Genomic DNA, 922,746 nt, shown 5'->3' on the forward strand with positions numbered 1-922,746 from the left:
CACTCGGGACGTGTCATCCCCCGTCACCTCTCGTCATCTGCCCTCACCAGGGTGGTGCCCCTGAGTCTGGACACCAGGCGGCGTTGCGGCCGCAACTGGGTTCTGACCGAGGTGAGATGACGTGCAGAGGATGACCAGAAGTGGCATGGAGTGGCTCTCCGCCGCAGCGGACGATCCCGCCGAGTGTCGGCAAGTGTGGGCGGACGATCCCCGAAGGCCCTGCGCGCTCTCGACCGGCCGCTTTTTCGACGTGCTGAGCGTGGACCAGCGTCTCGGGTTGGAGATGTTCGACCGTCTTCGACGAAATGGGATGCTGTTCGGGCCGGCGGTCGTCGACCGCAGGGCGCAGCGAGTCGGGTTCTTTCTGGGCTCGCAGGGCCGCGAGGTCTTCACGTACTACCTCGAACGCGAAACGTCATCGCCACCGCCGTATCGGTATCTCGACCACGGCTGCGCCATCGTCGTCCCCGGAGCCATCCCTCTGTCCGAGGACCGCTACCAATGGCTTCGCGCACCTACCCGCCGACCGGAAGCCAATCCGCGGCGCCCGGTCGCCCTCGCAACCGTTCTGGTCGCCTCCGCGGAACTCCTGGCACGGATGGACCGCTTCGACGAGGAGTACCCGACGCCCTACTCAGCGGTCGTTGCCCTCCCTGAGGAGACGACCACAGATGCCGGATGAGCCGACCCACGGGCGCGACGCTGCCGCGTGGTCGCCTCTCGACAGCGACGGCTGGTACGCGGCCCGAGACGCGACCACCGCATTGCGAGACGTCCTTGTTCGCGCCGGCCTGGAAAAAGACTTCCCCTACCTGCGCGCGGACGTGAACGCCTTCGGGCACGGTCTCGTCGACTTGGGCCGAGTGTCCCCCGCCACGGCCGAGCGCCTCGCAGAACTCCTTCGCCTGGCGCTGGCAAGCGGATACCGCCGAGACGGAAACGACGGAAGTCACGGATCGCCCATTGCCGAAGAACACGAGGGAAGGGCCTGACGCCATGACCGACCGGCGCGGAGTGGTGGCCAAACGAGCCGAGAACTTGTCACCTGGCGTGCCCTATGTACGCGGCTGGAACCGCGCACGGCGAGGCGCCGGCACCCTGGCTGATCAGCTCGTGTTGCTCGGCCTGGACTCCGACTTCACCGGCCTAGTGGCCGATGTGAACGTCTTCGGTGACGGGATCGTGCAGCTCGGGACCGTTCGGCCTGAAGCAGCCGAGTTGCTAACTAGGTTGATTGCGGCCGGGCTTGCTGCGGAGTCGAGTGACATGACGAAGAAGGCGCCTCGCCTCTCGCCTCGGGAAGCTCCTGCGGCATGAACCGCTGCTCGGTGGCGCTTGGTTGTCCTGCCGCTCGGCCGGGACCGGCGCCCCAGCGCCGCAGCCCGGACGAACGGCAGGACAACGGCTACATGACCTTGGGAAGCTGCGGTCATTTGTGGGCTGCTGAGGCGCTGACCTGTGCGAACGGCCGTAGAGCGGGCCCGTCAGGCTCAGCTACTTTCACCCCAATTCCCCGTTGTTCCCCGCTTGATCTGGTGCGGTTGTGGTGCGGCCTGCTTCGGACTTGGTGCCGCTGGGCACCCGCAACTTCTTGCTTCGGCGGCACCGATTCCAGAGCTCCGAAGCCTCCGGTGACTGGCAGCGGCCGTCATACCGGCGCGCAGGTTGGCCAACTCCGCGGGCCGTACCCCTCTTCACTCAAAGGCCCCGTGGATCAGGGAGAGGTAAACGCATTCAGGAACGCGCACGAATTGCTCGGCGCCTGCTGTCCAGTCGAGCGCCACAGTGGGTGAGGTCGAAGCTCATCTCCAGATGATGCCAAGGAGTTCTCTGGATTTAGCAATGGCCGACCTGGGCCCGTAAATTGCGATAGATGCCAGGAGGGCAGCAGCGGCAGTCACTGTGAATATCGCAACATCAGGGAGCCCGAATAGTGTACTGAGGAGCAATGCGGCGACAGCAGTGGAGATGACACCAGCCATTCGCAACCCTTCGCGGTTCGGGGTTACCTCAACTCCACGTAAGGATTGGGCGGGAAGCAAGTTACTAGCATTGCCAACCGCATAATTATTTCCAATTTTCACCAAAAGGGCAGCAAGGCTGCGAAGTGTCCCATCCCCCTTACTGTCGATTTTGGCTTCGACCATTTCCAATTTGGCGACAACCTGTGCTGCATGCTGCTTCGCCCGTTGACGTCTGGGTGAACGTCGTCCAGTGCTTGCCGCAATGAGATGGACCTTCAAAATCGATCGCCTAACGGTCGCACAAGCATCGTCCAGTTGCCGAAGCTCCTTGTGTCGTTCGTCGGGCTGGGCACCCATTACTGCTTCACACGCCTCAACGGCAGACATTATGGAAAGCAGAAAACGATACCTTGCCACACCTGGGCTTCTTCGTGCTCGCCACATAAGCAGCGGCAGCGCCACACACGCCAGGGATAGGGCGGGTGCCTTCATCGATCCTTCAATTCGCTGGTGATCGATGGAATTGATGGCAGATTTCACTAGGTCGGCGCCGCCCAGACTCAAAAGAAATATGTAAATTTTATAGCGAGCATGAACGAAGGCCGCGTTCTTTTTGCCTGCCTCCCGAAGGGGACCCTGCGGTATTGTCGACAAGCCAAGCTTGCGCAAAGCGATTTCCGTTTTTGAAAAATCGTCTTCCGCTACGCGAATGTTCCAAGTGGAAGCGAATTCACGAAAGGCGGGAATCCTGAAAAGAGCCCATTGCCCAATTCGGTAAACCCACAGGCATATGGCTACAAGTACCCCTAAGCCGATGATAAATCGCTGTACTTCGGCGACGCGCCCCCAGTCGATGCTCACGGAGAGATTCTGCCGGAAAGCTAGTACCTGCGCGGCCGGATCGGAGAGGTCGGTGGAGTCTCAAGGGTTGAGGCAAGACCTTTCTTCTTGCCCTGGGTCTTGTCGGGGATCTTGGGAAGCTGGGCTTTTGCTGGTCAAAGCGGTGCTCATAGGCGAGCGAGTGGTCATCATTGGTCGTCGTTGGCCACTGCCGAGCGGCCCCGGACGGCCCAGAGACGGCCCAGCCAACACCGTCACGAGCGTTGGCCTATCGCGTTACGCAGTGCTCGAACCAATTCATGAAGAGCCATCGCAGCCAGCCTCTCCGCCTGCCTTGCGGTTGCGGTTCCGGACGCGCCGGCATGCGCGGAAGCCGGGGAGGAGAAGAGACACGTGGGCTTCGGCTTCGTCGGCCTCCACCACCGTGCAGATGGCAGTAGCCCATCCATCCGGCCGGGTTTCCGCACGCTCGTCCCTGCCGTGTCACGCCAGCGCAACGCCCCATGACCGGAGTTTGGCAGAGCCCGCGCGGGGAGGGGGCGATTGGGGCAACTACCCACGAGAACTACGGAGTCCAACCTACGGAGACATCAGCTTGGGAAGCTCAGAGCACTAGCGGGCACGGATGCACCTGCTAGCCACCCTTGTTGACCGCTGCTGACCCCTGCTTCTGGCACGGCTGTGGCACGGCGACCTCTTCGTTCCGAAGCAACTTGGGTGGGGGCTCTGCCTTGGGCTGGTGTGCCTCTCAGCTGGGTTGACGGTCCGCTGGCGTCCGCGCTCGTCCGCCGGTGTTCGTCAGCGTTGTCACGCAGTTAGACACTCACCCGGCAAGCTGGCGGGAGCTTCAGTCGCCCGCGAACCACAAGTAGCTGCCTGGGGTAGCCGCGCACTCTTCCATCATCGTTGTGAGATCGTCCAGCGCAGCGAACTGACGCTCATCAGCGGAACTCCGCCTCAAGCCGTGGATCTCCTTGAGGGCGGCCGCGGCCGCCTGCTCGTGCATCAACGTGTCCCCGTACGGATCGACGGCGGTGAGTCTCCCGGATACTCCGAGGAGCAGGAGCGAGCCGAGTGCATCGGTCAGTGCGTCGCCGTGCCCGAAGGAGCTCCGCAGGAGTGTTGCGCGGGACTTGCGCCAGTTGTTGCGTACTGGCCGTGACGAGTGCAGCTCCAGATCAATCCCCATGCCGCAGATGACGTGCTGCGTTGCTGCACAGCCACTATTGCCGAACAGAGTCGCTCGCTTGCCTCACGTCAGCGTTGAGGGAATGTCGCACGTGATCTACGAACGCTTGCCGAGCACGCCTGTACAGCGCGGGGACATAGCTCCCGAGCACCATCCCGTCGTCGGTTGGCCACTCGACGTCTTCTTCGCTCTGGGAGGAGAGAAGACCTACGTCAGCAACATGCTTGAGTCGCTCCACCAGCGGGATGATCGCCTCGGGCGCGTCCAATCCGACCAGGCTGGCGGCCTTGCCCAGAGCTGTATGCGCATCATTCAGCCTGGTCTCTGCATCCTCACGCGCTGCGGACCCTGGCGGAAGCGAAGCACACCATGCCATGCTCACGGCGGCCTTTTCGAACCCGTCTGCTACTACGAGAAGATCTACGTAGGCCTGTCTCTGGGCGGTGCGACGCGCTTCGGCGTGTAGGGCACAAGCGGCTATTTTCGCCGCTTCTACCGCATTGTCTGCAGCGCATCGGGCTGCTCTGGCCTGCAGATACGTCGCTGGAAGTCCCAGAGCCGTAAATCCGGCTGCGACTACGGCGGCTATCCCTCCAAGATCCATGCACCTAATTATGGTGGATGTCACAGGCTCCGGACCATGATCGGTCCGGGGCTTTTTGCCTGGTGCGCCTGGCCGACTCCCTTTCGAACCCGAGTGCACCCCTGCTGCGCCTGATCAAGGTGCTGGAGAGGCGCGGTGCAGAGGTGCGTGTGCAGGGGGAACCTGTCGTTGCCGACCCTGCCGTGGCGACGGAGATCAAGGAGAACCGCAAGCTGTCGCCGGACGAGGTCGCGGAGCTGGTGGAGGCGTACCGGCAAGGCGCAACGTTGAGCGCACTGTCTCGGCGTGACGGCCTACATCGACAGACTGTCGACCAGCACGTGACGCGGGCGGGAGTGGCCAAGCGATCACAGGTCAAGATGACACCGGCACGGATGGCCACGGCCAAGAAGCTCTACGAGCAAGGCTGGAGTGCACGGCAGATCGCGGTGGAACTCGATGTCTGCGCCAGTACGGTAAGCAAGAAACTCAAGCGGGCCGGTGTGGAGATGCGGGACCGCAGCGGCCGTTACTAGCCTGAATGTGAACGTCAAGATTAGCCCCGTCTTTCGCATGATCAATGGGGCTAATCTGTTCACGCCAATACATGTAGGTCGTAAAGACCCTGGAAGACGAGACCGTTCAACAGAAAGCCATGGCTGAGTTAGACGCCGAAGAGAAGCGATTCCAGGAGCGGAGGACTGCTATTGCGGGCATCCTCGGGCAGCAGGCCACGGGAGTGGAAACTGTAAACGAGGCCGCTCCTGAAGCAAGTACCCAGAGCCGAGGCGAGCGTAGAAGCAAGCGAGGGAGCGAGTAACCCCCTCACGCCACTCGCCGAAAACGATACCTGTCTCTGATGAAGCGAGCGTGGTAGCGGCCTTTGCTTGGAGCATTCATGAATGCGGTATATACCGACTGCGGAACACCGTAATATTGATACACGGTTCCACTATGGAACCCAACTTCAAGAATCGAACCTTCAAGGGCATAGCCCACAGAAGCAACGTTACTTGAGGCGACGGACTGTCGCTGCAAGATCCCTCCCTCAGATATCCACCTGTCTGGCTTCAGCTTGCCCTAGTCGATCGTGTGAATGTCCTCCCCCTTGTGGTTCTGCACCCACACGTCGCCGTCATCCCAAATCTTGACGGTAATAGTGCCGTTGTACCGGGTTGAGAGCACCTTGGCACCGTGGCCCTTGTACTCGTCGGAGGCATCGGTCCCGGGTTTCTTGCCGACCGAGCAGATCACGACCTCCGGCGACATGGCCTCGACGGCCTCCTCGTGATAGCCGGATTCCCGGCCATGGTGCGATGCCTTGAGGATGTCGCACTTGATCGCCTCTTCCCCAGGGGTGTCCAAGATTGACTTCCAAGCTGCCGATTCGGCATCGCCCGGCAGGATCACCGTACGGCCGGCATGCGTGAGCTTCAGAACGTAGGAACAGTCGTTGTAGCTGCCGCTTACAGAACAGCCGTTGATCAGCTCTTGCGTTGGCGACAGGATCTCGATGTTGTCATCAGCCCAGTATTGAGCTGAAGCCCCTCGCAGGTTATTCAGCACCTTTTGCTTAGTGTCGTCCGGACCAACTCCGCCACGCAGACACTTGTACACCAGCCAGTCGACATACGCATACTTGCTCTTGTCGAATCCAGACTCCTCCAACTCCTTTTCGTGGTCTACATCCCAGAAATTTTCAACAGCAACTTTGTCTTGCCAGAAGAGGCGATGCAGGCCGCTCATGTGGTCCATGTCGGGATGTGTCTGGATGTAGCGAAAGAGGCTCTTGCCCGAGAAGTTGTCCTTAAAGTAGTCAGCTGGGTCGACCAGCAAGGACTTGTAGTAGTCCTCCCAGGAGCGAAACTCTCCTTTGACTAGCTGAGATCGGCGGTAGCGGAAATCATAAAGCGATACCCCGCTACTCTCGGCCAATGCCTCTTCATCCGCTTCGGGCAGGCTCTTAGAATTGTTTATGTCGATCATCATGATCCTGCCCGAGGGCAACTCCACGATCGTGCAGTCTCCGTGCCCCACATTTAGGAAATGAATCTTCATCACAGGTGTTCCACTACTCCGTTCAAGGTCATGCACACTTACGCGTTCGGATTCGACGCAGCCGCAGGAGCTTCACCCTTCAAAGTGACCGCAGACTGCAACAGTTGCTGGGCGTATTTGTTGGCCGCTTCTCGCACCCGCCCTGGAGACGGCCAAACACACCAGTAGACAAAGAATGCGAGGCACGAAGCCACGCCGAACAGGCTCTCGGCTGTAATGCCGTCCTGGTGCCGCCCAAGCGACACCCATGCCATGTAGGCGCCTACAACCATGACTCCGCCGAGGCTGATGCCACGACCAATCCAGCGAACTCCGTACAAGTTGCGCGCAAACCCGTAGTTACGGTTCTCGTTGAACAACAGCTTGAACTTCGCGGTGTCCCGCGTGCGATCCCGCACCTGGCCGACGGCGGTTGCAATCGCCTGGTCGGCTCGCGATGGATTCGCACGCTCAGCCCGTAGGCTCAGAAGCTCTACGCCAGACACTTCCGCAACTGCCTTGCGCCAGAGGTCCCGCTGCACCTCGTTGTCCGAGGAATCCCGCAGCCTCAACCAGGCCGTAGTTGGCGCGCCGCCCCAGCTGGCCCAAAGGGTCTTCTCGGTCTTCCGGCCACGCTGACGAACTATGTCGGCCACTACTACGGGCATACCGATGACGGCCGCCGCGCCCATGGCGTAAGAGACCGTGGGGAGTTGGCGCAAGCTCAGCACCGAGAGCAGGATCGCCAATGGAAAGATCGCCAACAGTCCCGGTATGAGTCTCGCCCGGCGTTCGTACTCGTCGAGCCACACCACGGTCAGGCACCCCCAGCGGCAATCTGCACACGGCGGCATCTGCACCCACTGCCACACCAAACGGTTGTGGCGTCGCTGCCCTTGAGCTCCTCCTCGATCGAGAGAAGGTCGATCTCGTATCGCACGTCGGTTCCTTGGCTTCCAGGCGCGTTGGCGCATCACACGAAGAGACGGCCTCTGCACCCCCGTGCTTTCGGCCAACTACCGCACACACAGTAGCCGCACAGGCCGACAACTCCTCACGCTCCGTCAGACTCAGGGCAGACAAAAGGAGTAGACCACCCTCCTTCTTGACCGAACGTGATCACTTCTGTCGACCAGTGACCGCGCGCATCTCCCGTTCCAACACCCACACGAAGGCCACGCCTCCCTTGGGAAACGTCCAGCCTGGATATGCCACCTGAACGCTTGGTGATGGGTCGGTTGCGGCCAGTTCGGCCACTCGCGACTGTCGCGGCCCAGACAGGTAGTCCAGAACGTTCATATGCCGGATACCGCAATCGCCGTACCAAAGTTCAGCCGTGAAGTCCTTGGTCGGTTGAGCGAGATCGAGGTGCAGTACGTGTCCGTGTTGCTGAACCAAGACGCAGTAGGTGTACGCCAGCGACACCTGCTCGCCTCGTTGCACCTCGTCACCGAGGCTCACGCTGAAGAGCTGGCCGTCCTTCCGACTACTCCGGCGGACTGGACGCTACTTGCCATCTACGGTGACGGAAACGAGCTCGAAGGCTTCAGGTGACCCGGCGTCAAGTCCGTTGGGTTCATGGGCGGTCAGTCGCCGGCGTGGAGACAGCTTCAGGTCTCGCCTGAACGGCCGTGAACGGTGCTGAACGAGACGGAAACTGAGACGGCCCGCTGCGCGGAGTCTTACTCGATGATCTCGGCCCGCTCTCGTACCTGGTCGTCTAGCTTGCCGTGCTCCAGGTCGCTGAGGGCGGCTGCGTATCCGGCCATGACCGCCTGGTGTACGACGTCGTGGAGGGCTTCAGGGATCGTGTCGAAGATGCTGGAGCAGATGTTCGCGGCGGCGTCGTACGCGGACTGGTAGTGCGTGTCACGGATGCTGGCGCCCAAGGCGTTGACGAGACTGCGTAGGTCTTCCTTGTGGTCATCGCTCACGTCGACGTCATTACCCTTAGGCCTTGGTCGAGAACCGCACTTCCGGGGGCCCTAGCCGACGAAAGTCAGCCACGACGGCGGGTGCGCCGAATGATCAGGCGCGCGTGTGTCGCTGCACCCCCACCGGCCTCAGTCACGTTATCGGACTTGTCGTCGACCTGAGCAAGTCGCGACGGCCGGTCCGTGACGACGGCATGCAGCCATCAGCTTGGGAAGCTGCGGGCATTTGGGGCTGGTTGGGACGCTGACCTGGGCGAAAGTCTGCGGTTCGGCCACGCCAGGCCTGGCGTCCTTCACCGTGGTTCCCCGCTGGTCCCCGCCATATCTGGTGCGCTTGTGGTGCGTTCGTCGGCGTCTCGCCTTACTCGGCCGGCCTACAGATCCACACGTGTTTCGTTGTTGCCCCGCCGGAGAATGACGTGCGCCGGTCGGAACGGCAGACTGCGCAGAGTCGGCTCCAGGACCTTGAACAGAGCATCGGCATCGGGTCCGTAGGCGTACACGGCAGCTTCGCCTCCTCCGAACTCGTTCCCGTCGACCTCCCCGACGCCTGCAATCTCGGCTGCTTCCTCCATCGCCTGTTCGGCTTCGTAGATTCGCTCGCGCTGATCGGCAGCGCCGAAACCGTCACTGGCAAGCCGGAAGTGTGCGATGACGGCATGCTCCTCTTCCCCGCTGTCAGGTGCAATGTGTGTCTCCATGCCGTACACACTGTCATCGAGGTCTGACACTCTCCCGCTGTGTCCAACTCGGATCCGTCCCACCAACACGCTTTCCAACTGTGTTGCTAGGTGAAGAGGCTTCGGACGGGGCTGTTCACCTGCGTTCATGGCCGTCCGGCCGTGGGGGCGGCTACCGTCTTTGGTCTTGCCTGAACGGCCGTGAACGGCGCTGAATGAGACGGAAACTGAGACGGCGTGCGGGGGGAAGCTGTCTCACTCCTCTACGGGTGGGATGGGGCGATCAGCACTCTCGGCGTCGTCCACGTGTCCGCAGGCGCCGACGCTGATCGGGGTTGCTCGTCCCATGGACGTGACCAGCCATGCAAGCACCTGCTCGGTCAGCGGCCGGTTCTCCGGTCTCTCGCCCTTCCAACCCGCGCGTCATCCGCCTCCTGGGATGGCCGTCCTTTTCTTGTGTTTGGGGTAAGTCATGGACAGGGGCGTCTTTTTGAGGACGAGAATACAGCTCGCCTCCTCCGGAAAGGGATCTCGTGGTAAAGGCTTAATGGTTCTTCGGTCTACAGTAGACTCGCTAAGCAATCTCGGGGATATCGGAGCGTCGGGAGTGCGTAATGCCTGAATATACATTAGACGAATGGCGCGCCATTATGCGCGGCGAGAAGCCTCAACCATCGGACGACTACATCGTAATTGCCTTTCCGGATGATGAGCTACGAACTGCCTATCTGAGTCAGGTTTCTTCGTGGCCAGAGATGGAGGTTCGAGCGATCCTCAGGAAAATGCTCGGCGGGCCATCTCATCTATCTATTCTTGATCAGATCCACTTGCAAGTTCTGAAGGCGAAGGGTCCGTCGCGATCATTGGATCCGGATGCGCCAGATATGCGTCACTTTAGCGAGTATGAAAGCCGGGCCATACTTGCGGCAGCTGGCAGGAGTTCGGAGCCGGTTTGGCAGGGGATTTCATGGGTCTTGGATCTTCTCCCGGACTCCCCACGTGACGCCCTTGGTGCGGTGTCAGCCTACTTCAGGGCGCACTTTCAGGTGCTGTCTGACTGGAGGGAAGCCGGCCTCTCTGATGCTATTGCGCTGATCCGTCATCGGTACATCACGCAAGGGCGAACGGAACGCGAGCGGAAGATCAAACTACTGCGAAGCCTTGATCCACGGGATCTTGAGTTTCTGATCGCTGACCTTTATCGAGCCATGGGCTATGCGGTGCGCGTTACTCCTCGACAAAAGGATGGGGGAAAAGATATTGAGGCGGAGCGTGGCAACGAGAAAATCTATATTGAGTGCAAGAATTGGGAGCAGAAGGTTGACGTCAACACTGTTCGCAGCTTCGGGTTTGTTGTGATGGATAAGAATATGACGTCGAGAGTTCTTGTTTCGGTTTCTGGCTTCACAGAGAGAGGGCCGGAGACTGCGGAAAAACTGGTTATGGAATCTTCCGTACGACACCGCATGATTCTGCTTGATGGCCATCGAATCGTTCAGCAGCTTAACGAATACCTCGGTGCAGGTTGGCACTTGCGAGCTGACCAAATCATTGCTCGCCAGAAGCGCAGTTGCTGACTGGACTAGGCCGCGATACAGCTTGGCCGACCGTCTCTGCCAGACGTGCCAGCTCACCGAGCCCATGGGCTAGTCAAGACCTGTCTTCTTGCCCTGGGTCTTGCCAGGGATCTCGCTGACCTGCGTTTCCTCTGTTCAGGGACGGTGGGCTTGTGTGCTTGGTGGTCGTCGTTGGTCAACTTCGGCCGCTGTTGAGCGGCCTCGGACGGCCCAGAGACGGCCCAGCGTTGCCGCGCTTGTCTGAGGGGCGGCACCCTCGATGCGCCCCCGGTCTGGCTCTGTGCCAGGCGGTGGGAGACCGCAAGCCGTGCACAGAGCAGGTGGTCTGCTGCACGCGAGGGAATGCACGGGTAGCGCCGACGCCGCCACCCTGTAGCAGCACGGCTCGCAGTGCACGATGCTCGTGATCGGCTGCGCCAAAACCCCAACCGACGAGGCAAGGCACGGTAGTAGCCTGCGGGAATCGCTCAAACTAGGACGCCGGGGGCAGCACATGATCGTTCGGACCATCGCGCCAGAGGGTATGCCGCGCCCGACGGGAGATGAGGGCCACGCCCTCCTCGACGCGATCTGGGCGTACTTCAGTGAGCACCGTCGCTGGCCGGTTTTCGACGACATCGATCGCACGTTGTACGCGCAAGGCCTGCAGTTCGAGGAGGTCGTACAGCAGCTGTGTCCTGCACTGGTGCTCGGAGTTGCCTCCGACCTCTCGCAGTTGCCGCAGGGCTCACAGGATCTGGCCCTGACCATCGCTGGCGCTGCGAACTGCGCCGGCACCCGACTGGCCATCGACCAATTCATCAAGATGGTGCAGACAGCGGCCGACATGGAGCCTGCCTGGCTGCCCGCGGACCGCGGTGATCTGCCATGGATGCAGCCCGGAGACATTGGGTGCCGCCTCCCGCCGAGCCTGACGGCCGAGACACTTTTCGCGGAGGCCGCGTTTACCGCCGCCGCGATCGGGATGCGTGAAACCTGCTTCCGTGGTGGAAGCATCAACCCGGAGCAGTTGGATTGGTCGCTCAACTTCGACCGGGGCATCCGGCCGTTCGCTGACGTGCAGCGGCTGGAGGACTACTGGCGCATCCGCGAGCAGGTTTTGGGGCCCGAGCGGACCGAGGCCAACAATCGGCCCTTCTCGATTCAGCCCGCGTCGCACAACCTGGCGGCTTGGTCGCCAGGAACGCCAGCCATCCCGGCCCCTGCCGAGGAGTCACCGAAGCCGCTGACGGTCGAGTGCGTCCTGCACCCCCTGATTGCGGAGGTCGCTGCCGAGCGGTACGCCCGAGGCTCCTACAACGACGCGGTGATGAGTGCATACCGGGCAGTGGAGTACCGCATACAGACGCTGCTCGGCAGCCATGTGGTCGGCATGCCGCTGATGAGCGATGCGCTGGCGGGCAATCCACCGAGGATCAAGGTGACCCGGTCTACAAGCCCAGGCTCGCTGGACAGCGAGCGGAAGGGCATGCACTTCTTGTTCATGGGCTCTGTGGGCGCACTGCGCAACCCTCGGGCTCATGGTCCGGATGAGGCGGACGACCGCGACGAGGCCGACGAGATGTTGGCGTTCGCCAGCTTCCTCATGCGGCGCCTCGACATCGAGGAGGCGGAACGCCAGAAGGCCGCCGACGTGGAGGCCGAGTCGGCGCAGTGATCACGCACCCAACTCGTTAGAAGCGCGACCACTTTAGGAGCGAGGTGGGGCGATCATGCATGTGAGCTGCGAGTTCCCCGTCTTGAGCCGAGTCGGCGGGGCACACCCCTGTGTACCTCGATTCCCCGTGAGTCCCTGTCCGTTCTGGCACGAGAGTGGCACGGCCTGGGGCGCCACGGGTGGATCACCTCGCAGTGGAGTGTTCTGCCTGTAGTACGTAAGTCGGGCGAGCCGGTCACGCCCTCCAAGGAAGCGATCTGAACAGTAAGGCGTACTGGCTTTCCTGTGATCGCTAGCATGGGTGCGTGCCAGCTGCAGAAGATACGCCAGAGGTCCCTGAACTTGATGCGGCGCCCCTCTCTAAGTGGGAACGCTTGGGGGCGTCGCTGTCAGGGACTGCGCTTTCAGGGGCGGGCGTTGCTGCAGTTTTTGTCACCAGCAATCAGGCCGGTTCAGTGGCACTCCTGCTCGTGGGCGTGGTGCTTCTGATCATGGGTATCAATGGGTCGCCTCTCACGCGTGCTCGCTACCAGGACTACGAGCTCTTCATGACACGTCGGCGACGTCAGATCGCGGCGAGCATCGAGCAAGAATCGCCAGAAGATGCGCGGCAAGCTCTCCAGGTCCTGACCACGGTTGATCCCGGGGCCTCCCGCGACCCTTTCGTAGCTCACGTCTCTGCAGCTGTTCTAGAGCGAGAGGTGATCGAGCGACTGGTCCGCCAGTACCCCACAACCTCGTTTACTGGTGGGCCTGGTGATATGGGACTGGATGCCGTAGTGCCAACACCCAACGGCACTATTGGTGTGCAGGTCAAGGGAGGTAGCGCCCCCCTGAGTGGGCTCGAACTCCGCAGGATGGTCCTGGACGCATCCAGCGCTCGCATTCCTCCGGCTCCGGCAGGCGTCGACGCCTTGCTTGTCGTGACGAACAAGCCGCTTCCAACCGACCTGCCCCGGCGAGTTAGAGAAGTGAGTTCGACTCTCCCCACTGCCGTTGTGCGATGGGTCGATGAGCAAGACGATCAGGTGCTTGACACCAAGATCCAGGAGCTAACTCGACGAATCTCTTCGCCTGAGTAGGCCTCACGCTCACGGCCTCCTTAACCCACCACTCTCCCCAGCTCCCATCCCGTCCGCCGTCGACCCACACACCGTGGAGCGGGCGCGGTCCATGGCGTCCAGGTGGAGCGCGCCACTGTGCGAACGACCTGGACGCCGTGGACCGCGCCTGCTCGGCTCTGCCTGGGTCGACGGCGGACGGGACGGAAGCACTCCACGCACGCCACTACGGACCCGCAGTCGGGAACGGCGCCCCTCCATTCCGGTGCCGGCCGATCCCCCGCCGGAGGCAGCGTTCTGACAGTGGCAGCTCCCATGCGGCACTCGACTCATTGGGTCGAACCTGAGGTCGGCAAGACCATATGACGAGCTTCAGTTAGGCCCCCTACTCTCACCCTTCACCCGCCTCAACTGACCAACTTCGCTCTGCACAGGTTGATTTCTCGAACCTGACGCCTGCGGCAGTCGAGGAGTCAGTTGACAAGGCCTACGCTACGGCCGAGGGCGATCACTGCCGCTGGGTCTGCAGGCGCCACAAATCCAACCTTCCGACAGATCTTCGCGATCCGCCTATCGCGCTGGATAGGGTCGGATGGCAGCGCCTTGTACTTCGCGAGCTCACTCCAAGAGCTCCAGGCGTTGAGGAAGTACTGCTCGCCATACGCGCTGGATGAGAGCTCTGCGTCGATGCTGTGAATCAAGCGGATGATGACAGCGGCAAGGTCACTCGCCTGCTCCATGGTGTACGCGATCCGCTGCCCTTCGGTCACCTGCGTCACGATGGGATTTCTTCGTCCGCCAACATCGGCCCGAGTGAGTCCCGAAGCGTTGGACCAGGCATCCTCTGCGAGCTTGCTGGCCCTACCGCCCGAGTGCATGAACGAGTTCCTGATCTCCTTGTGGTATCGATATAGCACAACCATTTCATCAAGGTGCGCAAAACTATTCCACTTGCTTGCCGAGTAGACCGGAAAGAATGCCGACTGCATTTCGGGAGATACCCCTGCACTGTGAATATCAGCGAGGACGTCACGCACACCCTTTTCCTGGCGCCCGTTGATCCCTCGACTCGGGAACTGCACCCACTTGTGGTGCATCCCATGCATCCCGATCTGATTCTTGAAGACCTCCTCGGCCCAAGATTCATAGAGTGCGATGACGTTGGCCGCGACGATCTGCGCGAACTGCTCCATCTGATCGGCCCAGGGGGTTTCAATACAGGACTTCTTGAGGTTCCGCGCCGGAAATCCGGAGCCGCTGCCGAATCGGTCCGAAAGATCATCGTCAGTGGCATTTCCAGTCGCAGCCACGAACCCCTGAACCTGCCAGCGCAAATTCCATAGCGCCACGGTGGCCGGGTGAACGAAGTCGAGAAGCCTAGTTACTTCGGCTCCGAACTCCTTGGACGCAGAGAAGAAGAATTGCTGCACGTACGGTCCTCCCTCGCTTCGCCTTCGAGGGCCGCACCCTCCAGGCGGATGATCCAAAGATTTCATCATGAGTACCGTCGGCACGGGCCAACTCGGCAGCGGTGCAGGGGTTTCGAGAACGGACGTACAGCGCGGCAGGCGGAGACGCGTAAGGCTACGGGCGGGTGTCTGGACGGGCGAGGCAAGCAGTTGCCTTCGGCTCGTTGCTGTGCGTGCGGCACGGGCGCCGGCCGGGCTGGAGCGGGGCGGAGACAGGAGTGCAGGCCCGGCCGGGGGCCGTGCCGCACGCGGGGAGCGGAGCGAGCCGCCTTGATGACGTGGAGAAAGTCTGAGCCAACTGAGGTTCGGGCTACAGCCTGAACGACAGTTCCAGGTCATCACCGGGAAGGTGGAACTCCTCCAGGGCCAGCGGCTTGTCTCCCTCTGCGAACGTCACGCGGATGACATGCAGGAGTGGGACACCTTCGGGCAGGCGGAGGGCTTGGGCTTGGTCCGGAAGAGGCATGCGGGTGCGGACGTACTCCGTGAAGTGGAGTTCGTGGCCCAGCGCAGCAAGGGCGACGTAGAGTCCCGGCGCCGGCGGCGGTGCCTCCTCCTCGTACTTCGTGTCGACCAGGACGGAGAACGGCACGTAGGTGCGGTGGAGTTGGCGGAGGCGGCCGTGGTCGGCGGTCTGCAAGGCGTCGTGTGTGAACATCGGCTCCCCTGGCGGGATGCGGAGGAGATCCGCCAATGTCAAGGGGGCGTCCGTGCGAGTGGCTACCGGTGGCTCGGCGTTCGTCCACTGGATGCCGTCGGCCTCCATGTACCGGCCGTCGGGGGCCAGGCGCACGCCGCGTGGGCGTGTGAGGCTTGGGCGGCTCTGGGGTGAGCGGGCGAATGTGCCTCGGCCCATGATCACCTCGACCAGGCCGGATGCCCGTAGCTCTGTGAGGCCCTGACGGACTGTGGGACGCGTCACGCCGAACTGTTTCGCCAACGCCTCCTCGGAGGGGAGCGGTTGGCCGGCGGGGAAGGTGCCGTTCAGGATGCCTTCGCGCAGGTAGTCGGCGATCTGCCGATACTTCGGCTGCGTGTTCTTCGGCGGCATGCGGGCCCTCCGTAGCCGTGATCGTCTCTCGGCTGTGCGTCTGTGTGGACAGTTCGCCCACGTGCGTAGACAGCCTCTCTCATCACAAGACGGTTGACAACCCGTACTACGGGTCGCACTCTGGATCCCAGCCACCCGTACTACGGGTGGTCTAGCAACCCGAAGGATTGGCCTTCGGGTGCCAGAGTTGAGGAGTTCAGATCAGTGGCAAGCCTTCCGATCGACACCGCGAAGTTCACGGGGATCATCTGTGCCGTAGCCCCGGCTCCGCGGGTTGCGAATCGTGAAACCGGTCAGCTTCGTGTTGACCGAGACACCGGCAAGACCGTGTTCCAGGTCGGTCTTTGCCTGATGGCCGGAGCATCGGCGGACGTGGTGAACGTGAGCGTCGCCGGTGAGCCGGCCGGTGTGCAGCTCGGTATGCCCGTGGCCGTACGGGACTTGGTCGCCACGCCCTGGGAGAACGACGGGCGGCACGGGGTCGCATTCCGTGCGGCGGAGATCCGGCCCCTGAGCGCTCCGGCGGGGAAGGGGGCCGGGCAGTGATGACGCTGGCCTCCTCCACCTCCTCGGCCGGGACGGTCTGGCCGAGTTGGGTTCTGGTGGTGGCCGCAGTGCTGGTGTCGGGTCTGCTTCTCGCAGGCCCGGCCCTGCGCCGCCGCTACCCCGTGGCCTGGTGGCTGTTACTCGGCTTCCCGGTCATGATCGTCCAAGTGGTGCGCACCTGGCGGCCGTTGATGGCCGGGTGCGGACTCGCCGTGAGCCGTCGGCCGGCGCTGACCGTGGTGTCCGGGCTCGTTGGCAACGGGGCACCTCCGCCTCAACCGCGTGTCCCGCGGCACGGGCTCATACGCCCGACGGGCGGCGGATTCTGGTTGCTGGTACGGCTGTTGCCGGGCCAGGTGCCCGAGGACTTCGTCAAGGCGGGGCCCGCCATGGCGGAGGACTGGCAGGTCCATGGGGTGCGGGTCACCTCCTGGAGGCCGGGAGTCGTACGGATCGCCGCCTCGGTGGCCGATCCGCTCGCCGCTCCTCGACTGCCGAAGCAGCGCGGGCCCGCTCAACTGCTTCGGGTCGCTGTGGGCGTGCTGGAGACCGGTGCCGGTTGGGTCATCGACCTGCGTCGCGTGCCGCACTGGCTGATTGTCGGTGCTACCCGGTCTGGCAAGTCGACGTTGATCAACGCACTCGTAGCGGGCCTGGCTCCGCAACCGGTCGCGCTCGTTGGCATCGACTGCAAGGGCGGCATGGAACTGTCGCTCTACGAGCCCCGGTTGTCCGCGCTGGCGACCAATCGTGAGCAAGCAGTTCGGCTCCTGGCGGCGCTCGTCGACCTGACCCTCGACCGCATGACCGTCTGTCGGGCGGCCCGCGTACGCAACATCTGGGGTCTGTCGGAGGAGGAACGCCCTGTTCCCGTCGTCGTGATCGTCGACGAGATCGCGGAACTGTTCCTCGTCGCGAGCCGCAACGAGAAAGACGAAGCGCACGCGGCCGGTACGGCGTTGATCCGACTTGCCCAACTCGGCGCGGCGCTCGGGGTGTTCCTCGTAGTGGCCGGCCAACGGGTCGGCTCCGACCTGGGGCCGGGCGTCACGGCACTGCGTGCCCAACTCGGCGGACGCGTGTGCCACCGGGTCGCCGATCCCGGTACGGCGGAAATGGCGCTCGGAGATCTCAATCCCGACGCGCTCAAGGCTGCACAGGCCATCACCCCAGAACAAGCGGGTACGGCCGTGCTGGCCTCCGGCGACGGCTGGGAACGGGCCCGCTCGCACCTGGTCACCGAGGCGGACGCGGAAGTCATCGCGGCCGAGTACGCGCACCTCACTCCGGTCCTGCCCGAGCTGCTCACCGCGGCCAAGTGAGAGGGGACTGTCGTGCTGGTGTCCATGTCGGCCGTCCTGCTGCTCGGCCTGTTCATCTGGTTCCTGCTGCGCATCCGCTACCTGCGCTGGGCGGACACGTTGCTCTGCGGGACCTTCGGCTTCCTGGTGGCAAAGACCGTGGCCGCGCCGGTGGTTCAGGCGGTCCTCGTCGCGGTCAGCGGCTTCCTCGGCCAACTCCGCTTCTGAAGCGACTTCACCCGATGTCCGAACAACAGAGAGGTGGGCGAGCCATGTCCACGTACGAAATCCGCTCCGGCGACCGGGCTGCGTTCATCGCCAGCCTGCGGGAGCTGGCGGACTTCCTCACCGCGAACCCCAGTGTCCTCGTACCGCGCAACGCGTCGTTCGGCGTCTTCGTCGACGCGGCCGACTCCATCGCTCGCAGGGAGGGAGCGGAACACGTCGCCGCTCCGCTCGGCGCCTCGGTGGAGGACCTCGGCCAGGGCTACTACGACGCACGCCGCACCTTCGGACCGATCGCGTACAGCGTCGTCGCGATCCCGCTCAAGGAACAACAGTGATCGCCCGTTTGACGGGCTCCCGACGGGGCGCGAAGTCGCCAAACCCGACCCCGTCAGGAACCCACTCCATCCGCCACATGAGCAGTGAAAGGAGTACTCACACTTTGTCCACCGCGCATCGTTCGCGCAAATCCCCTCTGCCCGAGTGCGAGTTGAGGGTCGTCGACTCCGAGGTGTCGACCTGCGACGGACGGGAACAGATCGTCCTCGTCGGGCTCGACGGCTTCGAGCGGCGTCTGTGCCCGGCACACGCCGCCGCACTCTGGCTCACCGACCCGACACTCCGATTCAGTGCCAAGACCCGTACGGAAGCAATCGCCGCCGTGATGGGGCAGGCGTTCGGAGGCGGTGGTCGGCAATGACCGCACCCCTGCCGAAGAACGTTGCTGCCCTGCTCACCAGGGCAGTAGCGCCGGAGTTCGCGGCCTGGCGGCGCAACATCGTCAGCCTCGCCGGCTGCACCAACCCGATCCACCTGGTCGGCGGGGCAACCGTCGTCGACACGACTACGGGCGAAGCCCTGTTCTCGTACGCATCGGACGTCTACGGCGGTCGACTCCTGACTGCATGCGGCAACCGGCGCGCGTCGGTCTGCCCGTCCTGCTCCCGCCTCTACCGAGCCGACACCTATCAACTGATCCGGGCTGGGCTGGTCGGCGGCAAGAACGTCACGGAGTCGGTGAGTGGGCACCCTCGGGTGTTCGCCACCCTTACCGCTCCCGGCTTCGGCCCGGTTCACACCCGTCGTGAACGTGCGGGGCGTGTACGGGCATGCCGCCCCCGGAAGGTGGGGGAGTGCTGCCCGCATGGCTCGCCCGTCGGATGCCATGAGCGGCACGCAGAGGGTGAGCCCCGTCTCGGTGAGCCTCTGTGCCCGCGCTGCTACGACTACGCCGGGGCTGTCCTCTGGCAGGCGTACGCCGGTCAGCTTTGGCACCGGTTCGCGCTGGAGTTGCGTCGCGAGATCGCCCGGCGCGCTGGGCTGTCCCGTACCGAACTCGCGGACGTGGCCCGGCTGTCGTACGCGAAGGTGGCCGAGTACCAGCGGCGGGGCCTGGTCCACTTCCATGCCGTGATCCGCCTCGACGGGCCGGACGGACCTGCCTCGGCTCCGCCCGGTTGGGCCACAACGGCTCTGCTGATGGACGCGATACAGGCGGTCGTCGGTCGCGTGCGGCTCATCGCTCCTGGCGTGGATGTCGTCGGCACTCGCGTGCTGCGGTTCGGCGGACAGGTCGACGTGCGGCCCATCGCGGCGTTCGGAGCGGGGGAGCGGCTAACCTCCGCGGCTGTTGCGGGCTACATCGCGAAGTACGCCACGAAGGGTGCCGAGTCCGCCGGTGCGGTCGACGGCCGGATTCACCAGGCTCGGGAACTGGTCATGTTGCCGGTACGGGCTCACGTCCTCCGCATGATCAGTACGTGTTGGTGGCTGGGCGGTCTGCCTCCCTTCGAGCCTCTGGGGCTGCGGCGTTGGGCCCACATGCTCGGCTACGGCGGCCACTTCTCCACCAAGTCACGGCGCTACTCGACGACTCTGACCGCACTCCGTGAGGCGCGTGCAGAACACCGTGCGGAGGAGCAGCGGACCGCGCTCGGTATCAGCGGGCGGACAACCGTCACCGTCGGCCAGTGGCGCTATGCAGGGCGCGGCTACTCGCCGGAGGCGGCTCTCCTGGCGGCCTCCGTACGGGAGGGCGGTGGTCTTCATGGCGCGTGAGAAGACGGCCGAACTGCTCACCGTGCGGCAAGTGCTCGACGAACTGGGCGGCATCTCCCGTCGCACCTTCTACCGCTGGCGCGAACTGCGCCTCGCGCCGGCCTGCATCCGTTTACCCAATGGGGAGTTGAGGGTTCGCCGTGACGTACTCAACGACTGGTTGGCGGAGCGAGCGGAGGGGGCCGCGTCGTGAAGTCGTACAAGGTCTCCGTGTGGAAGCTCTCGGTCAACAAGACGACCAAGAAGCCAACTCACCTCGTGCGCTGGGTCGTTGACGGGGAAGTATTCAGCGATTCGTACAAGACGTCGGCCCTGGCCGACCGCTTCAGGGCCAAGCTGTTGCGAGCCGTCGACAAGGGCGAGCCCTTCGACACGGTGTCGGGGCTGCCCGACTCGCTGCGCGGTGGAAAGGCGGCGCTGACGTACCTGGAGCTGGCGCTCAAGTACATCGATGCGCGCTGGTCTGAGGCGTCGGCGAAGCAGCGTGACAGCATGACCGACGCGTTGGCGACGGTCGTCCCTGTACTGGTCAAGCCGGTTCGGGGACGGCCAACTCCGCAGATAGTGCGGCGTGCGCTGCGCTCGTACCTCCTTCCTGTGTCACGGAGGGAGCGGGAGCGGCCGGAGGAGATCGCTTCGGCGGTGCGCTGGATCGAACGGGCGTCTTTGCCTGTGGCCGAGTTGCTGGAGATCGCTCGCGTGCATGAGCTGATCGACGGTCTCGGGCGCAAGTTGGACGGCAAGCCCGCGGCCACGCAGACGTATCGGCGGCGGCGAGCAGTTGTGTTCAACTCGCTTGAGTACGCAGTCGAGTTGGAGCTTCTTCAGTCCAACCCGCTGAGCCGAGTGCGCCGCAAGCGTGGCAAGCGGGCGGTGCAAGAGGTCGACCGCCGAGTCGTGGTCAATCCGCGGCAGGCGCGGGAGTTGCTGGCTGCGGTGACGTACGTCGGCGGCTACGAGCGGGCGAGCGGTCGACGGCTGCGCGCTTTCTTCGGGTGCTTGTACTACGCCGCCATGCGCCCCGGTGAAGCGCTCGGCCTGCGTCGGTCGGACTGCGTACTCCCGGCCTCGGGCTGGGGGCGTATCGAGCTGACCGAGACGCGTCCAACGGCAGGCAAGGCGTGGACGGACTCCGGGGAGGCGCACGACCGGCGGGGCCTGAAGCAGCGTGCGGAGGGTGAGGTGCGCATCGTGCCCATCCCGCCTCCGCTGGTACGCCTGCTCCGTGAGCATCTGAAGGAGTTCGGCACTGCCAAGGACGGTCGGCTCTTCGCCAGTGAGCGGGGCAACGTCGTAGCGGCCTCGTCGTACTCGCGCGTGTGGAAGCAGACGCGAGAGCTGGCGTTCCTGCCGGACCAGGTCTCCTCGGTGCTCGCCTTCCGGCCGTACGACCTGCGGCACGCCGGCGTGTCCCAGTGGCTCAACTCCGGTGTGCCCGCACCGGAAGTGGCGGCACGCGCTGGCCACTCGGTCGACGTCTTGCTCAAGATCTACGCCAAGTGCATCGACGGCCAGGAGCAAGAGATGAACGACCGGATTCTGAAGGGTCTGGGAGAGGAGGGCGACACCTCCGAAAAGTGAAACGGTCCGCAGGACCGATCGACGCGAAGCCCCGGAGAGATCCGGGGCTTTCGTCATGCCCGAACCACTACGCTGAGGAAGCTGAAAGCGGTGTGTGACCTGCGGCGAAGCCTCTCAAGATCAACACGCTATTACAACGTGATCACTGGCAAACGGCTGCTTTCGGCGGCAGTCGCCTGCACAAACGCGAAGACCCCGTCTTCAGCTAAAGCGCTGATCGCGGGGTCTTTAGGCACCTTATAAAGGGTGCCCCCGGCAGGATTCGAACCTGCGCACACGGCTCCGGAGGCCGTTGCTCTATCCCCTGAGCTACGGGGGCGTGTCCGTCGCGGTGATCGCGGCGACGGGTAGAACCCTACCAGCTCCTTGCGGGTGTCCATGAACAGGTTTCTCGGTGATCAGGGGGGTGGTCAGGAAGGTGGGCGGGGAGGTGGGCGGGGAGGTGGGCGGGGAGGTGGGCCGCGTCGCTCGCAGGGGGTGGAAGTGGGGAAAACCCGGACGCGGTGGCCGGTCCGGACCTACTCTCGGAGTTGTGCCAGGCGCGTCGGGTCGGGTGCTTGTTGTGGACGACAACAAGGTCATCCGGCAGTTGATCAGGGTCAATCTCGAACTGGAGGGTTTCGAGGTCGTGACCGCGGCCGATGGTGCCGAGTGTCTGGACGTGATTCATCAAGTGCGGCCTGATGTCGTGACCCTGGATGTCGTCATGCCTCGGCTGGACGGGCTCCGTACCGCCGCTCGGCTGCGCAGCGATCCCCGGACCCGTGATCTGCCCCTCGCCATCGTCAGCGCCTGCACCCAGTACGAGGTCGAGAGCGGGCTCGATGTCGGCGTCGACGCGTTTCTCGCCAAACCCTTCGAACCTGCCGAACTCATCGCTCTTGTAGGGCAGTTGATCGAGCGGGGGCGGCGTGAGCCGCGGGACCCGTGTGAGCCGGCCGATGGCCTCTCCATCGGTGGTGCCTTCGGTGGCGGCGCCGGTGAGGGTGAGCGGGCTGGGCGGGGCGGGCGTAGCGGCGGCTGAGGCCGAGACTGCCTCCCGGCTCGCCAGTTGTCGCCACCGCCAGTTGTAGGTCCCCTTACTTGCTCCCTCTATATAGGCCCACCTCCGCTATACAGGCCCCCTCCGCGGACGCAGGGCCCGTTCCTTGCCGTCACCCCCCGTACCCGTCCCACCCCAACCCGATCCACCCCCTCCGCGTCCACATCCCGGACCCCCGGACAAACCAGCTGGCCTACCCACCCCCCTCCTCCCATACGCTTGTCCCGTGACCCCCGTCGAGCTCTCCCGTACCGTGCTGCGCGCGGTGCGTCGTGCTGTCGAGGACGGGGAGCTGCGCGTCGTCGTGCCGGAGAAGGTGTCGGTGACCGTGCCGGGGGCCGGTGGGTGGGGTGACTACGCCACCAACATCGCCCTCCAGCTCGCCCGGCCCGCGGGGGAGACCCCCCGCCGTGTCGCCGAACTGCTGCGGCCGCATCTCGTCGGCGCCCATGGCGTCCGCGGTGTCGAGATCACCGGGCCCGGGTTCCTCAACATCAGCCTCGGGAGTACGGCGTCCACCGCCCTCGTCGAGGAGATCCTGCGGCGCGGACCGCGGTACGGGTTCGTCGACGAGGCCGCGGCCCGCATCAGCCATGACGCCCCCGCCGGCCACCCCGCCTCCAGCAGCCCGAACGCGCTCGCCCGCCACACCTCCATCCCGTACCTCGTGCAACTGCACGCCCCCCACGAGCCCCGTGCCCTCGTCGTCATGGAGGTCGTCGCCCGCCTCCTGCGCTCGCAGGGCTCCCTCGTCCGTACCAGTTGTGAGGCCCGGCCCGAGCCCGAGTGGGTGGCGGTCCTCGGTGTCGAAGTCGATGCCTATGGGACCCCGGCGGCACCGGCTCCGCTCGACGTCAACGTACGACCCGTCCCGGCCCCCGCCCCCGCGGAACTCCTCTCCCTCGGCCGCGACGCCGCCCGCTGGGCCCTCCTTCACCCCGCCGCCCACGACCGGCCCCGCCTCACCGCCGACCACCTCGCGCAGCGGGAGGGCAACCCCCTCTTCCGGGTCCGTTACGCCTACGCCCGCACCCGGGCCGTCAGCCGTAACGCCGCCGACCTCGGCTTCACCGCCGCACCCGGCGACGTACAACAAGACGTACAACAAGACCTACAAGAGGACGCCGCCCCCCTCACCTCAGAGGACACCACCCCCCTCGCCGCGCCCCTGCTCACCCATCTCGCCGACCACCCCCGCCTCCTCGCCCGCGCGGCAGCGCACCGCGTCCCCGACCTGCTCGCCCGTCACCTGATCGCCGTAGCCGACGCCACCCTCCCTCTCCTCCCCTCCACGCTTCCGCTCGGTGACGAGAAACCCTCGGCCGCCCACCGTGCCCGGCTCGCGCTCGCCGAAGCCGCCGGGGCGGTGCTCGCCGGTGGCCTGTCCCTGCTCGGCATCGACGCCCCCGAACACCTCTGAGCGCCAGGACCGACAAGACACCGCACGATCAGAGCGCCAGGAAGAGACAGAAGAGAAGACGACATGAGCCGTTCCGCACATCCCGCCGGTCCCCGTCACGCCGACGTTCTGCCCGAGGGGCACTACTCCGCCCCGGCCGCCGACCTCAACGAACTCGACCCCAAGGTGTGGGCGCAGACTGTGAGTCGTGACGCGGACGGTGTCGTCACCGTCGGCGGTATCGACGTGAAGACGCTCGCCGAGCAGCACGGCACTCCGGCCTACGTTCTCGACGAGGCCGATTTCCGGGAGCGCGCCCGGGCCTGGCGTACCGCGTTCGGGCAGGACGCCGACGTCTTCTACGCCGGCAAGGCGTTCCTGTCCCGTGCCGTCGTGCGGTGGCTGGACGAGGAGGGGCTCAATCTCGACGTGTGTTCCGGTGGTGAGCTCGCCACCGCCCTCTCCGCCGGGATGCCCGCCGACCGCATCGCCTTCCACGGCAACAACAAGTCCACGGACGAGATTCACCGGGCCATCGAGGCCGGTGTCGGGCGGATCGTTCTCGACTCCTTCCAGGAGATCGTGCGGGTCGCTCATATCGCGCAGTCCCTCGGTAAGCGGCAACGCGTGCAGATCCGGATCACCGTGGGCGTGGAAGCGCACACGCACGAGTTCATCGCCACCGCCCATGAGGACCAGAAGTTCGGGATTCCGCTGGCCGGCGGGCAGGCCGCCGAAGCCGTGCGGCGCGCTCTTCAGCTCGACGGGCTCGAACTCATCGGGATCCACAGTCACATCGGGTCGCAGATCTTCGACATGTCCGGGTTCGAGGTCGCTGCCCATCGCGTTGTCGGGCTGCTCAAGGCCGTGCGCGACGAGCACGGCGTCGAGCTGCCCGAGATCGACCTCGGTGGTGGGCTTGGGATCGCCTACACCAGCGATGACGACCCCCGCGAGCCGCACGAGATCGCCAAGGCGCTCACCGAGATCGTCACCCGTGAGTGCGACTCCGCGAAGCTGCGGACTCCTCGTATCTCCGTCGAGCCGGGGCGCGCCATCGTCGGGCCGACCGCCTTCACGCTCTACGAGGTCGGCACCATCAAGCCCCTCGACGGGCTGCGGACGTATGTGTCGGTCGACGGGGGCATGTCCGACAACATTCGGACGGCGCTCTACGACGCCGAATACAGCGTCGCTCTCGTGTCCCGGCGTTCCGACGCCGAGCCCATGCTCGCCCGGGTCGTCGGCAAGCACTGTGAGAGCGGGGACATCGTGGTCAAGGACGCGTTCCTGCCGGGGGACCTGGCACCGGGTGACCTGATCGCCGTACCGGCCACGGGTGCGTACTGCCGTTCCATGGCCAGCAATTACAACCATGTGCTCCGGCCGCCGGTCGTCGCCGTGAAGGATGGGGAGTCGCGGGTCATCGTCCGCCGGGAGACGGAGGAGGACCTGCTCCGGCTCGACGTCGGCTGAGTGAGCCGGATGAGAGAAAGAGGGGTGGAAGATCTTCGGTCTTCCACCCCCCTAGAAATGAAATCGATGTCTCACGATCCGGACCATGGATAGAAACTCCCGTCCGGTGAGTGAGACTGGTCCAACCGATGACGGTATGAGGAAACGAGGTCGGATGATGCGTACGCGTCCGCTGAAAGTGGCGCTGCTGGGCTGTGGAGTGGTCGGCTCAGAGGTGGCGCGCATCATGACGACGCACGCCGACGACCTCGCCGCCCGCATCGGCGCACCCGTCGAGCTCGCGGGCGTCGCCGTACGACGGCCCTCCAAGGTCCGCGAAGGCATCGACCCCGCCCTCGTCACCACCGACGCCACCGCCCTCGTCAAGCGCGGGGACATTGATGTCGTGGTGGAGGTCATCGGCGGTATCGAGCCCGCCCGTTCCCTCATCACCGCCGCCTTCGAGCACGGCGCCTCCGTCGTCTCCGCCAACAAGGCGCTGCTCGCCCAGGACGGCGCCGCGCTGCACGCCGCCGCCGAGCAGCAGGGCAAGGACCTGTACTACGAGGCCGCCGTCGCCGGTGCCATTCCGCTGATCCGGCCGCTGCGCGAGTCCCTCGCCGGTGACAAGGTCAACCGGGTGCTCGGGATCGTCAACGGGACCACCAACTTCATCCTCGACAAGATGGACTCGACCGGCGCCGGTTATCAGGAGGCCCTCGACGAGGCCACCGCCCTGGGATACGCCGAGGCCGACCCCACCGCCGACGTCGAGGGCTTCGACGCCGCCGCCAAGGCCGCCATCCTCGCCGGAATCGCCTTCCACACGCGCGTGCGTCTCGACGACGTCTACCGCGAGGGCATGACCGAGGTCACCGCCTCCGACTTCGCCTCCGCGAAGAACATGGGCTGCACCATCAAGCTGCTCGCCATTTGTGAGCGGGCCGAGGACGGCGGGTCCGTCACCGCGCGCGTGCATCCCGCGATGATCCCGCTCAGCCACCCGCTCGCCTCCGTCCGCGGCGCCTACAACGCCGTGTTCGTCGAGTCCGACGCCTCCGGGCAGCTGATGTTCTACGGCCCCGGCGCGGGCGGCGCCCCCACCGCCTCCGCCGTGCTCGGCGACCTCGTCGCCGTGTGCCGCAACCGACTCAACGGGACTACCGGGCCCGGCGAGTCGGCGTACGCCGGACTGCCCGTGTCGGGCATGGGCGAGGTCGTCACGCGGTACCACATCAGCCTCGACGTCGCCGACAAACCAGGTGTTCTCGCACAGGTCGCCACCGTGTTCGCCGAGCACGGTGTCTCGATCGATACGGTTCGGCAGCAGGGGAAGGACGGCGAGGCATCCCTCGTCGTCGTCACGCACCGCGCGTCCGACGCCGCCCTGGGCGGGACCGTCGAGGCGTTGCGCAAGCTCGACACCGTGCGGGGTGTCGCCAGCATCATGCGGGTTGAAGGAGAGTAACCAGCAATGACCCACCAGTGGCGCGGAATCATCGAGGAGTACCGGGACCGGCTTCCGGTGTCCGACAGCACGCCGGTCGTCTCCCTCCGCGAGGGCGGCACGCCCCTCGTGCCCGCGCAGGTGCTCTCCGAGCGCACCGGCTGCGAGGTCCACCTCAAGGTGGAGGGTGCCAACCCCACCGGGTCCTTCAAGGACCGCGGTATGACCATGGCCATCACGCGGGCCAAGGAGGAGGGCGCGCAGGCCGTCATCTGCGCCTCCACCGGCAACACGTCGGCCTCCGCCGCCGCCTACGCCGTACGCGCCGGGATGGTCTGCGCCGTCCTCGTGCCGCGCGGCAAGATCGCGCTCGGCAAGATGGGCCAGGCCCTCGTGCACGGTGCGAAGATCCTCCAGGTCGACGGAAACTTCGACGACTGCCTCACCCTCGCCCGCGAGCTGAGCGACAACTACCCTGTGGCGCTGGTGAATTCGGTCAACCCGGTGCGCATCGAGGGCCAGAAGACGGCCGCCTTCGAGATCGTCGACATGCTCGGCGACGCACCCGACATCCACGTCCTGCCGGTGGGCAACGCGGGCAACATCACCGCGTACTGGAAGGGCTACAAGGAGTACGCCGGCGACGGCATCGCCGCCAAGTCCCCGCGCATGTGGGGCTTCCAGGCGTCCGGGTCCGCGCCCATCGTGCGCGGCGAGATCGTCAAGGACCCCTCGACGATCGCCACCGCGATCCGCATCGGCAACCCCGCGTCCTGGCAGTTCGCGCTGGACGCGCGGGACGAGTCCGGCGGGTTCATCGACGAGGTGACGGACCGTGAGATCCTGCGCGCCTACCGGCTGTTGGCCGCTCAGGAGGGCGTTTTCGTCGAGCCCGCGTCGGCCGCTTCCGTCGCCGGTCTGCTGAAGGCGGCCGAGCAGGGCAAGGTCGACCCGGGCCAGACCATCGTCTGCACGGTGACCGGAAACGGCCTCAAGGACCCCGACTGGGCCGTCGCGGGCGCCCCGCAGCCGGTCACGATCCCGGTCGACGCGCCGACGGCCGCCGAGCGCCTCGGTCTGGCGTAAAGCCGCCTGGCGGGTATTCGCCACGGGGGGTGCACAGGGGGCTTACGACACGCATCGTGCGCCTCCTGTGCGCCCTATGTCGCCACAGAACCTTCCTTCGATAGGCTGTACCGAACCCGCCCGCCGCATATGCCTGCGCGCATGGCTCGGCACCGCGCCGTCTCCACGGCCCGAGGGTCTTCACGTACCTATCGAATCTCATCGAATGTCTTCGACAGTCACGCAGCTCAAGGAGAGTCATCGAGCGATGGCCGGTCCAGCCTTCCGCGCCGCCGCCGTCCGGGTGCGCGTCCCCGCCACCAGCGCCAACCTCGGCCCGGGCTTCGACGCCTTCGGCCTCTCGCTGGGGCTCTACGACGACGTCGTCGTCCGTGTCGCCGACTCCGGGCTGCTCATCGACATCGCGGGCGAGGGCAGCGAGACCCTCCCACGCGACGAGAACCACCTCCTCGTACGGTCCCTGCGCACCGCCTTCGACCTGCTCGGCGGACAGCCGCGCGGCCTGGAGATCGTGTGCGCCAACCGCATTCCGCACGGCCGCGGCCTGGGCTCCTCCTCCGCCGCCATCTGCGCCGGCATCGTCGCCGCGCGCGCCGTGACCATAGGCGGGGACTCCCGGCTCGACGACACGGCGCTGCTGGAACTCGCCACCGAGATCGAGGGCCACCCCGACAACGTGGCGGCCTGTCTGCTGGGCGGCTTCACGCTCTCCTGGATGGACGGCGGAGCCGCGCGGGCGATCAGGATGGACCCCGCCGACTCCATCGTTCCGGTGGTTTTCGTCCCCGGGAAACCGGTGCTCACCGAGACCGCGCGCGGCCTGCTCCCGCGCAGCGTCCCGCACGTCGACGCCGCCGCCAACGCGGGCCGCGCCGCACTGCTCGTCGAGGCCCTCACCCGGCGCCCCGAGCTGCTGCTGCCCGCCACCGAGGACCGCCTGCACCAGGAGTACCGCGCTCCGGCGATGCCCGAAAGCGCCGCGCTCGTCGACCGGTTGAGGGCGGACGGGGTTCCGGCCGTCATCTCCGGTGCCGGGCCCACCGTGTTGGCACTTGTCGACGCCGACAACGCCGACAAGGTGTCCCACCTCGCCGGTGAGGGCTGGGCCGCCAACCGGCTGGATCTCGACGCACAGGGCGCGTGTGTACTTCCGCTCGCGGCCCCCAGCGCCCATTGACTACGTACCGTCGCCGGATTTCGAGAGGGGGAATGTTTGTTGGATCCGGTAGTGTTAATCTCAAGTCTGCACCCGACCCCACCATGGCGAGGTGCTTGTTGTCCCCGTCAGGGACAGACATTCTTCCGGGAGCCTCCCAAGCCGCACCGTGTTCTGTAGGGGCACAGAGCGGTTCGCCGGGCACGCTCCGGAATTGGTGCGACCAAGCCACGTGACACAGACACTCGGTGCCACTGCTTCGGGAAGCGCCGTCACCAGCAATCTCTTCCGCCGCTTAGGCGGACCACCGCCCCGGCACGGTTCACACAGCAAGAACCGAAGCCGGACAGCACAACCGGTCGCCGAGCCAGACAGGCCGACGTCCGCTCCAGGGAAGGACCCTTCGTGAGCGACACCACCGATCTGATGGGCGCGCGTGTCGAGGAGACCGCTGCCGCGCCCGCCACGGACGCCTCCGCGCCTGCCACCGGTGCCGGCTCCCGGCGGCGCCGCGGTACCGGCCTCGACGGCATGGTGCTGGCCGAGCTGCAGCAGGTCGCATCCGGCCTCGGCATCAGGGGCACCGCGCGGATGCGCAAGAGCCAGCTGATCGAGGTCATCAAGGACGCGCAGGCGGGCGGAGGTGCTCCGGCCAAGGCCGAGACCGCCACCGAGACCAAGCCGAAGCGCCGCGCCACCTCCAAGACCCGTACGGGCGACGAGGCGGCCGCCCCGGCCGAGCAGAAGGCCGAGAAGGTCGCCGCCGAGAAGGCCGTGGCCCAGCAGCAGATCGAGATCCCCGGCCAGCCCGCTGGGGGCCCCTCCCGCTCGAGCGAAGCCGAGAGTGGGGGAGACGACGCGCCGGTCGAGCGTCGTCGTCGCCGTGCGACCGCCGAGGCCGGCAGTCCCGAGACGATTGTCGCCGAGGTGAAGAGCGAGCCGAAGGCCGAGACGCCCGCCGCCGCGCAGGGCGACGCCGGTGACGACGGCCGTCAGGGCCGCCGGGACCGTCGCGACCGCGGTGGCCGTCAGGACCGCCAGGACCGTGACCGCGGCGACCGCCGCAAGGACAACGAGCAGCAGGGCGGCGGCCAGCAGCAGAGCGGCGGCCGTCCGGACCGCCAGCAGGGCGGTCAGCAGCAGGACCGTCAGCAGCAGAGCGGTGGCCGCCAGGACCGTCAGGACCGGCAGCAGCGCGACAACGGCCCGCAGGACGACGACGACTTCGAGGGCGGCCGTCGCGGCCGTCGCGGCCGGTACCGGGACCGCCGTGGCCGTCGCGGACGCGACGAGTTCGGTGGCGCCGCCGCCGGCGAGCCGCAGGTCGCCGACGACGATGTCCTGATCCCCGTCGCGGGCATCCTCGACATCCTCGACAACTACGCGTTCATCCGTACGTCGGGCTACCTGCCGGGCCCGAACGACGTGTACGTGTCCCTCGCCCAGGTCCGTAAGAACGGTCTGCGCAAGGGCGACCACGTCACGGGTGCGGTCCGCCAGCCCAAGGACGGCGAGCGCCGCGAGAAGTTCAACGCGCTGGTCCGCCTCGACTCGGCGAACGGCATGGCGGCCGAATCCGGGCGCGGGCGACCGGAGTTCAACAAGCTGACGCCTCTCTACCCGCAGGACCGGCTCCGTCTGGAGACCGACCCGGGTGTGCTGACGACCCGCATCATCGACCTCGTCGCGCCGATCGGTAAGGGCCAGCGCGGTCTGATCGTGGCCCCGCCGAAGACCGGCAAGACCATGATCATGCAGGCGATCGCCAACGCGATCACGCACAACAACCCCGAGTGCCACCTGATGGTCGTCCTGGTCGACGAGCGTCCGGAAGAGGTCACCGACATGCAGCGGTCGGTGAAGGGCGAGGTCATCTCCTCGACCTTCGACCGTCCCGCCGAGGACCACACCACGGTCGCCGAGCTCGCCATCGAGCGCGCCAAGCGGCTGGTGGAGCTGGGCCACGACGTCGTCGTGCTGCTCGACTCGATCACGCGCCTGGGCCGTGCGTACAACCTCGCGGCGCCCGCCTCCGGCCGCATCCTCTCCGGTGGTGTCGACTCCACGGCGCTGTACCCGCCCAAGCGCTTCTTCGGTGCCGCGCGCAACATCGAGGACGGCGGTTCGCTGACCATCCTCGCCACCGCGCTCGTCGACACCGGCTCGCGCATGGACGAGGTCATCTTCGAGGAGTTCAAGGGCACCGGCAACGCCGAGCTCAAGCTCGACCGGAAGCTCGCCGACAAGCGCATCTTCCCCGCGGTGGACGTCGACGCGTCCGGTACCCGTAAGGAAGAGATCCTGCTCGGCAGCGACGAGCTGGCCGTCACCTGGAAGCTCCGCCGGGTGCTGCACGCGCTCGACCAGCAGCAGGCGATCGAGCTGCTCCTCGACAAAATGAAGCAGACGAAGTCGAACGCGGAGTTCCTGCTTCAGATCCAGAAGACGACTCCTGGAAACGGCGACTGAGGCAAGTCGGCGTTATCAGAGGGCCGCCCCCTGTTAAGGGGGCGGCCCTCTGCGTTGTCAGTGGCTCGCTGTACGATCGCGCCCTTCGGACTTGTTTTCGACGATCGTCCGAACTTCTGATCCCGAGGGGGGACTTGAATGGGTACGCCCATGCCTGGGGCCGGTCGGCACAGACGCCGGATACGTTTCGGCCTGCCTGTCGCCGCGGCCGGTGTCGCCGCCGCCGTGGCCGCCGCGCTGATGACGACGTCCGCCGGTGCGGCCACCGCGCTGCCGACGCCGACCGTGAAGCCTGCCGTGAGCACGACGTCGCTCGCCACGCTGAAGAAGCGCGTCGCGGGCGCCGAGGCCGGTGACGACATCGCCGGGGAGACGACCAAGAAGGCGTCCCTGAGCGCGAGCACCACCGGCACGGCCGTCAGCCCGAAGATCATCGGTGGCACGACGACCACCATCAACACCGCGCCGTTCATGGCGCAGCTCTGGTACTACGACGACAAGGGCACCACCACCGAGGCCGACGACATCGGCTTCTTCTGCGGTGGCTCGGTCATCTCGCCGTCGAAGATCCTGACGGCCGGGCACTGCACCAAGGACGAGCACGGCAAGGCCTACAACTGGGCCAAGTACGGCGCCGTCGTCACCAGCGCCACCGTGCTGCCGACCAGCACGACGGACGCCGACGGCACCACCACCACCGACCTGCACGGCGGCCAGGCCACCGCGGTCCTGCGTCAGTGGACCCACCCGTCGTACAGCGCGACGACGATCGACAACGACATCGCGGTCCTCACCCTGGCGGCCCCCGTCAAGGCGACCCCGATCCGGATGACGACGAACGGCGACACGGCGTCGTACACGGGCACGCCCGCCAAGACCGCCACGGTCTACGGCTGGGGCCGTACCAGCTCCCAGACCGAGGACATCTCCGAGACGCTGAAGACGGCCACGCTGCCGATCCAGTCGGACGCCACCTGCGTCGGCGCGTACGGCAGCCTCGTCATCAAGGCCCACATGGTCTGCGCGGGCACGCCCGCCACCGGCAGCGACACCGGTACGACGGCGATCTGCAACGGCGACTCCGGCGGCCCGCTGGTCGTCGGCGGCCGGATCGTCGGTGTCGTCTCCTGGAGCGGCGACGACGGTGACGCCACCACCGTCAACGACTGCGTCGTCGAGGGCACCTACGGCGTCTTCACCAAGGTCAGCGCCTACGCCGGCGCGGCCTACGCGCAGGTCGACGACGGCAACCTGAGCTACACCGACAACAAGGCCGACGTCTACGCCCGCAAGTCCTCCAACAAGGTGGGCTACGAGCTGGACTCCAAGGGCACCTCGCTGGCCACGCGCGTGTCCCTGGGCGACTGGGGCGGCGTCAACCTGGTCCGGACGGCCGACCTGAACCGGGACGGCTACCAGGACTGGATCTACCGGACCACCGCCGGCGCGGTCTACTGGGACCACTTCCAGCTCAACAGCGCGCGGGACGACGGCAGTTGGGTCAGCACGAAGATCTTCGCCAACTGGAAGACCCGCACCCGGATCATCGCCCCCGGCGATGTCACCGGCGACTACCTGCCCGACCTGGTCTCGGTCGACAGCGCCGGCGTGCTGTGGATCTATCCGGGCAAGGGCAACGGCACCTTCGGCTCGCCGTCGCGGGTCGGCGGGGGCTGGAGCCAGTACAACACGCTGGTCGGTCACGGCGACTTCAACGGTGACGGCAAGGCCGACCTGCTCGCCCGCAACAAGAGCACCGGCGTCGTCTACCTGTACAAGGGTGCCGGCAAGTCCGGCACGGGCGCGTTCGCGGCCCGCGTGAAGGTGCGCACCTGGGGCAGCTACAACGCGTTCGACGCCGTCGGTGACTTCACCGGCGACGGCAAGGCGGACCTCCTGATCCGCAACGCGAGCAACACGCTGTACCTCTACCCGGGCACCGGCAAGGCCACGAGCGAGATCTTCGGCACACCGAAGTCGCTCGGCACCGGTTTCCAGCAGTACGACATCTTCGGCTGAAATCGCAGGTGAGCGGGGCATAACCCGCTGACGCGACTACGCAGAGTGCCCATCGCCGTACGCGATGGGCACTCTGCGTTGTGCAACCCTTTCCCGAGTTTCCCTGTCTGACCTGGTGGAGTGACCATGGAGCGAGGAATGAGCGCTATCGGTCGCTTCGACCAGGCCTGAGCCCTGAAAGCAGGGGGTACCCGACCGGAACGAGATGCGAGGAGCCCATGTCCGCCGAGAGCACGCCGGAGCCCGCCATACCGGGCAAGGACGGCAGCGACGGCCCGCGCCACCGCGCCGGAGGCCGTAAGAAGGACCGCAGTCCGCGTCACAAGGCCCTGCTGATCACGGCCTGGGTCGCGGCCGGTGTCGTCGTGCTGGGCGGCACCGGCGCCGGGTACGTGTACTTCAAGCTCAACGGCAACATCAAGAGCGTCGACATCAACCAGGCCCTCGGCACCGACCGGCCGGTCAAGGTCGACAACGGCTCGGAGAACATCCTGGTCCTGGGCTCGGACAGCCGCTCCGGCACGAACAAGAAGCTGGGCGGCGGCACCGACGACGGCAGCGCCCGCTCCGACACCGCGATGATCGTGCACGTCTACAAGGGCCACAAGAAGGCCAGCGTGGTGTCCATCCCGCGCGACACCCTCGTCGACCGCCCCGAGTGCACCGACACCAAGGGCGTCACCCACGACGCGGCGTCCGGCGTGATGTTCAACGAGGCGTACTCCACGGGCGGCGCCGCCTGCACGGTGAAGACCGTCGAGTCCGTCACCGGGCTGCGCATGGACCACTACCTGGAGGTCGACTTCGCCGGCTTCGAGAAGCTCATCGACGAACTCGGCGGCGTCCCGGTCACCACGACCAAGGCCATCAAGGACCCCCAGAGCCACCTCGACCTCAAGGCCGGCACCCACACGCTGAACGGCCAACAGGCCCTCGGCCTGGTCCGCACCCGGCACGGCGTCGGCGACGGCTCCGACCTCGGCCGTATCCAGCTCCAGCAGGCCTTCATCAAGGCCCTGGTCAACCAGGTCAAGCACATCGGCGTCCTCACCAGCCCGACGAAGCTCTACGACCTCGCCAACACCGCCACGAAGGCCGTCACCACCGACTCCGACCTGGGCTCGGTGAACTCCCTCACGTCCTTCGCCAACGGCCTCAAGGGCATCAGCTCCTCACACATGAACATGGTCACGATGCCGGTCGAGTACGACCCGGCCAACCCGAACCGGGTGATCGTGGAGAAGTCGAAGGCCCAGCTGGTCTGGAACGCCTTGAAGAACGACCAGCCGATCCCGGCGGCGGCCACCAAGGGCACGGCGACAGGCGAAGCCAAGGGCGTCGTGACAGCCGGTTGAGGCGCAACCCGCCCGCGGGGAATAGATCACAGACGGACCCGGTTTTGGGGGATGGCTCCAGTGCTGGCAGACTGGACAGTCGGCCCCGGTTCACGCGACCGCATCCGCGGCAGCGACCCGGCGCCCTCCCGAAACTAGGAGACACCTTGAAGCGCGAGATCCACCCCGAGTACGTCGAGACCCAGGTCAGCTGCACCTGTGGCGCGTCGTTCACCACCCGCAGCACGATCACGAGCGGCAACATCCGCGCCGAGGTCTGCTCCGAGTGCCACCCGTTCTACACGGGCAAGCAGAAGATCCTCGACACCGGTGGCCGCGTGGCCCGCTTCGAGGCCCGCTTCGGCAAGGCTGCTGCCGGCTCCACGAAGTAGCGAGCTCCATTTCGCCGGTCCACGGCCACGCCCTCCACAGGCGTGCCGGGACCGGCGTTTTTGGTCGCCCGCCTTCCCTTCCGTACGCATTTCAGGAGCCCAAGATGTTCGAGGCTGTCGAGGACCTCATCGGCGAGCACGCCGACCTTGAGACGAAGCTCGCCGACCCGTCGGTCCACGCCGACCAGGCCAACGCGCGCAAGCTGAACAAGCGCTACGCCGAGCTCACCCCGATCGTCGCCACGTACCGCTCCTGGAAGCAGACCGGCGACGACATCGAGACCGCGCGTGAACTCGGCGCCGACGACCCGGAGTTCGCGGCCGAGGTCAAGGACCTGGAGAAGCAGCGCGAGGAGATCACGGAGAAGCTGCGGCTGCTCCTCGTGCCGCGTGACCCCAACGACGACAAGGACGTGATCCTTGAGGTCAAGGCGGGCGCCGGCGGCGACGAGTCCGCCCTGTTCGCCGGTGACCTGCTGCGCATGTACCTGCGGTACGCGGAGCGCGTCGGCTGGAAGACCGAGATCATCGACGCCACCGAGTCCGAGCTGGGCGGCTACAAGGACGTCCAGGTCGCCGTGAAGACCAAGGGCGGCAACGGCGCGACCGAGCCCGGCCAGGGTGTCTGGGCCCGCCTGAAGTACGAGGGCGGGGTGCACCGCGTGCAGCGCGTGCCCGCGACCGAGTCCGCGGGCCGTATCCACACCTCCGCCGCCGGTGTGCTCGTCACCCCCGAGGCGGAGGAGGTCGACGTCGAGATCAACCCGAACGACCTCCGCATCGACGTCTACCGCTCCTCAGGGCCCGGCGGGCAGTCCGTCAACACGACCGACTCCGCGGTGCGCATCACGCACATTCCGACCGGAGTCGTCGCTTCCTGCCAGAACGAGAAGAGCCAGCTGCAGAACAAGGAGCAGGCACTGCGTATCCTGCGCTCCAGGCTGCTCGCCGCGGCGCAGGAGGAGGCGGAGCGGAACGCCGCCGACGCCCGCCGCAGCCAGGTCCGCACGGTCGACCGCTCCGAGAAGATCCGTACGTACAACTTCCCGGAGAACCGCATCTCGGACCACCGCGTCGGATTCAAGGCGTACAACCTCGACCAGGTCCTGGACGGCGACCTCGACGCGATGATCCAGGCTTGCGTGGACGCGGACTCGGCCGCCAAGCTCGCGGCGGCGTAAGGCACGGCACGGTTCGGCACGGACGAGTACGACACGGAGGACTTGCGTGAACCTGCTGCTAGCAGAGGTGGCCCAGGCCACCCAGCGGCTGGCCGACGCCGGCGTGCCCTCGCCGCGCAACGACGCGGAGGAGCTCGCCGCGTTCGTGCACGGTGTGAAGCGGGGCGAGCTGCACTCCGTGAAGGACGTGGACTTCGACGCCCGCTACTGGGAGACCATCGCCCGGCGCGAGCAGCGTGAGCCGCTCCAGCACATCACCGGCCGCGCCTTCTTCCGGTACCTGGAACTCCAGGTCGGGCCAGGGGTGTTCGTGCCGCGCCCCGAGACCGAGTCGGTCGTCGGCTGGGCCATAGACGCGGTCCGCGCGATGGACGTCGTAGAGCCGCTGATCGTGGACCTCTGCACCGGCTCCGGCGCCATCGCGCTCGCCCTCGCGCAGGAGGTCCCGCGCTCCCGGGTGCACGCCGTGGAGCTGTCCGAGGACGCCCTCCAGTGGACCCGCAAGAACATGGACGGCTCCCGGGTCGACCTGCGGCAGGGCAACGCCCTGGACGCCTTCCCCGACCTCGACGGCCATGTCGACCTGGTCATCTCCAACCCGCCGTACATCCCGCTCACGGAGTGGGAGTACGTCGCTCCCGAGGCGCGGGACTACGACCCCGAACTCGCCCTGTTCTCGGGGGAGGACGGCCTCGACCTGATCCGCGGCATCGAGCGCACCGCGCACCGACTTCTCCGTCCCGGAGGTGTCGTCGTCATCGAGCACGCCGACACCCAGGGCGGCCAGGTGCCGTGGATCTTCACCGAGGAGCGTGGCTGGGCCGACGCGGCCGACCACCCCGACCTCAACAACCGCCCGCGCTTCGCGACCGCCCGCCGGGCGACGCCGTGACCTGCGCCCCGACTTTCGACCCGCAGCAGTACGTGTACGAGGAGGCCCGCTAGACATGGCACGGCGATACGACACCAATGACGCGACCGACCGCACGACGGGTCTGCGCGAGGCCGCGTCCGCCGTCCGCCGGGGCGAACTCGTGGTCCTGCCGACCGACACGGTCTACGGCATCGGGGCCGACGCGTTCTCCTCGGAGGCCGTCGCCGATCTCCTGGACGCCAAGGGCAGGGGCCGCAACATGCCCACGCCCGTCCTCATCGGCTCCCCGAACACGCTGCACGGCCTCGTCACGGACTTCTCCGAGCTGGCCTGGGAACTCGTCGACGCGTTCTGGCCGGGCGCCCTCACGCTGGTCGCCAAGCACCAGCCGTCCCTGCAGTGGGACCTGGGGGACACCCGGGGCACGGTCGCCGTACGGATGCCGCTGCACCCCGTCGCCATCGAGCTGCTGACGGAGGTCGGCCCGATGGCGGTCTCCTCGGCCAACCTCACCGGGCACCCCGCGCCCGAGGACTGCGACGCGGCCCAGGGGATGCTCGGCGACTCGGTCTCCGTGTACCTCGACGGCGGTCCGACGCCCGGCAACGTGCCGTCGTCGATCGTCGACGTCACGCGCGAGGTGCCGCTGCTGCTGCGCGCGGGCGCGATCTCGGCCGAGGAGCTGCGGAAGGTCGTCCCCGACCTTGAGGTGGCGAATTGACAGCCCCTGACGCGGGGCGTGGCATAGGCAACGGGGAAGTGACGGGGACCTTCGGGCTTCCCATGGACAGCTTCCGCATCCTCCACGTCAGCACCGGCAACGTGTGCCGCTCGCCGATCACCGAGCGGCTGACCCGTCATGCCCTGGCGGACCGGCTCGGCGACCCGCTGTGGGGCGGGCTGATCGTGGAGAGCGCCGGCACGTGGGGCCATGAGGGCGCGCCCATGGAGACCAACGCGGCGACCGTCCTCACCGACTTCGGCGCGGACCCCTCCGGGTTCACCGGCCGCGAGCTGCTCGACGACCACGTGATCCGCGCCGACCTGGTGCTGACGGCCACCCGGGACCACCGGGCCCAGGTCATCTCGATGGGTCACTCGGCGGGCCTGCGCACCTTCACCCTCAAGGAGTTCACCCGCCTGGTGAAGGCGATAGACCCCGCGACCCTGCCACCCCTGGAGGACGGCATGGTGGCCCGAGCCCGCGCCCTGGTCCGCGCGGCAGCGGCCCTACGAGGCTGGCTCCTGGCCCCCACGGCGGAAGCGGACGAGGTCTTCGACCCGTACGGCGCCCCGCTCCCGTTCTTCCGCTCCATCGGCGACGAGATAAACCAGGCGATCGATCCGGTGGTCACGGCGCTGACGGGCGTACCTGCACGGACTTGATCCGGCGGTCACGGCGCTCACGGGTGCGCCCGCGCGGACTTGATCCGACGGGAGCGGAGCCGGCGACGCCCGCCGCGGCGCGGCCGATGTGGCTGAACCAGGCGATCGACCCCGTGGTCACCGCCCTCACCGGCGTACCCGCGAAGACGTAGCAACGCCCGCGCGCCCCACCCGTCCCGGGCCTACATTGGACGTACGTCACCGTCGACGCCCCGGAGCCTGCCATGTCGGTCATCCCTGTCCTTGAGGCCGATGTCCTGCGCCGTCAGGACCCCGAGCTGGCCGAGATCCTGCTCGGGGAGCTCGAACGGCAGTCGACGACGCTCCAGCTCATCGCCGCCGAGAACTTCACCTCGCCCGCCGTGCTGGCCGCGCTCGGCTCCCCGCTCGCCAACAAGTACGCCGAGGGATATCCCGGCGCCCGCCACCACGGCGGCTGCGAGATCGTCGACGTCGCCGAGCGCGTCGCCGTGGACCGGGCGAAGGCGTTGTTCGGGGCCGAGCACGCCAACGTGCAGGCGCACTCCGGTTCTTCGGCCGTGCTGGCCGCCTATGCCGCGCTGCTGCGGCCCGGTGACACCGTCCTGGCGCTGGGGCTGCCGTACGGCGGGCATCTCACGCACGGGTCGCCCGCGAACTTCTCCGGGCGGTGGTTCGACTTCGTGGGATACCGGGTCGATGCCGAGACCGGGCTCATCGACTACCAGCAGGTGCGTTCCCTCGCCCGTACGCATCGGCCCAAGGCGATCGTGTGCGGGTCCATCGCCTACCCCCGGCACATCGACTACGCCTTCTTCCGCGAGGTCGCCGACGAGGTGGGCGCCTATCTCATCGCCGACGCCGCGCATCCCATCGGCCTCGTCGCCGGGGGAGCGGCGCCGAACCCGGTGCCGTACGCCGATGTCGTCTGCGCGACCACGCACAAGGTGCTGCGCGGGCCGCGCGGCGGGATGCTGCTGTGCCGGAGCGAGCTGGCCGAGCGGGTGGACCGGGCCGTTTTTCCGTTCACGCAGGGTGGCGCGCAGATGCACACCATCGCGGCGAAGGCCGTCGCGTTCGGCGAGGCGGCGACGCCGGCCTTCACGGCGTACGCCCATCAGGTGGTCGCCAACGCCCGGGTGCTCGCGGCGGGGCTGGCGGCGGAGGGGTTGGTCGTCACGACGGGCGGTACCGACACCCATCTCATCACCGCCGACCCGCTGCCCCTCGGCGTCGACGGACGTGCCGCACGCGGTCAACTCGCCGCCGCCGGAATGGTGTTGGACTGCTGCGCACTCCCGCACGGCGACTCGCGCGGGCTGCGGCTGGGTACCGCCGCGGTGACCACGCAGGGCATGGGGGAGGGCGAGATGGCGGGGATCGCGGCGCTGATGGCCGGGGTGCTGCGCGGGCGGGTCGACGCCCGGCGGGCCCGTGACGAAGTGCGGGATCTTGTGGGTGGATTCCTGCCGTATCCGGGCTGAACGGGGGTACCCGCACCCAGGTACACAGCCACACGTGCAACCATCGTCGCTACCCGGAAGTCCCCAACCATATGCGTCCCTCGCTAGGGTGTGGGGCTGTGATGGCCAGCGAGACCTGTGGGGAAGCCTGTGCGTGAATACCTGCTGACGCTCTGCGTGACGGCCGCGGTGACGTATCTGCTGACCGGGCCGGTGCGGAAGTTCGCGATCGTGGCCGGGGCGATGCCGGAGATCAGGGCCCGTGACGTGCACCGGGAACCCACTCCGCGGCTCGGCGGTATCGCCATGTTCTTCGGCCTGTGCGCCGGTCTGCTGGTCGCCGACCACCTGACCAACCTCAGCGAGGTCTTCGAGAACTCGAACGAGCCGCGCGCCCTGCTCTCCGGAGCGGCCCTGATCTGGCTGATCGGGGTCCTGGACGACAAGTTCGAGATCGACGCCCTGATCAAGCTGGGCGGCCAGATGATCGCCGCCGGCGTGATGGTCATGCAGGGTCTGACGATCCTGTGGCTGCCCATCCCGGGCATCGGCAACGTGGCGCTGACCCAGTGGCAGGGCACCCTGCTCACGGTCGCCCTGGTCGTCATCACCATCAACGCGGTCAACTTCGTCGACGGCCTCGACGGCCTCGCGTCCGGCATGGTGTGCATCGCCGCCGCGGCGTTCTTCCTGTACGCCTACCGGATCTGGTACTCGTACGGCATCGAGGCCGCCGCCCCGGCCACGCTCTTCTCGGCGATCCTGATGGGCATGTGCCTGGGCTTCCTGCCGCACAACATGCACCCCGCGCGGATCTTCATGGGCGACTCCGGCTCGATGCTGATCGGCCTGGTGCTGGCCGCGGGTGCGATCTCCATCACGGGACAGGTCGACCCGGACGCGCTGCAGCTGTTTGTCGGCTCCGAGAAGGCGGCGGTGCACCAGACGGTGCCGGTGTACATCCCGCTGCTGCTGCCGCTGACGATCATCGCGGTGCCGGCGGCCGACCTGGTGCTGGCCATCGTCCGCCGCACCTGGCGCGGGCAGTCGCCATTCGCCGCGGACCGCGGCCATCTGCACCACCGGCTCCTGGAGATCGGCCACTCGCACAGCCGGGCGGTGCTGATCATGTACTTCTGGTCGGCGCTGATCGCGTTCGGGGCGCTGTCCTACTCGGTCAACTCGGCCTCGATGTGGATCGTCCTCGGCATCGTCTTCCTGAGCGCGATCGGGCTGCTGCTGCTCCTGCTGCCGCGCTTCACCCCGCGTGCGCCGCGCTGGGCCGAGCACCTGGTGCCGCCGCGATATCGCCGTCGCAGGGCCGGAGTTGACCCTGTCGTGGTACTGGCGGAGGAAGACCGTGACCCGCGTCCTCCGGTTGTCACCGGAGTGTCAGGAGTCAACGGGGCGACCGCAGTCGGCCCCCGTTCACGCCTTCTTGACGGACGTAAAGCGGAGTCCTCGCGCTGACGCCAAGGTAAGAATCTGACTAAAGCGTTGCCATCTCGTGGGAGGACAAAGCCTCCCCATACCAGACAAGTTGGCCGCTATTTTGCACAGACGCGCACTGTCACTCTCATGTGTGACAGCAAGCACACCTTCTAGGTAAAGACCGCATCAAATAGTTTGTGATACGGTTCACGAGAACCCGGGACAGAGCCGAAGGACCCTAGTGCGACGGTCCATTGGCGTGAGGTTCTCTCTCATCCCGGGACTACGCTCGTCCATGACGACACGCCCCCCTTAGCAAGCGGAGTTGCCGCCATGCCGTCCAATGACGCCCGGATTCTCCTTCAAGCCGCTGTGCCCACAGCTGCCGTCGGCGCGATTGCCGCCGTCGTCAGTGGTGTGGTCGCCGGCGGCAAAGGAGCTATTGGGGCAGCCGTTGCGACGGTGATCGTGATCCCCTTCATGGGAATCGGGCTCTACGTTCTGCAGCGCACTGCCAAATCGCTTCCGCACCTGTTCCAGTCGATGGGGCTCATGCTTTTCGCGGCGCAGATTCTTCTGCTGTTCATCTTCCTCGCCGCGTTCAAGCACACCACGCTGTTCAGTCCCAAGGCCTTCGTGTTCACGCTGCTCGCCGGAACCATCGTCTGGACCGCCGCGCAGACCCGTGCCCACATGAAGGCCAAAATCCTCTACGTCGAGCCCGAGAAGTCGGGGCACTCGTCGTGAGAGGTAGGGCCGGGATAAGAGCACGTAAGCGATCCTGCTATCGTCCGGTGCCAACTGCGGCATCGCGGGCGCGGGTATCTGAGCTGACGCCTGCTCAATCGCGAGGCTTGATGCCCCACTGCCGCCCCCACATCCGTAACACCAGTCCAGTGCCGAACCGCGGCCGCGCGCCGCGCCGACACAACGAGGTTGCCGTACCTATGCGCCACGCTGAAGGAGCCCGCGGTGAGTGCTGACCCGACGCAGGTGCTCGCCTTCGAGACCGACTGCCACATCTTCGACGGCTGTGGCTTCCCGGCTCCCGGCCTGCACTCGTTCCTGTTCAAGCCCCTTCTGGGGGACGGCGACAGCAACGTGTACTTCAACAAGCCGATGCTGCTGGCGCTGATCGGCTCGGTCATCGTCGTCGGTTTCTTCTGGGCCGCCTTCCGCAAGCCGAAGGTCGTCCCCGGCAAGCTGCAGATGGTCGCCGAGTCCGGCTACGACTTCATCCGCCGCGGAGTCGTCTACGAGACGATCGGAAAGAAGGAGGGCGAGAAGTACGTACCGCTGGTCGTCTCGCTGTTCTTCTTCATCTGGATGATGAACCTCTGGTCGATCGTCCCGGTCGCCCAGTTCCCGGTGACATCGATCATCGCGTACCCCATCGTCCTCGCGGCGATCGTGTACATCGTCTGGGTCTCGCTGACGTTCAAGCGGCACGGATTCGTCGGCGCCTTCAAGAACTTCAGCGGTTACGACAAGTCGCTCGGCGCGGTTCTCCCGCTGGCGATGGGCATCGAGCTGCTCTCGAACCTGATCGTCCGGCCGTTCACGCACGCGGTGCGACTGTTCGCGAACATGTTCGCGGGCCACACCCTGCTGCTGCTCTTCACGATCGCCAGCTGGTACCTGCTCAACGGCATCGGCATCGCCTACGCGGGTGTCTCGTTCGTCATGGTCATCGTGATGACGGCCTTCGAACTCTTCATCCAGGCCCTGCAGGCGTACGTCTTCGTGCTGCTGACCTGCACCTTCATCCAGGGCGCGCTCGCCGAGCACCACTGAGCACCCCCACCCGAACCCCCCTTAGCGTCCGGTGGCCAACCCCCGCCGGTCCGTACAGATAAGGAAGAATCAGCATGGCTGCCACTGAGACCCTCGCTGCCGTCTCCGGTTCGCTCGGCTCCATCGGCTACGGCCTCGCCGCCATCGGTCCGGGCGTCGGCGTCGGCATCATCTTCGGCAACGGCACCCAGGCTCTTGCCCGTCAGCCCGAAGCTGCCGGTCTGATCCGCGCCAACCAGATCCTCGGCTTCGCCTTCTGTGAGGCGCTCGCCCTCATCGGCCTGGTCATGCCGTTCGTCTACGGCACCTGATCGACCGCGATCAGCGACAGCCCACTAGACGAAAGGCACTGACATGAGCCAGCTGCTCATTCTGGCGGCCGAGAAGGAGAACCCTCTCGTCCCGCCGATCCCCGAGCTTGTCATCGGCCTGATCGCCTTCGTCATCGTCTTCGGCTTCCTCGCCAAGAAGCTCCTCCCGAACATCAACAAGGTTCTGGACGAGCGGCGCGAGGCCATCGAGGGCGGTATCGAGAAGGCCGAGGCCGCCCAGACCGAGGCACAGAGCGTGCTTGAGCAGTACAAGGCTCAGCTCGCCGAGGCCCGGCACGAGGCCGCGCGGCTGCGCCAGGAGGCGCAGGAGCAGGGCGCCACGCTCATCGCCGAGATGCGCGCGGAAGGCCAGCGGCAGCGCGAGGAGATCGTCGCCGCCGGTCACACGCAGATCGACGCCGACCGCAAGGCCGCTTCGCAGGCGCTGCGCCAGGACGTGGGCAAGCTCGCCACCGACCTGGCCGGCAAGCTCGTCGGCGAGTCCCTTGAGGACCACGCCCGGCAGAGCCGTGTGATCGACCGTTTCCTTGATGAGCTTGAGGAGAAGGCCGAGGCCGCGCGATGAACGGAGCGAGCCGCGAGGCCCTGGCAGCCGCACGTGAGCGTCTCGACGCGCTGACGGACTCCACGTCCGTGAACGCGGCGCAGCTCGCCGACGAGCTGGCCGCCGTCACCGCGCTGCTCGGCCGTGAGGTGTCCCTGCGCCGGGTCCTCACCGACCCGGCGCAGGACGGCGAGGCCAAGGCCCAGCTTGCCGAGCGCCTGCTCGGCGCCCAGGTCGGCGGCCCCGCCCTCGACCTGCTGTCCGGCATGGTGCGCTCCCGCTGGTCGCAGTCCCGCGACCTGGTGGACGCGCTGGAGGAGCTGGCGGCCACCGCCGACCTCACCGCCGCCCAGCAGTCGGGCGAGCTCGACGACGTCGAGGACGAGGTGTTCCGGTTCGGCCGGATCGTCTCCTCGAACACCGGGCTGCGCGCCGCGCTGACCGACCGCGCCGCCGGCACCGCGGCCAAGAGCGAGCTGCTCGGCAGCCTGCTCGGCGGCCGTGCCAAGCCGGCCACCGAGCGACTGGTGACCCGCCTGGTGACCGCGCCCCGGGGACGTAGCCTGGAAGCGGGACTCGAATCCCTCTCCAAGCTCGCCGCCGAGCGCCGCAGCCGCCTGGTCGCGGTCGTCACCACGGCGGTCCCGCTGAGCGACCCGCAGAAGCAGCGCCTGGGCGCCGCCCTCGCGAAGCTCTACGGCCGCCACATGCACCTGAACATCGACGTGGACCCCGAGGTCCTCGGCGGTATCCGGGTGCAGGTCGGCGACGAGGTCATCAACGGCTCCATCGCGGACCGTCTCGATGACGCCGCCCGCCGCATGGCGAGCTAGCAGCACCACAACAAAGACGTAGTAAGGCGGCCCGAGTTGGGCCGTGCAGAGGATTCACCTCGTCACGGGGGGAGTCCCCCCATCCCCCCAAGTGAAACTTCGGGCCCAACAAGGAGAGCAGGGAACCCAGATGGCGGAGCTCACGATCCGGCCGGAGGAGATCCGGGACGCGCTGGAGAACTTCGTCCAGTCGTACAAGCCGGACGCGGCCTCGCGCGAGGAGGTCGGTACGGTCACCCTTGCCGGCGACGGCATCGCGAAGGTCGAGGGCCTGCCCTCGGCCATGGCCAACGAACTGCTGAAGTTCGAGGACGGCACCCTCGGTCTCGCGCTCAACCTCGAAGAGCGCGAGATCGGTACCGTCATCCTCGGTGAGTTCAGTGGCGTCGAGGAGGGCCAGCCGGTCACCCGCACCGGAGAGGTCCTGTCCGTCGCCGTCGGCGAGGGCTACCTCGGCCGTGTCGTCGACCCGCTCGGCAACCCGATCGACGGCCTCGGCGAGATCGAGACCACCGGTCGCCGCGCGCTGGAGCTGCAGGCCCCGGGCGTCATGGTCCGCAAGTCGGTGCACGAGCCGATGGAGACCGGCTACAAGGCCGTCGACGCGATGACCCCGATCGGCCGCGGCCAGCGCCAGCTGATCATCGGCGACCGCCAGACGGGCAAGACCGCCCTGGCCGTCGACACGATCATCAACCAGCGCGACAACTGGCGCTCGGGCGACGTGAACAAGCAGGTCCGCTGCATCTACGTCGCCATCGGTCAGAAGGGCTCCACCATCGCCTCCGTGCGTGGTGCGCTCGAAGAGGCCGGCGCGCTGGAGTACACGACCATCGTCGCCGCCCCGGCGTCCGACCCGGCCGGCTTCAAGTACCTGGCGCCGTACACCGGTTCGGCCATCGGCCAGCACTGGATGTACGACGGCAAGCACGTCCTCATCATCTTCGACGACCTCTCCAAGCAGGCCGACGCCTACCGCGCCGTGTCCCTGCTGCTGCGCCGTCCGCCGGGCCGCGAGGCCTACCCGGGAGACGTCTTCTACCTGCACTCCCGTCTGCTGGAGCGCTGCGCGAAGCTCTCCGACGAGATGGGCAAGGGCTCGATGACCGGTCTGCCGATCGTCGAGACCAAGGCCAACGACGTCTCGGCGTTCATCCCGACCAACGTCATCTCCATCACCGACGGCCAGTGCTTCCTGGAGTCGGACCTCTTCAACGCCGGTCAGCGCCCCGCGCTGAACGTCGGTATCTCCGTCTCCCGAGTCGGTGGTTCCGCGCAGCACAAGGCGATGAAGCAGGTCTCCGGCCGACTGCGCCTCGACCTCGCCCAGTACCGCGAGCTGGAGGCGTTCGCCGCCTTCGGTTCCGACCTGGACGCCGCGTCGAAGGCCCAGCTGGAGCGCGGTCAGCGTCTGGTCGAGCTGCTCAAGCAGGCTCAGTACCAGCCGATGCCCACCGAGGACCAGGTCGTCTCCGTGTGGTCCGCGACCACCGGCAAGATGGACGACGTTCCGGTCGCCGACATCCGCCGCTTCGAGAAGGAGCTGCTGGAGTACCTGCACCGCAAGGAGCAGGGCCTCATGACCTCCATCAAGGAGGGCGGCAAGATGTCGGACGACACCCTCACCGCCGCCGCGGACGCGATCGCCGAGTTCAAGAAGCAGTTCGAGACCTCGGACGGCAAGCTCCTCGGCGAGGACGCCCCGGCCGCGGCCAAGTGACGTAGGAAGGGACCTGACTCATGGGAGCCCAGCTCCGGGTCTACAAGCGTCGCATCCGATCCGTCACCGCGACCAAGAAGATCACCAAGGCGATGGAGATGATCGCCGCCTCGCGCGTCGTCAAGGCGCACCGCAAGGTGCAGGCCTCGACGCCGTACGCGAAGGAACTGACGCGTGCGGTCACGGCGGTCGGTACGGGTTCCAACACCCGGCACCCGCTGACCACCGAGGCCGAGACGCCGACCCGTTCCGCGGTGCTGCTCCTCACGAGCGACCGCGGTCTGGCCGGCGCCTTCAACTCCAACGCCATCAAGGCGGCGGAGCAGCTGACCGCGCGTCTCGTGGCCGAGGGCAAGGAGGTCGACACGTACATCGTCGGCCGCCGCGGTGTCGCCCACTACAACTTCCGTGAGCGCAAGATCTCGGAGCAGTGGACCGGCTTCACCGACGAGCCCACGTACGCGGACGCGAAGAAGGTCGCGGGTCCGCTGATCGAGGCGATCGAGACGGAGACGGCGGAGGGCGGCGTGGACGAACTCCACATCGTCTACACCGAGTTCGTCTCGATGATGACGCAGACGCCGATCGACAGCCGGCTGCTGCCCCTCAGCCTCGAAGAGGTCGCGGAAGAGGCGACGCCCCAGGGCGAGATCCTTCCGCTGTACGACTTCGAGCCGTCGGCGGAGGACGTCCTGGACGCCCTCCTGCCGCGGTACGTCGAGAGCCGTATCTACAACGCGCTGCTCCAGTCGGCTGCCTCCAAGCACGCCGCCACCCGCCGCGCGATGAAGTCGGCGACCGACAACGCGGGAGACCTGATCACCACGCTCTCCCGTCTTGCCAACGCGGCCCGCCAGGCCGAAATCACCCAGGAAATCAGCGAGATCGTCGGTGGCTCCGCAGCCCTGGCCGACGCGACCGCGGGGAGTGACAAGTAATGACGACGACAGTTGAGACGGCCGTTGCCACGGGCCGCGTCGCCCGGGTCATCGGCCCGGTCGTCGACGTGGAGTTCCCCGTCGACGCGATGCCGGAGATCTACAACGCTCTGCACGTCGAGGTGGCCGACCCGGCCCTGGACGGCGCCAAGAAGACGCTGACCCTGGAGGTCGCCCAGCACCTGGGTGACGGCCTGGTCCGCACTATCTCGATGCAGCCCACCGACGGTCTGGTCCGCCAGGCCGCGGTCACCGACACGGGCACGGGCATCACCGTCCCGGTCGGCGACTTCACCAAGGGCAAGGTGTTCAACACCCTCGGTGAGGTGCTGAACAGCGACGAGAAGTACACGGGCGAGCGTTGGTCCATCCACCGCAAGGCCCCGCGCTTCGACGAGCTCGAGTCGAAGACCGAGATGTTCGAGACCGGCGTCAAGGTCATCGACCTGCTGACCCCGTACGTCAAGGGCGGCAAGATCGGCCTGTTCGGCGGTGCCGGCGTCGGCAAGACGGTGCTCATCCAGGAGATGATCTACCGCGTCGCCAACAACCACGACGGTGTCTCCGTGTTCGCCGGTGTCGGCGAGCGCACCCGTGAGGGCAACGACCTCATCGAGGAGATGGCCGACTCGGGCGTCATCGACAAGACGGCGCTCGTCTTCGGCCAGATGGACGAGCCCCCGGGCACCCGTCTGCGCGTGGCCCTGGCCGGTCTGACCATGGCGGAGTACTTCCGCGATGTGCAGAACCAGGACGTGCTGTTCTTCATCGACAACATCTTCCGCTTCACGCAGGCCGGTTCCGAGGTCTCGACCCTGCTCGGCCGCATGCCCTCCGCGGTGGGCTACCAGCCGAACCTGGCCGACGAGATGGGTCTCCTCCAGGAGCGCATCACCTCGACCCGCGGTCACTCGATCACCTCGATGCAGGCGATCTACGTCCCCGCGGACGACCTGACCGACCCGGCCCCGGCCACCACCTTCGCCCACCTCGACGCGACGACGGTTCTGTCCCGTCCGATCTCCGAGAAGGGCATCTACCCGGCCGTGGACCCGCTGGACTCCACGTCCCGCATCCTGGACCCGCGGTACATCGCGGCGGAGCACTACAACACCGCGATGCGCGTCAAGACGGTCCTCCAGAAGTACAAGGACCTTCAGGACATCATCGCGATCCTCGGTATCGACGAGCTGGGCGAGGAGGACAAGCTCACCGTCCACCGTGCCCGTCGCGTGGAGCGCTTCCTGTCCCAGAACACCCACGTCGCCAAGCAGTTCACCGGCGTCGACGGGTCGGACGTCCCGCTGGACGAGTCGATCGTGGCCTTCAACTCGATCATCGACGGCGAGTACGACCACTTCCCGGAGCAGGCGTTCTTCCTCTGCGGTGGTATCGAGGACCTGAAGGCGAACGCGAAGGAGCTGGGCGTCTCCTGACCCCGTGCTTCACCTGAGGGGGTGGGGCGTGTCCCACCCCCTCTTTCACGCCTACTAGAATTGAACCCACACCCGGCACGACCGCCGGGTGGTGACCCGAGGAGCCCACCTTGGCTGCTGAGCTGCATGTCGAGCTCGTCGCCGCGGACCGCCAGGTCTGGTCCGGCGAGGCCACCCTGGTCGTCGCGCGCACCACGTCCGGCGACATCGGCGTCATGCCCGGTCACCAGCCGCTGCTCGGTGTGCTGGAGTCGGGCCCGGTGACCATCCGCACGAGCGACGGCGGGACGGTCGTCGCCGCGGTGCACGGCGGTTTCATCTCGTTCGCGGACAACAAGCTGTCGCTGCTCGCCGAGATCGCCGAGCTGTCGGACGAGATCGACGTCCAGCGCGTGGAGCGCGAGCTGGAGCGGGCGAAGGCCGAGGGCGATGCCTCCGCCGAGCGCGCCGCGGACGTCCGACTGCGTGCGGTGGCGACCAACTGAAACCTGGCGCACCACGCGATGACGTGACTCAGCCGCGGCTGGGACCGGAGGAATCCGGCCCCAGCCGCGGCTGAGGCGAATGTGGGTGTTTTTTCCGTTCCGTTACCTGTTTTACCTAGGAGACGAGGAGGTCGGTGTCGATGGTCCTCGCTCTGACTGTGTGCGGAATCGTGGTGGCCCTGGTAGTGGTGGGGCTGTTCGTCTTCGGCCTGCGCCGCAGACTCATCCAGCGCTCCGGCGGCACCTTCGACTGTTCGCTCCGCTGGGACGTCCCGGAGAAACCCGACACCAACGGCAAGGGCTGGAGCTACGGCGTCGCCCGCTACAACGGCGACCGCATCGAGTGGTATCGCGTCTTCTCCTACGCCTACCGCCCGCGCCGCACGCTGGAACGCTCCGCGATCGAGGTCGCCGGCCGCCGGCTCCCCGAGGGCGAGGAGGAACTGGCCCTGCTCTCCGACGCGCTCATCCTCACCTGCCTGCACCGGGGCACGCGCCTCGAACTCGCCATGAGCGAGGACGCGTTGACGGGTTTCCTGGCCTGGCTGGAGGCCGCTCCTCCCGGCCAACGGGTCAACGTTGCCTGACCGGACACACCGGGTTGGGTACGTCGGCCTGACTGACGACGACCGTGCGGGGCGCGGAGCCGAGTGTCACGGTGACGTCGACCGGGCAGGCGGCCATGACGGCGGCGGTGACCGCGGTGGCGAGGGCACCGGCCGGCGCGGCCCAGGAGTAGGCGGACCTGGTGGTGGTGCGGGACGTGGACCTGCGCTTCATGGTTTCCCCCGTGGTGCGGTGTTCCGCTCGCTGTCGTAAGACCAAGATGCCCGGGTCGAAATCCCGTTACGGGCGCCGATCGGCCTCGGGTCCGGGCCGAAGGGCCCCCTGAGGTGCACGCCGGGGGCGCGCGTCGCGAACAACGCGCCGCGGACAGACCCGTGAGGTCCGCCCGCGGCGGTGTGGTGCTGAGCGGTGTGGGGATCAGCTCAGCCCGTTGTTGATGGCGGTCACCAGCTCACCGTTGCTGGTGTCGCCGCTGAAGTCCCAGAAGAACGCGCCGCCCAGACCCTGGGTCTTGGCCCAGCTCATCTTTCCGGCGATCGTGCTCGGGGTGTCGTACGACCACCAGTTGTTGCCGCAGTAGGCGTACGCCGTGCCGGCGATCGTGCCGGTGGCCGGGCAGGTCGTCTTGAGGACCTTGTAGTCCTCGATGCCCTGCTCGTAGGTGCCCGCCGCCGGGCCGGTCGCCGAGCCGCCGGGTGCGGCCTGGGTCACGCCGGTCCAGCCTCTGCCGTAGAAGCCGATGCCGATCAGGAGCTTGTTCGCGGGGACGCCCTTCGACTTGAACTTGGCGATCGCGTCGGCCGTGGTGAAGCCCGGTGTCGGGATGCCGCTGTAGGTGGTGAGCGGGGAGTGCGGGGCGGTGGGGCCGGTGGCGTTGAAGGCGCCGAAGAAGTCGTACGTCATCACGTTGTACCAGTTGACGTACTGGGCCGCGCCCGCGTAGTCGGCGGCGTCGATCTTGCCGCCGGAGGTGCCGTCCGCCGTGGTGGCGGCCGTGACCAGGTTGCTGGTGCCGAACTTGGCGCGCAGCGCGGACATCAGGTTCTTGTACGCCGCCGCGCCGCTGGTGTCGCAGGACAGGCCGCAGGCGTTCGGGTACTCCCAGTCGATGTCGATGCCGTCGAACACGTCGGCCCAGCGCGGGTCCTCGACCAGGTTGTAGCAGGACTGCGCGAACGCGGTCGGGTTGGCCGCGGCCTGGGCGAAGCCGCCGGACCAGGTCCAGCCGCCGAAGGACCAGAGGATCTTGATGTTCGGGTACTTGGCCTTCAGCTCGCGCAGCTGGTTGAAGTTGCCGGCGATCGGCTGGTCCCAGGTGTCGGCGACGCCGCTGACCGACTGGTCGGCGGTGAACGTCTTCTGGTAGTCGGCGTAGGCGTCGCCGATCGCGCACTGCCCGTTGGTGACGTTGCCGAAGGCGTAGTTGATGTGCGTGATCTTCGCGGCGGAGCCGGAGGTCACCAGGTTCTTGACCTGGTAGTTGCGCTGGTACGTGCCCCACTCGGTGAGGTAACCGAGCTTGACCGCGTTGCCGGTGGCTGGGGGAGTGGTCGTACCGCCCGTGGTGTGCACGGCGGCCGAGCCGCTGACCGGTCCTGTCTGGTCCGCGGTGTCGCGGGCCTGCACGGTGTACGAGTAGTCGGTGCCGGCGGTCAGGCCGGTGTTCGTGTACGACGTCGTCGTGACCGTGGCGACCTTGGTGCCGTCGCGCAGGACGTCGTAGTTCTTGACGCCCTTGTCGTCGGTGGCCGCGCTCCAGGAGAGGTTCACCGAGGTGTCGGTGATGGCGGAGGCGGTGGGGGTGCCGGGCGCGGAGGGGGCCGCGTCACCGGGGACGGTGGTGCCGCCGTCACAACTGCCGCCGTTGAGCAGACAGTTGGAGGGCGAGCCGCTGCCGGCGCCGTTGAAGCCGAAGGAGACGGAGGCGCCTGCGGCGATGGTGCCGTTGTAGGACTTGTTCTTCGCGGTCCAGTGGTTGCCGGAGTTGGTGACGTCCGCGTCCCAGGCCGAGGTGACGGACGTACCGGAGGGGAAGTCCCACTCGACCGTCCACGAACTGATCGCGCTGGTACCGGTGTTCTTGACGGTCCACTGACCGCCGAAGCCGGTACCCCAGTCGCTGGACTTGGTGAAGGTGGCGGTGGCGGTCGACGCGGCCTCGGCGGGCGCGGCCAGACCGACAAGAGCGGCGAGCGGAAGCAGCAGGGTCGCGAACCCGGCAACTGCTCGATGTCTGAAGCGCATTGAGCGCCTCCTCGGGGGTAAGGGGGCGCGACTGAGCCTTCACGCCCACAGTCCCGTGAGGATAGGAAGGTCTGGACCACGGGTCAATAGGTCTGGACCACTTGGGAGTTGGGGGTCAGCGTTCCCCGCCGGGCACCCAAAGGACGTCCCCCGCCTCCTTGTTGGCCGTCCGGGCCAGGATGAACAGGAGGTCGGAGAGGCGGTTCAGGTAGGTCGCCGTCAGGGGGTTCATCACCTCGGCGTGGACCTCCAGCGCCGTCCACGTCGAGCGCTCCGCCCGGCGTACGACCGTGCAGGCCTGGTGGAGGAGGGCCGCGCCCGGGGTGCCGCCCGGGAGGATGAAGGAGCGGAGTTTCTCCAGCTGCTCGTTGAAGTGGTCGCAGTCCGACTCCAGCTTGTCGATGTAGAACTGCTCGACACGGAGGGGTGGGAACTCCGGTTCCGCCACCACCGGCGTGCACAGGTCCGCGCCCACGTCGAAGAGGTCGTTCTGGACGCGGGTGAGGACCTTGGTGATGTCCTCGGTGAGGGCGCCGAGGGCGATGGCCGTGCCGATCGCCGCGTTCGCCTCGTTGGTGTCGGCGTACGCCGAGATCCGGACGTCCGTCTTGGCGACCCGGCTCATGTCGCCGAGGGCGGTGGTGCCCTGGTCGCCGGTCCTGGTGTAGATGCGCGTCAGATTGACCATGCGGCCAGCGTAGTTAGGGTCCGGGGGTTCGGCGAAGGGGGTCAACTAGGCCGTACGGGGGGTCGAATGGCCCGTGCCGGTGTGATGTCCGTCAGATGAGACGTGACGCGCGTTACTAACCGGTCACACAGCGCCGCACCTTCGCTAGTGTCCGCCGAGAGGCATACGGATACACGCTGTAAGCGTTTCAAAGGGGAGTCGCACAGTGGCACGGAAGCTTGCCGTCATCGGCGCCGGACTCATGGGTTCCGGTATCGCCCAGGTCTCCGCGCAGGCGGGCTGGGACGTCGTCCTGCGCGATGTCACCGACGAAGCCCTGAAGCGTGGCACCGACGGCATCAAGGCCTCGTACGACAAGTTCGTGAGCAAGGGCAGGCTGGAGGCGCACGACGCCGACGCGGCCCTTGGGCGCATCACCGCGACCACCGATCTCGACGCCGTCGGCGACGCGGACATCGTCGTCGAGGCCGTCTTCGAGAAGCTCGAAATCAAGCACGAGATCTTCCGCGCGCTGGACAAGATCGTGCGCGAGGACGCCGTCCTCGCCTCCAACACCTCCGCCATCCCGATCACGAAGATCGCGGCCGTGACGGAGCGTCCGGAGCGCGTCGTGGGAACGCACTTCTTCTCACCGGTCCCGATGATGGGGCTGTGCGAGCTGGTGCGCGGATACAAGACGAGCGACGAAACCCTCGCCACCGCAAGGGAGTTCGCCGAATCCGTCGGCAAGACCTGCATCGTCGTCAACCGTGACGTGGCCGGGTTCGTGACGACCCGTCTCATCTCGGCGCTCGTCGTCGAGGCGGCGAAGCTGTACGAGTCGGGCGTCGCCACCGCCGAGGACATCGACCTCGCCTGCAAGCTGGGCTTCGGTCACGCGATGGGCCCGCTGGCCACCGCGGACCTCACCGGCGTCGACATCCTGCTGCACGCGACGAGCAACATCTACACCGAGTCGCAGGACGAGAAGTTCGCCCCGCCGGAGCTGATGCGCCGAATGGTGGACGCCGGTGACATCGGACGCAAGAGCGGGCAGGGCTTCTACAAGCACTGAAACCGCACACGCCCCTGCCCCATCACACGCAGGGGTGAATTCGGTATCGGTTCGCTCACAGACGGCAACCTCGTGGCACTTCACGCAGTCAGAGGTTGCATCACCTACATCACGGAGAACGCCACCGCACTCACGGGGAGCGCATATGTACATCAGGGGCGACCACGTCGAGCTGGTCGTCGGGGGCCGCCTCGACGTCCGCAGCGCGGCGGACGCCCGTACGGTCCTGCACTCGGCGGTCGACGACGGAGTCGGCGATCTGGTGCTGGACCTGTCCGAGCTCGACTCCTGGGACGCCACCGGCCTCGGCGTCATCATGGGAGCCCACCGACGGGCCGGCCGCTGCGGCCGCCGCCTGGTGCTGCGCCGCGTACCGCCGCAGATGCAGCGCCTGCTCGTGGCCACCCGGCTGCACCGCATCCTCGCCATCGAGGGCGGGATCGGGGTGGAGTCACTGCCCAGGGTGTGATCCCGGACCCGGAGGGTGATCCCGTACCGCGCGCAATCCTCATGAGACTGTGACGTCTCGGACGGCGCGGTACCCCGGGCTGTCGTAGATACTGTGCGAAGGTTTAGGGTTCGGTCGTCCGCTGCCTTACAACCCTTCGAGCGGGCCCGGACCAGAAGCGACAGCGCGGTGTGCACAAGGCCGGGAGGGGCCTTGGGTCCTGTCGACCCGCACACGACGCTTTTGGGGGGCTTGGACCTATGGACCCGATCGACCGGGGACCCGAGGAGTACGGCCATGACGGCGACGACACGTCGTCGCGTCAGCGCCCGCCGCGGGAACCCCTCACACCCGACTTCGGCCAGCACACACCCGCACTCGCCCGTACCGTGCAGCTGGTCACCGGTGACTTCCTGCTCACCGTCAACCCCGTCGACGGCAGCGAGATCGAGGCCTGCCCGCCCGGGCAGCGGCCCGGTCGGCCCGCGAAGTTCGGTGCCGCCGAGCGCGCCGAGGCGGCCCGCGCCGCCAGACCACCCGTCCCGCCCGGCCTGAACCGCCCCGAACTGCCGCTCCTGGAGCGCCAGGAGGAGCGCGAGCGTCTCGTACGGCTGCTCGCCCGCGGCCGTTCCGTACGCCTCACCGGCCCCTCGGGCTCCGGCCGCACCAGCCTGCTCGACCTGGTCGCCGAGGACTGCCTGGACCTCGCCCCCGACGGCGTGATCCGTCTCACGGGCTTCCACCGCACGTCCACCGACCTCCTCCACGACCTCTTCTACGCCGTCTACGACGCACCCCTGCACCGGCCCGGCCGGGAGGAACTCCTCGCGCTGACGCGGGAGATCGGCGCGGTCGTCGTCCTGGACGACATCGAGTTCGGCGCCGCCGCCCTCGACGAGCTCCTCGACGCGACGCCCGAGTGCGCCTTCCTGATCGCCGCGACCCCGGAGGTCCCGGCGCCGTCCGCGGACTCCGCGATCGAGGAGGTCTTCCTCGGCGGCCTGGCCCGGCCCGGCGCCGTGGAGGTCCTGGAACGTGCCGTGGGCCGCGTCCTCACCGAGGAGGAGGCGAACTGGGCGGGCGACCTCTACTTCGAGTCCGAGGGCCTGCCCCTGCGCTTCGTCCAGGCCGGTGCCCTGCTCCGCCAGCGCGACCAACTGCGCGTCGGCACCAGTGCCGTCGAGGAGTTCGGCGTCTTCCAGGACGCGGCCCCGGTCGACGCGCCCTTCGACGCCCCGCCCCTCGACCCGGACGAGACCGACGCCGTACCCCTGCCGTCCCTCGGGGAGGCCGCCGCGCCCGCGCCGCTGCTCGCCTCGCGGCTCAGCACCTCGGCCCGGGCCACCCTGCGCTTCGCCGTCGCGCTCGGCGGCGAGGTGCCGCACCAGGCGCATCTGCCCGCGCTCGTCGGCGACACCCACGCGGACGCCGCCCTCGGCGAACTCGCGGGCTGCGGACTGGTCTCCCCGGTCGGCTCCCGCTACCGGCTCGCCACCGGCGTCCAGACCCAGCTGGAGGCCGCCGGATACGGCGACGACGTCGCGTCCGGTGCCCTCATCGCCGCCCTGCACTACTCCTGGTGGGCCGGGCACCCCTCGGTCACCCCCGCGCGCGTGTGCGCCGAGGCGGACGCCCTGCTCGCCGCGCTCGTCGCCCTGGTACCGGCGACGACACCGCCCGGCGACGGCGAGGAGAGCACCACCGTCCACCTCGCCCGCACGGCAGCGCCCGCGTTCGCCGCCGGACTGCACTGGAGCGCCTGGGAACGTGTGCTGCGCTCCGGCTTCGAGGCCGCCCAGCTCGCCGCCGATGTGAGTGAACAGGCCTATTTCCAGCACGAGTTGGGCGTCCTCGCGCTCTGCGAGGGCGACCTCGACCGGGCCCGGGCCGAACTGGAGTCGTCCATCGGCCTGCGCGGCGAGGCCGCCGACAAGCGCGGCGCCGTCGCGGGCCGCCGCGCCCTCGCCCTGGTCGCCGACCGCTCCGGCATCGCGCTCGCCCTCGGCGCCACGGCCGGTGAGGAAGTGCCGGACGCGCGCTACGAGGAGTCGGCGTCACCGCCCGGCGGCATACCGGCGCCCTTCCCGCCGCTCCAGCCGCCCGGCGACACCTACACCCTCGTCGCGCACCAGCCCTCGCCCCCGAAGTCCCACAACAAGGCCCGGGGCGGCCTGCGCGGCTACGCCCGGCGCAACCTCGTCGCGGCCGGCGCGGGCGTCCTGCTCGCCGCGGTCCTCGGCACGGTCGTGACGCTCGGCGCCACGTCGAACAACAACAACGCGGACAACCCGTCCGACAAGGTCGGCGTCAACCCCTCCGCCAGCCAGGGCACCGGCGACGACAGCCTCGGTGCCGACCCGGCGAAGAACGGCGACAACAGCGACACCGGTACGGCCACCGGCCGGCCCACCGACCCGGGCCCGGACGGGACCTACGGGACGTCGGACGACCCGACACCGCCTTCGGGCAGCAGCGGGCAGCCTTCGGACACCCCGAGCGGGACGGGGAACGGGTCGCACACGCCGTCTCCGACCAAGTCCACGTCGACGAGGCCTTCTTCGCCGAGTACGACTCCGTCGCATTCGACGTCCCCGAGCGCTTCGACGTCGCCCTCGCCGAGCGAGTCCCCGACGCCGACCGAATCGTCCTCGCCGTCGATCACCCCGTCCGCCGACACCTCGGCGAGCGGCGCCGCCTCAAGTGCCCCCGTCCAGACGGCCAGTTCGGCCGCGCCCGAGAGCAGCAGCGCGGACACGTCGAGTAGTGCGGGTGCCGTGATCTGACTCCCGTACGACAGTCCCGTCGGACATGAAAGGGCCGGTTCCGATGATCGGAACCGGCCCTTTTCGTCGTGGTGAAGTCGGTGTCTGCCGACGGTTGTTCGGAACAGGCTCAGAACAGGCGCAGCTTGTCGTCCTCGATGCCGCGCAGGGCGTTGTAGTCGAGGACCGTGCAGCCGATGCCGCGGTCGGTGGCGAGGACGCGGGCCTGGGGCTTGATCTCCTGGGCGGCGAAGATGCCGCGGACCGGGGCGAGGTGGGGATCGCGGTTCAACAGCTCCAGGTAGCGCGTGAGTTGCTCCACGCCGTCGATCTCGCCGCGCCGTTTGATCTCGATCGCGACGGTCTGGCCCTCGGCGTCCCGGCACAGGATGTCGACCGGTCCGATGGCCGTCATGTACTCGCGGCGGATCAGCGTGTAGCCGTCGCCGAGGGTGTCGATGCGGTCGGCGAGCAGCTCCTGGAGGTGCGCTTCCACGCCGTCCTTGATCAGGCCGGGGTCCACGCCGAGTTCGTGCGAGGAGTCGTGGAGGATCTCCTCCATCGTGATGATGAGCTTCTCGCCCGCCTTGTTGATGACGGTCCAGACGCCCGCGGGATCTTCAGGGTCCCCGGAACCCTCCTTCAGAGTGCAGGGCGGAGACATCCAGTTGAGGGGCTTGTAGGCCCGGTCGTCCGCGTGGATCGAGACGCTGCCGTCCGCCTTCACCAGGATGAGACGGGGGGCGGAGGGCAGGTGGGCGGTGAGCCGGCCCGCGTAGTCCACGGAACACCGGGCAATGACGAGACGCATGGTCGGCAACGCTACTCGACGGGCGTAGGTACACGCGATTCGCCCACCCGTCTCCCACCACCACCCTCAACCGAGGCCCTGCGGGCCGCCCCTGTTGTCCTGGAAGACCCGTGACGCCCGTTGTTCATTCTTGGCCGATTGTGGGCCCATTGAGAGTTCCCTATGTACGCATTCTCCTGGTGCCGCCACCCTCCGTTGCCTACCGTATAAGCGGGAGGTCGCGAGACATGTACGCAGCGTGTTCGTCATCGCGAACTCCCTTACCTGTCCGGCAACCCCCGCGCCTTGGGGGTGCGAGAGGAGAACCCATGTCGCTCGACGTCTCACCGGCCCTACTCGAAAAGGCCGAGCGAGGCGAGGTCGACGAAGCTGAATTCGTCGACTGCGTCCGGACCTCCCTGCCTTACGCATGGGAGATGATCAGCTCCCTGGTGGCTCAGCTGAAGGTCGACGGCGGTGCGTTCGCCGACAACCAGACGCCGCCGCCGGACGAGCAGGCACGCGGTCAGTTGCTGCGTGCGCTCGCGAGTGACGCGATACGCGGCGCGCTGCAGCGGCACTTCGGTGTACGCCTTGCCTTCCAGAACTGCCACCGGGTGGCGGTGTTCCCGCTGGACGGCTCGGTCGACGAGACGCTGGCCCGCTTCACCTCGGTGCGCAGTCAGCTGCTGAACCAGTCCCCGGAGTTCAGGGACTGCTGACGCGGCGGACGGCGCACTGCTTGCCGCTCCGTACGCGGGAGGTGCTCTGTACGGGGCGGCAAGCTCCCCGCGGATCGTCCAGCGTGGTTCGCTCAGCCGAGGTGAGGGAGCACCTCGGCTCCGAGCCGCCGTACGTTCTCCTCGGTCGCCGCGAGGTCCCCGGACCCCTCGACGAGCAGCGCGAAGCGGGAGATGCCGGTCCGCTCCGAGGTCGCCGCGAGCCGGTCGGCGCACAGCCGCGGGGTGCCCACCGGGTGCAGCCCGCAGAGGAGTTCGGTGTACGCGAGCGGGTCGCGCATCCGGCGCTCGCGGTCGTCCACCGTCATATGGGCGTCGAGCCCCTGCTTCAGCCAGCCCGGCATCGCCTTCACCAGGGCCTCCACCGCGTCGGCACGCTTGTCCGCGATCTGGCAGACACCGGCCGACACATGGGCCGCCCCGCGGATCTCCTCCGCCGGCCGTCCGGCCGCCCGCGCCAACTGCCGCCACAGGGCGACCATTTCCGCCTTCTCCTCGTCCCCGACATGCATGCCCAGCAGCATCGGCAGGCCCCGCTCGGCCGCCAGCCGCACGCTCGCGGGCGAGGTGCACGCGACGACGACCTCGGGGCCCGGCGCGTCCGACAGCGCCTCCGACGGCCTTGGTACGACCGGCACTTCACGGAACGCGAAGCGGTCCCCGGTGCCCGCGACCGACGGCTCGCGCAGCCAGCGCATCAGCAGATCGAGTGATTCCGGGAACCCCTGTTCGTAGGCGGCGAGGCCCGAGCCGAACACCTCCAGGTCGACCCACGGCCCGCCGCGCCCCACGCCCAGCGAGAAGCGCCCCCCGCTCGTCACGTGCAGCAGCGCGGCCTGCTCGCCGAGGGCGACCGGGTGGACGGTGGGCAGCACGCTGACCGCGGTGCCGACGCGGATGCGCTGGGTGCGGCCCAGCAGTAACGCGGCCAGGGTGACCGCGGACGGGCAGGTGCCGTAGGGCACGAAGTGGTGCTCGGCCAGCCAGGCCGTGTCGAGACCGGCTTCCTCCGCGACCTCCACCGAGCGGACCGCGCGGTGCAGGGCCTCCCCCTGGCCCTGCCCCGGGAACTGGGCCGCCAACACAAAACTTCCGACGCGCATGGCTTTTCCTGCTTCCTTGGCTCCGACACGGAGCTCCCCCACCGGGCATAACCGCCCGACACGTGCCGAGGACACGGCCTGGCAAAGAGATTTGCGGATTGTCTGCAGAATGCGCGGTCCCGAGGGGGACTTGTACGGGTTGATGCCCTTCGCGTACCCCTGCGCGGGCCACGTAGGCTGGACACAGCCCTTGCCTCCTGTATAGCCCCGTGAGGTGTTCTGTGTCCCCGCGTCGCAACCGACCCAAGGAGTCCGGTTCCTCCGGCCCCAGTGCCGACGACGAGCCCTCGGGCCGCTACGGCGGCTGGCAGTCCACGGAGCACTGGCAGGGCGAGGAGTGGAGCGTGCGCCACGTCGCCGGGGCCAGCGCGCAGGGCAAGACGTACCGCTGCCCCGGCTGTGACCAGCAGATCCCCTCCGGCGTCCCGCACGTCGTGGCCTGGCCGGAGCACGCGGGCGTCGACGACCGCCGCCACTGGCACAAGGCCTGCTGGAACGCGAAGGACCGCCGCACCACACGGGTGCAGCGGTCCAGGAACGCGCCGAGGTTCTAGGCCGACCTTCTAGAAAGTGGTACTGCTCACACGTCCCGCTGCTCCAGCAGCGCGACCGCGCCCGCGAACGCGACGGCCGTCACTCCCACGATGATCCACAGCGGGTCCCAGCCCGAAGGGCCGCTCTCCGTCAGGGAGTTGGAGTAGAAGACGCTCAGCTGGTTCGGGATCGAGTACTCGAACAGCTTCTCGCGTACGCCCTCCAGCGACTGCGAGAACATGAACAGCGCGATGACCAGCGGGGCGAGCACCGCGCCGATCATGACGGTGATCGCGCCCGCCGAGTGCCGGATGATCGAGCCGACGATCAGCGAGAGCAGCCCGAGCAGCGCGATGTAGAGCGAGACGCCGACCGTCCCCTTGAGCCACTCGCCGGCGGACGGGTCCTTCGCGCCGTTGTTCTCCAGCAGCGAGGCGTCCACGAAGGCGATGAACGCCGAGGCCACCAGCGTCACCACGAAGGCGACCCCGAAGAACACGATCGACTTCGCCGCGAGGACCCGGCCGCGGCTGGGGCACGCGGTCATCGTCGTGCGGATCATGCCCGTGCCGTACTCCGAGGCCGTGGTCAGCACGCCGAGCGTGATGATGCACATGCAGCCGAGCAGCAGCCCGAAGAAGCCGTAGGAGAGCGGGTTCTCGCCGTGCAGCTCCGAGGAGGAGTTGCTGACCACGACGGCGGCGAGCAGGCCGATGCCGACGACGAGAACCACGAACACGCCGAGCGTCCAGATCGTCGAGCGCACCGACTTGATCTTCGTCCACTCGGAGGCGAGCGCATGCCCGAGATGCGTGCGCACCACCGGGATCGGCGAGGTGTACCCGCCGTACGAAGGACCGGCCGCCGCCTGCCAGTTGGGCGCGGCTGCCTGCGGCATCGGGGGCTGGGGCGTACTCATCGGGCGTCCTCGGGCTTGGTCAGGTCGGCGGCGGGTGCGGGGGAGGAGGGCTGCGCGGGAGCAGGCGGGTCCGCGGGGGCGGGAGCGGCCGGGATCGCGTCCGCGACCGGAGCCGGAGCAGCCGCCGGGGCACCCTGCGCCGGGCCCTGGGGCGGCTGTGTCGCCGTCTGCGGGGTCAGGGGTGCAGGAGGCCCGTACGGGCCCGGCACCGCCGCGCCGGGCGCCGCAGGGGCGCCGTACGGATTCGGGGCGCCGTAAGGATTCGCCGGCGGCTGGCCCATCGCGAACGGCTGGCCGCCCTGCTGCGGTGACGGCGGCGCGTACCAGCCCGGCTGGCCCTGCCCCGGCACCGGCATGGGCGGCTGCGCGCCCGGCGGCAGCTGCTGCATCAGGCCGGCCTTCTGGTCGATCGTCGAGCGGTAGTCGACAGCCCCCTGCGTCATCCGCATGTACGCCTCCTCCAGCGAGGCCTGATGCGGGGACAGCTCCCACAGCCGTACGTCCGTGTCGTGCGCGATGTCGCTGATGCGCGGCAGCGGCAGTCCCGTGACGCGGAGTCCGCCGTCCTGCTCGGGCAGGACGTGGCCGCCCGCCTCGGTCAGCGCGGAGGTCAGCTTCTCGCGCAGCTGCGGCTCGGTGTCCGGGGTGCGCACGCGCGCGAAGTCGGCCGAGTTGGCCGAGATGAAGTCCCGCACGCTCATGTCCGACAGGAGCTGGCCGCGCCCGATCACGATGAGGTGGTCCGCCGTCAGCGCCATCTCGCTCATGAGGTGCGAGGAGACGAAGACGGTACGGCCCTCCGCCGCGAGCGCCTTCATCAGGTTCCGCACCCAGAGGATGCCCTCGGGGTCGAGGCCGTTGACCGGCTCGTCGAAGAGCAGCACCTGGGGGTCGCCGAGGAGCGCGGCGGCGATGCCGAGCCGCTGGCCCATGCCGAGGGAGAAGCCCTTGGAGCGCTTTCTCGCCACGTCCTGGAGGCCCACGACCCCGAGCACCTCGTCCACGCGCCGGGCCGGGATGCCCGAGAGCTGGGCCAGGCTGAGCAGATGGCTGCGGGCGCTGCGGCCGCCGTGCACGGCCTTGGCGTCGAGCAGGGCGCCGACCTGTCTGGGGGCGTTCGGCAGCTTGCGGTAGGGGAAGCCGCCGATCGTCACCTGTCCTGACGTGGGGTTGTCCAGGCCGAGGATCATGCGCATCGTCGTCGACTTGCCCGAGCCGTTGGGCCCGAGGAAGCCGGTGACGGCACCGGGCCGCACCTGGAAGGAAAGGTTGTACACGGCGGTCTTGTCGCCGTAGCGCTTGGTCAGGCCGACAGCCTCGATCATGCTCCGCACCCATCGAAAGGATCAGGACAGCAGGGCACACGCCCCCGTAAGGGTTAGGAGGATATCGGGGCGCTGACGGTTCCGCCCAAGAGAAAGTAAAGCAACGCCCGAAGCCGAGGCCCGTGGCTACGCGTCCCGCCGCTTCAGAAGGACGTAGGCCCCGACGAGCGAGGCGAGCACCCAGAGGGCCATGATCCCGAACCCGCCCCACGGTCCGTACGGCGCCGAGTCGTCGACCGGGGTGACCACCTGCATGATCTTGCTGCCGGCCTGGTCGGGCAGGTACTGGCCGATCTTCTTCGTCGCGGAGACGTTGCCGAGGATGTTGGAGATCAGGAAGAAGAACGGCATCAGGATGCCCAGCGACAGCATCGGCGAGCGCAGCATCGAGGCGACGCCCATGGAGAACAGCGCGATCAGGGTCATGTAGAGCCCGCCGCCGATCACCGCGCGCAGCACGCCCGGGTCGCCGATCTCCGCCCTGTGGGAGCCGAGCATCGCCTGCCCGAGGAAGAACGTGAGGAAGCTCGTCACCAGGCCGACCACGAGACACAGCCCGGCGGCCACCGCGATCTTGCTGAACAGGAAGGTGCCGCGCTGCGGGACGGCCGCGAGCGAGGTGCGGATCATGCCGGTGCTGTACTCGTTCGACACGACGAGCACCCCGAACACGATCATCGCGAGCTGACCGAGACTCATCCCGGCGAAGCTGATGAACGTCGGGTCGAAGGACAGCTTGTCCTTGGCGCTCATGTCGTCGAACTGGCTCTTCGACAGCGCCGAGATCAGCATGCCGAGCCCGATCGTCACCACCACGGCCAGCGAGAGCGTCCACACCGTCGACGCGACGGAACGGATCTTGGTCCACTCCGAGCGGATGACCTGGGTCGCCGCCATGTCAGCCCTTCTTCCAGCCGTCGCCCCAGCCCTGCTGCTGAGCAGGTGCCACGGGGGGTGGTGGTGCGTCGGAATGCGCGTGGTACTCCACCGACTCCGCGGTCAACTGCATGAACGCCTCCTCCAGGGAGGCCTGTTGGGGACTCAGCTCGTGCAGCACGAGCTGGTGCGACGCGGCCAGCTCACCGATCTGCTCGGACCTGCCCCCGTCGACTTCGAGCACCCCGCTGCCGGACTCGACGACGGTGATCCCGGCCTGGTGCAGCACGTCGAGCAGCCGCTCGCGCTGCGGGGTGCGGATCCGGACGTAGGACCGCGAGTTCTGCTGGATGAAGTCGGCCATGGAGGTGTCCGCGAGGAGCCGGCCCTGGCCGATGACGACGAGGTGATCGGCCGTCAGCGCCATCTCGCTCATCAGGTGCGAGGAGACGAAGACCGTACGACCTTGCCCGGCAAGGGACTTCATCAGGTTGCGGATCCAGTGGATGCCCTCGGGGTCGAGCCCGTTGACCGGCTCGTCGAACATCAGGATCCGCGGGTCGCCGAGCAGCGCGCCCGCGATGCCGAGCCGCTGGCCCATGCCGAGCGAGAACCCCTTGGCCTTCTTCTTCGCGACGGAGGTGAGCCCGACGGTGTCGAGTACTTCATGCACCCGGGCCTTCGAGATGCCGTTGCTCTGCGCGAGACACAGCAGGTGGTTGAAGGCGCTGCGGCCGCCGTGCATGGCCTTGGCGTCGAGGAGGGCGCCGATGTACGTCAGAGGGTCCTTGAGCTGGTCGTAGTGCTGGCCGTCGATGCGCACGTCGCCGGCGGTCGGCCGGTCGAGACCGAGCATCATGCGCATCGTCGTCGACTTGCCGGCGCCGTTCGGGCCGAGGAAGCCCGTGACGATGCCGGGTCTGACGGCGAAGGTGAGGTTGTTGACCGCCACCTTCTCGCCGTACCGCTTGGTCAGCCCCTCAAGCTCGATCATGCGGCCACGCTAAGACGGGCGTTCGGCGGATGCCACCCGAACGGGCAAACAGAGTCCGACAAGGCAGGCAACAACCGTGAACGCCGTCGCCCAGGCGAACGCGTGCGGGAACGCGGTGCCGCCGTGCCCGTGCGCGAGGACCGTCGCCAGTACGGCCGTTCCGACGCTGCCGCCGAGCTGCTGCACGATCCGGACGGTGGTGCTCGCGTGCGGGATACGGGCCCGGTCGAGACCTTGGTACGCGCCCACCATGACCGCCATGTTGGCCGCGCTCACCCCGAGGCCGCGCACGATCAGCGCACCGAGAAGCAGGGCCGCACCGGGATGCGGAAGAAGGAAGGGGAGGGTGCCCAGGGCGCACAGCAGCATGCCCGCCACGGTGACCGGGCGCGGCCCGAGCCGGTCGGTCAGCGGGCCGGTGACCCGGGCCAGCAGACTGCCGAGACCCTGCGGCGCCAGCAGCAGCCCGGCCGCGATCACGCCCTCGCCGCGCGCCTGTTGGTAGTAGAGGGGGAGCAGGAACATCCCGCCGAACAGGGCGAGCCCGTTCAGGAACGTCAGGATCGAGGAGACGGCGAACGCGCGGTCCTGGAACAGGCGCAGGTCCACGAGGGGTTCGCGGGCGCGCAGTGCGTGGCGGGCGAACAGGGCGATGAGTACGGCGCCCACCGGGATCGCCGTGGCGCGGGCGGCGCCGGTCTCGGACAGGCCGTAGACCAGGGTGGCGAGGCCGGGGGAGAGGAGCAGGAGGCCGGTCAGGTCCAGGTGGTGGCCGGGGCGCGGGGTGTCCTTCGGGACGCCGCGCCAGGCCAGGGCGAGGGCCAGGAGGCAGACGGGCAGGTTGACGTAGAAGATCCAGCGCCAGCTGAGGTGACCGACGATCAGGCCGCCGACGACCGGGCCGAGGATCGGTACGACCATGGCGGGCAGGGTGATCACCGCCATGAGGCGGCCGAGGCTGCGGCCGCCGGCGGCGCGCATCACCAGGGTCTGCAGGACGGGCAGCAGCAGTCCGCCGCCGATGCCCTGCACGACCCGGAAGGCGATCAGCGAGCCGATGTTCCAGGCGAGCCCGCAGAGCAGGGATCCGGCGAGGAAGAGGAGCAGCGCGCCGAGCCAGACGCTCCGGGAGTCGAAGCGTTCGACGGCCCAGCCGGAGACCGGGACGACCGTCGCGAGGGCCAGGAGATACGCGGTGCTGACCCATTGCAGGCTCGCCGTGGAGGCGCCCAGGTCGTGGCCCAGGGTGTGCAGGGCTATGGAGACGATCGTGCTGTCGAGGAGCGGGGCGAGGGCGCCGAGGACGAGGATGCCGGCGAGCTTGCGGACGGCCGGGTCGAGGTGTTCGGCGGGGCGGACGGTGGTGTCGGGCATGGCGGTTCCCCCTTTGGAGACACCTTTAGAGACGGTGCGTCTCTAAAGGGCCACGTTAGACTGGCCCCGATAAGAGACGCAAGGTCTCCTAGTGGGAGTCAGGGGTGCCGGTGATGGCCGCAGAGCAGACGCGGCGGCGCGGGGCCGCGCTGGAGGCCGACATCCTGGACGCCGTATGGGAGGAGCTGGCCGAGGTCGGCTACGCCCGGCTCACCATGGAGGGCGTCGCGGCCCGGGCCCGTACCGGCAAGCAGGTCCTCTACCGGCGCTGGGCCAACCGCGCCGAACTCGTCAAGGCCGCCCTGCCGCACCGCACCGGCTTCATCGTCGACCAGGTGCCGGACACCGGGGAGTTGCGCGAGGACCTGCTCACCCTGCTGCGGCTGATGGCCGAACGGCAGCGGGAGATCGGCCCGGACGTCATCCGGGGCCTGCTCGCGGAGGTGACCGACCTGGACCCGAAGGTTTTCGGGATCATGCACGACATCCTGCTGACGCTGCTTCAGCGTGCTGTGAAGCGGGGTGAGATCCCCACCGCCGACCTCCCCCGACGGACCGTCACCGTCCCCGCGGACCTGCTGCGTTACGAGATGGTCGTCTCCCGCGACCCGGTCGCCGACGCCACCCTCGTCGGGATCGTCGACGACGTGTACCTGCCCCTGCTGGCCGGACACGGGTGAGGCCCGCACCCCCTAAGGGAATGCGGGCCTCAGCCGGCGTTCACATACCTACTGGCAATCGCTTGCTCACCGGGACTGCTGAGCCGGAACTCCACGAGAGATCGGCTCGTCCTCGACCGGCGAGCTCGCGGCGGCCACCGCGGCACCCGTGAGCGTGGCGAGCATCTCGCGCACGTTCGTCAGCTGGGCGTTGATGCTGTCGCGACGGTTCGTCAGGGCGGCCAGCTCGCGCTCGGATTCCGAACGGATGCGGTCGGCCTTGGCGTTCGCGTCGGCCACGATGTCCTCGGCCTGGCGCTGAGCCGTCTCCACCGTCTGACGGGCGCGACGCTCCGCGTCCGTACGCAGCTTCTCGGCCTCAAGCCGGAGCTGCTCCGCGCGGTGCTCGATCTCCGCGAGGCGCTTCTCGGCCTTCTGCTGACGCGATGCCAGGTCGCGCTCGGACTGCTCGCGGCGCTTGGCGAGGTTCGTCTCGAAGTCGGCGGCGGCCTGCGCGGCCTTGGCGCGGGTCTCCTCGAAGAGGGCGTCGGCCTCCTCGCGCTTCTGCTGCGCGTCCTTCTGGGCCTCGCCACGCAGCTGGGCGGAGTCGCTCTTGGCCTTCTCGACGATCCGGACGCCCTCGTCCTCCGCCTTGGACTTGCGCTCCGCAGCGAACGATTCTGCGTCGTTGCGGACCTGCTGAGCAGCGGACTCCGCGAGTTCGCGGTGCTGCTCGGCCGCGCGCCGTGCCTCCTCGCGCAGGTCCTTGGCCTCTTCCTCGGCGAGGCGGAGGATCTTCTCGACCCGCGCGCCGAGACCGGCGTACGACGGCTCTGCGTCGCTTACCTGGGCCGCGGCGTTCTGCGTTTCGAGGTGGAGCTCCTCGATGCGCTTTTCGAGAGCAGTGATACGGGCCAGAGCGCTGTCACGGTCGGAGACGAGCTTCGAGATGCGTTCGTCCACCTGAGCGCGGTCGTACCCACGCCGCACAAGCTCGAAGCCGTAGGGGGAAGTGTCGCTCATGGGGTTCCTGTCGAATGAGACCGGTGAGGTGATAGGGGGAATCCTAGGGGCCGAAGCGGTGTGTCATCGAGCGGATGCGTGTTTGATCTGGAGAATGACACCCCTTTTGAGTGGCTAACCGTCGGACCGCTTGCCAAAGACTCGGTCAAAGGCCCCAGAACACCCCTAACCTCACAGGGCTTTCTTAGGACCTGTCCAGCGGATCATGTCGCAGACGCGGGGCGTGGCACGCACATCTGCCGCGTTGTCGTCGGTCGGCGACGCTCCGCGTCGCCTCCCTCCTCCGCCTTGCAGCTGCACGCACCACGCCCCGCTCGCCGGTGCCTATCAGGCACCGTCACTTTCCTGCGACCTGATCCGCCGGACAGGCCCTAACCTTCAACAGACTTGCCACTCGAACGAGTTGCGCCCGCCGTGGCTCCCGCCTTGACCCCGCCGTCCTTGGCCGCTGTCGGGGCCTCGAAAGACTCCAACGCTTCCAGGACGTCCTGGACACGGGAGATTTCGGCGTTGATGTCCTCGCGGCGGCGGACGAGCACCTCCAGATCGCGCTTGCCCTCCTCGACCGTGCGGCGGGCCTCGCGGATCGCCTCCGCCTTCAGGTCCTCGGCCTCGCGGATGAGCGTGGACTTCTTCTGCTCGGCCTCCTTGAGGAGACCCTCGGCCTTCTTCACGGCGGCGATACGGACCTTGCCCGCCTCGGAGTTGGCCTCCGAGACCAGTTCCTTGGCCTTCATCTGGGCCTTGCCGAGCTGCTCCTCGGCGGCCTTGATGAGCGCGTCGCAGCGGTCGCCGGCCGACTTCATCGTCTCGGCGGACTCACGGCGGGCCCGCTCGTGCAGGTTCTCGATCTCCGTGGTGATGCGGTCGCGCAGCTCCTCGGACCGCTCCCTTATGGCAGTGGCGTCCCGACGCGCGCCGACGAGCAGCTCGTCCGCGTCCGTACGGGCCCGCTCCACCCGGGAGTTGCCCTCGACCGTGCCCTCGGACACCAGCCGGTCTGCCTCGTTGCGGGCCGCGCCGACCATCGAGTCGGCCTGTGCCTCGGCGTCCGCCGTCGTCTTCTGCGCCTGCTGCTGGGCCTCGCTGAGGAGTTTGTCGGCCTCGGCCGCGGTCTCCGTGATGAGGGTGTCGACCTGCTCGGCCGCCTCGGAGCGCCGTTTGTTGGCCTCCTTGCGGGCCTCGTCCAGCGTCCGCTCCGACTCCTCGCGCGCCGCCGAGGTGACCCGCTCGGCGTCCGCCTCCGCGTTCGCCTTGAGACGGTTGGACTCGTTGCGGATCCGCTCGGCCTGCTGCTGCGCGGAACCCACCGTGTCGGCGGCCTCGGCACGCAGCCGCTCCGCGTCCCCGGTCGCGTCCGAGATGAGCTTCCCCGCCTTGGCCACGGCCTCCGAGCGCACCCGCTCGGCCTCGTCGATGGTCTCCGTCTGGAGCCGCTCCGCCTCCGCCGTCACCTCGGTGATGAGAGTGTCGGCCTGCGTCGCCGCGTCCGAACGGATCCGGTTGGCGTCCTCGCGGGCGTCCGCCCGGGCCCGCGCCGCGTCCTGGTCGGCCTGCGCGATCGTGTCCGAGGCCTGCGTACGCACCTGCTGGGCATGCTCGGCCGACTCCGACCGCAGCCGCTCCGCCTCCGCGATCGCGTCCGAAACGGTGCGCTCCGCAAGGGCCTTGGCGGCGTCCGTCTCCTCGGCCGCCCGGCGCCGGACGCGGTTGGCGTCCTCGGTGGCCCGCTCCCGCTCGCTGTACGCGTCGGCGCGGACCCGGTCCGCCTCCTCCTGCGCCTCGCGCCGGGTGCGGTCCGCCACGTGCTCGGCGGCCGACCTGATCCCCTGGATGTCCTCCTGGGCCTGCTCGTGCAGCCCGGCGACGGACTCCCGTACCTGCTGGGCGTGTTGCTCGGCGCCCGACACCATCTCGGTGGCGCGCCGGTCGGCCTCCTCGACCAGCCGGACGGCCTCGGACTGTGCCTCCTCGACGCGGTTGCGCGCCGAGGCCAGCAGCTCCTCGCTCTGCTCGCGGGCCCGCTCGCGCTCCTGCCCGGCCTCCTCACGGGCCGACCCGAGCAGCTCCTCGGCCTCACGACGACGTCGTACGGCCTCCTCCTGGGCGGCGGCCAGTGTCTCCGACGCCTCCGTGGCCAGCCGCTCGGCGGCGGCCTGGGCCTCCGCGCGGACCCGGTCGGCGGTGTCCTGCGCCTCGGTCTTGAGCCGCTCGGCCTCGGCCGACGCCTCCGATCGAAGTCGTACGGCGATGGCCTCGCCCTCGGCGCGGGACGCGGACGCGTCGCCGGCCGCCTCGTTGCGCAGCCGGTCGGCCTCCGTCTCGGCCTGTGCCTGGAGGGAGCGGATGCGGTCGGCGGCCTCGCCGCGCAGTCGCTCGGTCTCCTCGGCGGCCTCGCGGCGGATCCGCTCGGCCTCCTCGCGGGCGTCGGTGAGTGCCTGCTCGGCAGCGGCGAGCCGCTCCTCGGTCTCCGTGTGCAGCCGGGTGAGGCCCTCGGCGGCCTCCTCGCGGCGTGCCTCTATGGCCCGCTCGGTCTCGTCGCGCAGGTCGCGTGCGGCCTGTTCGGCGTTCGCCTTGATGCCCTCGGACTGCTCGATGACCTCGGAGCGGTGCCGCTCGGCCTCCTTGCGGGTGCGGTCGAGGGTCTCCTCGGCCTGCCGGCGCAGGGTGGTGGCGCGCTCGATGGCCTCGGTGCGGACCTTCTCGCTGTCCGTGGTGGCGGTCTGGCGCAGCTCGTCGGCGTCCGCCCGGGCCTTGGACAGCAGATCCTCGGCGGTCCTGGCCGCCTCCTCGATCTGCTGGACGGCCTCGCGGCGGGCCTCGGCGCGGATGCGCTCGCCCTCGCCGACCGCGTCGGCGCGCAGCTGCTCGGCCTCGCCGCGCAGCCGGCGCGCCTCCTCCTGCAGCTCGACCGTCTTGGCCCGGTACTCCTTGGTGTCGTCCTTCGCCGCGCCCTTGAGCCCCTCGGCGATGTCGTGCGCCTGGGCACGCAGCCGGTCGGCCTCGGCCTCCGCCTCGGAGCGGATCCGCTCGGCCTCCTCGGTGGCGGCCTTGGTGGTGTTCTTGGCCTCCTCGGACGCCTTGTCGAGGACGTCCTCGGCGGTACGGGCGGCCTTCGCGAGCTGGGAGGCGGTCTCCTCGGCTGTGAGGCTGCGCGCGTTCTCCTCGGCCTCCGCGACGATCTTGTCGGCCTTGGCCTGGGCGTCCGCGACGACCTGCTCGGCGTCCGTCTTGGTGGACTCGGCCTCCTTGGTGGCCTCCGTCACCAGCCGGGCGACCTGCTCCTTCGCCGTCCGCGTGCGCTGCTCGTTCGCCGACTCGGCGCTCGCGAGCGCCTTGGCGGCGGCTTCTTTCGCTTCGCTGAGGACCTTCTCCGCCTCAAGGCGCGCCTCACGCAGTGAGGTTTCGGCCTCGGCCATGCGCGTCTCGGCGGTCCGGCTCATCTCGGTGGCCTGGCGGCGGGCGGAGTCCGACTCGTTGACCGTGGAGCTGCGCAGCTGCTCGGCGTGGTCGGTGGCCTCCTGGGCCTGCGAGGACGCCGCGTTCAGCAGCCGCTCGGCGTCCGTGCGGGCGCGGCGCAGAAGCTGCTCCGCCTCCGCGCGGGCCGTCTCGGCGTCGATCTCCAGCCGCTGGCGGGCCTCGGTGGCGACGCGCTCGGCCTCGGCACGGGCGGCGGCCAGGGCCTGCTCGGCCTCGGCGCGCGACTCGTCCACGAGACGGCGGGCCTGCGACTCGGAGCGGGCGCGGAGCTGCTCGGCCCACGCCACGTTCTCGTTGACGTGCGACTCGACGGTCTGCCGGCGCTCGCCCAGCTCCTGGTCGAGCTGCTGGCGCCGGGTCACCGCCTCCTGGTGCAGCTCCGCCTGGAGGCGCGCGGCCTGCTCGGCGTGCTCCTGGAGGATGCGCTGGGTCTGCGCGCGGGCCTGGCTCAGCTCCCGCTCGGCGTCCTGCCGCAACTGGTCGGCCTGGACCTGGGCATTACGAAGCATCTGCTCGGCCTGATAGCCGATGTCACCGCCGTCGTAAGCCGGTCGGGACATGAGGGTGCGGCGCGCCTCGTGCAGCTTGGCGCGCAGCACCTCGACCTGGTAGCCGAGGTCCTCGGCATGCTGGATCGCCTTTTCCCGCTCGGTCTTCAGCCGCTCCATCTCGGCCTCGAACCGAGAGAGGTGGTCGACGTCAGCCGCCGGCTCTCGCTCCTGGCGTTCGTAGCCCCGCACTGCGCGGTCCCATCCGTCCCCTGGTCGCGGTTTACTCCAACGAGCCCCGTCCATCCAACGGACGGTGCTTCCGGGGAATGGTGTCAGATCAACGACGGAGCATGGGCTGCTGCCCGACGCTCGCCCCCCGAAACCCGGACCCCGGCATGCCGTTGCCCTGGTTGCGAGCGACGACCGACCCCAACCCTACCGGCCCATATGTACGAGGGTCAGTGCTCAGGTGACTCAACAGGCGCCGAAGTGACCAGTTCTGTCAGTACGCCATGGCAATCCTTTGGGTGCAGGAACGTGATCCGTGACCCCATGGAACCGCGCCGGGGCTCCTCGTACAGAACGCGTACGCCCTTCCCGCGGATGTCCTCGGAGTCCGTGTCGACGTCCGCCGTGCCGAAGGCGATGTGGTGGACCCCCTCCCCGTTCTTCGCCAGCCACTTCCCTACGGCGGAGTCCTCGCGGGTGGGTTCGAGGAGCTGAAGGTAGGAGGCGCCGCCGTCGTCCGTGTTGTTGATCTTCAACATGGCCTCGCGCACGCCCTGCTCCTCGTTGACCTCGGAGTGGAACACCTCGAAGCCGTACGTGGCCCGGTAGAACTCGACGGTCGTGTCGAGGTCGAAGCAGGCGATCCCGATGTGGTCGATTCGCGTCAGCATGTATGTAGTGCAGCGCTAGCGCGATGGTTACGCAACGTGCGCGCGATCACACCGACGGCCCGATGACGGGGTGGACTACCGCTCAGTACATTTCAAGTAAACCCTCGTTCACTCCTCAGCTGAAACACGCTGGAAGGGGATCGCACCTCATGTCTGGAACGAACAGCACGACCTCGGTGATCGTCTCGGGCGCCCGGACGCCCATGGGACGCCTGCTGGGCTCCCTGAAGTCCTTCTCCGGAGCCGATCTCGGCGGCTTCGCGATCAAGGCCGCCCTCGACCGTGCGGGTATCGGTGGCGACCAGGTGCAGTACGTGATCATGGGCCAGGTGCTCCAGGCCGGGGCAGGGCAGATCCCGGCACGCCAGGCCGCCGTCAAGGCGGGCATCCCCATGAGCGTCCCCGCGCTCACCATCAACAAGGTGTGCCTCTCGGGCCTCGACGCCATCGCGCTCGCCGACCAGCTCATCCGTGCAGGTGAGTTCGAGATCGTCGTCGCGGGCGGCCAGGAGTCCATGACCAACGCCCCCCACCTGCTCCCCAAGTCCCGCGAGGGCTACAAGTACGGCGCGATCGAGATGCTCGACGCGATGGCCTACGACGGCCTGACCGACGCCTTCGAGAACATCGCGATGGGCGAGTCCACGGAGAAGCACAACACACGGCTCGGGATCGCCCGCCCCGAGCAGGACGAGGTCGCCGCCCTGTCCCACCAGCGGGCCGCGGCCGCCCAGCAGAACGGCGTCTTCGAGGCCGAGATCACGCCGATCGAGATCCCGCAGCGCAAGGGCGAGCCCGTCGTCTTCAGCAAGGACGAGGGCATCCGCGCGGAGACCACGGTCGAGTCGCTCGGCAAGCTGCGCCCGGCGTTCACCAAGGACGGCACGATCACCGCCGGCACCTCCTCGCAGATCTCGGACGGCGCTGCGGCCGTGGTCGTGATGAGCAAGACCAAGGCGCAGGAGCTGGGCCTGGAGTGGATCGCCGAGATCGGCGCCCACGGAAATGTGGCGGGACCCGACAACTCCCTCCAGTCGCAGCCCTCGAACGCGATCCTGCACGCCCTGAAGAAGGAGGGCCTGGAGGTCGAGAGCCTCGACCTGATCGAGATCAACGAGGCCTTCGCCGCCGTGGCGGTGCAGTCAATGAAGGACCTCGGGGTGTCCACGGAAAAGGTGAACGTCAACGGCGGCGCCATCGCCCTGGGCCACCCCATCGGCATGTCCGGCGCCCGGCTCGTGCTGCACCTGGCCCTGGAGCTCAAGCGGCGCGGCGGCGGGGTCGGCGCGGCGGCGCTGTGCGGCGGCGGCGGTCAGGGTGACGCGCTGATCGTGCGGGTACCCAAGGCCTGAGCAGCAGTACCTTCTCGCACATCCGCAAGGGATCGGAGCCGTGATGCAGGACGTCGCCTCGCTGGTGGCCCAGGCCAGGGAAGGCCGGCCGCGGGCCGTGGCCCGGCTGATCTCCCTGGTGGAGGGGGCATCCCCCCAGCTCCGGGAGGTCATGGCGACCCTCGCACCGCTGACCGGCGGGGCCTACGTCGTGGGCCTCACCGGATCGCCGGGCGTGGGCAAGTCGACGTCCACGTCCGCGCTGGTCACGGCGTACCGCAAGCAGGGCAGGCGGGTCGGCGTCCTGGCCGTCGACCCGTCCTCGCCGTTCTCGGGCGGCGCCCTGCTCGGCGACCGCGTCCGCATGTCGGACCACTCCTCCGACCCCGGCGTCTACATCCGCTCGATGGCCACCCGCGGCCACCTCGGCGGCCTCGCCTGGTCCGCCCCGCAGGCCATCCGCGTCCTCGACGCGGCGGGCTGCGACGTGATCCTGGTCGAGACGGTCGGGGTGGGCCAGTCGGAGGTGGAGATCGCCTCCCAGGCCGACACGAGCGTGGTGTTGCTCGCCCCCGGCATGGGCGACGGCATCCAGGCGGCGAAGGCCGGAATCCTGGAGATCGGCGACGTCTACGTCGTCAACAAGGCCGACCGCGACGGCGCCGACGCGACCGCCCGCGAGCTGAACCACATGCTCGGGCTGGGAGAGTCCCGCGGCCCCGGCGACTGGCGCCCCCCGATCGTCAAGACCGTCGCCTCCCGCTCCGAGGGCATCGACGAGGTCGTGGAGGCGCTGGAGAAGCACCGGGCGTGGATGGAGGAGCACGGCGTCCTCGCGGAGCGCCGCGCGGCCCGGGCGGCTCGCGAGGTCGAGACGATCGCGGTCACGGCCCTGCGCGCCCGCATCGGAGACCTGCACGGAGACCGCCGGTTGAGCGCGCTCGCGGAGCGGATCGTGGCGGGGGAGTTGGACCCGTACCGGGCGGCGGACGAACTGATCGCGGGCATCACCGAGGGCTGACCGCGGAGGTCACGGACGGCCAACCCGGTGGTCAACGGCCGTGTCCCGTTGGTACGTTGACCGCATGTTCCTCCTCTTGGCATAGGGCCCGCCCGGCCCGCGCACGGCAGCGATCGCATCGGATCGCCGTCGCGCGGCGCACAGGCGTCCCCTTTCCCTGCCTCCAGTTGAGGAACATCTCGCATGTCCGCGTCTTCTTCCACGCCGACTTCGGCGTGCCCTTCGTATGCCGCCGTGCTCCAAGTCCCGTACGCCCGCCGCACGTTCGCCGCGGCGCTCGTCGGCCGCCTCTCGTACGGCATGGTCTCCCCGGCGGTCCTGCTCGCGGTGGTCCGCGCCACCGGTTCCTACGCCGCCGCCGGCACGGTCATGGCCGTCTTCGGCGCCGCGACCGTCCTGCTGCTGCCCCTGCGCGCGGCCCTGGTGGACCGCCACGGCCCCCGCCGCGCACTCCTCCCCATGGCGACGCTCTACGGCGGTCTCCTGTGCGTCCTCGCGGCGGTGACCTGGAGCCCCGGGACGCCGGAGGTGGTGCTCGGCATCGTGGCCGCGCTGACGGGCATGTGCGCGCCCCCGCTTGGACCCACGATGCGCTCCGTGTGGGCCGAACTCGTCGGTGACCGTGGGTTGTTGCAGCGCGCGTACAGCCTCGACGGCGTCGCGGAGGAACTCCTGTACGTCATCGGCCCGTTGGCGGTCGGCGCGCTGCTCACCTTCGCTCCACCGGCTGCCGGGGTCCTGCTCAGCGCGGCCCTGATCGTGACCGGGACGATCGCCTTCGTCATGTCACCTGCACTGTCCGGAGTACGCGTATCCGCGGGCGCCGGGCGGGGGTTGAGGCCGGCCCGGGTTCGTGGGCTGCTCGGTCCTGTCGTCGTGGCCGGGGGGACGGGGCTCGCGTTGAGTGCCGTCTACCTGTTGGTGATGGCGTTCGTGGAGCAGCGGGGGTACGGCGACGATGTCGTGCCCTGGGTGCTGGCCGCGCTGTCGGCGGGCAGCGCGGTGGGTGGGCTTCTGAACGGGGCGGTCAACTGGCGTACGGCCGCGCGGATTCGGTTGTCCGGGGCCGCGTCGGGGCTCGGGGTGGCGTTGGCCGCGGGCGGGTTCGCCTCGGGGGTGTGGTCACTCACCGTGGCGGTGGGGTGCGCGGGGTTCTTTGTGGCGCCGGCGTTGACCACCGCGTATCTGCTCGCCGACGAGGTGGCTTTGCCCGAGGCGCGGACGCAGGCGGGGGCATGGGTCAACATGGCGGTGAACGCGGGGAGTTCGGGTGGGTCGGTGGTGACGGGGCTGCTGGTTGGGCGGCTGCCGTTGGGGGTTTGTTTCCTGGTCGCCGGGGTGGTGGCGGGGAGTGCGGGGGTCGTGTCCTGGCTGCCGGCTCGTCGTGGCTGGTCGCGCCCACGCGGCGGAGCCGCAAACTGACACAGCTCCGCGCCCTAGAGCGGCGCTGCCGTAGCCAGGGATGACAAAGGCGGCCGGGGTTCGTGGTCGAATCCCGGCCGCCCTCGATCAGTTGCTGCTACGGACGTCCCCGCTGGCCCCGAAGATGATCCGCGATCGGCTTCAGGGTCTTGCTGAGGTCCGACAGGCCCTCGGGGGTGGCGAGGTCGATGAAGTGGCGCCGTACGGAGGCGACATGGTGGGGCGCGACCTTCTTCATCGTTTCCAGGCCGTGCTCGGTCAGCACCGCGTACAGGCCCCGGCGGTCCGACTCGCAGTTCTCCCGGCGGACCAGGTCCGCGTTCTCCATGCGGGTGATCTGGTGCGAGAGGCGGCTCTTGGACTGGAGGGTGGCGGCCGCGAGGTCGCTCATCCGCAGTCGTACGCCCTCCGCCTCGGAGAGATTCACCAGGATCTCGTAATCGTTCATCGTCAGGCCGAACGGCTGCAGGTCCTTTTCGAGTTGGTACGTCAGCAGCCTGTTGACCTCCAGGTGGGTGCGCCAGGCGCACTGCTCCTCTTCGGTCAGCCAGCGCGTGGCCGTCTCGGTCTCCATGAATGAAGTCTACCTAAAATGTTGAAAGGCGAACTAGTGAGGGTGGCGTGACGGCGCGCACACGTTCGACGTCACACTCCGCAGACTACCGCTCACAGCCCGAAGCGACGCTGGAGGTCCCCCAGCTGTCCGGGAAGGCGCGGTGCGCCCGCCTGCTGTGCGGAGCCTGTGGGAACCCCGCCCCCGCTCGGTACCCCCGGCTCGTGCGGCACGACCCCTGTGGCCTGCTCGGGCATCAGGTTCTCCGACGACTGGAGCAGCACCGTGCCCGCCCCGACGAACTCGAACTGGTGCTCCTCCCCGGAGGCCCCGCCGATGCCCGTCATCGCACGTAGACCGCCCATGAGGCCGGTCATGTACGCGTGGTCGTAGTGATGGCAGGGGGAGGGGCAGTCGGCCCAGCCGACGAGGGCCTGCGGGTCCACCCGGATCGGGGGTTCCATGAACACCACCGGGCCGCTCGACGCGGCCACGATCTTGCCGGTTCCGATGAGTGTCAGAAAGCCGGGAACAATCGACTGCTTGAGAGCGAGACTTGGCTGAAAAGCGAGCAGGTTGCCCGAGCGAATGGTCATGTTGGCGTCTTCGAGGTCGTACGCGTTGACATCGAAGGCCCGGTCGGCGAGCAGCATCTTGCCCGAGCCGTCCGCCACGACCCAGTCGCTCGCGTGCAGAGGCGAATGGAAGGACGTGCGGACAAGTCGGTCGAGTCGCCCGTGCCCGATGCCGTTGAACTCCATCGAGCCGTAGTAGGCGATCATCTTCCCCTTCTGCAGGAACCACTGGCTCCCCTTGAGCTCCACGCAGAAGGTGTACTTGTTGACGTTGTCGTCGACCGGGAGGGTCATCGGGTCGTAGATCGTGGGGCCGGACCCCGCGTACTGGCTCACAGCTTCTCCTCCGACGCCTGGACGTACACCGCGCCGCTGCCGCTCAGCTCCAGCTGGAACGCCTCGCCGGAGCCCCGGCCCACCATGTCGCGCCAACCGAGCGCCGTGGACAGCTTGTTGCGTACGTCGCCGTGGTGGGCGACGTAGGCCTGCGGGTCGACGTGGACGGGGCGGCCCGGGGTGATCGGCACCTCGAAGACACCGCCGTGGGCCATCACGGCGACCGAGCCCTGTCCCTGGAGGGTGGTGGTGAACAGGCCCTGGCCGGTGACCTGGCCGCGGACCATGCCCATGACGCCGCCCTGGGAGCCCATGAACATCGTGCCTTGCTGGAGGGTGCCCTCGAAGGCGAGGAGGCGGTCGGCCTCCACGTAGAGGGTGTCGCCGGCGAGGTTGATGATCTGGATGTGGTGGCCGCCGTGACCGAACATCACGGTGCCGCTGCCCTCGACGGTCATCAGGGGGGTCGCCTCGTTCGCCACCCGGCGTCCGAGCATCGACATGACGCCGCCCTGGCCGCCCTGGATGTTGGGGGTGAAGGACACGTCGCCCTGGTAGGCGAGCATCGCGCCGCGCTGGCTGAACAGCCGCTGGCCCGGCATGACCGTGGCCTGGATCATCTTCGAGTTGATCTCGGTGAACGCCATGTCACACGTCCCCCGCGATCGTGTTCCGCTCGCTGGGCTGGACGTAGACGAGCCCGTCGCCCTCGAAGCGGATCTGGAAGGCCTCGCCGCCGCCCTCCCCGAAGAGCGTGCGGAAGGTCACACCGGACTGGAAGGACTGCTGCAGATTTCCCTGGTGCGCGATGTACGCGCCGGGGTCGACGGTCAGCGGGTACTGCCGGCTGACCCGCAGCACCACCGCCGGACCGTCCGACATGATGGCCGCCTGGCCGTGGCCCTCGACGGTCGTCGTGAACAGTCCGTTGCCCTGCGAGGCGCCGCGCAGCCCGGTGAACGTGGTCCCCGTCCGCAGCCCGGCGTCGGTCACGAGCAGATTGCTCGACTCCACGTACAGCTTGTCCCCCTGGAGATTCACGAGGTTGATCTCGGAGGCCCGGTCCGCGAACCAGCAGGTCCCCTGCCCCCTCACCTCCATCACCGTCATCTGCTCACCGGTGAGCCGCCGGGTCACCATCCCCCGGATGCCCTCACCGCCGCCGCTCATCTTCTTGAAGGCCATCTGCCCGTCGTACGCGACCATCGAGCCGTTCTTCGCCTTCACGGCGTCCCCGGTCATGTCGACGGCGAGCACCTTGCTGCCCTGGAGTCGAAACATCGCCACGCTGCGAAGGTAACCGCAGGGGCACGGTCGAGGACAGGGCCCGTGGGTGGAGAACGACCCTGACCTGCCCCCTAGGGCGTGTCGCGGAGCCTGTCTTGGCGAGTGCTCAGCCGGATGACGGCGGTCCCCGCGCGCAGGTCCACGGTCGACCAGGGCGGGTCCCCGTCCTCCTCGTCGTCCCGCATCACCAGCGCGCTCTGGCGTTCCTTCAGCTCGGTCTGCTTGCCCGGGGAGAGGCTCGCGTGCAGTTGCTCGAAGCCGGTCGCGGATATCTGGCCCTGCCGCCCGGAGTTCCGCCAGGGGAGCATTCCGGCGCGGCCCATCTTCAGGAGCAGCTGGTCGAGGAACGCGAGCGCGGTCAGCAGGACCACCAGCCCGGGCAGCGTCATGAAGAAAACGAACTGCACGGGCACTCCCGGGGACTCGGCTGCGGACCCCCAGTCTCGACTCGCTCAGCCGTTTGCCACAATGGGTGAACGTTTGTGCTCGCGTTCACAAACTGTGGACGTCTCCCTCACCGAAGGTGACCTGTGGACATCAAGACCGCCACCGCCATCCGCCGCCTCCGCCTGGTATCGGCCCCCGAGGCCGTGTCCTTCCTCGTACTGCTCGTCTGCTCGGTGCTGAAGCGGACCACGGACTTCAACGCGGTGCCCGTGATGGGCATTGTCCACGCCGTCCTCTTCATCCTCTACGTCCTCTTCTGGGCCGACGCCTGGAACCGCACCAAGTGGGGCGCGAAGACGGCGGCCCTCTACTTCATCCTCTCCGTACTGCCCACCGGCGGCTTCTTCGCCGAGCGCAAGCTCAGGCGCGAGTCCGAGAACGCGGTCATCGCCTCCCGCGCCCGCCAGGAGCAGGAAGGGGCCGTGAAGGCATGATCGTCGCCTTTTCCGTGACGCCGCTGGGTGTCGGCGAGGACGTGGGGGAGTACGTCGCCGACGCCGTCCGCGTGGTCCGCGAGTCCGGCCTGCCCAACCGTACCGACGCGATGTTCACGTCCATCGAGGGTGAATGGGACGAGGTGATGGACGTGGTCAAGCGCGCGGTGGCCGCCGTCGAGGCCCGCGCCCCGCGCGTCTCCGTGGTCCTCAAGGCGGACATCCGCCCCGGGGTGACGGACGGCCTCACGTCCAAGGTGGAGACGGTCGAGCGGCACCTGGCGGAGTAGCGGGAGCGCCGTCCGGCGGGGGCGGGGCGGGTCAGGGAAGCGGGAAGAGTTCAGGGGCTGGAGGAGCGAGCGCTTGAGGAGCGAGCGCTTCAGGCCTTGCCCCACCCGCCCTCGCGCCGCAGGTACGTCACCGCCGACCCGAGGCCGGTGACGGGCGGGCTCAGGTCGCCCCGAACTCCTCGGCCACGGCAATGAACTGATCCCGGGTCAGATTCACCCCACCCGCTTCACCCCACCCGCTCCACCACCGCACTCAACCGCGACACGACCGCCAACTCCGGCACCCACCCCAGCGCGGCGACGACCTGGCCACTCCCGAACTCCCTCTGTGCGGCCGTCACCGTCGGGTCGATCGAGCACTCGGCCTGTACCCGCACGTAGTTCAGCGCGGTGGCGAAGAGCATCGAGAACGACTGCGGACCCCGTACGACGGCACGCCCCCCGGCGCTCCGATACGCCCGCGCCACCCGCACACCCGCCTCGACGTCCCCCTCGTTCCCGCCCGACCACACGAACAGGGCGCGGGCCAACTCCCGTTCCGCGGAAGCGGATCCGGCGTTGTCCCAGTCGAGGAGGACGGGACCGTCCGGGCCGACCAGGACGTTCTGGGGTTGCAGGTCGAGGTGGGACGTCACGAGGTCGCCGGGGTCGGACGGGGTCACCCAGGGCGCCAACTCCCTTGCGGAGGTGGCGATGAAGCGGCCCAGCGCGTCCGCCCACGGCATCCCCGCCCGCCGCACCTTCCCGTGCAGCTCCCTCCACTCGGCGTCCTCCGGGCACCGTTCGTACCAGGAACCCGGCGTCCTGCTCTCGCCGTTGCCCGCCCGGTGCAGCAGCGCCATGGTCCGCCCGAACCAGTCCAGGATCTCCGGGTCGGACACGTCCGCGGGGGTGCCGTCGGTCCACTCGTACAGCTTGATGTGAGAGCCGGCGGAAGAGCCGGAACCGGAGGTGGAAGCGGGACCGGATGCGGAGCCGGAGCCGGGGGCCAAGTGGGAGACGTGCGCCCCCTCCCGGTTCGGCAGCAGCCGCGGCGACGCGATGCCCAGCTTCTCCGAGGTCTCCCGTAACGCGGCCTCCCGGCGGACCTGGTCCTCGTCGCAGCCGAAGAGGAGTTCCTTGACGGCCCATGAGGAACCGTTGCCGGACAGCTTCCAGATCTGGCCCAACGCGCCCCGGGTGACCGGCGTCAACGTCCACGGTCCGGCGCCGAGCGCGTAGGCCTCGGCGATGAGATCGGCGGTGTCGTGCATGCGGGCGCCTCCCGTGCGGCTGCTGAGCATCATGACCGACGCATTCTCCCCGAGCCGCCCCCGCACCCCGCCCCACCGCCGGAGGAACCTTGTTCCGCTGCCGGAGGCCCTGCTCCACCGCCCGAGGCGCCCCGTCCCGCCGCCGGAGATACCTCGCTCCGTCACCGGAGAGGCATCCCGTTCGGCTGCCGGAAGCGTCCCGCTCCACCGCCGGAGACCCTCCGCTCCATTACCGGAGGAACCCCGTCCCGCCGCCGGAAGCACCTCGCTCCGCGACCGGGGAGGCATCCTGTTCGGCCGCCGGAAGCATCCCGCTCCACTGCCGGAGGCACCAGCTCCGCTGCCCGAAGCACCCCGATCCACTACCGGAGATCCCCACCCCACCGCCGGAGGCATCCCGTTCCGCCGCCGGAGTCAACTCCCCACCCACCTGGACGCACCCAGTTCGACATGCCCCTATATGTCCACTTGTGTGTGGGTATCGGCCCGGTCGATCTTCGGTTCCACGGTCTCCAGTCGGACTCCACGGTTCCTCGGTCCCCGGGCGTCGATCACTCCTCAATCATTGGAGGGCACTGTGCGGCCGGAGGGCTACGACTACGACACCTACAGCCGACTGGCCGGACCGCTCACGGAGCCGTCCGGTGCGTCGTACCAGGTGCAGTACAACTCGCTCCTCTCGCGCGAGCCCCACCGAATACGTGCGGTCCTCCTGATGAGCCTCGCCCCGGTGCTCACCGCCGCCCTGCTCGTCTATCTCGTGTGGCCCTCCCACTGGGTGGAGCGCGAGGGCGGTCAGGAGTGGATGGTCGGGCTCGACGTCACGATGCTGATAGCCATCGGCCTCATCGAGCTGTTCATGGTCGTCAACGTCGCCTCCGTCGCCCACGCCACACTGGTCGCCCGCGACCCCATCCCCGTCGTCCCCGCCCCCGGCACCCGCGTCGCCTTCCTCACGACGTACGTCCCGGGCAAGGAACCCCTCTCCATGGTCCGCGCCACCCTCGAAGGTGCGGTCAATGTGACCCACACGGGTCCGGTCGACGTCTGGCTCCTCGACGAGGGTGACGACGAGCAGGCCAAGGCACTGTGCGCCGAGTTGGGCGTACGGCACTTCACGCGGCACGGAGTTCCCGAGTGGAACCGGCCTAAAGGCGTCCACAAGGCCCGTACGAAGCACGGGAACTACAACGCCTGGATCGCGATGCACGGCGGCGACTACGAGTTCTTCGCCTCCGTCGACACCGACCACGTGCCGCTCCCCAACTTCCTTGAGCGGATGATGGGTTACTTCCGCGACCCGGACGTCGCCTTCGTCGTGGGACCGCAGGTGTACGGGAACTACCACAACCCCGTCACCAAGGCCGCCGAGTCGCAGCAGTTCCTCTTCCACGCGCTGATCCAGCGCGCCGGCAACCGCTACCGCGCCCCCATGTTCGTCGGTACCAACAACGTCGTACGGATCGCCGCCGTCAAGCAGATCGGCGGGCTGTACGACTCCATCACCGAGGACATGGCCACGGGCTTCGAGCTGCACCGGCACCGCAATCCCCTGACGCGTACGCACTGGCGGTCCGTCTACACGCCCGACGTGCTCGCCGTGGGGGAGGGGCCGGCCTCCTGGACCGACTTCTTCACGCAGCAGATGCGGTGGTCGCGCGGGACGTACGAGACGCTGATCAAGCAGTACTGGAAGGCGCCGTTCACGATGCCTCCGGGGCGGCTGTTCTCGTATACGCTGATGCTCGTCTACTACCCGATGACGGCCGTCAACTGGCTGCTGGGCATCATGAGTTGCTTCCTGTTCCTGTGGTTCGGGGCGTCCGGTACGCAGGTCGCGGCCTCTGTGTGGCTGATGCTCTACAGCGATGCGGCCGCGCTCCAGATCGGGCTCTATCTCTGGAACCGGCGGCACAACGTCTCCCCGCACGAACCCGAGGGGTCGGGCGGGCTGGCCGGCATGGCGATGTCGGCGCTCTCCGCGCCCATCTATCTGAAGTCCTTCGGTGAGGCGCTCATCCGTCGGCCGAGCCGGTTCGTCGTCACGCCCAAGGGCGGCGACGCCAGCCCGGACCGGGTGATGACCTTCCGGATCCACCTCTTCTGGGCGATCCTCCTGGCCACCTCGCTGGCCGCCTCGGTCGTCCTCGACCACACCCACGCGGCCATGCGCACCTGGGCGGTCCTCGCGATGGTCATCTCCCTTGCGCCGCTGGGAGTTTGGGTCGGCTCGCTGATCAAGGAGCGCCGGGAACGCCGGTCGCTGCTCGGCGGCGCGCGCACCCTCGACACCGCCGAGCCCGCGCTCGCCACCACCGGGGCCGGTCCGTCCGTCTCCAGCACCACGACAGGGGGCAACTAGACCATGGCCTTCCAGCCGTCCCAGAAAACCAGGAAGACCGTCCTCGGCATCGGCGGCGTCGCCGTCCTGGCCGGTCTCAACGCCCCGGCCGCCCTCGACTTCGCCGGCGAGCAGTACCACGAGTACAAGATCACCCGGCCCGGGTACATGGCCAAGTACGGCTCCTGGGACCAGATCGACATCCCGAAGGAGTACCGCACCAACGCCATCCACGCCTCGCTGCTGCACACGGGCAAGGTGCTGATCGTGGCCGGGTCCGGCAACGAGCAGAAGAAGTTCAACGCCGGGTCCTTCGACACCGTGCTGTGGGACCCGAAGGCCGACACCTTCAAGAAGATCCCGACCCCGGTCGACTTCTTCTGCGGCGGACACAGCCAACTCCCCAGCGGCAACCTGCTGGTGGCCGGCGGCACGGCTCGCTACGAACTCCTCGACGGCGAGGTCAAGCGGGCCGGCGGCGGCATGCGGGTCAAGAACGAGAGCCCGAACAAGGCGATGTTCCTCAAGAAGGGCACCGTCTTCCGCTCCCCGGCCGGCGTCGACTACGTCACCAAGTTCGACGTCACCGTCCCCAAGGCCAAGCGCGAGTTCAAGGTGACGTACAACGCCCGCGGGGTGATGCAGCCCTGGCAGACCAAGGTCACCGCGAGCGAGGTCCGCGTCTTCGTCGAGGCCGCCGAGGCGGGCCCGATGTCGGTCACCGAGAACCAGGCGCAGTACGACATCGTCGGCCTCAAGGGCAAGGACGCGAACAACACGTACGGCCTCTCCGAGAAGATCACCCTGGAGAAGCAGGACTACCAAGGCATCCGCGCCGCCTACGAGTTCGACCCCAGGGCCGAGCGGTACATCGCCGTCGACCCGATGGAGAAGGCGCGTTGGTACCCGACCCTCGTCGGCCTCGACGACGGCCGCGTCCTCGCCGTCTCCGGCCTCGACGACGTCGGCGTGATCGACCAGGGCGACAACGAGATCTACGACCCGAAGACCAAGAAGTGGACCCCGGGCCCCAAGCGGTACTTCCCCACCTACCCGGCCCTCTTCCTCACCAAGGGCGGCAAGCTCTTCTACCCGGCCTCCAACGCCGGGTACGGACCCGCCAACAAGGGCCGTGAGCCCGGCCTTTGGGACCTGAAGACCAACAAGTTCACCAAGGTCGCCGGGCTGCGCGACCCCGAGGAGACCGAGACCTCGTCCTCGCTGCTCCTGCCGCCTGCCCAGGACCAGAAGGTGATGATCCTCGGCGGCGGAGGCGTCGGCGAGTCCAAGAAGTCGACCCCGCGCACCGCCGTCGTCGACCTCAAGCAGGACAGCCCCGTCTTCAAGGACGGCCCCGATCTCCCCCAGGGCACGCGGTACTTGAACAGCGTGATCATGCCGGACGACTCGGTCTTCACCACCAACGGCTCCTCCGACTACCGCGGCCGCAGCGCCAGCAACATCTTCAAGGCGCAGTTCTACGACCCGAAGGGCAACGCCTTCCGCGAGGCCGCCGCCCCGATGGTCGGCCGCAACTACCACTCCGAGGCACTGCTGTTGCCCGACGGCAGGGTCGTCACGTTCGGCTCCGACCCGCTCTTCGACGACCAGGCCAACACCAAACTGGGTCACTTCGAGCAGCGCATGGAGATCTTCACCCCGCCCGCGCTGCACAAGAACGGCAGCAACAGGCCGGTTCTGCAGGACGGTCCGGAGACCCTGGACCGGCACCACCGGGCGACCTTCCGCACCGACCACCCCGAACGGGTCGTCAAGGCCCGCCTGATGCGCCCGAGTTCGGTCACCCACACGACGGACGTCGAGCAGCGCTCCATCGAGCTCGGCCTCGTCAAGGACGGCAAGTCGGTGACGGTGGACGTCCCCAAGGACCAGGCCCTGGTGCCGCCCGGCTGGTACATGCTCTTCGTGACGGACGCCCAGGGCACGCCGTCGGAGGCCAAGTGGATCCAGGTGCAGTGAAGTTGACCGCCGCGAACTGAAGCGAACTGAAGGCGAACTGAAGTGCCTTGCTACGCCTTGGAGTTGCGTGCCAGCTCCAAGGCGTACTCCGGCCACCACTGCCCGGCGTCGGGACCGCCCTCACAGGTGCCGTCCGAGGCGCCGGGCCGCTTGATCCACAGATAGGCGTCCAGGGACTGTTCGCCGGTGTCGGTGGTCGGCCGGGTGCCCAGGCCCCGGCCCGGCGGATTGCACCAGGCGCCGGGCAGCGGCCCGTTGCCGTTGCGGCTGGTGTCGACGACGAAGTGCTTGCCGCCGAGGTCGCGCGACAGCTGGACGCCGTACTTCTTCGTCACCGCGTCCGTCTGGAAGTTGGAGACGTTGAGGGAGAAGCCGTCGGCCTCCTCGACACCGGCCCGCTTCAACGGCTCCACGAGCTTCGAAGAGTCCTGAATCCAGGACGGGTTGCCCGCGTCGAGATACACCCTCGTCCCCGACTGCTGCTTCAGCCGGACGACCGCCTCGCTCAGCAGCTGATCCCGCTCGCCCTGGTATTCACCGGGTGTGCAGCCGTCCACCATGTGCGCGACGGCGTCGGGCTCCAGCACCACGAGCGCCTTCGCGTCGCCCAGCGCCTCGGCGAACTTCCCGATCCACGCCCGGTAGGCATCGGCGTCCCCGGCCCCGCCGGCCGAGTGCTGACCGCAGTCGCGGTGCGGAATGTCGTACGCGACGAAGACCGCCGTACGTCCTTCCTGGCGCGCGGCCGCCGTCGCCGCCCTGATCACCGGGCCGGGGTCGATCTCACCGGCCGGCCACAGTGCGGTCGGCTCGTCGGCGATCCGCTTGAGCAGGGCGGCGTCCTGCTTGCGCCCCTCCCGCTCCCACATCTGGATCTGCTCGGCCGCCGGGCTCGCCGGGTCGACCCAGAAGGTCATGTCGCCCATCGGCTCCTTGGACCGGGCACCGGCGACGGAGGCCTCGTCGACGTCGGCGCCGGACGAACAGCCCACCGCCAGGCCGAACACCGAGAGCACCGCGAACGTGCGGATCAGCCGGGACATGCCGCTCCTTTGCGCGAGGGGACATTAAGTGATGATTCGTCAGCATTGTGGACGATCCACCACCACGCCGGGCCCTGGCGCGCCGGTCGGCCGCCGCGTGAGGCCGGCCAGCTGGTGTCTGTTGGCGCACGGTGGCGGCTGTTGGTACGCCGTGTGGAGCTTTGGCGTGCCGGTCAGTCGCGGCCCGAGGCCAGCGCGATGCCCAGCGGTGTCCGCTCGTAGAGCACCTGATGGCCGTAGCGTCGGGCCGTGAGCAGGCCCGCGTCCCGCAGCACCGTCAGATGCGCGGACACCGACGAGGGCGCGAGGCGGAGGCGGTGGGCGAGGGCGGTCGTGGAGGCGGGTTCGTCGAGCGCGACCAGCACGGCGGCCCGACCGCGCCCCAGCAGCCGTAGCAGCGCGTCCGGTGTGTGGTCGGCGGGCTCGGCCCACAGGGCGCCGATACCGCGGGCCGGGTAGGCGAGGGTCGGCTGCCAGGGGTGCTCGAAGGTGCTCACCACGTTCGGCCAGATGAAGACGCTCGGCAGCAGCACCAGGCCCTGACCGCCGAGCCGGCGCTCGTGCTCGCCCCGGAAGTCCACGGTCAGCGTCCCGGCGTCCCAGCCGCAGTGCCGGCTGATCTCCGGGAGCAGCACGCCCAGCCCGACCTCGGCCAGCCGACGCGAGTGGAAGGCGATGTCCGCCTCCAGCAGGGCGCGCAGCCGTGGCCAGTCCGGCGCGACCAGGGTGTGCCAGACGGCCTCCATCGCGTCCGCCAACTCCTCGATCATGCGGGCGGGTTCACGCAGCCAGGCCCGGCCGCGCGCGGACTCCGGCGCGCCGGGGGTGGATGCCAGCGACCGGGCCGTGTCCTCCCTGGCCCGCGCCGGATCGGCCGCGCGGACGGCGGCGATCTCCTGCTCGAAGGTGGCCGCGGGGCCGATCGGCGGCGGACACAGCCAGCCGGGACAGTGCCCCGTCTGCGGCATCAGCAGCCACAGCGGCGCGAGATCGAGACCGGCCGCCGCCGCGCCGGTCCGCCGCAGCCAGGGCGTGTGATAGCCCTGCCGCTCGGGCCGCTTGAGCGTCCGCACCACCTCCTGCGTCTCCCAGAGCGGCGACACGGCGAACCGGCACCTGAGGAAGTCGTCCTCCCCGAAATACAGCCGCGACGGCATGCCCACCCCAGAAGATTCGGTCCTGAAGAACCTGAAGAACTTGAAGATTCGGCCCTGGCCGAAACTCTAGGACGCCACGGCGCCGCTGAGCAGGCTGCTGCCCATGCTCCAAGCCCCTCCCGCGCCGCCCACCGGTTACCGCCGCGTCCTCGCCGTCCCCGAGTTCCGCGTCGTCTTCGCCGCGCACGCGCTGTCCCTCCTCGGCGTGGTCGTCACCGAGATCGCGCTCTCCGTCCTCGTCTACGACCTCACCGGCTCGCCCCTGCTGAGCGCGCTCGCGTTCGCGGTCGGCTTCCTGCCGTATCTGATCGGCGGGACCCTGCTCGCCGGAGTCGCCGACCGCTACCCGGCCCGACGCGTGCTGGTGGTCTGCGACCTGGTGTGCGCGGCCTGCGTCGCCACGATGGTGACGCCCTGCACCGGCATCGCCGTACTGCTGCTGCTCCGCTGCGCCCTCGCCGTCGTCTCACCCGTGTTCGCGGGCACCCGGATGGCGACGCTCGCCGACATCCTCGGCGACGGCGACCTCTTCGTGCTCGGCCGCTCACTGCTGCGGATCGTGTCGCAGAGCGCGCTGCTCGTCGGATACGGACTCGGCGGCCTGCTGCTCACCGTGGTCTCCCCGCGCCACGCCCTGCTGATCACCGTGGGCACCTTCCTCACCTCCGCCGCCCTGCTGCGCCTCGGCACCCGGCGCCGCCCCGCCCGGAGCAGCGGCGGGGGCGCCCTGCTGACCGACTCCCTCAGGGGCGCCCGGCAGGTCCTCGCCGACCGCAGGGTCCGGGCACTGCTCCTGCTCTTCTGGCTCCCGGCGATGTTCTCCGTCGCCCCGGAGGCCCTCGCCGCGCCCTACGCGGCCGGGCTCGGTGCCGGTTCGACCGGGCTCGGGCTGCTGATGTGCGCCCTGCCCGTCGGCACGATCGCCGGCGAGCTGTACGCCGGCTCCCGGCTGCGCCCCGCCACCCGGGCGCGGATCGCCCTCCCGCTGGTCTGCTGCACCCTGCTGCCCTACCTCGGCTACGCCTGCCGGCCGGGCCTGGCCCTCTCCCTCGCGCTGCTGGTGATCGCGGGCGCCGGGTCCGCGTACACGCTGGGCCTCGACCAGTGGTTCGTCCGGGACGTGCCCGAGGAACTGCGCGGCCGGGCCATGACCCTGCTCACCGCCGGGCTGATGACGATCCAGGGCGTGGGCATGGCCCTGGCCGGTGTGGCCGCCGAGTTCGCCGGGGTGCGCGGGGCGGTCGTGGGCGCCGGGGCGCTCGGCACGGTCTGCTGCGCCCTGCTCGCCGTAGAAGCCCGCAGGACCGCCAAGGGACCGAAAGGCGAGACGGGGCTGACCACGATGTGACCGGCCGGTAAGGTCTGGTGCCGTGTCAAAGCCGCTCAGTCTTCCTTTCGACCCCATCGCCCGCGCCGACGAACACTGGAAACAGCGCTGGGGAAACGTGCCGTCCATGGCCGCCATCACCTCGATCATGCGGGCGCAGCAGATCCTGCTCGCCGAGGTCGACGCGGTCGTCAGGCCGTACGGACTGACCTTCGCGCGCTACGAGGCACTCGTGCTGCTCACCTTCTCCAAGGCGGGCGAGCTGCCGATGTCCAAGATCGGCGAGCGGCTCATGGTGCACCCCACGTCCGTGACGAACACCGTGGACCGCCTGGTCAGGTCCGGTCTCGTCGCCAAGCGCCCCAACCCCAACGACGGCCGCGGGACCCTCGCCTCCATCACCGACAAGGGCCGCGAGGTCTGCGACGCGGCCACGCGCGACCTGATGGAGATGGACTTCGGTCTCGGCGCCTACGACGCCGAGGAGTGCGGGGAGATCTTCGCGATGCTGCGGCCGCTGAGGGTCGCCGCGGAGGACTTCGACGAGGAGTGACCCGGGCCGCCGACCCGGGGAAAGATCGCCCGGAACGGGTGGTTACGCTCGTCCTCATGAAAAAGAGCGTGTTCACCCGCTACCGCGTTTTGGCGTACACCACGGGTGTGCTGCTGGTCCTGCTCTGCCTGAGCATGATCGCCAAGTACCTCCTGAAGATCGACGGCGCCGGGAGCTTCACCGAGGTCGTCGCCATCGCGCACGGCTGGCTGTACGTCGTGTACCTCCTCTTCGCCTTCGACCTGGGCTCCAAGGCGAAGTGGCCGGTCGGGAAGCAGCTGTGGGTGCTCCTCGCGGGCACGATCCCGACGGCCGCGTTCTTCGTCGAGCGGAAGATCAGCCACGAGCTGGAGGGTCACTTCGCCGAGCCGGTTCCGGTCGCCGCGAAGGTCTGAGCCGCACGGCTCCCACTGCTCTCACCGCCGTACGAGTTGCGTACGGCGGTCAGCCATCGACATTTACTAGGACGTCCTAGTAAATTCGAAGGTATGGACGCTGAAGCCATCGCAGAGGGCCGCCGACGCTGGCAGGCCCGGTTCGACGCCGCACGCACGCGTGAGGCCGATTTCACCACGCTCTCCGGAGACGCCGTAGAGCCGGTGTACGGGCCTCGCCCCGGGGACAGGTACGACGGCTTCGAGCGGATCGGGTGGCCCGGGGAGTACCCCTACACGCGCGGGCTGTACGCGACGGGCTACCGGGGGCGGACGTGGACCATCCGGCAGTTCGCCGGGTTCGGGAACGCCGAGCAGACCAACGAGCGGTACAAGAAGATCCTCGCCAACGGCGGCGGGGGTCTGTCGGTGGCCTTCGACATGCCGACCCTCATGGGGCGGGACTCCGACGACCCGCGCTCGCTCGGCGAGGTCGGGCACTGCGGGGTCGCCATCGACTCCGCCGCCGACATGGAGGTCCTCTTCAAGGGCATCCCGCTGGGTGACGTCACGACGTCGATGACGATCAGCGGGCCGGCCGTCCCGGTCTTCTGCATGTACCTGGTGGCGGCCGAGCGGCAGGGCGTGGACCCGGCCGTCCTCAACGGCACGCTCCAGACGGACATCTTCAAGGAGTACATCGCCCAGAAGGAGTGGCTCTTCGAGCCCGAGCCGCACCTGCGCCTCATCGGCGACCTCATGGAGTACTGCGCGACCGGCATCCCCGCCTACAAGCCGCTGTCCGTCTCCGGCTACCACATCCGCGAGGCCGGCTCCACGGCCGCGCAGGAGCTGGCGTACACGCTGGCGGACGGCTTCGGGTACGTCGAACTCGGCCTGTCCCGGGGCCTGGACGTGGACGTCTTCGCGCCCGGCCTGTCCTTCTTCTTCGACGCGCACGTCGACTTCTTCGAGGAGATCGCCAAGTTCCGCGCGGCGCGCCGCATTTGGGCCCGCTGGATGCGGGACGTCTACGGCGCCAAGTCCGAGAAGGCCCAGTGGCTGCGCTTCCACACCCAGACCGCCGGCGTCTCGCTGACCGCGCAGCAGCCGTACAACAACGTGGTGCGTACGGCAGTCGAGGCGCTCGCCGCGGTCCTCGGCGGGACCAACTCGCTGCACACCAACGCGCTGGACGAGACCCTCGCGCTGCCCAGTGAGCAGGCGGCGGAGATCGCGCTGCGGACGCAGCAGGTGCTGATGGAGGAGACCGGAGTCGCCAACGTGGCGGATCCGCTGGGTGGTTCGTGGTACGTCGAGCAGCTCACCGACCGGATCGAGGCGGACGCCGAGAAGATCTTCGAGCAGATCAGGGAGCGGGGGCTGCGGGCCCACCCGGACGGGCAGCACCCGATCGGGCCGATCACCTCCGGCATCCTGCGCGGCATCGAGGACGGCTGGTTCACCGGCGAGATCGCCGAGGCCGCGTTCCAGTACCAGCGGTCCGTCGAGAAGGGCGACAAGCGGGTCGTGGGCGTCAATGTGCACCACGGGTCGGTCACCGGCGACCTGGAGATCCTGCGCGTCAGCCACGAGGTGGAGCGCGACCAGATCCAGGAGTTGGGCGCGCGCAAGGGCGTACGGGACGAGGCGGCCGTAGCGGCGGCTCTGGACGCGATGCTGGCGGCCGCGCGGGACGGGTCGAACATGATCGGGCCGATGCTGGACGCCGCGCGGGCGGAGGCGACGCTGGGGGAGATCTGCGGGGTGCTGCGGGACGAGTGGGGGGTTTACACGGAGCCCGCGGGCTTCTAGGCCGGACCCGGCCGATCGGGCCGCAGGAGACCGGCGGGGCCCGATCGGCGCCGGTATCGGGGCCGGGTGCGTGACGCCGCGAGGCGGCGGTGGGCGGAGCCGAGAGCGGGGGAGCCGGCGGTCGGCGGCAGTGTCGTACGTGTGCGTGTTGGGCCTCGCGTCTGTGGGGGTGGGCGAAGTCGGGAGTGGGGAGTCGTAGCGGCCGGCGACAGCGCCGCAGGTGTGCGTGTTGGGCCCCGTGTCCGCGGGGGCGGGGGGACTCGGCGACCGATGGCAACGGCGCAGATGTGCCTGCCAAGCCTCGCGGCTGCGGAAGAGGGGGAGTGGAGAGCGGGGGAGTCGGCGACCGACGGCAGCGCCGCAGGTGTGTGTGCTGGGCCTCGCGTCTGTGGAGGTGGGCGAAGCCGAAAGCGGGGAGTCGTAGCGACCGACGGCAGCGCCGCAGGTGTGTGTGCTGGGCCTCGCGTCTGTGGAGGTGGGCGAAGTCGGGAGCGGGGAGGCGTGGCGGTCGGCGACAGCGCCGCAGGTGTGTGTGCCTGACCCCGTGTCTGTGGAGGTGGGGGGAGCTGGAGTCGGCGGCCGGCGGCAGTGTCTCGGGTGTGCGTGCCGGGCCCCGCGGTCGTGACCGGGTTCGCCGGGCAGATCCTAGGGGTTGCTGAGTGACGTCAGGCCGAGCAGGAGGACCTGGGTGAAGCTGTGGACCCACTCCTCGTCGGCCGGTTCCGCGCTCACCAGGGTGCGGTGGACGACCGCGCCCGCGACCACGTCGAAGATGAGGTCGGCCGTGCGGGCGGCTTCCTCCGGGTCGGTCTCCGGGGGGAGTTCGCCGCGGGCCTGGGCCCTGGCTCTGCCCTCCAGGACCAGGCATTTCTGGCGGTCGACGATCGACTCGCGGATGCGGTCGCGCAGGGCGTCGTCGTGGATCGATTCGGCTACCACCGCCATCAGGCCGCTCTTCGCCTCCGGGCGGGCCAGGATCGCCGCGAACTGGAGGACCACGCCCTCGATGTCGGCGGCCAGCGTGCCCCGGTCGGGGAGGTGGAGCTCGTCGAAGAGCTCCGCCACCGCGTCGACGACGAGTTCGTTCTTGCCTGCCCAGCGGCGGTAGAGGGTGGTTTTTGCAACCCCCGCGCGCGTGGCGACGTCTCCCAACGTGAGCTTGGACCAGCCGAGTTCGACCAGTGCCTCCCGGGTCGCCGCCAGGATCGCGGTGTCCGCGGTGGTGCTGCGGGGGCGTCCCGCGGCGCGTGGGGCGGGAGTGCTGCTCTGCATCCCCTGACCATAACCGGCGGTTCCTGTGGTGCAGTGAGGGAGATCACCGGGTATCTGTATCCGCGAAGGGGCCAGTGCTATTACGCTACGGGTCGTAGCGTAACCACTGGGCGCAGGGTGGGGACCCGGCGTCGAACAGTTCACAACAGGCTTGCGGCAGACCGGCTTTCACAACGCTTTTCATTCACACGCGCGGACGGGGGAGGATAGACGCATGCAGCCACGGAACATGTCCATGAGCGGAGTCGTCGACCTCGCCGCGGTGAAGGCGGCCCAGGAGGCCAAGGTCAAGGCGGAGCAGGCACGCGCCGAGACCGCCAGGCAGGGCGGCGGCGGGGCCGTCTCCCCGGCCGACCTGGTGATCGACGTAGATGAGGCGGGGTTCGAGAGCGAGGTCCTGCAGCGGTCCACCGAGGTCCCGGTCGTCATCGACTTCTGGGCCGAGTGGTGCGAGCCGTGCAAGCAGCTGAGCCCGCTCCTGGAGCGGCTCGCGCTTGATTACAACGGACGCTTCGTCCTTGCCAAGATCGACGTCGACGCCAATCAGATGCTGATGCAGCAGTTCGGGGTGCAGGGCATCCCGGCCGTCTTCGCGGTGGTCGCGGGCCAGGCGCTGCCGCTCTTCCAGGGTGCCGCCGCCGAGTCGCAGATCCGGGAGACCCTCGACCAGCTGATCCAGGTCGCCGAGCAGCGCTTCGGCCTCACCGGTCTCGACGTCGACCCCGACGCCGCGCCGGGCGAGCGGCCCGAGGTCGTCGCCGAGGTGCCGGCGGGACCGTACGACGCGCTGCTCGAAGCCGCCGTACAGGCGCTGGACGCGGGGGACTTCGGCGGAGCCGTGCAGGCGTACAAGAACGTGCTCAGCGACGACCCGGGCAACTCCGAGGCCAAACTGGGGCTCGCCCAGGCCGAGTTGCTGCACCGTGTCTCGACGCTCGACCCGCAGCAGGTGCGCACCGAGGCCGCCGAGAAGCCGGGTGACGTGCCGGCGCAGATCGCCGCCGCCGACCTGGATCTGGTGGGCGGTCATGTCGAGGACGCCTTCAGCCGGCTGATCGACACCGTGCGGCGCACGGTGGGTGACGACCGGGATGCCGTACGGCTGCGGCTGCTGGAGCTGTTCGAGGTCGTCGGGGCCGATGACCCCAGGGTGACGGCGGCCCGGCGGGCCCTGGCGCGGGCGCTGTTCTGAGCGGGGCGCGGGGCCGGTTCTGACCAGTCGGTAAACCTCGTGACCTGTGTTGCCGGAGTGAAAGATTTGCCGACGGAGTGTCACTGCGGCCGCGCTTTACCAAATCTTGGTAATCGCGGCCGCTGTTACTTGGAGTAAGTCGAGGGCGTTGATCTGTCGGATTCCGCCCGGGTGTCAACTGATTTGTCCTGGCCCACGATGACACCCAGCGTCGTCGACCGATACCGGCGGGTCGTTGTTCGGTTATCCGGCCGTTACTACCCAGTAACGAAGCCCCTTGTGCGGGCGGCGAGAATGCACCACGATCGGCGACGCTCGGTCCATTTCCGTACCCCGACAGCCGGTCGGGCCGACGGGGTTTCCTGGGTCCCCACCGAGTAGAGCCGGAACAATGGAGTCGGCTCTTGGACAGGGGGGTCTTCGCCTCACGGCGGAGCCTGTCCAGCAAGGTTGTGCGTGATGTGCGTCAGGCGCGACCAGTGGTTGTCGCTCGGGGGTGATCGCCGGTGATCGGTGCGCGGTTCGCGCCTCCGAGGACGGGCGCTCCCCTTCCCGAGGACGTAGCACTTCTCCCATCCCTGCCCGGCTGAGCCGCCAACTGGGGGCAGTCAGGGCCAGGAGATGTACGTCCGAGAAGGAGGAAATATGGAGTCCCAGGTGCGTGGCGGGACGAGATGGAAGCGCTTCGCTGTGGTCATGGTGCCCAGCGTCGCCGCTACGGCGTGTATAGGTGTCGCCCTCGCGCAGGGTGCTCTCGCCGCGTCATTCAGCGTTTCCGGCCAGTCGTTCAAGGTGACGGCGGACAAGCTCGTCGGTACGGGCTTCAGCCAGTACGGGGCCATTGACTCGGGGTACAACCTCGACGGCTCGAAGACGGCTCACCCGGTCGCGGTGTCGGCGTTTAGCAGCGCCGAGATCACGAACATGTGCCAGTCCGTGGTCACCCCGAACATCCCGCTGCTCGGCTCGGTGAGTCTGACGCTGACGGCGGGTGGGAACGGTACGCCGGTCGAGGCCGACAATCTCTACATCGATGTCGACAACCTCTCCGCCGACGCGACGTTCGAGAACATGCGGATCGGCGTGGCCGGCAAGGACCTCAAGGGTCCGGGTATCAAGAGCGGCGATGCGGCCAACCCGTTCGGGTTCGGTCAGGACGCCGACAAGGCGACTCTGGTCGGCGTGAAGCAGACGGCGTGGGCCACCACTGCCGGAACCTTCAAGCTCAGCGGACTGAAGATGTCGCTGTCGACGGGTACCCACGAGTGCTACTGAGCACTCGCTGACGGGCGGGGGAGCCGGTGGCGCCCCCGCCCGTCCACCTTCCAACCGCACCTTCACACGAGGTGCAACTCTCCACCACAGCAACGCCGTACCAGGGAGCTGTTTTCCATGAGCGCCGAGACTCCTGCCGCATCCGGCCAGTTCGCCCGCCGGAGGCTGCAGTTTCGTGCCTGGCGTGGCACGAGGCCGTTCTGGGCCGGTCTGTTCGTCATGCTCGGCGGACTCCCGATCGCCTACTTCCCGTACGCACACCTCCAGGTGGGCCATCTGACGCTGGCGATGGCCACCACCGCGGGCTCCGGGTCCCTGATCATCGGCGTACTGCTGGTCGTCCTGGGCTTCAGCCTCTGGTACCAGAAGCACGTGCGCACCTTCGCGGGTGTCGCGGCGATCCTGCTGGCGCTGGTGTCCATCCCCGTGTCCAACCTCGGCGGCTTCCTGGTCGGCTTCCTCCTCGCCATGGTCGGCGGGGCGCTGGCCGTGTCGTGGGCGCCGGGCGCACCGCCGGAGCCGCAGGCGCTGCAGGACGTCGCACAGGGAGAGGGCGGCGCGCCCGCCGCGGCCGCACCGTACGAGGCGGCGCCGCACGACTCCGCGTCGTACTACGCCAAGCCCCAGGAGCCCGCGCCGTACGAGTCCGCCGACGGTACGGACGAGCCGAACGATCTGTCAGGAACGAGCCCGGTGAACAACGGGGCGAACGGGAGGCACAGTGCCGGCTGACGAGGTGACCCACGGGACTGATGTGGACGAGTCCCGTGTGAGAACCGGGCCGCGGCATGCGGCACCCAAGAAGCCGCTGTTCACCAGGCTCCACATGCCCGCCGGCAAGGCGATAGCCACGGTGGCGATGCCGACCGCCGTGATCATGGGGATGGGCTTCACGTCCTCGCTCGCCCTCGCCGACAACGGATCGACGACCTCGCCGTCGTCGAAGAGCCTGACGGCCGACGAGTACAAGGACTGTGTCGCCGCCCTCGCCGGGTCGACGGCGAGCCCCTCGGCGACGCCGTCCACGTCCGCGAGCGAGTCCGCCGACTCGTCCAAGGACGAGGCGACGCCCTCGGCCACGGCCACCGGCGACGCGGACTCGGGCAAGGCATCTTCGGGTTCGTCGGATTCAGGTTCCGACGACACGGCCACGCCCACGCCGTCCGCGAGCAAGTCGGCGGATTCGAGCGGTTCGTCGAGCAGTACCGCCACCGCGACGCCCTCCGCGTCCGCGAGCAGCGGCAACCTGCTGGACACCATCGGCGACGCCATCACCGGGATCCTCACCGGCGGTTCGTCGAACTCCGACTCCACGGCGAGCGCCACCCCGACGCCGACCGCGTCCGCCTCGGCGAGCGCCACGAAGGACGCGTCCACCGGCGACTCCTCCAGCGTGTCCGACACCGTCAAGGACACGACGAAGAAGGTCACCGACACGGTGAACGACACCGTGAAGGACACGACCGACACGGCGTCCAAGGCGGCCGAGGACACCACCAAGGCAGTAGAGGACGCGGCTTCGGCCACGGCCACCCCGAGCCCGTCCGCGAGCGAGAGCGCCGACACCTCGGACTGCCCGGTCGCCACGGACGACACCAGCGGCGTCGACAACAAGGTGCTGCTGCCGGACGACCCGTGGTACCTGAACGCCAGCTCGCTGCTGCTCAAGGGCGCGGACTACCAGGGCGTCGTCGAGGTGAAGACGGCCAACGGGACGATCAAGAAGGTCCTGAAGTACGTCATCTCCAGCGGGACCGACATCGGCGACCTGCACCAGACGGTGAACGACAAGCAGTCCGGCAAGACGTACCACGTGCAGGCGGCCGCCGGCTCGACGTCCACCATCCGCGACGGCGACACCGTGATGTACACGGAGTCCATCTCGGGCAACCTGTTCGGCCTGATCCCGATCACGTTCGACCCGGACAACCCGCCGCCGCTGAACATCCCGCTGATCTACTTCACCAACGTGAAGGTGGTCCAGGCCGGCCAGATGGGCGGCACGCTGACCATCCCCGGGCTGCACAATTACATCACCGGCTGAGCGTCCGCACAGACCCGTTCGGGAGCCGCGCACGACTGAGGGCGCCCCCTGTCGCAGGGGGCGCCCTCAGTGCCGTACAAGAGCGCCTGCGTCCGCAGGTCAGGCGTGGACGTCGATGTAGTACGAGGGGCCGTAGGTGGTGCCCTTCACCGTCGAGACGTACAGACGGTAGGTCCTGTCCTCGACGAGATCGCCGGACTTCCACGGGGTGCAGTAGCCGGCGGCGTGGCCGCGGGTGTTGGTCGTCCGCTCCGGGACCCCGTCGAAGGGCGGGTAGTCGAGCGCGGCCTCGACGGCCCAGCCGTCCGCACTGGTGTCGCAGGCCCTGATGGAGTCACCGGGGATCGAGCCGTCCGGGTCGGCGTTGAAGGTCGCGTACCCGGCATCTCCATAGGCGTCGATGCTCACCTGTCCCGCCCACGCCTGGCCCTGTAGGGCCGCGACCAGGCCGACGGCGCACGCGCCGGTCGCCAGTGCCCGTGTCATCGTTCTACGAGTCTTCATGGAGTGTCCTCCCCCTTGCTGATCAGTGGTCGGAAAGGAGAGTGACATAAGACGATCATCTTGGGAAGTTCTTTACGCTCGGCGAGAAGCCCGGAACGTGCTGAGGGCGCCCCCTGTCACAGGGGGCGCCCTCAGTGCCGTACAAGAGCCTTCAGCGGTACGTCAGTTGCCCTCGCCGCCGCCGAGGTGGTGGACGCGGAGCATGTTCGTGGTGCCGGCCACGCCGGGGGGCGAACCGGCGGTGATGATGACGGTCTCGCCCGGGTTGAAGCGGTTGATCTTGGCGATCTCGCCGTCGACCATGTCGACCATCTCGTCCGTGCTGTTGACGAACGGCACCACGTGCGACTCCACGCCCCAGCTGAGCGTGAGCTGGTTGCGGGTGCTCTCGTCGGTCGTGAACGCGACGATCGGCTGCGAGGCGCGGTAGCGGGACAGCCGGCGGGCGGTGTCACCGGACTGCGTGAAGGCCACCAGGGCCCGGCCGCCGAGGAAGTCGGCGATCTCGCACGCGGCACGCGCGATCGAACCACCCTGCGTACGCGGCTTCTTGCCCGGCACGAGCGGCTGCAGGCCCTTGCTGAGCAGCTCCTCCTCGGCCGCGACGACGATCTTCGACATCGTCTGCACGGTCTCGATCGGGTAGGCGCCGACCGAGGACTCGGCGGACAGCATGACCGCGTCCGCGCCGTCCAGGATCGCGTTGGCCACGTCGGAGGCCTCGGCGCGCGTGGGGCGGGAGTTGGTGATCATCGACTCCATCATCTGGGTCGCCACGATCACCGGCTTGGCGTTCCGCCGGCACAGCTCCACGAGGCGCTTCTGCACCATCGGGACCTTCTCCAGCGGGTACTCGACGGCGAGGTCGCCGCGGGCCACCATCACCGCGTCGAAGGCCGCGACCACGGCCTCCATGTTGGCGACCGCCTGCGGCTTCTCCACCTTGGCGATGACGGGGACCCGGCGGCCCTCCTCGTCCATCACCTTGTGGACGTCGTACACGTCGCTCGCGTCGCGCACGAAGGACAGGGCGACCATGTCGCAGCCCATCCGCAGGGCGAAGCGCAGGTCCTCGACGTCCTTCTCGGACAGCGCGGGCACGTTCACGGCCGCGCCGGGCAGGTTGATGCCCTTGTGGTCGGAGATGACGCCGCCCTCGATGACGATCGTCTTCACGCGCGGGCCCTCGACGCTCAGGACCTTCAGCTCGACGTTGCCGTCGTTGATGAGGACCTGGTCGCCGCGGGAGACGTCACCGGGCAGGCCCTTGTACGTCGTCCCGCAGATGGTCTTGTCGCCCTGGATGTCCTCGGTGGTGATGGTGAACTCGTCACCGCGCACCAGCTCGACGGGACCCTCCGCGAAGGTCTCCAGGCGGATCTTCGGGCCCTGCAGGTCGGCGAGGACGCCGATGGCACGGCCGGTCTCCTTGGCCGCGGCACGGACGCGGTCGTACCGCCCCTGGTGCTCGGCGTGGGTGCCATGGCTGAAATTGAAGCGGGCCACATTCATGCCGGCCTCGATCAGCGACACGAGTTGTTCGTGGGAGTCGACCGCGGGGCCGAGAGTACAGACGATTTTCGAACGGCGCATGGGACGATCCTATCGGTTTGTTTCGCTACGGAATATTCCGTCTGGCGGAAGATACAAATGGGCGGGCATGCGCTCAGGCGTTGTAATTTCCGACCAGTGCATAGGTCTGTGTGGCGATCTCCAATTCCTCGTCCGTCGGCACCACCGCGACCGCGACCCGCCCGGACGCGGGCGAGATCAGCCGCGGCTCGTCACTCCGTACGGCGTTCAGCGCCCCGTCGACCTGGAGCCCCAGCAGTTCCAGGCCCGCGACGGCGGCCTCCCGCACGGCGCCCGCGTTCTCCCCGACGCCCGCGGTGAAGGCGACCGCGTCCACCTGGCCGAGTACCGCGCAGTAGGCACCGATGTACTTCTTCAATCGGTGAATGTAGATGTCGAAGGCCAGTTCCGCCTGTTCGTCACCCTCGTCGATCCGGCGCCGGATCTCCCGCATGTCGTTGTCCCCGCACAACCCGATCAGACCGCTCTTCTTGTTGAGAAGAGTGTCGATCTCATCGGTGGACATTTCGCCAACACGCATCAAATGGAAGATGACGGCCGGATCCAGGTCTCCCGACCGTGTCCCCATCACCAGCCCCTCCAACGGCGTCAGCCCCATGGACGTGTCCACACAGCGCCCACCCCGCACGGCCGAGGCGGACGCCCCGTTCCCGAGATGCAGCACGATGACATTCACGTCCTCGGGCGCTTTGCCGAGCAGCTTCGCCGTCGCCCGCGACACATACGCGTGCGAGGTCCCGTGGAACCCGTACCGCCGGATCCGGTACGCGTCCGCGGTCGCCACGTCGATCGCGTACCGCGCGGCCGACTCCGGCATCGTCGTGTGGAACGCCGTGTCGAAAACGGCCACCTGCGGCAGATCGGGCCGCAACGCCATCGCGGTCCGGATCCCGACGAGGTTCGCCGGATTGTGCAACGGCGCGACGGGGATGAGCCGTTCGATCTCCGCGAGCACGGCGTCATCGATGACCGTCGGCTCTGTGAAGACCAGCCCACCGTGCACGACCCGATGCCCGATGGCGGCCAACTCCGGTGAATCCAGGCCGAGTCCGTCCTTCGTCAGTTCTTCCGCTACGGCCTTCAGGGCGGCCTCGTGATCGGGGATCGGGCCGGTGGACTCCCGTACGGCACCGGTCGTGAGGCAGGTGTGCTTGAACCGGGACGTCTCCTCGCCGATCCGCTCGACGAGTCCTACGGCGAGACGGGTGCCGGCCGCCATGTCGAGCAGCTGGTACTTCACCGACGAGGAGCCGGAGTTGAGGACGAGGACACGGGTCGCGGTCACTGCTGGGAGGCCTTCTCGTTCGGGTTCTGTGCCTGGGTCTTCGGGTGCTGGGCCTGGATCGCCGTGATCGCGACGGTGTTGACGATGTCCGAGACGAGGGCGCCCCGGGACAGGTCGTTGACCGGCTTGCGCAAGCCCTGCAACACCGGCCCGACGGCGATCGCGCCGGCCGAACGCTGCACGGCCTTGTAGGTGTTGTTGCCGGTGTTCAGGTCGGGGAAGATCAACACGCTTGCCTGACCGGCGACTTCGGACTCCGGCATCTTGGTGGCGGCGACACTCGGCTCGACGGCGGCGTCGTACTGGATCGGCCCCTCGATCCGCAGGTCGGCCCGCCGCAGCCGGACCAGTTCGGTCGCCTCGCGCACCTTGTCGACGTCCGCGCCCGAGCCGGACGTACCGGTGGAGTACGACAGCATCGCGATCCGGGCCGAGACGCCGAACTGCTCGGCGGTGGCGGCCGATTGGATGGCGATGTCGGCCAACTGCTCCGCGTTCGGGTCGGGGTTGACCGCGCAGTCGCCGTACACCAGCACCTTGTCGGCGAGGCACATGAAGAAGACGGACGAGACGATGTCGGCGTCCGGCTTGGTCTTGATGATCTCGAAGGCGGGGCGGATGGTCGCGGCGGTGGAGTGCACGGCGCCGGAGACCATCCCGTCGGCGAGGCCTTCCTGGACCATCAGGGTGCCGAAGTAGTTCACGTCGGCGACGACGTCGTAGGCCAGCTCGACGGTGACGCCCTTGTGGGCGCGCAGGGCGGCGTACTTCTCGGCGAAGCGGTCGCGGAGTTCGGAGGTGTGCGGGTCGATCAGCTGGGCCGCGGTGAGGTCGATCCCGAGGTCGGCGGCCTTCTTGCGGATCTGGTCCTCGGGGCCGAGGAGGGTCAACTCGCAGACACCGCGCCGTAGTAGCACCTCGGCGGCGTGCAGGACGCGGGCTTCGGTGCCCTCGGGGAGGACGATCCGGCGCTTGTCGGAGCGGGCCCGCTCCAGGAGCGTGTGCTCGAACATCATCGGGGTGACCCGGTCGCTGCTCGGCGCGGAGACGCGCTTGAGGAGGTCGCCGGTGTCGACGTACCGCTCGAAGAGGCCGAGCGCGGTCTCCGCCTTGCGCGGGGTGGCCGCGTTCAACTTCCCCTCCAGGGAGAAGAGTTCGGCGGCGGTGGGGAAGGAGGTACCGGCCACGGAGACCACCGGGGTGCCCGGCGCGAGACGCGCGGCGAGGGTGAGGATGCCGTGGCTCGGCACCTCGTTCAGGGTGAGCAGGACGCCGGCTATCGGCGGGGTGCCGGCGCTGTGCGCGGCGAGGGCGCCGATGACGAGGTCGGCGCGGTCGCCGGGGGTGACGACGAGACAGCCCGGGGTCAGCGCCTTGAGGAAGTTGGGCAGCATCGCGCCGCCGAAGACGAAGTCGAGCGCGTCCCGGGCGAGCCCGGAGTCGTCGCCGAGGAGGACCTTGCCGCCGAGGGCGTGGGTGATCTGGGCGACGGTCGGCGCGGAGAGGGCGGGCTCGTCCGGGACGACGTAGCAGGGCACCGGCAGCCGGGTGTCGAGCCGGTCGGCGATCGCGTCGCGGTCCTCGCGGGCGACCCGGTTGGTGACCATGGCGAGGACGTCGCAGCCGAGGCCGTCGTAGGCGCGATAGGCGTTGCGCGTCTCGGCGAGCACGGACTCGGGGGTCTGCTTGCGGCCGCCGACGACGGGGATGACGGACGCGCCGAACTCGTTCGCGAGGCGGGCGTTGAGGGACAGCTCGTCCGGGAACTGGGTGTCCGCGTAGTCGGTGCCCAGGACGAGGACGACGTCGTAGTCACGCGCGACGAGATGGAACCGGTCGACGAGGGTCGACACCAGCTCGTCCGTCCCCTGCTCGGCCTGGAGGGCGGAGGCCTCGTGGTAGTCCATGCCGTAGACGGTCGCGGGGTCCTGGGAGAGCCGGTAGCGCGCACGCAGCAGTTCGAACAGACGATCGGGGCCGTCGTGGACGAGGGGTCGGAACACCCCCACCCGGTCGACCTGCCGGGTCAGGAGTTCCATGACCCCCAGCTCGACGACCTGACGGCCGTCGCCGCGGTCGATCCCGGTCACGTACACGCTGCGGGTCACGCGTGGTCTCCCCTTCGGGCAGTTTCGGGCAGTTTCTGGCAGTGCGGTTCGGCTTCTGGTGAGTGCGTTTCGGCGGTCATAAAAACCGCCCAGCGAGGTGAGCGGAACCCTCTTGACAGTACCTCCGGGGGTGGATAAGGCGCCCGCCAGTCCGGCGGAAGCGGCGATGCCCTGAGGGACGTGAAACAATCGGGTCCGGCTCACCGGTGTCAACAGCGAGCAGGAGACACAGCACGATGCGTATCGGAGTTCTCACCGCAGGCGGCGACTGCCCCGGCCTGAACGCCGTGATCCGGTCGGTCGTGCACCGAGCGGTCGACAACTACGGCGACGAGGTCATCGGCTTCGAGGACGGCTATGCCGGACTGCTCGAAGGCCACTACCGCAACCTCGACCTGGACGCGGTCAGCGGCATCCTCGCCCGCGGCGGCACGATCCTGGGTTCGTCACGACTGGAGCGGGACCGTCTCCGCGAGGCCTGCGAGAACGCGCTGGACATCGCGCGGGACTTCGGGATCGACGCCCTGATCCCGATCGGCGGCGAAGGCACCCTGACGGCGGCGCGCATGCTGAGCGACGCGGGCCTGCCGGTCGTAGGGGTCCCCAAAACGATCGACAACGACATCTCGTCGACGGACCGGACATTCGGCTTCGACACGGCGGTCGGGGTCGCGACGGAGGCGATGGACCGCCTGAAGACGACGGCGGAGTCGCACCAGCGGGTGATGGTCGTCGAGGTCATGGGCCGGCACGCGGGCTGGATCGCGCTGGAGTCCGGGATGGCGGCGGGCGCCCACGGCATCTGCCTGCCCGAGCGCCCCTTCGACCCGGCCGACCTGGTCAAGATGGTCGAGGAACGCTTCGCCCGCGGCAAGAAGTTCGCCGTCGTGTGCGTGGCCGAGGGCGCGCACCCCGCCGAGGGTTCCATGGACTACAACAAGGGCGAGATCGACCAGTTCGGCCACGAGCGCTTCCAGGGCATCGGCACGGCGCTGGCCTACGAGTTGGAGCGCCGCCTCGGCAAGGAGGCCAAGCCGGTCATCCTCGGCCACATCCAGCGCGGCGGCGTACCGACCGCGTACGACCGGGTGCTGGCGACCCGCTTCGGCTGGCACGCGGTGGAGGCCGCGCACCAGGGGGAGTTCGGGCGGATGACGGCGCTGCGGGGGACGGACGTGGTGATGGTGCCGCTGGCCGAGGCGGTCACCGAGCTGAAGACGGTGCCGAAGGACCGGATGGACGAGGCGGAGTCGGTTTTCTAGTCAGGTGCTTGTGCGTCTGGGGCTTCAGTTGGGCGTTCAGTAGGTGCTCCTCTCGACCATGGACCAGAAACGGCTGATGATCTGGTCGAGGAAGTCCCGGCCGGCCTCGCCCGCCTCGACGGCGGAGTTGCCGCCGCCCCAGCTGAGGGTGGCCACCATCTGCGCCTGGTAGTCCTCGTGCAACTCCTGGAGGGAGTCCTCCAGGAGCCGCCGGTCCAGGGGCACCATCTTGCCGATCTGGCGTACGTACGCCTGCCACCGCGTGGTCATGGCGCTGCGCAGCAACTCCGCGAGTCTGCTGTCGCGCCCGGTGACGCTGATGAAGTCGGGCAGCGAGAGGTCGAGGAGATCGGCGAGCGCGGAGGACTGGCGCTCGGTACCGCGCCACTCGTCGTGCTCCTCCATCCGCAGATACGCGAGGAGTTCGAGCCCGACGGCCCGCGCGACGTCCTCCGGCGCGAGGCCGCGCGCGAGGCGATGCTCACGCAGCGTGCGTGGCTTGCCGATGAGTTCGGCCGGGGAACACCACAACACGCCCGAGAGCGCGGTGAGTTCGGGACCGGAGGGCGCGGTGAGCCCACGCTCCCAGGCGATGACCAGGTCAGGCGTGACGTAAGGCAGCCCGTACGAGGCACGCATGCCGTACGCCACGTGTTCCGGGCCCATGTTGAGAGCGGTACGGAGCCGGTGGGCGGCGGGCGCGTTGAAGGGCGGAGTGGGCGGTGTCGGCGGCGTGGACTGGCTGGGTTGAGCTGGGGGTCGGCGCACGGGCCACAAGCTAGGGGTGCCTGAGTGCGGTGACTACGGTCTGTTCGGCCAGGATTACGGATTGTAGGAACGTACGGATTCGGTCGTGTGGGGGTGCGTGGGGGCGGGTGGGGAGTGATCGCCCGGGGGTGCGACGGGGGTGTGTCGTGACGCTGAGTGGTGGCCGTGGGGGTGCGGGAGGCGATTGATGGGCGGTGCATATGCCGCTCTACCTTGCCATTCGTCGGAGCGGCGAGGGCGTGGGGCTGCCGGGGGCTCTTCGGTCGGCGTCGGGTGTTTGGGCGGGGGTCGAAGAGGAGTGCGTTTGTGGTGGGGGTGGTGATCGGGTGTGGGGGGAAGTGGGGGGTGGCGCGAATTCGATGGTGGGTGTCCGGTGGGGTGGTGGTCGGGTCGTTCAGGTGCCCCCAGAGGAACTCCTTCGGTCTGCCCTGCCCGGGGAGGTTCGGCGCGAAGCCGCGTTCGCCGTAGAGGAGTTGTAGGCCCGTGGCGTGCAACTCGGCGTGGCTGCGGTCGAATTGGGGTTGCTGTGCGTAGGCCGAGGTGACATAGGGCGTCACTGTCAGACGTCTGGGGTCACCCTGCCGTCGTACCGACGAAGAACACCGCGTCCGGCTTGAACCACGCGCGCCGGTCGGGTGTACCCGCTTCTCGGTGTCCCTCAGGTGGGCACGCACTGCCGTGTATTCGGGCGGCTGTGCGGTCGGGACGGCGACCGTGGGCGGGGTTCGTGGGCGTACCGTGTTGGCACGCGATTCGGGGGCAGCGGCACGGGGACGGCACGATGGGCGAGCAGTACGGCGGGGATCACCAGGATTTCCGGGGCGTGGAGGTCAACGGGCCCTTCACCGTGAAGGCGGAGTACCACCAGCATGGGCTGGCGCCCACCGCGCTGGATGCCCTGCCTCCGAAGGCGGCCGGGTTCACTGGTCGAGGTGACCAACTCGCTGAGCTGCTGGGCGCGTTCGACCCGGATGGGGGCGAGGCGCCGGGAGCGGTGTTGGTCGCGGCGGTGTCCGGGCTCGGCGGTATCGGCAAGACCGCGCTCGCGGTGGAGGCGGTGCATGAAGCCTGTGCCAAGGGGTGGTTTCCGGGTGGGGTGCTCTTCGTCAACTTGCATGGGTACGACGATGATCGCGTTACGGCGGAACAGGCGCTGGAGACTCTGCTGAGGGGGTTGGGGACGCCTCCGGAGCACATTCCCAATGGGGTTGATGCGCGGGCCGCGCTGTATCGATCGGTGCTTGCGGCGCGGGAGCGGGAGTTGGGGGCTGTGCTGGTCCTGGCCGACAACGCGTCGGCGGCGGAGCAGGTGCGTCCGTTGCATCCCGGGGGTGTGCGGCACCGGCTGCTCGCCACCTCGCGGAGCAAGTTGCCTCAACTGGAGGCACGGCTGCTGGCGTTGGGGGAGTTGAGTCCGGAGGAGGCGTACGACCTTCTGGACCGAGCGTTGCGGATCGCCGCTCGGGATGATGCGCGGGTGGTGAATGAGGGTGAGGCGGCTGCCGAACTCGCCTTGCTGTGTGGGCATTTGCCCCTGGCTCTTCAGATCGCCGCGGCCTTGCTTGTCCTAGATAGGGACAAGCCTGTGGCCGAACTCGTGCTGGAACTCACCGAGTCCGGTGACCGGCTTCTGCACCTCGACGACGGCGAGCGCAGCGTGCGGGCCGCCTTTGACCTGTCGTACCGGCGTCTGTCGGCTGAACAGGCGCGGTTGCTAAGGCTGTTGGCTCTGGCTCCGGGGCCCGAGGTGACGGCTGAGGTCGTCGCCGCGTTGGACGGGGCGGATGCTGCACCGGTGCGTGTGCTTGATGCGTTGTGTCGCGCCCACCTTGTTGAGAGAGGGAGTGGGCGTGGTCGGTGGCGGTTGCATGACTTGGTGCGGGCGTTTGGGCTGAGGGTGGTCAAGGATGAGGAGGAGTTGTGGGAGGAGGGGGAGGCTGCGCGGGAGCGAGTGTTGGAGCTCTACTGCCGGTGGGCGTATGAGGCTGATGACCGGTTGCGGTGGTTGCCAGGTGCGGAGGAACCGGAGCGGTTCGGGAATCGGGCGGAAGCGTTGGCGTGGTTCGACGGAGAGCGGGCCGGGCTGGTGGCGGTAGTGCAGTGGGCACGAGAGGAGCGGTACGCGGACACGGCGGTGCGGCTGTCCGAGGCCCTGGCTGAGTATCTGGACTGGCGGCGCTCTTTCGACGACTTGATCACGGTGTGCGGTGTCGTCGGGGAGGCAGCCCATCGCGCCGGTAACCGGGTGGGCGAGGGTATCGCGTGGAGCAACCTCGGCAACGCTCTGCGGGAGGTGGGCCGGGTGGAGGAGGCGATCGATGCGCACGTGCGCGCCCGTACCTTGTTTCAGGTTTCCGGGGATCGTGACCATGAGGCCAACGCGTGGAACAACCTTGGCGTCGTCCTGCGGGAGGTGGGCCGGGTGGATGAGGCGATCGATGCGCACACCCGTGCCCGTGAGCTGTACCGGGGCGTTGGTGATCGTCATGGCGAGGCCATGGCGTGGAACAACCTCGGCCTCGCCCTGCAGGAGGCAGGCCCGGCGGGGGAGGCGATCGATGCGCACACCCGTGCCCGTGAGCTGTACCGGGGCATCGAGGACCGTCACTTCGAGGCCACGGCGTGGAACAACCTTGGCCTCGCCCTTCAGCTTGCGGACCGGACGGGGGAGGCGATCGATGCGCACAAGAAGGCTCTGATGATCTACCGGGAGTTCAAGGACGAGTACCGGGCCGGCACAGCCCTCCAAAATCTCGCCCTCGCCTACGAGAGCGAAGACTGCCCCGCCGAGGCCTGCGCCTGCTACGTCCAAGCCGCCGATGCCTACACCCGAGCCAACTCCCTCACCGAAGCTGCCCAAGCCCGCACCTGGGCCCAAGCGATCACCCCTTAACCGCCCCACCCAAAGCAAACCCCCCACCCAACCGCCTCGCCACCAGCACATACAACAAAATCACCGGCGTCGAATAAACAACAGAAAACGCCGCCAGCTGCCCATAAGCCACCATCCCCCGATTCCCGAAGAACTCATTGATGCTCACGCTCGCCGGCATCTGATCCGGCGTGAGCAGCAGCATGAACGGGACGAAGAAGTTCCCCCACATCATCACGAACGAGAAGACGGTCACGACCGCGACGCCCGGTCCCATCAGCGGGAGGACGATCCGCACGAGGGACTGAAGGGACGACGCGCCGTCGGTCCACGCGGCCTCCTCCAACTCCTTCGGTACGCCGTCCATGAAGTTCTTCATCAGCCAGATGGCGAAGGGGAGTTGGGACGCGGCGAAGAAGAAGATCGTGCCCTGCATGGTGTCGATGAGGTTCACCTGGACGAACAACGCGTACACCGGCACCATGATCGCGGTGATCGGAAGGCTGGTCGCGAAGAGGATCGTCAGGAGGAAGGGGCGGTTCAGGCGCGAGCGGAACCGGGACAGCGGGTATGCCGCCAGCGCCGCGCACACCACCGTCAGCAGCGTTCCGAACCCGCACAGGATCAGGCTGTTGAGCAGGGGCGTGAAGGTGATGTCCGAGTTCAGGATCGCGTGGAAGTTGTCCAGGGTCAGGCCGTCGGGGGCCTTCACCTTGAGGTCCGCGTGGGCGTCGAGGGACGACAGGACCACCCAGAGCAGCGGCAGCGCGAACGTCGCCGCGACCACCAGCAGCCCCGCGTCCGCCGCCAGGCGTCGGCTCTTGCGGCGGGAGGAGAGGGTGAGTGCCATGGGTCAGACCTCCGTTCGCAGCAGGCGCATGTAGATCACCGAGAAGAGCGAGCCGACCAGGAGCAGGAGCAGCGCGACCGCCGTGGCGTAGCCGATCATGCTGTTCTGGAAGGCCTGTTCGTACATGTAGAGGGGGAGGGTCTGGCTCTTGTTTCCCGGGCCGCCTCTCGTCATCACCCAGATCAGGCCGAAGACGGACAGGGTCTGCAGGGTGTTCAGCATCAGGTTCGTGCCGATCGAGCGGCGGATCATCGGCAGCGTGATGTGCCACATCCGGCGCCAGCCGCTCGCGCCGTCGACCTCCGCCGCCTCCGTGATCTCCTTGGGGATCTCGTTCAGGGCCGCTGAGTACACCAGCATCGAGAACGCCGTTCCCCGCCACACGTTCGCGAAGGACACCGCCAGGATCGGAAGCGTGAACAGCCAGTTCTGGGAGGGGAGATGGAGCCAGACCAGGATGGCGTCCAGGGTGCCCTCGCGGCGGAAGAAGGCGTAGAGGAGGAAGCCGGCGACGACCTCCGGGAGTACCCATGCCGTGATCACGATCGCGCCCGTGAGTGTGCGCACCGGTTTCGACGCGCGCTGCATCAGTGCGGCCAGGGCCAGGCCGATCGTGTTCTGACCGATCAGGGACGACAGGACCGTGAACACCAGCGTCAGCCATACGGCGTTCAGGAATTCCGAGTCCTTGAAGGCCGTGCGGAAATTCGCGAAGCCGACGAAGGAGGGGTGGGCCTGACCGGTGAGTTGGAGGTTGGTGAAAGCGATGTAGGCGCAGTAGCCGATCGGGACGGCCAGGAAGAGGAGCAGGAGGACCAGGGCGGGGGAGAGGGGGAGGAGGCGCGTGAGGGTTTGGGTGAACGGGCGTTTCGTGGTGGGGAGTTGGGGAATCGGGGCGTCGGGGCCGCCGGGCCCGGAGGGGACTTTCGTCACGCCCGGGCCCGCGTGCTGCGGTGTTGTCGTCATCGGCGGTTGCCGCCGCTCATTTCTCGGTGACCTGGTTGTCCGTGGCGGACTTGAGCTCGTCGTCGTACGAACTCGCCGCCTTGTTCACCGACATGTCGCCCGTCGTCACGCCCTCCATCGCCTCCTGGATGGCGGTGGAGACCTTCGGGTACGCGGGGTAGGCGGGGCGGTAGTGCGTGCTCGCGACCAGGTCCGTGAAGAACTTGATGCCGGGCTGGGCGGTCGCGTAGGCGGGGTCGGCGGCGACGTCCTTCCGCACGGAGATACCGGAGTTGGCGATGTACCACTTCTCCGCGTTCGCCTTCGTCTGCATCGTCTTGATGAAGTCGAAGGCCAGGTCCGGGTTTCCGGCCTTGGAGGGGATCGCCCAGGTCCAGCCGCCGGACATGCTCACCTTGCCGGGGGCCTGGCCCTGCTGGGTGGGCATGTACGCAAGCCCCAACTCCTTTGACCAGTCCGGCCATTCATGACCGCTGCCCTTCAACCACGCCTGCGGCAGCCACGATCCGTCGAGGGCGATGCCGAGTTTGCCCTTGGGGAGGAGTTCACCGGCCACGTAGGTCTGGATGTTGGGGTCGAGGGCGTCGGACACGTCCGGGCCGAGCTTCTCCTTGTAGACCGTGTGGACGAAGGAGAGCGCGTCCTTGAAACCCTGGCCCCCGGCGATCCACTTCTTCGACGACTTGTCGTAAAGGGGGTCCGTGGTGCCGTCGTTGGTGCCGTAGAGCAGCATCTCGAAGCCCTGCATGGTGGCCGCTTCGCCGGCCGGCTTCCCCGTGTAGACGTTGAGCGGGGTGACGTTCGGGACCTTCTGCTTGATCGTGTGGGCCGCGGCGAGGACGTCGTCCCACGTCTTCGGCTGCCAATTCGCGGGCAGACCCGCCTTCTTGAAGATCCCCTTGTCGAACCAGAGGCCCCGGGTGTCCGTGCCGTCCGGGACGCCGTACGTCTTCCCGTCCTCGGCCTTGGCGGCGGACTTCGCCGTGTCGATGAACTGGTTCCAGTCCGGCCACTTGTTGAGGTACGAGTCGAGAGGTTTGAGGTAGCCGGAGGTGATGTCGCTGTTGATGAGGAACGTGTCCTCGTAGACCAGATCCGGGGCCGTCTTCGGCGAGCGGAGCATCTGCTGGAGCTTGGTGTAGTACTCCGAGTCCGGGGCCTTGATCGGGACGAGCTCGACCTTCTTGCCGGGGTACTGCTTCTCGAACTGCTTCTTCATGTCGGCGAGATAGGTGTCCATCACCTTGATGGAGTTGTCCGTCGACTGCTTGAAGGAGATCTTGACGGTGTCGGGGCTGCTGCCGGAACCGCTGCTGCACGCGGTGAGGGTTGTCGCGGCGAGGGAGAGGGCGGCGAGAGCAACTAGGGGTGTGAGTAGGGCAGTTCGGTGGGGGCGGGCGGCGGTGGGGCGCACGGGCATGACCTCCTACGGGCTCACTACGTTGTGGCCTGGGCGGATGGCTGCCCGGTGAAGGTAAGTGGAGTGGTCTAGTCAGGTCAATGCGTCTGCGGCGGATTGGGCGGTGGCGGCTTCGGTGGGGGCGTTGGCTCGGGTGTAGGCGGCGGCGGACTGGAGGTAGTGGGCGCGGGCCTCGGTGGGGCGGGCGGCGTCCTGGTGGGCGAGAGCCAGGTTGGAGAGGGTGTTGCCCGTCCCGTACCAGTCCCCGAACTCTCGGTAGCCCTCCAGGGCCTTCTTGTATGCCTCAACGGCCTCCTCCACCCGGCCCGTGTCACACAGGGTGGCGCCGAGGTTGTTCCACGCGATGGCCTCGCGACGACGGTCCCCGACAGCCTGGTACAGGTCGCGGGCGCGGGCGCGGGCGTCGATCGCCTCCCCCGTCCGGCCCGCTTCCCACAGAGCGAAGCCGAGGTTGTTCCATGCCGTGGCCTCGCGGTGCCGGTCCCCCTCGGCCTCGTGCAGGTCGCGGGCGCGGGTGTGGGCGTCGATCGCCTCCTCCGCCCGGCCCGTCTCCCGCAGGGCGCCGCCGAGGTGGTTCCAGGCGACGGCCTCGCGGGGGCGGTCCCCGACGGTCTGGAACAGGTCGCGGGCGCGGGTGTGGGCGTCGATCGCCTCCTCCGCCCGGCCCGTCTCCCGTAGGGCGATGCCGAGGTCGTTCCACGCGATGGCCTCGTTCACCTGGTTACCGGCGCGGTGGGCGGCCTCCTGCGCGGCACCGCACACCGTGATCCAGTCGTCGAAAGAGCGCCGCCAGTTCAGATACTCCGACAGGCACTGCGACAGCCGCACCGCCGTGTTCGCGTACCGCTCCTCCCGCGCCCACTGCACCGCCGCCGCCAGCCCCGCCCGCTCCGAGTCCAGCCACGCCAACGCCGTCGTCCGATCCGCAAACCGCTCCGGCTTCGGCATCCCCGGCAGCCACTGCAGCCGGTCATCCGCCGCCTCCGCCCACCGCAGATAGAACTCCAGCGCCCGCTCCCGCGCCGCCTCTCCCTCCTCCCACAACCTCGCATCCCCCTTCACCACCCCCACCCCGAACACCCGCACCAAGTCATGCAACCGCCACCGCACGTCCGCCCCTGTTGGAGCAGGCGTCACAAGGTGGGCTGCCGCGAGCTCTTCGAGCAGGGCGAACGTCCGGTCGACGCTCAGGTCTGCCAGTGCGGCGGCCATTTCACTGCCGACTTCGGCCGCCGGAGCCAGAGCGAGCAGACGCAGCAACCTGGCCTGCTCGGACGGCAGTTGCCGGTACGCCGCTTCGAAGACCGGACGGAGTCCGACAGCCGCCGTCCGATCCTCGGCACCCCGCAACTCGTCCACGAGGGATGCGACGGACCTGTGGCGGCGCTTGCGCAGCATGCCGGCGATGATCCTCAGCGCGAGCGGATGATGGCCGCAGAGCGTGGCGAGCTCCGAGACAGCCTCCGGTTCGCGCGTCGCCCGATCGTCGCTGCGGTCGCTGAGCCGCAAGGATCTGTCGACGAGGTCGGCGGCATCCTCCGCGTTGAGGACATCAAGGTCGATCAACTGAGCGTCCAGCTCCGTGAGCCGGTCCCGGGAGGTGACCAGCACCCGGTGATGATCGGTTCCAGGAATCAGCGGTATCACCTGCGCCGGGTCCGAGGCATTGTCGAGCAACAACAACATCGACCGCCGCTCCTCCGCCAACAGCCTCCGATACAGCCCGTACTGCCCCGCCACCGTCTGCGGAAGATCCGCCCCCCGCACCCCCATCCCGTCCAACAACGCGACCACCGCCTGATCCGCCGTAACGGGATCCTCGTCGTACCCCCGAAAGTCGACGAACAACGTCCCGCCCGGAAACCACCCGTCCCGCACCGCCCGGTGCGCGGCACACAACGCCAACGACGTCTTCCCGATCCCGCCCAGCCCGGACACCGCGCAGATCACCACCGGCAGATCGGACTCCGCAGCCGGGTCCAGTACGGGATACAGCCGCGCCAAGTCCTCGTCCCGCCCGGTGAACCCCGCAGGCACCGCAGGCAATGCGGCCGTGGCAACCGGCACCGGCCCGTGAACGGACCCGCGTCCGGAGTCGCTACCGCTCCCGGTCCACCCGTTTCGCAATGAAGGGCCCGTTGAAGGTGCTCCCCCGAAAGTCGAGGTGATCCCCTCCGTACGCGGCCCCCGTGGCCCCCGCCGCCCCCGTAGCCCCCCGATGGGGCCCCTCCTCGGAGTCCTCGCCCTCCCTGTCGGAACCCCCCACCCGCCCACGCCCACCAAACGGCCGCAGCTCCCGCAACACCGCCACCGCCGCAGCCGCCGCGTTCTCCGCGGCCCGAGGCTGCCAACCCTCCCCGTCCGCAAGGGACTTGTCCGCGTCGGCCCGGTCGCTGATGCCCCGGATCACCAGCGCGTCCCCGCCGGCGAGATGCACGGCGCTGACGACCCCCGAGCCCTCCATCTCGATGGCCGCCGCGTCGTTGTAGTGCTTCCGCAGGTGCTCCGCGAGCGCGGACCGCGGTGCGGCCAGGACGACATCACCCGCGGCGATCGGCTTCAGGTGGGCATGGGGGTCGTCGCGCAGCGCCTCCCGGGCGGCCGCGGTCAGCCGGTGCGACGCCCGCCATACCTCCGGCCGTACGAGAAAACCCTCCGGTGTTTCCTTGCCGCCGTGGATGCCGTACACCTTCGTCGCCACCACTACGTCGCCCAGGCCGATGTCGCTCTTCAGGCTCCCGGCGACCCCCACGAACAGCACCGCCTGCGGCTCCAGCCACGTCATCACGCGCTCGGTGAGCGCGGCGGCCGTCAGGGTTCCCTCGCCCATCTCGACCAGGGCGACGGACCAGGGTGTGCCGGGGAGTTGGCCGACCGCGGCCCGGGTGCCTCGCGGATGCTCCCGCTTCCGTACGTCCCTGAGATGGGCCTGTACGGCTTTGTACTCCAGCGGCAGCGCGGTCAGCACCGCGACAGTGGGTTGCAACTCGGGCATCTCAGACACTCCCTTAAGGTACTTCCAAGTCGCCTGCGCAGATGCTGTGTTGGCACCACTCGGGGGAGAGACGAGGGCAATGCCGGAACGTGACGTCACCGTGGGCCAGTTGCTCCTCGCCGAGTACCAGACCGTCAAGGACGAGCAGAAGACCCGTATCGGCTTCCGCGACAACCTCCTCTACGTCACCCTCACCGTCGTCGCCGCCGTCATCGCCGCCGCGGCCCAGGCCAAGCAGTCCGAGATGCTGCTCGCGCTGCCCCCGGTGTGTGTCGTGCTCGGCTGGACCTACCTCATGAACGACGAGAAGATCTCCGCGATCGGGACGTATGTACGGGACGACCTTGGGCCCCGGCTCGCCGAGCTCACCGACGCCCAGGCGGTCTTCGACTGGGAGACCGCCCACCGTTCCGACAGCCGCCGCCGTTCCCGCAAGGTCATCCAGTGTGTGATCGACCTGCTGGCGTTCTGCGTCGTTCCGCTCGCCGGGCTCGTCGTCTACTGGTTCGCGGGTCAGACGTCCTCCGGCCTGCTCGTCCTGTCCGTGGCCGAGGCGCTCATCGTCGTCGGGCTCGGCCACCAGGTCCTCAGTTACGCGCGGCCCTTCAACTCGCCCCGCCCGCCTACCCCTTGACCCACCGGTACTGCAACTCCGGCCGCCCCACAGTCCCGTACTGCGGACTCCGCGCCGCCCGTCCCGCCTCCACCAAGTGCTCCAGATACCGTCGAGCAGTGATCCGCGAGATCCCCACGGCCTCCGCCACCCCGGCTGCGGTAAGTCCCTCCCCGCAGTCCCGCAGGGCGACCGTCACCCGCTCCAGCGTCGGCGCGCTCAACCCTTTGGGCAGTGCCGCAGGGGAGGGTGCCCGCAGAGTCGCCAGTGCCCGGTCGACCTCGTCCTGACCGCTCGCCTCGCCCGCCGCCGCGTGGAACTCGGCGTACCGCACCAGCCGGTCCCGGAGCGTGGCGAACGTGAACGGCTTCAGTACGTACTGCACGACCCCCAGCGAGACCCCCTCCCGCACCACCGCCAGATCCCGCGCCGAGGTCACCGCGATGACGTCGGCGTGATACCCGGCCGCCCGCAAGGACCGCGCGAGTTGCAGCCCGTGCGCGTCCGGCAGATGCAGGTCAAGCAGCAACAGGTCCACCTGTGTACGCTCCAGCGCCCGCCGCGCCTCCGCCCCCGTGTGCGCCTTGCCCACCGCCACGAACCCCGGCACCCGGCCGACGTACATGACATGCGCGTCGGCGGCGACGGGATCGTCCTCGACGATGAGGACGCGGATCGGTTCGCCGGTCATGCGTCACCACCTCCGGACACAGCAGCACGAGAAGCCTCACCGGCACCAGAAGCCTCACCGGAACCGGGACTCGAACCCTCGCTCCCCACCCCCCACAAAGGCAACCGCACCTCGAACACCGCCCCGCCCTCCTCCGCCTCAGCCACCGTCAACGTCCCCTCATGCCGGTTCACCGCCTGCCGCACCAACGCCAACCCCAAGCCCCGGCCACCGGGCCCCGCCGGCTTCGTCGAGAAGCCTCGCTGGAACACCGCCTCCGCGTGCGCCGGATCCACCCCCGCCCCCGTGTCCGCGACCCGCAGTACCAGCGCGGAGCCGTCCGCGCCCGCCTCCGTGCACGCCGTCACCGTGACCCGCGCCCGCAGGCTGCCCTGCGCCGCGTCCACCGCGTTGTCGATCAGGTTCCCGAAAATGGTCACCAGGTCCCGTGCGGGCAGCGAATCCGGCAGCAGGCCGTCGTCCAGGCCGCTGTCCTCCGATACGACCAACTCCACGCCCCGCTCGTTCGATTGGGCCGTCTTGCCCAGCAACAGGGCAGCCAGCACAGGCTCGTTGACCGCCGAGACCACCTGGTCGGTCAGCGTCTGGGCCAGCTCCAGCTCGGCCGTCGCGAAGTCCACCGCCTCCTCCGCGCGCCCCAACTCGATCAGCGAGACGACCGTGTGCAAGCGGTTCGCCGCCTCGTGGGCCTGTGACCGCAGCGCCTGTGTGAAGCCCCGCTCGGAGTCCAACTCGCCCATCAGGGACTGGAGTTCGGTGACGTCCCGGAGTGTCACCACCGTTCCGCGACGCTCACCGCCCGACACCAGCGAGGTGTTCACCACCAGCACCCGGGACGCCGTCAGATGTACCTCGTCCACGCGCGGTTCGGAGGACAGCAGCGCGCCCGTCAGTGGTGCCGGCAGGCCGAGGCTCGCGACCGAGCGGCCCACCACGTCCACGTCCGGGCCGACGCCCAGCAGCTCCCGCCCGCCGTCGTTCATCAGCGCCACCCGGTATTGACCGTCGAGCATCAGCAGCCCTTCGCGCACCGCGTGCAGCGCGGCCTGGTGGTAGTCGTGCATGTGGCTCAGCTCGGTCGCGTTCATGCCGTGGGTGTGGCGGCGCAGGCGGGCGTTGACGACGTACGTCCCCACGGCACCCAGTGCCAGGGCGCCGGCAGCCACCCCGATCAGCGCCGTGACCTGGTCCTGCACCCGCTGCGTGATCGCCTCCACCTTGATACCGGCGCTGACCAGGCCGATGATCCGGATGCCGTCGGTGCCGTAGACGGGAGTGACCGCGCGGACGGACGCGCCGAGGGTGCCCGTGTAGGTCTCGGTGAAGGAGTCGCCCTTCAGGGCGGGCCCGATGTGGCCGAGGAACTTCTTGCCGATCTGCGTCCTGTCCGGGTGCGTCCAGCGGATGCCCTGTGGGTTCATGATCGTGATGAAGTCGACCTGGGTGTCCCGCTGGACCTTCAGGGAGTACGACTCCAGGTGCGCGGTGGGGTTCGACGTACCGATCGCCGCGATCACCGACGGCGAGTCCGCGACCGACCGCGCCACCGCCATGGCCTGGCGGCCGGCCGCGTCCTCGGCCTGGCTGCGGTCGCTGACGTAGGTGAACAGCGCGTACCCGGCGACGACGACCGCTATCAGCACGGCCTGCATGCCGAAGAGCTGGCCGGCGAGGCTGCGGGGGCGGGGGACGCGGGGAATGCGCATGGGATCAGTGTGCCTCCCCGTCTGTCTGCAGCTCACCCCTCTGATTCCCGCATCTACGCCCCGTGGCCCGGTGGGGCAAGCATGAACTAATTGGCCTCTCCCGACTCCGCGGAGGGGGACTCTCCGACTCCGCGTCGCTGTCCGACGCTCCTTCGAAGACTTCCTGCTTCAACACCGGCCGCCCGCCCGGAGACTCTCCGTTGGGGTCTTACACCGGCTCCACAGGCCGACACCGCCAGCCCGGCGGCCAGGACGTTCTTTGCCGCGTTCTCATCCCGGTCGTGGTGTGTCCCGCATGCGGCGCAGGTCCATTCCCGGATGTTCAGCGGCAGTCTCGCGACCAGATGGCCGCAGGCCGAGCAGGTCCTGCTCGACGGATACCAGCGGTCCACCGCGATCAGTTCGCGGCCGTACCACCGGGCCTTGTACTCCAGCATGAAACGCAGTTCGGCCCATGAGGCGTCGGAGATCGCACGGGCGAGCGTGCGGTTCTTCAGCATGTTCCGGACGGCGAGATCCTCGATCACGATCGTTTGGTTCTCACGAACGAGACGCGTGGACAGCTTGTGCAGGAAGTCCCGGCGCCGGTCGGCGATCCGGGCGTGGACCCGTGCGACCCGAGTGCGGGCCTTGTCGTGATTCCTGGAACCCTTCTCCTTGCGGGACAGCTCTCGCTGCGCGCGGGCCAGTCTTGCCCGGTCCTTCTTCTCGAACTTCGGATTGACCACCTTCTCGCCGGTCGACAGAGTCACCAGCGAAGTGATGCCCGCGTCGATGCCCACTGCCGCGCGGCTCATCGGGAGCGCCTTGACCGAAGCGTCTTCGCAGAGCATCGAGACGAACCAGCGTCCCGCGCTGTCCCGTGACACCGTCACTGTCGACGGTACCTGCCCCTTCGGCAGAGGCCGGGACCATGCGATGTCCAGCGGCTCCCGCATCTTCGCCAGGGTCAGTCGACCGTCGCGGTAGACGAACGCCGAGCGCGTGTACTCCGCGCTGTTGCGGGACTTCTTCCGGGACTTGAATCGCGGATAGGCGGAGCGCTTCTCGAAGAAGTTCGTGAATGCTCCCTGCAGGTGCCGCAACGCCTGCTGCAGGGGAACCGAGGAGACTTCGGCCAGGTAGGCGTACTCCTCGGTCTTCTTCCACGCGGTCAGCAGAGCCGATGTCTGGACGTAGTTGATCCGACGCCGCTCGGTGAACCAGGCGGAGGTGCGGGCCTGAAGAGCCAGGTTGTAGACCGTGCGGACACAGCCGAACGTGCGCATCAGCTCAGCTACCTGTGCGTCACTCGGGTAGAAGCGGTACTTGAAGGCCCGCTTAACAGGCTCGGTCATTCTCAGAAACTAGCAGGACAGTGTGTGAGCCGTGGACTTAATGAACGCAAGGGTGACCGCCCTCACAAGCCGGGAGATAGTCACCGCAACCCCCGGAAGCAGCCGTCTCCCGGACCGGTCCGCACAGAGATCAGCGCATCAGTGAGATCTGCGCGGACCGCTTGCAATCCCCAACCCCGGACGTGAGCCGCACTCGCCACCCGGGTTCCGCCGGTCGTGAGCCGCACGCCGGATGATGCCGACGACGTCGTCAAGGAGGGCAGCCGTGGCCAGCACCCCCGCACCCGCACCTGCCGCACCCGCAGCACCGCCCGTGAAGCGGGACCGCACCCACTACCTCTACATCGCGGTGATCGTCGCGGTCGCCCTCGGCATCGCCGTCGGGTTCGCCGCGCCGGACTTCGCCGAGGAGCTCAAGCCGCTCGGTACCGGCTTCGTCGCGCTGATCAAGATGATGATCTCGCCGATCATCTTCTGCACGATCGTGCTCGGCGTCGGCTCCGTACGGAAGGCCGCGCAGGTCGGCAAGGTCGGCGGGCTCGCCCTCGCCTACTTCATCGCGATGTCGTTCGTGGCGCTGGCCATCGGCCTGGTCGTCGGCAACATCATCCACCCGGGCAGCGGCATGCACCTGACCGAGGCCGTCAAGGGCGTCGGACACACGCAGGCCCAGGCCGCCGCCGAGGGCCCGGTCGACTTCCTGCTCGGGGTCATCCCGACCACCTTCGTGTCGGCGTTCACCGAGGGCCAGGTCCTCCAGACGCTGCTGATCGCGCTCCTCGCGGGCTTCGCGCTGCAGGCCATGGGCCGGACCGGCGAGCCGGTGCTGCGCGGTGTCGAGTACATCCAGAAGCTGGTCTTCCGCATCCTCGGCATGATCATGTGGGCCGCGCCCGTCGGTGCCTTCGGCGCGATGGCCGCCGTGATCGGCGAGACCGGTATGGACGCGCTCAAAGCACTGGGCACGATCATGGCCGGCTTCTACGTCACCTGTTTCCTGTTCATCGTGGTCGTGCTCGGCACGCTGACCAAGCTGGTCGCCAAGGTCAACCTCTTCCAGCTGCTGCGGTACCTCGGCCGTGAGTTCCTGCTGATCGTCTCCACCTCGTCCTCCGAGTCCGCGCTGCCGCGGCTCATCGCGAAGATGGAGCACCTGGGTGTCAGCCGCCCGGTCGTCGGCATCACCGTGCCGACCGGCTACTCCTTCAACCTCGACGGCACGATGATCTACCTGACGATGGCCTCGCTGTTCATCGCCGACGCGATGGACCAGCCGATGAGCATCGGCCAGCAGATCGGCCTGCTGCTCTTCATGATGGTCGCCTCCAAGGGCGCGGCCGGTGTCTCCGGCTCCGGTATCGCCGTACTCGCCAGTGGTCTGCAGTCGCACAAGCCGGCCCTGGTCGACGGTGTCGGCCTGATCATCGGCATCGACCGCTTCATGAGCGAGGCCCGCGCGGTCACCAACTTCGCCGGCAACGCCGTCGCCACGCTGCTCATCGGCACCTGGACCGGCGAGGTCGACAAGGAGCGGGTGAACCGGGTCCTCGCCGGTGAACTCCCCTTCGACGAGAAGACGTTGCTCGACGCGAAGGACGGCGACGACCACCTCGACGCCGTACCCGAGCAGGGTGGCGAGAAGGAACTCGCCAAGGCCTGAGCCTTCGTCGACGCTCCCCCGAAGCGGGGCGCCCGGACCCGCCTGAACACGGCCCGGACGCCCCACGGACTCCGGGCGGCTGGGTGTCCCCCCGTCGCTCAGCCGCCCGGTCCACCTCGCGTCACCCGCTGTTCCGGCCCCTTACGGCCGACTCTCACGTGGATGCACTAGCGTGCCGTGCCGTGCCGGAAACCTCCGGCGCGCACGGCACGTTCGCGTTCGGTGGGAGTCACGGGGGCCATGGGCATGAAGATCGACTGGGACCGGCGGCACTGCGCACGGCACGGGCACGCGACGTACGCGCCCGAGGAGACGGCACTGCGGGAACGGCTGCGCGCCGAGACCGGGTTCGGGGAGGCCTGGCGCTGTCTGCGCTGCGGCGACTTCGTCCTCGGCGAACCGCACGGTTCGGGGCCCGCCGACCAGGCCCCGCTGGTGCCGCGCGGGAAGGTGCTGCGGGACCTGTTCATCCTGCGGTTCCTCGCCATCGAGCGGGCCGTGCGCGGGGTGTTCATCGTGCTGGTCGCCGCCGCCGTGTGGAAGTTCAGCAACAGCCAGGACTCGGTGCGCCAGCTCTTCGACGAGTACCTCGACGTCTTCCGGCCCGTCTTCAGGCACTTCCACTACGACCTCGACCACTCGCCGATCGTCGGCACCATCCAGAAGACCTTCGGCTACAAGCACTCCACGCTGGTCCTGGTCGCCGTCCTGCTGCTGGCGTACGCGCTGATCGAACTCGTCGAGGCCGGCGGGCTCTGGTACGCCAAGCGCTGGGCGGAGTATCTGACGGTGGTCGCCACCGCCGCGTTCCTGCCGCTGGAGATCTACGAACTCACCGAACACATCAGCTGGTTGAAGATCGCCACCCTCGTCCTCAACATACTCGCCGTCCTCTATATCGCCCTCGCCAAGCGGCTGTTCGGGCTGCGCGGCGGCCGGAAGGCCTTCGACGAGGAGCGGGAGAGCGCGTCCCTGCTGGAGGTGGAGACCTCGGCCGGCGTCATGGTCTGACGTCCGCGGGGCTCATGGTCTGACACCCTGGTCCGAAACATCGGAACCTGGGCTTTACGGAGGCAGACATGGGCGAACCGGGCGGAGTGGAGTTCATGAGCGAGGCCGAGTACGAGCGCCGATACGGCGCCGAACGCGAGGCCTCACCCCTCTCGTTGCAGCAGATCAGCGAACTCTTCTACCAGTTCCTCGCCGCGGTCGCCCGCCCCAGGACCAAGGACTACGACCCCGCCCGCAACCTCACCGAACGCCTCCGCGCCCACCTCGGCTCCGCCCCCGGCGACCGGCCCGTCGTCAAGGCCGCGTATCCGCCGTACGACCTCCCGAACGTGCAACTCGCGCTGGAGCACTGGTTCGCGGGGGAGGGCCGTTCCTACGAACTCGTCGGCATGCGCGGCGCGCAGAACCGCACCGACCTCACCCTCGGCGACATCCTCGAAGCCGCCGACCGCCACGACCGGTTCACCATCGGCGCCGTCGACTACGCCCACCTGCCGGTCTCGCCCGACGACGAACTCGCCTGTGTCTCCTGCGGGTTCTACCTCGGCGCGGACGGCGAGGACCGGTTCGCGGTGCTGCTGCGCGGCCCGGCCGACGAGTACGGGCGCGACAAGGTCGAGATCGAAGTCCTCGCGCAGGACAAGGAGTTCGCGGACCGGCTGCTCGCCCAGATCGACGTGCTCGTGCGCGAGCACAACATCTTCCGCGGCCAGGTCCTCTCCTTCGAGGGCTCCGAATTCGGCCACGGCCTCGGCCCGTTCCGCTTCCACCGCCGTCCGACCCTCACCCGCGACGACATCGTGCTCCCCGAGGGCCTCCTGGAACGCGTCGAGCGCCAGGTCGTCGGCGTGGCCCGCCGCCGCGAGCAACTCCGCGCCGCCGGCCAGCACTTGCGCCGCGGCCTCCTCCTCTACGGCCCGCCCGGCACCGGCAAGACCCACACGATCCGCTATCTCCTGTCCCACCTCCCGCAGTTCACGGTCGTCGTCCTGTCCGGCACGAGCATCGAGGCGATCGGCCCCGCCTGCGCCCTGGCCCGCATGCTCCAGCCGGCGCTCGTCGTCCTGGAGGACTGCGACCTGATCGCCGAGGCCCGCGACCACGGCAGCGGCGAACAGCCCCTGCTCTTCCAGATCCTGAACGAGATGGACGGCCTCGGCGACGACGCCGACGTCGCCTTCCTCCTCACCACCAACCGAGCCGACCTCCTCGAACCGGCCCTGATCCAACGCCCCGGCCGCGTCGACCTCGCCGTGGAGATCCCCCTCCCGGACGCCCCGGGCCGCGCCCGCCTCCTCGACCTCTACGGCACCGGCCTGGACCTCGACGAGGCGGTGGCCGCCGAGGTGGTGACCCGCACGGAGGGCACGACGGCGTCCTTCACGAAGGAGCTGGTACGACGGTCCGTGCTGATCGCGGCCGAGCGGGAGTCGGCACGCACGGAACCCGCCGATCTCCGCGCGGCCCTCGACGAACTCCTCTCCGACCGCGACCAGTTGACGCGCCGGTTGCTCGGGGTGCGTGGGGCCGGGGACGGCGGGGAGGGCGAGAGCGCGGACGGGGACGAGCCGGCCTTGCCCTGACGCCGACGTCAAGGATTACCGTCGTAGGCATGCGAATCGGCGAGCTGGCCGCGCGGGCCGGGACCACGACGCGGGCCCTGCGCTACTACGAGGCGCGGGGGCTGTTGCCCGCGCGGCGGGGCGGCAACGGGTACCGGACGTACGACGAGGGGGATCTGAGGCTGCTCCGGCAGATCAGGACCTTGCAGGACTTCGGGTTCGACCTGGAGGAGACGCGGCCCTTCGTGGAGTGTCTGCGGGCCGGGCATCCGGAGGGCGACTCGTGCCCGGCCTCGCTCGCCGTCTACCGGCGGAAGCTGGCCGAACTGGATTCCCTGATCGGGGAGTTGCAGGCGGTGCGCGCGGAGATCGGGGTGCGGCTGGCGACGGTCGAGGAGCCGGTGCCGTTGTGCGAACTGGGAGGGCATGAACTGTGATCGACGTGACCCACGTAATGGACGTGACGGACGAGAATTTCGCGGCGGAGGTGATCGGGGCCGAGTTGCCGGTGCTGGTGGAGTTCACGGCGGACTGGTGTCCGCCGTGCCGGCAGATGGGGCCGGTGCTGCGGGCCCTGGCCACCGAGGAGGCGGATCGGCTGAAAGTGGTGCAGTTGAACGTCGATCAGAATCCGGAGACCACGAACGCCTACAAGGTTCTCTCGATGCCCACGTTCATGGTCTTCCGGGGCGGTGAGCCGGTGAAGGCCATGGTGGGGGCCCGGCCCAAGCGTCGGCTGCTGGAGGAGCTCTCCGACGTGCTCTGATCCCGCCCGATACGCAAAGAAATCCCCCGAGCAATTGCGCTCGGGGGATTTCTTTGCGTATATTCAATGGTTCGCGACTTCACGGGAATTGAGTCGCAAAGAGGCTTAGTGAGCACAGTATATATGTCCGGGAGTGGAATTGTCAAACAGCGATGAAATTCACGGTGAGCAGGAATTCATCGACGGTCTGTACGCACGCGTGGACGCGCTGCGCGGCGCCACCGAGGACTCCGTCACGGACGCGCTCGGGCAGGGCAACACGCCCATGCAGGCCCGGCTGGAGCGGGACATCCTGGTCGCCGAGCGCTCGGGGCTGCTCGCCGCGCTGAACGCCGTGGACGGCTCGCTCTGCTTCGGCCGGATCGACCTGACCTCCGGCACCACCCACCACATCGGCCGTATCGGCATCCGCTCCGACGACGCCGACCTCACGCCGATCCTGATCGACTGGCGGGCCGACGTCGCCCGCCCCTTCTACCTGGCCACCGGCCACACCCCGATGGACCTGCGCCGCCGTCGGCACCTCACCACCGACGGGCGCCGCGTCACGGCCCTGCACGACGAGATCCTCGACCTCGGCGACGTCACCCGCACCGGCCACGAGGACCCGAGCGGCGACGCCGTCCTGCTCGCCGCCCTCAACTCCGCGCGCACCGGCCGGATGAGCGACATCGTGCAGACCATCCAGGCCGAACAGGACGAGATCATCCGCGCGCCCTACCGCGGGGTGCTCGTCGTCGAGGGCGGCCCCGGCACCGGCAAGACCGCCGTCGCGCTGCACCGGGCCGCGTATCTCCTCTACGAATACCGGGAGTTACTCGCCAAGCGCGCGGTCCTGATCGTCGGCCCGAACCCCGCGTTCCTCGGCTACATCGGCGAGGTGCTGCCCTCCCTCGGCGAGACCGGCGTGCTGCTGGCGACCGTCGGCGAGCTGTTCCCGGGAGTGAAGGCGACGGCGACCGACAGCCGGGCGGCGGCCGCCGTGAAGGGCCGCGCCGACATGGCCGACGTCCTCGCCGCCGTCGTACGCGACTGGCAGTCGCTGCCCGACCCGGTGATCGCGATCGAGCACGACCGCGAGATCCTGATGCTCGACGACGGTCTCGTACGGGTCGCCCGCGACCGCGCCCGCGAGGCCCAACTCCCGCACAACGCGGCCCGCGAGCACTTCGAGGGCCACATCCTCAACACGCTCACCGAACTGTTCGCCGAACGCATCGGCACCGATCCCTTCGACGGCAGCAACCTCCTCGACCCCAGCGACGTCACCCAGATCCGCGACGAACTCGCCGAGAACCCCGAAGTCTGGGCCGCCATCGACCAGTTGTGGCCGCGACTGACCCCGCAGTACCTCGTCGCGGACTTCCTCGCCGACCCCGTGGGCTACGTCTCCGACGACGACGCGGACGCCATCCGCCGCCCGGTGACCCGCGAGTGGACCGTGGCGGACGTACCGCTGCTGGATGAGGCCGCGGAGCTTCTCGGGCGGGACGACCGGGTGCGGCTGGCCCGGGCCCAGCGGGAGCGGGAGGAGCAAGTGTCGTTCGCGCAGGGCGTGTTGGACGTGTCCTTCGCGTCCCGGACGTTCGAGTTCGAGGACAAGGAGGAGGGCGATCCCGAGGGTTCCGAGGTGCTGTCCGCGCACGACATCATCGACGCGGAGCGCTTCGCGGAGCGGCACGAGGAGGACGACCACCGCAGCGCCGCCGAGCGCGCGGCGGCCGACCGGACGTGGGCGTTCGGGCACATCATCGTCGACGAGGCGCAGGAACTCTCCCCGATGGCCTGGCGGTTGCTGATGCGGCGGAGTCCCACGCGGTCGATGACCCTGGTCGGCGACCCGGCCCAGACGGCGGAGGCGGCGGGCGTCGGCTCCTGGTCGGAGATCCTCGCCCCGTACGTCGAGGACCGCTACGACCACACCCGCCTCGGCGTCAACTACCGCACCCCCGCCGAGATCATGGACCTCGCGGCGGCGGTCGTCCGCGCGGAGAACCCGGGCTTCGAGCCGCCGAGTTCGGTGCGGTCCACAGGTGTACGGCCCTGGGTGCGGGCCACTGACGATCTGCCGGGTGCGGTGGCCAAGGCCGTGGGTGAACTCACGCCTGCCGAGGGGCGTTTGGCGGTCATCGCGCCTCGTGATCTGCATCGGAGGCTGGCGGCGCGGCTGGACGGGGTGACGGCCGGCGCCGAGCCGGATCTGACGCGGAGTGTCGTTCTGCTTGATCCTCGGCAGGCCAAGGGGCTGGAGTTCGACTCGGTGTTGGTCGTCGAGCCGGGGCGGTACGGGACGAGTGACTTGTACGTGGCGCTTACTCGGGCTACGCAGCGGTTGGGGGTGTTGCATACGGGGGCGCTGCCGCTGAGCTTGGCGGAAGCGGGGGTGGTGTGACGGGGTGACGGTGTGTTGGTGGGCGGTGTTGGTGTGGGCGTCCTGGGGGCTGCGCCCCCAGACCCCCGTCGGCCTGAACGGCCTCGTCCTCAAGCGCCGGACGGGCTGAGTAATGCCGGCCGGCGTGAGTAAGTGCCGGACAGGCTGGATTTTGCCTACCGGCACTTACAACGCCAGGTTGCTATGCCGGGCGCAGCCAGACCGTCGCCAACGGCGGCAAGGTCACTCGGATGCTCGTCGGGCGGCCGTGCCACGGTTGGGGTTCGGGCTTGATGGGGTCCGGGTTGGTGATGTCGCCGCCGCCGTAGAGGGCCGTGTCGGTGTTGAGGGTTTCGTGCCAGGCGGGGATGTCGTCGGGGGTGCCCAGGCGGTAGTCGTGGCGGACCACGGGGGAGAAGTTGCTGACGGCGAGGAGGGGGGAGCCGTCGGTGTCGTAGCGGAGGAAGGCGAAGACGTTGTCCTCGGCTGCGTCGCCGGTGATCCACTGGAAGCCGGACGGGTCGGTGTCCAGTTGCCAGAGGGCGGGGGTGCGGCGGTACACCGTGTTGAGGTCGCGGACGAGGTCGCGTACGCCCCGGTGGTCGGCCTCGGCGCCGTACGCCGGGTCGAGGAGCCACCAGTCGGGGCCGTGGGTCTCGGACCACTCGGCTCCCTGGGCGAACTCCTGGCCCATGAAGAGGAGTTGCTTGCCGGGGTGGGCCCACATGAAGGCCAGGTAGGCGCGGAGGTTGGCGCGTTGTTGCCACCAGTCGCCGGGCATCTTCGACACCAACGACCGCTTGCCGTGGACGACTTCGTCGTGGGAGATCGGGAGGACGTAGTTCTCGCTGTAGGCGTAGACCATGGAGAACGTCATCTCGCCGTGGTGGTGCTTGCGGTGGACGGGCTCGTGCGACATGTAGTCGAGCGAGTCGTGCATCCAGCCCATGTTCCACTTCAACCCGAAGCCCAGGCCGCCGAATCCGCCGGGTCCGATGTGGTGAGTGGCGCGCGTGACGCCGTCCCAGGCGGTGGACTCCTCGGCGATCGTCACGACACCAGGCACCCGCCGATAGACGGTCGCGTTCATCTCCTGGAGGAAGGCGACGGCGTCGAGGTTCTCCCGGCCGCCGTGCTCGTTCGGGGTCCACTGGCCCGGTTCGCGTGAGTAGTCGAGGTAGAGCATCGAGGCGACCGCGTCCACGCGCAGGCCGTCGATGTGGAACTCCTCGCACCAGTAGACGGCGTTCGCCACAAGGAAGTTGCGCACCTCGCGGCGGCCGAAGTCGAACTCCAGGGTGCCCCAGTCGGGGTGCGCGGCCCGGAGTGGGTCCTCGTGCTCGTACAGGGGGCGGCCGTCGAACTCGGCCAACGCCCAGTCGTCGCGCGGGAAGTGGGCCGGGACCCAGTCCATCAGGACGCCGATCCCGGCCTGGTGCAGCGCGTCGACCAGGAACTTGAAGTCGTCGGGGGTGCCGAGGCGGGCGGTCGGGGCGTAGAAGCCGGTGACCTGGTAGCCCCAGGAACCACCGTACGGATGCTCGGCGACCGGCATCATCTCGACGTGGGTGAAGCCCAAGTCCTTGACGTAGGCGGGGAGTTGCTCGGCGAGCTGACGGTACGTCAGGCCCGGGCGCCAGGAGGCGAGATGGAGCTCGTAGACGGAGAGGGGGGCCTTGTGGGCGGGGAGTTCGGCGCGCTGGGCGAGCCATTCCTCGTCGTTCCACTCGTAGTGCGAGGCGTGGACGATCGAGGACGTGGCGGGCGGGACCTCCGTGCGGCGGGCCATCGGGTCGGCGCGCATCGTCTTCGACCCGTCGGGCCGGGTGATCTCGAACTTGTACAGCTCGCCCTCGCCGATGCCCGGCAGGAACAGTTCCCAGACACCGGTGCCGCCGAGTGAGCGCAGCGGGGCGCCCGTCCCGTCCCAGAAGTTGAAGGTACCGGCGAGGCGTACGCCCTGCGCGTCCGGCGCCCACACGGTGAACCGGGTACCGGCGACCCCCTGATGCGTCATCGTCCGCGCCCCGAGCGCCTGCCACAGCTCCTCGTGCCGTCCCTCACCGATCAGGTGGAGATCCAGATCACCGAGCGCGGGGAGGAACCGGTACGCGTCCTCGACCTCCTGCACGGTGCCCTCGTAGGCCACGGCGAGCCGGTACTCCGGCACGCCCTGCAGCGGCAGCAACCCGGAGAAGAACCCGTCCCCGTCGTCATGCAACTCGGCCTTCAACTGGCCTGCCACGACGGTCACTCCAAGCGCGAACGGCCGGAACACCCGGAAGGCGACTCCGCCGGGGACCGAGTGGGCGCCGAGTACGGAGTGGGGGGCGTGGTGGGTCCCGTGGAGGAGACGGTCGCGGTCTGTGGCGTCCAGGGCGGGGGAGATGGTGAGGGTCGGGGGAGGGGTGGGGGTTGGGTTGGGGGAGGTCGGTGGGGTGGGCGGTGTGGCCAACTGCGGCGTGGTGGCGGGCGCTGCCGGCGGAGCCGATGGGGTCGTGGGTGTGGTCGGCTTCGAGACTTCGGCCGAGGCCGATGGTATGGGCGAGGTCGGTGGAGTGGGTGCCTTCGGGGTGTCAGCCGCGGCTGTCAGCGGGGTCGGTGCCGAAGCGGGAGTTGCGGGCGAGGCCGGTGTCGTGGTCGGCGTCGGCGGGGTGGTCGGCTCCGGGGTGTCATCCGCCGCCGCCAGCGGGACCGGCGTCGCAGCTGGAGCGGCGGGCGGGGCCGGTTCGGTGAGCGGGGTCGGCGGCGTGGGCAGGTTCGGGGCAGTGGTCGGCGTTTGCGGTTCGGTCAGCTTCGGTGCGTCGGCCGAGGCCGGTGGCGTGGGTGAGGTCTGCGCGGTGGGCAGGTGTGCCGGCGACTCCGAGGTGTTGGCCGGAGTCGGAGGCTGGGTCTGAGTCGGAGTGGTGACCGGGGCCAGGGGCGTGGCCGGCTCTGAGGCGTCGGCCGGAGTCTGGTCCGGAGCAGCTCCGGTTGGCGACGACGACGGTGTGGCCGACTCGTGTGCGTCGGTCGGGGCCATCGGCGGGGCCGAGGTCGGTTCGGTGATCGGCGGTGTGACTGGCTTCGGGGCGTCGGCCGATATCGGCAGTGTGGCCGGAGCCGGAGCCGGAGCCGGAGCGGTGGTCGGGGTCGGTGTGGCTGACGGGGTCGCTGGTGTGGCCGTCTGCGCCTCCAGGGCATCGGCAGGAGTCGGCAGTGTGGCCGACCCCGGTTCCGAGGTGTCGTCCGGAGTCGGCAGCACCGCCGGAGCGGGTGCGGTGGGCGGCGTCGAGGACGTGGTCGGCTCTGCGGCCTCGGCCGTCTCCGGGGTGGGGCCCGTCTCCGAGGTGGACGTGATGCCGGAGGCCTCAGCCGCCTGACCCGGTGTGGAAGCCGCCTGCTCTGCTGCCGAAGACCCCTGCGCTGCGGAAGCCCCCTGCGCCGCCGAAGCCACCTGCTCCGGTGCGGAGTCCGCCCCCTCCGATACGGGAGCCGCGCTTTCCTGCGTGGGAGAAGCCGCCCCCGAATCCAACCCCGTGTCGGCGGTAACCGTCCTCCGCGTGGACTTCTCGTCAGCAGCGATCGTCTTCCTGGCCAGGCCCTTCTTCGCCGAGTTCTTCTTCCCGGCACCCTTCTTGGCGGCGACCTTCTTGGTCACGCCCTTCTTCGCTGCGGCCTTCTTCGTCACGGTCTTCCTCGCGCTGCTCGTTTCCGCCACGACTTCTTCTGGCGAGCCCGTCTCCGCCGGGATCTTCGCCGTCACGTTCGTCCTCTTCGCCGTACCCGTCTTCGCGGCGCCCGTCTTCGTCATGGCCTTCTCCGTCGCAGCTTTTGTCGCCGAGGTGTCTTCCGCCGAACCAGTCTTCGCCACGGCGTTCTTCTTCGTCGCTTGCTTGGCCGCGGCCTTCTTGATCACGGCGTTCTTCGCCGCCGCCTTCGTTGCCGCCGCCTTCTTCGTGCTGGCGTTCTTCGTCGTCGCCCTCTTGGCGGCGGCCTTTCCAGGCTCAGCCGTATCGGCCGGCGTGTTCTTCTTGGCCTTCTTGACTCGGGCCTTTCCGGGCTTGGCGGTGTCAGCTGGCGCGTTCTTCGCCGCCGTCGTCTTGGCCGAGGTCTTCCCAGGCTCAGTCGTCTCGGCGGGTGTGTTCTTCTTCGCCGCCTTGGCTCCGGTCTTTCCGGACTTGGCCGTCTCAGCCCGCGCGTCCTTCGCCGCTGCCCTCTCGGCCCCGGTCTTCCCGGGCGCAGCCGTCTCAGCCGTCGACCCCTTCGTACCTGCCTTCTTCGTGGTGGCGCTCCCCGTCCCGCCCCTCTTCTTCATCGCCTTCGCCGCAGCCGTCCCCTTGCCCGCTGCCTTCTTGCCCGCGCCCCCGTTAACCGCGCCCCCCTCACCCACAGCCCCCTCACCCGCAGCCTCCCCCAAAGCCCCGGCGGCCTTCTTTACGCCACCCCCGCCACCGCCCCCCTTCTTTCCAGGAGCCGTCGGCTGCACTTCCGCACCGTTCTTCCCCTCGGCCGCTTTCTTGCTCGGCTTCGGATCGGAACCGTTGGACGGGGGACGCGGGGTCACGGGTGGAGCCTCCTGGGCGGGGTGAGGGGGGGCGGGTGGGGTCAGGTCGTGGGGCCGGCCAGGCGGCGGACCGCTGACAAGGGGACCGGGAGCCAGTCGGGACGATGGCGGGCCTCGTAGAGGACCTCGTAGATCGCCTTGTCCGTCTCGTACGCGCGGAGCAGGACCGGATCCGTACGCGGATCCACGCCCGTCACCTCCGCGTACCCCGAGCAGTACGCCGCCCGGCACATGTCCGCCCAGCCCGGCGCCGCCGGTGTCGTCGAGTGGGCCGCGTAGTCGAAGGAACGGAGCATCCCCGCGATGTCCCGCACCGGCGGCTGGGGCATGCGGCGTTCCGCGAGGGGCCTGGACGGCTCGCCCTCGAAGTCGATCAGGGACCATTCCCCGGACGGCGAGTGCAGGCACTGGCCCAGGTGCAGGTCGCCGTGGATGCGCTGGGCGGTCCAGGTGTGGCCCTCCGCGGCCAGGTCCGCCAAAGCCGAGAACGCCGAGTGCAGGCCAGGGGCGTACGGGCGGAGTGCCGGTACCGCCTGTGCCGCCGCGTCCAGGCGGTCGGTCATGCCGGCGACCAGCTGTTCCAGCTGCGCGTGGCCCAACGTCATCGTCGGCAGCGCTCGCGCCAGGGCCACGTGGACCTCCGCCGTCGCCCTGCCCAGCGACCTCGCCTCCGCGCCGAAGTCCTCGCCCTTGGACAACTCGCTGAGCGCCAGTTCCCAGCCGTCCGCCGCGCCCTGCACGAAGGGCTGGAGAACTCCCAGGACGTACGGCTCGTCGGCGAACTCCGCCCGTAGCCATGCCGTCGGGGCCGGTACCCGCGGGCAGCCCTCCAGCGCCAGGGCCAGCGGGAGTTCCAGGTCGGGGTTGGTGCCGGGGACGATCCTGCGCAGGAGTTTCAGGATGTACGTGTCGCCGTAGACCACCGATGAATTGGACTGTTCGGCCGTCATCAGGCGTGGGGTCAGGCCGGGGGCGATCTCCGGGGCGTCCGGGGCCCGTTCGAAGCGCAGCCCGCCGATGCGGGCCCGGGTGCGCAGCGCCTCCAGGAGCACCTCGGCGGGCCGGGGGTCGTACAGGGCCTCGTACACCGTGTGACCGGCGAGCGGGCCCTCCTCCACATGTCCGATGAGCGCGGGCGCGAGCCGGGGTGGCAGCGCCTCGCGCACGCCTATGAGGAGTTGGTAGCAGTCGCCGGGGGCGGGGGACTGGTGAGCGCGGACCAGGAGGTGGTGGAGGCCTGGCTTGTTGCCGTCCACCGGGAGGAGCTCGGTCGCCGCCACCAGCGTGAAACCCGTGACGGGACGGCCTTTGCCCGCGAACCACCGTTGCCTGGGCAGCCACTCCCGCAGGAGGGGGTCCAGTGACGCGAGGAGGTCCGGACCGGGACCCGGACTGGTCCGGCCGGAAATTGTGACAGTCTCCGCCATAGGTGTCACATTCCTTTCCCCGGGGGTGGGTCGGGGTGTCACTGTTGCGTGCCCCGGGCGGGGCGGGGGAAACCGAAACCGCCCCGCCCCACCGGGATCCCGCACGGATCCAGCAGCGATCTAGGCGGCTTCCTTGCGGAGCCGGAACCAGTAGAAGCCGTGCCCCGCCAGCGTCAGCAAGTACGGCAGCTCTCCTACGGCCGGAAAGCGCACCCCGCCGAACAGTTCGACCGGATGCCTCCCATTGAACGCCCGCAGGTCCAGTTCCGTCGGCTGCGCGAACCGGGAGAAGTTGTTCACGCACAGCACGAGGTCGTCCTCGTACTCGCGCAGGAACGCGATCACCGCCGGATTCGACGACGGCAGTTCCCGGTACGAGCCGAGGCCGAACGCCAGGTTCTGCTTACGGATCTCGATCATGCGGCGCGTCCAGTGCAGCAGCGAGGAGGGCGACGACATCGACGCCTCGACGTTGGTGACCTGGTAGCCGTAGACGGGGTCCATGATGGTCGGCAGCGACAGCCGGCCGGGGTCACAGGACGAAAATCCTGCGTTGCGATCCGGTGTCCACTGCATCGGCGTGCGGACGGCGTCGCGGTCGCCGAGCCAGATGTTGTCGCCCATGCCGATCTCGTCGCCGTAGTAGAGGATCGGCGAGCCGGGGAGGGACAGGAGCAGGGCCGTGAAGAGTTCGATCTGGTTGCGGTCGTTGTCCAGGAGCGGGGCCAGGCGCCTGCGGATGCCGATGTTGGCGCGCATGCGCGGGTCCTTCGCGTACTCCGCCCACATGTAGTCGCGTTCCTCGTCGGTGACCATTTCCAGGGTCAGCTCGTCGTGGTTGCGCAGGAAGATGCCCCACTGGCAGCTGGACGGGATCGCCGGGGTCTTGGCCAGGATCTCCGAGACGGGGTAGCGGGACTCACGGCGGACCGCCATGAAGATCCGCGGCATGACCGGGAAATGAAATGCCATGTGGCACTCATCCCCGCCGCTCTGGAAGTCCCCGAAGTAGTCGACGACGTCCTCGGGCCACTGGTTCGCCTCCGCCAGCACCACCGTGTCGGGGTACTGCGCGTCGATCTCCTTCCGCACCCGGCGCAGGAACTCGTGGGTTGCCGGAAGGTTTTCGCAGTTGGTGCCCTCGGCCGCGAACAGGTACGGGACCGCGTCCAGGCGGAAGCCGTCGATGCCCAGGTCCAGCCAGAACTTCAGCGCCGAGATGATCTCTTCCTGCACGGCCGGGTTCTCGTAGTTGAGGTCCGGCTGGTGGGAGAAGAAGCGGTGCCAGAAGTACTGCTTGCGGACCGGGTCGAAGGTCCAGTTGGAGGCTTCGGTGTCGACGAAGATGATGCGGGCGTCGGGGTACTGCTTGTCGTCGTCGGCCCACATGTAGTAGTCGCCGTACGGGCCGTCGGGGTCTTTTCGCGACTCCTGGAACCACGGGTGCTGGTCGCTGGTGTGGTTCATGACGAAGTCGATGATGACGCGCATGCCCCGCTGGTGGGCGGAGTCGACGAACTCGACGAAGTCGGCGAGGTCGCCGAATTCTGGGAGTACGGCGGTGTAGTCCGAGACGTCGTAACCGCCGTCCCGGAGCGGGGATTTGAAGAAGGGTGGCAGCCAGAGGCAGTCGACGCCGAGCCACTGGAGGTAGTCGAGTTTGGCGGTGATGCCCTTGAGGTCACCGACGCCGTCGCCGTTGCTGTCCTGGAAGGAGCGGACCAGGACCTCGTAGAAGACGGCGCGTTTGAACCACTCGGGGTCCCGGTCCTTGGCGGGAGTGTCCTCGAAGGTGTCCGGGACGGGCTCGTTGACGATCATATGGTGGGTGACCCTCCGATCTGCGGGGACGGTCGCAGGACGGTGAGGATGTGTGCGGGCCGGTTACCCGGCTCCAGGCGCACATAGTTGGCCCTGCCCCAGTGATAGGTCTCACCGGTGAGCTCGTCGCGCACCGGCACCGACTCGTGCCATTCCAGGCCGAGTTGCGGCATGTCCAACGAGACCGTGGCCTCCTGGGTGTGGTGAGGGTCGAGGTTCGCGACCACCAGAACCGTGTTCGAACCGCTCCGCTTCGAGTACGCGATCACCGCCTCCTGATCCACATCGTGGAAGTGGAGATCGCGCAACTGCCGCAACGCCGGGCTGCGGCGCCGGATGTCGTTGAGCTTGCCCAGCAATGGCGCGATGCTACGTCCTTCCCGCTCGGCCGACACCCAGTCGCGGGGACGGAGTTGGTACTTCTCGGAGTTGAGATACTCCTCGCTGCCGGGCCGCAACGGGGTGTTCTCGCACAACTCATACCCGCTGTACACCCCCCACGTGGGAGCGAGGGTCGCGGCGAGCACCGCGCGCAGTTCGAAGGCGGGCCGGCCGCCGTCCTGGAGGAACTCGTGCAGGATGTCCGGGGTGTTCACGAAAAAGTTCGGCCGCATATAGGCCGCCGCCTCACCCGACAACTCGCTCAGATACTCGGTGAGTTCGTCCTTCGTGTTGCGCCAGGTGAAGTAGGTGTACGACTGCTGGAAACCGACCTGCGCCAAGGTGGCCATCATCGCCGGGCGCGTGAACGCCTCGGCCAGGAAGATGATGTCCGGGTCGGTGCCGTTGATCTCCGCGATCACCCGTTCCCAGAACACCACCGGCTTGGTGTGCGGGTTGTCCACGCGGAAGATCCGCACGCCGTGGTCCATCCAGTGACGTAGTACCCGCACCGTCTCCGTGATCAGGCCGTCCATGTCCCGGTCGAAGGCGATCGGGTAGATGTCCTGGTACTTCTTCGGCGGGTTCTCCGCGTAGGCGATCGTGCCGTCGGGGCGGTGGTGGAACCACTCCGGGTGCTTCTCCACCCACGGGTGGTCGGGCGAGCACTGGAGCGCGAAGTCGAGCGCGATCTCCATGCCCAGTTCGGCGGCCCGGGCGACGAACGCGTCGAAGTCCTCCAGGGTGCCCAGCTGCGGGTGGATCGCGTCGTGCCCGCCCTCCGGGGAACCGATCGCCCACGGGACGCCGACGTCCTCACGCCCCGCGGACAGGGTGTTGTTCGGGCCCTTGCGGAAGGTGCTCCCGATCGGGTGGATCGGCGGCAGGTACACCACGTCGAAGCCCATCGCCGCGATGCCGTCCAGGCGTTTCGCGGCCGTACGGAACGTGCCGTGGGGCTGGGCCGGGGTGCCCTCGGAGCGCGGGAAGAACTCGTACCAGGCGCCGTAGAGGGCACGCTCCCGCTCGACCAGGAGCGGACGGGGCTCGGCGACCGTGACCAGTTCCCGCAGGGGATACCGGGCCAGGACCCCGTCCACCTCCGGCGTCAGCGCGGCGGCGAGGCGGGACGCGGGCGGGCGGGTCTCGTCGCGGAGGGCGGATACGGCGGCGCGGAGGACGGGGCGGAGGCCCTTGCCCTTCGGTACGCCGGAGATGGCGCGTTCGTACAGCCGCGCGCCCTCCTCCAGGACCAGCTCCGTGTCCATGCCCGCCGGGATCTTGATCTGGGCGTGGTGGCGCCAGGTGGTGACGGGGTCGCTCCAGGCCTCCACGGTGTAGGTCCACCGGCCGGGTGCGCCGGGTGTGACCGTGGCGCCCCAGCGGTCGGTGCCCGGGGCGAGCTCCCGCATCGGGGTCCATGGACCGGGGCGGCCGTCCGGGTCGTAGAGGACGGCGTTGGCCGCGACCGCGTCGTGGCCCTCGCGGAAGACGATGGCCGAGACCTCGAACGCCTCACCGGTCACCGCCTTGGCGGACCGGTGGCCGTGCTGGACGACCGGCCGGACATCGAGGACGGGGATGCGTCCGATGCCGGGCGATGTGCCGTCCGCGGAGGGTGGCTCCGGGACGGGTGGTGCCGTGCCGGCGGGGCGCACGGGGGGCGTGGCCGTGCCGGGTGTCGGGGGTGCTGACGAGTGGTGCGTGGCGGGCATGACCGCTCCTGTCCGCGTCAACGTGGGTGTGGGCGGATGGATGTGGGGAGGTGGGTCCTGCGAAGGAGATCCCGTGGTGCGTCTGGGGGCGTACCGGTGGAGCCTTCCCACCCTATTCGGGTTAGCAATCCGGCAGGTTGCTAACTACTTACGCGCAGATCTCCACAGAAAGATCCGGCCCCGTCCAGGGCGAACGGGGCCGGTCCCGGCACTCTCGCACTACGACCGCGGTACCTGCAGGAGTTTGTCCGGCGAACCGAGCCCTTCGCCGGACACCTTGCCGGAAACCGCCCCCGCGACGAGTGCCGCGGAGACCTGTGCGGGTGTGGCGCGCGGGTGACCGGACAGGTAGACGGCCGCCGCGCCGGCCGCGTGGGGTGATGCCATCGACGTACCGGAGAAGGTCGCCTTCCCCGTGTCGCTCGCGTACGACGCGGAGGTGATCGAGACGCCCGGGGCGAACAGGTCGACGGCCGGGCCGAAGTTCGAGAAGGCCGCCCGGGCGTCGTTCTTGTCGGTGGCGCCGACGGTGATGGCCTCCTTGACGTCGGCGGGGGAGTACAGGCCGGCCTGCAGCCCGTCGTTGCCCGCCGCGACGGTGTACGTGACACCGGAGGCGATCGAGTTGCGTACGGCCGCGTCCAGCTGGGCGTTGTGGATGCCGCCGAGGCTGAGGTTGGCGACCGCGGGCTTGTGCGCGTGCCGGGTGACCCAGTCGATGCCGGCGATGACCTGCGAGGTCGTACCGGCTCCGGCGTTGTCGAGGACCCGTACGGCGACGACCTTGGCCTTCTTGGCGACGCCGTACGTGGTGCCGGCGATCGTGCCGGCGACATGGGTGCCGTGGCCGTTGCCGTCCTGGGTGGTGGCGTCGTTGTCGACGAAGTCCCAGCCGTAGCTCGCCCGGCCGCCGAAGTCCTTGTGGGTGATCCGGATGCCGGTGTCGATCACGTACACCGTCACCCCGCTGCCCCCGGACCCGGGCGAGGTGTAGCTCCTGCTCAGCGGCAGGCTCGCCTGGTCGAGCCGGTCGAGCCCCCAGGACGGCGGATTGCGCTGGACACGGGCGGCGCTACGGCTGCCGCTGTCCAGGGTGACGAGGGTGTCCTGGGCGACCGAGGCGACCCGCGCGTCCGCCGCGAGGAGTCTCGCCTGTCTCTCGTTCGCCTTGATGGCGTAGCCGTTCAGAGCCGTGCCGTAGGTGTGGCTTATTTTCGCCCCGTACTTCTCGGCGAGGCCCTTGCCGGCCGCCGACGGAGCCGCTGTTCCCCCTTTCAACGTCACCAGGTAACTGCCGCTGACGGAACCGGGTTCACCGGCGCCGAGTATGGTCCCCTCCGGTGCGGCGTGCGCGGGCAGGGTGATGGCCGAAACGACCGCGGCCGTGATGACCGCGGTCAGACCCCCCGCCCGACGCAGACGCCGCGTGCGCGTCCGTGCCATGTCGAGTTCCCCTCCTTCAACTCTCCACTGGGCAGCCTCTCGTGAGGCGCGAAGCACCACAAGGGCGCATGAGGGGCCCGTATCAGTGCAGGGTGGTCATAACCAGCCCGTCGGGGTCTGGCGGCGAAGCCCCCAGCGACGCCCGCACCATCACCGGTACCTTCATCAGAGACGACGACGCACATAGCCGTGTGTCATCCAGCGAACGCGCCGAGGTGGAGCTGTGAAGGCGATCCGTCGATTCACCGTCCGTCCCGTTCTCCCCGAACCCCTCCGACCTCTCAGTGATCTGGCGCGCAATCTGCGCTGGTCCTGGCACGCCGACACGCGTGATCTCTTCCAGTCCGTCGATCCCGAGCGCTGGGCCGCCTCGGAACGCGATCCCGTACGACTCCTCGGCAGCGTCTCCGCCGAGCGGCTCGCGGAGCTGGCCGCGGACAGCCGTTTCCTGCGCCGGCTCACCGAGGTCGCGGGTGACCTCGCCGACTACGTGGGCGGTGACCGCTGGTACCAGGCCCAGTCCGGTGAACTGCCCGCCGCCGTCGCCTACTTCTCACCCGAGTTCGGTGTGACGGCCGCCCTGCCGCAGTACTCCGGCGGCCTCGGCATCCTCGCCGGCGACCATCTGAAATCGGCCAGCGATCTCGGCGTACCGCTGATCGGCGTCGGGCTCCTCTACCGGCACGGCTACTTCCGTCAGTCGCTGTCCCGGGACGGCTGGCAGCAGGAGCACTATCCGGTCCTCGATCCCAACGAACTCCCGGTGGCGCTGCTGCGGGAGGAGGACGGCTCCCCGGCCCAGGTCTCCCTGGCGCTGCCCGGCGGGCGTTCGCTGCGCGCCCGGATCTGGCTCGCGCAGGTCGGCCGGGTGCCGCTGCTGATGCTGGACTCGGACGTCGAGGAGAACGACGTCGGCGAGCGTGGAGTGACCGACGTGCTCTACGGCGGGGGCAGTGAACACCGGCTGCTCCAGGAGATGTTGCTCGGCATAGGGGGTGTGCGGGCGGTGCGGACGTACTGTCGTCTCACCGGTCACCCCGAGCCCGAGGTGTTCCACACGAACGAGGGACACGCGGGCTTCCTCGGCCTGGAGCGGATCGCCGAACTCTGCGACGCGGGGCTGGACTTCGACGCCGGCCTGGAGGCGGTGCGGGCCGGCACGGTCTTCACCACGCACACGCCCGTCCCGGCCGGAATCGACCGTTTCGACCGGGAGTTGGTGGCCCGGCACTTCGGTTCCGAGGCCGAACTCCCGCGCATGGACGTCCAGCACATCCTGAGCCTCGGCATGGAGACCTACCCGGGCGGCGAACCCAACCTGTTCAACATGGCCGTGATGGGCCTGCGGCTGGGCCAACGGGCCAACGGCGTCTCCCTGTTGCACGGTCAGGTCAGCCGCGAGATGTTCTCCGGTCTCTGGCCGGGGTTCGACGCGGAGGAGGTGCCGATCACGTCCGTGACCAACGGGGTGCACGCGCCGACCTGGGTCGCCCCCGAGGTGTTCCGGCTCGGCGCGCGGCAGATCGGCGCCCAGCGCACCGAGGACGCGCTGACGGTGGGCGGTTCGGACCGCTGGGACGCGGTCGCGGAGATCCCGGACCAGGACATCTGGGAACTGCGCCGCGATCTGCGCGAGCAGCTGGTGGTGGAGGTACGCGAACGACTCCGCGCGTCCTGGCGTCAACGCGGCGCCGGATCAGCCGAGTTGGGCTGGATCGACGGCGTGCTCGACCCCGACGTCCTCACGATCGGATTCGCGCGCCGCGTCCCGTCGTACAAGCGCCTGACGCTGATGCTGCGCGACCGGGACCGGCTGATGGACCTCCTCCTGCACCCGGACCACCCCATTCAGATCGTGGTGGCGGGCAAGGCGCACCCGGCGGACGACGGGGGCAAGCGGCTGGTGCAGGAACTGGTGAAGTTCGCGGACGACCCGCGCGTCCGGCACCGCATCGTGTTCCTCCCCGACTACGGCATGGCGATGGCGCAGAAGCTGTACCCCGGCTGCGACATCTGGCTCAACAACCCCCTCCGCCCGCTGGAGGCCTGCGGCACGAGCGGTATGAAGGCGGCCCTGAACGGCTGCCTCAACCTCTCGGTCCTGGACGGCTGGTGGGACGAGTGGTTCCAGCCCGACTTCGGCTGGGCCATCCCCACGGCGGACGGCACCGGCACGGATCCCGACCACCGGGACGACGTGGAGGCCGCGGCCCTCTACGACCTCCTGGAGCAACGCGTCACCCCGCGCTTCTACGAACGCGGCCAGGACGGGCTCCCCGACCGCTGGATCGAGATGGTCCGCCAGACGTTGACGTTGCTGGGCCCGAAGGTGCTGGCGGGGCGCATGGTCCGGGAGTACGTGGAGCGGCTGTACGGCCCGGCCGCGCACGCCCATCGTGCGATGACCCCGGACGCGGCTCGTGAACTCGCCGCCTGGAAGGGGCGGGTGCGGGCCGCCTGGCACGGGGTGACCGTCGACCACGTGGAGACGTCTGCGGCTACGGCCACTGCGGAACTCGGTACGACGCTCAATCTCCGGGTGCGGGTGGGGCTGGCGGGCCTCGCCCCGGACGACGTCGAAGTGCAGGCGGTGTCGGGGCGGGTGGATCCGGAGGACCGGATCGGCGACGCGACTACGGTCCCCTTGAAGCCGGCGGGGGGTCCGGACTCGGAGGGGCACTGGTTGTACGAGGGGCCGCTTGCCCTTGATCGCACCGGGCCCTATGGGTACACGGTCCGGATCCTGCCCGCGCACCGACTGCTGGCGTCTGGTGCGGAGTTGGGGTTGGTGGCGGTGCCCTTGGAGGACGGGGTGGAGGGTGCTGGGGTGTTGATGCGGTAGTCCTTCGTCCGCGGGTCCGTCGTGGCTGGTCGCGCCCACGCGGCGGAACCGCACATGTCACGGGCCCGCGCCCCGCTGGGGCGCGGGCGGTTCCCTCCCTACACCTCCGAATACGGCGCGCACATCTGGCGCAGCGTGCTGCCGATCCTTCGGGCGTACGCGTGCTGCAAGCCCCTCGTCGCCGGGCCGCCCAGCCGTGCGTACCACTTCGCGCCGCGGCTGAAGGCCGAGACCGTCAGCCAGACCGTGCCGTCGCCCGTGCGGTCGACGACGAAGGCCTCCTCGCCGGATTCGGGGTGGCCGGGGAGGGTGCCGTAGGCCCAGCCGGCTCTGCGGTGTTCCTCCACCGTCCAGACGATGCGGCAGGGGGCCTTGATGAGGCCGGCGAGGGTGACTGTCACCTCCACGCCGGGGGCCGCCTTTTCCGCGGTCGCCTCGATGCCGACGCCCATCTCGCGGTGCAGTTCCCAGGTCAGGACCGCTTCGGAGGCCCGGCGGAAGACCTTCTCGCCCTCGCCGATCCGGGTGCGCACATACAGGGGGTGGAAGCCCGGGGGGCAGAAGCCGCGTTCGCGGGTCGCGCCGACGTCGTCGTACGTGAAGGACATGGAACCCAAGAGTAGGGCGGTACCCGGAATTGCCTTCGCTCCGGGTACCGCCCTAGTCACTTGCCTGTCAACTCGGCTGTCGTCAGCTGACGTTGACTGCCGACCAGGCCGCCGCCACCGCGTTGTACTCGGTGGAGCCGGAGCCGTAGAGGGCGGCCGCCGCGCTCAGGGTGCCGGTGCGGGCGCCCGCGTACTTGGTGGTCGACGTGAAGTACGTCGTCAGGGCCTTGTACCAGATCTGCAGCGCCTTGGCGCGGCCGATGCCGGTGACCGTGGAGCCGTTGGACGTGGGCGAGTTGTAGCTCACGCCGTTGATGGTCTTCGCGCCGCTGCCCTCGGACAGCAGGTAGAAGAAGTGGTTGGCGACACCCGACGAGTAGTGCACGTCGAGGTTGCCGACCGAGGAGGACCAGTAGTTGGCGGAGCCGCCGTCCTTGCTGGGCTGGTCCATGTAGCGCAGCGGGGTGCCGTCGCCGTTGATGTTGATCTTCTCGCCGATGAGGTAGTCACCCACGTCGGACGAGTTGTTGGCGTAGAACTCCACGCCGGTGCCGAAGATGTCCGAGGTCGCCTCGTTCAGGCCGCCGGACTCGCCCGAGTAGTTGAGGCCCGCGGTGTTGGCGGTGACGCCGTGGCTCATCTCGTGGCCGGCCACGTCGAGCGAGGTCAGCGGGTGGGTGTTGCTGGACCCGTCGCCGTACGTCATGCAGAAGCAGCTGTCGTCCCAGAACGCGTTCACGTACGAACTGCCGTAGTGCACGCGGGAGTAGGCGCCGACACCGTTGTTCTTGATGCCGCTGCGGCCGAACGTGTCCTTGTAGAAGTCCCACGTCTCCTGGGCGCCGTAGGCGGCGTCCGCGGCGGCGGTCACGTCCGTGGTGGAGCTGGACGCGGCGCCGGTGCCCCACGTGTTGGTGGTGTTGGTGAAGAGGGTGCCGGTGCCGGACGTCCCGTGCTTCAGGTTGTACGTCTTGTGGCTGCCGCGCGAGGCGTCGGTCAGCGAGTACGTCGTGCCCGAGAGGCTGGTGGTGAGGCTGACGGTGCCCGAGTACAGGGTCTTGCCGGTGCCGGTGGCGTTCTCGATGCCCTGGTACTCGAAGAGCTTCTTGCCGGTGGCCGCGTCGGTGATGACGTGCAGCTGGTTCGGGGTGCCGTCGTCCTGGAAGCCGCCGACGATCGTCTCGTAGGCGAGGACGGGGGTGGCGCCGCCGGCCCAGATGACCTTGCGGGCACCGTCGGCGGCGGTCTTGTCGGAGCCGGCGGCCTTGGCGATGGTCAGCGCCTGCTTCTCGGCCTTGGCGGTGGAGATCTTCGGCGTGACGGTGGCGACCTTGATGGCCGCCGAGTGCGCCTTGGTGACACCCTCGGTCTTGCCCGACGGCGCGGTGTGCACGACCAGGTCGCCACCGAGGACCGGGAGGCCCGCGTAGGTGCGCTCGTAGCGGGTGTGGAGCGTGCCGTCGACGTCCTTGACGACGTCCTTGACGACCAGCTTCTCCTTGGTGCCGAGGCCTATCTGCTGGGCCGTCTCGGGCGCGGCGGCCTGCTTCTCCTGGACCAGCGCGGTGCGCGCGGAGTTGGAGAGGAGCTGCGGGGCGGCGGCGAGGGGCGCCGGCTTGGCCGCGGCGGGCTGGGCGGAGGCACCGGTGCTGACACCGGTGGCGAGCAGGGCTCCGGCGGCGACCGCGGTGGCGATGGCCAGGGTGGTGCGCTTGTGACGCGCGTAGAGGGGGGTCACGCAAGCTCCTCTGTGGGGGAGTCCGGCAGTGTGGGGTTACTGACCGGAGCGGTTGTGAATTGGCTGTGCTGAAGCGGCGTGAGGGAAGAGTGGCATCAGGGGCGCGTACATGTCAGGACCCCCAAGTGATGTTGGCTGAAAATCGACTGTCCGGGAAACATTGCGGCCATGTAAACGTCCACAACAGAGCGCCGCCCCGGAGTTGAAACCCCGAGGCGGCGCCCAGTTCGTGCGGCCGGAAGTGGACCGCTGGTTTTTACGGGAACGTAAGCTTCCAGCTGTTGATGTAGCCGGTGTCCTGTGCCGCCACGTCCTGGACCTTCAACTTCCAGACGCCGTTGGCGACTTCGGAGGACGCGTTGACCGTGTAGGTCGCCTGCACGTTGTCCGCCGAGTCGGACGAGCTGGAGTTCTTCAGGCGGTACGTCGACCCGTCCGGAGCGACCAGGTCGATCACCAGGTCACCGCGCCAGGTGTGCACGATGTCGACCGCGACCGCGAGGTTCGTGGGCGCGTTGCCCGTCCGCCCCGACACGGTGACCGAGGACGTGACCGCCGCCCCGTTGTCCGGAATCGACACGTCGGCCGTGTTCTCGAACGACGTGCCGCCACCGCCGCCGCCACCGGAGCGCGCACCGACCGCGACGGCCGCCCACGCGTCCTGCACCGCCTTGTACTCGGCGCCCGTCGTGCCGTACAGCTCACCGGCCGCCGCCAGCGTCCCGGTGCGGGCCGCCGCGTAGTTGGTGGTGGACGTGAACTTCGTGGTGAGCGCGCGGTACCAGATCTGCAGCGCCTTGTCCCGGCCGATGCCGGTGACCGGAAGTCCGTCCGAGGTGGGCGAGTTGTAGCTGACGCCGTTGATGACCTTGGCGCCGCTGCCCTCGCTCAGCAGGTAGAAGAAGTGGTTGGCGATGCCCGACGAGTAGTGCACGTCGAGGTTGCCGACCCCCGAGTACCAACTGTCCGCCGAGCCGCCGTCCTTGCTCGGTTTGTCCATGTAACGCAGCGGCGTGCCGTCGCCGTTGATGTCGATCTTCTCGCCGATGAGGTAGTCGCCCACGTCGGTCGAGTTGTTGGCGTAGAACTCGACGCCCGTGCCGAAGATGTCGGAGGTCGCCTCGTTCAACCCGCCTGATTCGCCCGAGTAGTTGAGCCCGGCGGTGTTGGAGGTGACGCCGTGGCTCATCTCGTGCCCCGCCACGTCGAGGGCGGTCAGCGGGTCCGCGTTGCCGGAGCCGTCGCCGTACGTCATGCAGAAGCAGCCGTCGTCCCAGAACGCGTTGACGTACGAATTCCCGTAGTGGACACGGGAGTAGGCGCCGACGCCGTTGTTCTTGATGCCGCTGCGGCCGAACGTGTTCTTGTAGAAGTCCCAGGTCTCCGCCGCGCCGTAGTGCGCGTCGGCGCCGGCCGTCGCCGCGTTCGACGTGGTGCTGTTGCCCCAGGTGTTGCTGGTCTGCGAGAACAGGGTGCCGGTGCCGGACGTCCCGTGGTTCAGGTTGTACGTCTTGTGGCCGCCGCGGTCGCCGTCGGTCAGGTTGTAGTTGGAGCCCGACTGGGTCGTCGTCAGCGAGACCTGGCCGCTGTACTGGGTGTTGCCGACCCCGGTGGCGTTCTCGATGCCCTGGTACTCGTAGAGCTTCTTGCCGGTGGCCGCGTCGGTGATGACGTGGAGCTCGTTCGGGGTGCCGTCGTCCTGGAGGCCGCCGACGACCGTCTCGTAGGCGAGGACCGGCTTGCCGCTCGCCGCCCAGATCACCTTGCGGGCCGAGTCCGCGGCCGACTTGGTGGAGCCGAGGGCCTTGGCGCGGGAGACCGCCTGCTTCTCGGCGGCGGCGGTCGTGACGTCCGGGGTGAGGTCGGCGACCGCGATGGTGGCGTTCGTCGCCTTGATGACGCGCTCGGTGGCGCCCGACTTGGCGGTGTCGACGACCAGGTCGCCGCCGAGGACCGGGAGTCCGCCGTAGGTGCGCTCGTAGCGGGTGTGGACCGTGCCGTCGGCGTCCTTGATGACGTCACGGACGACGAGCGCCTCCTTGGCGCCGAGGCCGATGTCCTCGGCCGTCGAGGTCCGCGCCGACGAGGCGTCGCGGAGCAGCTCGGCGCGCTGCGAGGGGGAGAGCGAGAGAGCCATGTGCGCCGGATTCCCCTTGCTGGCAAGGGGTTTGGCCGGAGCGGCGGAGGAGGTCGCGCCGGCCTGGACGGCCGCGGCGAGCAGAGCGGTGACGCCGGCTACGGCGACTATGTGGGAGGTGCGTCTGCGCGAGGAATTGCTTCTCAACACTGACTCCTTCAGGACGGTCGCGGATCACGCGACCAGGGGAGATCACAGGGATCACAGGAGTGAAACTGTGGGGTTGCTGTGAAGCGCCAGTGGGAAGAGTGGCAGCAGTCCGCGCTTTCTGTCAGGAGCGCGTCAGGATGTTGGCCGGAATTCGTTCGTTGTCCGGATATTCATGTTCGCTATACGGACCCCTCCCGGTCATGTGGCCGTCGGCCGCTCCCCGTGCCACGAATGCCACAGCGCCGCGTACGCCCCCTCCGCCGCCACCAGCTCCTCGTGCGGGCCGAGTTCGGTCAGCAGGCCGTTCTCCATCACCGCGACCCGGTCCGCGTCGTGGGCGGTGTGCAGCCGGTGGGCGATGGCGATGACGGTACGGCCCTCCAGTACAGCGGCCAGGGCGCGCTCGGTGTGGCGGGCGGTGGCCGGATCCAGCAGGGCCGTCGCCTCGTCCAGGATCAGGGTGTGCGGGTCGGCCAGCACCACGCGGGCCAGGGCGAGTTGCTGGGCCTGCGAGCCGTCCGTGGCCGAACCCCTGGGACCGAGGCGGGTGTTGAGCCCGTCCGGCAGGTCCCGCACCCACTCCTCGGCGCCGACCGCGTTCAGCGCCGCCCACAACTCCTCGTCCGTGGCGGCCGGTTCGGCGATCAGGAGGTTGTCGCGGACCGAGCCGAGGAACACGTGGTGCTCCTGGGTGACCAGCACCACCTGGCGGCGCAGCGTCTCCGGTTCCAGCCCGTGGACCGGCACCCCGCCCACGGTCACCGTGCCCTCGGTCGGCGCGTCCACGCCCGCCAGCAGCCGGCTCAGCGTGGTCTTCCCGGCGCCCGACGGGCCGACCACCGCGAGCCGTTCACCCGGCCGTACGGTCAGGTCGACGCCGTGCAGCACCTCGCCGCCGCGCTCGTAGGCGTACCGCACACCCGTCACGTCGATCCGGTCGTCCGCCGGGGTCGGCGCGTCGCCGTCGCCCTCCGCCCGAGGTGCCCGGGCCAGCCCCTCCACGCGGGCGAACGAGGCGCCGCTGCTCTGGAGTTGCTCGATCCGCATCAGGATCTGGTCCAGCGGGTCGGCGAACTGCCGCAGATACAGCGCCGCCGCCACCACCGCACCCAGGCCCACCTCCCCGCGCCCGTGCAGCCACCCGCCGACGAACAGCACACCCGCCACCGGGATCGTGTACGAGACCTCGACCGCCGGGAAGAACACGGTCCGCAGGAACAGCGTGTACAGCCGGCTCCGCAGCGCCGTCCGCAGCGTGTCCCGGCTCGCGGTCACCCGCCGCTCCTGGAGCCGGAACGCCTCCACCGTGCGGGCCCCGGCCACCGTCGCCGTGAGGATCTCGGCGACCTCCGAGTTGGCCGCGCCCTCCGCGAGATAGCCGTCCCGGGCCCGGCGCAGATACCAGCGCAGCGCGAACCACACCGGCGTGAGCCCCAGCACCCCGAACAGCCCGAGCAGCGGGTCGAGGGCGAACACCGCGCCCATCACGAACAGCGCCTGCACCGAGTTGACCAGCAGATCCGGCCCGACATCGCGCAGGGTCGTCCCCACGATCGCCACGTCCGCCGTGCCGCGCGCGGTCAAGTCACCCGTCCCGGCCCGCTCCACCACCGACGCGGGCAGTGCCAGCGCCCGGTCGACGAAGTCCTCCCGCACCCGCGCCAGCGTGCGCTCACCGAACCGGTGCCCCACGTACCGTGCCCAGCGCGCCAGCAGCAACTGGGCCAGCGCGCACGCCACGATGACCAGCGCCAGCCGGTCCACCGTGCTCACCCCGGCCCCGGCCCGCACGTCGTCCACGATCCGCCCGAGCAGCCACGGCCCGGCCAGCCCGGCCGCGGCGGCCAGCGCGTTCACCACCAGCACGACGGCGAACGCCCGCCGGTCCGCCCGCACCAGGCGCAGCGCGGCCCGCCGTACGTCCGCCTTTGCGGCGACGGGCAGTTGACCCTTGGCCAGTGCGGACTGCGTCCCTTTCGCCAGTGAGGACTGCGTCACCGTACGACCTCCTCCGCGTCCGCGTCCCGGGCCACCAGCGCGCGGTAGCCCGGTTCCTCCGCCAGCAGTCGGCGGTGGCCGCCGCTGGCCGCGACCTTGCCGTCGACCAGGTAGTGCACGGTGTCCGCGTGGTCCAGGACCAGCGGGGACGTCGTGGTCACCACCGTCGTACGGCCGGTGCGCTCCGCATGTAGCCGTCGCGCGACCGCCGCCTCCGTGTGCGCGTCGAGCGCCGAGGTCGGCTCCACCGCGAGCAGCACCTCGGGCTCGGCGAGCAACGCCCGTACCAGCCGTACCCGTTGACGCTGTCCCCCGGAGAGACTGCGTCCCTGCGCGGCCACCGCCGAGTCGAGACCCTCCGGCAGCCCCTGCACGATGTCGTCGGCGGCGGACGCGTGCACGGCCTTCGCCACCGCCTCCGCCGACCGCTCGTGACGCCCGGACACGACCTCCGTCAGCGGTCCGGCGAACAGGTCGGCCTCGTTGTCGGCGACCAGGATCCGCGCCCGCACCTGCTCCAGCGGAATCCCGTCGAGCCGCACCCCGCCCCAGGTCGCCACGGACGGCGCGTACCGCCCGAGCCGGTCCACCACGGCCAGCGCGTCGGCGGGCCGCGCCCCGACCAGCGCGGTCAGCCGCCCCGGCAGCACCCGCACCCCGGAGTCGGGATCGTGCAGGGCGGCCGGTTCGGCGGGAGCGGCCAACTCCCCCTCGTCCGGCACTGGTTCGAGCCGCAGCAGCTCTACGACCCGCCGCGCGGCCACCACGCCCCGGCTCAACTCGTAGACCATCTGCACGAAGAACGACACCGGGCCGATCAGCACCGCGACATAGCCGTACACGGCGACCAACTCGCCGATACTGAGCTGCCCCTGGGCCGCCAGCCGGGCCGCGAGCCAGGTCACCACGGCGAGGAACAGCGTCGGCAGCCCGACCCCGATCGCCTGCACCCAGCTCGCCACCGCGCCCACCCGGTAGCCCTGCACGCGCAGCCGCTGCGAGTCCTTGCGGAACGCGTCCGCGAACAGCCCTTTGCCGCCGAGGCCGTTGAGGACGCGCAGGCCGCCCGCGAGATCGCCGATGCGCGCGGTCAGCACGCTCTGCCGCTCCCGGTACTCCGTCTCCACGCTCTGCAGCCGCAGCGTCAACGGCCCCGCGAGCAACGCGATCACCGGCACACCCAGCAGCACCACGGCGGCCAGCGGCGCCGAGATCGACAGCAGCACGCCCGCGACCACGCCGTAGACGACGAGGGCGCCGAAGCCGGGGCCGACGACGGTGAGGGACTGGGCGATCGTCCACACGTCGCCGACGCCGGTCGTGATCACCTCACCGGCCTGCGCCCGGCGGGAGAGGACGGCGCCGAGCCGGACCGTCTGGCCGACGATCAGCTTCACCGTGCGGAAGTTGGCGTCGATCCGGACCCGGGTCATCGTGCGGTGGCGCATGATGCTCAGCCACGAGTTGACCGCGCCGACCACGAACAGCACCCCGGTCCACCAGGCCAGCGCGCCCATGTCCCCCGGCACCAGCCCGTCATCAACGGCTCGGGACATCAGATACGGCGCCGCCGCCATCAGCACCATCCACACGCTCGACAGCAGCGCCCCGGACACCGCCCGCCCCGGCTGCCGCCACACCAGCCACCACAAAAACCGCCAGCCGCCCCGGCAGTCGGGTGTCCCGGGATCCTCGTACGCGTCGATCATGAGCCTCCTTGCTCGGGCTGCCGGGCGCGCGCAGCCGTGAGCGATCCGGGGGTGGTTGGAGGCAACGAAGATTACCGAGCGTGAGCGCGGTTGCCCATCGAATATCGCGCGCCCGCACGCCAAGGGGCCGGCACGCGGGGAGGTGTGGTTCTCCTGGGACCCGTTACTTGCTCTGCAACTTCCCCAGGGGGGCGGGGTCTTGGTCCAGTGCGGCGGCTGCCGCCTTCCAGCCGGTGTCCTCGGAGTGGAGCGTGCTGCGCAGGAACGCCGTGGTGAGGTGCTGGAGCAGGGCGACGCGGGCGGGGCTCTCGTCCGTCGTCTCGGCCACCTCGTAGCCGGGGATGCCGCCGAGCGAGTGCTCCGCGCCGAAGAGGGTGAGCAGGGTCTTGTCGCCGGGACTGCAGGTGTACGGGTCGGTGAACCAGTCCGGTCCGCGGGTGGAGAGCTGGGACTGGTCGTGGTCTCCGGCGACGATGAGTGCCGGTGGGGTCATCGTGGCGAACGACGGCCTCATGAAGGGGAGTTGCTCGGCGGCGAACGGGGTCAGGTCGTCGCCCAGGCCGGTCAGGGCGAGCAGTACGCCCGCCTTGACGCGGGGGTCGGACAGGTCCTCGCCGGGTACGCCGTCGGGGTCGAGGACGCGCGCGCCCAGCAGTGTGCTCGCCGTCTGGGCTCCCCAGGAGTGGCCGGCCACGGCGATGCGGTCGTGGTCGACGCGCCCCGCCAGGCCCGGCACGGAGGCTTCCAGGACGTCGAGTCCGTCCAGTACGCGCTTGAGGTCCTCGACGCGGATGCGCCAGATCCGCGGGAAGCGGGGGTCCTCGTGCGGGATGCCGAGCGTCCTGGAGTCGAGGTGCGTGGGCTGGACGACCACGAAGCCGTGCGCGGCCCAGTGGTCCGCCAGCGGGGCGTAGCCGTCCATCGACCAGCCGAAGCCGTGCGAGAGGACGACGACGGGCAGATCGCCGCCGGTCACGGGCGCGGAGACGCGGACCTGGAGGTCCTCGCCGCGGCCCGGGGCGGGCAGGATCAGCGGTTTCACGGACACGATCGCGGTGTTCGAGTCGGACATGGCTGTGTTTCCGTTCCCTTTGTTGTCCGGTGGGCCTCAGCGGCGGCGCAGTGACGGGTCCAGGAGTGCGGGCGGGGTGTCGTTCTTCTCGTGGGCGGCGAGGTCGGTGCCGGGGGCGACGATCGTGTCGATCGCGTCGAGTACGTCGGCGGAGAGCACGGTGTCCGCGGCGGCGAGCTGGCTGTGCAGGTGGTCCAGGGTCCGGGGGCCGATCAGCGCGCTGGTCACGGCGGGGTGCGCGGTGACGAAACCGAGCGCGAGCTGGATCATCGTGAGCCCGGCCTCGTCGGCGACCGTGGCCAGCTGTTCGACGGCGTCGAGCTTGGCCCGGTTGGCGGGGACGGCCGTGTCGTAGCGCTGCGGCATGAACGAGGAGCGGCTGGTGGTGACCTCCCGGCCCTCACGGATCGCGCCCGACAGCCAGCCCGAGGCGAGCGGGCTCCAGGCCAGGACGCCGAGGCCGTACTCCTCGGTCACGGGCAGTACGTGGGTCTCGATCCCGCGCTGGAGGATCGAGTAGCTGGGCTGCTCGGTGACGTAACGGCTCAGGTGGTTCTCCCGGGCGGCCCACTGCGCCTGGACGATGCGGTACGCGGGGAAGGTCGAGGAGCCGAAGTAGCGGATCTTTCCCGCGCGTTGGAGGTCGGTCAGCGCGGAGAGGGTCTCCTCGTCGCCGGTGCGCGGGTCCCAGCGGTGGATCTGGTAGAGGTCGACATGGTCGACGCCGAGCCTGCGCAGGCTGTTGTCCAGCTCGGTCACCAGCCAGCGGCGCGAGGCGCCCTGGTGGTTGCGCTCCTCGCCCATCGGCAGGCTCGCCTTCGTGGCCAGCACGATGTCGTCGCGCCGACCCGCGATCGCCTTGCCGAGCAGCTCTTCCGACTCGCCGCCGCTGTACGCGTCCGCGGTGTCGATCAGATTGACCCCGCCCGCGAGAGCGGCGTCGACGATGGCGGTGACCTCCTCCTGGCTCGTGCGCCCGATCCTGCCGAAGTTCATCGCACCGAGCGCGAGGGTGCTGACCTGTACGCCGGTGCGGCCCAGGGTGCGGTACTGCATGGCTGTGTCCTCCAGGGCATGTAAGCGGAACCTTGTTCCGGAAACGATACGGAACGGGGTTCCGGTTAGCAAGCCTGGAGGGGTGGACCTGGGAGGTGCGGCGGGAGGTGGCTAACGGTCATGAACGGTGACTAGTAGTTACGAGCTGTGGTGATGGAGGTGCGGGGCCGGGCTGCGCGCATCGCGCTTACGCCAGGCTGTCCCGCCATGCCCGGTGCAGGTCCGCGAACCGCCCCGTCCCCGCGATCAGTTCGGCCGGGGTGCCGTCCTCGACGACCCGGCCGTGTTCCATGACCAGTACCCGGTCCGCGATCTCGACCGTGGACAGCCGGTGTGCGATCACGACCGCCGTACGGCCGCGCAGGACGGTCGACATGGCGCGCTGTACGGCCTGTTCGCCCGGGACGTCGAGGGAGCTGGTCGCCTCGTCGAGGATGAGGACGGCGGGGTCGGCGAGCAACGCCCGTGCGAACGCGACGAGTTGGCGCTGACCGGCGGAGATACGGCCACCTCGCTTGCGTACGTCCGTGTCGTAGCCGTCGGGCAGCGCGCTGATGAAGTCGTGCGCGCCGATCGCCTTCGCGGCCCGCTCGATCTCCTCACGGGGTGCGTCCGGTCGGCCGATCGCGATGTTCTCGGCGACCGTGCCGGAGAACAGGAACGCCTCCTGCGTCACCATCACCACCCCGCGCCGCAGTTCGGGCGCGGACAGCTCGCGCAGGTCGACGCCGTCGAGCAGGACCCGCCCGTCCGAGGGGTCGTAGAACCGGGCCAGCAGTTTGGCCAGGGTGGACTTGCCGGCGCCGGTGGAGCCGACCACGGCGACGGTCTGGCCGGCGGGGAGGGTGAGGTCGAAGACGGGCAGGACCTCGCCGCCGGTGCGGTAGGTGAAGCGGACGCCGTCGAAGACGACCTCGCGGCCGGGCTGCTCCGACTCAAGTTCCGGGAGCTGGACGGGAGTTGAGGGTTCGGGGACCGACGGGGTCTGGGCCAGCAGGCCCGCGATCTTCTCCAGGGAGGCCGCGGCCGACTGGTACGAGTTGAGGAACATGCCGAGGCGGTCGATCGGGTCGTAGAGCCGCCGTAGATACAGCACCGCGGCGGCCAGTACGCCCAGCTCCAGTGAGCCGTCCGCGACCCGGGTCGCGCCCCAGAGCACGATCCCCGCGACGGCCGTGTTGGCGACCAGGCGGGAGCCGGTGACGTAGCGGGCCATCTCCAACAGGGCGTCGCCGTTGGAGCGTTCGTGCTGCTGGTTGAGGACCTGGAAGTCGGCGTCGTTCACGGCCTCGCGGCGGAACGCGCGGACCGGGCGGATGCCGTTCATCGTCTCGACGAACTTCACGATCACGCGCGCGATCGCCGTGGACCGGATCGCGTACACCCGTACCGCGCGCCGCTGGTAGACCCGCACCAGCAGGTACAGCGGCACGAAGGACGCCACCGCGACCGCGCCGAGGCCCAGGTCGAGCCAGAGCAGCATCGCCGAGATGTACACGAACGACAGGACGACCGTGATCAGCTCCTGGAGTCCCTCGCTGAGCAGTTCGCGCAGGGCCTCGATGTCCGTGGTGGAACGGGAGATGAGCCGGCCGGACGTGTACCGCTCGTGGAAGTCGATGCTGAGCGCCTGCGCGTGCCGGAAGATACGGCCGCGCAGATCGAGCAGCACGTCCTGGTTGACGCGGGCGGAGGCGCCGATGAACGCGTACTGCAGCCCGCCGGAGACCAGCGCGCAGAGCAGGTAGCACGCCCCTACGGCGATCAGCGGGCCGTGGTCGTCATTCCGGAACGCCGGTACCGCGCGGTCGATGGCGTACGCCACGAGGAGCGGGCCCACCTGCACGGCCGCCTGCTGTAGCAGCAGGAGGAGGGTCGTGACGGTGACGCGTGCCTTCATGGGCGCGAGCAGGGAGCGCAGGAGCGCGGCGGTCGCGCCCGGGGGAGTGGGCAGGACGTCGTGATCGAAGGGGTCGCCCGCGGCGGGCCTGCGCGGGTGCGGGGGCGCGGGCTCGGGATTGTCGTCGTCGCCGCCACCGGTGGTGGGGGCGGAGGTGGTGGCCGCGGTCATCGTTCGTCCCCCTGGTGCTCGGCCCCCGACATGAGGTGCGCGTACTCCGCGTTCGTCCGTAGTAGTTCCTGATGGGTGCCGACCGCCGTGATGCGGCCGTCGGACAGCAGGGCCACGCGGTCGGCGAGCAACACCGTGGACGGGCGGTGGGCCACGATCAACGCCGTTGTATCGGCCAGGACTTGGCGGAGGGCGGCCTCAACTGCGGCCTCGGTGTGGACGTCCAGCGCGGAGAGCGGGTCGTCCAGGACCAGGAAGCGGGGTTGGCCCACCACCGCCCTTGCCAGCGCGAGGCGTTGGCGCTGGCCGCCGGAGAGGCTCAGGCCCTGTTCGCCTACCTGGGTGTCCGTGCCCTGGGGGAGAGCGTGCACGAAGTCCGCCTGCGCGACGGCCAGTGCTCGCTCCAACTCGGGTTCTCCTGCGGCCTTTTCGGCTCCCATGAGTACGTTCTCCCCGACACTCGCCGAGAACAACGTCGGTTCCTCGAAAGCCACGGCGACGAGGGCGCGCAGCGATTCCCGGGGCATGGCGGTGATGTCCTTGCCGTCCAGTGTGATCTGGCCGGAGGTCACCTCGTGGAGGCGGGGGACCAGGGCGGTGAGGGTGGTCTTGCCGGTGCCGGTGGCGCCTACCAGGGCCATGGACTCGCCGGGCCTGATGTGCAGGTCGATGTTTTCGAGCGTGGGAGGGGAGTCGGCGGGGGCGTCGGGATAGCGGAAGGAGACGGTGGAGAAACGGATGCCGTCGTTGTCGGGTGCCGGCCGGTGGGGGCCGGTCGCGCCCCGCGGCGGAGCCGCATGTCGATACGGCCCCGCGCCCCTTTGGGGCGCGCCCCCTAGGGGCGTCTCCGTCTCCGGGGGTTCGTCCACCACCTCGAAGTAGCGCTCCGTCGCCGTCGCCGCCTCCTGGCTCATCGCCAGCAGGAAGCCGATCGACTCCACCGGCCAGCGCAACGCGAGCGCCGTCGAAAGGAACGCCACCAGCGTGCCCGCCGACAGACCCCCGTCCGCGACCTGCACCGTCCCCACCACCAGCGCCGCCCCCAGCGCCAGCTCGGGGAGGGTCACGATGACGCCCCAGATCGTGGCGAGGAGTCGGGCCTTGCGGAGTTCGGTGCCGCGCAGGGTGCGGGACAGGTCGCGGAAGGCGCGGGCCTGGCTGCGGTGGCGGCCGAAGCCCTTGATGATGCGGATGCCGAGGACGCTCTCCTCGACGACCGTCGTCAGATCGCCGACCTGGTCCTGCGCGAGCCGCGCCACGTGCGCGTACCGCCGCTCGAAGATCACGCACGTGACGATCACCGGTAGGGCGGGCCCGAGGATCACCATCCCCAGCGTCCAGTCCTGGAGCAACATGATGGTCACGCCGACCAGGATCGTCACGGCGTTGACCAGCAGGAACGTCAGCGGGAAGGCGAGGAACATCCGGAGCAGCATGAGGTCGGTCGTGCCCCGGGAGAGGAGCTGGCCCGACGGCCATCTGTCGTGGAAGGACACCGGCAGGCGTTGCAGATGCCGGTACAGGTCCGCCCGCATCTCCGCCTCGACATGGGACAACGGCCGCGCGACCAGCCACCGCCGCAGCCCGAACAGGCCCGCCTCCGCGATCCCGAGCAGCAGCAGATACAGCGCGCCGAGCCACACGCCCGCCGTGTCCCGGTCGGCGACCGGTCCGTCCACCATCCACTTCAGGACGAGCGGGAACACCAGCCCCGTACAGGACGCGACGACGGCGACCCCGGCCGCGGCGAACAGCCGTACCCGCACGGGCCGGACGTACGGCCACAGCCGCGCGAGCGTACGGACCGCGGACCGGTCGGATCGGTCGGTGCCGTCTTTGGTGGTTGCGTGTGTCGTCGACATCACGGGCGAGCCTACGGACCGGCACTGACAGTGCCCACCGAGTTTTGGCCGGACCGGGATCGGCCGTTGGTCCTACGACCTGGGTGTTCGAGGGGTCGTAGGGCCGCATCAACCGATCGGTTGATGTCCCTTCGAGCGCGATGGCCGATGTGCCGGGCCCGGTCCCGGCGGGACCCTCGGAACATGTCAGCCACTCCTGTCATCGAAGTCACCGCACTACGGAAGTCCTACGGCGGCCGGGCCGTCGTCGACGGGGTCTCGTTCGCCGTCGAGGAGGGTGAGATCTTCGGGATCCTCGGCCCGAACGGCGCCGGCAAGACCACCACCGTCGAGTGCGTCGAGGGCCTGCGGGTCCCGGACGCGGGCCGGGTCCGCGTCACCGGACTCGACCCGGTCGCCGACCACGCGGAGGTCGCCCGGGTCCTCGGCGCCCAGCTCCAGGAGAGCGAGCTCCAGGCCAAGCTCACCGTCCGCGAGGCGCTGGAGCTGTACGCGTCCTTCTATCCGCACCCCGCCGACTGGCAGCCGCTGGCCGAACGCCTGGGCCTGACCGCCAAGTTGACCACCCGGTTCGCGAAACTGTCCGGCGGCCAGAAGCAGCGCCTGTTCATCGCGCTCGCGCTCATCGGCAATCCCCGGATCGTCGTCCTCGACGAGCTCACCACCGGCCTCGACCCGCGCGCCCGCCGTGACACCTGGCAGCTGATCGAGGACGTGCGGGCGAGCGGGGTCACCGTGCTGCTCGTCACGCACTTCATGGAGGAGGCGCAGCGGCTGTGCGACCGGATCGCCGTGATCGACAAGGGCCGGGTGGCCGCCCTGGACACCCCGGACGGGCTGATCCGGCGCTCGGCGGGCTCCACCGTCATCAGTTTCACGCCCTCCGCGGCGCTGGACGACGGTGATCTGAACGCGCTCCCCGCGCTCACGTCCGTGACGCGCAAGGACGGCCGGATCACCCTCTCCGGCTCCGACGAGACCGTCAACGCGGTCATCACGCTGCTCGCCCGCAACCACATCACCGCCCACCAACTCCGCGTGTCCGACGCCACGTTGGACGACGCGTTCCTGGACCTGACGGAGGTCTCCGCATGAACACCGCAGTCCTGCGCACCGAGTTGAGGCTCTTCCGCCGCGAACCGGGCGCCCTCTTCTGGATCTTGCTCTTCCCCACCCTGCTGCTGGTGATCCTGGGTTCCATCCCGGGCTTCCGCCACCACGAGGCCGACCTCGGCGGCCTGCGCACCGTCGACGTGTACGTCCCGGTCGCCGTCCTGCTCGGCATGATCGTCGGCGCGCTCCAGTCGATGCCGCAGAACATCACCGGCTACCGCGAACGCGGCATCCTCCGCCGCATGTCCACCACCCCGGTCCGGCCCACCGCCCTGCTCGCCGCGCAGATGGTGGTCTACGGCGCGGCGGCCCTGGCCTCCGCCCTGTGCGCCCTGATCGTCGGCCGGCTCGCCTTCGACGTACGCCTCCCGAAGCAGCCCGGCGGCTACCTCCTCGCCCTGCTCCTCGCGATCCTGGCCGCCCTCGCGCTGGGCTCCGTGGTGTCCGCGCTGTCCCGGACCACGAAGATCGCGGGCGCCATCGGGTCGGCCGTGTTCTTCCCGATGATGTTCTGCGCGGGCGTGTGGATCCCGGTGAACTCCATGCCGGACGTGATGGCGCGCATCGTCGGCTACACCCCGTTCGGCGCCGCCGCCGAGGCCCTGAACCGGGCGGCGGCCGGGAACTGGCCGGGCTGGGCACACCTGGGTGTGCTGGTGGCCTGGACCGTGCTGCTCACGGCGGGCGCGTCCCGCTGGTTCCGCTGGGAGTAGGGGAGGCGGCCGTGCAGACTGGGGAGATGACCACGAGGGACCGGCAGATCGAGCGGCGCTGGGAACAGCTGCACACCTGGGGGCCGTACGGGCTGCTCGGTATCAGTGTCGTCCTCGCGCTCGCCTCCTCCGGTCTGTTCGACTACTCCGCCGCCCAGTGGTGGATGGGCTGGTCCCTGGCCGGCGCGGCGCTCGTCCTCCAGCTGTGGTGGCACGGCACCCGCTCCCGCCGCCCCGACCGCGGCCGGACCCCGTCGCGGGCGGGGACGGCCTACTACGTCGTCCGCTGGGCCATCGCCTTCGTCCTCACCTGGATCGACCCGTTCTTCGCGTTCTACGCCGCCTCCGGCTTCATGGACGCCGACGAACTGATCCCGGGCACGGTGGCGCAGCGGGTCGGACTGTTCGCGAGCGCGGTCACCGTGGCCGGTGCGCAGGCCGGCGGAATGCCGTTCGGGAGCGGGCTCCAATGGGTGCTCTTCGCGGCACTCGTGGCCGCCAACTCCGGTCTGCAGATGGCGATCGCGCATCTCACCCAGCAGGAGTCGGAGCGCTCCCGCGAGCGCAGCGAGACCATCACCGAACTCGAACGCACCAACACCGCCCTGCAACAGGCCCTCGACGAGAACGCAGCCCTGCACGCCCAACTCCTCGTCCAGGCAAGGGAAGCAGGGGTCGCCGACGAACGCCGACGGCTCGCCGCCGAGATCCACGACACCATCGCCCAGGGCTTGACCGGCATCATCGCCCAGCTCCAAGTCGTAGCCAACGCACCCGACTTGACGACCGCCCGCACCCACCTCGAACGCGCCTCCGCGCTCGCCCGGCACAGCCTCGGCGAGGCCCGCCGGTCCGTGCAGAACCTCGCCCCGATCGCGCTGGAGAACGACGGACTGCCCGAGGCCCTGAAGAACACGGTCGCGGAGTGGGGCGAACGCACCAATGTCCGCGCCGAGTTCACCGTCACCGGCATCACCGAGCAGCTCCACGACGAGATCTCGGCGACCCTGCTGCGCATCGCCCAGGAGGCCCTGTCGAACGCGGCCCGGCACGCCCGGGCCACCCGCGTCGGCGTGACCCTCAGCTTCCTGGGCGACGAGGTCATCCTCGACATCCGCGACGACGGTCAGGGCTTCGACCCGCTCGCCCTCCCCGAACGCACCCGCACCGGCGGCTTCGGCCTCGACGGCATGCGCGCCCGCGCCGAACGCGTCGCGGGCTCCCTCGCGATCGAGGCCGAGCCGGGACACGGCACGGCCCTCTCGGCTCGCGTACCGTTGGTCCGCCATGAGTGACGAGTTGCTGATCTCCCTGTTGATCGTCGACGACCATCCCGTCGTACGGGACGGTCTGCGCGGCATGTTCGAGTCCGCGCCCGGATTCCGCGTCCTGGGCGAGGCGTCCAACGGCGTCGAGGCCGTGGAGCGGGCCGCCGACCTCGACCCCGACGTGATCCTGATGGACCTGCGCATGCCGGGCGGCGCGGGCGTCGACGCCATCCGCGAGCTGACCGGGCGCGCCGCCCGCGCGAAGGTGCTCGTCCTGACGACGTACGACACCGACTCCGACACGATCCCCGCGATCGAGGCGGGCGCGACGGGCTATCTGCTGAAGGACGCCCCGCGCGACGAACTCTTCACCGCCGTCCGCGCGGCGGCGGAAGGCCGCACGGTCCTCTCACCCGCCGTCGCCTCCCGCCTGGTCTCCGCGGTCCGCGCACCCCAGACCCCCGGCAACGAATCGCTCTCCGCCCGCGAACGCGAGGTCCTCGCCCTGGTCGCCAAGGGCACCTCCAACCGCGAGATCGCCCGCGAACTCTTCATCAGCGAGGCGACCGTGAAGACCCATCTCACCCACCTGTACGGCAAGTTGGGCGTCAAGGACCGCGCGGCCGCCGTCGCGGTGGCGTACGACCGGGGGATTCTCGGCTAGGGCGAGTACTAGCCCGGGTAGGGGAGGAGGCCGGAGGCGATCCGCTCCCAGGATGCCTTCAGCTCGGCGAGCAACTCCGGCCTGTCGGGGGCGAGATCGGCCTGTTCGCGCAGATCGGCGCCTAGGTCGAAGAGGTGGTCGTCGCCGTCCTCGTCCTGGTAGTACTTCCAGTCCCCGCGCCGCAGCGCCCGGTTGGCCCGCACCCGCCAGAACAGGTCCCGCTCGGGCGGCTGTTCGCCCTTCAGTAGGTAGCCCGCGAGGCTCGTGCCGTCCAGCGGGTACGCCGGGTCGGGGCGGGCGCCGGCCAGCTCCAGGAAGGTCGCGGTCCAGTCGGGGGAGAAGTTCGGCTCGTGGCTGACCTGGTCGCCGTCGATGCGGTGCGGCCAGCGCACGATGGTCGGCACCCGGATGCCGCCCTCCTGGAGCACGAACTTCTCGCCGCTCAACGGCCAGAGGTACGACCAGCGTTCACCGCCGTTGTCGCTGGCGAAGTACACCAGCGTGTTCTCCTCCTGCCCGGACCGGCGCAGCGCGGCGAGCACCTCGCCGACGGCCGCGTCGAGGCTCTGCACCATCTCCGTGTACTTGGCGACCGAGCCGCCGTCGTAGTGGTTGAGGGCGTTGCTGATCTCCAACGGTGTCTTCGCGGCCCGGATCCTCGCCGCGATCTCGGCGCCGGTCTCCTCGTCGCCCTCCGCGAGCCAAGGCCAGTGCGGGGTGGTGAAGTTGAGGTTCAGCAGCCACGGCTCGTCGTGCTTGCGGCCGACGTACTCCACGGCCCGCTCGGTCAGCACCTGCGTGTAGTAGCGCAGGTCCTTGTAGGTCGCGTCGCCCTCGTACAGGTCGTAGTCACCGAGCTGGCCGAGCTTGGAGAAGTACTCCAGCACGCCCCCGTGGTTGCCGAAGAACTCGTCCCAACCCGACTTCGTGGGGCTGTAGTCGGGCAGCCAGCCGCAGTGCCACTTGCCGATGAGGGCGGTGGAGTAGCCCGCCTTCTTCAGCAGGGAGGCGAGGGTCGGGTGGCTCGGGTCAAGCCCCTGCGTCCTGTTGGCGATCGGTTCGGCCAACCCGCCCGGCGTACGGCCCGGGTAGCGCCCGGTGTACAGGCTGAACCGGGTCGGGGAGCAGGTCGCCGAGCCCGAGTACGCGTCCGTGAACCGCACGCCCTGCCGGGCCAGCCGGTCCAGGTTCGGCGTCTTGATGTGCGGGGCGCCGTAGGAGGAGAGGTCGGCCCAGCCGAGGTCGTCGCCCAGGATGACGAGGAGGTTGGGGCGCTTGCCGGAGGCGGCGGGGCGGGCCTTGAAGGGGCGCTCGGCGGGGGCGGCCTCGGCGGCCTCGGCGGTGGCGGCCGTACCGGCGACGGCGGTGACGGCGCCGCCACCGACCAGGCCGCCGAAGGCGCGGCGGGATATCTCGGGCATGCGAGGTCCTTGTGGGGAAGACGGCGGGAGGCGACGGAAGCCGTGGGGGGCGTGCCCTCCATGTGATCACCGGGCCCGCCCCAAGCCCAGCCATCCGCCCGGGAGTTCACGGACCTGAAACGTCACCCCGGCCGGAACCACAGCCGCCCTTCAGCTCACCACTTTCAGCAACAGCACCGCCCGCGCCGGCACCGTGATCGCCGCCCCCGCCCGGTGCACCACCCCCGGCGCCTCGCCCTGCTCCTCCCGCGACGTGTCGACGACCACCTCGTACCGCTCCGCCCACGGCGGCCCCGGCAGGACGAAGCTCACCGGCCGGTGGCCCGCGTGCAGGACGGCGAGGAAGCTGTCGTCGACGATCGGGGCGCCGCGTTCGTCGCGGCCGGGGATGTCCCGGCCGGAGAGGTACATGCCGAGGGTGGCGGCGGGCGCGTACCAGTCCCTTTCCGTCATCTCCGTGCCGTGCGCGGTGAACCAGGCCAAGTCCCTTATGCCGTCAGCCGAATGGGCCCGCCCGGAGAAGAACGCCCGGCGGCGCAGCACCGGATGGCGGTGGCGCAGGTCGATCAGCCGGGCGGTGAGATCGGTCAGCGCCGCCCAGCCGGGGTCCTCCCGCAGGCCCCAGTCCACCCAACTGATCTCGTTGTCCTGGCAGTAGGCGTTGTTGCTGCCCCGCTGCGTCCGCCCCAGCTCGTCACCCGCGACCAGCATCGGCACACCCGTGGAGAGGAGGAGGGTGGTGAGGAGATTCCTCAACTGCCGCCGCCGCAGCGCCTTTACGCGCTCGTCGTCCGTCTCGCCCTCGACCCCGCAGTTCCAGGACCGGTTGTCGTCGGTCCCGTCCCGATTGCCCTCGCCGTTGGCCTCGTTGTGCTTGCGCTCGTACGACACCAGGTCCCGCAGGGTGTAACCGTCGTGCGCCGTGATGAAGTTGACCGAGGCGTAGGGGCGGCGGCCGCCCCACGCGTACAGGTCACTCGACCCCGACAGGCGGTACCCGAGGTCCCGTACGTCCGGCAGCGCGCCGCGCCAGAAGTCCCGGACGGCGTTGCGATAGCGGTCGTTCCACTCCGTCCACAGGGGCGGGAACGCACCCACCTGGTAGCCGCCCGAGCCGACGTCCCAGGGCTCGGCGATCAGCTTCACCCGTCGTAGCACCGGGTCTTGGGCGATCACCGCGAGGAACGGGGACAGCATGTCGACGTCGTGCATCGAGCGGGCCAGCGCCGCCGCGAGGTCGAAGCGGAAGCCGTCGACGCCCATCTCGGTGACCCAGTAGCGCAGGGAGTCGGTGATGAGCCGGAGCACGTGCGGCTGGACGACGTGCAGGGTGTTGCCGCAGCCGGTGTAGTCCGTGTAGCGGCGGGCGTCGCTCTGGAGGCGGTAGTAGCCGCGGTTGTCGATGCCCTTCAACGACAGCATCGGGCCCAACTCACCCGCTTCCGCCGTGTGGTTGTAGACCACGTCGAGGATGACCTCGATCCCGGCCTCGTGCAGCGCCCGCACCATCCGCTTGAACTCGCCGACCTGCTGGCCCGCCGTACCGGTCGCCGCGTAGCCCGCGTGCGGGGCGAAGTAGCCGATGGAGTTGTAACCCCAGTAGTTCTTCAGGCCTCTGCGCAGCAGATGGTCCTCGTGCGCGAACTGGTGCACAGGAAGCAGCTCTACGGCCGTCACGCCCAGCTTCACCAGGTGCTCGATCGCCGCCGGGTGCGCCAACCCGGCGTAGGTGCCCCGGAGTTCCTCGGGTATCCCGGGGTGCAGCTTGGTGAAGCCGCCGACGTGGAGTTCGTAGATGACCGAGTCCGCCCACGGTGTCTTCGGGCGGCGGTCGTCCATCCACTCGTCGTCGGTGGTGTCGTCGTGGACGACGACACCCTTCGGGACGTGGGGCGCGGAGTCGCGGTCGTCGCGCACGGTGTCCGCGACCTGCTGCTGCGGCCAGTCACGGACGTGCGCGTACACCTCGGGCGGCAGCCCGAACTCGCCGTCCACCGCGCGGGCATAGGGGTCGAGGAGCAGCTTCGCCGGGTTCCAGCGGGCGCCGGTCCACGGGTCCCAGCGGCCGTGCACCCGGAAGCCGTAGCGCTGCCCGGGCAGCACACCCGGCAGGAAGCCGTGCCAGATCTCGTGCGTCAGCTCGGTGAGGGGGACCCTGGCCTCCACGCCCTCCGCGTCGAAGAGACACAGCTCGACGGCCTCCGCACCCCCCGCCCACAGCGCGAAGTTGGTGCCCGCCACCCCGTCCGGGCCGACCCGGTACCGGGCCCCCAACGGCATCGGCGTCCCCGGCCACACGGGCATCGGGGGCCCGGTGTGCGGGGCGCCGTTCAGCACGGGTGCGGCGCGTGGCGACGGTACGGCCGCCTCGACGACGGCTCGCTCCACCGGCACGCCGTCGTCGACGTGCCCCTCCTGCACGGCCTCCTGCTCGGCTGCGCTCGACACCGTCCGGCCTCCTGCGGCTCATGGAACGACGAGGTGAAGGGCGCGCGGCGTCCCGGTCGCGTGTGCCTGTCATGTCGTCCTCCCCACTGTTCTGCCCAGAGCTTGCGTCGCACTCACGTTTCCCTGAGGCGGGCCCGCTCGTTGGGCACTCCGTGAGGCATGCACAAGGGCGCGCGAGGCGCGCAGGGGTCGCACTGGCCGCCGTACTGACATGGGCAGGACTGCTGGCCGGAGCCGCCGGCTGTACTTCGGACGGCTCGGGCGGGGGCGGTATCGGCGAGATCTTCGGCAAGGCGCCGGCGCCCGAGGATGTGATCCGGATCTCGCCGGAAGATGCCAGCAAAGGCGTCAAACCCGACCAGCGGCTCGTGGTCCGGGTGCCCAGCGGGCGGCTGGAGTCCGTGCAGGTGGTCAAGGCGCAGGACGCCCAGGACACCCCCGTCCCCGGCCACATCTCCGACGACGGACTGCGCTGGGAGCCCGAGGACGGAAAGCTCGCGCTGGCCGCCGAGTACACCGTCGACGCGGTCGCCCTCGACGGCGACGGCCGCCGCTCCGCCCGGCACACCACGTTCACGACCTACGTCCCCGACGAGCGGTTCATCGCCTACGTCACTCCGGAGAACCGCGCCACCGTCGGCACCGGGATGATCGTCTCCCTCGGCTTCAACCGGGAGATCGAGAACCGGGCCGCCGTCGAGCGCGCGATCCACGTCACCGCGAAACCGGCCGTCGAGATCCGCCCGCACTGGTTCGGCAAGACCCGGCTCGACCTCCGCCCCGAGACCTACTGGAAACCCGGCACCCAGGTCACCGTCTCCCTCCGCCTGCGGGACGTGGAAGGCGCGAAGGGCGTCTACGGCCTCCAGTACAAGACGTTCTCCTTCACCGTCGGCCGCAGCCAGGTCTCCCTCGTCGACGCCGCCAAACACACCATGGAGGTGCGGCGCGACGGCGACCTGCTGGCCACCGTGCCGATCACGGCCGGCGCCCCCGGGAAGACCACGTACAACGGGAAAATGGTGGTCATGGAGATGCTGGAGGTGACCCGTATGAACAGCCGCACGGTCGGCTTCGGCGGTGAGTACGACATCCCCGACGTCCCGCATGCCATGAAGCTCACCGACTCCGGCACCTTCCTGCACGGCAACTACTGGGCGCCGACCGCCCCCGGACGCGTCAACGTCAGCCACGGGTGCGTGGGGTTGAGGGACGTCAAGGGCGGCGGCTCGGACACCCCGGCCGGGTGGTTCTTCGACCGGAGCATCGTCGGGGACGTCGTCGAGGTCGTGCACAGCAACGACAAACAGGTCGCCCCGGACAATGGCCTCGGCGGGTGGAACATGGGTTGGAAGGAGTGGAAGGCGGGCAGTGCGCTGAGGTGACCCGGGAAGGGGCCGGGTCCCTGTGCCAGGCGGCAGTTGAAGTTGCGACCGAACGGTGACATTCGCCTGACATGAAGCTCAAAACCTGGCGGTTAATATGCGCGGACGTGCACGTCAGATGCGCGAAGGGGTGCGGGCCGGACCGGGCCCGGCGAGGGGAGAAAGTCTTGAACGTGCGACCGATATCGGGGGCGTCGGTTGACGCGCGCGGCCGGAGAAACAAGGGGCTGCTGGCGCTGATCCTCGGCGTGCTGCTGCTCGCCGTCACCGCGTGCGGAGGCGGCGGCGGTTCCAACTCCGGGTCCGGCTCGGGCGACAGCAAGGCCAAGGGGTCGGACACGGCCGAGACCAAGCAGTCGCAGGCCGTCGTCACCATCGCCCCGAAGAACGGCTCGAAGTCCGTCGACACCAGCGGCGCCCTCAAGATCAGCGCCGCGAAGGGCAAGTTGACCGAGGTCGAGGTCAAGGACACCGACGGCACCAAGGTCTCCGGCGCGATCACCGGCGGCGGCGCGAGCTGGACGCCGGCCACGCACCTGGCCGCCGCCACCAAGTACACCGTGCACGCGGTCGCCAAGGACTCCGACGGCCGGGTCGCCGCCGAGGACTCCAGCTTCACCACGCTGACCCCGAAGAACACCTTCATCGGCGACTTCACCCCGGAGGACGGCTCCACGGTCGGCGTCGGGATGCCGTTCTCGGTCAACTTCACCCGGGGCATCACGCACCCGGACGACGTGAAGAAGGCCTTCACCATCACGACCGTGCCGGCCGTCGACGTCGAGGGCCACTGGTTCGGCAACGACCGCCTCGACTTCCGCCCCGAGAACTACTGGAAGTCCGGCACCAAGGTCACCGTCAAGCTCAACCTCGACGGCGTCGAAGGCCGCCCCGGCGTCTACGGCAAGCAGACCAAGACGGTCTCCTTCACCATCGGCCGCAACCAGGTCTCCGTGGTCGACGCCAAGAAGCACACCATGAAGGTCACCCAGGACGGAAAGACCATCAAGACCATCCCGGTCACCACCGGCAAGCCCGGCTACGACACCTGGAACGGCCAGATGGTCATGAGCGAGAAGCTCGAAGTGACCCGGATGAACGGTGAAACGGTCGGCTACGGCGGCGAGTACGACATCAAGGACGTCCCGCATGCCATCCGCCTCACCACCTCCGGCACCTTCATCCACGGCAACTACTGGGGCGGCGGCGCCTTCGGCAACTACAACGCCAGCCACGGCTGCGTCGGCCTCCAGGACGTCAAGGGCGGCTACAGCAGCAGCGTTCCGGCCGCCTGGTTCTTCAACCACTCGATGATCGGCGACGTCGTGGTCGTCAAGCACTCCAACGACGAGACCGTGGCGCCGGACAACGGGCTCAACGGCTGGAACATGTCGTGGGCGAAGTGGAAGGCGTGAACCGCTAGTTGATGTGCGGGCCCGGTGCTGTGACACACAGCACCGGGCCCGTTGTCGTTAGCGCGCGTTAACCTGCCCCCATGACCGTGAATCTCGAAGTCGCCGAGGGCGTCGGCACCATCCGCCTCGACCGCCCACCGATGAACGCGCTGGACGTCGCCACCCAGGACCGCCTCAAGGAACTCGCCGAGGAGGCCTCGCGTCGCGACGACGTGCGGGCCGTGGTGGTCTACGGCGGGGAGAAGGTGTTCGCCGCGGGTGCGGACATCAAGGAGATGCAGCGGATGGACCATGCGGGGATGGTCGTTCGGTCGCGGGCGTTGCAGGAGTCGTTCACGGCGGTGGCCCGTATCCCCAAGCCGGTCGTGGCTGCGATCACGGGCTATGCGCTGGGCGGGGGTTGCGAGTTGGCGTTGTGCGCGGACTTCCGGATCGCCGCCGACAACGCGAAGCTCGGTCAGCCGGAGATCCTGCTCGGGTTGATTCCGGGGGCGGGTGGCACGCAGCGGTTGGCGCGTCTGATCGGTCCGTCGAAGGCGAAGGACCTGATCTTCACGGGCCGTATGGTCAAGGCGGACGAGGCGCTTCAACTGGGCCTGGTGGACCGGTTGGTGCCCGCCGCCGACGTGTACACGGAAGCGCACGCGTGGGCGGCGAGGTTGGCGCAGGGGCCGGCGATCGCGTTGCGTGCCGCGAAGGAAGCGATCGATACCGGGTTGGAGACGGACATCGAGACCGGGCTGGCGGTCGAACGGACGTGGTTCGCGGGGCTGTTCGCGACCGAGGACCGTGAGACGGGGATGCGGAGCTTCGTCGAAGAGGGCCCCGGCAAGGCGAAGTTCCTCTGAGTCGGACCGTCAAGCTCCGGTGAACCGGACCGTCAAATACCGCTCAACCACTTGCAATTGACGTGATGTCTCATACGGGTCCCTCGGTGGCGCGGTTTATGGGAACCTTAACGTGACCTTAAGCCTGCCTTGTCGAGGGAGCCTGTCGATTGCCTCCAACAGAGCCTTCACCGCAGGTCGGAGGGGCTGTCGCGAGCCCTGAAATGACACTGGCACATGCCAATCGGATGTCGCGGAACGGGGGCTTGCGGGGGGCGTATTCCTCCGGAACAGCCCCGGAGCCCGTTCGGGGCGGCCATGATGGACGCATGGCGGGGCTGGAAGGTATCGGACAGCCGCGGGGACAAGGCCGTGCGACCGCGGCGCGCTGGTCGCCTGCGGTCGAGGACGAGCGGGCACTTAAAGCGATCGAGTTGTTCGGCAATCCGACGGAGGCGGAGGTTCCGCTCCCGTCCCGTCCGGAGTCCGCCGCCACGGCCCGCCGGCTCACCCAGATCGTCGTTCTGCGGCACTGGGGGCTCAGCCCGAAGCTGACCGAGGACGCCGTCTTACTTGTCTCGGAGCTTGTCGGAAACGCCGTACGGCATACGGGTGCGCGGGTGTTCGGGCTGCGGATGAAGCGGCGGCGGGGCTGGATCCGGGTCGAGGTTCGTGATCCCTCGCGTGGGCTGCCGTGTCTGATGCCGGTTCAGGAGATGGACCTGAGTGGACGGGGACTGTTCCTCGTCGACAAACTTTCCGACCGTTGGGGCGTCGATCTGTTGCCTCGCGGGAAGACGACGTGGTTCGAGATGCGCGTCTCTGATCGTTGAGCGAACTGCTGTGATGCCGGGACAGGTTGTCGGTTTTCTGCGGCGCCGTGGTGGCTGTCGCATCCACGCGGCGGAGCCGGACATCGATACAGCCCCGCGCCCCTTTGAGGCGCGACCCGTGCGGGTCCCCCAAACGGGTTAATGCCCCGGTTTCTTACTCTGCGCCCCTTAAATGGGCCGGGTGACCACGACCGACCGCCGTACGGCGTTGCGTGCGGGTGCCGGGCTCGTCGCCGGGGGCGCTCTCGCCGCCGGATGTGCCACGACCGGCTCCACCGCATCCCCCGCCGCCCCCGCCAGCGGACCTGCGCCCGCCGCCAGGGCGACGCCGCCCACCGCACCCGCCCCCCGCGCCTTCCCCCAGCAGCCCGCGCAGATCACCCACGGACCCCGCGACCACCCCCGCATCGCGCTCACCTTCCACGGCCAGGGCGACCCCAAGATCGCCACCGCCCTCCTCACCGAGGCCGAGAGACACGGCGCCCACGTCACCGTCCTCGCCGTCGGCACCTGGCTCGACACCCACCCCGGGATGGCCCGCCGCATCCTCGACGGCGGCCACGACCTGGGCAACCACACCCAGCGGCACATCGCCGTCAACACCCTGTCCGAGGCCGACGCCCTGGCCGAGATCACCGGCTGCGCCGACCGCCTCAAGCGGCTCACCGGCTCGATCGGCACCTGGTTCAGGCCCTCGCGCGCCCCGGCCGCGTCCCCGCTCGTCCAGCGCCTGGCCCACCGCGTGGGCTACCCGCACGTGCTGTCCTACGACGTCGACTCCCTCGACTTCACCGCGCCCGGCGCCCCCGCCGTCACCCGCAAGGTGCTCGCCGAGGTCCGCAACGGGTCGGTCGTCAGCATGCACTTCGGGTACGCCGACACGGTCGCCGCGCTCCCCGCCGTACTGGAAGAACTCCACCGCCGCGGACTGCGCGCGGTGACGACCACGGAGCTGCTGAGCTGATGCGACACATCCCCCTCACCCGCGCCCTCGTCGCCGGGATCGCCCTCGCCGCCCTCGCAGGCTGCGGCTCGCAGGACCACGCCGACGAGGCCCTCGGCACCAAGGCCGCGCTCCAGCCGCAGCAGCAGAAGAAGGTGCAGGTCGCGCGGGCGCTGCCCGGTATGCCGCCGGTGCTCGACCCGGCCGACGTCTACGCGGCCGACCGCCCCAACCAACTCTCCCCGGTGGTCCGGGACTTCCCCTCCCGGGTCTACGTCCCCAACACCAACTCCAACACGGTCTCGGTGATCGACCCGAAGACGTACAAGGTCGTCGAGACCATCCCGGTCGGCGTCCAGCCCCAACACGTGGTCCCCTCCTGGGACTTGAAGACGCTGTGGGTCAACAACGACCGGGGCAACACCCTCACCCCGATCGACCCGCGAACGGGCAGGGCGGGCAAGCCCGTTGACGTGCACGACCCGTACAACCTGTACTTCACGCCCAACGGCAAGTACGCGATCGTGATGGCCTCGCTGGACCGGCAGCTGGTGTTCCGGGACGCGCACACGATGAAGACGGTGAAGGCGGTCCACGTCGGCTGCTACGGCGTCAACCACGCCGACTTCTCCCCGGACGGGCGGTACTTCATCGTCTCCTGCGAGTTCAGCGGCGAACTGCTGAAGGTCGACACCGAGAAGATGAAGGTCATCGGGCAGCAGAAACTGCCGTTCCACGGCTCGATGCCGCAGGACGTCAAGATCTCGCCGGACGGCAAGAAGTTCTACATCGCCGACATGATGGCCAACGGCATGTGGGTCCTGAACGGCGACACCTTCGCCAAGCCGGACTTCCTGCCCACCGGCAAGGGCTGCCACGGCCTGTACATCAGCCGGGACTCGCGCGAGATGTACATCTCCAACCGCGGCGAAGGCACCATCTCCATCTTCGACTTCACCAAGAACAAGCTGACGAAGAAGTGGCACCTCCCGGGCGGCGGCAGCCCCGACATGGGCGGCGTCTCGGCCGACGGCAAGGTCCTGTGGCTGTCCGGCCGCTACAACTCCGAGGTCTACGCCATCGACACCCGCACCGGCACCCAGCTCGCCCGCATCAAGGTCGGCGGCGGTCCGCACGGCCTCGCGGTCTACCCGCAGCCGGGCCGCTACTCGCTGGGCCACACGGGCATCTTCCGCTGACCGGATCCCAAAACGGACTGAAATCCGGTCAGTTGGACACGCCCCCGTACGAGTGATGATCCACAGTCCGCCGCCGCAGATCCGGGATCGTGCCCCGCATGATCACCCTTCACCTGCGGCGGCGGACCGCTGCCGCCGTCCTGTCCCTCGCGGCCGTCTTCGCCACGACCGCCGCCACCGTCCCCGCCCACACCCCGGCCCGCGCCGCGGCGCCCGCCTGCCCCGTCGTCGCCGACCCCGCGATGGCCGCCGTCGACCAGCGCGTGGACATCAGCCGCATCACCCCCGACCCGGTCTGGCGCACCAGCTGCGGCACCCTCTACCGCAGCGACAGCCGCGGCCCCGCGATCGTCTTCGACCAGGGCTTCGCCCCCAAGGACGTCGTCGACGGCCAGTACGACATCGAGAAGTACGTCCTGGTCAACCAGCCCTCGCCGTACGTCTCGACGACGTACGACCACGACCTGTACAAGACCTGGTACAAGTCGGGCTACAACTACTACATCGACGCCCCGGGCGGTGTGGACGTCAACAAGACCATCGGCGACACCCACAAGTGGGCCGACCAGGTCGAGGTCGCCTTCCCCGGCGGTATCCAGCGGCAGTACGTCATCGGCGTCTGCCCCGTCGACAAGAAGACCAAGGTCGAGATCATGAGCGACTGCGAGAGCAACCCGAACTACCGCCCGTGGCACTGACGTTCAGCACGTACTGACGGCTACCGCGCGCTGAGCAGCACCGCCTCCGAACCCACCGGACGGTAGCCCGCCGCCAGGAACGCCCGCATGCTGCGGGCGTTCCCCGGCGCGACCTGCGCCCACAGCGGCTCGGCGGTGAGGTGGCGGGCGGCGGCCACCAGGGCCCGCCCCAGCCCTCGGTGCCGTACGCCTTCGTCGATCTCGACGGAGACCTCAAGCCGGCCGCCGACCCCGCGGCCCAGCACCACCACACCACCCTCCGTCGTCCACGCGCGCACGTCGTCGCGCCGGCCGCGGGCGTACACGATGCGCGGATGGTCGCCGTCCGTGATCTCAGTGAGGGGGAGCGGGGGTTCACCCGCCAGCGGGGACCCCACGAGCATCGCGTCGATCGTCTCCGACCTACGGCCCGTCCGTTCCAGCAGGGCCATCAGGAACCACGGGTTCATCGGCGCCGCGAGCGCGTCGCACGGCACGGCGGCGAGGGTGTCGTGGACCCACTGCGGATCCTCGTCGATGAAGACGACGGCGTGCGCGGTGAAGGCGAGGACCCCCGCGTCCCGTTCGGACATCTGCGGTACGACGGTCACGCGACCGTCCGGCGGCAGGACGACACCCCGCGCCACCGCGTCGAGAATGTCCCGAAGAGTCTCCATCACCAAGCTCCCTGCTTTTTCTGCCGCTTGAGTCTCCACCCACTGGAAGGCCCACACTCACAGACATGATCGACGACGGCACCGGACTCCTCACCATCGGGGAACTGGCCAGGTCCACCGGACTGACCGTGCGCACCATCCGCTACTGGTCCGACGAGGGCGTCCTCACCCCGGTGACCCGCTCCGCGGGCGGCTATCGGCTCTACGACGCCGAGTGCGTCGCCCGCCTCGAACTGATCCGTACCCTGCGCGAGTTGGGCCTCGGCCTGGACGCCGTGCGCAAGGTGCTGGCCGGTGAGACGACGGTCGCGGAGGTGGCCGCCGCGCATGTGGTGGCACTGGACGCGCAGATCCGTTCACTGAGGGTGACCCGGGCGGTGCTGTCGACCGTCGCGAGACGCGGTTCGACCGCGGAGGAGATGACGCTCATGAACAAGCTGGCACGGCTGTCGGCGGCCGAACGCAGGCGGATCATGGAGGAGTTCGTGGAGGAACTGTTCCACGAACTCGACGCCGTCGATCCGTGCATCAAGGAGCGGATGCGCTCCATCGCGGTGGACCTGCCGGACGACCCGACCCCCGAACAGGTCGACGCCTGGGTGGAGTTGGCGGAGATGGTGCAGGACCCGGAGTTCCGGGCGCAGATGCGCAAGGCCGTCGAGTTCAACGCCTCGGACCAGGAGCGCGCCGCCGTCCGCGGCCGGTCCACCTGGTTCCCCATGCGGCTGGTGCAACTGGGCGCGGAGGCCAGGGAGCGGGGGATCGCCCCCGAGTCGCCGGAGGCCGAGGCGATCCTGCGGGAGGTGCTCGGCGACGGCGGCGACCCGGCCGTCGTACTCGAACGGATGGAGTCGGCGTCCAACGAACGGCTCGCCCGCTACCGGGAGTTGCTGGCCACGGTGAAGGGCGGCGGGCCCGCGGCGGCGCACCGGCCGGAGTTCGCGTGGGTGGTCGCCGCACTGCGGGCGCGCGCGGCCGGTTAGTCTGACGTCCGTCAACAGGCAGTAAAGCGTTACGAAGGGGCGGATCCGGTGGCGGACATCGAGGAAGCACGCAAGCATTTCCAGCGGATCGACACGGACGGTGACGGTGTCATCACCGCGGCCGAGTTCAAGACCGCCCTGGCCCAGGGAGGCGACTGGAACGTCACCGAGACGGTCGCGGAGGCCATCATCAAGAGCCGGGACCTCAACGGGGACAAGGTCCTGTCGTTCGACGAGTTCTGGGCCCACCTGAACAAGTGACCCGAGAGTGATCTCTGTCTGAGCGGAAGGGGCGCCCGTCCTACGGTGGACGGGCGCCCCTTCCGTCATGTCGGGCGGTGAGTCATGGCCTGCGGCGGCTGCTCCTGATCCGTACGCTCCAGCGGCCCTCGTGCCGTTCCAGGACCAGCGGCAGGTCGAAGCACTTGCCGACCTGGTCACTGGTGAGGACGTCGGCCGCCGGGCCCTGTGCGAGGGGGCGGCCGTCGCGCAGGAGCAGGGCGTGGGTGGTGCCGACGGGCAGTTCCTCCAGGTGGTGGGTGACCAGGACCGTGGCCAGGTCCGGATGTTCCCGGCGCAGCCCGTCCAAGGCGTCGAGCAGCCGCTCCCGGCCCGGGAGGTCCAGGCCGGTGGCCGGTTCGTCGAGCAGCAGGAGCCGGGGCTCGGGCATCAGCGCGCGGGCGATCAGTGTCCGGCCGCGCTGCCCCTGGGAGAGCGTGGGCCAGCGGGTGTCGCGGAGTTCCGCCAGCCCCAACGTGCCCATGAGCCGGTCGGCTCGCGCCAGCTGCTCGGGCGTCGGTCGCCAACGGGGGAGCGGGGCAACGGAGTTGGTCAGCCCGGTCAGGACCACCTCCCGCACCCGCAGGGGTTCGGTGAGCGGGTGACGGGGGTTGACGTGCCCGACGTAGGACCGCAACTCCCGTACGTCGACCCGGCCCAGCCGTCGCCCGAGCACCTCCACCGTCCCTCCCGTCGGGTGCACCTGCGCCCCGAGCAGGCTCAACAGGGTTGATTTTCCTGCCCCGTTGGCGCCGAGAAGCGCCCAGTGCTCGCCGGTGCGGACGGTGAGGGAGACCTCGGCGAGGATGGGGCGGCCGTCGCGTACGACCCGGACGTTCTCGGCGCGCAGGACGTCTGTCATCGCCGCACCCGGTTCACCGCGGAGAGGACGGCCTGCGCGGAGGCTGCCGGACCCTCCGCCGCACCCCACACCGTGACGCCGTTCACCCGGCACTCGGCGTAGGCGGCCGTTCCGTCCTCGGTGAGTTCCAGCACGTCCACCGCGCATCCGGTCGCGGCGAGCGTGTCGACGAGGGCGGAGATGTCCAGGCCCGCCAACTCGGCCTGCTCGGGCGGCCCTTCCACCACGTAGGTCTCCCGGAACAGCGCGTACAGCTCCTTCGGTGTCGCTTCCCGGCCACTCGCGTCCGTCGTCTCCTGGACGACCCGGGAGAAGTCGGGCCGCATGCGCGGCGGCAGGTCGAGGCCGTGGTGGGTGCGCAGCAGATACGCCATTCCGCCCTTGCCGGACTGGGAGTTGACGCGGATCACCGCCTCGTAGGAACGGCCCACGTCGGCCGGGTCGATGGGCAGGTAGGGGACGGACCAGGGGGCGCGGCCCTCGGGTACGCCCAACTCCGCCGCCCTGCGGGCGTGTTGGGCGAACCCCTTGCTGATCGCGTCCTGGTGGGTGCCCGAGAACGCCGTGTGGACCAGGTCGCCGGCGTACGGGTGGCGGGGGTGCACCGGCAGTCGGTTGCAGTGCTCGACGGTCTCCCGGACCGTGTCGATGTCGCCCAAGTCGACCATGGGGTCCACGCCTTGGGCGTACAGGTTCAGGGCGAGGGTCACCAGATCGACGTTGCCGGTGCGTTCGCCGTTGCCGAACAGGCAGCCCTCGACGCGCTGGGCACCGGCCAGGACGGCGAGTTCGGCGCAGGCCACGCCGGTGCCGCGGTCGTTGTGTGGATGGACGGAGAGGATCACCGAGTCGCGCCGGGAGAGATTGCGGTGCATGTACTCGATCTGGTCGGCGTAGACGTTCGGCGTCGCGATCTCGACCGTGGCGGGGAGATTGTGCGTGACCGGCCGGTCCGGGCTCGCGTCCCACAACTCCGTGAGCCCGTCGCACAGTTCGAGGACGAAGTCGGGCTCGGTGAGGTTGAACGTCTCCGGCGAGAACTGGAAACGGATGCCGGGCGTGTCCCCGGCCCGGCGCGCCATGTGCTCGGCCGCCGCGCGCACGGTCGCCCACACCTCGCCCCGGTCCCGGCCCAGGACGACCTCACGCCACACCGGGGAGGTCGCGATGTACAGGTGGACCACCGCACGGGGCAGTCCCTCGACCGCGTCGAAGGTGCGGTCGATCAGCTCCGGCCTGGCCGGGGTGAACGCGACCGGCGTGACATCGTCCGGCACGGCCCCGGAGGCCACCAGGTGCCGTACGAAGTCGAAGTCGGTGCGGCTCGCGGAGGGATAGCCGACCTCGATCTCCTTGAAACCGGTCGCCACCAGCAGGTCGAACAGCCGGCGCTTGCGCGGGGTGTCCATCGGCTCGGCGAGCGCCTGGTTGCCGTCGCGCAGGTCGACGGGGACCCAGAGGGGAGCGCGGTCGATCCGGGCGGCGGGCCAACTCCGGTCCCCGGCAGGGACGTTGACGCGTTCGTGGAAGGGTCGGTAGCGGTCGTACGGCATCGGGCTCGGGCGCTGGGGGTTCCAGCTGAAGGGGGATGCGGTGGTCATCGTCTGCTGACTGCTCTCGGCTCGGTCGGACGGTGACCGGCAGCACGGCGTCCCGCGGCGGGGTGCCGGTCGCGTCAGGCCCCGCCGCGGCAGCCGAGAAGAAGGAGACCACGAAGCGTCATGCCGGTAGGCTAGCCACACCTCAGGTCCTCAGACAAGTGAGAATCTGCTGAGTGCCGATGAGCCAGATGAACCTGCCGATACCGCTGATTCCGAGTTGGTGAGCTGCCCGTGCCGCTAGGTCCAGTCCGTCCCAGTCCCCTCGTCGAGCAGGCGGCCGAGCGGTTGCGCGCGCAGATCGCCGTCGGCGAGTGGCCGGTCGGCAGCAAACTGCCCGGCGAGACCACGCTGGCAACGGAGTTGGGCGTGGGCCGTTCCACGGTCCGTGAGGCGTTGCGGGCGCTCGCCGGGGCGGGACTGGTCCGGCCGCGGCAGGGCGCCGGGGTCTTCGTCGTCGCCACCGAACCCGCCGAGGACTGGCCGACCCGGCTGCGGCGGGCCGCGGTGACCGACGTCTACGAGGTGCGGATGGGCGTCGAGGTCCAGGCGGCCCGGCTGGCGGCGAGCCGTCGTACGCCCGAGGACGTGACGGCGATGGAGCGTGCGCTGGAGGCCCGTCGGGCCGCCGCCGGGGCGGACGACATCGCGTTCGTCGACGCCGACATCGCGTTCCACGCGGCCGTGGTCGCCGCCGCCCACAACCCCGTACTCGCCGATATCTTCGGCCAGTTCACGCCGGTGCTGCGGGAGGGGCTGGTGGAGCTGCTGGCGCTGACGGAGCTGCGCGCGCACGATCCGAACACCGGGGACGAGGCGCACGAGGCGCTGGTGCGGGCGGTCGCGGAGGGGGACGCGGAGACGGCGGCGGAGGTGCTGCGGGCGGAGCTGGAGGATCCGTTCGGGGAGTAGGTTCCGCGGGCGCGGCGTCACTCGTGCGGGGGGAGGTGCCGGAATAGGGGACGGACACGCGGGGTTGAGGCCCCCAGACGCATGCGTATGCATGGAATCTGGTTCGGCGGAGGGTCTGTCATGAAGATCGGCATCATCGGCGCGGGCAACATCGGCGGCAACCTCACCCGGCGGCTCACCGCGCTCGGTCACGACGTCTCCGTAGCCAACTCGCGCGGCCCGCAGACGCTCACCGCGCTGGCCGAGGAGACGGGGGCGACCCCCGTACCGGCCGAGGAGGCGGCGAACGGGGCCGAAGTCGTCGTCGTCACCGTCCCGTTGAAGGCGGTCCCGGACCTGCCCAAGGGCTTCCTGGACGGCGCGGCCGAGAACGTCGCGGTCATCGACACCAACAACTACTACCCCGGGCGCGACGGCCGGATCGCCGCGATCCTCGACGACGGCGTCACGGAGAGCCGCTGGGTCGCGCAGCAGATCGGCCACACCGTCATCAAGGCATTCAACGGCACCTCCGCCCAGGACATCCTGGACCGCCCCCGCCCGTCCGGCGCCCCCGACCGCCTCGCCCTCCCGGTGTCCGGCGACGACGAGGCCGCGAAGCGTGCGGTCCGGGCCCTGATCGACGACCTCGGCTTCGACACGGTCGACGCGGGCACCCTCGACGAGTCCTGGCGGCAGCAGCCGGGGACGCCGGTGTACGGGCTGCGGGAAGGCGTGGCCGGGATCGAGAAGGGGCTGGCGGAGGCTTCGCGGGAGCGGACCGGGGACTTCAAGGGCTGAGCGGCCGGCTCACCCGACCGTCAGGCGTCCTTCGCCCACGTCTGCAGTGCCGCCTTGGTCGTGAAGTCGGCGACGTCCTTGTCGTGGGGGTCCGAGGTGTACTGGTGGAACTTCCAGTCCGCCTGGATGCGGGGCTTGCCGGCCGTGACGTAGTCGGCGATCCAGAGGCCGTCGCCCGCGTAGGACGTCTTGTCGATGGTGAGCCAGAAGTTGCGGTTCGTGTAGAGGATGACGCGGTTGTTCGGGCGGAGGGACTTCACCTTGCGGATGAAGCTGTCCTTCTCGGCGTTCGTGGCGTGGGTGCCGTCGCCCGTGGTCTCCCAGTCGACGGCCAGCAAGTCGCCCGCTTTTTCAGGGGCCTTGCTGACGAAGTACTCCGCCTGGGCCGTGATGTCGCCCGGCCAGAGGAAGTGGTAGAAGCCGACGACCAGTCCCGCGTCACGGCCCGTTTTCGTCTGGGCGGTGAGTCTGGGGTTGACGTACGAATGGCCCTCCGTCGCCTTGATGAAGACGAAGGAGGAGCCGTCCGTGTCGTACGCGGTGGACTGGAACGCGCTTACGTCGATGCCATGCAACATGGGGGACTTGTGCCCCGTCCCCGCTATCCGGAACCTCAGCTTCTGGTGGCCACCGACGACAGCACCGACGCCGACTTCGACGACCAGTCAGAAGTGATCACGCTTGCGTGGTCCGCTGCCAGTAGTGCCAATTTGGCGGCGACTTCGTCGTCTGTGGGGGCCGTCGAGGAGATCGCCGGGGCCACCGCGTACCCGTCCGTCATGATCAGGATGTAGTGGTTCGTGGAGTAGAACGACGTGTCGTAGCCGTTGTTGACGTACGTCGCCGCGTCACCGTCGAAGAAGACGAACCACGGGCGGATCGAGGTGTCCGAGGTCCAACGGCTCGCCCTGGGATCGCCGTTGGCCGCGCCCAGCACCGCCGGGAAGGCCTGTGCCTGCGCGATCGTGCCGGCCGCGTACAGGTCGCGGAGATGGTCGCCGTACTCCTGGTCCGTCCAGTAGTGGTCGAACGGGTTGGCCTGCTCGACCGTGCCGGGGATCAGTTCGAAGATGAACTTGCCCTTGAGGTCGTCGCGTGAGGGCCACGCGTTCGCCTGGGCCGCCGCGTCGAGCGTGGAGTAGGAGGAGCCGAGCAGGTCGGACGGCTTGTAGACGCTGCTGCCGAGCTTCTGCGAGACCAGGGTGTCGAACGCGGTCGGGCCGAGACCGATGGTCTGGTTGAAGCCCACCTTCATCTCCACCTTGATGATGATGGGCGCGTGGTCCGGGTGCAGGGTGTTCCAGGCGGCCATGTTGTCCAGGCAACTGCCGAGGTCCTGGTTACGGTCCTTGCTGTACAGGTCGGCGGGGGTGCTCGCGTACTCGCAGTTGTTGTCGTTGGAGAACAGGTCGCTGTGGCTGACCCGCCACCGCTTGCTCAGACTGTCGACGTAGACGTCGAGTTCGAGCAGCGAGGCCCCGGAGTCCAACGCCTGCGCCCAGTACGTGTACTTGTCCTTCTCGTACGCGTTGTGCGTCCCGATCGTCGTCGTCTCGGAGAACTTCGCCGCCGCCGCATGGGCGTTGCCCGCGGCCCCCGTCACCAGCAGGGCGGCGGTGCCCAGCAGCGCCGCCAGCCGTCTTATCGCCTTCATGAGTCTCAAGTCCCCTTCGCCGTGGCCTAGTTGGAGCCTTGGTGGCGGCAGCAGCGTAGGGCGAAGCGGTTACTGTCCGGTAGCCCCTGGAGGAACATCGGCTTCCGCAAGGTGCGGGAGGGTCGTTGTCTTTTCCTGCGTATTGCATTCGCCGCCCTCGACATGGCCGAGTGGGCCGACGGGTTCGTCCCCTCCGTGCCCGAGGTGTGGGAGTACTACCGCAACGAGGGAGGCGCTGCCCGCCTTCGGCTGACCGGCCGCGCGGCAGCTCTGGGAACTTCCTGGGAACCCGGTCGGCCGCGCGCCGCCCCGCGCCTGTGACCTGCACCCGTTCCGCGCCGACTCTCAGAAACCTCTCAGAACCTCTCCGGAACCCGGCAATCGCGTACGCCACCTTGTGCGGGACGACGTCCCCGAAAGCCCCGGAGGGTTCCCGCGATGCCTGCCTCTACGACGGCCACGACGACCACGACGGCCACGACGGCTACGACCAGTACAAGGTCTCGTCCTCCTTCCTCCGTCCCCAGGCCGGACGGTCCGGGGGCCAGCGCCCTCGAAGGCGCGGCGGCCGCGCTGTGCGGGCTCGTCGCCATGGCCGCCGTCGCGTGGCTCGCGTTGTGGTTGCTGGGGGCCGGGTCGGTTGGATCGCCGGGCACTATGGCAATGGCCTTGGCCGCCACGGCGGTTGGCGGCTCGGTGAGTGCCGGATCCGTCAACTCCGGTGGAGGCGCGGGCGGTTCGGGGTCGATCGGTTCGATGCTGTCCGGGCTCTTCGGTGGTGGCGGAGGCGGGATGAGCCCGTCGATGAGCGGCGCCGCCGACGTCGCGCCGCTCGGGGTGACGCTCGTCGGGTCCCTCGTGCTGTGGCTGGTGTTCTCGCGGCGGTTGCGGCAACGGCACGTCACCGCACGGGAGTTGGGCGCGCGGGCCGCCGGTGCCGGGGCCGCGGCGCTGGTCGCGTTCGCGCTCGTGGCCACCCTCGCGCACGGGACGTTCAGCCTGCCCGCGTCGGCGATGAGCCGCGGGCTCGGCGGCGGAGGGCAGGGCGCCGGGGCGAGCGGTGCCGGCAGCGGCGCGATGGGCGCGCTCGGCGGGATGTTCGGCGGCAGCGGGAGCAGTGGCGGTGGCGGTGCCGCGCAGGGCACGACCATGTCGTACGACGTCCACGTCGGCGCGACCGCGTTCGGCGCGCTGGTGTGGGTGGCCGTCGTGCTCGCGCTGGGGTGCCTGGTCAGCCGTCGGGTGCGGGTGCCCTTGGGCGGGGCCGTGGACCGGGTGCGGCCCGGGTGGGCGCCGAGTCTCGCGGCCGTCGTACGCACACTCCTGGTCCTGGTCGTCGTACCGATGGCGTTGGTGACGTTCGTCGGGGTCGTGGTCGGTGGGCGGGTCGGGACGGTGGCCGGTGGGGTGCTGCTGCTCGCGCCGAACGCGCTGGCCGTGCTGCTGACGCTGGGCGTGGGCGCGCCCTGGACCGCCGCGACGCACCCGGTGCAGAGCCAGGGCGGCAACCCGCTCGCCTCGCTCATGGGCGCCCTGGGCGGCGGCGGACAGCAGGCCACCGCGCAGCAGCAGGACCGTACCGAGCACCTCAGGAGTCTGGCGGTCGGTGGCTGGCCGCTGTGGCTCGGGGCGCTCGTGGTGACCGCCGTCATCCTCCTGAGCTGCGCCTTCGTAGCCGCCCGGAACACGGTCCCCGCGCACAGCCGCCCGCTGCATCGCTACGACGGTCCGCTCGCCCGGCAGCTCGGGACGGCCGAGCGGTTCGGGGTCGTTACGGCGGTCGTCCTGGGGTCGGCGGCCTGGCTGGCCGGGGCGTCCGGGCACTTCGGGGTCAGCATGTTCGGGAGTGAAATGGGCGGTATGCGGGCCGAGTTGAGCGGCAGTGTGCTGTGGACGGTGGTGTTCGGGCTGCTGGGCGGAGGCGTGGCCGGTTTCCTGGGGAGCCTGCTGCGCACAGCGGACCTTTACGGAGGAATGACATCCGCCCGCCGTATCCTCGCGCGCAAGTCCCCGTCGGCCGCGTCCTCGCACGCCCCGGCGCCGGGAACCGATCCCGGCGCCCTGGAGGCACCCCTTGGCAACCGTTGAGCGGGCCGGACCGCACCTGTCCCGGCCCACCACCACGGACGTGAACCTGCTGGTCGTGGACGACGAACCGACCGTACGGGAGCTGCTGTGCGCGGCGCTGCGGCACGCGGGTTTCACGGTCGCCTCGGCCGCCACCGGGCAGGAGGCGCTGGACGGGGCGCGTGATGTGTCGCCGGATCTGGTGCTGCTGGACGTGATGCTGCCCGACATGGACGGCTTCGAGGTGATCCGGCGGCTGCGGGAGCAGCGGGGTGCGGGCTCGCGCGCTGGGCACATCCCGGTCGTGTTCCTCACCGCCCGCGACGCCACCCAGGACAAGATCGATGGGCTGGTCCTGGGCGGCGACGACTACGTCACCAAGCCCTTCGACCTCCAGGAGCTGATCGCCCGGATCGGCGCGGTGCTGCGCCGCACGAGCGGTGACCCCTCGGCGCTGCTGCGGGTCGCCGATCTCGAACTCGACCCGGAGGGCGTCCAGACGACCCGCGCGGGCGAGCCGATACGGCTCTCGCCGACCGAATTCCGGTTGCTGCACTACCTGATGACCAACGCCGGGCGCACGGTCGGCAAGGCGCAGATCCTCGGGCGGGTGTGGGAGTACGACTTCGGCGGCGACACCGGCATCGTCGACACGTACATCAGCTATCTGCGGCGGAAGTTGGACAACGGCGGGCCGAAGCTCATCCACACGGTGCACGGGGTCGGGTACGTCCTGCGCGGGCCGAGGGCATGAGCACCCGCAACTGGCTCCGGCCGCGGGTGATGTGGGGGCGGGCCTCGCTGCGTAGCCGGGTGCTGCTGATCGCCGTGGTGCTGCTGACGGCCGGGTTCACCGCGTTCAGCCTCGTCACCGGGAACGCCCTGCGCGCCTACATGCGGGACCGGGTCGACGCCCAACTCCGTGCCTCCGCGCAGGTGTTCGCCCTGCTCCCGCCGGCCGTGGCGAAGAACGGGGCCGACGGGAAGATGCCGCCCGGGCTCACCGACTTCAGTACGGAGGTGCTGGGCAACCCGGTCATCACGTACGTGGACAAGGACGGCGTCGTCGAGAGCAGCATCGACTCGCTCGCCGGGCCGAAACGCACCGAGGACGCGTCGGGGCCCGACCTGCCCGGGCTGGACGCGTCCGCCGTCGCCGCCCGCGCGGGCAAGGCGTTCACCGTGGCCGGTACCTCGGGGGACACCCGGTGGCGGTCGATCGCCGTGCCCAGGGTCCCGCGTGCCGTGCTGTCGGGTGGTGGCGGTGGTACGGCCGACGACGCGGGCGGCAGTGTGATCGTGTCGGCGTCGATGAGCCAGGTGGACGGCACGGTGGACCGGATGTGGCACATCTACGAGACCACCGGGCTCGGGCTGCTCGTGGTGCTGGGGCTTGCCGGGTGGTTCGCGGTGCGTTCCGGGCTGCGCCCGCTGACCCGGATCGAGCAGACGGCGGCCGAGATCGCGGCCGGTGACCTGTCCCGCCGCGTGCCCGAACTGGCGGGCCCGCACACGGAGATGGGCCGTCTCGCCACCGCGCTGAACGGCATGCTCGCCCAGGTGGAGACCGCGTTCGCCGCCCGCGCGGAGTCCGAGGCGAGGATGACCCGCTTCGTCGCCGACGCCAGCCATGAACTGCGTACGCCGCTGGCCGGGATCAAGGGACTCACGGATCTGCATCGCATGGGCGCGGTCTCCGACCGGGCGGACATCGACGCGACGATGACCCGTATCGCCCGGGAGTCGGACCGTCTCGCCCGGCTGGTGGAGGACATGCTGCTGCTGGCGCGCTTCGACGAGTACAGCCTGGGCACCACCGGCGACTCCGGTCCGGCCCTCGAACTGGCCCCCACGGACCTGCGCACCCTCGCCGCCGACGCCCTGCACGACGTACGGGCCCTGGACGCGACCCGCCCGGTCACCCTCACCGGCCCGCACGGCACGGGCGCCCCCGCCTCGGCTCCCGCCCTGGCCGACGAGGCCCGCCTGCGCCAGGTCGTGACCAACCTCGTCGGCAACGCGGTCGCCCACACCCCGGCCGGCACCCCGATCCGCATCGGTGTGGGCACGGTCGGCGAGGACGCGGTCCTGGAGGTGGCGGACGAGGGGCCGGGGCTCACCCCGGCCCAGACCGCCCACATCTTCGAACGCTTCTACCGCGCCGACACGTCCCGTACGCGCGCCACCGGTGGCGCCGGGCTGGGGCTGGCCATCGTCGAGTCCCTGGTCACCGCGCACGCGGGGCGAGTTGAGATCGACTCGGCGCCCGGGCGGGGGGCGACCTTCAGGGTCCGGCTCCCGCTTTATTCCGAACTGCGGGCACCGGCCGGTGTGTTGGGGTGACGCCCGCGTGCCGCGTGCTCGGTGAGGACCTCGGTGAGCTGGCGGGTGGTCTGCCGGGCGACGCGCGGTTCGGTGGCCGCGTGACTCGTGTACGCGTTCAGCGCGGTGGTCAGGGCCCAGCCCATGCCGCGCGTCCAGGTGGCGTCGTCGAGGGCGAGTGCGGTGCGGAAGAGCGGGCGGGTCGTGGCCGACAGCAAGGTGTACGCGATGACCAGATCGCAGGCGGGGTCGCCCATGCCCAGGCCGCCGAAGTCGATGACGGCGGAGATACGGCCGTCGACGGTGAGCAGGTTGCCCGTGTGGAAGTCGCCGTGGCACCAGACCGGTTCGCGGTCCCAGGCGGGGGCGTCGAGCGCGTTGTCCCAGACCTCGGTCAGGGTGGCCGTGTCGAAGACTCCGTCCACGGCCTTGATCGCCGCCCGGGTCGACTGGTCGCGGGTGGCCAGCGAGGGGCGGGCCAACTCGGGGTGAGGCCCGGGGGTCAGGGCGTCGGCGGCGGGGATGTGCTGCAACGCCCGTAGGAAATCGGCGAGTTGAGCGGCGGCCAGGTCCGGGTCGGCGAGGCCGTCCACGGTCGCCGTCGTCCCGTCGAGCCAGCGGGTGACGGACCAGTGCCACGCGTAACCGCCGCCCGGCGCGCCGAGTGCGAGCGTTTCGGGTACGGCCAGGGGCAGTCGGTGTGACAGGAGGGGGAGCCAGGTGTGTTCCTTGGCGGCCTCGCCGTCCGCCCAGTCGCTCCGGGGCAGTCGTACGGACATGGTGTCGCCGAGCCGGTAGATGACGTGGTCCGAACCGGCGGGTTCCACGCGTTTCAGGGGCAGTTGGGACCACTGCGGGAACTGCGCGGCGAGCAGTGCGCGGACGAGTGCGGGGTCGCTGGCGGGGGCGATGGTCATCTCTCCCTCTCGTGTCCTCCAGGGCGAGGACGACACCGACCGGCCCACCGGGCGGGTAATGCGGCCACGTTACCGGGCGAGCTGATCAACTGCGCCTGCAATAAGCCGCGTTCGAGTCGCCCTCGGCCGGAGGCTCGCCGGTCGGCGGGTTGCCGTTGCCCTGCCCTGCACTGGGCGGTCGTCCCGGCTTCGGCCCGCCTCCCCTTCGTGTGGCTGCGCCGGGTGGCCTTCCAGTTCCGGTCGCCCGCGTCGGGTGGCTGTCCGCTCTGGCTGTCCGGTCGCTGGGTGGCTGGCCGTTCCTGCGGTCCGCCCTGTCGGACGGCTGTCGGTTCCGGTCGGCTGCTCGTCGTATGGCCTTCCGCTTCCGGGTGGCTGATCGCTCTGGCTGTCCCCTCGCTGGGTGGCCGCTCGGGCCGTCCGCCCTGTCGATGGCTGCCGGCTCCGGCCGCCTCTCTCGTCGTATGGCCATCCGCTCGCGGCCGTCTGCGGCGGGTCGGCATCCTGTTCCGGCCGCCTCCGTCGGATGGGTGTCCGCTCGGGTCGCCCCGCCCGCGGCTCAGGTGCCCGCTCGGTCTGCCCTCGCCGGGTGGCTGACCGCTCCGGTCGCCCCGCCGGGAGGCCGCCGCCCTCGATCATTGGCTCCGGCGCCCGCTGCGTCCGCCCCCGCCGGGTGGCTGACCGCTCCCGCCTCCCCGCCCGTAAGCCGCCGCCCCCGATCACTGTCCGCGTTCCGCGGTGAGGACTACGCTGGTCGAACCGGTCCTGGCCCCGGTCTTGGCCTCGGCCCCGCCCCCGTAATGACGCTCTGGACCCCGCTGTTGGACGAGTCGTCCGAAGGAGAAGGCCATGATTCACGCAGCCGATGTCCGGGAGTGGCGGGAGCGTGACGTCGTGGATGTGGAGGCGCACAAGATCGGGGTGCTGGAGGCCGTGTATGTGGATACCGCGAGCGATGAGCCGGCCATGGCGACGGTTCGGGTCGGGTTGCCCACGCGGCATCGGCTGATCTTCGTGCCGTTGGACGACGCGATCGTGGGGCCGGACTATGTGAAGGTCGGGTATCCCAAGGCCCTGGTGAAGCAGGCCCCTTCGATCGGTACGGACGACGTGCTGCCCGCCGAGCAGGAGGAAGGCATCTTCAAGCACTACGGCCTGCCGTACCAGCCGGGTGCCGGCGGCGAGCGCCAACTGGCCCGCCGTTGACGGCACCGGACGCCGAGAGGTTTCAACTCGGCGTTCCGGGCCACCCGTTGAACATGTCCAGACGCTACGGCGGAAGCCCCGCGGGGACGGTCATCTCCGTCATCGCGGACATCGCGGCACTGATCCTGATCCTGTGGATCGCTCTCTATCTGTTCGACGCCAACACCGCGAACAACTCGGTCGACTGGGTCCACAACGCGGCCGACTGGCTGTCAGGCTGGTCGCACAACCTGTTCACCATCCACTCGGCGGACTGGCGCACTGTCGTCAACTACGGCCTGCCCGCCCTCGTCTATCTCTTCATCGGCCACGCGGTGGCCACCGGTGTCAACCGGAGCTAGACCACCACTGGACCCTCAACCGCCTTGCCGTCAGGCCGCCTTACCTCATGACCTCCGGGCCGTCGCGCCTCGGGGCTGTGCGGGTAGGCGGCCGACCGGTGCTGGAAGGAGAGGATCTTCGGGTTCTGGACGACACCGTCCCGGATCTCGATGGCCTTCCGCACCGTGACGTCGTCGTCCCAGGCGGTCGGCCCGCTCATGACCGTACGCAGATACGGCAGGAGCGCCTCGCTGATCTCCCACGTCGCGGAGTTCCACAGATGGGACGGGCTGTGGTCCACGGCGTAGTAGTGGCAGCCCGGTCCGACCGTGGACATCGGGTCGCTGAAGCCGCTCGGCCGGGCCCAGGCGAAGCCCATGCCCTCGTCGCAGGCCACGTCGATGAAGAAGGTCCCCGGCTGGAACAGCGCGAGTTCCTCGTTGTTGACGAACATCAGCGGCGCGTCGGTGTCCTGCAGAACGCAGTTGACGACGATGTCGAACCCCGCCAGATACTGCGCGAGCGGCACGGGCCCGAGCCCGGTGACCGCCTGGAGGCGCGTCGGGTCGTCCTCCTGCTCCTCGAAGTGCCCCATCACGACCGACGGCATCGGCGACGCCACGGCCGCCGCCGCGCGCTGCGTGAGCACCGTGACGTCGGAGACACCCATGGCACCCAGGCCCGTGACCGCGCCGCGTGCGGTGGCGCCGAAGCTTATGACCACGGCACGCAGCCGGCGGCCGTAGCTCCCGGTCAGCCCGCCGAGCTGCAGGGCGTGCAGCACCGAGCAGTAACCGGCCAGCTCGTTGTTCTTGTGGAACACGTGGACGCTGAAGGCGCCCGTGGAGGTCCAGTGGTTCATGGCCTCCCAGGCGATCAGGGTCAGCCGTCGGTCGATGCCGATCTGCGTCGTCTTCTCGTCCTGCACGCAGTGCGGCCAGCCCCACAGCACCTGGCCCTCGCGCAGCTCGGCGAGGTCCTCGTGCATGGGCTTGGGCAGCAGCATGATGTCGCACTCGGCGACCAGTCGCTCACGCGAACGGAGGCCGCCGACGAGGGGGCGCAGCGCGTGGTCGGCGATGCCGAACCGTTCGCCGTAGCCCTCTTCGAGGAAGATCCGCTCTCGTAGGTCCGGGTCGATCCGGTCGAGGTGGCGGGGGTGCAGCGGCAGACGGAACTCGTTCTCCTTGCGGGAGGAGTGCAGTACTCCGAGACTCATCAGGCTCATGTGGGGCGGCTCATTTCCGGCCGGGCACGAAGCGCTCCGGCGTTGCCGTTCCCCGAGGGCGACGCCGAAACGGCTGACGGCGTGCGAGGTGCGCTCGGTAATGCCACGGTACTCCAGTCCGGAAAGGGCTGGATTCCGCCGACGGGGGCGCTGCGGCGCACCGGGCGGTGCCTGCCGGAGCGCGCACGCCGACGGTCGCCGACGCTTCAGGCCGCGAGCACCCCCGCCGAGCCCACCCCGCGCAACGCCATCCGTTCCACCCGGCGCGCCTGGTCCACCCCGCCCCCGTCGGTGTAGGTGAAGGGCGTCGGCGCGCACAGGTCCAGGAAGGTCCGTTTCGCCTCCAGGTCGTCGGAGATCACGTGGATGTCGGGGACGGACGGGTCGGCGGTGCCGGTGAACGTCTCCCACCAGATGTTCTTGAAGGCGCCCACCAGCCGCGCGCCCGGGAACGCGGCGGCCAGGTCCGTGGTGCCGCCGGTCGCCCAGGGGCTCACGAAGTCGACGTGGCCGCCGGTGAACGGGTTGGTGATGTCCACCAGGATCTTGCCGCGCAGCCCGGCGCGCCAGGGGCGGAGCTGCTGCACCGCTCCCTGGACGCCGAGGGCTGCGGGGACCACGATCGAGGACTCCGCTACGACGTCTTCGTCGCGCCCGCCGATCCGTACCTCGTGTCCGGCGCGGGCGAACATGGTCGCCAGCGCGACGGCGATGCCGCCCGTGCCCAGTACGCCGATCGTCATCTCCGTGTTCCCCTGCTGCCGGCTCATGACGTCCGCTTCAGGACCAGGCTGACGTTGTGGCCGCCGAAGCCGAATGAGTTGGCGAGGGCCGCGTCCCAACTGCCCTTGCGGTTCTCGCCGTTGACCACGTCCAGGTGGATCTCCGGGTCGAGGGCGTCGAGGTTGCGGGTGGCCGGGACGACCCCGTGGTGGAGGGCGAGGAGGGCGGACATCGCGCCGAACGCGCCCGAAGCGCCCAGCATGTGGCCCGTCATCGACTTGGTCGCGGTCACCACCGGGTGCGTACCCAGCGCCTTCGTCACCGCGTCGGCCTCCGCGAGGTCGCCGCCCGGGGTCGAGGTGGCGTGGGCGTGCACATGGCCGATGTCGGACGGCTCCAACTCCGCGTCCCACAGGGCCGTTCGGATCGCGCGGACCTGCCCCTCGGTGTCGGACGCCGAGATGTGCCGGGCACTGGAGGTGACGGCCGCGCCGGCCACCGCGCCGTAGACGCGGGCGCCCCGGGCCCGGGCGAACTCGGCGCGTTCCAGGACCAGTACGGCCGCGCCCTCCGCGATCACGAACCCGGAGCGGCCGGCGTCGAACGGCCGGGACACGGCGGCCGGGTCGCCCTCCTGCCGCGAGAGCGCCTTCATCTGCGCGAACGCGGCGACCATCAGCGGATGCAGACTCGCCTCGGTGCCCCCGGCCACCACGACATCGGCCCGCCCGAGGCGGATCAGGTCCAGTGCCAGGGCGATGGATTCGGCGCCCGAGGCACACGCGCTGACCGGGGAGCGGGCGCCCGCGCGGGCGCCGAGGTCGATGCTGACCCAGGCCGCCGGCCCGTTCGGCATCAGCATCGGGACGGCGTACGACGACAGCTTCCGCATGCCCGACCGCTCGTAGACGTCGTTCTGGCCGAGCGTGCTCAACACACCCCCGATGCCGGTGCCGACGACCACGGCGAGTCGCTCGGGTTCGACCAGGGGTCGGCCCGCGTCCTGGAACGCCTCCCGGGCTGCCGCTACGGCCAGCTGCTCACCCCTGTCCAGCTTGCGGGCCTGCACCCGGCCGAGGATCTCGACCGGGTCCGCGGACACGGAGCCCGCGATCCGTACCGGTAACTCCTCGGGCCAGGAGGCGTGTTCGTCATGCAGGGTGCGCACGCCGGAGCGTCCGTCGAGGAGCCCCTGCCATGATTCGGGTGCCGTCGCGCCGAGCGGGGTGATGGCGCCCAGGCCGGTCACGAGCACGTCCACGTCTCCGAGTTGGCTCATGCGAAGACGATCGTGTGGTTGCCGTGCCGGAGCACACGGTCCTCGCCGTGCCACTGCACCGCCCGGGTGAGTACCGCCCGTTCCACGTCCGCGCCGCGTCGTTGCAGCTCGGCGGAGGTGTCCGCGTGGCTGACCCGGACCACGTCCTGCTCGATGATCGGGCCCTCGTCCAGGTTCTCGGTGACGTAGTGGGCCGTGGCGCCGACGAGTTTCACGCCGCGTTCCTTCGCCTTGGCGTAGGGGCCCGCGCCGATGAACGCCGGCAGGAAGGAGTGGTGGATGTTGATGATCGGCACGTCCAGCCGCTCGATGAAGTCCGCCGACAGGATCTGCATGTAGCGGGCCAGCACGACGAAGTCGACGTTGCCCCGCAGCAGCCTCAACTGCTCCGCCTCCGCAGCCGACTTGTCAGTGCCTGACGATGGCACGTGGAAGAACGGGATCCCGAACGACCGGACCTCCTCCGCCGTGTCCGGGTGATTGGAGATCACCATCGCGACGGTGACGGGGAGTTGACCGCGCCTGTGCCGCCACAGCAGGTCCAGCAGACAGTGGTCGGACTTCGAGGCGAAGATCGCCACCCGCTTCGGCACCGACAGGTCCCGCAGCGTGAACTCCAACTCGAAGTCCCCGGCGAGCCGTTGCCGCAGCCCGTCCTCGATCGCGGGCAGCGCCGCCCCGAGGTGGGCGTGGCCGAACACCGTGCGCTGGAAGAACGCGCCGCCCTGCGGATTGTCCGAGTACTGGTCGAGGGAGACGATGTTCGCGCCGTGCTCACCGAGCACCGCGCCGACCGCCGCGACGATGCCGGGCCGGTCCTTGCCCCGGACGGTGAGGGAGGCGTGCCGGTGCGCGGTACGAGCGGCCGGGGCGGGGGCCGTCGTAACGCGAACAGCCGTCGCGGCCTCCAGAGTTGACGTCACGTCACTTGCCCTTCTCGGCGCGGAAGGTGAGCGCGACGTTGTGGCCGCCGAAGCCGGCCGAGTTCTTCACCGCGACGATCTGCTCGGGGCCCAGCTTGAGCGGGCTGCCGTGCACGACGTCGACGGAGAGGCCCTCGTCGAGGCGGGTGAAGTTGCGGGTCGGCGGTACCAGGCCGTGGTGGAGGGCGAGGACGGTGGTGATCGACTCGATCGCGCCGGCCGCGCCGAGGCTGTGCCCGGTCATCGACTTGTTCGCGGACACGGCCGGACCCTGGGTGGCGTCCCCCTCCGAGTCGCCGAACACCGTCATCACCGCGCGCGCCTCCGCCGCGTCGCCGGGTGCGGTCGCGGTGCCGTTGGCGTTGAAGTGGGCGACGTCCGCCGGGGTTACGCCCGCGTCGGCGAGGGAGACGCGGACGGCCGCGGCGGTGCCGGTGCCGTTCGGCTCGGGCTGGACCATGTGGTACGCGTCCGAGGTGATGCCGACTCCCGCCAGTTCGGCGTAGATCCGGGCGCCGCGCTCGCGTGCGTGCCGTTCCGATTCGAGTACGAGGATGCCGGCGCCCTCGCCCAGGACCATGCCGTCGCGGTCCGCGTCGTAGGGGCGGCAGGCGGACGCGGGGTCGTCGAAGCGCTGCGAGAGCGCGCGCATGGCCGCGAACGAGGACAGGACCATGGGGTGCAGGGGCGCCTCCGCGCCGCCCGCGACCACGACGTCCGCCTCCCCGCGCCGGATCAACTCGGCCGCCGTGACCAGGGCTTGGGTGCCGGAGGAGCAGGCGTTGACGGTGGCGTGCACGCCGAGACGCGCGTTCACCAGCAGCGCTACGGCCGCCGCCGAGCCGTTGCCCATGGACATCGGGACGGTCATGGGCGGGACGCGCCGCCAGCCCCGGGTCTTCAGGGTCTCCCAGCCGTCGATGATCGAGGTCATGTCACCGAGGGCGGCCGAGACGGCCACGGCCACGCGACTCGGGATCGCGGTGTTGTCGTCGAGGCCCGCATCGGCCCAGGCCTCCGCCGCCGCCGTCACCGCGAACTGGGCGGAACGGCTGAGGCGTCGGCGCTGCTGGTGCCCAAGTCCCGTACCGGGGTCGACCTTTGCGCGTCCGCCCAGCAGCGGCGGCAGGTCCTTGGCCCACGACTCGTCCTCCAGCAGACTCAGTCCGCTCTCGCCGCGCAGCATCGCGTCCCAGGTGGCGGCGACGGTCCCGCCGAGCGGGGTGGTCTCGCCGAGGCCGGTGACGACGACCTTGTTGTTCTCTTCCTGGCGGATCTTCATCGGTTGCGCGCTCCCTGTCCGAGCTGTGCGGCGAGCTTTCCGGAGTCCTTCTTGACCGAGTTGACGAGCACCTTGCGCAGCAGGGACTTCGGCATGATCCCGAAGTAGTCCCCGGGGTCCACCTCGAACGTCCAGTGCACGGTGGTGGTCCCGTCCTCGCGTGCGACGAACTCGTAGGTGCCGACGTAGCCGAACGGCCCTTCGAGGGTGTGGAACCTGGAGCGCCGGCCGGGCTCGAACTCGCTGATCTCCACGGTGAACTGCATCCGCTTGCCGATCAGCTGGAACGTGATCTCGTACTGCCCGCCCGGCCGCGCCGGGCCGTTGAGCAGCGTCACGTCCACGCAGGCCGCCTGCCAGACCGGGTCCTGGACGGGGTCGGAGATCAGGGCGAACGCCTCGTCGGGCGACACCGGGAGGTGGAACGCGTACTCGGCCGTGACCTGCTCAGTTTTGGTCATCGTCGGTGGGTCCTTCCATGTGGGGAGCGATCGCGCGGGCCGCCAGCTCCGCGTGCGGCGGGTACATCACCGAGTTGTGGTCCCCGGAGACGTCGATGACGTGCAACTCGCCCTTGATCAGGGCCTCCCAGCCGAGCTTGGGCCCGTAGTCGGCCTGTTCGTCGGCCGCGCGCAGCAGCACCAGGTCCAGGTCGGCCGGTTCGGGGAGGTAGGTCTGCAGGGCGATGCCGTTGGCGAGGTAGGCCTCGAAGTAGCGCAGGATCGTCGCGCGGTCCGCGTCCTCGGCCAACACCCCGATGGCGGCGGCCTGTTGGAGGATGTGGTCGAAGGCCGCGTCGCCGCCCAGCGCCCGCAGTTCGTCCGCCGGGATGTCCAGGGTCTTCCCGGCGGGTACGGCGAGGTCGCGGGCGAACCAGGACAGGATCGTCGAGTCGTCCGCGGACTCCGGGATGTTGGCCTCGACCGGTGCCCGGCTGTCGATGCCGACGATGAACTCGATCTCCTCGCCGAGCGCGCGCAGTTGGCCCGCGACCTCGTAGGAGATCACCCCGCCGAAGCACCAACCACCCAGCGCGTACGGGCCGTTGGGCTGCACCTCCCTCAGGAGGTCGATGTAGCGGGTGGCCATGGCCTCCACGCTGATCTCGGCCTCGCCCTCGTTCTGGATGCCGGGCGCCTCGATCGCCAACACCGGCCTGCCGGGTGGGAGATGACGGGTCAGCTCGACGTAGCAGAAGACGGTGCCGCCGAAGGGGTGGAACAGGAACACCGGGCGCTGCTCCGGGTCGCCCTCGCGCAGGACGACGAGCGGGCCGCGCGCGGCCTCCTGGCCGCCGGACCGGACGATCGCGGCGAGTTCGGCGACGGTGCCCTGCCGGCCGAGCATGACCGAGATCGGGATCTCCACGTCCCACTCGGCACGGATCGCCGAACTCAGCCGGACGGCGAGCAGCGAGTGGCCGCCCACGTCGAAGAAGTGGTCGTGGACGCCGACTTGGGACACCCCCAGGATTTCCGTCCACATCCGCGCGAGGGTGATCTCGGTGGCGTCACGCGGCTTCTCGAACCCCGCGTCCGAGGAGACCACGGGCTCCGGCAGCCGGTTCCGGTCGATCTTCTTGTTCGCCGTCAACGGCAGCTCGTCCAGCACCATCACGATGCCCGGCACCATGTACGGCGGCAGGGACACACCCGCCGCCGACCTGACCTCGGACGCCTTCAACTCGGCGCCGTTCTCCGCGAGTAGATACGCGACAAGCCGATCATCACGGACCACGACCACGGCCGTGGAAACGCCCTCGACCGCTTCCAGAACCGTCTCGACCTCGGAGAGTTCGATGCGGTAGCCGCGCAGCTTGACCTGGTTGTCCAGCCGCCCGTGGTGCAGCAGCCGCCCCTCGCTGCTCCAGCGCGCCCGGTCACCGGTGCGGTACAGCCGCCGGTCCGGCGCGGCCGGCAGCCCGGTCACGAACCGCTCCGCCGTCAACTCCGGCCGGTCCCAGTACCCGACGGCCAGACCATCCCCGCCGATCCACAACTCGCCCGGGAAACTCGGCTCTACGGCACGGCCCTGCGGATCGAGGACGTACAGCTGGGTGTTGTCGAGGGGCGCGCCGATGTCGATCCCCGACGCGGGTTCCACGACGCCGGCGGTGGACCAGATGGTCGTCTCGGTCGGGCCGTAGACGTTCCGCAGGCTCGCCACCCGCGAGGACAGGAACTCGGCGAGATCCAGGGGGAGTTCCTCACCACCGCACAACACGTTCAGCTGCGGTGCGCCCGTCCAGCCGGCGTCGCGCAGCATCCGCCACGAGGTCGGCGTCGCCTGCATCCAGGTGGCACCGCACTCCTCGATCCGCACCGCGAGCGCGGCACCGTCGGCAGCCGTGGCGCTGTCGCACACGACGACCCGGCCACCGGTCAACAGCGGGAGATACAGCTCCAGTCCGGCGATGTCGAAGGAGATCGTGGTGACGGCGAGGAGACTGTCCGACGCGTCGAAACCGGTGGTCTCGCGCATCGAGAGCAGCAGGTTCGTCAGCGCGTGATGGGGGATCGCCACGCCCTTGGGTCGGCCGGTGGAACCCGAGGTGTAGAGGATGTACGCCAGGTCGGAGGGGCCGGTGGCCGGGTCCGCAGAGGCGGAGGCCGTGGTGTTGTCGCTCCCGGTGTCCGCCCCGCCGCCCGCGTCGCCGCGCAGCACCCCGGCCCCGAGGTCGTCCAGACCCAGCACCGGAAGCCCCGGCAGCCAGCTCTCCCGCAGGCCGGACTGGCTCAGCAACAGCCGGGCCCGGGAGTCCTCGGCCATGTAAGTCAGCCGCTCCACCGGCAGGTTGGGGTCCAGCGGCACATACGCCGCCCCGGCCTCCAGCACCCCCAGCAGCGCGGCCACCAGCGGCGCACCGCGGTCCACCATCACCGCGACCCGGTCACCCGGGGCGATCCCGGCCGCCCGCAGCGCCGCCGCGGTCTCCTCGACCGACGTGAGCAGACGGCCGTAACTCCACTCCTCGTCGCCCGCGACCAGCGCGACCGCGTCGGGTGTCCGGCATACCTGCTCACGGAAGAGTTGCGGCAACCGGGCCGCGGGCAGGGCGCGTTCGGGCCCGGAGCCCCACTCCGCGAGCCGCGCCCGCTGTCGTTCGTCGCCGCGCGCCAGCTCGCGCAGCGGCTCGTCCGGATTGTCGACCAGGGTCTCCACCGTGGTGACGAACGCGTCCGCCAACTCCCGTGCCGTGCCCGCCCCGAAGATGTCGGTGTTGTACCGCAGCACCCCCGCGAAGGCACCGTCGCGCTCCGCGCCCATCTCGACCCACAGGTCGGTCTGACCCTCCTGCTGCGGCAGCGGATACGGCCGCAGGGTCGCGCCCGCGATCCCCAACTCGGCGCCCGGGCCCGGCTCCAGGAGGAAGAACGCGTCCATGTCGTTGAGGAACGGCAGCCGGTCCCAGGCGAAACCGGCCTGGTACAACGGCGTCCGGCTCGGATCACGCGGCGGCGCCAACTCCCTTACCAGCCAAGGGAACGGCAGCTCCTGCGCCCGCATCGCCTCCGACACCCGCTCCCGCGAGGCCGCCAGCGACTGACGGTACGTCAACTCCTCGTCCACCTCGCCCCGTACGACCACGGTGTTGACGAAGTTGCCGAGCGCGTCCCGGAACTGCCGGTGCAGCCGCCCCGAGGTCGGGGTGCCGACCACGAGCTCCGGCTGACCGCTCAACCGGCTCAGCAGCACGAAGTATGCGGACAGGAGCACCGTGTACGGCGTCGACGAGGTCTCCCGCGCCAGCCGCCGTACCGCCTCGGTCGCCGGGACGGACAACGCGAACGGCGCCGATCCGCCGTCGTAGGACGGCACGGGCGGGCGCGTCCGGTCGCCGTACAGATCCAGCGCGGGCGGTATGTCCGCAAGTCGCTTCGCCTCGGCGTCGAGGAGTGTGCGGGCGTTCTCGCCGGTGAGGAAGGCCTGTTGGCGTTCGGCGTACGCGGCGAAGGCGCCGCCGTCGAGTGTGAACCGGTTCGGTGTGCCCTCCAGCCGGCTGCGCACCTCGGAGAGCAGCAGGGCCAGCGACCAGAAGTCGGCCGCGATGTGGTGCATCACGACGGTGAACACCCAGGTGCGCTCACCGGTGCGGTACAAGTGCACGCGCCACAGCGGGGGTTGGGAGAGGTCGAAGGGGCTGCGGCTGTCCGTGCGGACGAGGTCGCGCAGTGCCTCCGGGGTCATGTCCCGTGCGTCGGTACGGCGGATGTCCAGCGGTACGGTGTCCCGCACGAACTGCTCCGGGCCCTCCGGACCGGCGCGGAAACCGACCCGGAGAGCGTCGTGCTCGCGGGACAGGTCGGCGAGTATCTCCCGTACCTGGACGCCGAGTTGGGGGTCGGCGGTGACCTCCGCGCCGAACACGATGTGGTAGGCGGAGCACCCCGGATCGGCCTCGTGGATGAACCAGAGGCCGGCCTGCTGGGCGTTCACAGAGTTCACGGAAGTCTCGGGAAGCACAGTGCTCATCGCTGACCGTCCGCTGCGGCGGTGGCGGCGACGGGCTCGGCGTTCATCAGCTTCCACAGGGCCTCGGCCAGGGTGTCCACCGTCGGGTGGTCCCAGAGGAGGTCGACCGGCGGGTCGGTGAGGCCGCAGACGTCCTCGATCTCCATGCCCACGGAGAGCGCGGCCATGGAGTCCAGGCCGTAGTCGGTGAAGGGCCGGTCGGTCGCCAACTCCTCGGGGGCGACGCCGGCTTCGGCGGCCACCGCGTCGACGAGGACCTTCTTCACGTCGTCGAACGTCAGGTTGTTGGTGCTGGTGCTGGTGGTCATCGCGGATCAGTACCTTCCGGCCGGTATGTGGTCGTGGTCAGGGATGGTGTTCACGCGGCGGCCGTGGACGCGGCGTCGTCCAGGCCCGCCTCGCGCGCTCCGGGCTCGGCCATGCGCACCGGGCGGACGGAGAAGAACTCGTTGTCGGCGCGCTGGGAGTTCATGCGGGTGAACAGCCGCCGGGCGGTGGTCTGTTCGAGGTCGCCGACCTCGTACTGGTGGACCTGGCGGCGGGCCAGCGCGGCCCGCAGCCACTCGCCGTCGGCGAAGAAGGCGTCGAGGTGGTTCCGGTTGAACAGCCACACGCCGAGGGCGGCCACCTTCGCGTGCAGGGAGCAGAGTTCCTCCGCCACCCGGATCAGCCGGGGCGCGGTGGACTTGGTCGACGTGCCGGTGGACTCCGAGGGTTGGCCGGCCGTCGAGCGCCGGATCTCGGTCACCCGGGCGAGCAGCGCATCCAACTCCCGCCGCAGTTCCTCGGCTTGGCCGCGCAGTGCGGTCAGCCGGTCCTCGTCGCAACCGTCCGACGCCGTCAGCTCGGCGAGGCGGGTGATCAGCGCGGGCAGGCTGGCGAACGTGGCGTCCCTGCCGCGGCCGAAGACGCTCACCCGGTGCGGTTCGAAGGCAGGCAGCTCGGCCCGCAGGTCGTACAGCGGGTGCCAGTCCTCGTCCGTTCCGTGCCCATGTGCCTTGGCCAGTGCGGGGAGTTGGAGCGCGAGACTGTCCAGGCAGACCGGTTCGCTGCCGTCGAAGACCGAGACGACGGCGCCGTCGCGGAGCATCTTCTGGAACGTGCCGACGTGTTCGGCGGCCCGTAGGAAGTACCGGGCGCCCAGCGTGCGGGCCAGCACCTTGCTGTTGGTGTCGACCAGGCGAGCCACCTGCACCTTCGCGAGGTTGCCCCAGATGCTGAACTGCTCGGTGTACAGGTGCAGTCCGCGCATCGCGACGAGGCTCTCGCACTCCGCGACCAGCAGGCTCAGGTACGCGTTGGCGAGGGACTCGGTGACGTACGGGATCTCGTTCGCGGGGCCGTCGTAGAGGATGCGGTCGGAGAGGAAGCCGGCCACCGTGCGCAGCATGGTGTCGCCGGTGCCCAGGGAGAGGCCGGTGCAGAAGGTGCGGGTGATCAGCAGTCCGCGCAGGGCGAGTTCGAGGCCCTCGCCCTCGGCGCCGAGCCGGGCCGTGGCGTCCACGCGGGCGTTGTCGAAGGCGACGCCGCTGATGTCGCAGCCGCGCAGACCGTAGGTCGGGACGCGGGGGACGCCGGTCACCTCGCCGGAGATCACCTGCGAGCGGTCCACCAGGAACATGGACTGCTGGCGCTTGGCCGGGGTCCGCTCGTCGCCGGTGATGCCGAGCAGGACCACGTGGGTGGAGGTGCGGCCCCGGTTGATGGGCCACTTCTCGCCGGACAGGACGTACTGGTCGCCGTCCGGGGCGGCCGTGAACCGGTTGGCGGCCAGGTCGGCGCCGTGCCCCGGCTCGGAGTAGGCCAGGCACGGGACGACCCCGCCGCGCAGGACCGTCGCCGCGTACTTCTCCTGCTGCTCGGCGTCGCCGCCGATCCAGGCCAGCATCATCCACACCTGGGTGCTCTCGCTCACCGCGACGTTCATGTCCCGGCGGGCGATCACCCGGGTCAGCATCAGGATGTCCTCGGCGGCCCGGAGATCACCGCCCAGCCGCTCGGGCACGAAATACCGGTTGAAGCCGAAGGCGCGGACCTGGTCGATACCGGCGGAGGGGAGTTCGTCCCGCTCGTCGAGCGCCAGCGCCCCGGCGAAGGACAAAGCGTTGGATTCCAATTCCGGGTCACCGAGCCAGCCCTCCAGAGCCTCCGCGAGAGCAGTGCTCGACTGCTTGTTTGAGCTTTTCATGAGCTTTCCATTCCATGCCTGAGAGGGCAGCGGCATAACGAAACAGCCGTGCCTGATAAACGGACCTGAAAGTGGACGTGCGAATGTGGCGCATGAATACACGTCGCGATGGAGAATGCATGCGAAAGGAGCGCACGGCGCGCTGCGGAAAAAGCGCAGCACTGTGCGAAAGAGTCAGTTCAACTGTGTCTGACCAGCGCCGATGGGCGCGCTTGCCTCGTCGTCAGCGTTGTCCGATACAACAGCTGATGGAACTTTGAACCATTTTGAAACCCCCGTTGCGCAAAGCGCGGTTTCGTCCCCGTGTTCTTCCCCGTGTGCGGCCCGGTCACAGACTGCAATGTACTGGCCAGGCGCTTCGAGAGCGTAGCAGGCGCGCTACTTGGTGCCACGTGACCCAGGTCACCCGGCGTTTCTGTTTCCCTTGTCGGGCGTTTGATTCTGTGATCGATCACCGGGTGGCTGACCTCGGTGGTCTCCGGAGAACGACCCGTTCCATTTCGCGCGATGTGGACGACTGCATTCCGTCTGATTTTGCGTCGGGATAACCGTCCGGGGGGTTGTCGTCGGCGGCGGACTGATGAATTCCATGTATCCCGGAGATCGCCGCGGGGCGGCCGGGGCTCCGTGGCGGCGAGGTGCCGCCGGGGCGATTTCCCTGGCGGACGGGGGTGTCGTGGCCGTAGAACGTTGTATCTTCGACGGTAGAGATTGCGACGATCGAAGGAGTCGGCTCATGGTGCGCACCGGTGGCACGGAGCAGTACGGGGTGTCCCCCCGGGAGGACTTCCTCATCGCCGAGCGCCCCGGCTATCTGCTCCACAAAGCGGGGTTGGTGCTGGTGGAGGACGTGGAGAAGGCGCTGGGCGCGGTCGGTATGCGCATCCGCTACTTCTTCGTGCTGGCCGCGCTGGCCGGCGGGCCCGAGCTCTCCCAGCAGGACCTGAGCCGGCTGCTCAACCTCGATCCGACCACGGTCGTGACGGTGATCGACGAGATGGAGAGCAACGCGCACGTGGAGCGCCGCCGCAACCCCGCCGACCGGCGCCGCTACAACCTGATCCTCACCGAGACCGGCCGCGAGGCGCTCGCGACGGCGGACCGGGTGGCCACGGAGGTCGAGTCGGCGTTCTTCGGCGCCCTCTCGGAGGGCGAGCGCGGGGTGCTGCGCAAGATGCTCGGCACGCTGATGGCCGGCCGCTGGCCCGCGTCGGTCTGCTCGGACTGACGTAGCCCGTCCGCGAGTTGACGTAGTACGCGCTCCAACTCACGTAGAACGTCGGCGAGTTGACGTAGAACATCTTCAATTCCCGCAAGCCCGTGGTGCCGACCGGTGCCGCGGGTTTTGTCGTGCCCGGCGATCGTCGCTCCGGGTGACTTCGCTCGCCGCGCCGACCGTGGCGGCATTGACTCATGACTTTCCAATCATCTAGATTTCCATCATCTATGGATCCCAAGGTCCAAAGTTCCAGCTGATTGGAAGGTCCCCGCATGTCCGCAGAACGCGCACCATCTCCCACTAGGTGGTGGACACTCGGGATCGTCGCGTTGGGCTCGTTCATGCTGATGCTCGACCTGAGCGTGGTCTCCATCGCGCTGCCGCAGATCCACAAGAGCCTGGGCAGCAGCTTCGCCGACCTGCAGTGGGTGTTCGACGCCTACGCCCTCACGCTGGCGATCTTCCTGGTCGCGGCGGGCTCGCTCGCCGACCGGATCGGCCGCAAGAAGCTCTTCCAGGTCGGCTTCGCCATCTTCACCGCCGCCTCGCTGGCCTGTGGACTGGCCGACGGAGCAGGGGAGTTGAGCTGGTTCCGGGCCATCCAGGGGGTCGGCGCGGCCATCATGTTCGCGGTCGGACCCGCGATGCTCAGCCATGAGTTCCACGGCAAGGAACGGGCCACCGCGTTCACCGCGTTCGGTGCCGCCGTCGGTCTCGCCGTCGCCACCGGCCCGCTCATCGGCGGCTCGCTGATCAACTCGCTGTCCTGGCGCTGGATCTTCTACATCAACGTGCCGGTCGGCGTGCTCGCCATCCTCATCGGCGCGCTGCGCGTCCGAGAATCCCTCAACAAGCGGGCCCACCCCACCGATTGGGCCGGCCTCGGCACCTTCAGCCTCGCGCTCGGCGCCCTCGTCTACGCCACCATCCGTGGCCCGGTGGAGGGTTGGACCAGCGCCAACACGCTCGGCCTCTACGCGGCGAGCGTCCTCTTCCTGGTCGTCTTCGTCGCCATCGAGCGCCGCCTCGGTGAACGCGCCCTGATCGACCCGGCGTTCTTCCGCAGCCCCACCTTCGTCGGCATCTCCCTCGTCGCGATGATCGGCAACGCGGGCGCCCTGCCCTCGGTGTTCTTCGAGACCAGCTACCTGGAGAACATGCTGCACGTCGACGCGTGGGGGACAGGTCTACGGTTCCTGCCGCTGACCGGCGCCATGTTCGTGGCCGGTGCCCTCGGCGGCGGCCTCATCGGCAAGGTCCCCTTCCGGATCCTGCTGGGCGGTTCGACCCTGGTCATGGCCATCGGCATCCTGTGCCTGAACCTCACCGAGGCGGACTCGTCCTGGACCGTGCTCGTCCCGGCACTGGTCATCTCCGGCCTCGGCATGGGCGCCTTCAACCCGGCCCGCGCCGCCCTGGCCATCGGGGTCACCGAACCGGCCAAGTCCGGTGTCGCGTCCGGCATCAACGAGACCTTCCAGCAGGTCGGCATCGCGGTCGGCATCGCCGGCATCGGCGCCTACTTCCAGCACACCGTGTCCCAGGACTTCACCTCCTCGGCCGTCGGCAAGCAGCTCGGCGCCGACACCGCGGAGACCGCCGCCCACGGCATCAGCGCCGGCGGCCTCGACGCCGTCGCCCAGGCCGCGGGCCCCCTGCGCGAGAAGGTACTGGCCGCCGGACAGGACGCGTTCATGAACGCCTTCCACGGAGCCATGACCCTCAGCGCGATCCTCGGCTTCGTCGCCGCCGTCATCGGCTTCACGATGCTGCGCACGAAGGACCTGCACGCCAGCGCGCTGTCGACGATCCCCCCGGACGTCGACGAGGACGGCGAGGTACGTCCCGACGACGCGTCGGACCTCCCGGTCGGCGCCCCGGCCTGACCGCACCGCGCGGCTGAGGAGGCCGCCCGATTCACCGTCCCGGTGGCCAATCCCCCGCGCCACCGGGACGGTTCAGTGCTGTCCGGCAATCCCTCGATCAGGTGACGGCAGGCTGTACGGCTACTCGAACACCGTGTCGTGACCACACTTCCCACCGGCCCCTGGGGCAGCACCCGTGTGGCAAGAGGTGGTCGGGCGGCTAGTGCGGGGGCCGTTGGGGGAGGCTGCCGTATGACTCACCGCCAACACCACTTACCGGAACGTCGGTTGACGCCCCGCCGCGCCGAGAGCACGGCCCGATGAGCGCCGGGACGACCGGCCCGGCACCGCTGCCCGGGACCGCCTCGCGCGTGCCGCCGCCCCAGCCCGCCGAGATCCGCTACGAGGGTCGGCACGCCCAGAACCCGTTGGCCGAGGCCGAGTTCGGGAAGCTGTGCGCGCGCCTGCCCGCCGTGCTCGCGCAGACCGCGCGGATGGCGTGGGCCATCGACCGGTCCGCCGTGCTGCTGCTGGCCGGCTGCCAACTGGCCGTCGGCGCAGCAGCCGTAGTACTGCTGCTGTCCACCGCGCGGGCGATGCGCTCGGTGCTGGCCGCCGGGCCCGTAAGTGACCGGCTGCATCAGGCGCTGCCCGCGCTGCTGGTCATCGCCGTCGCGGCGGCGGTCGGCCGGGTCGCGAGCGCGCTGTCCTCGTACGCGGACGGGCGGATCACCCCGCGGCTGACCACGGCGGCGGACAGTTCCCTCGTCGAGTCGGTGTGCCGGGTGGAGGCCGCCGCGCGCGCCGAGGACGGTTTCGCGGACCGGCAGGAGGCCGCGGAGATGGGGGTGATCCGGGGCCATGTGATGGTGCAGGACGCCACGCGCTTCACCGCCGCCGTGGTCCGGATGGTCAGCGCGAGCGGGGTGCTGTCCGTGCTGCACCCGTTGATGCTGCCTCTGCTGCTGCTCGCGGTCGTGCCCGCAGGCGTGGGCGCGATCCTGCACGCGAAGATCCAGTACGAGACGCACTACGCCAACATCGGCGACCGCAACGTCCGCCAGAACATGCGGGGTTGGGTCACCAGCCCGAAGTTCTCCGACGAGATCCGCGCCAACGGCATGGTCCCCTACCTCGGGTTCTGGCACCGTACGATCTCCGAACGCATCGACCGCCGGGTCCTGGACGTGGCACCGCGCATGCTGCGGATCGTGCTGGCCAGTTCGGCGATCGGCGGTGTCTTCCTCGCCGCGACCTGGGCCGCGCTCGCCTGGCTGGCCGCCACCGGACGCGTCGAACCAGCCATCGCCGCCACGGCGGTCGTCGCCGTCCAGACCACCCTCGCCGCGCTCGGCCAGCTCGTCATCTACGGCGCCGCGATGTTCCACACCGCCCTCTACCTCGCCGACCTGGAGGGCTTCCTCGCCTTCGCCGCCGAACGCGCCCCAAGGCGAGGGGAGTTGGGACCGGGGACGCCGGTGGAGGAGATCCGGCTCGACGAGGCCGTCTACTGCTACCCGGGCAAGGAGATCCCCGCGGTGGCCGGGGTCTCGCTGACCGTACGGCGCGGGGAGATCCTCGCCGTGGTCGGCGAGAACGGTTCCGGGAAGTCCACGCTGACCCGGCTCCTCGCGGGCATCTTCCTCGCCGACAAGGGCACGGTCAGCTGGAACGGGCACGACCTCGCGGGTCTCGACCCCGACAGGCTGTGGGAGTTGTCGGGACTGGTGCCGCAGAACTTCGCCCAGTGGCCCCTCAACGTCCGCGACAACGTCACCCTCGGCCAGCCCCGCACCGGCGACGACCTGCTGGTGTGGGAGGCGCTGGATGCCGTAGGACTGCGGGAGGCGGTGGAGGAACTCCCGTACGGGCTCGACACGTTGCTCGCCCGCGAGCTGTGGGGCGGTACCGAACTGTCCGGTGGGCAGTGGCAGCGGCTGGCGTGTGCGCGGGCCCTGTACCGGCAGCCCGACCTGCTGATCCTGGACGAGCCGACCAGTCAGATGGACGCCCGAGGAGAGCACGCCATCCTCGAACAGATCAAGGCGATCGCCGCCCGCCGCATGACGATCGTCGTCACCCACCAACTGGTCAACACGAAGATCGCCGACCGGGTTGTGGTCATGCGGCACGGTCGCATCGCCGAACAGGGTACGTACGACGAACTCGCCCATGGCGGCGGCCTGTTCGCCGAACTCCTGGCCCTGTCGAACGACCGCTGACCGATCACCGCCCCGCAGGGAGAACCCCGTGACCGACGCATGGGACGCGCACTACGCCGACGGCAACACCTTCAGCCCGCTCCGTGACTCCGAACGCGCGCTGCTCGCCGAGCACGCACCGGCCCCCGAGGGCGGCGGGCACGCCCTGGACGTCGGCTGCGGGCTGGGTGAACTCGCCCGCCATCTGGCCGAGTCGGGGTACGAGGTCGACGCCGTCGACTTCGCGCCCGCCGCCCTCGCCCGCGCCGAGACCCAGCCCTCCGCCGCCGACTCGGCGGTGACCTACCACCTGTTGGACATCGAGCACGACAGCCTCGACGCCCTGCCGCATCCCGCCTACGACCTGATCACCTTCCGCCTCAGCTGGGCCTTCGTCCACGACCGCACCCGGGTGATGAACCGGCTGCGCGAGCGGCTGCGCCCGGGGGGTGTCGTCTGCGTCATCACGCCCGTCGCGGAGAAGGTGGTGGACGGCAGGCGCTCCATCGCCCTCGACGACGAGGAGATCCGTGCGCTGTGCGGGAGTTGGGCGATGGCCGAGCGGTACGACGCCGACGGGCTCGCGTTCGTCGTCCTGCGCGAACCCGCCCCCGCGGCCGTCACCTGCGCGGGCAAGAAGCGGCCGTCACCGCACGCCCTCACCGGTGCCGGAGTCGTCGTCACCGACTCGGCGGGGCGGATCCTGCTGGGCTGGTCGGTGCGCGGGGTCTGGGAGTTGCCCGGCGGCAAGAACGACGCCGGCGAGGGCTTTCTGGAGGCGGGCGTAAGGGAGTTGGAGGAGGAGACCGGCCTGAAGGCGGACCCGATCCCGGGCGGCGCACGGCTGCTGGCCCTCCTGATGGACTCCACGCACGGCATGCCCCGGCTGACGGGCGCCGTCCGCGTCACCGCCTGGACCGGCCAACCGACCGTCACCGAACCGCAGTTGATCCACCGCTGGGAGTGGCACGAGGTCGCCGACCTGCCCACCCTGGCCCAGCCGCTGTTCACGCCGAGCGCGCATGTCATCGACACGGTCTGGCCGGGGTTGCTGCCCGGCCTGCCGGCTGTCCACCGGTACCCGATCACTCCGGCCGCGGCTCCCGCGTAAGACGGTAAGGCCGTAAGGCACTGTTCCGCTTTGCCCCTGTCTGCTCTAGGCTCCAGGGAGGGAAGAACGGGACCGCGACCAGGTACGCCGTACGTCCGGTACCGGCACATCTCCCCGCAGGCTCCCAGCCCCCGAGCCGGAATCGAGACCGGCCGGAGCCGCATCGCCGGAGTGCGCGGCTCCAGCTCCGTCCTCCCGGCAGTTCCAGACGGGGTGCTCCCACCAGACCCGCCGCCGCGGAGGACACGCGCGAGGAATCGGTGGAGGGGGGCCTCTCATCCTCGTGGCCACGGCCGCCGCCGCTCCAAACAGCGGCGGCGGCCGTCCGGACCGTGGAACAGCAGGTCAGGGCCCCCATCCGCACCCGTCTCACGCCCCCAGACCCGGCAGCGGCTCGGAGTCGTCCACGAAGGCGCGGGCCACGTCCGACAGGCGCCGGTTGTGGGCGCGGGCGTAGCCGCGCAGGGTGGTGAAGGCGCGCTCCATGTCGATGCCGAGGCGTTCGGCGAGTTTGCCCTTGGCCTGTTCGATCAGGACGCGGCTGTTCAGGGCGGTCTGCAGCTGCTCGTTGAGGATCGTGCTGAGGTGGCTGGAGCGTTGCTGCAGCAGGCTGATGGTGGCTACGTCGGCCAGGGCCTGGGCGATCAGTGTGCCCGCCGGGTCGAACGGACCGGGGGCGGCCCGGAAGAGGTTGAGCGCGCCGACGACCTCGTCCCGCAGCCGCATCGGCAGCGCCTGCACGGCGGTGAATCCGCTGCGGTGGGCCGTCGTGACGAAGCGCGGCCAGCGCTCGGCCTCCTGGGTCAGATCGGGGACGATCACGGGGGTGCCGGAGCGGAAGCACTCCAGGCAGGGGCCCTCGTCGTTCTGGAGCTGGAAGAGTTCCAGGAGGCGTACCTGTTCGTCGGAGGCCGCCATCACGCGCAGTTCGCCGTCGCGGTCCGCGAGCAGCACGCCCGCCGCGTCGGCTCCGAGCATGCCCACGCAGCGGTCGGTGAGCAGGCGCAGGAAGTCGATCAGATCGAAGTCGGCGACCAGGTTGTCCGCCAGTTCGACGAAGGTCTTGGCCAGGAGCTGCTGATTCATCGTGTCACCTTCGTTGGGGACCGGGTCCCGCCGGGAGGGGGCGGGAAGTGCGGCACGTCCGCCGGCCGGGTGTCGATGCGCCGGTCGATGAACCGATCGGTGCGTCAGGTGTCCTCGTCGTCCCGGTCGTCCCGGTCGTCCTGGTCCGGCTCCACGTGCGGGGAGAAGCGGAGCCGGTGGGCGACGACGTCGGCGGCCACGTCGGCGAGCCGGCGCCCCCGCATATAAGCGTGCGCGCGCAGCCGTACGAAGGCCTCGTCGATGCCGATGCCGAGCTGGACGGTGAGGATGCCGGTGGCCTGGTCGATCTCCGCGCGGTAACCGTCCAGGTCCTCGAAGTCCCGGTCCGCCGGGGCCTGTTGGCGGTACGGCCCGCGCGTCCCGCCGATCCGGGCGTCGAGCAGGAGCAGCGTCGCGAGATCGGCGAACGCGAGGGCGTCGGCGAGCTGTTCGGCGTTCAGTACGGTCGGCACGTCGGCGTACAGGTCCAGGACACCCGGGCTGATCGCGCCGACTTGCAGGGGGAGGGCGAAGACGGCGCGGGCCCCGGCTTCCAGGGCCGCGTCCGCGAACACGGCCCAGCGGTCCTGGAGTTGACCGGTGAGCAGGTCCGGTGTCAGGACGGCCGAACCGTCCAGGAACGCGTCCACGCACGGGCCCTCGCCCAACGTCAGCTGCAGTTCCTCCAGTTGCTCGCTGATGTCGTCGGTGCTGCACAGCGGGTGGCTCGCCGCGGTGCGGGACATCGCGGACAGCCCCGCCCCGCCGACGGGTAACGCGGCCACGGCCGCGGTGCACACGTCCACCACACCGGCCCGCCCACCGCGCCGCGCCGCCTGCTCGGCGACCAGGACCTGGATCCGGGCCGACCGGCTGCCGGCCCTCATTCGAGCCACCGCGTCCAGAGGCCGTTCCGGACCCGCCCCGGCCGGGCGGCGGTCACCGTGCGTCGCCCGAGAGGAGCGAGGCGAGCGGAACCGTTCGGTGCGGCGGGATGTGGGCGGCCGGATCCGGGACACCCTCGACGGGAGCCGGCGGACACCCCAACGGGCCACCGAGAAGCAGGAATTGGGAGCCGGTGACGTCGAGGATCAGGCCAAGTGTCGGCGGCGGGTTGTGCAGGCGCAGGGTGCATCCGACTTCGGCGGCCTGCTGCGCCGCGTGGAGGAAGACGTTGAGGCCGCTGCAGTCGCAGAAGGTGACGGGGGTGAGGTCGATGTCGAGGGTACGGATGCCGTCGCGCAGGCACTGGGCCAGTGCCGTGCGCACCAGCGGGGCCGATTCCTGGTCGATCTCGCCGACCAGGGTGATCAGTGCCCGTTTCCTTCGGTCATGGCGGTAGACGGTGAGCTGCGTGCGGGGCATGACGCCTCGGTTCGGGGGACCATCCGGCAACGGGCGTGGTGGCGACGGGAGTTACGGCGCCGAGGGCGCTCTGCCGGCAGGGGTGGTACAGGGATGCGCCGGGTGACGGACGAAGAATCCGCTCCCCGCGCCATCTGTGTCGAGCATCTGTGCCGAGCTACGACGAGCCGCCGGGGTCTGGGACGTCCGTACAGCAGCATAGTCCTCGTGCCGGTGCGCGGGCGGTCCGCACCGGGAAGTGCGACGGGCGCGCCCGTACGGAAGGGCCTGCCCCGAGATACTTGTTCGTCCCGCCATGTGCGTGCGAGGGCCGGATACCGGTGGGCGATACTTGTGTATCGCCGGTCAATTGCCCCCAGCGGGTTCGATGTTGTGGGTGAACCGGAACAGGTTGTGCGGGTCGTACTGCCTTTTCACGCGGCGCAGCCGCTCGAAGTCCTCGGCTGCGAAAAGCCCGCGCACCTGCTCCTGGGACACTGGGCCGCCGTCGTTGTAGATCGAGTTGGGGCTGCGGCCGATGGTCCACTGCTTCAAGGCGTCGTAGAGGCGCTGGTGGACCGGCCTGGCTGCCGTCGAGGGCGCGGTCGTGCCGCTGGTCATCACCCGCAGCATGTATGCGGCGTCACGGCCCCCGACCGCGCCCGGGTCGGTGGGCCGACGGGCGAAGGCACCACCGAGGTGACGGATGTCGACGACGCAGGGCACTGCCGCATGGGGGCCGGCCAGGTCCACGACGGTCCGCAGGGTCGCAGGATCGAGCTCGCGCAACAGGACGTTCCCGCCGAAGTAGGTGTGCGGGACACGCGGGTCCTGGTAGATGGTGCCGGCCTCCGTGTACGGCATCTCCCGAACGGTGTCGACCAGACGTGGGCCGAGCGCACGCAGGGGCGCCACGAGCCGTTCACCCGCCTCGGCGGAGCCGGTGAAGGCGATGCGGACGTGGGCGACATAGCGTCCGCGTAGGGGCTCGGGGAAATGCGGCGACGTCGGGCAGGTCATGAGGCCGATCGAGGAGGTGAGTTCCTCGGGCAGCGGCAGAGTCCATTCCTGATAGGCGCGCAGCAGGTCGACGGGGCTGTCCGCGGCGAAGTGAAGGCCGCCGCCGTAGAGACGGGTCACCGGCACCAGGGCCGTCTCGACGGCGGTGACGGCGCCGAAGTTGCCGCCGCCGCCGCGCAGCGCCCAGAACAGGTCGGGGTAGGAGTCGGCCGTGACGTGGCGCGGCACGCCGTCGGCGGTGACGATGTCGAGGGCGCGGACGTGGTCACTGGCGTAGCCGGTCCGGCGTCCGAGCAGACCGACCCCGCCGCCGAGGAGGTAGCCGACGACGCCGATGTGCGGGGCCGAGCCGTTGACCGGGGCCAGACCGTGCGGAGCGGCCTGCTCGATGACCTCTCCCCACAGCACCCCGGCTTCGGTGCTGACGGTCCCGGCTTCCGTGTCCACCGTTACGGCCCTCATCCGGCGGGTGGTGATGAGAACGCCCTCACCGTTCAGTGCGGTGACGATGCCGTGTCCGGTGGACTGCACGGCGACAGGCAGCCTCCGCTCGGCCGCGAAACGGACCGCGGCGCGCACGTCCTCGGCGCGGGTGGCGCCGACGACGACGGCAGGGCGGTGCCGGAAGCCGGTCTGGAAACCGGCCCGTTCCTCGTCGTACCCTCGGCTGCCGGGCAGCAGGACGGGTCCTCCCACCTCCGTGGCCAGCATCTCCACGTCCACGCTCACCCGTTGTCTTCCTTCCGTGAACGGCGCGCCACCACCGGGCGGGTGCACGCTCGGTCGACAGGTCCGCTACCGCAGGTACGAGTTGTCCTGCACCCAGTGGAAGCCGCGGCCGACCAGCGGGAAGGTGCCGAGATCCCGGCGGCTCAGGTGCAGGCGGAGACGGTGGCCGTCGGCATCGCCCTCCAGGATCAGGCGATCGTCGGCCGGACGCTCGAAGGTGAGCGTCACCTGCCACTTTGGGTCGATCATCTTGGTCAGCGCGATCGAGCGGGCGGTCATGTCGATCGCCGCCATGCAGGGGTCGAGCGAGTCGTCCATGTGCTGAATGGCCACGGCGTCGACGGAGTCCACGACGACTCGGCGCCAGCGCCGGCCGTCGGTCACCACGGGCGGGTGCCGCTCGCCGTCGATGGAGAAGTCGGTGACGTCCCAGACGCCGTACAACTCGGGCTTCTGCCGTCCGCCCCCGTAGTTCTTCCAGAACGACCAGTCATTGCGCAGTTGCGCGCCAAGCAGCCAGAGCCCCGCCCCGGTCTGCAGGGCGGTGGCGATCCGGTTCGCCCCGCGGGAGCGGAAGAGGTCCACGGGGACAGCCGCGGGGACCGGGCGCTCCGTGAGCAGGGCCCCGGCCAGGCGAGGCGCCTGCGGGGCCAGCAGAAGCAGGCTGAGCAAGAGCAGGTGGAAGGAGTGGACCTTGACGGGGACGTCGAAGGTCATGTTGAGAAGGAGCACCTGGGCCATCTCCGCCGCCGACACCAGCGCGCCCAGCGAAGCCGTGCGCGGTGCGACGAGCAGCAGCCCGCCCGCGATCTCCGCACAGCCGAGCAGTATCTGGTACGGCTTCGAGGACCCCGTCTGTGCCCACAGCAGGCCCATCGGGCTGAGGTCGCCGAGCGGCTCGACGAGCTTGGACGGCGGCAGCTGGAACTGGAGCGGGACGGCCTTGGCCGCGCCGTAGGAGAACATCTGCCCCGCGAGACAGAAACGGACTGCCAAGCGGAACCACTTGTCCGCCGTCGCGTGGTCCGTCCGGTGCCGGTCCAGCACGGACCAGACCGGGGTCGCGACGGCGGCGCCCGCGAGCCAGCAGAGCTGCCCAGCCCAGGTGTGCGGGTCGTCGCCGCCGGCGAAGCGGTCACCCAGCTCCCTGCCGAGGACCCGGGTGGACATCCAGTTCCGCACCGGGCGTATCTCCCAGAGCTTCGCCCAGGAGTCGGCCGCTTCCTGGAGGCGCCCCATTCCGCCGCCGCGCAGGGCCAGATAGACCTGAGGAGAGGTCAGACAGTACAGGCCGGCGTAGACGGCACCGAACCGGTAGGCGGTGCGGGCGGCCCCGGTCCAGCTCGGCGGGGGCGACGAGGTGCCGACCGCCAGTAGCGTGCGTCTGGCCGCCCTGCTGGCTGGCGAGGACGCGACGGTCCGCAACCATTTGCCTACTCGCACCTTCATCGTTCATCACCTTCGCGGGGGCCTGGTCCGATGGTCGCGGTCAACTGCGGCGGAAGCGTCCGAGCCATGCGTGCACGTCAAGGAGTTCCGACGTCGTCGGGATGACGCCGCGGATGAGGGACTCGTCGATCGACTCGACTGTCCAGCCGTCGGCGAAGCCGTCGCGCAAGTGGTCGGCGGAGCGCTTGAGGGCGGGCGGCTCGTCGTTGTCCGGAAGCGGCGCCGGTATTCCCTCGACGGCCTCGGCGAGCCGCGTCTGCATCTCCGCGGACCCCCGGTCGCTGATCGAGAGGATGTGTACCACCGCCCCCGGGCGGCAGGCCCGGTGCAGGGCCGCCGCGTACGACCGCAGCCTGTCGCCCTCGAAGGTGTGCGCGAGGCCGGAGTCGATCGCGGTGTCGAAACACCCTTCGTAGCCCTTGAGTTCGAGGGCGTCGGCGACGTCGAAGACGGCTTCGAGTCCGCGTTCCCCGGCCTTGCCCCGGGCGAGGGAGATCGCCGTCGGCGACAGGTCCAGCCCCGTCACCGCATAGCCCTTGCCCGCCAGGTGGAGGGCGTCCTCACCCGTGCCGCACCCCGCGTCGAGCACCGCGCCGCCGATGAGACCCGATTCCTCCAGGGCGACGTAGGCGGGCTGAGGTGCCCCGATGTCCCACGGTGGGCGCTCGCCGAACGGACTCTCCCCGCGGTAGACGGCGTCGAACACCTCGGTCATCGCAGCGGGTCCGTCGGGTGAGCCGACAGGTTCAGTCATGGGTGCCATGATTGCGGCGCCTCCCACCGTGTCCTCGGTGTATTGCGGACTTCTGTCACGGAGGTACCGCGCGTCGGTCAGCGCGATCCGTACTTGCGTACCGCGAGCGGGGCGAAGACCGCGATCAGGCCGACCGACCAGGCCACGGTCTGGAGCACGTAGCTCGTCGCCGGGCCCCCGCCGAGCAGTGCGCGCAGGGCGTTCACGGCCGCCGTCATGGGACTGTGGGCGGCGTACGCCTGCAGCCAGCCCGGCATCGATCCGGTCGGTACGAAGGCCGAGGAGATCAGCGTGAACGGAAAGATCCACACCCCGCCGACCGCCTGGGCGGCTTCCGCGTTGCGCACCGACAGCCCGAGGTAGGTGGCGAACCACGACACCGCGTAGCCGAACAGCAGCAACAGCAGCAGGCCGGCCAGTACGGGCAGGAGGCCGTTGCGGAAGCGGAAGCCGACCAGCACGCCGATTCCCACGGTCACGGCGGCCACACCGATGTTGCGGAAGATCTCCGACAGCGTGCGTCCGATCAGTACGGAGCTACGGCTCATCGGCATCGAGCGGAAGCGGTCCATGAGGCCTTCGCGCATCTCGGCGGCGACCCCGATGGTGGTGCCGGCCGCCGAGCCGTAGAGCGCCATCTGGACGAGGATGCCGGGCAGCAGGAACTGGATGTAGCGGTCACCGCCGACATCGATGGCACCGCCGAAGACGTACGTGAACAGCAGGATGAACATCACCGGCTGGACCAGCGAGAACATCACCAGGTCGGGGCTGCGCAGCACGTGCCGTACGTTGCGCAGGGTCATCTCCCACACGTCGGAGAGCCACCACCCGAGGGTGTTCCGCGCCTGCGTGGACGAGGTGCCGTTCTGCCGTGTCAGCGTGGTGGAGGTCATGTCCGCTCGGTTTCCTTCCGGGGGTCGCGCTGGTCGGAGCCGTGCTCGGCGGACCGGCCGGTCACGGCGAGGAAGACGTCGTCGAGAGTGGGTCGGCGGAGGGCCACGTCGCCGATCGCGACCCCGGACTCCCTGAGCAGGTGAAGGAGGTCGGGCAGGGTGCCGCCGTCGGTCAGCGGCGCGCGGACCACCATCTTCTCCGGATCGGCGACCGGGTCGGCGCCCAGCCGATCGCGCAGGAGCCGCACCGTGCGGTCCATGCCCTCGCTGTCCAGCAGAGTGATGTCGACCCGGTCCCGACCCACCTGGGCCTTCAGCTCGGCCGGGGTGCCGCCGACGATGACCCTTCCCCGGTCGATGACCGAGAGGGAGTCGGCGAGCTGGTCCGCCTCCTCCAGGTACTGCGTGGTGAGCAGGACGGTCGTCCCCTCCCCGACCAGCTCGCGCACGAGCCGCCACACCTCCATACGGCTGCGCGGATCGAGACCGGTGGTCGGCTCGTCGAGGAAGATGAGCCTGGGCCGTGCCATGAGGCTGGCGGCGAGGTCGAGCCTGCGCCGCATTCCGCCGGAGTAGGTCCGGGGCTGCCGGTCGGCCGCGTGGTCCAGGCCGAACCGTTCCAGCAGTTCACTCGCGCGTGCCCGGCAGTCGGACCTCGACTGCCGGAACAGCCTGCCGATCATGTGCAGGTTCTCGCGCCCGGTGAGCAGTTCGTCGACGGCGGCGTACTGGCCGGTGAGCCCGATGAGCGAGCGGATCCGTCCGGGATCGTCGCGCACGTCCACGCCGAACACCTCGGCCGCTCCCTCGTCCGGCCTGATGAGGGTGGCCAGCACCCGGACGGTGGTGGTCTTGCCGGCGCCGTTGGGGCCGAGCAGGCCGTGCACGGTGCCCTCGGGCACCGTGAGATCGACGTGGTCGAGGACGGTGAGCGAGCCGAAACGCTTGCACAGTCCGGCCGTTCTGATCGCTACTGGCATCTGCCGTGGTTCCTTTCCGGATCCGACGCGGCCTTGGGGGCGTACGAGGGCGATTCCGGCGACGTGGCGGGCGCGCGTGCCGGGCGCCGGGGCGGGCGGGGCTGCGGCGGCACGCCCCAGGGGGTGGGTGGTGACGGGCGGCGGCCGGCTCAGGGGCGCACCGCACCGAGCAGCGCCGACATGTGGATGGCGTCGGCGGCCGCGGCGCCCGCCGCTGTCGACGCGGTGACCGACTGCTTCCAGCGGCTGGCCAGGTCCCCGGCCGCGTACAGGCCCGGCACGCTGGTGCACTGGAAGGCGTCGACGCCGATGAAGCCGGCGTCGTCGACCGTCAGCTTCAGCTCTTCGGCCGTCCGCCGCACGACGGAGTGCTGCCGCTGTCGCGGCGTCCAGACCAATGTCTCCCGCTCCAGGACCCGGCCGTCGGCCAACTCGACGGCGTACAGCGCCCCTTGACGGTGGTGCAGACGGCGGACCGTTCCCGTGACGACATCGCCTCCGTTGCTCCGCGCGGTCGCGCGAGCGGTCTCCAGGCCGGGCATGGACTCCTCGCAGATCGCGATGGTGTCCTCGCTCCAGGCGCGGAAGGCGAGTGCCGACAGTCCCGCGAGTTCCGCGTTGTCGGCGACGGTCGCCCAGCGCCCGCCGGCGTTCTCCTCGCCCAGGCAGAACGGGCAGTGGATCACGCTGCGGCCCCAGCACTCCGCGAAGCCCTCCACGTCGGCGGGGTGGACGTCTACGACACCGGTGGCGAGCAGGACCGTTCGGGCCTCGACGGTCTCACCGCCGCCGAGGGCGACCCGGAAGCCCTCGCCCGGAGCGGGCGTCACGCTGTCGACGTCGGCCTCCAGCCGTTCCACGGTTGCGTACCGGGACAGTTCACGCCAGGCGCGCGCCCGGAATTCGGCGGGCGTGACGCCGTCCATGCCGAGGTGGCCGTGGACGCCCGCCGACGCGCTGTTGCGCGGTGCGCGAGGGCTGTCCACGACGGTCACGGGGTGGCGGTATCTGGCCAGGCCAAGGGCTGCGGTGAGCCCGGCGGGGCCGGCCCCCACGATGACGGTTGTGTGGTCGGGGTGCGAGGGCATCGGGCTGGTCCCTTCCGTCGGGCGGCAGGAGCGGGTTCCGTCCGCGCAGGAGCGATCCGGCGGGTGCGCTGCGGGCGGGACGCCGGGAGGGGCGGTCCGCGGACGCAGGCCGCCGGCCCGCATTGTGGTCGCTGCCGTGGTACCGGGGACGTGTGGGTGAAAGAGGTGAGCCAGACGGTCGTGCGGCCGCGGCGGCACGGGCGGCGGCGCCTGCCGGCCCGGCGCGAGCCGGCCGCGCCCGACGCCTCCGCTCCGCGCGGTCCACCTGTCGAGGGGGACGTGGCCGTGACGCGTCAGGCGCCGACGTACTGTGCCAGGTGCTCGCCCGTGAGGGTGGGGCGGGTGGCGACGAGATCGGCGGGTGTGCCCTCGAAGACGATCCTGCCGCCGTCGTGGCCTGCGCCGGGGCCGAGGTCGATGATCCAGTCGGCGTGCGCCATGACCGCCTGGTGGTGCTCCACGACGATGACCGACTTGCCGGCGTCCACCAACCGGTCGAGCAGGGCGAGCAGTTGCTCGACGTCGGCCAGGTGCAGGCCGCTGGTCGGCTCGTCGAGGATGTAGACGCTGCCCGTTCCGGCCATGTGGCCGGCCAGCTTCAGTCGTTGCCGCTCGCCGCCGGAGAGGGTGGTGAGCGGCTGGCCGAGGCTGAGGTAGCCCAGGCCGACCTCGGCGAGCCGGTCGAGGAGGGCGTACGCGGCCGGCGTACGTGCCTGACCCCTGCGGAAGAAGTCGGCGGCCTCGGCCACCGGCATCGCGAACACCTCGCTGATGTCCCGGCCTTCGAGCCGGTACTGGAGCACCGAGGCCTGGAACCGCTTGCCCTCGCACTCCTCGCAGGTGGTCGCGACGCCGGCCATGATCGCCAGGTCGGTGTAGATGACACCGGCGCCCTTGCAGGTGGGGCAGGCGCCCTCGGAGTTGGGGCTGAAGAGAGCGGGCTTGACCCCGTTGACCTTGGCGAACGTCTTACGGATCGATTCGAGCATGCCCGTGTAGGTGGCCGGGTTGCTGCGCCGGGAGCCCTTGATGGGCGCCTGGTCCACCGTGACGACGCCACCCCGGCCCGCCACCGAGCCGTGGATCAGAGAACTCTTGCCGGAGCCCGCGACCCCCGTCAGCACGGTCAGCACGCCGAGCGGGATGTCGACGTCGACGTCGCGCAGGTTGTGGGAGTTCGCGCCGCGTACCTTCAGCACCCCGGTCCGCTCGCGCACGGAGGACTTGAGCGAGGCCCGGTCGTCCAGGTGTCGTCCGGTGACGGTGCCGCTGGCCCGCAGCCCCTCGACGGTGCCTTCGAAGACCACCTCGCCGCCCTTGGTGCCGGCCTGCGGTCCCAGGTCGACGATGTGGTCGGCGATCACGATCGTCTCCGGCTTGTGCTCTACGACCAGCACGGTGTTGCCCTTGTCCCGCAGTCGCAGCAGCAGCTCGTTCATCCGCTGGATGTCGTGCGGGTGCAGGCCGACGGTGGGTTCGTCGAAGACGTAGGTGACGTCGGTGAGCGCGGAGCCCAGGTGGCGGACCATCTTGACGCGCTGGGCCTCACCACCCGAGAGCGTGCTTGAGGACCGGTCGAGCGAGAGGTAGCCCAGGCCGATCCGGACGAACGAGTCGAGGGTCTGGCCGAGCACCGTGAGCAGTGTCGTGACCGATGGATCGGTCAGACCGCGGATCCAGGCCGCGAGGTCGCTGATCTGCATGGCGCAGGCGTCGGCGATGTTGACGCCGTCGATCTCCGCGGACCTGGCGGTCGCGCTGAGCCTGGTGCCGTGGCACTCGGGGCAGGCGGAGAACGCCACCGCCCGTTCCACGAAGGCACGGATGTGCGGCTGGAGCGTCTCCTTGTCCTTGGACAGGAACGACTTGCGCACCCGCGCGAGGAGGCTCTCGTAGGTGGTGTTGATGCCCTTGACCTTGATCTTGACCGGGTCCCGGTCGAGGAAGTCGTGCCTTTCCTGCTCCGTGTAGTCGCGGATCGGCTTGTGCGGGTCGAGGAAGCCCGACTCGGTGAACGTCTGCACCACCCAGCCGTCGGGCTTCCAGCCGGGCACCGTGATCGCGCCGCCCGCGAGCGACTTGGAGTCGTCGAAGAGCTGGGCGGGATCGATGTCCGAGACGGCGCCCATTCCCTCGCAGCGCAGGCACATGCCGCCGACGACGCTGAAACCCTTCTCGATCTTCTTGCCGTTCACCACGAGGACACCCGACGCGTCGGCCGAGGCGACGTTGAAGGCGAACGCCTTCTGCGACCCGATGTGCGGCTCGGCGAGCCGGCTGAAGAGGATGCGCAGCAGCGTCCCCGCGTCGGTGGCGGTGCCGACCGTGGAGCGGGGGCTGGTGCCCATCGGCTGCTGGTCGACCAGGATCGCGGTGGTCAGGCCGTCGAGCACGTCCACCTCGGGCCGCGCCAGGGTGGGCATGAAGCCCTGGACGAAGGCGCTGTACGTCTCGTTGATCAGCCGCTGCGACTCCGCGGCGATCGTGTCGAACACCAGGGAGCTCTTGCCCGAGCCGGAGACCCCGGTGAACACGGTCAGCCGCCGCTTGGGGATCTCCACATGCACGTTCTTCAGGTTGTTCTCGCGCGCCCCGTGCACACGGATCAGGTCATGGCTGTCGGCGGCACACAACGCGGAAGGCCGGGTGTCCGTCTCCGTGCCGACCGTCATGGTGTCCCTCCCGTATGTCGGACGCGATATGCCTTCGTCCTGCGACGTGATGACGACTTCCTGAACGTCCCGATTCATGGGACTCAAGCGTATACCTGCAAACTCCGTTGAGGCTTTTGGAGAAACCGCAAGGAGTTTCTGGGATAAAGTCTCAAACCGTGAAGTACCTGCGCCCGTTCGACCTGGCCCGTGAGCACGGCATCTCCACCCAGGCGGTCCGCAACTACGAGCGGGACGGATTCATCCCGCTCGCCCGGCGCACCCCGTCCGGCTACCGCACCTACACCGAGACCCACGCGGCGGCCCTGCGCGCCTATCTGGCGCTCGTCCAGGCCTACGGCCACGCCACGGGCGGGGAGATCATGCGGTCGCTCAACACCGGCGACCTCGACGCCGCGCTGACGGCCGTCGACCGCGGCCACGCCCAGCTGCTGCGCGACCGGAGCACGCTGGACGCGGTGGGGCGGGCGGTGGAACACCTCACCTCCGGCCCGGGCGTCGCCGAGCTCCCGACCATCGGCAGCGAGGCGCTCAGCATCGGTGAACTCGCCCGCCGTCTGCGGGTGACCGCGGCGACGCTGCGGAACTGGGAAGCGGTGGGCATCCTCGCTCCTGCCCGAGAGCCGGTCACCGGCCACCGCTTGTTCGGCGCCACGGACGTACGCGACGCCGAGCTGTCCCATCTCCTCAGGCGCGGGGGCTACCCGCTGGAGCGCATCCGCGCGGTGATCCAGCAGATTCGTACGGCCGGCGGCACCGAGGCGCTGTCCGCCGCCCTCGACGACTGGCGGCGACGGCTGACGACCCGCGGTGTGTCCATGCTCGACGCGGCGGCCCGGCTCGGCGGGTACGTGGCCCTGCTGGGTGTCGACGTCCCCCTGGGGACCAACCCAGCGGGTGCGGGGAGCAGAGCTGAGCCCGCCTGGGAGTAACTCACTGTGCGGGACCACCCCCGCAGGTGCGGGGAGCAGTTGCCGTTGCGGTCGGGCACGAGCGCGGTCGTGAGACCAACCTCGCGGGTGCGGGGAGCAAGGCATCCGTCAGGTCCTCGATCTCGGCTGCGGGGGACGCTCCCCGCGGGCTCGGGGTTGGTCCCACCTTCGGCCAGGTCCTCCTGGTGGTCGTCTCCTGCTTCCCGCGCCCGCAGGGTTGGTCCATAGGGGGCAACCTCGTCGTGCGCCTTCTCGACGTGCTCCCCTTCACTCGCGGAGATGGCCCCGGCGCCATGCCAGGTGCTGTGGTGGAAGTGCCGCGCTCCCCGACCCCGCGGGGATGGTCCCCAGAACCGGGCGGTGCGCCTGCTCACGGAAGCACGCTCCCTGGCCGGATGCACTCTCTACCAGCCTCGGAACCGGTCCCAGGTCATGGACATCCCAGGGACTTTTCAGGGACTTTCACGCCTGTCCCAGGGACTTTTGAGGGACTTTCCGCCGCGTAAGGAGGGAAGGCCCTGACAGCGTTGAAAGACAAGAACACGCTGGTCAGGGCCTATATCGTCAGCATTCGATGATGTTCACCGCGAGGCCCCCGCGCGCGGTCTCCTTGTACTTCACGCTCATGTCCGCCCCCGTCTCCTTCATCGTCTTGATGACCTTGTCGAGGGACACCTTGTGCGAGCCGTCCCCCCGCATGGCCATCCGTGCCGCGGTGACCGCCTTCACCGCGGCCATGCCGTTGCGTTCGATGCAGGGGATCTGGACCAGCCCGCCGACGGGGTCGCACGTGAGGCCGAGGTTGTGTTCCATGCCGATCTCGGCGGCGTTCTCGACCTGTTCGGGGGAGCCGCCGAGGACCTCGGCCAACGCGCCCGCCGCCATCGAGCACGCCGAGCCGACCTCGCCCTGGCAGCCGACCTCGGCGCCTGAGATGGAGGCGTTCTCCTTGAAGAGCATGCCGATGGCGCCGGCCGAGAGCATGAAGCGGACCACGCCCTCCTCGTCCGCGCCGGGCACGAAGTTGACGTAGTAGTGCAGGACGGCCGGGATGATGCCGGCGGCGCCGTTCGTGGGGGCGGTCACCACACGGCCACCCGCCGCGTTCTCCTCGTTCACGGCCATCGCGTAGAGCGTGATCCACTCCATCGCGTGCGCCAACGGGTCGCCCTCCGCCCGGAGTTGGCGTGCCGACATGGCGGCCCTGCGGCGGACCCGGAGGCCGCCCGGCAGGATGCCCTCCCGCGCCATGCCCCGCGAGACGCACGCCTGCATCACGCGCCAGATCTCCAGCAGCCCGGCCCGGATCTCCTCCTCCGTGCGCCAGGCGCGCTCGTTCTCCAGCATCAGCGCGGAGATCGACAGACCCGTCTCCTGGGTGAGGCGCAGCAACTCGTCGCCCGTGCGGAAGGGGTACTTGAGGACCGTGTCGTCCAGCTTGATGCGGTCGGCGCCGACCGCCTCCTCGTCGACTACGAAACCGCCGCCCACCGAGTAGTACGTCTTCGACAACAGCTCCTCGCCCGCCGCGTCGTACGCCCACAACGTCATGCCGTTCGCGTGGTACGGCAGGGTTTTCCGGCGGTGCAGCTTCAGGTCGGCGTCGTAGGAGAAGGGGATCTCGTGCTCGCCGAGGAGGCGGATGCGGCCCGACTCCTTGATCCGCTCGACCCGTTCGTCCGCGCCCTCCACGTCCACCGTGCGCGGCGACTCGCCCTCCAGGCCGAGCAGCACCGCCTTCGGGGTGCCGTGCCCGTGGCCGGTGGCGCCGAGGGAGCCGTACAGCTCGGTGCGGACGGAGGCGACGGAGTCCAGCAGGTCCTCGTTGCGCAGCCGGCGCGCGAACATGCGGGCCGCCCGCATCGGGCCGACCGTGTGGGAGCTGGACGGGCCGATGCCGATCGAGAACAGGTCGAAGACCGAGATGGCCACGGTGACTCCTCAGAACGCAGGACAAGCAGGGTGGTGCAAGGGGGCGGGACACCGGCGCACACCTCCCAGTGTGCGCCGGTGTCCCCGACGGCGACTGCCGCCCGGTGGGCCGAACTACAGCCCGGGATACAGCGGGTACTTCTCCGCCAGCGCGGTCACACGGGCCTTCAGACCCTCCACGTCGTACGACGGCTTCAACGTCTCGGCGATGACGTCCGCGACCTCGGCGAAGTCCTCGGCCGTGAAGCCGCGGGTCGCCAGCGCCGGGGTGCCGATGCGCAGGCCGGAGGTGACCATCGGGGGCCGCGGGTCGTTCGGGACGGCGTTCCGGTTGACCGTGATGCCGACCTCGTGGAGCCGGTCCTCGGCCTGCTGGCCGTCCAGCTCGGAGGTGCGCAGGTCGACCAGGACCAGGTGCACGTCCGTACCACCGGACAGGACGTCGACCCCTACGGCCTTCACGTCGTCCCGCACCAGGCGCTCGGCCAGCAGCCGCGCACCCTCCACGGTACGCCGCTGCCGCTCCTTGAAGTCCTCGGTCGCGGCGACCTTGAAGGAGACCGCCTTCGCGGCGATCACGTGCTCCAGCGGACCGCCCTGGAAGCCCGGGAAGACGGAGGAGTTCAGCTTCTTCGCGAACTCCTTCTTCGCCAGGATGATGCCGCCGCGCGGGCCGCCGAGCGTCTTGTGGGTCGTGGACGTGACGACATCCGCGTACGGGACGGGGTTCGGGTGCAGACCCGCCGCCACCAGGCCCGCGAAGTGCGCCATGTCGACCCACAGGTACGCCTCGACCTCGTCCGCGATCCGGCGGAACTCCGCGAAGTCCAGCTGGCGCGGGTACGCCGACCAGCCCGCGATGATGACCTTCGGCCGGTGCTCCTTGGCGAGCTTCTCCAGCTCGGCCATGTCGACCAGACCGGTCGTCGGGTCCACGTGGTACGCGACGACATTGAACTGCTTGCCGGAGAAGTTCAGCCGCATCCCGTGGGTCAGGTGACCGCCGTGCGCCAGGTCCAGGCCGAGGATCGTGTCGCCGGGCTGGGCCAGCGCGAACAGCGCGGCCTGGTTCGCGGAGGCGCCCGAGTGCGGCTGCACGTTGGCGTACTCGGCGCCGAACAGCTCCTTGACCCGGTCGATCGCGATCTGCTCGGCCACGTCGACGTACTCGCAGCCGCCGTAGTAACGACGGCCCGGGTACCCCTCGGCGTACTTGTTGGTGAGGACCGAGCCCTGCGCCTCCATGACCGCGACCGGAGCGAAGTTCTCCGAGGCGATCATCTCCAGCGTGGACTGCTGCCGGCGCAGCTCGGCGTCGACGGCGGCGGCGATGTCCGGGTCGAGCTCGTGCAGGGGCGTGTTCAGAACAGACATCAGGTGTACGACTCCTCAGCCGGCGGAAAACGCGGTGTACTCGTCGGCGGAGAGCAGGTCGCCCGGCTCCTCCGCGACGCGCACCTTGAACAGCCAACCCCCTTCGAAGGGGGCCGAGTTCACCAGCGACGGGTCGTTCACGACGTCCTCGTTGATCTCGGTGACCTCGCCGCCGACGGGCGAGTACAGGTCGGACACCGACTTCGTCGACTCCAGCTCACCGCAGGACTCGCCCGCGGTCACCGTGGAGCCGACGTCGGGGAGCTGGGCGTAGACGACATCGCCGAGCGCGTTGGCCGCGAACTCGGTGATGCCGACCGTCGAGACGCCGTCCTCGGCGACCGACAGCCACTCGTGCTCCTTGCTGTAGCGCAGCTGCTGGGGGTTGCTCATGGCCTGAATTCTCCTGTACGCGGGGGAGTGCTGATGAATGGGGTACTACGGAGGACATCGGCGGACAGGGGCGATCCGCCCCGGGTCACAGACGTGACGCTACGACGACTGTCACTTCTCGCGCTTGTAGAACGGCAGTGCCACGACCTCGTACGGCTCGTGACTGCCTCGGATGTCCACGCCGACACCGGCCGTGCCCGGCGCCGAGTGCGCGGCGTCGACGTAGGCCATGGCGATGGGCCTGCCCAGCGTGGGGGAGGGGGCGCCGGAGGTGACCTCGCCGATCACCTGGCCGTCGGCGACGACGGGGTACCCGGCGCGCGGGACCCGGCGGCCCTCGGCGACGAGCCCGACGAGGACGCGCGGCGGCTGCTCGGCGGCGCGCTCGGCGGCCGCCTCCAGGGCCGTACGCCCGACGAAGTCGCCGTCCTTCTCGAACTTCACGACCCGGCCGAGCCCGGCGTCGAACGGGGTGAGGGAGGTCGACAGTTCGTGCCCGTACAGCGGCATGCCCGCCTCCAGGCGCAGGGTGTCCCGGCAGGACAGCCCGCACGGGATCAGCCCGACCGGCGCCCCGGCCTCGGTCAGCGCCAGCCACAGCTTCTCCGCGTCAGCGGGGGAGACGAACAGCTCGAAGCCGTCCTCGCCGGTGTAGCCGGTGCGGGCGATCAGCGCGGGGACGCCCGCGACCGTGCCGGGCAGACCGGCGTAGTACTTCAGGCCGTCGAGGTCGGCCTCGGTGAGCGACTTGAGGATGCCGGGGGACTCGGGCCCCTGCACGGCGAGCAGCGCGTACGCGTCCCGGTCGTCGCGGACGACCGCGTCGAAGCCGTCGCTCCGCTCGGTGAGCGCGTCCAACACCACCTGGGCGTTGGAGGCGTTGGCGACGACCATGTACTCGTTGTCAGCCAACCGGTAGACGATCAGGTCGTCCAGGATGCCGCCGTCGGCCTGGCAGATCATGGTGTAGCGGGCGCGGCCGAGGCCCACGGAGGCGATGTTGCCGACGAGCGCGTAGTTGAGGAGTGCGGCCGCGTCCGGTCCCGTGACCGTGATCTCGCCCATGTGGGAGAGGTCGAAGAGGCCGGCCTTCGTGCGGACGGCGAGGTGCTCGTCGCGCTCGGAGCCGTAGCGCAGCGGCATGTCCCAGCCGGCGAAGTCGGTCATCGTCGCACCGAGCGAGCGGTGCAGCGCGTCGAGCGCGGTGCGGCGCTTCTCAGGGGTGGCGGTACTGCTCATCGGTCGGTCTCCCAAGGCATGACGGCGAGGTCGTTCCTCCCCATCTGTCATCGGGACCTGAGAGGTTCGCCATGACCGCGCGCGGAACATGGGTTGCACCTTGGGTGGGACCACCGTCGCCGGCGGTCCGCTTTTCAGATGTGCCTCGCCCGCGCGGTAACGGGGCCTGAGAGATTCAAGGGAGGGACTTGCTCCTTCGGCGCCCCAGATGACGTACGACTGGGGACTCTCCCGCGCGGATTCAAGCGGCCGGTATGCAGTTAGGCGGGCACATCATCGCACAGGCTTTGTAACAGGCCTGTGGCCGGACGCGAACGGAACCGCGAGACACCGTGCATTACCTTCTCTTTACGTTCAGTGGGGAGAACCTTTCCTGACCCCGCAGGGAGGACGATCACGGTGACAAGGACCACGGTGTACGCCACGACCTCGGCCGTAGCGCTGCCCGAGCAGCCCTCGGCCCCGGCCAGGGAGGCATGCCCGGCCCGCCCGGTACCGACGGTCCGCGATCTCCGCGAGCGCGCCGGCCACAGCCCGCACGGACTCCGCTTCGGCCCCCGCGACCTGGTCGTCGTCACCGGCCTGCCCGGCAGCGGCAAGTCCACACTGATGCGGCGCGCGGTGGCGGGCGGCGACGGCGTCCGCGTCGACAGCCAGGACACCCGCGACCGCTGGGACGCCCGCGTGTCCCGCGTGTTCCGTACACCCGGCCTTCTCCCCTACGCGATCTACCGCCCCCTGGTCCGCCTCGCCCACTACGCCGGACTGCACCGCGCGCTGCGTTCCGCGTCCGGAGCCGTCGTGCACGACTGCGGTACGCAGACGTGGGTGCGCGGTTGGCTGGCCCGCGCCGCCGGGCGCCGGGGCGGCGCGCTGCACCTGGTGTTCCTCGACGTCAGCCCGGACACCGCGCTCGGCGGTCAGCGCGAGCGAGGGCGCGGGGTCTCGCGGTACGCGTTCCTGCGTCACCGCAGGGCCGCCGCCCGCCTGTTGCGCTCGGTGGAGCGCGGTGATCTGCCCCGGGGCGTCGACTCGGCGGTCCTGCTGGACCGGGACGCGGCGGACGTGCTGCGCCGGATCGACTTCGCGGACTGAGCCGCTAGCCTTTTCAGCCACAGCAGGGTTACAGCAGGCGGTTTCACCAGCAGGCGGTAGGTAGATGGACTTCCCGGCGGACTTCCCCGGTCAGGCGTACCCCCACCCCCATCCGCACGGCGGTTGGCCGGGCAACGAGCTGGAGGAGGTGCTCTCGACCTCCCTCGGCATGCCCTCGGCCGGCGGCCGGATCGTCGAGGTGCTCGGCCGCAGCTTCGTCTGGGTCCCGCTCCCCAGCGGCGGCGGCCCGCAGAGCGGTCCGCTGGACCTGCCGACACTGGACATCGAGGGGCAGGCGTACGTCCCGGTCTTCAGCTCCGAGGAGCAGTTCCGCCAGGTCGTCGGCTCGCATCTGTCGTTCACGATCGCGCCGGCGGTGGAGTTCGCCCGTGGGCTGCCCCCGCAGGTCGGCCTCGCGGTGAACCCGGGCGGCATGGTGGGCGTCCCGCTCCCGCCCCTCGCGGTGGCCGAGCTGTGCCGCATCGGCCGCACCGCCCTCGACGGTCCCACCAGTGGCGGCCGCGTCCGCCTCTTCGAACCCGACTGGCAGGACGACCCGGTCGACTTCCTCGCCGCCGCCTCCGCCGAGTTCGCCGCGATCGGTGTGGTCGGCTCGGCCCGCCGCTGCCTCGCCGCCATCGAGACGGCCGCCCCGGTCATGTTCGTAGGCGTAGAACTCACCAACTGGGACGGCGACTTGAGAGCGGCCCCCATGGAGGCCCTGGCCCGGGCCCTCGGCACCACCACGGTCCCCTGGCAGGTGAACCTGGTCCTCCTGGACGTGACCCAGGACCCGGTGGCGGACTGGATGAGGCAGACGGTGCGCCCCTTCTATACACAGGGTCACTGAGGCGCCCCACAGGGGCGCGGGGCTGTGCCGATCCGCGGCTCCATCGCGGGGCGCGCCCCGCCACGAACGACCCGCACTCGCCAACGCACACAAGGCCCCCACCCATTGGGCGCTTAAGCTGTTTCCCAACGCAGGCCAACTACCAGAAGGGGCGGTACACGTGAGCGCCAGCGGCACCGCGACCGGCCAGGTCGAGCACATGCTGCGCCAGGTGACGCCCGGGCGCTACGACGCCTACGAGGCGCTCCTGCGCGCCCTCGCGACCCCCCACTCCGGTCAGATCTGGATGCTCCTGTGGCACGGCCAGTCCGGCTCACCGGACGCCCAGTACGGAAACATGCAGGTCGACAAGTACGGCTACGCCCCCTGCGTCACCTCCGCCCAGGAACTGTCGGCGAGCGGCTGGAACCGCTCCTACGAGGTGGTCGACGGCCTGGACGTGGCCCGCACCCTCTACCCCGACCACTTCGGCCTCTGGCTCAACCCGCACGCTCCCGGCGGCGGCGTCGGCATCCCCTGGCTGGACCTCCGCCGGATCGCCACAGGCCTGGAACGCCAGCCGGCCGGGCCCCTGCGGCTGTCGGAACCGGGCATCGAGATCCCGCAGTTCTACGCCACGCTCGCCCAGAACGCCCACCGCACCCCGGCGGTCCGCGCGCTGCGCCGCGCCTGGGTGCAGCCCGCGCTCGGAGCGCCGTATCTCGCGATCGGTCTGGACGTCTACGACACCAGCCCGCCCGCCGTGGACTCGGTGCGCGGCATGATGCAGCAGTCGATCGGCGCGGTCCCCGACGGGCTGCCGGTGTCGACCGTGGCGATGTCCGACGAGTACGACCCGGTCGCGCTCTGGCTGCGGGCGAACGCCCGCCCGTTCTACGACCGTGAGGCCCACGCGGCGCCCGCTCAGGCGGGCGGGTACGGATACCCACCCGTCCGTGGTGGATACTGAACCCGCGAGTCCTCTTCTCAGCTTCTCCGCAGGATTTACGTCTACGACACTTTTCTTCGCGCGTAGACGGCGGTGTGGTGCCCCGAAAGACGCCGAATCTCCGTTCTGTCCTAAGTGCCCGGCGTCCGGGGGGCGTTACCCACTGTTCGGATAACGGAATCCCTAGTTAAGCATCACGGTTGCGCATACTTTCGCCGTCAGACCTGGCGGGTGATCGCAGCCACGCTGAAGACTCGCGACTCAGACACAGGGTCCAGGTACCCATGTCCACTGCAAGTCGACAAAGCCGCTAATCCGCGGCAGGCGTAAGCCGGTAACCACCGGCGAGAGGGGTCGGGTCACAGTGACCGCACCGATCGAGACCACGGGGGCGGAAGCCGGGGCGCAGCCGGAGGCTGTGCTCGTCGGCGCCGATAAGGGGCAGATCGAGGGCCGTTCCCTTGGACAGATCGCCTGGACCCGGTTCAAGAAGGACAGAGTCGCCGTCGCCGGTGGCGTCATCGTCGTCCTGCTGATCCTGGTCGCGGCACTCTCCCGTCCGATCCAGTCGATGTTCGGGCTGGATCCCGACGCCTTCCACCAGAACCTGATCGACGCCAACACCTCGCTGCCCAAGGGCGGTTGGGGCGGCATGAGCTGGGACCACCCGCTCGGCGTGGACCCGCAGTTCGGCCGGGACGTCGCCACCCGCATCCTCGAAGGCTCCTGGGTGTCGCTGGTGGTCGCCTTCGGCGCCACGATCCTGTCGAACGTGATCGGCACGATCCTCGGCGTCGTCGCCGGGTACTACGGCGGCCGGGTCGACTCGATCATCAGCCGGCTGATGGACACCTTCCTCGCCTTCCCCCTGCTGCTCTTCGCGATCGCCATCTCGGCGACCCTCCAGGGCGGCGCCTTCGGCCTCAGCGGCCTGCCGCTGCACCTGAGCGTGCTGATCTTCGTCATCGGCTTCTTCAACTGGCCCTACCTGGGCCGGATCGTCCGCGGCCAGACCCTCGCCCTGCGCGAGCGGGAGTTCGTGGACGCCTCCCGGGGCATGGGTGCCAAGGCGCCGTACATCCTCTTCCGGGAGCTGCTGCCCAACCTGGTCGGCCCGATCATCGTCTACTCGACGCTGCTCATCCCGACGAACATCCTCTTCGAGGCGTCCCTCAGCTTCCTCGGGGTCGGTATCCAGCCCCCGCAGGCATCCTGGGGCGGCATGTTGCGGGACGCGGTCACCTATTACGAGGTCGACCCCGCGTACATGATCGTTCCCGGCCTCGCCATCTTCGTGACCGTCCTGGCGTTCAACCTGCTGGGCGACGGTCTCCGCGACGCTCTCGACCCCCGCAGCCGCTAGGGCCCGCACCCGAGAGTCCATCAAGTTTCCGACAATGGAGGAAGCAGACCATCATGCGAAGGTCAGCGCTGGCCGCAGTTGCGGCCATCGGCGCTGCGACACTGCTCATGGCAGGTTGCAGCAAGGCCGATGACAGTAAGAGTGACAACGGTGGTACGAAGGCGGCTGGGGCCAACGCAGCGACCAAGGACGTCGTCAACGCCTCCACGCACAAGGGCGGGACGGTCACCTACGAACTGTCCGACGTTCCGGACTCGTTCGACCCGGGCAACACGTACTACGCGTACATGTACAACTTCAGCCGGCTGTACGCCCGTCCGCTGATGACGTTCGAGCCCGGCCCCGGTTCCAAGGGGAACACCCTGGTCCCGGACCTCGCCGCGAGCAAGGGTGTCTCCAGCGACGGCGGCAAGACCTGGACGTACAAGCTGCGTTCGGGCCTGAAGTACCAGGACGGCACGGCGATCACGTCCAAGGACGTCAAGTACGCCGTGGAGCGTTCGAACTTCGCGCGTGACGTGCTCTCCCTCGGCCCGAACTACTTCCAGCAGTTCCTGGTCGGCGGCAAGGACTACAAGGGCCCGTACAAGGACAAGAGCGCCGACGGCCTCAAGTCCATCGCGACGCCCGACGACACCACCATCGTCTTCCACCTGAACACGGCCTTCCAGGAGTTCGACTACCTGGTCGCGGCGCCGCAGACGGCTCCGGTGCCGCAGGCGAAGGACAAGGGCGTCGACTACGTCAAGAACATCGTGTCCTCCGGCTCGTACCAGTTCTCCAGCTACGAGGACGGCAAGTCCGCCACCCTCGTGCGCAACAAGAACTGGGACCCGAAGACGGACCCGCTGCGCAAGCAGTACCCGGACAAGATCGTCGTGAACCTGAAGGTCAACGCCGACACGATCGACAAGGACGTCCTCGCGGGCAACGCGATCGACATGGGCGGTACGGGTGTCCAGGCCGCGACCCAGGCGCAGCTGCTGACCTCGGCCGACAAGAAGGCCGGCACGGACAACACCTTCGGTGGCCGTCTCGTCTACATGGCGATCAACACCAAGGTGAAGCCGTTCGACAACGTGGCCTGCCGCAAGGCCGTCGAGTACGCCATCGACAAGGTCTCCGTGCAGACCGCCGAGGGCGGCCCGATCCGCGGTGAGATCGCCACCACCGTCCTGCCGCCGGACATCACCGGCTACGAGAAGGCCGACCAGTACGCCAGCACCGGCAACAAGGGTGACGTCGCCAAGGCCAAGGAGCAGCTGAAGGCCTGCGGCAAGACGTCGATCTCGACGAACCTCTCGGCCCGCAGCGACCGTCCGCAGGAGATCTCCGCGGCCACCGCGATCATCAACTCGCTGAAGGCCGTCGGCATCAACGCCAGCCTGAAGCAGTACCCGTCGGGCAAGTACTTCACCGACTACGCGGGTGTCCCGAAGTTCACCGAGCAGCAGAACATCGGCCTGATCATGATGCAGTGGGGTGCCGACTGGCCCTCCGGCTACGGCTTCGAGCAGCAGATCCTGAACGGTGCGGCGATCGGCGCCTCGGGTAACACCAACCTGTCGCAGTACGACAACAAGTCGGTCAACGAGCTCCTCTCCAAGGCCATCGGCACTGAGGACGTGGCCACCCGCAACAGCATGTACGCGCAGGTCGACAAGCAGACCATGAGTGACGCGGCCCTCGTTCCGCTGACCTACTTCAAGGTCCTGCTGGCCCGTCCGGCGAACTACAGCAACCTGGTGTCGACGGCGGCCTTCAGTGGCCAGTACGACTACCTCAACATCGGCACCACGAAGTAGTCGTAGCCCCGGAAGGCAGGTGAAGGCATTGGTGCCCGCGGGCTTCGCGGCCCGCGGGCACCAGCGCCGATCCCCGTGATCTCGTACATTCTCCGTCGGACGGTCGCAGCGGTGATCCTGCTGCTGGTCGTCTCCGCGGTCACCTTCGGCATCTTCTTCCTGCTGCCACGGCTCGCCGGCCAGACCGCGGACCAGCTGGCCCAGCAGTACATCGGGAAGAGCCCGTCGGCGGCGGACATCGCCGCGGTCAAGCACAACCTCGGTCTGGACCAGCCCCTTTACCTGCAGTACTGGCACTTCATCAAGGGGATCGTGGCGGGCGCCACCTACAACCTCGGCCCCACCACGGTGCACTGCGACGCGCCCTGCTTCGGCTACTCCTTCAAGGACCACGTCGAGGTCTGGCCGCAGCTCACCTCCCGCCTTCCGGTCACCATCTCGCTGGCCTCCGGCGCCGCCGTGCTCTGGCTGCTGTCCGGTGTCACGGTCGGTGTGATCTCCGCGCTCAAGCCGCGGTCGTTCTTCGACCGCGCCTTCATGGGCGTGGCGCTCGCGGGTGTCTCGCTGCCCATGTTCTTCACGGGCAACCTGGCCATCCTGCTCTTCACGTACCAGTGGCCGATCTTCGGCCGCACCTACGTCCCGTTCACCGAGAACCCCGCGCAGTGGGCCAACACGCTGTTCCCGGCGTGGTGTTCGCTCGCGCTCCTCTACTCCGCCATCTACGCGCGGCTCACCCGCTCGGGCATGCTGGAGACGATGAACGAGGACTTCATCCGCACGGCCCGCGCCAAGGGCCTGCGGGAACGCAACGTCGTCGTCAAGCACGGTCTGCGGGCCGCCCTGACGCCGATCATCACCGTCTTCGGCATGGACCTCGGTCTGCTGCTCGGCGGTGCGCTGATCACCGAGTCGGTGTTCTCCCTGCACGGCATCGGCCAGTACGCGGTGCAGTCGATCGAGAGCAACGACCTGCCCCCGATCCTCGGCGTGACCCTGCTCGCAGCGTTCTTCGTAGTGATCGCAAATCTCCTGGTGGACCTGTTGTACGCCGCCGCCGACCCGCGGGTGAGGCTCTCGTGACCGACCTTTCCAAAACAGGCGCCGCGGTCGGCGAGCCCGTCGACACGGCCAAGTCCGCCCCGAACGCCTTCCTCGAAGTCCGCGACCTCAAGGTGCACTTCCCGACCGACGACGGCGTGGTCAAGTCCGTCGACGGGCTCAGCTTCTCGCTGGAGAAGGGCAAGACCCTCTCCATCGTGGGCGAGTCGGGCTCCGGCAAGTCCGTCACCTCGCTGGCGATCATGGGTCTGCACCGGCTCGGTCCGCGCGGCAAGAACGTGCGGATGACCGGCGAGATCTGGCTCGACGGCCAGGAACTCGTGGGCGCCCAGCCGGACGAGGTGCGCAAGCTCCGCGGCCGGCAGATGTCCATGATCTTCCAGGACCCGCTGTCCGCGATGCACCCGTACTACAAGATCGGCGACCAGATCGTCGAGGCGTACCGGGTCCACAACGACGTCAGCAAGAAGGTCGCCCGCACGCGCGCCATCGAGATGCTCGACCGGGTCGGCATCCCCGAGCCCGCCAAGCGTGTCGACGGCTACCCGCACGAGTTCTCCGGCGGTATGCGCCAGCGCGCCATGATCGCGATGGCCCTGGTGAACAACCCCGAACTGCTCATCGCGGACGAGCCGACGACCGCCCTGGACGTGACCGTCCAGGCGCAGATCCTCGACCTGATCCGGGACCTGCAGAAGGAGTTCGGCTCCGCGGTCGTCCTGATCACCCACGACCTCGGTGTCGTCGCCGAGATCGCCGACGACGTCCTGGTCATGTACGGCGGCCGGTGCGTGGAGCGCGGCCCCGTCGACGAGATCTTCGAGAAGCCGCAACACCCGTACACCTGGGGCCTGTTGGGCTCGATGCCGCGCATCGACCGGGAGACCTCGGAGCGGCTCATCCCGGTCAAGGGCCAGCCGCCGAGCCTCATCAACGTCCCATCGGGCTGCGCCTTCCACCCGCGCTGCCCGTACGCGGACATCCCCAAGGGCGACGTCACGCGAACCGTGCGCCCCGAGCTGGAGCTGGTCCCCGGCGGGCACTGGTCCGCCTGCCACCTCCCGGCTGCGGACCGTACGCGGATCTGGACCGAAGAGATTGCGCCGAAGCTGTGAGCGATACGAACAAACAGACCGCCACCGCGGTCGTACCGGAGCAGGCGGCCTCCTCGGAGGACCGTGAGGTGCTGCTCAAGGTCGAGGGCCTGAAGAAGCACTTCCCCATCAAGAAGGGGATCCTGCAACGTCAGGTCGCCGCGGTGAAGGCCGTCGACGGCATCGACTTCGAGGTGCGCAAGGGCGAGACCCTGGGCGTCGTCGGGGAGTCGGGCTGCGGCAAGTCGACCATGGGCCGGGTCATCACCCGGCTCCAGGACCCGACGAGCGGCTCGATCCACTTCGAGGGCCAGGACATCACGACCCTGAACGCGGCCGGGATGCGCCCGCTGCGGCGGGACATCCAGATGATCTTCCAGGACCCGTACGGCTCCCTGAACCCCCGGCACACCATCGGCTCGATCGTCTCGGCGCCGTTCCGGCTCCAGGGCGTGGAGCCCGAGGGCGGGGTGCGCAAGGAGGTCCAGCGCCTTCTGGAGCTGGTCGGCCTGAGCCCCGAGCACTTCAACCGCTACCCGCACGAGTTCTCCGGCGGCCAGCGCCAGCGCATCGGCATCGCCCGCGCGCTCGCGCTCAAGCCCAAGCTCGTGGTGGCGGACGAGCCGGTCTCGGCGCTCGACGTGTCGATCCAGGCGCAGGTCGTCAACCTCATGGACGACCTCCAGACGGAGCTCGGCCTGACGTACGTGATCATCGCGCACGACCTCTCCGTCGTCCGCCACGTCTCGGACCGGGTCGCGGTGATGTACCTCGGCAAGATCGTCGAACTCGCCGACAGCACCAAGCTGTACGAGTCGCCGATGCACCCGTACACCAAGGCCCTGATGTCGGCCGTGCCGGTGCCGGACCCCAAGCGCCGGGGCGCCAAGAGCGAGCGCATCCTGCTCAAGGGCGACGTCCCCTCGCCGATCTCCCCGCCCAGCGGCTGCCGTTTCCACACGCGCTGCTGGAAGGCCACGGAGATCTGCCGCACGAAGGAACCCCAGCTGATCGAGCTCCGGCCCGGCCAGCAGGTCGCCTGCCACCACCCGGAGAACTTCGCCGACCAGGCCCCGCAGGACACCGTCCTGCTGAGCGCCGCGAAGGAAGCGGTGGAACTGGTGGGCGCGGCGGTCCTGGAGAAGTCGGCGGCTACCGAGCCGGAAGCCGAGGCCGAGACCACGGCGGCGGACGCGGTTGTGCTCGCCGCGACTGCGGAGCCGACGACGACTGTCACCGCGGAGCCGGCTGCCGCCGAATCCGCGGCGGACACCGAGGAAGCCGCTCCGGAGGCGCCCGAGGCCGCCGATCCGGAGTCGGCGGAGCCCGAGGCGGCGGACGCGACCGAGGAGCCCGCGGTCGCCGAAGCCCCGGCCGCCTCCGAGGAGACCCCCGAAACCCCGGCCCCCGCTTCCCCCGAAGCGGAATCCGGCGATCAGGAGTCAACTGCCAAGTAGCACATGACGAGTTGGTAAAGTCATGTTCATGGCGAAACGGGAGAGTGCAGAGTCGAGCGCGTCCGTCTGATCGGAAACGCACCCGAAAGGGACGACTCATGGCACTCTCCCGTTCGGCACGTCTGGGGGCCCTCGCGACAGCGGCGGCCTCTTTTCTTGTCATCGCCGCCTCCTCCGCCCCCACCCCCGGCGCCGACGGCATCGGTGACCCCTACTTCCCCCAACTCGGCAACGGCGGCTTCGACGCCCGGCACTACGCCCTGGACGTCGCCTACAACCCCGACACCGACCGCCTCGACGGGCGTACGACACTCACCGCCCGCGCCACCCAGAACCTCTCCTCCTTCGACCTGGACCTCCAGAAGCTGGAGGTCACCAAGGTCCAAGTGAACGGAAGACAGGCCCAGTTCACCCGCACCGGCGACGAACTGCGCATCACCCCGAGGGACTCGCTCCGCAAGGGCAGGGACTTCACGGTCACCGTCACCTACGGCGGTGTCCCCGAACCCCTCAACGGCCCCATCGTGTTCGGCTCCGACTACGGCTGGATGAAGACCCCCGACGGAGTCTTCGTCGCCTGCGAACCCAACGCCGCCTCCACCTGGTTCCCGTCCAGCGACCACCCCTCCGACAAGGCCACCTACGACATCCGCATCAAGGCCCCCAAGGGTCTGACCGGAGTCTCCAACGGGCGGCTCGTGTCCACCTACAACAAGGGCGACTCGACGTACACCCACTGGCGCGAGAGCAAGCCCATGGCGACCTATCTCGCCACCGCCACCATCGGGAAGTTCGACGTCAAGACGGGGAAGACCCCGGGCGGCATCCCCATCTACGTCGCCATCGACCCCGTCCTCGCCAACAGCAACAGCGTCGACGTGTACGCCGTGACCGCCGCCGCCACCGACTACTGGTCGCAGCTGTTCGGGCCGTATCCCTTCGAGGAGACCGGCGCGATCGTCGACGACATGCCGGAGGCCGGGTTCTCGCTGGAGGTGCAGAGCAAGCCCGCCTACTCGGCCGTGCGCAACGAGACGACGATCGTGCACGAGCTGGCCCACCAGTGGTTCGGCGACTCCGTGTCGGTCGCGCACTGGAAGGACATCTGGCTCAACGAGGGCTTCGCGACCTACGCCCAGTGGCTGTGGGCCGAGCACCAGGGCACCCGCACCGCGCACGACTCGTTCCTGGCCGGCTACAACTCCCGCCCCGCCGACAGCTCCTTCTGGCAGACCGTCGTGGCCGATCCGCAGCGGGACACCATGTTCGCCTCGGCCGTCTACCAGCGCGGTGCGATGACCCTCCAGATGCTCCGTGAACGCATCGGCGACACCGCGTTCTTCAAGCTGCTCCCCGCCTGGACGAAACTCCACCGCTACGGCAACGGCGACACGGCCGGGTTCATCAAGCTCGCCGAGAAGATCAGCGGACAGCAGCTCGACGACCTGTTCCAGACCTGGCTGTTCACGCCAGGGAAACCGACCCTGTAACCCTTGCTTTGAAAGGGAAGCACCCTTCTGTAGGTAAGAATGTGGGGTGCTTCAGCAACTGTTCAACCCCTCCGTCCAGCACACGCTCGACCTCGTCGGCATCTTCGTGTTCGCCATCTCCGGCGCGCTGCTGGCCGTCCGCAAGAACTTCGACGTGTTCGGCATCGCCGTGCTCGCCGAGGTCACCGCGCTGGGCGGAGGGGTCTTCCGGGACCTCATCATCGGGGCCGTACCCCCGGCCGCCTTCACGGACCTGGGCTACTTCAGCACCCCGCTCTTCGCCGCGCTCCTCGTCTTCTTCCTCCATCCGCACGTGGAGCGCATCCAGTCCGGCGTCAACGTCTTCGACGCGGCCGGCCTCGGCCTGTTCTGTGTCACCGGCACGGTGAAGGCGTACGACTACGGGCTCGGCCTGACCGCCTCGGTGGCCCTCGGCCTCGGGTCCGCCGTCGGCGGCGGTGTGCTGCGGGACGTCCTGGCCAACGAGACTCCGTCCCTGCTCCGCTGGGACCGCGACCTGTACGCGGTCCCGGCGATCGTCGGCGCCACCATGGTCGCCGTGTGCATCCACTACGACGTGCTGGGCCCGTTCACCAGCGGGCTCGCGGTCGTCACCGCTTTCGTGCTGCGCCTGCTCGCGATGCGGTTCCACTGGCGAGCTCCGCGTGCGTGGAACCGGAGGTCGACCGTCCGCGAGGAGTAGTCGTCCCGGACTTCGCGTGCGGATGGTTCTTGCCCATCTCCAGGGTCAGCCAGCGGAACACCGCCTTCACCTGCGGCCGCCACAGCGCCATCGTGTGACCGCCCGCGCTGCGCGGCAGGAACACCACGTGCACGGTCGTCGGTGCCTCGGCGACGGAGGCCAGGGCGGTGCCCGCCTCGTAGCCGTCGCCGGACTCGCCGGAGATGTACAGGGCGATCGGCGGCGGGGTCTTCTTGGCCTTCAGCAGCAGGTACGGGTTGTTCGCGGCGCGCAGGGCCGGGCTCGCGGCGGCGAGTGAATTGCGTTCGGCGATCGGGTCGTTGTAGCCGGACATGCCCACGGCCGCGCGGTAGCGGTCCGGGTGGGCGACGGCGAGCTTGACCGCGCAGTGCGCCCCGGCCGAGTAGCCGGCCACCGCCCAGCCCGAAGGGGCGGGCTCGGCGCGGAAGTTGTCCATGACCATCTTCGGTACGTCGACGCTCAGCCAGGTGTCGGCGTTGACCGTGCCGGTGATGTTGGCGCAGCCGGTGTCGACGCCGGCCAGCAGGTTGGTGCGCGGGGCGACCAGGATGAAGGGCGCGACCCGCCCGCTCTTCATCAGCGGCAGCAGCTGCTCGTTCGCGTGCAGCGACCCGAACCAGGCCTTCGCCGAACCGGGATAGCCCGGCAGCAGTTCCACCACCGGGAACTTGTGGTGCCGGTAGGCGGGCTCCTTGTACTGCGGCGGCAGCCACACGTACACCTCGGCGTTGACACCGGAGACCCGGCCCTTGAGCTGGGTGACCTCCACGCCGCCGGCCGCGCGCATGCCGGGACCCTCGGCGGGGGAGAAGTCCTGCTTGACCTTGGGCAACCGTTTCAGCGAGATGTTCCCGGTGCCGTTCTTGCCGAGGTTCGCGGCCTGCTGGACGTGGTTGCCGGTGCCCAGGAGGTCGGCCCAGTTGTCGTAGAGGTTGTTCTGGTTGTTGACCATGACGAAGACCAGGGTGACGGCCGTCGCCTGGGCGAACAGCAGCATCAGGGCCCGTGCCGCCACGCGTACGGCCTTGGGGCCGCGCATCCGCGACCACAGCACGAGCGGCAGTATGAGGGCGACGATCGTCAGCACGACTGCGGTGTAGAGGAACGGAGTCCCGGTGAGGCTCATGTCCCCAAAGAGGGGGATCACGGGCCGCGCGTCACGGACGAGTTCGGACACTTACCAAGAAATTGCCGGTTCCTCACCCGGTCGGCCGACAGTCCACCGGTGGTTTCATATGCCCGCAACAACAAAGCTACCGCTTAGTAATCACCTGTTGTACGGTTCATCCATGCGAGAAGCAGCAACCGCACCGGCGGCCGCACGGGCCACGATCGGCGACAGCGAGTTCGACCGCGACACCGCGGTCACCCGCCGCGCCCCGGGCGTCTACGACATCGACCTCTCGGCCGGCTGGACGATCATCAGCGCCGTCAACGGCGGCTACCTCCTCGCCGTCCTGGGCCGGGCCCTCGCGGACGCGCTGCCCCACAGCGACCCGTTCACGATCTCGGCGCACTACCTGACGGCATCCCAGCCCGGCCCGGCGGTCATCCGCACGGACACGGTCCGCACCGGCCGCACCCTTTCCACGGGCCAGGCGTCCCTCTTCCAGTACGACGAAGAGGGCGCGGAGGTCGAACGCATCCGGGTCCTGGCCTCCTACGGCGACCTGGACACCCTCCCGGACGACGTTCGTACGACGGCGAAGCCGCCCTCTTTCCCGCCCATGGACCAGTGCTTCGGCCCCCAGGACGGTCCCGCCCCCGTCTCCGGCAGTTCGGCGATCGCCGACCGCCTGATGCTCAAGCTCGACCCGTCCACCCTCGGCTGGGCCCTGGGCGCCCCCTCCGGCAAGGGTGAGATGCGCTCCTGGTTCGGCCTCGCGGACGGCCGCGACGCCGACCCCCTCTCCCTGCTCCTCGCGGTGGACGCCCTCCCCCCGACCGCCTTCGAGATCGGCCTGAAGGGCTGGGTCCCCACGGTGGAACTCACCGTCCACGTCCGCTCCCGCCCCGCACCGGGACCGCTGAGGGTGTCGATCACCACCCGCAACCTGGCCGGCGGTTTCCTGGAGGAGGACGCGGAGGTCTGGGACAGCGAGGACCGACTGGTCGCCCAGTCACGGCAGTTGGCGCGGGCCCGGCTCAGCTGACCGGCTTCCGTCCCAGCCAGGCCGCCAACTGCCCGTAGGCGTCGGCCCCTTCGGGTGTCGCCTGTGCCGTGTCGAAGGGGGTGTCCGCGTCCCGCTCGGTGTCGGGCAGGACCCTGCGGGCGATCGCCAGCGCGAACTCGGCGAGTTCCGGGTCGAGTTGGACGGGGTGGCCCAGGGACTCCGAGAGGTCCCAGGTGTGGGTGACGCCCTCCATGACATAGCCGGAGAGGGCGATACGGCCCGGGGCCTCGCCCCACGGGACCTGGACCAGGGCGTCCAGGCGTGAGTCGTCCGCCCAGGCCTCGCGGACCCGGACGCGGGCCTCCTCGTAGGCCGTCGGCCAGCCCTTGTCGTCGATGCCCTCCACGAAGGGGTGTACGGCCATGCCGTCGCCGCCCTCGCCGATCGTCGCGATGCGGTGGGTGCCGCCGACGAGGTGGCTCAGGAGGGTGCGTACGTCGAACTCCGTGCAGGGGGTGGGGGAGGAGAGCTGGTCCGGGCGTACCGTCCTGATCAGGGCGGCGGCCTGCTCGGTGGCGCGGGTGTACAGGGGGCGGGGGTCGTTCGCGTTGGTGTTCATGGCACCGATGCTGGACCCATAACCTGACAGTTTCCGTCAACATTTGCACGAGGGTTTCGCGCAGTGGATTCTGGGGGTGTGAAGGCCGACCGACTGCTCTCGATCCTGTTGCTCCTGCAGACCCGGGGTCGCGTTCCCGCGCATGAACTCGCCGACCGGCTTGAGGTGTCGGTGCGGACCATCTACCGGGACGTCGAGGCGTTGTCCGCCTCCGGGGTGCCGGTGTACGCCGAGCGGGGGCGGCACGGGGGGATCGAGTTGCTCGCCGGGTTCCGGACGGACGTGACGGGACTGACCGCCGACGAGTCGCGCGCCCTGTTCATCCTGGCCGCGCAGGGCGCCCACGCCGCACTCGGTCTCGACGCCGCGCTCGGTTCCGCGCTGCGCAAGGTGATGGCCGCGCTGCCGGCGCCGTACCGGCCGGCCGCCGAGGTGACCTCGCGGCGCATCCTCGTCGACGCCACCCGCTGGAAGGGCGGGCCCCAACCCGCCGTGGATCTGGACGTGTTGCAGGACGCGGTCTTCGCCGACCGGCGGTTGCGGCTGCGCTATCGGCACAGCGGGGCGAAGGAGCCGAGCACCTACACCGTCGACCCTTACGGTCTCGTCTCCAAGGCCGGCGTCTGGTATCTCGTCGCCGACCGCCGTGCGCGCCCCCGCCTCTTCCGCGCCGACCGCGTGCACTCGGCCACCCTTCTGCCCGACCCCGTGAAGCGCCGGCCGGGTGTCGAACTCGCCGACGCCTGGGAGGAGTTGCGCCGCCAGGTCGAGGAACGCCCCGGCGGACTCGACGTCACCGTCCGCGTCCGCCGCTCCCGCCTCGACATGTTCCTGCGCCTCAACGCCTCCTCGCTCGCCGAACTCCCCATGCCCGACAGCGCCGTTGACGGCGAGAGCGACTGGGTGACGGTCCGGCTGTCCTACGGCGTCGTCCGCGAGGCACGCCAACTGCTGCAGTTCGCCGACGCGTTGGAGGTCGTATCACCGCCGGAGGTACGCGCGGAGGTGGCCGCGGCGGCCGCTTCTGTCACGGAGCTGTACCAGCGAGTAGGTGCGGGTCAGTAGTGAAGTAGCAGGTCAGGGTGGTCTCTTGGGCTGCCCTTTACTCCGCGCACAGGGTGAGGACAGGGCTCCGACAACGAAGCCCTAAGCGGCGTTGGTTGAGTTCCCGTCACAAGACATCCTCATCGTTTTTGGAGTTGTTTCTCATGAAGCGTGCGCGTCTCCTCCCCGCAGTGGCCCTGCTGGCGCTCTCGCCCCTGGCCCTGGCGGCCTGCGGGTCGAGCGACTCGTCGTCGTCCTCCGGCAGCGGCAACTCCGGTTCCACGCAGTCCTGTTCCGCCTCCGGCAGGCCCACCGGCAAGGCCACGGCACGGCCCTCCGGCGCCCCCTCCGGCGCGCCCACGGGCGCCGCGGCCTCGGGCAGGCCGACGGGCATGCCGACCGGCAACGCCTCCGGCATGCCGACCGGTGGTCCCGGTGGGGGCGGCGGCCAGGGCGGCGGCCCCGGTGGCGGGTGCGGCGGCGGCCCGGGCGGCGGCCAGATGAGCGGGGCCCCGCAGCAGGGCTGACCGCGGCTCCCGCACAGCAGGGGCGGCACGCTCGTACACCGGGCGTGCCGCCCCTGTCGTATGCCTGTCCCGCGTGGGGCGCTCAGCCGAGCCAGTGCCTCCGCCCCACGCTGATCAACCGCATCTGCTGCTGGGCGAGTTGGGCCACGCGCTCGCGCTCCTCGGCCGACGCCTCCAGTGCCTCCAGGAAGAGCGAGGCCGTGATGAGCATCTGGTCGACATAGAGGTGGGCCAGCATCAGCAGGTCGTCGTCGCGCCAGCCCCGCGACTCGGGGTCCTTGGCGAGCTCGGCCTTCACCTCCTCGGCGAACCGGGCGAGTTGGTCCCGGATGGCCTCCCGTACCGGCTGCACCCCGCCGTGCCGTTCGCGCGCGATGAAGCGGACGTGGGCCGGATACGTGTCCACGTGGTGGGCGATCAACTCGACGGCCCGCGTGATGCGTTGGCCGCTGTCCGCCGGGGCCACCGTCTGCCGGATCATCGGATGCAGACTGCCCAGCGCCTCCTCGACGAGCGCGACCCCGAGGTCGGCCGTGGAGCGGAAGTGCCGGTAGAAGGCGGTCGGGGCGACGCCCACGGCCCGGGTGACCTCGCGCAGGCCGAGACTGCTCAGGCTCTGCTCCTCCAGCAGCCCCAACGCGGCGTCCAGCAACGCCTGTCGGGTCTTCTGCTTCTGTACCTGCCGGATGCCGAGGGTGTGACTCATGTCATCCAGTTAACAACTGTTCTCCGTAATTGGAAAGTCGCCGGACGCGCTAGACTCAAGTTCAGTGAACAGGTGTTACTACAACCGTTCACCGAAACGTAACGAGAGCCGTCCCGGACGTCCCGGACGTCCCGGTCGGCTCGGAGGGGGATTCATCCCATGCTGTTCCTCGTCGTAGCGCTCCTGCTGTTCGGCGTCGTGGTGGGCACCGTGGCCCACGCGCCGCTCGCCTTCACCGCCGTCGCCGCCACCGTCATCGCCGTATGGCTGGGCATCTTCGCGCTCCGCGAGCGGCACGGCCGCCGCAGCCGTACGACCGCCAACTGACCGTCCGCGGCTGCCAGTCGACCGCCCGACCCACCACCCGCCCGATCATCGGGAGCTGAAACCACATGCAACTCACCGCACCGGCAACCAGCAGCACCACCACAACCGCCAACGCCGCCGTGAAGCCCACCGGCCGTCGTGACGCCGACGGCATGGCCGTCGCGTCCTTCATCCTCGGCCTCGTCGGTCTGCTCGTGCTCAACGTGTTCCTCGGCCCGATCGCCATCGCCCTGGCCGGCGTGGCGCTGTGGCGCGGCACCGCCCGTCGCGGCCGCGCCTTCCTCGGCCTCGGGCTCGGTATCGCCGATCTGCTGGTCCTCGTCGCGTTCATGCAGCTGGACAACACGGTCTCCTGGAGCTTCTAGGAGGCCCGCCGGATCCAGCCAGGCGTGCCCGCCCCTCCGGGGTGCGCAGCGGGGCCCGTAGAATCGGCGTCACCATGGCATACCTCGACCACGCCGCGACCACCCCGATGCTTCCCGAGGCAGTCGAGGCGATGACGGCCCACCTGAGCATCACGGGCAACGCCTCCTCCCTCCACGCTTCCGGCCGCAAGGCCCGCCGTACGGTCGAAGAGGCCCGGGAGACCCTCGCCGAAGCGCTCGGCGCCCGCCCCAGCGAGGTCGTGTTCACCTCCGGCGGCACCGAGGCCGACAACCTCGCGGTGAAGGGCCTGTACTGGTCCCGCCGCGACGCCGACCCGGCCCGCACCCGGGTTCTGGCCAGCCCCGTCGAGCACCACGCCGTCCTGGACGCCGTCCACTGGCTGGGCGAGCACGAGGGCGCGACCGTCGAGTACCTCCCGGTCGACTCCTACGGCCGCGTCCGCCCCGAGGTGCTCCGCGAGGCGATCGCCCGCAACCCCGACGACGTCGCCCTGGCGACCGTGATGTGGGCCAACAACGAGATCGGCACGGTCATGCCGGTGCGTGAACTCGCCGACGTGGCGGGGGAGTTCGGCATCCCGCTGCACGCCGACGCGGTGCAGGCCTTCGGTCAGGTTCCGGTCGACTTCGCCGCCTCCGGGCTCGCCGCGGCAACCGTCTCCGGCCACAAGATCGGCGGCCCGTACGGCATCGGCGCCCTGCTGCTGGGCCGCGAGTACACCCCCGTACCCGTCCTGCACGGCGGCGGCCAGGAACGCCATGTCCGCTCCGGCACTCTCGACGTCCCCGCGATCGCCTCCTTCGCGGTCGCCGGCCGGCTCGCCGCCGAACAGCGCGAGTGGTTCGCCCGCGAGATCGGCGCCCTGCGCGACGAGCTGGTCTCCGCCGTCCGTACGGCGGTCCCGGACGCGATCCTCGGCGGCGACCCGGTGGACCGCCTCCCGGCCAACGCCCACTTCACGTTCCCCGGCTGCGAGGGCGACTCCCTGCTGCTCCTGCTGGACGCCCAGGGCATCGAGTGCTCCACCGGTTCGGCCTGCACGGCGGGCGTCGCCCAGCCCAGCCATGTCCTCCTCGCCACCGGCACCGATCCGGACCTGGCCCGCGGCACCCTGCGCTTCTCCCTCGGCCACACCTCCACGGAGGCCGACGTGGAGGCCGTGGCGAAGGCGATCGGCCCGGCGGTGGAACGTGCGCGCGCCGCCGGGCTGACCTGAGGGCCGTTCGCCTACACCCGGCCTAGCTCTCCGTCACCATGAGGGCGGCCATCATGCCCTCGTCCTCGTGCTGCAGGAGATGGCAGTGGAGCATGTACATATAGGTGTCGTCGGCGTAGTCGGTGAACTCCATGGCGATCTGGATCGAGCCGCCGCCGACCACTTCGTAGGTGTCGTACCAGCCGAGTTGGACCCCCGTCGGGGTGTCACCGTTGATCGCTATGAGCTGATACGGCACGTCGTGCAGATGGAACGAGTGTTCCAGCTGGGTGCTGTTCTTGATCGTCCAGATCTCCTTGGCGCCCAGCGTGGTGCTGATCATCGCCATGCCGGCCATGGTGGTGCCGGCCGAACCGTTGATCAGCATCGTCGTGCCGCTCTGGCCGAGCGTGATGGTGCGGGCGGTGAAGTCGCTGGTGTCGTACCGGTCGATGGTGTTGAGGGTGGAGGGCAGGTCGTCCGGGGTGTCGGTGCCGCTCGCGGTGACGGCCAGGACGTCGTAGGTGCCGCTGCCGCCGCGGACCCAGCCGGTGGTGATGACGGCCTGGAGCGTGGCGTCCGCGGTCAGGTCCATCACGAACTCGGCGCGGGCGCCCGCCACCAGCCGGATGGTCGTCACCTCGGCCGCCTCGGCGAGGTAGCCCTGGTCGCTGGAGATCTGGGTGAGGGTGCCGCCGTCGCTGCGCTGGATGGTGATGATGTCCGACGGCGAGGCGTTGAGCGCCCGGAACCGGGTGCGGGTCTTGGTGGCGGTGAAGCCGAGCGTGGTGGAGTCGACGTTCGTGCCGTTCAGCAGGACCGGGTAGCTGAGACCGCTGCTCAGGTAGCCGGTCAGGTCGTACTTGATGTCGCCGGCGCTGTCGACGGCGAGGCACTGGAAGATCAGCGGAACGTCGTCGACGCCGTAGTCGCTGGGCAGGTCGGCGGAGGTGGTCGAGTCGTCCTCGACGATGATCATGCCGGCCAGCCCGTGCACCGCCTGCTTGGCCGTCGTGCCCAGCGCGTGCGGGTGGTACCAGAGGGTCTTCGCGTCGTCGTCGACCGTGAACGTCGGCGACCAGGTGGTCCCGTCGGAGAACGCGACCTGCGGGCCGCCGTCCATCTTGGCCGGGACGTGGGCGCCGTGGAAGTGGACGGTGGTGTCCGCGCCCAGGCTGTTGGTGATGTTCAGCAGGACCGTGTCGCCGTTGGTCCACTTCATGGTGGGGCCGAGGAACGACTGGTTGTAGCCCATGGTGTCGCTGGTGACCCCGCTCAGCACCTCGGCGGTGCCGGTCTTGGCCTCCAGGGTGAAGGTCGTGGTGGTGCCGCTGGTCGTGCCCTCCAGGAGGTCCGGGATGACCAGGGTGCTGTCCGCCGCGGAGGCCTTGTTCTTCGCCGCGTCGTTCAGCAGGGCGAAGGCTCCGCCCGCCGCCGCGACCGCCGCGATGCCGGTCCCGGCCATCCCGCCGAGGAACTTGCGCCGGTGCAGACCCTTGCCCCGGACCGCGATGTCCTTGCCGTGCTCGCGCTTCTCGGCCGTGGACTTGCGGTGGTTGCCCTTCACGTCTCTGTTCTCTCCGGACGCGGGCTCGCTGGTGTGTGTCATGGGGCCAGAGATTTGACCTAAGGGCTGTGTAAAGACTGGGGGGTTGTTAGTAGCCAGCAGAGCAGTCTATGAAAGGTACGCGTGCGTGATCGCTCCCCAACTCCCCTTGAGTCAAAGTGGAGTTGGCGTGCCCCAGGTCACATCCGGAGCAGGGGACGCATCGGACACCGCCGTGACTGAAACGACTCATAGCCAAGCCGCCATGTGACGCGGGTCACGCTTGTGTCCGGTGTGCCCGCCTTACGAGCGTCATGTACCGGTCCCAGTCCCAGTACCGCCCGGGGTCCGTGTGATCGGTCCCCGGCACCTCCACGTGCCCGATGACGTGCTTCCGGTCCACAGGGATTCCGTAGCGCCCGCATATCTCCGCCGTCAGCCGCGCGGAGTTCGTGTACATCACGTCCGTGAACGACGACTTCCGGTCCACGAAGCCCTCGTGCTCGATGCCGACACTGCGTTCGTTGTACTCGCGGTTCCCCGCGTGGAAGGCCACGTCCAGCTCGCGGATCATCTGCGTGATGTCCCCGCGCTGCCGGACGATGTAGTGCGCGGCGGCCTGGTGCGAGGGGTCCTCGAAGGCCTTCACCGCGCTCGCGTAACTGCCCTGTGTGACATGGATGACCACCCGGTCTATCGCGTAGTCGTCCGGCCGGTCGGCCCGCCGGTAGTTCGCCGAGGACGCCGCCACCCACGTGGCCCCCGGAAAATCGACGGCCCCCGGAGTCCGCGGCTTCTCCACCCCCGGCGCCCGCCACCACAACCGCGCCAACTCGTCCCGAGCCACCACAGCGGTCCCTACGGCGGCCACGGCCCCGCCGATGAGCAGCGCACGCCGCCCGGGCCGCCGGCCGGCGGAACCCGGTGACGTGTCCGCGGCGCCCGTCGGCTTCCCCGCCGGATCGCCCCGATCGCCCTGACTGTCCTGACGACTTTGACGGTTCTCATCGCTCTGTGTCTCCCCCATGTGATCGTCAACGGATACTCGCGGGCCCCGGTTCCCGAGGACCCGTACCCTGGAAGGGTTATGACTGAGACCTCGCAGCGCCCCCGCCCCCTTCGCGTACTCGCCGCCATGTCGGGCGGCGTCGACTCCGCCGTCGCCGCCGCCCGCGCCGCGGAAGCCGGCCACGACGTGACCGGCGTCCACCTCGCGCTCTCCGCGAACCCGCAATCGTTCCGCACGGGCGCGCGTGGCTGTTGCACGATCGAGGACTCACGGGACGCCCGCCGCGCCGCCGACGTCATCGGCATCCCGTTCTACGTCTGGGACCTCGCCGACCGCTTCCGCGAGGACGTCGTCGAGGACTTCGTCGCCGAGTACGAGGCCGGCCGCACCCCGAACCCGTGCCTGCGCTGCAACGAGAAGATCAAGTTCGCCGCCCTCCTCGACAAGGCCCTCGCGCTCGGCTTCGACGCGGTCTGCACCGGCCACTACGCCCAGGTGATCGTGAACGAGGACGGCACCCGCGAACTGCACCGCGCCTCCGACATGGCGAAGGACCAGTCGTACGTCCTCGGTGTCCTGGACGAGCGGCAGCTCGCGCACGCGCTGTTCCCGCTTGGCGACACGGTGACGACGAAGGGCGAGATCCGCGCGGAGGCCGAGCGCCGGGGCCTCGCGGTCGCCAAGAAGCCCGACTCGCACGACATCTGCTTCATCGCCGACGGCGACACCCAGGGCTTCCTCGCGAACCGTCTGGGCAAGGCCGAGGGCGACATCGTCGACGAGTCCGGCTCCGTCATCGGCTCGCACGAGGGCGCGTACGGCTTCACCATCGGCCAGCGCAAGGGCCTGCGCATCGGCACCCCGGCCGCCGACGGCAAGCCGCGCTACGTCCTGGACATCTCCCCGGTCGACAACACGGTGACGGTCGGCCCGGCCGCCTCCCTCGACGTCAGCGGCCTCACCGCCGTCAAGCCCCGCTGGTGCGGCACGGCACCCTCCGGCCCCGGCACCTACACCGCCCAGCTCCGTGCCCACGGCGGCGAGACCGAGGTCACCGCCGAGCTCGTCGACGGCACCCTGGAGGTGTCGTTCAGCGAGCCGGTACGGGGCGTGGCCCCCGGGCAGGCGATCGTGCTGTACGACGACACGCGTGTGGTGGGGTCGGCGACGATCGCGACGACCACGCGCGCGGCGACGGCGATGGCCTGAGACCGGAGACCGAGACCAGGACGCCTGAGAGCAGGGCCCGAGACCGGGGCCAAGTCGTCGGGCGGCCGGGTCAGTTCGAGTCCGCGAAGAACTCGGCGAGCACGGGCGCGAGAACGGCCGGGTCCACCATGTGGGTCTGACCGTCCAGCGTGCGGTACGTCCCGTCCGGCGCCGCGTCCGCCACGGCCCGCGCGGCCTCCCGCATCCACTCGGCGCTCGCGCCGCCCGCGATGGTGAGCACCGGGACGGACAGGGACGCCAGCCGCTCCGCCGGTACCAGTCCGTCCCCCATGGCCGCGTCGTCGTAGGCGAGGGTCGGGGCGATGGCCTCCATGCCGGGCCACATGGGGGAGCGGCGGGCGCCGTCGATCATCTCCGGGGGTGCGCCGGTGAGCGCCATGAAGAGCGCGACGGCGTCGCTGTGGCGGCCCTCGGCGAGGAGTTCCGTGAGGCGCTCGGTGTACTCGGCGCGCTCCTTGGCGCCGGTCGCGTCGAGGGCGAACGGAGGCTCGTACAGGGCGACTTGGGTGACGGGCAGACCGCTTGCCGCCGCGTGCAGGGCGAGGGCGGCGCCGGACGAGTGGCCGTAGAGCGCCGCGCTGCCGCCCACGGCGTCGATCAGCGCCGCGAGGTCCTCCACCTCCCGGGCCACGGCGAAGGGCGCCGTGTCGCCGCTCGCGCCCCGGCCCCGGCGGTCGTAGGGGACGGCCCCGAACCGGTGCGCGAGCTGCGCGGCGAGCGGCAGCAGGCCGTCGCCCGTCGTCATCGCGCCACCGACCAGGACGACGGGCGGACCCGCACCGATGCGTTCGTACGCGATGGCGGTGCCGTCGCGCGAAACAGTCTTCTTGTCCATGTCGGTGAAGACTGCCGAAGGAACGCCGACTAATCGGTCACGACACCTCTACTTCGTAGAAGCAGAGGTGGTCCTTGATCTGGGCTACGTCGGGCTTGGGGTCGGGGTAGGCCCACACCAGGTCGGGGGAGTCCGGCAGGGACCAGTAGGAGGCGTCGCCCTTGAAGGGGCAGTGGGTGTGGGTCTCGGAGGGGGTCAGGAGGTCGAGGCGTACATCCTCCGGAGGGAGGTAGTACCGCACCGGAGAACCGGTCTCCTTCAGGACGAGGGGGCGGTCGCTCTCCGCCAGCACCTGGTCGCCGTGGACGACGCGGACGTGCCGGTCGCCCTGCTCGATCGTGATCGTGTGTCCTTGGGCCATACCGGAAAAGCACTCGCGGACGCCTGGTTCTTCCCGCGTACGGTGACGACATGAAGATCTGTGTCTTTCTCTCCGCCGCCGATCTGGACGAGCGCTACACGCGCCCCGCGCGCGAGTTCGCGGAACTGCTGGGCAAGGGCGGGCACACGCTCGTGTGGGGCGGTTCGGAGTCCGGGCTGATGAAGGTGGTCGCGGACGGCGTACAGGCGGCCGGCGGACGGCTGGTGGGCGTCTCGGTGACCTTCCTGGCGGCGTCGGCACGGGCGGACGCGGACGAGATGGTGATCGCAGGTGACCTCGCCGAGCGCAAGAAGCTGCTCCTGGAGAAGTCCGACGCCGTCGTCATCATGGTGGGCGGTACCGGGACCCTGGACGAGGCCACGGAGATCCTGGAACTGAAGAAGCACGGCCACACCGACAAGCCGGTGGTCCTGCTGAACACCGCGGGCTTCTACGACGGCCTGAAGACCCAGTTCCGGCGCATGGAGGACGAGGGGTTCCTGCCCGTCCCGCTCACCGACCTGGTGTTCTTCGCGGAGGAGCCGGTGGGGGCGCTGGCCTACCTGGAGGCGTCGCTCGGCACGCGGTGATGCGAGCATGGCGGACATGGCTACACATGTGATCACCGGAGCCGGTTCCGGCATCGGCGCGGCCGTCGCCCGCCGGCTGCACGCGCGCGGGGACCAACTCGTGCTCCACGCGCGCGACGCGGGCCGCGCGAAGGAACTGGCGGCGGAGTACCCGGGGGCGAGCACCCTGGTGGGCGACCTGGCGGACCCGGACAAGCTCAGCTGGGCGTTCTCGCACCAGAGCCTGCCCGACCGCGTGGACACGCTCCTGCACATCGCCGGAGTGGTCGACCTCGGCCCGGTGGGCGAGCTGACCCCGAAGACCTGGCGCCACCAGCTCAACGTCAACCTGATCGCCCCCGCCGAACTGACCCGCCACTTCCTGCCCCAACTCCGGCTGTCCGGCGGCCACGTCCTCTTCGTGAACTCCGGCGCGGGACTGCGAGCGAGCGCCGACTGGTCCGCGTACGCCGCCTCCAAGCACGGCCTGAAGGCCCTGGCGGACTCCCTGCGCCACGAAGAGCACGCCAACGGCGTCCGCGTCACCTCGGTCTACCCCGGCCGCACCGCGAGCCCCATGCAGGTCAAGGTCCACCAACAGGAGGGCAAGCAGTACGACCCCTCCCAGTGGATCGACCCCGAGTCGGTCGCGACGACGATCCTGATGGCGATCGACCTGCCGGCAGACGCGGAGGTCAACGACGTGACGGTGCGGCCGGGACGGTGAGCGGGGCGAGGGGTGCGGAGATCCTGGGCTGGCTCGACGAGGTCTGGGGGCGTACGGCAGCCGCGGTCGTCCTCGAAGGCGGCGACAACGGCGGGCCCCTCGCCGAACGCGGGCTCATCGGTGAGGTGTTCGATGCCGAGGACCTCGCGGAGCTGCGCACTCTCACCACGACCGGCACGTTCGCGGACGACATCTGCCGCTGCCTCGGCCGCGTGACCATTGCCCTGCTCGACACCGAGGGCGAGTTCATCGGGAGCGGCAGCGTGCACGGCGGGACGGACGTCTCCTGGGAGCGCGACCGCTTCTACAACAACCTGGAGGTCGCGGACCCGGAACGGCTGGCCGAGTTCCTGGAGAGGCTCAGGACCCGGATGCTTTGAAGCCCAGGCCGGCACGCTGCCACACCCCCGGAGGGTTCCGTAGTCTTCCGGGGTGAGCAACAGCAGCCAGTTCAGCTTCGGTCCCGCCACCGGTGTCGGTTCACTCCCCGGTGGTGACGCCCGTGAGGCCGCGAAGACCGCGACCGGTGCCTTCGAGGACTTCCCGTTCCTGCCCGAACTGCCCGCCCGGGGACCCGGCGCGGACATGATCGGCCGGACCGCGGGGCTGCTCGTCGAGGTGTACGCGCGTGTGGAGCCCAGCGGTTGGCGGATCGGGGACCGGCCGGGGCGGGACACGAAGCGGGCGTGGGCGTGGCTGGGGGAGGACCTCGACGCGTTCGAGGAGTTCACCCAGGGATACGAGGGCCCGCTCAAGGTGCAGGCCGTAGGACCCTGGACCCTCGCCGCCAGTCTGGAGTTGAGGAACGGTGAGTCCGTGCTCTCCGACCTCGGGGCCGGCCGGGACCTCGCGGGCTCGCTCGCCGAGGGCCTGCGCAACCACCTCGCCGACGTCCAACGCCGCGTCCCCGGCGCCCAGATCGTGCTGCAACTGGACGAGCCCTCCCTCATGGCCGTACTGCGCGGACACGTCAGGTCGGCGAGCGGGTACCGCACCCACCGCGCCGTCGACCGTCAACTCGTCGAGGACACGCTCCGCGAGGTCGTCGGGGTGCACGGGAACGGCCCGGTCGTCGTCCACTCCTGCGCACCGGACGTGCCATTCGCCCTGCTGCGCCGGGCGGGCGCGGCGGGGGTCTCCTTCGACTTCTCGCTCCTCACCGAGCGTGACGACGACGTGATCGGCGAAGCGGTCGAGGCCGGCACCCGGCTCTTCGCCGGTGTCGTGCCGGGCACGGACACCGCGTTGTCGGACCCTGCCGGTAGCGTCATGGGTGTCAGGACGCTGTGGCGCAGGCTGGGGCTGCGACCGGGACTTCTCGCGGAGGCGGTCACGATCACCCCGTCGTGCGGACTCGCGGGGGCTTCTCCCGAGTACGCGCGCCATGCCCTCGCCCACTGCGTCCGGGCGGCGAGATCCCTCGCGGACAACCCTGAGTGACGGAAGGACAACACGGTGGCCGGCGACAGGCAAGCGGAGACGACGGTGCCCGCAGAGGCACGGGAGAAGCACGCGCAGCTCGCTGAGCAGATCGAGGAGCACCGCTTCCGGTACTACGTGAACGACGCCCCGGTCGTCAGCGACGCGGACTTCGACAAGCTCCTGCGCTCCCTGGAGGCGCTGGAGGAGGAGTACCCGGAGCTGCGGACGCCGGACTCGCCGACCCAGAAGGTCGCGGGGGCGTACGAGACGGAGTTCACCTCCGTCGTCCACCGCTCCCGCATGCTCTCCCTGGACAACGCGTTCGACGACCTGGAGCTCGCGGCCTGGGCCGAGCGCGTCCACAAGGACGTCGGCAGCGCCGAGCACCACTTCCTGTGCGAGCTGAAGGTCGACGGCCTCGCCGTCAACCTGACGTATGAGCACGGCCGTCTCACGCGCGCGGCGACCCGCGGCGACGGCCGTACGGGCGAGGACATCACGCCCAACGTCCGCACGATCGCGGAGATCCCGGACCGCCTCACCGGCGACCGTGTGCCCGACCTCGTGGAGATCCGCGGCGAGGTCTACTTCCCGATGGAGAAGTTCGAGGAGCTCAACGCCCGCCTGGTCGAGGCAGGCGACAAGCCCTTCGCCAACCCCCGTAACGCGGCGGCCGGTTCACTGCGCCAGAAGGACCCCCGCGTCACCGCCACCCGCCCCCTGCACATGGTCGTGCACGGCATCGGCGCCCTGGAGGGCTTCGACGCCCTCACCCGCCTCTCCGAGGCGTACGGCCTGCTGAAGACCTGGGGCCTGCCCACCTCCCCGTACAACAGGGTCGTCGACGACCTCGACGGCGTACGGGAGTTCATCAGGTACTACGGCGAGAACCGCCACTCCGTGGCGCACGAGATCGACGGCGTCGTCGTCAAGCTCGACGAGATCCCCCTCCAGGGGCGGCTCGGTTCCACCTCCCGCGCCCCGCGCTGGGCGATCGCGTGGAAGTACGCGCCCGAGGAGGTCAACACCAAGCTCGTCAACATCCGTGTGGGCGTGGGCCGTACGGGCCGGGTCACGCCGTACGCCCAGGTCGAGCCGGTGACGGTGGCCGGTTCGGAGGTCGAGTTCGCGACGCTGCACAACCAGGAGGTCGTCAAGGCCAAGGGCGTCCTCATCGGCGACACGGTGGTGCTGCGCAAGGCCGGTGACGTCATCCCGGAGATCCTCGGTCCGGTCGCCGACCTGCGCGACGGCAGCGAGCGGGAGTTCGTGATGCCGGCCGAGTGCCCCGAGTGCGGGACCCCGCTGCGGCCGATGAAGGAGGGCGACATCGACCTCCGCTGCCCGAACGCCCGTGCCTGTCCTGCCCAGTTGAGGGAGCGCCTCTTCTACCTCGCGGGCCGCAAGGCGCTGGACATCGACCACTTCGGCTATGTGTCGGCGGCCGCCCTCACCAAGCCGCTGGAGCCGGCCGACCCGCCGCTGCGTGACGAGGGCGACCTGTTCGGGCTCACCATCGAGCAGTTGCTGCCCATCAAGGCGTACGTCCTCGACCAGGACAGCGGGCTGCCCAAGCGCGACCCGAAGACCGGCGAGGAGAAGATCGCGACGGTCTTCGCCAACCAGCAGGGCGAGCCGAAGAAGAACGCGCTGGCGATGCTGGAGACCATCGCGGCGGCCAAGGACCGCCCGCTCGCCCGCATCCTCACCGGCCTGTCGATCCGTCATGTCGGCCCGGTGGCGGCCGAGGCGCTGGCCCGCGAGTTCCGTTCGATCGAGCGGATCGAGCAGGCCACCGAGGAGGAGCTGGCGAACACCGACGGCGTCGGCGCGATCATCGCCGCCTCGCTCAAGGAGTGGTTCGCCGAGGACTGGCACCAGGAGATCCTCCGCAAGTGGCGGGCCGCCGGGGTCCGGATGGAGGAGGAGGGTTCCGCCGAGGACGAGGGTCCGCGCCCGCTGGAGGGGCTGACCGTGGTCGTCACCGGCACACTTGAGCACTTCACGCGGGACGGGGCGAAGGACGCCCTGCAGAGCCGGGGAGCGAAAGTGACCGGTTCTGTTTCGAAGAAGACGTCTTTCGTTGTCGTAGGTGACAATCCTGGTTCGAAGTACGACAAGGCAATGCAGGTCAAGGTGCCTGTTCTGAACGAGGACGGCTTTGTCGTCCTGTTGGAACAGGGCCCCGAGGCGGCCGCCGAAGTCGCGCTTCCGGTCGAGGAGTAGCGAGGAGCGGCGGTTGAAGGCCACCCGATCGGCGCATACCAGATGCATACGGGTGGCCGGGTCGCATTCGGGCAACCGTCTACGACCGCTGCCCGTGGAAGCCTTCTGCGGCCTACTGTTGAGGTGTGCACCTGCCGTGCCCAGCTGCGGTTGGGGCAACCCCCTGCTCTTGGTGAGCAGGGGGAGGGGTTTTCCAAACGCGGTGCCGTTGACGGAAGTCGGGCATCGGACCGCGTGGCGTGGGCACCGCCGGCTGTGAGAGGGACGGGAATGGAACCGACCGAGAGCGCCCCCCCGGACTCACTGCTGCGCCGGCTCACCGGCGCCTGGCGGGAGAGTCGTTGGGGAGCGCGACCCGTGGAGCGTCCGGGCGCCCAGCCGCGCGCCACCGGACAGTACTCCACACCGGACGCCCGGCACTCCGTACCGCTCTCCGCCGACCCGAGCTCAGGGCTGCCGGACGGCGAGGGCGCGCGCCACCTGACCTGGCCCGCGCTGCCCACGGCGGTCGTGGTCGCGGCCGGGTTCGTCCTCGGCGCAGGCTTCTTCCGGGCGTTCACCGGCGACCACGCGCTCTTCCCGTCCGGCACGGTCGGCTGGTCGCTCGCCGTCCTGACCGGCATCATCGTCGGCCACCTCGTCGCCCTCGGCCGCGCCCGCTGGTGGGGCGGCACCGGCTCGGGCGCCGCCCTCACCCTCGGCGTCCTGCTGCTCTACGGCTGGGTCGCCGCCGGCATGGTCAGCCTCACCGTCGTCGTCCTGGTCGGCATAGCCCGGCGCAACCGCTGGCGCCAGGGCGTGCTGCACGGCGCGGTGGACATCCTCGGCATCGCCGCCGGAGCACTCGTGCTGGGCGCCTTCGGACGAGTCCCGTCCGTCGAGACGCCGTGGAACCCCGACACCTGGACGGTCTACACCGCCCCCGAAGTGGTGCTGGTCGCCGTCGCCTATCTCGCCGTGACCCGCACCCTGCTCTGGTATCTGCACGCCCCGCGCCACGGCGGACTGCCCACCGTCGCCCGCACCGCCCTGCTCAGACAGGGGCTGGTAGCCGTAGCCCTGCTCGGCATCGCACCACTCATCTGCGTGGTCGCCGTAGCCCAGCCGGTACTTCTGCCCCTGTTCTCGATTCCGCTCATCGCCCTCGACTCCACCCTGTGGATGGCCCGGGCCAGGGCCGAGGAGCAGCTGCGCGACCCGCTGACCGGGCTGCCCAACCGGCAGTGGCTCCTGGAGCGCATCTGGACCGCCCTGGACGACGCCGAGCGCATCGGCGCCAAGGCAGCCCTCATGCTGATCGACCTCGACCGGTTCCGGTCGGTCAACGACACCCTGGGCCATCTCGCCGGTGACCGGCTGCTGTTGCAGATAGCCGACCGGCTGCGGGTGGCGCTGCCGCGCGGGGCGGAGGCCGCGCGGCTCGGCGGTGACGAGTTCGCCGTCCTGCTGCCCGTCGCCGACTCCACGACGTCCGCGACCCGGGTCGCCCGCAACCTCGTCGCCGCGCTCAGCTCCCCGCTCGACCTCGACGGGCTCACCCTCGTCCTGGAGGCCAGCGCGGGCGTCGCCGTCTTCCCCGACCACGCCCTCGACGCCGAGGGGCTGCTGCGCCGGGCCGACGTCGCGATGTACCAGGCGAAGCGGGACCGTACGGGCGTAGAGGTCTACGAGTCCAAGCGGGACTCCAACACCCCTGACCGGCTCGGCCTGTTGGGCGATCTGCGCCGCGCCCTCGACGCGCACGAGGTGCAGCTGCACTACCAGCCCAAGGTCCGCTTCGACGGTCAGGTCGCCGGACTTGAGGCGCTGGTGCGGTGGGTGCACCCGGAGCGCGGGAAGGTGCCGCCGGACGAGTTCATAGCGATCGCCGAGTCGTCCGGGCTGATGCCCCACCTGACGGAGTACGTGCTCGACACGGCACTCGCCCAGGTCGCCCGATGGCGTGCCCAGGGCCTGTTCGTACCGGTCGCGGTGAACGTCTCCCCGCGCGACGTCCACACCCCCGGCTTCGCGGGCTCGGTCGCCGCGCGCCTCGCCCGCCACGGCGTCCCGCCGGGCTCCCTCCAGCTGGAGATCACGGAACACGTCCTCCTGGAGGACCCCCAGCGCGCCGCCGACACCCTCAACGGACTGACCGGACACGGCGTGAAGATGTCCCTCGACGACTTCGGCACGGGCTACTCGTCCCTGGTGCATCTACGGCGGCTGCCGGTCAGCGAGTTGAAGATCGACCGGTCGTTCGTGGCCCGGCTCGCGGTGGACACGGAGGACGCGGAGATCGTGCGGTGCACTGTTGATCTCGCGCATTCCCTCGGGCTGCTCGTCGTGGCTGAGGGGGTCGAGGACGACGAGACGTGGGAGCGGTTGCGGGACCTGGGGTGTGACGCCGTCCAGGGGTGGCTTGTCGCTGCGGCGATGCCTCCGGAGGACATGACGGCGTGGCTTCGGGCGAGGGGTTCGCGGGGTTGGCAGCGGCCTCGCGCCGCGTTGCCCGCGGCTGCGGCGGATGATCCGGGGCGGATCGGCTGACTTTCGGGTGCGGGTCCGTCGTGGCCGGTCGCGCCCACGCGGCGGAGCCGCAACGCGACACAACCCCGCGCCCCCAGGTGTCTCACCTCGCCCCGGCTGCGAAGTGGGCGATCAACAGCGCCAGGCGCTGGTCGTGTGCCTTCTCCGGTAGGCGGCCGCTGCGCATCAGCGTCACCAAGCCGTGCAGGCCCGCCCAGTACGTCTCCGTCAGCAGGCCCGGGTCGTCGCCCTCGGCCGCGATGGGCTCGACGGCCTGGAAGATCTCGCCGAAGGCCGCCTGCAACGGCGCCGGTGCCTCCGGGGTGGCGAACGGCAGGTCGACCATGTGCGTGAACATCGCGTCGTAGAGGGCCGGGCGGCGGCGCGCGAACGACGTGTACGTCTCGCCGACCGCGCTCAGCGCCCCGCGCGTGCCCTTCGCCGCTGTGCGCGCCGTGCGCAGCTCGGCGGCCAGTACGGCGCAGCCTTCCACCGCCACCGCCGCCATGATCGCGCCCTTGTCCTTGAAGTGGCTGTAGAGGACGGGCTGGCTGTACTCGATCTCGGCTGCCAGGCGCCGTGTCGTCACGGCGTCCCAGCCCTCCGTCTCGGCGAGCTCCCGTGCGGCCGAGACGATCAGCTGCTCCCGCTCCGCCCGCTCGCGCTCCCGGCGCGTCTGAATCGTCATGACCCGGATTCTAGCATCGCTAGCGTTCCTGCCGTCGCTCTGTTAGCTTCGCTCTTGTCGCTAGCGCCGCTAGAAAAACGAGACGAGGAGAAGTGGCATGACCATCACCGCGTACACCCTGGCGATCGTGCTCGACCTGTTCTGCCTGTTCCTGGGCTACCGGTTCCTGTTCCAGCCCGGCCCCGCCGCCACCGGCTACGGAGTGCCGGCCGACCCCGGTGGCGGCGCCGGCGCCTACCTCACGATCAAGGGCCTCAGGGACGGCACGCTGGGCCTGGTGGGCCTCGCGGTGCTGGCCTTCGCCGGGGCGCATGCCGAGGCCTGGTTCATGCTCTGCGTGGCGGTCGTCCCGTTCGGCGACACCCTGATAGTGCTGCGCCACGGCGGAGCGAAAGCCGTGGCCTTCGGGATCCACTTCGCCACGGCGATCGTTGTGCTGATCAGTACCGTGCTGCTGTTCCTTGTCTGAGCCGTCCGAGTCGTACTCCTCTTCCTCATCCGATCTTCCTCATCCGAACGGGGTCCCGAAATGTCGTTGCTCGTACCGAAGTTCGACGAGTCCGTGATCGTGCGTGATGCCGAGGCCGAGGTGGTGGGCCGGGCGCCGACCACCGTGAAGCTGCTGGCGGACAGCAGCGCGACCGGTGGCGCGCTGTCCACCAAGCGCGTCACCCTCAGCGGGGGAGCGGACGGCGCGAAACCGCACTGGCACGACAACTCCGCCGAGATGTTCTTCCTGCTCGACGGCGCCGCCGAGATCCTCTCCGGCGACCAGGTCGTCACCGCCGGACCCGGTGACCTGGTCGTCGTCCCGCCTGGCCTGCCCCACGCCTTCGCCGCCGCGCCCGGCACCGACGCCGACCTCCTCATCGTCATCACCCCCGGCGTCGAGCGCTTCGAGTACTTCCGTCACCTGCAGCGCATCGCCCTCGGAGAGGTCGGCCCGGAGAGCCTCCTGGAGGTGCAGGAGCTGTACGACAACCACTTCACGAAGTGCCCGGTGTGGGACGCGCGAGGCCGGTGACCGGGGCTCCGGAGAAACCGTTTAACGGCTGAGGGCCCCCGCCCCATAGGATTGGCGCCAAACCACACACACTCACCCCAGAGGAACGCTGCATGCCTGGCATCACGCGCGAGGAGGTCGCCCACCTCGCCCGGCTGGCGCGTCTGGAGCTGAAGCCCGAAGAGCTCGAACACTTCGCGGGACAGCTGGACGACATCATCGGCGCGGTCGCCCGCGTCAGCGAGGTCGCCGACCAAGACGTACCGCCGACCTCCCACCCGCTGCCGCTGACGAACGTCATGCGCGCGGACGAGGTCCGTCCCTCGCTCACCCCCGAGCAGGCGCTCTCCGGCGCCCCGGCCCAGGAGCAGCAGCGTTTCAAGGTGCCGCAGATCCTGGGGGAGGACTAACCACCATGACGGACCACAGCAGCATCATCCGGCTCACCGCCGCCGAGATCGCCGCGAACATCGCGTCCGGCGTGCTCACGGCCGTCGAGGTCACCGAGGCCCACCTCGCCCGGATCGAGGAGGTCGACGCGAAGGTGCACGCCTTCCTGCACGTCGACCGCGAGGGTGCCCTCGCGCAGGCCCGCGCCGTCGACGAGAAGCGGGCCCGGGGCGAGCAGCTCGGCCCGCTGGCCGGCGTCCCGCTCGCGCTCAAGGACATCTTCACCACCGAGGGCATCCCGACCACGGTCGGCTCCAAGATCCTCGAAGGCTGGATCCCGCCGTACGACGCGACCGTCACCAAGCGGCTGAAGGCCGCCGACGTCGTCATCCTCGGCAAGACCAACATGGACGAGTTCGCCATGGGGTCGAGCACCGAGAACAGTGCCTACGGGCCGACCGGCAACCCCTGGGACCTCACCAAGATCCCCGGTGGCTCCGGTGGCGGTTCCTCCGCCGCGCTCGCCTCCTTCCAGTCGCCGCTCGCGATCGGCACCGACACCGGCGGTTCCATCCGCCAGCCGGCCGCCGTCACCGGCACGGTCGGCGTCAAGCCGACGTACGGCGCGGTCTCCCGCTACGGCATGGTCGCCTTCTCGTCCTCCCTCGACCAGGGCGGGCCCTGCGCCCGTACGGTCCTGGACGCGGCGCTCCTGCACGAGGTCATCGCCGGACACGACCCGCTCGACTCCACGTCGATCGACGCCCCGGTCCCGCCGGTCGTCGAGGCCGCCCGCAACGGCAGCGTGCAGGGCATGCGCGTCGGCGTCGTCAAGCAGTTCCGCGGCGAGGGCTACCAGGCAGGCGTCATCCAGCGGTTCGACGAGGCCGTAGAGGTTCTCAAGGAACTGGGCGCCGAGATCGTCGAGTTGGACTGCCCGTCCTTCGACCTCGCCCTGTCGGCGTACTACTTGATCGCGCCCTCCGAGTGTTCGTCGAACCTGGCCCGTTTCGACGGCCTGCGCTACGGCCTCCGCGTCGGTGACGACGGCACCCACTCGGCCGAAGAGGTCACCTCGATCACCCGTGAGGCGGGCTTCGGCCCCGAGGTGAAGCGCCGCATCATGCTCGGGACGTACGCGCTCAGCTCCGGCTACTACGACGCGTACTACGGCAGCGCCCAGAAGGTCCGTACGCTCATCACCCGCGACTTCGAGAAGTCGTTCGAGAGCGTCGACGTGATCGTGTCGCCGACGACGCCGACCACCGCCTTCCCGATCGGCGAGCGTGCCGACGACCCGATGGCGATGTACCTCGCGGACCTGTGCACCATCCCGACCAACCTGGCGGGCAACTCGGCCATGTCGCTGCCCTGCGGCCTCGCCCCGGAGGACAACCTCCCGGTCGGACTGCAGATCATCGCCCCGGCGCTGAAGGACGACCGCCTTTACAAGGTCGGCGCCGCCGTCGAGGCCGCCTTCGTGGAAAAGTGGGGCCACCCGCTGCTTGAGGAGGCACCGTCGCTGTGAGCAATGCACTGTCGAAGGCCAAGGGCTTCAAGAAGTCCAAGTCCGGCACGTACGTGTCGATGGCCACCACCGCGTTCGGCGCGCTGGGTGTCGCCAAGCAGATCAAGAAGGCGCGCACCGAGCACGACACGCTCCGTCTGATCGACGCCACGGTGTCCGCCGTCGCGCTCGTCACCGGCTTCGCCATCCTGTACCGCGAGCTGAAGCGGCTGGGCGACGACGACGTCCTGCTGGGCTGAGAGGGAAAGTTCACCGTGACCACCACGACCGACCTGGAGTCGTACGAGGACGCTCTCGCGTCGTACGACCCCGTCATGGGCCTTGAGGTCCATGTCGAACTCGGCACCAAGACCAAGATGTTCTGCGGCTGTTCGACCGAGCTGGGCGCCGAACCGAACTCGCAGACCTGCCCGACCTGCCTCGGCATGCCCGGCGCGCTCCCGGTCGTCAACGCGATCGGCGTCGAGTCCGCGATCAGGATCGGCCTCGCGCTGAACTGCGAGATCGCCGAGTGGTGCCGCTTCGCCCGGAAGAACTACTTCTATCCGGACATGCCGAAGAACTTCCAGACCTCCCAGTACGACGAGCCGATCGCCTTCAACGGCTACCTCGACGTACAGCTGGAGGACGGCGAGACCTTCCGGGTGCAGATCGAGCGCGCCCACATGGAGGAGGACACCGGCAAGTCGCTGCACGTCGGTGGCGCGACGGGCCGTATCCACGGCGCCTCGCACTCGCTGCTCGACTACAACCGCGCCGGCATCCCGCTCATCGAGATCGTCACCAAGCCGATCGAGGGTGCGGGGGAGCGTGCTCCCGAGGTCGCGAAGGCGTACGTCGCCGAGCTGCGCGAGCTGATCCGGGCGCTCGGTGTGTCGGAAGCCCGCATGGAACAGGGGCAGATGCGCTGCGACGTGAACCTGTCGCTGCGCCCGCACGGCCGCGAGAAGTTCGGCACCCGGAGCGAGACGAAGAACGTCAACTCGCTGCGTTCCGTGGAGCGCGCCGCCCGTTACGAGATCCAGCGCCATGCCGCGGTGCTGAACTCCGGCGGCACGATCATCCAGGAGACCCGCCACTTCCACGAGGACACCGGGTCGACGACCTCGGGCCGCGTGAAGGAGGAGGCGGAGGACTACCGGTACTTCCCGGAGCCGGACCTGGTGCCGGTGGCCCCCTCGCGCGCGTGGGTCGAGGAGATCCGCGCCGAACTGCCCGAGCAGCCGCTGGCCCGCCGCAACCGGCTGAGCGAGGAGTGGGGGATCACCGCGTTCGACATGCAGTCGATCCTCAACGCGGGTGCCATCGACCCGATCGTCGCCACGATCGACGCCGGTGCGGACTCGACCTCTGCCCGTAAGTGGTGGATGGGTGAACTCGCCCGCAGCGCCAACGAGTCCGGCAAGGCGCTCGACGAGCTGCCCATCACGCCGGAGCAGGTCGCCCGGGTCACCGCCCTGGTCACCGCCGGCGACCTGAACGACAAGCTGGCCCGCCAGGTCATCGAGGGCGTCCTCGCCGGCGAGGGCACCCCGGACGAGGTCGTCGAGAAGCGCGGCCTCAAGGTCGTCTCCGACGACGGCGCCCTCACCACCGCCGTCCAGGAAGCCATCGTCGGCAACCCGGGTATCGCCGACAAGATCCGCGGCGGCAAGGTGGCGGCCGCCGGTGCCCTGGTCGGCGCCGTCATGAAGGCCACGCGAGGTCAGGCCGACGCGGCCCGCGTCAAGGAGCTCATCCTGGAGCAACTGGGCGTCAGCGAAGGCTGATACGGCCGTAGGAAATCAGCCGTAGGAAATCAACAGCCCTGGGGGGATGCATCGGTTGCGATGCATCCCCCCAGGTGTGTCACTTCACAGGCGGCGCCCCACGACGCGTGTGAAGCCGATCAGATGTTCCACGTCGGCGTGTACCAGCTCCACCGACTTGCGTGCCATGTCCGCCATGAACTCGCTCGGGCTCTCCTGGGCGCACACCTCGCTCCACAGCAGCCAGTCGCGCCATCCGTCGGGCAGCCAGTCGGCCGTCTCGACCTCCACGGCCCTGCTGCGTGCCCAGTGCCTGCGCCACCAGGCGGGAGAGTGGAACGCCCAGAAACCCGGGTCCCATTCCCAGTACTCCTTCAGATGCTCCGGCGGCTCGTCCCCCGTCAGTTCCTCACGCAGTGCGGGCATCACGACGCCGATCCGTCCGCCCGGCTTCAACAACCTTGTCAGCGTGGGCAGATAGAGGTCGGCGGTGCCGAAGTACTGGTAGGCGTCGATCGACACGATCGCGTCGAACGTGCCGTCCCCGAAGGGGATGTCGTGAGCCTCCACCTGGAGGGGGAGGACGCGGTCCGCGACGCCCGCCTCGGCGATCCGTACGGCGTTCTCCTCGGACTTCACCCACAGGTCGGCGGCGGTGACCTGGAGGTCGTACTCCTTGGCGAGGAAGACGGAGGTCATGGCGCGCCCGCAGCCCAGGTCGAGCACGCGCGCGCCGGGGCGCAGGGTGTCCAGGCCGAGCGCCGGGGCCAGCCATTCCAGCAGCCACAGGGCGTGCGGGCCCATCTGGTTCTCGATGGTCCAGCGGGCGTCGTAGGAGTTGCTGCGCGGGTAGCGGGGGTGGGTCAGGCGGGCGGTCAGGTCGGTGTCCGGCATCGGTGAACGGTGTCCTCCGGTTCTGCGTAGGTTCCTATGAGGAAGCAACGAGATTGTGGAGGACGTCGGTTGGCCGCGCACCAGGTTTCTCAGGCGGAGGCGCTACGCTCGCCCGCCATGGACGGACGCGGAGATTCCGAGATACCGGACTTCGGGGACACGGCGCTGGACGCGCGGCGGGCCCGGTGGACGGCCGGGCTGACCGGTGCCGTGCTGGCCATCGCGGGGGTGGCCGCGGCGGTGTTGCGGGCGAGTGGGGCCGGGCCGGTGCTTGTTCCGGCCGCCTATGCCGTGGGCGCCGCGGTGTGTGCGCTCGCGTCCGCGCTCGGGTCCAGGGGCCGTACCAGACGGGCGCTTTGGCTGCTGGTCGTCGGGGCGATGGTGATGGCGCTGGGAGACCAGTTCGACTGAGGCGACGGTCAAGGCGGCAGTCCGGGCTACAGAGTTGCCGTTACTGTCCTGTGATCTGTCTCCCACTCCCGTGATCCAGCGCACGAACGTCATGAACGATCATTTTCTACTGCAAGAGTGGTCTCCGTATTGCTCATGCGTTCTTTGCGGGCTGTTCATCCCTTGAACCAGGATTCCCGGTCAAAGATCCACAATTCACCTTCCCCGGGAGCACGTTCGTGGCAGCCCTTGCCCGCTGGTGTGTTCGGCACCGCCTCGCCGCCGTCCTGTTGTGGCTCGTCGCGTTCGGCGGGGTCACCGCGGCCGCCGCCGTCACCGGCTCGGCGTACTCGAACGACTACGAGGCCCCCGGCACCGAGTCGGGTCGTGCGACCCAGTTGCTCAAGGAGGGGTTTCCGGGTCTCGGCGGCGACAGCGACACCGTCGTCTGGCGCACCTCACCCGGTTCCGTCCGCGCCGCCGCCGTCGAACAGACCATGACCGGCGCCCTCGACAGGATCGCCGACCTGCCCGGAGTCGCCTCCGTCGTCAGTCCGTACGACGGACAGGGCACGGGCCGGATCAGCGCCGACGGACGGACCGCCTACGCCACCGTCACCTTCGCGCACCAGGCCGAGGACATCGACAAGTCGGAGGCACAGGCCGTGGTGAACGCGGCGAAGGCCGCCCAAACCGACGGACTCCAGGTCGAGTTGGGCGGCAGCGCCATCGCGCTCACCGAGGCGTCGAGCGGGCACACCGCCGAGGTCGTCGGGGTCGCCGTCGCCGCCCTCGTGCTGTTCCTCGCCTTCGGGTCGCTCGCCGCCTCGCTGCTGCCCATCGGCACCGCCCTGGTGAGCGTCGGCACCGCGTACGGGGCGATCGTGCTGCTCGGGCACGCCATGACCGTCGCCGACTTCGCGCCCATGCTCGGCATGCTGATCGGGCTCGGCGTCGGCATCGACTACGCCCTGTTCATCGTGACCCGGCACCGGCGCGGGCTGAAACGCGGGCTGTCCGTCACCGAGGCGGTCACCAACGCGGTCGTCACCACCGGGCGCGCGGTCGTCTTCGCGGGCGCCACGGTGTGCATCGCCCTCCTGGGAATGCTGATCCTGCGCCTCGGCTTCCTCAACGGGGTCGCGATCGCCGCCTCGTTGACCGTGGTGCTCACCGTCGCGGCCTCCGTGACGCTTCTCCCGGCCCTGCTGTCCTTCATCGGCCCCCGCGCCCTCAGCCGCCGCGAACGGCGCCGACTGGCCGAGCACGGGCCCCAGCCGGAGCTCCCCACCGGCCTCGCCGCCCGCTGGTCCGCGTTCGTCGAGCGCCGCCCCAAACTGCTCGGCACCCTCGCCCTGATCGTCATGGCCGTCCTCGCGCTGCCCACCCTCGCCCTCCACCTGGGCACCTCCGACCAGGGCAACGACCCCAGGTCGTCGACCACCCGCCAGGCCTACGACCTCCTCGCGGCCGGCTTCGGGCCCGGCGTCAACGGCCCCCTCACCCTCGTCACGAAGATCGACGGCGCCGAGGACAAGCTCACCCTCGACAACCTCGACGCCACCCTCCGCACCACCGAGGGCGTCGCCTCCGTGACCCCGGTGACCTACGACGCCGGCGGTTCCACCGGGTACTTCAGCGTCGTACCGGACTCGGCACCGCAGTCGCAGAGGACCAGCGACCTCGTCGACCGGCTGCGGACCGAAGTGCTGCCGCGGGCCGAGACGGGCACCTCGCTCGACATCCACGTGGGTGGCGTGACGGCGAGCTACGACGACTTCGCCGACGTGATCGTCGGCAAGCTCCCGCTGTTCGTCGGGGTCGTCATCTCGCTCGGCTGTGTGCTGCTCCTGCTCGCCTTCCGGTCGATCGGCATCCCGCTCAAGGCCGCCGCGATGAACGTCGCCGCCGTGGCCGCCGCCTTCGGGGTCGTCGTCGCGATCTTCCAGTGGGGCTGGGGGAGCGAGTTCCTCGGCCTGGGACGCGCCGGACCGATAGAGCCCTTCCTCCCCGTGATCATGGTGTCGGTCCTTTTCGGGCTCTCCATGGACTACCAGGTCTTCCTGGTGAGCCGGATGTACGAGGAATGGCTGGAAACCGGCGACAACCGGCGTGCCGTCCGCGTCGGCCTCGCCGAGACCAGCCGGGTGATCAACTCGGCCGCCGTCATCATGATCTCGGTGTTCCTCGCCTTCGTGCTCAGCGGGGACCGCGTGATCGCCATGTTCGGCATCGCCCTCGCCTCCGCCGTCGCCCTGGACGCCTTCGTCCTGCGCACCCTCCTGGTGCCGGCCCTCATGCACCTCCTGGGCGGCGCCAACTGGTGGCTGCCCCGCGGCCTCGACCGCGTCCTGCCCCGCATCAGCATCGAGCCCCCCGAGTGCCGCGCCGCCCATGAGAGGCTGGCCGCCGCGACGGACGCCGAGGTGGCGGACGTCCTGGCGAAGGAGCAGGAGCAGGATGTACGCGATACCCCTGGGTGACGACGGAGCCGAACTGCGTCCCCTGGAGCCTTGGCACGCCGAGGAGTTCCTCGCGCACCTGGACCGCGGCCGGGAGTTCATCGGCCAGTTCATCACCTTCGGCTCCAAGGCGACGGACGTCGACTCCGCGCGGGCCATGCTCCAGCGCTACGCCGACCTGCGCGCCGCCGACGAAGCGTCCCTGCACGGCATCTGGCTGGACGGCAAGCTCGTCGGCGGGGTCCTCTTCCTGAACTTCCACGCCGACCAGGGCAACTGCGAGGTCGGCTGCTGGCTGGAACCCGCCGCCGCCGGGCGCGGACTGATCACCCGCGCGATACGGATTCTCATCGACTTCGCGATCGAACAGCGCGGCATCCACCGCGTCGAATGGCACGCCGCCGCGGGCAATGAGAAGAGCCTGAATGTTGCCCGCCGCATGGGCATGACCAGGGACGCGGTCCTGCGCGAGTCTCACCCCTACGGGGGCGTAAGGCACGACATAGAGGTGTGGTCCGTGCTCGCCCCCGAGTGGCGCGAGGCACGCGCGCGTGCGCAACACAGCGATCTTTAAGGAACTTCTCAGACTTCACCCCTACCGTGCGCATCATGGGTACCAAGACTGTTGACGAGGCCGCGAACGAGGCCACCGAGGTGAAGAGCGACGCGGAGACCGTCGATGTCACCAAGACCGACGAGGAAGTGACCGAGCCGGACACCGCGAACACCGAGGCCGAAGCCGCCGAGGACGAGGACGACCTCTCCGAGGAGGAGTACGCGGCCGAGCTCGCGAAGCTCCAGCTGGAGCACCCCGAGGAGGGCCCCTCCGGCGTAGGCCAGGGCGCAGCCGCCGTGGTCTCCGCCGCGCTCGGCTTCATCTCGCTCTCCGGCGGCTGGATCGGCTCCGTCGCCGCCGCCCGCGAGACCCTCGTGGGCCAGCTCCACACCGCCTCCACCGCGAGCGTGTCCACCCAGATCAAGGAGGTCTACGGCGACGCCTGGCACACCACCGCACTGTGGGCCGGCATCTTCGCCCTGGTCGGCGCCCTCGTGGGTGTCGCGGCCCTGATCCGCCCCGCGTTCGGCACCCCGGGCAAGCCGCAGGCCACCTGGATCAAGTCGGTCGCCTGGGCGGGCGTCGCGCTCGGTGTCGTAGGACTGCTCCTGGCCGTCCTGAAGTACACCGACGTCCTGCTCAGCCTGCCGTCGGCCACCTGACGGACGGCTCGCGCCACCGCACGTAATTCAGGGGTCTTAGGGCCTTCGTAAGCACCTTACGGAGGCCCTAAGACCCCTCACGCACGTCTAAGGCCCGCCCGGCCCCGCAAGATGCGGAACTCTCCCGATGTGGCGGACCCCCCTTGGAGACGAAGGTTGAGGCATCGCAGAAAGCGAAGCCGAAGAACCGCCTCCACCAAGGGACTTGAGATGTACGAGTTCGAACTCCACCAGATCCGTTCCGCCGAACTGCGCCGGCAGGCCGCCAACGAGCGGCTGGCCCGCGAGGCCGTGCGGGGCGCCCGCGCCGCCCGTCGCGAGCAGGCCCGGCAGGCCCGCCAGGCCGCCGAGGGGGAGGTGCATACCGACCGCCCCCGCAGGCACCTGTTCGCCCGTGCGTCGTGACCGCCCGGGCCCGGGAGGACGGTCGTACGGCGCCCGCCCGGCAGGTCCGCGGGGCGCTCCTCCCCGCGGCCGCCCTCCCGAAAACCGGTGCCGCGTTGTCAGACCCGCGTGACATGCTCGCAGGCGTGGAGACCAGGTCCGTCAGTCCGGTCTTCGTCGGCCGCGCCGACGAGCTGGACACGCTGAACGATGCGCTCGCCCGCGCCGCCGCGGGCGAGCCGCAGGCGTTGCTGCTGGGCGGCGAGGCCGGCGTCGGCAAGACCCGGCTCGTCGAGGAGTTCGCCACCGCCGCCTGCCGCCGGGGCGCCGTCGTCGCGCTCGGCGGCTGTGTCGAGATCGGCGCGGACGGACTGCCCTTCGCCCCGTTCTCCACCGCCCTGCGCGCACTGCGCCGCGAACTGCCCGACGAGCTGTCCGCCGCGGCCGCCGGCCAGGAGGAGGAACTCGCCCGGCTGCTCCCCGAGTTGGCGGAGACAGCCACCTTCCAGCGGGCCGGCCGGCACGACGAGGAGGGCATGGCCCGCCTCTTCGAACTCACCGCACGCCTCCTGGAGCGCGTCGCCGCCGAGCGCACGGTCGTCGTCGCCCTGGAGGACCTGCACTGGGCCGACGCCTCCACTCGCCACCTCCTCGCCTACCTCTTCCGCACCCTGCGCACCGGCCGCCTCGTCGTCCTCGCCACCTACCGCGCCGACGACATCCACCGCCGCCACCCGCTGCGCCCCCTGCTCGCCGAACTCGACCGGCTCCGCACGGTCCGCCGGATCGAACTGGGCCGCTTCAACCGGCAGGAGGTGGGCCGCCAGATCGCCGGCATCCACGCCGCCGAACCCGACCCCGCCCAGGTCGACGAGATCTTCGAACGCTCCGACGGCAACGCCTTCTTCGTCGAGGAACTCGCCGTCGCCGCCCACGACGGCTGCCGCAGCAACCTCACCGACTCCCTGCGCGACCTGCTCCTCGTCCGCGTCGAGTCACTGCCCGAGAGCGCCCAGCGGGTCGCCCGGATCGTCGCCGAGGGCGGCTCCACCGTCGAGTACCGGCTGCTCGCCGCCGTCGCCCGGCTCGCCGAGGACGACCTCATCGAGGCACTGCGGGCCGCCGTCGGCGCCAACATCCTCCAGGCGGCCCCCGGCGACGACGGCTACCGCTTCCGCCACTCCCTGGTCCGCGAGGCCGTCGGCGACGACCTGCTGCCCGGCGAGCGTTCCCGCATCAACCGCCGCTACGCCGAGGTCCTGGAGGCCGACCCGACGCTCGTCCCGGCCGACCAGCGCGTCATGCGCCTCGCGAGCTACTGGTACCACGCCCACGACGCCGCCAAGGCCCTCCCCGCCGTCCTGGACGCCTCCGTGGCCGCCCGGGGCCGGCACGCCCACTCCGAGCAACTCCGGCTCCTGGAGCGGGCGATGGAGCTGTGGGACACCGTCCCCGACGCCGTACGCGCGGGACTGCGCCCCGTGGACTACACCGAGGTGTACCCGCCCTGCGGCTGCGACCCGGAGACCACACCCCTGCGCTACCTCGACCTGATGGCGGAGGCCGCCGTCGCCGGGCGGCTGAGCGGGGAGCGCGAGCGCGCCCTGAAGATCACCAAGCGGGCCCTGCACCTCCTGGAGGACGAGGGCGACCCGCTGCGCGCCGCCTGGTTCTGGGTGCAGCGCTCCGTCCTGGTCCGTTCCCAGGCCCGCGGTGACGGCTGGCCGGAACTCGCCGCCGCGCAGGAGCTGGTCCGCGGACTGCCGCCCTCCGAGGTGCACGCGGAGGTCCTCGCCAAGGTCGCCGGCTGGTCCATGGTCCACGTCCCGGGACCCGACGCCTACGTGGCCGCCGAGCGCGCGGTCGAGTACGCGCGCATGGTCGGCGCCCGCGAGATCGAGATGGACGCCCGCCTCACCCTGGCCGGCCTCATGGTCGCCTCCGGAGACGTCGAGGGAGGCCTCGCCGAACTGGTCGAGGTGAACGAACGCACGGTCGCCGAGGGCATCTCCATCGTCGCCGGCCGCAGCTATGTGAACCTTCCCTCCTCCCTCCAGACCGTCGGCCGCTCCCGCGAGGCGGTGCCCATCCTGGAGACGGGGCTCGCCTTCGCCAAGAAGTTCGGCCAGTTCGACAAAGAGGCCTGGATCTGGGGAAACCTCGCCGAATCCCTGTTCTCCCTGGGCCGTTGGGACGAGGCCGCCGAGGCCGCGACCAAGTCGGAGCGCGTGGACCAGAGCGCCAAACCCCGCGGCTTCCACGCCCGCCTCCGCGCCGAACTCGCCCTCGCCCGCGGCAACCTGCCCGAGGCCCGCCGCCAACTGGCCGCCGCCCGCGAGCACTTCGGCACCCACGACGTCGCCCCCCAGCACCATCTGCCCCTGGAGCGGATCGAACTCCAGGTCGCCACCGCCGAAGGCCGCCTCCTCGACGCCCGCGCCACCCTCGGACTCGTCCTGGACTCCGGTTTCCTCCCCGGCACGTACTTCGAGGTCTGGCCCCTGCTGGTCACCGCGGCCATCGCCGAGACCCAGGCCGTCGGCCTGCCCGTCGCCGACCCCGGCCGCGCCAAGATCCTCGAACGCATCCGGGAAGCCGCCAAGCCGGTCCCCACCAACGTCCCCGTCTGGCAGGCCCACGAACGCTGGCTCCGCGCCGAACTCCTGCACGCCGAGGGCCGCTCCACCCCGGACAACTGGTCCGAGGCGGTCGCCGCCTTCGAATGCCTCGACCGCCCCTACGACCTCGCCCGCGTCCGGCACCGCCTCGCCGAAGCGCTGCTGTCCCACCCCGACGGGGGTGACGACGAGCGGGACCGCGCCACGGAACTGCTCCGCCTGTCCGCCGCCGTCGCCGACCACCTCGGCGCCCGCCCGCTCGCCGACTCCGTCGCGCTGCTCGCCCAGCGGGCCCGGCTGACCCTCACGAAGGCCCCGGAGCGGCGAGGGGTCTCCTCCGACCCGGCCGACCCCGTCGAGGCGCTCGGCCTCACCAGCCGCGAGCGGGACGTCCTGCGGCTGGTCTCCGCCGGCCGCACCAACCGGCAGATCGCCGAGGAACTCTTCATCTCCCCGAAGACCGCGAGCGTCCACGTCTCGAACATCCTCGGCAAGCTCGGCGTCTCGGGCCGGGGAGAGGCGGCGGCCGTCGCCCACCGGCTGGAGCTGTTCCCGCCCCACCCCTCCGACCCGCTCACCGCGCGCTCCGTGCGGTGAGTCGTACGCTGTAGGGGACCGGCACAGGGGAGGCGCCGTGTTCAACATGTTCGAGGAGTTGTTCTCACCGGGCCGCAAGCACACCCAGGACGAGGCCAACCGGCTTGAGCTGACCAGGGTCGACGTCGCGGACGGAGACCCCGGGCGCGGGCCGATAGACCTGGAGTCGGGCAGGGTGGTGGTGCGGGTGCGGGAATCTGGGGCGGAAGCCGAGCCGGGTGCCGAGTCCGGTTCCGGCGCCGAATCCGATTCCGGCCCTGATGCCGGTTCCGGTTCGGGAACCGATCCTGGTCCTGATGCTGGTGCCGAATCCGGTCCCGGTTCTGAAGCCGGTTCCGGCGCCGGGCCCGATCCCGGGTTCGCTGCCGATCCCGGATCTGAACCTGATTCCGGCCCCCGTCCCGCTGACGAAGCCGATTCCGGCCCCGGGACCGGTTCCGGTACTGGGCCCGCGTCCGATTCCTGACGCCGCTCCAGAGCCTGGTCCCGGTCCCGAGTCAGCTTCCAGGTCCGCTCCGGCATCCGCGCCCGAGGCCGCTCCCGATCCTGGCCCGGTGTCCGAACCCGCTCCGGTGTCCGAGCCCTAGGCCGCTCCCGACCCTGAGTTCACTTCCAAGGCTGCTCCAGGTCCCCGACCCGGAGGTCCGAGCTTGCTCCGCTCTCAGCCCTGGGACCACTTCCGAGGCCGCTCTCGCTCCGGGGTCCGAGCCCGACCTCACTCCCGACCCTGAGTCCGACCCGGAATCCGAGCCCGGGTCCGCTCCCGCTTCCGGTCCCGGGTCCGCTCCGGAGTCTGACCCCGAGACCACGCCGTCGCCCGGGCCTGCCGCGCTGGGGCCCGCGCCGCTCCCGATCCCGAGGCCGCTCCGTCGCCTGGGCCTGCTGCGCTGGGGCCCGCGTCGCTCGGAACCGCTCCATCGCCCGGGTCTGAGTCGCTGGACCCTGCGTCGCTCAGGTCCACCTATCGCCCGGTTCCGCCCCGTCGCCCGGTTCCGCCCCACCCGGACCTACGTCACCTGAATCTCCAGAATCCGGTCGTCGCCCGGCTTGGGCGTGCCCCGGCCGTCCGTGTTGCTGGTGATGAGCCACAGCTTGTCGTCGCCGGCCGAGACCACCGTGCGCAGGCGGCCGTACTCGCCGGTGAGGAAGGCCTGCGGGGCGGCGGACGCCTTCGTGCCGTCCAGGGGGATGCGCCACAGGCGCTGGCCCTTGAGCCCCGCCATCCATATGGAGCCCTCGGCATAGGCGATGCCGCTGGGGGAGGCGTCGTCCGTGTGCCACTGGGTGATCGGGTTGTGGTACTTGGGGTTGTCGCCCTTGCCCTCCGCGTTCGGCCAGCCGTAGTCGTCGCCCGGTGTGATCGCGTTCAGCTCGTCCCAGGTGTCCTGGCCGAACTCCGAGGCGAACAGCCGCTGTTCGGAGTCCCAGGCGAGGCCCTGCACATTGCGGTGGCCGTAGGTGTACACCGGCGAGTTCGGGAACGGGTTGCCCGGCGCCGGGTCGCCCTCCGGGGTCAGCCGCAGGATCTTGCCGCCGAGGGACTTCTTGTCCTGCGCCAGACCCCGCTGACCGCTCTCGCCCGTGCCCGCGTACAGCATGCCGTCCGGGCCGAACGCGATACGCCCGCCGTTGTGGATGTAGCCCTTGGGGATGCCCTTGAAGATGGTGTCGGGCGCGCCCAGCTGCTCACCGGCCGGCTTCTTCTCGTCGTACAGGACGCGGACGATGCGGTTGTCCGAGGCCGAGGTGAAGTACGCGTAGATCATGTGGTCCGAGGCGTAGTCCGGGGAGAGCGCGATGCCGAGGAGGCCGCCCTCGCCGGCCGGGGAGACCCCGGACACCTTGCCCAACTCCGTTTTCTTGCCGGTCTTCTCGTCGATCCGGGTGATCGTGCCGTCGTCGCGCGAGGACACGAGGAGGTTCCCGTCGGGCAGCGGGGCGAGGCCCCAGGGCGTCTTCAGGCCCTCGGTGACGGTGCGCAGCACCTTCACGGTGCCCTTGGCGGGCGGGGTCTGCTCGGCGGCCTGCTGGGAGGGCGAGGCGCCCGTAGCCGTACCACCGGACGACGTACCGGAGGACGCACTCGTGCCGTCGCCCGGAGACCCACCCCCGTCGGAGGAACAGCCGGCCGTCAGCAGGAGCGCGGACACGGCCAGGGCGGCCGACACGACTCGACGTTGCACGATCAGGTCCTTTCGACGGGCGGGTTCTACTTTTCATACACCGCTCGCGCCGCCCGGGTTCCCGATCACCGCGCACCGACGCACGATCGAGCCGTCGGGTCCGGAGAACCGGGGCGCCGGTCGGTCCCAAGCTCCGGAACCGGTACGGCTGCCGGCCTGGAAGCCGGAGAAGCCACCGCCCCCTCAGTCCCAAGACCCCAACGCCCCCGGCAACTCCGCCACCTCCGCAAGATCCTCCGGCGTCAACCGCAACCCCGCCGCCCCCGCGTTCTCCGCCACCCACCGCTCCCGCTTCGTGCCCGGTACCGCCACCACATGCGCCCCCTGTGCCAACACCCACGCCAGGGCCACCTGTGCCGGGGTCACCTCCGGACCGTGGCGGCGGGCCACCCGGCGCAGGCCGGCGACGATCGGCTGGTTCGCGGCGGTCATCTCGGCGGTGAAGCGGGGGTGGCGGGCGCGTACGTCGTCCGGTTCGAAGCCCTCGCCCGGGGTCAGGGTGCCGGTCAGGAAGCCGTTGCCCAGGGGCATCGCGGCCAGGAAGCCGACGCCGCGCGCCGCGCACCACGGCAGCAGCTCGTCCAGGGCCTCTGACGACCACACCGACAACTCCGCCTGTACCGCCGTGACCGGGAACACCTGTTGTACGCGCCGGAGTTGGCGGATCGTTCCGTCATGGAGGCGTGCCCCGGGGCGGCGGGCGGAGCGGGCGCCCACCGCGCTCATGCCCAACGCCCGTACTTTTCCGGCCTGTACGAGGTCCGCCATCGCGCCCCAGGTCTCCTCGACGGGGATCTCGGGGTCGGCGCGGTGGAGTTGGTAGAGGTCGATCACGTCCGTCTGGAGGCGGCGCAGCGACGCGTCGCACGCGCGTTTCACGTAGCCGGGGCGGCCGTTGGCCACGATGTGCTGTTCGCCGACCAGCAGGCCGACCTTGGTCGACACGAACGCGTCGGCGCGCCGCTCCTTCAACACCCGCCCCAGCAACAGTTCGTTGGTGAACGGGCCGTACATGTCGGCGGTGTCCAGCAGCGTCACACCCAGATCGAGCGCCCGGTGAACTGCCCTGACCGACTCGTCGCCCTGCCTGCGCGACCCGCTGTAGGCCCAGTGCATCGGCATGCAGCCGAGTCCGACGGCCCCCATCGCGAGCGCCCCCGCGCCGATCGTCCTGCGCTCCACCTGCTCGTGACCTTCCTTCTTCTCGCACCCCAACCTAACCTCTACGCGCGCGTGGCCCTGACATAGCCTCCTGACCATGACTGTTGACGTATGGCTGCCCATCCCGCCGGAGGAGATCGCAGGGCTCCCCGAGGGCCCCAACTACCTGTTCTGGGACGGGGGTGAGGACGGCGGTCAGGCGTTCCCCGGTGATCCCGCCGACTGCGTCCTATACGTAGTGCCGTACATGAAGCGTCATCCCGTGAAGACGCGGCCGCTGGAACAGATGCGGAATCTGCAGGTCATCCAGACGCTCACCGCCGGCATCGACGACATGACCGCGAGCCTCTCGTCGATCGTCCCGGGGGTGCGGCTCTGCAACGCGCGCGGAGTGCACGAGGCGAGCACCGCCGAACTCGCGCTGGCCCTGACGCTCGCCTCGTTGCGCGGTATCCCGGGGTTCGTGCGGGCGCAGCAACAGGAGCACTGGCAGGGGGACTTCCACCCGGCGCTCGCCGACCGGTCCGTCCTCATCGTCGGCTACGGGGCGATCGGTTCCGCGATCGAGGACCGGCTCACTCCCTTCGAGCTCACGCGGGTGGCGCGGGTGGCGCGCTCCGCGCGTGCCACCGCGCGCGGGCCGGTGCATCCACTCGCCGAACTGCCCGCCCTGCTCCCGGAAGCGGACGTCGTCATCCTGTCCACGCCCCTGAACGAGAGCACCCGTCACCTGGTCGACGCCGAGTTCCTGGCCCGGATGAAGGACGGGGCGCTGCTGGTCAACGTGGCCCGCGGTCCCGTCGTCGACACCAAGGCGCTGCTCGCGGAGCTGGAAACCGGCCGTATCATCGCGGCGTTGGACGTCACCGACCCCGAACCGCTGCCCCAGGGGCACCCGTTGTGGCACGCGCCCGGCGTGCTGATCAGTCCCCATGTCGGCGGGCCCACCTCGGCGTTCCTACCGCGTGCGAAGCGTCTGGTCGTCGACCAGTTGGGACGGTTCGTGAACCGGCAGCCGCTGAGCAACGTGATCCTTACGACAGGCGAAACGGGGAACTAGCCACAACAGGGCGGTAATCCGCTTCCGGCACCCTCCGCAACCTTTCGGAAGCGGGGCGTGTACGTATCTCCGCTGGTCGTTACGGAGCGTAGAGGAACTATGTCCCTGAGTGACGAGACTGGTGTATCGTCCCGGCAGGGGCTGCGCCGCGCACCGTTCGGCGCCGGGGATGGACATTTCAGACTGTGAGGGGGGCGACGGGCGATGCACGGCCTATGGACGAGCGATCCGACGCGGCGGGGCCGCCGACGGCGACCCTGGCGCACCGCCGCGCGCAGCCGCGGCCATCACGCCAACCACTGCGCTCACGGCGGTCATGGCGGCCGCGGCGGACATCACAGCAGCCACAGCCATCACCACCGCCGGCCCAACAGCCGCCGCAGGCACGCTCATCCAGCGCACCGGGGCCCGCGGGACCCGGGAGCGACGCGGACCGGGAGGGCCCGGTGAGTTCGCCACCGTCTCCGACGACCACCCTCAACGGGGCGCTCCGGGACCGGACTTCACCCGGGGCGCGGCAGCCACGCCCGCCGGCGACCGGCGGCAAGTGGAGCCTGGTCCAGCAACTCGTCCTGGCCCTGGTGTGCGCGGGATACGCCGTCGGTTCCGCGCTCGACTGGGGCTCCGCCCAACTCGCCCTGATCATGGGCGACTTCGGGCTCAGCGCGGCAGCCGGTACCGCCGCCGTCTCCTGCTTCCTCTACGCGCGAAGCCGCCGTATCCGCTTTCGACCCGCCTGGCTGCTGTTCTCGCTCTCGTCGGCGATGGCGGCACTGGGCAACGGAGTCTGGGGGTGGTACGAGGTCGTGCTGGAGCGACCCGTGCCCAGCCCCAGTTTCGCCGACCTGTTCTTCCTGTGCTTCGCGCCGCCCGCCATCGTCGGGCTCCTCGTCCTCGCCAAAAGGCCTGTCACCAAGGCCGGTTGGGTCTGTCTGGCGCTGGACGCCTGGCTGATCGGGGGCTCGCTGCTCACGCTGTCCTGGAGCCTCGCGCTGGCCCAGGCCGCCAAGTTCGACGGGCCGAGCGTGGCCCACACCGCGCTGTCGCTGGCGTACCCGCTGCTCGACATCGCGCTGGTCAGCATGGTGCTCGCGCTGCACTTCCGGCGCTCCTCGGTCAACCGCACCGCCGTGAACACCGCGATCGGCGCGCTGGCCCTGACCGTGATGTGCGACGCCCTGTTCACCTCGCCGCTGCTCCACAACAACTACCACTCGGGCCAGTTGCTCGACGCGGGCTGGTTCGCCGGCTCACTGCTCCTCGCGTACGCCCCCTGGGCCGCACCCCGGCGCACCCAGCCCGAGGACGACGGGCACACGCGCGTGGTGCACGAACACCGGCCCGGACAGCGCACCGGCGTCCAGCCGCAGGCCGCCGCGCCCGGCGCCGACCAGGGGCGGTATCCGGCCACCCGGCCCATCGCGGGTTCGCTGGCCGCGCTCACCCCGTATCTCGCCGCCGCCGTCTGCACGTTGGGGATTCTCTACAACGTGCTCAACGGTCGCAGCCCCGACCGCGTGGTGCTCATCACCGCGGGCTGCGTGGTCCTCGCCCTCGTGGTGCGCCAGGGCATCATGCTCATCGACAACATCACCCTCACCCAGGAGCTGGCCCAGAAGGAGAACCACTTCCGCTCCCTGGTGCAGGGCTCCAGCGACGTCATCATGATCGCCGCCCCGAACGGCATCCTCCGCTACGTCTCCCCGGCCGCCGCCGGTGTCTACGGCAAGGCCGCGGAGGAGCTGGTCGGGACCGAACTGGCCTCGCTGATCCACCCGGAGGACCTCGGCTGCGTGGTGCACGAGGTGCGCCGCTTCCTCACCGCCAGCCCCTTCGAGGAGTCCACCACCCGCATCGAGTGCCGCTTCCGCTCCGGCGACGACGGCTGGCTGAACGTCGAGTCGACGGTCAACCGCCACCACGGCGGCCTCATCTTCAACAGCCGCGACGTCACTGAACGGGTGCGCCTCCAGGCGCAGTTGCAGCACAACGCCGAGCACGACCCGCTCACCGACCTGCCCAACCGCGCGCTGTTCACCAAGCGTGTCCAGCAGGCCCTCTCCGGCCGCCGCTCCACCGACCGCGGCACGGCCGTCCTCTTCATCGACCTCGACGGCTTCAAGGCCGTCAACGACACCATCGGCCACCAGGCCGGCGACGAACTCCTCATCCAGGCCGCCCGTCGACTCGACGGCGCGGTCCGGCACGGCGACACCGCGTCCCGGCTCGGCGGCGACGAGTTCGCGGCCCTGATCGTCGGCGACGGCACCCGGGACCGGGCCGCCCGCGAGCGGCACATCATGGAGCTCGCCGACCGCCTGCGCATCACCCTGTCCCAGCCGTACCTCATCGACGGCAACGATGTCCGCGTCGCCGCCTCCATCGGCGTCGCCTTCGCCGAACCGGGCCTGGGCGCGGGGGAGTTGCTGCGCAACGCGGACCTCGCGATGTACCGCGCCAAGGGGGCGGGCAAGGGCCGCGTCGAGCTGTACGCACCGCAGATGCAGCAGGACGTCGTACGGAAGGCGGAGCTGGCCACGCGGCTGCGGGCGGCGCTGCACGACGGCGAGTTCGCGCTGCTGCACCAGCCCGTGGTGTCCCTGGTGGACGGCCGGATCGCGTCGGTGTCCACACAGGCGCGCTGGCGGTCCTCGCAGGGCGTGCTGTTCACGCCGGCCGAGTTCCTGCGGGTGGCCGAGGACAGCGACAAGACCGCCGAGCTGGGCCGCTGGATGCTGGAGGAGGCCGTAGAGCAGGCCGCCGAGCGGACCGCGACCGGGCTCGCCGTGTCCGTCGCCGTGCGGATAAGCGCGCGGCGGCTGCTGGACAAGTCGATGCCGCTCGGCTCGATCGAGGCACTGCTGACCCGGCACGGGCTGCCGTCAGGGTCGCTGGTGATCGAGCTGTCCGACACCGACCCGAGGATCTCCCTGGACGAGCTGGAGCGCCGTCTGACCGCCCTCAGGCGCCTCGGCGTCCGGATCGCCCTCGACGGCTTCGGCAGCGGCTACGCGGCCATCACGACGCTGCGGCGGCTCCCCGTCGACGTACTGAAACTGGACCGCAGTCTGGTCGAGGGCGTCGTCGAGTCCGCGCGGCTGCACAAGATCACCAGCGGGCTGCTGCGGATCGCCTGCGATCTCGGGCTGCAGTCCGTCGCCGACGGCGTCGATCTGCCCGAACAGGTGGTCGCCCTGCGCGCGATGGGCTGCACGCACGGGCAGGGCATGGCCTTCTCCGCGCCGCTGGACGAGTACCGGCTGCGCCGGGCCCTGTCGCGCGGCCACTATCCGGTGCCGCACGGCCCGGCCGAGCCCGCGTTCGCGGGGGGCGGCCTGGGGGTGTACACCAGTGGTGTGCCCGCGGTTTTCGGTGGCGGAACGGCCCTCCGCTCACATAATGAGACTCCCGTCCCACCCACTTGACAGTCGGTGCGTGCCGGGGGGAGGGTCAATGCCATGCGCACCCGAATTCTCGTACTTGGAAAGCGCGTCGGCTGAAGCTGGTGACGTCCGGACGGACCCGGAACTCCCAGCGACCGCACCCGGCGCGCTCCCCTCGCTTGCCTCACGGCACGAGGGGTTTTTTGTTGCACAGGAACCAGTCGTGCAGCAGCTAAACCCCGCACAAACCTCGCAAAAACCCTCAGCATCGAGAAGAGAATGACGATGACCGAGCAGGCCACCGGGGCCCATCCGCAGCCGCGGCCCCGATCCGGAGGACAGCAGTCCGCCCCCGAGCACGTCACGGGCGCGCAGTCCCTCATCCGCTCTCTTGAGGAAGTCGGGGCCGACACGGTATTCGGCATCCCCGGCGGTGCGATCCTTCCGGCGTACGACCCGCTGATGGACTCGACGCGGGTGCGTCACGTCCTGGTCCGGCACGAGCAGGGCGCGGGCCACGCGGCCACCGGCTACGCACAGGCCACCGGCAAGGTCGGCGTCTGCATGGCGACCTCCGGGCCCGGTGCCACCAACCTGGTGACCCCGATCGCCGACGCGCACATGGACTCGGTGCCGCTCGTGGCGATCACCGGGCAGGTCGCGTCGAAGGCGATCGGCACGGACGCCTTCCAGGAGGCGGACATCGTCGGCATCACGATGCCGGTCACCAAGCACAACTTCCTGGTCACCAAGGCCGAGGACATCCCGCGCGTCATCGCGCAGGCCTTCCACATCGCCTCCACCGGCCGCCCAGGCCCGGTGCTGGTCGACATCGCGAAGGACGCCCTCCAGGCGAAGACCACCTTCTCCTGGCCGCCGGTCATGGACCTGCCCGGCTACCGCCCGGTGACCAAGCCGCACGCCAAGCAGATCCGCGAGGCCGCCAAGCTGATCACCGCCGCGAAGCGGCCCGTCCTCTACGTCGGCGGCGGTGTCCTCAAGGCACACGCCACCGCCGAGCTGAAGGTCCTCGCAGAACTCACCGGAGCGCCCGTCACCACCACCCTGATGGCGCTCGGCGCATTCCCCGACAGTCACGAGCTGCACGTGGGAATGCCGGGCATGCACGGTGCGGTCACCGCCGTCACCGCGCTGCAGAAGGCCGACCTGATCGTCGCCCTCGGAGCCCGCTTCGACGACCGCGTCACCGGCAAGCTGGACAGCTTCGCGCCCTTCGCGAAGATCGTCCACGCCGACATCGACCCCGCGGAGATCGGCAAGAACCGCGCCGCCGACGTGCCGATCGTCGGGGACGCCCGCGAGGTCATCGCCGACCTCGTGCAGGCCGTGCAGAAGGAGCACAGCGAGGGCCACACCGGCGACTACAGCGCCTGGTGGAAGGACCTCAACCGCTGGCGCGAGACCTACCCGCTCGGCTACGAGCAGCCCGACAACGGCTCGCTCTCCCCGCAGCAGGTCATCGAGCGCATCGGCCAACTCGCCCCGGAGAACACCATCTTCGCGGCGGGCGTCGGCCAGCACCAGATGTGGGCCGCGCACTACATCCAGTACGAGAAGCCCGCGACCTGGCTCAACTCCGGCGGCGCCGGGACGATGGGCTACGCGGTCCCGGCCGCGATGGGCGCCAAGGCCGGAGCGCCGGACCAGACGGTCTGGGCGGTCGACGGCGACGGCTGCTTCCAGATGACCAACCAGGAACTCACCACCTGCGCCCTGAACAACATCCCGATCAAGGTCGCCATCATCAACAACGGCGCCCTCGGCATGGTCCGCCAGTGGCAGACCCTGTTCTACAACCAGCGCTACTCCAACACCGTGCTGCACAGCGGCCCGGAGGCCGACGGCAAGCAGCCGAGCGCGGGCACGCGCATCCCCGACTTCGTCAAGTTGTCGGAGGCGATGGGCTGTTACGCGATCCGCTGCGAGTCCCCCGACGACCTCGACAAGGTCATCGAGGAGGCGAACTCGATCAACGACCGCCCCGTCGTGGTCGACTTCATCGTCCACGAGGACGCCATGGTGTGGCCGATGGTCGCCGCCGGCACCTCGAACGACGAGGTCATGTTCGCCCGGGACGTCCGCCCCGACTTCGGCGACAACGAAGACGACTGAGCGAGAGAGACGAAAGAGAAATGTCCAAGCACACGCTCTCCGTCCTGGTGGAGAACAAGCCAGGTGTCCTCGCCCGGATCACCGCCCTGTTCTCCCGGCGCGGCTTCAACATCGACTCCCTCGCGGTCGGTGTCACCGAGCACCCCGACATCTCCCGCATCACGATCGTGGTGAACGTGATCGAGGCACTCCCGCTCGAACAGGTCACCAAGCAGCTCAACAAGCTCGTCAACGTGCTGAAGATCGTCGAGCTGGAGGCGGGTTCCGCGGTTCAGCGCGAACTCGTTCTGGTGAAGGTGCGCGCCGACAACGAGACGCGCTCCCAGATCGTCGAGATCGTCCAGCTGTTCCGCGCCAAGACGGTCGACGTCTCCCCGGAGGCCGTCACCATCGAGGCCACCGGCTCCAGCGACAAGCTGTCCGCCATGCTCAAGATGCTGGAGCCGTACGGCATCAAGGAGCTGGTCCAGTCCGGCACGATCGCGATCGGCCGCGGCGCCCGCTCCATCACCGACCGCTCGCTGCGCGCGCTCGACCGGTCCGCGTAACCCTCGTAGAAGAATCGTCTACGACCGGAAACGGGCGGCCGACAGCTGCCGGCCGCCCGCATTCCGAGACCCGGAAACTTCCCCTCCCGCCGCCGTCATACGGTGGGACGCAACACCTGCACACCAAGGAGAGAACCCAAAGTGGCCGAGCTGTTCTACGACGCCGACGCCGACCTGTCCATCATCCAGGGCCGCAAGGTCGCGGTCATCGGCTACGGCAGCCAGGGCCACGCCCACGCGCTGTCGCTCCGTGACTCCGGCGTCGACGTGCGCGTCGGTCTGCACGAGGGCTCCAAGTCCAAGGCGAAGGCCGAGGAGCAGGGCCTGCGCGTGGTGACCCCGTCCGAGGCCGCCGCCGAGGCCGACGTCATCATGATCCTCGTGCCGGACCCGATCCAGGCCCAGGTCTACGAGGAGTCCATCAAGGACAACCTCAACGACGGCGACGCGCTGTTCTTCGGCCACGGCCTGAACATCCGCTTCGACTTCATCAAGCCCCCGGCCGGCGTCGACGTCTGCATGGTCGCCCCCAAGGGCCCGGGCCACCTCGTCCGCCGCCAGTACGAGGAGGGCCGCGGCGTTCCGTGTATCGCGGCCGTCGAGCAGGACGCGACCGGCAACGGCTTCGCGCTCGCGCTGTCGTACGCGAAGGGCATCGGCGGCACCCGCGCCGGCGTCATCAAGACGACCTTCACCGAGGAGACCGAGACCGACCTGTTCGGTGAGCAGGCCGTGCTCTGCGGTGGTACGGCCGCGCTGGTCAAGGCCGGTTTCGAGACGCTGACCGAGGCCGGTTACCAGCCCGAGATCGCGTACTTCGAGTGCCTGCACGAGCTGAAGCTCATCGTCGACCTCATGTACGAGGGCGGCCTGGAGAAGATGCGCTGGTCGATCTCCGAGACCGCGGAGTGGGGCGACTACGTCACCGGCCCGCGCATCATCACGGACGAGACCAAGGCCACGATGAAGCAGGTCCTCGCCGAGATCCAGGACGGCACCTTCGCCCGTGAGTGGATGGCCGAGTACCACGGTGGCCTGAAGAAGTACAACGAGTACAAGCAGAAGGACGCCGAGTCCCTGCTGGAGACGACCGGCAAGCAGCTCCGCAAGCTGATGAGCTGGGTCGACGAAGAGGCGTAAGCCCGAAGGGCCGAGGGGCCGGAGCGAGCGCTCCGGCCCCTTTGTCCAACCCGTCCAGCCTCGGACGGGTGATCCTTCCACAGAGGCGCAGGACGACTGTCGGAGCGCCACTACACTGCCGTACTACATACGCGTCAGGCCCACAGCGTCGTGCGTCTCCGCGGCTAGCCCCTCCACCGCCTGCGGCCGTCGGGACGGCCGTCCGCACGCAATGGACTTGTGAGGACTCACGTGAGCTCGAAACCTGTCGTACTCATCGCTGAAGAGCTGTCGCCCGCGACGGTGGACGCCCTCGGGCCGGACTTCGAGATCCGGCACTGCAACGGCGCCGACCGGGGCGAGTTGCTCCCCGCGATCGCCGACGTGGACGCGATCCTGATCCGCTCGGCCACCAAGGTCGACGCCGAAGCGGTCGCCGCCGCACGGAAGTTGAAGGTCGTCGCACGAGCCGGCGTCGGCCTGGACAACGTCGACGTCTCCGCCGCCACCAAGGCCGGCGTGATGGTCGTCAACGCCCCCACCTCGAACATCGTCACCGCCGCCGAGCTGGCCTGCGGTCTGCTGCTGGCGACCGCACGCCACATCCCGCAGGCCAACGCCGCGCTGAAGAACGGCGAGTGGAAGCGCAGCAAGTACACGGGCGTCGAGCTGGCCGAGAAGACCCTCGGCGTCGTGGGTCTGGGACGTATCGGTGCCCTCGTGGCGCAGCGCATGTCCGCGTTCGGGATGAAGGTCGTCGCCTACGACCCCTACATCCAGCCCGCGCGGGCCGCCCAGATGGGCGTCAAGATCCTGTCGCTGGACGAGCTGCTCGAAGTCTCCGACTTCATCACCGTGCACCTGCCCAAGACCCCCGAGACGGTCGGTCTGATCGGCGACGAGGCGCTGCGCAAGGTCAAGCCGACCGTGCGCATCGTCAACGCCGCGCGCGGCGGGATCGTCGACGAGGAGGCGCTGTACTCCGCGCTCAAGGAGGGCCGCGTCGCCGGCGCCGGACTCGACGTGTACGCGAAGGAGCCCTGCACGGACTCCCCGCTGTTCGAGTTCGACCAGGTCGTCTCCACCCCGCACCTCGGCGCCTCCACGGACGAGGCGCAGGAGAAGGCCGGCGTCTCCGTCGCCAAGTCGGTACGCCTCGCCCTCGCCGGTGAACTCGTCCCCGACGCGGTCAACGTCCAGGGCGGCGTCATCGCCGAGGACGTCAAGCCGGGCCTGCCCCTCGCCGAGAAGCTCGGCCGCATCTTCACCGCGCTCGCGGGCGAGGTCGCGGTCCGCCTCGACGTCGAGGTCTACGGCGAGATCACCCAGCACGACGTCAAGGTGCTCGAACTCTCCGCGCTCAAGGGCGTGTTCGAGGACGTCGTCGCCGAGACGGTGTCGTACGTCAACGCTCCGCTGTTCGCGCAGGAGCGCGGCGTCGAGGTACGGCTGACCACCAGCTCGGAGTCCGCCGACCACCGCAACGTCGTCACCGTGCGGGGCACGCTCGGCAGCGGCGAGGAGGTCTCGGTCTCCGGCACGCTCGCCGGCCCCAAGAACCTGCAGAAGATCGTCGCGGTCGGCGACTACGACGTCGACCTCGCGCTCGCCGACCACATGGTGGTGCTGCGGTACGAGGACCGGCCCGGGGTTGTCGGCACGGTCGGTCGTGTCTTCGGTGAGGCCGGGATCAACATCGCCGGGATGCAGGTGTCGCGATCGGTGGCCGGTGGCGAGGCGTTGGCCGTGCTGACGGTCGACGACACGGTTGCCGCGAATGTGCTGGCGGAGGTTGCCGAGGAGATCGGGGCGACGTCCGCCCGCTCGGTGAACCTGGTCTGAGGTTCCAGACTGACGTTGCTGACTGACGTTTCCGTCTGACGTTTCACGAGAACGCCGGGTGGGTTGAGGAGATGATCCTCAACCCACCCGGCGTTTCTGTGTAGTTGGGGGTCACGCCTCCGCCTGCTGCGGTTCCGCCGAGACCGGCTCGGGCGCCTGCACCCGAATGCCCCGCAGGGTCCGCGCCGCCGCGAACGCCGCCCCCAGCAGCAGCACCGCCCCGGCGATCGCCGCGCCGTGCATGCCGTCGGTGAAGGCCTGGCGTGCGGTCGCCGTCAGGGCGTCTCCCGTGCGCCCCGGCAGCTGGTGGGCGACGGCCAGGGCGCCGCCGAGGGTCTCGCGGGCCGGGGCGGGGGCCGAGGTCGGGATGCCGTGGCGGTAGATCGCCGTACCGATGGAGCCGAGGACCGCCATGCCGAGGGCGCCGCCGAACTCCGCGCCCGTTTCCATCAGGGAGGACGCGACGCCCGCTTTCTCGACCGGGGCGCTGCCCATCGCGAGGTCCATGATCTGGGACATCACCATGACGATTCCGGAGGCGAGGACACCGGCGGCGGCCAGGACCAGCCAGAGGGAGTCGGTGCCGGTGAGGGCGAGCATGCCGTAGCCGCAGGCGGCGATCGCGAAACCGGACGCGACCACGTAGGCGCGGTCAACTCCCTTCTGGACGAGGGTGGTTGCGAGCGGGGCCGCCATGCCGATCGGTACCGAGGGGAGCAGGGCCCACAGGGCCGCCTCCATCGCGCTCTTGCCGAGTACGGACTGGAGGTACTGGGTGGTGAAGAAGGCCGAGCCCAGCATGCCGAAGGCGGAGAGGAGGTTGAGGGCGACGGAGGGGCCGAAGCCCCGGGCGCGGAAGAGGGTGGGGTCGATCATCGGGGAGGCGGTGGTGCGCTGCCTGTGGACGAAGAGTGCGGCGAAGAGCAGGCCGACCGGGATCGAGACGACGTACTGGACGTGCCAGCCCTCGGACGGGATCTCCTTGAGGCCGTAGATCACGGGCAGGACGCCGGCCATCGACAGCGGGACGCTCGGCCAGTCGAAGCGGCCGGGGGCGGGGTTCTTCGACTCGGGGAGCAGGAACGGGCCGATGAGCAGGAGCAGGGCCATCGCGGGGAGGTTGACGAGGAAGACCGAGCCCCACCAGAAGTACTGGACGAGGACACCGCTGAGCACCGAGCCGAGGGCGACCCCGGCCGTCATCACGCCGGACCACAGACCGATCGCCTTCGCGCGCTGGCCGGGGTCGGTGAACATCGTGCGCAGCAGCGCCATCGTCGAGGGCATCAGGGTCGCGCCGCCGATGCCGAGGACCGCGCGGGCGGCGATGAGGGTCTCGGCGCTGTTCGCGTAGGCCGCGATGACGGAGGCGGTGCCGAATGCGGCGGCGCCGATCAGGAGGAGCCGGCGGTAGCCGATGCGGTCGCCGACCGAGCCCATCGTCATCAGCAGGCCGGCCAGGACGAAGGCGTAGATGTCGAAGATCCACAGCTGCTGGGTGCCGCTGGGCTCCAGGTCCGCGCTGATCGCCGGGATGGCGAAGTAGAGGACGGAGACGTCCATGGAGACGAGGAGCAGGGGGAGCATCAGGACGCCGAGTGCGGTCCATTCCTTGCGTCCGGCACGGGAGTTGGGGGTGATCGCGGGGTTCGTCGAGCTCGTCATGAGGGCGAATGTACGCGCGTCTTAAACACTTGTCTAGAACGATTGTATAGTTCATGCGTCTAGGACGGTTGTATGGAATCGGCGGTACGGTGTGGGGCATGGGACACCGTGAGGATCTGCTCGAAGGCGCGAAGCGCTGCCTGCTGGAGAAGGGGTTCGCGCGCACGACGGCGCGGGACATCGTGAAGGAGTCGGGGACGAACCTCGCGTCGATCGGCTATCACTACGGTTCGAAGGACGCGTTGCTCGCGCAGGCCTACATCGCGCTGGTGGAGACGGCGTCCGACGGCTTCGAGGGAGGTGACGGGGGTGAGGGCGCGGAGATCGGCGGCGAGCCCGGTTCGCTGGAGCGGTTCCGGGCGGTGTTCTCGAACATCGTCGCCAGCATGAGCGAGCCCGGTTCGATGTGGGGGCTCGGCATGGAGATCATGACCATGGGTGGCAAACTGCCCGAAGTTCGCGATCAGTTGGCCCGGGCCCAGCGTGAAGGCGGGCGGGGCATGGTCGCGTTGATGACGAGCGTGCCTGAGGCGGAGGTCTCGGACGAGACCGCGGATACCCTCGGCGCCTTCTACATGACGCTGATCACGGGGCTCATCGCACAGTGGAACTTCGACCCGACGAGCGCGCCGGACGCGGAGCAACTCACCGAGGGGCTGCGCCAAGTGCTCGAAGGGGCACAGAAGTCACGCTGATCCGGGGGCCGAAGTGACAGCGATCCGGTGGGCGTACGGACGTCACGGCGATCCGGGGGCGGGAGTCACGGCGGTCCGGCGGATGTACGGACGTCACGGCAATCCGGGAGCGGGAGTCACGGCGGTCCGGCGGATGTACGGACGTCACGGCGATCCGGGGACCCAAGCCACGCTGTTCCGGGGGGTGTTCGCCGGTCCCGCAACGCAGGTGCCACCGCGCCCAGCATCAGCAACGCGGTCAGCGCAAAGGCCCACGGGTAACCCGTCAGGCCCGCCGCGATGCCGAAGCCTGCCGCGCCTACGCCCATTCCGCCGTCGTAGGCCAGGTTCCACAGGGCGCTGACCGTGCCGTACGAGGCGGCGGAGACGCGGGTGTACATCAGAGTCAGGGTGGCGTTCTGAGTGATGCCGAAGCCGGCGCCGAAGACGGCGGTGCCCGCGATGACCGCTACCGGGTTGGCAGTTGGGGCGATGACGAGGACGCCCGTCGCCGACAGGAGCAGGCCGGGGAGGACGAGGCGGGCGCTGCCGTGCCGGTCGCTGTGGCGGCCCGCGAGCCAGCGCGTCAGGGTCGAGGCCGCAGTCTGCACGAACAGGGCCGCCGCGATGACTCCGGCCGACGCCGACGGCACGGCCAGCGGTAGGAAGGTCACCACGATGCCGGCGGCGGTGGCGGTGGCCGCGAAGACCAGGACCGGCCGGAGCAGCGCGCCGGTGCGCAACCCCCGTACGACACCCAGTGGTTGCTCGGAGCGGTCCGTATGGTCCGTATGGTTCGGCAGTCCGAGGACGAAGAAGATCGCGGCCAGCGCGGCGAGACCGCCGGTGACGGCGACGGGGCCGTAGCCGACGCGGTCGGCCAGCCAAAGCCCCAGTGGCAGCGCGACCAGCGACGGCACGCCGGACACCACACCCACCAACGCGAGCCCCTCGCCCCGGCGTTCGTCCGGGATCAGCGACGCGGTGAGGGCGCCACCCGCGACGATCGTCAGCGCGAAACCGAGCCCCCGTACGAAGCACACCGCGACGATCCACGCGGCCTGCCCGGAGACGGTCAGCACCAACGCCGGTGCGCCGAGCAGGAACAGCCCCACGATCAGGGTCAGTCGATACCCGAAGCGCCCGACCAGCCGGGGTGTCACCAGCTCCCCGAGCACCGTCGCCAGCATCAACGAACCGGTCGCGAGCCCCGCCGCGCCTCCGCCGCCCCGCTCGGCCGCGTACGCCGGTACGACCGACAGCAGCAGGAAGAAACTGAGGCTGGCCCCGACCATGCTGACGAAGCGGAGGAGGAGGGGGCGCGTGAGGAGCGGGGGGTGCGTGCCCGAAGTTGCCTCGGAGGCAGGGGAGTTGGGGGAGTCCGGGGAGTCGGTGGTCTTCGGGGTGGGGCAGTCGGGGGGCGGGCCGGTCGTCATGACATCGACACTAAAGTCCCGCCGGGGCGTCGGTCAGCTCCAATTCCGGGCCACTGGACCGGTCACTCAGTTGAACAGCCTCCAGTGCCCCTCGGACACGACCTCGACACCACCACCGTCGGTCACCTTGATCGCGGTCTGAGCGTCGATGGCGTACGCCGGACCTGTTGTCGCGGCGGCCCAACGTTCCGCCTCCGCCATGGTGTTCTCCGGACAGCCCGGGCTGTCGAGGTGCGGGAAGAGGGAGAAATGGACGACTCCCAGCGCGCTGTCGTCACCGGTGGGCGGCTTCCAGTCGGCGAAGGTCTCCCCGATGCGCGGAGTCAGCACCATGCTTCCGGCGCTGAGCCCGACGTAGACCGTGTCGCACAGGGACGGGAAGAGGTCGGCCAGGCCGGACTCGCGCATCCAGTGGCACAGGTACAGCGCGTCGCCGCCGTTCACCAGCAGAGCGTCTGCCTCCCGGCCCCAGGAGACCCAGCGTTCCTTGTCGATGCCGGGCAGCGCGGTGAGCTCCAGTACGCCCACCGACTTCCAGCCCAACTCGGTCATGGGGCTGGGGGATTGACCGCTGATGAAACGCCATGGCCCGCCCGGGTCACCGTACGGGCCCCCATATCCCGCGGTGGGGATGCAGAGCGCGTCGGCCTCGGCGATCGGTTTGCCGAGGAGGTCGACCAGCGCCGCCAGGATGCTCGCGTTCCTGACCCCGGAGTCGGTGAGGAGAAGCTTCAACACGGCTCCACTCTGATCGCACGAGGAGAACAGCCGGGTGACTTTAGCATCGCCACGTCCAACTGCCCCTGCTCAGCGGGCTGTTCGCCGGGCATCGACGACGTGATGGATCGCGGACGAGGCGTCGACGGCGATGTGCGTGGGGCGGAACGTCGGCTCGGTCCACGGGCGGCCGTTCGACACCCACACACTGTGCGCGTCGATGCCTGTCGCGCCCCGGATGTCGGCGTGGGCCGAGTCGCCGACGACCCAGGACGACTGGAGGGTGGCCCCGACCTCGGCCGCCGCCGCGCGGAAGATCTCCGGTGCGGGCTTCTTGTGGCCGGCGGACTCGGAGATCACCCAGCCGTGGACCAGCGCATCGAGCCCGGTGTGCCGGATCTTCAACTCCTGTTGTACGACACGGCCGTTGGTGACGATCACGCATGTACAGCCCGCCACGACGGCCTTCGCGAGGGCGTCGCGCGTGGGCTCGGGCAGGGTGACTCGGTCGGCGGCGCCCCGGTCGAGGAACGTCCGTACGGCATCGCCGGTGACCGTCCCGCCGTAGCGTTCGGTCATCGCCTCGGCGACGGCCTGCCTCGGCGTGTGGCCGCTCGCGTCGACCGACATCAGCCAGACGAGGTCGTCCGGCGGCAGACCGTGCGCGGTCAGGAAGTCGGTGACCGCCTCCCGGAACGCGGCGTCGCGGTCGACCAGGGTGTTGTCCAGGTCGAGCATCAGCAGGGGCATGCCGAGCAGTAGATCACCGGCCGATCCTCACCGCCGCCGCGCCCAGGCAATGGATCACCCGCAGGCGATGCCTACAGCCGCGCCCTCTTCAACGCCATGTGGAGGAGCAACCGGTCCTCCCCGTCGTCCAGGTCCAGCCCCGTCAACTGCTCCACCCGGGACAGCCGGTAGTACAGCGTCTGCCGGTGGATCCCCAACTCGGCTGCCGCGCGCCCTGCTTGGCCCGCGCAGTCGAGGTACACCTCGGCCGTGCGGGCGAGTTCGTGGTGGGTGGGGGAGAGGAGGGGGGCCACCGCGGGGTCGTGGGGGGAGTCGGGGGAGAGGGAGGTCAGGAGGCGGTACGGGCCGATGTGGGACCAGTCGGCGACCGGGGCGAAGCGGGGTTCCGCGAGGGCCGCGCGGCACGCTGCCGTGGCTTCCTGCCAGGCGGTGCCCAGGTCGGTGAGGCCGATGCGGGGGGTGCCGATACCGGCGACGGGGGTGGTCTCACGCGGCGGTCGTGAGGCGCTGCTCGCCGGGGGAGTCCGGCCGTGTGTCGGTGGTCGTGAGGTGGTGCTCGCGGTGGGAGTGCCTCCGGCGGAAGACGCTTGCGAAGTGCCGTCGGCCCCCGCAATCCGGCCGTTTGCGGGGGGCCGCGAAGCCGCACTTGCCCCCGGTCCCCGCGTATTCCCCGGCACCTGCGCCGCCGCACTCGCCCCGGGCCCCCGCACATCCCCCAATACCCGCGCCGCCGCGGTTGCCGCCGGAGTCCGTACATCCGTCGTCCGCAGCCGTACCAGCACCGCCAGGCACTGCTCCTCCGCCGCACCCCACGGCACCGTGCACAGCGCCGTCGCGTGCGGGACCGTACGGGCCGACGGGGCGTCGTCCGGGTCGGCGGACGGCCAGGGGGCGATGCAGACCACCGCGTGCGGGCCGTCGCCGCGCGGGCCGAGGGCCGTGCGGAGGGCGGCCACCGCCATGTCCCGCTGCCAGCCGCGTTCGGCGGTGAGGACCGCGCGGAGTTCACGGGTCAGGTCGGCGCCCGCCTGGGCCTCGTCCGCGAGGAGCGCGCCGATCCGGGCCGTCACCTTCATCGCCGCGTCCAGCTGTGGAGCAGCGGGGCCCGGATCGTCGTCGTCCAGGAGCCAGACGTAGCCGAGGACGACACCCCGATGGCGTACGGGGAGGCAGATGCGGCCGCGGTAGACGCCCGCCTCGGGGGTCGGCGGGATGCGGACCGGGCCGGTGGCGCGCGTGATGCCGAAGCCCTCGAACCACGTGCGGATCGCCGCCGTGGAGCGCCGGGTCAGGATCGAGCGGGTGCGGACCGGGTCCAGCGCGGACGGGTCCAGGTCGCCCTCGCCGTCGTAGGCACCGAAGGCGATCAGCTCGAAGTCGCGGTTCTCCAGGGTCGCGGGGGCGCCGAGGAGTTCCGAGATCTCGTCTACGAGCTCTTGGTAGTCGCCGGTGGAATCGGATGTCACCCGGGCATTCTCCCGCATTCCCGTGTCGATTCCCGGCTGCCTTCATACATTTGTCTGAGATCTGTGGCACGGATGCGTGACAGCTGTCGATGGCCGACGATCGGAGAGATCCCTAGGTTTCACGGTGGTCCTGTCTGCTGGTTCTGTGGAGGTGCCCCGTGCTGGGTCCCGTGATTCTCGCCGCCTCGCGCAGCGATCAGATGCGTCGGCTGATCTCGGCGGCGCCGGTGACCAAGCAGGTCGTCGACCGCTTCATCCCCGGTGAGACCGTGGACGAGATCGTGCCGATCGTCCAGGACCTCACCGCCAAGGGTCTTGAGCTGACGATGGACGTCGTCGGCGAGGACATCACCACCCCCGAGCAGGCCGCCGCCGCCCGCGACGCGTATCTCCAACTCGTCGACCGGCTCAAGGAGTTGGAGCTGGGCACCCGGGCCGAGATGTCCATCAAGCTGTCCATGTTCGGGCAGGCGCTGGACGGCGGTCACGAACTCGCCCTCGCGAACGTCCGGCCCGTCGTCGAGGCCGCCGCCGCCATCGGTACGACCGTCACGCTCGACGCCGAGGACCACACCACCCTCGACTCGATGTTCGCGATCCACGAGGAGCTGCGGAAGGACTTCCCGCAGACCGGCTGTGTCATCCAGGCCTACCTCTTCCGCACCGAGTCCGACGCCCGCCGCCTCGCCGAGGCCGGCAGCCGCGTCCGGCTCGTGAAGGGCGCGTACAAGGAGCCCGCCGAGGTCGCGTACCAGCAGAAACACGAGATCGACAAGGCGTACGTCCGGATCCTGCGCATCCTGATGGAGGGCGAGGGGTACCCGATGATCGGCTCCCACGACCCGCGCCTCATCTCCATCGGCCAGGAACTCGCCCGGCGCGCGGGCCGCAAGCTCGACGAGTACGAGTTCCAGATGCTCTACGGCATCAGGAGTGACGAGCACCTGCGGCTCGCCGCCGAGGGTCACCGCATGCGCGTCTACACCGCCTACGGCACGGACTGGTACGGATACTTCATGCGGCGGCTCGCGGAGAAGCCGGCCAACCTCCTCTTCTTCGCACGCTCGACCCTTACCAAGGGCTGAACAGGGATTGACCCCAACACCCGCTCACGTACAAGGAGTTACGGATCTCATGGACGCTGTGACCCAGGTCCCCACCCCCGTCAACGAGCCGGTGCACGGCTACGCGCCCGGCTCTCCCGAGCGTGCCCGTCTTGAGGTCAAGCTCAAGGAGCTGGCCGAGAACCCGATCGACCTGCCGATGACCATCGGCGGCGAGAAGCGGCTGGGCGGCGGCGAGCGCGTGGACGTCGTACAGCCGCACAACCACAAGGCGCGGATCGGCACGTACGCCAACGCCACCCAGGACGACGCCCAGGACGCGATCGACGCGGCCCTCGCCGCCGCGCCCGCCTGGCGTGCGATGTCCTTCGACGACCGTGCCGCGATCATCCTGCGTGCGGCTGAACTCCTCTCCGGTCCGTGGCGCGAGACCCTCGCCGCGTCCACCATGCTCGGCCAGTCCAAGACCGCCCAGCAGGCCGAGATCGACTGTCCCTGTGAGCTCGTCGACTTCTGGCGCTTCAACGTCAAGTACGCCCGCGACCTGCTCGCCGAGCAGCCCCCGGCGAACTCCCCGGGCGTCTGGAACCGCCTCGACCACCGCCCGCTCGAAGGCTTCGTCTACGCGATCACGCCCTTCAACTTCACGGCTATCGCGGGCAACTTGCCGACGGCCCCGGCTCTCATGGGCAACGTCGTCGTCTGGAAGCCGTCGCCGACGCAGACCCATTCCGCTGTGCTGCTGATGCAGTTGCTGGAGGAGGCGGGTCTCCCCAAGGGCGTCATCAACCTCGTCACCGGTGACGGCATCGAGGTCTCCAAGGTGGCTCTTGAGCACCGTGACCTGGCGGCCATCCACTTCACCGGGTCGACCAAGACCTTCCAGTACCTGTGGAAGACGGTCGGCAACAACATCGAGAAGTACCGCTCGTACCCGCGTCTGGTCGGCGAGACCGGCGGCAAGGACTTCGTCGTCGCCCACCCGAGCGCGGACCGCGCGGTGCTGAAGACGGCGCTGACCCGGGGCTCCTTCGAGTACCAGGGCCAGAAGTGCTCCGCCAGCTCCCGGGCGTACATCCCGGCGTCGATCTGGAACTCCGGTTTCAAGGAGGAATTCGCCGCCGAGGTCGACTACTTGACCATGGGTGACGTCACCGACCTGTCGAACTTCATCGGCGCGGTCATCGACGAGCGCTCCTTCGCCAAGAACAAGGCGGCCATCGACCGCGCGAAGGCGGACCCCAACTGCACGATCGTCGCGGGCGGTTCGTACGACGACTCGGTCGGCTACTTCGTCCGCCCGACGGTCGTCGAGTGCAGCGACCCGACGAACGAGGTCTTCACGACGGAGTACTTCGGCCCGTTCCTCGCGGTGCACGTCTACGAGGACGAGAACTACGACGAGATGCTGACCCAGATGGAGTCGGTGTCCGACTACGCGCTGACGGGCTCGGTCATCTCCAACGACCGTGCGGCGGCGGCCCACACGATGGAGAAGCTCCGCTACGCGGCCGGCAACTTCTACATCAACGACAAGTCGACCGGTGCGGTCGTCGGCCAGCAGCCCTTCGGCGGCGGCCGCTCCTCCGGCACCAACGACAAGGCCGGCGCCCCGCAGAACCTGATGCGCTGGACCCTGACCCGCGCCATCAAGGAGACGCTGGTCGCGCCGACGGACTACCCGTACCCGCACATGGGCTGACAGCCACACAGGGCGCCCACAGCGGGCAGACTCCCCGTCATGACCCCAACCCGTATGCAGGACACGGCGGTTACGGCGGACGACGGAGTACGGCTGTGGGCCTCCCGGTCCGGCCGTGGCACACCCGGCACCACACCCCTGGTGCTGTGCCACGGCGGGCCCGGACTGTGGGACATGTTCGACGACGTGGCCGGGATGCTCAACGACCGTGCCACGGTGATCCGTTGGGACCAGCGCGGCTGCGGGCGCTCCGAGCCGTGCGCGGGCCCGTGGACCACCGGGCGCTTCGTGGCCGATCTCGACGCCGTACGACGGCACTTCGCGCTGGAGCGGATCGCGCTGCTCGGCCACTCCTGGGGCGCGTCGCTCGCCCTGAACTACGCGCTCGCCCACCCGGAACGGGTCGCCGCGCTCATCTACGTCAGCGGCACGGGCATCGGACCGGACACCGACTGGCACCCCGAATACGAGGCGAACCTCCTCGCCCGCCTCGGCGAGGACCCCCAATGGCTCGCCCGCTGGCGGGAGTTGCCGAGCGTGAGTCGTGAGCGGGCGGTGCTCCAGTGGTCGACCGAGTTCGTGGACCGGGAGCGGGCGATCCAGCACGCCGAACACATGGCCGACCCCTGGTTCCCCGTCAACTCCCCCTGCAACAAAGCCCTGAACGCCGAGGTGAGGCAGACCGCCGGCACCCCCGCCCTCCACTCCGCCTGCCGGGCGCTGGAGTTGCCCGTGGTCGTCGTGGACGGGGAGCGGGACATCCGGCCCCGCTCGGCCGTCGACTCGCTCGTGCGGGCCTTGCCGCGGGTGCGGCGGGTGACCCTGGCGAACGCCGGGCATCTGCCGTGGGTCGAGGATCCGTACGGATTCCGCGATGCGGTGATGATGGCGATGACGGCAGCGCGGTGAGCCCTCGTCTCCGATACTGACCCCGTGACCATCCGTATGCGCACCGTCCACACGGCCGACCTCACCCCGGCCGACCTCCGCGCCGCCCGCGAACTGCTGGACGCGGCCTTCGGCGGCGATCTCACCGACCAGGACTGGGAGCACGGCCTCGGCGGCCTCCACGCGCTGCTCGCCGACGACACCGGGCTCGTCGCGCACGGGTCGGTGGTCATGCGCCGGGTGCGGTACCGGGGGCGGTGGCTGCGGGTCGGGTACGTGGAGGGTGTTGGGGTGCGGCCCGACGTCCGGCGGCGGGGGTACGGGGGGCTCGTCATGGCCGAGCTTGAGCGCATCGTCGATCACGCCTACGACGTCGGGCTGCTCGGCGCCAGCGACGACGGGGCCCGGCTCTACACCGCGCGCGGCTGGCGGCTGTGGGGCGGCAAGATCTCCGCCCTCGGCCCGGACGGGATCGTCCATCTGCCCGAGGAGGAGGACAGCACCTACGTCCGGCCCGCGCTCGCCGGGCCCCTCGACCTCGGCAGCGATCTCCTCTTCGACTGGCGTGACGGGGACGTGCTCTGACGCCCCACCGCGTTTTGTGAAACCGCAGGTCAGCGGCGTGTGACTCGTTTCACCGTCTCAGATAGTAGGAAGTCCGAGTAATTGTGGAGACAGATGCGCTGTCCTGTCCTAGCTTTGTAGGAGCCGAACGTCTCGCTAGACCAAGCGAATGGCGGTCGTGAGCCGGACATCATGCAGGCAACCCCTGCGGTCCGTGACTCCCCACCCCCTCTGGGGGCACCTCCCACGCCCTTTAGGCAGTGGGGGAGTCTCGCACACCCCTTCCGCACTCCAGGATGTATCGAAGGAGTCGATTCTCCATGGCCGAGACGACCGCCCGCCGCCGAGTCCGCCACGTGTCCCGCACGAGCGAGTCCGAGCGCAAGAACGCCGCCGCCGCCCTCCAGCGCGCCCTCGACCGCCGGGACAACGGCGGCGAGACCGGCCACTGAGCCACCTGACTGTCACCAGTCACCACTTACCGGGAGCCGCGCCCGCACGGGGTGCGGCGCGGTCTCAGTGACCGCGCCGCACCTCGAAGTGGTCGATGCGCTTGCCGTTCCCGTCCAGGGCCGACACCTTGAGCCGGGGCGTGCTGCCGCTCTCCGCCTCCACCGAGAGGAGGGAGAAGCCCCGGTAGCGCACCCGCGACCACTCCACCGTCTCCGCCGTGGTGTGCTGGCCCTTCTCCCACTGCACGGTGTCGACCGTCCCGTGCCGCGTGACGTGCCCCTCGTAGCTCTCCTTGACGCCCGCCGGGAAGCCGTACAGATCACGCCCGCCGCCGCCCGCCGTGACGTAGACGATCCCGTCCCGCGTCGGATCGGTGGACGCGCCGATCGGTACCGCCCGGCCGACCGCGTTGTTCCTGATCGCGTCGGTCCGCTCGTAGACGTGGTTGTGCCCGTTGATCACCAGGTCCACCTGGTGCTTCGCGAACAGCGGCAGCCACGCGGCCCGTACCCCGCCGTCGGAGGCGTGCGAGGAGGTCGAGTAGGCGCAGTGGTGGAAGAAGACGACGACGAAGTCGACCCCCTTCGTCGCCCGCAGCTCACGCAGCCGGCCGTCCAGCCACTTCGTCTGCTTCCCGTCCGTGTAGCCGAGGTTGGCGGTGATCTCGTACGACACGTCGTTCGCGTCGAGCGCCACGACGCCGACGTTGCCGTAGACGAAGGAGTACACGCCGGGCGCGTGCGTCGGGTCGAAGCCGTTCTCCGGGAGGGACCAGCGGGCGAGCTGGCCGCCGTAGCCGTCGGGGGAGTACCAGGCCTCCATGTCGTGGTTGCCGGTCGTCACCATCCACGGGACGGACCGGGAGACGGGCTCGTTCTGCTTGAGGAACAGGTTCCAGTACGTCGGGTCGTAGCCGTCGGTCGTCTTGCCCAGGCCGTTGGTGTCGGCGTAGCAGATGTCACCGGCGTGGAGGTGGAAGGCGGGGTTCTCGCGCAGGACGACGTGGTCGTTGGCGGCGGCGGCGTTGCTCACGCCCTGGTCGCCGAAGGCCGTGAACACGAACTTCTCGGGGTTCCCCGGTGCCGTACGGAACGAACCGATCGTCGAGCGGTGTGCCGGTGCCGCCGGGTCGAAGCCCTCGTGGCCGACGCCGTAGTAGTACGTCGTGCCGGGGTGGAGGTCGTCCAGGGCCGCGTGCACGTAGTACTGCTCCACCGCGGGGCGGACGCCTGTCAGCCCGGGAGTGTGCAGGTCGCGTACCTCGGCGGTGATCCGGCGGCTCAGGTCGTCCGGCTTCAACCCCACGCGTACGTACGGCTTCCTGACCGCGAACGGGACCTGCCAGGAGATCCGCATCGCGGTCTTCGGGTCGGCGCCGAAGGCGAGATGGCGGCCGAAGGGGGTGACGACCGCGCCGGGCACCTTCGACGTGGCGGGGGAGGGGAGTGCCGCCTTGCCGTCGGTGGTGCCGCTCTTGCCGGCGCACCCCGTCAGCAGGCCGCCCGCCACCGCGCCTGCCGTCACCAGCGTGCGGCGCCGGGACAGTTTGGTGCGCAGGTACTCGTACTGCTCGGCCATGCTCATCCGGGTCGCGAGGTGTTCCGGGATGCCGACGTCGGGTGTCTCCATGTCGATGAAGTTCCCCTAGAACTCCAACGGGGGCCATGCGTAAGGGTGAACGTACGTCGAACGGCCGACGCCGGTGCCCGAGAACCATCCGTACCAGTCCGCATCATGGACACCCGGTGTCATCCCATGGGACGCGGAGTACGGTGTCGGGCATGTCTCGCAGCATCGATCTCGCAGTGATCCCCGGTGACGGCATCGGTCAGGAAGTCGTGGCCGAAGGTCTGAAAGTCCTCTCCGCCGTCCTTCCGCAGGATGTGAAGCTGGAGACCAAGGAGTTCGACTTCGGCGCCCGGCGCTACCACGCCACCGGTGAGACCCTCACCGACGCCGACCTGGCCGCGCTGAAGCCGCACGACGCGATCCTGCTGGGCGCGATCGGTGACCCGAGCGTCCCCTCCGGGGTGTTGGAGCGCGGCTTCCTGCTGAAGCTCCGCTTCGCCTTCGACCACCATGTGAACCTGCGGCCGAGCAAGCTGCTTCCGGGAGTCGCGACCCCCCTCGCCGGTGAGCCGGAGATCGACTTCGTCGTCGTCCGTGAGGGCACCGAGGGGCCGTACACCGGCAACGGCGGCACCATCCGCAAGGGCACCGAGCACGAGGTCGCCACCGAGGTCTCCGTCAACACGGCCTTCGGTGTCGAGCGCGTCGTCCGTGACGCCTTCGCCCGCGCCCAGGCCCGCCCCCGCAAGAAGCTCACGCTGGTCCACAAGAACAACGTGCTGACCTTCGCGGGCCACCTGTGGACGAACGTCTTCAACAAGGTCGCGGCCGAGTTCCCCGAGGTCACCACCGACTACATCCACGTGGACGCGGCGACGATCTACCTCGTCACCGACCCGGCCCGCTTCGACGTGATCGTCACCGACAACCTCTTCGGCGACATCATCACCGACCTCGCCGCGGCCGTCTCCGGCGGCATCGGCGTCGCCGCGAGCGGGAACATCAACCCGTCCGGCGAGTTCCCCTCGATGTTCGAGCCCGTGCACGGCTCCGCGCCCGACATCGCGGGCCAGGGCAAGGCCGACCCCACCGCCACGGTCCTGTCCGTCGCCCTCCTCCTGCGCCACCTCGGCTACGAGTCCGAGGCCGTCCGCATCGAGGACGCCGTCTCCGCCGACCTCGCGGACCGCACCGGCAAGCCCGCCCGCAGCACCACCGAGATCGGCGACGCGCTCGCCGTACGAGTAGCCGGCTGACCCGCCGACCACTCGAAAAACTCTCGCAGTATTTCGAAGCCGCCGGGTCGCAACCGCACCCGGCGGCTTTTCTTACGTCCCCGCCGGGTGCCACCATCATCCCTGGGTCGCATTCACGCCGTTTTCGTCCACGGTCCACCACGCGCGATAATCGAACGCGGAGCCGCGGAATGAGGGAATGCTCGGACGTCCTAACACTGGCCACTGGCAGTCGGGGCGTGAGCGCGGCCCGTCACACACAACCGGTGAAGGACAACCACTCATGACGACGCCCACGATCGAGCTCAAGCCCTCGGCCTCGCCACTTTCCGCCGCCGAGCGCGACGCGATTCTGACGAACCCCGGCTTCGGCCGCCACTTCACCGACCACATGGTGACGATCAAGTGGACCGAGGGCCGCGGCTGGCACGACGGCCAGCTCGTGCCGTACGGCCCGCTATCCCTCGACCCCGCGAACATGACCCTGCACTACGCGCAGGAGATCTTCGAGGGCCTCAAGGCCTACCGGCAGGCGGACGGCTCCGTCGCCACCTTCCGCCCCGAGAAGAACGCCCGCCGCTTCCAGACCTCCGCCCGCCGCCTCGGCATGCCCGAGCTGCCGGTCGAGACGTTCATCGAGGCCTGTGACGTGCTGGTCCAGCAGGACCGCGACTGGGTCCCGGCGCACGGCGGCGAAGAGTCCCTGTACCTGCGCCCGTTCATGATCGCGACCGAGGTCGGCCTGGGCGTGAAGCCCGCCAACGAGTACCTCTTCCTCGTCATCGCCTCCCCGGCCGGCGCCTACTTCCCCGGTGGCGTGAAGCCCGTCTCCATCTGGGTCTCCGAGGACCACGTCCGCGCCGTCCCCGGCGGCATGGGCGACGCCAAGACCGGCGGCAACTACGCCGCGTCCCTCCTCGCCCAGGCCGAGGCCGCCGAGCAGGGCTGCGCCCAGGTCTGCTACCTCGACGCGGTCGAGCGCACGTGGGTCGAGGAACTCGGCGGCATGAACCTGTACTTCGTCTACGGCGACCGGATCGTCACCCCCACCCTCACCGGCTCGATCCTGGAGGGCGTCACCCGCGACTCCCTCCTCACCCTCGCCCGCGACCTCGGCTACACCCCCGAGGAGGGCCGGATCTCCATCGACCAGTGGCAGCGCGACTCCGAGAACGGCACGCTGACGGAGGTCTTCGCCTGCGGTACGGCCGCGGTCATCACCCCGGTCGGCACGGTCAAGCGCACCGGCGCCGAGTGGCACCAGTCCGCCGGTGAGCCCGGCGAGGTCACGCTGAAGCTCCGCGCGGCACTTCTCGACATCCAGCGCGGCGACAGCGTCGACAAGCACGGCTGGATGCACAAGCTCGGCTAGGAACGGCTAGACCCGACTGGTCACTTCGGGGGTCGTCACGGACTCGGTCTCCTTGTCCGTGGCGGCCCCCGCCGTCAGCAGCACGTACGCCAGCCCGCCGACCGCCCCCGACAACAGGAAACTGCAGTCCACCCCGCCGGTCAGCGACAGCAGCGGCCCCTCGTACGACGGCAGCGACACCGCGAGCAGGCCGACCCCCGCGCCCACCGCCCAGGAGATGACCGCCTGGATGTTCCAGCCGGCGCGGTACCAGTAAATCCCGCCCCGCGAGCGGCGGTTGAAGACCTGGAGGGCATCGGCGTCGTACATCCCCCGGCACCGCACGAAACCGATGAGCGTGATGACCGCCCACGGCGTGCCGATCGCCGTCAGGAGCAGCACGAAGGACGTCATCGCCGACTGCGCGTTCCAGGCGTAGTGCCCGACGAAGACACACACCATGGCGACGACCGCGACCGCGCACGTGGCCCGGGCCCGGGAGGCGCGGGGCAGGATCGCGTCCAGGTCGAGGCCCATGGAGTAGAGCATCAGCCCGGCGTTGCCGACCGACCCCGCCGAGGCGGCGAGCAGCAGCGGGACCAGATACCAGGTGGGCGACGCCGACACCAGCGGGCCCGCGTAGTCGAGAGCCGCCCGCGCCCCGAACGCCGTGAACGTGCCGAAGAGTTGGGGCACCAGGAGCCCGGCGATCAGCCCGAGCCAGGTCGCGTGCAGGACCGTACGGGAGGTGTGGCGGACCGGGGAGATGTAGCGCGTGTAGTCCCCGAGGAGGGTGATGAACGCGATTGGCCCGGACAGGCCCGCCGCCACCGTCGCCAGACACCACGTCGGCCAGAACCCGCCCAGCAGATAGCCGCCCGCCCCCGGCAGCGCGCCGGTCGTGAAGTGCGGGGCGTACGCGATCACCCCGAGGACCAGCAGCGCCGTCATGCCGACGGACAGGACGCGGGACATGGCCAGCAGCACCCGGTAGCCGTACACCGCGCCCGCCACGGTCGCCGCCGCGAGCAGCGCGTACACGACGGCGTACGACGCCCCGTCGGCCGGCAGCCCGAACAGCCGCCCCAGCACGCCCACCATCACATCGCCGCCGATCCACACGGTCAGCGCGGTGTAGCCGAGGGCGAGGAGCAGCCCGACGACCGAGCCGACCAGCCGCCCCCGCACCCCGAACTGGGCGCCGGACGACGTCGACAGGTTGGTCGCGGTGCGCAGCGAGACCAGCGCCAGCGGGGCCGTGAACACCGTCCCGACCACCGTGCCCGCGACGATCGAGGAGACGGAAGCCCACCAGCCGAGCCCGAACGACGGCGGCAGCCAGCCGAAGATGATCACGCCGAGGCAGAGGTTGGAGCCGAGCAGGATCGACATGAGGTCGCGCGGGCCGCTGGTGCGCTCCGCGTCCGGGACGGTGTCGACTCCGCGCTGTTCTATCGGCATGGTGGGCCCACCTCTTTCTTAGAGTGACGTTCAATGTGAACCGGACGAGGGTGGCGCGTCAAGCGTTCCGCATATGGCTTTTACCGTTTAGAGTGATGCTCTAAAGGAGGGATATGGGATGAGGCTCACCCCCACGGAACGCGACCGCCTGCTGCTGTTCTCGGCCGCCGAACTGGCCCGCGCCCGCAAGGCGCGCGGCCTGAAGCTCAACGTGCCGGAGGCCACCGCGCTCATCGCGGACACGGTGTGCGAGGCGGCGCGTGACGGTGCTCGACTTGCCTTCGCGATCGAGCGCGCCCGCTCCGTCCTCGGTCCCGACGACGTCCTGCCGGGCGTCGCCGACGTCGTCACCGAGGTGCATGTCGAGGCCGTCTTCGACGACGGTTCGCGGCTCGCGGTGGTCTCGGACCCGATCGGCGGGGGACTGGCCGGGGACGCCCCGGGCGCCCTGCTCCCGGGACCCGTGCACGCCGAACCCGAGGCCGTCGTCCGCGTCACGGTCACCAACACCGCGACCGTCCCCGTCTCCGTGACCTCCCACTTCCACTTCTTCGAGGCCAACCCGCGCCTCGACTTCCCCCGCGCCGAGGCCTACGGCATGCGGCTCGCCGTACCCGCCGGATCCTCCGTCCGCTTCGGCCCGGGCGAGACCGCCGAGGTCGGCCTGCTGCCCATCGGCGGCGAGCGCATCGCGATCGGTTTCGCGGGCCTCGTCGACGGACCGCTCGACGCGCCGGGCGCGAAGGAAGAGGCCCTGCGCCGGGCAACTGCCTGCGGTTACCTGGGAGTTGAGCAGTGAACCCGTACGAGTACGCCGCCACCCACGGCCCCCGCGCGGGTGACCGCGTCCGCCTCGGCGACTCCGGCCTGACCATCCGGGTCGAGTCCGACTCGCAGCGCTACGGCGACGAGTTCCTCGCCGGGTTCGGCAAGACGGCCCGCGACGGACTGCACCTCAAGGCCGCCGCCGTGCGCGACACCTGCGATGTCGTGATCAGCAATGTGGTCGTGATCGACGCCGTGCAGGGCATCCGGAAAGTGTCCATCGGGATCAGGGAAGGGCGGATCTGCTCGATCGGGCGGGCCGGTAACCCCGACACCCTGGACGGGGTGGACGTCGTCGTCGGCACCGGTACCTCCATCGTGTCCGGCGAGGGGCTCATCGCCACCGCGGGCGCGGTCGACACCCATGTGCACCTTCTCTCGCCGCGCATCATGGAGGCCTCGCTGGCGTCCGGGGTGACGACGATCATCGGGCAGGAGTTCGGCCCGGTGTGGGGCGTCGGCGTCAACTCGCCCTGGGCGCTGCGCCACGCCTTCAACGCCTTCGACGCCTGGCCGGTCAACATCGGCTTCCTGGGCCGGGGTTCGTCGTCCTCGGACGCGCCGTTGATCGAGGCGTTGGCGGAGGGAGGCGCGTCCGGCTTCAAGGTGCACGAGGACATGGGCGCCCACACCCGCGCGCTGGACACCGCGTTGCGGGTCGCCGAGGAGTGCGACGTCCAAGTCGCCCTGCACAGCGACGGGTTGAACGAGTGCCTGTCCGTCGAGGACACCCTGCGGGTCCTGGAGGGCCGGACGATCCACGCCTTCCACATCGAGGGCTGCGGCGGCGGACACGTGCCGAATGTCCTGAAGATGGCCGGAGTTGCGAACGTCATCGGCTCCTCCACCAACCCCACCCTCCCCTTCGGCCGGGACGCGGTCGCCGAGCACTACGGCATGATCGTCTCCGTCCACGACCTGAAGACCGACCTGCCCGGCGACGCCGCGATGGCCCGCGACCGCATCCGCCCCGGGACGATGGGCGCCGAGGACGTGCTGCACGACCTGGGTGCGATCGGCATCACCTCGTCCGACGCGCAGGGCATGGGCCGCGCCGGTGAGACCGTGCGCCGCACGTTCGCCATGGCCGGGAAGATGAAGGCCGAGTTCGGCGCGCTCGGCGGTTCTCCGGAGACGGACCACGACAACGAACGCGTCCTGCGCTACATCGCCAAGCTGACCATCAACCCCGCGATCGCGCACGGACTTTCGCACGAGGTCGGCTCCATCGAGGTCGGCAAACTCGCGGACATCGTGCTGTGGCGGCCGGAGTACTTCGGCGCCAAACCGCAGCTCGTCCTGAAGTCCGGGTTCCCGGCGTACGGCGTGGTCGGCGACCCCAACGCGGCGACCGACACCTGTGAACCCCTCGTCCTGGGCCCGCAGTTCGGCGCGCACGGCTCGACGCCCGCCGACATCTCCGTGGCCTTCGTGGCCCAGGCGGCCCTGGACCAGGGCGGCGACGCCATGCCAACTCGCCGTAGACGCGTGGCAGTTCGCGGAACGCGGGGCATCGGGCCTGCCGACCTGCGGCTCAACTCCCGTACCGGGGCGGTCGATGTGGACCAGCGGACGGGTCTGGTCACCCTGGACGGCGAACCGATCCGCTCCGAACCTGCCGAGTCCGTCGCCCTCAACCGCCTCTACTTCCTTTAGAACCAAGAGACTTGGGACTTCTGATGAGCTTCCGTATGCCCCCCGAGTGGGCCCCGCACGAGCGCACCTGGATGGCCTGGCCCGGGCCCAACCCGACCTTCACCACTGCGGAGGAGCTGGCCGAGGCCCGCGCCGCCTGGGCGTCCGTCGCCCGCGCCGTGCGCCGCTTCGAACCGGTGACGATGGTGCACGGCCCGGGTCAGGGCGAGTCGGCGCGCGAGCTGCTCGGCCCGGACGTCGACCTGGTCGAGCGCGAGCTGGACGACGCGTGGATGCGGGACATCGGCCCGACGTTCGTCACCGACGACAACGGTGAACTGGCCGCCGTGGACTGGACGTTCAACGGCTGGGGCGCGCAGAGCTGGGCCCGCTGGGAGCACGACTCCAAGATCGCCCGCCATGTCGCCGACCTGGCCGGAGTCCCCGCACTCAGCAGCACGCTCGTCAACGAGGGCGGCGCGATCCACGTCGACGGCGAGGGGACGGTGCTGCTCACGGAGACGGTCCAGCTCGGCGCCGGCCGCAACCCCGGCTGGACGCGCGAGCAGGTCGAGGCGGAGATCCACGCCAGGCTCGGCACCACAAAGGCGATCTGGCTCCCGCACGGCCTCACCGGCGACTACGGCGTCTACGGCACCCAGGGCCACGTCGACATCGTCGCGGCCTTCGCCGGGCCCGGCACCGTACTGGTCCACAGCCAGCGCGACCCGGCCCACCCGGACCACGCCCGCTCGCAGGAGTACCTCGCCCTCCTCCGCGCCGAGACCGACGCGAAGGGCCGCCGCCTGGAGGTCGTCGAGGTCCCGGCCCCGACCGTCCTCAAGGACGAGGACGGCGACTGGGTCGACTACTCCTACATCAACCACTACCTCTGCAACGGCGGGGTAGTGCTCTGCGCCTTCGACGACCCGGGCGACGAGATCGCGGCCGGGATCTTCCGTCGCCTCTTCCCCGAGCGGACGGTCACACTGGTGGACGCCCGTACGATCTTCGCGGGCGGTGGAGGCATCCACTGCATCACCCAGCAACAGCCGAAGGTCTGAGGACCAGGGATCAAGGACCCGGCGGGAGGGAGTCGGACGATGGCCGGTGCGCGGAAGAACGCGCCGCCGCGCGAGGACGTCCTCGCCGCGGCCATGGGCATGATCGCCGAACGTGGCCTGGAGCAGCTCACCATGGCGGCGCTCGGCCGCGAGGTCGGCATGAGCAGCGGCCACCTCCTCTACTACTTCCACTCCAAGGACGAACTCCTGCTCCAGGCCCTGGAGTGGAGCGAGGGCAGGCTGGGCGCCGAGCGCGGCCGCCTGCTGACCCGCAGCACGGCCACCTCCCGCGAGCGCGTCGACGCGTACGTCGACCTGTACGTCCCGGACGGCCACCGCGACCCGCACTGGACCCTGTGGCTGGAGGTCTGGAACCGCTCGCAGAACGCCGACGACGATGCCCGCGACCGGCAGGCCGCCATCGAGGGCGTCTGGCACCGCGACCTGGTCGCGCTGATCGCGGAGGGCGTGTCACGGGGGGAGTTCCGGGCCGTCGACCCGGACCGGTTCGCGGCCCGGCTCCGCGCTCTCCTCGACGGTTTCTCCATCCATGTGGCGATCGGGCTGCGGGGCACGGACCGGGCGCAAGTTCTCGGCCACGTACGGGAGTTCCTGGACGAGGGGCTCCTCGCGGACGTGTGATCTTCCGTCCCGGTTGTACGCAATGCGACCGATTGACCCTGTGGAACCCGGTGCGTTTGCATCCCTGTGAGTCCCCGGTGCGGGACCGGGGGACGACGAGGTTTCGGGGGAAGCCATGTTGATGTCCAGACGTACCTCCACCATGTCCTTGGGGGCTGCGCTGCTCCTCGCGCTGGGTGCCGCCGCCGTCCCGGCCGACGCGGCACCGCACCGGCCGCCCGGTGCGGAACGGGTCAGCACCGCCGCCGACGGCAGCCAGGCCGACGGGTCGTCCGCCGAGGCCGCGATCAGCGCCGACGGCAGGTCCGTCGCGTTCACGTCGACCGCGCCGAGCTTCGGCTGCGCACGCTCCTTCTCGTGCCTGCGGGTGAAGAACCTGGCCACCGGCGGGGTGACCGCGATCGACCTCGGGCCCGGATACGCGTACAGCGCACCGGTGTTGAGCGCGGACGGGAGCCGGGTCGCGTTCTCGGCGGGCACCCGCTTCACGGCCCCTTACCTGTACGACCGCGCCACCGGCAGCGCGACGAAGCTGTGGCCCGAAAACCCGCCCGGATCCAACGAGTTGGGCCGCGTGGAGTCGCTCAGCCCGGACGGCACACACGTCGCGTACACCCTCGGCAACCGCAACGGCCCGGACGCCACCCGGCTCCTCTACGTCCGCGACACGGCCACCGGCACCGACGAACTCGTCTCACCGGCCGAGGAGGGCGACAAGAACGGCGCCTCCGTGAGCGGTGACGGCAAGCGGGTCGCGTACGGCATTCGCACCGCCTCCGAGGACGACCCGGCCGACGTCTACGTCAAGGACCGGGCGACGGGCGAGCGGACCCAGGTCGACAAGGGCCTCGGCGCCGCCTACCTGGTCCGCGTCACGGCGGACGGCCGCCGCGTCCTCCTCGACGCCGAGGGCGGACTGTACGTCCACGACCTGCGCACCGGGACATCGCGCCGCGTGGCCGAGGGGCGTCCGGAGTCGGTCACTGCGGACGGCCGGTACGCCGTCGTCTCGGGCGAGGACGGCACCCGGGTGCGCGACCTGCGGACCGGACGGAAGGGCGCCGCCCTCCCGTGGGACAGCCAGACCGGCCCGGACACACTGACCGCCAACGGCCTTACCGTGGCGTTCAGTTCGTCGGCGTCGTACCTGGTGCCGGACGACACCAACGGAGAGCGGGACGTGTTCGTCTACTCGGGCGGACTCGGCACCCACCCGGCCCCGATCCCGTACGTCACCGAACGGATCAGCCTCACGCGGGACGGGCAGCAGCGCACCACCGCGTCCCACGACCCGGTGATCGCGGACGACCGCAACCTCTCCTTCACGTCGGACGGCAGCGTCTTCGTCAACGCGCCCGGCGGCATCGGCGAGGTCAACGACGCCACCCAGAAACCCTCGTCCGAAGGCACGCCCTGCACCAGCGGACGCATGGTCGGTTACGTCGCCCCGCACGCGACCGACGGCGCCCCGGAGGTCTTCATCCGCAACCGCTCGGTCGGCAAGCTGACCGGCCTCGCCTCCTACCAGGGCGTCCGCTTCACCTGGATGGGACAGCCCGCGATGGAACCCGGCTGCCGCTGGATCACCTACGCCGCGACCCTGCCCGCCACCAGCACCGACCCCGCGCCGCAGCCGCGGATCTACCGCTTCACGTTCAACGGCGGCGCCGACGACCTGGTCAGCGCCCCCACCGGCAAGGCGGCGGCCAACCCGTCCATCAGCTACGACGGCCGGTACATCGCCTTCGAGCAGGGCGGCGCCGTCCACGTCCGCGACCTGGACACCGGCACCCTGGAGAAGGCCGCCGACAAGGCATCGGCACCCTCCATCAGCGATGACGGCCGCAAGGTCGCCTTCCAGCACGGCCGGGACGTCTACGTCCGTGACCTCGACGCCCGGACCACGACCCGGGTCGCCAAGGCCGCTGAGCCCTCGCTCTCCGGGGACGGCGCACGGGTCGCGTACACCTCGGGGGGTTCCGTGTACCTGCTCGAACTCGCCACCGGCAAGCGGCAGTTGATGAGCGCCGACCGCTGGGGCGGCCGTAGCGACCTCCCGGCCCTGCACCCGTCCGTGAACGACGACGGCACGGTCGTCGCGTTCGAGTCGGCGTCGGCCGACCTGGTGCCGGGGGACACCAACGGGGTCTCGGACGTGTTCGTGCGCCAGGCGAGTTGATCAACCGACTGTTCGCATCATGAGACGGACGGTGAGCACGGGCGCGGGTGTGCCAGACTGCGTCCGTGTTCTCGTTCGCCACGATTATTGGCAGCAGGCGCGCCGGTCCGCAGTGACCGCCTCGTACGACCAGGTACGGGCGGCCACCGTCGTCACTCGACCCGCGCGCAGACCTCTCGCACCCGCGAGGGGTTTTTCGCTTTTCTGGCCCACCTGCAGCCGGGAGAGCAGTGCGAGGGATCATTGAGGGACGGTGGAGCCGGTCATTCCGGTACAGACCGAGATTCAGATCCTCAGGAGCCAGACACCATGACGGAAACCAGCGAACTCGACGATTCGTTCCACGTCTTCGACACGACCCTGCGTGACGGCGCGCAGCGGGAGGGCATCAACCTCACCGTCGCGGACAAGCTGGCCATCGCACGGCACCTGGACGACTTCGGCGTCGGCTTCATCGAGGGCGGCTGGCCCGGCGCCAACCCGCGGGACACCGAGTTCTTCGCCCGCGCCCGGCAGGAGATCGACTTCAGGCACGCCCAGCTGGTCGCCTTCGGCGCCACCCGGCGGGCGGGCGCGAAGGCGAGCGAGGACCCGCAGGTCAAGGCGCTCCTGGACGCCGGCACCGAGGTCATCTGCCTCGTCGCGAAGTCCCACGACCGGCATGTCGAGCTGGCCCTGCGCACCACCCTCGACGAGAACCTGGCGATGGTCAGCGACACCGTCTCCCACCTGGTCGCCCAGGGCCGCCGCGTCTTCGTCGACTGCGAGCACTTCTTCGACGGCTACCGCGCGAACCCCGAGTACGCGAAGGCGGTCGTACGGTCCGCCGCCGAGGCCGGCGCGTCCGTAGTGGTCCTCTGCGACACCAACGGCGGCATGCTCCCGGCGCAGATCCAGGCCGTCGTCTCCACGGTCCTCGCCGACACCGGCGCCCGGCTCGGCATCCACACCCAGGACGACACGGGCTGCGCGGTCGCCAACACCCTCGCCGCCGTCGACGCGGGCGCGACCCACGTCCAGTGCACGGCGAACGGCTACGGCGAGCGCGTGGGCAACGCCAACCTGTTCCCGGTCGTGGCGGCCCTGGAGCTGAAGTACGGCAAGAAGGTCCTCCCCGACGGCAAGCTCCGCGAGATGACCCGCATCTCGCACGCGATCGCCGAGGTCGTGAACCTGACCCCGTCCACGCACCAGCCCTACGTCGGCGTCTCGGCCTTCGCCCACAAGGCGGGCCTGCACGCCTCCGCGATCAAGGTCGACCCGGACCTGTACCAGCACATCGACCCCGAGCAGGTCGGCAACACCATGCGGATGCTGGTCTCCGACATGGCGGGCCGCGCGTCGATCGAACTCAAGGGCAAGGAACTCGGCGTAGACATCAGCGGCGACCGCGAGCTGGTGGGCAGGGTCGTGGAGAGGGTCAAGGAACGCGAGCTGAAGGGCTACACGTACGAGGCGGCAGACGCGTCGTTCGAGCTGCTCCTCCGTGCCGAGGCGGAGGGCAAGGCCCGCTCCTACTTCGAGGTCGAGTCCTGGCGCGCGATCGTGGAGGACCGCCCCGACGGCACCCACGCCAACGAGGCCACGGTCAAGCTCTTCGCCAAGGGCGAGCGCATCGTAGCCACGGCCGAGGGCAACGGCCCGGTCCACGCCCTCGACCGCGCCCTCCGCGTAGCCCTCGAAAAGATCTACCCTCAACTCGCCAAACTGGAGCTCGTCGACTACAAGGTCCGCATCCTGGAGGGCAAGCACGGCACGTCCTCCACGACCCGCGTCCTGATCGCCACGTCCGACGGCTCGGCGGAGTGGTCGACGGTAGGCGTGGCGGAGAACGTCATCGCCGCGTCATGGCAGGCACTGGAGGACGCGTACACGTACGGCTTGCTGCGCGCGGGAGTTGAGCCGGCCGAGTAGACCGGCCTCAGCATGAGCGCTCGGCGAGTTTCTCGAACTCGCCGAGGCTCATGGCCCGGTTGTCGGCCCAGACCCGGCCGGGCTTGAGGGCGGTGATCTGTTCGGTGGAGAAGTCGACGATCCCGTTGTACGAGTCGCCGGTGATGTAGTGCCCGAAGACGAGCGAGTACGCGTGCTTCGGCAGGAGCCGTTGCTCACCCCGGTGCCGGGCCCGCCAGGCGGCCGGCGGCGAGAACAGCGGGAACTCGGCGTCCCCGCTCAGCTTCTCCTTCTTCACGTCCCACCCCGTGGTGACCGGCCCGCCCTGGGCGCTCGCGGCCGTCCCGTCGAGCGACGGCGACTGGTAACTGTCGTCCCCGCAGGGCCGGATGAGCGCGTACGGCGCCCCGTCCGCCCCGACCCGTATCCCGGCCAGCGGCAGATCGACGGCAGCGCACCCGCTCAGCAGCAGACACCCCGCCACCACACCCACAACCCCCGCCGCACCCCGACGACCCCGCGCCCGGGTCAGCACGAGTCGTCCACGAGGTCGTCGAAGTCGTCCCGGCTCATCGCGCGGTCGTCGGCCCAGACCTGGCCGGGGCTCAGCGACGTGAGGTCTTTCGCGGTGAAGTAGAGGTCGCCGGTGTACTGGACGCCGCCGCCCTCGTACACCTTGAACGTCAGGGAATAGGTGCGGCCGGGCGCCAGCTTCTGAGGCCCGGTCGCCTCGGTCCGCCACGAGCGGGGCGGCTCGAAGAGCGGGAACGTCGTCGTGCCGAAGGGCTCCATCGGAGGCCCTACGAGCGGTGTCTGCCAACCGGTGTCCGAGTCCGGGCTCTCCGGTGTCCCGCTCGCCCCGTCGGCCGTTTCCTCCTCGGTCCAGCTGAAGAGGTCGATGTCTCCCGCGCGGTCGTGACCGCACGGCTTCACCAGCGCGACCGGCTGTCCGTCCGTGCCCAGCCAGGCCGCGGCGAGTGGCAGCTGCGCCGGACTGCACGCGCTCAGTAACCCCATCCCGGCCGCCACACCCACAACCGTCCCTACGACACGTTTCGTGTCCCGCCCCCCGTCGAGGGCGGGACACGACCCGCCCCGCCTACTGCAGATGCCACTTCTGGTTGGCAGCCCCCGAGCACGTCCAGATCTGCGCCCGAGTCCCGTTCGTCGACGAATTGCCCGTCACGTCAAGGCACTTGTTGGCCGCCGTATTCACCACATCACCGGTCGTGGAGTTGTACGACCACTGTTGCGCGGCGGTTCCGTTGCAGTCGTACAACTGCACCTTCGCCCCGTCGGCCGTCGAAGCCGACGTCACGTCAAGGCACTTGCCGAGGGAGCGGACCGTGCCGTCGGTGCCCACGGTCCACTGCTGGGCGGTCGAGGAGTTGCAGTCGTAGAGCTGGACGGCCGTGCCGTTGGTGGTCGAACCCCCGGCCACGTCGAGGCACTTGCTGGCGAGGCCGACGAACGCGCCGGTCTGGCTGCCGCCGCCGGCCTGCGTGCCGGTCCAGGTGAAGGTGGCGGACGTCTTGCCGGGGAGGGAGTAAGTCGCGTGCTGGCCACCCCAGTTGATGGTCACCGTCTTCGCCGTGGACGCGTCGTTGTACGCGATCAGCGCCTTCGAACCGTCCGGGTTGCGCCATGCCACGTTGGGGACGTTCGTGGACGCCGTGGACGCGATCCGCTGGGCGCCGGGGCGGACGAACTTCGTCAGCTGACCCATCGTGTAGTACTCGACGGTGTAGTCGACGGTCCCGCTCGCGCTGTCGCCGTTGTGCACGGTGATCAGGCCGGTGCAGGTGCCGCAACCGCCGTTGTGCGGGCCCATGTTCTGGTCCACCGCAAGGGACCACTTGGTCACCGACTTCGCCCAGTTGCGGGTGTAGTCGATGATGTTGTTCATGTCCTCGCGCTGCTGGTTGGCGATCCAGGTACCGCCGGAGTGCTCGGTGCCGAAGGCGTCGAGGGTGGGGTACTGGTTGTGGACGGTGGTCTGCTTGGTGACGTCACCGCCGTAGCCGTGCCAGGCGATGCCACCGAAGTTGGGGTTCGAGCGGACGGCCGCGTCGTCCACGGTCGAGGCCGCGTACGAGTCGTACACGTCCCAGTTCCAGTCGTGCGCCAGCACCTTCGTGGTCAGGCCGGACGCGTTGAGCTTCGGGAGCAGCTCGCTCTTCGTGAAGTAGGCGAGCCCCGACGCGTTCCAGCTCATCGACGGGTAGCCGGAGCAACACGTCGGCTCGTTCTGGACGGTCACGTACGACACCGGAACGCCCTGGTCCTTGTACGCCTGGAGGTACTTGACGAAGTAGTTGGCGTAGGCGCCGTAGTCCTCGGACTTCAGCCAGCCCCCGTTGAGCGAGCCGCTGTCCTTCATCCACGCGGGGGCCGTCCATGGCGAGGCCATGACAGTCAGAGAGGGGTTGAGGGTCAGCGCCTGCTTGGTGAGCGGCACGACATCGGCCAGGTCGTGCGCGATCGAGAAGGAGTTGAGGTTCGGGTCGGTCTGACCGGCCGCCACGTCGTCGTACGAGTAGCCGTAGCGGGCCAGGTCGGAGGCGCCCATCGGGTTGCGCAGGAACGAAAGACCGATCCCGTCCGTCGGCGAGAACAGCTTGGTCATGGTCGCGTTCCGGGTCGCCGTCGACAGCGCGCCGCTGCTGTTCATCAGCCAGGCCGCCGTGTCCGTGAAGGACGCGCCGCCCCCGGTGAACGTCTGGTAGCGGGTGTTCTCGTCGACGGTGATGTTCTCGCCGCTGCCGCCCGTCCCGGACGAGAAGGCGAACGGCGTCTGGGCCTGGAGGCCGCGCGTGACATGGCGTCCGGCGGCGTCGTCGGTGGTGGTGAGCCAGGCCGTGACCTGTTCACCGGCAGCGTGTGCGGGGGGTACGGCCGCGGTGAAGCCGGCCACGGAGAGCAGTCCGGCGAGCAGCAGCCGGGCCGTGCGGGGGGTTCTCCTGGACATGGATGCGTTAGCCCTTCCTGACGAGATGTCTTGACGGGTCTGCGGGCCGTTAGTTAACTCACGGCGTGATCTAAGTCATGAGTGAACTGTGCGAACCCAGAGTGAACCAGAGCTCCAGAGCCGAGGGAAGGTCCATGCCAAGAACCGCCCTGCTCGTTTCCACCGCCCTGTGCGCCGCGCTGCTGTCACCGGCCGCCGTCTCCCAGGCGGCCGCCGCCGCCGACCCAGCCCCCACCCCCGTCGACCGCTTCGAGGGCGAGGTGCCCTTCGCGAGCCAGCCCGCCGAGGGCATCTTCACCTGGGGCGGTGACACCGACGACCCGCCCCAACTCGCCCTGACCGCGAGACCGGACGCCCCCGAGGGCGCGAAGGTACTCACCGGGACGTACGACATCAGCGGGTACGGCGGCTTCACCCACGACTACGCCGCGACCGAACCCGGCCACGACTGGTCCGCCCACCAGGGCATCCGCTTCTGGTGGGACGGCCAGAACACCGGCAAGGCCTCCAACTTCGAGATCAAGGACGGCGGCGCGAACGGCGAGGCCTCCGAGCTGTGGACGACGTCCTTCACGGACGACTTCACCGGCTGGAAGCAGATCGAGATCCCGTTCACGAACTTCGTCTACCGCACGGACTACCAGCCCGTCGGCGGCATCGACCACGTCCTCGGCCTCACCCAGATGTGGGGCTACGCGGTCACCCTCCCGGTCGGCATCCACGGCCAGTTCGCCATGGACGACGTCGAGTTGTACGGCAAGGCCGACCAGTCCCTGCGCGCCTCCGTCACCACCGACTCGGCCGTCTACCCGGTCAAGGAGGGCGGTACGGCCGCGGTCAAGGTCACCGTCTCCACCACCGGCGCCGTCCCGCTCGACGATCCGGTGACGGTCGCCTACACGTCCGACGGCGGCACCGCCACCACCGGCAAGGACTACACCCCGGTCTCCGGCACGCTCACCTTCCCGGCGGGCACCGCGTCCGGCGCCACCCAGACCGTCAAGGTCCGCACGCTGAAGGACAAGTCGGCCGAGAACGCCGAGACGATCCCGCTGAAGCTCACGGTCACCGGCGCCAAGGCCCCGACCGAGAACCCGCAGGTCGTCATCGACGCGCACGGACTGCCGTACCTGGACAGCAAGTTGCCCATCAAGAAGCGCGTCGCCGACCTCGTCAAGCGCATGTCGCTGGAGGAGAAGGCCGGGCAGATGACCCAGGCCGAGCGCGGCGGTGTGGGCACCGGCGCCGACGTCGCCACCTACGACCTCGGCTCGCTGCTCTCCGGCGGCGGCTCGACACCGACGCCCAACACGGCGGCCGCCTGGGCGAAGATGATCGACTCGTTCCAACTCCGGGCGCAGGCAACCCGGTTCCAGATCCCGCTGATCTACGGCGTCGACGCGGTCCACGGCCACAACAACCTGGCCGGCGCCACGATCATGCCGCACAACATCGGCATCGGCGCGACCCGCGACCCCCAACTCGCCGAGAAGGCGGGCGCGGTGACGGCCAGCGAGGTCCGCTCGACCGGCGTCCCGTGGGACTTCGCCCCCTGCCTCTGCGTCACCCGTGACGAACGCTGGGGCCGCTCCTACGAGTCGTTCGGCGAGGACCCGGCGCTCGTGCAGTCCATGGAGACGGTGATCCAGGGTCTCCAAGGCGCCGCGAACGGCAAGCAGTTGAAGGACGACGACAAGGTCCTCGCCACCGCCAAGCACTTTGTCGGCGACGGCGGCACCGCGTACGGCTCCTCCACGACGGGCACGTACACGATCGACCAGGGCGTCACGACCGTCACCCGGCAGCAGCTGGAAGCCATCCACCTGGCGCCGTACCAGACGGCCGTCGACCGGGGCATCGGCACGGTCATGCCGTCCTACTCCTCGCTCGACATCGTCGGCGACGGCCTCGGCCCGGTGAAGATGCACGCCCGCGCCGACATGATCAACGGCGTCCTCAAGAACCGCATGGGCTTCGACGGCTTCGTCATCAGCGACTGGAACGCCATCGACCAACTCCCCGGCGACTACGCCTCGCACGTCGACACGGCGGTCAACGCGGGCGTCGACATGATGATGGTCCCGTACAGCTACAAGGACTTCAGCTCGACGCTCATCGCCGAGGTGAAGGCGGGCCACGTCACCGAGAAGCGGATCGACGACGCCGTATCGCGCATCCTCACGCAGAAGTTCAAGCTCGGCCTCTTCGAGAAGCCGTACGCCGACACGAGCAACGCGTCGAAGATCGGCTCGACTTCGCACCGGGCCGTGGCGCGGCAGGCGGCGGCCGAGTCGCAGGTGCTGCTGAAGAACGCGGGTGGCGTCCTGCCGTTGAAGAAGAACCAGAAGGTCTACGTCGCCGGTTCCAACGCCGACGACCTCGGCAACCAGACCGGCGGCTGGACCATCACCTGGCAGGGCTCGTCCGGCACGAACACCACCGGCACGACGATCCTCCAGGGGATGAAGAACGCCGGCGGCGATGTCACGTACTCCAAGGACGCGTCCGCCTCGACCAGTGGCTATGACGTGGGTGTGGTCGTCGTCGGCGAGACCCCGTACGCCGAGGGCGTGGGCGATGTCGGCAACGGCAACGACCTGACCCTCACCCCGGCCGACCAGGCAGCCGTGGACAAGGTGTGCGCGGCGATGAAGTGCGCGGTGCTGATCGTCTCCGGGCGACCGCAGCTGATCGGGGACCAACTCCCCAAGATCGGCGCCCTGGTGGCCTCCTGGCTGCCCGGCACCGAGGGCGACGGCGTGGCCGACGTGCTCTACGGCAAGCGGTCCTTCACCGGTCAACTCCCGGTCACCTGGCCGAAGTCGGAGGCCCAGCTCCCGATCAACGTGGGTGACACGTCGTACGATCCGCAGTTCCCGTACGGCTGGGGACTGACGACGCAGACGAAGGCACCGACGGGTGGCGCGTCCACCCTGAAGGCGCTGGAGAGCGCGGCGGCGCACGCCAGGTCGGCGGAGACCGGCAAGGCGCTCGTCACCAAGGCGCGGCTGCTCGTGCAGGCGAAGGTGGGGCAGAACGTGACGGCGGCGGTGTCGAAGCCGTTCGCCGACGCGGACCATCTGCTGCTGACGGGTAAGTACGCGGCGGCTGTGAAGAAGTTGGAGGAGGCGTACAAGGCGGCGTAGACCCTGTCCTGTTCGCTTGCTCCCGCACCCCCTGTGGCCTCAACGGCGCGGGGGGTGCGGTCAGTTGGCGGGTAGTTCCACCGTGATGCGGAGGCCGCCTGCCGGGCGTGGGGTCAGCGTGAGGGTGCCGTCGTGCGCGCCGGTGATGGTCTTGACGATCGCCAGGCCGAGGCCGACTCCCGCGTGGTCGGTGCGGACGCGTTCGGTGCCGCGTTGGAAGGGCTCGGTGAGGGTCGAGACCTGGTGCGGGGTGAGCGGGTCGCCGGTGTTCTCGACCGTGAGGACCGCGGAGTTGGGGCCGACGGCGGTGGTCACCCAGACGGTGCCCTGCTCGGGGAGGTTGTGGACGATCGCGTTCTGCACGAGGTTCGTGGTGAGTTGGAGCAGGAGCGGCTGCGAGCCGCGGGTGGGGGTGATGTCGCCGTCGGTCTCGATGGTGACGCCGTGCTTCTCCGCGAGGGGGAGGAGCGTCTCGGTGGCTTCTTCCGCGACGAGGGAGAGGTCGACGGGTTCGCGGGTGAAGGACCGTTGGTTGGCGCGGCTGAGCAGGAGCAGGGCTTCGGTGAGGTCGATGGCTCGGGTGTTGACGGCGTGGAGGCGGTCGACGAGTTCACCGGTGTCGTGGTCCGGGTCGGTGCGGGCCACGTCGAGCAGGGCCTTCGAGATCGCCAGCGGGGTGCGCAACTCGTGGGAGGCGTTGGCCGCGAATCTCCGCTGTTCGGCATCGTGTGCTTCGAGGCGCGTGAGCATGGCGTCGAAGGCGTCGGCGAGTTCACGGAACTCGTCCTTGTGGCCCGGGAGTTGGATCCGGTGGGAGAGCGAGCCGTCCGTGGCCATGCGGGTGGCCTCCGTGATGCGGGTCAGCGGGGCGAGCATGCGGCCGGCGAGCAGCCACCCGCCCACGAGGCCGAACACCAGCAGGAACGCGAGGACGGCGGCCGCTCTCGGCGCGAAGACCTCAAGGAGGGCGGAGCGGATGGGGAAGACCCCGTCCGTGGGCCTGTCGTCGGGGTTGATGAGCATCGCCCGGTCGGGGACGTAACGGAGGAGGAACACCCACACCGCGGTGAGCAGCAGGGCGCCCGCCACCATGAGGAATCCGGCGTAGCTGAGGGTGAGTTTGAGGCGGACGCTCAACCCGGGCGCCCTATCCACGGCCTTCTCCGTCGGTTCCGTAGGCTCCGTCGCATCCGGCCCCGGGCTGAGCGTCGATGCGGTAGCCGACGCCCGGCACCGTGGCGATGATCCAGGGTTCGCCGAGCCGCTTGCGCAGCGCCGAGACGGTGATGCGTACGGCGTTGGTGAACGGGTCGGCGTTCTCGTCCCAGGCCCGCTCAAGGAGGTCCTCGGCGCTGACGACTCCGCCCTCGGCGGCGACGAGGACGTCGAGCACGGCGAACTGCTTCCTGGTCAGCGCGACATAGCGGCCGTCCCGGTAGACCTCCCTGCGGAACGGGTCGACGCGCAGGCCCGCCAACTCCCTTACCGGCGGCCTGTTGTGGGCGCGTCGACGGTCCAACGCCCGCAGCCGGAGCGCGAGTTCCTGGAGTTCGAAGGGTTTCGTGAGGTAGTCGTCGGCGCCGAGTTCGAACCCGCTGGTCTTGTCGTCGAGTCGGTCGGCGGCGGTCAGCATGAGGATCGGCATCCCGCTGCCGGAGGCGACGATGCGGCGGGCGACCTCGTCGCCGGAGGGGCCGGGGATGTCGCGGTCGAGGACGGCGATGTCGTAGGCGTTGACGCTCAGCAGTTCCAGCGCGGTGTTCCCGTCCCCCGCGATGTCGGCCGCGATCGCGGCCAGGCGCAGGCCGTCGCGGATCGCGTCCGCCAGGTAGGGCTCGTCCTCGACGATCAGCACACGCATGGGTTCGATGGTAGGAGTCGGCACCTATCGTCCGCGTATCGAAAACTCCATACGCGACGGCAACACCGGACCGCCTTGAGTGACAAGGTGAAGATCCCCCGGATTCCTCTCGCCCCCTGGAAACGCCGCCTCGCCCCCTGGGATCGCCGCCCGGAGCTGGCGGTGCCGGCCCTGCTGCTCGGCCTGCTCATGCTGCTGCACGCCCAGATCCCGAACATCGCGGGAATGGGCAGCCTGGTGGAGAACCTCCTGCCGTGGTTCGGCCTGTACGTGCCGGTGCTGCTGGCCGCGGCTTTGTGGCGCCGGTCCGCCGTCGGGGTGGTCGCGCTGGTGCTGCCGGTCACGGTGTGGCTGAGCCTCTTCGGCGGGCTGCTCACCGACAAGTCCCACCCGGGCGGCGACCTCACCGTGGTGAGCCACAACGTCGGCGCGGGTAACTCCGACCCGGTCGGCACCGCCCGCCAACTGGCCGCATCCGGCGCGGACTTGCTGGCGTTGGAGGAGCTGACCGACCAGGCCCGGGGCACGTACGAGAAGGGGCTGGCGAAGGCGTACCCGTACCACGAGGTGCGGGGCACGGTCGGGCTGTGGAGCAAGCTGCCGCTGTCGGACACGCGGTCCGTCAACGTCGTAGAAGGCGATGTCGGGCCGCTGGCGAAGACCAAGCCGCCCGAATCGGCGGCGGAGGCGGCGGACGAGGTCCGGGCGCTGCGCACGACGGTGACCACGGTTCACGGGCCGCTGGCGGTGTACGTGGCGCACCTGGGTTCCGTGCGGGTGATGCCCAGGCACGGCTTCTGGACGGACTCCCGCGACTTCGGCGTACTCGCGCTCACCAAGGCGATCGCCGCCGAGCCGAACAAGCGGGTCGTACTGCTCGGCGACCTGAACGGCACCACGGACGACCGCGTGTTCCACGGCCTCACCTCGCGGCTGACCTCGGCCCAGGAGGTGGCCGGGAACGGCTTCGGCCTCACCTGGCCCGCCGCTTTCCCGATCGCTCGCATCGACCAGATTCTCGTACGAGGGGTACGGGCGCGGAGCTCGTGGGTGCTGCCGGAGACCGGTAGCGATCACCTGCCGGTGGCGGCCCGGATCAGCTGGTGAGCGGCGGCCGACGAGCGGACACAGGTGGGCCGACCAAAGGGACCGGCTTCGGGTAGCGTCGAATCATGAAGGCCGTCGTACGGATTCGAAGCCTCTCCGGGTTGCTGCTGGCCCTGCTGCTCGCCGCCCTGATCATGGCGTCCCCGGCCGCCGCGGACACCGGCGTCTCGACGATCGGGCAGGCGTTGCGCAAGAGCCCGGTCTACGTCGACCCGTCGGCGAGCGGCCGGCTGTCGACGGCGGACGCCGACGCTCTGGCCAAGCGGATCAAGGACGCCGACAAACCCGTGTTCGTCGTGGTCCTCCCCGCCGACTTCCCGAAGACGACCTTCTCGAACCTCCGCACCGCGACCGGCATCACCGGCCTCTACGCGGTCCGCTTCGGTGACCGGTTCGACGCCCGCGCCGACTCCTCCGTCCTGTCGAACACCGCCGTGCGGAACCTGGTCGGCAGCGTCCAGGGCGAGGACGCGAAGACCCAGCTCACCGACTTCACCGACCGCGCGCTCGCCAGCATGGGTGGCTCGGCGCCCGCGTCCTGGGGCGGTTCCTCGGACGGCGGCGGGGGAGTCTCCGGTACGGCGCTGATCGTCGCGGGCGGGGTGCTGGTGGCCGGTGGCGCGGGGGCGTACACCCTCGTGCGTCGCAGCCGCCGCCGCAGGCTGGAGGAGCAGCGCGCCGCGCTCGACAAGCTGCGGGTCGTGGTCGACGAGGACATCACGGCCTTCGGCGAGGAACTGGACCGTCTCGAATTCCACCCGGCCGAGCCCGGCGCCGACGACGCGATGCGCGCGGACTACGAACGTGCCCTCGACGCCTACGAGCAGGCGAAGTCGTACATGGCGGCGGCCACGAAACCCGAGGACGTCCGGTCGGTCACCCAGGCACTGGAGGACGGCCGCTTCTCCCTCGCCCAGCTCGCCGCCCGCCGCGAGGGCCGCCCGCTGCCCGAGCGCCGGGCCCCCTGTTTCTTCGACCCGCGCCACGGCCCCTCGGTCGCCGACGCCACCTGGACCCCGCCCGGCGGCGCACCCCGCGAGGTCCCGGTCTGCGCGGCCGACCAAGCTCGCCTCGCCGACGGCCGGGACCCGATGATCCGCGAGGTCGACACGGACTACGGCCGCCGCCCGTACTGGGACGCCGGCCCGGCCTACGGCCCCTGGGCAGGCGGCTACTTCGGCGGCGGCCTCCTCCCCGGCCTCCTCGTCGGCACGGTCCTCGGCAGCATGATGTCCACCCCGTCCTACGCCTCCGACTACGGCACGGGCTACGGCGATTTCGGCACCGGCGGCTACGACGGCGGCGACGTCTCCGGCGCGAACTTCGACCCGGGCGACTTCGGCGGCGGCTTCGGCGACGGCGGGGGAGGGGACTTCGGTGGCGGCGACGGTGGCGGCGGAGGGGACTTCGGCGGGGGTTTCTGACCCGCTCACGTATCCGGCGTCGAGGTATCCGCCAGCCGCTCCATCAAGGCCGACGCCAGCTCCAGCACCCCTCTCTCCGTCGCGCTGAGCGACGCCAACGCGTCCGCCAGCCACACATCCCGCTCGACCATGTCCTGGTCCAGCGCCCGGCGACCCTTCGCCGTGAGCGTGAGGACGGACTGGCGCCGGTCCACCGGGTCCGCCTCGCGGGCGATCAGCCCCTCCGTCTCCAGTTCGGCGAAGACGCGGGTGAGGGACTGCGGCCGCTGCCGCTCGGCCGCCGCGACCTCGCCGGGGGTCGCGGAGTGATGCCGGTGCAGGTGTCCGAGGACGATCAGCTGGTTCGGAGTGAGCCCGGCCTCGTTGCCGCGCTCCTGCCGTAGCCGCCGGTTGAGCCGTACGACGCCACGACGGATGCGGGCGGCCTCGGGGAGATGATCCATGCCGGATATCGTACGCGGACGCTTACTATTCAGAGTCCATAGAGCCCGCTAATCTCGTGATGGTGACCCAGAAACTCATACGCAACGCGTACGAAGCGGCTCTGACGATGACCGCCGTGCTGCTCAGCTGGGGCATCGCCCTCTGGCTGGAGGGCGCCGAAGGACTCCACACCGACGTTCTGGTCCTCGCGGTCGCCCTGACCCTCACCCTGTCCTCCAGCCAGCGCACCGCCGACACCCGCCGTCGGCTCACCGCGCTCGTCCTGCTGCCCGTCACGGCCGGTGCCTCGATCTTCGTCGGGCGGCTGATCGGCTCCCACTACGCGCTCGGCGCCGCCGTCTTCACGGCGGGCATGGCGCTGGCGATCTGGATCCGCCGCTACGGCCCCGCCGCCACGAAGGCCGGCACCCTGCTCGCCCTCCCGCTCGTGACGCTCCTCGTCGTACCCGGTCCCGCGCTGCCGGCCAAGGCGCAGAGCGGGCTGGTCACTTGGGGCTGGGCGGCGTTGGTCGGGGCGCTCGCGTGTGCCGGGGTCTGGCTGGTGCAGGGGCTGGGCGACCGGTTCGGGCCCCCGGCCTGGCGTGCGGAACCCGGCCCCGGTCAACCTCCGCGCCGCTCCCGCCTCCACCCCCGCCCCAGCACCCGCATGGCCCTGCAGATGGCGGCCGGGATCGCCGCCGCGTTCATCCTGGGGCGGCTGTTCTTCGACGACCACTGGCCGTGGGTCGTCCTCACCGCGTACGTCGCCGCGAGCGGCAACCGCGGCCGAACGGACGTACTGCGCAAGGGAATTGAACGCCTCGCCGGAGCCACGGTCGGCACGCTGCTGGCCGCGGGTGTCGCGGCGGTCGGGGTCACCGGCGACACCGCCGTGGCGCTCATGTTCGCCGTCCTCGCGGTGGCGTTGTGGCTGCGCCCCCTCAACTACGCCTACTGGGCCGCCGGAATGACCTGTGCCCTCTCCCTCCTCCTCGGCTACTTCGGCCAGGACGCCCTCAGCCTGTTGCCCACCCGGCTCGAAGGGATCGCGGTCGGGGCGGTGTTGTCGGTGGCGTCGGCGTGGTGGCTGCTGCCGGTGCCGCGCGCCCGCCGCCGTCAGCCGGTCCTCGGCACGACGAGTCCCGTCTCGTAGGCCATCACCACGGCCTGCGTACGATCCCGCAGCCCGAGCTTCGACAGGATCCGGCTGACGTGTGTCTTCACGGTCTCCTCGCCCACGTGCAGCCGTTCGGCGAGTTCGGGGTTGGACAGCCCCTCCGCGAGCAGCCGCAGGACGTCGGTCTCGCGTGGGGTGAGGACGTCCAACTTGCTCTGCGCGGGCGCCTTCGGGCGCATCCGCGCGAACTCGGCGATCAGCCTCCGCGTGATCCCGGGCGCGAGCAGCGCCTCACCGGCGGCGACGACCCGTACCGCGTCGAAGAGCCGTTCCGCGGTCACGTCCTTCAGCAGGAACCCGCTGGCACCGGCGGCGAGCGCGTCGTAGACATGCTCGTCGAGGTCGAAGGTGGTCAGCACCAACACCCTTGGTGTCGCAGGCCCGTTCTGGAGGCGCGCGGTGGCCTCGATGCCGTCCATGACCGGCATCCGTACGTCCATCAGCACGACGTCCGGCGACTCCTCGCGGCAGACGCGTACCGCCTCGGCGCCGTCGCGGGCCGTGCCCACGACCGTGAAGTCGGCCTGGGTGGCGAGGATTCCGGCGTATCCGAACCGGACGATCTCGTGGTCGTCGGCGACGACGATCCGGATGCTCATGGCAGCGCCTCCGCCTCCGTCTCCTCCGACTTGACGGGCAGTCGCGCCTCGACCAGGAACCCGCCGCCGGGAGCGGGACCGGTGCGCAGGGTTCCCCCGACCGTCGCGGCCCGCTCGCGCATCCCGAGCAGGCCGTGGCCGGAGAGGGCTGAGAGGTCGGCGACGGACCCCGGCCCGTTGTCGCGCACGCGCAGCGCCAAGTCACCGTCCCCATAACGGAGTTCTACGTCCACCGCCGCGCCCGGCGCATGCCGGCGGGCGTTGGTGAGGGCCTCCTGGACGATCCGGTACGCGGTGACCTCGATGCCGGGATCCAGCGGGGCGATGGGGCCGCTGACGATGAGGCGGGTGCGGGAGCCGGCCGCGTCGCGTGACTCGTCGACGAGGTCGATGAGTTGGCCGAGGCCGGGCTGGGGGCGGCGTTGGACTCCTGTGTGGGCGTCCTCCCGCAGCACGCCCAACAGCCGCCGCATCTCGGTGAGTGCGGTGCGCGCGGTGTCGCCGATGGCGAGGAGGCGGGTGGCGCCCTCGGTCGGCAGCCCGGGGGTGGTGAGCCGGGCAGTCTCGGCCTGAACGGCGATCATCGAAATATGATGCGCGACGACGTCGTGCAACTCCCGTGCGATACGCGCCCGTTCACCCCGGGCGGCATGTTCGAGGAGGGTGTCCGCGAAGGCCTGTTCGGTCGCGCTGTGCGCCTGTGCCGTGCTGCGTACGTGGTGGGCGATGCCGGTGGCCGCGGCGGCGGAGGCGAGGGTCGCGACGAGGACGGCGACGATCCGGGTCAGTTCCTCGTGGCTGCCGAGGGCGATCGCGACGTAGGGGAGGACGAGCAGCCCGCCGAGGCGGGTGGCTCCGGCGCGGCCCAGCACGTACACGCACACCAGTTGGGCCACGACCCCGCCGACGGTGAGCCCTCCGAAGGGCACGAGCGAGAGCACACAGGCGGCACTGAGCGCGAGGGCGGCGCAGGTCCGGGCGAGCCGTCCCGTGCCGAGGACGAAGGCGAGGGGGAGCGTGGAAGCGAGGCCGAGCAACAACAGGGCGGCGAATCCACCGGCCAAATCGGCACTACGGAGAAGGACTTCGCAGACCGAGAGCATCGCGAGGGCGACCCCCACGACCACGGCACGGGTAGCGGCTTCGGTGGTCCGCCACCGGGACATCACCACCTGTACGCCCCCGTTCCTGTCACCCACTCCGTCATTGTGCCGACACCTCTCCCCGCGGGCGTCCCCCTCGTGAGGGACCTCCCTTGCGTGACGACGGGCGGGGTTCGTCGCCCCTAGCCTCCCTCAACATGAGTCACACAACCGATGCAAGCATCGAAGTCCGGGACCTGCGCAAGCGGTTCGGGCGGACGCTCGCTGTCGATGGGCTGTCCTTCAGGGTCGAGGCCGGTACGGTGACCGGCTTTGTCGGTCCCAACGGCGCGGGGAAGTCCACCACCATGCGGGCCGTGCTGGGGCTGGACGCCCTTGACGGGGGGCAGGCGTTGATCGGGGGGCGGCCCTATCACGCCCTGCGTACCCCCTTGTTGGAGGTCGGTGCCCTCCTCGACGCGGCCGCTCTGCATCCCAGCCGGCGGGGGCGTGACCATCTCCGGTGGCTGGCCCACTCCCACGGTCTGTCCATGCGGCGCGTGGACGAGGTGCTCGAACAGGTCGGGATGGAGGAGGCCTCGCGGCGGAGAGCAGGGGGTTACTCGCTCGGTATGCGTCAACGGCTCGGTATAGCCGTCGCGTTGCTCGGCGATCCTCCGGTGCTGCTCCTCGACGAGCCGGTCAACGGCCTTGATCCCGAAGGGATTCAGTGGATCCGGACCCTCCTGCGGCATCTCGCCTCCGAGGGCCGGGCGATCCTCGTCTCCAGTCACCTGATGAGCGAACTGGAGGACACCGCCGACCACTTGGTCGTCATCGGGCGGGGCCGTCTGATCGCCGACACCGCCGTGGCCGATCTCCTCGCGGCGGCCTCCGGCGACCGGGTGCGGCTGCGCACGAGCAGTCGTACGGAAGCGATGGAACTGCTGGCCCGGGAAGGCGGGACGGTCGCTGTCGTCGATCGCGACGTCCTGACCGTCACCGGTCTTTCCGCCGAACGGGTCGTGGAGCTGCTCTCCGCCTCCCGGGTCCCCTTCGCCGAAGTGGGCGCCCATCGGGCCTCGTTGGAGGAGGCCTACATGGAACTCACCCGGGATGCCGTCGAGTTCACGTCCACGCCCGCCGAAGAGGTAGACGAGGTGACCCGGTGACGACGACCAGGACGGTTCCGCCGTACCGTTCCGCCCTCCATCCCGCCCGGGCCGGCTTCGGGCGGCTGCTGCGGGCCGAGTGGGCGAAGTTCTGGACGGTCAGGGTCTGGGCGGCGGTGTTGGCGATCGCCGGTGTGGTCGTGGTCGTGGTCTGCCAGTTGGGGGCGAGTGGGTCCACTGTGGGCGGTGGACCGCCGGTCGTCCTCGGGCCGGGGGGCGAGGTCGTCAACGACTCCTTCCGATTCGTCCACCGGCCGTTGACCGGCGACGGTACGGTCACCCTTCGCGTCACCGGCTTGAAGAGCGCGTCCGGGCAGTCGCTGGAGCCCTGGACCAAGGCCGGGATCATCGTCAAGGCGAGCCTGAAGCAGGGGGCGCCGTACGCGGCGGTGCTGGCGACGCCCGCGCACGGGGTCCGTATGCAGTGGAACTTCACCCACGACATGGCGGGGCCGGGCAGCGATCTGGCGAAGGCTCCCCAGTGGCTGCGGTTGAAAAGGCTGGGGGGAAAACTAACCGGCTATGGGTCGGTAGACGGTGAGAAATGGACCCGGCTTGGGGAGGTGGGGGTCGGGGGGCTGGGGAGGACGGTTCAGGTGGGGGTGTTTGTGGCGTCTCCCAACCGTGAGGTCGTGCATCGGTCCTTCGGCGGCACGAGCGCGGTGTCGGGCAGCGGCCAGGCCACCGGCACCTTCGACCACCTCAGCCTCACCGGCACGTCGGGTGCGGGCAGTTGGACGGCCACGGACGTCGGCGCCCCCGCCCCCGACGCCCCGCCGGGGAGCACGCGGCCGGGCGCGTCGACGGTGACCCCGGCGGGCGTCTACACCCTCACCGGCCAGGGAGACATCGCCCCGGACGAGAACAACCCCGACATGGTCCAGATGAGCTTCCAGGGAGTGTTCGTAGGCCTCCTCTTCATGGCCACCCTGGGCACGCTCTTCGTGACGAGCGAGTACAAACGAGGCCTGATCCGTACGACGTTCACGGCGACGCCGTCCCGACTGAAGGTACTGGCGGCGAAGACGACGGTGATCGGAGCCGTCACCTTCACAACAGGCCTGCTGGCCACGGCAATCGGCTTCACCCTGGCGCAGAAAACACTCCGCTCCAACGGCTTCAAGCCCCCCGCGTTCCCCGACCTCTCCCTCCTGGAGAACCCGGCACTGAGGGCGGTCGCAGGCAGCGCGGTACTCCTCTCGCTGGTCGCGGTCCTGGCCCTGGCCGTGGGAGTCGTGCTGCGCAGCAGCGCGGGCACGATCGCGACGGTGGTGGTCCTGGTACTCCTCCCGCAGATCCTCTCCGTGGCCTTGCCGCTTCCCGCGGCGCAGTGGCTGCTGAGGGTGACACCGGCGGCGGCCTTCGCGATCCAGCAGGGGGTCACGTACTACCCGCAGGTCCACCACAACTGCCTTCCGGAGAGCGGTTGTTACCCCCTCACCCCCTACCACGGCCTGGCGGTCCTGGCGGCCTACGCGGCGGCGGCCCTGCTCCTGGCGGCCTGGACGCTCAGGAGGCGGGACGCATGAGGTGGTTCGATCCGCTGCACGCCGAATGGACCAAACTCCGTACGCTGCCCAGCACTTGGTGGCTCCTGGCGGCAACGGTCGCCCTGACGGCGGCGGTCGGCGCGGCGGCGGCCTCGTCGCTCACGACCCAGGTGTGCCCGTCACCGACGGCCTGCCACGAGGACACGGTCAAACTGAGCCTCACGGGCGTCCAGTTGAGCCAGTCGGTGTGCCTGGTGCTGGGTGTGCTGTCGATGGGCGCGGAGTACAGCACGGGCACGATCCGCACGACGCTCACGGCGATGCCGGGACGGTGGCGGGTCCTGGCGTCCAAGGCGGCCACGCTGTCCCTGCTGACGGCGGTGACGGGAGCACTGGCGGTACTGTCCGCCCTGGGCCTGTCCCGCCTGATCCTCCCGGGCCCCACGGACACCGCGACGCTCCGAGCGGCGGCAGGCTCGATCCTGATCCTTGTCCTGGTGACGCTGCTAGGCCTGTCCCTGGCGACCCTGCTCCGCGACACGGGCGGCGCGATCACCCTCGGCCTGGGCATCCTCTACGTAATCCCGATCCTGTCCCGCCTGGTCAACTCCCCGACCTGGCAACACCGTTTACAACGCTGGACCCCCATGCCGGCGGCCCTCTCCATCCAGGCGACAAAGAACCTGGAGAGGCTGGCGATCGCTCCGTGGCCGGGGTTGGGGGTGCTGGCGGCTTACACGGTGGGGTTGTTGGCGGTCGGGGGAGCGGCGTTCAGGATCAGGGACGCGTGACCTGACCGAGGAACTCGCTCCAAGTCCCGGGCGAGACAGTGAGGATGGGCCCGGCGGCGACCTTGGAGTCACGAACGTGAATGGCGGCGGGGTGGGCGGCGACTTCGATGCAGTCCCCGCCCTCGTTGCTGCTGTGACTGGACTTCCGCCAGGCGTAAGCGACTTCGATGCATTCGCCGCCCTCGCTGCCGCTGTAGCTGGACTTGAACCACGCCAAGTGCTGCCGTGCTGCGGTGTTCATCACTCTCCTAGCAGTCTGTCCAGGAGGCGCGCACTCTCGTCGGGAGAGAGGGCCTGTGACCGCAGCATTCCATACTTCAGCTGATAGACGCTGACCTCGTCCGGATCGTCCACCAGGAAACTTGCGCGCTGCACCTCCAGGTAGACCACGTGATCGTGATCGGGTGTCTCCAACAGGATCATGGGCCCAGCGAGACCCGCGTGCGGTACACGCCCCATGGGCATGATCTGGATCCCCATGTGAACGAGGTCGCAGGCATCCCGCAACTTACGGACCTGCGCTCGCATGACTTCAGGGCCGCCGAGGGCCGTCCGCAGGATCGACTCCTCCAAGATGAAGTGACCGAACGGCGGTTGCTTGCGCTGCCAGATCTTCTGCCGCTCCATCCGCGAGGACACCCATTGCTCTTCCGTCTCGTCCTCGAAGCGCGGGAAGCGGCTCTCGAAGGACGCACGGCAGTAGTCCTCCGTCTGAAGGAGGCCGGGAATCATCTGTGTCTGATACGAGAGGATGCTGACTGCGCTCTGCTCGATGTCGACTAACCCCTGCGCGAACTGCGGCATCCGCTCCCGCACCGGCAACTTGTCCACGAGGGCGAACAACGCCCCACCCGTGTGCAGCAGTTCATCGAACTCGATCGCCCGATGCTCCTGCAGCGCAAGCCGTCCTTGTTCGATGGACCTGATGGTGTCAACGTGCAGATTCGCGATCTCCGCGAACTGCTCCTGTGTGAGCCCCGCCTGCCTCCGGAAGTGGGCGACGAGCCCGCCGACCGCCTGCCAAGTACCGACCTTCTTGGGCCTCTTCGCCGATTGCATGCGTGTCCCTTTCCCCCGCGCACACCCGAAGTCGTCGTAGTCAGGTCGTAGAGAAAACAAATACGACCTCACTCACTGACCCACGATAGTGACTGCCTGTGACAGTGGCCCCATGAACGAACAACTCCAACAAGGCCACACCCGCGAGGCGTTCTACCGACGCGACCGCAGATCAGTCGCGCTGGCCCGCACGTTCACCCGGAACACCCTCGCGGACTGGGGGATCACCGACCGCACCGACGATGTCCTGCTCTGCGTAAGCGAGTTGACGACCAACGCGATCCTCCACGGCGTACCACCGGGGCGGGGCCTCGCCCTCCGCCTCTGCATCCACCTCGACGGAGTCCTCCGCATCGAGATCCACGACAGCGGCACCGGCGAACTCCGCAAGGTCAGGACCCCGTACCGGGACCTCCACGCGGAAGACGGCCGGGGCCTGATGCTGGTCTCCGTCCTCGCGGACAAGTGGGGGGTGGGGGAGCGGGCGCCGGGGAAGGTGGTGTGGTGCGAGTTCGCGGTGGGTTATGGCTGAGCGTCGAGGATCGCGGCGATGTGGGGCTCGTCGCCGAACTCCTGCAACAGATCCAGGGCTTGGCGCCTGGCTGACAGTGCCTCCTCGGTGCGGTCGAGCTGGAGAAGCACGGTGCTCATGCCGGCCCGGGCCAGGGCTTCTCCAAGACGGTCGCGAAAAAAGGCGAACCAGTTCAGTGCCCGGGTGTGGGCTCCGAGCGCCTCGTCATGCAACCCCAACTCGTTCCAGGTCCGCCCCAGCCTGTTCCAGACGTTGGCCCGGTGGTACCAGTCGCCGGATTCGGCGCACAGCCCCAGAACACGGACGAAGGCGGTGACGGCCTCCTCGTGGCGGCCCTGCCTGAGAAGGGTGACGCCTAGACCGTCATGGGCTGCTGCCTCGCCTCTTTCGTCGCCGAGTTCCACGTGGATGGCCAGGGTTTCTTCGAAGATGGCGCGTGCCGTTTCCGTGCTACCCGCCTCAGTCAGGGCAGCGCCGAAATTGATGCGTGCCCTGGTTGTCTGCCGCAACAAGCCGATGCGGGCTGCCATCCGCAGGCTGCGATAGTGGGCAGCCATCGCGTCGTCATACCGTCTGAGCGCTCCCAGCGCGACTCCGATGCGGTCCCACGCTATCGCCTCTCCCTCGGTGTCGCCGGAGTCCTCGGACAATCGCAGGGCTCGGCGCTGGGCGGTCTCGGCCTCCTCGAACCGCCGCAGATGGAACAGGGCTACGCCGTGAGCACCTGACGCCCTGGCCTCGGCCCAGGAGTCGTGGACCCGGCAGGCGGATTCATATGCGGCCTTCGCCACGGTGGCCCAGTCGTCGAAAGCACGGCGAAGGAGGAGGTAGCTGTCCAGGTACAGGGCGATCAGTAGAGAGCCGGGCCGCCCCTTGTCCTCGCCGTCGGTCCAGTGGGCGATCTCCAGCAGTCCCGTACGCTCGGAGTCGAGCCAGTTCAGGGCGAGTTCGCGTGTGTTGAAGTGATCTTGGGATGCCTCTTCAGGGATCCCCTCGACGCGAGCCTTGGCGGATACGAGCAGTTGGAGGTAGGCCTCCAGCAACCTCTTCCGGCCCTCGGCCACTTCCTCCTGCGCCCCGGGATCCTCGACGGCGACGAGTTGGGCGTAGAGCCGTACGAGGTCATGCATCACCCAGCGCTCACCACCCGGGAACGGGGCGAGGAGCGAGACAGCGGCTAGTTCGTCAAGGAGCGGTTCCAGGCGCTCCCGCTCCAGCGAGGTCAGGGCGACCGCGACCCCGAGCCCGATACTGTCCCCCGGCGCCTGCCCCAACAGCCGGAAAACCCTGGCGAGTTCAGGCTCCATCCGCGCATACATCACGTCGAACACGGGCCGCAGACTCAGTTCCTTGCCGTACTGGTCAACCCCCTTCGCCCGCAACGCCCGTACTCGATCCTCGGCGGCCCGCAACTCCTCGACCAGCGTGGAAACCGGCCGCAGCCGACGCCGCCGTAGCAACGCGGAGACGATCAGCAGGGCGAGCGGCAAGTGCCCACACAGTTCGGCGAGTTGCCGTACAGCCTCCGGCTCATCCGCAACCCGACGGTCCCCGGGGTCGTACCGCCGTAGTGACCGGTCGATCAAGTCCCGCGACGCGTCCGGCGACAGCCCGTCGACCCTGAACTGCCGTACCGGAAGCGAGTCCTGGACCTCCCGGGAGGTCACCAGAACCCGATGCCCGCCCCCTTCTCCCGGCAACAGGGGAGCGATCTGGGCCGGGTCGGACGCGTTGTCCAGGACGATCAACACCGGGTCACGGGAACTCAGTTCGCCCCGATACCGCGCGTACTGCTCATCAGCCGTAGGCGGCAGATCCGCATCCCCCACCCCCAGCGCCCGCAACAACGCCAGCACCGCCTGATCTGCCGTCACCGGAACCTCGTCGTACCCCCGCAGATCGACGAAGAGCGCACCCCCGGAAAACCAACCCCGCCCCCGCGCCGCATGCGCAACACACAACGCCAGCGCGGTCTTTCCGACGCCGCCGAGACCCGCGACGGCGGAGATGACAACAGACTCGGAACCCCCGCCGACCCCGGGATCAAGCGCACCCAGCAGCTCGGCCATCTCGTCCTCACGACCAGTGAAAACGGCGGGCGCGGCCGGCAGCGCGGACAGCGCCGTGGGGGAGGGGGCCGCACGCGGGGACTCCGATTTCCCCGTCACGGGCCCGTGGAACGTACCGCCCCGAAAATCGAAGTAATCCCCGTCGCCCACTCGACCCGCCCACCGCTCGTCCCCACGCAACACCACCCACTGCCGTACCCATAGTGCCCGGGATGTCAGTGGGTCGTCCTAGGGTCAACAGACACAGGCAGGGCGTCTGTTCGTTGCGGAAAGGGGCGGCACATGGGCGACGACATTCAGTGGCTGGTGGGTGCTACGTCGAGCTCCGGATGGATGCTGGACGTCCACTTCGCCCGCGGCATCGGCGTCGAGGAACTGGCGCTCCGCCTGGGCGCTCCCCTCGGGGCGAGGGCGGAGCCGATGACCGACGCCGAGGTGGCTGATCTCGACATCGACGCCTACCCCGACCGCGGGCCGGGCAGCGCCGTGATCCGCGTCGGCGAGGACGCCGGCTGGGCGTTCGCCATCACGTACGGCCCCTACCTCGACCGGCTGGCGGAGGTCTCGCGGGACGGCGTGGAAGCCGTCCACTACCACTACAACTCGGAGCACCCGCCCACCACCGTCCTGTACGCGCGCGACGGCCGCACCGTCTGCGGATTCGGGCTCTGCGAGGAGAGTCACCGCTACGGGCACGAACCCGATCTGCTCCTGCCCGACCTCGTGGCCGCGGGGATCCTGCGCCCGGACGGAGACACCTACCGCGATCCCGGCATCGGCATCGATGACTACGAAGACCGCAAGCGCCTCGGCCTGGCAATCTTCGAGGAACGCTTCGGCCTCTCCCTGCCCCGCTCCGTACTCGCCGAAGACCCCCTCCCGGTGTACGCGATCATGGGTTCACCGGCCCCCGACTTCGAAGAGATCTCCGCGTGGGCCGCAGCCAACGGCAAACCCCTGCCCGACACACACCTGCGCCTGATCCCGGCCGGCCTGCGCAAGGAGTACGAGCGGGCCACCGACCCCGAGTGGTGGCAACGAGGGGCACACCACCTCACCGCACGCGTCGAGTGGAGCCCCCATGCATGAACTCACCCGCCCCCAAGCCCGCCGGATCGCCATCCAGGCCCAACTCCTCGACGCCCACCCCCCCACCGAACTCCACGCGGTCGTACGCCAGTTGACCCTGCTCCAGATCGACCCGATCGCAGCGATCGCCCCCAACGCCGACCTGGTCGCCTGGAGCCGCCTCGGCTCGTCGTACGCGCCGGACGAGCTGACGGCGGCGCTCAAGGACCGGACCCTCCTCGAACTCCGCGCGATGATCCGCCCGAGCGAGGACCTGGCGCTGTACCGCGCCGACATGGCCGTATGGGAAAGGGAGTCGAAGCACTATCGCGAGTGGGTCGTCGCCAACGACGCCTGCCGCCGCGACATCCTCGAACGGCTCGGTGGTCAAGGGCCGCTCACCTCAAGGGAGTTGCCCGACACGTGCGCGGTGCCGTGGAAGTCGTCGGGGTGGACGCACAACCGTAACGTCAGTCAGCTGCTGGAGCTGATGGTGCTGAGGGGGGAAGTCGCGATCGCGGGGCGCGCGGGGAGGGAGCGGCTGTGGGACCTGGCCGCACGCGTCTACCCGGACGAACCCGCCGTGCCGCTCGACGAAGCGCGCCGCCTGCGTAACGAACGGCGGCTGCACGCCCTCGGTATCGCCCGCGCCACCGGCACCGCACTCCCGGTCGAACCCGCTGTCGTCGGCGAGGCCGGCGAACCGGCCGTCGTGGAAGGGGTGAAGGGGGAGTGGCGGGTCGATCCGGCGTACCTGGAGCGGCCGTTCAGCGGGCGGGCCGCACTGCTCTCGCCGTTCGACCGGCTGATTCACGACCGGAAGCGCACCGCCGAACTCTTCGGCTACGACTACCAGTTGGAGATGTACAAGCCGGCCGAGAAGCGCCGCTGGGGTTACTTCGCCCTGCCGATTCTTTATGGTGACCGGCTCGTCGGGAAGCTGGACGCCACCGCCGACCGCAAGGCCGGCGTGCTCCTGGTGAACGCCGTCCATCAGGACGTGGAGTTCACCCGGAGCATCGCCGATGCCGTGGACGCCGAGATCGAGGATCTGGCGGTCTGGCTCAAGCTCAGGCGCTCTTGATCGCCGAGATGTCGAAGTTCAGCTTGATCTTCTCGGAGACGAGGACGCCACCGGTCTCCAGCGCCGCGTTCCAGGTGAGGCCGAACTCGGAGCGCAGGATCTCGGCCTTGCCCTCGAAGCCGACGCGCTCGTTGCCGAACGGGTCCTTCGCCGCGCCGTTGAACTCCAGGTCGATGGTGATCGGCTTGGTGGTGCCGAGGATCTCCAGGTCACCGGTGATGCGGTAGTCGTCGCCACCGAGGGACTCGGCGGAGGTGGAGCGGAAGGTCATCGTGGGGAACTCGTCCGTCTTGAAGAAGTCCGCGCTCTTGAGGTGACCGTCACGGTCCGGCGAGCCGGTGTCGATGCTCTCCATCTTGACGTCGAGGGACGCGGTGGACTTGGCCGGGTCACTGCCGTCCAGGTGCAGCGTGCCGGTGAAGTCGAGGAACTTGCCCTTGACGTTGGTGACCATCGCGTGGCGGGCGGTGAAGCCGAGCGTGGTGTGCGACGGGTCGATGCTGTAGTCGCCGGTCAGCGCGGCCAGGTCGGGGTTGACGGCGGCGGGGGCCGAGGTGGTGTCGGTCTCGTCGCTCTTGCGGCCGAAGATGCCCATGACGTGCTCCTAAAGGGGACGGGAGTGGTGCGGGGGTGATGCGGGGATGAATCTGTTGAACGTTCAACGATGCCAACACGAAGGACCGTAGACCTATTCCATTCAATTTTCAACATCATCCGCAGGGTGTTGCGCCAACTACTACGAGTACGCTCTCCTGGCGGTCCCGGCAACGCGAGAACCGCTCCGGGAATCACTCGCGAATCACTCCGGAGATGGCATCCGCCGCACATGAATGTGAGGTGGCTCTCAGCTGTCGGGTTTGTGTAACCCCTACAACCAGCATGCCCCGTGAGCAGTCGGAACGGCTGCATGCCGGTGAGGTTCTGTTCAGGGGTACCAGGAAAACGGTCCGGAGACTGTGCAGAGTCGACGGCGCCCTTTCCTCGGTCCCCTTCGTAGGGTCAGTACATGACCGTTTTGGATGAGGCGCCGGGTGAGCCGACTGACGCGCGTGGGCGAGTGGCCGAGCTGCACGAGATCCGTGCGCGGGCACTGGCCGGCCCGAGCGAGAAGGCGACCGAGGCGCAGCACGCCAAGGGGAAGCTGACCGGCCGGGAGCGCATCGACCTGCTCCTCGACCCCGGGTCCTTCCGCGAGGTCGAGCAGTTGCGCCGGCACCGCGCCGTGGGCTTCGGCCTGGAGGCCAAGAAGCCGTACACCGACGGTGTCATCACCGGCTGGGGCACGGTCGAGGGCCGCACGGTCTTCGTCTACGCGCACGACTTCCGGATCTTCGGCGGCGCGCTGGGCGAGGCCCACGCCACGAAGATCCACAAGATCATGGACATGGCCATCGCGGCCGGCGCCCCCCTGGTCTCCCTGAACGACGGTGCCGGTGCCCGTATCCAGGAAGGCGTCAGCGCCCTCGCCGGCTACGGCGGCATCTTCCAGCGCAACACCAAGGCCTCCGGTGTCATCCCGCAGATCAGCGTCATGCTCGGCCCGTGCGCCGGCGGCGCGGCCTACAGCCCGGCCCTCACCGACTTCGTCTTCATGGTCCGCGAGACCTCGCAGATGTTCATCACCGGCCCCGACGTCGTCAAGGCGGTCACCGGTGAGGAGATCAGCCAGAACGGCCTCGGCGGCGCCGATGTCCACGCCGAGACCTCCGGCGTCTGCCACTTCGCGTACGACGACGAGGAGACCTGCCTCGCCGAGGTGCGCTACCTCCTGTCGATGCTCCCGCAGAACAACCGCGAGAACCCGCCCCGCGCCGAGTCGAGCGACGAGGCCGAGCGCCGCTCGGAGATCCTGCTGGACCTGGTCCCGGCCGACGGCAACCGGCCGTACGACATGACCAAGGTCATCGAGGAGATCGTCGACGACGGCGACTACCTGGAGATCCACGAGCGCTGGGCCCGCAACATCATCTGCGCGCTGGCCCGCCTCGACGGCCAGGTCGTCGGCATCGTCGCCAACCAGCCGCAGACCCTCGCGGGCGTCCTGGACATCGAGGCCAGCGAAAAAGCTGCGCGCTTTGTCCAGATGTGTGACGCTTTTAACATTCCGATCGTTACGTTCCTGGACGTTCCGGGATTCCTTCCCGGCGTCGACCAGGAGCACGGCGGAATCATCCGGCACGGAGCGAAGCTGCTCTACGCGTACTGCAACGCCACCGTGCCGAGGATTTCGCTCATCCTGCGCAAGGCGTACGGAGGTGCCTACATCGTCATGGACAGCCAGTCCATCGGCGCCGACCTCACCTACGCCTGGCCCACCAACGAGATCGCCGTGATGGGCGCCGAAGGTGCCGCCAACGTCATCTTCCGCCGCCAGATCGCCGACGCCGAGGACCCCGAGGCGATGCGGACGCGCATGGTCAAGGAGTACAAGTCCGAGCTGATGCACCCGTACTACGCGGCTGAGCGCGGACTCGTCGACGACGTCATCGACCCCGCCGAGACCCGCGAAGTACTCATCAAGTCGCTAGCGATGCTGCACACCAAGCACGCCGACCTGCCCTCGCGTAAGCACGGCAACCCCCCGCAGTAACCCAGCGGACCCTCCGCGCCACCCGCGCGGAAACCTCAGCCACGGAGACTGAACCTATGAGCACCCCTGACATTCGTGTCGAGAAGGGCCACGCCGAGCCCGAGGAAGTCGCCGCCATCACGGCCATCCTCCTGGCCCGCGCGGCGGCCGCGCCTGCCGAAGCTCCGGCCCACCGTCCGCTTCCTAAGGCCGGCTGGCGTCGGCTGGAGCGCGAGGGTGGATTCCGGGCTCCGCACAGCTGGCACTGAGCACCGGTTCAACGCGCTTACTGCGGCCCCACTTTTCCTGCGGGAGGGTGGGGTCGTTGGCGTTTGCGGGTCAGGTGATGCTGAGGTTCTTGATCGGGAGGTCGAGGGCGGTGATGGGGTCGCCGTCAGGGGACCAGCAGGACCTGAGACTCAGAGAGTCGAGGGAACTGAGGTCGCGGTAGGCGCGGGAGTCAACAGGCACGTCACAGTCCTTCAGCGTGAGCTTCCGCAGTTCGGCCGGAAGGGGTTCACGTACTGTCAGCCATTCTGTCAAGTGCATGCCGCTGAGGGTGAGGTCGTGGAGCCCGGGCATGGCGGAGACGCTGCTCAGGCCACGCAGCGTGCACGTGCTCGCGGTCGACAGAAGAAGGTTCTCGACATCGGGGAAACTTCCCAAAGTGGTTAGGTCGCTGGACCCACTCAGCTTGTAAAGGTTTAGCCGGGACGTGGCCGGCCCAAGGCGCAGATTGTCGAGGCCGGCAGTTCCTCCGCGACCGAGCCCTAGGTGGAGGAGTTTCCCCAAGTTCTCCATGGATTCGAGGCCGTGCAGCTTTCCTCGCCCCTGGACCGTTAACCACTCCAGATGTGGGTGGGCCGTCAGCACCGAGAGGTCTCCTGGGCCACGGAGGTTGGTGACCAACAGACCCAACAGGGGTGGGAGCTGGTCCATAGCAGCGAGCGCCGGGAGCGGGTACTGGATCGACAGCGACGTGATGGACTTCAACCGGGTCACTGCACGCCACTGTTGGGAGTGCGTGAGACTTACGAGGTGTCCCACCAGCGGCAGCCCGCCCAGAACCTGCTCGCCGTAGGCGTCCGCATCGAAGTACGCCCACGCCTTGATGATTTCGTCGACGACGAAGTAGCGCCGATCCTCGGTGTACCCCACCATCAACGCCAACGCCTCCTTGCCGCCGACCATCGCCACGGTCCGCACTGTCTGTCTCGCGGCCTTCTCCGTCAGCTCGCCCAGCGAACGGGGCAACCGCCGCAGCAGGCTCGGACCCACAGCCGCCAGCGCCGGTGGGTCCGTGCGCCGGCGAGCCGGAAGCAGCGCCGACATCGCCTCGTCCAGCCGCCCCGCCAACTCGTCCGGAATCGTCGGTAACGTCTCCTGACAAGAAGCCGCGAGTAACCGCAACACCCGCGCATACCTGGGCTCAGCCTCCGCCCGATCCAGGATCCCGTCCAACAACTCCTGCCGCTGACGGGAGTTGGCATGCCCCGCAGCCATGATGATCGTCTCGCGCCACAGGTCCAGGTGGGCCCGTCCGACCAGGTTGCCGATCCGGTCCTCCTCCGTGGCCTCCTCGGCGGCAAGGTACTCCTGGAACGTCCGGTGGACGAAGTCGAGACGCCCCTCGACGGGGGAGCGGAGGATCCCGGAGCGGTCCCGCAACTGTTCCAGGACCCCGTGGCCGTCCTGTACCTCCAGGTGCCGCATCGCCGAGAGCTTGGCCGCGACGTGGACGGCGGCCTGGTCCAGGGCGATCTCGCTGCGGTTGTTGTCCGAGAGGCGCCAGGCCAGATCCCGCAGCACGACCAGCTTGTCGCCGAGGCTCAGCTTGCTGTTCAGCGCGCTCGGTACGTTCCGGTCGGCGTCTCGGTCGTGGACCAGGGTGTGCAGGGCGTTGCGGTACAACTCCATCCGGTCCCGGGGGAGTTGGCTGCCCCGGTTCAGGTGCATCGCGCAGAGCATCGCGGCCAGCAGCGGGGTGCCCGCCAGGGACTGGAGGTGGGCGCGGTCCTTGAGGCTGTTGAGCAGGGACTGTTCGTAACGCGGCAACTCGTCGACACCGCAGGGGAGTTCGTCGCCCAGTTCGCGGACGGCCTCGTGCCACTGCCGTACGAACGCGGCCAGGTCCGGGGGTGTCATCCGGTCCAGGTGGAGCGCGGTGAAGTCCTCCCGGCGCAGCCAGTCCGCCCCGGCGGCGGTCGGACGTGAGGTCACCACCACCCGTATGCCGCCGTACGTCGCGAGCAGCTTGCGCAGCCAGTCCCGTACCGATCGGCGTTCCGAGCCGAGCAGCTCGTCCACTCCGTCGACCAGCAACAGGACCTTGTTGTCCCGCAGTTGGCGTTCCACCCAGCCCCTGGGCATGATGCCGGTGATGTTCCCGGCGACACCGTCCAGCAGTTCCTCGGGCTTCTTGGGGAGCGAACGGCCGCTGTACTCGCGGAGCTTGACGAAGACGGGCGTGAGGCCGTTCCAGTCGGCGAGTTCGGCGGTGAAGGCGCCCCGGGCCGCCGTGATCGCCAGCCAGCGGAGCAGTGTGGTCTTGCCGGAGCCGGCCTCGCCGCGCAGCAGGACCCTGGACGCCCCACCTAGCGCCGACTCCACCCGCATGCCGGAACTCTCCGTCCCGGACTCCTCCCAGCCGCTCAGGTCCGGCCTGAGGGGCAGTGCGCGGGCCGTGCGGCGGCGGGTGCCGTCGTCCCCGGTGGCGCGCAGGCTGACGTAGGCCACCGACAGCCGGACCTGAGCGGCCGCGCGGTCGGACGTACGGCGGAACAGTTCCACCTCGTCGAGGGTGTTGCTGACCAACTCCATGTACCAGCGGCGGAATTCCTGGTCCTGGTCGGTGCCGTCCGGGGCGAACAGGGAGCGGTCGGGGAGGCGTTCGAGGACGCGGGCGACCCGGTCGCTCAACGAGCTGGTGCGGGCCAGGAGTTCGGCCAGGGTCCGCTCCTCGAAGACCGGGAGGGTCCGCACGATGCTGACGTAGTACTCGCAGCACTCGCTGAAGAGGAGTTCGTAGAGGCGCGTCTCGGGTTCGTTCAGGCCGACCGGTGGGTTCACCGATGCCGTGATGCGGCGGATCAGTTCGGCCGGCTGCGCGTCGGCCGCCAGGACCGCCTCGTCGGAGAGGTCGGCGCGGGCGAAGGTGTCGCACACGCCGTTGAGCGCCGCCTCGCGGCCGCTCTCGTCCAGGCCGCGGAACTCCTGGGCCAGGAACGGCTCGATCCGCGCGGCCACCGTGTCGGCCATCTCCTCGAACTGGCGCTGGACGCTGCGCTGTTGGCGCAGGCCCGACACCCGCAGCCGTACCAGATCGTCCATCGGCAGCCGGCGCTCCTGCTCGCGCCGCTTGCCTCCCAGCCACGTCTGCGCCGCCGCCTTCACCACGGTCGTCCCCAGACGCAGTGCCGCCGCCTCCGCGCTCATCCCGTCCCCCTTGCCGAACCGAAGAGCGTTCATTGTGGCAGGGGGGTACGACAAAGGGGCCTACTCCAGACGGAGTTGGCCCCTTGACGTCGAAATGCCGCGTGCTACCGCAGGCGGGCCATGAGCGCGTGCTCGACCAGCGTGATCAGCGCCGACTTGGCGTCCGCGCGGTGGCGGGCGTCCGTCGTGATGATCGGCGCGTCCGGACCGATCTGCAGGGCCTCGCGGACCTCGTCCGGGTTGTACGGCTGCTGGCCGTCGAAGCCGTTGAGGGCGATGACGAAGGGGAGACCCGAGTTCTCGAAGTAGTCGACCGCGGGGAAGCAGTCGGCGAGACGACGGGTGTCCACCAGCACGATCGCGCCGATCGCGCCGCGCACCAGGTCGTCCCACATGAACCAGAAGCGGTCCTGACCCGGCGTACCGAAGAGGTACAGGATCAGGTCCTGGTCCAGGGTGATACGGCCGAAGTCCATCGCGACCGTCGTGGTCGTCTTGTCTCCGGTGTGGGTGAGGTCGTCGATGCCCGCGGACGCGGACGTCATCACAGCCTCGGTACGCAGCGGGTTGATCTCCGAGACGGCCCCGACGAACGTGGTCTTGCCCACGCCGAAGCCACCCGCCACCACGATCTTCGCCGAGGTGGTGGAGCGGGAAGGCCCTCCGCTAGAGCTTGCGAAGTCCACTGAGCACCCTTTCGAGCAGTGTCACATCTGGCTGGCCGCCGGCGTTCTCGTCGCCGCCGGGTTGATGGATGGCGACCAGGCCCGCCTCCGCCAAGTCGGCGACGAGGATCCTGGCCACACCGAGAGGGATCGTCAGGAGGGCCGAGATCTCGGCCACCGACTTGATCTCCCGGCAGAGGTTGCAGATCCGCTGATGCTCGGGCAACTGGCCCTGCATCTGGTGCGGCTGCGCGGTGGTGTGCACCAGCGCCTCGATGGCGAGCTGGTAGCGGGGGCGGGTCCGGCCGCCGGTCATGGCGTACGGACGCACCAAGGGGTTGCTCGTCGACCCGGCGGGTGCCGACTCGGGGGAGCGCCGATGGGGCTGCACAGGCTGGATGCGCGGCGCCGGCGGCTGGTCGTACGGGGACGGGCCGGGACCCTGCGGGCCCTGGGGGTACTGCGGGCGGCGCGGGGACGGCGAGGAGGGGAAGTTGTACCGGTTCTGGGAACCGTCGCCCTGCCCCTGGCCGGGGCCGTACGACCAGTTGCCCGAAGACGAACCGCCTGGGGGTGTTGCCACTTTCTCCTCCTCCGACTGTGCCGGGCACCCATCAATGTGGAGCCGCGTCCCGAAACCTTATGGCCTCGGGACGCCAAAACGCACCGTCCGTCTGTTAGTTGAGAAGGCTCCCCTGGAGCTCTGCTCGAAGGTCCGGGGTCAGGACCGTGCCCGCACGGTCCACCAGAAGGGCCATCTCGTACCCAATGAGGCCGATGTCCGCCTCGGGGTGCGCGAGAACCGCGAGCGAGGAACCATCGGATACGGACATGAGGAAGAGGAATCCCCGCTCCATCTCCACAACCGTCTGGTTCACGGCGCCGCCCTCGAAGATGCGGGACGCGCCCGCGGTCAGCGAGGTCAGACCCGACGCGACGGCCGCCAACTGATCGGCACGGTCACGCGGGAAGCCGTCGGACATCGCCAGAAGGAGTCCGTCGGCGGAGACCACCACCGTGTGGGACACCCCAGGGGTGTTGTCCACGAAGTTGGTGATCAACCAGTTCAGGTTCTGCGCCGCCTGGCTCATCGGGCTCACACTAACGCTCCTGGTTGTAGGTGCTGTCGGAGCCGAAGCCCCGGCCGTTCGTTTCACTGCCTTCGCTGCGTCCCCGTTGGACCCCGCGGCGCAGGTTGCTGAGCCTGCCCCGGATGTCCTCGGGAGCGCGGGAGACCTGGGGGCCGCCCTGCGGGGTGCTCTCGGCGGTGCCCTCGACCAGGTTGGCCTTGGGTACCCGCCGCGGCAGGCCGGAGGAGGTGACCCCGCCCGCCTTCGGCTTCTTCAGCGCCGACGCCTGCTGCCAGCGCTCGTCGTTCGCCGACCGCCAGTCCACGGCACCGGTGCCGCCGTTCGCCGTGCCGAAGACATCGACCTTGCTCTCCGGCGCCGCTGAGGCCGACTGCGCGGGCTGCGAACCGTTCGTACTCGTACCGTTCGCGGCCGAACCGCGGCGCGGAAGTCCGGCGTCGGTCAGCGCGTGGACGGCGGAGGGAGCCGGTCCCGGACGCTCGAAGCCTACGTGGTCCCGCTCACTCACGTCAGCGGCCTGCGTGGACTCCGCTTCCGGAGCGTACTGGTCCGGGTACCCGTTGCGGTAACCGTCCTGCTGCGGCCAGTCGTCCTGGTAGGACTGCTCTTCGAAGCCCGAGAACGTCTCCGACCCCGTGGGGTGCTGTGACGCGCGCTCGTCCTGCGCCGGCTCCGCGTAACCCGGCTCCGGGTAACCGCCGTTCGACGGGAAGGAGTCGGCCTGCTGCGGTGCCCCGCCGTTCGGCGGGAAGTACTGCTCGTCGTACGAGGGCTGGCGCGGCTCGTCGTACGACGTCTGCTGCTGCTCCTCGTACGCCGGCCGGCCGGTGAACCCGGTCGGCTGGTCCTGGTAGCCCTGCTGGCCGTTGCCGTACGGCTGCTGCTGCGGGGCGTCGAACTCGTTGAACTCCGCGTACTCGCCCGCTTCGAGCTCCTGGCCCGGCTTCTGGGACTCCAGGGCCGCGCGGCGCTCCTCGCGCATCAGCGAGCGGCCCACCGGGTCCAGCTCGCGGATGTCGTCCGGCACCTCGGAGTAGCGGGTGTCGTCGAAGCCCAGCTCGGCGGCCGTGCGCAGCGGGGCGTGGTTGAAGTCCTCGCCCTGGAACTGCTGCTGCGGCTGCTCCGGCATGATCTGCGAGACGGTGAACTCGTCGCGCTGGAGCTGCGACTCACCACCGCCACCGTGCGTGATCGCGTCCGGCAGCATGACCAGCGAGGTCGTGCCGGCCTGCTCGCCCGAGGGGCGGAGCTGGACGCGGATGCCGTGCCGGTCGGAGAGGCGGCCGACCACGAACAGGCCCATGCGCTGGGAGATCGCGACGTCCACGGTCGGCGGGTTGGCCAGCTTGTGGTTGATGTCCGCGAAGTCCTCGGCGGTGAGGCCGATGCCCTTGTCGTGGATCTCGATCATGACCCGGCCGTCGGGGAGCCGGGTGGCCGTGACGCGGACCTTGGTCTGCGGGGAGGAGAACGTCGTCGCGTTCTCCAGCAGCTCGGCGAGCAGGTGCACGAGGTCGGTCACGGCGCGACCGTGGATCTCGGCCTCCGGGACGCCCGACAGCTCGATGCGCTCGTACTGCTCCACCTCGGATGAGGCGGCGCGCAGCACGTCGACCAGCGGGACCGGCTGGTCCCAGCGGCGGCCGGGCTCCTCGCCGGCGAGGACCAGGAGGTTCTCGCCGTTGCGGCGCATACGGGTCGCGAGGTGGTCCAGGCGGAAGAGGTTCTCCAGCTGGTCCGGGTCGGCCTCGTTGTTCTCCAGCTCGGTGATCAGGGTCAGCTGGCCCTCGATCAGCGACTGGTTGCGGCGCGACAGGTTGGTGAAGATCGCGTTGATGTTGCCCCGCAGGAGGGCCTGCTCGGCGGCCAGTCGTACGGCTTCGCGGTGGACCTGGTCGAAGGCTCTGGCGACTTCGCCGATCTCGTCGGTCGTGGTGATCGGGATCGGCGAGATCCGGGTGTCCACCCGGCCGGGGTCGGTGCGCGAGAGCTGGTCGACCAGCATCGGCAGCCGCTGCTCGGCGATGCCGAAGGCGGCGTTGCGCAGCTGGCGCATCGCGCGGCTCATCTGCCGGGCGACGGCACCGGCCAGGATGAAGGCGAGGAGCAGGGCGACGACGACGGCGGCACCGGTGATGATGGCGTCCCGCTTGGCGGTGTCGGCGATGTCCGACGCCTCGCTCACCGCGGTGTCGGCCTTGTCCTCCTCGATCTTGCGGTACGCCTCGTACTTGAGGGTCGTGCCCGCCCACCAGTTCTGCGCGGTGATGCCCTTCTCGGCGAGAGCCGCGCGCGCCGAGGCGTCCGTGGTCTGCAGCTGGGACATCGCCGTGATCATGTCGATCGGGTTGGCCGGCGGCGGTACGTACGTCTCGTTCGCGGCCTTCGCCTGCGCGGCGGCCTGCTTGACCATGGTCGCGCCGTCGGTCTTGACCTTCGCCATGGCCGTGTTCAGCTTCGCGATGTCCGCGTCGGTACCACCGGCCTGGTACTCCTGGATGGCGATGCCCTCCAGGTACGCGTACGAGGTGATGGCGGTGCGCTGGGTGGCCAGGCTGCCCTGGCCGGGGCCCGGCTTCACCAGCAGGTGCATGCCGATGGAACGCTCCAGGGAGAGCGCGCCCTTGGCGAGTGCGATGGCGTAGACCGAGCGGCCGTAGCTGGTGATGTTGCCGGTGCCGAGGCCCAGTTCGTTCGAGAACTCCAGGAGCGGGTGCTCCAGGTTCACGTAGGCCTCTTCGGTCTGCACGCCCGTGAACTTGGTGGTGTACGCGGCGGCCCGGATGGACGTCAGCTGCGGCTCCACCTTGCGGAAGCGGCTGAGCCGGCGCTCCAGGCCCGACTGGTCCGGCATGTTCTGCGCGGCCTTGTCGAAGGTGTCCGCGGCGTCGTCCGTGGCCTTGCGGGCGGCGACGACCGTCGGGTCCTTCACGCCCTTGCCCAGCAGCAGCGGTGCGGCGGTCGTGTCACGCTCGTTGGTGATCGCGTTGCTGTAGGTCAGGGCCGCCTGCACCAGGCGGGCGGTCTTCTCCGCGTCCTCCGCGTTCTGCCAGGTGTCGATCGAGCTCCTCACCTGGAAGCCGCCCATGACGAGGCCGACCACCACGGGTATGAGCAGAATCGCGTTCAGCTTGGTCGGCACCCGCCAGTTGCGGGCGGAGAAACGGCCGCCGCTCGGAGCCGGCAGTGCCGTGGGCTCCGAGCCTGGCACAGGGGCGGGCGCCGCTCCGCGCGGCGGCGGGGTGAAGTTGCCCCGGGCCGACGGCTCGGGACCGTTCTTGCTTCGCCTCACTCGACCAACAACCTTCCGGCGGTCGGCACCTATCGTCGTGCCGCAGTGTCTCAAGCCCGTCAACGACCTCTGCCTATCAGTACGTCGTTGACTATTGGGCAGTTCACGCATTCCAGCACGTCAGCATGCGCGATTCCAAACAGTCGGAACCGCGGATTCCGAGTGATGTAAGCCCCAGATAAAACGGTCATAAAGAGCGAGCCCCGCCAAAAGACGGGGCTTTGCTAGCGCAGTGGCACCGGATGACCGCGACGCGTTGCGGTACCACCCGATTCCTCTGCCGAAACGTTATGAACACCGGGGCCGACCGTGTCAAAGGCCACAGCCGGCTCCGGGGCGTCTACGACAACTGCCGTATGGCGCTGCCGACTTGAGAACTGCATACAGAGGCCCGCCGAAAGCTACCGCAGCCGGGCCATGAGCGCGTGCTCGACCAGCGTGATCAGCGCACTCTTGGCGTCCGAGCGGTGGCGGGCGTCCGTCGTGATGATCGGCGCGTCCGGACCGATCTGCAACGCCTCGCGTACCTCTTCGGGGTTGTACGGCTGGTGGCCGTCGAACCCGTTGAGGGCGATGACGAAGGGCAGCCCGCTGTTCTCGAAGTAGTCGACCGCGGGGAAGCAGTCGGCGAGACGGCGGGTGTCGACCAGGACGACGGCGCCGATCGCGCCGCGCACCAGGTCGTCCCACATGAACCAGAAGCGGTCCTGACCCGGCGTACCGAAGAGGTACAGGATCAGGTCCTGGTCCAGGGTGATGCGTCCGAAGTCCATGGCCACCGTGGTGGTGGTCTTGTCCCCGGTGTGGGTGAGGTCGTCGATGCCCGCGGACGCGGACGTCATGACGGCCTCCGTGCGCAGCGGGTTGATCTCCGAGACGGCACCCACGAACGTGGTCTTGCCGACGCCGAAGCCACCCGCCACCACGATCTTCGCGGAGGTGGTCGCCCGCCCTCCGTCAGAGCTTGCGAAGTCCACTGAGCACCCTTTCGAGCAGCGTCACGTCCGGTGCGCCGCCGTTGTTCTCGTCGCCGCCCGGCTGGTGGATGGCCACCAGTCCGGCCTCGGCGAGGTCCGCGACGAGGATCCTGGCCACACCGAGGGGCATGGCGAGGAGTGCCGACACCTCCGCGACCGACTTGACCTCGCGGCACAGGTGGCAGATGCGCTGGTGCTCAGGGAGCAGTCCCATCAGCGCTGCCGGGTCGGCCGTGGTGCTGATCAGCGCCTCGATGGCGAGCTGGTAGCGCGGCCGGGTCCGGCCGCCGGTCATCGCGTACGGACGGACCAGCGGCTGGTCGCCCTCGTCCCCGTACGGCTCGGCGTACGGGTCGTGAGAGGCGGTGGGCGGGGTCATGAATCCTCCGGGCGGGACAGCAAGTCGGTCGGGCTAGCCGTCTGACAGGGCCGGTGGGGGGATTGTGGCGGCCGGACGGTGATTTGGTGAGACGGGTGGTGCCGGGGCCGGTCAGTGAAGCAGACTGCCCTGGAGTTCGGCGCGCAGGTCCGGTGTGAGGACCGCCCCCGCACGATCGACGAGCAGTGCCATCTCGTAGCCGACGAGACCGATGTCGCACTCGGGGTGCGCGAGCACTGCCAGGGACGAGCCGTCCGAGACGGACATGAGGAAGAGGAATCCCCGTTCCATCTCCACGACCGTCTGTGCCACGTCGCCGCCCTCGAAGATCCGGGATGCCCCGGCCGTCAGCGAGGTGAGCCCGGAGGCCACGGCCGCGAGCTGGTCGGCGCGGTCGCGCGGGAACCCTTCCGACATGGCCAGAAGGAGTCCGTCGGCAGACACGACGACGGTGTGGGACACCCCGGGGGTGTTGTCCACGAAGTTGGTTATCAACCAGTTGAGGTTCTGTGCCGCCTGGCTCATCTGGCTCAACTAACGCTCCTGCTGGTGAGTGGGGCTGGGGAAGCTGCCGGTCTGGCCGGTACCCGTACCGGCCTGTCGACCCTGTGCGATGCCCCGACGGAGATTGGTCAGCCGGCCGCGTACGTCATCAGGCGCACGCGAGACCTGCGGACCGGTTTGGTGCTGTTGCTGCTGAGCCGTGCCCGGGACGAGGTTCGCCCTGGGCACCCGGCGCGGCAGGCCGGAGGTGGTGACGCCGCCCGCGGCCGGTTGCCGTACACGCTCTGCCTGCCGGACGAGGTCGTCGTTCGGCGAGCTGCGCCACGTACCGCCCGTGGGACGTTGGGGGGGTGTCGCCGGAGCCGACGGTGCCTGCGGCTGCGGGGCGGGAGCGGAGCCGTTGGTCTGGCTCTGCTGTTCCGCCTGCTGGCCGTGGAACCAGTTGGTTTCCAGCGTGTCGTACAGCGGCGTCCTGCCGTCACCGGGACCCGTGGCAGGCGGCAACGCCTCGGGCTCCTGGCGGGTGGGACGCTGCGGGGCGGGCGGCCGCCCGGAGCCGAGGTCGGCGCCGTTGCGGTTCCCGTTGACCTGCGGCCGCTCGAACTGCCCGGTGTTCGCGGGGTTCTGACGGTTCGGCAGATTGTGCTGACCGGTGGAGCCGTTGTCAAAGCCGGGTGTCGCGAACTGACCCGTGGAGCTGGGGTCGTACGCCTGCGGGACGGCGAACTGTCCCGTGTTGGCCGGGTTCGACGGGTTGTTGGCCGGGCTGTTCGGGGCGCCGAAGACGTCCGAGCGGACGAACTGGCCGCCGTTCTGCGGGGAGTTGGCGCCGGGACGCGGGGCGTCGAACTCCGGCCGCGGGAACGAGCCGGTGTCCGCCGGTCCACCCGCACCGGGGCGCGGCAGCTGCCCGCCGCCCTGCGATCCGTTCGCACCGGGACGGGCGAACTGCCCTGTGTCCTGAGGCCCGTTGCCGCCCTGCCGGGGGAACTGGCCGGTGTTCTGCGACCCGTTGGCGCCGGGACGCGGGAACTGGCCCGTGTTCTGCTGCCCGTTGGTGCCCGGTATCGCCGGCATCTCCGTCGTGGCCGCGGGGCCCTGGCGGTCGTCGATGCGCGGCATCCGGGAGGTCTGCTCCGCGTCCCGCTCGTCGTGACCGCGCGGGGCGTCGAGGTTGCCGCGGCCCAGCGGGGGCTGCGCGTTCTCGTCGCTCCAGCTCGGGCGCTGGCTGTTGTTGCCGCCGGGCAGCTCGGCCCGCGCACCACCGCGCGGCGGGAGCTGCGGCTGACGCCCGCGACGCCGGCCACCACCGCGGGGCGGCTCGGGCTCGTCGTTGCTCGTGCGCTGCGGCGGCACCGGGTTGCCCTGCGGCGGGGGTCCGCCGAAGGCGTCCTGGCGACCGTCGCCGAAGCCCTGCGGGGTACCCGTACCGGCGGCCTGCATACCCTGCGGGACACCCGGAGCCTGGCCGAAGAGACCGGCACCGGAACCCGCGGCCGGACGGCCCTGCGGCGCCGAGGGACCCTGAGGCCCACGCGCACCGCCCGGACCACCGGGACCGCCGGGTCCACCCGGACGTCCACCGCCCGTACCGGGCAGCGCGGCCCGCGGGCCCTGACCGGCACCGACCGCGCCGCGCGGAGCGGCCCCGGCACCGAGAAGTCCACCGTTGCCTGCGGGCGCACCCGCGCCGAGCGCGGAACCGGTCTGGCCGTTGCCCCGGCGGGCCGCACCGGCACCGGCCGCGGCAGCCGCCGCGGCGGAACCGACGGCGGCCTGACCGGGCTTGCCCGGAGCGGGCTTCTTGCCGCCCTGGGCGACGTCGACGGGAAGCATGACCAGCGCGGTCGTACCACCGGAGTCGGAGGGACGCAGCTGGATGCGGATGCCGTGGCGCTGCGAGAGGCGGCCGACCACGAACAGACCCATGCGGCGGGAGACCGAGACGTCCACGGTGGGCGGCGAGGCGAGCCGCTCGTTGATCGCCGCGAGGTCCTCGGGGGAGAGGCCGATACCGGTGTCGTGGATCTCGATCAGGACGCGGCCGTCGGGCAGCGCGTGACCGGTGACCTTGACCTTGGTCTGCGGCGAGGAGAAGGAGGTCGCGTTCTCCAGCAGCTCGGCGAGGAGGTGCACGAGGTCGTTGACCACACGGCCGGCCACTTCGGTGGTCGGCACGGAGGAGAGCTCGATGCGCTCGTACTGCTCCACCTCGGAGGCGGCGGCGCGGAGCACGTCGACCAGCGGGACCGGACGGGTCCAGCGGCGGCCGGGCTCTTCACCGGCGAGGACCAGGAGGTTCTCGCCGTTACGGCGCATGCGGGTCGCGAGGTGGTCGAGCTTGAAGAGCGAGGACAGCTGGTCCGGGTCGGCCTCGCGGGACTCCAGCTCGGAGATGAGCGAGAGCTGACGCTGGATGAGGCCCTGGGAGCGGCGCGAGAGGTTGGTGAACATCGCGTTGACGTTGCCCCGCAGGAGGGCCTGCTCGGCGGCGAGGCGGACGGCCTCGCGGTGCACGTCGTCGAAGGCCGCGGCCACCTGGCCGATCTCGTCCCGGGAGTGCACACCGACCGACTCCACGGACGTGTCGACGTCCTGCGGGTCGGACTCGGAGAGCTGCTTGACCAGCTCGGGCAGCCGGTCCTGGGCGACCTTGTTGGCGGTCTCCTGCAGGCGGCGCAGCGAGCGGATCATGGACCGGGCGATGACGAAGGCGCCGACGAGGGAGACACCGAGCACGAGCAGGATCAGCGCACCGGAGATGATCGCCTCGCGCTCGGAGGCGGAGCGCAGCTCGCGGGCCTTCTGCTCCATGTCCTCAAGGAGCGTGTGCTCGATCTTCTTCATCTGCTCGATCTTGGTCGAGCTGTCGTCCACCCAGTCCTTGTAGGACCGCTTGTCCAGCGAGGCCAGGCCGTTGGCGTTGTCGAGGACGCGCTGGGCGTAGGTGTCGGCCGACTCGATGGTCGGGTTGCCGTCCTCGATGGGCGCGATGAGTTCCTCGGCGCCCTGGTTGCCGTAGATGTTGCGGAAGATGCTCAGTTCCGACTTCTCGCTCTCCAGAGCGGAGTCGGCGTAGAGCCGGTCGTTGGCGGAGAGGTTGCCCTGCTGCGTGTTGTTGTTCGGCAGGGCCGCCGCGATCACGGCGCGCTGCACGGACGAGAACTCCTTGGCGGCGGAGAAGGCCGCCAGGGCGCGGGTGCGCTGGATCATCTCCGGGTTGCTGGTCGCCTCGGCCATGTCCTGCGAGAGGTCCAGCAGCTGGCTGATCAGACGGTGGTAGGCGTCGACCGTCTGCGTCGAGTTGCCCTTCGACTGGTACGCCGACTTGCGGATCTTGTCGAGGTTGTCCAGCTCGGTCGCGAGACCGACCAGGCTCTCCCGGACGCCCTGGAGCTGGCCGGTCTTGCTGGCGCTGTCCACCTCTTCCGAGGCGTTGATGAAGTTGTCGCGGGCGCGGTCGGTCTTCTCCTCGTAGCCCTTGACCTCGTAGTCGGTGGCCTTGCCGCCGTGCGAGAGGGGACCGGCCGACTGGTCGCGCTCCTCCTGGAGCGCGGTGGCCAGCTCGGTGGCCTGCTTGGTCATGTCCGTCAGCAGCTTCATGTTGTCGAGCTGCTGGATGTCGGTCATGGAGTCGCTGATGCGCAGGGCGCCCAGCGAGGTGGCCGCGACCACCGGGAGCGCGAGCAGCGAGACCAGACGCGTGGAGATGCGCCAGTTACGCAGAGCGACGCGCGATCCGGGTCCTGGAGTGCCCGACGGCGGCTTCACCGAGGGCGTGGGGGTCGGGGCTGCGGACACACCGGGGCGCCCGGGGCCTCCACCGTCGCCTGACGGTGCCGGGCCCGGGTTCTGGGCGTGCTGGGGCGAGGAGCTGCCGGTCTTGGGGCCAGCCCCGCCATGCGGCTCCGGCTCCGCCGAAGCACTGCCATCCCTCTTGAAACGTCCCTGCACTAGCGTCGCAACCTCTGGACCAGGCGCCCCTCCGCGCGAACGGAAGGACGGTGTCGGCGTCTTAGGGAGCGCCCTGAACGCGCCCCCCAGTGTGTGGTCGTGAGTGACCGGCGCTCCCCCTTCCGCCGCCCTCGGCGCTGCGTTGCGCCCTCTGCGCGCCGGGCTGATTCTGCGGCGGTCCGTGGAATTCCAGCACAGTGCCGGATCTCCAACAAGGCCCGTAGGCCAGGCTGTGACCTGTGTGACACCGCGTGAGGGGTGCGTCACGAGACGTAGAAAGCTATTCACCCCAAAGGGTGCATATCCCCACGACCCCTGAGGGCATGCCATGTGCCCAAGTCGCCATGATCAGGAGCGGAATGACAGCTTCAAGGGGGCAATGTCCGTTTCGTTGAGGTGAGTTGGGGGTCCGAATTGGACGCTTTGACCATACGGCCGTGAGCAAACTCACACGCAGATCAGGGGCTCTTCGCGTCTTCGGCCCGGAATTGGATGTTTAGCCTGACGCTTTACATGAGGGCACATACTGCCAACCACCCACCCACGGACGACGAGGGTCGAGTACAACAGTGAAGACCACGATGATGTTCCGCAACATTGCCAATCCGCGCCGCACGACGCTGGCACACCTCACGGACGCCGAGCCGCTGCAGGCGCCGGAGCTGCAGGAACACTCGCTCGACCTGCCGGCCCAGACCGCCAACCCGCGCCGCACCATCCTCATGGAGATCCCGGTCACCGCCGCCGCGGAGTAATCGCGCGAGCAGGGCTCCCGCACCGCGTTAGCCTGGAGCGTCAGACTCCAGCCAGCTCAGTGAGGGGCGCCAGGATCCCGTGCGCATCGCCAGATTCTCCATCGACGGGAACGTCGCCTTCGGCGCGGTCGAGGGCGACAAGCCGGACGAGCTCGTCCTCGACATCATCAAGGGCATCCCGTTCGCGGACTTCGAGCTCTCCGGTACGAAGGTCCCGCTCAGCAAGGTCAGGCTGCTGCCGCCGGTCCTCCCGAACAAGATCGTCGCCTACGGCCGCAACTACGCCGAGCACGCCCGGGAACTGGGCAACGACGTGCCGGACGTCCCCTTCGCCTTCTTCAAGCCGTCCACCTCGGTGATCGGCCCCGGCGACGACATCCAGTACCCCTCCTTCACCGAGGACCTCCACCACGAGGCCGAACTGGCCGTCGTCATCGGCCGGATGTGCCGTGAGGTCCCGCGCGAGCGCGTCAAGGACGTCATCCTCGGCTACACCTGCGCCAACGACATCACCGCGCGTGACGTCCAGAAGCGCGAGAAGCAGTGGGCCCGGGCCAAGGGCTTCGACACCTCCTGCCCGCTCGGCCCCTGGGTGGAGACGGACCTCGACCCGAGCGACCTCACCATCCAGCTCACGGTCAACGGACAGCAGCGGCAGCTCGGCCGCACCAGCGAGATGATCCACTCGATCGAGGATCTCATCGTCAACATCACCGAGGCCATGACGCTGCTCCCCGGCGACGTGATCCTCACGGGCACCCCGGCAGGCGTCGGACCGCTCACCGTCGGCGACGAGGTCGCCGTCTCCATCGAAGGCATCGGCACTCTCACCAACAAGGTTGTCAAGCGTGGCTAGCGCACCCGTACGCGTCCGTTTCTGCCCCTCGCCGACCGGCAACCCGCACGTGGGCCTGGTCCGCACCGCCCTGTTCAACTGGGCGTTCGCCAAGCACCACCAGGGCACCCTGGTCTTCCGCATCGAGGACACCGACGCGGCCCGCGACTCCGAGGAGTCGTACGACCAGCTGCTCGACTCGCTGCGCTGGCTGGGCTTCGACTGGGACGAGGGCCCCGAGGTCGGCGGCCCGCACGCGCCGTACCGCCAGTCGCAGCGGATGGACATCTACAAGGACGTCGCGCGGAAGCTCCAGGACGCCGGCCGCGCCTACCACTGCTACTGCTCCACGGCCGAGCTGGACGCCCGCCGTGACGCCGCCCGCGCCGCCGGGAAGCCGTCCGGCTACGACGGCCACTGCCGCGACCTGAGCGCCGAGCAGATCGACGCCTACAAGGCCGAGGGCCGCAGCCCGATCGTCCGCTTCCGGATGCCCGACGAGACGATCACCTTCACGGACCTGGTCCGCGGCGAGCTGACGTTCACCGCGGAGAACGTGCCGGACTACGGCATCGTCCGGGCCAACGGCGCCCCGCTGTACACGCTGGTCAACCCGGTCGACGACGCCCTGATGGAGATCACCCACGTCCTGCGCGGCGAGGACCTGCTCTCCTCCACCCCGCGCCAGATCGCCCTCTACAAGGCGCTGATCGACCTGGGCATCGCCAAGGAGATCCCCTCCTTCGGGCACCTGCCGTACGTGATGGGCGAGGGCAACAAGAAGCTCTCCAAGCGCGACCCGGAGTCCTCGCTCAACCTCTACAGGGAGCGCGGTTTCCTGCCCGAGGGACTGCTCAACTACCTTTCCCTGCTGGGCTGGTCGCTCTCGGGCGACCGGGACGTCTTCTCGATGGACGAGATGGTCGCGGCCTTCGAGATCTCCGACGTGAACCCGAACCCGGCGCGCTTCGACCTGAAGAAGTGCGAGGCGATCAACGCCGACCACATCCGGCTGCTCGACGTGAAGGACTTCACCGAGCGCTGCGCCCCGTGGCTGCGGGCCCCGTTCGCCCCCTGGGCGCCGGAGGACTTCGACGAGGCCAAGTGGCAGGCCGTCGCGCCGCACGCGCAGACCCGCCTGAAGGTGCTGTCGGAGATCACGGACAACGTCGACTTCCTGTTCCTGGCCGAGCCGGTCGAGGACGAGGCGTCCTGGACGAAGGCCATGAAGGAGGGCTCGGACGCCCTTCTCCGCACGGCCCGGGAGAAGTTGGAGTCCGCGGACTGGACCTCGCCCGAGTCCCTCAAGGAGGCCGTCCTGGCCGCCGGTGAGACCCACGGCCTCAAGCTCGGCAAGGCGCAGGCCCCGGTCCGCGTCGCCGTCACCGGCCGCACGATCGGCCTGCCGCTCTTCGAGTCCCTGGAGATCCTCGGCAAGGAGAAGACCCTCGCCCGGATCGACGCGGCCCTCGCCAAGCTGGCCGCGTAACGCACGCGCGCGTGAAGGGGCGGCAGCCGCAACGGCCTGCCGTCCCTTCGGCGTTGTCAGTGCGGGGCGTTAGGGTTCCGGATCATTGAAGATCGTTCAGGAGAGGCGCCTTTCATGCCGATGACCGCTCGTGACTACACCTGGCTGTTCACGCCGGGCAGCGAGTTCAGGGAGGACGAGACCGGCACGGTCGGCGTGATCCACCTCGTCGACGGCGGCCAACTCTGGCTCCCCACCGGCCAGGTGACCGCCTGCGACCCCTTCGTCGGCCTCGGCCAGGGCGAGGCCGAACCCTTCACGGTCGCCGTGACTCCCGGCCACTACCGGGTCGAAGCGGCCGTCGCCACCCTCACCCGGCCCGACCAACTCCCGTCCGACGACCCCCACTTGCGCGTGGCCGCCGCCCGCCTGGTCATACGGGACGAGCCCACCGCCGCCTGGGAACTCGCCCTCCAGCCCGGCCAGGACCTCGCCGAACTCACCGAGGACGAGTTCTACGGCTACGGAGTCGACGCCGGTACGGGCGCGTTCTACGACGCGTCGGTCGACGGCTCCTTCCCGGAGTGCGAGGGCGACGCGGGCCCGCTGTGGGACGCCTTCGAGCAGAACAAGTGGGCCCCGGGACCCCACCTGATCACCGCCCCCGACACCGGGCACAACCTGGCCGCCTTCACCTCCGGCTGGGGCGACGGCGCCTACCCCACCTGGATCGGCCGGACGGCGGCCGGTGAAGTCACCTGCTTCGTCACGGACTTCTTCGTCGTCCCCGAGTGACGACAGGCAGGGGGGAGACGCGCCCCCGGGCTCCGGGTTACCGTCGGATCATGACCATTCGGGCCGTTGTCTGGGACGTCGACGACACCTTGTTCGACTACACGGGAGCGGACCGCGCGGCCATGCGCGAGCACCTCCTGGCCGAGGGACTGGCCGACGGGCACGAGAGCCTGGCGGACGCCCTGGAGCGCTGGCGGCTGGCCACCGAGTTCCACTGGGCACGCTTCTCGGCCGGCGAGGTCTCCTTCGAGGGACAGCGGCTGGACCGCGTCCGGCTGTTCCTGGACCGGGAGTTGACCGACGCCGAGGCCGAGGACTGGTTCCAGCGCTACAAGGCCCACTACGAGACCGCCTGGGCCCTCTTCCCGGACGTCCTGCCCGTCCTGGACGCCCTCGCGGCCACCCACCGGCACGCCGTCCTCTCCAACTCCAGCCTCATCGTCCAGGACCGCAAACTGCGCGCCCTCGGTGTCCACGACCGTTTCGAGGCCGTCCTGTGCGCGGCCGAGCTGGGTGTCTCCAAACCCGAGGCGGGCGCCTTCCTCGCGGCCTGCGAGGCGCTGGAACTGCCGCCGCACGAGGTGGCGTATGTCGGAGATCACCCCGAGATCGACTGGCAGGGTGCCGCGGACGCCGGACTGCTGTCCGTGTGGATCGACCGTCACGGCGCGCACACTCCTGGTGAGGCCCTCGTGGGGCGGCACCGGATCGCCTCGCTCGCCGAACTCCCCGCGCTCCTCGGCGCTGATACCCGTTTTGGAGCCCCGTCCACCTTCAGGTAATGTTCTTCCTGCGCCGCCGGAGAACAGACCGAAAGGTCGGCTACCTGGGGGCGAACGCTAGAACAAGATCCCGACAGGGATTGAGTCTTAGTGGCCTATGGTGTAATTGGCAGCACGACGGTTTCTGGTTCCGTTAGTCTAGGTTCGAGTCCTGGTAGGCCAGCTCGCAGAGCTCATCTGCAACCGCAGAGGTCAACTCTGCAAAGCCCCCGTTGTGTAGCGGCCTAGCACGCTGCCCTCTCACGGCAGTAGCGCCGGTTCGAATCCGGTCGGGGGTACAGATCCTTCCCAGGAAGGTGGTCCGGGTCGCACCCGCCACCTCTCATGCAGGATCGCTAGGGCCCCCGTTGTGTAGCGGCCTAGCACGCTGCCCTCTCACGGCAGTAGCGCCGGTTCGAATCCGGTCGGGGGTACGCTTTACCTTGAATCACCTTGGTCTATGGTGTAATTGGCAACACTACGGTTTCTGGTACCGTCATTCTAGGTTCGAGTCCTGGTAGACCAGCTTTGATCTGCGGAAACGCACGATCTGGGCCCCCGTTGTGTAGCGGCCTAGCACGCTGCCCTCTCACGGCAGTAGCGCCGGTTCGAATCCGGTCGGGGGTACGTACAGCAGAGCCCCTCCACTTCGGTGGAGGGGCTTTCGCGTTGTCCGCCCGGTGCGTCAACTCGGCGTGGTTCACCAGGAGTTGGGGGACCGGACAGGACGAAGGGCCTGCCGCGGCGTTGAGGCAGGCCCTCCTTGAGATGTTCCCGGCGGATCAGCCGGTGCGGCGCAGGGCCTCGGAGAGGCGGGCGGCGGCGTCGATGACCGCCTGGGCGTGCATACGGCCCGGGTGACGGGTCAGGCGCTCGATGGGGCCGGAGACGGACACGGCGGCCACCACGCGGTTCGAGGGGCCGCGCACCGGCGCCGAGACGGACGCGACGCCCGGCTCGCGCTCGCCGATCGACTGGGCCCAGCCCCGGCGCCGTACGCCCGAGAGGGCCGTGGCCGTGAAGCGGGCGCCCTGGAGGCCGCGGTGCAGGCGCTCCGGCTCCTCCCAGGCCATCAGGATCTGGGCCGAGGAGCCGGCTTTCATCGTGAGCGTCGAGCCGACCGGGACCGTGTCCCGAAGTCCGGACAGACGTTCCGCCGCGGCGACGCAGATGCGCATGTCGCCTTGGCGGCGGTAGAGCTGCGCGCTCTCGCCCGTGATGTCCCGCAGATGCGTGAGCACCGGGCCCGCCGTGGCGAGCAGACGGTCCTCGCCGGCGGCCGCGGCCAGCTCGGCGAGACGGGGGCCCAGAATGAACCGGCCCTGCATGTCGCGCGCCACCATGCGGTGGTGTTCCAAAGCCACGGCCAGCCGGTGTGCCGTGGGTCGTGCCAGCCCGGTCGCCGCGACCAGACCCGCGAGGGTGGCCGGACCGGACTCCAGAGCGCCCAGGACAAGGGCTGCCTTGTCCAGGACGCCGACGCCGCTACTGTTGTCCATGAAACGATACTCGCGTCTCACTCTGTGAAACGCAAGTTCCTTTTTTCGTGAGACGCGCAACTCTTGTAGGCACAGCGGCCCGCGGACCAACGGGCCAGGCGGCGGCTGCCCGTGAACCAGGGGTGCGAGCGCCGTCTCCTCAAAGATCTCTAGTTGGGCCGGCGCTGTTTCGCCGGCCGGAGGGAAAGCGATGGGTAGGACACTCGCGGAGAAGGTCTGGGACGACCACGTCGTCCGGCGCGCCGAGGGCGAGCCCGACCTCCTCTTCATCGATCTGCACCTGCTGCACGAGGTGACCAGCCCGCAGGCCTTCGACGGTCTCCGCCAGGCCGGGCGTCCCGTGCGGCGCCTCGACCTCACCATCGCCACCGAGGATCACAACACCCCGACCCTCGACATCGACAAGCCCATCGCGGACCCGGTCTCCCGGGCCCAGCTGGAGACGCTGCGCAAGAACTGCGCCGACTTCGGTGTGCGCCTGCACTCCCTGGGCGACGTCGAGCAGGGCGTCGTCCACGTCGTAGGCCCGCAGCTGGGGCTGACCCAGCCCGGTACCACGGTCGTGTGCGGTGACTCCCACACCTCCACCCACGGCGCCTTCGGCGCTCTGGCGTTCGGCATCGGCACCTCCCAGGTGGAGCACGTGCTGGCCACCCAGACGCTGCCGCTGGCCCGCCCGAAGACCATGGCCATCACGGTCGACGGCGAACTGCCCGACGGCGTCACCGCCAAGGACCTGATCCTCGCCATCATCGCGAAGATCGGCACCGGCGGCGGCCAGGGCTACATCCTCGAATACCGCGGCTCCGCCATCGAGAAGCTCTCGATGGAGGCCCGCATGACCATCTGCAACATGTCGATCGAGGCCGGCGCCCGCGCGGGCATGATCGCCCCCGACGAGACCACCTTCGAGTACATCAAGGGCCGCGCCCACGCCCCGGAGGGCGAGGACTGGGACGCCGCCGTCGCGTACTGGAAGACCCTGAAGACCGACGCGGACGCGGAATTCGACGCCGAGGTCGTCATCGACGGTCCCTCGCTGGCGCCGTTCGTCACCTGGGGCACCAACCCCGGTCAGGGCGCGCCGCTTTCGGCGTCCGTCCCCGATCCGGCTTCGTACGAAGACGCTTCGGAGCGCTTCGCCGCCGAAAAGGCCCTGGAATACATGGGGTTGGAGGCCGGCCAGCCGCTGCGCGACATCAAGGTGGACACCGTCTTCGTAGGTTCGTGCACCAACGGCCGTATCGAGGACCTGCGTGCGGCCGCCGCGATCGTCGAGGGCCGCAAAGTCGCCGACGGCGTACGGATGCTGGTCGTCCCGGGCTCCGCGCGGGTCGGTCTGCAGGCCGTCTCCGAGGGCCTGGACGTCGTGTTCAAGGAGGCCGGCGCCGAATGGCGGCACGCGGGCTGCTCGATGTGTCTGGGCATGAACCCGGACCAGTTGGCGCCCGGTGAGCGCTCCGCGTCCACCTCCAACCGCAACTTCGAGGGCAGGCAGGGCAAGGGCGGCCGCACGCACCTCGTCTCGCCGCAGGTCGCCGCCGCGACCGCCGTGCTGGGCCACCTGGCCTCGCCCGCCGACCTGTCCGACGCCCCTGTGCCCGCTGGAGTCTGAGAGTCATGGAAGCATTCACCACGCACACCGGCCGGGCCGTCCCGCTGCGCCGCAGCAACGTGGACACCGACCAGATCATCCCCGCCCACTGGCTCAAGAAGGTGACCAGGGACGGCTTCGAGGACGGGCTCTTCGAGGCCTGGCGCAAGGACGAGAACTTCATCCTCAACCGCCCCGAGCGCAAGGGCGCGACGGTCCTGGTGGCCGGCCCCGACTTCGGTACCGGCTCCTCGCGTGAGCACGCCGTGTGGGCGCTGCAGAACTACGGCTTCAAGGCCGTCATCTCGTCCCGGTTCGCCGACATCTTCCGCGGCAACTCGCTCAAGAACGGCCTGCTCACGGTGGTTCTGGAGCAGAAGATCGTGGACGCGCTGCAGGACCTCACCGACAAGGACCCGCAGGCCGAGGTCACGGTCGACCTGGAGGCCCGCGAGGTGCGCGCCGAAGGCATCACCGCCGCCTTCGAACTCGACGAGAACGCCCGCTGGCGGCTGCTGAACGGCCTGGACGACATCTCCATCACCCTCCAGAACGAGGGCGACATCTCCGCGTACGAGGCCAAGCGCCCCTCGTACAAGCCGCGGACGGTCCAGGTCTGACCCGAAGGACCTCACGAGGCCTTCCCCGAGTCGAGATTCGGCCACGCGACACCCCGTCTGTACCCCCGATCGCCACGATTGGGGGTACAGCCATGTCTGCACCCGAACGGCCCTGCGCGCCTGCAACGCTTTGCTCAACTCCCTGTGTTAGACAGGGTGTTGACGGGGTAGGCGCAGCTTTGAGCCAAGGCTGCCGCCGGGCTCCGGAACGCTGTTTGAGGCACCAGTTGCTACCCCCGCAGGCGACAACTCGCCCCAGATGGCACAATCTGTGCATGGAACACGACGGCCAACTCAAGCTCTATGCGGCAGTCGCGGACCAACTCAAGGAAGCGCACACAAGGGTGCGCGCACTGCAAGTCCCGGAGGGCGTACGGATGGCGCTGGCCCGGAAGCTGCTGGTCATTACGGCCGCGGCCAAGCACGATCTCGCCGACGCGACAAGGCGGCTGGACCGGTTCACAGAGGACCTCGACGCGGGTCGATTCCCGGAAGAGGAACGCTGAAACAAGTCCAGGACAGCCGAGTTCGTTGCGGCGCACGGGTGATTAGCCCGTTTCGTGTTTGATTTGCGGTATATATCTGCCTAACGTGCGAAAAAGCCGGATCAGTTTCGTTCCGGCAATGTCTCCGAAGGGGAAGACGTGAACAAGGCGCAGCTCGTAGAAGCGATTGCGGACAAGGTCGGTGGCCGTCAGCAGGCCGCCGAGGCGGTCGACGCGGTTCTGGACGCAGTCGTCCGTGCCGTCGTCAATGGGGACCGTGTCTCGGTCACCGGCTTCGGTTCGTTCGAGAAGGTCGACCGTCCGGCCCGTTACGCCCGCAACCCCCAGACGGGCGAGCGGGTTCGGGTCAAGAAGACCTCCGTGCCGCGCTTCCGCGCGGGCCAGGGTTTCAAGGACCTGGTGAGCGGCTCGAAGAAGCTCCCGCGCGGCGGCGAGGTCGCCGTCAAGAAGGCGCCCAAGGGCAGCCTGAGCGGCACCGCTTCGGCGACGGTCAAGAAGGCCGCGGCCAAGAAGACCACCGCGAAGAAGGCCACGGCCGCCGCGAAGAAGACCGTGGCGAAGAAGACCGTCGCCAAGAAGACGGTCGCGAAGAAGGCCACGGCCAAGAAGGCCACCGCCAAGAAGACCACGGCGACGGCCAAGAAGACGGCGGCCAAGAAGGCCACCGGCACCGCCAAGAAGGCGACGGCCAAGAAGGCCCCCGCCAAGAAGTCGGCGACGCGCAAGACCACCGCCAAGAAGGCCACCACCCGCTAGTCACGGGGCGCAGGGCACTCACGCGCCGGGCCGGACTCCCTCTGGGAGTCCGGCCCGCGGCGTGTTCAGGAGCGTACGGAGGGGGAGCGTACGGAAAGGGTGTTCAGAAGGTCTGCAGCGTCACCAGCGTGACCCTGAGGCCGTCCTGGGGCCCCTCGGTCTCGATCCGCACCCGCTGTCCCGGCCGCAGCAGCCGCAGCCCGCCCGCGTCGAACGCGGCGGCGTCGAAGGACACCGGGGTGCCGTCGTCGAGCAGCACACTTCCGGTACGGGTCCCGGCGTCGTAGGTGTAAGCGGTCGCCTGCATGGGCGCAGCCTACTGCCGGTCACTGCCCCGGAATCAGCAGCCCCGCCGCCGCTGCCGCCGTGCGCGGCCCCACTCCGAGGGCCAGTGCCGCCCGCAGGTCCTCGCCGGTGTCCACGTCCTGTCGTACGGAATCCACCGCGTCCAGGGCGAGTTCGTTCGCCCCCGAGGCGCGATGGCGGGCGCGGGAATCCGTGCCGAAAGCCGGGCGCAATTCGCGGCCCTCTCGCGCGGTGAGCAAGGTGGTGCCGATTGCGGCCGCGTCCGGGAGAAAAGCGCGCGGGAATTCGGCGGCCGCATCCAGGACCCGGGCCAATTCCGCGGGGCGCAGAGCCGGCAGATCGGCGTTCAGGGCCGCTACGGCGCTTTCGGGTCGGGAAACCCGCACGACCCCCGCCGCGTGCCGCAGAGCGGCGTTCAGGCCGCCTCCCGGCTCGTCGGCGACGATCCGGGCGCCCAGCGCGGCCAGTTCGCGGCCGGCCAGGGCGTCGTCCGTGACGACCGCCACATCGCGGACCGCCGGGCAGGCCAGCGCGGCCGCCACGGTGTCCTGCGCGAAGGCGAGGGCGAGGCCCGGGCGCAGCCCGTCGCCCGCGGTGTCCGAGAGCCTGCTCTTGGCGCGCGCCAGAGGCTTCAGGGGGATGACCAAGGTCCACTGCACGGGCGTTCCGCCCCTCTCTTGTCGCGGCCATTGTCACCCGGCACCCCTGGCGGTGTCGGTGGCGGGGCGTACGGTGTTCTCGACAGACCGACGGCCTGGGGCGACACTTGTGCGGCCCCCCGGGTCCAAGAGGAAGGTGTTCGCGTGCCCCGCCGCAGAATCGGGTTCTGGTACCGCTTCGCAGCGGTCCTCTGCAAACCTCCGCTGGTGGTTCTGATCAAGCGGGACTGGGGCGGAATGGAGCACATTCCGGCCGAGGGCGGGTTTATCACCGCGGTGAACCACAATTCACAAGTGGACCCCTTCGCATACGGACACTTTCAGTACAACACCGGACGTGTTCCGCGATTCCTGGCGAAGAGCAGCCTTTTCGGGAAGGGATTCGTCGGCGCCGCGATGCGCGGCACCGGACAGATCCCCGTCTACCGCGAGACCACGGACGCGTTGAGTGCCTTCCGCGCCGCGATCGACGCCGTGGAGCGCGGTGAGTGCGTCGCGTTCTATCCCGAGGGCACCATCACCCGGGACCCCGATCAATGGCCCATGGCCGCCAAGACCGGTGCCGCGCGGGTGGCCCTGCAGACCCAGTGCCCGGTGATTCCCGTAGCGCAGTGGGGCGCCAACGAATTGCTCCCGCCGTACGCCAAGAAGCTGCACGTCTTTCCGCGCAAGACCAGCCATGTGCTCGCGGGCCCGCCGGTGGACCTCACGCGGTTCTACGGCAAGGAGATGAGCCCGGACCTCCTCAAGGAGGCGACCGAGGTCATCATGGCCGACATCACCCGCCTGTTGGAGCGGATCCGCGGCGCGAAGGCGCCCGAGGTGCCCTACGATCCGCGCCGCGAGCGGATCGAGCAGCGGCGCCGGACGGCCGCGGAGACACAGGAGTTGGAGGCTCAGGCCCAGGCGGCACTTGAGCCGAAGGTCGAGCAGGAAGAGGGGCAGGGCACGTGAGCAAGCCGGTCAAGGCGGCTGTCTTCAGCGCCGGTTCGTGGGGCACGGCTTTCGGCATGGTGCTCGCCGACGCGGGGTGCGAGGTCACACTGTGGGCGCGTCGCCCGGAGGTCGCCGAGGCCATCAACTCCACGCGTACGAACCCCGATTACTTCCCCGGCGTGGAACTCCCGGAGAACCTGCGGGCCACCACCGACGCCGCCGAGGCCGCCGCCGACGCCGACTTCACCGTCCTGTCGGTCCCTTCGCAGACGCTGCGCGCCAACTTGGCCGACTGGGCACCCCTGTTGGCGCCCGACACGGTCCTCGTCTCGCTCATGAAGGGCGTCGAGCTCGGCTCCGTCATGCGGATGAGTGAGGTCATCGAGGACGTCGCCAAGGTCGGCCGGGACCGTATCGCCGTGGTCTCCGGGCCCAACCTCGCGCGCGAGATCGCCTCCCGGATGCCGGCTGCCGCGGTGGTCGCCTGCACCGACGAGGCCGTGGCCCGCCGGCTCCAAACCGCCTGCCACACGCCGTACTTCAGGCCGTACACCATCACCGACGTCGTGGGCTGCGAGCTCGGCGGCGCGGTGAAGAACGTGATCGGGCTCGCCGTCGGCATCGCGGACGGCATGGGGCTCGGGGACAACGCCAAGGGCTCGCTCATCACCCGCGGTCTCGTCGAGACGACCCGGCTCGGCCTCGCGATGGGCGCGGACCCGCTGACGTTCTCCGGACTCGCGGGCCTGGGCGACCTCGTGGCGACCTGCTCCTCGCCGCTGTCGCGCAACCACACCTTCGGCACCAACCTCGGCAAGGGCATGACCCTCCAGGAGACCATCGCGGTCACCAAGCAGACCGCCGAGGGCGTCAAGTCCTGTGAGTCCGTGCTGGACTTGGCCCGGCGGCACGATGTCGACATGCCCATCACGGAGACGGTGTTCGAGATCGTGCACGAGGGGAAGTCGCCGGTGGTGGCGGTCAAGGAGCTGATGTCGCGCAGCGCCAAGCCGGAACGACGTTGAGCGCTCCGCTGGGTGGGGCGGCGGGTGAGGGGTGCCTTGTGCCGTCGGGCGGCTGCGGCGCCGTCGTGGCTGGGCGCGCGGTTCCCCGCGGGGCGCTGATCGAACCGCCGCTCGTCAACGGACGCTGACTCGAAGCACTACCACCGGGTACTCTCATCGCGATATGAGCACCGAGAACCTCTCCCAGAGCCCCGAGCAGCCGCCTCGCAAGCCGCGTGTGGCCGTCGTGTTCGGCGGTCGCAGCTCCGAACACGGGATCTCCGTGGTCACCGCCGGCGCCGTCCTCGCGGCCATCGACCGGACCAAGTACGACGTCCTGCCGATCGGCATCACCCGCGAAGGCCGCTGGGCCCTGACCGCCGACGCCCCGGAGCGGATGGCGATCACCGACCGCCGCACCCCGGACGTCGACGAACTCGCCGAGTCGAGCGAGGGCGGAGTGGTGCTCCCGCTCGACCCCGGGAACCGTGAAGTCGTCGTCAGCGAACCGGGATCCGTGCCCAAGGCGCTCGGCGAGGTCGACGTCGTCTTCCCCGTCCTGCACGGCCCCTACGGCGAGGACGGCACCCTGCAGGGACTCCTGGAGCTGTCCGGTGTGCCGTACGTGGGCGCGGGTGTGCTCGCCTCGGCCGTCGGCCAGGACAAGGAGTACATGAAGCGGGTGTTCACCTCGTTCGGCCTCAAGGTCGGCCCCTACGTGGTGATCCGGCCGCGCGAGTGGCAGCGGGACGAGTCCGCCGCGCGCAAGAAGATCGTCGACTTCGCGGGCGAGCACGGCTGGCCGCTGTTCGTGAAGCCCGCGCGCGCGGGGTCGTCGATCGGCATCACCAAGGTCGACGACCTGTCCGGTCTCGACGAGGCGATCGAGGAGGCGCAGCGGCACGACCCGAAGATCCTCGTGGAGGCCGCGCTGCGCGGCCGCGAGATCGAGTGCGGGGTCCTGGAGTTCGAGGACGGACCGCGCGCGAGTGTGCCCGCCGAGATTCCGCCGCCCCAGGAGCACGCCTACTACGACTTCGAGGCGAAGTACATCGACTCGACCCCGGGTATCGTGCCCGCCCCGCTGACGCCGGAGGAGACCGCCGAGGTCCAGCGGCTCGCGGTGGACGCCTTCGACGCGGCCTCCTGCGAGGGGCTTGTGCGGGCGGACTTCTTCCTTACTGAAGACGGCGAGTTCGTCATCAACGAGATCAACACGATGCCCGGGTTCACGCCGATCTCGATGTACCCGCAGATGTGGCAGGCCAGCGGTGTCCCCTACGGGGAGCTGGTCGATCTGCTGGTGCAGGCGGCGCTGCGCCGGTCCACGGGACTTCGCTGAGCCGCTCGCTCCGGTGGCTTGAGCCGGGCTAGTCGGCGATCCCCGCGGGGATCGCCTTCTTGACGGACTTCGCGAGGTCGACCAGGGGCGCCATGCCGTCTCCGGTGCGGTCCTTCGGGATGGTCACCTCTACGTAGGCCTTCCGCAGCGTCGTGGTGAAGCGGAAGGAGCCGTCGTCCTCCTTCTGGAGGAGCCAGCCGACGCCGTTCACCTCGACACCGTCGGCCTCCGGGTCGTTCATCTTGGCGGGTCTGACGACACCGCAGCGCAGTATGATCGCCGGGTTCCCCCAGCCCGCGGTCAGTGCGGACGCGGGCTCGGGATCCCGGCGGCCCTGGTCGTCGACCTTCGACGGCAGCACCTTGTCCAGGTTCCGGCACAGCCCGGTGACCTTCGCGCCCGGCGAGGGAACCGCCGCCGACGCGCTGTCGTCTGCTGAGGAGCAGCCCGCGACGGTGATCAGCGCGGCGAGCACGGACAGCCCGATGACAGAACGGTGCCGGTGACGGAGAGAGTTCACCGGCCAAGGGTAGACGGGGGCTACAGATGCACCACCGGGCAGGTCAGGGTGCGGGTGATGCCGTCCACTTGCTGGACTTTGGCGACCACCATGCGGCCGAGGTCGTCGACCGTGTCGGCCTGGGCCCGCACGATCACGTCGTACGGTCCTGTCACGTCCTCGGCCTGGATCACTCCAGGGATCTTGCTGATCGTTTCGGCGACGGTCGACGCCTTGCCGACCTCCGTCTGGATCAGGATGTACGCCTGTACCACGGAACCTCCAGGGCGGCCACGAGGATCATGTGGGGAAAAGGAACGCCACGGTATCGCGTCGCCGCTCGCCGCGGGGAGACCCGCGGAGGCCCGACACGACTTGGCCCCCGTGCCGGGGCGCGGGCACGACTGAAGTCGACGGTCACCTCGACCGTACCGAGCACACCGACGGCTCGCGACCGGGCGCTGCCGTCACGAGAAGAGGACGAACGATGAAGGGCACCGTCGGTGAGTTGGGGGAGTTCGGGCTCATCAGGGAGCTCACTTCCCGGCTCACCACCACCCCCGCGGTCCGGGTCGGCCCCGGCGACGACGCCGCGGTCGTGGCCGCGCCCGACCGCAGGGTCGTGGCGAGCACCGACATCCTGCTGGAGGGCCGCCACTTCCGCCGCGACTGGTCCACGGCCTACGACGTCGGACGCAAGGCCGCCGCGCAGAACCTCGCGGACATCGCGGCCATGGGCGCCGTACCGACCGCGCTGCTCCTCGGCCTGGTCGTACCGGCCGAACTCCCGGTCACCTGGCCCATGGAGCTGATGGACGGCCTGCGCGACGAGTGCCAGGTCGCGGGTGCCTCGGTGGTCGGCGGCGACGTCGTACGCGGCGACACGATCATGGTGTCGATCACCGCGCTCGGCGATCTGCGCGGCCGCGAGCCGGTCACCCGGGGCGGCGCGCAGCCCGGTGACGTGGTCGCCGTGACGGGCTGGCTGGGCTGGTCCGCGGCCGGGTTCGCGGTGCTGTCGCGGGGCTTCCGCTCGCCGCGCGCGTTCGTGGAGGCGCACCGGCGCCCCGAGCCGCCGTACCACGCGGGTCCGGCGGCGGCCGGGCTCGGCGCGACCTCGATGTGCGACGTCAGTGACGGGCTGATCGCCGACCTCGGGCACATCGCGGAGGCCAGCAAGGTCCGCATCGACATCCGGTCCGGTGCGATCGACGTCCCGACGCAGATGAACGACATCGGGCAGGCCGTCGGCGTCGACCCCATCCAGTGGGTGCTCACCGGGGGAGAGGACCACGCGATCGTGGCGACCTTCGCGCCGGACGTGAAGCTGCCGGCCCGCTGGAAGGTGATCGGCGAGGTCCTCAACCCGTCGGCGCTGCCCCAGGTGACGGTCGACGGGGCGCCCTGGACCAGCAAGGGCGGCTGGGACCACTTCGGGGACATCGAGTCGTGAAGCCCCTCGTGCTGACGGTGGCCGGCTCCGACTCCGGTGGAGGGGCCGGGATCCAGGCCGACTTGAAGACGATGCTCGTGCTCGGCGTGCACGGCATGAGCGTCGTCACGGCGGTCACCGCGCAGAACTCCCTCGGCGTGCAAGGGGCTTGGCAACTTCCGGCGGAGGCGGTGCGCGCCCAGTACCGCAGCGTCGTCGACGACATCGGCGTCCAGGCCGTGAAGACCGGGATGCTCGCGTCGGCCGAACTCGTCGAGACGGTCGCGGCGTTGATCGGCGGCACGGACGTCCCTACCGTCGTCGACCCGGTGGGCATCTCGAAGCACGGGGACTCGCTGCTGGCGGCCTCCGCGCTGGACGCCGTGCGGACGAAGCTGTTGCCGGTGGCCACCGTGGCCACGCCGAATCTGGACGAAGTGGCGCAACTCACCGGCGTGCGCGTCGACTCGGAGGAGCAACTGCGGGAGGCCGCGGCTGCTGTGCTGTCGTACGGGCCGCGTTGGGTGTTGATCAAGGGCGGTCATCTGCCGGGTGACGCCGTGGATCTGCTCACCGACGGTACTGAGGAGCACTGGCTGCGGGCGCCCCGGTACGACAACCGGCACACCCATGGGACCGGCTGCACGCTCGCTTCGGCGATCGCGTCACAGCTGGCGAAGGGGCAGTCGGTGCCGGAGGCCGTGGCGGTGGCGAAGGACTACGTCACCGGGGCGATCGCGGCGGGGTTCGCGCTGGGTGGGGGGATCGGGCCGGTGGATCACGGGTGGGCGTTGCGGCGCGAGGCTTTCTGAGAGAGCACCGCAAAAAGCCGGCCCACACGAGGTGGACCGGCTCGATGCAGCGAACCAGCAGTGGCCGCGCGCTCAGCAGTGCGTCAGCGCGAGACCTTGCCGGCCTTGATGCACGAGGTGCAAGCGTTCACGCGCTTCGGCGTCCCACTGACCACGGTACGGACGCGCTGGATGTTCGGGTTCCAGCGACGGGACGTACGGCGGTGCGAGTGCGAGATGTTGTTGCCGAAGCCCGGCCCCTTGCCGCAGACGTCGCAGTTGGCAGCCACGGGTCACTCCAAAGACTTCAGATGCACAGATGCACTTACGGATGATCCCGGCATGCCGGGATCGAGATCGTAGGATCTGGAAGTGGCACTGCCAGGGGGGATGGCCCGATCGGGATCGGGCAACCGGAGCAGCATACAACGACCGCGCCAGTACAACGAAACTACCATGCCTGGTCGGGGGCCCGCTCCGGCCCTCCTCGGGCCCGGGCCGCTCCGGGGTCTACGCTGCGTTGCCAGTCCAGCAGCTCAAGGAGGCGCAGGTGCCGCAGGTGCCGCAGACATTCTTCGATGCTCTCGCGGTGCGCACCTGGTGCGGTCTCGCGCTGCGGGCGCTGGGGCGTGCGCGCGAGGAGATCGACGCGATCAACGTGTACCCGGTGGCCGACGGGGACACCGGCACCAACCTGTACCTGACCATGGAGTCCGCCGTCGCCGCGGTCGACGCGGTGTTCGACGGACACGGCACCCTGACCGAGCGGAAACCGCCGCTGGCCGACGCCGCCCGCGCGATGGCCCACGGGGCGCTCATAGGGGCGCGCGGCAACTCCGGGACGATCCTCGCGCAGCTGCTCCGGGGCATGGCCCAGGTCCTCGCCGCCGACGGTGAGACGGCTCACACGGACGGAGAAGGCCTACGGCTCGCGCTGCGCCGCGCGGCCGACTCCGCCCGGCACGCGGTGGCCCACCCCGTCGAGGGCACGGTCCTCTCGGTCGCCTCGGCGGCGGCGGACGCGGCCGACGGCACCGACGGCGACTGCGGGACCGTCGCACGGGCCGCCTACGAAGGAGCGTGCGCGGCGCTGGCCGCAACCCCGGGGCAACTGGCCGTCCTAGAGCGCGCGGGAGTCGTCGACGCGGGCGGGCGGGGGCTGGTGGCGGTGCTGGCCGCGCTGGTGGAGACGTTCACGGGGGAGGTGCCGGTCTTCACGGTCCTGGAGGCGCACGCACGCGTGGAGGCCGTTCTGGATTCAGGTGCTCCCGAAGGCACCCCTTGCGAGGGCGGTGGTCCCGCCTTCGAGGTGATCTACCTCCTGGAAGCCGACGACTCGGCCGTGACGCGGCTGCGGGAGCGGCTGGACGCCCTCGGCGACTCGCTCGTCGTGGTCGGCGGCGACGGCCTGTGGAACGTCCATGTACACGTCGACGACGCGGGTGCCGCCGTGGAGGCGGGTGTCGAGGCCGGACGGCCGTACCGGATCCGGATCACCCACTTCGGGCTCGGTGACGTCCACACCACCGGTGCCGAACGGCCGCCCAGGGAGCGCGCCCAGCGGGCCGTCGTCGCCGTGGTGCCGGGGGAGGGTCTTGCCGGGCTCTACGGCGAGGCCGGCGCGACCACCGTGCTCGCGCGCCCCGGGGAGCCGCCCGCCAGCGGGGAGTTGGTCGCGGCCGTACGGCGGGCACACGCGCGTGAGGTCGTGCTGCTGCCCAATGACGCCGAGCTGCGTCACACCGCCGCCGCTGCCGCCGAGCAGGCCCGGGCCGAGGGCATCAGGGTCGCGCTGATCCCGACGCGCTCCGCGGTCCAGGGGATCGCCGCCCTCGCCGTGCACGAGCCGGAGCGCCGCTTCGACGAGGACGTCGTCTCCATGACCTCGGCGGCGGGCGCGACCCGCTACGCCGAGGTCGCCGTCGCCGAACGCCAGTCCTGGACCATGGCCGGCATCTGCCAGGCCGGGGACGTCCTGGGCCTCGTCGACGGCGACGTGGCGGTGATCGGCGCCGATGTCACGGCCACCGCCCGGGCCGTCCTCGACCGCATGCTCGCGGCCGGCGGTGAGCTGGTCACGCTCGTCCTCGGCGACGACGCACCCGTGAGCGTCGCCGACATCCTGGAGATGCACGTCCGTGAGTCGTACCTCGCCGTCGACACGGTGGTGTACCGGGGCGGCCGGCAGGGTGCCCTGCTGCTCATCGGCGTGGAGTAGGCACCAGCCCCACCCCAACTTCCCCTACTTATCGGTCTGCTCCTCCATCAGCTGGAGCAGCTGCTCCGCCTCGGCACGACGGGCCCGTACCGTCTCGTCGCCGTCGTCGGCACCCTCGTAGGCCTTCAGCACGCCACGCGCGCGTGCCGCCGCATCGGCGGGGCGGCTGAGGTCGGCCTCCAGCCAGCCCGCGGCGAGTTCGGCGGCGGTGCGGGTGTGCACCGCGCCCTCCCCGAGGGCGGCGAACACGGTGACGGACTCCGCGGTCTGCGTCAGGGCGTCCTCGAACGCGGCCTGGATCGCGGTGTCTTCGGCCTCTTCCGCGACGGAACGAGCCAGCAGCTCACCGAACTGCCGGTGGGTGTGGCCGAGTTCACCGGTGAGCCGCTGCCGCGCCTCCTGGTCGTCGGTCACGAGCAGCGCGGCCTCGCACTCCTCGATCGCGCCCGCCATCAACTCCCGCGCGCGGTCCAGGCCCCGGTCCGCCCGGTCCGCGCGCAACGCCAGCCACGCGCGGGCGCGCAGCGAGCGGACGAGCCCGTGCACGTTCCCCAGGGACCGCCACAGGTCGCCCGCGCGCTCGTACGCCTGGTCGGCCTCGGCGGGCAGCTCCGCGTGGCCCAGCGACTCGGCGGCGAGGTGGGCGAGCGTCGCGTGGTCGTTCTGCTCGGGCCAGGTCCGGGCGATCTCGGCCGCCTGCAACCGCCGTTCGGCCGCCGCGCGGTGCTCGCCCAGCTCGCTGAGACAGTCACCGAGCCACCACTGCGTCTGGACGATCGCGCCGTCGCCGTGCGTCTCGACGCTCAGGTCGGGCAGCGCCGACTCCAGCACCTCGGCGGCCTCGGCCCACCGGCCCTGGCGCAGCAGGAAGCCACCGAGCTGGTGCCGCGCCCAGGCGCCCAGCGTCGGCCCCTCACCCGCCTCGTCGGACCAGTGAGCGGCCTCCAGGGCATGCTCAGCGGCCTCCTCGGACCGCCCCCGGCCCCCGAGCACCTCGGCGAGCTGGAGATGCAGCTGGGCCCGTCCAGGGGCCTCCAGGTACGGTCCGCCGTGCTCCAGGGCCGCCCGCAGCGCGCGCTCCGCCTCCGTGACGTCGCCGAGGTGATGGGCGAGCCCGGCCAGCCGGGCCTCGTACTCCACCGCGAACCACGGCAGCCCCGCGACGACGAACGCCGTCGACGCCTTCGAGAACAGCCGCACGGCCGTCTCCACATCCCCGCCCCGCACCGCGAGTTCAGCCAGCATCGCCTGCCCCTCGGCACCCCGCGCGGCCAGCCGCACATCGGCCACGTCACCCGGAAGGGGCTGCCCCTCGACGAGGGCCAGCACTTCCCGTACGGCGGCCTCGGCGGCGGCCAGATCCCCGCTGTCGGGTTCGTGGTCGGGGGAGTCCCCGTGGACCCTGCGCATCAGGATGCGCGCCCGGCTCATCAGCACGGCCGCCGTCTGCCGTACGCCCGTGCCGTCCTCGGCGTACAGGGCGAGCACCCCGTCGTACGGCTCGGCGATCGCCGCGAGAGCCTCGTCGACCTCGCCCGTGAGAGCGCGTACGTACGCTCCACGCGCGCGTGCCGCCCACGCCTCCCCGGGGTCGCCCGCCTCGGCGAACAGCCCGGCCGCGCGGTCGAAGAGGGCGATGCCCTCGGGGCCCCGGTCCATCGCCTGGTGGTCGGCGATCTCGGCGCGGTCGCGGGTGGACAGCTCGACGTCGTCGGCGGCCCGGGAGACCGCCAACCAGGCCTCCACGGCGTGTGGTTGGAGGGTGTCCGACAGCCGTCGCGCCTCCGTGAGGAGCGCGGTGAGGTCCTTCTCCGGGATGACCTCGGGTGCCGCGGTCGGTACCGGTGTCGCGATCGGCCGGCCCGCCGAACGCACTCCCAGGGGGAGCCGTTCCACCAGCGGCCGCTGGTCCATGCGCGCGCGTGCCCGGTCGCCGACGTGGGTCGTGCCGTTGCGCTGGTCGAAGCGGGCGGCCAGGGAGAGGGTCTCCACGCGTGCGTGGGCGGCGAGTTCGTGTGCCGTCCAGGTCCGGCCGGTCGGGCCCGGTACCTGCTGGTCGCCGAGGCCCAGCTCGGTCAGGCGGTCCATCAGCAGGGTCACCACGGAGAGGAAGTCCAGTCCGCTGCGCGGGTTCCCGGAGTCGGTGAAGTACGCCGGACGCTCCGCGAGCAGCTCCAGACCGCGTGCCTCGTTGCCGCTCAGCGCGCAGAACTCCACGTGGTCCGCGTAGGCGCCCCGCATGCTCTCCATGGGCCGTACGAGACGGAAACCGCGCAGGTGATGGGCGCGCGCTTCGTCGGCCCGCCCGAGGCGCAGCAGCGGGGTCAGGGAGGACGCGAGGACGGTGTGCGGCTCGTGGGCGCAGGTGAACTCGCCCTCCAGGACCGGCGCCCACAGATCGAGGGCCTCGGCGTACCGCTCCTGGTGCACCTGCCACTCGCCCTGGGTGTGCAGTTCGCACGCGTGGCAGTCGGCCATGGTGTCGCGGTCGGCGGCCAGCCACGCGGCGTACGCCCGCTCGGCCCGCGCCAGGTCGCCGACGTGCGAGGCGACGCTGAACTCGGCGCTGCGCACGGCCCGTTCGGAGTGTCCGGCCAGCCGGTAGCGGTGCTCCATCTCGCCGAGCCACTTCTCGATCGACGCGAGCGGGATGTGCGGCTGGCCCAGCATCCCGGACGACATCCACTTGAAGACCCAGTGCAGCGAGTGGACCTCGTACTCGTCGAAGTCCTCGGGCCGCTCGTCCCACATGCGCAGCAGGCGCGCGAAGGGGACGAACATCTTGTCCTTCTCGGAGCTGTAGTTGTAGACCTTCAGCTGGTGTCCGAGCGCCTCGATCACCGCGAGCGGGACGTCCAGCTTCTCGGCCTCGCCCAGCAGCTGCTCCGCGCGCGCGTTGCGGGCCGGCCCCTCCGGCTCCTCGGAGTTCTCCGCCATCGCCCGGCGCAGCGCGTCGAAGTCCGTGATCCCTGTCATCAGTGCTCGCCCTCCCCGTGTGTGGCCCACTCCAGGAGGCCGATGAACGCCCGGTTCAGCAGTGCCGAATCGGCGGGGCGCAGTGGTCGCTGCGCCATCAGGAGTGCCTGCCCGTAGAGCGACTCCGTGGCCGTCCCGATCAGGTCCCGGTCCCCCAGCGAACTGATCCGCCGGATCAGCGGGTTGAGGTGGTTGAGCACGAGACGCGCGCGTGGAGCACTGCCCCGCAGCGAGCCCAGGATGCCCGCCCACAGGTCGTCGGCCTGTTCCTCGGCCTCCGCGCGGGCCTGCTCGTGCCGGGCGGACCGGTCGTCCAGGTGCAGCGCGGGCACCGACAGCGGATGGAAGGCCCGCAGGACGACATCGCAGCCCAGGGGGTCCAGCTTGGCCCGCGCGGCGGCCAGGAAGTCCGCCAGCGCCAGCTCCTCGGCCGGGTCCACCGAGTCCAGGTGCGCGGTCACGGTGTCCGAGTCCAGCTCGGCGACCACCGTCCCCGGGCGCACCGACGGCAGCGCCTCGACCAGCTCGCCGTCGTAGGTGTAACCGCCGTTGATCACCCCGATGCCCTGCGCGGACGCGATCGGGGCGACCTGCCGGTACTCCTCCACGGTCCGCGTGAAGTGCACCACCGGGTGGCGCTGTGCGAACTCCTCCAGGGACACCCGTCCGTCGGTCGTCTCGAACGGGAGCCACGGCAGCATCGTGCGCAGCATCTCCTTGTCGTGCCGCGCCAGGGACTTCACCCCCAGGTGGTGCACCGACAGGAACGCGGCAAGACGCTCCGGATCACCCGCCGCGAGCCCGGTCAGCCAGGCCCGGATCCGCTCTCCGAGCGCCTCCCGTACGGCGGCCAGCGTCTCGTCCTCGTACAGCGACTCGCGCGAGGCCGTGGGCCGCAGACTGTCCGTGTCCAGCACACAGCGCACGAAGAACGCCCAGTCGGGCAGCAGCTGTTCGGCCCGCTCGGTCAGCAGCATGCCCTTGAGATGCACCCGGTGACTCGCCCGCTGCGCCGGACTCACGGCACCGGGAAGGACGTAGGCCACCCCCCGGATCCCCGCGAGCGGCACGGACAGGTCGATCGAGTCCAACGGCGTGAACCCGAACAGCTCGTGACAGTGCCGCGCCAGCGCCACCCTCCGGGTGCTGGGACTCGGGTACGACCGGTCCCAGGGCGCGGGCAGGTCGGTGACCGCCTCGCCGTCCACGCGCACGTCGTACGGCAGCAGCGCCCCGAAGTCCCGGGCCAGCGCGAGGACCTTCTCCTTGGTGAGCCACTCACCGGCGCCCGCACGCGCCACCAGGTGCACGGTGGTGCCCGGTTCGGGGCGTTCAGCGTCGGGCAGGGTCCGCACGGTGTACGAGCCGTCGTCGGTCGCCGTCCACTCCACGGGCGGCGCGTCGGGCGTACGGGCGCTGCGGCTGACGACCCGGATCCGCTCGGCTACCACGAAACAGGCGAGCAGCCCGATGCCGAACTGCCCGAGGAAATCGGAACGGGCCTCCTGGAGCCCGTCGGCGCGCTTGGAGCTACGGCCGATGGTCGCGAGGAGGTTGTGCACGTCCGCCTCGGTGAGCCCGACGCCGGAGTCCTCGACGCGCAGGGTGCCCCCGTCGGCGAACAGCCGTACCAGGGCAGGGGAGTCGGGCTGCTCGGCCCGGCGGGCGGTGATCGCGTCCACGGCGTTCTGCAGCAGCTCGCGCAGATAGACCTTGGGGCTGGAGTAGAGGTGATGGGAGAGCAGGTCCACCAGACCGCGCAGGTCGACCTGGAACGTGTGAGGTGACTGGGATGCCTGGGATGACTGTGAGGTCTGGGAGTCCATCGTCGCAGCGCCGAGGTGGGGGAAGTGCGAACGGCGCGAGGGTCGGGCGGTCCCTGTGAGGCGGTGACCGCGGGGGATGGCCGGAGCGCGCCATCCTAGGCCTCGAACGACCCGCCTGACCAGGAGTTTCGCAAGACGTATACGGCATTGTCAGTGGCGTGGTGTGCAATGGATCTCGTGCCCGCACTGGAAGAACCACTGAAAAAGGTGCTCGGCCCCGCCACCGCGAAGGTGATGGCCGAGCATCTCGGCCTGCACACAGTGGGCGACCTCCTGCACCACTACCCGCGCCGGTACGAGGAGCGGGGCCAGCTCACACACCTCGCCGAGCTGCCGATGGACGAGCACGTCACCGTGGTCGCCCAGGTCGCCGACGCCCGGCTGCACACCTTCGCGTCCAGCAAGGCCCCCCGGGGCAAGGGGCAGCGTCTCGAAGTCACGATCACGGACGGCAGCGGCCGGCTCCAACTCGTCTTCTTCGGCTCGGGAGTTCACAAACCCCACAAGGAACTGCTGCCGGGCACGCGCGCGATGTTCGCCGGCAAGGTCTCCGTCTTCAACCGCCGTCTTCAACTCGCTCATCCGGCGTACGAGTTGCTGAAGGGCGACGCCGAGGAGACGGTGGAGACCTGGGCGGGCACCCTGATCCCCATCTACCCCGCCACCTCCAAACTGGAGTCCTGGAAGATCGGCAAGGCCCTCCAGACGGCACTGCCCAGCGCCCAGGAGGCCGTAGACCCGCTCCCGGACTCCCTCCGCGAGGGCCGCGGCCTGGTCTCCCTCCCCGAGGCCCTCCTCAAGATCCACCGCCCCCACACCAAGGCGGACGTCGCCGCAGCCCGCGACCGCCTCAAGTGGGACGAGGCCTTCGTCCTCCAGGTCGCCCTGGCCCGTCGCCGCCACGCGGACTCCCAACTCCCGGCCGTAGCCCGCAAACCGTCCCCCGACGGTCTGCTCTCGGCCTTCGACGACCGCCTCCCGTTCACCCTCACGGACGGCCAGGTGAAGGTCTCCAAGGAGATCTTCGACGACCTGGCGACGGAACATCCGATGCACCGACTGCTGCAGGGGGAGGTTGGTTCGGGCAAGGCGCAGCCGCTCGACTCGCTCGTGCTCACGCCTGCCGGGTTCCGTCGTATGGGCGATCTGAAGGTGGGGGACGAAATTGTTGTGCCGGACGGGGAAATCGCGCTGATCGACGGGGTCTTCCCCCAGGGAGAGCGCGAGGTCTGGCGCTTGGTCCTTTCCGACGGAAGCCACGTGGAGTGCGACGACGAGCATCTGTGGATCGTCGGCACGAGCCGCGGATGGCACCGAGGACAAGCTCCCCAAGTCATGACGACCAGGGAGATCCGCCTGGACACGTTCAAGGCCGACGGATCTTCGAAGTGGTACCTCCCGGCGGCGGCCCCGGTCGATCTCGGAGACGACTGCGGACTGCCTCTCGATCCCTACCTCTTCGGTCTTCTCCTGGGAGACGGCTCATTCCGGCATGATCTGCGATTTTCCACGATCGACGACGAGATTCGTGATGCCGTGGCGACAGCTGTGGCCCCGGAGTGCCAAGTGGTCCCGGTAAAGGGTCCTTGCTGCGACTTCACCATTCAGCTCGCCCAACGGGCCGGAGGCGTCCGCAACCCCGTGATCCAGACCCTGCGTGGGTTGAGTCTCTGGGGTGTCACATCTCACGGCAAGTTCGTTCCCGACGAGTTCAAGAACACCTCGGTCAAGAACCGTCTTGCTCTGCTGCAAGGGCTGCTGGACACGGATGGCACCGTCCACGCGGACGGCTTCAGCATCTCGTTCTGTTCCGCCTCGCTCGCACTGGCGAACGATGTCGCTTGGCTGGTGCGTTCGCTCGGCGGTCGAGCGCGCGTCCTGCCGAAGAAGGCGGCCTTCAACGTCTCCGTGGCCCTGCCTGACGAATATGCTCCGTTCAGGCTCGTCCGCAAGGCCGAACGAGTAGGGCCCAGGCCGAAATACAACACCTTCCGCCGCGGAATTCGAGCAGTTGAGTACGTCGGACGTAAGCCCGTCCAGTGCATCAGCGTCGCGCACCCCAGTCATGCCTACGTCACCGACAACTTCACAGTGACCCACAACACCATGGTGGCCCTCCGAGCCATGCTCGCCGTGGTCGACGCGGGCGGTCAGGCCGCGATGCTCGCGCCCACCGAAGTGCTCGCGCAGCAGCATCACCGGTCGATCACCGAGATGATGGGGGAGCTGGCCGAGGGCGGGATGCTGGGCGGAGCCGAGCGGGCCACCAAGGTCACGCTGCTCACCGGCTCCATGGGGACGGCCGGCCGCCGTCAGGCCCTCCTCGACCTCGTCACCGGCGAGGCCGGGATCGTGATCGGCACGCACGCGTTGATCGAGGACAAGGTCCAGTTCCACGACCTGGGCCTGGTCGTGGTCGACGAACAGCACCGCTTCGGCGTCGAACAGCGCGACGCCCTTCGGAGCAAGGGCAAGCAGCCCCCGCACCTCCTCGTCATGACCGCCACCCCCATCCCGCGCACGGTCGCTATGACGGTCTTCGGCGACCTGGAGACCTCGGTCCTCGACCAACTCCCGGCAGGCCGCTCACCCATCGCCAGCCATGTGGTCCCCGCCGCCGACAAGCCCCACTTCCTGGCCCGCGCCTGGGAGCGCGTCCGCGAGGAGGTCTCCAACGGCCACCAGGCGTACGTCGTCTGCCCACGCATCGGCGACGAGGACGACGACCCCAAGAAGGCCGGCAAGAGCAAGAAGAAATCCCTGGAGGACGAAGCCGAGAAGCGCCCCCCGCTCGCGGTCCTCGACATCGCGGCCCAGCTCGCCAAGGGCCCGCTCCAGGGGCTGAGGATCGAGGTGCTGCACGGCCGTATGCACCCCGACGACAAGGACGCCGCGATGCGCCGCTTCGCCGCCGGGGACACGGACGTCCTGGTCGCGACGACGGTCATCGAGGTCGGCGTCAACGTGCCCAACGCCACGGCCATGGTGATCATGGATGCCGATCGCTTCGGGGTCTCCCAGCTCCACCAGCTCCGCGGGCGAGTGGGCCGTGGCTCGGCCGCCGGACTCTGCCTCCTGGTCTCCGAAATGCCCGAGGCCAGCCCGGCCCGCCAACGCCTCAACGCCGTCGCCTCCACCCTCGACGGCTTCGAACTCTCCCGCATCGACCTCGAACAGCGGCGCGAGGGCGATGTGTTGGGGCAGGCGCAGTCCGGTGCGCGCACTTCCCTCCGGGTCCTGTCGGTCATCGAGGACGAGGAGGTCATCGCGGAGGCGCGGGAGGAGGCGACGGCGGTCGTCGAGGCCGATCCCGAGTTGGAGCGCCTCCCGGGCCTGCGTGTAGCACTGGACGCGTTGCTGGACGAGGAAAGAGAGCAGTACCTGGAGAAGGGCTAGGGGCCACCCACCCAGGGGCGCGGGGAACTGCGCGACCAGCCACACTGATACCTGAAGACGCCCACAAGCAAGGACTCAAGATGACCCGCGTGATCGCCGGCGAAGCCGGCGGACGTCGACTCGCAGTGCCGCCAGGCACCGGCACCCGCCCCACCTCCGACCGCGCACGCGAGGGCCTCTTCTCCACCTGGCAGTCCCTCCTCGGCGCTCCTCTCAACGGCGAACGAGTCCTCGACCTCTACGCGGGCTCAGGCGCCATCGGCCTCGAAGCCCTCTCCCGCGGCGCGAGCCACACCCTCCTCGTGGAGGCCGACCCGAAGGCCGCCCGCGTCATCAGGGAGAACGTCAAGAACATCGGCCTCCCCGGTGCCGAGGTCAGGGCGGGCAAAGCGGAGCAGATCGTCCAGACGCCGGCGCCGGCAGACCCGTACGACATCGTCTTCCTCGACCCGCCGTACGTTGTCGCAGATCACGATCTTCGGGAGATTCTGCTCACACTCCGGTCCGGGGGCTGGCTCGCGCCGGACGCGCTCGTCACCGTGGAGCGCAGCACCAGAGGCGGCGAATTCGGGTGGCCGGACGGATTCGACGCGATCCGGGCCCGTCGCTACGGCGAGGGGACCTTTTGGTACGGTCGCGCCGCCTCTACGTGCGAAGACGCACGATGACCGGACCGGAGAGCGAGGGAACTCAGTTGCGCCGCGCCGTTTGTCCGGGGTCGTTCGACCCCATCACCAATGGACACCTCGACATCATCGCCCGTGCCTCCAGGCTGTACGACGTCGTGCACGTCGTCGTGATGATCAACCAGTCGAAGAAGGGCATGTTCACCGTCGACGAGCGGATCGAGCTGATCGGCGAGGTCACCGCGGAGTTCGGCAACGTCCAGGTCGAGGCGTACCACGGCCTGCTCGTCGACTTCTGCAAGCAGCGCGACATCCCGGCCATCGTCAAGGGCCTGCGCGCGGTCAGCGACTTCGACTACGAACTGCAGATGGCCCAGATGAACAACGGGCTGTCGGGCGTCGAAACCCTGTTCATCCCCACCAGCCCCACCTACAGCTTCCTGTCGTCCTCGCTGGTCAAGGAGGTCGCGCAGTGGGGCGGCGACATCTCCCACCTGGTGCCGTCGATCGTCCTGGAAGCGCTCCACGAGCGGCTCGGCCAGGGCTGAGGCACTGACAGTGCGTCACCCGGTGTCGGGCGGGGCGGGTGTGGTCGTACAGTCGACCCGTCCGTCTCCAACACGTCGGTAGAGAGTGGCGAGCACACGGTGGACGTGCAGAAGAAGCTCGACGAGATCGTCGCCTCGGTCTCCAGCGCCCGGTCCATGCCCATGTCGGCCTCGTGCGTGGTCAACCGCGCCGAGCTGCTCACGCTCCTCGAAGAGGTGCGCGCGGCCCTGCCCGACTCGCTGGCGGAGGCGCAGGAGCTGATCGGCGGCCGGCACGAGATGGTCGAGCAGGCCCGCCAGGAGGCCGAGCGGATCATCCAGACCGCGCACGCCGAGCGCGGCTCGCTGATCTCCGACACCGAGGTCGCCCGCCGCTCGCAGAACGAGGCGGACCGCATCCTCGCGGAGGCCCGTCAGGAGGCCGAGGAGGTCCGCGCGGAGGCCGACGACTACGTCGACTCCAAGCTCGCCAACTTCGAGGTCGTCCTGACCAAGACCCTCGGTTCGGTCGGCCGCGGCCGCGAGAAGCTGCTCGGCACGGGTCCCGGCATCGACGACCAGGGCTACGAGGACGAGGACGCCCCCGAGCGCAGCCACGACCCCGAGACCCTGCGCCGCGACGCCGACGCGTACGTGGACGTCAAGCTCGGCGCCTTCGAGGCGGTGCTCGCCAAGACCCTGCAGGCGGTGGGGAAGGGCCGGCAGAAGCTGCACGGCCGGCTCGCCAGCGACGACCTCGGCGCCCTCGCCCTCGACGACGACGGCAACCAGGTCCAGCACACCAGCGACGCCGACTACCTCGCCGACCTCGCGACCGTCACGGACACCCCGGTCTCGGCCACCCCGCTCCAGCCCGAACAGCAGGACTACGCCCCGCAGGCGGCCTACGACTACCAGCAGACCGCGCAGCAGCAGGACCCGTACGGCTACCAGCAGCAGGGGTACGTCCAGCCCCAGCAGCAGGACCCCTACGGGTACCAGCAGGCCGACCCCTACGCCTACCAGGGCTACGACACCGGCCAGCAGCCCGTGTACGACCCGAACCAGATGCAGCAGGCCCAGCTCGACCCGCAGCAGACCCAGCAGGCCCAGGCTCAGCAGGGCTACGCGCTCGACGAGACCAGCCTCTTCGACACCGGCATGATCAGCGCGGAGCAGCTGCGGGCCTACGAGCAGGGTCGCGGCCTGTAGCGATCCGGGCCGGTGGCCGAGAGCGCACACCGGATTGGGCCGTGAGCGAAAGGTCCAGTATCCTGGCTCTTCGGTCGCGTGTACGTCCGCGATCACCGCTGCCCGGAAGCACCGAAGGGCAGCGCCCCATGAGCTCAGCAGACCGAAAGAACAGGGATGGCTCTGAACGCCCGCCTCGACCACCGCAACCCTCTCGTGTTCGACACTCACGAGCTGGGTCGGCGTCCTGGTGCGCTGCAGCGCCTGAACCGTTCGATCGACGCTCCCAAGGATCTCGGGATCCAGGGGGTCATCGGAGTGCCGGAAGGCGCCCCGGTGGAGCTCGACCTCCGCCTTGAGTCCGTCATGGAAGGGGTGCTTGTCACAGGCACCGCCCGTGCAACGGCCAAGGGGGAGTGCGTAAGGTGTCTGGAGCCGCTGGAGCTGTCGCTCGAAGCGGACTTCCAGGAGATGTTCTCGTACCCTGACGCCGACGACCGTGGCCGCGTAAAGGCGGAACCGGTCGACGACGCCGAGGAAGACGAGGACAGGCTCTTCATCGAGGACGGCTTGTTCGACCTCGAATCCGTGCTGCGCGATGCGGTGGTGCTCGCACTGCCGATGCAGCCGGTGTGCCAGGACGACTGTCTGGGCCTCTGCTCCGAGTGCGGGGTACGGCTCACGGACGACCCGGACCACCACCATGACGCCGTCGACATCCGTTGGGCGGCACTGCAGGGACTCGCCGGTTCACTCGAAGACGGCGAGAAGGACGAGATCAGTGGCGAAGCGCCCCGACCGGCGCGCGCCAACGAGAAGCAGGAGAAGTAGCCGTGGCTGTTCCGAAGCGGAAGATGTCGCGCAGCAACACGCGCCACCGCCGGTCGCAGTGGAAGGCTGCGGTCACCCCTCTGGTTGCGTGCGAGCGCTGCCACGAGCCCAAGCAGCAGCACATCGCGTGCCCTTCTTGCGGCACGTACAACAAGCGCCAGGTCCTCGAGGTCTGAGCGGCTGGTGAGAGGCTCCATGTCTGACGTCAAGGCGGACTCAGTCGCCAAGAAACAGGCGGACACGGCCTCGTCCCACACGCTGTTGGAAGGGCGGCTCGGGTATCACCTCGAGTCCGCCCTTCTGGTGCGTGCGCTGACCCACCGTTCGTACGCGTACGAGAACGGCGGTCTGCCGACGAACGAGCGGCTGGAGTTCCTCGGGGACTCCGTGCTCGGCCTCGTCGTCACGGACACGCTGTACACCACCCACCCCGACCTGCCCGAAGGCCAACTGGCCAAGCTGCGGGCCGCGGTGGTCAATTCTCGTGCACTTGCGGAGGTCGGTCGCGGTCTGGAACTCGGCTCCTTCATCCGGCTCGGCCGTGGTGAAGAGGGCACGGGAGGCCGGGACAAGGCGTCCATCCTCGCCGACACCCTGGAAGCGGTGATCGGCGCGGTCTATCTCGACCAGGGCCTCGATGCGGCCTCCGAACTGGTGCACCGCCTGTTCGACCCGCTCATCGAGAAGTCCTCGAACCTCGGTGCAGGCCTGGACTGGAAGACCAGTCTCCAGGAGCTCACCGCGACCGAGGGGCTCGGTGTCCCCGAGTACCTGGTCACGGAGACCGGCCCCGATCACGAGAAGACCTTCACTGCTGCCGCCCGCGTCGGAGGCGTCTCGTACGGCACCGGCACCGGCCGCAGCAAGAAGGAGGCGGAGCAGCAGGCCGCCGAGTCCGCCTGGCGGTCCATCCGGGCCGACGCGGACGAGCGAGCCGAGAAGGCGAAGGAGGCGGCCGAACAACAGGCCGTCGAGACCGCCGCCGAGGCCGCTGAGCAGCCTGCCGAGGAGAACACCGACACGTCGTCGGCCTCCGCCTGACCGAACAGCGCGACCCGAGCGCCCGTCCCCGAGTGGGGCGGGCGCTCGGCTCATTCACCCGTGACCACAGGGGATGCCATGCCCGAGTTGCCCGAGGTCGAGGTCGTCCGGCGCGGTCTGGAGCGGTGGGTCGCCCAGCGCACCGTCGCCGACGCCGAGGTACTGCATCCGCGTGCGGTACGACGTCATGTCGCCGGCGCCGACGACTTCGCGCACCGGCTCAAGGGACATCGGATCGGCACCCCGAGCAGGCGCGGCAAGTACCTGTGGCTGCCGCTGGAGGACACCCACCAGGCGGTGCTCGCGCACCTCGGGATGAGTGGTCAACTCCTGGTCCAACCACACGAGTTGCCCGACGAGAAGCATCTGCGCATCCGGGTCCGGTTCGCCGACTCCCTCGACACGGAACTCCGCTTCGTCGACCAACGCACCTTCGGTGGGCTGTCGTTGCACGACACCACTCCGGACGGGCTGCCGGACGTCATCGCGCACATCGCGCGTGACCCCCTGGACCCGTTGTTCGACGACGAGTTGTTCCACCAGTCCCTGCGCCGCAAGCGGACGACCATCAAACGGGCCCTGCTCGACCAGTCGTTGATCAGCGGAGTCGGCAACATCTATGCGGACGAGGCCCTTTGGCGGGCCCGCGTCCACTACGAACGCCCGACCGCGAGCTTCACCCGCCCGCGCACCGCCGAACTCCTGGGCCACGCACGGGATGTGATGAACGCGGCCCTCGATGTGGGCGGCACCAGCTTCGACAGCCTGTACGTCAACGTGAACGGCGAATCGGGCTACTTCGACCGCTCGCTCGACGCGTACGGCCGCGAGGGTCTGTCGTGCCGGCGCTGCGGTACGCCGATGAGCCGGCGGGCGTGGATGAACCGGTCCAGCTACTTCTGCCCCAAGTGCCAGCGGGCGCCGAGGGTTTAGCGGCTGCCGAGGGTCTAGAGGGCGCCGCGCGTCTCGTCGTAGCGCGTGCGGGCGGCGAGGACGTCGTCCATGTGGGACTCCATGAACTCGACCAGTCCCTTGAGGCGTTCGGCGACGCCGTGTCCCAGCGGGGTCAACTCGTAGTCCACACGCGGCGGGTTGGTCGGCTGGGCCTCGCGGTGGACCAGGCCGTCGCGCTCCAGGGCGTGCAGGGTCTGCGAGAGCATCTTCTCGCTCACGCCGTCGACGCGGCGCCGCAGTTCGTTGAAGCGCAGCGAGCCCTCGTGCAGCGCGCACAGGGTGAGTCCGCCCCAGCGGCCCGTGACGTGCTCCAGGGTGCCTCGGGAGGGGCAGGCCTTCGCGAAGACGTTGTACGGGAAGCTCTGCTCCTCCGTACGCTCCTGGGTCGTGTCCATGTCGCCAGGGTACGCGAACACAGCGCTAACCGACAGGGAGCACTAACCGGTGGTTAGTGCTCCCTGTCGGTGTGTTCGTCCTAGTACCCGAAGTCCTGCGTCCACCAAGGGCCGCCGGTGCCGAAGTGCACACCGACGCCCAGGGTCTTGAAGTCGCAGTTCAGGATGTTGGCCTTGTGGCCGGCGCTGTTCATCCAGGCGTCCATGACCGCGGCCGCGTCGGCCTGGCCGCGGGCGATGTTCTCGCCGCCGAGGTTGGTGATGCCGAGCTTCTCCGCCCGGTCCCACGGGGTGGCCCCGCTGGGGTCGGTGTGGTCGAAGAAGTCCTGGTCGGCCATCTGCTGGCTGAAGTTCTCGGCCAGGGTCGTCAGCGAGCTGTTGGCGGCCACCGGGCTGCAGCCGACGAGCGCCCGCTGCTCGTTGACGAGCTTGAGCACCGCGGCCTCGGCGGCGGCCTCCGCGGAGACCGTCACCGGTGCGTCGGCGGACTGCGTGGGCGCCGGAGTGGTGGGCTTCGCCGAGGGAGCCTTGGTCGTCGGCTCCTCGGTCGGGGTGGCCGCCGGCTTCTTCGCCGGGGCCTTGGTGGCGGGCGCGGTGGCGGACTTGGTCGGAGCCGCCGACGGGGAGGCCGCGCGGTTCGCGTCACGGCTCGTGGACGAGCCGTCGTCGCGGGACTCCGCGCTGCCGGAGGTACCGCCCTGCTCGGTCGCCGAGTTGGACGGCGAACCGGCGGCCTGCACCTTGTCCGAGCCGCCACCGCCGCCGAGCTTGTAGTTGTCCAGCCCCGGCATCGCGCCCGCGGCGACCGCGACCGTGCCGATGGCGACGGCGGCGGAGACACCGAGCAGGCCCGTCTTGACCGGCGTCACGCTCTTGCGCTTACGACGGCGACCGCGGCCCGGGCGTGAGCCGTCGCCCCGGGAGGAGGTGGGGCCCGCCGCCTCGGGGAAGACCACGGCGTAGTCCTCCTCGGTGGCGAACAGATAGGCCTCGCTCTTCCGGCGGGAGTCGGCCTTGAGCCGGCTCTCGGCCTTCAGGCGGGCCTCGCTCTTCGGCGGGACCTCGTGGTTCGCGCGGCCCTCGTGGACCCGGTGGTCCGTGGGGGCCTGGTGGTTCGGGTGGGGCTGGTGGAACTCGGCGGGACCCTCCGGGTGGAGATAGGGCGCCATGCCGATCGTCGAGCCGTCGGCCGGGTTCCAGTCGAAGCGGTCGTTCCGGTTGGAGTGGTCGGCGCGGTCGTTCCAGTCGTACGAGTCATGCGGGTCGTAGCCGCTCGTGTATGAGCCGTGCGTCTCTGTGACCCCCGTGGCGCGGCTCGTGGCGGCGCGGCCGGCGGCGGAGCGTCGGTGGCGTCCCATGTCCTTGCCTTTCGTCCTTGCGGTCAACTCGTCCGTGCGGTGACCCAGCTCACTCGATCGAGTGAGTTTCATATGAGATTCATTGGGGCGGACGGTACCGCATGGCGCGAGGGGAGCAAGTGCCCAGAGAGGTTTTGGCCGGTTAGGTTGCAGCCATGAGCGAGGATGTGCGGATGGTCGCCTGGGTGCGAGGGCGTGTGCAAGGTGTGGGTTTTCGGTGGTTTACCCGTGCCAAGGCTCTGGAGATCGGCGGCCTGAGTGGTTTTGCTCTCAATTTGGGCGACGGACGCGTCCAAGTGGTCGCAGAGGGATCACGTGAGGGCTGCGAAGGACTCCTCGACTGGCTCCAGGGGCACGACACGCCCGGGCGCGTGGACGGCGTCACCGAGATCTGGGACACACCTCGCGGCGGCTACGACGGCTTCGCGATCCGCTGAGCACAAACTGCGAAACGGTGTAAAGCGGCCCTGGCGGAAGCGGAGGGACATGCCACCGGCAGCTGCCCTCAGCAGAAACTGCCTGGTGGTTGCCAAGAACGGCTCGCTCTGGCAGGCTCCGCACCTAAGGATGATCGCCACACCCAGCGAGGCCCCGTAGGAGTCGCAGCGCCGCCCGGTCAGGGCCGCGTGCCCCCGGGTCGCCCGCCAATACGGGGCGTGATCGTGTTGACCGTCAAACTTTTTGGTGAGACTCTGAAAGCCCCGCGCACCTTAGCTGTTTGGCATGGAAGAACAGCAGAGCAACACCCCAGTTTGTCAAGCATCGCGGGTGCGATTCCCTCACGACCCACACCGCTTCGGTCGGTCACTCAGTGTGGAGGACCATCCATCATGGCAAAGGCGCTTCTCGGTTACGTCGGCGGCTCTGACCCGCGACTCCTCGCCGAGATGCGACGGCTCCAGCAACGCGTCCAGGACCTGGAATCCGAGCTCGTTCGGATCCAGGACGAGAACGACGCGCTGACGGCTGCCGCAACTCACGATTCGCTTCTCGAGCTCGACGCACGCCAGGCGGAGCCCGCGCTCACCTGATCACTGCGACGCACCACATGACAAGCAGTGGTCGGGCGGCCTGCATCAACCGCTGAATTGTCAGAGTTTGCAAGGGACGCTTCGGCGTCCCTTCTTTCTTTCCCCCGTGCTGCCTCCACCCTCTTTAACGTTTGGTGTGCCCTGCACGTTCAAGGGCGAAACCGCGGGGAACCGGACGTTCATGGAGAGAGCGAGCAGCGGAAGGTAGAGTCCAGCGGCGTGCACCTCAAGGCCCTGACCCTGCGGGGGTTCAAGTCGTTCGCCTCGGCGACCACGCTCCGGTTCGAGCCGGGGATCACGTGCGTCGTCGGACCGAACGGCTCGGGCAAGTCCAATGTCGTGGACGCGCTCAGCTGGGTCATGGGCGAACAGGGTGCCAAGTCGCTGCGCGGCGGCAAGATGGAGGACGTCATCTTCGCCGGCACCACCGGCCGCCCCCCGCTGGGCCGCGCCGAGGTGTCCCTCACCATCGACAACTCCGACGGGGCACTGCCCATCGAGTACGCCGAGGTCACCATCACGCGGATCATGTTCCGCAACGGCGGCAGCGAGTACCAGATCAACGGCGACACGTGTCGCCTCCTCGACATCCAGGAACTCCTCTCCGACTCCGGTATCGGCCGCGAGATGCACGTCATCGTCGGCCAGGGCCAGCTCGACTCCGTGCTCCACGCCGATCCCATGGGCCGCCGCGCCTTCATCGAGGAGGCGGCCGGAGTCCTCAAGCACCGCAAGCGCAAGGAGAAGGCGCTCCGCAAGCTGGACGCGATGCAGGCCAACCTCGCGCGCGTGCAGGACCTGACGGACGAACTCCGCCGCCAACTCAAGCCCCTGGGCCGCCAGGCGGCGGTGGCCCGCCGCGCGGCCGTCATCCAGGCGGATCTCCGAGACGCGCGCCTGAGGCTGCTGGCCGACGATCTCGTACGACTGCGCCAGGCGCTGAACACCGAGATCGCCGACGAGGCCGCACTGAAGGGACGCAAGGAGGCCGCCGAACTGGAGCTGCGTAAGGCGCTCCAGCGCGAGGGACTCCTGGAGGACGAGGTACGGCAGCTCACGCCGCGCCTCCAGCGCGCCCAGCAGACCTGGTACGAGCTGTCCCAGCTGGCCGAGCGGGTACGCGGCACGATCTCGCTGGCCGACGCCCGGGTGAAGAGCGCGACGTCGGCACCGCCGGAGGAACGGCGGGGCCGCGACCCCGAGGACATGGAGCGCGAGGCCGCCCGCATCCGCGAGCAGGAAGCCGAGTTGGAAGCGGCCCTGGAAGCAGCCGAGCACGCCCTGGAGGACACGGTCGCCCATCGCTCCGAACTGGAGCGGGAGTTGACGGCCGAGGAACGTCGTCTGAAGGACGTGGCCCGTTCCATCGCCGACCGCCGCGAGGGCCTCGCCCGGCTCAACGGCCAGGTCAACGCGGCCCGTTCACGCGCAGCCTCCGCTCAGGCCGAGATCGACCGCCTCGCCTCCGCCCGCGACGAGGCCCAGGAACGAGCGGTCACCGCACAGGAGGAGTACGAGGCACTCCAGGCAGAGGTGGACGGCCTGGACGCCGGCGACGCGGAACTCTCCGAGCGGCACGAGGCGGGCAAGCGCCAACTGGCCGAGGCGGAGGCCGCGTTGACGGCAGCGCGGGAAGCGGCCACGGCGGTGGAACGCAAGCGGGCCGCCACCCAGGCCCGCCACGAGGCGCTGGCGCTGGGCCTACGGCGGAAGGACGGCACCGGGATACTGCTCGGCGCCCGCGACCGCCTCACCGGAATTCTGGGCCCAGCAGCGGAACTGCTGACGGTAACCCCGGGCCACGAGGTAGCCCTGGCGGCGGCCTTCGGCGCGGCGGCGGACGCGATCGCGGTGACAACTCCGGCGTCGGCGGCGGACGCGATCCGCTTGCTGCGCAAGCAAGACGGGGGCAGGGCGGCGCTGCTGCTGGCAGGAGCCCCTGAGTATTCGACCCCGGTGACTGAGGCGCCTCAAAGGGGCGCGGGACAGCAGCCATTTGCGGCTCCGCCGCGGAGCGCGACCAGCCACGACGAGCCCGCAGGCAACAGACAGTCCTTCGCCGCTGATTTCGTCCGCGCCCCCGCCGACCTCATGCCCGCAGTCCGCCGCCTCCTGCACAACTACGTCGTCGTGGACACCCTCGAAGCCGCCGAAGAACTCGTATACACACACCCCGAGTTGACCGCGGTAACCGCCGAAGGCGACCTGCTCGGCGCCCACTTCGCCCACGGCGGCTCCGCAGGCGCCCCCAGCCTCCTCGAAGTCCAGGCCTCCGTAGACGAAGCCGCAGCCGAACTCGAAGAACTGGCCGTCCGCTGCGAGGAGTTGGCAGACGCACAGCAGGCCGCAGGCGAGCGACGCAAGGAATGCGCCGCGCTGGTTGAGGAGTTGGGGGACCGGCGCCGGGCCGCCGAGCGCGAAAAGTCGGCTGTGGCACAGCAGTTGGGGCGGTTGGCGGGCCAGGCGCGTGGCGCCGCAGGCGAGGCCGAGAGATCGACCGCGGCGGCGGCACGAGCACAGGACGCGCTCGACAAGGCCGTAGATGAAGCCGAAGTCCTCGCTGAACGGCTGGCTGTTGCTGAGGAGATGCCGGTCGAGGAGGAGCCCGATACCTCCGTGCGGGATCGGTTGGCCGCCGACGGGGCCAATGCTCGGCAGACCGAGATGGAGGCTCGGCTTCAGGTTCGTACGCATGAGGAGCGGGTCAAGGGGCTTGCCGGGCGGGCCGATTCGCTGGATCGGGGGGCCCGGGCCGAGCGGGAGGCACGCGCGCGGGCGGAGCAGCGGCTCGCGCGGTTGCGGCATGAGGCGGCCGTCGCGGAGGCTGTTGCCTTCGGGGCGCGGCAGCTGCTCGCGCACGTCGAGGTGTCCCTCGCCCGCGCCGACGAGGAGCGCACCGCCGCCGATGCCGCCAAGGCGCGGCGCGAGCAGGAGCTGGCCGCCGCCCGGATTCAGGGGCGCGACCTCAAGGGTGAGCTCGACAAGCTGACCGACTCGGTGCACCGCGGTGAGGTGCTGGGGGCCGAGAAGCGGATGCGGATCGAGCAGCTGGAGAGCAAGGCGCTGGAGGAGTTGGGGGTGGAGCCTGCGGGGCTGATCGAGGAGTACGGGCCGCATCAGCTCGTGCCGCCCTCGCTCGCCGCCGAGGGTGAGGTGCTCCCGGACGACCCGGAGGACCCGCGCAACCAGCCCCGTACGTTCCACCGCGCCGAGCAGGAGAAGCGGCTCAAGTCGGCCGAACGGGCGTACCAGCAGCTCGGGAAGGTGAACCCGCTCGCGCTGGAGGAGTTCGCGGCGCTGGAGGAGCGGCACAAGTTCCTCAGCGAGCAGCTGGAGGACCTGAAGAAGACCCGCACCGACCTGCTTCAAGTGGTGAAGGAGGTCGACGAGCGCGTCGAGCAGGTCTTCACCGAGGCCTACCGGGACACGGCCCTGCAGTTCGAGGGTGTCTTCAGCCGGCTGTTCCCCGGTGGCGAGGGGCGGCTGATCCTGACCGATCCCGACAACATGCTGACCACGGGGGTCGACGTCGAGGCGCGTCCCCCGGGCAAGAAGGTCAAGCGGCTCTCGCTGCTCTCCGGCGGGGAGCGGTCCCTCACCGCCGTAGCGCTCCTCGTGTCGATCTTCAAGGCACGGCCCAGCCCGTTCTATGTGATGGACGAGGTCGAGGCGGCGCTCGACGACACCAACCTCCAGCGGCTGATCCGGATCATGCAGGAGCTGCAGGAGGCCTCGCAGCTGATCGTGATCACCCACCAGAAGCGCACGATGGAGGTCGCCGACGCGTTGTACGGCGTCTCCATGCAGGGCGACGGGGTGTCGAAGGTCATCTCACAGCGTCTCCGCTAGACCTTCATCGTGCGTTCAAGTCCTGAACACACTGCGGTGACCTGTGGGGTTGGAATTCACACCAGACCCCCTATTGACTTCGAAACTTGAAGGCATAGTCTCTGCAACGTTGCTTTTACCTTCAGGTGGTGGGCAGCGGGAAGCTGTGCGCCACTGGAAGGGTCGCCCCCCCACCCCGGCAGCGACGCCGGTGGCCTCAGGAGTTACACGTGACCAGCACTGCGCAGGCACCTCAGTCAGGAGCCGGGCCGGCTCATCCCGAACATCTCGCGCACGTCATCTTCATCGCGGCGGCGGCCGCGATGGGCGGCTTCCTGTTCGGCTACGACAGTTCCGTGATCAATGGTGCCGTCGAGGCGATCCGCGACCGCTACGACGTGGGCTCCACGGTCCTGGCGCAGGTCATCGCCATCGCCCTGATCGGCTGTGCCATCGGCGCGGCGACCGCCGGCCGGATAGCCGACCGCATCGGCCGTATCCGCTGTATGCAGATCTCCGCCGTGCTGTTCACCATCAGCGCCGTCGGTTCGGCGCTGCCCTTCGCGCTCTGGGACCTCGCCTTCTGGCGGGTCATCGGCGGTTTCGCCATCGGTATGGCCTCCGTCATCGGCCCGGCCTACATCGCCGAGGTGTCCCCGCCCGCCTACCGCGGCCGGCTCGGCTCCTTCCAGCAGGCCGCGATCGTCATCGGCATCGCGATCTCCCAGCTGGTCAACTGGGGTCTGCTGAACGCCGCCGACGGCGACCAGCGCGGCAAGCTCATGGGCCTGGAAGCCTGGCAGGTCATGCTCGGCGTCATGGTGATCCCGGCCATCCTCTACGGCCTGCTCTCCTTCGCCATCCCCGAGTCCCCGCGCTTCCTGATCTCCGCGGGCAAGCTGAGCCGCGCGCACGAGGTGCTGCGTGAGGTCGAGGGCGACGACATCGACCTGGACGCCCGCGTCGCCGAGATCGAGCACGCGATGAAGAGCGAGCACAAGTCGACCTTCAAGGACCTGCTCGGCGGTGGCGGCTTCTTCTTCAAGCCGATCGTCTGGGTCGGCATCGGCCTCTCGGCCTTCCAGCAGCTCGTCGGCATCAACGTCGCGTTCTACTACTCCTCGACGCTGTGGCAGTCCGTCGGCGTCGACCCGACGCAGTCGTTCTTCTACTCCTTCACGACGTCGATCGTGAACATCATCGGCACCGTGATCGCCATGATCTTCGTGGACCGCATCGGCCGTAAGCCGCTGGCCCTCATCGGCTCGGTCGGCATGGTCGTCGGTCTCGCGCTGGAGGCCTGGGCCTTCTCGTACCACCTCGTCGACGGCAAGCTGCCCTCCGCGCAGGGCTGGACCGCGCTGATCGCGGCCCACGTGTTCGTCCTGTTCTTCGCCCTGTCCTGGGGTGTCGTGGTCTGGGTCTTCCTCGGCGAGATGTTCCCGAACCGGATCCGCGCCGCCGCCCTGGGTGTCGCCGCCTCCGCGCAGTGGATCGCCAACTGGGCCATCACCGCGAGCTTCCCGTCGCTGGCCGACTGGAACCTCTCCGCGACCTACGTGATCTACACGGTCTTCGCCGCGCTCTCCATCCCGTTCGTCCTGAAGTTCGTGAAGGAGACGAAGGGCAAGAGGCTGGAGGACATGGGCTGACCAGGCCCTCCCCACAAGCTCGGGGAGACGGGCTCAATCCCCCGCCGCCCGTCTCCCCGAAACCACCCCTCAGTCACCAGATGAGGACGCCGCCGCCGATCTCCCTGGCCCGGAGAGCGGCGGCCTCGATGTTGTCCAGGCGGCTCTCCACGAGGTCGGTACGTTCCCCGACCGCCGCGGCGACAGCTTCCAGATGCTCCCGCAGCAGCGCGAGCTCGCGCAGGAACTCCGGTACGTCCGAGGCCTCGACGTACAGGTCGCTGGAGGCCAGCACGGGAAGGTACACGCAGCCCAGCGAGCGCACGGGCGCCGAACCCCAGACGGTCTCGCGCCAGTTCTCGAAGCCGGCCGAGTCGTTGCACCCCTCCGGAACGTCGAGCACGTTCCACTGGCCGTCCGCGTCACGCAGGAACACATCCACAGCCAAGGTCATGACCGCAGTGGACCACCGGTCGACCGGCCGGTCCACCGGTTGCGGGTAAAGGTCACCCTCCGAATCGGGGTCACTCCCCGAGCCGCGGCAGCACCTGCTCCGCGAACAGCCGCAGGCTGCGCCATCCCTCGTCCACCGGCATCCCGCCCGACAGCGGATGCAGGACGAGGTTGTCGAGCCCCAGCGCCACGCACTCGTCCGGCGTGAGGATGCGGTAGACGCCCTCCGCGCGCAGCTCCGCCACGGTCGTCGCCCCCGACTTCACCGCCGAGCGGATGTCCCCGGACTGCCACGAGGCGTACGTCCGCGCCTCGTGCAGGAAGTGCGCCCCGTACTCGGCCCAGGCCCGGTCCGGGTCCTCGGCGATGTGCAGCAGCGGGGTCACCGCCCCCGGCATCATCGTCCAGCCCTCCGTACCGTACTCGACGAGCCGGTCCTTGTAGTACGCCTCCAGGTCCGGCAGGTGCGCGCTGGGGAAGAAGGGCAGGCCAAGGCGTGCGGCCCGACGCGCGGCGGCCTTCGAGGAACCGCCGACCAGCAGCAGGGGGTGCGGGTCGGAGAAGGGGCGCGGGGTGACCCGTACCGTACGGCCGCGGTACTCGAACTCCTCGCCGGACCACGCCTTCAGGACCGTCTCCAGCAGCTCGTCCTGGAGCTTGCCCCGGCGCTTCCAGTCCACGTCGAACTGGGCGTACTCCTCGGGCCGGTAACCGATCCCGGCCACGGTCACCAGGCGGCCGCCACTCAGCAGATCGAGTACGGCGATGTCCTCGGCCAGCCGCAGCGGGTCGTGCAGCGGGCCGATGACCGCCGAGACCGTCACCGCGATGTGCCGGGTCGCCCCGAACACCGCGCCCGCGAAGGCGAAGGGCGACGGCAGCCAGTTGTTGGCGACACCGTGGTGCTCCTCCGTCTGCACGGTGGTGATCCCGTGCTCGTCGGCGTACGTGGCCATCTCCAGGGCGGCCCGGTAGCGGGCGCTCAGTGAGGCGGGGGTGGCGCCGGGTTCGACGAGGTTGAAGCGTACGACCGAGACGGGCATGGGAGGTCCCCCTTCGTGTGTGGTGGGGGACGCTAGCTGACGGTGCATCAGATGGCCATGGGCGCGGCTACGGCCGTCCGGGCTTCCTCGTGTGTACGAGGCCGGGGGCGTCCGACGCCCCCGGCCGTGCCCGCGCTGGGCCCCGGCGAGACCCATGGCTGATACTGGGTGGGTTATGGAAACCGTCATCCTTGCTGTAGTCATCGCCGTGGTCGTGCTCGGTGCGCTCGGCGGGCTCGTCGTCGGCAGCCGGCGCAAGAAGCCGCTGCCCCCGCCGCCCACCTCCGTGCCCGACATCACCGCCCCGCCGGCCGAGCCGCACGTCGGCGACGAGGCCGAGACGCCGCGCGACGAAGCGCGCCGGACGATAGAGGAGGTGGATCTTCCGGACGGCTCGGCTCCGGTCGTAGTCGAGGAGCCGCCCGCCGCACTCGATGTTCCCGAGCCGACCGCCGGACGGCTCGTCCGGCTGCGCTCGCGGCTCTCCCGCTCCCAGAACGCGCTCGGCAAGGGGCTCCTCGTGCTCCTGTCGCGCGAGCACCTCGACGAGGACACCTGGGAGGAGATCGAGGAGATCCTCCTCACCGCCGACGTCGGCGTGGCGCCCACCCAGGAACTGGTCGACGGGCTGCGCGAGCGCGTGAAGGTGCTCGGCACCCGCACCCCGCAGGAGCTGCGCACGCTGCTGCGCGAGGAGCTGCTCAAGCTGGTCGGCACCGACGTCGACCGCACGGTCAAGACCGAGCCCGAGGACCGCAAGCCCGGCATCGTGATGGTCGTCGGGGTCAACGGCACCGGCAAGACCACCACCACCGGCAAGCTCGCCCGCGTCCTCGTGGCCGACGGGCGGACCGTCGTGCTCGGCGCCGCCGACACCTTCCGGGCCGCCGCCGCCGACCAGTTGCAGACCTGGGGCGAGCGCGTCGGTGCCCACACCGTGCGCGGGCCCGAGGCCGGTGACCCCGCCTCCGTCGCGTTCGACGCGGTGAAGGAGGGCAAGGAGATGGGGGTCGACGTCGTCCTCATCGACACGGCCGGGCGGCTGCACACGAAGACCGGGCTCATGGACGAGCTGGGGAAGGTCAAGCGGGTCGTCGAGAAGCACGCGCCGCTGGACGAGATCCTGCTCGTGCTCGACGCCACCACCGGGCAGAACGGGCTGGTGCAGGCACGGGTCTTCGCCGAGGTCGTCGACATCACCGGGATCGTCCTGACCAAGCTCGACGGTACGGCCAAGGGCGGCATCGTGATCGCCGTGCAGCGTGAACTGGGTGTGCCGGTGAAGCTGATCGGGCTCGGTGAAGGTGCGGACGATTTGGCGCCGTTCGAGCCGGAGGCGTTTGTTGACGCCCTTATCGGCGACTGACGTTCCCTGGGTTGCGCGGTTCCTCTGTCCGCGCGCCGGTGGGGGCTTGTCGCGCCCACGCGGCGGAGCCGCAGATGTCACAGCCCCGCGCCCCTTGCGGGGGCGCTGTAGTCGGCCCCCGTTCAAAAAGTGCCCGTCCCCAACTCGCGGTTGGGGACGGGCACTTCGTCGTTCTACGACTACGCGCGCGACCTGTGTGCCACGTACGCCAGCGTGCCCAACAGCAGCCGCGCGGCCGGTGGTTTGGTCGCCGAGTCGAGGGCGGGGGAGCGGAGCCAGCGGACCGGGCCCAGGCCTCCTCGGTCGGAGGGCGGGGCGGTGATGTGGGTGCCCGGGCCCAGGCCGCGGAGGTCGAGGGAGGTGGGGTCGTCCCAGCCCATGCGGTAGAGGAGGGCGGGGAGTTCGGCGGCGGCGCCGGGGGCGACGAAGAAGTGGGCGCGGTGGTCGGGGGTCGCCGCGACCGGGCCGAGCGGGAGGCCCATCCGCTCCAGGCGGGCCAGTGCGCGGCGGCCGGCGGGCTCGGCCACCTCGATCACGTCGAACGCGCGGCCCACGGGCAGCATGATCGCGGCGCCGGGCAACTCGGCCCAGGCGTCGGTGACTTCGTCGAGGGTCGCACCGGCCCGTACTTCCGGAGCGAAGGTCAGTGGATGTGCGCCCGGCGTGGGGCACTGGGTGTCGCCGCAGGAACACGCGCCGCCCGCGGCCCGTGCGCCCGCGACCACGTCCCAGCCCCACAGGCCGGTGAACTCGGCCACCGTTGTGCACTCCGACGCGCGGCCGCGGCGGCGCGTGCCGGACCGGATGTCGCGGATACCCCGGCTGCTGCCGATCGTGAAGCCCATGCCCCCTCCAACGGGTCCAACGCACCGGTGGTTACGAGACGGATGCGTGTCGTCACTCTGTGTTCACGCCTGCCCCGTGCCGCGTGGTCCAGGCGGCGTCCGGGAGTGCCTTGGGTGGTGTGCTCGACGGTGTGCGCCCCTGCGTGCACCGCTGCGCCCACCTTCGGCCGTCCTATGTCAAGTGAATCGTGCGCGGGCAACCGTAGGTTCATTCGAAGGGGTGGCGAATGGTGGCGTTTCCGGGATCGCCGTGGCTGGACGGGTGATCGTAGGATTACTTTGAGTGCACAAGTCCTCGGGGCACATGCGCTTGTGGGTATGCCGGAGGCAACTCGTCATCTCGTTCGAAGGGTGACAAGTGCGGGACGGGAAGCCGTATTTACCGGCATTCTGATAGGGCTTGGCGCACAGCGGCGACAAGTGGTTCCAGGGATGGGGGCGTTCCAGTGGGCGGCAACGGCGGAAGCGGGACAACCGCGGCCAGTACGGAGAAGCGCCCCAATGAGCTGCTCGGCTCGTGGTTCGTGCGCAGCGGCTGGTCCAAGGGTGAGCTGGCGCGTCAAGTGAACCGCAGGGCGCGACAGTTGGGGGCCAACCACATCTCCACGGACACCTCGCGCGTGCGCCGCTGGCTGGACGGCGAGAACCCGCGCGAGCCGATCCCGAGGATCCTCTCGGAGCTGTTCTCCGAGCGCTTCGGCTGTGTCGTCTCGGTCGAGGACCTGGGCCTGCGCGCGGCCCGCCAGGCACCCTCCGTGTCCGGCGTCGACCTGCCGTGGACGGCCCCGCAGACGGTGGCCCTGCTCAGCGAGTTCTCCCGCAGCGACCTCATGCTGGCCCGGCGCGGCTTCCTCGGGGCCTCGCTGGCCCTGTCCGCGGGACCGACGCTCATCGAGCCCATGCAGCGCTGGCTGGTCCCCGGCCCCTCGGCCCACCACCCGGAGCCCGAGCCCGCGAGCGCCTCCCGGCATCAGGGGCGGCTCTCCCGGCCCGAGTTGGAGCTGCTGGAGTCCACCACGGCGATGTTCCGCAAGTGGGACGCCCAGTGCGGCGGCGGCCTGCGGCGCAAGGCGGTCGTAGGACAGCTGCACGAGGTGACCGACCTGCTTCAGGAGCCCCAACCCGAGGCCACCACGCGGAAGTTGTTCAAGGTCGCCGCCGAACTCGCCGAGCTGGCCGGGTGGATGTCGTACGACGTGGGGCTCCAGCCCACCGCGCAGAAGTACTTCGTCCTCGCCCTGCACGCCGCCAAGGAGGCGGGCGACAAGCCGCTCGGGTCGTACGTCCTGTCCAGCATGAGCCGGCAGATGATCCACCTCGGGCGGCCCGACGACGCGCTGGAGCTGATCCACCTCGCGCAGTACGGCAGCCGGGACTGCGCGAGCCCGCGCACCCAGTCGATGCTGTATGCGATGGAGGCCCGCGCCTACGCCAACATGGGGCAGCCCGGCAAGTGCAAGCGGGCCGTCCGGATGGCCGAGGACACCTTCGGGGACGTACACGACTGGGACGACCCGGACCCGGACTGGATCCGTTTCTTCTCCGAGGCCGAGCTGTACGGCGAGAACTCGCACTCCTATCGCGACCTCGCCTACGTCGCCGGCCGCAGCCCCGCCTACGCCTCGCTGGCCGAGCCCGTCATGCAGCGGGCGGTGGACCTCTTCGCCAAGGACGAGGTGCACCAGCGGTCGTACGCACTCAACCTCATCGGCATGGCCACCGTGCACCTCCTGCAGCGGGAGCCCGAGCAGAGCGCGCTGCTGGCGACGGAGGCGATGACCGTCGCCAAGAAGGTGCGCTCCGAGCGCGTCAACACTCGTATCCGAAAGACCGTCGACACGGCGGTCCGCGACTTCGGTGAACTGGCCGTGGTCGTCGACCTCACCGACCGGCTCGCGATCGAGCTGCCGGAGACCGCCGAAGCGGTCTGACACCCCGAACCCCGGCCGCGGCCGGCCCTCCCGAACCGCCCGACTCGGCTCCCCCATGCCAGGTCATCGGAAGGCCGACCGCGGCCGGTCCTGTCCGCGGACACCGAGCGGGTGGCGCCGGTGCGGCAGGTGAGGTCCGGGTGGTCGGAGGACCGTCCGGCTCTTCGGAACTCGTATTCGAAAGACCGTCGACACTGCGGTACGCGGTGTCCGTGGTCCGGCCGAAAACGTCGGCCCCGCCGAGAGGGTCCCGACCGGGCCCCGGGAGAGCGCCGAAGGGGTCCGAGCCCCATGCCCCGGCGCCCCCGCGCCGAGCCGTCGGGAGGCGGACCGCGGCCGGTTTCCGGCCGTCGGAAAAGGTTGCGCCACGATAACGATCGCGCGGCCGGAGATCCGGCGGTTCATCGACGCGTAACACGCACGGCGCCTTCGTCACTCCGGTGAAACATCGAGGGGCTTCGACGGAAACCGCGCTGCGCCAATCTCATGGCGCATAACCGGACCCCCCGCCTTGACCGGACCGCATACAGGCTTCGCCCGCACGGGGCCGTACAACCGACGAGGAGACGCCGATGGCATCAGCCGCCATCACGCTTGCCGCTGAGGCACCCAAACTGTCCTCCGCGAACACAGGCTTCATGCTGATCTGTTCTGCCCTGGTGCTGCTCATGACACCGGGACTCGCCTTCTTCTACGGAGGCATGGTCCGCGTCAAGAGCACCCTGAACATGCTGATGATGAGCTTCATCAGCATCGGGATCGTCACCATCCTGTGGGTGCTCTACGGCTTCTCGCTCGCCTTCGGTTCGAGTAACGGCTTCATCGGCTACGACTCCCACTGGCTCGGCATGAGCGACGTCGGCCTGACGGACCTCTGGCCCGGCTACACCATCCCGATCTTCGTGTTCATGGTCTTCCAGATGATGTTCGCCGTCATCACGCCCGCCCTGATAAGCGGTGCCATCGCAGACCGCGTCAAGTTCTCGGCCTGGGCGCTCTTCGTCGCCCTGTGGCTCACGGTCGTCTACGTCCCGGTCGCCCACTGGGTGTGGGGCGCCGACGGCTGGGCCTACAAGCTCGGTGTGATCGACTTCGCCGGTGGTACGGCGGTCCACATCAACGCCGGTGCCGGCGCCCTCGGCGTCATCCTGGTCATCGGCAAGCGTGTCGGCTTCAAGCGTGACCCCATGCGTCCGCACAGCCTCCCGCTGGTCATGCTCGGCTGCGGTCTGCTGTGGTTCGGCTGGTTCGGCTTCAACGCCGGCTCGTGGCTCGGCAACGACGACGGCGTCGGCGCGCTGATGTTCGTCAACACCCAGGTCGCCACCGCCGCCGCCATGCTCGCCTGGCTCGCCTACGAGAAGATCCGGCACGGCGCGTTCACCACGCTCGGCGCGGCCTCGGGTGCCGTCGCCGGTCTGGTCGCCATCACCCCGTCCGGTGGTGCGGTCTCCCCGCTCGGCGCGATCGCCGTCGGCGCCATCGCCGGTGTCGGCTGTGCCGCGGCCGTCGGCCTGAAGTACAAGTTCAACATCGACGACTCCCTCGACGTCGTCGGCGTCCACATGGTCGGCGGTATCCTCGGCTCCCTGCTCATCGGCTTCTTCGCCACCGGCAAGGGCCAGTCCGCCGCGACCGGCGTCTTCTACGGCGACCACTCCTTCACCCAGCTGTGGAAGCAGTTCGCCGGTGTCGGCGCGGTCCTCGGCTACTCCCTGGTCGCCTCGGCGGTCCTCGCCTTCCTCATCGACAAGACCATCGGTATGCGGGTCACCGAGGACGAAGAGGTCGCCGGCATCGACCAGGCCGAGCACGCCGAGACCGCATACGACTTCAGCGGCGCCGGCGGTGGCATCGGCAGCTCCGCTCTCGCCGCCCCGGAGACGAAGAAGGTGGACGCATGAAGCTCATCACCGCCGTCGTGAAGCCCCACCGGCTCGACGAGATCAAGGAAGCCCTCCAGGCCTTCGGGGTCCACGGTCTGACGGTCACCGAAGCGAGCGGCTACGGTCGTCAGCGGGGACACACCGAGGTCTACCGGGGCGCCGAGTACACGGTCGACCTGGTCCCCAAGATCCGCATCGAGGTGCTGGCCGAGGACGACGACGCCGAGCAGCTGATCGACGTCATCGTCAAGGCCGCCCGAACCGGCAAGATCGGTGACGGCAAGGTCTGGTCCCTCCCGGTCGAGACGGCCGTCCGGGTCAGGACCGGCGAGCGCGGACCGGACGCGCTCTAAAAAGAAACAGAACAGGAGTCGCTGGGTGTCGAGTACGGACGTGCGCAAGGATGCAGAGGACTCCGGACCCAGCGGCTATGCGGCGGCCCGGCTGCGCCTCCTCACTGAGGGGGTGCGGTCCGGGCCGCCGCGCCGTGCGGCCCTCGCCGAACTGACCGACGACTGGCTGACCGGCCTCTTCACCGCCGGCTCCGAGGCCCTCAAGGGCGTCTCCCTGGTCGCCGTCGGCGGCTACGGCCGCGGCGAACTCTCCCCGCGCAGCGACCTCGACCTGCTCCTCCTGCACGACGGCGGCGACTCCGGCGCGGTCGCCGCGCTGGCCGACCGCATCTGGTACCCGGTCTGGGACCTCGGCCTCGCCCTCGACCACTCCGTCCGTACCCCCGCGGAAGCCCGCAAGACCGCCGGCGAGGACCTCAAGGTCCAGCTCGGCCTCCTCGACGCCCGCCACATCGCCGGCGACCTCGGCCTGACCGCCTCCCTGCGCACGGCCGTCCTCGCCGACTGGCGCAACCAGGCGCCCAAGCGCCTCCCCGAACTCCAGGAACTCTGCGCCGAACGCGCCGAGCGCCAGGGCGAGTTGCAGTACCTCCTCGAACCCGACCTCAAGGAGGCCCGCGGCGGCCTCCGCGACGCCACCGCGCTGCGCGCCGTAGCCGCCTCCTGGCTCGCCGACGCCCCGCGCGAGGGCCTCGCCGACGCCCGCCGCCGGCTCCTCGACGTGCGCGACGCCCTGCACCTCACCACCGGCCGCGCGACCGACCGGCTCGCACTCCAGGAGCAGGACCAGGTCGCCGCCGAGCTGGGCCTCCTCGACGCGGACACCCTGCTCCGGCAGGTCTACGAAGCGGCACGCGTCGTGTCGTACGCCAGTGATGTCACCTGGCGTGAAGTGGGGCGCGTGCTGCGGTCGCGCGCCGTGCGGCCGAGGCTGCGCGCCATGCTCGGCGGGGGCGCGAAACCCGCCGCCGAACGCTCCCCGCTGGCCGAAGGGGTCGTAGAACAGGACGGCGAGGTGGTGCTCGCCCGCGCCGCACGCCCCGAGCGTGACCCCGTCCTTCCGCTGCGCGCCGCCGCTGCCGCCGCGCAGGCCGGTCTTCCGCTCTCGCTGCACGCCGTACGGCGCCTCGCGGCCACCGTTCGCCCGTTGCCCACGCCCTGGCCCGCCGAGGCGCGCGAACAGCTCGTGACGCTGCTCGGTTCCGGGCAGCCCACGGTGGACGTGTGGGAGGCGCTGGAGGCCGAGGGTCTGATCACCCGCCTTCTCCCCGACTGGGAGCGGGTGCGCTGCCGCCCGCAGCGCAACGCCGTGCACATCTGGACCGTCGACCGGCACCTCATCGAAACCGCCGTCCGCGCCTCGGAGTTCGCCCGCCGCGTCAGCCGCCCCGACCTCCTGCTGGTCGCCGCGCTGCTGCACGACATCGGCAAGGGCTGGCCCGGCGACCACTCGGTGGCCGGCGAGATCATCGCCAAGGACGTGGCCGCCCGCATCGGCTTCGACCGCGCGGAAGTCGCCGTACTCGCCACTCTCGTACGTCATCACCTGCTGCTCATCGAGACGGCGACCCGGCGTGACCTGGAGGACCCGGCGACGGTCCGTTCGGTCGCCGAGGCGGTCGGGACGACGAGCACCCTGGAACTGCTGCACGCGCTGACCGAGGCGGACGCGCTGGCCACCGGACCGGCCGCCTGGTCGTCCTGGCGTGCGGGCCTCGTCACCGACCTGGTCAAGCGGGTCGCCGCGGTCCTCTCCGGGGACGCCCCCGAGGAGCCCGAGGCGGGCGCGGCCACCGCCGAACAGGAACGGCTCGCGATCGAGGCGGTCGCCACCGGCGGCCCGGTGCTGGCCCTGCGCGCCCAGACAGAACCCCCGACCGAGGACGAGCCCGCCGGTGACCCCGAACCGCTCGGCGTGGAACTCCTGATCGCCGTACCGGACCAGCCGGGCGTGCTCCCCGCGGTGGCCGGCGTCCTGGCGATGCACCGCCTGACGGTCCGTACGGCGGAGCTGCGCGCGCTCGACCTGCCGGACGGCGTGGAGGGCTCGGTGCTCCTGCTGAACTGGCGGGTCGCCGCCGAGTACGGCTCCCTGCCCCAGGCCGCCCGGCTGCGCGCCGATCTCGTACGGGCTCTGGACGGATCCCTGGACATCGCGGGCCGCCTCGCCGAGCGCGACGCCGCGTACCCGCGCCGCCGGGGTGTCGTGGCCCCGCCGGCCCGCGTGACGGTCGCCCCGGCCGCCTCCCGGCACGCCACGGTCATCGAGGTGCGCGCGCACGACGCCCCGGGGCTGCTGCACCGGATCGGACGGGCCCTCGACGACGTGGGGGTACGGGTCCGCAGCATGCACGTCTCGACCCTGGGGTCCAACGCGGTCGACGCGTTCTACGTGACGACCGCGGAGGGTGTGCCGCTGGTGGGGGACGAGGCGGCGTCGGTGGCACGGAAGCTGGAAGAGACCCTGCGGGCCTGAGCCCGTCCCGGCTTTCCGACCCCGCGGGCGGGGACGATTCGCTTGCGCGGCCGGATACCCTGGAAGACGCTCACACTGCCCCCGACTCCGAGGACCGACGCCGCCGTGTTCGATACTCTCTCCGACCGCCTCTCAGCGACCTTCAAGAATCTGCGCGGCAAGGGGCGTCTGAGCGAGGCGGACATCGACGCCACCGCGCGCGAGATCCGTATCGCCCTCCTCGAAGCGGACGTGGCGCTGCCGGTCGTACGGACGTTCATCAAGAACGTCAAGGACCGCGCCCTCGACTCCGACGTCAACAAGGCGCTGAACCCGGCCCAGCAGGTCCTGAAGATCGTCAACGACGAACTCGTCACGATCCTCGGCGGCGAGACCCGGCGTCTGCGCTTCGCCAAGAACCCGCCGACCGTGATCATGCTCGCGGGTCTGCAGGGTGCCGGTAAGACGACCCTCGCGGGCAAGCTCGGCAAGTGGCTCAAGGACCAGGGGCACTCGCCGCTGCTCGTCGCGGCCGACCTCCAGCGCCCGAACGCGGTGAACCAGCTGAGCGTCGTCGCCGAGCGCGCCGGTGTCGCGGTCTACGCGCCCGAGCCGGGCAACGGTGTGGGCGACCCGGTCAAGGTCGCCAAGGACTCCATCGAGTTCGCGAAGTCCAAGGTCCACGACATCGTGATCGTGGACACCGCGGGCCGCCTCGGCATCGACCAGGAGCTGATGCAGCAGGCCGCGGACATCCGTGACGCGGTCTCGCCGGACGAGATCCTCTTCGTCGTCGACGCGATGATCGGCCAGGACGCGGTCAACACCGCCGAGTCCTTCCGCGACGGCGTCGGCTTCGACGGCGTGGTGCTCTCCAAGCTCGACGGCGACGCCCGCGGTGGTGCGGCCCTGTCGATCGCCTCGGTCACCGGCAAGCCGATCATGTTCGCGTCGAACGGCGAGAAGCTCGACGACTTCGACGCCTTCCACCCGGACCGGATGGCCTCCCGCATCCTCGACATGGGTGACCTGCTCACCCTGATCGAGCAGGCGGAGAAGACGTTCAGCCAAGAAGAGGCCGAGAAGATGGCCTCCAAGCTGGCGTCCAAGAAGGGCCAGGACTTCACCCTCGACGACTTCCTGTCCCAGATGGAACAGGTCAGGAAGATGGGCAGCATCAGCAAGCTGCTCGGCATGCTCCCCGGCATGGGCCAGATCAAGGACCAGATCAACAACCTGGACGAGCGGGACGTCGACCGTACGGCCGCGATCATCAAGTCGATGACCCCGGCCGAGCGCCAGGAGCCGACGATCATCAACGGCTCGCGCCGCGCCCGTATCGCCAAGGGCTCCGGCGTCGAGGTCAGCGCCGTGAAGGGCCTGGTCGAGCGGTTCTTCGAGGCCCGCAAGATGATGTCCCGCATGGCGCAGGGCGGCGGGATGCCCGGCATGCCGGGGATGCCGGGCATGGGCGGCGGCCCCGGCCGCACCAAGAAGCAGCCCAAGCAGGCCAAGGGCAAGCAGCGTTCCGGCAACCCGATGAAGCGCAAGCAGCAGGAGCTGGAAGAGGCCAAGCGCCGCGAGGCCGGCGCCGCGCAGGGCGGCAACGCGTTCGGACTGCCCGAGCAGGGCGGCCAGGACTTCGAGCTGCCGGACGAGTTCAAGAAGTTCATGGGCTGAGCTTGAGAAGGTCCATGGGCTGACAGCCCGTCTTCTACGTCGCCGAGGGCGCCCTTCTTTTGAAGGGCGCCCTCGGCGCATGCTGGGCGTGCCGACGCCTGGCGCGTGTCGTAACTTGCCGATATGACCAACCCCGCGCCGCCGCGCAAGTCTCCCGACCAGCCCTGGCGTACCGAGGGCACTCCGGACGAGCCCCCGAAGCCGTCGCCGGGTGGGAAGAAGATGCGCGGCGGCTGGTGGAGCCTGATCCTCACCGCGCTGGTCGTGTACCTGGTCGCGAACCTCATCCTGTCGTTCTTCAACGAGGGCGACGAGCCGACGATCTCGTACACGGAGTTCAGCAAGCAGGTCGACGCGGGCAACGTCACCAAGATCTACGCCAAGGGCAACGCGATCCAGGGCCAGCTCAAGAAGGAGCAGAAGAACCCGGACGGCGACGGCAAGTACACCAAGTTCGACACCGAGCGGCCGACCTTCGCGGACGACCAGCTCTGGGAGGACCTGACCAAGCACAACGTCACCGTCACGGCGGAACCGGTCGTACAACACCGTAGTTTTCTGGCCAATCTGCTGATCTCGCTGGCCCCGATGCTGCTCCTGGTCGTCCTGTGGCTCTTCATCGCGCGGCGGATGAGCTCGGGGCTCGGCGGCGCGGGCGGCATGCTCGGCCGCAAGGCCCCGCCCAAGCCGGTCGAGCTGGAGCCGGGCAAGCAGCGCACGACGTTCGAGGACGTCGCCGGCATCGACGAGGTCGAGGGCGAGCTGAACGACGTCGTCGACTTCCTCAAGAACCCCGACGAGTACCGCAAGATGGGCGCCAAGATGCCCCGGGGCGTGCTGCTCGCGGGCCCGCCCGGCACCGGCAAGACGCTGCTCGCGCGGGCGGTCGCGGGGGAGGCGGGGGTGCCGTTCTTCTCGGCCTCGGCCTCCGAGTTCATCGAGATGATCGTCGGTGTCGGTGCCTCACGCGTGCGTGAACTGTTCGCGGAGGCCCGCAAGGTGGCCCCCTCGATCATCTTCATCGACGAGATCGACACCATCGGCCGGGCCCGCGGCGGCGGCAGCGGCATGGGCGGTCACGACGAGCGCGAGCAGACCCTGAACCAGATCCTCACCGAGATGGACGGCTTCTCCGGCTCCGAGGGTGTCATCGTCATCGCGGCCACCAACCGCGCCGACGTCCTGGACCCGGCGCTCACCCGCCCCGGCCGCTTCGACCGGGTGGTCATGGTCTCGCCGCCCGACCGGGGTGGCCGCGAGGCGATCCTGGAGATCCACACCCGCCAGATCCCGCTCGCGAAGGACGTGAACCTCGCCCAGGTCGCCCGGACGACCCCGGGCATGACCGGTGCCGAACTGGCCAACCTCGCCAACGAAGCGGCCCTCCTTGCGGTCAAGCGCAAGCAGGACCAGGTCACCCAGTCCGACCTCTCGGAAGCCCTGGAGAAGGTCCAACTGGGCGCGGAACGCCCGCTGGTGATGCCCGAGGAGGAACGCCGCCGCACCGCCTACCACGAGAGCGGCCACGCCCTCCTCGGCATGCTCCAGCCCGGCGCCGACCCCGTCCGCAAGATCACCATCGTCCCGCGCGGGCGAGCCCTCGGCGTCACGCTCTCGACGCCGGACGCGGACAAGTACGCGTACACCGAGGAGTACCTGCGCGGCCGCATCATCGGCGCCCTCGGCGGCATGGCCGCGGAACAGGTCGTCTACGGCGTGATCACCACCGGTGCCGAGAACGACCTCGAACAGGTCACCAACATCGCGCGCGGGATGGTCGCCCGCTGGGGCATGAGCGAGCGCGTCGGCCGCCTCTCGGCCCTCCCCAGCGACGCCCAGCAGGCCTACGGCCTCGCCGCGGCGCCGCAGACCCTGGACGTGATCGACGACGAGATGCGCCGCATCGTCGACGAGTGCTACGACGAGGCCATCCGTAAACTCGGCGACCACCGCGACCAGTTGGACGCGCTCGCGGCGGCCCTCCTGGAGAACGAGACCCTGGAGGAGACGGACGCGTACCGGATCGCGGGCGTCACGCGCCTCTTCAAGGAAGAGCCGTAGTCATCCTCTGGCCGTACGCGCGATGAGTCATCCTCAGGTCGTACGTGCGATCAGATACCGGAACACGTTCGGCATCCACACCGTCCCGTCCTGCCGACGATACGGATGCAACGCCTCCGCCAATTCCTTGTCGACCTGCGCCTGGTCCGTCGCGACGATCGCCGCGTCGAAGAGCCCCGTCGACAGCAGCCCCCGTACGGCACTCTCGACGTCGGCGTACCCGAAGGGGCAGGCCACCCTCCCCGAGCCGTCCGGCCTGAGGCCCGCGCGGTGGGCGACCTCCTCCAGGTCGTCGCGCAGCACCGGGCGCGGGCTGCCCGTGCCCCGCAGCGGATCCGCCAGCCTGGTGGCCACCCGCAGCACGGACGCGGTCGCGCAGCGCTCCGACGGACCCCAGCCCGCCAGCACCACGGGTGTCCCGCGCGCGGCGAGCGGTGTCGCGGCGGCGAGCGCGTCGCCGAGTCCCTCCGAGTCGCCCGCGAGACACCCGATGGGCTCGAAGGCGGTCACCAGGGTGACCGCGGGCGTCTCCGCGCCGGCCGCGTCCCTGGGGGAGCCGTAGACGAGCCGGGTGTGCGCACGTGCGCGTGGGGACCAGGCGGCCGGCAGCAGCCGCTCGCGGGCGAGGGCCAGGCGTTCGGGGGAGAAGCGCTCGACACCGGTGACCGTCGCGCCTCTGGAGGCCGCCATCAGCAGGGCGAGCCCGGAACCGCAGCCGAGGCCGAGCAGCCGGGTGCCGGATCCCACTTCCAGTCGCTCGTAGACCGCTTCGTAGAGCGGCACCAGCATCCGCTCCTGGATCTCGGACCAGTCACGCGCGCGTGCACCCAGGTCCACGCGGGGCGCTGGCCCCGCGTGAGGCAGGTACTGCCGCACGAGCGTAGGTGTCATGGAAAGCGCCCCAATCCGCCGAGAGTTGTGGCCGTGCCCGTTTCCGAGGCCCCCGTGATGTGCGCCCGCACTTCCCCCGTATGCCAGCAAACTCCGCACGCGCTACGGCGTCCAGGGGTTGTGGGCCCCGGCTTGTGGCTTGCCTGTGGGAGTGGCGAGAATTCACATGACGGCAACGTGGGCCCGTACCATCGCGCCATGGCAAAGGCACCCGTACTCACGCCGCGGGCGGAAGATTTCCCCCGCTGGTACCAGGATCTGATCAGCAAGGCCGAGCTGGCCGACAACGGCCCGGTGCGCGGCTCCATGGTCATCCGACCGTACGGGTACGGCATCTGGGAGCGGATGCAGGCCGAGATGGACGCCCGCATCAAGGAGACGGGCACCGAGAACGCGTACTTCCCGCTGCTGATCCCGCAGTCCTACCTCGCCCGTGAGGCGGACCATGTCGAGGGCTTCGCGCCCGAGTTGGCCGTGGTCACGCACGGCGGCGGCAAGGAGCTGGAGGAGCCAGCGGTCGTTCGGCCCACCTCCGAGATGATCATCAACGAGTACTTCTCGAAGTGGGTGCAGAGCTACCGCGACCTGCCGCTGCTGATCAACCAGTGGGCGAACGTGGTCCGTTGGGAACTGCGCCCCCGCCTCTTCCTGCGCACGAGCGAGTTCCTCTGGCAGGAGGGCCACACGGCGCACGCGACCTACGAGGAGGCGCGCGACTTCGCCGCGCACATCCACCGCCAGGTGTACGAGGACTTCATGGTCAACGTCCTCGCGATGGACGTCGTACCGGGACGCAAGACGGTCAAGGAGCGGTTCGCGGGCGCGATCAACACCCTCACCCTGGAAGGGATGATGGGCGACGGCAAGGCGCTGCAGATGGCGACCAGTCACGAGCTGGGCCAGAACTTCGCCAAGGCCTTCAACACCCAGTACCTGTCCAAGGAAGGCAAGCAGGAGCTTGTCTGGCAGACCTCCTGGGGCTCCACCACGCGCATGATCGGCGCCCTGGTGATGATGCACGGCGACGACGACGGACTCCGGGTGCCGCCGCGGCTGGCACACATCCAGGTGGTCGTCCTCGCGATCAAGGGCGACGAGGCGGTTCTGGCCAAGGTCCGCGAGATCGGGGCCCGGCTGAAGGCGGCGGGCGTGCGCGTCCGCGTCGACGACCGCACGGACATCCCCTTCGGACGCCGGGCCGTCGACTGGGAGCTGAAGGGCGTGCCCGTACGGATCGAGGTCGGACCCCGTGACCTGGAGAACGGCACGGCGATGCTGGCCCGCCGCATCCCCGGAGGCAAGGTGCCGGTGGCGATCGACTCCCTCGTAGAGCTGCTTCCCGTAGTCCTGGAGGAGGATCAGGCGCTGCTGCTGAGGCAGTCCCGCGAGCGGCGCGAGTCCCGTACCTCCGAGGTGTCGACGATCGCGGAGGCGGTCGAGGCCGCCACCGCCGGCGGCTGGGCGCGCATCCCGTGGGCCACGCTCGGCGAAGAAGGCGAGGCCGAGCTGGCCGAGCACGCGGTGACCGTACGGTGTCTGGTCGCCGAGGACGGGTCGGTGCCGGACGACGACAAGACGCCCGGTAACGTCGCGGTCGTCGCCCGCGCTTACTGAAGCGGCGGGCTCCGGCGGGAGAGCGACCGAAACGCCCCTTGCGCAACGGCGGACATCAGCTCACCCGGCGCGCGGACACCGTCTACGCGCCGGGTCGTACGTGGGCCTACGCACCACCTTGTGCTGAGCTGTGAGGCTTCTCCGCAGATCAGCGCACCCGCCCTCCTCCGGACGCATCAGCGGCAACTGACGGGTACGTGCAAATTATTTGGGATGCCCCGGAATCGGAACACAGGGGCACTCCGGCTCGTTGTCATTACGTGAGCACGACACAGACACCACCTGTTCTCGCCGCAGAGCTGGCAGAGGCGTGGGCCGATATTCAGCGGTACCACCCCGAACTGCCCGATCTGGCCGCGCCCGAGTCCCTGATCGGAGAGTCGTCGTCCGCCTGCGGACACGAGCTCTCCTTCGAGCGACTGCTGCATGAGGCAGTCCATGGCATCGCCGCTTCGCGCGGCGTGCGTGACACGTCCCGCGCCGGCCGCTACCACAACCGCAGATTCCTGGCGATCGCCGAGGAGCTGGGCCTGGACCACCCCGACGAACCGCATCCCAGCAGCGGTTTCTCGCTGGTCCAGCTCAACCCCGAGGCGAAGCGGCGCTACCGGCCGACGATCGAGCGCCTCCAGCGCGCGCTCAAGGCCCACACCGTCGCCACCTCGGCGGACACCTCCCGTACCTTCCGCGGCCCGGCCGCCCGTCACGGCTCGTCCGGTGGCGGCGTCCGCGTCAAGGCGGTGTGCGACTGCGGTCGTAACGTACGGGTCGTCCCGTCGGTGCTGGCCCAGGCGCCGATCGTGTGCGGGGGCTGCGGCAAGCCCTTCCGCATCCCGGAGGTCATGGGCGCGGCCTGAGGACGCGGCTGCTCGTGGCAGCCGCATCCCGCAGGCCGCGGGTTGCGCACACCCGCGCCGGTCACCTCCCGGCGCCGGGTGTGCCTTCCGCATGGGCGGGGGCATGCGGGGGCATGCTCCCCGGTCGGGCGGACCGCCGGGGTGTGGCACAATGGCTAGCTGTACTCGACAGCCGCACAGGAACCCTCTCGCCTCCGGCTGACGCGTCCATCGGGCACTCGGGTACCGCAACCCCACGCGGCCGTCTCGCCGTGCCCAATCACGTCAAAACCAGGAGAACCCACTCCCGTGGCAGTCAAGATCAAGCTGAAGCGTCTGGGCAAGATCCGTTCGCCTCACTACCGCATCGTCGTCGCCGACTCCCGTACCCGCCGTGATGGCCGGGCCATCGAGGAGATCGGCCTGTACCACCCGGTGCAGAACCCCTCGCGCATCGAGGTCGACACCGACCGCGCGCAGTACTGGCTGAGTGTCGGCGCGCAGCCGACCGAGCCCGTGCTCGCCATCCTGAAGCTCACCGGCGACTGGCAGAAGTTCAAGGGCCTGCCGGCCCCGGCTCCGCTGCTCGTGGCCGCGCCGAAGGCCGCGCGTCCGGTGTTCGACGCCCTCGGTGGCGACGACGCGAGCAAGGGTGAGGCGATCACCCAGAAGAAGAAGGCTGAGAAGAAGGACGAGGCTGCGGCCGAGTCCGAGTCGACCGAGGCCTGAGCATGCTCGAGGAGGCTCTTGAGCACCTCGTGAAGGGCATCGTCGACAACCCTGACGATGTGCAGGTCGCCTCGCGCGACCTGCGTCGTGGGCGCGTGCTGGAGGTCCGGGTGCACCCCGACGACCTCGGCAAGGTGATCGGTCGCAACGGCCGCACCGCTCGCGCTCTGCGCACCGTCGTGGGTGCCATCGGCGGCCGAGGTGTCCGCGTCGACCTTGTCGACGTGGACCACGTCCGCTGACGTTTATCGCACACCGGCTCGGGCCGGGGAGGGCCTGCGGGCCGTCCCCGGCCCGTCGTCGTACTACAGGAGATCAAGCACAGTGCAGCTGGTAGTCGCTCGTATCGGCCGTGCCCACGGCATCAAGGGCGAGGTCACCGTCGAGGTACGCACCGACGAGCCGGAGCTCAGGCTCGCGCCCGGCGCCGTCCTGGCCACCGAACCCGCCTCCACCGGCCCCCTGACCATCGAGACGGGCCGCGTCCACAGCGGCCGCCTCATCCTCCGCTTCGAGGGCGTCAGCGACCGCACCGGCGCCGAGGCCCTGCGCAACACCCTCCTGATCGCCGAGATCGATCCCGAGGAGCTGCCCGAGGAGGAGGACGAGTACTACGACCACCAGCTGATGGACCTCGACGTCGTCACCAAGGACGGCGAGGAGGTCGGCCGGATCACCGAGATCTCGCACCTGCCCTCCCAGGACCTCTTCATCGTGGAGCGTCCCGACGGCAGTGAGGTGATGATCCCGTTCGTCGAGTCGATCGTCGTCGAGATCGACCTGGAGGAGCAGCGCGCGGTCATCGACCCGCCGCCCGGGCTGATCGACGACCGGGCCGAGGTCGTGTCCTCCAAAGAAGACCCTTCAGAGGACGCTTCTTCCGAGGACGCCGACGCATGAGGCTCGACGTCGTTACGATCTTCCCCGAGTACCTCGAACCGCTGAACGTCTCCCTCGTCGGCAAGGCACGCGCGCGTGGGCAGCTGAATGTGCACGTGCATGATCTGCGCTCCTGGACGTACGACCGCCACAACACGGTCGACGACACCCCCTACGGCGGCGGCCCCGGCATGGTCATGAAGACCGAGCCCTGGGGCGACGCCCTGGACTCCGTCCTGGCCGACGGCTACGAGACGGGCTCCGGTGCGCCGGCGATCGTCGTGCCCACGCCCAGCGGCCGGCCTTTCACCCAGGAACTCGCCGTGGAACTCTCCGAGCGGCCCTGGCTGGTCTTCACGCCCGCCCGCTACGAGGGCATCGACCGGCGGGTGATCGACGAGTACGCGACGCGGGTGCCCGTCTACGAGGTGTCCATCGGCGACTACGTGCTCGCCGGCGGCGAGGCGGCCGTCCTGGTCGTCACGGAGGCCGTGGCACGGCTGCTGCCGGGTGTCCTGGGCAACGCCGAGTCCCACCGCGACGACTCCTTCGCGCCCGGCGCCATGGCCAACCTCCTGGAGGGGCCGATCTACACCAAGCCGCCCCAGTGGCGTGGCCAGGGGATCCCGGACGTGCTGCTCAGCGGCCACCATGGCAAGATCGCCCGCTGGCGGCGCGACGAGGCGCTCAAGCGCACGGCCGCCCACCGCCCGGACCTGATCGAGCGCTGCGAGCCCAAAACCTTCGACAAGAAGGACCGCGAGATGCTCTCGATCCTGGGCTGGTCACCGGACCCGGCGGGGGAGCCGTACGGCCGATTTTGGCGCAGGCCGGACGGCGTGGAAGAATAGGTGGCTGTTGTGCGTCGTCCGGCGTGCGCCCCTGCCACAGGGGGACATGACGCCCGCCCCGACACGGACAGCATCCTTCACCTCACCTAACTCCCGTCGGTGACCTGTGGCATCGATGAAGAAAGCAGACGAAATGTCCCACCTGCTCGACATCGTCGACGGCGCCTCGCTGCGCACCGACATCCCGGCCTTCCGCCCGGGTGACACCGTCAACGTCCACGTCCGCGTCATCGAGGGCAACCGCTCCCGTGTGCAGCAGTTCAAGGGCGTAGTCATCCGTCGCCAGGGCGCCGGTGTCCGCGAGACCTTCACGGTCCGCAAGGTCTCGTTCTCCGTCGGCGTCGAGCGCACCTTCCCGGTGCACACCCCGATCGTCGAGAAGATCGAGCTCGTGACCCGTGGTGACGTCCGTCGCGCGAAGCTGTACTACCTCCGTGACCTGCGCGGCAAGGCCGCGAAGATCAAGGAGAAGCGCGACAACTGAGCTTGATACGGGGTTCATATCGGGGCCGGATAACATCTGGCTCCGATGGACACCGAAGCACAGCACACGGAGCGCGACCGCTCCTCCCGCCCTTCCGACTCCGAGCACACCTCGGACACCGGAGGGCCGGAGGACCGGTCGCGTTTCGCGTTGGTGTCGCGGGTCGCCGAATGGCTGCCCGGCGGCCGGATCACCCTGACTGCCCTGGTCTGTCTGGTGTTCCTGCTGCTGCTCAACACCTTCTTGCTGCAGCCTTTCCAAATTCCCAGCGGATCCATGGAATCCGGATTGAGGATCGGCGACCGCGTTCTCGTAAATAAGTTGGCGTACCGTTTCGGTGCTCATCCGCGGCGCGGCGACATCGTCGTGTTCGATGGAACCGGCTATTTCGGGGACGCCGACTACATCAAGCGCGTTGTGGGTGTGGGGGGAGACCGCGTGGTCTGCTGCGACGAGAAGGGGAGGCTCCAGGTGAACGGGCGGTCGGTCGACGAGACGGCGTTCCTGTACCCCGGGGACGCTCCGTCCACCGTGGCTTTCGACGTGGTCGTGCCCGACGGCACGCTGTTCGTCCTCGGTGACCACCGCGGCGACTCAAGTGACTCCCGGGACCACCTGGGCGACCCGGGCGGAGGCATGATTCCTGTTGGTGACGTCATCGGGCGAGCCGACTGGATCGTCTGGCCCGCCGGGCACTGGACCCACCTCGTCCGACCCGGCGCCTACGCGCGCGTACCCGCCGGGGACGGCGTCCATGGGTAACCGCGGCAGGCCGCGCGGCGCGACGCCGCCGGGCGGCTCCTTCGGGAACGAGAACCTGCTGCCGACGGGCTTCCGGCGCGCGGGCGCGGGCGCGCCGGCCCCGGCCGGGGGTGCCGGCCGCAGCCGGGCCGAGCGGCGCAAGCTCCAGCGCAAGGTCAAGCGGCGCCGACGGCGCTCCGCGGTCCGGGAGATACCCCTCCTGGTCGGTGTCGCGGTCCTCATAGCCCTCGTCCTGAAGACCTTCCTCCTCCAGGCGTTCGTGATTCCGTCGGGCTCCATGGAGCAGACGATCCGCATCGGCGACCGTGTCCTGGTCGACAAGTTCACCCCCTGGTTCGGCTCCGAGCCCAAGCGCGGCGACGTCGTCGTCTTCCACGACCCGGGCGGCTGGCTCGCGGACGAGCAGACCACCAAGAAGAACGACCCGATCGTGGTCAAGCAGGTCAAGGAAGGCCTCCAGTTCATCGGCCTGCTGCCGTCCGACAACGAGAAGGACCTCATCAAGCGCGTCATCGGCGTCGGCGGCGACCACGTCAAGTGCTGTGACGCACAGGGGCGGGTGACCGTCAACGGCGTCCCCCTGACCGAGGCCGACTACCTGTATCCCGGGAACGCACCGTCCGAAACGGCGTTCGACATCACCGTCCCCAAGGGGCGGCTGTGGGTGATGGGCGACCACCGGGGCAACTCGGCGGACTCCCGCGCACACCAGAACACGAGCTACGGAGGCACGGTCGCGCTCAGTTCGGTGGTGGGGCGGGCGAAGGTGATCGCCTGGCCCATGGGCCACTGGACCAGCCTGAACGAACCTAAAACCTTCGCATCGGTTTCCAACTCCGTGTCGGGGACGACCGCCGGTCCCGAACTGTCGCATAGGGTTGCCCCGGTCGATCCGAACGGATCGGTCCAACTCCCGAGCCCTGCGGAACTCCCGCTCGTTATGGGAGTGGTGGGCCTGCGTCGAGGATGGGGCAGGCGGCGGCACAGAGTAAGGAGTTGGCGTGGGGGATGTGGCGGTTGGCGCACGGTCCGGACACGACGGCGAGGAGCACCACGGACGTCCCGTGGGAGCGCCCGCCCCGGCCGCGGACAGCGCCGTGACCTCAGGGAGTGACTCCGGCCCGGACGAGGACGGTACGGCGCCGGGCGACGCGACCCGCACCGAGGAGCAGGGGCCGGGCGACTCGGCCCCGCAGCCGAGGAAGCCGCGCTCCTTCTGGAAGGAGCTGCCGATCCTGGTCGTCATCGCGCTCGTCCTCGCGCTGCTGATCAAGACCTTCCTGGTGCAGGCGTTCTCGATCCCCTCCGACTCGATGCAGAACACCCTCCAGCAGGGTGACCGCGTCCTGGTCGACAAGCTCACCCCGTGGTTCGGCTCCAAGCCGGAGCGCGGCGAGGTCGTCGTCTTCCACGACCCGGACGACTGGCTGGCGGGCGAGCCGGCGGCGGACCCCAACGCCCTGCAGACCGTGCTCAGTTGGATCGGCCTGATGCCGTCCGCGCAGGAGAAGGACCTCATCAAGCGGGTCATCGGCGTCGGTGGCGACACCGTCTCCTGCAGCGGCACCGGCCCGCTGATGGTCAACGGCAAGGCGCTGAACGAGCCGTACGTCTACCCCGGCAACACCCCGTGCACCAACGACGACCAGGGCGGCCAGTTCACCGTCAAGGTCCCCAAGGGTGACATCTGGGTGATGGGCGACCACCGGCAGAACTCGCGGGACTCGCGCTACAACCAGTCCGACAAGCACCACGGCATGGTCCCGGTGAAGGAGGTCGTCGGCCGCGCGATCGTCAAGGCCTGGCCCATCAACCGCTGGGGCACGCTGCCGATCCCGGACACCTTCGACCAGACGGGCATCAACACCCAGGCCTCGGCCTCCCGCCTCCTGACGGCCGCTCCGGAGGGCCTCGCCCTCGTCGGTGTCCTGCCGTTGGTCCTGTGGCGTCGCAAGCGGTCGGGCAAGGACGAGTAAAGGCCTTGTAGAGCTTGTGACCTTGGTCCCGGAGGAAGGGCTGACCACCCTCGGTACCGCCGGGTAGGGTGCGGACCCATGGGTGGCGAGAGCGCAACACGTACGGCCCCGCGTACCGGCGGTGGCACAGGCAAGGGCCCGGTGGGCAGCCGGACCGGACAGCGGTTGTCCGGACTGGCCGTCGCGCTGGGCCTTGTGCTGTTCCTCGGCGGATTCGGCTGGGGAGCGGTGGTCTACCGGCCGTACACGGTGCCGACCAGTTCGATGACGCCGACGATCGACGCGGGCGACCGGGTGCTGGCCCAGCGGGTCGACGGCGACGAGGTGCACCGCGGCGACGTCGTGGTCTTCACGGACAAGACCTGGGTGACGAACGCGCCGGTGGTCAAGCGTGTGGTCGCCGTCGGCGGGGACACCGTCTCCTGCTGCACGAACGGCAAGCTGGTCGTCAACGGCAAGCAGATCGCCGAGGACTACCTCAAGGGCGGCGCGGCCGAGGACAAGACGATCCCGACGGTGAAGGTCCCCAAGGGCCGCCTGTTCCTCCTCGGCGACGAACGGCAGGGCTCCCTGGACTCCAGCGCCCACCTCACGGACGTCGCCGCCGGCACCGTCGCGAGCAGCGCCGTGAGCGCCCGCGTGGACGCCGTCGTCTGGCCCATGAAGGGCATGCTGGAGCGCCCCACCGGCTTCGAGCCGCTCGGCAGCCTCTCCCACCCCGGCCCGCTGGGCACGATCCTCGCCGTCATCGTGGCGGGCGCGGTCCTCGTCCTCGGCGGCGGCGCCTACGGCCCGATCGCCAAGCTGGCGGCCGGCCGCCGCGCCCGCACCCGGACGGAGCCCGCCGGTGCCCGCTGAGGCCACCGAGGAGGGCGCGCACGGCGACTCGTACGAAGGCGGCCTGCGCAAGGTCGCCCGGGTCGTCCTGCTCGACCCGCAGGACCGCATCCTGCTGCTCCACGGCCACGAGCCGGACGATCCGGCCGACGACTGGTGGTTCACACCGGGCGGCGGCCTGGAGGGCGACGAGACCCATGAGGAGGCCGCCCTACGGGAACTCGCGGAGGAGACCGGCATCACCCAGGTCGAACTCGGACCGGTGCTGTGGACGCGGACCTGTTCCTTCCCGTTCGCGGGCCGCCGCTGGGACCAGGACGAGTGGTACTACCTGGCCAGGACGTCCGCCACGGCCGAGGGCGTGCCCGGCGCCACGGCCCTCACCGAGCTGGAGCGCCGCAGCGTCTCCGGAGCACGTTGGTGGACGTACCGGGAACTGGACCGGGCGCATGAGACGGTGTATCCGACCAGACTCGCCGAGCTGCTCCGCAGGCTGCTCGACGAAGGTCCCCCGGCCGGGCCCGTGACCCTTGACACCGAAATCGTCTAGGGGCTTACGGGACTGGCGCACAATGGTGGGATCGCACGGGTGAAGGGGAACATGCCATGAGCGCCGAGGACCTCGAAAAGTACGAGACCGAGATGGAGCTGAAGCTCTACCGGGAGTACCGAGATGTCGTCGGTCTGTTCAAATATGTGATCGAGACCGAACGGCGCTTCTACCTCACCAACGACTACGAGATGCAGGTGCACTCGGTCCAGGGCGAGGTGTTCTTCGAGGTGTCCATGGCGGATGCCTGGGTGTGGGACATGTATCGACCGGCTCGTTTCGTCAAACAGGTCCGTGTGCTCACGTTCAAGGACGTGAACATCGAGGAGCTGAACAAGAGCGACCTGGAGCTGCCGGGCGGGTGACGGTGGGTACCCGCGGGGTGGGTTTCACCCGTGTGGGTGACGGAGTTCTCCACAATCACTGAACGGTCCACCAAGATCCACTTGGTGGACCGTTCCGCGTGACGGTTGGTGCCGGAGGTGGTGCCGACATGAACGCACGCAGTGCACTCGGCAAGTACGGCGAGACGGTGGCCGCACGACGGCTGGTCGCGGCCGGCATGACGGTCCTGGAGCGCAACTGGCGCTGTGGCAGGACCGGCGAGATCGACATCGTGGCGCGGGACGGGGACGCCCTCGTCGTCTGCGAGGTCAAGACACGGCGGGCCGGTGCCTTCGAGCACCCGATGGCCGCCGTCACGCCCAAGAAGGCGGAGCGCCTACGCGGCCTCGCCGAGCGGTGGATCCACGCGCACGGCGGAGCCCCGCCGGGAGGGGTCCGCATCGACCTGGTGGGCGTCGTCCTGTCCCGGCGCGGCGCAGCCGTGGTCGAGCACGCTCGGGGGGTGGCCTGAGATGGGGTTCGCTCGAACGTGTTCGGTGGCGCTGGTGGGCGTCGAGGGTGTGGTGGTCGAGGTCCAGGCCGACCTCGAACCGGGCGTCGCCGCGTTCACGCTGGTGGGACTGCCCGACAAGAGCCTGACGGAGAGCAAGGACCGGGTAAGGGCCGCGGTCGTCAACTCGGGCGCGCCCTGGCCGCAGAAGAAACTGACCGTCGGGCTCAGCCCGGCGTCGGTGCCGAAGAGCGGCAGCGGGTTCGACCTCGCCGTGGCGGCGGCCGTCCTCGGCGCGGCCGAGCGGATCGATCCGCGCGTGCTCGCCGACATCGTCATGATCGGCGAACTCGGCCTGGACGGACGGGTCCGGCCGGTCCGGGGCATCCTGCCCGCCGTGCTGGCCGCGGCCGACTCCGGATACGAGCAGGTCGTCGTCCCGGAGTGCGCCGCCGCCGAGGCGTCCCTCGTGCCCGGGGTGTCCGTCCTGGGCGTGCGCACACTGCGGCAGCTGATCGCCGTACTCGCCGACGAACCGGTACCCGACGAGGATCCGGACGAGCTGGGTCGCCCGGACCCGCTGCTCGCCGGGCTCCGCATGCCCGGCACGGGCGCCGCCACCGGGATGCACAGCGTGGGCGCGTCCCAGCACGACCCGGGGCACGATCTCGCCGATGTCGTCGGCCAGTTCTCGGCGCGCACGGCGGTGGAGGTCTCGGCGGCCGGCGGCCATCACCTGTTCCTCGAAGGCCCACCCGGGGCCGGGAAGACGATGCTCGCGGAGCGGCTGCCCGCGGTCCTGCCCCGGCTCGACCGGCAGGAGTCGCTGGAGGTCACGGCGGTCCACTCGGTGGCGGGCCTGCTGCCCCCGGGCAAACCCCTGATCGACGTCGCTCCGTACTGCGCCCCGCACCACTCGGCCACGATGCAGGCCCTCGTCGGGGGCGGCCAGGGGATCGCGCGGCCCGGGGCGGTGTCGCTGTCCCATCGAGGCGTCCTGTTCCTTGACGAGACACCCGAGTTCAGCGGCCAGGCACTGGATGCGCTACGGCAGCCGCTGGAGGCCGGGCATGTGGTGATCGCGCGCAGTGCGGGCGTCGTCCGGTTCCCGGCGAGATTTCTGATGGTGCTCGCGGCCAACCCCTGTCCGTGCGGCCGTTTCTCGCAGACCGACGACCTGTGCGAGTGCGCGCCGATGTCGATCCGGAGGTACCAGGCCAGGCTCTCCGGGCCGCTGCTCGACCGGGTGGACCTGCGGGTGGAGGTGGACCGTGTCACGCGGGACCAGCTCACCGGGCGCGGTTCGCGGGGCGAGTCCACGGCGACGGTCGCGGACCGGGTGCGGGCGGCCAGGGAGCGGGCGGCGGCGCGGCTCGCGGACACGCCCTGGCGCACCAACAGCGAGGTGCCGGGCCGTGAACTGCGCAGTCGCTGGCACGCCGAGCGCGGGGCGATGGACGAGGCCGAGCGCAGCCTGGAGCGCGGTGCGCTCACCGCGCGCGGTCTCGACCGGGTGCTGCGCGTCGCCTGGACGGTCGCGGATCTGGTCGGCCACGACCGACCCGGGGCGACCGATGTCGCCCTCGCCCTCCAACTGCGCACGGGCGTACCGCGAGGCGTGCCGATGGCCATCGGGGCGATGACATGACCCGGGCCGATGACATGGGCGGGGTCAATGACCGGACGGGGGGCGATGGTTGGGCTGGGAGTCATGATCGGGCTGGGGCTGGGGCTGGGGCTGGGGCTCATGGCGCTGGCGGGGCCGATGACCGGGCCCGGATCGATGGCGCGACCGGGGCCGACGACCGGATGGGGGCCGATGGCCAGGCCGGGAGTCCTGATCGGGCCGGGGCTGATGACGCTGGCGGGGCCGATGGCCGGGCCCGGACCGATGGCACGACCGGGACCGGTGAATTGGGCGGGGCCGATGGCTGGATCGGGACCAGTGGCGCGACCGGGGTCCATGGCTGCGTCCGCGCCGATGACCGGGTCGGGACCCATGGCCGGGCCGGGGCCGACGATGCGACCGGGGTTGATGACCGGGCCGGGACCCAAGGCGCGGGCGACGACCTGCTCGCCCGCGTCTTCCTCGCCCGGGTCGCCGAACCCGGCGACGAGGTCGCCGGCCGGTGGATCCGGGAGCTCGGAGCCGTGGAGGTTGCCCGGCGGCTGCGGAACGGAGGGCCGCAGCTCACCGGGGTGACCGACAGGCGGTGGGCCGGGCTGTGCGCACGGGCCGGACTGGTCGAGCCCGACCGGGACTTGGCCGTCGCGCAGGATGCCGGCGTCCGGTTCGTGTGTCCCGGTGACGTCGAGTGGCCCGCCCAGCTCGACGATCTCGGGGACGCGCGGCCGATCGGACTGTGGGTGCGCGGGCATCCCAACCTGCGGATGTGGGCACTCAAGTCGGTCGCCGTCGTCGGCGCCCGCGCCTGCACCGAGTACGGCGCGCACATGGCGGCCACCCTTGCCGCCGGACTGGCCGAACGCGGCTGGGTGGTCGTGTCCGGTGGCGCCTACGGAGTCGACGGCGCCGCCCATCGCGGCGCCCTCGGCGCGACCGGCGTCACGGTCGCCGTGCTCGCCTGCGGCGTCGACCGGCCCTACCCGCGCGGGCACACCGAGTTGATCCGCAGGATCGCCGAACAGGGGCTCGTGGTGGGCGAGTTGGCGCCCGGTGAGCATCCGACGCCGAGCAGGTGTGTTAACTGCACCATCGTGACGCCAGTTGGCGCGCGATGACTGTGTAGCTCCTGGAGGCCCGAGTGGCGACCCTGCATCACCAACTCATGGAAGGAGGCGTTGACTTGCCCCGCATCGGCTCAGTGGTTCAGCTGGATACCCAGCACCCGCCGTACGTCGTGGTCGGCAGGGATCGCCTGCCGGTCGAGCCGACGGTGCCCTTCCTGCGGGATCTGTCACTCGGGGACAACAGTCCTCTCACGTGCCGCAGTTACGCCTACGACCTGCTGCGCTGGTTCCGGGTGTTGTGGCTTCTCGGTGTCGAGTGGGACAAGGCGGTCGAGGCGGAGACGGCGGCGATGGTGGGTTTGCTGCGTTCAGCCGCGAACCCGCAGCGGCGCCGGAGCAACCCGGACGCGCCGCGGCCCGGCTCGGTCAATCTGCGGACCGGAAAGCGGTACCTGAAGCCCGGCTACGCCGCCAGCACCATCAACCATGCCCTGACGGTGGTCAGTTGCTTCTACGACTTCCACGCCGAGTCGGGACGGGGACCGGTCATGAACCCGGTTCCCGCCTCGCAGGCCCGCCGGCAGGCGCTGGTCCACCTGGACCCGACCGAGCCGGTTCCGGTCTTCCGCCGCGCCCGGCTGCGGCAGAAGGCGACCGGGGCGGATCCCCGGGCGATCCCGGACGCGATGTGGGAGGAGTTCTTCGCGGCCTTGAACCACAATCGCGACCGGGCCGCCATCCTCCTCTATGTCTCCAGCGGGGCCCGCGCCAGCGAGCTGCTGGGCGTCACTCCAGCGGACATCGACTGGTCGGGCCAGCTCGTCCACGTGATCTCGAAGGGGACGCGTGAGCGCGAGGCGATACCGGCGAGCCCTCAGGCTCTTGTGGTGCTCGCCGCCTACCTCGATGCCGCCGGCCTTCCCCCGGCCCACTCGCCGATCCTGCGTGCCCGCCGCGGCCCGGACAGGCCGCTGACCTATTGGGCGATGCGCCGGGTCATTCAGCGCGTGAACGAAAAGCTGAAGACCAACTGGAGCCTGCACGATCTTCGGCACACCGCCGCCGAGCGCATGGCCAACGACCCCAACCTCACCCTGGTCGAGGTGCGGGCCATCCTCCGCCACACCGACCTGGCCACCACCGGCCGCTACCTCAGGGCCCGGGTCGAGGACCTCTTCGACGCCCTGCAGGCGCACTACAACCGCCCGAAGGTCGAGCGGAGCATCCCGTCCGGCTACGACCCCGACGACTTCAAGGCGGTGTTCGGTGGCTGACGGCCCGACCGTCACCGACGAGGTCTCCACCCTCCGCAACCGGCGGGTGAACTACGACCCGAAGCCGTCCGTCCCCGCCCCCGCGACACGGTTCAACACCGCGTCGGTCAAGGCGGAACCTGCGCCGCCGCCGGAGAAGCCACCGCTGCCGTTCGGTGACCTGTCCTGCGCGTCAGTGCGGGAGATAGTCCGAGTGCTCGGAGAGACGGCCCCGATGGCAGCGGACCTGCGCCGGCGGTCGGTCAAAGGGATCGAGCGGTTCTTCGGACACCTCGACACGCTGCCGGGCAACACCTGGCAGGAACGCTGGGCCGCAAGCGGTTTCGACAACGATCACGACAGCGTCCCCGTGACGTCGCAGGCGTCGGACAGGCAGGACGGCAACACTCTGGTCGCCGGGGCGAAGCTCGCGTTCTGCATGCGGATCATCAAGCCGTCCGTCGCGGGCCTGCGGGTCAACAGGTTCAGGCAGTACGAGCAGTTGTTCCGCGTTCTCCAGCAGGACCCCTATCTGGACTCGTTCTTCAAGGCCGTCGACGGGCACGCGAACCTGCGGCACGTGCACCGAAGCCGGGCCCAGTTCGACCTGGCGGCAGCACTGACGACTGGCGGCATCGCTCTGGAGGACCTGACGCCGTCGGCCCTGATGCACTACTCCGTCGAGTCACGCCGCCTGGGCGTCAGCCATGGGGCGGGCGGGCGCACCGACCGGTTCTCCGCCCTGGCCGCCTGGATCGTCCTGCACGGCATGGGGCATTTCCCGCCCGGAACGCCGCCGACCCTGCGGGCCGCGGTCTCCAGCAACCAGCGCACGATCGAACAGCTCGTTGACCGCTACCCGATCGCCCACCAGGGCGTCCGGCAGTTGCTGGTCGACTACCTCCGCCGCCGGCGCGTGGAGGCGGACTACACCACGATCGACAGGCTCTCCCGGCATCTGGCCAGCCACTTCTGGGCGAAGGTCGAGCAGATCAATCCTGGGCAGGCCGACCTCATCCTCGCCTCCGAGGTCTACGACCAGTGGCGGGCCGAGATCCAGCTCTGGGACAGGGACAAGGACAAGAAGCGCAAGGACGCCTCCGGCATCCTCCTGGCCGTCCGCGGCCTCTACATGGACCTGCACAGCTGGTCGATCCAGGAGCCCGAGCGCTGGGCCCAGTGGGTTGCTCCCTGCCCGGTCCGGCGGCGGGATCTGAAGGGATTCGCCAAGCGCAAGCGCGAGGTCAACCAGCGCATGGCCCACCGGGTTCGCACCCGGCAGCCTCTGCTGCCCGCCCTGGTCGACCACGTCGAGTCCCGGCGTGAATACCTCGCCGGCCTGCTGGAGGCGGCCCGCGACATCCCGCTCGGCGAGTCCTTCAGCTATGCCGGAGCCAACTACCAGCGCGCGAACTCCAAACGCGACCAGCAGCGAGCCCGCCACGAGAAGAACCCGGCGGTCCGGGTCGTCGGTCAGGACGGGACGACCGTCGACGTCACCGCCGCCGAGGAGACCGCCTTCTGGGAGTGGGCCCACGTCGAGGTTCTGCGGCACAGCGGCATCCGCGTCGAGGAGCTCGTCGAGCTCACCCACCTGAGCATCCGGCAATACCAGCGGTCGAACGGCGAGGTCATAGCCCTGCTGGTCATCGCTCCTTCCAAGAGCGACCGAGAACGGGTCATCCCGATGTCGGCGGACCTGTTTCACGCGATTGCCCAGATCATCCGTCGCCTCACGGCGGGCGGGCGCACCATCCGGCAACTGAGCCGCTACGACCCGCACGAAAAGACCTGGTCGGAGCCCATGCCGTTCCTCTTCCAGCGGCAGATGGGCACCGTTCACGGCGTCGTCGCCCCCGCGACGGTGCTGCACATGCTCGCTCGCAGCTGCGAGGAACTCGCCGAGACCAGACCGGCGTTCGAGGACCTGACCTTCACGCCCCACGACTTCCGAAGGCTCTTCGCCACGGAGATCATCAACGGCGGCCTGCCGATCCACATCGGCGCCGCTCTGCTGGGCCACCTGAACCTGCAGACGCTCCAGGGCTACGTCGCGGTCTTCGCCGAGGACGTCGTCACCCACTACCAGCGGTTCCTCAACCACCGGCGGAACCTGCGGCCCGAGAGCGAGTACACCGAGGTCACCACCGAGGAATGGGTCGACTTCGAAGAGCACTTCGACAAGCGCAAGGTCGAACTCGGCAACTGCGCACGCCCTTACGGCACCGGCTGCCAGCACGAACACGCCTGCATCCGCTGCCCGATGCTCCAGGTCAACCCCAAGACGCTGCCCCGGCTCGCCGAGATCGAGAAGGACCTCCTTCTCCGACGCAAGCGAGCCGAGGCCGAGGACTGGCTCGGCGAGATCGAAGGCATCGACATGACGCTCACCTTCCTCCGAACGAAGCAGGCCGATGCCGCCCGCATCCTTCACCGCCCCGTCGTCAACCTCGGCATGCCAGCCCGTCCCCGTGAGGAGAGAACATGACCAAACAAGATCAACTTGCAATGGTGCAGAGAAGGTTCATCCTCCGGAACAGGGTGATCGCCGCGCTCACGCGGGGCACCGTGGTGGTCGAGGCCGCGTACCGGAGCGGGTCGCTCGTCACGGCGCGGGCCGCGCAGCGGTTGGGGCGCCACACGATAGGGGTGCCCGGCCCGGCCACGAGCTCCCTGTCCGCCGGTGTGCACGAACTCCTGCGCGGGGACGCGGTGCTGGTCACCGACGCGGCGGAAATCGTCGAACTGGTCGGCGGCATGGGCGAACTGGCCCCGGACCGACGCGGACCGGTGCTCCCGCGCGACCTGTTGGAGCCGGCCGCCCGGCGCATCCTCGCCGCACTGCCCGGCAACAGGGCCGCGCCGCCGCGGGAGATCGCGCGCGGCGCGCAGACCACGGAGGACGACGCGATCGCGAGACTGTACGAACTCCGAGCACTTGGTTACGTCGAACGACACGGCGACGGCTGGAAGTTGACACGCCAGGCGATGATCTCGGTCCGGCCCGATCGGGGGCGCCGCTGACCGAGCGTGTTCGGCCGTCCGGGGGAACCCCGACACCCTTGGGAATTCCCGCAGTTGGCGCATTCCGATGATCACGCAGAGCGATCGGAGCGACCCGTTCCGGCACCCCGTCGAACGCGTCCGTGCCCAGTCCGGGCCCCGCCCTTCGCGCACCGCGACACTCCAGTCACGCTACGCTCACGGGGATTCCGGCACGGACCGGCATCTCCCCATCACTCCGACAGCTCACCCATGCACCCCCACTTCACGGCAGAACGGCACAAGGCGACGAATGCCCCAGCACACCTCCGGGTCCGACCGGGCGGCGATCCCCCCAGCCGCCCGTGACGGTGGCAGCGTCCGGCCGCCCGCTCCCTCGACGCTCGACGAGCTGTGGCGGTCGTACAAGACGACGGGCGACGAGCGGCTGCGTGAGCAGCTGATCCTGCACTACTCGCCGCTCGTGAAGTACGTCGCGGGACGGGTGAGCGTCGGGCTGCCGCCCAATGTGGAACAGGCGGACTTCGTGTCGTCGGGGGTGTTCGGACTGATCGACGCGATCGAGAAGTTCGACATCGAGCGGGAGATCAAGTTCGAGACGTACGCGATCACCCGCATCCGGGGCGCGATGATCGACGAACTGCGCGCGCTGGACTGGATCCCGCGCTCGGTACGGCAGAAGGCGCGCAACGTGGAGCGGGCGTACGCCACGCTGGAGGCGCGGCTCAGGCGGACCCCCAGCGAGGGCGAGGTGGCCGCCGAGATGGGCATCGCGGTGGAGGAACTCCACGCCGTCTTCAGCCAGTTGTCGCTGGCGAACGTGGTCGCCCTGGAGGAGCTGCTGCACGCCGGCGGCGAGGGCGGCGACCGGCTCAGCCTGATGGACACCCTGGAGGACACCGCCGCCGACAACCCGGTGGAGGTGGCCGAGGGGCGGGAGCTGCGGCGGTTCCTGGCCCGGGCGATCAACACGTTGCCCGAGCGCGAGAAGACCGTCGTCACGCTGTACTACTACGAGGGCCTCACCCTCGCCGAGATCGGCAACGTGCTCGGGGTGACCGAGAGCCGGGTCAGCCAGATCCACACCAAGTCCGTGCTGCAGCTGCGCGCCAAGCTGGCGAGTTTCGGCCGTTGAGTGAAAGCCGTACGGCCTCCTCGACCTCGCAGAATCGTGCCTGCATGGCCTGGGTCACTCCCGCCCGGGGTGTGCCGTCCGTAGAGTGGTTGACGTGCCAAGGATTCGAGCGGCCTCCGTGGCCGAGCACCGGTCGATGCAGCGAGCCGCCCTGCTGGACGCGGCTCGTTCCCTGCTGTCCGAGGGTGGGACGGAGGCGCTGACGTTCCCGGCCCTGGCCGAGCGGACGGGGCTCGCGCGGTCGTCCGTGTACGAGTACTTCCGCTCGCGGGCCGCTGTCGTCGAGGAGCTGTGCGAGGTCGACTTTCCCGTCTGGGCGGCGGATGTGTCGGCGGCGATGGAGGGGGCGTCATCGCCGGAGGGCAAGGTCGAGGCGTACGTGCGGCAGCAGCTCGCGTTGGTCGGGGATCGGCGGCATCGGGCTGTTGTCGCCATCTCCGCGAGCGAACTCGATGCGGGGGCTCGGGAGAAGATCCGGGCCGCGCACGGGGGGCTGGTGGCGATGATCGTCTCCGCGCTGGCGGAGATGGGGCATGGGGAGCCTCGGCTGGCGGCGATGTTGGTTCAGGGAGTCGTGGACGCGGCTGTGCGGCGGATTGAGCTGGGGGCTGCGGAGGATCCCTCGGTGATTACCGAGGCTGCGGTGAGTATGGCTTTGCGGGGGGTTCTGGGCTGAGTTCCGGCTGCGGGCCGATGGGGACCTGGTGGGGGCTGGTCGCGCCCCGCGGCCGAGCCGCACATCAAATAAGCCCCGCGCGCCTAGAGGGGCGCACTCAGCACCGGCAACAAGCGTGACGGCCCTCTGTTCAGTAGCCATGGGGGCAGTAGCTCCAGCGGGTTCAAGTACGTCTCCCCTCTCAGCAGGCCCCAGTGCACGCACGTCGTTGCACAGTGGGAGCCGGTGATCTCCACCGTCCCCACCACCTCGCCCGGCGTCACCTCGTCGCCCTTCTTCACGGTCGCGGTCACCGGCTCGTACGTCGTGCGTAAGTCCGTGCCGGTCAGTTCGACCGCGACCACCCCTCTTCCCGCCACCCGGCCCGCGAAGGACACCCGGCCCGCCGCCACCGCTCGTACCTGAGCGCCCGCCGGGGTTGCCAGGTCCACGCCTCGGTGGCCCCGGGCGTAGACCGTCGCCGGGGGCTCCCAGCCTCGTAGGACCAAGGGGTGGGAACCGACCGGCCAGGTGCTCGCGATCGCCGGTACGGAGGGGATGGGGATCCCGGGTGTCGGGGGAGGGGTGTCGCTTGCCCGGGCCGTGCAGGTCAGCAGGGTCAGGAGGAGGGCCAGAAGTAGGGCGAGGGCAATACGCACAGGTCGGTCATCTCGTCGCGTCCGCATGGCACAAACCGTGCCGTACCCGTGCCGATCATGGCCGGGACCTGTGGACCGGCGTGGGGTTGTGGACAACGGCGTCACCCGGTGCTTCGCGGGTCCCGTACACTTCCTTTGGCGATCCGGGTCACCGGGTCGACTTCGCACGCCCCGGCATCCGGTCCTCCGTCGCAAGACGAAACCGGTGTCAGCGCTCCTCGGTCCTCTGGGCACGCGCACGTGGGCGTCAGGCGCGAGTGCCGTCCGGTGCTCGCGGCACAACCGAGTAAATCAAGGAGAACGGCCATGGCCGTCGTCACGATGCGGGAGCTGCTGGAAAGCGGCGTCCACTTCGGTCACCAGACCCGTCGTTGGAACCCGAAGATGAAGCGCTTCATCTTCACGGAGCGCAACGGCATCTACATCATCGACCTGCTCCAGTCGCTGTCGTACATCGACCGCGCCTACGAGTTCGTCAAGGAGACCGTCGCCCACGGCGGCACGGTCATGTTCGTCGGTACGAAGAAGCAGGCGCAGGAGGCCATCGCCGAGCAGGCCACCCGCGTCGGCATGCCCTACGTCAACCAGCGCTGGCTGGGCGGCATGCTCACCAACTTCTCCACCGTCTACAAGCGTCTGCAGCGCCTCAAGGAGCTTGAGCAGATCGACTTCGAGGACGTCGCCGCGTCCGGTCTCACCAAGAAGGAGCTTCTCGTGCTCTCGCGCGAGAAGGCCAAGCTGGAGAAGACCCTCGGTGGTATCCGCGAGATGTCCAAGGTTCCCAGCGCCGTCTGGATCGTGGACACCAAGAAGGAGCACATCGCGGTCGGTGAGGCCCGGAAGCTCAACATCCCGGTCGTCGCCATCCTCGACACGAACTGCGACCCCGACGAGGTCGACTACAAGATCCCGGGCAACGACGACGCGATCCGCTCCGTCACCCTGCTCACCCGCGTGATCGCCGACGCCGTCGCCGAGGGCCTCATCAGCCGCTCCGGTGTCGCCGCCGAGGCCAAGGGTGACAAGGCCGCCGGCGAGCCGCTCGCCGCGTGGGAGCGCGACCTGCTCGAAGGTGAGAAGAAGGCCGACGAGGCTCCGGCCGCCGAGGCCCCCGCCGCCGAGGCCGAGGTGCAGACCTCCGCCGAGACGGAGAAGGTCGCCGACGCCGAGCAGGCCGACGAGGCTCCGGTTGCCGCCGAGGCCGCTGCCGAGGTCGTCGAGGCCCCCGCCGCCGAGGTCGAGGCCGCTCCGGCCGCCGAGGCCGAGCAGGCCTGACCTTCCGGGCCAAAGGGCTGACAGAAGGACGGCGGGTGGTGCGGACCGCGCCACCCGCCGTTCATCCACAGCCCCTAGATCTTCGTAGCCCGTAGATCCTTGGCGGAAGCTCGCGCTATCCGCGGCCGCCGCCGACTTCGAGACTTCGAACTCCGAGAAGAGATTCACAGATCATGGCGAACTACACCGCCGCCGACGTCAAGAAGCTCCGCGAGCTCACCGGCGCCGGCATGATGGACTGCAAGAAGGCCCTGGACGAGGCCGACGGCAACGTCGAGAAGGCCGTCGAGGCGCTCCGTATCAAGGGCCAGAAGGGCGTCGCCAAGCGCGAGGGCCGCTCCGCCGAGAACGGCGCCGTGGTCTCCGTCATCGCCGACGACAACACCTCCGGTGTCCTGGTCGAGCTGAAGTGCGAGACGGACTTCGTCGCCAAGGGCGAGAAGTTCCAGGCCGTCGCCAACCAGATCGCCCAGCACGTCGCCGCGAGTGCCCCGGCCGACATCGAGGCGCTCCTCGCCTCCGAGATCGAGCCCGGCAAGACCGTCCAGGCGTTCGTGGACGAGGCCAACGCGAACCTGGGCGAGAAGATCGTCCTGGACCGCTTCGCCCAGTACGCCGACGGCTACGTCTCCGCGTACATGCACCGCACGATGCCCGACCTGCCCCCGCAGATCGGTGTCCTCGTCGAGCTGGACAAGCCGAACGCCGAGGCCGCCCGCGGCGTCGCCCAGCACATCGCCGCCTTCGCGCCGAAGTACCTGGCCAAGGACGACGTGCCGGCCGAGGTCGTCGAGTCCGAGCGCCGTATCGCCGAGGAGACCACCCGCGCCGAGGGCAAGCCCGAGGCCGCGATCGCCAAGATCGTCGAGGGTCGCGTCAACGGCTTCTTCAAGGACGCGACGCTGCTCGGTCAGCCGTACGCGCTCGACCCCAAGAAGTCCGTCCAGAAGGTTCTGGACGAGGCGGGTGTCACCCTGAAGCGCTTCACGCGCATCAAGGTCGGCATCTGAGTCCGTACCGCGATCGACGCGCGGCGCCCGGCGGAATCCCGCTAGGGTCGTCAGCAGTCGGCCCGGTACGCCGTCGCGCACGCGCGCGTGGCGGACGACAGCAGATCTGACGAGGAGGCCATTGCCGAGCATGGGATGCGACAGACACCCCACCGGCAGTGGCCTTCTTCGTATGTGCGACCACGTTGAAGAGGCGAGAACTCCATGACCACCAAGCCCCAGAAGAGCGACGACGGCAAGGTACGCGGCCGGTTCATGCTGAAGCTGTCCGGAGAGGCCTTCTCCGGAGGCGGCGGCCTGGGCGTGGACCCCGACGTGGTGCACAAGATCGCCCGTGAGATCGCGGCCGTCGTGCGGGACGGCGCGGAGGTCGCCGTCGTCATCGGCGGCGGCAACTTCTTCCGCGGCGCCGAACTCCAGCAGCGCGGTATGGACCGGGCCCGCTCCGACTACATGGGCATGCTCGGCACGGTGATGAACTGCCTCGCCCTCCAGGACTTCCTGGAGAAGGAGGGCATCGACAGCCGCGTCCAGACCGCCATCACCATGGGCCAGGTCGCCGAGCCGTACATCCCGCTGCGCGCCGTGCGCCACCTGGAGAAGGGCCGCGTGGTCATCTTCGGCGCCGGTATGGGCATGCCCTACTTCTCCACCGACACCACCGCCGCCCAGCGCGCTCTGGAGATCAACGCCGAGGCGCTGCTGATGGGCAAGAACGGCGTGGACGGGGTCTACGACTCCGACCCGAAGACGAACTCCGAAGCCGTCAAGTTCGACTCGCTCAGCTACGGCGAGGTCATCACCCAGGACCTCAAGGTCGCGGACATGACCGCCATCACGCTGTGCCGCGACAACAAGCTTCCGATCCTGGTCTTCGAGCTTCTGGCGGAGGGCAATATCGCCCGCGCCGTCAAGGGTGAGAAGATCGGCACGCTTGTGGGTGACCAAGGCAGCCAGGGCTGATGACCCTGACCGGGGGATGGACAATGTCCTGCCGGTCGGGAACCGTGCAGGAAGAAGACGCGACGCAGCCGGCCGCCGACGCCGACACAGCACAGCAGCCGGGCCTACTCAAGACACGCAGGAGCAAGTGGTGATCGAAGAGACCCTCCTTGAAGCCGAGGAGAAGATGGAGAAGGCCGTCGTGGTCGCCAAGGAGGACTTCGCCGCGATCCGCACCGGCCGTGCGCACCCGGCGATGTTCAACAAGATCGTGGCCGACTACTACGGCGCGCTGACGCCGATCAACCAGCTGGCCTCGTTCTCCGTACCGGAGCCGCGGATGGCCGTGGTGACCCCGTTCGACAAGACCGCGATGCGGAACATCGAGCAGGCGATCCGCGACTCGGACCTGGGCGTCAATCCCAGCAACGACGGAAACATCATCCGAGTGACGTTCCCCGAGCTGACCGAGGAGCGCCGCAAGGACTACATCAAGGTGGCCCGGGCCAAGGCCGAGGACTCCAAGGTGTCCATCCGCGCCGTCCGCCGCAAGGCGAAGGACGCCCTGGACAAGCTCGTCAAGGACAAGGAGTCCGGCGAGGACGAGGTCCGTCGTGCGGAGAAGGAGCTCGACGACACCACGGCGAAGTACGTCGCCCAGGTGGACGAACTCCTCAAGCACAAGGAAGCGGAGCTGCTAGAGGTCTGATGAACGACTCTTCCTGGGGGGCGCCGCCACAAGCCGGGTACTGGGGGCCGCCCGACCAGGGGCCTGTCCAGGGGGCTGCCCCGGCGGGTCCCACGTACGATGCGCCTGAGGCGCAGCAGACTCGCCCCATGCCCATCGTGCCCGACGAGCCCGCATACGGCGGACACCAGGATGACGACCGGGGGGCCGCTCGGCTGAGCGGTCCCTTGTTCCGCGACGAGACGCAGCAACCGCCGTACGACGTACGGCAGCCGCAGCCGTACGACCCGCGGACGCAGCCGACCGACCTGCCGCCGGCGCAGCCCTACGGGGCGGTGCCGCAGAATCCGGAGCCCATGCCCGACGTCCCGCCACCGGCACCCGCCCCGCAGAAGAAGAGCGCGGGCCGGGACCTGGGTGCGGCCATAGGGGTCGGCGTCGGGCTCGCCGTGGTGATCGTCGCGTCCCTCTTCGTGGTGAAGGCCGCGTTCGTCGGAGTGATAGCGGTCGCCGTCGTGGTCGGCCTGTGGGAGCTCACCTCGCGGCTGCAGGAGCGCAAGGGCATCAAGGCGCCCCTCGTGCCCCTCGCGGTCGGCGGCGCTGCGATGGTCGTCGCCGGTTACGTCCGGGGTCCTGAGGGCGCCTGGGTCGCCATGGCGCTCACCGCGCTCGCCGTCCTCGTCTGGCGGATGACGGAGCCGCCGGAGGGCTACCTCAAGGACGTCACGGCCGGCGTCTTCGCGGCGTTCTACGTGCCGTTCCTGGCCACGTTCGTCGCCCTGATGCTCACCGCCCACGACGGCGCCTGGCGGGTCCTGACGTTCCTGCTGCTGACCGTGGTCAGCGACACCGGGGCGTACGCCATCGGCTGGCGCTTCGGCACGCACAAGCTCGCGCCGCGCATCAGCCCCGGAAAGACCCGCGAGGGCCTGTTCGGGGCGGTGTCCTTCGCGATGGTGGCGGGCGCGCTGTGCATGCAGTTCCTGATCGACGACGGCAGCTGGTGGCAGGGCCTGATCCTGGGCCTCGCGGTCGCGGCCAGCGCCACGCTGGGCGACCTCGGCGAGTCCATGATCAAGCGGGACCTCGGCATCAAGGACATGGGCACGCTGCTGCCGGGGCACGGCGGCATCATGGACCGGCTCGACTCTCTGCTGCCGACCGCTCCGGTGGTGTGGCTGTTGCTGGTGCTGTTCGTGGGCTCCGGCTGAAACACGGCCTGACCTGCTGTTCTGTACGTGAGGGGCTCGTTGTCCACAGGGCGGCGAGTCCCTCTTCGTATGTCTGCGACACTGGTAGGGCCATGCCTAAGCCCGGAGAACTCACATTCGTCGCCCCCCGCGGAGCCCAGAAGCCGCCGCGGCACCTTGCCGATCTCACGCCCGCCGAGCGCAAGGAAGTCGTCGCCGCGGTCGGGGAGAAGCCGTTTCGCGCCAAGCAGCTCTCGCAGCACTACTTCGCGCGCCTCGCACACGACCCGGCGGAGTGGACCGACATCCCCGCCGGTTCGCGCGCCAAGCTGCAGGAGGCGCTGCTTCCTGAGCTGATGACCGTCGTACGGCATCTGTCGACCGACCAGGAGACCACCCGCAAGACGCTGTGGCGGCTGTTCGACGGGACGCTCGTCGAGTCGGTGCTGATGCGGTACCCGGACCGGGTCACCATGTGCATCAGCTCGCAGGCGGGGTGTGGCATGAACTGCCCGTTCTGCGCGACCGGACAGGCCGGCCTGGACCGCAATCTGTCGACCGGTGAGATCGTGCACCAGATCGTCGACGGGATGCGCGCGCTGCGCGACGGCGAGATTCCCGGCGGTCCCGCGCGGCTCTCCAACATCGTCTTCATGGGCATGGGCGAGCCCCTCGCCAACTACAAGCGGGTCGTCCAGTCGATCCGCGCCCTCACCGACCCCGAGCCGGACGGCCTCGGCCTCTCGCAGCGTGGGATCACCGTCTCGACGGTCGGACTGGTCCCGGCGATCCACCGCTTCTCCGACGAGGGCTTCAAGTGCCGGCTCGCGATCTCGCTGCACGCTCCTGACGACGACCTGCGCGACACCCTGGTCCCCGTGAACACGCGGTGGAAGGTGCGCGAGGTCCTCGACGCCGGCTGGGAGTACGCGGCGAAGTCGGGGCGCCGGCTGTCCATCGAGTACGCGCTGATCCGTGACATCAACGACCAGGCGTGGCGCGGTGACCGGCTCGGCCGGCTCCTCAAGGGCAAGCCCGTGCACGTCAACCTGATCCCGCTGAACCCGACGCCGGGCTCGAAGTGGACCGCCTCCCGCCCCGAGGACGAGAAGGCGTTCGTCGAGGCCATCGCGGCCCATGGGGTGCCGGTCACCGTCCGGGACACCCGGGGCCAGGAGATCGACGGAGCGTGCGGCCAACTCGCCGCCACCGAGCGGTGACCCGGTAACCTGTTCCGCGTAGTACACGCAGGTACATCTTCATATTCCGACAGGGGAGCGCCACAGCGCTGAGAGTGCGGGATTGTCCGCAGACCCTCTGAACCTCGCCCAGGTCATTCTGGGTAGGAAGTTCGGTCACCACTCTTGCTGTTGCGCCCTGCCCACGTCCTGTGGGCGGGGCCGCGTCTCTTCCTGGACACCCCAGGAGGAAAACACCCATGCACCACACCAAGACCTTCATGGCCGCGGCCGTCGGCCTCGGCCTGCTCACCCTCTCCGCGTGCGGCTCGTCCGACAGCGGCAGCGGCGGTGACTCCAAGACCGTCACCCTCGTCAGCCACGACTCGTGGGCCGTCTCGAAGAGCGTCCTCAAGGACTTCGAGAAGCAGTCCGGCTACACCGTCAAGGTCCTCAAGGACGGCGATGCCGGCCAGGCGGTCAACAAGGCGATCCTGACCAAGGACAACCCCCAGGGCGACGTCTTCTTCGGCGTCGACAACACCCTCCTCTCCCGCGCGCTCGACAACGGCCTCTTCCAGTCCTACGACGCGAAGGGCTCCACGCTCGTCAAGCCCGAGTACCGCGTCGACCAGACCAAGCACCGGGTCACGCCCATCGACACCGGCGACATCTGCGTCAACTACGACAAGGCCTACTTCAGCAAGCACAAGCTGACCCCGCCGACCTCGTTCGCGGATCTGGTCAAGCCCGAGTACAAGAACCTCCTCGTCACCGAGAACGCGGCCACCTCCTCGCCCGGCCTCGGCTTCCTGCTCGGCAGCGCCGCGCAGTTCGGGGACGACGGCTGGCAGGGCTACTGGAAGAAGCTCAAGGCCAACGGCGTCAAGGTCGTCGACGGCTGGGAACAGGCCTACGACCAGGAGTTCTCCGGGTCCGCCAGCGGCAAGAAGGCGGGCGGCGACCGGCCCCTCGTCGTCTCGTACGCCTCCTCGCCGCCCGCCGAGGTCATCTACGCCGACCCGAAGCCGACCACCGCGCCCACCGGGGTGTCGTACGGCACCTGCTTCCGGCAGACCGAGTACGCGGGGCTGCTCAGCAACGCCCAGAACACCAAGGGCGGCAAGGCGTTCCTCGACTTCCTGCTGACCAAGGAGTTCCAGCAGGACATGCCGCTCAACATGTTCGTCTACCCGGTGATCCAAGGCGCCCAGGTGCCGCAGGAGTTCGTGAAGTACGGCCGCCAGGCCTCGGACCCCGAGACCATGGCGCCCGCGAAGATCGCCGCCGACCGGGACCAGTGGGTCAAGTCGTGGACCTCGCTCGTACTGAAGTAGCCGAAGCGGCGGCTGAAGCAGCCCCGAGGCGGACCCGTAAGGGGAACGTGACGCGGCTCGGGCTCATGGCCGTGCCCGTCGCGTTCTTCGCGGTGTTCTTCGCCTACCCCGTCGCCGCGATCGTCGCGCGCGGCCTCAAGGTCGACGGCGCCTGGCAGTTGGGCCGTATCTGGGATGTGCTGGCGCAGTCCGACATCCGGCACGTCCTGTGGTTCACCACTTGGCAGGCGCTCGCCTCGACCGCGCTCACGCTGCTGATCGCGCTCCCCGGCGCATACGTCTTCGCGCGCTTCGACTTCCCCGGCCGACACGTCCTGCGGGCCGTCGTGACGGTCCCGTTCGTGCTGCCGACGGTCGTCGTCGGTACGGCGTTCCTCGCGCTCGTCGGCCGGGGCGGGCTCCTCGACGACCTGTGGGGCGTACGGCTGGACACCACCGTGTGGGCCATCCTGCTCGCGCACGTCTTCTTCAACTACGCGGTCGTCGTACGGACGGTGGGCGGCCTCTGGGCCCAGCTCGACCCGCGTCAGGAGGAGGCCGCGCGGATGCTCGGCGCGTCCCGGCTCCGGGCCTGGCGGACGGTGACGCTGCCCGCGCTCGGGCCCGCCGTGGCCGCGGCCGCGCTGATGGTCTTCCTCTTCACCTTCACCTCCTTCGGCGTGGTCCAGATCCTCGGCGGCCCGACCTTCTCGACCCTCGAAGTCGAGATCTACCGCCAGACTTCGGAGGTCTTCGACCTGTCCACGGCGGCCGTGCTGACGATCGTCCAGTTCGTCGCGGTCGGCGCGATCCTCGCCGTCCACGCCTGGACGGTACGACGACGGGAGAGCGCCCTACGGCTGGTGGACCCGTCGGTGACCGCACGGCGCCCGCGCGGGGCCGGCCAGTGGACCCTGCTGGCCGGAGTCGTCGCGTCCATCGCCGTACTGCTTCTGCTGCCGCTCGCCGTGCTGGTCCAACGGTCTCTGGACACAGCGGACTTCGGCTACTACCGCGCGCTGACCCACGACGACGGCGGCACCTTCCTGGTCCCGCCGATCGCCGCGATCGGCAACTCGCTGGAGTACGCCGTCGCCGCCACCGCCATCGCCGTGGTGATCGGCGGTCTCGCCGCCGCGGCCCTCACCCGGCGCGACGCCGGGCGGCTGGTGCGGGGCTTCGACGCGCTGCTGATGCTGCCGCTCGGGGTGTCCGCGGTGACGGTCGGCTTCGGGTTCCTGATCTCGCTCGACAAACCCCCGGTGGATCTGCGGAGTTCATGGATCCTGGTGCCGCTCGCGCAGGCGCTGGTCGGCGTTCCCTTCGTCGTACGGACGATGCTGCCCGTGCTGCGGGCGGTGGACGGGCGGCTGCGGGAAGCGGCGGCCGTGCTCGGGGCGTCGCCGTGGCGGGTGTGGCGCGAGGTCGATCTGCCGCTCGTACGGCGGGCGTTGCTGATCGCCGCCGGGTTCGCGTTCGCGGTGTCGCTGGGCGAGTTCGGGGCGACGGTGTTCATCGCGCGGCCCGACAACCCGACGCTGCCGGTCGCGGTGGCGCGGCTGCTGTCCCGGCCCGGTGATCTCAACTACGGCCAGGCGATGGCCCTTTCGACGATTCTGATGGTGGTGTGCGCCGTGGCCCTGCTGGTGCTTGAGCGGCTGCGCACCGACCGGACGGGGGAGTTCTAGATGCCGCCGAACATGCCGCCGAGCGTGCCGCAGAACAGGCCGCTGCTGAGCCTTGAGGGCGCGACCGTACGGTTCGGCGGGCGCCCGGTGCTGGACGCCGTCGACCTCGGGGTCGTCGAGCACGAGATCGTGTGTGTGCTCGGGCCCAGCGGGAGCGGCAAGTCGACCCTGCTGCGGGCGGTCGCCGGGCTCCAACCCCTGGACTCCGGGCGGGTGTTGCTCGACGACCGGGACCAGTCGGGCGTGCCCGCGCACAAGCGCGGGGTGGGTCTGATGTTCCAGGACCACCAGCTGTTCCCGCAGCGGGACGTGGCCGGCAACGTCGCCTTCGGGCTGCGTATGCACGGGGCGTCGAAGAAGCAACAGGACGACCGGGTGGGCGAGTTGCTCGACCTCGTCGGACTGCCGGGTGCCGCCCGCCGTGCCGTCGCCGGGCTGTCCGGGGGTGAGCAGCAACGGGTTGCGCTCGCCCGCGCCCTGGCGCCTCAGCCCCGTCTTCTCATGCTCGACGAACCGCTCGGCCAGCTCGACCGGTCACTGCGGGAACGGCTGGTCGTCGAACTCCGGGAGCTCTTCGGCACGTTGGGCACGACCGTGCTCGCGGTCACGCACGACCAGGGCGAGGCGTTCGCGCTGGCCGACCGGGTCGTGGTGATGCGGGACGGGCGGATCGCCCAGTCCGGTACGCCACTTGAGGTCTGGCAGCACCCCGCCGACGAGTTCGTGGCCCGCTTCCTGGGCTTCGACAACGTGGTCGAGGCCACGGTCGCAGGGGAAGCCGCCGACACCCCCTGGGGCAAGGTCCCGGTCCCCGAGGACGCCCCCCAGGGCACCCGCACACTCCTCGTACGCCCCGCAGGCGTACGCCTGTTGCCCGCCGACGAGGGCCTGCGCTGCACGGTCGCCGCCCGCACCTTCAAGGGCACCCATGTCGCCGTACAGCTCCAGCCGGAGGACGCGCCGCGGCTGGAGGCTGCGTGCGCGTTGCGGGAGGCGCCGGAGGTCGGGGGCGTGGTCGGGGTGGAGTTCGACGCGGCCGAGACCGTCGTGCTCGGCGGCCGGTAGACATGTGTGTGGCCCGTCCCCACGAACCGGACGGGCCACAACAGCGGGTGGTTCAGCGGCTGTTGATCAGCTGCCGTTGCTCGCACCGCGACGGCGCATGCCGAAGTAGACGGCTCCGCCGCCCACGACGACGAGGGCGCCCGCGATGCCGGCGATCATGCCGGTGTTGGAGTTGGCACCGGTCTCGGCGAGGTTCGAGGAACCGGCCGCCGGGGACGGCGCGTTGTCGGTCGTCGTCGCGGGAGCGGTGCTGCTGCTCTCCGTGGCCGACGGGGTCGGGGTGTCGGACTCGGCCGGAGTCGAGGCGGTCGCCGACGGCGTCGGGGAAGCCTCCGTCGGGGTCGGGCTGGGCGAGTCCGTCGCGCAGGCCTTGGACGGGGTGGTCAGGTTCGGCGTGATGTCCTTGTCGACCTGGTTGCCGGCCTTGACGTGAACGCGGTACGTCGCGTTCGGCTGCCAGTCCTCGGCGAAGGTGATGGTGACACCCTCCTTCGAGCCCTTGACAGTCTGCGCGTCGCCGATCTGCTTGGCGTCGGAACCGTTGTTCTCCAGGAACACCGTGATGGTCGCCTCGGCAGCGGAGGCGTCCTTGTCGGTGACGGTGATGACACCGTTGGCGCCGTCACACGTGGCTTCGGCGGAGAACTCGCTGATGTTGCAGGCGAGCGCGTTGCCCGCGAATCCGAGTGCGAGTGCGGCCGAGGCGGACGCGACACCGAGGATGCGTACGGAACGTCGAGATATGGACACGTTTGCCCTTCACGGGATGTGCAACTGCGGGGGGTTTAGGGGGAGATGGGGCGGCAATGAGGTGAGGCACCACTACCCCCAGGAGTCTCACTGGTCTATAAGTGCTGCGTAAGCAGTGTCAATGCATATGCGGTGTACAGCAGTTGCCTTTACCTGCACTTTAATCAGTGAGACGTTTCAGTGCCTCCGGAGCCTCCTCGATCCGGTCAACGAGGGCGATACGGGCCTCCATTGGCCGTTCCCGGGCAAGTGCACGCAGCAGCGGCCAGGTCGGCAGCCGCTCCGTCCAGTGCTCCCGGTCCACGAGCACCATCGGCGTGGGCTCGCCGCGCGACTCGTAGTAGTTCGGCGTCGCGTTGTCGAAGATCTCCTGTACGGTCCCGGCCGCGCCCGGCAGGAACACCACACCCGCGTTCGAGCGGGCCAACAGGCCGTCCTCGCGGGTGGCGTTGGCGAAGTACTTGGCGATGTGCGACGCGAACGCGTTCGGCGGCTCATGGCCGTAGAACCACGTCGGGATGCCGATCGAGTGGTTGCCCTTGGGCCAGCGGGTGCGGACCTCGAAGGCGCGATCCGCCCAGTCGGTGATGGAGGGGCTGAACGACGGTGATCCGGCGAGGAGTTCGCACGCCTCCTCCAGCATGGCGTCCTCGTACGGCGCCGCGTACGCGCCCAGGTTGGCCGCCTCCATCGCGCCGGGTCCGCCGCCGGTCGCCACCGTGAAGCCGGCCCGGCTCAGCTCGCGGCCCAGGCGAGCGGCACCGCCGTAGGCCGCCGTCCCGCGTGTCATCGCGTGGCCGCCCATCACGCCCACCACCCGTGCGCCGCGCAGGAGTTCGTCGAGGGCGTCGGAGACGGAGTCGTCGTGGACGGCGCGCAGCATCGACGCGTATATGTCGCCGTCGGCCTTGGTCCGCTGGAACCAGGCGTACGCGAGCGCGTCCGGGGTCTGCTCGTACCCCTTGTCGAGCGAGGCGAACAGCTCGTCCGGCGTGTAGAGACGGCCGCGGTAGGGATCGAACGGGAGGTGCGGGACGGGCGGGAAGACCAGGGCGCCGTCGGCCCGGATCTTCGCGGCCGCCTCCTCGCGCATCGGGCAGCCGAGGAAGACGGCGCCCGAGGTGTCCGTGGTGAGCAACTCCCGCGTACGGTCCGTCAGATCGACGCCCTGGACGCGGTGTCCGGCGAGAGTGCCGCGGGACGAGACGGTCGCGTCGAAGTCCTCGACCGTCTCGATCTCGCGTTCGTCGTGGTGGGCCGCATGGGCCGGGCTCGTCTGCACCCGCCCATGCTAGGCACCGAGTTGCTCAGCCCTGGACGGCCGCCGGGTCCATCCACACGATCTCCCAGGAGTGGCTGTCGAGGTCCTCGAAGGAGCGGCCGTACATGAAACCCTGGTCTTGGACGTCGTCGTTGGCGGTGCCGCCCGCCGCGACCGCCTTGTTGATCAGCTCGTCGACCTTCTTGCGGCTCTCGGCGCTCAGGCACAGCAGCACCTCGCTGGTCTTGGCCGAGTCGGCGATCTCCTTCTTGGTGAAGTCGCTGTAGCGCTTCTTCTCCAGGAGCATCGCGATGATCGTCTCGCTGATCACGACGCAGGTGGTGTCGTCGGTGCTGAACTGCGGGTTGGTCGAGAAACCGAGCTCGGTGAAGAACTTCTTCGACGCGGCGGCGTCGTTCACGGCCAGGTTCACGAAGATCATCTGCTGGTACATGCTGGGGCCTCTCCCATCGGGCGTGCGTGCTATTCGGTGGGTAGACGGGCGGCCGACACAAAACTCATCGGTGGGCGAGCGGAAGTGCCGCGAGTTCGGCGATCACGACGGTCAGCGGCACGAACAGGGCGAGCAGCGCGCCCGCGCGCAGGGCTGCCGCGCTGCGCAGCACGGTGGCCGGGGCGCCGAGCCGTACCAGCGCGGCCGTGGTGGCGGCGCGGGCCTGCCGGGCCTCGACGGCGGCGGTGAGCAGGGTCGCCACCGTGCAGCCGGTCACCAGGAGCGTGCCGAGGGTCGTCAGCGGGCCGACGGACGCGTCCGTGTCGTACAGCGCCGTCATCGCGTACGCGCCCGACGCCACCGCGCAGACCACGCCCAGCGGGCGGCCGATGCGGGTCGCCTCCTCCATGAGGACCCGGCCCGCGAGGAGCCGGAGGGCGCCCGGGCGCACGGCTTGGAGGAGCCGTCCGCACAGGTGGGTGAGGCCGGGGCCCGCCAGGGCGAGACCGAGCGCGGTCAGGACCCAGCCGGCCAGCACCCCCGCGGGGCCGCCCGCGTGACCGCCGGGCATCGACAGCCCGTCGGTGTCCGCCGTCCGGTTCGCGTACGCCTCGACGGCGAGCCCGGCGGCGAGGACGGCCACACCCCAGGGGAGGCCCTTGGGGACCTCGCGGGGGGCCGGGGGGCGGGTGGGGTCCAGGTCGACGGGGCCCGTGACGGTGGCGGTCGGCTCGGCGTCTGCTGCGGGCTCGGGCGCAGGGGAGGGCGCCTCCTCGACTGCCGCCGTACGGCCGCCCGTTCGCAGGTGGGCGCCGAACCTGCCGTACGCCCCGAAGGTCTCGCGGGTGCCCGACTTGCCGTAGGCGCCGAAACGGCCGTAGGACCTCGGGCCGTTCTTCGTCGAGGACGGGCGCTTGGTGTCCTTCGGGCGGAGGGTCAGGGCCACCGAGACGGACGCGGTCACGGGGACGAGTGCGAGCAGGGTGAGTGCGGCGGGGAGGGGGAGGGGGGTGTCCGAGGCGAGGAACTCCGCCGCCGCTCCGTCGAAGGGCATGCCCGTGAGGTCGCCGCGGAGGTGGAGGAAGAAGAGCAGGGCCAGCATGGAGCCGAGGGTGCAGGCGAGGGCTGTCGTGGTCGCCGAGATCGCCATCAGGCGGCCCGGGCCGAGGCCGATCGCGGAGAGGCCGGGGCGGGGTTTCGTCGCCGGGTCGGTGCGGGCGACGGCCACCGCGAAGTACACCGTGGCGGCCAGCGGGGTCGCGCACCAGGCGAGGCGGAGGGCCGCGGCGGCGGGGGAGTCGGGGTGGCCCATCGCGTAGCCGAGGGTGCAGAGGAGGAGGAAGCCCGTGCCCGCCGAGGCCACCGCGACCAGCAGGCGGCGCAGTTGGACGGCGGGGTGCGAGCCGCGGGTCAGACGGAGAGCGAGCACGCGGCCCGGCCTTCCGACTCGGCGACCGGGGGGAGGTGAACCGTGTTCACACGGCGTCCGTCCAGAAGCGACACCGTACGGTCCGCCAGGGCCGCGGTCTCCGCCTCGTGGGTCGCGAGGACGACCGTGATGCCGTGCGAGCGGGCCGCCGTCGTGAGCGTGCGCAGGACCTGGGCGCGGTCCGCGCGGTGCAGCGGGGCGGTCGGCTCGTCGGCGAACAGGACCGTCGGCGCCGGGGCCAGCGCGCGGGCGATCGAGACGCGCTGGCGCTCCGCCTGGCGCAGCTCGTGCGGGCGCTTGCGGGCGTGGTCGCCGATGTCGAGGCGGTCGAGCCACTCCAGGGCTGCGGTCTTGGCGCGCCGGCGGCTGGTGCCGCGCAGCATCAGGGGGAGGGCCGCGTTCTCCCAGACGTTCAGCTCCGGGACGAGCACGGGCGCCGGGTCGATCCAGCCGAAGCGGTCGCGGCGCAGCCGTTCCCGGGTGAGCGGGCCCATGGTGTGCACGGGCACGCTGTTGAACCAGACCTCGCCGCGGCTCGGGCGCTCCAGGCCGGAGAGGCAGCGCAGCAGGGTCGTCTTGCCGCTGCCGCGCGGGCCCATGACGGCGAGGATCTCGCCCTCCCGGACCCCGAGCGAGACGCCGCCGAGCGCGGGCGTTCCGTCGTGGTGCTGGAAGTGCAGGGCACGTGCCCAGAGCACGTCGTTGTCCGGCGGGGCCACCATGCGCGTACACCTCGTTCTGATCCGTTTTCCCGTATCGCATCCCCCGTCCGGGGGAACGAAGGCAGGGCCGATCGGTCACTGGCACGCTAAGGAGGGGGCGAAGGGAGCCCGGACAGCACACGGCCCCGGGCCGCCGTTTCTCACTCGAACGGCGGCGCCGGGGCCGGTGTTGATCATCCAGAAGGAAGATCCGAACCTCGGAACGATCAGAGCTTCGTCCAGGCCTCCGTGAGCACCTGGCGGACGATGCCCTCGATCTCGTCGAAGGTCGACTGGTCGGAGATCAGCGGCGGCGACAGCTGGATGACCGGGTCACCGCGGTCGTCGGCGCGGCAGTAGAGGCCGTACTCGAAGAGCTTCTTGGAGACGAAGCCGTAGAGCACGCGCTCCGACTCCTCGTCCGTGAAGGTCTCCTTGGTGGCCTTGTCCTTGACGAGCTCGATGCCGTAGAAGAAGCCGTTGCCGCGGACGTCGCCGACGATCGGGAGGTCGTGCAGCTTCTGCAGGGTCTGCAGGAAGTTGGCCTCGTTGTCGAGGACGTGCTGGTTGAGGCCCTCGCGCTCGAAGATGTCGAGGTTGGCGAGGCCGACCGCGGCGGAGACCGGGTGGCCGCCGAAGGTGTAGCCGTGCAGGAAGGTGTTGTCGCCCTTGTAGAACGGCTCGGCCAGGCGGTCGGAGATGATGCAGGCGCCGATCGGGGAGTAGCCCGAGGTCATGCCCTTGGCGCAGGTGATCATGTCCGGGACGTAGCCGAACTTGTCGCAGCCGAACATCGTGCCCAGGCGGCCGAAGGCGCAGATGACCTCGTCGGAGACCAGGAGCACGTCGTACTGGTCGCAGATCTCGCGCACGCGCTGGAAGTAGCCGGGCGGCGGCGGGAAGCAGCCGCCGGCGTTCTGCACCGGCTCCAGGAAGACCGCGGCGACGGTCTCCGGGCCCTCGAAGAGGATCTCCTGCTCGATCTGGTCGGCGGCCCAGCGGCCGTAGGCCTCCGGGTCGTCGCCGAAGAGCGGGGCGCGGTAGATGTTGGTGTTCGGGACCTTGTGCGCGCCCGGCACCAGCGGCTCGAACGGGGCCTTGAGGGCCGGGAGTCCGGTGATGGACAGGGCGCCCTGCGGGGTGCCGTGGTAGGCGACCGCGCGCGAGATGACCTTGTACTTGGTCGGCTTGCCCTGCAGCTTGAAGTACTGCTTGGCGAGCTTCCAGGCAGTCTCTACGGCCTCGCCGCCGCCGGTGGTGAAGAAGACCTTGTTCAGGTCGCCCGGCGCGTAGTGGGCGAGACGCTCCGCCAGCTCGATGGCCTTCGGGTGGGCGTACGACCAGATGGGGAAGAACGCCAGCTCCTGCGCCTGCTTGGCGGCGGTCTCGGCCAGCTCGGCGCGGCCGTGACCGGCCTGGACCACGAACAGGCCCGCGAGACCGTCGAGGTAGCGCTTGCCCTTGTCGTCGTAGATGTAGGTGCCCTCGCCACGGACGATCGTGGGAACGGGCGCGTTCTCGTACGAGGACATGCGGGTGAAGTGCATCCACAGGTGGTCGTACGCGGTGCGGCTGAGGTCCTTGCTCACGGTTATCGGGTTCCCCACATGTAGGTCTGCTTCTTGAGCTTCAGATAAACGAAGCTCTCGGTGGAGCGCACGCCGGGGAGAGCCCGGATGCGTTTGTTGATGACGTCCAGCAGGTGGTCGTCGTCCTCGCAGACGATCTCGGCGAGGAGGTCGTACGAGCCCGCGGTCATCACCACGTACTCCACTTCCGGCATGGCCGTCAGCGCGTCGGCGACGTTCTCGACATCACCTTCGACGTTGACACCGACCATCGCCTGTCTGCGGAAGCCCACGGTGAGTGGGTCCGTGACGGCGACGATCTGCATGACGCCCTGGTCGAGCAGCTTCTGGACGCGCTGACGCACGGCCGCTTCGGAGAGGCCGACGGCCTTGCCGATCGCGGCGTACGGCCGGCGGCCGTCCTCCTGGAGCTGCTCGATGATGGCGAGGGAGACGGCGTCCAGATGAGGAGTGCTGCCGTTCCTGGACTCGCGGGAGTCCCTCTGTTCTGCGCTGCGACTGGCCACGGCTTCACTGTGCACGACGTCTCGACCGTTCCGCAAGGCCGCTTCGATGAAATTCGTTGTTTACGTGGTCGAGACTTGCGGATTTCGTAGCCTTGACGCGATCGGGGGTGTTGAAAACGTGGGCTGGGCGATTAGTGTGGGTGTCTCAGTGATTGGACACCTGAACTTGGAGGGCCGGCAGTGAGCACCGAACTGCGTCGTCTGCGCAATTACATCGACGGTGAGTTCCGGGACGCCGCCGACGGACGGACCACCGAGGTGGTCAACCCGGCGACCGGTGAGGCGTACGCGACCGCGCCGCTGTCCGGGGCGGCGGACGTGGACGCCGCGATGGCGGCCGCCGCGGCGGCCTTCCCGGCCTGGCGGGACGAGACCCCGGCCAAGCGGCAGAAGTTCCTCCTGGACATCGCCACCGCGTTCGAGGAGCGCGCGGAGGAGCTGATCGCGGCGGAGGTGGAGAACACCGGCAAGCCGATCGGGCTCACCCGCTCCGAGGAGATCCCGCCGATGGTCGACCAGATCCGCTTCTTCGCGGGCGCGGCCCGGATGCTGGAGGGCCGCTCGGCGGGCGAGTACATGGAGGGCATGACCTCCATGATCCGGCGCGAGCCGATCGGTGTCTGCGCGCAGGTCGCGCCGTGGAACTACCCGATGATGATGGCCGTCTGGAAGTTCGCCCCCGCGCTCGCGGCCGGGAACACGGTGGTGCTGAAGCCCTCGGACACCACCCCCGCCTCCACCGTCCTGATCGCCGAGATCATCGGCTCGATCGTGCCCAAGGGCGTCTTCAACGTCGTGTGCGGCGACCGGGACACCGGCCGCGCGATGGTCGAGCACCACACCCCGGCGATGGCCTCCATCACCGGTTCGGTGCGCGCGGGCATGTCGGTCGCCGAGTCCGCGGCCAAGGACCTCAAGCGGGTCCACCTGGAACTGGGCGGCAAGGCACCGGTCGTGGTCTTCGAGGACACCGACATCGCCAAGGCCGTCGAGGACATCTCGGTCGCGGGCTTCTTCAACGCCGGCCAGGACTGCACGGCCGCCACCCGCGTCCTCGTGCAGGAGGGCATCCACGACGAGTTCGTGGCGGCGCTCGCGAAGGCGGCGGCCGAGACGAAGACCGGGCAGCCCGACGACGAGGACGTGCTCTACGGCCCCCTCAACAACGCCAACCAGCTCAAGCAGGTCACCGGCTTCATCGAGCGCCTGCCCGCGCACGCGAAGGTGGAGTCCGGCGGTCACCGGGTCGGTGAGGTCGGCTACTTCTACGCGCCGACCGTCGTCTCAGGGCTGAAGCAGGACGACGAGATCATCCAGAACGAGGTCTTCGGCCCGGTCATCACCGTCCAGTCCTTCACGGATGAGGCCCAGGCCATCGAGTGGGCCAACGGCGTCGACTACGCCCTCGCCTCCTCGGTGTGGACCAAGGACCACGCCCGCGCGATGCGGCTGTCGAAGGCGCTCGACTTCGGCTGCGTGTGGATCAACACCCACATCCCGCTCGTCGCGGAGATGCCCCACGGCGGCTTCAAGAAGTCCGGCTACGGCAAGGACCTCTCGGGCTATGGCTTCGAGGACTACACCCGCATCAAGCACGTCATGACGTCGCTGGACGCGTGAGCGTTCGCAGATCTGTAGGAACAACTGCGCGGCCCCGGACGGGAGTTGACCGTCCGGGGCCGCGCTGTTTCCTTGTTCCTTCTTCGTTCTTTCTTCTTTGCCGCGCACGCTCCGTGTGAACGGGCGGTTGCTTCACAGGCAACCGATCGACAAGGTGTCGGGTCCACAGGAAGCCGCTCGACGCAGCGTCCATTGATCGGGCACGGGCCGGCGGGTCATGCTGCGCGGGTGCCCCAGACTCCGAAGTCGTATCCGCCCTCCCGTCGCTCCCTGCTGCGCGCGCTCGGCGGAACCGCCGTGCTCGGCGCGCTCGCCGGGTGCGGTGTGCCCGCCGCGTACGTGAAGGCGGGGGACCGTGCCGGCGCCGATCTGTCCGCCAAGGACAAGCGGCTGACCTGGGCGAACTGGCCGTTGTACATCGACACCGATGACGACGACCAGACGAAGCGGCCCACGCTGGACGCCTTCGAGAAGAAGACCGGGATCTCCGTCGACTACATCGAGGAGATCAACGACAACGACGAGTTCTTCGGCAAGATCAGCCCGGCGCTCATGAACCACCAGCAGACCGGCCGCGACCTGATCGTCATGAGCGACTGGATGTGCGCGCGGTTCGTCCGCCTCGGCTGGGTCCAGCGGATGGACCGGTCAGCGCAGCCCAACGTGGCGAAGTACCTTGACCCGCAGCTCAGTTCGCCTGCCTTCGACCCGGGCCGCCGGTACACCGTGCCGTGGCAGTCGGGCATCACCGGTATCGCGTACAACCACCGCAAGCTCGGCCGCGAGATCCGCCATGTCTCCGACCTGTGGGCGAGCGACCTGAAGGGCCGGGTCACCCTGCTCTCCGGGCTCGACGAGGCGTTCGCGCTGCTGATGCAAGGCAACGGCGTCGACATCACCAAGTGGACCGCCGCCGACTTCTACAAGGTGTGCGACCAGGTACAGACCCAGATCAGCCGGAACCAGATCCGCCGCTTCACCGGCAACGACTACACCAAGGACCTGGTCAGCGGCGACGTCCTCGCCTGCCAGGCCTACTCCGGCGACGTGATCCAGCTCCAGGCCGACAACCCGGACATCCGCTTCGTCGTCCCCGAGGAGGGCGCCGAACTCTGGGCGGACTCCCTGATGATCCCCGACCTGGCCCGTCACAAGACCAACGCCGAGAAGCTGATCGACTACTACTACGACCCCGAGGTCGCCGCGGAACTCGCCGCCTGGGTCAACTACGTCTGCCCCGTCCCGGCGGCCCAGGCCGTCCTCGCGGCCTCCAAGGACAAGGACACCGCGGAGCTTGCCGAGAACCCGCTGATCTTCCCGGACTCGACGATGCGGAAGCACCTTGCGATCGCGCGGGACATCACGTCGACGGAGCGGGTGGAGTTCGCGAAGGAGTGGAACAAGATCGTGGGGTTGTAGGGGCAGTGTCGCGGATGTGACCAAGCATCTCCTCCGGGGCTACGGCGACTGCGTCGACGGACAGCGGCTCGGCTTGGTCGCGCGCTGCCGTGCGTTTCGTCGCGTGGAGCTTCTGCCCCCCGGATGGCGGCCTGCGGTCGGAGCACAGCTCGGCCATGTCCGCGCGGCGCCCGGTCAGCGGCTTGAGCCCGGTGGCGGCTTCGTAGGACGGGTGGACGTGCGCGTGGACGTCCCTGCGCCTCGTGGTCTCGTCACATCATTGTGTTCGGTTCGGTGGGGGAGTGCCCCGGTCCGTGGTGGTGGACCGGGTGGACCGGGGCACTGGTCGTGAGGGTCAGCTGACCGCCCTGGCGGCGTCCTCGATGAGGTTGGCGACGGCCTTGGGGTGGCTGATCATCGCGACGTGGGACGAGCGCGGTACTTCGACGACCTTGCGCGCGTTCGCTCGGCTGTACATCCAGCGTTCGCAGGCCGGCGGGATCGCCTTGTCCTGGCCGGCGACCAGGCCCCAGACCGGGATCGTCTTCCAGGCCGCGGCTGTGGTCGGGAAGGTGAAGGAATCGGCGTCGAACGGCCGTTGCGTGGCCTGCAGGATGCGGAAGTCGGCGGGGGAGATGTCGGCGGCGAAGGCCGCGTGGCCGTCCTTGCTCAGGTAGAGATCGGTGCCGGTCGTGCCGTCGGCCTTCGTGTACGGGACCGGGACGCTGACCGGCCCGACCTCGCTGCCGGGGAACTTGGTGATGAGCTCGCCCTGCGTCTCGCCGACGTCGGGTACGAACGCGGCGATGTAGACCAGTGCCTTGACGTTGTACTTCCCGGCGGCGGCGTTCGTGATGACCGTGCCGCCCATGGAGTGGGCGACCAGGACGACCGGTCCGCTGATGGAGTCCAGCAGGCTCGCGATGTACGGGGCGTCGGTGGGGATGCCTCGCAGCGGGTTCGACCCCGCGATCGTGGTGTAGCCCTTGTCCTGCAACTCCCCGATGGTGGCGTTCCAGCAGGACGAGTCGGCGTAGCCGCCGTGCACCAAGACGATCGTGGGCTTCACCTTCGACTTCTCCTCACCGGTGCCAGTCGTGGCCGTCGCCGCGCCGGCCGTTCCTTCTGAACCGGCTATCAGCGCCGCCGACCCGGCCAGCGCCGCTCCGGCGGCCAGCACCTTGCGGCGGGAAACATCGGAACTCATGGGACTCCTCACGCACGGGGGTTGGGGGAATGGGTGTGACGGAGGCTTCGCCGCTGAGCCGCCACGTAAGGACGGCGTCCTTTGGGTGCGTGCGCATGGCGAACTCCTGGAAGACAAGGGGGAGGGACGGATCGGCGGCTGCGCGGGGCGTGCCACGTCTCCTATCGGCCGGAGAGTGTCTGAGCCGCCTGGTGGATGACGGCCGCCACGGCGGTGGGTTCGGACACGTAGACGGCGTGACTGCCCGGTGTCTCCGTGACGGTGGCGCCGGCGCGCTCGGACATGGCGCGCTGGGCCGTCGGCGGGATCATGCGGTCGTCGGTCGCGACCAGATACCAGGACGGCTTGGTCCGCCAGGCCGCCTCGGTGACCACTCCACCCAGCGCGGCGAGGCCCCAGGGAACCTGCGAGTCGGCCATGAACGCCGCCAGCTCCTCGGGCACATCCGCCGCGAACGAGGCGGCGAACTTGTCGCGGTCCAGGAACAGGAAGCCGTCCCGGGGCGGCAGGATGGGCGGCACCGGGTCCCCGGGCGCCGGGTCGGCGATGAGGGTGCCCACCGACTCGCCCTTGTCGGGGGCGAAAGCGGTGATGTAGACGAGGCCGGTGACCTTCTCGTGGTTGCCGGCCTCGGTGATCACGGCGCCGTCGTAGGAGTGGCCGACCAGGAGAGCCGGGCCGTCCAGCGCATCGAGGAGCTGGTGGGTGGCCGCGACGTCGCCCCCGAGGGAGAGCGTCGGGTTCTGCACGACGCTGACGCGATATCCCTGCCTGCTCAGGATGGTGTGGACGCCCTGCCACCCGGAGCCGTCCACGAAGCCCCCGTGGACGAGGACGATGTTCTTGGGTTGCGGGTTCTCGCTCATCACTTCTCCTGTGTCATCGAACGGATGAGGTCGCCCGGCATTCCCACAGCCCTGACGACAGGACTGTCTTACGGGCTTCCGCCAGGTCCGCACAGATATAGGGAGGTCTGGCACAGGAAAACTGACACAGCTGAGCCATACGATGCAGATCATGCGACATGAACTCGATGAAACGGACCGCCGCATCGTGGCTGTCCTGCTCGCGTCGCCCCGCGCCTCCTGGCGCGAGGTCGCCCACTGCCTGGAACTGTCGGAGCGCACTGTCGTACGCCGGGTCGCTCCCCTTTACGCCGACGGCACTCTGCGCGCCACCGTGGTCCGCAACCCCACCCACATCCCCGGCGTCATCCCCATCTCGCTGCGCATCCACTGCCGTCCCAACAAGATCCGGCACGTGGCCGACGCCCTCGCCCACCGCAGCGACACCATCTGGGTCGACATCCTCGGTGGAGGCGACGAGATCTCCGCCGTCTTCTTCCTCGACGGACCCGAAGCCCGCAACACGCTTCTGCTGCGCGACCTGCCCGCCACCGACGCGGTGAACTCCTGGACCGCCCAGACCCTGCTGCGCGTCTTCCCCAACGCGTTCCGCTGGACCGCCGGCCTGCTCACCCCCGAGGAATCCGCCCGCCTCGCCCCCGCCCCGCTCGTCGCCGCACCCGCCCCGCTCGCCCTGGACACCGCACTGATCACAGCCCTGGCCGAGGACGGCCGCGCCACCTACACCGACCTCGCCCACCGTGCCGGCACAACCGCCCTCACCGCCCGCCGACGCCTCGACGCACTTGTACGCGGCCTCGTCGTACGCCTGGCCACCGAAGTGGACCTCGCCCTGCTCGGCATCCACGCCGAAGCCCTGCTGTGGATCACCGTGCAGCCCGGCGCGCTGCAGGAGACCGCCCAGACCCTCAGTACTCACCCCCAAGTCCGATTCACCGCGGCCACGACCGGACCCGCCAACCTGCTGATCACCCTTGCCGCAACCGACCTCGACGCCCTCTACACCTTCCTCACCACCACCATCGGCACGCTGAGCCAGATCGTCGCCGTCGAGATCACCCCGCTGCTCGCGACCGCCAAACGCACCGGCCTCATCCGCCGGGCGACACCGTCGAAAGCGGGCGGTGGATGACCGATCGGTCGTATCAAGGGCGTGTCCCATGATCTGCATGACAGGGCGCATCCGTGACATGTTTCCTGCTTCCTGAACCGCTGGACGCGTACAGGTCGGCAGAAGGCCCGTATGACGGTGTTCTCGCGAAGGCGCGAAGGCTGAGCGATGGACGCGTTGAGAACGGGAGATGGCCATGACCGATCACGGTGCCGATCTGCTGATCCGGGCCGCCGCGGTGCACACGCTGCTGCCGGGGCAGCCTCCCCAGCGGTCGCTGGTGGTGCGCGGGGACCGCATCGTCGCCCTGTCGCCCGACCCGCACGGCCTCGACGCCTGGGTGACCGGGCGAACCGCGGTCCATGATCTGCCCGGGGCCACGGTGCTACCGGCCTTCGACGACACCCACACCCATCTGATCTTCGCCGGATTCAGCGCGCACGACGTCCCGGTCCACCAGGCCCGTACCCTCGCCGAGTTCCTGGATCTGATCAGGCAACGGGCCGCCGCCACCCCCGAAGGCGAGTGGATCCGCACCACCACCAACTGGCAGGAGCTGAACCTGGCGGAGCGGCGGATGCCCACCGCCGCCGAGCTCGACCGGGCCACCGACCGCCACCCGGTACTGGTCAAGCGCGGCGGCCACAACGACGTCGTCAACACCTACGCGCTGCGCCTGGCGGGCATCACCGAGGACACCCCCGTACCGCCGGGCGGCGTGATCGGCCGTGACGCCGACGGCCGGCTCAACGGCCGGCTGATCGACAACGCCATGGGCCTGGTGGAGCGCCTCGTCCCCGCGGAGGACCGGGCCCGGCAGATCGACGGGCTGCGCATCGCCAGCGGCCAGTACGCCGCCACCGGGATCGGTACCGTCCGCGACTGCATGGTCTTCCCCGAGACCTACGCGACCCTGCTGGCCGCCCGTGAGGCAGGGGCGCTCAGCACCCGGGTACGCGCACTGATCTCGGCGTTCGGCCGGACCAGCACGGCCGAGATCGAGGACCTGCTCGACACCATGGAGGACTGGCGCTACAGCGCCGACCCGTGGCTGCGGGTGTGGGGCGTGAAGTTCGGCCTCGACGGCGGGCTGGAGGCCGGAGCCACCGAAGAGCCCTACGCCTGCGACCACGCCTTCTCCGGCATGCTGACCTGGGAGCCCGACGCGCTGGCCGAGGCGGTCGAGGCCGTGGTCCGCCGCGGCTGGCGGGTCGGCACCCATGCCTACGGCGACCGTGCCGTACGCGTCCTCCTCGACGTCTACGAACGCGTCCTCGCCCGCAACCCCGGCCTGCCCGCAGGCACTCTCGTCATGGAACACGCCGGCCTGGCCGGCCCCGAACAACGCGCCCGCGCCGTCGAGTTGGGCATCCCCGTCACCATCCAGCAGCCACTGCTGCACGACACCGCCGAGGTCGAGCGGGAGTACTGGGGTCCGGAACGGGTCGCCGCGCTCTTTCCCGCCCGGGGCTGGCTCGACCAGGGCGCGCAGATCACCGCCGGATCGGACTTCCCCGTCGGGCAGTTCGGCGCCATGCGCTCCGTCTGGGGCATGACCACCCGTCAGACCGTCATCGGTGTCCAGGGACCCGAGCACGCCATCACCTACGACGAGGCCGTCGCCCTGCACACCACCATGGCCGCCCGGCTGCACGACGAGGAACACCTGCGCGGCACGCTCACCCCCGGCCGTCTCGCCGACCTCACCATCTGGGACCAGGACCCCGCCCAGTGCCCGAGCGACGCCCGACGCGACCTGAACCCCACGCACACCCTGCTGGGCGGCCGTTTCGTGCACGGCCCGAAGCACACCGCCTGACCCCGGCGACAGCCAGTTCGTAGCACGAAGAACACCGAGGAAATGGGGAACATCATGGATGACTCGACAGCAGGCATTCAGGTCGCCACGACAGGTGGCCTGGTGCGAGGCGCACACCAGGACGGGCTCGCCGTCTTCAAGGGCGTGCCCTTCGCCGCTCCGCCGGTCGGTGACCTTCGCTGGCGCCCCGCTCAGCCCCACCCGGGATGGGCCGACGTCCTGGACGCCACGGTTGCCGGGCCCAGCGCACCTCAGCACTATGTGGAAGAGCCGGACCCCCTACTCGGCGGCCATGTTTTCCCGCCCTTCGACGAGGACTGTCTGACCCTCAACGTCTGGACACCGGCTGCCGACAGCGCCGCGCGGCCGGTCCTGATCTGGATCCACGGCGGCGGGTTCGTGTCGGGATCCGCCAACGTGCCCTTCTACGCCGGCGACACCTTCGCCCGCGACGGCGACCTGGTCGTGGTGACGATCAACTACCGGCTCGGAGCGCTGGGTTTCCTCTATTTCGGATCAGAGCACGGCGGTTCGGACACGGAACCCGGCAACTACTGGCTCACCGACCACGTCGTGGCCCTGCAATGGGTCCGGGACAACATCGCCGCCTTCGGCGGAGACCCCGACAACATCACCATCGGCGGACAGTCCGGTGGCGCCTACTCCGCGGTCGCGCTCGCCGGGCACCCGGAGGCCAACACCCTCTTCCACCGCGCCATCCTCCAAAGCACCCCCCTGGGCTTCCATCTCCCGAACCGCACCGAATCCCAGCAGATCACCGCCACGTATCTGGACATCGTCGGCGTCAAGAACCTCGACGAACTGCGCCAGGTCCCCTGGACCCGCCTGATCGAGGCGTGGCCCGAGATGTTCGAACGCTCCAACAAGTGGGGCCACTTGGCGGTGCCGATCAAACCGGTGCTCGACGGCGTGACCATGGCTCGCGATGCGGTGGAACTGGTCCTTGACGGAGCCGCACTCGACATCGACATCCTGATCGGGTGGACCAGGGAGGAAGCCAACCTCGTGGCCGTCTTCCCGATGTACGCCGACGCGACCCGGGAGCAGGTACTGGCCCGCGCGGCCGAGTCCTTCGGAGACAAGGCCGCCGAGGTCTACGCCGCCTACGAGGCCCGGCGTCCGGGCGCAACGCCCCTACAGGTCCTCCTGGATCTGCTTTCCGACGAGAGGATCGTCGAGCCGGCCATCGAGGTGGCCGAGACGCGGGCCGCCCGCGGGCGACCGGTGTGGGCCTACCGCTTCGACTACCCGACCCCCGCGTTCGACGGCCGCCTGGCCGCCCCGCACTGCCTGGAACTGCCGTTCGTGTTCGACAACTTCGGCAACTGGTCGCAGGCACCCCTGGTCGAGGGCATCGAATCGCCTGCCCGGGACGGCCTGTGCGCGGCGATGCACCAGGCCTGGATCTCCTTCATCCGCACCGGAGACCCCAACCACGCCCAACTGCCCACGTGGGAGCGCTACACCGAGGACAGGCCCACGACGATGCGATTCGACACCGTCAGCACCACCACCGAGAACCCGCGAGAGCTCTAGATGACTGTTTCCAAGGGGTAGCGGCATGCATGCGAGGGTGCCCAGTCTCGATGTGTGACGACCGAGACGGACACCCTCGCAACTGCGGGACTCTCCAGCCGCGCCATCCTGGAGCTGCTGCCCTGCATGGACTCGCCGAGTCTCGACAACTCCCGGGCCGCGCTCAAGCGAATGGCCCAGGAACGCGAGAGGCTCTCGTCCCACATCACCGACCTCATCAACACCCGCGACGCGCTGGACACGGCGATGGCCCGGGTCGCGCGGGACCCAGCAGGTGCGGGTCCATCGACGGACCCGCGTATCCGCCGCCTGGTCCTGTGGTATCTCGCCGAGTCCGGAGCCGTGGGCCTGCCCGCGTCGGGCGACGCGGAGAGTGATGCCGCGGGGACACGCACCCCGGTCCAGCCAGAGGGGACGTCCGGCCTGTCGAGACCAGACGCATCCACGATCCGTCCCCGCACCGCCTGGGCTTTCATCGGCGCTGTCGACAACTCTCACGAACGATGCCTCGTGCCGACCATCGATCCTCGTCACAATCCGCGGCGCGCGTGCCCTGTTCGTCCGTGCTTTCCGGCAACTCCCTTGCCCGGATTGAGAGTTGTGGCGCGATGTGCGTGGAGTCGGGAGGGGTTCTCGCATGGTTCCGGGGATCCGGTCCCGGGAACGGAAGGGGCGGGGGAACCCACTCGGCGCTCGCGAACAGGCGGGCGCCGCTCCATGCGATGGGAGACCGATCAACGATGTTCACTCCGGTGCGGAGAAGAGTACGGACGGCCGCGCTCGCGCTCTCGACCATGGCGGCACTCGCCCTGGGCGCGACCGCCACGAGCGGCGCGGCAGCGGCCCCCGCCGCCGCGAAACAGGGACCGACCTCGGTGGCGTACGTCGAGGTGAACAACAACAGCATGCTGAACGTCGGCAAGTACACGCTCTCCAACGGCGGCGCCAACGTCTTCGACATCGCCGTGATCTTCGCGGCGAACATCAACTACGACACGGGCACGAAGGCGGGGACCCTGTACTTCAACCCGAACGTGCAGCGCGTCCTCGACAACGCCGCCACCCAGATACGGCCGTTGCAGCAGAAGGGCATCAAGGTCGTCCTCTCGGTGCTCGGCAACCACCAGGGCTCCGGCTTCGCCAACTTCCCGTCCCAGCAGACGGCTTCGACGTTCGCGAAACAACTGTCGGACACCGTGACCAAGTACGGCCTCGACGGCATCGACTTCGACGACGAGTACGCCGACTACGGCAACAACGGCACCGCCCAGCCCAACGCCAGCTCGTTCGTGTACCTGGTGTCGGCACTGCGCGCCAACATGCCGACCAAGATCATCAGCCTCTACAACATCGGCCCGGCCGCGTCGCGCCTGTCCTACGGCGGCGTCGACGTCACGTCCAAGTTCGACTACGCCTGGAACCCGTACTACGGCTCCTGGCAGGTCCCCGGCATCGCCCTGCCCAAGTCGAAGCTGTCGCCGGCGGCCGTCCAGATCGGCGGCACCTCGCAGAGCACGGCCGCCTCCCTCGCCGCCCGCACGGTCAGTGAGGGGTACGGCGTCTTTCTGACGTACAACCTCGACGGCGCCGACCGCAGCGCCGATGTCTCCGCGTTCACCAGGCAGCTGTACGGCAGTGACGCCCACTACACGCCGTAGGCCGACCGGGCTTCCTGGCGTCCGGTGCCCCCTCGGGGCTTGTTCCGTCCCGTAGGACCGAGCCTCGGGCCGACCGCGTCTTCGACAACGTTGTCGAAGACGCGGTCGCCGCAGGTACCGCAGGCGGGCGGGCAGGCGAGCAGTTGGTTCAGAGGCTGCCCTACGGCTGCTCGACGTGCCCGGCGGAGCGGACGCGGCAACCGCCTTGCGCGCACTGCCCGTTGAGCGACTGCTGTCCGCCTACGGCCAACTCGCGGGGCAACTCGCGCGTCCGGGCAACGCGGCCCCTCCCATGCATCCGGTGCTCGGCGGCCCCGGCCTTCCCCGCGACCTGCACGGGGCACTCGCGGACGGCGGGCTGGAGGGCAAGCCGCTGCTGATCGGCACCACCCGGGACGAGGCGACGGCCTTCACCGCCTTCGACCCGCACATCCAGAACCTCGGAGTCGACGGCGCGTTGGACCTGCTGGCTGCTCAACTGGGCGAACCTGCGCATGAGTTGTACGCGCGGTATGCCGCCCGCTTCGAAGAGCCCACCGCGGCACGGGTGTTCACCGACGATCTGTTCCGCGCCGACTCGTTGCGGATCGCCGACCATCACGCTGCGGGTGGCAACGCGACCTACGTGTACGAGTTCGACTACCGGCCGGCTGAGGATCCGTATGGGCTGGGTGCCACCCACTGCGGTGAACTGCCCTTCCTTTTCGGCACGTTCGATGCCTTTGCGGGCAGCCCGATGTTGGGCCGGCCAACCGTTGCCGCACGGGCCCTGGGGCACACGTTCGCGACCGCGGCCGCCGAGTTCGTTGCGCGCGGATCGGTGCACGGCTGGCTGCCCTATACGCCTGGGACGGCGGCCCGGGTCCGGCACTTCGGCTGACATCTGGCGCTTCGGCCGGGGCACATCAATCCACTTTGTCGTGACTGGCCCTGTCCTCGCCGTGGGGGCACCCGTTGGGATGGACCTGCTCTCGTCGAAGCCGCTTGAAAGGACTTGATGACCATGCCCCGTCCCCGCTCGTTCGTGCAGGTCGACGTGTTCTCCACGCGCCCCTACTCCGGTAATCCGGTCGCGGTCGTCCTGGACGGGACGGGTCTGAGCGACGAGGAGATGCAGGGTCTGGCGCGCTGGACGAACCTGTCCGAGACCACGTTCGTGCTGCCGCCCACCGTCCCCGAGGCGGACTACCGGCTGCGGATCTTCACCCCCGGGGGCGAGCTGCCGTTCGCCGGGCACCCCACGCTCGGGTCCGCGCGGGCCTGGCTGGACGGTGGTGGCACACCGCGGGACGACGAACGCATCGTGCAGGAGTGCGGCGCGGGACTGGTCGCCGTGCGGCGGGGTGAGGGGACGCTGGCGTTCGCCGCTCCGCCCCGGGTGCGGGAGGGGGCGCTCGACGAGGACCAACTGCTGCGGATCGTGGGCGCGTTCGGGATCTCGCGGGACCGGGTCGTGGCGCATCAGTGGGTCGACAACGGGCCCGGGTGGGCCGTGGTGCAGTTGGCCACGGCCGGGGAGGTGCTCGCCCTCGAACCTGACTTCTCCGGCTTCCCGGACGCGATGGTCGGGGCGATCGGGGCCCACCTCGACGGGTCCCGGCACGCGTTCGAGATGCGTACCTTCGCCCCCGCCGCCGGTGTGCCCGAGGACCCCGCGTGCGGGAGCATGAACGCCGGCGTGGGGCAGTGGCTCACCTCGACCGGTGGCGCGCCCTCCTCCTACCGGGTCTCGCAGGGCACGCGGCTGGGGCGGGCCGCGAGCATCGAGATCAGCGCCGACGCGGACGGCACCGTGTGGGTCAGCGGTGCCGCCGTCGTGTGCGTCCGCGGCACCATCACGCTCTGACCGTCATCCGGCTTCGGTGTCGGCGGTGAGCGTCTTCATCGTGACGTAGCTGGTCACCGTGGCCACGCCGGGCAGGGTCGCCAGCTGGTTGGCGTGGAAGTCCTCGTAGGCGGGGAGGTCGGCCACCTCCACCTGGAGGAGGTAGTCGAAGTTGCCGGTGATGTGGTGGCAGGCGACCACCTCGGGCAGCCGGGTGACCCCGCGCTCGAACGCGACGACGTCCGCGCGAGTGTGCCGCATCAGCCGTACACCCGCGAAGACCCGCAGGCTGCGGCCGATCGCGGCGGGGTCGATCAGCGCGCGGTAGCCGCGGATGACCCCCGCCTCCTCCAGTTGGCGCACGCGCCGCAGGCAGGGGGACGGTGAGAGTCCGACCCGGGCGGCGAGTTCGTTGTTGCTGATACGGCCGTGCGTTTCGAGCACGGCCAGAATCGATCGGTCCACCTCGTCCATGGCGGCAGATTATTGCGCCGGAGGCGCGGCTACCACAATTGTGCGTCTGCATCGCGCGCAATTTGCTGCCAAAGTTGCCGAGATCCGGTCACTTCGGACTGTCGCTCGGTCACGCTTCATGGAGCACCACTTGTGGAGTCACCCCGACGGTCCAGGTCCACGGAAGGGCAGCCATGCCGGGCAAGAGCACCATCACCGTTCACGCCGATCGCGAGGTCCATCCCAGCCGTGCCGTGGCCCCGCCCATCTACCAGACGGCGGCGTTCTCGGCCGAGGACGCGGAGATGTTCGCGCGAGGGGCCGTAGAACCGCGCGGCAAGGACTTCTACACCCGGTTCGGCAACCCGAACCATGCCCAAGTCGCCGCCGTCGTAGCGGAGTTGGAGAACACCGAGGCGGCCATGGTCACCGCGTCCGGGATGGCCGCGCTCACCACGGCCGTGCTGGCGCTGGTGTCCGCCGGCGACCATGTCGTCGGGCAGCGGTCCACCTACGGGGGTACGGCGTCGGTGCTGCTGAACCTGCTGCCGCGTTTCGGTGTGACGACCACGCTGGTCGATCAGACCGACCCGGAGGCGTTCGCGAGGGCGCTGACCCCGCAGACCCGGCTGATCCTGGTGGAGACCCCGAGCAACCCGTTGCTGCAGATCACCGACCTGCGGGCCGTAGCGGACCTGGCCCGTGCGCACAGCGTCCTGACCATGGCGGACAACACCTTCGCCACCCCGCTGAACCAGCGGCCCGTGGACTTCGGTATCGACCTGGTGTGGCACAGCGCGACCAAGTATCTGAACGGTCATTCCGATGTGTCCGCGGGAGTGCTGGCCGGGCCGGCCGAGATCCTCGACCGGATATGGGACGTCGGGCTTCTCACCGGTGCCACGCTCGGGCCGATCGACGCGTGGCTGTTGCTGCGCGGGATGCGGACCCTGCCGTTGCGGGTGCCCCGGCACAACGCCAACGGGCTTGCCCTCGCTGAGGCGTTGAGCTCGCATCCGGCGGTGACGAAGGTGCACTATCCCGGGCTGGCGGCGCACCCGCAGCACAAGGTGGCCGTGGACCAGATGAGTGGTTTCGGCGGGGTGCTCGGCATCGAGTTCGCCGGTGGGTTCGATATGGCCGACGCGTTCCTCGGGCGGCTGCGTTACCCGCGCCGGTCGGCCAGCCTCGGGGGCGTGGAGTCGCTGGCCGTGCATCCGGCGTCGATGTGGCGCGGGATGCTCAGCGAGCAACAGCTCGCGGAATCCGTTCCGTTGGGGCTGGTCCGGCTGGCGGCGGGCACGGAGGACACGGCGGATCTCGTCGCGGACGCGCTCGCGGCGGCCGATGCGGTGCTGGCCGAAGCCGCGACCGGCTGAGATCGATTGAGATTGAGACCGGCTGAGACCGGCTGAGCGGGCGGCCGTTCGCGAACAGCCCTTCCCCGAGCCGGAGTTCGGCCAGGGCCCCCACTGGTTCACCTGGCCGCGCGGCCCAACCTCCGGCACCCCCCTACTAGTTCAGGCACCCCCACTCGTAAGGAGTTCCCCCGATGAAGACCCTGCTCACCGGCGGCACCGTGGTCAGCATGGACCCGGCTGTCGGCGATCTCGAACGTGGTGACGTGCTGATCGAGGACGGTGTGATCGTCGAAGTGGCGGAGCGCATCGACGCGCGGGACGCCGAGGTGATCGACGCGACCGACCGCATCGTGATGCCCGGGTTCGTCGACAACCACCGCCACTCCTGGCAGACCGCGTTCCGAGGCGTCGGCGCGGACTGGACGTTCCCCGAGTGGGCGCTGGCCATGCACCGCACGGTCAAACCCCACTACCGGCCCGAGGACGTCTACGCCGGCACCCTGCTCGGCCGTCTGGAGGCCCTGCACTCCGGGGTGACCACGATGCTGGACTGGTACCACGTCGCGCAGAGCCACGCGCACGAGGACGCCGCCGTCGCCGCGCTGCGGGACGCGCCGGGGCGGTCGATCTTCTGCCTCGGCGCCGGTTGGGGCACCGCCGACTCCGTCGACGCCGACATCCGCCGCGTCCGGTCCGAGCTGCCCGGCGACGGCCTCGTCACCATGACGTTCGGCCTGCGCGGACCCGACGACACCGGCATGGACACCGTCGCCCGGGAACTGAAGCTGGCGGACGAACTCGGCCTGCGCACCAGCCTGCACGTCGATCCGGGCGGCACCAGCCCCACGGTCGCCGATCTGCGCGAGCACGGTCTGCTGCGGGAGACCACCACGTTCGTGCACGCCAACGGGATCAGTGACGAAGAGCTGCGGATGCTCGCGGATGTGGGCGCTTCGCTGTCCGTCAGCCCGGACGTCGAACTGAAGATGGGCTTCGGATCGCCGGTCACCGGGCGGGCGCTGGCCGCGGGCGTGCGCCCGACGCTGTCCGTCGACGACGTCCCCTCGGCCGGCGGTGACATGTTCTCCACGATGCGTACGGCCTTCGCCGTGCAGCGCGGTCTCGACGGCGGCCTGCGCTCCCGCGACCTGCTGGAGTTCACCACGATCGACGCCGCCCGCTCCTGCGGACTCGGCGCCCGGACCGGCAGCGTCACCCCCGGCAAGGACGCCGACCTGATCCTCCTGCGCACCGACGACCTGACGGTGTTCCCGGTCACCGACCCGGCCGGCAGCATCGTCAGCGCCGGCCATCCCGGCCTGGTCGACACCGTCCTCGTCGCCGGTCAAGTGGTCAAGCGTGACGGGGTGTTGGTGGGCGTGGACCTGCCGGCGCTCAGGGCCCGGCTCCTCGCGTCCCGCGACCGGATCGCGGCGGCCGCGGGCATTCCCCTCGACGGGACATGGCACCCACGGCCGGAATCGAAGTAGGCGCACGTGGACGAACCCGGGGCAGGCCCCTGCCCAACCTGCCCGCTCGGGCTCCTCACACCGCGTCCCCGCCCTCCAGCGCCGAGGGATTCAGCGACGCCAGCAACTTGAGCAGCAGCGCGTGCGTCTGCTCCTGCTCCGCCGGCGTCAGCGCCTGAAGTGCCTCGGCGTGGGCGGCGTCCACCGTCTCCGCGGCCTCCGCGGCGAGCCGTACGCCGGCCTCGGTCACGTGCAGGCGCTGGGTGCGTCGGTCGCCGGGCGTGGTGCGGCGCTCCAGCATCCCGCGCTCGACCAGCCCGTTGACCGCCGTACCCATCGACTGCGGGGTGATCGCCGCCCGGCGTGCCGCGGTCGCGCTGGAGACGCCCGGGTCGAGGACGGCCTGCATCAGGGCCCGGTGCTGGGCGAGCGTGAGCTGGAGCGGGCGCAGGGCGCGCTCCATCCGGGCCGCCATGATCTGGCCGATCTGCCAGGCCACATAGCCGGTACGGCGGTCGGGATGCTTCACGGGACGGACCTCTTCTGCGGGACGCCCTGCGGGCGCTTCTTGGCGGGCACTTTTGTAAGGCAGCTGATGGTGATGTACAAATATTATCAGTTGCCTTCTAATCTAGGACCGCTCCGATGTCCCAGCAAGTCGCACCCCGAGCCACCGGCACGAACGGCACCACCGGCGCCCCCCGACAGCCGCACAAGCACGCCCTGGACGTGGCCCACCCACCCCCGGGCCCCGGAAACCTGCGTGCCGTCCTGCTCCCCGTGGCGGTCGTGCTGCTGATCGGCGCCGTGTTCGTCAGCGTCTATCTCGCTGCCTTCCACGCCCCGAGCCCCCACCAACTCCGCGTCGGCACAACGGAGATAGGCACCGCGCAGGCCCACCTGAACGAGGACCTGGAGCGCGTCGCCCCGGGCGGCTTCACCGTCGAGACGTACCCCGACGAGTCCGCCGCCCGGAACGCCGTACAGGACAGAAAGGTCTACGCGGCCTACCTCGGCGACGGAAAGCTCCTCTACGGCAGCGCGAACGGTGCCGCCGTCACCGCGACCGTGACCACCGCCTTCGGCTCCGTGGCGCACGCGGAGCAGCGTGAACTCGCCGTCGAGGACGTCGCCCCGGCCGCGGCGGGGGACACCCGGGGCCTCTCCGTCTTCTACGCCGCCTTCGGTCTGGTCCTCGCGGGTTACCTCTTCGGTATGACGACCTACCAGCTCGCGCCCCGCCTCCAGTACCGCTGGCGGATGGCCAGCCTGGCCCTGTTCGGCGTCGTCGGTGGTCTCCTGATCGCGACCATCGCCGGAAGTACGGGCTTCGGCGCGCTGCCCGGTTCGTTCCTGCCGCTCGTCGTCGTGATCTCCCTGATGGGCGCGGCGGTCGCGGCCACGACCATGGTCCTGCTACGGCTGTTCGGCTCGGCGGGCGTCACCCTCGCGTCGATCCTCATGCTGATCCTCGGCAACAGCAGCAGCGGCGGCATCATGCCGGCCGCGTACCTGCCGGGCTGGCTGCGCCCGCTCTCCGAGATCCTGCCGGTCGGCGTCGGCGTCCGCGCGATGCAGGGTCTGTCCCGGTTCCAGAACGACGGCCTGTCCCGCGCCCTGGTGATCCTTCCGGTGTGGGTGCTCGGCGCCGTCCTCGTGCTCTATCTCAAGGACGTGTACCGGCGCGGGGCACGGGCCGAGACGCCTGCGCGTGCGGGGGAGAAGGGCGCGCCGGGGCCCGAACCCGTGACCGGCTGACCTCGACGTACCGGGCCTCGCCGGGCCTGCCGGGTTCGCCGGTCCTGTCCGGGGGCGTGCATCCTGGAGGCAGGTGAGGATCTCCCTCCGGGAAAGGAACCATCGATGGATGCGCAGGACGAGCGGTTCGACGTCGTCGTACTCGGCGCCGGCCCCGGCGGCTACGTCGCCGCCATCCGTGCCGCCCAACTCGGCAAGCGGGTCGCCGTGGTCGAGGAGAAGTACTGGGGCGGTGTCTGTCTGAACGTGGGCTGCATCCCGACCAAGGCCCTGCTGCGGAACGCCGAGTTGGCGCACATCTTCACCCGCGAGGCGAAGACCTTCGGCATCAAGGTCGAGGGGGAGGTCTCCTTCGACTACGGCGAGGCGTTCCGCCGCAGCCGCCGGGTCGCGGACGGCCGGGTCAAGGGCGTCCACTACCTGATGAAGAAGAACAAGATCACGGAGATCGACGGCCGCGGCACCTTCCTCGACCCGCACACGCTCCAAGTGGCGGGCTACGACGGCGAATCGCGCACGATCGGCTTCGAGCACTGCGTCATCGCCACCGGCGCCACCCCCAGGCTGCTGCCCGGCACCAAGCGCACCGCGCGCGTGGTGACGTACGAGGAGCAGATCCTCGCCGACGACCTGCCGCGGTCGATCGTCATCGCGGGCGCAGGCGCGATCGGCATCGAGTTCGCGTACGTCCTGCACAACTACGGCGTGAAGGTCACGATCGTAGAGTTCCTGGACCGCATGGCACCCCTCGAAGACGTCGAGGTCTCCACCGAACTCGCCAAGCAGTACCGCAAGTTGGGCATCGACGTCCTCACCTCCACCCGCGTCGAGTCCATCGACGAGTCGGGCCCGCAGGTCCGCGTCACGGTCACGGGCAAGGACGGCGCCCAGCAAGTCCTGGAAGCCGACAAGGTGTTGCAGGCCATCGGCTTCGCCCCGAACGTCACCGGCTACGGCCTGGAGAACACCGGCGTACGGCTGACCGAGCGCGGCGCGATCGACGTCGACGGGCATTGCCGTACGTCCGTCCCGCACCTGTACGCCATCGGCGACGTCACCGCGAAGCTGATGCTCGCGCACGCCGCCGAGGCGATGGGTGTGATCGCCGCCGAGACCCTCGCGGACGCGGAGACGATGGAGCTGGACTACGCGATGATCCCGCGCGCCACCTACTGCCAGCCGCAGATCGCCAGCTTCGGCTACACCGAGGCGCAGGCACGGGAGTTGGGGCACGACGTCAAGGTCGCGAAGTTCCCGTTCACCGCGAACGGCAAGTCGCACGGCCTCGGCGACACCACCGGTTTCGTGAAGCTGATCAGCGACGCGAAGTACGGCGAACTCCTCGGCGGCCACCTCATCGGCCCCGACGTCACCGAACTCCTCCCCGAACTCACCCTGGCCCAGCAGTGGGACCTCACCGTCCACGAGGTCGCCCGCAACGTGCACGCCCACCCGACGCTGGGCGAGGCGGTGAAGGAAGCGGTGCACGGCCTCGCGGGGCACATGATCAACATGTGAGCCGGATGGCCCCCGACCGACTTTGCCCGCTCTTTACAACCCACCCTCCCGCTGCCTCGTCTCTCCGCTCGATCAACAACCCGCCCCACCACCGAACCGTCCGACGGACCCGGTGGGGCGGCCGACGAGAGAGAGCGATTCATGCGCCGAACTGTCCTCAGCGCCCTGGCACTCACGTGCGGCGCGGTCCTGGCGAGCACCGCGCCCGCGTTCGCGGCCGGGGCCTCCGCGTCCCCGACCCGCGCCCCGTCCACCGCGCCGTCCGCGGTGCCGAGCGCCACCAAGGCGCCGACCCCGGCCTCCAGTGACGAACCCACCCGGAGCGCGAGCGCCGCACCCTCCGCCGTACCGTCCGCCGCGTCCACCCGGGCCCCGAGCCAGGTCGCCGAGGTTCCCAGCGGCGCCCCGGACACCGGTGTCACGCCGGTGTCGAAGTCGTCCGACGACCTGACGACCACGCTGGTCGGCGGGGGAGCCGCCGCGCTGGTTGTCGGCGGCGGCGCCTTCGTCGTCGTACGGCGCCGGAGGACGACCGGCGTATGACCTCGCTCTCCAGGCGCGCCTTCGTCACCGCGGCGACGGCAACGCTGCTGGCCGGCTGCGGCGGGCACGGGACCACCTCGGCCGCGAACGCCCCTCAGCAGCAAGGGAGTTCGACGCCCTCCGGACAGTCCTCCGCGCCACCCTCCGGCAAGACGGCACACGCCCTCGCGCGTTCCGTCCCGGTCACCCTGCGCGTCCCGGCGATCGGGGTCGACACCCCGGTCATGCAGCTGGGGCTGGCCTCGGACGGCACCGTGCAGGTGCCGCCGATCACCGCGCACGACCGGGCGGGCTGGTACCGGCACTCGCCGACACCCGGCCAGACCGGGCCGTCGGTGATCCTCGGGCATGTGACCGTCGGCGCGTACGGGGACGGCGTCTTCCGCCATCTCGCGAAGCTGCGCAAGGGCGACCGGATCGAGGCGGGCCTGGAGAACGGCACGACGGCCACGTTCACCGTCACCACCGTACGGACGGTCGCCAAGGCCGAGTTCCCGTCCGACGAGGTGTACGGGAACGTGGACCGCCCCGAACTGCGTCTCATCACCTGCGGCGGGACCCGCACCGGTACGGGATACCTCGACAACGTGATCGTCTTCGCCACGCTGACCGGCTGAACTCCCGTACCCCGCACGTACTTTGCACGTCACGACCATGGAGAGCGTTGAAACGGTCCCGCGAGAGGGCAGCGTCCGAACTGTTCGCCGCCGTCTACCCGCGCCTCGCCGGCTGGTGCCGCCGTCTCGTCGACGACGACGAGACGGCGCACGAGATCGCCTCCGAGGCGTTCACCCGGCTCTGGGCGCGGTGGACGAAGGTGACGGAACCCCGCGGCTTCCTCTACGTCACCGCGGCCAACCTCGTCCGGGACCACTGGCGCAAACTGGAGCGCGAACGCCGGGCCGTGCGCCGCGCCACCACGGAGGAGGCGGTCCGCCCACCGACCGAACAGGAAGACCCCTCGGTACGGCTCCTCGTACAGTCCCTGCCCGAACGGCTGCGCGTCCCGATCCTCCTGCACTACTACGCTGACATGCCGATCCGGGAGGTGTCCGTGCTGACCGGACGCAAGGAAGGAACCATCAAGGCCGACCTCCACGCGGCCCGCGAACTGCTCCGCGCCCATCTGAGGAGAAGCCTTGACCACACACTTTGACGAGGGAGACGAGGGCCCGGACATCGACCCCGACGACCCCCTCACGGTCATCCTGCGCCCCTCCTCCGAGTACCTCGGCCCTCCCCCCGGCCGCTACGAGACGATCCGCCGCGGCGCCAACCGCCGCCGCCTGCTCCGCGCGACGGTCGGCGCCGGCGCGACCTGCGCGGTGATCGTCCTCGCGGCCCTCCCGTTCCGCCTGGCCCACCACGACTCGCCCACGACCCCCACGGTCCCCCTCGCCCCACCCCCCGCGAGCACCAGTCCTACGCCCCCGCCCGCCCCGTCGGCGACGAGGGCACCCAGTCCGAGGGCGAGTGAGACCCCGAGTTCCCCCGCCGACGCCCGGAACCCGAGCCACACCGCGGTGCCCACCACGGAACCGTCCAAGGCCCCGACGGCATCCGCCTCGGCACCTTCATCGGCGCTCACCTCGTCCCCGACGACCGCACGCTCCGTCGAGCCGTCGGCCGTGCAGACGCACACGGGGTAACTTCCGCGCCCGCCCCGGCTACTTGAGCGCCGCCAGTGCGATCCGCTCCGCGACCGCGTTCATCGACTCGCCCTTGGCGTCCGTCGAGTCGACCGAGTAGACGAGGGTGCGGGAGAGGTCGCGGGTGGCGAGGACGACCGTGCTGTAGCCGTACCGGGAGCCCGACTTGAGCCAGTAGACCTTGCCGCCGTACTCGAAGCGTTGCAGGCCCGCGCTGTAGCTCGCGCCCTCGATGCCCGCCGGGACCGTGAACATCTCCTTCAGTTGCGGGCCCGGCACGATCCGGCCCCGGAACAGTGACGTGATCAGCCGCTCCAGGTCGGCGGTCGTCGAGATCATGTCGCCGGCTGCCCAGCGGTCGGCCTGGTTCCAGTCGGTGACGTCCACGAACTTCGTTGTGCCGTCCGCCTGTTGGACCAGCTGGTAGCCGTGGTTGTGCGGGCCTCGGATGCGCGGGTCGGTGCCGGGGAAGTACGTGTCCCGCATGCCCGCCGGGCGCAGGACGAGGCGGGTGGCCTCCGAGGCGTACGAGTGGCCCGTCACCCTCTCGATCAGCAGGCCGAGGACCGTGTAGTTGATGTTGAGGTAGTCCTGCCGCTCGCCCGGCCGGAACTCCGGGCCCTTCGCCACCGCCGACGCCACCACCTGTCTCGGCGTGAGGGTGTCGAAGCGGTGCGCGTACTGGTCCTCGAAGGCGTCCCCGAAACCGTCGCCGGCCTGGATGCCACTGGTGTGGTTCAGCAACTGCCGTACGGAGACGGGCTCGAAGGCCTTCGTGAGCAGCCCCGGCAGGTAGTGCTGGATCGGGGTGTCCAGGTCGACCTTCCGCTGCGCTGCGAGCCGTAGCACGGTCGCCGCCGTCACGACCTTCGTCGTCGAACCCGCCCGGAAGCGCGCGTCGGGGTCGGCGGCGGCACCGCTCTCCAGATCGTGCACACCCGAACTGCCGCGCCAGGTCCCGTCCGTGCCTCCCACCCGTACGAGAGCCGCCGTCGCGTCGGCGTCAGGGAGCCCGGCGAGCGCCGCGCGCAGCGCTTCGGCGTCCGGTGCGGCCGTCTGCCGCGCGGTGGCCGACGGGGGCGCGGCGAACGCGGGCGCGGCCAACGGGCCTGCCGCGAGGGCGAGTACGAGGGAGGCGGTGAGGACGGTGGTGCGACGGCGGGCGCGCATCGAGCGCATCGGCTGCTCCTGAGGTCTCCGGTGGCTGTCGGTGATCAGCCTCGTCCCGCTCGGTCGTAGGCGGATCGTCGGCGAGGAGGGCGCCACCCCTGGTGCAGCCCGGACCAACTGCCGTACAGGACAAGGGGTTTGTGGGGGATGCCCCCTACGGGATCCAACTCGGCGCCGGAAAAACTGTTATCGCGGAGGCCTTCACTCCGTCTCCCTCTGCGTCCCCAGTCTCCTCACGCACCGGAGCCACCCACATGGCCACCAGCGCACGCAAGCCCACCAACAGGCACCGCCTCACCCGCCGGGGCCTCTTCACCCTCGGCGGCGGAGTCGCGGCGGCGGGAGTCGTCGGCGGCGGTATGGCCGCGTTCTCCGGGGGAGGGGCGGACGCCGCGCAGACCGGCACAGCCACCGCCATCGGCACCGCGACCGCCCGGCCGCAGGCCCTCGTACACCCGGGCATGCTGCACAACGCCGGTGACCTGCACCGCGCCGAGGTCCGCGTCGCCGCCCGCAAGGACCCCTGGCTGAAGGGCTGGACGCGGCTCACCGACAACCGCCATTCCGCGAGCGGTTGGCAGCCCCGCCCGCAGGCCGTCGTCGTACGCGGCGGCACCGGCCAGAACTACGTCACGATGTACAACGACATCCACGCCGCCTACCAGAACGCCCTGCGCTGGAAGATCGGCGGCACCAAGGCCAACGGCGACACGGCCGTCGCCATCCTCAACGCCTGGTCGGCCACGCTCACTTCGGTCAACGGCAACGCCGACCGCTTCCTGGCCGCCGGCATCTACGGCTACCAGTTCGCGAACGCCGCCGAACTCGTCCGCGACCACCCGCACTTCGCGTTCGCCCGCTTCAAGAAGATGATGCGCACGGTCTTCCAGCCGATGAACATCGACTTCCTCGCCCGCCACAACACCGCCAACATCACCAACTACTGGGCGAACTGGGACCTGTGCAACGTCGCCTCCCTCATGGCGACCGGCATCCTCTGCGACGACCGCGCCACCTTCCAGCGCGCCGTCACCTACATGAAGTCCGGCGCGGGCAACGGCTCGTTCAGGCACGCCATCCCCTTCGTCTACGCCGGCCAGAACCTCGCCCAGTGGCAGGAGAGCGGCCGCGACCAGGGCCACACGATGATGGGCATGGGCCTCATGGGCGCGATCTGCGAGATGGCCTGGAACCAGGACGTCGACCTCTACGGCTACCTCGACAACCGGTTCATGAAGGCCGCCGAGTACGTCGCCAAGTACAACCTCGGCGCGGCCGTGCCCTTCACGACGTACGGCTGGCGCAGCGGTCAGGGCAACGGGCGGTACATGGAACAGCCTGTGATCTCCGACGCATCCCGGGGCGCTGTTCGCCCGGTCTGGGAGGTTCTGTACAACCACTACGCCCGCCGACGACGCCTCTCCACCCCGTTCATCACCCTCATGGCTGAGAAGGTGCGTGCGGAGGGCGGTGGCGGCGACTACGGCCCGAACAGTGGCGGTTTCGACCAACTGGGCTTCGGGACGCTGCTGTACAGCAAGTGACGTCGGGGGACATCGGGTGATGCCGGGGAGGGCGAGGAACGACGTGGACGGGCGGCAGTGGCGCTCCACCATCGCGGCGGCGCAGGCCGGTGACCGGCGGGCGCTGGACGAACTGGTCGCGGGCTGGCTGCCGTTGGTCTACAACGTGGTCGGCCGCGCCCTCAATGGCCATGCGGACGTGGACGACGTGGTCCAGGAGACGATGCTCCGCGCCGTCGACCACCTCGGTTCGCTCCGCGACCCCGACAGCTTCCGTTCCTGGCTGGTGGCGATCGCCATGCGCCAGATACGGGACCGGGCGCGCCGGAAGACCCCGGACCGGCTGCCCGACGGCCTGCCGGGCGATGCCGCCGACTTCGCCGAACTCACCGTCCTGCGGCTCCAGTTGGAGGGCCAGCGGCGCGAGGTCGCGGAGGCGGTGCGCTGGCTCGACGACGAGGACCGCCAGCTCCTCTCCCTGTGGTGGCTGGAGGTCGCGGGCGAACTCACCCGCCGCGAACTGGCATCGGCGCTCGGCATCAGCCGCCAGCACGCGGCGGTCCGCGTCCAGCGCATGAAGGAACGCCTGGAGACCGCCCGAGGTGTCGTCCGCGCCCTCGACGGCGCCTGCCCCGACCTCCGTGACCTCACCGCCCGTCGGGACGGCCGCCGCGACTCGGTCTGGCGCAAACGCCTGGCCCGGCACCTGCGCGGCTGCGCCTACTGCGGCGACCCGCGCGAGTCCGTCGTACCCGCGGAACGCCTCCTTGTCGGCATCGCCCTCGTCCCGCTCCCGCTCGGCTTCACGCTGTCGCTGGCCTTCGGGGCGAAGACGGCTGCGGCTGCGGCGGGGGTCGCTGGTGCGGCCTTCGGGCTCGGGGCGAGCGGGGCCGCTGGGGCAGCGGGAGCGGCCGGTACGGCGGGGCTCGCGGGCTCGACCGGCGCGGCAGGGGCCGTAGGTGCGACGGGGTTCGCGGGTTCGGTAGGGGCTTCCGGGGCGGCCGGGGCCTCTGGTGTCGCGGGTGCTGCGGGCGTCGCCGGTTCCGCAGGCGCGGCGGGAGCCGTCGGCGCCGCAGGAGCTTCGGGCATCGGAGGTTCGGCAGGGGCCGCAGGCGCTTCCGGTGTCGCGGGTTCGGCGGGAGTTTCGGGAGCCTCCGGGGCTGCGGGCTCGGCCGGGATCGCCGGTTCGGCCGGTGCGCCCGCCGGCTGGTCCGCCAAGCTGCTCGGGGTGTTGACCAAGCCAGCCGTCGCCGTGGCGGCCGGCGCGACGATCGCCGCGGGCGGTGTCTACGTCGTCACCCAGTCCCCGAACGACCCACCCCCGAAGGCCCTCACCCCCACCGCCGCAGCCACCACACCCGGCCCGGGAACCGGCACCCCGACGACCCCCGCATCACCCTCACCATCCGCATCCGAGTCATCCTCACCCTCCCCGTCCACCTCCCCGTCGAAGACGACCACCGGCCCCTACGGCTCGGTCGTCGACGCCGTGGACCGGGCGCCGGACCCCAGCACCCCGCCCGCGGCGCTCCCGCACCGCCTCGCCTCCGGCGTCACCAGCACCGGCGGTGCGCACGCCACCATGAACCACCGGGGTGACAACGTGACGCTCAGCGGCCAGGGTTACGTCCTCGTCCGCTGGCAGATCTCGCCGCAGTACCGCAACGGCGCGCTGGTCATGCCGAGTTGGACCGCCCTGAAGGGCAAGCTGTTCCACGTGGCCTCGGGCGGCGGCCGCCGCATGGACGACCCCGTCAGCACCGCCGACACCACCGCGACCGGCATGGGCAGCTCCACCACCGGCTACGACGTCCTGCCCACCGGCACCCAACAGATGTGGCAGAACGAGTACTTCTACGTCGACGGCAGCGTCACCCTCACCGTCAACGAACGCGGCGCCGACTACGGCCTCAACGTCTTCCCCACCACCTGGGACGCCGTGGAGAAGGACATCACCACCGGCCCCGCCCAGGGCGCGACCCGCTACGGCCTGACCCGGGACACCGGCAAGGACAGCACCCCGATACCGCAGTTCGTCACCCGTACGACCCCGGCCGACCCGGCGACCGTAGCTCAGGAGTCCCGCGTGTAGTGGTCCTGCGCGGCCATGACCTCGTCCCCGTGCTCGAAGGCCCATGCCCCGAACGCGTCGATCGGGTCGAGCAACGTCCGCCCCAGCGCGGTGAGTTCGTACTCCACCCGCGGTGGCGAACCGCCGTACGGCCGCCGCGCCACGAGCCCGTTGAACTCCAGCCGCCGCAGCGTCTCCGTCAGCACCTTCTGGCTGATCCCGCCGATCCGCCCGCGCAACTCACCCGGCCGCCGCGGCCCGTGCCGCAGGGCCCACAGCACCACGCAGTTCCAGGTGTTGGCCAACAGGTCGAAGGCGAGCCGGGCCCGGCAGTCGGCGAGGAACACCGAGTCCGTCGGGTTCGTCGGGTCTGAGGTCACGCACCACATGGTGCCCGAGCGGCTTCCTACTGTCGTGGCATGAAGAGTGGCATGCGGATGCGCATAGGAATTCTCGGCACCGGAGGCATGGCGGATGCCCTGGGCACGCAGTGGATCCGGGCCGGACACGAAGTGCTGTTCGGCGGGCGGGACTTGGGGAGGGCCGAGGCACTGGCACGACGGCGGGGAGGCCTGTCCGGTGGCTTCCGCGAGGCCGCCGATTTCGGCACCGGTGCCGTACTGGTGGCGTTGCCCTGGGACGCCGTAGCGGAGGTGGCTCGGCAACTCCCCTTGGCCGGACGGGTGTTGATCGACTGCACGAACCCCGTCGGCGCCGGCTTCCGCCTGCTCACCGCGGGCGGTCCCTCCGCCGCCGAGCGACTCGCCGCCGCAGCCGGTCCCGAGGCGCACGTCGTCAAGGCGTTCAACCTCTGCCACGAGGACGTCTGGCGGCTGACACCGCCGGTGTTCGACGGCCGCCCGCTCGGCGTTCCGCTGAGCGGAGACGACGCCGAAGCCCTCGCGGTCGTAGGGCAGTTGGTGCGGGATGTGGGGTGCGAGCCGTTCGCGGCAGGGGAGTTGGGCCAGGGGGCGGGGTTGCTGGAGGCGACCGCCGCGCTGCTGATCCGGCTGTGGGTGCGGGAGGGGGTGGACGCTCAATCCATCGCCCCGCCAAGGGAGTTGGCGGGGCGGCGGGACGCGTCCCTCAGCCCTTCTTCCTGAGCCCGCAGAGCACGTCGACGCGATTGGTGGTGATCGAGTCGACGCCCATGTCGAGGAGGCGGCGCATCGAGCGGCGGGTGTCCGGGGTCCACACCGACAGGAGGTAGCCGTCGCGGTGGACGCGTGCGGTGAGGTCCCGATCGACCAGTGTGAAGCGGTAGTTGAGCCAGCGCGGCCGTACCGCTTCGAGGACCGCCGGGCGCGGGGGAGCGAGCGAGGTCCAGGTCAGGGCGATCTCGGCGGACGGGTCGGCCGCGCGGACGGCGAGCATGGCGTCGGCGCCCGCGCAGTAGTACACGCGGTCCTCCGCCCCGTAGTCGCGGATCTCGTCCACGACTCGGCGCACGGCCCGTGGGTCGGCGGGGCCGGGCAGGTCGACCATGACCCGGCTGCCCTCGGTCGCGGCCAGCGCCTCGACCAGTGTCGGCACCCGGCCGTCCGTGAGCCCGCGCACCTCGTCCACCGACAGCGACTTCAGCGGCCGGTCCAGCTCCCACAGCCGTTTCAGCGTCTCGTCGTGCAGCAGCACGGGGACGCCGTCACGGGTCAGCCGTACGTCGAACTCGACGGCGTCCGCGCCCTGGTCGAGCGCGGAACGCAGCGAGTCGATGGTGTTCTCGCGGACACGGTAGGGGTCGCCGCGATGGCCCACGGCGGTCACGTTCTGCATGGGCACATTCTGCTGGTTGGCAGAGCGCGCCGGTCCGTCAGGGGGCGAGCCACGCCGAGGTGTAGGTGTCGATCTCGTCGTTGATCCGGGCCTTGCCGGCCGTGTCGAGGAAGGAGGCCCGCACGGCGTTCTTCGCGAGGTCGGCGACACCGCGTTCGTCGAGGTCGAGGAGGCGGGCGGCGACCGCGTACTCGTTGTTGAGGTCGGTGCCGAACATCGGCGGGTCGTCGGAGTTGATCGTGACGATGACCCCGGCGCGGACGAACTCCTTGATCGGGTGCTCGTCGAGCGTGCGGACCGCGCGGGTGGCGATGTTGGAGGTCGGGCAGACCTCCAGCGCGATGCCGTGCTCGGCGAGATGCGCGAGCAGCTTGGGGTCCTGGGCGGAGGTGGTGCCGTGGCCGATGCGCTCGGCGCGCAGGTCGTTCAGGGCGTCCCAGACCGTCTCGGGGCCGGTGGTCTCACCGGCGTGCGGCACGGAGTGCAGGCCGGCGGCGATGGCCCGGTCGAAGTACGGCTTGAACTGCGGCCGCGGCACCCCGACCTCCGGCCCGCCGAGCCCGAACGACACCAGCCCCTCCGGCCGTACGCGATCGTCGGTCGCGAGCCGCACGGTCTCCTCGGCGGCTTCGAGCCCCGCCTCCCCGGGAATGTCGAAGCACCACCGCAGCACGGTCCCGAACTCCGCCTCGGCCGCCTTGCGGGCATCCTCGATCGCGTCCATGAAGGCCCGCTCGTCGATCCCACGCCGGGTCGACGAGAACGGCGTGATGGTCAACTCGGCGTACCGCACCTGCTGCCGGGCCATGTCCCGGGCCACCTCGTAGGTCAGCAGCCGTACGTCCTCGGGAGTGCGGATCAGGTCTACGACGGACAGGTACACGTCGATGAAGTGCGCGAAGTCCGTGAAGCTGAAGTAGTCGACCAGGGCCTCGGGGTCGGTGGGCACCCTGGAGTCGGAGTGCCGGGCGGCCAGCTCCGAGACGATCCGCGGGGAGGCGGAGCCGACGTGATGGACATGCAGTTCGGCCTTCGGCAGCCCAGCGATAAAGGCATGCAGGTCACGGGCCTGACCGGCGGCGGTTGCGGCGCTGTGGTCGGACAAGGTTCCTCCCCGGAACGGCGCCCCGGGCAGTGCCGTGCGGGACGCGGGTGATCGGCTGATCGTTGACTCGGGATCATCGTAGGCCGGGGTGGGGTGAGGGGGCGTGGGGTGAGGGTGCTTGGGCGGGGGAGGCGGTGAGAAGGGGTTGCTCGGCGGTTGATGGGGACGGGCGGTGTGGGGGGTGCGAGTGCGGATGCGGGTCGCGGCTGGTGGCGTTGGTACAGGTGATGCGGGGCGGCGACAACTGCCGTGGCGCTGGGCAGCGGGCGGCCAGGGGAGTTCCGCGGATCCGGTCGGAGGAAATGAGCGGCCCCTCACCAGCGCCGGTGAGGGGGGCAACGGGGGAGTGTGTGCCCCCCCCGCGTCTGCGGCATGATCCGCCGGACAGGTTCTGGTGGGGCGGGTCGGTATCGGTGGTGGCGTCCTTGCTTCCAGCCAACCAACCCAACCCAACCCCGCCCGGAACCGGCGTAGCCGATGCCGACGTCATCCGTGACAGCCCAGGTGGCAGGACTGTCAGTGGAACGCTCTAGCATGGTCGCTCTGACGAAGGACCGACGGGGACGGGGACGAAACGTGGGGGACCAGACACAACCGGACGCCGGTGCGGGAGCGAACCGCGACCCGTGGGCACCGCCGGAGAGCAGGCCATCGCTGGAGAAGGGCGCCCAGCCGCCCACCCCCGGCCACCAGCCCCACCCGCAGGACCAGCCCCCGCCGCAGCCGCAGTCACCGTCCGTGCACAACCAGGCCACCGTGACCGCCATGCCGGCCGAGGGCTTCGCCCCGCCTGGTTCCGCGGCACCTGGCGCGACCCCCGGTGCCCCCAGCTACGGCCCACCCGGCACACCCCCAGGCCTCCCCACCTACGGCGCTCCCGGCTACGGCCAGCCCAACACCCCCGGCGGCTACGCCCAACCCGGCCCACCGAACGGCCCCGGCCCGGGAATGCCCGGCGGCCCGGGAATGCCAGGAGGCCCCGGAGTGCCAGGTGGCTACGGCTACCCCGGCTACCCGCAGGGCTACGGCTGGCCCGGTATGCCGATGGCCCCGCAGAACAACATGGGCACCGCCGCGATGGTGCTGGGCATCCTGTCCTGCTGCCTGTTCTGCTTCTACGGCGTCGTCTCCCTCGGCCTCGGCATCACCGCGATCATCCTCGGCGTCAAGGGCAAGAAGCGGGCCGACCGGGGCGAGGCCACGAACCGAGGTCAGGCCCAGGCGGGTTTCATCACGGGCATCATCGGGACCGTCCTGGGGGTCATCACGGCCGCCGTGATGATCGCCACCATCGTGTTCGCCATCAACCACGGAGACAGCACCGACACCTCGGACACCGACCCCTTCTACAACTCCGCCCCCAGCCTGACGGCCCCGGCCCTGCCCCAGGCCTGACCCCGCCCCGCCTGGTCAACCGGTCATTCGGCCGCGTGCTCCGACACTCACCTGGAGGCACGCCCACGGCGACGGCTTCCGCTCCCCGCCGCCTCCAGCCTGACGGCACTCGTCCTGCCCCAGGCTTGACCCGCCCTGGCAGAAGCCCCACCTCACACCCACGACAGCCGGGGGCGTGCCCATGCCGGTGACCATGGGCACCTCTCCCACCTGGGTGCCCCGCCCTCTTCGAGCCTCCGCCGGCACCAGCGATACAGGCTCCGCTCACGCCCGTCGAGCCACCGACGCACTCGCGCCCGTCGTCGCACCCGCGCCCGTGATCGTGTATCCCCGACCGCCCGACCGCCCGACCGCCCGACCGCCCGACCGCCCGACCGCCCGACCGCCCGACCGCCCGACCGCCCGACCGCCCGACCGCCCGACCGCCCGACCGCCCGACCGCCCGACCCTGCGCCCTCGCCCCTTGACCCTGCCCACCCCAATGCCCTCAGGGGCGCGGGGCTGAATCGATATGCGGCTCCGCCGCGTGAGCGCGACCAGCCCCCACGCACCCGCACCCGGCAACCAGCCCAAGCCACCCACTACCCGCACCCCGCAACGAGCCCAAGCCACCCACCACCGGCATCCCGGTGACCGTGCCCCGCCCCCATCCCCGACCTCGTCCTCACCGCCCCCCGAGCCGCTCAGCCCGGGGCCCCCGCTCAAGCCCCCCGCCGCTCAGCTCGCCGTCACCCCTCCCGCAACCGCCTCCGAGCCACCATCAACGCGAACCCCAACAAATTCGGCCCCCGCCACCGCTCGGGATCCCCCGCCGCCACGTCATCCGCGGCCAGCCCGATCCCCCACACCCGGTCCACGGGACTCGCCTCCACCAGCACCCGATCCTCCGTGCCCAGCAGAAACGCCCGCAGTTCCGCATCCCCCGCGAACTTGTGGACGCTCCCCTCGACGACGATCCCGAACCGCTCCCGCGCCCAGATCGACTCGTCGAACCCCCGCACCAGCCGCCCCGCCTTCTTGGCCTGGGACGGATGCCCCGCGGCCAGCACCCGCGCAAGGGCGTCCTCGTCGCCGAACAGCCGCGCTTTCCCCGCCATCATCCAGTGCTCGGCGGTCGCATACGTCACCCCGTCCACGGTGAACGGCGACGGCCACCACTGGCTCAGACAGCTCGCGCTCACGCGGCCGTCCGGGCGGGGCCGGTGGCCCCAGAAGTGCAGGTACTTGACCCTGGCCCCGGCCCGCACTTCCCTGATCAGGGCTTCCTGCGAGTCGATCTTTTCCGCGGCCCCCGCCGCGAGCTTCCCCGTGATCCCGTCCATACACGCGAGTCTTGCAGGCACCACTGACACTCCGTCCCCCCTTTTCCACACGGACTCGACACCTGGTCGAAGGATTCCGTCGCGTAACCAAAAGGCAACAACGGAATCACTTGTTGGAGTCCCTTTGCTCTGTCAGGATCGGCATTCAAATCGAGCTGGAGCTACGCCACCCGCCAGCGGACCAAGCGGGGCGAAGGCGGAGGAGAGCGACATGCACAACCCGGGCAGCGTCACCCCGGAACGATTCCCCGCACAGGAGTACTTCGCCGACGGCGCGCAGTTCATCGCGGGCCGCCTGACCAAGGGCACCTCGGGCCACACCCATGCCGTCGTCGACCCGGCCACCGGCGAGGACGTCTACACGTACGAACTGGCCGGGACCGACGACGTGGACGCCGCCGTGGCAGCCGCGCGCGCCGCGTTCCCGGGCTGGTCGGGGGCCACGCCCGGCGAACGCTCCGACGCGCTGCACCGTTTCGCCGCCGTACTCGCCGAGCGCGCGGACGACTTCGCCCGCGCCGAGTCCCTCCAGTGCGGCAAGCCCCTCAAGCTGACCCGCGAGTTCGACGTCCCCGGGACGATCGACAACACATCCTTCTTCGCCGGTGCCGCACGGCATCTGCAGGGACAGTCCGCCGGTGAGTACTCCGGCGACCACACGTCGTACGTACGCCGGGAACCCATCGGTGTCGTCGGCTCCATCGCGCCCTGGAACTATCCTCTCCAGATGGCCGCCTGGAAGATCCTGCCGGCGATCGCCGCGGGCAACACGATCGTCCTGAAGCCCGCCGAGCTGACCCCGCTCACCTCGCTGATGTTCGCGCAGGCCGCCACGGAGGCGGGCATCCCGGACGGTGTCATCAACATCATCACCGGCGCGGGGAAGGTCGCCGGTGAGCATCTCGTCGGTCACCCGGACGTGGCCATGACCTCCTTCACCGGATCCACCGCCGTCGGCAAGCGCGTCGCCGAGATCGCGACCGCCACCGTCAAGCGCCTCCACCTGGAGCTCGGCGGCAAGGCACCCTTCGTGGTCTTCGACGACGCGGATCTCGAAGCCGCCGTCAACGGAGCCGTCGCCGGTTCGCTCATCAACACCGGGCAGGACTGCACGGCCGCCACGCGCGCGTACGTGCAGCGGCCCCTCTACGACGCGTTCGTCCAGAAGACGGCCGCCCTCATGGCGAGCGTCCGGGTCGGCGATCCCTTCGCCCCGGGCACCGACCTCGGGCCGCTGATCTCGCACGTCCAGCGCGACCGCGTCGCCGGGTTCGTCGACCGGGCGCGTGGCTACGCGCGCGTGGTGACCGGCGGCGAGGCTCCTCAGGGAGATCTCAAGAACGGCGCGTACTATCGCCCAACCCTGGTCGCGGACGCCGCCCAGGACAGCGAGATCGTGCAGTCCGAGCTGTTCGGACCGGTCCTGGTCGTCCTGCCCTTCGACACCGACGACGAAGGCATCGCGCTCGCCAACGACACCCCGTACGGCCTCGCGGCCTCCGCGTGGAGCCGGGACGTCTACCGGGCCAACCGCGCGACCCGCGAGATCAAGGCCGGCTGTGTGTGGATCAACGACCACATCCCGATCATCAGCGAGATGCCCCACGGCGGATACAAGGCGTCCGGCTTCGGCAAGGACATGTCCGCCTACTCGTTCGAGGAATACACCCAGATCAAGCACGTCATGTTCGACAACACGGCGGTGGCCCGCAAGGACTGGCACCGCACGATCTTCGGGGACCGATAGCAGAACTGACGGCCGCCCGAGCCGCGGCCGTCTCCTCCCGAAAGGGCAGCACGCGCATGAAGCAGTACGAGCCCGACCGCCTGACCCCGGCCGAAGTGGCCGCCGTACGGCGCAGCTTCCGCAAGAGCCGGTCCGCCATGACCCGCCGTTCGGTGCTGCGCGCCTCCGCGGGCGGCGCGCTCGCGGTCGGCGGCCTCGGCGCCCTGAGCGGCTGCGGGATCCCCGCGGCCGGCAAGACACAGGGCGGCGTGTCCGCCGACGACCACTCGGCCACGGAGAAGGAGATCGACTTCTCCAACTGGCCCGAGTACATCGACACGGACGAGAGCGGCAACCACCGCCCGACGCTGGACGCGTTCACCAAGCGGACCGGCATCAAGGTCAAGTACACCGAGGACATCAACGACAACGACGAGTTCTTCGGCAAGATCCAGCCGCAGCTCGCCGCCGGCCAGTCCACCGGCCGCGACCTGATCGTCCTCACCGACTGGCTGGCCGCCCGCATGATCCGCCTGGGCTACGTCCAGAAACTGGACGCGTCGAACCTGCCGCACGCCTACGCCAACCTGTCGGACCAGTTCCGCAGCCCCGACTGGGACCCGGGCCGGGCGTACTCGTACGTGTGGCAGGGCATCTCCACCGTCATCGCCTACAACAAGAAGGCGCTCGACGGCGTCGAGGTGAAGTCGATCTCCGACCTCCTCGACAACCCCAAGCTCAAGGGCCGCGTCGGCTTCCTCACCGAGATGCGCGACAGCGTCGGCATGACGATGCTCGACATGGGCAAGGACCCGGCGAAGTTCACGACCGACGACTACGACGCGGTCATCGCCCGCCTCCAGAAGGCCGTCGACAAGGGCCAGATCCGCCGCTTCACCGGCAACGACTACACGTCCGACCTCACCAAGGGCGACTTCGCCGCGTGCGTCGCCTGGGGCGGCGACATCGTGCAACTCCAGGCGGACAACCCGGACGTCGGCTACGTCATCCCCGCCGCCGGCTACATGACGTCGACCGACAACATGCTGATCCCCAACAAGGCGCGCCACAAGACGAACGCCGAGCGGCTCATCGACTACTACTACGAGCCCGAGCCGGCCGCCGAACTCGCCGCCTACGTCAACTACGTCAGCCCGGTCGCGGACGTGAAGCCCTACCTCGCCAAGATCGACAAGTCGGCGGCGAGCAACCCGCTGATCCTTCCCGACAAGGCCATGGCGGCCAAGTCCCACGCCTTCCGCTCCCTGAGCTCGAAGGAAGAGACGGCCTACCAGCAGAAGTTCGCAAAGCTCACAGGGGCGTGACGACGATGAACACCAAGGACAACAGCGGCGATGTCCGCCTCTCCGGTATCAGCAAGACCTACGACAACGGCTTCACCGCCGTGCAGCCGCTCGAACTGACCGTCCCCCAGGGCTCCTTCTTCGCCCTGCTCGGCGCCTCGGGCTGCGGCAAGACCACCACCCTGCGCATGATCGCCGGCCTGGAGGAACCTTCCTCCGGCACCGTCCACCTCGGCGACCAGGAAGTCACCGACCTCCCGCCCTACAAGCGGCCGGTGAACACCGTCTTCCAGTCGTACGCCCTCTTCCCGCACCTCGACATCTTCGAGAACGTCGCCTTCGGTCTGCGCCGGCGCGGCATCAAGTCGGTGAAGCAGCAGGTCGTCGACATGCTCGACCTGGTCCAACTCGGCGAGCAGGCACGGAAGAAGCCGCACCAGCTCTCCGGCGGCCAGCAGCAGCGTGTCGCCGTCGCCCGCGCGCTGATCAACCACCCCAAGGTGCTCCTCCTCGACGAGCCCCTCGGCGCCCTCGACCTCAAGCTGCGCCGCCAGATGCAGCTGGAGCTCAAGCGCATCCAGACCGAGGTCGGCATCACGTTCATCCACGTCACGCACGACCAGGAGGAGGCCATGACCATGGCCGACACGGTCGCCGTGATGAACGCGGGCCGCGTCGAGCAGCTCGGCTCGCCCAGCGACCTCTACGAGAACCCGAACACCACCTTCGTCGCCAACTTCCTCGGCACCTCCAACCTCATCGAGGCCGAGGTCGACTCCAAGAGCGGCGACGACATCATCCTCAAGGCGGGCGGCGGCAAGCTCGTCCTCCCCGAGGCGCGATGTTCCGCGCCCACGACGACCGGCGGCAAGGTCCTGGTCGGCGTACGCCCGGAGAAGATCACCCTCACGCACGCCGACGACGCGGGCGAGATCCCGGCCGGCCGCAACCGCATCACCGGCAAGATCGCCGACTCCAGCTTCATCGGCGTCTCCACCCAGTACGTCATCGACAGCCCGGTCTGCCCCGAGTTCGAGGTCTACGCCCAGAACATCGACCGCGACCTCCGGCTCCGGCCCGGCGCCGACGTCGTCCTGCACTGGAACCCGGCCCACACCTTCGGCCTCGACGCCGCCCAGGACATCGACGCGGGCGTCGACATCGTGGAGGAGGCCGCCTGATGGCCGCTGTCACCGAGGCGCCGCCCCTGGCGCCCGCGCCGGAGGAGAAGCCGCCGCGCAAGAAGAGGGGCCGCTGGACGCCGTACTGGCTGCTGCTGCCCGGCATTCTCTGGCTGATCGTCTTCTTCGCGCTGCCGATGATCTACCAGGGCTCCACGTCGATCCAGACGGGCTCCCTGGAGGACGGCTACAAGGTCACCTGGCACTTCGTCACCTACTGGGACTCGCTGTCCGAGTACTGGCCGCAGTTCCTGCGCTCGGTCCTCTACGCCGCCGCCGCGACCATCCTCTGTCTGCTGCTGGGGTACCCGCTGGCGTACCTCATCGCGTTCCGCGCGGGACGCTGGCGGAACCTGATCATGATCCTGGTGATCGCGCCGTTCTTCACCAGCTTCCTGATCCGCACGCTCGCCTGGAAGACGATCCTCGCGGACAGCGGCCCGGTCGTCAGCGTCCTCAACACGCTGCACGTCCTGGACGTCACCAACTGGCTCGGCTGGACCTCCGGCGACCGCGTCCTCGCCACACCGCTCGCCGTGGTGTGCGGACTGACGTACAACTTCCTGCCGTTCATGGTGCTTCCGCTCTACACCTCGCTGGAGCGCATCGACGGACGGCTGCACGAGGCGGCCGGCGACCTCTACGCCAAGCCGTTCACCACCTTCCGCAAGGTCACCTTCCCGCTGTCGATGCCCGGCGTCGTCTCCGGCACCCTGCTGACCTTCATCCCGGCGGCCGGTGACTACGTCAACGCGGAACTCCTCGGCTCCACCGACACCCGCATGATCGGAAACGTCATCCAGACGCAGTTCCTGCGCATTCTGGACTACCCGACAGCGGCCGCTCTTTCCTTCATCCTCATGGCCGCCATCCTCGCCATGGTGACCATCTACATTCGCAAGTCCGGGACGGAGGATCTGGTTTAAATGGCCGTCGTACGCTGGTTCAAGCGTCATTTCGTCGTCATCGCGGGCCTGTTGACCCTCGGATATCTCCTCCTTCCGAACGTCATCGTCACGGTGTTCTCCTTCAACAAGCCGAAGGGGCGCTTCAATTACGAGTGGCAGCAGTTCTCGCTGAACGCCTGGGAGAAGCCGTGCGGTGTCGCCGACATGTGCGGCTCGCTCTCCATCAGCCTCCAGATCGCCGTCTGGGCGACCATCGGCGCCACGCTGCTCGGCACGATGATCGCCTTCGCGCTGGTCCGCTACCGCTTCCGCGCACGCGGCGCGATCAACTCGCTGATCTTCCTGCCGATGGCGATGCCCGAGGTCGTCATGGCGGCCTCGCTGCTCACCCTGTTCCTCAACATGGGCGCCCAACTGGGCTTCTACACCATCCTGATCGCCCACATCATGTTCTGCCTCAGCTTCGTCGTCACCGCCGTCAAGGCCCGCGTGATGTCGATGGACCCCCGTCTGGAACAGGCCGCCCAGGACCTCTACGCCGGCCCGGTGCAGACGTTCCTCCGCGTCACCCTGCCCATCGCGGCCCCCGGAATCGCGGCAGGCGCGCTGCTTTCCTTCGCGCTCTCCTTCGACGACTTCATCATCACCAATTTCAACGCGGGTTCGACCGTCACCTTCCCCATGTTCGTCTGGGGTTCGGCACAGCGCGGCACACCCGTTCAGATCAATGTCATCGGTACGACCATGTTCCTCGTCGCCGTATTGTTGGTCCTCGTCTCCATGGCGATCACCAACCGCCGCAACAAGGTCAAGGCATAACCGCACTATCCCTGTAGGGAGTTGAAATCATGGCCCCGAGCGCCATGAGCCGCAGCAACAACTGGACCAAGTCCCTTTCCGAAGCACGGCCGGTGCCGTTCTGGCTGGACGACCCCGGCAAGCCCCACCCCGAACCCGCGCTCACCGGCGCCGAGACCTGCGACCTGCTGGTCGTCGGCGGCGGCTACAGCGGACTGTGGACCGCGCTCATCGCGAAAGAGCGCGACCCGCAGCGGGACGTGGTGCTGGTGGAGGGCCGCGAGGTGGGCTGGGCCGCCTCGGGCCGCAACGGCGGGTTCTGCGCCGCCTCGCTCACCCACGGACTCTCCAACGGCCTCACCCGCTGGCCCGACGAGATCCACCGGCTGGAGGAACTGGGCGCCCGCAACCTCGACGCGATCGAGAGCGCGGTCGCCCGCTACTCCCTGGACTGCGAGTTCGAGCGCACCGGCGAGATCGACGTCGCCACCGAACCGCACCAGGCCGAGGAACTCCACGACTGGTACGGCGAGTTGGAGAGCAAGGGCCTCGCCGAGGGCACCGAGTTCCTGGACGCCGAGGCGCTCAGGGAGCAAGTCGACTCCCCGACCTTCCTGGCCGGTCTGTACGACAGCCGGGGCGTCGCGATGCTCAACCCGGCCAAGCTGGCCTGGGGGTTGAAGCGCGCCTGCCTCCAACTCGGCGTCCGCGTCTACGAACACACCCCCGCCCTCGCCCTCAAGCCGTACGGCGCCGGCATGGCCGTACGCACTTCGTACGGCTCGGTCCGGGCCCGCCGGGTCGCGCTCGGGACCAACATCTTCCCGAACCTGGTCAAGCGCGTCCGCTCGTACACCGTCCCGGTCTACGACTACGCCCTGATGACCGAACCGCTCAGCGCCGACCAGTTGGCGTCGATCGGCTGGAAGAACCGCCAGGGTCTCGGCGATTCGGCGAACCAGTTCCACTACTTCCGGCTCTCCGCCGACAACCGCATCCTGTGGGGCGGTTACGACGCGATCTATCCCTACGGCGGCCGGGTCCGCGCCGAGTACGACGACCGGCCGGAGACGTACGCCAAGCTCGCGGAGCACTTCTTCACCTGCTTCCCTCAGCTGGAGGGGCTCAACTTCAGCCATGCGTGGGGCGGCGCGATCGACACCTGCTCGCGCTTCTCGGCGTTCTTCGGCACCGCCCACCAGGGCAAGGTCGCGTACGCGGCGGGCTTCACCGGGCTCGGCGTCGGCGCGACCCGCTTCGGCGCGGACGTGATGCTGGACCTGCTCGCGGGGGAGCGGACCGAGCGCACGGAACTGGAGATGGTCCGCAAGAAGCCGCTGCCGTTCCCGCCCGAGCCCTTCGCGTGGACGGGCATCGCACTCACCAAGTGGTCGCTGGCGCACGCCGATTCGCACGGCGGCCGGCGCAACCTCTGGCTGAAGACGATGGACAAACTGGGCCTCGGCTTCGACAGCTGAGCCCGTCTGCCCGACGGGTGTGATCCAGTTCACTCCTTCGGGGTGCCGGAACCCGCGTAATGCCTGGCGGAGACCTCCCTCTCTCCTGTGACGCGACCAGCGTCGACATGAGAAAGGGAGGTCTCCTCATGACTGGGGCGAAGACGGCCGTCGAGTGGCTGGCATCCGTAGCTCCGGATCCGGAGGCCTGCCGCTGGGAATGGGAGCGCAACCCCCTCGGGGTCGCGCTGCTGCCCGCCGGCAAGGCCTGGGACGTACTCATCCTGCCGGGTGAGCTCGGCTATCCCACGCTCGATGTGCTCACCAGGGTCATCGATCAACTGGGCCCGGTACTCGTCGACTTCGGCGACGCACGGATGGGCTTCCTCGTACCGCCAGGCACCGCGAGCCGCTGGCTGGGCACGGGGATCCGTACGGCAGGACTCGGCACCTGGATCGTCGTGCCGTACCCCGGCCGGTCGACCGGCGGAGTCCGCTGGCTGGTACCGCCGGACGGCTCCGGCACCCTCACCGACCCCGCACTCCTCGAACTCGCCATGCACGAGGCGGCGGCGGGCCTGGCCACGGAAGGGGAGGACGGGTAACTGATTGAGGTCTTGACAAGCTAATTGGTCTGGACCAAATTGGGCGCGCTCCACCCCTCCAATTCCCCCATGCCCGGAGGCACTTGTGGACCGCACCAGACCCGTCCTCACCATGCTCACGGTCGCGGCCCTGGCCGTGTCCGGATTCACCGCGCTCTCGTCGGTCGCCCGTGCGGCCGACGCGGACCTGGCGAAGAACGGAGGCTTCGAAGCAGGCCTCGACAGCTGGTCCTGCACCGCGAACAGCGGTACGACGGTCAAGTCGCCCGTGCACGGCGGCAGTTCGGCGTTGCAGGCGACCCCGGCCGGCAACGACTACGCCCAGTGCGCGCAGACGGTGACCGTGCAGCCCAACTCCCAGTACTCGCTGGCCGGTTACGTCCGCGGCAGCTACGTCTACCTCGGCGCGAGCGGCACCGGCACCACCGACGTCTCCACCTGGACCCAATCGGCCCCCGACTGGCAGCAGTTGACGACGAGCTTCCGCACCGGCCCGTCCACCACCAAGGTCACGATCTACACCCACGGCTGGTACGCCACCGGCGCCTACTACGCCGACGACATCTCCCTCACCGGCCCGGCAGTGGACGTAGGCCAGCCGCCCGCCACCCCGACGGGCCTCGCCGTAGGCTCCGTGACGTCCTCCTCCGTCGCCCTCTCCTGGTCCGCCGTCACCGGCGCGACGAGCTACGCGATCTACCGCGACGGGGTCAAGGTCCAGACGGCGAGCGGCACTTCGGCCACCGTGAGTGGGCTGTCGGCCGCGACGGCGTACAGCTTCCAGGTCACCGCGGTGAACGACGCGGGCGAGTCCGCGAAGTCGACGGCGGTCACCGCGACGACGTCCACCGGCTCGGGTCCCACCTCCGGACTGCCGACCCACGCCCTGGTCGGCTACCTCCACGCGAGCTTCGCCAACGGCTCCGGCTACACGCGCCTGGCCGACGTCCCCGACAGCTGGGACGTCATCGACCTGGCCTTCGGCGAACCGACCTCCGCCACTTCGGGCGACATCCGCTTCAACCGCTGCCCGGTCAGCGAGTGCGCGAACGTCGAGAGCGACGCCGACTTCAAGGCGGCCATCAAGGCCAAACAGGCGGCGGGGAAGAAGGTGTTGATCTCCATAGGCGGCGCCAACGGCCAGGTCCAGCTGACCACCACGGCGGCCCGCGACACCTTCGTCTCCTCCGTCTCGAACATCATCGACACCTACGGACTCGACGGCTTGGACATCGACTTCGAGGGCCACTCGCTGTCGCTGGACGCGAGCGACACGAACTTCAAGAGCCCCACAACTCCCGTGGTGGTCAACCTCATCGCGGCCCTGAAGACCCTGAAGGCCAAGTACGGTGCGAAGTTCGTCCTGAGCATGGCGCCCGAGACGTTCTTCGTGCAGATGGGCTACCAGTTCTACGGCACCGGCAAGTTCGGCGGCCAGGACCCGAGGTGCGGGGCGTATCTGCCCGTCATCTACGCCCTGCGCGACGACCTCACCCTGCTGCACGTCCAGGACTACAACTCGGGCCCGATCATGGGCCTCGACAACCAGTACCACACCATGGGCGGCGCCGATTTCCACATCGCGATGACGGACATGCTGCTCACGGGCTTCCCGGTCGCGGGTGACACCAACAACATGTTCCCGGCGCTGCGCCCCGACCAGATCGGCATCGGCATGCCGGCGTCGGTCAACGCGGGCAACGGCTACGTCGCCCCGGCCGAGGTCACCAAGACGCTGGACTGCCTGACGAAGAAGGTGAGTTGCGGCTCGTACACGACCCATGGCACCTGGCCGACCCTGCGCGGGCTGATGACCTGGTCGATCAACTGGGACCGGTACTCGAACTGGGAGTTCCAGAAGACGTTCGACGGCTACTTCGGCTGAGGTCCGCTGCGAAAGCGGGCAAAGCGGGCGAGGAAGAGCCACAGTGAGGCGAGCAGCACCGTACCGAGGCACCAACTGGCCACGACGTCCAGTGGCCAGTGGTAGCCCCGGCGGACCAGCCCGAAGCTGACGGCGGCGACCAACAGGGCGCAGGCGATGACCAGTTCGCGGCGGGCGTACGTCGTCCGGAGCCAGGGGAGGAGGAGCAGGGTCGCGGAGCCGTAGGCGATCATCGCGGTGGCCGTGTGGCCCGAGGGGTAGTAGCCGGTGCCGGGCGGGACCGCCGGGGTGCCGCCGCGGGCGATCAGTTCCTTGAGGGGGACGACGATCGCCGGGACCAGGGCCATCAGCACGGCCGCCGCGAGGGGTGGCAGCCACCAGCGGTCCGTACCTGTGGCACGGCCGCGCCATCCGACGTAGACGAGAACGACGACGAGGACGGGTACCGCGACCTGGATGTTGCCGAGGTCGGCGAGGAGTTCGGAGGCCCGGTCCGGGTGGACGAGTGCGCGGCTGAGGCGGGTGTCCAGGCGGAGGAGGGGGCCGTCGGCCGCGACCTGCCAGGTGATCACCGCGAAGAGGAGCGCGGGAAGGGCGAGAAGCAGCCAGAAAAAGGAGGTCGGCCGGCCCGGAACAGGGGGGGTAGTTCCGAGCCGGCCGTCCGGATCGGATGGCCGGCCGCCCCGGGGGGTTTGGGGCGGGCGACTGTCCGATCGGTGAGGAGATTCGGAGCCAGAGGCTCCTGTTGTGTGCGCGAGGGCACGACCAGGTCGAAGCTGGGGAGGCCCCGGCCTGAAGTCGCCCACAGTCCCCTGTGGGCGGGGTGTATCTCTCATCTGGGTAGAACCTACGGCAGTGGCTGCGGGTACGACAGGCGGAATCGCGTCCCGTCATGCACCCCGCACACCTTCTTCACACGGCCTGACGCCCGCCGCACCGGTCCCGGAATCGCTGTGGATGAAACGGGTGGGGCGGTTGAGGCGTATGGGGCTCAACTCCTGTGCGGGGGCTGGGAGTTGCGTGTGGCCCGGATGTACGGGCGGGGGTGGCTCAGATACGTGCGAACGCCTGCTCGATGATGTCGAGGCCCTCGCTCAGCAGGTCCTCCCCGATGACCAGCGGGGGCAGGAAGCGCAGCACGTTGCCGTAGGTGCCACAGGTCAGGACCAGCAGCCCCTCCTGGTGGCAGGCCTTGGCGAGCGCGGCCGTCGCCTCCGGGTTCGGCTCCTTGGTCGTACGGTCCTTGACGAGCTCGATGGCGATCATCGCGCCGCGCCCGCGCACGTCGCCGATGATGTCGAACTTCTCCGCCATGGCCCCGAGCCGGACCTTCATGACCGCCTCGATGTTCTTGGCCTTGGCGTTGAGGTCCAGCTCCTTCATGGTCTCGATCGAACCGAGCGCACCGGCACAGGCGACGGGGTTGCCGCCGTAGGTACCCCCCAGCCCACCGGCGTGCGCGGCGTCCATGATCTCGGCGCGCCCGGTGACGGCGGCGAGCGGCAGCCCGCCCGCGATGCCCTTGGCGGTGGTGATGAGATCCGGGACGACACCCTCGTCCTCACACGCGAACCACTGCCCCGTACGGCAGAACCCGGACTGGATCTCGTCGGCGACGAAGACGATCCCGTTGGCCTTGGCGAACTCGCTGAGCGCCGGCAGGAAGCCCTTCGCCGGCTCGATGAAGCCGCCTTCGCCGAGGACCGGCTCGATGATGATCGCGGCGACGTTGTCCGCGCCGATCTGCTTGTTGATCATGTCGATGGCCTGCGCGGAGGCCTCGGCACCGGCGTTGTCCGGACCGGTCGGCCAGCGGTAGCCGTAGGCGACCGGGACGCGGTAGACCTCGGGCGCGAACGGTCCGAAGCCGTTCTTGTACGGCATGTTCTTCGAGGTCAGCGCCATGGTGAGGTTGGTCCGGCCGTGGTACCCGTGGTCGAACACGACGACGGCCTGGCGCTTGGTGTACGCCCGCGCGATCTTCACGGCGTTCTCGACGGCCTCGGCGCCGGAGTTGAACAGCGCGGACTTCTTGGCGTGGTCACCCGGGGTCAGCTCGGCGAGCGCCTCGGCGACCTCGACGTACCCCTCGTAGGGCGTGACCATGAAACAGGTGTGGGTGAAGTCGGCGAGCTGTGCGGTGGCACGGCGTACGACGGCCTCGGCGGACGCGCCGACGCTCGTCACGGCGATGCCGGAACCGAAGTCGATGAACCGGTTCCCGTCGACGTCCTCGACGATCCCGCCGCCCGCGCGCGCGGTGAACACGGGCAGCACGGAGCCCACACCGGCCGCGACCGCGGCGGTACGGCGGGCCTGCAGCTCCTGCGACTTCGGGCCGGGGATGGCGGTGAGAACGCGGCGCTCCTGCGGAAGTGCGGTCATGAGGGGCTCCTGGGGTGGTGCGGACGCTTTTCTTCTTTCTTCCTTTCTCGCAGGCTAGGGCGGGTGACCGGGGGTGGGCATGCTCCATGTGGGCGGTGTCGGGGGTGGGGGTTGTCCGTCGTGGACAGTGCCGGGATCACGAGGATCGGTATGGACCCGGCCATGTAAGCGGTGAACTCCCCTTGTGGGCGCGTTAGATTGACTCGCTGACGGTGTACGGAACGGCTGGTCAAGGGGCGAGGGCGAGGGCGAGGACGATGGACAGCGACGGGACGCGGGACGCGCAGGGCACGCATGCGAACCCTGTGCCGCGTCCGGCGGGACCGGCAGACCCGCCGGGGCGGCGCGCCGTACCGCCGAGGCCGGCGCACGCACCGAGCGCGGCCGGCCCCGCCGTGGCCGACTGGCTCGACGAGCCCCGGCCCGCCGCGGGACCCGGTGTCTGGCGGTTCGGATACCGCGTGCCCAAGCCGGAGCGGAAGACGGAGCGGCTGTCACCGATCACCATCGTCGGCGTCGTCGTCCCGCTCCTCGTGGGCATGGTGCTGTGGTCGCTGTGGAAGCACGGCAGCATCCCCTACCAATGGGCACTGCTGAGGGTGCTCACACCGGGCGACTGGTGGTGGTCCGGCACCACGACACCCAAGGGCAAGGGCGTCGAGGCCGTGATCGTCGCCGACGGCGTGTTCTTCGCCCTCCTCGTCTACGGCATGGGACGCCTGGGGAGCTGGCCGGACATCATCCGGCACCTCGTCACCCGCCGCCCGCAGCCGACGCGGGCGCTGCTCGCCCTGCTGGGCGCGGTGATCGCCCTGAACCTGGTCGTGGTCCCGAGGATCTTCCCCGGTGTCGGCTGGGACGCGCTTCCGGTGGCCCGCCCCGTGTACCACCTCATCGCCCTTCTGCCGGGCGGCTACGACCTCATCTCCACGCCGCTGGTGGGCAACCTGCTCTACGTGGTCATCGGCGTGCTGGTCGTCTGGCCGTTCGCCCGTATCGGCGGCTGGCTGCCACTCATCCGGCAGCGGTACGGCGCGGGCGACACCGCGGCTCAGGCGACCGTCCCCGAGCAGGCGCAGGCCGCCGGGTCACCGTCGCACTGGCCCGAGCTTCGCGAGGCGGGGCAGTTCGAGGCCGCGGACGTCCTCACCGCCGAGGTGCGGGCGGGGTGGATGAACGACGTGGACTGCGCGCGCGTCGAACACGCCTGGAAGCAGGCTCGACGGACCGGCGACCTCGCGTCCTTCACCGACACCGTGCTGCGTTCCGGGGGCGGCGCCTGGATCCACCCCTCCGGCGCCCGTGACCTGCCCGGCCGTGTCGCCCGGCACGACCTGCTCGCCGGTCAGGTGCGGATCGGGACCTGGGCCGCGGGTGAGCGCACCCCGCTCGCCTACCGCGGCGCCGGCAGCGCGCTCGGCCCGGACACGCTGGGGACCTCGCTGCTCGTCGTCGGACCCTCGGGTTCGGGCAAGACGCGGCACGTGGTGCGGCCGGTGGTCGAGAACCTCACCCTGCAGGCACTTACCGGCCGGTGTGCCGTCGTCGTGGTGTGCGCGACCGGTGCGCCGCTCGGCCCGGACGACGCGTTCGACGTGATCGTCCGTGTCGGCGACCCGGCGTCCGTCCACGACCTCGACTTGTACGCCGAGTCCCACGACCCCGACGAAGCCGCGGCCCTGCTCGCGGAAGCCCTCGTCGGCGACCTCGACACCGTGGACACCCAGCGTTCCGCCACCGTCCTCGCCCAGCTCCTCGGCCCCTACCGGGCCGCGTACGGCAGGTTCCCCGCACTGCCCGTGCTGCGCGAACTCCTGGAGAGCGAGCCGAGGGCGCTGGCGGAGCTGAGCGCGGCACTCACCGACGACCAGCACGCCGTGATGCGCCGCGAACTCGACTCCCGTATGCGTCATGCCGGCGGCGGCAACGACCCCGGCCAGGCCCTCGCCGACCGGCTCGCGCTGCTCGACCGCCCGGTGTTCGCCGAGTTCTTCGGAGCGGGCGGCGGAACCGTACGGCCGTTCTCGCTGCGCGCCGTCGCCCACCATCCGCTGCGGGTCCGCATCGACCTGCCCGAGCACGGGCACGACGAGGCGGCCCGGCTGCTCACCCGGCTGGTCCTCGCGCAGTTCGCCGCGGTGGTGCGTGGCCGTGAGCGCGGGCACTTCGCCTGCCTCGTCCTCGACGACGCCACCGGCGCGGTGAACACCGAGTCGCTGCGCCGGATCCAGCGGCTGCGGTCCGAGAACGCGGGCGTCGTCCTCGCCCTGCGCACCGTCGGTGACGTGCCCGAGGCCCTGCACGGCCCGCTGTACGGTGCCGTCGGCTGCCGTATGGCGCTGGCCGGCGTCACCACCTGGGACGGTAGCCGCTTCGCTCACGCCTGGGGCACCGAGTGGGTGGAGACCAAGGACGTCGCCAAGCACACCGTCTTCGCCGACCAGCCCATGACCCGCGCCATCCACGCCCTCCGCAAGCTGGTCACCGGCAAGGCCGTGACCACGGAGGCCGTGACCGTCCGCCAGGTCGAGCGGGAGCGCTGGTCCGCGTCCGAACTGGCGCACGGGGTGCCGGCCGGCCACGCCGTACTGTCCCTGACCAGCGTGAAGGGGGAGCACGCACCGCCGCTGCTGGTGGATCTGCGAGCCCCAGCCCCCTGAACCGGACATACAGGTACGCCCCGACCATACGGTGAGGCAGAATCGGCTCAGGCAGTTCATACGCGACGGCCAAAAGATCGACGTGATCGCCAGTTCTTCCTCCACCTGAAGGCACCATGCCCCCCACGCTCGCCTCGCTCGTCCACCACTCCGCGCTCAAGCTCACCGTGCGCGCGGGCGAGGACCACTTGGACGTGCCCGTGCGGTGGGTGCATGCCAGTGAGCTGGCCGATCCGGTGCCGTACATGGAGGGCGGGGAGCTGCTGCTGATCACCGCGTTGAAGTTGGACGCGGAGGACCCGAAAGCCATGCGGCGGTATGTGAAGCGGCTGGTGGGGGCCGGGGTCGTAGGGCTCGGGTTCGCCGTCGGGGTCAACTACGACGAGATTCCCCAGGCGCTCGTCGACACCGCGGGGGAAGAGGGGCTGCCGCTGCTCGAAGTCCCCCGGCGCACCCCCTTCATCGCGATCAGCAAGGCCGTCTCCGCGGCGATCGCCGCCGACCAGTACCGCTCCGTCACCGCCGGCTTCGCCGCGCAGCGCGAACTCACCAAGCAGGCCCTCACCGACGGCCCCGAGGGACTCCTCGCCGCACTCGCCGCGCAGGTCGACGGATGGGCCGCGCTCTACGACGCGTCCGGCGCCGTCGTCGCCACCGCACCGGAGTGGGCGGGCCGCCGCGCCGCCCGGCTCACGGCCGATGTGGAGCGGCTGCGGGACCGGCCCGCACCGGCGTCCTCGGTCGTGGGCGGGCCGGACAACGAGGACCGCGTCGAACTGCACACCCTCGGCACCGGCCGCCGCCCGCGCGCCGCACTCGCCGTAGGGACGGAAGCGGCGCTCGGCACGGCGGAGCGGTACGCCGTGCACTCCGCGATCGCGCTCCTGACCCTCACCACGGAACGCTCGCGGTCCCTCCAGGCCGCCCATGAGCGGATCGGGGCGGCGGTGCTGCGGCTGCTGCTCGCCGGGCATCCGGACCACGCGCGGGCGGTCGCCGGGGACCTGTACGGCGGGCTGCTCGACGCGCCGTTCCGGATCATCGTGGGGGAGTCGGCGGACGGTGAGCCCCTGGACGGGCTCGCCGAGGTCGTGGAATCCGCTGCCGCGCGGTCCGGGGAAGCCGTGCTCGTCGTAGCGGAAGGGCCGGAACGGCTGGTCGTGCTGGCCGTGGACGGTGGTGCCGCCGTGGAGGCGTGCGGCGAGTACGCGGCGACGCGGGAGGGCGAGCGGGCCTCCTCGACCACCGGCGAGCACAGCGGCGACGAGAGCGAACTCGTCGTCGGGCTCTCGGCTCCGGCCGGGCCCATCGCCGCCGCGGGCGCCTACAAGCAGGCCGAGCAGGCCTTGTCCGTGGCCCGGAGGCGGGGGCGGGTGCTCGTCGAACATGAGCAACTGGCCGCCGGGTCCGTGCTGCCGCTGCTCGCCGACGACGCGGTGCGCGCGTTCGCGGACGGGTTGCTACGGCCGCTCTCCGAGCACGATGCCACCGGGCGCGGGGACCTCGTCGCCTCGCTGCGGGCGTGGCTGTCCCGGCACGGGCAGTGGGACGCGGCGGCCGCCGACCTCGGGGTGCACCGGCACACCTTGCGGTACCGGATGCGGCGCGTCGAGGAGATCCTCGGGCGGTCGCTGGACGACCCGGACGTACGGATGGAGTTGTGGCTCGCGCTGAAGGCGACGGCCGCCGCGGAGTAGGCGGCATCTGCCGAACTGGAGTGTCCGCGCCAGGCACTGCTACGGCCCGGACAAACGCAGGCTCGCTTCCCCGCACCTACGGTGGAGCGAGTAGCACCGAGTACAAGCACCCCCAACGCGGAAGGGCCGGCACACGCAATGCCCAACGAAACTGTGGCAGTCACCCACGCCTTCTGGCTCGCCGGCCGCCAGGCCACCGGCGAGGACACCTTCGACGTCACCTCGCCCTGGGACGGACGCCTCGTCGGCAAGGTCAGCGTGCCGACCGACGCCCAGGTCGAGGAGGCGGTGGCCGCCGCGTACGCCGTACGGGACGAGTTCGCCGCGACCCCCGCCCACGTCCGCGCCGCCGCCCTCGACCACGTCAGCCGGCGTCTCGTCGAGCGCACCGAGGAGATCGCGCAGCTCATCTCCGCCGAGAACGGCAAGCCGATCAAGTGGGCGCGTGGTGAAGTCGGCCGCGCGGTGTCCGTGTTCCGGTTCGCGGCGGAGGAGGCCCGGCGGTTCAACGGCGGCGAGGCCCAGCGCCTCGACACCGACGCCGGCGGCCAGGGCCGGCTCGCCCTCACCCGGCGCTTCCCGAAGGGCGCCGTCCTCGGCATCGCGCCCTTCAACTTCCCGCTGAACCTGTGCGCCCACAAGATCGCCCCCGCGATCGCGGCCGGCGTGCCGATCATCCTCAAGCCCGCCCCGGCCACCCCGCTCTCCGGCCTGATCATCGGCGACCTGCTCGCCGAGTCGGAGCTGCCCGCCGGTTCGTGGAGCATCCTGCCGGTCGCCAACGACCACATGCCCGCCCTCGTCCAGGACGAGCGGCTGCCGGTGATCTCCTTCACCGGTTCGGAGAAGGTCGGCTACGCGATCATGGACTCGGTGCCGCGCAAGCACTGCACCCTGGAGCTGGGCGGCAACGGCGCGGCCGTGGTCCTCGGGGACTACGCCTCCGACGCCGACCTCGACTGGGCCGCGACCCGCATCGCCACGTTCTCCAACTACCAGGGCGGCCAGTCCTGCATCTCGGTGCAGCGGGTCATCGCCGACGCCGCCGTCTACGACCGGCTGCTCCCGCGCATAGTCGCCGCCGTCGAGGCCCAGGTCACCGGCGACCCGAGCGACGACAAGACCGACGTCGGGCCGCTCGTCAGCGAGGCCGCCGCGCAGCGCGTCGAGTCGTGGGTCCAGGAGGCCGTCGAGGCGGGCGCCACCCTCCTCGCCGGCGGCAAGCGCGACGGCGCCTCGTACGCGCCGACCGTGCTCACGGACGTACCGGCCGACACGACGATCTCCTGCGAGGAGGTCTTCGGACCGGTCCTGACCGTGACGAAGGTGGACGGCGAGGCCGCCGCCTTCGCCGCCGCCAACGACTCCAAGTACGGCCTCCAGGCAGGGGTGTTCACCCACGACGTGCAGGTCGCCTTCCGCGCCCACCGCGCCCTCGAAGTCGGCGGCGTCGTGATCGGCGACGTCCCGTCCTACCGCGCCGACCAGATGCCCTACGGCGGCGCCAAGCAGTCCGGCGTCGGCCGCGAGGGCGTCAAGTTCGCGATGGACGACTACACCTACGAGCGGGTGCTGGTGCTCACGGGCCTCGCGCTCTGACCGGGCTCGGGACGAGAGCGGTCGCTCTGACCGTTCTCTCACCGAGCAGCCCTAGCTAATGGGATCCATTTTCATATAGCCTCCCCGAAGGGGCCCGGCACCGATGCCTTCCGGTGCCGGGCCCCTTCTCTGCCGCCGGCTGCCTCCGGACCCTCAGCCGGAGAAGCCGACGTGCGCGAGCCGCAGCGGGCCGCGCAGCTTCAGGTGCACGTCGTGCACGCCCTCGGCGACGATCGCGGCGCCGAGCGTGGTGTAGTCGTACGGGCCCGACGTCGGCCCGGGCAGGGCGAGTTGGGCGAGCGCCGGGCCGCCGTCCAGGGACAGTTCCACGACGCCCTCGCCCGCCACCTCCACGGTCACCTCCGTGACACCGGTGCCGAAGTCGCAGTGCCGGTAGGTCAGTTCGGCCGTACCGCCCTGCGCCGGGGTCACCGCGTCGCCCGCCGCCTTCGTCCGGTCGACGATCTCGCCGCCCGACTGCTCGTCGAAGTCGGCCGCGTCCAGGCCGTGTTGGAGGAGGGGGCGGGGGGCCGCGGGCTCGCCGTCGAGCGTCACCGTCGTACGGAGACGGATGTCCTCGCTGGAGGCGCCGAGGAGGAGTTCGTACGGACCCGGTTCGAGGCGGTGGCCACCCCGTGCCACGTCCCAGAACTCGAAGGCGGACAGCGGGACTTCGAAGGACAGCACCGCTGCCTCGCCCGGCGCGAGGGTCACGCGGCGGTGTGCGGCCAGTTCGCGGCGCGGACGCGGGACCGACGGGTCCGTGGCGCGGGTGTACAGCTGCGCGACCTCGTCGGCCGTCACATCGCCCGTGTTGGTGACCGTGAACTGCACGTGCACCGCCCCGAGTTCGACCTGCGCCGTGAGGCCGCCGTACGTGAAGGACGCGTACGACAGGCCGTGGCCGAAGGGGAAGAGAGGGGTGCCCTCGAAGTAGAGATACGTCTGGCGGCCGCCGATCACGTCGTAGTCGAGGAGGTCGGGCAGGTCGGTGTCGGCGGCGTACCAGGTCTGGGGGAGGCGGCCGGCGGGGGAGACGTCGCCTGCGAGGACGCGGGCCAGGGCGGCGCCCGCCGCCTGGCCGCCGTGGGCCGTCCACAGGGTCGCCGGGAGTTCGGCGGGGTCGACCGTGTACGGGTACGCGGAGACCAGGGCCAGGACCGTGTTCGGGTTGGCGGCGCGGGCCGCGCGCAGCAGGCGCTGTTGGTGGGCGGGGAGTTGGAGCGTCGTACGGTCCTCGGTCTCGCGGCCGTTGATGTGCGGGTCGTTGCCCGCGACGACGAGCACCACGTCCGCCGCCTCCGCGACCCGGGCCACCGCGTCCTCGCCGCGCTCGGCGACCACCAACTCGAAGACTTCCGCGTTTTCCTCGGCAACCTTCACGCCGTCGGCGGCGACAGAGACGTGGCGACCCGTACCGATGTGCAGCAGGAGGTGACCGTTCTCGTGGGGTTCCAGGCGGAATGTCTCCTGGACGACCCAGCCTCCGGGCTGGTCGGCGGAGGCGCGGACGTAGCCGTCCTCGGCGACCGAGAGGTAACGGCCGTCCGGGGCGCGGAGGGTGAGGACGCCCTCGCCCCAGTCGACGAGGGCGAGTTCGGTGCCGGTGTCGTCCGTGGTGAGGGGCGGGAGGTCGGTGCGGCCGGCGAGGAGGGCCGGGTCCAACGCGCCCTCGGCGCCGCGTACTTCGTCTTCCGCGTCCGCCAACGGGACGTGCAGGAAGGTGCCTTGGGTGGTGCGCAGCCGGACGCGGTCCACGCCCTCCGCGAACTCGACGCGCTCGGCGCCGAATTGCTCGTACAGGCCCTCCAGCGGGGTGGAGCGGTGGATCAACGTGCCGCTGTACCAGTCGAGTTTGCACTCGTCGGCGAGCAGGCCGACCACGGCCAGGCGGGTGTCGTGGGCGAGGGGCAGCAGGTCGCCGTCGTTCTTCAGGAGGACCACCGCCTGTTCGGCGGCCTCCTGGGCGAGGGCCCGGTGCGCCGGGGTGTCGAAGTCCTCGATGCCGGCGTGCGGGTCCTGCGCCGGGTCGAACTCGCCGAGCCGGAACCGCACCGAGAGCTGACGGCGGACCGCCGCGTCGACGTCCGCCTCCGTCAACAGGCCCTGGTCCAGGGCACCTTGGACCCGCGCCACGATCGTCGAACCGTCCGTGCCGTGGTCGGTGAAGCTGTCCACGCCGGAGAGGAGCGAGGCGGCCGTCGCCTCCTCGTGGGTGTCGAAGTAGTGCTCGGAGTCGACCAGGTTGGAGGGCGCGCCCGCGTCCGAGCAGACGAGGAGGTCCTCGTCGGTCCAGGTGCGCAGATGCTCGCGGAGGTAGGGCGAGACGTGGTTGGGGCGGCCGTTGACCAGGTTGTACGCGGGCATCACGCCCGCCACCGCGCCCGCCTCGACCGTCTCGCGGAAGGCGCGCAGGTCGTACTCGTGCAGCACGCGCGGGCGGACCGAGGACGACGAGATGTCGCGGCCCGTCTCGTTGTTGTGCGCCAGCCAGTGCTTGAGGACGGGCGCCGTGCGCCAGTACGTCGGGTGGTCACCGCGCAGGCCGCGCGTGTACGCCGTGGCGATCGCCGAGGTCAGCTTCGGGTCCTCCGAGTAGCCCTCCTCGTTACGGCCCCACAGTGGATGGCGCAGCAGATTCACCGTGGGGGACCACACGTTGAGGCCGACGCGGTCGTCGCGGGCCCGCATCGCGCGGACCTCCTTGGACACCGCGTCGCCGACCCGTCGTACGAGATCCTCGTTCCAGGTCGCGCCCAGGCCCACCGCCTGCGGGAAGACCGTCGCCGGGCCCATCCACGCGACGCCGTGCAGGGCCTCCTGGCCGGTGCGGAACGCGGCGACGTCCAGACGCTCCACGGCGGGCGCGTACTGGTGCAGGAAGCCGACCTTCTCGTCGAGGGTGAGCCGCGACAGGAGGTCGTCGATGCGCTTCGCGAACGGCAGGTGCGGATCGCGGAAAGGCGGCGTAGGCGGCGTTTGTGCGGTCACGTGGGGTTCCCCTTGCGATGGAGCGGCGCGGCTCTTTCGAAGCGCTTCGATGCTGATTCGATGCGGGTCAGGTGTCAAGAGACCTTCACCGTTATTTCAAGCAGCACATACGGACAGGTCATGCCCAGCGCCTCCGAGGAATCTTGGGAGCGACCCTTGTGCACCCTTGGGTGTTCACTTAACCTCGCAGCAACATCGAAGCGCTTCGACTAAGTGCTCTGTTCCACTCAAGACACCGCAGCCGACGGCTCCACCGCCGGGTGTCCTGGTGCGCCATGAAGGGTTGACGCAATGACGCCGAACGCCTCCGCCGCCTCCGCTCCCAGCCGGAGAAGCTTCCTCGCCTCCACGGCGGTCGCCGCCGCAGCGGTGGCGGGAGGGGTACCGCTGCTCTCCGCCTGCGGGGCCTCGAACAGCGGGTCGGGCGGGGGCAGTTCGGAGGGCAAGGGCGTCAAGAAGCTGCTGCCGGCCTTCGTCGCCGGCAACGTGGTGGCCCCGGACATCGCCGCCAAGAACGGCTCGGCGGTCGGCTTCACCAGCAAGCTGGACCTCGCCGGCCTGAAGACCTCGGTGCCGAAGAAGCTCGGCAAGGGCGGCAAGGTCTCCATCATGTCGCCGTTCTGGGGCTCCCCGCCGAAGAACGACAACGCCTACTACAAGGCGATGAACAGCCTCATCGGCGTCGACGTGGCCTGGCAGAACCAGGACGGCAACACCTACGACCAGAAGCTCGGCGCGGTGCTCGCCTCCAGCGACATCCCCGACATCGTGGTCGTCCCCGGCTGGAACATGGGCGGCAAGATACCCAGCGCCATCATCGGCAAGTTCGCCGACCTCGGCCCCTACCTCGCCGGCGACAAGGTCAAGGACTACCCGAACCTCGCGGCGATCCCCACCGACGCCTGGCAGCGCTGCATCTTCGGCGGCAAGCTGCGCGGACTGCCGATGCCGTCCTCGTACGTCCCCAACATCGTGCCGCTCTACCGCAAGGACATCTTCGACAAGGAGGGGTACGAAGTCCCCACCTCCGCCGACGAGTTCATGGCCCTGGCCAAGGAGATCACCAACGCAAAGGCCAAGCGCTGGGCCTGCCTGGACATGAAGTGGACCGCCTTCAACATGTGGGGCGTGCTCTCTGGCAGCGAGAAGTCGCTCGGCTGGAACCTCGTCGACGGCAAGCTGGTCAACCGCATCGAGACCCAGGAGTACCTCGAAGCGCTGGAGTGGACCCGCAAGCTGTTCGCCGCCGGATACGTGCACCCCGACGCCAAGTTGGGCAAGAGCGCCGCCACCGACCCGGGGCCCAAGTTCGCCGCCGGCGAGTTCCTCATCTACAACCAGGACATCTCGCAGTGGTGGAGCCGCACCGCCGAACAGGCCACCCAGAACCCGGACTACAAGATCTGGGGCATGGACATCTTCGGCCACGCGGGCGGCGACCCGACCCTCTGGGCCGGCGAACCGGCCGGCATCTTCGCCTTCATCAGCAAGAAGGCCTCCGAGTCCGTCATCCACGACGCGCTGGCCGTCGCCAACGTCACCGCCGCGCCGTACGGCACCAAGGAGTACATGCTCACCAACTACGGTGTGGAGGGCACCCATTACACCGTCAAGAACGGTGTGCCCACGAAGACCGACCAGGGCAACAACGAGGTCATCAACGCCTTCGTCATGGTCGCCAGCCCCGCCGCGACGATCGCCCACCCCGACTTCCCCGAGGTCGCCAAGGCGCAGGTCGAGTGGCAGCAGCGGATGGGCGCCTTCACAAAGAAGTCGAGCTTCTACGGCCAGCAGATCACCGAGCCGAGCCGCTACACCAACCTCTCCAACGACTTCGAGCAGTTGGAGGACGACATCGTCCGCGGCCGCAAGAAGATCAGCGACATGCAGCAGGCCGTATCGGACTGGAAGAGCAAGGGCGGCGACCAACTCCGCGCCTGGTACCAGAAGTTGCTCGACGACAACGGCACGGCGGCGAGCTGACCGGGTACCGAGGCGAGGAGAACGGCCGTGTCCCACAGCACGGTGCCTCGGAGCAGGACCGAGGCCGACACGACGGGAAAGACCCCGGTGGCGTCCGGCGGCGCCACCGGCCCCCGACGCAACCGCCCCAAGACGAAGGTGAGTTGGCGCCTCAGGTTCAGACGCGACCGCGTCCTGCTCCTGATGACCCTGCCGGCCGTCCTGCTCATCCTGGTCTTCAACTACCTGCCGATCCTGGGCAACATCGTCGCCTTCGAGGACTACGACCCCTACGTCAGCGACAACGGCATCGTCTCGATGCTGCACAGCCCCTGGGTCGGCCTGGAGAACTTCCAGCAGATCTTCGCGGACTCCGCCTTCTGGAGCGCCGTACAGAACACGCTCGTCCTGTTCTTCCTCCAGCTCATCCTGTTCTTCCCGATCCCGATCCTCCTCGCGCTGCTCATCAACAGCGTGGTCAGGCCCCGGGTCCGGGCGCTCTCCCAGGCGATCCTCTACCTCCCGCACTTCTTCTCCTGGGTGCTGGTCATCGCCGTCTTCCAGCAACTCCTGGGCGGGGCGGGGCTGTTCTCGCAGCTCCTGCGGCAACACGGCTTCGACGGCCTCGACGTCATGACCGACCCCAACACGTTCAAGTTCCTCATCACCGCGCAGAGCGTGTGGAAGGACGCGGGCTGGGGGATCATCGTCTTCCTCGCCGCGCTGTCGTCCGTCAGCCCCGATCTGTACGAGGCCGCCGCGATGGACGGCGCGGGGCGGTGGCGCCGCATGTGGCACGTCACGCTGCCCGCACTCCGGCCGGTGATCGCGCTGCTGCTGGTGCTGCGTGTCGGCGATGCGCTGACCGTCGGCTTCGAACAGATCCTGCTCCAACGCGACGCCGTGGGACCGGGAGCGGCGGAGGTCCTCGACACCTTCGTCTGGTGGAACGGCGTCCGCAACCAGGACTTCGGCTACGCGGCCGCCGCCGGACTCGTCAAGGGCGTGATCAGCCTCGGGCTGGTCCTCGCCGCGAACAAAGTGGCCCACCTCATGGGCGAGCAGGGGGTGTACAAGAAGTGACCGCCGTCATCGACAAACCCGTCGAGCCCTCCAGGTCTGCCAAGTCCGTACGGCCGCCAGGGCGTTGGGCCGCGCCACCCCGGCCCACCTGGGAGGAGGAACCCGGCAAGGTCGGTCTTGCGGGCAAGGGGCTCGTCCTCACCCTCGCCTGCCTCGCGATCCTCTTCCCGCTGTGGATCGTCCTCGTCACCAGCCTCTCCTCACGCAAGACCATCGACCAGGCCGGCGGGCTCGTCATGGTGCCCAAGGGCATCACCTTCGTCGCCTACAAGGAACTCCTCAGCGGCGGCCAGGTCACCCGCGCGGCGATCATCAGCGTCCTCATCACCGTCGTCGGCACGGCGTTCTCCATGGCGGTGTCCGTGCTGTGTGCGTACGGGCTCTCGCGTATCGGGTCGCTCGGGCACCGGTGGATTCTGATGATGATGCTGGCGACGATGTTCTTCAGCGCCGGGCTTATCCCGACGTATTTGCTCGTCCAGTCGCTCGGCCTGACCGACAGCTATCTCGCGTTGATCCTGCCCAGTGCGCTCAGTGTCTTCAACATCCTTGTGCTGCGCGGGTTCTTCATGGGGATCTCGCAGGAACTCATCGACAGTGCGCGGATCGACGGCGCCGGTGACTTCCGGATTCTGTGGGTGATTGTCATGCCGTTGTCGCGTGCGGTGCTGGCTGTCATCACGTTGTTCTATGCCGTGGGGTATTGGAGTGCCTGGTTCAACGCGTCGCTGTATCTGAACGACCAGGACATGATGCCGTTGCAGAACGTCATGATCCAGCTGGTGCAGAAGCAGGAGGCTCCGGTCGGGCTTGGCCAGGCCATCAAGACGGGGGAGTTGTCGGGGCTTGCCGTGCAGATGGCGGTCATGGTGATGGCTTTGTTGCCGGTGGCTGTGCTTTCGCCGTTTGTGCAGCGGCATTTTAAGAAGGGGATGCTCACAGGCGCCGTCAAGGGCTGAATTGGTTGTCCTTTGTCTGCGGGTGCGTGGGGGCTGGTCGCGCCCACGCGGCGGAGCCGCAAATCGATACAGCCCCGCGGCCCCTTAGGTAGGAATCCTCACCCCATCTCATACAGCGAGGTATGTGCATGCTTGCGTCCCGAGTGAGCCGCCGGGCCGTTCTTGCCGGGGCTGCGGCTGGCGCCGCGCTCACCACCGTGCCGGCCCTCACAACGCGGGCGCAGGCGGCGGAAGCCACCACAGTCACCCCTTCCTACCGCTGGCGCAACGCCGTAATCGGCGGCACCGGATTCGTCACCGGCGTCCTCTTCCACCCCTCCGTCCGCGGCCTCGCCTACGCCCGTACCGACATCGGCGGCGCCTACCGCTGGGACGACCGGGTCGCCCGCTGGACGCCCCTCACCGACCAACTCGGTTCGGACGACTGGAACTTGCTCGGTGTGGAGGCCATAGCCGTCGACCCCGCGCACCCGAACCGGCTGTACCTCGCCGTCGGCACGTACGCCCAGTCCTGGGCGAGCAACGGTGCCGTACTCCGCTCCGAGGACCGGGGCACGACCTGGTCCCGCACCGACCTCACCGTGAAGCTGGGCGGCAACGAGGACGGGCGCGGTGCGGGGGAGCGGTTGCTGGTCGACCCGCGTGACAGCGACACCCTGTGGCTCGGCACCCGGCACGACGGGTTGCTCAAGTCGACCGACCGGGGCGCCACTTGGGCAGCCGTCAGCGGCTTCCCGGCGACCGCCAGCGCCTCCGGGCAAGGCATCACCTTCCTCGTCGCCGTCGGACGTGCCGTCTACGCCGGCTGGGGCGACGGCGACGGGACCGCGAGCGCCGTCAACCTCTACCGCACCACCGACGGCACCACCTGGACCGCAGTCCCCGCGCAGCCCACCGGCACCTCCGCCAAGGTTCCGATCCGGGCCGCGTACGACGCACGTGCCCGCGAGCTGTACGTGACGTACGCCGACGCGCCCGGGCCCAACGGCCAGTCCACCGGCAGTGTGCACAAGTTGGCCGTCGCGAGCGGGACTTGGAGCGAGGTCACACCGGTGAAGCCGGGCGGGACCACGTCCGACGGGTCCGTCGACAGCTTCGGGTACGGCGGAGTCGCCGTCGACGCCCGTCGCGCAGGCACCGTCGTCGTTTCCACCAACAACCGCTGGGCGGCCGTCGACACCCTGTACCGGACCACCGACGGCGGCCGTACCTGGACGTCCCTCAAGGACGCTGCTGTGTTCGACGTGTCCGAGACTCCTTTCCTCAACTGGGGTGCGGATCAGCCGAAGTTCGGCTGGTGGATCCAGGCCGTGGCCGTCGACCCGTACGACTCGAAGCACGTCGTCTACGGCACCGGTGCCACCCTCTACGGCACCCGTGACCTCACGCACTGGGCGCCGCGGATCCGCGGCCTGGAGGAGACGTCCGTGAGACAGCTGATCTCGCCCCCGGTCGGGGAGGCACACCTGATCAGCGCCTCGGGGGACATCGGCGTGATGTACCACGAGCGGCTCACGGCGTCTCCGTCGCGCGGCATGGCGACGAACCCCGTGTTCGGGTCGGCGACGGGGATCGCGCAGGCCGCGGGCAGGCCGTCGTACGTCGTCCGCACGGGCTTCGGTGACCACGGCAACGGTGCGTACTCCCGCGACGGCGGGCGGAGCTGGGCGCCCTTCGCTGCCCAGCCCGACATCGCCGGGGACTCACCGGGGCCGATCGCCACCAGCGCCGACGGCGGTACGCTGCTGTGGTCCTTCGTGCACTGGGACGGCACGAAGTACGCGGCTCACCGCTCGGCGGACAACGGCGCGACCTGGACCGAGGTCTCCTCCTTCCCGAAGGGCGCCACGCCGGTCGCCGACCCGGCCGACCCGACGCTCTTCTACGCATACGACACCGACACAGGAACGCTATACGCCAGCACTGACAGTGGCGTCTCGTTCACTGCGCGTGCGAGTGGGCTGCCCGCAGGGGACAGTCAGTTCCAGCTGGTCGCGGCGCCAGGCAGGTCCGGTGACCTGTGGCTGAGCGTCAAGTGGAACGGGCTCTACCGGTCCCTCGACGGAGGCGTCGGCTTCTCGAAGGTCGCCAGTTGCTGGGCCTCGTACACCCTGGGCTTCGGCAGACCCGCGCCCGGCGCCGACTACCCCGCGATCTATCAGGTCGGCTCCACCGAGACCATCACCGCCGTCTACCGCTCCGACGACGAGGCGCAGACCTGGGTGCGCATCAACGACGACCAGCATCAGTGGGGTTGGACCGGCCAGGCCATCGTCGGTGACCCGCGCGTCCACGGCCGCGTGTACCTCGCCACCAACGGGCGCGGCATCCAGTACGGGGAGCAGATCTGATGCCTCAGCTCAGTGACACCACCCGCGGGCGCATCCTCTTCGGCGGTGACTACAACCCCGAGCAGTGGCCCGAGGAGACCTGGCACGAGGACGTCCGGCTGATGAAGGACGCCGGCGTCAACTCCGTCACCCTCGGCGTCTTCTCCTGGGCCAGGCTCGAACCAGAGCCCGGGGCAAGGGAGTTCGGCTGGCTCGACCGGCTGATGGATCTGATGCACGGCAGTGGGATCGGCGTCGTCCTCGCCACGCCCACCTCCTCCCCGCCCCCGTGGCTGGGCCGCCTCCACCCGGAGACCCTGCCCCGCGATGCCGACGGCCGCATCGAATGGTGGGGCGGACGGCAGCACTTCTCGCACTCCAGCGCCGTCTACCGCAGCCACGCCGCCGCCATCACCGAGGCCCTGGCCGCCCGTTACGGCGGCCACCCCGCGCTCACGATGTGGCACATCAACAACGAGTACTGCACCTTCGACTACGGCGACGAGGCCGCCGTCTCCTTCCGCCGCTGGCTGCGAACGCGATACGGCACGCTCGACGCCCTCAACTCGGCCTGGGGCACGGCATTCTGGAGTCAGGGCTACGACACCTGGGACGGCATCCTGCCCCCGCGTCACGCCCACTACCTCAACAACCCCACCCACGTGCTCGACTTCCGGCGCTTCACCTCCGACATGCTCCTGGAGTGCTACACCGCCGAGCGCGACATCGTCCGCCGGCACACCCCGCACATCCCGGTCACCACCAACTTCATGCCGTTCTGGGTGGGGCAGGACGGCTGGCGCTGGTCCGAGGAGGAGGACGTCGTCTCGGTCGATCTGTATCCCGATCCACGTGACCCCCTCGGTGCCCAAAGTGCCGCGCTAGTCCAGGACTTGACCCGTTCGCAGGCGCGCGGTCCCTGGATGCTCATGGAGCAGGCGGCCGGGCCGGTCAACTGGCGTGGCGTGAACCACCCGAAGCCGCGCGGTCTCAACCGCCTCTGGTCCCTCCAGGCCGTGGCGCGTGGCGCCGACGCCGTCTGCTACTTCCAGTGGCGCCAATCCCGGCAGGGCGCCGAGAAGTTCCACTCCGGGATGCTCAGTCACGCGGGGGAGCGGGGCCGCACCTTCCAGGAGGTGAAGCAGCTCGGCGCCGAACTCGTCCGGATTGGCGGCGAGGTGACAGATACTCACATCACCGCCGACATCGCGATCCTGCACGACTGGAACGCCTGGTGGGCCGGCGCGCAGGACGGTCGTCTCTCCACCGAGGTCGACTACCCGGAAGTCCTCCGCGCCTGGCACCGCGCCCTGTGGGAATCCCACCTCACCACCGACTTCGCCCACCCCGAACACGACCTCTCCGCCTACAAGTTGGTGGTCGTCCCGCAGCTCTACCTCCTCACGGACACCGCGATCGACAACCTCCTCGCGTACGTCCGAGGCGGCGGCACCCTCGTCTCCGGCTTCCTGACGGGTGTCGCCGACGAGGACGACCGCGTACGCCCCGGCGGCATGGACGCCCGACTCCGCGAACTGTTCGGCATCCGCACCCTGCACGAGTGGTGGCCGCTGGACGCGGGGGAGACCGCCGAGTGCGAGGGCTTCCGCAGCACGCTCTGGTCGGAGGAGATCGAGCCCGAGGGCGACAACGTCGATGAGGTAATCCCCTACAAGGGCGGGGAGTTGGACGGCCTCCCTGCCGTCCTGCGCAGGGGCAAGTCCTGGTACGTCTCGACCCTCCCGGAGCCCCACGCGCTGCGCGCGCTGCTCGCCCGTATCGCCACCGACGCGGGGGTCCGCCCCGTGCTCGCCGGGCTCCCGTTGGGCGTCGAGGCCGTACGGCGTGGGGAGTTGCTGTTCCTCCTCAACCACAGCCGCGAGCCAGTCACCGTCGAACTCCCGGGCACCCACCACGACTTGCTCACCGGCGAGACCGTCGAGGCCGAGATCACCCTCGGCCGCTACGGCGTGGCGGTGCTGCGACCATGACCGGCGACTCCGCACCCACCGACCTCGCACCCACCGACCCCTCGCCACCAGGCCCCGCGCACACCACCTGGGAACCCCTCCCCGCCACCCGCTGGGAGGACGCCTACCTCAGCGGCAACGGCCACCACGGCGTCCTCGTGTTCGGCGATCCGAACGACGACCGCGTCATCGTCACCCACCACACCCTCGTCCGCCCGAACGGCGCCGAACACGCCAGGCCGCCACACCTCGCCGCCGAACTCCCTGCCCTCCAAGCCCGGTTGCTCGCCGGTGACCTCACTGCCGCCGAGAGCTTCACGGACGACCGCCCGCTCCAATGGGTGCAGCCGTTCCACCCGGCCTTCCAGCTACGGCTGCGCAGGCAGCCTGGCGCGACAGGCCGCGACTATCGCCGTAGCGTCGACTTCACCACCGGCGAGGTCACCGCCACCTGTGAGGCCACCGACACTCACGCGGACTGGCGCAGCCGCGTCTTCGTCTCCCGCGCCGACGACGTGATCGTCCAGCACATCACCGCCCCGGACCTCACCCTCGACCTCGCCCAGGACCATCAACTCCCGGGCGCTCCGGCAGGGTTGGGGGTCGGCAACGGCACCCTCCTGACCTCCGACGGCGCTGTTCTCACCCTCCGTGTCCGCTATCCCGACAGTGACCGCGCGTACACCGGAGTCACCCTCGTCGTGGTCACCGGTGGCACAACACGGCTCACCTCGCCGGGAGTTCGGATCGCCGGGGCCGGCGAGGTCCTTCTCCTCACCCGAGTCCGGCGCCACACCGGCGAGCTGGATGTCGTAGAAGAGACGCGCGCCCTAAGGGAGTTGCTCACCGACCGGCAGCAGTCCTACGACGCCCTTCTCGACCGGCACCTCGCCCTCCATCGCACGGCTTACGCCCGTGTCACCCTCGATCTCCATGCCGACGACGCCGAACGCGTCCTCCCCGGGAGTGAGTTGCTGAAGCGGACCCACAGTCCTGCCCTCCTCGAACGGCTCTTCGCGGCCGGCCGGTACCACCTGCTCTCCTCCAGCGGACTGTTCCCGCCCCGGCTCACCGGACTGTGGACCGGCGACTGGAACACGGCATGGTCGGGGGCGTTCACCAACGACGCGAACCTCAACCTCCAGACCGCCTCCGCCGCGATCGCCGCCCTCCCCGAAGTCACCGACGCCCTCGCCTCCCTGATTCATCGTCAGCTCGACGACTGGCGGGAGAACGCCCGTGCCGTCTTCGGCGCCCGGGGTGTCGTCGCGCCCGCGCACAGCGACGGGGAGTCAGGGCTGTCGTACCACTTCAGCCGTGAGTACCCGCTGCACCTGTGGACCGCAGGCGCCGACTGGCTGCTCAAGCCGCTCGTCGACCACGACGAGACGCGTGGCGAGCGCGATCCGCGTACCGCCGCCGTACTGGCCGAAATCGCCCTGTTCTACGAGGACTTCCTCAGCCGTACCGATACAGGCGGCCAACTCGTCCTCGTCCCTTCCTACTCACCCGAGAACCGTCCCGCGAACGCCAACGCCAGCTGGGGCGCGATCAACGCGGCAATGGACCTCTCCGCCGCCCGGCACGCGTTCCACACCGCTGCCGCATATCACCCGGGCACGCCGGAGGCCCTCCGTTGGCGTGCCCTCGCCGACCGGCTGCCGCCGCACCGGGTCAATTCCGAAGGCGCGCTTGCCGAATGGGCCTGGCCGGGCCTCGACGACACCTACGACCACCGGCACCTCAGCCATCTCTACGGTGTGTGGCCGCTCGACGAGATCAACCCGTACGACACCCCGCGGCTCGCCGTCGCCGCGCACCGCGCGCTCCAACTCCGGGGCGCCGAGAACGACTCCGCGCACGGACACCTCCACCACGCGCTCGTCGCCGCCCGGCTCCGGGACGGTGAACGGGTCGCGCACGCCCTCGGGCAGGTGCTCGACGGCGACTTCTTCCACGCCTCGCTGATGAGCGCGCACTACCCGAACCGCGACGTCTACAACGCGGACGCCGCGCACACCCTGCCCGGCGTGCTCGTCGAGGCGCTCGTGCAGTCGACCCCGGACCGGCTGGTCCTGCTGCCCGCGCTGCCGGCGGCGTATCCGCACGGTCAACTCACCGGCGTACGCACGAGGTTCGGGGCGGAGGTCGATCTGAGCTGGACGCCCCACTCCGCCACAGCGCTGATCCGGCCGTCCCGGACTCACCGCGTCGAACTCCGGACTTCCTCCGGCACGGAGCCGCTCGACCTCGTCGCCGGAGAAGACCGCGTCCTCACCCTGGGGGCGCGGTAGCCACTCGCACCTCCCCCCACCCATGGAAGGGACACCATGGCAACACGCAAGCCGGGCCGCGTACTCACGGCCGTTCTCGCCCCCGCACTCGCGCTCGGCGCCACCGTCGCACTCGCCTCGGCCCCCGCCTCCGCCGCCGTCTGGAGCTCCTGCGACCAGTGGGGCACCACGACCCTGAACGGCTACACGCTCTACAACAACATCTGGGGCTCCGGCGCCGGCAGCCAGTGCATCTGGGCCAACTCCGGTACCAACTGGGGCGTCAACGCCAACCACCCCAACACCGGCGGCATCAAGTCCTACCCCAACGCCAAGAAGGTGATCAACAAGTCGATCACCTCGCTCGGTTCGCTCAAGAGCAGCTACAACGTCACGGTCCCGTCGTCCGGCGCGTACAACACGTCGTACGACATCTGGGACACCAACTACGACTACGAGATCATGCTCTGGGTCAACAAGACCGGAGCCGTCGGTGCCCTCGGCACCTCGCAGGGCACCCTCACGCTGGGCGGTTCGACCTGGACCGTCTACAAGGGCAACAACGGTGCCAACGACGTGTTCTCGTTCCTGCGCACCTCCAACTCGACCTCCGGAACGGTCGACATCCTGCCGATCCTCAAGTGGATCAAGGACACCAAGGGCTGGTTCGGCAACGTGACCATCGGGGACCTGCAGTTCGGGTTCGAGATCACGTCCTCGTCCGGCGGGCTCGACTTCACCACCAACAGCGAGAGCGTCACCAGTAGTTGACCCATCCGGGCACCCCGGTGCTCCGCTCAGCCGCCCGGTCCTCGTACTCCGCGAGGGCCGGGCGGCGCCACGACGAGCGCGGCGACCCAGCAGCCGAGTCCGGCCAGCACGAGGCCGAACACCGCCGGATTGACGTACCCGGGAACGGTGTCGGTGACGTAGCTGCCCCCGCCCGTCATCTCGCAGACGAACCTGAGCGGGACGAAGTCCACGGAGTAGTCGACGACTTGGGCGGCTCTGGGGTCCTCCGGCCCGCCCTCCTGCCCGTCGGTCGTACGACAGGGCAGTATCGGCGAGGAGTCGGCGCCGCCGTCCTCGGCCTGGACGAGCGCGCCCAGGACGTGGAGCAGACCCCAGAGATACAGGGCGAACGCGGCGAGGCCCGCAACGATGGCGAGCTTGCGTAACACCATCGGAGGAGTCCAGCAGAACAAGATCGGTACGGCTGTGACGGAGCCCACAGTTCCGCACAACGGAAGCGTCACGGCTCGGGCGCCCGCCCCCCCACTGGGCGCCCCAACTCCTACTCCGTCACCGGCAGCGTCGCCCCGTCGCGCAGGAACAGCGGGATCCGGTCCAGCGGCGCGTCGACCGTGACCACCGTACCGCCCTCGTACGTCTCGCCCGTCCACGCGTCCGTCCACCACGCGCCCGCCGGGAGATACGCCGTACGGACCGTGGCGCCCGCCGTCAGCACCGGGGCGACCAGCAGGTCCGGGCCGAAGAGGTACGCGTCGTCGACCGACCAAGTCGCCGGGTCCGCCGGGAATTCGAGGAACAGCGGGCGCATCACCGGCAGCCCCTCCTCGTGCGCGGCCCGCATCACGTCGAGGACGTACGGCTTCAGGCGCTCGCGCAGCCGCAGGTACTTCTCCAGGATCGGCAGGGCCCGATCGCCGTACGACCAGACCTCGTTGGGGCCGCCGGTCATGTCGGGGCCCAGCGGCATGCCCGGGTCGCGGAAGCCGTGCAGCCGCATAAGCGGGGACAGCGCGCCGAACTGGAACCAGCGGACCATGACTTCGCGGTACGCCGGGTCGTCCGGGTCGCCGCCGTGGAAGCCGCCGATGTCCGTGTTCCACCAAGGGATGCCGGACAGCGCGGTGTTGAGGCCCGCGGCTATCTGGCGGCGCAGGGTCGGGAAGTCGGTGCCGATGTCACCCGACCAGAGCGCCGCGCCGTGGCGCTGACTGCCCGCCCACGCCGAGCGGTTGAGGGTGATGACCTCGTCGTCACCGACGCCCTCGGCGCGCAACCCCTCCGCGAACGTACGGGAGTTCTCGGCCGGATAGAGGTTGCCGACCTCCAGGCCCGGGCCCGCCCAGTAGCGCAGGTTCTCCTGGAAGCCCGGCTTCAGCTCGGGCTCGCACGCGTCCAGCCAGAAGGCCGTGATCCCGTACGGCACAAGGTAGTTGTCGCGGATCTTCGACCACAGGAAGTCGCGGGCCTCGGGGTTGGTGGCGTCGTAGAAGGCCACCTGGACCGTCGACGCGACCCCCTTGTCCGGCCAGTCGGCGTGCGCCATCGGGCCGTACTGGGTGCCGATGAGGTAGCCGCGCTGTTCCAGTACCCCGTGGTTCTCGCTGAGGGGTGACACCGACGGCCAGACGCTCACCACCAACTTCACGCCCAGCTCGTCCAGTTCGCGGACCATGGCCGCCGGGTCGGGCCACTCGGCCGGGTCGAACTTCCAGTCGCCCAGGTGCGTCCAGTGGAAGAAGTCGCAGACGATCGCGGAGAGGGGCAGCTCCCGGCGCTTGTACTCCCGTGCCACGGCGAGGAGTTCGGCCTGGGTGCGGTAGCGCAGCTTGCACTGCCAGAAGCCCGCCGCCCACTTCGGCAGCATCGGCGTACGGCCCGTCACCGCGCTGTAGCGGCGCTGGCCGTCGGCCGGGTCGCCCGCGGTGATCCAGTAGTCGATCTGCCGGGCCGAATCGGCGACCCAGCGCGTGCCGTTGCCGGCGAGTTCCACGCGGCCGATCGCCGGGTTGTTCCACAGCAGGGTGTAGCCGCGGCTGGAGACGAGCACCGGGATGCCCACCTCGGCGTTGCGCTGCACCAGGTCGAGGACCAGCCCCTTCTGGTCCAGCTTGCCGTGCTGGTGCTGGCCGAGGCCGTACAGCTTCTCGTCCTCGTACGCGGCGAAGCGCTGCTCCAGGCGGTGGTGGCCGTTGCCGACCGCCGTGTAGAGGCGCGAGCCGGGCCACCAGAAGTGGGCGCGGGCCTCGGCGAGCAGCTCGGCGGAGTCGGCGGTGCGCAGGAAGCGGATCAGGCCCTCGGCGTCGACATGGACGGTCAACTCGCCGACGGTCAGCTGTGCTTCACCCTCGCCGATCTTGATCGAGCCGTCCGTGGTGGGGGGTTCGTCGACAAGGGCACCGGGGAGCCCGTCGAGGAGGGGGCCGCCGAGCCGGGCCCGCACCCGGACCGCGTCCGGACCCCAGGGCTCGATCCGTACGGTCTCCTGGCGCCCGCTCCACTCCAGCGCGCCGTCCCTCTCACGGAACGTTCCGACGGTGGGGGAGGACTGCGCGAGACTGACCTCGGACTGGATTTCGGCAGGCTGATTCACGAGGAGTGCTCCTGGAGGAAAGCAGACAGGGGGTAACCGCACAAACACGTGGAGCGTGGCTGGTCAAGAAGCTGACGGCGCCGGCCCCGTACTCGCCCGCATCGTCAACTCCGGTGTGATCAGCACGACTTCGTCGCTGCCACGGCCGTCGAGCTTGGCCACCAGGTGCTCCACGGCGTAACGGCCCATCTCCTGCGCGGGGATGGCGACGGACGTCAGCCGCACCGAGGCCTGGGTGGCGACCTGGTCGGGGCAGACCGCGACCACCGACACGTCCTCCGGCACGGCCCGGCCCTGCTGGCGCAGCAGCGCGAGCAGCGGCTCGACCGCCGACTCGTTCTGCACGACGAAGCCCGTGGTGCCGGGGCGTTCGTCGAAGATCCGGGCCAGGGTCGTCGTCATCGCGTCGTACCCGCCCTCGCACGGCCGGTGCAGCACCCGCAGGCCCAACTCCCGTGCCCGGGAGCGGAGTCCGTCGAGGGTGCGCTCGGCGAAACCGGTGTGCCGCTCGTAGACGGCGGGGGCCTCGCCGATGACAGCGATGTCGTGGTGACCGAGCTTGGCGAGGTGCTCGACGCACAGCGCGCCGGTCGCGCCGAAGTCGAGGTCGACGCAGGTCAGCCCGGTGGTGTCGGCGGGGAGGCCGATCAGTACGGAGGGTTGGTCGGTGCCGCGCAGCAACGGCAGCCGCTCGTCGTCGAGTTCGACGTCCATCAGGATCATCGCGTCGGCGAGCCCGCTGCCGGTGACCCGGCGCACCGCGTCGGGACCCTCCTCGCCGGTGAGCAGCAGCACGTCGTAGCCGTGCAGGCGGGCGGTGGTCGCCACGGCGATGGCGATCTCCATCATCACCGGCACGTACATGTCGGTGCGCAGCGGCACCATCAGCGCGATGATGTTCGACCGGCTGCTGGCCAGGGCGCGGGCGCCCGCGTTCGGGTGGTAGCCCAGCTCGCGGATGCTCTGCTCGACCCGCTGCCGGGTGGCTCCGGAGATGGACCGCTTGCCGCTGAGGACATAGCTCACCGTGCTCGCCGAGACTCCGGCGTGCTGGGCGACCTCGGCGAGGGTGACCATCCAGCTCTCCAAGCTTTGTGAAGCGCTTCGACAGTGCGCGTTGCTGACAAGGGCGGGTGGGGGTGGTTCGACATTAGCTTCAGGCGGTGTGGGTGTCCATAGGTTGTCGAAGCGCTTCGACACTTTCTCGAAACGCCGGGCTCCGAGAGTTTCTCCGGGTGGGGGAGGCAACCTCCAGGCGGGTCAGCGGCCACTGAGAGGTCGTAGCGGCCGCTGACGGGCCGTAGACGAACCGTCCCCCGGAAGGACCCCCGATGCAACACCGCAGACCCCGCCTGTCGAAGAAGGCGAAGGTGCTCGCCGCCGCCTCGGTCGCGCTGACGGCCCTCGCCGGTGTCACCGTCGCCCAGGCGGGTGAGTCGAGCGAGAAGTGCACGGCCGACGACACGGTCACCCTCGGCAAGTACTACGTGAACAACAACCAGTGGGGCCGGGACAAGGCCACCGGCAGCCAGTGCGTGTGGGACAACTCCCCGTCCGGGTCGACCATTTCGTGGGGCACGTCCTTCAACTGGGCCAACAACAGCAAGGGCACCGACGCCGACGTGAAGACGTTCGCGAGTACCGTCCTCGGCTGGCACTGGGGCTGGAAGGTCGACAAGGCCACCACAGGGCTGCCGGTCCGCGTCGGTGACCGCAAGCCGGTCAAGACCGGCTGGGAGTTCGCGCTCAGCGGCAACCCGGGCACGCTCGACGTCGCGTACGACCTGTGGCTGCACTCCAAGAACACCGCCGACTGGGCCGACCAGCCCACCGACGAGATCATGATCTGGCTCAACCGGCAGGGCGGGGCCGGCCCGCTCGGCACCAAGTACGGCAGCGTCAGCCTCGACGGCGCGATGTGGGACATCTACCAGGGCAACATCGGCTGGAACGTGTACTCCTTCGTCCGCCGGACCAACACCACGAAGGCGTCCCTGAACATCGACGACTTCACGCAGGCGCTGGTCCGCCGCAAGCTGCTGAGCAACGACAAGTACCTCTCCGGCATCGAGTCCGGCACCGAGGTCTTCAAGGGTTCGGGGCGGCTTGACACGAAGGCGTACTCCGTCGACATCGGCTGAACGGACGCGCGAAGGGTGGCTGCTTCGCGGTGGATCGGGTACATACGAACGGGTAGCACCCGTCGGTAACCGCCATGGTCCGAGGGCCCGATTCGCGGCGAGGTGAGCCTCATGTCCGCTCCATCCAGCAAACCCACCGTCACCGAGCGAGAAGCCCGGCAGGTGGCGGAGGCGGCCCGGGAACAGGACTGGCGCAAGCCCAGCTTCGCCAAGGAACTGTTCCTCGGCCGCTTCCGGCTCGACCTGATCCACCCCCACCCCCTGCCGGCCGCCGAGGACTCCCGGCGCGGCGAGGAGTTCCTCGCGAAACTGCGCGTCTTCTGCGAGACCCGGATCGACGCCGCCCGCATCGAACGCGAGGCCCGCATCCCCGACGAGGTCATCAGCGGCCTCAAGGAGATCGGCGCCCTCGGCATGAAGATCGACACCAAGTACGGCGGCCTCGGCCTCACCCAGGTGTACTACAACAAGGCGCTGGCGCTGGCGGGCTCCGCCTGCCCCGCGGTCGGCGTGCTGCTCTCCGCCCACCAGTCGATCGGCGTACCGCAGCCGCTGAAGCTGTTCGGCACGGACGAGCAGAAGGCGGAGTTCCTGCCCCGCTGCGCCCGCACCGCCATCAGTGCCTTCCTGCTCACCGAACCGGACGTCGGCTCCGACCCGGCACGCCTCGCGACCAGCGCGGTGCCCGACGGGGACTCCTACGTCCTCGACGGGGTGAAGCTCTGGACCACCAACGGCGTCATCGCCGACCTCCTGGTCGTGATGGCCCGGGTGCCCAAGAGTGAGGGCCACAAGGGCGGCATCACAGCGTTCGTCGTGGAGACCGACTCGCCCGGCATCACCGTCGAGAACCGCAACGCCTTCATGGGCCTGCGCGGCATCGAGAACGGCGTCACCCGCTTCCACCAGGTCCGGGTCCCGGCCGCCAACCGCATCGGTCCCGAGGGCGCGGGCCTCAAGATCGCCCTCACCACCCTCAACACCGGCCGCCTCTCCCTCCCCGCGTCCTGCGTCGCGGCCGGCAAGTGGTGCCTGAAGATCGCCCGCGAGTGGTCGGCGGCGCGTGAGCAGTGGGGCAGGCCGATCGCCGAGCACGAGGCCGTGGGCGCGAAGATCTCCTTCATCGCGGCGACGACCTTCGCCCTGGAGGCCGTACTCGACCTGTCCTCGCAGATGGCGGACGAGGACCGCAACGACATCCGCATCGAGGGCGCGCTGGCCAAGCTCTTCTCCTCCGAGATGGGCTGGCTCATGGCCGACGAGCTGGTCCAGATCCGCGGCGGCCGAGGCTTCGAGACGGCGGAATCCCTCGCGGCCCGCGGCGAACGGGCGGTCCCCGCCGAACAGGTCCTGCGCGACCTCCGGATCAACCGCATCTTCGAGGGCTCGACGGAGATCATGCACCTCCTGATCGCCCGCGAGGCCGTCGACGCCCACCTCAAGGTCGCCGGCGACCTCATCGACCCGGACAAGTCCCTCCAGGACAAGGCGAAAGCGGGCGCCAACGCGGGCGTCTTCTACGCCAAGTGGCTCCCGAAGCTGGTCGCGGGCAGCGGCCAACTCCCGGGCACCTACGGCGAGTTCCGCCACGACGTCGACCTCTCCCGGCACCTTCGCTACGTCGAACGCGGTGCCCGCAAACTGGCCCGCTCGACCTTCTACGCCATGTCCCGCTGGCAGGGCCGCATGGAGACCAAGCAGGGTTTCCTGGGCCGGATCGTCGACATCGGCGCGGAACTCTTCGCGATGAGCGCGGTCTGCGTACGGGCCGAACTCCTGCGCACCCAGGGCGATCACGGCCGCGAGGCCTACCAACTCGCCGACGCCTTCTGTGAACAGTCCCGCATCCGCGTCGAGGAACTCTTCGGCCGTCTGTGGACCAACACCGACGCCCTCGACCACAAGGTCGTCAAGGGCGTCATGGGCGGCGCGTACACATGGCTGGAGGAAGGCATCGTCGACCCGTCGGGCGAGGGCCCGTGGATCGCCGACGCCTCCGACGGTCCGAGCAAGGTGGAGAACGTGCACCGAACCATCAACTGACCCCGGATCAGCAGTACTTGTCGCTCGGATCCCGCGTCGTCCAGGAGCAGGTGTCGACCTTGCTGCCGGTCGCTCTGGTCAGCGTCGCGGTGTCCTTGGTGTTGTTCCAGACGTACCAGCCGCGGTTCTGGTACGTGTTCGACGCGGTGTCCGAGCCCTTGCCGGTGTGCACCTTGATGTACTTGCCGGCGCCGATCTTGATGTTCTTGAAGACGTAGCGGTGGTTCGAGACGTCCTTGAGGACCCACCCCTTGAGCGAGATGGCCGACCGGCTGGTGTTCTTGATCTGCACCCACTCGGCGTTGAGGCTCGTGTTGGAGCCGTGGTCCGAGCCGGGGCTGTCGAACCAGACGCGGTAGATCGTGACCCCGCCGGCGGCCTCGGCCGGGGTGCTGAGCAAGGTGCCGGTGAGTATCGCGGCGCCCGCGAGCGCGGGCAGGGCAGCGCGTATCCGCATGGAGAATCCCCCCAGGATGTCGTCCACTGGCCGGTCGTCCACCGGCGCAGGACTGAAGTGTTATCACAGGACCTTCACGCCGTATTCACAAAGGGGGATTTCCCTTCAATCACCGACGAGAGCCGATAAGCCACCCGCCCGAGGGAACCGCTGTCCACCCGGGCATCCGTTGCGGCAACAATGGAGGGATGAGCGACAGTCCAGCACCCCTCGCCGACCCACATCTCGTCTACGACCCCGTCGTGGGCGACGGTCCCAAGGCCCTGGTGATCCTCGGGTCCACCGGGTCCATCGGCACGCAGGCCATCGACCTGGTGCTGCGCAACCCGGACCGCTTCCGGGTCACCGCACTCTCCGCGAACGGCGGCCGGGTCGGGCTTCTCGCCGAGCAGGCGTACCAGCTCAGGGTGCGGACGGTCGGGGTCGCCCGCGAGGACGTCGTACCCGCACTGCGCGAGGCGCTCGCCGCGCAGTACGGCGCGGGGGAGCCGCTCCCGGAGATCCTCGCCGGTCCTGACGCGGCCACTCAACTCGCCGCCTCCGACTGCCACACCGTGCTGAACGGCATCACCGGGTCCATCGGACTCGCGCCCACCCTCGCCGCCCTGGAGGCGGGCCGCGTCCTCGCGCTCGCCAACAAGGAGTCGCTCATCGTCGGCGGCCCGCTGGTGAAGGCGCTTGCGAAGCCCGGCCAGATCATCCCGGTGGACTCCGAGCACGCGGCGCTGTTCCAGGCCCTCGCGGCCGGCACCCGCGCCGATGTCCGCAAGCTGGTCGTCACCGCGTCCGGCGGCCCCTTCCGGGGTCGTACGAAGGCGGACCTGGCGCGAGTGACCGTAGAAGAGGCACTCGCGCATCCCACCTGGGCGATGGGGCCGGTGATCACGATCAACTCGGCGACCCTGGTGAACAAGGGGCTCGAAGTGATCGAGGCGCACCTGCTGTACGACATTCCCTTCGATCGCATTGAGGTGGTCGTGCACCCGCAGTCGTATGTCCACTCGATGGTGGAATTCACGGACGGTTCGACACTCGCCCAGGCGACGCCCCCCGACATGCGCGGGCCGATCGCCATCGGGCTCGGCTGGCCCGAGCGGGTCCCGGACGCGGCGCCCGCGTTCGACTGGAGCAAGGCGTCGACGTGGGAGTTCTTCCCGCTCGACACCGACGCGTTCCCGTCGGTCGGGCTGGCCCGGCATGTGGGACAGCTCGCGGGCACGGCCCCGGCGGTGTTCAATGCGGCGAACGAGGAGTGCGTGGAGGCGTTCCGCGCGGGCGCGCTGCCGTTCAACGGAATCATGGAGACGGTGACACGGGTGGTCGAGGAACACGGGACACCGGCCACGGGAACTTCCCTGACCGTGCCGGACGTCCTCGAAGCGGAGACCTGGGCACGCGCCCGGGCCCGCGAACTGACAGCGCAGACGACCACGGCGAACGCGGAGGCGCGTGCATGACAGCCCTGATGATGATCCTCGGCATAGTCGTCTTCGCGGTCGGCCTGCTGGTCTCGATCGCCTGGCACGAGCTGGGGCATCTGTCCACGGCGAAGCTCTTCGGCATCCGGGTGCCCCAGTACATGGTCGGCTTCGGCCCGACCATCTGGTCCAAGCGGAAGGGCGACACCGAGTACGGCTTCAAGGCCATCCCGTTCGGCGGCTACATCCGCATGATCGGCATGTTCCCGCCCGGACCCGACGGCAGGATCGAGTCCCGCTCCACCTCGCCCTGGCGCAGCATGATCGAGGACGCCCGCTCGGCCGCCTTCGAGGAGCTGGAGCCCGGCGACGAGTCCCGCCTGTTCTACACACGCAAGCCCTGGAAACGGGTCATCGTGATGTTCGCGGGCCCCTTCATGAACCTCATCCTCGCCGTCGCGCTCTTCCTCACCGTCCTGATGGGCTTCGGCATCTCGCAGCAGACCAACACGGTCAGCTCGGTCTCCGAGTGCGTCATCGCGCAGAGCCAGAACCGCGACACCTGCAAGAAGTCCGACCCGGCCTCCCCGGCCGCGGCAGCGGGCCTGAAGGCGGGCGACAAGATCGTCAGCTTCAACGGCGTGAAGACGACGGACTGGAACAAGCTCTCCGACCTGATCCGCGCCACCCCCGGCAAGACAGTCCCGATCGTCGTCGAGCGCAAGGGCCAGGCCCTCACCCTCCACGCGAAGATCGCGTCGAACCAGGTCGCCAAGAAGGACTCCAGCGGCCAGATCGTCCAGGGCCAGTACGTCACCGCCGGCTTCCTCGGCTTCAGCGCGGCCACCGGCATCGTCCGCCAGGACTTCGGCGACTCGGTCACCTGGATGGGAGACCGCATGGGCGAGGCCGTCGACTCCATCGCGGCCCTCCCCGGCAAGATCCCGGCCCTGTGGAACGCGGCCTTCGACGGCGCCCCCCGCCAGGCCGACTCCCCGATGGGCGTGGTCGGCGCGGCCCGCGTGGGCGGCGAGATCTTCACGCTCGACATCCCGCCCACCCAGCAGCTGGCCATGGCCCTGATGCTGGTGGCCGGCTTCAACCTCTCCCTCTTCCTCTTCAACATGCTCCCGCTGCTCCCGCTCGACGGCGGGCATGTCGCGGGCGCGCTGTGGGAGGCGCTGCGGCGGAACCTGGCGAAGGTGCTCAAGCGCCCGGACCCGGGCCCGTTCGACGTGGCGAAGCTGATGCCGGTCGCGTACGTGGTGGCCGGGATCTTCGTCTGCTTCACCCTGCTCGTCCTGGTGGCAGACGTGGTTAACCCAGTCAAAATCTCCTAGCCATTCGTGGTTTGTGGCGGCCCGGCATCTTCTGTGCCGGGCCGCTCTCCATTGAGTGGGTTTACGGCCGGGATGTGCTCGGGCCCGCACGGTTGACGTAATCTCGAAGCCTGGAGCCCGCTGTTCCGGGACCGGGGCCTTGATCCACGACTTGGGGTTGCACAGCAGATGACTGCGATTTCTCTCGGCATTCCGTCCGTTCCGACCCGGCTCGCCGAGCGCCGCAAGAGCCGGCAGATCCAGGTCGGCACCGTGGCGGTCGGCGGCGACGCGCCGGTGTCGGTGCAGTCCATGACGACCACCCGTACGTCGGACATCGGCGCCACGCTCCAGCAGATCGCCGAGCTGACCGCGTCCGGCTGCCAGATCGTCCGCGTGGCCTGCCCCACGCAGGACGACGCCGACGCCCTCGCGACGATCGCCCGCAAGTCGCAGATCCCGGTCATCGCGGACATCCACTTCCAGCCGAAGTACGTCTTCGCCGCGATCGAGGCGGGTTGCGCGGCCGTACGGGTCAATCCCGGCAACATCAAGCAGTTCGACGACAAGGTCAAGGAGATCGCGCGGGCCGCGAAGGACCACGGCACCCCGATCCGCATCGGTGTGAACGCGGGCTCGCTGGACGCTCGACTGCTGAAGAAGTACGGCAAGGCGACCCCCGAGGCGCTGGCCGAGTCCGCCCTCTGGGAAGCGTCCCTCTTCGAGGAGCACGGCTTCCAGGACATCAAGATCTCGGTCAAGCACAACGACCCGGTCGTGATGGTCGAGGCGTACCGCCAGCTCGCGGCCCAGTGCGACTACCCGTTGCACCTCGGCGTCACCGAGGCGGGCCCGGCCTTCCAGGGCACGATCAAGTCGGCGGTGGCATTCGGCGCCCTCCTCTCGCAGGGCATCGGCGACACCATCCGCGTCTCCCTCTCCGCCCCGCCGGTCGAGGAGGTCAAGGTCGGCAACCAGATCCTGGAGTCCCTGAACCTCAAGCCCCGCCGCCTGGAGATCGTCTCCTGCCCCTCCTGCGGCCGCGCCCAGGTCGACGTCTACAAGCTGGCCGAGGAGGTCACGGCGGGCCTGGAGGGCATGGAGGTCCCGCTGCGCGTGGCCGTCATGGGCTGCGTCGTGAACGGCCCCGGCGAGGCGCGCGAGGCCGACCTCGGCGTCGCCTCCGGCAACGGCAAGGGCCAGATCTTCGTCAAGGGCGAGGTCATCAAGACCGTCCCCGAGTCGAAGATCGTGGAGACGCTGATCGAGGAGGCGATGAAGATCGCCGAGCAGATGGAGGCGGACGGGATCGCCTCCGGCGAGCCTTCGGTGTCGGTCGCGGGCTGAAGGTCTGCTGCGGGCCGAGGGGTCTGGCTCGGGCCGTAGACCAGGTTCTCGGGCTCCACTTGTCAGCGCCGGTCGGCACAATCAGCCCGTCCGGCGCTTGAGGACGAGGCCGTCCAGGCCGAAAGCGGGGGTCTGGGGGCGCGGCCCCCAGGGACGGCGACCCGACCCACCCCCACTCAGAAGCGAACGGCAACACAGGGCGGCACCGCTCAGCTTCCGCAGGTACAGTGCGGAGATCAGCAGACCTTAGGGTGAGGCCCCGCACGTGTTGACCCAGACCACCTCTCGGGTGCTCGAACCGAGCGACCTGGACGCCGCGCTCGCCGTGCTCGACCGCGAGCCGGTCACGAACGCCTTCGTGACCTCGCGGGTGCAGGTCGCGGGCCTCGACCCCTGGCGGCTCGGCGGCGAGATGTGGGGCTGGTACGAGGACGGCATGCTGACGTCCCTCTGCTACGCGGGCGCCAACCTCGTCCCGATCTGCGCGACCCCCAGAGCCGTCCGCGCCTTCGCCGACCGTGCCCGCAGGGCCGGCCGCCGCTGCTCCTCGATCGTCGGCCCGGCGGAGGCGACGGCCCAACTCTGGCGCCTCCTCGAACCGAGCTGGGGCCCGGCCCGCGAGGTCCGCGCCCGCCAGCCCCTCATGGTCGCCGACCGCATGCCCACCGACATGGCCCCCGACCCGTACGTCCGCCGTATCCGCAAGGACGAGATGGACACGATCATGCCGGCGTGCGTGGCGATGTTCACCGAGGAGGTCGGCGTTTCCCCGCTGGCCGGCGACGGCGGCCTCCTCTACCAGGCCCGAGTGGCCGAACTCGTGGGCTCAGGGCGCTCGTTCGCCCGCCTCGACGAGTACGGCAAGGTCGTCTTCAAGGCGGAGATCGGCGCGGCAACACCGAAGGCCTGCCAGATCCAGGGCGTGTGGGTGGCCCCCGAGTACCGGGGGATGGGCGTGGCGGCCCCCGCGATGGCAGCGGTACTGCGTTACGCGTTGGCGGATGTCGCCCCGATGGTCAGCCTCTACGTGAACGACTTCAACACCCCGGCGAGAAGGGCGTACTTGAGGGTCGGCTTCCAAGAGGTCGGCGCCTTCATGAGCATCCTGTTCTGAAGGCCTTCGGGGGCGCGGGGCAGTGACACGTGCGGCTCCGCCGCGTGGGCGCGACCAGCCACGAACGGCCCGCACCCGAATAACGACCGAACCACCCCTGTACTCTCCCCACATGCGATTTCCCGGTCACGGTCACCGCCACCCCGAAGACGTCGTGATCGGCCCCCTGGACCTCTCAGCCCGCGTGGACGAAGCCCTCGCCGTACAGGCACTCGCATTCGGCCTGGGCCAAGAGGAAGTGGCAGTACGACGCCAGATCGTCCTGCGCCACATGACCTACCCCGGCGCCCGCGCCCTCGGCGCCACCACCGAGGGCCGACTGGTCGGTTTCGTCTACGGCATGCCCAACAACCGCGCCCACTGGTGGTCCACAGTCGTGGAGCCGTACCTGCGGACCGGCGACCACGACGACTGGCTCGACCACTCCTTCGTGATCACCGAGCTGCACGTCCACCCGCGCTACCAGAACCGCGGCGCGGGCCGTTCCCTGATCACCACCATCACGGACGCTGCCACCGAACCCCGCTCGATCCTCTCCGCGATCGACACCGACAGCCCGGCCCGGGGCCTCTACCGCTCCCTCGGCTACGAGGACCTCGCCCGCCAGGTCCTGTTCCCGAGCGCCCCCAAGCCGTACGCCGTCATGGGCGCCCCGCTGCCGCTGCGCCATCGTTAACCGATTTCCACCGGCGCAGCGCGCCCGGCTAACCTCCTAGCCATCACCCTTTCCCGGCAGGAGTACAGGAACCATGGCGAACGCACCGGTCCAGCGCATGTCCCAGTTGATGGCGAAGACGCTGCGCGACGACCCGGCGGACGCCGAGGTCCTCAGTCACAAGCTGCTCGTGCGGGCCGGCTACGTCCGCCGTACCGCGGCCGGCATCTGGTCCTGGCTGCCCCTCGGCAAGAAGGTCCTCTCCAACGTCGAGCGGATCGTGCGTGAGGAGATGGACGCGATCGGCGCCCAGGAGGTGCTGCTCCCCGCGATCCTGCCCCGCGAGCCGTACGAGGCGACCGGCCGCTGGGAGGAGTACGGCCCCGAGCTGTTCCGCCTCAAGGACCGCAAGGGCGGCGACTACCTCCTCGGCCCCACCCACGAGGAGATCTTCACGCTGATCGTGAAGGACCAGGCGTCCTCCTACAAGGACCTGCCGGTCATCCTCTACCAGATCCAGAACAAGTACCGCGACGAGGCCCGCCCGCGGGCCGGTGTGCTGCGCGGCCGTGAGTTCCTGATGAAGGACTCGTACTCCTTCGACACCGAGGACGAGGGCCTCGCCCACTCCTACGCCCTGCACCGCGAGGCCTACCAGAAGGTGTTCGCGCGCCTGGGCCTCGACTACCGCATCTGCGCCGCGACCGCGGGCGCGATGGGCGGCTCCAAGTCGGAGGAGTTCCTCGCCCCGGCCGAGGCCGGCGAGGACACCTTCGCGGACTGTCCCAACTGCGACTTCGCCGCCAACACCGAAGCGATCACTTACGAGTTGAAGCCCGTGGACGCCACCGGCGTGCCCGCGCTCGAAGAGATCCCGACCCCCGACACCCCCACCATCGAGACCCTCGCCGCCCACCTCGGCGTAGCGGCCTCCGCCACGCTGAAGAACCTCCTCGTGAAGGTCGACGGCGAGATCGTGGCCGTAGGCGTCCCCGGTGACCGCGAGGTCGACCTGGGCAAGGTCGAGGCCCATTTCGCCCCCGCCGTAGTGGAGTTGGTGACGGCGGAGGACTTCACCGGCCGTCCCGACCTGGTGCGTGGCTACGTCGGTCCGCAGGGCCTGGGCGAGAAGGTCACGTACATCGCCGACCCGCGCGTGGCCCCCGGCACCTCGTGGATCACCGGCGCCAACAAGGACGGCGTGCACGCCAAGAACGTCGTCGCGGGCCGTGACTTCGAGGTCGGCGAGTACGTCGACGTCGTGGTCGTGCAGGAGGGCGACCCCTGCCCCAAGTGCGGCACCGGCCTCAAGCTCGACCGCGCCATCGAGATCGGCCACATCTTCCAGCTCGGCCGCAAGTACGCCGACGCCCTCAAGCTCGACGTCCTCGGCCAGCACGGCAAGCCGGTCCGCGTGACCATGGGCTCCTACGGCATCGGCGTCTCCCGCGCGGTCGCCGCCCTCGCCGAGCAGACCGCCGACGACAAGGGCCTGTGCTGGCCCGCCGAGGTCGCCCCGGCCGACGTGCACGTCGTGGCCGCGGGCAAGGCCCTCCAGACCGAACTCGCCCTCGACGTATCGGAGAAGCTGCGCGCGGCCGGCCTGCGCGTCCTGGTCGACGACCGCGCCGGGGTCTCCCCGGGCGTGAAGTTCACCGACTCGGAGCTGATCGGCGTACCGCAGATCCTGGTCGCGGGCCGCCGCTCCGCCGAGGGCGTCCTGGAACTGAAGGACCGCAGGACCGGCGAGCGCGAGGAACTGACGGTCGACGAGGCGATCGCGCGCCTGACCGCGCAGTGAGTGATTGAAGCCTCAAGCAATTTAAGATTCCTCTCAGAGAGTTCTCGGGAGGCGTATGGGCGCCTCACAGACTTCTCTCAGGCTGGTCCCCGACCGTAGTGAGTGACAGAGAGTCACTGCGGAGGGGAACGGTCATGACAGTCAAGGAGCGCGGGGCCGCTACGGCGGTCCGCAGAGGCAAGCGGCGCATCGCGGCCGCCACGGCGGCGATCACGCTGGCCGCGGCGGCCGGGGTGTTCGCCCTGGTCGGCACGATGCAGTCGGACGCGGAGGCGGACACGGCGGCGAGCAGCACCGGCACGAGCAGCTCGTCGTCGTCCTCGACACCCTCGCCGTCCGCCTCTTCCAACACCTCGTCCACGTCGGACAGTTCGACCACTTCGCCGTCCTCATCCTCCTCATCTTCTTCGTCCTCGTCCTCGTCGGACCTCCAGTCGTCCTCGTCCGGCGTGACGTCGTCGTCCGGCAGCTCCACCGACTCCACGTCGGGAGCGTCGTGATGAGCACAAGCACAGCGCCCCCGCGCACCACGGCCGCCGCCGACTGGCGTGCCCTCGGGACAAGCGTCCGGCTGGTCGTCACCGACCCGGCCCTGCTGGACTCCTGCAACCTGCTCCTCGCCCGGCACCTCGCCGAGGTCGACGCGGCGTGCAGCAGGTTCCGTACGGACTCCGAACTGACCGCGCTGGACGCCTCGTTGGGCCGCCCGGTCACCGTCAGCCCGCTGCTCGCCGAGGCGTTGGCGGTCGCGCTGCGCGCCGCCGAGGCGACGGACGGCACGGTCGACCCGACGGTCGGCTCGGCCATGAACGCCATCGGCTACGACCGCGACTTCACCCTCGTCCAGGAGGACGACCGCCCGATCCGGCTCACCGTGAAGCGCGCCCCGGGCTGGCGCACGATCGACCTGGACCGTACGACGGGCACGGTCACCGTCCCGGCCGGCGTCCGCCTGGACCTCGGCGCCACGGCGAAGGCCTGGGCCGCCGACAAGGCCGCCGCGATGCTCGCCCAAGTGGCCGGCTGCGGAGTCCTGGTGAGCCTCGGCGGCGACACGGCCGTCGCGGGGGAGCCCCCGGCCGGCGGCTGGAACATCCGCGTCCAGGACGTCACCGGCTCCGTCGACGAGACGCCCGCGCACGGTACGTACGCCACGATCGGCCTGCGCTCCGGCGGCCTGGCCACCTCGGGCACGGCGGCCCGCCGCTGGCGCCGGGGCGGCTACGAGCTGCACCACATCGTCGACCCGCGCACCGGCCTCCCCGTCCGCAGCCCCTGGCGCACGGTCTCGGTCGCCGCCGCGACGAGCGCCGACGCCAACGCGGCGAGCACGGCGTCCCTGGTCAAGGGGGCAGGCGCGGAACGCTGGTTGACGCGCCTGGGCCTCCCCGCGCGCCTGGTGGCGCAGGACGGCACGGTCGTCACGACCCCGGGCTGGCCCACCCAGCAGGCGGTCGCCGTATGAGCTCCGAGATCCTCTGGTACGCCAACCGCGCCACGGGCGCCGTCTGCCTGGTCCTGTTCACGGTCGTCGTCCTGCTCGGCATCGCGGTCCGGCTGCGCACCCGGCTTCCCGGCCTGCCCCGCTTCGGCACGGTGAACCTGCACCGCACCCTCTCCCTCTCCGCAACCGCGTTCCTGGCCCTGCACATCGCGATGGCGGTGATCGACGGATACGTGAACATCACCGTCGTCGACGCGGTCGTCCCCTTCGTCTCCGACTACGAGCCGTTCTGGCTCGGTCTGGGCACGGTCGCCTTCGACCTGATGCTCGCGGTTCTGGTCACCAGCCTCCTCAGGGAACGCATCGGACACCGCACCTGGCGGGCGCTCCACTGGCTCGCGTACGCCTCCTGGCCGGTCGCCCTGATCCACGGCATCGGCATCGGCACGGACACCGGCACCGACTGGATGACCTGGCTGACCGTGTCCTGCGTGGCCGCCGTGGTCGCCGCCTTCGGCATCCGCACGGCCCACTCCGCCCGCGAGTCCCGCCGCACCCCCGCGGCCCTGCTCCGCACCGCCGAAGGAGCCCGCTCATGACCAGCACGACCTTCACCGACGTCTACATGTCCCCCCGCCTCCTCGCCCCCGGTGGCACCGCGGCCGACCTCTCCACCCACGAACTCCGCTACGGCCCACTGTCGTACGGAGATCCCGACACGCTCCTGAGAACGGTCGCCGAATCCGGCCTCACCGGCCGTGGAGGCGCCGCGTTCCCGACGTACCGCAAACTCGTCGCGGTGGCCGACGCGAGCCGTCGAACGGGCCGTGCCCCCGTGGTCGTGGCGAACGGCGCGGAGGGCGAACCGGCCAGCCGCAAGGACAAGACGCTGCTCCGTCTGTCGCCCCATCTGGTCCTGGACGGGCTGCAGTTGGCGGCGCGGGCGGTGGGCGCGGGGGAGGCGTACCTGGCGGTGGAGGACGGCGCGTCCTACCTGGAATCGGCCCTGACCCAACGCAACGACCCGGTGAGCGTGCGGGTCGTCCGCCTGCCCAAGCGATTCCTGTCGGGGCAGGCCTCAGCACTTGCGCAATACGTCTCCGGGAACACCCCGTTGCCCCGCCACCAGCACCCGCCGGTCCGTGAACGCGGAGTGGGCCGGGCCCCCACCCTCGTCCAGAACGTGGAAACCCTGGCCCACCTGGCCCTGGTCGCCCGCTACGGCGCCGACTGGTTCCGCAGCGCCGGCACGCCCACCCAGCCGGGCAGCACCCTGTGCACCCTGCACGTCCCGGGCCGCGAAGTCCGGGTGGTGGAAGCCCCGTTCGGCCTCCCCCTGAACCGCCTGCTCCCCCTGCACGGAACCTCCGCGGTACTGGTGGGCGGCTACCACGGCACCTGGATACCGGCCCACGAGGCAGCCCAACGCACGCTGGACGCAGGGGACTTGGGAGCAGGCGTCCTCGCCGCACTCCCGGCCGACCGCTGCGGTGTAACCGAAACCGCCCGCGTTCTCCGCTACTTGGCCCTGCAATCAGCGGGCCAGTGCGGCCCCTGCCTCAACGGCCTCCCGCGCATGGCCTCCGCCTTCCAGACCCTGGCCACCCCCGGCCCCCAGGCCAACACCCGCCAGGACCTGGCCCGTTGGTCCGGTCTGGTAGAGGGCCGAGGCGCCTGCCACCACCCCGACGGCACGGTCCGCCTGGTCCGCAGCGCGCTGACCGCCTTCGCCCCTGAACTGGACGCCCACGCAAGGGGTTTGTGCACCGCGAGCGACCCCACCCCCTTGCTCCCGATCCCGAACGAGGCCCACTGACCATGGACCAGAAGACGCAACAGAAGACGCAACAGAAGATCGACATCGACTGGACGGCGTGCCAGGGACATGGCTTGTGCGCGGAGCTGCTCCCGGAGCACATCACCCTGGACGAGTGGGGATACCCCCTGGTGGACGGAGCCCCTATACCGCCCCGCACGATAAAACGCGCGCGCAGAGCAGCCTCAGACTGCCCCGTCCTAGCCCTGAAACTAACGCCCAGGGCAACCCCTTAAGGGGCGCAGGGAACTGCCCGCCCAGCCCCCACCCACCCGCACCCAGAACACGACCTAAAGCCACCCGGCGAATTCCAGCAACAACTCGGCATCCCGAGGCCGTCCCACGCGCAGTGCCCGCACCCCGGACTCAACCGCCCGGAACAACGTCCACCCCCGCAACCGCTCCTGATCCACATCCAAAGACTCGGCAAGTCGCTTGACCCGCCGCCGAGTTGTGGAAGCCCCCGAAGGCGTGGCGATCAGATCCTCCACCCGGTCCCGAACCAACCGAGCCAGATCAAACGCACACTCACCCACGACAGGATCCGGCCCCACCGCAAGCCACGGAACCCGCTCAGCAGCCAGCACCTTGCTCTGCCGAAACGTCCCATGCAGCAACCGAACCTCAGGCGGCGCAGCCAACAACGACTCCCGAGCCTCCAACGCGGCCGAGACCAACGAGGCGACCTCCGGCCCACTGCCGCGCATCACCCGCGCCTGCCGCCCCGTCCGCTCGGCCACAGTCTCAAACGCATGATCACCGGGCGGCTCCACCCACAACCGCCGCAACGTCCCCGCCGCTTCGAGCAACGCCTTCGCCTCGGGCAACGACCGCACCGACACATCGGGATGCAACCGCTCCAGCACCAGCACACCCTCGGCCGAGAACGGCTCGACCAGCTGCACGGCGCCCAGTCCACCCCACCTGGCAAGCGCGGCCCGCTCGCTCTCCGGGCGGGCCCGACGAGGGGCCAGCTTCAGTACGGCCTGAGTCCCATCGGCCCGCCGCACCAGCACGACCAGACTGCTGCGCCCGCCGGGCACCTGCATCCGCTCAACGGTCAACTCGCGTAGATCGACGGCCTGTCGGGCCACCTCGGGCAGCTTCTCCAACCAGTCGTCACCGCTCGGTGCCGTCTCCCCGAGCGCCCTCACCAGACGCTGCGGCGGTTCGAAAGCCATGCGCGAGTTGTTCCCTTCCTACGGTCCTGCGGTCTTGCGTCCCGGTGCGGATCACGCCGTGGGTGTCGCCGAGGCCGTGGGGGTCGCGGCCCGCTCGGCGAGACCAGGGAAGGGTACGCTCCCGCCGCGCCAGCGCACCGCGCGGACCGCCGCCTCCCGCAGCGCCTCCGCGGCCGTACCGCGCACCCCGCCCGTCGACGCCCGCACGAGGTCGGAGTAGACCCCGGCCACCCGGTCCTCCAGCTCCGCGGCGAGCAGTACGGCCGCCGCCGAGTCCGGTACCGGGAACGGCAGCGCGTACGCGGCGGACGCGGCCACGGGCTTGCCGCCCAGGTCCCGCACCTCGCGGACCAGTGCGTCGCGCCGGGCCCGGTGGGCGTCGTAGGCCGCCTTGGCCTCGGTCCGCCGGCCCTCGCGGATGCGCCCGCCGACGACGCCGTAGCCGTACACCGCCGCGTGCTCGGCGGCCAACGCGGCCTGTAGCGCGGTCAGTTCCGCGGTCTTTTCCTCGCTGCTCACTTGGCACCCTCCGTCAGCAGATACGCGTGCGCGGCCCCCGCGGCGGCCACCGAGGCCAGCAGCCGGGCCAGTTCGCCGGGCAGATCGAGCAGCGCCTTGGCCCGCCGGTCGGCGAGGGCCCGCTCGGCGGTGGCCAGATCGGCCAGGGCATCGCCAGGGGTCGCCGCAACGGGAGCGGACGACGCGGACGCCGATGCCGACGGCGAGGAAGAAGCCGTAGAGCCGCCGCTTCCGCCGCCGAAGGCCGCCGCGTGCCGTACGACCTCCGCCCGCAGCGGGTCCAGGCGGTCCGCCAGTGTCGGGTGCGCGGCGAGTACCTCGTCGTAGTGCTGGAGGAGGGTCTCGCTGTCGGTGGCCGCACGCGCGCGTGCGTGTTCGGCGGCGGACTCGCTGCCGCCCGTGGTCCCGGAGTCGCCCCCGTCGGTGGAGCAGCCCACCAGGAGGGCGGCTCCGGCGGCCGAGGCGAGCAGGCTCCTTCTGCGCGGTCCCAGGAGGGTGCGCGGAGGTGGGGGGAACGGCACGGCAGATCGTCCTCGGGGGGCTCGTACGAACGAAAAGGCGGGAAGGGCGGCGCGCCCGTGATCACGGTACCCGCGCGTGTGCCTGACGGCAGTCACCGGCACCGGTCCGTCCGCAGGTGGACGGCAACACACCCCGGGACCGGATACCCTTTGTGCAGACACGCGCCCTACCCACAACAGCACACGCGGCCGAGGAGTCACCCGGATGAGCACGACCCAGAGCGAGAGGCTGCGAGAACTGCTGGAACCGCTCGTCGGTTCCCAGGGACTCGATCTCGAAGAGGTCGCGGTGGATTCCGTCGGGCGCAAGCGGGTGCTGCGCGTGGTCGTCGATTCGGATACGGGTGCCGATCTGGACCAGATCGCCGATGTGAGCCGCGCGCTCTCGGCGAAGCTCGACGAGACCGACGCGATGGGTGCGGGCGAGTACACCCTGGAGGTCGGGACCCCCGGCGCCGAGCGCGAGCTCACCGAACACCGTCACTACGTACGTGCCACCGACCGGCTGGTGAAGTTCCAGCTGGCCGAGAGCGGTGAGCTGGTCGCCCGGATCATCGCGGTGGACGACGACGGCATCGATGTGGAAGTGCCCGGCGTGAAGGGGCGCAAGCCCACCGCCAAGAGGCTCGCCTTCGCGGAGGTCGTCAAGGCCCGCGTCCAGGTCGAGTTCAACCGCAAGAACAAGAACGACGACGTCGAAGACGTCACGGACACCACAGACAACGAAGAGAACGCAGAGGAGGCGTAGCCGTGGACATCGACATGAGTGCCCTGCGGGGCTTGGTGCGGGAGAAGGAGATCTCCTTCGACCTGCTGGTCGAGGCGATCGAGTCGGCGCTCCTCATCGCCTACCACCGCACCGAGGGAAGCCGCCGCCACGCGCGCGTGAAGCTCGACCGGGAGACCGGTCATGTGACCGTGTGGGCGAAGGAGGACCCCGAGGACCTGGAGGAGGGGCAGGAGGCGCGCGAGTTCGACGACACCCCGTCCGACTTCGGCCGGATCGCCGCCACCACCGCCAAGCAGGTCATCCTGCAGCGCCTGCGGGACGCGCAGGACGACGCGACGCTCGGCGAGTACGCGGGCCGCGAGGGCGACATCGTCACCGGAGTCGTCCAGCAGGGCCGCGACCCGAAGAACGTGCTCGTCGACATCGGCAAGCTGGAGGCCATCCTGCCGGTGCAGGAGCAGGTCCCCGGCGAGACGTACCCGCACGGCATGCGCCTTCGGTCGTACGTCGTACGGGTGGCGAAGGGTGTGCGCGGTCCGTCCGTGACGCTGTCCCGTACGCATCCCAATCTGGTGAAGAAGCTGTTCGCCATGGAGGTCCCGGAGATCGCCGACGGGTCGGTGGAGATCGCCGCCATTGCGCGCGAGGCCGGCCACCGTACGAAGATCGCCGTCCGCTCCACCCGCAGCGGTCTGAACGCCAAGGGCGCCTGCATCGGCCCCATGGGCGGCCGGGTGCGCGCGGTGATGGGCGAGCTGAGCGGCGAGAAGATCGACATCGTCGACTGGTCGGACGACCCGGCCGAGATGGTCGCCAACGCGCTCTCCCCGGCGCGGGTCTCCAAGGTCGAGGTGGTGGACCTCGCGGCCCGCTCCGCGCGCGTGACGGTGCCGGACTACCAGCTGTCCCTGGCGATCGGCAAGGAAGGGCAGAATGCCCGGCTTGCGGCCCGCCTGACAGGGTGGCGCATCGACATCCGTCCGGACACCGAACAGCCGTCCGACCAGGCAGGGGAATAGATCTCGGCCGCGAGTGGCTTAGATCACGACAACAACCGTTCGATTCTTCCCCCGAAGGGGTGAGGTCGGTGCGGGGAGGTAGACTTAGCAGTGTCTGGCCGGACGCGAGCCCGCGCATGCCCTGAACGCACCTGTGTGGGGTGCCGGGAGCGAGCGGCCAAGAAGGAACTGCTGCGCATCGTGGCGGTCGAGGGCGAATGCGCTCCCGATCATCGCGGTACGCTGCCCGGCCGGGGCGCGTATCTGCACCCCGCCCTGGTCTGTCTCGACCTGGCGGTACGCCGCCGGGCGTTCCCACGGGCGCTGCGTGCCCAGGGAACGCTCGACACAAAGGCGTTGCGTCTCTACGTCGAGTAGGCGTCACAGTGAGAGCGAGTCGTACGGAACCTCCGTGCGGCCCGGTATTCCGCGAGTTGGAAGTAGGTCGAGATTGCGATGAGCACTCGATGAGCACGCGATGAGTACGCCCATGAAGTAGCGACGGTCCGGACGCACCCGGACCTAAAAGGAGCGAAGTGGCTAAGGTCCGGGTATACGAACTCGCCAAGGAGTTCGGGGTGGAGAGCAAGGTCGTCATGGCCAAGCTCCAAGAACTCGGTGAGTTTGTCCGTTCGGCGTCCTCGACGATCGAGGCGCCCGTTGTACGCAAGCTGACAGACGCCCTCCAGCAGGGCAGCGGAGGCGGCAAGCCCGCCCCCGCACGCAAGGCTGCCCCGGCTCGTCCGGGTGCCCCCTCTCCGGCGCAGGGTGCCCGTCCGGGTCCTGCCGCCCCGCGCCCGCCGGCCCCGAAGCCGGCCGTCGCCGAGAGCGCCGTCGAGGCTCCCGCAGCCCCGGCCGCGCCCGCCGCACCGGCCTCCGCCGGTGGTCCCCGTCCGGGCCCGCGGCCCGCGCCGCGTCCGGCTCCGGCCTCGCCGGCGCCGACCACGCCCGAGTTCACCGCCCCCCCGGCGGCTCCCGCGGCTCCGGCCGCGCCTGCCTCCAACGGCGGTTCCAGTTCTGCCCCGCGTCCGGGCGCCCCGCGTCCGGCCAGCCAGGCTCCCCGTCCGGGCGGTGCCCGTCCGGCCGGTCCCGGCCAGGGTGGTCAGGGTCGTGGCGACCGTCCCGAGCGCGCTGACCGCGGCGACCGTCCCGGCGCACCCCGACCGGCCGGAGGCCACGGCGGTCCCGGCGCGCGTCCCGGTGCTCGTCCGGCCGGTCCCCGTCCGGGCAACAACCCGTTCACCTCCGGTGGTTCCACCGGCATGGCACGCCCCGGGGCGCCCCGTCCCGGTGCACCCCGACCGGCCGGTGGCCACGGCGGTCAGGACCGTCCGGGCGGTGCTCCCGGTGGCGCTCCGCGTCCGCAGGGTGCCGGCCAGGGCGGTCCCCGTCCCCAGGGCGCTTCGGGCGGTGCCCGTCCGGGTGCTCCCGGTGGCGCGCGTCCGAGCCCGGGCGGCATGCCCCGTCCGCAGGGCGGCGCTCCGCGTCCGGGTGGTGGCCCTGGTGGCAACCGTCCGAACCCCGGCATGATGCCGCAGCGTCCCGCTGCGGGTAGCCCCCGTCCCGGTGGCGGCCCCGGTGGCCGTGGTCCGGGTGCCGGTGGCGGTCGTCCCGGTGGTCCCGGTGGCGGTGGCGGCGGTCGTCCCGGTGGCGGCGGCGGTTTCGCCGGTCGTCCGGGTGGCGGCGGTGGCGGTTTCGCCGGTCGTCCCGCGGGTCCCGGTGGCGGTGGCGGCGGTTTCGCCGGCCGTCCGGGTGCTCCCGCCGGTGGCGGCGGTGGCCGTCCCGGCTTCGGTGGCCGTCCCGGTGGTCCGGGTGGCCGCGGTGGCACACAGGGCGCCTTCGGTCGTCCCGGTGGTCCCGCGCGTCGCGGTCGCAAGTCGAAGCGGCAGAGGCGCCAGGAGTACGAGGCCATGCAGGCCCCGTCGGTCGGCGGTGTGATGCTGCCTCGTGGCAACGGACAGTCCGTCCGTCTGTCGCGCGGTGCGTCCCTCACCGACTTCGCCGAGAAGATCAACGCCAACCCGGCGTCGCTCGTCGGCGTGATGATGAACCTCGGCGAGATGGTCACTGCCACGCAGTCCGTCTCCGACGAGACGCTGAAGCTCCTCGCGGACGAGATGAACTTCGTCCTGGAGATCGTCAGCCCGGAGGAGGAGGACCGCGAGCTCCTGGAGTCCTTCGACATCGAGTTCGGCGAGGACGAGGGTGGCGAGGAGTTCCTCGTCGCGCGTCCGCCGGTCGTGACCGTCATGGGTCACGTCGACCACGGTAAGACCCGACTGCTGGACACCATCCGCAAGACGAACGTCATCGCGGGCGAGGCCGGCGGTATCACGCAGCACATCGGTGCGTACCAGGTCGCCACCGAGGTCAACGGCGAAGAGCGTCGGATCACCTTCATCGACACCCCGGGCCACGAGGCGTTCACCGCCATGCGTGCCCGTGGTGCCAAGTCGACCGACATCGCGATCCTCGTGGTGGCGGCCAACGACGGCGTGATGCCCCAGACGATCGAGGCGCTGAACCACGCCAAGGCGGCCGACGTGCCGATCGTGGTCGCGGTCAACAAGATCGACGTCGAGGGCGCGGACCCGACCAAGGTGCGCGGTCAGCTCACCGAGTTCGGTCTGGTGGCCGAGGAGTACGGCGGCGACACGATGTTCGTCGACATCTCCGCCAAGCAGGGCCTCAACATCGAGAGCCTGCTGGAGGCCGTGGTCCTCACCGCGGACGCCTCGCTCGACCTGCGGGCCAACCCGGAGCAGGACGCGCAGGGCATCGCGATCGAGTCCCACCTGGACAAGGGCCGCGGCGCCGTCGCGACCGTCCTGGTCCAGCGCGGCACCCTGCGGGTCGGCGACACCATGGTGGTCGGCGACGCGTACGGCCGTGTCCGCGCGATGCTCGACGACAAGGGCGACAACGTGGAAGAGGCGGGTCCCTCGACCCCGGTCCTCGTCCTCGGACTCACCAACGTCCCGGGCGCCGGCGACAACTTCCTCGTCGTCGACGAGGACCGCACGGCACGTCAGATCGCCGAGAAGCGCGCGGCGCGCGAGCGCAACGCCAACTTCGCCCGGCGTGGTGTCCGGTTCTCCCTGGAGAACCTGGACGAGGCCCTCAAGGCCGGTCTGGTGCAGGAACTCAACCTCATCATCAAGGGCGACGCGTCCGGTTCGGTGGAGGCTCTTGAGTCCTCGCTGCTCCAGCTCGACGTCGGCGAAGAGGTCGACATCCGCGTCCTGCACCGCGGCGTGGGTGCGGTCACCGAGTCGGACATCGACCTGGCGACCGGCTCCGACGCGATCGTCATCGGCTTCAACGTCCGCGCTGCGGGCCGCGCGGCGCAGATGGCGGAGCGCGAGGGCGTCGACGTCCGGTACTACTCGGTGATCTACCAGGCCATCGAGGAGATCGAGGCGGCCCTGAAGGGCATGCTCAAGCCGGAGTACGAGGAGGTCGAGCTCGGCACGGCGGAGATCCGCGAGGTCTTCAAGTCGTCCAAGCTGGGCAACATCGCCGGTGTCCTGGTCCGCTCCGGAGAGGTCAAGCGCAACACCAAGGCGCGCCTCGTCCGCGACGGCAAGGTCATCGCGGAGAGCCTCAACATCTCCGGGCTGCGTCGCTTCAAGGACGACGTCACCGAGATCCGCGAAGGGTTCGAGGGCGGTATCAACCTCGGCAACTTCAACGACATCAAGGTCGACGACGTCATCGCGACGTACGAGATGCGCGAGAAGCCTCGCGGCTGATCGACACAGCACGCGATCGGGGCCGGTCGGCGGAGAGAATTTCCGTCGATCGGCCCCGGCCGTTGCGTGTACGGTTCCTGTATCGGCGTCCGAGACCGGCGCCCATACCCCGAACCGGCGGGACATCCGGACACACATGTATGTGGGGACTCTGTCCTTCGACCTGCTCCTCGGCGACGTCCACTCGCTGAAGGAGAAACGCTCTCTCGTCCGTCCGATCGTGGCCGAACTCCAGCGCAAGTACGCGGTGAGCGCGGCCGAGACGGGCAGTCAGGACCTCCATCGCAGGGCCGAGATCGGGCTCGCGGTGGTCTCCGGGGACACGGGACACCTCACCGACGTACTGGACCGCTGCGAGCGACTCGTCGCCGCGCGGCCCGAGGTGGAACTGCTCTCCGTTCGACGCAGACTCCACAGCGACGAAGACTGAAGCCGGACGAAGACTGACGCCGGACGAAGACCGAAGCAAGCGGCAAGACGTAGTTGCAGCAAGACGTAGTTACTAAGGAGACGGACCAGTGGCCGACAACGCGCGTGCCAAGAGGCTGGCGGACCTCATCCGAGAGGTGGTGGCCAAGAAGCTGCAGCGCGGGATCAAGGATCCGCGGCTCGGCACGCACGTCACCATCACGGACACCCGGGTGACCGGTGACCTGCGGGAGGCGACCGTCTTCTACACGGTGTACGGGGACGACGAGGCGCGGGCCGAGGCGGCTGCCGGACTGGAGAGCGCCAAGGGCGTGCTCCGTTCCGCGGTGGGCGCCGCGGCGGGCGTGAAGTTCACGCCGACCCTCACCTTCGTCGCGGACGCACTCCCGGACACCGCCAAGACCATCGAGGACCTCCTCGACAAGGCACGGCAGTCCGACGAGAAGGTACGCGAGGTCTCGGCGGGCGCCGCGTACGCGGGTGACGCGGACCCGTACAAGAAGCCGGACGACGAGGACGAAGACGAGGACGACACCGCCGAATGACCGAGAAAACCCCGACGCCCGACGGCCTTGTCATCGTGGACAAGCCGTCGGGCTTCACCTCGCACGACGTGGTCGCCAAGATGCGCGGCATCGCCCGCACCCGCCGCGTCGGGCACGCAGGCACCCTCGACCCCATGGCGACGGGCGTGCTCGTCCTCGGTGTCGAGAAGGCGACAAAGCTCCTGGGGCATCTCGCCCTCACGGAGAAGGAGTACCTGGGCACGATCCGCCTGGGCCAGAGCACCCTGACCGACGACGCCGAGGGCGAGATCACGGGGTCGACAGACGCCTCGAAGGTCACCCGGGACGCTGTCGACGCCGGGATCGCCAGGCTCAGCGGCCAGATCATGCAGGTCCCGTCCAAGGTCAGCGCCATCAAGATCAAGGGCGTCCGCTCCTACAAACGGGCCCGCGACGGCGAGGACTTCGAGATCCCCGCCCGCCCCGTCACCATCTCCTCCTTCGCGGTCTACGACGTCCGGGACGCCGTCGCCGAGGACGGCACCCCCGTCCTGGACCTGGTGGTCTCGGTTGTCTGCTCGTCCGGCACCTACATCCGGGCCCTGGCCCGCGACCTGGGCGAGGACCTCGGCGTGGGAGGTCACCTGACCGCCCTGCGCCGCACCCGCGTCGGCCCGTACAAGCTGGACACGGCGAAGACCCTGGACCAGCTCCAGGAGGAGCTGACCGTGATGCCGATCGCCGAAGCCGCCGAGGCCGCGTTCCCCCGCTGGTCCGTGGACAGCAGGCGGGCGAAGCTGCTGCTCAACGGTGTCCGCCTGGACATTCCCGAGGAGTACACGGGCGTCGGCGCGGTCGGCGTCTTCGACCCCGAGGGCCGCTTCCTGGCGCTCGTGGAGGAACAGAAGGGCAAGGCCAAGAGCCTCGCGGTCTTCGCCTGAGAAACGCTCCCTGAGCGGGGCGGGCTCTCAAGTCCCGCCCGTGGAGCGGCGGTCACGGGGTCTACGTTCCCGCCGCTCCACGGTCCCCCCTCGGTTCCCCCACCCCTAGGGTGTATCCAACCCTCCGCTTCTATTCACCCGTCCGGGCAGGCGCTCGGAGTGAACCGAGGGAGCGGAAGGGGGCGCGTTCACCACGCGATCTGTCCCGCTGATCACGCCACGCCTACCGTCGAACACAGGGCATGGGTACGGCGGGGAGGTTCGACCATGGCGGGACGTGGCCCGCGGACGGGCGGCGGCCGTCGGACGCGGGAAGACGCACGGGCGGAGCGGTCGACGCGGGGCGCCGTGTCGGCTGTCGGTGACGCGACAGGTGCCGTGCCCGCTGCCGGTGACGAGTCCTTGGTGCGCATCCGCGACCTCGCCGGGCGCCCGCGCGGCACCGGCTTCGTCGCCGACCACCACGGCACGGTGATCACCAGCCACGAGGCCGTCGACGGACTGCCCCGCCTGGTCCTGCACGCGGCCGGCGACCGCACCTGCCTAGTGACCGCCGACGCGGTGACCCCCCTGCCCGCCCTCGACCTGGCCCTCGTCCGCACCGAGGGCCTCGGCGTGGACCCGCTCCCCGTCACCGTCCGGGACCGCGTGGAGACCGGCACATACGTACGCGTGGCTGCGGACCGCTGGCGCGAGGCCCGCCTGCTGGGCGCGACCTCCGTGACCTACACGGCCACCGACCGCTTCCATCTCCTCGACGACGCCCTGGAGCTGGCGATCGGCACGGCGGGACGGGACGCGCTGCGGCTGGGTGGGGGAGCGGCCGGGGGCCCGGTCCTCGACGCGGTGACCGGAGCGGTGATCGGTGTCCTCGGCACGGCGTTGCAGTCCGGGCAACGGGACACGGGGTTCGCGGTGCCGCTGCGCCAAGTGCCGGATGGGGAGCGGCGGTTGGTGGACCTCCAGGGCGGCCCCTTGGGTGACCTCCTCGCGCGCAACGCGGCGACCGTGCCCGCGTACGGCGCCGACCTCAATCTGGCGGGAGTCCTGGAACTGACGGCCACCTCGGTGGGGTCGGACGGGCCGCCGGGGGCGCTCGCGGGGTTCGTCGGTCCCGGGCGCGACGGCGACGGTGCGTGTGTGGTGGAGCCGGTCGAACGCCCTTCGCTGGTACGGGAGTTCGCCGCCTTCGTCGAGAGCCCGGCCGCCGTGCTCGGGCTCGTCGGGGCGCCGGGCAGCGGCCGTACGACGGAACTCGCGGCGCTCGCCGCGCGGCGCAACGGGGGTGCGGAACCGGCCCCCACGCTGTGGTTGCGCGGCGCCGATCTGCGGGACGGTGACGCGTCGGTGGCGGACGCGGCACGCAGGACTGTGGAGCGGGCGGCACGGATCGTCGCCGCGTCGGTCTCGCCGCCGGGGGACTCCGGTGACCTCGACGACCTCGGCGATGTCGGTCCTGAGCGGCTGGCGCGGGTTGCCCGTGACGCCGGGCGCCCCTTGCTGTTGCTGCTCGACGGGCCTGAGGAGATGCCGCCGGTGCTGGCACATCGGCTGGCCGAGTGGACCCGGGGGACGGGGGAGTGGTTGCGGGAGAGCGGGGCGCGGCTGGTGGTGGGGTGTCGGGCGGAGTACTGGGAAGGGGCGGGGTTTTCGGGGGAGTTGCTGTACGGCGGGGTTGCTTCGGGGGCGGCTGCGGCTGGTGGGGGTGGTTCGGCGCGAGGCGGGGAGCCCGCCGATCCGCTCCACTTCGGGACACCCGAGCCCATTGACGCAGGCCCGCATCACTCAGCCCGTCCGGCGTTTGAGGACGAGGCCGTTCAGGCCGATGGGGGGTCTGGGGGCGCAGCCCCCAGGACGGTGCTGCCGGCCTGCGTTCAGCTTGGGGACCTGCGGCCGGATGAGGCCCGCCGAGCCCGCGCGGCTTACGGCGTTCCGGAGGGCGTCCTCACCGGACCCGACGCCCGGCACCCCCTCACCCTCCGGCTTCTCTCCGAGGTGCTCGCCGCGCTGCCCACCGCCCCCGACACCCAGCTCGACCGCGACGACGTGTTCGCCGCCTACCTGGACCTCATGTGCCTCCGCATCGCCGTCCGACTCGCCGCCGAGAACGGGCTGCGCGGCACCGCCGTACGGCGCCTAGCGGCGAAGGTGTCCGGGCAGGTGCACGAGGCGGCGCGGCGCAGTCTCGGGCCTGGGCAGGGGGAGTTGGACCGGGAGTCGTTCGAGGCGGTGTTCCCGTGGGGACCCGCGCCGGCACGGCTCGGCGGCGGAACCGGGTGGGCGTCCGCCGTCCTCACCGAAGGGCTGCTCGTGCCGGCCGGCACCGGATACCGGTTCGCCCACGAGGAGTTGGCCGACTGGATCCAGGGCACGCACCTCGACCTGGACGAGGCTCTGCGCGCTCTGGTGCACCGCCCCCGTACCCCACGGGCCGGGCATCCCCTCCCCGTACCGCACCACCGCATCGGCCCCGTCGTACAGGCCCTGCTGCTCCTCGCCCGGCAACACGGCACCCACCAACTGGCCGTACGACTGGAGGAGTTGACGGACGCCCTGAACGCCGACCCGGACTCCTGGTGGGCCGCACGGCTGCTCGCCGAGGTGCTGCTGAGGGTGCCCGACGCGACGCCGTACGGCAACGCATTGCGGCTGCTGGCCGACCAGTTGGTGGCCCGGAGGCAGCAACAGGCGGCCGTGCCGAAGGAGTTCGCGCCGGAGTTCTGGACCGCGCTGCACCTGCCGCACGCCGAGCGGTTCGAGTTGCTGCGGCGGCTCGTGCTCGCCGACGACGCCCCGCAGGACGCCACCGCCCCGCCCCGATTCCTGGACGCCGCCGCCGAGTTGCTCGCCGCCGACCCCGCCGCCGTACAGCCGCTGCTGACCCGGTGGTTCGACGACGAGCGGCCGTTGCCCGCGATGCCGGAGGCGACCGTGGCGACGGCCGCGCAGGCGTTGCTGCACACGCATCGGCGACGGGCGCTGGACGATCTGACGGAGGTGCTCGTCGGCTGTGCGCACGGGCGGGCCGACGAACTCCTCGCCGTACTGGCCGAGGAGGAGCCGTCGGCGGTGTGCCGGGCGGTGGACCGGTGGGCGCACGACGAGCGGCCGGCGCGCAGGGTGGCGGCGGTGGCGTACGGACTGCGGGCTGCACCGCACGTACGGACCGAGGCCGACCGTGAACTCCTGCGCTACGCGGCCGAGTTCCTCCTGGCCCGCCCCGCCGACTCCACCCTGCACGGCGGCGCGCTCGCCCTCCTCGTCCGCGATCCGCACACCCGCACCCGCCATCTCCCGCAGGCGCTACGGCACTTCGCGTCCGGCGACCCACAGTTCCCGCCGAGCGCGCTGGCCGCTGCCCTGACCACGCACCCCGAACCGGTCCTGGAGGCCTTCCGCGCCCGGCTGCACGGACCGCACGCGAGCGAGGCGGTCCGCACGCTCGCCGACGTGGCGACCCCGTCGCTCGTGCGCCGGGCCGCCGCCCTGGTCCGCGAGACCGCCGTACGGTGGCCGGAGACGGCCGCGTACCTCGGCGTCTACGTCGACCGGTGCCTCGACCACGGCCCTGCCGCCCGCGCGACCCTGTTCCCCCTGGTCACCGGTCTCCTCGACGGCGGCCCGGCGTCGGTGCGGACGGTCCTCGCGGCCGTGCTCGCCGCCCCCGGCACCCCGGCTTCGCGCCCCCTGCGCCGCGAACTCCTGGAGTTCCTGCTCGCGCACGAGCACGACCCCGCCGTACTGGACGCGCTCCTGCACACGGCCGGCCGCCGTGACGACGACGAGATCCGCGACCTCGTCCACCGCACCGGCCGGCTGCTCGTCCGTACCCCCGCGGGCGCGACCCGTTTCGACCGCGGGCTCGTCGACCTGGGCCGCCACGTGCCCGGCTTCGCCGCCCTGATGGCCCGCTGGCTGGCCGACACCCCGGAGGACTGGGCGGCGGTGGTCGGACCCAGCACGCGGCGCATGATCGAGAACCTGGCCGGGGTGGGGGTTCCCGCATAGCGGCCTCGGTACGTGCGCCCGGTCACAGCCTCCAGGCCGATGCGGGCCGGAGGCCCCCGGCATGGCACCCTTAGACCTGCGTAAGAGGTCAATGACACAGGTCTACATACGGACACGGGTTCGATGAGGAGCGGTCACAGTGCAGCGCTGGCGTGGCTTGGAGGACATCCCTGAGGACTGGGGGCGCAGTGTCGTCACCATCGGTTCTTATGACGGGGTCCACGGCGGGCACCAGCTGATCATCCGGCATGCCGTGGAGCGCGCCTGTGAGCTGGGCGTTCCCTCGGTCGTCGTCACCTTCGACCCGCACCCCAGCGAGGTCGTGCGCCCCGGCAGCCACCCGCCGCTGCTCGCCCCGCACCACCGCCGGGCCGAACTGATGGCCGAGCTGGGGGTCGACGCGGCGCTGATCCTGCCGTTCACCAAAGAGTTCTCGAAACTGTCCCCGGCCGACTTCGTGGTCAAGGTCCTGGTGGACAAGCTGCACGCGAAGGCGGTCGTCGAGGGCCCCAACTTCCGCTTCGGCCACAAGGCCGCGGGCAATGTGGCCTTCCTGATCGAGCAGGGCAGGACATACGACTTCGAGGTAGAGGTGGTGGATCTTTACGTGAGCGGTGCGGCGGGCGGCGGTGAGCCCTTCTCCTCCACACTGACCAGGCGCCTGGTCGCCGAGGGCGACGTCGAGGGCGCGCGCGAGATTCTCGGCCGCCCGCACCGGGTGGAGGGCGTCGTCGTGCGCGGCGCCCAGCGCGGTCGCGAAATGGGCTTCCCGACGGCCAACGTCGAGACCCTGCCCCACACGGCGATCCCGGCGGACGGCGTCTACGCCGGTTACCTCCACGTCGACGGAGAGGCCATGCCGGCCGCGATCTCCGTCGGCACGAACCCCCAGTTCGACGGCACCGAGCGCACGGTGGAGGCGTACGCGATCGACCGCGTCGGCCTCGACCTGTACGGCCTGCATGTCGCCGTCGACTTCCTCGCCTTCGTGCGCGGCCAGGCGAAGTTCGACTCGCTGGAGGGCCTGCTGGAGCAGATCGCACAGGACGTGAAGCGGTGCCGGGAGCTGATCTCGACGGATGCCGGGGATGCCGGGTAGCTGTTCTTCTTTCTACGACGCGAAGGGCGGCCGGTGCTGGTGAGCACCGGCCGCCCTTCGCGTCACTGCTGCGGGGGTGCGGGCGGAGGGGGCGGGGTCTGGTCGCCGTCCGGTTGCGCGTAGCCCGGGTGCTGCGGGTACGGCGGCGGAGGCTGCTGACCCGAGTGCTGGGGGTACGGCGGGGCGGGCTGCTGCGCCGGGGGCTGACCCTGCTGGGGGTAGGGCTGCTGGCCGTACAACTGCTGGCCGGGGTGCGGCGGTTGGTGCTGTTGCTGCTGCGGGTAGGGACCCGGCTGGCCGGGAGCCTGCTGGCCCGGGTACTGCTGCTGGCCCGGATAACCCGGCTGTCCCTGTTGCCCGGGCTGTCCCGGCTGCCCCTGCTGACCCGGGTACCCCGGGTACCCCGGGTATCCCTGCTGGCCCGGCATCGGCGGGGCCAGTACCGGCGGGGGATTGCCGTCGCTCGTCCACAGGCCGTGCATCTGCTGGTGGCGGACGAAGTCCTCGGCGACCAGGGCCGCGAGGTTGAAGTACGACTCCCGGACCTTCGGCCGCATCATGTCGAGGTCGACCTCCGCACCGGCGGCGAGATGCTCGTCGAACGGCACGACCACGACACCCCGGCAGCGCGTCTCGAAGTGGCTGACGATGTCCTCCACCTTGATCGTCTTGCCGGTCTCGCGGACGCCGGAGATGACCGTGAGCGAGCGTGAGACCAGGTCGGCGTAGCCGTGCGCCGACAGCCAGTCCAGCGTCGTACTCGCACTGCTCGCACCGTCCACGGACGGCGTCGAGATGATGATGAGCTGGTCGGCGAGGTCGAGCACACCGCGCATCGCGCTGTAGAGCAGACCGGTGCCGGAGTCGGTGAGGATGATCGGGTACTGGTTGCCCAGGACGTCGATCGCGCGGCGGTAGTCCTCGTCGTTGAACGTCGTCGAGACGGCCGGGTCGACGTCGTTGGCGATGATCTCCAGACCGGAGGGCGCCTGGGACGTGAACCGGCGGATGTCCATGTACGAGTTGAGGTACGGGATCGCCTGGACCAGGTCGCGGATGGTCGCGCCGGTCTCGCGGCGCACGCGGCGGCCAAGGGTGCCGGCGTCCGGGTTGGCGTCGATCGCGAGGATCTTGTCCTGGCGCTCGGTGGCGAGGGTGGAGCCCAGCGCGGTGGTGGTCGTGGTCTTGCCGACACCGCCCTTGAGGCTGATCACCGCGATCCGGTAGCACGACAGCACCGGCGTACGGATCAGCTCCAACTTCCGCTGCCGCTCGGCCTCTTCCTTCTTCCCGCCGAGCTTGAACCGCGAGGGCGCGGCACCGGGCCGGCCGCTCTTGGCCTTCTGCTTCTTGTTGCTGAGCAGCCGGTCCGACGACAGCTCCACGGCAGCGGTGTAACCGAGCGGCGCGGCACCGGGGTTGGTCGGCTGCCGCTGGTCGTGCTGCATGGGCTGCGGCCAGGCGGCGCCGGTGCGGGGGTCGACCGGGGGCTGGGCGGGGGACTGGGGGTGCGGCTGCGCCTGCGGGGGCTGCGGTGCCTCGGGCTGGGCCTGCTGTGCGGGAGCGGGGGGCGCCGGGGGGAAGCCGTAGCCGCTCTGGGGGTTGGGCGGGCCCGGCTGCGCGGGTGCAGGAGGGAAGCCGTAACTACCTTGCTGGTCCGGTGCGTTGGGGGCGGGCGGGCCCTGCTGCGCCGGTCCCTGCGGGAAGCCGTAGCCGCCCTGCTGGTTCGGGGGTGCCGGGGTGGGCTGGGCCTGCTGCGCGGGCGGGAGCGGGAAGCCGTAGCCGCCGGCTTGCTGGTTCGGCGCGGCGGGGTTGGGCTGGCCCTGTTGTGCGGGTGCAGGGGGGAAGCCGTAACTGCCCTGCTGGTCGGGCGTGTTGGGGGCGGGCTGGGTCTGCGGTGCCGGTGCTGGTGGGGGTGGGAAGCCGTAGCCGCTCTGCTGGTTCGGCGCGGGGGCCGGGGGTGTGGGGGGCGGGAAGCCGTAGCCGGTGGGGCCCGCCATGGGTGTGGGCGCCGGGCCCTGCGGGGTCGGCGTCGGTGGTGCGTCCCAGGCCGCCGGTGCCGGTTGCGGTGGGTGCGGCTGGAACGGGGGTTGCTGCTGGGGCGGCAACGGCGGCTGGGCCGGGGCCGCGACGGGCTGCTGCGGCGCGGGCGGTTGGGGCGCGGCGGGGTCCACCGACAGCTGCTGAGCCTGGGGGTGGGGCTGCGCGGGCCACTGGTCGGCCGGGGCCGGGGCGGCGGGCTGGTAGGAGGGCGGCAGCGGCGGGACACCGCTCTGCGGGGCCGGCGGGGGAGCCCAGGCGGGAGGGGCTTCCTGTACGTCAGCCGGTACGTCACCGGTGGCGCCCGTGGCCGGGTCGGCGGCCTGGGGGGAGGCGGCGTCGGGCGTGGACGGCGTGGCCGGGGCAGACGGCGTGGCGTCGATGCTGCTCGGCTCGTGCTCCGGGGCGCCGGTCACGTCACCGGCCGCGTCATCCGCCGGGGCGTCGGCCGGGTCGGCGGCGGGATCCGTGTCGGGGGCTGCCGTAGAGGCAGAAGCGTCGTCGGTGCTCTCGGCGTCGGCGTCGGCGTCGGTGGAGTTCGCGGATTCCGTGGAGTCCCCGGTGTCCGTGTCGGCGACCGCGCCGTCCTCGTCCTGAGTGCTCGCCTCTGCGGCGTCGGTGCCCTCGGTGTCACCGTTCTCCGGAGCCTCGCCCTCGAACTCCGGCTCTCCTGAACCCGATTCCGCGTTACCGGTGCCTTCGGCGGAACCTTCGGCGGTGGTCGCCGGGGTCTCCGCATCGGCCTGCTCAGGTTCGGCCTGCGCCTCCGCACCCCGCTCCGCGATCTCCCGCTTCAACGAGGCGGAGGAGATCCGCATCGTCGCCCCGCTCGCGAGGTCACCATTCTCGGGCTCCTCCTCGGGGGCCGCCGGCTGCGGAACCGCCGCCGCAGGCGCCCAGCCGGCCTGGAAGCCGGAGTTGTCCGGCGGTGCCGGCACCGGGAACGCGGGGCCGACCGGAGGTGCTGGAGGCGGGGGCGGCATCGCCGTGCCGTTCGCCGGAGTCGGCGGCGGTGAGGCCTGCGCGGACGCGCCCGACGCGCCGGACGAGTTCTGGGTGTACCAGGCCGGCGGCGCGTAGTCGATCGTGAACTCGCCCGTCATCTCGATGGCGGACTCGTCGTCGGGCTGGTCATCGCCGGGCGTGGCCCAGCCCCCGCGGATCCCGTCCCGATCGCTGCTCACAATTCCTCCTGGTGTGGTCGAGCACCCTCATGTCGTTCCGGGGCGACCGCTCGTGTCGTACGGGCCCGGTCCGCCGAAAGCGTCGGGAACGGTCGGTCGGCGGCCCGAATCGATCGGATCCGCCCGGCCCGTCCCCCGAAGCGCTGTCGGCCCGGCCGCGGGCCCTGTCGTGGCGCCCGGTCCCAGCCTAATCACCACAGGCAACCTCACGGCAGGCCCGTCCACCCCTCCGCGTCCGTCCAACGCGCCCCATGACGCCCTGAACCGGCACACGTGCCCGCCAACTCCTCGCGCAAAACGGGTGATAGCGGCGCGCATCCTCTACGAAAGAGGGGGTGAAAGGGGCCTAATCATTCAATGTCGGTCAGTGGTCCGCCGGTTCAGTCCATCCGGCGTGGTGTACCCAACAATCCGATCTCGGCGTCCGTGGGCTGTGTCATCACATACTGCCGGTCGCGGTCGCCGCACCAGAGCGTGACGCCGTCCGGGAGCGTGGGCAGGGAGTCGACGTCGGCCCGGGGGAGCGCCATGGCGCGGCCCAGCTCCGCCGCCTCGTCCGGCGAGATCCGCTGCACACCGACGAGCCGAGCCTGCCGTATGAGCCGGGGTGCGACGGGACTGAGATACGGCAGCAGGGTCAGCACCGACTGCCAGGGCCCGGACACGACCCGCCCGCGCGGCGGACGCATGCCGCAGTCCCGCACCACGAGCACGGGCGTGCCCGCCGAGGCGCCCTGTGGCTGGACGCGGCCCACGTCGTACACCGCCAGGCCGTTCTGTCCGCCGCCCATGGCGTGGACCATCTGCATCCAGGCCTGTGGGCGGCCGGTCTCCACGGCGACGCGCGCCCCGGTCGCCGCCGCTCTGAGGGCGATGACCTGGGCGGTCCACAGGCCGCCGATGAGGACGACGTCGTACGGAGTGGGCCGGTTGAGGCCCAGCACCGCGGGCTGTCCCTCGGCGTCGACGCCGATCACGACGCCGTCGTCCCCGATGGGCAGCGCGAGCGCGTCCACCTGCTCGGGGGAGAGCACATGCCGTCCGTGCCGCGGACCGATCAGGCCGAAGCCGCTGCGCAGCATCTCCATCGCGGTCATCGGGCACCTCCGAGGGGCAGCGTGGCGAGCACACCCGGGAGCTGCTCGCGGTCGAGGCGGGCCAGTGCCAGGCCCGTGTGCCGTGCCGCGCCCTCCAACGCGCGCCGCGCCGCGACCAGTTCGTCGTCACTGCGGCCCGTCACCCGCAGGTGTCCGCACATCGACACCTCCTGGCGCTCCCCGCGCGCGAGCGTGAGGCTGAACGTCGTGGCGAGCGCCGGTGTGGCCGTGAGCAGGGCGATCAGCTGCGGCAACGACGGGCCGCGACCGCCCAGTTGGGGCCAGCGGCGGATCCAGTACGTCGTGTGTCTGCGGTTGTCGCAGCGCCAGCTCCGGCTGGACTCCTCGGTCCGGCGCTCCCGCGTCTCGGTCCGTCCGGCCTCCGCCGTCACCAGGGGGTTCGCGCAGGCGGAGGTGGCGAGGGCCGCGGTCAGCTCCTCCTCGTTCAGGATCGTCGTGCGGAAACCGGCGCCGGTGAGGCGGCTCGCGAGATGGTCGGCGACGCGCACGACGCACTTCTGCGCTCCGGTGAGCCCTCCGCCCCGGGCGGCCACGGCCTCCAGGCACTGCTCGGGGTCGAGCTTCAGCGCGATCCAGGTGATGCGCACCGCCGGGGCGCCGGTCTGCTCCTGCAGCGGCGCGTAGTTGGTGACGGCCACGGAGTGCTGGGGCAGGTGCAGCGCGGGCGCGGGCTGGGTGTGCAGCACGAGCTGCGCCGACTCCAGCCGGATGCCGTCAACTTCGAGCGCGTCCCGCACCAGTGCGAGCGGCAGCGGATGCCGGCTGCGGTCGGCCCGCAGCGCGGTGACATCGGCCTCGACCTGCACGACGGCGGTCACGAAGGTGCCGTCCCCGATCAGCCCGATCGGGCGCCGGTCCCGGCCGCCGTACGAGTACGTCCTCAGGGTGGGGTCGCACTCCACGGCCGGTGCGAGACCGGGCTCCGTGCCCGGCGGTGTCTCCGTGGTGGCGGCGCTCTTCTGGCGTGCCTTCAACGCCCGCGCGGTACCCAGCCATTCGGGCAGGGAGCGGCCGCGCCGGCGGACGAAGGCGAGCAGCACGAGCGCCACGGCGACGACGCCCGCCGGCACCAGCGCCATGGGGTCGATCGCCCAGCCGACGAGGAGGACGGCCGCCGCGATCTCCAGCAGGACGAGCCGTTGCAACCGGAATGCCCCGCCCTGTCCGCGGCGCGTCCTGAGATGAAGTCCGCCCGGCCCCTGGGACGGAGTGCCCGCCGCGGACGGCGGCTGCGCGGACCCCGGCCCGGGCGTCCCGGAGCCCCTCGTCCGCGACCGGTCACGAGACCGCGTCCGCGTTCCGGAAGCCATCACTCCATCCCCCCGTATTACTCACAACTCACCGCTGTTTCAGCACCACATAGGGCCCCTGAAGGTCCAGGTACCCTACCCGCTCCCCACGTCCCCGCGGATACCAGGCATAGTAGGTGCCCGGTCTGACATCGATGGGCGGGGGACGGCGGACCCCCGAGCGCTGCCCAGGCGGAACACGGGGAGAGACAGACACAGATGGCATCTCGGCGGGACCAGCTCAACGCCTACACCTTCGCGAAGCGCCGCATGCTGGCGTCCTTCGTGCAGTCGTCCCCGGACGGTTCGGAGGAGGGGGCACCGCGACCGCTGCGCGGAGTGGTGCCCGGCGTCATCGTGGGCGTGGTCGTCATGGCGGTCTTCGGCGCCTGGGGCATGTTCAAACCGACGGCGCCGCAGGGCTGGGACACCCCCAAGTCGAAGGTGATCATCGCCAGCAAGTCGACCACCCGCTACGTCGTCCTGAAGACCGACGGCAAGGCCCAGCTGCACCCCGTCCTCAACATGGCGTCCGCGAAGCTGCTGCTCAACCCCGGCCAGGGCGAGGTCGTCACCGTCGACGAGTCGGTCCTCGACGGCGGCAAGATCCCGCACGGCGTCACCGTCGGCATCCCGTACGCCCCCGACCGTCTTCCCTCGGCGAGCGAGGCGGGCGCCGAGAAGCGCTGGGCGGTCTGCGAGCGGCCGAGCGCGGGCGGCGGTTCCATCCAGAAGGCGGCGCTGGTCCTCGCGAAGCGCGACATGAAGAAGACCGAGGGCAAGCAGCGGTTGCGGGGCGGAGAGCTCCTCTACGTAGTGGACCCGGACAAGAACCGCTACGTGGTGGACGCGAGCGGCACGGCTTACCCCGTGGACAAGAGCGACGAGCTGCTGCTGCGGGCCGTCGTCGGCACCGGCCGCGTGCCCGAGCGCGTCTCCCCGGAGTGGCTGGCCACCCTGCACCAGGGCGACCCGATCGCCTTCCCGAGCATCGGCGCCACACCCGGTACGGCCGCCGGCGCCCCGGGCGAACTGGACAAGTCGACCAACAGGGCGGGCATGGTGCTCAAGGCCTCCGACGCCAGCGGTGAGCACTACTACGTAGTGCTTCCTGGCAAAGTCGCGCAGGTCTCCGCCTTCGTCGCCCAACTCCTGCTGTCCAGCAAGGATCTGGCCCCGCTCGGCCAGGCCGGTCACGCCACCGGGGTGAGCGCGGGCGAGATCACCCCGGAGGGGACCTTCGGCGCCGAGAACCGCTGGCCGACCAAGGAACCCACGGCCGTCAACGAGGCCTCGGACGCGTCCGGCAGCCGCAGCACGATCTGCAACGTCCTGGAGAAGGTCGGCGACAAGGGCGCCACCACCCTGACGACCTGGGCGGGCACCGACTTCCCCGCCCCGCTCCCCACCGACTCCACCAGCGCCTACGTCACGCCTGGCTCCGGGCAGCTCTTCCGCCAGTTCCAGGGCGAGGAGACCAAGGCCGGCCCGGTCTTCCTGGTCACCGACACGGGGCTGCGTTACGTCCTGCAGTCCAACGCCGACAGTGCCACGAACGACGCGGGCATCGGTACGACGGCCAAGGAACGCCAGCAGGAACAGCAGGAGGCCGAGCAGGCCCAGATCCGCCTCGGCTACGCCGACGTCGACCCGGCGCCGATCCCCGCCTCCTGGTCCGAGTTCCTGCCCACGGGCCCCCGCCTGTCGACGGCGGCGGCACGTCAACCGCAGGGTTCGTAGGGGGAGTCGGGCATGTCGTACGCACCTTCCCCCCGCCCCCTCCGCGCCACGGCGGCGATGGCCGCAGCGGTCGCGACCCTGGCCGTGTCCACCGTCGTCCTCGCGCCCCCCGCGGCGGCGGACGACAGCTTCTCGGACCAGTGCACGTTCCCCAACAAGGAGTACCCGGGCCGCCCTTGGGCTCTGCAACGCGTCCTCCTCGACGAGCTGTGGAGCCGGTCCAAGGGCAAGGGCGTACGGGTGGCGGTGATCGACACCGGCGTGGACGTGAAGAATCCCCAGCTCACCCATGCGGTGGACGTGAAGAGCGGCCGTAACTTCATGCCCAGGAACCTCAAGGACAGCAACGGCGACAAGATCGCGCGGGGCAGCGAGAACGGCACGACCGACACCGTGGGACACGGCACCAAGGTCGCCGGCATCATCGCCGCACGCCCGGTCGGCGGCACCGGTTTCGTGGGCCTGGCCCCCGAGGCGACCATCATCCCGATCCAGCAGAACGACGCGGACGGCCACGGCACGGCGCAGACGCTCGCGGCGGCGGTCACCTACGCGATCCAGGCCAAGGCCGACGTCATCAACATCTCGCAGGACACGTCGAACGCGGTGAAGCCGGACCCCTCCCTGGAGGCGGCGATCGACACGGCACTGTCGAAGAAGATCGTGGTCGTCGCGTCGGCGGGCAACGGTGGCCAGGGCGGCAACGTCAAGAAGACGTACCCGGCGTCCTTCCCCGGCGTCCTCGCCGTCGCGGCCTCCGACCGCAACAACGAACGCGCGTCCTTCTCCCAGTCCGGCGACTTCGTCGGCGTCGCGGCACCCGGCGTCGACATGATCTCCACCGTCCCCAAGGGCGGTCACTGCTCCGACAACGGTACGAGTTTCTCGGCGCCGTACGTCGCCGGCGTCGCCGCGCTGATCAAGGCGAAGCATCCGGACTGGACCGCCCGCGAGGTCGTCGCCCAGATCGAGCAGACCGCCGAGCGCACCATCGCCGGCCACGACCGCCTCGTCGGCTGGGGCGTCGTCGACCCGGTCCGCGCGCTCACGGAGGACGACCACCCGATCGAGTCCCCCAACCCCCAGGAAGGCCTCACCAAGGCCCAGGCCCCGTCCCCCGCGAAGCTCCAACTCGGCGAGACCGCCGACGAACACGACGCCCGCCTCGCGACGTACGTAGCCCTGGGCGCGGCCGTGCTGGTGGCGGGACTCGGCGGTACGGCGGTGGCGACGCGGGACGCGCGGAAGCGGGCGCGGAGGGTCGCGGGGCTGAACTGACGTCCGGCGGACCCACGGGTGGCGCCCCTACACCCTCCCTCTGTCTGTCAAGAGGCCGCGACCTGCGAAGGAGCAGGCCCACGGCGGAAGTTGACGGAACCGGACGACGCCATTCGCAATGGCCACGCAGCAACGACGGCTCCGCGCCACCCCTCCGCCCGCCATGACGCTCACTCACATGTGTGCGGCTACGGCGACTGAGTAGCCGTACTCAGGCCGTCGGCCCGCAGGTCACGTAGCGTCAGGGGGCCGCAGTTGCCCAGGTGGACGCGAGAGCGCGCCGTGAAGGAGCAGTGAAGCTTGGCCGAGTGGTAGCACAGCTGTCGCATAAGGCAGTTGGGACTGTCACAGGAAGCGACTAGAGTGATTGCGTTGCGGAGAGGAACGCTCACGGGGTGCAGTCGCTCAGGGGCGAGCGACGAAAAACGGGGAGGGAAGGCATCATGCTTCCTGCGGACATGACAGGCGGGGCATCACCGAAGACGGCTGCCGACCTCAAGGTCGGCGCCGACGTACTGATGACGTTCAAGCAGCGCATCGACAAACTGCTGTCCGAGTTCGAGGACTCGGCGGGCAGCGCTTCCAAGTTGGGCGCACACCGTGTCTCGCGGGCATCCCTCAGCGGCCACGGCCTCGACTTCCATGAGGCGGACGCGCTGTTCACCCAGTACCAGTCGGTCCACGAGCACATCACGCAGCTCTCCAAGACGCTGGGGCTGCAGATCGAGGCCATGGGCATCGCGACGCAGGGCGCGCAGAACGGCTTCGACAACCTCGATGACGACCAGCGACGCCGTTTCTGGGAGATCCAGGTCGAGACGGACCGCCTGTACACCGAATCCCAGGAGAAGAAGTCCGGCGAGGGCGAGCGGAAGCTGAGTGACGCCAAGAGGTCCACGAAGGGACTCCAGTAGTGAGCGGGGACGACAAGGCGCCGAAGGAGCTGACCGACCAGCAGCGTGTCGACCTCCAGGTCGGCCAGGTCGACGCACTGGCCGGGGTGTCGGAAGTGATGCACGACGCGTTCGGAGCGAAGCGCGTCCGCCTCCTGACGAACGGCAAGGTCACCGACTTCGAAGACCACAGGCTCAACCCCATGATCGACCTGGTCCACCAGTCGAACCCCGCCGACCTGGAGCACGCGGGCGAGACCTTGGCGAAGGCCAGCAAGGCGATCAACGAAGCTGCCGTGGAGCTCAGGCGTCATCTCAAGCACGCGGGTGAGGACTGGCAGGGCGACGCGGGTACGGCGTTCCAGAAGTGGGGCGAAGGCCTCGCCACGCACACCGAGAGCCTGGCCACGTACGCCGACGGCGCCGGAGTGCAGGTCACGGCCGCCGCGACGGGGCTCGCTTCGGTGCGCAGCTCCTTGCCGCCGCGGGACACGCGCCCCGTCTTCGACCAGAAGAAGCCGGGACAGCTCCCGGTACTCCAGCAGTTCGAGGGCAACAAGCAGTACACCGAGGCGGTCCAGGTCGAGAAGGACCGCCAAGAGGCGATCAACCAGATGAACCGGCTGGCGTCGTTCTACTCGGTGTCGGGGTCGGAACTGGCGAAGTTGGAGAAGGCGGCGCCGGAGCCGTATCGGGCGATGCCCAGTGTGGGGATGCGGCCGCCGGACGACAGAGTCGTTGCCAGTGGTTCCGCGAATAACTCCACCCCGAGTTCAGCCCACCAAGCAGTTGTCCGCGAGAGTGGAGGCGGCCATGTCAGTGTGCCGAGCGATGTCTCCGGCGACAATCTGCCAACTGAGCATCACCCCGCGAACACGAATCTCGACGTGCATCGGCCCGCTGTCGGTACCGAGATCAACAGCGTCGGCACGCTGCCACCGGAGACTGTAAAGCCGACGCCAGTGACTCCCACGCCGTCTGTGACAGGGCCCAGTGGTCCTTCGGGAGGGATGCTGCCTCCCTCGGGGATCGGCGCGGTACCTCCCGCCTTCGGGGGACCGGTCGGGCGCGCTGCCGGGCTTGGCGGCCGGACTCCTGGATCGACTCAAGGGCGGGTTACCACCTCTGAGGGGACCGCTGCCGGAGGCCGCACCGGACGTGGCCCTGCGGAACCGGTGGGCCGTGCATCCGCAGTTGGCCAACAGGGTGCCCGTGGTCCTGCGTCTGCGACGGGCAGGTCGCCCATGGGGCGGGGTGTCACCGGCGGTGTGCCTAGGAGCGCGGGTACGACCGGTTCACGCACAGGTGGTGCGCCGGGCGGGCGTGTGGGCGGCGTGCCCGGTCAGCCTTCGCCTCGGACCGGCCCCGGAGCCACGGGCGCTGCGCGCACGGGTGGTGTGGTCGGTGGTAGGCCTACTTCTCAACCCGGCCCGAATGCGACGGGTGCCAAGGTTCCGCGTGGCACGGTCGTCGGCGGCGGGGGAGCATCTGGTGCTCGTCCGAACGGTGAAAGGCCGGGTCAGCGCGGAGTGATTGGTGCGAACAACCCGGAGCGGGGCACGAAGCAGGGGCAGACTCAGCGCCGGTCTCCGGGTAATACGGAGGGCGTTGTCGGCGAGCCCGCGAGTCGAGGCAGCGGCAAGGATAACGGAGCAGCGTCTCGTGGTTCTGGCATGGTGTCCGGTTCTCCCGAGGGCAGCAGCCCTGATCGTGCCGCTGGCAGGACAACGCGGCGTCAACAGCACCCTGCTGAGGACAAGAAGCGCTCACGTAATGACGCGCGGCGCGGCGATGCGCCGTCGGCGACCGACTGACCGAAACGACCGAGGACGTACAGAAGCATGAAGTCAGGGACTGGCGTACGCCGCATCCGGGCCGCGCTGTGGGCGAGGAGCGCCCGGAGGCATGTGACCACCGTGGGCGCGACGCTCGGTGCTTTGGCCGTCATGTCTGTTGGGCTCGCCCCTTCGGCGGCTGCCGACGACATCCAGTCGCAGCAGTGGTACTTGGACGCGATGAATGCCCAGGGGCTGTGGAAAGCCAGCACAGGTAAGGGCATCTCGGTCGCGGTCGTCGACACTGGTGTCAACCCGGACACGAGTTCATTGAAGGGGCAGGTGCTCCCTGGAGTCGATGTCACGGAGGCCGCCGGCGATGAAACGAATGACTATGAAGGCCATGGCACTTCAATGGCCGAACTGATCGCGGGGACAGGCAGCGGGGGCGGCCTGAGAGGCGTTGCGCCGGGGGCCAAAATCATCCCGATCCGCACTGCGCTTACGGGAATCGACAAGAAGGCCGAGAAGCAGGGCGACACTACGGTGAAGGCCATCCGCGCCGCTGCCGATTCCGATGCGAAGATCATCAGTATGTCGTTCGGTGGCGATTTCCCGATTGACGGCGAGCCTGAAGCCGTGCAGTACGCGCGAGGTAAGGGAAAGCTGCTGATCGCCAGTGTGGGAAACGGCGCTGATCAAGGCGAGAATTACATCGGTTATCCCGCCAAAGACCCGGGCGTGGTCGGCGTCTCAGCCATCAACGAGAACGGCGAGGTGGCAAAGTTCTCGGAGAGCGGTGCTTACGTTGATCTGGCCTCGCCCGGCGTGGACGTGCCGGTCTGGTGCAACAACAAGTTCAAGTCCTACTGCTCCAAGAGCGCTGGCACCAGCCAAGCCACCGCCATCGCCTCCGGCGCCGCCGCCCTCATCTGGTCCGCTCACCCCAAGTGGACTGCCAACCAGGTCCTCCGCGTCATGATCGACACCGCAGGCCGCGATTGGCCGAAGAACACCCCGAGCCGGTACCTCGGTTACGGCACGATCCGGCCGGCGCAGGTTCTCCTGAAGGGCAAGGGAGACCCCGGAGCCGCCGACATCGATCCCGTCAGCAACAAGAAGACACCCGGGCTGACCACCGGCACCGCCGCCTCGCCCTCCGCCTCCGCGTCAACCTCGTCCCAGGCCCCCAACTCCACATCAGGCGGCCAGACTTCAGCCGCAGCATCGACGTCCGACTCGTCCGGCAACACCACCCTGTGGGTCGCTCTCGGAGCCGCGGCGGCCGTCGTCGTGCTCGGCGGTGGAGCCTTCGCGGTGGCTCGTTCGCGGCGAGGCGCATGAGAGCTCGTACACCGGGCTCACCCGACCAACCAGCGCTTCACCACTCGGTGTCGCGTCACAGGAACACCAACCTCTCTCGCGAAAGGGAGTGCCGAGATGGCTGACGGCCGCAAGCTTGATGACGCACATGTACAAAAGCTCCAGACGAACGTCATCGACAGGTACGACAACGTCAAGAAGCACCTGCAGAAGCTCCAGGGCTGCATCGACATGATCGAGGCGAACTGGACGGGCCACGGTGCCAACGCCTTCAAGACCAAGCAGCACGAGATCAACGACCACATGGTCGGGATCGGCCGCATGCTCGACGACTTCCTGAACGGAATTCACCTCACCAAGCAGGACAAGGACAAGTTGGAGGACGAACTCCACTCCACGATCTCCAGCATCGAAGTGGACGCCGGTGCGAAGACCTCGGCGCTCAACCTCTACTGACCGCCCCGAGCGTCGTACCCCGGACCGCGAGGTCCCTCTCACATCGTCAAGGAGATGAGGAAACATGACCGGCACGCCGCACATGCAGGATCTCGCCGTCAAGTACGGCACCCTGGACGCGCTCGCCACTGAACTCGGCAATCTGGCCAAGCAGTTGGAGAGCGACCTCACGGCCCTGAAGAAGGGCGTCCACGACGCGTCCGAGGGCTGGGCCGGTGACGCCTACGAGTCCTTCAACCGGAAGTCGAGGGAGTGGGACGGCCACACCAGCGCCATCCACCAGGCGCTGCTGTCCATCACGCAGAAGGTGCACCAGGCCGGCGGCGACTACCGCGGCGGCGACAAGAAGGCGGCCAGCTTCTTCGAGTAGTCGAGCGGGACAGACGGCCGGAGACACCGGGGTGGGCACGCACGGGAGGTGCCCACCCCGTCTTTGCGTCTCCGAGCCGCAATGCGGGGTGAGCGGGACAGCAGCTCAACTCGCCTGCTTACACCCCTGCTTGGCCATGGCCCTCGGGAAGTAGGACCCCAGGAACGAGCGCAGCGCGTCCCGCCGCTCCGAGGTCTTCGCGGGAGTCTTCTCCTGGAGTTGCACCAACGCGACGAACTTGCGCTGTCGGCCTTCGTACGTGCACGCGGCCACCGCCAGGGCTCCGTTGTCCGCCACCCTGGCGCTGTCACCGATGTCGGCGGAGGCGGGGTGGCCGAGACGTACCAGGGCCCGGTCCTGGACCTTGATGGGGTCGGTCTCCGCGGGAACGACATCGCCCGACAGGTAGACGACCAGTTTGCCGTCCACCGACAGACGGCAACGCGGGCTCTCCTGCCCGGCGTTGTACGCGCGCTGGGTGAGCTTCTGTCCGTCCGGCAGGAAGGGCGACAGAAGATCCGAGTCGACGGCCACTCCGCAGACCTTGCCCGGAACGGTGTAGGCGCGTGAGCCCGAGTCCGTACAGCCGGCCGTGGCCAGGACGAGCAGCGTCACCGCAGTAGCAGCAGCCGCCACGCGCCGCGCCGAAGGTCCTGATGCACCCTTGATCACTGATTGCCCGCCAGTCCTTGAGCCCGCGCGTTGCCGTCGAAAGCGGCACCGTTGATCTCGGAAGTGAGTGTGTATCTGTTGCTGCTGCCGTGGTTCGGATTGGCGTCGATCCACAGGTCGCTGAGCTTCTGCAACTGGTTCTCCCGTGCGGTGAACACCTCGCCGTTCTGGCGTGCGTTGTCGTCGTCGATACGGGCCTGCTCGTCCAACTGCCATTGATACGCGAGGGCATCGACACCGCGCTGGGCCGCGTCACCGACGACCGGAATGAAGTTCACGGCGCCGCCGAAGCCGTGGTAAAGCCATTTGGCATGCCACGAAGGATCATCCTTGTCGGTCGCCAGGGCCTGATAGCGGGCCTCTTCCAGGAAGCCCACCGTGTGCCCTGCTCTGAGCAGGGTCTCCTTGGGGTCGCTGGGGTGGTCCGTGTAGATGTCGCGGACCATCTCCTTGTTCAGGCCGTCGTTGAGGATTCCGTAGGCGTGCTGGTCCCGCGAGACCTGTTTCGTCACTTCCAGTAGTTGGTGCCGGTCGAGCTGGCGGGGGTCACCGGGATCGTCCGCTAGTGAACTCGCCGTGTTGTGCACCTCGTCGCCGTAGTTCACCAGCACTTTCGCCATGTCGTCGCGCATCTCGGGGGCGAAGTCGTCACCCGTGCCGGAGATGATTTTCAGCGACCGGTCGAGGACGCTCCGGTTCTCGGCGCTGTGTTGCACCGGAACGGCATGGGGGTCGTTGGGGTTGACACCGGTGGCCGCGGCGACGAGCGCGTTTCCGGTGGCGTCGCGTGACTGGTTTCCGTCGTGACTGTTCAACGGTGTGTCGTCGAACGTGGGGCGGTCTTTGAGAACCCATTCCGCGTTGTCCTGGGGCTGGGTCTCGTTGAAGAACGCGGTCGCGGCATCGGGGCTGTTCGACAGGGCTGTCATGAAACCGGTCATCGGGTCCCGGCCGAAATCCTCGCCGATGAAATTCATCTTGGGCATGAGCGGCCCACCGCTGCCGTTCCAGTAATGGTCGGGAAGCTGCATCTTCTTCTCGGTCGAGACGAGAGCGTTCCCGTACCTGTCCAGGAACGCGTCATCGTAGTCACCCACGCGCATGAGATTGCTCATGAGCTGGAAGCCGTAGACCTGCGTCCCACGGGTCTGAATACGGTCGTCCGCCAGGTTGACCATGCCGTCCTCCCACTGCCGCATGGCCGGTGAGTCCGAGCGTGTCGCTCCGGCGAGGGTGAGGCCGAGGTTCTTCTGGAGATCGCCGAGTTGGTCCAGGCGGGCCCGCTGGAGATCGCCTCCGTCGGAGGGATCGGAGAGGTCCGCCCAGAAGTCCAGCACGCCTTTCGGGCCCAGCGTGGTGGCGAACTTCTCCTGGAAGAGGGGATCGTTCTTGTATCCCGCGAGCTGCCGGTTGAGATCGTCGAATTCCTCAAGGGACATGGAGTCCCCCTTGGTCTTGATGAGATTCGCGTATTTCTCGGCGTCCTTGAGTGCCTGCGCGGCGGAGTCCCGGTCCTCGTACGCCGCGCCGGAGAAGCCGTACTCGGCCTCGTCCGCTATCGCCCGCAGCGCGTCGGAGGCGGTGTCGTCGCTGTGGGTCGCCCTGCTGAGGAGGCGTTTGACGTCCTCGCACAGTTCGTCCACGTCCTGTTGGCTGTGCTCGGGAACCGTGGTCCCCTTCGCGGTGCGGTCGGGGTGGATGTTCATGGTGACGGTGAAGGAGCCTTTGCCGGTGTCCATCACGGTGAGGTTCTTCTTGAGACCCCGGGAGATCGTCTCGACCAATTGGTCGTGGTAGCCGACGAGTTCGTCGTGGGTGTCCTTGAGAATGTTGTAGATCGTCGTCGCCTGGGTGTGGGCGTCGGTGAACTCACCGGCCGTCTTGGTGATGAACTCGCGGGAGACGGTCGCGTTGACACCGGACCAACTGGCTTTGTCGGCCAGCCCCTTGAGGCCTTCACGCGCGTCCTTCTCAAGGGCTTCCAGGTGTTTCACCACACCGGACCAGTCGTCTATGGCGGTGCCGAGCGAGGCGAAGTTCCCGAACCGGAGCGTATCGAGGTCCATCAGTGACCCGTCCCTTCACTGAAACCCTTGTCCAGTGTCGAGATGCTGCTGATCTGGCCGGATATGTAGAACTCGTCGCCCTGGTGCGCCTTTTTGGTGTAGTCCATGTGGTTGGAGATATGTGCGCACGCGTCGAGCAGACTCGTGAGCTGCTCTTCCCACCGCTGCTGTACGTGGTCCACCGCCCCGCCGAGCCTGAACCCCTGGGTCGTGAGATCCGAGGCCGCGGTCTGGCTGCTCGACCAGGCGTCACGGCCGTACCGGCCCAGATCCTGCCAGAGCTTGAACGCCCGGTCGCCGATCGCCGCCAGATCCTTGTTGTTGACGGTCAGATCACCTTGCGGTGTGCTGCCGCCGCCGTCTGCCGGAAGCTGATTGAGCTGCATGCGTGCGGACTGCTTCCGCGCTGCCTGACTCTTCAGCTGTTCCCACTCGTCCCATGTCACGCGTGGACCCCTTCCCCGTGCCCCCGTAGGACCCCGCCCGTCGGACGGGACCAGTCCGTCAACCTACCCAACAGGCCGGTCAGGAGCCCTGGTTCAAGGGACCGGACCGGCCTCGGCCGACCGTCAGTACACCGTCTCCGGCAGCAACCCCGTCTGCACCAACGGCTTCCCCCGCTTCCGTGACACGAACACCCCTCGTCCCGCGGGCATCGGCCGGGGCCGCACCCCGCCCAGGACGTCGCCCTCGCCGGGGTCGCCCGCCAGGACGACGCCCTGGGCGCCCAGCTCCTGCATCCGCTGCATGAACGGCTCGTACGCGGCGCGTCCGGCGCCCGCCGTGGAGCGGGCGATGATGAAGCGGACGCCGACGTCACGGGCGAACGGCAGCATCTCCGTGAGGTTGCCCAGCGGGTTGCCGCTGGACGTGGAGACGAGGTCGTAGTCGTCCACCACGACGTACACCGTCGGGCCCTGCCACCAGCTCCGCTCGCGGAGTTGCCGGGCCGTGACGTCTGCGGTCGGGGTACGGCGCTGCATCAGGTCCGCCAGGGCGACCATGTGATGGTCCATGGCGTTGGACATGGGGATGTACTCGGCGAGGTGGGAAGCGGGCGTCGCGTCCAGCAGGGAGCGCCGGTTGTCGATGACGAAGAGCTTCGCCTCGTCGCCGGTGTACCGCTCCGTCAACTGCTTGACCAGCAGCCGCAGCAGGTTCGACTTGCCCGACTCGCTCTCGCCGAAGACGAGGAAGAACGGGTCCTGCTCGAAGTCGACGAAGACCGGCTCCAGATTGTTCTCGTCGATGGCGAACGCGACACCGCGCTGCGGAAAGCGGTCGCCCGGCGGCAGCTGTGCGGCGGCCAACTCGCGCGGCAGCAGCCGTACTTCGGGCGCGCCCGGCGCCTCCCAGTGCCGGGACACCTCGGTCGCCAGCGCCTGGGTGGCGTCGGCCAGGTCCGTGTCCGAGACCAGGCCGTCGATGCGCGGCACCGCCCCCATGAAGTGCAGCCGCTGCGGCGACACACCGCGTCCGGGGACGCCGGTCGGGACGTTCACCGCCACCTTGCGGTCGATCTCGGAGTCCATCGTGTCGCCGAGGCGCAGTTCGAGGCGGTTCATCAGGTGGTCCTTGAGGTTCGCGCGGACCTCCATCGACCGGGACGCGGTGAGCACCAGGTGGATGCCGAAGCCCAGGCCGCGCGCGGCGATGTCCAGCACCGCCGCCTCCAACCCCTCATAGTCCGCACGGAAGTTGCCCCACCCGTCGATGACGAGGAAGACATCGCCCCAGGGCTGGTCCGTGACCGAGATCTGGCCGCGCGCCCGGCGGGACCGGAACTCCGCGATCGACGGGATGCCCGCAGCGCGGAAGTACTCCTCGCGACGCGTCATCACGCCGTACACCTCGGAGACCGTGCGCCGGACCTTCTCGGGGTCGAGGCGGGAGCCGATGCCGCCCACGTGCGGCAGACCGGCCACCGAGGACAGACCGCCGCCGCCGAAGTCGAGGCCGTAGAACTGGACTTCGTGCGGGGTGTGGGTCAGGGCGAAGGCGCAGATCAGGGAGCGCAGGAGGGTGGACTTGCCGGACTGCGGGCCGCCGACGATCTGCATATGGCCGGCCGCGCCCGAGAAGTCGGTCCACAGGTGGTCGCGGCGCTGCTCGTACGGCTTGTCGACCAGGCCGACCGGGACCACCAGCCGGCCCGCGCCCTCGTAGCCGGGCTGGGTGAGTCCGCGGCCCGGCACCGCCGTGAGGCCGGGCAGGAGGCCGTCCAGCGAGGGCGGGCTGTCGAGCGGCGGCAGCCACACCTGGTGGGCCGCCGGACCCTGCGCCTCCAGCCGGCGCACGATGACGTCGAGCACCGTGTCGGCGAGCGCGTCGTCGATGTCCGGGGACTCGGTGCGCTGCTGCGGCACCGCCGTGTACCGCACCGGCACCTCGGCCGCCGTGAACAGCACCGGCTGCCGGTCGACCGGCAGTTGACCGGCACCGAACGACGCCTGCGGGGAGCCCGAGCGGTAAGTACCGGACACGTAGGCGGCCTTGAACCGCACCATCTCGTCCGTGCCGTACTTCAGGAAGCCGGACCCGGGGACGTTCGGGAGTTCGTAGGCGTCCGGCACGCCCAGCGCGGCCCGCGACTCGGCCGCCGAGAAGGTGCGCAGACCGACGCGGTACGACAGATAGGTCTCCAGACCGCGCAGCCGGCCCTCCTCCAGGCGCTGCGAGGCCAGCAGCAGATGCACGCCGAGCGAGCGGCCGATCCGGCCGATCTGCACGAACATCTCGATGAAGTCCGGCTTGGCGGTGAGCAGTTCGCTGAACTCGTCGATCACCAGCACCAGGGAGGGGATCGGCTGCAGCGGGGCGCCGGCGGCGCGTGCCTTCTCGTAGTCGTGGATGTTGGCGTAGTTGCCCGCGTCGCGCAGGAGTTGCTGGCGGCGGTTGAGCTCGCCGCGGATGGAGTCGCCCATGCGGTCGACCAGCGTCAGATCGTCCGCGAGGTTGGTGATCACGGCCGCCACGTGCGGCATCTGCGCCATGCCGGCGAAGGTGGCGCCGCCCTTGAAGTCCGCGAGGACGAAGTTCAGCGTCTCCGAGGAGTGGGTGACCGCGAGACCGAGGACCAGGGTGCGCAGCAGCTCGGACTTGCCGGAACCGGTCGCGCCCACACACAGCCCGTGCGGGCCCATGCCCTCCTGCGCGGCCTCCTTGAGGTCGAGCATCACGGGCCGGCCGTCCTCACCGAGCCCGATCGGCACCCGCAGCCGCTCCGCCAGCGAACGCGTCCGCCAGGTGCGCTTGGTGTCGACGGAGGCCGCGTCACCGAGGTTCAGCAGATCGGTGAACTCCAGGTTGGCGAGCAGCGGTTGGTCGTCGTCCCCACCGGACGCCATCCGCAGCGGCGCCAACTGCCGCGCGAGCGCCTCGGCGGACTCGTACGACAGGGCGTCGGGAGTCCCTTCGTAGACGTCTCCGTGACCGGACTCCAGATGCAGCGACTTAGGCTGTACGACGATGGAGAGCTCGCCGCGGACCGCGGCCGGTTCGCCGGGGACGACGTCGACGAGCGTCACACCCTGCAGGCCCTCGGGGTTGGCGAGGACCGAGTCGGGGGGCAGGGAGACCCCGTCGAGGACGACGACGATGTGCGGCTCGTCCGGCAGCGGTGTCGCGTCGGGGTGGAAGCGCGGCCGGCCGGTCAGCCGGGCGGAGATCAGGTTCTCCAGCTCGCGGAGGTCGCTGTCGATCAGCCGGCGGCTGCCCGCGCCGTCCGTGGCACCGGGAGCCTGCGCGTGCGGCAGCCACTTGGCCCACTCCCAGTGGGGCAGGGCCTCCCTGGCCGCCGCGACCACGATCACCAGGTCCTCGGGCGAGTGCAGCGCGGCCAGCGAACCGGCCAGGGCCCGCGCGGAGGACCGTACGGACTGCGCCTCGCCGCTGATGGTGAGGTAGGAGAAGGCGCGCAGGGAGACCGCCATCGGCAGGTCGTCGAGGGTGCCGTGGACGGACAGGAAGCGCTGCATCGCGCCCGCCGTCAGCGGCTCCAGCTGCTCGACCCCGCCGGTCTCGGGGGCGATGAGCGGGGTGGCGAGCGACTGCCGTCCGAGGCCGATGCGCACCTGGCCGAAGTCCTCGTCGCCCGGCCGCCGTTCCCACACCCGGCTGCCCTCGGCGACCAGCGCCCAGAGCTGCTCGGGGGAGGGGTGCAGGTAGTACTGCGCGTCGCGCTGTGCCCGGGCGGTGTCCAGGGCGGTCCGCCGGGTCTGCGCCAGGTAGCGCAGATAGTCGGTGCGCAGATCCGCCAGCTGGCCCTGGTTGCCGCGGCGGAAGCGGACCACCATCGCGATGGACATGGCCACCGTCGAGACGATCATCACCATGCCCATGATCTTCATGAACGGCTGTCCGCTCGTGAAGAAGAAAACCACCGAGCCGCCCATGCCGAGTGTCGGCAGCAACTGCATCAGGACGCTCTCCTGATGCCCCCGAGGCAACTCCGGCGGCGGTTGCAGGACGATCTCGTCCGTGGGCACCTCGGACGGCAGCGCGCGCGGCGGGCGCTTGACGACGATGTGGCTCACTGCTCACCAATTCCCTTGCGCGGCCCCGGGACTACCGTCCGCCACCCCGTGTCAGGCGGACGCAGGCCGCCGCGCGATCCTACTGACTTCGTGCGGGACGGGTGAGCGGTAGGGTGCCGGATGTTCGCGTGAGCACACGCCAACCACGTTGGGAAAACAGGGCATTCCGCGCGATGTGAAGGTATGCGGAAGGCACCGCGCGACACCTTCACGACGCAGACGCACCATCACCATTGAGGGGGATCAACAGGTGAGCATCACGGCCTCCGCGGCGGGCGGGCCCGGTACCGGAGCCCCTGTCGGCACCGGACCGGGGCTCGGTTTCTGCCGGGTCACGATCGTCGCGCCCGACAGCCGGATCGACGTGGCACTGCCCGACGACATTCCGGTCGCCGACATCTATCCGGAGATCCTCAGGCTCTCCCGGCAGAGCCCCGCCGAGGGCGCCCCGGTCGGCTATCACCTGGTGCGCCGGGACGGCACCGTCCTCGACAGCTCCCGCACGTTCGCCGGCCAGCGCATTCTCGACGGCGAACTCCTCACCCTGCGCCCCTTCTCCGAGTCGCTCCCGCCGGCCGTGTTCGACGACGTGTCCGAGGCGGTCTCGGCCGCGGTGACCCGCGAACACACGCTGTGGGACGGCGAGTTGACCCGTGCCGCCGGCCTCGTCGGCGGCGGTGTCCTGCCGGCCCTGCTCGCCTTCGTCGCCTGGACCGCCGACCCGCGCCACGACATGAACAGCCTGCCCGGCATCCTCGCCGCGGTCGTCGGCGTCCTGCTGGTCGTCCTGGCGTGCGTCCGCGCACGCGTCTACGACGACCGGTCCTCCGCCATCGCGCTGGGACTCGGCGCCCTGCCCAACGTCGGGGTGGCCGGCTCGGGCCTCCTGCCGCTCACCGACGGCCAGGGGATCGGCAAACTCCAGTTCCTCCTGGCGTGCGCGGCCGTGCTGGTGGCCGCCGTCGTCCTCACCCTGTGCTCACCCGGCGGGGACGCGCCGTTCGTCGCCCTCGTCTTCGCGTCCGCGGTCGGCCTGATCGTCGCGTTCACCGCGATCCGGGCCCACTGGACGCCGTCCGAGATCGCCGCCCTGTGCGCCCCGGTCGCGGTCGGCGCGCTGGCCTTCCTGCCGGGCCTCTCGATGCGCTTCGCCCGCCTGCCGATCGGCTTCGACCCCCCGAACACCGCCCCGCGCAGCGCGTACGGCGCCGAGCCCGCCGCTCAGGAGGCGGTCGACACCGAACGCGTCGCCGCCCAGGCACGCCGCGGTCACGAACTCCTCGTCGGCCTCGTCGGAGGCTGCGCGGTCACCGCCGTCGGGGCCACGGCCGTCCTCGGTTTCTCCGACGACGTCTGGGCCCAGCTGCTCGCCCTCGCGACCGGTGTCGCGCTGCTGATGCGCGCCCACCTCTTCCGCTACACCGCCCAGGTCGCCCCCGTCCTGGCCGCCGGACTCGGCTCCCTCGTGCTGCTCGGCCTGGGCCTCGCGCTCAACCCGCCGAACTCCCTGATCCACGAGGCGCTCCACGGCGACCGTGGTGGCCTGGACATCCGCACGGTCTGGCTCGTCGCGGCGATCGCGGCGGCCACCGCACTCGTGACCTCGATCGGCCTGATCGTCCCGCGCAGCGGTCTCACCCCGTTCTGGGGGCGTTTCCTGGAGATCGCCGAGGGCTTCGTCCTGCTGACGCTGGTGCCGCTGGCACTCGCCGTCTTCGACGTGTACGCGACGGTCCGCTCGCTGACGAGCTGACGCGGCGTCACCGACAGCCGAAGAGAAGCAGACGTACGACGACGTACCAGCGATGAAGACGACGTACTACCGATGAAAAGGCGCCGAAAGGATCCGCCCGCGTGAGCTTCGGCCCACCCCCCTCCCAGTACACCCACTCCGTCCTCACCCAGAACGACCAGCACAAGAGGCGTCGCCGGAACCGGCTGCTCGGGCTGCTCGCGGTCGTCCTCGTGGCGGCCGTGGGCACGGCCGGCCTTCTCGCGGCAAGGGGCGACGACAAGAAGAAGGCGACGACCGACAACGCCCCCGCGGCGAGCCTGGGACGCCTCGACGTCCGGGACACGGTCGAGAAGAAGCCCGCCACCACCACCGGCGACATGGCGTTCCGCTTCTCGATCGACGACGCGGCCGCCGGCGAACACACCGAGATGCCCGGCACCTGGGCCACCGACAAGATCCTCGCCAAGGGCATCAACCAGACGCTGGTCGGCTTCAGGACGGACACCGACGCCGCACCGGGCGACGAGGTCTGGAAACTCCGCCTGGCCGGCCCGATCTGCGGCTACACCCGCCGTGTGACCGGCGAGAACCGTACGGCCGTGGTCTTCAGGGACAGCAAGGACAAGGCGTCCCTCTGCGACCACGTCGCCTTCTTCGACCTCGACGACGGCAAGCAGATCTGGGAGCACGAGTTCCCCGTCTCCACCATCGGCGACGAACCGGGCACCCCGACGGACGGCGCCACCCAGGACACCCCGAGCGTCACCCTGACCCACGCCACCGTGACCGTCACCTGGGGCGGTGGCACGGACGCGTACGACATGGACTCCGGCGAGCGGACCTGGCGTACGACGGAGTCCGGCTCGTGCCAGGACATGGGGGCCGCGGGCGGACGCGCCCTGCTCGTGCGGCTCGAATGCTGGGACGACAACACGACCGCAGCCTCCTGGCAGACGATCACCTACAAGGTGCGCAAGGTCGATCCCGGCACGGGCAAGGAGAAGTGGACGTACGCCGGGACCAAGGGCCTCCGGGATCTCGAACTGCCGTCGAGCGATCCGCCCGTCGTGGCCATCTCGGCGGGGGAGACGGGCTTCACCGAGCTGCTCTCCCTGGACGACCGGGGCACAGTGCGCGCCACGATCGGCCTGACCAGCGGAAGCTACGTCGGCGACTGCTCCGACCAGGTCGACTACCTGGTGATCGACGACTGCCAGACGATCGCCGTCGGCCTCGGCCAGGTCTTCGTCCGGAGCAAGGAGGCGGGCGCCCCGCACAACTCGAACTGGATCATCGGCTTCGACCTGGCGACCGGGAAGACGACGGAGAAGTTCGAGTCCGGGCCCAACTCCCTGCTGTACCCGCTGCGCGTGAGCGGCAGCCGGCTCCTCGCGCTGCGGATGAGCGACGACCGCATCTCGCCGTCGGCACTCGTCAGCCTCGACCCGAGGACCGGCAAGGAGACCCCGTACCTCTACTTCGGGGTGCCGTCGGACGCCGACACCCTCACAACCCTCGACGCGAACGACATCCTCGTCCAGGACGGGCGGCTGTTCTTCGCGGCCCACGCGGCGGACGGTCCCAGCAGCGGCAAGGCGTGGACCTGGCTGGTCCTGGGCATCGGGAGCAGCGCCACGAAGCAGTGACGGCAAGGTGCAGTGATGGCAAAAGGGGCGGCACGCGTGCGCGTGCCGCCCCTTCTTCGTGCGTACGGCCGTACGACTACTGCTGCTCCTCCGGAGCCGGCTCCAGATCGAACTCGCCGTCCCGTGCGCCCAGCACGAAGGCCGTCCACTCCGCCTCCGTGTACCGCAGCACGGTGTCCGGGTCGAGCGACGAGCGCATGGCGACCGCGCCGTCGGGCAGGTCGGCGATCTCGACGCGCTCCTCGTGGTCCTCCGTGCCCGGCGCGCTGCGCCACTCGACACCCGAGATGTCGAGGGCGTACAGCTCGTCCCGCTCCCGCTCCTTGCGTGCCTTGATCTCCTGCTCCGTCTCCGCCATGGCGAAGCGACCCCTTCCGGACGAACCGACGTGTTCCACGCTTCCATCCACGGAAAATTCGTTCCATCCATGGATGGAGATCACCCTAGTGGCCGTATCCGCCCCGGTCAGGGCCCTTCACAGAGCTGGACCGAGGTGTCCCCTCAGGCTGGTACGCTGTGTAGCGGCCGTTTGTGTACGCACCCCCGGAGCTCACCGCTCTGGAGGCAGCGCCCAGCGGATCCCGCCTCCCGAGTTTTGGAAGCTCCCCTGAGAAGTGGACCAGGGGCACTCGGTGGCACATCTCAGACTACGAGGAGTACGCGTGTCGCTCGACGCCGCTACGAAGAAGCAGCTCATCAGTGAGTTCGGTCAGAAGGAGGGCGACACCGGCTCCCCCGAGGTCCAGGTCGCCATGCTCTCGCGCCGGATCTCGGACCTGACCGAGCACCTCAAGACCCACAAGCACGACCACCACTCCCGTCGTGGTCTGCTGATCCTGGTCGGTCAGCGCCGCCGGCTGCTCCAGTACCTGGCCAAGAAGGACATCCAGCGCTTCCGTGCGCTGGTGGACCGCCTGGGCATCCGCCGCGGTGCGGCGGGCGCCAAGTAAGACGCCGTGAAGGGAGCGGTTCCCGAAACGATCGGGAGCCGCTCCCTTTGCCGTATGTGCGGATTGCCCGTACGTGCGGAAACGTGCGGAGTGTCACTCACGCTTTGTAGTGTGGTAGCACAACGCACGATGTGAGACGCAGGACGTACGACCCAGCACGACCACGTGCGACAGAGCACGACCACGAAGAGGAGAAGCGCGCCTCGCAGCCGCCGGTCCTCGGTAGTGGCCCCCGGGCAGGAAACCCCGGGTGCTTCGATCGAAGACCGGCCCGCACCAGACAGCGCTTCTCCGCCACCGTCCCCCCGCCACACGGGCGGGGAGGGACGAAAGACGACAAGTAACGGAGAAAACGCTAGTGGAGAACGAGACCCACTACGCCGAGGCCGTCATTGACAACGGTACTTTCGGCACCCGCACCATCCGCTTCGAGACGGGCAGGCTGGCCAGGCAGGCCGCCGGCTCCGCCGTGGCGTACCTGGACGACGACACCATGGTGCTGTCGGCCACCACCGCCTCCAAGAAGCCCAAGGAAAATCTCGACTTCTTCCCCCTCACGGTGGACGTCGAGGAGCGGATGTACGCCGCCGGCAAGATTCCCGGCAGCTTCTTCCGCCGTGAGGGCCGTCCCTCCGAGGACGCGATCCTCACCTGCCGGCTGATCGACCGCCCGCTGCGCCCGTCCTTCAAGAAGGGCCTGCGCAACGAGATCCAGGTCGTCGCCACGATCATGGCCCTCAACCCCGACCACCTGTACGACGTCGTGGCGATCAACGCCGCCTCCGCGTCCACGCAGCTGGCCGGTCTGCCCTTCTCCGGCCCGATCGGCGGCGTCCGCGTCGCGCTGATCAACGGCCAGTGGGTCGCGTTCCCGACGCACACCGAGCTTGAGGACGCCGTCTTCGACATGGTCGTCGCCGGCCGCGTCCTGGAGGACGGTGACGTCGCGATCATGATGGTCGAGGCCGAGGCCACCGAGAAGACCATCCAGCTGGTCGCGGGCGGCGCCGAGGCGCCCACCGAGGAGGTCGTCGCCTCCGGTCTGGACGCCGCGAAGCCCTTCATCAAGGTGCTCTGCAAGGCCCAGGCCGACCTCGCCGCGAAGGCCGCCAAGCCGACCGGCGAGTTCCCGGTCTTCCTCGACTACCAGGACGATGTCCTGGAGGCCCTGACCGCCGCGGTCAAGAGCGAGCTCTCCCAGGCGCTCACCATCGCCGGCAAGCAGGAGCGCGAGGCCGAGCTGGACCGCATCAAGGAGATCGCCGCCGAGAAGCTGCTCCCGCAGTTCGAGGGCCGGGAGAAGGAGATCTCCGCCGCGTACCGCTCGCTGACCAAGTCCCTGGTGCGCGAGCGCGTCATCAAGGACAAGGTCCGCATCGACGGCCGTGGCGTCACGGACATCCGTACGCTCGCCGCCGAGGTCGAGGCCATCCCGCGCGTGCACGGTTCCGCGCTGTTCGAGCGTGGCGAGACCCAGATCCTGGGCGTCACCACCCTCAACATGCTCCGCATGGAGCAGCAGCTGGACACCCTCTCCCCGGTGACCCGCAAGCGCTACATGCACAACTACAACTTCCCGCCGTACTCCGTCGGCGAGACCGGCCGCGTCGGCTCCCCGAAGCGCCGCGAGATCGGCCACGGAGCGCTCGCCGAGCGCGCCCTGGTCCCGGTCCTGCCGACGCGCGAGGAGTTCCCCTACGCGATCCGTCAGGTGTCCGAGGCCCTCGGCTCGAACGGCTCGACGTCCATGGGCTCGGTCTGCGCCTCCACCATGTCGCTGCTGAACGCCGGTGTGCCCCTCAAGGCCCCCGTCGCCGGTATCGCCATGGGCCTGATCTCCCAGGAGATCAACGGCGAGACGCACTACGTCGCCCTCACCGACATCCTCGGTGCGGAGGACGCCTTCGGCGACATGGACTTCAAGGTCGCCGGCACCAAGGAGTTCGTCACCGCCCTCCAGCTCGACACCAAGCTGGACGGCATCCCCGCCTCCGTCCTGGCCGCCGCTCTCAAGCAGGCCCGTGACGCCCGCCTCCACATCCTCGACGTGATGATGGAAGCGATCGACACGCCGGACGAGATGTCCCCGAACGCCCCGCGGATCATCACCGTCAAGATCCCCGTGGACAAGATCGGCGAGGTCATCGGCCCGAAGGGCAAGATGATCAACCAGATCCAGGAGGACACCGGCGCCGACATCACGATCGAGGACGACGGCACCATCTACATCGGTGCCGCGCAGGGCTCGCAGGCCGAGGCCGCTCGCGCAGTGATCAACGGCATCGCCAACCCGACCATGCCGGAGGTCGGCGAGCGCTACCTGGGTACGGTCGTCAAGACCACCACCTTCGGCGCGTTCGTGTCGCTGCTCCCGGGCAAGGACGGTCTGCTGCACATCTCGCAGATCCGCAAGCTCGCCGGCGGCAAGCGCGTGGAGAACGTCGAGGACGTCGTCGGCGTGGGCCAGAAGGTCCAGGTCGAGATCGCCGAGATCGACTCCCGCGGCAAGCTCTCCCTCATCCCCGTCATCGAGGGTGAAGAGAACGCCGAGGACGACAAGAAGGACGACGACGACAAGTGACGTCGACCAGCACCACGACGACGGCCCGCACCTCCTCGGAGGCGCGGGCCGTCGCCCGTACCCAAACCCTCATCCAGGGCACCAACGGCATCGGCACGGTCCGCAAGACCACCCTCCCGGGCGGCCTGCGCATCGTCACCGAGACGCTGCCCTCGGTCCGCTCCGCGACCTTCGGCATCTGGGCACACGTGGGCTCCCGCGACGAGACACCGTCCCTGAACGGCGCCACGCACTACCTGGAGCACCTCCTCTTCAAGGGCACGCACAAGCGCAGCGCGCTGGACATCTCCTCCGCGATCGACGCGGTCGGCGGCGAGATGAACGCGTTCACGGCGAAGGAGTACACGTGCTACTACGCGCGCGTGCTCGACACCGACCTGCCGCTCGCCATCGACGTCGTGTGCGACATGCTGACGGGCTCCCTCATCCGTGAGGACGACGTCAACGTCGAGCGCGGCGCCATCCTCGAAGAGATCGCCATGACGGAGGACGACCCGGGCGACTGCGTGCACGACCTGTTCGCGCGCACGATGTTCGGCGACAACCCCCTCGGCCGCCCCGTCCTCGGCACGGTCGACACCGTCAACGCCCTCACCGCGGACCGCATCCGCCGCTTCTACAAGAAGCACTACGACCCGACCCACCTCGTGGTCGCGGCCGCCGGCAACATCGACCACGACAAGGTCGTACGACAGGTCCGCGCGGCCTTCGACAAGGCGGGCGCCTTCCGCACCCCCGAGGCGGCGCCCATCGCCCCGCGCGACGGTCGCCGCGTGCTGCGCTCCACCGGCAAGGTCGAGCTGATCGGCCGCAAGACCGAACAGGCGCACGTCGTCCTCGGCATGCCGGGCCTGGCCCGCACCGACGAGCGCCGCTGGGCGCTGGGGGTCCTCAACACGGCCCTCGGCGGCGGCATGTCGTCCCGCCTCTTCCAGGAGGTCCGGGAGAAGCGCGGCCTGGCCTACAGCGTGTACTCGTACACGTCCGGCTTCGCCGACTGCGGCCTCTTCGGCGTCTACGCCGGCTGCCGGCCCTCGCAGGTCCATGACGTGCTGAAGATCTGCCGCGACGAACTCGACCAGGTCGCCGAACAGGGCCTGTCCGACGACGAGATCGGCCGCGCCGTCGGCCAGCTCCAGGGCTCCACCGTCCTCGGCCTCGAAGACACGGGCGCGCTGATGAACCGCATCGGCAAGAGCGAGCTGTGCTGGGGCGAGCAGATGTCCGTCGACGACATGCTGGCCCGGATCGCGTCGGTCACCCCGGACGAGGTCCGCGAGGTCGCCCGCGAGATCCTGGGACAGCGGCCCTCGCTGTCGGTCATCGGCCCGCTCAAGGACAAGCAGGCGGCCCGGCTGCACGACGCCGTCGCTTAACACCCGCCTTCGGAACCCGTATCCGGTAAGGAAGCAAGAACGATGAGCAAGCTGCGCGTGGCGGTCCTCGGTGCCAAGGGCCGGATCGGCGCCGAGGCGGTACGAGCCGTCGAGGCCGCCGAGGACATGGAACTGGTGGCCGCCCTGGGCCGGGGCGACTCACTGGAGACACTCACGGAGTCCGGCGCCCAGGTCGCCGTCGAACTGACCACCCCCGCCTCGGTGATGGACAACCTCGACTACTGCGTGGGCCACGGCATCCACGCCGTCGTCGGCACGACGGGCTGGACCGACGAACGCCTCGCGCAGCTGAACGGCTGGCTGGCCAAGTCTCCGGAGACGGGCGTCCTCATCGCGCCCAACTTCTCCATCGGCGCCGTACTGACCATGAAGTTCGCGCAGATCGCCGCGCCCTACTTCGAGTCGGTCGAGGTCATCGAACTGCACCACCCGAACAAGGTGGACGCCCCCAGCGGCACCGCCACCCGTACCGCCCAGCTCATCGCGGAGGCCCGCGCCAAGGCGGGCTCGGCCCCGGCGCCGGACGCCACGACCACGGCCCTGGACGGCGCGCGCGGCGCGAACGTCGACGGCATCCCGGTGCACGCCGTCCGGCTGCGCGGTCTGCTGGCCCACCAGGAGGTCCTGCTCGGCGGCGAGGGCGAGACGCTGACCGTCCGCCACGATTCGCTCCACCACAGCAGCTTCATGCCGGGCATCCTGCTCGGCGCCCGCCGCGTGGTGACGACCCCGGGCCTCACCTTCGGCCTGGAGCACTTCCTGGACCTGGGCTGACATGCGCGCCAAACTCACCTACGCCGTCACGGCCGCCGTCCTGGTCTTCTACTTCGTCCTGGCCGGCAGCCGCGGCGTCATGCTCATACAGTCCGGCACGCTCATCACGGTCACCTTCGGGATCGCGGTCCTGATCCTGCCGGTGATCGGCATCTGGTTCCTCTGGAAGAACACCCAGTTCGTCCGCAACGCCAACAAGCTCGCCGCCGAACTCGACGCCGAAGGCGGCCTGCCCGTCGACGAGTTGAGGCGCACCGCAGGCGGCCGCATCGACCGCGACTCCGCCGACGAGGTCTTCGCCAAGCGCAAGGCCGAGACGGAGGACGCCCCCGACGACTGGCGCAACTGGTTCCGCCTCGCCGTCGCCTACCACGACGCCCGCGACACCCCCCGCGCCCGCAAGGCCATGCAGCGCGCGATCGCCCTGCACGACGGCCGCCCCGTCCGGGCCTGAACGCCCGTATGCCGAAGGGGCCGCCCCGCACTCACTGCGGACCGGCCCCTTCGGCATACGACTGCTCGGCTTACGGCTGCTGTCGGACGGTCAGCTCCGCCGGTACTCGTCGGACCACACCTCGACCGAGTCCGCGGCCCGGTCGAAGGAGGAGGCACGCGCCACGAAGTCGATGTCGTGCGTGGTCAGCAGCGCGGTCACGTCCTCCGGAGCACGGTCCTTGCGTACGAGGACCAGCGCCTGCCCCTGCACCGTGCGCGGCAGTCCGAGCCAGCGCACCGGCTGCTGCACCGTGCGCACGGCGACGACACGGTCCCACCGCACCGTCAGGGTGAAGAGGAACCGCACCCGGCGCAGCCCGCGCGCGCTCACCCACACGCCCATGCGCAGCAGCCGCAGGGCGCAGAGGATGACGACCACCGCGATACCGAGGATCACCGCGGCCTCGGACCGCGAGCCGGTCAACGCGATGATGACCGCGGCGAACAGCACGTACGACGCGAGCAGCAGCACGAGCGCCGCTGCCGCCACCCGCCACGGTCCGGGCCGGTAGGGGCGCCGCCAGCGGTCGCGGTCGTCGAACGGCAGCGCGAGCTCGTCCGCGGCCTCGAATGCGCGGTCGGCCGTAAGGAAGGGCAGGGGCACGGCTGGTGTCCTCACTGAATCCATGCGTGGGCTGTGCCCGGTGAGGCTATCCGGCCGTGTTCCCGCTCACCACCGTTGGGGGTCCGGATGAGTCATGGTCAGCTGTACGGCTGCGCGCCAGGTCAGCGATTGTCGGCGGCCTGCGACTGCTGGTGCTGGGTCGAGAGGTTGTCCTGGGACAGCGCCGGCATTCCGAGGACCAGGGAGCCCACGATTCCGGCGACGATGGTGAGGCCCAGGAGCCAGCGCCCGGCCATCTGACCAGCGGACGCACGCTCACGCGGCGGCGGGGTGACATTGCTGCGGAAGCGGTCGGTCTCGGCGATGAAGGCGAACGGAACGGGTTCGCGCCGACGGGACATCGGTGGTGCTTCTCCCCTCTGGGGTCGAATCGGGATCGAACGGGTGGCTCTCACCAAGACAGACGAGCGAACGCCCCAATTGGTGCCCTGTTTCACCGAATTCGCAGAAGTTCGCCAATGAATGTCGCGGCACGGCACCGAACGCCCCGATGTCAGTGCCGGGCCGTAGAGTGGGCGCCGCCCGAGAGACGTGATGGAAGGACCCTCCGAGCCGTGACCGACACTCCCGCCGACGACCTCAAGCCCAGTTTCCGCAGTGACGTGACCGTCGAGCTGGTCAAGCACACCGCGTCCGACGCGGACGTGCTCTTCGCCGCCCGCGTCTCGACGATCGGCGAGCAGTCCCTGGAGGAGATGGGCAAGGACCCCGAGCGCTCCAAGGGCCTGATCAACTACCTGATGCGGGACCGGCACGGCAGCCCCTTCGAGCACAACTCGATGACGTTCTTCATCAGCGCCCCGATCCTCGTCTTCCGCGAGTTCATGCGGCACCGGGTGGGCTGGTCGTACAACGAGGAATCGGGACGGTACAGGGAGCTCCAGCCGGTCTTCTACGTCCCCGGGGAGTCCCGCAAGCTGGTCCAGGAGGGCCGTCCGGGCAAGTACGTCTTCGTGGAGGGCACCGAGGCCCAGCAGGAACTGGTCGGCCGCGCCATGGAGGACTCGTACCGCCAGTCGTACGAGGCGTACCAGGAGATGCTCGCCGCCGGCGTCGCCCGCGAGGTCGCCCGCGCGGTGCTCCCCGTAGGCCTCTTCTCCTCGATGTACGCCACGTGCAACGCGCGCTCGCTGATGCACTTCCTCGGACTGCGCACGCAGCACGAGTTGGCGAAGGTCCCGTCCTTCCCGCAGCGGGAGATCGAGATGGTCGGCGAGAAGATGGAGGAGCAGTGGGCCAAGCTCATGCCGCTCACCTACGCCGCCTTCAACGCCAACGGCCGTGTCGCCCCGTAGCGCACCTCTGTTTGCCGATCGGGCACACATGTACGGGTGGGCCGCACGAAGTGTCCGTATTGCGGCATTTAGAGAAGTTCATCTAGCCTGATCAAACGGACCCGGCACTGCTTGAACCCCCGAGCAGGCAGTGCCGGGCTCCACATTTGTCATGACTTGTCGCCTGCCCCTAAGGCAGACCCCGCATTGAGCAGCGAGTAGCGTGTTACCCATGGCTCCGACCTCCACTCCGCAGACCCCCTTCGGGCGGGTCCTCACCGCCATGGTCACGCCCTTCACGGCGGACGGCGCACTCGACCTCGACGGCGCTCAGCGGCTCGCTACCCACCTGGTGGACGCAGGCAACGACGGCCTGATCATCAACGGCACCACCGGTGAGTCCCCGACCACCAGCGACGCGGAGAAAGCGGATCTCGTACGAGCCGTACTGGAAGCGGTCGGAGACCGCGCCCACGTCATCGCCGGCGTCGGCACCAATGACACCCGCCACAGCGTCGAACTCGCCCGCACGGCCGAACGCACCGGCGCGCACGGCCTGCTCGTCGTCACGCCGTACTACAACAAGCCCCCGCAGGAGGGCCTCTACCGGCACTTCACGGCCGTCGCCGACGCCGCCGAACTGCCGGTCATGCTCTACGACATCCCCGGCCGCAGCGGCGTCCCGATCGGCACCGAGACACTGGTCCGACTCGCCGAGCACCCGCGGATCGTCGCCAACAAGGACGCCAAGGGCGACCTCGGCCGCGCCAGCTGGGCGATCGCCCGGACCGGCCTGGCCTGGTACTCCGGCGACGACATGCTGAACCTGCCGCTGCTCTCCGTGGGCGCGGTCGGCTTCGTCTCGGTCGTCGGCCATGTGGTCACACCCGAACTGCGCACCCTGGTGGAGGCGTACGTCTCCGGTGAGGTCCAGAAGGCCACCGAGATCCACCAGAAGCTGCTCCCCGTCTACACCGGCATGTTCCGCACCCAGGGCGTCATGACCACCAAGGCCGCGCTCACCCTCCAGGGACTGCCCGCCGGACCGCTGCGCTCACCGATGGTCGAGTGCTCGCCCGAGGAGATCGCCCAGCTCAAGATCGATCTTGCCGCCGGCGGGGTACAGCTCTGACAACGGACTTCACAACTGAATACGCGGGGCTTCGGCGCCCGCACCCCACATCCGATAACTGCATTTGCACGAACGTCATGCGCGCCACGTGCCCACAGGTACGTGGCGCGCATGGGTAGGAGAGTCTTTTGAGTCATCCGCATCCTGAACTCGCCCCGCCGCCCAAGCTCCCCGAAGGCGGCCTGAGGGTCACCCCACTCGGCGGCCTCGGGGAAATCGGCCGGAACATGACGGTCTTCGAATACGGCGGCCGTCTGCTCATCGTCGACTGCGGCGTGCTCTTCCCCGAGGAGGAGCAGCCCGGAATCGACCTGATCCTGCCGGACTTCACGTCCATCAGGGACCGCCTCGACGACATCGACGGCATCGTCCTCACGCACGGCCACGAGGACCACATCGGCGCGGTTCCGTACCTCCTTCGCGAGAAGGCGGACATCCCGCTGATCGGCTCCAAGCTGACCCTCGCCCTCATCGAGGCGAAGCTCCAGGAGCACCGCATCCGCCCGTACACGCTTGAGGTCGCCGAGGGGCACCGCGAGCGCATCGGCCCCTTCGACTGCGAGTTCGTCGCGGTCAACCACTCGATCCCGGACGCGCTCGCGGTCGCCATCCGCACCCCCGCGGGCATGGTCGTCCACACCGGCGACTTCAAGATGGACCAGCTGCCGCTGGACGGTCGGCTGACAGATCTACACGCGTTCGCACGACTGAGCGAGGAAGGCATCGACCTGCTCCTCGCCGACTCGACGAACGCCGAGGTCCCGGGATTCGTCCCGCCCGAGCGCGACATCTCGAACGTCCTGCGACAGGTCTTCGGCAACGCCCGCAAGCGGATCATCGTGGCGAGCTTCGCCAGCCACGTCCACCGCATCCAGCAGGTCCTGGACACGGCGCACGAGCACGGCCGCCGGGTCGCCTTCGTCGGCCGCTCGATGGTCCGCAACATGGGCATCGCCCGTGACCTCGGCTATCTCAAGGTCCCGCCGGGCCTGGTGGTGGACGTCAAGACGCTCGACGACCTCCCGGACAGCCAGGTCGTCCTGGTCTGCACGGGCTCGCAGGGCGAACCGATGGCCGCCCTGTCCCGCATGGCCAACCGGGACCACCAGATCCGCATCGTCGCGGGCGACACGGTGATCCTGGCCTCGTCGCTGATCCCGGGCAACGAGAACGCGGTCTACCGCGTGATCAACGGCCTCACCCGCTGGGGCGCCAACGTCGTCCACAAGGGCAACGCCAAGGTCCACGTCTCCGGACACGCCTCGGCCGGCGAGCTGCTGTACTTCTACAACATCTGCCGGCCGAAGAACCTGATGCCGGTCCACGGCGAATGGCGCCACCTAAGGGCCAACGCCGAACTGGGCGCCATGACAGGCGTTCCGCACGACCGGATCGTCATCGCCGAGGACGGCGTGGTCGTCGACCTCATCGAGGGCAAGGCCAAGATCTCGGGCAAGGTCCAGGCGGGTTACGTCTACGTCGACGGCCTCTCGGTCGGCGATGTCGGCGAGCCCGCGCTGAAGGACCGCAGGATCCTGGGCGACGAGGGCATCATCTCGGTCTTCGTCGTCGTGGACTCGTCCACCGGCAAGATCACAGGCGGCCCGCACATCCAGGCCCGCGGCTCCGGCATCGACGACTCCGCCTTCGTGGACGTGGTCCCGAGGATCACGGAGGTCCTGGAGCGCTCGGCCCAGGACGGCGTCGTGGAACCCCACCAGCTGCAGCAACTGATCCGCCGCACGCTGGGCAAGTGGGTCTCCGACAACTATCGGCGCAGGCCGATGATCCTCCCGGTCGTCGTGGAGGTCTGACCGTCGTACGACCCCTCGTACGCGTGAACCTGGAGCGGGCCGCCTCGATTTGCATCGAGGCGGCCCGCTCCAGTACGTTTACGGCTCCGCCTGAGGGGGAACCCGGACACTTCGCGTGTACGGGAGCCACTCCCGAAGGGCCGGAAAATCCGACTCAGAACTTCTGATAAAGTCGGAACCGCCGGAAAGGGAAACGCGGAAGCGGAAACCTGGAAAGCACCGAGGAAATCGGGACCGGAAACGGTCTGATAGAGTCGGAAACGCAAGACCGAAGGGAAAAGCCCGGAGGAAAGCCCGAGAGGGTGAGTACAAAGGAAGCGTCCGTTCCTTGAGAACTCAACAGCGTGCCAAAAATCAACGCCAGATATGTTGATACCCCGTCTCCAAACATCATCTGATGTCTGGGACGAGGTTCCTTTGAAGAAAACATACAGCGAGGACGCTGTGAACGGTTCGGGCTTATTCCGCCTGACTGTTCCGCTCTCGTGTGTGTCGTTCCCGATTACGGGAAAACATTCACGGAGAGTTTGATCCTGGCTCAGGACGAACGCTGGCGGCGTGCTTAACACATGCAAGTCGAACGATGAACCACTTCGGTGGGGATTAGTGGCGAACGGGTGAGTAACACGTGGGCAATCTGCCCTGCACTCTGGGACAAGCCCTGGAAACGGGGTCTAATACCGGATAATACTCCTGCACTCATGTGTGGGGGTTAAAAGCTCCGGCGGTGCAGGATGAGCCCGCGGCCTATCAGCTTGTTGGTGAGGTAATGGCTCACCAAGGCGACGACGGGTAGCCGGCCTGAGAGGGCGACCGGCCACACTGGGACTGAGACACGGCCCAGACTCCTACGGGAGGCAGCAGTGGGGAATATTGCACAATGGGCGAAAGCCTGATGCAGCGACGCCGCGTGAGGGATGACGGCCTTCGGGTTGTAAACCTCTTTCAGCAGGGAAGAAGCGCAAGTGACGGTACCTGCAGAAGAAGCGCCGGCTAACTACGTGCCAGCAGCCGCGGTAATACGTAGGGCGCAAGCGTTGTCCGGAATTATTGGGCGTAAAGAGCTCGTAGGCGGCTTGTCACGTCGGGTGTGAAAGCCCGGGGCTTAACCCCGGGTCTGCATTCGATACGGGCTAGCTAGAGTGTGGTAGGGGAGATCGGAATTCCTGGTGTAGCGGTGAAATGCGCAGATATCAGGAGGAACACCGGTGGCGAAGGCGGATCTCTGGGCCATTACTGACGCTGAGGAGCGAAAGCGTGGGGAGCGAACAGGATTAGATACCCTGGTAGTCCACGCCGTAAACGGTGGGAACTAGGTGTTGGCGACATTCCACGTCGTCGGTGCCGCAGCTAACGCATTAAGTTCCCCGCCTGGGGAGTACGGCCGCAAGGCTAAAACTCAAAGGAATTGACGGGGGCCCGCACAAGCAGCGGAGCATGTGGCTTAATTCGACGCAACGCGAAGAACCTTACCAAGGCTTGACATACACCGGAAAGCATTAGAGATAGTGCCCCCCTTGTGGTCGGTGTACAGGTGGTGCATGGCTGTCGTCAGCTCGTGTCGTGAGATGTTGGGTTAAGTCCCGCAACGAGCGCAACCCTTGTCCTGTGTTGCCAGCGTGCCCTTCGGGGTGACGGGGACTCACAGGAGACCGCCGGGGTCAACTCGGAGGAAGGTGGGGACGACGTCAAGTCATCATGCCCCTTATGTCTTGGGCTGCACACGTGCTACAATGGCCGGTACAATGAGCTGCGATACCGTGAGGTGGAGCGAATCTCAAAAAGCCGGTCTCAGTTCGGATTGGGGTCTGCAACTCGACCCCATGAAGTCGGAGTTGCTAGTAATCGCAGATCAGCATTGCTGCGGTGAATACGTTCCCGGGCCTTGTACACACCGCCCGTCACGTCACGAAAGTCGGTAACACCCGAAGCCGGTGGCCCAACCCCCTTGTGGGGAGGGAGCTGTCGAAGGTGGGACTGGCGATTGGGACGAAGTCGTAACAAGGTAGCCGTACCGGAAGGTGCGGCTGGATCACCTCCTTTCTAAGGAGCATCTAGGCCGCCAAGTTCGCTTGGTGGTCCAGGGCCATTACGTCGGCAGATGTCCGACGGTGGTTGCTCAAGGGTGGAACGTTGATTATTCGGCACTGTCGGTCATCTCTTGGCTGCGAGTACTGCTCTTCGGGGCGTGGAAAGCTGATCATGAGTGGCGATGGTGCCGGGCACGCTGTTGGGTGTCTGAGGGCACGGCCGAGAGGCTGCCTTCAGTGCCGACCCCAGTGAACTTGCCCAGTAGGGCAGGGTGATGGGTGGTTGGTCGTTGTTTGAGAACTGCACAGTGGACGCGAGCATCTGTGGCCAAGTTTTTAAGGGCGCACGGTGGATGCCTTGGCACCAGGAACCGATGAAGGACGTGGGAGGCCACGATAGTCCCCGGGGAGTCGTCAACCAGGCTTTGATCCGGGGGTTTCCGAATGGGGAAACCCGGCAGTCGTCATGGGCTGTCACCCTTGCCTGAACACATAGGGCAAGTGGAGGGAACGCGGGGAAGTGAAACATCTCAGTACCCGCAGGAAGAGAAAACAACCGTGATTCCGGGAGTAGTGGCGAGCGAAACCGGATGAGGCCAAACCGTATACGTGTGAGACCCGGCAGGGGTTGCGTGTACGGGGTTGTGGGATCTCTCTTTCACAGTCTGCCGGCTGTGAGACGAGTCAGAAACCGTTGATGTAGGCGAAGGACATGCGAAAGGTCCGGCGTAGAGGGTAAGACCCCCGTAGTCGAAACGTCAACGGCTCGTTTGAGAGACACCCAAGTAGCACGGGGCCCGAGAAATCCCGTGTGAATCTGGCGGGACCACCCGCTAAGCCTAAATATTCCCTGGTGACCGATAGCGGATAGTACCGTGAGGGAATGGTGAAAAGTACCGCGGGAGCGGAGTGAAATAGTACCTGAAACCGTGTGCCTACAAGCCGTGGGAGCGTCGCTCACAGAGTTTACTCTGTGGGTCGTGACTGCGTGCCTTTTGAAGAATGAGCCTGCGAGTTTGCGGTGTGTTGCGAGGTTAACCCGTGTGGGGAAGCCGTAGCGAAAGCGAGTCCGAATAGGGCGGTTTAGTAGCGCGCTCAAGACCCGAAGCGGAGTGATCTAGCCATGGGCAGGTTGAAGCGGAGGTAAGACTTCGTGGAGGACCGAACCCACCAGGGTTGAAAACCTGGGGGATGACCTGTGGTTAGGGGTGAAAGGCCAATCAAACTCCGTGATAGCTGGTTCTCCCCGAAATGCATTTAGGTGCAGCGTCGTGTGTTTCTTGCCGGAGGTAGAGCACTGGATAGGCGATGGGCCCTACCGGGTTACTGACCTTAGCCAAACTCCGAATGCCGGTAAGTGAGAGCACGGCAGTGAGACTGTGGGGGATAAGCTCCATGGTCGAGAGGGAAACAGCCCAGAGCATCGACTAAGGCCCCTAAGCGTACGCTAAGTGGGAAAGGATGTGGAGTCGCAGAGACAACCAGGAGGTTGGCTTAGAAGCAGCCACCCTTGAAAGAGTGCGTAATAGCTCACTGGTCTAGTGATTCCGCGCCGACAATGTAGCGGGGCTCAAGCGTACCGCCGAAGTCGTGTCATTCATACAACAGGGCCAACGCCTGTATGGATGGGTAGGGGAGCGTCGTGTGCCGGGTGAAGCCGCAGCGGAAGCTAGTGGTGGACGGTTCACGAGTGAGAATGCAGGCATGAGTAGCGATACACACGTGAGAAACGTGTGCGCCGATTGACTAAGGGTTCCTGGGTCAAGCTGATCTGCCCAGGGTAAGTCGGGACCTAAGGCGAGGCCGACAGGCGTAGTCGATGGATAACCGGTTGATATTCCGGTACCCGCTGTGAAGCGTCAAACATCGAGCCCATTAATGCTAAGGCCGTGAAGCCGTTCCGGACCCTTCGGGGAATGGAAAGTGGTGGAGCCGCCGGCCCAAGATGGTAGTAGGTGAGTGATGGGGTGACGCAGGAAGGTAGTCCATCCCGGGCGGTGGTTGTCCCGGGGTAAGGGTGTAGGACGAGTGGTAGGCAAATCCGCCACTCACATAGTCTGAGACCTGATGCCGAGCCGATTGTGGTGAAGTGGATGATCCTATGCTGTCGAGAAAAGCCTCTAGCGAGTTTCATGGCGGCCCGTACCCTAAACCGACTCAGGTGGTCAGGTAGAGAATACCGAGGCGTTCGGGTGAACTATGGTTAAGGAACTCGGCAAAATGCCCCCGTAACTTCGGGAGAAGGGGGGCCATCACCGGTGAGAGGATTTACTCCTTGAGCTGGGGGTGGCCGCAGAGACCAGCGAGAAGCGACTGTTTACTAAAAACACAGGTCCGTGCGAAGCCGTAAGGCGATGTATACGGACTGACGCCTGCCCGGTGCTGGAACGTTAAGGGGACCGGTTAGTCACTCTTCGGGGTGGCGAAGCTGAGAACTTAAGCGCCAGTAAACGGCGGTGGTAACTATAACCATCCTAAGGTAGCGAAATTCCTTGTCGGGTAAGTTCCGACCTGCACGAATGGCGTAACGACTTCTCGACTGTCTCAACCATAGGCCCGGTGAAATTGCACTACGAGTAAAGATGCTCGTTTCGCGCAGCAGGACGGAAAGACCCCGGGACCTTTACTACAGTTTGATATTGGTGTTCGGTTCGGCTTGTGTAGGATAGCTGGGAGACTGTGAACTCTGGACGCCAGTTCAGGGGGAGTCGTCGTTGAAATACCAGTCTGGTCGTGCTGGATGTCTAACCTGGGTCCGTGATCCGGATCAGGGACAGTGTCTGATGGGTAGTTTAACTGGGGCGGTTGCCTCCTAAAGAGTAACGGAGGCGCCCAAAGGTTCCCTCAGCCTGGTTGGCAATCAGGTGTTGAGTGTAAGTGCACAAGGGAGCTTGACTGTGAGACCGACGGGTCGAGCAGGGACGAAAGTCGGGACTAGTGATCCGGCGGTGGCTTGTGGAAGCGCCGTCGCTCAACGGATAAAAGGTACCCCGGGGATAACAGGCTGATCTTCCCCAAGAGTCCATATCGACGGGATGGTTTGGCACCTCGATGTCGGCTCGTCGCATCCTGGGGCTGGAGTCGGTCCCAAGGGTTGGGCTGTTCGCCCATTAAAGCGGTACGCGAGCTGGGTTTAGAACGTCGTGAGACAGTTCGGTCCCTATCCGCTGCGCGCGCAGGAACATTGAGAAGGGCTGTCCCTAGTACGAGAGGACCGGGACGGACGAACCTCTGGTGTGCCAGTTGTTCTGCCAAGGGCATGGCTGGTTGGCTACGTTCGGGAGGGATAACCGCTGAAAGCATCTAAGCGGGAAGCCTGCTTCGAGATGAGTGTTCCCACCCCCTTGAGGGGTTAAGGCTCCCAGTAGACGACTGGGTTGATAGGCCGGATCTGGAAGGCGGGTAACCGCTGGAGGTGACCGGTACTAATAGGCCGAGGGCTTGTCCTCAGTTGCTCGCGTCCACTGTGTTGGTTCTGAAACCACGAACAACCCCATGCCCGGGGGCCACTGGGTGTGGTGCGGTTGTCTGTTTCATAGTGTTTCGGTGGTCATAGCGTGAGGGAAACGCCCGGTTACATTTCGAACCCGGAAGCTAAGCCTTACAGCGCCGATGGTACTGCAGGGGGGACCCTGTGGGAGAGTAGGACGCCGCCGAACAAATATTGAAAGGGTTGGATCCTGAACTTCGGTTCGGGGCCCAACCCTTTTTTGTTTGCCGTCACTTGAAGTTCACGTTGCGCAATCACCATCCGAGCATGGGTACTGCTGCAATGCTCAGGGCCGCAGGCGTCGGACTCGGTGACGAGGTCGTCGTGCCGGCGTTCGGGAACGTGGAAGTCGCCGAGGCCGTCACCCTCGCGGGTGGGCTGCCGGTGTTCGCCGACATAGATCCGGTGACCTACTGCCTCGACGCGTCCGCTGTCGAAGCGGCCGTAACTCCGCGTACGGCGGCGATAGTTGTCGTGCATCGATTCGGGCGGTCCGCTGATGTCGGGCGGTTGCTCGGGGTCGGGCAGCGGCATGGGTTGCTGGTGTTGCAGCAGGGGGAGTCCGAGGCGCCGTACGACGAAGTCGCTCAGCGGCGGGAGCGGGCTGCCTATCTTGACGCGAAGTTGCGTGGGGTGCGGACGCCCGATGGTGGTGACGGGCACACCTACCAGCAGTACGTCGTGCGGGTGCCGGGGAACGGGCGGCCGGATCGTGACGCCTTCGCTCGGGCCGTGCGTGGTAGGGGAGTTGAGTGCCGGGTGCCGGTGAAGACTCCTGTGCATCGGCTGCCGGAGTTCCGGCGGTGTGTGGCTCTGCCCGAGACCGAGCGGGCCGCGGACGAGACGCTGGCGCTGCCCGTGGACGCCTCGTTGACCAAGCGGGAGATGCAGAGGATCGTTTCTGCATGCAATGCGCTCGGGGGACTGTTGCAGCCCGCTTTCTGATCGAGTCGGGGTCGGGAGGCGGTGGTTGGGCGCACGGGCCTGTTCGGGGTATGATTCTTTTCGTTGCCGCGAGGGAAACCTCGGGAAAGCGACAGGCCCTCTTAGCTCAGTCGGTAGAGCGTCTCCATGGTAAGGAGAAGGTCAACGGTTCGATTCCGTTAGAGGGCTCCAGACATCAGAAGGCCCCGCCCAATTGGGCGGGGCCTTCTGCGTGTTCGGGGTCGGTCAGTCCTTCTGGAGGCCCGGGACGCGCATCGCCAGGATGGCCATGTCGTCGGACGGGGCGTCCGACGCGAAGCGTTCGACCGCGCGCATCACGCGGGCCGCTACGGCTCCCGCTGTGAGGCCCGTGCAGGTCGTGAGGACGTCGGTGAGGCCGTCGTCGCCGAGCATGCGGGTGCCCTCGCGGCGTTCCGTGACGCCGTCCGTGACGCACAGGAGGACGTCTCCGGGGTCGAGGGTGACCGTCTGCTCGTAGAGCTCCAGGTCGTCCATGACGCCGAGGAGGGGCTGGGGTTCGGCGGCCGGTTCGACCGTGCCGTCCTGGCGGAGGCGGAGCGGGAGCGGGTGGCCGGCGCAGACCACCTTCAGTTCGGCGCTGCCGTCCTCCTGGGGCCACAACTCGCCGTAGAGGAGCGTCAGGAAGCGGCTGCGGGCTCCCTCGTCGAGGATCGCGGAGTTGAGGCGCTCCAGGACCGCGGGGCCGCCGAAGCCCTCCCTGGCGAGCAGGCGGAGGGCGTGGCGGGCCAGGCCGGTGACCGCGGCCGCCTCGGGGCCGGTGCCGCAGACGTCGCCGATGGCGAAGCCGTAGACGCCGTCCCGGATGGGGAACAAGTCGTAGAAGTCGCCGCCTACTTCGTTGCCCTCGCCGGCCGCGCGGTAGATGACCTCTACCTCGACGCCCTCGATGTGCGGGAGGTCGGGGGGCAGGAGGCTGCGCTGGAGGGACTGGCTGATGGCCGTGCGCTCCGAGTACAGGCGGGCGTTGTCGAGGGCGAGGGCGGCCCGGCGGCTCAAGTCCTCGGCCAGTTCCAGGATTTCCTGGCGGAAGTGTTCGTCGGTGGGCTTGCCGAGGGTCAGCATGCCGATGACGCGGTTGCGGGCGACGAGGGGGAGGACGACCGTCTCGCCGCCGACTGCCGAAGCCGTGGCGAGAGTCGGTCCGATACCCGAGCTGACGCGGCGGGTGGGTTCGCCGAGGCCGAGGCTGCGCATGGAGGTGCGCAGGGCGGCCTGGTGGGCGGCCTCGGCGGGGGCGGCCCAGACGCGGGCGCCGGGGGTGGGGACCGGGTCCGGAGGGGCGATCTTCGAGAGCAACGACTTGATGCCGTCGATGAGTTCCTCGTCCTCGTGGAGGACGTACGAGAGGTACGGGTCCGAGGACTGGTCGGCGATCGTGTAGACCGCGCACCAGGTCGCGAGGGTCGGGACCGTCATCTGGGCCATCAGGGCCAGGGTCTGATCGCGGTCCAGGGTGCCCGCGAGGAGATCGGAGGCCTCGACCAGGAAGCTGAGGGAGCCGCGGCGCAGGCGTTCCAGTTCGCCCAGGCGGGCCGATTCGACCGCCAACGCGATGCGGTCCGCGGCGAATTGGAGGCGTAGCGCTTCTTCGTTCGAGTACTTGTTGGGGCCTTCGGCGGCCACTCCCAGGGAGCCGGTGAGGCGGCCCTCCACCTTCAGGGGGACCGTGACGACCGAGCGCATCCCGGTGCCGCTCAGCAGCGGTACGGCGCCCGGGACGGCCTGGAGGTCCTCGTGGACGGCCGGCATGCGGGCGGAGCCGTAGCGGCCGGGGCCCGCCTCGACGGGCACGCGCGCGAAGCGCTGGCGGGCGGAGGGCAGGCCGGTGGAGGCGCGGACCTCCAACTCCGTTTCGTCGTCCGTCGCGAGGAGGAGGAAGGCGGAGTCTCCGTCGAGCATGTCGCGGGCGCGCTCGACCGTGCGCTGGAGGAGGCCGTCGAGGTCGTCCGGCGCGGGGGAGCCGATGAACACCTCGAAGGGGTCGGTGTTCTGGCCGTCCGGGGTGGACGCCGCGTCGGGGGCCGGGCCGCGCAACGGGGTCTGCAGAACCGCGCGTTCGTGGTCCCTCACCAGGAGGCACACGGTTGACGGCTCGCCGTCCGTGTCGCGGACGCGGAGGTGGGAGGCGTAGACCGGGGTCACGCGGCCGTCGGCGCCGCGGATGCCGTAGGTGCCCTCCCAGCGGGAGAGGCGGAGGGCCTCGGCGATGCCGGTGCTGGTGCCCGGGGTGTGCGGCCAGGCGGCGAGGTCGGTGAGGGGCTTGCCGGTGACCTGCTCGGCGGCGTAACCGAAGAGTTCCTCGGCGTCCTCGTTCCAGGACGCGATGGAGCCCGTACGGTCGATCTGGACGACCGCGACGCGGACCCTGCCGTCGGCGAGCGGGAGCAGGGCGGCCGGGATGGACGGGCCGGCCGCGCGGGTGCCCACCGGGCGTGCGGGGAGGTCGAGTTGGAACCAGACCAGCTTCTTCGTGGGGGTGTAGTCGACGCCCCAGCGGCTGGCCAGGGCCGCGCACAGCTGGAGGCCGCGGCCGCCCTCGCGGTCGGGGCTGCTCATGGTGATCGCGGCCCCCTGGAGGGGGATCTCGCGCTCCGGGTAGTGGTCGGCGACCTCGATCCTCGCGCCGTCGTCACTCCGTAGGCACAGAACGTCAGCGGCCGTGCCCGCGTGGACGACGGCGTTGGTCACCAGCTCGCTGGTGAGGACCACGGCGTCGTCGATGATGTCGGCGAAGCCCCAGCCCTGCAGGGTGTCGCGGACGAAGGACCGCGCGGTGGCGACCGATCGTCCGACGGGCTCGAAGCTGGCGGCCGCGCGCGCGGTGATCACAGAACTCCTCGGCCTGTTGTCGGCGGACAGGTCACCATGGCCGATCGGCGCCTGCCGGGGCACCGGCTGGTTTCCGGTCGGCGGGGGATCCTGGGGCGTTCCCCCAGGATGCAGTCCGGTGGTCATGGTGCGGTGCCCCTCCGATGCCTGCCCGCTCGTGCTCGTGCCACCGCCCAGGCCGGACGGAACCGGCGCGGCTGGACAGCCGCATGCAAGGTTACTTACCTTCACCGTCCATGCGGATGCCGGTCCGCAGTGTTTACGTCCTCAGGGTGTGCGGACCGTGTGCGAAGCTGCCGAACTGTTATGGCCTGGTTCAGGCAGGGTGAAACACTGGGCAGGATTCTGGTGAAGGTCCGGGCAGGCCGGGTGTCTTCTGTGGACGGAGGACACCACACCTTGGTGAAGCCCGGTAAACCGGGCAGAGATACGCGGCGGAACCTGATACGCCGAGCAGTTGCACACCGGCACAGCGGTAACGGTCGACCCCTGCGGGAGGGACACAGTGGAGTCTGGCGCAGCGACGCGGGGCACTAAGACGCGCGCGAAAGGCGGACAGTCCCTGAAGAACCAGCGCAAACCGCGCAATGGGACCACGGAAGTGGACGCGGCTTCCTTGGACCGGCTGCTGACGGCTCTGGTCTCCATGCGGGACGGGAACTTCCGCAAGCGGCTCACGGTGTCCGGCGACGGCGTGATGTCGGAGATCGCCGCCGTGTTCAACGAGGTGGCCGACCGCAACCTGCATCTCACGGGCGAGCTGTCCCGGGTGCGGCGCATGGTGGGCCGTGAGGGAAAGCTCACGGAGCGGCTGGAGACGGGCGCCTGCGAGGGTTCCTGGGCCTTGGCCATCGACGCCTCCAACGCGCTCGTGGACGACCTCGTACGGCCCGTCTCCGAGGTCGGACGGGTGCTGTCCGCGGTGGCCGAGGGAGATCTGTCGCCGCGCATGGAGCTGCGGACGCAGGCGCCGGACGGGACCGGGCATCCGCTCCGCGGGGAGTTCCTGAAGGTCGGGCGGACCGTCAACAACCTGGTCGACCAGCTGTCGACGTTCACCGACGAGGTCACGCGCGTGGCCAGCGAGGTGGGCACCGAGGGCAAGCTGGGCGGGCAGGCACGCGTGCGTGGCATGTCCGGCTCGTGGAAGGACCTCACGGAGTCGGTCAACACGATGGCGTACCGGCTGACGGCCCAGGTGCGGGACATCGCGCTGGTGACCACGGCGGTCGCCAAGGGTGACCTGTCGCGGAAGGTCACGGTCCATGTCGCCGGCGAGATGCTGGAGCTCAAGAACACCGTCAACACGATGGTGGACCAGCTGTCGTCGTTCTCCTCCGAGGTGACGCGGGTCGCCCGTGAGGTGGGCACCGAGGGCGAGCTGGGCGGCCAGGCGCAGGTGCCGGGTGTGGCCGGGGTGTGGAAAGACCTCACCGACTCGGTGAACATCATGGCCGGCAACCTGACGGCCCAGGTGCGCGGGATCGCCCAGGTGACGACGGCGGTCGCCAACGGTGACCTGTCGCAGAAGGTGACCGTGTCGGCGCGGGGCGAGGTCGCCCAGCTCGCCGAGACGATCAACCAGATGACCGAGACGCTGCGTACGTTCGCGGACGAGGTCACGCGCGTGGCCAACGAGGTCGGTGCCGAGGGGCAGCTCGGCGGGCAGGCGAACGTGCCGGGTGCGGCGGGAACGTGGAAGGACCTCACCGATTCGGTGAACACGGTCTTCCGGAACCTGACGATCCAGGTGCGGGACATCGCCGCCGTGACGACCGCCGTGGCGAGCGGTGACCTGTCCCAGAAGGTCACCGTGAACGTGGCCGGCGAGATGTTGGAACTGAAGAACACCGTCAACGGGATGGTCGACCAGCTGTCCTCGTTCGGTGCCGAGGTCACGCGCGTGGCGCGCGAGATCGGTGTCGAGGGTGAACTGGGCGGCCAGGCACAGGTGCCGGGCGCGGCCGGTACCTGGAAGGACCTGACGGACTCCGTCAACACGGCGTTCCGCAACCTCACCGGACAGGTGAGGAACATCGCGCAGGTGACGACGGCCGTGGCCAACGGCGACCTGTCGCAGAAGGTCACCGTCGACGTGTCCGGCGAGATGCTTCAGTTGAAGAACACCGTCAACACGATGGTGGACCAACTGTCGTCGTTCGCCGACCAGGTGACCCGGATGGCCCGCGACGTGGGCACCGAGGGCCGTCTCGGCGGCCAGGCGCGCGTGGACGGCGTCTCGGGCACCTGGAAGGAACTCACCGACTCCGTCAACTCGATGGCCGGGAACCTGACCTCCCAGGTGCGCAACATCGCCCAGGTGACCACGGCGGTGGCCCAGGGTGACCTGTCCCAGAAGATCGACGTGGACGCGCGCGGCGAGATCCTGGAGCTGAAGAACACCATCAACACGATGGTCGACCAGCTCTCGGCCTTCGCCGACCAGGTGACCCGGGTCGCCCGCGAGGTGGGCACCGAGGGCCGCCTGGGCGGGCAGGCGCAGGTGCCCGGCGTCGCCGGTGTGTGGCGCGACCTGACCGACTCGGTGAACGGCATGGCCGGCAACCTCACCGCGCAGGTCCGCAACATCGCGCAGGTCGCGACCGCGGTGGCCCGGGGTGACCTGTCCCAGAAGATCACCGTGGACGCGCGCGGGGAGATCCTGGAGCTGAAGAACACCCTGAACACGATGGTCGACCAGCTGTCCTCGTTCGCCGAGGAGGTCACGCGCGTGGCCCGCGAGGTGGGCACCGAGGGGCAGTTGGGCGGTCAGGCCGAGGTACAGGGTGTCTCCGGCACCTGGAAGGACCTCACCCAGTCGGTGAACTTCATGGCGAACAACCTGACGATCCAGGTGCGCCAGATCGCCGAGGTCACGACCGCCGTCGCCAAGGGCGACCTCTCCAAGAAGATCACCGTCGACGCCAAGGGCGAGATCCTCGAACTCGTCACGACCGTCAACACGATGGTCGACCAACTGTCGTCGTTCGCCGAGCAGGTGACCCGGGTGGCCCGCGAGGTGGGCACCGAGGGCATCCTGGGCGGCCAGGCGCACGTGCCGGGTGTCACGGGCATCTGGAAGGACCTCAGCGGCAACGTCAACCTGATGGCCAACAACCTGACCATGCAGGTGCGGAACATCTCCCAGGTCGCGGCGGCCGTCGCCAACGGCGACCTGACGCGGACGGTGACGATCGAGGCGCGCGGTGAGGTCGCGCAGCTCGCCGACACCTTCAACACCATGGTGAAGACGCTGAGTTCGTTCGCCGACCAGGTCACCAAGGTGGCCCGCGAGGTGGGCACGGACGGCATCCTCGGCGGTCAGGCGCGCGTGCCCGGTGTGGCCGGCACGTGGAAGGACCTCACCGAGTCCGTGAACGGGATGGCGTCCAACCTGACCGGTCAGGTGCGCAACATCGCGATGGTCACCACGGCCATCGCCAAGGGCGACCTGACCAAGAAGATCGACATCGACGCCCGCGGCGAGATCCTCGAACTGAAGACGACGATCAACACGATGGTCGATCAGCTGTCGTCGTTCGCCGAGGAGGTCACCCGGGTCGCCCGCGAGGTGGGCACCGAGGGCCAGCTGGGCGGTCAGGCACGCGTGCGTGACGTCGACGGCACCTGGCGCGACCTCACCGAGTCGGTGAATGAGATGGCCGGGAACCTGACCCGGCAGGTGCGTGCCATCGCGCGCGTGGCGACCGCGGTGACCCGCGGCGACCTGAACCTGAAGATCGACGTCGACGCGGCGGGCGAGATCCAGGAACTGCAGGACTACATCAACAAGATGATCGCCAACCTGCGCGACACCACGATCGCCAACAAGGAGCAGGACTGGCTCAAGGGCAACCTCGCCCGCATCTCCGCGCTGATGCAGGGCCGCCGCGACCTGGACGACGTCGCCTCGCTGATCATGAGCGAGCTGACCCCGGTGGTCTCCGCGCAGCACGGCGCGTTCTTCCTCGCGCTGCCCCTGGCCGACACTGAGGGCGAGGAGGCGTACGAACTGCGCATGCTCGGGTCGTACGGCTACTCCATGGGCTCCATGCCGACCTCGTTCAGGCCCGGTGAGGCGCTGATCGGGACGGCCGCCCAGGAGCGGCGCACGATCCTCGTGGAGAACGCGCCCAGTGGCTATCTGAAGATCTCCTCGGGGCTCGGGGAGGCGCCGCCGGCGCAGGTGATCGTGCTGCCGGTGCTGTTCGAGGGGAAGGTGCTCGGCATCATCGAGCTGGCCTCCTTCACGCCCTTCACGCACATCCAGAAGGACTTCCTCAACCAGATCGCCGAGATGATCGCGACCAGCGTCAACACCATCTCCGTCAACACCAAGACGGAGGTGCTGCTGAAGCAGTCGCAGGAGCTGACCGAGCAACTCCGGGAGCGGTCGGCCGAGTTGGAGAACCGGCAGAAGGCACTCCAGTCGTCCAACGCCGAACTGGAGGAGAAGGCCGAGCTGCTGGCCCAGCAGAACCGCGACATCGAGGTCAAGAACACCGAGATCGAGGAGGCGAGGCAGGTCCTGGAGGAGCGCGCCGAGCAGCTCGCGGTGTCGATGCGCTACAAGAGCGAGTTCCTCGCGAACATGTCGCACGAGCTGCGCACACCGCTCAACTCGCTCCTCATCCTGGCCAAGCTGCTCGCCGACAACGCGGAGGGGAACCTCTCCCCGAAGCAGGTCGAGTTCGCCGAGACGATCCACGGCGCGGGGTCCGACCTGCTCCAGCTGATCAACGACATCCTGGACCTGTCGAAGGTCGAGGCGGGCAAGATGGACGTCTCCCCGACGCGGATCGCGCTCGTCCAACTCGTCGACTACGTAGAGGCCACTTTCCGCCCGCTGACCGCGGAGAAGGGCCTCGATCTCTCCGTACGGGTGTCGCCGGAACTGCCCGCCACACTGCACACCGACGAGCAGCGCCTCCTTCAGGTGCTGCGCAACCTGCTGTCCAACGCGGTGAAGTTCACCGACTCCGGGGCGGTCGAGCTGGTCATCCGGCCGGCCGGCGCGGATGTGCCGGTGGCGATCCGGGAGCAGCTCCTGGAGGCCGGTTCCCTGCGGGACGCGGACGCGGGCCTGATCGCGTTCTCGGTGACCGACACCGGGATCGGGATCGCGGGCAGCAAGATGCGGGTCATCTTCGAGGCGTTCAAGCAGGCGGACGGTACGACCAGTCGCAAGTACGGCGGCACGGGCCTCGGGTTGTCGATCTCCCGGGAGATCGCGCAGCTGCTCGGCGGTGAGATCCACGCGCAGAGCGAACCGGGACGCGGCTCGACGTTCACGCTGTATTTGCCGCTGCACCCCAGCGAACTGCCCCCGCAGGGCTACCAGCAGCTGCCCGCGCTGGAGGCGGGCGACCTGGTGGCGTCGGCGGCGGAACTCGCCGAGCTCTCGGAGCGGAGCGAGGTGGACTTCGAGACGCCGGCCGAGGTGAAGTCGTACCACGAGACGCAGAACGGTGCCGCCGCGCTCTTCAGGCGCCGGCGCAGGGCCGTCGAGCAGTCCACCCAACTGGGGCAGACCGTACGGGACCAGTGGGCGGCTCCGGAGTCGCCGTCGCGCCGGGGCATCCGGTTCGGCGGGGAGAAGGTGCTGATCGTCGACGACGACATCCGCAACGTCTTCGCGCTGACCAGTGTCCTGGAGCAGCACGGGCTGTCCGTGCTGTACGCGGAGAACGGCCGTGAGGGCATCGAAGTCCTGGAGCAGCACGACGATGTGACGGTCGTTCTGATGGACATCATGATGCCCGAGATGGACGGATACGCGACGACGACGGCGATCCGCAGGATGCCCCAGTTCGCCGGGCTGCCGATCATCGCGCTGACCGCGAAGGCGATGAAGGGCGACCGGGAGAAGGCGATCGAGTCCGGCGCCTCGGACTACGTCACCAAGCCGGTCGATCCCGACCACCTGCTGGCGGTGATGGAGCAGTGGATGCGTACGGAGTGAAGAAAACGACCGGACTTGACGGGAAAGCAGTGGGAACGGTGCGGGGAACGTCCGGTGGCCACGCGGAGTTGCTGACTCAGTGTGCCCGGAGCCGTGTAGAAGCACGGGATTCGGGGAACCTTCTGGTCTCCCGCCGCGTTTCTGCTACGTGCACAGTGACATCACGGTGACAGGGTGTGGCGACGGGCGGGGTGCGGCTACCATGACCGGCACAAGGACGGGCGGCGCAAGAGAGTCGTCCCCTGGGGCGGCGCCCGGTGCACATCCGGGGCGAGGAGGGCGGGCCATGGTGCAGAAGGCCAAGATCCTCCTGGTCGATGACCGGCCGGAGAATCTGCTGGCGCTGGAGGCCATCCTCTCTGCGCTCGATCAGACACTGGTTCGGGCATCGTCCGGGGAGGAAGCGCTCAAGGCACTGCTGACGGACGACTTCGCGGTCATTCTGCTGGACGTCCAGATGCCGGGCATGGACGGTTTCGAGACCGCCGCGCACATCAAGCGACGGGAGCGGACCCGGGACATCCCGATCATCTTCCTCACCGCGATCAACCACGGCCCGCACCACACCTTCCGGGGTTACGCGGCGGGCGCGGTCGACTACATCTCCAAGCCGTTCGACCCGTGGGTGCTGCGCGCGAAGGTCTCGGTCTTCGTCGAGCTCTACATGAAGAACTGCCAGCTGCGGGAGCAGGCGGCGCTGCTGCGGCTCCAGTTGGAGGGCGGCGGCAAGCCCGCGGTCGGTGCGGCGAAGGAACCGGCCGGGCTGCTCGCCGAGCTGTCGGCGCGGCTCGCGGCCGTGGAGGAACAGGCCGAGGCGCTGTCGAAGCAGCTCGACGACGAGTCGGCGGACGCGGCGGCCGTAGCGACCGCGGCTCATCTCGAACGCAAACTCACCGGGCTGCGCAGGGCACTCGACGCCCTGGAGCCGGGCACGGGCAGCGGAGCGAACTCGGTCCCGTCGCAGAACTGACGTCCGCCGCGGGCGCAGTTGTGCGTGAGCGGGCGTCAGTTCCCGGTCCCGTACGGGCGACACGAACGGGTGAAGCAGTGGACGCACGTGTCCCCTGCCGCCTCCACAGGTAACCTCACACCTATGGCCTCACGTCCCTCCGCAGCCAAGAAGCAGCCCGCCAAGAGGGCTGCTCCGGCGAAGAAGGCCGCTGCGAAACGGGCCCCCGCGAAGAAGGCGGCGGTCAAGAGGACCGCCCGCCCGGCGCCCAAGCCGGCGCCCAGCCCCACCGGGGGCATCGTCAAGCTCGTGCGCGCCGTCTGGCTCGGTACCGCGCACGCCGTCGGCGCGGTGTTCCGCGGCATAGGGCAGGGCGCGAAGAACTTGGACCCGGCACACCGCAAGGACGGCGTCGCGCTGCTGCTGTTCGGCCTCGCGCTGATCGTCGCCGCCGGCACCTGGGCCGATCTGCGCGGCCCGGTCGGCGACCTCGTCGAGATCCTGGTGACCGGCGCCTTCGGCCGGCTCGACCTGCTCGTGCCGATACTGCTCGCGGTGATCGCCGTGCGCTTCATCCGGCATCCCGAGAAGCCCGAGGCCAACGGCCGCATCGTGATCGGCCTGTCCGCGCTCGTCATCGGCGTGCTCGGCCAGGTCCACATCGCCTGCGGCGCGCCCGCCCGCAGCGACGGCATGCAGGCCATAAGGAACGCCGGCGGCCTCATCGGCTGGGGTGTGGCGACCCCGCTGACATACACGATGGGCGAGGTCCTCGCCGTACCCCTGCTCGTACTGCTCACGGTCTTCGGGCTGCTGGTCGTCACGGCCACGCCCGTCAACGCGATCCCGCAGCGCCTGCGGCTGCTCGGTGTGAAGCTGGGCATCGTCCACGACTTCGACGACGAGGACGAGTTCGCCGGCGAGGACGACGAACGCTACGACGAGCAGTGGCGCGAGGCACTGCCCGCGCGCCCCCGCAAGCGCGGGAGCGCCCCCGAGGCCTACGACCCCGAGAGCGCCGAGCAGGACGCCCTCTCCAAGCGCCGGAGCCGCCCCCGGCGCTCCGCCGTGCCCCAGCCCGACATGAACCGCCCCATGGACGCCGTGGACGTCGCAGCGGCCGCCGCAGCCGCGCTCGACGGGGCCGTCCTGCACGGAATGCCGCCCTCGCCGATCGTCGCCGACCTCACCCAGGGCGTACGGGTCGGGGGAGACCGCGAGGACACCACCCCGACGCCGGTCCCCGCCGCGCGCCCCAAGCAGGAGAAGCTCAAGGCCGAGCCGGTCGAGCGCGTCGTGGCGGACCTGACCAAGGCGCCCCCGGAGGAGATGCGCGACCTGCCGCCGCGGGCCGAGCAGCTCCAGCTGTCCGGCGACATCACGTACGCGCTGCCCTCGCTCGACCTCCTCACGCGCGGGGGCCCCGGCAAGGCGCGCAGCGCCGCGAACGACGCCGTGGTCGCCTCACTGACGAACGTCTTCTCCGAGTTCAAGGTCGACGCCGCCGTCACCGGCTTCACGCGCGGGCCCACGGTCACGCGCTACGAGGTGGAGCTCGGCCCCGCCGTCAAGGTCGAGCGGATCACCGCCCTCACCAAGAACATCGCCTACGCCGTCGCCAGCCCCGACGTGCGGATCATCAGCCCGATCCCCGGCAAGTCGGCGGTCGGCATCGAGATCCCGAACACGGACCGCGAGATGGTCAACGTCGGCGACGTCCTGCGCCTCGCGGACGCGGCCGAGGACGATCACCCGATGCTCGTGGCGCTCGGCAAGGACGTCGAGGGCGGCTACGTCATGGCCAACATGGCGAAGATGCCGCACATCCTGGTGGCCGGTGCCACCGGCTCGGGCAAGTCGTCCTGCATCAACTGCCTGATCACGTCGATCATGTGCCGCGCGACCCCCGAGGACGTCCGCATGGTTCTCGTCGACCCCAAGCGCGTCGAACTGACCGCCTACGAAGGCATCCCGCACCTGATCACGCCCATCATCACCAACCCGAAGAGGGCCGCCGAGGCGCTCCAGTGGGTCGTACGCGAGATGGACCTCAGGTATGACGACCTCGCGGCCTTCGGGTACCGGCACATCGACGACTTCAACCAGGCGATCCGCGACGGCAAGCTGAAGACTCCGGAGGGCAGCGAGCGGGAGCTCAAGACCTATCCGTACCTCCTGGTGATCGTCGACGAGCTCGCCGACCTGATGATGGTCGCGCCGCGGGACGTCGAGGACTCGATCGTGCGCATCACGCAGCTCGCGCGCGCGGCCGGCATCCACCTGGTGCTCGCCACGCAGCGGCCGTCCGTCGATGTCGTCACCGGTCTGATCAAGGCGAACGTGCCCTCCAGGCTCGCGTTCGCCACCTCGTCCCTGGCCGACTCACGGGTCATCCTCGACCAGCCCGGCGCCGAGAAGCTGATCGGCAAGGGTGACGGGCTGTACCTGCCGATGGGTCAGAACAAGCCCACCCGTATGCAGGGCGCCTTCGTCACCGAGGACGAGATCCACGCCGTCGTGCAGCACTGCAAGGACCAGATGACCCCGGTCTTCCGGGAGGACGTCACCGTGGGCACCAAGCAGAAGAAGGAGGTCGACGAGGAGATCGGCGACGACCTCGACCTGCTGTGCCAGGCGGCCGAGCTGGTCGTGTCCACGCAGTTCGGGTCCACCTCGATGCTCCAGCGCAAGCTGCGCGTCGGCTTCGCCAAGGCCGGGCGGCTCATGGACCTCATGGAGTCCCGGGGCATCGTCGGACCCAGCGAGGGATCCAAGGCGCGTGACGTTCTTGTGAAGGCCGACGAGCTGGATGGCGTGCTCGCGGTGATCCGCGGGGAGTCTGAAGGGTAGGCGTCCGCCGGAAGGTCCGCCGAAAGGATGCGACCGTGATCCACCCGTTAGAGATCGTCGGGCAACCGTTTCCCTTTGCCGTACGTCAAGTTGAGCGAGAAGACAGATCGGGCTCCCACCATGGGGTCCGTGTCTGGCTCGCCGTCGGGCGCTCCGGCCATACCGATGGCGTACAAAGTCCTACCGCCCGGTTGCCCCACCCTTCGGTACCCCCCCTAGACTGAATTTCCAGCACAGGTGGCTACACGCTCGAAAGGCGCCCCCGTGTCCATCGGCAACTCCCCTGAAGACGAGCGTCCGTTCGAAGACGGTCGTTCCTCAGACGGTCATGAGGAAGAAGCCCGCCCTTCCGTCGGCCGAGCCCTGCAGCAGGCGCGCATCGCCGCCGGGCTGACCGTCGACGACGTCAGCAGTGCCACCCGGGTGCGCATCGCCATCGTGCACGCCATCGAGGCCGACGACTTCACGCCCTGCGGCGGTGACGTCTACGCCCGCGGGCACATCAGGACCCTCGCCAAGGCCGTCCACACCGATCCCGCCCCCCTCCTCGCGCGCTACGACGACGACCACGGCGGACGTCCGGCCCCGACGCCGGCGGCGCCCCTCTTCGAGGCGGAACGTATCCGCCCCGAGCGGCGGGGCCCCAACTGGACCGCGGCCATGGTCGCCGCGATCGTCGCCGTGGTCGGCTTCGTCGGGTTCACGGCGTTCAAGGGCGGCGACAGCGACAGTGACGCCGCGTCACAGGTCACCCAGGGGGCCTCGCCCAGCGCCAGCAAGCCCGCCGCGCCCAAGCCCTCGACCACCACCGCCACGCCCAAGTCCGACCCCTCCGACAGTGCCATCGCCGCCGCGCCGCAGGACAAGGTGACGGTCCAGGTGAGCGCGGTCGACGGCCGCAGCTGGATCTCCGCCAAGGACCACAACGGCCGGATGCTCTTCGACGGACTTCTTAAGAAGGGCGAGTCCAAGACCTTCCAGGACAGCTCGAAGGTCAACCTGATCCTCGGCGACGCCGGTGTGATCCAGCTCTACGTCAACGGCAAGAAGATCGAGGACGACTTCCAGCCCGGAGCGGTGGAGCGCCTCACGTACACGAAGGGCGACCCCGAGGTCGGTTAGGGCCCTGAGGCCGGCTGATCGGTCCTACGGGGTGGTTGTTCCGAGGGGTTGGCCAAGATCGGCCAACCCCTTCGACGTGGGGTGTCAGTGGGACGAAGTAGTCTTGAGCCCATGCCTGAACGCCGTACCGTCGCACTCGTCACTCTTGGCTGCGCCCGTAACGAGGTGGACTCGGAGGAGCTCGCAGGCCGCTTGGAGGCGGACGGCTGGCAACTCGTGGAGGACGCCGAGGACGCGGACGTCGCTGTCGTCAACACCTGTGGCTTCGTCGAGGCCGCAAAGAAGGACTCCGTCGACGCCCTCCTCGAAGCCAATGACCTGAAGGGTCACGGCAGAACACAGGCCGTCGTCGCGGTCGGCTGCATGGCCGAGCGGTACGGCAAGGAGCTCGCCGAGGCGCTGCCCGAGGCCGACGGAGTGCTCGGCTTCGACGACTACGCCGACATCTCCGACCGCCTGCAGACCATCCTGAACGGCGGCATCCACGCCTCGCACACCCCGCGCGACCGCCGCAAGCTGCTGCCGATCAGCCCCGCCGAGCGGCAGGAGTCCGCCGCCGACGTCGCGCTGCCCGGCCACGGCCCGGTCGACCTCCCGGACGGCCTCGCGCCCGCCTCGGGCCCCCGCGCGCCCCTGCGCCGCCGCCTGGACGGCTCCCCGGTCGCCTCGGTGAAGCTCGCCTCCGGCTGCGACCGCCGCTGCACCTTCTGCGCCATCCCGTCCTTCCGCGGCTCCTTCATCTCCCGCCGCCCGAGCGACGTCCTGAACGAGACCCGCTGGCTGGCCGAGCAGGGCGTCAAGGAGATCATGCTGGTCTCCGAGAACAACACGTCCTACGGCAAGGACCTGGGCGACATCCGCCTCCTGGAGACGCTGCTGCCGGAGCTGGCGGACATCGACGGCCTGGAGCGGGTGCGGGTCAGCTACCTCCAGCCCGCCGAGATGCGCCCCGGGCTCATCGACGTGCTCACCTCGACGCCGAAGGTCGCGCCCTACTTCGACCTGTCCTTCCAGCACTCCGCCCCCGATGTGCTGCGCTCCATGCGCCGCTTCGGAGACACCGACCGCTTCCTCGAACTGCTCGACACCATCCGCTCCAAGGCTCCGCAGGCGGGCGTGCGCTCGAACTTCATCGTCGGCTTCCCCGGCGAGACAGAGGCCGACCTGGCCGAGCTGGAGCGCTTCCTGAACGGCGCGCGCCTGGACGCCATCGGTGTCTTTGGCTACTCCGACGAGGAGGGCACGGAGGCGGCGACGTACGACAAGAAGCTCGACCAGGACGTCGTGGACAAGCGGCTCGCGCACATCTCCCGGCTCGCCGAGGAACTCGTCTCGCAGCGCGCGGAGGAGCGCGTCGGTGAGACCGTGCAGGTGCTGGTGGAGTCGGTGGACTCCGAGGACGGCGCCTACGGCCGCGGCGAGCACCAGGCGCCGGAGACGGACGGCCAGGTGCTCCTCACGAGCGGCGAGGGCCTGAGCGTCGGCCGTATGGTCGAGGCGAAGGTGGTCGGTACGGAAGGTGTCGACCTGGTGGCCGAGCCGCTCCTGGGCTCGCTCGCGTGTAGTGAGGAGGCGGGCAGATGACCGGAGTCCCGGCATCGGCGGCGGGCGACACCTCCAGCGCGAACGGCGCGCCCGCGAGCGCGGGTTCCGGTGCGGCCTCCGGTGGCGCCTCTTCCGGCGCGATGTCGGGCAGTGTCTCCGGCGGTGTCCCCTCCGGGGGAGTCTCGGCCGGTGGTGCCTCTTCCGGTGCTGTCGAGTCGGGCGTGCCCGGTGGTCCGCGGCCGGCGCGCGGTGCGAAGGTCGTCGCCGCGGCCGTCAACCAGGCGAGCGTCTGGAACATCGCCAACTTCCTGACCATGCTCCGGCTGCTGCTCGTCCCCGGCTTCGTCGCGCTGATGCTGGCCGACGGAGGGTACGACCCGGCGATGCGCTCGTTCGCCTGGGCGGCGTTCGCCATCGCCATGATCACCGACCTGTTCGACGGCCATCTGGCGCGGACCTACGACCTCGTCACTGACTTCGGGAAGATCGCCGACCCCATCGCCGACAAGGCGATCATGGGCGCGGCACTGATCTGTCTCTCCTCGCTCGGCGACCTGCCGTGGTGGGTGACCGTGGTCATCCTCGGCCGGGAACTCGGGATCACGCTGCTGCGTTTTCTTGTCATCCGGTACGGCGTCATCCCCGCGTCGCGCGGCGGCAAGCTGAAGACGCTCACCCAGGGCGTGGCCGTAGGAATGTATGTGCTGGCGCTGACGGGCTGGCTGGCCACTCTGCGGTTCTGGGTCATGGCGGCGGCTGTCGTTCTGACCGTGCTGACCGGGCTGGACTATGTGAGACAGGCCATTGTGCTGCGCAGGCAGGGAATCGCCGAACGCATGGCAGCGTCGGAGGAGATGGAAGCGTGAGTTCCACGGCCACTGAAGTGGTGCGACTACTGACGGTGAGCGGTGCGACGCTCGCTGTCGCCGAGTCGCTCACCGGTGGCCTGGTTGCGGCGGAGATCACATCGGTGCCCGGAGCCTCGAAGGCCTTTCGTGGTTCGGTCACCGCCTACGCCACCGAGCTGAAGCACCAGCTGCTCGGTGTCGACGCCGCCCTGCTGGCCGAGCGGGGAGCGGTGGATGCGCAGGTCGCGGCCCAGATGGCGGCCGGCGTGCGGAAGGCCCTGGGTGCCGACTGGGGCATCGCGACCACCGGCGTGGCGGGCCCGGAGCCGCAGGACGGACAGCCCGTGGGCACCGTCTTCGTGGCCGTGGACGGCCCCTTCGGACCGGATTCGGATGCCGCCGGTGGCGGGAAAGTGGCCGCGCTGCGGTTGAACGGCGGCCGGGCGGAAATTCGTAGAGAGAGTGTACGGAGCGTACTCGCGCTGCTTCTGGAGCGGCTCGTGAGCGAACAGACCGGGAATGAGCGGACACAGGATACGGAACAGAACGGGGGGTTTTGATGTTTGCAGCCCTGAGTGAACACGACATCGCTCCCCGCACGGCCGCGGCGCAAGGCGGTACGGTGGGGCGAGAAGGATGCGGCTACGCGGTCCGAGGAGGGAGCCACCGATGATTCTGCTCCGTCGCCTGTTGGGCGATGTGCTGCGTCGGCAGCGCCAGCGCCAGGGCCGTACTCTGCGCGAAGTCTCCTCGTCCGCCCGAGTCTCACTCGGCTATCTCTCCGAGGTGGAGCGGGGGCAGAAGGAGGCTTCCTCTGAACTGCTCTCCGCCATCTGCGACGCGTTGGACGTACGGATGTCCGAGCTCATGCGGGAAGTGAGCGACGAGCTCGCTCTCGCCGAGCTGGCCCAGTCTGCTGCGGCCACCGGTTCTGTGCCCACGTCGGTACGTCCGATGCTGGGTTCCGTGTCGGTGACCGGTGTGCCACCGGAACGGGTGACCATCAAGGCCCCCGCCGAGGCGGTGGACGTGGTCGCCGCGTGACGCTCAGGCTCACGCTGACGTGACGCTGATCTAGACCGATGAGGCGCTGACCGGCCTCAACGATATGTGCGAGCCCCGGCCGGGGCTTCTCCAGGGAGATCTGGAGGGGTGCGGTCGGGGCTTTCGCGTTGTCGCCCTTTCGCCTGGGGGTGGTGGCGGGAGGCCTGGAGGGGCTGGACGCCGGTCGCTCTGGTCCGGGGCCCTGCGTGGCTGGGGCGGTCCGTTTGCCGGTGCGGGCCGGTGCGGTCATGGTTGAGGCGAGTGGTGCGTGCGTGTGCCGTCGATGCGCCCTTCTTGCGGGTGACCGGGACGTTCTGACGTCGGGCTGGAGGTGGGGCCGTGGCGGGGCGAATAGCACGCTGGGGGCTCGCGCTCGGGCTCTGCGCCGTGTGGTGGTGGGCCGTACTGCGGCTCGCGCTGACCCCGCACGCGGGGGCGCTGGAGGGGGCCGTGGCGGCCGGGGGGTGGGGGCTGAGCCTGCTTCCGGTGCACTGCATGCCGAAGGCGCGGGCGGCGGGGGCTGTGGCCGCGGGGCGGTGGAGGGCGGCCTGGCGGGGGTCAGTCGTGCCGGTTGCCGGGGTGTCGCCGGATGTTGGCTTTACGGGCGTTGGGGTGACCGACGTTGGGGTGTCGGCGGACCCCGGGGTGACGAGCGCTGGGGCGTGGCCGGACCCTGGCGTGACGGACGTTGGGGTGATGTCGGGCCCGGGCGGGACGGACGCTGGGATGACGGACGGACGTTAGGGGCACGCCGAACCTGGGCGTAACGGACGCTGGGGTGTGGTCGGCGGACGGACCGGTGCCGGGTGACGGACCATCGTCGGCCCCCGGACCAGCGCCGGGCGTCGAGTCGGTGCCGGTTACCAAGGCATCGCCACGCCGCCGTTCGGGCGGAGGATCTGGCCCGTCGTGAACGACGACGCGTCCGACGCCAGGTGCAGCACGGCGTGGGCGATGTCCTCCGGCTCACCTACCCGGCCCAGTGGCGACAGCCGGACCATCAGCGCCTCGGTACGGGCCTGTACCTCGGCCTCGTGGTGGTCGGTCATCGGCGTGCGGACCCAGCCCGGCGCGACCGCGTTGACGCGGATGCCGTGCCGGCCCAGCTCCGTCGCCAGTGTCTTCGTCAGCTGGACGACGGCCGCCTTGGTCACGCTGTAGCAGAGGAGTCCGGCTCCTCCGGTGTCGATCGCGCCGGACGCCATGGTGACGATGCTGCCCCTGGTGCCGCGGTCGAGCATCAGCCGGGCCGCCTCCTGGCAGGCGTACAGGACGCCCTTGAAGTTGACGTTCAGCACCCGGTCGAGATCCTCGTCCCGGGTCTCCAGCACGGTGCTGCTGTGCATGATCCCGGCGACCGCGGCCATCACGTGCAGGTCCTGGCAGGAGTCCACGGCCTGCTTCAGCTGGGCGCGGTCGGTGACGTCGAGGTGGTGGGTGCGGGCGGTGCCGCCCTTGTCCTTGATCAGGGTCGCCGTCTCGTGCAGGCCCTGCGCGTCGCGGTCGGCGCAGTGCACGGTGGCGCCCGCCTCGGCGAGCAGCACGGCGGAGGCGCGGCCGATACCGCTGGCGGCGCCGGTGACGAAAGCGGTGCGTCCGGTGAGGTCGTACGCCTTGACGGGCATGAACCGACCGTACGAGGGTTTCTGACGGGTCGTCAATTAGTCGTGCGGTGCTGAGTTCCGCGGGGTGGGGTGGTGCCCGGCGCCGGTCCTATCTGGCAGGTCGGGCACCAGTAGGTGGGGCGTTCGCGGGAGCCGTCGCCCTGGTCGGCCGTGCGGATGGGGGTGTTGCAGCGGAGGCAGGGGCGGGGGGCACGGCCGTAGACGAAGAGGTCTGGGGTGTGGGGGCCTGTGGGGCGGAGGGTGGTGCCGGGGGGTGTGGCGCGGGTGCCTGGAGTGGGGCGGGTCGGGGTGCTGGGGCCTGTGAGGCGGTTTGGGATGGGGGAGTTGTTCGTGAGGGTGCTTGTGGTGTTGCGGATGGGGCGGTCGCGGTTGGCTTCCAGGAGGAGCTTGGCGATGGCGGGCAGCTTCGCGGCGCGGTCGGCGGGGAGTGCGCCGATGGGGAGCCAGGGGGTGGCGCCCAGGAGGAAGCAGAGTTCGCTTTTGTAGATGTTGCCGATGCCGGCCAGGTTGCGCTGGTCGAGCAGGGCCTCGCCGAGGGGGCGGGTGGGGTCCGCGAGGAGGTTGGCGAGGGCCAGTTCCGCGTTCCAGTCGGGGCCCAGGAGGTCGGGGCCGAGGTGGCCCACGGCGCGGGGTTCTTCGGTTGTGCGGAGGAGTTCCAGGACGGGGAGGCGGTAGCCGACGGCCGTGCGGTCGGCGGTGCCGAGGATCACGCGGATCTGGTGGGCCGGGCCGCCGCCGCTCCAGCGCCGGCCGTTGACGTAGACCCTCCAGGTGCCGTCCATCCGCAGGTGCGAGTGGAGGGTGAGGCCGCCCTCGATACGGGTCAGCAGGTGTTTGCCCCGGGGTGTGACGTCCAGGACGGTGCGGCCGGTGAGGTCTGCCGTGGCGTACTTGGGCACCCTGAGGTCGCTACGGGTCAGCACCTGTCCCGCGAGGGCCGTGTGGAGGCGCTTCGCGGTCTGCCAGACGGTGTCGCCTTCAGGCATGGGTCAAGGGTGGCATGGGGTGGGAGGGGGTGTGGGGTGTGGAGCGGGTTGGGGTGAGGGGGCGCGTGGGATGAGAGGGGGCGCGGGATGGGCGGCGCCCTCGGTATGGGCGGCGCCGGGCGAGAGGGGGCGTGGGGTGAGGAGAGGCGTGGGGTGAGGGCAGGCCTTGGGTGGGAGTGACATGGGGCGAGGGGCTGCGCGAAGTGAGAGGCGGCACGAGGTGAGGGTCGGCTTGGGGCGAGCGGTGACTCGGGGTCAGGGGCGGCTCGGGTTGAGAGGTGGTTCGGGTGAGTGGTGGCGTGGGTGAGTGGTGGCCGGATCCCGGAAGGGCGTTGAGCTGGTTCATGCGCGGAGGCGCAGGCCGCGTGGTGTCGCGATGAAGCCTGCTCCTTCCAGGAGGGTGCCGATGGGGGAGGTCAGGGCCGAGGCGCCGTTGACGCGTTCCACCGTGACCGTGCCGAGGGAACCGGCTCGGGCCGCTGCCGCGAGGGCCTCGGCGGCAGCCTGGAGGCGTGGGTCTTCGGTGGCCGTGGTGTCCGGTGCGGAGGGCCAGGCGAGCAGGGTCTTGCCGCCGCGCTCCATGTAGAGCGTCAACTCACCTTCGACCAGCACTACGAGAGAGCCCGCCTTACGCCCCGGCTTGTGCCCGGCACCGGTCGGCGGCTCGGGCCAGGGGAGGGCGGCGCCGTACGCGTTCGCGGGGTCGGCGGCGGCCAGGACCACGGCTCGGGTGGCGAGGGAGGGGCGGCGGGGGTGGTGGTTGGCGTAGGGGGAGCTGGTGTTGCCCTGGGGTGTTGGGGCGGGGAAGTCGCGGGGGGAGATGTAGTCGCCGGGGGATGGGGGGTGGGAGGCGGGGGTGTGGTGGTGGCGGGAGGTGGGGGCGCCCGGGTTCGGGAGGTGGTCGTCGGGTGTGGCCAGGCTGTCGAGGTCGTCGAAGTCGGTGAACGGGCCGAAGGCGTCGGCGAAGTCGTGGACTCCGGAGGCGTCGTTTACGCCCGGGGTGCCGGATGTTCCGGGGGAGTGGGATGTGTCGTGTCGGCCGTGGTCGGTGGGGGAGGCGTACGGGGCTTGCCGGTTGTGGGTGTCCGGCGAGGTGTCGGGCCCCTGTTGGGCCCGGTCGTAGGAGGTGCTCGGGGTTCCGAACGGGGCGGCGGAATCGTTGCCGCGGGCGGCCGTCGGCGAGTTGGAGTCGGCGAGGGCGCCGAAGCCGTAGGGGTCGTTGGCCGTGGGGTCCGGAGTGGGCAGGTCGTCGCCCCGGTCGCGGGCGTTGGCGACCGCGCGGAGGCGGTCCACCGCGCCGTCCATCGCGAACTGGGCCGCGCCGAGGCCCTCCACGACGTAGCCGCGCCGTGCCTGACCGTTGTCCTCGAAGGCGGACAGGACGCGGTACGTCGCCGAGAAGCCGCCCTCGACGCCCTCCGCGGCGACCGCTCCCCGGGTGACCACGCCGTGCCGGTCGAGCAGGGTGCGGGCCAGGGCGTGGGCGCGCACGGTGGGGTCCGGTTCGTGGGCGGGGAGCAGGGACCAGCGGCCCGCGACGGTTGGCGGACCGGTGCGTGCGGCGGCGGTGAGTGAGCCGTAGCGCCCGCGCGGGACCGTGCGCTTGGCGCGGTGGGCCGTGGAACCTGCCGTACGCCCGGAGCCCAGCAGGGAGCGCATGGGGGCGAGCGTGTCGTTGGTGAGCCGTCCGGACCAGGCCAGGTCCCATACGGCGTCGGCGAGTTGGGGATCGGTGACGTCGGGGTGGGTGGTCGCGCGGATCTGGTCGGTGATCTGGCGGAAGAAGAGGCCGTAGCCGCCGGAGAGGGTGTCCAGGACCGACTGGTGCAGTGCCGTGAGCTCCAGGGGGTGTGGCGGCGGGAGGAGCAGGGGGGCCGCGTCCGCCAGGTACAGGGAGACCCAGCCGTCCTTGCCGGGGAGGGAGCCCGCGCCGGCCCACACCAGCTCGCCGGCGGAGGTGAGTTCGTCGAGCATCGCGGGCGCGTAGTTCGCCACGCGGGACGGCAGGACGAGCTTCTCCAGGGCGGACGCGGGCACGGAGGCGCCCTGCAACTGCTCGACGGCGCGCACCAGTCCGTCGATGCCGCGCAGCCCGTGCCCCTTGCCGATGTGCTGCCACTGGGGGAGGAACTGCGCCAGCGCGGCCGGCGGCACCGGCTCCAACTCGTGCCGCAGCGCGGCCAGGGAGCGGCGGCGCAGGCGGCGCAGCACCGTCGCGTCGCACCACTCCTGGCCGATGCCGGCCGGGTGGAACTCCCCTTGTACGACACGACCGTTCGCCGCGAGCCGCTGCAACGCGCCGTCGGTGACCGCCACGCCCAGGCCGAAGCGAGCCGCCGCTGTGGCCGACGTGAACGGGCCGTGGGTGCGGGCGTGCCGTGCCAGGAGGTCGCCGAGCGGGTCCTTCACCGGCTCGGTGAACGCCTCCGGGACGCCGACCGGCAGTGCGGTGCCGAGGGCGTCGCGCAGGCGGCCCGCGTCCTCGATCACCGACCAGTGGTCGGCACCGGCGATACGGACCCGGATCGCGCGGCGGGCCGAGGCCAGCTCCTGGGCCCACTGCGGCGCGGCGCCCCGCTCGGCCAACTCGGCGTCGGTGAGCGGGCCGAGCATCCGCAGCAGGTCGGCGACGCCCTCGACGTCCTTGATACGGCGGTCCTCGGTGAGCCACTGGAGCTCCCGCTCCAGCTCGGTCAGCACCTCCGCGTCGAGGAGTTCGCGCAACTCCGCCTGGCCGAGCAGCTCGGCCAGCAGGTGGGAGTCCAGGGACAGAGCGGCGGCGCGGCGCTCGGCGAGCGGTGAGTCTCCCTCGTACAGGAACTGGGCGACGTACCCGAAGAGGAGGGAGCGGGCGAAGGGGGACGGCTCGGGGGTGGTGACCTCGACGAGGCGCACCTTGCGGGACTCCAGGTCGCCCATCAGCTCGGTGAGGCCCGGGACGTCGAAGACGTCCTGGAGGCATTCGCGGACCGCCTCCAGGACGATCGGGAAAGAGCCGAACTCGCTGGCCACCTGGAGTAGTTGGGCGGCCCGCTGGCGCTGCTGCCACAGCGGGGTGCGCTTGCCGGGGTTGCGGCGCGGCAGCAGCAGCGCGCGGGCGGCGCACTCGCGGAAGCGGGCCGCGAACAGGGCCGAGCCGCCGACCTGGTCGGTGACGATCTGATTGACCTCGCCCTTGTCGAAGGCGACGTCCGCCGCGCCTACGGGGGCCTGGTCGGCGTCGTACTCCGTGCCGGCCTTCATGGGTTCCTGGTCGAGCAGGTCAAGGCCCATCAGGTCGGCGTCGGGCAGCCGCAGGACGATGCCGTCGTCGGCGTGCATCACCTGGGCGTCCATGCCGTAGCGCTCGGAGAGGCGGGCGCCGAGGGCGAGCGCCCAGGGGGCGTGGACCTGGGCGCCGAAAGGGGAGTGGATGACGACGCGCCAGTCGCCGAGCTCGTCCCGGAAGCGCTCCACGACGATCGTGCGGTCGTCCGGGATGTGGCCGCAGGCCTCGCGCTGCTCGGCCAGGTACGACAGGACGTTCTCCGCGGCCCAGGCGTCGAGGCCCGCGGCGAGGAGGCGCAGGCGGGCGTCCTCCTTGGGCTGTGAGCCGACCTCGCGGAGGAACGCGCCCACCGCGCGGCCCAGTTCGAGCGGGCGGCCCAGCTGGTCGCCCTTCCAGAAGGGGAGGCGGCCGGGGACGCCTGGCGCGGGGGAGACCAGGACGCGGTCGCGGGTGATGTCCTCGATCCGCCAGGAACTGGTGCCGAGCGTGAAGACGTCGCCCACGCGGGACTCGTAGACCATCTCCTCGTCCAGCTCGCCGACTCGGCCCCCGCCCTTCTTGGGGTCGGCGCCGGCCAGGAAGACCCCGAAGAGACCTCGGTCGGGGATCGTGCCCCCGGAGGTGACAGCGAGGCGCTGTGCCCCGGGGCGGCCGGTGATCGTGCCGGCGATGCGGTCCCACACCACGCGCGGACGCAATTCGGCGAACGCGTCGGACGGATAGCGGCCCGCGAGCATGTCGAGCACGGCCGTGAACGCCGACTCCGGGAGTGACGCGAAGGGGGCGGCGCGGCGGACCGTGGCGAGCAGGTCATCGACCTGCCAGGTGTCCAGCGCCGTCATCGCGACGAGCTGCTGGGCGAGGACGTCCAGGGGGTTGGCGGGAACCTTCAGAGACTCGATGGAGCCGGTGCGCATCCGCTCGGTGACCACGGCGGCCTGGACGAGGTCGCCCCGGTACTTCGGGAAGACCACACCCGTGGAGACCGCGCCGACCTGGTGTCCCGCGCGGCCCACGCGCTGGAGGCCGGAGGCCACGGAGGGCGGGGACTCCACCTGGATGACGAGATCGACGGCACCCATGTCGATGCCCAGCTCCAGACTGGACGTGGCCACCACGGCAGGCAGGCGGCCCGCCTTGAGGTCCTCCTCGACCTGGGCGCGCTGCTCCTTGGAGACCGAGCCGTGGTGGGCGCGTGCGATGACCGGGGGTGCGCCCTGGGCGGCGCCGGAGCCGCCCATCAGCTCGGCCGGCGCGTGGTGTTCGTCCAGGGGCTCGCCGGTCGCGCGCTCGTAGGCGATCTCGTTGAGCCGGTTGCACAACCGCTCCGCGAGGCGGCGGGAGTTGGCGAACACGATCGTTGAACGATGCGACTGGACGAGGTCGGTGATGCGCTCCTCGACATGCGGCCAGATCGAGGGCTTCTCCGCGCCCTCCTTGCCGTCGGCCACCGACGAGCCGCCCAACTCGCCCAGATCCTCGACCGGGACGACCACTGAGAGGTCGAACTCCTTGCCGGACTTCGGCTGGACGATCTCCACCTTGCGGCGCGGGGAGAGATAGCGGGCCACCTCGTCGACCGGGCGCACGGTCGCCGAGAGGCCGATGCGGCGGGCGGGCTTCGGCAGCAGCTCGTCCAGCCGCTCCAGGGACAGCGCGAGATGCGCGCCCCGCTTGGTGCCCGCGACCGCGTGCACCTCGTCCAGGATCACCGTCTCGATGCCCGTCAGCGCGTCGCGCGTGGCCGACGTCAGCATCAGGAACAGGGACTCCGGGGTGGTGATCAGGATGTCCGGCGGGCGCGTGGACAGTGCGCGGCGCTCGGCGGGCGGGGTGTCGCCCGAGCGGATGCCGACCTTGACCTCGGGCTCGGGCAGGCCCAGGCGGACGGATTCCTGGCGGATGCCGGTGAGCGGGCTGCGGAGGTTGCGCTCCACGTCGACCGCGAGGGCCTTCAGCGGAGACACGTACAGGACGCGGCAGCGCTTCTTCGGGTCGGCCGGCGGGGGCGTCGCGGCGAGCTGGTCCAAGGCGGCGAGGAAGGCGGCCAGGGTCTTGCCGGAACCGGTCGGGGCGACCACCAGCACGTCCGAGCCCTCACCGATGGCCTGCCACGCGCCCGCCTGGGCCGCGGTGGGCGCTGAGAAGGCCCCCGTGAACCAGCCGCGGGTCGCGGGGGAGAAGCCGTCGAGGGCTCGATGTGCGGAGCTGACCATGCGTCCATCCTGCACCCGACCACTGACAATGCGTCTGACCTGCGGGGATTCCGCGACGGCGGCTCGCGGAATCGTTTCTGTCTTCACCGACTGCCGGGGCCAGGATCGTTTCGGCGGCTTCCCGTCGCCGTGGGCGGGGCCGCTTCGTTCCGTCGCCGTGGCGGAGAATGGCCGTATGGCAGGTTCGGGCGAGCTGGCGAGACATTGGCGGTACACGGAGCTGCCCGGCGTCGACCTGCTGCGGGCCCGGTACATCCGCAAGACGTTCGTGCGGCACACGCACGAGAACTTCGTCATCGCCGCCATCGCGGACGGCGTCGAGGTGTTCCACCACGGTGGGGGCGACGTGTCCGCCGGGGCGGGGGCGCTCGCGCTGGTCAATCCGGACACTCCGCACACCGGCCGGGCGGGTGTGCCCGAGGGCTGGCGGTACGGGGCGGTCTACCCGTCGCCCGAGGTGGTGGCCGCGATAGCCGCCGAGACCACCTCGATCCGCGGCACTCCCGGTTTCATCAGTCCTGTGCTCGACGACCCCTGCACCGTCGGGCTCGTCCATCAGATCCTGCGCGCGGCCGACGAGGGCAACGCGCTCGCCGCCGACACCCTGCTGCGGGTCGCGGTCACCAGACTGCTCCGGCTGAACGGCGGACCGCTGCCGCAGCGCGTCGTGCCCACAGCCGGCGCTCGTGTCGCCGCACGCGCGCGTGCCGTGCTGGAGGAGCGGATGGTGGAACCGCCCACCCTGGAGCGGCTCGCCGGTGATCTGGGGACCAGTCCCTTCGCGCTGCTGCGCGCGTTCCGGGGTGCCTACGGGATGCCGCCCCACGCTTGGCTGACCGACGCCCGGGTGCGGGAGGCACGCCGGCTCCTGGACGCGGGCACGGCGCCCGCCGAGGCCGCCGTCGCCGTCGGGTTCACGGACCAGCCGCACCTCAACCGGCACTTCGCCCGGATCGTGGGCGTGCCCCCGGGTGCCTACCAGCGGGAGCGCAAGAACGTACAAGACGCTGGACACCGGCTGCTCGTACCGTCCGGCACGTGGCAGAACAGATCGCTTCAGAAGACATAGGCATCCAGGAGGAAGGAAAGCCGGACTCCGCCGTCGTACGGGACGCCCTGGGAGTCGGGGTCGCCGTAGGGCTGTCCGGGTTCGCCTTCGGGGTGACCTCGGCCGGTGGCGGGCTCACCCTGCTGCAGACCTGCGCCCTCAGCCTCCTGGTGTTCACCGGCGCCTCCCAGTTCGCGCTCGTGGGAGCGCTCGCGGCCGGCGGCAATCCGCTCACCGCCGCGGCGGGAGCCTTTTTCCTGGGCGTGCGCAACACCTTCTACGGTCTGCGGCTCTCGCAGTTGCTGGCCCTCCCGCGCGCGGTGCGGCCGTTCGCCGCCCAGTGGATCATCGACGAGACGACGGCCGTCACCCTCGCGCAGCCCACACGGCGTGCCGCACGGATCGGGTTCACCGTCACCGGGCTCACCCTGTACCTGCTGTGGAACCTCACCACGCTGCTCGGCGCGCTGGGCGCCAAGGCCATCGGGGACACGGACGCCTGGGGTCTCGACGCGGCCGGGCCCGCCGTCTTCCTGGCGCTGCTCGCGCCCATGCTCACGACCACCACCGAGCGTGCCGTCGCCGCACTCGCGGTCCTGTTGGGACTGGGGCTGCTGCCCGTGCTGCCGGCCGGTGTGCCGGTCCTGGCGGCGGCTCTCGCGGCACCGATCGCCCTCTACGTAGAGGGTCGTCGGCAGGGCGGGGCGCGTAACGACGCACCAGAAGAAGGCAGTTGCGACGCACAGGAGGAAGACCGTTGACCGTCTGGATCGCGATCGCGGCGACCGCCCTCGGCTGCTACGTCGTCAAGCTCGCCGGACTACTTGTGCCCGCGGGCGCCCTTGAACGGCCGCTGGTGAGGCGGCTCGCCGCTCTGCTGCCGGTCGCCCTGCTCGCCGCGCTCACGGCCCAGCAGACCTTCGCCGACGGGCACGCGCTCGTGCTCGACGCCCGGGCCGCGGGGCTCGCGGCGGCCGCCGTGGCGCTGGTGCTGCGGGCACCGTTCCTGCTCGTCGTCGCGGCGGCCGTGCTGGTGACGGCGGGCGTGCGGGCCGTCGGCGGCTGAGGCGACCCGGGGTCAGCCCACGGCGCGGCCGTACGCCTTCAGGGTGCGCAGTGCCTGGATCGTCACCATGGGGCGTGCCTCCAGGGCGATGCCCGGCGCCCACTGGCGCCAGCGGATCGGCCAGCCGCCGTCCTCCCGCTGATCGCCCGCCAGGTGGTCCAGGGAGCGGGCCATCTCGTCGTCCGTGAACCACGCGCGCGCGAGGGAACTCGGCGTTTTCGCGTAGTCGTACGGGAAGTGGTGTTCGCCGGGCGCGTACCCGGGGGCGACCGGGTAGGCCTCCAGGTGCTCCGGGTCCAGGGCGGCCAGCCGGTGCTCGCGGACCAGGCGGCCGAGGCGGTCGGCGGCGGCCTCCGCGCGCGGGCGGTCGGGTGCCGAGTCCAGGAAGGCCACGGCGGCCTCGATCTCGTAGGGGTGCGACTTCTCCAGGGAGTCCACGGCCTGCCAGCAGAAGTCGGTGGCCCGGAACAGCCAGGCGTGCCAGACCTCGTTGCGGTGCAGCAGGCCCACCACCGGCCCGGTGGCGAGGAGTTCGCTGGGCGGGTCGTCCACGATCGGCACGAAGGGAGCCGTCGGATAGCCGCGCTGGCCGGGAAGGATCGCCGGCAGGGCGCCGTCGGCCGTGGAGACCGAGGTCAGATAGCGGCACACGCGTTCCACCCGCTGCCCGCCGCAGCGCCCGACCGCGTCCAGGACGCGCAGCGCGTGACCGGTGTGCAGCGGCTGGCTCACCGGGCCGCGCAGATCGGGTTCCAGCGCGTGCCCGTACCCGCCGTCCTCGTTGCGGTAGGCGTCCAGCGCGGTCTCCACCGGATCGGGTTCGCCGTTGAGGAAGTGGTACGCGAAGAGGCGCTGTTCCAGCACGCGCGCGGTGAGCCAGACGAAGTGCTCGGCGCGGAAGAGCGGGGAGTGCGCCGGGGGCGTCGGGGGGAGTGGGGAAGCTCCTGTTTCGGCCATGCGTCAGACCGTAGGACGGAAAGCGGTCTCCGCAAGGGGTCCCGACCTGGTCCCACTCTCAGGGGCGGGATACTGGTGTCATGCGGTTGACGGTCTTCTGGCAGCGGATGACGGAGCACTTCGGCGCGGGATATGCCGAGAGCTTCGCGCGCGATCACGTGATGACGGAACTCGGCGGGCGGACGGTGCACGAGGCGCTGGACGCGGGCTGGGAGGCCAAGGACGTGTGGCGCGTGGTCTGCGACGTCATGAACGTTCCGTCGCAAAGTCGCTGATCTTCCGCGGGAAAGTCGCTGATCGGTCACGAAGATCGACGGCGGTGACCGGTTGTCAGTGGCGTAGGCGAGACTTGCACCGTGGCAGTCACTGACGAGACCGGGCACGACGCCCAGCAGGCATCCCCGATCGGTACGCCGCCGACCCGGCCCCCGGCCGACGGCGCCGCGCCGGGCCCGGGCAGCATGCCGCGCTGGCTGCCCCGCGCCATGGTGCTGGCGCTCGCCCTCGTCGCCGTGTTCCAGCTGGGCAGTTGGGCCTTCCACCAGCTCATCGGGCTGCTGATCAACATCCTCATCGCGTTCTTCCTGGCCCTCGCCATCGAGCCCGCGGTGAGCCGGCTGGCCGCCTACGGCATGCGCCGGGGGCTGGCCACCTTCCTGGTGTTCCTCGGCCTGCTGATCGTGAGCGCCGGGTTCATCACTCTCCTCGGGTCGATGCTCGCCGGCCAGATCATCAAGATGATCGAGGACTTCCCGGACTACCTCGACTCCGTCATCAACTGGGTCAACGGGCACTTCCACACCGACCTCAGGCGGGTCGACATCCAGGAGGGGCTGCTCCACTCCGACTGGCTGCGCAAGTACGTGCAGAACAGCGCGACCGGCGTGCTGGACGTGTCCACCCAGGTGCTCGGGGGCCTCTTCCAGCTGCTGACGATCGGTCTGTTCTCCTTCTACTTCGCCGCCGACGGGCCACGACTGCGGCGCGCGCTGTGCTCCGTACTGCCGCCCGCCCGGCAGGCCGAGGTGCTGCGCGCGTGGGAGATCGCCGTCGACAAGACGGGCGGCTACATATACTCACGCGGCCTGATGGCGCTGGTCTCCGGAGTGGCGCACTACATCCTGCTGCAGGCGCTGGGCATCCCGTACGCGCCCGTGCTCGCCGTCTGGGTGGGCCTGGTCTCCCAGTTCATCCCGACCATCGGCACGTATCTCGCGGGCGCCCTGCCCATGCTGATCGCCTTTACGGTGAACCCCTGGTACGCGCTGTGGGTGCTGATCTTCGTCGTGGTCTACCAGCAGTTCGAGAACTACATGCTCCAGCCCAAGCTGACCGCGAAGACCGTCGACATCCACCCCGCGGTCGCCTTCGGCTCGGTTATCGCCGGCACCGCGCTCCTGGGTGCCGTCGGCGCGCTGATCTCCATCCCGGCGGTCGCCACGCTCCAGGCGTTCCTCGGGGCGTATGTGAAGCGGTACGCCGTCACCGACGACCCCCGGGTCCAGGGACACCGGACCACTCGTGGCTCCGGCGGTCCCGGCCTGGTGACGCGCGCGCGAGGCCTGTGGGAACGGCGACCGGGCGCGGCGGAGCCGACGGCGACCGACTCCGCCGGTACCAGCGATCCCGCCTCTACGGCCAACTCCGCCGCTCCGGCCGACTCCGGAAGCGCCGACTCGCGGCCGACCGATCCGGAAGCGACCGGCTCCGACCCGACCGACTCCGAACCGAAGGACTCCGGAGAGGGCTCCTCCGGCTCCTCCTGAGGGATGATCCGGCGAGAACATCGGGGCGTCGCGGTCAGTACGTGAGCACCGCCCACACTCCGGCCACGGCCACGGCGACCACGTAGCAGCCGACCGCGACGGTCACGGTCCGCCGCCGTACCGCCTCGCTCCAGGACGTGCGGGACAGCAGCCAGGCCAGGGCGGGCAACACCAGGACGGCGTGCAGGCTCACCCCGTGCAGCGGCTTGAGCGGGGCCGTCGAGTGGTACGCCGCCTCCTGGTGGCCGGTTCGGGCGAGAACCACCCCGCGCGCGATCATCGCGGCGCCCGAGGCCAGCGCCACGAGCAGGATCGCGAACCCGGAACGCACCGCGAGCGCCATCCCCGTGGGCCCCGTCGGCCGGTGCCTGAACGACGCCACCGCGAACACGGTGAGCAGCACCACCAGGACACCGCCGCCCACCGCGAGCGTCATGGACACCGCCGTGTCGAAGGGCGTCTCCATGTCGAGGTGCGACGGCACCCGGCGCCACGCCTGGAGGGTGATGCCGCCGACCTCCACGACACAGTCGGCGGCGAACACGACGAGCAGCACGGTGCGCAGCCGGGCCCCGACACGCAGATACGACGTGACCCAGGTGACCGCGATCAGCGTCGCCCCGAAGGAGAGCCCGAACGTGACGGGCTTGCGCCAGGAGACGGGCCCGTACCAGGGGCCGCCGTCGACCGCGAACACCACGAGATGCACCAGGCCGGAGACGATCAGCAGGGCACCGATCACATGGCAGAGACGCTCGGCGGGACGTACGCGGGTCTTCAGGGTCCGAGTCATGGCCCGAGCCTCGCGGGAACGCGCCGCGCAGTCGTCGTACGGCCGAAGACACCAGCCGTACGACGGCGGAAGTAGTGCTCCCAGGGGCGTGGCGATGAGTTTCGGGGGCGCGCCGGGTCCAAGGGGGTGAGAGCCGCCCGGAATCCGCGGAACGATGGCCCCCGAAGGGAGGATCGATCATGTCCACCGCAAAGGCCCCGCAGAGCGTCGAGACCACGCCCGCCCCGCAGTTGGCGGACACCGAGCCACAGACCGCCGCGGGCAAGGTGCTGTGGCACTTCACGATGTCGTTGGACGGGTTCGTGGCGGGGCCGGACCACGCGATGGACTGGATGACGGGGTTCTCGTTCCGGGCCGGCCTCGTCGAGGAGTACGCCGCTACGACCGGTGCCGTACTGGGCGGCCGGGACGGCTTCGACGCCTTCCCCGATGCCGGCACCGTCTACGGCGGCGCGTGGCAGGGGCCGGTGTTCGTCCTCACGCATCACCCCGACGACGCGCCGCCCGCCCCCGGGGTGACCTTCCTGGACTGCGATGTGGCCGACGCCGTCCGTATCGGGCTGGCGGCCGCCGGGGGCAAGAACCTCGAAGTGCTCTCGCCCACGATCGGCCGACAACTCCTGGAGCGCGGACTGATCGACGAGATCGACCTGCACATCGTGCCGGTGCTGCTCGGCGACGGCATCCGGCTCTTCGACAACCCCGGTGGCGCCCCGGTCCGGCTCGGGCTGCTGAACGGTGATGACCACGCAGCCGCGGTGAACGTGCGCTGTCGGCCGGTCGGGACGTGATCGCCCGTGGCATCGGAGTTCGAGGGCGCGCCGGGAAGCCCGACGGTTCGACGGCCCGCGCGACACTCGTGGAGGTTCCTACTGGTAGCAGCCACCGCTGCACAGGATGGTGACGGTGCAGGTCTCGCCGGCCGGGGTGATCGCCGTGCTCTGTGTCGGCGCGGGCCTGTGCACGAGGCTGGTCTCTCACGGCATGGGAGCGGCCGACGCCGCCGGACTCATGATGCCGACGGTCGCCGTGATCAGCATGGCCGCGATCCCCGCGCGCTTCCGCATCTTCATCGAGTTCTCCCGTCCTCGGTTGCCGTTGGCTGCCGCCAGTCAACGAGCCCGACCCCCGGCACGGGAAGGATTTCCATGTCATTCGAAGCGTCGCCACGGCGTGCGGCGTCACGGGACATCGATGACACGAGTGCCGCGTGGTGCGCTTGACACGAAAATCGAACATCCATTCTCATGGAAGCTTCGGCGAGGCCATGACGGGCATTTCGACAGGCTTTTGATGGTGAAGTGTCCGAGTTATCCACAGGCTGGGCGGGCGTCGGGACGCATTGTCAGTGGCAGGCGTTAGCGTCTTTGACGTGAAGCGATCGACTCAAGCAAACCGGGTGGAACCCATGGCAGGAACCGACCGCGAGAAGGCGTTGGACGCCGCACTCGCACAGATTGAACGGCAATTCGGCAAGGGCGCGGTGATGCGCCTGGGCGAGCGGCCGAACGAGCCCATCGAGGTCATCCCCACCGGGTCGACCGCACTGGACGTCGCCCTTGGTGTCGGCGGCCTGCCGCGCGGCCGAGTGGTGGAGGTCTACGGCCCGGAGTCCTCCGGCAAGACGACCCTGACCCTGCACGCGGTGGCGAACGCCCAGCGGGCCGGCGGCCAGGTCGCGTTCGTGGACGCGGAGCACGCCCTCGACCCCGAGTACGCGAAGAAGCTCGGCGTCGACATCGACAACCTGATCCTGTCCCAGCCGGACAACGGCGAGCAGGCCCTGGAGATCGTGGACATGCTGGTCCGCTCCGGCGCCCTCGACCTCATCGTCATCGACTCCGTCGCGGCACTCGTCCCGCGCGCGGAGATCGAGGGCGAGATGGGCGACAGCCACGTCGGTCTGCAGGCCCGTCTGATGAGCCAGGCGCTCCGCAAGATCACAGGCGCGCTCCACCAGTCCGGGACCACCGCGATCTTCATCAACCAGCTCCGCGAGAAGATCGGCGTGATGTTCGGCTCCCCGGAGACCACGACCGGTGGCCGCGCGCTGAAGTTCTACGCCTCGGTGCGACTCGACATCCGTCGTATCGAGACCCTCAAGGACGGCACCGACGCGGTCGGCAACCGCACCCGGGTCAAGGTCGTCAAGAACAAGGTCGCGCCGCCCTTCAAGCAGGCCGAGTTCGACATCCTCTACGGCCACGGCATCAGCCGCGAGGGCGGCCTGATCGACATGGGCGTGGAGAACGGCTTCGTCCGCAAGGCCGGCGCCTGGTACACGTACGAGGGCGACCAGCTCGGCCAGGGCAAGGAGAACGCGCGCAACTTCCTCAAGGACAACCCCGACCTGGCCAACGAGATCGAGAAGAAGATCCTGGAGAAGCTGGGCGTGGGCGTCCGTCCGGAGAAGGACAAGCCCGCCGTCGAGCCGGTCACGGACGGGGCGGTCCCCACCGCCACGGACGACGCCGCCAAGGCGGTGCCCGCCCCGGCCGCGGCCAAGACCACCAAGGCCAAGGCCACGGCAGCCAAGAGCTGACCCGTGACACGACGAACGGACTGGGCCGAGTACGCGTATCCCGACGCCCCGCAGGGGCGCGGGAGAGGCGGTGACGGCCTGGCCTACGGTACGGACGGCACGTCCGAGGAGCCGTACGGCATGGACGGGCCGTACGGCGACGAGCCGGGCGGCGGTTTCGCGGGGGAGACCGGTCCGCCTTTCGGCGGCCCGGAGCCCGGCGATGGTTCGGCGGGCACTGGTCGGCTTTTCAGGAGCTCGGCGCCTGGCGGCAGTTCGCCCGGCGACGGGTCCGCCGATGACGACGCACCCGGCCGCGGCTCGCGCCGCAGCCGCGGAGCGCGTGGCGAGGGCGGCTCACGAGGGTCTACGGCGCGCGGTGACGGCGCACGCGGTAGACGTGGGCGCCGTGGCCGCGGCTTCGGAGAGTCCTCCGAGGTGGACGGGGCCGACTTCTCCTCGTCGAGGGCCGAGAAGAAGGAGGAGCCGCCGGCGGACCCGGCTGAGCGGGCGCGCGGCATCTGCCTGCGCCTGCTCACCGGGAACCCGCGCACCCGCAAGCAACTCGCGGACGCCCTGCGCAAGCGGGAGATCCCGGACGAGGTGGCGGACGAGGTGCTGTCGCGGTTCGAGGAGGTCGGACTGATCAACGACGGCGCGTTCGCGGACGCCTGGGTGGAGTCCCGGCACCACGGCCGAGGGCTGGCGCGCCGGGCGCTTGCCCAGGAGTTGCGCACCAAGGGCGTCGACTCGACGCTGATCGACGAGGCCGTCTCCCAACTCGACTCCGAGCAGGAGGAGACGACGGCCCGCGAACTGGTCGACCGCAAACTGCGGTCCACCCGGGGCCTCGACCGCGACAAGAGGCTGCGCCGCCTCGCGGGCATGCTGGCCCGCAAGGGCTACTCCCAGGGCATGGCTCTCAGAGTGGTCCGGCAAGCGCTGGAGGAAGAGGGCGAGGACACGGAGTTCCTCGGGGACGAGGGGTACTGATCCGGGATCGATCCGGTTCCGCATCGATCCGGTTCTGACCTCTTGGTGGTGCGAACGTCCTGAACACGGTGGACGCGCGGGGGCGCCGACCGCGTTCAGGCAAGCACCGGGCCTGCGCCCGAGGTGGGGCCAACCCCCGGCCGTAGATGCCGGATTGCCCCAGTGCACAGACACCTGTGCACAAACGACTGTGTACGCATGGCACGGGAACCCGGCACACCCGGCGCGGAGACGCCCGCCGAGCGGACCCCGGCGGCACTCTCGTTCTGGCGTTCACGGCTATCGCCGTGGTCAACACGCTCGCCATGTCGGTCGCGGAGCGTGTCCGGGAGTTCGCGCTGCTGCGCCTCGCCGGGGCGACCCGTCGTCAGGTGCTACGGATGCTGCGTACCGAGGCGCTGTCGGTGTTGCTGCTCGCCACGGGGCTCGGCAGCGGTATCGCCCTCGCCGTCCTGACCGCGTTCAGCGTCGGTATGACGGGTCGGGCGGCACCGTCGGTCACGCCCCTCGTGTACCTCACGGTGGTCGCGGTGGCCTGGACCCTCGCCCTCGTCGCCATGGCACTGCCGGGACGCGTGGCACTCCGCGTCCGTGCGGTCACGGTGGCGACCGCCAGGGAGCGAGCGCGGGAAGCCGCCGGATCCTCCGTCCTGAGAGTGAGCGCGGGAAACCGCCGGCCGTCCGACCCGGGAGTGAGTGAGGGAAAGCGTCAGCCGTCCGTCCCGAGCGCGGGCGAGGGGAACCCTCAGTCGTCCGTCCCAGTGGCCACGCGTCTCACCGGAGGGCACGTATTTCGCAGACTTAGCGTGCGTGACGCGGAGGGTGCGCATGTTTGCCGCGGGAGTAGCTTCTGCTGCCGAACCTCGGCCCTCCACGCTTGCCGACCCTCGGCCATCCCCGCCCGCTGAGCCGCAGCCAGGCCTGCCCGAGTGCCTCCGGTCGTTTCGCCGACCGGTCCTCGTACGCCCTGAAAGGCGGCCCCCTTGTCCTCGCCCCTGCCCGCTCACCACCGAAGAACCCTGGTGGTCCTCCTGGTCAGTACGTGTCTCTTACTGAGTGGCTGCGGACTGGAGTCCAGTGCCACGCCCGCCGACGACGGGCCCACCACCCTCGGGTTCGTCAACGGCGGCAGCACCGAGTTCCACACCTGTCTGCAGGAGTCGATCGAGAACACGGCCAGGAGCAACTTCGCGAAGCTCGTCACCGTCAACTCGCATCAGGACGCCGCGCGGGAGCTGGCCAACATCCAGGACATGATCGCGCGCCATGTCGACGCGATCATCCTGCAGACGGTCAACACCACCGCTCTCAAGAGCGACATCGCCAAGGCCAGGAGCGCGCACATCCCGATCTTCCTGACCTCGGTCAGCGCCGATCCGTCCGACATCCTCGGGGCCGTCGTCGTCGACCTGAAAGCGGTGGGCAAGCTGGACGCCGACTGGATCGAGGACGACGCCGCGGGGCGCGAGGTGCAGGTGGGTGTCGTCGCGGGCGCTCCCGGTGCCGCCTCCGACCTGCTTGTCGGCGGATTCACCAAAGGGCTGCCGGCGAACGCGAAAGTGGTCGCGAACCAGCCCGCCATGTTCGTCGCCGCCAAGGCGAAGACGGTCGCCGCGAGCATGATCAAAGCGCATCCCGATCTCGACTACGCCTTCGTCGCCAACGAGGAGATGTCGTTCGCCGCCCGCAGGGCCTTCGACGCGGCCGGCGGCAAGAAGGTCAAGATCGTGACGGTCAACGGAACCGACGAGGCACTCGCCGCCCTCAAGGACGGCCGTTTCGCCGCCACCGTCTCCAACTCGGCCAAGGACACCGGCGAACTGGCCGTCACCAACACCATCAGCCTTCTCCGTAAGGAGAAGGTGGAGAAGATCGCCACCACACCGGCCCGCCTGATCACCAGGACCAACGCGGACACCGCCCCGCTCTACTGCCCCTCCGACGGGTCGTGAGCGGGCCGGTGCGTCACGTCGTGGACCCGGTGTGTCAGGTCGTGGACAGACTGTCTACGACGTGACAGGCAGCCCCGCGGCCTTCCATGCCTGGAAGCCGCCGACGAGGTCCGTCGCGCCGTGCAGGCCCAGTTGGTGCAGGGACGTGGCTGCCAGGGTGGACGCGTAGCCCTCGTTGCAGATCACCACGACGCGCAGGTCGTGGTCGGTGGCTTCGGGAGCGCGGTGGCTGCCCCGGGGGTCGAGGCGCCACTCCAGTTCGTTGCGCTCGACGACCAGGGCGCCGGGGATGAAGCCGTCGCGGTCGCGCAGGGCCGCGTAGCGGATGTCGACCAGGAGGGCCTTGTCGTCGCGGGCCGCTTCGTACGCCGCCCGCGCCTCGATCCGCTCGTAGGTCCCGCGCGCCCGCTCCAGCAACTCGTCTATGCCGAGGGGCTGTTCGCGTGCGGCACTCACTGCCAGTCCTCCGGGCGCTCCACCTGCTCCAGGCGCAGCACCGGGCCCGTGCGGCTGTAGCGGCGGATCTGCGGCAGCGGCGGGTAGTAGGCGTGGACGGAGATCGCGTGCTCTTCGGAGGACTCGTTCAGCACCTCGTGGACGTGGTGCTGACCGAAGGCGCGGCCCTTACCGGTCGGCAGTCGCCGTTCGCGGTCGACGCCCTCCTCCAGTTCGAGGGTCTTCCAGCCGTTGCTCGGCAGCCGGGCGGCGAGCGAGTTCTCCTTGAGTTCGCCGGCGGCGGTGAGGAAGGCGCCGACCGACTCGGCGTGGTCGTGCCAGCCCGTCCCGCTGCCGGGCGGCCAGCCGATCAGCCAGGCCTCGCTGCCGCCGGGGCCTTCGAGCCGCACCCAGGTGCGGCCCTCGGGGTCGAGGGGGAGCGAGGCGATCAGCTCGGCGTCGCCGGCCGCACGCCGGACGAAGTCGAGCAGGTCCGCCTGCGTCGGGGCTTGCGAGGGCGCGGCGGGGGACACGGAGGCAGAAGGGGAGACAGACACGTGCACCGTCCTGATGAGTGTTCGCGAGGTGCGCGCAGACATCACGACAGTGGCGCGCGCGGGTGAGAGATGCGAATTCAGCAGGCGACGTGACACACACAGCCCACGTAGCGGACGAGGTCCAGGTGGACCTTCCGCCAGAGGTGGACAGAGGTGTCGGTCATGGTCCGGAGTACAGCACGGCGGTGCGGGCCGGTCAACTCAGCGTCACTATGTGGACAGTTCGGATACGGCGGCCTCAGCGTGAGCCGGCTGTGGCCTCCGTCCTCGTCGGGCCGCCCAGGGTCGCCTCGGCCGCCGCGTACAGGTCGGCCGGACGCACCCCGCTCAGCGCCGTGACCAGGTGCCCGTCGGGCCGTACGAGAAGGACGGTGTGGGCGGCGGCGCCCGGGTAGCTCTCGGCGACCAGCAGCTCGGCCGGGTGCGGGAGCGCCGTCACGGCGGCCGCGAGGCGAGGCATGATTCCGGCCGTCACCCAGTGCTTGCGCTCCCACACGCCCGTGCCCGGCGCGACCAGGACGACCAGCAGGGAGCCGCGTCCGAGACGGTCCCGCAGCCGTACGAAGGCGCCGTCCTCGGCGGTGACCAGGACGTCGGTGACGGGCGCGCCCGGCGGGGTGTCCACGGGGACCTCTGCCTCGATGTGCCGGGGCGCGAGCGGCGAGTCGGCGTACGCCCCCGGCGCACCGAGCGCGCCGTGCCCCAGGTGACCGTCCGTGAGCAGCACGTCATGGCCGCGGGCCGAGCCGGGCACGACCGCGCGCAGCCCGGCGCCGCCGCGCACCAGCGGCAGCGCCTGGTCGGCGGCGCGCAACCGGGCCGCCACGACCGCCCGACGCTCCGCCTGATAACTGTCGAGCAGCGGCTCGTGCGGCCCGTGATGCCAGGCGAGCGCCAGCTTCCAGGCGAGGTTGTCGGCGTCCCGCAGCCCCTCGTCCAGCCCCTGCGTCCCGAGCGCCCCCAGCAGATGCGCGGCGTCCCCGGCGAGGAACACCCGCCCCGCCCGCCACCGCCGCGCGAGCCGGTGGTGCACGGTGTGCACGCCGGTGTCGAGCAGTTCGTACGGCGGTGTCGGGCCCTCGGTCCAGCCCGCGAGCGTCTCCCGGATGCGGGCCAGCAGCAGCTCGGGGGTGACCAGGTCCTTGCCCGGCGGCAGCAGCCAGTCCAGGCGCCACACGCCGTCCGGGAGGGGGCGGCCGGTGACCTCCCCGGCCGAGGGTCCGGACGTCCGCCACGGCGGCACCCGATGCAACAACGCCTGGTCGGGCCACGGAAGTTCCGTGCGCAGCGCGGCCACGGCGTGTCGCTCCACCGCCGTACGGCCGGGGAAGCGGATGTCCAGGAGTTTGCGCACGGTCGAGCGCGGGCCGTCGCAGCCGACCAGGTAACTGCCGCGCCACCAGGTGCCCTTGGGGCCCCGGGTGTGGGCGGTGACGCCCGTAGGCTCCTGTTCGAGCGAGTCGAGGCGGTTGTCCACGGCGATCTTCACCAGCCGCTCGCCCGCGAGGGCCTGGCGCAGGGCGCCGGTGAGCACGTGCTGCGCGATGTGCAGCGGGGCGGGCTCGGCCTCGTCGAACGTGATCTCGCGCATCACCTGCTTGCGCCGCATCGACCGCCATCCGGCCCAGCGCGAGCCGAGCCCGGCGAGCGGCACGCCGGTCAGTCGCTCCAGGAGTGCCGCGGTGTCCTCCCGCAGGACGACGGTGCGCGCGGGGCGTGGTTCGTCCTTGCCCGGACCCTCGTCGAGGAGGACGGAAGGCACCTCCTGCCGCGCCAGGGCCAGGGCGAGCGTGAGCCCCACGGGCCCCGCCCCGACGATGATCACCGGGTCCACGGTGCGGCGCCCCCTGCCCGTGACGGTGTCCTCAGGGACGCATGTGAACAGGAAGTTGGAGCAGGGTGCACGATCACAGAACGTATGCAACCCATTGCCGGTGCTTGCGTCAAGTGACGGAGGCAGTGGCGATCATGCCACTGCCTCCGTGTCGTTCATGCCATGTGACCGATCATCAGATCGTGCCGCCGCCGCCGGTTCCGAAACTGCCCCCCACCTGCGCGGGGTTGAGCCCGGTGGCGTCTTCGAGGGCGACGGTCGCACCCGTGCTCTTCTTGCTGCGCCGCAGCCTGCCCTCCAGCCAGCTCGCGAAGGTGGTGAGGGCGAGGTTCAGCAGGATGTAGATGATCCCTACGACGATGAAACTCGCCACCACGTTGGCGTAGTTGGCCGCCAGGGTGCTGCGCGCGTTGAGGAGCTCGGTGAAGCCCAGCATCACGCCGCCCAGCGCGGTGTCCTTCACGATGACCACGAGCTGGCTGACGATGGCCGGCAGCATGACGGTGACGGACTGTGGGAGCAGGATGCTCGTCATCGTCTGGCCCTTGCGCAGACCGATCGCGTGCGCGGCCTCCGTCTGCCCCTTGGGGAGGGACAGGATGCCCGCCCTGACGATCTCGGCGAGCACCGAGGCGTTGTAGAGCACCAGGCCGGTGACGACGGCGTACAGGGGCCGTTCCTCGCTGCCGATGCCCGTGGAGCGGACGTAGAACTCGTTCGCGAACAGCATCAGCAGCAGGACCGGGATCGACCGGAAGAACTCGACCACCACGCCGGCCGGGACGCGCACCCACCGGTGGTCGGACATCCGGGCGATGCCGAAGAACGCTCCCAGGGGGAGGGCGATCACCATGGCGAGACCGGCGGCCTTCAGGGTGTCGCCGAGGCCCGGCAGCAGATACGTCGTCCAGGCGTCGGACGTGGTGAATGGCTGCCACAGGGCCCACTTCAGCTGGCCCTTGTCGTCCATCGTCTGCCAGACCCACCACAAGAAGAGGGCGAGCAGGACGACGAACACCACAGAGAGGAGCACGTTGCGCCGCTTGGCGCGGGGGCCGGGCGCGTCGTAGAGGACGGAGGTCATCGCTTCACCGCCAGTCGCTTGCCCAGCCAGCCGAGGAGGAGGCCGGTCGGCAGGGTCAGTACCACGAAGCCGAATGCGAAGACCGCGCCGATGGCGACCGTCTGGGCCTCGTTCTCGATCATCGTCTTCATCAGGGCGGCCGCCTCGGCGACCCCGATCGCGGCCGCCACGGTGGTGTTCTTGGTCAGCGCGATCAGCACGTTGGCCAGCGGTGTGACGACCGCGCGGAACGCCTGCGGAAGGATGATGATCCGCAGTACCTGACTGAAGCTCAGCCCGATGGCACGGGCTGCTTCCGCCTGTCCGACGGGCACGGTGTTGATGCCGGAGCGCACCGCCTCACAGACGAAGGCCGCGTGGTATGCCACGAGACCCAGCAGTGCCAGCCGGAAACCCTGCACCTTGAAGTCGTCGGACGCGCCCATGGTGACGCCGAAGATGTCGGCGAGGCCGAGCGAGGTGAAGACGATGATGACCGTCAGGGGGATGTTCCGGACGGTGTTGACGTAGAAGGTCGCGAAACCACGCATCAGTGGGACCGGGCTGACCCGCATGCCGGCCAGCAGTGTGCCCCAGACCAGGGAGCCGAGGGCGGAGAGGGCGGTGAGTTTCACCGTCATCCAGAACGCCCCGAGGACGTCATAACCTTGAAGAAAGTCGAACACGATCTCCCGCGCTTCCGGGTATGGGGCCTGCCTTACCGGGGTTTTCTCGGGCTTACTTGACGATGTTGCCGATCTTCGGGGCGGGCTCGTTCTTGTAGTCGGCCGGGCCGAAGTTCTTGGTGACCGCGGTCTGCCAGGCGCCGCTGCTGACCATCTTCTCCAGCGCGGTGTTGATCTTGGTGACGGTCGCGGAGTCGCCCTTCTTGACGCCGATGCCGTAGTTCTCGTTGCTGAGCTTCAGGCCGGCGAGCTTGAACTGACCCTTGTACTGGCTCTGTGCGGCGAAGCCCGCGAGGATCGAGTCGTCGGTGGTCAGCGCGTCCACGGCACCGCTCTGCAGGCCGGCGATGCACTCCGAGTAGCCGCTGTACTCACGGAGGTTGGCCTTCGGGGCGATCGTCTTCTGGACGTTCTGAGCCGAGGTGGAGCCGGTCACGGAACAGAGCTTCTTGCCGTTGAGGTCCGTGCCCTGGGCGATCGTCGAGTCCTTCTTGACGAGCAGGTCCTGGTGGGCCAGCAGGTAGGGGCCGGCGAAGTCGACCTTCTTCTTGCGCTCGTCGTTGATCGAGTACGTGGCCGCGATGAACTTGACGTCGCCGCGGGCGAGCGCGTTCTCACGGTCGGCGCTCTTGGTCTCGACCCACTCGATCTGGGCGGGCTTGTAGCCGAGTTGCCCGGCCACATAGGTCGCCACGTCCACGTCGAAGCCGGCGTAGGTCCCGTCCGGCTGCTTCAGGCCGAGGCCGGGCTGGTCGAATTTGATGCCGATCTTGATCTTGCTGCCGCCGCCGGAGCCCGAACCGGAGTCGTCCTTGTCGCTGCTCCCGCACGCCGTCGCGGCGAGCGAGAGGACGAGAGCGGTGGTCGCGAACACGGTGACCTTGCGGAGCTTCATGGTGAACATCCTTTGGCTGGAGAGGAGATGAGGGCCCGTCAGGGCGCGTCACGGTGGCCCTGAGGGCGTGCGGGACCCTCAGCGGCAGTCGGCGGCCGCCCGTCGTCGGCGGGCCGCCAGTGGCTGGCTGTAGCGGTTCGTCAGCGTTCGTGGCTGATCGTCGGTGGGTGCTGGCGCTGATCGCCGGCGGTCGTCAGTGGTGAAGGATCTTCGACAGGAAGTCCTTGGCCCGGTCGCTGCGCGGGTTGCTGAAGAACTGGTCCGGCACGGCCTCTTCGACGATGCGGCCGTCGGCCATGAACACCACTCGGTTGGCGGCCGAGCGGGCGAAACCCATCTCATGGGTGACGACGATCATCGTCATCCCGTCCCGGGCGAGCTGCTGCATGACCTCCAGCACCTCGTTGATCATCTCCGGGTCGAGGGCCGAGGTCGGCTCGTCGAAGAGCATCACCTTGGGGTCCATGGCCAGCGCCCGCGCGATGGCGACGCGCTGCTGCTGACCGCCGGACAGCTGGGCCGGGTACTTGTCCGCCTGCGTGGCCACGCCGACCCGGTCGAGCAACGCCCGGGCCTTCTCCTCGGCCTGCTTGCGGTCGGCCTTGCGGACCTTGATCTGACCCAGCATCACGTTTTCGAGCACGGTCTTGTGCGCGAAGAGGTTGAAGGACTGGAAGACCATCCCGACATCGGCACGCAGTCGGGCCAGCTCCCTGCCCTCCTGGGGCAGCGGCTTGCCGTCGATCGTGATCGAACCCGAATCGGTCGTCTCCAGGCGGTTGATGGTGCGGCACAGAGTGGACTTCCCGGACCCGGAGGGCCCGATCACCACGACGACTTCGCCGCGGGCGATCGTCAGATCGATGTCCTGGAGTACGTGCAACGCGCCGAAGTGCTTGTTGACGCTCTTCAGGACGACGAGTTCGCCGGTCGCGGCCACATCTTCCTTGGCCACCGATACTTCGGTCATCGCTTGCTGGCTCCGTCCTCGTCGGTTGCGGAGGACAGTAGTGAGGCCTTACGACCAGCGTCATCACATCTGAGCGAGATCTGAGCATCACGATCGGATAGCAATAGGACACGTGTCGTAGCAGTTCGTCGCCGGGATCCGTACCGGCTGGATAACGGAAGGCCGCACGCAACCGGAACCCACTTGACGGCGTCTTCGTCCATCAGCGTGACTGCCTGGGTGCACGCGCGCGTGAGACGTGCTTTTGTACAGGCCGACACCATACGAACGATGAACCGGAGGGGGCCGGGATGAGACTGCTCCTCGTCGAGGACGACAACCATGTCGCCGCCGCTCTGTCCGCGGTCCTGGCGCGGCACGGATTCGACGTCACGCACGCCCGCAGCGGCGAGGAGGCCCTCCAGGCACTCGTCCCCGAGAGCGACGGCTTCGGTGTCGTCCTCCTCGACCTCGGCCTGCCCGACCAGGACGGCTACGAGGTCTGCGGCAAGATCCGCAAACGCACCAGCACCCCGGTGATCATGGTCACCGCCCGCTCCGACGTGCGCTCCCGCATCCACGGCCTCAACCTCGGGGCCGACGATTACGTAGTGAAGCCGTACGACACCGGGGAGCTGCTCGCCCGCATCCACGCGGTCAGCCGGCGCAGCGTCCACGAGGACGCGAGCGGGGGCGGCGACACCGCGCTGCGGCTCGGCCCGGTGCGCATCGAACTGCCCACCCGTCAGGTCAGCGTGGACGGTTCGGTCGTCCAGCTGACCCGAAAGGAGTTCGATCTGCTGGCGCTGCTCGCACAGCGCCCAGGAGTGGTGTTCCGGCGGGAGCAGATCATCAGCGAGGTGTGGCGCACCAGTTGGGAGGGCACGGGACGCACCCTGGAGGTGCATGTCGCGTCCCTGCGCGCCAAGCTGCGGATGCCCGCGCTGATCGAGACCGTACGGGGCGTCGGCTACCGGCTCGTCGCCCCGGCCGCGTAGCGGGCCCGGGTGCGCACACGTCTTCTCCCGCTGCTCATCGTCCTGATGGCGGCCGTGCTGCTGGCGCTCGGCGTCCCGCTCGCCATCAGCACGGCCGCGGCGCAGCAGCAGAAGGTGATCGTCGACCGTATCGACGACACCGCGCGGTTCGCGGCCCTCGCCCAGTTCGTCACCGACGCACCCACGGGATCACGCCCCGCCAACACGGTCCCGGACGAGCGCCAGGAGACCCTGGACCGCGAACTCGCCAGCTACTACGAGGTCTACGGCATCCGCGCGGGCGTCTTCTACCGCACCGACATCTCCATGGCGAACGCGCCGGACGACTTCCTGCTGCCCAAGACGGGCGAGGTGCGCGACGCGTTCGCCGAGGCGCTCCTCAGCCGCCGCAGCCACGACCCGGAACAGGTCTGGCCCTGGCAGCGCAACCGTCTGGTCGTCGCCTCGCCGGTCATCCGGGACGGTGACGTCATCGCCGTCGTGGTCACCGACTCGCCCACCGGGCCGATGCGTTCACGGACCCTGCGCGGCTGGCTGACGATCGGCGCCGGCGAGATCGCCGCGATGCTGCTCGCCGTCGGCGCGGCCCTACGGCTGACCGGCTGGGTCCTGCGACCCGTACGGGTCCTCGACGCCACCACCCACGACATCGCCACCGGACGCCTCAAGTCCCGGGTCGCAGCCGCCGGCGGGCCGCCGGAACTTCAGCGCCTGGCCCGGTCGTTCAACGAGATGGCGGACAACGTCGAGGACGTGCTGGAGCAGCAGCGCGCCTTCGTCGCCGACGCCTCGCACCAGTTGCGCAACCCGCTCTCGGCGCTGCTGCTGCGCATCGAACTGCTCGCACTCGAACTGCCGGAGGACAACGACGAGATCGCCTCGGTCCGCACCGAGGGCAAGCGCCTGACCCAGGTCCTGGACGACCTGCTCGACCTGGCCCTGGCCGAGCACGCGGACGCGGACCTCAGGATCACCGACATCGGCGCGCTGACCGCCGAGCGCGTCGCGGCCTGGGCACCGACCGCCGAGGCCAAGGGCGTGCGCCTGGTGGGCAGTTGCCCGCCCACCACGGCGTGGGCCGACCCGATCACGCTGTCCAGCGCCCTGGACGCGGTGATCGACAACGCGGTCAAGTTCACGCCCGAGGACGAGTCCGTCGAGGTGACGGTCGCGTCGAACGGAGAGACCTCGACCGTCGTCGTCACGGACCGCGGCCCGGGTCTCACCGAGGACGAACTCGCCCGCGTCGGCGACCGCTTCTGGCGCAGCGGCCGCCACCAGAACATCAATGGCTCCGGCCTCGGCCTGTCCATCTCCCAGGTCCTGCTGGCCGCGGGCGGCGGCTCCCTCACGTACGACCACCACGAGCCGCACGGCCTCAAGGTGACCGTGTCGGTGCCCAGGAGCGGGCCCACGGCCTGAACGGGCGGCTCAGGGGCCTGTGTTGAGGTCCCGGGGGTTCCCAGGCCTGGGCGGCCGGTTCAGGGCCTGTGGCGGGCCCTGAGGATCGGCTCTACGGCTTGACGGACCGGTAGTAGCGCCGGGCGCCCTCGTGCAGGGCCAGGGGGTCGGTGTAGATCGCCGTGCGCAGATCCACCAGCTGTGCGGAGTGGACCTGCTTGCCGATGCCGTCGCGGCTCTTGATCACGGTTTTGGTGATCCACTCGGTGAGCCTGGCGTTCATGTCCTTGCGGGTCATCAGCAGGTTGGACACGGCGATGGTCGGGACGGTGGACCCACGCTGGATAGTGGGGTAGGCCGACTCCGGCATGTTGGTGGCGCGGTAGAAGCGGGTGGCGTCGCCCTGCTCGTGCATCTTGGCCACGAGGGTCGCCTCGATCGGCACGAACCGGAACGCGTAGTTCTTGGCGAGGTCCTTCAGGCCGTCGGTCGGTAGCCCGCCCGACCAGAAGAAGGCATCGATCTTGCCCCGCTTGAGCAGGTTCGGTCCGGTGTCGATACCGGCCGCCACCGGCTCGACGCCCTTCTTCGGGTCGATGCCGGCCGCTGTCAGCACCCGGTCGGCGATCAGCCGGACACCCGAGCGGTCCGGCCCTATGGCCACGCGCTTGCCCCGCAGATCGGTGACCGAGTCGATGTCCGAGTCGCGCGGCACGATGAGCTGGACGTAGTCGTCGTAGAGCCGCGCTACCCCGCGCAGCCCGGCCGCACCGGGCTTGCCGTCCATCTCGTACGTCCCCACCGCGTCGGCCGCGGCGATGGTGAAGTCGGCGTGGCCGGTCGCCACGCGCGCGACGTTCTCCTGCGACCCGTCGCTGTTCACCAGCTTCACCGTGAGGCCCGGCATGTCCTTGTCCAGCTCGGCGCGCAGGAGCTTGCCGTACTCCTGGTAGACGCCCAGCGGGGTCCCGGTGCTGAAGGTGACCGTCCCGGTCGGCGGCTCGTCGCCCAGGGGCAGCAGCCACCACAGCAGCAGCCCGAACGCGACGACGCCGGCGACCGCGCCCTGGAGGGCCCGGCGCCTGCTGATACGGGAGAACACCTTGAGCATGCGCGCGATCCTGCCAGTCCGTGCGCGGTGCTGACCAGGGCAGGGCGGGGCCCAGGGCAGCGCGGCGGATCGGGGCGGTGGGAATCGACGGAGGCTGATCGGAGGCGGTGTGCGGCGGCCATTAGGGTCGTCGCATGAGTTCTTCGCCCGCCGAGCTGGTCCGCGAATTCCACCTGGCCTTCGGGCTCGACGCCCGCACCACACCCACCGAGGTCGCCCCCGGCCTCGCCGCCCACCGGGGTGAACTGCTCGCCGAGGAGGCCGCGGAGGTCGCCGAGGTCTCCGTGAGCGGCCCCCTCGACCGGCTGGCGCACGAGCTGGCCGACGTCGTCTACGTCGCGTACGGCACGGCCCTCGTTCACGGCGTCGACCTCGACGCGGTGATCGCCGAGATCCACCGCGCCAACATGACTAAGATCGGCCCGGACGGCGAGATCGCCCGCCGGGCCGACGGCAAGGTGCTCAAGGGGGAGCACTACGAGGCGCCCGACGTGTCGAGGGTGCTGCGCAAGCAGGGCTGGGACGCGGGCGACGAGTGACGTGAGGCTCGGCGGTTCTCGGCTGCCGGAAGAGTCGCTCCCGGCACCGCCTACCCTTGTCACATGAGCAGCGGTGACCGGGGCGAGGCAGTGGACGTCAAAACGTACGAAGTGCGCACTTATGGGTGCCAGATGAACGTTCACGATTCCGAGCGGCTCTCCGGTCTCCTGGAGGGTGCCGGTTATGTGCGCGCGCCCGAGGGTTCGGACGGGGACGCGGACGTCGTCGTCTTCAACACCTGCGCCGTGCGCGAGAACGCCGACAACCGGCTCTACGGCAACCTCGGCCGGCTCGCCCCGATGAAGACGAAGCGCCCCGGGATGCAGATCGCCGTCGGCGGCTGCCTCGCCCAGAAGGACCGCGACACCATCGTGAAGAAGGCGCCCTGGGTGGACGTCGTCTTCGGGACGCACAACATCGGCAAGCTGCCGGTCCTGCTGGAACGCGCGCGCGTGCAGGAAGAGGCGCAGGTCGAGATCGCGGAGTCCCTGGAGGCCTTCCCCTCGACGCTGCCGACCCGGCGCGAGAGTGCCTACGCGGCCTGGGTGTCGATCTCCGTCGGCTGCAACAACACGTGCACCTTCTGCATCGTCCCGGCGCTGCGCGGCAAGGAGAAGGACCGCCGCACCGGCGACATCCTCGCCGAGATCGAGGCCCTGGTCGGCGAGGGCGTCTCCGAGATCACGCTGCTCGGCCAGAACGTCAACGCGTACGGCTCCGACATCGGCGACCGCGAGGCCTTCAGCAAGCTGCTCCGCGCGTGCGGCACGATCGAGGGCCTGGAGCGCGTCCGGTTCACCTCACCGCACCCGCGCGACTTCACCGACGACGTCATCGCCGCGATGGCCGAGACGCCGAACGTGATGCCGCAGCTGCACATGCCCATGCAGTCCGGCTCCGACCCGATCCTCAAGGCCATGCGCCGGTCCTACCGCCAGGAGCGCTACCTGGGGATCATCGAGAAGGTCCGCGCGTCCATCCCGCACGCCGCGATCACCACCGACATCATCGTGGGCTTCCCCGGGGAGACCGAGGAGGACTTCGAGCAGACGATGCACGCGGTCCGCGAGGCGCGCTTCGCGCAAGCGTTCACGTTCCAGTACTCGAAGCGGCCCGGCACCCCGGCCGCGACCATGGAGAACCAGATCCCCAAGGAGGTCGTCCAGGAGCGCTACATGCGTCTCGTCGCCCTCCAGGAGGAGATCTCCTGGGACGAGAACAAGAAGCAGGTCGGCCGCACCCTGGAGCTGATGGTCGCCGAGGGCGAGGGCCGCAAGGACGGCGCCACCCACCGCCTCTCCGGGCGCGCCCCCGACAACCGCCTCGTCCACTTCACCAAGCCGGACCAGGACGTCCGCCCCGGTGACGTGGTGACGGTCGAGATCACGTACGCCGCCCCGCACCACCTCCTCGCCGAGGGCCCCACCCTGAACGTGCGTCCCACGCGCGCGGGCGACGCCTGGGAGAAGCGCAACGCGGCCCAGGCCGCCAAACCGGCCGGCGTGATGCTGGGCCTGCCGAAGATCGGCGCACCCGCGCCGCTGCCGGTTGCCACGGGGAGCGGTTGCGGCTGCGACTGAAGTCGTCGCAAACCGCTGAGTGCGACGCAGGGTCCACGTCGAGTCGACGGCGTGGCCATGTGGACTGTCCGCGTGACTTGTTGAGGCGCCTTGTTAGTGTTCCAGCCATGCTCGTAGCCGCCGCCGTCTGCCCCTGCCCGCCGCTCCTCGTCCCCGATGTCGCCGCAGGCGCCGCGCCCGAACTGGCCGCCGCGCGGGCCGCGTGCACCGACGCGCTGGGCGTGCTCGCCGCCGCGCGGCCCGACCGCCTGGTGGTCGTCGGTCCCGCCGAGCAGAGCGGGCGCGGGACCCATCCCGAGGGCACCCAAGGTTCGTTCCGCGGCTTCGGCGTGGATCTCGACGTACGGCTGGGCGGGGACGGAAACGGGGACGGGGGCAGTGGCGCGGCGTCGGAGCGTGAGCTTCCGCCCTCGCTCGCCGTCGCCGCGTGGCTGCTGGAGCGCACCGGGTGGTCGGACGCCCCGATCGAGGGACTCGGCGTGGGGGAACCTCTTGAGGCCGAGCGGTGTATTCAAACCGGGAGGGACATCGTCGCGCAGGCCGACCGGGTCGCGCTGCTGGTGATGGGCGACGCCAGCGCGTGCCGGACGCTGAAGGCGCCGGGCTATCTCGACGAGCGGGCGGCACCCTTCGACGCGGAGATCGCGCGTGCGCTGGGGGCGGCGGACGTGGCGGCCGTCAAGGCGCTGGATGCCGAGCTGGCGTACGAGCTGAAGGCGTCGGGCCGCGCGCCGTGGCAGGTGCTCGCGGGCGCGGCGGAGGGTGCTGACCTCGGCGGGGCGTTGTTGTACGACGACGCGCCGTATGGGGTCGGGTACGTGGTCGCTACCTGGTCGTAGGCGCGGGTACGGGCACGGACGTGGGCTCGTGGGTGAGGGTGACTTGCCCTGTGTGACGTCGACCTTGGGTGGTCTGAGCGTCGCCAGTGGGGCCGCAGGGTGGGGTTCCGCGTCGCTGAGGCGGGTGCCGCGTGGCGTGCGTCGGGCCCTTTGCGTGGCCGGGGCGGCGAGCGTGGTGAGGAGGCGCCCCTCCGTGGCTGGCTGGCGGACGCGGCCTGGGCCCGGCACGCGTGACGCCTGTCCGTACGCGAAAGTCGTCGCGTACGCCGCAGGCCCCGCAGATGCACGCGAGGCTGCCGTAGCGCCCCCGAACCGCGCCTACCGCCCAGCCCTGAATTGAACGCGTCCTCCGGCACCTGAACCGCCCCCCCTCGCACGCAGATCGGCGGACGGCCGAGGAGCCATACGCCCCGCGGCCGTCCGCCGATCGATGTGCAGGTGCCGTTCAGGAAGCCGGCGGGGTCGAGCCCGGCGGCGTGGTCGGGCCGCTGCCCTCCGCCCCCGTGCTCCCGGTGTCTCCCGTACTCCCCGTGTCGCCCTGGTGCGCGAGTCGGTCCATGGCGTCCTTGGCCTTGCCCGTGCCGGTCTGGATCTTGTCGCTGTACTTGCCCTTGGTCTTCTCGTCGACCATTTTCGCGGCCTTGTCCAGGCCGTTCTCGATCTTGCCTCCGTGCTGCTGCGCGAGGCCCGAGACCTTGTCCTTCGCCGGGGCGAGTTTGGCCTTCCAACTGTCCATCAGACCCATGGTTCACCTTCCCACGCGGGGCAGTTACGTTCGGGCGCCTTCACCGGCCTCGTTGTCGGCGGCCACTTCGGCGGACTGCTGCTTCGGAATCTCGACGCTGTCGCCGGCGTCGACGGACTCGCCGGTCGCGACGGCCTCCGTCGCCGTCGTCTCCGCCGATTCCTCGACCCCTGCCCCCGCCTCGGTCTCCGACACCTCGTCTGCCGCTTCCGCCGTCGGTGCCTCAACCGTCTCCGTGTCGGTCACCGCTGCGGCGGTTGACGCCTCCTCCGTAGCCTTCGACCTCCGAAGAATCCGGTCAAAAACGCCCATATCAACTCCAACGTTACTCGTGCGGGCGAAATCCCGCGTAGCCCGGTGCGTCCGTTTGCGTCGCCCGGGTCACCGCCTCCAGAAACCGGCGGCGGGTTACCTCGCAACGGGCAACGACCCCGCGCGCGTGCTGTCACGTAACTCGTTCGAGGCGAGGGCCCGACGTTTGCGAGACTGGGAACGTGAGCAGCGCACCCCCCGCCCCCCGAGTCATCGCCGTCGTCGGACCGACCGCGGCCGGAAAGTCCGATCTGGGCGTCTTCCTGGCCCAGCGCCTAGGTGGCGAGGTCGTCAACGCCGACTCCATGCAGCTCTACCGAGGGATGGACATCGGCACCGCCAAGCTGACGCCCGAGGAGCGCGACGGCGTCCCGCACCACCTCCTCGACATCTGGGACGTCACGGTCACGGCGTCCGTCGCCGAGTACCAGCGGCTCGCCCGCGAGCGCATCGACGCCCTGCTCGCCGAGGGGCGCTGGCCGATCCTGGTCGGCGGCTCCGGGCTGTACGTGCGCGGGGCCGTCGACAACCTGGAGTTCCCCGGCACCGACCCAGAGGTCCGGGCCCGGCTGGAGGAGGAGCTCGCCCTGCGCGGCTCCGGTGCCCTCCACGCCCGCCTGGCCGCCGCCGACCCCGAGGCCGCGCACGCGATCCTGCCCAGCAACGGCCGCCGTATCGTCCGGGCCCTGGAGGTCATCGAGATCACCGGCAAGCCCTTCACTGCCAACCTCCCCGGCCACGACTCGGTCTACGACACCGTCCAGATCGGCGTCGACGTGGCGCGCCCCGAACTCGACGAGCGCATCGCGCGCCGGGTCGACCGGATGTGGAGCGCGGGGCTCGTGGACGAGGTGCGCGCGCTGGAGGCGCGCGGTCTGCGCGAGGGGGTCACGGCGTCCCGCGCGCTCGGCTATCAGCAGGTGCTCGCGGCGCTCGCGGGGGAGTGCACGGAACAGGAGGCGCGCACGGAGACCGTGCGTGCCACCAAGCGCTTCGCGCGCCGTCAGGATTCGTGGTTCAGGCGCGATCCCCGGGTGCACTGGTTGAGTGGGGCTGCGGCGGATCTCACAGAACTGCCGCACCTGGCACTGGCGTTGGTTGAACGACCGGTCACAGCCTGATCACGTCATGGCATCGGGACGCTCCGGCCGCGGTTCCGGCCTCCGGGGGCGTGCCATCATCGAGCTTCGATCGACCAAGTGGAGTCCGAGTTGGGAGGGCGCGTGGCGATGGAGGCCGGCCCTCGCGACACCGCAGAAGGCATCGAGCAGGTCACCGCGGACCGTGGTGAACCGGAAGAGGGCGACGGCCGGCTGAGCCCGGACGGACCGGACGAGATCCAGGGCGGCGTGACAGCCGACGGTCCCGGGCCCGACGAGATGTTCGCCGGTCCCGAGGTCGAGGTCGAACTCCGCCCGCAGCGCCGTCTGCGGATCTGGCAGCTCGCCCCCATCGTGGCCCTGGCCGCGGTCGGCTCCCTGATGTTCGCCTTCCCGCTCGCCTTCGACTTCGGCGACAGCGGGGCCGTGGTCGCCATGCTCGGCCTGCTCATCTGCTCCTGTGCGGCCGGCTGGGGCACGACGGCCGCCCGCCGCGTCGGTTACACCTGGCCCGGCTTCCCGCAGCGCGGCTCCGGCCGCCGCCCGGACTGGCGGGTCGTCATCGCGTACGCCCTGATGGTGGCCGTGGTCGTGGTCCTCGCCGTGTGGCGCGTGGCCCGGCTCCGCTAGCCGCCGAGGTCCGTCACCAGGGTCGATCAGCGGGGTCGTCGGGTTGTCATAGCCACCCCGTACGATCGAGGAATGAGCACGCGGATCGCCTTCCTCAAGGGGCACGGCACCGAGAACGACTTCGTGATCGTCCCGGACCCCGAGAACACCATCGACCTCTCCCCGGCCGCCGTGGCCGCCCTGTGCGACCGCCGCGCGGGCATCGGCGGCGACGGACTGCTGCACGTCGTGCGGTCCGCCACGCACCCCGAGGCGCGGGACATGACGGCCGAGGCGGAGTGGTTCATGGACTACCGCAACGGCGACGGGTCGATCGCCGAGATGTGCGGAAACGGCACCCGTGTGTTCGCCCGCTATCTCCAGCGAGCCGGGTATGTGGCCGAAGGTGACTTCGCGATCGCCACGCGCGCGGGTGTGAAGTCCATGCACATCGCCAAGGACGGTGACGTCACCACCGGCATGGGCAAGGCCCGTCTCCCCGAAGGGGACGTCACGGTGAGCGTCGGCGAGCGCAGTTGGCCCGCGCGGAACGTGAACATGGGCAACCCGCACGCGGTCGCCTTCGTCGACGACCTCGCGCAGGCCGGTGACCTGTTGTCCGCGCCGCCCTTCAGTCCGGCCGCCGCCTACCCGGACGGCGTGAACGTGGAGTTCGTGGTCGACCGCGGCCCCGGGCACGTCGCCATGCGCGTACACGAGCGCGGCGCCGGCGAGACCCGCTCGTGCGGCACGGGCGCGTGCGCGGTCGCCGTGGCCGCCGCCCGCAGGGACGGCGCCGACCCGGCCGTCACCGGGACGCACGCGACGTACACCGTCGATGTGCCCGGTGGAACGCTGGTGATCACCGAGCGGCCCGACGGTCAGATCGAGATGACCGGTCCCGCGGTGATCGTCGCCGAGGGCGAGATCGATGCCGAGTGGCTGGAAAACGCCATCCGCTGAACGGGTGAATCGCAGTCCCGGCCGCCCCCGACGCCCAGATCCGAAGCCTCCGGTGTCCGGTGCGGCTGGAAACCACGGCTGACCTGATATGCCGTGGCGCAAAACCGTAAACCTGCCGACCTTCGCTCGAATGGGTGATCCGTTTCACGCTCGGCGAGAGGCGGTCAGTCGCACGTGGTGGGCTCGGTAGCATCAAGCACCGGCCCGGACGGGGGATCGTCACCATCCCCTGAGCCGAGTACGCCATGGGGCACCCGTCCGCCGGTCAAGCAGCCGGAGGTGCCCATGAGTGCGGAGGCCACGAACCCTGCGACCCCAGGCCCTGTGACCAACACAGTGCCCCGCAGGAAGGCCCGCCCCCGGATCGACCTGCGCCGGCTCGGCCGGGCCGCCCTGCTCGGCCCCACCGCGCGCGACCGGCTGCCCGACGCCATCGGCCATGTCGCCGAGGCGCATCGCGCCCACTATCCCGACGCCGACCTCGAACCGCTGCGCCGCGCCTGGGTCCTGGCCGAGTCCTCGCACCGCGGTCAGATGCGCAAGAGCGGCGAGCCGTACATCACGCACCCTCTCGCCGTGACCCTGATCCTCGCCGAACTCGGCGCGGAGACAACGACGTTGACGGCCTCCCTGCTCCACGACACCGTCGAGGACACGGAAGTGACACTCGATCAGGTCGGCGAGGAGTTCGGCGCCGAGGTGCGCTATCTCGTAGACGGTGTAACGAAGTTGGAGAAGGTCGACTACGGTGCCGCGGCCGAGCCGGAGACCTTCCGCAAGATGCTCGTCGCCACCGGCAGCGACGTCCGCGTGATGTCGATCAAACTCGCCGACCGCCTGCACAACATGCGCACCCTCGGAGTGATGCGCCCCGAGAAGCAGGCCCGCATCGCCAAGGTCACCCGGGACGTCCTCATCCCGCTCGCCGAACGGCTCGGCGTCCAGGCGCTCAAGACCGAACTGGAGGATCTCGTCTTCGCGATCCTCCACCCCGAGGAGTACGACCACACACGTGAGTTGATCGTCGACAACGCCTCCCGCACGGACGATCCGCTCGCCGAGGTCACCGACGAGGTGCGCACCGTCCTGCGCGACGCCGGCATCCAGGCCGAAGTCCTCATCCGGCCACGGCACTTCGTCTCCGTGCACCGCGTCGCCCGCAAGCGCGGCCGGCTGCGCGGCGCCGACTTCGGCCGTCTCCTGGTGCTCGTGAACGAGGACGCGGACTGTTACGGCGTCCTCGGGGAACTGCACACCTGCCTGAAGCCGGTCGTCTCGGAGTTCAAGGACTTCATCGCCGTACCCAAGTTCAACCTGTACCAGTCGCTGCACACCGCCGTCGCCCACACGGACGGCCAGGTCGTCGAAGTCCTCATCCGCACCCACCAGATGCACAAGGTCGCCGAGGCCGGCGTCATCGCGCTCGGCAATCCCTACGCTCCTCCTTCGGAGGAGCAACAGGCCGCGAACGACGGCGAGCGCGCCGACCCCACCCGACCCGGCTGGCTCTCCCGCCTCCTCGACTGGCAGGAGGGCGCGCCCGACCCCGACACCTTCTGGTCGACGCTCCGCGAGGACCTCGCCCAGGACCGCGAGATCACCGTGTACCGGCCCGACGGCGGCACGTTGGGCCTGCCCGACGGCGCGACCTGTGTGGACGCCGCGTACGCCCAGTACGGCGAGGACGCCCACGCCTGCATCGGCGCCCGCGTCAACGGCCGTCTGGCGACCCTCAGCACAGCCCTGAAGGACGGCGACACCGTCCAGCTCCTCATGGGCCAGGACCCGGCCTCCGAGCCCTCCAGGGAGTGGCTGGAGCACGCGCACACGCCCGCCGCGCGGATCGCCATCCAGCGGTGGATCGCGGCGCATCCGGGGAGCGGTGACGGAGAGGGCGCGACGGCGAACGAGGGGGCGCAGAGCGTCCGTTCGGCGCCCCCCGCCTCCGAAGACACCCCCGACACCTTGGACACCCCCACCGCACCCCCCGCCACCCCCGTCGTGGACCAGCCCGGCGCGACCGTACGGCTCGCGGGCTGCTGCACACCCGTACCGCCCGACGAGGTCACCGGATTCTCGGTACGCGGCGGCGTCGTGACCGTCCACCGCGTGGAGTGCAGCGCGGTGGCGCACATGAAGAGCGTGGGGCGCGCGGAGGTCGGAGTGCGCTGGGGCGACACCACCGAGTGCCGCGTCACGCTGGTAGCCGAATCGTTCGGCCGCCCGCATCTGCTCGCCGACCTCACCGAAGCGATCGCCCTGGAGGGCGCGGAAATCGTCTCGGCGACCGTCGAACCCCCGACCCAGCAACGCGTCCGCCACACCTACACACTCCAACTCCCGGACGCCGCGCACCTCCTGACCCTCATGCGGGCGATGCGCAACGTACCGGGCGTCTACGACGTGAGCCGCGCGCAGCACCACAACACGACGGCTTTCTGAGCGGGGCGCGGGCTTTGGTGCCGGGCTGTCGAGGTGCGGGTTCAGCTTGAGCGGCCCCTGATCTTCGGAGACCCGCACCCGCCTTGAGCCCCCGCCGCTCCCCTGGAACGGGCGTGGGCTTCGCCATCGGCCCGCGATTCATGCGCTTGGCTTGAGCTGCCTCCGGTCTTCTGCGGCGTGCGCCCGCCTGAAGCCGTGGGCTGGACTTCCGAGACCCGCGTCCGCCTTGGTCCGCCCCGTCCCGTTGAGATACGTGTCCGTCATGAGCCCCCCGGAGGGGGCTTTGCGATGCTCGTCCGCCGTGAGGCCCATCGGAGCTCTCGGGCACGCGCCGATGCTGAGCGGCCGGTCCTCAGGGACGTGCGTCGACGTGCAGCGGCCCGCCCGCTGAGACGCGCCGACTTGAGTGCCCCCGGCGCTCTGAAAGAGGCACGCGCGGGCATGCGCAACCCCCGGCACCCGGAAAGCCCGCGCCCGCCCGCACGCCCCGGTGTGCCCAGCACCCTGTAAGCCCCCGGGAGGATCCCGTTCGAGTGGGCCGGGCGCGAGTCGTCGCCGTGGGGCACGCGCGCGCTGGTAGCGGTGGTGCATGCTGCTCACCCCTCGCACCGGCACGACCGGCATCGGCATCCCCCGCACCGGCTCCGGTGATCCGGCTTCCCGGTCGCGCACCAGGAACTCCCGACGGCTGAAGGCGGCGCTGCTCGCCTCCGCCGTGTCCGTCTGCCTCGTCGCCGCGAGCGCTCCGCCCACGCCCCTGGGCGTCGGTGACCGCCTCTTCCCGACGCTGGGCAACCCGGGCTACGACGTGGCGTCGTACGACCTCTCGTTCACGTATCCCGGCAGCAACAGCAAGCCGCTCCAGGCCGTCACCACCATCGACGCCTGGACGACCGAGACGCTGGACCGGATCAACCTCGACTTCGCGCACGGGACCGTCGACTCGGTCGAGGTCGACGGGCGGCCCGCTACCTTCGCCAGTGCCGGCGAGGACCTGGTCGTGACTCCGGAGAGGCCGATTTCCGAGGGGAGCTGGACGCGGATCACCGTGCGGCACACCAGCGACCCCGTGTCCGCCAAGGGCCAGGACGGCGGCTGGGTGCGCACCAAGGACGGGCTCGCCATGGCCAACCAGGCCGACGCCGCGCACCTGGTGTTCCCGTGCAACGACCATCCCTCCGACAAGGCGATGTTCACCATCAGGGTCACCGCCCCCAACGCCTACACGGCCGTCGCCAACGGACTGCCGACCGGCGTCGACAAGGTCGGCAAGAACACCACCTGGACGTACCGCACCCAGCACCCCATGGCCACCGAACTCGCCCAGGTGTCCATCGGCCGCTCCGCCGTGCTGCACCGCACCGGACCGCACGACCTGCCGATGCGCGACGTCGTGCCCGCCCAGGACGCCAAACAACTCGAACCGTGGCTCAAGAAGACCCCCGACCAGATCGCCTGGATGGAAAGCAAGGTCGGCCGGTACCCCTTCGAGACGTACGGGCTGCTCATGGCCGACGCCTCCACCGGTTTCGAACTGGAGACGCAGACGATCTCTCTCTTCGAGAGAGATCTCTTCACCGAGCCCGCCTACCCCAAGTGGTACGTCGAGTCGATCATGGTCCACGAGCTGTCCCACCAGTGGTTCGGCGACAGCGTCAGCCCCCGCACCTGGTCCGACCTGTGGCTCAACGAGGGACACGCCACCTGGTACGAGGAGCTGTACGCCCAGGAGAAGGCGCACCGGCCGATGGAGACGCGCATGAAGGCGGCCTACGCGGCCTCCGACCGCTGGCGCGCAGCCGGCGGACCGCCCGCACTCCCCAAGGCGCCCGCGCCCGGCCAGAAGATCAGCATCTTCCGCCCCAACGTCTACGACGGCGCCGCACTCGCCCTCTACGCCCTGCGCCAGGAGATCGGCCGCCCGGCCTTCGAACGCCTGGAGCGCACCTGGGTAAGCGTCCACCGGGACGGCACGGCCACCACCGCCGACTTCGAGGAACTCGCCTCCGCGATCTCCGGCCGCGACCTGAGCGACTTCTTCCAGGGCTGGCTCTACGGCGAGAAGACCCCGCCGATGCCGGGTCACCCGGACTGGAAGTCTCAGGCACCGGTGAAATGAGGCGGTGAGGGGCAATAAATAAGGCAGTGACGTGGCGATCCGCGCCGTGCGACCATCGTCAGGTCGGCGGCGCGGGTCACCGGGGACACGCCCGGCAGCCACCGGGAATCTCCGGAGGCGCTCGCACGTTATGACCTTTGCAGGACTCCCATCGACGTAAGGACCCAATGACCTCCTCTTCTTCCCCTTCCCAGGACACTGAGCGCTTCGCGCACGCCTACCCCGAAGGTCTTCGGGCCGATGCCCTGATGGAAGAGGACGTCGCCTGGAGTCACGAGATCGACGGAGAGCGGGACGGCGACCAGTTCGACCGCTCCGAGCGCGCGGCCCTGCGCCGCGTCGCCGGCCTCTCCACCGAGCTTGAGGACGTCACCGAGGTCGAGTACCGACAGCTCCGCCTGGAGCGCGTCGTACTCGTCGGCGTCTGGACCACGGGCACGGTCCAGGACGCGGACAACTCGCTCGCCGAGCTGGCCGCCCTCGCGGAGACCGCGGGCGCGCTCGTCCTCGACGGTGTCGTCCAGCGCCGCGACAAGCCGGACGCGGCCACCTACATCGGTTCGGGCAAGGCCAACGAACTGCGGGACATCGTCCTGGAGACCGGCGCCGACACCGTCATCTGCGACGGTGAGCTCAGCCCGGGCCAGCTGATCCACCTCGAAGACGTCGTCAAGGTCAAGGTCATCGACCGTACGGCCCTGATCCTCGACATCTTCGCCCAGCACGCCAAGTCCCGGGAGGGCAAGGCGCAGGTCGCGCTCGCGCAGATGCAGTACATGCTGCCGAGGCTCCGCGGCTGGGGTCAGTCGCTGTCCCGTCAGATGGGCGGCGGCTCGGGCGGCGGCCTCGCCACCCGTGGTCCCGGTGAGACCAAGATCGAGACGGACCGGCGTCGTATCCGCGAGAAGATGGCGAAGATGCGCCGGGAGATCGCGGACATGAAGACGGGCCGCGACATCAAGCGCCAGGAGCGCCGTCGCCACAAGGTGCCCTCGGTCGCGATCGCTGGTTACACCAACGCCGGAAAGTCGTCCCTGCTCAACCGCCTCACCGGCGCGGGTGTGCTGGTCGAGAACTCGCTGTTCGCGACCCTCGACCCGACCGTGCGCCGGGCCGAGACCCCGGGCGGACGGCTGTACACGCTGGTCGACACCGTCGGATTCGTCCGGCACCTGCCGCACCACCTGGTCGAGGCCTTCCGCTCCACGATGGAGGAGGTCGGCGACGCCGACCTGATCCTGCACGTGGTGGACGGCTCACACCCGGTCCCGGAGGAGCAGCTGGCCGCCGTACGCGAGGTGATCCGGGATGTCGGCGCCACCAAGGTGCCCGAGATCGTCATCATCAACAAGGCGGACGCGGCCGACCCGTTGACGCTCCAGCGACTGATGCGGAACGAGAAGCGCTCCATCGCGGTCTCGGCCCGCACTGGCCAGGGCATCGCCGAGCTGCTCGCGCTCATCGACAGCGAACTGCCGCGCCCCTCGGTCGAGATCGAGGCGCTCGTGCCGTACACCCGCGGCAAGCTGGTCGCCCGCGCCCACTCCGAGGGCGAGGTGATCTCCGAGGAGCACACCCCGGAGGGCACCCAGCTCAAGGCCCGGGTGCACGAGGAACTGGCGGCGGAACTTGCGCCGTACGTCCCGGCACCACTGGCCTGACGGGTCGTAGCACGGTAAGTCCGAAGGCCCGCCCCCAACTTCTCTTCCCGGGGGCGGGCCTTCGGCATGCACGCGTGTGTGCCGGTCACTGACCGCCGTACGTCCTGCTCATGTTCTCGTAGAGCGACTCTGCGGTGGCGCCGAGCTGGGGGCCCGCGAGCCAGGTGTTGTCGGACGGGCCGATCGAGGTGTTGGAGACCAGCTCCGTCCTGCCGTCCACCACGCGGAACCAGCCGCCACCGGACGAGCCGCCGGTCATCGTGCAGCCGATGCGGTACATCGTCGGCAGGGCCGTGCTCAGCGACAACCGGCCGGGCCGGTCGAGGCACTTGAACATCTTCAGCCCGCTGTACGGCGGCGCGGCCGGGTAGCCCCAGGCGCCCATCGAGCCGACCTCGGTCGCGGAGGGCGCCGAGAAGTCGACGTCGAGCGCGGCGCCGACCGTCTCCTCAAGGGACTTGGAACCCGACTGCGGCTTCACATGAAGGATCGCGTAGTCGTACGCGGCTCCCGCGCCGCCCGTCTCCGAGCCGCCCTGGATCCACTGGTTCGAGGTCGAGGCCCAGTCCGCCCACCACTGGCCGTAGGGAGCGATCTCGGACGCCGAGGCGTTGCCCAGCTGGGAGGCGGACTCGCCGAGGTCGTTGTACGAGGGCACGAACTCGATGTTGCGGTACCAGCCGCCGCCCTTGCCCGCGTGGACGCAATGGCCCGCCGTCCACACGAGGTTGGACTTGCCGGGGTGGTTGACGTCCTTGACGACCGTGCCGGAGCAGACCATCGAGCCCTCGGGGGAGTCGAAGAAGACCTTCCCGACCGGGGCCGCGTTCTGGTGGTACGGCGTCTTCTCGGCCGCGGCCTCGACGGGCGTCGGCTCCGGGTCGCTGACGCCCTGGTCGGCGGCGGCGTCCTTCGTGGAGACCGTCTTGTTGGCCTCCTCGGCGGACTTCATCCGCTCGGGCTTCCAGAGCCCCTTGATCACCGGGTTCACGAAGTCGGGTCTGGTGCAGGTTTGGGTGACAGGTTCGGTCACGCGGCCTGGAGGGCCGGTGTGGTCATGACGGTCTCGAATTCGATGGGGGTCAGGCGGCCGAGTGCGGCTTGTCTGCGGCGCCGGTGGTAGGTCCTCTCGATCCAGGTCACGATCGCGATGCGCAGTTCCTCGCGGGTGGCCCACGATCGGCGGTCGAGGACGTTCTTCTGCAGCAGGCTGAAGAAGGACTCCATGGCCGCGTTGTCGCCTGCCGCGCCGACCCTCCCTATCGAGCCGGCCATCCGGTGGTGGTCGAGGGCCCGGACGAACTTCCGGGAGCGGAACTGCGATCCGCGATCGCTGTGCAGAATGCACCCGTCGACGTGTCCACGCCGGGCAACGGCGTTGTTGAGGGCTGTGACGGCCAGGCGGGACTTCATCCGCGTGTCGATCGAGTAGCCGACGATCCTCCTGCTGAAGACGTCCTTGATCGCGCAGAGATACAACTTGCCTTCGGCGGTGGCGTGTTCGGTGATGTCGGTGAGCCACAACCGGTTCGGGCCATCCGCGGTGAAGTCACGGCGGACCAGGTCGTCGTGCACCGGCGGGCCGGCCTTCTTGGTAGTGCCGCGCTTCTTGCCGAACACGCTCCACCAGTTGTTGTCCCGGCAGATCCGCCACGCGGTCCGGTCGGCCATGCCGGATCCCGCACTGCGGGCTTCGTCGGCCAGGAACCGGTAGCCGAACTCCGGATCCTCGCGGTGGGCGTCGAACAACGCGTTCGCGCGTGAGGCTTGCTCGAACTCGGCATCGGTCACGGGACGTTCGAGCCAGCGGTAGTAGGGCTGGCGGGCGAGTTTCAGGACCCTGCACGTGACCGTGACGGGAATTCCGCCCGTGGCCAGCTCTTTCACGAGCGGGTAGACCCTTTTCCCGGCAGATGAGCCTGCGACAGGTAGGCCGCGGCCCGGCGCAGGACCTCGTTCTCCTGCTCCAGCAACTTGATCCGCCGACGCGCTTCCCGTAGTTCCGCGTTGTCCTGGCTGGTCGTTCCGGGCTTGGTCCCGTCGTCGATGTCCGCGCGGCGCATCCATTTCCACAGCGTCATCGCGTGCACTCCGAAGTCGGCGGCCACCTGCTCGACCGTCACGCCCGGGCCGCGGTTCCTCGCGACCCGCACGACGTCCTCGCGGAACTCTTGCGGATAAGGCTTGGGCACAGCGACATCCTTCCCACCCGCCCCACAGGGCAAGCCAGTTCAGATGTCACCCGATCGTGCAGCAGACCCGTCCTTGGCCTCACTGAGCCACTTGTCCTTGTCCCAGTTCTTCCAGCCGCCGTCCGCCCACTTGTCCACGTCGACGCCGTGCTCCTTGAGCTTGTCGGCGACGGACGACGGAATCCGGACCTTGTCCTGGCCGGAGGCCTGAGTGGCGGTGGCGGCGGGCTTGTCGCTCGCAGAGTCGTCGCCGTTGCAGGCGGTCGCGGTGAGCGACAGGGCCGCGACGAGGCCGACGGCGGCCAGGCCGGTGTGCCGCCCGCCCCGGGACGACGCGGGCGTACGTGTGGAACGCATGGTGCGATAACCCCCGTGGAAACTGCTGACCTTCTCCTGCTGACTACTTCTGATCGCGCACTACTGACCGTGCACTGCCGGTCGTTCGGCGACACCCCACTATGCCGGGGGAGTTGGGGACGAACGCCGGTGAGGCGCTGAGGTTCCTGTGAGACACCCCGCCGACGTCTGGCCCCCGACTGTGCCTGCCGCCGCGCCTACTGGCCGGCGAACTTCTTGCTGACCGAGTCGTACACACCCTTGGCCACGTCACCCAGCCGCGGACCCGCCAGCCAGCCCGAAGTCACCGGCCCGATCGAGGTGTTGGACACCAGCGACGGCTTGCCGTCGGAGCCCGTCTCGACCCAGCCGCCACCGGACGAACCGCCGGTCATGCTGCAGCCGATGCGGTACATCGTCGGGTCCGAGGCGTTGATCGAAAGCCGCCCCGGCTTGTCCGTGCACTGATACAGCGTCGAACCGTCGTACGGCTTCGCCTCGGGGTAGCCGGTCGCCGTGATGCTGGACACCTTCGGCACGGCCGGCGCGCTGAAGTTCACCGGCAGCGCCGAACCGACCGTCTCCTCAAGGGACTTGCCCCCATTGCCCTTCTCGGGCGTCACATGGATCACGGCGTAGTCGTACGACGAACCCTGCCCGCCCGTCTCTCCGCCCTGGTCGATCCACTGCTGCGAGGTCTGCGCCCAGTCACCCCACCAGACACCGTACGGAGCGACCTGATCCCGGCTCGCCGTCTTCAACTGCCCGGTCTTCATACCCGCGTTGTTGTACGACGGCACGAACGCGATGTTGCGGTACCAGCCGCCCTTCTTGCCGGCGTGCACGCAATGGCCCGCCGTCCACACCAGGTTGGACTTGCCCAGGTGCGCCGGGTCCTCCACGACCGTCGCCGAGCAGACTATCGTGCCCTCGGGGGAGTCGAAGAACACCTTGCCCGCTGTCGCCGCGTTGGCGTGGTACGTGGGCGACACGGCCTTCGCGTTCACCACCGCGGGCGTCGGGTCGGTCACGCCCTGGTCACCGGAGATGTCGTTGGTGTCGACGCCCGTGTCCGGGTCGTTGGCGTCCCGCATCCGGCCGGAACTCCACAGCCCCTTGATGATCGGGTTGATGTAGTCGTCGGCCTCGCGCAGCCAGTCGTCCTTGTTCCAGTTCTTCCAGGCGCCGTCCTTCCACTTGTCGATGTCGATCCCGTGCTCTTTGAGCTTGTCCCTGATGTCGTCCGGGATCTTGATCTTGCCGTCACCGGTGTCACTACTGGTGGCGGACGCGGTGGACTTGCCATCGGCCTTCGTGTCACTGGAACCGCACGCGGTCGCGGTGAGCGCGAGCGCCGAAGCGAGGGCAACTGCGGCCAGCACGGGGGAGGTTCCGCGACGCGCGCCCCTCCCCCGACGGGTAGTGAAGGACGGCCGTATCGATCGCATGGTCTTGACTCCCCCTGGGTGAACGGATGTTGCGCTTCCAGCTGTGTTCTCAGCCGGAACGGCACCACACACTATGCGCTCGCTGTGGGGGACTTCCCACGGGACGGCAACGGTTCCGTCACGGCAAGGATCTTGGGGCGACCCGTAACTCCGTGGGCGGTCCGGGGTTGGTAGCGAGGGGGCCTGCTGTCGACGCGCGGTGCCCTTCGCTTGTGTGGGCCGGTTTGGCGGTGTGTCTGCGGTGGGGCGGGAGAGTGGCCTTGAGTCGTCGGTCGGTGGGCGGGCGGTACGAGAGCGTCCTGCGGAACTGCATCGGTACATCGACTGGCCTGCGCCGGTACGCCGACCGGTCGCCGCCGGTGCGTCGAGGTGACTGCTCCGGAGGGCGGAGCGCCATCGGACACCAACTCCGCTGATCTGCAGCACCAGTTGCAGAGCGCCCAAGATCAACGCTCGCCAGAACACGGGGACTTGACCCCACGCGATTCCCACTCAGAAACACCTCCCGAGGAACAGTCTTGAACTCCACGCCCACCTCTGACGGCCACTCCCACACGGCGAGCCCTCGACACACGCAGACCCTGCCGTCGGCGTCGGCCGAGTCCGTTCCCCGGCAGCAGCCCCGAAGCCCAGAAGTGGGTCAGCCGCGCGGCGCAACCGCCGACCTCCTGGAGCACCCCGACCCCCACATCGCCGCCCAGGCCGCAGCCGTCGAGAACCTCCTGCGCTGCTGGGTACGCGAAACGAACCTCCCCGCCCCCACCAACGGCACCCTCCACATTCCCCTCCCCGCCAGCGGCACGGCCCTGCACGCCCAGGTCCACTACTGGTCCCCGACGGGCTGGCACCGCTTCGGCCTTCCGTACCTGTCCTACGCTCCCCACGGCGCGCCACCCGCCGACGCTGTGACGGTCGCGGCGTTGCTCGCCAGGGAGACGGTGGTGTGCGACAGCGCCTCGGTAGCTGGTGCTGACACGGCCTCCGTTACCTCTGCGGGAGCGGGGTCGCAGGGGCTCGGCCGTGGTGCCGGGGGCGCCGACGCATCGGTACTTCCCGGCGCCACCTCGGTTGCTGACGAGGCGGCGACAGCGGCAGCTACAAGAGCATCCGGCACGCCATCCGCAACACCATCCACAACTGCACCCGAAACCGTGACCGACCTGGTGGCCCGTGTAGCCGACTCCGTCCGCCGTACCGTCACCTTCATCACCGACCGCCGTGCGCACCCGGCCGACGGTCCCGATCTCTTCCTCTCCGCCGAACAGGCACTCCTGCTCGGGCACCCGTTGCACCCGACCCCGAAGAGCCGCGAGGGCCTCTCCGAGACCGAAGCCCGCCTGTACTCACCGGAGTTGCGTGGCGCCTTCCCGCTGCACTGGCTGGCTGTCGCCCCTTCCGTGCTCGCCACCGACTCGGCCTGGACCGAACGCGGCCGACCTGTCCCCGCCGCCCACCTCACGGCCCGACTCGCCAGCTCTGAACTGCCGTTGCCCGAGGGCCATGCCGCTCTTCCCCTTCACCCGTGGCAGTGGCGCGAGATCCAACACCGAGCCGATATCGCGGCCTTGCTCGACGCCGGCCTGATCCAGGACCTCGGCACCCATGGCGCCCCGTGGCACCCCACCTCCTCCGTACGAACCGTCCACCAATCCGGCGCCCCCGCCATGCTCAAGCTGTCCCTGGGTCTCCGCATCACCAACTCCCGCCGTGAGAACCTCCGTAAGGAACTCCACCGCGGCGTCGAGGTACACCGCCTGCTGCGCACCGGCCTGTCCCAGCAATGGCATGCCGCCCACCCTGGCTTCGACATCGTCCGCGATCCGGCCTGGCTGGCCGTCGACGCGTTGGACGAGTGCGGCGCCGACTCGAAGGAGCGTGGCGCAGACGAGTGCGGTGCTGATCGAGCCGGCCATGGCGAGCGGGATGCCCGTGTGCCCTTGGCCGGAATCGACGTGGTGATCCGGCACAACCCGTTCAGCGCGTCCGACGATGTGTCCTGCATCGCCGGGCTCGTCGCACTCCGGCCGTACGCCGGGCGGAGCACCACCGTTGGCGGACCGGTGACAACCTCGCACACCAGCCACACCAGCCACACCAGCCACTCCACGTTTGGCGCACCGCTTTTGCGGTCCCGTCTGGCCGAGGTCGTCACGGGCCTCGCCGCCCGAACCGGCCGGTCGCGTGGAGCAGTCGCCGCCGAGTGGTTCCTGCGCTACCTGGAGCAGGTCGTCCGTCCCGTGCTGTGGCTGGACAGCGAGGCGGGGATCGCCCTGGAGGCGCACCAGCAGAACACCCTGCTTCTCCTGGACGGCGAAGGTTGGCCCGTGGGTGGCCGTTACCGCGACAACCAGGGCTACTACTTCCGTGCGTCCCGGCGCGCGGAGCTTGACGCCCGGCTGCCCGGCATCGGCGAACACAGCGACACCTTCGTCTCCGACGAGGTCACCGACGAACGCTTCGCGTACTACCTCGCGATCAACAACGTGCTCGGTCTCATCGGAGCGTTCGGTTCGCAACGTCTCGCCGACGAGCGGCTGTTGCTCTCCGCCTTCCGCCGCTTCCTCGGCGACGTGGCCTCCGGTCCCGCCCGGCTGCGCACCTCCCTGCCGGCCCGCCTGCTCGACTCACCCGTCCTGCGCTGCAAGGCCAACCTGCTGACCCGGCTGCACGGCCTCGACGAACTCGTCGGCCCGGTCGACACCCAGTCCGTCTACGTCACCATCGCGAATCCCCTTCGTTCCTGACCGTCACCGTCACCGTCACCGTCACCGTCACCGTCACCGTCACCGTCACCGTCACCCGTTTCGAATGCCACCAGCTTCTTCCGACTTCGAGCGGCACCCACCCCCTTCAATCCCGACCACTACCAATCAACCGCCGACCCCCGCCAACTCCCTTCGCCCCTGAGGAACATGACCCACCCCATCTCCTGAGAGGAGCGCCACCGTGCCTCCCACAGATGCGCGCGCCGACACTGCGACTGTCCCCGGCACAGACCTAGGCATCAGCACGACTGCGAGCCAGAGTTCAGGCACGGACGGCGAGGACACCCTCGACCTCCGCCTGCCCGAGGAATTCATCGCGCTCTGCGCCGAGGTAGAGACAGCTGACCCGGCAGCCCACGGCGCGGTAGCCCACGCCATCGGGCTACGGAACCCGTCGGAGGGCACGGAAGGCACGGCCCTGCCCAACCCCGCCGTCCAGCCCAACACCGCTGTTCCTGCCGACGTAGACGACCGACCTACCTCTGGCTTCTCGCCCAACTCCTATGCCCCTCCCGGCGACGACCTCCTCGACCGCGTCGCCGACTGGGGCCCGACCCACACCCCCGCGGGTACCTTCCACCTCCTCCCCGTCCACATCGAACGCGACCTTCCGCTGATCACTCGCTGGATGAACGACCCCGCTGTCGCGGAGTTCTGGGAACTGGCCGGCCCTCAGGCGCTGACCGAGGACCACCTGCGCGCCCAACTCACCGGTGACGGACGCAGCGTTCTTTGTCTCGGCGTGCTGGACGGCACCCCGATGAGCTATTGGGAGATCTACCGGGCGGACCTCGACCCATTGGCACGCCATTACCCGGCCCGACCGCACGACACCGGCATCCACCTCCTTATCGGCAACGCCACCGACCGAGGACGAGGACGAGGCGGCACCCTCCTCCGGGCCGTCGCCGACCTCGTACTGGACAAGCGGTCCGCCTGCGCCCGCATCGTCGCGGAACCCGACATTCGCAACACCTCTTCCGTAGCCGCTTTTCTGGGCGCCGGTTTCCGGTTCTCCGCCGAGGTCGACCTGCCTGGCAAGCGGGCCGCCCTCATGGTCCGAGACCGTTCCTTGCGTGATCTGTTGTAGCGCCACGTGGCAGCGCCATCACTTTTGGTACACCGCTCGGCCGGATCGGGTTCCCACTCCCTCGAATCGGATTCCGACCCCCACGCCTCGACGGCCCGACCCCACCGACCGCACTCACCGCCCGAACCCACCCCGAACCGACCGGCCCCCGAACAATCCGACCCCACCCTGCCGAACCAATCCCAGCTCCCCGAACTAACCCCAGCCTCCCCCGAACCAACCCCAGCCCCCGAACCGATCCGACCCCCAACAACCCGAGCCCACCTCGAACCGAACCAGCCCCAACCCGCACACGGTCCGCCCCCGAACCAACCCCCTCCGCCCCGAATCGATCTCCACCTGCCCCGACCCGAACCGACCCGATCCCCATCCGAACAAAACCCACCCCCACCCAAACGCCCCACGGTCTAGATCCACCCCCTCCCTCCGCCTTGATCGCCCGGCTGTCAGTCCCGCCCCGTAGGCTGGTCGCGCTATGACGAAGCCCTCACTCCCTGAACTCCTGCATGCTGCCGTCACTGCCGTCGGCGGTTCGGAGCGCCCCGGCCAGGTGACCATGGCCGAAGCCGTCGCGGAGGCGATCGACGACGGCTCCCATCTGCTGGTCCAGGCCGGCACCGGCACCGGAAAGTCGCTCGGCTACCTCGTGCCCGCGCTCGCGCACGGGGAGCGTGTGGTCGTAGCGACCGCCACCCTCGCGCTCCAGCGCCAGCTCGTGGAGCGCGACCTGCCGCGCACGGTCGACGCGCTGCATCCGCTGCTGCGTCGCCGCCCCCAGTACGCGATGCTCAAGGGTCGGTCGAACTACCTGTGTCTGCACCGGCTCCACGAGGGCATGCCGCAGGACGAGGAGGAGGGTCTCTTCGACCAGTTCGAGGCGGCTGCTCCCACCAGCAAGCTGGGCCAGGACCTGCTGCGGCTGCGCGACTGGACGGACGAGACCGAGACCGGCGATCGGGACGACCTCACACCCGGAGTCTCCGACCGCGCGTGGGCGCAGATCTCGGTGTCCTCCCGTGAGTGCCTGGGCGCCCAGAAGTGCGCTTACGGAGCGGAGTGTTTCGCAGAGGCGGCCCGCGAGCGGGCCAAGCTCGCCGACGTCGTCGTCACGAACCACGCACTGCTCGCGATCGACGCCATCGAAGGCGCCCCCGTTCTCCCGCAGCACGAAGTGCTGATCGTCGACGAGGCGCATGAACTGGTCTCCCGGGTCACCGGAGTTGCCACCGGCGAGCTCACCCCGGGTCAGGTCAACCGCGCCGTGCGCCGGGCCGCGAAGCTGGTCAACGAGAAGGCCGCCGACCAGCTCCAGACCGCCGCTGAGGGCTTCGAGCGGCTGATGGAGCTCGCCCTGCCGGGCCGCCTGGAGGAGATCCCGGAGGACCTCGGTTACGCCCTCATGGCGCTGCGCGACGCCTGCCGTACGGTGATCTCCGCGATCGGTGCCACCCGCGACAAGTCCGTGCAGGACGAGGACGCGGTCCGCAAGCAGGCGCTGGCCTCCGTAGAGGCCGTACACGACGTGTCGGAGCGCATCACCAACGGCTCCGAGTGGGACGTCGTCTGGTACGAACGCCACGACCGCTTCGGTGCCTCCCTGCGCGTCGCCCCCATGTCCGTGTCGGGCCTCCTGAGGGAGAAGCTCTTCACGGACCGCTCGGTGACCCTGACCTCCGCGACGCTGAAGCTCGGCGGCGACTTCAACGGCGTAGGCGCCTCCCTGGGCCTCGCCCCCGAGGGCACCGCGGGCGAAGAGCTGCCGCAGTGGAAGGGCGTCGACGTGGGCTCGCCCTTCGACTACCCGAAGCAGGGCATCCTGTACGTCGCCAAACACCTCGCGCGCCCCGCGCGGGACGGCGATCGCGCCGACATGCTGGACGAGTTGACGGAGTTGATCCAGGCGGCCGGCGGTCGCACCCTGGGCCTCTTCTCCTCGATGCGGGGCGCCCAACTCGCCGCCGAGGAGCTGCGCTCCCGCATCCCCGAGTACCCGATCCTGCTCCAGGGCGAGGAGACGCTCGGCGAGCTGATCAAGAACTTCGCGGCCGACCCGAAGACCTGTCTTTTCGGCACGCTGTCGCTCTGGCAGGGCGTCGACGTCCCCGGAGCCAGCTGTCAGCTCGTCGTCATGGACAAGATCCCGTTCCCGCGCCCGGACGACCCGCTGATGAGCGCCCGCCAGAAGGCAGTTGAGGACGCCGGGGGCAACGGCTTCATGGCGGTGGCCGCCACACACGCGGCGCTCCTCATGGCCCAGGGAGCCGGCCGTCTCGTCCGCGCGTCGGGGGACCGAGGCGTGGTCGCCGTCCTCGATCAGCGGCTCGCAACCGCCCGCTACGGCAGCTATCTCAAGGCGTCACTGCCCGACTTCTGGTACACCACGGACCGCAACCAGGCCCGGAGGTCGCTGTCCGCGATCGACGCGAAGGCGAAGGAGATCGACGCGAAGGCGGAGCAGGAGGAAGCCGAAGCGGAGTGATCCGGGCGGCAGTGTCGGCCCGGGCGATCCGGGCCAACACAGGATCGACGACCGGCACCGGATCGACGACCGACCGCCACCGGGGCCTGGACAGCACAGGACCCCGGAACCGGCGCAGGGGTCCCGGGGTCCGGTCAGGGGGCCGGGCCGATGAGGCCCCGCCCGCCGCAGCCGTCACACGCGCCGCAGCACTGCCACCACCTTGCCGAGGATCGTCGCGTCATCGCCGGGGATGGGCTCGTAGGCGGAGTTGTGCGGGAGGAGCCAGACGTGGCCGTCCTCGCGCTTGAAGCGCTTGACGGTGGCCTCGCCCTCCAGCATGGCGGCCACGATGTCACCGTTCTCGGCGACCGGCTGGCGGCGCACGGTGACCCAGTCGCCGTCGCAGATCGCGGCCTCGATCATCGAGTCACCGACGACCTTGAGGACGAACAGCTCACCGTCACCGACCAGTTGGCGGGGGAGGGGGAAGACGTCCTCGACCGACTCCTCGGCGAGGATCGGGCCACCGGCGGCGATCCGGCCCACCAAGGGGACGTACGACGCGGCGGGTTTGCCCGCGGTGTCCGTGGGCTGCACCGACGAGGACTGGTCGCTGCCGCGGACCTCGTACGCGCGCGGGCGGTGCGGGTCGCGGCGCAGGAAGCCCTTGCGCTCCAGTGCCATCAGCTGGTGTGCGACCGAGGACGTGCTGGACAGGCCCACGGCCTGGCCGATCTCGCGCATCGACGGTGGGTAGCCCCGTCGCTGCACCGAGTCCCTGATGACCTCGATCACCCGGCGCTGCCGGTCCGTGAGCCCCGAGCTGTCCGCCCGGATACCGGGAGGTCGGCCCGGCAGGGAGCGCTTCTGTCCCTCGGGATTCGCGGCTTCGTTCATTGCATGCACCGGCTCGAGTCGGCCCTGGGAGCGATCCTGGGCAGTGATGGTGGCACTGTCTGCGGTGGTGGTCACGTCGGCCCCTCTCGATGGTCTCCCTGCTGGACAACGGTAGTTGCTTTCGAAAGGTTGCGCCAAACACACGTTCGAGTGAAAAAGTGCAGATAGCCTGTCGCGATCATGCGTCTGGGTGTATGGCTAACGCGGCACCTGGCGGACAAAAGAGCTCATTGTTGTACTCTTCGCCGCCGTGGTGGTGACCTTGTGAGTTGTCGCCTCAGTCTGCCACCCGGTGTCCAGGCAGTCGGGGGCCGGTCCCGTTCTGTGCGGGAGCCCCACGCCTCCTCCGTGCCGCGCTCACGGTATCTCCGTAAGTGGCCTGGCGGTACGGCTGTGCGCCAGCGTGTTCGGGGTGGCGGGACGGTCGTATGGCACATGCCAATGCGGGCGCGACACGCGCGTACGGCGTGTTTGTGTGAGCCAATCACCACATCTAGTGGTTGGATTGCGGCAGCAGCCCAGAAGTTGTGGTCCCCCGGGTCTCCAGAGTCTCGGTCATCGCCTATGCTTGGGGCTGCTTCGAGAGGCCCAAGGGGTCTCACGAGGCTATTGAGTCTGCTGCGAGGGAGGGTTGGAGACCATGCACTGCCCCTTCTGCAGGCACCCCGACAGCCGTGTCGTCGACAGCCGTACGACCGATGACGGCACGTCGATCCGCCGGCGCCGCCAGTGCCCTGACTGCTCCCGTCGTTTCACGACCGTGGAGACGTGCTCGCTCATGGTGGTCAAGCGGTCCGGGGTCACCGAGCCTTTCAGCCGTACCAAGGTCATCAACGGTGTGCGCAAGGCATGCCAGGGACGGCCTGTCACCGAGGACGCACTCGCCCAGCTCGGCCAGCGGGTCGAAGAAGCGGTGCGAGCCACCGGAAGCGCCGAACTGACCACCCATGACGTCGGGCTGGCCATACTCGGCCCGTTGCAGGAGCTAGACCTCGTCGCCTATCTGCGATTCGCCTCCGTCTACAGGGCGTTCAACTCCCTTGAGGACTTCGAGGCCGCGATCGTGGAACTGCGCGAAGTGACCCCAGGCCCCGCCGCGGACGACGAAGACGCGGTATCGGGGAGCCAGGAAGACGACGGCGGGACCGGCGGGACTGTTCAGGTCCCCGTGCCCGCCCACTCCGCCGACTGACCGACGGGCCGGAACCGGGCGGAGACCCCGGGTCCGGCCGGGCGGCGGCGAACCAGGACTTGTTGCGGGGCCATGAGCTGTGGGCGCCCGCGGCATCAGACAAACACTCTGCCACGGGAACATCGTGGCATTTTCAGGCGTTTTTGCCTGTAGAGGGAGGCGGCATGACAGAGACGGCGAGCGGTCCGGCACGAGGTTCCCGCGCGAAGGGCACCAAGGCCACCAAGGGACTGCGCATCGAGCGTATTCACACCACCCCCGGCGTACACCCGTACGACGAGGTGGAGTGGGAGCGTCGTGACGTCGTCATGACCAACTGGCGCGACGGCTCGGTCAATTTCGAGCAGCGTGGCGTCGAGTTCCCCGCCGAGTGGGCGGTGAACGCGGTCAACATCGTCACCAGCAAGTACTTCCGCGGTGCCGTGGGCACCCCGCAGCGCGAGGTGAGCCTCAAGCAGCTCATCGACCGCATCGTGAAGACGTATCGGAAGGCCGGCGAGAACCACAAGTACTTCGCCTCGCCCGCCGACGCCGAGATCTTCGAGCACGAGCTGGCGTACGCCCTCCTGCACCAGGTCTTCAGCTTCAACAGCCCCGTCTGGTTCAACGTGGGCACCCCGCAGCCCCAGCAGGTCTCGGCCTGCTTCATCCTGGCCGTCGACGACTCCATGGAGTCCATCCTCGACTGGTACAAGGAAGAGGGCATGATCTTCAAGGGCGGTTCCGGCGCCGGCCTGAACCTGTCCCGCATCCGCTCCTCCAAGGAACTGCTCTCCTCCGGGGGCAACGCCTCGGGCCCGGTCTCCTTCATGCGCGGCGCCGACGCCTCCGCGGGAACCATCAAGTCCGGTGGCGCCACCCGCCGCGCGGCCAAGATGGTCATCCTGGACGTCGACCACCCCGACATCGAGGACTTCATCCAGACCAAGGTCAAGGAAGAGGAGAAGATCCGCGCCCTCCGTGACGCGGGCTTCGACATGGACCTGGGCGGCGACGACATCACGTCGGTGCAGTACCAGAACGCCAACAACTCGGTCCGTGTGAACGACACGTTCATGAAGGCCGTGGAGAACGGCGACAAGTTCGGCCTGACGTCCCGCATGACCGGCGAGGTCATCGAGGAGGTCGACGCCAAGCAGCTCTTCCGCAAGATGGCCGAGGCCGCCTGGGCCTGCGCCGACCCGGGCATCCAGTACGACGACACCATCAACCAGTGGCACACGTGCCCGGAGTCCGGCCGTATCAACGGCTCGAACCCGTGCAGCGAGTACATGCACCTGGACAACACGTCGTGCAACCTCGCCTCGCTGAACCTGATGAAGTTCCTGAAGGACGACGGCAAGGGCCTCCAGTCCTTCGAGGTCGAGCGCTTCGCCAAGGTCGTCGAGCTCGTCATCACCGCGATGGACATCTCCATCTGCTTCGCGGACTTCCCGACGCAGAAGATCGGCGAGAACACGCGCGCGTTCCGCCAGCTCGGCATCGGCTACGCCAACCTCGGCGCCCTGCTGATGGCGACCGGCCACGCGTACGACTCCGACGGCGGCCGTGCCCTCGCCGGTGCCATCACCTCCCTGATGACCGGCACGTCGTACAAGCGCTCCGCCGAACTCGCCGCGGTCGTCGGCCCGTACGACGGCTACGCCCGCAACGAGCAGCCGCACCTGCGCGTCATGAAGCAGCACGCCGACGCCAACGCCGTCGCCCCGCGCACGGACGACCTGGACACGCCCATCTGGGCCGCGGCCACGGAGTCCTGGCAGGACGTGCTGCGCCTCGGCGAGAAGAACGGTTTCCGTAACTCGCAGGCGTCCGTCATCGCCCCGACCGGCACCATCGGTCTCGCGATGTCCTGCGACACCACCGGACTTGAGCCCGACCTCGCCCTGGTCAAGTTCAAGAAGCTGGTCGGCGGCGGCTCGATGCAGATCGTCAACGGCACCGTCCCGCAGGCCCTGCGTCGCATGGGCTACCAGGAGGAGCAGATCGAGGCGATCGTCGCCCACATCGCCGACAACGGCAATGTGATCGACGCCCCGGGTCTCAAGCAGGAGCACTACGAGGTGTTCGACTGCGCCATGGGCGAGCGCTCCATCTCCGCGATGGGCCACGTCCGCATGATGGCCGCGATCCAGCCCTGGATCTCCGGCGCGCTCTCCAAGACGGTCAACCTGCCGGAGACGGCGACCGTCGCGGACGTCGAAGAGGTCTACTTCGAGGCGTGGAAGATGGGCGTCAAGGCGCTCGCGATCTACCGCGACAACTGCAAGGTCGGCCAGCCCCTCTCCGCGAAGACCAAGGAGAAGGAGAAGGTCGAGGTCACCGCCAAGGCCGAGGAGACCATCCGCACCGCGGTCGAGAAGGTCGTCGAGTACCGCCCCGTCCGCAAGCGTCTCCCCAAGGGCCGCCCGGGCATCACGACCTCCTTCACGGTCGGCGGCGCCGAGGGCTACATGACCGCCAACTCCTACCCGGACGACGGTCTCGGCGAGGTCTTCCTGAAGATGTCGAAGCAGGGCTCGACCCTCGCGGGCATGATGGACGCCTTCTCGATCGCGGTCTCCGTAGGCCTGCAGTACGGCGTGCCCCTGGAGACGTACGTCTCGAAGTTCACGAACATGCGCTTCGAGCCGGCCGGTATGACGGACGACCCGGACGTGCGGATGGCGCAGTCGATCGTCGACTACATCTTCCGTCGCCTGGCGCTCGACTTCCTGCCCTTCGAGACGCGCTCCGCGCTCGGCATCCACTCCGCCGAGGAGCGCCAGCGTCACCTGGAGACCGGTTCGTACGAGCCGACCGAGGACGAGGTCGACGTGGAGGGCTTGGCCCAGTCCGCGCCGCGCGCCCAGGAGCTGAAGGCCGTGGCTGCGCCGAAGGCCGTCGTCGAGGCGGCCAAGCCCGTCACGCAGCAGGCGCACACCAGCGCCGAGCTGGTGGAGATGCAGCTGGGCATCCAGGCCGACGCCCCGCTCTGCTTCTCCTGCGGTACGAAGATGCAGCGGGCCGGTTCCTGCTACATCTGCGAGGGGTGTGGCTCGACCAGCGGCTGCAGCTGATCAAGAGCACCTGCTTGAAGTGAACTAGCTGGTCAGGGCGGTGGATCCGGAAACTCGGCGCCACCGCCCTCAGCATGTCCCGGCCGGGGGCGAATCCGGTTTCCCAGCGGAACGATCAGCGGTTAATCTCCCTCGACGCGCATAGCGCGCGCACAGGGGAGGGTGGGGGCATGGTCGACAATTCCGTCGAGCCCGAAAGAGGTATGAGGGCGGGGGCCCAGGCAGTCGCGGCGGTGGTGGTGGTCGGGGGTGTCGTAGGCGGTATGTGGGGACTCGGGGAAGTCCTGCCGAACACGGCGCAGCAGGAGAGCAAACCGGCGACCTGCACGGCGAGCACGGACAAGACACTGCCGGCGAAGTACGTCTCGCCGGTGCAACTCTGCACGGCGCTGAACCGCACGGACCTTCCGGTGCTCCTGGGGACCCCGGACGAGCACGCGGAGACCGCCGGAGGCAGCGCGGGCTGGATGACGCTCGCCGGTGGCACCAAGATCGCCAGCCCCGAGGCCGACGTGGACCTGACGACCTATTCCGTACGGCTGTCGGCGTCCTACGACGACGTTCCCATCGCCGAGGCGGCCCGCTACGTGGATTCGACCTCACAGCTGAAGTCGGTCCTGGGCCATCCGGCCGTTCTCTACTCGGACCGGACCATCGCCATCAGCTTCAACCTCGGCGGAGGCAAGGCCAGTACGGGCCCTGGGGGCATCGCCCGCAGCCTGCTGGTCTCCACCAGCGGGAAGGACGGCGGCGACTCCTTCGAGATATCCATCTGGCGTCAGGACGACGTGCCGCCCGACGACGAGGCACTGTTCCGTATCGCCGAGGAGGTGCTGCCGACGGTCCCGGGCTGGACCGCCGGCTGACGCGCCGTCCGCGATGGGCTCAGGGCTGCTGCGCCCTGCCCATCGTCCTGGTGAAGGTCGCGGGGTCGTCCTCGAAGCCCCGGATGCCGGGATGGAAGTCCCAGCTTCCGGACTCGTCCCGGACGAACTCCCCGACCGTCGCCGCCGTAGCACCGAGGACGTCACCGAAGTCGTCCTCGGTGAGGACGGTGTACCCCTCGCGGATGCGCAGCTTCGGGTTGAGGACGTTGACGAACGTGCGGTGGGCGACCCGCTGTTGGATGACGACACCGACCACCACGCGCGCGTACCGGTCGGCCAGTCGGTCGAGCTCCAGGGTCATGACCTCGTCCCAGCCGAAGCCCTTGCCGTCCTTGCTGTCCCGGTTGAGATAGATGGTGCCGTCGGGCGAGCGGCTGTCGAAGTGCACCGCGTACGCGGGAGCGCCGTACAGATCGCCCGCCACATACGTGGTGGCGACGATGTCCAGATCGACGGGCGGCTGCCCGGTGGGACTCGGATCCCACTGGAGCCCGACTTCGGCCTTGCGGATCCCCTTGTTGAGGCCGTTCACCACAGTTCCCCTTCCCCGTTCGCCTCGATCGCGCGCCCCAACTACTGGGCGATCAGCGTTCGTTGTCCATCGTGCCACGCGCGCGGGGGCGCATGCGCCGACGATCTCAGCCGGAGCGTGACCGGCGCCACGCTCCGTGGCCTTACGATGGCGCGGTGCTGGTCAAGTGGATTCGCTGCACCGTGGTGGACCGCCGCGGCTTCGAGCGCGGGCAGCGAAAATGGGCGGGGCTTCTGGGGGAGCCGGGATTTCGGGGACAGGGGGGAGGCTGGAGCAGAGCGCGGCCAGGGGTGGCACACATTTTTGCGTTCTGGGAAAGCCGTGCCTTCTACGACTCCTTCATGGCCCGATCCCACGACCGGCTGGCGTCGGCCCAGGCGGGCACCTTCAAGGACGCGCAGGTCAAGCTGTTCGACCACCGCTTCGACGTGAAGACCGGCTTCGAACCGCGCTTCACCGACGCCGACCTGGTGCGGGTGGCCCTGTGCCGTGTCCACGAGGAGCGCGCCGAGCACTTCACGCTGATGCAGGAGAAGGTCTGGAACCCGGCGATGGCCGGTTCCCCCGGCATGCTCCGCGGGCTGTTCGGCGAGGCTCCGGGGCACGAGTTCATGGTGCTGTCGATGTGGCACTCGGCCGCCGAGCACGGCAAGTACCGCACCGAGCGGGTCGAGCGGCTCGCCCTGCGGGCCCAGATCGAGGCGGACATCGATTCCCTCACGGGGGACATCGTCCAACTGGAACCGTCCTGGACGGTTTGAAATCCGAACTGACGTCACCGGCGTCCCACTGTGTGAATCGTGCGCCCCTATGTGGCCGATCGGGCAGAATTCGTGTGACCTACGCCGTATGGAGCCCGTACGAGTGCTCGATATGCCGTCACTCGATCTAGGGTTTCGGCATGGCACGACCACGGCGCATCGTCCTTGTCCGGCACGGCGAGTCAACGGGCAATGTTGATGACACTGTGTACGAGCGTGAACCCGACCATTCCCTGGCGCTGACCGACCAGGGCTGGCAACAGGCGGAGGAGACCGGAAAGCGGTTGCGGGAGGTGTTCGGCCGCGAGCGCATCAGTGTGTACGTCTCCCCGTACCGCCGTACGCACGAGACCTTCCGCGCCTTCCACCTGGACCCCGACCTCGTCCGCGTGCGCGAGGAGCCCCGGCTGCGCGAACAGGACTGGGGGAACTGGCAGGACCGCGACGACGTACGCCTCCAGAAGGCGTACCGGGACGCGTACGGGCACTTCTTCTACCGCTTCGCCCAGGGCGAGTCCGGCGCGGACGTCTACGACCGGGTGGGCGGCTTCCTGGAGAGCCTGTACCGCAGTTTCGAGGCCCCTGACCACCCGCCGAACGTGCTCCTGGTGACCCACGGCCTGGCGATGCGGCTGTTCTGCATGCGCTGGTTCCACTGGACGGTCGCGGAGTTCGAGTCCCTGTCGAATCCGGGGAACGCAGAGATGCGGATGCTCGTTCTGGGAGACGACGGCAGGTACGCGCTGGACCGGCCGTTCGCCAGCTGGCGGGACCCGGAGCCGTACGGGATCACCGGATAGGGTGGCGGACCGATGATCGCTGACTCCTCTTCCGGCACTCCCGACCGGCGCCTGGACCGCGCCCTGGCCAGCTTGCGGGGACTCGCCGTGGGCGACGCGCTGGGCTCACAGTTCTTCGTCCCCGTGAACCACCCGCTGCTCAAGCGCCGCGAACTGCCTCTGACTCCCTGGCAATGGACGGACGACACGGAGATGGCCTGCTCCGTGGTTGCCGTCCTGGCAGCCCACCGCCGCATCGACCAGGACGCCCTGGCCCGTTCCTTCGCCGAACACCACGACTTCGACCGCGGCTACGGCCCCGCGGTCAACCGGCTCCTGCGCCTCGTCCGCGAAGGCGGCGACTGGCGCGAACTGTCCGCCGCGCTCTTCAACGGACAGGGTTCATGGGGCAACGGTGCGGCGATGCGCATCGCGCCCCTGGGTGCCTGGTACGCGGACGACCCCGAGCAGGCCACCCACCAGGCGGAGATCTCCGCCTACCCCACGCACCAGCACCGTGAGGCCGTGGTCGGCGCCATGGCCGTCGCCGCGGCAGCCGCGCTGGCCGCGGCCCCCGGCGGCCCGCCCAGTGCCGACGAACTCCTCGACGGCGTCATCGCACTCGTGCCGAAGAGCGCCGTCGGCGCGGGCCTGCGGCGCGCCCGGGACATGCTCGACTACGCCGACCCCGGCACCGTCGCGGCCGTCCTGGGCTGCGGACGCCGTACGTCCGCCCACGACACGGTCCCCTTCGCGCTCTGGTCGGCCGCGCGGGGCCTCAGCGACTACGAGGGGGCGTTCTGGGACACCTCCCAGGTCGGCGGAGACGTGGACACCACCTGCGCCATCGTGGGCGGTGTGATCGCCGCCGGGAAGGCGGGGGTGCCGCCGGCCGAGTGGCTGGAGCGGACGGAGGTGCTGCCGGGCTGGGTTCCGACGTCGGTCTGACGCCCTCACCTCGCCACCCGGGCAGCGCCGCCCGCGTCCGACCGAAACTCTCCGTGCCCGTCGGGAACTCTCAGTGACCGTCCGCCCGTTGTCGTGGCAGTCGCCGTGCGACACATGAGTCCGCACAGGCAGGACACGGCAGTTGGGGGGTGTGGTCATGAGGTTTTCATCGGTGTTCGTGGGTCGGGCCCTGACCTGGCCCGGCCGGCGGTCAGCCGACTCCCGCACCCGCCGTGCCCGCGAGGGCGTCGAGGTCGCTCTTGCGGACCCGGATCACCAACCAGGCGGTGAGCAGGGCGAGTACGGCCATCGCGGCGGCCGGGACGAAGGCCGTGGCGATGCCGTGCGCGAGCACCTCGTGCCCCCATGGCGCGGGCAGTTGGTGGGACTCGGAGAACGCCGCCTTCTGCCCCGCCGATCCGTCGGCCAGGAACTTCGGCAGCTGCTTCTTCGCCTCGTCCTTGCTGGCCGAGCCGAACACCGTGGTCAGGATGGACAGACCGAGCGAACCGCCCACCTGCTGCATGGCGTTGAGCAGCGCGGAGGCCGCGCCCGCCTCGTGCTGGGCGACACCGGAGACGGCGGTCACCGTCAGTGTCACGAAGTTCAGGCCCATCCCGAAGCCGAACACAAGCATCGGGCCGAGCACTCCGCCGACGTACGAACTGTCCGAGCTGATGAGGGTCTGCCAGGTCAGCCCGATCACCGCGAGCGCCGAGCCCATGAGCATGAAGGGCCGTGGCCCGAGCACCGGCAGGAACCGCTGGGACAGCCCCGCGCCGGCCGCGATCACGACCGTCACCGGCAGGAAGGCGAGACCCGCCTGGATCGGGGTGTACCCCAGCACGTTCTGCACGAAGAGCACGATGTAGAAGAACATGCCGAACATCGCGGCGGCCAGGCTCAGCATGATCACGTAGGTGCCCGAGCGGTTGCGGTCGGCGAACATCCGGAGCGGGGTGATCGGCTCCTTGGCCCGGGACTCCGTGATCACGAAGGCCACCAGCAGGACGATCGCCGCGGCGAAGGAGCCGATGGTCAGGCTGTCGCGCCACCCCTTGTCCGCCGCGCGGATGAAGCCGTAGACGAGGGACGCCATGCCCGCCGTCGAGGTCAGCGCGCCCGCGATGTCGAAGCGGCCGGTGTGCCGTGCGGACTCGTTGATGTACAGCGGTGTGAGCACCGCGATCAGTATGCCGATCGGCAGGTTGACGAAGAACACCCAGCGCCAGTCGAGCCACTCGGTGAGCATGCCGCCCGCGAGGAGACCGATCGCGCCGCCGCCCGCCGAGACCGCGGCGAAGACTCCGAACGCCCTGTTCCGCTCCGGCCCTTCGGGGAACGTGGTGGTGATGAGTGCCAGCGAGGTGGGCGACGCGATCGCGCCACCCATGCCCTGCAGGACACGCGCGGCCAGCAACTGCCAGGGTTCCTGGGCGAGACCGCCGAGCAGCGAGGCGAAGGTGAAGAGCAGGATGCCGGTGGTGAACACCCGTCGCCGGCCGAGGATGTCGCCGGCCCGACCGCCGAGAAGCAGCAGGCCGCCGAAGGTGAGCGTGTAGGCGCTGACGACCCAGGTGAGGTCGGTGGTGCTGAAACTGAGTGCGGCTTGAATGTGCGGGAGGGCGATGTTCACAATCGTCGCGTCGAGTACCACCATGAGTTGGCAGGCCGCGATGACCGCGAGCGCGATGCCGGGATGCCCCTCCCGGCGGGCCGCTCCTGGCTTGGGGTGCTGAATCAACTGAGAGGTTGTCACTATGGGTCCCCCACAAGTGTGTTAGTGAACGCTCGCGTTCACTGCCGCGTCAACGGTAGTGAGTCCCCGACAGTGAACGCAAGCGTTCACTTAACTCGCCTTCGTGCGGCACGTCCCCGTCGCTGCCGCGTGACGCATCCCCGATCCCCGTCCCCGATCCTCGGAATTCCCCATTCCACTGCTCGCTGGAGACACTCAGATGGTTACTTCGGGCTGGACGGCCGCCCCCGCTCAGACGGCCTCCCTCCGACGCCGCGGCGCCGTGCTCGAACGCGCGATCCTGGACGCCGCGTTGGAACAACTCGGCACGGTCGGATGGAACGCCCTCACGATGGAAGGCGTCGCCGCCGGTGCCCAGACAGGAAAGGCCGCGGTCTACCGGCGCTGGTCGTCCAAGGAGGATCTCGTCGCGGACGCGCTGCAGGCAGGGCTGCCGCGCCTGAACGAGGCGCCCGACCTCGGGAATGTGCGCGAGGACCTGCTGGCGTTGTGCGTGCAGGCGCGCGACGCGATGTACTCGCGCCCCGGATACGCCCTGCGCTCGGTAATTCACGAATGCGACACCGCCCAGGCGGAGCGCTTCCACGGTGTGATCTTCGAAGGGGTCGTGGAGCCAACGATCCGACTGCTCGGGGAGGTGATCAACCGCGGAATAGAGCGAGGTGAGGTCCGCTCCGACGCCTCCAACAGCTATGTGCTGGACGCCATTCCGGCGATGATGATGTATCGCTCGAAGATGTGCGGCAGTGAATGGGTCGACCATGACATCGAGGAAATGATCGACCAGTTGATGCTTCCGCTGCTCCGGCACGGCGGTGCGTGAAGGCGGATCGGAGCGGTCTTCGGCGGGCTCGCGGAAACCCGGGTGTCGCAGAGCGGGTCCGGGCGGCGTACCCTGAGCACGCCATGCCGTACGAACCACCCACTCATACCGTCGAGCGCTCACTCCGCGCCACGACCGGGGCCAAGGTCATTGCCGGCGTCGACGAGGTGGGGCGCGGTGCGTGGGCCGGCCCCGTCACCGTCTGCGCGGCGGTCACCGGACTGCGCCGACCCCCCGAAGGCCTCACCGACTCCAAGCTCATCGCGGTCAGACGACGTACCGAACTCGCCGAAGAACTCCGCAAGTGGGTCTCGGCGTACGCCCTGGGACACGCCTCCCACGAAGAGATCGACGACCTGGGGATGACGGCCGCGCTGCGGCTCGCCGCGGTGCGTGCTCTGGAGGCCTTGCCCGTACGCCCCGACGCGGTCATCCTCGACGGGAAGCACGATTACCTCGGGGACCCCTGGCGGGTCCGTACGGTGATCAAGGGCGACCAGTCGTGCGTGGCGGTCGCGGCCGCTTCGGTGATCGCCAAGGTTCAGCGCGACAAAATGATGGCCGAACTGGGCATCGACCATGCAGACTTCGCTTTCGCGGCCAACGCCGGGTATCCCTCACCTGTGCACAAGGCCGCGCTGGAGGAGCGGGGGCCCACCCCGTACCACCGGTTGTCGTGGGCGTATCTTGATGCGCTGCCCCAGTGGCGGCACCTCAAGAAGGCTCGCAGTTGGGCGGAGGGAAACGTTCCGAAGATCGAGGGCCAGCTCGGATTCGACTTCTGACCGTTCCGCTCGCACTGATGTGCCACCCGCTGCCGCAAGCCGCACCAGCGTTTGATAAAAATCAGCTCATGCCTCTCATTCCCGAGGAGCCTCAGATTCACGAGAGTGCCCAGGGTCCCAGCGCCACTCCGGCCAGTGGCCGCGTCGCGCCGACCCCCCGCCCTGTACCCGGCCCCCGCCCCGCGGCTCCGTCGCGTCCCGGTCGCCCCGGCCCCCTGCGGCCCACGGCGCCGGCGCAACGTACGCCGCGCGACGTGGCCGTGGCCAAGCCCGGACCCTCGGGTCCGGCTGTTCCCGCCTCCTCCGACACCGCTGTGGCGACCCCGCAGATCCAGCTGATCCCGGCCTCGGCCGAGGGCGCGCTGGACGCTGCCGAGGAAGCCCTGGACCTGCTCCTGGAGTCGGGCCGTACCCCCGGTGACGTGCTGGTGATCACCACCGGCGAACCGCACCCGTGGGCCGCCCACGAACTGTCCTTCGGCGAAGCCTCCTACTGGGCGCAGCACGACGCGCGCGACGACGTCTTCTACGCGGACGCCGCTGTCGCCGGCCGGGCGGCGTCCCGTCCCGTCGTCGTGGTCGCCGTCAACGGAGGCGCAGCCGACGTTGCCACCACCGTCCTGCCCCTGGCCCGCGGCCGGGCCGGCACCCTGCTGATCGTCTGCGGCGACCCGCAGCAGATCAACTCGGTGCTGGGCGCGGGCGTCTGAGCCTTCCGGGAACTCCCGGAAGGCTCTCGGAGGGCGACGGCGGCCAGGTGAACGCCGTCGCGGTGGTCTGTGCACGGTGACGCGTTCGGCGTGCGCGGATTTCTGCTGCGGTCGGTGAAGTGCGCCTACCGCGGCGGCACTTCTGTCCCGTGCGCCGCGACCGGAGTGCGGGCGGCTCGGCGTCGTAGGACTCCACAGTGGTGGGGCCGTGCGGTCCGGGCGCGGAGCCCGGACCGGGTGTCAGCGGGCCGCGGCGCGGCGCAGGACCTCCGAGGCTGCGCCGCCGGTGCGGGGCAGCAGGGGCGGTACCTCGGACATGGCGAAAGGTTCCGGCGCGGAGTCCGCGCTGGGCCTACGGCCGCCGCGTCCCTCGCCGAGCACCTGCCAGCCGTCACGCGTCAGCGTGATGTAGGCCCCGCAGCGCAGCCCGTGCAGGGTGCAGGCGTCACGCAGCCCCCACATCCACGCGCCGTCCTCCTCCGTCCAACGAGCGTCGCCCTCACGGCAGTAGAGCAGCACGGCCGTACGCACCGGGGTGCGGCGGCGCAGATCGTGCGGGATGACGCGGCGCAGCTGCGCGAGCAGCGCGTTGCGGAACATCCAGCCGTCGGCCGGGGCGGACCGCCGGACGAACGAGGCGCTCGCGAGCAGCCGCTCGTCCGGATCGAGGACGGCCACGATCGCTGTCGCCGGTCTCGGACGGTGCCGGGAGTGCAGCCCGCTGACGACCTCGCGGGGATTGCGCAGCAACGGGATTCCGGCGGCGGCCCATTCGGAGGGTTCGAGCAGACGGGCCAGGGGGTTGGCGGAAGCGGCGGACAGGTCGGCAGACGTCGACGTGGATGCCGCGGAGGACGGAGCGAATCCGAAGGTCACGGTCCTCCCTTCGGCTACGCGCCCACACTACGGGCGGGGTCGGATTCGGGGGAGCGCACACCGCAGCAGAGCCCTACCGGATCACGGACGAGCCGTGCGGGGAGCGGACTCCAATTCTTCCTGTCGAACTGGGATGCGGCAACGAGCAAATGGGGCCACAGACCCTTATCCGATGGTCTGCGGCTTATATCCCTACCCAATGCGTCACCCGGCGACGCCTGGGACGTTCGAGCACGACACTTTCGTACGCCATCGAGGTGCGGAAGGTCCAGAGCGGGCCGGTCGGACGGGGTGCGCGACAAGGCTCCGCGCGCTTCGTCACGGTGGGGGATTGGGCTGTTGTCAGTGGCGTGCGGTTGCATGGGGGCATGAGCAACCAGGAGCTGCGTGCCGAAGCCGACGCCATCCTCGCCGAGCTGGTCGGTGATCAGAGCGGTACGGCGCGGCTGCGCGAGGACCAGTGGCAGGCGGTGGCGGCCCTGGTGGAGGAGCGCCGGCGCGCGCTCGTGGTCCAGCGCACCGGCTGGGGCAAGTCGGCGGTGTACTTCGTCGCCACCGCCTTGCTGCGCCGGCGCGGCTCCGGGCCCACGGTGATCATCTCGCCGCTGCTGGCGCTGATGCGCAACCAGGTCGAGTCGGCGGCGCGGGCCGGTATCCGGGCGCACACGATCAACTCGGCCAACCCGGAGGAGTGGGACGACATCTACGGAGAGGTCGAACGGGGCGAGACCGACGTCCTCCTGGTGAGCCCGGAGCGGCTCAATTCCGTCGACTTCCGCGACCAGGTGCTGCCCAAGCTCGCCGCTACGACCGGCCTCCTGGTGGTCGACGAGGCGCACTGCATCTCCGACTGGGGACACGACTTCCGCCCCGACTACCGCAGGCTGCGGGCGATGCTGGGCGAACTGCCCGCCGGCGTACCGGTGCTGGCCACCACCGCGACCGCCAACGCGCGCGTGACGGCCGATGTGGCCGAGCAGTTGGGCACGGGCGCAGGGGAGGCCCTGGTGCTCCGCGGCCCGCTGGAGCGGGAGAGCCTGCGGCTGGGAGTGGTCCAACTGCCGGACGCCGCGCACCGTTTGGCATGGCTCGCCGAGCACCTGGACGAGCTGACCGGCTCCGGGATCATCTACACACTCACCGTGGCCGCCGCCGAAGAAGCCACCGCCTTCCTGCGCCAACGCGGCTTCAAGGTGGCCTCGTACACCGGGAAGACGGAGAACGCCGACCGTCTCCAGGCCGAGATCGACCTCCAGGAGAACCGGGTCAAGGCCCTGGTCGCCACGTCGGCGCTGGGCATGGGCTACGACAAGCCGGACCTGGGCTTTGTCGTCCACCTCGGCTCACCCTCCTCGCCGATCGCCTATTACCAGCAGGTGGGTCGTGCGGGCCGCGGTGTGGCCCACGCCGACGTGCTGCTCCTGCCCGGCCGCGAGGACGAGGCCATCTGGCGCTACTTCGCGGATACGGCCTTCCCGCCCGAGACGCAGGTCCGGCAGACCCTCTCGGCCCTCGCCGACGCCGGACGGCCACTGTCCGTGCCGGCTCTGGAGACGGCGGTCGACCTACGGCGCAGCCGGCTGGAGACGATGCTGAAGGTCCTGGACGTCGACGGCGCGGTCAAGCGCGTGAAGGGCGGCTGGGTGGCCACGGGCGCGGAGTGGGCCTACGACGCCGAGCGTTACGCCTGGGTGGCCAAGCAGCGGGCGGCCGAGCAGCAGGCCATGCGCGACTACGTGAGTACCTCCCAGTGCCGGATGGAGTTCCTGCGACGGCAACTGGACGACGAAGGCGCGGTGCCGTGCGGCCGCTGCGACAACTGCGCGGGCGCCTGGATCGACTCCTCGGTCTCCGCGGAGACGTTGACGGGGGCGACGAAGGAACTGGACCGCCCGGGCGTGGAGGTCGAGCCGCGCCGCATGTGGCCGACCGGGATGGCCGCGCTGGGTGTCGACCTCAAGGGCCGTATCCCGGTGAAGGACCAGTGCTCCACGGGGCGCGCCCTGGGACGGCTCTCGGACATCGGCTGGGGCAACCGGCTGCGCCCGCTGCTGGCCGAGAACGCGCCCGACGGCCCGGTCCCCGACGACGTCCTGAAGGCCGCCGTGGCGGTCCTCGCCGACTGGGCGCGCTCTCCCGGCGGTTGGGCACCGAATGTCGCGGACGCCTCCGCCCGGCCCGTGGGCGTCGTGGCCGTACCGTCCCTGGGCCGCCCGCAGTTGGTCGGTTCCTTCGCCCAGGGCATCGCGAGCATCGGCCGCCTCCCCCTCCTGGGCACCCTGACGTACACCGGACCGGACGGCACGCACGCGGCACGCCGCAGCAACTCGGCCCAGCGCCTCAAGGCCCTGTCCGACGCCTTCGCCGTCTCGGGGGAACTGGCCGACGCCCTGGCCGCTTCTCCCGGCCCCGTCCTGCTCGTGGACGACTACACCGACTCGGGCTGGACGCTCGCGGTCGCTGCCCGACTGCTCCGCAGGGCAGGCAGCGAGCAGGTGCTTCCTCTGGTTCTTGCTGCGGCGGGCTGAGGTCTCGTTTTCGGGATCCTTGTCGTAGGCGGCCTGTCGGCGGGTGATGGCTGCCTGCGGTTGTGGTGATTCGCGCTGGGCCGGGGCGAGCTTCGGTGGCACGGAATCGCCTCGGGAGGGCCGAGTTTTGGTTGCCGCGGCTGAGTCGCGTCGGTCGCCCCTTCCTCGCGGGGCGATCACACGATCGCCGAGGGCGGTCCGGATTTCCCGGTCATGTGGGCCGACTTGACCCTGTCGGACCCCATGTGGCGTGTCCCTGACCGGACTTATCCACAGGCTCAAGCGGAATTTTGTGATCCGCGAGATCGTCGACGCATGACGAACCACAGCGAAACGACCGGATCCTCCGAAAACGGCGACATCGACCCCACCGCGTACGAGCGACACGGCGCCGAGCACCAAGTCACCCTGCGCTCGCCCGCCGAACTCGCCGACGCCCTGCCCTATCTGCTCGGGTACCGCCCCGAGGACAGCATCGTCCTCGTCGCCCTGCACGATCGGGGCGGCCGGGGCCGGTTCGGCGGCAGGGCCCGGCTCGGCATTCCCGCCGGCGCCGACGACTGGGCGTCCGTGGCACGGCAGTTGGCCCACGGCCTGGTGACCGGCAGCGAGCGCAGGGGAACCCGGCCCGAGCAGATGATCGCCTACGTCTGTCAGGAACCGGCGCCGGGAGAGTCGGGGCGCCAGGTCATGGAACGCCTGCGCCCGCTCGTGCAGAAGCTGCGCACCGAGTGCGGCCGCCTCGACGTGACCGTGATCGAGGCGCTCTGCATCTCGGACGGCCGCTTCTGGTCCTACTGCTGCCCGATCGAGGGATGTTGCCCGGTCAACGGATCCCCGATGGGCCTGCCCGGCACTTCCGTACTGGCCGCTGCGGCGACCTACGCGGGACTCCAAGTACGCGGCACGCTGAGGGAGTTGCGGGCCAGGCTGCAGCCCTGGGAAACGGCTGTGGCGCTTCGGCAGGAAGTCGCGCTGGACGCCGCTGGTATGACCCTGGTTCCCAGGATCCTCGACGACGTCAGCCGAGCGGACGTGGCGGAGGAGACCTTGGATCTGGCCCAGCGGATCATGAGGCGATTCACCGCGGCACCGCAGGTGTCCGGCGCACTCCACTCGGACTTCCGCGACGACGCACTGCTCGCCCACGACGAAGCCGCCACGCTGATCCTCGGCCTCCAGGACCGCACGACCCGCGACCGCGCCGCCGAATGGATGGAGGGCGACGACGCGGTACCGGCCCTGCGCCTCTGGCGCGCGTTGGCCCGCCGCTGCGTCGGACCGTACGGCGAACACGCCGCGGCCCCTCTCACCCTCGCCGGCTGGGTCGCCTGGTCGACCGGCGACGACCTGGAGGCCAGGGAGGCCCTGGCCATGGCCCTGGGCGCGGACCCCGACTACCTGTTCGCCTGCCTCTTGCACCAGGCCTGCAACGAGGGCCTTGACCCGGAGTCGATTCGGCGGTGTTTGCGCGCGGAGCGGGTGGGGCGGGCGGGGGTTACGGAAGTTGGAGAGGTGACGGGCGCCGGGAGGGTGACGGGAGTTGGAAAGGTGGCGGGAGCCGGAGAGGTGACAGGAGTTGGAAGGGCGACAGGAGCCGGAGGGATGGCGGGAGTTGGAGGAGCGGCAAGCATCGGAGAGGTGGCGGGAGTCGGCGGGTCGGCGGGCATCGGAGACGTGACGGGAGTTGGAAGCGCGGCGGGAGCCGGAGGAGCGACGGGAGTTGGAAGGGCGGTCGGAGTTGGAGAAGCAACGCACGCTGGAGGGCTGGTCGGCGGCGCGGAGGGTGCCGACGGTTCCGCACAACACGGCGTGAGCGGTCCCGGCGACGGCCCGACACCGGAGGCGGCCTCGCCCGCAGCCCCCCGTCGTCGGCGGCGCGCCCGTACCGCTGACGGAGCCGAGGGCCGTCCCCATCCCTCGGGCGTGAACGGCCGCCGATCCGGGACCGACGGATCCCGTCCGCGCACACCGGCGCAGGGCACCGCACGCCCCGGCAGCACACGTCCGCGTACCTCTGGGAAGGCGGATTCGCGGCGCTACGACACCTGCTCGGAGGCGCCGCGGCCGGGCGGCAACGGTATTGAGGGGGACGGGTGATCAAGGGTTGGGGGAGTGGGAGGCAGCCCCGCCGGTCCAGTGGTCGGCCCGGTGCGCTCGGAGCTTGGTTCCACGCTTGGCTCCACCGGGGTGTGCGGCTGGCGGCGGTGACTCCACACGCGGTCAGTGTCCCCAGAGCGCGGGCTGACGCCGGACCTGCTGAGTGGCACGCGGCGCGAGAAACGGGCGCATGCGGCCGACGGACCGTGCGCGGGTTCGGCGGTCACCGGGACCGGGGGACCAGCGCGAGCTATCAGCCCTCTGCGCTCTCTCCGCCGCGCCGCCATTCGGTCGGCTTCCCAGGTTGCGGGCGTGACCACGAGGAGCCCGGCTCCGTTCACCTGAGTGGCGGAACGCCTGAACGGGTCGTGTCGCCGGACAGCCCTTGTCCTCCCGGAACCGTCCATCCGGCGCCGAACACGTCTGAGGCGCACAGAGCGCAGAAGAAGCCGCCCATGCACCAGCCGACTCCGCCCTCCGCCGCCGACGACCACCCTGACTCCGGTGTCCCCGAGCCGCGTTCGATCCGGGGCACCAACTCATCGCCGCAGTACCGGGGCACCGGCTCCCCGCCCCCGCACACGGGCACGTCCGACACAGGAATCGCCGATCCCGAGCACCCGCCGCAACCGTCCCATCCGCCGGCAGAAGGGCGGGCGCCCAGCCAGATCCGCCGCCCACCCCCGCCCGCGTCCCCACGCCAGTCGTCTCCCGTCTCCCCACGCCAGGCCTCCCCAGGCTCCCCGCCTCAAAGTCCACCGCGACCCCAGCCACCCCCGCCCCGCCGCTCCCTCGAACTACCCCCCACCCACACCACCCTGATCTGCGTAGCCCTCCCCGGCCTCGCCGTCTCCACCGAGCAAGGGCAGCTGAACGGCCGGGGGTTGGAGGGGTTCTACCGCGGAGGGCGACGCGTTCTCTCCCGCTGTCAGGTGCGGGTGGCAGGGCGGGAACCACTCGCGGTGCAGGCCAGGATGACGGCCGCCGACCGCGCCCGTTTCGTGGGGACCATGCGGGTGTCCCCGGACTGCGGCCCGGACCCGGACCTCGTCGTCGAGCGGACCCGGCACGCCGACGGCACCGAGCGCATCACCCTGCGCAGCGTTTCCTGGCGCCCGCTGCGCCTGCCGGTCGAGGTGGCGCTCGGCACCGACATGGCCGATCTGGGCGCGATCGCCGCAGGCAGTACAGGACCCGAACTGCCCGCCAGCGTCCACGACTCGGGCCTGCGCTGGTCCGGCCCCACCGGGAACTCGGCGGTCACAGCAGACCCGCCGCCCGCCGACGCGCTGGCTTCCGCAGGGCTCCTGCGGTGGGAGTTCGAACTGCCACCGGGCGGCACGGTGAGCGTGGAACTCCGGGTACGGCCGGACGGCACGGGACCGATCCGGGCGGTGGGCAAGGGCGCGACCAGCCCCCTGGCCCCCGCCCGGGCGACCGGCGACGACCCCCGAGTCCACGTGCTGCTCCGGACCAGCATTGAGGATCTCCAGGCACTGCTGCTGCGCGACCCCGCGCACCCCACCGACACGCACCTCGCGGCGGGGGCACCCTGGCGCTGCGGGCTGGCACCGGCGGAGTCGCTCACGGCGGCACGGATGACACTGCCTCTCGGTACGCGGCTCGCCGCGGGCACACTGCGGATCCTCTCGCGCACCCAACTCCAGCGCGCCGGAACGCAGTTGGGCATGATTCCCGGACCGCGTCGTGATGCCGGCGCCCATCTGCCGCCGAGTTGTACGGGAACCGAGGCGACCCTGCTCTTTCCGGTGCTGCTCGCGGAGGCCCGCCGCTGGGGGCTTCCCGAGCAGGAGACACGGGAGTTACTCCCGGCCGCCGAGCGCTGTCTGACCTGGCTGCGGAACACGGTGGGCGACGGCACGTATCTGCGCGACCCGCACCCCAGCGGTCCCGTCCGCTGCGAGACACAGGCCCATGCCCACCGGGCGGCGCTGCTCGGTGCCGATCTGCTCGACGCGTTCGGCAGACCCGGCGGTGCGGAACTGAGGGAGTGGGCCCAGGAGTTACGCACCGCTTTCCGCGAGGACTTCTGGATCGGGGACCTGGGCGGCGGTCGCCCGGCAGCGGCTCGATCTCCGGACGGACGCCTCGTACCGCACCTCGGCGCGACCGCGGCTCACCTCCTAGACACCGGCCTCTTGGGTGGCGGCGAGTACGCCCCCGGCCTGCTCGACAAGGTGCGGGCCGAACAACTTGCCCGGCTGCTCGGCGCCCCGGCCATGGACTCGGGCTGGGGGCTGCGCGGACTGGGCGTGAAGGAACCGGGATACAGCCCGTTCAGTCACCGGAGTGGAGCCGTGCGGGTGGCGGAGACGGCGATCGCCGTCGCGGGTCTGGCCGCCGCCACGTACGAGAAGGAGGCGACCTCCCTGCTGCGGGGCGTCCTCGCCGCGGCCGAGGCTTTCGGACACCGGCTCCCCGAGATGTACGCGGGGGAGCAGCGCACGGACGGGAGCGCTCCCCTTCCGCATCCTGCGGCCTGTCGCCCGGCGGCCACGGCGGCAGCCGCCGGAGTGCTGCTGCTGACCACCCTCGCGGGCATCCGCCCCGACGCCCCCGCACGCACGGTCACCCTCCGCCCGGTGCGCAGCGCGCCCCTGGGCGAGATCGGCCTGACCGGGTTGCGGATCGCGGGCGCCCCCTTCTCCGTACGGGTGGGCCGACTCGGTGTCGCCATGGTCGAAGAGGCGGCCGACGGCTTGCAATTGGGAGCGTGACCTCGGAGGAGGCCGTATCGGGAGACGGCCGGAAGCGGTGGGCGAGCCGCACATCGCACCGAAGTGGATCAGTCATGGCGGTACCGACGAAGGGAGTGTTTATCGTCAGGCAGACGACTATGATCGCCGCATGTCCTACGACCCGTCAGCGTATCCGCCCTTCGCCGTCACCGTGGACCTGGTCGTGCTGACCGTGCGCCGCCATGCTCTGTGCGGGCTGGCGGTACGCAGGGGCGAGCCGCCGTTCCAGGGGCGCTGGGCGCTGCCCGGCGGCTTCGTGCGGGCCGACGAGGATCTGTCGCAGGCCGCCGCGCGCGAACTGGCCGAGGAGACGGGACTGCGCGCCCACGACCCCGGCGCCCCCGCGCAGGACAACGGAGCACATCTGGAGCAGCTCGCGACCTATGGCGACCCCAAGCGCGACCCGCGGATGCGCGTCGTCAGCGTCGCCCACCTCGCGCTCGCTCCCGACCTGCCCGCGCCCCGCGCCGGTGGCGACGCCAGCAACGCGCGCTGGGCGCCCGTCGAAGAGCTGCTGCAGCAGGGCGGGTTCGGCCGCGACGGCGATCCGGTGGCGCCGCTCGCCTTCGACCACACGCAGATCCTGTCCGACGGGGTGGAGCGCGCCCGTTCGAAGATCGAGTACTCGTCCCTGGCCACGGCGTTCTGCCCCACCGAGTTCACCGTCGGTGAGCTGCGCCGCGTCTACGAGGCGGTGTGGGGCGTGGCGCTCGACCCGCGCAACTTTCACCGCAAGGTGACCGGCACGCCCGGGTTCCTCGTCCCGACCGGCGGTACGACGACCCGTCAGGGCGGCCGCCCGGCGCAGTTGTTCCGGGCCGGCGGGGCCACGCTGCTCAACCCGCCGATGCTGCGCCCCGAGGTGTGACGCCGTAGGACCTCGGCGGAGGCGATCAACGGTTGCGGAGCGGGCCGTTCGGTGCCCGGAAAAACGGACATAGCGCGCTATCTTGCTGTGGGTGATCCAGGCCTTCGGACTGACCAGCAACGCCCGCAAGGAGCATCCGCCCGCCGTCGACGACGTCTCCTTCGAGGCACGTGCGGGCCGTGTCACCGCACTCCTCGGAGCACCGGGCGCGGGCAAGACTGCCGCGCTCAGGCTCATGCTCGAACTCCAACAGGGACGTGGAATCACCTACTTCAGGGGCCGCCCCCTGCACCGCATCGCCCACCCGTCGCGCGAGGTCGGCGTCCTCCTGGGCGATGTGCCGGGACATCCGGCCCGATCGGTCCGCGGCCACCTCCGGATGCTGTGCGCCGCGGCGGGCGTTCCCGCCCGGCGCGCCGACGAAGTCCTCGAAGTGGTCGGCATCGTCAGCCTCCGCGACGAACGCCTCGGCAGCCTCGCGCGCGGCATGGACCGTCGCCTCGGCCTCGCCTGCGCCCTGCTGTCCGACCCGCACACACTCGTGCTGGACGAACCCGCGGACGCCCTCTCAGTCCGCGAAAGCCGTTGGCTGTACGGCATGCTGCGCGCGCACGCGGCCCAGGGCGGCACGGTCCTGTTCACCACCGCCGACCCCAAGGAGGCCGCCCGCAGCGCCGACCGGGTCGTCACCCTGGAGCAGGGCAGACTCGTCGCCGACCAGGAGGCCGGAGACTTCGCCCGCACCCGGCTGCGCCCCCGCGTCGCCGTCCGCAGCCCACACGCCAACCGCCTCGCCGCCCTTCTCGCCAAGGAGGCCCGCACCGCGCACCGCTCCGTGGAAGTCGTACGGGAGGACGGCAACCGCCTTTCCGTGTACGGCAGTACATGCGCCGACGTCGGCGAGACGGCGTTCCGGCACGACATCCTCGTCCACCAACTCGCGGACGAGATCGGGGACATGGGACCGGGCGCCGGAATGACCCTCCGAGGCGAGGCGGATTCCGCCGCCGAGCCGCGAGTGCCTGACACCCCGTCGACAGCCGAGATGCCATCGGCCAGTACTCACGTGCCACTTGCCGAGTCGCCGACGCGACTCACAGATGCTCCGTCCGTCGCCGAAGGACTGGAACCCGCCGCCGAACTCCACCCGCCGGACGAGGCCCACGCAACCGCTGCAAGCACCCCCACCACAAACTCCCGCCTGGTCCCCCTCATCGACCCCGAGGAGCCGGCCGGCACTCGCCCCCGCGCGCGTGCCCCGCGCCCCTCCCAAGTCCTCACCCCCGACGCCCTGTCCCCGCTCCCGCCCCCCATCTCCGTCCGCTCCGCCCCCAGCCCGCTGCGCCCGCTCCGCTACGAGCTGCGGCGGGCCGCCGGTATCGGCACCGGGTTTCTGACCGGGGCCGCCGTGCTGCTCGTGTCCGCCCTCACCGCGCTGCTGTTGGCCCGCATCGGGCATACCCCGCAGCCGCGTCTGCTGGCCGCGTGGCCGCGGGAGTTGCCCCTGCCGCCCGCGGCGCTCGGTGCGGGACTGCTCGGGGCGTTCGCGTTCGGTGACGAGTTCCGTCACCCCGCCCTGGCGGCGGACCGCGGCACCGTGCCCCGACGGATGGGGCTGCTCGTCGCGAAGCTCCTCGTCTCCGCGGCCACCGCGCTGCTGCTGGCCTTCCTCACGGTGGGCTGCGACGCCGAAGTGCTCTATCTCGTCTACGGACGGGAGCTCGCGCAAGTTCCCGCCGACTGGCTTTCAATGGGTGCGAGTTGGGTCGGCCTGGTCGTCGGCTGCGCCTGGGCCGGCGTTCTGGCGGCCGGCATCTTCCGGTCCACTACGGCCGGGCTCTCCGCGGTGGTCGCCGTACCGATTCTCGTCGTACCCCTCGTGCACAAGGCGTTGGAAGGGCCCGCCGTGCGGACCGCGGAAGGCTTCCCGATGCGGATGCGGAAGGTGTTGCTGCTGCAGTGGCCCTTCGGGGGAGAGCGTTACCTGTCAGCGGCGGCGCGGGTGATCGCCCAACCCGTGGGCGGGGCACTGGCGTTGTCGCTGACCGCCCTGCTCTGCGCGTATCTGCTCACGACCCTGCGTAGCAGGGTCCGATGACGACCGTCCGCACCCTTCGGGTGCCGCTCTGCGCACAACTCCCCGCAGAAAGCCCATTTCTTTCCGATAAGGCGTCAATTGCGACGCGGTGAGCGATCACCCTTTCGTGTGCTTTTCACCAAAGACCTCAAGGGAGTTGGAGACAGCGCCGACAAAGGATCCGTGAGTACCCTTGCGCACACCATGATGACCGCCGCCCGCTCCGCAGACTCCGGTCTCGCCGGCCCGGGCGAACTCGACCGCTACCCCTATGCCGAGGCGCCCGTCACCGAGCGCCTCGGAGCCCCTTCCTGGGACGGTTCCGACCCCGAGCTGGGCCGCGTGGGCCGGCGTAGCGCGGGCAGCCGCGGACGCGGGCTGCACGGCCAACTCGTCCAGCAGCTGGGTCAGATGATCGTCTCCGGGGACCTGGGCGCCGACCGCCCGCTGGTGCCCGAGGAGATCGGCCAGCGCTTCGAAGTCTCCCGCACCGTCGTCCGCGAATCGCTCCGCGTCCTGGAGGCCAAGGGCCTGGTCAGTGCCCGCCCGAACGTCGGCACGCGCGTGCGTCCCGTCAGCGACTGGAACCTCCTCGATCCGGACATCATCGAATGGCGCGCCTTCGGCCCGCAGCGCGACAACCAGCGCCGTGAGCTGAGCGAGCTGCGCTGGACGATCGAGCCGCTCGCCGCGCGCCTCGCCGCCGGGCACGGGCGCGAGGACGTCCAGCAGCGCCTCTCCGACATGGTCGAGATCATGAGCCACGCCATGGGGCAGGGTGACGCGCTGACCTTCTCCCGCGCGGACGCCGAGTTCCACTCGCTGCTCATCCAGGTCGCGGGCAACCGGATGCTGGAGCACCTTTCCGGGATCGTCTCCTCCGCCCTCCAGGTCTCCGGCGGTCCGGTCACGGGCTGTGACCGCCCGACCGACGCCTCCCTGGGGCACCACGCCAGGATCGTCGACGCCCTCGCCGCCGGCGACGGTGCGGCGGCCGAGGCGGCCATGCGGCAGCTGCTCATCGTGCACCCCGAGGTGGAGCGCGTGGTGCCCGCCCCGCGCGAGCACTGACGCGCACGGGATGGTCCGTGCGGTCGAGGTGTGCCGCGTTCTCGTGGCGGCGCCCGGCCGGGGCGCCCGTCTTCCGCCGGACCCCGCAGGATCCTCCAGGGAATCCGGCGGGGTCCGGCGGTGCGACGGGGTGTCGGATCTCCCTGAGGAGCGCCCGTCACAGTCGTGGGTGACCTCCTCTGCCCGTGTCTGACCGTTTTTGAACGCTTACGGGGTGTGACTCGGGCCACGCAGATTGGGCGTAACGCTCGCGGGCACTGCGCGATGACCTAAGAGGTGACAGCCGCGGAAGGGAATACGGACGCCGTTCAAGGCGCTGTGATTCTTCCCGGCCCCAGCCCGCGCCGTCGGCCCATCCCCAAGTCGGCGGTCGTCGGCTCCTGTCCGTACCGGACGGGGCCGGAAGCCGTTTTCCATCGTTCCGAGAGGTTGTTCGTGTCGGCCAGCACATCCCGTACGCTCCCGCCGGAGATCGCCGAGTCCGTCTCTGTCATGGCGCTCATCGAGCGGGGAAAGGCTGAGGGGCAGATCGCCGGCGATGACGTGCGTCGGGCCTTCGAAGCTGACCAGATTCCGGCCACTCAGTGGAAGAACGTACTGCGCAGCCTCAACCAGATCCTCGAGGAAGAGGGTGTGACGCTGATGGTCAGTGCCGCGGAGCCCAAGCGCACCCGAAAGAGCGTCGCAGCGAAGAGTCCGGCCAAGCGCACCGCCACCAAGACGGTCGCCGCGAAGACGGTGACCGCCAAGAAGGCCACCGCCACCGCCACTCCGGCGGCACCCGTCGCCGACGCTCCCGTCGAGGACGACGCCGCGCAGAAGGTCGCTGCCAAGAAGACCGCGCCCGCCAAGAAGGCGGTCGCCAAGAAGGTCGCCGCCAAGAAGACGACTGCCGCGGCGGCCAAGAAGACCAGCGCCAAGAAGGACGACGCCGAGCTGGTCGACGAAGAGGCGACCGAGGAGACCCCCGGCAAGACCGGGGACGAGCCCGAGGGCGCCGAGAGCGCCGGGTTCGTGCTCTCCGACGAGGACGAGGACGACGCGCCCGCGCAGCAGGTCGCCGCCGCCGGTGCCACCGCCGACCCCGTCAAGGACTACCTCAAGCAGATCGGCAAGGTCCCCCTCCTCAACGCCGAGCAGGAGGTCGAGCTCGCCAAGCGCATCGAGGCCGGTCTGTTCGCCGAGGACAAGCTGGCCAACGCCGACAAGCTCGCCCCCAAGCTCAAGCGCGAGCTGGAGATCATCGCCGAGGACGGCCGCCGCGCCAAGAACCACCTCCTGGAGGCCAACCTCCGTCTGGTGGTCTCCCTGGCCAAGCGCTACACCGGCCGCGGCATGCTCTTCCTGGACCTCATCCAGGAGGGCAACCTCGGTCTGATCCGCGCGGTCGAGAAGTTCGACTACACCAAGGGCTACAAGTTCTCCACGTACGCCACCTGGTGGATCCGTCAGGCCATCACCCGCGCGATGGCCGACCAGGCCCGCACCATCCGTATCCCGGTGCACATGGTCGAGGTCATCAACAAGCTCGCGCGCGTGCAGCGCCAGATGCTCCAGGACCTGGGCCGCGAGCCCACCCCGGAGGAGCTGGCCAAGGAACTCGACATGACCCCGGAGAAGGTCATCGAGGTCCAGAAGTACGGCCGCGAGCCCATCTCCCTGCACACCCCCCTGGGTGAGGACGGCGACAGCGAGTTCGGTGACCTCATCGAGGACTCCGAAGCCGTCGTCCCGGCCGACGCGGTCAGCTTCACCCTCCTCCAGGAGCAGCTGCACTCCGTCCTGGACACCCTGTCCGAGCGCGAGGCCGGTGTGGTCTCGATGCGCTTCGGTCTCACCGACGGTCAGCCGAAGACCCTCGACGAGATCGGCAAGGTGTACGGGGTCACCCGTGAGCGCATCCGCCAGATCGAGTCCAAGACCATGTCGAAGCTGCGCCACCCGTCGCGTTCGCAGGTGCTGCGCGACTACCTCGACTAGGTCCTGGTCGTACGACACGGAAGGCCCGGTCTCCCCTCGGGGAGCCGGGCCTTCGTGTTGGCGCGGGTGCGGGGCGCGGCGCGCTGGATCACTCTGGGTCTTCAATGACCGTCCCAGAGTGAGGAACGTGCATGCGTCGTCCCCTTGCCCGGGCGCTGACCCGGCCGCTGGTCCTGGCGGCTGCCGCGTCCGCCATACCGCTGGTCTCCGCGTCCCCCGTGGCCGCCGACAGCATCGTCGTCGGCGGGTTCCCGGTCGATGTCTCAGTGAGCCCCTGGACGGTGGCGCTGTCCAGTCGTGACCGGTTCGGGGGTACCCGGGCGGGGCAGTTCTGCGGCGGTGTGGCCGTGGGCCGGACCACCGTGCTGACCGCGGCCCACTGCATGGGTGACGACGTCCTGGGGGCGCCGCCGCACCGGGCGGCCGACCTCAAGGCCATCGCGGGCCGTACGGACCTGCTGTCGGGCCGGGGCCAGGAGATCGCCGTACGCGATGTGTGGGTCAATCCGGCCTACGACCCCGGCAGCAACGCCGGCGACTTCGCCGTGCTCACGCTCGCCGATCCGCTGCCCCAGAGCTCGGTCGTCACGATGGCGGCCGCGGGCGACACGGCCTACCGGGCGGGTACGGCGGCCACGGTCTACGGCTGGGGCGATCTCACCGGCAGCGGCGACTATGCGGGGAGCCTGCACGCGGCGCGCCTGCACGTGTTGTCCGACGCGCGCTGCGAGGAGGCCTATCCGGCCGGTGCCGACGGCACCTACCTCCCGGAGTCCATGCTGTGCGCCGGAGAGGCTCAGGGAGGCCGTGACGCCTGTCAGGGGGACAGTGGCGGGCCGCTGGTCGCCCAGGGGCGGCTGATCGGGCTCGTGTCGTGGGGCAGCGGGTGCGGGCGGGCCGGAAGCCCTGGCGTCTACACCAGGGTGTCGGACGTCCTGCGGACGCTGGGCCGCCACCGCGGCTCGCCAGGGCCGCACAAGGGCGCCTGACGGCGTCTGGGAGGCGTCTACGGGTAGAAAGACGGGCGGCCCCGCTCCTGTGGTTCAGGAGCGGGGCCGCCCGTCGCCGGCCTGGGCCGGTGCTGGCTCGTCGTGGACGCGATGTGTCAGCGGTCTTCTTCAGGAGCGCTTGCTGCTGGAGCGGAGGTCAGCCGCTCCGACTCGTCCTGTATCTCAGCGGCGATCTTCTTGAGTTCCGGCTCGAACTTGCGGCCGTGGTGGGCGCAGAAGAGCAGTTCTCCGCCGCTCAGCAGGACGACGCGCAGGTATGCCTGGGCGCCGCAGCGGTCGCAGCGATCGGCGGCCGTCAGTGGGCTCGCGGGGGTCAGAACAGTAGTCACGTCGCCTCTTCTCTAGCTCGACGAGCTGTCGTACCAGGGTCAACATCCAACCAGGCCGAAAACGTTCCCGCTCGTGGCCTTTTCTCGAAAAATTCTTCCGGGGCGGCTGTCTGCTGCCGGTTGGCGGCGAATGTGCCGTATTGCGTGTCTATGTGTCTGTACGGGTTCGCGCTGTGGGGTCAGGGTCGGGTCCACCCGGCTGGATTGCCGGTTGTTCATGAGGACGTGCCCGGAGCCTAAATGGTTCATGCCCCGAAGGGAACGTGATATGTACTTCACTCCATCGAGGGATCGAACAGGCATACGACCCTGAACTAGTGTGATGAGGAGACGAGGGTGGCGTTACAACGGCTCTACCAGGCCTCGGTACCCTCTGAGCGGCAACCGAAGCCGGGCCCTTACCCAAAAGGGCCTCATCTGAAATTCAGCGAGGAGCGAACCGCGTGACCGCCGAAACGTCCGTGCCGTCGACAGCGCTGCTGGCAGGAGCAGACCGGGACGGTTCCAACTACACCGCGCGGCACCTGCTCGTCCTTGAGGGGCTAGAGGCCGTACGCAAGCGCCCGGGCATGTACATCGGGTCGACCGACAGTCGTGGCCTGATGCACTGTCTGTGGGAGATCATCGACAACTCCGTGGACGAGGCCCTCGGGGGCTACTGCGACCACATCGAGGTGATCCTGCACGACGACGCCTCGGTGGAGGTCCGGGACAACGGCCGGGGCATCCCGGTCGACGTCGAGCCCAAGACCGGCCTCTCCGGTGTCGAGGTCGTCATGACCAAGCTGCACGCCGGCGGCAAGTTCGGCGGCGGCTCGTACGCCGCCTCCGGCGGTCTGCACGGCGTGGGCGCCTCCGTGGTGAACGCCCTGTCCGCGCGGCTGGACGTCGAGGTGGACCGCAGCGGCAACACCCACGCCATCAGCTTCCGGCGCGGAGTGCCGGGCTCCTTCACGAACGCCGGCCCGGACGCCACGTTCGAGCCCGGTGGCCTGCGCAAGACCAAGCGGATCCCCAAGACCCGCACCGGCACGCGCGTGCGCTACTGGGCCGACCGCCAGATCTTCCTCAAGGACGCCAAGCTCTCCCTGGAGGGCCTGCACCAGCGGGCCCGGCAGACCGCGTTCCTGGTGCCCGGGCTGACCATCGTCGTCCGCGACGAGTACGGCCTCGGTGAGGGCGGCAGCAAGGGGGAGGAGTCCTTCCGCTTCGACGGCGGCATCAGCGAGTTCTGCGAGTACCTGGCGAGCGACAAGCCGGTCTGCGACGTACTGCGCCTGTCGGGCCAGGGCACCTTCAAGGAGACGGTGCCCGTCCTGGACGACCACGGCCAGATGACGCCCACCGAGGTCACCCGCGAACTCGGCGTCGACATCGCGATGCGCTGGGGGACCGGTTACGACACGACGTTCAGGTCGTACGTGAACATCATCGCCACCCCCAAGGGCGGTACCCACGTAGCCGGCTTCGAGCAGGCGGTCGTCAAGACGATGAACGAGGTGGCGCGCGCCAAGAAGCTGCTGCGTGTCGCCGAGGACGACGTCGTCAAGGACGACGCCCTGGAGGGCCTCACCGCGGTCGTCACCGTCCGGCTCGCCGAACCGCAGTTCGAGGGCCAGACCAAGGAGGTACTCGGTACGTCGGCGGCCCGCCGCATCGTCGCCAACGTGGTGGCCAAGGAGCTCAAGGACTTCCTGACCTCGACGAAGCGTGACGCGGCGGCCCAGGCCCGCGTGGTCATGGAGAAGGCCGTCGCCGCCGCACGCACGCGTATCGCGGCCCGGCAGCACAAGGACGCGCAGCGCCGCAAGACGGCCCTGGAGTCCTCCTCGCTGCCCGCCAAGCTCGCCGACTGCCGCAGCGACGACGTCGAGCGCAGTGAACTGTTCATCGTCGAGGGGGACTCCGCGCTCGGTACGGCCAAGCTCGCCCGGAACTCCGAGTTCCAGGCGCTGCTGCCGATCCGCGGCAAGATCCTCAACGTCCAGAAGTCGTCCGTCACCGACATGCTGAAGAACGTCGAGTGCGGGGCGATCATCCAGGTCATAGGAGCGGGGTCGGGCCGTACCTTCGACATCGACGCGGCCCGCTACGGCAAGATCATCATGATGACCGACGCCGATGTGGACGGCTCCCACATCCGGTGTCTGCTCCTGACCCTGTTCCAGCGCTACATGCGGCCCATGGTCGAGGCCGGCCGGGTGTTCGCCGCGGTGCCGCCGCTGCACCGCATCGAACTCGTCCAGCCCAAGAAGGGCCAGGACAAGTACGTCTACACGTACTCGGACCGTGAGCTGCGCGAGAAGATGCTGGAGTTCCAGAGCAAGGGTGTCCGGTTCAAGGACTCCATCCAGCGCTACAAGGGTCTCGGTGAGATGGACGCCGACCAGCTGGCCGAGACGACGATGGACCCCCGTCACCGCACCCTGCGCCGGATCAACCTCTCCGACCTGGACGCGGCCGAGCAGGTCTTCGATCTGCTCATGGGCAACGACGTGGCCCCGCGCAAGGAGTTCATCTCCAGCTCGGCCGCGACGCTGGACCGGTCGCGGATCGACGCCTGACCGTCGCGCCGGGCTCGGGTCCGGGTCCGACCTGGACCTGGGCTCGGGTTCGGGCCTGGGCTCGGATACTCGGACCCGGGCCTGGCTCGGAGGCTTGGCCCTGGGCCGTTGCGCTCGCTCCGTTTCCAACGCCGACCCGATGCGATCGTTCGGTTCCTCGCGCCGATCTGTGGCGCGATCGCCCCGTTCCTGACACTTGCCCCGGCGCGGTCGCCCCGACGCCGCGACGAGCTCGGCGCCGTCGCTCTGTTCCCGACACTGACCCGGCGCCTCCGGTCGCCTCCACCCGTGGGTGGAGGCTGAGGCGTTTCGGGGATCCACCCACGATCCACCCTGGCGCCGATCTGCCGACCTGCGAATTTCCGTAGCGTCGAAGGCGTCGGCAGCGCTCGCCGCCGGCATCCTCTTCCGCTCACGGAGGCTCTGATGTCCGGGCTGGTCAACGCGTTGGTGATCGTGGCCGTCGTCGCGGTGGTGATCGTGCGGCAGTTCCGCGCCCGTCGGATCGACACCGACCGGCGCTGGTGGCTCCTCCCCGTGATCCTCGCCGTCGTGGCGCTGCGCGACCCCGGCATACTCGACGCCCACCACCACACCGGGTCGGCCCTCCTGCTCGCCGTCGAGCTGGTCGTCGGGCTGGCCACCGGAGCCGGCTGGGCCTGGACCACGCGCCTGTGGGCCGAGACGGACGGTTCCGTGTGGAGCAAGAGCACCAAGGCGAGCGGCGGCGTCTGGATCGTCGGCATAGCCCTGCGCGTCGGCCTCGTCGCCCTCGGCGCGGTTGTGGGTGTGCACCAGAACAGCTCGGCCCTGATGCTCGGCCTCGCGGCGACGCTGCTGGTCCGCTCCGGGGTCCTGGCCTGGCGGGCCCAGTCCTTCACCGGGTCGGCCGGGTCGGCCCCGGCGTACGGTTTCGGCATGGCGCGGCCCGCCCGGAAGGAGCGCGTGTGACGGAGAACGCCTGGACGCGCTGGCCCTCGCGGGAGGCGCTGGGCCGAGAGGGAGTCTCACGGCCCCGGCGGGTGCTCGCCTGGGCCGTCCGGCTGCTGGTGATCGGCATGCTGCTGGGGGGCGCCTTGACCGGCAGCCACATCCACGGCTGGGCCCTGGCCGGCGGCGTGGCCGGGATCCTGGCGGCAGCGGTCCTCGGCTGGGCCTTCTGGCGCACCACCCTCGCCCACAGACTCTGGCCGTCGGTGGGACTCATCGCCGTGCTTCTCGGGATCGCGATCGCGGGACAGGCCGTCGGGTTCACGGTCCCGGCCCTCGTCATCTGGTGCGGCTGTGCGGTCAGTTCGCTGGAGCGGCTGCCCATCGCGGTCGCCGTACCGGTGACCTCGGTGTCCCTCGCGATCTTCGCCGCGGTCAACAACGACGTGTGGCTGACCACCGCGGTCACGACGGCCGGGCTGGCCCTCGCCGGATACACGCTCCGCCTCGACGCCGAGGCCAGGGGCAACGCCCAGCGGCTGCTCACCCAGGAACGCATGGCGCGTACCGCCGAGGCGGAGTCCGCCGCGCTGGCGGAGCGGGCCCGTATCGCCCGGGAGATCCACGACGTGCTGGCCCACAGCCTCTCCGCCCAGCTCGTGCACCTGGAGGCGGCCAGGCTGCTGATCGAGCGGGGCGCCGACCGGGAGACGATCCTGGAACGGGTCGTGGCGGCCCGGGGGATGGCCCGCGACGGCCTGGTGGAGACCCGGCAGGCGCTGTCCGCGCTGCGGGGCGAGATGAGCCCGCTGGAGGACTTCCTGTCCGAGATCGTCGGTACGACGGGCCGTGCCGAGGTCACCGTTACGGGTGACCGGAGACAGCTGCCCGCCGAGGCCTCGCAGGCCGTGCGCCGGGTCGCTCAGGAGGCCCTGACGAACGTCCGCAAGCACGCCCCGGGCGCCAAGGTGCTGCTCACGCTGGACTACGGCGAGCACGAAGTGACCCTGGACGTACGGGACTCGGGCGGCTCGCCGGGTGAACTCACCGGGGCAGGAGGTGGATACGGTCTGCTGGGCATGCGGGAACGCGCCGAGCTGCTGGGCGGTTCGCTGCGGGCCGGACCGGACGAGGAGGGATTCGTGGTGACGCTGAAGGTGCCTGCATGACGGATGAGGCCGTGAGGAAACCCGCGCGGGTCGTGGTCGCGGACGACCAGACCGTCGTACGGGAAGGCATCGTGATGCTGCTGGGGCTGTTGCCCGGGATCGAGGTCGTCGGCGCCGCCGTCGACGGGGACGAGGCGGTGCGGCTCGTCGCCGAACTGGCCCCGGACGTCGTCCTGATGGATCTGCGCATGCCGCGCTGCGACGGTGTCGAGGCGACCCGGCGGATCCGTGCGGAGCATCCCGGGACGCAGGTCGTGGTGCTCACGACGTTCGCGGACGACGCCTCACTGTTCCCGGCACTGCGCGCCGGGGCACGTGGCTACCTCACCAAGGACGCGGGCGGCGACGAGATCGTACGGGCCGTGGAGAGTGTGCTGTCGGGGGACGCGGGGCTGTCGCCGAGCATCCAACGGCGATTGCTGGAGCGCCTGTCGGAGCCCGAGCCGCAGCCGTCGTCGGAGCCCGCCGAGCCGCCGGACGGGCTCACCGCGCGGGAGACCGAGGTGCTGCTGCTGATCGCCGAGGGCCTGACCAATCAGGAGATCGCCCGCACGCTGCATGTCTCGACGGCGACCGTGAAGACCCACATCAACAACCTGTTCGCCAAGACGGGGCTCAAGGACCGTGCGCAGGCGGTGCGTTACGCCTACGGCAAGGGACTGGTGCGGCCACCAGCGGGTTGAGTCACCTGATGGGGTGAAGACAGCGGAGAAGAAGAGTCGGGGATCTTCCCGTTCTGTCCATCCTTGGGCATGCAGTCAAGCAACGGTCGTCCCCGCGGTGGCGGGAGTGGTCACGAGAGTCCGGCCGAGAACCACGAAGGTCATGACCTGACCCCCGCCGAGGCAACCGGAAAGGTGAGGTACCACGACCCCTGGTACGACGCACTCGCGTCCGGCTGGGGTGAGATGGACGGCACGGGCGGGCCCGCGCCCGAAGTGCCCGCCGCGCGCCGGGAGAGCGCGGACCACGCCGTCCGCGCGGGCGATGTGTATCTGGAGGTGCAGCGCAGCGCGGCCTTCCAGGAGGTGCGCGGCCGGTATCTGCGGTTCGTGGTGCCGGCCACTGTCGTCTTCTTCACCTGGTACGTGGCCTATGTGGTGACGGCGACGACGGCGCCCGGATTCATGGCCCGGCCGGTGGCCGGCGCGGTGAACGTGGGGATGGTCGCGGGACTGGGGCAGTTCCTCACCACCTTCCTGCTCACCTGGGCCTACGCCCGGCACGCGCGGCTGCGCAGGGACCGGGCCGCGCTCGAACTGCGCTGGGACACACAGGAACTGACACGAGGCATTCGAGGCGGTACGTCGTGACCGGGAACCATCAGACGCTGGCGCTGCTGCTGTTCAGCGCGTTCATCGCGGTCACCCTCGGGATCACCACCTGGGTGAGCCGCAACCGGCATGGTTCGGAGGAGGAGTTCTACGCGGGCGGGCGTCTCTTCTCCCCGATGGAGAATGGTTTTGCCATCTCGGGTGATTATCTGTCCGCGGCCTCGTTCCTCGGGGTCACCGGGCTCATCGCGCTGTTCGGCTACGACGGCCTGCTGTACGTGGTGGGCTTCTTCGTCGCCTGGCTCATGGTGCTGTTCCTCGTCGCCGAACTGGTGCGCAACTGCGGGCGGTTCACGCTCGCCGACGTGGTCGCCGCCCGGATGAGCGAGCGGCCGGTGCGGATCGCGGCGGGAACTTCCTCGGTCACCGTGTCCGTTCTCTACCTGGTGGCGCAGATGGTGGGCGCGGGCAGCCTGGTCTCGCTGCTGCTGGGCGGGACGAGTCCGGCCGCGCGGGCCTGGACCGTCATCGGCGTCGGGGCGCTCATGGTGATCTATGTGTCGATGGGAGGGATGCGGGCCACCACCTGGATCCAGATCGTCAAGGCTGTCCTGATGATGAGCGGCACCATCGCGCTGACGGTGCTGACCCTGGTGCGCTTCCACGGGAACCTGAACCACCTGCTGCTCACGGCCGCCGCACGCAGCGGTCACGGTGCCGCCTTCCTGGCGCCGGGGCTCAAGTACGGCGGGGACTGGACCGCGCGGTTCGACTTCATCAGCCTGGGCCTCGCGCTGGTGCTGGGCACGGCCGGGCTGCCGCACATCCTGTCTCGCTTCTACACCGTGCCGACCGCACGGGCCGCGCGCCGTTCGGTGGTGTGGTCGATCGGGCTCATCGGCGCGTTCTACCTGATGACGATCGTCCTCGGCTTCGCCGCCGCGGCGGTCGTGGGCCCGGACACCCTCCGGAAGTCGAACGAGGCCGGGAACACGGCGGTCCCGCTGCTGGCCCTCGACCTCGGCGGAGGGGCCGATTCCACCGGAGGCACCGTCCTGTTCGCGATCGTCGCGGCCGTGGCTTTCGCCACGATCCTCGCGGTGGTGGCCGGGATCACCCTGGCCTCCTCGGCATCCGTGGCGCACGACCTGTACGCGTCGCTGCGGCGCCCGAACGCCAAGCCGCGCAGTGAGGTGGCTGTGGCCCGGGTCGCCGCGGTCGGCATCGGTGTCGCGGCGATCGGGCTCGGCCTCATCGCGAGGAACCTCAACGTCGCCTTCCTGGTGGGCCTCGCCTTCGCCGTCGCCGCCTCCGCGAACCTCCCGGTGCTGCTCTACTCGCTGTTCTGGCGCGGCTTCACGACCCGCGGCGCCGTGTGGGCCGTATACGGCGGTCTGATCCCCGCGCTCGGGCTCGTGCTGCTGTCACCGGTCGTGTCGGGCAGTCCCGAGTCGCTGTTCCCGGGCGTCGACTTCCAGTTCTTCCCGCTGCAGAACCCCGGCCTCGTCTCGATCCCGCTCGGCTTCCTGGCCGGCTGGCTCGGCACGGTCACCTCGACGGAGGTCCCGGACGAGGCCAAGCACGCGGAGACCGAGGTACGGGCACTGACGGGGGCGGGGGCCGTCTGACGGGGGCCTGTGTGCCGTAGCCGCGCCCGATTGTGCGGCTGTCGCGTGGCTACGGCGCCACCCAGGCGTAGCGGTGTTCCGGGCGGCCCGTGTCGCCGTACTTGAGGGAGAGGCGGAGGCGACCGGCCTGCTCCAGATGGCGGAGGTAGCGCTGGGCCGTGGAGCGGCTCAGGCCGGTCTCGGCGGCGACCTCGTGGGCCGAGAGCGGGTGGCCGGCGCTGTGCAGGACGCCGCAGATCAGGTCGGTGGTCGGTTCCGAGTGGCCGCTGGGCAGGCCGGGGGAGGTCGGTACGGTCGTCGTGCGCAGCGCGCCGAAGATGCGGTCGACCTGCTCCTGGCCGGCGATGCCGCGGCCGCCGACGCGGTCGACGGTGCGGCGCAGGGCGGCGTACGAGTCGAGGCGCGTGCGCAGCGCGGCGAAGGTGAACGGCTTGACCAGATAGTGCAGGGCGCCCAGGCGCATCGCCCGCTGCACGGTCGTAACATCGCTGGCCGCCGTGATCATGATGACGTCGGTCGTATGGCCCTGTTGCCGCATGCGGTGGACGAGTTCGAGACCCGTCTGGTCGGGCAGATAGTGGTCGAGCAGCACCAGGTCGATGGTCCCGCGCTCCACGGTGGCCAGCGCCTGGGCGGCGCTGTGCGCGCGGGCGGCGACCCGGAAACCGGGAACCTTCCCCACGTACTTGGCGTTGATCTCGGCGACGCGGAAGTCGTCGTCCACGACCATGACGTCAATCATTGGGCCTCTTTCCTCAAGGCCAGGCGAGCGTTAAGCCCGTGTTTCGGCTCCGCAGTTGTAGCGCGAGCAAAACGAGCACAACAGGCTCTTGCGAGCAAAAGAACGGCTTGCGCCCAGAAGACTGCTGCTGTGGTCCGCGCCACATCTACGGTCCCGGCCATGAGCGCAGACACCAGCCCCGCCATCGAGCTGCGGGGCGCGAGCAAGACCTTCAGGACCCCGTCGGGGGGTCTGCACACAGCCGTCAAGGGGCTTGATCTCACCGTCGGACGTGGCGAGTTCGTGGCGGTCGTCGGGCCCACGGGCTGCGGCAAGTCGACCACGCTGACCCTCGTCAGCGGGCTGGAAGAGCCCTCCGAGGGCGATGTGCTGGTGGCCGGTGAGCCGGTCTCCGGCGTCGGCGACAAGGTCGGCTTCGTCTTCCAGCAGGACGCCACCTTCCCCTGGCGCACGGTGCTGTCCAACGTCATGGCGGGCCCGCGCTTCCGCGGCGTACCGAAGGCGGAGGCCAGGGCGAAGGCGCGTGAGTGGCTGGCCCGGGTCGGGCTGTCCGCCTTCGAGGACCGCTATCCGCACCAGCTCTCCGGCGGGATGCGCAAGCGCGTCGCGCTCGCCGCGACCTTCGTCAACGACCCCGAGATCCTGCTGATGGACGAGCCGTTCTCGGCGCTCGACGTACAGACAAGGGCCCTGATGTCGGACGAGCTCCTGGAGCTGTGGGAGGGCACCGGTACCTCGGTCGTCTTCGTCACCCACGACCTGGAGGAGTCCATCGCGCTGGCCGACAGGGTCGTCGTGATGACCGCCGGGCCCGCCACTGTGAAGCAGGTCTTCGACATCGACCTGCCGCGGCCCCGCAAGGTCGAATCCGTGCGCCTGGAGCCGCGGTTCATCGAGATCTACCGCGAGATCTGGGAGTCGCTCGGCGAAGAGGTCCGCATCACGCGCGAGAGGGGTGCGGCCAATGTCGCCTGACGTCATGCCCGAGGACAAGGTCGTACCGTCCGTGACCGAGCCCGGCACCAAGACGGACCGCGCCCATTCACGCGCGCGTGCCGCACGTAAACGCAGAGTCGGCGTCGGCGCGGCCCGTGTGCTGCTTCTGGTCGCTTTTCTCGGCCTGTGGGAATGGCTCTCCCGGGCCAAGGTCATCGATCCGTTCAACTTCTCGATGCCCTCGAAGATCTGGGACCAGATCTACACCTGGGTGATGCACGGGACCGCGCTCGGCTCCCTGGGGGAGCAGATCTGGGCCACGCTCCAGGAGGCGTTGATCGGCTGGGTCATCGGTGTGATCGCCGGTGTCGTGTTCGGTATTGCGCTGGGCCGGATCACCTTGATGGCCGATATACTTGGTCCATACATCAAGGTGCTCAACTCCATACCCAGGATCGTCCTCGCCCCGATCTTCGTGATCTGGTTCGGACTCGGACCTGCCTCCAAGGTCGCGTCGGCCGTGGTGCTGGTCTTCTTCCCGGTGTTCTTCAACGCCTTCCAGGGCGCCCGTGAGGTCGACCGCAACCTGGTCGCCAACGCCCGCATCCTCGGCGCCAGTGACCGCAGGGTGACCCTCCAGGTGGTCATCCCGTCCGCCACCTCCTGGATCTTCACCAGCCTCCACGTCAGCTTCGGCTTCGCCCTCATCGGCGCGATCGTCGGCGAGTACATCGGCGCCACCAAGGGCATCGGCCTGCTCGTCGCGCAGTCCCAGGGCACCTTCAACGCGGCCGGTGTGTACGCCGCGATGGTGATCCTCGCGGTCGTCGCCCTCGTCGCCGAAGGGCTTCTCACCTTCGCCGAGAACCGCATCTTCCGCTGGAAGCCGTCGGGCTCCGACAGCTGAACGGCCCCTCGCCGCAGCCCTGTTGAAGACGCACCCCTTCCTCCCCGCACCGCACCCTCACAAGGACGTGAACCGTCATGCGCAAGACCGCCAGATACGCCGCCCTGGCCGCCTCGGGCCTGCTCGCCCTCTCTTCGCTCACCGCCTGTGCCAACGACGCTGCCAGCACCGCCTCCACCGGCTCCGGCGGCAAGGGCGACGGCAAGGGCGAGAAGGTCAAGATCATGGTCGGTGGCCTGGACAAGGTCATCTACCTGCCCGCGATGCTCACCCAGCGGCTCGGCTACTTCGACGCCGAGGGCCTCGACGTGGAGCTGCTGAGCGAACCGGCCGGCGTCCAGGCCGAGACCGCACTCGTCTCCGGGCAGGTCCAGGGAGCCGTCGGCTTCTACGACCACACGCTCGACCTGCAGGTCAAGGGCAAGTCAGTCGAGTCCGTGGTGCAGTTCTCGCAGGCGCCCGGCGAGGTGGAGGTCGTCTCCACCAAGGCGGAGGGGAAGGTCAAGTCGGCCAAGGACTTCAAGGGCAAGAAGCTTGGCGTGACCGGCCTCGGCTCCTCCACCGACTTCCTCACCAAGTACCTCGCCGTCAAGAACGGCGTCAACGTCAGCGAGTTCACCCCGGTCGCCGTGGGCGCGGGGCCGACCTTCGTCGCGGCGCTCCAACAGGGCTCCATAGACGCCGGGATGACGACCGACCCGACCGTCGCCACGATCCTCGACAAGAAGGCCGGCAAGATCCTCGTCGACATGCGGACGCCCGAGGGCTCGCAGGCGGCGCTCGGTGGGCCGTACCCCTCGTCAAGTCTGTACATGCAGACGGACTGGGTGAACAGCCACAAGTCCACTGTGCAGAAGATGGTCAATGCATTCGTCAAGACGCTCAAGTGGATGTCCACCCACAGCGCGACCGAGATCGCCGACAAGATGCCGGCCGACTACTCCCAGGGCAACAAGTTCCTCTACTCGACCGCGATCAAGAGCACGCTGCCGATGTTCACCAAGGACGGCGTGATGCCGGCGAACGGCCCGGAGACCGTCGAGAAGGTGCTCAAGGCGTTCAACCCGACCATCAAGAACGCCGATGTGGACCTCGACAAGACGTACACGACCGAGTTCGTGAAGAACGCGACAGGCTGACGGCCGCGCGGTCGGCATCCGTATAGGAGGAAGGGGTACGGCCCCTTCCCCCGCCCCCACCGGCCGTGCCCTCAGGCGCGGGTCGCCCACACGTAGCGGTGTTCCGGGCGGCCCGCGTCGCCGTATTTGAGCGTCAGCCTGGCCCGTCCGGTGCGCTCCAGGAGCTTCAGATAGCGCTGGGCGGTCTGGCGGCTCACTCCTGTGCGGTCGGCGATCTCCTGGGCGGACAGGGGGCCTTGGGCGTTCATCAGGGACCGGCGGACGAGTTCCGCCGTGGTGGGGGAGTGCCCTTTGGGCAGCCCGGGCTCCGAGGGCGCGGACAGGGCGCCGAAGATGCGGTCCACCTCGGCCTGTTCGGCCTCGCCGCCGCCGTCGAGCGTGCGGCGCAGTTCGGCGTACGCCTCCAGCTTGGCGCGCAGGCCCGCGAACGCGAACGGCTTGACCAGGTACTGCAGCGCGCCCTGCCGCATCGCCGCCTGGACGGTCGTCACGTCCCGGGCCGCCGTCACCATGATCACGTCCGTCTGGTGGCCGCGCCGGCGCATCTCCTGGACGACCGCCAGACCTGTCTCGTCGGGCAGGTAGTGGTCCAGGAGGACCAGGTCGAGGCGGGGCAACGTCTCCAACTGGCGCAGCGCCTCAGCTGCGTTGTGAGCCTCGCCGGCCACGTGGAAGCCCGGCACCTTCTCCACGTAGGCCGCGTTGACCTGTGCGACCCGGGTGTCGTCGTCCACGACCAGGACCTCGATCATCGCGACTCCTCCTCGGTGGTCTCCCCGGGGGCGGTGAGAGCGGGTTCCAGATCCGGCTCGGTCAGTGCTTCGGGCAGGACGACCACGAACTCCGCGCCCCCGCCGAACGCCTCCGTCACCACCGCGCTGCCGCCCTGCCGTTCGGCGAGCCGGCGCACCAGGGAGAGGCCGATCCCGCGCTTGCCGTGGGCCGGGGGCTTCTTCGTGGACCAGCCTTCGGTGAAGACCAACTCCCGTTGTTCCTCCGGGATTCCGGGGCCCGTGTCGCGCACCCGGAGCACTGCAGTACGCCCTTCCGTCCGCAATTCGGCCTCCACGCGTGCGTGCGGTGTGCCCGCGACGGCGTCTAGCGCGTTGTCCACCAGGTTGCCGACGACCGTGACCAGCCCGCGCGGGTCGATCAGCCGGTCCGGCAGCCAGGTCCGGTCGGAGATCCACAGGGCGACGCCCCGCTCGGCCGCGACGGTCGCCTTGCCCACCAACAGGGCGGCGAGCAGCGGGTCCTGGATCTTCTCGGTGACCTGCTCGGCGGTGGCCCGGTGATCGCCGACCACCTCCCCGACGAAGTCCACGGCGTCGTCGTACATCTCCAGTTCGAGCAGCCCCAGCAGTGTGTGCATACGGTTGGCGTGCTCGTGGTCCTGGGCGCGCAGGGCGTCGATCAGACCGTGCGTCGAGTCCAACTCCCGGCCGAGCTGCTCCAGTTCGGTGCGGTCGCGCAGGGTGGCGACGGCGCCGCCGTCGTCGGTGGGCATCCGGTTGGTGACCAGGACCCGCTGGCCGCGCACGGCGAGCAGGTCGGTGCCGGTCACCCGGCCGGCCAGGACGTCGGTCGTACGTCCCTCACCGAGCGCCTCGTCCAGGGAGCGGCCGACCGCCTCGTCGCCGATGCCCAGCAGGCGTCGCGCCTCGTCGTTCAGGAGTCTTATGCGGCCGGTGCGGTCCAGGGCGACGACGCCCTCCCGGATGCCGTGCAGCATCGCCTCGCGCTCCGAGAGCAGCGCCGAGATGTCCGAGAAGGCCAGGTCCCGGGTCTGCCGCTGGACCCGCCGGGAGATCAGCCAGGCCGCCAGCGCACCGACGGCGAGAGCGCCCCCGGCGTACGCCAGCAGCCCCGGGATCGCGCTGATCAACTGCGCGCGGACGCTGTCGTACTTGATGCCCACGGAGACGGCTCCGACGACCGTGCCGTCGGCGTCCCGCAGGGGCACCTTGCCGCGGGCCGAGCGGCCCAGGGTGCCCTTGTCGATCTCCTTGACCTCCTGACCGGCCAGGGGCTGGTCGGGAGAGGTCGAGACGAAACGGCCGATCTCGCTGGGAGTCGTGTGCGACCACCGCATGCCCCGCCAGTCCATCACCACCACGTACTCGGCCTTGGTGGCCTTCCGGATCCGCTCCGCCTCCCTCTGCACGGGTCCGTCCACGGTCGGCGGGGTGTCCTGGACGTCCTTGATGATCTGCGGCTGCTGCGCGGTGGTCTGGGCGATGGCCAGGGCGCGGTTCATCGCCTCCTGGTCGAGCTGTTTGCTCAGCGGCGCGAGGAACAGCCCAGTCGCCAGGACCGCGACTCCCGCGGCGATCGCCAGCTGCATCAGCAGCACCTGCGAGAACACCCGCCGCGGCAGCCCGAGGCGACGGCGGCGTGCGGGGGGGTGTGGGGCTCATACCCCTGACGGTACGTGCCGGGGCGGGGGCTGCCCCAGGGGTGTGGCGTGGATCTCTTGACCAGTTCTTGGGAAAACCGGCCTCCCGTAGAGGGCGATTTCCTGTGGAGGACCGGTCGAGCGGCCCGGTGCCGGACGGGTCAGCCTGCCAGCGCCGTCGTCAGCTCGCGCACCGCCACCACGTCCATCCGCGCTGGTGCGCCGAGGACCGACGCCCCGCAGCTCTCCGGGCGGGGCGGAAGCGAGGCCCCCTGGGCGACGATCACGCGCCAGTGGCGTCCGTCGGCGTGCGCGACGGTCACCTCCCAGCGTGGTGCGGCGCCGTCCGTCCGTACGACGCTCAGGGCGTCCATCGCGTACTCGCCCGCCGCCGTCCGCACGGCCAGCTCCGCCGCCTGTCCGGGCCGTTCCCAGGCCGACGAGCCCCGGCAGCCCTCGACGACCACCCGGCCCTCCTGGACGCCCTGGAGGATCTCCTTGATGCCGTGCGCCTGGACCCGCCCATACGCGTAGCCGTACGGCAGGACGAGCACCGTCGGCGAGAAGCGGTGACCGCCCAGATGGGTGACCTCCCAGGCGCCCTCGACCCCGGAGGCGGCCAGTTCGGCGGCGAGAGGACGGCCGAGGAGTGCGCAGCAGCGGTCGCGCTTGCCGTTGGTGCAGACGAGCGCGAGCGGGTCACCGGTGTGGGCCCGCCCGCCGAGCGCCGGGCCGAACGAGCGCGGGTCGCCCGCGCCGAGGGCGTCGAAGTCGAGGGCGAGCAGTTGCCGCGGGTCCTCGGTCGTGGCGCTGTGCAGCCACACGTTTCCGGGAACGGTGTGGGCCGCGTACACCTGGCGCACCCGTGACGGCGCGGGGTCGGCGTGCCGCCCGGGGCGCCGGATGAGCGCGATCCGTACGCCCGTGGTCGCGGCGGCCGCTTCCAGGGCACGCCCCAGCGCGGGGTCCAGGTGGCTCGAAGTGAGCGCTTTGGCACCCCAAGGACCGGGCTGTTCCAGCAGCAGCCACGTCGTCGCCGTGGCCGCGGTTCCGGAAATGGGCTCGTCGAGGTCCCGAGAGACGGTCGCGCACGTACTCACAGAGGTGAGCCTAACCTGACTTGGCCCAGGGCGACTTCCGGCCGCGCTCGTGTCCTACTCCGGTAGTGGTTGAGGCGGCCTGGGGCCTACGTAGTGACCGCTCGGCCGCATGCGCAGCGGGCGCTCCCCGTACTCCTCCAGGGCGTGCGCGATCCACCCCGCCGTACGGGCGACGGCGAAGATCGTCTCGCCCGCCGTGGAGGGCATCCCGGAGGAGACGGTGAGCACGGCGAGTGCCAGGTCGACGTTGGCGTGCAGCGGGGTGTGGCGGGCGGTGGTGGCGACGATGTCGCGGGCCGCGGCGAGGGCGGGCGCGGCGCCCGGGATCTCCTTCAGGAGCGCGAACAGGGCACGCGCGCGTGGGTCTTCACCCGGGTAGAGCCGGTGCCCGAGTCCGGGGATACGGCGGCCGGCGCGCAGCTCGTCCGCGACCACCGGGGCGGCGGTGCCCTGGTCGAGCACGTCGAGCAGCAGCCGGTGCGCCAGGCCGCTGGCGGCGCCGTGCAGGGGCCCTTCGAGCACTCCGAGGCCGGAGGAGACGGCCGCGTAGGGGTGCGCGCGGGCCGAGGCGGCGACGCGCACCGCGAGCGTCGACGCGGCCAGGTCGTGGTCCACGAGCAGCCCAAGTGCCGTGTCCAGGACGTGCAGTGACGCCTCGTCAGCAGGCCGGCCGCTCAGCCGTGCCCACAGGCGGCGGGCCAGCGGACCCTCGTCGCGATGCGCGCGCCGTACCGGCGGCAGAGCAGCGACGAGGGTGGGGATGAGGATGCGCGTGGTGCCGAGCACGGCGTCCTCGGACAGGTCGAAGCGCAGCGGGTCCGCGGTCGCCGCCGCGATGGCCGCGACCCGCAACCGGTCGGTGGGGCCGGTGTGTTCGGGCAGCGCGTCCACGGCGCGGCGGGCGACGGCGACGGCCGCCTTGGGCGCGATGAACGTGATCCCGGGGCGCACCTCCCCGGTCCACAGCCACTCGGCGATCTCCTCGTAGGAGTGGCGCGCGGCCAGCTCGGTCGCGTCGACGCCCCGGAAGTAGTACCGGTCCTTCTCGATGAGCGTGATCCGGGTCCGCACGGACAGCTCGCCCCCGGAGCCCGAACTCCCGCTGCTCTCCCGTCTGTTGCGCCGGGCGAGCGCCTCCACCTCCTTGGCGTCGAAGGTGCTGCCCCGCCCGCCGGGTTCGCGCCTGCTGCTCAGCTGTCCGCGACTCACGTACGCGTACACGGTGTCCGGCTTCACGCCGAGCAACTCGGCGGTCTCCTTGGTGGTCAGCCGTCGCTCGGGGTGACCGGGAGCGGGTTCTTGATCGCGCATGGAGGCCACGGTATCCACTTCTTGCATAGGTTGATTCAATCAACATTGACAGAGATTGAGTCAACCATGGACATTTGAATCAAGTCCAGGGAGGAAACATGTCCATCAACAGGGCCGCAGCCACTCGTATCGAGGTTCCGCGGGGACTCGCGGGCGTCGTCGTCACCGACACCCGAATCGGTGACGTCCGAGGGATCGAGGGCTTCTACCACTACCGCCAGTACTCCGCCGTCGAACTCGCGCAGACCCGCGGCTTCGAGGACGTCTGGCATCTCCTCGCCCACGGTGAACTGCCGGACGCCGAGCGGAGCGTGGCATTCGCCGCCGAGACCGGGGCGCTGCGCCGGCTGCCGGACGAGGTGCGGGCCGCGCTGCCCGCGGTGGCGGCGGCGAGCGGCACGTCCGGACCGCTGTCCGGGATGCGTACGGCCTTGTCGCTGCTCGGTGCCGCGAAGGGCTTCCGGCCGGTGTACGACATCGACACGGACGCGCGCCGCCGGGACACCCTCGTGGCGTCCGCGGCCGTACCGACGCTGCTGACCGCGCTGTACCGGCTGGGGCGGGGGCTCGACCCCGTCGAGCCGCGCGAGGACCTCTCCTACGCGGCCAACTACCTCTACATGCTGACGGGTTCGGAACCGGACAAGCAGCAGGCCAGGGCGATCGAGCAATACTTGATCTCAACCATTGACCACGGATTCAATGCGTCAACCTTCACCGCGCGGGTCATCGCGTCGACGGGGGCGGATGTGGCGGCCTGCCTGGTCGGGGCCGTAGGGGCGCTCTCGGGTCCGCTGCACGGGGGTGCGCCCAGTCGTGCCCTGGACACCCTGGACGCGATCGGAACCCCGGACCGTATCGACCCCTGGATCCGCGAACGCGTCCTCGCCGGCGACCGCATCATGGGCTTCGGCCACGCGATCTACCGCACGGAGGACCCGCGTTCCCGGATGCTGCGCGAGGTCGCCCAGCAGTTCGGCGGTCCACGGGTCGACTTCGCCGTGGAGGTCGAGCGCCAGGTCGAGAGGATCCTCGCGGAACTGAAGCCGGGGCGTGAGCTCCACACGAACGTGGAGTTCTACGCGGGGCTGGTCATGGAACTCTGCGGGCTGCCGCGGGAGATGTTCACCCCTACCTTCGCGGCCGCGCGGGTCGTGGGGTGGAGCGCGAACGTGGTGGAGCAGGCGGAGGACTCGAAGATCATTCGGCCGGTCGCGCGGTATGTGGGGACCGGGGCGCCGACTGCGGTGCCGCTCATGAGTTGACGACGGCGCCAGGAACGCGTGTGGCCTGGTGCCGTTCTGGCGCCAGGCCTCATGGGTGGTGACCGAGCAGTGACGGGGTGGTGGGCTGCTCGCCGGGTAGCTGCCGGACTCGCTCACGGTTTGTGTGCGGCCGGGCGTGGGACGGGACGGGTCTGGGATGGACGCGTGCTCGTGCGGTGCTGTCAGGCGTCGGGGATGTCTGCCTTGGCTCGGATCAACGTTTCACGACTCACGATGACGATGCGCTCGTAGTCGGCGCGTGCGGCGTCCGGGGGCAGTTCACCATCCAGCGCATCGGTTGCCTCGGTGCCGATGACGGCGAAGTTGCCGTCACTGAGTTCGAACACGTCCGGGCAGGTCGCTCCTGAGTTGCTGCCACGGGCGCTCGGAGGCACACCGATGCGGCGCACGATCTTCAAGGGTTACCGGTCCTTACAAAAGGTGTGGGCACAGTTGTGAACAGAAAGCTAGTGGGCTCAGGGAGGTGTTTGTGGCCTATTGGGGAAAGCCGCTCAGCTGTGTCCCCGAGATGGATGCGTCGACCGGTGTGGAGCCCTTGGCGGGCGGGTGTCACTCCGACGGAGGGTTGCCCACGACCCACCACTCGTCCGTGTCCGCTTCATCGAGATCCATCACGAGACCGTCGACCATGCGTCCGATCCCGGCCTCCTCCGACGACTCGTTCAGGGACGCTCGCTGGGCCTTCGAGGCCTCCCAGTACTCGCGGAAGAGAGGACTCTGGAAGAACTCGCGCAAGTGCCTGTACAGCTCTTCCCGGTCCAGGATTCCTGCCCGGTAGAGATGGAACAGGTGGACGTACCACGCGTTGGCGTAAAGGAACTGTCGGCGCTTCTCCGCAGGGATGTTCTTGTCGTAGGTGTCGATCACCGCAGCGAGGGAGGGGTCGTCGATCGCCCTGGCCAGCAACTCCCACTGCATGCGCTGTTGATGCGCCAGAGCCTTGCGCCGGATCGCCAACTCATCCAGTTCCAGGCGCCGTTCCTCCAGCCGCCGTTCGGCCAGTCGTTCCGCCTCCAGGCGTCGCTGACGCGCCGCCAGTGTCATCGTGGCGGTGGCAAGCAGCAGACTGAGCGCTGCGGAGCCGACCTCCCCGCCGAGTACTTCCGTGTGGCCATGTCAACCCCCGAATCAGGCGGCCGTCCGCCGGTCGTCGGGGTGCGGGTCGACTGATGGGGACCGGCGAGCGATGGGCGGCGCTTGCCGTCTCCCAGAGTGCCGAGCGGCTCTGATCGGCAGGGAGGCGGAGAGGAGGCGCACGGAGGGAAGCGAGGGTCGCACGAACCGGCGCCTTCCCCAACGTCTGCCCCGCAAGTGCTGCTAACAATCGTTCACTTCGCGGCGATTCTTCCGGCTCGTATCCTGGGGCGGCATTCAACCTCCGTACGTGCGCCGGACCGCGAGCCGGTGCACGCGTCGGCGTGAAAGAGGTCGCACGTTGAGCCAGCAGAGCCCGAGCGCAAGCCCGAGTCGGAGCCCGGGTCTGAACCCGAGTACGCATCCGGCGTCAGCTCCGGGTACGGATCCGAGCCCCCGGCAGACCCCCGTCGTCGTCCTCGCCGGATTCCTCGGCTCCGGCAAGACGACCCTGCTCAACCACCTCCTGCACCGCAGCGGAGGCAGCCGTATCGGAGCGATCGTCAACGACTTCGGGGCGATCGAGATCGACGCGCTGGCCGTGGCCGGGGCGCTCGGCGACTCGACCGTCTCGCTCGGCAACGGGTGCCTGTGCTGTGCCGTCGACGCCAGTGAACTCGACGTCTATCTGGAGCGGCTCGCCCGGCCCGCCGCCGGTATCGACGTCATCGTCATCGAGGCCAGCGGACTCGCCGAACCGGAGGAACTGGTGCGCATGCTGCTCGCCAGCGAGCACCCGGGGATCGTCTACGGCGGGCTCGTCGAGGTCGTCGACGCCGCCGAATTCGACGACACGCGCGCGAAGCACCCCGAGGTCGACCGGCACCTCGCCCTCGCCGACCTCGTCGTCGTCAACAAGCTGGACCGGGCCGTCGACGCCCCGCGCGTCCTCGGACTCGTCCGCTCGCTCACCGACCGTGCCGCCGTCGTGCCCGCCACCTACGGTCGTATCGACCCGGAGTTCCTCTTCGACTGCCGGCCGAACGAGGAGCGCGTCGGGCAGCTGACCTTCGACGACCTGCACGAGCACACGGGTGGGGACCACGGTGGCGATGCGCATGCCGACCACCTGCACGCCGCCTACGACAGTCTCTCCTTCGCCTCCGACACGCCCTTGGACCCGCGCAGGCTCATGGCGTTCCTGGACAGTCGGCCCGAGGGGCTCTACCGCATCAAGGGGTACGTCGACTTCGGCGCCCACGATGCGCGCAATCGGTACGCCGTGCACGCCGTAGGACGGTTCCTGCGGTTCTATCCCGAGCCCTGGGGCAGTGGTGACGCCCGGCTGACCCAGCTCGTGCTCATCGGCACCGGCCTCGATATGCCTGCCCTCGGCAAGGAGTTGGAGGCGTGCAAGAACGGCGACGCCCCACACGCCGACGAGCGCGGCATGTGGGGCGTCCTCCGTTACGTACAGGAAGCGGAGTCGACCCAGGAGGCGGACCAACAACCCGAATCCGAGCCGGAGTTGGACCCGGACTCGGATCCGGAACTGGACGACTGACGGCCGGCGCTACACCGGCCCCGCCACCACCGACACCGTCTTAGCGAGCGACACGCCCGAGCCGTCCCGTCGCGGGTCCATCTCCGGGAGTTCCGCCGGTGTGCCGTCCCGTTGTGCCGCCTTGGCCGGTACGGCGCCCGCCCAGGCCAGGGACAGGCAGTCCTCACCCTTGAGGAAGCGCTGGCAGCGGACACCGCCGGTGGCGCGGCCCTTGCGGGGGTACTGGTCGAACGGGGTCAGCTTGGCCGTCGTCTGGACGGAGTCGTCGAGGGTGCCGCGCGAGCCCGCGACCGTGAAGACGACCGCGTCCACAGCGGGGTCGACGGCCACGAAGGAGATGACCTTCGCTCCCTCGGTGAGCTTGATGCCCGCCATGCCGCCGGCCGCGCGGCCCTGGGGGCGTACCTGGGAGGCCTGGTAGCGCAGCAGTTGGGCGTCGTCCGCGATGAAGACCAGGTCCTCCTCGCCGGTGCGCAGCTCGACGGCGCCGACGATCCGGTCGCCGTCCTTGAGCGTGATGACCTCCAACTCCTCCTTGTTCGTGGGGTAGTCGGGGACCACGCGCTTGACGACGCCCTGCTCCGTGCCGATGGCCAGGCCGGGGGAGGACTCGTCGAGGGTCGTCAGGCAGATGACCGTCTCGCCCTCGTCCAGGGAGACGAACTCCGAGATCGGAGCGCCACCGGAGAGGTTCGGCGCGGCGGCCGTCTCCGGGAGTTGCGGGAGGTCTACGACGTTGATCCGCAGGAGGCGGCCGGCCGAGGTGACCGCGCCCAGCTCGCCGCGGGCCGTCGCCGGGACTGCCGAGACGATGACGTCGTGCTTGGTGCGCCGGGCCTCGGAATCCTCCGGGAAGGGCTCGCCGTTCGCCGTACGGGCCAGCAGGCCCGTCGAGGAGAGCAGCACCCGGCACGGGTCGTCGGCGACCTGGAGCGGCACCGTGGCGGCGGGGGCGCCCGCTGACTCCAGCAGGACCGTACGCCGGTCGGTGCCGAACTTCTTCGCCACCGCGGCCAGTTCGGTCGAGACCAGCTTGCGCAGCTCGGTGTCCGACTCCAGGATGCGGGTCAACTCCGCGATCTCCGCGGTGAGTCGCTCCATCTCCGACTCCAGCTCGATCCGGTCGAACCGGGTGAGGCGGCGGAGCGGGGTGTCCAGGATGTACTGCGTCTGGATGTCCGACAGGGAGAAGCGCTCCATCAGGCTCTGCTTCGCCTGCGCGGAGTTGTCGCTGGAGCGGATGATCCGGATGACCTCATCGATGTCGATGAGCGCCGTGAGCAGACCCTCCACCAGGTGGAGGCGGTCGCGCCGCTTGGTGCGGCGGAACTCGCTGCGCCGGCGTACGACGTCGAAGCGGTGGTCGAGATAGACCTCCAGGAGTTCCTTGAGGCCGAGCGTGAGGGGCTGGCCGTCCACCAGGGCCACGTTGTTGATGCCGAAGGACTCCTCCATCGGCGTCAGCTTGTAGAGCTGCTCCAGGACCGCTTCCGGTACGAAGCCGTTCTTGATCTCGATGACCAGGCGCAGGCCGTGCGCGCGGTCGGTGAGGTCCTTGACGTCGGCGATGCCCTGCAGCTTCTTCGCGCCGACCAGGTCCTTGATCTTGGCGATCACCTTCTCGGGGCCTACGGAGAAGGGCAGTTCGGTGACGATGATGCCCTTGCGGCGCGCCGTCACGTTGTCCACGGCGACTGTGGCGCGGATCTTGAAGGTGCCGCGGCCCGTCTCGTACGCGTCCCGGATGCCGGTGAGGCCGACGATCCGGCCGCCCGTCGGCAGGTCGGGGCCGGGGACGTGCCGCATCAGGGTGTCCAGGTCCGCGTTCGGATAGCGGATCAAGTGGCGGGCGGCCGCGATGACTTCGCCCAGGTTGTGCGGCGGCATGTTGGTGGCCATGCCGACGGCGATGCCCGACGAGCCGTTCACCAGGAGGTTCGGGAAGGCGGCGGGCAGGGCCACCGGCTCCCGCTCCTGGCCGTCGTAGTTCGGGGTGAAGTCGACCGTGTCCTCGTCGATCGACTCGGTCATCAGGTTGGCCGCTTCGGACGGCCGGCACTCGGTGTACCGCATGGCGGCCGGCGGGTCGTCGTTGCCCAGCGAGCCGAAGTTGCCGTGGCCGTCGGCCAGCGGCACGCGCATGGAGAAGGGCTGTGCCATACGCACCAGGGCGTCGTAGATCGACGCGTCCCCGTGCGGGTGCAGCTTGCCCATGACCTCGCCGACGACACGCGCGCACTTCACATAGCCGCGGTCGGGGCGCAGGCCCATCTCGTCCATCTGGTAGACGATCCGTCGGTGGACCGGCTTCAGGCCGTCCCGGGCGTCCGGCAGGGCTCGGGAGTAGATGACCGAGTACGCGTACTCAAGGTAGGAGCCCTGCATCTCGTCGACGACGTCGATGTCGAGGATCCGCTCCTCGAACGAGTCGTCGGGCGGCGGGGTCTTCGTGCTGCGGCGGGCCATCGCTGCCGGCTCCTCTTTTCTGGTCGCTCGCCTGGGGGTCGCTCCCCTTCGGCTCACTCTTGCTGAAGCGTGAACGGGGTCTTGACGTGAACCATTGTGGACCGCGGCACTGACAACGCGGACCAGGACCCGGCGTTGGCCGCTCGGCTCCGTCACCGACGGCTGCCGCGTGAGTCCACGTGTGCGACTGCCCGCAGGCTACGCGATCTCGCTCTCGGCGTACGTCCGCCGGGAACTTCGCCGACGGTCCGCACGCTTGCATACAGTGGCGGGACGAGCAGGATTTCTGCGGTTCCAGCCAGAGAATCCGCGATCGAAGGGACGTACATGCCCATGGGTCACACGGCCACCGCCGAGGCAGGGTCCGGCGGTCTGACAGCGACCGAACACCGCTTGGCCAACGGTCTGCGCGTGGTCCTCTCCGAGGACCACCTGACCCCGGTCGCGGCGGTGTGCCTCTGGTACGACGTCGGTTCCCGCCACGAGGTCAAGGGGCGTACCGGCCTGGCTCACCTCTTCGAGCACCTGATGTTCCAGGGCTCCGGACAGGTGAAGGGCAACGGCCACTTCGAACTGGTGCAGGGCGCGGGCGGTTCGCTCAACGGCACCACCAGCTTCGAGCGCACGAACTACTTCGAGACCATGCCCACCCACCAGTTGGAGCTCGCGCTCTGGCTGGAGGCCGACCGCATGGGCTCCCTGCTGGCCGCCCTGGACGACGAGTCCATGGAGAACCAGCGGGACGTCGTCAAGAACGAGCGCCGCCAGCGCTACGACAACGTGCCCTACGGGACCGCGTTCGAGAAGCTGACCGCCCTCGCCTACCCGGAGGGCCACCCGTACCACCACACGCCCATCGGCTCGATGGCGGACCTGGACGCGGCCACCCTGGAGGACGCCCGCGCGTTCTTCCGCACCTACTACGCGCCCAATAACGCGGTCCTGTCCGTGGTCGGCGACATCGACCCCGAGCAGACGCTCGCCTGGATCGAGAAGTACTTCGGGTCCATCGCGTCGCACGACGGCAAGCCGACGCCTCGTGACGGCGCGCTGCCCGACACGATGGGCGGGGAGCTGCGCGAGGTCGTCGTCGAGGAGGTGCCGGCCCGCGCCCTGATGTGCGCCTACCGGCTCCCGGAGGACGGCACGCGCGCGTCCGACGCGGCCGACCTCGCCCTCACCATCCTGGGCGGCGGCGAGTCCTCGCTCCTCTACAACCGCCTGGTACGGCGCGACCGTACGGCAGTCGCGGCCGGCTTCGGCCTGCTGCGGCTGGCGGGTGCGCCCTCCCTGGGGTGGCTGGACGTCAAGACGTCCGGGGACGTCGAGGTGCCGGTCATCGAGGCCGCCATCGACGAGGAGCTCGCCCGGTTCGCCGAGGAGGGCCCCACCGCCGAGGAAATGGAGCGCGCTCAGGCCCAGTTGGAGCGCGAGTGGCTGGACCGGCTCGGCACGGTCGCGGGCCGCGCCGACGAACTGTGCCGGTACGCCGTCCTGTTCGGCGACCCGCAGCTCGCCCTGACCGCCGTACAGCGCGTCCTCGACGTGACGGCGGAGGAGGTGCAGGAGGTCGCCAAGGCACGTCTGCGCCCCGACAACCGCGCGGTGCTCGTGTACGAGCCCGTCGCGGACGAGGATGACGAAGCAGAGGCCGGCGACGAGAACGAGGAGGCGGCCAAGTGACCGAGCTCGCCACGATGGAATTCCACCCGCAGCCGCAGGCCGGCGAGGCCAGGCCGTGGGCCTTCCCGGCCCCGGAGCGCGGGACGCTCGGCAACGGCCTGACCGTGCTGCGCTGCCACCGCCCCGGCCAGCAGGTCGTCGCCGTCGAGGTGCTCCTGGACGCGCCCCTGGACGCCGAACCGGCAGGCCTGGACGGTGTCGCCACGATCACCACGCGGGCCTTCTCCGAGGGCACCGACAAGCACTCCGCCGAGGAGTTCGCCGCCGAGCTGGAGCGCTCCGGCGCTACCCTCGACGCGCACGCCGACCACCCCGGGCTGCGCCTGAGCCTGGAGGTCCCGGCCTCGCGGCTGGCCAAGGGGCTCGGTCTGCTGTCGGATGCCCTCAGGGCGCCCGCCTTCGCGGACAGCGAGGTCGAGCGGCTGGTCCGCAACCGCCTCGACGAGATCCCGCACGAGACGGCCAACCCGTCCCGCCGCGCGGCCAAGGAGCTCTCCAAGGAGCTGTTCCCGGCGACCTCGCGCATGTCCCGCCCGCGCCAGGGCACCGAGGAGACCGTCCAGAAGATCGACTCCGGAGCCGTACGCGCCTTCTACGAACGGCACGTTCGCCCCGCGACGGCCACCGCCGTGGTCGTCGGCGACCTCACCGGCATCGACCTGGACGCGCTCCTGGCCGACACCCTGGGTTCGTGGACGGGTTCCGCCGCGCAGCCGCGTCCCGTGCCGCCGGTGACCGCCGACGACACCGGGCGCGTCGTGATCGTGCACCGTCCCGGCGCCGTCCAGACGCAGCTGCTCATCGGCCGCATCGGCGCCGACCGGCACGACCGCGTGTGGCCCGCGCAGGTGCTCGGCACGTACTGCCTCGGCGGCACCCTCACCTCCCGCCTGGACCGCGTCCTGCGCGAGGAGAAGGGCTACACCTACGGTGTGCGGGCGTTCGGCCAGGTGCTGCGTTCGGCACCCGACGGCACGGGCGCCTCGATGCTCGCCATCAGCGGTTCCGTGGACACCCCGAACACCGGTCCCGCGCTGGACGACCTGTGGACGGTGCTCCGCAAGCTCGCCGAGGGCGGACTGACCGACGCCGAGCGGGACATCGCCGTACAGAACCTCGTCGGGGTGGCGCCGCTCAAGTACGAGACCGCGGCGGCCGTCGCGAGCACGCTGGCCGACCAGGTCGAGCAGCACCTGCCCGACGACTACCAGGCGACGCTGTACCAGCAGCTCGCCGCGACCGGCACCGTGGAGGCCACCGCGGCGGTCGTGAACGCCTTCCCGGTGGACCGTCTGGTGACGATCCTCGTCGGCGACGCGGAGCAGATCAAGGAGCCCGTGGAGGCTCTCGGCATCGGCGAAGTGACCGTCGTCGCGGCCGAGTAGACGACCCGTAGCGAGCCGACGAGCGGCACGCGCGCGTGGGGGCCCTGGTGACTGAAGAGTCACCAGGGCCCCCTAATGTCCGAATTGGGGGAGAGGTTGCCCGTCTGCCCTGTGGCATGTGCAACAAAACCCGTGATCCGTTTGGGGATTGAAAGTGGCCCCCCTTAGCGTCGGTCCGGCTGTCCGTCAGGCACCGCGCCGCACTCGCGGCACCGGACAGTCATCGCCGAGTCCCCGTACGGCGCGAGCCAGGGGAGCCGGGGACCCACGTCCCTGGGGTGAATCGGACGCCCGCGCGCACAGCGAGGGGGTCCGTAGGAGACCTTCCTGCTCCGAACCCGTCAGCTAACCCGGTAGGCGAGAAGGAAGGAAAGGACCAGCCACTTCATGGCGTTCACCCGCGCCACCGGGAAGCACCGTCGCCCGAGCCGGACCCACCGCACCACCGTTCGTGTCGCGAGTGTCGCGGCCCTCACCACCACCGGCGTCGTCGGCACCCTCGCGAGCGCCCCCGCGTTCGCCGCGGAGCCCGCTGTGGAACAGACCGGCCTCACCCCCGTCATCGCCATGGGCGACGCCGTAGCCGAGAAGATCGACGCCCAGGCCGCCGCCCAGCAGCAGGCCGCGGCCGAGCAGGCCGCCAAGGAAGTGGCCCGCGCCCAGGCCGCCGCACTGGCCAAGGCGGAGCGCGAGGCCGAGGTGCGCGCCGCCCGCGCCGCCGAGCGCAAGAAGCTCAACACCTTCGTCGCGCCGGTCACCGGCTCGTACGTCTCCACCGGCTACAAGACCGGCGGCTCCCTGTGGTCCTCCGGTGCCCACACCGGCATCGACTTCCACGCCTCGACCGGCACCTCCGTGCACGCGGTCGGCTCCGGCACCGTCGTCGAGGCCGGCTGGGGCGGCTCGTACGGCAATCAAGTGGTGATCAAGATGGCCGACGGCATGTACACCATGTACGGCCACCTGTCGTCCATCGGTGTCTCCGTCGGCCAGACGGTCACTCCCGGCGAGCAGATCGGCCTCTCCGGGGCGACCGGCAACGTCACCGGCCCGCACCTCCACTTCGAGGCCCGCACGACCGCCGAGTACGGCTCCGACGTCGACCCCGTCGCCTACCTCCGCAAGCACGGTGTGAACGTCTGACGACGCACCGCCGCACTTCCCGAAGCCCTGGCCCGCCCGGCCGGGGCTTTCGGCGTTTCCGGAGCCCTCCTGTCCAAAAAATATCCATGGATTCCGGCCCGCCATCGGAAATTCCCGCTCATTGCAATAGAGTCACGGAACACACGTCAATCGTCGACGTTTCACGGGGATTAAGGCGGAGGTCGGACATGCGTATTCCGGCGCACTCGGTATGCACGGCGATCCGGGACGACATCGTCGCCGGTGTCTACGAGCGCGGCAGCCGGCTCACGGAGGAACTCCTCGCGCGCCGGTACGGGGTCTCGCGCGTCCCCGTCCGGGAGGCCCTGCGCACGCTGGAGGCCGAGGGGTTCGTCGTGACCCGGCGGCACGCGGGCGCGTGCGTCGCGGAACCGACCGAGCAGGAGGCCGCCGACCTGCTGGAGATGCGGATGCTGCTGGAGCCGCTCGGCGCCTCGCGGGCCGCCCAGCGGCGCACCGAGGCCCACCTCAAGGTGCTGCGCGGCCTCGTCAGGCTGGGCCAGGAGCGCGCCAGGCGGGGCAACAGCGAGGATCTGCGCTCCCTGGGCAGCTGGTTCCACGAGACGCTGGCGCAGGCCTCCGGAAGCCCCGCGCTGACCTCGATGCTGACCCAGCTGCGGCACAAGATCGCCTGGATGTACGCGGTGGACGCCCCGGCCAACCCCGTGGAGTCCTGGGCCGAGCACGGGGCCATCGTGGACGCCGTGGCCCGCGGCGACAGCGAGCGCGCCCGGGCGATCACCGCCCTGCACACCGAGCGGGCGGGCACCGCGCACCGGCTGCGCTTTCCTGGCGGGGCGAACGGCACGGACCGTGTGAGGACTTCGCAACCTCCCGTAAACATGTCGGGTCTGCGGCATTAACACGGGCGCCGTATACAAAGAGAAGCTAATTCGTGGGGGATTATTTATGCTGCCCACAAGTGGAATTGCGAAGGGCTCGCCCGGTAATTCGGACGAGCCCTTCGAGGTTGCGGTGCATCGTTTTTGGACGAAAAGCACCGCAACCATCAATTGCGGGGTGCCTCAGACGGTCTCGGGGAGTTCCTCAAGACCTTCCGCGACCAGCTTCGCCAGTCGGTCGAGGGCCGCGTCCGCCCCCTCGGCGTCCGACGCGAGGACGATCTCCTCGCCGCCCTGGGCGCCCAGGCCCAGAACCGCGAGCATGGAGGCCGCGTTGACGGGGTTGCCGTCGGCCTTGGCGATCGTCACGGGGATACCCGAGGCCGTGGTGGCCCGGACGAAGATGGAGGCGGGGCGGGCGTGAAGGCCCTCCGCCCAGCCGACGTTGACGCGGCGCTCAGCCATGTGATGCTGCCCTTCAGAGTCTCAGGGTTGTCTAGACCAGTTTCCCACACGTGAAGCGAGCCCGGACCGGCCTTGCGAACCGTCCGGAACGAGTGGTCGGACCGCGGCCTCGGCCCGACTTCCCGTGCTCTGTTGTTCCCCACAGACTGCCTCGCGCCGTTGTCAGACGCGAGCCGTACGCTGGGCCCCATGCAGACCTCGTCGGACCGGCACGAGTACCCCGCCCACTGGGAAGCCGACGTGGTGCTGCGCGACGGGGGTACCGCGCGCGTCAGGCCCATCACCGTCGACGACGCCGATCGCCTGGTCAGCTTCTACGAGCAGGTCTCCGACGAGTCGAAGTACTACCGCTTCTTCGCGCCGTATCCGCGCCTGTCCGCCAAGGATGTCCACCGCTTCACGCACCACGACTTTGTGGACCGGGTGGGACTCGCGGCCACCGTCGGCGGCGAGTTCATCGCCACCGTACGCTATGACCGCATTAGTGCCGACGGGCGTGCCGCCTCCGCCCCGGCCGACGAGGCCGAGGTCGCCTTCCTGGTGCAGGACGCCCACCAGGGGAGGGGCGTCGCCTCCGCCCTCCTCGAACACATCGCGGCCGTCGCCCGCGAGCGCGACATCCGCCGTTTCGCCGCCGAGGTACTGCCGGCCAACAACAAGATGATCAAGGTGTTCACGGACGCCGGCTACACCCAGAAGCGCAGCTTCGAGGACGGCGTCGTACGCCTGGAGTTTGACCTCGAACCCACGGACCGGTCTCTCGCCGTGCAGCGCGCGCGGGAGCAGCGGGCCGAAGCGCGGTCCGTACGGCGGCTGTTGGTGCCCGGCTCGGTCGCCGTCGTCGGTGTGGGCCGTTCCCCCGGAGGGGTGGGCCGCAGCGTTCTCGACAACATCAGGGACGCCGGGTTCACCGGCGGCCTGTACGCCGTGAACAAGGCCTTCCCCGAGGAGCAGAAGGACCTCGACGGGGTGCCGGCGTACCGCTCGGTGCGCGACATCGAGGGCCCCGTGGACCTCGTGGTCGTCGCCGTCCCGGTCGAGCACGTCCCCGAAGTCGTCACCGAGTGCGGCGAACACGGGGTGCAGGGGCTCGTAGTGGTCACCGCCGGGTACGCCGAGAGCGGCCCCGAGGGACGCGAGCGCCAGCGCGAACTCGTGCGCCACGCGCGCACGTACGGCATGCGCATCATCGGGCCGAACGCCTTCGGAGTCATCAACACCGCAGCCGACGTACGGCTGAACGCGTCCCTCGCCCCCGAGATGCCACGCCCCGGACGCATCGGGCTGTTCGCCCAGTCCGGCGCCATCGGCATCGCCCTGCTCTCCCGGCTGCACCGGCGCGGCGGCGGGGTCACCGGAGTCACCGGCGTCTCCACCTTCGTGTCGTCCGGCAACCGCGCGGACGTGTCCGGCAACGACGTCCTTCAGTACTGGTACGACGACCCCGACACCGACGTCGCCCTCATGTACCTGGAGTCCATCGGCAACCCCCGCAAGTTCACCCGCCTCGCCCGGCGCACTGCGGCGGCGAAACCGCTGGTCGTCGTCCAGGGCGCCGGATCCGCCCCCCAGGGGCACGCCGTACGGGCGACGCGCCTGCCGCACGCGACCGTGTCCGCGCTGCTCCGCCAGGCCGGGGTGATCCGCGTCGAGACGATCACCGAACTGGTCGACACGGGGCTGCTGCTCGCACGCCAACCCTTGCCCCGCGGACCGCGCGTGGCGATCGTCGGGAACTCCGAGTCGCTCGGGCTGCTGACCTACGACGCGTGCCTCTCCGAGGGGTTGCGGCCGTCGCCGCCGGTGGACCTGACGACCGCGGCGACGGCGGCGGACTTCCACCGGGCGCTGTCGGGCGCGCTGGCCGACGACTCGTGCGACGCGGTGGTCGTGACCGCGATACCCGCGGTGGGGGAGGGGCCGGCCGAGGACGCGGCGTTGGCGGAGGCGTTGCGGTCCGCTGCCGCGGCGGCACCCGGGAAGCCGGTGCTGGTGGTGCACGTGGAGCTCGGGGGACTGGCAGAGGCGCTCTCGGCCGCGATGAGTACGGCACCCCAGGCCGCCTCGAAGCGGGAGGACCCCCGTCTCCCCGCAGAACGACCGTCCACTGCGGAGGCTGAACAAGCGGTCACCGGGGTGCCGGCATCAGAAGGCGGCGGCCTCATCCCCGCCTTCCCCGCCGCCGAGCGCGCCGTCCGGGCCCTCGCCGAAGCCGTGAAGTACGCGCAGTGGCGGCGCGAGGCGACCGACCCGGGCCGGGTGCCCGAGTTCGAGGACATCGACGAGAAGGGCGCCGCCGGACTGATCGGCGGGCTGCTCGCGCGCGGGCAGGGCCTCACGCTCGGCGTCGACGAGACGTGCGACCTGCTCGGCAAGTACGGCGTCGACGTCCACCGCGCGCTGCCCGCGCCCATCCCCGACACCGCCGCCGAGGCCGCCCGCGCCCTCGGCTACCCGGTCGCCCTCAAGGCCACCGCCCCGCACCTGCGACACCGCGCCGACCTGGGAGGCGTACGACTGGATCTCGCGGACGAGGAGCAACTGCGGCGGGCGTACGCCGAGTTGGGCGAGCTGTTCGGGAAGCCCGAGGAGTTGCGGCCGGTGGTGCAGCGGATGGCGCCGCGCGGGGTCGACACCGTCGTACGGGCCGTCATCGACCCGGCGGCGGGGGCCGTGCTGTCGTTCGGGCTCGCCGGAGCCGCCTCGCAGTTGCTCGGGGACACGGCGCACCGGTTGATTCCGGTCACGGACCGGGAGGCCGGGTCGTTGATCCGGTCGATCCGGACGGCGCCGCTCCTGTTCGGCTGGCGCGGGTCCACGCCGGTCGACACGCCTGCCCTGGAGGAGCTGATGCTGCGGGTGTCGAGGCTGGTCGACGATCACCCCGAGGTCGTCGCCGTGACCCTGGAGCCGGTGGTCGTGGCCGCGCACGGCCTGAGCGTGCTCGGCGCGTCCGTCCGCCTGGCCCCGCCGCCCGCCCGCGACGACCTCGGCCCGAGGACGCTTCCCGTGTACTGACAGATGTACTGACGGATGTGCCGACGGAAGCTTCCCGCGCACCGGTCCCGTGTACTGAGACAGCTGTGACGAGACCGTGCTCGGCGGTGCCTCGCAGTCAGTGCGCCACCGTAGGATGGACGTCATGGCCAAGACCAGTACGACGACCCAGGGGCTGCGTGCGGCGATCGAGCGCAGCGGCTACTACCCGGCCCTCGTGGCCGAGGCGGTGGAGGCCGCCGTGGGCGGCGAGCCGATCCGGTCGTTCCTGGTCCACCAGGAGACCACGTTCGACCAGAACGAGGTGCGCCGGCACGTGACCGTGCTCGTCCTCACCGGCAACCGCTTCATCGTCAGCCACACCGACGAGCAGGCCGCCGACAGCACCTCCCCGACGCCGTACGCCACGACGTCCACGGAGTCCGTGAAGCTCGGCCGGATCTCGTCCGTGGTGCTCAGCCGCGTGGTCGCCAACCCGGAGTCGTACACGCCGGGCACGCTCCCGCGCGAGGTCGTGCTGACCATCGGGTGGGGCGCCGTCGCCCGGATCGACCTGGAACCGGCCGCCTGCGGTGACCCCAACTGCGAGGCGGACCACGGCTATACGGGCAACTCGACGGCGGACGACCTGAGCCTGCGCGTCAGCGAGGCCGGGGACGGCCCGGAGACGGTGCAGCAGACCCTCGCCTTCGCGCAGTCCCTCTCCGAGGCGACCGCGGACGTTCCCCGCTGATGTCCCACCCGTCTCCCCCCGCCGCCCATGATCGAGGGCGCTCCGCGCCCACCCCTCCTGATTCCGCCACCTGGGACCACCCCGAGCCCCTGGCCGTCGAGTCCGCGCCCGTTCCCGAGTACGGTTCCGGCTCCCTCGCCGACCTGCTGCCCACGCTGGCCGCGGGCATGGGCGTACCCGGTACGACCGCGGCGATCCCGGAGCTGACCCCGGCCGACCGGAACTGCGTCTTCCTGATCGACGGCCTCGGCTGGGAGCAGATCAAGGACCACGCCGACGAGGCGCCCTACCTCCACGCGCTCCTCGGCAGCTCGCGCGGCGGCACCGGACGTCCGCTCACCGCCGGCTACCCGGCGACCACCGCGACCTCCCTGGCCTCCGTCGGCACCGGCCTGCCGCCGGGCGCCCACGGCCTGCCCGGCTACACCGTGCGCAACCCGGCCACCGGCGAGCTGATGAACCAGCTGCGCTGGCAGCCGTGGACCAAGCCGGGGCCCTGGCAGCCGTACCCCACGATCTTCCAGCTGGCCCACGACGCGGGCGTGCACGCCGCGCAGGTCTCCTCGCCCACCTTCCAGAACACCCCGCTGACGAAGGTCGCGCTCAGCGGCGGCACGTTCCACGGGCGGCTGACCGGCGAGGAGCGCATGGACCTCGCGGCCGAGCAACTGGCCGCCGGAGACCGCTCCTTGGTGTACACGTACTACGCCGAACTCGACGGCGCCGGCCACCGCCACGGCGTCGCCTCCGACACCTGGCGCGGTCAACTCATGTACGTCGACCGGCTCGTCCAGCGCCTCGCCGGGCAACTGCCGCCGCGCAGCGCGCTGTACGTCACCGCCGACCACGGCATGATCGACGTGCCCTTCGACGAGGAGCACCGCATCGACTTCGACGCGGACTGGGAGCTGCGCGCCGGCGTCGCCCTCCTCGGCGGCGAGGGCCGCGCCCGTCACGTCTACGCGGTGCGGGGCGCCGAGAACGACGTACTGACCTGCTGGCGCGAGGTCCTCGGCGAGCAGTTCTGGGTGGCCTCGCGGGACGAGGCGATCGCGGCGGGCTGGTTCGGCCCGCACATCGACGAGCGCGTCTACGACCGCCTCGGCGACGTCATCGCGGCGGCCCGGGACGACGTCCTGATCATCGCGTCCGAGCGCGAGCCGAAGGAGTCGGCGATGGTCGGCAACCACGGTTCGATGACCCCTGCCGAGCAGTTGGTCCCCTTGCTCGAAGTACGCTCCTGAGGTCCCTCCGTCCTCCTCACCTTCCTCCCGCTCCCCCTCTCCGCCGAAAGGTGCTCAACTCCCCATGCCCGAGCTGGTGTTCTTCTCCGGAACGATGGACTGCGGGAAGTCGACCCTGGCGCTCCAGATCGAGCACAACCGCTCGGCACGCGGCCTGGCGGGGATGATCTTCACCCGGGACGACCGCGCGGGCGAGGGAAAGCTTTCTTCCCGCCTCGGCCTCGTCACCGACGCGGTGGAGGTCGAGGACGAGCAGGACCTGTACGCGTACGTCGTCGACCACCTCTCCCAGGGTGGCCGCGCGGACTACGTCATCGCCGACGAGGCACAGTTCCTGGCACCGGTGCAGATCGACCAACTCGCGCGCGTGGTCGACGACCTGAGCCTCGACGTCTACGCCTTCGGCATCACGACCGACTTCCGCTCCAAGCTCTTCCCCGGCTCCCAACGCCTGGTCGAACTCGCCGACCGCGTCGAGGTACTCCAGGTCGAGGCCCTCTGCTGGTGCGGCGCCCGCGCCACCCACAACGCCCGCACGATAGGCGGCGAGATGGTCGTCGAGGGCGCCCAGGTCGTCGTGGGCGACGTCAACCAGGCGGAAGCGGTCGGCTACGAGGTCCTGTGCCGCCGCCACCACCGCCGCCGCATGACAGCGGCTACGGCCCGGGCGGCGGCGCTGTCCCCGGATGTGCTGCCGATGACGTCGGCCTAGCGAGGCCCCTCGATCACCGAGAACATCGCGCCCTCGGGGTCCGCGACCGTCGCCACGCGGCCGTGGGGGCTGTCGTGGGGTGGTTTGAGGATGTGGCCGCCGAGGTCCGTGACGTGGCGTAGGGCCTCGTCCGTGTCGGCCACCTCGAAGTACGTCATCCAGTGCGGGCCCCGGTCGCGGGGCAGGGCCGTGCCGACGCCGTGGATGCCGGCGACCGGGTGGCCGTCCAGGTGGAGGGTGACGTAGTCGAAGTCGGCGGAGATCACCGGGACTTCCTCGTAGCCGAACACCGCCTCGTAGAACTTGGCGACGCTCGCGGTCTCGGAGGTCAGCAGTTCGTTCCAGGCGGGTGTGCCGGGGACGCCGGTGAGGATCGTGCCGAGGTGGTCGGAGGCCTGCCAGATGCCGAAGACCGCCCCCGACGGGTCGGAGCCGATCGCCAGCCGGCCGGCCTCGGCCGCGTCCAGGGGGCCCACCCCGACCGTGCCGCCGCACATCCGTACCGTCTCGGCCGTCTGGTCGACGTCGTCCGAGGCGAGGTACGGCGTCCACGCGATGGGCAGATGCCGGTCCGGCGGCAGCTGGCCGATGCCGGCCACCTCCTGCCCGTCGAGCAGGGCCCGCGCGTAGGGGCCGAGCTGCTGGGGACCGGGTTGGAATTCCCAACCGAACAGCTCTCCGTAGAACTCCTGAGTCGCGGCCATCCCGTGCACCATCAGACTCACCCAGCAGGGCGAGCCCTGCGTACGCCGAGTGTGCGTGTCGCCGTTCAGGTCGGCCGACCCCCGTGCCTCGGTCATCGTCACCTTCTCCTAGGCCCCTCGCGGTGGCCGTATCGCTTCCGCAGTGCGGATCCGCGTGCCGCGGCAGCCGCGTGCACGCCCCGTGCCGATGCTCGCACCCCCCGTGGCGCACCGCGCCCCGGCCGCGCCGTCGGCGGGCGGCTCACCTGGGGAGGATGACCGGTCTGCGGTCACTCGTCCGTTTCCAGGCGATTGCCGTGGGGTGTCCATCGGTTGTACAGCATGTGCTCGTTCACGTACGCCTCGTGATCGAGGCTGTCCGGCCGAGCAGAGTAGTCGGACCTGGACGCGTCGGCCACCCCTTGCGCGAGGATGGTGGCCATGAACGCCATCATCTCCGCATCCGAACTGGCGAGCGATCTCGTCGGGGCGAACCCGCCGGTCCTGCTCGACGTCCGCTGGCAGCTCAGTGTCGCGAAGGCCGCAGGTGAGCCGCCCTTCGACGGCCGCGCCGAGTACGCGGCCGCGCACATCCCGAGCGCCGTCTACGTAGACCTCGATCAGGAACTCGCCTCGGCCCCCGGCGCCCATGGCCGCCACCCCCTGCCCGACACCGCGCGCTTCGGCACCGCGATGCGCCACGCGGGCGTGTCGGCCGGCCGGCCGGTCGTTGTGTACGACGGCGGCCAGGGCTGGGCGGCGGCACGCGCGTGGTGGCTGTTGCGTTGGACGGGTCACCCGGACGTGCGGGTCCTCGACGGCGGGCTTCCCTCCTGGGAGGGGTCTCTGGAGGCGGCCGCCCCGACACCGGCCGAGGGCGACTTCACCCCGGAACCGGGCGCCGTGGAACTCCTGGACGCGGACGGAGCCGCCGCACTCGCCCGCACCGGCGTCCTGTTCGATGCCCGCGCGGGGGAGCGTTACCGGGGCGAGGTGGAGCCCATCGATCGCGTGGGCGGCCACATCCCGGGCGCTTTGTCCGCGCCGACCAACGAGAACGTGGGCGCGGACGGCCGCTTCCTCCCGGCGGAGCAACTGGCCGCCCGCTTCAAGTCCCTTGGCGCTACGGAGGGTTCGGGCGTCGGCGTGTACTGCGGCTCCGGCGTCTCGGGCGCCCACGAGGTACTGGCCCTGGCGGTCGCCGGGATCCCGGCCGCGCTCTACGTAGGCTCCTGGTCGGAGTGGTCCGCGGACCCGGAGCGCCCGGTCGCCGTGGGCCCGGACCCCCAGTAGTACCCGTACACCCGTAGTGGCCGTATCCCCGTACGACGATGGGGGCCCGCGCCGAACCGGCGCGGGCCCCCATCGTCGTACGGGCAACTGCCGTACCACGCCTGCTGCTTCCTGCTACTCCTGCTTCTTCCTTCGCGTCCCGAAGACGATCTCGTCCCAGCTCGGAACGGCCGCTCTACGGCCCGGACGGACGCCGTCCGCCTCGGCCTGGCGGTCGGTGGAGCCGATGAGCCGGTCGCGATGGGCCCCTACGGAGCGGGGCATCAGGACATCTGCGTACGCCGAACCGGCCGAGGCCGCAGGAGCCGGGGGCTCCTCCTCTTCCGGTTCTACCGCGGGCTCCTCCGGGGGATCCGAGGGGCGCTCGGGGACCACCATGTCGCCGCGGAAGCTCGGTACCGCCTCCAGGAGGCTGGTCAGCGAGTCGCGCTCGCTCTCCTCGACCGGCTCGGGCGACGGCAGCGCGGGACGCTCCGGGCGCTCCAGGGCACGGTCCAGCGGCCGGTCGCGGGGCAGCCGGGCGATTCGCGGCACGAACGGGAAGCTGGGCTCGGGTGTGATGGAGAGGTCGTCGGACTCGCCGATCAGTGAGCGCGCCTCGTCGTCGACGGCCTGGACGAGCCGCCGGGGCGGGTCGTACGTCCAGCTCGCCGAGTGCGGTTCGCCCGCGACCCGGTAGACCAGCAGGACCTCCCAGGTGCCGTCGTCGCGGCGCCAGGAGTCCCACTGGACGGTCTCCTTGTCGGCGCCGCGCAGCGTCAGACGTTCCTGGACGGCCTCGCCGAGCTGGGGTCCGGCGTTCTCACCGGGGCGGCGGACCGGAGTCTTCCGGGCCCGCTCGGCCATGAAGGCGCGCTCTGCGAGGACGGGGCCCTCGAAGCGGCGCACCCGGTCGACGGGGATACCGGCTAGTTGGGCGACTTCCTCCGCGGAGGCGCCGGCACGTATACGTGCCTGGATGTCTCGGGGGCGGAGATGGCTCTCCACCTCGATCTCGATCTGGCCGAGGCGGGGACGGTCGCCGCGTACAGCGGCGCGCAGACGCTCGTCAATCGGAAGCGTGTACTCCGTGCTGTCCGCAGCCTTCAGCACCAGCCGTGTGCCGTCGTTAGAGACGGCCACGACACGCAGTTCGGGCATGGGGACCTCCCGGGTGGTGCCTGCCGACGTCACGTGCGTCGCTGCTTCCGCTAGTCGAGTGTGGCCTGCCCGGGTGCAGCCTGCCACAACCTTGCCGAGTTGCCCGGCGTGTCGGGCACGGGCCCTGACTCGCCGTTATGGCACGGTTACCTATTCGCAACGCTAAGTGACCAACTACATCACCCTGTGCAACTGGCCCCCTCTGGGCGGTCCATTGAGGCCGCGGACGCCCTGGCAGGAGACCGCACCCAGGGCTCGCAACAGTACTCCATTTGGACCACGTGCGTGGATTGGCACGCCGCCCAACTTCTTGTGGGGGGCGGGACTTGGCGGCCTGGAGCAGGGTTCCGGCGATCTTGAAAGTGGCGTACTTCACGCAATAGCCCGAAACGGAACTATTGGTTTCGGCCGTACGTCCGTTTGTCGTACAGATAGTTGATCAGGTACGAGAAAGTGCGAGAAAGCGAGGCAAGGTCCCGGAATGCGTGCAAGGCTCGATGTCAGCAAGAAACGGATCGATCTGAGCGTCCCTCAAGTCGCGGGCAGCGCGGTGGCGGCGGTGGTGGCCGCCAAACTCGCCTCCTACTTCGGGGTCTACGGCACGATCCTCGGCGCCGGCGTCGTGAGCGCGATAGCCACCTCCGGAGGCTCCGTCTTCCAGCACTTCTTCAGCCGGACCGGCGCACAGCTCCGGGAGGCCACCGTCACCTCCAAGGAGGCGGAACAAACCCCCGCGCGCCCAGGGGAGTTCACGGAGGGCACCGTCTACCACGCGCGGGTGGGCAGTTGGAAGCGCCCGCTGCTCGCCGCGGCCCTCGTCTTCGGGGTCACCATGACCGGGATCACCGTCTACGAGCTGGTGTCCGGCGACAGCTTCAGCGGCGGCAAGGGGACCACGGTCAGCGCCGCCGTCACCGGTCACGACACGTCGTCGTCCCCGAAGTCCGGTGACGACGAACCGAGTCCGGCCGATTCCCCGTCCGGCTCCCCGAACGGTTCGTCGGCCGACCCGGGGACGTCATCCGGCTCGACCGACGGCGGTGCACCGTCCAACAGCGGCGGTACGACGTCGAGTCCGACGCCGACGCCCAGCGCTTCGGACGGCGGCAGTACGCCGACCCCCACGCCGAGCGCGTCGGCTACTGACCCAGCACCCTCCGCAAGTAGTCGTTCTGGAACCGACGGTCAGGATCCAGCCGATCCCGCAACGCCGTGAACTCGCCGAAGCGCGGGTAGACCCCGGCGAAGTACTCCGCGTCCCGGGTGTGCACCTTGCCCCAGTGCGGCCGGCCCTCGTGCGCGGTGAGGATGCGCTCGGCGGCGGTGAAGTACGCCTGGTAGGGCGTGCCCTTGAACATGTGCACGGCGATGTAGGCACTGTCCCGGCCGGAGGCGGTGGACAGGGCGATGTCGTCCGCCGGGGCGGTGCGGACCTCCACCGGATAGCTGATCCTGAAGTCCGAACGGTCGACCATCGCCTTGAGTTCCCGCAGCGTGTCCACCAGGGCCGCTCGCGGGACGGCGTACTCCATCTCCACGAACCGCACCCGACGGGGCGATGTGTAGACCTTGTAAGGGATGTCCGTGTAGGTCCGCGTGGACCAGGCCCGGGTGGAGATCTGGGCGATGGTCGGGATGGTCGCGGGCGCCGCGCGGCCGACCATGTTGGCCACCTGCCAGAGGCCGTTGGAGACGAACTCGTCCTCGAACCAGCCGGCCACCTTGCCCACCGGCTGCTCCGGGCCCGCGCTGCGGTTGTTGCGCTTGGTGTTGGTGCTGGCGGTGTGCGGGAACCAGTAGAACTCGAAGTGCTCGTTCTCGGCCCAGAGTTCGTCGAAGCGTCCGGTGACCTCGTCGAAGGTCATCGGCTCCTCGCGGGCCGTGAGCAGGAAGACGGGCTCCACGGCGAAGGTGATCGCGGTGACGACGCCCAGGGCGCCGAGGCCTATGCGGGCGGCCGCGAAGACCTCCGGGTTCTCCTTCTCGGAGCAGGCCAGTACCGAGCCGTCCGCCGTGACCAGCTCAAGTCCCTTGATCTGGGCGGCTATCGAGGCCGACTCGCGGCCGGTGCCGTGCGTGCCGGTGCTGGTCGCGCCCGACACCGTCTGCTCCATGATGTCGCCCATGTTCGTGAGCGACAGACCCTCGCGCGCGAGGGCCATGTTGAGTCTCTTGAGCGGGGTGCCCGCCTCGACCGTGACCGTCAAGGCATCGCGATCAATATTGCGGATGCCGGTCAACAGTTGAGGGCGGATCAACACACCGTCCGTGGCGGCGATCGACGTGAAGGAGTGCCCGCTGCCCACGGCCTTCACCGTCAGACCGTCCTCACCGGCCCGCCGTACGGCCGCGGCCAGTTCCTCCACGGAGGCGGGCGTGACCTCCCGCGCGGGCCGCGACGCGACCGTACCGCCCCAGTTACGCCACGTGCCGTTCTTCGCGCTCGCTGTGGTGCTCAACGGTGCCTCCCCGACCCGGCGCCGGTCTGCTGAGCCGGCGGTACCCGAGGAAACCCACCGCGACCGCGACGGCACCGGCGACGACCGGAACCCCGTACCCCGCACGCGCGCCGGCTGCGTCGATCACCCAGCCGGCGACGGAGGAGCCGAGCGCGACCCCGACCGCCAGGCCGGTGCTCACCCAGGTCATGCCCTCGGTGAGCTTCGCGCGAGGTACGTGCTCTTCTATGAGGGACATCGTCGTGATCATCGTGGGTGCGATGGACAGGCCCGCAAGGAACAGCGCCACGGCCAGAAGCGGCAAGTTTCCGACCAGTAGGAGGGGGATCATACTCACGGCCATCGCGCATATGCCCAGCAGCCACCGACGTTCGGGGGCTCCCCGGAAGCGCATCAGCCCGAACACGACACCCGCCGCGCAGGAGCCCGCCGCGTACAGGGCGAGCACCACGCTGGCGCCGCCCTTGTGACCCCGCTCGTCGGCGAACGCGACGGTGACCACGTCGACCGCCCCGAAGATCGCCCCCGTCGCCACGAAGGTGGCCACCAGCACCTGGAGACCGGCGGTCCGCAGCGCCGAGCCACCGCCCTTGTCCCCACGCGCGCGTGGGTGCGGCGCGGGCTCGGTGGCGCGCTGGGCGGTCAGCCAGAAGACACCGACCGCCAGGAAGCAGGCGGCGAGCAGCGGACCGGCCTCCGGGAACCACGCCGTGGACAGTCCGATCGAGATGATCGGTCCGAAGATGAAGCACACCTCGTCGACCACGGACTCCAAGGAGTACGCGGTGTGCAGTTGTGGGGTGCCCCGGTAGACGGCCGCCCAGCGCGCGCGGACCATCGCCCCCAGGCTCGGCACCGATCCGATCCCGGCGGCGGACACGAACAGCACCCAGTCCGGCCACTCGAAGCGGGCGGCCATCAGCAACACGGTCGCCGCGGTCAGCGCGACGAGCGTCGCCGGACGCAGCACCCGCCGCTGCCCGTACTGGTCGACCCAGCGCGAGATCCGCGGCCCGATCGCGGCGGCGGCCAGCGCGATGGTGGCCGACAGGGCGCCCGCGAGCCCGTAGCGCCCGTTGATCTGGGAGATCATCGTGACCACGCCGATGCCCATCATCGACAGGGGCATACGGCCGAGGAACCCCGCGGCGGAGAAGCCCTTGGAGCCGGGTGCGGCGAACAGGGCGCGATAGGGGCTGGGCACGGGGGTCTCCGGTCGGGAAGGAGCGGGGGCGGCTCGGGGGGAGCAGTCACGGCTCGGTGAGGGGCAGTGACGGCTCGGTAAGGTGCGAATGCGGCTGATACAGCTTACGAGCAGGTCGGCCCCGATGCACCCGCCCGTGGTGCGCCTGGATCTCCGCCCCGATCCCCAAGCGGATCTCCGTCCCGACCCCCGTCCGGCACCCCGCCGTTTCCCGGCTGTCAGTGGCGGGTGGCAGGATCGGAGGCATGCCAGACGTGCTCGATGCCACCCCCTACGACGCCCTCCTCCTGCTCTCGTTCGGCGGCCCCGAAGGCCCGGACGACGTGGTTCCGTTCCTGGAGAACGTGACGCGTGGGCGCGGCATCCCCAAGGAACGCCTCAAGGAAGTGGGCCAGCACTACTTCCTGTTCGGCGGGGTCAGCCCGATCAACGACCAGAACCGCGCCCTCCTGGACGCCCTCCGCAAGGACTTCGCGGACCACGGCCTGGACCTGCCGGTCTACTGGGGCAACCGCAACTGGGCCCCGTACCTCACGGACACCCTGCGTGAGATGGTCGACGACGGCCGCCGCCGCATCCTGGTCCTCGCCACCAGCGCCTACGCCTCGTACTCGGGCTGCCGCCAGTACCGGGAGAACCTCGCGGACTCCCTGGCCGCCCTTGAGGCCGAGGGCCTCGACCTCCCGAAGGTCGACAAGCTGCGCCACTACTTCAACCACCCCGGCTTCCTGGAGCCGATGATCGACGGCGTCATCGAGTCCCTCGCGGACCTCCCCGAGGACGTCCGGGACGGCGCGCACCTCGCCTTCTCGACCCACTCCATCCCGACCGCCGCGGCCGACGGCTCCGGCCCGGTCGAGGACCACGGAGACGGCGGGGCGTACGTCGAGGAGCACCTGGACGTGGCCCGGCTGATCGCCGACGCCGTCCGTGAGCGCACCGGCGTCGACCACCCCTGGCAGCTCGTCTACCAGTCGCGCTCCGGCGCCCCGCAGATCCCGTGGCTGGAGCCCGACATCTGCGACCACCTGGAGGAGCGCCACGCGGCCGGCGTCCCCGCGGTCGTCATGGCACCCATCGGCTTCGTCTCCGACCACATGGAGGTCCTCTACGACCTCGACACGGAGGCCACTGCCAAGGCCGCCGAACTGAGCCTGCCCGTACGCCGGTCGGCCACCGTGGGCGCCGACCCGCGCTTCGCCGCCGCGATCCGCGAGCTGGTCCTGGAGCGCGCCGCCGTCGAGAGCAGGCGCCAGGTCACGCCCTGCGCCCTGGGCGCGCTCGGCGCCGGCCACAACCTCTGCCCGGTGGGCTGCTGCCCGGCCCGCGCCCCCCGCCCCGCCGCCGCGGGCGCCGACAGCCCCTACGCCTGAGGAGTGCCGTGACCGACCCCCTGCACCAGGAACTGCTCGCACTCGCCCAGGAAGCCGCCCACAAGGCCGGCGCCCTGCTGCGGGACGGCCGCCCGGCCGACCTCGCGGTCGCCGCCACGAAGTCCAGCCCGATCGACGTCGTCACCGAGATGGACATCGCGGCCGAGAAGCTGATCACCGACCTGATCTCCGAACAGCGCCCCGACGACGGCTTCCTGGGCGAGGAGGGAGCCTCCGTCACAGGTACCAGCGGCGTCCGCTGGATCATCGACCCGCTCGACGGCACGGTCAACTACCTGTACGGACTGCCCACTTGGTCCGTCTCCATCGCCGCCGAGCTGGGCGGCGAGACCGTCGCCGGGGTCGTCGCGGTCCCGATGCGCGGCGAGACGTTCCACGCGGTGCTCGGCGGCGGGGCGTGGGCCACGGGCGCGTGGGAGGGCGAACGCAGGCTCGCCTGCCGCCCCGTGGCACCCCTGGAGCAGGCGTTGGTCTCAACCGGCTTCAACTACGTCACCGAGGTCCGCACCCACCAGGCCGATGTGGCGCAGAAGTTGATCCCGTTGCTGCGTGACATCCGGCGGGGCGGTTCGGCGGCGGTCGATCTGTGCGACGTGGCCGCGGGGCGCCTGGACGGATACTACGAGCGGGGGCTGAACCCGTGGGACCTCGCCGCGGGGGACCTGATCGCCCGTGAGGCGGGCGCCCTGACCGGTGGACGCCCCGGAGAACGCCCCGCACGCGATCTGGCGATCGCGGGCACCCCGGGCGTCTTCGAGCCCCTCCAGCGGCTGTTGGAGGACTTCGGGGCCTGGCACGACTGACTTGGGTGGTCGGGGGGTCTGGGGCGGTGGGGGAAAGGTGAGCGCCTGGGCCGGTGTTGGGAAGGTGCCGCGCGGGTGGGCCCGTGTTGAGTAGGCACCGTGCGCGCACCTCTTTTGGTTCGGTCGCCTTCGGGGCGCTGGGAGCCGGTGTCGAGAGTCCCACCGTGCTCGACCCTTCGGGCCTCCGCGCGCTGGGTGGCCGACGGTGGAAAGCGGCGGGCCCCCGGCGCTGGATTCGCCAGGGGCCTGCTTTTCTGCTGTTTGCGCTGATCAGACGCTCGTCGCGCCGACCTCCACACCGTGGTCGGCGGCGAGGCGGCGCAGGTCGTCGAGCTCGGCCTGTTCCACCTCGACGAGGAAGTCGTCGCCCTCGTCACGAGCCCGCGTCAGGTCGGTCTCGGTCGCCCTTATGCGCTGCAGAAGTCCTGCGGTGAATGCGTCCATGCTGCGCCCCCTCGTCCTGGGTCGTGGGTCGTTTGGCACGGGGGTGTGCCGTCCGGAAGGGGCGATCACGTCTGCGGTATGGGGTGCCCAGCGCTGCCCTGGCTGGGCGGCGACGGTGCCGGACACCCACGCCCGCTCTGCGGAAGCGGTTGGACGTACCACAAGGTGGCTTGCCACGTGCAGAGCGTGATCGCGGGGTGTAAATCCGTCCTCCCCCCGCTCCCTTCCGTGGAAACCTCAACCCACCGAGAAAATCCCGCATTCCCGGGCCTCACACCCGACCTTCATCTCGCGCCCGGCCGCCTTACAGCCGACTTATGGCCGAAAAGGGCAGGATGGAGGTCACACAGCCACGAAGACCCTGCCCGCGTGCGCCGAGGCGCGCTACGCGGGTGGACAGAGGAAGGACAAGCGACGTGCGCGTACTCGTCGTCGAGGACGAGCAGCTGCTCGCCGATGCGGTGGCCACCGGACTGCGCCGGGAGGCCATGGCCGTCGACGTCGTGTACGACGGGGCGGCCGCCCTGGAGCGCATCGGCGTCAACGACTACGACGTGGTCGTCCTCGACCGTGACCTCCCGCTCGTGCACGGCGACGACGTCTGCCGCAAGATCGTCGAGCTCGGCATGCCCACCCGTGTGCTGATGCTCACCGCGTCCGGCGACGTCAGCGACCGTGTCGAGGGCCTGGAGATCGGCGCCGACGACTATCTGCCCAAGCCCTTCGCGTTCAGCGAGCTGACGGCACGCGTGCGTGCCCTCGGCCGGCGCACCAGCGTGCCGCTGCCGCCCGTCCTGGAGCGGGCCGGCATCAAGCTCGACCCGAACCGCCGCGAGGTGTTCCGCGACGGCAAGGAAGTCCAGCTCGCGCCCAAGGAGTTCGCCGTCCTGGAGGTGCTGCTGCGCAGCGAGGGTGCCGTCGTCTCCGCGGAGCAGCTCCTGGAGAAGGCCTGGGACGAGAACACGGACCCGTTCACCAACGTCGTGCGTGTCACCGTGATGACCCTGCGCCGCAAGCTCGGCGAGCCCCCGGTCATCGTCACCGTCCCCGGCTCCGGCTACCGGATCTGATCCACCGTGGCCACGACCCCCGCGCCTCCCCAGGCGCCCCCGAAGCCCACATGGGATCCCAGAAGGCCCGAACCGCCGTTCCCCTGGCTGCGTCCCACCATCCGCATAAGGCTCACGCTGCTGTACGGCGGCATGTTCCTGATCGCCGGCATCCTGCTGCTGTCGATCATCTACCTGCTCGCCGCCCAGGCGCTGAACACGGGCAACGAACCACTGTTCAAGATCGTCGACGGCGATTCGATCAAGGTCACCAGCGACAGCTGCACCGCGGTGAACAACGCGAGCAACATCCCGCTGGGCCAGTTCAACGCCGCGATCAGCGAGTGCATCGACCACCAGCGCCAAGTCGCCCTGGACAACCTCCTCAGCCGTTCCCTGCTGGCCCTGCTCGGCCTCGCGATCATCGCCTTCGCGTTCGGCTACGCGATGGCGGGCCGGGTGCTGTCCCCGCTCGGCCGGATCACCCGCACCGCCCGCGCGGTGGCGGGCTCGGACCTGTCCCGGCGGATCGAACTGGACGGCCCGGACGACGAGTTGAAGGAGCTCGCGGACACCTTCGACGAGATGCTGGAGCGGCTGCAGCGGGCCTTCACCGCCCAGCAGCGCTTCGTGGGGAACGCGTCGCACGAGCTGCGCACCCCCTTGGCGATCAACCGCACGCTCCTGGAAGTGCATCTGTCCGATCCAGGCGCCCCCATGGAGCTGCAACAGCTCGGCAAGACGCTGCTCGCCACCAACGAGCGCAGCGAGCAGCTCGTCGAGGGTCTGCTGCTGCTCGCCCGCAGCGACAACCAGATCGTGGAGCGCAAGCCCGTGGACCTCGCCGAGGTCGCCGAGCAGGCTGTCGACCAGGTGCACGGCGAGGCCGCCGCCAAGGGCGTGGTGATCCGTGGCGAGCAGAAACCCGCGGTCGTCCAGGGCAACGGCGTCCTGCTGGAGCGGATCGCCCTGAACCTGGTGCAGAACGCGGTGCGGTACAACGTGCCGGAGGACGGCTGGGTCGAGGTCACCACCGAGGTCCAGCACGGCCATGCGGTGCTCATAGTCTCGAACACGGGTCCGGTGGTCCCGGCGTACGAGATCGACAACCTCTTCGAGCCCTTCAGACGGCTGCGTACGGAGCGGACGGGCAGCGACAAGGGTGTGGGCCTCGGGCTGTCGATCGCGCGGTCCGTGGCGCGCGCACACGGCGGCCATATCTCGGCCCAGCCGCGTGAGGGGGGTGGACTCGTGATGCGAGTCACCCTGCCCATCTGAGATCATGTCGCCGACACACGAGGATGTTCGCTTTGCGCGGAATTTTCTGGCCGCTTCTCCGGCAACCCCGTGTGTGATCGATCACAAGCGCGATTTTCAGGCCATCTACTCTCCGTGATCATGCACCCTGTCGGAAAGCCGGGAAAATCCGGGTTTTCGAGGGTCTTGATCACGGGAAGTACACGATGAGGTGCCTTTGAAGAGCGGCACGAGGACCGTGTACGGTCCCCTTCGCCATCCAAGCCGATCACTCTTGAGGGGTCCGGTTGGGTGTCGATTGAGTAACAGACCTTGATGTGAGGCAAAATCTCCGCCTCAGGTCGGGCACAAGTCCGGCCTCTCACGCGTTACGTGCGCTGGAGACACCGCAGACACCCAGAGGGGGAGAGCGCGACATGGCAACGGATTACGACACCCCACGCAAGACCGACGACGACGTCGACTCGGACAGCCTTGAAGAACTCAAGGCGCGTAGGAACGACAAGTCGACTTCCGCAGTGGACGTCGACGAATTCGAGGCCGCCGAGGGCCTTGAGCTGCCCGGAGCGGACCTCTCGAACGAAGAGCTGGCCGTCCGGGTGCTGCCCAAGCAGCAGGACGAGTTCACTTGCATGAGCTGCTTCCTGGTGCACCACCGCAGCCAGCTGGCCCGCGAGAAGAACGGCCAGCCGATCTGCCGCGACTGCGACTGAGGCGGGGTCGGCCGTGACTGGCTCGACCCCACCCTGGAAGCGCCGCTCCCGTAGGCCAGGAGCGGACGAAGGGCCGACAGACGGTCCTCATGGCGCGCGTGACGACGAGCGGGGCTCATCCGAACCTGGATCAGCCTCGCTCGAACCGGCGGCCGACCGGGCTGACCTCCCGGTGTCGGCGGACGTTCCCGCAGCCGCCCCCGTCGCCAAACGACGGGCGGCGGTGATCCGGGACAAGGCCAGGGAAGGCGTCCGTAAGGGCGGCAGCCGGGCCAGGGCCGGTCTGGCGTACCTCGCCGACCGGATCATCGACATAGCCCCGCGGATCCCCGTACGGGACCTTCAGGCGCTTCGGCGACAGTTTCCGGGCCTCGGCTCCGAACAGCTCGCCGACAAACTCGTGGCGGGCGCCGCCAACGCGACATCGACGGTCGGTGCGGGCATCGGTGCCGCGGCGATGCTGCCGGTGCCGCCCGCGATGCCCACCGAACTGGCCGCCGAGATCACCGGCGTCGCCGCGATCGAGCTGAAGCTGATCGCCGAGCTCTACGAGGTCTACGGCGCCCGTCCGCCCGGCGACCTCCGGCAGCGCAGCACCACGTATCTGAACTCCTGGTCCGGGGAGCGCGGTATCGACGTGACCAAACCGTCGACCATGAGCGCCGCGCTGAACGGCCACATGAAGCGCGAGCTGCGCCAGCAGATCATGAAACGCATGGTCCGCGACCTGCCGAACCTGATGCCCTTCATGGTCGGCGCCGCCGTCGGAGCGGTCATGAACCGCCGGGACACCAGGAAACTCGCCGAGCGCATCCGCAAGGACCTGCGCAAGGCCCAGGTCCCGTGGGACGCGCTGCCCGAACTGCCACCCCTGGAGACCCCGCCGGACCCGCTCAGAATGGGCGAGATCCCGAAGGAACTCGGGCGGTGATCGGGCCCCGCGTATCCTCGCGGGGCCTGATGCGTGACCGTCAGCAGTCGGCTGTCGTGCCGCCGTCCCACGAGACGTCGTAGTTGTAGACCCAGCCCTTGGTCTGGGTGCCGTCGATGCGCCCGTAGATCCAGGTGTTGCCGTAGCTGTTCTCTACGGTGCACCAGTAGTAGAACTTCGTACCGGAGACGAAGGTGCCCACGGAGCCACATGCCGAGTACGGCCTGACTCGCATAGTGGTGGCGCCCTCGAAGCGGCCGTACCCGCTGGCCTTGTTGCTCACGATGTACGACACGTCGCACACACTGGCCGCGCTGGCGGCCGGGGCGCTCAGGCCGACGAAGGACGCTCCCAGGAGCCCTCCGACGCCGAGCAGCGATGCCACGCGTTTCTTGAGCCCCATGTAGATTCCCTCTCAATCGAAAATGAACTGCGCATGACAGGCAACTACTTTGCCAGGCATGATCCATTTTCGTGGTAACTCGTCGGGGGCGTTATCAAGGCGAGATGTTGGGCGCGATGGACTACGCCGAGGCTGCCCGTGCCGCTTTGATCGCCTCCGCCAGCCGCTCCGGCTCACGGGTCGACAGATACAGGTACGGCGTCGGGTCGTCCGGGTCGGTGACCTCGACGCGCAGTGCCCTCGGGATGTACGAGCGGAGCAGCAGGAAGGCGCGGGTGTCGGCCTTGTAGGTCCGCCAGGCGCGCGCCTCCTCCGGGTCCAGGATCTCCGCCTCGCCCAGGGCCGTCACCGGGATCTTCGCCTCGCCGGCGATCAGCTGGTCGCCCACGATCCGGATGCGGAGCGAGCCGTAGGAGCTGGCCATGACGGATGCGGCCGCGGTGCCGCCGACCAGGCCGCCGAGCAGCGGCAGGGTGCCGAAGGGCAGCAGGATCAGGGCGAAGGAGACGCCGACCAGGAACGAGATGAACCACCACGAACGGGGGGCGGTGAGGCGCTCGTCGTAGGGGGAGGCGGAAAGCTGCATGGAGCCAAGCTTGGCACGGTGTCCGGAACCCACCGACGCGCGGGTAAGGTCTGCGGCTGTGAGTGGTACTTCTCCAGCTCTTAAGCCCCCGTCCGACGCCGTGAAACCGGTGCGGCACCCTGACGCGCCCGCGCCGGGCGAGCTGCTCGGTGCGCACTACGAACAGTGTTTCGGGTGTGGCGGCGAGCAGCCGCACGGGCTGCACCTGGAGGCGCGGGCCGGTGAGGGCGTGACGATCACCGCCGAGTTCACCGTGCGGGCCGCCCACCAGGGCGCCCCGGGTCTCGCGCACGGCGGGGTGCTCGCCAGCGCGCTGGACGAGACCCTCGGTTCGCTGAACTGGCTGCTGCGGACGATCGCGGTGACCGGCCGCCTGGAGACCGACTTCGTCCGGCCGGTGCCCGTGGACACCGTGCTGTACCTGGAGGCCGAGGTGACGGCCGTGGCCGGCCGGAAGATCTACTCGACCGCCACCGGACGCATCGGCGGCCCCGACGGGCCCGTCGCCGTGCGCGCCGACGCCCTCTTCGTCGAGGTGAAGGTCGACCACTTCATCGACAACGGCCGCCCGCAGGAGATCCGGGCCGCCATGGACGACCCGGACCAGGTCCGGCGTACCCGTGCCTTCGAGGTGAACCCGTGAGCCGTAGCCCTCTGGACGTGTCGATCCGCCGCGTCGACCCGGACGTACCGCTTCCGTCGTACGAGCATCCCGGTGACGCGGGAGCCGATCTGCGGACCACCGAGAGCCGGGAACTGAAGCCGGGTGAACGGGCCGTACTGCCCACGGGGGTGTCTATCGCTCTCCCCGAGGGGTACGCGGCCTTCGTGCACCCTCGTTCGGGGCTCGCCGCCCGCTGCGGTGTTGCCCTGGTGAATGCCCCGGGGACGGTTGATGCCGGGTACCGTGGGGAGATCAAGGTGATCGTGGTGAATCTCGACCCGTACGAGTCGGTTCGGTTCGAGCGCTTCGACCGGATCGCCCAGCTGGTCGTCCAGCAGGTCGAGAGGGTCCGCTTCCAGGAGGTGGCGGAGCTTCCCGATTCGGCGCGGGCCGAGGGGGGCTTCGGGTCCACCGGCGGTCACGCCGCCGTGGGCGGCACCACGGGTGGGAATCGATACGCTTCGGTCGTATCCGACCGGGAAGGACAGTGACGTGTTCGGACGTCGCAAGAAGGGCACTGCCGCCGAGGACGCGGCGAGCGAGGCCGAGCAGGTCGTCGACGATGTCGACACTGAGGCGGACGGATCGGCCGAGCGCGTGAAGCTTGAGCCGGAGCCCCGCCCCGACGGACCCTGGGACGACTCGGAGATCGGCGACCCCGCCGAGGGCCGGGTGGACCTGGGCGGTCTGTTCGTGCCGGGAGTCGACGGCATGGAGCTGCGGGTCGAGGTCGCGGGTGACGCGATCGTCGCCGCCACCGTGGTCCTCAAGGACAGTGCCGTCCAGTTGCAGGCCTTCGCCGCTCCCAAGCGCGAGGGCATCTGGGGTGAGGTCCGCGAGGAGATCGCCAGCGGTATCACCCAGCAGGGCGGCATCGTCGACGAGGTCGAGGGGCCGCTGGGCTGGGAGCTGCGCGCGCAGGTTCCGGTGCAACTGCCGGACGGCACGGGCGGTTTCCAGGTCGTGCGGTTCGTTGGTGTGGACGGTTCGCGCTGGTTCCTGCGCGGGGTGATCTCCGGGCAGGGCGCGGTGCAGCCGCAGGCGGCCGGGCTGCTGGAGCAGATCTTCCGGGACACGGTCGTCGTGCGCGGCGAGGGCCCGATGGCGCCCCGCGACCCGATCGTCCTGAAGCTGCCGAACGACGCCCAGATGGTTCCCGAGGGCGTCCAGCAGGAGGAGGCGGGTTCCCGCTTCTCCGGCGGCATGGGCCAGTTGCAGCGCGGACCGGAGATCACCGAGGTCCGCTAGCCGGAACAGACAGACACGAAAGGGCCGTACCCCTCCTCGGGGTGCGGCCCTTCGTCGTGCGCGCACTCTTGACGGCTTATTGGTCCGTACCTATGGTCTCGGCTCAACGCCCAAGTTCATGAGGGTGCTCTGTGTTCACATACGAGAACGGAGTCACCGTGCGCCGCGCTGCCCTGCTCTCCGTCGTCACCGCCCTGGTCCTGGGCTTCTTCGCCCAGCCAGGCACCGCCGCCCAGGCGGCCCCCGCCACCTTCGTCCACCCCGGAGTCGACGTCTCCCGGAGCCAGCTGGACTTCGCCCGCACCGAGGTCCTCGCCGGCGCCCAGCCCTGGAAGGGCGCCTACGACCAGATGATGGCGAGCTCCTACGCCAGCCTGACCCGCACCCCGAAGCCCAGAGCCGTCGTCGAGTGCGGCTCGTACTCCAACCCCAACTACGGCTGCACCGACGAGCGCGAGGACGCGATCGCGGCCTACACCGACGCGCTCGCCTGGTACATCACCAAGGACGCGCGCTACGCCCAGAAGGCCATCGAGATCATGGACGCCTGGTCGGCCACGATCACCAGCCACACCAACAGCAACGCGCCCCTGCAGACCGGCTGGGCAGGCTCCTCCTGGCCCAAGGCCGCCGAGATCATCAAGTACACGTACACCGGGACGTGGACCAACTCGGCCCGCTTCGCGACCATGCTCCGCAACGTGTACCTGCCCGAGATCATCAACGGCTCCAATTCCAACGGGAACTGGGAGCTGACGATGATGGACGCCGCCGTCGGCATCTCCGTCTTCCTTGAGGACAAGACGTCGTACGACAAGGCCATGGCGATCTTCCGGACGCGGACGGCCGCGTACATCTACCTCGCCTCGGACGGTTCCGTACCGAAGACCGTGCCGAGCCAGAACCTCAACACCACGGCGAAGATCGTCAGTTACTGGCAGGGCCAGTCGACCTTCGTCACCGGGCTCACCCAGGAGACGTGCCGCGACTTCACGCACACCGGGTACGGCCTCTCGTCGATCTCGCACGTCGCCGAGACCAGCCGGATCCAGGGCACCGACCTCTACGGCACCGACGTGGGGGAGCGGCTGCGGCAGGCGCTCGGGTTCCAGGCCAAGTACCAGCTGGGGACGGCTGTGCCGAGCTGGCTGTGCGGCGGGTCGCTGACCCTCGGGCTCGGGCCGGTCACCGAGGTCGGCTACAACGCCCTGCACAACCGCCTGGGCATCGCGATGACCAACACCCAGACACTCACCCTGAACAACCGCCCGGCCGGCAGCAACAACCTCTTCGTGGCCTGGGAGACCCTGACCCACGGCGACAACCCCAACTGAACCTCCTGAACAGCGCCGGACCCTGATGCCCGTACGGTGCCGTACGGGCATCAGGGTTGCGTCAAAGACGTCCCGGAGCGCACCGGTCACCCCATTTGTCGGACTTATTGGCCGTAAAGTCGACGCTGCGTACACGGGTGTGACGGGAAGACAATGGGGCCATGGGACGCGGCAAGCTTCGGATCTACCTCGGTGCGGCACCGGGCGTCGGCAAGACGTACGCCATGCTGTCCGAGGCCCACCGCAGGGTGGAGCGGGGCACCGACTGCGTGGTCGCCTTCGTGGAGCACCACGGGAGGGCCCGCACCGAGGTGATGCTCCACGGCCTGGAGCAGGTCCCGCGCGTGGAGCTGGCGTACCGGGGGACCGTCTTCACCGAGATGGACGTCGACGCGGTGCTGCGCCGGCCCCCCGCCGTCGCCCTGGTGGACGAACTCGCCCACACCAACATCCCGGGCTCCCGCAACACCAAGCGCTGGCAGGACATCGAGGAGCTGCTCGCGGCCGGCATCGATGTGGTGTCCACCGTCAACATTCAGCACCTTGAGTCCCTTGGCGATGTCGTCGAGTCGATCACCGGCGTACGGCAGCAGGAGACCGTCCCGGACGAGGTCGTCCGCCGGGCCGACCAGATCGAACTCGTCGACATGTCGCCCCAGGCGCTCCGCCGCCGCATGGCGCACGGCAACATCTACAAGCCCGACAAGGTCGACGCGGCCCTGTCGAACTACTTCCGGCCCGGAAACCTCACCGCCCTGCGGGAGTTGGCGCTCCTGTGGGTGGCCGACCGGGTCGACGAGTACCTCCAGGAGTACCGCAGCGAGCACCAGGTCTCGGCGATCTGGGGTTCCCGCGAGCGGATCGTCGTAGGACTCACCGGCGGCCCCGAAGGACGGACGCTGATACGGCGGGCCGCGCGGCTCGCCGAGAAGGGGGCCGGCGGTGAGGTGCTGGCCGTCTACATCTCGCGCAGCGACGGGCTGACCTCGGCCTCCCCGAAGGAACTCGCCCTCCAGCGCACGCTCGCCGAGGACCTCGGCGGCACCTTCCACCACGTCGTCGGCGACGACATCCCGGCCGCGCTGCTCGACTTCGCGCGCGGGGTGAACGCCACGCAGATCGTCCTCGGCTCCTCCCGGCGCAAGACCTGGCAGTACGTCTTCGGACCGGGGGTGGGTGCCACGGTCGCCCGCGAGTCGGGGCCCGACCTGGACGTCCACATCGTCACCCACGAAGAGGTCGCCAAGGGGCGCGGGCTGCCCGTGTCCCGGGGCGCGCGGCTCGGGCGGGCCCGGATCGTCTCGGGGTGGCTGGTCGGGGTCGTCGGGCCGGTGGGGCTCGCGCTGCTGCTGAACGCCGTCCATCTTGGCCTCGCCAACGACATGCTGCTCTTCCTGTCGCTGACGGTGGCCGCGGCGCTGCTCGGCGGGCTGCTGCCGGCGCTGGTCTCGGCGGCCCTCGGCTCGTTCCTGCTGAACTACTACTACACGCCCCCGCTGCACCGGCTGACGATCGCCGACCCCAAGAACATCGTCGCCATCGCGATCTTCGTCGGCGTCGCCGTGTCCGTGGCCTCCGTGGTGGACCTCGCCGCGCGACGCACCCAGCAGGCCGCCAGACTGCGTGCCGAGTCCGAGATCCTGTCCTTCCTCGCGGGCAGCGTGCTGCGCGGCGAGACCAGCCTTGAGGCGCTCCTGGAGCGGGTCCGGGAGACCTTCGGCATGGAGTCCGTGGCGCTGCTGGAGCGCAAGAGCGACGTGGACCCCTGGACCTGCGCCGGCCGGGTCGGCGTGGGCGCGCCGCTGGAGCGGCCCGAGGACGGCGATGTGGACATGCCGGTCGGCGACCACATGGCCCTCGCGCTGACCGGCCGGGTGCTGCCGGCCTCGGACCGCCGGGTCCTCGCCGCCTTCGCCGCCCAGGCCGCCGTAGTCCTGGATCGCAGGCGCCTACGGGAGGAGGCCGACCAGGCGCGCGCGCTCGCCGAGGGCAACCGCATCCGTACGGCCCTCCTGGCGGCCGTGAGCCACGATCTGCGGACCCCGCTGGCCGGCATCAAGGCGGCCGTGTCGAGTCTGCGGTCCGACGACGTGGCGTGGTCCGAGGAGGACCAGGCCGAGCTGCTGGAGGGCATCGAGGACGGCGCCGACCGGCTCGACCACCTCGTGGGCAACCTGCTCGACATGTCCCGCCTGCAGACCGGCACGGTCACGCCGATCATCCGCGAGATAGACCTCGACGAGGTCGTGCCGATGGCGCTGGGCGGGGTCCCCGAGGGCAGCGCCGAACTCGACATCCCGGAGACGCTGCCCATGGTGGCCGTCGACCCCGGGCTGCTGGAGCGGGCGGTGGCCAACCTGGTCGAGAACGCGGTCAAGTACAGCCCGCCCGGCGAAACCGTCCTGGTGTCCGCCAGCGCCATCGCCGACCGCGTGGAGGTGCGGGTGGTCGACCGGGGCCCGGGAGTCCCGGACGCGGCCAAGGACCGCATTTTCGAGCCCTTCCAGCGCTATGGCGACGCCCCGCGCGGCGCCGGAGTGGGACTCGGTCTCGCCGTGGCGCGCGGCTTCACCGAGGCGATGAACGGCACCCTGAACGCCGAGGACACGCCCGGCGGCGGCCTCACCATGGTGCTCACGCTCCGCGCGGCGGACGGCGTCGTAGATGACGCGCATGACGTGTTTGACGTACAACCGGAAAGGCAGGCCTCATGACCAGGGTCCTCGTGGTCGAGGATGAGCCGCAGATCGTGCGGGCCCTCGTGATCAACCTCAAGGCGCGGAAGTACGAGGTCGACGCGGCCGCCGACGGCAAGACCGCCCTCGATCTCGCCGCCTCCCGCCACCCGGACGTGGTCGTCCTCGACCTGGGGCTGCCCGACATGGACGGCGTCGAGGTGATCCGGGGGCTGCGGGGGTGGACCCGGGTGCCGATCCTGGTGCTGTCCGCGCGGCACTCCTCCGACGAGAAGGTCGAGGCGCTGGACGCGGGTGCCGACGACTACGTCACCAAGCCCTTCGGCATGGACGAGCTGCTGGCCCGGCTGCGGGCCGCCGTGCGCCGGGCCGAGCCCACCGGGGGCGGCGAGGACGACGTCCTGGTCGAGACCGAGGAGTTCACCGTCGACCTGGCCGCCAAGAAGGTCCACCGGGACGGGCGGGACGTACGGCTCACCCCCACGGAGTGGCATCTGCTGGAGGTGCTGGTGCGCAACACCGGGCGGCTGGTCAGCCAGAAGCAGCTGCTCCAGGAGGTGTGGGGGCCGTCGTACGGGACCGAGACGAACTATCTGCGCGTGTACATGGCACAGCTGCGGCGCAAGCTGGAGACGGACCCCGCGCATCCGAAGCACTTCATCACGGAGCCCGGTATGGGCTACCGGTTCGAGCGCTAGGGCCTGTGTGATGTCGTGATCAAGCGGTTGCTTGCAGCAGGTCGTTGATCCAGATCATCGAGGCGCGGAGGTGGAGGCCGGCGAGATAGCTCTCGGGCGTCTTGTCGTATCGAGTCGCGATGCCCCGCCAGGCCTTCAGCTTGTTGATCAGGCGCTCGACGGTGTTCCGTTCCTTGTAGAGATCGGCGTCGTGACCTGTGGGCCGGCCGCCCCGGCTGCCTTTCCTCTTCCGGTTGGCGGCCTGGTCCTTCTTCTCCGGGATGACGGCCTTGATGCTGCGTTTGCGCAGGTAGGAGCGGTTGGCGCGGGATGAGTAGGCCCTGTCCGCGGCGACAGCCCCGGGCCGGGTTCGGGGACGGCCGACCGGCAGACGGACCCGCACCTTCTGCAGCACGGGGGCGAATTGCGGGCTGTCAGCAGCCTGTCCCGCGGTCAGGACGAACGACAAGGGACGGCACTTGCGGTCCGCAGCGAGATGAATCTTGCTCGTCAGCCCGCCTCGGGACCTGCCGAGCAGGGCTTCCTTCAGACGGAGCTTGCGCCGTCGCCTGAGGTGCCGCAGTTCTTCCCGGCCGGGGGCGTCGCGTCCGTCCTGTCCGTTCTGTTCCGGCGGGCCGCCCCCTTTTGCCGGGCCCGTTCCTGGTCGGCGGCGGCTTCCTCGAGGGCGTCCATGACTTCCTTGCCGATGCGCATCCCGGCGGCGTCGTGGTGGGCACGGACGGTGGTGGAGTCCACGCTGACCAGGGACAAGTCGGCCTGCTCCTGGCGGGCGGCCTCAGCGATCATGCCTTCCAGTAATGCGGTGAAGACGCCGGCGTCCCTCCAGACGCGGAAGCGGCCGTAGACCGTCGGCCATGGGCCGAACTCGCCCGGCATCTCCCGCCACTGGCTGCTGGTGCGGAACCGCCAGATCACCCCCTCGAACTGCTTACGCAGCCGCTCAGGGTACGGACCGTAATCGCCTATCGGCAGGAACGGTTCGATCAACTGCCACTGCTCGTCGCTGAGTTGCCTGCGCGTCACGAACGCCTTCCTACCGGATCCGCGTTCCAGACGGATCCAGATCGGCACGATTGATCACGACATCACACAGGCCCTAGGGCCGTGGGTACGTGGCTGTCAGCGGACCCCGGTACGCTTCAGATATGAGCGCTGTCCCTCGTTCCGAAAAGCCGGCCGGACGGTTCCGGCGCATGCTCGACCGGCTCTCCACCTCGCAGGAGGACCTGGAGTCGGAGGAGCTGCGTGAGGACGCCGAGACCGAGGGCTGTGTCCGGATCGGCGACTGCCACGACCGACAGATCGTGACGGTTACTGGTACCTTGCGCACGGTCACGCTGCGCCCCCGGGCGGGAGTTCCGGCCCTGGAGGCCGAGCTGTTCGACGGTTCGGCAGCCCTGGACGTGGTGTGGCTCGGCAGGCGCTCCATCGTGGGGATAGAACCGGGGCGCAAGCTGATCGCGTCCGGCCGGATCTCGATGAGCAGAGGCCGCCGCGTGCTCTTCAACCCGAAATACGAACTGAGACCCCTCGGACGGGAGTAGCCGGTGACGTCGCTCGACAAGCCGACCGCGGACACCGTGGACGCCGAAGACAGCGAGCAGGATGTCCGGGCGGTGACCGAGGCGGCCCTCTTCGAGGCGTTCGGCGGACTGCGCGGCATGATCGAAACGGTCCTGCCCGGCCTGCTCTTCGTCAGCATCTTCACCGTCAACAAGAACCTGCACTGGTCGGCGATCGCCGCGCTGGCCGTGGCGCTCGCCCTGGTCGTGGTCCGGCTGGCCACCCGGGACACCGTCAAGCACGCCTTCAGCGGGGTCTTCGGCGTGGCCTTCGGCGTCGTCTTCGCGATGATGACGGGCAACGCCAAGAACTTCTATCTGCCGGGCATGCTCTACACGTTGGGGCTCGCACTCGCGTACATTGTCACGACCCTCGCCGGCGTCCCGCTGATCGGCCTCATCCTCGGGCCGGTCTTCAAGGAGAACCTCTCCTGGCGGACCCGCAACCCCGGCCGCAAGAAGGCCTACGCGAAGGCCAGTTGGGCCTGGGGCCTGATCCTGCTCGCCAAGTGCGCGATCCTCTTCCCGCTCTACTGGTGGGCCAACACGGCCCAACTCGGCTGGGTCCTGGTCGCGTTGAAGATCCCGCCCTTCCTCCTCGCCGTCTGGCTCACCTGGGTCTTCCTCGCGAAGGCGCCCGCGCCGATCGACGTGTTCGCGGAGATGGAGGCGGAGGAGCAGGCCGAGAAGGAGCGCAAGGCCGCGGCCGAGGCCTCTGGCGAGGCCCAGGACGCCACGTCGGGACGGCACCGTCGCGACGCATAGCGCGTCCGCCGCCTTCGCCACTTTCGCTACGACGAGGAGGGGCGCCCTGAGATCTCAGGGCGCCCCTCCTCGTCGTATCCCCGAAGGGGTCAGCTCGCCGCGTCCTCCCGGCGTACCGACAGCAAGTCCTCCAGCTGCTCCTCGCGCGCCTGAGCCGCCACGAACAGCAGCTCGTCGCCCGCCTCCAAGGAGTCTTCCCTGGACGGTGTCAGCACGCGGGTGCCGCGGATGATCGTGACCAGGGACGTGTCCTCGGGCCATTCCACGTCGCCGACCTGGGTGCCCGCGAGCGCGGACTCCTCGGGGAGGGTGAGTTCGACGAGGTTGGCGTCGCCGTGGCTGAAGCGGAGGAGGCGGACGAGGTCGCCGACCGACACCGCCTCCTCGACCAGGGCCGACATCAGACGGGGGGTGGAGACGGCCACGTCGACGCCCCAGGACTCGTTGAAGAGCCATTCGTTCTTGGGGTTGTTGACGCGGGCGACGACGCGCGGGACGCCGTACTCCGTCTTCGCGAGGAGGGAGACGACGAGGTTGACCTTGTCGTCGCCGGTCGCGGCGATCACGACGTTGCAGCGCTGCAACGCCGCCTCGTCCAGGGACGTGATCTCGCAGGCGTCGGCCAGCAGCCACTCCGCCTGGGGGACCCGCTCGACCGAGATCGCGGTCGGGGCCTTGTCGATGAGAAGGATCTCGTGACCGTTCTCCAGCAGCTCACCGGCGATCGAACGTCCGACCGCGCCGGCTCCGGCAATGGCGACCCTCATCAGTGACCGCCCTCCTCTTCGGGACCCTTGGCGAACGCCGCCTCGACCTTGTCGACCTCGTCCGTACGCATCATCACGTGCACGAGGTCGCCCTCCTGCAACACGGTCTGCGAAGAGGGCAGCATCGCCTCGCCGAGACGGGTGAGGAACGCCACGCGGACGCCCGTCTCCTCCTGCAGCTTGCTGATCCGCTGGCCGACCCAGGCCGCCGAGGCGTGCACCTCGGCGAGCTGGACACCGCCGGTGGGGTCCCGCCACAGCGGCTCCGCGCCCGAGGGCAGCAGCCGGCGCAGCATCTGGTCGGCGGTCCAGCGGACCGTGGCCACGGTGGGGATGCCCAGGCGCTGGTAGACCTCGGCGCGGCGGGGGTCGTAGATACGGGCCGCGACGTTCTCCACGCCGAACATCTCGCGGGCGACCCGCGCGGAGATGATGTTCGAGTTGTCACCGCTGGAGACGGCCGCGAACGCGCCCGCCTCCTCGATGCCGGCTTCGCGCAGGGTGTCCTGGTCGAAGCCGACCCCGGTGACCCGGCGGCCGCCGAATCCGGGGCCCAGCCGACGGAAGGCGGTGGGGTCCTGGTCGATCACGGCGACCGTGTGCCCCTGTTGCTCCAGGGTCTGGGCGAGAGCGGAACCCACTCTGCCGCAGCCCATGATGACGATGTGCACGACCGTCCTTCCGGTGTCCTGAAATCAATGCTCAGCCCCATCAGGGTCTCAGACCGAGGCCAAAGTACACACGTCCGGTCCTTTGGGGGCACCCCTGTGCGTCAGCGGCGGCCGATGCTGCGCACGCTGGCCAGGGTGAGGATTCCGAGGCCGACGAGGGCGGCCAGGGCGCCGATCAGCTCTGCGGTCGCGGGCACAGGACCTCCAGGAGGCGGTGGGGAGCGGGGTTTTGTCATATAGACACGGAGTCGGCGATCTTGACGGAATCCGCAACTCCACTCGTCCCTTATTTCACTCGTGAGGCAGATGACAGGAGGTAAGGCGGGGGAAAGTAGAGGATCGCCTGTTCGAAGGCCTACGATCCTCTGTTGTGTCCAAACTGACCGACGTGCCCAAGCGCATCCTCATCGGGCGCGCACTGCGCAGCGACCGGCTGGGCGAAACGCTCCTTCCGAAGCGCATCGCACTCCCCGTCTTCGCTTCCGACCCGCTGTCCTCCGTGGCGTACGCGCCCGGCGAGGTGCTGCTGGTCCTCTCCATCGCGGGCGTGTCGGCGTACCACTTCAGCCCCTGGATCGCGGTCGCGGTCGTGGTGCTGATGTTCACCGTGGTCGCCTCCTACCGGCAGAACGTGCACGCCTACCCCAGCGGCGGCGGCGACTACGAGGTGGCCACCACCAACCTCGGCCCCAAGGCCGGCCTCACCGTCGCCAGCGCCCTGCTCGTCGACTACGTCCTCACCGTGGCCGTGTCGATCGCCTCCGGTATCGAGAACCTCGGCTCCGCGATCCCGTTCGTGATCGAGCACAAGGTGATCTGCGCGGTCGCCGTCGTGGTGCTGCTCACGCTGATGAACCTGCGCGGGGTGAAGGAGTCCGGCTCGCTGTTCGCGATCCCGACGTACGTCTTCGTCGCGGGCGTCTTCGTCATGATCGCGTGGGGCGCCTTCCGCGGACTCGTCCTCGGCGACACCATGCGCGCGCCGACCGCCGCCTACCACATCAGGGCCGAACACCAGGGCCTGGCGGGCTTCGCCCTGGTCTTCCTGCTCCTGCGCGCCTTCTCCTCCGGCTGTGCGGCCCTCACCGGTGTCGAGGCGATCTCCAACGGCGTCCCGGCCTTCCGCAAGCCCAAGTCGAAGAACGCGGCGACCACCCTCGCGGCGATGGGCATCCTGGCCGTCACGATGTTCTGCGGGATCATCGCGCTGGCCATGACGACCAAGGTCCGCATGGCCGAGAACCCGGGCACCGACCTGCTCCACAACGGCGTGGCGATCGGCTCCGGCTACGTCCAGAACCCGGTGATCTCGCAGGTCGCCGAGGCGGTGTTCGGCAAGGGCAGCTTCCTGTTCGTCGTGCTCGCCGCGGCCACCGCGCTGGTCCTGTTCCTGGCCGCCAACACGGCGTACAACGGCTTCCCGCTGCTCGGCTCGATCCTCGCCCAGGACCGGTACCTCCCGCGCCAGCTGCACACGCGGGGCGACCGCCTGGCCTTCTCCAACGGCATCGTGCTGCTCGCCGGGACGGCCGCCCTGCTGCTGGCGATCTACGGCGCCGACTCGACCCGGCTGATCCAGCTGTACATCGTGGGCGTGTTCGTGTCCTTCACCCTCAGCCAGACCGGCATGGTCCGGCACTGGAACCGCCACCTGGCCACCGAGAAGGACCAGGCCAAGCGCCGCCACATGGTCCGCTCCCGCGCGATCAACACCTTCGGCGCGTTCTTCACCGGCCTGGTGCTGGTCGTCGTCCTGGTCACGAAGTTCACGCACGGCGCCTGGGTGGCGCTGCTCGGCATGTGCATCTTCTACGCCACGATGACCGCGATCCGTAAGCACTACGACCGGGTCGCCGAGGAGATCGCGGCCCCCGAGGGCCCGAGCGACGACAGCCTCCGGCCGTCCCGTGTCCACTCGGTCGTGCTGATCTCCAAGATCCACCGCCCGGCTCTACGGGCCCTGGCCTACGCCAAGTTGATGCGCTCGGACACCCTGGAGGCGCTCAGCGTCAACGTGGACCCGGCGGAGACCAAGGCGCTGCGCGAGGAGTGGGAGCGGCGCGGGATCGACGTACCGCTGAAGGTGCTGGACTCGCCGTACCGGGAGATCACGCGGCCGATCATCGAGTACGTGAAGGGGCTGCGGAAGGAGTCGCCGCGCGACGCGGTGTCCGTGATCATCCCCGAGTACGTCGTCGGCCACTGGTACGAGCACCTGCTGCACAACCAGAGCGCGCTGCGGCTCAAGGGCCGGCTGCTGTTCACGCCGGGCGTGATGGTGACGTCGGTGCCGTACCAGCTGGAGTCCTCCGAGGCGGCGAAGAACCGGGCGCGGAAGCGGCAGGAGTGGAGTGCGCCGGGTGCGGTGCGGCGGGGTCCCGCGGAGGAGCGGCACAGCGAGTCTCCGAAGTCCAAGCTCTAGCCGGGCTCCGGCCCGGCTCTGGCCGGGACGGCTTTGTGGTGAGCGGTCGGGCGGGGTCCACGTAGACTGGTGGGCTGTTGTCCGGCCGTTCCCCTTGGCACGTCCTTTCGCTCGCCCCCTTTCGCATTTGGAGTCACCCCGCCATGCAGGCAGAACCGAAGAAATCGCTGGTGGGGGAGGAGTACGAGGTCGAGGTGGGCCCCGTCGCCCATGGCGGGCACTGCATCGCCCGTACGTCCGAGGGGCAGGTGCTGTTCGTCCGGCACGCGCTGCCCGGTGAGCGCGTCGTCGCGCGGGTCACCGACGGCGAGGAGGGCGCGCGGTTCCTGCGTGCCGACGCGGTGACGATCCTGGACGAGTCCAAGGACCGGGTCGAGGCGCCCTGTCCGTACGCCGGCCCCGGGCGCTGCGGCGGCTGCGACTGGCAGCACGCCAAGCCCGGCGCCCAGCGCCGCCTCAAGGGCGAAGTCATCACCGAGCAGCTGCAGCGGCTCGCGGGGCTCACGCCCGAGGAGGCCGGCTGGGACGGCACGGTGATGCCGGCCGAGGGCGACAAGCTGCCCGCGGGCCAGGTGCCGCGGTGGCGCACGCGCGTGCAGTACGCGGTGGACGTCGACGGCAACGCCGGTCTGCGCAAGCACCGTTCGCACGAGGTCGAGCCGGTCGAGCACTGCATGATCGCGGCGCCGGGCGTCAGCGAGCTGGGCATCGAAGAGCGCGACTGGTCCGGCATGGCCTCGGTCGAGGCGATCGCGGCGACGGGTTCCCAGGACCGCATGGTCATCCTGGAGCCCCGCCCCGGCGCGCGCCTGCCCCTGGTCGAGCTCGAACGCCCCGTCTCCGTCATGCGCGTCGAGGAGCACGACGGCGGCATCCACCGTGTCCACGGCCGCGCGTTCGTGCGCGAACGGGCCGACGGCCGTACGTACCGCGTCGGCAGCGGCGGCTTCTGGCAGGTCCACCCGATGGCCGCGGACACCCTCGTCAAGGCGGTCATGCAGGGCCTGCTGCCGCGCAAGGGCGACATGGCTCTCGACCTGTACTGCGGCGTCGGCCTCTTCGCCGGCGCGCTGGCCGACCGCCTCGGCGACAAGGGCGCGGTCCTCGGCATCGAGTCCGGCAAGCGCGCGGTCGAGGACGCGCGGCACAATCTCGCCGGGTTCGAGCGGGTGCGGATCGAGCAGGGCAAGGTCGAGAGCGTGCTGCCGCGGACGGGGATCAGCGAGGTCGACCTGATCGTCCTCGATCCGCCGCGGGCGGGGGCGGGCAAGAAGACCGTGGAGCACCTGTCGTCGCTCGGGGCGCGGAAGATCGCTTATGTGGCTTGCGATCCGGCTGCGCTGGCTCGGGACCTGGCGTACTTCCGGGATGGGGGGTATCGGGTGCGGACGCTTCGGGCGTTCGACCTGTTCCCGATGACTCATCATGTGGAGTGCGTGGCGATCCTTGAGCCTGTGGCCAAGGTGTCCTGACCTGCGGGTTTGTGGGTGCGTGTTATGTGCGGTGTGGGCGTTACGGGCGATATCTTGACGCTGAAATGACGCTCGCGACGCTCGTTCTGATGGGGCGTCAGGCACGCTGTGCCGCTGGTCGGGCGGGCTGATGCGTGGGCCGGTCAAGTGTGATCGCTGAGGCCGTTCCCTTCCGCGACGTCGCGGCTGGCCCCCTCACCTTCACGGCCTCAGGGCCAAGGCCCAGCCACGACCACCAAGGACCAGGGGCGGAGGCGGAGGCTGCTCCGCCCCCGTACGGACGCGCTGGTGGTCGCGTTGAGCACGGAGGTTGGGGTGAACGTAGAGCCGGGTCTCGATGGTGACCGATGCTGCGTCGGGGATTGGGATGGTGCAGGTCCTGTGGACGACCACCTCGCAGTAGTCGCCGGAGACGAGGGTGTCGTCGCTGCACTCCGTTGCGCTGGCTGCGGCGACGCGATCTGGGACCGCCGAGGCGTCTCGAATCAGCTCCGTTCTGTGAAGATCACCATCCCCGAAGGCGGCATGAACCAGGCTGGCGTGACCTCCGCTGTATCTCATGCGCGCAGATGGCTGGCCACGCCCCGTGCCGGCTTCGCTTACGTCCGCCACGGCTTCGGGAGCCCCGTGCTGGGTCCGGCCGCCTGCCGTAGCGGAGTCGGAGGGCGGATCTGTCCGGTGGCGGGCTCGTTTCCGGTGTTCATGTGGTGGTTTCTTCGGGGATGAGGGATGCGGGCCGGGAGGCGAGCAGCCGGGTCAGCAGTGGGAGTGCTTCGGTCGCGGTGCGGGCCTGGGCCGTGGGCAGGTGGGCGATGCCGTCGGGCAGGGTCATGGCCGCGCGGGGGATGGCGAGGACGCGCATGTCGGCGGCGACGGCCGAGCGGATGCCGGCCGGGGAGTCCTCCACGGCCAGGCACCAGGACGACGGGATGCCGAGCTCGGCCGCCGCGCGCAGGTAGGGGTCCGGTGCGGGTTTGACGCGGGCCACGTCCTCGCCGCACACCACGGCCCGCAGCCTCTTGGCCAGGCCCAGGTGTTCGAGGACCGCCCGGACGAAACGGCGGGGGCTGGCGGTGGCCACGCCGACGGGCCCGTGGCGTTCGGCTTCGAGGACCAGCTCGATGGCGCCGGGCAGGGCCCGGATCTCTCCCGCGGCGCAGGCGTCGACCATCGCGGTGGTGCAGGTGTCGACGACCTCGGCGGTGGTGGCCGCGCCGCCGCACAGGCCGGCGACGTACGAGGCCCAGCTGCCGTTGCCGTGCAGCGCGGCGGTGTCCTGGGGCCGCCAGGGGTGACCGTGGCGGGCGGTGAAGTCGGCGCACACCCGCGGCCAGGCGTCCGCTGTGTCGATGAGGGTGTCGTCCAGGTCGAAGACCGTCGCCCGCAGCACCAGGGTCACACCGTCGCCGTGTCCGCGAGCCGCAGCCCCTGCGACAACTGCTCGATGGAGACCAGTGCCAGTCCGTGTTCGTCGGCGAAGGCGCGCAGGCGGTCGAAGCCGGCGGTGGAGCCGTCGTCCTCGCAGACCTCGCTGATCACCGCGACCGGTGACAGCCCGGCCAGGCGCAGCAGATCGACGCTCGCCTCGGTGTGTCCGCGCCGCTCGGCGATCCCGCCGGGGCGGGCCCGCAGGGGGAGCACGTGCCCGGGCCGGATCAGCTCCTCGGGCCGGGTGGCGGGGTCGGCCAGGGTGCGCACGGTCAGGGCCCGGTCCGCGGCGGAGATGCCCGAGCCGACGCCGACCGCGTCCACGGAGACCGTGTAGGCGGTGGTCTCGATGGTGTCCGTTCCGGGGGCGGGCGGGACCATCAGCGGCAGCTCCAGCCGGTCGGCGATCTCGGGGGCCATCGGCGCGCAGATCAGCCCGCTCGTCCAGCGGACGAAGAATGCCAGGGCCTCGGCGGTCGCGAACTCGGCCGCCATGACCAGGTCCCCCTCGTTCTCGCGGTCCGCGTCGTCGACGACGATGACCGGCCGTCCGGCCCGCAGATCGTCGACGGCGAGCGCGAGCGGGTCCAGCGACTGCGGAACCGATGCTGACGTCACAGCAACCAGCCTCTCCTCGGAATCATGAGTGTGCTTGCCGTGGATGCATCGGTAACCGGACAGATGTTCTTGAGAAACCTGTACGCCAAGGGGGCGAGTCCTCGGACGAGCCGCGGGTCTGTGCCGGTGGTTCCGCACGGTCCGTGAGCGGAGACGACGGGCATCGGGAGGCTTGCGTGGAGGCAGGCACACCCAGCATCGGTCGGGCTGGGCGTGCCTGCCTCACCCGGACCAGATCATCCGAGACGGGACAAATGCTTGGTTGGACCGTGGAGATTTCGGCGGCCTGCGGGGTGCGCCATGCAGGTGGTGCGGAGTCGGCTTCGGGCGCGGACGCGGGCCATCGTGCTCGGAGATCGGTTGGCTGCTTGGGTTCGCTCCCATCCCAGAAGTAGAACGAGGCCCCTCACGTGCGTAGTCCCCTCATTTCGGCGGCGGTCGCCGTCGCCGCGGTGATCGCTCTGTCCCCGCTCAGCCCGGCTTCGGCCGCCGACCCGGCCGACATCGGTGACATCAGCTGCCACGGCGGCTCTCTCACCGTGCAGTTCGACCCCGGCATCACGTTCGCCAAGAACACCGTGCGGCTGTCCGCCAACGGTGAGTTGGGCATCTGCTCCTCCGCCGCGCACCCGAAGATCACTGGCGGTACGGTCCGGATCGAAGCCTCGCTGACCGCCGTTTGCCCGGGCCCGATCGGGCCCGGATACGCCAAGGTCACGATCAGCTGGAACGACGGAAGCCGCACGGTCATCAACCAGTCGACGTTCCGCGGCGACGCACAGTCCTTCTCCATGGAGGGCGGCTCCATCTCCGACGGCACCTTCGCCGGAGGCACCGCACGCGCCCACGGTCGCACCACCAGCAATCTGGTCGAACTCGGCGCAGCGTGCGTGCTGGGGGGCATCACCAGCTACACCGCGTCCATCGACGGGCTCGACGTCGGCGACATCTAGACGAACAGGCAGTTCCCGGACGCGGGTGGTCCCGGCGCCGGGCACCTGCCGCCCAACCGACCGGACGGACCGGGCCGGGGAACCTTGCACTCGCTCCGGTCCGGCGTGCTGGATCGGAGCGGGTGGTGCTGTTGCCGTAGGTCAGCACCACCCAGCCGTTCTCGCGGCGGGGATGTGCGTGGATGCCGATCGGTGAGCGGGCCGTGGACGGAAGGCTCGTTCGACGCTCCGAGTGCGTCTCGGCCCGGGTTGCCCCTACTGGCCGCCCTGCTCGCCCACCGGCTTCGGCCAGCTGTCCAGCAGTTGGTCGTCCGTCAGCGCCGACGTGTGCTCCGCCGGCGACGGATCCAACCCGAACCCCACCATCAACACCTCCGCATACCGCCGCCAGGCATCCGGCGCGACGTCGTGCGTGCGGTCCGCGACCGCGCCGATCATGTTCAGGAAGGCGTACACGTCGGCGCTGACGAAGTCCTTGCGGACCGCGCCCGCTGTCGCCGCTCGTTCGGCGAGGCCGTCCACGAGGCGGCCCAGTTGGTCGCGGGTGCGGGCGACGGGGCCCGTGTCGAGGCTGGCGTTGGCCAGGACGACCTCCAGAGCGCGGTCCTCGGAGCGCCACTGTGCCGCCGCCAGCAGGTAGTGCCGTAGGGCCTGGGCCGGGTCCGGCAGCTCCGCGGCCCTGTTCGCCAGGTCCAGGAACATCGTGAAGCGTTCCGTGAACAGGGCGTCCACCAGGGACTGGAGGTCCGGGAAGCGGCGGTAGACCGTGCCTACGCCGATCCCGGCCTCGCGGGCGATCTCGTTGAGGGGCACCGTGGCCCCCCGCCGGGCGAACAGGCGGTCGGCCGTCGTCATGATCAGGCGGCGGTTTCGTTCCGCGTCCGCTCGCAGCGGGCGTTGGTGCGGGGTTTCCGGGCTCACGCCGGGACATTCTCCGGCATCTTCGCCCCGGTGGCCCGGCGCGTCTGCCCGACCAGGAGCGATACGCCGGTCACGACGCTCCACAGCAGCCATGAGTAGACACCGCCCCGCTCGAAGATGCCGGCCGTGCTCGTCGAGACGCCCACGCCCGCCTCGCTCAGCAGGCCGAGCGCGCCGATCGCGATGCTGAACACGCGGTACGCGCGCGGCAGTTGGAGGCTCTTCAGCGAGCCCGCCATGATCACGATCGTGTTCGCGCACACGATGGCGACCGCCGCGCCTCCGACGTGCAGCCCGAGGCTGTAGCCCGGGCCGCTCGCGGAGCCGTGGAACAGGCCGACCAGCAGGAAACCCACCGCGTGCGCGCCCGCGAGGGCGACGACGACGCGGCGCGCGCGGCCCGTGAGCAGGGGGACCGCCAGCAGGATCACCCCGGCGGCGAACAGGACGCCCTGGACGATGAACGACGTGTTCATCAGTGCGTGGTCCGGCGAGCAGATCACGCGGTCCTGGAATTTCGTGCCGCAGTCCGGGACGCCCAGGTCGCTGATGTAGTTCGTGGCGTAGCTGTAGACCGGGTTGGTCCAGGCAGCCGCGGCGACCGCCTCGGACACCACCCACTGCACCGCGTTCAGCACCAGGACGGCGGCCCCCAGGGGAAGCCAGATCTTGCGTGACATCGGAACTCCCATCACGACTCCTCTCGACAGGTCATGCTCACCACCCTACATTAAGTGGATAGAGCTATCCGGTTAGTGGTCCTGGGTGCCCGCCGACCGTGTGATCGGCATCACATTGCAAGGTTCGAACTTCGAGGGCCGCCGTGCATCTAGTCGGCGTCCACTCCCATCCACCGAGGAAACAATCAATGTTGGCTTATCTGCCCGGATTCGCCCCCTGGATCGTCGCCGGCGTCCTCTCGTCCTTCGACTGGCGCTGGGGCGCGCTCGGCGGTCTCGTCACGGGGCTGCTGATGATGCTGAACGACCGTCGCCGCGGGGTCGGCTTCGACGCGCTCGTGCTGGAGCTCAGCACCCTCGCCTACTTCGTGGTGATCGGCGCCGTCTCCGTCGTCAGGCCGGACTCGTCGCTGGCCGGCCACACCGACGTCATCTCCTTCGTCTGGCTGGGTGGCACCGCCTGGGGGAGTCTGGTGGTCCGGAGCCCCTTCACGCTGGGCATCGCCAAGCGGCAGACCCCGCGCGAGTACTGGGACATGCCGGAGTTCGTCCAGGTCAACAACTACGTCACCAGTGCCTGGGGAGCCGGCTTCACCTTCATCGCCGTCAGCCTGGCCATCGCGGGCGCGGTGGACGCCCCGGCCTGGGTCGGCATCACCGCCCACGTCGTCGGCCTCGTTGCCCCCGCCGTCTTCACGAAGGTCTATCCCGCCCGCGCCCAGGCCCGCCTCGTGGCGCTGGCGCAGGCACCGGCGCAGACCCAGCCGTCGGTGCGGGCCGTTCAGTGACGGCCGTTCCCGTCCGGCTACTTGCCTGACCTCTCAGCACCAAAGCACTTACCCCACAAAGGAGTTGGCGCATCGTGAGCATCGCAAAGAACGTCGTCCTCGTGCACGGCGGATTCGTCGACGGATCGGGCTGGCGGGGCGTCTACGACGCGCTCCGCGCCGACGGCTACCACGTGAGCGTCGTCCAGAACCCCACGCTGTCCCTCGAAGGCGACGCCGCCACGACCAAACGGGTCCTCGACGCCCAGGACGGCCCGACCGTACTCGTCGGACACTCCTACGGCGGCGCGGTGATCACCGAGGCCGGCACCCACGAGAACGTGTCAGCGCTCGTGTACGTCACGGCGTTCGCGCCCGACAAGGGCGAGTCGGTGAACACCCTCATCGCCGACCCGCCGCCCGGGGCTCCGGTTCCGCCGATCCTGCCGCCCGTCGACGGGTTCCTCTTCCTCGACCGGGAGAAGTTCGCCGCGTCCTTCGCCGGGGACCTGCCCGCCGCCGACGCCCAGTTCCTCGCGGACTCCCAAGTGCCGTGGGGCGTGGACGCGTTGGCGGGCGCGGTCACCGAGCCCGCCTGGCAGACCAAGCCCAGTTTCTACCTCGTCGCCACCGACGACCGCATGATCCCGCCGCCCGCCCAGCGCCTCATGGCCGAGCGGGCCGGCGCGACCGTGACCGAGACCGGCGGCAGCCACGCCGTGTACGTGTCCAGGCCCGCCGAGGTCGCCGCGTTCATCAAGAAGGCGGCGTCGGGCACCACCGCCTGAGCCGCCCGATCCTTCTCCCTCCGTCGACTGTCGTGGCGGCCGCGGCGCTCAGCACGGCCGCCACCACCGCGGCGGCGGACGCGCGCCATCAGCGTCCGCCGCCGCGGCCGGCGCCTGGCCAACTCCGGCCCGGACCAAGGGTGTTCGGGCGCCTGGAGCCACAGAACCTTTAAGGAAAGCAGCATGACGACCGAGAACGAGACACCCGTTCCCCTCTACCTCCAGGGCCGCTTCGCGCCGGTCCCCGAGGAGTACACCGCGGCCCAGCTCACCGTGCGGGGCACCCTCCCGCCCGACCTGGACGGCCGCTATCTGCGCAACGGCCCCAACCCGCTGCCCGGCGAGGACCGGGGCCACTGGTTCACCGGGCCCGGCATGCTGCACGGCATCCGGCTGCGCGGCGGCCGTGCCGAGTGGTACCGCAACAGGTGGGTGAAGACGAGGGAGTTGGAGGGTCACCCCTTCGTCCGCGAGGACTTCAGCGTCGACCTCGCCGCGGTGCCCGCCAACACCCATGTGATCCGGCACGCCGACACCGTCCTCGCCCTGTGCGAGGTGGGCCTGCCCTACTGGGTCACCCCGGAGCTGGAGACCGTCGGCCCGTACGACTTCGGCGGGAAGCTGACCACCGCGATGACCGCGCATCCCAAGGAGGACCCGGTCACCGGCGAACTGCACCTGTTCGGGACCGGGTTCGCGCCGCCCTACCTCACCTACCACCGGGTCACCCCGGAGGGCGAGCTGCTCGACAGCCGGCCGATCGACGTGCCCGGGCCGACGATGATGCACGACTTCGCCATCACCGAGCACCACATCGTGTGGATGGACCTGCCCGTCGTCTTCGACCACACCCTGGCCGGGCGTGGCGGCATGCCCTACCGGTGGGCCGAGGCGTACGGCGCGCGGATCGGGATCATGTCCCGCGAGCACGGTTCCACCGACGTGCGGTGGCTCGACGTCGACCCCTGCTACGTCTTCCATGTGGGCAACGCCTACGAGGACGCGCAGGGCCGTGTGGTGCTGGACGCCGTGCGCTACGACGACGCCGGGTTCCGGAAGGTCTGGGGCGACATCGGCGGACCCGCCGGGCAGAGCACGCCGAGCGTCCCCGGTGCGCCGAACGGTCAGGTCGGGGTGCGCGAGCCGGGCCACACCCAGGCCCCCTCCGTCCTGTACCGGTGGACCCTGGACCCGGTGGCCGGCCGCGTCACCGAGACCCAACTGGACGACCGCGAGGCCGAGTTCCCCACCCACAACGAGACCCTCACCGGGCGCCGGAACCGCTACCTCTACACGGTCAACGGCGACGGCATCGCCAAGCACGACCTGGAGCGCCAGACCGGTGACGTCCACAAGACACCCGGCAGCCGCTACTCCGGCGAGGCCGTCTTCGTACCGGCGTCGGACGGTACCGACGAGGACGCGGGCTGGCTCATGTCGCTCGTCTCGGACGACAACGGGGCGGCCGGTGAACTCCTCGTCCTCGACGCCGCCGACCTCTCCGTGCAGGCGGTCGTGGAACTGCCGTACCCGGTCCCGTCCGGCTTCCATGGCAGCTGGCTCCCCGAGCCCGAGGCCGCCGAATAGGACTGACCCGCCGAACAGGCCTGATACGAGGGCAGGTTGACCGAGATCTCGGCCGACCTGGCCGAGGGGGCCCGACGAGGAGCCGTAGCGGCGTATCTTCCTCGACAAGGGTCCCCTCGGTCCGACACGTGGGGTCCATCTCCTGTTCATCGGCGGGTGGGAGAAGTGGGGTCCCCGGAGCATGAGCCCAACTCCCCGGAGTGGCCCAGGGCTTGTGATGTGTGCGCATGGAGGCTTCATGGTGCCCCTCGACCACCCCACGGATGAGGAACTCACCTTCAGGGCCCAGGCCGGCGAGTCCGATGCCCTGGGTCTGTTGCTGACGCGTCATCAGGCACCCATGCGTGCCGTCGCGTTGAGCCTGCTCGGCTACGGCCCCGATGCCGAGGACGCCGTACAGGAAGCCGCGTTGACCGCGCTGCGGCGCATCGGTGACGTACGGGAGCCTGCCGCCGTAGGGGCGTGGTTGCGGGCGATCGTGCGGAACGCGGCCCGGATGAAGTTGCGGGCCGTGCGGGAGCTGCCCGGGCTCGACGCGCTGGAGCAGGTGTATGTGCGGGACGATGAGCCCTCGCATCCGGAGCGGGTCGTCGAGCAGCACGCGATGCGGGACTGGATCTGGGACGCGGTGGAGGAATTGCCGCAGCAGCAGCGGCTGGTGCTGATGCTGCGGCACTTCAGCGGGATCACCTCGTACCAGGAGATCGCCGAGGTCTGCGAGGTGCCGGTCGGCACCGTGCGCAGCCGGCTCAACCAGGCGCGGGCGAAGATGGCCAAGGTCCTGCTGTCGACCGCGGCCGGGGGCCACGACGACGCCTCCGCGCTCACCGAGGACAGCCGGCAGGAGGCCGAGGTCACGCTGGACGGCGCCATGCGCGGCCAACTGCCCCCGGAGATCCTGGAGTTGTGGCCCGCGGAGACCGAACTGGTCGGCGTCCTCAACAAGGAGGGCGGACGCCTCCATCCCTTTCCGGCGATGCGGAGCACCCGGGACAAGGGCGTGACCCAGCATCTGCGCCATGTCGTGGCCAGCCGGGACATCGCCATCTGGGAGATGGAGGCCGTCAACCCCGCCGGTATCTCCAACCCCTGCCCGCCCACCCTGGCCTGGCTGATGTTCCGCCAGGGCGGGCGGGTGCGGAAACTCCGTGTGGTCTTCCCCGGGACGCCGACGGCGACGCCGCCCGGGGCACCGGCGTGAGCCCCGTGTCAGGCGGAGCGCAGCAGCTGTCGTAGAACCGTGGTGTCGATGACGTGGGCCCGGGACGGGAACACCTTCTCGACCAGCACCTGGTGGGTCTCGGCGTCGGGGTCGGCGACGCCGTCGGACAGGACGAAGACGCGGTAGTCGCGGTCGGCCGCGTCGATGACCGTGGACAGGACCACGCCACTGGTGCTGATGCCGGCGAGCACCAGGGTGTCGATGCCGCGGTCGCTCAACTGCTCGTGGAGATCGGTGGTCGAGCCCGAGCCGTAGCGGATCTTGCGGACGACGATGTCGCCGTCCTCGGGGGTGATCCGCGCGTCGATCTGGGTTGCGTCGTCCTCGTGGTGCAGCATCTTCGCCGCGGCGACCGCGCTGAAGGACTTGTTGGTCCCGGGGACCGCCGACCAGTCGTCCTCGGTGAAGGCGACGCGGACGTAGCCGATGGCGCCGCCGGTCGCGCGGACCTCGGCGATGGTGTCCTTGACCCGCTCGACGAGGGCGTCGGAGTCGGGGGCGATGGGGACGATCCCGTTCTGGAAGTCCATGACCAGCAGGGCGGTGCGCTCGGGGGCGATCGTGGGGAGGGAGGGGGTGCTCACGCGAAATTCTCCTTGAGGGGGGTTCTTACTGGGGCGGTCAGGTGGTCTTGGGGGTGCGGCCCATCAGGCGGCGGTCCAGGACGGTCAGCAGGAGGACCGCGAGGCCCGCGCCGACCAGGACGAGGCCGAGGACGTGCAGGCCGTGGTCGGTCACGCCGGCGCGGAAGACGATGCCGCCGATCACGGCTGAGGTGATCGTCCCGAGGTAGCCGAAGGTCCTGAACAGGCCGGAGGCGGTGCCTATTTGGTCCGGCGGCGCCTCCAGATAGAGGGCGGTCTGGTTGCCGACGGTGGTGGTCGCCGAGGCGACGCCGAAGATCAGGGAGACCAGCACGATCGCGATCGCCGGGCTGTGCGAGTTCAGCAGCATGATCCCGGCCGAGCCGATCAGCATGGACACCGCCGAGACGACCAGCGGGCCGCGGATCAGATTGCGGCTGGCGAGCGGGCGTGAGAGGAGCGCGGACACGGCGCCCATCGGCAGCAGCAGGAGTCCCGCCGTCACGGTGGACAGCCCGTGCGCGGCCTCCATCCACTGCGTCACGCCGTACATCACGGTGTACGTGCCGAGCAGGGAGAGCGCCTGGCGCAGATAGGTCCGGGTGAGGGCGGTGTTGGCGGCGAGGCCGCGGAAGTCGAAGAACGGTGCCGGCTTGCGCAGCTCCCACCAGACCGTGGGCACAGCGGCCAGGACGAAGACGGCGAGCGCGGTCCACCCGAGGCGGGGGAGGCCCATCAGGAAGATGACCAGCGCGGTCATCGTCACGGCGAAACCGAGGATGCCGGGCAGGTCGATCCGGTCGGCGACCCTGCGGAAACCGTTGTCCGCGCGGTCGAGCGGCGGGTCCTTTGGCAGCCAGCGCACGGCCATCACCATCGCGGCCAAAGTCACCGGGATGTTGATCAGGAAGGCCCAGCGCCAGCCCGCGGCGCCGACCAGCAGTCCGCCGATCGGCGGGCCGATGGCGGCGGTGGCCATGCCCGCGATCGCGATGCCGCCGAGCACTCCGCCCGGCGGGGCGTCGAGGCCGGCGTCCTGGGCGCGGCGCCGGATCAGCACCATCGCGCAGGGGAACGCGGCCGAGGTGCCGATGCCGACCAGGACCCGGGCCACGGTCAGCATCGCGAGGTTCTGGCCGAGGCCGCCGACGACCCCGCCGAGGAGCACCAGGACGATCCCGAAGAGGAAGATCCGCCGCGCGCCGAGCACCTCCGCCAGCTTGCCGGCGGTGGGCTGCGCCACCGCGCTGGCCAGGTAGAGCGAGGAGACGAGGACGGCGGTGCTGCCGACCGCGACGTGCAGTTCGGTGGCGATCGGCACCAGCGCGGTCGCGATGATGGAGCTGTTGACCGGGTTGAGGCCGGCGCCCACATAGAGCGGGGTCGTGAAGGTCCACGCGAAGGGCTTGCGCGCGATCTCGCGCGCCGGTCCGGCGGCCTTGCCGGTGCCGGTCGTCATATGCCCGTCCTCATACGGTCGGTCCCGGTCCTCATATGCCGACGTCGTTCAGCTCGGTCGTGGCGAGGCGCTCCAGCAGCTCGATGGCCTTCTCGACGTCCTTGCGCTCGTCCGGGGCGACCAACTGGTCGATGGCCCGGGCCAGGAAGGAGGCGCGGCCCGCGAGCAGCTTCTCGACCAGCTCGGTCGCGGACGGGTCGGCGCTCATCAGCTTCTTGCGGCCGTCCTGCGCGTCGGCCTCGCTGCGGACCAGCCCGGCGGCCTTGAGCACGGCCAGGCTCTGCGCGATGGACTGCGCGCTGACGCGCTCCAGCGCGGCCAGCCGCGCGGCGGTGACCGGTCCCTCCCGTACGACACTCGCCAGCACGCCGAGCTGCGTGAGGGTCAGGCCGGTCGCATGCTGCCCCGATTCCGAGCGCAGCCGTGCGCGCAGCCGGGTCATCGCGTCGTTGAGCCGCTGCGCGGTCGCGACGGACTGCTGCTGCGGCGGGGGGTTCGTGGTCATGGATCCAACGTAAAACTACACAAGCAACTTTGCCAAGTTACTTGTGTAGTTTTCGCTGTCTACTGGATCACAGCACCAGGTGGATCACGCCGTCAGGTGGGCGGCGAAGAAGCCGTCCAGCTTCTCCACGGCGGGCGTCACGTACGCGTCCTTGTCATAGAGGTCGACGTGCGAAGCGCCCTCGATCCACGCCAACTCCTTTGGTCCGTCGGCCTTTTGGAACGCCTCCACGCTCATCCAGGACGTCACCGCGGCCCGCCCGACGATCAGCAGCAGGGGTCGCGGCGCGATCAGTGCGACGGTCGCGAACGTGTCGAAGGCGGCGATGCGATCCACGCTCGTCCAGGTCAGGGACTTCGCCGAGCGGGGGTGCTGGGCGCGCGGAGTGCAGTAGTACTCCCAACCGTCGTAGACATGCGGACCGCCCGCACGTGCCTCCTCCTCGGTGGCGGGGAAGACCGGGAACCGCTGGACGTCCGCACCCTGGGCCTCGGCGGTACGGGCCGCGGAGGCGGCGGCCAGCATGCCCGCTACGACGGCCGGGTCCTGGGCGCCGTCCGCGCCGAGCCGGAACTGCCGTGACATGTCTACGGCGCTGACCGCGCCCACGGCCCGGATCCGCGGGTCGGTCGCGGCCGCCGCCAGGGCGTAGCCGCCGGAGGCGCAGATGCCCAGCGCCCCGATGCGGCCGGGGTCGACCTCGTCGAGGGTGCCGAGGAAGGAGACGGCGGCCTTGAGGTCCTCGACCCGCTGCCCCGGATCCTCCAGACCGCGCGGTTCGCCCTCGCTCTCACCCTGGTGGGCGGCGTCGAAGGCGAGCGTGACGAACCCGCGCTCGGCCAGCAGGCGGGCGTACAGACCGGAGGCCTGTTCCTTCACCCCGGTGCCGGGATGCCCGACCACGATCGCGGGACGCGGCACCCCCGGCGTCTCCCCGTCCGGGGTGTGGAGATGACCGGCGAGCTTCAGGCCCGCGCTGAGGAAGGTGACATCGGTACGCATGGGATGCACTCCAGTCGGAGGTGAGGAGGAGAGGGAAGCCGGTTCTACGGCCATGCCCCCACCGTCACTCCGCCCCACCCGGCGCCACCAGGGACGGCTCTGCCTATGCGGTTCTGTACCAGGCACGCCCCCGCCGACCCGAGGACACTGGAGCCATGGCAGACCGTGACGCGTCGTCCCCCGCCGGCCCCTCCGGCAACGAGCTGGGCGACTTCCTGCGCGCCCGCCGAGCGGACCGCGACCCGCACCAGGCGGGCTTCCCCGACGACGGTCGGCTGCGCCGCGTCCCCGGACTGCGCAGAGAGGAGCTGGCGTACCTCGCGCACGTGAGCGTCGACTACATCGTCCGCCTGGAACAGGGCCGCACCCGCCGGGGCTCCCGCGCCGTCCTGGACGCGCTCGCAGACGCGCTGCACCTCGCCCCCGACGAGCGCACCTACCTCTTCACGCTGGCCGAGGTCGCGCCGGGAGCATCGACCCGGCCACCCGGCCGCTCCGAAGTCGCCCCACGGCTACGGCAGTTGCTGGACACCATGCACGACGTCCCCGCGATGGTGCTGCACCGGGGCATGGACGTCCTCGCCTGGAACCGCGCGGCCACGGCCCTGCTGACCGACTTCGGCGCCGTGCCCCCGGCCGAGCGCAACCTGATCCGGCTCACCTTCCTGGACGCCGACTTCCGGGCGCTGTACGCCGATTGGCCCCGGGCCGCCCGCGAGTGCGTCGCCGTGCTGCGCATGGAGGCGGGCCGCACCCCGCACGACCCGGCACTTGACACCCTGATCGCCGAACTCGGCGCCCGCGACCCGGACTTCCGCACCTGGTGGGCCGAGCATCAGGTCCGCGGACCGCGGCAACTCACCAAGACGTACGTCCATCCGGTCGCCGGTGAACTCACCCTGGACGTCCAGCAGTTCACCGTCGACACGCACCCGGATCAGTTCCTCGTCGCGTACACGGCCCCACCGGACTCGCCCTCGCAGGAGGCGCTGCGGTTCCTGTTGCAGTGGGCCGGCCTCAGCAGCACCCAAGCGGGGTGAACTGGCGCGTTCAGCTGCCGACCGGCGTGCCCGCCACCGCCGAACTGCCGGGAAGGGGCGTACGAGCGGGCCGTTCGGCCAGCACGTCGAGGATGTTGTCCACCGCCAGGTCGACCATCGCGGCCCGGGTCGCCTCGGTCGCCGACCCGATGTGCGGCAGCGTGACCACGTTCGGCTCGGCCACCAGCGGGGACAACTCCGTTCCCATCGGCTCCCGTTCGAAGACATCGAGCCCGGCGGAGTGCAGGCGCCCCTCACGGACGGCGTCCAACAGGGCCTCTTCGTCCACGACCCCGCCGCGCGAGGTGCTGACCAGTGTGGCCGTGGGCTTCATCGCGGCCAGTTCGCGGGCCGAGATCAGATGGCGGGTCTCGTCGGTGAGCGGCACGTGCAGCGACACGACGTCGGAGTCGGCCAGCAGCGCGGCCAGGCCCACCGAGGTCGACAGGTCGTCGTCGGGCGCGTACGGGTCGTGGTGGATCACGCGCATCCCGAAACCGTGGGCGCGGCGGGCGACCGCGCGGCCGATCTGGCCGTAGCCGACCAGGCCGAGGGTGGCTCCGTGGACGTCCAGGCCGAGATAGTCGTGCATCCGGAACAGTTCCCAGGAGCCGTCCGCGAGGCTCGCGGACGCCGCGCCGAGGCGGCGGCGGGCGGCCAGGATCAGCGCGAAGGTGAGGTCGGCGGTGGTCTCCGCGAGGACGCGGGGCGTGTGTGTGACGACGATGCCGCGCTCGGCGGCGGCAGCGCGGTCGACGTTGTCGAAGCCCATGCTGGCCAGCGCGATGACGCGCAGGGAGGGGCCCGCCGCGTCCATGAGGGCGGCGTCCACGGGGTCGTTGCCGAGGGCCAGTACACCGCTCACACCGGGGGCGATGGCGGCGAGGTCGGCGGGTTCGGGCTTGGCGGCACCGGGCCAGGCCACCAGCTCCGCGCTCTCGGACAGGCGTCGCAGGCCTTCGCCGGGCAGGATTTCACGGGTGACGAGGACACGATTCTTCATGTTCTTCTCCAGTGACGAGCCATGTACAGCTAAGTACAGCCATGTACCGCCGTGCATTACCGGCCGGGCGGATTATTCGGAAGACGCTAGCCGCGGCGGTCACCGGAAACAAATAGCGGATTCGTGTGACGCTATTGGTCGTCCTTATTCCTGTCGGTGTCGATCAGTTCCAGGAACAGGTCGTGCACGGCCAGCGCGGGCTCCGAGAGCGGCTGATTGTCCGAGGTCACCACGGACAGTTTCACCGAGATGACGGGCTCCACGATCCGCCGCACGGACAGCTCGCGGACGTCGAGGATGGCGCGCGCCGCCGACCAGGGCAGGACCGTCGCGCCGATGCCCGCGTCCACGGCGTTGACGAGGGTCAGCGCGGACTCGACCTCGCCCACCACGTTCAGCCGGAGCGAGGCCTGCTGGAAGGCGGCGTCCACGACCTGCCGGATCGTGTGGATACGGCTGGGCAGCAGCAAGGGCAGGCCGGCCAGCTCCGCCAGTTTCACCTCGCCCTGCCCCGGCGGCGCCGCGTCGCCGGGCGCGCCGATCAGGTAGAGGTCCTCGGTGCGGACGGGCTCGAACTGGACACCCCGGAGCGGCCCGGCGCCGTAGATGAAGGCCATGTCCATGCGGCCCGTCATGATCGCCTCGCTGATCACGCCGCCGAAGTTCTCGTTGATGTGCAGCAGGATGTCCGGGTAGCGCTCGCGGACGCTCTTCAGGAGGGGCAGTGCGAGGGCCGCGCCCAGGCTGTACGGGGCGAGGCCCACCGAGACGCTGCCTGCGGGGGCTCGGCCGGAGACGTCGACGGCGGCCTGGGCGAGGTCCACCTGGCGGAGGATGAGCTGGGCGTGCAGGTACAGGGCGCGGCCCGCCTCGGTCGGGGCGACCCCGCGCTTGCTGCGGATCAGCAGCTGCTGCCCGAACTGTGCCTCCAGGGCGGACAGTTGCTGGCTCAGCGCCGGCTGGGCGATGTGCAGGATGTCGGCCGCGCGCGTGATGCTCCCCGCGTCGATGATCTTGATGAACGAGTAGAGACGCCTGGTGTCCATTGCGCGGGGCCTTCCAGATGGAGCGAAGCCTCATCGTAGGGAGCGTTCACCCCGAAGCACAGCCCCGACGGGTGGAGGCTGTGAGGGGAGTCATAGCCGTTCGCGATAACGCCAGACCGAACGCATATTGGCGATCACGCGACCGGCGGAATAAGTTGACCGGAACATCCAGACAGGAACACCCGCCCCGGAACATTCTCCGTTCCCGGTGTCACGAAGACGTGCTGGCATCTGTCATCCAGAATTCCCCGTCCCGGAATTCCCCCTTTCCGGCATTCCCTCCCGGAGGACGTCATGACTCCCATGGTTGATCTCGTCGCCGATCTCGGCGAGGGATTCGGCGCGTACACAATGGGCGACGACGCCGCCCTCCTGGAGTTGCTGACGTCCGCCAATGTCGCCTGCGGATTCCACGCCGGTGATCCACGCATCATGGACGCCACCGTGCGGACGTGCGTGGAGAAGCAGGTCGCCGTGGGCGCCCACCCGAGCTTTCCCGACCTGGTCGGCTTCGGCCGCCGCGCGATGGACCTCACGCCGGAGGAGGTCCGCACGGACGTGCTGTACCAGATCGGCGCCCTCCAGGCCTTCGCCGTCGCCCACGGCACCCAGGTGCACCATGTCGCCCCGCACGGCCGCCTCGGCAACCTGGTCGCCGTCCGCGCCGACTACGCCCGTGCCGTCGTCGACGCCGTAGCAGCCCTGGACGAGTCGCTGATCGTCCTCGCGCAGGACGGCGAGCTGGCCGACGCGGCCCGTGCCCGTGGCCTGCGCGTGGGGATCGTAGGCATCGCCGACCGCGCGTACCGCGCCGACGGGACGCTCGTGCAGCGCTCCGAGCCCGGCGCCGTGATCCACGACCCCGACGAGGTCGCCCGGCGCACCCTGCGCATGGTCACCGAGGGCGTCATCCGCAGCGCCGACGGCACGGACGTCCAAGTCGCCTGCGACACCGTCCTGTTGCACGGCGACAGCCCCGGCGCGATCGCCCTGGCCGACCGCATCCGCGAGCAACTCCTCGCCGCCGGGGTCGAGATCACCTCCCTCGACAAAGTCCTGAGCGGCAAGGGGTGACCGACATGAACAGCCTCCTCGCGGACGGCCCGATCGTGAACGGGCCCACCACGAACGGCAGTTGCCTCAAGGCGAACGCCAACGTGACCATCGCCGACTGCGGCGACTCCGCCCTGGTCGCCAAGGCCGTGGGCCTCGCCGCCGAACCGGCCTGGCAGCTCGTCCACGCCCTCGCCGACGCCCTGAACGCGGTCCAACTGACCGGCGTCCACGACGTGGTGCCCACCTACGACGCCCTGCTCGTCGAGTTCGACTGCGCCGCCACCGACCACGACACGGTCCGCCGCGTCCTGGCCCACGAGGCGGCCCGCCTCGGCCCGCACCCCGCCCCGACCACACCCCCGCGCCGCTTCGTCGTCCCCGTCGTCTACGGCGGCGAGTACGGCCCCGACCTCCCCGAGGTCGCCGCCCAACTCGGCCTGACCGAGGGCGAGATCATCGCCCTGCACTCCGGCTCCGACCTGACGGTGCGCTGCCTCGGCGCCCCCGCCGGAGCCCCGATGACGGACGGCCCGCCCTTCCCGAAACCGGTACCGCGCCTGGCCTCGCCCCGCACGAAGGTCGCCCCTGGCTCGATCGCCGTCGCCGGACGCCAGGCCGTCATCTGCCCGATGCCCTCACCCGGCGGCTGGCCGCTCCTGGGCCGCACCCCGGTACGGGTCCTCGACCTGCACAGCGACCCGATCACCGCGTACCGCCCCGGCGACACCTTCCGCTTCCGCCCCATCGAGCCCCAACAGTGGGACGACTACGCCGACTTGAGCCTCGCGGACTGTACGGACCCGGTGGTGCGCCATGGCTGACACCCTCACCATCCGCACCGCCGGCATCGTCACCGTCCAGGACCTCGGCCGCGTCGGCCGCTCCCGCTACGGCCTGCCCGCCAACGGAGCCGCCGACCAGCACTCGGCGCGCGTCGCCAACGTCCTGTGCGGCAACCACGACCGGGCCCCGCTGCTGGAGATCACCGCCCTCGACTTCGCGTGCGTCCCCTCCGCCGACATCCTCATCGCGGTGACCGGCGCCCCCGCCGAGGTCACCGTCGAAGGAGTCGTACGCCCGCAGTGGGAACCGGTCCCGGTCCGAGCCGGCGAGACCATCAGGATCACCGGCATCCACCGAGGCCTCCGCGTCTACCTGGCCGTGCTCGGCTCGTTCGAGGCCGACTACCTCCAGGGCAGCTGCGCCCCCGACACGATCCTCGGCTTCGGCCCCACCCTGAGCGCCGGTGACGAACTCACCCTGCGCACGGCCTGCCCGCCCATCGACCACCCCTTCTCCCGCATCCCCCTGTTCCGCCTGAAGGCGCCGGTCCCCCCGTTCCCCACCAGCTGGACCATCGACGTCACCGACGGCCCCGACCGGGCCGAGTTCAGCGACACGGGCCGGCGCCTGTTCGACGCCCCCTTCACGGTCACCCCGCGAAGCAACCACATCGGCCTGCGCCTCCAGGGCGCGGTACCCCGCCGCGTCACCCAGGGCGAGATCCTCTCCCGCGGCGTCCCCATCGGCGCCGTCGAAGTACCCGCGGGCGACGAACTCCTCGTCCTCCACCGCGGCCGCGGCGTCACGGCCGGCTACCCCGTCCTCGCCGTAGTCACCGCCACCGGCCTGTCCGCCCTGGGCCAGGTCCGCCCCGGCCAGACCATCCACTTCCGCCACCGCACCCTCGACCAGGCGGTAGCTGCCCACCGCACCCAACGCCACGAGATCGACGCCCTGAGAACCAGGGTCCGCACGGCCTTCGAGGCCCTGCGCATCCGCGCACCTGCGGGGGTCTGACCGCCGGCACCTCTCAACGCAGGCCGGCATTACTCAGCGCGTCCCGCACCTCTTCGGCACAGGCCAGCAAAATCAGCCCGTCCGGCACCTCTCGACTCAGGCCGGTACCTCTCAACTCAGGCCGGCATTACTCAGCCCGTCCGGCGTTTGAGGACGAGGCCCGTTCAGGGCCGAAGCGGGGGCCTGGGGGCGCAGCCCCCAGAAGACGCCCACACCAACACCGGCGTCACACCAACACCGGGCGCCGCACCACCCCACCCGCACACAAACCCACCCGCACCCGCTCACCCGCTCCCCGCCACCCCGCTCCCCAGACAGGAGACGCCATGAGTACCGTGGCCGCTCAGCCAGTCCCCAACACGGTCGATCCCAGAACCGCCCGCAAGGTCACCCTCGCCGGGTGCGTCGGGATCTTCGCCGAGCTCTACGACAACGGCATCTTCGGCTTCATGGCCGGATCGCTCGCCGCCGTCTTCTTCCCCGGCTCCGACAACGCCGTCCAGCTCGTCTTCCTCGGCTACGCGGTCTCCTTCTTCTTCCGCCCCCTCGGTGCCGTCATCTGCGGCCACCTCGGCGACCGCATCGGCCGCCAGCGGATGCTGGTCTTCGTCATCCTGCTGATCAGCGCCGCCACCGCGGCCATCGGCGTACTGCCCAGCTACGCGAGCATCGGCATCGCCGCACCCGCGCTGCTGATCCTGCTCCGCGTCGCGCAGGGCTTCTCCGTCGGCGGCGAGGCCTCCGGCGCGATGAGCTTCCTCGCCGAGCACGCCCCCGAGGGCAAGCGCGGCCTGTACACGAGCTACGCGCAGATCGCGTCGTTCCTCGCGCTGCTCACCGGCACGCTGGTCGCCGCCGCGATGACCAGCGGCCTCGGCTCCGCGCGCATGGAGTCCTGGGGCTGGCGCATCCCGTTCCTGCTCGCCGTACCGCTCGGCATCGCCGGTATCTACATCCGCAAGCGCATCAGCGACACCCCCAACTTCACGCGCCTGAAAGAAGAGGACGGCCTCTCCAAGAACCCGCTCAAGGAGGCCTTCGCCTCCGCCGAACACCGGCGCGCCATGCTGCTGGCCCTGTTCATCCCCCTGATGAACGGCTCCGGCTACTACGTCCTGTTCAGCTACATGCCCACCTTCATGAGCACCGAGCTGCACTTCGGCAAGGTCCAGGGCCTCCTCGTCACCGCCTCCAGCCTGGTCGCGATCTGTATCGCCATCCCCTACATGGGCCGCCTCTCCGACCGCATCGGCCGCAAGAAGGTCCTCGCCGGATCCGCCGTCGCGATGGCCGTCGTCGGCATCCCCTGCTACCTGCTGATCGGCACCGGCAACGTGGCCCTCGCCGTGATCGGCGCCTGCATCATGGCCGTTGTGTTCGCCGGCCACACAGGCGTCATCCACATACTCCTCGTCGAACTCTTCCCGACCCGTGTGCGCTACTCCGCCTACGGCCTGGGCTACAACGTCTCCTCCGCCCTCTTCGGCGGCACGGCCCCCCTGCTGATGACCTACCTGATCGACCGCACGGGCAACGTCAACATGCCGGCCTTCTACGCCGTCATCACCGCACTCGGCACGCTCATCGCCGTCTCCCGAGTGACGGACCGGGCGCACCTGCCCCTGCGCGACGCCTGACACCGCCCCCGAAAAACAGGTACCCGCACGCCCGCACACCCCCCACCCCGCACAGCAAGGAGCCCTCAGCATGCCCATCTCCGACTACAGGACGGCCCTCGTCACCGGAGCGTCGACCGGCATCGGAGCCGTGGTCGTCGAACGGCTCGCCAAGCGCGGCCTCGAAGTACACGCCGTGGCCCGCAACGCCGACCGGCTCAACACCCTTGCCGACGAGACCGGTTGCATCCCGCACGCCGTCGACATCACCGACACCGAGGCGCTCACCGCCGTCCTCGACGGCCTGGAGATCGACGTCCTCGTCAACAACGCGGGCGTCTCCCGCACCGGCAACATCCTCACCGCCGACGAGTTCGCGATCGACGAGCAGATCGCCGTCAACATCCAGGCCGTCCTGCACCTGGTCCGCCTGCTCATGCCCGGCATGGTCGAGCGCGACCTCGGCCACATCGTCAACATCAGCTCCATCGCCGGTGTCTACAACTTCGGCGGCAACACGATCTACCACGCCACCAAGGCCGCCGTGCACACCCTCTCCCGCCAGCTCCGCGTCGACGGCTACGGCCGCCGCGTCCGCGTCAGCGAGATCTGCCCCGGCCGCGTGGAGACGGAGATCTTCGGCCGCCTGCTGGGCGACATGGAGGCCGCCCAGCGCGAGTTCTACGACGGCTACGAGTCCCTGAAGCCCGAGGACATCGTCGACGCCATCGAGTTCGCCGTCGACTCGCCCCGGCACGTCAACATCGGCCACATCGAGATCCTGCCCACCTTCCAGGTGCCCGGCGGCCTCAACTTCGAGCGCAGGGAGGGCTGATCACCGTGAAGACGGCAGAGCGACTCCGCCGCATCAAGCCCTCACCGAGCACCGCGGCGGCCCAGCGCGTACGCGAGCTGAAGAGCCAGGGCATCACCATCCTCGACCTGACCGTGGGCGAGCCCGACTTCGACACCCCGGACCACGTCAAGGCCGCCGCGATCAAGGCGATCGAGGCGGGCGAGACCAAGTACACGCCGGTGAACGGCACTTCGGCCCTGCGCGCCGCGATCACCGGCAAACTCCGCGAGCGTCACGGCCTGGAGTTCACCGACGCGCGGATCACCGTCGGCGGCGGCGCGAAGCAGGTCATCTTCCTTGCCCTGATGGCGACTTTGGACGAGGGCGACGAGGTCGTCGTCCCCGCCCCGTACTGGGTGTCGTACCCGGACATGGTCCGCGCCAACGACGGCACCCCGGTCATCGTCGACTGCCCCGAGGCGGAAGGCTTCAAGCTCACGCCAGAGCGGCTCACGGCGGCGATCACCGAGAACACCCGCTGGGTCGTCCTCAACACCCCGGGAAACCCGACCGGATCGGCCTACACCACCGCCGAACTCCGTGCCCTGGCCGAGGTGTTGCTGGCGAACCCGCACGTCGGCGTTCTCACCGACGAGATCTACGACGAGATCTGGTACGGCGACGAGAGCGCCGCGTCCCTCGCGGCCGTCGAACCCCGCCTGGCCGACCGGGTGTTCCTCACCAACGGTGTCTCCAAGACGTATGCGATGACGGGTTGGCGTATCGGCTACGGAGTCGGTCCGGCGGACCTGGTCACCGCGATCAACACCCTTCAGTCCCAGACCTCTTCGTGCCCCTCCTCCGTGAGCCAGGCCGCCGCTGCCGCCGCGCTCACCGGACCGCAGGACTTCGTCCAGGACACCGTGCGTGTCTACCGCGCCCGCCGCGACGAGACCGTGAAGCTCGTCAACGACGTCCCGCAGCTGAGCTGCACGGCCCCGGACGGCGGTTTCTACCTCCTCGTCAACTGCCGGGCAGTCATAGGCCAGTTCACCCCCGCCGGTACCCCGATCGAGAACGACGAGGACTTCGCCCGTCACCTCCTCGACAGCCGGCAGGTGGCGGTGATCCACGGAGCCGCGTACGGCGCCCCCGGCTACTTCCGTATCTCGTTCGCCACGTCGACGGACGTCCTCACCGAGGCCTGCGAGCGCATCGCGGCGGCGTGCGCCGAACTGACCTCCGCACCCACCGTCCGATCCCTCTGAAAGGTCATCATGATCCGCGTCAGCACCAAGTTCGACCGGCCGGAGCCCTCCGTCGTCAAGCAGCTGAGTGCCTTCTCCTCGGCCACCGTCCACGAGGCGCAGGGCCGTCTCGGGGCGCTGGACTCGGCCATCAAGCCGGTCGACCACACGATGTCCCTGTGCGGCCCGGCGTTCACCGTCCAGTGCGCCCCGCGCGACAACCTCATGCTCCAGACCGCCATCGCCTACGCGCAGCCCGGTGACGTCGTGGTCGTCTCCGCCGGCAACTACGAGGAGGCGGGCTCCTTCGGCGACGTCCTCGCCAACGCCTGCCAGTCCAAGGGCCTCGCCGGTCTGATCACCGACACGGGCGTCCGCGACACCGAGGACCTGCGCGCCCTGGGCTTCCCGGTCTTCTCCCGCAGCGTCTCCATCAAGGGCACGGTCAAGGAGACCGTCGGCCCGATGTGCGAGCCGGTCAACGTCGGCGGCATGCTCGTCCGCCCCGGCGACATCATGCGCGCCGACGCCGACGGCGTGGTCGTCGTCCGCCGCGAGGACGCGGCCGAGGCCGCCACCCTCGCGCAGGAACGGGTCGACGCCGAGGCCGGGTTCATCGCCGCGTACCGCGCGGGCAGGACGGTCGTCGAGATGTGCAACCTCGCGCCGGTCCTCGCGGCCAAGGGCCTCGTGATCGAGGAGTAGGACCAGCCCGCCGCGACCACCACCACTGAGCACCACCACTGAGCACCGAGCAGGGAAATACCGTACCCACGGCTGAGACCAAGGTTCGGATGCCAGGATGAGGCGCCATGACGGCAGGGTGGTGTGCGCGCACAGTGAGGGCCGCGATGTTCGCGGCCGTCTGCGTGCTGCTCGCGGCCCTGGCCCACGTCCTGATGTCCGGCCACCATGTACCGGCCTGGACACTGGCCACCGGACTGGCCGCGACCGGTGCGGCCGGCTGGTCCCTGGCGGGCCGTGAACGCGGCCTCCCGCTGATCGTGACCCTCGTGGTCGCCGCCCAGGTCGCCCTCCACTCGGCGTTCACCCTGGCGGAGCCCGCGACAGGGGCGATGGCGGGGGAGTCGGCAGCCATGAACATGGGGTCGGCCGACATGGGCTCCATGCACATGAGCGCCACCGACACCATGGACATGGGCCATATGTCGGCCACCACCACCGGCACCTCCTCACCCGGCATGCTCGCGGCCCACCTCCTCGCCGCCCTGCTCTGCGGCCTGTGGCTGGCACACGGCGAGCGCGCCGCGTTCCGCGTCCTGCGGGCCGTGGCCGGACGACTGGTGGCTCCGCTACGACTGCTGCTCGCGCTCCCCGTTCCACCGCATCGCCCGCGTCTCCGTCCGCGTCGCCCCCGTTCCGAGCGGGCGCCGCACCTTCTCCTTCTCGTCCACGCGATCACCTCTCGGGGTCCGCCCCTGGGGACCGCTGTCGCCTGACGACAGCCGGCACGCCGGGGTCGCGCCTACGCGCCTCGGGCCTGGGCCGTACCCCCGCGCCACGCCTCTGCCCGGCGCCGCGGGACGGCCGATCCCCTTTCACGGATGACCGAGAAGGACCTCAGGTGATCACTCCTACCCTGCCCGCATCGCCCGACGTGACGGAGTCGAGCGACGAGTCGCTGACCAACTGGGCGCTGGCCGCCCGACACGGCGACTCCGTCGCCGTCGACCACCTCGTGCGCGCCCTGCACCGTGACGTCCTGCGCTATGTCTCCCACCTCTGCGCCGACCCGCAGGCGGTCGACGACCTCGCGCAGGACACGTTCCTGCGGGCGCTCGGCAGCCTGCACCGCTTCGAGGGCCGCTCCTCGGCCCGTACCTGGCTGCTGTCCATCGCCCGCCGCGCGGTGATCGACAGTTACCGCCGTGCCGCCGTCCGCCCCCGCCTGTCCGACGTTCAGGACTGGCAACTCGCCGTGGAACTGGCCCAGCCCCGGGGCCTTCCGGGCTTCGAGGACGGCGTAGCGCTGCTTGATCTGTTGGCCCTGCTGCCGGACGAACGCCGCGAGGCATTTCTCCTCACCCAACTCCTGGGCCTGCCCTACGCAGAGGCGGCGGAACTGAGCAACTGCCCTGTGGGGACGGTCCGTTCGAGGGTGGCACGGGCCCGGGCGACCCTCGTGGACCTGCTGGCGGACGGGGGCGCCCCCAACTCCCTCTAGAGCGGCGTCAGGTGGCGGCGCGATCGGGGAACAGCGCGTTCAGCGCCTCCCGTTGCTCGCGCCCCACGAACTGGGTGAGCCCGCGCCTCACCGTCTCGGCGAGTGACTCGGAGGCCTCGCGCAGGAGGCGGGTCGCCTTGTCGGTGAGGGCGACTTCGATGCCGCGCTTGTCGCCGCAGACGGACTTGCGGGTGACCAGGCCCGCGTGCTGGAGACAGGCGATCTGATAGGTCAGGCGGGTCTTGGGCCGGCCCAGCAGCTCCGCGATCCGGGTCATCCGCAGCCCCTCCTTGGGCTGCTCGGCCAGCAGGCACAGCACCAGGAACTCGTCGTGCGAGACGTCGAGGTTCCCCTTCACGACCGAGCGCAGCTCCTGCTCCACCGCGCCCGTCGCCGCCAGCAGCAGCATCCAGGCGCGCAGCTCGGGCGGGAGCAGCCCGTCGCCCCGCAGGGACGGGCATTCGGGCTGGTCGGCGGGGCGCTCTACGGGGTCGGCCATGGGTTGAGTCTACCTGTTGTCCAATTTTGGAGGAGGTGGTTGTCCAGATTTGGATAATGGGCTAGCGTGAGGCTCGCAAAGCTCATTCAAATTTGGACTACTGGAACCAGCGGGAGAGATCATGACCGTCGCCGTCGAGACCGGGGTGTGGCAGCTCGACCAGGCCGCCTCCACCGTGGGCATCAGCCACAAGACGATGTGGGGCCTGGTCAATGTGAAGGGCACCTTCGGCACCTTCAACGGTCAGGGCGAGGTCCGGGGCGACGGCTCCGCGATCGGCACGCTGACCCTGGACGCCGCCTCCCTGGACACCAAGAACGCCAAGCGTGACAAGCATCTGCGGTCCGCCGACCTGTTCGACACCGAGAAGTTCCCGGAGATCACCTTCGCGGTGCGCAGCGCGGAACTGCGCGACGGTGACACCGTGCACGTCGTCGGTCAGCTGACCGTCCACGGCATCAGCCGCCCGCAGACCTTCACGGCCCGCCTCAAGGACACGACCGGCGAAGCGCTCACGCTGGACGCCGAATTCACCGTGGACCGCGACCAGTTCGGCCTGGGCTGGAACCAACTGGGCATGCTGCGCGGCCTGACCACCGTCACCACCACGCTGCGCTTCCTGCGGACCGCCGCCTGACCGACCGTCGAAACAGACGGTCAGTCCTTGGGTCGCAGCTGGATGTCCGAGCTGGACAGTGTCTGCGGGGTGGCGGTGAAGGCACGCACCCGGATGCGGACCTTCTTGTGCGGCAGGGTGAACGTCCCGTCGGGCGGCCGGAGTTCGATGGTCTCCGTGCTGTGCGCGGGCAGCGTCGCCGGGCCGCCCACCTGGGACCAGTACTTGCTCATGCCCTGGCCCGTGGTGAGCGTGTAGTGGGGCGTGAGCGCGTCGCCGGACGCGTTGGTCACCTTGAGGGTCAGCCGGGTCACGACGGTGGGCAACGCGCGCCGCACACCGGTGAGTCGCATGTCCATCGGCGGTGCCCCCGTCGCCGCCACGGCGGCGCTCGCCAGCGCGGGCGTGACCAGCAGCACGGCCGCCGCGACCCGGGCCTGACGGCGGTGCGGGCCGGACAGCAGCCGGGGGCGCGGCTGCCACGCGGCACGGAACTCGGCGATCGGTGCGGTCACCGCCGAGGCCAGCCACAGCGGCGTCATCAGCAGGTAGTAGCCGTCCTGCGAACGGGTCGCCAGATAGAAGGCACACCACGGCAGCACGGTCGCCGCCGGTCCCAACCGCCGTACGAACAGCACGAATACGGCGAGCAGGCCCGCCGCCAGCAGCATGCTCGCGTGGGAGTACCAGTCGAGGCGGTCGCTGCCGTTCGTGAAGTACAGCGAGATGTCCACCAGGCCCTGGCCGTGCACCACCGCGCCCTGTGTCAGCGGCAGCGCGATGCCCCGTAGCCAGGTGCCCGGCTCGTGCACGATGAAGTACGTGTTGATCAGCAGCCATACGGTGACGGCGACCCCGACGATCCGCAGCAGCACCAACGCGGCCTGCCGGGCGCCGAGTTCACCGCGCCGCACCGCGTAGATCCCGGCGAGCAGGAACGGCGTGAGGAACCAGGGGAGTTGCTGCGCCGCGCAGGCCGCACCCAGGCACGCGGCCTGGGCGATCCCGGCCGGGCCGAGCCGGCCGCCCCTGCCGATCCGGGGCCAGCGGATCACCACCGGCACCAGCAACGCCAGCGCGAGCACGGCGGGATAGCCCTGACGGCCGTAGGTCGGAAGAAGGCCCAGGCCCAGGCACGCCATGGTGGCCGCCGACCGCCACTGCGTGGGCAGCAGGCGCCACATGAGGACCGCGGCCGCGATGAGCGCGCCGGTCGCGACGGCCGTCGCGGGGGCGCCACCGTGTCCGATCCACAGCAGGGGCGCGGTGAGCAGTGTCTCCAGCGGGGGATAGCCGTAGGTGTAGTCGTAGCCGCCGGTCACCGTCGGGGTGAGGGCGACGCCCTGGCTGGGGTGGAAGAGCCAGGGCCAGGGCTGGCCGTAGACCGGGTGTCCGGCGACCAGTTCCTTGGCGGCCTGGGTGGTGAGGACCGCCTCGTCGCCGCCGGTGTGGAACACGGACCACGCGGACAGCGCCAGCAGGACCGCGGTCACCAGGACGACGAGATCGATCCGGGCCAGCGACCGCGCCTGGCGGACCACCAGGGTCAGCACCCCGCACACCAGGATCGAGGCATAGCAGAGGCAGACGACCGCCGCCACGACGAGCCGGTGGCTGGCGGCCTCCGTCCACACCGGGCGGACGCCGATGAACAGACTGATGTCGGCGAGCAGGGTGAGGATGCGGTGCCACTGCGCGGGAGGTTCCGGGGCGGACACCGCCGACTGTGTCCGCCGACCGGGTGTCACCTGTTGTGTTTCTGCCAAGTGCACGACACAGGACGCTAATCGGGCCCGGTGAGCCGGGTGTCCGGAGTCGTGAAGATTCGGGTGTGAGACCGGTAAGAAGGCCTCGTCATGGCCTAAATGGGACAAACTCGAACGGCTTTGTTCAAGTGACCGTGGCCATCGGTTCATTCAGTAAACATCGCGCACATACCGCTTCGCCGCCGCCAGTTGCTTCACATACGCGGCCGCCTCGGCCTCGTCCATCCCGCCGTGCGCGACCGCGATGTCCCGCAACGCGCGATCCACGTCCTTCGCCATCCGCGAGGCGTCCCCGCACACATAGAAGTGGGCACCCTCCCGCAGCCAGTGCCACAACTCGGGCCCGTGCTCCCGCATCCGGTCCTGCACGTACACCTTGGCGCGCTGGTCCCGGGAGAACGCCGTGTCGAGCCGGGCGAGGGTGCCCTCGTCCAGCAACTCCGTCAGCTCCTCCTCGTAGTAGAAGTCCGTCGCACGGTGCTGCTCCCCGAAGAACAGCCAGTTCGGCGCGGGGTGCCCGAGCGCGCGCCGCTCCTGAAGGAAGCCGACGAACGGCGCGACACCGGTGCCGGGTCCGATCATCACCATCGGGGTCGCGGGATCGGCGGGCGGCCGGAAGTGCGGCGAGCGTTGCACGAACACCGGGACCTCGGTCCCCGCCTCGGCATCCGCCAGGAACGGTGAACAAACTCCGCCGCGCGGACGGCCGTCGAGATTCTCGTACCGCACCACCGACACCGTCAGCGAGACGCTGTGCGGGTCGACGAGCGGGCTGGAGGAGATCGAATACAGCCGCGGCTGAAGGCTCTTGAGGACTCCGGCCCACTCCTCGGCCCCCGCCTTCACCGGATACTCGGCGAGCACGTCCACCGCCTGCCGCCCCCAACTCCACTGCGCGAGCCGGTCCTTGTTGTCCGGCCTGAGCAGCCTGCGCAACTCCCGGTCGTCCCGGGCCCGTTCGGCCACGAACCGGAGCAGGTCCGGGGTGATACGGGTGATGTCCAACTGCCGGAGGAGCGCCTCGGCGAAGGGGAGCTCTCCAACGCCTTCCAGTTCTACGACCGTTGCGGCGTCGGTCCCGGTGGCGGTGAGCCATTCGTCCACCAGGGAGAGGGAGTTGACCGGCCGGACGCCGAGCGCGTCACCCGTCTCGTACGTGAGGTCGGTGCCGCTGGTGTCGAAGGTGAACCGGCGGACCTCCTTGCCCGCGCCGGGGCGGCTGAGCAGGCGGTTGCCCACCAGACGGGCGGCGGTGGGGGTGGGCTTGGCGGGCCGGGGCGGCGACTTGGAGGCCGCTGTCTCGGTGGACCTCTCGGTGCCGAGCGCCGTGAGCACCTGCCCCAGCCACGCGTCCGCCGACGGCTCGAAGTCCGGCTCGCAGTCCGTACGCGGGGCCAGTCGCACCCCGCCCAACTCGTCGAGCCGGGCGTCCAGTCGGCGCCCGTGCCCGCAGAAGTCGCCGTACGACGAGTCGCCCAGGGCGAGTACCGCGAACCGCACTCCGTCCAGGCGCGGCGCCTGTTCACCGGCGAGCGTGTCCCAGAAGCCGGAGCCGTTGTCGGGGGCGTCGCCGTCGCCGAACGTGCTGGTGATGAAGAGGAGATCGGCGTCGGCCGGGAGCGTGCCGACGTCGGCCTGGTCCATGCCGAGCAGGGTCGCCCGGTGCCCGGCCGAGCCCAGCCGTTCGGCGGTGGCCGCCGCCACCTCCTCGGCGTTGCCCGTCTGCGAGGCCCACAGGACGACGATCTGCCGCCCGGGCTGCGGTAGTTGCGCTGGAGTGGCAGTGGACCTCGAATACATCCCGGCGAGAACACCGTTGACCCACAAGGCGTGCTCGGCGCTGAAGGGCGCGTCCGGCGGAAGCGTCGGGACACCCGGGGCACCGGACTCGATGCCCGCGAGGAAGCCGGTCAGGTAGAGGCGTTCCTGAGCGGTGAGGACGGGCGGCGGGGTGGGATCGAGGCCGAAGGGATTCGCGCCCGGGGTGACGGAGGTCGGGACAACTGCCTTTTGCCAAACCTCTGTTGGAGCCGGTGCTGGTGCGGGCGCCGATGCCACCCTCGTCAACGACACCGCACACACCTTGAACTCCGGCTGGAACGACACCGGATCCACCGCATCGTTCGTCACCGCGTTGACGCTCAGATACTCGCCGAAGAGGTCGTTCCAGTGGAACGGCGCGAAACAGCCCCCCGGCCGTACCCGGTCGGTCACCACGGCCGGCAGTACGGCCCGTCCCCGCCGCGAAGCGACCTCCACCGAGTCGCCCTCCGTGATCCCCAACTCCCTTGCGTCCTGCGGATGCAGCTCCACGAAGGGCCCGGGGTTGAGCTTGTTGAGCTTGGCGACCTTGCCGGTCTTCGTCAGCGTGTGCCACTGGTGCTGCAACCGCCCGGTGTTCAGCACGAACGGGTAGTCGTCGTCGGGAAGTTCGGCGGCCGGCATGTGAGGGCGGGCGTGAAAGACGGCTCGCCCGCTCGCAGTCGGGAAGCGCAGGCCGCCCCCGCCCACGTACCGGATGGGGTTGCGGTCCGGTCCGTCCTCCTCCGCCGCAGGCCACTGCACCGGAGTGGACCGCAGCCGTTCGTACGTCACCCCGCGCAGATCCCAGCCGGTCACCGGGTTCCAGAACTGCCGTATCTCGTCGAAGACCTGCTCCGCGCTGTCGTAGGAGAAGCCCTTCTCGTAGCCCATCGCGCAGGCGACGGACGCGATGATGCGCCAGTCGGGCATCGCCTCGCCGGGTGGGGCGACGACGGGGCGGGCGAGTGTGAGGGTGCGTTCGCTGTTGACGAGGACGCCCTCGGACTCGGTCCACAGGGCGCCGGGGAGGACGACGTCGGCGTAGGCGTTGGTCTCGGTGTCGGTGAAGACGTCCTGGGTGACGACGAACTCGGCTGCTTCCAGGCCCTCGATGACGGTCCGTCGGTTGGCGACGGAGGCGACCGGGTTGGTGCAGATGATCCAGCAGGCCTTGATGTCGCCGTCGGCCATCTTCTGGAACATCTCGACGGTGCCCCGGCCGACACCGTCCGCGCGGATGGTGTCGGCCGGGAGACCCCACAGCTCCTCCACGAACTCCCGCTCCTGCGCGACGAGTACGGACCGCTGGCCCGGCAACCCCGGTCCCATGTAGCCCATTTCGCGGCCGCCCATCGCGTTCGGCTGGCCGGTGAGGGAGAACGGGCCGCTGCCGGGGCGGCAGATGGCGCCGGTCGCGAGATGCAGGTTGACGAGGGCGTTGGTGTTCCAGGTGCCGTGCGTGGACTGGTTGAGGCCCATCGTCCAGCAGCTCATCCACTCGCCCGCCTCGCCGATCAGCCGGGCCGCCGTACGGATGTCGTCCTCGGCGAGACCGGTGAGGGCCGCGACGGTGTCCGGCGCGTAGTCGGCGAGGAACTCCGGCAGCGCCTCCCAGCCCTCGGTGTGCGCGGCGATGAACTCCGGGTCGGTGTGCCCGTTCTCGTGCAGGAGCCTCAACAGGCCGTTGAGCAGGGCGAGATCGGTGCCCGGCGCGATCTGCAGGAAGAGGTCCGCCTTCGCCGCCGTGGCCGTCCGGCGCGGGTCGACGACGATCAACTTGGCGCCCGCCTTGACCCGTTCCATCATCCGCAGGAAGAGAATCGGATGGCAGTCGGCCATGTTGGAGCCGATGACCAGGAACACGTCCGCCCGCTCGAAGTCCTCGTACGACCCCGGCGGCCCGTCCGCCCCCAGCGACGACTTGTAACCGGCACCCGCACTCGCCATGCACAGACGGGAGTTGGACTCGATCTGGTTCGTCCCGATGAACCCCTTGGCCAGCTTGTTCGCCAAGTACTGCGCCTCCAGGCTCATCTGCCCGGAGACGTAGAGGGCGAACGCGTCCGGCCCGTGCTCGTCGACGACCTTCCGCAGCCGCCGCGCGGTCTCGGCGATCGCGTCGGTCACGGGTGTCGGCACCGGCTCCTCGCCGCGCTCGTCCCGCACGAGCGCGCCGGTCAGCCGGCCCGGTGCGGCGAGCATCTCGGCCGTGGTCGCGCCCTTGGTGCAGAGCCGCCCGCCGTTCGCCGGGTGCGCCTTGTCGCCGGACGCCCTGAGGACCGTAGGCCCCCCGTCGGGGCCCGCGCCGACGTCGAGCAGCATGCCGCAGCCCACACCGCAGTACGAGCAGACCGTCCGTACCTGTCGCGTGGGGGGCTTCGTCATGCCGTAGACCGTACGAATTGCCCGTTACGCCGAGGTCACGCGGCCCGATCATGAGGGGTTACGCCCGGTGCACAACCGGCCGGGGGCCACTGTGAGATGCGGCCCGATCTTGTCGCGCAGTGTGTCGCAGTTGGGCCGAACGGGTGACAGTGCGCAACAATTGCCGGATGCAGACTGCCAGCGCGACCCAGGACGGAGCATGCCGGTGAACAGCCACGATGTCACCGACGAACAGTGGGAAGGGCTCGCCCAGGTAGTGCCGCTGCGGGGGCGCGACGCCTGGCCGTCCGCCGTGGGCCACCGTGCGATACCCGAGGCCGCGACCGAGCCGCGCCGCCGCTTCGTCGTCCTCCGCGTGAACGTGTTCGGGGACGCCCGCGAGGTCGCGGAGACCCTGATGGCGGGCATCCCGGTGCTGCTCGACCTCACCGGCGCGGAGACGGAAGTCGCCAAGCGGGTGCTGGACTTCAGCACGGGCGTCGTCTTCGGCCTGGCGAGCGGGATGACCCGCGTCGACCGGAACGTGTTCCTGCTCACACCGCCGGGGACCGAGGTGCAGGGGCTGATGGAGGGGGCCGGGGTTCCGGGCGTATGAGTCGTCCCGGTGGCAAAGGCGGTGGGGTCGTCCCTCGATCGTAGGAAGGTCCCCGGGGCGGAACGGTTCGCCTGACGGCGGAGGCCTACGGTCCGGATATGACCGTGTCAGCACAGTCGCCCCAGTCGTCCGGCTCCTCCCGGTTCTCCAGGCCGCCCGCGTCCTCCCGGTCGTCCGAGTCCGTGCCGCCACAGGGGGGATCACCCGAAGCCGCCTCGCCCCGGGCCCGGCCCACGCCGGAGCCGTCGGCCGGCGTCGCCCCGCCGTCGTCGAGGACACCCGGGCCGACGGACCCCGGGCGCGTCGAGGCGCACCCCGACCGGCCGCACCTCACCGAGCTGCGGCTGTCGGCGTTCGCCACGCACCGGGGCGCCGGATTCCCGCTCGGGCCGCTCACCCTCTTCGCCGGGCCCAGCGGCTGCGGCAAGACAAGTGCGCTGCGGGCGTACGAGGCGCTCGCGCGGCTCGGCGGCGGGAGCGAGGTCGGGGACGTGTTCCCGGACCCGGTCGCCTGCGTCCCGGAGCGGGCCCGGCCCGACGCCCAGTGCCGCCGCGGGTTCAGGATCGGCTGTACGGCGGACGGGCCCGAGGGTCCGGTACGGCTCGACGTCGCCGTCCAGGCCGAGCCCGAACTGCGCATCGTGGGCGAGCGGTTGACGTCGGGCGGCCTGGTCCTCCTGGAGACCGCGCTGCGCGACCCGTCCCGCCGCTCGGTGCAGGCCGCCTGGCACACGGCGGGTTCGTCGCCGGTCACCCGCGCACCCCTGCCGGACGACCGGCTCGGCACGGCCCTGCTGCCGTTGCGCGTCGCCGGCAAGACCGACGGACAGCGCCAGGTCCTCGCCGCCGCCGAGCAGATGGTGGTCGCCCTGCGCTCCGTCTTCGCCTGCGATCCGGCACCCGAGCGGATGCGTGATGCCGTGCCGATCGGCGACGGGCGGCTGCTGCGGGACTGCGGCAACCTCGCCGACGTGCTGTGGCGCACCCGGTCCGAGTGCGGGCGACGGCACGGGCAGCTCGTCACAGCGGTGCGCACCGGCTGCGCCGGACCCGTGGTGGACCTCCTCGCGGAACCGCTGGGCGACGGCTTGCTCCGCGCGGTGCTCGACCGGGGCGACGGCTTACGCACCGGCTTCGAACGGCTCGGTGACGGTGAACTCCGGTACGCGGCACTCGCGTTGGTGCTCCTCACCGGCCCCGGCGTCCTGGAGGTCGACCCGCCCGGCGAGGTCCCGGCCGCGATGCAGACCCTCACCGTCCTCGCCGACGGCCTCGACCGGGGAGTGGACGTACGGCAACGGGCCGAACTGCTGCGGCTCGCGGCGCGGATGTGCGAGCGCGGGCACATCCGGCTGGTCGGCGCGGTGAGCGACGCCTCCTGGGCCGCCCAGATCGACGGCGTCACAGTGGTAGACCTGGACCCGTGACAGAACATCTCGACGTGGCGAAACTGCAGCGCAGACTGGCCGAGTTCGCGGCCGCGCGGAACTGGCAGCCCTACCACACCCCCAAGAACCTCGTCTCCGCGCTCAGTGTGGAGGCCTCCGAACTCGTCGAGATCTTCCAGTGGTTGACCCCCGAGGAATCGGCGCGGGTGATGGACGACCCGGAGAGCGCGCACCGGGTGCGGGACGAAGTCGCCGACGTCCTCGCGTACTTGCTCCAGCTGTGCGAGGTGCTCGGCGTCGATCCGCTCGCGGCGCTGGACGCGAAGATCGACCGGAACGAGGGCAGGTTCCCGGCGCCGTAGCCGACAACTCGTAGTCGTAGCCGACCGTTTGTTGGAGTCGGAGCGTCCATTTTCACTCTCCGGAGTCATTCATCTGCCCGCAACCGATTTGTTGTCCACAGATTTCCGCCTTCCTCTGGCTTTTCGTCTCAGGGGCTCTCACTCTGGGTAGTGGACAGGGGAGTTCGGGCGGACGTGCGAACAGCACGTCGGGATATGACAGGGGCAGCGCATGGACGCGATGCGGCTCATCGTGACGAGCAGGCGCGCCCTGGCCGGAAGCGGCGGCGTGCCGGAGACCCTGACGGAGGTGTGGCAGGCGCAGGCCCTCGCCCAGGCGATAGGCAGCCGCCTCGCGGTCTTCGGCCCGCCCGAACTGCGGGGCGAGGCACTGGGGTTGACCGAGTTGGCGGGCCGGGGCTGCGGAGTCCTCGACACCCCGGTACTCGCCGTCGAGGACTTACGCGCGGCCCAGCTCACGGAGTTGGGCGACGCGCGCCTCGCCCTGCTGTGCCTGGGCGGTCTGCTCGGCGAGGTCGGCATCGCCCTCGTCGGCATCGCCTGCGCGGCGGACGACGAGGGCACGTACTGGCAGTGCATGGAGGCGATCGACGCGGCGGACGAGTCCCGGGACCGGGTGCGGGAGATGCTCCGCAGACTGGCGGACCGGGAGCAGGTGATACCGGAGCGGGAGGCGGGGTGACCTGGCCGTTCGCCTCCGGCACGGGGAATGGCGACTAGGTCGCCGTGTTCGGGTGGTGGGGGAGCGCCGTAGTGGTTGCGGTTCGTGGGTCTGCGCGACTCCGTCGTGGCTGGTCGTGCCCCGCGGCGGAGCCGCATGTCGACACAGCCCCGCGCCCCTTTCGGGGCGCCTTACGCGGCCTGTGTCGAGGGGGACCGGTCAGCCGAGCTGGCCGCTCTCCTCGGCGGGTGCCGACCCCGTGCTGCTGGTCGACTGCAGATCCGCGTCCAGGGCTGACAGGTCCGCGTTCAGGGACGCCATCAGCTCCTCCATCTGCTGCAACAACCCCTTCGGTTGTGCAGGTCCACCCTGCTGCGGCACGGCTTCTTCGGACATGACGGCCTCCTCGGCCCGTGGCCTCCACGCTGAGGAGGAGGCCGATGCGGGTGACGCCCCGACGTCGTCCTGCCGGTGCGGGAATCCGGGCGGTCCGGCTCCGCCCGAGCCAACGATCATCAACGGGGCCGGTCACTGGCGCGGGCGCCCCCCGTGCGCACGGTTGACGCAATTTCACCCGACCGGGCACGAGATGGGCCGCAGGGACCGGTGGGGTTGACCGGGACCCGGGCGTGCAGGATGGAACCATGGATCTGCGTATCTTCACCGAGCCCCAGCAGGGGGCGACCTACGACACCTTGCTCGCCGTGGCCAAGGCCACCGAGGACCTGGGCTTCGACGCCTTCTTCCGCTCTGATCACTACCTGAGCATGGGCTCGGGGGACGGACTCCCCGGTCCCACCGACGCCTGGGTCACCCTGGCCGGACTCGCCCGCGAGACCAAGCGCATCCGCCTGGGCACCCTGATGACGGCCGGCACCTTCCGCCTCCCCGGCGTCCTCGCCATCCAGGTCGCACAGGTCGACCAGATGTCGGGCGGCCGGGTCGAACTCGGCCTGGGCGCGGGCTGGTTCGAGCAGGAGCACACGGCGTACGGCATCCCCTTCCCGAAGGAGAAGTTCGCGCGCCTTGAGGAGCAGCTGGCGATCGTCACCGGCCTGTGGGCGACCAAGCCAGGCGACACCTTCGACTTCCACGGCACGCACTACGACCTGACCGACTCGCCCGCGCTGCCCAAGCCGACGCAGGCCAAGATCCCCGTGCTGATCGGCGGCCACGGCGCGATCCGCACGCCGAAGCTGACCGCGCGGTTCGCCGACGAGTTCAACATGCCGTTCGCCTCGGTCGAGGACAGCGCCCAGCAGTTCGGCCGGGTCCGCGCCGCCGCCGAGGCGGCCGGCCGCAAGGCCGACGACCTCACCTACTCCAACGCCCTCGTCGTCTGCGTCGGCAAGGACGACCAGGAGGTCGCCCGCCGCGCCGCCGTGATCGGCCGCGAGGTCGACGAACTCAAGGAGAACGGCCTGGCGGGCACCCCGTCCGAGGTCGTCGACAAGATCGGCCGCTACGCCGAGATCGGCGCCGAGCGCATGTACCTCCAGGTCCTCGACCTCGCCGACCTGGACCACCTGGAGCTGATCTCGGCCCAGGTGCAGACGCAGCTGGCGTAGTCCCGTCGTAGGCCCGGTAGTTGTGCTGTGCGGGCGGGGTGCACCGGCCCCGCCCGTATCGGGCCCTAGCTCGAACTCGGCGCTCCCGCGCCGGCGGAGGCTGTCGCGGGTACCTCCGCGAGGGCGGGCGCCCGCCGACCCGGCAGGAACGCGGCCAGCACCAGGGCCGCCAGGGACGCCGCGGAACCGATGCCCATGATCACGCGGAAGCCGTTGTGGGAGGGGACGGTGAGGGAGCCGAAGCTCGTCGTCATGTGGGCCAGGACGACTCCGGCCACCGCGCTGGAGGCGGACGTACCGATGGACCGCATCAGGCTGTTGAGGCTGTTCGCGGCGGCCGTCTCGGACAGCGGCACGGCGCCCATGATGAGCGCGGGCATCGCGCCGTAGGCGAAACCGACGCCCGCGGAGATCACGCAGCACACCACCACGACCTGCCAGACCGCGGCCATCATGACGACCCCCAGCCCGTAACCGGCGGCCACGATGAGCGCGCCCAGCATCAGGGTGACCTTGGGTCCGGCCGTAGCCGAGATCCGGGCGGAGAGCGGTGCGGTCGCCATCATCACCAGGCCGGACGGGCCGAGCGCGAGCCCCGCCGCGAGCACGGTCTGGCCGAGGCCGTAGCCGGTGAGCGTGGGGAGTTGGAGCAGCTGCGGCACGGCCAGCGACATCGCGAACATGGCGAAGCCGAACACCACGGACGCGAGATTGGTGAGCAGGACCTGGCGGCGCGCGCTGGTACGCAGGTCGACCAGGGGCCGTACGGTACGCAGCTCCCACCAGCCCCACACCAGCAGCACCGCGACCGCCATGGCGAACAGGCCCGTTGTCGTGCCGCTGCCCCAACCCCAGTCCGCGCCCTTGGAGATGGCCAGCAGCAGACACACCAGACCGATGGACATCCCGACACCGCCGACCACGTCGAACCGGCCGCCGCTGCGCACCGCCGACTCCGGTACGAGCGTCACGACGAGCGCGGCCACGACGGCGCCGAGCACCGCGGCCGTCCAGAACAGCACGTGCCAGTCCGCCTTCTCGGCGATGAACGCGGCCGTCGGCAGCCCGAGCGCACCGCCCACACCGAGCGACGCACTCATCAACGCCGTTGCCGATCCCAGCCGTTCGGGCGGGAGTTCGTCCCGCATGATGCTGATGCCGAGCGGGATGACGGCCATCGAGACACCCTGGAAGGTCCGCCCGACGATCATCGGCACGAGCGTGTCGCTGAGCGCGCCGATCACGGACCCGACGATCAGCAGCACCAGGCTGAGCAGCAGCATCCGCCGCTTGCCGTACATGTCCCCGAGCCGCCCCACGACCGGGTTGGCGACGGCACCGGCGAGCAGGGTCGCGGTGATCGCCCAAGTGGCGTCGGACGGCGAGGAGTTCAGCAGCTTGGGGAGTTCGGGCACGATCGGGATGATCAGCGTCTGCATCAGCGAGACGGTGATCCCGCCGAGGGCCAGGACCCAGACGACAGCGCCGGAGCGGGACGAACCGACCCCCTCGACGGGAACGGGTGGGGAGGGGGAGCTGGACGCGGACATGGCGGAGCCTCCGGCTGATGCGTGCTGGTGCGTGCGACACGGGGCTGGACGAAACGAGTCTGGCATGTTTTTCGTATGGCATACACAAAATAGACGGAGACGGGATCTAGAACTGCCGGAGCGGTAGCCTTCCCCTGTCCGGGCACGGCTGTCGCGGACGGAGAGGCACAGCGGATGACGCAGGTGGCGACGGGTTCCGGCCGCCGGGGCAGGGGGCGCCCGCCCCGGCTGTCGCGGGAGCGGATCATCGAGGGCGCGGTCGAGGTACTGCTCGCCGAACCGGCCGTCTCCCTCACCATCAAGCGCGTGGCCGACGTCGCCGGCGCCGCCCCCATGGCCCTCTACCGCTACTTCCCGGACCGCGACGCCCTCCTCCAGGCCACCGCCGACCACGTCCTGGAAGCCATGGAACGCGCCCCCATCGCCGACGGCCCCTGGCCGGACCGCCTCCGCGCCTGGATGCGGGCGGGCCAGGCCAACCTCCGTCCCTACCCGCAGCTCATGCCGTACATGACGACCACCCGGCACCCCGCCTGGCTTCCCGGCCTGACCCGCCTGCGCGAGATCCTCACCCCGGCCGGCCTCTCCGCCGAGGACCTGGCCCTCGCCGTAACCCTCATCTCCTCGACGATGCTCGGCCACGCCGTCTACGAGGGCTACCGCAGACCGGACGAGGAGATGACGGCCCTGCTCGACGAACTCCCCGGCCCCGACCCGACGGCGGACGCCCTGCGCCCTCTCCTCGCCGGGCTTCCCGCCGCCCATGCGCGTCTCTACGACACGATCCTCGACCAGACGGTCACGACGGTGGAGCGGCTGGCGGGCGGGGCGTCGCTCTGAGACGGGTGGGGAGTCGTTCCGCCTTGCGGGAACGGGGACTTGGGCGGTCGGCGTACCGTACGGTGCGGTTGCAGGACCGGGACGGGGTGGGGGAGGGCGTGTGAGCGAGCAGTTCGGTGGGCGTGGCGCTGTCGCGGATGCCGGGGCGGCGGCGGGCGGCGCGATGGTGGTGGTCGAGGATCTGCGCCGCACCTATGGCAGTGGTGACACGGCTGTTCATGCCCTGCGCGGTGTCTCCTTCAGCGTGCCGCGCGGTGAACTCGTCGCTCTCCGGGGGCGTTCCGGGTCCGGGAAGACCACCGTGCTCAATCTCGTCGGCGGGCTCGACACTCCGGACGGTGGCCGGATCACCCTGGACGGTACGGACCTGGCCGGGCTCGGTGACGACGAGTTGCTGGCGTTGCGCCGGGACCGGATCGGTTTCGTCTTCCAGTCCTTCGGGCTCATCCCGATTCTGACCGCCGCCGAGAACGTCGGGGTGCCGTTGCGCCTGCGGAAGGTCGCGGCTCGTGAACGCGAGGCCCGCGTCGAGCTGTTGCTCTCCCTGGTCGGTCTCTCCGACCACGCGGACCAGCGTCCCGGTGAGCTGTCCGGCGGCCAGCAGCAGCGGGTCGCGATCGCCCGCGCGCTCGCCAACAACCCGGCCCTGATCATCGCCGACGAACCCACCGGCCAGCTCGACGCGGACACCGGGCTCACCGTGATGGACCTGCTGCGTGCCGTCGTCCGCAGCGAGTCGGTCACCGCGCTCGTCGCCACCCACGACACCCAACTCCTCGCGCTGGCCGACCGGGTGCTGGAACTCCGTGACGGGCGGATCGTCGAGGACAGCTGACGGGATCGTCGGTCTGCCGCACTACCCTGGCCGCAGTTCCGACACCGCCATTCCGACATCGTTATCCGCAGGCTCCATTTCATCTCCTCGGGGGACCGTGTGGCAGTTCACCAACAGCCCACCGGGGCACCGGACTTGGACGAGCTGCGGCGGCGGGCCGTCGCGGCCGCAGCTCCGCGGCGCGAGGAGGGGCTGGTCGTCTGCGAGAACCTGGTGCGGATCTACCAGACCGAGGGCGTCGAGGTGCAGGCCCTGCAGGGGCTCGATCTGGCCGTGGCCCAGGGCGAGATGATCGCGGTGATCGGGGCCTCCGGCTCCGGCAAGTCCACCCTGCTGGGCATACTCTCCGGCCAGGACGTGCCCACCGCGGGTGCGGCCGAGGTCGCCGGGCACGACCTGCTTTCGATGAAGCGCCGCGAGCGGCTCGACTACCGTCGGGGGACCGTGGGTTTCGTCTGGCAGCAGACCTCCCGGAACCTGCTGCCGTACCTCTCGGCGGCCGAGAACGTGATGCTTCCGATGACGTACACCGGGATCAAGCGGTCCCAACGCCGGGCGCGCGCCGAGGAGTTGCTCGACCTGCTGTCCGTCGGCCACTGCCGGGACCGTACGCCCGACACGCTCTCCGGCGGTGAGCAGCAGCGGGTCGCGGTCGCCGTGGCCAACGCCAACGAGCCCCGGGTGCTGTTCGCCGACGAACCCACCGGCGAACTCGACACCGCCACCAGCGACGAGGTCTTCGCCGCGCTGCGCCGGGCCAACGAGGAGTTGGGCGTCACCGTGATCGTGGTGACCCACGACGCGTTGGTGTCCGAGCAGGTCCAGCGGACGGTACGGATCCGCAACGGCCGTACGTCCACAGAGGTGTTGCGCCGGGTCGCCACCGATGAGGACGGCGTCGAGGTGCTCACCGCCGAGGAGTACGCGGTGCTGGACGCCAGCGGTCGGCTGCAACTGCCGAGCGAGTTCACCGAGCGGCTGCATCTGCGCAAGCGGGTGCGGCTGGCTCTGGAGACCGACCACATCGGTGTGTGGCCCGACGAGGCGGCGCGGCGGGCGAAGTCCGAGGCGGACGGCACTGACGGCACTGAGAGCGTGCAGTAACTGGCTTGGCCTCAGGGGGCGTTCAGGTCAGGCGAAGTACGGCTCCCAGACGGCGCCTGCGGGCGAGCACCGTCTCGGTCGCCGCGGCCGCCAGGATCAGGGCGGTCACGCCGGCGACGAGGGCGAGGGTCAGTGAGTAGTCGGTGTGCAGGGCCGGTTGGGCCGGGCCGCCGGTGAACTGCCGTAGGTCCAACGTCCCTGCCAGGAGCCGGGGTTCGAGCAGGCCGAGCAGGGTGCCGCCCACCGCTGAGGCCACCGCCAGCGGCAGTAGTTGCAGGAAGTGGATCGCCCCGGCCTCCTTGCCGCCGAGCCCGAGTGTGCGCAGGAACGAGGTGGTGCGGCTGCGTTCGTGGGAGGTGAGGGTCAACTCCAGGGCGAGCGCGAGCAGGCCGGACAGCGCGGCCAGGATCGAACTGGTCGTGTAGATCGTGCCGAGGCCCTGCGTGAGGCCGTCCGCGCGCAGGGCGCTCAGGGTCTCGGAGCGGACGCGGATCTGGGCCAGCGGGCCGAGGGCTTTGGCTGCCGCCGATCGCAGTGCCGTGGGACTGGGGGCGGCGGAACCGTCGCCTTTGCCCTCGCTCTTGAGGAGCAACACCGTGCTGCCCGAGGCCTGTTGGGGCAGTAGGTGCTCTGCGGCGGCGGTGGTGATCAGCATCAGCGTTCCCGCAGGGATCTGCGCCGTGATCGGGCCGAGGAGGGGGTCGCGCAGTTCGGCGGGGGTGAGGGTGCCGACCGGTTTGAGGGTCAGGTTCACCGGGGGTTTCCCCTGGGCCACGATGGTGGTGGTGAAACCACCGGTGCGCTCGCTCGCCCGGAGGCCGGGGGAGAGGAAGGACGGCAGCGGGGTGCTCGCACCGGTCCGGGTTCCGGGCGGGGCGGTCAGTCCGGACCGTAGGGCGGCGGCCAGCGGTGACTTCGGGGCGAGGGCGGTGAGTTGGCGGGGGTCCACGGTGATCACGGCGACCTGGGAGACGACGGCGCCGTCGGTCTGTCCGGCGAGGTCGAGGGTGCGTAGGCGCTGGAGGGCGGTCCCCGCAACGGTCGTGGTCCCGGCGGGAGTTACGGTCCCGGCCACCGTCGCGCTAGCGTCCGCACCGGTGCTCCACGCCGCCCCCGTGGCCAGCCCGTCGTCGACCGTACGCTGCACAAGGCCCCCGAAGACCGCCGTGCCCAGGGTCAACACCAGGACGAACAGGGCCAGTCCGGTCGCCGGGGCGTCATGTGCGGCCCGGGCTGCGCCCACGAAGCCCACCACGCCCCGGCCGCGACGGGTCTGCCGTAGCACCAGGCGGAGTACGAGCGGGTAGACGCGCAGCAGGATCAGTACGACGGCCAGCGCCACGAGTACCGGTACCGCGCCCAGGATTCCGTCGGGGCCCTGTGAGCGGAGCGCGAGTACGCCTGCCGCCGTCGCCAGCAGCACCGTCAGTTCCAGGACCACGCGTCGGCCTACGGCGGTTCTGCGGCGCGTGCGGCGAAGTCGGCCGGGGCGGCGGGGTTCGCGGACCGCCAGCCAGGTCATCAGGGGCACCGTCAGGAGCACCACCGCGGTGACGAGGGCGGCGGACAACGGTTGAGGCGAGCCGGATGTGCCGGTGGGGGCGAGGGCCCCGCCGGTCGCCCAGCCGAGCAGCGCGGCGACCAGCACCACCGGCCAGGCCACGGCGCAGCGCAGCAGGACCAGCCGGGCGGTGGACGCGCCCCGCGCGCGCTGCAACCGCAGGTGTGGCCGGCGTCGGCGCAGCAGCAGCCGTACGGCTACGACGACGGTGGCCAGCGTGACCGCGGCGAGCGCGTCGACGGCGTACGTCGCGAGGGCTCTGGCCTGTTGGTCCTGGGCTGTGAACGTGGTGAGGAGCGGGGTAAGGGAGTCGGTCACCAGCAGGGACTGGGTGGACTGGCCGCCGACCTGGCAACTGATGTCGCCGGTGACCCAGTCGCTGCCCTGGCACAGGGCGGCGCTCAGGTCCGCGCTGTAGTGGGACAGCGGACCAGTCAGCGCGCGGGCCCGGTCGAGCGCCGCCCCGGACAGGTCGGCGCGCAACTGCCAGGTCACCCGGGGGCCGCCCACCCCGGCACCGGCCAACAGGTCGGCGGCGTCGCGGCCGACGAGGCCGCGGACGGCGAGCACGGTGCCGGTGGAGCGTTCCGCCGGGTAGCGCGAGGGCTGGTCCAGGGTCTCGCGGCCGGTCCAGAAGTCGTCGGTCGTGGCCGTGGTGCGGTAGACGCCGCTCACCACCAACTCGGCTTGTGGCGCCGAGGTTTGTGCCCCCGGCGTCTTGGCGAACTCCAGGCTCAGTCGGCTGCCGGTCCGGACGCCCAGCGCCTGCGCGGTGGCCTGCGACAGACCGATCTGGGGTGCGGTGGCCAGCGGGGTGTGGTCGGCGGGCGCGCGACCGCTGACGTAGCGGAGATGGGGTCGCGCGGACGGCAGGTAACTGACCGTCAGTTGGGTGCTGGTGTTCGCCGGACCCGGCGGGCGGGGGGAGAGCAGCGACGCCGGGTCGTAGTCGTAGCTGCCGCCGCCGGTGAAGGACAGGTGCCGTGCGGCTCCGCCGCTGAGCGGGTGGGTGAGGGTGCGGCCGGCGGCGAGCAGGGTGGCCATGTCCACGGTGGGCGGTGAGGTGTTGAAGATCTCCGGTGTGGTACTCAGGCTGATGAGCGGGGCTTGGGCCTGCGCGGCGGCGACACGTTGCCGCAGTGCCCGGTCCTCCTGGCGGCCCGCGAGGGCAGGGGCCCACGCGCACAGCGCCGTCAGCACCAGGACGAGTACCGCCAGGCAGACCAGCATCGGCAGGTCACCGCGGGTCTCCTTGCGGATCAGGCGCCGTGTCACCGCCGCGGCCCGCCGCATGGGCCGCGTCAACTCCGGGCGCGTGCCCGCGGATTGGGTCACCGTCGGGCCTCTCCGGTAGTGCCCGGTTCTACGGGTCGCCTCAACTCCACGCGTGTGCCTGCGGATCGGGTCACCGTCTGCCCTCTCCAGTCGTGTACGGCCTCGGGTCGCCTCAATACCGCACCCGCGCCTGCGAGTTGAGTCACCGCCTGCCCTCTCCGACCGTGCACCCCCCGACTCAACGGTCCTCTCCCGCCCGCAGCACCCGCACCAGATCCACCCGGGCCAACAGCCGCGCCAGCCCCAGCACAACCATGCTGATGGCCAAGGCAGTTGCCACCGCCGTCAGTGCCACCGTGCCCCAGGGAATGACCTGCGGCAGCGGTGGATACGGGGCCTCTCCGCTGTCGTCCACGGTGACCAGTGGCAGTACCGCCGATGCCAGAGCCATCCCCATCAAAGCCCCCGGCACCACCGCGAACAGCGCCAACCCCACCTGCTCGGCGCCCAGTAGTGCGGACAGGCTGGTGGCGCGGACGCCGATCGCCCGGAGCAGGGCGAACTCCTTGCGGCGCTGCCTGGTGGAGACCACGGCGTGCACGGTGAAGGCGATGACCGCGAAACCGGGGGCCAGGTACCGGACCAGTTCCAGCACCCGGCGCAGCCCGGCGTGGAACGGGTCGGCCTGCAGGGACGCGGCGGTGCGTGCCGTGGTGGTGACGCCGCCCAGCGCCGGCTGTGCCTCGGCGGCAATGGCCGTACGCTCGCTGTCGGTGCTGCTCAGCCACCAGAACGCGGGGTCCTGCCGGTCGGCTCCGGCCAGGGTGAGCGCGGTGGCGAGTTGGCGCTGGTCGGCGATCAAGTGGCCCTGGCCGCGGCCCAGTCCGGGCGGTGAGTCGACGCTGCCCACGATCCTGGCGGTGATCCGGCCGCCGCCCAGGTCGAGTGTCGTGGTGCTGCCCATGTGCAGGCGGGCGGCGCGCAGCGTGGACGTGTCGGCGCGTACCGGAAGCGGTGCCGGACCACCCGCCGGGCCCGCCACGAGCCGTACCTGGCTGCCGGGTTGGGTGGCGTAGTCGCTGTCGGACAGACCGCCGAAGGCGTCCGAGATCGCCTGGGAGGGGCGGATGCCGGTGCTGACGGTGGTCCGGAGCACGGTCGAGCCGCCGGGCACGATCGCGCACACCCCGGGGGTGCCGGGGTTGTAGGTGTCGGTCAACTTCCCTTTGCAGGCACCCTCGGTGGAGTCGGCGGCGTGGTCCGTGCCGTCGGACCAGGCCTGCCCGCCGGGCAGTTGGGAGACCCAGGTGTCCGAGGTGTCCGCGGTGTCTGTCGTGCCGCGCGCGCCGATCCGCATCAGGTCCAGGTCCAGCCGTGCGGGACGCGCGTTCGGCTGCGGCAGGACACTGACCGCGGTCACCGTCAGCGGATACGCCCGCGGGTGGCCCCCGCTCAGCGCCACACCGAGCGGGACCACGACCGTATGTCTGGCCCCGTCGGCGGTGGGCAGTCGCGCCGATACGACGCTGACCAGACCGGACGCGTCCTGCACGGTGAGTTCGAGGCTCGGTGCCACACGGTTGCCGTCGCTGCTCAGCCGCTCGTCCAGCAGCAGCGCGGTCGGCCGCCCGGGGAGCCGGATGCCGGGGACGACCGGTGACGGGGTGTGGGGCGCGGGCCCGCCGATCGTGCCGACCAGGTCCTCGGTGGCGCCGCCGGGCAGGTTCACCGTCGACCGCGTCACCGGTGTCACGGACGTCACCCCCGGCAGCGCGCGATAGGCGGAGGCCAGGACGGCCGAGGGGTAACCGTCGTCCGCCGACGGGTCGAACCGCACATCCGCGCCGACGGTGAACGCGGCCTGCTCGGACGCGAGTCCGCCCAGACAGGCCAGCGAGGTGGTGGCGAAGGCGCTCACCGACACGGCCAGGCACATCAGCACCACCGGCCCCGCGTTGCGTGCGGCCCGCCGGCTCAACTGCCAGCCGGCCAGGGCCAGTACGAGCCCTCGGCTACGCCGCCCGAACGCGTCCAGCAACAGCGACGTCAGCGGCAGCAGCCGGAGCAACAACAGCGCGGCGGCGCCCGCCACCAGCGTCGGCACGAGGACCAGCACCGGGTCCGCGGACGCGCTGCCGGTGCCCACGTCGGCGATCAGCGAGTGGTGCCGCCGCAACTCCAGGTACCCCAGCGTCGCCACGGCCAGCAACGCCAGGTCGGCACCCAGCCGTTGCGCGGCGGCGGCCCGCGCGCCGCGAGCCGGCCGCGACCGCGCCGACGGCAGCACGGGCAGCAGCACCGCCGCCGCGTGCACCAGCAGAGTCAGTCCTACGGCCGTCCACGCGTCGGCGCCCCGGGTGCCGGGGTGCAGCAGCCCGGCCAGGAAGGGGGCGGCCACGGCGGCCGGTACGCCGGTGAGCGCCCACTCGGCCGTAGCGCCGCGCAGCAACCTCAACGTGCCCGCGCCACGGGCCTGTTGGAGGGCGAGCTCGTCGCGTCGGCGCTCGGTCAGCTGGCGGGCGGCCAGGACCAGGGTGGCCAGGGCGAGGACCGCGAGCAGCACGCCGGGCAGGTACAGCGAGGAGCGGGCCGCGACCGTCGGGACCGTCAAGTCGTCGATGGCGCCCGGCAGTCCGGAGGCCACGGTCAGGTCGTCCAACGACGGCCGGCGCCCGCCGAACACCGACACCCCGCTCTGGCTGCCGGAGAAGGCGCGCAGCCGGTCGTGCAGCCCGGCGAGGCTGTCCGCGTCGAGCCGCGAGAGATCGGGCTGCACGCTCCAGTGGGCGGTCAGATGGCCGTTCAGGACGGCGCTGCCGTTGAGCGCCGACGCCGAGACCACCAGCAGATCCTGGTCGGCGGTCTCGCCCTCGGTCAGGTCACCGGCCATCGCGGGCCAGAACCCGACGGCGCCGGTCGCCCGGAAGACCCCGGTGACCCGCAGCGTCATGGGGCGGCTGAAGGCGTCCTGCACCCGAAGGCTCGAACCGGGCCTGATACCAAGGCGTTTGGCCAGCGCGTCGGGCACCGCCGTGTCGACCGGCGCGGTGGACCCGGTGGCGACCGGCACATCGGGCAGCGAGGTGAAGGCACCGGCCGGGGCGTCGGCCGTACCGGCGGGCCAGCGCCCGGCCACCAACTGCCCGAACCTGCCCCCGTCTTGAACCGCGACCGGGTGCAACCCGCTGCCTCCGGGACCACGCGGCGGTCCTATAACCCCGTCAATCCCCGTCACCGAGACGGGAGATGTGCCGAGCAGCCCCACATACGTCCGCTGCGGCACCCCGGCGAACACCCGCTCCGCGGCGGCCCGCACATCCCGGTCGGCGGCGGCCATCCCGCCGGCCCGGTAGGCCGCGTTGACGTTCACCTGCGCGTTGGGATCAGCGGCCAGCCGCCGTACGGCCCCGGCCTGCACCGAACTCCCCGCCAGTGCCGCGAGCGCGGCCAACGCCGTCGCACACAACAGCACGGTCATCGAAACAGCGGCCAGCACCAGCCCGTGCTGCGCGACCCGCCGGGCAACTGCCGGAATCCGCCGCCGAGTTGGGTCCGGAACATCGGGCCGCCGCCGCGACGAGGAGGTGAAGGCCGTGGCGACCACATGAACCCCCGCAGAATCGAACATGTGACGGTGACGGCGCGCCACAGTCCTACCAGCCGTGCCCCGGCGCCGCAAGAAACGCTGATCGTCACGGCCGCCCGATGGGGGAGGGCACGGGGAAAATGCCTGAGTACGTGAGGGATGTTCGCTGTACGTTGGGCGGGCGCCCCGCGTTCCGCGGTGGCGCGCTTCCCCAGCTCAGAGGCCCAGTAGACGTTACGAGGCAGGCCCACCGTGTTCCTGACGATCAGTACCACCGGCACCCCAGAACGCCCCGCCACCGACCTCGGTTTCCTGCTGCACAAGCATCCCGACAAGGCGCAGGCGTTCTCGACGTCCTACGGCAAGGCGTACGTCCTCTACCCCGAGGCGGATCCCGCGCGGTGCACGGCGGCGCTGTTGCTTGAGGTCGACGCGGTGGCGCTGGTCCGGCGCGGCAAGGGCAAGGGGCGCGGTGGCGCGCCCGACGCGGCGCTCGCGCAGTACGTCAACGACCGTCCGTACGCGGCCTCTTCACTGCTCGCCGTGGCCCTGAGCGCGGTCTTCTCCAGCGCCATGCGGGGCGTGTGCAACGCCCGCCCCGAGCGCGCGGAGCAGCCGCTGCCGCTGCGCATCGAGGTGCCCGCGCTGCCCGCACGCGGCGGTCCCGATCTCGTACGACAGCTCTTCGCGCCGCTCGGCTGGACGGTCACCGTCGAACCGGTCGCGCTGGACGCCGAGTTCCCCGAGTGGGGCGACTCCCGGTACGTCAGCCTCGTCCTGGAAGCGGAGACGCTGACCCTCGCCGAGGCGCTGCGCCACCTGTACGTCCTGCTGCCGGTCCTGGACGACGCCAAGCACTACTGGGTCGCGTCCGACGAGGTGGACAAGCTGCTGCGCGCCGGTGAGGGCTGGCTGCCTACGCACCCGGAGCAGAAGCTCATCACCAGCCGTTATCTGTCCCGCCGTTGGTCCCTCACCCGCGAGGCGATGGAGCGGCTGGAACTCGTGCGGCTCGCCGAGGCCGACGACAGCGAGGTCGAGGAGATCGACAACGCCGTCGAGCCGGAGACCGAGGCCGAGGAGAAGCCGACGCCGCTCGCCGTGCAGCGCCGGGACGCGATCATCGGGGCGCTCAGGACGTCCGGTGCCGGCCGCGTGCTCGATCTCGGGTGCGGGCAGGGCCAGTTGGTGCAGGCGCTGCTCAAGGACACCCGGTTCACGGAGATCGTCGGCACCGATGTGTCGATGCGCGCGCTCACCATCGCGGGCCGCCGCCTCAAGCTCGACCGCATGGGGGAGCGGCAGGCCTCGCGCGTCCAGCTCTTCCAGAGCTCGCTCGCCTACACCGACAACCGCCTCAAGGGCTACGACGCCGCCGTGCTCAGCGAGGTCATCGAACACCTCGACCTGCCCCGGCTGCCGGCCCTGGAGTACGCGGTGTTCGGCGCCGCCCGCCCGAGGACGGTCGTCGTCACGACCCCGAACGTCGAGTACAACGTCCGCTGGGAGACCCTCCCCGCCGGACACGTCCGGCACGGCGACCACCGCTTCGAGTGGACGCGCGCCGAGTTCGGGGAGTGGGCGGGGAAGGTCGCCCAACGGCACGGCTACGACGTCGAGTTCGTACCGGTCGGGCCCGACGACCCCGAGGTGGGACCGCCCACCCAGATGGCCGTGTTCAGCGTGAGTACCGTGAAGGAGGAGAAGGCCGCATGACCGAGACCCAGCCGCCCAAGGGGCGCGTACTGCCCGTCACCGACCTCTCCCTCGTGGTGCTGATCGGTGCCTCTGGCTCCGGCAAGTCCACCTTCGCGCACCGGCACTTCAAGCCGACCGAGATCATCTCCTCGGACTTCTGCCGGGGCCTGGTCGCGGACGACGAGAACGACCAGAGCGCCAGCCGGGACGCCTTCGACGTCCTGCACTACATCGCCGGCAAGCGCCTCGCCGCGGGCCGCCGCACGGTCGTCGACGCGACCAGCGTGCAGCAGGACAGCCGACGCCAACTGATCGACCTGGCCAAGCAGTTCGACGTGCTGCCCATCGCCGTCGTGCTCGACGTACCGGAGGAGGTGTGCGCCGAGCGCAACGCCTCCCGCGTCGACCGGGCCGACATGCCGCGCCGCGTCATCACCCGGCACACCCGTGAACTCCGGCGCTCCCTGCGGGGCTTGGAGCGCGAGGGCTTCCGCAAGGTGCACGTCCTGCGGGGCGTCGAGGAGATCGACCACGCCACGGTCGTCACCGAGAAGCGCTACAACGACCTGACCCACCTCACCGGCCCCTTCGACATCATCGGCGACATCCACGGCTGCGCCGCCGAACTGGAGACCCTGCTCGGCAAGTTGGGCTACGACGACGGTGTCCACCCGGCGGGCCGTACGGCCGTCTTCGTCGGCGACCTCGTCGACCGCGGCCCCGACTCGCCCGGTGTGCTGCGCCGCGTGATGTCCATGGTCGGCTCGGGAAACGCCCTGTGCGTACCGGGCAACCACGAGAACAAGTACGGCCGTCACCTGAAGGGCCGCAAGGTCCAGCACACGCACGGCCTGGCCGAGACGATCGAGCAGATGGAGGGGGAGAGCGAGGAATTCCACGCCCAGGTACGGCAGTTCATCGACGGACTCGTCAGCCACTACGTCCTCGACGGCGGCAAACTCGTGGTCTGCCACGCCGGCCTGCCCGAGAAGTACCACGGCCGCACCTCCGGCCGGGTCCGCTCGCACGCGCTCTACGGCGACACCACCGGTGAGACCGACGAGTTCGGCCTGCCGGTGCGCTACCCGTGGGCCGAGGACTACCGAGGTCGCGCGGCCGTCGTCTACGGCCACACCCCGGTCCCCGAGGCCACCTGGCTGAACAACACCATCTGCCTCGACACGGGCGCCGTCTTCGGCGGCAAGCTGACCGCCCTGCGGTGGCCGGAGCGGGAACTGGTCGACGTACCGGCCGAGCAGGTCTGGTACGAGCCGACCCGTCCGCTCCGCACCGAGGCACCCGGCGGCCACGACGGCCGCCCGCTCGACCTGGCGGACGTGCACGGCCGCCGCGTGGTGGAGACCCGGCACGCCGGCCGGGTGTCGGTCCGCGAGGAGAACGCGGCGGCGGCCCTGGAGGTCATGAGCCGCTTCGCGGTCGACCCGCGCCTGCTGCCGTACCTCCCGCCGACGATGGCCCCGACGGCGACCTCGCACGTCGAGGGCTATCTGGAGCACCCGGCCGAGGCGTTCGCGCAGTACGCCGACGACGGGGTCACGCGGGTCGTGTGCGAGGAGAAGCACATGGGTTCGCGGGCGGTGGCGCTGGTGTGCCGGGACGCGGAGGCGGCGGCCAAGCGCTTCGGCGTGGATGGGCCGACCGGTTCGCTCTACACGCGCACCGGCCGTCCGTTCTTCGACGACCGGGCGGTCACTGAAGAGATCCTCGGCCGACTGCGGACGGCGCTCGACGAGTCGGGCCTGTGGGCGGAGCTGGACACCGACTGGGTGCTGCTGGACGCGGAGTTGATGCCGTGGTCGCTGAAGGCGTCCGGGCTGCTGCGTGGTCAGTACGCGGCGGTCGGTGCGGCGGCGCGGGCGGTGTTCCCGGGTGCGCTGGCCGCGCTGGAAGGTGCCGCGGGGCGGGGTGTCGACGTGGACGCGCTGCTCTCCCGGCAGCGTGAACGCGCCGCCGACGCCTCGGCGTTCACCGACGCGTACCGTCGCTACTGCTGGACCACGTCCGGCCTCGACGGTGTCCGGCTCGCCCCGTTCCAGATCCTCGCGGTCCAGGGGCGCAGCCTCGCCGGGCTCCCGCACGACGAACAACTCGCCCTGCTGGACCGGCTGGTGGAGCACGACAGCACGGGCCTGCTGCAGACCACACGTCGGCTGTACGTCGACACCGGTGACCCCGAGTCGGTACAGGCCGGTGTCGACTGGTGGCTGGAGATGACGGGGCGGGGTGGCGAGGGCATGGTCGTCAAGCCGGTCGGGGCGGTCGTGCGCAGCGAGCAGGGGAGGTTGGTCCAGCCGGGTATCAAGTGCCGTGGCCGTGAGTACCTGCGGATCATCTACGGTCCGGAGTACACGCGTGCCGACAACCTCGCCCGGCTGCGGGGGCGGTTCCTCAACCACAAGCGGTCGCTGGCGATCCGGGAGTACGCGCTCGGTCTTGAGGCGCTTGACCGGCTGGCCGAGGGTGAGCCGCTGTGGTGTGTGCACGAGGCGGTGTTCGGGGTTGGCGCTGGAGTCGGAGCCGGTGGATCCGCGTCTGTGAGCAGGCGGAGGGCGGCCTGGTCCGTTCACCAGGGTGGCCCGGCCGGATCCGGCCGGGCCACCCTGGTCCAGGCGCACCGGCTTGGCGCACACATGTGAGTGCACCTGGTTCCGCCGAAGACGGCATGCTAGCTTCGCTCGTCAGTCAGGTATACCGACTCATGGGGGAAGGTCGGTGGAAACGGCGGCGGGATTAGGTGGGTTCGGGCGTGCGCCGGGCAGGGATTTACTGTTCCGTTTGACCGAGGCCCTGTGCGGGCTCGGTTGCCTGGAGGACCAGGCCGGCCGCACATATTTTGCGACGTTGCTCTCTGAGCAGTTGAATCTGCGCGTAGATCTCCGCGGTGTCAAACAGCGTGAGGATGTCATCGCCATGGCGCGAGCGGCGCTGAGCGTCGTCGCGGGAGAACGCGTCCTGATCGAAGTCGTCCGCGTCTTCGAGGGAGCTTCGGTCGCCGGCCGACTTGAGAAGCTGTTCATTCCGCCCGCGTCTCCAGTCATTGCTTCGCCGCTGTTCGGCCCGCTGACAGAGGACGACGTCGGCTCTGCCCTCGCCCTGCTGAGTGCCGCGGAGCCGAGGCTGTCCGCCATTGGGCTGCGGGACGGGCTTGCGGGCGAGCTCCATCTTGACCTGCCCTCACAACTGTCAGTGGTTCAGCTCTTCACCTATGTGCTGGAGCTGAACGTCCAGCCCGACGGACTGCCTCCCGCCGTTCTGCTGATGGAGCACGCGGCAGAGCAGTCCACGACCCCGGGCCGTAGGCTCGCGTTCTCTGCCTGGGCCCATGACTGGGCCGATCGCACCCGCTTGCTGGCGGAGCTTGAACGGCGCAGGTCGGAGCGGGCCGTTGTGACTGTGGACGCATCGATTCCCAGGTGCTTGGTCGTAGCTGTCGACCCGGCACGTGACGGCTCCGGAGACATCGTCGTCCGCCCGTGGCTGAACACCGTTCCCGGTCGTTGGCATCCTCAGCCGGCCGAACCCGAGACGACCGGTCTCGACGGACTGGGCCCGGCGGTCGAGCGCGCGCTGCGCCAAGTGGTCCGGCTGTCGCCGGGACGGCAGGAGCAGATTCCTGCGAGCGTGCGAGAGACGCCCCCTTACGTCGAGTTCTTGCTCCCCTACGATCTGCTCAACCACGACGTGGCCGGGTTGAAACTACGGTCCGGCGACGGAAAGCCCCTGCCCCTGGCACTGAAATGCGTAGTGCATCTGCGCAGCCTCGAACGGATGCGTACAGATGACTCGCTGGTCCGGACGCAATGGCTGGAACGCTGGAACACGTTGCAGCGACAGGGTATTGGGGTGCATGGCTGGCAGACGTGCGACGGCGACCACCTCGATGAATGGCTGGCCTCCCTGGCTGCTGAGCCGAGCCGCACGGCTGTGGTGATCGACGCACCTGACGGAGGAGCCTCGACGGATGCGCTCAAGGGGGCCATCGCGGAAGGAGTCGGTCTCGCGGTCTGGGACCGACGGGGTGAGTTCCTGGAAGAGCGACGGGAAGTCGTCACAGCCGTTTTCGCGGCCGTGCCGACGTCCGCACAACTTCCCATCGCCATCTATCGGCTGCGCCGCACGGCCGAACTCCATGTCGCCGGGCCCCTCTTGTTGGGGCGTCATATCGCGTTTCTCTGGGACGACCCGAACCGGCTTGTCGACATCCATGATTTCGACCACGGCGATCTCGCCGGTGAGGAAGAGGTATCGGCATGACCTCACAGGAGCAGGAAGTCCCGGATGGCTGGCGTGTGTTCCGTGCCACCGGACATACCACTGACGGTCCGCTGCCCCACCTGCCCAAGGCGCCTCCCTGGCGACAGTTCCGCGGCGGTCCACCCCAGCCGCTGCCGCCGGACGACGAGGAAGCCGCGCTGCGCCGACTGGGGCCGGGCAACGTGGTCCAGCAACTCGGGCCCGACGAGACCGACATCGTCAACGCGGCGCTGCTGCTGCGGCGGCCCCTGCTGATCACCGGACCCCCAGGGATAGGGAAGTCCACTCTCGCCTTTCTCATCGGACGGGAACTCGGCCTGGGCCGCGTCCTCGAATGGAACATCGTCAGCCGCACCACATTGCGCGACGGACTCCACACGTATGACGCGCTGGGGCGAGCGCAGGCCATCGCCGCCTGGCGGGCCGGACTTCGGGAAGCAACCGGCACCGGACCTGGCGAAGACGCCGACGGATCAGCAGCGCCATCCTCACGTGGTCGTCAACGGACGCCTGCTCTGGGGGAGTTCATCACCCTCGGCGCTCTGGGCACAGCCCTGCTGCCCTACGAACGGCCCCGTGTCCTGCTCGTGGACGAGCTGGACAAGAGCGACATCGACCTCCCCAACGACCTGTTGCACGTCCTGGAGAACGGCAGCTACGAGATCCCGGAGCTGGTGCGTGATGCCGCTGATTCGGCCTGCGTACACACCAGCGATCCCGGTGGCCATGCCGTCGTTCGGGAGGGCCGGGTGGAGTGCCGGGAATTCCCTGTCGTGGTGATCACCAGCAACGGAGAGAGGGAGTTCCCGGCGGCGTTCCGCAGGCGGTGCCTGCCGCTGGAGATGCAGCCACCCACACGGGAGCAGTTGCTGGCCATTGTGGAGAGTCACCTGAGGGAGCGCCCTGAAGGAACGGAACGTCTGGTGGACGAGTACATCCGCCGGGTACGGAGCGGAGGGACTCATTCGCTCGACCAGTTGCTGAACGCCGTGCGGTTGACCACGTTGGGTGGTTTCCAGGCCGACGCGGACGGGCGTAAGCTCATGGAAATGCTGCTCCGCGACCTCGCGAAGGGCCGCTGAATGACCGGCTTTCACCGGGAGCGGGCACCTGCGCCCGACGATCTCAGTGCGGATGCGGGAGAACCCCCGCAAGAACTGCGAGAGATGTCGGACTCGTTCATGGACCGCTCAGACTCCACCACCCCGCACTGGCAGGAGCTGGCAGACGCGGTTTGGCTGAGCGCGTACTGGCACCGCACGGGACGGCGAGCTCCGCCGAGTCCGGTGGAGACCACCGAAGAAAGCGAACCGAGCAGCGGGACACCCCCGCCGTCGCCGCTCGGAGAACGCCCCGAGCCCCCGGGCGACGACAATCCGCCGGTCTCCCGGCCGTTACCCGCGCCGGATCCGGAAGGACCCGATCAAGTACACCTGGGGCGGCCCGTACTGCCACGTCCGGACAGCACACCTGGGTCGGGACGCCAGTCCGCACGGTTGGCTCGCGCACTGCACCGGCTGGCGCGTCGTGTGCCGTCACCTACCGTCGTGGAACTGGACGAAGAGGCCACAGCCGAGCGGGGAGTGTCGGACGAGCTGTGGATGCCGTGGTTCCGGCCTGCCTCCTCGACGGCGTTCGATCTGGTTCTGCTGGTCGACGGCGCCCCCACCATGGCGATCTGGCGCGAATCCACGGCGGACCTGTCCCTCGCCGCGGAACACTGCGGCGCCTTCCGAGCCGTACGGGTCGTGGGGCTGGACGTGCCCCGCGACGGGCAGCCGACACTACGCTGGGGCGCCGGACGGACCACTGCCGACCTGGGGGAAATCCTCAGCGGGAGAGGAGACCGGGTCTTCCTGGTCGTCACGGACGGTCTGGGACACAGCTGGGCCGGACCCGCCGCCGACCTACTGCTCGAACGCCTCGGCAGGGCAGGCCCGACGGCAGTCCTGCATCTGCTGCCGCCCTACGTGCGGCACCGGTCCTCCCTGTATCCGTACCGCGCGATGCTGGAGGCCGGGGGACCTGGAGCGCCCAACCGGCGTCTTGGAGTACGGCCGCCGTGGGACGGCCCCGATCCCATGCGGCCTCTGCCCGAGCACCAGGACACAACCGTGCCCGTCCCGGTGCTGTCCCTGAAGCCGGGATCCATCGTCGCGTGGGCCGAACTCGTCACCGGAGAGCCGGGAGTACGCCGCGAACTTCCCACAGTGCTGGCCGGCACGCTCGCGAAAGGAGCACCGGCACCGGGCCTGCGCGCGCCACGCCATCCCCGTGGGGCCGCTGCCGCGGTACGCCGCTTCTTCACTCTGGCCACGCCGACGGCCCGCCGACTTGCCACTCAACTGGCCGCCGTTCCCTTCGAGTTCGATCTCATAGACGAACTCCGCAGGCGGACGTTGCCCGACAGCGCGCCTGAGCATTTGGCCGAGATCATCATGGGCGGCCTGATTGACTGGGGTGGCTTCGGCACCGAACCCGAATTCGCCGATGGAGTACGGGAAGCGCTTCTCGCCACGACGACCCGCTCTCACCTGGCCGCGATTGTCAGCATCCTCGGAGAGCTGCCCGCGGCCGGCGCACGAGGTGTCGCGCTGCGTGCCGCCCTGCGTGATCCAGCGGGAACCACCTTGCCCGACCCCAGTGCCCGTGGCTGGCACCATTCCGAACTGGCCGTCATGCGCGCGCTGTCGGGGCCGTATTCCGAGCGGGCTCGTCGGATAGAGGAGATCATCCCGGCCGTTGACGGCACCCCGTCGGCGTCGGCCCGACTTCAGGATGACGCACCGTCAAGCGGGGCGTCACGCGAAGACGGACACGGAGCGCGTACCGACCGAACTGGGAACCCCACGGAGGCACGGCCAGGCATGGAAATGAAGTCGATGGGAGAGTCCGCCCTTCTGGTGAACGTTCCGCTGCGGAATACGTCCTTCGTGGGCCGCGCAGCGCTGCTTCAGGCAGTCGAGGGCCAGCTCGGGGACCAGGACACAGCGGCTGTGCTGCCGCACGCGCTGCACGGAATGGGAGGCGTGGGAAAGTCGCAGCTGGCGCTGGAATACGTGTACCGCCATCAGCAGGACTACAAGGTGATCTGCTGGATCCCGGCCGAGCGGGACAGCCTCATCCTGACGGCCCTCGCCGGCCTGGCCGGGCGTCTGCGGCTCCCCCTCGCGGGGGAGGACGGTGGCGCGCCTGCCGCCAACACGGCCGTGCCAGCTGTCCTTGAGGCGCTGCGCACGGGAGTCCCGTACGACAACTGGCTGTTGATCTTCGACAACGCCGAGGACGTCGAGGCGGTACGGAGCTACTTCCCCACGAACGGTCCGGGAAAGATCATCGTCACGTCCCGCAACCGTGAGTGGGAGCGCGTGGCGACCCCTCTGCCAGTGAACGTGTTCGAGCGGGAGGAGTCGATTGAACTCCTCCAGAAGCGCTCTCCGGACCTGTCCGAACTCGACGCCGACCGGCTCGCGTCGGCTCTGGGGGACCTGCCGCTCGCTGTGGAGCAGGCGGGTGCCTGGCGCGCGGTCACGGGAATGCTCGTCGACGACTACCTCGAACTGCTGAACCGGCGCAGCCCCGAAATCCTTCACCTCGACCCGGCTCCTGACTATCCGGTCTCCGTCGCGGCGGCGTGGGACATCTCGCTGGAACGGATCAAGGAGAACAGTCCCGGGGCTCGCGAACTCCTCGACATCTGTGCCTGCATGGCTCCTGAGCCGGTCCCGCTCTCCATGCTGCGCAAGGGCCGCGGCATCGACATCACACCCGAGGTCGACCCCATCCTGCGCGAGTCGATCAAACTGAGCCGGGCCATCCGCGACTTGACCAGGTTCTCTCTGGTGAAGCTGGACCTCCGGTTCGACACGTTGCAGATGCACCGGCTGCTGCAGAACGTGCTCCTGGCCAAACTGGGTCCCGACGAGCATGAGCGCATGCGGAACGCGGCTCATCAGCTCCTGTCGGCGGCCAAACCCGGCCACTACGCCTCGTCCAGGGAGTGGCCCGCATATCAGGCACTGCTGCCGCACGTGCTGAGCTCTCAGGCGGAGACCAGTACGCACGGGTACGTGCGCGACCTGGTCTACGACACCGTGCTGTTCCTCTACTACTGGGGCGATCACCCCAATGCCGTCGACTTGGCGCGGCAGGCCTACAAGGCCTGGCACGCCGCGTCAGGTGAGGAGAACATTCACGTCATCCGCATTTCGAAGATCCTGGCGTTCCTGTTACGTGTTGTGGGCGAGGCCGGAGAGTCCATCCCCCTCAACGAGACGGCGCTGGAGGTCTCGCGCCGGGTGGACGTCGACCCGGAGGACCTCATCGACTCGATGATCGAACTGGCCGACGCGCGACGCTACCAGGGCAGGTTCGCGGAAGCGCGAGATCTCGGAAAAGAAGCCACCGAATGGGCCCGTACCGAACTCGGCCCCTATGACCAGGTCACGTTACGGGCCGCGCACAGCTGGGGAGTTGACCTACGGCTGTGCGGCCAGTTCAGTGAGGCCCTTCCGAAGGACCAGGAGACGGCGCGGCTGCGGGAGGAACTGTTCGGCCCCGCCAGCTCGCTGACGCTCAACACCCTCAACGGTGTCGCCATCGATATGCGAGAGAGCGGCGACTACCCCGCCGCCCGCGATTTCCTGGAGGGCGTCTACCGCCAGGCGATTGCCTCGCTCGGCGAGGAAAACCCTCTGACACTGCGCATCGCGGGCAATCTCGCGGTCTGCCGGCGCCGTGACGGGGCGATCGCCGACGCAGCCAAGCTCGCCGAGCAGGTACTGCGCCACTTGGAGACCGCCTACGGCCCGGATCACACCGACACGATGTCGACCGCAATCAATGTCACCGTGGACCGCCGAGTCGCCGGCGATCTCGACGGTTCTCGATGGCTTGGCGAGGACACGGTACGTCGCCTCACCCGACGATACGGTGAGGACCACGGGCACACCTTGCTGGCCAAGGCGAATCTCGCTGCCACGCTGCAGAAACTCGATGATCTCGACGCCGCCCAGCGGCTTGAGGACGCTGCGGCCCGCAGACTCGCCGAGGTGGTCGGGCCCCACCACGTGACCACCCTGACGGTCAACCTGGGCAGAGCCAACGTGGCCTTCGCCCGCTTCGACTTCACACAGGCACACGAGATCGACCTGGCCAACTTGCCGCTGTTGACCGAGGTCGCAGGCGAGAACCACCCACTGACCCTGTCCTGCGCCGCGAACCTCGCCCTGGATCTTCGCGGCCTGGGCCGTGGTGCTGAGGCGGACGACATGGAGCGCAGGGCGCTGGAGGGATTCACGCGGGTGGTGCGTGAGGATCATCCCTGGCTCCAGAAGGTTCGACTGCGCCAACGCATCCAGTGCGACTTGGCGCCCATGCCGCTGTGACAGGTCCGGCGACGGCCTCCGGCCGCTGTTTCGAGCCCCGAACCAGCTGGTGTTCCATCCGTACGAGAAGGTGTGTTCCCACGCTGACGGCACCTTGGGCAACGAGGCGAACTGCGAGTGGTTCTACGCCCACTGGACGAGTCGCGGAAGCCTCGGAGAGGCGTGCGTAATCCTGTGCAATGATCTGGCGGGGCTTCGCCGCAATGCAACCCAATGCACCGGCACAGGTGGCCCGTACACCGCCTTGAGAACGAAAGGGGAGGCACCTTGCACCGGCCGCTGACCCATGTGCCCGATATCCAAGTCACCGCTGGTGAAAGGGTTTCCGGTGTCGGAGCTCCGGTCTGGGAGTCGGATCTGGCCGACCTCGCGCATCTGCCTCTCACCGCCTTCGACACCTTGAAGCCGCTCGGCCGCACCGATCGACTCCTGGCAGAAGTCCTGCGTCCACGCAGCAGCATGCGGGGCGGTGGCGAGCCGGGGAGAGCGGAGTAGGGGTGCAGTCCCCCCGACCCTCACACGAGGAGCGGATCGTTCCTTCCGCCTGATCGTACGTACCACGGAGGTTCTCCGGGAATGACCACCGAGCAGCTCCGGCCTCCGTTGCGTATGCCCGACCATCTTTTCGCCGAACTCGCCACCGGTGGCGGTTCGTCCGAGGCCCTGGCCTTCCTCGAACGCGGCGAACGAGTGCGGCGGCTCCTTCTGCTGCGCACCCTGCAGAAGCACCTCGAATCCCTGCCGACTCCGCTCACCCCGCACTCCGAAGCGTGGCGAGTCCTCTGGGAGGCGGCCGACAAGGCCCCCGAAGAGGTCGAGCGGCTCATCCTGGCTCCCCAGGTGGGGAGTTGGGTGGCCCATATCCTGCGACGCCTCCATGGCGCCTCGGAAGGGCCGCCTCTGTGGGCGGAAGCCGGCCGACTGGCGGCGCTGGCCGTCACGGCGGCTCTCTGCGCTCGCACCGAGGCGGATCTCCTGGTCCCGCTCACTGACGGCGCGCTGCACCTTCCCGGCCTGGGAATGGCTCAACTCGCCTCCGTTGAAGCCGGGTTGACAATCGGTACGGCGCAGACGCATGACGGCGAGCTGACCTTGACGCTCCGCGGACCCGCCGGCTCGGAAACCTCCAGCCCGAGCGCCGTGCTCACCTGCCACCCCTTGACAGCTCCGGTGCGAGGGGCGACCGATGTCGTCGGCACCGGTACGCGCTGGATCCCACTGCGCACGCTCACCTACTCTGCCCTCTCGCGCGTCATCGACATCCCGCTCGACGACCTGGATCCCTATCGTGATCTGGACGAGCCCATCGCTCCGGCCCGGCTCGACGCCGATGAGGCTGCCGTGTGGCAGGCGATGTTCGACGAAGCCGCCGGATACGTCACCGGAGCGAACGAGGAGTCAGGGCTGGGCCGACTTGATCCGACAGTCATCCGGGCCGTTGTCCCATGGGGGCGAACGAGCAGTACACCCCCGCCGCCACCGGACGTGCGGGTCTCCGCTACCAGCGGTGACTCGTACGGCTCCATGGTGATTGCCCGGCCTTCTTCCTCACTCGCTCTCGCCGAGGCCTTTGTCCACGAGTTCCAGCACAGCAAACTGGCCGCGTTGCTGCACCTGTTCCCGCTCCTCGACGACGACCGCGAGGAGTGCTACTACGCACCGTGGCGAGCCGATCCACGCCACCTCACGGGGCTCCTGCACGGCGCCTATGCGTTCATCGGAGTCGCCGGCTTCTGGCGGGAACAGCTGGCGGACCCGGAGCACGCCGAGACAGCTGCGTACCATTTCGCCCTGCGTCGGCTGCAGGGCCGACTTGTTGTACGCACTTTGCTGGGGAGCGGCAGGCTCACGGATGAGGGATGTGTGCTCGTCGCAGGGCTGGCCAGGACTCTCGACGGCTGGCTGCGCGAACCCGTCGACCGGTCGGCCCTTGAGCGGGCCCGTACGGCGGCCGCGCTGCACCGTACCGAATGGCGACTGCGGAACGTCGTGCCGGGCTTCACGGCGGGGGACGATCGGGCTGCCCTTCGCTTCCGTACCGACCGCGAGTCCTGGCCCGACGTGCGTACCTACGCGTTCGCCGACCGCCCGCGGTCGCCCTTCACGGCTGACGAGCATCTGGCAGCCGGGGACCCGGCCGCCGCATTCGTCCGGTACGCCGAGGTGCTGGATGCCGATCCGGCCGAACCGCACGCCCTCGCGGGCTGGATCGTCGCCCGCGCGGCCCTCGACCCGGGCCGCGCGTCCCGCCATATGCTGGCCCGCCCGGAATTGCTCCGGCGACAGCACAGAGACTGACGGCTCCTTCCTGCTCTGATAACCCGTGACCGTTCCGAGGAGTCCCGGTGGCTGAGCCCCCCATGACGAGCACCGCGACCGGAACACCCGCAAGCGGAGCACCGGCTGTCATGGTGAACGTTCCGCTGCGGAACACGTCGTTCGTGGGGCGGACGGCGCTCCTTCAGGCCGTGGAGGACCTGCTGGGTGCCCGGGACACCGTGGCGGTCCTGCCGCATGCGCTGCACGGCCTGGGCGGAGTGGGCAAGTCTCAACTCGCCCTGGAATACGTGTATCGCCATCAGCGGGACTACAAGTTGATCTGCTGGATCCCGGCTGAACGGGAAAGCCTGATCCTGACGGCGCTCGCCGGCCTGGCCGTGCGTCTGCGGCTCACCCCCGCGGGGCAGGACGGCGGTGGTGCGCCTGCTGCCGACACGGCCGTACCCGCGGTCCTCGAAGCGTTGAGCACAGGAGTGTCGTACGACAACTGGCTGCTGATCTTCGACAACGCCGAGAACGTCGAGGTGGTCCGCACCTACTTCCCGGCCAACGGTCCGGGAAAGATCATCGTCACGTCGCGCAACCCGGACTGGGAACGCGTGGCGACGCCGCTGCCGGTGAACGTGTTCGAGCGGGAGGAGTCGATCGAGCTGCTCCGGAAGCGCTCCCCGGACCTCTCCCCGGCCGACGCCGACCTGCTTGCCGCGGCCCTGGGGGACCTGCCGCTCGCCGTCGAGCAGGCAGGGGCCTGGCGCGCGGTCACGGGAATGCTCGTCGGGGAATATCTCGAACTGCTGGAGCAGCGCAGCCCCGAAATCCTTCAGCTCGACCCGGCCCCTGACTATCCGGTCTCCGTCGCGGCGGCCTGGGACATCTCGCTGGGGCGAATCAAGGAGAACAACCCGGGAGCGCGTGACCTCCTCGACATCTGCGCCTGTATGGCTCCCGAACCTGTCCCGCTCTCGATGCTGCGGAAGAGCCGGGGAATCGACATCACGCCCAACGTCGACCCCATTCTGGGCGAGGCGATCCAACTGAGCCGGGCCATCCGTGCCCTGACCCAGTTCTCCTTGGTGAGGCTGGACCTTCGAACCGACACCCTGCAGATGCACCGGCTGCTGCAGAACGTGCTCCTGGCCAAACTGGGTCCCGACGAGCATGAGCGCATGCGGAACGCAGCCCACCAGCTGCTGTCGGCGGCCAAACCCGGCCACTATGCCTCGTCCCAGGAATGGCCCGCTTACCAGGCGTTGCTGCCGCATGTGCTGAGTTCCCAGGCCGTGACGAGCACGGACACGTTCGTCCGTGAACTGGTCTACGACACTGCGCTCTTCCTCTACTACTGGGGTAACCACACGGGCGCCGCCGACCTCGCGCGGCAGACCTACACCGCGTGGCTCGCCGCATCGGGCGAGGAGAACATTCACGTCATTCGTATTTCGAAGATCCTTGCGTTCCTGTTGCGCGTCGTCGGTGAGGCCGACGAATCCATCCGGCTCAACGAGGAGGCACTGGAGCTCTCGCGCCGCGTGGACGTCGCGCCGGAGGACCTCATCGACTCCATGATCGAGCTGGCTGACGCGCGGCGCTTCCAGGGCAGGTTCGCCGAGGCCCGCGCCCTGGGGCAGGAGGCCACCGAATGGGCCACCTCCCAGTTGGGACCGGAGGACTCGATCACGCTGCGGGCCGCACACAGTTGGGGTGTGGACCTGCGCCTGTGCGGTCAGGTCCGTGAGGCGCTGCCCATGGACGAGGAGACGGCGCGGCTTCGTGAGGAAGTGTTCGGTCCTGCCAGCTCTCTGACGCTCAACACGCTCAACGGTCTGGCGATCGACATGCGTGAGACAGGCGACTACCCAGCCGCTCGCGACTTCCAGGAGGACGTCTACCGCCGGGCGCGAGCCGCGCTGGGTGACGACAGTCCTCTGACCCTCAACATCGCCGGGACTCTGGCAGTCTGCCGACGCCGCGACGGCGCGATCACCGACGCGACCGAGCTGTCCGAAATGACGCTTAACAGGTTCGTGACCGGCTACGGCCCCGACCACCCCGGCAGCCTCTCCACGGCGATCAACGTCAGCATCGACCGGCGTCTCACCGGAGACCTCGAAGGCTCGCGCCGGCTGGGCGAGGACACGGTGGATCGCTGTGCGAAGCGCTTCGGTCCCGATCATGTCTACACCCTGCTCATGAAGGCCAATCTGGCAGCCACGCTGCGTGCGCTCAGGGAACTCGCCGCCGCGCAGCAAGTCCAGGACGACGCTGCGGCCAGGCTCGCCCGGGCGGTCGGCCACCGCCATGTGACGACGCTGACTGTCGCGCTCGGTCAGGCGAACACGGCGTACGCGCAACTGGACTTCGACCGGGCCCACGAGATCGACGCGGCCCATCTCCCGCTGCTGACCGAGACGGCGGGAGATGATCACCCGGTCACCCTGTCCTGTGTTTCGAACCTGGCTCTCGATCTGAGGCGGTTGGGCCGCGGCGAAGAGGCGGACGAGATGGAGCGGCGAGCAGTGGAGGGGTTCACGCGAGTGGTCCGGGAAGATCACCCCTGGCTTCTCGCCGCCCGTCGGCGTCGACGGATCGAGTGCGACATCGCGCCCTTGCCGCTGTAGCCGTCCCCGGCGGCGATGGCATGGCGTCCGAACCGGCGAGCGTTGCGTGTTCAGGTGCTCCCCAATTGCCCCAGGATATGGGTTACTTGGTGTCGCGACGACAGTTGACTGCGCCTGGCGGCAGGACGTCGGCGCCATCGGGGGGCACATGACGGCGGTTGTCTTCATCCACGGGACAGGGGTCCGCGAGCCGGGCTTTTCGGCACTCGCGGGGCGAGTCGCGGCAGGGTTGTCCGCGGTGCGAGACGGGTTGCGCATCGTGCCGTACTACTGGGGAGGCGCACACGGTGCCACGCTCGCGGCGGGCGGGGCGAGTCTGCCGACGCATCCGGGAGGCACCGCGCGTGGCCTGGCCGATACCTCGGGCGGATGGGCTGCTGAGGAAGAAACGGCTGCTGCCTGGGCCATCCTCTATTCCGATCCGTACGTCGAACTCGCCCTCGCTGCCGGAGGCGTGCAGACGCCCGGCGAACGCCCGCCCGGCTTCGTCCCGCCGCAGCGGGAGCTGCAGACACGGCTGACCATGCTCGCCGCGCGAGGTGACGTGGCTGCCGCAGAACTCGGCCCCGGCCTGGCTCGTGCCGCCACGGACCTGGCTGCCCATCCGCTGCTGGGTCTCGCCGCCGACACCCTGGACCCGGGTGACCTGGCGATCCTCGCCGCACGTAGCTTGGTCGCCCAAGTCATTGTCGACGCGCTCGACGCCGACGCGCCGTTCGTGCCGACCGGGGAGACGCGGGACACCGTCGTCGACCGGCTCGCGGAAGTCCTCGGAGCAGCGCCCCGAGGAACGGAACGGGGAGTGCGCTCCCTGCTGTTGCGGGGTGCGGGCGCCGCCGCTTCCCGTGCGGTCGTACGCCGCAGACGCGCCCTCACCGAGGCCGCGCATCCCGCCGCCGGGGACGTCCTGCGTTACCTCAGCCACGGGGAGGCGGTCCGCAACGACCTGCGTACGCTCGTCGCAGGCATGGAAGCGCCCGTGGTATTGGTCGGTCACAGTCTTGGAGGCGTCATCGCCCTGGATACTCTGATCTCGGTCCGGCTTCCGCAGGTCCGGCGGCTGGTGACGGTCGGCTCCCAGGGACCCTTCCTGTACGAGTCCGGCTCGCTGCCCTCCCTCGAACATCCCGCCCCTCTTCCGCCGTACGTACCCGAGTGGCTGAATCTGTACGATCCCCGTGACCTGCTCGGATACCTCGGCGAGGGGCTGTTCCCCGGCCGTGTCACGGATGTCGCCGTCGACAGCAAGCAGCCCTTTCCGGCGGCCCACAGCGCGTACTGGACCAATCCGGCGGTCTACCGGCACATCGTGGACCGTCTGCCGTGACGGGCTCGATCGTCACGTCGCACGGGTCCGTGACCGTCCCGTCGGTCGACCCGGCTCGAGTGCACGCCCTGATCGTCGGCATCGAGGCCTACGACGCGGGGGACGGTTGGAATCTGCCAGGGGCCGCCCGGGACGCTGTCGCCCTGCACCGGCTGCTGCGTGCCACGGGGGTGCCGGAGACCCAACTCCGGCTCCACCTGGCCCCGCTGCCGACATATGTCCCTGAAGTGCCGTACGCCCCAGCCGACCAGGCCACCCTGCGCCGAGTCCTTGTTCGCGAGCTGTCGCCGGTCCACGGCGACGTGCTCTGGGTGTGGTGGGGCGGGCACGGTGTCCTCGACCGATCCGACCGCTTGCGGCTGTTCTGCGCGGACGCCACCACCGCCGACAAGCTGGGCATCGACCTGGACTCGGCGCTCGCCCGGTACGCCAGTGACGCGGTGCCCGCTCTCACTGACCAACTGTGGATTGTCGATGCCTGCGAGACGTTCGAGGAGGACCTCGCATTCAGGGAGCAACTGCCGCCCGACGCACTGCCGATGGGGCGGCGTACGCTCGTGCACCGGCAGATCCTGCTTCGGGCCGCGGGCCGCGGACGAGCCGCCGCCAACGACCCGTCGCGCGGTACCGGGCTCTTCTCCGACATCCTTCTGGGCCTGCTCGCGGAACGCGCTGCCGCCCTGCCCGCGCTGCCTGATCCGGAGGAACTGTTTCCCGCCGTGCGGGCTCGCACAGCGGCCCTCAGGGAAACCGGCAGGACTCTGCAGTGTCCCGAGATCAGGCTGCAAAGCCCTGAACGCACCGAGATCCTGGCACCGGTGAGCGAGGACGTGGGGGAGCGGTCGGCCTCGCCGCTGCAACGAGCCGTTGATGCCCTGCTCGCCTATCCGTTGATGAACGATCCCGTCGAGAGGCAGACGGTGATCGGTGCGCTGAATCCTCAGACCGCCGGAACACTGCCGCGTCATACTAGGGCCCGCACTGATGTCGCGGGCATCCTCACCGGACTCGTCCGACACCATCCGGGAGCTCTGTGGGAGTTCTTCGACGCGGTGGTTTCCGTCGATGACCACCCCGACCGCAGGCGCGAACTCGCCCAGGCACTAGGCGAGTTCGAGACCGCGGTCGGAAGCGCGCATCGACGCTGGTGACCTGCCCAGCAAGTGCGCACGCGAGTCGTGGCTCACCCCACCAACCGCAACCGTTCCTCACAAACCCCCACCCGAACCCCCTGCCCCCAAGTCAACTCCACCGCATCCCCCTCCATCCCATCCCCGAACACAACCAACTCCTCCGACTCAACGGTGAGTTGAAGCCCCGCCGACCCACTCAACTCCCCCGAGACCAGCGACGTCCCGGTGACAGGCGACGGCCACGCCTCCCGTACGAACCACACCAACCTGTCCTCCGAGGGGTGTGGCAGGGACAGCGCACTGCCCCGTTCCTGCCACACCGACCGGAGCCACCCCGTGGCCCCGGTGCCCGTTCCCACGAGCACCCCGGAGGACGCCTGGGCCTCGACGACACCCCCGTCGCCCTCCAGACCCAGGCGGTATCGGGCCGTCTGATGACCGACGGCTCCCAGATAGATCTCGTTGAGCGCGACCAGTCGCTGTGTGTCGTCGGCGACGGCCTCGACCATGGTCAGTTCGTCCACACCGGTACCCGCCGCGTGCGCCGAGGACAGCAGCGTGGCCGCGGCCGACGGACGGTGTCGTACCAGGACGCCCGGGTTGCGGCCGGGGTCGGTGTCGAAGCCCAACACCGGTTGCCCGGCGAGGTACTTGGCGACGTTCGCGACCAGCCCGTCCTGCCCGACGACGAGCACCATGTCCTCCGGCGCGAACAGGAACCGGTCCAAGTCGGCCCGCTCGACCTGGGTCTGACGCCAGGTCAGGGGGATCGCCGACGACACCTCGGCCAGCGCCCGTCGGGTCCGGCGGTGCCGTTCGGCGACCTCCTCGATGTCCCGGCCCCGCGACCGGAGGAAGTACGCGGCCTGGCCGTGCGTCCCGTGCCGGGCGACCAACTCCTCGTACTCCGTGGTCCGGTGGACGAGGACGGTCCGCGGCGCGAGACTCACGCGCCGACCTCGCCGCCACCGGCACCGAGCCTGCTGAGCAGCCCCGTCAGTACGTCCGGCGAGATCGTCACGCTGTCGATGTTCGGCAGGTTCTCCGCGAGCCGTGTCCCGGTGAGCGCGTTCAGGGTCGCCACGTCGACGTCGGCGTGCACCCGCAGCCACGCCGCCTGGGCGTGGGCCCGCGCGTCACCGACCTCGCGCGCACCCTCGGCCTCGGCACGGGCCAGCCGTACGGAACGTGCCGCCTCGGCGTCGGCGAGCCGTACCGTACGCGTGGCCTCCGCCTCGGCCCGGACGCCGTCCGCGGCCGCGTGCTCCTCGGCCTCGCGGCGGGTGTTCGTGCCTCGCTGGTCGACCAACTGCTCCTCGCGGCGGGCGAGTTCGATCTGGCTGTCGAGTTCGTTCTCGGCGATCGCGCGCTCCCGTTCGACGGCGACGGCCCGGCGTTCGTAGGTGGCCTTGTCCGCCTCCTGCTGGATCTGTTCGCGGGCCGGGGTGCGCAGTGCCCGTTCCACCTCGGGCTCGGGGCGGATGGCCATCACGCGGACGGCGACCACCTCGATGCCGGTGGCCGGGAGGCGGGGTTCGGCGCCCAGGCCCGCCGCGATCCGTTCCCTTACCGCCGTCACCCCGTCGACCAGCGCCGCCGCGAGGGGAGTTCGGGCGAGCACGGCCAACGCGTGCTGCTGAGCCGTCTCGGTCAGCAGGGTGCCCAACTGCTCAAGAGGTGCCCCTCGCCACACGCCCGTGTCCGGGTCGACGGAGAAGTCGAGGCGGGCGGAGGCCAGGGCCGGGTCGCTGATGCGGTAGGTGACGGTCGCCTGGACCGCCACGTCCTGGAAGTCGGACGTACGGGCGTGGAAGGTCATGGCCAACTCCCGGTCGTCGACCGGCACTTCGGAGAGCGCGGCGGTCAACGCGCGGAACCAGAAGCTGAGTCCGGGCCCGTCGTGCAGCAGCTTGCCCGAGCGGTGGTGCCGGATGTGCGCCGTAGGAGCCCCGCGCAGGTGGCGCCAGCCCAGGCGCCGGGTGATGTCGGCCATCAGAGTCCCTCAGATCCCGTCAGTTCCCGTGGGATCCGGTCAGACCCCGCATCGATCTCGTCAGTAAGACGATAATCGCGCGGCCCACTTGTCGTCAAGGGGACGAAAATGAATGGCGGTACGGGAAGCGGTGGCGGTATGTGAAGTAAGGGGGTGAACCCGGCCCCGGACGGTCAGGATGGAGGCATGGCACTCCATGTCGACTCCGAGACCGGGCGGCTCCGCCGCGTCATCCTGCACCGGCCGGATCTGGAGCTCAAAAGGCTCACCCCCAGCAACAAGGACGCCCTCCTCTTCGACGACGTGCTCTGGGTGCGCCGGGCGCGCGCCGAGCACGACGGCTTCGCGGACGTGCTGCGCGACCGGGGCGTCGCCGTCCACCTCTTCGGCGACCTGCTCGCCGAGTCCCTGGCGATCCCGGCGGCCCGCGCGCTCGTCCTGGACCGCGTCTTCGACGAGAAGGAGTACGGCCCCCTCGCCACCGACCACCTCCGCGCGGCCTTCGAGGCCCTGCCCGCACCCGAACTGGCCGAGGCGCTCGTCGGCGGCATGACCAAGCGGGAGTTCCTGGAAGCCCACGCGGAGCCGACCTCCGTCCGCTTCCACGTCATGGACCTCGACGACTTCCTCCTCGCCCCCCTCCCCAACCACCTCTTCACCCGCGACACCTCCGCCTGGATCTACGACGGCGTCGCCGTCAACGCCATGCGCTGGCCGGCCCGGCAGCGCGAGACCGTCCACTTCGAGGCGATCTACCGGCACCACCCGCTCTTCCGCGCCGAGAAGTTCCACGTCTGGTCCGAGGGGCAGGCCGACTACCCCTCCACCATCGAGGGCGGGGACGTGCTCGTCATCGGGAACGGCGCGGTGCTCATCGGCATGAGCGAGCGCACCACCCCGCAGGCCGTCGAGATGCTCGCGCACAAGCTGTTCGCCGAGGGCTCCGCGCAGACGATCGTGGCGCTCGACATCCCCAAGCAGCGCGCCTTCATGCACCTCGACACGGTGATGACGATGGTCGACGGCGACACCTTCACCCAGTACGGGGGGCTCGGCATGCTCCGGTCGTACACGATCGAACCGGGCGTCGGCGACAAGGAGTTGAAGGTCACCGACCATCCGCCGGAGCACATGCACCGCGCGATCGCCGCCGCCCTCGGGCTGGACGGGATCCGCGTCCTGACCGCCACCCAGGACGTGCACGCGGCGGCGCGCGAGCAGTGGGACGACGGCTGCAACGTCCTCGCCGTCGAGCCCGGCGTCGTCGTCGCCTACGAGCGCAACGCCACCACCAACACGTATCTGCGCAAGCAGGGCATCGAGGTGATCGAGATCCCGGGGAGCGAGCTGGGCCGGGGGCGGGGCGGGCCGCGCTGTATGAGCTGCCCGGTGGAACGGGACGCCGTATAGCGAGACGGCGGGCGAGCTGACGTATAGAAATTCGAGGTATCGTATAGAATTCCAAAAAGCATCTGATCCCCTGTACCCGCACCGATGGAGCGCCCCCATGGCGACAGTCCCGACCGCCCTCGCCGGCCGCCACTTCCTCAAGGAGCTGGACTTCTCCGAGGAGGAGTTCCGCGGTCTGATCGAGCTGGCCGCCGAGCTGAAGGCCGCCAAGAAGGCCGGGGGCGAGGCGCGGTATCTGTCGGGCAGGAACATCGCGCTCATCTTCGAGAAGACCTCGACGCGCACGCGCTGCGCGTTCGAGGTCGCCGCGGCCGACCAGGGCGCCTCGACGACCTACCTCGACCCGTCGGGCTCACAGATCGGGCACAAGGAGTCGGTGAAGGACACCGCGCGCGTGCTCGGTCGTATGTTCGACGGCATCGAGTACCGCGGGGACAGTCAGGCGGCCGTGGAAGAGCTGGGCGCGTACGCGGGTGTGCCCGTGTACAACGGCCTCACCGACGACTGGCACCCCACTCAGATGCTCGCCGACGTGCTCACCATGACCGAGCACAGCGCCAAGCCGCTGAAGCGGATCGCCTTCGCCTACCTCGGCGACGCGCGCTTCAACATGGGCAACTCCTACCTGGTCACCGGCGCGCTGCTCGGCATGGACGTACGGATCGTCGCCCCGAAGTCGTACTGGCCCGCCGAGGAGATCGTCACCGCCGCCCGCGCGCTCGCGGAGCGCAGCGGTGCGCGCATCACGCTCACCGAGGGGATCGAGGAGGGGGTGGCGGGCGCCGACTTCGTCGTCACCGACGTGTGGGTCTCCATGGGCGAGCCCAAACAGGTCTGGGACGAGCGGATCACGGCCCTCGCGCCGTACGCCGTGACCATGGACGTCCTGCGGGCCACCGGCAACCCGGACGTCAAGTTCCTGCACTGCCTGCCGGCCTTCCACGACCTCGGTACCAAGGTCGGCCGCGAGATATACGAGACCCACGGTCTCGACTCGCTGGAGGTCACGGACGAGGTCTTCGAATCCGCCCACTCGGTCGTCTTCGACCAGGCGGAGAACCGACTGCACACGATCAAGGCCGTGCTCGTGGCCACACTGGCCTGACCGGCGCGTACGCCGCCCGGCGGCCTATCCCGCCGGACGCCACTGCTCCGGTACGACGGGCAGCCTGAACCACACCGCCTTGCCGGACTCGGTCGGGCGGTGGCCGCACGACGAGCTGAGGGCGCGGATCAGCAGCAGGCCGCGCCCGTGCTCCTGCCAGGGGTCGGGGTCCTCCTCGGCGGGCTTGGTCAGAGTCGCGGGCGGCTCCGGGTCGGGGTCGTGCACCTCGACCTGGCAGCCGGTGGGCAGCAGCTCGACGACGAGCTCTATGGGGGCGTCACCGGCGGTGTGCTCCACAGCGTTCGCGACCAGCTCTGCCGTCAGCAGCTCCGCGGTGTCGCTGTCGGCCGTGTACTTCACCTCGGACAGAGCCGTACGGACCAGTGCGCGGGCCACCGGCACGGCCGCGGCGGTGTGCGGCAGTGCGATGCGCCAGGAGGCGGAGGCGGAAGGGCGTTCTTGCAAGGCGGGTCCGTTCATGGAGCAGGCTGTCCTGCTTTCAACTATATGAATGGTACGGCGCCCTTTGTCAGGGTCTCTCGACGGGCACCGCCCGGGACCTTTGGCCCCGTGTCGAGCGGCATACCCCGTTCAACGGGCACTTCCGCACAGCTGCTCCCGTTGTTACCGCGCTATTGACGACTCGTGACGGACGCGACGGCAACAGGTCATTTCGACGGGCTGTTCCGGCCGGGCATGCGAACGCCCTCGGACCCCGTCCGAAACGGGGCCCGAGGGCGTTCTGCGGTCTCTGCGGGCGAGGATCAGGCCAGGTCGGCCATCCCCGCGGTGAGCGTCGCGCCGTCCGCCGGGTCGATCACCAGGAACGCGCCCGTGCGGCGCGAGACCGCGTAGTCGTCCAGCGCGAGCGGCTCGGCGGTGCGCAGGGTGATCCGGCCCAGGTCGTTCGCGGTCAGCTCGGCCGCGCCGGCGAGGTCCTTGACGATCGCCTTGACCGTCCGGGTCGTGTGCCGCACCAGCACCCGGTCACCGACCCGCACCGGCCGGTCCGCCAGATGGCAAACGGCGGCCCGCACGTCCTGCGTGAGCGTGGGCGCGTCGGCCCCGGCGGTGATCATGTCGCCGCGTGACACGTCCCGTTGATCCGCGAGCCGCAGACTGACCGACTGCGGCGCGTACGCCACCTCGGCCTCGGTGCCGAGCACGGAGATCCCGGTGATCTCGGAACTCTCACCGGAGGGATGCACCGTCACCCGGTCACCGACGCGCAGCGAACCGGACACCAACTGGCCCGCGTACCAACGGACTTCACCGTCCCGGATGACGTACTGCACCGGGAAACGGGGCGGTGCGTCGGACGGGTCCGCGCCGACCGGCACCTCCTCCAGGAACTCCAGCAGCGCCGGACCCTCGTACCAGTCCATGTGTGCCGAACGGTCCACAACGTTGTCGCCGACCAGCGCCGACACCGGGATCGGCGTGACGGAAGGCAGCCCCAACTCGGCCGCGTGGCCCGCGAATTCCTCGACGATCCGCTCGAACACCGGCTGCCCGTACCCGACCAGGTCCATCTTGTTGACGGCCAGGACGACGTTGGGCACCCGCAGCAGCGCGGCAACTGCGGCGTGCCGCAAGGTCTGTTCGACGACACCGTTGCGCGCGTCGACCAGGATGATCGCCAGCTCGGCGGTGGAGGCGCCGGTGACCATGTTGCGGGTGTACTGCACATGGCCCGGGGTGTCGGCGAGGATGAACCGCCTGCGAGGGGTGGCGAAGTAGCGGTACGCCACGTCGATGGTGATGCCCTGTTCCCGCTCGGCGCGCAGCCCGTCCGTGAGCAGGGCGAGGTCGGGAGCGTTCTGACCGCGATCGGCCGACACCCGCTCCACGGCGGCCAGTTGATCGGTCAGCACCGACTTGGAGTCGTGCAACAGCCGCCCTACGAGCGTGGACTTGCCGTCGTCGACCGAACCGGCCGTCGCGAACCGCAGCGTGTCGATGGTGATGGTGCTCATGGCTAGAAGTACCCCTCGCGCTTGCGGTCTTCCATCGCGGCCTCGGACATCTTGTCGTCGGCGCGCGTCGCGCCCCGCTCGGTGACCCGGGAGGCGGCGATCTCGGTGATGACCTGCTCCAGCGTGGCGGCGTCGGAGTCGACGGCACCGGTGCAGGACATGTCACCGACGGTCCGGTACCGCACCTGGCGCTTCTCGACGGTCTCGCCCGCCTTCGGGCCGCCCCACTCACCGGCGGTCAGCCACATGCCACCGCGCGCGAACACCTCGCGGTAGTGGGCGAAGTAGATCTGCGGGAGGTCGATGCCCTCGCGGGCGATGTACTGCCAGACGTCCAGCTCGGTCCAGTTGGAGAGCGGGAACACGCGGACGTGTTCGCCGGGTGCGTGCCGGCCGTTGTAGAGGTTCCACAGCTCGGGGCGTTGCCGGCGCGGGTCCCACTGCGAGAACTCGTCGCGCAGCGAGAACACCCGCTCCTTGGCGCGCGCCTTCTCCTCGTCCCTACGACCACCACCGAACACGGCGTCAAAGCGCTCGGACTGGATCCTCTCCGTCAACGGCACGGTCTGGAGCGGGTTGCGGGTCCCGTCGGGGCGTTCGCGCAGCACACCGCGGTCGATGTAGTCCTGTACGGAGGCCACATGGAGCCGCAGCCCATGTGTGGCGACCACACGGTCCCGGTACTCAAGGACCTCGGGGAAGTTGTGTCCGGTGTCCACATGCAGCAGCGAGAACGGCACCGGCGCGGGCGCGAACGCCTTCAACGCCAGATGCAGCATGACGATCGAGTCCTTGCCGCCGGAGAACAGCACCACCGGCCGCTCGAACTCACCCGCCACCTCACGGAAGATGTGCACCGCCTCCGACTCAAGCGCGTCCAGGTGGGAGAGCGTGAAGGCTTCTGTGCTCGTCACCGCGCTCATACCAACCCCCGCTCGGACAGCACCGCGTACACCGCGTCCGCCGACTCCCGCGGGCTCTGTGTCTGCGTCGGCAGGGTGAGCGCCGGGTCCGTGGGCGGCTCGTACGGGTCGTCGACGCCGGTCAGGCCGGTGAGGTGACCCGCGGCCTGGCGGGCGTAGAGGCCCTTCACGTCGCGCTCGCCGCACACCTCGACGGGGGTCGCGACATGCACCTCGATGTACGGCGTCCCGCTCGCCTCGTGGCGCTTGCGGACGGCCTCGCGGCTGTCGGCGTAGGGGGCGATGACCGGGACGACGGAGAGCACGCCGTTGCGCGCGAGCACCTCGGAGACGAGGCCGATGCGCTGGACGTTGGTGTTGCGGTCCTCGCGGGAGAAGCCGAGGCCGGCCGAGAGGAAGCGGCGTACCTCGTCGCCGTCGAGGACCTCCACGCGATGTCCCTCGGCTCTCAGCCGCTCCCCGAGATGCTGGGCGATCGTCGTCTTACCCGCGCTCGGCAGTCCGGTGAGCCAGACGGTGGCTCCCTGAGCCCTTGCCGTGGTGGTCATGCGCAACAGTCCTCTTTCTTACCCGACGAGCGACGTCGTCGAAGGCTAGGTAAGAACTCTGAGAGGACCTGCTAAGGAACCTGAGGTTTGCCTGAGTAGCCGCCGTCACACGCCCGCGAACGCCGCCCCCGCGTCCCGCAGCCGCTCGTGCAGCGCCCGGAACACCTCGGCCGAGCGGGCGCCCGGCCAGTCCCGGGGGAGCAGGCTCGCGGGCAGTCCTGGGTCGGCGTAGGGGAGGTGGCGCCAGGAGTCCAGGGCGAGGAGGTAGTCGCGGTAGGCGTCCTCGGGCGGGGTGTCCGCGCGCTGCTCCCAGGCGTGCAGCACGGGCGCGTGGCGGTCCAGGAACGCCTGGTGCTGGGCGGCGATCGCGGGCAGGTCCCACCAGCGGGCCACGGCCTCGGCGGTCGCCGCGAAGCCGAGGTGCTCACCGCGGAAGAAGTCGACGTACGGGTCGAAGTGCAGCCGTTGGAGGATGTGCCGGGCCTCCTCGTACAGGCGGGCGGGTGCGATCCAGACGCCCGGGGCGGCGGTGCCGAAGCCGAGGCCGGACAGGCGGGAGCGCAGGACGTGCCGCTTCTGGCGCTCGGACTCGGGTACGGAGAACACCGCGAGCACCCAGCCCTCGTCCTCCGGGGGCGTGGTCGCGTAGACGCGGCGGTCGCCGTCGTCGAGCAACTGCCGTGCCTCGGGCGAGAGTTGGTACCCGGCGGCGCCTTCTGCCGTACGGGCGGGCAGGAGCAGCCCGCGCCGTTTGAGGCGGGACACCGACGAGCGCACGGAGGGCGCGTCGACACCGGCCGCTGCCAGGAGCCGGATCAGTTCCGCGACCGGAACCGGGCCGGGCACGAAGCGGCCGTACGCGCCGTAGAGCGTGACGATGAGAGACCGTGGAGCATGCTGGTCGGACACGTTGATCATCTTAGGCCGACGGCATCGCTGCTGGTCACCTCGGGTGCGTAACCTGAACTTTCACGGTCCGCAGGTCACCGCGAGGGGCGGGAACGGTCAGGCGGCGACGGCGAGTCGGTCCGCCGGTACCCGGTGCGGGGCGACGATCCGGCCGTCGGGGAGAACGGCGCCCAGGTCGTCGAAGACGATCGCGCCGTCGCACAGCAGCGTCCAGCCCTGTTCGGGGTGGGCGGAGACGATGTGCGGGGTGGTGGTCTCGGTGTCGGTCACGGGGCACGAGGACTGGTGGGAACACATGGCGTACCTCCACGTCGGATGCGATCCGTTCCGGCGGCTCCGTCACCGCCCGCATCGCATATACAGACCATCCTCCCGGCGCGAACTCATCGGAACAGCCCGCTGTGAAGCGTGACAACACGCGGACAACACTCGGACGGTTCCACGACGCTCGGTGCGGACCCGCCATCTAAGGAGTGACGGTCGCGACGCTCGGTGCGGACTCGCCACCGAAGGAGTGAGGGTCACGGGAGTCGGGGCCGTCGCCCGGTACCAGTGGAGGTCCCGACTCCAGGAGGTACTCCCATGTCCCTGCGTTCCGTCCTCGGTACGGCGGCCGGTGCCGCGCTGCTCCTGCTGACCGCCACCCCCGCCGCGACCGCGTCCGCCGCCCCGTACGAGACGGTGACGGTCGACCCCACGGGCACGATCGCCCCGGACGGCACCGTCACCCTCTCCGGCACCTACCGCTGTCTCGGCAACGCGGGTGCCGCCTTCGTCAGTTCCTCCGTCAGCCAGAACGACCCCAAGGTCCGGCACGGCATCGGCGGCACCCGCGCGGTCTGTGACGGCATGGAGCACACCTGGCAGAACTCGGGCAAGCCGTCGTCCGACCCGCTCACTCCCGGCGCGGCCCAGGTCGAGGCCACCGTGATGGAACTCTCCGCCTCCGGCGGCCTGCCCCTGCCGCGCTTCCACGCGGTACAGCGCCAGGACGTCACCCTCATGGAGAGCTGAGCCCGCGGTCGGCGCCGCCGCACCCTGAAGCCCGCTCCACGACTCCGGCCCGTCCCCAAGTGGGGGCGGGCCGGAGGGAGTTCGGAGCCGTCAGTGCTGGGTGTTGCTCGCCCAGATCGCGGTCGAGCCGCCCGAGTAGATCACCATGTTGCCGTCACCCTGGAGGCGGAGGATCGAGCCGTCGTGGCCCTGGGTCTGGCTGGCCCAGACGGCGCGGTTGTCGGAGGTGTAGACGACGAGGTTGCCGTCCGCCTGGAACACCGCGTGGTAGTTGGAACCGAAGGTCATGGTGGCCCAACGGGCCTTGTTGTTCTCGTCGTAGAGGACGAAGTTGCCGTCGGTCTGCATACGCAGCCGGGCCTTCTTCGCGTTGATGGACTGGCCCGCCTTCAGCACCCGGGTGGCGGTGACGAGGACGTCCGACGGGTACGAGGACTTGGACGTCGTGGTGGTGGTGCTCGATTTCGTCCCGGACTTGGTCGTCGTGGACTTCTTCGTCGCCTTCGCCGTCGGCTTCTTCGTCTTCTTGACCGTCGTCGGCTCGCTCACCGGCTGCGCGACGGTCGTCTTGCCCGACGAGGTCTTGTGCGGTGTGGCGATCTTCGGCGTGGCGTGCCCGGTGGGGGCGGACGGGGTGCCCGAGGCGTACGCCCCGGCGCCCGGCGTCGACGCGCCGTCGCCGAGAATCGTGCCCGCCTGGTCGGCGACCACCCGGTCGTGGCTCTCCGGCGTCCGGTCCCGGCTCATCAGCAGCCCCGGTACGGCGATCAGCAGCGCGCCCAGCACGGCCGCACCGGCCAGCAGCGGGCGGCCCGGACGGCCGACGGACGCGGCCGCCGTGCTTCCGGGGGTCGGACCGTCGCCCTCGGGCATGCTCGCGGCCAGCGCCCCGGCGGGCGCCTCGGCCTCCGCCTCCTGCCGCGCCGACCTGGTGGCGGCCGCGGACTCCGGGCCGGCCGGCCCCGCGGGTTCGTCCGGCGTACGGCCGCGACCGGCGAGCGCCTCGGCCTCTGCCGCCGATGTCGCGGGACGACTCAGCTCCGCGGCGACGGCCTCCGCCGAGAGTTCGGCCGCGACGGACTCCGCGGAGACGGCCCCGGGGGACCCGACCGAACCGGCAGCCCCTGAACGGGACTTGGGTGCCTCGCCCGCCGTACTCCCTGCCGTGCTCGCCGCCGCCGATTCACCGGTCGCCGATGCCGCCGCCGTCGCTTCCCCGGCCGAGGCACCCGTCACAGAGCTTTCTGCCGCGTTCTCTGCCGCCGTTTTCCGCGCGGCCGGTCCGGTTCGGTCTGTCATCCGCCCTGTCCGCTCTCATTCGCCCAGCAGTTCGTCGTACGTCTGTGTGCGCAATCCTATTCACGTCTCTTCACGCGCATGCGCCAACAGCGGTTCCTTTCACCGGAGTTAACAATCGTCACGCACAAGCCCCGGTGCTGGTACGGCCGTTGCGCAACAGCCCATAATTCGCCGTACGGCACTGTTGTGCCGCGCCGCACGCACCCGCCGCGAACGTTCCGCTTTCCGGACCGGAGTGGGAACGCGCGTGCGGGGACGGCATGATGGGGTTACCGCAACCGACAGGTGCCGACACGAGGAGGTCAGCTGAGTGCGCCAGGTACTGACGGTCTGTCCGGAGGGCACCGGGGACGCCCGGACGATCGGAGAGGCCCTGGCGAGGGCGCGCGGAGGCGCGGTGCTGAGTGTGCGCCCGGGGACCTACGAGGAGAACCTCGTCGTCACCACCCGGGTCACCATCGTCGCCGAACAGGCGCGCGGCACCGTCCGGTTGGCACCGCGCAAGGGCACTGTGATCTCGCTGCGCGTCGACGCGGTGATGCTGACCGACCTGGTGGTCCAGGGCCACGACGAGGAACACCCGGCCGTGGACGCCTCGCACGGACAGGTCGCTATGCAGGGCTGCGATCTGTCCGGCGCCTCGTGGACGACCGTACTGGCGCGCAACTCCGGCTCGTTGGCGATGCGTGAGTGCCGGGTGTCGAACCGCACCGGCGCCGGTGTCGTGGTCACCTCGTCCACGGAGAGCTCGCTGGAGTCCTGCACCTTCGAACACTTCGGCACCAGCGGTGTGGTGATCAGTGAGCGCGGCCGGGCCACCCTGCGCGGCTGCACCGTGCGCGACGCGCGCGGCAACGGCGTGCTCGCCAACGGGGATGCGCAAGGCTCCGTAGAGGACTGCGACCTCGCCTCAACCGACAAGCCCTCGCTGGCACTTGAGGAGCGCAGCGCGATACGCGTGCTGCGGACCGTGGTCCGCGACACCTCGATCGGTGTGCACATCACCAGCACCGCCCGCTGCGAGCTGGAGGAGGTGCGGGTCACCGGCAGCAGCGGGCCCGGCATCATCGTCTCGCACGGCTCCGACCCGGTGCTGCGCCGCTGCCGCACCGCCCGCACCACGGGCAACGGCCTGCTGGTGACGGACCGTTCGCGCGGCACGTACGAGGACTGCTGGCTGACCGGCGCCCAGATGGCGGCGCTGCGGGTGGCCGGGGCCTCCTCGCCCACGCTGACCTCGCTGACCGTCCGGGACGGCGAGTCGGACGGTGTCCTGCTCGAAGAGGACGCGGCGGCCGAGCTGGAGCGCGTGGAGATCATCGACGTCAAGGGCACCGGTGTGGTGATCCGCGGCAACGCCAACCCGCTGGTGCGGCGCGCCCGGATCACGGGGGCCGGTGGCTCCGGGGTCTCCGTGCGCGACGGCGGGCGCGGCCGGGTCGAGGACTGCACGGTGGAGGCACCGGGCGGCGCGGGCGCGGAGGTCGCGGCGGGCGGCAACGTCTATCTCGCGGGCTTCCGGGTCAACAACCCCGGCGGTGCCGGTCTGGAGATCGGCGGCGAGGGCACGGCGGCGCTGCGCGACGGCGAGCTGGTCTCGGCCGGCGGCTGCGGTGTACTCGTGGACACCGGCGGCGAGTTGACGGCGAACCGGGTGCGGACCGCCGCGTCCGCCGAGCACGGCTTCCTGGTCCGCGACGGCGGCCGGGCCTCCCTGAACGGCTGCGAGGCGGCGGGCAACGACCGCGACGGCATCCGCGTCGAGTCCGAGGCACCGGTGTCGGTCGTGGGCTGCACGGTCCGCGACAACAAGGGCGGCGGCCTCGTCCAGGCCAAGGCCGGCGGCCGCCTCGCGGTGGAGAACCTCACGAGCACCGGCAACGAGTCCCGCGACGCCTGGGGGTTCGGTGAGGCCGAGGGCACCGACCCGGCGGGCACCGTGTCCGCCTCGGACGGCCCCGGCCGCCCCGACGGACCGATGGCCGCGCTGGAGAGCCTCATCGGCCTCGACAACGTCAAGGAACAGGTCCGCACCCTCGTCAACCTCACCCAGCTCGCCGCCCGCCGCGCCCAACTCGGCATGTCCGCACCGCCGATGAGCCGCCACCTCGTCTTCGCCGGTCCCCCCGGTACGGGTAAGACCACCGTCGCCCGCCTCTACGGCACGATCCTCGCCGAGCTGGGCGCCCTGCGCTCCGGACACCTCGTCGAGGTCTCCCGCGCCGACCTCGTCGCCCAGGTCATCGGCGGTACGGCCATCAAGACCACCGAGGCCTTCGAACGGGCCCTGGGCGGTGTCCTGTTCGTCGACGAGGCGTACACCCTCACCTCCGACTCCCGTGGTTCCGGGGCCGACTTCGGGCGCGAGGCCGTCGACACCCTGCTGAAGCTGATGGAGGACCACCGCGAGGACGTGGTCGTCGTCGCGGCCGGCTACTCCGACGAGATGCGCAGCTTCCTCGGCTCCAACCCCGGTCTGGCGTCCCGCTTCTCACGCACCGTCGAGTTCGAGAACTACTCGGTGCCGGAGCTGGTCGAGATCATGGAGAGCATGTGCGTACGCCACCAGTACGCGCTCGCCGACGAGACCCGGCACGCGCTCGCGGTGCACTTCGAACGCATACCGAAGGACGCCGGGTTCGGCAACGGCCGTGCCGCACGGCAGGTGTTCGAGGAGATGGTGGACCGGCAGGCCGTACGGCTGTCCGCGCTCACCGACGTCACCGAGCAGGACCTCTCGCTGCTGCTGCCGCAGGACATCAGCGAGGAGGCGGCGCGCGCCGCCGCCGACGGCCCGAACGCCGTCGACCCCGGCGACGACGCGCTGAGCAGGCTGGACGCGCTGGTCGGACTGCACGCGGTGAAGCGGGACGTCACCGATCTCGTCAACCTGGTGTCGACGGCCAAGCAGCGCGAGGCCGCCGGACTCCCGGTGCCCCGGCTCAGCCACCACCTCGTCTTCACCGGCCCGCCCGGCACCGGCAAGACCACCGTCGCCCGCCTCTACGGCGAACTCCTCGCCTCCCTGGGCGTGTTGCCGCGCGGCCAGCTCGTCGAGGTGTCCCGCGCCGACCTCGTCGGCCGATACGTGGGCCACACCGCGCAGTTGACCCGCGAGGTCTTCGAACGGGCCCTGGGCGGTGTCCTGTTCGTCGACGAGGCGTACACCCTCACCCCGCGTGAGGCGTCCGGCTCCGACTTCGGCCGGGAGGCCGTGGACACCCTGCTGAAGCTGATGGAGGACCACCGCGACAAGGTGGTCGTCATCGTCGCCGGCTACACGCAGGAGATGGAGAACTTCCTGGCCTCCAACCCGGGCCTGTCCTCGCGGTTCTCGCGCCGGGTCGAGTTCGCCGACTACTCCTCCGACGAGCTGGTCACCATCGTCCGCGAGCACGCCGTACAGCTCGGCTACGAGTGCGCGGCCGGGCTCGGGCCGGTGCTGCGGCAGTACTTCGACGGGCTGCCCCGCGACCGGTCGTTCGGCAACGCGCGCACCGCCCGCCAGATCCTGGAGCGGATGATGACCCGACAGGCGGGCCGGCTCAGCAGACTGGCCGTCCCCAGCCTCGACGACCTGCGGCTCCTCCTCCCGGAGGACCTCGCCGACCCGACGGCCGCCTCCCAGACCTCCAGCGGGGTGGCCCGGGCATGACGACGACGCACAACAAGGCCGTCGCCGCCGGTCTGGCACTGCTCCTGACGGCCGCCGCGAGCGCCGTCGGCGCCGGATCCGCGACGGCGGCCGGCGGCACGGTCCAACTCCCCGTGCTGGCCTCGCAGTTGGACGCCGACGCGGCCTGTGCGGCGGGCTCGGACCGGCGCGCCACCGACGTTCCCTGGGAACAGGTCTCGCTCCAGCTCAGCCGGACCTGGCCGTTCGCGTCGGGCACCGGGGTGACCGTCGGCGTGGTCGACACCGGGGTCTCGTCCTCCGCCCCCGCGCTCAAGGGCCGGGTCACGGCGGTCGGCGACGCCGGGACCGACTGCGTGGGACACGGCACCTTCGTGGCCGGGCTGGTCGGCGCGGCCGTAGCGGACGGTGTGCGGTTCGCGGGGGTGGCGCAGCAGGCGCGGATCCTCGCGGTGCGGGGGAGTGACGCGCGGGGGAAGGTCACCGCGGACCGGGTCGCGGACGGGATCCGGGCCGCCGTGGACGGCGGTGCGAAGGTCGTGACGGTGTCGGCGGCGCTCGGCAGTGACACCACCGCGCTGCGGTCCGCGGTCGCGCTGGCCGCGAAGAAGGACGTCCTGGTGATCGCGGCGGCCGTACCGGACACCCCGGCGACGGCGACCTCGACGGACACTCCGCCCGCCCGCGACTACTACCCGGCCGCCGACGACGGCGTGCTCTCCGTCCTCGACGTCGACGTCTCCGGCAAGCGGCCGACCGGCGCGTACACGACGTCCAGCGCGTCAATTTCCGCGCCCGGGGACGGAGTTGTCGGCATCGGCCCGAAGAAGGCCGGCCACTACATCGGCTCCGGGGCCTCCCTGGCCGCCGGTTTTGTGGCGGGGGCGGCGGCGCTCGTCCGCTCCGTCCACCCGGACCTGACGGCCGCCCAGACCGCGACCCTGCTGCGCACCTCCGCGTATCCGGCCGACGTGCCCCGCCTCGACCCGTACGCGGCCGTCACCTCGGTCCTGGCCGGCACCGCCGCCGCACCGGCCCGAGGAGACGCCGGCACCCCGGTCCACCTCCCGGCCGACAAGGCGGCCGGCCCCCTTCGCCGCGCCCTGTGGCCCGCGTCGGCGGGCCTCGCCGTGATCATCGCGGTGGTGTGGCTGGGGCTGATCCTGCCCCGGGGGCGCCGTTTGGGGTGGCGCCCGTCGCGGCCGGAGGGTACGGCCGAGCCCGAGACCGAGGGCGCGGAGAGCCCGGTTCCGGTGGGCACCGGTGCCCAGGGGACCTCGGAGAGCTGACGGCCGGGAACCACGCACAGTGTGAGACGGAACGGCCCCGGGCGACGAACAGTCGCCCGGGGCCGTTCCGTTCGGCGTCGGCGCCTTACTCCTCGGCCCCCGCCGCCAGTGCCGTCTGGATGAGCGACGGCTTGCGGCGGACGATGTGGAGGGCTCGGCCCGGGGGGAGGACGCGGGGTTTGACGTTGCCGAAGACGTAGCCCTCGGACGGGGAGCAGGACATCAGGATGCCCGGGGTGTTGACCTCGTCCATGCGGCGCAGGAGTTGGTCGTTCAGGCCGCGGCCGGCGCCCGTGGCGGAGCGGGCGATGACCACGTGGAGGCCCAACTCGTGGCCCAGGGCGAGGTGTTCGAAGAGCGGGGCGAAGGGGTGGTCCATGACCGTGCCGCCGCCGACCATGTCGTAGTCGTCGACGAGGACGAACAGGCGGGGGCCCGTCCACCAGTCGGCCTGCCGCATGCGGGCCGGGGTGATCTCCTGGCCGGGGACGCGGGTGCGCAGGGCCTTCGCCGAGCCGCCCACCAGTTGTTTGAGGGCTTCCAGGGCCACCGCGTGGCCGAGGCGGTACTCCTCGGGGACGGCGTCGACCAGGCCGCGGCGGTAGTCGACGACGAGGATGCGGGCCTCGGCGGGGGTGTAGCGGGCGACGACGGAGTCCGCCACGAGCCGTAGGAGGTTGGTCTTGCCGCTCTCCGAGTCGCCGACCGCGACCAGGTGCGGGGTGCGGGAGAAGTCGTGCCAGACGGTGCCGAGGGTCTCCTCGTCCTGGCCGAGCGCGATCTTGAGGCTGACGCCGTCGCCGAGTTCGGGCTCGGGCAGTTCGGCCGCGGGCAGCCGGTGCGGGAGCATCCGGACCTGCGGGGCGCGCGGGCCGTGCCAGGCCGAGGCGATCCGGTCGACCAGGTCCGCGACGCCCTCGCTGAGGGTCTCGTGGTCGGTGGAACCGTCGCCGCGCGGCAGCGCCGAGAGGAAGTGGAGTTTCGTCTCGACGGTCAGGCCGCGGCCCGGGATCTGCGGTACCGCGCTCGCCTTGCGGATGTCCACGACGGAGTCCATCGTGTCGCCGAGCCGGAGTTCGAGCCGGGTCGCGGACTGGTCGCGGACCGGGGCGGTGAGTTCCAGCCAGCGGGCGGTCGCGACGATCAGGTGGATGCCGTAGTTGAGGCCGCTGGTGGCGATCTGGTTGAACGTGGGGATGAACTGGTCGAAGTTCTGCCGGACCGCCGACCAGCCGTCGATCACCAGGAAGATGTCACCGTGCGGTTCGTCGGGGAACTCCCCGGCCGCCCGGCGCCGCCGGTAGGTGGACATCGAGTCGATGCCGTTGTCGAGGAAGAACTGCTCGCGCTGGGTGAGGACGGCGGTGACCTCGGCGACCGTACGGCTGATCCGCTCGGTGTCGAGGCGGGCCGCGACCCCGCCGACATGCGGCAGGCCGGTGAGCTGGGAGAGCGTGCCGCCGCCGAAGTCGAGGCAGTAGAACTGCACTTCGCGCGGGGTGTGGGTGAGCGCGAGCGCCATGATGAGGCTGCGCAGGACGGTGGACTTGCCGCTCTGCGAACCGCCCGCGACGGCGACATGGCCGCCAGCCCCGGCGAGGTCCACCACGAGCGGGTCACGGCGCTGGTCGAAGGGCTTGTCGACCAGGCCGACCGGGACCCGCAGCTTCCCGGCGCCGACCCAGCGGGACGCGGTCAGACCGCGGTCCGGGTCCTCGGCGAGACCGCCGAGCAGGACGTCCAGCGGGGACGCGGTGTCCAGCGGCGGCAGCCACACCCGGTGGGCGGGCGGCCCGGAGTCGCGCAGCCGGTCGAGCGCCACCGCCAGCAGGCTCTCGGTGGCCTCCTCCGCCTCGGGCTCCGGCGCCGCGATCGCGGCCGGTGCCGGAGCGCGCGGCACGATGTACCCGGTCGACCAGGGCACCACCTGGGTGGCGACCCGGGCCTGCGCGACCGCGCCGCCGCGCCTGCGGTAGGGGCCGGAGACATAGGCGGCACGGAAGCGGGTGAGCGCCTCGATGCCGCTCTTGAGGTAGCCGCTGCCGGGCTGGGAGGGCAGTTCGTACGCGTCGGGGACACCGAGGACACCCCGTGACTCCATCGCGGAGAAGGTGCGCAGACCGATCCGGTACGACAGGTGCGACTCCAGCTGGTGCATCCTGCCCTCGTCCAGGCGCTGCGAGGCGAGCAGCAGATGCACGCCCAGCGACCGGCCGAGGCGGCCGATCATCACGAACAGCTCCATGAACTCCCGGTGCGAGGCGAGGAGTTCGCTGAACTCGTCGACGACGACGAACAGGCTGGGCATCGGGGCGAGATCGGCGCCGCCGGCCCGTGCCTTCTCGTACTCCAGGGCCGAGGTGTAGTTGCCGGCGGACCTCAACAGCTCCTGGCGGCGGATGAGTTCACCGTGCAGCGCGTCCTGCATGCGCTCCACCAGGGCGGCCTCGTCGGCGAGGTTGGTGATGACGGCGGAGGTGTGCGGGAGTTCGTCCAGGCCGAGGAAGGTCGCGCCGCCCTTGAAGTCCACCAGGACGAAGTTCAGGGTCTCGGAGGAGTTGGTGAGCGCGAGACCGAGGACCAGGGTGCGCAGCAGCTCCGACTTGCCGGAACCGGTGGCGCCGATCAGCATGCCGTGCGGGCCCATGCCGCCCTGCGCGGACTCCTTGATGTCCAGCTCCACGGGCCGGCCGTCCGCGCCGACGGCGACCGGGACGCGCAGCCGGGCGGAGCCGGTGTGCCGCCGCCAGATCGTGTCGGGGTCGAGCCGGTGCAGGTCGGCGATGCCGAGCAGGGTGGTCAACTCGGTGTCGTTCGAGAGCGGTTCGACCGCGTCGGAGGAGAGCGTCATCCGGTACGGCGCGATCAGCCGGGCCAGCGCTTCGGCGGCGACCGGACCGAGCCGGTCGGGGCGGCCCAGGACGGTGGACTGTTCCTTGCGGCTGCGGTCGGTGCGGACCAGGGCGACCGCGTCCGGGGCGACTTCGAGACGCAGCGTGGTGCGGCCGGGGCGCCAGGTGAGGCTGTCGGAGAGGTCGAGGACGACGGCGTTGCGGTAACCGGGGCCGTCGAAGCGGTGTCCTGCCGGGATGGCTGCGCCGTCCACGATGACGACCACCAGCGGCTCGTCGCGGCCGGGCACGGCGTCGGGGTCGAACGCGGGCCGCTCGGAGAACTCGCTGCCGAGCTGGTCCTCCAGATCGGTGAAGGCGGAGGCCACCATGCGCAACGGGCCCGCGCCGTCGGTCTCCTGGGGGTGCTGGTTGTGCGGCAGCCACTTCACCCACTCCCACTCGGCACGCACCTCGTCAGCGGCGCAGACCGCGATCCACAGCTCCTCCGGCGGGTGGAACAGGGCCAGTTGGGACAGCGCGGCACGCAGCATCCCGCGCGCGGCGTCGTGGTCGCCGTGCACCAACACCCGTGACCAGGACCGCAGATACAGCGCGATGGGCTGGCCGGGAACGGTGCTGTAGGCGCGGATGAAACGGCGCAGCGCGTGCGCGCACAGCGGTTCCAGGTCCTCGACCGGCTTGCTGGACACGGGAGTCAGCCGCATCGCGAGCTGCTGGTCGCCGACCGCTATCCGTACCTCGCCGAAGTCGTCGTCCTTGACCCGGCGCTCCCACAGCCGCGTCGTGCGGACCATGGTGCGCAGCACCCGGGGCTCGGGGTGCCGCCAGGCGAGCGCGAGCTGCTGCTCGATCACGGCACGCTGCACCGTACGCCGACTCTGCGCCAAGTAGCGCAGATAGTCCCGGCGTTCACCGCGCAGCCGCTGCTTGCGGTCGCCGGCCTTGCGCATGACCTGGCCGATCATCATCGCGCCCGCGGCCATCACCATCATGCCGAGCGCGATGTACATGAAGATGCCGCTGGACTGGCCGCCCGACCGCATGAACATCATCATCATCGAGACCGACATCATGGCCATCGGCAGATACGTCCACACCGCGGACGTGTCCGGGACGGTCTCCATGAGGGTCGGCGGTTCCTGGAGGACCAACTCGCCTGCGGGCATGTCGGGTCCACGACGGCGGGCAGGACGACGGAACAGGACCACGCTCAACGCTTGGGGCTCCTAACGGACTTCGCGCACCGCGGCGGCATGTGGGGGCATGCACCGAATTCCGGCCTCGGCACTGGCACGGTGGAGGACGCTGTCAACACCGTTGGTGGGGGCTCCCGTTGACACGCGTCGTAGGGAGTGTCAGTAGTGTGCACCCCGTCAACTCTGTACGTCCATGTCACCCCCCGCTACACCGGCACCCTGTTTCCCTTAGTTCCCCCCACCCCGCACGCCGCGCCGCGTGCCCCCGTTTCGATGTCCAGGAGACGTGAGCCCCGGTATGACCGACACTTCCGTGACCGGCCTGTGCCATCTGACCGTGCGGGCCCCGGCCCGCACCATCGACCTCGCCGTGCCGTCCGACGTGCCGGTCGCCGACCTGCTGCCCACCGTGCTGCGGTACGCGGGGGAGGAGGCGGAAGAGACCGGCCTCGAACACGACGGCTGGATACTCCAGCGCCTCGGCGGCCGGCCGCTCGACGACGAGGCGACCCTCGCCTCCCTCGGGATGACCGACGGCGAGGCGCTCCATCTCCGGCCGCGCACCGAGGCGTTGCCCGAGGTACGCCTCGACGACCTGGTCGACGGCATCGCCGCGGTCACCCGGGACCGGCTGCACGGCTGGAGCCCCGAGGCGGCCCGGCGCCTGCTGCGCGGCCTGCTCGCCGTGGCGGTACTGGCCGGGCTCGTCCTGCTGGCGCTGCCGGGCGCCCCGGCGTCGCTGCGCGCGGCCACCGCCGTGGGAACCGGTCTACTGCTGCTGGCCGGGGCCGCGTCGGCGAGCCGGGCGGTGGACGATCCGGCGACCGGCGTGATCCTGGGCCTGCTCGCGTCCCCGGCGCTCGCGCTCGCGGGCTGGCTGGTGCCGGGCGGTGAGCTGAGCGGTCCGCAGGCCCACCAGGTGCTGGGGGCACGGCTGTTGGGGGCGGCGGCGGCCTGGGCGGGCGGCGCGGTCCTCGCCCTCGCGGCCTCCGCGGCCCGCACCCCGCTGTTCCTGGCGTCGGCGCTGGTGGCGCTCGCGGCGGCGGTGAGCGGTGTGCTGATGACGGTGTTCGACGTGCGCGTGGCGGGCGCGGCCGGTGTGGTCGCGGCGCTGACGGTGCTGCTCGGCGGTCTGGTGCCGTCGCTGTCGTTCAAGTTCGCCGGGATGCGGATGCCCGCGCTGCCCACCAACGCGGAACAGCTCCAGGAGGGCATCGAGCCCTACCGGGGCAACGACGTCGCCGTACGCACCGAGCTGGCCGGCGAGTGGATGACCGCGCTGTACGGCGCGACGGGCGTGCTCTCGTCGGCCTGCCTGGTGGCCCTGGCCCGCCGCCCGAGCCTCCCGTCGCTGCTGGTCGCGCTGGTCCTGTCGCTGCTGCTGCTCCTGCACGGCCGAGGTCTGGTGAACACCGCGCAGCGGCTCGTGCTGGTACTGCCGGGCGCCTGGGGTCTGCTGCTGCTCGCGTTCGGCTGGGGCCTGCGGCTGTCCGGCACCGAGCGGACCCTGCTGGTCGCGGGCCTGCTCGCGGTGGCGGCGGCCCTCACGGTCGCGGTGTGGACCGTACCGGGACGGCGCATGGTCCCGTACTGGGGGCGCGCCGCGGAGATCCTGCACTCCCTGCTGGCGATCGCCCTGCTGCCACTGACCCTGTGGCTGCTGGGCGTCTTCGGCACCCTCCGCGGCATGTTCGGCTGACCGCGTGCCGGTCCTGCGGACGAGAAGCGATTGAACTGGCCCCCGTCGCAGGTCGGTTGGGAACCATCGGTCCGGACCGGTCCGGGAACCGCCGGTCCGCGGGCAGGGTCTGGGCCCGTGGACCGGGACGGGGCCGGAAGCGGAGCGCGGGCGGACTCGCCCGCTGGTCCGAGACGAGGGTCGGGTGAACCGGCCGTCGTTTCGGGTCGGTTCGGGAACTGTCGGTCCGCGGCCGGGGTCCGGGCCCGTGGACCGGGACGGGGCCGGAAGTGGAGCGCGGGTGGATTTGCCCGCTGGTCCGGGACGAGGGTCGGGTGAACCGGTCGTCGTTTCGGGTCGGTTCGGGAACCGCCGGTCCGCGGCCGCGGGCCGGGTATGTCGGACGAGAGCGGGAACCGGACGCGGTGTCACGGGCCGACCGGCCCGTCGGTCCGTGAGCAGGGTCCGGGCACAGCCGGACGAACAACAAGCCGAACGACCAGCCGGGAGGAAAGCGTGCGGTCGAAGCGCGACCAGGTGCAAGCGCACACGTTCATGATGGGCCGCCTGACCTCGGGCATGCTGCTCGCCGATCCGGACGCACCGGAGAGCCCCCTGGGCCGCACCAGCCGGGGCGCCCTCGTCGGCCTGATCGTCGGCGTGCTGTTCTGCGCGGGGGCGCTGGTGTTCGGGCTGCTCAAGCCGGGCGGCAACGACGCCTGGCGCAGCGGCGACACCCTGATCGTCAACAAGGACACCGGCGCCCGCTACCTGTACGCCGACGGCCGGCTGCGCCCGGTGCGCAACTACGCCTCGGCCGTGCTGATCGGCGGCGCCGACCTGAAGACCACGTCGGTCGGCTCGAAGTCGCTCGCGGGCACCCCGGTCGGCAGGCCGGTCGGGATCACCGGCGCCCCCGACTCCGTACCGGGCACCGGCGACCTGGAGTCCTCGCCGTGGGAGGTCTGCTCGACAGGCTCCGGCAGCCAGACGACCCTGGTGCCGGGTGCCCCCGTGGAGACGGACCCGGTCGGCGCGAAGTCGGCGCTGGTGGTCAAGGGCCCGGACAAACACACCTACTTGGTGTGGCAGGGCAGCCGTCTTGAGCTGGACGAGGACTCGGGCGCCGCGGAGTCCCTCGGCTACGCGCCCGTGACACCCCGCCCGGTGTCGGCGGCCTTCCTCGACGCCCTGGTGACCGGCCCGGACCTGGCCACCCCGAAGGTCGACGGCCGCGGCACGACCGGCCCCGAACTGGGCGGCCGGGCCACCCGGATCGGCCAGGTGTTCCGCGTGGTCGCGGGCTCCGGCAACCAGGAGTACCTCCTGCAGAAGGACGGCCTGCACCCGGTGACGGACACCCAGTCGGCGCTGCTGCTCGGCGATCCGGACACCCGCAAGGAGGCCTACGACGGAGGGGCGCCGAACGTCGTCACCATCGACGTCTCCGACCTGCGCGCCCACCAGGCACCGGGATCGGCCGGCACCGACCCGTCCGTCGCCGGGCTGCCGGACACCCCGCCGAGCGCGCTGGCGCTGGCGGCCGGGGAGTCGGTGTGCGCCCAGGTCGACCCGGCCGACGGGCAGGTGCGGGTGACCTCGGTACGGGTCCCGGAGACCGCGCTGTACCCGGCGGCCCAGGCGGACCCGACGGCGCTGACCGCGGCCTGCGTGAGCGTGGACCGGGTGGTGACCCGGCCCGGACACGGCACGCTGGTAAGGGCGTTGGGCGCGGCCGGTGAGACCGTCGGCGACACCACGTTCCTGGTCGGCGACGACGGCGTGAAGTACCGCATCCCGGACGCCGGCGCGCTCGCCGCCCTCGGCTACGGCGGGGCCACACCGGTGAAGGTGCCGTCCACGCTGCTGTCGATGCTGCCGACCGGACCCGAACTCAGCGCCAGGGCGGCCTCGTCGGACTCCGGCTCGGTGGGCGGAGGCATGGGCGGCGCGGCGGCGCAGTGCGGCACGGGTGCCGGTGCCGGTGCCGGCGGACGGTCCGGCATCGAGGCCGGCCTGCCCGCGGTCGCCGGACAGGCCCCGGCGGGCGGTTCCCTCAACTCGGTCTCGGGGGCCGGGAACTGACGGATTCACGCCGACGGAGATCGTGTTCACGCCAAACTGGATTCACTCCAGAACCGGCGACCACGGAACCGCGTGTTCCGGTCAAGTTGCTTACCGGTAAAAGCATCTGAACGGAAGCGGTCGGCAAGCTCAGATCTTCCTCAGTTCGTTGTCAGCGCAACTTCCGTCAATCTAGGCTCAGTTGCACTCGTACCTCAGATCGACTTACGAAAGGTGGGACGATGGCTGGAGATGGCCAGCAGTCAAGCGAAGGTTCGACCCGGAACGGAATCCAGGCCCTGGAGAGCGCCTTCAGCGGCATCGTGAAGATCCGTCAGGACGTCGACAGCACCCGTTCCACCCTGGGCAGCGGCTACCAGGGCAGCGACGGCGGTCAGTACGGCCAGCTCCTCGCACAGTGGGACGGCCAGTGCAACGTCATCCTCAAGAACCTTGAGGACGTCATCGACCGGCTGAACCAGAGCCTCGTGGAACACAACAAGACCCAGGGTTCCTCGAACGACTCCATCAACCAGGCGTACAACGCGTCGCAGTCGGCCTTCGACCAGCTCGCCGGCTGACCGACGCCCGCTTCCCCGTGACCTCGCGGTCACGTCCGATCCCCACATCGCGTAAGAGAGGCAAGCTGTGGCAGACAACCTGTCCGACGGTGTCATCTACGTCAGCTACAACCACATGTCGAACGCCGCGGACGACATGGTGGCGCAGACCAAGGCGATCGCCCAGACGCTCTCCAGCCTTGAGCAGGAACTCGGCGAGCTGTCCAAGACGTGGTACGGAAACGACGCCGACACCTACCGCCAGAAGCAGGCGGCCTGGGACGGCGCCGTGCAGAACATGGAGACGCTGCTCACCTCGCACTCGCAGCTCCTCAACGAGATCTCCAACAGCTACAAGTACAGCGAGAACTCGCTCAGCCAGATGTGGTCCGAGGTCACCATCGGCCGCTGAGCCGGCCGGCCCCCACCGCACCGACCGGTCACCTCGCGGTCGGTGCGGTCGTCCAGGCTCCTTCCCGTTCCGTCGCCGCGCCGTACGCCAGGGCCGGCGCGTTCCGCCCGCGGAGGCATCCATGGCTGATCTGACCCACCTCGACTCGACCGCGCTGAAGAACTTCAAGAACACCGACGTCGCGGACTTCATCACCGATCTGGTGAACATCCGCAAGGACAACGCGGGCGTCCGGTCCCTGAAGAACCTGATCGCCGAGACCGGCGCGGGCTCCGCCCAGGGCCTCGCCAAGATCCTGCGCATCGGCCTGATGAACGGCGGCGACAGCTCGGACCCGGTCGGCGGGGCCACCCTGGTGGAGGCGCTCAAGACCCAGGCGACCGCGCTGGACAAGATCCTCACCGGTCAGAAGACGCTCTTCGACGACATCGACGACGCGCTGGACGAGACGATCACCACCCTGCTGAAGACACAGGGCGACAGTCTCGACTTGATCGACGGCGAGAAGCTGCTGGACATCTTCGACACCGTCGACGGCGACATGAGCGGCAGCGACTCGACGACCTCCTGAGGCCGGTGCGCGGCCCGCCGGCTCCTGCCGAGCCCGGGCCCCGCACCCCGGAACCCCCCACCCAGTCCCCCTCCTCCTCCGCAGCGGAGTCCGCCCCATGGCCGAAACCACCACCGGGACCGCCAACTACGACCCGGACGACTACTTCGCCCAGGCCGTCACCGACTTCACCGGCTACACGATTCCGGCCCGGTCCGCCCTGTTCGACAAGCTCAGCAGCTCGAACAGCGACGACTTCGGCGACCTCAAGCTGTTCCGGATGGACATCCAGGGCATCGACATGAGGTCGGTGACCGCGGCGGACTACTCGGCGATCGGCGGCTGGCAGGTCAACAAGGGCGAGGACTACGACCTCGCCTTCTACGACGCCGGCGGGGACGGCGCGCACGACAGCGTGAGCATGAAGAAGGCCCGGATCGTGATGATCGGCGTCACCGTCGACGGGAACGGCCGCGCCACGCTCTGGAGCGGCGGCGAGACCACCACCGGCGGCGCGTTCGAGGGCTCGTACTCGCACGTCCAGTGGGACTCGGGGCCGATGGCGCAGTACATCTCGGGCAGCAAGCTGATCCTCGACCACATCCTGGCGTCGCCGTACTCGACGCAGGGCTTCTCGTACAGCGGGCTGTCGGTCATCGACGCCAACGCCGTCGACATGCTCTCCTTCGAGAACACCGGGCAGTCCTTCGACCGGGTGGTGCAGTTCTTCAAGGACCACTCGGACATCGTCGACAAGTGGATGACCTCGCTCGGCGAGGACCAGGCGGCCTGGAAGGGCAAGGCGGCCAGCCTCTTCTGGCATCTCCTCGACGAGCTGAAGACCAACTACAACGGCTACGTCTCCCAGTTGGGCGGCACCGACTACACGCCGACCAACACCACCCTCGGCGGCTACGTCCCGAAGTCGAAGCTGAGCGACGCGCTGGCCGCCGCGCAGACGGCGCTGAAGCAGGCGGTCACCGATCTGCAGACCGCGTGGAACGACTGGGCGTCGGACGGCCAGCACGACCCGCACTACCACGTGAAGAAGATCCTCGACGAGATCAGTCAGTGGGTCATCAACAACAACATCAACCACGTGCTGTCGTCGACGACGTCCACCTACAGCGAGTACGGAGGCGGCGACTACACCTCCTACTCCACCGACGCCAGCTTCAAGCAGTCCGTCCCCGAGTACGGCGACCTCACCCAGCACACCACCTGGCAGAAGGTCGCCGACGCCGCCGTCAAGAGCTGGTCGGACCACGCGGACTCCAAGCTCAAGCAGCCGTCCATCGACGCGCTCAGCAACGTGAAGAACGCCTGGGCCGACGTGCAGGACGCCTTCGACCAAGAGGTCAAGAACAAGAACAACGAGACGCTCTCCGAGGTCCTCCAGAAGGAGGAGAACGAGATCGCCGAGGACGAGGCGAACAAGAACAACGACAAGCTCAACGACAGCCTCAACAACCTCGATGACAATCTCAACAACCTCGGCGACAACCTCAACAACCTCAACGACAACGTGAACGACAACCTCAACAACCTGGGGGACAACCTCAACAACCTGAACGACGGCCTGAACGACAACCTGAACAACATCGGTGACGGCCTCAACAACCTCGGCACGAACCTCAACACCAACCTGAACGACAGCCTCAACAACATCGGCGACGGCCTGAATTCGAGCCTCAACAACCTGAACGACGATCTCGGCAACAGCCTGAACAACGTCGGCAGCGGGCTCGACGACCTCAACTCCAACAGCCTGCTGAACAACGACGGTTCGAACGGCAACGACCTGAGCAACCTCGCCAGCACCATGCTGAACGGCCCGTCGCTCCTGAACAACGGCAGCGACTCCACCAAGAACGGCTCGACCTCGCTCAACTCCCCGACCGGGGGCACCACTCAGCTCAACGGCGACGGCTCGCTCACCACGACGTTCCCGGACGGCTCGACCCAGACCATCGACCCGTCGACCGGCCTGGTCACCACCACGAACCCGGACGGCACCACCTCGGTCTCCCAGCTCAACCCGGGCAGCACCATCACCAACCCGGACGGCTCGACCACCACGCTCAACGACGACGGCACCCTCACCACCAAGTTCCCGGACGGCACGAGCCAGACCCTCAACCCGGACACCGGCCAGGTCACCACCACGAACCCGGACGGCACCGTCAGCACGTCGACGCTCAACCCGACCGACGGCTCCTTCACCACCCCGGACGGCTCGACGGCCCAGCTCAACGCCGACGGCTCGCTGACCACGAAGTTCCCGGACGGCTCCACCGAGACGCTCAACCCGGACACCGGCCAGGTCACCGTCACCGACCCCTCGGGCCACGTCACCACCTCGCACCTCAACCCGGGCGACTCCTTCACCAACCCGGACGGCTCGACCACCACGCTGAACGACAACGGCACGCTGACCACGAAGTTCCCGGACGGCTCCACCCAGACCCTCAACCCGGACACCGGCCAGCTCACCACCACCGACCCGTCGGGCCACACGACCACCACCGACATCGACGGCACCGGCCTCCCCTCGTCCTCGGTCGACACCAGCGGCCTCAACGGCAACGGCATCGACACCAGCGGCATCGACACGAGCGGGCTGAACAACGGCAGCAGCCTCGACACCAGCGGCCTGAACACGAGCGGCCTCAACAGCGGTGGACTGAGCAGCGGCGGCCTCAACACGACCGGCGGCGGCCTGGATTCGGGCCTGGACAGCGGCTACGACGACTACGACAGCACCCCCTACACCGGCGGCCCGCTGCGCTCCGACTCCCTCGACACCGCCGCCCTCGACGCCTCCACCGCGGCGCAGGCGTCGAGCGGCACCCCGCTCAACCCGATGGGGATGGGCGGCATGGGTGGCATGGGCGGCGGCGGTATGGGCGGTGGCGGAGGCGGCGGTCAGGGCGGCACCAGCGAGCGCACCCGGGCAGTCCTCACCGACCCGTCCAACGGCGCCACCCGGCGCGGCCGGACCAACCGGGCCGCATCCGTGGACGAGGACGAGGACGTCGTGTACACCCGGCCCACCACGTCCAGCGCCCCCTACCCGGTGGGCGGCCCCGGCGGCAACGGCGCCGGACAGAACGGCCGTTCCACGGAGAGCGGCGACCGCGCCCGTGACGCGTGGCTCACCGAGGACGAGGACGTCTGGGGCACCGACGAGGGCGGTTCGCCGGCGGTGATCGGCCGATGAGCAGCGAGTCGATCGAGCAGCGGCTGGCCAAGGCGGTGGCCGAACTGGAGGCCACCGAGGCCGCGGTGGCGCGCGCCGAGGGCGAACTCGCCCACGCCGAGAGCACGGTGCGCTCCGCGGACCGCGCGGTCGAGGTGACCGTCTCCGCGCAGGGCGACCTGCGCGCGCTGACCTTCCTGGACGACAAGTACCGCACGATGCCCGCAGGTCAGCTCGCCGCGAGCGTGCTGGAAGCGGTGCAGGAGGCACGGGCACGGATGGCCCGGCACGTCATGGCCACCTTCGAGCCCTTCACCAAGGCCAACCCCGAGGCACCCGAGATCACCGGCTTCGACGTCGACTGGAACAAGATCTTCGGGCCCGGTGTCCTGGAGGGCCCCAAGGGCGGCCGACGACGCGGGGCCGGCCGGCTCCGCGACGAGATCAGCGAAGACCCGGAGGACTGAGAAGACGATGGCTTCGAACGCCTACTCCGCCACCCCGCCCGCGCTCGTCGCCGGCACCCGGCAGATCGAGCAGATCAGCCGGCTGGCCAATGAGATGATCAACGAGTTCATCACGGACGTGTCGTCCACCTCCGGCTGGCCCGGACACGACGACAGCTACGCCAAGCAGATGCTGCCGCAGGAGAAGGAACAACGGGAGGGCTCCATCAAGACCGGCTCGTCCCTGTCCGAGGCGATCGTCAGCGTCGGCGACGGCACCCTCACCAACCTCAAGAGCGTGCTGGGCACCCAGAGCGGCGTACTCGACGCCATCCACGGCTCCGACATCAACACGGGCGACACCGACGGTGGTTCGCACGGCGGAAAGCACTGACGCAGCGGATCGCCCCTGATGACCATCCACGCGTCGCCCCAGCTGAACAACCTCATGTTCGTGCTCATCGGCGAGAAGTTCCTCCAGGCCGACGAGGACATGGCGTTCGCCAACGGCAAGCCGTACCAGCGGCTGGGCCGGCGCATGCGTGACCTCTCGGACCTGATCGAGCAGACCACCGGTGGGGTCGGGCGCGCGCTGCCGCCGCAGGTCGGGAACAACTATGTGCGGGCGATGCACATGTTCCTGGACAGCGGCGGCGTCAACTATTTGCGGGAGTTCGCCGACCAGCTCGACGGCATCGGGCAGTCCCGGACCAAGTCCTCCATGGACATCATGGAGTCGAAGTGGCAGATCATCGCCGAACTGGTCCGGCTGCTCATCGAGTTGCTGGTCATCGCGGTGCTGTCCGCCTTCACCGGGGGTTCCGCCTCCAGCCAGGCCGCGGTGGCGAAGGCCCGCAGCCGGGTCGCCATTCTCACGCTGATGGAATGGCTGATGAAGAAGACGCATCTGATGCCGAGCGTCACCGAGGCGATCGAAGAGGCGTTCACGACCTTCGCGGTACGGCTGGCCATGATGCTCGGCGCGCCCAAGGGCCGCCGGCCCAACAGTTTCGACTGGTCGCAGATCATCCAGGACGGTGTCTTCGGCGCGTTCACCGGCCTGTTCCACGGCCTGCTGCACGACCTCGGCAAGGGCCTGAAGAACAACTTCAAGAACATCTTCAACACCCACAACCCGTTCAAGGACATCAGCGGCAACGGGAAGAAGTTCAACAACCACAAGTTCGACAACCCGGACCTCAACACCAAGCCGAACCCGAAGCCGACACCGACGCCGAACCCGAAGACCACGCCGAATCCGACGCCGACCCCGCACATCACCCCGACGCCGAACCCGACGCCCACACCGAAGCCGAAGACCTTCGGCGACAAGGTGAAGCACGAACTCGGCGAGGACTTCGAGCACTTCCTCACCGAGGGCGGCGCGGAGACGCTCGGCGAGATCGCCACGGCGTCCATCTACGGCTTCCCCATCGACCCCCTGAACACCTTCCTGGGCGCCGGCCTCAGCTCGATGAGCGAACGCCACCTGGGCCAGGGCGCGGGCGCGATCGGCAACAAGTTCAACTTCACCACCCCGCCACAGGTGAACACTCTGGGCACGGCGGACATCCCGGACGACACCAACTCCAACTCCAACTCCAACTCCGGCCCCGACAACGACTCTTCGACGAACGGCCCGTCGTCCAACTCGTCCACCACGTCGGGCCCCGGCCCCGTCAACACGACCTCGAACAACGGCAGTTCGTCGACGACCACCACCCCCCAACGCACGTCCACGAACACCCCGCCGACCGAGTCCACCGACACCCACGTCGACGACGTGAAGATCGACGGGGGAGACCTCCAGAACAACGCCCCGCACGGCACGACGAGCACGTCCGGCGGGGGCAACTCCTCGTCCAGCACGCCTACGAGCCACACGCCGACCAGCAGTTCGCCCACGAGTAATACGCCGACGAGGTCGCCGGAACAGGTCGATACGGGCGGTACCGACGAGGCGCAGGGGACCGGTCAGCAGAACGACACGTCGACCTCCTCGGATACCTCGAACACCTCAACTCCGGCTCCCTCGCCGGACGTTCCGGTCGCGAGCGGGTCCAACACCAGCGTCGTACCGCCGACCACGAGTACGGGTACGGGCACGAACTCGGGCAGTCCGACGTCCGGTTCAGGTACGCCCTCGCACAGCGGTGGCAACCCGCGTACTACGACAACGGGGCGCCCGGAGAACACGACTTCCGACAGCACCAGCACGGACACCACGAACGACGTCGGCACTGGCACGGGCAGCTCGAACAGCACGAGCACGGAGGGCATCGACACCTCCCACTCCGATTCCGGCACCGTCAGCAACACTGGCACGGACACGGGCACTGTCGGCAACACCGGCTCCGACCTGCCCACCCCCGTCGCCACCACCAGCAACACCGCGCCCCCCACGACCAGTTCGGCACCGGACACGACCCCCGTGCCGGAGGCGACCCAGCCGTCCCACTCGGGCACCGCGACCCCGGCACCGAGTGCGGAGACGACCACCACCAGCTCCTCCGATCCCACCGCCGTACCGGAGCCGAACAGCACGCCCGCTCCCGTGCCGCCCGTGGATCTCACCCCCTCTGTGACCCCCAACTCCACGCCGGAGCCCGGAAGTTTCGAGGACGCTCGGGCCGGAGTCACGCCCTCGGAGCGCAGTCACACCTGGGTCGATCCGGTCTCCCGGCCCCTCGGGGCGGACGGCACGCGTACCCAGTACGTGGTGCGGGCCGGTTTCGCCGTACGGCGTTTCACCCACGACGGGGTGCCGGTCACCGATCTCACCGTGACCTATCGGCTCACCGGCAGCCCGGGCCTGGGGACGCAGGTCGACGGCGTCCAGCAGCGGCTGACGGACGGTGTGCAGCGGGTGTTCAACACCCCGGGCCACCGGCTGGGGGACGGGAGCCAGTTGCACGTCACCGTCGTGCCGGCCGCCCCCGGCGAGACGGCGCACCTCGACGTCACCCTCACCGACCCGACGGACGGGATTCCGGCGACTCACCACTCCTGGCCGGCCGACATCTCCGACTCCGACCTGGCCCACGAGATCGGCCATCAGGTCGGGCTGCGCGACGAGAGCGGCTTCGACTCGGCCGCCCCGCACCGTGGCGGTACGTCCAGCCTGATGGGTGACCCCACGCGGTTCACGCCCGCACCGGACCCGGCGTACGCGTCCGGTGGGCTGAGGCCCCGGCACCTCGCACTGATCGGTACCCTCGTCGGCGACCCCGCGGACGACCACCGGGGTCCCGGACGGCGGGGACCGGTCAAGGGCGCGCCCGGCGCGGACCCGCCCGCCCCGCTCACCCCCGCCGTCGACCAGGCCGATCAGGACGACACCGTACCGACCCCGGTGGCCACCACGTCCACGCCCGTGCCGGGGCTCCATGACACCCATGACACGGACTCGCCGGACGTCGATCCGGCGGACACGCATACGGACACGCACACGGAGACCGAGACGGAGACCGACCCCGCGGTCGTGCCGGTCCCGGACATCACCCTGACCTCCCCGGAGGGCGACACCACCCCGCCGACCGAGGTGGTGGTCGGCGGTGGGCGTCGCAGTGGCTCCTACCTCGGTGGCTACGGGCGGCGGCACGACGGCCAGGTGGGGCTCGTGCACGTGGAGCCGTTCGCGCCGGACGTGGTGGACGGGCTGCACCGCCAGGTGCTCACGGCGCTCGGCCGGCCCGCTCCGGAACCGAACGACCCCGTGCTCGCGCAGCTCCGGGACGTGCTGTCGGCGGAGCAGATGGCGCTGAACCTGCCGTATCTGCGCAGTCTCGGCGGTCACCGCATCGTCCTGGACGTCGGCGGCGTCGACCACGAGGTGGACGTACGGCTGACGCTCGACGACAGGCGGCCGTCCGTGCGGCAGGGCGCGCTCGACACGAGCGATCCCGACAAGCATGTGGAGCGGCGCGGGCAGGGCACCCGGGAGATCGTCTCCGCGCAGCCGTCCGGCACGTTCTCGACGATCCCGGTGCCGTGGACGGGTTCGATACCGATCGCCGCGGCGGGCCCGGTCCGCGGGGTGGACATCGCGCTGGGCGCGACCATCACCCACAACCAGGCGGACGGTTCGACCACCGTCACCCAGGTCGTGCAGACCACCAGCGCCCAGCGCAGCAACGAGCCCTCCCGCGCCTACGACTTCACCGACAACTGGCAGGTGCGCGTGGCCGCGCCGGCCCAGGACACGGACGTAGAGAACGCGGGGGATACGACAGACACGACAGATACGACCGACGCAACCGGCGTGCCGGATACGGCTGTTGTCGTCGCCGACCCCGATCCCGCGTCCGACTGGAGTCCGGCCGAGCAGCACGGGTCGGTGACCATCTGGTTCCCGCAGCACCTCGTGGACGCCGACAGCGATCCCGGTCAGGCGCTGCCCGAACCCGCCGACATCAGGACGCTGCCGATCTACGGCGTGGACTCGGTGCTGCATCCGCGGCGGCTGTACGAGGGGGCCGCGGCGAACTTCAGCGAGGACCTGGACGACACGTCGTCGGCCCAGCTCGCGGACTTCCTGGCTGAACCGATCCTGCGGGGCACGTTGCCGATGCAGGTCGAGGGCGGACTGTACTCGCCGGTGCTCACCGACGCGCGTGGACGTGCGGTCGGCATGATGCGGCTGGACGCGACGGTCCGGGGGACCACCCCGGTGGCCAAGAGCCTCGACAAGAAGATCAACCTGGAAAGCCATGTCGTCAACTCGGTGAAGAACGACCAGAACACGTCGTTCAACAGCGGGGTGACCTTCACCGGCAGCGTCGGTCCGACCTTCACGAACGACCACGGCGCGGGACACCCGAACGCCTCCCACGGCATCGGCGGCACCGTCAACGGCAAGGGCACCGCCAGTCTCGCGGCGCAGAACGTGTTCGGCACCAGCAACCTCGCGGGCACCATGCACGCGGTGCGCACCAACCGCAGCCATCTGCTGACCGAGGCCGACGTCGAGTACACCCTCACCCTGATCCGGCCCGACGGCTCCATCTCCACCTACACGCCCGGCACTTGGACGCACGCTCTCGACCTGCGGGTGCTCAGCGCCGAGGACGCGGCGGGGCACGAACCGGGTCCGGACGAACTACGCGTGCTGGCGCCCGAGTTGGACAACCTGGAGTCGATCGGGCAGTCCATCGCGCCGCTCGGGGTGGACGAGGGCGACGCGGATCCGCTGTTCGACGACGCGGAGACCTGGCTGCGGAACCGCGGCTTCCTGCCACCGCCGGCGGACGCCCCGCGCCGGGGCCGGCTGCCCGACGAGACGCTGGTGCAGGCGCAGTTGAACAATCTGCGGCGGCTGGAGGAGCTGCGTTCCCCGCTCGGGCTGCGCGCGGCGACGGACTCCATGGTGGACGGCGGCCACTCGCTGTTCCTGGAGATCCCCTCCGTGACGGGACGGCGCCGGGTACGGCTGGAGCTGGGCGCGCAGCGCGACCCGAGCCGGCCGGTGGAGCACCGCACGGTGCTGCCCAACATCCAGGTCATGGGCCTGGCGCAGGCGGCGGGCGGCGCCACCGCCCGGCTCGGCAACACCTACGGCCTGGGCGCCGGGTTCGGCGGCGGGCTCACCGTGCCCACACCGCACGGCGGCACATGGACCCTGAGCGCGACCGGCGACTACCAGTACGTCGGCCAGGCCACGCTCGGCAACACCACCGGCACCACGCTCGGCCACGACCAGTTCTTCATCGGCACCGGGCAGGACACCCACGAGTTCGGGGTACCGGCCCGCCTCACACTCGACCTGTACGAGGGCTCGGGCCAGGAACCCGTGGCCCGGTTCGGCGAGGTGGAACCGCACGCCCAACACGGCGAGCCCGACCTGGAGTTGGGCCTGGACGCCCCGCAGGAGAGGGGTGTCGCGGGCACGATCCGGCTGGCCGTACCGCACGAGCGCACGCTGGCCGAGGCCGAGGCCGAGGTCGAGGCCGATGCGGAGCCCGCGCCGGACGGTGAGCCGTTCACCGTACGGCGGGTCACGCAGGAGGACCGGGACCGCCTGGCCATGACGGACCCGGCCACCGGCGCGCCGCATCCGGACGTGGTCCGCATCCCGGACGACGCCGTGATCGACGTGGTGCGGGGTTCGGCGGCGCTTCAGGACGCGTTCCGGCGGATCGTCACGGGCGACGGTGTCGACAGCGACAGCGACTCCGACAGCGACTCCGATGCCGGTGACGACACTCGCACAATCACCGGTGATGACATCGACACCGGCGACGATCCGGCCGTCCCTCCCGTCACTGTCACCGCCCCCGAAACCATCACCGGCACGGACACCGTCACCGCCCCTGCTCCCGACACCGACACGGTCACCGCTCCCACCCCGGATCTGGAACCGGCGCCCGCTCCCGCCCCCGTCGCTCCCGCCCAACCCGGCCGCGTCGCACGGCTGGTGGACAACGTCACCGGGTTCCTGAGCAGTTCGCTGGTCGGGAGTCCGTTCGGCGACACCACCACCGTGAGCGCCGAGGCCCGTACCACCGCGCTCTCGCCCGGTTCGCTGGTCGGCCGGGGGCACCAGATCTTCAGCGGCACCTATGTGGTGGAGGGGCTGACGCTGCCCGGGCTCGGTGCCGACGGTCAGCTCGCGATCGAGATCGAGGCCGTCGCCCACACGCCCCGGCTGACGCAGAGCGTCAACCAGTACCTGGAGACCGGCATCTCCGCCGCCGACTCGGCGCAGCAGCTCAAGGGCCTCGGAAAAACACACCAGTTCGGGGTGGGCGGCTCGGCGACCCAGAACAACCCGCCGACTTCCACCCCGAGTTCGCAGCCCGCAGGCTCCCCGGCACCCACGCCGTCCACGCCGTCCCGCTTCAACCCGTCCGGGCGCTACCAGTACGATCGCAAGAGCGACAAGTCCGACACCCTCACCAGCGGCACCGGCACCAACCGCACGCCCACCCAGTCGGGCCTCCAGCACCGGATCACGGCCGACGTCACCTACCTGATCACCGTGCGGTCCGGGCACCGCAACGTGGTCGCCAACTCCCTCGGGTTCGGGCCCGGGGAGACCGTCACGCTCGCCGTGGACGTGCCGCGCGGGCTCCAGTTCCTGATGACGGAGAGTCAACTGCGCCGCGACGGGCGGTGGATGGGCGCCCTGCCCGAGCGCCCGGCCGACCCGTCGACGACCGGTCTGACGAGCCCGTCCCTACCCGACCGATACGTCCACGACGGCACCCTCGGCCTGGCCGCGGTCAACTCGGTCACCGAGTTCTCCGACCCGGGCACGGGCGCGACACCGACCCCGCCGATCGAGCAGCGCTCCCGACTCCACAACGACGTACGGCAGTTGGTGGACCGCTACGCCCCCGGTGTGACCACCCCCGGCCACGCCTCCTACCTGCCCGGTGTCGCCGCGCTGATCGCCGACAACACCGGTGTCGCCGGGAAGCGGGCCCTGGTCGGGCGCGGCGGCGGACAGACCAGGTTCAGCTTCCGGCACCACCGGTTCGGCGGGGCGGCCCTGGTCGAGGTGACGTTCTCGGCACGTCCCACGAGCACCGCCGCGGACCGGGGCGCCGTGCGGGGCACCGCCGTACCGGGCGACAAGTCCGGTATAGAGCAGTGGGGTTCGCACACGGCGGAGGGCCGTTCGCTCTCCTCCTCGGTGGGCCGGACACACCGATTCACCGGCAACCCGACGGCCCGTTTCAGCCGCCCCGACGCCGACGACCGTACGGACCGGCTCGGCCCCTCCGCCACTGTGGTCTCCTCGTCCAGCAAGGTCGACAAAAGCGGACGCACCGCCGAGGACCGGTACTGGCTGCGCACCGACAGTGCCGCCGACTTCGACGGCCTGGACTACGAGTTGGTCGCCACCGTCCGCTCCACGCTGGTCGCCGACTGGCCGCCGAACGTGGTGGGCGCGCTGGTGCAGCGCGGGTTCATCGCCTGGGACGACGCCGACCCGCAGACCCGTTCCTGGCTGAGCCGCACCCTCTCGGGCGAACTCGGCGGCCAGGTCCGGGTACCGGCCCAGGTGAGCCTGCGCTTCACCGGCAGCGAGACGGACAGCACCCGACCCCCGCTGCCCGCGCCCGCGCCGCCCTCGGTGTCCCGGGTCGACCCCCGCCAACTGCCCGCCGCACAGCCCGCGTTGCTGGACGCGGACCTGTTCCACCCGACCGGCTCCGTCCCGGTCTACGGCTTCGACGGGTGGAGCGAGCTGTACACCGCCCTCGACCAGGTGGCCCCGGACACCGGGAGCAGCTGGCGTTCCGTGCCGGCGTCGACCTCCGACGAGAACGCGTCGGTACGGCTCGGCGAACTCATCCAGGCCGGCACGATCTCGTTGGACACACCCCGCCAGGTCGGCGGCATGCTGCCGACGATGCCGGGCGCGTTCCCCTTGCAGAACGCCCCGGACCAACGGCCCACCCTCACCGTCTCGTTGTACCGGCCGAGGGTGGTCACCGACGGCGGCGACGTGACCCTCGACCGGCTGCGGATCAGCACGCAGAGCAGCAGCACGGTCTCCGGCGCCGACACCACCGCCGGGCTGTCGCTGCCGTTCGTCATGAGCGCCGACGACCCCGACCGCAACCTCCTCGGCGCGACCCCGCCGGTGCTCCAACGGCCCGTGGACGCGAGCAACTTCGGCAGCGGAGTCTCCGGCGGCCGCCGCGACTGGCTCAAGACCGGCAGCACCAGCCTGCCCGCCGACGGCCGCGGCACCCGCAGCTACGAGGTACGGGCCGACGTCCACATCGAGGTCACCGGCCCCGAGGGCGTACGCCATGTCACCGGTACGGCCACGATCCGCATCGAGGAGCGCGACGCCCTCGGCCACGGCATCACCGAGCCCCGTCCGATTCCCCAGGTCTACGACCTCCCGGCCCTGCTCACCGAGGGCACCAACACCGCGCCGCACGACTGGGCGACGACCCGGTTGCGGGACGTACGGAACAACCTGAACGCGGGCGTCGACCTCACCGACGACGGCTTCCAGCTCTGGGTGGCCACCGGCCCCGACCCGGACGGCTCCCGCCTGACCCTGGCCCTCTACGCGGCGTCGCGCGCGGCCCGGGACAACGGGCGCCCGGTGGAACTCGTCACCCGGGGCCCGGAGGGCCCGCGCGTCTGGTCCTTCGACCCGGACGGCACGCTGACCGGGCCGCCGGATACCGATCTCGCGGCGCCGGACACGGGTACCACGGCTGACACGGCGTCGGGTTCCACCACCGGTGTCGTGTCCCTGGACCAGGCATGGGAGAACTTCGAGCGCGAGGCCACCGCGTTCGACCGGGCCGAGGACGACCACAGCGCGGCGCTCCACGACGAACATGTGCAGCGGGAGCTGCGGCCCGACGCGCAGGACACCCTGAACGACGCGGTCACCGCGCTGACGGACGCGGCGAACGAGGCCCACCGGACCGACACGGCCGCGACCACCGCCGAGCGGAACGCGGACCAGGCCGAACAGGACCTCCGCGAGCTCGTCGACCGCGAGAAGACCCTGACCGGCGGGATCTCCGACGCCCGCCGCGCGATCGGCCCGCTCACCGACGCGGTCTCCGAGGGCGAGCGCCAGGAGATACGCCTCAGCGCCCAGGCCAAGACCGCCCGACGCCAACTGGCCGACCTCACGGCCCGCGCCGCCGAGACCTCGAACACGAGGGCCTCCGGCTCCGGTTCTGGCGACACGGAGAACACTCCGGTGCCGGGCCCGATCACGTCGGACACCGTCGCACCGGAGACGGTCGTAGAACCCGCGCCGGACACGGTCGTAGGACCGCCGGTCGGGGACGACACCCCCGCCCCCGCCCCCGCCGTAGACCCCCGTCTGACCGAGCAGATCGCCGAAGTCACCGCTCAGGTCGGCAAGTTGGACGCCGATCTCGCCGAGGTGCGGGCCGGGCTTGAGCGGGACCGTGCCGCGCTCCGGGACACTCAGGCCGGCCTGGACCGCGATGTGGCGGCTCTGAACGAGGCGCGGGCGCAGCTCCCCGGCGTGCGGGCCACGGCAGGCACCCGGCGTGCGGACGCGGGCACGGCCCGTGGGCTCGCGGCGGACGCGGCCCTGGTCCACGAGGACGCACGCGAGAACCATGAGCGGGCGGCGCGGACGCTCGGCGAGATCGACACGCGGATCGGCGTCGCCCTCGGCGAGCGCGACGACGCCGCGGCCCGCCGGGCGGCGGCGGAGACCGCGCTGCCCCTCACGGCCGGCCCGGTGCTGGCCCACGGCCCCTCGACGCTGCCCACATCACGCACGACGCTGGCCTCTGTCACCCCGCGCTGGCCGGGCTCGGGCCGCCCCCGCACGGCGGGTCCCTCCACCGACAACACCCCGCTCCCCGGCGACGACACCATCTCCGAGAGCGACAACTCGACCACCGGGGACGAGGATTCGGGGGACGAGGATTCAGGGGGAGACGACAGTTCGGACGCGGACACCGAACTGACCACTCCCGATCCGACGTCTCTCGTCCCGCCGAAGGACACCACCGGCGGGGACCAGGACGGCACGTCCGGCGACCCCGGTACGACCTCCGCCCAGGACAGCGCGTTCGACGCCCTGGTCGGCAACACCACCACCACGTCCACCGACTTGCACAGCGCACCGGCGGACACGGACACCGACGCACCCAAGACCGAAACCAAGACCGAGGACAAGGGCAAGGGCAAGGCCGCCGCCCAGGACGACACCAACGGCACGTCGTCCGACCCGACTTCATCCGACCCCACGTCCTCCGTCCCCACCGCCCCCCGGCCCGCCGACTTCCAAGTGCGGGCGCCGCGAGGCAACTTGGTGCCGACCCGCGGTGACGGCCGATGCATCCTCTACACGTTCATCGGCACCGACCCGGCCCGGGTCCGCGACCGGTTGCCCGAACTGCGGACCCAGGCTCCGGAGACCCACGCCTGGCTGGGCGACCCGAACCAAGTCCGCGCCGGGCTGGCCCAGTTCACCCGGTGGCGGCCGGGCACCCCGATGCCCCCGGCCGGCCGGCACCTGATGCTCGCGGCCGACCAGCTGCGTATCCTCGCCGAGGACCGACTGCTCACCGCGCGCAGCGGACGCCCGCTGCCGCACGAGGTGGTGGGCCAGGTACGGCAGACGCTCGCGGGGTGGTTCGACGGGCGCACGGCGACCATGGACCGGCCCGAACTCCTGGCGACCCTCGACGAGTACGGCATCACGGGGGTGACGGAGCCGGACCAGTTGGAGCGGGACGACCTCGACACGCTCTACATCGAGGCGCTGACCGGTGACAACGCGATCGGCCCGGCGCAGCCCAGCGTCCAGGACACGTTCGCCTACCTGCGCGACACCGGCCGGCTGCCCACGCTGGACCGCCTCACCGACGACCAGCTCCGCAGGCTGCTCGGGCACGGATACACCGTCAGCGACGCACAGTTCACCGACGCCGAACTGGCCCACGCGCTCGACGCCGTCCAGAACTGGTCCAGGGCGTACGAGAGCAACCAGGGCGAGTTGTTCCTCCCGCTGCTGGCGGACACCCTGGACGTCGCCGTGGAGGTACTGCGGCCGGACCGGTCGACCGGCCTCGGCACCGTCACCCGCGTCGGCTCACCCGCGGCCACCCGGGTCCTGGAGGTCCACTACACGGGCCTGAACCACTACAACGCCACCGACGCCGGACCCCTCACCGTCGACCCGAACACCATCACCCCGGCGCCCGCACCCAGAGGCCCCGGGGACGCCAACAGCGTTCAGCCGGACGGGCGTTACCGTCCCGCGCCGACCCGCGCCGCCGACGACGAGCGGCCCGCGTCCCGTGTCGCCGACCCCGCGCCCAAGGACACCTGGCACGGCCTGCGTCCCCATGCCCGTCCCGCTGTCCACTCCACCGAGCGGTTCGATCCGCACGCGGACCAGTCCAACCCGCCCCGGCCGGGGGTTCTGAGCGGTGCGACGACACTCGTCCGGGCCACCGTCCGTCGTATCCAGGCGCCCAACGGCCAGTGGGTACGGGACTACACGCTCAACCTCCCGGTCACCACGACGAACCCGGACCTCACCCAGCAGCTCAACGAGCGCATCACGCGTCTTCTGGACACGCATCTCAACTCCGGTCTGGCGCTGCCCAGTTCGGGCGACCAGCTCCACATCAACCTCAACCTGATCAGCGACCCGGCGCACTCCGAGGCGATCACCCTCACCGACACCGAGAAGCCGGCCCGCGCCGACCAAATCCACCTGGACGCCAACCACTCGGACGAGGTCCTGCTCCACGAGGTCCTGCACTACCTCGGTCTGCCGGACCAACAGCGCGACAACGACTTCCTGTTGCGCAACCACCCGAACAGCACGACCGTCCACACCACCGGCGTCATGGCCACCACCCAGACGCCTGTCCACATTCCCCGCCGCTACCTCCGCACGATCGAGAACGTCACCTCCGCGGGGCCCCAACTCCACGACCACGCAGGCCAGAACACCACCACCCCCGCGCTGGACCCCGACACGACCCCCATCCCCACCGAGGACTCGCTCACCTGGCCCACCTCCCAGGCCCCGACCGCACAGCCGCCTGGACCGGTCCAACTGCCGTCGAGCTACGTGAACTCCTACGGCGCGCTCCCGGACGGGACCGTCGGACTCGTGTACGTGGAGCCGTTCTCCGACGAGGTGATGCAGGGGCTGCACGGGCAGGTCTACGAGGCGCTCGGGCTGGATGTCGACAACCCGCCCGAGGCGGTGCGCGAGCAGGTGCGGGATGCGTTGAGCCGGGAGAACCTCGCGCTCCAACTCCCGTACCTGCGCTCGAACGGCGGTCACCGCATCACCGTCCAGGTCGACGGACGCGATCGCACCGTCGACGTACAGCTGACGCTTTCCGACGCGCGGGCCTCCCTGCGGCAGGGCCGTTTCGATCCGCGTGATCCCGACAAGCATGTCGAGCGGCGCGGGTTCGGCACGCGGGAGAACTTCTCCAGCCAGCCGTCGGGGACGTACCGCACGATCCAGGCGCCGTGGACCGGTACGTTCCCGATCACCGCGCCGACGCCGGTGCGCGCGGTGGACGGGTCGGTGACGCTGTCCATCACGCACAACCAGGCCAGTGACACGACGACCGTCACGCAGGCCGTCCAGACCACGTCCGCCCAGCGCTCCAACGAGCCCTCGGATCCAGTGGAGTTCACCACCCACTGGCGCGTGCGCGTCGACGGCCCCGCGGTCACCGCGACGCCCACCGCGCCGACCGCGCCCGCCACCGTCCCGGCGAGGGACGGGTGGCGTGGGCCGGTGTCGCACGGTTCCACCACGATCTGGTTCCCGCGGCACCTCACCACCGCCGACCCGGCGCCGGGTTCGCTGCCCACGCCCGCTGCGCCGACCGTTCTCCCGCTCTACGGCGTCGACTCCGTGATCGACCCCCGGGCGCTGTACGAGCACGTCCACCAGACGTTCCACACCCACCTGGACGACACCGCCGCCGGACAGGTCGCGGACTTCCTCTCCGAGCAGGTGCTGCGCGGCACGCTGCCGATGCAGATCCACGGCGGGCTCTACTCGCCCGTGATCACCGATGCCGACGGCAACGCGGTCGGCATGCTGCACCTGGTCACCGAGCCCGGGACCAGCACCGCGCAGCGGCAGAGCACCGCGGGCCAGATCAACCTGGAGAGCCATCTGGTCAACACCGCGAAGGTGGACCTCTCCTCGAAGTACACCAGCGGGATCGGCGTCAGCGGCACCGCCGCCGTCGCCCTCACCGGCGACCACAGCCAGGGTCATCCGGACGCGTCGAGCATGATCGGCGGCAGCCTCGGTCTGCGCGTGCAGGGGCAGGCGACCGTCACCAACACGTACAGCGCGAGCAGTTCCGCCGGCACGATGCACGCCATCCGCACCAACCAGAGCCATCTGCTCGCCCCCACCGCGGTCACCTACCGGGTCACCCTGATCCGGCCGGACGGCAACCGGCTGCCCGCGCCCGCGCTTCGCCGGCCGCACGGCATGGATCTACGGCTCCTGGGCGGGACGACCGCCGCCGGGCACACGCCGACGGCCGCCGAGACGCGTCAACTCCCGGACTCCCTGGAGCGGTTGGACGGCATCGGGCTGAGCGCGGCGCCGCTCGACGTGACCGGCACGGACCGTCTGTTCGACGAGGCGGAGACGTGGCTGCGCCGCGAGGGCTTCCTGCCCTCCGCTCACGGCGTGGTGCGCGGCCACGAGCCCGAGCACCAGATCCGGCTGCACGCCCAGCTCAACAACCTGCGCCGGCTGAAGGAGGCCCGTTCCCAAACCGGGCTGCGCGCCGCCACCGACGCCATGGTCGACGGCGGCCATGCCCTGCACTTCGAGGTGCCCAACAGCTCCGACACGGGCGTCCGTCGGGTCCGCCTGCTGCTCACCGCCGAACGGGACACCGGGCAGCCCAGCATTCATGACCTGGTTCTGCCGGGTATCCAGGTCATGGGTCTGGCCCAGATGGCCGGCAGTGACGCCGAGCAGCGCGGTGAGTCGTACAGCGGTGCGTTCGGGGCGTTGGGCAGTGTCGGCGGGCCGTTGCGCAGCTGGGGGTCCATCGCGTTCGGGGGCGACTACCAGTACGGCGGGCAGATCACGCACGGCGACACCGTGGGCGGCGCCACCGGCCACGACCAGTTCTTCATCGCCACCAACCAGAACAGCCACGCGTTCGACGTGCCGGTGCGGTTGGCCCTGGACCTGTACGCGGACGACGGGGTCGAGCCGAGCGAGCGGTTCGGGCGGAACCTGAACCAGGCCGCCGCCCCGGCACCGGCCGCTGCCCCGGCTCCAACTGCCGCCGGTGCGCCTGCCGTTGCCCCCGTGCCGCCCGTCCCGCCGACGGTCACCGGCACGCTGCGGCTGGCGGTGCCGGACGGCCGTACCCACGCACCCGCGACGACTCCCGCACCGCCCGTACGGGCCGACGGTGCGCCGCGTCCGGTCAACGCGGTCGACACGGCCCGTCTCGACGGGACCGATGCCACGGGCACCCCGCGTCCGGAGCTGGTGCAGATACCGGACGACGCGTTGATCGACACCGTGCGCGGTTCCGCGGCCATCGAGTCCGTCTTCCAGCGGGCCGCCCGGGAGATCCGCCACCAGGCCCAGCAGACGACGCCCCCCACCCCGGCCACCGGCCCGATCCTCCCGGTCACCGCCCCCGGCACGGCACCCGCCCCGGCCGCGCCGCAGCGCGCGAGCCTCTTCCCGCTCGCCGGGCACGGGCTGTTGGACAACACGACGCGCGCCGCCGAGACCCGGCACGCGGCGATCACGCCGGGCAGTCTTGTCGCGCACGGGCACGAACTGTTCAAGAATTCCTATGTAGTTGAGGGCCTGAGCCTGCCGGGGACGATGGCGGACGGGCAGTACTCGCTGGAGATCCAGGCCGTCGCGCACCGGCCCCGCCTGCTGGACACGACCCGGCAGTACCTGGAGACCGGCGTCTCGGCCACCGACAGTGCCCAGCAGCTCAAGTCCCTCGGAAAGTCGCACCAGTTCGGCGGCACCGGGTCGGCCACCCAGAACTCGACCACACCGGTGGCGGAAGGCCCCGCCAAGCCGAACAAGGACCAGCTCAGCCCGGCGGTACGGCTCAACAAGGTGTCCCGCACCGACACTTCCGACACGCTCGCCGCCAGCACGGGCGTCAACCGCACCCCCACCGAGAGCGGCGACCTGCACCGGGTGGTCGCCGACGTCACCTATGTGGTCACGGTCCGGGCCGGCTCCCGCACGCTGGGCGGCGGGATCCTGGACGCCGGCACGATCGACCCCGTCATCTTCGCGGTGGACGTTCCCGACGGGCTCCAGTTCCTCATGACCCAGGGCCAACTCGACCGTGACGCACGGTGGATGGGCTCGGTGACCGGTCTCACCCCGCAGCCCGTCCAGGGCCAGGCTCCGCTGCCGGCGTCGTACGTGCGCAACCGGCAACTGGGCCTCGGTGGCGTCCTCTCGGTCAGCGAGTACGAGAACGTCCCCACCCCGGCACCCGCCGGGGCCCCAGCACCCGCCGCCGGTGCGATCCCGTTGGTGCAGCTCAACAACGAGGTGGAGCGGCGCGGCCAGGTCGGGCGTCGGCTGCGGGCCCTGGTCGAGACCGAGGCACCCGGAGTGTTCACCCCGGGGCACTCCGGCCACCAGCAGGGTGTGCTCAGCCGGATCACCCAGCACACCTCAACCGGCGGACTGCGCTCACTGCCCGGACGCGGCCCGGACGGCACCCCGCACCCGGCCACCACCCGCTTCCACTTCCGCCACCACGGTTACGGCGGTGAGCGGCTGGTCGAGGTCATGCTGCGGGCGAGGCCCCGGGCGGCCCAGAACCTGGCTGGTGTCCGGGGCACCTCCACGCCCGGTTCGGGCCTCGAACAGTGGCAGTCGCACACCGCAGCGGGCCGCAGCGCCGTTCGTGCCGCGGCCGAGCAGGCGCAGCTGCCGGTCACGCCGGGGGTCCGCTATCTCCGTCCGGACCAGGGTCCCGATCCGTTGACGACGGACCGCGCGGAGGTGGGGTTCACCCCGCAGTCGGCCGGCACCATCTCGGCCCGGCGGGCGACCACGGCCGACAACCGTTTCTGGCTGCGTACGGACAACGGCGCCGATTTCGACGGCCTCCAGTACGACTACGAGCTGACGGTCCGTTCCGCGCTGGTCGTCGACTGGCCGCCGAACGTCATCGGCGGTCTCATCCAGAACGGTGTCATCGCCTGGGCCGACGCGGACGGGGACGTACGCCAGTGGATCGACAGCATGCTGGCGGGCGGCAACACGCGCACCGAAACCGTCCCGGTCCGCCTGGCGCTGCGGTTCACCGGCACCGAGACCAACGTGCCCGTACCGACGCCCACGGTGACCGCCCCGTCCGCCGAGTCCGGCGCCGACCCGCGCAACACCGTGCTGCCGGCCGGCCCCGCCGCCGGGCTCTATCTCACCGACGCGCAGATGTTCCACCCGGTGGGGCCGACCCCGGCGTTCCACTTCGACGGCTGGGCGCATCTGGAGACGGCGCTGAACAACGTCGCGCCGCGCCGCCTGGGAGGCTGGCACGCGCAGATCACCTCCGTGTCGGTGGAGGGACAGGCCGTCCGGCTCGGCCAGTTGATCCAGGCCGGGCGTGTCAGCCTCGACCGTCCCCGGCTGGCCGCCGACCTCACCCGCACCATGCCCGGCACCCAACCCTTCGAAGGGGCGCCGGAGCAGGCCCCGTCGATCGCGGTGACGCTCTACAACCCGCGCCGTTCCACCAACGCCGACGATGTCACGCTCGACCAGCTCCACAACACGACCGACACGGTGAGCACCGCCGCGGGCGCGGACCACTCCTTGGCGACCTCGCTCACGTACCGCCTGAGCGGTGAGGACAACAATCGCCAGCTCGGCGGGGTCAATGTCCCGGTCGCGCAGCGGCAGACCCAGCCCTCGGCCTTCGGCGGCACCACCACCGGCAGCCGCCGTGACTGGCTGAAGTCCGGCAGCACCGCCGCGCCCGCCAACGGGGCGCGCGGGACCCGGAGTTACGTCGTCGACGTCGACGCGCACCTGCTCGTCGAGGGACCGCAGGGCACCCGTCACGTCACCGGCACCGTCACCCTCCGCATCGAGGAACGCGACCTCCTCGGCCATGGCCTGCTCACCCCGGCGGAGACCCCGCCGAACCTCCACGACCTGCCCGCGCTCGTCCCCGACTGGGCCACCGTAGAACCGCACACTCTGCCCGAACGTCTCAACTCCGCGATCCCGGCGGGCAGTCACGGCGTGCAGGTCTGGGTGGCCCTGGGCGCCGACCCGCAGGGCACGCGGCTCGGCCAGGCGCTCTACGGGGCCTCGCGTGCGGCCGTGCTCGGCAACCGGCCGCTGGAGCTGATGACCCGTGACCCGCGGGGCATCCGCCGCTGGGAGTTCAACCCTGACGGTGCCCTCGTCACCGCCGACCCCGACCTGACCGTCGCGTGGGACGCCTTCGACGCCCAGGCCGAACTTCTGTACACCGCCACGGACACGCTCGCCGACACCCCGCAGCTGCTGAACCTCCGCCTCGCCGCCCGCCGGGAGGCCAATCAGGCGTACACGGAAGCCGTGGAAACCCACGAGGAGACGCAGCGCGAGGTCACGGACGCGACCACCGCCCATACCGGGGCGAGGAAGACGGCCGCCGAATCCGCCAAGGCCGCGCGCCAGGCGGAGGCACTGGTCGAGCGGCTGAAGCGGGACCTCGCGGAGGCCCGACGGACCGCGACGACACTGCCGCCGGTCATCAGGCAGCACGAACGGGACGAGACCAAGGGCCACCGCGATCTTCAGGCGGCCCTGGCCGCGCTGACGCAGGCCGAGAACACCGTGCGCGAAGAGCGCGCCGCCGCGGCACGGGCCGCCCAACAGGCCGCGAACAACGGGCAGTCGAGCACCACTCCCGCCCCGCCCCCTGCCGCATCCGGCGCCCCGCGCTCCCACACCCCGGCGCCCGATGTCGCCGGCGACCCTCGCGTCCAGGCCGTGCTCCCGGCGATCACCGCCGCCGACAACGCGATCCAGCAGGCCACCGCCGCGCTCGCCGCGGCACGGCCGGTGCTGGAGCGGGCGGAACACATCGTCGAGGTCGGCCCGGACCGTATCAGCGCGGAGGAGGCGAAGCACGGGGCGGCCGTGGCGAAGGAGCGGAAGGACGCGGAGGCCGAGGCCGCCGCGGCCGACGACCTCCAGCTCGCCACGGAGAAGGAGACCGACGCCCGGCGCGAGGTGGCCGAGGCCGCGGACGAAGTCGCCGACCGCGACAAGGAGATCGCCGACGTCGTCACCGCGCAACAGCGCGCCGCCGCCGACCAGATGGCGGCCACCGACGCGCTGGGAGACCTGGCCGGCGACGTCCAGGACAGCGCCCCGACCCCCGAACAGTCCCTGCGGACCACCTTCGCCACCACCTCGCCTCGCTGGCCCACCCCCGACGGCCCGGCCGCACCCCTCCCGGCCGGCGGCCAGACCCACACCCCGCCCACCGCCGTCACCGGCACCACCAACGCCGGGACCGGCACCACGGGGACGAACCCCACGACGACCACGACGACCACGACGCCCGCGCCGAAGCCGAAGCCGAAGAAGAGCGGGCCGCCCAAGTCCGGTACGAGCAACGCCAAGACGGACAAGGGCAACGACAACAAGGGCAAGAAGCCTGCCACCGACAAGAACACGGCCCTCGACAAGGGCAAGGGCAACGCCAAGTCCTCGCCCGTCCAGTCGCCCCCGCTCCCCGGCACGACCCCGGCCGCCCCGCAGTCTCCCTACGTGGCCCCCGCCGGCCGCGTCGTCGCGACCCCCGGCGACGGCTACTGCCTCCTCTACGCCGTCATCGGCAGCGCGCCGGACCTGGTCCGCACCCGCCTGCGGCAGGCCGACCCGGCCTTCTCCGCGGCCACCGCCGCCTGGCTCGCCCGGCCCGACGACGTACGGCACACCCTCACGACACTCGCGGCGCGGCCGCAGACCACCAACCGGGGAACAGGCCATCTGCGGGCCGCGCAGCGGGGGTTGCAGACCCTGGTCCGGGCTCGGCTGGCAGCGGCACGCGACGGCAGCCGCCCGCTCCCGCCGCAGGTGCTCGGCCAGCTCCGGGGCGTCCTCGCCGGCGAGTTCGCGGACCTGGTGGAGAACGCGTCCGACGCCGCCGTCGCCAACCAGCTGAACGTGTACGGCATCCAGGGTGTCACCCGCACCGAGGACCTGGACCCGGTCGACCTCCAGACCCGTTACGCACGAGCCATCACGGCACCGGGCGCACCGCCTCCACTGACCGGCAACCCACCGAGCAACCGGCGGATGTTCGCCTATCTGCGGTCGATGGGCGCGCTGCCGACGCCCACCGCCATGACACCGGCCGAACGCCGGTGGCTGCTGACCGCCGGCTATCACCGGAGCACCGTCCCCCTCACCCAGGGCGAGGCGCGCCTGCTCGACAGCGCGGTGGACACCTGGTCGGACTCGTGGGCGGACCCGGTCGGCGACACCTTCCTGCCGCTGCTCGCCGACACCCTCGAAGCCCCGATCCACGTCTTCGAACCGGTGACCACCACACCCGCCGGCCCCCGTGGCATCACGCTGCGCTACGGCCCGACGACCACCAACACCCCAGCGCTGGAGGTCCGTTACACGGGCCTGAACCACTACAGCGCGAGCGACGCGAACCCGGATGCCGCCCCGGCGAACATCACCCCGTCGAAGGCACCCCGGGGTCCCGAGGACGCCAACAGCGTTCAGCCGGACGGCCGTTACCGTCCCGCGCCGACCCGTGCCGCCGGTGACGACCTGCCTGCGTCCCGCGTCGCCGACCCGGCTCCGAAGGACACGTGGCACGGCCTGCGTCCGCACGCCCGTCCCGCCGTTCACAGCACGGAGCGTTTCGACCCGCACGCCGACCAGTCCAACTCGCCCCGCCCTGGGGCTCTCAGCGGTGCGACGACTCTCATCCGGACGCAGGTCCGTCGTATCCAGGCCCCCAACGGCCAGTGGATACGGGACTACACGCTCAACCTCCCGGTCACCGCGACCGATCCGGCCCTCACCCAGCAGCTCAACGAGCGCATCACGCGTCTCCTGGACACGCACCTGAACTCCGGTCTCGCGCTGCCGAGTTCAGGTGACCAGCTCCACATCAACCTGAACCTGATCGCCGACTCCGGTCACCCCGAGACGATCACTCTCACCGACTCCGAGAACCCGGGCCGCGCCGACCAACTCCACCTGGACGCCAACCACTCGGACGAGGACCTCCTGCACGAGGTCCTGCACTACCTCGGTCTGCCGGACGAACAACGCGACAACGACTTCCTGTTGCGCAACCACCCGAACAGCACCACCGTCCACACCACCGGCCTGATGGCCAGCACCCAGACCCCGGTCCACATCCCGCAGCGCTACCTCCGCACGATCGAGAACGTCACCGCGGCCGGCCCCCAACTCCACGACCACGCGGGCCAGGACGAGACGACGCCTGTCCGCGACCCCGACGCCACGCCCATCCCCACGGACGCCCCCCTCACCTGGCCCGTCTCGAACGCCCCGACGGCACAGCCGCCCGCGCATGTCCAACTTCCGTCGAGTTACGTGAACTCGTACGGCGCGCTTCCCGACGGGACCGTCGGGCTGGTGTACGCGGAGCCGTTCTCCGACGAGGTGATCGAGGGGCTGCACGGGCAGGTCTACGAGGCGCTCGGGCTGGATGCCGACAACCCGCCCGAATCGGTGCGCGAGCAGGTGCGGGGCGAGCTGACCCGGGAGAACCTCGCGCTCCAACTGCCGTATCTGCGCTCGAACGGCGGTCTCCGCATCACCGTCCAGGTCGGCGGCCGTGATCGAACGGTCGACGTTCAGTTGACGCTTTCCGATGCCCGGGCCTCGTTGCGGCAGGGCCGTTTCGACCCGCGTGACCCGGACAAGCACGTCGAGCGGCGCGGGTTCGGTACGCGGGAGAACTTCTCCAGCCAGCCGTCGGGTACGTACCGGACGTTCCAGGTGCCGTGGACCGGGTCCTGGCCGATCACGGCGCCCACCGCGGTGCGGGCGGTGGACGGATCGCTGACGGCGGCGATCACCCACAACCAGGCCAGCGACGCGACGACCGTCACCCAGGCCGTGCAGACCACGTCCTCCCAGCGCTCCAACGAGCCTTCTGATCCTGTGGAGTTCAGCACCCGGTGGCGCGTGCGTGTCGACGCGCCGGCCGTCACCGCGCCCACCACCACGACCGCCCCGGCACCGGACGGATGGGGCACGGCGGAGTCTCACGGTCCGACCACGATCTGGTTCCCGCGGCACCTCACCACCGCCGATCCGGCGCCGGGTTCGCTGCCCGCGCCCGCCGCGATGGCCGATCTCCCGCTCTACGGCGTCGACTCGGTGATCGACCCGAGGGCGCTGTACGAGCACGTCCGCCAGACGTTCCACGCCGATCTGGACGACACCGCCGCCGGGCAGGTCTCGGACTTCCTCTCGGAGCAGGTGCTGCGCGGCACTCTGCCGATGCAGGTGGACGGCGGGATCTACTCGCCGGTGATCACCGACGCCGACGGCAACGCGGTCGGCATGCTGCACCTGGTCACCACGCCCGCCGTCGGCACCCCGCTGCGGCAGAGCACCCCCGGCCAGATCAACCTCGAAAGTCACCTGGTCAACACCGCGAAGGTGGACCTCTCCTCGAAGTACACCAGCGGGATCGGGGTCAGCGGGAGTGGTGCCGCCGCTCTCACCGGTGACCACAGCCAGGGTCATCCGGACGCCTCCAGCACCATCGGCGGCAGTCTCGGCCTGCGCGGGCAGACCCAGGCGACCGTCACCAACACCTACAGCGCGAGCAGTTCCGCGGGCACGATGCACGCGATCCGCACCAACCGCGGCCATCTCCTCACCCCCTCCGGCGTCACCTACCGGGTCACCCTGATCCGGCCCGACGGCACCGAGACACGGGCGCCTGCGCTCACCCAGACGCACGGCATGGACCTACGGGTCCTGAGCAAGACGGACGCCACCGGGCACACGCCGACCGCCGCCGAGACACGTGAACTCCCGGACTCCCTGGAGCGGTTGGACGGCATCGGGCTGAGCGCGGCCCCGCTCGACGTCACCGGCACGGACGGCCTGTTCGACGAGGCCGAGACGTGGCTGCGCCGTGAGGGTTTCCTGCCGCCCGTCCCAACGGCCCCGGCCCCCAACGGAGTTGGCGCGCGGCTGAGGCAGGCGGTGCGCAACCACGAGCCCGAGCACCAGATCCGGCTGCACGCGCAACTCAACAACCTGCGCCGCCTGAGGGAGGCGCGCTCCCGTACGGGGCTGCGTGCCGCGACCGACGCGATGGTCGACGGTGGCCACTCCTTGCACTTCGAGGTGCCCAACAGCAGTGACACGGGCGTCCGTCGGGTCCGGCTGTTGCTCACCGCCGACCGTGACACCGGGCAGGCCAGCACCCATCACCTGGTTTTGCCGGGCATCCAGGTCATGGGTCTGGCGCAGATGGCGGGCAGCGACGCCGAGCAGCGCGGTGAGTCGTACGGCGGCGCGCTCGGGCCGATGGCCAGTGTCAGCGGGCCGACGGGGAGTTGGGGGTCCATCGGATTCGGGGCCGACTATCAGTACGGCCACCAGGTCACCCACGGCGACACCGTGGGCGGCGCGACCTCGCACGACCAGTTCTACATCGGCACCGGTCAGGACAGCCACGCGTTCGACGTGCCGGTGCGGTTGGCCCTGGACCTGTACGCGGACGACAGCGACCAGCCCAGCGAGCGGTTCGGGCGGAACGTGAACCAGGCCGCGGCACCGGCACCGGCCGCCGTACCGGCACCAACTGCCGCCGGTGCGCCGCCTGTTGCCCCGGCGCCGACGGTCACCGGTTCGCTGCGGCTTGCGGTGCCGGACGGCCGTACGCACGCGCCCGCGACGACCCCCGCGGCGCCCGCACGTACCGACGGGGTGCCGCGTCGGCCCAACGCGGTCGACAGGGCACGGCTCGACGCGACCGACGCCACCGGCACCCCGCGCCCGGAGCTGGTGCGGATACCGGACGACGCGTTGATCGACACCGTGCGCGGCTCGGCGGCCGTCGAGTCGGCCTTCCAGCGGGCCGCAGCGGAGATCCGCAACCAGGCCCAGCCGACGCCCCCCGCCACCACCGGCACGGGTCCGATCCTCCCGGTCACCGCCCCTGCGACGACCGGTACGGCCCCGGCGACCACCGGTACCGCCCCCGCCCCGACCGCCGTCCCGGCTCCGCGCGACGGCATCTCCCCGCTCGCCGGGCGCGGGCTCACGGACAGCAGGACGCGCGCCGCCGAGACCCGGCACGCGGCGATCACGCCGGGCAGTCTTGTCGCCCACGGGCACGAACTGTTCAAGAACTCCTATGTAGTTGAGGGTCTGAGCCTGCCGGGGACGCTCGCGGACGGTCAGTACTCGCTGGAGATCCAGGCCGTCGCGCATCGGCCTCGGCTGCTGGACACCACCCGGCAGTATCTGGAGACCGGCGTCTCGGCCACCGACAGTGCCCAGCAGCTCAAGTCCCTTGGGAAGTCACACCAGTTCGGCGGCAGCGGGGTGCTCACCCAGAACCCGCCCCCGCAGCCGGCCGGGCAAGGCAACAGCGGTCCGGAGTCGGACGGTTCGGTCTCCACCAGCCAGACCAGCGGCAAGTCGTACAAGGGCCTCTTCAACCCCTCGGCACGGCTCGGCTACGTCGCCCGTACCGACACCGCCGACACCCTCTCCGCCAGTACGGGCGTCAACCGCACCCCCACCGAGAGCGGCACCCTGCACCGCGTGGTCGCCGACGTCACCTACCTCGTCACGGTCCGCGCGGGCTCCCGCACCCTGTTCAACGGCGTCGGCGAACCCGGCACGGTCGACCCCGTCACCTTCGCGGTGGATGTCCCCGACGGCCTCCAGTTCCTCATGACCCAGGGCCAACTCGCCCGCGACGCAAGGTGGATGGGCTCGGTGCAGGGGCTCACGCCCGCGCCCGCCCCGGCGTTGACGGCGGCCCTCCCGGCGCCGTACACCCACAACCGGGAACTGGGCCTCGGCGGTGTCCTCTCGGTCATCGAGTACGACCGGCCCGTCGCGGCCCCCGTCCCGACGACCGGGCCCACCGCCGGCCAGGTCCCACTGGGGCCGGTCAACCCGAGGGAGCGGCGCGGGCAGGTCGGTCGCGAGCTGCTGGCGCTGGTGGAGGCCGAGGCACCCGGAGCGGTCACGCCGGGGCACTCCGGTTACCAGCAGGGCGTGCACAGCCGGGTCGCGCAGCTCACCTCGTCGGCCGGGCTGCGGTCGCTGCCCGGACGCGGTCCGGACGGCACCCCGCGCCGGGCCACCACCCGCTTCCACTTCCGCCACCACGGCCACGGCGGCGAGCGGCTGGTCGAGGTCACGCTCACGGCACGGCCCCGGCGGACCCAGAACCTGGCCGGTGTCCGGGGTTTCTCGACGCCCGGCTCGGGCCTCGAACAGTGGCAGTCGCACACCTCCGCGGGCCGCACCACCACCCGCGCCTCGGTCCGGCAGAAACAGCTCCCGGTCACCCTGACGACCCGCTACCTCCGCCCCAACCAGGGCCCGGACCCGTCCAAGACGGACCGCGCGGCACCCGTGTTCACCCCGCAGGCGGCCACCAGCATCTCCGCCCGGCGGGCCACCACCGCCGACAACCGCTTCTGGCTGCGTACCGACAACGGCGCCGACTTCGACGGCCTCCAGTACGACTACGAGCTGTCCGTCCGCTCCGCGCTGGTGACCGACTGGCCGCCGAACGTCATCGGCGGTCTCATCCAGAACGGTGTCATCGCCTGGTCCGACGCGGACGGCGACGTACGCCGGTGGATAGACGAGTTGATGGCCCGGGGCAACCCGCGCACCAGCACCGTCCCGGTCCGGCTGACCCTGCGCTTCACCGGCACCGAGACCGCCCTGCCCGGCGCGGGCGGCCCGGCTCCGGTCAACGCCCCGTCCGTCGTCTCCGGCGCCGACCCGCGCAACACCGTGCGGCCGGCCGGTCCCGCCGCCGGGCCGTATCTCGCCGACGCGCAGATGTTCCACCCGGTGGGACCGACCCCGGCGTTCCACTTCGACGGCTGGGCGCATCTGGAGACGGCGCTCAACGACGTTGCCCCACGCGGCGGTCGAGGCTGGCATTCACAGATCACCTCGGTCTCGGTGGAAGGACAGGCGGTCCGGCTGGGCCAGTTGATCCAGGCCGGACGGGTCTCCCTCGACCGTCCCCGGCTGGCTGCCGACCTCACCCGCAAGATGCCCGGCACCGCGCCCTTCGAGGGGGCACCCGATCACGCGCCGTCGATCGCGGTGACCCTGTACAACCCGCGCCGTTCCACCAACGCCGACGACGTCACGCTCGACCAACTCCACAACACCACCGACACGGTGAGCACCGCGGCCGGCGCCGACCACTCCCTCGCGACCTCGTTCACGGAACTTCTCAGTGGCGATGACGACAACCACGAGATCGCGGGCATCAACGTTCCGCTCGCCCAGCGGCAGACCCAGCCTTCGACCTTCGGTGGCACCACCACCGGCAGCCGCCGTGACTGGCTGAAGTCCGGCAGCACCGCCGCGCCCGCCAACGGGGCGCGGGGGACGCGGAGTTACGTCGTCGACGCCGACGCACATCTGCTCGTCGAGGGACCTGAAGGCATCCGTCACGTCACCGGTACGGTCACCCTCCGCATCGAGGAGCGTGACCTCCTCGGCCACGGTCTGCTCACCCCGGCGGAGACCCCGCCGAACCTCCACGACCTGCCCGCGCTCGTTCCCGACTGGGCCACGGCCGAGCCGCACACCTTGCCCGAACGCCTCAACTCCGCGATCCCTCCGGGCAGTCACGGCGTGCAGGTCTGGGTGGCCCTCGGCGCCGACCCGCAGGGCGAGCACCTCGGCCAGGCGCTTTACGCGGCCTCCCGTACGGCTGTGCTCGGCAACCGTCCGCTGGAGTTGATGACCCGTGACCCGCAGGGCATCCGCCGCTGGGAGTTCACCCCCGAGGGCGCCCTCGTCACCGCCGACCCCGACCTGGCCACCGCGTGGGACGCCTTCGACGTCCAGGCCGAACTCCTGCACACCGCCACCGAAACCCTCGCCGACACCCCGCAGCGGCTGAACCGCCTCACCGCCTCCCTCCAGCAGGCCAACCGGGCGCACACGGCCGCCGTAGAAGCGCACGGGAAGGCGCGACTCGCGGTCAAGAACGCGACCGACGCCCACGCGGACGCGAAGAAGGCGGCCGCCGACGCCGCCGAGGCCGCGCGCAAGGCCGAGGCGCTGGTCGCGCGGCTGAAGCGGGACCTCGCGGAGGCCCGGAACACCGTCACGACCTTGCCGTCGGTCATCGAGCGGCACGAGCGGGACGAGACCAAGGGTCGCCACGACCTCCAGACGGCCCTGGCGGCGCTGACACGGGCCGAGAACACCGTGCGTGAAGAGCGCGCCGCCGCGGCACGGGCCGCCGCCCAACAGGCCGCGAAGAACGGGCAGTCGAGTACCGCCCCTGCCCCCGCACCCGTACCGGCCCCCGTCGCCCCCGGCGCCCCGCGTCCCCACATCCCCGCGCCCGATGTCGCCGGCGACCCCCGCGTACAGGCCGCGCTCCCGGCGATCACCGCCGCCGACAACGCGATCCAGCAGGCCACCACCGCGCTCACCGCGGCCCGGCCGGTGCTGGCGCGGGCGGAGCACATCGTCGAGGTCGGCCCGGACCGCATCGGCGCGGAGGAGGAGAACCACGAGGAGGCCGTGGAGAAGGCGGCGGAGGCCGCGGCAGCCGAGGCCGACGCGGCTGCCGACGTGCAGCTCGCCACGCGGGACGAGACCGTCGCCCGGGGCCGGGTGACCGCGGCCGAGGCCGAAGTCGCCCGCCGCAACGGGCTGGTCGCCGCCGCCGTCACCGCGCAGTTGCAGGCCGCCGCCGACCAGATGTCGGCCACCGCCGCGCTGCCAGGTCTGTCCAGCGACGTCCAGGACAGCGCCCCGACCCCCGAACAGTCCCTGCGGACGACCTTCGCCACCACCCCGCCCCGCTGGCCTGCCCCTGACGGCCGCGCCGCGGCCCTCCCGGCGGGCGGCCAGACGCACACTCCGGCGCCCGCGACGACCACCGGCACCACCACGAATGCCGGGACGACGGGGACCACGGGGACGACCCCGACCACGACGAAACCGCAGCCGAAGAAGAGCGGGCCGCCCAAGTCCGGTACGGGCAACGCCAAGACGGACAAGACGGGTAAGGGCGACAAGACCGGCAAGGACAAGAAGCCGGCCACCGACAAGAACACGGGCGTCGACAAGGGCAAGGGCAAGGCCACGACCCCGCCGCCCGCCACAACCCCCGCCGCCCCCCTGACCCCCTACGTCGGCCCCACCGGCAACGCCGTCCAGACCCCCGGTGACGGCAACTGCCTCCTCTACGCCGTCATCGGCAGCGCCCCCCACCTGGTCCGCACCCGCCTCCAGCAGGCCGCCGCCACCGGCACCACCCAGGCCCTCGCCCCGGCCACCGCCGCCTGGCTCGCCCGGCCCGACGACGTACAACGGGCCCTCAGGACGATGGCGCAGAACCCGCAGGCCGGCGACCGGGGATCCAATCAACTACGGGCCGCACGGCAGGAGTTGCAGAACCTGGTCCTGGCCCGGCTGGCGGCCGCACGCGACGGCAGCCGCCCGCTCCCGCCGCAGGTGCTCGGCCAGCTCCGGGGCGTCCTCGTCACCCCCTTCACCGCGGCGGTCCAGAACATGCCCGCCGCCCAGATCGACAACGAACTGGTCCGCTACGGCATCCAGGGCGTGACCCACGCCGAGGACCTGGACCCGGTCGACCTCCAGACCCGCTATCTGCAAGCGGTCTCCATGCCGGGCGCACCGCCCGCACTCACCGGCGCCGCGCCGAGCAACCGCCGTATGTTCGCCTATCTGCGTGCGGTGAACGGACTGCCGACCCTCGCCACCATGACCACGGACGAGCGCCGGTCGCTGCTGATCGCCGGTTACCACCGCAGCACCGCCGCACTCAGCCAGGACGAGGCGAACATGCTCGGCAGCGCGGTGGGCAACTGGTCGGCCGCGTGGGCGAACCCGATCGGCGACACCTTCCTGCCCCTCCTCGCCGACACCCTCGACGCCCCGATCCACGTCTTCCAGCCGATGCCCGCCCCGCTCGCCGGCACCACCGCGACCGGCGGCCCCCGCGGCATCGTGCTGCGCTACGGCCCGACCACCAACACCCCCGCGCTGGAGGTCCACTACACGGGCCTGAACCACTACAGCGCGAGCGCCGCGAACACGGGTACCACCCCGGCGAACATCACCCCGTCGAACGCACCCCGGGGCCCCGAGGACGCCAACAGCGTTCAGCCGGACGGCCGTTACCGTCCCGCGCCGACCCGCGCCGCCGGTGACGACCTGCCTGCGTCCCGCGTCGCCGACCCCGCCTCCAAGGACACCTGGCACGGCCTGCGTCCCCACGCCCGCCCGGCTGTTCACTCCACCGAGCGGTTCGATCCGCATGCGGACCAGTCCAACTCGCCCCGGCCCGGAGTACTTAGCGGTGCTACGACGCTCGTCCGTGCCACCATCCGTCGTATCCAGGCGCCCAACGGCCAGTGGATCCGCGACTACACGCTCAACCTCCCGGTCACCGCCACGAACCCGGCGCTGACCACCCGACTCAACGACCGCATCACCGGTCTCCTGGACACGCACCTCAACTCCGGCCTGGCGCTGCCCAGTTCGGGCGACCAGCTCCACATCAACCTGAACCTGATCAGCGACCCCGATCACCCCGAGACGATCACTCTCACCGACACCGCGAAACCGGCCCGCGCCAACCAACTCCACCTCGACGCCAACCATTCCGACGAGGACCTGCTCCACGAGGTCCTGCACTACCTCGGCCTGCCGGACGAACAGCGCGACAACGACTTCCTTCTCCGCAACCACCCGAACAGCACCACCGTCCGCACCACCGGCGTCATGGCCGGCACACAGACCCCCGTCCACATCCCGCAGCGCTACCTCCGCACGATCGAGAACGTCACCGCGGCCGGCCCCCAACTCCACGACCACACAGGCCAGAACGACACGACCCCGGCCCAGGACCCCGACACCACCCCCATCCCCACGGACACCCCCCTGACCTGGCCCGCCTCCAACGCGCCGGTGGCGGCGCCTTCTTCGACGTACGTCCGCGACTACGGTCGTCATCAGGACGGCAACGTGGGCCTGGTGCTCCCCGAACCGCTGTCGGCGGACCTCGTGAACGGGCTGCACCAGCAGGTGATGACGGCGCTCGGGCTGGGGAACGCGCCGGACACGCACCCGGTGCGGGAGCAGTTGCGGACGGTGGCGAGTGCCGAGGAGCTGGTGCTCAACCTGCCGTATCTGCGCGGGAGTCTGGGTTTCCGGATCAGGGTGACCGTGGACGGCCGGGACCGGGACGTCGACCTGCGGATGGGGCTCTCGAACCCGACGGCGGCGGCCCGGTACGGGCAGGCCGAGGGCGGTGTGCGGGACGTACGGGTGGAGCGGCGTGGCATCGGTTCGCAGGAGTCCGTGTCGTCGGAGGCGTCCGGCAACATCCGTACGCTGATGCTGCCTTGGACCGCGCTGTTCCCGGTGACCCGGGCGATCCCGGTGCGCGGTGTCGATGCCGCGCTGACCCTCGCGCTGACGTTGAACCAGCTCTCGTCGAGCGCGTCGGTGACCACGGGCGTGACGTCGACGACGGCGCAGCGCAGCAACGAGCCTTCGGAACCGTACGACTTCACCGCCATGTGGGAGGTACGCGTCGACACTCCGGCGCTGGCCGCGCCCGTCACCTGGTCGCCGGCGCAGTCGCACGGGCCGGTGACCCTCTGGTTCCCGCAGCATCTGGCGCGGGACGAGGACGGGGAGCTGCCGACGGCCGCGGGTCTGGACGTGCTGCCGATCTGGGGCGTGGACACGGTGGCGGATCCGGGGCGGCTGCTCGCGGAGACGCTCCAGCGATTCAGCACCCGGCTACGGGAGTTGGGCGAGGACTCCCGGGCGGAGCTGGAGACGTTCCTGTCGGAGCCGATGCTGCGGGGCACCCTGCCGATGCAGCGGCAGGGAGGCGTCTTCTCGCCGGTGCTGCTCGACACGTCGGGGCGCGCGCTCGGCATGTTCCAGTTGCTGACCGACGTGGACGTGGGCGAGCCGCAGCGGCAGACCGTCGCCGGGAAGGTCAACCTGGAGAGCCACCTCACGCAGTCGGTGAAGCTCGACGCCCAGTCGAAGTTCAGCAGCGGCGCGTCCCTGTCCGGGAGCGTCGGGCCGGCGCTCACCGGCGACCACAGCGAGGGTCACTCGGAGGCGACACGGCGGGTCGGCGGCGGTGTGCTGGGGCGGGTCTCGGTCCAGGCGGGGACGAGCGACGCGCTGAACCAGAGCGCCGGCGCGGCGCTGATGCACGAGGTGCGCACCAAGCGCAGTCACCTGCTGGCGCCGGCCTCGGTACGGCACACGCTGGTGTTCCACCGGCCGGGCGGCGGGCGGGAGATCTTCGAGCCGGGCGAGTGGCGGGCCGGCATGCATCTGCGGGTGATGACCGCCGAGGACGCCGCGGGCCATGTCCCGACGGAGGAGGAACTGCGGCGGCTCCCGGCGGAGTTGGAGCATCTGCGGTCGATCGGCGCCAGCGCGACACCGCTGGCCGTGACGGAAGCCCATCGCCTCTTCGTGCCCGCCGAGAACTGGCTGCGCCGCGAGGGCTTCCTGCCCGCCGACGACAACGCCCGCAACCGGGTGCTGCCCGACGAGGCGCTGGTGCAGGCCCAGTTGAACAACCTGCGGCGGTTCGAGCAGACCCGGTCGGAGATCGGGCTGCGGGCCGCGACGGACGCCATGCTGGACGGCGGCCACTCGCTCTTCCTGGAGATCCCGACCCTGACCGGCAGCCGCCGGGTGCGGCTGGTGCTCAGCGCGGAGCGCGGCGCGGGCGAGAGCAGGCACACCACGGTGCTGCCGCACGTGGAGACCATCGGCCTGGTCTCGCTGTCGACGGTCGCCACCGACCAGAACGGCTCGCAGTACGGGGTGTCGTACGGCGCCGGCGGTTCGTTCGGCATCCCGGTGCGCGACGGCGCGTGGACCCTCGGCGGCACCGCCGACCATGTGCGCTCCCACCAAGTGCAGCACGACAACAGTGTGCAGTTGTCCCTCGGGCACGACCAGCAGTTCCAGGGCACCGGGGCGGGACAGCGCACCGAGGTGTTCGAGGTGCCGGCCACCTTCGGGCTCGACCTGTACGAGGGGCCGGGGGAGGAGCCCCTGGTGCGGTTCGCGCCCCTGACGGCCATGGAGCCGTATGCCCCGCACGGCGCCCCGGCGCCCGGCCCTGACGACCCGCCCGCGCCTCCGCCGCCGGACCGGGTGCGGGGGACGCTGAAGCTGGCGGTGCCGACGCTCCGTACGCTGCCCGCCGACGAGGACGTTCCGGCGGCGCCCGCCGCACACACCGTGCGGGCCGCCAACGACGCCGACCGCACGGCGCTCGGCCTGACCGACGAGCACGGCACCCCACTGCCCGACTCGGTACCGCTGCCCGACGACTCGATGGTGGAGGTGTTCCGGGCGTCGGCCGCGCTCGACGACGCGTTCCGCGCGGTGCTCGGCAACACCTACCAGGGGCATCCGGCACGCGGTCTGATGGACGGCGTACGGGACACGGTCGCGGGCCTGACTCCCGCTCCGGTGGCGCGTGTCGGACGCGCCGTCGGCGAGTCGCTGGCCGGTGCCGCGGCCACCGATCCGACCACGGTGACGGCGGAGATGCTCAGCGCCGCCCGCAACCCCGCCGCCCTGCTGGCCCGCGGCCACCAGGTGCTCAAGGGCGCCTATGTGATCGAGGGGCTCACCCTGCCGGGGCTCGCCGCGGACGAGGTCCTGTCGGTCGAGATCCGCGGCACCCTGCGCAGGCCGCGGGCGTCGGCCGAGATCACGCAGTACTTCGAGACCGGGCTCAACGCCGGCGACGGCGCCGGGCAGCAGCGCGGGGTGTCCAGCGCGGCGCAGTGGGCGGGCGGCTTCACCGCGGTCCGCAACAACTCCTCGGCCCAGACCCCGGGCTCCGACCAGGCCGCGGGCAACGACGGCGACATCGGCGGCCTCGGCGACGGCGGCATGCAACGCCGCGCCGACGAACCGGCAGAGCAACAAGGCAGCAGTTCCACGACCGGTTCCGCGTCCCGCAGTGCGACCTTCAACCCCTCGGGCCGCTACACCCGCACCACCCGCCAGGAGAAGGGGCGAGCGCTCGCCTCCTCGACGGTCGTGCACCGCACGGCCACCGAGGGCGGCGCCCAGCACCGCATCACGGCCGACGCGCTTCTGCTGGTCACGTTCCGGCGCGGCACCCGCAACGCCGTGGGCAACGCCTTCGGGCAGGGCGAGGGCCGCGCCGTGACCGTGGCGGTCGAACTCCCGGACGCCGTACGGTTCCTCGTCAGCCCGGCCCAGATCCGGCGCCACCCCGCCTGGTTCGCGACCGTGCCCGGTCTCACCATGCCCGCGGAGATACCGCGCTCCGTGCCCCTGCCGCGCCGCTTCATCGCCTCCCGCGAGGTGGGCCTCGGCAGCGTCCAGGCGATGGACCAGTACACCGACGCCCTGCGTACCGTGCAACGCCCCGACCTCCTCCGGCAGCAACTCCTCGCCCTCATCGAGGAGGAGGCCCCCGGCACGACCCGCCCGGGCCACGCGTCGTACCTCTCCGGCGTCGACACCCGCATCGCCGACCTCACCTCCACGGCCGGCCTCCGCACCCTGGCCGGCCGCGGCCCCGGCCGCGCCCAGCGCTTCCGGTTCCGGCACGTCGGCTACGGCGGCGCCCGCCTCGTCGAGGTCACCCTCTCCGCCGAGCCGGACGCCGACGACCACGCGCTACGACAGGTGCGCGGCCGCGACGGGGCACCGGGCACCGGCATCGAGCAGTACCTCGGCCACACCCCGTCCGTCGTGACCGACAAGACCTCCGACAGCACCCGGCACTCCGCGTTCGCCCAGCTCCAGACCCGGCTCCCGAGGCCCACCGGCGGCCCCCGCACCGACCGGGCGGCCGCACTGCTCGGCGCCGACACCGTGCGCGGCAACTCGGCGCGGGTGACCCGGACCGCCGAGGACCGGCACTGGCTGCGCACCGACAACGTCGCCGACTTCGACGGCGTCCCGTACCGGATCGTCGCCACCGTACGGTCCTCACTGACCACCGACTGGCTGGTGGACCTGCCGGGCAGCGTGCTCCAGCACGGCGTGCTCAGCCTGACCGACGCGGACACCCCGCTCGCCCAGCGCATCGCCCACCTGTTCCTCGGCCGGCGGGCGCGGAGCGTCACCGTGTACACCGCCGCCGCGCTCCGCTTCACCGGCAGCGAGACCGCCGAACCCCCGGAGCCGGTGGCGCAGTTGACGGCGGACCACTCGCCGATCCGGCCGACGCCGAACGGACACCGCTTCACGCCTGGCGGCCCCGCACCGGTCTTCTCCTTCGACGCGGGCACCCACCTCGCCGCCGCGCTCGACGAGGTGGCCCCGGCCCTCACCGGCTCCTGGCGCCGGCTCGCCGCCTCCGACTCCGCGGACGCCACCGCCGTACGGGTCGGCGAACTCCTCCAGGCCGGCACGATCGAGCTGGACCACCCGCGCGGCCCCGCCGGCATCACCACCACGATGCCGGGCGCCTACCCGTTCCAGGGCGACCCCGACACCCCGCCCCGGCTTTCCGTGGAGCTGTACCGGCCGCGCCGGGAGACCGACGCCGGCGACGTGACGATCGACCGGGTCCGGCTCAGCACGGTCAGCGCGGGCTCCGCCTCGCACGCGGGCCTCACCGGCAGCCTCGCGGCCCAGGGCGCCTTCAGCCTCCACGACTCCAACCGCCAACTCCTCGGCTTCACCGCGCCGGCCCTGGCCCGCCCGGCCCAGGACCCCGGCTCGGGCGCCGCCGTCGCGGGCACCCGCCGCGAGTGGCTCAAGCGCGGCGACACCAAGATCCCGGCGGGCACGCGCGGCACCCGCAGCCACGAGATACTCGCCGACGCCCTGATCACCGTCCACGGCCCGAACGGCACCCGGTACGTCTCCGGCACGGTCCGGCTGCGCCCCACGGAGCGCGACCTCCTCGGCCACGGCGTCACCACGGGCCGCACGGACCCGGGCGTCTACGACGGCGCGTCCCTGGTCCGCGAGGCGGCCGACGCCCAGGCGCGGAACGCCCCCGCGGACGCGGTCCTGCGCGACTGGCGCACGGTGTCGCTCCGCGACCTCCCGACCCTGCTGGCCCACGGCATCGAGACGGACCCGGACCCGGCCCGCGACGACACCGCCATGCTCCAGCTGTGGCTCGCCACCGACGGCGGCCCGCGCCAGACGGCCCGCGCGCTGTACGCCGCTTCGGGCACGGCCGCGTTGCTACGGCGGCCCGTCGAACTCGCGCTGCGTGACGGCGAGGGCGTGCGGTTCCGCCGGTTCGACGTGAACGGGGACCCGGAGGGGACGCTGGACGCGGACGAGCGCGGCGACGAGGAGCGGGACGGCGGGGGGCCGAGCAGCGCGGGGCGGGGTGGTGCGGGCCTGGGTGGTGCGCGTCAAGGTGGCGTGGGTCAGGGCGAGTCGGGCCCCAGCGGCGCGGGTCGAGGCGGCGCGCGGCTGGGCGGCCCGGGCCGGGATGGCCTGGGGCAGGACGACGCGGTCCACGACGCCGGTTGGGCGGCCGTACGGGATCAGGTGCGCACACTGGAGGAGGCCGCGCGGGCGGAGCACGCCGCTAACACGCGGGAGCGCCGGCTCCAGGACCAAGTGCCGGACACCCAACGCGTGTTGGACGAGGCCGAGCTGCCGGTGACACAGGCGGAGCTGGACCGGAACCACGCCCGTGCCACCGCGGAGACCGCGGCCGCCGAACTCACCGCCGCCCAGCGGGCCGTCCCGGTCGCCGAACGCACCGATCAGGAACGGCGGGCCCGCGTAACGCAGTTGACCACGGATCTCCAGGGTCAGACCGAGCGCGTGACGGAAGCGACCCGGGTGGCGGGGGAGTACCACGACGCGGTCCCGACGGCGGAGGAAGAACTGGCGGCGGCGGAGGCGGCCGCACGGGAGGCGGAGGAGGCCGCGCGCCAGAGGCCTGCCAACTCGCCGCCCCAGGGCGGGAGTTCGCGCCGAGGCGAGGGCGACTCCCGCTCGATCGACCCCGATTCCCGCCGGAACCGGGCCCGTACAACGCTGGACCAGGCACAGATCGAGGCCGGGGCAGCCGACCGCGCTGTCGACGCCGCCCAGCACACCACCAACGACACCAGGCGCCGGCTCGGCCTGGCCCAGGACGTGGCACGCCACGCCGCCCGCGCCCTGACCCACGCCCGGGACACGGCCGCGACGGCGACCACGGCGGACCGCACGGCCCGGGCGGCGCTCATCGGGGCCACCGCACGCCACGACCAGGCGGTCGCCGCACGGGACGAGGCCCAGCAGGCGGTCGACGCCCTCCGGCGCGAGATCGACGCCTCCCTCGCCGAGCAGGCCAGGCACGCGGCCCGGCAGCGCAACGCGGAGCACGATCTCACCGATGTCGTAACCCTGTTGGAGGCCCAGCGAGCGGAGGCGGGCGAGGGCCCGGCCCCCCTGCCGACGGGTTCCCTGGCCGCCACCCCGGCCACGTGGCCGCGCCGTACCCCCCGCCCGGCACCGGCCCGCAGAGAGGCGGCACCGACGGCCGCCGAACCGGTGGAGACCCCGCAGGAAGCACCCGAGGCCGAGCCCCAAGTGGCACCCCGGGAACCGGAGTTCCAGCCACGCGAAGCCGCGAACGACACCGCCGCGGAATCCGAGGACGACGAGGACGACCCGGCCGGCGAGCATGGGCAGAGCGGTCAACAGGGCCAGCACGCGCAGGACTTGGGCGAGGAGAGCGAGTCCGGCGAAGAGGAGTCGGACGACGAAGCCGACGAGGACGATCAGGCCGGCCGGCGCGGGCATGGTGGCCAACACGGCCGTCGCGGGCAGGACTTGGACGACGGGAGCGAGTCCGGCGAAGGCGACTCGGACGACGACGCCGACCTACACGGGCGGGGCAACCGGCACGGGGACGACGTGGACGTAGACGAGTTCGACCCCGACGACAGCGACGAGGACGAGGACGAGGACGAGGACAGCGACGCCGACGAAGACGGCGGCGACACGAACGGCCGGCGCGGAGACGGCTCCGGCGGTGCCCGCTACCGCCCCGCCGTATCGCGCGCGCAGCGTCCCGAGACGTTCGCCCGTTCACTGGCCCAGTTGCTCGCCGACTCCGGTACCGCCCCCGCGTGGTCCCGAGCCCGGGACCCGCACGGCGCGCTGCTCAGCTGGGTCCAGGCCGATGTGGCGGCTCATGGCGCGCCCGACGACCCGAGGTTCCCGGCCCCGGGCACAGAGGTGTCGACCGACGCGCTGGCCCACATCGGTGCCCTCACCGAGGAGTTGCGCGCCCAGGCGATCCTCCAGAACGGCATGGTGACCGTCGCGGAGGCCGGACTGGACGACTCCGCCCGCCTCGCCTTGGTGCTGGCCCGCCCCGACACCCCCTTCTACGTGGCCACCCTGGCGGCACTGGTCGTAAGGGACACCGGGAGCCCGGTCCAGGTGCTCAGCCCCGGTGGCCGCACCCAACGCTTCGGCCAGGCCGACGGCACCCCGCTGACCTTGTATTTTGACGGCAACCGGTTCTCGGTCAACCCGCCCGCCCCGGACGACGACTGACAGGTCGTCACCCGATCACCTTTCTGGAAGGACCAGCATGTCCGGCAAGAACAGCCCGCAGCACCAGGCAGCGACGGGCGGGACGGAGCCCGCCGCGGCCCCGGACACCACCGCGGGCGGCGCCCCCGAGACCGAGGCGGCGGCACTCCCGCCGACCAGCGGAGAGGCGACGGCCGCCCGCACCGGCGGCGACCCGGAGACCGCGGCGCAGGCGGAAGCGGCGCTGACGCCTCCCGCGCAGCCCGCCGCCGCGGCCCAACTCCCCACCGCGGAAGCCGCCGTGGGCACCGACGAGGGCGCAACGTCCGAAGCCGCCCCCGACACCCACGCCGACCCCGACCAGGGCCCCGACGCCCTGGCCGCATCCGCGACAGCTGAGGCCACCAGCGGATCGGGCTCGGACACCGGCGAGGACTCCGCCGCTGCGGCCCCCGCCTTCGGCCGCCCCTCCCGAGGGCTGCTCGCCGGAGCCGCGATAGCTGGCGCGCTGCTGATCGGCGTACCGTTCCTGGTGTCCGGTCTGCTCGGCAGGTCGAGCTCGGACTCGAAGCCGTCGGACCAAGTGGCCGACGCCGGAACCGTGTTGAACGGACAGACGACGGACAGCGGTGCCGGCGCCTACGGTTCGGCCAGCCCGGACCCGACCTCGCCGAAGGCGACCCCTTCGCACCCGAGCGGCGGCAAGAACACGGTGAAGAAGGGCGCGGGGGCGGCGGCCGCCGGTGCCGGTTCCGGTGCCGGAGTGATCGCGGGCAGTTCCGCCGAGGCCCCCAAGAAGGCGTCCTCCGGCGGGGGTTCGAAGAAGACGACCACGACCAAGGTCACGGCCACCAAGACGGTGGTCGCCGCGCCCGGCACCACCATCTACGGCCACGCCTCCAACAAGTGCATCGAGATGGTGGGTCACAAGGGCGCCGACGGTTCGCCGCTGCAGATCAACAGCTGCACCGGCAAGAACTGGCAGAAGTGGGACTTCCGTTCGGACGGCACGATCCGCTCGATGGGCCTGTGCATGGACGTCGCCTGGGGCTCGTCGGCGAACGGCGCGGTGATCCAGATCGCGGTGTGCAGCGGCAACCCGGCCCAGCAGTTCCGCCTCAACTCCAGCAACGACCTGGTCAATCCGCAGTCCAACAAGTGCGTGGACGTCAAGGACCAGAAGACCGCCAACGGCACCCGGCTCCAGCTCTGGGACTGCAACGGCCAGGACAACCAGAAGTGGAGCACCCGCTGAACACGGCGGTGCCGCCGCACCCGTGACGGCACGGCGGCACCCTGGACACCCCGGACATCCAACTCCCGCCCGGATGCCCCGTATCGGAGCGGAGCTAGATGTCGAGGATCTCGTTGGCGGTGCCCCAGCCCTGCGACGGACGCTGCTGGAACAGCCCCAGCGAATCGCGGTCGCCGTAGGTGAGGTTGCGCAGGCGGCTCTCCTGAAGGGCGGTCACCAGGGCCACGATCTGCCCGCGGGCCGGGATGTTCATGGCGACGCCGGTGGCCTGGATCGTCTTGGCGTTGGGCACCTGCTCGGTCGGATCGTCCAGCCCCGGCACGGAGACGGTCTCCTTGGTGTCGCCGTCCAGGATCGCCTTCACCTGAGCGGCAACGGCCGAGGTGTGCACAGCCTGTGCGCCGCCGGTCGAGCAGGAGGCCGACGCCGTTCCGGCGCCGACGGCGAGGATCGGAACGGTCAGCAGCAGCGAACCGGACCCGATGAGACCGACGACGGTCCCGGTGGTCTTCTTCATCATCGCTGCCGTTCACCGAGACGGTGATGTCGGCCGGGCCGTGGTGCTGGGTCGGGACGCGGGGGTATCAGGGCATGCTGCATCGCAGCGGCTCCTCGTGGTTCGCAGGAGGCGCGGTGCCGACTTCTCGTGCAAGGCCGTCGGCACCGCGCCGATGTGAATCCGCCTCTCAGGGCGGGCCCGGGTCAGGGGAGTTGGTAGCTCCCGGACGCCGGTCTCGGGTCACGCGCGGCAGCCAGCCGCACTCGTAATCTCAGCCAGTACACGCGGTCTCCTCACGGCTTCCGAAACGCAGGGGTCAACTCGCCTTCCGGGCAGCTCTGTTGGACGAGATGGCACGGAAAAGCACAGGTCATCAGGGATGGAGGGAGGCTCCGTCCCTATGACTTGGCGAGACAGTAGATGGGGATTCCGGCCGCACCAAACAGCTCCCAGGCCCGGATCCGGAGCAGGGAGTGGTGCGTTGGGTGCGGCCGGAAATCGCGGCTACTGTCCGGCGCAACCCCGCCCCGGACGACCGCTGTTGGGCGCTGTCCGGAGTGGGTCGAGTCCCGTCGTGTCCTGAAAGAGGCCCCGCGCATGAGCTACACGCTGCACCGAGGCGACGCCCTCACCGTGCTGAAGACCCTCCCGGACGAGAGCGTCAACGCCGTCATTACCGACCCTCCGTACAACTCCGGCGGTCGCACGAGTTCGGACCGCACCGGCCGTACGGCGCGCGTCAAGTACGTCACCAGCAACAGCGCCCACGACCTGCAGAACTTCCCCGGAGAAAACCGCGACCAGCGCTCGTACCGGAGCTGGCTGACCGCCCTGCTCACTGAGGCGTACCGGGCCTCCACCGAGCACGCGGTCGCCGTCGTCTTCTCGGACTGGCGCCAGGAGCCGACCACGTCCGACGCCCTGCAGATGGCCGGCTGGACCTGGAGCGGCACCATCCCGTGGATCAAGCCCGCCAGCCGGCCTCGCAAGGGCGGGTTCAAGCAGTCGGCCGAGTTCATCACCTGGGGCGTGAAGGGCAGCCTGGCCAAGGATCAGGACCTGTACCTGCCCGGCCACTTCATCGCCTCCCAGCCCCGCAAGGACCGGGTGCACATCACCCAGAAGCCGGTCGAGATCATGCAGCAGCTTGTGCAGATCTGCCCCGAGGGCGGCACTGTCCTTGACCCGTTCACCGGCAGCGGCTCCACAGGCGTCGCCGCCCTGCGCGAGGGCCGACGGTTCGTGGGGGTCGAGTTGTCATCGCACTACGCTGACGTCGCTGAACAGCGACTCCAACGCGCTCTGATCCAGGACGACTTCGTACTTGCCGGGCCCGAAGAATGAGACCAGACCATGCTAGACCGCCATTCTTGAAGGCACGCAAAACGGGGGCCGGTGTGCATCGGAACTGCGATGCAGACCGGCCCCGGTAATCTGGGTCAGCGGCCTTCGACGCTTCGCCGGACGAGGTAGTCGGCTCTCGCCAGGTCCCCGTGTGACCGGATCCGCAGCTCCAGCGGGCCAGTTCCCAGACAACCGATCTTGCGTACGTCCCGGGCGAAGCCTTCGACCAGTTCGACCGTGTCGGGATCGACCGCAAGCCGGACCACGAGGATGTGGCTGCGCGGCTGGAAGCGGATGGTCGCGACGTTCTTGATCCGACGGTAGGCGACGTAGTGCAGCTGGAATTCCTTCTGCACATCAGCATGGGAGATCAGCATCGCGTCGAGATCGGCGTACAAGTCCCGCAGAGACTGAGGCGACTCGTCGTGGAACTGCCGGACCGACTTGACCACCGAACCGCCACCCTCAGAACCCTGTGAGGGCGCACTCCTGTTCGCGGGCGTGCTCGGTGTCCGGGACGGTGCCGCGGAGCCGGTTACGGAGGCGACCAGTTGCAGAGCCAGCAGGCCCCCGCCGAAGTCCCGGTAGCTCACGAGATCGATCCGGCGGCCGATCTCCTCCAGCGCGTTCGTGTCGTGCGACGTGAAATCCCCGGCGATGCACACCAGACGCGGATTGCTCCAGTCGACCGAGCCAGCCGCCTCGTCGCCCAGCCGCTCCTTCACCAGGCTTTCGAACTCATGCCGGTGATCTCGCAACCACGACAGGTACGACAGCGCCTGAGTGATCACCGCCTTACCATTCGAACGCTTGTACTCCACGATTACCGGGTTGCCGCTCTCGTCCAGGCCGAGGGAGTCGATCCGCCCACGGTGCCACGAACCGGTGCCGTACTCGGACGCCAGGAACCGGATCCCGAGCATCGCTTCCATGTTCTGCTCGATCAACGTCTGCAGGTGACGCTCCAACGCCACTGCCGCTCCCGGGATCTCGGCAGCCTGGCCGCTAGCGACCCGGAAGAGTTTCAGATCGTTCACCGGCTCCAGCCTCCCTTCGTAATTGGTGTCCGAAACAGGCCAATCGATCAGCTGCGGCATGTATTCCAGGTCTGTCCACGGCAACTGATCTGGCGCACGTTCTCCGGTTGCGGTGCTGAGCAGGTAATGACCGTGAAAATCCAACAGGCTGGTAGACAAAGCTGGGTCCAGCAGGGCGTTGATCAGCCCGATCCTCGGCGGTGATGGCGACCTCTGAACTACAAGGAGCCCTATCGGCACCAGGCCGTGCTGGTGCGCCAGTCGGACAGGGTGGTCGCCTCTCCGGAGTCTGGCCTCCATCCGATGATGGATGGGGAGTGGTGTCGCCGCCCATGGCGCAGAATCGCCCCCCTCCCCCCGGCCAGGACGGTGTCGTACTCGGCGATCATGCACAGCTTCTACTCCGGGGAGAAGCAGCGACGGGTCGCGCTCGGGGCCGGGTCCGTGGACTCGGCTAGGGGCCGTTCGTGCTGGTCATCTGAGCGAGGATCCTCTCTCACCCAGGACGGACAACCCGGTAACCGGGTATCACACCACAGACTGACAGGAAGAGCAGCGGATACTCGAGACAGCAACTGACTGGCCTGGCGCACACGTCCTGTTTCTTCAGCCATGATGCTCACATGGCCACCATCCAGTCAGCAGCCGAGATCGCACCGCTTCTGGAGCGACTCAAGGGGAAGAAGATCGCTACGCTCCAGGTGCTCGGCATCAACTCGCTCAAGTCCGTTTCACCTCTTCCAGAGGCACTCGTGGGGGAGGAGGTGACAGAGGTGGACGTCGTTGAGCGCATCATCAACATGCGCACGGCTGGCCACCGCATCTCGTTCGATCTGCAGCGTACGGGCCGGGTCGTAATGCTCGAATCTGCCGAGCCCTACCAGCATGTTGCCGGGAGGGTCTGCTGCACGATCGGGTGACATCTGAACTGGCTTGCCCTGTGGGGCGGGTGGGAAGGATGTCGCTGTGCCCAAGCCTTATCCGCAAGAGTTCCGCGAGGACGTCGTGCGGGTCGCGAGGAACCGCGGCCCGGGCGTGACGGTCGAGCAGGTGGCCGCCGACTTCGGAGTGCACGCGATGACGCTGTGGAAATGGATGCGCCGCGCGGACATCGACGACGGGACCAAGCCCGGAACGACCAGCCAGGACAACGCGGAACTACGGGAAGCGCGTCGGCGGATCAAGTTGCTGGAGCAGGAGAACGAGGTCCTGCGCCGGGCCGCGGCCTACCTGTCGCAGGCTCATCTGCCGGGAAAAGGGTCTACCCGCTCGTGAAAGAGCTGGCCACGGGCGGAATTCCCGTCACGGTCACGTGCAGGGTCCTGAAACTCGCCCGCCAGCCCTACTACCGCTGGCTCGAACGTCCCGTGACCGATGCCGAGTTCGAGCAAGCCTCACGCGCGAACGCGTTGTTCGACGCCCACCGCGAGGATCCGGAGTTCGGCTACCGGTTCCTGGCCGACGAAGCCCGCAGTGCGGGATCCGGCATGGCCGACCGGACCGCGTGGCGGATCTGCCGGGACAACAACTGGTGGAGCGTGTTCGGCAAGAAGCGCGGCACTACCAAGAAGGCCGGCCCGCCGGTGCACGACGACCTGGTCCGCCGTGACTTCACCGCGGATGGCCCGAACCGGTTGTGGCTCACCGACATCACCGAACACGCCACCGCCGAAGGCAAGTTGTATCTCTGCGCGATCAAGGACGTCTTCAGCAGGAGGATCGTCGGCTACTCGATCGACACGCGGATGAAGTCCCGCCTGGCCGTCACAGCCCTCAACAACGCCGTTGCCCGGCGTGGACACGTCGACGGGTGCATTCTGCACAGCGATCGCGGATCGCAGTTCCGCTCCCGGAAGTTCGTCCGGGCCCTCGACCACCACCGGATGGCCGGCTCGATAGGGAGGGTCGGCGCGGCAGGCGACAACGCGGCCATGGAGTCCTTCTTCAGCCTGCTGCAGAAGAACGTCCTCGACCGCCGATCGTGGGCCACCCGCGAGGAACTGCGCATCGCGATCGTGACCTGGATCGAGAGGACCTACCACCGGCGCCGCAGACAAGCCGCACTCGGCCGCCTGACCCCCATCGAATTCGAGACCGTCATGACCACACCGGCCCTCCAGGCCGCGTGACCGAACCTGTCACCCAAACCTGCACCAGACCCGGGCGTTGGGTGCTGGCCGAGCCTGTGATCATGTCCTGGAGGGCCGCCCGGGCCGCGCCCCAAGATCTCCTGATGCTCTTTGGTCCTGGCACCCGCCTAATCAAGGTCTGACGACCATGCGACGGTCGGACTGACCATGCCGGGACCCCGGAGGGCTCCGAGCCCTCCGGGGCGTGTGCTGGCCGGTCACTTGGCTCGCCGCCTGCGCCGCTTCCGGGAGACGGAGGCTTCGGGCGACTCAGGGGATTCAGCGGGGGCGGACTGCTGGCCGAGGAAGAGCATGCAGGCGAATTTCAGTACGTCGCTGCGCACGCCGTCGCTCTTGCGGGAGAACCACTCCAGGACGAGCAACTTGAGTAGTAGAGCGGCGACGAGGACGGCGGCGCCGGTGGCGAGGGTCTGGAGCGGAGAGAGACCGGCGAAGTGGGCGGTGAGGGAGCCGGTGCCGACGGCGGCGCAGGTCTTCACGGAGATGGCGGGCATGAGGGATTCACTCCTGGGGAGGGTGGGCGGCCGGTTGAGACCGTCGGGCTGTTTGCCCGTGCCCCCAGAGAACCGAGGTTTTCTCAGGTGATCCACGAGCCTCGTTCTGAGTCCAAACTCACGTCCGCCTGACCATTGGTGAGTTGCATTCAGATTGAGTTTAGACATGGTTCCCCAGCGCTAGCATGAGGCCATGGGGGACGGAGTTCCGGAGCAGGACAGACCGTACGTCGCCGCACTCGGCGAACTGATCGTGGAGAGCCGTACCGGGGGACGTACGCCGCTCGGCGGGGTGGAAGCGGCCATTCTGCTGCGGCTGTTGTTCATGCAGGGGCAACTGGTGTCCTCCGAGAGCATCAGGGGGATGCTGCCGCGTGGTGGAAACTCCAGTGCCGTGTACACGCACGTCAGCAGGGTGAAAGGGCTCCTCAAGGAGCATGGCGTCGAGATCCCCAGGTCGGCTTCGGGCGGCTACCGGCTGCCGAAAGACCTGCTCCGGCTGGATGTGCTCGAATTCCCTAAGCAGTTGGCGGAGTTGGGAGAGCCCGCGGACGCCGTCGAGGTGGCGCGCCTGCTGGCGCAGTGGCGCGGGGATCCACTGCGGGTTCACCCCACGGTCGATTCCAGGCACTGGAACACGGCGTTCACCGCACGGCGTCAGCTGATGGCCAGAGTGTCTGAGCTGTTCCAAGAGGGCGTAGAGGTGAAGGGCTGGGTCACGTTCGCGGACCGGTTCAGCGACGACCCGGCGGTGAAGGCGGCGGATATCCTACACCCGGGTCAGCGGGGGGCGCCGAGGCGGCGGCTTCTGATCGTGGAGGACGATAGACAGATGTGCCAGTCGCTGCAGACGCTGTTCGGAGACTGCGACACGATCGTGGTCCACGACCTCAAGGAATACCACCGGCTCATGGGGGGCAACCCACCGCAGTTCCACGGCGCATTGGTCGACCGCCATCTCACCGATCGCAACGATGACCACCACGGCTATGCCGCCCTGCTCGATCTCAAGAGCCGCGGGATACCCCGGATACTGATCACCGCGTACTTCCCTGCCGGCGATGTGCAGGCGAACTACCGCAATCTCACTGGGCGTTTCGGGCTGTCCGGCATTTGCACGAAGGCGAGGCCGGGTGTCGGAGGCTTCGACACCCTCGCGGTCCGGGAGGCGGTCGACCGCATGCTGGGCAGGGGTTGAGCTCCTTCATCGCTGCGGCGGGGTCTCGGTCACTGGCAGTTCGATACGTACGTGGGCTCCGCGCAGGTCCCGCGAGCGCGCAAGGAACACCAGTGTGCCGTTGTGGGCGACGATGAAGTTCCGCGCGAAGGTAACCCCTCGACCGCTCCCCTTGGGCGTAACCGGAGGCGGGCCGCTCACCGTGCCGTTGAGGAACGGAAGCCAGTTCTCGGGCACCCCCGGCCCGCTGTCCTCGATGTCGACCCGGGCCACGGGCCCGCCGACGCCCTCGCGTCCGCGCGGCAGCAGGCTGAGGGTCACCCGGATCCTGCCCTCGGGCCCGATTTCCCGGAGCGCGTTGTCCAGGAGATTGGCCACAGCCATCTTCAGCAGCTGGTGGCTGGCCCAGACGACCACTTCCTGATCGGTGTCCGGGAGGAAGTCGACAACGACGTTCGCCGGTGCCTCGGTGAGCAGGCCAAGACAATGACTCTGCAACTCTGCGCGCAGGTCCAGCGGTTCCTTCGTGTGCAGGTCGCCGTACAGCCACTGGGGGTCACGGGCCCGTGCCTCGGCCTGCTGGCCCTCTTCAAGGGCTCGCAGCGCGCCCTGTGCCTCGACGCGAGCCTGCTCCGAAAGATCTTCGCGCTCCAGCATTCGCCTGATGGCGTCGGTGGCTCCGGTCGTTCGGTTCACTGCGGTGTGCGTGTACGACTCGCGCACCTCCAGCAGGCCGAGCACCGCGCTCTCCTCGCTGCGGTCCCGGCGGTCGTACAACTCCCGCAAGTCCTGGTCGAGGCGGGACTCGACACGGCGCGGGTCGGGGCCGATGAGGAGGGCCGCCAGACCAGGACCGTTCCAGCGGTAGCTGCGGTCGCCCGGTTCCTGGCGTAGAAAGCCGGCCGCGGCAACCCGGGACAGCGCGGCCTTCAGCTCCATGGGCGGGCTTCCGGCACCGGGGGCGGACGAGCCGAGGACCGACGCGATGCCCTCCGCCGAGAGTGTCAACTCCGGGTCGTCGCGGATGAGCAGCAGTACCGCGCGCAGGGCGGCAGCCGCCTCACGGTCAGAACCGAGGAAGGACCGGTCCACCACCGAGTCGTGGAAGGCGGCCTGCGCCTCGGGGTCGGCACGCCATTCCTGCAACGCCTCGGACGTCAGCTCGAAGGGCCGGTCCGTGTCCGGGAGCAGTCCGGCTAGGGCCGCGCGCAGCGCCACCGGGTGGCCGTCGGTGTCGTACAGGAGCATGTCCACCACAGCGTCGGTGTAGCGGACGCCGAGAAGGTCCAGCCACCAGGCGAGGTCCTCGTGCTCCTCGTGGGGATGGGCCGCAGGTCCGGAGCGGTCGTCCGGCAGCGGCTGCCGACCAACAACATCCACGACCCGCAGTCCCCTGCCCATGGCGCGCAGCAGGTTGACCGTACGGTGGCTCCGAGGGGTGGCCACGCCACGGCGGTCCGGGGCGGCAAGCTGGAGCACCGTACGGGCGTCGAGCACCGCCACGCCGGGCGGGCTGAGTTTCCGTTGCGTCGCCGCCTGCATGCGCAGCACCAGCCAGGCCGCGGGCCGGTCTTTCTCCGGGACCTCGGGCTCCCGGCCGTCCGGGCAGACATACAGCCGGAGCTTGCGGGGCAGGGCGAGTTGGGGGATACGCTGGTAGTCGGCCACGCCGGAGAGCCAAGTGACAAAACCACCACCGTATTCCTCCACCTGATGCCGGGCGGCGTCGGCACCCAGGTGAGTGTCCAGGGCATTGGCGAAGGTCCGTACATTCTCGGCGGACACGTTGCGGTACAGCTCGGCCAGTGCCTTGATCAGGGCGGTACCCGACTCGTCGTCCGGCCGCCATTGGCTGGTGAACTCCGGGCGTGTGCTCACCGATCCGCCGTACCACGCCAGCGCGTCACGCAACGGCACATCCGCCCAGGGCCAGGTCCGCTGGCCGGGGACGGTGAGCGGACCGCCGACGGCGTCCGGGGAGGGGCCGGCATCCAGGAGCCTCTCCGCGGCGGCGAGTTCGCCCTAGGCCCGGCAGTTCCGGACCGACTGCTCCCAGTCGTCGCGGGCGGGCCCTGGCGTGTCCGACCCCGCCTCGGCCCAGCCCTCTTCTTCCAGGGCTGCGGTGAGCCGGTCCTCGAGGTCGGCGACCCGGCGTTTCTCGGCGATCTTCAGGTGATCTTCCCACCTGTCCAGGTTGGCGTCGGCATCGATCGAACGGATCTCCACGAGGGACTCCAGACCATCCGGGGGCCGGTCGGTCAGGCCCGCGCGGACAGCACGCCGGGTAAGCCGGTCGAGGCGGCGGCCGAGCCGGGCCTTGGCCTCGGCGACAGCCGCCTCTGTGGCGGCCTCCGTCTCGGTCCAGCCCGGCATCTCCCGGGCCGCCGCGAACTCGCCCCGCTCGATCAACATCCGTGCCGCGTGCTCCGGCACGTCCACCGGGCGGGCCAGCCCATCGGCGATCGCGTCGGCCAACACGTCGGGGCCGAGTTCCGTCTCGTGGTCCGTACGACTTAGCAGGGCCAGTAGCTCCGGGTAGTGCCACCGGTCGGCCCAGCGGGTCACCAGGTCGCGCGAGACGGAGGGCGTGCCGGCCTGCTCCTGTTGTTCCGTCACTGGGTGCCTCCCCAGGCGGCGATGTCGGTCAGGCGGGAGAGCATGGCCCGGGCCAGGGAAGGCTCCGGGCCGTCCAGGTCTTCCGCCGCGGCCACCATCCGGGGCAGCAGTGAGGACAGTTCGCGAGCCACGGGCCCGAACTCGGCGAGTCTGCGGGTTTTGGCCGGGCTGTTCGCGTCCAACAGCGCCACGAGGTCGGCGGCACCCTCGGCGACCTCGGCGAGCCGGGCCACGAAGTTGAGCCGCTGTTTGTTGACCATCAGCGGAAGGTCGTGAGCGGTTTCCACCGAGCGGGTGGCCCGGTCCAGGATCCGATCGATGTCGGAGGCTGGGTGCTCGGCAAGCCACTGGTATACGGCGTCCCCGTCCTCGGCGTCGAGCAGGCTTCTCAGGCGGCCGAACTCCCCATCGGGGCGGAAGAGCTGGGCATGGGTGCGGGTGCCGGACAGAAAGCGGAAGGTGACCTGGGCGGCGCGGCTGTGACGCCGGCTCAGCTCTTCCCACGCCTGAGCGACTTCCGTCCCGTGCCGGGCGCTGTCGGCCTGGGCCCGGAGGTCGGCCACGGGTACCGGGCCGAGCTTTCCGTTCCAGTGGTCCCGGCCGAGCCGGGAGAGCGCACGCCAGGGCTCGGTGAGGTGCTGCTCCAGCAGATCCAGGGCCTCCCCTGCAGCGCTCGCCCTGTCGACGGTCAGTACCTCGGCCACGCAGAGTGACACCAGGGCGGAGGCCTCGGCACGAGCCCACGGCTTGGATGCCTTCAGGGCTTCCTCCGCGGCCAGTGCAGCCTCCAGCATCGCCTCGTCGAAGTGTCGGTCGCCGCGAGCGGCGGTCACCAGCGCCAGCGGCAGGCGGGGTCTCGTGTGCTCCCCAGGGATCGCGGCCCGGAGCAACATGGCCTCGACGAACATCCCGCGCTCCCAGCAGTCGCGCATCAACCAGCGGCGCCATGTGCGGGCCTCTGTGCTCCCCGGCAGCTTTCCCGTCGCGTACGCAGCGGCCGGACGCAGCATGGGGCGGTACGCGTCATGCTGCCCGAGGGTGTCCAGCAGCGCCCACACGACGTCCGTTTCCTGTCCGATGAGCTGATCGACGCAGTCGCGAACAAGGCGTGCCACGACGGCCGGCTCGCCGGAGGATGCCTCCTTCGCCACAGAGTTGACCAGGCGCTGTGCCCGGCTGACCGCATCCGGTACGGCGGGCTCGGTCTTGGCGGCAGTCGACGCGCTGGGCTCTGCCGGGGTCGTGGCATCATGTTCCAGGGCCCCGTGAACGGCGTTGGCCAACTGGTCGGCGGTCCGCTGGTCGACCAGCCTGAGCCCGATCTCACTGGGGCGCCGGTGGGAGGCCCCGGGGGCCTGGCTACCGAGGGACAGCAGGTCGAAGCTGCCAACCAGGGCCTCGTCGTCGCTCACCATGACGCGGGCGTTGGTCGCCTGCTGGAGCACTCGCAGACCGTGCCCGTCGAAGTTCGCCTTCAGGGCGGTCAGCAGACGGCGTGGACTTTCAGTGATTCCGGTCGACTCGGTCCGCCGGCCGTGGGCGACGGTCACTTGCACCTCCGCCCGCAGCAGCTTGTCCAGAGCCGCAGAAGCGCGGGAGTCGAAGGCATCGGGACCGACACGGGCACCCGACAGCAGCAGGCGGAAGCGACTGTGGCGCAGAGCCTGCCACAGGGTCTCGCGATGGGCCCCGTCCACCTGTACCGCGGCCCAGGGCAGCGTGCGGGCCTCGAACTCCGTGCGCAGAGCGGCCACGTACTCGATCCAGGCCTGGCCCCACATCACCACCACGGCCTCGGAGGGCGGTGTGCTGTCGGGGGACGTGGCGGGCTCGGCGGGCAACTCGGGCAGCCGTGGCTGCCAGGCGACGAACGGTTCCTCCCGTGCCTCCTGCGTGGCTTCAGGGTCGGCGGCATCCGTGAAGTCGCTGTGCCGCGTGTTGACCTTCTGGCCGACCGAGTAGTCCGGCACCGCCGTTCTGGCCCAGCGCAGGAGCGCCTCCACAGGGTCGCAGGGGCCGGGGGTGGGCGCGTCGATCCGCACCCCGATCTGCCGGGCCCGATTCTGCCGATCCCGGCCTTCCTTGCCTTGCCGTGCCGGCGGCGGGCTCAGGAAGCGGTAGCCGGTGACCATGGCGGCGCGGTCGTCGCAGACCGCCAGGCAGGCGTGGGTACGGCTGGGGCGGTAGGTCCACACGAGCCTGCCGCGGCCCGCCCGTCGCAGGTCGTTGAGCAGGTTGCGGACCTTCTCCGGGAGCTCGTCGCCGTGCTTCTCTCCCCACAACAGGACCACGCGGACGCCTCTGAGCAGCGCCTGTCGTAGCTGATCGGAGATCTCGTAGAACGGTTCGTAGCCGATGGTGGGGCACGCCAGTACAATTTGCTCGCGCGCGGACGCGATCAGGTCGAGCAGGGTCTCACGGTGCTCGTCCGGGTCGGTCACGACGCGGGTGGCGACCTCTGAGGCGACCCGCAGCCGCAGCAGTTCGGTCACCTGGCGACTCTGCCTGGCCAGTTCGTTGTGCCGCGCCTGATACGTGCCAGGGGCGGATCCGGACACGTCGGCCGCCGCCTGCTCCAGGCGTTCCAGGGCTGTCCCCAGGGAGGGCGCCTCGATAAACTGGCTGTTCGCGGCCCGCCGGACCTGGGTGGCGAACGTGCTGTCTGGCAGGACCTCCAGGAGCTCGGCGATCCGGCTGAGGGCGCGCACCCGGCTCTCGGTGGGAAACGAGGGGTAGTCGGAGAAGAGCCGGATCTTCTCGGCGTCGTTGTCCCATCCCACGGTGATGCTCAGCGGCAGCCAGCGGCGCTGCGGGGGCGGGCGCAGCGCCGCCGGGACGATCTGGGCAGTGAGTACCCGTTGCTCCCGGGCCTGCGTGTACTGGCGGCGCTCCTGACGGCGTTCCTGGCGCAGGTGTTCGTGCAGGGCGTCGGCCAGCTCGGCCTGGGTGAACGTCTCATCGGCGGCCCACTGATCGAGCACGGGGACGACGGGGTGCCCCTCCTGCGGGCGGGTGTAGCCGTTGACGGGCATCAAGGTGCCGGTGAGCGAGTCGACCATGAGGGGGTACTCGGCGCTGTGCACTTCGGCGCCTGCGAGTTCGTGCAGCGTCCCCTGGGCCGCACGGCGCCGGACGTGGTCAGCGGGCCGTACGACACCCCGGGTGAGGTCCAGCGTGATGTAGTTCTTGTGCCACAGGTCGGAGATGATGTCCAGGGTGAGACGCTGGCCGAGGCCGAGGCTGCTGGCCAGTTCGGCGGCTCCGTAGACGGCTGGCTCGTCGAGGCCGTCAGCCTCGTAGAGGGTGAGTTTCCTCAGGACGATCTGCTCGATCGGGGAAACGAACCGACCGTAGCCGAGCGTGACCCGGACAGGCACCACCAGGCAAGGCACGCTGACTGTCAGATTGCCCATCGTTGTTCCTCCCCCGTGCCGCGTGCTTGGGCTATGCGGGCCGTGCCGTGCCGGTCAGTCACGGAAGGCCTGCCCTGCGGGCAGCACCCGGCCATGTCGCCGGAAGGCGTTGCAGACCCGCGGCCAGAACTCCACCCCGCTGTCGGCGAAGTGCTCGATGTCACCGACCATGATCAGCAGTCGTCGGGCGCGCGAGCACATCACGTTGACCAGATCGGGCTGGACTAGGTGTCCCAGGTTCTTCCACGGCTGGTCCCTGGCCTCGCTCCGGTTCCGGTCACGGACCAGGGAGACGATGACGACCTCGGCCTCCCGCCCCTGGTAGGCATGGACGGTGCGGACGAAGGGAGCAAGGTCGCTACGCGCGCGCAACAGATCGGTCTGGTGGCGGTAGGGGGTGAGTACGGCGAGGGCGTCGTGACCTATGCCGTCCCGGCGCGGCCGGGGGCGTGGGCTGAGCCTGGATACGAGCTCGGCCACGACTTCGACCTCGCCGCGGTTCTTCCAGGCGGGCTCGTCCTCGCAGCCGGTCAGCGCGTGCGTGTCCAGCCAGATCAAGGACGCGTCGCCCAGCCACTCCGGTGCGCTGTAGCCGTGCGGCTCGTCGGGTTTGCCGGTACGGATGAGCCCTTCACCTGCCGGGTCCGCGGGATCGGGGTAGAAGACCCGGCTGATCAGGTCACCGATCGGCCGGTTCATCCGGAACTGCGTGTTGAGCGTACGGACCGGCCGGGACAGGTACCCGTCACCTCGGTCGGTGTCGGCGGCCGGCACCTCGAAGAGGCTGCCGAACATGTTGAAGACGCGCAGGTATTCGGCGCTTCGGGAGCCGTGCAGCGCCAGCGCGGGATCGGGATGGTCGGCGGAGTCGTGCAGGAAGCGTTCGACGTCCTGCCTGCGATGCGCGGGGAGTTGGTGATGGTCGCCGATCAGCGTCCAGCGCAAGCCCTGAGAGAGCGGGATGGCGATCTCGGTCGGCCATGCCTTGGCGGCCTCCTCGATCAGAACCCAGTCGAACGGCTCGTCGTTGCTGATGATCGACATGTGTTCGGGGTCGGCTGATGAGCAGGTCGCGAAGACGAGGTTGGCGGACCGGCGGATACGGTCCGTGAGTTCGGGGACGGCGCCCTTGGACACGGCCTCCCAATCTTTGATCAGCTGATACTCCCGGCTGTCCCGGCCGGCCTCTTTCTGCTCCTTGGCGGCGTATTTCTGGAGAGCCTCGGAGCGGGCCTCTGCGAGTTCCGCCGGGCGGAAGGGACGCAGCCGGTCGTCGACGCGGTCGGCGGAGGAACTCGTGGTGACGCGCAGCGCGATGACGTCTCCCACGGTGAGGGCGTCGAGCGCATCGCTTTCCGGCTGGGCCTGCGGGGTCCCTCCGGCCTGCTCGTCGTCGTGCTCCGGGGCGAGCCGTTCCAGGATCCGGGCAGCGAGATTGTCCAAGGCCCAATTGGACTGCGCTGAGACCATCACGCGGGCGGCGGGCTCCTGCCGCAGGTAGGCGACGACGGCCCGCGCGGTCATCTCAGTCTTGCCCGTACCGGGCGGTCCCTGAAGGGCGAAGAACGGCTGCGACACCAGCATGTCGGTGACCACCTCGCCGCCGACTAGGCCGGCACCCGCGTCCTTCCAGCGTTCCGGCAGGCCCCTGATCGTCGTCGGATGCTGAAGTTGCTGGAGAAGTACCTTGTTGCCCAGCAGCTTCCACCGCGCGTGCAACTGGCGGCGGTACGCGACCACGCTCCCCAGGTCACCCGCGGGGCGGATCCAGCCCCGATCCGCAGGCCTGCCGCTGTCGGAGTGCAACCTGACCCGGATCGCCTGCTCGCCCAGTTGGTCGTCCAGGCTGACGAGGAACCGCCGATCGCGATGCCTGCGGGGAGCGCCGTTGCGGTCGTCCAGGACCTCGATGTCGCCGCCCTCCTCGGAGGCGAACGAGGCGAAGAAGTCGCCGAGGGGCGGCCTGAGCACCGGATCCTCGCAGTAGTGGCTCAGCATCGAGTTGCGGTACCTGCGGGCGTCGTCGCGTGCCGCGTCCAGCCGGAGCGTCAGATAGCGCCCTCCGTGGTCGTCCTTGTCGATCTCATAGGCGTACTCGCGCGCCTGGAGTTCCACTTCCTGGTAGCTCAGCAGCCAATCGAAGGCCTGCTCGTAGATCAGGTCGGTGGGCGAGTCGACCACCGCCCGGGCGATCGCGTCGATGAGCGGGGTCCACTTGGGCCGACCGGCCTGCTCCCTGGCGAACTCCGCGGGGTGGATGTTGTATGCGACGGCGTCGACGGAGGGGATGGTGCGGTGGAAGCGGGTCCGGTCGACGTCGTCCTTGATCGACCGGCCGGCGGAGCTGTCCAGCGCCACCGTGTACTTGATCACCAGGGTGTCCTCGCGGGGCGGCCCGAGCGCGGTGCCCAGCGCGCTGAAAGGCCGGTACCTCTGACAGAACCAGGCCGCCCGGGTGCCGATCAGCAGCAGCTGGGCCTCGCGCTTGGTCTCCTTGGCCCCCGGGGCGACGTAGGGCACGGCTCCGTGCGGAGCGTGTACCAGCCGTGCCCCGCACAGGTCCTGCTCGATGAGCTCGGCCAGCTCCCGGTGTCCCTCCTCGGTCTCCGGGTCGTGGGTCAGCCAGCCCCAGTGGTAGAGCGTGTGCCGGGACTCAGCGGGGAGGAAGGCCACCAGATAGGGCCGCTGGACGTCCGAGACCTCGGCCCAGTAGCCCGAGATCTCCTCGTAGTGGCGGCTGATCCGCTCCACGACCTCGTAGCTGGTGGGTCGCTGGGCGTGATGGTGGGCAAGCATGTCGGTGAGGAGTTCTCGGAGGGGGTCGGGAAGGTCGGGCTGGTCGTCGAGGGCCGCGCGCAGCGCCGCATGTCGCTTCAGTGCCCAGGCGAGCAGGTTCTCCTGCCCCGGACCGGACGGAGCAGCGGGACCGGGCTTCTCGGGCAGGAACCATTCCGCGACGGTGGCGCCCAGGCTGAAGACGTCGGAGCTGGCGTGGTCAGCGGGCTCGGTGCCCTGCTCGGGGAAGAGATAGGCGAGCCTCTCTGGTGCGCAGTAGGCCAGTGCTTCGGTGTCCTGACCCAGAAGCAGGCGGGTGACCTGCTCTGCGGTGTGCTCGGTGTCCATTTCAGTGGCCCGCAGCAGGTTGCCGATGAGGGCGCTCATCTCAAAGCGGGAGAGCCGCAGTTGCAGCCGCTCGGGGCCCACGGGCATGGAAGTGTCCTGATGGACGTCAATGCTGCCGGGCCACAGGTTCCGGTGAACGATTTTCTGACCGTGCAGGACGGATAACGCGTCTGACAGGAAGAAGAACTGCCGGACCGCCACAGCGTGCTGGATCCGCAGTTCGTCCAGCAGCCCCCCGTCCGCGAGACTGTCGACGGCGCCTTTGGTGACCACGTACGCGAAGCCGCTGACGTCGAAGCCGGTCGAGCGGGTCGCCTCGGCATCCCGGTAGCCGCCGGTGACGATCTCCGGCAGGGCGGGGTGGCGCAGCGCCGCCGCTCGCAGGAGCACACGGACTTCCTGCTCCCACAAGTGGCCTACGAAGTTGTCGAGACCTCGGTAGAGTTGGAGGGTGACTGGGAACTGACCCCCATCGATGAGGTCGTATCGGTGCAGCGCCCCGGCGATCAGTTCGTGGCCGCACTCGGCGACGCTCCGCCCCGCAGGGGTTCCGTAACGCCCGAGGGCGGTTTGGGGATCGCAGAAGAAGTACTCAACCAGCCGGTCCGTCTCCGCTGCAGCCACCAGGCCTCCCGCTCGCACCTAGGGGGTCTCCCGCCCATGCGGCCCCAAGCTCAATTCATAGCGCAAACCCAACGCTCGCAGCCCCCAGTTGACAAGAAGAGCGATGTTGGCGTGCCCTCTTACGCTGTCCCGGTCGCAACCCACTGAACGAGGGCGGGTGTGTCGACGACGGCTGAACCACGGTTCGGTCGATCCCCTCGACGAGACCGCTATGGATGTCCGTGCCGAACTGCCCCTCGGCTTCCCCCCCCAGGCGGCATCTCGGGCCGTCGAAGTAATGTGAAAAGGATGGCTTCGTGTAGCCCCTCTTGAAATGTGCTGCCGTTGCATTACGAAGCGCACCCGCGACAGGACGTGGGAAGGTTGTAGAGGGCTGACAAGGTGTTCTGTTTCGTCCCAACGATCGTGCCAGAGCCTTCGCTTGTTGCTCAGGGTGGCCTCGTTGGTCGCTCTACAAAAGCCCCCCGGTGGACAGACGCCTTTGGACGATGCGTCACGGGGTAGCAAGGGGCAACCTGCTAAACATGCTCTGATCAGGCAAAATGTCACTGGATAGCACGGCGAGGCACCAGTCAACACGATCGCTCATGGTCTCGTAATGCGTAGGTCTCGATACCTTCCCGCACCTGCGGGGGCCTCGACGGGTTTGACGTCGGCATGGGCAGTGTGTCTTCAATCGGTCTGGGATCGGCGTCATGGCCGTAGGCGTGGCCGTTGCGAGGAAGGCAGTCGCGTCTGTCGATGGTGCGGAATCAGGTGGTCCCGATTGACGCGTGCCGCGTTCGGACGGGGTGGCAGGCAGTGCGAACGGGCAGGAAGCGACTCGAGAAAGCGCTGCTCACACCCCTTGGAAGCCATCGCCGATCCGGGGACAACCTGGGGACTTTCGGGGACTTTCAAGCCTGTCCCAGGGACTTTTCGGGGATTTTCCGCCGAGTAAGCAGGGAAGGCCCTGACAGCGCTGAAAGACACGAACGCGCTGGTCAGGGCCTATTTCTTCAGCATTCGATGATGTTCACCGCAAGCCCCCCGCGCGCCGTCTCCTTGTACTTCACGAACATGTCGGCCGCCTCGACATCGGCGACCTGGGCTGGATCAACCAGCGCTCTGACGGAAACTCCGGCGGAACACGTCCGTGCCAGGACTGGGCGGGCAGCGGCTATGGCGAGGCCCCATCTGGGAAGCATCCGTGGAGGAACTCGCTGGCGGATGGCTTGTAGAGGTCCCACAGTGACCTCCGCTCGCCTCTCTGACCGGTCGACAGAATCGTCGGCAGCCTGGCGGCAGTCTCGCTGGCGGGCCGGTGAAAGCCCCGCCGGTGGACAGACGCCTTTGGACGGTGCATCACGGGGTGGCACGGGTCAACCTGTTGAACGTGCTCTGATCAGGCAGAACGTCACCAGGCAGCACGACGAGGCACCGCGCAACACGATCCCTCGTGGTATGGACTCGATCTGCGGCAGTCCAGGGACTATTCAGGGAGTTCTTTTTGAGGGTCGCCTAAAAGGTATCCGACGGTGCTTAAAATCCCGGCGGGAGTCGGATCTTTGGAGTCTGTGCAGGCATCTGATCGTTTGGTCGGGCCCCGCACGTGGAGTGCGTAGGTCGGAAGTCTTCCTGGGTTCGGTAAGGCGTTTCTGAGACCACGTATCAGCACTGACCTGTGGTTTCCTGGGGAGCATCTGATGTGTGAGTCAGTGCAGGTGAGCTGCGGGTTGGCCACCCGCGCAGCGGTGGCGCACGGCAGAAGGCTGAGGAGTTGCTGGTGGACGTCGTGCCCAGCCCCGGGTCTGTCACCGTCCGGCAACATGGAAGCCGATGTTCGTGACGGGCTGGTCGCCGGTTCGTCCCTTGCTCTCAACGGAACTGCCTGTTCAGCGTTTCGGAGGTCGAGAGCGTGCCGAGGGAGCTGGTGGTTCGGCGTCAGATGACGCCGAGACTCAGAACGACGGAAGCCCCGAAAGAACTGCAAGATCCTTCGTGACTTTTGGTATCACGGCGATGGACTGCAGCATTGGACCCAGCCAGTCCGTGGTGGCTTTTTGGTTCGTCACGGGTGGTTTCAACTACCTGTGGCAGGGTGAGGTCTTCCATTTCCTGTTCAACGCCTTCGGCGCGATCGACCCTTTTGTCTGGCTGGTGATTTGGTTTTCCAGTCGTGGATGTGGAAGGCCATCCATCGGGAGGCATCGGCGACACTATTGTGAAGAATGTGGCTCCACCTCTACCTCGCCCGGGCTGCCATCGCCCTGATCGCGTTCGTGCTGGGCTATGGGGCCGACCGATACGCCCTGAGCGAACGGCCGGCCCGGAGCCGATGTCCTTCGAGTCGGCCCTTCGCCATGTGTCCCTCGATATGGCTCGGATATATGACCGCCCCCGACGCTGTGCCCGGCGCACCAATGCAGGGCGTCCGAGGGGTGAGCCACCGGAGGCGCGGGTCATGAGTATGAGGACATCGGTGAGCGGTGCTCGGCAGGCGCGGTTTGCCGAGGCGGGTGGCGGTGATTCCGTTCCGCCGTTCGCCCGGCGAGCGGTCGTGTCGCTGGCCGGGGTGCTGACCCTGGTGTTGTTGGTGACCAGCGAGACCTTCCGTTACTCCGGTGACGAGCTGTACTACCTCGCGGCCGGACACCATCTCGCCTGGGGGTACGTCGACCAGCCGCCTCTGGTGCCGTTGCTGGCCCGCCTGATGGACGAGCTCGCGCCGGGGTCGGCGGTCGCGCTGCGGCTGCCTGCCACGCTGGCGGTGCCGGCGGCGGTGGTGGTCACCGCGCTGACCGCGCGGGAGTTCGGCGGAGGCCGACGGGCACAGCTGCTTGCCGGAGCGGCTTTCGCCCTCGCCCCGGTGGTTCTGACCAACAGTCACCACCTGGCCACCACCACGCTGGACATCTCCCTGTGGGCGGCGGTGACGTGGTTGCTGGTGCGCTGGATCCGTCTGCGCGACGACCGGCTGTGGCCGGTGATCGGTGTGCTGACCGCAGTGGCGTTGGCGGACAAATACCTGCTGCTGTCCTTCTGGGCCGTGGCCGCAGTGGCGCTGCTCGTCACGGGGCCGAAGGAGGTGTTCCGCCGGCCGCTGGTCTGGGCGGGGTCCACGATCGCGCTGCTCCCGGCGCTGCCGGGCCTGGTCTGGCAGGAGCGGCACGGGTTGCCGCAAGTCGCCATGGGCTCGGCGATCGCCGCCGAAGTCGCCCAGAACGGCGGCCGACCCGCCTTCCTGCCCCTACTGTTCCTGGCCACCGGTCTGGTCGGCGGCTTTCTGTTCTGCTCCGGGCTGTGGTGGCTGATGCGGTTGCCCGAGTACCGCCCGTACCGCTTGCTCGGCTGGTCGGTGTCGGCCCTGGCCGTGCTGCTGTGCGCCACGAACGGGCGGCCGTACTACCTTGCTGGGCTCTTTCCCGTGTGCTGGGCGGCGGCCGCGGTTCAGGTCGAGCGCCGACGGACGGCACGCTGGTGGAGGTGGGTTCCGACCTGGCCGACTCTGCTGGTGACCGTGCTGGTCTTCCTGAGGGGGTTGCTCCCACTGGACGTCGAGTGGCTCGGCGGGGCGGACCGCTATGTGCTGGCGCTGCGCGACTTCGACTGGCCCGGGCTGACCCGGGCGGTCGACGACACCTACCGGCGGCTGCCGGTCGCTGAGCGGCGCCATACCGTGGTGATCACCGACGACTACGGCCGGGCCGGCGTCCTCGCCCGGTACGGCCCGGAGTTCGGGCTGCCGAAGGTGTACAGCGGGAGTCGGGGCTACTGGTACTTCGGCACACCGCCCGAGGAGGCCAGGACCGTGATCTATGTCGGTCCGGTGCCCGAAGTGCTGCGCCGGCAGTGCGGCCGGCTGGAGCAGTCGGCGTCGTATGTCGACCCGATCGCCGTACCGGTACCGACCAAGGTCCCGCCGACCGTGATCTCGGTGTGCTCCGGGATACGGGCGCCGTGGGCGCAACTTTGGCCGGAACTGCGCCACCTCTGACCGGAAGAAGATGAAGGGAATGGTAGGTCGAGACCAGCCACCCTGCTGATTGGTCAAAGCTTGATCGAACACAGTCAAACTGGCTTCCGATTTTATCGTTCGCAGGCAACAATCAATCGTTCAGTGAAGCGGATGGGGTGCGTGTGGCTAGGGGGAACGAGTGGCCCTCGATCTTGGTGTGCTGGGGCTTGACGCCGAAACGGCTGACGTCTATCGGGAGATGCTCAAGGATTCCACCGCCGTGGTTCCCGAGCTGGCAGAGCGATTAGACCGGTCTGACGACCAGATCCGGAAAGCCATCGATGAACTGGACCGACTCGGTCTGGTGCGGCAGTCCTGGCAGAACCCGAGAGTGTTGCGCGCGGTCGAGCCCGAGTACGGGCTGCTGTACCTGCTCACCCAGCGTGAGAAGGAGCTTCGGCGACGCCATGACGAACTGGAGACTGGTCGGCTCGCCGTACAAAACCTGGTTGCCGAGTACACCCAGTACAACCGGGCCCGGCACAAGCCACCCGTCGAGGTACTGACCGGTCTCGACACGATCCGGCTGAGAATCCAGACGTTGGCGGCGAACTGCACCTCCGAGATCCTGAGCCTGGTGCCGGGTGGAGCCCTCTCAGCCGCCGCGCTGCAGGCGAGTAGCCCACTCGACCAGGAACTGCTCGACCATGGCGTGCAGATGCGCACCGTCTACCTGGAGAGCATCGCCAACGACGTGCCCACGCTGGAGTACGCTCGCTGGTTGACCGACCTTGGGGCGCAGATCCGGGTGGCGCCCACCCAGCCGGTCCGTATGACGGTCTACGACCGCCGGATCGCCATGATCCCGGTGGACCCGGATGCGACCGGCTCGGGCGCGCTGCTGCTGCGAAGTCCGGGCGTGGTGGGCGCGCTGTGCTCCCTGTTCGAGCAGGTCTGGGCCGACTCAGTGCCGCTGGGACGCCAGCCAAAGCCGAACGAGCACGGCCTGACCAGCCAGGAGCAGGCCGTACTGGCACTGCTCTCCAAAGGGCTGGCCGACGAGGCGGTAGCCCGACGGCTTGGGGTGTCCGTCCGGACCGGGCGGCGCATCACTGCGAACCTGATGGGGCGGCTGGAGGCCGACAGCCGGTTCCAGGCCGGGGTGATGGCTGCTCTGCACGGCTGGATTTCCCCGGACATGCTCGTCTGACGGCCCCGGCTCAGGCCGCCTGCGGAGCGCTTCCGCGGATAGCGGCGGCCTCGGCGTATGGGTGCAGCCGGGCGTAGTACGCGAAGGGCGGGCCGATGAGCTGGCCGACCCGCAGGCCCGCGGCTGCGGCGTGACCGATCAGGCGGGCCGGTCGGATCTGGTGACGGTCGAAGAACTCACCGACCACGAGTCGGCTGTCCGGCTTCAGTACCCGGCGCAGTTCGGTCAGAGTAACGACCGGATCCGGGATCTCGCCTAGCGCGGTGACCAGGTACGCGGCGTCGAACGTGCCGTCGCCGAAGGGCAGTCGGTGGGCGTCAGCCAGGGTGGGTACGATGCCTCCGATGCCCTGTGCCCCGGCCCGGCGCAGCACGTGGTGCAGCATCTCCTGCTGGACGTCCACAATGTCGAGCCGGCCAGTGGCGCCGAGCTGTGGGGCGACGTGCAGGGACTGCAGGCCGGTGCCCGGGCCGATCTCCAGGATCCGCTCGCCCGGCTGCGGCTTCAGCATGCCGTCGAGCCGACGCAGTGTGAGGAACGGCAGCGGCAGGTCCAGCAGCCAGCGTTGAGCATACGGATAGGGCGCGGTGTCGGTTAGCCACCAGGCGGCGACGGCGGCCGTGGCGGCGGCGCCGATCCCGGCGCTCCGAAAGCGCCGATTCGACTTGGTCACGAGGTTCTCTCCAGAAGTGGGTGCCCGGGGCTGGAATCACCGCGGTACCTCCACCATCCCGGAGTGGCGGGGCGCGGTCCTCAACACTGGTACCCGTCTTCGTGGTGGTGCTGGGTACACCCCCGGACGGTGACCTCAGCGAGGTTGATCTGTACTGGCGCGCTGTGCGGCGATCTCTTGGTGAAGCAGCTCGGTGATCGCGTCCACGGACGGGTGGTCCCAGGCCAGGGTCGGGGAGACCGCGATGCCGAACTCGTCCTCGATGTCGCCGCAGAGGGTAAGCGCGTAGAGCGAGTCCAGCCCGTACTCGGCCAGTCGGGCGTCGCCGCGGATCTCCTTGGCCGGGCACTCCAGGTAAAAGGCGACTCGGGTGATCAGCCAGTCGCGGATCTCTTCGGCGGCGACAGCGGGCGTGGTCATGGTGTCGGTCCCTTCGGGAGGATCGGTCGGCCGGTTCCGGTTGGGGCGAACGGCCGGGCGCTGAGGTCGAAGGAGCGGTTCTCCCGCTCCCGGCGTACCAGTTCGGCGAAGACGGCCTGTTCGGCGCGGGCGGTGCCGGGCGGAAGGGGATGGCCGAGCCGGGAGGTGAGGCGGCGCAGTGCCAGGGTGAGCCAGGCACTGTCGCGCGGGAACGGCTGCGGCTCGTCCCGTTGGTGCAGCCAGACGCCCAGACAGGCGGCGGCGGCGAGCAGGAGCGTGTACCGCTCGGCGAGCTCGAATCCGTTCGGCCCGGCGAGCGGGGTGCGGTCGCGCGGGGCCAGCCGCTCGCAACCCGTCTTGAGCAGCCGGAGTTCGTCCACCAGCCCGGCGCACAGCGGGCCGAGGTCGGGGTCGTCCCGCAGCAGGTCATACCCGGCCGGGAGCATCGCGAGCACGCTGTCCTCGGCACCGGCCATGATCCGCAGCCCGCGGAAGTCCAGCGGGGGGAGCGGGTCCCCGGTCCGGAACAGGGCGGCGGGTGCCGGCTCGCCGGAAAGCCAGGAGCGCCGGGCCAGCCGGGGGAGCTGGGGGATGAGGGTGGCCTGGCACACCGTGGCGCCCGAGTGCGCGAGGGAGGCCACCGGCAGGTCCCGCAGGTGCTTCTGGAAGATTCCGTACGGTCCTTCGCGCAGGAAGGACCGGGCACCGAGGACGACCGCGAGGGCGTCCGCCCCCTCCTGGAGCAGCAGTGGCACTAAGTACTTGACGGCGGGTGACAGCACGGCGGTCTGCCCGGGCAGTAGATGCAGGGCCCGGCACACCACGGTGCTGAGGCAATCGGCGATCAGCAGGTCGGCGAAGGCACCGGCCAACACGGCGCTCGTGTGCGGGAGTTCAGCCACCGTACGGCCGTAGAGCCGGCGTTCCAGTGCGAACCGGGTGACGGCCCGTAGCTGGGTGTCGAAACAGCCGACCGTGGCACCGGTCAGTACAGCCTTCGTCACCTGGAAGGCCTGCAGTACGGTCTCCAGTGCGCTGCCCGGCTCACCGACCACTGCCGAGCCGGGCACCGGGCAGTCAAGGAACTCCACTCCGGCGAGGGAGGCCGCGCGCAGGCCGGAAGTGCGGAAGCGCGGGAGGAAACTCAGCCGGTCCCGGTCGATACGGCGCATGTCGAGCAGCAGCAGCGAGTGGTTCCGGCTGCCCGTGCCGGAGCCGGTGCGAGCGAGTACGGTGACGGCGTCAGCCCGGTGGACGTTGTTGATCACTTCCTTGCGTCCGGCGAGCAGGAACCGTTCGCCGTCGGGCGCGGCGTGGACCGCGGACCTGGTCAGGTCGTGGCCGGAAGGCAGGTCGGTGTAGGCACCGGCGGCCTGGCCGCCGGCCAGCAACACGTCGGCCAGCCACTGGCGTTGACCGGCGGAGCCGGCCGACCAGACGGTCGCGGAGGCGATCAGGTTGATCGCGCCGTGGCCGAGGCCGAGCGCCGCGTCGCGCCGGAACACCGGTCGCAGCGTCTGCGCCAGTTCGTCCGCGCGGCGGAGCCGACCGCCGTGCTCGACCGGGACGAAGTCGGCACCGAGCCGATAGCCCTCCAGCAGACTCCTGCCAGCCGGCAGCAGCTCTCCGCGCTCGTCCGCGCGCAGAAACGCCGCGAAGCCGACCGGATTGTCCGGGTCGTCGGGATCGCCGAAGCGGAGCTCCAGCGGGTGTGCGGTGTCCGGAGCGACGTCCGTCGCACGGTTCGGTACGGCAGTCGGCGTGGTGGTCACTGGTCCACCATCCTTTCTGCGGGCGTCAGTTGGGCGCTCGTGGTTGGATGCCGGTGAGAGCCGGGGTGACGGCCCGTGGTGGTCGCCCTTTCAGGGCCCGTATGACACTGCCGCCCGCGGTTCTTCCGGAGCTGTCGACCGGCAACAGAGGGACGCGCCGCAGAGCGCCAGTCAGTGACCGCCCGGGGTTCGGCTTCGTCACCGGCCTGTCGCTGATAGGCACGAGGAGAGCTGTGGCACTGCCCGAGAGCGAGCACTACGTCGGGATCGACTGGGGATCGGCCGAGCACGCGGTCTGCGTGCTGGACGGAGCCGACAAGGCCCGAAGCGAGTTCAACGTCAGCCATACCGCGATCGGGTTCGAGACCCTGATCCGCCGTCTGGCCAGGTTCGGGGACGCGGAGAACGTCCCCGTGGCGATCGAGCGCCCCGACGGTCGGCTGGTCGACCTCCTCCTGGAGGCCGGACACCCGGTGGTGCCGGTGAAGTCCAACGCCATCAGGGCATGGCGCGACGCCGAGGTGCTGTCCGGGGCGAAGTCCGACCCCGGGGACGCGATGGTGATCGCGGAGTACCTGCGGCTGAGGCACCACAGGCTCAGCGAGGCCCGCCCGTTCAGCGACGAGACGAAGGCTCTGCGCACTGTGGTCCGCACCCGCGACGACGTGGTGCGGCTGCGGGTGATGGCCACCAACATGCCCAGCTCGCTGCTGGACACCTTCTGGCCCGGCGCCAAATCGCTGTTCGCGGACATCGAGTCGCCGATCGCGCTGGAATTCCTCACCCGCTACCCGACCCCGGCCTCCGCCGCCCACCTGGGCGAGAAGCGCATGGCCGCGTTCTGCACCAAGCACGGCTACTCGGGCCGGCGCACCGTCGACGAGCTCCTGGGGCGCCTTCGCCGAGCCCCGGCAGGCGTCACCGCCGAGCACCGCACCGAGGCCGGACGCGACGCCGTCACCGCCCTGGTCACCGTGCTCAAGACGTTGGGCGGCGTGAAGAAGGACCTCGACCGCTCGGTGGTCAGCCACCTCGACCAGCATCCCGACGCGCGGATCTTCACCTCGCTGCGCCGGGCCGGGCAGATCAGCGCCGCTCAGATCCTCGCGGAGTGGGGCGATTCCCGCGTTGCCTACGACGGACCGGATGCGGTCGCCGCCTTCGCCGGCGTCGCGCCGGTCACCAAGGCGTCCGGACGCATGCGCGGGGTTTCCTACCGGTGGGCCTGCAACAAACGGTTCCGGCAGGCGATAGTGATCTTCGCGGACAACAGCCGCCACGAAAGCCCATGGGCCGCCGACATCTACCAGCGGGCCCGAGACCGGGGCATGGACCACCCACACGCAATCCGGGTCCTGGCCCGCGCATGGATCCGCGTGCTCCATCGCTGCTGGCTCAGTCACGAGCCCTACCAGCCCGACCGGCACGGCGGGCTGCAACGTCTCACAACCCCGAAACCGCTGCCTCAAGCAGTGTGAGGTTGACACAGGGGGTGTCATACGGCGTCGTCCTCAAGTGGGTGGGGCAGCAGGGAGAGCGGCCGCCCGGACCTGTGCTGGGCGAGCAGCGGCCTGGCCAACCGGTCGTAGACCTCGCCGTCGGGGCGTACCGTCGGGTCGATCCGGGCCAGGGCGCGGGTGATTCCGGCCTTCAGCCACAGGCCGGAATCCCAAAGCTCCTCGACCTCGGTGCCCTGCAGGCTCTTGTGGTTGCGCGACCACAGGTGGACGGCGGCCGCCGCGGCGAAGCACCAGGCATAGCGCTCGGCGAGCGCGAAAGCCTCGGTCGGCACGTCCAGTGCCGTCGGCCGGTGCTCCGCCATCAGGCCCGTCACCTCGTCAACGGTCGTGCGGAGTCGTTCGCCCAGGTCACCGAGCGGGACCTCGGGGATGGCGTCCGGGAGCGACTGGATCAGGCTGGAGCCGTTCAGGGAGACCAGCTGCAGCCGCTCGCGGTCGAAGGCGGGCAGCGACGTGCCGAGGTCTGTGGCGCCGTGCAGTCCGGCGAGGTCGACCCGGCCGCGTCGGTGGGCGCGCACCAGTGAGGGGAACTGGTTCACAAGCGCGTGCAGGTTGACCACGGTGGAGCCGTCGAAGATCCCGACGATCCGGTGGTCGCGCTGCACCTTCTGGAAGCGCCCATGCCGATACGTTCCGTCGGCCAGCAGCGAGCGAGACCCCAGCACTCTGGCCAGCCGGGCCAGCAGTTGCTCCACCACGGTCGGGACCAGGTACTTGGTGGCCGCCGAGCCGACCGACAGCTCGCCCGGCAGGGTGTGGATCGCTCGCGCGGCGACCAGGCTCACGGCTTCGGCCAGCAGCAGGTCCGCGTACGACTCGGTGAGCAACCGCCTGGTCTGCGGCAGTTCGACCAGCGGGCGGCCAAAGTTGTGCCGCTCGTGCGCGTACCGCACGGCCATCTCCATGGCCTGGTCGGCGGCGCCGAGTGAGAGCGAGGCACACAGGGTGCGGGTGAGCTGGAGGCTTTTCAGTACGATCTCCAGCCCACCGCCCTCCGCGCCGACCAGGGCGGACGAGGGGACGGCCGCGTCGGTGAATGCGATGCCGCTGATGTCGGCGCCCCGGATGCCGTGCAGCAGGGGGGCGGGCAGCGGGCGGTGGCTCGCCGGATTCAGTGTGCGGCGGTCGATGAGCAGGACGCTGAAGCCGCGCGGGCCGCCCGCCTGGTCGGTCCGCGCCAGCACGCAGAGCTGGTGGCCTCGGGTGGCGTTGTTGATCAGCCACTTCTCTCCGCTGAGCCGGTATCCGACGTTTCCGTCGTCGGCCGGGCCGTCTCCGTCGGTCATGCCGCCGCTCGGGCTGGTGGCCGTGCTCTCTCCGTCGGCCGGGTTGTCCGCCGGGCCGCCGGCTGCGCCGTTTCTGTCGCCGCTACCGTCTGCCGCGCTGCCCCCGTCGTGCACCGCTCGGACCTCGCCGGCCAGCAGATCGCTGCCGTGGTCCCGTTCGGTGAGTGCCCAGGAGATGACGCTGCCTTCCATGATCGCGGCACCGAGGCGGCGGGCCTGTTCGGTACTGCCGCCGACCCAGACCGAGACCGCGCCGAGGAAGGTCTTGCCATGCCCGATCGCCACTGTCAGGTCGCGTCGGGCGACGGCGCGCATCAGTTGCAACGCCTCGTCGTAGCCGCGCAGTCGACCGCCGTACTCAACCGGGACGTACTGCCAAGGCAGGCCGAGAAAGTCCAGCTCGCGGCAGATTTCCAGCGGGAACTCCTCGCGCTCGTCCAGCGCGGCGCAGCGGGCGTACGAGAACAGTCGGCCCCCGTCCTCGGGGTTGCCGAGACGCCGGTCGAGCCGGGCCGCGACCGCGTACGGGCCGTACCTCATGCCCCGGCCTCCGATCGGCGCCGGCGGACCAGCTCCGGATCCAGGTCCTCGTACACCGTCTTCAACTTGCCGTTGATGAACAGGTCGCACGTCACGGACCGGCGGACCTTGCCGCTGGTGGTGCGCCGAACCTGCCCCGGCCGCAGGAACACCACGTTGGAGACGCGCACGCCGATCCGCTCGGCCAGCTCGCCGCGGATCCGGCGAGACAGCGCGGGCAGGTCCGGCTGCTCGCCGCGGGGCCGGATCTCCTGCAGTACCACGATCTCCTCCCGCTCGCCCGGCACCGAGCAGACTGCTCCCTGCAGGCCCTGGAAGGCCGGATGCAGTTCCGAGACCAAGCGCTCGATGTCGTGCGGATAGAGGTTCCGGCCGCGGACGACCAACATGTCCTTGAGACGGCCGGTGACATACAGCTCGCCGCCGTGCACCGCGCCCAGGTCGCCGGTGCGCAGATAGCCAGTACGACCGTCCGCGGTGGCCGCGTGGAACAGTCGTCGGCTTTCCTCCGGGCGTCGCCAGTAGCCGGCGGTGACGCTTTCACCGCGGACCCAGATCTCGCCGATCCGACCGTCCGGCAGCGCCTCGTGGTTGTCCGGGTCAGCCACCAGGATCTCCAGTCCGGCCGCCGCCGGGCCGCTGCTGACCAGCATCGGGCCGGCGTTGTCGGGCAGCAGGAGGTGGGTCTCCAGGGCGGCGGGGTCGAACCGGGTCGTCACCGGGCCGCGGTGCGGCGGAGTGCCGGTGATCAGCAAGGTGCTCTCGGCCATGCCGTAGCAGGGCTTGAGCACGTCCGGGCCGAGACCGGCCGGCCGGAACCGCTCGGTGAAACGTTGCAGCGTGGCGGCGTTCACCGGCTCCGCGCCGTTCAGCGCGATCCGCAGGCTGGACAGGTCGAGTTCGGCCAACTGCTCGTCGGTGACGGTCCGGGTGACCAGGTCGTAGGCGAAGTTCGGGGCGGTGGTGAAGTCCAGCCGGTACTGCTGGATCAGCTCCAGCCAGAGCCGGGGTCGGCGCATGAAGTCCGTGGGCGACAGCAGCACCACCATGGCGCCCAGAAACAGCGGTGCCAGAACCGTGCCGATCAGGCCCATGTCGTGGTAATGCGGCAGCCAGCTGCCGGTGCGGGTGTGCGACCCGGCGCCGAGCACACGCTGGATCAAGCGCAAGTTATGCACCAGCGAGCCGTGGGTGACCGTCACGCCCTTGGGAGAGCTGGTCGAACCCGACGTGTACTGCAACACGGCCGGTGTGTCCGCGGCCAGCGCCGGAGGGGTCCATCCGGCTTCCAGCCCGTCGGTCGCGAGAGTGTCGGTCGCCACCACAGGCAGCCCGGCCAGACCCTCCGCCTCCAGGAATTCGGCAATCTCCGGGGCGCACCGGGTGTTCGTGAGCACCAGCGCCGCTCCGGCGTCGTGGACGATGCTCCCGGTCCTGGTGTCGCTCCTGCCGCTGCTGTCCGGCACCGGCGCCGGTACCGCAACCAGACCGGCGTACAGACAGCCGATCAGCGCGGTGACGAAGTCGAGCCCGGACGGATAAAGGAGCAGGATCCGGTCGCCCTCCAAGCACCGGCCGCGCAGGTACTGGGCGCAGGACCTGGCCCGCCGGTCGAGTTCGCCGTAGGTCAGTTGCTCGGTTGTCGGTCCGCCGGTCCCGCTCCGGGCGAAGACCACCGCCTCCTTCGCGGGTAACTCGCGGGCGTGGCCGGCGATCCGGTCCACTATGGTTTCGGACACGGAGGTGTCCTCCTCTCGGCGTTGGTCACGGGGCGAAAGCGCCGGTCCTGGCCCCAGATCCGGGCCCGGGCCACGGAACCGTCCGGCCGCTCGGCGGCCAGGGCGACGGCCCGGGTGAAATGCGCGGCGAACTGCTCGACCGTCTCCTGGTCGAACAAGCTGCTGTCGTAGCGGATGTCCACCGCCAGGGCGTCCTCGGTCTCCAGCACGTCCACCCCAAGGTCCACTTGTCCCTCCTGCTGCGGCAGCGGGAAGGCGGACAGGCTCAGTCCTGAGCAAGAGGTGACGCGGTCCGGGCGGGTGGTGTCGAGGATGGTTCGCAGCTCGGCCGGGGCGTGCGCGGTCGACAGCAGGTTGAAGGTGACCTGGTAGACGGCGGACTGACCGGCCTCCCGGCTGTCGGCGAGCACGCGGGCCAGGTGGGCGAACGGGTACCGCAGGCCAGCCATGCCCTGCCGCAACTGCCGGTGCGCCTCCTCGGCGGCCTCCCTGAAAGTGGTGGCCGCGGTGAACCGGGCGCGGAAGACGAGAGTGTTGACGTAGTTGCCGACAGTACGGCGTGAGCGCGAGCTCAGCCGGGTGGAGACCGGACAGCCGACCAGGAAGTCGTCCTGCCTGGTGTACCGGTACAAAACGCCCTGGAACACCGCGAGCAGTAGGGCGAACAAGGAGACTCCGAGGTCCAGGGCGGTCTGCCTCAGCCACTGGGAGTCCTCGGCCGGGACGACGGTCCGGCAGGTACCGCCGGTGAAGGACTGGCGGGCCGGGCGCGGCCGGTCGGAGGGGAGAGTGACGGCGCCCGAACTTCGGCAGAGATCCGCCCAGTACGTCTCCAACGTTGCGCCAAGCGGCGAGGAGAGCAGCTTGCGCTCCCTGAGCACGTACTCCTCGTGGGAGTCCGTCGCCTCGTGGGCGTCCGTCTCCTCGTGCCCGTACAACGCGAGGAGATCGGCCAGCAGGACGGCGTCCGAGGCGGCGTCGGTCGCGATGTGGTGACCGGCGATCAGTAAGACCGCGTCCTCAGGCGTCCGGCTGTGCAGGGCGATCCGGAACGCGCCGGTCCGGCCCAGGTCGAACGGCCGGTGGAGCGAGCGTCGGACGCTGACGGCGAGGGCCTCCGTGACCTGATAGTGCGCCAGTTCGACCAGGCTGTCGGGCCGGACCAGCCGCACCGGTCGGCCGTCGCGTTCGATGAAGACCGAGCGCAGCATCTCGTGCCGGGAGCCGAGGGCGCGTACGGCCGCGCCCAGCGCCGCCACGTCGACGGCGGACCGGATCCGCACCGCGACCCCGGTGTGGTAGGCGGTGGCCTCCGGCGCCAACTGGTGCAGGAACCACTGGGCTTCCTGGTTGCGCGTGAGGGCGTGGCCGTCAGACATGGCGGCCGTCGGCAGAAGCGCCGGTCGCTGTGCCCAGGTCCGCGCGCAGTTGGTCGAAGACCCTGCCGGCCAGGTCGGCCTCGTGCGTCTCCAGGTAGAAGTGGCCGCCAGGGAAGGAGCCGAACTCGAATGCCGCGCTGGTGAGTTGGGACCAGGCGCGGATCTCCTCGGCTGTGCAGTCGAGGTCTTGGTCCCCTACGTATCCGGTCACCGGGCAGGACATCGCGACGGGTGAGGCCGGGCGGTAGGTCTCGATCAGCTCGTAGTCGGCCTTCAGCGTGGCTACGGCGATCTCGCGCAGCTCCGGGTCGTCGAGCAGCGCGATCTGTGAGCTGCCCAGCCGACTGACCCTGGCGAGCAGGGCGTCGGTGTCCGTGTGGTCGGTACCGAGCGGCCGGTGCGGGTTCGGTGCCGGGTGGCCGGAGACGAACAGACGCAGTGGCCGGATGCCGTAGCGCTCCAGCCGGACGGTCACCTCGTAGGCCAAGGCGGCGCCCATGCTGTGCCCGAACAGTGCCAACGGGACATCCCCGAACGGCCGCAGGGCCTCGGCCAGCTGGTCCGCCAGCGCGTCCATCCGGGTCAGGTACGGCTCGGTGAAACGGTTGTGCCGTCCTGGGTAGCAGGCGGTGAGCAGTTCCGTCCCGACCGGCAGCCGGCCGGCCCAGCCGCGGAAGGAGCTGGGCGTGCCTCCAGCGTGAGGGAAACACACGAGGCGAATATGCGGGGTGCGATTTGCGCCGAGCCTGACAAACGAATCAACAGCTGTCTTCGCCATGTCAGTCGTGTATTCCCTTCTGTGGCAACGACCCTTTCCTCGCACGCATTGGTGTGAGGGTGAGGTGAGGTTATGGAACGCGCCTATATTCCCGCCATATCGCCCGCCGGTGACATGTTGGTGACATGTCGGGGCAGGCGGCGCCGCGAGCGGCGGCCGTGTTTGCCCGGACCGGACCGGACGGGTGCGGGCATGCGAAGGGCGGTGGCGCCCCGGACTCGATGCTTGCCATACATGGGGGTGCCACCGCCCGTCAAGCCGGTTTCCCGTGGTCAGGACAGGCTTGTCGTCGGTTACTCCCAGGCCGTGGTGTTGGTCGCGCGGACCGCGACCGAGGTGGCCGGTGTCGGCTGGCCGGGGGTGATGCCCCAGGCGGCTGTGACGGCGAGGGGGGTAATGGCGGCTGTGCGCTCAGTCGGATTCCTGGTGACTAAAATATCTTTGCGCATGCGAAAATCCCCCGGGTTTCTCATGGAACCGCTGACCGGAATGTCGAATAAGAGAGTTCATTCCGTCCCGTTCATCGGGTGTCCTCGGAATTAGTCCCCCTGTTCAACATTCTGGACCGCGGATTTGCTCCCTGTCAGGTGTTTAGGGTGGCAGGGAGCTGTCATTGCAGGGCACTGTCAGGCGACCGGGACGGTCACCGGGAGCGTCACCACGTCGGTTCCGTCGGCGCTGTGCAGCCGGACCGAGAGCTGCCAGGAGCCCGCCATCAGGAACAGCCGGCCGTCCGCCCGGTACCGGCCCGGCCCGTCCGGCTGCGCGGTCAGCGCCGCCATCGTGTGGCCCATGCTCGGCATGCTGGCCGCCACGGTGACCTGGTCCAAGTCGAGTACCGCACGGTCTCGCCGTACGACGACGATCTCGGCCTCCCCGGGCGCTGGGCTCGGGTGTGGCAGCCGTATCCGGACCGTGTAGGTCGAGGACGAGCCCTCGACCGTGACACCCGTGGAGTCGCCGGAGTCCGGCCACCACCACACCAGCAGCAGGACGAGGGCGAGGACGGCCGTGCCGAGCACGGCCCGGGTGCGGACGGACGGCAGGGTCATGGGGTGTCTCCGGTGACGTCGACGGTGAAGGCGGCGGTGTGGATACGGAAGTCGCGCTCGTACTGGATCCATACCTGGTAGCGGCCGGCTCTGGGGAAGGCGAAGACGAAGTGCAACAGCGGCCCGTACTGGCCTACCGTCTCGTCGGGGACGATGGCGCCCGGCGCGGACAGAGCGGCCATGGAGGAGGTCTCGTGGGCGTGTCCGAAGAAGTCGTCGTCGCGTCTGCGGACGATCATGTGCCCGGCCATGCCGAGCCAGCCCTGCAGATCCCTCGCCGGGGCGGCACTTGTACCGACGTGCAGCGAGATCTCGGTGGCCACCCCCGCAGTCGGCCGGGCCGGGGACAGTGTGACCCTGGATTCCCGCGGGGTGTCGACCGATGGGACGGCGCTCGTCCCGTCCGGGGAGCCGATGTGGACGCCCAGGTCGAGCGTGGCGGTGAGCAATTGGCTGCCGCTGTCCACCCGATCGATCTCGGTCTGCACCAGATAGCGGCCGGGGCGCGGCAGGGACAGTCGGAGCAGCAGATCGCCCGGACCGTCCGGTACCGGGTGGAGATGGGCGAAGTACTTCAGGTCCGCGCTGGTCACCACGGTGTGGGCCAGGGCGCCGTGGTGGACTGCCAGATCATCGACCGGCTGACCGTCGGAGCCGTCGGTGAGGCCGAGGTGCAGTGCAAACACACTGCCGGCGGTCGGACGGGCCGGGACCGTGCGCAGTGCCAGGTCTGTGAAAGAGCGGCCGTTGGCCGTGGTGCCGTCGACGTTGGTCAGCAGTTTTTCGTCGGGTGCCCCGTTGGGACTGGCGGCGGTCATGTCCGGCGAGAGCAGCGCCGCCGTGAGGGCGACGGTCAGGGTGACCACTGTCCCGCCGGACATCAGCAGGGCGGCCCCGCGCCGGTGGAGCACTGAGGCCGCGAGAACCCCGAGCAGTAGTACGCCGGCCACCAGGAACGCGGGGTAGACGACCTTCTCCCAGGGCGCCGCCCGTGGGGTCAGCACACGGAAGGGGAGCCTGGCCGTGTCCGTGCCGTTGGAGACGTCGAGCTCCCAGGGCCCGGTACGGTCCGCGGTCAGAGTCGTCGGACTGCTGCCGGGCCGGCCCGCTCTCAGGCGTATGACCGCACGGGACGGCGTGCTTGGTGGCGCGCCCTCCAGCGGCACCAGCGAGAGTGTCAGGGTGGCGGCCCGGACCGGGTCGTGGGCAATCACGTCGACCTGGAACGGTCCCGGCACCCGGGGTACCTGGCGTAGTGCGAAGGTCAACTCGTTGCCGCCGAACGTCGCGGCCAGCTCCAGGTCTGCATTCTGGCTGATGCCGTGCGCGGCGGCTGACCCGGCGTCGGCCAGGCTCATCAGACCCAAGAGGACGAGCAGCCACAGGACCGCGAACCGGCGGTTGACCGGTGTACGGGCGCGTGTACGGGCAGGACGGGAGTGGATCACTTCGCCCACCCTGCGCAGGCCGACTATATTTCGTCGATATCCGCCGGTGTCCGTTGACGGTGGCCGATGTGTGCGGAGGTACGACGGTCTGTCAGTAGCCGATCGTCGCCGACCCGCTGCCGATCCGGACGGCGATCTCCCTGTTTGCCCCGGGGTCGCCCAGCCCTTGCGCCGTGCGCAACCCGCCCGTGGGCACGTGCGGCTCGATCCGGTAGCGGCTGTTGGGCGGCACTGTGATGGACAGGGCGCCGGAGTCGGCCTCGGCCGTGACCTGGCGAGGGGCCGAGACGAACTCGAGGTGCGTCGAGCCGGAGGCGGTTCGGGCCTGGACCGTCCGGGAGGTCAGCGCGTTGGCCCGGATCTCCCCGGACGTGGTGCGCAGCCGCAGGGCGCCGCTGCTGTCCGCCACGGTCAGTGAGCCGGAGGCGCCGGTCAGGTCGAGGTCGCCCCGGATATGCGCGACATCGATCGAACCGGAGCCGAGCCGAGCGTCCACCGAGACCGAGGGGGGGATCTCCAGATCGAGGGAGACGTCCGGTGCCAGGCCGTCCAACTGTGCGGAGGACCTGGTGACGCGGACCGTCAGGGTGTCACCCCGCCAGAACTCCTCGACCCGGGGCTCACGCAGGTTCCAGGACAGGCTCGACCGGAGCCGGACCCGGCCGGCCTGCCCGGGGCGGACCCGTACCGAGCCTTCGGGCAGGTCGAGCCGGACGGTGGTGACGGGGTGGTTCAGCCGTACTTCGTCGGTCCGCTCGGCGCGGCCCAGCCACGCCCACCCGTACAGAGCGCCCGGCGCCAGCAGCACCGCGGCTGTCACTCCGGCGAACGCCGTCCAGGCCCGGCGGGGCGTCACCCCGGTACCCCGAGGAACCGCAGCACGGCCAGCACCCGCCGATGGTCGCCGTCCGCCTGGGGCAGGTCGAGCTTGGAGAGGATGCTGTTGATGTGTTTGGCGACCGCGCTCTCGCTCACCACCAGCGCCTGGCCGATGCCCGCGTTGGAGCGGCCCTCGGCCATCAGCGCGAGGACGTCCCGTTCACGCGGGGTCAGCCGCTCCAGCGGGTCGCTCTCCCGGCGTACCAGTAACTGCGCGACCGCCTCAGGGTCCAGCGCGGTGCCCCCGGCGGCGACCCGGTGGACGGCCTCTATGAACTCGGCGACGTCGGCCACCCGGTCCTTGAGCAGGTAGCCCACCCCCCGGGTGTTGCCGGACAGCAGTTTCGCCGCGTGCCGCTCCTCAACGTACTGCGAGAGCAGTAACACCGCGACGTCCGGCCAGTTCTGGCGGATCGTCAGCGCTGCTCGCATGCCCTCGTCGGTGTGCGTGGGCGGCATCCGGACATCGGTGATCACCAGGTCCACTGCGGAGTCCTCGGCGAGCAGCGCAAGCAGGCTCTCGGCGTCTCCGACGTCGCCTACCACCTCTATCCCGGCGGATTGCAGCAGTTGAACCAGCCCGGCCCGCAGCAGGATGGCATCCTCGGCGATCACAGCACGCACGGCAGCTCCACGGTGATTCTCGTGCCCCCTCCAGCGGGGCTGCTGACAGAAAGGGTTCCGTCGACCGAGGAGACCCGGTTCGCGAGGCCGGCCAAGCCTGTGCCGCCGGTCGGATCGGCGCCGCCGACCCCGTCGTCGATCACGGTTACCCGTAGCCGGTCGGCGTCCCGTTCGAGTCGGATCTCGGCCTGGGTGGCCCGGGCATGCTTGGCAATGTTGGCCAGGGACTCTGAGACCACGAAGTACGCCACGGCCTCGATCGCGGGCGCGGCGCGGCCCTCGGCGGACACTCGCAGTCGGACCGGGAAGGGAGCCCGGGCCGCGATTCCGGACAGCGCCGCGTCCAGACCCTCCTCGTCCAGCACCGCCGGGTGCAGGCCGCGGACTAGGTCGCGCAGTTCGGTCAGGGCGTCCTTCGCCTCCGTGTGCACATTGGCCAGCAACTCCTTTGCCTCAGAGGACAGTCCGGGCAGTGTGGCCCGCGCCAGGCCGAGCCTCATCGCCAAGGAGACCAGGCGCTGCTGCACCCCGTCGTGCAGGTCCCGCTCGATCCGGCGACGCTCCGCGTCGGCCGCGTCCAGCAGGGCGGCCCGGCTCACCGCCAGACGGTCCACCCGGCGCTGAAGCTCCCCTGCTCGGCTGGGGCCCAGCAGCGCCTGGGCAGCAGCGATGTCGGTCCGGGCGACCAGCCGGGTCAGCGGCGGTGCCATGAACAGCAGGACCGGTCCGAGCAGCCAGGTCGTGGCCAGTGCCGTCGGGTGCGCGCCGGGGTTCAGCGGGCTCGAAGCGGGCAGGGCCCAGGCGAAGAGGGGCAGTACGGTCAGCGCACATCCCAGGGCCCAGGCAGCTAACGCCGCCAGTGCCCCGAGGGAGGCTGCCGGGCCCGCCAGCACGTGGTACGCCACCTGACGCCACAGCGACTCCGACCGGATCATCCCGGCCCGCGCCCGCCAGCCCGTCCCCGACCGCAGCTCCACCCCCGCGATGTCCACCGCCGACAGCGCGCGCAGTCGGCTGCGCTGAAGCCGCGTCAGCAAGGGGGTGACGACTGTCAGCAGGACTGCGCAGGCCGCCCCGAACACCAGGGTCATCAGCAGCATCACAGTCAGGCTCACCGAGAGCGGAGTTGCCGCCAGGCCCAGCTCCAGCGGTGCCACGGTGACGACCAGACCCGCCGTGTGCACCGGGATGCCGGCTACGACGAACACGGTGTTCCGCCAGGCCTTGGCCGACCAGGGAAGAGCGCCGGCCGCCCACGGCGCGCGCAACGAGGCGGCCAGCGAGGGGAACATGACGAGGAGTCTAGATCCTGAATCCGCACTGCCCGTACTCCGGGCGGACGGCGGGATACGACGGCACAGTCCCGCCGGCCGTGCCTCGCATCCCCGTCGGGTAGAACCGGGGGGTGTACCTGGTACCACCCTCAAGTCGGCATCGCTCACTACTGTCCGAGGCCTGCGCAGCCGACATGCTTTTCCCGTGCCCGAGAGACGGGCCGGGGAAGGGGAAGGTGCCATGGCGCGCGTACCGTCGGTCGCGACTCGGCAGAGCATGTACGGCTCCGGCCGGGCGGCGGCCGGACCGGCCCCCGTCGCCCCGCGACGCCTTCCCGACACCGTGGCCGCCCGGGCGATCCCCCGTGGCCGGGCGGCCACGGTCCTCATCGGACTCGGCTTGGCCATGCTGCCCTGGCTGGTCGTCCTGCACACTTGCCTGCCCGGCACCGCCGAGTCCGCGCACTGGGCCTGGGCCTGGACCGGCCTGGACGGTCTGGAGGCGGCCGGGCTGCTCGGCACGGGCCTGCTGTTGCGCTGTGGTGACCCCCGGGCCTGTCTCACCGCGGTGGCCGCCGCGACCCTGCTGCTGGTCGACGCCTGGTTCGACATCATGACGGCGGCTCCGGGCGCGGACCTGACGTCCGCCGTCCTGATGGCCGTCTGCGCCGAGCTTCCCCTCGCGGGGGCGTGCGCGGCGCTGGCGATCCGGGCCTTCCCTCGGCCGGAGCGGTGATCCGGATGTCACTCCCAGGCCCACTGGTACGTGTGCCGGTTACGGCGGCCGCGGATCCACAAGACCACGCACAGCGGGATCGTCACCATCAGCGGCAGCAGGGCGATCGTCCAGCTCAGCGACAGGGGTGGGCCGGGGCGCGGACCGACGGCCAGGGACAGGACACCGTCGCCCTTGCCGCGCGGGCCATCGACGGTGAAGTGGAAGCGCCAGGTGCCCTGTTCGGGGAGTACGTAGGTGTCCAGGCCCCAGCGGTCGTGCCCGCGGACGTAGGGCTTCAGCATGCGGTCCTCAGGGCGGCGGTGCCAGAACTCCGCGCCGTCCGGGGCCGTCATGATCAGCTTTGCGGAGTGGCCGCGGATGCCGTCGTCGGGCTGGAAGGTGATGTCCATGGCACGGTCGGCGGCGATCGGCCACTCGGAGAACGAGACCTGCAGCCGGTACGGGCCCGCGGTGACGAATTCCGAATGCACCACGGGCGCCGGGGTGACGGCGGCCTGCGCGACCGGTGCGGCACCCATTGCCGCCACGACGGCCAGGGCGACGGCGGAGAGTGCGCGCAGGAGAGCGGTACGCATCTCAATCCTCCACGAGAGTCGGGGAGTCCGGGACGCCGGCCAGCCTGCGCAACGGGAACGAGAAGCGGTGGCCGAGCCAGCCCGCGCCGGCACCCAGCAGCCCGGCCAGGATCAGGACCGTCGGGGTGAGCGGGTCGTGGATCTGCGGCCCGTAGACGGCGGCCATGAGGACACCGAGCCCCCCGGTCGCGAGTGGCAGGGCCCGCCCTGGGGAGGCGCCCACCAGGCGGTAGCGCAGCAGGAACAGGTCGAGCAGGATGGCGACAACCGGCAGGACGAGCGGGTCGAGGGACGGCATCTGCGGCACCGTGGACACCCCGTCACGGAACGGCAGGCCGAGGCTGTCGGCGTACCAACGAGTGGCAAAGGGCACGAACAGCCACTGGATGCCGACGATGGCAAGGAAGACCAGGCCGGTCGAGCTGACCCATCCAGGCCGCCGGACGACACAACCGACGAGGGTCAGCACGAGCAGCGCTACGAAGGTTACCGAGACCTCGAACGGCTGGGCCCAGAACAGCGCGAACACTACGGTGATCATGCTGAGCGCCGAGCTCACCACCAGGCCACAGCGGCCGGGCAGGTCACGGTACTGGGCGGCGAACGCGACGATGGTGCCGACGCAGATCGCCACGCCGCCGAGGGCCAGACCGACGTGCGGCGGCGAGTTGAGGGTCACGTCGAAGCCGTACTCGGTGTGCCACCACAGGTCGGCCATGCCGTAGAAGAGGTCGATGGCGCCGCCGACCCCGGCGATCAGGAACCCGACCGGGGCCTGGAAGGTGCCGAACACCTGTACCGAGGTGCTGGCCCGCGGGTTACCGCCGCGGCGTTCGGCCCCTGTGCGCAGCAGTACTACCACCGCGCTGGTCAGTCCGGCGAGCGACGGACCGGCGTAGATGAGCAGGTGTGGCAGGGTCAGGAACGTGTCGGGACCGACGTTGTTGTGCCACTGCACGTCCCAGACCACGCCGAAGCCCTGGGAGACCATGCTGAGCAGCAGCAGGACGCCGCCGATCCGTTCGGCACGGCGGCCCGGAGCGGGCGGGACGGTGTCCGCAGAGTCCGGTGGGCCTTGGCGATCGGGTGTCGGCGGTGCGGTCCCGGTGGCTTCGGTGGTCACGGCCTTGTCTCCCTTCCTCGGGAACTGGGCGGGCGTGGGGCGGTGGGAATGCCACAGGGCCGCCAGGAGGAGCGGCCCTGCGAGTCGGGGGGCGGCGGATCTCAGACGGCGGCGTTCTGCTCCATCCAGGTGCGCAGGCTCAGCGGTCGCATGTCGGTCCACGCCTCGCGGATGTGCGCCAGGCACGCCTCGCGGGTGTCGCGGGTGCCCTCCTCGCGCCAGCCGTCCGGAAGGTCGCGGTCGGCCCACCAGATCGAGTACTGCTCCTCGTGGTTGACCACCACGACGTAGATGGGCTCGTTCGGTGCGGTGACGGACATCTGTTCTCCTCGGGAAGGAACGTGGGCTGAGGGCCGGGACCGGAGCGGCCGGGCAGGGGAACGGGACCACCGTGCGACGGCCCGCTATACCGTCCCTATATCGATCAGCAGGTCGGTGACGGGACCGGCCGACGGCTGCGGTGCCTCCAGCCCGCGGGCCAGCCGCCGGACCATCTCCTCGACCAGCAGCCGGGGGGTGGCGAGATTGAGCCGAAGAAAGCCGGGACTGCCGTAGGCCCGGCCGTCGCTGACGGCCAGTCCGGCGGTGCGCAGCACGCGCCGCGCCAGATCGTCCTCGCCCAGCCGGTCGGCCGTGCTGCGGCAGTCCAACCATGCCAAGTACGTCGCCTCGGGCAGCCGATAGCCGATCTCACCGAGGCCACCAGCCGACAGCAGTTCGGCCAGCAGCCGGCGGTTGCCGTCCAGATAGCGCAGGGTCTCGTCCAGCCAGCGTTCGCCGGCGCTGAACGCCGCTTCACTGGCCGCCGCGCCGAAGACGCCCACCCCGTCCCGCATTCGGGGCGGCTGGTTCAGCAACGCCTCCGCCGTCCCCGGCCCGGCCGGGATGCCGAAGGCGCACTTGAGACCGGCGACGTTCCAGCCCTTGCTGGCAGACAGGCCGGTCAAGCTGCGGACCTTCTGTGCGGCGGGCAGCGAGGCGAACGGCACGTGCGCCCGGCCCGGGAACACCAGCGGGGCGTGCACCTCGTCGCAGAGCACGGTGACTTCGTGGGCCCGGGCGAGCTCGGCGACGGTGGTCAGCTCGGCGGGCGTACAGACCGTACCGGTGGGGTTGTGCGGGTTGCACAGCAGATAGACTCGGGCGCCGTCGCGGAACGCACGCTCCAGCCCCGCCAGGTCCAGCTGCCAGCGGCCGTTACGAAGCAGCATGGGGTTGGGCACCAACTCGCGCTCACGCTCGGCGACCGCCTCGAAGAACGCCGGGTATGCCGGGATGTCGACGACCACCGCGTCACCGGGCGCCGAGAACGCCTCGAGGCCGGCCTCCATCACCCGCATCACATCGGCGTAGAACAGGATCCGCGAGCGCGGCACCCACCAGCTGTGCCGACGCAGCAGCCAGCCGGCCAGCGCCGCCTGCGCCGGGCTGTCGTCGGTGTACGAGAACGCGTAGCCCATATCCCCCTCGGCAGCCAGCCGACCGATCGCCCGACGGATCTCCTCGGCCACCGGGAAGTCCATCTCCGCGATGTGGGCCGGCTGGACACCGGGTTCATGGCGGCGCCACTTCTCGCTGGTCCGGTGGTGCAGGGCGGTCAGGGCGGCGCCGGGATCGGGCGCGGAGTCGAGGGGGCTGACAGTTATCGGACGACCTGGTTTCACGGCCCCAATTCCTTTGTGAACAGCGTCAGTTGTGCAAAGGCGTCGGTCACGGCTGTGGTCGGGTCTCGGCCGCGGCCCATCCCGAGCGGGTGACCACCGTGGTGGTGAGCGCCAGCATCAGCGCGCTGATCACCAGACCGGTCCAGGCGATGCCCACGGAATCCAGCAGCCAACCGGCGAGCAGGGCGCCGAGAGAGTTGGCGCCAGAGGCGAGGAAGCGGCCGGTACCGTTCACCCGGCCCTGTAGTTCGTCGGGAGTGTGCCGGACCTGGTACGTCCAGGCCGTCACGTTGAACACTCCCGATACCAGGCCGATCACGGCCAGCACGGCCGCCAGCACCAGCGGCTGACGGACCACCACCACAGACGGCAGGAGCAGTGTCCAGGCCGTCAGGCCGGTCGCGAACGTGGTCCGCAGGCTGTATCGCTCGGCCCAACGGGGCGCCAGCAGCGCCCCGGCCAGCCCACCGACACCGCCGACCGCGGTGACCACGCCGACCATCGCCGCCGAGTCACCGTGCCGGCGGACGATCACCAGCACGGTCAGCATCAGCATCTGGAAGATCAGGTTGCTGCTGGCGAACGTCCCCACCAGCAGGCGGGCGATCCGGTGCCGCCACAGCCAGCGGATGCCTTCCTTGATCTCCGTGTGGATCCGCTGCGGCGGGCCGGACCGCTCCGGCCGGAACCTGCCGCGCAGGAACAGCAGGAAAACGACCGCCACGAGGTCCGCGATCGCCGTGAACGCGAACGGCAGCCACCGCGCGAGCATGAACAGCAGGCCGCTGCCGGGTTGACCGACCAGCCCGATCGCCGCACCGCGCGCCTCGTTGTGCGCGAGGGCGGTGGACAACTGTTCGGACGGGACCACGGAACGGACCGTGGCTCGTTCCGCCAGGTCGTAGAAGATTCCCCGGGTGACCTCGACGAACGCGGCGGCCATCAGCTGCGGGATCCAGACGTGGCCGAGGAAGACGGCCACCGCCACCCCCGCGATGGACAGCGCGCCCGCGATGTCGCACCACAGCATCAGCTTCCGCCGGTCCCAGCGGTCGACCAGGGCCCCCGCCGGCAGCTGGATCAGGATGTTCGGCAGTGCCCCGGCAAAGGTGACCAGGCCGGTCAGGGTGGCCGAGTCGGTGTGCCAGAGAGCCAGCAGCGGATAGGCCGTCATGCCGACGGTCGCCGCGAACCGGGAGATCCCCGCGCCCACCCACAGCTGGATGAACGCGATGTTCCGGCGCAGCGGCACGACGGGAGTGCCGGGTCGGCGCCCGTCGTCAAGGACGGCCGCCCGGTCCGTACGGGGCTCACTCACCGTGGGCCTCACCGGTGCTCGTGTCCGCCCCGGCTGCGCCTGCCCGTCGCTCCCGGGTGCGGGCCGCGTCGGTGGCCTGCCGCCACAGGACGGAGAACCGGGTCTGGTCCGGCCACAGCTCGGCCAGGACCCGGCTGACCAGCTCGCGCCCGGTGGTGGCGTTGGTGAGCAGCACCGCACCCGTTCCCGCGTGCATCCTCAGCCCGAACATGGCCTGGAAGCCGGTCGCCTGACCGCCGTGCCCGATCTCCATGTCGGCTCGGGTGTCGTCGATGATGACGCTCCAGCCGTACGGCCGGTCCGGCTGCGGGGTGAGCATGTCCCGGACCAGCGGCTGTGGCAGGAAGGCGTTCGGCAAACCCAGATACGAGCGCCGTACGGCGACGGTCAGCCGGGCCAGGTCGGGCGCCGTGCTCCACAGCGAACCGGCCGCGAGCTCCGGCATCACCTGGTGTCCGCCCGGCACGGGCACGGCCCCGGTCTCGTGCCCCCGGGCGAACGGGCGGCCCGACCCGCGCACGAAGGCGGGGTCGTAGTCGCTGCCTGTCATGCCCAGCGGCGCGAGGACCAGTCGCCGCATCAGCACCGGGAACTCCTCCCCGGTGACATCGCACATCACCTGCTGGAGGACCGAGAAGTTCAGCGCGGTCATCGCGAACACCTCGCCCGGCGCGTGGGCGAAGGCCGCCGGGGACGCCGGCGGACGTCCGTGCAGGATGTCGGTCACGGACGGGACCGGTTCGTCCGGCCGGTACCGCTTGAACGGTGGTTGTACGGCGAACCCCGCGGTGTGCGAGAGCAGGTGCCGCAGGGTCACCCGGGGCGCGGGATCGCCGGGGAGCCGCCAGGAGGTCAGGTAGCCTGCCACGTCCGTGTCGAGGTTCAGCACTCCCCGCTCGACCAGTTTGAGCACGCCGACCGTGGTCACGTGCTTGCTGATCGACCCGGCCGCGAACAGGGTGTCCTCGGTGACCGGTTCGCCGCCGCCCGCGGTGAGGGTGCCGTAGGTGTGGACCTCGGTGAGCTCCCCGTCGCGGATCAGGGCCAGTGCGGCGCCGGGGATCTCGTGCCGGGACATCTCCTCGGCCAGCTTGTGCGGCGCGGCCGAGCGGGCGCGTGCTGTACGGGCCGTGCCGCGCGGGGTTTCCGGCGACTCCAGCAGCGCGGAGAGCTCCGCGAGCTGCCGGTCGGCGAGCCCGCACACCGTGCTGGCGTCGTGCACTGCGGTGCTGTACGTCCAGCGCAGGTACAGCTGCCCGTCGTGCACCCGGGCGTCCACGTCGAGCAGCCTGGGCCGCCGCGCCCGGGCCGGCCGGACCGGCTCGACGAACTGCGGGGCGAGGGCCAGCGGCGCCGGCCGGGTGTGCGGTGCCACCTCGACCGGGGAGTCCAGGGAGACCGGGAAAGCCGGGGAGTCCAGGGAGAAGGTGAAGCCGACCTCGGGTCGCGGCAGGAGCGCCAGATCCTCCGCGAGTTCCTCGTCCGCGCCGTGGCGCAGCAGGCCGTAGCCGTAGCGGGGCTCGGGCAGCGCATCCAGCTGGCGGGCCACCGAGCGGAGCTGGGCCGGAGCCTGCCGGTTCGCGGGCAGCCACAGGGTCAGCGGATGACGGTCGGTCAGCAGACCCACCGTGCGGGAGCCGTCCACCGACGTACGCGGGTCCGCCGCCAGGTCCAGGCCGACCCGGTCACCGCCGCTCCAGCCGGACAGGGTCCGGCCCAGCGCGGTGAGCAGCAGCGCCTCCGGGTCCGCCGCGGCCAGCAGCACCTCGGTGAGCCCGGCGGACAACGTCACGGTAGCCGTCCGGGCGGTGCCGAAGGTGTTCTCGCCGTCCGCGCGGTCCACCGGCAGCGGTCGGCCGGGCTGCATGCCGAGCCAGGCCTGGGCCTGCGCGGCAGGCGCGTCCGAGGCCGCCACCTCGGCCAACTCCGAGGCCAGTACGGCCAGTTCCAGCCCGACCGGCGGCAGCTCGACCGGCTCCCCGGCGCTCAGCTGCCGGTACGCCAGATTCAGGTCGTCCACCAGGACGGTCCAGGACGCCTCGTCGACGGCCAGCTCGTGCACGGTGATCCACAGCTCCGGCAGCAGCTCGGTGTTGAGCATCGTCGCCGCACCGAAGTGGCACAGCGAGGCCCGCAGCACCGGCCCGCACACCGGATCGACCGCCGAGGCGTCCTCGGCGACGGCCGCCGCGACCGCCGCGGCCCGGCCGTCGGCCGGGACCTCGCCCAGTTCCACGACCCGCAGCGGCTCGGCGGACTCGACCGCGGCCACGGCCGCCGTCGTACCGCCGTCCACCGGCAGGCGCAGTCGCAGCGCCTGGTGCCGGGCGACCACCGCGCGCAGCGCCCGCTCCAGCAGGCCGGGGTCCGGCCGCCGGCTCAGCGGCAGCCGCACCGACTGGGCGGCCGGTGTGTCCTCGGCGGTCCGGCGCTGCGCCGGGGTGAGCGGCAGTTCGGCGCTGTCCGGGGTGTCCGCCCCGGCCACCGCGGCCAGTTCGGCCAGTGTCTTCGTCCGGTACAGCATCCAGATCGACAGGTCGAGGCCCTCCCGGCGGGCGGCCGGCAGCAGCCGTACCGCCCGGATCGAGTCGCCGCCCAGGCCGAAGAAGTTGTCGTCGGCGCCGACCGCGTCCACGTCCAGCCGCAGGACCTCGGCCCACACCCGGGCCAGCCGGCGCTCAATGTCGGTGCGCGGCGCCACCCGGCGGGTGCCCGCCAGGGAGGTGCGGTCCGGCGCCGGGAGCGCGCGGTGGTCCAGCTTGCCGTTCGGGGTCAGCGGCACTCGGTCGACCGGCACGAAGGCGGTGGGCACCATGTACGCCGGAAGCCCGGCCGCGAGCGCGGCGCGCAGTCCCGCGGGATCCGGCGCCGCCCCATCCTCGGCCACCACATAGGCGACCAGGACCTTGTCGCCCGGCACGTCCTCCCGGGCCAGCACCACCGCGTCCCGGACGCCCGGCTGCCGCCTCAACCCCGCCTGGATCTCGCCCAGTTCGATGCGGTAGCCGCGGATCTTCACCTGGGTGTCGATCCGGCCGAGGAACTCCAGCGAGCCGTCCGGCAGCAGCCGGGCCAGGTCACCGGAGCGGTACAGCCGCCCGCCCGCCGGACCGAACGGGTCCGGCACGAAGCGCTCGGCGGTCAGATCCGCCCGGCCCCGGTAGCCGCGGGCCACGGCGGGCCCGCCGACATGGATCTCGCCGGGCACACCGACCGGGGCCGGGTTGCCGTACCGGTCGAGGACATGGACGCGCTGGTCGCCCAGCGGGGTGCCGATGACGCTCAGAGTCGGCCGGCCCAGGTCCGGCGCGCCCAGCCGGTGCCGCACCGAGTACACACTCGTCTCGGTGATCCCGTACATGTTCACCAGGGCCGGCTGCTCCAGCCCCAACCGCTCAGCCCAGGGCAGCAGTTCGGACATGTCGAGCCGCTCCCCGGCGAACACCACGGCCCGCAGCGCCAGCCGCCCCACCCGGTCGTCCCCGGCCAGCGCGGCCAGCCCGCGGAACGCGGTGGGCGTCTGGCAGAGCACGCTGATCCGTTCGTCCACCAGCAGGTCCAGCAGGTCCTCGGGCGAGCGAGCGGTCTCCGGCGGTACGACCACCAGCCGACCGCCGTGCAGCAGCGCGCCCCACATCTCCCACACCGAGGTGTCGAAGGCGTACGAGTGGAACATCGCCCACACGTCCGAGTCCCGGAAGACGAACTCCGCCTCGTCGGTGCGGAACAGCCGCAGCACGTTGGCATGGGTCAGCCCGACGCCCTTCGGCGTACCCGTGGAACCCGAGGTGTACAGCACGTACGCCAGGTTTTCGGGCGAGGTGGGCACCGCGGGCTCCGCGGCTGGCTGCGCCGCGATCGCCGCGCGGTCCGACTCCCGGTCCAGTACGACCAGTTCACCGTCGTACGAGGTGGCCAGCTCGTCGGCGTACGCGGACGAGGTCACCACCACGGGCGCCCGGGTGTCGTCGAGGATCTGCGTCAGACGCCCCATCGGGTTGGCCGGGTCCAGCGAGACGTACGCGGCACCAGACTTGAGGATGCCGAGCAGGGCCGGCAACAGCGCCGGGCCGCGGTCCAGGCACAGACCGACCAGGGTGTCCGGGCGGGCGCCGAGCGCGCGCAACTGGTGGGCGATCCGGTTGGCCCGTTCGTCCAGCTCGCGGTAGGTGAGCCGTTCGGTCCCCGCGACCACCGCGAGAGCCTCCGGGTGCCGTGCCACCCGCTCGGCGAAGGCCCGGTGGACCGTCGTCCCGACCGGCCTGGGCACCTGGCTGCCGTGCCCGGCCGCCAGCACCCGGGCCGCCTCCTCGGCCGGCAGCACACCGGCCCGGGCCGACCCGTGCGGGTCGGCGGCCATGTCGGCGAGGACCTGGCGGTACATGCCGCACAGCCGCTCGGCGTGCTCGTGGCTCACCGTGTCGGTGGCGCTGATGATGTGGAACGAGTCCCTGGTGGCGATCACATGGAAGGCGAAGTCGGTGGCCACCGAGTTGCGTTCGGCGGTGGCGTCGACCAGCTTCCGGTCCATCTGATGGAAGTCGTGGAACTCCAGCATCACCGAGACCAGCCGCCCGGCGGTCCCCGCCGCGCGCTGGATGGCGGGCAGCGGGTGCCGCCGGTGGCTCCAGACCTCGATCTCCTGGGCATACGTCTGCTTTACCAGCTCCAGCCAGGTCGCCGGGGTACCGCTGTGCGGGAACGGCAGCGTGTTGAGGTGCATGCCGAGCACCCGGTCCGCGCCCGGCTCCTCCAGCCGGCCGTGGCAGACCAGGCCGGCGTGGAACGCCTCCTCGGTGGTGAGCGCGCTCATCACCTTCAGATGCGCGGCGATCAGCACCGCCTTGAGCGAGGCTCCCGCCCGCGCGCCCAGCGCCCGCAGCGACTCCTCCAGGTCACCGAACTCCACCCGGCGCCGGTAGCGCTCCACTGGACGGTCCCGGTCGGCCCAGCTCTCCGGGACGGCCATCGGGACGTGCGTGTCGGTGACGTTCTTCCAGTACCGCTGGTCGTCCGGGTCGTCCAGGGACTTCAGCTCGGCCGCGATGTAGTCGGCGTAGCGCACGTCGGGGGCGTCGTACGCGGGTGGCTCCTCGCCGTCCCGGATCGCCCGGTACAGCTCCAGGATCTCCATCAGGAGGGAGTGGTAGCTCCAGCCCTCAGTGATCGCGTTGCAGTGCGTGAACGTCAACCGCCAGGCGCCCGGCTCGAGATGCACGTTGATCCGCACCAGCGGAGCCTCGGCCAGCTCGAACAGCCGCTGCCGCTCCGCCTCCGCGAACACGAGACCCGCCGCGGACATCTCCTCGGTGTCCAGCGCGCGCAGGTCGTGCACGGCGAGCGGGATCTCGGCGCTCGCGTGGACGATCTGCAGCGGCTGGGAGAAGCCGGCCAGCCGGATCGACGTCCGCAGCGTCTCGTGCCGGTCCGACACGACGTCCACGGCTCGGCGCAGTGCGTCCCGGTCCAGCTCCCGGTCGTCCACCAGCCGGAAGGAGTTGACGCTGTGGTACGTGTTCCGGTCCGGGTCGGCCAGCATCTCGACGAGCATGCCGGTCTGGATCTGGGAGAGGGGGTAGGCGTCAGTGGCGTCAACCGCTTCGGTGGCCAGGGCCGCGCGATCCTCCTCGCTGATCAGGGCGAAGGGCGCGGTCGTGCGGAACGGCTGGATGCCCTGGGGGGTGGTACCGGTGTGGGCGGCCAGTTGGGCGATGGTGCGGTGCTCGAAGATGTCACGGATCGTGATCTGCCGGCCGTGCTCACGCAGGGCGCCGGCGAGGCGGACGGCGCGGATGGAGTCGCCGCCGAGGTCGAAGAAGGTGTCGGTGGTGCTGATGGTGTCGGAGTCGAGGTCGAGGATGTCGGCCCAGACGGCGGTGAGGAGCTTCTCGCCGTCGGTGACCGGGGCGACGCGTTCGGCGGCGCTGTAGGCGTCGCGGTCGGGGTGGGGGAGGGCGCGGGTGTCGAGTTTGCCGTTGTGGGTGAGGGGGATGTGGTCGATGCCGACATACGCGCTGGGGATCATGTAGTCGGGGAGGGTGTCGGCCAGGTGGGCGCGTAGTGCGGCCGGGTCGGGGGTGCTGCCGACGAGGTAGGCGGTCAGCGTGTTGTCGTGTGCGGTGACGGCGGCGTCCGCGATGCCGTTGATTTGCCTCAGCTGGTGGGTGATTTCGCCGAGTTCGATGCGGTAGCCGCGGATCTTGATCTGGGTGTCGATGCGGCCGAGGAATTCGAGTGAGCCGTCGGGGTGGCGTCGGGCGAGGTCGCCGGTTTTGTAGAGGCGGGTGCCGGCTGGGCCGTGGGGGTCGGGGATGTATTTGTCTGCGGTGAGGTGGGGTTGGTTGAGGTATCCGTGGGTGAGGCCGGTGCCGGAGATGTGGACTTCGCCGGGGATGCCGTAGGGGGTGGGGTTGCCGTGTGTGTCGAGGACGTGCATGGCGGTGTTGGGGATGGGGTCGCCCAGCGGGATGGTGGGGAGGGGTTGGCTTCCGGGTGGGACGGGTTGGCCGGAGTTGCCGATGGTGATTTCGGTGGGGCCGTATTCGGTGGCGAGGGTGGTGCCGTCCGGGCCGGCGAGTTGGTACCAGCGGTCGGCGAGGTCGGTGGTGAAGGTGTCACCCGCCGCGATGATCTGGCCCGCCAGGTTGTGTGCCTGCTCGGAAGTGAGTTGGTGGGTGAGGAGTTCGAGGTGGGCGGGGGTGAGTTTGATGAAGCTGTAGGGGGCGTGTTCGGCGAGGGCCGTGCCGAGGTTGGTGGTGTCGAGGTTGTGGGGGAGGAGGCGGATGGGCTGTCCGGTGATGAGGGGGGTGAAGATGTTGGGGATGCCGAGGTCGAAGGTGATGGGTGAGAACAGGGGGGCGCCACCCGGCTGTTGGGCATACGCGTCTTTGGTGAAGGCGAGGTAGTTGGCCAGGCCCTGGTGGTGGGCGACGACACCTTTGGGGGTGCCGGTGGAGCCGGAGGTGTAGATGATGTATGCCGGGTCCAGCGGGTGCAGTTGGCGTTCGGGCGCACCGGTCGGCTGGGATCCGAGGGTGTCCATGTTGATGATCTGGACCGGGTGGGACAGCTCCGGGAGGGTTGGCGCCAACTCCGTTGTGGTGAGGATGAGCGGTGCGTTGGTGTCGGTGAGGATGTGGGTGAGGCGCTCGTTGGGGAGTTTGGGGTCGAGGGGGAGGTAGGGGGATCCGGCTTTCCAGGTGGCGAGGAGGCTGGCGACGAGGTCGGTGGAGCGTTCGAGGTAGATGCCGACGGGTGCGCCTGTGGTGCTGTGGGCACACAGGTGGTGGGCGATCTGGTTGGCGCGTTCGTCGAGCTGCCGATAGGTCAGCTCAACCCCGCCGAAGGCGACGGCGATCGCGTCCGGTGTGGTGGCGGCCTGTGCCTCGAACTGGTCGATGGCCAGGGCGGGGAGGGCCTGGTCGGGGGCCGTGCCGATGGTGAGGAGATGGGCCTGTTCGCCGAGGGGCAGGGGGCTGCCGAGGGCGCTGCCGTGCGGGTCGGTGGCCATGGCTTCCAGGACGGTGCGGTACATGGCGGCCAGGCGCTCGGCGTACTCGCGGGTGAGGACGTCGGTGCCGGTGGCGAGGTAGACCGATCCGCCGATGGCCGAGACGTTCAGCGAGAACTCGTTCGGCGCCGCGTGGAACTCGGCCTGGACGTCGACCTTGTCGCCATCCATCTGGTGGAAGTCCAGGTACTCGAACACCACGCTGATCAACCGCTCGGCCCCGGCTGTGCGCTGGACGGCGGGCAGCGGATAACGACGATGACCCCAGATGTCGGTCTCGTGGGCGAACGTCTCCCTGACCAGTTCGGTCCAGGTGCCCGGGGTGGTGCTGGTCCGGAACGGTACGGGCAGGGTGTTGAGGTGCATGCCGAGGACCTTCTCGGCGCCCGGTGCCTCCAGCCGGCCGTGGGTGACGATGCCGGTGTGGAAGGCGTCCTCGGTGGTGAGCGCGCTCATCACCTTCAAGTGCGCGGCGAGGAAGACACTCTTCAGTGACGCCCCGGCCAGCCCGGCCAGGGCCCGCAGCCGCTTCTCCAGGTCCGCGTACGGCACCTCGGCGCGGTGCGGCTCACGCGGCTGCCCGGGGTTGCCCCATGCCTCGGGGAGGGTTATCGGGGCGTGTGTGCTGGTGATCTCCTGCCAGTACCGTTGGTCGTCCGGGTCGTCCAGGGACTTCAGCTCGGCCGCGATGTAGTCGGCGTACCGGACGTCGGGGATGTCGTACGTGGGCGGTTCCTCGCCGTCCCGGATCGCGCCGTACGCCTCCAGCAGCTCCATGGTGAGGCTGTGCATGCTCCACCCCTCGGTGGCCGCGTGGCAGTGCGTGAAGTTCAGCCGCCAGGAGTCGTCGGACTCCGGGTAGGCGCCGATCCGCAGCAGCGGCGCGATCCCGATGTCGAATCCGGCGGCCCGTTCCTCGGCCAGGACACGCAGGCCGAATGCGTACTGCTCGCGCTCGTCCAGGTCCCGTACGTCCTCGATCCGGATCGGGATCTCGACGGTCGCGTGGACGATCTGCAGCGGCTGGGAGAAGCCCGTCAGATGGGTGGATGTGCGCAGGATGTCGTGGCGGGCCGCGACGACCGCGGCGGCCTCTCGGAGCGCGTCCGCGGAGAACGGCTTCGGGTCCGGGATCCGGTAGAAGCTGACGTCCAGGTAGTTGCGCTTCTCCTCGTCGGCCAGCATCTCGACGAGCATGCCGGTCTGGATCTGGGAGAGGGGGTAGGCGTCGGTGGCGTCTGCGGGCAGCGCGGCCCGGTCCTTGTCGCCGATCAGCGTGAACGGTTCTACGGGCGTGAATGCGGTCCGTCCTGAGGCCGGGCGGGTGTGGGCGGCCAGTTGGGCGATGGTGCGGTGGGTGAAGATGTCGCGGATGCCGACCTCGTAGCCGTGTTCGCGGAGGGTGCCGGCGAGGCGGACGGCGCGGATGGAGTCGCCGCCGAGGTCGAAGAAGCTGTCTTCGACGCTGACTTGGTCCGCGTTGAGTTGGAGTACGTCGGCCCAGGCCGCGGCGAATTCCCGCTCGGCAGGTGTGCGCGGCGCGACTCGTTCGCCGCTGGCCATGGCGTCGCGGTCGGGGTTGGGGAGGGCGCGGGTGTCGAGTTTGCCGTTGTGGGTGAGGGGGATGCGGTCGATGCCGACGAACGCGCTGGGGATCATGTAGTCGGGCAGAGCTGCGGAGAGCCGGGAGTTGAGCTCGTCCAGGTCCGGTGAGCTGCCGACGAGGTAGGCGGTCAGCGTGTTGTCGCGGGCGATGACGGCGGCGTCCGCGATGCCGTTGATTTGCCTCAGCTGGTGGGTGATTTCGCCGAGTTCGATGCGGTAGCCGTTGATTTTGACTTGGGTGTCGATGCGGCCGAGGAACTCCAGTGAGCCGTCCGGCAGTCGTCGGGCGAGGTCGCCGGTTTTGTAGAGGCGGGTGCCGGCGGGGCCGTGGGGGTCGGGGACGAAGCGTTCGGCGGTGAGGTCGGGGCGGTTCAGGTATCCGTGGGTGAGGCCGGTGCCGGAGATGTGGACTTCGCCGGGGATGCCGTAGGGGGTGGGGTTGCCGTGTGTGTCGAGGACGTGCATGGCGGTGTTGGGGATGGGGTCGCCCAGCGGGATGGTGGGGAGGGGTTGGCTTCCGGGTGGGACGGGTTGGCCGGAGTTGCCGATGGTGATTTCGGTGGGGCCGTATTCGGTGGCGAGGGTGGTGCCGTCCGGTCCGGCGAGTTGGTACCAGCGGTCGGCGAGGTCGGTGGTGAAGGTGTCGCCGGCGGCGATGATCTGGCCGGCGAGGGTGCGGGCTTGTTCGGGGGTGAGTTGGTGGGTGAGGAGTTCGAGGTGGGCGGGGGTGAGTTTGATGAAGCTGTAGGGGGCGTGTTCGGCGAGGGCCGTGCCGAGGTTGGTGGTGTCGAGGTTGTGGGGGAGGAGGCGGATGGGCTGTCCGGTGATGAGGGGGGTGAAGATGTTGGGGATGCCGAGGTCGAAGGTGATGGGTGAGAACAGGGGGGCGCCACCCGGCTGTTGGGCATACGCGTCTTTGGTGAAGGCGAGGTAGTTGGCCAGGCCCTGGTGGTGGGCGACGACACCTTTGGGGGTGCCGGTGGAGCCGGAGGTGTAGATGATGTATGCCGGGTCCAGCGGGTGCAGTTGGCGTTCGGGTGCACCGGTCGGCTGGGATCCGAGGGTGTCCATGTTGATGATCTGGACCGGGTGGGACAGCTCCGGGAGGGTTGGCGCCAACTCCGTTGTGGTGAGGATGAGCGGTGCGTTGGTGTCGGTGAGGATGTGGGTGAGGCGCTCGTTGGGGAGTTTGGGGTCGAGGGGGAGGTAGGGGGATCCGGCTTTCCAGGTGGCGAGGAGGCTGGCGACGAGGTCGGTGGAGCGTTCGAGGTAGATGCCGACGGGTGCGTTTGTGGTGCTGTGGGCACACAGGTGGTGGGCGATTTGGTTGGCGCGTTCGTCGAGCTGCCGATAGGTCAGCTCAACCTGGCCGAGGGTGACGGCGATCGCGTCCGGTGTGGTGGCGGCCTGTGCCTCGAACTGGTCGATGGCCAGGCCAGGAACGGCCTGCTCCGGCGCGGTCCCGATGGCGAGGAGCCGTGCCTGCTCGTCGCCGGACAGCACGCCGCCGAGAGCGCTCCCCTCCGGATCCGCAGCCATGGCTTCCAGCACCGTGCGGTACATGGCGGCCAGGCGCTCGGCGTACTCGCGGGTGAGGACGTCG

The 922,746-nt window shown here is 69.9% G+C and carries 720 protein-coding genes, 7 tRNA genes, 3 rRNA genes, 8 pseudogenes and 3 riboswitches (1 of these 741 running past the window's edge); of the genes and pseudogenes, 459 read left to right on the top strand and 279 right to left on the bottom strand.

The window, feature by feature from the left end:
* The first annotated feature begins 121 nt into the window (after positions 1-121).
* Genes OG496_RS37425 through OG496_RS37435 form a run of 3 tightly spaced genes read left to right on the top strand, consistent with a single transcriptional unit; the run spans position 122 to position 1,317 of the window.
* Entirely contained in the window at positions 122-682 is a 561-nt protein-coding gene (locus tag OG496_RS37425) for a bifunctional DNA primase/polymerase (protein WP_405974014.1), read from the top strand.
* Entirely contained in the window at positions 672-992 is a 321-nt protein-coding gene (locus OG496_RS37430) for a hypothetical protein (RefSeq protein ID WP_405974015.1), read from the top strand. Before OG496_RS37425 ends, OG496_RS37430 begins: the two co-directional genes overlap by 11 nt.
* A 4-nt stretch (positions 993-996) precedes the next feature.
* Positions 997-1,317, top strand: a complete 321-nt coding sequence (locus OG496_RS37435) for a hypothetical protein (protein WP_405974016.1) — start codon at positions 997-999, stop codon at positions 1,315-1,317.
* Positions 1,318-1,802: 485 nt separating this feature from the next.
* Here the strand turns inward: OG496_RS37435 and OG496_RS37440 are convergent, their stop codons facing one another.
* Together OG496_RS37440 and OG496_RS37445 are read right to left on the bottom strand one after the other, a co-directional pair.
* Positions 1,803-2,825, bottom strand: a complete 1,023-nt coding sequence (locus OG496_RS37440; protein WP_405974017.1) for a hypothetical protein — start codon at positions 2,823-2,825, stop codon at positions 1,803-1,805.
* Positions 2,826-3,651: 826 nt separating this feature from the next.
* Positions 3,652-3,993: a hypothetical protein gene (locus OG496_RS37445; protein WP_405974018.1), complete on the bottom strand. Its 342-nt coding sequence runs from the start codon at positions 3,991-3,993 to the stop codon at positions 3,652-3,654.
* A 666-nt stretch (positions 3,994-4,659) separates the two neighbouring features.
* Between OG496_RS37445 and OG496_RS37450 the strand changes: the two genes are divergently transcribed.
* The gene (locus OG496_RS37450; RefSeq protein WP_405974019.1) at positions 4,660-5,112 is read left to right on the top strand and encodes a helix-turn-helix domain-containing protein; all 453 of its coding nucleotides are present in this window, start codon (positions 4,660-4,662) and stop codon (positions 5,110-5,112) included.
* A 289-nt stretch (positions 5,113-5,401) separates the two neighbouring features.
* On the opposite strand, the gene OG496_RS37455 is transcribed toward OG496_RS37450, so the two are convergent.
* The 6 genes from OG496_RS37455 to OG496_RS37480 all read right to left on the bottom strand — a co-directional run bounded on the left by OG496_RS37455 (position 5,402) and on the right by OG496_RS37480 (position 9,248).
* Positions 5,402-5,614 (bottom strand): KTSC domain-containing protein, encoded by a 213-nt coding sequence (locus OG496_RS37455; RefSeq protein WP_078651339.1) that lies wholly within the window; start codon positions 5,612-5,614, stop codon positions 5,402-5,404.
* A gap of 42 nt (positions 5,615-5,656) precedes the next feature.
* Entirely contained in the window at positions 5,657-6,634 is a 978-nt protein-coding gene (locus OG496_RS37460; protein WP_405974020.1) for a ComEC/Rec2 family competence protein, read from the bottom strand.
* A 38-nt stretch (positions 6,635-6,672) separates the two neighbouring features.
* The gene (locus OG496_RS37465) at positions 6,673-7,428 is read right to left on the bottom strand and encodes a hypothetical protein (protein ID WP_405974021.1); all 756 of its coding nucleotides are present in this window, start codon (positions 7,426-7,428) and stop codon (positions 6,673-6,675) included.
* A 304-nt stretch (positions 7,429-7,732) separates the two neighbouring features.
* Positions 7,733-8,074 (bottom strand): hypothetical protein, encoded by a 342-nt coding sequence (locus tag OG496_RS37470; protein WP_405974022.1) that lies wholly within the window; start codon positions 8,072-8,074, stop codon positions 7,733-7,735.
* A gap of 221 nt (positions 8,075-8,295) precedes the next feature.
* Positions 8,296-8,547, bottom strand: a complete 252-nt coding sequence (locus OG496_RS37475; RefSeq protein WP_330282271.1) for a hypothetical protein — start codon at positions 8,545-8,547, stop codon at positions 8,296-8,298.
* Positions 8,548-8,921: 374 nt separating this feature from the next.
* The gene (locus OG496_RS37480) at positions 8,922-9,248 is read right to left on the bottom strand and encodes a hypothetical protein (protein ID WP_405974023.1); all 327 of its coding nucleotides are present in this window, start codon (positions 9,246-9,248) and stop codon (positions 8,922-8,924) included.
* A gap of 593 nt (positions 9,249-9,841) precedes the next feature.
* Between OG496_RS37480 and OG496_RS37485 the strand changes: the two genes are divergently transcribed.
* The 3 genes from OG496_RS37485 to OG496_RS37495 all read left to right on the top strand — a co-directional run bounded on the left by OG496_RS37485 (position 9,842) and on the right by OG496_RS37495 (position 13,543).
* Complete coding sequence (locus tag OG496_RS37485; protein WP_405974024.1) at positions 9,842-10,804, top strand: restriction endonuclease; 963 nt, start codon at positions 9,842-9,844, stop codon at positions 10,802-10,804.
* Positions 10,805-11,297: 493 nt separating this feature from the next.
* Entirely contained in the window at positions 11,298-12,461 is a 1,164-nt protein-coding gene (locus OG496_RS37490) for a TIGR02391 family protein (RefSeq protein WP_405974025.1), read from the top strand.
* A gap of 305 nt (positions 12,462-12,766) precedes the next feature.
* Positions 12,767-13,543 carry a hypothetical protein gene (locus OG496_RS37495; protein ID WP_405974026.1) on the top strand — a complete coding sequence of 259 codons (777 nt, stop codon included), beginning with the start codon at positions 12,767-12,769 and terminating at the stop codon, positions 13,541-13,543.
* A 452-nt stretch (positions 13,544-13,995) separates the two neighbouring features.
* On the opposite strand, the gene OG496_RS37500 is transcribed toward OG496_RS37495, so the two are convergent.
* Both OG496_RS37500 and OG496_RS37505 read right to left on the bottom strand, forming a co-directional pair.
* Complete coding sequence (locus OG496_RS37500; RefSeq protein ID WP_405974027.1) at positions 13,996-14,952, bottom strand: hypothetical protein; 957 nt, start codon at positions 14,950-14,952, stop codon at positions 13,996-13,998.
* A gap of 349 nt (positions 14,953-15,301) precedes the next feature.
* Positions 15,302-16,042 (bottom strand): GntR family transcriptional regulator, encoded by a 741-nt coding sequence (locus OG496_RS37505; protein ID WP_405974028.1) that lies wholly within the window; start codon positions 16,040-16,042, stop codon positions 15,302-15,304.
* A 204-nt stretch (positions 16,043-16,246) separates the two neighbouring features.
* Between OG496_RS37505 and OG496_RS37510 the strand changes: the two genes are divergently transcribed.
* The 8 genes from OG496_RS37510 to OG496_RS37545 all read left to right on the top strand — a co-directional run bounded on the left by OG496_RS37510 (position 16,247) and on the right by OG496_RS37545 (position 21,753).
* The gene (locus OG496_RS37510; protein WP_405974029.1) at positions 16,247-16,588 is read left to right on the top strand and encodes a hypothetical protein; all 342 of its coding nucleotides are present in this window, start codon (positions 16,247-16,249) and stop codon (positions 16,586-16,588) included.
* Positions 16,588-17,910 carry an FtsK/SpoIIIE domain-containing protein gene (locus OG496_RS37515; protein ID WP_405974030.1) on the top strand — a complete coding sequence of 441 codons (1,323 nt, stop codon included), beginning with the start codon at positions 16,588-16,590 and terminating at the stop codon, positions 17,908-17,910. Before OG496_RS37510 ends, OG496_RS37515 begins: the two co-directional genes overlap by 1 nt.
* Positions 17,911-17,922: 12 nt before the next feature.
* A complete protein-coding gene (locus OG496_RS37520; RefSeq protein ID WP_019060840.1) occupies positions 17,923-18,117 on the top strand; it encodes a hypothetical protein in 195 nt (64 codons plus the stop codon).
* A 44-nt stretch (positions 18,118-18,161) separates the two neighbouring features.
* Complete coding sequence (locus OG496_RS37525; protein ID WP_405974031.1) at positions 18,162-18,452, top strand: hypothetical protein; 291 nt, start codon at positions 18,162-18,164, stop codon at positions 18,450-18,452.
* A gap of 104 nt (positions 18,453-18,556) precedes the next feature.
* On the top strand, positions 18,557-18,814 hold the full coding sequence (locus OG496_RS37530; RefSeq protein ID WP_405974032.1) for a hypothetical protein: 258 nt from the start codon (positions 18,557-18,559) through the stop codon (positions 18,812-18,814).
* A complete protein-coding gene (locus tag OG496_RS37535) occupies positions 18,811-20,172 on the top strand; it encodes a replication initiator (protein ID WP_405974033.1) in 1,362 nt (453 codons plus the stop codon). The genes OG496_RS37530 and OG496_RS37535 overlap by 4 nt, the downstream gene beginning before the upstream one ends.
* Positions 20,162-20,365, top strand: coding sequence for a helix-turn-helix transcriptional regulator (locus OG496_RS37540; RefSeq protein ID WP_405974034.1), 204 nt, complete (start codon positions 20,162-20,164; stop codon positions 20,363-20,365). The genes OG496_RS37535 and OG496_RS37540 overlap by 11 nt, the downstream gene beginning before the upstream one ends.
* Positions 20,362-21,753: a tyrosine-type recombinase/integrase gene (locus OG496_RS37545; protein ID WP_405974035.1), complete on the top strand. Its 1,392-nt coding sequence runs from the start codon at positions 20,362-20,364 to the stop codon at positions 21,751-21,753. Before OG496_RS37540 ends, OG496_RS37545 begins: the two co-directional genes overlap by 4 nt.
* A gap of 247 nt (positions 21,754-22,000) precedes the next feature.
* Here OG496_RS37545 and OG496_RS37550 read toward each other — a convergent pair.
* Positions 22,001-22,072, bottom strand: a tRNA-Arg gene (locus OG496_RS37550).
* Between the two features lie 164 nt (positions 22,073-22,236).
* Here OG496_RS37550 and OG496_RS37555 point away from each other — a divergent pair.
* The 26 genes and pseudogenes from OG496_RS37555 to OG496_RS37680 all read left to right on the top strand — a co-directional run bounded on the left by OG496_RS37555 (position 22,237) and on the right by OG496_RS37680 (position 50,535).
* Positions 22,237-22,777, top strand: a pseudogene (locus OG496_RS37555) (response regulator).
* Positions 22,778-23,021: 244 nt separating this feature from the next.
* Complete coding sequence (gene nrtL, locus OG496_RS37560) at positions 23,022-24,215, top strand: ArgS-related anticodon-binding protein NrtL (protein WP_405974036.1); 1,194 nt, start codon at positions 23,022-23,024, stop codon at positions 24,213-24,215.
* A gap of 63 nt (positions 24,216-24,278) precedes the next feature.
* The gene (lysA, locus tag OG496_RS37565) at positions 24,279-25,670 is read left to right on the top strand and encodes a diaminopimelate decarboxylase (protein WP_405974037.1); all 1,392 of its coding nucleotides are present in this window, start codon (positions 24,279-24,281) and stop codon (positions 25,668-25,670) included.
* Between the two features lie 154 nt (positions 25,671-25,824).
* Entirely contained in the window at positions 25,825-27,117 is a 1,293-nt protein-coding gene (locus tag OG496_RS37570; protein ID WP_318018838.1) for a homoserine dehydrogenase, read from the top strand.
* A gap of 6 nt (positions 27,118-27,123) precedes the next feature.
* Entirely contained in the window at positions 27,124-28,182 is a 1,059-nt protein-coding gene (gene thrC / locus OG496_RS37575; RefSeq protein ID WP_033285390.1) for a threonine synthase, read from the top strand.
* 247 nt (positions 28,183-28,429) lie between these two features.
* Positions 28,430-29,359 (top strand): homoserine kinase, encoded by a 930-nt coding sequence (gene thrB / locus OG496_RS37580; RefSeq protein WP_366489887.1) that lies wholly within the window; start codon positions 28,430-28,432, stop codon positions 29,357-29,359.
* A gap of 384 nt (positions 29,360-29,743) precedes the next feature.
* Complete coding sequence (gene rho, locus OG496_RS37585; protein ID WP_405974038.1) at positions 29,744-31,807, top strand: transcription termination factor Rho; 2,064 nt, start codon at positions 29,744-29,746, stop codon at positions 31,805-31,807.
* Positions 31,808-31,957: 150 nt separating this feature from the next.
* Positions 31,958-33,826: a trypsin-like serine protease gene (locus tag OG496_RS37590; protein WP_366489890.1), complete on the top strand. Its 1,869-nt coding sequence runs from the start codon at positions 31,958-31,960 to the stop codon at positions 33,824-33,826.
* Between the two features lie 218 nt (positions 33,827-34,044).
* The gene (locus OG496_RS37595) at positions 34,045-35,181 is read left to right on the top strand and encodes an LCP family protein (protein ID WP_405974039.1); all 1,137 of its coding nucleotides are present in this window, start codon (positions 34,045-34,047) and stop codon (positions 35,179-35,181) included.
* A 146-nt stretch (positions 35,182-35,327) separates the two neighbouring features.
* Positions 35,328-35,552 carry a 50S ribosomal protein L31 gene (gene rpmE / locus OG496_RS37600; RefSeq protein WP_019060712.1) on the top strand — a complete coding sequence of 75 codons (225 nt, stop codon included), beginning with the start codon at positions 35,328-35,330 and terminating at the stop codon, positions 35,550-35,552.
* Between the two features lie 104 nt (positions 35,553-35,656).
* A complete protein-coding gene (gene prfA, locus OG496_RS37605) occupies positions 35,657-36,733 on the top strand; it encodes a peptide chain release factor 1 (RefSeq protein WP_366489893.1) in 1,077 nt (358 codons plus the stop codon).
* Positions 36,734-36,779: 46 nt separating this feature from the next.
* The gene (gene prmC / locus OG496_RS37610; RefSeq protein ID WP_362981927.1) at positions 36,780-37,625 is read left to right on the top strand and encodes a peptide chain release factor N(5)-glutamine methyltransferase; all 846 of its coding nucleotides are present in this window, start codon (positions 36,780-36,782) and stop codon (positions 37,623-37,625) included.
* 55 nt (positions 37,626-37,680) lie between these two features.
* Entirely contained in the window at positions 37,681-38,328 is a 648-nt protein-coding gene (locus OG496_RS37615; RefSeq protein WP_366489895.1) for an L-threonylcarbamoyladenylate synthase, read from the top strand.
* Complete coding sequence (locus OG496_RS37620; RefSeq protein WP_043683118.1) at positions 38,325-38,993, top strand: low molecular weight phosphatase family protein; 669 nt, start codon at positions 38,325-38,327, stop codon at positions 38,991-38,993. The genes OG496_RS37615 and OG496_RS37620 overlap by 4 nt, the downstream gene beginning before the upstream one ends.
* Positions 38,994-39,217: 224 nt before the next feature.
* Positions 39,218-40,456 carry a serine hydroxymethyltransferase gene (gene glyA / locus OG496_RS37625; protein WP_405974040.1) on the top strand — a complete coding sequence of 413 codons (1,239 nt, stop codon included), beginning with the start codon at positions 39,218-39,220 and terminating at the stop codon, positions 40,454-40,456.
* Between the two features lie 129 nt (positions 40,457-40,585).
* Positions 40,586-41,905 carry an MraY family glycosyltransferase gene (locus tag OG496_RS37630; RefSeq protein ID WP_399387241.1) on the top strand — a complete coding sequence of 440 codons (1,320 nt, stop codon included), beginning with the start codon at positions 40,586-40,588 and terminating at the stop codon, positions 41,903-41,905.
* Between the two features lie 294 nt (positions 41,906-42,199).
* On the top strand, positions 42,200-42,613 hold the full coding sequence (locus tag OG496_RS37635; protein WP_405974041.1) for a hypothetical protein: 414 nt from the start codon (positions 42,200-42,202) through the stop codon (positions 42,611-42,613).
* 210 nt (positions 42,614-42,823) lie between these two features.
* Positions 42,824-43,660: a F0F1 ATP synthase subunit A gene (gene atpB / locus OG496_RS37640; protein WP_078651739.1), complete on the top strand. Its 837-nt coding sequence runs from the start codon at positions 42,824-42,826 to the stop codon at positions 43,658-43,660.
* A gap of 74 nt (positions 43,661-43,734) precedes the next feature.
* The gene (locus OG496_RS37645) at positions 43,735-43,971 is read left to right on the top strand and encodes an ATP synthase subunit C (protein ID WP_043683105.1); all 237 of its coding nucleotides are present in this window, start codon (positions 43,735-43,737) and stop codon (positions 43,969-43,971) included.
* 43 nt (positions 43,972-44,014) lie between these two features.
* Positions 44,015-44,557, top strand: a complete 543-nt coding sequence (locus OG496_RS37650) for a F0F1 ATP synthase subunit B (protein WP_200679770.1) — start codon at positions 44,015-44,017, stop codon at positions 44,555-44,557.
* Positions 44,554-45,369, top strand: a complete 816-nt coding sequence (locus tag OG496_RS37655) for a F0F1 ATP synthase subunit delta (protein ID WP_405974042.1) — start codon at positions 44,554-44,556, stop codon at positions 45,367-45,369. The genes OG496_RS37650 and OG496_RS37655 overlap by 4 nt, the downstream gene beginning before the upstream one ends.
* Before the next feature lie 130 nt (positions 45,370-45,499).
* Entirely contained in the window at positions 45,500-47,089 is a 1,590-nt protein-coding gene (gene atpA, locus OG496_RS37660) for a F0F1 ATP synthase subunit alpha (RefSeq protein WP_366489900.1), read from the top strand.
* Positions 47,090-47,109: 20 nt separating this feature from the next.
* Positions 47,110-48,027 carry a F0F1 ATP synthase subunit gamma gene (locus tag OG496_RS37665; RefSeq protein WP_366489901.1) on the top strand — a complete coding sequence of 306 codons (918 nt, stop codon included), beginning with the start codon at positions 47,110-47,112 and terminating at the stop codon, positions 48,025-48,027.
* On the top strand, positions 48,027-49,463 hold the full coding sequence (gene atpD, locus OG496_RS37670) for a F0F1 ATP synthase subunit beta (RefSeq protein WP_019060726.1): 1,437 nt from the start codon (positions 48,027-48,029) through the stop codon (positions 49,461-49,463). The genes OG496_RS37665 and atpD overlap by 1 nt, the downstream gene beginning before the upstream one ends.
* Before the next feature lie 110 nt (positions 49,464-49,573).
* Positions 49,574-49,948, top strand: coding sequence for a F0F1 ATP synthase subunit epsilon (locus tag OG496_RS37675; RefSeq protein ID WP_359602173.1), 375 nt, complete (start codon positions 49,574-49,576; stop codon positions 49,946-49,948).
* 140 nt (positions 49,949-50,088) lie between these two features.
* Positions 50,089-50,535, top strand: a complete 447-nt coding sequence (locus OG496_RS37680; protein ID WP_327401276.1) for a DUF2550 domain-containing protein — start codon at positions 50,089-50,091, stop codon at positions 50,533-50,535.
* Here OG496_RS37680 and OG496_RS37685 read toward each other — a convergent pair.
* From OG496_RS37685 to OG496_RS37695, 3 genes are all read right to left on the bottom strand, one after another.
* Entirely contained in the window at positions 50,522-50,728 is a 207-nt protein-coding gene (locus OG496_RS37685) for a hypothetical protein (RefSeq protein ID WP_405974043.1), read from the bottom strand. The genes OG496_RS37680 and OG496_RS37685 overlap by 14 nt on opposite strands.
* A 204-nt stretch (positions 50,729-50,932) precedes the next feature.
* The gene (locus OG496_RS37690) at positions 50,933-52,759 is read right to left on the bottom strand and encodes a glycosyl hydrolase family 18 protein (protein WP_405974044.1); all 1,827 of its coding nucleotides are present in this window, start codon (positions 52,757-52,759) and stop codon (positions 50,933-50,935) included.
* A gap of 115 nt (positions 52,760-52,874) precedes the next feature.
* Entirely contained in the window at positions 52,875-53,447 is a 573-nt protein-coding gene (locus OG496_RS37695) for a cob(I)yrinic acid a,c-diamide adenosyltransferase (protein ID WP_405974045.1), read from the bottom strand.
* 205 nt (positions 53,448-53,652) lie between these two features.
* Here OG496_RS37695 and OG496_RS37700 point away from each other — a divergent pair, with 205 nt between their 5' ends.
* The 3 genes from OG496_RS37700 (at position 53,653) to OG496_RS37710 (ending at position 57,732) form a co-directional block, all read left to right on the top strand.
* Positions 53,653-54,501: a 3-hydroxyacyl-CoA dehydrogenase family protein gene (locus OG496_RS37700; protein ID WP_366489908.1), complete on the top strand. Its 849-nt coding sequence runs from the start codon at positions 53,653-53,655 to the stop codon at positions 54,499-54,501.
* 145 nt (positions 54,502-54,646) lie between these two features.
* The gene (locus OG496_RS37705) at positions 54,647-54,970 is read left to right on the top strand and encodes an STAS domain-containing protein (RefSeq protein WP_019060737.1); all 324 of its coding nucleotides are present in this window, start codon (positions 54,647-54,649) and stop codon (positions 54,968-54,970) included.
* Between the two features lie 239 nt (positions 54,971-55,209).
* On the top strand, positions 55,210-57,732 hold the full coding sequence (locus OG496_RS37710; RefSeq protein WP_405974046.1) for an ATP-binding protein: 2,523 nt from the start codon (positions 55,210-55,212) through the stop codon (positions 57,730-57,732).
* Between the two features lie 109 nt (positions 57,733-57,841).
* On the opposite strand, the gene nucS is transcribed toward OG496_RS37710, so the two are convergent.
* Positions 57,842-58,522, bottom strand: a complete 681-nt coding sequence (gene nucS / locus OG496_RS37715; RefSeq protein ID WP_366489910.1) for an endonuclease NucS — start codon at positions 58,520-58,522, stop codon at positions 57,842-57,844.
* Positions 58,523-58,830: 308 nt separating this feature from the next.
* Between nucS and OG496_RS37720 the strand changes: the two genes are divergently transcribed.
* On the top strand, positions 58,831-59,223 hold the full coding sequence (locus tag OG496_RS37720; protein WP_019060740.1) for an SCO5389 family protein: 393 nt from the start codon (positions 58,831-58,833) through the stop codon (positions 59,221-59,223).
* 92 nt (positions 59,224-59,315) lie between these two features.
* Here OG496_RS37720 and OG496_RS37725 read toward each other — a convergent pair whose 3' ends face one another.
* Complete coding sequence (locus OG496_RS37725; protein WP_405974047.1) at positions 59,316-60,344, bottom strand: LLM class flavin-dependent oxidoreductase; 1,029 nt, start codon at positions 60,342-60,344, stop codon at positions 59,316-59,318.
* Between the two features lie 221 nt (positions 60,345-60,565).
* Between OG496_RS37725 and OG496_RS37730 the strand changes: the two genes are divergently transcribed.
* Complete coding sequence (locus tag OG496_RS37730) at positions 60,566-60,898, top strand: ATP/GTP-binding protein (protein WP_366489912.1); 333 nt, start codon at positions 60,566-60,568, stop codon at positions 60,896-60,898.
* Positions 60,899-60,924: 26 nt separating this feature from the next.
* Here the strand turns inward: OG496_RS37730 and OG496_RS37735 are convergent, their stop codons facing one another.
* The 5 genes from OG496_RS37735 to OG496_RS37755 all read right to left on the bottom strand — a co-directional run bounded on the left by OG496_RS37735 (position 60,925) and on the right by OG496_RS37755 (position 66,366).
* The gene (locus OG496_RS37735; protein ID WP_399387251.1) at positions 60,925-61,797 is read right to left on the bottom strand and encodes an ABC transporter permease; all 873 of its coding nucleotides are present in this window, start codon (positions 61,795-61,797) and stop codon (positions 60,925-60,927) included.
* Positions 61,794-63,122: an ATP-binding cassette domain-containing protein gene (locus OG496_RS37740; protein ID WP_405974048.1), complete on the bottom strand. Its 1,329-nt coding sequence runs from the start codon at positions 63,120-63,122 to the stop codon at positions 61,794-61,796. Before OG496_RS37740 ends, OG496_RS37735 begins: the two co-directional genes overlap by 4 nt.
* 126 nt (positions 63,123-63,248) lie before the next feature.
* Complete coding sequence (locus OG496_RS37745; RefSeq protein WP_318018857.1) at positions 63,249-64,019, bottom strand: ABC transporter permease; 771 nt, start codon at positions 64,017-64,019, stop codon at positions 63,249-63,251.
* A 1-nt stretch (position 64,020) separates the two neighbouring features.
* Positions 64,021-64,992 (bottom strand): ATP-binding cassette domain-containing protein, encoded by a 972-nt coding sequence (locus OG496_RS37750; RefSeq protein WP_405974049.1) that lies wholly within the window; start codon positions 64,990-64,992, stop codon positions 64,021-64,023.
* Between the two features lie 9 nt (positions 64,993-65,001).
* The gene (locus OG496_RS37755; protein WP_405974050.1) at positions 65,002-66,366 is read right to left on the bottom strand and encodes an MDR family MFS transporter; all 1,365 of its coding nucleotides are present in this window, start codon (positions 66,364-66,366) and stop codon (positions 65,002-65,004) included.
* A gap of 113 nt (positions 66,367-66,479) precedes the next feature.
* On the opposite strand from OG496_RS37755, the gene OG496_RS37760 reads away from it, so the two are divergent.
* Complete coding sequence (locus tag OG496_RS37760; RefSeq protein ID WP_366489920.1) at positions 66,480-67,046, top strand: TetR/AcrR family transcriptional regulator; 567 nt, start codon at positions 66,480-66,482, stop codon at positions 67,044-67,046.
* Between the two features lie 66 nt (positions 67,047-67,112).
* On the opposite strand, the gene OG496_RS37765 is transcribed toward OG496_RS37760, so the two are convergent.
* From OG496_RS37765 to mce, 3 genes are all read right to left on the bottom strand, one after another.
* Positions 67,113-68,048, bottom strand: coding sequence for a cellulose-binding protein (locus tag OG496_RS37765; RefSeq protein WP_033285426.1), 936 nt, complete (start codon positions 68,046-68,048; stop codon positions 67,113-67,115).
* Between the two features lie 371 nt (positions 68,049-68,419).
* Complete coding sequence (scy, locus tag OG496_RS37770) at positions 68,420-72,268, bottom strand: polarized growth protein Scy (RefSeq protein WP_405974051.1); 3,849 nt, start codon at positions 72,266-72,268, stop codon at positions 68,420-68,422.
* 209 nt (positions 72,269-72,477) lie between these two features.
* Entirely contained in the window at positions 72,478-72,918 is a 441-nt protein-coding gene (mce, locus tag OG496_RS37775) for a methylmalonyl-CoA epimerase (RefSeq protein WP_019073152.1), read from the bottom strand.
* 149 nt (positions 72,919-73,067) lie between these two features.
* Between mce and OG496_RS37780 the strand changes: the two genes are divergently transcribed.
* The 3 genes from OG496_RS37780 to OG496_RS37790 all read left to right on the top strand — a co-directional run bounded on the left by OG496_RS37780 (position 73,068) and on the right by OG496_RS37790 (position 76,692).
* Complete coding sequence (locus tag OG496_RS37780; RefSeq protein ID WP_405974052.1) at positions 73,068-74,270, top strand: acetyl-CoA C-acetyltransferase; 1,203 nt, start codon at positions 73,068-73,070, stop codon at positions 74,268-74,270.
* 43 nt (positions 74,271-74,313) lie between these two features.
* On the top strand, positions 74,314-75,270 hold the full coding sequence (gene meaB / locus OG496_RS37785; RefSeq protein ID WP_317880807.1) for a methylmalonyl Co-A mutase-associated GTPase MeaB: 957 nt from the start codon (positions 74,314-74,316) through the stop codon (positions 75,268-75,270).
* A 183-nt stretch (positions 75,271-75,453) separates the two neighbouring features.
* A complete protein-coding gene (locus OG496_RS37790; RefSeq protein ID WP_405974053.1) occupies positions 75,454-76,692 on the top strand; it encodes an MFS transporter in 1,239 nt (412 codons plus the stop codon).
* 97 nt (positions 76,693-76,789) lie between these two features.
* Here the strand turns inward: OG496_RS37790 and OG496_RS37795 are convergent, their stop codons facing one another.
* From OG496_RS37795 to OG496_RS37815, 5 genes are all read right to left on the bottom strand, one after another.
* Positions 76,790-77,266 (bottom strand): MarR family winged helix-turn-helix transcriptional regulator, encoded by a 477-nt coding sequence (locus OG496_RS37795; protein WP_405974054.1) that lies wholly within the window; start codon positions 77,264-77,266, stop codon positions 76,790-76,792.
* A gap of 92 nt (positions 77,267-77,358) precedes the next feature.
* Positions 77,359-78,156, bottom strand: a complete 798-nt coding sequence (locus OG496_RS37800) for an AIM24 family protein (RefSeq protein WP_405974055.1) — start codon at positions 78,154-78,156, stop codon at positions 77,359-77,361.
* Positions 78,153-78,803: an AIM24 family protein gene (locus tag OG496_RS37805; RefSeq protein WP_405974056.1), complete on the bottom strand. Its 651-nt coding sequence runs from the start codon at positions 78,801-78,803 to the stop codon at positions 78,153-78,155. The genes OG496_RS37800 and OG496_RS37805 overlap by 4 nt, the downstream gene beginning before the upstream one ends.
* A gap of 1 nt (position 78,804) precedes the next feature.
* Entirely contained in the window at positions 78,805-79,437 is a 633-nt protein-coding gene (locus OG496_RS37810; RefSeq protein WP_327407071.1) for an AIM24 family protein, read from the bottom strand.
* Between the two features lie 77 nt (positions 79,438-79,514).
* On the bottom strand, positions 79,515-79,850 hold the full coding sequence (locus tag OG496_RS37815; RefSeq protein ID WP_366489930.1) for a DUF6191 domain-containing protein: 336 nt from the start codon (positions 79,848-79,850) through the stop codon (positions 79,515-79,517).
* Positions 79,851-79,973: 123 nt separating this feature from the next.
* On the opposite strand from OG496_RS37815, the gene OG496_RS37820 reads away from it, so the two are divergent.
* Entirely contained in the window at positions 79,974-80,324 is a 351-nt protein-coding gene (locus tag OG496_RS37820) for a DUF3817 domain-containing protein (RefSeq protein ID WP_399387269.1), read from the top strand.
* Positions 80,321-80,614 (top strand): MTH1187 family thiamine-binding protein, encoded by a 294-nt coding sequence (locus tag OG496_RS37825; protein WP_019060761.1) that lies wholly within the window; start codon positions 80,321-80,323, stop codon positions 80,612-80,614. The genes OG496_RS37820 and OG496_RS37825 overlap by 4 nt, the downstream gene beginning before the upstream one ends.
* Positions 80,615-80,841: 227 nt before the next feature.
* On the opposite strand, the gene OG496_RS37830 is transcribed toward OG496_RS37825, so the two are convergent.
* Positions 80,842-81,867 (bottom strand): phosphotransferase, encoded by a 1,026-nt coding sequence (locus OG496_RS37830; RefSeq protein ID WP_405976792.1) that lies wholly within the window; start codon positions 81,865-81,867, stop codon positions 80,842-80,844.
* A gap of 577 nt (positions 81,868-82,444) precedes the next feature.
* Here OG496_RS37830 and OG496_RS37835 point away from each other — a divergent pair.
* Both OG496_RS37835 and OG496_RS37840 read left to right on the top strand, forming a co-directional pair.
* A complete protein-coding gene (locus OG496_RS37835) occupies positions 82,445-84,229 on the top strand; it encodes a glycosyltransferase family 2 protein (protein ID WP_405976793.1) in 1,785 nt (594 codons plus the stop codon).
* A gap of 3 nt (positions 84,230-84,232) precedes the next feature.
* Positions 84,233-86,188 (top strand): galactose oxidase-like domain-containing protein, encoded by a 1,956-nt coding sequence (locus tag OG496_RS37840; protein WP_405974057.1) that lies wholly within the window; start codon positions 84,233-84,235, stop codon positions 86,186-86,188.
* Between the two features lie 50 nt (positions 86,189-86,238).
* On the opposite strand, the gene OG496_RS37845 is transcribed toward OG496_RS37840, so the two are convergent.
* Together OG496_RS37845 and OG496_RS37850 are read right to left on the bottom strand one after the other, a co-directional pair.
* Positions 86,239-87,231 (bottom strand): glycoside hydrolase family 6 protein, encoded by a 993-nt coding sequence (locus OG496_RS37845; RefSeq protein WP_405974058.1) that lies wholly within the window; start codon positions 87,229-87,231, stop codon positions 86,239-86,241.
* 173 nt (positions 87,232-87,404) lie between these two features.
* Positions 87,405-88,388: a DUF5937 family protein gene (locus tag OG496_RS37850; RefSeq protein ID WP_366489936.1), complete on the bottom strand. Its 984-nt coding sequence runs from the start codon at positions 88,386-88,388 to the stop codon at positions 87,405-87,407.
* A 103-nt stretch (positions 88,389-88,491) separates the two neighbouring features.
* Here OG496_RS37850 and OG496_RS37855 point away from each other — a divergent pair, with 103 nt between their 5' ends.
* From OG496_RS37855 to OG496_RS37870, 4 genes are all read left to right on the top strand, one after another.
* The gene (locus OG496_RS37855) at positions 88,492-89,736 is read left to right on the top strand and encodes an MFS transporter (RefSeq protein ID WP_405974059.1); all 1,245 of its coding nucleotides are present in this window, start codon (positions 88,492-88,494) and stop codon (positions 89,734-89,736) included.
* Positions 89,737-89,758: 22 nt separating this feature from the next.
* Entirely contained in the window at positions 89,759-90,268 is a 510-nt protein-coding gene (locus OG496_RS37860) for a MarR family winged helix-turn-helix transcriptional regulator (protein WP_405974060.1), read from the top strand.
* 56 nt (positions 90,269-90,324) lie between these two features.
* On the top strand, positions 90,325-90,663 hold the full coding sequence (locus OG496_RS37865; protein ID WP_366489939.1) for a DUF3817 domain-containing protein: 339 nt from the start codon (positions 90,325-90,327) through the stop codon (positions 90,661-90,663).
* Between the two features lie 93 nt (positions 90,664-90,756).
* Positions 90,757-92,457, top strand: a complete 1,701-nt coding sequence (locus OG496_RS37870) for a methylmalonyl-CoA mutase (RefSeq protein WP_405974061.1) — start codon at positions 90,757-90,759, stop codon at positions 92,455-92,457.
* 645 nt (positions 92,458-93,102) lie between these two features.
* Here OG496_RS37870 and OG496_RS37875 read toward each other — a convergent pair.
* Positions 93,103-93,729 carry a TetR/AcrR family transcriptional regulator gene (locus OG496_RS37875; protein WP_366489941.1) on the bottom strand — a complete coding sequence of 209 codons (627 nt, stop codon included), beginning with the start codon at positions 93,727-93,729 and terminating at the stop codon, positions 93,103-93,105.
* 214 nt (positions 93,730-93,943) lie between these two features.
* Here OG496_RS37875 and OG496_RS37880 point away from each other — a divergent pair, with 214 nt between their 5' ends.
* The 4 genes from OG496_RS37880 to OG496_RS37895 all read left to right on the top strand — a co-directional run bounded on the left by OG496_RS37880 (position 93,944) and on the right by OG496_RS37895 (position 98,240).
* Positions 93,944-94,921, top strand: coding sequence for a tetratricopeptide repeat protein (locus OG496_RS37880; RefSeq protein WP_405974062.1), 978 nt, complete (start codon positions 93,944-93,946; stop codon positions 94,919-94,921).
* Between the two features lie 645 nt (positions 94,922-95,566).
* Positions 95,567-96,196, top strand: a complete 630-nt coding sequence (locus tag OG496_RS37885; RefSeq protein WP_366489944.1) for a DUF6230 family protein — start codon at positions 95,567-95,569, stop codon at positions 96,194-96,196.
* A gap of 117 nt (positions 96,197-96,313) precedes the next feature.
* Positions 96,314-96,928 carry a DUF6114 domain-containing protein gene (locus tag OG496_RS37890; RefSeq protein ID WP_366489946.1) on the top strand — a complete coding sequence of 205 codons (615 nt, stop codon included), beginning with the start codon at positions 96,314-96,316 and terminating at the stop codon, positions 96,926-96,928.
* Positions 96,918-98,240: a hypothetical protein gene (locus tag OG496_RS37895; protein WP_366489947.1), complete on the top strand. Its 1,323-nt coding sequence runs from the start codon at positions 96,918-96,920 to the stop codon at positions 98,238-98,240. Before OG496_RS37890 ends, OG496_RS37895 begins: the two co-directional genes overlap by 11 nt.
* A gap of 99 nt (positions 98,241-98,339) precedes the next feature.
* Here OG496_RS37895 and OG496_RS37900 read toward each other — a convergent pair whose 3' ends face one another.
* The 4 genes from OG496_RS37900 to pta all read right to left on the bottom strand — a co-directional run bounded on the left by OG496_RS37900 (position 98,340) and on the right by pta (position 103,730).
* A complete protein-coding gene (locus OG496_RS37900; RefSeq protein ID WP_405974063.1) occupies positions 98,340-98,744 on the bottom strand; it encodes a hypothetical protein in 405 nt (134 codons plus the stop codon).
* Positions 98,745-98,906: 162 nt separating this feature from the next.
* Complete coding sequence (gene pyk / locus OG496_RS37905; RefSeq protein WP_405974064.1) at positions 98,907-100,337, bottom strand: pyruvate kinase; 1,431 nt, start codon at positions 100,335-100,337, stop codon at positions 98,907-98,909.
* A 73-nt stretch (positions 100,338-100,410) separates the two neighbouring features.
* On the bottom strand, positions 100,411-101,622 hold the full coding sequence (locus tag OG496_RS37910) for an acetate kinase (RefSeq protein WP_405974065.1): 1,212 nt from the start codon (positions 101,620-101,622) through the stop codon (positions 100,411-100,413).
* Entirely contained in the window at positions 101,619-103,730 is a 2,112-nt protein-coding gene (pta, locus tag OG496_RS37915; protein WP_405974066.1) for a phosphate acetyltransferase, read from the bottom strand. Before pta ends, OG496_RS37910 begins: the two co-directional genes overlap by 4 nt.
* Positions 103,731-103,966: 236 nt before the next feature.
* On the opposite strand from pta, the gene OG496_RS37920 reads away from it, so the two are divergent.
* Entirely contained in the window at positions 103,967-104,992 is a 1,026-nt protein-coding gene (locus tag OG496_RS37920) for an ATP-dependent 6-phosphofructokinase (RefSeq protein WP_366489955.1), read from the top strand.
* Between the two features lie 36 nt (positions 104,993-105,028).
* Here the strand turns inward: OG496_RS37920 and OG496_RS37925 are convergent, their stop codons facing one another.
* The gene (locus OG496_RS37925) at positions 105,029-105,658 is read right to left on the bottom strand and encodes an XRE family transcriptional regulator (protein ID WP_405976794.1); all 630 of its coding nucleotides are present in this window, start codon (positions 105,656-105,658) and stop codon (positions 105,029-105,031) included.
* Between the two features lie 883 nt (positions 105,659-106,541).
* On the opposite strand from OG496_RS37925, the gene OG496_RS37930 reads away from it, so the two are divergent.
* The gene (locus OG496_RS37930; protein ID WP_405974067.1) at positions 106,542-108,653 is read left to right on the top strand and encodes a tetratricopeptide repeat protein; all 2,112 of its coding nucleotides are present in this window, start codon (positions 106,542-106,544) and stop codon (positions 108,651-108,653) included.
* Here OG496_RS37930 and OG496_RS37935 read toward each other — a convergent pair.
* The 5 genes from OG496_RS37935 to OG496_RS37955 all read right to left on the bottom strand — a co-directional run bounded on the left by OG496_RS37935 (position 108,643) and on the right by OG496_RS37955 (position 114,863).
* On the bottom strand, positions 108,643-109,482 hold the full coding sequence (locus OG496_RS37935) for a carbohydrate ABC transporter permease (protein WP_405974068.1): 840 nt from the start codon (positions 109,480-109,482) through the stop codon (positions 108,643-108,645). The genes OG496_RS37930 and OG496_RS37935 overlap by 11 nt on opposite strands.
* Positions 109,483-109,485: 3 nt before the next feature.
* Positions 109,486-110,448: a carbohydrate ABC transporter permease gene (locus tag OG496_RS37940; protein ID WP_405974069.1), complete on the bottom strand. Its 963-nt coding sequence runs from the start codon at positions 110,446-110,448 to the stop codon at positions 109,486-109,488.
* Between the two features lie 16 nt (positions 110,449-110,464).
* Positions 110,465-111,868: an extracellular solute-binding protein gene (locus OG496_RS37945; RefSeq protein ID WP_405974070.1), complete on the bottom strand. Its 1,404-nt coding sequence runs from the start codon at positions 111,866-111,868 to the stop codon at positions 110,465-110,467.
* A 72-nt stretch (positions 111,869-111,940) separates the two neighbouring features.
* Positions 111,941-113,905 carry a tetratricopeptide repeat protein gene (locus tag OG496_RS37950; protein ID WP_405974071.1) on the bottom strand — a complete coding sequence of 655 codons (1,965 nt, stop codon included), beginning with the start codon at positions 113,903-113,905 and terminating at the stop codon, positions 111,941-111,943.
* A gap of 61 nt (positions 113,906-113,966) precedes the next feature.
* Entirely contained in the window at positions 113,967-114,863 is an 897-nt protein-coding gene (locus OG496_RS37955) for a 5'-methylthioadenosine/S-adenosylhomocysteine nucleosidase (protein ID WP_405974072.1), read from the bottom strand.
* A gap of 79 nt (positions 114,864-114,942) precedes the next feature.
* Here OG496_RS37955 and OG496_RS37960 point away from each other — a divergent pair, with 79 nt between their 5' ends.
* Complete coding sequence (locus OG496_RS37960) at positions 114,943-115,497, top strand: hypothetical protein (RefSeq protein WP_405974073.1); 555 nt, start codon at positions 114,943-114,945, stop codon at positions 115,495-115,497.
* On the opposite strand, the gene OG496_RS37965 is transcribed toward OG496_RS37960, so the two are convergent.
* From OG496_RS37965 to OG496_RS37975, 3 genes are all read right to left on the bottom strand, one after another.
* A complete protein-coding gene (locus OG496_RS37965; RefSeq protein ID WP_366489965.1) occupies positions 115,487-116,167 on the bottom strand; it encodes a response regulator in 681 nt (226 codons plus the stop codon). The genes OG496_RS37960 and OG496_RS37965 overlap by 11 nt on opposite strands.
* A complete protein-coding gene (locus OG496_RS37970) occupies positions 116,164-117,873 on the bottom strand; it encodes an ATP-binding protein (RefSeq protein ID WP_405974074.1) in 1,710 nt (569 codons plus the stop codon). The genes OG496_RS37965 and OG496_RS37970 overlap by 4 nt, the downstream gene beginning before the upstream one ends.
* An 86-nt stretch (positions 117,874-117,959) precedes the next feature.
* Complete coding sequence (locus OG496_RS37975) at positions 117,960-119,210, bottom strand: RNA-guided endonuclease InsQ/TnpB family protein (protein ID WP_405974075.1); 1,251 nt, start codon at positions 119,208-119,210, stop codon at positions 117,960-117,962.
* Between the two features lie 232 nt (positions 119,211-119,442).
* Here OG496_RS37975 and OG496_RS37980 point away from each other — a divergent pair, with 232 nt between their 5' ends.
* The 6 genes from OG496_RS37980 (at position 119,443) to OG496_RS38005 (ending at position 126,601) form a co-directional block, all read left to right on the top strand.
* Complete coding sequence (locus tag OG496_RS37980; RefSeq protein WP_405974076.1) at positions 119,443-120,870, top strand: cation:dicarboxylate symporter family transporter; 1,428 nt, start codon at positions 119,443-119,445, stop codon at positions 120,868-120,870.
* A 246-nt stretch (positions 120,871-121,116) separates the two neighbouring features.
* Positions 121,117-121,881, top strand: a complete 765-nt coding sequence (locus OG496_RS37985) for a DUF2127 domain-containing protein (protein ID WP_366490402.1) — start codon at positions 121,117-121,119, stop codon at positions 121,879-121,881.
* Between the two features lie 68 nt (positions 121,882-121,949).
* Positions 121,950-123,464 (top strand): AAA family ATPase, encoded by a 1,515-nt coding sequence (locus OG496_RS37990; RefSeq protein ID WP_405974077.1) that lies wholly within the window; start codon positions 121,950-121,952, stop codon positions 123,462-123,464.
* Between the two features lie 29 nt (positions 123,465-123,493).
* Positions 123,494-123,880, top strand: coding sequence for a MerR family transcriptional regulator (locus OG496_RS37995; RefSeq protein ID WP_366489970.1), 387 nt, complete (start codon positions 123,494-123,496; stop codon positions 123,878-123,880).
* Between the two features lie 17 nt (positions 123,881-123,897).
* Positions 123,898-124,209: a thioredoxin gene (gene trxA / locus OG496_RS38000; RefSeq protein WP_399387641.1), complete on the top strand. Its 312-nt coding sequence runs from the start codon at positions 123,898-123,900 to the stop codon at positions 124,207-124,209.
* Between the two features lie 157 nt (positions 124,210-124,366).
* A complete protein-coding gene (locus OG496_RS38005; RefSeq protein WP_405976795.1) occupies positions 124,367-126,601 on the top strand; it encodes a HelD family protein in 2,235 nt (744 codons plus the stop codon).
* 181 nt (positions 126,602-126,782) lie between these two features.
* On the opposite strand, the gene glgB is transcribed toward OG496_RS38005, so the two are convergent.
* A complete protein-coding gene (gene glgB, locus OG496_RS38010; RefSeq protein WP_405976796.1) occupies positions 126,783-129,269 on the bottom strand; it encodes a 1,4-alpha-glucan branching enzyme in 2,487 nt (828 codons plus the stop codon).
* Positions 129,270-129,570: 301 nt separating this feature from the next.
* Between glgB and OG496_RS38015 the strand changes: the two genes are divergently transcribed.
* Positions 129,571-129,942: a hypothetical protein gene (locus OG496_RS38015; RefSeq protein WP_405976895.1), complete on the top strand. Its 372-nt coding sequence runs from the start codon at positions 129,571-129,573 to the stop codon at positions 129,940-129,942.
* Positions 129,943-130,068: 126 nt separating this feature from the next.
* Positions 130,069-131,151 (top strand): hypothetical protein, encoded by a 1,083-nt coding sequence (locus OG496_RS38020; RefSeq protein ID WP_405974078.1) that lies wholly within the window; start codon positions 130,069-130,071, stop codon positions 131,149-131,151.
* Between the two features lie 16 nt (positions 131,152-131,167).
* Here the strand turns inward: OG496_RS38020 and OG496_RS38025 are convergent, their stop codons facing one another.
* From OG496_RS38025 to OG496_RS38040, 4 genes are all read right to left on the bottom strand, one after another.
* Positions 131,168-132,553: a maltokinase N-terminal cap-like domain-containing protein gene (locus tag OG496_RS38025; protein WP_405974079.1), complete on the bottom strand. Its 1,386-nt coding sequence runs from the start codon at positions 132,551-132,553 to the stop codon at positions 131,168-131,170.
* Between the two features lie 120 nt (positions 132,554-132,673).
* A complete protein-coding gene (gene treS, locus OG496_RS38030; RefSeq protein WP_366489974.1) occupies positions 132,674-134,374 on the bottom strand; it encodes a maltose alpha-D-glucosyltransferase in 1,701 nt (566 codons plus the stop codon).
* A complete protein-coding gene (locus OG496_RS38035; protein ID WP_405974080.1) occupies positions 134,371-136,470 on the bottom strand; it encodes an alpha-1,4-glucan--maltose-1-phosphate maltosyltransferase in 2,100 nt (699 codons plus the stop codon). The genes treS and OG496_RS38035 overlap by 4 nt, the downstream gene beginning before the upstream one ends.
* A 219-nt stretch (positions 136,471-136,689) precedes the next feature.
* Complete coding sequence (locus tag OG496_RS38040) at positions 136,690-137,913, bottom strand: S8 family peptidase (protein WP_405974081.1); 1,224 nt, start codon at positions 137,911-137,913, stop codon at positions 136,690-136,692.
* Positions 137,914-138,136: 223 nt separating this feature from the next.
* Between OG496_RS38040 and OG496_RS38045 the strand changes: the two genes are divergently transcribed.
* Positions 138,137-140,755, top strand: coding sequence for a glycosyltransferase family 1 protein (locus OG496_RS38045; protein WP_405974082.1), 2,619 nt, complete (start codon positions 138,137-138,139; stop codon positions 140,753-140,755).
* A 98-nt stretch (positions 140,756-140,853) separates the two neighbouring features.
* Here the strand turns inward: OG496_RS38045 and OG496_RS38050 are convergent, their stop codons facing one another.
* The 9 genes from OG496_RS38050 to OG496_RS38090 all read right to left on the bottom strand — a co-directional run bounded on the left by OG496_RS38050 (position 140,854) and on the right by OG496_RS38090 (position 155,156).
* Positions 140,854-141,363 (bottom strand): DUF1990 family protein, encoded by a 510-nt coding sequence (locus OG496_RS38050; protein ID WP_405974083.1) that lies wholly within the window; start codon positions 141,361-141,363, stop codon positions 140,854-140,856.
* 82 nt (positions 141,364-141,445) lie between these two features.
* Positions 141,446-143,101 carry a M4 family metallopeptidase gene (locus OG496_RS38055; RefSeq protein ID WP_405974084.1) on the bottom strand — a complete coding sequence of 552 codons (1,656 nt, stop codon included), beginning with the start codon at positions 143,099-143,101 and terminating at the stop codon, positions 141,446-141,448.
* A gap of 256 nt (positions 143,102-143,357) precedes the next feature.
* Positions 143,358-145,385 carry a M4 family metallopeptidase gene (locus OG496_RS38060; protein WP_405974085.1) on the bottom strand — a complete coding sequence of 676 codons (2,028 nt, stop codon included), beginning with the start codon at positions 145,383-145,385 and terminating at the stop codon, positions 143,358-143,360.
* A 201-nt stretch (positions 145,386-145,586) separates the two neighbouring features.
* Positions 145,587-147,347: an ABC transporter ATP-binding protein gene (locus tag OG496_RS38065; protein ID WP_405976797.1), complete on the bottom strand. Its 1,761-nt coding sequence runs from the start codon at positions 147,345-147,347 to the stop codon at positions 145,587-145,589.
* 35 nt (positions 147,348-147,382) lie between these two features.
* Positions 147,383-149,095 carry an ABC transporter transmembrane domain-containing protein gene (locus OG496_RS38070; protein ID WP_405974086.1) on the bottom strand — a complete coding sequence of 571 codons (1,713 nt, stop codon included), beginning with the start codon at positions 149,093-149,095 and terminating at the stop codon, positions 147,383-147,385.
* A 163-nt stretch (positions 149,096-149,258) separates the two neighbouring features.
* Entirely contained in the window at positions 149,259-150,167 is a 909-nt protein-coding gene (locus OG496_RS38075) for an alpha/beta hydrolase family protein (protein ID WP_405974087.1), read from the bottom strand.
* Positions 150,168-150,203: 36 nt separating this feature from the next.
* Positions 150,204-151,223: an aldo/keto reductase gene (locus OG496_RS38080; RefSeq protein WP_405974088.1), complete on the bottom strand. Its 1,020-nt coding sequence runs from the start codon at positions 151,221-151,223 to the stop codon at positions 150,204-150,206.
* Between the two features lie 187 nt (positions 151,224-151,410).
* Positions 151,411-153,294 (bottom strand): ABC transporter ATP-binding protein, encoded by a 1,884-nt coding sequence (locus OG496_RS38085; RefSeq protein WP_405974089.1) that lies wholly within the window; start codon positions 153,292-153,294, stop codon positions 151,411-151,413.
* Positions 153,291-155,156 carry an ABC transporter ATP-binding protein gene (locus OG496_RS38090; protein ID WP_405974090.1) on the bottom strand — a complete coding sequence of 622 codons (1,866 nt, stop codon included), beginning with the start codon at positions 155,154-155,156 and terminating at the stop codon, positions 153,291-153,293. Before OG496_RS38090 ends, OG496_RS38085 begins: the two co-directional genes overlap by 4 nt.
* Before the next feature lie 183 nt (positions 155,157-155,339).
* Between OG496_RS38090 and OG496_RS38095 the strand changes: the two genes are divergently transcribed.
* Genes OG496_RS38095 through OG496_RS38110 form a run of 4 tightly spaced genes read left to right on the top strand, consistent with a single transcriptional unit; the run spans position 155,340 to position 158,914 of the window.
* Entirely contained in the window at positions 155,340-156,251 is a 912-nt protein-coding gene (locus OG496_RS38095; protein ID WP_405974091.1) for an ATP-binding cassette domain-containing protein, read from the top strand.
* Positions 156,248-156,982, top strand: coding sequence for an ABC transporter permease (locus OG496_RS38100; protein WP_405974092.1), 735 nt, complete (start codon positions 156,248-156,250; stop codon positions 156,980-156,982). The genes OG496_RS38095 and OG496_RS38100 overlap by 4 nt, the downstream gene beginning before the upstream one ends.
* A 26-nt stretch (positions 156,983-157,008) precedes the next feature.
* On the top strand, positions 157,009-158,277 hold the full coding sequence (locus OG496_RS38105) for a sensor histidine kinase (protein ID WP_405974093.1): 1,269 nt from the start codon (positions 157,009-157,011) through the stop codon (positions 158,275-158,277).
* Positions 158,270-158,914: a response regulator gene (locus OG496_RS38110; RefSeq protein WP_405974094.1), complete on the top strand. Its 645-nt coding sequence runs from the start codon at positions 158,270-158,272 to the stop codon at positions 158,912-158,914. Before OG496_RS38105 ends, OG496_RS38110 begins: the two co-directional genes overlap by 8 nt.
* An 8-nt stretch (positions 158,915-158,922) precedes the next feature.
* Here the strand turns inward: OG496_RS38110 and OG496_RS38115 are convergent, their stop codons facing one another.
* Together OG496_RS38115 and glgX are read right to left on the bottom strand one after the other, a co-directional pair.
* Positions 158,923-160,335 carry a sulfatase gene (locus OG496_RS38115; protein ID WP_405974095.1) on the bottom strand — a complete coding sequence of 471 codons (1,413 nt, stop codon included), beginning with the start codon at positions 160,333-160,335 and terminating at the stop codon, positions 158,923-158,925.
* 150 nt (positions 160,336-160,485) lie between these two features.
* Positions 160,486-162,783 carry a glycogen debranching protein GlgX gene (gene glgX / locus OG496_RS38120; RefSeq protein WP_405974096.1) on the bottom strand — a complete coding sequence of 766 codons (2,298 nt, stop codon included), beginning with the start codon at positions 162,781-162,783 and terminating at the stop codon, positions 160,486-160,488.
* 152 nt (positions 162,784-162,935) lie between these two features.
* On the opposite strand from glgX, the gene OG496_RS38125 reads away from it, so the two are divergent.
* From OG496_RS38125 to OG496_RS38155, 7 genes are all read left to right on the top strand, one after another.
* Positions 162,936-164,168 (top strand): Ig-like domain-containing protein, encoded by a 1,233-nt coding sequence (locus tag OG496_RS38125; protein WP_405974097.1) that lies wholly within the window; start codon positions 162,936-162,938, stop codon positions 164,166-164,168.
* A 167-nt stretch (positions 164,169-164,335) separates the two neighbouring features.
* Entirely contained in the window at positions 164,336-165,583 is a 1,248-nt protein-coding gene (locus OG496_RS38130; RefSeq protein WP_405974098.1) for an Ig-like domain-containing protein, read from the top strand.
* An 80-nt stretch (positions 165,584-165,663) separates the two neighbouring features.
* Entirely contained in the window at positions 165,664-166,431 is a 768-nt protein-coding gene (locus tag OG496_RS38135) for an enoyl-CoA hydratase/isomerase family protein (protein WP_405974099.1), read from the top strand.
* Between the two features lie 308 nt (positions 166,432-166,739).
* Positions 166,740-167,243: an anti-sigma regulatory factor gene (locus OG496_RS38140; protein WP_033282803.1), complete on the top strand. Its 504-nt coding sequence runs from the start codon at positions 166,740-166,742 to the stop codon at positions 167,241-167,243.
* 172 nt (positions 167,244-167,415) lie between these two features.
* Entirely contained in the window at positions 167,416-168,207 is a 792-nt protein-coding gene (locus OG496_RS38145; protein ID WP_405974100.1) for a polysaccharide deacetylase family protein, read from the top strand.
* A complete protein-coding gene (locus tag OG496_RS38150) occupies positions 168,207-169,385 on the top strand; it encodes a hypothetical protein (RefSeq protein WP_405974101.1) in 1,179 nt (392 codons plus the stop codon). Before OG496_RS38145 ends, OG496_RS38150 begins: the two co-directional genes overlap by 1 nt.
* A 98-nt stretch (positions 169,386-169,483) precedes the next feature.
* Positions 169,484-170,083 (top strand): ADP-ribosyltransferase, encoded by a 600-nt coding sequence (locus OG496_RS38155; RefSeq protein WP_405974102.1) that lies wholly within the window; start codon positions 169,484-169,486, stop codon positions 170,081-170,083.
* A 20-nt stretch (positions 170,084-170,103) separates the two neighbouring features.
* Here OG496_RS38155 and OG496_RS38160 read toward each other — a convergent pair whose 3' ends face one another.
* Positions 170,104-170,739, bottom strand: coding sequence for a GNAT family N-acetyltransferase (locus tag OG496_RS38160; protein ID WP_405974103.1), 636 nt, complete (start codon positions 170,737-170,739; stop codon positions 170,104-170,106).
* Between the two features lie 65 nt (positions 170,740-170,804).
* On the opposite strand from OG496_RS38160, the gene OG496_RS38165 reads away from it, so the two are divergent.
* Positions 170,805-171,722 (top strand): MerR family transcriptional regulator, encoded by a 918-nt coding sequence (locus OG496_RS38165; RefSeq protein ID WP_405974104.1) that lies wholly within the window; start codon positions 170,805-170,807, stop codon positions 171,720-171,722.
* Between the two features lie 48 nt (positions 171,723-171,770).
* Positions 171,771-171,983 (top strand): EF-hand domain-containing protein, encoded by a 213-nt coding sequence (locus tag OG496_RS38170; protein WP_033282798.1) that lies wholly within the window; start codon positions 171,771-171,773, stop codon positions 171,981-171,983.
* An 82-nt stretch (positions 171,984-172,065) separates the two neighbouring features.
* Here OG496_RS38170 and OG496_RS38175 read toward each other — a convergent pair whose 3' ends face one another.
* Together OG496_RS38175 and OG496_RS38180 are read right to left on the bottom strand one after the other, a co-directional pair.
* Complete coding sequence (locus tag OG496_RS38175; protein WP_405974105.1) at positions 172,066-172,863, bottom strand: ABC transporter ATP-binding protein; 798 nt, start codon at positions 172,861-172,863, stop codon at positions 172,066-172,068.
* Complete coding sequence (locus OG496_RS38180; RefSeq protein WP_405974106.1) at positions 172,860-174,464, bottom strand: 2-isopropylmalate synthase; 1,605 nt, start codon at positions 174,462-174,464, stop codon at positions 172,860-172,862. Before OG496_RS38180 ends, OG496_RS38175 begins: the two co-directional genes overlap by 4 nt.
* Positions 174,465-174,695: 231 nt before the next feature.
* Here OG496_RS38180 and OG496_RS38185 point away from each other — a divergent pair, with 231 nt between their 5' ends.
* Both OG496_RS38185 and OG496_RS38190 read left to right on the top strand, forming a co-directional pair.
* Entirely contained in the window at positions 174,696-175,373 is a 678-nt protein-coding gene (locus tag OG496_RS38185; protein WP_405974107.1) for a FadR/GntR family transcriptional regulator, read from the top strand.
* A gap of 120 nt (positions 175,374-175,493) precedes the next feature.
* Entirely contained in the window at positions 175,494-176,153 is a 660-nt protein-coding gene (locus tag OG496_RS38190; protein WP_405974108.1) for an NADPH-dependent F420 reductase, read from the top strand.
* A gap of 20 nt (positions 176,154-176,173) precedes the next feature.
* Here OG496_RS38190 and OG496_RS38195 read toward each other — a convergent pair whose 3' ends face one another.
* Together OG496_RS38195 and OG496_RS38200 are read right to left on the bottom strand one after the other, a co-directional pair.
* Complete coding sequence (locus tag OG496_RS38195) at positions 176,174-176,731, bottom strand: glycoside hydrolase family 25 protein (protein WP_405974109.1); 558 nt, start codon at positions 176,729-176,731, stop codon at positions 176,174-176,176.
* A gap of 35 nt (positions 176,732-176,766) precedes the next feature.
* Positions 176,767-177,807 (bottom strand): phosphatidylinositol-specific phospholipase C domain-containing protein, encoded by a 1,041-nt coding sequence (locus tag OG496_RS38200; protein ID WP_405974110.1) that lies wholly within the window; start codon positions 177,805-177,807, stop codon positions 176,767-176,769.
* A gap of 438 nt (positions 177,808-178,245) precedes the next feature.
* Here OG496_RS38200 and OG496_RS38205 point away from each other — a divergent pair, with 438 nt between their 5' ends.
* From OG496_RS38205 to OG496_RS38215, 3 genes are read left to right on the top strand one after another with little or no spacing between them, the layout of a single operon-like run.
* Positions 178,246-179,895, top strand: a complete 1,650-nt coding sequence (locus tag OG496_RS38205) for a streptophobe family protein (protein WP_405974111.1) — start codon at positions 178,246-178,248, stop codon at positions 179,893-179,895.
* Positions 179,882-180,628: a response regulator transcription factor gene (locus OG496_RS38210; protein WP_405974112.1), complete on the top strand. Its 747-nt coding sequence runs from the start codon at positions 179,882-179,884 to the stop codon at positions 180,626-180,628. The genes OG496_RS38205 and OG496_RS38210 overlap by 14 nt, the downstream gene beginning before the upstream one ends.
* Positions 180,625-182,217 carry a sensor histidine kinase gene (locus tag OG496_RS38215; RefSeq protein ID WP_405974113.1) on the top strand — a complete coding sequence of 531 codons (1,593 nt, stop codon included), beginning with the start codon at positions 180,625-180,627 and terminating at the stop codon, positions 182,215-182,217. Before OG496_RS38210 ends, OG496_RS38215 begins: the two co-directional genes overlap by 4 nt.
* Here the strand turns inward: OG496_RS38215 and OG496_RS38220 are convergent.
* Positions 182,178-183,113 (bottom strand): aminoglycoside phosphotransferase family protein, encoded by a 936-nt coding sequence (locus tag OG496_RS38220; RefSeq protein ID WP_405974114.1) that lies wholly within the window; start codon positions 183,111-183,113, stop codon positions 182,178-182,180. The genes OG496_RS38215 and OG496_RS38220 overlap by 40 nt on opposite strands.
* Before the next feature lie 846 nt (positions 183,114-183,959).
* Between OG496_RS38220 and OG496_RS38225 the strand changes: the two genes are divergently transcribed.
* Entirely contained in the window at positions 183,960-184,316 is a 357-nt protein-coding gene (locus tag OG496_RS38225) for a PRC-barrel domain-containing protein (RefSeq protein ID WP_366490020.1), read from the top strand.
* 53 nt (positions 184,317-184,369) lie between these two features.
* A complete protein-coding gene (locus OG496_RS38230; RefSeq protein ID WP_019060897.1) occupies positions 184,370-184,657 on the top strand; it encodes a hypothetical protein in 288 nt (95 codons plus the stop codon).
* On the opposite strand, the gene OG496_RS38235 is transcribed toward OG496_RS38230, so the two are convergent.
* The 9 genes from OG496_RS38235 to OG496_RS38275 all read right to left on the bottom strand — a co-directional run bounded on the left by OG496_RS38235 (position 184,654) and on the right by OG496_RS38275 (position 196,733).
* On the bottom strand, positions 184,654-185,865 hold the full coding sequence (locus OG496_RS38235) for a N(5)-(carboxyethyl)ornithine synthase (protein WP_405974115.1): 1,212 nt from the start codon (positions 185,863-185,865) through the stop codon (positions 184,654-184,656). The two genes, OG496_RS38230 and OG496_RS38235, sit on opposite strands and share 4 nt — an antisense overlap.
* Positions 185,866-186,071: 206 nt before the next feature.
* Positions 186,072-186,635, bottom strand: a complete 564-nt coding sequence (locus tag OG496_RS38240; RefSeq protein WP_405974116.1) for an NADPH-dependent F420 reductase — start codon at positions 186,633-186,635, stop codon at positions 186,072-186,074.
* Complete coding sequence (locus OG496_RS38245; RefSeq protein WP_405974117.1) at positions 186,632-187,867, bottom strand: beta-ketoacyl-[acyl-carrier-protein] synthase family protein; 1,236 nt, start codon at positions 187,865-187,867, stop codon at positions 186,632-186,634. The genes OG496_RS38240 and OG496_RS38245 overlap by 4 nt, the downstream gene beginning before the upstream one ends.
* Positions 187,864-188,790 (bottom strand): formyltetrahydrofolate deformylase, encoded by a 927-nt coding sequence (gene purU / locus OG496_RS38250; protein WP_405974118.1) that lies wholly within the window; start codon positions 188,788-188,790, stop codon positions 187,864-187,866. The genes OG496_RS38245 and purU overlap by 4 nt, the downstream gene beginning before the upstream one ends.
* Before the next feature lies 1 nt (position 188,791).
* The gene (locus OG496_RS38255) at positions 188,792-190,072 is read right to left on the bottom strand and encodes a beta-ketoacyl-[acyl-carrier-protein] synthase family protein (protein WP_405974119.1); all 1,281 of its coding nucleotides are present in this window, start codon (positions 190,070-190,072) and stop codon (positions 188,792-188,794) included.
* A complete protein-coding gene (locus OG496_RS38260; RefSeq protein WP_366490028.1) occupies positions 190,069-190,533 on the bottom strand; it encodes an SRPBCC family protein in 465 nt (154 codons plus the stop codon). The genes OG496_RS38255 and OG496_RS38260 overlap by 4 nt, the downstream gene beginning before the upstream one ends.
* Positions 190,520-194,518, bottom strand: coding sequence for a non-ribosomal peptide synthetase (locus tag OG496_RS38265; RefSeq protein WP_405974120.1), 3,999 nt, complete (start codon positions 194,516-194,518; stop codon positions 190,520-190,522). The genes OG496_RS38260 and OG496_RS38265 overlap by 14 nt, the downstream gene beginning before the upstream one ends.
* Positions 194,519-194,541: 23 nt before the next feature.
* Positions 194,542-194,853: an acyl carrier protein gene (locus OG496_RS38270; RefSeq protein ID WP_366490030.1), complete on the bottom strand. Its 312-nt coding sequence runs from the start codon at positions 194,851-194,853 to the stop codon at positions 194,542-194,544.
* A 50-nt stretch (positions 194,854-194,903) separates the two neighbouring features.
* On the bottom strand, positions 194,904-196,733 hold the full coding sequence (locus OG496_RS38275; protein ID WP_405974121.1) for an acyl-CoA dehydrogenase: 1,830 nt from the start codon (positions 196,731-196,733) through the stop codon (positions 194,904-194,906).
* 736 nt (positions 196,734-197,469) lie between these two features.
* Here OG496_RS38275 and OG496_RS38280 point away from each other — a divergent pair.
* From OG496_RS38280 to OG496_RS38295, 4 genes are all read left to right on the top strand, one after another.
* Positions 197,470-197,961 (top strand): MarR family winged helix-turn-helix transcriptional regulator, encoded by a 492-nt coding sequence (locus OG496_RS38280; protein WP_405974122.1) that lies wholly within the window; start codon positions 197,470-197,472, stop codon positions 197,959-197,961.
* A gap of 263 nt (positions 197,962-198,224) precedes the next feature.
* On the top strand, positions 198,225-199,838 hold the full coding sequence (locus OG496_RS38285; protein ID WP_405974123.1) for an MFS transporter: 1,614 nt from the start codon (positions 198,225-198,227) through the stop codon (positions 199,836-199,838).
* A gap of 299 nt (positions 199,839-200,137) precedes the next feature.
* Complete coding sequence (locus OG496_RS38290) at positions 200,138-202,039, top strand: ATP-binding cassette domain-containing protein (RefSeq protein ID WP_405974124.1); 1,902 nt, start codon at positions 200,138-200,140, stop codon at positions 202,037-202,039.
* Positions 202,040-202,067: 28 nt separating this feature from the next.
* Complete coding sequence (locus OG496_RS38295; protein ID WP_405974125.1) at positions 202,068-203,129, top strand: bifunctional class I SAM-dependent methyltransferase/NUDIX hydrolase; 1,062 nt, start codon at positions 202,068-202,070, stop codon at positions 203,127-203,129.
* A 369-nt stretch (positions 203,130-203,498) separates the two neighbouring features.
* Here the strand turns inward: OG496_RS38295 and OG496_RS38300 are convergent, their stop codons facing one another.
* The 10 genes from OG496_RS38300 to OG496_RS38345 form a co-directional block, all read right to left on the bottom strand.
* Positions 203,499-204,215, bottom strand: coding sequence for a GAF and ANTAR domain-containing protein (locus OG496_RS38300; RefSeq protein WP_405974126.1), 717 nt, complete (start codon positions 204,213-204,215; stop codon positions 203,499-203,501).
* A 104-nt stretch (positions 204,216-204,319) separates the two neighbouring features.
* Positions 204,320-205,102 (bottom strand): ANTAR domain-containing protein, encoded by a 783-nt coding sequence (locus tag OG496_RS38305; protein ID WP_405974127.1) that lies wholly within the window; start codon positions 205,100-205,102, stop codon positions 204,320-204,322.
* Positions 205,103-205,154: 52 nt separating this feature from the next.
* Positions 205,155-205,580 (bottom strand): STAS domain-containing protein, encoded by a 426-nt coding sequence (locus tag OG496_RS38310; RefSeq protein ID WP_405974128.1) that lies wholly within the window; start codon positions 205,578-205,580, stop codon positions 205,155-205,157.
* Positions 205,581-205,925: 345 nt separating this feature from the next.
* Positions 205,926-207,308, bottom strand: coding sequence for an FAD-binding oxidoreductase (locus OG496_RS38315; RefSeq protein WP_405974129.1), 1,383 nt, complete (start codon positions 207,306-207,308; stop codon positions 205,926-205,928).
* Positions 207,309-207,374: 66 nt separating this feature from the next.
* Positions 207,375-208,757 carry a DoxX family protein gene (locus OG496_RS38320; protein ID WP_405974130.1) on the bottom strand — a complete coding sequence of 461 codons (1,383 nt, stop codon included), beginning with the start codon at positions 208,755-208,757 and terminating at the stop codon, positions 207,375-207,377.
* A 40-nt stretch (positions 208,758-208,797) separates the two neighbouring features.
* A complete protein-coding gene (locus OG496_RS38325; protein ID WP_405974131.1) occupies positions 208,798-209,511 on the bottom strand; it encodes a class I SAM-dependent methyltransferase in 714 nt (237 codons plus the stop codon).
* Positions 209,512-209,588: 77 nt separating this feature from the next.
* Positions 209,589-210,407, bottom strand: coding sequence for an ABC transporter permease (locus OG496_RS38330; RefSeq protein WP_405974132.1), 819 nt, complete (start codon positions 210,405-210,407; stop codon positions 209,589-209,591).
* Positions 210,404-211,387 (bottom strand): ATP-binding cassette domain-containing protein, encoded by a 984-nt coding sequence (locus OG496_RS38335; protein WP_405974133.1) that lies wholly within the window; start codon positions 211,385-211,387, stop codon positions 210,404-210,406. The genes OG496_RS38330 and OG496_RS38335 overlap by 4 nt, the downstream gene beginning before the upstream one ends.
* Before the next feature lie 149 nt (positions 211,388-211,536).
* Positions 211,537-212,475, bottom strand: a complete 939-nt coding sequence (locus tag OG496_RS38340; RefSeq protein WP_405974134.1) for an NAD(P)/FAD-dependent oxidoreductase — start codon at positions 212,473-212,475, stop codon at positions 211,537-211,539.
* 293 nt (positions 212,476-212,768) lie between these two features.
* A complete protein-coding gene (locus OG496_RS38345) occupies positions 212,769-215,147 on the bottom strand; it encodes an ATP-binding cassette domain-containing protein (protein WP_405974135.1) in 2,379 nt (792 codons plus the stop codon).
* A 158-nt stretch (positions 215,148-215,305) separates the two neighbouring features.
* Here OG496_RS38345 and OG496_RS38350 point away from each other — a divergent pair, with 158 nt between their 5' ends.
* Positions 215,306-216,079 (top strand): TioE family transcriptional regulator, encoded by a 774-nt coding sequence (locus OG496_RS38350; RefSeq protein ID WP_366490042.1) that lies wholly within the window; start codon positions 215,306-215,308, stop codon positions 216,077-216,079.
* 564 nt (positions 216,080-216,643) lie between these two features.
* Here the strand turns inward: OG496_RS38350 and OG496_RS38355 are convergent.
* The 4 genes from OG496_RS38355 to gcvT form a co-directional block, all read right to left on the bottom strand.
* Entirely contained in the window at positions 216,644-218,011 is a 1,368-nt protein-coding gene (locus OG496_RS38355; protein ID WP_399387380.1) for an L-serine ammonia-lyase, read from the bottom strand.
* A gap of 114 nt (positions 218,012-218,125) precedes the next feature.
* Positions 218,126-219,385, bottom strand: coding sequence for a serine hydroxymethyltransferase (gene glyA / locus OG496_RS38360; protein ID WP_405974136.1), 1,260 nt, complete (start codon positions 219,383-219,385; stop codon positions 218,126-218,128).
* A 15-nt stretch (positions 219,386-219,400) separates the two neighbouring features.
* Positions 219,401-219,778 carry a glycine cleavage system protein GcvH gene (gcvH, locus tag OG496_RS38365; RefSeq protein WP_019058529.1) on the bottom strand — a complete coding sequence of 126 codons (378 nt, stop codon included), beginning with the start codon at positions 219,776-219,778 and terminating at the stop codon, positions 219,401-219,403.
* A 111-nt stretch (positions 219,779-219,889) separates the two neighbouring features.
* Positions 219,890-221,017: a glycine cleavage system aminomethyltransferase GcvT gene (gene gcvT / locus OG496_RS38370; RefSeq protein WP_405974137.1), complete on the bottom strand. Its 1,128-nt coding sequence runs from the start codon at positions 221,015-221,017 to the stop codon at positions 219,890-219,892.
* Between the two features lie 144 nt (positions 221,018-221,161).
* Positions 221,162-221,261: riboswitch (glycine riboswitch) on the bottom strand.
* 149 nt (positions 221,262-221,410) lie between these two features.
* On the opposite strand from gcvT, the gene OG496_RS38375 reads away from it, so the two are divergent.
* The 10 genes from OG496_RS38375 (at position 221,411) to OG496_RS38420 (ending at position 232,864) form a co-directional block, all read left to right on the top strand.
* Positions 221,411-222,112: an AAA family ATPase gene (locus OG496_RS38375; protein WP_405976798.1), complete on the top strand. Its 702-nt coding sequence runs from the start codon at positions 221,411-221,413 to the stop codon at positions 222,110-222,112.
* Positions 222,113-222,176: 64 nt separating this feature from the next.
* On the top strand, positions 222,177-222,962 hold the full coding sequence (locus OG496_RS38380; RefSeq protein WP_366490046.1) for an enhanced serine sensitivity protein SseB: 786 nt from the start codon (positions 222,177-222,179) through the stop codon (positions 222,960-222,962).
* Positions 222,963-223,122: 160 nt separating this feature from the next.
* Positions 223,123-223,911 (top strand): enhanced serine sensitivity protein SseB C-terminal domain-containing protein, encoded by a 789-nt coding sequence (locus OG496_RS38385; RefSeq protein ID WP_366490047.1) that lies wholly within the window; start codon positions 223,123-223,125, stop codon positions 223,909-223,911.
* A 343-nt stretch (positions 223,912-224,254) separates the two neighbouring features.
* The gene (locus tag OG496_RS38390; protein WP_366490048.1) at positions 224,255-225,253 is read left to right on the top strand and encodes an ABC transporter permease; all 999 of its coding nucleotides are present in this window, start codon (positions 224,255-224,257) and stop codon (positions 225,251-225,253) included.
* Between the two features lie 53 nt (positions 225,254-225,306).
* Positions 225,307-227,058 (top strand): ABC transporter substrate-binding protein, encoded by a 1,752-nt coding sequence (locus tag OG496_RS38395; RefSeq protein WP_405974138.1) that lies wholly within the window; start codon positions 225,307-225,309, stop codon positions 227,056-227,058.
* 75 nt (positions 227,059-227,133) lie between these two features.
* Positions 227,134-228,141, top strand: coding sequence for an ABC transporter permease (locus OG496_RS38400; RefSeq protein WP_033282771.1), 1,008 nt, complete (start codon positions 227,134-227,136; stop codon positions 228,139-228,141).
* The gene (locus OG496_RS38405) at positions 228,138-229,235 is read left to right on the top strand and encodes an ABC transporter ATP-binding protein (RefSeq protein ID WP_405974139.1); all 1,098 of its coding nucleotides are present in this window, start codon (positions 228,138-228,140) and stop codon (positions 229,233-229,235) included. The genes OG496_RS38400 and OG496_RS38405 overlap by 4 nt, the downstream gene beginning before the upstream one ends.
* Entirely contained in the window at positions 229,232-230,671 is a 1,440-nt protein-coding gene (locus OG496_RS38410) for an ABC transporter ATP-binding protein (protein WP_405974140.1), read from the top strand. Before OG496_RS38405 ends, OG496_RS38410 begins: the two co-directional genes overlap by 4 nt.
* Before the next feature lie 98 nt (positions 230,672-230,769).
* Positions 230,770-232,161, top strand: a complete 1,392-nt coding sequence (locus OG496_RS38415; protein ID WP_366490052.1) for a M1 family metallopeptidase — start codon at positions 230,770-230,772, stop codon at positions 232,159-232,161.
* Between the two features lie 46 nt (positions 232,162-232,207).
* The gene (locus tag OG496_RS38420; RefSeq protein WP_405974141.1) at positions 232,208-232,864 is read left to right on the top strand and encodes a trimeric intracellular cation channel family protein; all 657 of its coding nucleotides are present in this window, start codon (positions 232,208-232,210) and stop codon (positions 232,862-232,864) included.
* Here the strand turns inward: OG496_RS38420 and OG496_RS38425 are convergent.
* Positions 232,773-234,011, bottom strand: coding sequence for an alpha/beta hydrolase (locus OG496_RS38425; protein ID WP_405974142.1), 1,239 nt, complete (start codon positions 234,009-234,011; stop codon positions 232,773-232,775). The genes OG496_RS38420 and OG496_RS38425 overlap by 92 nt on opposite strands.
* 163 nt (positions 234,012-234,174) lie before the next feature.
* Between OG496_RS38425 and OG496_RS38430 the strand changes: the two genes are divergently transcribed.
* On the top strand, positions 234,175-235,038 hold the full coding sequence (locus tag OG496_RS38430) for a thioesterase family protein (RefSeq protein ID WP_405974143.1): 864 nt from the start codon (positions 234,175-234,177) through the stop codon (positions 235,036-235,038).
* Here the strand turns inward: OG496_RS38430 and OG496_RS38435 are convergent.
* Positions 235,031-235,618, bottom strand: a complete 588-nt coding sequence (locus OG496_RS38435) for a TIGR03086 family metal-binding protein (RefSeq protein WP_405974144.1) — start codon at positions 235,616-235,618, stop codon at positions 235,031-235,033. The two genes, OG496_RS38430 and OG496_RS38435, sit on opposite strands and share 8 nt — an antisense overlap.
* Positions 235,619-235,696: 78 nt before the next feature.
* On the opposite strand from OG496_RS38435, the gene OG496_RS38440 reads away from it, so the two are divergent.
* Positions 235,697-236,683 carry a helix-turn-helix transcriptional regulator gene (locus tag OG496_RS38440; protein WP_405974145.1) on the top strand — a complete coding sequence of 329 codons (987 nt, stop codon included), beginning with the start codon at positions 235,697-235,699 and terminating at the stop codon, positions 236,681-236,683.
* A gap of 143 nt (positions 236,684-236,826) precedes the next feature.
* The gene (locus OG496_RS38445) at positions 236,827-237,189 is read left to right on the top strand and encodes a hypothetical protein (RefSeq protein WP_366490059.1); all 363 of its coding nucleotides are present in this window, start codon (positions 236,827-236,829) and stop codon (positions 237,187-237,189) included.
* A gap of 82 nt (positions 237,190-237,271) precedes the next feature.
* Here OG496_RS38445 and OG496_RS38450 read toward each other — a convergent pair whose 3' ends face one another.
* Positions 237,272-237,895 (bottom strand): TetR family transcriptional regulator, encoded by a 624-nt coding sequence (locus OG496_RS38450; protein WP_399387398.1) that lies wholly within the window; start codon positions 237,893-237,895, stop codon positions 237,272-237,274.
* Between the two features lie 159 nt (positions 237,896-238,054).
* Here OG496_RS38450 and OG496_RS38455 point away from each other — a divergent pair, with 159 nt between their 5' ends.
* The 3 genes from OG496_RS38455 to OG496_RS38465 all read left to right on the top strand — a co-directional run bounded on the left by OG496_RS38455 (position 238,055) and on the right by OG496_RS38465 (position 239,825).
* Positions 238,055-238,222: a hypothetical protein gene (locus OG496_RS38455; protein WP_365306810.1), complete on the top strand. Its 168-nt coding sequence runs from the start codon at positions 238,055-238,057 to the stop codon at positions 238,220-238,222.
* 65 nt (positions 238,223-238,287) lie between these two features.
* Positions 238,288-238,587 carry a DUF4190 domain-containing protein gene (locus tag OG496_RS38460; RefSeq protein ID WP_405974146.1) on the top strand — a complete coding sequence of 100 codons (300 nt, stop codon included), beginning with the start codon at positions 238,288-238,290 and terminating at the stop codon, positions 238,585-238,587.
* A 74-nt stretch (positions 238,588-238,661) separates the two neighbouring features.
* Positions 238,662-239,825 (top strand): cysteine desulfurase family protein, encoded by a 1,164-nt coding sequence (locus OG496_RS38465; RefSeq protein WP_366490063.1) that lies wholly within the window; start codon positions 238,662-238,664, stop codon positions 239,823-239,825.
* Between the two features lie 22 nt (positions 239,826-239,847).
* Here OG496_RS38465 and OG496_RS38470 read toward each other — a convergent pair whose 3' ends face one another.
* Together OG496_RS38470 and OG496_RS38475 are read right to left on the bottom strand one after the other, a co-directional pair.
* Positions 239,848-241,413, bottom strand: coding sequence for a multicopper oxidase family protein (locus OG496_RS38470; protein WP_405974147.1), 1,566 nt, complete (start codon positions 241,411-241,413; stop codon positions 239,848-239,850).
* Positions 241,414-241,627: 214 nt separating this feature from the next.
* On the bottom strand, positions 241,628-242,377 hold the full coding sequence (locus OG496_RS38475) for an N-acetylmuramoyl-L-alanine amidase (RefSeq protein WP_405974148.1): 750 nt from the start codon (positions 242,375-242,377) through the stop codon (positions 241,628-241,630).
* 60 nt (positions 242,378-242,437) lie between these two features.
* Between OG496_RS38475 and mnmA the strand changes: the two genes are divergently transcribed.
* A complete protein-coding gene (mnmA, locus tag OG496_RS38480; protein WP_405974149.1) occupies positions 242,438-243,568 on the top strand; it encodes a tRNA 2-thiouridine(34) synthase MnmA in 1,131 nt (376 codons plus the stop codon).
* A 70-nt stretch (positions 243,569-243,638) separates the two neighbouring features.
* Here the strand turns inward: mnmA and OG496_RS38485 are convergent, their stop codons facing one another.
* A complete protein-coding gene (locus OG496_RS38485; RefSeq protein WP_405974150.1) occupies positions 243,639-244,424 on the bottom strand; it encodes an alpha/beta fold hydrolase in 786 nt (261 codons plus the stop codon).
* Between the two features lie 37 nt (positions 244,425-244,461).
* The gene (locus tag OG496_RS38490) at positions 244,462-244,785 is read right to left on the bottom strand and encodes a DUF427 domain-containing protein (RefSeq protein WP_327401144.1); all 324 of its coding nucleotides are present in this window, start codon (positions 244,783-244,785) and stop codon (positions 244,462-244,464) included.
* Positions 244,786-244,835: 50 nt separating this feature from the next.
* Between OG496_RS38490 and OG496_RS38495 the strand changes: the two genes are divergently transcribed.
* The 6 genes from OG496_RS38495 (at position 244,836) to OG496_RS38520 (ending at position 252,258) form a co-directional block, all read left to right on the top strand.
* The gene (locus tag OG496_RS38495) at positions 244,836-245,375 is read left to right on the top strand and encodes a TIGR00730 family Rossman fold protein (RefSeq protein ID WP_405974151.1); all 540 of its coding nucleotides are present in this window, start codon (positions 244,836-244,838) and stop codon (positions 245,373-245,375) included.
* Positions 245,376-245,382: 7 nt separating this feature from the next.
* Positions 245,383-246,081, top strand: a complete 699-nt coding sequence (locus OG496_RS38500) for an SDR family oxidoreductase (protein ID WP_405974152.1) — start codon at positions 245,383-245,385, stop codon at positions 246,079-246,081.
* On the top strand, positions 246,078-246,461 hold the full coding sequence (locus tag OG496_RS38505; protein WP_405974153.1) for a hypothetical protein: 384 nt from the start codon (positions 246,078-246,080) through the stop codon (positions 246,459-246,461). The genes OG496_RS38500 and OG496_RS38505 overlap by 4 nt, the downstream gene beginning before the upstream one ends.
* A 52-nt stretch (positions 246,462-246,513) precedes the next feature.
* Positions 246,514-247,521 (top strand): methionine synthase, encoded by a 1,008-nt coding sequence (locus OG496_RS38510; RefSeq protein WP_366490071.1) that lies wholly within the window; start codon positions 246,514-246,516, stop codon positions 247,519-247,521.
* Between the two features lie 15 nt (positions 247,522-247,536).
* Positions 247,537-249,729, top strand: a complete 2,193-nt coding sequence (ligA, locus tag OG496_RS38515) for an NAD-dependent DNA ligase LigA (RefSeq protein WP_399387414.1) — start codon at positions 247,537-247,539, stop codon at positions 249,727-249,729.
* A gap of 270 nt (positions 249,730-249,999) precedes the next feature.
* On the top strand, positions 250,000-252,258 hold the full coding sequence (locus OG496_RS38520) for a bifunctional diguanylate cyclase/phosphodiesterase (protein ID WP_366490074.1): 2,259 nt from the start codon (positions 250,000-250,002) through the stop codon (positions 252,256-252,258).
* Positions 252,259-252,340: 82 nt separating this feature from the next.
* Here OG496_RS38520 and OG496_RS38525 read toward each other — a convergent pair whose 3' ends face one another.
* Positions 252,341-252,925 carry a TetR/AcrR family transcriptional regulator gene (locus tag OG496_RS38525; protein ID WP_366490075.1) on the bottom strand — a complete coding sequence of 195 codons (585 nt, stop codon included), beginning with the start codon at positions 252,923-252,925 and terminating at the stop codon, positions 252,341-252,343.
* Positions 252,926-253,022: 97 nt separating this feature from the next.
* On the opposite strand from OG496_RS38525, the gene OG496_RS38530 reads away from it, so the two are divergent.
* The 6 genes from OG496_RS38530 to gatB all read left to right on the top strand — a co-directional run bounded on the left by OG496_RS38530 (position 253,023) and on the right by gatB (position 257,615).
* Entirely contained in the window at positions 253,023-253,394 is a 372-nt protein-coding gene (locus OG496_RS38530; RefSeq protein WP_405974154.1) for a DUF4267 domain-containing protein, read from the top strand.
* Between the two features lie 60 nt (positions 253,395-253,454).
* The gene (locus OG496_RS38535; protein ID WP_405974155.1) at positions 253,455-253,949 is read left to right on the top strand and encodes a cupin domain-containing protein; all 495 of its coding nucleotides are present in this window, start codon (positions 253,455-253,457) and stop codon (positions 253,947-253,949) included.
* A gap of 92 nt (positions 253,950-254,041) precedes the next feature.
* Positions 254,042-254,338: an Asp-tRNA(Asn)/Glu-tRNA(Gln) amidotransferase subunit GatC gene (gene gatC / locus OG496_RS38540; RefSeq protein WP_007384860.1), complete on the top strand. Its 297-nt coding sequence runs from the start codon at positions 254,042-254,044 to the stop codon at positions 254,336-254,338.
* Positions 254,339-254,343: 5 nt separating this feature from the next.
* Positions 254,344-255,846, top strand: coding sequence for an Asp-tRNA(Asn)/Glu-tRNA(Gln) amidotransferase subunit GatA (gene gatA, locus OG496_RS38545; protein WP_366490078.1), 1,503 nt, complete (start codon positions 254,344-254,346; stop codon positions 255,844-255,846).
* Positions 255,843-256,085, top strand: a complete 243-nt coding sequence (locus OG496_RS38550) for a hypothetical protein (RefSeq protein ID WP_019058562.1) — start codon at positions 255,843-255,845, stop codon at positions 256,083-256,085. The genes gatA and OG496_RS38550 overlap by 4 nt, the downstream gene beginning before the upstream one ends.
* A 15-nt stretch (positions 256,086-256,100) precedes the next feature.
* Positions 256,101-257,615, top strand: coding sequence for an Asp-tRNA(Asn)/Glu-tRNA(Gln) amidotransferase subunit GatB (gene gatB, locus OG496_RS38555; RefSeq protein ID WP_405974156.1), 1,515 nt, complete (start codon positions 256,101-256,103; stop codon positions 257,613-257,615).
* Between the two features lie 84 nt (positions 257,616-257,699).
* Here gatB and OG496_RS38560 read toward each other — a convergent pair whose 3' ends face one another.
* A complete protein-coding gene (locus tag OG496_RS38560; RefSeq protein WP_405974157.1) occupies positions 257,700-258,488 on the bottom strand; it encodes an SAM-dependent methyltransferase in 789 nt (262 codons plus the stop codon).
* 117 nt (positions 258,489-258,605) lie between these two features.
* On the opposite strand from OG496_RS38560, the gene OG496_RS38565 reads away from it, so the two are divergent.
* The 7 genes from OG496_RS38565 (at position 258,606) to OG496_RS38595 (ending at position 266,623) form a co-directional block, all read left to right on the top strand.
* Complete coding sequence (locus tag OG496_RS38565; protein WP_405974158.1) at positions 258,606-258,899, top strand: hypothetical protein; 294 nt, start codon at positions 258,606-258,608, stop codon at positions 258,897-258,899.
* 218 nt (positions 258,900-259,117) lie between these two features.
* Positions 259,118-261,361 (top strand): MMPL family transporter, encoded by a 2,244-nt coding sequence (locus OG496_RS38570; RefSeq protein ID WP_405974159.1) that lies wholly within the window; start codon positions 259,118-259,120, stop codon positions 261,359-261,361.
* Positions 261,339-261,914 (top strand): GNAT family N-acetyltransferase, encoded by a 576-nt coding sequence (locus tag OG496_RS38575; RefSeq protein ID WP_405974160.1) that lies wholly within the window; start codon positions 261,339-261,341, stop codon positions 261,912-261,914. The genes OG496_RS38570 and OG496_RS38575 overlap by 23 nt, the downstream gene beginning before the upstream one ends.
* Positions 261,915-261,949: 35 nt before the next feature.
* Entirely contained in the window at positions 261,950-262,558 is a 609-nt protein-coding gene (locus tag OG496_RS38580; protein ID WP_366490084.1) for a hypothetical protein, read from the top strand.
* A 210-nt stretch (positions 262,559-262,768) separates the two neighbouring features.
* A complete protein-coding gene (locus tag OG496_RS38585; RefSeq protein ID WP_405974161.1) occupies positions 262,769-262,963 on the top strand; it encodes a hypothetical protein in 195 nt (64 codons plus the stop codon).
* Between the two features lie 113 nt (positions 262,964-263,076).
* Entirely contained in the window at positions 263,077-266,157 is a 3,081-nt protein-coding gene (locus tag OG496_RS38590) for an AAA family ATPase (RefSeq protein WP_405976799.1), read from the top strand.
* 46 nt (positions 266,158-266,203) lie between these two features.
* Positions 266,204-266,623: a DUF6191 domain-containing protein gene (locus OG496_RS38595; protein ID WP_405974162.1), complete on the top strand. Its 420-nt coding sequence runs from the start codon at positions 266,204-266,206 to the stop codon at positions 266,621-266,623.
* Positions 266,624-267,164: 541 nt separating this feature from the next.
* On the opposite strand, the gene OG496_RS38600 is transcribed toward OG496_RS38595, so the two are convergent.
* Positions 267,165-268,325, bottom strand: coding sequence for a PQQ-dependent sugar dehydrogenase (locus OG496_RS38600; RefSeq protein ID WP_405976800.1), 1,161 nt, complete (start codon positions 268,323-268,325; stop codon positions 267,165-267,167).
* A 198-nt stretch (positions 268,326-268,523) separates the two neighbouring features.
* Positions 268,524-269,522: an aldo/keto reductase gene (locus OG496_RS38605; protein WP_399387430.1), complete on the bottom strand. Its 999-nt coding sequence runs from the start codon at positions 269,520-269,522 to the stop codon at positions 268,524-268,526.
* Between the two features lie 76 nt (positions 269,523-269,598).
* Here OG496_RS38605 and OG496_RS38610 point away from each other — a divergent pair, with 76 nt between their 5' ends.
* From OG496_RS38610 to serA, 6 genes are all read left to right on the top strand, one after another.
* Complete coding sequence (locus tag OG496_RS38610) at positions 269,599-270,561, top strand: 2-hydroxyacid dehydrogenase (RefSeq protein ID WP_405974163.1); 963 nt, start codon at positions 269,599-269,601, stop codon at positions 270,559-270,561.
* Between the two features lie 446 nt (positions 270,562-271,007).
* Positions 271,008-273,986: a putative bifunctional diguanylate cyclase/phosphodiesterase gene (locus OG496_RS38615; RefSeq protein ID WP_405974164.1), complete on the top strand. Its 2,979-nt coding sequence runs from the start codon at positions 271,008-271,010 to the stop codon at positions 273,984-273,986.
* Between the two features lie 237 nt (positions 273,987-274,223).
* Complete coding sequence (locus tag OG496_RS38620; protein WP_405974165.1) at positions 274,224-276,077, top strand: acetolactate synthase large subunit; 1,854 nt, start codon at positions 274,224-274,226, stop codon at positions 276,075-276,077.
* 20 nt (positions 276,078-276,097) lie between these two features.
* Positions 276,098-276,625, top strand: coding sequence for an acetolactate synthase small subunit (gene ilvN, locus OG496_RS38625; RefSeq protein WP_033282732.1), 528 nt, complete (start codon positions 276,098-276,100; stop codon positions 276,623-276,625).
* A gap of 141 nt (positions 276,626-276,766) precedes the next feature.
* Positions 276,767-277,765, top strand: a complete 999-nt coding sequence (ilvC, locus tag OG496_RS38630; RefSeq protein ID WP_043680264.1) for a ketol-acid reductoisomerase — start codon at positions 276,767-276,769, stop codon at positions 277,763-277,765.
* Positions 277,766-277,996: 231 nt separating this feature from the next.
* Entirely contained in the window at positions 277,997-279,586 is a 1,590-nt protein-coding gene (gene serA, locus OG496_RS38635) for a phosphoglycerate dehydrogenase (RefSeq protein ID WP_019058579.1), read from the top strand.
* A 111-nt stretch (positions 279,587-279,697) separates the two neighbouring features.
* On the opposite strand, the gene OG496_RS38640 is transcribed toward serA, so the two are convergent.
* On the bottom strand, positions 279,698-281,251 hold the full coding sequence (locus OG496_RS38640; protein WP_405974166.1) for an MFS transporter: 1,554 nt from the start codon (positions 281,249-281,251) through the stop codon (positions 279,698-279,700).
* A gap of 98 nt (positions 281,252-281,349) precedes the next feature.
* On the opposite strand from OG496_RS38640, the gene OG496_RS38645 reads away from it, so the two are divergent.
* Positions 281,350-281,946 carry a TetR/AcrR family transcriptional regulator gene (locus tag OG496_RS38645; RefSeq protein ID WP_405974167.1) on the top strand — a complete coding sequence of 199 codons (597 nt, stop codon included), beginning with the start codon at positions 281,350-281,352 and terminating at the stop codon, positions 281,944-281,946.
* 116 nt (positions 281,947-282,062) lie between these two features.
* Here the strand turns inward: OG496_RS38645 and OG496_RS38650 are convergent, their stop codons facing one another.
* The 4 genes from OG496_RS38650 to OG496_RS38665 form a co-directional block, all read right to left on the bottom strand.
* On the bottom strand, positions 282,063-283,361 hold the full coding sequence (locus OG496_RS38650) for an MFS transporter (RefSeq protein WP_405974168.1): 1,299 nt from the start codon (positions 283,359-283,361) through the stop codon (positions 282,063-282,065).
* 66 nt (positions 283,362-283,427) lie between these two features.
* Positions 283,428-284,096, bottom strand: a complete 669-nt coding sequence (locus OG496_RS38655; RefSeq protein ID WP_405976801.1) for a Type 1 glutamine amidotransferase-like domain-containing protein — start codon at positions 284,094-284,096, stop codon at positions 283,428-283,430.
* Positions 284,097-284,168: 72 nt separating this feature from the next.
* Positions 284,169-284,828, bottom strand: a complete 660-nt coding sequence (locus tag OG496_RS38660; RefSeq protein WP_405974169.1) for an HAD family hydrolase — start codon at positions 284,826-284,828, stop codon at positions 284,169-284,171.
* A 71-nt stretch (positions 284,829-284,899) separates the two neighbouring features.
* Entirely contained in the window at positions 284,900-286,312 is a 1,413-nt protein-coding gene (locus OG496_RS38665) for a helix-turn-helix domain-containing protein (protein ID WP_405974170.1), read from the bottom strand.
* A gap of 140 nt (positions 286,313-286,452) precedes the next feature.
* On the opposite strand from OG496_RS38665, the gene OG496_RS38670 reads away from it, so the two are divergent.
* The 5 genes from OG496_RS38670 (at position 286,453) to OG496_RS38690 (ending at position 290,964) form a co-directional block, all read left to right on the top strand.
* Complete coding sequence (locus tag OG496_RS38670) at positions 286,453-287,379, top strand: proline dehydrogenase family protein (protein WP_318019002.1); 927 nt, start codon at positions 286,453-286,455, stop codon at positions 287,377-287,379.
* A gap of 49 nt (positions 287,380-287,428) precedes the next feature.
* Positions 287,429-289,060, top strand: a complete 1,632-nt coding sequence (gene pruA / locus OG496_RS38675) for an L-glutamate gamma-semialdehyde dehydrogenase (RefSeq protein ID WP_405974171.1) — start codon at positions 287,429-287,431, stop codon at positions 289,058-289,060.
* A gap of 39 nt (positions 289,061-289,099) precedes the next feature.
* On the top strand, positions 289,100-289,969 hold the full coding sequence (locus OG496_RS38680) for an alpha/beta fold hydrolase (RefSeq protein WP_405974172.1): 870 nt from the start codon (positions 289,100-289,102) through the stop codon (positions 289,967-289,969).
* Between the two features lie 24 nt (positions 289,970-289,993).
* On the top strand, positions 289,994-290,533 hold the full coding sequence (locus OG496_RS38685) for a GNAT family N-acetyltransferase (protein ID WP_405974173.1): 540 nt from the start codon (positions 289,994-289,996) through the stop codon (positions 290,531-290,533).
* 299 nt (positions 290,534-290,832) lie between these two features.
* On the top strand, positions 290,833-290,964 hold the full coding sequence (locus OG496_RS38690) for a hypothetical protein (RefSeq protein WP_366362211.1): 132 nt from the start codon (positions 290,833-290,835) through the stop codon (positions 290,962-290,964).
* 64 nt (positions 290,965-291,028) lie between these two features.
* Here the strand turns inward: OG496_RS38690 and OG496_RS38695 are convergent, their stop codons facing one another.
* A complete protein-coding gene (locus OG496_RS38695; protein WP_405974174.1) occupies positions 291,029-292,594 on the bottom strand; it encodes a purple acid phosphatase family protein in 1,566 nt (521 codons plus the stop codon).
* A 152-nt stretch (positions 292,595-292,746) separates the two neighbouring features.
* Here OG496_RS38695 and OG496_RS38700 point away from each other — a divergent pair, with 152 nt between their 5' ends.
* Positions 292,747-293,790, top strand: a complete 1,044-nt coding sequence (locus OG496_RS38700; RefSeq protein WP_043680300.1) for a 3-isopropylmalate dehydrogenase — start codon at positions 292,747-292,749, stop codon at positions 293,788-293,790.
* A gap of 262 nt (positions 293,791-294,052) precedes the next feature.
* On the top strand, positions 294,053-295,141 hold the full coding sequence (locus tag OG496_RS38705; RefSeq protein WP_405974175.1) for a branched-chain amino acid aminotransferase: 1,089 nt from the start codon (positions 294,053-294,055) through the stop codon (positions 295,139-295,141).
* A 6-nt stretch (positions 295,142-295,147) separates the two neighbouring features.
* Here the strand turns inward: OG496_RS38705 and OG496_RS38710 are convergent, their stop codons facing one another.
* A complete protein-coding gene (locus OG496_RS38710) occupies positions 295,148-296,581 on the bottom strand; it encodes a cytosine permease (protein ID WP_405974176.1) in 1,434 nt (477 codons plus the stop codon).
* A 118-nt stretch (positions 296,582-296,699) separates the two neighbouring features.
* Here OG496_RS38710 and ureA point away from each other — a divergent pair, with 118 nt between their 5' ends.
* The 6 genes from ureA to cimA all read left to right on the top strand — a co-directional run bounded on the left by ureA (position 296,700) and on the right by cimA (position 304,840).
* Positions 296,700-297,380 (top strand): urease subunit gamma, encoded by a 681-nt coding sequence (gene ureA / locus OG496_RS38715; protein WP_366490110.1) that lies wholly within the window; start codon positions 296,700-296,702, stop codon positions 297,378-297,380.
* A complete protein-coding gene (locus OG496_RS38720) occupies positions 297,377-299,062 on the top strand; it encodes an urease subunit alpha (protein WP_405974177.1) in 1,686 nt (561 codons plus the stop codon). The genes ureA and OG496_RS38720 overlap by 4 nt, the downstream gene beginning before the upstream one ends.
* Positions 299,063-299,085: 23 nt before the next feature.
* A complete protein-coding gene (locus OG496_RS38725; protein ID WP_405974178.1) occupies positions 299,086-300,105 on the top strand; it encodes an agmatine/peptidylarginine deiminase in 1,020 nt (339 codons plus the stop codon).
* 39 nt (positions 300,106-300,144) lie between these two features.
* Positions 300,145-300,747 carry a TetR/AcrR family transcriptional regulator gene (locus OG496_RS38730; RefSeq protein WP_366490113.1) on the top strand — a complete coding sequence of 201 codons (603 nt, stop codon included), beginning with the start codon at positions 300,145-300,147 and terminating at the stop codon, positions 300,745-300,747.
* A gap of 121 nt (positions 300,748-300,868) precedes the next feature.
* Positions 300,869-302,926 (top strand): hypothetical protein, encoded by a 2,058-nt coding sequence (locus OG496_RS38735; RefSeq protein ID WP_405974179.1) that lies wholly within the window; start codon positions 300,869-300,871, stop codon positions 302,924-302,926.
* 309 nt (positions 302,927-303,235) lie between these two features.
* Positions 303,236-304,840, top strand: a complete 1,605-nt coding sequence (gene cimA, locus OG496_RS38740) for a citramalate synthase (RefSeq protein WP_366490116.1) — start codon at positions 303,236-303,238, stop codon at positions 304,838-304,840.
* A gap of 7 nt (positions 304,841-304,847) precedes the next feature.
* Here the strand turns inward: cimA and OG496_RS38745 are convergent, their stop codons facing one another.
* From OG496_RS38745 to OG496_RS38755, 3 genes are all read right to left on the bottom strand, one after another.
* Positions 304,848-305,312, bottom strand: a complete 465-nt coding sequence (locus tag OG496_RS38745) for a hypothetical protein (RefSeq protein WP_405974180.1) — start codon at positions 305,310-305,312, stop codon at positions 304,848-304,850.
* 35 nt (positions 305,313-305,347) lie between these two features.
* On the bottom strand, positions 305,348-305,836 hold the full coding sequence (locus tag OG496_RS38750; protein WP_405974181.1) for a hypothetical protein: 489 nt from the start codon (positions 305,834-305,836) through the stop codon (positions 305,348-305,350).
* A gap of 82 nt (positions 305,837-305,918) precedes the next feature.
* Entirely contained in the window at positions 305,919-307,787 is a 1,869-nt protein-coding gene (locus tag OG496_RS38755) for a ricin-type beta-trefoil lectin domain protein (RefSeq protein WP_405974182.1), read from the bottom strand.
* A gap of 134 nt (positions 307,788-307,921) precedes the next feature.
* Here OG496_RS38755 and OG496_RS38760 point away from each other — a divergent pair, with 134 nt between their 5' ends.
* Positions 307,922-310,933, top strand: coding sequence for a glycoside hydrolase family 3 protein (locus OG496_RS38760; RefSeq protein ID WP_405974183.1), 3,012 nt, complete (start codon positions 307,922-307,924; stop codon positions 310,931-310,933).
* A gap of 60 nt (positions 310,934-310,993) precedes the next feature.
* On the opposite strand, the gene OG496_RS38765 is transcribed toward OG496_RS38760, so the two are convergent.
* Together OG496_RS38765 and OG496_RS38770 are read right to left on the bottom strand one after the other, a co-directional pair.
* Positions 310,994-312,088 (bottom strand): sensor histidine kinase, encoded by a 1,095-nt coding sequence (locus tag OG496_RS38765; protein WP_405974184.1) that lies wholly within the window; start codon positions 312,086-312,088, stop codon positions 310,994-310,996.
* Positions 312,081-312,794, bottom strand: a complete 714-nt coding sequence (locus tag OG496_RS38770; protein WP_405974185.1) for a response regulator transcription factor — start codon at positions 312,792-312,794, stop codon at positions 312,081-312,083. The genes OG496_RS38765 and OG496_RS38770 overlap by 8 nt, the downstream gene beginning before the upstream one ends.
* Positions 312,795-312,896: 102 nt before the next feature.
* Between OG496_RS38770 and OG496_RS38775 the strand changes: the two genes are divergently transcribed.
* Both OG496_RS38775 and OG496_RS38780 read left to right on the top strand, forming a co-directional pair.
* Positions 312,897-313,901, top strand: coding sequence for an endonuclease/exonuclease/phosphatase family protein (locus OG496_RS38775; RefSeq protein WP_405976802.1), 1,005 nt, complete (start codon positions 312,897-312,899; stop codon positions 313,899-313,901).
* A 65-nt stretch (positions 313,902-313,966) separates the two neighbouring features.
* Positions 313,967-315,325: a hypothetical protein gene (locus OG496_RS38780; RefSeq protein WP_405974186.1), complete on the top strand. Its 1,359-nt coding sequence runs from the start codon at positions 313,967-313,969 to the stop codon at positions 315,323-315,325.
* A gap of 5 nt (positions 315,326-315,330) precedes the next feature.
* Here OG496_RS38780 and OG496_RS38785 read toward each other — a convergent pair whose 3' ends face one another.
* Positions 315,331-315,768, bottom strand: coding sequence for a MarR family winged helix-turn-helix transcriptional regulator (locus OG496_RS38785; RefSeq protein WP_405974187.1), 438 nt, complete (start codon positions 315,766-315,768; stop codon positions 315,331-315,333).
* A gap of 62 nt (positions 315,769-315,830) precedes the next feature.
* Here OG496_RS38785 and OG496_RS38790 point away from each other — a divergent pair, with 62 nt between their 5' ends.
* Positions 315,831-316,901 carry an FUSC family protein gene (locus tag OG496_RS38790; protein ID WP_366490129.1) on the top strand — a complete coding sequence of 357 codons (1,071 nt, stop codon included), beginning with the start codon at positions 315,831-315,833 and terminating at the stop codon, positions 316,899-316,901.
* On the opposite strand, the gene OG496_RS38795 is transcribed toward OG496_RS38790, so the two are convergent.
* Both OG496_RS38795 and OG496_RS38800 read right to left on the bottom strand, forming a co-directional pair.
* Positions 316,865-317,524 (bottom strand): response regulator, encoded by a 660-nt coding sequence (locus OG496_RS38795; protein WP_405974188.1) that lies wholly within the window; start codon positions 317,522-317,524, stop codon positions 316,865-316,867. The genes OG496_RS38790 and OG496_RS38795 overlap by 37 nt on opposite strands.
* On the bottom strand, positions 317,521-318,627 hold the full coding sequence (locus tag OG496_RS38800) for a sensor histidine kinase (RefSeq protein ID WP_405976803.1): 1,107 nt from the start codon (positions 318,625-318,627) through the stop codon (positions 317,521-317,523). The genes OG496_RS38795 and OG496_RS38800 overlap by 4 nt, the downstream gene beginning before the upstream one ends.
* A 197-nt stretch (positions 318,628-318,824) precedes the next feature.
* Between OG496_RS38800 and OG496_RS38805 the strand changes: the two genes are divergently transcribed.
* The 3 genes from OG496_RS38805 to OG496_RS38815 are packed head-to-tail and all read left to right on the top strand — an operon-like array spanning position 318,825 to position 322,059.
* Positions 318,825-319,778 carry an ATP-binding cassette domain-containing protein gene (locus tag OG496_RS38805; protein ID WP_366490131.1) on the top strand — a complete coding sequence of 318 codons (954 nt, stop codon included), beginning with the start codon at positions 318,825-318,827 and terminating at the stop codon, positions 319,776-319,778.
* Entirely contained in the window at positions 319,775-321,307 is a 1,533-nt protein-coding gene (locus tag OG496_RS38810; RefSeq protein ID WP_405974189.1) for a hypothetical protein, read from the top strand. Before OG496_RS38805 ends, OG496_RS38810 begins: the two co-directional genes overlap by 4 nt.
* Positions 321,304-322,059, top strand: a complete 756-nt coding sequence (locus OG496_RS38815) for an ABC transporter permease (RefSeq protein WP_405974190.1) — start codon at positions 321,304-321,306, stop codon at positions 322,057-322,059. Before OG496_RS38810 ends, OG496_RS38815 begins: the two co-directional genes overlap by 4 nt.
* On the opposite strand, the gene OG496_RS38820 is transcribed toward OG496_RS38815, so the two are convergent.
* Both OG496_RS38820 and OG496_RS38825 read right to left on the bottom strand, forming a co-directional pair.
* The gene (locus tag OG496_RS38820; RefSeq protein WP_405974191.1) at positions 322,046-322,300 is read right to left on the bottom strand and encodes a DUF397 domain-containing protein; all 255 of its coding nucleotides are present in this window, start codon (positions 322,298-322,300) and stop codon (positions 322,046-322,048) included. The two genes, OG496_RS38815 and OG496_RS38820, sit on opposite strands and share 14 nt — an antisense overlap.
* Positions 322,300-323,118 carry a helix-turn-helix domain-containing protein gene (locus tag OG496_RS38825; RefSeq protein WP_405974192.1) on the bottom strand — a complete coding sequence of 273 codons (819 nt, stop codon included), beginning with the start codon at positions 323,116-323,118 and terminating at the stop codon, positions 322,300-322,302. The genes OG496_RS38820 and OG496_RS38825 overlap by 1 nt, the downstream gene beginning before the upstream one ends.
* Before the next feature lie 112 nt (positions 323,119-323,230).
* On the opposite strand from OG496_RS38825, the gene OG496_RS38830 reads away from it, so the two are divergent.
* On the top strand, positions 323,231-323,650 hold the full coding sequence (locus OG496_RS38830; protein ID WP_405974193.1) for an ATP-binding protein: 420 nt from the start codon (positions 323,231-323,233) through the stop codon (positions 323,648-323,650).
* On the opposite strand, the gene OG496_RS38835 is transcribed toward OG496_RS38830, so the two are convergent.
* Positions 323,641-325,818 carry a tetratricopeptide repeat protein gene (locus OG496_RS38835; RefSeq protein WP_405974194.1) on the bottom strand — a complete coding sequence of 726 codons (2,178 nt, stop codon included), beginning with the start codon at positions 325,816-325,818 and terminating at the stop codon, positions 323,641-323,643. The genes OG496_RS38830 and OG496_RS38835 overlap by 10 nt on opposite strands.
* 183 nt (positions 325,819-326,001) lie before the next feature.
* Between OG496_RS38835 and OG496_RS38840 the strand changes: the two genes are divergently transcribed.
* Positions 326,002-326,808: a DUF6461 domain-containing protein gene (locus OG496_RS38840; protein ID WP_405974195.1), complete on the top strand. Its 807-nt coding sequence runs from the start codon at positions 326,002-326,004 to the stop codon at positions 326,806-326,808.
* Positions 326,801-327,871: a DNA glycosylase AlkZ-like family protein gene (locus OG496_RS38845; protein ID WP_405974196.1), complete on the top strand. Its 1,071-nt coding sequence runs from the start codon at positions 326,801-326,803 to the stop codon at positions 327,869-327,871. Before OG496_RS38840 ends, OG496_RS38845 begins: the two co-directional genes overlap by 8 nt.
* Here OG496_RS38845 and OG496_RS38850 read toward each other — a convergent pair.
* A complete protein-coding gene (locus OG496_RS38850) occupies positions 327,858-328,466 on the bottom strand; it encodes a YceI family protein (protein ID WP_366490144.1) in 609 nt (202 codons plus the stop codon). The genes OG496_RS38845 and OG496_RS38850 overlap by 14 nt on opposite strands.
* 411 nt (positions 328,467-328,877) lie before the next feature.
* On the opposite strand from OG496_RS38850, the gene OG496_RS38855 reads away from it, so the two are divergent.
* A complete protein-coding gene (locus OG496_RS38855) occupies positions 328,878-330,461 on the top strand; it encodes an acyl-CoA carboxylase subunit beta (RefSeq protein ID WP_366490145.1) in 1,584 nt (527 codons plus the stop codon).
* A 56-nt stretch (positions 330,462-330,517) separates the two neighbouring features.
* On the top strand, positions 330,518-330,709 hold the full coding sequence (locus tag OG496_RS38860) for an acyl-CoA carboxylase subunit epsilon (protein WP_078652542.1): 192 nt from the start codon (positions 330,518-330,520) through the stop codon (positions 330,707-330,709).
* A 70-nt stretch (positions 330,710-330,779) separates the two neighbouring features.
* On the opposite strand, the gene OG496_RS38865 is transcribed toward OG496_RS38860, so the two are convergent.
* The 9 genes from OG496_RS38865 to OG496_RS38905 form a co-directional block, all read right to left on the bottom strand.
* The gene (locus OG496_RS38865; RefSeq protein ID WP_405974197.1) at positions 330,780-333,908 is read right to left on the bottom strand and encodes an NACHT domain-containing protein; all 3,129 of its coding nucleotides are present in this window, start codon (positions 333,906-333,908) and stop codon (positions 330,780-330,782) included.
* 71 nt (positions 333,909-333,979) lie between these two features.
* Entirely contained in the window at positions 333,980-334,561 is a 582-nt protein-coding gene (locus OG496_RS38870; protein ID WP_100572095.1) for an ATP/GTP-binding protein, read from the bottom strand.
* Positions 334,542-335,123 carry a DUF742 domain-containing protein gene (locus OG496_RS38875; RefSeq protein ID WP_366490149.1) on the bottom strand — a complete coding sequence of 194 codons (582 nt, stop codon included), beginning with the start codon at positions 335,121-335,123 and terminating at the stop codon, positions 334,542-334,544. The genes OG496_RS38870 and OG496_RS38875 overlap by 20 nt, the downstream gene beginning before the upstream one ends.
* A 94-nt stretch (positions 335,124-335,217) precedes the next feature.
* Positions 335,218-335,631, bottom strand: coding sequence for a roadblock/LC7 domain-containing protein (locus tag OG496_RS38880; protein ID WP_019058640.1), 414 nt, complete (start codon positions 335,629-335,631; stop codon positions 335,218-335,220).
* Positions 335,632-335,641: 10 nt separating this feature from the next.
* Positions 335,642-338,923, bottom strand: a complete 3,282-nt coding sequence (locus OG496_RS38885) for a nitrate- and nitrite sensing domain-containing protein (RefSeq protein ID WP_405974198.1) — start codon at positions 338,921-338,923, stop codon at positions 335,642-335,644.
* Between the two features lie 401 nt (positions 338,924-339,324).
* Entirely contained in the window at positions 339,325-339,900 is a 576-nt protein-coding gene (locus OG496_RS38890) for an ATP/GTP-binding protein (protein WP_006375318.1), read from the bottom strand.
* A complete protein-coding gene (locus OG496_RS38895) occupies positions 339,881-340,279 on the bottom strand; it encodes a DUF742 domain-containing protein (RefSeq protein WP_019058642.1) in 399 nt (132 codons plus the stop codon). The genes OG496_RS38890 and OG496_RS38895 overlap by 20 nt, the downstream gene beginning before the upstream one ends.
* Positions 340,280-340,390: 111 nt before the next feature.
* On the bottom strand, positions 340,391-340,804 hold the full coding sequence (locus tag OG496_RS38900) for a roadblock/LC7 domain-containing protein (RefSeq protein ID WP_005479910.1): 414 nt from the start codon (positions 340,802-340,804) through the stop codon (positions 340,391-340,393).
* A 9-nt stretch (positions 340,805-340,813) separates the two neighbouring features.
* Positions 340,814-344,737 carry a nitrate- and nitrite sensing domain-containing protein gene (locus OG496_RS38905; RefSeq protein WP_405974199.1) on the bottom strand — a complete coding sequence of 1,308 codons (3,924 nt, stop codon included), beginning with the start codon at positions 344,735-344,737 and terminating at the stop codon, positions 340,814-340,816.
* A gap of 569 nt (positions 344,738-345,306) precedes the next feature.
* On the opposite strand from OG496_RS38905, the gene OG496_RS38910 reads away from it, so the two are divergent.
* The 10 genes from OG496_RS38910 (at position 345,307) to OG496_RS38955 (ending at position 349,978) form a co-directional block, all read left to right on the top strand.
* Entirely contained in the window at positions 345,307-345,492 is a 186-nt protein-coding gene (locus OG496_RS38910) for a hypothetical protein (protein WP_366490153.1), read from the top strand.
* Between the two features lie 79 nt (positions 345,493-345,571).
* Entirely contained in the window at positions 345,572-346,348 is a 777-nt protein-coding gene (locus tag OG496_RS38915) for a fumarylacetoacetate hydrolase family protein (protein ID WP_365607918.1), read from the top strand.
* Positions 346,332-347,816: a glutamate--tRNA ligase gene (gene gltX, locus OG496_RS38920; RefSeq protein WP_405974200.1), complete on the top strand. Its 1,485-nt coding sequence runs from the start codon at positions 346,332-346,334 to the stop codon at positions 347,814-347,816. Before OG496_RS38915 ends, gltX begins: the two co-directional genes overlap by 17 nt.
* Positions 347,817-347,930: 114 nt before the next feature.
* Complete coding sequence (locus OG496_RS38925; protein ID WP_405974201.1) at positions 347,931-348,590, top strand: DUF4241 domain-containing protein; 660 nt, start codon at positions 347,931-347,933, stop codon at positions 348,588-348,590.
* A 50-nt stretch (positions 348,591-348,640) separates the two neighbouring features.
* Complete coding sequence (locus tag OG496_RS38930; protein ID WP_405974202.1) at positions 348,641-349,372, top strand: HAD family hydrolase; 732 nt, start codon at positions 348,641-348,643, stop codon at positions 349,370-349,372.
* 91 nt (positions 349,373-349,463) lie between these two features.
* Positions 349,464-349,535, top strand: a tRNA-Gln gene (locus tag OG496_RS38935).
* Positions 349,536-349,577: 42 nt separating this feature from the next.
* A tRNA-Glu gene (locus OG496_RS38940) sits at positions 349,578-349,650 on the top strand.
* 62 nt (positions 349,651-349,712) lie between these two features.
* Positions 349,713-349,785: transfer RNA gene (locus OG496_RS38945), tRNA-Glu, on the top strand.
* 20 nt (positions 349,786-349,805) lie between these two features.
* A tRNA-Gln gene (locus OG496_RS38950) sits at positions 349,806-349,877 on the top strand.
* 28 nt (positions 349,878-349,905) lie between these two features.
* Positions 349,906-349,978: transfer RNA gene (locus OG496_RS38955), tRNA-Glu, on the top strand.
* 155 nt (positions 349,979-350,133) lie between these two features.
* Here OG496_RS38955 and ndgR read toward each other — a convergent pair.
* On the bottom strand, positions 350,134-350,850 hold the full coding sequence (ndgR, locus tag OG496_RS38960) for an IclR family transcriptional regulator NdgR (RefSeq protein WP_019068721.1): 717 nt from the start codon (positions 350,848-350,850) through the stop codon (positions 350,134-350,136).
* Between the two features lie 190 nt (positions 350,851-351,040).
* Here ndgR and leuC point away from each other — a divergent pair, with 190 nt between their 5' ends.
* The 4 genes from leuC to OG496_RS38980 all read left to right on the top strand — a co-directional run bounded on the left by leuC (position 351,041) and on the right by OG496_RS38980 (position 354,326).
* Complete coding sequence (leuC, locus tag OG496_RS38965; RefSeq protein ID WP_033282692.1) at positions 351,041-352,465, top strand: 3-isopropylmalate dehydratase large subunit; 1,425 nt, start codon at positions 351,041-351,043, stop codon at positions 352,463-352,465.
* Between the two features lie 5 nt (positions 352,466-352,470).
* Complete coding sequence (gene leuD / locus OG496_RS38970) at positions 352,471-353,064, top strand: 3-isopropylmalate dehydratase small subunit (protein ID WP_405974203.1); 594 nt, start codon at positions 352,471-352,473, stop codon at positions 353,062-353,064.
* 275 nt (positions 353,065-353,339) lie between these two features.
* Complete coding sequence (locus OG496_RS38975) at positions 353,340-353,570, top strand: hypothetical protein (protein ID WP_033282690.1); 231 nt, start codon at positions 353,340-353,342, stop codon at positions 353,568-353,570.
* Between the two features lie 138 nt (positions 353,571-353,708).
* A complete protein-coding gene (locus tag OG496_RS38980; RefSeq protein WP_405974204.1) occupies positions 353,709-354,326 on the top strand; it encodes an HU family DNA-binding protein in 618 nt (205 codons plus the stop codon).
* A gap of 103 nt (positions 354,327-354,429) precedes the next feature.
* Here the strand turns inward: OG496_RS38980 and OG496_RS38985 are convergent, their stop codons facing one another.
* Positions 354,430-354,633, bottom strand: coding sequence for a hypothetical protein (locus OG496_RS38985; RefSeq protein ID WP_328678684.1), 204 nt, complete (start codon positions 354,631-354,633; stop codon positions 354,430-354,432).
* Between the two features lie 19 nt (positions 354,634-354,652).
* Positions 354,653-355,291, bottom strand: coding sequence for a 2-phospho-L-lactate guanylyltransferase (gene cofC / locus OG496_RS38990; protein WP_405974205.1), 639 nt, complete (start codon positions 355,289-355,291; stop codon positions 354,653-354,655).
* A 144-nt stretch (positions 355,292-355,435) separates the two neighbouring features.
* Here cofC and OG496_RS38995 point away from each other — a divergent pair, with 144 nt between their 5' ends.
* From OG496_RS38995 to OG496_RS39005, 3 genes are all read left to right on the top strand, one after another.
* Entirely contained in the window at positions 355,436-356,245 is an 810-nt protein-coding gene (locus OG496_RS38995; protein ID WP_405974206.1) for a lysophospholipid acyltransferase family protein, read from the top strand.
* Entirely contained in the window at positions 356,242-357,252 is a 1,011-nt protein-coding gene (locus OG496_RS39000) for an NAD(P)H-dependent glycerol-3-phosphate dehydrogenase (protein ID WP_405974207.1), read from the top strand. The genes OG496_RS38995 and OG496_RS39000 overlap by 4 nt, the downstream gene beginning before the upstream one ends.
* Positions 357,253-357,415: 163 nt before the next feature.
* The gene (locus OG496_RS39005; RefSeq protein WP_366490164.1) at positions 357,416-358,573 is read left to right on the top strand and encodes a D-alanine--D-alanine ligase family protein; all 1,158 of its coding nucleotides are present in this window, start codon (positions 357,416-357,418) and stop codon (positions 358,571-358,573) included.
* Positions 358,574-358,601: 28 nt separating this feature from the next.
* Here the strand turns inward: OG496_RS39005 and OG496_RS39010 are convergent, their stop codons facing one another.
* Entirely contained in the window at positions 358,602-359,093 is a 492-nt protein-coding gene (locus OG496_RS39010) for a DUF3515 domain-containing protein (protein WP_366490165.1), read from the bottom strand.
* A gap of 20 nt (positions 359,094-359,113) precedes the next feature.
* Entirely contained in the window at positions 359,114-359,347 is a 234-nt protein-coding gene (locus tag OG496_RS39015; RefSeq protein ID WP_003997603.1) for an Lrp/AsnC family transcriptional regulator, read from the bottom strand.
* A 212-nt stretch (positions 359,348-359,559) separates the two neighbouring features.
* Here OG496_RS39015 and OG496_RS39020 point away from each other — a divergent pair, with 212 nt between their 5' ends.
* Together OG496_RS39020 and thiD are read left to right on the top strand one after the other, a co-directional pair.
* Positions 359,560-360,525, top strand: a complete 966-nt coding sequence (locus tag OG496_RS39020) for a thiamine-phosphate kinase (protein ID WP_019058663.1) — start codon at positions 359,560-359,562, stop codon at positions 360,523-360,525.
* Positions 360,522-361,316, top strand: a complete 795-nt coding sequence (gene thiD / locus OG496_RS39025) for a bifunctional hydroxymethylpyrimidine kinase/phosphomethylpyrimidine kinase (protein WP_405974208.1) — start codon at positions 360,522-360,524, stop codon at positions 361,314-361,316. The genes OG496_RS39020 and thiD overlap by 4 nt, the downstream gene beginning before the upstream one ends.
* 83 nt (positions 361,317-361,399) lie before the next feature.
* On the opposite strand, the gene rpmB is transcribed toward thiD, so the two are convergent.
* Positions 361,400-361,585: a 50S ribosomal protein L28 gene (gene rpmB / locus OG496_RS39030; RefSeq protein WP_003973430.1), complete on the bottom strand. Its 186-nt coding sequence runs from the start codon at positions 361,583-361,585 to the stop codon at positions 361,400-361,402.
* A gap of 260 nt (positions 361,586-361,845) precedes the next feature.
* Here rpmB and OG496_RS39035 point away from each other — a divergent pair, with 260 nt between their 5' ends.
* A complete protein-coding gene (locus OG496_RS39035; RefSeq protein WP_366490167.1) occupies positions 361,846-363,513 on the top strand; it encodes a DAK2 domain-containing protein in 1,668 nt (555 codons plus the stop codon).
* A gap of 24 nt (positions 363,514-363,537) precedes the next feature.
* Here the strand turns inward: OG496_RS39035 and OG496_RS39040 are convergent, their stop codons facing one another.
* Both OG496_RS39040 and OG496_RS39045 read right to left on the bottom strand, forming a co-directional pair.
* Positions 363,538-366,489, bottom strand: coding sequence for a tetratricopeptide repeat protein (locus tag OG496_RS39040; protein WP_405974209.1), 2,952 nt, complete (start codon positions 366,487-366,489; stop codon positions 363,538-363,540).
* On the bottom strand, positions 366,489-368,315 hold the full coding sequence (locus OG496_RS39045; RefSeq protein WP_405974210.1) for an HSP90 family protein: 1,827 nt from the start codon (positions 368,313-368,315) through the stop codon (positions 366,489-366,491). Before OG496_RS39045 ends, OG496_RS39040 begins: the two co-directional genes overlap by 1 nt.
* Before the next feature lie 168 nt (positions 368,316-368,483).
* Here OG496_RS39045 and OG496_RS39050 point away from each other — a divergent pair, with 168 nt between their 5' ends.
* From OG496_RS39050 to mutM, 8 genes are all read left to right on the top strand, one after another.
* A complete protein-coding gene (locus OG496_RS39050) occupies positions 368,484-371,711 on the top strand; it encodes a helicase-related protein (protein WP_405974211.1) in 3,228 nt (1,075 codons plus the stop codon).
* A gap of 47 nt (positions 371,712-371,758) precedes the next feature.
* Positions 371,759-372,379, top strand: coding sequence for a 16S rRNA (guanine(966)-N(2))-methyltransferase RsmD (gene rsmD / locus OG496_RS39055; protein WP_366490412.1), 621 nt, complete (start codon positions 371,759-371,761; stop codon positions 372,377-372,379).
* 26 nt (positions 372,380-372,405) lie between these two features.
* Positions 372,406-372,885: a pantetheine-phosphate adenylyltransferase gene (coaD, locus tag OG496_RS39060; RefSeq protein ID WP_366490413.1), complete on the top strand. Its 480-nt coding sequence runs from the start codon at positions 372,406-372,408 to the stop codon at positions 372,883-372,885.
* Between the two features lie 99 nt (positions 372,886-372,984).
* Positions 372,985-374,076: an ATP synthase F0 subunit B gene (locus tag OG496_RS39065; RefSeq protein ID WP_366490173.1), complete on the top strand. Its 1,092-nt coding sequence runs from the start codon at positions 372,985-372,987 to the stop codon at positions 374,074-374,076.
* Positions 374,077-374,232: 156 nt separating this feature from the next.
* Complete coding sequence (locus OG496_RS39070; RefSeq protein WP_033282673.1) at positions 374,233-374,886, top strand: DUF177 domain-containing protein; 654 nt, start codon at positions 374,233-374,235, stop codon at positions 374,884-374,886.
* A gap of 2 nt (positions 374,887-374,888) precedes the next feature.
* Complete coding sequence (gene rpmF, locus OG496_RS39075; protein ID WP_015657589.1) at positions 374,889-375,062, top strand: 50S ribosomal protein L32; 174 nt, start codon at positions 374,889-374,891, stop codon at positions 375,060-375,062.
* Positions 375,063-375,081: 19 nt separating this feature from the next.
* The gene (rnc, locus tag OG496_RS39080) at positions 375,082-375,927 is read left to right on the top strand and encodes a ribonuclease III (RefSeq protein WP_399387526.1); all 846 of its coding nucleotides are present in this window, start codon (positions 375,082-375,084) and stop codon (positions 375,925-375,927) included.
* Positions 375,928-376,005: 78 nt separating this feature from the next.
* A complete protein-coding gene (mutM, locus tag OG496_RS39085) occupies positions 376,006-376,860 on the top strand; it encodes a bifunctional DNA-formamidopyrimidine glycosylase/DNA-(apurinic or apyrimidinic site) lyase (protein ID WP_405974212.1) in 855 nt (284 codons plus the stop codon).
* 14 nt (positions 376,861-376,874) lie between these two features.
* Here mutM and OG496_RS39090 read toward each other — a convergent pair whose 3' ends face one another.
* The gene (locus tag OG496_RS39090; RefSeq protein ID WP_366490177.1) at positions 376,875-377,276 is read right to left on the bottom strand and encodes a helix-turn-helix domain-containing protein; all 402 of its coding nucleotides are present in this window, start codon (positions 377,274-377,276) and stop codon (positions 376,875-376,877) included.
* Between the two features lie 80 nt (positions 377,277-377,356).
* Positions 377,357-378,634 carry a CAP domain-containing protein gene (locus tag OG496_RS39095; RefSeq protein WP_399387530.1) on the bottom strand — a complete coding sequence of 426 codons (1,278 nt, stop codon included), beginning with the start codon at positions 378,632-378,634 and terminating at the stop codon, positions 377,357-377,359.
* A 155-nt stretch (positions 378,635-378,789) separates the two neighbouring features.
* Between OG496_RS39095 and OG496_RS39100 the strand changes: the two genes are divergently transcribed.
* The 4 genes from OG496_RS39100 (at position 378,790) to OG496_RS39115 (ending at position 385,145) form a co-directional block, all read left to right on the top strand.
* Positions 378,790-379,071 (top strand): acylphosphatase, encoded by a 282-nt coding sequence (locus OG496_RS39100; protein ID WP_365306918.1) that lies wholly within the window; start codon positions 378,790-378,792, stop codon positions 379,069-379,071.
* Positions 379,072-379,464: 393 nt separating this feature from the next.
* Positions 379,465-379,665, top strand: coding sequence for a hypothetical protein (locus tag OG496_RS39105; RefSeq protein ID WP_033282668.1), 201 nt, complete (start codon positions 379,465-379,467; stop codon positions 379,663-379,665).
* 219 nt (positions 379,666-379,884) lie between these two features.
* A complete protein-coding gene (gene smc, locus OG496_RS39110; RefSeq protein ID WP_405974213.1) occupies positions 379,885-383,514 on the top strand; it encodes a chromosome segregation protein SMC in 3,630 nt (1,209 codons plus the stop codon).
* Positions 383,515-383,723: 209 nt separating this feature from the next.
* Positions 383,724-385,145 carry a sugar porter family MFS transporter gene (locus tag OG496_RS39115; protein WP_405974214.1) on the top strand — a complete coding sequence of 474 codons (1,422 nt, stop codon included), beginning with the start codon at positions 383,724-383,726 and terminating at the stop codon, positions 385,143-385,145.
* A 73-nt stretch (positions 385,146-385,218) separates the two neighbouring features.
* On the opposite strand, the gene OG496_RS39120 is transcribed toward OG496_RS39115, so the two are convergent.
* Both OG496_RS39120 and OG496_RS39125 read right to left on the bottom strand, forming a co-directional pair.
* Positions 385,219-385,578: a hypothetical protein gene (locus OG496_RS39120; protein WP_327401041.1), complete on the bottom strand. Its 360-nt coding sequence runs from the start codon at positions 385,576-385,578 to the stop codon at positions 385,219-385,221.
* A 70-nt stretch (positions 385,579-385,648) separates the two neighbouring features.
* Entirely contained in the window at positions 385,649-386,620 is a 972-nt protein-coding gene (locus tag OG496_RS39125; RefSeq protein WP_405974215.1) for an LLM class flavin-dependent oxidoreductase, read from the bottom strand.
* 175 nt (positions 386,621-386,795) lie between these two features.
* Here OG496_RS39125 and ftsY point away from each other — a divergent pair, with 175 nt between their 5' ends.
* Positions 386,796-387,986 carry a signal recognition particle-docking protein FtsY gene (ftsY, locus tag OG496_RS39130; RefSeq protein WP_405974216.1) on the top strand — a complete coding sequence of 397 codons (1,191 nt, stop codon included), beginning with the start codon at positions 386,796-386,798 and terminating at the stop codon, positions 387,984-387,986.
* 179 nt (positions 387,987-388,165) lie between these two features.
* Here ftsY and OG496_RS39135 read toward each other — a convergent pair whose 3' ends face one another.
* Complete coding sequence (locus OG496_RS39135; protein WP_405974217.1) at positions 388,166-388,831, bottom strand: bifunctional DNA primase/polymerase; 666 nt, start codon at positions 388,829-388,831, stop codon at positions 388,166-388,168.
* 446 nt (positions 388,832-389,277) lie between these two features.
* Between OG496_RS39135 and OG496_RS39140 the strand changes: the two genes are divergently transcribed.
* The 6 genes from OG496_RS39140 to ftsH all read left to right on the top strand — a co-directional run bounded on the left by OG496_RS39140 (position 389,278) and on the right by ftsH (position 399,197).
* The gene (locus OG496_RS39140; RefSeq protein ID WP_366490187.1) at positions 389,278-390,762 is read left to right on the top strand and encodes a hypothetical protein; all 1,485 of its coding nucleotides are present in this window, start codon (positions 389,278-389,280) and stop codon (positions 390,760-390,762) included.
* A 572-nt stretch (positions 390,763-391,334) separates the two neighbouring features.
* Complete coding sequence (locus tag OG496_RS39145) at positions 391,335-392,666, top strand: ammonium transporter (RefSeq protein ID WP_366490189.1); 1,332 nt, start codon at positions 391,335-391,337, stop codon at positions 392,664-392,666.
* The gene (locus OG496_RS39150) at positions 392,663-393,001 is read left to right on the top strand and encodes a P-II family nitrogen regulator (RefSeq protein ID WP_003997576.1); all 339 of its coding nucleotides are present in this window, start codon (positions 392,663-392,665) and stop codon (positions 392,999-393,001) included. Before OG496_RS39145 ends, OG496_RS39150 begins: the two co-directional genes overlap by 4 nt.
* A gap of 25 nt (positions 393,002-393,026) precedes the next feature.
* Entirely contained in the window at positions 393,027-395,477 is a 2,451-nt protein-coding gene (locus OG496_RS39155; protein ID WP_366490190.1) for a [protein-PII] uridylyltransferase, read from the top strand.
* A 105-nt stretch (positions 395,478-395,582) separates the two neighbouring features.
* Complete coding sequence (ffh, locus tag OG496_RS39160; RefSeq protein WP_366490191.1) at positions 395,583-397,136, top strand: signal recognition particle protein; 1,554 nt, start codon at positions 395,583-395,585, stop codon at positions 397,134-397,136.
* A gap of 123 nt (positions 397,137-397,259) precedes the next feature.
* The gene (ftsH, locus tag OG496_RS39165; protein ID WP_399387538.1) at positions 397,260-399,197 is read left to right on the top strand and encodes an ATP-dependent zinc metalloprotease FtsH; all 1,938 of its coding nucleotides are present in this window, start codon (positions 397,260-397,262) and stop codon (positions 399,195-399,197) included.
* A gap of 33 nt (positions 399,198-399,230) precedes the next feature.
* Here ftsH and OG496_RS39170 read toward each other — a convergent pair whose 3' ends face one another.
* A complete protein-coding gene (locus tag OG496_RS39170) occupies positions 399,231-400,088 on the bottom strand; it encodes an SAM-dependent methyltransferase (RefSeq protein ID WP_405974218.1) in 858 nt (285 codons plus the stop codon).
* Between the two features lie 198 nt (positions 400,089-400,286).
* Between OG496_RS39170 and proS the strand changes: the two genes are divergently transcribed.
* The 21 genes and pseudogenes from proS (at position 400,287) to OG496_RS39275 (ending at position 419,199) form a co-directional block, all read left to right on the top strand.
* Entirely contained in the window at positions 400,287-401,702 is a 1,416-nt protein-coding gene (gene proS / locus OG496_RS39175; protein WP_405974219.1) for a proline--tRNA ligase, read from the top strand.
* Between the two features lie 260 nt (positions 401,703-401,962).
* A complete protein-coding gene (locus OG496_RS39180; RefSeq protein ID WP_405974220.1) occupies positions 401,963-402,559 on the top strand; it encodes a hypothetical protein in 597 nt (198 codons plus the stop codon).
* Positions 402,560-402,847: 288 nt separating this feature from the next.
* Complete coding sequence (gene rpsP, locus OG496_RS39185; RefSeq protein WP_363096802.1) at positions 402,848-403,267, top strand: 30S ribosomal protein S16; 420 nt, start codon at positions 402,848-402,850, stop codon at positions 403,265-403,267.
* 2 nt (positions 403,268-403,269) lie between these two features.
* Positions 403,270-403,509: an RNA-binding protein gene (locus OG496_RS39190; RefSeq protein WP_005479813.1), complete on the top strand. Its 240-nt coding sequence runs from the start codon at positions 403,270-403,272 to the stop codon at positions 403,507-403,509.
* Between the two features lie 82 nt (positions 403,510-403,591).
* Positions 403,592-404,167 (top strand): ribosome maturation factor RimM, encoded by a 576-nt coding sequence (rimM, locus tag OG496_RS39195; RefSeq protein ID WP_366490197.1) that lies wholly within the window; start codon positions 403,592-403,594, stop codon positions 404,165-404,167.
* Positions 404,164-404,997 carry a tRNA (guanosine(37)-N1)-methyltransferase TrmD gene (gene trmD, locus OG496_RS39200; protein ID WP_405974221.1) on the top strand — a complete coding sequence of 278 codons (834 nt, stop codon included), beginning with the start codon at positions 404,164-404,166 and terminating at the stop codon, positions 404,995-404,997. The genes rimM and trmD overlap by 4 nt, the downstream gene beginning before the upstream one ends.
* A gap of 133 nt (positions 404,998-405,130) precedes the next feature.
* Positions 405,131-405,481 (top strand): 50S ribosomal protein L19, encoded by a 351-nt coding sequence (rplS, locus tag OG496_RS39205; RefSeq protein WP_019058701.1) that lies wholly within the window; start codon positions 405,131-405,133, stop codon positions 405,479-405,481.
* A gap of 45 nt (positions 405,482-405,526) precedes the next feature.
* Positions 405,527-406,243 (top strand): signal peptidase I, encoded by a 717-nt coding sequence (gene lepB / locus OG496_RS39210; protein ID WP_405974222.1) that lies wholly within the window; start codon positions 405,527-405,529, stop codon positions 406,241-406,243.
* Positions 406,236-407,357, top strand: coding sequence for a signal peptidase I (gene lepB / locus OG496_RS39215; RefSeq protein ID WP_366490200.1), 1,122 nt, complete (start codon positions 406,236-406,238; stop codon positions 407,355-407,357). Before lepB (OG496_RS39210) ends, lepB (OG496_RS39215) begins: the two co-directional genes overlap by 8 nt.
* Positions 407,245-408,219, top strand: coding sequence for a signal peptidase I (gene lepB / locus OG496_RS39220; RefSeq protein WP_366490201.1), 975 nt, complete (start codon positions 407,245-407,247; stop codon positions 408,217-408,219). The genes lepB (OG496_RS39215) and lepB (OG496_RS39220) overlap by 113 nt, the downstream gene beginning before the upstream one ends.
* Positions 408,220-408,297: 78 nt before the next feature.
* On the top strand, positions 408,298-409,077 hold the full coding sequence (gene lepB, locus OG496_RS39225) for a signal peptidase I (RefSeq protein WP_405974223.1): 780 nt from the start codon (positions 408,298-408,300) through the stop codon (positions 409,075-409,077).
* Positions 409,067-409,606, top strand: coding sequence for an NUDIX hydrolase (locus OG496_RS39230; RefSeq protein ID WP_366490203.1), 540 nt, complete (start codon positions 409,067-409,069; stop codon positions 409,604-409,606). Before lepB (OG496_RS39225) ends, OG496_RS39230 begins: the two co-directional genes overlap by 11 nt.
* Before the next feature lie 56 nt (positions 409,607-409,662).
* Positions 409,663-409,971, top strand: a complete 309-nt coding sequence (locus OG496_RS39235) for a DUF2469 domain-containing protein (RefSeq protein ID WP_003965949.1) — start codon at positions 409,663-409,665, stop codon at positions 409,969-409,971.
* A gap of 128 nt (positions 409,972-410,099) precedes the next feature.
* A complete protein-coding gene (locus OG496_RS39240) occupies positions 410,100-410,462 on the top strand; it encodes a YraN family protein (protein WP_405974224.1) in 363 nt (120 codons plus the stop codon).
* 1 nt (position 410,463) lies between these two features.
* Positions 410,464-412,089, top strand: coding sequence for a YifB family Mg chelatase-like AAA ATPase (locus tag OG496_RS39245; protein ID WP_026150703.1), 1,626 nt, complete (start codon positions 410,464-410,466; stop codon positions 412,087-412,089).
* A gap of 14 nt (positions 412,090-412,103) precedes the next feature.
* Positions 412,104-413,147: pseudogene (locus tag OG496_RS39250) on the top strand (DNA-processing protein DprA); the annotation flags it as partial.
* A gap of 119 nt (positions 413,148-413,266) precedes the next feature.
* Entirely contained in the window at positions 413,267-414,406 is a 1,140-nt protein-coding gene (locus OG496_RS39255) for a tyrosine-type recombinase/integrase (RefSeq protein ID WP_405974225.1), read from the top strand.
* Positions 414,399-416,873, top strand: a complete 2,475-nt coding sequence (locus tag OG496_RS39260; protein ID WP_405974226.1) for a tyrosine-type recombinase/integrase — start codon at positions 414,399-414,401, stop codon at positions 416,871-416,873. Before OG496_RS39255 ends, OG496_RS39260 begins: the two co-directional genes overlap by 8 nt.
* A 26-nt stretch (positions 416,874-416,899) precedes the next feature.
* A pseudogene (locus tag OG496_RS39265) lies at positions 416,900-417,409 on the top strand (DNA-processing protein DprA); the annotation flags it as partial.
* A gap of 271 nt (positions 417,410-417,680) precedes the next feature.
* Positions 417,681-418,523 (top strand): RNA polymerase sigma factor WhiG, encoded by an 843-nt coding sequence (gene whiG / locus OG496_RS39270; RefSeq protein WP_019058710.1) that lies wholly within the window; start codon positions 417,681-417,683, stop codon positions 418,521-418,523.
* A gap of 118 nt (positions 418,524-418,641) precedes the next feature.
* A complete protein-coding gene (locus tag OG496_RS39275; RefSeq protein ID WP_366490415.1) occupies positions 418,642-419,199 on the top strand; it encodes a TetR/AcrR family transcriptional regulator in 558 nt (185 codons plus the stop codon).
* 83 nt (positions 419,200-419,282) lie between these two features.
* On the opposite strand, the gene OG496_RS39280 is transcribed toward OG496_RS39275, so the two are convergent.
* Positions 419,283-419,864 carry a murein hydrolase activator EnvC family protein gene (locus OG496_RS39280; RefSeq protein WP_405974227.1) on the bottom strand — a complete coding sequence of 194 codons (582 nt, stop codon included), beginning with the start codon at positions 419,862-419,864 and terminating at the stop codon, positions 419,283-419,285.
* Positions 419,865-420,143: 279 nt separating this feature from the next.
* Here OG496_RS39280 and rpsB point away from each other — a divergent pair, with 279 nt between their 5' ends.
* From rpsB to OG496_RS39325, 9 genes are all read left to right on the top strand, one after another.
* The gene (rpsB, locus tag OG496_RS39285; protein WP_366490207.1) at positions 420,144-421,112 is read left to right on the top strand and encodes a 30S ribosomal protein S2; all 969 of its coding nucleotides are present in this window, start codon (positions 420,144-420,146) and stop codon (positions 421,110-421,112) included.
* Positions 421,113-421,285: 173 nt separating this feature from the next.
* Positions 421,286-422,122 (top strand): translation elongation factor Ts, encoded by an 837-nt coding sequence (tsf, locus tag OG496_RS39290; RefSeq protein WP_366490208.1) that lies wholly within the window; start codon positions 421,286-421,288, stop codon positions 422,120-422,122.
* A 204-nt stretch (positions 422,123-422,326) separates the two neighbouring features.
* Positions 422,327-423,085, top strand: coding sequence for a UMP kinase (gene pyrH / locus OG496_RS39295; RefSeq protein ID WP_033282640.1), 759 nt, complete (start codon positions 422,327-422,329; stop codon positions 423,083-423,085).
* A 130-nt stretch (positions 423,086-423,215) separates the two neighbouring features.
* On the top strand, positions 423,216-423,773 hold the full coding sequence (gene frr / locus OG496_RS39300; RefSeq protein ID WP_327401013.1) for a ribosome recycling factor: 558 nt from the start codon (positions 423,216-423,218) through the stop codon (positions 423,771-423,773).
* Positions 423,773-424,963 carry a phosphatidate cytidylyltransferase gene (locus OG496_RS39305; RefSeq protein ID WP_405974228.1) on the top strand — a complete coding sequence of 397 codons (1,191 nt, stop codon included), beginning with the start codon at positions 423,773-423,775 and terminating at the stop codon, positions 424,961-424,963. The genes frr and OG496_RS39305 overlap by 1 nt, the downstream gene beginning before the upstream one ends.
* 92 nt (positions 424,964-425,055) lie before the next feature.
* Positions 425,056-426,162, top strand: coding sequence for a 23S rRNA (adenine(2503)-C(2))-methyltransferase RlmN (rlmN, locus tag OG496_RS39310; protein WP_328678371.1), 1,107 nt, complete (start codon positions 425,056-425,058; stop codon positions 426,160-426,162).
* Positions 426,163-426,203: 41 nt separating this feature from the next.
* A riboswitch (TPP riboswitch) is annotated at positions 426,204-426,309 on the top strand.
* A gap of 71 nt (positions 426,310-426,380) precedes the next feature.
* The gene (locus OG496_RS39315) at positions 426,381-427,457 is read left to right on the top strand and encodes a thiamine ABC transporter substrate binding subunit (RefSeq protein WP_405974229.1); all 1,077 of its coding nucleotides are present in this window, start codon (positions 426,381-426,383) and stop codon (positions 427,455-427,457) included.
* A 65-nt stretch (positions 427,458-427,522) separates the two neighbouring features.
* Positions 427,523-429,124, top strand: a complete 1,602-nt coding sequence (locus OG496_RS39320) for an ABC transporter permease (protein ID WP_405976804.1) — start codon at positions 427,523-427,525, stop codon at positions 429,122-429,124.
* Positions 429,125-430,189, top strand: a complete 1,065-nt coding sequence (locus OG496_RS39325; RefSeq protein ID WP_405974230.1) for an ABC transporter ATP-binding protein — start codon at positions 429,125-429,127, stop codon at positions 430,187-430,189. It begins immediately after the preceding gene.
* Between the two features lie 66 nt (positions 430,190-430,255).
* Here OG496_RS39325 and OG496_RS39330 read toward each other — a convergent pair whose 3' ends face one another.
* The 7 genes from OG496_RS39330 to OG496_RS39360 form a co-directional block, all read right to left on the bottom strand.
* Positions 430,256-430,939, bottom strand: a complete 684-nt coding sequence (locus OG496_RS39330) for an LAETG motif-containing sortase-dependent surface protein (RefSeq protein ID WP_405974231.1) — start codon at positions 430,937-430,939, stop codon at positions 430,256-430,258.
* A 160-nt stretch (positions 430,940-431,099) separates the two neighbouring features.
* Complete coding sequence (locus OG496_RS39335) at positions 431,100-432,221, bottom strand: LOG family protein (protein ID WP_405974232.1); 1,122 nt, start codon at positions 432,219-432,221, stop codon at positions 431,100-431,102.
* Between the two features lie 25 nt (positions 432,222-432,246).
* Positions 432,247-432,654, bottom strand: a complete 408-nt coding sequence (locus OG496_RS39340) for a VOC family protein (RefSeq protein ID WP_405974233.1) — start codon at positions 432,652-432,654, stop codon at positions 432,247-432,249.
* Between the two features lie 64 nt (positions 432,655-432,718).
* Complete coding sequence (locus OG496_RS39345; RefSeq protein ID WP_405974234.1) at positions 432,719-434,083, bottom strand: hypothetical protein; 1,365 nt, start codon at positions 434,081-434,083, stop codon at positions 432,719-432,721.
* Positions 434,065-434,805: an ABC transporter ATP-binding protein gene (locus OG496_RS39350; RefSeq protein ID WP_399387566.1), complete on the bottom strand. Its 741-nt coding sequence runs from the start codon at positions 434,803-434,805 to the stop codon at positions 434,065-434,067. The genes OG496_RS39345 and OG496_RS39350 overlap by 19 nt, the downstream gene beginning before the upstream one ends.
* 206 nt (positions 434,806-435,011) lie before the next feature.
* Positions 435,012-436,391, bottom strand: coding sequence for an aspartate aminotransferase family protein (locus OG496_RS39355; protein ID WP_328678360.1), 1,380 nt, complete (start codon positions 436,389-436,391; stop codon positions 435,012-435,014).
* Complete coding sequence (locus OG496_RS39360; protein ID WP_033282630.1) at positions 436,376-436,894, bottom strand: Lrp/AsnC family transcriptional regulator; 519 nt, start codon at positions 436,892-436,894, stop codon at positions 436,376-436,378. The genes OG496_RS39355 and OG496_RS39360 overlap by 16 nt, the downstream gene beginning before the upstream one ends.
* Positions 436,895-437,059: 165 nt before the next feature.
* On the opposite strand from OG496_RS39360, the gene OG496_RS39365 reads away from it, so the two are divergent.
* Positions 437,060-438,499 carry a gamma-aminobutyraldehyde dehydrogenase gene (locus OG496_RS39365; protein WP_405974235.1) on the top strand — a complete coding sequence of 480 codons (1,440 nt, stop codon included), beginning with the start codon at positions 437,060-437,062 and terminating at the stop codon, positions 438,497-438,499.
* A gap of 228 nt (positions 438,500-438,727) precedes the next feature.
* A complete protein-coding gene (locus OG496_RS39370) occupies positions 438,728-439,918 on the top strand; it encodes a spermidine/putrescine ABC transporter substrate-binding protein (protein WP_405974236.1) in 1,191 nt (396 codons plus the stop codon).
* Positions 439,919-440,252: 334 nt separating this feature from the next.
* Here the strand turns inward: OG496_RS39370 and OG496_RS39375 are convergent, their stop codons facing one another.
* Positions 440,253-441,104: an alpha/beta fold hydrolase gene (locus OG496_RS39375; RefSeq protein ID WP_405974237.1), complete on the bottom strand. Its 852-nt coding sequence runs from the start codon at positions 441,102-441,104 to the stop codon at positions 440,253-440,255.
* Between the two features lie 161 nt (positions 441,105-441,265).
* Positions 441,266-441,970 (bottom strand): alpha/beta fold hydrolase, encoded by a 705-nt coding sequence (locus OG496_RS39380; protein WP_405974238.1) that lies wholly within the window; start codon positions 441,968-441,970, stop codon positions 441,266-441,268.
* Between the two features lie 151 nt (positions 441,971-442,121).
* On the opposite strand from OG496_RS39380, the gene OG496_RS39385 reads away from it, so the two are divergent.
* The 6 genes from OG496_RS39385 (at position 442,122) to OG496_RS39410 (ending at position 449,961) form a co-directional block, all read left to right on the top strand.
* Entirely contained in the window at positions 442,122-443,102 is a 981-nt protein-coding gene (locus OG496_RS39385) for an Lrp/AsnC family transcriptional regulator (RefSeq protein WP_405974239.1), read from the top strand.
* Positions 443,103-443,277: 175 nt separating this feature from the next.
* Complete coding sequence (locus tag OG496_RS39390) at positions 443,278-444,900, top strand: amidohydrolase (RefSeq protein WP_405974240.1); 1,623 nt, start codon at positions 443,278-443,280, stop codon at positions 444,898-444,900.
* 54 nt (positions 444,901-444,954) lie between these two features.
* Positions 444,955-446,457, top strand: a complete 1,503-nt coding sequence (locus OG496_RS39395; RefSeq protein WP_405974241.1) for a carboxylesterase/lipase family protein — start codon at positions 444,955-444,957, stop codon at positions 446,455-446,457.
* Positions 446,458-447,197: 740 nt separating this feature from the next.
* Complete coding sequence (locus OG496_RS39400; protein ID WP_405974242.1) at positions 447,198-448,115, top strand: endo-beta-N-acetylglucosaminidase H; 918 nt, start codon at positions 447,198-447,200, stop codon at positions 448,113-448,115.
* Positions 448,116-448,290: 175 nt separating this feature from the next.
* Entirely contained in the window at positions 448,291-448,995 is a 705-nt protein-coding gene (locus OG496_RS39405) for a carboxylesterase family protein (RefSeq protein WP_405974243.1), read from the top strand.
* A 123-nt stretch (positions 448,996-449,118) separates the two neighbouring features.
* Positions 449,119-449,961, top strand: a complete 843-nt coding sequence (locus OG496_RS39410; RefSeq protein WP_405974244.1) for a PhzF family phenazine biosynthesis protein — start codon at positions 449,119-449,121, stop codon at positions 449,959-449,961.
* Between the two features lie 3 nt (positions 449,962-449,964).
* Here OG496_RS39410 and OG496_RS39415 read toward each other — a convergent pair whose 3' ends face one another.
* Positions 449,965-450,414 (bottom strand): Lrp/AsnC family transcriptional regulator, encoded by a 450-nt coding sequence (locus OG496_RS39415; RefSeq protein WP_366490226.1) that lies wholly within the window; start codon positions 450,412-450,414, stop codon positions 449,965-449,967.
* 173 nt (positions 450,415-450,587) lie between these two features.
* Here OG496_RS39415 and OG496_RS39420 point away from each other — a divergent pair, with 173 nt between their 5' ends.
* A complete protein-coding gene (locus tag OG496_RS39420; protein ID WP_405974245.1) occupies positions 450,588-451,772 on the top strand; it encodes a trans-sulfuration enzyme family protein in 1,185 nt (394 codons plus the stop codon).
* Positions 451,773-451,945: 173 nt separating this feature from the next.
* Positions 451,946-453,244, top strand: a complete 1,299-nt coding sequence (locus OG496_RS39425; protein ID WP_405974246.1) for an amidohydrolase family protein — start codon at positions 451,946-451,948, stop codon at positions 453,242-453,244.
* 55 nt (positions 453,245-453,299) lie between these two features.
* On the opposite strand, the gene OG496_RS39430 is transcribed toward OG496_RS39425, so the two are convergent.
* Positions 453,300-453,752, bottom strand: coding sequence for a MarR family transcriptional regulator (locus OG496_RS39430; protein WP_366490229.1), 453 nt, complete (start codon positions 453,750-453,752; stop codon positions 453,300-453,302).
* Positions 453,753-453,868: 116 nt separating this feature from the next.
* Here OG496_RS39430 and OG496_RS39435 point away from each other — a divergent pair, with 116 nt between their 5' ends.
* From OG496_RS39435 to OG496_RS39460, 6 genes are all read left to right on the top strand, one after another.
* Positions 453,869-454,981, top strand: coding sequence for an ABC transporter permease (locus tag OG496_RS39435; RefSeq protein ID WP_405974247.1), 1,113 nt, complete (start codon positions 453,869-453,871; stop codon positions 454,979-454,981).
* Positions 454,982-455,086: 105 nt separating this feature from the next.
* Positions 455,087-456,499 carry a dihydrolipoyl dehydrogenase gene (lpdA, locus tag OG496_RS39440; RefSeq protein WP_405974248.1) on the top strand — a complete coding sequence of 471 codons (1,413 nt, stop codon included), beginning with the start codon at positions 455,087-455,089 and terminating at the stop codon, positions 456,497-456,499.
* A gap of 141 nt (positions 456,500-456,640) precedes the next feature.
* Positions 456,641-457,042, top strand: coding sequence for a sortase-dependent protein (locus OG496_RS39445; RefSeq protein ID WP_405974249.1), 402 nt, complete (start codon positions 456,641-456,643; stop codon positions 457,040-457,042).
* Positions 457,039-457,659, top strand: coding sequence for a class F sortase (locus OG496_RS39450; RefSeq protein ID WP_405974250.1), 621 nt, complete (start codon positions 457,039-457,041; stop codon positions 457,657-457,659). Before OG496_RS39445 ends, OG496_RS39450 begins: the two co-directional genes overlap by 4 nt.
* Before the next feature lie 47 nt (positions 457,660-457,706).
* Entirely contained in the window at positions 457,707-458,198 is a 492-nt protein-coding gene (locus tag OG496_RS39455) for an RNA polymerase sigma factor (RefSeq protein WP_366490236.1), read from the top strand.
* Positions 458,182-458,691: a hypothetical protein gene (locus OG496_RS39460; RefSeq protein WP_405974251.1), complete on the top strand. Its 510-nt coding sequence runs from the start codon at positions 458,182-458,184 to the stop codon at positions 458,689-458,691. Before OG496_RS39455 ends, OG496_RS39460 begins: the two co-directional genes overlap by 17 nt.
* A gap of 18 nt (positions 458,692-458,709) precedes the next feature.
* On the opposite strand, the gene OG496_RS39465 is transcribed toward OG496_RS39460, so the two are convergent.
* A complete protein-coding gene (locus tag OG496_RS39465; protein WP_405976805.1) occupies positions 458,710-459,861 on the bottom strand; it encodes a serine hydrolase domain-containing protein in 1,152 nt (383 codons plus the stop codon).
* 254 nt (positions 459,862-460,115) lie between these two features.
* Between OG496_RS39465 and OG496_RS39470 the strand changes: the two genes are divergently transcribed.
* Positions 460,116-461,405 carry an alginate lyase family protein gene (locus OG496_RS39470; RefSeq protein ID WP_405974252.1) on the top strand — a complete coding sequence of 430 codons (1,290 nt, stop codon included), beginning with the start codon at positions 460,116-460,118 and terminating at the stop codon, positions 461,403-461,405.
* 19 nt (positions 461,406-461,424) lie between these two features.
* Positions 461,425-463,476 carry a sigma-70 family RNA polymerase sigma factor gene (locus tag OG496_RS39475; RefSeq protein ID WP_405974253.1) on the top strand — a complete coding sequence of 684 codons (2,052 nt, stop codon included), beginning with the start codon at positions 461,425-461,427 and terminating at the stop codon, positions 463,474-463,476.
* Here the strand turns inward: OG496_RS39475 and OG496_RS39480 are convergent.
* Complete coding sequence (locus OG496_RS39480; protein WP_405974254.1) at positions 463,458-463,844, bottom strand: winged helix-turn-helix transcriptional regulator; 387 nt, start codon at positions 463,842-463,844, stop codon at positions 463,458-463,460. The genes OG496_RS39475 and OG496_RS39480 overlap by 19 nt on opposite strands.
* Positions 463,845-463,892: 48 nt before the next feature.
* Between OG496_RS39480 and OG496_RS39485 the strand changes: the two genes are divergently transcribed.
* Positions 463,893-464,558 (top strand): NADPH-dependent F420 reductase, encoded by a 666-nt coding sequence (locus OG496_RS39485; RefSeq protein WP_405976806.1) that lies wholly within the window; start codon positions 463,893-463,895, stop codon positions 464,556-464,558.
* Here OG496_RS39485 and OG496_RS39490 read toward each other — a convergent pair.
* Positions 464,542-465,228, bottom strand: coding sequence for a glycerophosphodiester phosphodiesterase (locus OG496_RS39490; protein WP_405974255.1), 687 nt, complete (start codon positions 465,226-465,228; stop codon positions 464,542-464,544). The genes OG496_RS39485 and OG496_RS39490 overlap by 17 nt on opposite strands.
* A gap of 37 nt (positions 465,229-465,265) precedes the next feature.
* Complete coding sequence (locus OG496_RS39495) at positions 465,266-466,333, bottom strand: adenosine deaminase (RefSeq protein WP_405974256.1); 1,068 nt, start codon at positions 466,331-466,333, stop codon at positions 465,266-465,268.
* A 576-nt stretch (positions 466,334-466,909) separates the two neighbouring features.
* On the opposite strand from OG496_RS39495, the gene OG496_RS39500 reads away from it, so the two are divergent.
* Positions 466,910-467,728, top strand: coding sequence for a DUF4190 domain-containing protein (locus OG496_RS39500; RefSeq protein WP_405974257.1), 819 nt, complete (start codon positions 466,910-466,912; stop codon positions 467,726-467,728).
* A gap of 728 nt (positions 467,729-468,456) precedes the next feature.
* Here the strand turns inward: OG496_RS39500 and OG496_RS39505 are convergent.
* Entirely contained in the window at positions 468,457-469,050 is a 594-nt protein-coding gene (locus OG496_RS39505; protein WP_405974258.1) for an NADAR family protein, read from the bottom strand.
* A 211-nt stretch (positions 469,051-469,261) separates the two neighbouring features.
* Here OG496_RS39505 and OG496_RS39510 point away from each other — a divergent pair, with 211 nt between their 5' ends.
* From OG496_RS39510 to OG496_RS39545, 8 genes are all read left to right on the top strand, one after another.
* Positions 469,262-470,797, top strand: coding sequence for a gamma-aminobutyraldehyde dehydrogenase (locus OG496_RS39510; RefSeq protein ID WP_366490249.1), 1,536 nt, complete (start codon positions 469,262-469,264; stop codon positions 470,795-470,797).
* A gap of 56 nt (positions 470,798-470,853) precedes the next feature.
* Positions 470,854-472,101 (top strand): spermidine/putrescine ABC transporter substrate-binding protein, encoded by a 1,248-nt coding sequence (locus OG496_RS39515; protein ID WP_327400966.1) that lies wholly within the window; start codon positions 470,854-470,856, stop codon positions 472,099-472,101.
* A 5-nt stretch (positions 472,102-472,106) separates the two neighbouring features.
* The gene (locus OG496_RS39520; RefSeq protein WP_399397604.1) at positions 472,107-473,261 is read left to right on the top strand and encodes an ABC transporter ATP-binding protein; all 1,155 of its coding nucleotides are present in this window, start codon (positions 472,107-472,109) and stop codon (positions 473,259-473,261) included.
* On the top strand, positions 473,261-474,187 hold the full coding sequence (locus OG496_RS39525) for an ABC transporter permease (RefSeq protein ID WP_328678297.1): 927 nt from the start codon (positions 473,261-473,263) through the stop codon (positions 474,185-474,187). Before OG496_RS39520 ends, OG496_RS39525 begins: the two co-directional genes overlap by 1 nt.
* Positions 474,188-474,988, top strand: a complete 801-nt coding sequence (locus tag OG496_RS39530; RefSeq protein WP_366490254.1) for an ABC transporter permease — start codon at positions 474,188-474,190, stop codon at positions 474,986-474,988.
* 29 nt (positions 474,989-475,017) lie between these two features.
* Positions 475,018-476,445, top strand: coding sequence for an NAD(P)/FAD-dependent oxidoreductase (locus OG496_RS39535; protein ID WP_405974259.1), 1,428 nt, complete (start codon positions 475,018-475,020; stop codon positions 476,443-476,445).
* Positions 476,446-476,573: 128 nt separating this feature from the next.
* The gene (locus OG496_RS39540) at positions 476,574-477,029 is read left to right on the top strand and encodes a hypothetical protein (protein WP_365309969.1); all 456 of its coding nucleotides are present in this window, start codon (positions 476,574-476,576) and stop codon (positions 477,027-477,029) included.
* Positions 477,030-477,141: 112 nt separating this feature from the next.
* Complete coding sequence (locus OG496_RS39545; RefSeq protein ID WP_405976807.1) at positions 477,142-478,914, top strand: chitinase; 1,773 nt, start codon at positions 477,142-477,144, stop codon at positions 478,912-478,914.
* On the opposite strand, the gene OG496_RS39550 is transcribed toward OG496_RS39545, so the two are convergent.
* Together OG496_RS39550 and gabT are read right to left on the bottom strand one after the other, a co-directional pair.
* On the bottom strand, positions 478,902-479,720 hold the full coding sequence (locus OG496_RS39550; protein WP_405976808.1) for a phosphatase PAP2 family protein: 819 nt from the start codon (positions 479,718-479,720) through the stop codon (positions 478,902-478,904). The genes OG496_RS39545 and OG496_RS39550 overlap by 13 nt on opposite strands.
* Before the next feature lie 244 nt (positions 479,721-479,964).
* Positions 479,965-481,299 carry a 4-aminobutyrate--2-oxoglutarate transaminase gene (gabT, locus tag OG496_RS39555; protein ID WP_366490257.1) on the bottom strand — a complete coding sequence of 445 codons (1,335 nt, stop codon included), beginning with the start codon at positions 481,297-481,299 and terminating at the stop codon, positions 479,965-479,967.
* Positions 481,300-481,556: 257 nt separating this feature from the next.
* Here gabT and OG496_RS39560 point away from each other — a divergent pair, with 257 nt between their 5' ends.
* The 3 genes from OG496_RS39560 to OG496_RS39570 all read left to right on the top strand — a co-directional run bounded on the left by OG496_RS39560 (position 481,557) and on the right by OG496_RS39570 (position 487,255).
* Positions 481,557-483,959: an ATP/GTP-binding protein gene (locus OG496_RS39560; protein WP_405974260.1), complete on the top strand. Its 2,403-nt coding sequence runs from the start codon at positions 481,557-481,559 to the stop codon at positions 483,957-483,959.
* A gap of 116 nt (positions 483,960-484,075) precedes the next feature.
* Positions 484,076-485,656: a PucR family transcriptional regulator gene (locus OG496_RS39565; protein ID WP_405974261.1), complete on the top strand. Its 1,581-nt coding sequence runs from the start codon at positions 484,076-484,078 to the stop codon at positions 485,654-485,656.
* Positions 485,657-485,809: 153 nt separating this feature from the next.
* Positions 485,810-487,255, top strand: coding sequence for an aldehyde dehydrogenase family protein (locus tag OG496_RS39570; protein WP_405976809.1), 1,446 nt, complete (start codon positions 485,810-485,812; stop codon positions 487,253-487,255).
* A gap of 153 nt (positions 487,256-487,408) precedes the next feature.
* Here OG496_RS39570 and OG496_RS39575 read toward each other — a convergent pair whose 3' ends face one another.
* Positions 487,409-490,246 (bottom strand): glycoside hydrolase family 3 C-terminal domain-containing protein, encoded by a 2,838-nt coding sequence (locus OG496_RS39575; RefSeq protein ID WP_405974262.1) that lies wholly within the window; start codon positions 490,244-490,246, stop codon positions 487,409-487,411.
* Positions 490,247-490,537: 291 nt separating this feature from the next.
* On the opposite strand from OG496_RS39575, the gene OG496_RS39580 reads away from it, so the two are divergent.
* From OG496_RS39580 to OG496_RS39610, 7 genes are all read left to right on the top strand, one after another.
* The gene (locus OG496_RS39580; RefSeq protein ID WP_405974263.1) at positions 490,538-492,229 is read left to right on the top strand and encodes an extracellular solute-binding protein; all 1,692 of its coding nucleotides are present in this window, start codon (positions 490,538-490,540) and stop codon (positions 492,227-492,229) included.
* Between the two features lie 27 nt (positions 492,230-492,256).
* Positions 492,257-493,291, top strand: a complete 1,035-nt coding sequence (locus tag OG496_RS39585; RefSeq protein ID WP_405974264.1) for an ABC transporter permease — start codon at positions 492,257-492,259, stop codon at positions 493,289-493,291.
* A complete protein-coding gene (locus tag OG496_RS39590; RefSeq protein ID WP_366490265.1) occupies positions 493,288-494,250 on the top strand; it encodes a carbohydrate ABC transporter permease in 963 nt (320 codons plus the stop codon). The genes OG496_RS39585 and OG496_RS39590 overlap by 4 nt, the downstream gene beginning before the upstream one ends.
* 128 nt (positions 494,251-494,378) lie before the next feature.
* Entirely contained in the window at positions 494,379-496,601 is a 2,223-nt protein-coding gene (locus OG496_RS39595; RefSeq protein WP_405974265.1) for a 1,4-beta-glucanase, read from the top strand.
* Positions 496,601-498,571, top strand: coding sequence for a beta-galactosidase (locus tag OG496_RS39600; RefSeq protein ID WP_405974266.1), 1,971 nt, complete (start codon positions 496,601-496,603; stop codon positions 498,569-498,571). The genes OG496_RS39595 and OG496_RS39600 overlap by 1 nt, the downstream gene beginning before the upstream one ends.
* Positions 498,568-500,844 carry a glycosyl hydrolase family 95 catalytic domain-containing protein gene (locus tag OG496_RS39605; RefSeq protein ID WP_405974267.1) on the top strand — a complete coding sequence of 759 codons (2,277 nt, stop codon included), beginning with the start codon at positions 498,568-498,570 and terminating at the stop codon, positions 500,842-500,844. Before OG496_RS39600 ends, OG496_RS39605 begins: the two co-directional genes overlap by 4 nt.
* Positions 500,845-500,880: 36 nt before the next feature.
* The gene (locus tag OG496_RS39610) at positions 500,881-501,594 is read left to right on the top strand and encodes a glycoside hydrolase family 12 protein (RefSeq protein WP_405974268.1); all 714 of its coding nucleotides are present in this window, start codon (positions 500,881-500,883) and stop codon (positions 501,592-501,594) included.
* 26 nt (positions 501,595-501,620) lie between these two features.
* On the opposite strand, the gene OG496_RS39615 is transcribed toward OG496_RS39610, so the two are convergent.
* From OG496_RS39615 to OG496_RS39625, 3 genes are all read right to left on the bottom strand, one after another.
* Positions 501,621-502,007: a hypothetical protein gene (locus OG496_RS39615; protein ID WP_399397546.1), complete on the bottom strand. Its 387-nt coding sequence runs from the start codon at positions 502,005-502,007 to the stop codon at positions 501,621-501,623.
* Positions 502,008-502,117: 110 nt separating this feature from the next.
* A complete protein-coding gene (locus OG496_RS39620; protein WP_405974269.1) occupies positions 502,118-504,166 on the bottom strand; it encodes a TIM-barrel domain-containing protein in 2,049 nt (682 codons plus the stop codon).
* Between the two features lie 63 nt (positions 504,167-504,229).
* Entirely contained in the window at positions 504,230-505,243 is a 1,014-nt protein-coding gene (locus OG496_RS39625) for a LacI family DNA-binding transcriptional regulator (RefSeq protein WP_328678266.1), read from the bottom strand.
* A gap of 254 nt (positions 505,244-505,497) precedes the next feature.
* Between OG496_RS39625 and OG496_RS39630 the strand changes: the two genes are divergently transcribed.
* Both OG496_RS39630 and OG496_RS39635 read left to right on the top strand, forming a co-directional pair.
* Positions 505,498-506,307 carry a GH12 family glycosyl hydrolase domain-containing protein gene (locus OG496_RS39630; RefSeq protein ID WP_405974270.1) on the top strand — a complete coding sequence of 270 codons (810 nt, stop codon included), beginning with the start codon at positions 505,498-505,500 and terminating at the stop codon, positions 506,305-506,307.
* A 111-nt stretch (positions 506,308-506,418) separates the two neighbouring features.
* A complete protein-coding gene (locus OG496_RS39635) occupies positions 506,419-508,350 on the top strand; it encodes an acyl-CoA dehydrogenase family protein (RefSeq protein WP_405974271.1) in 1,932 nt (643 codons plus the stop codon).
* A gap of 7 nt (positions 508,351-508,357) precedes the next feature.
* Here the strand turns inward: OG496_RS39635 and OG496_RS39640 are convergent, their stop codons facing one another.
* Positions 508,358-508,807 carry a lamin tail domain-containing protein gene (locus tag OG496_RS39640; RefSeq protein ID WP_405974272.1) on the bottom strand — a complete coding sequence of 150 codons (450 nt, stop codon included), beginning with the start codon at positions 508,805-508,807 and terminating at the stop codon, positions 508,358-508,360.
* 188 nt (positions 508,808-508,995) lie between these two features.
* Between OG496_RS39640 and dxr the strand changes: the two genes are divergently transcribed.
* The 6 genes from dxr to OG496_RS39670 all read left to right on the top strand — a co-directional run bounded on the left by dxr (position 508,996) and on the right by OG496_RS39670 (position 516,461).
* Entirely contained in the window at positions 508,996-510,264 is a 1,269-nt protein-coding gene (gene dxr, locus OG496_RS39645; RefSeq protein WP_366436932.1) for a 1-deoxy-D-xylulose-5-phosphate reductoisomerase, read from the top strand.
* An 8-nt stretch (positions 510,265-510,272) separates the two neighbouring features.
* Positions 510,273-511,565 carry an RIP metalloprotease gene (locus OG496_RS39650; protein ID WP_199811088.1) on the top strand — a complete coding sequence of 431 codons (1,293 nt, stop codon included), beginning with the start codon at positions 510,273-510,275 and terminating at the stop codon, positions 511,563-511,565.
* Positions 511,566-511,733: 168 nt separating this feature from the next.
* Entirely contained in the window at positions 511,734-512,891 is a 1,158-nt protein-coding gene (gene ispG, locus OG496_RS39655) for a flavodoxin-dependent (E)-4-hydroxy-3-methylbut-2-enyl-diphosphate synthase (protein ID WP_390156695.1), read from the top strand.
* A 265-nt stretch (positions 512,892-513,156) separates the two neighbouring features.
* Positions 513,157-514,005 (top strand): GNAT family N-acetyltransferase, encoded by an 849-nt coding sequence (locus OG496_RS39660; RefSeq protein ID WP_366490278.1) that lies wholly within the window; start codon positions 513,157-513,159, stop codon positions 514,003-514,005.
* A 112-nt stretch (positions 514,006-514,117) separates the two neighbouring features.
* Positions 514,118-514,681, top strand: coding sequence for a GNAT family N-acetyltransferase (locus tag OG496_RS39665; protein WP_405974273.1), 564 nt, complete (start codon positions 514,118-514,120; stop codon positions 514,679-514,681).
* Between the two features lie 73 nt (positions 514,682-514,754).
* Entirely contained in the window at positions 514,755-516,461 is a 1,707-nt protein-coding gene (locus OG496_RS39670) for a proline--tRNA ligase (protein ID WP_405974274.1), read from the top strand.
* Between the two features lie 64 nt (positions 516,462-516,525).
* On the opposite strand, the gene OG496_RS39675 is transcribed toward OG496_RS39670, so the two are convergent.
* Positions 516,526-516,945: a hypothetical protein gene (locus tag OG496_RS39675; protein ID WP_366490282.1), complete on the bottom strand. Its 420-nt coding sequence runs from the start codon at positions 516,943-516,945 to the stop codon at positions 516,526-516,528.
* A gap of 15 nt (positions 516,946-516,960) precedes the next feature.
* Here OG496_RS39675 and OG496_RS39680 point away from each other — a divergent pair, with 15 nt between their 5' ends.
* Genes OG496_RS39680 through OG496_RS39695 form a run of 4 tightly spaced genes read left to right on the top strand, consistent with a single transcriptional unit; the run spans position 516,961 to position 519,957 of the window.
* Positions 516,961-517,926, top strand: coding sequence for an FAD:protein FMN transferase (locus tag OG496_RS39680; RefSeq protein ID WP_405974275.1), 966 nt, complete (start codon positions 516,961-516,963; stop codon positions 517,924-517,926).
* Positions 517,923-518,504 carry a ferric reductase-like transmembrane domain-containing protein gene (locus OG496_RS39685; protein ID WP_405974276.1) on the top strand — a complete coding sequence of 194 codons (582 nt, stop codon included), beginning with the start codon at positions 517,923-517,925 and terminating at the stop codon, positions 518,502-518,504. Before OG496_RS39680 ends, OG496_RS39685 begins: the two co-directional genes overlap by 4 nt.
* Entirely contained in the window at positions 518,501-519,721 is a 1,221-nt protein-coding gene (locus OG496_RS39690; protein WP_405974277.1) for an NADH-ubiquinone oxidoreductase-F iron-sulfur binding region domain-containing protein, read from the top strand. The genes OG496_RS39685 and OG496_RS39690 overlap by 4 nt, the downstream gene beginning before the upstream one ends.
* Before the next feature lie 2 nt (positions 519,722-519,723).
* Positions 519,724-519,957, top strand: a complete 234-nt coding sequence (locus tag OG496_RS39695; RefSeq protein ID WP_405974278.1) for a ferredoxin — start codon at positions 519,724-519,726, stop codon at positions 519,955-519,957.
* A 54-nt stretch (positions 519,958-520,011) separates the two neighbouring features.
* Here OG496_RS39695 and OG496_RS39700 read toward each other — a convergent pair whose 3' ends face one another.
* From OG496_RS39700 to OG496_RS39710, 3 genes are read right to left on the bottom strand one after another with little or no spacing between them, the layout of a single operon-like run.
* Positions 520,012-520,902, bottom strand: coding sequence for an aminoglycoside phosphotransferase family protein (locus OG496_RS39700; protein WP_405974279.1), 891 nt, complete (start codon positions 520,900-520,902; stop codon positions 520,012-520,014).
* A gap of 51 nt (positions 520,903-520,953) precedes the next feature.
* Positions 520,954-521,421, bottom strand: a complete 468-nt coding sequence (locus OG496_RS39705; RefSeq protein WP_405974280.1) for a ferritin-like domain-containing protein — start codon at positions 521,419-521,421, stop codon at positions 520,954-520,956.
* Entirely contained in the window at positions 521,418-521,942 is a 525-nt protein-coding gene (locus OG496_RS39710) for a hypothetical protein (protein WP_405974281.1), read from the bottom strand. The genes OG496_RS39705 and OG496_RS39710 overlap by 4 nt, the downstream gene beginning before the upstream one ends.
* Before the next feature lie 205 nt (positions 521,943-522,147).
* Here OG496_RS39710 and rimP point away from each other — a divergent pair, with 205 nt between their 5' ends.
* From rimP to OG496_RS39755, 9 genes are all read left to right on the top strand, one after another.
* A complete protein-coding gene (gene rimP / locus OG496_RS39715) occupies positions 522,148-522,690 on the top strand; it encodes a ribosome maturation factor RimP (protein WP_366490290.1) in 543 nt (180 codons plus the stop codon).
* Between the two features lie 2 nt (positions 522,691-522,692).
* Positions 522,693-523,691 (top strand): transcription termination factor NusA, encoded by a 999-nt coding sequence (gene nusA, locus OG496_RS39720; protein WP_033284955.1) that lies wholly within the window; start codon positions 522,693-522,695, stop codon positions 523,689-523,691.
* Positions 523,692-523,781: 90 nt separating this feature from the next.
* Entirely contained in the window at positions 523,782-524,048 is a 267-nt protein-coding gene (locus OG496_RS39725; protein WP_405974282.1) for a YlxR family protein, read from the top strand.
* Positions 524,049-524,206: 158 nt separating this feature from the next.
* Complete coding sequence (gene infB / locus OG496_RS39730) at positions 524,207-527,422, top strand: translation initiation factor IF-2 (RefSeq protein WP_366490292.1); 3,216 nt, start codon at positions 524,207-524,209, stop codon at positions 527,420-527,422.
* A gap of 136 nt (positions 527,423-527,558) precedes the next feature.
* Positions 527,559-527,852 carry a DUF503 domain-containing protein gene (locus OG496_RS39735; protein ID WP_019064765.1) on the top strand — a complete coding sequence of 98 codons (294 nt, stop codon included), beginning with the start codon at positions 527,559-527,561 and terminating at the stop codon, positions 527,850-527,852.
* Positions 527,853-527,940: 88 nt separating this feature from the next.
* On the top strand, positions 527,941-528,396 hold the full coding sequence (gene rbfA, locus OG496_RS39740; protein WP_366490293.1) for a 30S ribosome-binding factor RbfA: 456 nt from the start codon (positions 527,941-527,943) through the stop codon (positions 528,394-528,396).
* On the top strand, positions 528,393-529,298 hold the full coding sequence (truB, locus tag OG496_RS39745) for a tRNA pseudouridine(55) synthase TruB (protein ID WP_405974283.1): 906 nt from the start codon (positions 528,393-528,395) through the stop codon (positions 529,296-529,298). The genes rbfA and truB overlap by 4 nt, the downstream gene beginning before the upstream one ends.
* Before the next feature lie 267 nt (positions 529,299-529,565).
* Positions 529,566-533,306: a trypsin-like peptidase domain-containing protein gene (locus OG496_RS39750; protein WP_405974284.1), complete on the top strand. Its 3,741-nt coding sequence runs from the start codon at positions 529,566-529,568 to the stop codon at positions 533,304-533,306.
* A gap of 139 nt (positions 533,307-533,445) precedes the next feature.
* Complete coding sequence (locus OG496_RS39755) at positions 533,446-534,405, top strand: bifunctional riboflavin kinase/FAD synthetase (protein WP_405974285.1); 960 nt, start codon at positions 533,446-533,448, stop codon at positions 534,403-534,405.
* A 62-nt stretch (positions 534,406-534,467) separates the two neighbouring features.
* On the opposite strand, the gene OG496_RS39760 is transcribed toward OG496_RS39755, so the two are convergent.
* The 3 genes from OG496_RS39760 to eccE form a co-directional block, all read right to left on the bottom strand.
* The gene (locus OG496_RS39760) at positions 534,468-537,629 is read right to left on the bottom strand and encodes an SCO5717 family growth-regulating ATPase (protein WP_405974286.1); all 3,162 of its coding nucleotides are present in this window, start codon (positions 537,627-537,629) and stop codon (positions 534,468-534,470) included.
* Positions 537,630-538,009: 380 nt separating this feature from the next.
* Positions 538,010-538,726 carry a hypothetical protein gene (locus OG496_RS39765; RefSeq protein ID WP_405974287.1) on the bottom strand — a complete coding sequence of 239 codons (717 nt, stop codon included), beginning with the start codon at positions 538,724-538,726 and terminating at the stop codon, positions 538,010-538,012.
* Positions 538,723-540,057 carry a type VII secretion protein EccE gene (gene eccE / locus OG496_RS39770; protein ID WP_405974288.1) on the bottom strand — a complete coding sequence of 445 codons (1,335 nt, stop codon included), beginning with the start codon at positions 540,055-540,057 and terminating at the stop codon, positions 538,723-538,725. The genes OG496_RS39765 and eccE overlap by 4 nt, the downstream gene beginning before the upstream one ends.
* Positions 540,058-540,255: 198 nt before the next feature.
* Between eccE and eccB (OG496_RS39775) the strand changes: the two genes are divergently transcribed.
* From eccB (OG496_RS39775) to OG496_RS39805, 7 genes are all read left to right on the top strand, one after another.
* The gene (gene eccB, locus OG496_RS39775; protein ID WP_405974289.1) at positions 540,256-541,776 is read left to right on the top strand and encodes a type VII secretion protein EccB; all 1,521 of its coding nucleotides are present in this window, start codon (positions 540,256-540,258) and stop codon (positions 541,774-541,776) included.
* A 12-nt stretch (positions 541,777-541,788) separates the two neighbouring features.
* The gene (mycP, locus tag OG496_RS39780) at positions 541,789-543,054 is read left to right on the top strand and encodes a type VII secretion-associated serine protease mycosin (protein ID WP_405974290.1); all 1,266 of its coding nucleotides are present in this window, start codon (positions 541,789-541,791) and stop codon (positions 543,052-543,054) included.
* 443 nt (positions 543,055-543,497) lie between these two features.
* The gene (locus tag OG496_RS39785; protein ID WP_405974291.1) at positions 543,498-543,968 is read left to right on the top strand and encodes a hypothetical protein; all 471 of its coding nucleotides are present in this window, start codon (positions 543,498-543,500) and stop codon (positions 543,966-543,968) included.
* Positions 543,968-545,761: a hypothetical protein gene (locus tag OG496_RS39790; protein WP_405974292.1), complete on the top strand. Its 1,794-nt coding sequence runs from the start codon at positions 543,968-543,970 to the stop codon at positions 545,759-545,761. The genes OG496_RS39785 and OG496_RS39790 overlap by 1 nt, the downstream gene beginning before the upstream one ends.
* Positions 545,762-545,854: 93 nt before the next feature.
* Positions 545,855-547,066, top strand: a complete 1,212-nt coding sequence (locus OG496_RS39795; protein WP_405974293.1) for a S8 family serine peptidase — start codon at positions 545,855-545,857, stop codon at positions 547,064-547,066.
* A gap of 96 nt (positions 547,067-547,162) precedes the next feature.
* Positions 547,163-547,501, top strand: a complete 339-nt coding sequence (locus tag OG496_RS39800) for a WXG100 family type VII secretion target (protein ID WP_019064778.1) — start codon at positions 547,163-547,165, stop codon at positions 547,499-547,501.
* A 64-nt stretch (positions 547,502-547,565) separates the two neighbouring features.
* Positions 547,566-547,871, top strand: a complete 306-nt coding sequence (locus OG496_RS39805; protein ID WP_405974294.1) for a WXG100 family type VII secretion target — start codon at positions 547,566-547,568, stop codon at positions 547,869-547,871.
* Positions 547,872-547,976: 105 nt separating this feature from the next.
* On the opposite strand, the gene OG496_RS39810 is transcribed toward OG496_RS39805, so the two are convergent.
* From OG496_RS39810 to eccCa (OG496_RS39825), 4 genes are all read right to left on the bottom strand, one after another.
* On the bottom strand, positions 547,977-548,486 hold the full coding sequence (locus OG496_RS39810) for a hypothetical protein (RefSeq protein WP_405974295.1): 510 nt from the start codon (positions 548,484-548,486) through the stop codon (positions 547,977-547,979).
* 53 nt (positions 548,487-548,539) lie between these two features.
* Positions 548,540-550,609 carry a DUF6571 family protein gene (locus OG496_RS39815; RefSeq protein WP_405974296.1) on the bottom strand — a complete coding sequence of 690 codons (2,070 nt, stop codon included), beginning with the start codon at positions 550,607-550,609 and terminating at the stop codon, positions 548,540-548,542.
* On the bottom strand, positions 550,609-551,055 hold the full coding sequence (locus tag OG496_RS39820; RefSeq protein ID WP_405974297.1) for a hypothetical protein: 447 nt from the start codon (positions 551,053-551,055) through the stop codon (positions 550,609-550,611). Before OG496_RS39820 ends, OG496_RS39815 begins: the two co-directional genes overlap by 1 nt.
* 123 nt (positions 551,056-551,178) lie before the next feature.
* Positions 551,179-555,144 carry a type VII secretion protein EccCa gene (gene eccCa / locus OG496_RS39825; RefSeq protein WP_405974298.1) on the bottom strand — a complete coding sequence of 1,322 codons (3,966 nt, stop codon included), beginning with the start codon at positions 555,142-555,144 and terminating at the stop codon, positions 551,179-551,181.
* Between the two features lie 250 nt (positions 555,145-555,394).
* On the opposite strand from eccCa (OG496_RS39825), the gene eccD (OG496_RS39830) reads away from it, so the two are divergent.
* Both eccD (OG496_RS39830) and OG496_RS39835 read left to right on the top strand, forming a co-directional pair.
* The gene (gene eccD / locus OG496_RS39830; RefSeq protein ID WP_405974299.1) at positions 555,395-556,897 is read left to right on the top strand and encodes a type VII secretion integral membrane protein EccD; all 1,503 of its coding nucleotides are present in this window, start codon (positions 555,395-555,397) and stop codon (positions 556,895-556,897) included.
* Positions 556,898-556,998: 101 nt separating this feature from the next.
* A complete protein-coding gene (locus OG496_RS39835; RefSeq protein WP_405974300.1) occupies positions 556,999-558,525 on the top strand; it encodes a PQQ-binding-like beta-propeller repeat protein in 1,527 nt (508 codons plus the stop codon).
* Between the two features lie 76 nt (positions 558,526-558,601).
* Here OG496_RS39835 and OG496_RS39840 read toward each other — a convergent pair whose 3' ends face one another.
* Positions 558,602-558,883 carry a DUF397 domain-containing protein gene (locus tag OG496_RS39840; protein ID WP_328678178.1) on the bottom strand — a complete coding sequence of 94 codons (282 nt, stop codon included), beginning with the start codon at positions 558,881-558,883 and terminating at the stop codon, positions 558,602-558,604.
* Positions 558,884-559,187: 304 nt separating this feature from the next.
* Between OG496_RS39840 and rpsO the strand changes: the two genes are divergently transcribed.
* The 5 genes from rpsO (at position 559,188) to OG496_RS39865 (ending at position 564,681) form a co-directional block, all read left to right on the top strand.
* On the top strand, positions 559,188-559,475 hold the full coding sequence (rpsO, locus tag OG496_RS39845; RefSeq protein WP_019064787.1) for a 30S ribosomal protein S15: 288 nt from the start codon (positions 559,188-559,190) through the stop codon (positions 559,473-559,475).
* Between the two features lie 358 nt (positions 559,476-559,833).
* On the top strand, positions 559,834-562,056 hold the full coding sequence (locus OG496_RS39850) for a polyribonucleotide nucleotidyltransferase (RefSeq protein WP_366490316.1): 2,223 nt from the start codon (positions 559,834-559,836) through the stop codon (positions 562,054-562,056).
* Complete coding sequence (locus OG496_RS39855) at positions 562,053-563,432, top strand: M16 family metallopeptidase (RefSeq protein ID WP_405974301.1); 1,380 nt, start codon at positions 562,053-562,055, stop codon at positions 563,430-563,432. The genes OG496_RS39850 and OG496_RS39855 overlap by 4 nt, the downstream gene beginning before the upstream one ends.
* A 42-nt stretch (positions 563,433-563,474) precedes the next feature.
* Positions 563,475-564,227, top strand: a complete 753-nt coding sequence (dapB, locus tag OG496_RS39860) for a 4-hydroxy-tetrahydrodipicolinate reductase (RefSeq protein ID WP_405974302.1) — start codon at positions 563,475-563,477, stop codon at positions 564,225-564,227.
* Between the two features lies 1 nt (position 564,228).
* Positions 564,229-564,681 carry a hypothetical protein gene (locus tag OG496_RS39865; protein ID WP_405974303.1) on the top strand — a complete coding sequence of 151 codons (453 nt, stop codon included), beginning with the start codon at positions 564,229-564,231 and terminating at the stop codon, positions 564,679-564,681.
* Positions 564,682-564,771: 90 nt separating this feature from the next.
* Here OG496_RS39865 and OG496_RS39870 read toward each other — a convergent pair whose 3' ends face one another.
* Together OG496_RS39870 and OG496_RS39875 are read right to left on the bottom strand one after the other, a co-directional pair.
* Entirely contained in the window at positions 564,772-565,326 is a 555-nt protein-coding gene (locus OG496_RS39870) for a hypothetical protein (RefSeq protein WP_405974304.1), read from the bottom strand.
* A 122-nt stretch (positions 565,327-565,448) separates the two neighbouring features.
* The gene (locus tag OG496_RS39875) at positions 565,449-565,688 is read right to left on the bottom strand and encodes a hypothetical protein (protein ID WP_366490323.1); all 240 of its coding nucleotides are present in this window, start codon (positions 565,686-565,688) and stop codon (positions 565,449-565,451) included.
* Between the two features lie 213 nt (positions 565,689-565,901).
* On the opposite strand from OG496_RS39875, the gene thyX reads away from it, so the two are divergent.
* From thyX to OG496_RS39915, 8 genes are all read left to right on the top strand, one after another.
* On the top strand, positions 565,902-566,642 hold the full coding sequence (thyX, locus tag OG496_RS39880; protein ID WP_366490324.1) for an FAD-dependent thymidylate synthase: 741 nt from the start codon (positions 565,902-565,904) through the stop codon (positions 566,640-566,642).
* A gap of 211 nt (positions 566,643-566,853) precedes the next feature.
* A complete protein-coding gene (gene dapA, locus OG496_RS39885; protein ID WP_366490326.1) occupies positions 566,854-567,753 on the top strand; it encodes a 4-hydroxy-tetrahydrodipicolinate synthase in 900 nt (299 codons plus the stop codon).
* A 128-nt stretch (positions 567,754-567,881) separates the two neighbouring features.
* On the top strand, positions 567,882-569,567 hold the full coding sequence (locus OG496_RS39890) for a ribonuclease J (RefSeq protein ID WP_399397493.1): 1,686 nt from the start codon (positions 567,882-567,884) through the stop codon (positions 569,565-569,567).
* 515 nt (positions 569,568-570,082) lie between these two features.
* Positions 570,083-571,610 (top strand): 16S ribosomal RNA (locus OG496_RS39895).
* Between the two features lie 313 nt (positions 571,611-571,923).
* Positions 571,924-575,046: ribosomal RNA gene (locus tag OG496_RS39900) — 23S ribosomal RNA — on the top strand.
* A 93-nt stretch (positions 575,047-575,139) separates the two neighbouring features.
* Positions 575,140-575,256: ribosomal RNA gene (gene rrf / locus OG496_RS39905) — 5S ribosomal RNA — on the top strand.
* The 16S, 23S and 5S rRNA genes sit together here, the layout of an rRNA operon.
* Before the next feature lie 113 nt (positions 575,257-575,369).
* Positions 575,370-576,032 (top strand): DegT/DnrJ/EryC1/StrS family aminotransferase, encoded by a 663-nt coding sequence (locus OG496_RS39910; RefSeq protein WP_366493447.1) that lies wholly within the window; start codon positions 575,370-575,372, stop codon positions 576,030-576,032.
* A gap of 95 nt (positions 576,033-576,127) precedes the next feature.
* Positions 576,128-576,203: transfer RNA gene (locus tag OG496_RS39915), tRNA-Thr, on the top strand.
* Between the two features lie 54 nt (positions 576,204-576,257).
* Here the strand turns inward: OG496_RS39915 and OG496_RS39920 are convergent.
* A complete protein-coding gene (locus OG496_RS39920; RefSeq protein ID WP_405974305.1) occupies positions 576,258-579,008 on the bottom strand; it encodes a SpoIIE family protein phosphatase in 2,751 nt (916 codons plus the stop codon).
* A gap of 379 nt (positions 579,009-579,387) precedes the next feature.
* Here OG496_RS39920 and OG496_RS39925 point away from each other — a divergent pair, with 379 nt between their 5' ends.
* The 8 genes from OG496_RS39925 to OG496_RS39960 all read left to right on the top strand — a co-directional run bounded on the left by OG496_RS39925 (position 579,388) and on the right by OG496_RS39960 (position 593,202).
* Positions 579,388-584,844 carry a HAMP domain-containing protein gene (locus OG496_RS39925; RefSeq protein WP_405974306.1) on the top strand — a complete coding sequence of 1,819 codons (5,457 nt, stop codon included), beginning with the start codon at positions 579,388-579,390 and terminating at the stop codon, positions 584,842-584,844.
* 286 nt (positions 584,845-585,130) lie between these two features.
* On the top strand, positions 585,131-585,814 hold the full coding sequence (locus tag OG496_RS39930; protein ID WP_365304273.1) for a response regulator: 684 nt from the start codon (positions 585,131-585,133) through the stop codon (positions 585,812-585,814).
* Positions 585,815-585,937: 123 nt separating this feature from the next.
* Entirely contained in the window at positions 585,938-588,643 is a 2,706-nt protein-coding gene (locus OG496_RS39935) for a DNA translocase FtsK (protein ID WP_405974307.1), read from the top strand.
* Between the two features lie 264 nt (positions 588,644-588,907).
* Positions 588,908-589,765, top strand: coding sequence for a helix-turn-helix domain-containing protein (locus tag OG496_RS39940; protein ID WP_405974308.1), 858 nt, complete (start codon positions 588,908-588,910; stop codon positions 589,763-589,765).
* Between the two features lie 111 nt (positions 589,766-589,876).
* Positions 589,877-591,349, top strand: a complete 1,473-nt coding sequence (gene rimO / locus OG496_RS39945) for a 30S ribosomal protein S12 methylthiotransferase RimO (RefSeq protein ID WP_405974309.1) — start codon at positions 589,877-589,879, stop codon at positions 591,347-591,349.
* Positions 591,346-592,176 carry a CDP-diacylglycerol--glycerol-3-phosphate 3-phosphatidyltransferase gene (gene pgsA, locus OG496_RS39950; protein WP_405974310.1) on the top strand — a complete coding sequence of 277 codons (831 nt, stop codon included), beginning with the start codon at positions 591,346-591,348 and terminating at the stop codon, positions 592,174-592,176. The genes rimO and pgsA overlap by 4 nt, the downstream gene beginning before the upstream one ends.
* Positions 592,173-592,718, top strand: coding sequence for a CinA family protein (locus OG496_RS39955; RefSeq protein WP_366493426.1), 546 nt, complete (start codon positions 592,173-592,175; stop codon positions 592,716-592,718). The genes pgsA and OG496_RS39955 overlap by 4 nt, the downstream gene beginning before the upstream one ends.
* A 109-nt stretch (positions 592,719-592,827) precedes the next feature.
* Positions 592,828-593,202 carry a helix-turn-helix domain-containing protein gene (locus tag OG496_RS39960; protein ID WP_019060943.1) on the top strand — a complete coding sequence of 125 codons (375 nt, stop codon included), beginning with the start codon at positions 592,828-592,830 and terminating at the stop codon, positions 593,200-593,202.
* Positions 593,203-594,062: 860 nt separating this feature from the next.
* On the opposite strand, the gene OG496_RS39965 is transcribed toward OG496_RS39960, so the two are convergent.
* The 3 genes from OG496_RS39965 to OG496_RS39975 all read right to left on the bottom strand — a co-directional run bounded on the left by OG496_RS39965 (position 594,063) and on the right by OG496_RS39975 (position 601,297).
* Positions 594,063-594,827 (bottom strand): SDR family NAD(P)-dependent oxidoreductase, encoded by a 765-nt coding sequence (locus OG496_RS39965; protein WP_405974311.1) that lies wholly within the window; start codon positions 594,825-594,827, stop codon positions 594,063-594,065.
* 32 nt (positions 594,828-594,859) lie between these two features.
* The gene (locus OG496_RS39970) at positions 594,860-595,813 is read right to left on the bottom strand and encodes a DNA-formamidopyrimidine glycosylase family protein (protein ID WP_405974312.1); all 954 of its coding nucleotides are present in this window, start codon (positions 595,811-595,813) and stop codon (positions 594,860-594,862) included.
* Between the two features lie 342 nt (positions 595,814-596,155).
* A complete protein-coding gene (locus OG496_RS39975) occupies positions 596,156-601,297 on the bottom strand; it encodes an ATP-dependent helicase (RefSeq protein WP_405974313.1) in 5,142 nt (1,713 codons plus the stop codon).
* A 175-nt stretch (positions 601,298-601,472) separates the two neighbouring features.
* Between OG496_RS39975 and OG496_RS39980 the strand changes: the two genes are divergently transcribed.
* The 3 genes from OG496_RS39980 to OG496_RS39990 are packed head-to-tail and all read left to right on the top strand — an operon-like array spanning position 601,473 to position 603,411.
* Entirely contained in the window at positions 601,473-602,366 is an 894-nt protein-coding gene (locus OG496_RS39980; protein ID WP_405974314.1) for an AraC family transcriptional regulator, read from the top strand.
* Positions 602,336-603,106, top strand: coding sequence for an AzlC family ABC transporter permease (locus OG496_RS39985; protein WP_405974315.1), 771 nt, complete (start codon positions 602,336-602,338; stop codon positions 603,104-603,106). Before OG496_RS39980 ends, OG496_RS39985 begins: the two co-directional genes overlap by 31 nt.
* Entirely contained in the window at positions 603,103-603,411 is a 309-nt protein-coding gene (locus tag OG496_RS39990; RefSeq protein WP_405974316.1) for an AzlD domain-containing protein, read from the top strand. The genes OG496_RS39985 and OG496_RS39990 overlap by 4 nt, the downstream gene beginning before the upstream one ends.
* 12 nt (positions 603,412-603,423) lie before the next feature.
* Here OG496_RS39990 and OG496_RS39995 read toward each other — a convergent pair whose 3' ends face one another.
* Entirely contained in the window at positions 603,424-604,368 is a 945-nt protein-coding gene (locus OG496_RS39995) for a hypothetical protein (protein WP_405974317.1), read from the bottom strand.
* A gap of 80 nt (positions 604,369-604,448) precedes the next feature.
* Between OG496_RS39995 and OG496_RS40000 the strand changes: the two genes are divergently transcribed.
* On the top strand, positions 604,449-604,643 hold the full coding sequence (locus OG496_RS40000) for a DUF3046 domain-containing protein (RefSeq protein ID WP_200687933.1): 195 nt from the start codon (positions 604,449-604,451) through the stop codon (positions 604,641-604,643).
* 81 nt (positions 604,644-604,724) lie between these two features.
* Positions 604,725-606,134, top strand: coding sequence for an AI-2E family transporter (locus OG496_RS40005; protein ID WP_405974318.1), 1,410 nt, complete (start codon positions 604,725-604,727; stop codon positions 606,132-606,134).
* Between the two features lie 34 nt (positions 606,135-606,168).
* On the opposite strand, the gene OG496_RS40010 is transcribed toward OG496_RS40005, so the two are convergent.
* Positions 606,169-606,927 carry a hypothetical protein gene (locus OG496_RS40010; protein WP_405974319.1) on the bottom strand — a complete coding sequence of 253 codons (759 nt, stop codon included), beginning with the start codon at positions 606,925-606,927 and terminating at the stop codon, positions 606,169-606,171.
* Between the two features lie 179 nt (positions 606,928-607,106).
* On the opposite strand from OG496_RS40010, the gene OG496_RS40015 reads away from it, so the two are divergent.
* From OG496_RS40015 to OG496_RS40035, 5 genes and pseudogenes are all read left to right on the top strand, one after another.
* Positions 607,107-607,718: a dihydrofolate reductase family protein gene (locus OG496_RS40015; protein WP_405974320.1), complete on the top strand. Its 612-nt coding sequence runs from the start codon at positions 607,107-607,109 to the stop codon at positions 607,716-607,718.
* 617 nt (positions 607,719-608,335) lie between these two features.
* Positions 608,336-609,469, top strand: a complete 1,134-nt coding sequence (gene recA, locus OG496_RS40020) for a recombinase RecA (protein WP_405863945.1) — start codon at positions 608,336-608,338, stop codon at positions 609,467-609,469.
* A 3-nt stretch (positions 609,470-609,472) separates the two neighbouring features.
* Positions 609,473-610,441 (top strand): recombination regulator RecX, encoded by a 969-nt coding sequence (gene recX, locus OG496_RS40025; RefSeq protein ID WP_405974321.1) that lies wholly within the window; start codon positions 609,473-609,475, stop codon positions 610,439-610,441.
* Between the two features lie 260 nt (positions 610,442-610,701).
* Positions 610,702-611,061 (top strand): annotated as a pseudogene (locus OG496_RS40030) (FtsX-like permease family protein); the annotation flags it as partial.
* A 363-nt stretch (positions 611,062-611,424) separates the two neighbouring features.
* The gene (locus OG496_RS40035; protein WP_405974322.1) at positions 611,425-612,393 is read left to right on the top strand and encodes a sugar ABC transporter substrate-binding protein; all 969 of its coding nucleotides are present in this window, start codon (positions 611,425-611,427) and stop codon (positions 612,391-612,393) included.
* 54 nt (positions 612,394-612,447) lie between these two features.
* Here OG496_RS40035 and OG496_RS40040 read toward each other — a convergent pair whose 3' ends face one another.
* The 7 genes from OG496_RS40040 to OG496_RS40070 form a co-directional block, all read right to left on the bottom strand.
* Entirely contained in the window at positions 612,448-612,849 is a 402-nt protein-coding gene (locus OG496_RS40040; RefSeq protein WP_405974323.1) for a rhodanese-like domain-containing protein, read from the bottom strand.
* On the bottom strand, positions 612,846-613,385 hold the full coding sequence (locus OG496_RS40045; RefSeq protein WP_405974324.1) for a cysteine dioxygenase: 540 nt from the start codon (positions 613,383-613,385) through the stop codon (positions 612,846-612,848). The genes OG496_RS40040 and OG496_RS40045 overlap by 4 nt, the downstream gene beginning before the upstream one ends.
* Positions 613,386-613,623: 238 nt before the next feature.
* The gene (locus OG496_RS40050) at positions 613,624-615,219 is read right to left on the bottom strand and encodes an FAD-dependent monooxygenase (protein WP_399396884.1); all 1,596 of its coding nucleotides are present in this window, start codon (positions 615,217-615,219) and stop codon (positions 613,624-613,626) included.
* Positions 615,220-615,394: 175 nt separating this feature from the next.
* The gene (locus OG496_RS40055) at positions 615,395-616,303 is read right to left on the bottom strand and encodes an amino acid ABC transporter permease (RefSeq protein ID WP_405974325.1); all 909 of its coding nucleotides are present in this window, start codon (positions 616,301-616,303) and stop codon (positions 615,395-615,397) included.
* A complete protein-coding gene (locus OG496_RS40060; RefSeq protein ID WP_366493408.1) occupies positions 616,300-616,968 on the bottom strand; it encodes an amino acid ABC transporter permease in 669 nt (222 codons plus the stop codon). The genes OG496_RS40055 and OG496_RS40060 overlap by 4 nt, the downstream gene beginning before the upstream one ends.
* A 52-nt stretch (positions 616,969-617,020) precedes the next feature.
* Positions 617,021-617,863 (bottom strand): glutamate ABC transporter substrate-binding protein, encoded by an 843-nt coding sequence (locus tag OG496_RS40065; RefSeq protein ID WP_366493407.1) that lies wholly within the window; start codon positions 617,861-617,863, stop codon positions 617,021-617,023.
* 193 nt (positions 617,864-618,056) lie between these two features.
* Entirely contained in the window at positions 618,057-618,833 is a 777-nt protein-coding gene (locus OG496_RS40070) for an amino acid ABC transporter ATP-binding protein (protein WP_019060965.1), read from the bottom strand.
* 290 nt (positions 618,834-619,123) lie between these two features.
* Here OG496_RS40070 and OG496_RS40075 point away from each other — a divergent pair, with 290 nt between their 5' ends.
* A complete protein-coding gene (locus tag OG496_RS40075) occupies positions 619,124-619,810 on the top strand; it encodes a response regulator transcription factor (RefSeq protein WP_366493406.1) in 687 nt (228 codons plus the stop codon).
* A gap of 9 nt (positions 619,811-619,819) precedes the next feature.
* Complete coding sequence (locus tag OG496_RS40080) at positions 619,820-621,232, top strand: HAMP domain-containing sensor histidine kinase (protein ID WP_366493405.1); 1,413 nt, start codon at positions 619,820-619,822, stop codon at positions 621,230-621,232.
* A gap of 91 nt (positions 621,233-621,323) precedes the next feature.
* Here OG496_RS40080 and OG496_RS40085 read toward each other — a convergent pair whose 3' ends face one another.
* Positions 621,324-622,322 (bottom strand): TAXI family TRAP transporter solute-binding subunit, encoded by a 999-nt coding sequence (locus OG496_RS40085; RefSeq protein WP_399396879.1) that lies wholly within the window; start codon positions 622,320-622,322, stop codon positions 621,324-621,326.
* Between the two features lie 134 nt (positions 622,323-622,456).
* On the opposite strand from OG496_RS40085, the gene OG496_RS40090 reads away from it, so the two are divergent.
* The 3 genes from OG496_RS40090 to OG496_RS40100 all read left to right on the top strand — a co-directional run bounded on the left by OG496_RS40090 (position 622,457) and on the right by OG496_RS40100 (position 625,281).
* Positions 622,457-622,861 carry a MazG nucleotide pyrophosphohydrolase domain-containing protein gene (locus OG496_RS40090; RefSeq protein ID WP_405974326.1) on the top strand — a complete coding sequence of 135 codons (405 nt, stop codon included), beginning with the start codon at positions 622,457-622,459 and terminating at the stop codon, positions 622,859-622,861.
* A gap of 63 nt (positions 622,862-622,924) precedes the next feature.
* On the top strand, positions 622,925-624,442 hold the full coding sequence (gene miaB / locus OG496_RS40095) for a tRNA (N6-isopentenyl adenosine(37)-C2)-methylthiotransferase MiaB (RefSeq protein ID WP_405974327.1): 1,518 nt from the start codon (positions 622,925-622,927) through the stop codon (positions 624,440-624,442).
* A gap of 107 nt (positions 624,443-624,549) precedes the next feature.
* Positions 624,550-625,281: a class III extradiol dioxygenase subunit B-like domain-containing protein gene (locus OG496_RS40100; RefSeq protein WP_405974328.1), complete on the top strand. Its 732-nt coding sequence runs from the start codon at positions 624,550-624,552 to the stop codon at positions 625,279-625,281.
* 445 nt (positions 625,282-625,726) lie between these two features.
* On the opposite strand, the gene OG496_RS40105 is transcribed toward OG496_RS40100, so the two are convergent.
* Positions 625,727-626,026, bottom strand: a complete 300-nt coding sequence (locus OG496_RS40105; RefSeq protein ID WP_366493398.1) for an antitoxin — start codon at positions 626,024-626,026, stop codon at positions 625,727-625,729.
* Between the two features lie 24 nt (positions 626,027-626,050).
* Positions 626,051-626,272: a hypothetical protein gene (locus OG496_RS40110; RefSeq protein WP_405974329.1), complete on the bottom strand. Its 222-nt coding sequence runs from the start codon at positions 626,270-626,272 to the stop codon at positions 626,051-626,053.
* Positions 626,273-626,520: 248 nt separating this feature from the next.
* Between OG496_RS40110 and miaA the strand changes: the two genes are divergently transcribed.
* The 6 genes from miaA (at position 626,521) to hflX (ending at position 635,232) form a co-directional block, all read left to right on the top strand.
* Positions 626,521-627,459, top strand: coding sequence for a tRNA (adenosine(37)-N6)-dimethylallyltransferase MiaA (gene miaA, locus OG496_RS40115; protein WP_366493396.1), 939 nt, complete (start codon positions 626,521-626,523; stop codon positions 627,457-627,459).
* Positions 627,460-627,567: 108 nt separating this feature from the next.
* Complete coding sequence (locus tag OG496_RS40120; protein WP_366493444.1) at positions 627,568-628,068, top strand: hypothetical protein; 501 nt, start codon at positions 627,568-627,570, stop codon at positions 628,066-628,068.
* 72 nt (positions 628,069-628,140) lie between these two features.
* Positions 628,141-629,010 carry a diaminopimelate epimerase gene (gene dapF / locus OG496_RS40125; RefSeq protein WP_405974330.1) on the top strand — a complete coding sequence of 290 codons (870 nt, stop codon included), beginning with the start codon at positions 628,141-628,143 and terminating at the stop codon, positions 629,008-629,010.
* Between the two features lie 285 nt (positions 629,011-629,295).
* Positions 629,296-631,452: a RelA/SpoT family protein gene (locus tag OG496_RS40130; RefSeq protein ID WP_405974331.1), complete on the top strand. Its 2,157-nt coding sequence runs from the start codon at positions 629,296-629,298 to the stop codon at positions 631,450-631,452.
* Positions 631,453-632,041: 589 nt separating this feature from the next.
* Positions 632,042-633,571 carry a M1 family metallopeptidase gene (locus tag OG496_RS40135; RefSeq protein ID WP_405974332.1) on the top strand — a complete coding sequence of 510 codons (1,530 nt, stop codon included), beginning with the start codon at positions 632,042-632,044 and terminating at the stop codon, positions 633,569-633,571.
* Between the two features lie 167 nt (positions 633,572-633,738).
* Complete coding sequence (gene hflX, locus OG496_RS40140; RefSeq protein WP_405974333.1) at positions 633,739-635,232, top strand: GTPase HflX; 1,494 nt, start codon at positions 633,739-633,741, stop codon at positions 635,230-635,232.
* A gap of 85 nt (positions 635,233-635,317) precedes the next feature.
* Here hflX and OG496_RS40145 read toward each other — a convergent pair.
* The 4 genes and pseudogenes from OG496_RS40145 to OG496_RS40160 all read right to left on the bottom strand — a co-directional run.
* Positions 635,318-636,229, bottom strand: a pseudogene (locus tag OG496_RS40145) (trypsin-like serine peptidase); the annotation flags it as partial.
* A gap of 32 nt (positions 636,230-636,261) precedes the next feature.
* A protein-coding gene (locus OG496_RS40150) for an IS3 family transposase (protein WP_405974334.1) occupies positions 636,262-637,424 on the bottom strand; the annotation gives its coding sequence in 2 pieces (ribosomal slippage) (positions 636,262-637,137 and positions 637,140-637,424; 1,161 coding nt in all).
* 39 nt (positions 637,425-637,463) lie between these two features.
* Positions 637,464-637,781, bottom strand: coding sequence for a hypothetical protein (locus OG496_RS40155; protein ID WP_405974335.1), 318 nt, complete (start codon positions 637,779-637,781; stop codon positions 637,464-637,466).
* A gap of 197 nt (positions 637,782-637,978) precedes the next feature.
* Positions 637,979-639,208, bottom strand: coding sequence for a trypsin-like serine peptidase (locus OG496_RS40160; protein ID WP_405974336.1), 1,230 nt, complete (start codon positions 639,206-639,208; stop codon positions 637,979-637,981).
* Between the two features lie 518 nt (positions 639,209-639,726).
* On the opposite strand from OG496_RS40160, the gene OG496_RS40165 reads away from it, so the two are divergent.
* The 3 genes from OG496_RS40165 (at position 639,727) to OG496_RS40175 (ending at position 645,542) form a co-directional block, all read left to right on the top strand.
* Entirely contained in the window at positions 639,727-641,952 is a 2,226-nt protein-coding gene (locus OG496_RS40165) for an IucA/IucC family protein (protein ID WP_405974337.1), read from the top strand.
* Between the two features lie 202 nt (positions 641,953-642,154).
* The gene (locus OG496_RS40170; RefSeq protein WP_405974338.1) at positions 642,155-643,063 is read left to right on the top strand and encodes a GNAT family N-acetyltransferase; all 909 of its coding nucleotides are present in this window, start codon (positions 642,155-642,157) and stop codon (positions 643,061-643,063) included.
* Positions 643,064-643,538: 475 nt separating this feature from the next.
* Positions 643,539-645,542: an ATP-dependent DNA helicase gene (locus tag OG496_RS40175; RefSeq protein ID WP_405974339.1), complete on the top strand. Its 2,004-nt coding sequence runs from the start codon at positions 643,539-643,541 to the stop codon at positions 645,540-645,542.
* A gap of 174 nt (positions 645,543-645,716) precedes the next feature.
* Here OG496_RS40175 and lexA read toward each other — a convergent pair whose 3' ends face one another.
* Complete coding sequence (gene lexA / locus OG496_RS40180; protein ID WP_366493388.1) at positions 645,717-646,496, bottom strand: transcriptional repressor LexA; 780 nt, start codon at positions 646,494-646,496, stop codon at positions 645,717-645,719.
* A 565-nt stretch (positions 646,497-647,061) separates the two neighbouring features.
* On the opposite strand from lexA, the gene nrdR reads away from it, so the two are divergent.
* The 3 genes from nrdR (at position 647,062) to OG496_RS40195 (ending at position 651,538) form a co-directional block, all read left to right on the top strand.
* On the top strand, positions 647,062-647,613 hold the full coding sequence (gene nrdR, locus OG496_RS40185; RefSeq protein WP_399396853.1) for a transcriptional regulator NrdR: 552 nt from the start codon (positions 647,062-647,064) through the stop codon (positions 647,611-647,613).
* 164 nt (positions 647,614-647,777) lie between these two features.
* Positions 647,778-650,672: a vitamin B12-dependent ribonucleotide reductase gene (locus OG496_RS40190; RefSeq protein ID WP_405974340.1), complete on the top strand. Its 2,895-nt coding sequence runs from the start codon at positions 647,778-647,780 to the stop codon at positions 650,670-650,672.
* Positions 650,673-650,842: 170 nt separating this feature from the next.
* Positions 650,843-651,538 (top strand): DUF6215 domain-containing protein, encoded by a 696-nt coding sequence (locus OG496_RS40195; protein WP_405974341.1) that lies wholly within the window; start codon positions 650,843-650,845, stop codon positions 651,536-651,538.
* A 19-nt stretch (positions 651,539-651,557) separates the two neighbouring features.
* Here the strand turns inward: OG496_RS40195 and OG496_RS40200 are convergent, their stop codons facing one another.
* Positions 651,558-652,091: a TerD family protein gene (locus OG496_RS40200; RefSeq protein WP_366493384.1), complete on the bottom strand. Its 534-nt coding sequence runs from the start codon at positions 652,089-652,091 to the stop codon at positions 651,558-651,560.
* A gap of 155 nt (positions 652,092-652,246) precedes the next feature.
* Between OG496_RS40200 and OG496_RS40205 the strand changes: the two genes are divergently transcribed.
* The 3 genes from OG496_RS40205 to OG496_RS40215 all read left to right on the top strand — a co-directional run bounded on the left by OG496_RS40205 (position 652,247) and on the right by OG496_RS40215 (position 654,579).
* Positions 652,247-652,852, top strand: coding sequence for a YdbC family protein (locus OG496_RS40205; protein WP_366493383.1), 606 nt, complete (start codon positions 652,247-652,249; stop codon positions 652,850-652,852).
* Positions 652,853-652,992: 140 nt separating this feature from the next.
* A complete protein-coding gene (locus OG496_RS40210) occupies positions 652,993-653,652 on the top strand; it encodes a histidine phosphatase family protein (protein WP_366493382.1) in 660 nt (219 codons plus the stop codon).
* Between the two features lie 12 nt (positions 653,653-653,664).
* Positions 653,665-654,579, top strand: coding sequence for an ADP-ribosylglycohydrolase family protein (locus OG496_RS40215; protein ID WP_405974342.1), 915 nt, complete (start codon positions 653,665-653,667; stop codon positions 654,577-654,579).
* Positions 654,580-654,790: 211 nt separating this feature from the next.
* Here OG496_RS40215 and OG496_RS40220 read toward each other — a convergent pair whose 3' ends face one another.
* The gene (locus OG496_RS40220; RefSeq protein ID WP_405974343.1) at positions 654,791-656,338 is read right to left on the bottom strand and encodes an MFS transporter; all 1,548 of its coding nucleotides are present in this window, start codon (positions 656,336-656,338) and stop codon (positions 654,791-654,793) included.
* Positions 656,339-656,537: 199 nt separating this feature from the next.
* Here OG496_RS40220 and OG496_RS40225 point away from each other — a divergent pair, with 199 nt between their 5' ends.
* From OG496_RS40225 to OG496_RS40235, 3 genes are all read left to right on the top strand, one after another.
* Entirely contained in the window at positions 656,538-657,161 is a 624-nt protein-coding gene (locus tag OG496_RS40225) for a TetR/AcrR family transcriptional regulator (protein ID WP_405974344.1), read from the top strand.
* An 83-nt stretch (positions 657,162-657,244) separates the two neighbouring features.
* Complete coding sequence (locus OG496_RS40230; protein ID WP_033286212.1) at positions 657,245-657,946, top strand: ribonuclease HII; 702 nt, start codon at positions 657,245-657,247, stop codon at positions 657,944-657,946.
* 68 nt (positions 657,947-658,014) lie between these two features.
* Positions 658,015-658,656, top strand: coding sequence for a hypothetical protein (locus OG496_RS40235; protein ID WP_405974345.1), 642 nt, complete (start codon positions 658,015-658,017; stop codon positions 658,654-658,656).
* 240 nt (positions 658,657-658,896) lie between these two features.
* Here the strand turns inward: OG496_RS40235 and OG496_RS40240 are convergent, their stop codons facing one another.
* Positions 658,897-659,532, bottom strand: coding sequence for a hypothetical protein (locus tag OG496_RS40240; protein ID WP_329349201.1), 636 nt, complete (start codon positions 659,530-659,532; stop codon positions 658,897-658,899).
* Between the two features lie 368 nt (positions 659,533-659,900).
* On the opposite strand from OG496_RS40240, the gene OG496_RS40245 reads away from it, so the two are divergent.
* The 8 genes from OG496_RS40245 to OG496_RS40280 all read left to right on the top strand — a co-directional run bounded on the left by OG496_RS40245 (position 659,901) and on the right by OG496_RS40280 (position 673,904).
* Positions 659,901-662,060 (top strand): RecQ family ATP-dependent DNA helicase, encoded by a 2,160-nt coding sequence (locus tag OG496_RS40245; RefSeq protein ID WP_405974346.1) that lies wholly within the window; start codon positions 659,901-659,903, stop codon positions 662,058-662,060.
* A gap of 315 nt (positions 662,061-662,375) precedes the next feature.
* Positions 662,376-664,160: a DUF4192 family protein gene (locus tag OG496_RS40250; protein WP_405974347.1), complete on the top strand. Its 1,785-nt coding sequence runs from the start codon at positions 662,376-662,378 to the stop codon at positions 664,158-664,160.
* 455 nt (positions 664,161-664,615) lie between these two features.
* On the top strand, positions 664,616-666,898 hold the full coding sequence (locus OG496_RS40255; protein WP_405974348.1) for a glycogen debranching N-terminal domain-containing protein: 2,283 nt from the start codon (positions 664,616-664,618) through the stop codon (positions 666,896-666,898).
* A gap of 130 nt (positions 666,899-667,028) precedes the next feature.
* Positions 667,029-667,787 carry an NUDIX domain-containing protein gene (locus OG496_RS40260; protein ID WP_033283995.1) on the top strand — a complete coding sequence of 253 codons (759 nt, stop codon included), beginning with the start codon at positions 667,029-667,031 and terminating at the stop codon, positions 667,785-667,787.
* 91 nt (positions 667,788-667,878) lie between these two features.
* Positions 667,879-669,885, top strand: a complete 2,007-nt coding sequence (locus tag OG496_RS40265; protein ID WP_405974349.1) for an ATP-binding cassette domain-containing protein — start codon at positions 667,879-667,881, stop codon at positions 669,883-669,885.
* 162 nt (positions 669,886-670,047) lie between these two features.
* Positions 670,048-670,935 (top strand): FCD domain-containing protein, encoded by an 888-nt coding sequence (locus OG496_RS40270; RefSeq protein ID WP_366493371.1) that lies wholly within the window; start codon positions 670,048-670,050, stop codon positions 670,933-670,935.
* 435 nt (positions 670,936-671,370) lie between these two features.
* Positions 671,371-672,915 carry an RNA polymerase sigma factor gene (locus OG496_RS40275; protein WP_366493370.1) on the top strand — a complete coding sequence of 515 codons (1,545 nt, stop codon included), beginning with the start codon at positions 671,371-671,373 and terminating at the stop codon, positions 672,913-672,915.
* Positions 672,916-673,046: 131 nt separating this feature from the next.
* A complete protein-coding gene (locus OG496_RS40280; protein WP_405974350.1) occupies positions 673,047-673,904 on the top strand; it encodes a S1 family peptidase in 858 nt (285 codons plus the stop codon).
* A gap of 116 nt (positions 673,905-674,020) precedes the next feature.
* Here the strand turns inward: OG496_RS40280 and OG496_RS40285 are convergent, their stop codons facing one another.
* Positions 674,021-674,254: a hypothetical protein gene (locus OG496_RS40285; protein WP_033283991.1), complete on the bottom strand. Its 234-nt coding sequence runs from the start codon at positions 674,252-674,254 to the stop codon at positions 674,021-674,023.
* A 443-nt stretch (positions 674,255-674,697) separates the two neighbouring features.
* On the opposite strand from OG496_RS40285, the gene OG496_RS40290 reads away from it, so the two are divergent.
* The 6 genes from OG496_RS40290 to OG496_RS40315 all read left to right on the top strand — a co-directional run bounded on the left by OG496_RS40290 (position 674,698) and on the right by OG496_RS40315 (position 681,819).
* Positions 674,698-676,818 (top strand): DNA topoisomerase IV subunit B, encoded by a 2,121-nt coding sequence (locus tag OG496_RS40290; protein ID WP_366493368.1) that lies wholly within the window; start codon positions 674,698-674,700, stop codon positions 676,816-676,818.
* Between the two features lie 426 nt (positions 676,819-677,244).
* Positions 677,245-677,769, top strand: coding sequence for a DUF1453 domain-containing protein (locus tag OG496_RS40295; protein WP_405974351.1), 525 nt, complete (start codon positions 677,245-677,247; stop codon positions 677,767-677,769).
* Complete coding sequence (locus tag OG496_RS40300; RefSeq protein WP_405974352.1) at positions 677,766-678,917, top strand: histidine kinase; 1,152 nt, start codon at positions 677,766-677,768, stop codon at positions 678,915-678,917. The genes OG496_RS40295 and OG496_RS40300 overlap by 4 nt, the downstream gene beginning before the upstream one ends.
* A complete protein-coding gene (locus tag OG496_RS40305; protein WP_366493365.1) occupies positions 678,914-679,600 on the top strand; it encodes a response regulator transcription factor in 687 nt (228 codons plus the stop codon). The genes OG496_RS40300 and OG496_RS40305 overlap by 4 nt, the downstream gene beginning before the upstream one ends.
* 69 nt (positions 679,601-679,669) lie before the next feature.
* Entirely contained in the window at positions 679,670-680,230 is a 561-nt protein-coding gene (locus OG496_RS40310; RefSeq protein WP_405974353.1) for a DUF485 domain-containing protein, read from the top strand.
* Complete coding sequence (locus OG496_RS40315) at positions 680,227-681,819, top strand: cation acetate symporter (RefSeq protein WP_405974354.1); 1,593 nt, start codon at positions 680,227-680,229, stop codon at positions 681,817-681,819. The genes OG496_RS40310 and OG496_RS40315 overlap by 4 nt, the downstream gene beginning before the upstream one ends.
* Before the next feature lie 49 nt (positions 681,820-681,868).
* On the opposite strand, the gene OG496_RS40320 is transcribed toward OG496_RS40315, so the two are convergent.
* Positions 681,869-682,561: a response regulator gene (locus OG496_RS40320; protein ID WP_405974355.1), complete on the bottom strand. Its 693-nt coding sequence runs from the start codon at positions 682,559-682,561 to the stop codon at positions 681,869-681,871.
* A 159-nt stretch (positions 682,562-682,720) separates the two neighbouring features.
* Between OG496_RS40320 and OG496_RS40325 the strand changes: the two genes are divergently transcribed.
* From OG496_RS40325 to OG496_RS40335, 3 genes are all read left to right on the top strand, one after another.
* Entirely contained in the window at positions 682,721-683,536 is an 816-nt protein-coding gene (locus tag OG496_RS40325; RefSeq protein WP_405974356.1) for an ABC transporter ATP-binding protein, read from the top strand.
* A complete protein-coding gene (locus OG496_RS40330; RefSeq protein ID WP_405974357.1) occupies positions 683,526-684,404 on the top strand; it encodes an ABC transporter permease in 879 nt (292 codons plus the stop codon). The genes OG496_RS40325 and OG496_RS40330 overlap by 11 nt, the downstream gene beginning before the upstream one ends.
* 77 nt (positions 684,405-684,481) lie before the next feature.
* On the top strand, positions 684,482-685,543 hold the full coding sequence (locus tag OG496_RS40335) for an ABC transporter substrate-binding protein (protein ID WP_366493359.1): 1,062 nt from the start codon (positions 684,482-684,484) through the stop codon (positions 685,541-685,543).
* A gap of 71 nt (positions 685,544-685,614) precedes the next feature.
* Here OG496_RS40335 and OG496_RS40340 read toward each other — a convergent pair whose 3' ends face one another.
* The 4 genes from OG496_RS40340 to OG496_RS40355 form a co-directional block, all read right to left on the bottom strand.
* A complete protein-coding gene (locus OG496_RS40340) occupies positions 685,615-686,295 on the bottom strand; it encodes a response regulator (RefSeq protein ID WP_393753292.1) in 681 nt (226 codons plus the stop codon).
* Positions 686,292-687,887 carry an ATP-binding protein gene (locus tag OG496_RS40345; protein WP_405974358.1) on the bottom strand — a complete coding sequence of 532 codons (1,596 nt, stop codon included), beginning with the start codon at positions 687,885-687,887 and terminating at the stop codon, positions 686,292-686,294. Before OG496_RS40345 ends, OG496_RS40340 begins: the two co-directional genes overlap by 4 nt.
* Positions 687,888-688,099: 212 nt before the next feature.
* Positions 688,100-689,038, bottom strand: a complete 939-nt coding sequence (locus OG496_RS40350) for a sucrase ferredoxin (protein ID WP_405974359.1) — start codon at positions 689,036-689,038, stop codon at positions 688,100-688,102.
* 54 nt (positions 689,039-689,092) lie between these two features.
* Positions 689,093-690,349 (bottom strand): citrate/2-methylcitrate synthase, encoded by a 1,257-nt coding sequence (locus OG496_RS40355; protein ID WP_405974360.1) that lies wholly within the window; start codon positions 690,347-690,349, stop codon positions 689,093-689,095.
* A gap of 98 nt (positions 690,350-690,447) precedes the next feature.
* On the opposite strand from OG496_RS40355, the gene OG496_RS40360 reads away from it, so the two are divergent.
* Positions 690,448-691,614, top strand: coding sequence for a citrate synthase/methylcitrate synthase (locus tag OG496_RS40360; protein ID WP_405974361.1), 1,167 nt, complete (start codon positions 690,448-690,450; stop codon positions 691,612-691,614).
* A gap of 182 nt (positions 691,615-691,796) precedes the next feature.
* Here the strand turns inward: OG496_RS40360 and OG496_RS40365 are convergent, their stop codons facing one another.
* A complete protein-coding gene (locus OG496_RS40365) occupies positions 691,797-692,033 on the bottom strand; it encodes a hypothetical protein (RefSeq protein WP_393753287.1) in 237 nt (78 codons plus the stop codon).
* Positions 692,034-692,184: 151 nt separating this feature from the next.
* Positions 692,185-692,679 carry a DUF6082 family protein gene (locus OG496_RS40370; RefSeq protein ID WP_405974362.1) on the bottom strand — a complete coding sequence of 165 codons (495 nt, stop codon included), beginning with the start codon at positions 692,677-692,679 and terminating at the stop codon, positions 692,185-692,187.
* A 436-nt stretch (positions 692,680-693,115) separates the two neighbouring features.
* On the opposite strand from OG496_RS40370, the gene OG496_RS40375 reads away from it, so the two are divergent.
* Positions 693,116-694,273 (top strand): CobW family GTP-binding protein, encoded by a 1,158-nt coding sequence (locus OG496_RS40375; RefSeq protein WP_399396913.1) that lies wholly within the window; start codon positions 693,116-693,118, stop codon positions 694,271-694,273.
* Between the two features lie 9 nt (positions 694,274-694,282).
* Here the strand turns inward: OG496_RS40375 and OG496_RS40380 are convergent, their stop codons facing one another.
* Positions 694,283-696,739, bottom strand: coding sequence for a DNA topoisomerase (ATP-hydrolyzing) subunit A (locus OG496_RS40380; RefSeq protein WP_405974363.1), 2,457 nt, complete (start codon positions 696,737-696,739; stop codon positions 694,283-694,285).
* 327 nt (positions 696,740-697,066) lie between these two features.
* Between OG496_RS40380 and OG496_RS40385 the strand changes: the two genes are divergently transcribed.
* The 4 genes from OG496_RS40385 (at position 697,067) to OG496_RS40400 (ending at position 701,834) form a co-directional block, all read left to right on the top strand.
* Positions 697,067-698,422 (top strand): M16 family metallopeptidase, encoded by a 1,356-nt coding sequence (locus OG496_RS40385; protein ID WP_399396823.1) that lies wholly within the window; start codon positions 697,067-697,069, stop codon positions 698,420-698,422.
* Complete coding sequence (locus OG496_RS40390; RefSeq protein ID WP_405974364.1) at positions 698,419-699,807, top strand: M16 family metallopeptidase; 1,389 nt, start codon at positions 698,419-698,421, stop codon at positions 699,805-699,807. Before OG496_RS40385 ends, OG496_RS40390 begins: the two co-directional genes overlap by 4 nt.
* Before the next feature lie 214 nt (positions 699,808-700,021).
* A riboswitch (cyclic di-AMP (ydaO/yuaA leader) is annotated at positions 700,022-700,181 on the top strand.
* Positions 700,182-700,194: 13 nt separating this feature from the next.
* Complete coding sequence (locus OG496_RS40395) at positions 700,195-700,950, top strand: M23 family metallopeptidase (RefSeq protein ID WP_405974365.1); 756 nt, start codon at positions 700,195-700,197, stop codon at positions 700,948-700,950.
* 188 nt (positions 700,951-701,138) lie between these two features.
* Entirely contained in the window at positions 701,139-701,834 is a 696-nt protein-coding gene (locus tag OG496_RS40400; protein ID WP_019061038.1) for a GntR family transcriptional regulator, read from the top strand.
* A 162-nt stretch (positions 701,835-701,996) separates the two neighbouring features.
* On the opposite strand, the gene OG496_RS40405 is transcribed toward OG496_RS40400, so the two are convergent.
* Complete coding sequence (locus tag OG496_RS40405) at positions 701,997-702,278, bottom strand: HPr family phosphocarrier protein (RefSeq protein WP_013000229.1); 282 nt, start codon at positions 702,276-702,278, stop codon at positions 701,997-701,999.
* A 189-nt stretch (positions 702,279-702,467) separates the two neighbouring features.
* Here OG496_RS40405 and OG496_RS40410 point away from each other — a divergent pair, with 189 nt between their 5' ends.
* The 4 genes from OG496_RS40410 (at position 702,468) to OG496_RS40425 (ending at position 707,964) form a co-directional block, all read left to right on the top strand.
* Positions 702,468-705,296 (top strand): GNAT family N-acetyltransferase, encoded by a 2,829-nt coding sequence (locus tag OG496_RS40410; RefSeq protein ID WP_405974366.1) that lies wholly within the window; start codon positions 702,468-702,470, stop codon positions 705,294-705,296.
* A 115-nt stretch (positions 705,297-705,411) separates the two neighbouring features.
* Positions 705,412-706,008, top strand: a complete 597-nt coding sequence (locus tag OG496_RS40415) for a DUF5998 family protein (RefSeq protein WP_078652624.1) — start codon at positions 705,412-705,414, stop codon at positions 706,006-706,008.
* A complete protein-coding gene (locus tag OG496_RS40420) occupies positions 706,008-707,252 on the top strand; it encodes an alkaline phosphatase family protein (RefSeq protein WP_405974367.1) in 1,245 nt (414 codons plus the stop codon). The genes OG496_RS40415 and OG496_RS40420 overlap by 1 nt, the downstream gene beginning before the upstream one ends.
* 64 nt (positions 707,253-707,316) lie before the next feature.
* On the top strand, positions 707,317-707,964 hold the full coding sequence (locus OG496_RS40425) for a thymidine kinase (protein ID WP_033283967.1): 648 nt from the start codon (positions 707,317-707,319) through the stop codon (positions 707,962-707,964).
* Here OG496_RS40425 and OG496_RS40430 read toward each other — a convergent pair.
* Together OG496_RS40430 and OG496_RS40435 are read right to left on the bottom strand one after the other, a co-directional pair.
* Positions 707,961-708,764 (bottom strand): VOC family protein, encoded by an 804-nt coding sequence (locus OG496_RS40430; RefSeq protein ID WP_405974368.1) that lies wholly within the window; start codon positions 708,762-708,764, stop codon positions 707,961-707,963. The two genes, OG496_RS40425 and OG496_RS40430, sit on opposite strands and share 4 nt — an antisense overlap.
* A 173-nt stretch (positions 708,765-708,937) precedes the next feature.
* Positions 708,938-709,090 (bottom strand): hypothetical protein, encoded by a 153-nt coding sequence (locus OG496_RS40435; RefSeq protein ID WP_366493344.1) that lies wholly within the window; start codon positions 709,088-709,090, stop codon positions 708,938-708,940.
* Here OG496_RS40435 and OG496_RS40440 point away from each other — a divergent pair.
* Positions 709,089-709,940, top strand: a complete 852-nt coding sequence (locus tag OG496_RS40440; RefSeq protein ID WP_405974369.1) for a sulfurtransferase — start codon at positions 709,089-709,091, stop codon at positions 709,938-709,940. The two genes, OG496_RS40435 and OG496_RS40440, sit on opposite strands and share 2 nt — an antisense overlap.
* A gap of 114 nt (positions 709,941-710,054) precedes the next feature.
* On the opposite strand, the gene sepH is transcribed toward OG496_RS40440, so the two are convergent.
* Positions 710,055-711,080 (bottom strand): septation protein SepH, encoded by a 1,026-nt coding sequence (gene sepH, locus OG496_RS40445; protein ID WP_405974370.1) that lies wholly within the window; start codon positions 711,078-711,080, stop codon positions 710,055-710,057.
* A 481-nt stretch (positions 711,081-711,561) separates the two neighbouring features.
* Between sepH and OG496_RS40450 the strand changes: the two genes are divergently transcribed.
* Positions 711,562-712,296 (top strand): hypothetical protein, encoded by a 735-nt coding sequence (locus OG496_RS40450; protein ID WP_405974371.1) that lies wholly within the window; start codon positions 711,562-711,564, stop codon positions 712,294-712,296.
* Here the strand turns inward: OG496_RS40450 and OG496_RS40455 are convergent.
* Positions 712,220-713,539: a D-arabinono-1,4-lactone oxidase gene (locus tag OG496_RS40455; protein ID WP_405974372.1), complete on the bottom strand. Its 1,320-nt coding sequence runs from the start codon at positions 713,537-713,539 to the stop codon at positions 712,220-712,222. The genes OG496_RS40450 and OG496_RS40455 overlap by 77 nt on opposite strands.
* Positions 713,499-714,743 carry an MFS transporter gene (locus OG496_RS40460; protein WP_405974373.1) on the bottom strand — a complete coding sequence of 415 codons (1,245 nt, stop codon included), beginning with the start codon at positions 714,741-714,743 and terminating at the stop codon, positions 713,499-713,501. Before OG496_RS40460 ends, OG496_RS40455 begins: the two co-directional genes overlap by 41 nt.
* A gap of 245 nt (positions 714,744-714,988) precedes the next feature.
* Here OG496_RS40460 and OG496_RS40465 point away from each other — a divergent pair, with 245 nt between their 5' ends.
* Both OG496_RS40465 and OG496_RS40470 read left to right on the top strand, forming a co-directional pair.
* Positions 714,989-716,116, top strand: coding sequence for a ferrochelatase (locus OG496_RS40465; RefSeq protein WP_405974374.1), 1,128 nt, complete (start codon positions 714,989-714,991; stop codon positions 716,114-716,116).
* An 8-nt stretch (positions 716,117-716,124) separates the two neighbouring features.
* Entirely contained in the window at positions 716,125-716,940 is an 816-nt protein-coding gene (locus OG496_RS40470) for an inositol monophosphatase family protein (protein ID WP_405974375.1), read from the top strand.
* Between the two features lie 270 nt (positions 716,941-717,210).
* On the opposite strand, the gene OG496_RS40475 is transcribed toward OG496_RS40470, so the two are convergent.
* A complete protein-coding gene (locus tag OG496_RS40475) occupies positions 717,211-717,384 on the bottom strand; it encodes a hypothetical protein (protein ID WP_019061061.1) in 174 nt (57 codons plus the stop codon).
* A gap of 416 nt (positions 717,385-717,800) precedes the next feature.
* Here OG496_RS40475 and OG496_RS40480 point away from each other — a divergent pair, with 416 nt between their 5' ends.
* The 4 genes from OG496_RS40480 to OG496_RS40495 all read left to right on the top strand — a co-directional run bounded on the left by OG496_RS40480 (position 717,801) and on the right by OG496_RS40495 (position 721,334).
* A complete protein-coding gene (locus OG496_RS40480; protein ID WP_010983842.1) occupies positions 717,801-718,454 on the top strand; it encodes a response regulator transcription factor in 654 nt (217 codons plus the stop codon).
* Positions 718,455-718,460: 6 nt separating this feature from the next.
* The gene (locus OG496_RS40485) at positions 718,461-719,711 is read left to right on the top strand and encodes a sensor histidine kinase (protein ID WP_405974376.1); all 1,251 of its coding nucleotides are present in this window, start codon (positions 718,461-718,463) and stop codon (positions 719,709-719,711) included.
* A gap of 395 nt (positions 719,712-720,106) precedes the next feature.
* The gene (locus tag OG496_RS40490) at positions 720,107-720,403 is read left to right on the top strand and encodes a DUF4193 domain-containing protein (protein WP_005481602.1); all 297 of its coding nucleotides are present in this window, start codon (positions 720,107-720,109) and stop codon (positions 720,401-720,403) included.
* A 13-nt stretch (positions 720,404-720,416) separates the two neighbouring features.
* On the top strand, positions 720,417-721,334 hold the full coding sequence (locus OG496_RS40495) for a hypothetical protein (RefSeq protein WP_405974377.1): 918 nt from the start codon (positions 720,417-720,419) through the stop codon (positions 721,332-721,334).
* A gap of 40 nt (positions 721,335-721,374) precedes the next feature.
* Here OG496_RS40495 and OG496_RS40500 read toward each other — a convergent pair whose 3' ends face one another.
* Positions 721,375-721,737 carry a hypothetical protein gene (locus OG496_RS40500; RefSeq protein WP_405974378.1) on the bottom strand — a complete coding sequence of 121 codons (363 nt, stop codon included), beginning with the start codon at positions 721,735-721,737 and terminating at the stop codon, positions 721,375-721,377.
* Positions 721,738-721,858: 121 nt separating this feature from the next.
* Positions 721,859-722,323, bottom strand: coding sequence for a DUF3093 domain-containing protein (locus tag OG496_RS40505; protein WP_405974379.1), 465 nt, complete (start codon positions 722,321-722,323; stop codon positions 721,859-721,861).
* 58 nt (positions 722,324-722,381) lie between these two features.
* Here OG496_RS40505 and OG496_RS40510 point away from each other — a divergent pair, with 58 nt between their 5' ends.
* The 6 genes from OG496_RS40510 to OG496_RS40535 all read left to right on the top strand — a co-directional run bounded on the left by OG496_RS40510 (position 722,382) and on the right by OG496_RS40535 (position 728,963).
* On the top strand, positions 722,382-722,966 hold the full coding sequence (locus OG496_RS40510) for a PaaI family thioesterase (RefSeq protein ID WP_366493332.1): 585 nt from the start codon (positions 722,382-722,384) through the stop codon (positions 722,964-722,966).
* Positions 722,963-723,478 (top strand): dUTP diphosphatase, encoded by a 516-nt coding sequence (gene dut, locus OG496_RS40515; protein ID WP_366493331.1) that lies wholly within the window; start codon positions 722,963-722,965, stop codon positions 723,476-723,478. The genes OG496_RS40510 and dut overlap by 4 nt, the downstream gene beginning before the upstream one ends.
* A gap of 1 nt (position 723,479) precedes the next feature.
* Positions 723,480-724,235, top strand: a complete 756-nt coding sequence (locus tag OG496_RS40520; protein ID WP_366493330.1) for a DUF3710 domain-containing protein — start codon at positions 723,480-723,482, stop codon at positions 724,233-724,235.
* Positions 724,236-724,393: 158 nt separating this feature from the next.
* Positions 724,394-725,569, top strand: a complete 1,176-nt coding sequence (locus OG496_RS40525; RefSeq protein ID WP_399396801.1) for an alginate lyase family protein — start codon at positions 724,394-724,396, stop codon at positions 725,567-725,569.
* Positions 725,570-725,730: 161 nt separating this feature from the next.
* Entirely contained in the window at positions 725,731-728,283 is a 2,553-nt protein-coding gene (locus tag OG496_RS40530; protein ID WP_405974380.1) for an ATP-binding protein, read from the top strand.
* A complete protein-coding gene (locus tag OG496_RS40535) occupies positions 728,280-728,963 on the top strand; it encodes a response regulator (RefSeq protein WP_329349180.1) in 684 nt (227 codons plus the stop codon). The genes OG496_RS40530 and OG496_RS40535 overlap by 4 nt, the downstream gene beginning before the upstream one ends.
* 19 nt (positions 728,964-728,982) lie before the next feature.
* Here OG496_RS40535 and OG496_RS40540 read toward each other — a convergent pair.
* Positions 728,983-729,986, bottom strand: a pseudogene (locus OG496_RS40540) (IS5 family transposase).
* 122 nt (positions 729,987-730,108) lie between these two features.
* Between OG496_RS40540 and OG496_RS40545 the strand changes: the two are divergent.
* Both OG496_RS40545 and OG496_RS40550 read left to right on the top strand, forming a co-directional pair.
* Entirely contained in the window at positions 730,109-730,507 is a 399-nt protein-coding gene (locus OG496_RS40545) for an OB-fold nucleic acid binding domain-containing protein (RefSeq protein WP_200678990.1), read from the top strand.
* A gap of 3 nt (positions 730,508-730,510) precedes the next feature.
* Positions 730,511-731,290 carry a DUF3159 domain-containing protein gene (locus OG496_RS40550; RefSeq protein ID WP_399396797.1) on the top strand — a complete coding sequence of 260 codons (780 nt, stop codon included), beginning with the start codon at positions 730,511-730,513 and terminating at the stop codon, positions 731,288-731,290.
* A gap of 89 nt (positions 731,291-731,379) precedes the next feature.
* On the opposite strand, the gene OG496_RS40555 is transcribed toward OG496_RS40550, so the two are convergent.
* Both OG496_RS40555 and OG496_RS40560 read right to left on the bottom strand, forming a co-directional pair.
* On the bottom strand, positions 731,380-732,057 hold the full coding sequence (locus OG496_RS40555) for a TrkA family potassium uptake protein (RefSeq protein WP_019061074.1): 678 nt from the start codon (positions 732,055-732,057) through the stop codon (positions 731,380-731,382).
* Complete coding sequence (locus tag OG496_RS40560; RefSeq protein WP_033283949.1) at positions 732,057-732,728, bottom strand: TrkA family potassium uptake protein; 672 nt, start codon at positions 732,726-732,728, stop codon at positions 732,057-732,059. Before OG496_RS40560 ends, OG496_RS40555 begins: the two co-directional genes overlap by 1 nt.
* Before the next feature lie 370 nt (positions 732,729-733,098).
* Here OG496_RS40560 and OG496_RS40565 point away from each other — a divergent pair, with 370 nt between their 5' ends.
* Positions 733,099-735,150 (top strand): APC family permease, encoded by a 2,052-nt coding sequence (locus OG496_RS40565; RefSeq protein ID WP_366493325.1) that lies wholly within the window; start codon positions 733,099-733,101, stop codon positions 735,148-735,150.
* Positions 735,151-735,293: 143 nt separating this feature from the next.
* Positions 735,294-736,622, top strand: a complete 1,329-nt coding sequence (locus OG496_RS40570; protein ID WP_366493324.1) for a class I SAM-dependent RNA methyltransferase — start codon at positions 735,294-735,296, stop codon at positions 736,620-736,622.
* Positions 736,623-737,322: 700 nt separating this feature from the next.
* Here OG496_RS40570 and OG496_RS40575 read toward each other — a convergent pair.
* Positions 737,323-738,021, bottom strand: coding sequence for an HAD family hydrolase (locus tag OG496_RS40575; protein WP_405974381.1), 699 nt, complete (start codon positions 738,019-738,021; stop codon positions 737,323-737,325).
* On the bottom strand, positions 738,018-738,668 hold the full coding sequence (gene ribB, locus OG496_RS40580; protein ID WP_405974382.1) for a 3,4-dihydroxy-2-butanone-4-phosphate synthase: 651 nt from the start codon (positions 738,666-738,668) through the stop codon (positions 738,018-738,020). Before ribB ends, OG496_RS40575 begins: the two co-directional genes overlap by 4 nt.
* A gap of 410 nt (positions 738,669-739,078) precedes the next feature.
* On the opposite strand from ribB, the gene OG496_RS40585 reads away from it, so the two are divergent.
* Positions 739,079-739,621, top strand: coding sequence for a hypothetical protein (locus OG496_RS40585; protein ID WP_405974383.1), 543 nt, complete (start codon positions 739,079-739,081; stop codon positions 739,619-739,621).
* A gap of 255 nt (positions 739,622-739,876) precedes the next feature.
* On the opposite strand, the gene OG496_RS40590 is transcribed toward OG496_RS40585, so the two are convergent.
* Together OG496_RS40590 and OG496_RS40595 are read right to left on the bottom strand one after the other, a co-directional pair.
* A complete protein-coding gene (locus OG496_RS40590; RefSeq protein ID WP_405974384.1) occupies positions 739,877-740,542 on the bottom strand; it encodes a TetR/AcrR family transcriptional regulator in 666 nt (221 codons plus the stop codon).
* A complete protein-coding gene (locus OG496_RS40595) occupies positions 740,539-741,222 on the bottom strand; it encodes a DUF998 domain-containing protein (protein ID WP_405974385.1) in 684 nt (227 codons plus the stop codon). The genes OG496_RS40590 and OG496_RS40595 overlap by 4 nt, the downstream gene beginning before the upstream one ends.
* 188 nt (positions 741,223-741,410) lie before the next feature.
* Between OG496_RS40595 and OG496_RS40600 the strand changes: the two genes are divergently transcribed.
* The 4 genes from OG496_RS40600 (at position 741,411) to OG496_RS40615 (ending at position 745,565) form a co-directional block, all read left to right on the top strand.
* Positions 741,411-742,010, top strand: coding sequence for a hypothetical protein (locus OG496_RS40600; protein WP_405974386.1), 600 nt, complete (start codon positions 741,411-741,413; stop codon positions 742,008-742,010).
* A 74-nt stretch (positions 742,011-742,084) separates the two neighbouring features.
* Positions 742,085-742,777 carry an alpha/beta fold hydrolase gene (locus tag OG496_RS40605; protein WP_405974387.1) on the top strand — a complete coding sequence of 231 codons (693 nt, stop codon included), beginning with the start codon at positions 742,085-742,087 and terminating at the stop codon, positions 742,775-742,777.
* 183 nt (positions 742,778-742,960) lie between these two features.
* A complete protein-coding gene (locus OG496_RS40610; protein ID WP_405974388.1) occupies positions 742,961-744,364 on the top strand; it encodes a carotenoid oxygenase family protein in 1,404 nt (467 codons plus the stop codon).
* A gap of 238 nt (positions 744,365-744,602) precedes the next feature.
* Positions 744,603-745,565 carry an RNA polymerase sigma factor gene (locus OG496_RS40615; protein WP_405974389.1) on the top strand — a complete coding sequence of 321 codons (963 nt, stop codon included), beginning with the start codon at positions 744,603-744,605 and terminating at the stop codon, positions 745,563-745,565.
* Positions 745,566-745,573: 8 nt separating this feature from the next.
* On the opposite strand, the gene OG496_RS40620 is transcribed toward OG496_RS40615, so the two are convergent.
* The 4 genes from OG496_RS40620 to OG496_RS40635 all read right to left on the bottom strand — a co-directional run bounded on the left by OG496_RS40620 (position 745,574) and on the right by OG496_RS40635 (position 749,136).
* Positions 745,574-746,170: a cysteine hydrolase gene (locus OG496_RS40620; RefSeq protein WP_366493313.1), complete on the bottom strand. Its 597-nt coding sequence runs from the start codon at positions 746,168-746,170 to the stop codon at positions 745,574-745,576.
* A 37-nt stretch (positions 746,171-746,207) separates the two neighbouring features.
* Positions 746,208-747,629: an MFS transporter gene (locus tag OG496_RS40625; RefSeq protein ID WP_405974390.1), complete on the bottom strand. Its 1,422-nt coding sequence runs from the start codon at positions 747,627-747,629 to the stop codon at positions 746,208-746,210.
* Positions 747,630-747,660: 31 nt separating this feature from the next.
* The gene (locus tag OG496_RS40630; RefSeq protein ID WP_405974391.1) at positions 747,661-748,134 is read right to left on the bottom strand and encodes a MarR family winged helix-turn-helix transcriptional regulator; all 474 of its coding nucleotides are present in this window, start codon (positions 748,132-748,134) and stop codon (positions 747,661-747,663) included.
* Between the two features lie 84 nt (positions 748,135-748,218).
* Positions 748,219-749,136: an alpha/beta hydrolase gene (locus OG496_RS40635; protein ID WP_405974392.1), complete on the bottom strand. Its 918-nt coding sequence runs from the start codon at positions 749,134-749,136 to the stop codon at positions 748,219-748,221.
* 155 nt (positions 749,137-749,291) lie between these two features.
* Here OG496_RS40635 and OG496_RS40640 point away from each other — a divergent pair, with 155 nt between their 5' ends.
* A complete protein-coding gene (locus OG496_RS40640) occupies positions 749,292-750,176 on the top strand; it encodes a helix-turn-helix transcriptional regulator (protein WP_405974393.1) in 885 nt (294 codons plus the stop codon).
* Between the two features lie 10 nt (positions 750,177-750,186).
* Here OG496_RS40640 and OG496_RS40645 read toward each other — a convergent pair whose 3' ends face one another.
* The gene (locus OG496_RS40645) at positions 750,187-751,179 is read right to left on the bottom strand and encodes a 2-hydroxyacid dehydrogenase (RefSeq protein ID WP_405974394.1); all 993 of its coding nucleotides are present in this window, start codon (positions 751,177-751,179) and stop codon (positions 750,187-750,189) included.
* A 131-nt stretch (positions 751,180-751,310) separates the two neighbouring features.
* Entirely contained in the window at positions 751,311-752,225 is a 915-nt protein-coding gene (gene nac, locus OG496_RS40650) for a nitrogen assimilation transcriptional regulator NAC (protein WP_366493307.1), read from the bottom strand.
* 294 nt (positions 752,226-752,519) lie between these two features.
* Here nac and OG496_RS40655 point away from each other — a divergent pair, with 294 nt between their 5' ends.
* The 9 genes from OG496_RS40655 to OG496_RS40695 all read left to right on the top strand — a co-directional run bounded on the left by OG496_RS40655 (position 752,520) and on the right by OG496_RS40695 (position 760,925).
* Positions 752,520-753,299, top strand: coding sequence for a LamB/YcsF family protein (locus OG496_RS40655; protein WP_405974395.1), 780 nt, complete (start codon positions 752,520-752,522; stop codon positions 753,297-753,299).
* 5 nt (positions 753,300-753,304) lie between these two features.
* Positions 753,305-754,102 carry an allophanate hydrolase subunit 1 gene (locus OG496_RS40660; RefSeq protein WP_405974396.1) on the top strand — a complete coding sequence of 266 codons (798 nt, stop codon included), beginning with the start codon at positions 753,305-753,307 and terminating at the stop codon, positions 754,100-754,102.
* Positions 754,095-755,081 carry a biotin-dependent carboxyltransferase family protein gene (locus OG496_RS40665; RefSeq protein WP_405974397.1) on the top strand — a complete coding sequence of 329 codons (987 nt, stop codon included), beginning with the start codon at positions 754,095-754,097 and terminating at the stop codon, positions 755,079-755,081. Before OG496_RS40660 ends, OG496_RS40665 begins: the two co-directional genes overlap by 8 nt.
* A 326-nt stretch (positions 755,082-755,407) precedes the next feature.
* The gene (locus OG496_RS40670; RefSeq protein WP_405974398.1) at positions 755,408-756,718 is read left to right on the top strand and encodes an MFS transporter; all 1,311 of its coding nucleotides are present in this window, start codon (positions 755,408-755,410) and stop codon (positions 756,716-756,718) included.
* Between the two features lie 70 nt (positions 756,719-756,788).
* Complete coding sequence (locus tag OG496_RS40675) at positions 756,789-757,532, top strand: SDR family oxidoreductase (RefSeq protein WP_405974399.1); 744 nt, start codon at positions 756,789-756,791, stop codon at positions 757,530-757,532.
* Between the two features lie 5 nt (positions 757,533-757,537).
* On the top strand, positions 757,538-758,761 hold the full coding sequence (locus OG496_RS40680) for an aspartate transaminase (RefSeq protein WP_405974400.1): 1,224 nt from the start codon (positions 757,538-757,540) through the stop codon (positions 758,759-758,761).
* Between the two features lie 9 nt (positions 758,762-758,770).
* Positions 758,771-759,445 (top strand): 4-carboxy-4-hydroxy-2-oxoadipate aldolase/oxaloacetate decarboxylase, encoded by a 675-nt coding sequence (locus tag OG496_RS40685; RefSeq protein ID WP_405974401.1) that lies wholly within the window; start codon positions 758,771-758,773, stop codon positions 759,443-759,445.
* Between the two features lie 107 nt (positions 759,446-759,552).
* Positions 759,553-760,200, top strand: coding sequence for a hypothetical protein (locus OG496_RS40690; protein ID WP_405974402.1), 648 nt, complete (start codon positions 759,553-759,555; stop codon positions 760,198-760,200).
* Positions 760,201-760,325: 125 nt separating this feature from the next.
* Positions 760,326-760,925, top strand: coding sequence for a sigma-70 family RNA polymerase sigma factor (locus OG496_RS40695; protein WP_366493299.1), 600 nt, complete (start codon positions 760,326-760,328; stop codon positions 760,923-760,925).
* Positions 760,926-760,932: 7 nt separating this feature from the next.
* On the opposite strand, the gene OG496_RS40700 is transcribed toward OG496_RS40695, so the two are convergent.
* Entirely contained in the window at positions 760,933-761,424 is a 492-nt protein-coding gene (locus OG496_RS40700) for a MarR family winged helix-turn-helix transcriptional regulator (protein WP_405974403.1), read from the bottom strand.
* A gap of 121 nt (positions 761,425-761,545) precedes the next feature.
* Here OG496_RS40700 and OG496_RS40705 point away from each other — a divergent pair, with 121 nt between their 5' ends.
* Positions 761,546-762,061 carry a YceI family protein gene (locus OG496_RS40705; protein WP_366493297.1) on the top strand — a complete coding sequence of 172 codons (516 nt, stop codon included), beginning with the start codon at positions 761,546-761,548 and terminating at the stop codon, positions 762,059-762,061.
* 20 nt (positions 762,062-762,081) lie between these two features.
* On the opposite strand, the gene OG496_RS40710 is transcribed toward OG496_RS40705, so the two are convergent.
* Positions 762,082-763,758, bottom strand: coding sequence for a hypothetical protein (locus OG496_RS40710; protein ID WP_405974404.1), 1,677 nt, complete (start codon positions 763,756-763,758; stop codon positions 762,082-762,084).
* 198 nt (positions 763,759-763,956) lie between these two features.
* Entirely contained in the window at positions 763,957-767,994 is a 4,038-nt protein-coding gene (locus OG496_RS40715) for a molybdopterin-dependent oxidoreductase (RefSeq protein ID WP_405974405.1), read from the bottom strand.
* A gap of 199 nt (positions 767,995-768,193) precedes the next feature.
* Here OG496_RS40715 and OG496_RS40720 point away from each other — a divergent pair, with 199 nt between their 5' ends.
* From OG496_RS40720 to OG496_RS40735, 4 genes are all read left to right on the top strand, one after another.
* Entirely contained in the window at positions 768,194-768,589 is a 396-nt protein-coding gene (locus OG496_RS40720) for a cell division protein SepF (RefSeq protein ID WP_365304033.1), read from the top strand.
* 98 nt (positions 768,590-768,687) lie between these two features.
* The gene (locus OG496_RS40725) at positions 768,688-770,016 is read left to right on the top strand and encodes an AAA family ATPase (protein WP_405974406.1); all 1,329 of its coding nucleotides are present in this window, start codon (positions 768,688-768,690) and stop codon (positions 770,014-770,016) included.
* A complete protein-coding gene (locus OG496_RS40730) occupies positions 770,013-770,339 on the top strand; it encodes a nucleotide pyrophosphohydrolase (RefSeq protein WP_405974407.1) in 327 nt (108 codons plus the stop codon). Before OG496_RS40725 ends, OG496_RS40730 begins: the two co-directional genes overlap by 4 nt.
* A gap of 211 nt (positions 770,340-770,550) precedes the next feature.
* Complete coding sequence (locus tag OG496_RS40735) at positions 770,551-771,021, top strand: DUF6099 family protein (RefSeq protein ID WP_366493289.1); 471 nt, start codon at positions 770,551-770,553, stop codon at positions 771,019-771,021.
* A gap of 198 nt (positions 771,022-771,219) precedes the next feature.
* Here OG496_RS40735 and OG496_RS40740 read toward each other — a convergent pair whose 3' ends face one another.
* Entirely contained in the window at positions 771,220-771,396 is a 177-nt protein-coding gene (locus tag OG496_RS40740; RefSeq protein ID WP_366493288.1) for a hypothetical protein, read from the bottom strand.
* Positions 771,397-771,644: 248 nt separating this feature from the next.
* Between OG496_RS40740 and OG496_RS40745 the strand changes: the two genes are divergently transcribed.
* The gene (locus OG496_RS40745) at positions 771,645-772,568 is read left to right on the top strand and encodes an LLM class F420-dependent oxidoreductase (RefSeq protein ID WP_405974408.1); all 924 of its coding nucleotides are present in this window, start codon (positions 771,645-771,647) and stop codon (positions 772,566-772,568) included.
* A gap of 65 nt (positions 772,569-772,633) precedes the next feature.
* Here the strand turns inward: OG496_RS40745 and OG496_RS40750 are convergent, their stop codons facing one another.
* Positions 772,634-774,118 carry an MFS transporter gene (locus OG496_RS40750; protein ID WP_405974409.1) on the bottom strand — a complete coding sequence of 495 codons (1,485 nt, stop codon included), beginning with the start codon at positions 774,116-774,118 and terminating at the stop codon, positions 772,634-772,636.
* Positions 774,119-774,292: 174 nt separating this feature from the next.
* Here OG496_RS40750 and OG496_RS40755 point away from each other — a divergent pair, with 174 nt between their 5' ends.
* The 3 genes from OG496_RS40755 (at position 774,293) to OG496_RS40765 (ending at position 776,897) form a co-directional block, all read left to right on the top strand.
* Entirely contained in the window at positions 774,293-774,958 is a 666-nt protein-coding gene (locus OG496_RS40755; RefSeq protein ID WP_405974410.1) for a TetR/AcrR family transcriptional regulator, read from the top strand.
* Between the two features lie 163 nt (positions 774,959-775,121).
* A complete protein-coding gene (locus OG496_RS40760; protein WP_366493441.1) occupies positions 775,122-775,793 on the top strand; it encodes an ABC transporter ATP-binding protein in 672 nt (223 codons plus the stop codon).
* A gap of 135 nt (positions 775,794-775,928) precedes the next feature.
* A complete protein-coding gene (locus OG496_RS40765; RefSeq protein WP_405976810.1) occupies positions 775,929-776,897 on the top strand; it encodes an ABC transporter ATP-binding protein in 969 nt (322 codons plus the stop codon).
* A gap of 22 nt (positions 776,898-776,919) precedes the next feature.
* Here the strand turns inward: OG496_RS40765 and OG496_RS40770 are convergent, their stop codons facing one another.
* Both OG496_RS40770 and OG496_RS40775 read right to left on the bottom strand, forming a co-directional pair.
* Positions 776,920-779,793, bottom strand: coding sequence for a hypothetical protein (locus OG496_RS40770; RefSeq protein WP_405974411.1), 2,874 nt, complete (start codon positions 779,791-779,793; stop codon positions 776,920-776,922).
* Between the two features lie 178 nt (positions 779,794-779,971).
* Positions 779,972-783,361, bottom strand: a complete 3,390-nt coding sequence (locus OG496_RS40775) for an FtsX-like permease family protein (protein ID WP_405974412.1) — start codon at positions 783,359-783,361, stop codon at positions 779,972-779,974.
* A 210-nt stretch (positions 783,362-783,571) separates the two neighbouring features.
* On the opposite strand from OG496_RS40775, the gene OG496_RS40780 reads away from it, so the two are divergent.
* The 9 genes and pseudogenes from OG496_RS40780 to OG496_RS40820 all read left to right on the top strand — a co-directional run bounded on the left by OG496_RS40780 (position 783,572) and on the right by OG496_RS40820 (position 802,055).
* Complete coding sequence (locus OG496_RS40780) at positions 783,572-785,035, top strand: 3' terminal RNA ribose 2'-O-methyltransferase Hen1 (protein WP_405974413.1); 1,464 nt, start codon at positions 783,572-783,574, stop codon at positions 785,033-785,035.
* A pseudogene (locus OG496_RS40785) lies at positions 785,032-787,576 on the top strand (polynucleotide kinase-phosphatase). The gene OG496_RS40780 and the pseudogene OG496_RS40785 overlap by 4 nt, the downstream one beginning before the upstream one ends.
* A 237-nt stretch (positions 787,577-787,813) precedes the next feature.
* Positions 787,814-789,292 carry an effector-associated domain 2-containing protein gene (locus OG496_RS40790; RefSeq protein ID WP_405974414.1) on the top strand — a complete coding sequence of 493 codons (1,479 nt, stop codon included), beginning with the start codon at positions 787,814-787,816 and terminating at the stop codon, positions 789,290-789,292.
* Complete coding sequence (locus OG496_RS40795) at positions 789,289-790,374, top strand: MoxR family ATPase (protein WP_405974415.1); 1,086 nt, start codon at positions 789,289-789,291, stop codon at positions 790,372-790,374. The genes OG496_RS40790 and OG496_RS40795 overlap by 4 nt, the downstream gene beginning before the upstream one ends.
* Entirely contained in the window at positions 790,375-794,679 is a 4,305-nt protein-coding gene (fxsT, locus tag OG496_RS40800; protein WP_405974416.1) for an FxSxx-COOH system tetratricopeptide repeat protein, read from the top strand. It abuts the gene before it with no gap.
* Between the two features lie 576 nt (positions 794,680-795,255).
* Positions 795,256-796,977 (top strand): aKG-HExxH-type peptide beta-hydroxylase, encoded by a 1,722-nt coding sequence (locus OG496_RS40805; protein WP_405974417.1) that lies wholly within the window; start codon positions 795,256-795,258, stop codon positions 796,975-796,977.
* Positions 796,978-797,087: 110 nt separating this feature from the next.
* The gene (gene fxsT, locus OG496_RS40810) at positions 797,088-799,577 is read left to right on the top strand and encodes an FxSxx-COOH system tetratricopeptide repeat protein (protein WP_405976811.1); all 2,490 of its coding nucleotides are present in this window, start codon (positions 797,088-797,090) and stop codon (positions 799,575-799,577) included.
* A 238-nt stretch (positions 799,578-799,815) separates the two neighbouring features.
* A complete protein-coding gene (locus OG496_RS40815) occupies positions 799,816-800,904 on the top strand; it encodes an alpha/beta fold hydrolase (protein ID WP_405974418.1) in 1,089 nt (362 codons plus the stop codon).
* Positions 800,901-802,055, top strand: coding sequence for a caspase family protein (locus OG496_RS40820; protein WP_405974419.1), 1,155 nt, complete (start codon positions 800,901-800,903; stop codon positions 802,053-802,055). Before OG496_RS40815 ends, OG496_RS40820 begins: the two co-directional genes overlap by 4 nt.
* A 32-nt stretch (positions 802,056-802,087) precedes the next feature.
* Here the strand turns inward: OG496_RS40820 and OG496_RS40825 are convergent, their stop codons facing one another.
* Both OG496_RS40825 and OG496_RS40830 read right to left on the bottom strand, forming a co-directional pair.
* A complete protein-coding gene (locus tag OG496_RS40825) occupies positions 802,088-802,987 on the bottom strand; it encodes a hypothetical protein (protein ID WP_405974420.1) in 900 nt (299 codons plus the stop codon).
* Positions 802,984-804,030: an SPFH domain-containing protein gene (locus tag OG496_RS40830; protein ID WP_405974421.1), complete on the bottom strand. Its 1,047-nt coding sequence runs from the start codon at positions 804,028-804,030 to the stop codon at positions 802,984-802,986. The genes OG496_RS40825 and OG496_RS40830 overlap by 4 nt, the downstream gene beginning before the upstream one ends.
* A 186-nt stretch (positions 804,031-804,216) precedes the next feature.
* Here OG496_RS40830 and OG496_RS40835 point away from each other — a divergent pair, with 186 nt between their 5' ends.
* Entirely contained in the window at positions 804,217-805,440 is a 1,224-nt protein-coding gene (locus OG496_RS40835; protein WP_405974422.1) for an arginine deiminase, read from the top strand.
* Between the two features lie 97 nt (positions 805,441-805,537).
* Positions 805,538-806,545: an ornithine carbamoyltransferase gene (gene argF, locus OG496_RS40840; RefSeq protein ID WP_405974423.1), complete on the top strand. Its 1,008-nt coding sequence runs from the start codon at positions 805,538-805,540 to the stop codon at positions 806,543-806,545.
* Positions 806,546-806,569: 24 nt separating this feature from the next.
* Here argF and OG496_RS40845 read toward each other — a convergent pair whose 3' ends face one another.
* The 6 genes from OG496_RS40845 to OG496_RS40870 form a co-directional block, all read right to left on the bottom strand.
* The gene (locus OG496_RS40845; RefSeq protein WP_327400689.1) at positions 806,570-807,025 is read right to left on the bottom strand and encodes an ATP-binding protein; all 456 of its coding nucleotides are present in this window, start codon (positions 807,023-807,025) and stop codon (positions 806,570-806,572) included.
* A gap of 284 nt (positions 807,026-807,309) precedes the next feature.
* Entirely contained in the window at positions 807,310-808,521 is a 1,212-nt protein-coding gene (locus OG496_RS40850; RefSeq protein WP_405974424.1) for a sulfate adenylyltransferase subunit 1, read from the bottom strand.
* 2 nt (positions 808,522-808,523) lie between these two features.
* The gene (cysD, locus tag OG496_RS40855; protein WP_405974425.1) at positions 808,524-809,444 is read right to left on the bottom strand and encodes a sulfate adenylyltransferase subunit CysD; all 921 of its coding nucleotides are present in this window, start codon (positions 809,442-809,444) and stop codon (positions 808,524-808,526) included.
* On the bottom strand, positions 809,441-809,992 hold the full coding sequence (gene cysC, locus OG496_RS40860; RefSeq protein WP_405974426.1) for an adenylyl-sulfate kinase: 552 nt from the start codon (positions 809,990-809,992) through the stop codon (positions 809,441-809,443). The genes cysD and cysC overlap by 4 nt, the downstream gene beginning before the upstream one ends.
* 105 nt (positions 809,993-810,097) lie before the next feature.
* Complete coding sequence (locus OG496_RS40865) at positions 810,098-810,910, bottom strand: PaaX family transcriptional regulator C-terminal domain-containing protein (RefSeq protein WP_405974427.1); 813 nt, start codon at positions 810,908-810,910, stop codon at positions 810,098-810,100.
* Positions 810,911-810,997: 87 nt separating this feature from the next.
* Entirely contained in the window at positions 810,998-811,198 is a 201-nt protein-coding gene (locus OG496_RS40870; RefSeq protein WP_405864180.1) for a DUF5999 family protein, read from the bottom strand.
* Positions 811,199-811,483: 285 nt separating this feature from the next.
* On the opposite strand from OG496_RS40870, the gene OG496_RS40875 reads away from it, so the two are divergent.
* On the top strand, positions 811,484-811,915 hold the full coding sequence (locus OG496_RS40875; RefSeq protein WP_405974428.1) for a DUF6299 family protein: 432 nt from the start codon (positions 811,484-811,486) through the stop codon (positions 811,913-811,915).
* 90 nt (positions 811,916-812,005) lie between these two features.
* Here the strand turns inward: OG496_RS40875 and OG496_RS40880 are convergent, their stop codons facing one another.
* Positions 812,006-813,151, bottom strand: a complete 1,146-nt coding sequence (locus OG496_RS40880; protein ID WP_405974429.1) for a hypothetical protein — start codon at positions 813,149-813,151, stop codon at positions 812,006-812,008.
* A gap of 373 nt (positions 813,152-813,524) precedes the next feature.
* On the opposite strand from OG496_RS40880, the gene OG496_RS40885 reads away from it, so the two are divergent.
* Positions 813,525-816,869 (top strand): right-handed parallel beta-helix repeat-containing protein, encoded by a 3,345-nt coding sequence (locus OG496_RS40885; protein ID WP_405974430.1) that lies wholly within the window; start codon positions 813,525-813,527, stop codon positions 816,867-816,869.
* Positions 816,866-818,137: a S8 family serine peptidase gene (locus OG496_RS40890; RefSeq protein WP_405974431.1), complete on the top strand. Its 1,272-nt coding sequence runs from the start codon at positions 816,866-816,868 to the stop codon at positions 818,135-818,137. Before OG496_RS40885 ends, OG496_RS40890 begins: the two co-directional genes overlap by 4 nt.
* Positions 818,138-818,222: 85 nt before the next feature.
* On the opposite strand, the gene eccCa (OG496_RS40895) is transcribed toward OG496_RS40890, so the two are convergent.
* Positions 818,223-822,158, bottom strand: a complete 3,936-nt coding sequence (eccCa, locus tag OG496_RS40895) for a type VII secretion protein EccCa (protein ID WP_405974432.1) — start codon at positions 822,156-822,158, stop codon at positions 818,223-818,225.
* 328 nt (positions 822,159-822,486) lie between these two features.
* Here eccCa (OG496_RS40895) and eccD (OG496_RS40900) point away from each other — a divergent pair, with 328 nt between their 5' ends.
* The 10 genes from eccD (OG496_RS40900) to OG496_RS40945 all read left to right on the top strand — a co-directional run bounded on the left by eccD (OG496_RS40900) (position 822,487) and on the right by OG496_RS40945 (position 869,601).
* A complete protein-coding gene (gene eccD / locus OG496_RS40900) occupies positions 822,487-823,887 on the top strand; it encodes a type VII secretion integral membrane protein EccD (protein WP_366493263.1) in 1,401 nt (466 codons plus the stop codon).
* A 495-nt stretch (positions 823,888-824,382) separates the two neighbouring features.
* Positions 824,383-825,951 carry a type VII secretion protein EccB gene (eccB, locus tag OG496_RS40905; RefSeq protein WP_405974433.1) on the top strand — a complete coding sequence of 523 codons (1,569 nt, stop codon included), beginning with the start codon at positions 824,383-824,385 and terminating at the stop codon, positions 825,949-825,951.
* 221 nt (positions 825,952-826,172) lie between these two features.
* A complete protein-coding gene (locus OG496_RS40910; protein ID WP_019065061.1) occupies positions 826,173-826,511 on the top strand; it encodes a hypothetical protein in 339 nt (112 codons plus the stop codon).
* A gap of 67 nt (positions 826,512-826,578) precedes the next feature.
* On the top strand, positions 826,579-826,902 hold the full coding sequence (locus OG496_RS40915; RefSeq protein WP_043678268.1) for a WXG100 family type VII secretion target: 324 nt from the start codon (positions 826,579-826,581) through the stop codon (positions 826,900-826,902).
* A 121-nt stretch (positions 826,903-827,023) separates the two neighbouring features.
* Positions 827,024-827,473 (top strand): type VII secretion system-associated protein, encoded by a 450-nt coding sequence (locus OG496_RS40920; protein WP_405974434.1) that lies wholly within the window; start codon positions 827,024-827,026, stop codon positions 827,471-827,473.
* Between the two features lie 97 nt (positions 827,474-827,570).
* Complete coding sequence (locus OG496_RS40925; protein WP_405974435.1) at positions 827,571-830,672, top strand: AAWKG family protein; 3,102 nt, start codon at positions 827,571-827,573, stop codon at positions 830,670-830,672.
* Entirely contained in the window at positions 830,669-831,118 is a 450-nt protein-coding gene (locus OG496_RS40930; protein WP_043678273.1) for a YbaB/EbfC family nucleoid-associated protein, read from the top strand. Before OG496_RS40925 ends, OG496_RS40930 begins: the two co-directional genes overlap by 4 nt.
* 7 nt (positions 831,119-831,125) lie before the next feature.
* Positions 831,126-831,491 carry a hypothetical protein gene (locus OG496_RS40935; RefSeq protein ID WP_366493259.1) on the top strand — a complete coding sequence of 122 codons (366 nt, stop codon included), beginning with the start codon at positions 831,126-831,128 and terminating at the stop codon, positions 831,489-831,491.
* A gap of 18 nt (positions 831,492-831,509) precedes the next feature.
* On the top strand, positions 831,510-868,367 hold the full coding sequence (locus OG496_RS40940) for a hypothetical protein (protein WP_405974436.1): 36,858 nt from the start codon (positions 831,510-831,512) through the stop codon (positions 868,365-868,367).
* Between the two features lie 37 nt (positions 868,368-868,404).
* The gene (locus OG496_RS40945; RefSeq protein WP_405974437.1) at positions 868,405-869,601 is read left to right on the top strand and encodes a ricin-type beta-trefoil lectin domain protein; all 1,197 of its coding nucleotides are present in this window, start codon (positions 868,405-868,407) and stop codon (positions 869,599-869,601) included.
* A gap of 100 nt (positions 869,602-869,701) precedes the next feature.
* Here OG496_RS40945 and OG496_RS40950 read toward each other — a convergent pair.
* Positions 869,702-870,118: pseudogene (locus OG496_RS40950) on the bottom strand (hypothetical protein); the annotation flags it as partial.
* 579 nt (positions 870,119-870,697) lie between these two features.
* Here OG496_RS40950 and OG496_RS40955 point away from each other — a divergent pair.
* Complete coding sequence (locus OG496_RS40955) at positions 870,698-871,444, top strand: DNA-methyltransferase (RefSeq protein ID WP_405974438.1); 747 nt, start codon at positions 870,698-870,700, stop codon at positions 871,442-871,444.
* A 95-nt stretch (positions 871,445-871,539) separates the two neighbouring features.
* Here the strand turns inward: OG496_RS40955 and OG496_RS40960 are convergent, their stop codons facing one another.
* Entirely contained in the window at positions 871,540-872,481 is a 942-nt protein-coding gene (locus OG496_RS40960) for a transporter (RefSeq protein WP_405976812.1), read from the bottom strand.
* A gap of 623 nt (positions 872,482-873,104) precedes the next feature.
* Between OG496_RS40960 and OG496_RS40965 the strand changes: the two genes are divergently transcribed.
* A complete protein-coding gene (locus OG496_RS40965) occupies positions 873,105-873,401 on the top strand; it encodes a hypothetical protein (RefSeq protein ID WP_405974439.1) in 297 nt (98 codons plus the stop codon).
* Between the two features lie 46 nt (positions 873,402-873,447).
* A protein-coding gene (locus OG496_RS40970; RefSeq protein WP_405974334.1) for an IS3 family transposase occupies positions 873,448-874,610 on the top strand; the annotation gives its coding sequence in 2 pieces (ribosomal slippage) (positions 873,448-873,732 and positions 873,735-874,610; 1,161 coding nt in all).
* 218 nt (positions 874,611-874,828) lie between these two features.
* On the opposite strand, the gene OG496_RS40975 is transcribed toward OG496_RS40970, so the two are convergent.
* On the bottom strand, positions 874,829-875,125 hold the full coding sequence (locus OG496_RS40975) for a hypothetical protein (protein WP_405974440.1): 297 nt from the start codon (positions 875,123-875,125) through the stop codon (positions 874,829-874,831).
* A gap of 193 nt (positions 875,126-875,318) precedes the next feature.
* Between OG496_RS40975 and OG496_RS40980 the strand changes: the two genes are divergently transcribed.
* On the top strand, positions 875,319-876,323 hold the full coding sequence (locus OG496_RS40980; protein ID WP_405974441.1) for a hypothetical protein: 1,005 nt from the start codon (positions 875,319-875,321) through the stop codon (positions 876,321-876,323).
* Positions 876,324-876,329: 6 nt separating this feature from the next.
* Here OG496_RS40980 and OG496_RS40985 read toward each other — a convergent pair whose 3' ends face one another.
* The 4 genes from OG496_RS40985 to OG496_RS41000 form a co-directional block, all read right to left on the bottom strand.
* Positions 876,330-878,180 carry a sensor histidine kinase gene (locus OG496_RS40985; RefSeq protein ID WP_405974442.1) on the bottom strand — a complete coding sequence of 617 codons (1,851 nt, stop codon included), beginning with the start codon at positions 878,178-878,180 and terminating at the stop codon, positions 876,330-876,332.
* Between the two features lie 144 nt (positions 878,181-878,324).
* Entirely contained in the window at positions 878,325-878,918 is a 594-nt protein-coding gene (locus OG496_RS40990; protein WP_405974443.1) for a hypothetical protein, read from the bottom strand.
* Positions 878,915-882,331 (bottom strand): hypothetical protein, encoded by a 3,417-nt coding sequence (locus tag OG496_RS40995; RefSeq protein ID WP_405974444.1) that lies wholly within the window; start codon positions 882,329-882,331, stop codon positions 878,915-878,917. Before OG496_RS40995 ends, OG496_RS40990 begins: the two co-directional genes overlap by 4 nt.
* Positions 882,332-882,385: 54 nt before the next feature.
* Positions 882,386-886,078: an AAA domain-containing protein gene (locus OG496_RS41000; RefSeq protein ID WP_405974445.1), complete on the bottom strand. Its 3,693-nt coding sequence runs from the start codon at positions 886,076-886,078 to the stop codon at positions 882,386-882,388.
* Positions 886,079-888,521: 2,443 nt separating this feature from the next.
* On the opposite strand from OG496_RS41000, the gene OG496_RS41005 reads away from it, so the two are divergent.
* Positions 888,522-890,054 carry a glycosyltransferase family 39 protein gene (locus OG496_RS41005; protein ID WP_405974446.1) on the top strand — a complete coding sequence of 511 codons (1,533 nt, stop codon included), beginning with the start codon at positions 888,522-888,524 and terminating at the stop codon, positions 890,052-890,054.
* Between the two features lie 160 nt (positions 890,055-890,214).
* Positions 890,215-891,225 (top strand): helix-turn-helix domain-containing protein, encoded by a 1,011-nt coding sequence (locus OG496_RS41010; protein WP_405974447.1) that lies wholly within the window; start codon positions 890,215-890,217, stop codon positions 891,223-891,225.
* A 10-nt stretch (positions 891,226-891,235) separates the two neighbouring features.
* Here OG496_RS41010 and OG496_RS41015 read toward each other — a convergent pair whose 3' ends face one another.
* The 3 genes from OG496_RS41015 to OG496_RS41025 all read right to left on the bottom strand — a co-directional run bounded on the left by OG496_RS41015 (position 891,236) and on the right by OG496_RS41025 (position 894,090).
* Positions 891,236-891,898 (bottom strand): class I SAM-dependent methyltransferase, encoded by a 663-nt coding sequence (locus OG496_RS41015; RefSeq protein ID WP_405974448.1) that lies wholly within the window; start codon positions 891,896-891,898, stop codon positions 891,236-891,238.
* Positions 891,899-892,033: 135 nt separating this feature from the next.
* Positions 892,034-892,318 carry an acyl carrier protein gene (locus OG496_RS41020; RefSeq protein ID WP_405974449.1) on the bottom strand — a complete coding sequence of 95 codons (285 nt, stop codon included), beginning with the start codon at positions 892,316-892,318 and terminating at the stop codon, positions 892,034-892,036.
* Positions 892,315-894,090 carry an acyl-CoA dehydrogenase gene (locus OG496_RS41025; protein ID WP_405974450.1) on the bottom strand — a complete coding sequence of 592 codons (1,776 nt, stop codon included), beginning with the start codon at positions 894,088-894,090 and terminating at the stop codon, positions 892,315-892,317. Before OG496_RS41025 ends, OG496_RS41020 begins: the two co-directional genes overlap by 4 nt.
* A 233-nt stretch (positions 894,091-894,323) precedes the next feature.
* Here OG496_RS41025 and OG496_RS41030 point away from each other — a divergent pair, with 233 nt between their 5' ends.
* A complete protein-coding gene (locus OG496_RS41030) occupies positions 894,324-895,568 on the top strand; it encodes an IS110 family transposase (protein ID WP_405974451.1) in 1,245 nt (414 codons plus the stop codon).
* A 17-nt stretch (positions 895,569-895,585) separates the two neighbouring features.
* On the opposite strand, the gene OG496_RS41035 is transcribed toward OG496_RS41030, so the two are convergent.
* The 9 genes from OG496_RS41035 to OG496_RS41075 form a co-directional block, all read right to left on the bottom strand.
* A complete protein-coding gene (locus OG496_RS41035; RefSeq protein WP_405974452.1) occupies positions 895,586-897,436 on the bottom strand; it encodes an acyl-CoA dehydrogenase family protein in 1,851 nt (616 codons plus the stop codon).
* Positions 897,433-899,175 (bottom strand): fatty acyl-AMP ligase, encoded by a 1,743-nt coding sequence (locus tag OG496_RS41040; protein ID WP_405974453.1) that lies wholly within the window; start codon positions 899,173-899,175, stop codon positions 897,433-897,435. The genes OG496_RS41035 and OG496_RS41040 overlap by 4 nt, the downstream gene beginning before the upstream one ends.
* Positions 899,160-900,554, bottom strand: a complete 1,395-nt coding sequence (locus tag OG496_RS41045) for a condensation domain-containing protein (protein ID WP_405974454.1) — start codon at positions 900,552-900,554, stop codon at positions 899,160-899,162. Before OG496_RS41045 ends, OG496_RS41040 begins: the two co-directional genes overlap by 16 nt.
* Positions 900,547-901,266, bottom strand: coding sequence for a thioesterase II family protein (locus tag OG496_RS41050; protein ID WP_405974455.1), 720 nt, complete (start codon positions 901,264-901,266; stop codon positions 900,547-900,549). The genes OG496_RS41045 and OG496_RS41050 overlap by 8 nt, the downstream gene beginning before the upstream one ends.
* 692 nt (positions 901,267-901,958) lie before the next feature.
* On the bottom strand, positions 901,959-902,384 hold the full coding sequence (locus OG496_RS41055) for a FixH family protein (protein WP_405974456.1): 426 nt from the start codon (positions 902,382-902,384) through the stop codon (positions 901,959-901,961).
* Complete coding sequence (locus OG496_RS41060; RefSeq protein WP_405974457.1) at positions 902,381-903,832, bottom strand: hypothetical protein; 1,452 nt, start codon at positions 903,830-903,832, stop codon at positions 902,381-902,383. The genes OG496_RS41055 and OG496_RS41060 overlap by 4 nt, the downstream gene beginning before the upstream one ends.
* Positions 903,833-903,923: 91 nt before the next feature.
* Positions 903,924-904,688 (bottom strand): DUF4097 family beta strand repeat-containing protein, encoded by a 765-nt coding sequence (locus tag OG496_RS41065; protein ID WP_405974458.1) that lies wholly within the window; start codon positions 904,686-904,688, stop codon positions 903,924-903,926.
* Entirely contained in the window at positions 904,685-905,335 is a 651-nt protein-coding gene (locus OG496_RS41070) for a response regulator (RefSeq protein ID WP_405974459.1), read from the bottom strand. Before OG496_RS41070 ends, OG496_RS41065 begins: the two co-directional genes overlap by 4 nt.
* Positions 905,323-906,627: a histidine kinase gene (locus tag OG496_RS41075; RefSeq protein ID WP_405974460.1), complete on the bottom strand. Its 1,305-nt coding sequence runs from the start codon at positions 906,625-906,627 to the stop codon at positions 905,323-905,325. The genes OG496_RS41070 and OG496_RS41075 overlap by 13 nt, the downstream gene beginning before the upstream one ends.
* Positions 906,628-906,850: 223 nt before the next feature.
* Between OG496_RS41075 and OG496_RS41080 the strand changes: the two genes are divergently transcribed.
* Positions 906,851-907,345 (top strand): hypothetical protein, encoded by a 495-nt coding sequence (locus tag OG496_RS41080; protein ID WP_405974461.1) that lies wholly within the window; start codon positions 906,851-906,853, stop codon positions 907,343-907,345.
* An 8-nt stretch (positions 907,346-907,353) separates the two neighbouring features.
* Here OG496_RS41080 and OG496_RS41085 read toward each other — a convergent pair whose 3' ends face one another.
* The 6 genes from OG496_RS41085 to OG496_RS41110 form a co-directional block, all read right to left on the bottom strand.
* A complete protein-coding gene (locus OG496_RS41085; protein ID WP_405974462.1) occupies positions 907,354-907,923 on the bottom strand; it encodes a hypothetical protein in 570 nt (189 codons plus the stop codon).
* A 1-nt stretch (position 907,924) separates the two neighbouring features.
* Entirely contained in the window at positions 907,925-909,046 is a 1,122-nt protein-coding gene (locus OG496_RS41090) for a hypothetical protein (protein WP_405974463.1), read from the bottom strand.
* A 101-nt stretch (positions 909,047-909,147) separates the two neighbouring features.
* Positions 909,148-909,366 (bottom strand): MbtH family protein, encoded by a 219-nt coding sequence (locus OG496_RS41095; protein WP_405974464.1) that lies wholly within the window; start codon positions 909,364-909,366, stop codon positions 909,148-909,150.
* An 84-nt stretch (positions 909,367-909,450) separates the two neighbouring features.
* Complete coding sequence (locus OG496_RS41100; RefSeq protein WP_405974465.1) at positions 909,451-910,710, bottom strand: MalY/PatB family protein; 1,260 nt, start codon at positions 910,708-910,710, stop codon at positions 909,451-909,453.
* A gap of 46 nt (positions 910,711-910,756) precedes the next feature.
* Positions 910,757-912,028, bottom strand: a complete 1,272-nt coding sequence (locus OG496_RS41105; RefSeq protein ID WP_405974466.1) for an MFS transporter — start codon at positions 912,026-912,028, stop codon at positions 910,757-910,759.
* On the bottom strand, positions 912,021-922,746 hold the final stretch of the coding sequence (locus tag OG496_RS41110; protein ID WP_405974467.1) for an amino acid adenylation domain-containing protein. Its footprint extends 10,859 nt past the window's final position; the window shows 10,726 of its 21,585 coding nt (coding positions 10,860-21,585); its start codon lies off the right edge, out of view; the stop codon is at positions 912,021-912,023. The genes OG496_RS41105 and OG496_RS41110 overlap by 8 nt, the downstream gene beginning before the upstream one ends.

Source organism: Streptomyces sp. NBC_00988 (genome assembly GCF_045162645.1).
In the GTDB taxonomy this organism is placed as follows: domain Bacteria; phylum Actinomycetota; class Actinomycetes; order Streptomycetales; family Streptomycetaceae; genus Streptomyces.

Excerpts from the sequence above, each read along its gene's own strand:
- OG496_RS37430 (WP_405974015.1), top strand. The coding sequence starts at position 672 with ATGCCGGATGAGCCGACCCACGGGCGCGACGCTGCCGCGTGGTCGCCT.
- OG496_RS37435 (WP_405974016.1), top strand. The coding sequence starts at position 997 with ATGACCGACCGGCGCGGAGTGGTGGCCAAACGAGCCGAGAACTTGTCA.
- OG496_RS37445 (WP_405974018.1), bottom strand. The coding sequence starts at position 3,993 with ATGGGGATTGATCTGGAGCTGCACTCGTCACGGCCAGTACGCAACAAC.
- OG496_RS37460 (WP_405974020.1), bottom strand. The coding sequence starts at position 6,634 with ATGAAGATTCATTTCCTAAATGTGGGGCACGGAGACTGCACGATCGTG.
- OG496_RS37480 (WP_405974023.1), bottom strand. The coding sequence starts at position 9,248 with ATGGAGACACACATTGCACCTGACAGCGGGGAAGAGGAGCATGCCGTC.
- OG496_RS37485 (WP_405974024.1), top strand. The coding sequence starts at position 9,842 with ATGCCTGAATATACATTAGACGAATGGCGCGCCATTATGCGCGGCGAG.
- OG496_RS37490 (WP_405974025.1), top strand. The coding sequence starts at position 11,298 with ATGATCGTTCGGACCATCGCGCCAGAGGGTATGCCGCGCCCGACGGGA.
- OG496_RS37505 (WP_405974028.1), bottom strand. The coding sequence starts at position 16,042 with ATGCCGCCGAAGAACACGCAGCCGAAGTATCGGCAGATCGCCGACTAC.
- OG496_RS37515 (WP_405974030.1), top strand. The coding sequence starts at position 16,588 with ATGACGCTGGCCTCCTCCACCTCCTCGGCCGGGACGGTCTGGCCGAGT.
- OG496_RS37525 (WP_405974031.1), top strand. The coding sequence starts at position 18,162 with ATGTCCACGTACGAAATCCGCTCCGGCGACCGGGCTGCGTTCATCGCC.
- OG496_RS37535 (WP_405974033.1), top strand. The coding sequence starts at position 18,811 with ATGACCGCACCCCTGCCGAAGAACGTTGCTGCCCTGCTCACCAGGGCA.
- OG496_RS37540 (WP_405974034.1), top strand. The coding sequence starts at position 20,162 with ATGGCGCGTGAGAAGACGGCCGAACTGCTCACCGTGCGGCAAGTGCTC.
- lysA (WP_405974037.1), top strand. The coding sequence starts at position 24,279 with ATGAGCCGTTCCGCACATCCCGCCGGTCCCCGTCACGCCGACGTTCTG.
- OG496_RS37570 (WP_318018838.1), top strand. The coding sequence starts at position 25,825 with ATGATGCGTACGCGTCCGCTGAAAGTGGCGCTGCTGGGCTGTGGAGTG.
- thrC (WP_033285390.1), top strand. The coding sequence starts at position 27,124 with ATGACCCACCAGTGGCGCGGAATCATCGAGGAGTACCGGGACCGGCTT.
- thrB (WP_366489887.1), top strand. The coding sequence starts at position 28,430 with ATGGCCGGTCCAGCCTTCCGCGCCGCCGCCGTCCGGGTGCGCGTCCCC.
- OG496_RS37590 (WP_366489890.1), top strand. The coding sequence starts at position 31,958 with ATGCCTGGGGCCGGTCGGCACAGACGCCGGATACGTTTCGGCCTGCCT.
- OG496_RS37595 (WP_405974039.1), top strand. The coding sequence starts at position 34,045 with ATGTCCGCCGAGAGCACGCCGGAGCCCGCCATACCGGGCAAGGACGGC.
- prfA (WP_366489893.1), top strand. The coding sequence starts at position 35,657 with ATGTTCGAGGCTGTCGAGGACCTCATCGGCGAGCACGCCGACCTTGAG.
- OG496_RS37615 (WP_366489895.1), top strand. The coding sequence starts at position 37,681 with ATGGCACGGCGATACGACACCAATGACGCGACCGACCGCACGACGGGT.
- glyA (WP_405974040.1), top strand. The coding sequence starts at position 39,218 with ATGTCGGTCATCCCTGTCCTTGAGGCCGATGTCCTGCGCCGTCAGGAC.
- OG496_RS37635 (WP_405974041.1), top strand. The coding sequence starts at position 42,200 with ATGCCGTCCAATGACGCCCGGATTCTCCTTCAAGCCGCTGTGCCCACA.
- OG496_RS37645 (WP_043683105.1), top strand. The coding sequence starts at position 43,735 with ATGGCTGCCACTGAGACCCTCGCTGCCGTCTCCGGTTCGCTCGGCTCC.
- OG496_RS37650 (WP_200679770.1), top strand. The coding sequence starts at position 44,015 with ATGAGCCAGCTGCTCATTCTGGCGGCCGAGAAGGAGAACCCTCTCGTC.
- OG496_RS37655 (WP_405974042.1), top strand. The coding sequence starts at position 44,554 with ATGAACGGAGCGAGCCGCGAGGCCCTGGCAGCCGCACGTGAGCGTCTC.
- atpA (WP_366489900.1), top strand. The coding sequence starts at position 45,500 with ATGGCGGAGCTCACGATCCGGCCGGAGGAGATCCGGGACGCGCTGGAG.
- OG496_RS37665 (WP_366489901.1), top strand. The coding sequence starts at position 47,110 with ATGGGAGCCCAGCTCCGGGTCTACAAGCGTCGCATCCGATCCGTCACC.
- atpD (WP_019060726.1), top strand. The coding sequence starts at position 48,027 with ATGACGACGACAGTTGAGACGGCCGTTGCCACGGGCCGCGTCGCCCGG.
- OG496_RS37680 (WP_327401276.1), top strand. The coding sequence starts at position 50,089 with ATGGTCCTCGCTCTGACTGTGTGCGGAATCGTGGTGGCCCTGGTAGTG.
- OG496_RS37685 (WP_405974043.1), bottom strand. The coding sequence starts at position 50,728 with ATGAAGCGCAGGTCCACGTCCCGCACCACCACCAGGTCCGCCTACTCC.
- OG496_RS37690 (WP_405974044.1), bottom strand. The coding sequence starts at position 52,759 with ATGCGCTTCAGACATCGAGCAGTTGCCGGGTTCGCGACCCTGCTGCTT.
- OG496_RS37695 (WP_405974045.1), bottom strand. The coding sequence starts at position 53,447 with ATGGTCAATCTGACGCGCATCTACACCAGGACCGGCGACCAGGGCACC.
- OG496_RS37705 (WP_019060737.1), top strand. The coding sequence starts at position 54,647 with ATGTACATCAGGGGCGACCACGTCGAGCTGGTCGTCGGGGGCCGCCTC.
- OG496_RS37710 (WP_405974046.1), top strand. The coding sequence starts at position 55,210 with ATGGACCCGATCGACCGGGGACCCGAGGAGTACGGCCATGACGGCGAC.
- nucS (WP_366489910.1), bottom strand. The coding sequence starts at position 58,522 with ATGCGTCTCGTCATTGCCCGGTGTTCCGTGGACTACGCGGGCCGGCTC.
- OG496_RS37720 (WP_019060740.1), top strand. The coding sequence starts at position 58,831 with ATGTCGCTCGACGTCTCACCGGCCCTACTCGAAAAGGCCGAGCGAGGC.
- OG496_RS37725 (WP_405974047.1), bottom strand. The coding sequence starts at position 60,344 with ATGCGCGTCGGAAGTTTTGTGTTGGCGGCCCAGTTCCCGGGGCAGGGC.
- OG496_RS37735 (WP_399387251.1), bottom strand. The coding sequence starts at position 61,797 with ATGAGTACGCCCCAGCCCCCGATGCCGCAGGCAGCCGCGCCCAACTGG.
- OG496_RS37740 (WP_405974048.1), bottom strand. The coding sequence starts at position 63,122 with ATGATCGAGGCTGTCGGCCTGACCAAGCGCTACGGCGACAAGACCGCC.
- OG496_RS37745 (WP_318018857.1), bottom strand. The coding sequence starts at position 64,019 with ATGGCGGCGACCCAGGTCATCCGCTCGGAGTGGACCAAGATCCGTTCC.
- OG496_RS37750 (WP_405974049.1), bottom strand. The coding sequence starts at position 64,992 with ATGATCGAGCTTGAGGGGCTGACCAAGCGGTACGGCGAGAAGGTGGCG.
- OG496_RS37755 (WP_405974050.1), bottom strand. The coding sequence starts at position 66,366 with ATGCCCGACACCACCGTCCGCCCCGCCGAACACCTCGACCCGGCCGTC.
- OG496_RS37760 (WP_366489920.1), top strand. The coding sequence starts at position 66,480 with ATGGCCGCAGAGCAGACGCGGCGGCGCGGGGCCGCGCTGGAGGCCGAC.
- OG496_RS37765 (WP_033285426.1), bottom strand. The coding sequence starts at position 68,048 with ATGAGCGACACTTCCCCCTACGGCTTCGAGCTTGTGCGGCGTGGGTAC.
- mce (WP_019073152.1), bottom strand. The coding sequence starts at position 72,918 with ATGCTGACGCGAATCGACCACATCGGGATCGCCTGCTTCGACCTCGAC.
- OG496_RS37780 (WP_405974052.1), top strand. The coding sequence starts at position 73,068 with ATGTCTGGAACGAACAGCACGACCTCGGTGATCGTCTCGGGCGCCCGG.
- meaB (WP_317880807.1), top strand. The coding sequence starts at position 74,314 with ATGCAGGACGTCGCCTCGCTGGTGGCCCAGGCCAGGGAAGGCCGGCCG.
- OG496_RS37790 (WP_405974053.1), top strand. The coding sequence starts at position 75,454 with ATGTCCGCGTCTTCTTCCACGCCGACTTCGGCGTGCCCTTCGTATGCC.
- OG496_RS37795 (WP_405974054.1), bottom strand. The coding sequence starts at position 77,266 with ATGGAGACCGAGACGGCCACGCGCTGGCTGACCGAAGAGGAGCAGTGC.
- OG496_RS37805 (WP_405974056.1), bottom strand. The coding sequence starts at position 78,803 with ATGGCGTTCACCGAGATCAACTCGAAGATGATCCAGGCCACGGTCATG.
- OG496_RS37810 (WP_327407071.1), bottom strand. The coding sequence starts at position 79,437 with ATGTTTCGACTCCAGGGCAGCAAGGTGCTCGCCGTCGACATGACCGGG.
- OG496_RS37825 (WP_019060761.1), top strand. The coding sequence starts at position 80,321 with ATGATCGTCGCCTTTTCCGTGACGCCGCTGGGTGTCGGCGAGGACGTG.
- OG496_RS37830 (WP_405976792.1), bottom strand. The coding sequence starts at position 81,867 with ATGCACGACACCGCCGATCTCATCGCCGAGGCCTACGCGCTCGGCGCC.
- OG496_RS37840 (WP_405974057.1), top strand. The coding sequence starts at position 84,233 with ATGGCCTTCCAGCCGTCCCAGAAAACCAGGAAGACCGTCCTCGGCATC.
- OG496_RS37845 (WP_405974058.1), bottom strand. The coding sequence starts at position 87,231 with ATGTCCCGGCTGATCCGCACGTTCGCGGTGCTCTCGGTGTTCGGCCTG.
- OG496_RS37850 (WP_366489936.1), bottom strand. The coding sequence starts at position 88,388 with ATGCCGTCGCGGCTGTATTTCGGGGAGGACGACTTCCTCAGGTGCCGG.
- OG496_RS37855 (WP_405974059.1), top strand. The coding sequence starts at position 88,492 with ATGCTCCAAGCCCCTCCCGCGCCGCCCACCGGTTACCGCCGCGTCCTC.
- OG496_RS37865 (WP_366489939.1), top strand. The coding sequence starts at position 90,325 with ATGAAAAAGAGCGTGTTCACCCGCTACCGCGTTTTGGCGTACACCACG.
- OG496_RS37870 (WP_405974061.1), top strand. The coding sequence starts at position 90,757 with ATGGACGCTGAAGCCATCGCAGAGGGCCGCCGACGCTGGCAGGCCCGG.
- OG496_RS37875 (WP_366489941.1), bottom strand. The coding sequence starts at position 93,729 with ATGCAGAGCAGCACTCCCGCCCCACGCGCCGCGGGACGCCCCCGCAGC.
- OG496_RS37880 (WP_405974062.1), top strand. The coding sequence starts at position 93,944 with ATGCAGCCACGGAACATGTCCATGAGCGGAGTCGTCGACCTCGCCGCG.
- OG496_RS37885 (WP_366489944.1), top strand. The coding sequence starts at position 95,567 with ATGGAGTCCCAGGTGCGTGGCGGGACGAGATGGAAGCGCTTCGCTGTG.
- OG496_RS37890 (WP_366489946.1), top strand. The coding sequence starts at position 96,314 with ATGAGCGCCGAGACTCCTGCCGCATCCGGCCAGTTCGCCCGCCGGAGG.
- OG496_RS37900 (WP_405974063.1), bottom strand. The coding sequence starts at position 98,744 with ATGAAGACTCGTAGAACGATGACACGGGCACTGGCGACCGGCGCGTGC.
- pyk (WP_405974064.1), bottom strand. The coding sequence starts at position 100,337 with ATGCGCCGTTCGAAAATCGTCTGTACTCTCGGCCCCGCGGTCGACTCC.
- OG496_RS37920 (WP_366489955.1), top strand. The coding sequence starts at position 103,967 with ATGCGTATCGGAGTTCTCACCGCAGGCGGCGACTGCCCCGGCCTGAAC.
- OG496_RS37925 (WP_405976794.1), bottom strand. The coding sequence starts at position 105,658 with ATGGGCCCGGAACACGTGGCGTACGGCATGCGTGCCTCGTACGGGCTG.
- OG496_RS37930 (WP_405974067.1), top strand. The coding sequence starts at position 106,542 with ATGGGCGAGCAGTACGGCGGGGATCACCAGGATTTCCGGGGCGTGGAG.
- OG496_RS37935 (WP_405974068.1), bottom strand. The coding sequence starts at position 109,482 with ATGGCACTCACCCTCTCCTCCCGCCGCAAGAGCCGACGCCTGGCGGCG.
- OG496_RS37940 (WP_405974069.1), bottom strand. The coding sequence starts at position 110,448 with ATGACGACAACACCGCAGCACGCGGGCCCGGGCGTGACGAAAGTCCCC.
- OG496_RS37945 (WP_405974070.1), bottom strand. The coding sequence starts at position 111,868 with ATGCCCGTGCGCCCCACCGCCGCCCGCCCCCACCGAACTGCCCTACTC.
- OG496_RS37955 (WP_405974072.1), bottom strand. The coding sequence starts at position 114,863 with ATGCCCGAGTTGCAACCCACTGTCGCGGTGCTGACCGCGCTGCCGCTG.
- OG496_RS37960 (WP_405974073.1), top strand. The coding sequence starts at position 114,943 with ATGCCGGAACGTGACGTCACCGTGGGCCAGTTGCTCCTCGCCGAGTAC.
- OG496_RS37965 (WP_366489965.1), bottom strand. The coding sequence starts at position 116,167 with ATGACCGGCGAACCGATCCGCGTCCTCATCGTCGAGGACGATCCCGTC.
- OG496_RS37970 (WP_405974074.1), bottom strand. The coding sequence starts at position 117,873 with ATGCGCATTCCCCGCGTCCCCCGCCCCCGCAGCCTCGCCGGCCAGCTC.
- OG496_RS37975 (WP_405974075.1), bottom strand. The coding sequence starts at position 119,210 with ATGACCGAGCCTGTTAAGCGGGCCTTCAAGTACCGCTTCTACCCGAGT.
- OG496_RS37980 (WP_405974076.1), top strand. The coding sequence starts at position 119,443 with ATGATGCCGACGACGTCGTCAAGGAGGGCAGCCGTGGCCAGCACCCCC.
- OG496_RS37985 (WP_366490402.1), top strand. The coding sequence starts at position 121,117 with ATGAAGATCGACTGGGACCGGCGGCACTGCGCACGGCACGGGCACGCG.
- OG496_RS37990 (WP_405974077.1), top strand. The coding sequence starts at position 121,950 with ATGGGCGAACCGGGCGGAGTGGAGTTCATGAGCGAGGCCGAGTACGAG.
- OG496_RS37995 (WP_366489970.1), top strand. The coding sequence starts at position 123,494 with ATGCGAATCGGCGAGCTGGCCGCGCGGGCCGGGACCACGACGCGGGCC.
- trxA (WP_399387641.1), top strand. The coding sequence starts at position 123,898 with ATGGACGTGACGGACGAGAATTTCGCGGCGGAGGTGATCGGGGCCGAG.
- OG496_RS38025 (WP_405974079.1), bottom strand. The coding sequence starts at position 132,553 with ATGGCGGAGACTGTCACAATTTCCGGCCGGACCAGTCCGGGTCCCGGT.
- treS (WP_366489974.1), bottom strand. The coding sequence starts at position 134,374 with ATGATCGTCAACGAGCCCGTCCCGGACACCTTCGAGGACACTCCCGCC.
- OG496_RS38035 (WP_405974080.1), bottom strand. The coding sequence starts at position 136,470 with ATGCCCGCCACGCACCACTCGTCAGCACCCCCGACACCCGGCACGGCC.
- OG496_RS38040 (WP_405974081.1), bottom strand. The coding sequence starts at position 137,913 with ATGGCACGGACGCGCACGCGGCGTCTGCGTCGGGCGGGGGGTCTGACC.
- OG496_RS38050 (WP_405974083.1), bottom strand. The coding sequence starts at position 141,363 with ATGTCCTTCACGTACGACGACGTCGGCGCGACCCGCGAACGCGGCTTC.
- OG496_RS38070 (WP_405974086.1), bottom strand. The coding sequence starts at position 149,095 with ATGATCGACGCGTACGAGGATCCCGGGACACCCGACTGCCGGGGCGGC.
- OG496_RS38075 (WP_405974087.1), bottom strand. The coding sequence starts at position 150,167 with ATGTCCGACTCGAACACCGCGATCGTGTCCGTGAAACCGCTGATCCTG.
- OG496_RS38080 (WP_405974088.1), bottom strand. The coding sequence starts at position 151,223 with ATGCAGTACCGCACCCTGGGCCGCACCGGCGTACAGGTCAGCACCCTC.
- OG496_RS38085 (WP_405974089.1), bottom strand. The coding sequence starts at position 153,294 with ATGACCGCGGCCACCACCTCCGCCCCCACCACCGGTGGCGGCGACGAC.
- OG496_RS38090 (WP_405974090.1), bottom strand. The coding sequence starts at position 155,156 with ATGTCGACGACACACGCAACCACCAAAGACGGCACCGACCGATCCGAC.
- OG496_RS38095 (WP_405974091.1), top strand. The coding sequence starts at position 155,340 with ATGTCAGCCACTCCTGTCATCGAAGTCACCGCACTACGGAAGTCCTAC.
- OG496_RS38100 (WP_405974092.1), top strand. The coding sequence starts at position 156,248 with ATGAACACCGCAGTCCTGCGCACCGAGTTGAGGCTCTTCCGCCGCGAA.
- OG496_RS38105 (WP_405974093.1), top strand. The coding sequence starts at position 157,009 with ATGACCACGAGGGACCGGCAGATCGAGCGGCGCTGGGAACAGCTGCAC.
- OG496_RS38110 (WP_405974094.1), top strand. The coding sequence starts at position 158,270 with ATGAGTGACGAGTTGCTGATCTCCCTGTTGATCGTCGACGACCATCCC.
- OG496_RS38115 (WP_405974095.1), bottom strand. The coding sequence starts at position 160,335 with ATGCCCGAGATATCCCGCCGCGCCTTCGGCGGCCTGGTCGGTGGCGGC.
- OG496_RS38135 (WP_405974099.1), top strand. The coding sequence starts at position 165,664 with ATGACCGTGAATCTCGAAGTCGCCGAGGGCGTCGGCACCATCCGCCTC.
- OG496_RS38140 (WP_033282803.1), top strand. The coding sequence starts at position 166,740 with ATGGCGGGGCTGGAAGGTATCGGACAGCCGCGGGGACAAGGCCGTGCG.
- OG496_RS38145 (WP_405974100.1), top strand. The coding sequence starts at position 167,416 with ATGGGCCGGGTGACCACGACCGACCGCCGTACGGCGTTGCGTGCGGGT.
- OG496_RS38150 (WP_405974101.1), top strand. The coding sequence starts at position 168,207 with ATGCGACACATCCCCCTCACCCGCGCCCTCGTCGCCGGGATCGCCCTC.
- OG496_RS38155 (WP_405974102.1), top strand. The coding sequence starts at position 169,484 with ATGATCACCCTTCACCTGCGGCGGCGGACCGCTGCCGCCGTCCTGTCC.
- OG496_RS38160 (WP_405974103.1), bottom strand. The coding sequence starts at position 170,739 with ATGGAGACTCTTCGGGACATTCTCGACGCGGTGGCGCGGGGTGTCGTC.
- OG496_RS38165 (WP_405974104.1), top strand. The coding sequence starts at position 170,805 with ATGATCGACGACGGCACCGGACTCCTCACCATCGGGGAACTGGCCAGG.
- OG496_RS38175 (WP_405974105.1), bottom strand. The coding sequence starts at position 172,863 with ATGACAGACGTCCTGCGCGCCGAGAACGTCCGGGTCGTACGCGACGGC.
- OG496_RS38180 (WP_405974106.1), bottom strand. The coding sequence starts at position 174,464 with ATGACCACCGCATCCCCCTTCAGCTGGAACCCCCAGCGCCCGAGCCCG.
- OG496_RS38190 (WP_405974108.1), top strand. The coding sequence starts at position 175,494 with ATGAAGATCGGCATCATCGGCGCGGGCAACATCGGCGGCAACCTCACC.
- OG496_RS38195 (WP_405974109.1), bottom strand. The coding sequence starts at position 176,731 with ATGTTGCATGGCATCGACGTAAGCGCGTTCCAGTCCACCGCGTACGAC.
- OG496_RS38200 (WP_405974110.1), bottom strand. The coding sequence starts at position 177,807 with ATGAAGGCGATAAGACGGCTGGCGGCGCTGCTGGGCACCGCCGCCCTG.
- OG496_RS38205 (WP_405974111.1), top strand. The coding sequence starts at position 178,246 with ATGCCTGCCTCTACGACGGCCACGACGACCACGACGGCCACGACGGCT.
- OG496_RS38215 (WP_405974113.1), top strand. The coding sequence starts at position 180,625 with ATGAGCACCCGCAACTGGCTCCGGCCGCGGGTGATGTGGGGGCGGGCC.
- OG496_RS38220 (WP_405974114.1), bottom strand. The coding sequence starts at position 183,113 with ATGACCATCGCCCCCGCCAGCGACCCCGCACTCGTCCGCGCACTGCTC.
- OG496_RS38225 (WP_366490020.1), top strand. The coding sequence starts at position 183,960 with ATGATTCACGCAGCCGATGTCCGGGAGTGGCGGGAGCGTGACGTCGTG.
- OG496_RS38230 (WP_019060897.1), top strand. The coding sequence starts at position 184,370 with ATGTCCAGACGCTACGGCGGAAGCCCCGCGGGGACGGTCATCTCCGTC.
- OG496_RS38235 (WP_405974115.1), bottom strand. The coding sequence starts at position 185,865 with ATGAGCCTGATGAGTCTCGGAGTACTGCACTCCTCCCGCAAGGAGAAC.
- OG496_RS38240 (WP_405974116.1), bottom strand. The coding sequence starts at position 186,635 with ATGAGCCGGCAGCAGGGGAACACGGAGATGACGATCGGCGTACTGGGC.
- OG496_RS38245 (WP_405974117.1), bottom strand. The coding sequence starts at position 187,867 with ATGAGCCAACTCGGAGACGTGGACGTGCTCGTGACCGGCCTGGGCGCC.
- OG496_RS38255 (WP_405974119.1), bottom strand. The coding sequence starts at position 190,072 with ATGAAGATCCGCCAGGAAGAGAACAACAAGGTCGTCGTCACCGGCCTC.
- OG496_RS38260 (WP_366490028.1), bottom strand. The coding sequence starts at position 190,533 with ATGACCAAAACTGAGCAGGTCACGGCCGAGTACGCGTTCCACCTCCCG.
- OG496_RS38270 (WP_366490030.1), bottom strand. The coding sequence starts at position 194,853 with ATGACCACCAGCACCAGCACCAACAACCTGACGTTCGACGACGTGAAG.
- OG496_RS38275 (WP_405974121.1), bottom strand. The coding sequence starts at position 196,733 with ATGAAAAGCTCAAACAAGCAGTCGAGCACTGCTCTCGCGGAGGCTCTG.
- OG496_RS38280 (WP_405974122.1), top strand. The coding sequence starts at position 197,470 with ATGGTGCGCACCGGTGGCACGGAGCAGTACGGGGTGTCCCCCCGGGAG.
- OG496_RS38285 (WP_405974123.1), top strand. The coding sequence starts at position 198,225 with ATGTCCGCAGAACGCGCACCATCTCCCACTAGGTGGTGGACACTCGGG.
- OG496_RS38290 (WP_405974124.1), top strand. The coding sequence starts at position 200,138 with ATGAGCGCCGGGACGACCGGCCCGGCACCGCTGCCCGGGACCGCCTCG.
- OG496_RS38300 (WP_405974126.1), bottom strand. The coding sequence starts at position 204,215 with ATGAATCAGCAGCTCCTGGCCAAGACCTTCGTCGAACTGGCGGACAAC.
- OG496_RS38305 (WP_405974127.1), bottom strand. The coding sequence starts at position 205,102 with ATGAGGGCCGGCAGCCGGTCGGCCCGGATCCAGGTCCTGGTCGCCGAG.
- OG496_RS38310 (WP_405974128.1), bottom strand. The coding sequence starts at position 205,580 with ATGCCCCGCACGCAGCTCACCGTCTACCGCCATGACCGAAGGAAACGG.
- OG496_RS38320 (WP_405974130.1), bottom strand. The coding sequence starts at position 208,757 with ATGAAGGTGCGAGTAGGCAAATGGTTGCGGACCGTCGCGTCCTCGCCA.
- OG496_RS38325 (WP_405974131.1), bottom strand. The coding sequence starts at position 209,511 with ATGACTGAACCTGTCGGCTCACCCGACGGACCCGCTGCGATGACCGAG.
- OG496_RS38330 (WP_405974132.1), bottom strand. The coding sequence starts at position 210,407 with ATGACCTCCACCACGCTGACACGGCAGAACGGCACCTCGTCCACGCAG.
- OG496_RS38335 (WP_405974133.1), bottom strand. The coding sequence starts at position 211,387 with ATGCCAGTAGCGATCAGAACGGCCGGACTGTGCAAGCGTTTCGGCTCG.
- OG496_RS38340 (WP_405974134.1), bottom strand. The coding sequence starts at position 212,475 with ATGCCCTCGCACCCCGACCACACAACCGTCATCGTGGGGGCCGGCCCC.
- OG496_RS38345 (WP_405974135.1), bottom strand. The coding sequence starts at position 215,147 with ATGACGGTCGGCACGGAGACGGACACCCGGCCTTCCGCGTTGTGTGCC.
- glyA (WP_405974136.1), bottom strand. The coding sequence starts at position 219,385 with ATGTCTGTTCTGAACACGCCCCTGCACGAGCTCGACCCGGACATCGCC.
- gcvH (WP_019058529.1), bottom strand. The coding sequence starts at position 219,778 with ATGAGCAACCCCCAGCAGCTGCGCTACAGCAAGGAGCACGAGTGGCTG.
- gcvT (WP_405974137.1), bottom strand. The coding sequence starts at position 221,017 with ATGAGCAGTACCGCCACCCCTGAGAAGCGCCGCACCGCGCTCGACGCG.
- OG496_RS38380 (WP_366490046.1), top strand. The coding sequence starts at position 222,177 with ATGGACTTCCCGGCGGACTTCCCCGGTCAGGCGTACCCCCACCCCCAT.
- OG496_RS38395 (WP_405974138.1), top strand. The coding sequence starts at position 225,307 with ATGCGAAGGTCAGCGCTGGCCGCAGTTGCGGCCATCGGCGCTGCGACA.
- OG496_RS38415 (WP_366490052.1), top strand. The coding sequence starts at position 230,770 with ATGGCACTCTCCCGTTCGGCACGTCTGGGGGCCCTCGCGACAGCGGCG.
- OG496_RS38425 (WP_405974142.1), bottom strand. The coding sequence starts at position 234,011 with ATGAGCCTCACCGGGACTCCGTTCCTCTACACCGCAGTCGTGCTGACG.
- OG496_RS38430 (WP_405974143.1), top strand. The coding sequence starts at position 234,175 with ATGCGAGAAGCAGCAACCGCACCGGCGGCCGCACGGGCCACGATCGGC.
- OG496_RS38435 (WP_405974144.1), bottom strand. The coding sequence starts at position 235,618 with ATGAACACCAACGCGAACGACCCCCGCCCCCTGTACACCCGCGCCACC.
- OG496_RS38445 (WP_366490059.1), top strand. The coding sequence starts at position 236,827 with ATGAAGCGTGCGCGTCTCCTCCCCGCAGTGGCCCTGCTGGCGCTCTCG.
- OG496_RS38450 (WP_399387398.1), bottom strand. The coding sequence starts at position 237,895 with ATGAGTCACACCCTCGGCATCCGGCAGGTACAGAAGCAGAAGACCCGA.
- OG496_RS38455 (WP_365306810.1), top strand. The coding sequence starts at position 238,055 with ATGCTGTTCCTCGTCGTAGCGCTCCTGCTGTTCGGCGTCGTGGTGGGC.
- OG496_RS38460 (WP_405974146.1), top strand. The coding sequence starts at position 238,288 with ATGCAACTCACCGCACCGGCAACCAGCAGCACCACCACAACCGCCAAC.
- OG496_RS38465 (WP_366490063.1), top strand. The coding sequence starts at position 238,662 with ATGGCATACCTCGACCACGCCGCGACCACCCCGATGCTTCCCGAGGCA.
- OG496_RS38470 (WP_405974147.1), bottom strand. The coding sequence starts at position 241,413 with ATGACACACACCAGCGAGCCCGCGTCCGGAGAGAACAGAGACGTGAAG.
- OG496_RS38475 (WP_405974148.1), bottom strand. The coding sequence starts at position 242,377 with ATGGGGGAGACACAGAGCGATGAGAACCGTCAAAGTCGTCAGGACAGT.
- mnmA (WP_405974149.1), top strand. The coding sequence starts at position 242,438 with ATGACTGAGACCTCGCAGCGCCCCCGCCCCCTTCGCGTACTCGCCGCC.
- OG496_RS38485 (WP_405974150.1), bottom strand. The coding sequence starts at position 244,424 with ATGGACAAGAAGACTGTTTCGCGCGACGGCACCGCCATCGCGTACGAA.
- OG496_RS38490 (WP_327401144.1), bottom strand. The coding sequence starts at position 244,785 with ATGGCCCAAGGACACACGATCACGATCGAGCAGGGCGACCGGCACGTC.
- OG496_RS38495 (WP_405974151.1), top strand. The coding sequence starts at position 244,836 with ATGAAGATCTGTGTCTTTCTCTCCGCCGCCGATCTGGACGAGCGCTAC.
- OG496_RS38500 (WP_405974152.1), top strand. The coding sequence starts at position 245,383 with ATGGCGGACATGGCTACACATGTGATCACCGGAGCCGGTTCCGGCATC.
- OG496_RS38520 (WP_366490074.1), top strand. The coding sequence starts at position 250,000 with ATGGAACCGACCGAGAGCGCCCCCCCGGACTCACTGCTGCGCCGGCTC.
- OG496_RS38525 (WP_366490075.1), bottom strand. The coding sequence starts at position 252,925 with ATGACGATTCAGACGCGCCGGGAGCGCGAGCGGGCGGAGCGGGAGCAG.
- OG496_RS38530 (WP_405974154.1), top strand. The coding sequence starts at position 253,023 with ATGACCATCACCGCGTACACCCTGGCGATCGTGCTCGACCTGTTCTGC.
- OG496_RS38535 (WP_405974155.1), top strand. The coding sequence starts at position 253,455 with ATGTCGTTGCTCGTACCGAAGTTCGACGAGTCCGTGATCGTGCGTGAT.
- gatC (WP_007384860.1), top strand. The coding sequence starts at position 254,042 with ATGCCTGGCATCACGCGCGAGGAGGTCGCCCACCTCGCCCGGCTGGCG.
- gatA (WP_366490078.1), top strand. The coding sequence starts at position 254,344 with ATGACGGACCACAGCAGCATCATCCGGCTCACCGCCGCCGAGATCGCC.
- OG496_RS38560 (WP_405974157.1), bottom strand. The coding sequence starts at position 258,488 with ATGCCGGACACCGACCTGACCGCCCGCCTGACCCACCCCCGCTACCCG.
- OG496_RS38565 (WP_405974158.1), top strand. The coding sequence starts at position 258,606 with ATGGACGGACGCGGAGATTCCGAGATACCGGACTTCGGGGACACGGCG.
- OG496_RS38575 (WP_405974160.1), top strand. The coding sequence starts at position 261,339 with ATGTACGCGATACCCCTGGGTGACGACGGAGCCGAACTGCGTCCCCTG.
- OG496_RS38580 (WP_366490084.1), top strand. The coding sequence starts at position 261,950 with ATGGGTACCAAGACTGTTGACGAGGCCGCGAACGAGGCCACCGAGGTG.
- OG496_RS38585 (WP_405974161.1), top strand. The coding sequence starts at position 262,769 with ATGTACGAGTTCGAACTCCACCAGATCCGTTCCGCCGAACTGCGCCGG.
- OG496_RS38590 (WP_405976799.1), top strand. The coding sequence starts at position 263,077 with ATGCTCGCAGGCGTGGAGACCAGGTCCGTCAGTCCGGTCTTCGTCGGC.
- OG496_RS38595 (WP_405974162.1), top strand. The coding sequence starts at position 266,204 with ATGTTCGAGGAGTTGTTCTCACCGGGCCGCAAGCACACCCAGGACGAG.
- OG496_RS38610 (WP_405974163.1), top strand. The coding sequence starts at position 269,599 with ATGACTGTTGACGTATGGCTGCCCATCCCGCCGGAGGAGATCGCAGGG.
- OG496_RS38620 (WP_405974165.1), top strand. The coding sequence starts at position 274,224 with ATGACGATGACCGAGCAGGCCACCGGGGCCCATCCGCAGCCGCGGCCC.
- ilvN (WP_033282732.1), top strand. The coding sequence starts at position 276,098 with ATGTCCAAGCACACGCTCTCCGTCCTGGTGGAGAACAAGCCAGGTGTC.
- OG496_RS38640 (WP_405974166.1), bottom strand. The coding sequence starts at position 281,251 with ATGACGAGCTCGACGAACCCCGCGATCACCCCCAACTCCCGTGCCGGA.
- OG496_RS38645 (WP_405974167.1), top strand. The coding sequence starts at position 281,350 with ATGGGACACCGTGAGGATCTGCTCGAAGGCGCGAAGCGCTGCCTGCTG.
- OG496_RS38650 (WP_405974168.1), bottom strand. The coding sequence starts at position 283,361 with ATGACGACCGGCCCGCCCCCCGACTGCCCCACCCCGAAGACCACCGAC.
- OG496_RS38660 (WP_405974169.1), bottom strand. The coding sequence starts at position 284,828 with ATGCCCCTGCTGATGCTCGACCTGGACAACACCCTGGTCGACCGCGAC.
- OG496_RS38665 (WP_405974170.1), bottom strand. The coding sequence starts at position 286,312 with ATGCGGGAGAATGCCCGGGTGACATCCGATTCCACCGGCGACTACCAA.
- pruA (WP_405974171.1), top strand. The coding sequence starts at position 287,429 with ATGGACGCTGTGACCCAGGTCCCCACCCCCGTCAACGAGCCGGTGCAC.
- OG496_RS38680 (WP_405974172.1), top strand. The coding sequence starts at position 289,100 with ATGACCCCAACCCGTATGCAGGACACGGCGGTTACGGCGGACGACGGA.
- OG496_RS38690 (WP_366362211.1), top strand. The coding sequence starts at position 290,833 with ATGGCCGAGACGACCGCCCGCCGCCGAGTCCGCCACGTGTCCCGCACG.
- OG496_RS38695 (WP_405974174.1), bottom strand. The coding sequence starts at position 292,594 with ATGGAGACACCCGACGTCGGCATCCCGGAACACCTCGCGACCCGGATG.
- OG496_RS38700 (WP_043680300.1), top strand. The coding sequence starts at position 292,747 with ATGTCTCGCAGCATCGATCTCGCAGTGATCCCCGGTGACGGCATCGGT.
- OG496_RS38705 (WP_405974175.1), top strand. The coding sequence starts at position 294,053 with ATGACGACGCCCACGATCGAGCTCAAGCCCTCGGCCTCGCCACTTTCC.
- OG496_RS38710 (WP_405974176.1), bottom strand. The coding sequence starts at position 296,581 with ATGCCGATAGAACAGCGCGGAGTCGACACCGTCCCGGACGCGGAGCGC.
- ureA (WP_366490110.1), top strand. The coding sequence starts at position 296,700 with ATGAGGCTCACCCCCACGGAACGCGACCGCCTGCTGCTGTTCTCGGCC.
- OG496_RS38725 (WP_405974178.1), top strand. The coding sequence starts at position 299,086 with ATGAGCTTCCGTATGCCCCCCGAGTGGGCCCCGCACGAGCGCACCTGG.
- OG496_RS38730 (WP_366490113.1), top strand. The coding sequence starts at position 300,145 with ATGGCCGGTGCGCGGAAGAACGCGCCGCCGCGCGAGGACGTCCTCGCC.
- OG496_RS38735 (WP_405974179.1), top strand. The coding sequence starts at position 300,869 with ATGTCCAGACGTACCTCCACCATGTCCTTGGGGGCTGCGCTGCTCCTC.
- cimA (WP_366490116.1), top strand. The coding sequence starts at position 303,236 with ATGACGGAAACCAGCGAACTCGACGATTCGTTCCACGTCTTCGACACG.
- OG496_RS38750 (WP_405974181.1), bottom strand. The coding sequence starts at position 305,836 with ATGGGGTTACTGAGCGCGTGCAGTCCGGCGCAGCTGCCACTCGCCGCG.
- OG496_RS38755 (WP_405974182.1), bottom strand. The coding sequence starts at position 307,787 with ATGTCCAGGAGAACCCCCCGCACGGCCCGGCTGCTGCTCGCCGGACTG.
- OG496_RS38760 (WP_405974183.1), top strand. The coding sequence starts at position 307,922 with ATGCCAAGAACCGCCCTGCTCGTTTCCACCGCCCTGTGCGCCGCGCTG.
- OG496_RS38770 (WP_405974185.1), bottom strand. The coding sequence starts at position 312,794 with ATGCGTGTGCTGATCGTCGAGGACGAGCCCTACCTGGCGGACGCGATC.
- OG496_RS38780 (WP_405974186.1), top strand. The coding sequence starts at position 313,967 with ATGAAGGCCGTCGTACGGATTCGAAGCCTCTCCGGGTTGCTGCTGGCC.
- OG496_RS38785 (WP_405974187.1), bottom strand. The coding sequence starts at position 315,768 with ATGGATCATCTCCCCGAGGCCGCCCGCATCCGTCGTGGCGTCGTACGG.
- OG496_RS38795 (WP_405974188.1), bottom strand. The coding sequence starts at position 317,524 with ATGAGCATCCGGATCGTCGTCGCCGACGACCACGAGATCGTCCGGTTC.
- OG496_RS38800 (WP_405976803.1), bottom strand. The coding sequence starts at position 318,627 with ATGCTCTCGGTCTGCGAAGTCCTTCTCCGTAGTGCCGATTTGGCCGGT.
- OG496_RS38805 (WP_366490131.1), top strand. The coding sequence starts at position 318,825 with ATGAGTCACACAACCGATGCAAGCATCGAAGTCCGGGACCTGCGCAAG.
- OG496_RS38815 (WP_405974190.1), top strand. The coding sequence starts at position 321,304 with ATGAGGTGGTTCGATCCGCTGCACGCCGAATGGACCAAACTCCGTACG.
- OG496_RS38820 (WP_405974191.1), bottom strand. The coding sequence starts at position 322,300 with ATGAACACCGCAGCACGGCAGCACTTGGCGTGGTTCAAGTCCAGCTAC.
- OG496_RS38825 (WP_405974192.1), bottom strand. The coding sequence starts at position 323,118 with ATGCAATCGGCGAAGAGGCCCAAGAAGGTCGGTACTTGGCAGGCGGTC.
- OG496_RS38830 (WP_405974193.1), top strand. The coding sequence starts at position 323,231 with ATGAACGAACAACTCCAACAAGGCCACACCCGCGAGGCGTTCTACCGA.
- OG496_RS38840 (WP_405974195.1), top strand. The coding sequence starts at position 326,002 with ATGGGCGACGACATTCAGTGGCTGGTGGGTGCTACGTCGAGCTCCGGA.
- OG496_RS38845 (WP_405974196.1), top strand. The coding sequence starts at position 326,801 with ATGCATGAACTCACCCGCCCCCAAGCCCGCCGGATCGCCATCCAGGCC.
- OG496_RS38850 (WP_366490144.1), bottom strand. The coding sequence starts at position 328,466 with ATGGGCATCTTCGGCCGCAAGAGCGACGAGACCGACACCACCTCGGCC.
- OG496_RS38855 (WP_366490145.1), top strand. The coding sequence starts at position 328,878 with ATGACCGTTTTGGATGAGGCGCCGGGTGAGCCGACTGACGCGCGTGGG.
- OG496_RS38860 (WP_078652542.1), top strand. The coding sequence starts at position 330,518 with ATGAGCACCCCTGACATTCGTGTCGAGAAGGGCCACGCCGAGCCCGAG.
- OG496_RS38865 (WP_405974197.1), bottom strand. The coding sequence starts at position 333,908 with ATGAACGCTCTTCGGTTCGGCAAGGGGGACGGGATGAGCGCGGAGGCG.
- OG496_RS38880 (WP_019058640.1), bottom strand. The coding sequence starts at position 335,631 with ATGAGCCAGGCGGCGCAGAACCTGAACTGGTTGATCACCAACTTCGTG.
- OG496_RS38895 (WP_019058642.1), bottom strand. The coding sequence starts at position 340,279 with ATGACCCCGCCCACCGCCTCTCACGACCCGTACGCCGAGCCGTACGGG.
- OG496_RS38900 (WP_005479910.1), bottom strand. The coding sequence starts at position 340,804 with ATGAGCCAGGCGGCACAGAACCTCAACTGGTTGATAACCAACTTCGTG.
- OG496_RS38925 (WP_405974201.1), top strand. The coding sequence starts at position 347,931 with ATGCCGATGACCGCTCGTGACTACACCTGGCTGTTCACGCCGGGCAGC.
- OG496_RS38930 (WP_405974202.1), top strand. The coding sequence starts at position 348,641 with ATGACCATTCGGGCCGTTGTCTGGGACGTCGACGACACCTTGTTCGAC.
- ndgR (WP_019068721.1), bottom strand. The coding sequence starts at position 350,850 with ATGGACAACAGTAGCGGCGTCGGCGTCCTGGACAAGGCAGCCCTTGTC.
- leuC (WP_033282692.1), top strand. The coding sequence starts at position 351,041 with ATGGGTAGGACACTCGCGGAGAAGGTCTGGGACGACCACGTCGTCCGG.
- leuD (WP_405974203.1), top strand. The coding sequence starts at position 352,471 with ATGGAAGCATTCACCACGCACACCGGCCGGGCCGTCCCGCTGCGCCGC.
- OG496_RS38975 (WP_033282690.1), top strand. The coding sequence starts at position 353,340 with ATGGAACACGACGGCCAACTCAAGCTCTATGCGGCAGTCGCGGACCAA.
- OG496_RS38985 (WP_328678684.1), bottom strand. The coding sequence starts at position 354,633 with ATGCAGGCGACCGCTTACACCTACGACGCCGGGACCCGTACCGGAAGT.
- OG496_RS39005 (WP_366490164.1), top strand. The coding sequence starts at position 357,416 with ATGAGCACCGAGAACCTCTCCCAGAGCCCCGAGCAGCCGCCTCGCAAG.
- OG496_RS39020 (WP_019058663.1), top strand. The coding sequence starts at position 359,560 with ATGAAGGGCACCGTCGGTGAGTTGGGGGAGTTCGGGCTCATCAGGGAG.
- OG496_RS39040 (WP_405974209.1), bottom strand. The coding sequence starts at position 366,489 with ATGACAGGGATCACGGACTTCGACGCGCTGCGCCGGGCGATGGCGGAG.
- OG496_RS39045 (WP_405974210.1), bottom strand. The coding sequence starts at position 368,315 with ATGGACTCCCAGACCTCACAGTCATCCCAGGCATCCCAGTCACCTCAC.
- OG496_RS39050 (WP_405974211.1), top strand. The coding sequence starts at position 368,484 with ATGGATCTCGTGCCCGCACTGGAAGAACCACTGAAAAAGGTGCTCGGC.
- OG496_RS39070 (WP_033282673.1), top strand. The coding sequence starts at position 374,233 with ATGGCTCTGAACGCCCGCCTCGACCACCGCAACCCTCTCGTGTTCGAC.
- rnc (WP_399387526.1), top strand. The coding sequence starts at position 375,082 with ATGTCTGACGTCAAGGCGGACTCAGTCGCCAAGAAACAGGCGGACACG.
- mutM (WP_405974212.1), top strand. The coding sequence starts at position 376,006 with ATGCCCGAGTTGCCCGAGGTCGAGGTCGTCCGGCGCGGTCTGGAGCGG.
- OG496_RS39090 (WP_366490177.1), bottom strand. The coding sequence starts at position 377,276 with ATGGACACGACCCAGGAGCGTACGGAGGAGCAGAGCTTCCCGTACAAC.
- OG496_RS39095 (WP_399387530.1), bottom strand. The coding sequence starts at position 378,634 with ATGGGACGCCACCGACGCTCCGCCGCCGGCCGCGCCGCCACGAGCCGC.
- OG496_RS39100 (WP_365306918.1), top strand. The coding sequence starts at position 378,790 with ATGAGCGAGGATGTGCGGATGGTCGCCTGGGTGCGAGGGCGTGTGCAA.
- OG496_RS39105 (WP_033282668.1), top strand. The coding sequence starts at position 379,465 with ATGGCAAAGGCGCTTCTCGGTTACGTCGGCGGCTCTGACCCGCGACTC.
- OG496_RS39120 (WP_327401041.1), bottom strand. The coding sequence starts at position 385,578 with ATGACCTTGGCTGTGGATGTGTTCCTGCGTGACGCGGACGGCCAGTGG.
- OG496_RS39125 (WP_405974215.1), bottom strand. The coding sequence starts at position 386,620 with ATGCCCGTCTCGGTCGTACGCTTCAACCTCGTCGAACCCGGCGCCACC.
- ftsY (WP_405974216.1), top strand. The coding sequence starts at position 386,796 with ATGGAAACCGTCATCCTTGCTGTAGTCATCGCCGTGGTCGTGCTCGGT.
- OG496_RS39135 (WP_405974217.1), bottom strand. The coding sequence starts at position 388,831 with ATGGGCTTCACGATCGGCAGCAGCCGGGGTATCCGCGACATCCGGTCC.
- OG496_RS39145 (WP_366490189.1), top strand. The coding sequence starts at position 391,335 with ATGGCATCAGCCGCCATCACGCTTGCCGCTGAGGCACCCAAACTGTCC.
- OG496_RS39150 (WP_003997576.1), top strand. The coding sequence starts at position 392,663 with ATGAAGCTCATCACCGCCGTCGTGAAGCCCCACCGGCTCGACGAGATC.
- ftsH (WP_399387538.1), top strand. The coding sequence starts at position 397,260 with ATGACCAACCCCGCGCCGCCGCGCAAGTCTCCCGACCAGCCCTGGCGT.
- OG496_RS39170 (WP_405974218.1), bottom strand. The coding sequence starts at position 400,088 with ATGACACCTACGCTCGTGCGGCAGTACCTGCCTCACGCGGGGCCAGCG.
- proS (WP_405974219.1), top strand. The coding sequence starts at position 400,287 with ATGGCAAAGGCACCCGTACTCACGCCGCGGGCGGAAGATTTCCCCCGC.
- OG496_RS39190 (WP_005479813.1), top strand. The coding sequence starts at position 403,270 with ATGCTCGAGGAGGCTCTTGAGCACCTCGTGAAGGGCATCGTCGACAAC.
- trmD (WP_405974221.1), top strand. The coding sequence starts at position 404,164 with ATGAGGCTCGACGTCGTTACGATCTTCCCCGAGTACCTCGAACCGCTG.
- rplS (WP_019058701.1), top strand. The coding sequence starts at position 405,131 with ATGTCCCACCTGCTCGACATCGTCGACGGCGCCTCGCTGCGCACCGAC.
- lepB (WP_405974222.1), top strand. The coding sequence starts at position 405,527 with ATGGACACCGAAGCACAGCACACGGAGCGCGACCGCTCCTCCCGCCCT.
- lepB (WP_366490200.1), top strand. The coding sequence starts at position 406,236 with ATGGGTAACCGCGGCAGGCCGCGCGGCGCGACGCCGCCGGGCGGCTCC.
- lepB (WP_405974223.1), top strand. The coding sequence starts at position 408,298 with ATGGGTGGCGAGAGCGCAACACGTACGGCCCCGCGTACCGGCGGTGGC.
- OG496_RS39235 (WP_003965949.1), top strand. The coding sequence starts at position 409,663 with ATGAGCGCCGAGGACCTCGAAAAGTACGAGACCGAGATGGAGCTGAAG.
- OG496_RS39240 (WP_405974224.1), top strand. The coding sequence starts at position 410,100 with ATGAACGCACGCAGTGCACTCGGCAAGTACGGCGAGACGGTGGCCGCA.
- OG496_RS39245 (WP_026150703.1), top strand. The coding sequence starts at position 410,464 with ATGGGGTTCGCTCGAACGTGTTCGGTGGCGCTGGTGGGCGTCGAGGGT.
- whiG (WP_019058710.1), top strand. The coding sequence starts at position 417,681 with ATGCCCCAGCACACCTCCGGGTCCGACCGGGCGGCGATCCCCCCAGCC.
- OG496_RS39280 (WP_405974227.1), bottom strand. The coding sequence starts at position 419,864 with ATGCGGACGCGACGAGATGACCGACCTGTGCGTATTGCCCTCGCCCTA.
- rpsB (WP_366490207.1), top strand. The coding sequence starts at position 420,144 with ATGGCCGTCGTCACGATGCGGGAGCTGCTGGAAAGCGGCGTCCACTTC.
- tsf (WP_366490208.1), top strand. The coding sequence starts at position 421,286 with ATGGCGAACTACACCGCCGCCGACGTCAAGAAGCTCCGCGAGCTCACC.
- pyrH (WP_033282640.1), top strand. The coding sequence starts at position 422,327 with ATGACCACCAAGCCCCAGAAGAGCGACGACGGCAAGGTACGCGGCCGG.
- OG496_RS39305 (WP_405974228.1), top strand. The coding sequence starts at position 423,773 with ATGAACGACTCTTCCTGGGGGGCGCCGCCACAAGCCGGGTACTGGGGG.
- rlmN (WP_328678371.1), top strand. The coding sequence starts at position 425,056 with ATGCCTAAGCCCGGAGAACTCACATTCGTCGCCCCCCGCGGAGCCCAG.
- OG496_RS39315 (WP_405974229.1), top strand. The coding sequence starts at position 426,381 with ATGCACCACACCAAGACCTTCATGGCCGCGGCCGTCGGCCTCGGCCTG.
- OG496_RS39320 (WP_405976804.1), top strand. The coding sequence starts at position 427,523 with ATGGCCGTGCCCGTCGCGTTCTTCGCGGTGTTCTTCGCCTACCCCGTC.
- OG496_RS39325 (WP_405974230.1), top strand. The coding sequence starts at position 429,125 with ATGCCGCCGAACATGCCGCCGAGCGTGCCGCAGAACAGGCCGCTGCTG.
- OG496_RS39340 (WP_405974233.1), bottom strand. The coding sequence starts at position 432,654 with ATGTACCAGCAGATGATCTTCGTGAACCTGGCCGTGAACGACGCCGCC.
- OG496_RS39350 (WP_399387566.1), bottom strand. The coding sequence starts at position 434,805 with ATGGTGGCCCCGCCGGACAACGACGTGCTCTGGGCACGTGCCCTGCAC.
- OG496_RS39375 (WP_405974237.1), bottom strand. The coding sequence starts at position 441,104 with ATGAGTTCCGATGTTTCCCGCCGCAAGGTGCTGGCCGCCGGAGCGGCG.
- OG496_RS39380 (WP_405974238.1), bottom strand. The coding sequence starts at position 441,970 with ATGAGCGAGAACCCGCAACCCAAGAACATCGTCCTCGTCCACGGGGGC.
- OG496_RS39385 (WP_405974239.1), top strand. The coding sequence starts at position 442,122 with ATGCGACATGAACTCGATGAAACGGACCGCCGCATCGTGGCTGTCCTG.
- OG496_RS39390 (WP_405974240.1), top strand. The coding sequence starts at position 443,278 with ATGACCGATCACGGTGCCGATCTGCTGATCCGGGCCGCCGCGGTGCAC.
- OG496_RS39395 (WP_405974241.1), top strand. The coding sequence starts at position 444,955 with ATGGATGACTCGACAGCAGGCATTCAGGTCGCCACGACAGGTGGCCTG.
- OG496_RS39400 (WP_405974242.1), top strand. The coding sequence starts at position 447,198 with ATGTTCACTCCGGTGCGGAGAAGAGTACGGACGGCCGCGCTCGCGCTC.
- OG496_RS39410 (WP_405974244.1), top strand. The coding sequence starts at position 449,119 with ATGCCCCGTCCCCGCTCGTTCGTGCAGGTCGACGTGTTCTCCACGCGC.
- OG496_RS39415 (WP_366490226.1), bottom strand. The coding sequence starts at position 450,414 with ATGGACGAGGTGGACCGATCGATTCTGGCCGTGCTCGAAACGCACGGC.
- OG496_RS39420 (WP_405974245.1), top strand. The coding sequence starts at position 450,588 with ATGCCGGGCAAGAGCACCATCACCGTTCACGCCGATCGCGAGGTCCAT.
- OG496_RS39425 (WP_405974246.1), top strand. The coding sequence starts at position 451,946 with ATGAAGACCCTGCTCACCGGCGGCACCGTGGTCAGCATGGACCCGGCT.
- OG496_RS39435 (WP_405974247.1), top strand. The coding sequence starts at position 453,869 with ATGTCCCAGCAAGTCGCACCCCGAGCCACCGGCACGAACGGCACCACC.
- lpdA (WP_405974248.1), top strand. The coding sequence starts at position 455,087 with ATGGATGCGCAGGACGAGCGGTTCGACGTCGTCGTACTCGGCGCCGGC.
- OG496_RS39445 (WP_405974249.1), top strand. The coding sequence starts at position 456,641 with ATGCGCCGAACTGTCCTCAGCGCCCTGGCACTCACGTGCGGCGCGGTC.
- OG496_RS39450 (WP_405974250.1), top strand. The coding sequence starts at position 457,039 with ATGACCTCGCTCTCCAGGCGCGCCTTCGTCACCGCGGCGACGGCAACG.
- OG496_RS39465 (WP_405976805.1), bottom strand. The coding sequence starts at position 459,861 with ATGCGCGCCCGCCGTCGCACCACCGTCCTCACCGCCTCCCTCGTACTC.
- OG496_RS39470 (WP_405974252.1), top strand. The coding sequence starts at position 460,116 with ATGGCCACCAGCGCACGCAAGCCCACCAACAGGCACCGCCTCACCCGC.
- OG496_RS39475 (WP_405974253.1), top strand. The coding sequence starts at position 461,425 with ATGCCGGGGAGGGCGAGGAACGACGTGGACGGGCGGCAGTGGCGCTCC.
- OG496_RS39480 (WP_405974254.1), bottom strand. The coding sequence starts at position 463,844 with ATGTGGTGCGTGACCTCAGACCCGACGAACCCGACGGACTCGGTGTTC.
- OG496_RS39485 (WP_405976806.1), top strand. The coding sequence starts at position 463,893 with ATGCGCATAGGAATTCTCGGCACCGGAGGCATGGCGGATGCCCTGGGC.
- OG496_RS39490 (WP_405974255.1), bottom strand. The coding sequence starts at position 465,228 with ATGCAGAACGTGACCGCCGTGGGCCATCGCGGCGACCCCTACCGTGTC.
- OG496_RS39505 (WP_405974258.1), bottom strand. The coding sequence starts at position 469,050 with ATGGACGGGATCACGGGGAAGCTCGCGGCGGGGGCCGCGGAAAAGATC.
- OG496_RS39510 (WP_366490249.1), top strand. The coding sequence starts at position 469,262 with ATGCACAACCCGGGCAGCGTCACCCCGGAACGATTCCCCGCACAGGAG.
- OG496_RS39515 (WP_327400966.1), top strand. The coding sequence starts at position 470,854 with ATGAAGCAGTACGAGCCCGACCGCCTGACCCCGGCCGAAGTGGCCGCC.
- OG496_RS39520 (WP_399397604.1), top strand. The coding sequence starts at position 472,107 with ATGAACACCAAGGACAACAGCGGCGATGTCCGCCTCTCCGGTATCAGC.
- OG496_RS39525 (WP_328678297.1), top strand. The coding sequence starts at position 473,261 with ATGGCCGCTGTCACCGAGGCGCCGCCCCTGGCGCCCGCGCCGGAGGAG.
- OG496_RS39530 (WP_366490254.1), top strand. The coding sequence starts at position 474,188 with ATGGCCGTCGTACGCTGGTTCAAGCGTCATTTCGTCGTCATCGCGGGC.
- OG496_RS39535 (WP_405974259.1), top strand. The coding sequence starts at position 475,018 with ATGGCCCCGAGCGCCATGAGCCGCAGCAACAACTGGACCAAGTCCCTT.
- OG496_RS39540 (WP_365309969.1), top strand. The coding sequence starts at position 476,574 with ATGACTGGGGCGAAGACGGCCGTCGAGTGGCTGGCATCCGTAGCTCCG.
- OG496_RS39545 (WP_405976807.1), top strand. The coding sequence starts at position 477,142 with ATGCTCACGGTCGCGGCCCTGGCCGTGTCCGGATTCACCGCGCTCTCG.
- gabT (WP_366490257.1), bottom strand. The coding sequence starts at position 481,299 with ATGACCGCACTTCCGCAGGAGCGCCGCGTTCTCACCGCCATCCCCGGC.
- OG496_RS39560 (WP_405974260.1), top strand. The coding sequence starts at position 481,557 with ATGGACAGCGACGGGACGCGGGACGCGCAGGGCACGCATGCGAACCCT.
- OG496_RS39565 (WP_405974261.1), top strand. The coding sequence starts at position 484,076 with ATGCCCCCCACGCTCGCCTCGCTCGTCCACCACTCCGCGCTCAAGCTC.
- OG496_RS39580 (WP_405974263.1), top strand. The coding sequence starts at position 490,538 with ATGACGCCGAACGCCTCCGCCGCCTCCGCTCCCAGCCGGAGAAGCTTC.
- OG496_RS39595 (WP_405974265.1), top strand. The coding sequence starts at position 494,379 with ATGCTTGCGTCCCGAGTGAGCCGCCGGGCCGTTCTTGCCGGGGCTGCG.
- OG496_RS39600 (WP_405974266.1), top strand. The coding sequence starts at position 496,601 with ATGCCTCAGCTCAGTGACACCACCCGCGGGCGCATCCTCTTCGGCGGT.
- OG496_RS39605 (WP_405974267.1), top strand. The coding sequence starts at position 498,568 with ATGACCGGCGACTCCGCACCCACCGACCTCGCACCCACCGACCCCTCG.
- OG496_RS39610 (WP_405974268.1), top strand. The coding sequence starts at position 500,881 with ATGGCAACACGCAAGCCGGGCCGCGTACTCACGGCCGTTCTCGCCCCC.
- OG496_RS39615 (WP_399397546.1), bottom strand. The coding sequence starts at position 502,007 with ATGGTGTTACGCAAGCTCGCCATCGTTGCGGGCCTCGCCGCGTTCGCC.
- OG496_RS39625 (WP_328678266.1), bottom strand. The coding sequence starts at position 505,243 with ATGGTCACCCTCGCCGAGGTCGCCCAGCACGCCGGAGTCTCGGCGAGC.
- OG496_RS39630 (WP_405974270.1), top strand. The coding sequence starts at position 505,498 with ATGCAACACCGCAGACCCCGCCTGTCGAAGAAGGCGAAGGTGCTCGCC.
- OG496_RS39635 (WP_405974271.1), top strand. The coding sequence starts at position 506,419 with ATGTCCGCTCCATCCAGCAAACCCACCGTCACCGAGCGAGAAGCCCGG.
- OG496_RS39640 (WP_405974272.1), bottom strand. The coding sequence starts at position 508,807 with ATGCGGATACGCGCTGCCCTGCCCGCGCTCGCGGGCGCCGCGATACTC.
- dxr (WP_366436932.1), top strand. The coding sequence starts at position 508,996 with ATGAGCGACAGTCCAGCACCCCTCGCCGACCCACATCTCGTCTACGAC.
- OG496_RS39650 (WP_199811088.1), top strand. The coding sequence starts at position 510,273 with ATGATGATCCTCGGCATAGTCGTCTTCGCGGTCGGCCTGCTGGTCTCG.
- ispG (WP_390156695.1), top strand. The coding sequence starts at position 511,734 with ATGACTGCGATTTCTCTCGGCATTCCGTCCGTTCCGACCCGGCTCGCC.
- OG496_RS39665 (WP_405974273.1), top strand. The coding sequence starts at position 514,118 with ATGCGATTTCCCGGTCACGGTCACCGCCACCCCGAAGACGTCGTGATC.
- OG496_RS39670 (WP_405974274.1), top strand. The coding sequence starts at position 514,755 with ATGGCGAACGCACCGGTCCAGCGCATGTCCCAGTTGATGGCGAAGACG.
- OG496_RS39680 (WP_405974275.1), top strand. The coding sequence starts at position 516,961 with ATGAGCACAAGCACAGCGCCCCCGCGCACCACGGCCGCCGCCGACTGG.
- OG496_RS39685 (WP_405974276.1), top strand. The coding sequence starts at position 517,923 with ATGAGCTCCGAGATCCTCTGGTACGCCAACCGCGCCACGGGCGCCGTC.
- OG496_RS39690 (WP_405974277.1), top strand. The coding sequence starts at position 518,501 with ATGACCAGCACGACCTTCACCGACGTCTACATGTCCCCCCGCCTCCTC.
- OG496_RS39695 (WP_405974278.1), top strand. The coding sequence starts at position 519,724 with ATGGACCAGAAGACGCAACAGAAGACGCAACAGAAGATCGACATCGAC.
- OG496_RS39700 (WP_405974279.1), bottom strand. The coding sequence starts at position 520,902 with ATGGCTTTCGAACCGCCGCAGCGTCTGGTGAGGGCGCTCGGGGAGACG.
- rimP (WP_366490290.1), top strand. The coding sequence starts at position 522,148 with ATGAGCACGACCCAGAGCGAGAGGCTGCGAGAACTGCTGGAACCGCTC.
- OG496_RS39735 (WP_019064765.1), top strand. The coding sequence starts at position 527,559 with ATGTATGTGGGGACTCTGTCCTTCGACCTGCTCCTCGGCGACGTCCAC.
- truB (WP_405974283.1), top strand. The coding sequence starts at position 528,393 with ATGACCGAGAAAACCCCGACGCCCGACGGCCTTGTCATCGTGGACAAG.
- OG496_RS39750 (WP_405974284.1), top strand. The coding sequence starts at position 529,566 with ATGGCGGGACGTGGCCCGCGGACGGGCGGCGGCCGTCGGACGCGGGAA.
- OG496_RS39765 (WP_405974287.1), bottom strand. The coding sequence starts at position 538,726 with ATGACCGCGATGGAGATGCTGCGCAGCGGCTTCGGCCTGATCGGTCCG.
- eccE (WP_405974288.1), bottom strand. The coding sequence starts at position 540,057 with ATGGCTTCCGGAACGCGGACGCGGTCTCGTGACCGGTCGCGGACGAGG.
- eccB (WP_405974289.1), top strand. The coding sequence starts at position 540,256 with ATGGCATCTCGGCGGGACCAGCTCAACGCCTACACCTTCGCGAAGCGC.
- mycP (WP_405974290.1), top strand. The coding sequence starts at position 541,789 with ATGTCGTACGCACCTTCCCCCCGCCCCCTCCGCGCCACGGCGGCGATG.
- OG496_RS39785 (WP_405974291.1), top strand. The coding sequence starts at position 543,498 with ATGCTTCCTGCGGACATGACAGGCGGGGCATCACCGAAGACGGCTGCC.
- OG496_RS39800 (WP_019064778.1), top strand. The coding sequence starts at position 547,163 with ATGGCTGACGGCCGCAAGCTTGATGACGCACATGTACAAAAGCTCCAG.
- OG496_RS39805 (WP_405974294.1), top strand. The coding sequence starts at position 547,566 with ATGACCGGCACGCCGCACATGCAGGATCTCGCCGTCAAGTACGGCACC.
- OG496_RS39815 (WP_405974296.1), bottom strand. The coding sequence starts at position 550,609 with ATGGACCTCGATACGCTCCGGTTCGGGAACTTCGCCTCGCTCGGCACC.
- OG496_RS39840 (WP_328678178.1), bottom strand. The coding sequence starts at position 558,883 with ATGGCGGAGACGGAGCAGGAGATCAAGGCACGCAAGGAGCGGGAGCGG.
- dapB (WP_405974302.1), top strand. The coding sequence starts at position 563,475 with ATGAGCAAGCTGCGCGTGGCGGTCCTCGGTGCCAAGGGCCGGATCGGC.
- OG496_RS39865 (WP_405974303.1), top strand. The coding sequence starts at position 564,229 with ATGCGCGCCAAACTCACCTACGCCGTCACGGCCGCCGTCCTGGTCTTC.
- OG496_RS39875 (WP_366490323.1), bottom strand. The coding sequence starts at position 565,688 with ATGTCCCGTCGGCGCGAACCCGTTCCGTTCGCCTTCATCGCCGAGACC.
- dapA (WP_366490326.1), top strand. The coding sequence starts at position 566,854 with ATGGCTCCGACCTCCACTCCGCAGACCCCCTTCGGGCGGGTCCTCACC.
- OG496_RS39910 (WP_366493447.1), top strand. The coding sequence starts at position 575,370 with ATGCTCAGGGCCGCAGGCGTCGGACTCGGTGACGAGGTCGTCGTGCCG.
- OG496_RS39920 (WP_405974305.1), bottom strand. The coding sequence starts at position 579,008 with ATGACCACCGGACTGCATCCTGGGGGAACGCCCCAGGATCCCCCGCCG.
- OG496_RS39930 (WP_365304273.1), top strand. The coding sequence starts at position 585,131 with ATGGTGCAGAAGGCCAAGATCCTCCTGGTCGATGACCGGCCGGAGAAT.
- OG496_RS39935 (WP_405974307.1), top strand. The coding sequence starts at position 585,938 with ATGGCCTCACGTCCCTCCGCAGCCAAGAAGCAGCCCGCCAAGAGGGCT.
- rimO (WP_405974309.1), top strand. The coding sequence starts at position 589,877 with ATGCCTGAACGCCGTACCGTCGCACTCGTCACTCTTGGCTGCGCCCGT.
- pgsA (WP_405974310.1), top strand. The coding sequence starts at position 591,346 with ATGACCGGAGTCCCGGCATCGGCGGCGGGCGACACCTCCAGCGCGAAC.
- OG496_RS39960 (WP_019060943.1), top strand. The coding sequence starts at position 592,828 with ATGATTCTGCTCCGTCGCCTGTTGGGCGATGTGCTGCGTCGGCAGCGC.
- OG496_RS39965 (WP_405974311.1), bottom strand. The coding sequence starts at position 594,827 with ATGCCCGTCAAGGCGTACGACCTCACCGGACGCACCGCTTTCGTCACC.
- OG496_RS39970 (WP_405974312.1), bottom strand. The coding sequence starts at position 595,813 with ATGCCTGAAGGCGACACCGTCTGGCAGACCGCGAAGCGCCTCCACACG.
- OG496_RS39975 (WP_405974313.1), bottom strand. The coding sequence starts at position 601,297 with ATGGTCAGCTCCGCACATCGAGCCCTCGACGGCTTCTCCCCCGCGACC.
- OG496_RS39980 (WP_405974314.1), top strand. The coding sequence starts at position 601,473 with ATGGCAGGTTCGGGCGAGCTGGCGAGACATTGGCGGTACACGGAGCTG.
- OG496_RS39995 (WP_405974317.1), bottom strand. The coding sequence starts at position 604,368 with ATGGCCGAAACAGGAGCTTCCCCACTCCCCCCGACGCCCCCGGCGCAC.
- OG496_RS40000 (WP_200687933.1), top strand. The coding sequence starts at position 604,449 with ATGCGGTTGACGGTCTTCTGGCAGCGGATGACGGAGCACTTCGGCGCG.
- OG496_RS40010 (WP_405974319.1), bottom strand. The coding sequence starts at position 606,927 with ATGACTCGGACCCTGAAGACCCGCGTACGTCCCGCCGAGCGTCTCTGC.
- OG496_RS40015 (WP_405974320.1), top strand. The coding sequence starts at position 607,107 with ATGTCCACCGCAAAGGCCCCGCAGAGCGTCGAGACCACGCCCGCCCCG.
- recA (WP_405863945.1), top strand. The coding sequence starts at position 608,336 with ATGGCAGGAACCGACCGCGAGAAGGCGTTGGACGCCGCACTCGCACAG.
- OG496_RS40055 (WP_405974325.1), bottom strand. The coding sequence starts at position 616,303 with ATGACCTCCGTCCTCTACGACGCGCCCGGCCCCCGCGCCAAGCGGCGC.
- OG496_RS40065 (WP_366493407.1), bottom strand. The coding sequence starts at position 617,863 with ATGAAGCTCCGCAAGGTCACCGTGTTCGCGACCACCGCTCTCGTCCTC.
- OG496_RS40070 (WP_019060965.1), bottom strand. The coding sequence starts at position 618,833 with ATGACCGAAGTATCGGTGGCCAAGGAAGATGTGGCCGCGACCGGCGAA.
- OG496_RS40075 (WP_366493406.1), top strand. The coding sequence starts at position 619,124 with ATGAGACTGCTCCTCGTCGAGGACGACAACCATGTCGCCGCCGCTCTG.
- OG496_RS40085 (WP_399396879.1), bottom strand. The coding sequence starts at position 622,322 with ATGCTCAAGGTGTTCTCCCGTATCAGCAGGCGCCGGGCCCTCCAGGGC.
- OG496_RS40090 (WP_405974326.1), top strand. The coding sequence starts at position 622,457 with ATGAGTTCTTCGCCCGCCGAGCTGGTCCGCGAATTCCACCTGGCCTTC.
- miaB (WP_405974327.1), top strand. The coding sequence starts at position 622,925 with ATGAGCAGCGGTGACCGGGGCGAGGCAGTGGACGTCAAAACGTACGAA.
- OG496_RS40100 (WP_405974328.1), top strand. The coding sequence starts at position 624,550 with ATGCTCGTAGCCGCCGCCGTCTGCCCCTGCCCGCCGCTCCTCGTCCCC.
- OG496_RS40105 (WP_366493398.1), bottom strand. The coding sequence starts at position 626,026 with ATGGGTCTGATGGACAGTTGGAAGGCCAAACTCGCCCCGGCGAAGGAC.
- OG496_RS40120 (WP_366493444.1), top strand. The coding sequence starts at position 627,568 with ATGGAGGCCGGCCCTCGCGACACCGCAGAAGGCATCGAGCAGGTCACC.
- dapF (WP_405974330.1), top strand. The coding sequence starts at position 628,141 with ATGAGCACGCGGATCGCCTTCCTCAAGGGGCACGGCACCGAGAACGAC.
- OG496_RS40130 (WP_405974331.1), top strand. The coding sequence starts at position 629,296 with ATGAGTGCGGAGGCCACGAACCCTGCGACCCCAGGCCCTGTGACCAAC.
- OG496_RS40135 (WP_405974332.1), top strand. The coding sequence starts at position 632,042 with ATGCTGCTCACCCCTCGCACCGGCACGACCGGCATCGGCATCCCCCGC.
- hflX (WP_405974333.1), top strand. The coding sequence starts at position 633,739 with ATGACCTCCTCTTCTTCCCCTTCCCAGGACACTGAGCGCTTCGCGCAC.
- OG496_RS40155 (WP_405974335.1), bottom strand. The coding sequence starts at position 637,781 with ATGCGTTCCACACGTACGCCCGCGTCGTCCCGGGGCGGGCGGCACACC.
- OG496_RS40160 (WP_405974336.1), bottom strand. The coding sequence starts at position 639,208 with ATGCGATCGATACGGCCGTCCTTCACTACCCGTCGGGGGAGGGGCGCG.
- OG496_RS40175 (WP_405974339.1), top strand. The coding sequence starts at position 643,539 with ATGACGAAGCCCTCACTCCCTGAACTCCTGCATGCTGCCGTCACTGCC.
- nrdR (WP_399396853.1), top strand. The coding sequence starts at position 647,062 with ATGCACTGCCCCTTCTGCAGGCACCCCGACAGCCGTGTCGTCGACAGC.
- OG496_RS40190 (WP_405974340.1), top strand. The coding sequence starts at position 647,778 with ATGACAGAGACGGCGAGCGGTCCGGCACGAGGTTCCCGCGCGAAGGGC.
- OG496_RS40195 (WP_405974341.1), top strand. The coding sequence starts at position 650,843 with ATGGTCGACAATTCCGTCGAGCCCGAAAGAGGTATGAGGGCGGGGGCC.
- OG496_RS40210 (WP_366493382.1), top strand. The coding sequence starts at position 652,993 with ATGGCACGACCACGGCGCATCGTCCTTGTCCGGCACGGCGAGTCAACG.
- OG496_RS40215 (WP_405974342.1), top strand. The coding sequence starts at position 653,665 with ATGATCGCTGACTCCTCTTCCGGCACTCCCGACCGGCGCCTGGACCGC.
- OG496_RS40225 (WP_405974344.1), top strand. The coding sequence starts at position 656,538 with ATGGTTACTTCGGGCTGGACGGCCGCCCCCGCTCAGACGGCCTCCCTC.
- OG496_RS40230 (WP_033286212.1), top strand. The coding sequence starts at position 657,245 with ATGCCGTACGAACCACCCACTCATACCGTCGAGCGCTCACTCCGCGCC.
- OG496_RS40235 (WP_405974345.1), top strand. The coding sequence starts at position 658,015 with ATGCCTCTCATTCCCGAGGAGCCTCAGATTCACGAGAGTGCCCAGGGT.
- OG496_RS40245 (WP_405974346.1), top strand. The coding sequence starts at position 659,901 with ATGAGCAACCAGGAGCTGCGTGCCGAAGCCGACGCCATCCTCGCCGAG.
- OG496_RS40250 (WP_405974347.1), top strand. The coding sequence starts at position 662,376 with ATGACGAACCACAGCGAAACGACCGGATCCTCCGAAAACGGCGACATC.
- OG496_RS40255 (WP_405974348.1), top strand. The coding sequence starts at position 664,616 with ATGCACCAGCCGACTCCGCCCTCCGCCGCCGACGACCACCCTGACTCC.
- OG496_RS40260 (WP_033283995.1), top strand. The coding sequence starts at position 667,029 with ATGTCCTACGACCCGTCAGCGTATCCGCCCTTCGCCGTCACCGTGGAC.
- OG496_RS40280 (WP_405974350.1), top strand. The coding sequence starts at position 673,047 with ATGCGTCGTCCCCTTGCCCGGGCGCTGACCCGGCCGCTGGTCCTGGCG.
- OG496_RS40295 (WP_405974351.1), top strand. The coding sequence starts at position 677,245 with ATGTCCGGGCTGGTCAACGCGTTGGTGATCGTGGCCGTCGTCGCGGTG.
- OG496_RS40305 (WP_366493365.1), top strand. The coding sequence starts at position 678,914 with ATGACGGATGAGGCCGTGAGGAAACCCGCGCGGGTCGTGGTCGCGGAC.
- OG496_RS40310 (WP_405974353.1), top strand. The coding sequence starts at position 679,670 with ATGCAGTCAAGCAACGGTCGTCCCCGCGGTGGCGGGAGTGGTCACGAG.
- OG496_RS40320 (WP_405974355.1), bottom strand. The coding sequence starts at position 682,561 with ATGATTGACGTCATGGTCGTGGACGACGACTTCCGCGTCGCCGAGATC.
- OG496_RS40325 (WP_405974356.1), top strand. The coding sequence starts at position 682,721 with ATGAGCGCAGACACCAGCCCCGCCATCGAGCTGCGGGGCGCGAGCAAG.
- OG496_RS40330 (WP_405974357.1), top strand. The coding sequence starts at position 683,526 with ATGTCGCCTGACGTCATGCCCGAGGACAAGGTCGTACCGTCCGTGACC.
- OG496_RS40335 (WP_366493359.1), top strand. The coding sequence starts at position 684,482 with ATGCGCAAGACCGCCAGATACGCCGCCCTGGCCGCCTCGGGCCTGCTC.
- OG496_RS40340 (WP_393753292.1), bottom strand. The coding sequence starts at position 686,295 with ATGATCGAGGTCCTGGTCGTGGACGACGACACCCGGGTCGCACAGGTC.
- OG496_RS40345 (WP_405974358.1), bottom strand. The coding sequence starts at position 687,887 with ATGCAGCTGGCGATCGCCGCGGGAGTCGCGGTCCTGGCGACTGGGCTG.
- OG496_RS40355 (WP_405974360.1), bottom strand. The coding sequence starts at position 690,349 with ATGCGCGATCAAGAACCCGCTCCCGGTCACCCCGAGCGACGGCTGACC.
- OG496_RS40360 (WP_405974361.1), top strand. The coding sequence starts at position 690,448 with ATGTCCATCAACAGGGCCGCAGCCACTCGTATCGAGGTTCCGCGGGGA.
- OG496_RS40370 (WP_405974362.1), bottom strand. The coding sequence starts at position 692,679 with ATGACACTGGCGGCGCGTCAGCGACGCCTGGAGGCGGAACGACTGGCC.
- OG496_RS40380 (WP_405974363.1), bottom strand. The coding sequence starts at position 696,739 with ATGGCCCGCCGCAGCACGAAGACCCCGCCGCCCGACGACTCGTTCGAG.
- OG496_RS40385 (WP_399396823.1), top strand. The coding sequence starts at position 697,067 with ATGCCCATGGGTCACACGGCCACCGCCGAGGCAGGGTCCGGCGGTCTG.
- OG496_RS40395 (WP_405974365.1), top strand. The coding sequence starts at position 700,195 with ATGGCGTTCACCCGCGCCACCGGGAAGCACCGTCGCCCGAGCCGGACC.
- OG496_RS40400 (WP_019061038.1), top strand. The coding sequence starts at position 701,139 with ATGCGTATTCCGGCGCACTCGGTATGCACGGCGATCCGGGACGACATC.
- OG496_RS40405 (WP_013000229.1), bottom strand. The coding sequence starts at position 702,278 with ATGGCTGAGCGCCGCGTCAACGTCGGCTGGGCGGAGGGCCTTCACGCC.
- OG496_RS40410 (WP_405974366.1), top strand. The coding sequence starts at position 702,468 with ATGCAGACCTCGTCGGACCGGCACGAGTACCCCGCCCACTGGGAAGCC.
- OG496_RS40415 (WP_078652624.1), top strand. The coding sequence starts at position 705,412 with ATGGACGTCATGGCCAAGACCAGTACGACGACCCAGGGGCTGCGTGCG.
- OG496_RS40420 (WP_405974367.1), top strand. The coding sequence starts at position 706,008 with ATGTCCCACCCGTCTCCCCCCGCCGCCCATGATCGAGGGCGCTCCGCG.
- OG496_RS40425 (WP_033283967.1), top strand. The coding sequence starts at position 707,317 with ATGCCCGAGCTGGTGTTCTTCTCCGGAACGATGGACTGCGGGAAGTCG.
- OG496_RS40430 (WP_405974368.1), bottom strand. The coding sequence starts at position 708,764 with ATGACCGAGGCACGGGGGTCGGCCGACCTGAACGGCGACACGCACACT.
- OG496_RS40440 (WP_405974369.1), top strand. The coding sequence starts at position 709,089 with ATGAACGCCATCATCTCCGCATCCGAACTGGCGAGCGATCTCGTCGGG.
- OG496_RS40435 (WP_366493344.1), bottom strand. The coding sequence starts at position 709,090 with ATGGCCACCATCCTCGCGCAAGGGGTGGCCGACGCGTCCAGGTCCGAC.
- sepH (WP_405974370.1), bottom strand. The coding sequence starts at position 711,080 with ATGCCCGAACTGCGTGTCGTGGCCGTCTCTAACGACGGCACACGGCTG.
- OG496_RS40450 (WP_405974371.1), top strand. The coding sequence starts at position 711,562 with ATGCGTGCAAGGCTCGATGTCAGCAAGAAACGGATCGATCTGAGCGTC.
- OG496_RS40465 (WP_405974374.1), top strand. The coding sequence starts at position 714,989 with ATGCCAGACGTGCTCGATGCCACCCCCTACGACGCCCTCCTCCTGCTC.
- OG496_RS40475 (WP_019061061.1), bottom strand. The coding sequence starts at position 717,384 with ATGGACGCATTCACCGCAGGACTTCTGCAGCGCATAAGGGCGACCGAG.
- OG496_RS40490 (WP_005481602.1), top strand. The coding sequence starts at position 720,107 with ATGGCAACGGATTACGACACCCCACGCAAGACCGACGACGACGTCGAC.
- OG496_RS40500 (WP_405974378.1), bottom strand. The coding sequence starts at position 721,737 with ATGGGGCTCAAGAAACGCGTGGCATCGCTGCTCGGCGTCGGAGGGCTC.
- OG496_RS40505 (WP_405974379.1), bottom strand. The coding sequence starts at position 722,323 with ATGCAGCTTTCCGCCTCCCCCTACGACGAGCGCCTCACCGCCCCCCGT.
- OG496_RS40530 (WP_405974380.1), top strand. The coding sequence starts at position 725,731 with ATGGGACGCGGCAAGCTTCGGATCTACCTCGGTGCGGCACCGGGCGTC.
- OG496_RS40535 (WP_329349180.1), top strand. The coding sequence starts at position 728,280 with ATGACCAGGGTCCTCGTGGTCGAGGATGAGCCGCAGATCGTGCGGGCC.
- OG496_RS40545 (WP_200678990.1), top strand. The coding sequence starts at position 730,109 with ATGAGCGCTGTCCCTCGTTCCGAAAAGCCGGCCGGACGGTTCCGGCGC.
- OG496_RS40555 (WP_019061074.1), bottom strand. The coding sequence starts at position 732,057 with ATGAGGGTCGCCATTGCCGGAGCCGGCGCGGTCGGACGTTCGATCGCC.
- OG496_RS40570 (WP_366493324.1), top strand. The coding sequence starts at position 735,294 with ATGCAGGCAGAACCGAAGAAATCGCTGGTGGGGGAGGAGTACGAGGTC.
- OG496_RS40595 (WP_405974385.1), bottom strand. The coding sequence starts at position 741,222 with ATGTCACGCAAGATCTGGCTTCCCCTGGGGGCCGCCGTCCTGGTGCTG.
- OG496_RS40600 (WP_405974386.1), top strand. The coding sequence starts at position 741,411 with ATGTTGGCTTATCTGCCCGGATTCGCCCCCTGGATCGTCGCCGGCGTC.
- OG496_RS40610 (WP_405974388.1), top strand. The coding sequence starts at position 742,961 with ATGACGACCGAGAACGAGACACCCGTTCCCCTCTACCTCCAGGGCCGC.
- OG496_RS40615 (WP_405974389.1), top strand. The coding sequence starts at position 744,603 with ATGGTGCCCCTCGACCACCCCACGGATGAGGAACTCACCTTCAGGGCC.
- OG496_RS40625 (WP_405974390.1), bottom strand. The coding sequence starts at position 747,629 with ATGACGACCGGCACCGGCAAGGCCGCCGGACCGGCGCGCGAGATCGCG.
- OG496_RS40630 (WP_405974391.1), bottom strand. The coding sequence starts at position 748,134 with ATGACCACGAACCCCCCGCCGCAGCAGCAGTCCGTCGCGACCGCGCAG.
- OG496_RS40635 (WP_405974392.1), bottom strand. The coding sequence starts at position 749,136 with ATGCGTACCGATGTCACCTTCCTCAGCGCGGGCCTGAAGCTCGCCGGT.
- OG496_RS40640 (WP_405974393.1), top strand. The coding sequence starts at position 749,292 with ATGGCAGACCGTGACGCGTCGTCCCCCGCCGGCCCCTCCGGCAACGAG.
- OG496_RS40645 (WP_405974394.1), bottom strand. The coding sequence starts at position 751,179 with ATGAAGAATCGTGTCCTCGTCACCCGTGAAATCCTGCCCGGCGAAGGC.
- nac (WP_366493307.1), bottom strand. The coding sequence starts at position 752,225 with ATGGACACCAGGCGTCTCTACTCGTTCATCAAGATCATCGACGCGGGG.
- OG496_RS40655 (WP_405974395.1), top strand. The coding sequence starts at position 752,520 with ATGACTCCCATGGTTGATCTCGTCGCCGATCTCGGCGAGGGATTCGGC.
- OG496_RS40660 (WP_405974396.1), top strand. The coding sequence starts at position 753,305 with ATGAACAGCCTCCTCGCGGACGGCCCGATCGTGAACGGGCCCACCACG.
- OG496_RS40665 (WP_405974397.1), top strand. The coding sequence starts at position 754,095 with ATGGCTGACACCCTCACCATCCGCACCGCCGGCATCGTCACCGTCCAG.
- OG496_RS40670 (WP_405974398.1), top strand. The coding sequence starts at position 755,408 with ATGAGTACCGTGGCCGCTCAGCCAGTCCCCAACACGGTCGATCCCAGA.
- OG496_RS40675 (WP_405974399.1), top strand. The coding sequence starts at position 756,789 with ATGCCCATCTCCGACTACAGGACGGCCCTCGTCACCGGAGCGTCGACC.
- OG496_RS40685 (WP_405974401.1), top strand. The coding sequence starts at position 758,771 with ATGATCCGCGTCAGCACCAAGTTCGACCGGCCGGAGCCCTCCGTCGTC.
- OG496_RS40690 (WP_405974402.1), top strand. The coding sequence starts at position 759,553 with ATGACGGCAGGGTGGTGTGCGCGCACAGTGAGGGCCGCGATGTTCGCG.
- OG496_RS40700 (WP_405974403.1), bottom strand. The coding sequence starts at position 761,424 with ATGGCCGACCCCGTAGAGCGCCCCGCCGACCAGCCCGAATGCCCGTCC.
- OG496_RS40705 (WP_366493297.1), top strand. The coding sequence starts at position 761,546 with ATGACCGTCGCCGTCGAGACCGGGGTGTGGCAGCTCGACCAGGCCGCC.
- OG496_RS40715 (WP_405974405.1), bottom strand. The coding sequence starts at position 767,994 with ATGACGAAGCCCCCCACGCGACAGGTACGGACGGTCTGCTCGTACTGC.
- OG496_RS40720 (WP_365304033.1), top strand. The coding sequence starts at position 768,194 with ATGCCGGTGAACAGCCACGATGTCACCGACGAACAGTGGGAAGGGCTC.
- OG496_RS40725 (WP_405974406.1), top strand. The coding sequence starts at position 768,688 with ATGACCGTGTCAGCACAGTCGCCCCAGTCGTCCGGCTCCTCCCGGTTC.
- OG496_RS40735 (WP_366493289.1), top strand. The coding sequence starts at position 770,551 with ATGGACGCGATGCGGCTCATCGTGACGAGCAGGCGCGCCCTGGCCGGA.
- OG496_RS40740 (WP_366493288.1), bottom strand. The coding sequence starts at position 771,396 with ATGTCCGAAGAAGCCGTGCCGCAGCAGGGTGGACCTGCACAACCGAAG.
- OG496_RS40745 (WP_405974408.1), top strand. The coding sequence starts at position 771,645 with ATGGATCTGCGTATCTTCACCGAGCCCCAGCAGGGGGCGACCTACGAC.
- OG496_RS40750 (WP_405974409.1), bottom strand. The coding sequence starts at position 774,118 with ATGTCCGCGTCCAGCTCCCCCTCCCCACCCGTTCCCGTCGAGGGGGTC.
- OG496_RS40755 (WP_405974410.1), top strand. The coding sequence starts at position 774,293 with ATGACGCAGGTGGCGACGGGTTCCGGCCGCCGGGGCAGGGGGCGCCCG.
- OG496_RS40760 (WP_366493441.1), top strand. The coding sequence starts at position 775,122 with ATGGTGGTGGTCGAGGATCTGCGCCGCACCTATGGCAGTGGTGACACG.
- OG496_RS40775 (WP_405974412.1), bottom strand. The coding sequence starts at position 783,361 with ATGTTCGATTCTGCGGGGGTTCATGTGGTCGCCACGGCCTTCACCTCC.
- OG496_RS40795 (WP_405974415.1), top strand. The coding sequence starts at position 789,289 with ATGACCTCACAGGAGCAGGAAGTCCCGGATGGCTGGCGTGTGTTCCGT.
- fxsT (WP_405974416.1), top strand. The coding sequence starts at position 790,375 with ATGACCGGCTTTCACCGGGAGCGGGCACCTGCGCCCGACGATCTCAGT.
- OG496_RS40805 (WP_405974417.1), top strand. The coding sequence starts at position 795,256 with ATGACCACCGAGCAGCTCCGGCCTCCGTTGCGTATGCCCGACCATCTT.
- fxsT (WP_405976811.1), top strand. The coding sequence starts at position 797,088 with ATGGTGAACGTTCCGCTGCGGAACACGTCGTTCGTGGGGCGGACGGCG.
- OG496_RS40830 (WP_405974421.1), bottom strand. The coding sequence starts at position 804,030 with ATGGCCGACATCACCCGGCGCCTGGGCTGGCGCCACCTGCGCGGGGCT.
- OG496_RS40835 (WP_405974422.1), top strand. The coding sequence starts at position 804,217 with ATGGCACTCCATGTCGACTCCGAGACCGGGCGGCTCCGCCGCGTCATC.
- argF (WP_405974423.1), top strand. The coding sequence starts at position 805,538 with ATGGCGACAGTCCCGACCGCCCTCGCCGGCCGCCACTTCCTCAAGGAG.
- OG496_RS40845 (WP_327400689.1), bottom strand. The coding sequence starts at position 807,025 with ATGAACGGACCCGCCTTGCAAGAACGCCCTTCCGCCTCCGCCTCCTGG.
- OG496_RS40850 (WP_405974424.1), bottom strand. The coding sequence starts at position 808,521 with ATGAGCACCATCACCATCGACACGCTGCGGTTCGCGACGGCCGGTTCG.
- cysD (WP_405974425.1), bottom strand. The coding sequence starts at position 809,444 with ATGAGCGCGGTGACGAGCACAGAAGCCTTCACGCTCTCCCACCTGGAC.
- cysC (WP_405974426.1), bottom strand. The coding sequence starts at position 809,992 with ATGACCACCACGGCAAGGGCTCAGGGAGCCACCGTCTGGCTCACCGGA.
- OG496_RS40865 (WP_405974427.1), bottom strand. The coding sequence starts at position 810,910 with ATGATCAACGTGTCCGACCAGCATGCTCCACGGTCTCTCATCGTCACG.
- OG496_RS40870 (WP_405864180.1), bottom strand. The coding sequence starts at position 811,198 with ATGTGTTCCCACCAGTCCTCGTGCCCCGTGACCGACACCGAGACCACC.
- OG496_RS40875 (WP_405974428.1), top strand. The coding sequence starts at position 811,484 with ATGTCCCTGCGTTCCGTCCTCGGTACGGCGGCCGGTGCCGCGCTGCTC.
- OG496_RS40890 (WP_405974431.1), top strand. The coding sequence starts at position 816,866 with ATGACGACGACGCACAACAAGGCCGTCGCCGCCGGTCTGGCACTGCTC.
- eccCa (WP_405974432.1), bottom strand. The coding sequence starts at position 822,158 with ATGCCCGCAGGCGAGTTGGTCCTCCAGGAACCGCCGACCCTCATGGAG.
- eccD (WP_366493263.1), top strand. The coding sequence starts at position 822,487 with ATGACCGACACTTCCGTGACCGGCCTGTGCCATCTGACCGTGCGGGCC.
- OG496_RS40910 (WP_019065061.1), top strand. The coding sequence starts at position 826,173 with ATGGCTGGAGATGGCCAGCAGTCAAGCGAAGGTTCGACCCGGAACGGA.
- OG496_RS40920 (WP_405974434.1), top strand. The coding sequence starts at position 827,024 with ATGGCTGATCTGACCCACCTCGACTCGACCGCGCTGAAGAACTTCAAG.
- OG496_RS40925 (WP_405974435.1), top strand. The coding sequence starts at position 827,571 with ATGGCCGAAACCACCACCGGGACCGCCAACTACGACCCGGACGACTAC.
- OG496_RS40930 (WP_043678273.1), top strand. The coding sequence starts at position 830,669 with ATGAGCAGCGAGTCGATCGAGCAGCGGCTGGCCAAGGCGGTGGCCGAA.
- OG496_RS40935 (WP_366493259.1), top strand. The coding sequence starts at position 831,126 with ATGGCTTCGAACGCCTACTCCGCCACCCCGCCCGCGCTCGTCGCCGGC.
- OG496_RS40940 (WP_405974436.1), top strand. The coding sequence starts at position 831,510 with ATGACCATCCACGCGTCGCCCCAGCTGAACAACCTCATGTTCGTGCTC.
- OG496_RS40945 (WP_405974437.1), top strand. The coding sequence starts at position 868,405 with ATGTCCGGCAAGAACAGCCCGCAGCACCAGGCAGCGACGGGCGGGACG.
- OG496_RS40955 (WP_405974438.1), top strand. The coding sequence starts at position 870,698 with ATGAGCTACACGCTGCACCGAGGCGACGCCCTCACCGTGCTGAAGACC.
- OG496_RS40965 (WP_405974439.1), top strand. The coding sequence starts at position 873,105 with ATGGCCACCATCCAGTCAGCAGCCGAGATCGCACCGCTTCTGGAGCGA.
- OG496_RS40975 (WP_405974440.1), bottom strand. The coding sequence starts at position 875,125 with ATGCCCGCCATCTCCGTGAAGACCTGCGCCGCCGTCGGCACCGGCTCC.
- OG496_RS40980 (WP_405974441.1), top strand. The coding sequence starts at position 875,319 with ATGGGGGACGGAGTTCCGGAGCAGGACAGACCGTACGTCGCCGCACTC.
- OG496_RS40995 (WP_405974444.1), bottom strand. The coding sequence starts at position 882,331 with ATGGGCAATCTGACAGTCAGCGTGCCTTGCCTGGTGGTGCCTGTCCGG.
- OG496_RS41005 (WP_405974446.1), top strand. The coding sequence starts at position 888,522 with ATGAGTATGAGGACATCGGTGAGCGGTGCTCGGCAGGCGCGGTTTGCC.
- OG496_RS41020 (WP_405974449.1), bottom strand. The coding sequence starts at position 892,318 with ATGACCACGCCCGCTGTCGCCGCCGAAGAGATCCGCGACTGGCTGATC.
- OG496_RS41035 (WP_405974452.1), bottom strand. The coding sequence starts at position 897,436 with ATGAGGTACGGCCCGTACGCGGTCGCGGCCCGGCTCGACCGGCGTCTC.
- OG496_RS41045 (WP_405974454.1), bottom strand. The coding sequence starts at position 900,554 with ATGTCTGACGGCCACGCCCTCACGCGCAACCAGGAAGCCCAGTGGTTC.
- OG496_RS41055 (WP_405974456.1), bottom strand. The coding sequence starts at position 902,384 with ATGACCCTGCCGTCCGTCCGCACCCGGGCCGTGCTCGGCACGGCCGTC.
- OG496_RS41075 (WP_405974460.1), bottom strand. The coding sequence starts at position 906,627 with ATGTTCCCCTCGCTGGCCGCCTCGTTGCGCGCGCCGTGGGCGGCCGGC.
- OG496_RS41080 (WP_405974461.1), top strand. The coding sequence starts at position 906,851 with ATGGCGCGCGTACCGTCGGTCGCGACTCGGCAGAGCATGTACGGCTCC.
- OG496_RS41085 (WP_405974462.1), bottom strand. The coding sequence starts at position 907,923 with ATGCGTACCGCTCTCCTGCGCGCACTCTCCGCCGTCGCCCTGGCCGTC.
- OG496_RS41095 (WP_405974464.1), bottom strand. The coding sequence starts at position 909,366 with ATGTCCGTCACCGCACCGAACGAGCCCATCTACGTCGTGGTGGTCAAC.